We start from the raw sequence: 922,746 nt of genomic DNA, 5'->3' as shown, positions 1-922,746 counted from the left end.
GCGGCGAGCATTACAACGTCATGAAGAACGGAGCGATATTGTCCAACGCAGGCCACTTCGATGTGGAGGTTAACAAACCGGAGCTTGAGGCGCTGACATCCGGCAAACGAGTTGTGCGCCGCAACATCGAAGAGTATTTGCTGAAGGACGGGCGCAGCATTTATCTGCTTGCCGAAGGACGCCTCGTTAACCTTGCGGCAGGGGACGGGCATCCGGCTGAAATTATGGATATGACTTTTGCGCTGCAGGCGATGTCGCTTAAATATGTCAACGATAATTACAAGGCGATCGGAGGCAAAGTCGTAAATGTGCCTTATGAGCTTGACGAGCAGGTGGCGAAATACAAGCTCGCTTCTCTGGGCATCGGAATCGATAAGCTGACCGAAGAACAGAAGAGCTACCTGGAAAGCTGGGCCGAACATTAAAGAAACAATTGCAGCAACCGGAAACCGCTAGAGCCGGATTCAATCGAATCCCCCCGCTCCGGCGGTTTTTTTTGCACATCACGTCATTAATTTTCAGTGAAGCCGGATAAGGTAAACATAATAGACCGACTGCAACTTCCGCAATAATTGTACCGTCTATTGGTTAAGAGAAACGGTACAATTATCTGTATAGGGGGGTTCGGCATGGCAGGTTATATAAATAAATGGAAATGGGCAAGGCTGTTCTTCGCAGTTGGAATTGCCTCAGTGCTGCTGATTGCGTCGTCAGGTTGTTCTTCAAGTGACAACGCTTCGAAAAGTGCTCCAGAAAACGCAAACATGAGCGCCGGAGGAGTGGACAGCAAGTTATCAGGGAGTGCCCAATCAAGCGGCTTTACCGTAAGCGATGCGGCGAGTACCACGAGTAAGGTGAAGGCTTCGGAGTCGGCAGCGGCTGCAGAAGGTGCGAAAGCGGATGGTAATTTTGAATTTTCCGCTCAGACCGGTGGTGTCGATGCCGGAAGCGCGGATGCGGACGGCTTCAGTCGCAAGCTGATCTATCATGCCAATGTCACGATGGAGGTTAGCGACTATTCCAAGGCGCAAACATCGGTGAACAACATTATACACTTGTCAGGCGGTTATATTCTACAATTCTCCGACCAGAAATCCGCGAGCGAGCTGGGAGGCACTTATACAATTAAAATACCCGCGTCCGGCTTTCAAACGTTTCTGGGCCAATTGGAGAAGCTTAAGCATACGCAGTTCGAGAGAAGCATGAAGGGCACGGATGTGACGGAGGAATATGTGGATTTGGATTCACGGCTTAAAGCGCGTAAGGTTGTGGAGGCGCGGCTGCTCGCGTTTATGGATAAAGCCACGCGTGCGGACGATCTTCTTAAGTTCTCCAACCAGCTCGGCGACGTGCAAATGGAGATTGAACAAATCAAAGGCAGAATGCGTTACCTGGATCAAAATGTCGCCTTCTCTACAATTGAACTGAGGTTATATCAGATAACGGGTTTAACCTCATCAGCCGCCAAAGAGAAAACGGCTTTTCTGGAACGCACGCTGAATGCAATGAAAGCAAGCTCGACGTTTATCTATGAATTTGTTCAGGGTGTAGTGGTTGTTGCTGCGGGTGCGCTGCCGATTCTCGTGCTTCTGCTCGCGGTTGGAACACCGGCATATATCGTTTACCGCAAGAAGCGTGTCAAATTATCGCAGGCAATGCCGGTAACCGTGCCGGCAGGAGAGTCGAAACCTGAAGAAAGACCAGACTGAAAATTCAGCCATTCAAAGCTCTTACATTAAGAGCGGAAAGCCGGAGCATTTCAAATTAGCTGCATCGCTGCCCCTCGCACGGGGCCGGTGACAGCTTTTTTTTATTTCGCCGCACCTTCTCTAATGCTCTGCCCGGCCAGCTTTAAAGCGGTGCGCATCGCGGCTGCTTTGGCCAATTGTCGTCTTTCTTCTTCCGAACCTCGGACGAACATCGGAGTAAGATAAAGCTCGATCAATGCTTCTTCGCTTGCAGCGGCTGCATCGCGATCATTACCGAGAAGGTAATGGGCCACTTGATAACACAGCTGTTCCACAGGACGAAGCAGCTCGATTATAGGATCGGCAATGGCACTCATAGTTTGGATTGACGCTCCTTTACGATGTTAATCGGCAAAAGCACGATATTGACATTTCTAGCTTACACGAACCAAAGTCCCAAAAAGTTTCAAAAGTGTAACAACTTTAATCGCATAAAATATTTATTAAATTCATTCTAAGAAAGAAGGAATTTAATATGGGGTGGCGAATAGATCAACACTAGTGGTGAAAAGTGGGGCCAAGTGGTGAATTTGGGGGAAGGGGTGGAGCGGCCGTGTTCATGGGGGAGTACCAACACAGCATCGATGATAAAGGCCGCATCATTATTCCCGTTAAATTCCGCGAAAGCCTCGGCGACCAGTTTGTAGTGACGCGAGGTCTCGATAATTGCCTGTTCGTATATCCCATGAGCGAGTGGAGCGTGCTGGAGCAGAAGCTGAAATCGCTGCCGCTCATGAAATCGGATGCTCGGGCGTTCTCCCGGTTTTTCTTTTCGGGGGCGACCGAATGCGAGCTTGACAAACAGGGAAGGGTAAACTTACCGAATACATTGTGCGAATATGCCAAGCTGGACAAAGATTGTATCGTTCTCGGAGTCTCCAACCGGGTGGAAATTTGGAGCAGGCATATATGGGATAGCTACTTCAAGCAATCAGAAGAAACGTTTAACGATATTGCGGAGAAGCTTGTGGACTTTGATTTTAATTTTTGATCGCATGCCAAAGCCGGGTAGCGGCAGAGGTAACCCTAGAGCCGGGAGGGCTGCAGCTTGTTTCAACATATTACAGTGCTCAAGGAAGAAGCGGTCGATGGACTCGCGGTTAAGGCGGATGGCATTTATGTCGACTGTACGCTCGGCGGAGCCGGTCATAGCGAGCTGATCGCATCGCGGCTAGGCAAGGGCGGACGTCTTATCGCGCTTGACCAGGATGAGTGGGCTCATGAGAATGCAAGAGTTCGACTGGCGCCGTTTATGGACAAGGTGACGCTCGTAAAAAGCAATTTTCGTTATTTGGAGCAGGTACTGGCCGATCTCGGCATTGACAGCGTCGACGGCATACTGTTTGACCTCGGGGTATCGAGTCCGCAGCTGGATGAAGCCGAACGCGGATTCAGCTATAATCACGACGCACCCTTGGATATGCGGATGGACCGTGAAGGCGTTCTGACCGCGGGAGAGATCGTCAACAGCTGGGAAGAGCGGGATATTTCACGTATACTTGCAATCTACGGCGAAGAGCGGTTTGCCAGGCAGATTGCACGCAAAATCATACAAGCCCGGGAACAGAGTCCGATTGAGACCACGGGCGAGCTTGTGGAGCTTATTAAAATGGGCATCCCCGCAGCAGCGAGACGTACGGGGCCGCATCCGGCCAAGAGGACGTTTCAGGCGCTGCGGATAGCGGTAAACGACGAGCTTGGGGCCGAGGAAACGGCCTTGGAGCAGACGGTAAAGGCATTAAAATCCGGGGGAAGAGCCTCGGTCATAACGTTTCATTCGCTTGAGGACCGCATTTGCAAGCACATTTTTGCGAAATTTGTAGAAAAATGCACTTGCCCACCGGATTTCCCGATGTGTGTGTGCGGAGGGAAAGGTCAGCTGAAGCTGGTGAACCGCAAGCCGATCGTGCCGGGCGAAGAAGAGCTTGAGCTTAACCCGCGAGCGAGGTCGGCGAAGCTGAGAGTCGCTGAAAAACTGTAAAACCGTTTCATTCCAAATAGATCATTAATCAGATTGAACAGGAGGTCTACAATGGCTTATGTAAATGGCAACCTGGCGCTTCAGCCGAAGCGTAAACCGGAACAGAAGAAGGCGTTCCGCGAGACAAAAAAGGTCGTAGTTAAAAGGAAGTCGCTGCCGGTCCAGGAGAAGCTGCTCTATATGTTTACGATTATCGTTTGTGTAATCGTCGCGGGCGTTATTATTTTTCGTTACGCGCAAATCTATGAAATCAATAACGATATAAAAATTATGACCACTAAATATGCGGCCATGGAAGTCGAGATGAAAGAGCTGCAGAAGCAAGTGGAGACGCTGAGCAACCCCGGTTACATCGAACAGCAGGCCGAAGCGCTCGGTATGGGTGACTTTGGCGAAGATACGATTAAAGTGAAAACAGGTGACAAGAAGACCGAGACCGCCATGAACAAGGAATAGGGGACCGGCTATGAATAAACGGATAAAATTGCGCACGCTGCTGGTCGGAGGGTTCATTACCCTCTTTTTTGTTGTTCTGGTAGGGCGAATCTATTGGGTGCAGGTCGTCAAGGCGGATTTCTGGTCGGAGAAAGCCCGCGAAATCTGGTCTAAATCGGAGACGCTGATTCCTGTGCGCGGAACGATCACGGACCGCGAAGGCAACGTCCTGGCTATGGACGTGGCAGCTTACACTGTCGCGGTGAACCCGAAGGTCATACACGATCTGCATCTGGAAGACGTCATTGTAAGCAAGCTTCATCAGGTGCTCGGCAAACCGGAATCGGAGCTGCGGGCTATCGTGACGGCCAAGAAGAAGAACGGCGAGTATTACGTAAAGCGCGAGGTGCGCCCTGAAGGGTGGAAGATCGATAAGCCTCTTCGAGACCGGATCGAACAGTTCAGGAAGGATCTATCCGAGCAGACCGACAAAAGTGACGTCGGGATTTATATGGACGAACAGAATAAACGCTATTATCCCAAAGATGATATGGCCTCGCATCTGATCGGATACGTGGATAAAGAAGGGAACCCTGTCATGGGGCTTGAGGCGTCGCTTAACGATGTGCTGAAGGGCAAGGAAGGTCAAATCGTTTATGAGCGTGACGGCAACGGCGTTATTCTTCCGAACGGGACTGTGAAATTCAATCCGTCAATAGACGGCAAAAACGTGAAGCTGACGATCGATTCGGACATCCAGCATTACGTGGAGGACGCGATTAAAGAGGCTTATGTGAAGTACAAGCCGAAGAGCATCACGGCCATCGCCGTCGATCCGCAGACGATGGAAGTTCTCGGCATGGCTAATATGCCGGATTTCAACCCGAATGAATATTGGAAGGCGCAGCCGGCGGACTTCTACAACAGCGCGACCAAAGCTCTCTATGAGCCCGGCTCGACCTTCAAGATCGTCACGCTTTCCGCGGCCGTTCAGGAAGGGGTGTTCAATCCGAATGAGAAATACATGTCGGGAAGCATTAAAATTCCGGGAAGGGTGACTCCGATTCGGGATATTAAACGAGAAGGGTGGGGCGAAATTTCGTATCTGGACGGATTGAAGCGTTCGAGTAACGTTGCTTTTGTCAAGCTTGGCTACGAGAAGTTAGGTGCTGACCGATTAATTAACTATATTAAAAATTTCGGCTTCGGCCAAAAAACGGGCATCGAGCTCCAGGGAGAAAGCTCGGGGGTTGAGAATATCAATCCGTCGATTGCGAACGATGTCGCGACAGCGTCTTTCGGACAAGGCAATGTCCTCGTCACGCCGATTCAGCAGGTGACGGCAGTTGCTGCGGTAGCGAACGGAGGCAAGCTTATGCAGCCGCACCTGATCAAGGAAATCGACGATCCCGTAACGAAGAAAACCGAGGTGATCCAGCCAAAGGTTATCCGGCAGGTCTTATCAGAGCAATCGGCTAAAAAGGTGAGCGAATATTTGGAGCAGGTAGTCTCCGACCAGGAGATCGGAACAGGAAAGAATGCTTATATTGAGGGTTACAGGGTGGCGGGTAAAACCGGTACTGCCCAGAAGGTTATCGACGGCAAATATTCATCGGACCAATATGTCGTTTCATTTATCGGATTCGCACCTGTAGGAAATCCGAAAATCGCGGTTTACGTCGTAGTTGACGCACCTGACAACAAATATCTCGGCGGCGGGGCCGTTGCCGCTCCCGTGTTCAGAAAAATCGTATTGCAAAGCCTGCGGCATATGGGTGTAAATCCGACTCTGCCGGATACGGTACTAACGCAGCAGCAAGAAAAGACCGTTTCCGTACCGAACTTGACGGAGCTGACGACGGATCAGGCGGAGGCCCAGCTCAAAGCACGTTCCCTTAGCTCGGTGGTCGTGGGTACCGGCAAGAAGGTGCTGGAGCAAATTCCGAAAGCGATCTCGGCGGTCAGTCCGGATCAGCGAGTCTATCTGTTCACGGAAGACAGGAGCAAGCTGCCGATACCGAACATGAGCGGATTGTCGATGCGCGATGCGCTGGAAGTATGCTCGCTTCTGCAGATCAGATGCGTCACGGAAGGACAGGGCTTCGTGATATCGCAAACGCTCGCCAAGCAGAACGGCGAGAAGGTTTTGAAGCTCGTGCTTGCACCTCCGAATTCCGCGCAGATAGCTGAACCGCAGGCTACGGCCGAACAGAGGATTAACGGCGGCGGTTGATGCTCATGGCAGGCGACAGCTTGTTCTAACCCCCTTTTATTGCGAATAGGCTTGGATTAGGAAACGGATGGACAGACGTTCCCGTTTTACGTGCCATTCGGAGGGGATTGCGGGTGAAAGTGTCAAACGTTACCGTCAGACGTCGTTTGTTTGCCGCGCTTATAATCGCCGTTCTTGCATTTACGGTTCTTGCCGGCAGGCTCGGTTATGTGCAGCTGTATAAAGGCCAGGAGCTTGCGGCTAAAGCCGAAGATTCCTGGCGCAGGGAAATCCCTTTTTCGGCCAAGCGCGGCGAAATATGGGACCGAAACGGAACAAAGCTTGCGTATAATATAAGTTCACCGACCGTTATGGCCATACCGGCGCAGATTAAGGATCCGAAAGAGACAGCGACGCAGCTTGCGAGCGTTCTGGATATGGCGGCGGATAAAGTGTTCGCGACGATTACGAAAAAACAGCTGATCGTGCGCATTCAGCCAGGCGGGCGGAAAATTACGACCGAGAAAGCGCAGCAGGTAAGGGATTTGAGCCTGCCTGGGGTCGTTGTGGCCGAAGATAATAAACGTTATTACCCGATGGGCAGCTTTGCTTCGCATGTGCTGGGCTTTACGGGAATTGACAATCAGGGATTGACCGGTATCGAAGCCGCGTATAACGACCTGCTGGAAGGAATCAACGGTAATATTTCCTTTCTGTCCGACGCGAAGGGCCGCCAGATGCCGGGGTCTTCCGATACCTACGAGAAGCCCAAAGACGGGCTTAATCTCGAGCTGACCATCGATAAGCAGATCCAGTCCATCATCGAGCGGGAGCTCGACCAGGCTATGGTTAAATTCGAGCCCGATAACATAATTGCCATCGCTATGGATCCAACCACCGGTGAAATACTCGGAATGGCGAGCCGTCCTAATTATGAGCCGGATAAATACCGGGATGTCGATCCGCAAATATATAACCGGAACCTCCCGATCTGGATGACTTACGAGCCCGGTTCGACCTTTAAAATCATTACGCTGGCCGCTGCTCTGCAGGAAGGCAAGGTAAATTTGAAAACGGACCATTTCTTCGATCCGGGAGCCGTTGAAATCGGCGGCGCGCGCCTTCGCTGCTGGAAGAAAGGCGGCCACGGCAGCCAGACGTTTCTCGAGGTCGTGCAAAACTCGTGCAACCCCGGCTTTGTGGCGCTTGGCAACAGACTCGGGAAAGAAAAACTGTTTCAATACATTAAGAACTTCGGCTTCGGCACCAAGACCGGCATCGACCTCGGAGGCGAAGAGAACGGCATTATGTTTAAGATGAGCCAGGTAGGACCGGTCGAACTGGCCACTACCGCATTTGGTCAGGGCGTCTCCGTAACACCGATTCAACAGATAACGGCCGTCTCGGCTGCGATTAACGGAGGTGCACTGTATAAGCCTCACGTCGCGAAGGCCTGGATCAATCCCGAAACGGGAGAAACGGTCGACACGGTACAGCCGGAAGAGGTTCGGAAGGTTATTTCGGAAACTACAAGCAAGCAGGTGCGGGAAGCGCTGGAGAGCGTCGTAGCCAAAGGCACCGGCCGCAACGCATTTCTTGACGGTTACCGGGTCGGCGGGAAAACTGGAACCGCGCAAAAGGTTATAAACGGCCGCTATTCTCCGAATGAGCATATTGTTTCATTCGTCGGCTTCGCGCCGGCAGACGATCCGAAAATTGTCATTTACGTTGCAGTAGACAACCCGAAGGGCATTCAATTCGGCGGCGTCGTCGCCGCTCCGATCGTTCATAACATTATGGCCGATGCGCTCCCGTATATGGGAATTGAGCCCCGTAAGGACCAGATCGCCCGGGATTACAAGTATGGCGAGACGCCGATCGTAACGGTGCCGAATCTGGTGGGCAAGACGGTTTCCGATATTTACGAGGATATGAACATGAATTTCAACCTGACGTCCGCCGGCAGCGGGGATACGGTTATCCGGCAGGCGCCTGCAGCCGGCGCGCGGGTCGAACGAGGTTCCACGATACGCATCTACTTGGCAAAAGATGATGATGAAAGCAGTCATCCTTGACTATAATGGTAATAAAGGCTTTAAGTATAAGCACCGGGTACCCTGTGGCATAATCATGACTGCCCAAGGGTGCGGTGGAGGGGGATACATGCATGCAATTGGGACAATTGGCTTCCTTGCTTCTCACTGCACGCCTTGCCGGCGATGCAAATATAGAATTGAACGGAATTCAAATCGATTCCCGTAAAGTGATGCAGGGCGATTTATTTATTTGTCTGCCCGGCCATACGGTGGACGGCCATGACTTTGCGCCTCAGGCGGCGGAGCGGGGAGCGGCGGCATTCGTCGCTGAACGGCCTCTTCCCGTTGATGCTCCGCAGCTTATCGTCAAGGACAGCCGTCATGCGATGGCTGTCCTGGCGGATTATTTCTTCGGCAGCCCGAGCCGCAAGCTGAAGCTGATCGGCATTACCGGAACAAACGGGAAAACAACTACAACCTATTTGATCGAGCGCATACTCGCCGATGCCGGGTTTAAGCCCGGCGTCATCGGCACAGTGGAAAGACGCTTCGGAGGGCGCTCGTACCCGATGTCGGGCACGACACCTGAAGCACTCGAGCTGCAGCGGCATCTGGCCGCAATGATTGAGGCTGGAACCGATTGCTGCGCAATGGAGGTATCATCGCACGCCCTGGAGCAGGGACGGGTGAAAGGATGCCGTTACCGGACCGCGATTTTCACGAATCTGACCCAGGATCACCTGGACTACCACGGCACCATGCAGCGGTATGCCGCTGCCAAGGAACTCCTGTTCGCCAGGCTCGGCAATGAATACGCCCTGTCTCCTGAAGAGCGGGCATATGCGGTACTCAATGCGGATGACTCCGCATCGGGCGGATTTGCAAGGGCGACCTCGGCGGAGGTGCTGACTTACGGTGTTGACAATGAAGCCGATGTGCGGGCTTCAAACATTCGAATTACGGCTCACGGCACCTCTTTCCATTTGGAGACGTTCGACGGGTCGACGGATATCACATTGAATATGGCCGGAAAGTTCAACGTATATAACGCGCTCGCAGCGGTTTGCGCGGCACTTATCGAACGGGTGCCGCTGGATCAAATCAAGAGCAGTCTGGAAGCGGTGCCGGGTGTGCCGGGACGAGTGGAATCCGTGCATGCCGGACAGAAGTTTGCGGTCATCGTCGATTATGCCCATACGCCGGACGGACTGGACAATGTGCTGAAGGCGGTGAAGGAATTCGCCGCCGGCCGGATTATTTGCGTTTTCGGCTGCGGAGGAGACCGCGATCGTTCGAAGCGGCCGATCATGGGGGCTATCGCCGGCCGCTACGCGGACTATGCGATCGTAACCTCGGATAATCCGCGTACGGAATCGCCGGAGCGTATCCTCCTTGATATCGAAGCAGGCCTTATTAAGGACGGCGTACCCAAGTCCCGGTACGTTCTGCTGCCCGATCGCCGGGCCGCCATTCAAAAAGCGGTTGAAATGGCCAGCCCTGAAGATGTAGTATTGATTGCGGGGAAAGGTCATGAGACCTATCAAATCATCGGAGACGTTACATACGACTTCGACGACCGTGAAGTGGCAAAAGAAGCGATAAGGAGCATTACACCGTGATAAAACGAACATTAGGCGCCATTGCGGAAATGTGCGGCGGAACGCTGATAGAGGACCGATTTGCCGAAACCGGCATTACCGGTGTGACTAGAGACTCCCGCGACGTACAGCCCGGTCAGCTGTACGTACCGCTGATCGGATATAATTTTGACGGGCACGATTTTGCCGCCTCTGCACTGGAAAACGGTGCCGCGGCAACGCTTTGGCAGTCGGACCGTCCTGTGCCGGAGGCGTTGACCGCGTTTCCCGTGATTTCTGTTCAAGATACACTGACGGCGCTGCAGCTGCTTGCCGCAGCTTATCGTCAAGAGCTGAATGTCCGTGTCGTCGGGATAACGGGCAGCAATGGCAAAACAACGACGAAGGATATGATGGCGTCGGTTTTATCCGGCGTTTTTCGCGTGCACAAGACCGAAGGTAACCTGAATAACCATATCGGCCTTCCGCTTACCGTTCTGCAGCTGGATGAGACGATAGATATAGTTGTGCTTGAGATGGGAATGAGCGGCTTCGGCGAGATTGAACTGTTAACCGGAATTGCCAAACCCGACATTGCTGTCATTACGAATATAGGTGACGCTCATTTGCTGCAGCTTGGCAGCCGCGAGGGGATCGCCAGGGCAAAACTGGAGATTGCCTCGGGACTGCGGTCCGACGGTCTGCTGCTCTATAACGGCGATGAACCATTGCTTCAGGCGGGCGTTAAGACTTTGGAGCTGCCCGAAGCTGTAGAGAAGCAAACGTTCGGTACGGCAGAAGGAAACGACTGGTCGGCGAATAACATTTCAATCGATGCGACATCCTCCACCTTCGACTTGGCCGGAGACGATTCGCTTCAGAAGCTAAAGCTTCCTATCGCCGGGCGCCATAATATTATGAATGCTCTGGCCGCTGTGGCTGCGGCAAAACGGCTCGGCGTGCCTTCCGAACAAATCCGCAGAGGCTTTGATGGGCTGCGGCTGACCGGGATGCGCATTGAGCCGTCGACCGCGTATAATGGAGCAAGGCTGTTCAACGATGCCTGGAATGCCAATCCGACCGCCGTTCGGGCTGCCATCGATTTTGTGCAGCAGTTGTCCGGTTACCGCCGCAAATGGCTCGTCCTTGGCGACATGCTGGAGCTCGGACCGCAGGAAGAGCAGCTTCACGCAGGCATCGGGGACTACATCACACCGGACAAAGCCGATGCACTCCTGACGTTCGGCGAGCTGTCCCGGCATACGGCGTCTGCGGCTTCAAAGCAGTTTCAGAGAAGCGAAAGTGCAGACCAGACGGATGAAGCGGCCGTTATGGCCTTCGACGATAAGGAACAACTGATTGAGTGGCTCCGCGTGCGTCTTGCGCCGGAAGATCTCGTGCTGGTGAAAGGATCGCGCGGCATGCGTATGGAAGATATCGTCCATGCGCTGGAGCGCGTGTAAAGAGGTGAGGATATGGACATCAAGGTCATCCTGCTGTCAATCGGCGCTTCCTTCTTGCTTGCGGTTTTGCTCGGACCTTTGTTCATCCCGCTGCTAAGACGGCTCAAGTTCGGGCAGCAGATCCGCACCGACGGCCCGCAAAGCCATTTGAAGAAGAAAGGCACGCCGACGATGGGCGGCATTATCATTATGCTGGCAATGCTGCTGGCGTTTCTCAAATTCTCGGACAAAACATCCGAGTTCTGGGTGCTTCTTGTATCGTCGCTGGGATTTGGACTTGTCGGATTTCTCGACGATTATATTAAAATCGTATTCAAGCGGTCCCTTGGCCTGACCGCGCGTCAGAAGCTCCTGGGGCAGTTCGTGTTTTCGGTAATTGTGTGCGTTCTGCTTTACCAAATGGACCACAGCACCGCAGTTGGAATTCCGGGTACATCGGTGGAGCTTCAATTTGGCTGGTTTTATTATCCCTTTGTCGTCATCATGTTGTTCGCCACCACAAATGCCGTAAATTTCACTGATGGTGTCGACGGATTGCTTTCCGGTACCGGAGCTGTAGCGTTTGCCGCCTTTACATTCATCGCGCTTCAAGCAAGCGAGCATGAATCTGCCGTATTCTCCGCCTCTATGATCGGAGCATTGCTCGGCTTCCTGGTATTCAACGCCCATCCGGCCAAGGTATTTATGGGCGATGCAGGCTCCTTGGGCATAGGCGGAGGAATCGCTGCCGTTGCGATATTGACGAAGACGGAAATCCTGCTGATTCTCATCGGCGGCGTATTCGTTATCGAGATGCTTTCAGTCATCCTGCAGGTAGGCTCTTTCAAGCTGCGCGGCAAGCGCATATTCAAAATGAGCCCGATCCACCATCATTTCGAGCTTTCGGGCTGGTCTGAATGGCGAGTAGTAGCCACCTTCTGGCTTGCCGGCATCATCTTCGCCGCTCTTGGCCTCCTGCTTGTCCATTAAAAGTCCCGCCCAGGGACAAGGCGGCAAAGCCGCCGAGCCTTAAAAAAGGTCCCGCAAGGGACAAGGCGGCAAAGCTGCCGAGCCTTAAAGGTCCCGCAAGGGACAAGGCAGCGAAGCTGCCGAGCCTTAAAAAAAGGTCCCGCAAGGGACAAGGCGGCGAAGCTGCCGAGCCTTAAAGGTCCCGCAAGGGACAAGGCGGCGAAGCTGCCGACAAATCGCCCCGCCAGGGGCGACGCAAGCACCAAAATTAAAGCGTGTCCCGAACGGGACGAAAGCGATCATCAGCACACAGTAACTAACCACCATCTCTGCCGGCTCAAACGTTCTTCAGGACGGAGTCACCAGGTCGCTTAGCAAGCGCCAAAATTAAAGCGTGTCCCGAACGGGACGAAAGCGAGCCTACACATCAAACATACTAGGGCGCGTTCCTCTGTCACTCCGACGTTATACCATTCCGGGTGTCCAGAGGGCCGGGGCCCTTGGGGTCCCCCTATCAGGGGGATTTAGGGGGTAATAAAAATGTTCATTTCGGAACAATACCGGAACAAACCAGTCGTCATTCTCGGCTTGGCCAAAAGCGGTGTCAGCGTCGCCAAGCTGTTCCATAAATTCGGCGCGCTCGTTACGGTAAACGATCAGAAAGAACGTCATTTGTGCCCCGAAGCGGACGAGCTTGACGCTTTGGGTATTTCTGTTATTTGCGGCGGGCACCCGGAAGGGCTCATCACCCCGGATACGGCTCTTGTCGTCAAAAATCCGGGCATCCCTTATACCGCGCCGCCGGTCCGTCAGGCGCTTGAGCTTGGCCTTGATGTTGTGACGGAGGTGGAGATTGCATACCTGCTCTCGCCGGCGCCGATCATCGGTATCACCGGATCGAACGGGAAGACGACAACCACAACGTGGGTCGGCGAAATGCTCCAAGCAGCGAATTTAAAGCCTATCGTCGCGGGCAACATCGGCACACCGCTTTGCGAGGCGGCACAGGCCTCTGCGGAGGATAACTGGATCGTCGCTGAGCTAAGCAGCTTCCAGCTGAAAGGGACTCAAAGATTCCGTCCGCGCGTCTCGGTGCTTCTCAATGTAGCCGAAACGCACCTTGATTACCATGGGGACATGGAGGATTATGTCGCATCCAAAGTAAAGCTGTTCGCCAATCAGACAGCCGAAGATACGGCTGTTCTCAATGCGGACGATCCGATATGCCGCCGGCTGATGGAACCCGGAGCAATCAAACCGGAGATTTTCCCTTTTTCAATAACACAGACGCTTACATACGGCGTGTACATCCATCCGCCGTTCCCGGTAGAGCTGTCCGCGCCTCAAGACGAGGTCGAACGGTATATCGTAGTACGACGCCGTAACGAAGCGCCCGAAACCTTAATGGCCGTTAGCGAACTTGGAATACCCGGCAGGCATAATGCAGCCAACGCACTGGCGGCCATCGGAGTGTGTGTTGCCGCGGGTGCGGAACCGCAGCAGCTCCTTGAGCCGCTCCGCGCTTTTCGAGGTGTCGAGCACCGGCTAGAATTCGTTTGCGAGCGCGGCGGCATCACTTACTACAATAATTCCAAAGCGACGAACCCGGTAGCAACAATTATTGCGCTCCGTTCTTTCCCGGGCAGGATTGTGCTTATCGCGGGCGGCCAAGACCGCGGTTCCGACTACATGGAGCTGCTGCCGCACTTCCGGGATAAGGTGAAAGGGCTAGTCGCACTGGGTGAGACCAGAGGCAAGCTTGCCCGCGTTGCGGAGCTTGCAGGTTTAACTAGCGTAAAAACAGTCGAACCTGAGGAGAACGCCGAAGCGACGCTGCAGCAAGCTGTACGCGAAGCCGCCTCCATTGCGGAGCCTGGAGATATCGTACTCCTTTCTCCGGCATGCGCAAGCTGGGATATGTTTAAATCCTATGAACAGCGGGGGCGCATTTTTAAACAAACGGCGCATACGTTGTAAGTAGGGGGCTTGTCCCTACTTACGCATGCAAGAGGTGTTAGCGCTATGGCAAAAGCCAGGTCCGCCCCGGACGTTTGGATGATCGGTTCAGTTTTGTCAATATTGGCCATGGGCCTCGTCATGGTCTACAGCGCCAGCGCAGTACTGGCGTTTCACGAATTCGGCGACAAATTCTATTACGTGAAGCGGCAATCGTTATTCGCCGCACTAGGCGTTGGCGCGATGATTGTAACGATGAATACCGACTACTGGATATGGAAGAAATGGTCCCGTCTGGCCCTTCTGGTTTGCTTCGGCCTGCTTGTTATTGTCCTCATTCCAGGCATAGGAGTTGTTCGAGGCGGAGCGAGAAGCTGGCTCGGCATCAGCTCGTTCGGCATTCAGCCGTCCGAGTTCATGAAACTCGCCATGGTCATGTTTCTTGCAAAACTGTTGTCCGAAAAGCAGCAGACGGTGACGCTATTTACCAAAGGGCTGCTGCCGCCTCTCGGCATTATGGGCCTCGCTTTCGGTCTTATCATGATGCAGCCTGACCTTGGCTCGGCCGCTGTTATGGTCGGCGCATCACTGCTCGTCATCTATACGGCCGGTGCGCGCCTTGCGCATTTGGGCTCCCTTGCCCTTGTCGGGGTTGCCGGATTGGTAGGGCTTATACTTGCCGCACCGTACCGGATGGACCGCATCACAGGTTTTCTTAATCCATGGTCCGATCCGCTCGGAACCGGGTACCAAATCATTCAATCCCTGTACGCCATCGGTCCAGGCGGCCTTGTCGGCCTCGGACTCGGCATGAGCCGGCAGAAGTTCAATTATTTGCCCGAGCCGCAAACCGACTTTATATTCTCCATTGTTGCCGAGGAGCTGGGTTTTATCGGCGCAGCCGCGATCATTCTGTTGTTCGCAATCTTAATCTGGCGTGGCCTGAGAACGGCAATATCGGCTCAAGACACGTTCGGCAGCCTGCTGGCTGTCGGCATCGTCGGCATCGTCGGCGTCCAGGTGTTTATCAACATCGGCGTTGTCATCGGCATGCTTCCGGTGACGGGCATCACGCTCCCGCTTGTCAGCTACGGCGGCTCTTCGCTGACGCTGCTGCTTACGGCGCTCGGCATTTTGCTTAATATATCCCGTTATTCGAGGTGACGTTGTATGCGTATCGTATTGACCGGCGGCGGAACAGGCGGCCATATATATCCCGCGCTTGCCATAGGCAGGCAGGCAGCCGAAGAAGCACCGGACTCGGCCATCCTCTATATCGGATCTCCAAAGGGTTTAGAGAGCAGGATCGTACCGGCGCAAGGCATCCCCTTTGAACCGGTCGAAATAACGGGCTTCAGAAGAAAGATATCCATGGAAAATGTAAAAACCGTGCTGCGCTTTCTAAAAGGTGTCAGGCGGTCGAAGCAGCTGCTGCGTGAATTCAGACCGGATGTGGTAGTCGGAACGGGCGGTTACGTTTGCGGTCCCGTTGTCTACGCCGCCGCAAAGCTTGGCATTCCGACGCTTATTCACGAGCAGAACGCTGTTTCCGGTCTGACGAACCAATTTTTAGCCCGTTATGCGGACTGTGTCGCAGTCAGCTTCAAGGACTCGCTTCAGCAGTTCAAACGCGCCAAGCATGTCGTATACACCGGCAACCCGTGCGCAACGCACGTCGTTAGGGCAAATAGAGATAAAGGCCGCGCTTCTCTGGGACTGCCTCCAGGCAGCAGGATCGTGCTGATGGTCGGCGGCAGCAGAGGCGCGAAGGCGATAAATGATGCGATGGTGGACATGGCACCGCTGATCGGGCGGCTGCCAGGCGTCCATTTTGTGTTTGTGACAGGTGAAAGCTACTATGAGCAGACGATGGAGAGGTTAAGGAAGACGACACCGAAGCTTCCGGAAACCCTTCATCTGATGCCGTATTTGAATAATATGCCCGAAGTGCTGTCCGCTTCCAGACTAGTCGTGAGCAGATCCGGAGCTTCGTCGCTTGCGGAAATAACAGCGCTTGGGGTTCCTTCCATATTGATACCGTCTCCTAACGTGACGAACAATCACCAGGAAGCGAATGCTAGAAGTCTTGCGGATGCCGGAGCGGCGGAATTGATCGTTGAACGCAGCCTGAGCGGGGCAATGCTGTTTGAACGAATATACGCGCTGATAGAGAACGAAGGTAGGCTTGCCGAAATGGGCAGGGCCGCTCTCGCGCTGGGAATGCCTCAATCTGCCGCGCTCATTGCAAATGAGCTGCGGCGGCTTACCGGCAAAGGCGCGCCCGACGTATAGGCGATTGTCACACTCCCGTTCCGGAAGGCATAGTATACTCTATAATCGTGACCGTCACCCGGCGGGCCCATCACCTGGCAGAGAGATGCCGGTAACGGGCAGCCCGGCTGGGGTAACGATCGCCGGATTTTCCGACAATCGCTTTAGTTAAAGGAGGTACGACAGATGGAGCAATTATTGGCGGAATTAAAACAAACCGATACGGGGAGCGTCATGTGCAATGAGCCGCTCTCCGAATATACGACATGGAAGATCGGGGGACCGGCGGACGTGCTGGTCATTCCGCAAAATATACAGCAGCTGGTGTCGGTCGTCCGTCTGCTCCGCAGATATGAGGTCTCTTGGACCAATCTCGGTCGCGGCTCCAATATGCTCGTAAGCGACAAAGGAATACGGGGCGTCGTTATTCAACCGGGCGAAGGATTCGATTATGCGCGATTTGATGGCACGCTCGTCCATGCGGGTTCCGCTTATTCCTTTATCAAGCTGTCTGTTATGGCAGGCAAGGAAGGACTGACCGGACTGGAATTTGCAGGGGGAATTCCGGGGTCGGTCGGCGGTGCCGTGTACATGAACGCCGGCGCCCACGGGTCGGATGTGTCACGCATTTTCAAATCAGCTGACATTGTGCTGGAAACAGGAGAATTGGTCCGCTACGAAATCGACCAGATGGCTTTTTCTTACCGCCATTCCGTACTTCATGAGCAGCCTGGCATTATCGCAAGCGCTACATTTCAGCTGGCGGCGGGGGACAGAAAAGAAATTGCGTCGACGTTGGCTTCTTACAAGGAGCGCCGTTTGCGCACTCAACCGTTCACACTGCCGTGCGCCGGCAGTGTGTTCCGCAATCCGCCAAACGACTATGCCGCGAGACTTATTGAAGAAGCCGGTCTCAAAGGCTTGCGCAGCGGGGACGCGGAGGTTTCGACGCAGCACGCCAATTTCATTGTGAACACCGGGCAAGCGACAGCTGACGACGTTCTCACCCTCATGGCAACTATTCGCAGCACCGTAAAAGACAGGTTCGGAGTCGATTTGGTGCCGGAAGTACTGGTGGTGGGTGAGCGGTAATTCGGAGGTGATACATTGGACAAATTGGTGATTGAAGGCGGGAAACCTCTCTCAGGAACCATTGTTATCCAAGGAGCGAAAAATGCCGCTTTGCCGATTTTGGCTGCCAGCCTGCTAGTAGAAGGAAAAGTGACCATCGATCAAGTGCCCAAGCTGCTTGATATCGAAGTCATGCTGAACATTTTGCGCGAGCTCGGCTGCCGGGCGGAACACGCGGAGGAAACGGTCATGCTTGACACGTCCAGCGCGCATTCCTCGCACGTCCCGGAGGCGCTCATGCGTCAAATGCGATCATCCATCTTTTTGATGGGACCGCTTCTAGCGCGTTTTGGCAAGGTTACGATTTATCAGCCGGGCGGCTGCGCGATCGGGGAACGAAAGATCGATTTGCACCTGAGAGGATTAACGGCGCTCGGAGCGCAGATTGAAGAAGAGGGAAGCCGGATCGTTTGCTATGCGGATCGGTTGAAAGGCGCTGAAGTGCACCTGGACTTCCCAAGCGTCGGCGCTACTGAGAATATTATGATGGCCGCTGTACTGGCCGACGGATTAACGACAATAAGCAACGCCGCACGCGAGCCGGAAATTCAAGACCTGCAGCGCTTTCTGTCCGGCATGGGCGCGAAAATCATCGGGGCGGGCACAGACACGATAACGATTGAGGGAGTCAGCAGGCTTATACCATGCCGGTATCAAGTGATTCCCGACCGGATTGTTACAGGAACGGTTATGGTAGCGGCGGCCGTTACACGGGGGCAGGTTACGCTGCAAAATACGAGTCCCTCACACCTTACCTCTCTCATTCATGTGCTGCGCCGCGCAGGTGTTCAAATTACGGTTGACGGTGATATAATTAAAGTCGGCAGCGCAAGCCGGCCTAAAGCGATTGACCGGCTGGTGACTTCGCCTTACCCGGCATTCCCGACCGATCTGCAGTCGCAAATCATGGTCCTGCTCTCATTGGCCGACGGTGTCAGCGTAATGAAAGAAACGATATTTGAAGGCCGTTTCAAACATGTCGACGAGCTCTCGCGCATGGGAGCAGACATTCGGGTCGACTTGAATTCGGCGTTCGTCAGAGGCGTACCGAGGCTCTACGGGGCAACCGTAGAAGCGACCGACCTGCGCGCCGGCGCCGCACTCGTAATCGCAGGACTCGCCGCTCATGGAAAAACGGTCGTGGAGCAGGTTCATCACATTGACCGGGGTTACGACAGGATCGAAACGATGCTCGGCCGCCTTGGAGCCCGGATTTCGCGGTACTCGCCCATACCCAATAACCCTTTAATTCCTTAATGCTTTCATAAAACCGTATGCTAACCAGACCGTGAACGGCAACTCGCATTGCCGTTTGCGTTTGCACGGAGAGGGGACAAGTTATGCAAGAGAAGATACCCGTGCTGCGGGAACCTGTCCGCAAACGCCGAGGCGGCAAAAAACTGCTGGCTGTTCTGTTATTGCTATTTATCGTTATTTTATGTGTTCTCTTTTTTAATTCTTCCATCAGCAAAATTTCTTCAGTGTCGGTAGAAGGACAGAAATATACACTAGCGACGGACATACGGAAGGCGGCTGGAATAGCAGTCGGAGACGCCTTCTTCGGGACGACGGCAAGCACGATCCAGGCGAGGGTCAAAACGCTTAAGCCGATCGAGAAGGTTGATGTTATTAAATCGTTCCCGGGGAAGGTGCGAATCGTCGTTGAGGAATATCAAACGGTCGCCTTTGAATTGTCGGATCAAGGCGCCTTAACCGCGATTTTGTCGAATGGATCGAGCGTCCCGACCGGAGCCGATACGATAGTGGACAAGCCGATACTGTCCGGCTGGAAAGCGGACGATCCGGTCAAAGCGCAGCTTTGCAAAGAACTTGCAAGTATCCCCCCACAGTCGCTATCCGATTTCTCCGAGATTATTCCTGCGCCGTCGATGGCATACCCGGACCGCATAAAAATTTATACCCGGACCAGGTTTGAAGTAATTACGGCCGCTTCACTGCTTCCGCAGAAGATTTCCGCATTAAACGCGGTGATCGAAACACAGGAGCCGGGGCTCATAACGATGCTTCTTGCCGATACCTATGTTCCGTTCGCTCCGGATGCGGGGGAAAATAAAGATAACGGCAAAAAAGAGACTACTCAATAGCTTCAAAGAGTGATAGAATTTTAATTATGTAACTTTACAATCTCTTTTTTCATTTTTTTCTAAAGAATGCAGACCCGGCGCGGCAGCCGGGGCGCTTGGAAATATTATCAACATCGAAAAAATTGTAGAAAAAAGAGGGAAAATAGCTGCTGCGTTGAATAAGTAGAAATGCACGCAGAGACCGGGTATATAACGGAATCTATTAATGTTGAAACGGAGGTGCCACGGGCTTGAGCAGCAACGACATCATCGTCAGTTTGGACATCGGTACATCCAAGGTTCGTGCTATTATTGGCGAAGTAAATAACGGAGCCATTAATATTATTGGAGTTGGATCTGCCGACTCGGAAGGAATTCGTAAAGGGGCCATCGTTGATATCGACCAGACGGTCCAATCCATCCGCAATGCGGTGGATCATGCCGAACGGATGGTCGGAATTCAAATAAGTGACGTATACGTCGGTATTCAGGGAAACCATATCGGACTTCAAACGAATCATGGCGTTGTGGCCGTATCCAATGAAGACAGGGAAATCGGCGAGGAAGATATCGAGCGGGTACTGCAGGCTGCTAAAGTTGTCGCGCTTCCGCCGGAGAGGGAAATCATTAATCTGGTTTCGAAACAGTATCTGGTAGACGGGCTTGAAGGTATCTCGGACCCGCGCGGCATGATAGGCGTCCGGCTTGAAGTGGAAGCAACGGTCGTCACCGGAGCGAAAACGGCGATACATAATCTGGTCCGGTGCGTCGAGAAAGCCAATCTGCGGATCGCAGGCGTTATTTTAATGTCTCTGGCGTCAGGTCAAATGGCGCTGACCAAGGATGAGAAAATGATGGGGACCGTACTGGCCGATATCGGTGCTGGGTCCTGCACGATAGCGGTCTTCGAACAAGGCAGCATTTCCGCGACTTCAACGCTTCCCATTGGCGGGGAGTATGTAACGAGCGATATATCATACGGGTTGCGGACCCAAACCGAACAAGCCGAGAAGATCAAGCAGAAGTTCGGCTGCGCACTTATCGGCGATGCAGCCGAGGATCAGAAATTCAAAGTGATGCGCATGGGCAGCAACGTTGAGAAGGAATTTTCACAAGTCGATCTAGCCAACATCATCGAACCCCGGATGCAGGAAATTTTCCACCTTATTCGCCAAGAAGTACGTCGACTTGGATATAGCGACAAAATTAACGGCTATGTGCTGACAGGCGGCGCTGCAATGCTGCCGGGAACGCTCTCGCTGGCGCAAAGCGAGCTGGAATCGTCTGTACGCATTGCAGTGCCTGATTATATCGGCGTTAAAGACCCGTCTTTCACAAGCGGCGTTGGAATGATACAATACGTTTCCAAGCACATGAGGAATCGGTTAATTCCTGCTCCCAAGAAGAGCGCAAGCCGCAAAGCCGGAGCGCCTTCATCCGATAAACCAGGACTGTTCGAAAGATTGAAAAACATGTTTAGCGAATTCATTTGATCGGGGGATATAACAGAATGTTGGAATTCGATTTTGAAATGGAGCAGCTGGCCCAAATAAAGGTCATCGGCGTTGGCGGGGGCGGCAGTAATGCCGTTAACCGGATGATCGAAAATGGTGTCAGAGGCGTGGAATTTATTACGGTGAATACGGACGCTCAAGCGCTTCACATGGCGAGATCCGAGCAAAAGCTGCAAATTGGCGACAAGCTCACCCGCGGCCTTGGAGCCGGGGCGAACCCCGAGGTTGGGAAGAAAGCCGCTGAAGAGTCCCGCGAATCGGTCATGAACACGCTCAAAGGAGCAGACATGGTTTTCGTTACTGCCGGTATGGGAGGCGGTACGGGCACGGGCGCGGCTCCGGTTATAGCCGAGATCGCCCGCGAGTGCGGAGCCTTGACTGTGGGCGTCGTTACCCGCCCGTTCACCTTCGAAGGACGCAAACGGTCAGGACAAGCCGAGCTTGGCATTGAAGCGCTCAAAGAAAAAGTCGATACATTAATCGTCATCCCGAATGACCGGCTGCTTGAGATCGTCGACAAAAAAACGCCGATGCTCGAAGCCTTCCGCGAAGCGGATAACGTATTGAAGCAGGCTGTTCAGGGCATTTCGGATCTTATCGCGGTCCCTGGGCTTATCAACCTCGACTTCGCCGACGTTAAGACCATTATGACCGAGCGCGGTTCGGCGCTTATGGGAATCGGCGCGGCAACCGGGGAGAATCGTGCGGCAGAAGCTGCCCGCAAAGCAATCCAAAGTCCTCTTCTGGAGACTTCGATCGACGGTGCGCGCGGAATCATTATGAACATAACCGGTGGGTCCAACCTGTCGCTGTATGAAGTGAATGAAGCGGCGGAAATCGTTATTTCCGCCTCCGATCCGGAAGTGAATATGATCTTCGGAGCCAGCATCGACGAGAACCTTAAGGAAGAAATCAAAGTAACGGTTATTGCGACCGGTTTTGAGCACCGCAGCAGCCAGGCGGTACGCCGTACGCCGGCCGGCCAGCCTGCCGAAGCGGCGGGAGAGGCACGTCAGGCAGCTGCGCCTGGTCCGAAGCCATTTGGCAATACGGTATCGAGCGATCAGCTTGATATTCCGGCATTCCTTCGTAACCGACGTAATAACGACCGTTAAATCCGGGCTGAACCCGACCGCTATCCCTCTTCGAGGGAAGCGGTTTTTTTGCGTTTTTCCGAGATAATACCGCTTGTCACCCCCGAGACATCGACAAAAAAAGATCGCTGCTGACGGCATGTTTAGACAGACATTGTAATAGGATTTAAATATACTAGACACACAAGCCGAGGAACTCAGCAAGGCATGAGGGAATAGGCTGCAACCGGGAAGTGCGGCAGGAAGGTGAACGCGCTGGATGTTGTCTATATCGATGTCTATTTCATGATTAACCTGCTAATTGACGGTTCAACATTGCTCATGACAGCCTGGGTGCGGGGCTTTCGCGCAAAATGGTGGCGGGTGCTGCTGGCGGCGTTAATTGGTTCACTATACGCCGTTATGATCCTTTTCCCCCCATTATCGTTTATGTTTACAATCATTATTAAATTCGCTTTATCGATCGTGATGCTGCTTATGGCATTCGGATTTGGAAGCGTGCAGCATTTTCTGCGGCATATCGGGGCTTTCTATGGAGTGAACTTTGCTGCAGCGGGCGCTGTGTTCGGGCTTCACTATTTATTGATGAGCGGCTCGGCACCGGTTTGGAACTCATTTGTAAACGGCCATTTTCAGCTCAAATTGGGGATTGTGTTTGTATTTAGCGTCGTATGCGTCGGTTTTTATATTTTCCGCTCAATCGTGACTCAGCGTAAGGAAGGAGATCTTGTTCGCAGTCATCTTGCGGAGGTTAGAGTCACAATAGGAGACAGCCAGAGATCGTGTATTGGACTTATCGACACCGGCAACCAACTGTATGAACCGCTGACCCGTACACCGGTGATGGTAATGGAGGCTTCCATTTGGGAGGATGTGCTGCCGCCTTCATGGATCAACCGGATCAGGGATGCGGAGGTCGACAAACTGCTGCTTAATATGAACGATGAAGAGTTTGTGTGGCAGGACCGGCTGCGGCTTGTGCCCTATCGCGGGATTAACCGCGGGGCTCAGTTTATGCTTGCTATGAAGCCGGATGTCGTCTATGTGAAGAGGGAAGGCGAAACATTCGAAACACGAAAAGTGCTGATCGGCTTGGATGCCGGCAAATTAGTCGCAGATGGGGCCTATCAGGCAATTATCCATCCGTCGTTGCTGCAAAATAGAAGCGATACGATCGATCCAATTCAAAGTTCTTCGAGGAAGGATGGAACAGCATGCTCGTCAAATGGAAACTGACCCTGCAGTTATATTATTATCGTCTTTTGTTTTTATTCGGATTAAAAAGCGAGGAAATTTATTATATCGGCGGAAGTGAGGCGCTGCCCCCTCCACTCACGCGTGAAGAAGAGGAATATTTGCTCGAGAAGCTGCCTTCGGGCGACTCCGCAATACGCGCCATGCTAATCGAGCGCAATCTGAGGCTTGTCGTTTATATTGCAAGGAAGTTTGAGAATACGGGTATCCATATCGAGGATTTAGTTTCAATCGGAGCCATTGGACTCATTAAAGCGGTAAATACATTCGATCCGGAGAAGAAAATAAAGCTTGCAACCTATGCATCCCGCTGTATCGAGAATGAAATACTGATGTATTTGCGGCGCAACAGTAAGACAAGGACCGAGGTGTCGTTCGATGAGCCGCTTAACATCGACTGGGACGGCAATGAGCTGCTGCTCTCGGATGTGCTCGGTACCGAGAATGACACGATTTACCGGAATATCGAGGAACAGGTCGACCGTAAACTGCTGCACAAAGCGCTCGATAAGCTGACGGAACGGGAGCGAATCATCATGGAGCTGAGGTTCGGTCTGGCCGACGGCGAGGAGAAGACGCAGAAGGATGTGGCCGATTTGCTCGGCATCTCGCAATCATACATCTCCAGGCTGGAGAAGCGCATTATAAAACGCCTCCGCAAGGAGTTTAATAAAATGGTATAGGTGAAATGGATAATACTTACTTACTTGACGAAAGAAAGAAATTTTTATTCGATGTATAATTTGGCGAGTGTCGATAATATCCTTTAAAAGAGCGGCTTTTTCGCCTCTAAACCGGCGGAACAGCCGTTTTTTCAGAGGGAATAAATTGGGGGTCCGAGGAGATACTGTACATTAATGTTTCTCCTTGGGAGGTAATCACGTTGACCCGAAACAAAGTCGAGATTTGTGGAGTGGATACCGCGAAACTGCCTGTTCTGACCAATGTCGAGATGCGCGAGCTCTTCACGGCATTACAAACGCAGAATGAATGGTCAGCAAGAGAGAAATTGGTCAATGGCAACCTGAGGCTGGTGCTCAGTGTCATTCAGCGGTTTAACAACCGCGGGGAGTTCGTCGACGATCTGTTCCAGGTCGGCTGTATCGGCCTTATGAAGGCAATCGACAATTTCGACCTCAGTCAAAACGTGAAGTTTTCCACGTATGCCGTACCGATGATTATCGGTGAGATCCGCCGCTATCTGCGGGACAATAATCCGATTCGCGTTTCGCGCAGCTTGCGCGATATCGCCTATAAGGCGCTCCAGGTACGCGACAGCTTGACCAATCAAAATTCGAGGGAGCCGACTATTTTTGAAATTTCCGAGGCGTTAAACGTACCGAGAGAGGACGTCGTGTTTGCGCTCGATGCCATTCAGGACCCGGTATCATTGTTCGAACCGATTTATCACGACGGGGGAGACCCCATCTATGTGATGGACCAGATTAGCGACGACAAAAACAAAGATGTATCGTGGATCGAAGAGATTGCGCTGCGAGAAGCGATGCATAAATTAAACGACCGGGAAAAGATGATCCTCTCGATGCGTTTTTTTGAAGGAAAAACACAGATGGAGGTCGCCGATGAAATCGGCATCTCGCAAGCACAGGTTTCAAGGCTGGAGAAATCGGCCATCCAACAAATGCAAAAGCATGTGAAAACGTGAAACGGCGCGCGATGCGCCGTTTTTCTTTTCGTAGTATAGAGATGCAGAGCAGAAGACGCGGCAAGACGTAACTAAGTCTGAATCGCTTATATCGGCCGGTGTGGCGGCATTACCCGCCCCGGCCACTTTTTCGCAGCAGGGAGGACATTTTGCCCATTGCGAACATATAGTAGTATTAAAGGCGAGTGGACGAAAACCCTTGCGGAAACGTGGTGAGCGGTGAAGTGAAAATTTCGGATTTCCAAACGAAGGATGTCATTAATATCGTGGACGGCCGCAAGCTCGGCCAGGTAAGTGATCTCGAGCTTGACTTGCGTCAAGGGCGGATCGACTCGATTGTGGTACCCAACTACACGAAGTTTTTCGGTTTGTTCGGCGGGGGGACGGATGTCGTGATTCCATGGCGCAATATCGTGAAAATCGGAACGGATGTCGTTCTGGTGCGAATCGATGACACAAAGCTGCTCCGCAACGAAGAGGAAGACGTGCAGGCGCGGTAACGGGTTCCCGGGAAAAGACGCAAGCCGCGCGGGCGGGGAACTCCGCTCGCGCGGTTGAACGTTCCTGTGGTAAACTGGTTGCGAGGTGAATATCGGATGGAACCTTTTGAACGTATGGAGACAGCGAAGGGACCTTCGCTTTTTTTATTGCCCCGGTGGATGGAGGGCTACGGCGGTTTAAGCGCAGGCTTTACAAGCCGGCTGGGCGGGACAAGCGCCGAACCCTGGACCTCGCTTAACTGCGGGCTGCATGTCGGGGACGATGCAGGAAACGTTGTAGCCAACCGCAAGTTGCTGGCTGAAGCTCTGGCTTGGCCCTTCGACGCCTGGACTTGCGCCGAGCAGGTGCATGGCACCCGTGTATACCGTGTAACCGCCGCGGATCGCGGCAAAGGCAGGGAATCCCGTGAATCGGCTATAGCGGAGGCTGATGCACTCATGACGAACGAGAAAGACGTACTGCTCACGTCTTTTTATGCCGACTGCGTTCCGCTGTATTTTTTCGATCCCGTGTGCGGTGTTGTTGCGCTGGCTCATGCCGGATGGAAAGGCACGGTTATGGAGATTGCACGGCTTACGGCCGAGGCCATGAAGGAGCAGTACAATTGCAGCATGAGAAATATAAGGGCGGCAATCGGACCTTCCATCGGCCTCTGCTGCTATGAAGTCGACGGCATTGTGCTGGAACGCGCCCGGCCCCTTCAGGCTCAGCTGGAGCGAACGCTCCGGGGAGACGGCGTACCTGTAGAATCAGTCATTAAACCGACGGCAAACGGCAAAGCGCGGATTAACTTGAAAGAATTGAACCGACAGATTATGATAAAAGCAGGAATTTTGCCGATCAATATCGAAATGTCAGAGTGGTGCACCGGTTGTTCTACGGAACTCTTCTTCTCGCATCGTGCGGAAGGCGGAGCAACCGGCAGAATGGTCAGTTGGATCGGCATAGGAAGAGGTGGAGCGCACGCATGACTTTGTCGGACAGGATACAAACGGTGGAACGCCGTCTGAGCGAAGCGTGCCTGCGGAGCGGCAGAAGACGTGAAGATATAGAGCTGATCGCTGTGACCAAATATGTCGGCCTCCAGCAGACGGCAGACGTTCTTCGGCACGGGCTCGTCCATCTCGGCGAGAACCGCTGGCAGGACGCGGAAGCCAAGTGGAACGCAATCAGCGGCAGCCATGCCGAAGGCGGCGATACCAAGGCCGCTTCGAGTGAGGTAAAATGGCATTTCATCGGATCGCTTCAAACGAATAAAGTCAAGGACGTCATCGGAAAGTTTACATACATTCACTCACTGGACAGGTCTTCGCTTGCTCAAGCCATCGAACGGCGGGCCCAGCAGCTTGGCATAGTGGTCCCGTGCTTCATTCAAGTGAACGTCTCCGGCGAAGAGAGCAAGCACGGGCTTGCGCCTGAGCGGTTAACCGAATTCGCAAGGGAACTTGCCGACTTACCGCATATCGAGCCTGTCGGTCTTATGACTATGGCACCGCTGGGTGGGGAAGCGGAGCAGTCGCGGCCGGTTTTCCGCGGGCTGCGCGAGCTCAGGGACGAGCTTAATGCCAAGGCAGTGCTTCGGCAGCCGGTGAACGGGTTATCTATGGGCATGTCGGGCGATTTTGAAGTAGCCGTGGAGGAAGGCGCCACATGGCTGAGATTGGGCACCATACTAGTTGGGAGGAATGAACAATGAGCGTAATGACTAAGTTTATGAACTTTCTTGGCCTGCAGGAGGAAGAGGAAATCGTTCAACGCGAAAGAATCGACCACAATGAGGAGCAAGAGGTTGAAACTTCTTCGTTCGAAGCACGTAAACAAACCACGAAGGGCAGCAATGTCGTCAGCATCCATTCGCAGAAAAACGTTCGCGTTATTCTAAACGAACCGCGTTCGTATGATGAAGCGCAGGAAATCGCCGATCATTTGCGCTCGCGCCGGTCTGTTGTAGTTAACCTGCAGCGCGTGAGAACGGATCTGGCTGTACGGATAGTCGACTTTTTGAGCGGGACGGTTTATGCTTTAAACGGCAGCATCTCGAAGCTTGGGCCGAATATTTTTCTGTGCACGCCGGATACGGTTGAAATTCAAGGTACGATAACGGATATTCTGGCTGATGAGAACGACTACAAAAAGATGAGGTGACCTTGAGTTGACGATCGACAGTTTTGTTATGACGCTTTACAATATTTACAATTTTATGATTATCGGTTATATTCTGCTCTCGTGGCTCCCTAGCGCACGCGAAAGCTTTATCGGCGAATGGCTGGGTAAACTCGTAGAACCTTATTTGACGCCTTTCAGACGGATTATCCCGCCAATCGGCGGCATGCTTGATATATCTCCCATCGTTGCATTATTTGCGCTGCGGTTCGTGGCACTCGGGATCATTGCGATCCTTAACATGCTTTTCGGATGATGAAGCCGGATCTTTATGTTCATTTTCATCCCGACGAGCGGCCGTTCGTCGACCGGGCGTCCGAATGGATTGAACGGGCGGCTTACGCCCATGAGTTAAAACGGACTGACTTTCTTGATCCGCGTCAAGCCGATATTTTAACCGCTCTCGCAAACCGCCGTCCTGAAGTACAGCTTAAACTGTTCGGCGGTTATGACGGGGCCGAGCGGAGGCGGGCAATCGTCGCACCGGATTACCGAGTGCTGGATGACGAGGCTGAAGGCATTTCGCTCATTGAGATAAGCGGCGGAACGCAGGGACATTTGGAGCTCGATCACGGAGATTATTTGGGAGCATTGCTGGGACTCGGGATCAAAAGGGACCGGATTGGCGATCTGCAGGTGCATGAACAGTTTTGCCATTGTCTCGTAGTCGATGAAATCGCCGATTATGTGAATGTTCATTTGCGTCAAGTCCACCGGGTTCATGTCCTGACGGACATTATCCCTCTAACGGGGCTGCAGATAGCGGCTCCGGAACTGGAGGAGCAGAACTTATCGGTGGCTTCTTTGCGTCTGGACGGCATTGCCAGCGATGTTTACCGTATCAGCCGGTCGAAAATAGTAGACCCGATACGAGCGGGAAAATGCCGCGTCAATTGGAAGGCGGAGGAAGATCCGTCCGCTTTGCTTAAGGACGGGGACGTCGTTTCGATGCAGGGGCTCGGCCGCTTTAAGGTGCTCGCTGTCGAGGGTGTTACCAAGAAAGGGAGAGTGCGGGTCAAAATCGGCAAATTTGTCTGACGGTTTGCAGGATTTTGACCCGATCTGTCGAATCTTACATATAATCTTTAACTTACCGGCTATGAATTTTCATACTCTTGGGAGGTGCGCCAATGCCGCTTACGCCATTGGACATACATAACAAAGAATTTGGCAGACGTCTTCGCGGATACGATGAAGATGAAGTGAACGAATTCCTGGATCAGGTCATCAAGGATTATGAAGCGCTTATTCGCGAGAATAAAGAAATGCAAAATCAGGCGCTCTCGCTTCAGGAGAAGCTGAATCACTTCACCAACATCGAAGAAACGCTGAGCAAGACGATCATAGTCGCGCAGGAAGCTGCCGACGAAGTGAAGACCAACGCCAAGAAAGAAGCGCAGCTCATCGTCAAGGAAGCCGAGAAGAATGCCGACCGCATTATCAACGAGGCGCTCTCAAAGTCGCGGAAGGTTGCGCTGGAGGTGGAGGAGCTCAAGAAGCAGGCTTCGATTTACCGCGCCCGGTTCCGGTCGTTGGTGGAAGCGCAGCTTGATTTGCTCAGCCACGACGGCTGGGACTCCCTCGAAGGCGGAGAAAGATTGGCCAGCGAGATTTCGCGCGGCTCTTGATTTACCGCCCTTTCGTTTGACAATTAACACGCAATCGCGTATAAATGTATTAATCATTGATTAACTTCGTTGACGAGAACGAGTACGTCATGTGTCAGTACCACAGAGAGCCGGCGATTTGCTGAAAGCCGGTGTGCGGACAATGTCGGAATATCCTCTCCGAGAAGCGGTGCCGAAAGGGCATGGATGCGGCAGTATTAGAGAGCCGGAGTAATCGGGCAATCTCTATGAGAGGCGTATCGATGGCGACTAAGCGCTGCCGGAAGTCCACCGTTACCCGGAACGCGGATATTGACTGTCCGTGACTAAGGTGCCATGCAGGATGGCGCAGTGGTACAGCCTGTATTTACAGGTGCGTCCGCCGCATCATTATGTATGGAACAAGGGTGGTAACGCGAGCATGCCCTCGTCCCTTTATTGGGACGGGGCTTTTTTTGTTTTTTAAATCATAAGGAGGTGGCTGCAATGCAGCGCGTCGATGTGAAAGAGCGGGCCCGAAGCCGCGATTTGCGTGTACTGGCCAAATGGAAAGAGGAAAATACGTTTGAGAAATCGATAGAAAATCGCGCCGGGAAGGCGAATTTCGTCTTCTACGAAGGGCCGCCGACGGCAAATGGAGCGCCGCATATCGGGCACGTTCTCGGCCGCGTCATCAAAGACTTTATATGCCGGTATAAGACAATGTCCGGATACCGCGTCGTCCGCAAAGCGGGCTGGGATACGCACGGTTTGCCCGTTGAGCTGGGCGTGGAGAAGCAGCTTGGCATTTCCGGCAAACAGGAGATTGAGAAGTACGGCGTCGAAGCATTTGTTAAGAAGTGCAAGGACAGCGTATTCGAGTACGAACGCCAGTGGCGGGAATTGACGGAAGCTATCGCCTACTGGACCAATATGGATGATCCCTATATAACGCTTGACAATAATTATATCGAGAGCGTGTGGCAAATTTTATCGACGATTCATGGTAAAGGCTTACTTTATCGCGGCCACCGCGTTAGCCCGTACTGCCCTTGCTGCCAGACGACGCTCAGCTCGCACGAAGTGGCTCAGGGCTACGAGGATGTCAAAGACTTAAGCGCTACGGTAAAGTTCAAGCTCGCTGACGGCGCGTTTATGCTTGCCTGGACGACCACGCCGTGGACGCTGCCTGCGAATGTTGCGCTTGCGGTTAATCCGCAGCTTGACTATGTACGCGTCAAGAAAGACGGGCAGCTGTACATTGTTGCCGCCGGTCTTGTGGAAAGCGTGATGAAGGACGATTATGAAATCGAATCGACGCTGAAAGGCCAGGAGCTTGTCGGGCTGAGTTATGAACCGCCGTTCCCCTATGTTCCGGTCGATAACGGGCACTTTGTCATCCCTGGGGATTTCGTCAGCGACACAAGCGGTACAGGTATCGTTCACATCGCGCCGGCACATGGCGAAGATGACTACAAGGTGGCCCGTCTTAACGGCGTCAGCTTCTTGAATGTCGTCGATAATGCCGGCCGCTACGTCGAAGCGGTCAGCGACCTGGCAGGGCGATTCGTGAAAGATTGCGATATCGATATTGTAAAAATGCTCAGCGAACGTTCGCTCCTGTTCTCAAAGGAACGCTACGAGCATAGCTACCCGTTCTGCTGGCGCTGCAAATCACCGCTCATCTACTACGCGACGGAGAGCTGGTTCATCGAGACGACGGCAGTGAAGGAACAGCTTATCGCCAATAACAACAGCGTCGATTGGTATCCGGGGCATATAAGGGAAGGCCGGTTCGGCAAGTTCCTGGAAGAATTGGTGGATTGGAATATCAGCCGCAACCGTTACTGGGGAACGCCGCTGAACGTATGGGTGTGCGATAGCTGCGGCGGACAGCATTCGCCGGGCAGCAGGGCTGATCTGGTCGCCCGCGCGACCGCACCGGTCTCGCCCGATATTGAGCTTCACAAGCCATATGTCGATGAAGTGAAGCTGAACTGTCGACACTGCGAAGGCGGCGTGATGACGCGTACTTCCGAGGTGATCGACGTGTGGTTCGACAGCGGCTCGATGCCGTTCGCACAGCATCATTATCCTTTTGAGAACGAGGAGAAGTTTGCATCTCAATATCCTGCGGACATCATCTGCGAAGGGGTTGACCAGACGCGCGGCTGGTTCTTCAGCCTGTTGGCCGTATCGACGCTTTACAACGGCAAAGCGCCGTATAAAGCAGTCATCTCCACCGGGCACATTCTGGATGAGAACGGACAGAAAATGTCCAAATCCAAAGGGAATGTCATCGATCCCTGGGAGATCATTAACGAATACGGAACAGACGCATTCCGCTGGGCTTTGCTCTCCGATAGCGCGCCGTGGAACAGTAAGCGTTTCTCGCGGGGAATCGTAGGCGAGGCCAAGTCGAAGGTGATCGATACGATCGTCAATACGCATGCTTTCTTCGCGCTGTACGCTTCGATCGACGGTTATGATCCAGAGACGCAGCCGCACCGGGTATCCGGGGGCAAGCTTGACCGCTGGATCGTGTCGAGGCTTAACAGCCTCATCCGGCAGGTTGATAGGGGGCTTGCGGCAAACGACTTCCTTAACCCGGCGAAATCGATCGAGGTGTTTGTCGACGAACTCAGCAACTGGTACATCCGCCGTTCGCGCGACCGGTTCTGGGGAAGCGGCTTGTCGGATGACAAGCTGGACGCATACGGCACACTTCGTCACGTGCTGCTTACGCTTGCACGGCTGATTGCGCCGTTCGCGCCGTTGATGGCCGAGGATCTGTACGGAAATTTGGGCGGCGGGGGCAGCGTTCATCTGGCTGATTATCCGCAGGCCGATACGGCTGCAATTGATGATTCGCTGGAGCGTGACATGGAAACGGCCCGGCAAATTGTCGAACTCGCGCGAAATGTCCGCAACGAGTCCGGCATCAAGACACGTCAGCCTCTTTCCGAGCTTATTGTGGCACTTGACCGTGAGTTCGAATTGTCCGGCTACGAGGCTATTATCAAAGACGAAATCAACGTAAAGGCGATCAAGATAGCAAGCGGCGACAGCGGCTTTGTCGATTTCACCTTCAAGCTGAACCTTAAGGCGGCCGGAAAGAAATACGGCAAGCATGTAGGCCCGATTCAGGCATATCTGAAGACACTCACTCCGGAGCAAACGCGCGCCGCCGTACAACTGGGCGAGCTTGCGTATGCGTCTTCCGAAGGCGAAACGATGACCATTACACTGGATGAGCTGCTTGTGGAGAAGCAGGCGAAATCCGGGTTTGCTTCCGCTTCAGGCTACCAGCTGACGGTGGCGATCAACACCGACATCACTCCTGAGCTGGAGCAGGAAGGATATGTCCGGGAAGTGATCCGCGCCGTTCAGGATACACGCAAGAAGCTCGATCTTCCGATCGAGAAGCGCGTTCAGCTCGTGCTAGACGTTGACAGCGAGCTGCTTGCAGCGCTTCAAGCGTTCGAATCAGTGCTGTTCGAGAATGTCCTGCTCAGCGGCGTCGAATACGGCAAACGCGCCGGGATGGAGCGGGTACCGCTAGGAGAGAAAGAAATTGGAATTCTAATCGGCGGATAAGGGAATAGTACTCTTATCGCAGCCAAATAAACGAACGCCCATGCAAAAGCTGCCGGCGAACGGCGTAAAGCCGCAAACGGCAGCCTGTGCAGGGGCGTTCTTTGCTGAAACAATAAGAAGTCCGAATCATCGCTTCACTACGCTAATTTTTCGGAAAGAAACCCGCTGCTTTGCCGCAGGGGGTTGCAGAATCCAATCGCTTAAGGCATCCAAGTGATGGTTCATGCAAGGCGACGGCCGTTTCTTCATACGTGGGAGGAATGAATTTGTCCGAGGAAACGAAGGACTTAGATGCGATCCGCCGCTCGATGGAGGCACTCGATCGACGGCTTAAGAAAGTGGCAGAAGACATGGAACAAGTGCAAATAGCCGATTATGTCCAATTGCTCAACCGTCCTTTTTCGCTTATATGGCGCAATATACTCGCCGGTACGGCAAGGGGGGTCGGCATCGCAATCGGTTTCACTTTTTTCGCCGCCACTATCGTTTACATCTTACAGATGCTGGGGAAATTGAATTTGCCGATTGTAGGCGATTATATCGCGGATATAGTCCGCATCGTGCAGCATCAGCTGGAGGGAAGCGTTCGCTAAAGGGGGAGGGCGGGAGGTTAATCCGGCTCCAACCCGCGGTCTCCTTCATTGTGCTCGATGTAATCGTAGTATTCTTTATTCCGTACGACACTGACGAATTTGCCTGTGATGTCGGTGGCAAGGAAGCTTTCAAGCGACTCCACATAGCCATCCTCTTCACCCGTTTCAATGCCAATCTCCTCATAAGATTCGACATTGCGGTTCTCGGACATGGCAGGGGAGTCGGAGTTTCCCCACCGTTCTACGATCTGCCAGGCGTCTTCTCCGTCAAAGGCGTTGTACTCGTCATGCTCATCCATACTGGACCGTCCGAACGGCGGCTTAAGAAACTGCTCCTCGACCGGCCTTCGATCGGAAACTTCCTGACGCGGAGAGTGGTCAACACAGTAAAGCGTATCAGGAACCGCCTGCAAACGCTCGAACGGAATTGGAGCGCCGCAGGTAAGGCAGGTGCCGTAATCGCCTTGATTCATCGCCGTTAATGCGGCAATAATCCGGGTTAGCCTCAAGTCCTCACGTTCAAGCAGCGAAATATCCTTTCCTCGCTCATAGGTTTCGGATGCGACGTCCGCGGGGTGGTTGTCGATCAGCGACAGCTCGCCAGTGTTGTCTCGCTGTGACGAGGCAAGCCCGTAATGCTCGTTATCCGAGAGCCGCTCTTCAGTCTCGGCTTTATCCTTTTCAAGGAGACCTCGGAGTTCATTTAGCTGATTGGGGGTAAGTTGTGTCATAAGCGCTTAAGCCCTCTTTCCTCATTCATCTGATGGTCAAAGCGATGACATTAGTTTTCGCTGCCGGGGTTAATTTTAATAAGGGCATCAATGGGAGTTATGATGATGCTGGGTGAGGTAAGTGCGGAGGGTGGGCGGCTGGTAGCGAATATGGGAATATGCTACAATGTTTGGGACAAGGGGGCATGATGATTTGAGATTTTATTATTACTGGATAGCATTATTCGTCTTTATAATCGACTTTGTAACGAAGAAAATTATCGAATACAAGCTCACGATCGGTGAACAAATCAATGTGCTCGGCGACGGCTTTTTCATTATTACCTCCGCGCGTAACCGGGGAGCGGCATTCGGAATTTTGCAGGAACAGACGATTTTCTTTATTTGCATAACGCTTATCGTCGTCGGAGGCATTGTTTGGTATTTGGAGAAAAACCGCCGGTCCGGCAGAGTGCTGATGCTGGTCGGACTCGGAATGGTGCTCGGAGGCGCTGTAGGCAATTTTCTCGATCGCGCATTGTACGGCGAAGTGGTCGACTTTTTGCAATTTACGTTCGGAAGCTACATTTTCCCTATATTCAATGTGGCCGATTCTGGTATCGTTTGCGGCGTAGGCCTGATATTGCTTGATTCCATCCTGTCCATGAAAAAAGAGAAAGAAAACGAGAACGGAGATTCCAATGAACGAAACGAATCAGTCGAAAAGCAGCCAATTCAGTGAGGAACAGCTTGAGTTCACGGCTGCCGAATCCGAAATCGGCGAGAGGCTTGACAAATATGTAACGGAAAGCCTTGAAGAAGGCGTGGTTTCACGGACGCAGGTGCAGGATTGGATCAAGACTGGTGCGGTCACTGTAAACGGCCGTCAAGTAAAACCCAATTACAAGCTCGCAGCTGCAGATATGGTCGTTATTGTCGTGCCTGAGCCTGAAACGGCCGTTATCGATCCGGAACCCATCCCGCTTGATATCGCTTATGAAGACGGAGATGTGATCGTCATCAACAAGCCGAGGGGGATGGTCGTACATCCTGCGCCGGGCCACTCTTCGGGTACGGTAGTCAATGCGCTCATGCACCATTGCAAGGATCTATCCGGTATCAATGGCGTAATGCGTCCGGGCATCGTGCACCGGATCGACAAGGACACATCGGGATTGCTGATGGCCGCGAAGAATGATCTTGCTCACTCTTCGTTGGCGGCACAGCTTAAAGACCATTCGGTAACGCGCAAATATATTGCGCTGGTACACGGTAACGTACCGCACGAGCACGGTACGGTGAATGCGCCGATCGGGCGCGATCCTCACGACCGCAAGCTGTTCACGGTCACGGAAAAGGGCAGCAAGCACGCGGTAACCCACTTTGCCGTGATGGAGCGTTTCGGTGATTATACTTTGCTGGAGCTGCAGCTGGAGACCGGAAGGACGCACCAAATTCGCGTACATATGAAGTATATCGGACACCCGCTGGCCGGCGATCCTGTTTACGGACGAAGCAAGACGATTGCCTTGAAAGGGCAGGCGCTGCATGCGGCCGTTCTGGGCTTCAATCACCCCCGCACAGGCGATTATATACAGTTTGAAGCGCCGCTTCCTGCCGACCTGGAGCGGGAGCTGGCGATACTAAGACAGCGTTAAGTGTGAAAAGTGCAAACTTTTCGCCATTTTCTTTATTATGTTGGATATGAGGAATACGCTATGATGATAGCAATTACAACTCCGAATAATGAACCACAGAAAGGTGAGAGTGAATCCGAATGACACAGATCAACAACAATTATTCCTTGCTGCAGGGCAGCTATCTGTTTTCCGAAATCGCCAAGCGGCGCACGAAATTTATCCAGGAAAATCCTAATGCGCAAATTATCAGCCTGGGGATCGGCGACGTAACTCGCGGCCTTCCCGATTCGGTTGTCCAAGCGATGCATAAGGCAGTGGACGAGCTGGCAAGCCCGGAAGCGTTCCGCGGCTACGGTCCGGAGCAGGGATACGATTTTCTTATTCAGGCCATTATCGAAAACGATTATAAGGCGCGGGGCATAGATATTGCGGTGAACGAGGTGTTCGTCAGCGACGGCTCGAAATGCGATGTAGGCAATATTCAGGAAATTTTCAGCCAGGATGCGGTTGTCGCGGTTCAGGATCCGGTATATCCGGTTTATGTCGACACGAATGTAATGGCAGGCCGTTCCGGGCAGTTTAATAAAGAAAAAAATCAATACGAGAACATTGTATACCTTCCGTGCAGCGCGGAGAACGATTTTACGCCAAGCCTGCCGGACCGTAAGGTCGATTTGATTTACTTATGCTATCCGAACAATCCGACCGGTATGACGCTGACCAAAGAAGAGCTCAAGCGCTGGGTTGATTATGCCAAAGCAAATAACTGTATCATATTGTACGACTCAGCTTATGAAGCGTTTATCCAGGAGAAAGATGTGCCGCGCAGCATTTATGAAATCGAAGGCGCCAAGGAAGTGGCGATCGAGTTCCGCAGCTTCTCGAAGACAGCCGGCTTCACCGGCGTTCGCTGCGCCTATACGGTTGTTCCCCGCGAACTGAAAGCGAAGGATGCGGAGGGCAATACTGTAACGGTAAACGATCTGTGGAACCGCCGCCATACGACGAAGTTCAATGGGGTTTCGTATGTGACTCAACGAGGCGCGGCTGCGATTTATTCGCCAGAAGGCAAGTCGCAAATAGCCTCCATTATCGACTATTACATGACTAACGCAGGCATTATCCGCGACGGATTGGCTTCGCTTGGCCTGGAAGTGTTCGGCGGGGTTAACGCACCTTACATTTGGCTCAAAACGCCAAACGGCCTCGATTCATGGGCTTTCTTCGACAAATTATTGTCGGAAGCGAAGATTGTGGGCACGCCGGGGGTCGGGTTCGGACAAAGCGGTCAAGGGTATTTCCGTCTGACTGCTTTCGGAAGCCGCGAAAATACGGAAAAAGCGGTTGAACGAATTACGAAATTAAGTCTGTAAGCGTGTAGACTCCACTTACGGCTCATGAAAAGATGAAATTGATAAGAAGTATTGACATCAATTGTCGAACGTGGGATAATTCTTTTGATAAACAGCAGTACCTTTAATTCAGTCCAGAGAGGCTGTCAAGGTAGCGTGAATAGTTGAATTCGAACGGTCGACGGGACTTACTGACGCTTGCTCCTTGGGCATAGGCGGCACTAGTCCGGGAGCGAACCGCCCGATTCACGAGAAAGTACGCACTCCTTGCGCTAGCCCGCAAGGAGTTTTTTTGTGGCGGAAATTGAGCAGCTTTGTTTGGATTCAAGGAGGAGGCGGATAAACCATATGGATGAGCAGCATCGTATCATCATGGACGAGACGGCAATCCGCCGGGCGCTTACGCGAATCGCCCATGAAATTGTCGAGAAGAACAAAGGCATCGACAATTGCCTGCTTGTCGGCATTCGAACACGCGGCATTTATTTGGCTGATCGGGTAGCCGAGCGGATCCGCGAAATCGAAGGCCTGCCGGTTGAAGTGAATGCGCTCGACATCACCCCTTACCGCGACGACCGTGGAGCGGTCAATCCATCAAGCGAGGCTGCGAAAGAGCAGACCGCTGCTTCATCGGGCGGGGCGGGCGGCGGGGTGCAAGTGCAGGACAAACGGGTAATTTTGTTTGATGATGTGCTTTACACCGGGCGCACGATAAGAGCCGCGATGGATGCGCTGATGGACTGCGGCAGGCCGCAGATGATTCAACTGGCGGTTCTTGTAGACCGGGGTCACCGGGAGCTTCCGATAAGGCCGGATTACGTGGGCAAGAACGTGCCGACCTCCAAGCAGGAACAGATCGAAGTGTCGCTTCAGGAAGTGGATCATGAAGATAAAGTGACCATAATCCATCAAAGGGGGGCAAGCTTAGAATGACGGCTGTAACGTTAAAGCAGCGCAGTTTGCTTGGCTTGAAGGAATTGGACAAAGAAGAAATCATGTCGATATTGAACCGTGCCGCATATTGGGAAGCTCAGCCGGAGAAAGTGCAGCCGGTGCTGCAGGGTAAATTTGTAGCCAACATGTTTTTTGAGAACAGTACGCGGACCCGGTTTTCGTTCGAGGTTGCGGAGAAGCGGCTTGGTGCCGAAGTATTAAACTTCTCAGCGGCCGTATCAAGCGTTCAAAAAGGCGAGTCCATCTACGACACGGTACGCACACTCGAGTCAATGGGAATCGATGCAGGGGTCATTCGGCTGAAGCCGATCGGCGTTCTGGCCGATCTAGCCACGAAGATCAAGGTGCCGCTAATCAATGCCGGGGACGGCAACAACGAGCACCCGACGCAAGGGCTGCTGGACTTGTATACGATGCGGAAGCAGTTCGGAGAGTTGAAGGGACTGACAGTCTCCATTATCGGGGACATCCTTCACAGCAGGGTGGCCAGATCCAATCTGTGGGCGCTTAAGAAGCTCGGCGCCAATGTCCGGTTCTGCGCCCCGCCGAATATGAAGGCACCGGAGCTCGAAGCTCCTTATATCGGCATAAACGAAGCATTGGAATCCGACGTCATCATGATGCTTCGCGTACAGCTGGAGAGACACGAGAACGGCATGATCAAGTCTGCCGAGGATTACCGGGAGCAATATGGATTGACGGCAGAGCGGGCCAAACGGATCGCGCCGCATGCGATCATCATGCATCCGGCACCGATCAACAGGAATGTCGAGATTGACGACGAGCTGGTGGAGCACCCGCAGTCGCGAATTTTCCCGCAAATGCAAAACGGCGTACCTGTTAGGATGGCCGTCATCGAGCGCGCGCTCGGATAACCAGAGGGAGCCGGATTGCAGGCACCGAAAGGAGAAATAAACGAAGATGTCATTATGGATATTAAACGGGCAAATTTGGAACGAGAGCTCGGGTCGGCTGGAAACGAAGCATGTGCGCATCGAGAACGGAATCATATCGGCATTTGCGGACGGGGCAGCCGATTCGCTTGATACAAGCGGACACGATATTATCGACGCGAAAGGCAGACTGGTATCCGCCGGTTTCATCGATATGCATGTCCACCTGCGCGAACCGGGTTTCGAATATAAAGAGGACATCGCAAGCGGTACGCGTTCCGCGGCGAAAGGCGGCTTTACGACCATCGCATGCATGCCGAATACAAGGCCGGTAACCGATACGCCGGATACAGTCCGGTACATACTGGACAAAGCAGACACCGAGGGGATCGTCAAGGTGCTGCCGTATGCGGCGATTACGAAGAACGAGCTTGGCCGGGAGCTGACTGATTTTGCAGCGCTGAAGGAAGCCGGGGCAATCGGGTTCACGGACGACGGCGTGGGCGTGCAAAACGCGCAGATGATGAAGAACGCGATGAATCTTGCCGCTTCCATCGGAATGCCGATCATCGCGCACTGCGAAGACGATTCGCTTGTCGAAGGATTGTACGTATCGGAAGGGAAATTCGCCGAGAAGCACGGCATTAAGGGCATTCCGAATGAATCGGAAGCGATTCACGTCGGCAGGGACATCCTGCTTGCGGAAGCGACTGGCGTTCACTATCACGTCTGCCATGTAAGCACCGAACAATCGGTGCGGCTGATCCGCCTGGCGAAACAGGTCGGTATTCGTGTAACCGCGGAGGTTTGCCCGCATCACTTGATTTTATCGGATGAGGACATTCCCGGGATGGATTCGAACTGGAAAATGAATCCTCCGCTTCGGACCCCCCGCGACGTCGAGGCGGTAATCGAAGGGCTTCAAGACGGAACGCTTGATATGATTGTGACGGACCATGCTCCGCATAGCGCGGAGGAGAAAGCGCGAGGTATGCAGCTTGCTCCGTTCGGCATCGTCGGGTTTGAGACGGCGTTCCCGCTTATGTACACGAAATTCGTACGCTCCGGCAAATGGACGCTAGGCTTCCTGCTGCAGCGCATGACCTCGGATCCGGCTCGGGTGTTCGGACTGAAAAGCGGACAGCTTGCGGTCGGCGCCCCTGCGGACATTACGATTGTCGATATCGATAACGAACGGGATGTTCAGCCGGAGACATTCGCTTCAAAAAGCAAAAATACGCCGTTTGGCGGTTGGAACTTATACGGTTGGCCGGTGCTGACGATGGTGGATGGCGCCGTTGTATGGTCGGAGCTTTAGGACATTAGACAAGTAACAGTTCAACTTAGATCAAGCTGATGCATACCGGGCGCAGCCTTCTGCGCGAGCCGAAGGCGTCCCGGGAAAGCAGAGCGAAAACCTTTAGGAGTGATACGGATGCAGGCGAGATTGTTATTGGAAGACGGTACGCTGTTCACGGGCCTCGGCTTCGGCGCAGAGGGTCAGTCAACCGGAGAAGTGGTGTTCAATACCGGGATTACAGGATATCAGGAGGTCATCTCCGATCCTTCCTACTGCGGGCAAATCGTAACGATGACCTATCCGCTTATCGGGAATTACGGCATTACGCGGAATGACTTTGAATCGGTCAGTCCTTTCATTCACGGCCTTGTCGTGCGTCGTCACGAGCCGGTTCCGAGCAACTGGCGCGCTGAATATACGATTGACCGGCTTCTGAAGGAATATGGAATCATCGGGATCAGCGAGATCGATACCCGGATGCTGACCCGTATTTTGCGCCACCACGGAACGATGAAGGGGATTATAACGACAGGTACGGAGCGCGTTGAAGAGCTGCAGGAACGGATGGGCATAACGCCTGTAATGACCGACCAGGTAGCCCGCACTTCAACGAAGAGCATCTTCTCGAGCCCGGGCGAAAGCGAACGGATCGTGCTTGTTGATTTCGGAGCGAAGAGCGGGATTCTGCGCGAGCTCACAAAGCGGGGATGCGACGTCATTGTCGTTCCGCACGATACGACAGCGGAGCAAATCCGCCGCCTGAAGCCGGACGGCATACAGCTCTCCAACGGCCCCGGGGATCCGAAAGACGTGCCGCATGCCGTCAAGATGATTAAAGAATTGCTCGGCGAATATCCGATCTTCGGCATTTGCCTTGGCCATCAACTGTTCGCGCTCGCTTGCGGCGCCGACACTTCGAAGCTGAAATTCGGCCATCGCGGTGGTAACCATCCTGTTAAGGATCTGGCGACAAACCGCTGCTACATCACTTCGCAAAATCATGGCTATACCGTGCTCGAGGAATCGGTACAGGATACGATGCTGGCCGTTACGCACATCAACAACAACGATCGCACGATCGAGGGATTGAAGCATAAGGTTCATCCGGCATTCTCGGTTCAATACCATCCGGAAGCGGCGCCTGGACCGTTCGACTCCAGTTACTTGTTCGACGAATTCCTGGAAATGATCCGCGATTACAAGAAAAACAACCCGCAGAGACCGCGTCAAGCCCAGCTTGCGGAGGCATTGAGAGGAGAACTGCAGTATGCCCAAAAATAACAAGCTCAAAAAAATTCTAGTCATCGGCTCCGGCCCGATTGTCATCGGACAGGCGGCGGAGTTCGACTATGCCGGTACCCAGGCTTGCCAGGCGCTCAGAGAAGAAGGCTATGAAGTCGTTCTGATCAACAGCAACCCCGCCACGATCATGACAGATACCAATATGGCTGATAAAGTTTACATCGAGCCGATCACGCTCGAATTCGTAACCCAAATAATCCGCCAGGAGCGTCCGGACGGCTTGCTTCCGACTCTGGGCGGTCAAACCGGCCTTAATATGGCGGTGGAGCTGGCCCGCGCGGGCGTGCTGGAGCGTGAAAACGTACAGCTGCTCGGTACGCAATTGACTGCGATCGAGCGTGCCGAAGACCGTGACCTGTTCCGCGATCTCATGCGTGAGCTGGAGCAGCCGGTACCGGAGAGCGTTATCGTTACGACCGTGCAGGAGGCCCTTGATTTCGCCAACGAGATCGGTTACCCGATCATCGTCCGTCCCGCTTATACGCTGGGAGGCACGGGCGGCGGCATTTGCTCCAATGAGGAAGAGCTGCTCGAAATCGTTGCTTCGGGTATTCGTTACAGCCCGATCAACCAGTGCCTGATCGAGAAATCGATCGCCGGGATGAAAGAAGTCGAGTACGAGGTTATGCGCGATGCCAACGACAACTGCATCGTGGTGTGCAACATGGAGAACTTCGATCCGGTCGGCGTTCATACGGGCGATTCGATCGTCGTTGCTCCAAGCCAGACGCTGTCGGACCGCGAGTACCAGATGCTTCGTTCGGCGTCACTCAAAATCATCCGCGCTCTGAGCATTGAGGGAGGCTGTAATGTCCAGTTCGCGCTTGACCCGAACAGCTATCAATATTATGTAATTGAAGTCAACCCGCGCGTAAGCCGTTCATCCGCGCTTGCTTCCAAAGCGACCGGTTATCCGATCGCCAAGATGGCGGCCAAAATCGCAGTCGGTTATACCCTTGACGAGCTTGTCAACCCGGTAACCGGACAAACCTATGCATGCTTCGAGCCGACGCTCGATTATATCGTATCCAAAATCCCGCGTTGGCCGTTTGATAAATTTACCTCGGCAAACCGCAAACTCGGCACCCAAATGAAAGCGACCGGCGAGGTAATGGCTATCGGCCGTACGTTCGAGGAGTCGATTCACAAAGCGGTTCGCTCGCTCGAGATCGGCGTTCACCGTCTTCACCTGAAGGATGCTTTCGAGCTGAGCGAAGAAACGCTTCGCATGCGTTTGCAGAAGCCGGACGATGAGCGGATGTTCCTTGTCGCCGAGGCGTTCCGTCGCGGCTACCAGCTGCAGGACATTCAGGATTTGACGAAAATCGACTGGTGGTTCCTTGATAAGATTGAAGGCATCGTTCGCTTTGAGGATGAACTGCGCCGTGCTCCCAAGCTTACGAATGAACTGCTTTACTCCGCCAAAAGAAAAGGCTTTTCCGACCGCTCCATCGCAGAGATCCGCCGCGAAGGCGGACATAAGGATTTCGCAAGCGAGCATGACGTGCGCGAGTTCCGCTTGGCGCAGGGACTGAAGCCGGTATACAAAATGGTAGACACATGCGCGGCCGAGTTTGAGGCTACGACGCCATACTATTACTCGACCTATGAAACAGAGAACGAAGTGACCGAGACAGCCAAGGAGAAAGTGCTGGTGCTGGGCTCGGGCCCAATCAGGATCGGTCAAGGGATCGAGTTTGACTACTCTACGGTTCATGCGGTATGGGCGATCCAGGACGCAGGATATGAAGCTGTCATTATCAACAACAACCCTGAGACGGTTTCTACGGACTTCTCGACCTCGGACCGTCTGTATTTCGAGCCTCTCTTCTTCGAGGACGTGATGAACGTTATCGAGCAGGAGAAGCCGATTGGCGTAATCGTACAATTCGGCGGTCAGACGGCGATCAATCTCGCAGCGCCGTTGACGAAAGCCGGCGTCCGCATTCTGGGCTCGAGCCTTGAGAGCATTGATGCCGCGGAAGACCGCAAAAAATTCGAAGCGCTGCTCAGAAAGCTGGACATTGCACAGCCGAAAGGAAAAACCGTGACTACAGTGGGCGAGGCGGTCGAAACCGCCGCCGGACTCGGTTATCCGGTGCTTGTTCGCCCGTCTTACGTCCTTGGCGGCCGCGCGATGGAGATCGTCTACTCCGATGACGAGCTGCTCAGCTACATGGAGCAGGCAGTGAAGATCAATCCGGAGCATCCGGTTCTCATCGACCGCTATATGCTTGGCAAAGAAGCCGAAGTCGATGCGATTTGCGACGGCGAGACGGTACTCATCCCCGGGATAATGGAGCATGTTGAGCGCGCCGGCGTCCACTCCGGCGACTCGATAGCGGTGTATCCGCCGCAGTCGCTAAGTGATAAGCAGAAGCAGCAAATGATCGACATAACGATAAAAATCGCCAAAGAGTTTAAAGTTATCGGTCTGGTCAACATTCAGTTCGTCATTTTTCAGGATGAAGTATATGTCATTGAAGTCAACCCGCGCTCGTCGCGCACGGTTCCGTTCTTAAGTAAAGTAACCAACATTCCGATGGCCAATCTGGCGACCAAAGCGATTCTGGGTAAAAAGCTCGCGAATCTCGGCTACACGGAAGGATTATGGCCGGAACAAGATTATGTGTCGGTTAAAGTGCCGGTATTCTCGTTCGCGAAGCTGCGCCGCGTCGACCCGACACTGACACCGGAGATGAAATCGACCGGCGAAGTCATGGGCCGCGATCAGCAGTACGCGAAGGCATTGTACAAAGGTCTCATCGGGGCAGGCATGCGCATTCCGCCGACCGGCTCGATCATCGCGACAGTTGCCGATAAAGATAAACCGGAAGCGCTCGAAATACTGCGCGGCTTTTACGATCTGGGCTACAATATCATAGCAACGGGCGGCACGGCGACATCGCTTGAAGAAGCCGGTCTGCGCGTCAAGCGCGTGAACAAACTGAGTGAAGGCTCACCGAACATTCTTGATCTGATCCGGGACGGTCAAGCCCACTTCGTCGTCAATACGCTTACGAAGGGCAAAACTCCCGAGCGCGACGGATTCCGCATCCGCCGTGAAGCGGTCGAGAACGGAGTCGTATGTATGACATCGCTGGATACGGTACGCGCCTTGCTCAATATGCTGCAGACGATCAACTTCTCGTCTCGCCCGATGCCGGTGCTTCTGTAAACAATCATCAACAGCCGGGCGGCCGAAACCGCCCGCGAAAGCCTGCCCCCAAGCAGGCTTTCGCCATGATTAGCTCTACTTTTGCTTGCCTATATCGTGCGCTCCGGCTCCAAGGGATGATGCATGCAGCAAATTTTTCAGGAGGTGTTTGAATGATTAAGCTGACTCGCGAGGAAGCGGCAGGACGCGTAATGGTAGCGCTTGACTACCCGGATGCGGCGGCTGCCGAAACTCTGCTGCGCAGCCTCGAGGGCATTCCCTGCTATATGAAGGTAGGCATGCAGCTGTTTTACGCCGCCGGTCCAGGCTTTGTCGCTTCGCTCAAGGAACGCGGCTACCGAGTGTTTCTGGATCTTAAAATGCACGATATCCCGAATACCGTCAAAGGCGGCGCGAACAGCGTCACTAAGCTGGGCGTCGATATCTTCAATGTACATGCGGCAGGCGGCATTCGCATGATGGAAGCGGCGCTTGAAGGGGTAGAAGCTGCCCTGGCCGGCTCTATCGGCCTTCAGCGGCCGACGGTCATAGCCGTCACTCAGCTGACCAGCACGAGCCGTTCGGTGCTGAACGACGAGATCGGCATAGCCGGCGCCGTTGAAGATACCGTGCTCCGGTATGCGCAGCTTGCAAGGCTTGCCGGCTTGGGCGGAGTCGTCGCATCCCCGCACGAAGTACAATCGATCAAAGCCGCCTGCGGCATCGCTTTTAAAACCGTTACTCCGGGCATCAGGCCTTCCGGCGCAGACGCAAACGACCAATCGCGTATTATGACGCCCCGCGAAGCGCTGGAGCGAGGTACCGACTATATGGTAATCGGCCGTCCCATTACCGCCGCCTCCGATCCTCGCGAGGCGATTGAATCCATCATTAAGGAGCTGCTGTAACATGACCACCCCCGTATTGGAACAACTGCCGGGCTTAATTGCCGAAGGACTGCTGAAAATCAATGCGGTTGCCCTCCGGCCCAGCGATCCGTTCACATGGACGTCCGGACTCAAATCGCCTATTTATTGCGACAACCGTCTCACGATGTCTTATCCGGAGATCCGTGAGCTGATCGCGGAGGGCTTCGCCGCCGTTATCCGCGAGCGTTATCCGGACTGCGAGGCAGTGGCGGGTATTGCGACTGGTGGAATTCCCCATGCCGCTTGGGTGGCGCAGAAGCTGAATCTGCCGATGCTGTATGTCAGGGATAAAGCGAAGGGGCACGGAAAAACGAATCAAATCGAAGGCTATTTCACACCCGGCCAAAAGGTCGTTCTCATCGAAGACCTGATCTCGACCGGCGGAAGCTCGCTTAAAGCCGCTATTGCAGTGCGTGAGGCCGGCTGCGAGGTTCAAGGGGTAGTGGCGATATTTACTTATGAATTCAAGCAGGCGGCCGATGCCTTCACTTCGGCAAATATTCCGCTTGCAACATTGTCCAACTACTCCGCGCTGATTGAAGTTGCCGTACGGAACGGCACTGTGCGCAGTGATGATGTGGGTCTGCTCCAATCATGGCGGGAGAACCCCCAAGCGTTCGGCGTTTAAGCTGTTATTCGAAGCAGAGTATGGAGAACATTTCTCCTGCCTGCTTTTTTTATTTGTTTCAATCACTCGCTCTTGGGGTAATAAGCTACAATTCTGCAGCATAAACTGCTTTATCCTACAGAGAGAATAAGAGAGTGAGAGAGAGGTTGAAGACCATGAATAACAATTTTGAACATTTGTTTGCCGCAACGGGCGACCTGCTGAACCGTGTACGGCTGTACGACCGGAATATGATAAAATCGGATGAAATCGTCGAGATGCATCAGGCATACCGCAGAATTGAAACCAAGATGAAACATATAGAGAACGAAGCCTGCCTGGAACGGGCCATTGAGAAGCTTCAGCAGATGAAGTACAGGCTGCTGACGATGATGGAAGATTTATTGTTTACTGCATAGGCTTAAGCGTGACAACAAAAAGTCTTGCCAGCCTGCGATTCCGATGATAATATGTTACATCAAACGGAAGGGTTTCTAGGGATCCGCTAACGGCGAACCAAGCGAAACCGGCAAATGACAATAAGTCACGCTACACCGTAGGGATTAAAAGACCTTCGGCAAGTTCCGCCTTACAATCAGGCGGCGCTCGCTGGAGGTCTTCTTTGCTTTACCATGGCAGAGCAACCGCAAGAGGGGACATGATCGGAATGATTGCATTGCAGACAAGCGGTTTATGTAAAAGCTTCCGGGTTAAGCGCAAGGAGGCGGGGTTATCGGGCAGCTTCCGAGCTCTGCTTAGACCGGAATGGGAGGAGAAGCTTGCTGTTCACGGCATTGATTTAACCGTTGACGCCGGGGAGATGGTAGCGTTCCTCGGACCGAACGGGGCCGGTAAATCGACGACGATTAAGATGCTGACCGGAATCCTCCATCCGACATCGGGCAGTGCGCAGGTACTCGGGCTGACCCCGTGGCGTGACAGAACTAAGCTGGCCTTCCGAATCGGTGCCGTATTCGGTCAAAAGTCGCAGCTTTGGTATCATCTGCCCCCCATCGATACATTTGACCTGATCAGCCGTATCTATGAGCTCAAGCGTGCAGACTATATCGCCAGACGCGATGATCTCATCGAGCGGTTCGAGCTCGGCCCATACCTGCATACTCCTGTCCGGAAGCTGTCGCTCGGGGAGAGAATGCGCTGCGAGATCGCCGTATCGTTCCTTCATCGGCCGCAGCTTCTGTTTCTTGATGAGCCGACGATTGGTCTGGATGTTGTGGTCAAACAGCGCATCCGCGAGCTGATCCGCGACTTAAACCGCGCTGAGGGAACGACCGTTTTCTTAACCTCGCATGACGCGGGCGACGTGGAAGAGCTTTGCGAACGGGCGGTCGTCATTCATCATGGCGGCATTTTACTGGATGCTCCTATAGACGTCTTAAAACGTGATGTGCTGAGCAGGAAGACGATTGCGCTGACGCTTGCCGAAGCAAACACGAACACGGGGGAGCCGCAAATTACGGGAACCGGGATTATACAAGCGGAGGGACGCCGTCTGAAGCTTTCGGTGGATTTGACGCAAACGGATATCGAAACAGTGCTCAGCGCGCTGCTTACACAGGTAAGGATTGAAGACGTAACGATTGAAGACCCGCCGCTCGAAGAGATCATTAAACATATATACGGCATGCGCCGTGACGGCACAGAGCCGCTGAGCCAGCATGTTGATAAGGGCGTTTATGCATTAACGGGCGCCCATGCGAAGGAGGCCGACATATGAACGGTTGGCTGCTGAAATGGTCGGCAAAGGGCCGCAAAATCGAGGCTGTGGCGCATATCACGGTTCGCCAGCAGTTGGCGTACAAGACGGATTTTATAATGCGGGCAGCGTTCCTGCTGTTAATTCTGTATGTTTTCATCCAGCTGTGGTCGGCTGCTTATGACGGCGACAGCGGGCGGGTCATCTCCGGGTTTACGCTTAAGCAAATCGTCTGGTATCTCGTGTTTACAGAGGCGCTTACGATGGCGGGTCCGGCCCTATGCGTCCGGATCGAAGAAGAGGTGAAGAACGGCGATATTGCAATCCGGCTTATCCGGCCGTTGTCATACGTCGGCTTCCATTACGTCTCTTATATGGCGGAAGCGGCGTTTCGGTTCGTTATCCATCTCGCGGCGGGAAGCGCAATTGCCTGGGCGTTTGTCGGCGCACCGGCATTCGGGCTCGGATGGCTTGGTTTGCTAGGGCTCAGCATCGGGGCGTTGACCCTGGCATTTCTGCTGAACGCGGCGGTAGCGCTCACCGCGTTCTGGGTCGAGGAGACACGCGGCATGGAATTCGTACTCCAGAAGCTCCAGTTCACGGTTGGCGGGATGCTGCTGCCGATCGATTTAATGCCTGAATGGCTGCAGCGGATATGCGCCTGGCTGCCGTTTCAGGCAGTGCTCTATTATCCCGCCCGGACGGCGGTTAATTTTCAAAGCTCGCAGCTGATGCCTCAATTTGCCGTTCAAGCGGCATGGATTGCCGTTATGGCAGCGGCAGTAGTGCTGATTTACCGGAGAGGAGTGGCGAAGCTTCATGTCAATGGAGGATAATATGCAGCGTATAGGCGCTGCAGCGAAGCTGACGGCGATTTTGCGATTTCTGGCTACTTGTTGGAAGGTCAACCTGTCCTCCGCGATGGAATACCGGGCAAGCTTTTTGCTGATGGCTGGCATGATGTTCCTTAACAATTTCATGTGGCTGTTTTTTTGGAGCCTCTTCTTTAACCGGTTTCCATTGGTGAACGGCTGGGGACTGCATGATGTGATGATGCTGTGGGCGCTCGGCGCAGGCGGCTTCGGCTGGGCGAACATACTGTTCGGCAATTTCCACCGGATCGCGGGCATCGTTGCCGGGGGCCAGCTTGACGTTTATCTGTCGCAGCCAAAGCCGGTACTGCTGCATGTCATCGCAAGCCGGATGTCAGTGACGGCTATCGGCGATTTCGCTTTCGGAATCGCTGTCTATTTGTGGGTTGGGGATCATTCGCTTACCGGCGCAGTTCTGTACCTCTTCGGTCTGTTGATAAGCGGCGCGCTGTTTATGGCAGTGATGATCATTGCAGGCTGCTGCTCTTTCTTTATCGGCAGCTCGGAAGGGATTGCGCAGCAGGTATTGAACGGCTTTCTCGCGCTGACGACGTACCCGGCGGACATATTTCGAGGTGCTGCCCGGCTGCTGCTGTTCTCGCTCGTACCGGCAGGATTCATCAGCTACCTGCCGATCGGGCTGCTGAAGCACTTTGACCCATGGTTCGTCAGCGGCGCAATCGGCACAACGCTCCTGTTCAGCGTAATCGCTGTATTGTTCTTTCAGGCAGGTCTGAGGCGTTATACGTCGGGCAATGCGATAGCCATGAGAAGCTGACGGAGGTATATGTCCAATCCTCATCGCGGAATTTTACAAGACCATAAGAGCCGGCAGCCTGACAGATGGCTGTCGGTTTTTTACATTTTGTGGGTATGAAAAGCTAAATAATTATATAATTGGATCTTGCTATACGCTTTCACCTCATTTTTTACGATAAAACAATAAACAGCTTTTGATGAGGCAGCGACATTGAGAAAAAACAAAAAAGGATGATGGTCATGACAAAGAGAAAATTCGCCCTGTCGTTACGTGTTAAGCTGCTGCTTCTGGTCGCTTTCCCGATTTTAATGTATGTTTGCAGCACTTTGTATTGGACCCATACTTACGAGAGTGATGTCACTAAACTTTCTAAGACATTGTTTGAAACGACGTACAAGGTCAACACTCTGATCTTGAACGCGGACCGAGACCTGTATCAATCGCTTACGGCGTACCAGGCGGTTGGTTCCCCCGGCTTGGATGCCGAAACCAAAAAACAGATGAAGCAGGATATGGCCTCTAATGCAGAGCAGGCATCCGACCGCATTGAGCAAGCTATCGGCATTATAAGCGATAATGGACTTCTTGAACTGAAAAAGAAGGGCGGCGATACCTCGATATCATCCATCGCGGCAGCTTTCAGAGCCGATTTTCCGGTCTGGCTGGGTCTGGCTGTCAAAGGAATTGAGACGGGCAGCAATACGGTTTATGACAAGAAGCTGATGGATCAATTCGGTAAAGCGCGGGAAGGCATCAATATTATCGGAGAAATTCTTGAGGAGCACGCGGCCGGCGAAATCGTCGGTATTTAATAAAAATAAAGATTCACTCGTAAAATCCAGTTCTACCGCCCTTGTCGTTTGTTTGCTGATTACCCTGTTGATCGCCTTTATCATTATCAGAAAGATATCCAGAACGGCAAAGTACGTGCTCCAGCTGACCAACGCCGTTTCTGTGGGTGACTTAAGAGATTGTCCTACGATTAAGCATAGCGGCGACGAACTCGGCAAGATCGCGCATTCGATTATCCTTATGAAGTGCAGTGTGAGGAAGCTTATTCTTACAATCTCGGACAATGCGCTGCAGGTAAGCGCCGCTTCGGAACAGATGAATACTTCCTCAAGGCAGTCGGCCACGGCCGCGGCTCAAATTGCAGCGGATATCATTGAGGTGAACGAAGGTATTGAGATACAGGCAAAAGGAGCGGAAGAATCGGCCCGGGCCATTGATGAGATGGCTGTGGGAATCGGACGGATGGCGGAGAACACCTCTAACATTTCCGATTACTCCATAAAAACCTCGAATGACGCCGAACAAGGACAGGAAGAGCTTGACCGGCTGGATGCGCAAATGGAAGGAATCAAGGTAGTCATCGAGAAGCTTGCCGGTATCGTAACCAAATTGAACGAGCGGTCGAACGAGATTGGATCAATAGCGGAGAATATTACATCATTCTCGAACCAAACGAGCATTCTGTCCCTAAACGCTTCGATCGAAGCAGCCAGAGCGGGTGAACACGGGCGAGGGTTTGCCGTTGTGGCGGGCGAAATCCGCAAATTGGCTGCCCAGTCGCTGCAATCGGTCGATATCATCAATCAATTGGTAACATCGACGCAGGGCGAAATGGCGCATGCATCGGATGTTATGGATGCAACGCTTGGTGAAGTCGCCAAGGGCGGGGAGTTGATGAAGAAGGTGAATGAAAGCTTCACCCTGATCCGTGATTCCATCCAGAGCATAGCCGCGCAAATTCATGACAACTCTGCGATCACGGAGGAGATGTCTGCCAGCTCAGAGGAAGTGAGCGCAACGATGGAGCAGTCGGCGCATGCCGCCCAGAACAATTTAAGCAGCACCCAGAATGTTGCCGCAGCAACGCAGGAACAGCTTGCGCTAATGGAAGAGATAGAACGTTCCGCCATCCATCTGCAGGACATTGTAAGCGAGCTGGATCGCTCGGTTTCTACATTTGTCATTCGCTAATCCAACAATAGAGCTCTTATGTACGACAAGCGAATTAATTCCGCTTTTGTGCATAAGAGCTTTTTTTACCAAATTTTTATGTTTTCCTACAAATACCTTCGTAACTTTTTGCCCTCGTCCTCCGTCTATACGTTATATTGAGATTAAAGAATTCTAATGGGGAAGGGGGCAAGGGATACCGGGATGGCATGGTGGAGACGAAATCAATCAGAGACTGCTGCGGCACTTGACCCGGCGGCAAACGGAAGTTCGCTTGTTATTGAAGCCAGGAGAGATGAAGCGGAGCCGGCGAATGACGACCCGATATTGACGGTCGAAGCCGTCGAGAGGACGTTTCAGGTCGGCGGACAGCCGCTGCATGTACTCAAGGGAATAAACATGGAGCTCATGCCCAGACAGCTTGTGATGCTCCGCGGCAGATCGGGCTCAGGGAAGACTACGCTGCTAAATATGATCGGAGGGCTCGATCAGCCGACAAAAGGGCATATTTTTTTTCGCGGGCTGCCTTTCCATACGATGAGCGACGATGAACGCACGCTCGTGCGGCGCAAGCAAATGGGTTTTATCTTCCAGGCGTATGCCTTAATGCCGCTGCTGTCCGCTTATGAGAATGTTGAGCTGTCGCTGCGCATGGCCAATATTCCGGGTAGTGAGTGGAAACAGCGGGTGATTCACTGCATGGAGCTAGTCGGGCTGTCCAAACGGATGCATCATCGTCCGTTCGAGCTGTCCGGCGGAGAACAGCAGCGGGTTGCAATCGCCAAAGCGATTGCCCACCGGCCGCGTCTGCTTCTTGCCGATGAACCGACGGCGGAGCTGGATTCCCAAATGGCGGCGCAAATCATGTCGGTCTTTCAAAATATTATTCGCACTGAACAGGTTACAGTTTGTATGACAACGCACGATCCTACGATTTTGGAGGTTGCCGATCATGTTTACGAAATGGTTGACGGAAAATTCATTTAAGCGGACTGCTGCACTCGTTCTGGGAGCGGCGCTCGTATTCTCAAGCGGCTGCTCTCTCCTTCCAAGCGAAGACAACGAGGAAGTGCTTCCGGCAATAACGCCGCCGCAAATCTCTAAGAAGCCGGAGTACGAAGTGACCACAACGACGCTTGAATCGAAAACGACAGGCATCGGCAAGCTCATCTCACTGCAGGAAGAAACGATGTACTTTACGCTCGACGGCAAACGCCTCAAGGAACTAAACGTAAAAATGGGTCAAAAAGTAACAGCGGGGCAGGTCATAGCTTCATTGGACGTTGACGACCTGCAGAAAACGCTTCGTTCGGACCGATTGCAATTCAAGAAGGACGAAGTTCAAATGAAAGACACGCTCCGTAAAAAGGATGAAATGAATCCGGTGGATTTTGAACTTGCCATGGTCGACTTCGAGGCCAAGCGGCAGAAGCTGGTTGATTCGCAGGCGGAAATCGACAAAGCAACGATTAAAGCTCCGTTCACCGGAACGATCGTGTCGCTGAACGTGATGAAAGGCGATCTGATTAAAGCATACGATCCGATCTGCATCGTTGCGGACACGTCCCGGCTGACCGCGGGGGCCAAGATGACGCAGGACGAACTTCAGGGGATCTCTGTAGGCATGCCCGTCGTCGTTGATATAAACAACGCGGGACAAATCAAGGGCAAGGTGAAGCAGCTGCCGGTTATCGATGCCGACGATCAGAACGGCGGAAACGGGGGGAACCCTGGAGGTAATCCCGGCGGAGGAGTCGAGAAGCCAGAGCGGCCGGAAGACTTCCTGATCGTCGAGTTGGAGAAAATACCGGCCGGCTCAACCCGCGGAACCCCGCTCTCCATTAACATAATTACACAGCGGAAAGAAAATGCCATCGTCATTCCGCCTTCGGCGCTCCGCACAATCGGCTCGCGCACATACGTCCAGGTCGTCGATAAAGACGGCAAACGAGAGGTCGACGTTGAAGTCGGGCAGCAGACGGCTACTCAAATCGAAATCGTAAAAGGGCTGACGCCAGGACAGAAAGTTGTAGGTCGATAAACGATGGGGATGCCGCTATTTCGCTTTCTGTTCCGCAAAATGTGGAATACGCGTTGGATGACGCTTAGCTCGCTTGCCGGCCTCATTATTGCCGTAGCATTCGCCACAAGCATTCCGATGTATGCAGACGGCGCGCTGAAACGGGTCGTTGCGCAGTCGCTTAAGGAAGAAAGCGGCGGATTGCCGGCAGGATCTCTGCTCATGCGGTACCAGGCAACGGGCGGCAAAACGGATTTGAACGCCTTGACCGAAGTAACTCGCTATATCCGGCAGGATGTTCCGGCCGATATCGGGTTCCCGGTAAGCACTTACGTTCAGAATATGACGATTCGCAGCGCGGAAATTACGCCGGAGGATCCAACCAAGGTCGATGCAAGCCGCGTCCGCCAAATGGCGCTTACTTCCATGACAGGACTCGATAAGAAAACGGAGCTGACGCAGGGACGATGGTATTCCGACGCCGTAGGCGAGAACGATACGGTGGAAGCGGTCATGATGGAAGAAGCCATGTACCGGAGCGATATACATATCGGAGATGTATTTGAATATCCGATATACAGCGGACTTAATCTTACTCTCCGGGTTAAGATTGTCGGAGCTTACAAACCGCTGAGCGATACCGATCCTTACTGGTATCAAGGGCTTGAAGGTGTTATGAACTCGCTTCAAATAGGCGGGAACGCATTCGAGAAGGGTCTGCTGAAGGATAGAAAAATTCCTGTTCATACCGCGAACTGGTATTACGCGTTCGACCTCGCCAATATCAAGACGAGTCAGCTCTCGCCGCTCGGCAGGACGCTTGACCGGCTCAATATTGAGCTGTATCAACGGCTGAAAGATACGAAAGTGGAGATTTCTTTCGCCAAGCTGCTAGGGGAATTCCGTATACAGAGTCTGCAGCTGCAAATGCTGCTCTTTACGCTAGCGGCCCCTATGCTCGCAATGGTATTCTACTTTATTGCGATGAACGCGCGTCAATCGCTGGATAAACAGCGTAGCGACATCGCCGTGCTTCGAAGCCGCGGCGCTGGGACCCGCCAGATTATCTGGATGTATTTGCTTGAGGGTCTTCTGCTTGGCGCAATCGCAATCGTAATCGGGCCGATGATCGGATGGTTTATGGCCAAGAGCATCGGGTCGGCCAACGGATTCCTGGAATTCGTCAACCGGAAGTCCATTCCGATCGGTTTCTCGACTGAGGCCATTATCGCCGGATTGGCTGCTGTACTGCTTGCCATTGTTGCAACCGTCATTCCCGTTGTCGTCTATGCGCGCTCTTCAATTGTAGGCTACAAGCAGCAGCTTGCGAGATCGGACCGAAAGCCCGTATGGCAGCGCTGGTTCTTCGACGTGGTGCTCATGGGAGCTGCCGCATATGGCTGGTACCTGTTCAATGAGCGCCAGATGATTTCGTTTCAAAGCGGAATGACAACCGACCAACTCAATGTGCAGCCGTTTCTGTTTTTCGTGCCGGCGCTTGCGATATTTGCAATGGGATTATTTTTCCTGCGGGTGTTCCCATGGCTGCTCAAGCTGTGCAATTGGCTAGGCCGGAAGCTGCTTCCGGTGCCGCTTTACTTAACGTTAACCCAGCTGTCGCGTTCGTCCAAAGGCTATTATCCGCTTATGATTCTGCTTATACTGACGCTTGGACTCGGGGTTTATAACGCCTCTGCAGCTCGTACGATCGATTTGAACTCGACGGAACGAACGCTCTACAAATTCGGGACGGACGTCATTATGCAAACCGTTTGGGAAGGCCGGACCGAAGTCATCGATACCGAAGGGCAAAACGGCGGCGGCCAAGGCGGCCAGAATGGCGGCGGTCAAGGAGGACAGAACGGCGGTCAAGGCAGCGGCGGAGGCCAAGGCGGCGGAGGCCAAGGCGGCGGTCAGGGCGGAGGACCTGCGGTACCTACACGCACGATTTATACGGAGCCTCCCTTCGAAATTTTCCGTCAGCTGGACGGAGTCGAAGCTGCGGCCCGCGTCCTGCAGGTCAAAGGCAATGTCGTCGTATCGGGCCGCTCTATCGGGCAGGGAACTCTGATGGGCATCGACAATGTGGATTTCGCCAAAGTGGCGTGGTTCCGCAGCGATTTGTTTCCGGCACATCCGTTTAAATATTTGAATTTTCTCGGCATGCGTGAGGAAGCGGCGATAATCCCGTCAAGTGTAGCGGAGAAATATCAGCTGAAGCTCGGGGACGTCGTGTCGGTCGGCCTGCAGGATGGGATGATCGATTTCATTGTATTCGGCATCGTACCGTACTGGCCGTCGCAATATCCGGATCAATCACCGTTTATTATCGCCAATCTGGATTATATTTATGACCAGGTTCCGATCATGCAGTACGACGTTTGGCTCAAGATGAAGCCGGGTGCATTGACCGGGCCGATTATGAAGCAGCTTCAAGACAAAGGGATCGAGCTTGCAGATGTAAAGGATGTGCGCATTGAACTTGCGAAGCAAGCGAAGCTCCCGTCCCGCGGCGGCGTATTCGGCATTCTGAGTCTCGGCTTCATCGTCTCGATTATCGTTTCACTTACTGGATACGTGCTTTTCTGGTTCTTCAACCTATCCGGAAGGATCGTTCAGTTTGGCGTGCTAAGAGCGATGGGATTGTCGCGCAAGCAGCTCACAGGCATGCTGCTGCTGGAACAGATCTTTACCGCCGGTTTGTCGATTGCCCTGGGAATTGTTATCGGCAAGATCGCCAGCTTGCTCTTCCTGCCGTTTCTGCAAACGACCGAGAATGTTGCAAACTCGGTTCCGCCGTTCCGGGTCGTCTTCGATTCAAAGGATACGACGCAGCTGTATATTGTCGTAGCTTGCATGATGCTGATGGGAGCATCGCTTCTATTGATTCATATCCGGAGACTGCGCGTTCACCAAGCGGTCAAGATGGGAGAGGAGCGTTAGTCGGCCATGATTCAATGTGAAGGACTAGTTAAAATTTATAAATCCGACGACCTTGAGGTCGTTGCGCTGCAGGGCTTGAATCTTAATGTCCGCGAAGGCGAGATGATGGCGATTATCGGCAACAGCGGCAGCGGCAAATCCACACTGCTCAACATACTCGGCGGACTTGACCGGCCCTCGGCCGGTTCCGTACGGGTAGGTCAATGGGATTTGCTCAAAATTACCGACGATCAGCTTGTCGAGTACAAACGCGATACGGTCGGCTTCATCTGGCAGAATAATGCGCGCAATCTGCTGCCGTATTTGACGGCGCTGGAAAATGTGGAAATGCCGATGATGCTCTCTTCCAAGCTGGACCGGGCCTATGCCAAACAGCTGCTGGAATGGGTAGGCCTCAAGGAGCGGATGCATAACAAGCTGCATCAGCTCTCAGGCGGTGAGCAGCAGCGCGTGGCCATCGCCATATCGCTCTCCAACCGGCCAAAAATGCTGCTCGCCGACGAACCTACAGGCTCTGTCGATACGCGGACCTCGGATTTGATTATGGATATATTCCGTAAGCTGAACCGTGAGATCGGCATTACGATCGTGATCGTTACCCACGATTTATCCCTCGCGGGGAAAGTCGACCGCGTCGTGGCCATCAGAGACGGTCTAACCAGCACGGAATTTATTAAACGGAACCCGAATTTGCATTCGGACGGAGGTGAAAACGGCCTTCCGGATGGCATTAAGGAAGCCCACGAGGAATATGTCGTAGTAGACCGCGTAGGCAGGCTTCAAATACCGAAAGATTATTTAACCGCCTTGCAGATTACAGACAAGGCATCGATGGAATTCGATGGCGAGCGCATTATTATTTCACCGCCTAAATCATTGGAGGGGTAAACAGTATGGAAATTAATCGATCATCAAAGCGGGGGTCATTCATCCGCAAGGCTTCGGGTATCATCTTATCGCTGGCACTCGTTTCGACGGTGCTTGCGGCTTGCAGCAAGGGGACCGGGAGCGACGACCAAAGACGAGTCCTTCGCGTTGGTTTTATGTATTCGAATGCCGATCAAGAGCCTTGGCTCCGCCAGCAGTTTACGGATGGCTACGAGCTGACGCATCCGAATATCGATATAGAAATCGTCGGAGCCATCAACTATGACGACCAGCGTTTCGAGCAGCCCGATCCGAACAAGAAGCAGCCCGATCCGTACGAGAAGATTAAGGAGCTGTTAAACGGCAAAAATCCGGTAGACGTCGTCGTGCTGGATTCCGCTTACTTGAAACGGCTGGTTCAGGACAATATGCTCAAGCAGCTTGATCCGCTCATACAAGACAGTAAATTCGACATAGAAGATTTTGTTCCTACGGTTATTGAAGGAATCAAGGACGCCGGCGACGGCAATCTGTACGCGCTCACTCCGACTTTCAATTCTTCCGCACTCTACTATAACAAGAAGATGTTTACCGATGCCGGCATCTCTCCGCCGACCGACAATATGCAGTGGCCGGATATATTCGCGCTTGCCGGCCGCATTGCGAAAGGCGAAGGCAAAGACCGCAAGTACGGTTTCCAGTTTAACCGGTGGAGCGGAGATCCGTTTTATGATATCCAGACCTACGCAGCTCCGCTGCAGCTGATGATGTTTGATAAGAAAGGCGAGAAAATGACGGTCGATACGCCGCAATGGAAAAGGGTATGGACAGACATTATAAACCTGTACAAAAATAAAATCGTACCGACGCAAAACGATATGAACGTGATCAACGACAAAGCGGCGCTCTCAGGGGCAGCAGGCGAGAACCCGGGTTTCAATCCGTTCCAGGGCGACATGTTCATAAACGGCCGGGTAGCAATGACAATCAGCGGTTATGACTATATCAACGAGCTGTCCAGGGCCAAGGATTACGCGGCAAAAAATAAAAACGTTCCGAGTGTCGACTGGGATGTAGTGACAATCCCTACATTTGCGGAGGTGCCTGACGTAGGCGGCAATATCTATTTAAACAATTTGATGGCAATTAATGCGAAAGCCCAGAACAGTGAAGACGCCTGGGATTTCATTCAATTCAATAACAGCAAAGAGTGGGCGAAGCTGAAGTCGCGCAGCACATATGAGATGGTTGCGCGCAAATCGTTCCTGAAGCCGAAGGACGGAATGAGCTACAATATCGGAGCCTTCTACGCACTGAAGCCGGTGCCGCCTCAAGATCTGGATATGGAGAAGCTGTATCGGGAGAAGCCGAACATCTATCAGGTGAACCAATACGGTCAGCCGCTCTTCCAACAAGTGGTTGAAGGAAAGAAGACAGTCGATCAAGCGCTGAAAGAATGGCAAACGAAAGGCGATGCGCTGCTGCAAAAGATTAAAGAAAATCCCAACGGACCTCTTGAGCCGATCGATGGCGGCGGGGTAGGAGTAGGCGTTTACGGTAAAGGTTGACCTGACACCCGCCGATGCATATCATGCGTCGGCGGGTGTTTTTTTCATGCTGCTTCAATGCTTGTATTTTCCGTAAAAGGGGTAATCTAAAGCAAAACGGCGGTGGAGGGATTCAGCATGCGTTGGGTGTATTGGGTCCGTTTGTACGAAACTAAATTTCAGGCAGGTTGTCTCGTCAGACGGATGGAAAATGATTGGTGGGTATACGGTTACGAGTGTCCGCGGGAAATCGAGGTTTTTCAGTCCCGAAAAGGCAGGTACGGCGTTCGTTTTGTACCTTGAAAAATAGTTCTTGACTTCATGTTCTATCATGTAGTATATTATATCTTGTCGCCATTCAAATGACGTTGTTGTGAAATGGTACTATCGCGGGGTGGAGCAGCCCGGTAGCTCGTCGGGCTCATAACCCGAAGGCCGCAGGTTCAAATCCTGCCCCCGCAACCAACCTTTCGATTGTATCTTAAGGGCCCTTAGCTCAGTTGGTTAGAGCGGTCGGCTCATAACCGATTGGTCGGGGGTTCGAGTCCCTCAGGGCCCACCATTCCATGCACGTCACAATTTGCCGGGGTGGCGGAACTGGCAGACGCACAGGACTTAAAATCCTGCGGTGGGTGACCACCGTACGGGTTCGATTCCCGTCCTCGGCATTTCTAACTCTACTTGGTAGGGTAACAATTCGGTATCATACATAAAGAGTCCTGTTCGGTGAAAGCACAAACGACGGGACTCTTTTTCTTCATTCTTTTTCCATTGTACGTGCCAAGAGAAGGAGGAGCTTATGGCGGTTATTTTCAAAAACGATTGGGCTGACATTTTGAATAAAGAGCTTGAGCAGTCATATTACAAGGAGCTTCGGTCGCGCCTGGCGGATCAGTACCGGAGTGTGACGGTTTATCCGAGTATGCACGAAATTTTTAATGCTCTTCATTATACCTCATATGAGGATACCCGTGTCGTTATTATCGGGCAAGATCCATACCACGGGCCGGGTCAGGCGCACGGGTTAAGCTTCTCCGTTCAACCGGGTGTAAAGTCGCCGCCGTCTCTGCAAAATATTTTCAAAGAACTGCGCGATGATCTGGGGTGTCCGATTCCTGATCACGGGTATCTCGTATCTTGGGCGAAGCAGGGCGTCATGCTGCTTAATAATGTTCTGACCGTTCAGGCCGGACTTGCAGCATCGCATCAGGGGATGGGCTGGGAGAGGTTTACCGGCGCCGTGATTGACGCACTAAATGAGCGGGAGCGGCCGGTAGTCTTTATTCTTTGGGGCAAGCATGCCCAGGAGAAAGCTTCGGCGATCGACACGGACCGCCACTGTATTATCTCTTCTCCGCACCCGAGTCCCTTCGCGGCGCATCGCGGGTTTTTCGGCAGCCGTCCGTTCTCCCGCGCCAATGCGTTTCTTCGCAGTATCGGCAGCCCCGAGATTGATTGGTGTATTCCGGCCCTCGCCCAATCAGAGTCAGCGGCTGCTTTGGATGAAGGATAGCCTATGACGGCAGCTGAAGGAAACAAACGTCCGCCAAGACTGCTTAATCCGGCATCCGGTTATTTGACCGGTTATTCATATACGATAAATCCATACATAGGCTGTGTCTTTGGCTGTTCTTATTGCTACGTCAGACGGATGCCGGTGGCTCTGTTTCGCGGACAGCCTTGGGGCGAATGGATCGAGGCGAAGGGCGTGGACCAAAATTCATTTCGCCGGGAATGGCAGAAGGCACTTATTAAAGGGCCGGTTACGGTGTTTATGTCTTCGGCTACCGATCCGTATCAGCCTTCTGAATACAAATCTCGCCTCACGAGGATGATTCTTGAAGTGATGGTGGAGTCCCCACCCGAGTTTGTCCTTGTCCAAACCAGGAGCCCGCTTGTACTGCGCGACGCCGACCTGTTAAAGCAGCTGGGCGCCCGCGTACGAGTCAGCATGACAGTGGAAACGGACCTTGAGCCTGTACGCAAGCGGCTCACTCCGGCGGCGCCGCCGCTTGCTTCGAGATGGCGAGCGATACGTATGCTTCGCGAGCAGGGCATTCCGGTGCAGGCTGCGGTCTCCCCGCTGCTGCCCTGTTCGGACGGTTTCGCCGCTCGCCTTGCGGAGGAAGCGCCGCGGGTCGTCATTGACGATTTCTTCCGTGGAGACGGAAGCGCAGGGAAACGGTCGGCCCAGCTCGGCATGCGGGAGAGATATCGCGAGCTCGGTCTGGAGAAGCTTTATGAGCCTAGGACGGCAGACCGGTTTGCCGCGGAGCTGTGCTCGCTTATGCCGCATGGAGCGGTATACTTCGGACAGGATGGCTTCCTGCCGTAACCATAGAGAAGCGCCCAAGAAGAGATCCTTGGGCGCTTTTCTTAATATAGGTGAAAGAAGGTTAATTTGTGCTTGATACCGGGTGGTCCGGGTCGGTTGGGGGAGAGATTCCCGAACTTCCGGAGGATCCTCCGCCTATTTCGACGCCTCCAAGGACCGGCGTAAGGTCTGAAGCGATGTACGTTACGGCCTTCACGTCTGTAATGACTTGGGCATAGAACTTATCCTCTTGTGGAAAAACCGGTTCAACGTTGATGATTGCCTTGTCCCCGTCAAACAGAATGGAGCTGATACGCAGACCGTATCCCGGATTAGGCGCTTTTGCCGTAACCGTTACCTCAGTCACCGTCTCATTAACCGCTTTTGCCGTGATCGCCACATCCGTCAATGGAGTAGGCTGCGGCTCTCCTCCCGGCGCCGGAATTGTAACGTTCTCCTTTACGAATTTCATCGCGCCATACAGCCAACCGGCTGCCTCACCACGCTTGATTTCAGCTTTCGGATAAAAGTTCTGCTTCTTGTCGAGTTCGGCGATTTTCGTAATCAGCAGCTTCTGGATGCTCTCCATATAAGCGGAACTGACGTCACTCTCATCATGAATCATGACATAGATTTCGATAAAAGCATAATCGCCTGTTGTCATTATCGCCCGGAACAAATGATGTGCGAACTGCTCCCGGGTCATCGCCCACGAGGGATCGACATCCTTAGCCACTTCAAGACCGTTATTTGCGGCTATGATGAAGGCGTCGGAGTACCAGACGTTATCTTTTACCTTCGTAAAATAATCGCTTGCCTTTGGTTCTTTTATAAAACGAATGTTATCGATATTGAGACCAAGGCCTTTGACGATCAATGCGATTCCAGCCGCGTAGGTCAATTTTGCGCCCGGCTTGTATAACCCGTCTTTATCGCCGGTAATGATGCCCTGCTTTTGCAGGTCGGCGATTTTCGATGCGTTCGGGTCATTCTTGGTGTCGGTAAATGCCCAAACCGATTGCGATGCGGCAAGAAACAGCAGCATAATCACAGAGAGCATAGCTAAGCTTCTCCTCATGAACGGCTCACCCCATAATTTTCGTTTGTTTTGTCTTGCATGTACTGATTAGACGGTAACAATCCGAGAAATGTTGCGGTGGAAGAGAAAAGCTCGAAGACCCGGTTCAGCAGCTGACTTGCGGCGGCTTAGTACCGGGCCTATCGTTTGATCAATCAGAAATTCAATGCGTTGGATCCGGATTTTCCTCGACTTCCGGCTCTCTCCCATCGGTAAGCGAAAATCTCGTGGTTGCAGAATGTTCTTTCCATCGGCGGTTTGCCTCGTAAAGCTCAGTCTCAAGATGTTCTGCCTGTTCATGCGAGAGAGCAAACACAATCTCATTGCTCGCTTCGTCTGCAGCCGTAAGAAGGACGTAGCTCTCCGCATCCCTTGGCGTAACATTGCTTATCTTTAAATTAACAGCTCCGATTTCATATCTAACCTTCATCCCGATCATTAAAAATACCTCCACTGGTGTGATACCGATAAGGTGGCGCAATCCGGAGCTATTTATTCAATGGTCGTACTGCAAGAAGGGGATGGACAGACAACAAAAAAAGCCTCGATTACGAAGGCTTTCGGCGTTTGTATTATGGTGATCTGAACAGGGTTCGAACCTGTGACCCCCACCCTGTCAAGATGGTGCTCTCCCAGCTGAGCTATCAGATCACAAAAAAGTTTCGTTAGTGACAAGTAATAATATATCAAATAGAAAAATTGAAGTCAATACTTTTTTCGATATGAGACCACCGATACTATTTGGGCCGATACCCGCATATTGTACGTTAAATGAGAATGCGGGGGGAGTTTGTATCCTTAGAGAAGCTGCTTTCTTGGCTGTTTGGCTGGTCGGTTTGTTCGGTATCGTGATCACGGTTTGCGTGTACGCTGCCCGAATGGTAATCAGGGATACGATTTCTTATGATGAGGCGTTTGTATGGCTGCGGAAGCTTCCTCCGGAGGCGGGGCCGGCGAGGAGAGAATAGTGTAAGGTTTGCCCTTCTTAATGTTGGTGCATAATAGTTCCAAGGTTATGATTTAAACCAGGGGGCTTGATGCAGCTTGAAGAGGGCGATATATGCGGCAGCTTGCTTGATCGTTTGTTCCGGGTGCGCCATCGGTTCGGCCGAACCCGCGATCCATATTGACAACAGCTTCAATGAAAGCGTTTCTTCGGATGTGTATCCACTTAGCCGCTCAGTTTTGGGTGACGTTTATGGTTCGCGGGGCTCTTCAAAACAAATGGTTCCCGCACCCTTGCAGGATGGACAACGGCCGCCTCTGCGCAACAAAAACGGGTAGATACTGAAGCTGCTGCAGAATAATTCAAGGGAACGCGGGGAATGCTATGCCGGCAAGAAGATGTAAAGGAGGCAGATGCATTTGAACCAGATAGGTCAACCGAACAATCAGTCGGCTCGCGAGTCGTTTGTGGCTGTACAAAAAAACGGGGATGGGGACCTGCAGGCCTTTAAGACATCCTCAGGACGGGTTCTCGACTATACTCAAGCGCTTCAAGAGGTACAGGCCGGCCAAATCGCCGGCGTTAATGCTTTTAAAGGAAGAGATGGCGAGACATATATCCGCGGCGATGCGGACGGAGATCCCGCCAACAACCTCGATGAACTTCCGAATTTCTAAGAGCATATACACGACCTTCACATGGAAACAGCCCGCACTCAGCGGGCTGTTTTTCGGTTAAACGAATACATTTGATGCTGCTCCACGAAGCGCATTGGGCCGATAGCTTGTTCGTACTCCGGCTTCGCATCATCGTAATGCATGAGCCAGACGCGTTCTTGTATGCTCCGGGGCAGCGATAGAAGCTCGTCCAGCGTCGTGTGCACGATACCGGGGGGGCTGAACTGACATTCATGAAAAATCGTTTCACAGCCCCGCTCAACCAGTTCCTCCAGCAGTTCCCGGTCAAATCTCATATCGGCGGAATAAAAAAACGAATTATTAATGATATAAGAAAAACTCGGCTTGCCCGGAATATGCTGCGTTCGTACCGGCTCTACAGTAAATGCCGGCAGAAGCTCAGCCGGAGCGCCGGGGGCAATCAGCCGCACATCAAAGTAATCCTCAAGCGAACCCAGCCCATCTTGCATTAATCCTCCCTTGAGCGAGTTTTCCCAAAGGGTCTCGGCAATCGGTTCAGGAATGTAAAGCAGCGGCTTGCGATTGTATACGAACTTCATTTGAAACGCGAATTCTTCCATTCCTCCGATGTGATCGGCATGAATATGACTGATCAGCAGAGCGTCGATGTGGTTGAATGTTTTCCCCAGCTGATTCAAGGACCGGGAAGCCGTTGTTCCGCAATCAAGCATGACCGTTTTGTTATCCGTATAGAACAGTGCATTCGTATTGAAATAGTTTTTCGCAAATGCGCTGCCCGTCCCGAGCATTTGTATGTTCAATCGGGCTTCCCCCTAAGCGTTGCTGTTAGTTACAAATTTATCACTTCCTTTTTGAAATGGAAAGAGGACGGCTTATTATTTCCATTGACCGGGATATGCGCTGATGCACATTTGTCACGACATTCATAGAATGCTATGAACCGATCGAAGACGAGGCAGGTGCAATTGAAATGGCTAAAGGTAAAGCGGCCAAGAAGAAACAACCGACAGCATCGGACCGTAAGCGTACTGTATTGAAGCTGGTCTTATCCGATACATGCGCGGTTTGCAAAACTCCCTGCGCAAGAGGACTTCGTTATCTTGCGAGTATGCGGCAGCCTGGAGCTGTAGGCAGGGGCGTTCCCTGCATACTGACGCGCACTTATTTGTAATTTTCATGAATGATTTCCCGGGAAACCGCATCTTTCAGCATCATATGACACCGTTTGTAAGAAAAGTTTTGGACTCTTGCGCAACTTTGGACAGAATGGAGAGTATAACCATACATCCAGACAAAGGGATGGAGGGTTACCACCATGAAGTTCAGAAGGCTGCTCATCTTACTGCTGGTGATGTCACTCTGGGGCGGTACGATGATATTCGCCGATTCGGCGGCACAGAAAGTGAGGGTCATTGTAAACGGATCCGAGCTGGATAACGCCGGGCTGTCTGTGGACGGAAAAACTTATATAACGGTTCGACAAATAGCCGATACGCTTCAGGCGCTCGTAGTTTGGGACGATGGAACGAAGCAGGTAACCGTTTACAAGCCAAACGTCCATATGTTTTTGTTTCAGGATAACACCATCTTCGGCAATGTAGTGAAGGGAAATCGAATAACGTTCAAGGTGTTCGCCCAAGTCGACAACCTGCTGACGGATATTTCCGCTATCAAAGTGTCGATCTTCGATCCGGGCGGCAACGAAACGGTTATTCAGACCAAAAATGTAGTAAACGATAAAGATAACTTCTGGTACCGGACGGATGATTTTACGTATTCCTTTGACACGGCAGGCAAATATACGATCCGGTTTTACATGAAGCTGAGCGGCACCGACGATTGGAAAGTCGTATCGGAAAAGACAATTACCGCTAAAGCCTCTTGATCTAAGCGACGTCTCAGCCCGAACCAGGCAGAGGCGTCTTTTGTTTGACCATGCCTTGTATTCCATGTTACGATACCAGTGAAAGTTACAGACGAATTGAAATGAGGGTATCCTATGAGCGAACACGAACATACGAATGGTGAAAACTGCGGGGATGATTGCGGATGCGGGCATGATCACGAAGAGCATGTTTTCCTTGTTACCGACGAAGAAGGCAAAGAACGTGAGATGGTCATGGTATACACTTTTGAATCTGAAGAGCAGGTATATGCTGTGCTTCTCGATCGTAACGATCCTGAGGCAGACGGGGTTATTTTCCGTATTGAGGAAGAGAATGGCGAAGCATTCCTTGTCGGCATTGAAGATGACGCTGAATGGGACCGTGTAACGCGCCTTTATGAGGAAATCGCTCAGCGCGAGAACGGAACCGAGACTTAATAGTGTGAATGTAAATAAACTCCGGGAACCTATCAGGTCACCGGAGTTTTATTTGAAATATAAGAAAGTATAAGTTGCACGCTTATACTTTCTTATATATCTCTGGAATGAAACGCGCTCCGCCGCCTATTGGATGGCGCCAGCCGTTTCACCTTGGCTGTATCGTTATTTTCTCGGGTTATAATAGATTGTTCTTCCATTAAACATGGTAAGTTCGGCCTGCAGGTTCTTGGCCAGGTATTTGCAAAGCTCGTTGCCCTTGGATTTGTCCCCATGGGTTGCGCCTTCCGGCAGCACGACCTGGACAAACGGTACCTCGCGGTCACCTTCGTTTTGCGAACCGACACCGAATAAAATATACTGGTACTGCGGGTTTGTTCCTTTCAAATAGAACCACCGCTGTTCCTCGCCGGGCTTCGTCTCCACCGTATATGGAAAAGCAGCCTCGGTGTAGTCCCAGCCGAGCTGTCTGCCGGTACGAGATGTTTGTTCGCGATAACGCTCAAGCTGCCCTTTGACCTCATCGAGGTCCAGACGTTGTACGACCGAACCATCTACAAACTTAATGTATGCGCTTTGACTCACTTACGCCCACCTCCCTTGAACATCATAGCATTCCCAGTAATGATTGACAATAATGACTCCGGCAGCATCTTGCATTTGAGTTTAGCTGTTCTTAGAAATGGAGGAACTGATGATGAGCTTGCAAACGGAATGGATCAGATACGGAGATAATGGAGAGTACAGCGGGTACGTTGCGCGGTTGTCCGGAGTTAGAGAACCGCAGCCTTCCGTTATTGTGCTGCAGGAGATTTGGGGTGTCGACGAGCACATTCAGGATATTTCCAGACGAATCGCGCAGGCCGGCTATGTTGCGTTTGCGCCCGATTTATTTGCGAAAGACGGTGCGCGTCCGGGTCCTCTGGCTCAGGCGCTGATCGATGATGCAAAGAAATTTCTGAACTCGCTGCCGCAGGCTCATTGGCGCGATGCGGAGAAGAGGCAGCAGGCGCTTTCCCGCTTCCCGGATCATAAGCAGCAGTCGATTGCGGATACCCTTGAATTAATTTTTAATTTATCCGGCCAGCTTCAACAATTTGTCCGTCAGGTGATTTCGACCTCTGCGTGGCTGCGAAATACATATGAATATTCATATGGAAAAGGCGTGGCTTCCGTCGGCTTTTGTCTCGGAGGCAGTCTATCGGGGATGCTGGCGGCAATGGACCCCGAGCTGCGCGGAGCTGTTATTTTCTATGGAAGCCAACCGCCTGAGGACATTATTCCAGATATCAGGTGTCCGATTGCCGGCTTTTACGGGGAGCTCGACAAGCGTATAACTGAACAGGTGCCTGCATTGGCGGAACTGCTGAAGGCAGCCGGCAAATCGTTCGAGTATCAAATTTATGAAGGCGCTCAGCATGCATTTTTCAATGATACCCGGCCTTCCTATCATATTGAAGCTTCGCGGGATGCGTTTGTAAGAACGTTAGCTTTTCTGCAAAAGGTTGTTGAAGATTAAAAGTGGGTCGATAAAGTGCACAAAATAGAGAAACGCTTGCACCGACCTTATCGGAGCAAGCGTTTTTTTAGCTGATCGCCGTTTCTTCGACGATTACCTTAACGAATTGGATGCTTCGATCTTCCGGTCCCTTCACCGGAAGGCCGACCTCTACATGATCGACAATATAGTCGATATTGGGCTGGGTAATGACTTCCCCCGGCAGCAGGATCGGTATTCCCGGCGGATAAACATAGATGAATTCGGCAATAATCCGTCCGGCCGATTCCTTGAAGGGAACGACTTCCGTTTCCGCGTAAAAGGCGTCGCGCGGAGTAAGAGACAGCTGCGGGATTTCAGGAATTCTGACGACCAGCTCTTTCGCTTCGTTGAGCTGATAATGCGATGCTGACAGTTCCCGAAGGGCTTTAATCAGCGTATCGATCGATTCCTGCGTATCTCCAGCCGTTACAAGGGCAAGGATGTTATACATATCGCTCAATTCGACTTCGATGTTATAATGATCGCGCAGCCAATTCTCGGTTTCGTAGCCCGTAATACCCAAATGCCTGACATGTATGGTCAGCTTGGTCGGGTCATAATCAAACGTGGCTTCCCCACCCAGGATTTCTTCGCCGATGCAGTAAAGTCCGGGGATCTCGTTAATTAAACTGCGTGCGGACTGAGCCAGAGCAAGTGCTCTCACAGCGAGATCTTTACCGTGCAGCGCCAAGTGCCGGCGTGAGGTGTCCAGCGAGGCGAGCAGAATATAAGATGTCGACGTCGTGGTCAGCATACTGATAATCGTCTGAACCCGCTGCGGGTTAATGCGGCCTTTACGGACATTAAGTATCGAGCTTTGAGTCATGGAGCCTCCGAGTTTATGAACGCTTGTGGCCGCCATATCGGCACCTGCCTGCATAGCGGACATCGGCAGCTTCTCGTGAAAATGAATCAGAACACCGTGGGCTTCGTCCACAAGCACCGGTATATCGCAGCTGTGGACAAGATCGACGATTTCTTTCAGGTCGGCGCAAATGCCGTAGTAAGTAGGGTTAATAACAAGAACGGCTTTGGCGTCGGGATGCCTGTCAAGGGCACGCTTCACCGAACGTGTCGTAATGCCGTGATCGATGCCGAGTGTCGTGTCGCGCGCCGGCGAGATGAAGACCGGACGGGCGCCTGCGAAAATGATGGCCGACATAATCGATTTGTGCACGTTACGCGGAACGATGATCTTATCGCCGGGCGCGCAAACGGTTAGAATCATCGTCATAATGGCTCCGCTTGTACCCTGCACCGAAAAAAAGGTATAATCGGCTCCGAATGCATCGGCGGCAAGCTGCTGCGCTTCCTCGATAACACCGGTCGGCTGGTGGAGGTCGTCCAGCGGCGCAATATTTATAAGATCGATCGACAAAGCGTTGTCGCCGATAAAGTTGCGGAATTCGGGATCGCTTCCCAAACCTTTTTTATGTCCGGGAATATGAAATTGAACCGGATCTTGAGCCGCATGGCTGCGCAGTGCGCTAAACAGCGGGGTCCGGGTGTGGTTATGGTTCATCGATTCATCCCAGCCTTTCATTGGATTCATTCAAACAAGGTTGAGTATAGCAAAATCAGAGGGGAATGCAAGCGGTAATTTGTTATAGCCAGCACGAACCGTTAGCGCGGAGCCAGACGCGCTTTAGTTCTGTGCGAGAAAGACGAACCGTTAGCGCGGAATCGAACGCGCTCGATTCTGTGCAGGAAACGAACGCGCTTGCGCGGAGATTTTTTCATTAGTGAAAGGGGAAGGAAGTATGGAACTCCGAAAGCCTTGGGCGGGAAAAAAGGTGCTAACATCGCCGTTTGTCGTCCAACTGCTAATTATCATGTATCTTGTCGAGTTTGTGAAGGGCGCGCTGCTTGTGTCTGTTTTGCCGGTCTACATGGGGACTGTTCTCGGCTTGTCCGCCTATGCCGTCGGATGGGCGCTTGCACTGCAATATATAGGTGACAATGCATTCCGGAGTCCGCTCGGGTGGATTATCGATCGGCTTGGGTACCGGTATGTGATGCTGTTTGGAGTTATCCTGACGTTTATTTCCGTTTCCATCATTTCCTTGTCGCACGGCCACTTTGCCTGGATCATACTGGCCTGCCTCCTGCTTGGAATCGGCACTTCACCGCTATGGCCCTGTGTTATTACAGGCGCTACGGCGGTAGCCGGCAGCGAAGCAAGCGGTACTATTATGAGCGTCGTGTATATGGCCTGGTTGACCGGCGTCGGAAGCGGACCGATTATTATTAATTTCTTCATCACTCATTCGTTTGCAATGGCTTTCCGGCTGATTATCGTCATGATGATTGTCGTGGTGCTCATTGCCTTATTATTACCCGGCAGACGCAAATCGCATGAGCTGGAAGGTCGATTGGTTCCGGCAGAGGCCCATCACAAACATGGCGACGCGGCTCCGCTCCTTGAAAGAATGGCGCGTTATTTTGCGAGAGTTCGAGGCTCGCTCCATGCAAGCAGGCTGCTTTATCCCGCCATGTTTATGCAGAATTTCGCGCTTGGTCTGCTGACGCCGGTATTGACGCTGTTCGCTCGGACCGTTCTTCATCTGACGCCGAAGCAGTACAGCTTATTATTGCTCGCAGGCGGGGCGGTAACGGTGCTTGGTCTAATTCCCGTCGGAAAATGGGTGGACCGGTTTGGGACAAAATGGTTTCTGCATGCCGGATTTCTAATCGCCGCCGTTGCGCTCCCGGTACTCGGATTCATGCGATCGCTGCCATTGGTGCTGGCCATTGTGGCTTTTATCGGCATCGGCTACGCCTGTATTATTCCGGCCTGGAACGCCTTGATTGCTGAGGCTATTCCGAAATCGGAGCGTGGTGCGGTATGGGGTTTTTTCCTGACGATCGAAGGGCTTGGGATGGTATTTGGCAGCATCTTATCCGGTAAGCTGTGGGATAACCTTGGTCCGCATTCGCCGTTTCTTCTCAGCGGATCGGTATTGCTGCTCCTCTTTGTTCTTCATTTGTTCATAGCAAGACGCCCAAAAGTTGTGGTACGATAATCGGGTGGAGGGAACAGACAAATGAAGGACAAGCGGCTTGGAATTGTTATGCTTATGCTATTGACCACTTTTATCGGATTCGGCATTATAATTCCGGTGCTGCCGGAGATTATTAAGAAGGCGAGTCCGGAAGCCGTGGACTTTCATATCGGAATGATGCTGTCAATTTACTCGGCCGTGTCGTTCGTTATATCCCCGGTTTGGGGCGGCTTGTCCGATCGCATCGGCAGACGTCCGATTATCCTGGTTGGCGTACTTGGCTTCGCCGCCAGCTTCCTGTTATTCGGCATTGCCGACGGAAGCTTGCCGCTTATGTACGCTTCGCGCGTGCTCGGAGGATTGTTTTCCGGAGCTGTAACTTCCGTTATAGTAGCCTATGTAGCCGATATCACCCCGCCGGAGGATCGGACGAAGGGGATGGGGCTCGTCGGTATGTCGATTGGCCTTGGCTTTACGATCGGTCCAGGCGTGGGAGGGCTGCTTAGCCTGATTTCGAATAACACGCCGTTTTTTGCCGCTGCCGGTCTTGCTTTAATTACGTTTTTGCTTGCCGTAACGAAGCTGCCGGAGTCGCTTACTCCCGAGAATCGGAGCGCCACGCACGAGCGGAGGCCGTCGCGCTGGAGCGCATTTACGGGCTCGGTGAAATATTTGTATCTGCTCGCTCTGTTCGTATCCATATCGCTGGCCGGTCTGGAAGCCACCCTGCAGAGGTTCGGGATGCTTCGATTCAATGTGACGCCGCTTCAGGTGGGCATCATGTTCCTCGTATGCGGTCTTGTCGGGGCGCTCATTCAGGGAGGCGTCGTACGGCGGCGTATCCGTAAAGGCCAGGAGCCTGCCTACATCGCCGCAGGCCTTGTTATTTCCGCAATCGGATTTCTGCTTCTGCTGACATCCCATTCGCTCGTATCGGCAACAATCTACTTGGCGGTGTTTGGCATCGGCAACGCGCTGATACGCCCCTGCGTAACCTCATTGATTACACAGAAGACGACCGTTGGTCAAGGCATCGCCTCCGGCTTAAGCTCCTCTATGGACAGCCTTGGAAGGATTGCGGGCCCCCTTATGGGCGCATTTCTCTTTACAGTCAATCTGGAGCTGCCGTACCTGGCAGGCGGTTTGTTATCGCTGGCAGCGCTGCTTCTGCTCTACAGGTTTCGCTTCATTGACCGTACAGCCCGGCAGCCTGAAGCATCCGCAGCATCGTAACAGGCTATGATGCAAAAGACGCTCCGGAATCCGTGTGATTCGCAGGAGCGTCTTTGATGTTTTATTTTGTTTATTTTATTCCCAATCCCCTAACGATGAACGATATCGTTTCCTCGCGCTCACGCTCATCATCCCAATTCGCGTCCTCGCGCTCGCCGTAAAATGTACGGGTAAGCACATAACCTATAATTACCGAAACAGTAAGACGAATAACCGTGGTGCCGGGGAGTGAGAGGATTTTGCCTTCAGCTTGAAACTTCTCGACGATTTTGCCCAGTCGTTCCATTACTTTGGTCAGAACATTTTTTCGGAACTGTTCTTGCAGCTCCGGGTGAAACGGGATTTCCTGCACTAATATTTTGAACACTGCCATATGCTTGCGGAGAAACTCGATCCGGTTCTCGATCATCGCCCGCAGCAGCTCCTCATAACTGTCGTAATCGACATCCAGCACCTTGTCGAAGCCGCGAAGCACGAAGGGGGCGATCAGCTTCGACATTGCTGGCGCAACGATGGACAGAAGCAGATCCTTCTTTGTCTTATAATGGCGGAAAATCGTGCCTTCGGCCACTCCGGCCCGCTGCGCGATTTCGTTTGTCGAAGAAGCCGCGTACCCTTTCTCCGCAAAAACTTCAATAGCCGCTTTCATTATTCTGGACTGCTTCTCGGTCATTTTCTCACCGGCCGCCTCGATGCTCAGCAGCTCTTCCATCCACTGCTCCATGGTTTCCCGCATGACTGACAACTCCTTAAAGCTTTTCATTACATACAGCGAACATGAGAATCGTATCTTCCTACATCGTCCCGATCATATCACAGCTTATCCGGATTGTTAAATCGCACGGTGCTTCCGTAATGCAGCCACATTAAGCAGGGTGAAAACAAGCGAGAATCCAAGCAGTACATAGACGTCGGTCTGAATGCCGGCCCATCCCTCTCCCCGGATCATAATGCCCCGCAGCGCATCCGCGCCATAGTACAGCGGCATGATGGCGCTCAGCTTCTGAAGCCAGGGGGTCATCGACTCCAGGTTGAACAAACCGGAGAAGAAGACCTGAGGAACAACGACAAGCGGGATAAACTGAATTATTTGAAACTCGCTGCTTGCAAAAGAAGAAAGCAGCGTGCCCAGAGTAAGTGCGGTCAGCGACAGCAGGAGGTTCATCATCAGTACCAGCCAGATCGAGCCATCCATGTACAGACCGAGAACGTCTACGGCGAACCAGGCGATAAGGGCGGCCTGTAGGAGTGTAAATAAACCAAACCCGGCCAAATAGCCGGTTACGATCTCAGACCGGCGGATCGGCGTCGCCAGCAGCCTCTCCATCGTGCCGCTGGTCCGTTCGCGAAGAAAAGATACGCCGGCGAGCATAAACACAAAGAAAAAGGAGAAGAAACCGATCAATACCGGGCCGAACGAATCGAAAGACGACATGTCTGCGTTACCGTGAAGATAAGTGATGGTCGGTTGTACCGTAGGCTTATCCGCCTGTATCGTCCGCTGCAGCAGCAGGAGCACCACTTTGCCGGAAGAGGGATCGCTCCCCTCGAGCGAAATGGCCGGTTTACCGCCTTCGAAAGTAAGCACAGCATCCAGATCCCTGTTCTGCAATGCTTTCGCCGCGTGTTGCGAATCCGAATATGGAGTGACGGCGGCATCCGCTTGCTCAAGCCGCTGCACAAGCTGGGGAGGCACCTCCACAGTTCCAATCTTGGGCTCTACTGTTTGACCGTTAAATACAAGCTTCATAAGTCCGAGAATGAGCAGCGGCGCCAGAAATAGCAGGGCAAGCGTACGTTTATCTCTCAAGAATTGACGGATGATCCGAAACGCCAACGCGCGGATTCTCATATGCGTCCGCCTCCCCCGAGAGTAATAAACGCTTCTTCGATAGTGGAGCTGCCCGTCTTGTTCTTGATGGCGTCGGGAGTATCGACTGCTGTGAGCTTCCCGTCGCGAATGAGTGCGAGGCGGTCGCATTTATCAGCTTCATCCATAACGTGCGTAGTTAAAATAATCGTCGTGCCCCGCTTCCGCATCTCCGAGAGCTCTTTCCAGACCGATTTTCTCAGTACCGGGTCGATCCCGACAGTCGGTTCGTCGAGCACGAGCAGCTCGGGTTCGTGAAGCAGTGAAATGGCGAGCGATAACCGCCGCTTCATTCCGCCCGAGTACGCTGCGACCGGCTTGTTTAAATCATCCAGCAAATTTACGATTGCCATCGATTCATTGATGCGTCTGCTGCGGCGAACGCCGGTCAAGCCATAGAGCGAGGCGAAGAAGACGAGATTCTCCTTGGCGGTCAGTTCATTGTACAGCGCATCCGACTGCGCCATATAACCGAACCGCTGAAGCATTGCCAGCTTCGGCATCGGCTCGCCGAGCAATCGGACAGTTCCGCTGTCCGCTTTGTCAATGCCGGTTATGAGCTTGACGAGCGTCGTCTTACCGGAACCTGACGGACCGAGCAGGCCGAACAGCTCGCCTCGCTTCACGCGCATCGTAATGCCATCCAGAACGGTTCGGCTGCCAAACCGCCGGACGATGCTTTGCAGGTCCACGACTGCATTTTCCGACTCGTTCACAACTGAGGATTCAGAGATAAAGGACATTGTCGGGTCACTCCCTATTCATAAAATGAGTGATTACTTACATCTATTTTATTACTGGTTCCTCGAATTGTAAAGTGAGTAATCACTTATTTTAGACAGTTTTGAAATTCTCGGGCTTTTTTCACTCTTAAGTCGCATTTTGTTATCGGTCTTAGGTCGGGGATAAAGACTGGTCCTCAGACGTTTTTCGTGAAATAACAAAAAAGGTAAACTTTAGCAAGTATGTCAGAGAGAATGATAATTTGAAGGGAGTAACAGGGTTATGCAAAGTATTACCAAGTGGGCATTCAACAACAAGGCGGCGGTGAAGCTCGTCGTACTGATGGCGCTTGTCATGGGAGCTGTCAGTTATCTGAGACTGCCGATGGAGTTTTTGCCCGAGGCGGACAACCCGATGGTGTCGATCGCCGCAATCGGTCCCGGCTATGACGCGAAATCGATGGAAACGCAGGTTACGTCAAAGCTGGAGGAAGCGGTCCAGTTCGTCAAAGGGAAGAGCGGAATGGTGTCTTCGTCCGGCAGCGGATTTTCCAAAATCGACCTGTCCTTTGATTCCAAAACGGATATGAAGGAAGCGAAAGCGGAGGTCGAAAGAGCAGTTGAAGCGGTGCAACTCCCGGAGCGGGTAACAAAACCGTTCGTGGTACAGTTCAATACGTCGATGATCCCGATTTCCTGGGTTACGGTCGGATTTGGCGAAATGAGCGACGCAAAGCGTGAGCAGGCCGAGAAAGACATAATTAACGAATTCAAGAAGATCGAAGGAGCCGGCGATGTGACGCTCGGAGGCAGATCGCAGCCAAGCGTATCCATAGTGCCGAATACCGCGAAGCTGGCGGAGAAGGGCATACCTTTCCAATCTTTAATGGGCGTTCTGCAGGGACGGGCGGCCGCATCTTCGGTCGGCGAGAAGACGATTGACGGCGCATCCGGGAATATTAACGTAACTGCCAATATCGATAATCTTGAGACGCTGCGCAAGCTTCCAGTGGCACCCGGGGTTGCGCTTGGTGATGTTGCGGATGTAAGACTTGAGAATCGGCAGGAGAGCATCAGCAGCATAAAAGGCAAGAATGTACTTATGCTCACGATTTCCAAGACGGCTAACGCAAACGCCGTAAAGGTCGGGGATGAGACGGCGAAGACCGTTGAACGTCTCAACAAAGAAATGAAAGGCATTGACGCTAAAGTGCTGCTCAGCACATCGGAGCAGGTCGTCCATTCGGTGGATTCGATGCTGCGCGAAGTGCTCCTGGGGGCCTTGTTCGCTACTATCGTCATTCTGCTCTTCATGCGGAATTTCAGAGCCACGGTCATAACGATCGTCTCCATCCCGCTGTCACTTGGCATTACGCTTTATTTGTTAAGCTTGTCGGGCGTTACGCTTAACATCATTACACTGGGCGGCGTCGCGGTTGCAGTCGGACGGCTCGTTGACGACAGTATCGTGGTCATTGAAAATATTTACCGCCGTTTGCAGAAAGAAACGTTCTCCACCCAGCTTATTTCCGATGCAACGGGTGAAGTGGCGACGGCTATAACATCCTCTACACTTGTCACAGTTGCGGTATTTCTCCCGATGGGTCTGCTGCGCGGCTCGCTGCAAAGCTTCCTGCTGCCGTTCGCGCTGACGGTTACGTACTCACTTGTGGCATCGCTGGTTGTAGCCTTGACCGTCGTGCCGCTTCTCAGTGCTGTGCTCCTGCGCGGGACGAAGATGACGGAGCACGAGGGCTCAAAACGGTTCACGAATTTCCTGTCGTGGAATTTGAAGCACAAATGGGTACCGCTAATAATCTCGGCTGTGTTGTTCGCAGGTTCGATCGGCGCATACATGTCGATGCCCAAAGGCGCCATCGACTCATCCAATGCGGCTAACCTCAATGTGACGCTGGAGTACCCGGGCGAAACGCCGCATGATCAGGTCGTTGCGTCAGGCCGCAAGCTGGAAACATTTTTGAACGGCCGCAATGATGTTGATTGGGTGCTGATGTCAAACGGCAACAGCTCGGATAACGCAAAATACGGGGACGTTTCCTCGCCTACGCTCGTCACGTATTTGGTCGATATGAAGAAAGGCGCTGATGCCGAGAAGCTCATCTCCGACATTAAGGGGCAGCGTCCGGACTATAAGGGTGCTGATTTAAATGCCGGAGCGGCGAACTTTATGAGCGGCGGCAGCTCCACGCAGGTTATGATTGACGTCACCGGGGAGAATCCGGAGTTGATTTCCCAAGGCGCACGTCAGGTTATTGATGCCATTAAACCGGTTAAAGACGTAATTAAAGTCAAGTCTAACGAAGAGCAGAAGAAGCCGGTATACACCTTCGAGCTCGATCCGGTAAAGGCGAAGGGTCAGGAGGCCGCGATGCAGCTTCAAGGCATGCTTAATCCGATTCCGCTGGGAACCGTATCGATTGGCAATCGTGAAACGAATGTGATTCTGCAGCCTGCTGCAGAACCAAAATCGGAGTCTGATCTGAATAAGCTGATCCTTATGACCGACCGCGGCCCGCTCCCGGTTGCTTCCGTTGCGAAGCTGACGAAAAGCGAAGAGCCCAGTGTGTATTATCATAAGGATGGAAAGCCGTATATCCGTGTGACAGCCGATGTCGAGCCAAGCCGGCTTTCGGTAGTAGGCAAGGAAATCGGCGATAAAGTAATGGAGCTGAAGGCGCCTGAGGGCATCAAATTTAGCATAGGAGGCGCCTCCGCTGAGCAGTCGGATGATTTCGCCGATCTGGGCATTATTATGTTGATTGCAATCGGCATTGTTTACTTGATCATGGTCATCACGTTTAAAACGCTGCGTGCGCCTCTGGCAATCATGTGTACGCTGCCTCTCGCCGCGATCGGCGCAATAATCGGTCTGATCGTCTCGAACGTTTCGCCGGACTTTACAGCCGTATTCGGGGCGCTGATGCTGATCGGGATTGTCGTGACGAACGCAATTGTATTGATCGACCGGGTGAAACAAAACGAACAGAGGATGACCGTTCGCGATTCGCTGATCGAAGCGGCTTCGACCCGGATGCGCCCGATTATGATGACAGCGGTCGCTACGATATCCGCAATGCTTCCGCTAGTGTTCGGATCTACGGAAAGCGGGAGCATCGTATCGCAAAGTCTGGCAATTGTCGTAATCGGCGGACTGGCCGTCGCCACAATGCTTACGCTGGTCATTATTCCCTGTATCTACGAGCTGTTCTTCTTCCGCAAATCAAGGCGTCAGCGGATATCGGCACAAGCAGAGCATGCAGGATAAGCCTTGAATCCGGACGGACGAACAAGTCCGGCCGTGTTTCCCGGGAGACTTCAAAAAAGAAGACTGCGGTGCAGCCTTGCCGGCGGCTCCGAAGTCTTCTTTGCATTACTCCTTGCTGAAGTTGTGCGGTAAGAAATACCGCTAAAAAGCCATGCGGTACAGCGGCAGCACGGTCTTGAAGGTTTCGACGGTTTTGGCGATAAAGGCCCGGCCATCCCCCAGAAGCGGATCGTTTCTGTCAACAATTATGCCGCAAAGGGCTTCGGACGCCTTGACGGTGCGAAGCCGTCCCAGCAGTGCGGCAAGTCCGTCTCGGCCAAGATCGCCTTGTTTGTCTCCGCCGGGCACCATATGGTTGCCGGACCATATGTAATGGGACGGGATATGCTTCATAAGCTCGTCCAGCTGTCTGATCGCATTCCCGGCGAATACCGATTTGTTATCCGATTCATAAATAATGGCAAACTGGATAAACGCATGAGAGCCGAACAGCCCGATTTGAAAATGCGGGTGCATCTTGTAGCCTCGTTTGCCTGGTGCGAACGCGACCCAGGTGTCATTAGGCGGATTGATCGTTCTTCTGGCGTGCTTCGCTACGTGAGGGAACATGGGCTCGCCGCAAAGCTCGGACAGAACCGGCGAGAGCTCCTCGCCCAATTGATGCAGCTTTGGCCTGATGCGCTCGATCAGGGCGGCCATTCTGTCTTCCAGTCCGGGCACGAAGAAGACGTCAAAATCACTCATAGTAAAGCCGTTAAAAGTTTCGGTTTGTTGAACAGTCATTGAAGCAGTCGTTCCTTTCTCAGCTGTCTATCTTCCTGCATTCCATTATATCACAGTCAGCCCCGCGGAGAGACAGTGTTTAGAGCTGTGTCTTAAGTGCCCTCCCCGGGCCTACTCGCGTTATCTTGCAATCCGCACCCGAATCGGTTACAGTCGAACTGATTATAACCCGTTAATGCTTAAATACTGATATGAGGAGAGGTTGCGTTAATGCTGTGGCAGCAAATTTGGTTTGTCGTCAATATGCTGTTTGTTACGCTAGTAATCGTGTTTTTATTTGTGAATCGTGCATTGACGATGGCCCGACTTGAGAAGGACGAAGCAAGAGTCCGGCGGGCGTCCCGGAAACGTCTGATAATCGGAATCTTGAGCATTATCGCATTCATCGGCATGGTGTTCAGCTTCCTGATGAACATGCGGGTGAACGGCTAGAATATGTGTCCAAACGGTGACCGTTTCCAATTCTCTCGCAACTTTTCCAGAACCTTAAGCGTTTAAGGTATCATGAGAAGCTGCCGGCAGCATCCGGAAGTCTTCATTCAGGCCGTATATGCGGCTGCTGTCAAATAAGGGGAATGCAGAAGGAGACGGAGCATGAAATCATTGAAATGGTTGTTGATTCTTTCGTTATTGGTTGTGTCTTTTGCTAACGTTTCTCAACAAGCCATAGCCGCGGGCGGAACGTCCGACCAGCTGGTTATGCAATTAAAGAGCAGCGTTATGATTCATAACGGCGTCACCTGGAAGTCGGCTCAGCCGCTTACCTTGGAGAAAGGAACCACATTTGTCGCACTGAGCTCAATCGCGGCACGCTACGGATACAACCTCACATACGACGCCAAAACGAAGGAGTCCGTTGCCGTAGGGAAATCGCATGAACTGCATTTCAAAATCGGAAGCACGACCGTGTATGGGGACGGCAAGCCGGTTAAAGCCTCCGCCGCGCCTTATATTTTGAAAGGATCACTCATGGTTCCGCTGCGCGTCTGGGCGCAGCTGACGGAGAGCACGTTTACGGTAGCAGGTGCCAAGATGACACTTTCCTGGAACGTGGTGAAGCTGCCGACGGCGAATTTTGAAGTGCAGCCCACAGAAATTTATGCAGGGGATACGACCGTGACTTATATCGACCGTGCGTTCAACCCGAGCGGACAGCCGTTCGTGGAAGACCGCTGGGAAGGCAAAATGGACGTTTTCCCCGAAGCCGGCACCTATACGATCACAAGGCAGGTACAGGACACAAACGGACAGTGGAGCGCGCCATACTCGGTCGTGATTGAAGTAAAGCCGCAGAATCAGCCGCCGGTAGCCGACTTCTCAACGGAGAAGGTCCAGTACCGGATCGGGGAGAAGGTCATTTATACCGACTTGAGCACGGATGATGAGAACGCGATCGTCCGCAGTACCTGGAAAGGCAACGACGATGTGTTTTTTGAGCCGGGCGAGAAGTCGATTACTCTGGAAGTCCAAGACAAACATGGACTCACCAGCTCAATAACAAAAACGATAACGGTAACAAACGAAGTATTGTATACGAGGGACGAGTACAATAAGCTGTTTACTGCGGTCGGCGACAAATTCGCTGTAGACGGTTCATCCGTTCTGCAGATACCGCTTCTTCCTTACACGATTCAGTCGGAGTCTGCCCAAATGGTTCGCAGCAACAGCCCGGAGATTCTATTGGGGGAAGGCATCGCATACCAGGCGCAGCTGACCGGCCAAGTCCGGTTCATGTTCCATAACCAGAACGAGGCCGGGTACCCGGTCAAAATTTATCTCATTGCGACGAACAACAACAGCGAGCCTGTCACCGTCAGCACGAGTTCAACCGGCATCGGCGGGCCTGACCCTTATGTCGTTAATTCAGCGAAAATGTCGGCCATCCGATACATGCAATCACTGGCAGATGATCCTTCGCCGACATCCGTTACGATTCGTCCTCACCAAACAGTAAAGCTGCTTCCGGAAATATCCAAAGTACCGCTTAAGCAGATGGATGTGTTTACCGCCTATGCGGATTTATACAGCGATCAGGAACTGCAGTACCAGGTCGTCGTTGTCGCGGCGCCTAAGGATCCGATCGCAGCATTGCCATCGCTTTCCGTCCTGGAACGCAATGATGTTCATGTGCGGGGAACCTTCAATAAAGCGAACCGTGTCATTGAAATGGACGATACGCTTGGGGACAAGGCAGGGCGGATTCTGATTGGTGATAATAAAATAGATAGATATATAGACGGAATCGACGAAACGTCCGGGGAACTCGAGCTTAATGTGGGTAATTTCGGAGTTTTATATAAAATGAAATTAACTCACGTTGCGCCTCACACCCTGATCGCGCTTAATCCCCGCGGCGGGCTGTATACTGGAGCGTTCCTGGTGAACGGCCAGGTCGTACCGGCAACGAACACGAGCGTGTTGAAAAACAGCAACGATGCGGTCGTCTTGTACCGGACTGGGGATTCGGAGGAATCCGTGGAAATCGTGTTTACGAACGCGGCAGGAAGCAACCTTCCGGTAACCATGCTGTTTATGCCACTGCCGCCGCTGCGATATTAGATTCGATGCAAAAAAGCCTACTCTTCCCGCAGATGAAATTCTGCGGCAGGAGAAGGCTTTTCTTTTTGCAGTAAAATTAATAAGGGAGCTCGATTGCAACTTCGCGTTTCAACTCGGCAGATCGGAGCACGCCGTCGATAATCGCCTGCTGGATAAGAATTTGTTCGCCCGGGATCGGCGCCGGCAGCCCTTCTCGAACCGCATCGACAAAGTCGCGGACCTTCTCGAAGAAAAGCTCCTTCGAATGCTCGATTACCGGAACCGGCGTCGCGGTTTGCTGACCCATGAAATCGTGGAACAGAGTCATGCTGCCGACCTTGCCGTCCCACACGCCTGACCAGTTTCCGCTCCCGTAAGGTTCCACTTTAAGACCGGCGTCCGTACCGAGAAACATCGTCGATCCGAGGGAATCCATGTGCATGGCCCATGAGATTTTAAATTGCAGCACGAGATCGCCTTCGAACCGGACCATTGCAACTCCGAAATCTTCCACCTCGAAACGGTCGGATTCCATATGGTAGAGCGAATTCGTCCCGAAATGGCTGGACGTGAAAGCGGACACCGTGAGCGGCCGAGGATAGCCCATTGCGTTCAGCGCCATATCGAGCGAATAACAGCCGATATCGGCCATCGCGCCGGCCCCGGCAAGCTCCTTGCGGATGAACGTGCCCCCTGGCATACCTCGCCGGCGTCCGCCGCCGGTTTCGACATAGTACACCTTTCCCAGCTTGCCGGATTGCACGATGTCCTGAATAAGCTTCATATTCGGATCGTACCGCGGTTGAAATCCAATGGTGAGCATACTGCCGGATTCACGTGACGCCTGCACCATATCAACGGCTTCGGCCAATGTGACGGACATCGGTTTTTCGAGCAGCACCTGCTTGCCGGCCCGCAGAGCGTCGACTGTTGTAAGATGATGCGATACGTTGGGCGTGCAGATGCTGACGCCGTCCAAATCCATTTCCAGCAGCTTCCGGTGATCCTCGAAAGGCTGTGCTCCTTGCAGCTCCAGTGACTCAATAAACTGCTTTGCTTTGCCTGGAACCAGGTCGGCCACGCCGACGATCTCTACGTCGGGCAGCCGCTTATATTGACGGGCATGGGCGTGCGCGATGCCCCCGCTCCCGATAATGCCGATTCGAACTGTTTTAATCATGGCTGCAAAGCTTCTCCTTTACCTTGCGGTTTGGGCGCCCCATCCTTCGTTTGATGCAGTCTGAACTGATTGGGCGTCATGCCGAATCTTTTCTTAAAAACGTAATATAAATAGTTGCTGCTGGCGAATCCGTGTTCGAGTGCAATTTGCTCGATGGGCCTTTGCCCTTCCACTATGGAAGAGCAGATTTGACTGAGCCTGTAATTTTCCAAATACGCGCTGAATGACTCCTTGCCGCTATCACGGAAAATACGCTGCAGCTGCCGTCCGCTGATCGGTATCCGCTCGGCAACCTCGTGCAGCGTAATCGGCGAGGAGTAGTTATCATGAATAAACTGCGTCGCGATTTTGAACCGGTGCTCATTCATGTTGCGGCTAGGAGGATCGAATGTGACGGACGGCTCGGCGGATAATCGCGCCGAACGGAGCAGAATTTGAATGATTGCCTGCTTAATTGTAGAGAAAGCCCCGGGCTGTCCTTCATGCCACGCGCGGTAGGCGGTGAGAAACCATGACATCGCATTATACTGATCCGGGTGTGGCCGAAGCGGAAGCGTATCGAGCGCGTGTATGCACATTTTCGCTTCATGACACTCCCATTGCTCGCCCCAATCGGGCGAGTCCGCATCCTCGAGTGGGGTAATGCCGATATGCAGGCACAGCTCATCCATCGCTTCTCTATCGTCAGCCTCCTGCTGATGCATCACGTTCGGGCCGGTCAGATAGAATTGGCCTTCATGGACGGGGTAGACCGTGTCCTCCAGTATGACTGTCCCTTTGCCGCGCGGTATAAAATGAAACTCGTATTCGGAATGTTTATGGAACCGGATCAGCTTCCCTGGCGGGAAAGAGGTCAGATGGCAGTGGTAAACGCGAAAACCGTAGCCTCCCCAGCGAAATTGAATATCCAGTCGGTCGATGGCATCCATTTTCTCGGCCATGAGCGCATAAGCAAACGGTTTTCCCATTCTGTCACCATCCTTCCTCTAAATCATGTTTTTATGATAACGTCAGTTTGCGAGTTCAGTCAGATTGACAGAGCGTTTCTCCGCTGCCGAGCGATTGGAAGCCTCCATCAGCTTCGTCAGGTCGACGGCGAGGCCGATGTTTTCTTCGGCTGCGGAACCGTTCAATATGTGGCCAACCCACTGGTCGAATGCGGAAATTCGGTTGTCCTGCACCTCGACCGTGACCCATTCCTTTGCATCCAGCTTATTGCTTCGCACGCGGATTGCCTCGTCCGGCAGGCCGTACAACAGCGTGCCCTCGGTACCGTGCAGTTCGATGGAGAACGGAGAGTGGCTGTTCACAAAGCCGGCTTCGACGATTCCTACCGCGCCGTTGTCATAGCTAAGCGTGGCTACCGCATTGTCTTCGACTTCTTTGCCGGTCACGTAGCCATAAGTGGCGCTGACGCTTTGCGGCAAGCCGAGGAATAAACGGACCAGATACATCGGATGGCAGCCCAGATCGATAAGGGCTCCGCCGCCGCATTGTTCGAGATTGAAGAAATGGCCCGGGAGCCAGCCGGCCGTTGCGCCGTTGTGCGAGAGCCGGGCGCGGGCTTGCGTCAGCTGCCCGAGCAGTCCCTTATCTATCACCTCTTGAACTGCCAGCGTGTAGCCATGATTCAAACGGGGCAGCGAGACGGTCAATTTGACGCCCGCTTCGTCAACAGCCCCAAGGATTTCTTGCACTTCTTTTAATGTCGGCGCAATTACTTTTTCCGTAAAAATATGTTTGCCGGCCCGGGCGGCTTTTACCATAACGTCACGGTGAATATTCGTCGGCGTATCTACGACAACAGCGTCGACATCCGCTCTTGCAAGCAGAGCATCCAAATCCGCGACAAAAGGCACGCCCAGCTTCTGCGCCGCTTCCTCACCGCGAGTCGGAAATTCGTCCCACACCGCGACAATCTCGGTGTCCGGATTTCCCTGCACCTGTTTCGTGTAATCCCAAGCATGAACATGCCAATAGCTGAGCATAGCCACTCGAATCATTATGATTCCTCCTAAAAGTTTTGTGCGATACTTCTTGAATACGCTGCTTTAGCGAGCACAAAACTCGCTACGGAAGCATACGCCAAGTCTCATTCACTTTCAGTTGTCCGTTCTCCGTTATTCATCCTCTAATTATGCGACACAACGATACCGTAACACAAATAAAAGCGGCCTAAAATGCGTTTACATGACATTTAGACTGCAAAATAACGACATTCACTACCTCGGCACTGCTTCAATAGCGGCTGACATTGACTGGGACCCGGTTTTCGGGCATCATGTTGCATATAGAGGGTATTATGAAGCAGGAAGGAGCGGCGGACATGCGACAATTAATGAAGGCGCCAATACATGTGTACCGCCGTTTTATATCGCCCATAAAGCCGCCGACCTGCCGCTTTTACCCGACCTGCTCCGAGTATGCGCTTCAGGCGATCGACAAACACGGCCCGGCCAAGGGCGGCTGGCTGGCGTTAAAGCGGATTTGCAGGTGCCATCCGTTCCATCCCGGCGGCATCGACCATGTACCGCCCACCCGGGAAGAGCTTGCCCGGCGGGCGAATGACCCGCTTGACAGCGCAGCGGCGGATTCGGTATAGTTTGACCATAAGAATGATTACCACATCAATACATTCAATGAACGGATAAGTACAGGAGCAGTGCCCTTTACAGAGAGCCGGGGAAGCTGGAAACCGGTAAGGAGCAACTTTTGGAAAATGGTCCGGGAGAATCCGCTTTCGAACCGGCAGCTCGGTATCAGCTGCGGCAAGGGAGGGGCGCGAGGCCGCGTTACCGGCCATGCTGCCGTTTGAATGGACGGCACTAATGAAGCTTTCTCCGGGCTCTACGTGCGGAGAGGGGAAATTGGGTGGTACCGCGTGAGCTGCAAGCTTTCGTCCCATATGGGACAGAAGGCTTTTTTGCGTTATAAACGATTAATAAGATGACAGCAAGCTATGAAAAGGGAGGTAGTTGTTTTGAGCGAAGCGAACAAGTCATTCTATATTACGACCCCGATCTATTACCCAAGCGACAAGCTTCATATCGGTCACGCTTATACGACGGTGGCGGGCGACGCCATGGCGCGTTACAAGCGGCTGCGCGGTTATGATGTCTGGTATTTGACCGGGACTGACGAGCACGGCCAGAAGATTGAACGGAAGGCGCAGGAGAAGAACAAGACCCCGCAGCAGTTCGTCGACGACATCGTTGTGACGATCAAGGAGCTCTGGAGCAAGCTCGACATCTCCAACGATGATTTTATCCGCACGACGGAAGACCGTCATAAGCGGGTGGTGGTTGAGATTTTCGACCGGCTGCTGCAGCAGGGCGATATTTATAAAGGAACATACGAAGGCTGGTATTGCACGCCGTGCGAATCCTTCTTCCTCGAGAGGCAGCTCGTGAACGGCAATTGTCCGGATTGTGGTCGTCCGGTTGAACTTGTCAAAGAGGAAAGCTATTTCTTCCGGATGAGCAAATATGCCGACAGATTGCTGCAATACTATGAAGAAAACCCCGAGTTTATTCAGCCTGAGTCGCGCAAAAATGAAATGATCAATAACTTTATCAAGCCGGGGCTTGAGGATTTGGCCGTTTCCCGAACCACGTTCGACTGGGGTATTAAAGTGAAAGGTGATCCGAAGCACGTTGTTTATGTATGGATCGATGCGCTCTCGAACTATATTACCGCACTCGGGTATGGCACAGATGTTACGAGCAAATACGATCAATTCTGGCCTGCCGACGTCCATCTTGTGGGAAAAGAAATCGTCCGCTTCCATACGATCTATTGGCCGATTATGCTGATGGCGCTGGAACTGCCGCTGCCGAAAAAAGTATTCGCTCACGGCTGGCTGCTTATGAAAGACGGTAAAATGTCCAAATCCAAAGGCAATGTCGTGGACCCTGTTACGCTGATCGACCGCTACGGATTGGATGCGCTTCGATATTATTTGCTGCGCGAAGTGCCGTTCGGAGCAGACGGGACGTTCACGCCGGAAGGCTTCGTTGAGCGGATCAACTTTGATCTTGCCAATGACCTCGGCAACCTGCTGAACAGGACCGTTGCGATGATCAACAAGTATTTCGGTGGCGAAATTCCCGCCTATGACGGCAATGTCACGGCGTTTGACGCTTCCCTGTCCGAGCTGGCCGTCGGAACGTCTAAGCAGGTCGAAGCTGCTATGGAGCGCATGGAGTTTTCCGTTGCGCTTGCCGCGATCTGGCAGCTCGTCAGCCGAACGAACAAGTATATCGACGAGACGCAGCCGTGGGCGCTTGCCAAGGATGACGCAAAGAAAGGCGAGCTTGCATCAGTGATGCATCATCTGGCCGAATCGCTGCGAATTATCTCGATTTTGCTGCAGCCCTTCCTTACTAATGCACCCAGCGAAATATTCCGTCAACTGGGGGTAGCGGACAAACTTCTAACTTCATGGGACAGCACCAAGTCCTTCGGCCAACTGCCTGGAGGTACGCGCGTAACAAAAGGCGCCCCGATCTTCCCGCGCCTTGAAGCGGCCGAGGAAGCGGCGTTCATCGCTTCCACAATGAACGCAGGGGCTGCGCCGTCAGGTGGCGATGCCGATGGTCAAGCGGCCGCGGCGCCTGAGACGGCAAGCGGGCAAGCAAGCGGTGATTTGAAGAATGAAGCGGCCGAAGCCCCGGCTGCAGCCGCAGCGCCGGAAGCGAAAGAGGAAATCGGTATAGATGAATTCGCCAAGGTGGAGCTGCGCGTAGCACAGGTTCTAGCGGCAGAGCCGGTCAAAAACGCCGATAAGCTGCTCAAGCTTCAGCTTGATCTCGGCTATGAGCAGCGGCAGGTCGTTTCGGGCATCGCCAAATTTTATACACCCGAACAGATAGTAGGCCGCAAAGTTATTTGCGTTACGAATTTGAAGCCGGTCAAGCTGCGCGGCGAGCTGTCACAAGGCATGATTCTGGCGGCTTCGCACGGCGACCAGCTCACACTCGCGGCTGTTCCGGAGGAAATGCCCAACGGCTCAGTTGTGAAATAAATATCGCAGAATAAACCGCCGGAGCCGCGCTCCGGCGGTTTATATTGACAGAGTCCCGCTTCAGCCCTATAATCTAACAGTAATGTTTACGATTATATAGATTGAGGTGTATAGTGTGCTTCGAAATAATAAGTTTTGGAATAGAACCATAATAGGGGCTGTCATACTGTTATCAGCAATGATTCTTCTCCTTTCGGGCTGCGGCGGATCAGGTTCCGGCAAGCTGGTCGAAGGAAAGACTAACGTCGTTACAAGCTTTTACCCGCTTTATTTCCTGGCTAATGAAATCGGCGGCAAAGAGGTCAATGTGATAAATTTGATACCGGCCGGCGTGGAGCCGCATGATTGGAGTCCGAAGAGCCGAGATCTCGATGTCGTCTCCAAGGCTCAGCTGTTTCTGTATAATGGGGCAGGGCTGGAGGGCTGGGTAGACGATTTTTTTCAGGGCCTGCCGGCTGACAGCAAGCTCATAACGGTAAAAGCGAGCGAAGGCATTGCAACGATAGAAGGCAATCCCGAGGAGGAAGAGGAGCATGCGGGCGAATCGGACCATAATCATGAAAGCGGGAGCGTAGATCCGCATACATGGGTAAGTCCCAAATCAATGCTCGTTATGGCGGGAAATGTGCGGGATAGCCTGGTCAAAGCCGATCCCGGTCATCAAGCGGATTACGAAGCGAATTTTGCCGCATTAAGCAGTAAGCTTACCGCGCTTGACGGCGAGTACGAGGAAAAGCTGAAGGCTGTACCCAATAAAGACATCGTCGTTTCGCACCAGGCCTTCGGTTATCTGGCGCGCGATTACGGTCTCCATCAGGTTCCGATCATGGGATTGTCGCCGGATGCTGAGCCCAAAGCGCAGGATTTGCTGAATATCGCGAAGTTCGTTGAGGAGAATCATGTCAAATATATTTTCTTCGAGGAGCTGGTTTCGGATGAATTGGCCAAAACGCTGGCAAGAGAAACGGGTGCAAGCACATTGGTTCTGAATCCGATTGAAGGTCTGACACCGAGCGAAGAGAAGAATGGTGATGACTATTTCTCATTGATGGACAAAAATTTGCAAAATCTGCTCAAGGCATTACAATAGAACAAGAGTAAGATTATAAATGGCGTGCGGGAGAAGCTTTATCATTTCCCGGACGCCATCTGAGCGCTAGCGGGGGTGAAAGGAATGCGATTCGAACAGCAGCAAGAGAAACAGATAAGCTGCCACCAAAATATTATCGAGCTGACGGACGTGTCGTTCTCCTATCAGCAAAAGCCTGTAATCGACAATGTGAGCTTCGCGATTCAGGAGCGCGATTTTGTCGGATTAATCGGTTCCAACGGGGCTGGGAAGACTACGCTCCTCCGGATGATTGTAGGGCTGCTAAAGCCGGATAGCGGATCGATTAAGCTGTTCGGCGAGCCAATCGGCCAATTCGGCGATTGGAGCCGTATCGGATATGTGCCGCAAAAAAATTCGTTTAACCCGTTATTTCCCGCTACGGTGCGTGAAGTTGTACTATCAGGTCTCTACGGCCGCAGCCGGCTGTTCCGGCGTGTGTCGAAGGCCGATCAAATGAAATGCGACGAGGCGCTTCATGCCATGAACATTGACGATTTGGCCGGCAAGAGGATCGGTCAATTATCCGGCGGTCAGCAGCAGCGGGCGTTTCTGGCGAGGGCGCTTATCAACAATCCGGCACTGCTTATATTGGACGAGCCTACGGTTGGTATCGACTTCGAATCGCAGCACGGATTTTTTCATTTGATCAAGCATATGCATCAGCATCACAACATTACTTTTCTTATGGTATCGCACGATATGGAAATGATCCGTTCCTATCTGGGAGAGCATCCGAAAAGGGAATGCGGTAAGCTGGGATTCTATGTAAAACATTCGCACGATCTCGAGGACTGCGTGGAAACCAATTTGACGCACAGCTTGCGGGAGCTGCGCCGTTCGATGGAAAGAGGGAAAGTAGGCGTTTAGGTTGGACATCGTAACTAGCGAATTTTTTCAAAGAGCGCTGCTCGGAGGCGTTCTCATCGGTGTAACCGCGCCGCTGATGGGCCTCTTTCTTGTGCTGAGAAGGCTCTCAATGATCGGCGATACGCTCGCACACGTATCGATTGCGGGTGTAGCACTCGGTTTTCTTATCGGCGTTTACCCGATCGGTGTCGGACTTGTGTTTGCTCTTGCGGCGACTTTTGCCATCGAGAAGCTGCGTAAAGCCTATAAAACATATGCGGAGCTTTCCATTGCTATTATTATGTCGGGCGGAGTGGCGCTTGCGTCATTATTGTTTACCCTCGGCAAAGGCTTCAATGTCAGCGTCAGCGGCTACTTGTTCGGGAGCATCTATACGCTTGATAACATCGATTTATTAATGATCGGTATTGTCACAGTTATCGTTCTGGTGGCCGTCCGTCTGCATGTGAAGGAATTGTTCCTCCTTACTTTCGATGAGGATGCCGCAGCGGTAAGTGGACTTCCGACCCGTTATTTTAATTTCATGATCAGTGTACTGACCGCGCTCGTTATCAGTGTGGCGATCAAAATCGTCGGCGCGCTGCTTGTGTCGGCGCTGCTGACAATACCTGCGGCATGCAGTCTTGTCATCGCGCGCAGCTTCCGGCAATCTGTCGTGACGGTTGTCGTTATTGCCGAAGCTGCCGTGATCGGCGGCTTACTGATTGCAGGTGTCTGGAACTTGGCGCCAGGTGGTACAATCGTAATGTTACTGATCGCAGTGCTGCTTGTGCTTCTTACTTTCAGACGTAATTTCAGCACTTAAGGCCAAAGTTTTTTTGCAAAGTGAGGTAATGTCCAAACATGTCAGAGGTTACAATATGGGCCGCATTCGGCGCAGGTATCGCTTCTTTTATTTCTCCCTGCTGTCTGCCGCTTTACCCGTCTTATTTGTCGTATATCACCGGCGTATCGGTTACTGATTTGAAAAGCGAGCACCCCGGCAAACAAGTGCGAATCCGGACGATGAGCCATACGCTGTTCTTCATCCTTGGATTTTCCGTCGTGTACTATACGCTCGGTTACGGAACCAATGCGTTTGCGGAGGTATTCTCAGAGTATCAAACATTGATCCGGCAGCTGTCGGCGGTGCTTATCATTCTGATGGGATTGTTCCTGATCGGCCTCATTCAACCGAAATTGCTCCTTAAAGAGCGGAAAATGAATATGAAGCTCACGAAATCAAATTATCTTGCTTCATTTGTTTTCGGAATTGGCTTCTCAGCCGGATGGTCTCCCTGTACAGGTCCGATATTGGCCAGCATCCTGCTTCTGGCTGCCTCGGAGCCCGGCACATGGTTTGAGCTGACTACAGCATATGCGCTCGGCTTTGCCATTCCGTTCTTCGTACTTGCCTTTTTCATCGGTTCAACAAGATGGATTGTCCGGTATTCGGGTATTATGATGAAAATCGGAGGGGCAGTGATGCTGCTTATGGGGGTCCTGCTGTTCACCGATCAGATGACGAAGATTACGATATGGCTAAATTCTATCACGCCGGAATGGCTTAAATTTTAAGTGAGAACGAGGATGCGTTATTAATGGAAGATCCGTGCAGCGGGTTGCGGCACATGTGCCAAGCAGTGTATGATACTAAGAGTGACTGGCAGACGGCGGCTCACTGTGCGGGACATGTGGTGAATGGAGGTTCTTTCGATGCCGACTCCTAGCATGGAGGATTATTTGGAACGAATATATAAGCTTATTGATGAAAAGGGTTACGCACGGGTTTCGGACATCGCGGAAGGACTCGAAGTCCATCCTTCATCCGTTACGAAAATGATTCAAAAGCTGGATAAAGATAATTATCTCATATACGAGAAATATCGCGGTCTCATCTTGACCAATAAAGGGAAAAAGATGGGCAAGCGGCTTGTAGACCGGCATCAGCTGCTGGAGTCCTTCCTGACGATCATAGGCGTTCAGGAAGAAAATATTTATAAAGATGTCGAAGGAATCGAGCATCATCTCAGCTGGGATTCCATTACATGCATAGAGACACTGGTTGAATATTTTCGCCGCGATCCGGATCGGCTGGAAGAGCTGAAGCGAATCCGTTCCGAATTGGATAACGAATAAATTCTAAGTAAAGGGCCGTCTCCGACAAGAGGCGGCTTTTTCACGTTTGAAACTGGCCGGTCACGCATATACATCTTCGTAAAGGCGAGCAGCATGACAGCTGCTAGTGCTCGTCCGCGGGGAGGTATATCCTTCTATGACGCGTATTAATGCGGTGTTCGAAGGTGGAGGCGTGAAAGGAATTTCACTTGTCGGGGCAGTTTGCGCAAGCGAAGAGTACGGGATCACGTTTAATCATCTTGCGGGTACATCGTCGGGCTCCATCGTGGCAGCCATGCTTGCTGCAGGCTATTCGTCATCCGAAATCAAACGTTCAATCGAAGAGACGCCGTTTCATTCATTGCTTAGGCGCGGTTATATATACAATCTAGGGGCTATCGGACCCGTCGTGCGGCTGCTTGTCCGCAGAGGGTTCTACAGCGGAGAAGGGCTCACCGATTGGATAGAGCGGTTGCTGGGGCAAAAAGGAGTGCATACCTTTGCGGACTTGCCCAGCTGCAAGCTGCGGATCATTGCTTCCGATATAACGAACGGTAAGCTTCTTGTACTCCCTGACGACATAGCCGACTATGGGATAGAGCCGTCCCGGCTCAGTGTAGCACTGGCTGTTAGAATGAGCGTAAGTATCCCTTATTTCTTCGACCCGGTCCGTTTTCGGATGAACGGACGCAGCGGCGCAGGGAAGGCTTGGGCTTATATCGTGGACGGCGGTCTGCTGAGCAACTTCCCGCTCTGGTTGTTCGATAACGAGCAGCGCGGAGAGGCGGAGCAGGTTCCGACCGTAGGTTATCAGATGGTTGGTAAAAATGAAACCGAACCCCGTGCGATACGGGGTCCGGTCTCCATGTTTCAAGCAATATTCGAAACGATGCTGCAGGCGCATGACGAGCGTTATATCGAGAAGAATAACCGCGGCCGCACCATCAAGATTCCGACGCTTGGCATTCGTTCCACACAGTTCCATCTTACAAAACAACAAAGCGATAATCTGTATGCATCGGGATACGATGCCGCAAGCGCGTTTTTTCAAGAAACGCAGCTGCTTAATGACCCGCAGAACGTCCTTTAATGGTACTTCGGCAAGTTGTCATCATCTTTGCCGCCTTCAATGACACGGAAAGGGATATTCTTTCGCGATTTGGTTTTAGCGGTTTGCTGTTCCCGTCGCGTGATCGGCTTGGAACGGGGCTTAACGACCTTTGCCCTGCCGGGTGGGAACTTGTAGAGCAGGAATATAACGCCGAACACCGCAATTGGAATTATGAGTTGAATGGGACTGTGCAGCGATTGGGAAACCAGACCGATTACGACGAATGCCAGGATGATGATGAACAGCGGGCTCATTCTTCGAGGCATGACCTTCACCCTTTCTCCCGAACTCTATTTAGGTGTTACGCTTTGCTTACTTGACGATCAAGCTCCAGCATTCTGTTAAAGGATGCGATTGATACTGCCACCTGCTCGTCAGTCGGTTCTTTTGTCGTCAGCTTCTGAAGCCACAATCCCGGATAGCCGAGAAAACGGAGTACGGGAAGCTCGCGCATCGCGTTTGTCAGCCGGAGCGCTTCGTAGGATATACCAAGCACAACAGGCAGAAGGAGGACTCGTATATAGATCCTCTCCCATAAGGAATCCCAATGAAAGAATGAATATACGATAACGCCGACAAGCACGGAGAAGACGATGAAGCTGCTGCCGCAGCGGTAATGAAGCCGTGTAAACCGCTGTACGTTAGGCACGGTCAAATCGACTCCGGCCTCATAGGCGCTGATCACTTTGTGCTCGGCTCCGTGGTACTGGAACAAACGTTTTATAAGCGGCGTCAGCGAAATAATGTAAAGATACGAGAGAAGGAATAAGATTTTGATAAGGCCTTCAATCAGGTTGTGTATTATTATATTCGAGAAGGAATGTCCAAAGAGCAGTTGTTCGACGGCTGCGGGAACAACGGTAAACACCAGCTTGCCAACTATAAAAGAAAGTATGCCGGCTACGGCAACGCCGACGACCATGCTGAGGCTCCAGCCGCTTTTTTGCTCCGCTTTTGCCGATTCTTCCGGTTTAGCCCCGTCTTTCTCTTCGGACAATTCATCCTCCGCATAGGATTCCATCGAAAAGTTCAAATGCTGCGAGCCTTTGGCGCTAGACTCCAAAATGGCCACAATGCCGCGCAGCAGAGGAATTTTTTTCAGCTTCTGCACCCAAGGTTTTGTCGTTCGGGGAACTTCATAAAAAATGATATCATTGTTCTTCCGGCGCACCGCCGTGACGTTTGCATGTCTGCCTGCAAACATAACCCCTTCGATGACGGCCTGTCCGCCATAAATATTTCGCGTGTTTTGCGACAAGGGCGAATCACCATCCTTCTGTTCTTCATGTCTGATAAGAGCCGTTCTGAAGCCAGCTTCCTTATACCTCTTATTGTACTTGATTCCGCTGCTTATTGCGAGTGGCACCCTTTGCCGAAATTGCCTTCACAATTGAACGATTACCAGGGATTGTTCTTACGCATACTACGAAGAGGGACTTTCCCGATATGCCTTATAACGAAGGAGATATCACATGGCGAAGCTGCATGGAAAACGCCGGATCCGCAGCGACCGGTCGGATTACAACGGAAAGCATCGGACAGACCCGTTTAGATACTGTCTCGTGCTCGGTTTTTTTGCAGGCTTGATTTGGGGAACGTTCCGCTGGATACTCTATCTGGTCCATTTCACCAAAGTCATTCCCGGATTCCTGGCCGATCCTTTCTTTCGCATCACCTTTCTCAAGACAGGATGGGGCCACGTAGTCGGAATCGGCAGCTTTATTATATTCTCAATTATTGCTTCTCTCCTATATAAGCTTCTGTTTGGGAGGCTGAAGGGGCCAATGCCAGGTCTTGCTTACGGCGCTTTATGGTGGGGTGCAATGTTTATCGTAATAGGGCCCGTGTTTAATATGACGATGCCGATCAACAAGATCGGATACGAAACGCTTGTGTCGGAAATGTGCGCTTTTCTGCTGTGGGGACTGTTTATCGGCTATACGATCTCATTCGAATACAACGACGAAGCGTCCCGCGAACCGAATACCGGAGGAACGGGAAAACTCTCAAGGGCCGGCGCCTAGTATTGCCCTTCTCAAAGCATGGGTCTTTGTGGTAAAATGGCAATTGATCTATGCCGCCGGGAGGAACCTCATGGCAACTATTCTCGTATTAAACGGACCGAATCTGAACATGTTGGGCGTTCGCGAGCCCGGCGTTTACGGCACGACAACTTTGGCAGACATTGAAGCTCTGGTGTCTCATTCGGCCGCCGATCTCGGTGTTAAAACGTTATTCTTTCAATCCAACCATGAAGGCGCGCTAATCGACCGCATTCATGAGGCGTACGGTAAAGCGGACGGAATCATAATTAATCCGGGGGCGCTGACTCACTATAGTTATGCGCTGCGCGATGCACTGAGCTCGGTCGGTCTTCCCGTTGTCGAGGTGCATCTGTCGAACATTCACAAGCGGGAGCCATTCCGGCATGTCTCTGTTACCGCGCCTGTGGCAGTCGGTCAAATCGCCGGATTCGGAGCGCACAGCTACGTTCTCGGATTAAACGCTCTTGTCCATCACCTTCAGCCGCGAAGCTGAAGAGCTTAAACGGCCTGACCGGTTCTGCATGCGGCGGGTGAAAGGGTGGTTCCATGTTGACGAATAAAAGGATAGCGGAAGTAAGAAACAAGCTTCGCGACTTGAATTTGGATGCGCTCCTCGTCACAAGCCCGGTCAACCGCCGGTACTTGAGCGGTTTCACCGGGACAGCGGGAGCGCTGCTTATAACGTTATCGAACAACTGGCTGATTACCGATTTCCGATACATGACGCAAGCTCCGCTTGAGGCCGCCGATTTCACTGTCGTCGAGCATGGGCTTAAATTGATGGAGACGGTCAAAGAGCTGGCGTTATCGGCAGGAATCGTGAGGCTGGCATTCGAGCAGGAGCATGTCGTGTTCAGCGATTATTCCGTTTGGAAAGCGCTGCTTGGAGGGATCCAGCTTGTGCCGGAATCCGGTATAGTGGAAGAGCTGCGGCTGATCAAGGATGAAGCGGAGCTGGCCGTCATGCGCAATGCCGCCGTCCTCGCAGACATAACGTATAATCACATTCTGAGCTTTATAAAGCCGGGTGTGAGCGAACGCGATGTCGCATTGGAGATGGAGATGTTCATGCGCCGTAATGGAGCGTCTTCAACATCCTTCGAAACGATTGTCGCTTCCGGCGAGCGCTCGGCTCTGCCGCACGGCGTTGCAAGCGATCGGATCATAGGCCGGGACGAATTTGTGAAGCTCGATTTCGGCGCCTATTACGAAGGATACTGTTCCGACATAACAAGGACAGTCGTAGTTGGTACCCCCACGGACAAGCATCGCGAAATTTACGAGATCGTACTTGAAGCTCAGCTTACGGCTCTTGCCGGCATCAAGCCCGGTATGACCGGAAGAGAGGCCGATGCATTGGCCCGGGATGTAATTGCCCGGCACGGATATGGCGAATGCTTCGGCCATGGTACAGGCCATGGACTCGGGATGGAAATCCACGAATCCCCGAGACTGTCGAAGACGGGGGAAATCGTACTTAAACCGGGTATGACGGTAACGGTCGAACCGGGTATTTACATCCCGGGGTTCGGCGGAGTACGCATCGAAGACGATATTGTCATAACGGAAGACGGAAATACGTTATTAACCTCATCTCCGAAGGAGCTTCGCGTTTTGGGATGAGTGCAGCACATATGATCAATGAAAGTTTACTTAGGAGGGAATTAAGCAGTGATTTCAGTCAACGATTTTAAAACAGGGCTTACCGTCGAAGTGGACGGCGATATTTTTACAGTTATCGATTTTCAGCACGTCAAACCGGGTAAAGGCGCCGCCTTCGTACGCTCCAAGCTGAAAAATCTTCGTAACGGCAACACGGTCGAAAGAACGTTCCGCGCAGGCGAGAACATCGGCCGCGCACAAATTGAGAACCGTGCGGTTCAGTACTTGTACAATTCCGGTACCGAGTATTCGTTCATGGATAATGAAACGTACGACCAATTCACGCTGGACAAGAAGCAGCTTGAATGGGAAGTCAACTTTCTCAAAGAAAACATGACCGTTAACATTACCAGCTACCAAGGTGAAATTATTGGTATCCAAATGCCGAACAGCGTTGATTTGAAAGTGGTGGAGACCGAGCCGGGCATCAAGGGCAACACGGCGACCGGCGCCACAAAGAATGCAACGGTGGAAACGGGTCTGAACGTCCAAGTGCCGCTCTTCATTAATGAAGGCGACGTGCTGTTGATCGACACCCGCGAAGGTAAATATATTTCCCGCGCATAACGTATTTCATAGCAAATTCAAGCCGTCCGGACTTTATGCCGGGCGGTTTTCCGTTTTTCCGGCATACCCAAAGACAGGAGCTTATGCTATAATCTTATTTTGGATGATTATTCGCGCTTTACACCCCTCGTTGTTTGAGAAGAACGAGGCCGATGTTATTGCGCTAATTAAGACTATAGAATTACGTTGGGAGTGGATCAGCGTTGTCGTTGATAGTAATGAAGTTCGGCGGCAGCTCCGTAGGCAGCACTGAACGGATGCAGCGGGTAGCCAGGCGGATCGCCGATTATAAGGAAGCCGGCCATAAGGTTGTCGTGGTCGTGTCCGCAATGGGTGATACGACGGACGATTTGATCGACCAATCAAAACAGCTCAACTCCAGCCCGCCTGCACGGGAGATGGATATGCTGCTCACGACGGGTGAGCAAATTTCCGTCGCGCTGCTTTCGATGGCTATTCATCAGCTCGGTCACGGCGCTATGTCCTTTACCGGCTGGCAAGCCGGCATTCGTACCGAAGCGGTTCACAGCAAGGCGCGCATTACCGATATTCGGCCGGAACGGTTGTTTAAAGCGCTCGAAGAAGGGAATGCGGTCCTAATTGCCGGTTTTCAGGGGATGACTGAGGACGGAGAGATTACGACGCTTGGTCGCGGGGGCTCCGATACGACGGCTGTCGCTTTGGCCGCTGCGATTAAGGCTGATGTTTGTGAAATTTACACGGATGTGGACGGCATTTATTCAACAGATCCGCGTATTGTCAAATGCGCCCGTAAGCTTAATGAAATTTCCTACGATGAAATGCTTGAGCTTGCGAACCTGGGTGCTGCCGTTCTGCATCCGCGGGCGGTCGAATATGCCAAAAATTACAACGTGCGCCTGGTCGTCCGTTCGAGCTTTACGCAAAACGAAGGGACCAGTGTCAAGGAGGAAGCGGTCATGGAGCAGGGGGTTGTCGTTCGCGGCATCGCATATGACAAAGACGTAGCAAGAATCAGCATCTTGGGCGTGGAGGATGTGCCGGGCGTGCTTGCCAAAGTTTTCGGCGCCCTGGCCTCAAGCGGCATCGATGTGGATATTATCGTCCAAAGCGGCGTACAGGACGGCAAAGCTGATTTTGCCTTCACCGTTTCGCTTGGCGACAAGGAAAGGGCGATCGGCGTTGTGGAAAGCATACGCAGCGAAGTGCCTTTCCGCGAAGTAAGTTCTGAGGTCGATCTGGTTAAGGTTTCTATTGTCGGAGCGGGCATGGTCAGCAATCCGGGGGTTGCGGCGAAAATGTTCGAAGCGATCTATAATTTAGGCGTCAGCATCAAAATGGTCAGCACTTCCGAAATCCGGTTGTCCTGCATCATCTCGGCTGAACCGGTGCACGACGTCGTGCGTGCGCTCCACACAGCCTACGGTCTCGACACGACAGAGCAAGTATTCGTCGGAGGCCCTCAAGACCGCCGTTAACAATATTGAACTTATCCATTCATATTCTATTCTAAATCACGAAGAAACCTCCATCCGCCAAGCGGATCCGGAGGTTTCTTTATGTCTTTATACTAAGGGAGCGCCAAAAGTAAAAGTGTGTCCGACTGTCTTAACACTATGGAGCACCAAAAGTAAAAGTGTGTCCCAAAGGGACGAAAACGAGTGCCACGCATGTATGAACAAGGTACAGTGCGGTAACTCCACCGACGAATATTCGGGTGTCCAGAGGGCGGAGCCCTCGGGGTCCCTAAGAGCTTTCCGGAGGAAAGCTTGCTTCGAAAGCATAAGCTCAGGGGGATTTAGGGGGTGATCTACAGAACTAAAGATTATTAATTTAAAATAAGGTGTCCAGAGGGCAGCGCCCTCGGAATCCTCCGGGGACATAGTGGTGGACTAAAACCGGTCAGCTATAAGCTTGAACAACTTAAATAAAATCGCGGTAATGCCTGCCGCCATTAGCGGGCCCACCGGAATGCCGCGCATAAAAACAATGCCGATAATGGATCCCACGACGAGTCCGACTATGAGCTGGGGATCGAATCGTAACATCTCGAGGCCCTTGCCGTTTACATAAGTGGCGATTGCGCCGCCTACCAGCGCAAGAATGCCCGGCCACGACAGCAGCGCGCCGATCATTTCCTTCGATTGAATCCGTTCGGAGGCGAACGGAACAAGGACGCTGAATGTAAGGAACAGCAGCCCAAGCTCCAGACCGCGCCGCTCGATGGCCGGCAGAAACCGCTCCAAATGAATCAATTTGACGATCAGCAGTACGCAAGCGGCAGTTGAAATGATCGGCGAACGGCCGATCAAACCGATAATAATGAGAACAACCAGTACAATTTCCCCGCTCATGCTTGTATGCTCCTCCGAACTGTTAGCATCGCCGCATTCAATAGAGCGGCGTCCATACTTCAATTGTATGGAACAAGCCCTTGCGATATGTCAGACGTTTACAATCATATCTCCTTGAAGCCGGGGAACGACCGAACTGATGTCCACCTGAGAACATCGTTGAACATCGCGTCCGAACCCCATTTTAGTGAGACGCTTTCCTGTTGAAGCCCCCGCAATGGTATCAGCTACGCGGTTAGAGGAGTTCTTGTACAAACCCAGCATCGCAGTACCGAAGTCATCCGTTTCTACAGCCGATGAACAGTAATTTTGCAAATGTTCAATTAATAGACCGGCGCATAATCCGTCTTCAAGCGCGAAATCGTCATGGTTCCCTGCGCAGAGCAGAACGATATCGCGCCGAAGCTCAGCCGCAGCCCGTGCGCAAGCGGAGGCATTGGTAAGAGCGCCGGCCAAAATATTATCCGCTCTCATCGCTTTATGCACGGCGCGAGTGCCGTTGGTCGTCGTGAGTACGACGTGGCGATTGCGGAGGTTGTCAGGAGTGAAATCGTCCGGCGAGTTGCCAAGGTCGAAGCCGGGTATTTTACGGCAAAACCGTTCGCCCGCAAGAAGGTGACCCGGTCGCTGCAGCGCTCTTGCTTCTAGTACCGTTTCAACGGGAAAAATCCCCGGCGCGCCGGCTTCAAGCGCGGCTACCATTGTGCTGGAAGCCCTTAATACATCTATGACGATAGCGGTCCGATGCGTAAAACGGTCGGCCCGGGCTTCATTGACGCTTGAAATGACTTCAATCTGCATGCTGTTCGTTCATCCTTTCCGGAAGCCGTATTACCGCGATTTCCAATTTGAACGGGGATTCTATACTAAATCATGTAATGGGCTTGTTGATCGCGTACACCCAGACTAAACGTATCGGAACGCAAGCCCCGGCGCATTGTTTCAAGGGCTAGCGCTTCATAAGGCGGTATATTGCCCAGATGAACACCTGGGCCGAAAGTTTGCAGAAGGAGCACCTGCTGATGCTTGAGAGGCGCTTCCCACATTATTCCACTGACATCGCCGATTGACCGGCATACCGTCTCCAGAACATCCTCCCGGCAGTCACCCTTCTCATCAAACAATCCGACGCCGACGCCCGATTCACGCGCTTCCACGGTTACAAGCTCTGCTCCGGCATACCAATCCGCATCTGCCGTCGATACAAGCTCATCGGCATCCACAATCGAACCGCTCAGCTTCTTCCCGTACTCGGTTACGACGCGAAGCCCTCGCCTAGTCCCTTCCTTTATCAGCTCCGTACGAAGGTTACGGGGAAGATCGATCGTACCGTCCGAGACCTCAATTCCATCGAATCCAAGTCTGCATACCGTTTCGAAAAATGCCGGAACGACGCCCTGCTGCACGGCGGTTTCAAGCAGCGTACCGCCGGGCATCACCACGATTCCGTGGCGTTTCGCCAGTTCGATTTTACTAAGAAGAAGTTCAGTGGGATACAGCGGCGCGGTCCCGAAGCCGAACTTTATGCAATCTATATAGCTACCGGAGGTTTCAATCAGGTCCGAGAAGGCGTGTCGGCCTAATCCTTTATCAATAACCATCGTTTGTCCTCGCCCGGCTGCCTTGATCGCACCCTGCTCCTGGGCGGAACCGCCGGACAATCCGCGCCGGCCGCTCGGATCCTGCAGTGAGACGGGCCATGTTGTACGGGGAAAGGTTGTCATAGATCGATCTCCTCGCTTTTTTTGTATCGGTGATAAGAGCCATTACCAGAGCAATATATGCAGTCGGTCAAGGGCGTGTGCCCGGTTCACCTCACCCCGTCTCCATATTCCCGGCATCAACCGGAGACAAGCCTGCATAAGAGTAGTAGAGAAGGGTTCAGCTTTGAAATGACGCAAACGGAATCTCTTATCTATGTATGACTGGAGGAATGTTGAATGCTTAATAAAATCGTCCTCAGTATGGCTTCACTTCGTTTATTGTCCGGAAGTATCGAAATTTGCGCGGCGCTCATTATGCTTCGTTTGAACGAAATCGATAAAGCGCTCGCGGTGAATGCGTCACTTGCGCTGGTTGGTCCGCTGGTGCTTATAACAACAACGACAATCGGGCTTGTGGGGATGTCGGATAAGCTGTCTCTGAGCAAGATGATTTGGGTGGTGACGGGTATTGCATGCCTTTTAATAGGAATTTTAAAAAAGTAGCCTCGGCAGCCGTTAATAGGACGTTTTGGCTTGTCATAATCGCCTGCTCGTCCGAATACATTGAAACTAGCATTGGATTCGCGATGAAACTATAAAACTATCGCCTGCCATACTTTAAGTCAAGGTTCCTGGAGGGATGCCGCATGCTGGAGCGCGTAATGCACTTGCTGCCTTCGGAGCTCAATGCCGTGTTTGAACGGATACCGCTGCGGGTGAAGGAGCAAGTCGAAGAGATTCGAATCCGGGAAGGCCGGCCGCTTGAAATCGGTACCGGAGAAGGCTATTGGTTCGTCGGCTTGAATGGCGAGCTTCTGGGTCGGCCGCAGGAAGCGTACAAGCCGTCGACAGAAACATGCCGCCGGCTGCTGGAGCGGGTAACAAATCATTCGCTTTATGCAATGGAAGAGGAGCTGCGCCGCGGGTATATCACAGTAGCCGGCGGCCATCGTATCGGTATCGCGGGACGCACTATTCTTGAGGGCGGAGCCGTTCGCGGCATTCGCGACGTCGCCGCCTTCAACCTCAGAATCGCCAGAGAGGTAGTAGGCGCAGCTGCGGGTCTGCTGCCTAAGCTGCTTGATATGAACAAGCGCTCGGTGCTGCCGGCCCTCATCCTCGCTCCTCCGCAGCAGGGCAAGACGACGCTAGTGCGCGACCTTGCGAGAGCGGTGAGCAGCGGCGCCTGGGGCCATCCGGCCGCGGCGGGATGGCCGGCGCGAAAGGTAGGCATCGTCGATGAGAGGTCCGAGATCGCCGCTTGTGTCCGGGGGGTGCCGACATTTAATGTGGGTCCCCGAACGGATGTAATGGATGCTTGTCCAAAGGCGGAGGGGATCATGATGATGCTCCGTTCCATGTCGCCGGAGGTGATGATTGTGGATGAAGTCGGCCGCGAGGAAGATGCGGATGCCATTCTGGACGCCTCTCATGCCGGCGTTGCGGTTATAGCGACGGCTCATGCCAACGACGCCGGGGATGCGCTTGGACGCCCCGCTCTGCGGAGGCTGCTGGAGGAGGGGGCGTTTGCGGTTTGCGTTGAGCTTCGCCGCTCCGAATCCGGCATTGCAACACGGGTCGTTCCGGCTGCCGCGGCAGGCAGAGCGCCTGCGGCACGCGAGCCGACAGCGGCCAAAGGAGGCGGCGCCTTTGGTTAAACTTATCGGCGCGGCACTAATCCTGTTCGCCGGTACGATGATCGGCTTTCTGCAGGCTTCCCGCTATGCCGCACGGCCGCGTCAAATCCGCCAGCTCGCCCATGCGCTGCAGCGTCTCGAAACAGAAATCGGCTACGGGTACACACCGCTGCCGGAAGCGATCAAACGCTCGGCCCTTCACCTGCCGGAGCCCGCAGCATCGCTGCTTATCGGAGTAACCGAGCGGCTCTCCGGAGCGGACGGGCTAACCTTCCGTGAATGCTGGGAGCAAGCAGTTAACGGACATTGGCCCGGCACAGCCATGCGGGGCTCGGAACAAGCGGCGCTGATCCGGCTCGGTTCGGCGCTTGGCATTAGCGACCGCGAGGACCAGATCAAGCATTTGCGGCTCGCCATGCAGCAGCTTAAAGCGGAGGAAGATGCGGCGCGGGACGATCAAGCGCGCTACGAAAAGATGTGGAAAAGCCTCGGCGTACTCATCGCGGCGCTTGTCGTCATTTTGATCCTTTAGTGGGGTGCCGGAACAATGAATATGGATGTTAGCGCCATTTTTCAAATTGCTGGAATCGGTATTATCATAGCGATGATCCATACGGTCCTGAAGCAGATGGGCAAGGAAGATATGGCGCATTGGGTAACAGTCATCGGGTTTGTGGTGGTGCTTTTTATGGTCGTCCGCCTTCTGAATGACTTGTTTCAGGAAATCAAGACGATATTTCTGTTTCAATAGCGGGTTTAAGTCAAGGCGGGTGAACGGACTTGGAAATGATCCAAATCGTCGGCCTGGGGTTGATTGCAACCGTGCTGATTCTCGTCGTCCGCGAGCAAAAGCCGATGTTCGCATTTTTACTGGCCGCCTTTACCGGGCTCTTCATTTTCTTATACGTGATCGGCAAAATCGAAGCGGTCATTACGGTGCTCGAACAGCTTGCGGATCGGTCCGGGATTCCATCCATTTACCTGAAGACGATTCTAAAAATAATCGGCATCGCCTATATTGCCGAATTTGGCGCGCAAATCGTAAGGGACGCGGGCCAGGAAAGCGTCGCATCCAAAATCGAATTTGCCGGCAAGGTGCTTATTCTGGTTATGGCCGTTCCAATCATCAGTGTCATCGTTGAGACGGTGCTCGGCCTGCTGCCGGCGGGGAGTTGAAGCATAATGATGCGTTTGCTCCGAATCGCGGTGCTTACGGCGATGCTCTTGATGCTGCTGCTGTCCATGATGCCTGAGGCAGGGGCGACTCCGGACGATCGCAATGAACAGGCTGCCGGCGCTGCGGGTGACCCGCAGGAACAGAGCGCCTCAACTTTAAACAAGGATTTGGCAAACGAACAATTGAAGGATATGAACACGGAGGCTGTCGAGGCTTACTGGAACCGTTTGAAGAATGAATACGGCGGTTTTTTCCCGGATCGTGAAGTTCCAAGCTTCATGGAAATGATCACCCCGGGAGGAGAAGGGCTTAAGCTAAGTACCGTTCTGATCGGGCTGCTCCGCTATGTGCTGCATGAGGTGCTTTACAACGGGAAGCTGCTTATCACCATCGTCATATTAACGGTGTTCAGCATGATTCTGGAGACGATGCAGACCGCCTTCGAGCGCAATACCGTCAGCAAAGTGGCTTACAGCATCACCTACATGGTTATGATTGTGCTGGCGGTCAACAGCTTCACGGTCGCAATCGGCTATGCCAAGGACGCGATCGGAGGCATGATTCAGTTCATGATGGCGATGGTGCCCCTGCTGCTGACACTTCTCGCTACAATGGGCAGCGTCGTTACCGTATCCGTGCTCCATCCGCTCATTATTTTCATGATACATGCCGTCGGTTCGATGATATATACGATTGTGTTCCCGCTTCTCTTCTTCTCGGCGGTGCTCCATATCGCAAGCGCACTGACAGACAAGTTCAAGGTCACCCAGCTTGCAAATGTGCTGCGAAACTTCGGGGTCGGTCTGATGGGCGTTATGCTGACGGTCTTTCTCGGAGTGATCTCCGTGCAGGGAGCGACCGGAGCGGTAACGGACGGAGTGACAATGCGAACGGCCAAATTCATCACCGGCAACTTTGTCCCGGTAATCGGGCGAACATTCTCCGACGCCGCAGACACGGTTATATCCGCTTCCATGCTGGTGAAGAACGCGATAGGCCTTGCGGGAGTTATTATACTTATCTTCCTGTGCGCCTTTCCAGCCATCAAGATATTAACGTTGGCGCTTATCTATAATGTTTCGGCGGCCATCATGCAGCCGCTGGGCGACAGCCCGATAGTCGACTGCCTGCAGACGATCGGGAAAACGCTCATCTATGTATTCGCCGCGCTCGCAGCCGTGGGATTAATGTTTTTCCTTGCTGTAACTATTATATTAACGGCCGGCAACGCAACCGTTATGGCAAGGTGAAGCACGCCAGTTGTTAACGGAAAGGCGATATACGTTCCTGCGTAAAGGGGGAGGACAATGCTGACATGGCTCGCCGTCTGGCTGCAGCAAATTATAGCGGTTGTGCTGCTGGCGGGATTCATTGACTTGCTTCTGCCCAACAAATCCATGCAGCGTTATGTCCGTCTTATCGCGGGATTGATCATATTGCTCACAATAATGTCTCCCATTATCCGGCTGCTTCAGGGTGATTTCAGCACCAGGCTGGATCAGAATATGGAGAACTGGTTCAAAGCCGGGGCGGCGAAGGAGATACGCATGCCGACATTGCAGGACATACAGCAGGACGCTGAAGCTCTCAGGCGGAAGCAGCAGGCGGCGGCCGCCGCACTGACGGAGCGGCAGCTGGCGAATGCGATGCGCGAGCAAATTATTAAGCGAACCGGGCTGCAGGTCGAGGAGTTGACACTCACGCTGGAGCCGGCCGGTTCGAAAGGCGGCCAAGACGCGGCAATTAAATCGGTAATGGTCACCTTGAGTGCTTCCGGGGACCCCGATGCCGGTCAACCGCCTGCAGGCAACGGGAATCAGCCTGAAGCAGCGGAAAATCCCGGCAGCAAGGCCGGAGCGGAGCAAAAAAACGACTCCAAGGACATGATGCCGGTGGAGCAGGTGATGCCGGTGAACATTATGGTTCAGCCAGACACTGGTGAGACCGACTCCGTCGATGTATCCGGTGATCGCGGTTATGTGCCAGTGGGGGGACATGAAGCCGATGTGATAACTCAAGTCCTGCGTGACGGATGGGCGGTTGCCCCGCAGGCCATAGCCGTTCGGCAAATAAGCAATAACGGCGGCTCGGGCCGCTAACCCGGGTGGTGGAACCAACTGTGCTGTTAAAAAGGAACTTGCAGGAATACGGCCCGGATAGAAGGGAGGGAAGCTTCGGTGGCAAAATGGTTGGAAGGCCTTGAATCGATTGTCGGCGGAGGTCCGGGAGGTCCGAAACGGGTAAAGACGCTGCGATGGCTGCTTGTTATCGGGGGGATAGGGGCCATGCTGATGCTGCTGAATTCGTTTCTCACTTTCCGATCGGTCGACCCTCCCGCACAGCAGCCCGATAATTCGGCACCAACCGATCAAGCCGCATTTTCAAGCAAGGGCTCCGGCGATTCAACGTCATTTGAATCGATTGAGCAGCCGCTGGAAACCAAGCTTAAAGATATATTGGAGAAAATAGTCGGAGTCGGATCGGTCGACGTCCTGGTCACTGTGGATTCCACCGAAGAGGTTGTGGTTCAGAGAAACGAGAAGGAGTCGCAGCAAATTACAGACGAGAACGACAAGAACGGCGGGAAACGGCACATTACCTCGATCACCAAGGACGGGCAGGTCGTGCTCTATGAGACATCCGGCGACCAAGCGCCTATTGTGACCAAACGAATCAAACCCACAATCAGAGGGATACTGATCGTCGCCAAAGGTGCCGAAAACGGAACGGTCAGGCGGCTTCTGTTGGATGCGGTCGAGAAGGGCATAAGCGTTCCGGCAAACCGAATCTCAGTCGTTCCAAGAAAATATCAATAACCAATTTAAATAAATGAATGATTAAAAGGGAGGCTGTTCTCGAATGAACACGAAAAGGCAAACGGTTTGGCTTGTATCAATGCTCAGCTTGATGGTCATCTTGTCGGCATATTATTTATTTACTGAAGATGTCAATCCATCATCCGATATGCTGACCGACAGCACTCAGCAAGAGCAGGTGACGACGGACGCGACGGAAGCATCGGGGAATACGACCCTGCAGAACGGAATTAGCGTAACGGAAGTAACCAAGTCCGCCGATGCAGATACAGGATCCGGCTCCGATGCGGCCAAAGATACAGGCACAACACCTGCAGGGACGGAAGTGACGGATAAAGGCGATAAAACTGCTGCGGACACTGCGACGGGAGAGTCGGCTAAGCCTGGCGCAGCATCAGGAGACACCGCAGCAGCCAACAAGACGGATGAAGAAGTGCTGAAGCAACTGGAGGCAAGCGGAGGCGCAAGCAGCACGCTGTTCAATCAACTGCAGCAAGAACGTGATCAGAAATATTATGAAGAATACAACCGCCTGTACAGCAGCATCTCGGATACGAAGCAAAACCCGGACAAAGCCAACGATGCCGTGCAGCAGCTCGATCAGCTTGAAGATAAAAATACGAAAATAACCGGGCTTGAGGACGAATTGGTCAAACAATTCAGCAACGCTTTCGTATCGGAAGACAACGATAAATACAAAGTCGTGGTGCAAAGCGACAAGCTCGAGAAGAGTCAGGCGGACAGCATCATGATGATGGTTATTAAAGAGCTGGGCGTAACCGGCGATCAGGTGTCCGTCCAGTTCGTTCCAAGCAACAGCTGATCATAAGCGCCCCGATGCCGTTATGGCGGAGGGGCGTTTTTGCCGTCTTCATTCATAATTCCAAGCCGCACCGGAAACGCTCTTAATTAAGGACGTGTAAAAAATGGGTTCGTGTTCGGCAGTGTTTGTGCTATAATAGGACTGTTATGTGCACGTTTTCAGCGCCAAATAAGCAAAAAGAACCAAGCGTATGCTTCCGGAGCAAGTTTTCTTCTCACTCCGGCGTATGCCCAAGAAGTATCGAACAAAACCAAGCGTATGCTTCCGGAGCAAGTTTTCTTCTCAACTCCGGCGTATGCCCAAGAAGTATCGAACAAAACTTTTAGGAGTGAAACTATTGTTCAAGCTAAGCGAGATTAAAGAACTGATCAAGCTGGTTGATCAAACGTCCGTACACGAACTTGAAATTGAAAACGAAGGCGCACGCCTGCTTATCCGCAAGCCGGGCAAAACGGAAGTTGTAAATGTGTCAGCCGCGTCGGTCGTTCCTACATATACCCAGGCCGTACAAGCCCCGGTACAACAACATTCCGCATTGCCTGCTCAGCAGCAGACGGAAATCCAGCAGTCTGCCGCCAAAACGGATAACCTGCATCCAATCGTATCCCCGATGGTCGGCACCTTCTACCGTGCATCTTCTCCGGAGAACGGCCCTTATGTCAATGTCGGAGACCGCGTGAATGAAAAATCTGTGGTCTGCATTTTGGAAGCGATGAAATTGATGAACGAGCTTGAGGCGGAAGTAAAGGGCGAAATCGTGGAAATCCTTGTGGAGAACGGACAGCTCGTTGAGTTCGGGCAGCCATTATTCCTTGTTAAACCGGAATAAACCGGTTTTAATCATTCATCAAGGACAAATGTGCGCGAAGGGAGCTTGGAACGTGAAATTTAACAAAATATTAATTGCGAACCGGGGCGAAATCGCCGTGCGGATTATTCGCGCGTGCCAAGAGCTCGGAATACAAACAGTAGCGGTTTACTCCGAGGCGGATCGCGAGTCGCTCCATGTGCGGCTTGCAGACGAAGCGTACTGTATTGGACCGGTGGCATCGAAGGACAGCTATTTAAACTTAACCAATATTATGAGTGTTGCAACATTAACGGAATGCGACGCCATTCATCCGGGTTACGGGTTTCTGGCGGAAAACGCCGACTTCGCTGAAATTTGCGAATCGTGCAACGTAGTCTTCATCGGGCCGTCCCCGCAGGCTATCAGCAAAATGGGCGACAAATCGGTTGCCAAGCTTACGATGAAGGAAGCGGACGTTCCGGTTATACCCGGTTCCGACGGTCTAGTGGAAGATTTGGGGGATGCGATTCGCGTCGCCCGCGAAATCGGCTATCCGATCATAATCAAAGCGACGGCGGGCGGAGGCGGTAAAGGAATCCGGATTGCGGAAGACGAGGAAGCGCTCATTTCGCAAATTACGACAGCCCAGCAGGAAGCGCAAAAGGCATTCGGCAACGCCGGTGTGTATTTGGAGAAATACTTGACCGGCATGAAGCATGTTGAAATTCAAATTATGGCCGACAAGCATGGCAATGCCGTTCATTTGTTTGAGCGCGATTGTTCCGTGCAGCGCAGACGTCAGAAGCTGGTCGAGGAAGCTCCTTGTCCCGTATTAAGTCCGGTGCTTCGTCAGCGAATGGGCCAAGCTGCGGTTCGCGCAGCGCAGGCGGTTCAGTATTCGGGAGCGGGCACATTGGAATTTTTGCTTGGACCGGACGGTAACTTTTATTTCATGGAAATGAATACCCGCATTCAAGTTGAACATCCGGTGACCGAGATGATAACGGGTATCGACCTGATCAAGGAAATGATCTCGGTGGCCGAAGGCAACCCGTTATCGATAACACAAGACGATTTGAAAATTAACGGCTGGTCGATGGAATGCCGGATTAATGCCGAGGATCCCGACCGAAATTTCATGCCGGCTCCGGGGCAAATCCAGTTTTACCTTCCGCCCGGCGGTCTAGGGGTCCGCGTTGACAGCGCCGCTTACCCGGGATATACTATTTCGCCGCATTACGATTCGATGATCGCAAAGCTGATCGTATGGGGCGAGACCCGTGAGGCTGCGATCGCGAGAATGAAACGCGCACTGTCCGAATTCGCCATAGACGGGATTCGAACGACGATACCGTTTCATTTGAAGCTGCTAAGTCATCCGAAATTCATTAAGGGTGATTTCGACATCAAGTTTCTCGAGGAATACGATGTGAATAACCCGGAAGATTAATTGTATGTTTCCGAGCATGCTCTGAAACAAACTTCCAAAGATTGGCGGTTAACGGTTGCTAAGCGAATGCTTCCGAAGTGTGCTTCAGTTAACCATGACTGACGACAGAACTGTATTAATTTGACAGTAAACGGTTCCTAAGCGTATGCTTTCGAAGTGCGTTTACGTGTAAACGCTTAGTTTGTCATATTTCTCTTCGAATGCTATAGTATAGAAATAAGAAGCGGATGAGCTATCGGCGAAAGGCTGGGGCTACGCTACTTCACGGGGAGGTGTAGGATACCATGAGTACGCTGGCAGCGGACTATGAAAAAACGGACATGGGCACTATTCAGATCGCACCCGAAGTCATAGAAATCATTGCAGGACTTGCTACGATCGAAGTACAAGGCGTTGCAGGCATGAGCGGCGGATTTGCAGGCGGAATAGCCGAATTGTTGGGCCGAAAAAACTTGTCCAAGGGCGTCAAAGTCGAAGTCGGACAGCGCGAGGCGGCTGTAGACGTTTCCATTATTGTCGAGTATGGCAACCGGATTCCGGAGATTGCATCCGATATTCAACGTAATGTAAAACGCTCGATTGAAACAATGACCGGCTTGAATGTGATCGAAGTGAATGTTCATATTCACGACGTTCATTTTAAGATGACAGAGAAACTGGAAGATGAAGAAACACAGCTGCGCTTGAAGTAGCACGAAGGCTGTGGTAATGAATGATAGCGTACCCCCTTGTGGATGGGCTTGCCGCTCGGTGCTAGGGGGTTTTATCTAGTCCGCCCCGAGGAGGAACTTCCCGTTGATCAGAGTGATGGACAAGCTTTTACTGTTTCTATACAGCGTAGCAATCGGCGCTTTGTCGGTTATAGGATTCTGTGCGGGCTTTAACTGGTTTCCGGATGATTGGTTAAACAGCATTATTCACGCCGTATATGGCAGGCAGACCGAATGGCTGCGTGCGACCGTGATCATTGTATCGGCTGTGCTTTTTTTCATCAGTCTTCGGTTCTTTTATGTTTCGCTTCGCCGCGGCAACGCGTCGGCGCCTTCCATCGATCAAAGGACAGAGATAGGCGATATAAGGATCTCTTTGGAAACGGTCGAGAATCTCGCGCTGAAAGCAGCCGGACGTCAGCGAGGAGTGAAGGATCTGCGAGCCCGGATTCGTATCACTGAAGCGGGCATTGACATCTCGCTCCGGGCCTTTGCCGACGGAGAAAGCTCGATTCCGGCTTTGACCGAAGAGATACAGCGTGCGGTAAAGTCGCATGTTGAAGAGATTACGGGCATCCCGGTTGCGAATGTTTCCGTATTTGTGGCGAACATCATCCAATCGGCCAATTATAAAAGTCGCGTGGAATAGAGGTGATGCCGATGATGTGGAAGGAAATCTGGACAACCTACGGGGGACGGATTGCAGGCGTTACCGTGGGCGTAGTTCTTGGCATACTTTATTTTATTGTAGGCTTTTGGGACATGCTGTTCTTCGCTCTGCTGCTGTGGATCGGTTATACAGTCGGTAAGATGAAGGATGAACAAAACGGACCGGTTATCCCCTGGAACCGTTTGTCCGAGTGGCTGATGCAGCGCTGGCGGCCGTTTAAATAATGCTATGGTCTCCTCCGTACCCCGGACACAGTGCACTCTCTGTTCGGGGCAGGGAGGAGATCATATTTTTTCGAAAAGCACTGAGCCGGGAGCTTAGAGATAATGCCGCCCGGTTTAAAAGCAGCATATAGAGGTTTGTTACAGATAAATCCGAATTACTTTCAGGAGGCCCCATGAAACGAAGGCTCGCACGGGAGATTGCGGTACAGAGCTTGTACCAGATGGAAATGAATGAGGTAACGGCGGGCGATGCCGTCAATATGCTGGTAGACGAAGTGAACGAGGAAAATGAAATCGAAGCCAGCGCAGCGGACGTCAGCCGCATTGACGAACATGTGAGGGAGCTTGTTAACGGCGTAACCGAGCATAAAGCGGCGATTGACGATATGCTGCAGCATTATTTGACCGGCTGGCAGGTGGACAGGCTATCGCGGGTCGACCGTCAGATTCTGCGGCTCGCTTGCTTAGAGCTGGTCTTTCGGGACGATGTGCCTCCCAAGGCGGCGATTAACGAAGCCATTGAACTAGCCAAGCATTTCGGCACCGAGGAGTCGGGGAAATTCGTAAACGGCGTCCTTGGCCGCCTGCTCCAGGAAATCAAGCCAAAGGCTTAGGCTATAAAATTTACGGAGCACGTGTATGCTGGGACGCAGTTCCGGCATTAAGGCGGGCCTAAAGTAAAAGTGTGTCCCGGAGGGACGAAAACGAGTACCCGCACTACGCCTCCTAGGGAGCGCCGCTGTAGCACCATCGACAACCATTCGGGTGTCCAGAGGGCGGAGCCCTCGGGGTCCCCCTTTTCAAGGGGGATTTAGGGGGATACCCATCCAAGGCGGGATAACCATCCGTCCAAGGATGACCTTTTAAAGAAGGAGAGATATAATTTTGAGCGCTAAGCTAATCGAGGGTAAGAAAGTATCGGACGCAATTCGCGTGGAAATAAGTGCGGAGACCGCCAGGCTTGCCGCAATGGGGATCGTACCCGGACTTGCGGTTGTGCTCGTAGGGGATGACCCCGCATCAAAGGTCTATGTCGGAAGCAAGGAAAAAGCGTGTCAGCAGCTCGGCATATACTCCGAGGTTCATCGTCTGCCGGCAACGACAACACAGGAAGACCTGCTCTTGCTTATCGGGAAGTTGAACCGGCAATCGAATATTAACGGCATCCTGGTACAGCTTCCTCTCCCGAGACATATTGAGGAGAAGGCGGTTTTGGATGCGATAAGCGTGGCGAAGGATGTAGATGGTTTTCATCCGGTGAGCGTGGGCAATCTTGTCATCGGAGATGAAAGCCTGCTGCCGTGTACCCCAGCCGGTGTTATCGAGCTGGTGAAACGCAGCGGTATAGATATTTCGGGTAAGCATGCGGTTGTAATCGGCCGCAGCAACATTGTCGGTAAACCTGTTGCGATGCTGCTCCTTCGCGAGCACGCTACGGTCACAATATGCCACTCGCGCACCGCTGATATGGAGACTATAGCGAAGACGGCCGATATTCTCGTTGTTGCAATCGGCAAACCGAAAGCGATTGGCCGGAGATTCGTAAAGCCGGGCGCAGTCGTGATTGATGTTGGAATCAACCGTTTGCCGGACGGCAAGCTGGCCGGTGACGTCGATTTCGAGGATATACTGGATGTTGCGGGCTACGTGACGCCGGTCCCGGGCGGTGTTGGACCGATGACGATCACAATGCTCATGCTGAACACGCTTAAGGCGGCAAAGCAAGCAAATCAAATCGGGGAGTGAACCGAATATGGCGGACGGTTCGCGTATCTATTCGATCAAGGATATTAACCGTTATATCCGAATGAAGCTGGAATCGGACGGACTGCTGGGCGATGTGTGGCTGCGCGGAGAGATTTCCAATTTTACGCATCATTCAAGCGGTCATATGTATTTTACGCTTAAGGACAACGACAGCCGGCTGAAATGCATCATGTTCGCAAGCCATAATCAGAAGCTTCCCTTCATGCCGAAAGAGGGCACGAAGGTATTGGCGCGCGGCAATATATCGGTATATGAACGGGACGGGAACTATCAGTTTTACGCCACGCAAATGCAGCCTGACGGTATCGGCAGTTTGTATCTGGCATTCGAGCAGTTAAAACGCAAGCTTGAGGCTGAAGGGTTGTTCGAGCCGACGCGCAAGCGGATGATTCCGCGATTTCCTCGAGCGATCGGTGTTATAACATCGCCGACGGGCGCAGCCGTGCGCGATATAATCATTACGCTGCAGCGCCGCCACCCATCCGTGCCGGTGCTGCTTTTTCCCGTTCTCGTCCAGGGAAAGGGAGCGGCCGCTTCTATTGTACGGGCGATTGAAACAATGAACCGTTTGGCGGAAGTCGACGTATTAATCATAGGGCGCGGCGGCGGATCGCTTGAAGAGCTCTGGGCATTTAATGAAGAGGCGGTAGCGCGGACTATTGCGGCATCGGCGATTCCGGTGATTTCGGCAGTCGGACACGAGACTGATTTTACAATCGCTGATTTTGTGGCCGACTTGCGCGCGGCCACGCCGACGGCCGCAGCGGAGCTTGCCGTTATGAACGTATTGGAACTGCAGTCGCAGCTTATGCATCTGCGGGCGAGACTCTCCAAGTCGCTGCGGACGGAGATCCAGAGGCGCAAGGAGCGGCTGGCACGAGTCCGCCGGTCGCCGTTATTTATTAACCCGCGAAAATATTTATTGCAGCAGGCGGAGCGGCTTGACCGGCTTAAGGAACGGCTTGAACAGCGAGCGTTCAGACAAACGGAACGAAGCCGGGAGAAACTAATGCGTTTGAACGCGGCTTTGGCAGTTTCCCATCCCGGTGATAAGGCGGCATTTGCGGCAAAACGTCTTGATGGAGCTTCACAACGGCTGGAAGCGGTTATGGCTTCCGGAATGAGAGCGCGGAGAATGCAGCTGACTGCTTCCATTCGTCAGTTAGACGCATTGAGCCCCCTAAAGGTCATGTCGCGCGGATACAGCCTGGTTTATGACGATAAGGAACAAAGGTTGATCAAATCCGTCGATGACGTTCAACCGGGCGATTTAGTCAAAGTTAAGCTCGCAGACGGCCAACTGGATTGTCATGTTTGGGGAATGAAAGGGGAAATGTAGACGATGACGACTGAAGAGCAGGACATCGTAAGCTTCGAAGAGGCGATGGAACGGCTTGAAACAATCGTGAGCAAACTGGAAAGCGGCGATATACCCCTTGAAACGGCGATCGATCTTTTTCAGGAAGGGATGAAGCTCTCGCAGCTATGCGGCGCGAAGCTGGAACAAGTCGAACGTAAAATAGAAATGTTGATCGAATCCGAGAACGGCTTTCACAAAAAACCGTTTGCTCCGGCAAACGAAGACAGAGGGGATTAGATTGAACGCTTCTATTTCGACTGAAGAGTATTTAACACGCACCGCCTTGGATATAGAACAGGCGCTTCGAACGTCGCTGCCCCAAGGCTGGCAGATTCCCTCGAGACTTCGCGAAGCGCTGTTGTATTCATTGGAAGCGGGAGGGAAGCGCCTTCGGCCGATCCTCGTACTGACAGCCGCCGAAGCGGTCAAGAACGATCGAAGCGCCGCTGCTGCAGCTATGCCGGTTGCATGTGCAATAGAGATGGTTCATACCTACTCGCTGATTCATGACGACCTTCCGGCGATGGACAACGATGATTATCGCCGGGGCAAGCCGACAAATCATAAGGTTTTCGGCGAGGCAATGGCTATTTTGGCGGGTGACGGATTGCTTTCCCATGCATTTTACGCGGTTGCCCAATCCGCGGCATACGGAGTGGCTCCGCAGACCGCCCTGGCCATTGTAGCCGATCTTGCCAAGCTTTCGGGTGCGGCGGGAATGGTAGGCGGTCAGGCGGCCGATATTCTTGGTGAACAAGGCGTGACTTCGCTTGACGAGCTGGAGTACATCCACCTGCATAAAACAAGCGATTTGATTGTTTTCTCGGTTACAGCCGGCGCCCGTATCGGGGGAGCTTCCGCCGAGCAGCTCGATGCACTCGAAGAGTTTGCCCGCAAGCTTGGTCTGGCCTTTCAAGTGCAGGACGACATACTGGATTTAATCGGTGATGAATCAAAGCTGGGCAAACCTGTCCAAAGCGATGTTCAGCAGCACAAGGTCACCTACCCGTATTTAATCGGAATGGAACAAAGCTTGGCGCTCGTTGCGCGCTTAACGGCGGAAGCCAAGCATGCGCTTGCCAGGGCCAATCTGGCCATGCCGGAACGACTGCAGTCCATCACCGATTATTTGATGGAGCGCGATCACTGACAAGGATTCTTTGGGCATCGAGCGCGTTCTATGTTATAATTTAGTGACAATTGTCAGACGCTAAGGGTTGACAGATGCCGGCAGCTATGAAAGTGAGGAAATAACGTGTTGCTCGAACAAATTAACCAGCCGAAAGATTTAAAAGCTTTAAATGTCGCTCAGCTGGAGCAGCTTGCGGTTGAAATCCGCGAGTTTCTAATTGAAAAGCTTTCTGTGACGGGCGGGCACCTCGCGCCGAATTTGGGCGTAGTGGAGCTGACGCTCGCTTTGCATTATTTATACGACAGCCCGACGGATAAATTTATTTTCGACGTCGGGCATCAGTCTTACGTCCATAAAATATTGACCGGCCGCAAAGAACAGTTCGATACGCTCCGTAAATACAAAGGGCTGTGCGGATTCGTCAAACGCTCCGAGAGCGAGCATGATGTGTGGGAAGCGGGACACAGCAGCACATCGCTTTCCGCGGCGATGGGGATGGCCCTTGCCCGTGATTTGAAAGGCGAGCGGAACAAAGTTGTCGCTGTTATCGGCGACGGGGCGTTAACGGGCGGTATGGCCCTTGAAGCGCTAAATCATATTGGTCATGAGAAGAAGAATCTGATGGTCATCTTGAACGACAACGAGATGTCCATTGCCCCAAATGTCGGTGCGCTGCACCATTATCTCGGCAAGATACGGACAGACCGTCATTATCAGAAGGCGAAAGAAGAGCTTAACCAGCTGCTCAATAAAATTCCCGCTATCGGGGGGAAGCTCGCCAAAACGGCGGAACGGCTGAAAGACAGCGTTAAATATTTGCTGGTGAGCGGAATTTTGTTCGAACAGTTCGGCTTTACCTATTTCGGTCCTGTCGACGGGCATGATTTGAATCAACTGCTTGATGTGATGGAACAAGCAAACCAAGTAGCTGGTCCGGTGCTTATCCATGTCATCACAGTCAAAGGCAAAGGCTATTCGCCCGCGGAAGCGGATTCTCATAAATGGCACGGCATTACTCCTTACAAGATCGAATCAGGTCAAGTGCTTAAAGCGGTAGGACCGCCGATGTATACGGAAGTGTTCTCTGAAGCGCTTATTGAGCTGGCTGAGCAGGACAACCGTATCGTTGCAGTCACGCCGGCGATGCCGGGCGGTTCCGGTTTGGTCAAATTCGCGGAACGTTTTCCGAATCGGATGATCGACGTGGGAATAGCCGAGCAGCATGCGGCAACGATGTGTGCGGCTTTGGCTATGGAAGGTATGAAGCCGGTTTTTGCCGTATACTCTACTTTCCTGCAGCGTGCTTACGATCAAGTCGTCCATGATATCTGCCGCCATAATTCCAATGTTATATTCGCAATCGACCGAGCCGGCTTCGTCGGTCCGGATGGGGAAACTCACCAAGGCGTTTATGACATCGCTTTCCTTCGCCATATACCGAACATGGTGCTGATGATGCCGAAGGATGAGAACGAGCTGCGGCGGATGATGAAGACAGCAGTGGATTATGACGATGGACCGATAGCCGTTCGCTATCCGCGCGAGAACGCACTTGGCGTATCGATCGACCCGGCGATGACTCCGATCCCGATTGGTACGTGGGAAACGGTTCGCGAAGGCGATTCCTCCGTCATCATTGCTGTCGGCCCGATGATTCAGGTGGCGGAGGAAGCGGCTGAGAATTTGAAGCGTGAAGGACTGCAGGTTAGAGTAGTAAATGCGCGATTCATTAAACCGTTAGACGAATCAATGCTGCTTCAGATTGCCGATGAAGGGCTGGAGGTGCTCGTGCTGGAAGAAGGTTCTCAGCAGGGGGGCCTCGGCAGCGCCATTCTGGAGTTCTACTCGCTTAACAACAAGCATGGTGTTTCAGTACGGATAATCGGTGTCCCCGATGTGTTTGTCGAGCACGGCTCAATCAAGGAACAGCGCCAGGAGACGGGGCTGACCGCCGAACATGTAGGCGCCGAACTGAAAGCCCTGCTGCCGCGTATGCGCAAGCGCGTCAACGGTCCGGCATAAAAGGAACGGAGAGACGGATGACGAACGCGAAAGAAAGAATTGATATATTGCTGGTGGAGCAAGGTTATTACGAAAGCCGCGAGAAAGCTAAAGCGGCTCTCATGGCGGGACTTGTGCTTGTCGACGGAGAACGAATCGAAAAAAGCGGGACGAAAATTCCGCGTACATCGGCGATTACGGTAAAAGGCGCGCCTCATCCTTACGTCAGCCGGGGTGGATTAAAGCTGGAGAAAGCGATTCGTCATTTCGGCTTTTCGCTTGATGGTATCGTGATGCTTGATGTCGGGTCTTCGACGGGCGGGTTCACAGATTGCGCGCTGCAGCACGGGGCTTCATACGTATATGCCATCGACGTCGGGTATAATCAGCTGGATTGGTCGCTGCGGCAGGACACTCGTGTTCAGGTAATGGAGAGAACAAATTTCCGTTTCATGCAGCCTGGCGACTTGAACGGTCCGAAACCGACTTTTGCTACGATTGACGTTTCATTTATTTCGCTGAAGCTTATTTTGCCTGCGCTTGGTACATTGCTCGAGCCGGGGTCCGGTGTCGTCGCGCTTATTAAACCGCAGTTTGAAGCGGGACGGGATAAGGTCGGTAAATCCGGAGTCGTTCGCGAACCAGGCGTGCACAAAGAAGTTCTTAGGACGGTTTTATCATTTGCGGCAGAGCAGGGGTTCGTCTTGCAAAACGCAACGTTCTCTCCGATCACCGGTGGGGAGGGCAACATCGAATTTCTCGCTTACTGGCTCTGGCAGCCTGAAGCGGAACGAATGATGCCTGAAGCGGCGCGAATCGAAGCGCTTGTCCGGGAAGCCGGTCAAACGTTTGCAAGAGACCAGTCAGAAAAGCTCTAAACAAGGAAGCGGCATGCATCGTTGGCGCCTTTCATTTCGGCGAGGCCGGGATGAAGGGCTTCTTTTTTTATAGGAATGGATTGCTGTTCCCCTTTGCTTTTTTCGTCTTTTTTGGTAAACTGAAAAAAACCAAACAAGCGTTCGGTTTCTGCGAAAAGGAAAAACTCCCCTGCAGCGCGAATAACTTGAATATTCGCCGCGTAAGCGTAAGGGGGATTCTCGTGGGAAAATACGGTGACTGGTTCGTTATGCTGATTGCTGGGAGCTTGATCGTATTTTGGCTATATAGAGTATTTTACCGCTGGCTGCATGAGCCGCCAGGCCTGCATTCCAAGCTGCTTCTGAGCGAAGCTGAGGATGTTCGCGAGGATGATGAGAACGTTCTGTTTCTCGAACAGGCGGGGTATGAAGTGACTCACGGCAAATACCGGGTCCCGATCACGATCGATTTGGACGGGCAAATTTTGCAGAGCCGGCTCTTTATTGATTTAATAGCAGAGAAAGATGGCAAACATTATATCGTAAAGACGGCGCGGGACCGAATGCCGATTGACTGGACAGGCAGCGGAGTCCGTGACCGCCTGCTTGTATATGCATTGCTGATGCCCGAAAGCGAAGGCATCCTGTTCGTGGACCAGAAGGAAAGAACGATCAGAACTATCACATTCAGGTTCGGCTAAATAATTTCGAGGGGGATTACATGAAGAGCGTACGGCATATGAAAATACGCGAAATGATTAGCGGCAGCGTGATTGAAACGCAGGATGAGCTCGTGGATGCGCTTCGCGCCGCCGGATTGCAGGTGACGCAAGCGACCGTATCGCGGGATATTAAGGAATTGCAGCTGATTAAAGTACCGGCAGAAGACGGCCGCTACAAATATTCGATGCCGCAGGAGCAGCGCATGAACCCGATTCATAAGCTCAAACGAACACTGGCGGACCACTTTCTCCACATCGATTATACGGATAATCTGGTCGTTATGAAATGTTTGCCGGGCACTGCCAATGCAATCGGCGCAATGATTGACAACATGGAATGGAGCGAAGTGATGGGCACGATTTGCGGTGATGATACTATTCTCATTATTTGCCGGACGAAGACGCAAAGCGGAGAACTTACGGACAGGCTTCTCGGTTTGATGAATTAAAAGATAATCAAGGATTACGCTGATGGTGTTTCTGCCCGGTTGATAAGAAGGAGGAGAACGTTCATGCTTCGCGAGTTGTCGATACGCAATTTGGCTGTTATCGAATCTGTAAGAGTACGGTTTCACGAAGGATTTCATGTATTAACCGGTGAAACCGGTGCAGGCAAATCCATATTGATTGATGCGCTTAGTCTGGTTGTGGGCGGGAGAGGATCTTCCGACATGGTTCGCTATGGCTGCGATAAAGCCGAAATTGAAGCGATGTTCGAACTGCCTTCGATTCATCCGGTCTGGAGAATACTGGAAGACTTTGGAATACATGCTTCGCCTGATGAATGTCTGGTCATACGACGCGAACTTTCCTCTCAAGGGAAAAGCGTGAGCAGAGTGAACGGGCACATCGTTACGATGACAATGCTTCGCGAAGCGGGCGAGTGTCTTGTGAATATACATGGACAGCACGAGCACCAGTCCCTGCTCCGTACTGAAAAACATTTGGAATGGCTCGACTCATACGCTGGTGAGAAAGTGACCAGAATGCTGAATCAATATCGCACTGCATTCCAGCAGTATGAGAAGGTGCGGGCGCAGCTGAAGGAGCTTGAGGATACATCCAGGCAAAATATGCAGATGCTTGATCTTTATCGATTCCAGATCGAGGAAATTATATCCGCTCACCTGAAGCCGGGTGAAGATGAATCGCTTTCCGAAGAGAAGCAGAAACTAATGTATGCGGTGAAACGTAAGGATTCGGCGTCGGAAGCCTACACGCTTCTGTATGGCGGCAAAGGATTGGATACGATCAGCCGTGCCATAACCCGGATTGAAGACATTCGCGATTACGACCAAGCACTTGTCGGCCCAATGCTGGAACAGCTTCAGTCTGCGTTTTATCAGCTGGAGGATGCCGTATTTCAATTAAGGGATTACCGGGACGGTATTGAATCGGATCCGGAGCGGCTAACGATCATTGATGACCGGCTTGATTTAATACACAGCCTCAAGCGCAAATACGGGGAAACCATCCCTGATATTCTAACCTATTTGGGCAACATTCAGTCGGAAGCCGATAAAATTGAAAACCGCGACGAGCATATCGGAAGGCTGAGGGATGAACTTCACCGTCTTCAGGCTGAAGCCACAAGGCTGGGGAAATCATTGTCTCAGCTTCGCCGGGATGCAGGAGACAGGCTTGCCATCGCAATCGAGAGCGAATTGCGGCAGCTGCAGATGGAACGCACGACCTTCCGCGTAGAGCTTGGGCAGCAGTCCGACGGGGACTCTTACCGGCTCCTTGCGCATGGAATTGATGAAGCAGCGTTTCTTATTGCTCCCAATCCTGGAGAGCCGCTGAAACCTTTGAGTAAAATCGCCTCCGGTGGTGAAATGTCCCGCATCATGCTGGCGCTGAAGACGATATTCGCTTCAATCGACCAGGTGCCCGTACTTATTTTCGACGAAGTTGATACCGGGGTGAGCGGACGGGCCGCTCAAGCCATTGCGGAGAAACTGTCAAGATTATCACAGCAATGCCAGGTATTCTCGATAACGCATTTACCGCAGGTTGCCTGTATGGCGGATCATCATTATGAAATCCGGAAGCAGATTGTCTCCGAAAGAACGTCCACAATGGTGACTGAATTGACACAGGGGCCGCGAATTGAAGAACTTGCCAGAATGCTTGGCGGTGTCGAGGTAACGGAGAAGACCCGGCATCACGCACAAGAAATGCTTGACTTGGCATATAAACAAAAGGGGGCGTAATGGAAGGCATTCAGGGAATGTTTTTGGCGACATAAAACATTAGGGGCAGGGATACCTTAAAGGTACGCAAATGGCGAACACCTTTCTCGTCAAGCGATTTAGCAGCAGGGAGCGTGAAGTCATTGAATGCCAATCAGCGGAAGCGGTGGCTTGGTCTTTTTCTCGTGATCATCGTTTGCATGCTCGGTCTTTCCTCCCCCTTTCAACATTTCGCCGCCTTCCCGAACGAACTTCGTTTGTTCTCAGGCCAGTTGAAGCAATTGGATTACGGCATGCCAGTGCATGCACAGGTGACGTTCGATCCGCAAATGCTTCGAATTAACGGATCAGCCGCCCGATCGTTTTCAATTAACTTGAATAAACCGTTGTCGATCGAATCCAGGCACAGCGGCGAGACCACAATGCAATTGAAATTATTCGGCAAAATTCCATTCAAAACAGTCAGGGTCAATGTTATCCCGGATTTGAAGGTTATACCGGGCGGACAAACAATTGGCGTCAAAGTGAAATCAGCGGGAATCATGGTCGTTGGCCATCATCAGGTGGTCAATGCTAAAGGTACCAAATTATCTCCAGGTGAAGCCGCTAATTTACAGTTAGGCGATTTAATTGTTCGTATTAACGGCAAGTATGTGAATGATGTTCATAAAGTGGCCGAAATGGCTGAAGAAGCCGGACGGTCGAAGCAGCCGCTTCAATTATCGGTTAAGCGGGGTACCCATCATTTCCAGACGAAGCTTTCGCCTGTGTTTGATTCCGAGGACCGCGCTTGGCGGCTTGGATTGTACATCCGCGATTCGGCGGCCGGTGTCGGTACATTAACTTTCTTCGCGCCCGACCAAGGGGTTTACGGCGCATTGGGCCATGTCATAACGGACATGGACACACAAACGCCTATTGAAGTCGGTGAAGGCCAAATCCTGCAGTCCAACGTGACCTCCATCAATAAAAGCCAAAGCGGCGAGCCGGGTGAGAAAAGAGCGAACTTCATCAAGGAAAGTAAAGTGCTCGGCAATATTGAGCGGAACACACCATTCGGAATTTTCGGTAAGATGAAGGAACTCCCCTCGCACAGCTATAATGAAAAACCGGTCCCCGTAGCTTTCGCGGAGGAAGTCAAAGAAGGTCCCGCCCAGCTGCTGACAGTTGTCAATGGCCAGAAGGTGGAGCGGTTTGATGTCCAGATTGTCCATGTTGCTCATCAGTCTTCCCCGGCAACGAAAGGAATGGTTATCAAAATAACCGATTCGCGATTATTACAAAAGACCGGCGGGATCGTTCAAGGGATGTCGGGAAGCCCGATCATTCAGAACGGCAAGCTTGTCGGGGCTGTAACTCACGTTTTCGTGAATGATCCGAGTTCCGGCTACGGCTGCTTTATCGAATGGATGCTGCAGGACGCAGGGATACTCTTAAAGCCTGCAAGCACAAATCTTAAGGCGGCGTAAGCCTCCTTAGGATTTTTCTTTGATATCAATGTCCTTTAAAAAAAGCTTGTCGAATTAATTCGAAAATTGAGGATTGTTGTTGCAAATTATCAATTATAAAACAAAGCGAAATAAAAATAAAGAAAAATATTATTCGACAGAAGGAATTTCATTTCTGATGTCGAAAACATTAATCAGACAGGTTAAAGGCAGACATAAGCACTGAAGACGAATATCGGATTTTAGTCTAAGGAGGATTATACTTTGCAAAAAATCGAAGTTTTGTTGGCGGACGACAACCGGGAATTTACGAATCTGTTATCGGAGTATATTTCCGAACAAAACGATATGGCTGTAACCGGTGTTGCCTACAATGGAGAAGAAGTGCTTCGCTTATTAGAAGAATCACGCGATATGCCCGATGTACTCATTCTGGACATTATAATGCCTCATCTTGACGGACTTGGCGTATTGGAGAGGTTGCGTGAAATGAACCTTCCTTCAATGCCCAAAATTATAATGCTTACTGCCTTCGGCCAAGAAAACATTACGCAGAAAGCGGTGCAGCTCGGAGCTTCCTACTACATACTCAAACCATTCGACATGGAGATTCTGGCTAACCGCATTCGTCAGCTTGTAGGTAACTCGACAGTTGTTTCATCCTCTTCCTCATCGTATTCAGGGTCTTCTGTTATAAAATCGAATGTCGTGCCGATTGCAAAAGGCGGTAAAAATTTAGACGCAAATATTACAAGCATCATTCATGAAATCGGTGTTCCCGCGCATATTAAGGGCTACCAATATTTGCGCGAGGCAATTACGATGGTTTATAATAACATTGAAATTTTGGGAGCGATTACGAAGACTCTTTATCCGGCAATTGCCGAGAAGTTCAAGACTACACCTTCCCGCGTCGAACGGGCTATCCGCCACGCGATAGAGGTCGCATGGACGCGCGGAAACATCGACAGTATCAGCCATCTGTTCGGCTACACGATCAACATCAGCAAGTCGAAACCGACCAATAGCGAGTTTATCGCAATGGTCGCGGATAAACTGCGGATCGAACATAAGGTTTCTTGAAAGGAAGATAAGTGATAAGTAACGCACAAGCTTTGACTGTATGTTGCCTAACCATAAAATCCCCTGTTCATTGGCTGTTTACAGCTATGAACAGGGGTATTTCATTTTACAAAGGAGTCTCCTGCAAACATGAACAGATTATGCATCATTCCTTGCGGAGTCAAAAAAATTTGGGACAGTAATCCCGAAGCATCAGGTCCCTATGAAGCCCAAATCGTATATACAGGAACTTTACACAAGAAATGCCAGTATTATGCCAATATGTTTTTCGAAAAATGGGTAATACTCTCAGCTAAATATGGGTTTCTATTGCCCGGCGACACGGTCCCGGATAATTACAATGCAGCGTTCGGCTCTAACAGCAGCCAAATTATACCGCTAGCCGAGCTTCGACTGCAGGCGGAGGATAAGCAATTAACAGACATTCAGGAAATCGTAGTGCTTGGAGGTAAGAAATTCACGAGTATTATCCCGCAAATTTTTGTCAGCCCGGATATAAAGATAGAATATCCGCTCATCGGCTGCCGGGGGATCGGTTATATGCTGCAGAAGCTCGACCAATCGGTTTCAAGCGGGATAGAATTAAAAAACATTACAACCGATTAGATATCTGATAAATTTTTATGGCGTTGGCGTATCCTTTGCTGCCATTAATTCGTTTACAAGGTGCAGCGATAGAATGAGGAAGGAGGTGTGGCGAATGTTGAGTAAACCATCTGTTATGCAAGTCAGCGACAAGGACACGAAGCAGGCCGAGCTTGAGCGTCTGAGGTCCGTTCTCTATCGGTACTGCCGTTCTATCACCAATAGCACCTGGGATGCGGAGGACCTTGTTCAGGAGACATGCTTGCGTGCGCTGCCGGTTATGAATGGATTGCAGTCGCACTCGAACCCTACAGCATATATGCTTCGCATCGCCAAAAATTTGGCGGTGGACCGGTTACGCCGAAAACAAATAGCCAAAAGGGCCTTAGAAGGGAACATACCGGCGTTATACTTCGCTGAAGTCGATTCCATTGAATTGGAAAATGCACTTGGCCTATTGGTCAAACATCTTTCCCCGCTTCAAAGAACGGTTTTTTTGCTGCGGGAGGTTTTTCAGTTCAGAGGTGTGGAGATAGCAAAAGCCCTCAATATGAAAGAAGGCGCGGTAAAAGCGGTGCTGCACCGGGCCCGGGCTGCAATCGGAAAGCTTAAAGACGACGGCTTGGCAGAGGGACTCAGTCTCGAAATAATCGACTATGATTTGCTGCTTGCTTATACAGCTGCCATTCGGGAAACGAACCCTGATGCTTTAATCGCGCTTGCCATGGCCCAGAATGGTCAGATCGATCCGGTCCATGCGATTGGAACGGCATTGCGTTACGCTGAAGGCGGCGTCCGTATGAGGACCGACTCGGGTTCCGTGACGATGGCTTATCGGAGTATGGCGGCAGCTTAATACAAAAACGGAGGGATATTTGCCGATGAATCTCACCCCTTATGTTATAGAGCAGACGAACCGCGGAGAGCGCAGCTATGACATTTACTCGCGCTTGCTCAAAGACCGCATTATAATGGTAAGCGGCGAAGTGGAAGACAATATGGCAAATTCTATCGTTGCACAGCTTCTGTTTCTTGCGGCGGATGATCCGGAGAAAGATATTCAGCTGTACATCAACAGTCCAGGCGGCTCGGTAACGGCCGGATTTGCCATTTACGATACAATGCAGTATATCAAACCGGACGTATCCACGATTTGCACAGGCTTCGCGGCAAGCTTCGGGGCGGTTTTGCTTGCCGGAGGAGCCAAAGGAAAGAGGCTGGCTTTGCCTAATAGCGAGATCATGATTCATCAGCCGCTGGGGGGAGCCCGGGGCCAGGCGTCGGATATTCAAATACACGCAAGCTGGATTTTAAAAACCCGCGAGAAAATAAACGGAGTTCTAGCGCATCACACGGGGCAGCCGATTGAGCAAATTGAAAAAGACTCCGACCGGGACCGGTTTATGAACCCGGAGGAAGCAAAGTCTTACGGGCTGGTCGATAATATTATCGGAGGCTTGGCTGGGCTACAGCAACCGCATTTTAAGTAAGACATCAAGTTTTGGGAACAAGCAGAAGCTGGAGCCGTTCTTTGGCTTTCGCAGAGAGTAACAAAGATGTATACGAAAAACGGGGGCGATTTTCTCAAGGAAAATCGTCCCCATTTTTTTGCTGCGTCTTAAATTTAACCGGCGCCCGGCCGCGGCGGCCGCTGCCGCTTACCGCGGAAACGCGGCGAGATATAATTCCGTTTACGATCCCGGAAAAACGTCCATCCCCCAATAAAGCCCACTCCCAGCAGGAAGAGCAGCATGCCTCCTGCAAAGCTCCACCACTCAAAGCTTCGCGAAGCACTCTCATCGCCAAAAGATGCAAAATAATGAAAGACAGCGTCCTTCATAAGCAAAAAACCATATGTGGCCCCGAGTCCGGGGATAACGAGCAATAAAACTGCGATAAACCGCGCAATGACTTGTTTCATAAGTACAGAACCCTCCCGGTTGACGAAAACGATACGTGATAATAATACCTTTTTAGGAGCAAGCTGTCCATTTGCAGCATGCCGCAGTTTTCCCCGGCGCAGAAAACAGGTACAATAGGACAGGGAAGGGAAATCGGCAGTTAATATAGAAGTTGATTGGAACGACCCTATGGCGGTTATTTTTGAAAGGGGAAAGACGATGGCGATTCAATGCGATTTGGCCGTACTAGGCGGTGGCATTGCAGGATATACGGCAGCCATAAGGGCGGCTCAAGCTGGTAAAAAGGTCGTTATTATTGAGAAAGAAAAGCTGGGCGGCACCTGCTTGCATAAAGGGTGCATTCCGAGCAAAGCGCTGCTGAGAAGCGCTGAGGTCTACTCCACGCTGCTCAAAGCCGGCACCTTTGGCATCAAGGTTGCCGACGGCGCGGTATCGCTTGATTTTGATGGCGTGCAGCAGCGCAAAGAACAAACCGTCGAGCAGCTGTATAAAGGACTGCAGCATTTGATGCGCAAGAATGGCATTACCATTGTCAGCGGCGCAGGGCGAGTAATCGGTCCTTCGATCTTCTCTCCGCGAAGCGGCAGTGTTGCGGTCGAGCTTCCGGACGGCGAGATGGAGACGGTGGTTCCGTCCAATCTCATTATAGCAACCGGGTCCAGACCGCGCACTCTCCCGGATTTGCCGGCCGACGGGACTACGATAATGACAAGTGACGATGCTCTTCGCATGGAGCGGCTGCCCGCTTCGATTCTGATCGTCGGAGGCGGTGTGATCGGGGTGGAATGGGCCTCGATGCTTATCGATTTCGGGGTTCAGGTCACGCTGGCGGAGGCCGCATCGCGATTGCTCCCTGGTGAAGATGCGGAAGCATCGGCCGAGCTGACCAAACAGCTGCGCCGCCGCGGCGTGCGTATTCTCACAGGTATTCAATTGAAGCTTGATACGTATTCTTTTAATGAGGGACAAGCATCAATTGAAGCGGATACTGCTGACGGCAAGGTGATCTTGAATGCCGAGAAGCTGCTTGTATCCATTGGGCGCCAGGCGAACGTTGAAGGAATCGGGCTTGAGAATACGGACGTGCGGGTGGAGAAAGGCGTTATAAAGGTCAACGGGTTCTTTCAAACGACAGAGCCGCACATATATGCAATCGGCGATGTGAACGGCGGACTCCAATTGGCTCATGCGGCTGCTCATGAAGGACTGGTCGCGGTTGACCATCTGCTGGGCGGCAGGCAGCAGGCGCCGGACCACAGCCGTATTCCGCGTGCGATATATTCTCGTCCGGAGATCGCCTCGATCGGTCTGACCGAGGATGAAGCCCGCAAGCGGGGGCATGAAGTGAAGGTCGGTAAAATTCCGTTCCAGGCAATCGGTAAGGCGCTCGTTCTGGGTGAAACGGAAGGCTTCGCGAAGGTCATTGCCGACTCCAAAACAAATGATATCATCGGTGTACATATGATTGGTCCGCACGCAACCGATCTGCTCTCGGAAGCTTCGCTTGCCATGCTGCTGGATGCGGCCCCTTGGGAGGCCGGACAAGTGATCCATCCGCACCCTACTCTTTCCGAAGCCTTGGGAGAGGCGATGCTGGCGGTCGACGGAAAGTCTATCGCTTTCTGAGAATGAGGCAAGCAGCGCGCAGGAATGTTGAGCTTTTGTCCTACGTTTCTTTTTGAAGGACATTCGGTTATAATGGGTATAGTCAAGTCTTAGTACCAGGTTATAATAGTAGATCAAAGGAGGGCATTCTTCATGACGCAATCCGAATCCACTTTACAGCAATTCAGACATGCCGCGCTTGGGCTTTCGGACGAGCAAGCGGTTGAAATGTATGTTGCGATGATGACGGCGCGGCTTTACGACGAGCGTGGGCTGCTGCTGCAGCGGGCGGGTAAAATAAACTTTCACGTTTCAGGCATCGGCCAAGAGGCGGCTCAGGTGGGCGCAGCTTTCGCGCTTGACCGCGACATCGATTATTTCTTGCCTTACTATCGTGATTACGCGTTTGTGCTGGCCGTCGGCATGACACTGCGCGAGCTGATGCTGTCCGTCTTCGCCAAAGCGGAAGACCCGAACAGCGGCGGCCGCCAGATGCCAGGTCATTTCGGCAGCAAACGTCTTCGCATCGTCACCGGCTCAAGCCCGGTAACGACGCAGGTCCCGCATGCTGTCGGCATTGCGCTGGCCGCGAAGATGAAGAAGAAGGATTTTGTTTCTTTCGTCACCTTCGGCGAAGGCTCAAGCAATCAGGGCGATTTTCACGAAGGATGCAATTTCGCCGGCGTTCATAAGCTGCCGGTTATTTTCATGTGCGAGAACAATCAATACGCGATTTCAGTCCCGCTCCACAAGCAGGTTGCAGGCCGCATCGCGGACCGAGCTCTCGGCTACGGCTTCCCGGGGTTCCAGGTTGATGGGAATGATCCGCTGGAGGTCTACCGTGCCGTCAAGGAAGCGCGTGCGCGCGCAGTGGCGGGAGAAGGACCCACGCTTATTGAAGCGATGATGTACCGCATTTCACCGCATACGACATCGGACAACGATCTGGCATACCGTACGAAGGAAGAAGTGGACGAAAACCGATCCAAAGACGGTATTCCTAAATATAGACAATATTTGATCGACTGCGGCTTGTGGGACGATCAGCAAGAAGAAGAGCTTAAGAAGAAGATTAAGGTAATGCTGGATGACGCGACCTCTTACGGGGATAATGCGCCGTTCCCTGCTCCCGAGAGCATTCTTCTGCACGTTTATGACGAAGGACAAGCCGAAGGGGGAGGGCGCTGACATGCCTACAATGCAATATATTGATGCGATCCGCCTCGCCATGAAAGAGGAAATGGAGCGCGACGAAGACGTATTCGTGCTGGGCGAAGACGTTGGCTACAAGGGCGGCGTGTTTACCACCACCAAGGGACTGCTGGAGCAGTTCGGCGAAATGCGTGCTCTCGACACGCCGCTTGCCGAATCGGCTATCGCAGGGGTTGCGATCGGCGCGGCGATGTACGGGATGAAGCCGATCGCCGAAATGCAGTATTCAGACTTTATGTTCCCGGCAACGAACCAGATCATCAGCGAGGCTGCGAAGATCCGATATCGTTCCAACAACGACTGGTCTTGCCCGATTGTCATTCGGGCGCCTATCGGTGGAGGTATTTTCGGCGGTTTGTATCACTCGCAGTGCCCTGAATCGGTGTTTTTCGGAACGCCGGGTCTTAAGATCATCGCACCCTATACGGCATATGACGCCAAAGGACTGCTTAAGGCAGCCGTGCGCGACCCGGATCCGGTCATTTTCTTTGAAAACAAAAGATGCTATAAGCTCATTGTGGGCGATGTGCCTCATGACGATTACACCGTACCGATCGGAAAGGCGAATGTCCTGCGAGAAGGCGATGACATTACGGTTATCAGTTACAGCCTGCCGCTGTACTTTGCGTTGGAGGCGGCCCAGGAGCTTGCAGAGGAAGGCATAAACGCCCATATTCTTGACCTGCGGACCCTGCAGCCGCTTGATAAAGAAGCGGTTCTGAAGGCGGCGCGGCGCACAGGTAAAGTGCTGATCATTCACGAGGACAACAAATTCGGAGGGATCGGCGCAGAGGTGTCCGCGATTATAGCGGAGGAAATGCTGTATGAACTGGACGCTCCGATCATGCGTTTGTGCGGCCCGGATGTACCGGCTATGCCGATCAATCCGCCCGGCGAAAAATTTTTCATGCTGAATAAAGAAAAAGTAAAAGATGCGATGAGGCATCTGGCACTTTATTAGGAGTGGTTGGAATGAAAACGATGACGGAGATCGTTATGCCGCAGCTCGCGGAATCGCTCGTGTCCGCTACGATCGACAAATGGTTGAAGCAGCCCGGTGATGCCATCGATACGTACGAGCCGATTTGCGAAGTGCTCACGGATAAAGTGAATGCCGAGATTCCTTCCACGCTGAAAGGAACGCTCGTCAAGATTTTAGTCAGTGCGGGTGAAACAGTGCCTGTAGGCACCCCGATGTGCATTGTCGAGGTTGAACAAGCCGGGGGAGCAGGCGGCGGCATGACGGCCGGCGCTTCAGGCCTTGCGGCTGGCGATCGCGCCGCCGGCGCCGCGCCGGCCGCAGTCGCGGACGGTATCAATGGCACACGGGCAGAGGCTGGCGGAGAGGCAGCAACCATGCGCCATCGATTCTCACCGGCCGTGCAGCAGCTGGCCGCAGAGCACGGCGTCAACCTGGCGCACGTGCCGGGTACCGGCCTGGGCGGCCGCATTACACGCAAGGATGTGCTGGCGTTCGCAGCAGCAGGCGGGGCGGGCGCGCCAGGTATGGCTCCCACAGCCGGTCAGCCTTCGCAAAACGTTCGCACCACAGGTCTGCATCTGTCCGAATCGCCGCGTATTCCAACGATTGAAGTAGAAGCTCAAACGATGTCGGGCCGTGAATATTTCATCGATGTAACGCCTGTCCGCAATGCGATCGCCCGCAATATGCGCCAAAGCGCAACGGAGATCCCGCATGCCTGGACAATGATTGAAGTGGACTTGACGAACCTCGTCGTACTCCGCAATAAGCTGAAGGACGAGTTCATGAAACGCGAAGGCGTTAATTTGACTTACCTTGCGTTTATGCTGAAAGCGGTCGTCAACGCGATCAAGGATGTGCCTATTATGAACTCGGTATGGGCCGTTGACAAAATTATCGTCAAGCGGGACATCAACCTTGGGCTCGCGGTCGGTACGGAGGATGCGGTTAAAGTACCCGTTATCAAGAATGCGGACCAGAAAAATATCGCGGGACTGGCGCGTGAGATCGACGATTTGGCGCGTAAGACACGCGAAGGGAAGCTAACGCTGTCCGATATGGAAGGCGGCACATTTACGGTTAACAATACCGGCTCCTTCGGCTCCATTGCATCTTATCCGATTATCAATTACCCGCAAGCGGCCATTATTACGTTCGAATCGATCGTTAAACGCCCGGTCGTCATTAATGACATGATTGCGGTTCGTTCAATGGCGAATTTATGTTTGTCACTGGACCATCGTATTCTGGACGGCGTTATCTGCGGCAGGTTCCTGCAGCGGGTGAAGGAAAATTTGGAAGGCTTTAATCCGGACACGAAACTGTACTGAGAAATCTGCATCCGTAACCGCCTTTAAGAGCGAGCCTCGGTTGTCAGTGAAAGAAGGCTGATTCGTTATGACGACAACGAACGTCAAGACGCTGGATGTCAATTACACGGCGATGATCGGATATGCCGAAGCATGGGAATTGCAGAAAACATACGTAAAACAAATCGATAAGGAGGAGCGGCGTGAGACGCTGCTCCTCCTTCAGCACCCGCCGACCTATACAATCGGTTCGCAGCGGCACCCCGAGCACTTGCTCTATTCGAAGGAAGAACTTGCCGAAAGAGGCATTCAAGTTTTCCAAATCGACCGCGGCGGGGATATTACCTACCATGGTCCCGGTCAGCTGGTAGGATATCCGCTGCTTTACCTCGATGCCGAAGGTCTTGACCTCCACGGCTATCTTCGGCAGCTGGAGCAGGTCATTATCGATTGGCTGGGGGATTACGGCATAGAAGGCGGGAGAAAGCCCGAATATACCGGCGTCTGGGTCGGCGACAAGAAAATAGCGGCAATCGGGGTCAAGTTTAACAAAGCCCGGACGCGGCGCGGATTCGTGACCAGTCACGGGTTTGCGTTGAACGTGAAAGCGGGCATTGCCGAGGACGGTTTCAGAGGGATCGTGCCTTGCGGCATTCAGGAGTATGCGGTGACATCATTCGCGGACCTGACAGGCATACACCTGACGGTAGAGCAAGCAGCTGTACAAATAACGCCGCATTTTTGCCGGCAGTTCGGTTTCGATCCTGCCGGCGGCGGCGAACAATCATTCGAATATCCAGCCGATGCCGATGAGCAGAGTTGACAGCAGGAGAACGGCGACCAACAACCAGATAAAAACCTTCATAATTCGATTAATGCGCATGCCAGCATGCTCCTTTCGTACAAAATAGATGCGTACTTGACTATTGTAAACGATAGAGAAGGACGGTGGAAGGTTATGATTACTGAGAAACGGCTGGTTGACGAATTTATGGAGCTGGTTCGGGTAGACAGCGAAACGAAAAACGAGCGTGAAATATGCGATGTGCTCAAAGCCAAATTTTCCTCGCTCGGTCTTACCGTGGAGGAAGACGATGCGGCTTCCAAAACCGGACATGGCGCGGGAAATCTGATCGCCAGGCTGGAAGGCAACGGTGCTGAAGGTGCTGAGGCGATATTCTTCACCTCGCACATGGACACCGTCACTCCGGGCAACGGCATCAAGCCGCAGCTGGACGCGGACGGCTACATTCGCAGTGACGGCACGACGATCCTGGGCAGCGACGACAAGGCTGGACTTGCGGCAATGCTAGAGGCTATACGGGTAATCAAAGAAAATAACATAGAGCATGGGCCTATACAATTCGTTATTACGGTCGGCGAGGAATCGGGCTTGGTGGGGGCAAGCGTCCTCGACAAGTCGAAGCTGGACGCCAAGTTCGGTTATGCGCTTGATTCGAACGGGGTTATCGGCGATATTGCCATAGCCGCTCCGACCCAGGCGAAAATCACGATCAAGATATTCGGTAAATCGGCTCATGCCGGCGTAAACCCTGAAGACGGTATCAGCGCGATTCAGGTGGCGGGCAAAGCGATCGCACGCATGCAGCTTGGCCGTATAGATCATGAAACGACTGCCAATATCGGAAAATTCGAAGGCGGCGGGGCGACTAATATTGTCTGCGATTACGTCAAGCTTGACGCGGAAGCGCGAAGCATCGTGCAGGATAAGCTGGATAAGCAGATCGATGCGATGCGCGAAGCGGTCCGAAGCGTAGCCGCTGAATACGGCGCAAAAGCGGAATTTCAGAGCGACGTTATCTATCCCGCGTATGCTTATGAAGATGGAGATCCGGTCGTCGAGCTGGCCAAATCGGCGATCGTTCAAATCGGAAGAACACCGCGCACGTTTCATTCAGGCGGGGGCAGCGATGCGAATATATTTAACGGGCTTGGCGTACCTACGGTGAATCTGGCGGTCGGGTACGAGCATATCCACACGACCAAGGAACAAATAAAAGCCGCCGATCTGGTAAAAATCACGGAGCTCGTTGTGGAAATTATTTCACAGGCAGCCCGGAAACAGGCTTAACAGGTGCAAAAAAGGCCGGACAAATCCATGTCCGGCCTTTATAATGATTATAAATCGTTCAACGGCTCACGGGGCGGCGATGTTCCAGGTACTCTCCAAGAGTCCGGGCGCAATTTTTCTCCGCCTTACGGACTGGGCCTTGTCTGGCCAATAGCCTGAGCTGGTGGCGAATTTCCCACGCTTTGCCCACAAGCATCAATTGGCTTGAGACGGAATATTGTTTCATCAACCAATTCCCCCTTTATCCATTTATAAATCGTTATTTAATAATATTAACCATTTTATTCACTTTACTCATTCGTATGCTGAATACGGACAGCTTATGCCGCTGATCTGTAAGACAACCATCGATAGTGATACTGATAAGGAGTTGAACATTTCCGTGCTCAAGAAAACAGATGAATTTCGTGAAAAAACCGTCAAGACGCAGCCGGTTTTCGAGGGTAAAATTATATCTCTGCAGGTTGATACGGTACAGCTGCCTGGGGGCGGAACCGCAACAAGGGAGATTGTGCGGCATCCGGGGGCTGCAGCCGTTCTTGCGTTGATTGACGGTAATATGCTCGTTGTGGAACAGTACCGGAAGCCGATGGAAAAGTTCCAGATCGAAATTCCCGCAGGCAAGCTGGATGCCGGTGAAGACCCGATGTCGGCCGCAGCACGCGAGCTTGAGGAGGAAACGGGCTATCGTGCCGGAAAGCTGCGTCCGATCAGCGCTTTCTATACGTCGCCCGGCTTTGCCGATGAGAAGCTGTATCTGTATATGGCGGAGGATCTGGAGAGAGGCGAGAGCCGTCCCGATGAGGATGAATTTCTTGAGGTGCAGGCCATATCGTTCGAACAGGCGCAGCAGTACATCCGCGAGGAGCGAATAAGCGATGCGAAGACTATTCTTGCCGTATATGCCTGGCACATATACCGGCTGACGGGGCAAATCCAGGCATGAGCTTAATGAATACAACCCGGGTTTTCGCTGATCTGCACCTGCATATCGGCCGCACGGAAAACGGCGATCCAGTCAAAATAAGCGGCAGCCGCGATCTGACGTTCCGCAACATCGCCTACGAAGCGGCGGTACGCAAAGGCATAGGCCTGCTGGGCATTATCGACTGCCATTCGCCGGGCGTTCAGGAAGATATCTCACGTCTTCTTGATTCCGGAGAGATGACGGAGGCCGAAGGCGGCGGAATACGTTACAAGGATACGACGATTGTGCTGGGGGCGGAAATAGAGGTGCGGGACGCCGGATGCGGTCCGGCACATCACCTCGTGTATCTGCCGACATTTGCCGATATGAAGCATTTGACAACATGGATGTCGCTGCATATGCGCAATGTCAATCTTAGCTCGCAGCGGCTTTATGTACCTGCGAGAGTTTTGCAGGAGGAGGTGAAGGGCAGGGGCGGCCTGTTTATTCCGGCACATATTTTCACCCCGCACAAAAGCCTGTACGGCAGCTGCTCGGATTCTCTTGCGCATACGCTGGATCCGGGTTTGGTCGATGCGGTCGAGCTGGGACTGAGCTCCGACAGTTTGATGGCGGGGCTGATCCCCGACCTCGACGAGCTGCCGTTCCTCACTAATTCCGATGCTCACTCCCTTGCTAAAATCGGCCGGGAGTATAATGTGCTGTCCATCGGCGAGCCGTCATTTGCCGAGCTGAAGCTTGCGCTTGGCGGTCTTGAAGGAAGAAGTATTGCCGCGAATTACGGCTTGAATCCGGTGCTTGGGAAATATCACCGGACCTACTGCATTAACTGCGGCTCTCTTGCAGAGGAGCGGGCGGCTGCGGTACGCTGCCTGCAGTGCGGAAGCCCAAAGCTGGTGCGGGGCGTGATGGACCGGATCGAGCAGCTCGCGCAGCAAGCCGGACGGGATACCCCTGTCATGCCGGATCGCCGGCCCCCTTATATCTATCAGGTTCCCCTCGAATTTGTTCCCGGCATCGGCAAGCGCACGCTTGATAAGCTGCTTTCACAATTCGGCACCGAGATGTCCGTGCTGCACGATGTACCGATAGAGGCCATCGCCGAAACGGCCGGTGATGCGGTGGCTTCAGTCATCGGAAGCTCAAGAGCCGGTACTCTTGGGCTTCAGGCGGGCGGGGGCGGCAACTACGGCAGAGTGACACATTCGAAGTGGCCCTGAACCCTTGTGTGCTTCATGGTATTCCGGCAGCATCAGCATTGGCCTGATTGGGTACACGATAATCGGCTCACGTTATGTGGTATCGATGTGGCAACTAGCGGCATAGGCGTGACGGCTTGGACATACAATGTACCAATGTACTATCCGGGTTTGGGGGAGTGTGCCATGCGTTCGCCAGTGCTGCAGCCGTTAATGAAGGATCACGTCACACTCTATGTATTCGTTTCGGTTCTCTTTGTCGTAGGCGTCGTATTCGGGGCGCTCCTGGTCAATGCGCTGACGCTTGACCAACAGCAGGATCTGGCAGCGGATGTCCAGCAGTTCGTGCAGAGGATACAGGAAGGGATGGTCCCGGACGGGGGACAATCGCTCTGGGAACGCGCACTGTTTCATGCCAAGTGGCTTATTCTCATTTGGGTTTTAGGCTTGACGGTAGTGGGCATGCCGGTGATCCTCGGGCTTGATTTTCTTAAGGGAGTGTTGGTCGGTTTTGCCGTAGGGACACTGGTCAGCCAGCATTCGTGGAAAGGACTGCTGTTCTCTCTCATGTCCGTTGCTCCTCAGAACCTGCTTGTCGTGCCTGCTATGCTTATTGCAAGCGTCTCAGCCGTCTCGTTCTCGATCTATATCGTCCGAAACAGACTGCTGAACCGTTACGGGACGATTGGCCAGCCCTTCGCCCAGCACACAGCAACAGGGGCGCTAATGCTGCTTGTAGCAGTTGCCGCCGCAATGGTCGAATCGTTCGTCTCACCCGTCTTATTGAAGTGGGCAGCACCGCTAATATTGGGCTACGGGAGCGGATTGTAATCATTCTAAAAAAGTTTGACTTTCCTCGCAATGTGCCCCTATAATGAAAGCAAACGTTTCCGGCGATGGGCATGAAGCAGGCGCGAGGGGGGAAACCATGGAATCCCGGATTGAGAAAATTAAACAGCAGCTGCAGTCGCAAGGGTACAAGCTGACCCCGCAGCGCGAAGCGACGGTACGAGTTTTACTTGAGAATGAAGAAGATCATCTGAGCGCGGAAGACGTGTTCATGCTAGTCAAGGATAAAGCGCCTGAGATTGGTCTTGCTACCGTTTACCGGACGCTCGAACTGCTTAGCGAACTGCATGTCGTGGAAAAGATGAACTTCGGCGACGGAGTCGCCCGTTACGATTTGCGGACCGATAATAACAAGCATCATCATCACCATCTCATCTGCGTTCAATGCGGTGCGATGGATGAAATATTGGAAGATTGGCTAGGCCCGCTCGAAGAGAGGCTTGAGCTGGAATACGGTTTTTCGGTTATCGATCACCGGCTTGATTTTCAAGGTATTTGCAGCCGCTGCCGAAGCAAGAACGACCAACAATAACTCCTTTGAGCGGCGCCCCGGATTACTGGCTGCGCCGCCCAAGGGAGTTTTTTAGTAATATCCAGAGGATAAATTTTTATTTATTCATTTAGAGGGTATACACGGCTGTCGCGTTCAAGGTGCGACAGCCGTTTATTTGTATCGCCCTTAGTTATTTGTCACGCCGTTTGTGAGGCTTGCGGCTCTTGCCGCTGCAGCACTTCCGGCATGAACAGCGCTTGGAGCTGCTGCGGCCAGCGGAGGGCGGACATGCAGCGTCGCCTCTGCGGGCTGCCGCGCTGTGCACTTTGGCCCTGCGCTTGGGAGATGAACGAAATGCAGCCGAGCGGTACCTGTAACCGCGATCCACTGAACCCTGCGACTGCTCGCCGCCAGTGGCCGAACCGGCGGCTTGAATTGCCCCCGCCAATTGAATCAGGCCGGAGCCCTGCGAACGCGAGGAGAAGCCGGACAGCCTTCGTGCGGAAGATTTAAGCCTTCTTGATACTTCCGAGGGTCTCATTCCCGGTTGTTTGGCAAGAAGCAGCGCCGCTCCGCCTGCAACATGCGGACTGGCCATACTTGTGCCCGACATTCTTTTGTAGCCTCCGCCGACCCATGTTGATTTGATATCGGTGCCGGGAGCCGCCACGTCAATGCCGCTCCCGCGGCTGCTGAAGGATGCGATTCCATTGCCCTGCGTCGAGGCGGCGACGGCAATCGTCTCAGGAAAGCTGGCGGGCTCGTCGATCCCGCCGCTGTTGTCGCCGTTGTTGCCGGCCGAAGCGACAACTACGATTCCATTATCACGTGCGCGTTGAATCGCCTCGCGCAGAGCCCTGCTTGTGCCGCCCGAAATGCCAACGCTCATATTGATGACGGGAATCCTCTTTTGTATACACCAATCGATTCCCTTAATGATGCCGGAGACGAAGCCTTCGCCGTTCGCGTTTAACGCTTTCACCGCATATAATTTGGCCCGAGGCGCGACACCGGGGATTCTTCCGTTCGTCCCCAAAGCTGCGGCAATTCCGGCCACATGAGTGCCATGCCCGTTGTCGTCATAATAAGAGGAGCCGCCAACCGTATTGATGCCTCCGGCAATGTTCAGGTCGGGGTGCCTTGCGATACCTGTATCGATGATTCCGATCCCGATATCCGAGCCGCGAGACACCGGCCATACTTTCGGCGCCTGAACGCGGCACACGTTCCATGTAACCCCGTCCGGACAGTCCTCGGAAACGGCCGATCCAAGCGCTTTGCCGGCAAACATCCGCGGTTTTGAATTAGGGCGCTGCCTACCGTTTGCCGCTCCATTAGACGACCGGATTGCGGCAATCGTTAACCCCTTATCAAGGCGCTGCCGTGGGTTCACCTTCGTACCCTGCCCGGGTTTCTGTCCGCCGCTTCCCGGATTTCCGCTTCTCAGCTTAACGGCCGGTAAGCCGTGCGCCCGTATTTTAAAATCAGGCTCTACATATTTAACGTGAGGATGAGCGGCTAAAGACTGAAGCAGTTTGGCGTGGCGTTTATTCACTTTGCAGCAGATAACCTTGCTGCCGCGTATTCTTTTTACCGGGCTGATCCCATGCTTCGCAAGCTCCTTCAAGCAGCGTTGGTATTGCGTTTGGTTTTTGAAGCCGATCAATCTGCGTCTGTAACCGGATACTCTCGCTCTTATATATCTGCCAAGCAGCCGTTCCAAGTTGTGCAAATGCATGCTCCTCCTTTGTATTACATACTGTATAGCGCTGGGAATCGACAGCTTCTCCCGGAATTTCGAACTGCAGGAATATACAGTATTTGCTATACTTTTTATACAGCCGAACGCTTTTTCGATACGCCGTTACAGAAAGGAAGGGAGAGAAACGAACGCAAAGCCCTTTCGCTCACGCTTAATGGACTCTTCTCTCCCCGGGTTCTTTTATTTATTGTATGGAGGCGGATGCACACAGGCATGGGTAGAAGCCGCTCGCGGGCACATAATTTATGGCTCGACTGGAAAAGGTATGTCGAGGACTGTCACCCCGTCCATTATTTGCATATGTAGAATAAACGAAGCTATTCAAAATTGTGAAGCAAGTGATCGGGCGGCAGCAGCGAAAAACTCTGTTTCTTCTATGCTTCCGATGCGGGTTTTGTGCTTGCAAATGAAGCTTGGGCCGGGGAAGTTTCGTACAAAAGTGTCGGGAGGAATCTCTATGATAATCGGTGTACCGAAGGAAATAAAAGCAAGCGAATATCGCGTGGCGCTGACACCCGCAGGAGCCGGAATGCTAAAGGCTGCCGGCCACGATGTGCTGATCGAGCCTGGGGCCGGAGAAGGAAGCGGCTTCACGGACGATGCGTATGAAGCGGAAGGAGCGGCAATTGCCGCCGATGCCGCGGATGTCTGGAGCCAGGCGGGTATGATTATGAAGGTAAAAGAGCCGCTGCCGGTCGAATTCGAATATTTTCGGGAAGGGCTTCTTTTGTTCACTTACCTGCATCTGGCCGCTGCCCAGGATCTGGCTAAAGCACTCATCGACCGCGGGGTATCGGCTGTCGCTTACGAAACCATTCAGCTGCCTAACGGAAGCCTGCCGCTCCTTACTCCGATGAGCGAGGTGGCGGGAAGAATGGCCGTACAGGTCGGCTCGCAGTTCCTTGAAGCCTTCTATGGCGGCCGGGGCATATTGCTCGGTGGCGTACCTGGCGTTCCGCCTGCGGAAGTCATTATTCTTGGCGGAGGGATTGTCGGCACCAATGCGGCGAAAATCGCCCTCGGCATGGGCGCAAGTGTCGTCATTCTGGAAAAGAGCGCAGACAGGATGAGGTATATCGACGATGTGTTCGGAGGCCGCGTCAGGACGCTAATGTCGAATCCGTATAATATTTCAAACGCAGTCCGCAAGGCGGATCTTCTTATCGGTGCGGTACTGATTCCCGGCGCCCGTGCTCCCCATCTCGTGACTGAAGATATGGTCCAGACGATGAAGAAAGGTGCGGTAATCGTAGACGTTGCAGTGGACCAAGGCGGTACGATAGCGACGATCGACAGGGTAACGACCCATTCGAACCCGGTTTACGAGAGATACGGCGTCCTGCATTACGCTGTAGCCAATATGCCGGGGGCGGTTCCGCGCACTTCGACGCTGGCCTTGACTAACGTAACGATGCCCTATGCGCTGGAGCTCGCCGGCAGAGGTCTGGAACAGGCGGTTAGCCGAAGCGAACCGCTTGGCAAAGGCGTGAACACTTATAAAGGCAGAGTGACCCATCCACAGGTCGCACAAGCCGTAGGAGTGCCCTATACGCCGCTTGAGCAGCTGATCCAAAGTACTACGAACACTACGAACGACAAGCCAAGCTGACGGCCGGAAGGTCCCTCGCCGGCCCGGCAGACATGAAAAAGAGGCCTGGCTCATAAATTCTCTTAGAGGACAACCGCTTCAACCGGCTGCGGCTGCTTACCTTTAATTATTCAGCAAGAGATCACATCGCCGTCACAGAGCGGTGATAGCCGTTGCTTCTTACCATGAAAGGAGACGATCGGAAATGGTCGTATCGGTTCGCAAATGGCTAAGACGGTTTATCTTTATCGCCCTGCTCTGCATACTCACGGTTGCGATGTATGGGGGATGCCGTTTTATCGCCGCATGGATCGCCCCCGCCGACCCTTACAGAATCCCTCAGGGGCAAGCGCTTAAGGTATTTCACTCCCAGATGGATTGGAATATGGAGAGCAGCATTTCCGAGAGGCTTCGTTTATTTTATTGGTACGGGGAGTAGTGTATTACGGGTTAAAGGCGGAATTCGACAAAAAATGGCGTTGTTTGGCAGGAAAACGAAAGCCCGGTGTGGAATATAGCATTTGAAGCGGTTAGCTAAAACGGAACGATTTTCGGGAAAGGAACAACTCATGAAAGCTCATCTGCAAACGTTCATCCGGTTTTTAGAAGATCAGCGGAGGCTTTCCCGCACTACGGTTTCTTGTTACGAACGGGATTTGGCCTTTTTTCTGGAATTTGCGGAACAGCAAGGAATCGAGGGAGTCGGCGATATTCAGAAGCACCATATCTCCCGTTACCTGCTCGGGCTCAGGCAGCAGGGCCGGGCAACCGCGACGGTTTCCCGGCACACGGTATCCATACGGTCGTTTTTTCACTTTTTGACGAGCGAAAGGCTTGTCACACATGATCCCGCGCTCCAGATGGAAACGCCGAAGCAGGAAAAAAGGCTTCCGATGGTGATGACCGTTGAGGAGGTGGAGTGTCTGCTTGCCGCACCGGACTCGTCAAGCACGGCCGGTATCCGCGATAAAGCGATGCTCGAGCTGCTCTACGCGACAGGCATTAGGGTGTCGGAGCTTATTTCACTGGATGTCGGTTATGTGAATTTGACATTGGGCTTCATAAGATGTGTCGGCGCGAACGCCAAAGAGAGAGTAATTCCGCTGGGCGGAATCGCTTGCGAGGCATTGTCCGTTTATTTGGAAACGGTACGCCACAAGCTCCTGAAGGGCGAGAGCGGCGAACAGGCCTTATATCTTAATCAGCTCGGAACCCGTATGACAAGACAGGGCTTTTGGAAAATGATCAAGAAATATGCGGCGGAGGCTGGAATCAAGAGCGAAATTACGCCGCATACGCTGCGCCATTCGTTCGCAACGCATCTGCTGGAGAATGGAGCGGATTTGCGCTCCGTGCAGGAAATGCTCGGCCATGCCGATATTTCAACGACGCAAATCTATACGCAGGTAACCAAAACACGGCTCAAGGATGTGTATAACCAGGCCCATCCGAGAGCCAAGGTGAAATAATGCAGGGCGCAGTACAATTTCCGGCAGTGGAGGCGAGTATATGAAATTTGACCGAATAACGCTGATCGTACTCGACAGTGTCGGTATTGGCGAGCTGCCCGATGCTGCTTCGTACGGGGATGCGGGAGCGAACACGCTCGGTCATATCCTTCAGCGCGTTCCGACGCTCCGCTTGCCAAATTTACGCGGCATGGGACTTGATCGAATCGCAGCGCTTGAGGATTGGGTTCCCGAAGGGGAAGCGTCGGCGTTCTATGGCAAAATGGCGGAAGTATCAGTCGGCAAAGATACGATGACAGGCCATTGGGAGATTGCCGGCCTTAAGCTTACCGCGCCGTTCCGAACGTTTCCGGACGGCTTTCCATCGGAGCTTCTCGAAGCTTTCGAAGCCCGGACAGGCCGGGGAGTTCTCGGTAATAAGCCGGCCAGCGGTACGGAAATAATCGAAGAGCTTGGCGGGGAGCAAATGCGGACGGGCAAATGGATCGTTTATACGTCGGCCGACAGCGTCTTTCAAATAGCAGCTCATGAGACGGTTATTCCGCTTGAGGAGCTGTACGAAGCTTGCAAAATCGCGCGCGAGCTGACGCTTGACGAACGCTACTCGGTTGGCCGGGTGATAGCCCGCCCCTACGAAGGCGAGCCGGGCGCGTTCAAAAGAACGGCCAACCGCCACGATTACGCGGTAAAGCCGCCTTCACCGACAGTGCTGAGCGCTCTGCAGGACGGCGGTTTCGAAGTGATCGCCGTCGGCAAAATCAACGATATTTTCGACGGAGAAGGCATTACGGGGTCGTTTCCAACCAAGAGCAACGCCGATGGCATCGAGAAAACCGGAAGGCTGCTGGAACGTCCTTTTAAAGGCCTGCTCTTTACGAACCTCGTCGACTTTGACTCTTTATACGGACACCGGCGGGACCCGCACGGGTATGCAGAGGCGCTTGAAGCTTTCGATGCCGCTTTGCCTGCTTTGCTGGAGCGGCTGGGCGAGCGCGATCTTCTTATCATCACAGCCGACCACGGCAATGATCCGACTCATGCCGGAACCGATCACACAAGAGAGTACGTTCCGCTGCTTGTTTACGGCACGTCGCTTAAATCGCCCGGTGCGCTGGGAGTAAGGTCGACATTCGCCGACGTGGCCCGTACGATCGCGGATAACTTTGGAGTTGAGCCGCCGGAGAACGGAATTTCATTTCTGGACGAACTGAATTAACCTTAAGAGGCGTACGTAACGAGCTCCGTTTCGATTAAAATTAATTTATACCTTTAGGAGGGAATCTTTGTGAACGAACTGACAGCGGGCCAAATACGCGAGGCGGCGGACTATATCTCCGCACGCATGAAAGAGAAACCGGAAGTCGGATTGATCATGGGTTCCGGTCTCGGCATTCTCGGAGATTACATAAACGATGCGGTCACCATTGCGTACCGCGATATTCCGCATTTCCCTGTCTCTACGGTGGAAGGGCATGCAGGCGAGCTTATGATCGGTACGTTTGCCGGCCGGCCGGTCGTCCTTATGCGCGGCCGCTTCCATATGTATGAGGGCTATGGTCCGGAGCTGACTTCTTTTCCGGTGCGCGTCATGAAGGCTATAGGAGTGAACAAGCTGGTCGTTACGAATGCGGCCGGAGGCATCAATACCGGCTATGAGCCGGGCAATTTGATGCTGATCAGCGATCATATCAATCTGACAGGCCGCAGCCCTCTGGTCGGACCGAACGACAGCCAGCTGGGCCTCCGTTTCCCCGACATGTCTGAGGCGTACAGCAGACGCTTGCGTGAGTTGGCGCGGCAAACCGCGGATAAGCAGGGATTTTCGCTGCGTGAAGGGGTTTATATTGGCGTTCTTGGACCTTCCTATGAAACGCCTGCGGAAATCCGCATGATGCGGATCATGGGCGCGGATGCTGTCGGGATGTCGACGGTGGCGGAGGTTATAGCGGCCCGCCATTCCGGGATTGAGGTGCTCGGTATCTCTTGCATCAGCAACATGGCTGCGGGCATATTGGATCAGCCGCTCTCCCATGATGAAGTAATGGAGACGACGGAACGGGTAAAATCAAAATTCCTTGGGCTAATTCAGGGAGTCGTACCCCTACTCTAACGACAGTTTTTGTAACAAAAATGTAATATTCGCTTCGACCTATTGTGACATTCTTTGTCCGGTGATCGTCGTATAATGTCCGTGATAAATAAAGATAAAGTGGGGATTTGCATGGACAACCATACTAATTACCGGCTTGAACGGCTGAGAGGTCAACTTGTTGCGGCAGCTATGCGGAGGCAGAACTTTCTGCACCGCGAAGTCATTCTGTTAAGCCAGACGCTGGATCAGCTCATACTGAAGGCGCAATGTGAAAAAAGCAAATCGCTCGGGCCAAAAGCGACTTGACACTAATAGATTCTCATTCTACAGGAGGCTCGAAAGATGCGTGCGGTGGATCTCATTCATAAGAAAAGAAACGGCGGTTCCTTATCGGAAGCGGAGCTTTCTTTTCTCATTGACGGCTATTCTCAAGGAGATATACCGGACTACCAAATGTCAGCTTGGGCGATGGCCGTTTTCTTTCGCGGGATGACCGCTAAGGAAACAGCGGATTTGACGTTGGCTATGGCGCGGTCGGGCGACCAGATCGATTTATCGCCGATCCGCGGGATCAAGGCGGACAAGCACAGCACCGGCGGGGTCGGCGACAAAACAACGCTTATCGTCGCGCCTCTGGTGGCGGCTTGCGGTGTTCCCGTAGCCAAGATGTCGGGCAGAGGTCTCGGTCATACAGGCGGTACCATAGATAAACTGGAGTCGATTGCAGGCTTTCGGACAGAGCTTACGAGGGATCAGTTTCTCACGCAAGTGAATGAAATCGGCCTCGCCGTAATCGGTCAAAGCGGCAATATCACGCCTGCGGATAAAAAGCTGTACGCACTGCGGGACGTCACCGCGACGGTTCAATCGATCCCGCTTATCGCAAGCTCCGTAATGAGCAAGAAAATCGCTGCCGGCGCCGATGCAATCGTGCTCGATGTGAAAACCGGCAGCGGCGCTTTCATGAAATCGCTGGAGGAGTCCGAGGCGCTCGCACGGGCGATGGTCGATATCGGCACTCAGGTCGGCAGGAGGACCGCCGCGCTTATCAGCGATATGGACCAGCCGCTCGGGTTTGCAATCGGCAACGCCCTCGAGGTGCGGGAAGCGATCGAGACACTGCGCGGGCAAGGACCGAAGGACCTGACGGAGCTGTGTGTTGCCCTTGGCGCGCACATGGTGATGCTCGGCGGGCAGGCGGACAGCCTGGAAGCTGCCGAAGCTTTGGTGCGAGAGAAGCTGGCATCAGGCGCAGCGTTGGATAAATTCCGCACGTTTGTCGAAACGCAGGGCGGCAACCCAGCGGTTGCCGACGATCCTGCACTGCTGCCGCAGGCACCTGTAATAATCGAGGTTACGGTGCAAACGGACGGCTTCATCCAGCGGATTGACGCGGAACAGTTGGGGCTGGCGGCGATGCTTCTTGGGGCGGGCCGTGCCACGAAGGATGCCGGGATCGACCATGCGGTCGGTTTGACCATGCGCAGGAAGACGGGGGAACGCGTCGCAGCCGGAGAAGCTATCGTGCTGCTGCATGTGCGGGAAGACAGCAGGAAGGTTCGTGAGGTCGAAGAGCTCGTGCGAAGCGCCTTTACGATCGGCGGCGAAGCGCCGTCGTTACCGCCGCTGCTGCAGTCCGTGGTTACGGAATCCGGCACTCACAGATACGGCTGAAGCCAGGTCCGCTATAGTTGACTCATACCCTTGGAATGTTATGTGGAGAGCAAGCTTTCACATAGCATTCCAAGGGTTTTTGGCATGAGCGCTTAGGAAGATACTATCGAAATACAGTTTCAACCAGATAAGAGGATGCAGCGCGGATTCACTATACCACTGTAGGAGCGCAATCCGCCGGACCCGCGAAGATGGAAGCATAACAACCATATTTCTCTGGAATTGTGGAATAATTTTACTCTTATTCGTCGAAACTATGAATAAGATTCTAGCCAAATCGCGGCCGATACAGCCGCTGGGCATCATACAGAGGGGGAACACCACGAATGAACCGCAAATTTAAGCAGCTGATTGTTGGATGCTGTGCCGCTATATTGGTGCTGTCGGTGCCGACGGCCGTATTCGCGGAAGAAGAAAAGTCTGCAATAAAGTCTCCGGACAGCCAAAATAATTTGGCCGTCTCCGCACGATCGGCCATTCTGATGGATGCCGACAGCGGAACTATTATTTACGAGAAAAACAGCCACGACCGGCTGCCTCCCGCAAGCATCACCAAAGTGATGACGATGCTGCTCATTATGGAAGCGCTCGACGAAGGGCGCATCCAGCTTACCGAAAAAGTATCGACAAGCGAATATGCCGCTTCAATGGGCGGTTCTCAAATCTTCCTCGAACCCGGCGAGCAGATGACAGTCGAAGAAATGCTTAAAGGGATCGCGCTTGCTTCAGGCAACGACGCCTCCGTTGCGATGGCGGAGAAGCTGGCCGGAACCGAAGCCGAATTTGTGGGTATGATGAACAGGCGCGCTCAGGAGCTGGGTCTGAAAAATACTCATTTTGCCAATTGTAACGGACTTCCGGCTGCCGATCACTATACTTCCGCGCATGATATTGCCGTGATGTCCAGAGAATTGCTTAAGCATAGTGAAATTACGAAATATACGGGGCTCTACCAGGACTATTTGCGCAAAACGAGCGAGAAACCGTTCTGGCTCGTAAATACAAATAAGCTTGTGAGATTTTACAGCGGTGCGGACGGCCTCAAGACCGGCTTTACGAGCGAGGCCAAATTTTGTTTGACGGCAACGGCGCGCCGCGACAATTTGCGCGTTATCGCCGTTGTCATGGGCGAGCCGAATACGAAAACAAGAAATGCCGAGGTTTCTCAAATGTTCGATTTTTCATTCGCTCAATATATGAACCATTCGATTTTCGACAAAGGGCAAACGATGGGGACCGTCAAGGTCGAGAAGGGGAATATCCCGGAGATGGAGCTCAAGGCCAAACATTCATACAGCGTACTGTTGAAGAAAGGCAGCTCGGTTAAGGATATTCGCTACGAGTTGAAAATCGATTCACTTAAGGCGCCTGTAAAAATCAATGCGCCGATCGGCAAGCTTATTGTCTATCAGGGAGACCAGGTGCTGAACGAATTTACGGTGGATGCTCCGGCTTCGGTCGAACGCGCCGGATGGTGGACGCTCTTCAGACGCTCCTGCGGTAATCTATTCTCGTAATTAATGTCGGTCCTTTCCCGAAAGGTTAGCGGTTTTTGTCAGCTCATAGCGTCCTGCTTCTAGTTTTGTCGCGAGGCAGGAATCCGGGGCGGAAACGGAGAAATGCTTGTTCAACACCAATGCGGATGGTTACTGGGCAAGGCCGGCTTCCGCGACAACGAAGTTCAATGCTTCGCGAAGGAGTGAACAAGATAATGAGCTTGCAGGTCGAATTGGAGCATTACCGCAACGTGCTCATCGTCAGGCTGCGGGGGGAACTGGATCACCACACCGCAGATGTGGTCCGTTTCAAGATGGAAGAAGCGATTTTACGCGGAAACTGCGACCATGTCATTCTCAGTTTGAAGGATCTCCTGTTTATGGACAGCTCCGGTCTGGGTGTCATATTGGGCCGGTATAAACAGCTTAAGGCCAAAGGCGGCAAAATGGTCGTCTGCGATGTCAACCAAAGTGTTTACCGGTTGTTTGAGCTTTCCGGGCTGTTCAAAATATTGCCGATTCACGAGAACGAGCGGTTAGCGCTCACAAGTCTGGAGGTCGTCTCATGAACGAAACGAATGAGATGAAGCTGACATTTTCGGCCCGTTCGGAGAATGAAGCGTTTGCCCGTGTCGCGGTAGCTGCGTTCATATCCCAGCTGGATCCGACCATGGAGGAACTGAATGATCTGAAGACGGTCGTCTCCGAGGCGGTCACCAACGCAATCATTCACGGCTACGACAGCGACCCGGACGGCATCGTGACCATCGAGGCCTCGATTAACGGAGACATGGTCAAGCTTTCCATCAAAGACAGCGGCAACGGTATTGAAGACCTGGATTTGGCGCGTCAACCGTTATACACTTCAAAGCCCGAGCTGGAGCGCTCGGGGATGGGCTTTACGATAATGGAAAATTTCATGGATGGCTTCGAAGTATCGAGCGAGCCGGGCAAAGGGACATCTATTGCGATGACGAAGCGTATCGAATCGAAAAAAGCGCTCTTCAATTAGGCGCATAGGGGTTGAACCGCATGGATGTCAGTTTGAAACAAACGGCGCAACCATTCTTGGACGATTCTGAAGTGAAACGGTTGATCGCTCTTAGTCAATCCGGCGATACTGTGGCTCGCGATACGCTGGTGCAGTGCAACATCCGGCTGGTCTGGTCTGTCGTCCAACGGTTTATGGGGCGCGGGTACGAACCGGAGGATTTGTTCCAAATCGGTTGTATCGGCCTTCTCAAGTCGGTCGATAAATTCGATTTGTCGTATGAGGTGAAATTTTCGACCTATGCGGTGCCGATGATTATCGGAGAGATCCAGCGGTTTCTGCGGGACGACGGGACTCTGAAGGTCAGCAGGTCGCTTAAGGAAACGGCGAATAAAGTGCGCAAGACCAAGGATGAGCTCTCCAAGGTACTCGGGAGGCTGCCGACCATCAAGGAAGTGGCGGAGCAGCTCGGGATCAGCCCGGAGGACGTCGTATTCGCCCAGGAAGCGAATAAGCCGCCCACATCGATCCACGAAACGGTGTTTGAGAATGACGGCGACCCCATCACGCTCATGGACCAGATTGCCGACGATTCGCAGGAACGCTGGTTCGACAAGCTCGCGCTCTTCGAAGCGATCGGCGGGCTGTCGGAGCGGGAGAGGCTGATTGTATTTTTGCGTTATTACCGCGATCAGACTCAGTCTGAGGTTGCCGCAAGGCTCGGTATTTCCCAGGTTCAGGTATCAAGGCTGGAGAAGAAAATTTTACAGCTGATCAAGGACCAGATCGCCCTTTAGGAGGGCTCATCCAAGACCAAATCGCCCGGTAGCGGCGGTTTGGTTTTTTTTGTTTCGACTGCTCCGATTATCCTTGGCTGCCTTTAATCATACTAAAAGGGAAGCGGTCCGCTAATGATACCAATGACGGGAGGGATGCGGATGAGCTCCGCAGGATCGTGTACCCTTTACTTGCGGCTGCGTAAAAGAATCGGAATCAAGCCCGGCGGAATCATTACGCTGGGCCATGCGGCCCGCCTGTTTGCCGCAGACCAGGCGCTTGAGGCGAGGCTGCACAGGCTTGTGCTGCACCGCCACCGGCTCGAGGACGGGAACCGCGTCGTTATCGACCTGCTCCAAATCGTCCAAGCGGTGCGGGAATCGGAGCCTCACGCCATTGTCGAGCCCTACGGCGATCCGCAGGTGCTCGTCATCGTCGCGGATAAGCCGCGCAAGCCGCGATTGCTTGTGCTGGCAGGGGCGTGGCTGCTTCTCTTCTTCGGCTCCGGGCTCGCCATCATGAACTTCCATACCGATGTGAGCATGCGCGAGGTGCATATCCGTATTACAGAGCTTGTAACCGGCGGCAGGAGCGATCGCCCGCTCTGGTTTCAAATTCCATACTCCTTTGGCATCGGGGCTGGAATGCTTGTGTTCTTCAACCACTTGTTCCGCAAGAGGCTCAATGAGGAACCGAATCCGCTCGAAGTCGAGCTTTATATGTACGAGGAAAATGTTAACGCATACGTTATCGCCGACGAAATGAGCAAGAAGAATGAGAACGGAAAAAGCGGCAAGCCCGGGATCGCGAAGGAGAAGGTCGACGATGCTTAGCCTAGCGCAGCACGGATTTGTTGTTTTTCTTGGATTAGCCGGCGGTCTGGCGGTCGGCAGCGGTCTCGTCGCCCTGCTCATCGTATTCGACCTTATTCCAAGGCTCGCCCAGCTAGCTTATGCGTACCGCAGCTCGATCTGGTTTGAAACATCGATCATATGCGGCGCCGTGTACTGGACCGTGGCCGATTTCATGGACTGGCGGCTGCGGCTGCCAAGTCATGTCATGCTACCGATAATCGGGTTGTTTGACGGCATATTTGTCGGTATGCTCGCAGCCGCGTTGACGGAAGTAATGAATGTGCTGCCTATACTGGCCAAACGGCTGCAGCTGAGCCGTTATATGGTGGCTCTTGTTATGGCGATGATGTTGGGCAAAGTGTTCGGATCCTTGTTCGATTGGCTTTACTTTCAGCGGATTGGCGAATGAAAGCGGAAATAAACTCTGAGGAGGCTGTAAGATGAGGGAACGTGGACAGGGAGGCCGTGATTCGGATAAGCGAAATGCGAAGCCGGTCTATCATTATTCGGAGGAAGCAGGGTTTACCGGAGGGGTGGAACTGGAGCCGATTGCCATTATCGACTCGGACGATAAGGAGAAGCTCGAGCTGGAAGCTCTGGAGGAGCCGATTATCGGACACTGGGGTAATCGTCATTCCGGGAACGGCGCAGAGGAGTCAAAGCCCGAACGGGAGCCTATTCCGGAGCATATCGAACAATTTATTGAGAAACTGGAGACGGAGGTCGGTTATAAAAAAAGCTTCGATGTCGTCGTTCGGGAAATGACTTTCGGTGAGAAAAGGACTGCGCTCTTCTTTCTGAACGGCTTTGCCAAGGATCAGGTTCTAACCGAGGTTCTGAAGAGACTCTCATATTTGCAATCGGATGATCTGTCGCCGGATGCGCTGCATTCCTTCCTTGACCTTTATGTGCCGGCCGTGCAGGTGATGCAGGAGTGCGACTGGAATAACATGATGGCGGGCGTCCTGGCCGGTGCGTCGGCTTTATATATCGACGGAGAGAACTCCCTTCTCATGATTGATGCGAAGAGCTTTCCGGCGCGGTCTCCCGAGGAGCCTTCGCTGGAACGCGTCGTGCGCGGCAGCCGGGACGGATTTGTGGAGACGATGCTTGTCAACGTAACGCTGGTACGGCGGAGGCTGCGCGACAAGCATCTGCGCTATGAAACAATGAGGGTCGGCGACCGGACGCAGACCGATGTATGTCTGGCTTATATTGATGACATCGCCGATATGGAGATGCTCGAAGCGATTCGCGATAAAATCAAGCAGGTCAAGCTGGACGGTTTGCCTCTTGCCGATAAACAACTGGAAGAAGCGACGGTCAAACGGGGCTGGAACCCTTTTCCGCTTGTGAGATATTCGGAGAGGCCGGATGTGGTGGCGGCCCACTTAATGGAGGGGCACATCGCTGTTTTTGTAGACACATCGCCGAGCGTGATGATTCTGCCCACTACATTCTTTGATCTCGTACAGCATGCCGAGGAGAACCGACAGACCCCGTTTTTGGGCACATATTTCCGGTGGGTGAGGTTTTTCGGTATATTCGCATCGTTATTTCTCCTCCCCGTCTGGTTTTTGTTCACGCTCCAACCCGAGCTCAAGCCGGCGGCACTGGAATTTATCGGGGTGCAAAAAGAGGCGAAGATCCCTCTTGTGGCGCAGTTTCTTCTTGCCGAGATAGGGGTGGACTTGATGCGGATGGCGGCGGTTCATACGCCTGCGCCGCTCGCTACCGCGATGTCGCTGATCGCCGCGATCCTGATCGGGGATATTGCGGTGGAGACGGGGCTTTTTGTCAATGAGGTTATCTTATATATGGCTGTTGCGGCCATCGGCATGTTCGCGACGCCAAGCTACGAGCTCGGGCTTGCAAACCGGATCGTCCGTCTCCTGCTCATTATTTCGGTCGCTTTCTTCAGAGTCCCGGGATTTATGATCACCTCGACAGCTGTGTTTATTATATTGGTCCTGATGCGTTCGTTTAACCGGCCCTATATGTGGCCGTTTATTCCGTTCGATGTGAAGGGACTGTGGAGCATATTTATCCGACCGCCCGTACTGTATAACAGGACTCGTCCAAACCTTCTAAAGCCTCAGCAGCGGAACCGCATGCCTGAAGCGAACAAAGAGTAGGGCGTTTTCGCAAAAATGCAAATGAAATGTGAATTTATCCATTTCGGAGGCGGATGGAATAAGCTATACTGATGTTAATTGATGCAAACCGTAACAATGGGAGCAAATGGAGAACACGGAGGGGAAAACGATGTATTTTCACGGTACCAGCAAAATCAACACACAAGGACATCTGGAAATCGGAGGATGCGACACCGCCGAGCTTGCAGAGCAATTCGGCACGCCGCTTTATATTGTCGATGAAGCGCTCGTGCGTCAGCGCGCACGCGAATATGTCGAATCATTCCGCGCGTCGGGATTGAAGTTTCAGGTAGCTTACGCCAGCAAAGCGTTCAGCGTCATGGCTATGTGCGCCATCGCTGAGCAGGAAGGGCTCTCGCTCGACGTCGTATCCGACGGAGAGCTGTACACCGCTCTGAAGGCGGGTTTCCCGGCGCAGCGTATTCACTTCCACGGCAATAACAAGACGCCGGAAGAGATCAACATGGCTCTAGACGCGAATATCGGCTGCTTCGTCGTCGATAACTTTATCGAGCTGCAGCTGCTTAACGCCCTTGCAGGAGACAAAGGAAAGAAAGTGAATGTGCTGCTGCGCATTACGCCTGGCGTTGAAGCGCATACGCATGAATATATCTCGACCGGTCAAACGGATTCCAAGTTCGGCTTCGACCTTGGCAACGGGGCGGCTTACCGGGCCATTCAGGAAGCTCAAGCACTGCCGAATCTCGAGCTTCTTGGGGTACATTCCCATATCGGTTCGCAGATTTTCGAGGTCGAGGGCTTTCAGATGGCGGTCGACAAAGTGGCGGGCTTCGCCGTCAAAGTACGCGACGAACTGAACATTACATTCCGCGTCATTAATCTTGGCGGAGGCTTCGGCATCCGTTACATCGAAGGCGACACGCCGCTGCCGGTATCACAGTATGTCAAGGCGATAACGGATTCGATTATTACAAACTTCTCGAAAGCGGGCTATCCGCTTCCGGAGATCTGGGTGGAGCCGGGCAGAAGCATGGTCGGCGACGCTGGCACGACGTTGTATACGATCGGGACAAGCAAAGATATTCCCGGCGTACGCAAATATATCGCCGTCGACGGCGGCATGACGGATAACCCGCGTCCTGCGCTGTACGGTTCCAAATACGAAGCGGTCGTAGCCAACCGTGCGAACGATCCGGCAGAAGAGACGGTATCCGTAGCGGGCAAATGCTGCGAGAGCGGCGACATGCTGATTTGGGATTTGGAGCTGCCTAAAGCGAACACCGGCGACCTGCTTGCCGTATTCTGCACCGGCGCTTACAACTATGCCATGGCGAACAACTACAACAGGATTCGCCGTCCGGCAGTCGTCTTTGTCAAGGACGGCCAGGCCGATATAGCGGTGAAGCGCGAGTCGCTCGACGACATAGTCGGCAACGACGTTATACCGGCGCGGATGCAGCAAGCCTCGGCGATAAAATAATAAAGAAGTACAAGTCCCCCGCAGATGGCCGACAATGTCGAAGCCAGTCTGCGGGGGACAAGCTTTGTAAGCAGACAATGTCTTTGCTATAATGTCATTGTTTAGGTTATACAGCTCGTCGGTCAAGGCCAAAGGCTGGACCGTCCCTTGACCTTGACCTTGGGTCTGGCCAAAGGACGGACCGTCACTTGACCTTGACCTTGGTCTGGCCAAAGGCTGGACCGTCACTTGACCTTGACCTTGGTCTGGCCAAAGGCTGGACCGTCCCTTGACCTTGACCTTGGGTCTGGCCAAAGGCCGGACCGTCACTTGACCGTGACATTGGTATGGCCAAGGGCCGGACCGTCCCTTGACCTGGGTTTACGGCGAAAGAAAGCTTCATGACGCAGTCATGGCGCGACTTGCAGCACGCGGCCGGACACAAACGCAGCGAAAGCAGCAGGCACCACCCAGGGCAAAAAGCGGCTGAGGAGCGCCAATAGTAAAGCGTGTCCGCGAGAGCGGACGAAAGCGGGCCCCGCACGCAGCAGTGTCGAAGACGGCCCCGGCGGCAGTCACGGTACATTCGGGGTCCAGGGGCGGAGCCCCTGGGGTCCCCCTTAAGCTAAGGGGGATTTAGGGGGATTGAAAACTCACTTAGAAAGGGTTGATATTAATGGCAAAACAAGCAAAAATCACAATGGAAAACGGTGCAGAGGTAACGCTGGATTTATTTGAACAGGATGCTCCGAACACGGTGGCAAATTTCGAGAAGCTTGCTAAAGAAGGGTTCTACAACGGACTCGTATTCCATCGCGTCATTCCAGGCTTCGTTGCTCAGGGCGGCTGCCCGAACGGAATTGGCAACGGAGGTCCCGGTTACCAAATCGACTGCGAAATCAACCCGAACAAGCACGAACGCGGATCGCTTGCAATGGCGCATGCCGGACGGAACACAGGCGGCAGCCAGTTTTATATTTGCTACCAGCCGCAGCCGCATCTTGACGGTCAGCACACAGTATTCGGCAAGGTGACCAAAGGTATGGAGCATGTCGATACGTTCAAAGGCCGCGATAAAATGGAAAAAGTGGAAATCGTCGAAGCATAAGACTGATCCGCTTAGTAAATAAGAAATCCTTGAATAACCCGCGACCGGTTCCCTGTGCCGGTGCGGGTTATTTTTTGATTCGCTGCGAATTACCGCCGTTTAATAATAAGTAATAGTATAACGGACGGGTATAACCAGCCGGGCCGTTCACGAACGGAAAGGAGGGGGGCCAAAATGATGCCGCAAAAGTATTATGTGTCCATAACGTCCGGAACGATCGGAACCGAGCCGTCCAACACCGATCAGCTCACCGTTCAAGCAAGTGAAGAAGAGCTGGAAATACTGCAGCATAAGCTTGAAAGGGGAGACTACGTAGACGATATAACCTCGCTGCGCGCAATGATTCCTTTCAAGTCCGGCGATCACGACAAGGCGCAGGAGGAGTTCAGCGACGACCTTAGGGACCTGTATGCCTATATATACAGGATCGGAACACTGGAGACAAGGAAACACATCGAAACGACGAAAATACTACAGAAGCTGTCGAATCAGGATTATCACATGAAGGGCTATAATAAATGACTATTACCGGACAAAAAAGCGGCCCACATTGCTGTGGGCCAAATAATCTATAATAAAGGGGGGTCGTTGATTTGTATTATAGGCCTCCTACCTTAACGTGAAATGAAAAACAAATGATAATTCGCTTAAATTTTCGTCCTCCGCGTGCCGGCGGTTTACTGCCCTTGCATTTGCGCCGTTTACGGCAGGATGCAGGGGCATCTTTTGCGTCCTGCTCATGTTAGAGCCGTCACGAAATCCCAACCTGTTTCGAATCCGCCGACTGCGGATGAAAATCCTTGCTTTTTTCATTGTCCAATGGTACTATTTCAATCAACTTACAAAATATTTGCGACTTTCCTTCGGGGTAGGGTGAAATTCCCAACCGGCGGTGATCAAAGGGGCGGCACCTAGTCTTACGATTCGGTTGCCTTCAGCTTTGTCAGTCCGTGACCCGGTTCGCTTGAATGCTAATCGTCAGAGCGATGCATCTGAAGCGAAACGGTGGACCTGGTGAGAATCCGGGACCGACAGTATAGTCTGGATGGGAGAAGGAGACGCTTGCGAATGCCATTTTTTCATTTCTCGAACTACTTTGTTCTTTTTTTCACAAAGTAGGAGAGTTTGTTTAAATGTGTCTTCGAATCCGTCCCTTGGTTATTACTCAAGCCCATCACCCCGTTGGCCGTCTGCCGAGGGGTGTTTTTTATTTCTGTATCCACGTTGAATGACGAGACTTATATGAGATTGGCGCTTGACATGGCGGCGAAAGCCAAAGGCCAGACCGACATTAATCCTGTCGTCGGTTGTGTCATAGTAAACGATGGACGCATCGTCGGTATGGGCGCACATTTGAAGCGCGGGGAAGGGCATGCGGAAGTGCACGCGCTTGCGATGGCCGGAGATAAAGCGGAAGGTGCGACGGTGTACGTAACACTCGAACCATGCAGCCATTTCGGCCGGACCCCGCCCTGCTGCGAAAGAATCATTGAGGCGCGGGCTGCGCGGGTTGTCGTTGCATGCTTGGATCCGAATCCAAAGGTAGCCGGGCGGGGAGTCAGCCGTCTTCAAGAAGCGGGGATTTCCGTTGAAGTCGGTCTGCTTGGCGAAGAATCCGAGCGGATGAATGAAGTGTTCAACAAATTTATTACGACGGGGCTTCCATATGTGACGATTAAGACTGCGATGACGCTGGACGGCAAGATTGCGGCAAAAACCGGAGATAGCCATTATGTGAGCGGTCCCGAGTCGCGCCCGTTCGTCCATACTCTCCGGCATCAGCATATGGCGATAATGGTAGGAGCCGAAACGGCGCTCGCCGACGATCCGGAGCTTACGACCAGACTGGACGTGCCGGCTCTTCATCCGATTCGGATTATCGTAGACTCGAAGCTTCGCCTGCCGGCTGAGGCAAGGCTTGTGAACGACCTTGTCTCGCCCGTCATCGTGCTGACAGTTGAGGGGGCCGACGCCGCCAAAAGGGCAGCCCTCGAGGCAAGGGGTGTTGAAGTAATCGACTGCGGAAGCGGTCCTCGTGTCGATCTACGAACAGCGATGCATAAGCTGGGAGAGCGTGAAATCGGGTCGATCATGCTTGAGGGCGGAGGAAAGCTGAACGGCGCGATGCTTGAGGAAGCTCTTGTCGATAAAATTATTTTGGTGGTTGCTCCGAAGCTGATCGGCGGAGCGGGCTCGCCTGAAGCATTTACGTTCGGAGGCTTCGAGAAAATGGCTGACGCGATACCCCTTACGGAAGTATCCGTTGAAAGAATCGGGGCTGATGTATGCATTAGCGGCTATCCCGATTATGGCCAGCGCTCGCACGGAGCCGTATAGAACTGTATATATGCCGCTTACAGAGGAAGGGAGGGTAAAACGATGTTTACAGGTCTTGTTGAAGAGATCGGGACCTTGAAAAGAAGCTTTAAACAGGGAGAAGCGATGCTGCTCACCATTGAAGCTTCCCGGGTGCTCGAGGACGCGGCAATCGGGGACAGCATTTCGGTTAACGGCGTTTGTCTGACCGTAACGGAGCTGACAAGCGTGTCGTTCACCGTCGATGTGATGCCGCAAACCTTTCGCCATACGAACCTCAAAGACATTCGTCCCGGCGAACGGGTGAACCTGGAGAGGGCCATGAAGGCGGGGGGCCGCTTTGGCGGCCATATCGTTCAGGGACACGCAGACGGAACAGGAACGATAGTCTCGCGCACGGCCGACGCCAATGCAGTCGTTTTCACGATCCGCCCTGACGATACCGCGCTTATGCGGTATGTCATCCCGCAAGGGTCGATTACGCTGGACGGCATCAGCCTGACCGTGATTGAAGCGGACAGAGCGGGTTTCTCAGTTTCGATTATCCCGCATACGCTTCGCGAAACGGCGCTTCAGCTTAAGCACGCAGGCGGTGTCATTAATATAGAGTGCGACGTGCTTGGGAAATATGTGGATCACCTGCTGAACTACAAAGACAATTCGGACGGTGCATCAGGCCGCGCCCGCAAACAGGCCGCACCGTTAACGGCCGAATTTTTAGCGGAGAACGGATTTTTCTAATGAATGTGGACGGTAAAAAGGAGGCGGCTTGCCATTGAAAGAAGAGCGTAACAACGATACTGGCGTACATCCCGCCGAACCGGGTATTTTCGATCCCATTGAAGAAGCCATCTATGACCTTATTCTTGGAAAAACGGTTATCGTGGTCGATGACGAGGACCGCGAGAATGAAGGCGATTTAATCGCACTTGCCGATAAAACAACACCGGAAGTCATTAATTTCATGATTTCGGAAGCGCGCGGGCTGGTTTGTGTTCCGATTACGCTGGAGCGGGCGGAACAGCTTGAACTCCCTCCGATGGTAACGCATAATACGGATTACCATGGAACGGCGTTTACCGTCTCTGTGGATCATATATCGACAACGACCGGGATTTCGGCCTACGAGCGCTCCCAAACGGTAAAAGCGTTGATTGATCCGAAAACGAAAGGGACGGATTTCCGGCGTCCAGGCCATATTTTCCCCCTTATAGCCAAAAAAGGCGGAGTACTGAGGCGCGCGGGTCATACCGAAGCGGCTATCGACCTGGCGCGCATGTGCGGTTCCCAGCCTGCTGCCGTAATATGCGAGATTATTAAAGAAGACGGTACGATGGCCCGGCTGCCCGATTTGGTGGAATTCAAGCATAAACACAACCTCAAGCTGATCACGATTCAAGACTTAATCCATTACCGGAATGAAAAAGAGAAGCTGGTAGAGCGTGTGGTTGACGTCAAGATGCCAACCGACTACGGTACCTTCCGCGCTGTCGCGTACACGAACGAGGTGGATAACAAGGAGCATGTCGCATTTGTGAAAGGGCAGATCGACCCGGAGCGGCCCATTCTCGTTCGGGTTCACTCGGAATGCTTGACCGGAGATGTATTTCATTCACACAGGTGCGATTGCGGTCCACAGCTTGCCGCCGCCCTGAGCCAAATTGAAGAGGCCGGCAGCGGGGTGCTGCTGTATATGCGTCAGGAAGGCCGGGGTATCGGTCTTATCAACAAATTGAAAGCTTATGAGCTTCAGGAGCAGGGATTCGATACGGTTGAAGCGAATATTAAATTGGGATTCGCCCCCGATTTGCGTGATTACGGTATCGGCGCGCAAATTTTGAAGGATCTGGGCGTGCGCAAAATGCGGCTGATGACCAATAATCCGCGCAAAATCCGCGGACTGGAAGGCTACGGCATCGAGGTCGTCGAACGTGTGCCGATTCAAATGGAAGCCAACGAGAGCAACAACAGTTATTTAAGAACCAAAAAAGCGAAGCTCGGCCATATGCTCGAGTTTGAAATTTAAATCGAAACCCAACTACGGAAGGATGACAGTACTATGCCGCATGTATATGAAGGACATTTAATATCTCAAGAGGGACAACGCTATGGAATCGTCGTGGGACGGTTTAACGAATTTATATCCGGGAAACTGCTGAGCGGCGCGCTTGACGCCCTGAAGCGTCACGGCACGGCGGACTCCGATGTAGAAGTAGCCTGGGTGCCGGGAGCATTTGAAATTCCGCTCATTGCGCAAAAAATGGCTGAAAGCGGGAAGTATGACGCTGTTATTACGCTGGGCGCCGTCATCCGGGGTTCAACGCCTCATTTTGACTTCGTGTGCAATGAAGCGGCCAAGGGTGTAGCTGCGATAGGCCTAAAAACAGGCGTACCGACGGTCTTTGGCGTACTGACCGTTGACTCGATCGAGCAAGCGATCGAAAGAGCAGGCACGAAGGCGGGCAACAAAGGATGGGAAGCTGCGGTTACGGCCATTGAGATGGCTAACTTGACCAAAGCGCTGCAAGGTTAAATTTGGGAGGTTGGACACCATGGCTGTGACATACAAACTGGAATCGTTCGAAGGTCCGCTCGACCTTCTGCTTCACTTGATTGACAAGGCAGAGATCGACATTCACGAGGTATCCATCAGCGATATTACCGATCAGTATATGGAATACCTGGGTGCAATGCAGGAGCTGGAGCTGGAAGTGACTAGCGAATTCCTTGTTATGGCAGCCACATTATTGTCCATCAAGAGCAAACAGCTTCTTCCAAAACCTCCGGTTATCGAAGACGAATTCGCCATGTGGGAGGACGACGGCCCTGACGCCGGTGACGAACTGATTGCCAGACTGATCGAATACCGAAAATTCAAACAAATTGCGGAGCAGCTGCGCGGGCAGGAATTTGAGCGGAGCCTTCTATATACGAAGGAGCCGGAGGATTTGACGCCTTTCATGAAAGCTGTTCCCAGCAATCCACTGGAAGGGCTGGAAGTCGGCGATCTGATCAAAGCGTTTCAGAAGGCGCTGCGCAAGGCGGTCAGACGCAATCGGGTCTCCACAATCCATCGTGATGAAATATCGGTCAAGGACCGTATCCGCGATATTGTGGAGGTTCTTCGCGAGAATCAAACCGTCCGTTTCTCCAAGCTCATTCGCGAAGAGATGAGCCGGCATGAAGTCGTCGTGACGTTTCTGGCGATTTTAGAGCTGATGAAGATGAAGCATATCCGGTGCTTTCAGCATCAGTTGTTTGATGATATCGTCATTCATTGGAGAGGGGAAACGGCCGAAAGTGGAGTACTCGAAGTTGAAATCGATTATTGAAGGTCTGCTGTTTATGGCAGGCGACGAGGGTTTGAATCCGAAACAGCTGTCTGATATCTTGGAGCTTGACGCGGCGGTAGCCGCCGACATCGCCAAAGATTTGATGAAGGAACTGAAACAGAAGAAGCGAGGCATTCAAATGTCCTATGTCGCCGGCGCCTTTCGTTTGACGACGAACCCGGACCATGCCCCTTATTTCGAGCGGATGGCCTATACACCGACCAGATCCAGCTTGTCGCAGGCGGCGCTTGAGACATTGTCCATAGTTGCATACCGTCAGCCGATTACGCGGATCGATATAGAAGAGATTCGGGGGGTAAAGAGCGAACGGGCGATTCACACCCTCGTTGCCAAAGACCTTATTGAAGAAATCGGCCGGGCCGAAGCGATCGGTAGACCGATTCTATATGGAACGACGAAATCGTTTCTCGATTATTTTGGCCTGCCGGGTCTCGATGCGCTGCCCGAGCCGTCCGAACTGGACGACGACTCGCTCGACGAACAGACACAGCTGCTGTTCGAGAAGCTCGAAGGCCGTCAGATGACAATCGAGGAAGTGCCGGAGCCGGCAAATGAAAGCTGAATGAATGAGATTTGTCCGCAAGGTCATACTATATCCGACCAATATCAGGGAAATGGGGGAATGAAGCCCATGCTGGGATTCCCGCTCGGATGGATGATTGCGGCAGGTCTCTTTTTTTTGCTCGTATTTACAGCAGGAATGTCTCCGTTAACGATACGAGGCCACATCAAGAGGGTTGGCGATGATGATGAAGCGGAGCTCAGGATACGTGCGCTTCTTGGGCTCATTAATTACCGTTGGCGGCTTCCCGACATACGCTTCAAAGGATTCAGCATGGAGCTTAAGAAGGAAATCTTTGCAGAAGATCTGACCGACAGCAAGCAGCAGTCGACCATGGCCAATATAGATGTTCATAAAATTATGCGCAACTTCGGGAAGTTCGAATTGATACTGAAGCAGTCCAGTAATTTGTTTGGGTTGGCCAGACGTATGCTTGGACGCGTCAAATTGACGGAATGGCAGTGGCGGACAGCTGTGGGAACAAATGATGCAATGTGGACGGCAATGGTAACGGGCTTCGTTTGGTCGGCGAAAACAACCGCTATCGGCCTGTTGTCACAGATAGTCCGGCTCACTGCGGATCCGCAGCTATCTGTAGAGCCAGTCTATAACGAGCCGCATTTTTCGACTGAAGGAACGTTTACCGCGAATATCAGGTTAGGCTATGCCTTACTTGCCGGTATAGTCTTGATGTCACGGATCAGGAAAGCAGAGGCTACTCAGAAACGTGTGCACGGATGGCGAAGAATTTTGATGCGCGGCTAGTCACATAATGACATCAGGTTGAGGGAACGATAATGACTGCAATGTGCAGCTTGTTTAGAGCCCATAAGAAATTGTACAAAGGAGGACGTCCCTAAGATGAGTGAGCATCCGATTCAAGGTTTAATGCAAACGGCCATGGAAAATATTAAAGAAATGGTCGACGTCAATACGATAGTCGGCGACCCGGTTCAGACGCCGGATGGCAGCGTGATCATGCCGATTTCCAAAGTAGGCTTCGGCTTCGTCGCAGGCGGCAGTGATATTCGTTTTGATAACAATGGGGAGCATACTTCGAAGACGAATGATTCGCATACGGCATCGGTATCCCTGCCTTTCGGCGGCGGCAGCGGCGGCGGTGTTTCGATTACGCCGATCGCTTTCCTCGTTGTCGGCACTCAAGGCGTGCGTGTCGTTCCGCTTGATACTCAAACCCATTTGCTCGAACGGGTGATTGAAAATGCTCCGCAAGTATTCGACAAAATTCAGAATATGTTCAAACGGGGCCAACAGTCAACCGTCGATGATACGGCCATGTTTACTCCTCCTCCACAAGGCCAATACATCTAACACCGGGTTGGCCAAAACCCAATGTCATTCTCGAAGAAACTGTCCCATGGGCAGTTTCTTTTTCTATATGCGGGTCAATGACTGCGTTATAAGCAAACGGACATATCCCGTCTTCACTTTCATATAATAGTACAAGACCTGCACGCACGCGCAGCATTTTTGTATGAAGGAGGAAGCGTATGAGGCTCGTCCGTTATTTGATTACACTGTCCGGGGTGTTCGCGTTATCATTCTTACCCGGCATCCTGCCCGCCGCAAACGCTGCTGCACCAGAGCCGATTACAACTCACGCCAGGGCAGCCGCCCTTATCGATGTGGAATCGGGACGGCTGCTTTACAGCTCCGCCGGCGATAAGCCGATGAAAATCGCCAGCCTGACCAAAATCATGACTGCCATTGTGGCGATAGAGCACGGTAAGCTCTCCGATATGGTGAAAACAAGCAAACGCGCTGCAGGCAAGGAAGGCTCCTCCATCTACTTGAAGCTCGGTGAAGAAATGAGCTTGCAAAATATGCTCTACGGCCTTATGCTTCGCTCCGGCAATGATGCCGCAACCGCAATCGCCGAGCATGTAGGCGGTTCGGAGGAAGGCTTCGTTCATATGATGAACGAGAAAGCCCGGATGCTCGGCCTTGCGAATACGCAATTCATGAACCCATCGGGCCTGGATGATCAGGGACATTATTCATCTGCCGACGATATGGCCAAGCTAACCGCCTATGCGCTTAAAAATCCGGTCTTCAAGGAAATTGTGAAGACCAAAGTGAAAACGGCTCCGAATCCGTATGATGAATGGGATTATAAGTGGAGGAATAAGAACAAAATGCTCACCATGTATGAAGGGGCGGACGGCGTCAAAACAGGCTACACCACACAAGCTTTCCGCTGCCTCGTAAGCTCGGCGACGCGGGGAGGCCAGCAGCTTGCCGTGGTGACGCTGAATGACGGAGACGATTGGCTCGACCATCGCAAGCTTCTTGATTGGGGCTTCGCTAATTATCCGCTGAGCGAAGTCGTTCATAAAGGGCAGCCGGTGAACGGGTTTGCGCTTGCCGTCGGGCGAACATTCCGCTACCCTTTCGCAGAAGGCGAGAGACAGCAGCTTCGCTCCAACCTTGTTCTGTTAAGCGAGCGGTCTACAGCGTATTCGCTTGGTGAGCGAGGGACGATTGAATGGTCCATCGGGGATATGAAGATTGGATCGACCCCAGTTTATGAACCGCAAGGTGCTCGTATAAACCTCCCGGAACGGGCGGCATCCGCTTCGCCGGATGCGAGCCCTGTAACCGTTAAGACTGCAATGCATTCGTTCCTCAGCGCTCTTAGGCTTACTTTATCCGCCTTATTCGGCGGCAAGGAGGCGGGTGGATGGTAAATTATGTTTGGCTCTTCTTTATTGCGGTCAGCTTTGTGGCGGCCGCAGTTAACGGTCGGATGGAAGCACTCACGGAGGCGGCTTTTGATGGCGCCAAGAACGGCGTGTCGGTCAGCTTCGGACTGATCAGCGTGATGGTATTCTGGCTCGGGCTGATGCGAATTGCGGAAGACGCGGGAATCCTGCGAAAGCTGGCCGTCCTGCTTAACCCCGTTGTCCGCTTCCTCTTTCCGGATGTCCCGAAAGGGCATCCGGCTCTTGGCTACATTATGAGTAATATGAGCGCCAATATTCTCGGGCTCGGCAACGCGGCTACGCCAATGGGAATCAAAGCGATGCAGGAGCTGCAAAAATTGAATCCGGACAAAGCGACTGCAACGCCTGCAATGTGCACGCTTCTAGCGCTTAATACTTCGAGCGTAACGCTTGTGCCGACAACGCTCATCGCCATCCGGATGACGTACGGCTCGGCCCATCCGGCCGAAATTGTAGGAACGACGCTGGCCGCGACACTTATCGCCACGGGGGCGGCAATCGCCGCAGACCGGTGGTACCGGCACCGTTCACAACCGCCGAAATGGACGGGGAGGGATGGCGATGGCGGTGCTCCAGTTCGTTCGATATCCGGGCGCACTGAGCAGTTAAGCGCCCAAGGTCTCGGCAGCGGGAAGGGTGAGGCCGTTGTATGAGTGGATAACGGCGATATCGGCTTGGAGTATTCCGTTCATGATTGTATTCATCCCTCTTTATGCCGCCTTTCGTAAGATTCCGGTTTATGAAACGTTTATCGAGGGAGCCAAGGACGGCTTCGGCACAGCCATTAACATTCTTCCGCACCTGGTGGGGATGATGGTCGCGATCAGTATGTTTCGCGCTTCCGGAGCGATGGACATGCTGGGGGCTCTCATCAAGCCGCTCTTCGACCAAATGGGAATCCCAAGCGAAGTGCTGCCGCTGGGGCTTCTAAGGCCGCTAACGGGGGCGGGTTCCCTCGCGTTTACAGCCGAGCTTATCAAGACGTACGGTCCGGACTCGATGATCGGCCGGATTGCATCGACGATTCAGGGCAGCACGGATACGACGCTATATGTGCTCACGGTATACTTTGGCGCTGTCGGCATCCGCCGAAGCCGCTACGCGCTTAAGGTAGGGCTGTTCTCGGACATCGTCGGCTTCGCGGCGGCAATTGTTGTTTGTTTGTATATATTCGGATAAGCCCATACTGTCCGGCCGCGGCCGCCTCCCTTCATGAATGAAGCGGAGCGAGCACGCTTCCGGACTTCTTTTTGTGCCGAATTTAGGGTATGATGAAGGGTGAGGTGAAATCATTGGAACGTTTACAGAAAATTTTGGCGCAGGCGGGAATCGCTTCGAGGCGCAAATGTGAAGAGCTTATTTTATCGGGACAAGTAGAGGTCAACGGTGAACCGGTGACGACGCTTGGCGTCAAGGCGGATCCGGCCGTTGATGTCATAACGGTGAAAGGAAGACCCATCAAAAGTGAAAGCAAACTCTATCTGATGCTGAATAAACCGAAGGGCGTCATAACGAGCGCGAACGATCCGCAAGGGCGTAAAATCGTTTCGGATTATCTGCCCGGCATTAAGGAACGGGTGTATCCGGTCGGAAGGCTGGATTATGATACGGAAGGACTGCTGCTGCTGACCAACGACGGGGAGTTTGCCAACCTGCTCACTCACCCGAGCCATCACGTGCCGAAGACTTACTGGGCAACGGTCAAGGGAGTTCCCCACGGCAGCTCGCTGGAGAAGCTCCAGAAAGGAGTTCTGCTGGAAGATGGCATAACCGCGCCCGCAGAGCTCGAATATCACGATGTCGATACCGCGAAGAACCAGGCGACGATTACGATCACCATTTATGAAGGGCGCAACCGTCAAGTGAGAAGGATGTTTGACGCCATTTCTCATCCGGTCATTCTGCTGAGGCGGATCAAATTCGGCGATCTCACTATGCACGGGCTTGCAAGGGGCAAATACCGCCACTTGACGCCCAAAGAGGTAGAGCAGCTGCGAGCGTCCGCGCTCAAGACACATAAAATTCAAAAATAACAAGCGGCGGCAACCTCAATTGCCGTCTGATTTTCGTTATAATCAAGAAGTGCGTAAAAATTATCACTATTATATCAGCGGCATAAGGCGGTGTCTTAACGCGTGAAATCTTACCGCAGAATTACTCAGATCGTTATCTTTCTCGGCGTCCTGCTGCTTGGAGGCTATGCGATCGGCAATGCCCTTTTCTCACCTAGCGACGGGCTTCCGAGGAAAGGGGATAAGCCGCCGGACTTCGCATTGCTGGGAAGCGACGGCAAGACGCATCGGCTCTCCGATTACGAAGGGAAGGCTCTCGTCATTAATTTCTGGGGCACCTTTTGCCCGGGATGCGTGACGGAAACCCCTGATTTGCAGAAGCAGTACGAGAAGCAAGGGGACAAGCCGTTCGAAATTGTCGGAATCAACTTGGGGGAAGACAACTTGACCGTGAACAATTTCATTAAGCAGTTCGGGGTTAGTTACTCTATTCTGCTTGACGATAATCGAAAGGTGGAGCGCAAGTACGGGTTGAAGTCATACCCGACAACCTTTTTTGTGAAGCCAAGCGGAGAGATTATGGACATTTTCGTCGGGCCGATGACGGAGAATGACATTGACGAGCGCGTCACGAAACTGCTTCAGTCCTAACCGAAGGAGGTCTCATTTTCTTGTTGGATTTTGAAAATACAAAGTGCGAATGCGGCCACCAGAACCCGGTCGACACCGTGCTTTGCGAAAACTGCGGCAAACCGCTGGAGGAAGCGGAAGCGGAGCTTGATACACCGCTTGAGATGCGCTATGACGGAATTGCCCGCCGGTCTCAGAAAAGCAATCCTTCGATAATCGACCGTGTATGGAATTTCTTTTCCTCCGTCAAGGTAGCCGTTCGCCTGATTGTCATTACGCTGCTTGCTTCAATGATCGGCACAATCTTTACCCAGGAGAATGCGTTTGTTTCATTTGATCCTTCCACTTATTATGAGGAGCGTTACGGCTGGATCGGCGAATGGTATTACAAGCTCGGCTTTTCGAACACATACGAGTCGTGGTGGTTTATCGGTCTGCTTGTCATGATCGGAACATCACTTGTCATTTGCAGTCTCGACCGTGTTCTTCCTTTGTACCGGGCGCTTAACAAGCAGCAGATACGCAAACATATGCAGTTTTTAACCAGGCAAAGAACCGTCTACACCGGAGAACTGACCGGGAGCGCCGAAGGATGGACGGCCCGGATGGCTGAGCAGCTGAAGCGGAAACGCTACCGTGTCCATACCGACGGGTCAGCGCTCCTGGCAGAGAAAAACAGATTCAGCCGGTGGGGACCTTATATTAACCATATCGGATTGATCGTATTTCTGCTCGCCGTGCTGCTTCGCTCCATTCCAGGCTGGTCGATGGACAACTATGTCACCATCCCGGAAGGCGATACGGTGCAAATTCCGGATACGAATTATTACATCAAAAATGAAAAGTTTACGCTTGAGTATTACAGTGACGCCGAACTTCCCAAGGAATTAAAAGGTACGGCGCGCGCAAAGCTTTACGAGACAAAGGCTGTTCTGTACGAATGCACGGCTGATTGCGACGACCCCGCTGCCGGGCCGAAGCTGAAGGAAGAAATGCGGCATAATATCATCGTAAACGATCCGCTTTCCTATAAGGGGCTCAAAGCATATCAGTTCGGCTATGACGATGCGCCCAAGCTTAAGGCGGTAAGGCCCGTGCTGATCGATAAAAAAACCGGAAAGACTTACGGACCTTTCGAGCTGGAAATGCGCAATCCGCAGCTTAATTATACGCTTGGGCCTTATACGCTCGAATTGAAACAAACCTATATGGATTTTGCTCTTGATGATAAGGGCCAGCCGACGACCAAATCCCGTGAACCGAACGCACCGGCCTTCGTTTTCCTTATTAAAGGGCCGGACCTGCCTGAAAGCGGAGAGCCATACATGTATTTTCCTAAGCAAATCGATAAGGAAAAGTTCAGTCAGGATGTCATCAACGGCGAAATCGGCAAGCGCTTCGAGCTGAAAGTACCGTCGATGGAAGGCGTAACGTTCGCCGGAATCGTAAGCTCCCTTAATATCCGGACGGACAGGGCGATGCCGTTCATCTGGTTCGGGGCCGGAATCTCAATGTTCGGCCTGCTCATCGGTACCTACTGGCAGCATCGGCGTGTCTGGGCTCGGGTCGATGACGGACGTGTGACGCTCGGCGCACATACCAACAAAAACAATTACGGCATGCGTGCCGACGTCGCATCCGCCTTAAGCGGTACGGGCATCGTCGTAGAGCCGAAGTCGCTCGATAACGGAGGGAACAAAGCGTGAGGTTACTTGATTTCAGCAGCGATTCGTTTCTGGTCGCCTTTTTCTTATACTGCTTCGGATTCATATTTTACGCGATTACCGTCGCGGGGGCGCAGTTCAGCAACCGGGATCCCAAAGCGCATATACGGCGTTGGGGGCGAATAGCTTTCATCGTCTCGCTGCTCGGCTTTATCGCCCATTTGACATTTTTCATTACGCGCTGGATCGGCGGCGGTCACATCCCGACCAGCAACATGTACGAATTCATGACCTTTCTTGCGATGGCGGTCATGTTCGCCTTCATCATCGTGTTTGCTATTTACCGCAAGCCATTGATCGGCTTGTTCACGCTTCCGCTCGTCGTTTTCATCGTCGCCTATGCATCGGTGTTTCCGCAGGAGGTACAGCCGCTTATACCTGCACTGAACTCTTACTGGCTGCGCATTCATGTAACGACCGCCGCACTTGGCGAAGCCTTCTTCGGGGTTGGCTTTGCCACGGCATTCATGTACCTGCTCAGAACGGTCGATTTCAGGGAGACCGGTCTTCGGGCGAGACGTTCCCAGCGCTGGGTCGAGTTTCTAATGTTCGTCGCGGTCATAATGGTGGCATTCATCGTCACCGTATTCGGCTTTCGCGGCATGGGCTATGAAGCCAAATTCACGCAGGAAACGGTCAGCGTGGATTCGCAGGGTACGGAGAGTACGAGTACCGCGGATGTTGATTATTCGATGCCGCCGATTTTCAAGCCGTACAACAGTCAAGTCGTCTCCATGGATACGTTCCTTGGCATGAAGGACGCTCCGCTCGAAACGCCTCACTGGATGAAAGGCGTAGATGCGGCGCGCAAGCTTAATACGATCGTCTGGTCAATTATTGGCGGCCTTGTACTATATGGTCTAATCCGGCTAATTATCCGCAGACCGATCGCGTCGGTCATTCACCCGCTTACGCGGGCGATCGATCCCGACGACCTTGATGAAATAAGCTACAGGGCCATTGCCATAGGCTATCCGATATTCACGCTTGGTGCGCTCGTATTCGCGATGATTTGGGCGTATGAAGCCTGGTCGCGCTTCTGGGGCTGGGATCCGAAGGAAGTGTGGGCGCTTATCACATGGCTCTATTACACCGCTTATCTTCACCTGCGCCTTTCGCGCGGCTGGCACGGATCGAAGTCCGCATGGCTTGGCGTTATCGGATTTGTCGTCGTCATGTTCACGCTTATCGGCGTCAACCTGGTCCTTGTCGGTCTGCATTCGTATGCCGGAGTTGACTAAATATACCTGAGAGGGGCCCTGGGTCATATGTCCGAACAGCTTAACCGCATTCTCGTCGTTGATGATGAAGAACGAATTCGCAGGTTGCTCAAAATGTATTTGGAGAAGGAAGGGTATTCCATCGAAGAAGCGGAGGACGGCGAGACCGCGCTTCGGCTTGCGACTGTCAGCGATTTCGATTTGATTTTGCTTGACGTTATGCTGCCGGGTATCGACGGTATCGAAGTATGCTCGCGACTCCGCCAGGTAAAGGCGACGCCCGTCATTATGCTGACCGCAAAGGGCGAGGAAATGAACCGGGTTCAGGGATTCGAAGTCGGTGCAGACGATTACGTGGTCAAGCCCTTCAGTCCGCGCGAGGTCATTTACCGGGTTAAAGCAATTTTGCGCCGCTCGTCGGCGACGGCATTCCTCACTAAAGAAGCGATGACAAGCAACAACATCGTATTTCCGCATTTAATTATCGAGCATGACGCGCACCGCGTTATGGCCGGCGGTCATGAGGTGAGCTTGACGCCGAAGGAATACGAGCTGCTTCACTATTTGGCTATATCGCCCGATAAGGTGTTCTCCCGCGAGGAGCTGCTGAAGGACGTCTGGAATTACGAGTTTTTCGGCGATTTGCGCACAGTCGACACTCATGTCAAACGGCTTCGCGAGAAACTGAATAAAGTTTCGCCTGAAGCGGCTTCCATGATCACGACGGTTTGGGGCGTCGGCTACAAGCTTGAGGTGCCGAAGTAAACGATGATATGGAGAAGCGTTGTAGGCAAGCTGTGGATTACGATTATTGGCCTTGTAGCGGTCGTCCTGCTCATTTTGGGGATGTTTCTGCTGCAGTATATCGACATTGCGTTTACCAAATATCAGCATGAAATAAAGGTTTTGTTTGTTTATACCGCGATAATCGGTTTTTTGCTCTCCACCTTCTTTGCTTTTTTCTTATCTACGAAGATTACACAACCGCTGCTGCAAATGAAAAAGGCGGCGGACCTTATTTCGCAAGGCGAATACCGGACCCGTGTTCCGATTCGCTCGTCCGACGAGATCGGCGAGCTGGCCAATACCTTTAACCATATGGCGGCCGAGCTCGATACGCTTATCCGCGATTTGAATCACGAGAAGGAGCATCTCGGAAGCGTTCTCCGAAGCATGGCTGATGCGGTCGTTACCTTCGACGCGGCGGGACAGGTCATACTCGCAAATCCCCACGGTCAGCAGCTGATTGATCGCTGGAACGATTTGCAGTGGTCCGAGGAGGAGACATCCGGAAACGGCACCCGAAACCGCGCCCGCAGCCAAGTCCCTGGGCCGCTTTTCGAGCTTTACCGGACGGTTCTGCGGCAAGGCCGGGATATGACCGATAAGGTGCATGTTCAAAGCGGCGTATGGTCGGTCGTTATGGCGCCGCTTAAGTCCAACGACTCGGTACGAGGGGCTGTTGCCGTAATGCGTGATGTAACCGAGGAGTCGAAGCTGGAGAAGCTGCGGCGCGACTTCGTGGCCAATGTCTCTCATGAAATTCGGACGCCGCTCTCTATGCTGCAGGGCTACAGCGAAGCGCTGCTGGATGACATTGCGGCTTCACCGGAGGAACGTAAGGAGCTGGTGCAAGTCATTCATGACGAGTCGCTGCGGATGGGACGGCTTGTTAAAGATCTGCTTGATTTGGCCAGAATGGAGGCCGGTCATGTCGAGATGAATCTCGGGAAGGTGGACCTCGAGAGTCTCGTGAAGCGGGTACATCGCAAGTTTCTTGTCTATGCGAAGGAAAGCGGAATAGATCTTAACTGCCGGCTGCCGAATGCTCCACTCGTCATTGAAGCAGCAGATGAGGACAGGCTTGAGCAGGTGCTGACGAACCTTCTTGATAACGCTATGCGCCATACGCCGCGCGGCGCGCGAATTACGCTTTCGTGCAGTGTGGGATCGATCAATAATATCGCCTACGTACAGCTGAAGGTGCAGGATGAAGGGCAGGGTATTCCCGAGGAAGATTTGCCCTATATCTTCGAAAGGTTCTATAAAGCAGATAAAGCGCGTACTCGCGGAGCCTCCTCCGGAGGTACCGGACTCGGCCTCGCGATCGTAAAAAATATCGTCGAGTCGCATAATGGCCGAATCGAAGTTGAAAGCACGGTCGGCAAAGGAACGACATTTACGCTGCTCCTTCCTGTCGAAGCAGCAAAATAATCAACTAAGCGCTCTGACTTGGAGCGCTTTTTTTGTTGAATCGGGCCGACAAATCTTGTTGGTCGTGAAACATTATCTGTACGAGGGCCGGTCATTGTACAAAAAAAGAACGCCCTGGTGAGGACGTTCCGACAACATAGCTGATGGTGATTAGAACAAGTTGATTTCTTTCGCGTTGTTGAGATCCGGCAGCTTCGCGATTTCAGCGAGAACAGTCTTCGGCGCGCCTTTATCTACGGAAAGGATCATAATAGCGGCACCGCCGACAATTTTACGTCCGACCTGCATCGCTGCTATGTTCACATCATTGCTGCCGAGAAGAGTCCCGACCCGGCCGATGATACCCGGTTTATCATTATGCGATACGAGAATGAGATTCCCTTCCGGCGCAACATCGACAGGAAATTTATCGATTTGTACGATACGCGGTCCGTAACCGGTCAGCAATGTGCCTGCGACAAGGCGCTCTTCCTTCTTCGAACGGAGCGAGACGCTAACGAGATTTGTAAAGTCGCGGGACGTATGCGATTTTTGAACGACGATATTGACGCTGCGTTCTTTGGCAAGATGCATGGAATTCACGACATTGACAAGCTCGGAGCCCAGATGGTGAGACAGAACGCCGCGTACGATGTAACGCGTTAATGGCTGGGTGTCGACCTCAGCCAGCTCGCCCGCGAAGTTGACGATTATTTCTTCGACTGCGCCCTCCGTAAGCTGTGCCGCAAAGCTGCCGAGCTTCTCGCCAAGTGAAAAGTAAGGCTGGAGAATATTGAGCACGTTAGCCGGAATAGGCGGCATATTGACGGCATTGGTAAACGGTTTACCGCGAAGAATATTCAATACTTGCTCGGAGACGTCAATAGCAACGTTCTCCTGCGCTTCGACGGTCGATGCGCCAAGGTGGGGCGTGACGATAATTTTCGGGTGCGTAAGGAAAGGATGGTCAGCGGCCGGCGGCTCAGATTCGAATACGTCGAATGCCGCACCGGCTACAATACCTTCATCCACTGCTTCAACAAGCGCCAGCTCGTCAATAATGCCTCCGCGCGCGCAGTTGATGATGCGCATGCCTTTCTTCATCACTTCGAACTGCGGACGCGATATCATATGACGCGTTTCCGGCGTAAGCGGAGTGTGCACGGTCATGAAATCGGCATTCCGTACGATATCGTCCACCGATGAAAGACGAATGCCGAGCTTCTCTGCACGGTCTTCGGTCAGAAACGGGTCATAACCCCATATTTCCATACCGAACGCTTTGGCGCGCTTGGCCACTTCACTGCCGATCCGTCCCATTCCGAGGACGCCGAGTACTTTATTGCGCAGCTCAACGCCAAGAAACGATTTACGGTCCCATTCGCCGCCGACGGTTTTCAGGTATGCTTGCGGGATATGCCTGGCAACTGCCATCATCATGGCAAATGTGTGCTCGCATGTGGTAATGGTATTGCCGTCCGGAGCGTTAATAACGATAATTCCGCGCTGCGTCGCTGCGTCGAGGTCGATATTGTCGACACCGACACCTGCCCGTCCTACTACTTTAAGCTGCTTGCCCGCTTCCATAATGCGTGCGGTGACCCGCGTTTGGCTGCGAACGAGGAGGGCGTCGTATTCGCCGATAATGGCGACGAGCTCGTCCTCGCTTAAACCAGGCTTCTTGTCAACGGCGACGTCTTCGGCGTCAACAAGCTTTTGGATGCCAAGATCACTGATAGGGTCTGAGACTAGTACTTTAAACATGATAGGTTGCCTCCTGAGCTTTTTTTGCGCTGGTTGCGCGGATATATAATATCTTAGAAGCGAAAAACCCCCGCCAAAACCGCTGCTGCTGCATCGGGACGAGAGTCAGCTCTGATAAGCAACTGATCGCTTGACACATATAAGCTGTATTCCAGGCCGTTCACAGCCCGAATAAAATCGAACTTTGCCGAAAATTCGGAACTGGTGACTACTTAAGCCTTTTTTATTTTATAGCAACCATGCCGACAAAAGCAATGCCGAAACTTGCTCATTTGTGAAATTTTCGTTATGATCGTCCCTGATGAGGAGGAGAAAGAAATGGAACAATGGATAGATGTGGAACCGGAAGCTTTTCTTGCTCTTATTAAGGAAGGAAAACTGACAAGGGATCAGGTAATTGATGTGAGGGAGCAGATTGAATGGGACTATTATCACTTGGAGCCGTCGACGCTTATGCCGCTGAATACGATTCCAGTGCGGGTCGGGGAGCTCCCGGCGGATAAGCCTGTTTATCTGATTTGCGCGCATGGCATCAGAAGCGTAACTGCATGCAGATATCTGCATGAAAAAGGCTTCGGCAACCTCCGCAATGTAGAGGGCGGAATGGCGGCCGTAGCCTTGTTTCAGGGATTTCAATACGATTGATTTAAACTCCCTGTTATTCCTGCTCGGGGAAGAAAAAGGGAAGCTGAGGCAGCAATTCCTTCGCGTACAGCTGCTGCTTGCTGCTGCTGAAATCGCCGGACCGAACCGCTTCCGTGCTTATGAGCAGGTCCACGACGGCATCAATCGTCTTCATCTTCATTTTGCCTGCTTCTCCGGAAACGATGAACCCGTCCACGCGGGCTGTGAGATCTTGCGGATAAAAGGGCACAAGCTGCATGCGCGATTTGAGCTGATCGGCCATTAATTTGTTTTTAACCGTAAGCGGCAGCTTATTCCACTGCTGGATGCCAAGCACCGAGGGGGATTCGTACTGAGCCGGTATGTCAGGGTTTACCGAACTGCTCCATTTAACCATGGCATAATAATAATTGCGCTGTCCGACCATGGCTTGTTTTACGCCCTCCAGGAAGTAGGCGTCCTTCTGAATCAAAGTGACAAGCTCGGCGGATGTCATATCTTTGGCTGAGCTGGCGCCGCGCTGAGCGGCTTCTTTGAACATTTTAAGACCTTTCAAAAAGTCGAGCTGCGCCTGCTCAAGAAGAGGCGAGGTGCTGGGGGTGGATGCGTGCTCCGCTTCATCGTATTTTTGCTTGGCCAAATTGGATAGTTCTTTTAGCGCGGAGGCCGGATCGGACAACTGCCCGGTTGACAATTTAAATATCGTTTGAGTCCATACGGTTTGAAATTCACGGTAAGGTAAAAATACGGTATGATAGAAGGAGACCAGATCCTGCTGCTGATAGGCGCTGACAGGCCCGCTGCTGCTGTCGCTCAGGTGCTTTGTTTGTGCGATGAACTTCGCCTCTGTCTTATCCGATCCGATTTTCACACCATAGAAGAAGGCACCGACTGCAAAAACGAGCATGAAAAGGAAGCCTAGACTAAATAACATTTCTGTACGTGTCAGTCGTTTCTCCATGATAATCCCCTTCGTTCATATATCATTATGTATGGTTTTTTCTATGTATTATTTCGATTCTGATTCGATTGTCCTACTAGTATAGGGTAAAATAGTTGAAAAGGAAATATGAACCTTTCATGACAGGCGGTTAGGAATGAAAAAATTCGACATTCGCAATATTCGATTCAGAAAAGTAACGATCGATGAGATTGATGACCGTATGCTGCTGGTCAATTTGTACGCAACACAAGCGGTTACATTTATTATCGGATTAATATGGATTTTTTTTCAGCATCGAAACCCTTTTTTTATGTACTTATTTCCGGTTAATTCGATATTTCTGCTTTGGGGCCTGGGGCTTGCCTTACTCGTTATTGCGGTAGATTTGCTCGTATCGCGATTTGTCCCTGAGGAAGCGGGAGATGACGGTGGCGTTAACGAGCGGATTTTCAAAAGCCGGCCGGTATGGCATATCGTTCTGCTGTCCTTTATCGTCGCCGTTTGCGAGGAAACGCTTTTTCGCGGTGCGATTCAGCATAATATAGGTCCTTACTGGACCAGTATCGTGTTTGCGGCTATACATGTTCGTTATTTGCGGCACTGGATTCCGACCGGTCTCGTATTTTCAATCAGCTATGCGCTTGGATGGATTTACATCCAAACCGGGACGTTATGGGCCCCGATTCTGGCGCATTTTGTCATTGACATGGTCATGGGATTGGTCATTCGATTTCGGAGGGAAGAATGAGCAGAGTTCAAAAATTCGGGAACCGTAACATAAAAGCCGGGGCTGAGAAAGGTGATTATGAAGCCGCTGCCGGCGGGGACTGGTTGGAAGCGCCTCAGAGGCTGCCTTCAAGGCGTCACAAGCATCCGTCCAACAAGCAGCAGATGACCAAATGGTTCTACCGGCTTCTCATCCTGTTATTTCTGGCACTCCTGCTCGGGCTGCTGATGTGGGGAAGAAGGCATGCGGGTTTGTAGCCTGTCATTACAATTAGGAGGCTGACGGGAATGATAGTTTGGATGCTGATATTGTCAGCCGCCGCAGCGGCAGCCGTCGCTTATATGGCAAAGGAATCATACACATACCGTCTTGATGGGCAGACGGTGGCGCTGCCAAGGCTGCCTGTTTCATTTGAAGGTACGCGAATTCTATTTATTTCCGATATCCATCGAAGGGCAATTCCGGAAGATATCATATCCCGCTGCAAAGCAGCCGGCGGAGCGGATCTTGTGCTGATAGGCGGCGATCTGAGGGAGAAGGGCGTACCTCTGGAGCGTTCCCGGAACAATATCCGGAAGCTGGCTTCGATCGCGCCGATTTATATGATTTACGGCAATCACGATCATGATGAGGATCTCCGCCCATTTGAAGTTATGCTGCAAGAGGAGAGAGTTCGTCTGCTGGTCAACGAATCGGTGGTATTGGAGCAGAAGGACGGAAGCCGGATCCGTCTGGCAGGAGTCGATGATCCGCGCACCGGCCGCGACCGGCTGCCTCTTGCCCTAAGCGAACCGGAAGACGGCGATTCCTTGTTCACTCTTCTTCTCGCCCACGATCCGTTAATTGCCGCAAGAATGAAGCCGGATACTCCTGTAGACCTCATTCTTTGCGGGCATACTCACGGAGGACAAATTGTCCTTCCGGTTTTCGGGCCGGTATTTCGGACGAAATCGCTCAGACATTACTCGCGGGGCTGGTTTAAGCTTACGAAACGAACCTCGCCAGGATCCGTTTCTCCTTTATTATTCGTCAGCTGTGGCTTCGGAACTTCAAAAATGCCGCTCAGGCTGCTCGCGCCGGCTGAGTTTCATCTGTTTACTTTACATTCCGGGGTGGCAGACCAAGATCAATCGTCTCCGGGTCGATAAAGCCGTAGCCCTTCTCTTCCAGCTTCGTTAACAGGTGATCCAATGCTTTTACCGTCCAGGGAAGCTCATGCATTAGAATATTTGCACCGGGGTGGAGCTGATCCAGAACATTTTTGACCACGAGATCCGGTTTATCCTTCGTGCTTTTATCCCAATCGAGCGAGCCGTCGGACCAGGTTGTAAACAGCATACCGTGGGCGTTGGCCACTTTCCTGACCTTATCGCCCCCAAGTCCGAAGGGCGGACGGAAAAACTCCGGTGTGGTTCCCGTTATTTCCTTGACAATCTTTTGCACATCCGCGATTTGTTTCTCCAGTTCATCCGGGGATATTTTTCTCAAATCGATATGATCCCAAGAATGATTGCCTATCGTCTGCCCGCGGCCGGCTATTTTCTTCAGCAGCTCGGGATGCTGCTTCACGCGGTAGCCGTTAACGAAAAATATAGCCTTTGCTTTATGTTTATCAAGCGTGTCGAGCAGACTGCTTATCATCTCATCTTCTTTTGGCCCGTCATCGAATGTTAACAGTACGACCTTATCCGTCGTTTCCTTGGATATGGGGACAAACCGGTAAGACTGGTTCATTCTATAAAGTTTTTCTTTCACAGGGCTCATAGGGGCATGGTTACCTCCAGGGGCTGTCACTTTCTCGTCAGGCTTGCTTGCTTGTTCTCCGGTTGACTTGCTTTGGCCGGCTGTGGTCTTTCCGGCCGGTGCTGCCGCTTTCTCCTTGTCCGGCGCCTGTTTCGGCGCGCTGGCCGGTTGACTGCTTCCCACATTGCCAGATCCGGCTGAGCAGCCGGTAACAAGCAGCAGCGCCATAGTTAGCGAGACCACCATTCGTATTGTCATTTGAACCGCCATTTCGTTCCCCCCGCGATTGTTTTCCTCTCTGAAATGCCAACTTATTGTATCATATATATTGCTGAAGGTTTTCGCTTTGAACTTATGCGTCTTCCTTTTTTTGTGTTGGAATGACTTGCGGCGGGGCAGGTCAAACTATACGCGAATTCAATCGTAAAGAAGGAGGATTGCCAATGAGATGGACCGGTTTTCTGCTTGGCGGTCTAGCTGGGGCAGCGGCGGCGGTTTATATGGCAAAGAGACGGCCCGGCACGTTCGCTTGGGCAAGCTCGGCCGCAGGTGAGGTTTTGGACGGCTGGAAGCACAGAGCGGCGAATGCCATGGTAAACCGCAAATTCGGTAATGAAACAATGCAGGCTAAGCCAAAGAATATAAACGGAGCCGTCAATAATTCCGGTGAAGCGTGGACTCAAATCCAAACACTGGTGAACAGCGACCCCAATGTGAAGCAGGAAGCGGAAAAAATTGTTGCGGAAGCACAATCGCACTGAAAAGTGAATCGTTTGGCCGTCTGATTTCGTATATAATCAGACGGTGCAAACGATTCTTTTTTGTTGCATCTAGTGCATTCCAAACAGAGACATGCTAACATAGTTACATAGCACGATTTAAGCACCATTTAATCGCTGCTTCATACGCTGTTTATAACAGGTACTGCCGCGTTTGTGCGCTTTCGAAGACGGTTTTGCTCCGCGAAAACGAAGCAGATGCTTTCGAGAAGGAGGATCCTATCATGAAAATCGAACGACTCAATCAAGACAAAATACGCATTTTTCTGACGTTCGACGACCTGCTGGAGCGTGGGATCCAGAAGGAAGACATGTGGCGCGAAATTCCGAAGGTGCATGAGCTTTTCAGCGAGATGATGGATCAGGCCTATAACGAGCTAGGGTTTGATGCGAGCGGACCGCTTGCCGTCGAAGTGTTTGCGCTTCCGGCTCAAGGAATGGTCGTCATTGTCACGCGAGGCAAAGTGAACGGTAAACCCGAAGATAGAGTGATGGAAGAAGAAGAGAACGATGACGATGTCTACGAGCTGGAAGTAACGCTTGAGCAAAGCGATATAGTCATGTATTCGTTCCGGGATATCGAAGACGTTATTTCCGTCTGTAAGCAGCTGAATGCCGCTGACTTAACCCAAGACGGCCGTCTGTACAGCTATAACGGCAAATATATGCTGGTCTTCGAATCGGAGGGAGTCGAGCTGACGCGCTACCATGCAATCATAGCGCTGTTAGCCGAATACGGTGAAGCTACGTCCGTCACCGCCGCGGTTCTTGAAGAATATGGCAAAATAATTATGCCCGCCAAAGCGGTTGCGGAAATCTGCACTCATTTCTAAAACGACTTTAATTTATCCAAGCATCAGCTGCGGAGTTCAATCCGCATGTGGGATGCTTTTTGTTTGCCTGTCGGTGAACGGAGGCCATTAGAATAGTCCGCCTTGTTACCGTTCATATTACTGAAGAAAAGGTGGTGACCGTTCCTTTGGCTGGAACAGAGATGAATGATATGTTGACATCGACGCAGCTCGTAATTGCGGAAGCGCTTCGCACTCTCGGATACGGCGAGGAAATGATCGATCTCCTGAAAGAGCCGATGCGCCTGTTAACCGTCCGAATTCCGGTACGAATGGATGATGGCAAAACGAGGGTGTTCCTTGGGTATCGGGCGCAACATAACGATGCCGTTGGCCCGACAAAGGGCGGCGTGCGCTTCCATCCCGATGTTAATGAAATTGAAGTTAAGGCGCTCTCGATCTGGATGACTTTGAAGTGCGGTATTGCAGACCTGCCCTACGGTGGAGGCAAGGGCGGCATTATTTGCGATCCGCGCAAAATGTCCTTCCGCGAGCTGGAACGGCTCAGCCGCGGATATGTACGGGCAATAAGCCAAATCGTGGGGCCAAACAAAGATATTCCAGCACCCGATGTTATGACAAATTCACAAATAATGGCATGGATGATGGATGAATACAGCCGTATCCGCGAGTTTGATTCGCCGGGCTTCATTACCGGGAAGCCTTTAGTTCTAGGCGGCTCGCTGGGCCGTGAGAGCGCCACGGCGCGAGGCGTGGCCATTATGATCGATGAAGCGCTTAATAAAAAAGGGATTCCGCTGTCCAATGCGCGGGTTGTGATTCAAGGGTTCGGAAATGCCGGAAGCTTCCTTGCGAAATTCATGCATGATGCAGGTGCCAAAGTTATTGGTATTTCCGATGTGAACGCTGCGTTGTATAATGAAGATGGGCTTGATATCGAATCCTTGCTCGACCGGCGGGATTCATTCGGAACGGTCACGAATTTGTTCAGGGATACCATCTCCAATGAGGAGCTGCTTCAGCTGGATTGCGACGTACTCGTCCCGGCTGCTATAGAAAATCAAATCACGGCTGATAACGCGGAAAAAATCAAAGCTAAAATAATTGTTGAAGCTGCGAACGGACCGACCACCCTTGAGGGCACGCGAATCATTACCGACCGGGACATTCTGCTTGTACCCGATGTGCTCGCGAGTGCCGGCGGGGTCATTGTTTCGTACTTTGAATGGGTGCAGAACAACCAGGGCTATTATTGGTCGGAGTCTGAAGTGGAGACCAAGCTCAAAGATATGATGGTTCGCGGGTTTAACCAGGTCTATGAGGTTCACACGAGACGTAAGGTGAACATGCGACTTGCCGCTTATATGGTTGGCGTTCGGAAAGCCGCCGAGGCCTCCAGGCTGCGCGGGTGGGTCTAAATGCTTACGAAGTGAGTTTTGCTCCGCAAAACTCCGCATATGCTTACGAAGTGAGTTTTGCTTTCGCAAAACTCGGCTTATGCTTACGAAGTGAGTTTTGCTCCGCAAAACTCCGCATATGCTTACGAAGTGAGTTTTGCTTTCGCAAAACTCGGCTTATGCTTACGAAGTGAGTTTTGCTCCACAAAACTCTTCAGGAGGTGACATACGAGAGAATGCTGCTCTTTTCCATATTAACCGCTGCGGTTGCGCCGGGTATTTCTTTGCTCACTTACTTTTACATGAAGGACCGTTACGAAGCCGAGCCGTTTCATATGGTGGTGCGGGTCTTTCTTCTCGGCGTGCTTATTGTGCTGCCTATAATGGTTATTCAGCGCGGCCTGCTCCTTTGGTGGGGCGACCAACCGGTTGTGTTTGCGTTTGCCGTATCGGCAGGCGTAGAGGAGCTGGTGAAATGGTTTATGCTGTATCATATCATTTACAACCATACCGAATTTGACGAGCCATATGACGGCATCGTCTATGCGGTAGCGGCATCGCTCGGTTTTGCAACGGTTGAGAATGTGCTTTATGCCGTTTTTCAACCCTCCTCGGCTGGATCGCTGCTCGTTCGCGCTCTTCTTCCGGTTTCGGGACATGCACTGTTCGGCGTAACCATGGGCTATTATCTGGGCAAAGCGAAATTTGTAAGCAAGACCATAAGCCGGAAATACCTTATGCTCGCAGCCGGTATTCCATTAGCGGAGCATGGCGTTTACGATTGGATTATGGGATCCGGTTCGACGTATTGGGTCTGGTTTATTGTTCCGCTTATGGCTTATCTATGGATAAAAGGCATACGCAAAATGAACCGGGCGAACTCCCGATCGCCGTTCGCACTGCTCGGACGCGAGGAAGAGGTTAAGCTCTAATGAATCCGTCCATACTGACGATACAGGTTTTGAATGGATAACATGGGGTGAATCTATGGTTATGACGCGTGTCAAGGTTACGATCCGGTGCAACAAATGCGGGGAAAAGTTTGTCCTTCGCGGCCGGAGGGAAAAAGACAAAATCGATACCGGGTTCAAGCAATGCCTCTGCAACAATGTAAATGACTTTGAAGTGGAAGAGTAGTGTTGTAATGCCGCAATACCCAAAACATGCATAAAGCTCCTTCGTGTAAACCAAACTAACGACATTGGCACACGAAAGGAGCTTTATCTATGTATCGTCGATTAAGCGCTATATTGTTTCCGGTAATGACGCTTTTATTTATCGGGTCGATTTATTGGGGCTACCAAGAACATCAGGAGAAGAACTCGATCCTGATAAAGGCGGAGAATCAGTATCAACGCGCATTCCACGATTTAACCTATCATGTCGCTCAGCTGCACCGGCAGCTGGGCAACACTCTCGCGGTTAACGCCGCGTCACAAGGCTACCATCGTAAAGGACTGGTTAACGTTTGGCGGCTCACGAGTGAAGCGCAAAACGAAATAAACCAGCTTCCGCTTACACTGCTGCCGTTTAACCGGACCGAAGAGTTTCTCTCGAGAATCGCCAATTTTTCATACAAGACGTCCGTGCGCGATTTGACGAAGCACCCGCTCACTCAAGACGAATATAAAACGCTTAAGACGCTTTATGCCAACTCGAAGCAGATTTCCAATGATTTGCTGCAAGTACAGGATAAAGTCCTCGCAAACAATTTGCGTTGGATGGACGTGGAAACGGCTCTCGCCTCAGAGAAATCCAATCGCGACAATACGATCATCGACGGATTTCAGACGGTTGACAAGAAAGTAAGTGAATATCCGGAAATCAATTGGGGACCTTCGGTTGCAAGCATGTATCAGAAGAGGACGGTAAAGATGCTCGGAGGCAAGCAAATGTCTCCTGAGGATATCAGAAAAGCAGCAGCCCGATTCTTGAAGATAAACGATACGAACAGCATCCAGGTAACTGAAAACGGAGCCGGAACGGAATACGCTTCCTACTCTGCCACGGTCCAGGGGCCGAATACGGATAACCCGATTCAATTGGATTTTACGCAAAAGGGAGGCCAATTGATTTGGTATGTAAATCCACGCGATGTCGGCGAGCCGAAGCTTAATGCCGAGGAGGCCAGGGATAAAGCGACCGAATTTCTTGACAGCCGCGGTTATCCCGGGATGAAATCGGTCAACTTCGACCAATATGATAATACTGCCGTTTTTACAATGGTGGGGACACAAAACGGAGTATTGATTTTCCCGGAAAAAATGACGGTTAAGGTGGCCATGGACAACGGTGATATCGTCGGGCTGCAGGCGGCGGATTACGTATTCGATCATCGCAAACGTAAAATCCCCAAGCCTAAGCTGTCGCCATCCGCCGCCCGGGCGGCATTAAATCCGGATTTCAAAGCGAGATCTGAGCAGCTGGCGCTCATCGAGAACGACCTCGGCGAAGAAGCGCTTTGCTACGAATTCGTTGGACGGATCAACGGGGGTATGTACCGGTTGTATATCAACGCCGAAACGGGCGTCGAAGAATTTATCGAACAAACACCTGAGTAGAAAAACAGGGCGTGCCGCCTCAGCGGTACGCCCTTTCCTCTTGATATGTCCTCTCCCCAAGTTTCGACAAGCTGTGCTATAATCGGAGAAAACGGGGGGAAACGCATGCTGCCTAAGGTAAACCAATTTTTATTCTTACAAGTGGCTTCGTCCGATGAGAAGGAAGCAGCGATAGAATATAAATCAAGAGTTTCGGATGAAAACAATGATGAGCTGCTCATCGAGCTTCCGATTATCGAGGGCACGGGCCGGTTTAAACGATTATTTCTCGGCGATGAGCTGTCTGCCTACTTTCTTACGAGCGACGGGGTGAAGCATTATTTTAATTCACACGTTATAGGTTTTAAGGATGACGTCATCAAGCTTGTGCGGATTCGCAATCCGGATCCCGATTCGATTACTAAAGTGCAGCGCCGCAATTTTCTCAGGGTTGCTGCAGAACTCGAGCTCGCTGTCAGGCTGTCCTCGCACATCCGTTTTATCGGCATGACGGACGATGTCGGTGGGGGTGGAATTTCTTTTCTCGTCGACGCCAGATGGCCGATCAAGGACGGCGCCGAATTGGAATGCTGGCTGCTTGTACCATACCGCAACGGTTCAGTGGATCACGCGCAGTTCAAGTCGGAGGTCGTACGTGTAAAAACATTGGAGTCCGGCAAGAATCAGGTGATGGCGAAGTTTACCGGTATTTCGGATGGAGAAAGACAAAAGATCATTCGTTTTTGCTTCGAACGGCAGCTTGAGCTCCGCAAAACATAAGTTTCAAGCACCGCCTTTTGCAAATCGTGCATAATGAGAGTGGACAAGGATAAACTAACCCCGATTGTGTACTGGAAAGGGGAGAGTTTTCCATTAAGTTGCATGATTTGATTCGTCTCAAGCGTCCCCGCGGCCGCTCCGGTCAACCTAAAAGCGTCCAGCAGTTGTCTGACGAAGTGACGAGTCTTCTCCAAAAGATTGTCATAACGCTGCTCATAGCTGTTGTACTGAGTCAGCTTGCACTTCAAATTCCACAGGTTCGGGCATGGGTGACGGGCGTGGATCGGCTTGAGGGAACCCCCTTCGTGCAGGTCCGCGTTCTTTGCATCTGGAAAGCCGCTGTGGTATAATTTCTACTATCGCAGGCAGAGCCTGCTTTTTTCTTGATGACTAGAGCATGGGTTAAAGCCGTTAACGGCTCTCGGGGGAGGTCAAACTGGGTTGAGCATGAATGGGGGACGCAATTGCGACCGCATTAACGTGGCGATTGACGGACCTGCCGGTGCCGGCAAAAGTACAGTCGCACGAAAAGTCGCCGAACGACTCGGCTACATTTACATTGATACCGGCGCTATGTACCGGGCAGTCACTTTAGCTGCCAATCGGGCCGGAATCGCACCTGACGAAGCGGACAGGCTTGGAATGCTCGTCGGGAAGCTGGATATACGACTGAAGCCGGGAGCGGGCGGGCAATCGGTGCTGCTCAATAAGGAAGATGTAACATCTGCGATTCGCACCCGCGAAGTTACGCTTCGCGTATCTCAGGTGGCCTCACATCAACCTGTACGGAGCCGTCTGGTGGAGCTTCAGCGGCAGTTGGCCGCCGATAAAGGCATTGTGATGGATGGCCGCGATATTGGGACACACGTGCTGCCGGATGCGGAGCTGAAGATTTTCCTGACAGCCAGCGTTCAAACCAGGGCGCTGCGCAGGTTTCAAGAGCTTGACGCAGATGGGCGCGTCTCACTTACGCAGCTCGAACGGGAAATCGCCGATCGCGACCGCAGCGATGAGCAGCGGGAAATTTCTCCGCTTGTCTGTGCCAAGGATGCAGTCGTAGTCGACAGCACGGAACTGGCAATCGATCAAGTTGTCGAACTTATTGTAGGCTTGAGCCGAACCAAATTGGCGGAGGCAAAGTAAACTATGATATATAATGCTTGCCGCAGCATACTTCGTTTCTTGTACGCCATTCTGTTCCGTTTCGAAGCCAGCGGCCTGGAGAATATACCGGCTGCAGGCGGCGTTGTTCTTTGCTCCAACCATATAAGCCTTCTGGATCCGACGACAGTCGGAACCAAGGTTAACCGTAAAGTGCATTATATGGCCAAAGCGGAATTATTTGAGATTCCGTTATTCGGTGCTTTCATCCGCACCGTCGGCGCGTTTCCGGTCAAACGCGGCGGCGTCAGCAAGGATGCGATTCGTTCGGCGATCGCTCTGGTGCAAGGCGGCGGCGTTATGGGCATCTTTCCGGAAGGGACCCGAAATTCGACGACAGGTATAGGCAAGAAAGGCGCCGCGATGATTGCGGTGCGAAGCAATGCGGTGATTATTCCAGTAGCGATAATCGGGGAATACCGTTTATTCCGAAAAATGAAAATCCGTTACGGCCAGCCAATCGACATATCCGAAATCATACAAGATCAGTCATCCGATATGCTGGAGAAAGTAACAGAGAAGATTATGGCAAGCATCCGCGAGATGGTCCGCCAGGGATAAACAGACATGCATATGTTTTAGACGGTGCGACGCTAACCTGTTTCAATCGGCGGGAGCACGTTTAAATAAAGTTGGGGTATGAATTGAGGAGGTTATTTCAATGTCAGAAGAAACAAAAGTGCAAGATTCAGCTCAAGAATCCGCTCCTGCGGAAACGATCAGCCAAGAGGCAATGGACAACTTCGTGTCTTTGAAAAAAGGTGACACGGTGAAAGGTACGATCGCCAAAATTGAGGATAACCAAGCTTTCGTAAGCCTTGGATATAAATATGACGGCGTCATTCCGCTTCGCGAGCTTTCCTCGGTTCAAATTGAAAATGCGGCCGAAGCAGTTCAAGTAGGCCAGGAAGTTGAACTGAAGGTAGTCAGCATCGACGATGAAAAGGAGAAGCTGATTCTTTCCAAAAAGCTGGTTGATGGCGAGCGTGCCTGGGATGTGCTGCAAAGCCGTTTCGAACAGGGCGAAGTGTTCGAAGTGAGTGTTGCCGATGTCGTCAAAGGTGGTCTTGTAGCCGATGTAGGCGTGCGCGGATTTATACCTGCTTCCATGGTCGAGCGTCATTTCGTCGAAGATTTCAGCGACTATAAAGGTCGCACGCTTCGAGTAAAAGTGAAAGAAATCGACCGCGAGAATAATAAAGTAATTTTGTCCCAAAAAGAAGTTCTGGACGCCGAATTCGAGCAAAACAAGCAGCAGGTGATGAGCTCGCTTGAGCCGGGTCAAGAGCTGGAAGGCACGGTTCAGCGCTTGACTCCGTTTGGCGCGTTTGTTGATATCGGCGGAATTGACGGTCTTGTGCATGTTTCGGAACTTTCGTGGCAGCATGTTGCACATCCGAAGGATATCGTCTTCGAGGGACAATCCGTTAGGGTGAAGGTGCTTAAAGTAGATCCGGCTGCCGGCAAAATCAGCTTGAGCATGAAAGCCGCTCAACCCGGACCTTGGGAAAACGCCGATGGCAAATTCAACACCGGTGACATCGTGACCGGAACGGTTCGCCGTATAGTGAATTTCGGCGCATTTGTTGAGATTGCTCCAGGCGTTGAAGGCCTCGTTCATATTTCGCAGCTGGCACATCGCCATGTTGCATCCCCATTTGAAGTTGTGAAAGAGGGGCAGGAAGTGAAAGCGAAAATTCTCGATTTCAATCCTGCTGAGAAACGCGTAAGCCTGAGCATTAAAGAAACGGAAGAAGCGCCAGAACAACCTGCTCAACGCTCTGAACGGCCGCAGCGTGACCGCGACCGCGGTCCAAAGGTTGAGCTGAATAACCCGAACGTGAGCCTTAGCAATGAAAGCATGAGCTTTACGCTTGCAGAACGTTTCGGCGATAAATTAAGCAAATTGAAGTAATAATTGTTTTCCAGAAACCGCTCATCCGGCAGACTACTGCCCGGATGGGCGGTTTTTATTTTGTTATATACTTCATTTCGAGTAGGCTAAGCGGCTCCAGTGCATAATAGGAACTAACCAAAGAGGTGAAGAGCGTTGAACGACGGATTTATTGCGGTTTGGCTGTTAACGATCTTGTTCATCTTATATATGACGGGATGGCACGATCTGGTCGCGGAAGAGGTGCCGCGCCGCCTTGTCGTAATTATTGCCGCTGCAGCAGCTGTACTGCATTTCGCCGAGTTTACCGTTCATCCTGCCGTACAGCTGCGGGGGAGCGCGCTTTGTGCGGTTTTGGCCGCGGTCGTTTCGCTGGTCGCCATGAGGCAGTCATTCCAAGCATTGTTTCTGCTCTTATGCTCCCTGCTGATCGGAGTCATTTGGCTCTGGTCCAGGTATATCTATATCATAGATCCCGTATTTATTTTGTTCCGTCCGGGATGGGACGCTCCGCTAATTGCCGGACTTCTGGCAGGTTTAATGGTTGACCGTTTTCGTTCTCAGTCTGCAGCGATAATAATAGCTGCCCTATTGCCACCCTTTGCCGATCTTATTAGGCCACTCGGCGCAGCAAAAACGGTGATCATCGGATCGCCTTCCTGGTGGGACGGGCTGGCAATTGCGTTTGTAACAGTCAGATTGATTGCAAATGGCAAAATATTAATCCGCCGCATGACGCAAAGACTGCTTGAAGCACGATCGGGACAAAGGGGAGGAAGCACATAGCAATGTGGAAACAAATGGGACTCGGCCAACCTCATCATGTTTTGATCGGCATCTTACTCGGAATTGCATTCGGCGTGTGCTCCAGGCTCTTAATGCTGCGCACGGATTACCGCCAATATCCGACCTATCCGCACGGCCGGATTATTCATATTTCACTGGGTGTCATCGCCGCAGCTCTCGGAGCGGTAGCAGTACCTGCGCTGTACAAAAAAGATTATACGGCAATTACGTTTCTCACACTGGCCGCTCAACAGTTTCGCGACGTACGGAAGATGGAACGGGATACGCTTGACAAAATCGACAGCCTGGAGCTGGTCCCCCGCGGAGCGACTTATATCGAAGGCATTGCCATGGTGTTTGAAGGGCGAAATTACCTTGTGATTCTGACGGCCCTATTGACCAGCTTGGCGGCGATTGGCTTAGGGCCCTTATTCGGTTTAATCGTCGGCTTGCTGTCTTTCTTTATGGTTCGGGTGCTAAAATCGGGAAAATCGGTTTCTCATATCGCCAATGCAGAGATTGCTCCGGTTCGGGTTGACGGCCCGGATCTGTTTGTAGGGGACATTTATATTATGAATGTCGGTCTGTCGGTCAACCAGAAACTAATCGCCGAACGCGGTCTCGGAATTATTTTGAAGCCGTTTAATGCCAATGGGAAGGCGACACTCAGTAACCTCGGACAACGGCAGGCGATTTTGTTTGATCTCTCTACAATATTGGGCGTGTACCGGGATGATGGCGAACCCGCCTTAGTGCCGCTCGCTAAACTTGACATGAAGGATGGCCGCCTTGCGGTTTTTTTGCTTCCTCAGGAGAAGGATGAGCAGAAAGCGAAAGAGGTTGTGCTGAAGGTCCCAATTTTGGAGTCCGCGGTGCGCATGCCCACTGAAGCGAGCGTCAACCGTAAAAAAGGAGGGTGAATATGGCTAAAATCGTTGCCATTGTAACTGTCGAAAGAGAATCGGTAGGCGGCGGCGCCCCGATTTTTGTAGAACCTGACATTAAAAAACGGGAATCGACGGCATTCTTGCTCGAAAAAATTTTGGACGCGAGCGCACACGATTTGAAGAACGGATCATTCATTCTCGTGGATCGTCACAAGGAATGAAATGTTAGCCAATCCTTCTGTTTTTTGCTATGATGAAAGGCGTGAGTATTTTTCAGTGAGTGATTATGCCGCCGATAAGCTGCGCGCCATTAATCCATATACTTGCCGGGTTTCAATATAAGGACGTATAACCCTCTCTTATACATGGCTTATATTTGCGGAACAACTATTTGCTGACCAATAAAGACGGCGTAAAGCCGTTTCATCTCGAGGAGTGAAACTATGGCAAAGCCCATTATCGCCATTGTAGGGCGGCCCAATGTGGGGAAGTCTACGATCTTTAACAGGGTCATCGGCGATCGGTTAGCGATTGTGGAGGATAAGCCGGGTGTTACTCGGGACCGTATTTACGGCTCCGGGGAATGGAACGGCCGTGCCTTCAGTATCGTGGATACCGGGGGAATCGAAATCGACGGCGAAGATGAAATCATGAAGTCGGTCCGTATGCAGGCGGAGCTGGCTGTTGAAGAAGCCGACGTGATCATATTCATGGTGGATGCCAAAGCCGGGTTGACCCATGCTGATGACGAGGTTGCGCAGATGCTTCTGCGTTCGCGTAAGCCGATTGTCGTCGCTGTTAACAAAGTGGATAACTTTAACCGTCACGATGATATTTATGAGTTTTACAATCTGGGCTTCGGCGACCCCATCGCAATTTCCGGTTCGCATGGCATGGGGATAGGCGATCTGCTTGATGCGGCAGTCGAGAAGCTTCCGGAAATTGAGGAAGAACATTACGAGGATGATGTTATTCGCGTTGCCCTCATCGGACGTCCCAATGTCGGCAAATCCTCGCTCGTCAATGCTTTGCTCGGCGAAGAGCGAGTGATTGTAAGCGATGTCGCCGGTACGACGCGGGATGCCATTGATACCCCTTTCGAGAAAGACGGTCAGAAGTATGTGCTTATTGATACCGCGGGTATGCGTAAACGCGGAAAGGTTTACGAAACGACCGAGAAGTACAGCGTTATGCGTGCGTTGAAAGCGATCGAACGGGCTGATGTCGTTCTAGTGCTCATAAACGGCGAAGAAGGCATTATCGAGCAGGACAAGCATATCGCTGGTTACGCGCACGAAGCCGGCAAGGCTTCCATATTCGTTGTAAACAAGTGGGACATCGTGGACAAGGACGATAAAACGATGCAGCAATTCTCGCAAAATATCCGCGATCACTTCTTGTTTATGACATACGCCCCGATCGTATATCTTTCTGCTAAAACAAAACAGCGGCTGCATAAGCTGCTGCCGGTTGTATGCCATGTTTCCGAGCAGCATGCGCTGAGGATTCAAACGCATCTGCTGAACGACATCGTCTCCGATGCGATCGCGATTAATCCCCCTCCGACGGATAAGGGCCGCCGTCTAAGGATCAACTATGCCACGCAGGTGGCGGTCAAACCGCCGACATTCGTCCTGTTCGCCAATGATCCGGAGATGATGCACTTCTCATACGAGCGGTATTTGGAGAACAAAATCCGCGCAGCCTTCGACTTTGAAGGCACCCCCGTACGCATTTACACCCGCCGCAAATCCGACGAGGATTAAAGCTGCAAGCGCGAATCAAGCGAGCTGCCCTACGCTAGAGGTCAAACCGGGCCTCCAGCGGGGCATGGAAACCAAATCCCGTCGGCGAGAAATCGGGCATCAGCTTAATAGACCCACCACAGGCGAACAATCACGCACGGGGACGAAAGCGAGCCGAGCCCGAAGTTCACTGGGGACGCATCTCCGGGTGGAGCCCTTGGGTCCCCCTCTGAATCAGGGGGACCTAAGGGGGTCCGATTTCAATTTAAGAAATGTATAAAAAAGGGTGTCAACAGGACGGAGTCCCTCGAAGTCCCCTGATAGCAGGGGGTTTAGAGGGCCTAGTTAACATTGGGGAGAGAAAGAAAATGTTTACAGTCATCGCGGTTCTGATTAGTTATTTATTAGGGTCGGTTTCATTCAGTATTTTGATTGCCAAATGGGTGAAAGGCATCGACATACGCAGCCACGGCAGCGGAAATGCCGGTGCGACAAACACACTGCGCGTCCTTGGGAAAGGGCCTGGTATTGCCGTTTTCCTGCTCGATATTGCCAAGGGTGTCGCAGCGGTATGGCTTGGGGTGCTGATGGCCGGCGGCGATTGGGCGCCGGTGTTATGCGGGCTAGCCGCGATTGCGGGCCACAACTGGCCTGTCTGGTTCGGCTTCAAAGGCGGTAAAGGTATCGCCACCACAATTGGAGTAATGGCTACTCTGGCCCTCGTGCCTGCTTTAATTGCGGGAGCGGTTGCCATTGCATCCATCGCGCTGACGCGCTTCGTATCGCTTGGATCATTACTTTTCGCTCTGCTCACTCCGGTATTTGTGTGGGTAATGGGCATGTCTATGGCTCTTTTATGGGCGAGCATGATTGTCTGCATCTTTGCTTTTGTGCGCCATCGCACTAACATTGTAAAGCTTCTTCAGGGGAACGAGAACAAGCTCGGTGCGAAAAAAGGGTAAGGAGGGGGACGAATGACGAAACGGAAAGCAGCCGTTCTGGTTGCCGGAAGCTGGGGAACCGCTCTTGCGACCGTACTCGCCGACAATGACTTTGATGTCACCTTATGGTCCCGTAACACAGTCCAAGCTGATGAGATAAACAAGGAGCACCGGAACCATAAATTTTTGACGGATGCGATTCTGCCCGTGGCGATAACCGCTACCACAGATATAGGGCAAGCGGTCAAGGAAGCGGAGCTCGTCCTGTTTGTCGCCCCGTCTGCTGCAATGCGTGAAGTTGCGAAGCTCGCCGCGCCTCATATTTCTAAGGAAGCGCTCTGCGTCCACGCGACAAAGGGGTTTGAATCCGGCAGTCTCAAGCGGATGACGACCATTCTAGGGGAAGAGCTGAATTGCGACCCTGACCGCCTTGTCGTGCTGTCCGGTCCGAGTCACGCGGAAGAAGTGGTTCGGAGGCAGCCAACGACGGTTGTCGTTGCTTCAGCATGTCAGGAGTCTGCGGAAAAGGCGCAGGATGCTTTCATAACGCCGTACTTCCGTGTCTATACCAATCCCGATGTGATCGGGGTAGAGGTAGCCGGCGCAATAAAAAACATAATCGCACTGGGTGCGGGGCTTACCGACGGCCTTGGCTTTGGAGACAACGCCAAAGCGGCGCTGCTCACACGCGGATTAGCCGAAATCAGCCGTCTCGGTACGGCGATGGGCGCGAATCCGCTTACTTTCGCCGGCCTTGCGGGCGTTGGGGACCTTATCGTGACTGGTACCAGCAAGCATAGCCGCAATTGGCGGGCCGGCTCGATGCTGGCAGAAGGACTGCCTCTTGAGCAGGTGTTATCCAAAATGGGTATGGTTGTGGAAGGTGTTCGCACAACAAGCGCCGCCCGCGAGCTATCGAGCAGGTACGACGTTGTCATGCCCATCACGGAGCAGCTGTACAGCGTATTGTTCGAAAACAAAGCGCCGCGCACCGCTGTGGAAGATTTGATGGGCCGCGGCAGGACGCATGAAATGGAGGAAGTCGCGGGTTCTTGGGGCCTGCACCAATCCAATCCTCCGCTCATATGATGCTAGGAGAGTAAGCTGGTGCGTACGAGACGGGTTTTACTCTCCACTTCAGCCTGGGAGGGGAAACATGAGCGGGAAAAACAATATATCCAAGGATGTCCTTAATGCCGTCAATAAAAAGACCGGCAAACCGATAACCGAGAACGCGGTAAAAAAATTAGCCAGCGGTGTGACGGCGGAGACGATGCAGAACGAGGAAGAGCTTCGTAAGCTGATCAAATCCGTATCGGCAATGGCCAAGGTGCCGGTGTCGGATCAGACGGTCAATGATATTGTGGGCGCCGTAAAGAAGAGCGGCGTCAATATCGACAGCATGGAAACGCTGATGAAAATGATGCTGAAGAAATAACAACGGGACAGAAGCGAAAGCGCGCGCGGCATCGATACCGCAGCAGCCTTTTCGCAGCTGTCCCTTTTTCAACCTGCGGGAATGTACAAGATATGAGCCGCATCCGGCTAACTAGCCGATTAAAGTCGAATAATGGTATAATGAAACGAATATTTGGTTCACAAGGGTGGCGTAGATACAAAAATGGATCCAATGACAAAAATGTGGGTATCTTTTGTCGGCATCGGGCTTATGGCGCTCGCGGCGGTACTCATTTCACTCGCAAGGCACAAAACAAAGGGAATTGTTAAATTTCTGGTATCCTCCATCGCGTTCATATTTCTCGTTATCGGTGGATTTCTTGGTTTCATCTCCATTACATAACGGGAATAAAGACAGTTTACTATATCGAAAGGAAGTCTGGTTCGCATATGTTAGAACTGAAGAGCCGTACCAAATCGATCGTGGTAGAAGCGGAAGCAGGTATGTCGCTGCTCGATATCGCGCTCAAGCATGACCTTGACTGGGCTTTTTCATGTACCCGGGGTACATGCGCCCGCTGCCGGTGCTTAGTCGAAGAGGGCAGTGAGTTTCTGGAAGAGATAACGGATGCGGAATGGGACCGGCTTGAACCGGAGGAGTTCGAACAAGGTTACCGGCTTGGCTGCCAGGCGATAGTGAAATCCGAAGCCGGCTCGATTAAAGCGGTTAACCGGCCTTATTTCTAATTGAAGGACGTGGGTCCGATGAATATGACCGACCCGATTTACCGCGCGCTGGAGATCATCGCGAAGGCTGCCAGCGCTTCCGGCGCCGTCTGGCTCGTCGGAGGCAGCGCAGGATTAATGCTAAGGGGAATCGAGTTAACAAATCCGCCGCGGGATTTGGACCTGTATGCGGATGAGCGGGACGCCCGCTTACTGCATGCAGCGCTGCGGGAATACGCAGTGGATGATCAGAAGCTTAACGTTAGCGGCGTCTATAGGTCGGTGCTGAGCCATTACCGGATTGAAGGAGTGTCCGTGGAACTGGTCGGAGGCTTCGTCATAACATCAGGCCTGAGCCAATACAGGGTGGAGGTTACGGCTGTGCTTGCACAGCACAGCCTCTCTCTGACGATCGGCGGCTGCCCGGTAGGTGTGGTTCCGCTCGCGCATGAGCTCTGGTTTAACGTCCTGCGAAACCGCAACGACCGGGTCTCGCTCATTGCGGCCGCAGTCGGAGCCGAGCCCGGGCCGCACCGCGAAGCGTTTTGCGCGATAGAGTCAAGAAACCGGTTGTCAGAGGCATCAGTTAAGCATCTTCACAACCTGATTGCAAACATGGAAGCGAGGGGAACATCATGAATGTCGACATCACGTTTCTCCCTTCCGGACGCACCGTTACCGTTCGGGCCGGTACTTCGGTACTTGACGCCTCGCGACGTGCCGGAGTACCGATCCGCATCAGATGCGACGGCAAAGCCTCCTGCCTGATGTGCAAAGTCGTTACAAAGAGCGGAGCCGGGTTATCTAAGCTCGGCGAGATTGAGCGCCGGAAGCTGTCAGGACTCGAGCAGCAGGGCACTAGGCTTGCTTGCCAGGCGAAAATAATCGGTAAAGCCGAAGTAGAGGTTCCTGAGGATCCGCTGCGTGCGGCGGTGAGGAAGCAGCTGTCGCGTCAGGCGGAGGAAGATGAGCTGTGGTAGGAGGACATATGACGATAAACTGGATGAAAAATGCGGCTTCGGCTTTCATAATAATGCTGCTGGCAGTTGTGCTGCCCGGCTGCATGTATCCGAACGATCAGCCGGGTCAGAATCAGAGGCCGCCAAAGGACGCCATACTTAACGTTCAGGCCGTGATCGACCAATATAAGAAGGACACCGGCCTTCTTCCAATACGGAACAGTAACCCGGACACACCTCTTTATGAGAAATATCAGATTGATTTTGACAAGCTGCTGCGTATGGACTATTTGTCCGAAATACCTGCGACCGCTTACGAGAAAGGCGGAAGCTATTACTATCTGATTATTAACGAGGAAACCGACCCCACCGTGAAGCTGATGAATCTCGCAATCTATCAGCAGGTGAACGATATCCAGGCAGCCTTGAAAGTTTATTCGGGTTCCCACGGAGGCGATCTTCCCTCCGGAGAAACGGCGTATCCCGGTTTTACACGCATAGATTACAGTAAGCTTGATAAACGGGAGCCCGCTATCCGCAGCATGTATACAGGCCAAACGTTATCCACCATGATGGACGGAAAAGGCAATGTTTACATCGATTACGGAAGCGATATCATGCAAGCTCTGGCTAAGCAGCCTGGCGGTTTGAAGCCGGATCAGGACCTGCGCGCGCTCCTCGTGGACCATTCGGATTTCGTGCCTGTTAAATCCACGGTATACCGTCTCGTTAACGGTGAGCCGCAAGCGGTTTTTAAATAGAGTACACGCTGTATCCTCCTTGCGCCTATATGGCGAGAGGGGGATTTTTTCATATTCAAGGCATAGACTGCGGATTTCTCTCATATATCTCAATCTTGGAAGGCCGGAACCGGAAACTTGGAAAATCGAAAGATTTCATCTGCTTTGTCGTCATAATTGGGACGAACGCACAATAAGATATTACTAGTCCAAAATCATGTACGAGTTGCGTCGCTGACCTGCTCAAGGGCACGGCGGATGGCGGCGAACTTCAGGCGGCGAGCGCAGCAGGAGGAAAACGCGGCAGTAACGGTACGTCCATGTACAGGCGAAATTCGATTGGGAGGGGATATTCAGTGGAGAAAGTGGACATTTTCAAGGACATAGCCGAACGAACCGGCGGGGATATTTACCTCGGCGTCGTCGGTGCGGTCCGCACAGGCAAATCAACCTTCATCAAGCGGTTCATGGAGACGGTTGTTCTGCCGAACATCACGAACGATGCCGATCGGGTAAGAGCTATTGATGAGCTGCCGCAAAGCGCGGCCGGCAAGACGATTATGACAACCGAACCGAAATTCGTACCGAATCAGGCGGTACAGCTCCGGGTGTCGGAAGGCCTGGACGTAAATGTCCGGCTCGTGGACTGCGTCGGTTATGCGGTCAGCGGAGCGAAAGGTTACGAGGACGAGAACGGGCCGCGGATGATTACGACCCCATGGTTCGAAGAACCGATTCCATTCCAGGAAGCCGCTGAAATCGGTACGCGCAAAGTGATACAGGAGCACTCGACGCTTGGCGTCGTCGTCACGACAGACGGAACCATTGCGGAAATTCCGCGGAGCTCTTATGTGGATGCCGAAGAGCGGGTCATCAACGAGCTGAAAGAGGTCGGCAAGCCATTCGTCCTTATCGTCAACTCCACGCGGCCGCGCAGCGATGAAGCGCTGCAGCTTCGCAGCGAGCTCCAGACCAAATACGACATTCCCGTAATGACGCTCAGCGTTGCCACGATGGGCGAAGAGGACGTCATGTCGGTTCTGAGGGAAGTGCTCTATGAGTTCCCGGTCCATGAAGTTAATGTTAACCTGCCGAGCTGGGTAATGGTACTAAACGACAATCATTGGCTGCGCAGCAATTATGAAAATTCCGTTCGCGATACCGTGAAGGATATCAGAAGGCTGCGCGACGTGGACCGTGTTGTTTCGCAGTTTATGGAATACGAATTTATCGCCAGGGCGGGCCTAAGCGGCATGAACATGGGGCAAGGGGTCGCGGAAATCGACCTTTACGCTCCGGATGAACTGTACGATCAAATTTTGATGGAAGTGGTCGGCGTTGAAATCCGCGGAAAAGACCATTTGCTGCAGCTGATGCAGGAGTTCTCGCATGCCAAGCGGGAATACGACCGATTCTCCGAAGCACTGGAAATGGTCAAAACGACAGGCTACGGCATTGCGGCGCCGTCGCTTGCCGAAATGGCTCTCGACGAGCCGGAGTTGATCAGGCAGGGGTCCCGCTTCGGCGTCAGGCTGAAGGCTACCGCGCCTTCAATCCATATGATCCGTGTAGACGTGGAATCCGAATTTGCTCCGATTATCGGAACGGAGAAGCAAAGCGAAGAGCTGGTCCGTTATCTGATGCAGGATTTCGAGAACGACCCGATCAAAATTTGGGAGTCGGATATTTTCGGCCGATCGCTGCACTCCATTGTCCGCGAAGGCATTCAGGGTAAAATAGCCATGATGCCCGACAACGCCCGCTATAAGCTGCAGGAGACGCTTGGACGAATCATTAACGAAGGCTCAGGCGGATTGATCGCCATTATATTGTAAGGGTAAGAGGGGCGCGCTGAGGCGTGCCTCTTTTTAATTTGTATAAATCCGATTGACATAGTAAGGAAAGGTGGTAATATAATCATTATCAAAAATTCATAGATCTGACGAAGGAGAAAAAGAAATGAAATCATGGGGTAAATCATCTGTTATCTTACTTTTGGCCGCACTGCTGCTCGTAATAAGCGCTTGTGGACAGCAAAAAACCGGGAGCGGCGGTACTGAGCAGAACAATCCGGCCGGCAGCGCCTCTCAAACGAATCCACAGGATGGACAAGCCTCCCTTAAGGGGAAAAGGATTGCGCTTATCATGCAATTTAATACGGGGACGTTCTCGTCCCAGTATATTGAAGGCGTGAAGGATCAAGCCGGCAAGCTCGGCGGGGAGGTGCAGGTGTTCGCTTCCGACGGCGACCTGGCCAAGATGGCTTCCAATCTGGATGCTGCGGTAAACCAGGGCTTCGACGGAATCCTTATTGATCACGGCCAAGCAGGAGCGCTGGATGCGGGGGTCAAGAAAGCCGTCGAGCAGAAAATTCCGGTGGTAGTTTTCGATGCGGATATCAAAGTTCCCGGCGTGACCGTACTTCAGCAGGACGATCAGAAAATGGCGGAAATGACGCTGGAGCAGCTCGCCAAGGATGCCGGGGGTAAAGGCACCATCGTCAAGGTATGGGTAGCGGGCTTTGCCCCGATGGAACGCCGTCAAATCGCTTATAAAGCTTTTCTGGACAAATATCCGGATATTAAAGAAATAGCCGCTTTCGGCAATGCCACCAATCCGGCGCTGGACACGCAGACCCAGATGGAAGCTATTCTTCGCAAGTATCCGAATAAAGGCGACATTACCGCAGTGTGGGCATCTTGGGACGAATTCGCAAAAGGGGCCACCCGCGCGATTCAACAAGCAGGGCGCACCGAAATTAAAGTGTACGGCATCGATATGAGCGATGAGGATTTGCAAATGATTCAAGATCCGGCAAGCCCGTGGGTCGCTTCAGCCGCTGTCGATCCTAAATCGATCGGGCGCGTGCAGGTTCGTTATCTTTATCAGAAGTTCCATGGCGACAAGACCGAAGACATTGTCGTCCTCAGCCCTTCCTTCGTGAAGCGGGAGGATTTGCCAAAACCTCCTGAAAAAGTAAATACAGCGCAGCTTGACAAGTATGTCAAAGGTTGGGGCAGTAGTGAACAGGGCAATACGGAATGGTTGAAGCAGCTTGAAGGCTCCAAGTAATATCACTGCCGCGATACACTTTCAGTAATGAGTCAGGAGGTGCTGCATGGGGATGGAAGGCAGCTTGAAAATGAGCGGCATCGTCAAGGCTTTTGCCGGCGTTAAGGCGCTGAGTGACGTGGATTTTACAGTCAACGCCGGTGAAATTCACGCCCTCCTCGGGGCAAACGGCGCGGGCAAAAGCACGTTGATGAAGATATTATCAGGCGCTTATATTGCTGACGCCGGAACTATAGAAATCGACGGGAAGGCGATAAACACCGGAACGCCGGAAGCCGCCAAAGCAAACGGCATCCACTGCGTATATCAGGAAATCGACACTGCGTTAGTACCAAGGCTGACGGTCACTGAGAATATTATGCTGGATCGAATTTCATCCCGCGGAGGCCCTTTATGGCTGCGTTGGGGAAGCTTGCATCGTGAAGCGGAGAACGTTCTGGCCCGCCTCGGATCCCGGATTCCCGTCCGGAAAAGGGTCGACGAGCTGACGCTGGCCGAGAAGCAGCTTGTCCTTGTCGCCCGTCTGCTAACGGAACAGGCAAAGTACGTTGTGTTTGACGAGCCTACCGCACCGCTCAGCCTTGAAGAGGCTGAGCGGTTGTTCCTTGTCATCAAGCAGCTGAGCGAGGCGGGAATCGGTTGTATTTTTATCACTCACCGTCTTCCGGAGGTATTCAGGATATGCGACAAAATAACCGTGATGCGGGATGGGCGTCATATCATGACGACGGCAGCAGCGGATACCGGTATGGAAAATGTCATTGAAGCTATGCTTGGACGAAGCTTTGAGCAGGAATTTCCGAAGGCGGAGGCGTTGATCGGCGATACCGTGCTCGAAGTGAGCGGCTTAACGAGGTCGAATGCAGTGCGCAATGTCAGCTTTGATGTGAAAGCGGGCGAGATCGTCGCGATCGTCGGATTGGTCGGCGCCGGGAAAACGGAGCTGTCAAGATTGCTGTTCGGAGCAGACCGGAAGGACAGCGGCAAGGTCAGTGTAAACGGCAGGGAGATTACAGCTGCGGATCCGTCCGCAGCCATTAGCGGAGGCATGGCTCTTGTTCCGGAGGAGCGCCGCAAGCATGGTATTTTGATAGAGGAGTCCGTCCAGCGCAATCTCAGTCTGCCGCTTCTGAAGTCGCTCTCGCGGCTTGGCTTCCTTTCCGGAACGAAGGAAGAGAGGAACGCTTCCTCCATCATTGAAAGGCTTGGCATCAAGACCGCCTCTCCGGCCCAGAAGACGATGTACTTGAGCGGCGGCAATCAGCAGAAGGTTGCGATCGGCAAATGGCTCTCGACGGAAGCCGACATTTTCCTCTTCGATGAACCGACAAAAGGCGTCGATATCGGCGCGAAAAGCGATATATTCCGAATCATCGGAAATCTTGCCAGCCAAGGGAAGGGCATTGTCTACCTGACCTGCGAATTTTCGGAAGCGCTAGGCATTGCCGATCGTTTTCTGGTTATGTACGACGGCGGTCTTGTCGCGTCTTTCTCGAGGGGGGAAGCGACTGGGGAGCAGCTGCTTTTCTATGCGAGCGGAGGAAAGGATGCAACGGCATGAACAGCAAAGTGATGGAACTTTCGTTTAAATACGGCTCGATTCTCGTAATCGGCATCGTCATTTTATTTTTTTCTCTTTGGGACGAGCATTTCTTTACTTACAGCAACTTGACGGATATCCTGCGATCGATCTCCATCGTTACTTTTGTAGCGATCGGCGTTACCTTTTCGCTCACTGTCGACGGCTTTGATCTGTCGGTCGGCTCCACCGTCTCGATTACAACTGTCGTAGCCGCAGCACTGATGGTCTGGTATGAGCAGCCTCTGTTCGTCGTAATCGTAGTTCCCCTGCTCATTGGGGCGGCGGTTGGCTTAATCAACTCCCTGCTTATCGTCAAGATACGCATTCCAGACCTGCTCGCGACTCTGGCTGTGATGTACATTGTGGCGGGTATCCATAAAACCTTTACCAAGGGTTATTCCATTTACAACAACATGCAGCTGACGGACGGTACTGTGGCTCCCGGTGCTTTCAGCCCACAGTTTCTATGGCTCGGTCAGGGCAAATGGCTGGGAATTCCGGTTCCTGTCATTCTCATGATCATAGCCGTTGTTCTCGTGCATCTGTTTTTCACCTATACGCGCTGGGGCCGGCAGATGCAGATGACGGGGGGCAACGAGGAAGCTGCCCGGCTATCGGGAGTACGGGTGAAACGCATCCGGACTGCGGCTTATGTCGCTTCCGGACTATTTGCCGCGGTTGGAGGCATTCTGTTTGCCGCGAGAGTAGGTACCGGTCAGGTGGATGCGGGCGCTTCGCTGCTGATGGAATCGGTAGCAGCCGTATTCGTTGGCTATTCGGTACTGGGTGCGGGACGCCCCAATGTGATCGGGACATTCTTCGGTTCGGTCCTGATTGGTGTTCTTCTCAACGGTATGACGATCATGAACCTGCAGTATTATACGAACGATATTATTAAAGGAAGTGTGCTTGTACTGGCTCTAGCGGTCACATTCATACACCTGAACCGTAAGAAATCATAAAAAACCTAGTCTTATCACGGCAAAACGCACCCAGCCCCTTGAAATTCTATAGGCGCTGTATTACTATAAATCTGTTCGTGGTTCAGTATGCAAGAGCTGCACACTTATCCAAATTCTGATGAGAGAGCGACAATCGTCGTTGTTACCATTGCCCGGCGATATGGTTTGCGCTAAGCCTGCAGGTATATTTTCTCAGGTTTCGGTAAAACAGAATGATAATGATGTGCTTATGAAGAATCGTCAGGGGAGGTGAAAGAATTGAACAAAACGGAACTGATTGCGAAAGTGGCCGAATTGACTGACCTTTCCAAGAAAGACGCTTCCAAAGCGGTTGACGCCGTATTCGATGCCATCTCCGACGCATTGCAAGGCGGGGATAAGGTGCAGCTGGTAGGCTTCGGAAACTTCGAGGTGAAAAGCCGTGAAGCGCGTAAAGGACGGAATCCTCAAACAGGTCAGGAGATTGATATCCCGGCCAGCAAAATCCCGGCCTTTAAAGCAGGTAAATCGCTTAAAGATCTTTGCTCCAATTCATAATACGTCGCAAGCCGACGATAACGTCCGGATGCATGAGCATTCGGACGTTTTTCATCCAAATCCTATTGACAATCGGGTGCAATTCCAGTAGACTGGGCTTTGCGGTTCACGGGTGCTGCATATGCAGCTGTGCTTGTCGGGTGTTAGCTCAGCTTGGTAGAGCGCTACCTTGGGGTGGTAGAGGTCGCCAGTTCAAATCCGGTACACCCGACCATTTTTCATATGAAGACATAACTGCCGTCCTGAGCGATCCGTTCGGGAGGCAGTTTTTTAAATTTAAGGAGGTCGGTATCATGAATGACTTGCAGGGCGATTACATCGTCGTGAAGGCGAAGGCCCAAGGGGTGCAGGTAATCGGGCTTACCCGAGGACAAGACACGAAATTTCACCATACCGAGAAGCTGGACAAGGGTGAAGTGCTGATCTGCCAGTTTACCGATCATACATCGGCGATTAAAATTCGCGGCAAGGCAACCGTTTTGACGAAGTATGGCACGGTCGACACGGAAGACTAATGATCAAAGCAGGCATAGCCTGCTTTTTTAGTTTGTACACTATAAGGAGAAGGAATTTCAGGTACGGAGGCGTTGCGTGATGTCCATATGGAAAAGGCTTCTCCTTGCTTCAGCGGTAACGGCGGCTGTTACGGTGCTGCTGTCGGTAATGCCCCAATTGGACGGCCGGACACAGGGAACGGATGTGGCCGTTTTTCGCCCGGCTCCGGTAAAAAGGCTCAGCACCGGCAACTTGGTCGACTCCATGATCGGTCTGCAATTACAACTGCAGTTAAAAAAAGTGGCCTGGAAGCAGGCTGTTTTGTCGGTTGATTTAGCAATCGACGGGAAGGGGAATAATACTAGAGCATGGATGGAAGACATGGAGCGGCTGCTCTATCTGGCTTTCGTCCAAACCGATAACGTGAGCCGGGTTCTGGTACGCTTCGTCCAGCAGGACGTATCGGTCGAAGGAACCGGGGCTGGCCCGAGGGTCGTTGCCGCCACCGATATCAGAAGGACGGACAAATGGCTGGCTTTCGAGCTGTCAAAACTGGGTGAGGCCAATCCGTTCTCGAATGCGGTGTGGAGGCAGCGGCTGCGGTTTTCGTTCTCCGGGCAAGACGGCAACCCTCATGCCGCTTCCCCGGGCGAGATCGGGCCGTCATCATAGGCTGCGCCGTGTCGTCGTAACGCCCGGCTTGTAGCGGAACGACGAACAAAATGCTATAATAATTTAGATTATAGAACAGCAAGACTTTCGCTGATCTGTCCGGAGGCTTGACCAATATGAAACCTAACAGAATACCTGAATTAGCCAAGAAGTACGTGGAATACGATATGATTAAAGCGTACACTGAGCTGCCCGACTTTCCGGATTCACGGATACGGCTGCTTTTCGCATTTTTGGCCAATCAGCGCACACCGCTGCTGCACAGCGAGCTATACTCGCTAGTCGTGTCGCTAGTACAGCTCGGTATGGATACGCACGATTTGATCGACTCCGATTCCGGCCGGGTACCCGAGAAGGAAATGCGTTCCCGCCAGCTCAAAGTGCTTGCGGGCGACTATTTCAGCAGCCGGTTTTACCAGCTGCTTTCGCAAGCCGGACAAGTCGATATGATACGCCGGATCAGCGAGGGCGTCTGTGAAGTCAACAAGCTGAAAATGAATCTCTACATGAGGATGAAACAGCTTAAAGTTACGGCTGAAGACTATTTGAATCAATGCGTCCAGCTGAAAACCGAACTGTTTCATGCTTTTACTGACATACTTGACGATAAAATGATACGCGTCTGGTCGGAGCTGCTGCACGGATTCGGGCGCTGCGAGGTCGTATTGGACGAGCTGAACCGCAGCGAGCAGCCGGAGCGATTCGGAGGCAGCTGGGGTTATTGGCATGTTCTTCACGAAGGAACGGAGGAAGAGAAACGCACGCTCACCGAGAAATCCGGAGAGATCCCGTTCGTTGTCTCGGTGCTCGCCAAGTATGACATCCGCAGCCAATTGGCGGATAAGCTGAAACATTCGGTGACGCATGTTCAAGCGGTCGCTTCGCGCATTGAATCCGATAAGCTCGTACGAGAGCTGCTTCAAATCGGAGAGACGTTCCTGCGTCCGCTACTGCCTGCAGCATCCGCCCATGGCGAGAGAAGGTGACCATCATACAATCTAAATCAAAAGAGCAGCATGTTCATTCGGTCTTCGAGAGCATTGCGCCAAAATACGATCTCATGAACGATTTGCTCAGTTTCCGCCGACATAAAGCATGGCGCTCTTTCACCATGCGTAAGATGGATGTCAAGCCAGGAGCGACTGCTATCGATCTGTGCTGCGGCACATGCGACTGGACCATAGCGCTCGCCCGCACAAGCGGAACCGGGAAGATGGTAGGGCTCGATTTCAGCCAGAATATGCTTGAAATCGGCCGGCAGAAAATCGACCGGGACGGACTCGGAGAACGGATATCGCTCATTCACGGCAACGCCATGGAGCTTCCGTTCGAGGACGACAGATTCGATTACGCGACAATCGGCTTCGGCCTTCGCAATGTGCCCGATCTTAAGCAAGTTCTCAAAGAGATGCAGCGCGTGGTAAAGCCCGGAGGCCAGGTCGTATGCCTGGAGTTGTCCAAGCCTATTTGGCAGCCGTTCAAGTCGGTTTATTATTTTTATTTCGAGCGGATACTGCCGATGCTCGGCAGGTTGTTCGCCAAACGTTATGAACAATACAAATGGCTGCCCGAATCGCTCAAGGCGTTTCCGGACTTGAATCAGCTGGCGGAAATTTACCGGGAGCTCGGCCTCCGAAACGTGCGCGCCTATCCGCTGACCGGCGGCATCGCGGCGCTGCATATCGGAACGAAGGGAACGGACGGAGTATGATTCGCAAATTCGGCATTTTTCTGGAAATGATTAAATTTGAGCATACGATATTCGCGCTTCCATTCGCCTTTATCGGAGCGCTGCTCGGCGCGGTGGTCATGGAGAAACGGCTGCCGGAGTGGAGCGAAATCGGCTGGATCGTACTGGCTATGATCGGGGCCAGAAGTGCGGCGATGGGGCTCAACCGGGTCATCGACAGGGCGATGGACAAACAGAATCCGCGGACGGAGAGACGCGCGATACCGGCCGGATTGCTTCGGACCGGCGAAGTGATGCTGTTCATTATTGCTTCGTTCGCAATATTGTTTATTGCCGCTGCCAAGCTGAATCCTTTGTGCATGAAATTGATGCCAATCGCCGTTGTTATGCTTGTACTGTATTCCTATACGAAACGGTTCACCTGGCTTTGCCATATTGTACTCGGTCTTACGATTGGACTTGCGCCTCTCGGCGGTTGGGTGGCCGTGACCGGTGCTTTTGATTTGCCGGCTTGGCTGCTCTATGCTTCCGTCGCTTTCTGGCTGGCCGGCTTCGATATTATTTACGCTTGCCAGGATTTTGAATTTGACCGCAGGGAAGGCGTGTATTCAATACCTGCCCGCTTCGGTCTGCCCGGAGCGCTCTGGCTTGCCCGGGCATTCCATTTCGTGACTGCAGCCGGTTTTCTGACGCTGTTCTGGCTAACCCAACTCAGCTGGGGCTATCTGCTCGGGGTCGTTATTGCCGCGGCAATCTTATTCTACGAGCACTGGATTGTACGGCCTTCCGATCTTAGCCGCGTCCAAACTGCATTTTTTACGATGAACGGCGTACTGAGCACGGTCCTGTTCGTCTTTACGCTGTTTGATTTGGTGGTGCTTCGCAAATGGTAGAGAGCGGAACCCCAGCGGTGCGCAAGCGCTATGTTGTCGGCATTACGGGCGCGAGCGGATCAGTGTACGGCATCCGGCTGATCGAGGCATTGCTGGCGTCGGAGACGGATGTCCATCTCGTCATAACCGAAGCGGGCTGGCGGGTGCTGAAGGAAGAGCTTGGCTGGAATACGGCAAGACGCCACGAGGCGCTCGAAGCAGTATTCAAAGAGCAGCTGGAAGCGCGCCGGCTCGTGTTTCACCCGAATGCGGACATAGGCGCTTCGATTGCGAGCGGTTCCTTTCGGGTTGAAGGAATGATTATAATGCCTTGTTCGATGGGAACGCTTGCTTCGATTGCGCATGGCATTTCGGATGATTTGATGACACGCGCCGCTGATGTTATGCTGAAGGAAGGTCGCAAGCTGCTGACAGTGCCGCGTGAAACGCCGCTGCATGCGATTCATCTGGAAAACATGCTGACGCTGGCTAAATTGGGCGTGAAGCTGATACCGGCAATGCCGGCCTTTTATTACGGGCCGCAGACGATCGCGGATATGGTCGATTTTCTTGTTGGTAAAGTGCTTGATCAGCTTCAGATAGATCACGATTTGTACAGAAGATGGGGAGATGAGCAGCATGGGGCTAAATCGCCCGATCACCATCGGACGCATTGACTATGCTAATGTTTGGCCGATATTTCATTATGCTGAGGAGCAGCTGCCTGAAGGCCGTTATATCATCGACAGAAGGGTTCCTTCCGCATTGAACCGTGCGATGCAGCAGGGACTGATAGATATCACTGCGATGTCCTCGTTCGCTTACGCTCAAGACGCGGACAACTATTTACTGCTTCCGGATTTGTCCGTGAGCGCCAAAGGGCGCGTCAATTCCATATTGCTGTTTATGAAGGTACCGCTGAAGCAGGTATTGAACGGCGGGAGAATCGCGCTTACCGCGACCTCGGCGACGTCGGTCAATCTGCTGAAAATGATTATGTCCCTCTACTATGGAGCCAATCCTTCGTATGTGACAATGGAGCCCTCGCTGGAGAGCATGCTGGAGGAAGCGGATGCTGCGCTTCTCATCGGCGACCCGGCGATTCACGCTTCCTGGCGCAGCGAGGGGTTAACGGTTATCGATCTCGGGGAGCTGTGGCGGAGTTGGACCGGTTATGGCATGACATTTGCGCTGTTTGCCGTTCGCAAAGAAACGGCGGAGGCCGATCCTGCGGCGGTTGCGACGGTGCTGCACGCCTTAACGGACAGTAAGAGGCTCAGCATGCGGGAGCCTCAGCCTCTCATTGAGAAGGCATGTGCGCAGCTTGGCGGTCTGCGCGAATATTGGAGCCGTTATTTTCAGGAACTGAGTTATAATTTCGGAACGGACGAGCAGGCCGGGCTATCACTTTATTTCGATTATGCGAAACGGCTGGGATTACTGGACCGCGAGGTGCACATGCAATTTTTTGTAGACCATACTGCCCTACAGGTGAACGAATGAAACTACTTGATATTTATGCCAAAATGAAGAGCGATCTCGATGTCCTCGAAGGACAATTGGCGCTTAGCGTCACATCAGACCATGCGCTGCTGACCGAAGCGTCCACGCATCTGCTTAAAGCGGGCGGTAAACGCATTCGGCCTGTGTTCGTGCTGCTTGCCGGCAAATTCGGGCAATACCGTCTTGACGTGCTGCAGCGAATCGCAGTGCCGCTCGAATTGATTCACATGGCCTCACTCGTCCATGACGACGTGATTGATAACGCCGAAACACGCCGCGGACAGCTTACGGTAAAATCCAAGTGGGACAACCGGATCGCCATGTACACCGGCGATTACATATATGGCAAAGCGCTGTCGATCGTGACGGAGCTCAATGATCCGCTTATCCATCAAATATTATCCAAAGCTATGGTTCAGATGTGTATCGGCGAAATGGAGCAGATCCGCGATTTCTTCAACACGGAGCAGTCGGTACGCAGCTATCTGCTTCGTATCCGCCGCAAAACCGCACTGCTGATTGCGGTAAGCTGCCAGCTTGGCGCAATTGCCGCAGGCGCAGACCGGCATATAGCAAACCGTCTGTACCGGTTCGGCTATAATGTCGGAATGGCGTTTCAAATTCGCGACGACCTGCTGGACCTTCTTGGGACGGAGAAGCAAATCGGCAAACCACCTGGTTCCGATATAAGACAGGGGAACATTACGCTGCCGGTTCTGCTTGCGCTGCAGGAGGACGGAGGCCGCGAGAAGCTTCTTATCGAAATAAATAAAATTCGCGAGTCCGACGGAGCAGGGGATACGAAGCGGGCGTTGAACATAATACGTAAGAGTGCCGGCATTCATACGGCCGAAGCAATGGCGGCCCGTTACATCGATAAAGCCATTGATGCGCTTCGCGGATTGCCGGACATTCCGGCCCGAAAAAATTTAACGGACATCGCACATTTTGTAGCCAAACGCAACTATTAGCGGAGCCTGAAGCAAAGGGGAGAATTTGATGGAAAGAACATTTCTGATGGTTAAGCCGGACGGCGTACAGCGCGGCTTGATCGGTGAGATCGTGTCGCGTTTCGAGCGTAAAGGACTAAAGCTGGTTGCCGCCAAGTTCATGCGGATCTCGCCTGAGCTTGCGGAACGCCACTATGCGGAGCATATCGGCAAACCATTCTATCCGCCGCTTGTTCAGTTCATTACTTCCGGACCGGTGTTCGCAATGGTCTGGCAGGGAGACAACGCAATTGCACTTACACGCGCGTTGATCGGTAAAACGAATGCGATCGAAGCTGCACCGGGAACCATTCGAGCCGATTACGCAGTACATACGAATTTCAATCTTATACACGGTTCGGATTCACCGGAGAGTGCGGAGCGCGAAATCGGACTCTATTTCTCACCGCCTGAATTGATCGAATACGAGCAGCTCATACAGAAGTGGATATAATGCGGGGTACAGTCATAGATAGCGGGGGAATGCAGGTTGGAGGATAAGGACTTCGTTCAATTTGTAAAACGCATTAACGATAAAACAAAGATCGATCTCTCACAGTACAAGGAAGCTCAGATGAAGAGGCGCTTGACTACGCTCAGGCAAAAGCACGGTTTTGAAAGCTTCTCCGCTTATTGGGACGCAATTAACAGCGACGGCGGTCTGATGAACGAATTTCTCGACAGGATGACGATTAACGTGTCCGAATTTTGGCGCAATCCAAGCCGGTGGGAGGCGATGGAGAGAAGGTTTCTGCCCGAGCTGCTGCAAGGCGGCGGACGGATCAAGCTTTGGAGCGCGGCATGCTCTACCGGCGAGGAGCCTTATACGCTTGCTATGATCGCAGCCGAGCTTGGAGCGCTTGACCGCACTTCCATTCTTGCTACCGATCTGGACAGCATGGTCCTTCAGAAAGCAGCTCAAGGTGTTTATCACGAGCGGTCGATCCGCGACGTACCCCTGGCCTACATGGATAAATACTTATCCAAACAAGACAAGGAGCATTACGGAGTCGTCGACAGGCTGAAAAAAGCGATAACGTTCAAGCAGCAAAACTTGCTGAACGATAAGTTCGATAGCGATTTCCACATCATTATTTGCCGGAATGTCATGATCTATTTCACCGAGGAAGCGAAGCATCAGCTGTATCACAAGTTTTCAAAGGCGCTTCGTCCCGGCGGATTGTTGTTCGTGGGCAGCACGGAACAAATTTTTTCGCCTTCCCAGTACGGATTCGAATCGGCCGAAACGTTCTTTTACCGCAAGAATGCGTAAGTCCGCGTATATCGTTTTCCAACTTCTCCAATACTAACTGTAACAATCAGATTTGGGGGTGCGTAATGGACAAGCGAAAGGTAATTGCGGCGTATAAACGGGGAATCATAAACATCCATGAATGCGCGCAAATACTCGGACTCGACATCGGTCAAATATCGGGGCTGATCAACGATCCGTACTTATCCGCCGATCCGCATGCGCTGCCAGGCAAACAATCGGTGAACGGTTAAGGTGAAATACCAGGAAGCTGTCAATCGCGACCCTTCAGTCGCGTCGCTGACAGCTTTTTTGCATTTGCCGTCTATTGAGACACGGCGCTGAATTCCTTGTCAAACCGGCATGGCTATACTATAATGAGCAAAGATATTTGGGCAGATATATATAACCGGGTCGACGGCCTTTAGTTGTTCGGTTTGAAGGAGGAGCTTTGGCGTGAGTTTACGTTATTTGACAGCAGGGGAGACGCATGGACCGCAGCTTACGGCAATCATTGAAGGGCTGCCTAGCAACCTGCAATTGGATTTTGAGGAATTGAATTTTCAGCTGCACCGCCGGCAGAAGGGTCATGGACGTGGCCGCAGGATGCAGATCGAGAAGGATACGGCAAATATAGTAGGCGGTGTTCGCCACGGTAAAACCACGGGGGCGCCCGTCGCTTTGGTTGTCGAGAACAACGACTGGAAGCATTGGACGACCGTTATGAATATCGAGCCGATCGAAGGCGGAGACGAAGAGAAGCGCCGCGTGCACCGTCCTCGTCCCGGACATGCCGATTTGAACGGCGGCCTGAAATATAACCTGAAGGACCTGCGCAACGTGCTGGAACGCTCCAGCGCCCGTGAAACGGCGGCCCGTGTGGCAGTCGGCGCCGTAGCGCGCCAATTCCTTGCGGCCTTCGGCATCAAGGTTGCCGGACAGGTTATCCGGATCGGCGAGATCGAAGCTCCGGCCAATGATCTGCCGGTCGAAGAGCTCATCCGGTTGACCGAAGAGTCTCCGGTTCGGGTGGTTGATAAGGAAACGGAAGAGAAGATGACCGCTTATATCGATCAAATTAAAGCGGAAGGCGACTCGATAGGAGGCGTCGTAGAATGCATCGTGGAAGGCGTGCCGATCGGACTGGGCAGCCACGTTCAGTATGACCGTAAGCTCGATGGCCGGATCGCGCAGGCAGTCGTGTCGATTAACGCCTTCAAGGGCTGCGAGATCGGGATTGGCTTTGAAGCGGGAATTCTGAAGGGCTCGCAGGTGCACGACGAAATCCTGTACACGGAGGATCGCGGATTTCACCGTGCATCTAACCGTCTGGGTGGCTTCGAAGGCGGTATGACGAGCGGAGAGCAGATCGTCGTGCGAGGTGTTATGAAGCCGATCCCAACCCTTTACAAGCCGCTGCAAAGCGTCGACATCGATACGAAAGAGCCGTTCACCGCTCAAGTGGAGCGTTCCGACAGCTGTGCGGTGCCGGCGGCAAGCGTCGTGATGGAGCATGTCGTCGCCTGGGAAGTTGCGAAGGCGTTCCTGGAGAAATTCGGCGGCGATTCGATGGAAGAGATCCGCGCCAATTATAATAACTATTTGGCGCAACTGGAGCGATACTAATGCGCGAATATCGTGAATTGACGGTTGAGCTTGGAGAGCGCTCTTATCCGATATTCATCGGGGAAGGGCTGCTCGGCGACGCCGGTGAGCTGTTCGCAAAGCAGGGAATCGGCAAGAAATCACCGGTTATGATTGTGACGGACGATAATATCGCGGGACGGCATCTCGCAAAGCTGGAGGCGGTGCTGGCGGTATCCGGCTACCAGACGACATCTGTGGTCGTTCCGGCGGGCGAGAGCTCCAAATCGTTGACCGTTTTCGAGAGTCTGATTAGCAGGGCGCTGGAGGCAGGACTGGACCGCAAGTCCACGATCGTGGCACTTGGCGGGGGCGTTGTCGGCGATCTTGCCGGCTATGCCGCAGCCGCTTATATGCGCGGCATCAAGTTCGTTCAGGTACCGACGACAATTCTTGCCCACGACAGCAGCGTCGGCGGCAAGGTGGCGGTCAATCACCCGCTCGCCAAAAATATTATCGGCGCCTTTCACCAGCCTGAGCTTGTACTCTATGATTTGGATACGCTCCAAACGCTGCCTCCAAGGGAAGTAAGCGCAGGATTATCCGAGGTTGTAAAGCATGGCCTGATCTGGGATTACGAATTTGTGCAGTGGTGTGACGACAACGCCGACCGCCTTCGCGCGCTTGATCCTGATGCGCTTGGCTACGCGCTTTTCAAAGGATGCAGTGTGAAGGCGGCTGTCGTATCGCAGGATGAACGCGAGAACGACCTTCGTATGATTCTCAATCTTGGTCATACGATCGGTCATGCCTTGGAAGCGGTGGCAGGCTACGGGGAGCTGCTGCATGGCGAGGCGATATCCATCGGAATGGTCGGTTCGGCTCGCCTTGCCGTCAGGCTGGGCGCCCCGGAGGAAGTTTATACGGTGACCAAGCGCGTCTTGTCCCGTGTCGGATTGCCAGTCAGGCTCCCTGCACACCTGGACACTGGTGCGATAATGAATGCAATGATGCACGATAAGAAGTTTCAGGAAGGTACGATGGTCTTCATCGTCCCAACCGCAATCGGTCAAGTTGAGATCAACAATTCGGTATCCACGGCTCTTGTAAGAGAGATTGTGGAACAATTGAAACAGGAGGCGGCTCTCGCATGAGTGTTCGGGGCATACGCGGTGCCATCACAGTGGAAGTAAATGAGGAACAGCCGATACTGCAAGCGACGGTGGAGCTGTTGAACGGCATTGTTAAAGAAAACGGCATTGTGCCGGACGATATATGCAGCGTATTCGTAACTGTAACGGGTGACCTTGACGCGACATTCCCGGCGCGGGCAATTCGTCAAATGGGCGGATGGGAGCTCGTTCCGCTTATGTGCGCGCTTGAGGTGCCGGTCAAAGGGAGTCTGGAGAAATGCATTCGGCTCATGGTGCTTGTCAACACGGATAAAACACAGCGTCAGATCGAGCATGTCTATTACGGCGGAGCGCAAGCCCTGCGGCCGGATTTGACAAAATCATAGCGGAGTACAGCAAAAGCCGGGGAGAGTCGTTGTTCCCCTGCAGCGGGGAATTCACGTATTGACGGACTGTTCGAGCTGGTGTATAGTGTTCTCATACTTGAAGAGTCAGAGTTTAGATGAGCAGAGCTAGGGCTGCGTTTATGACGTGAGATGAGATGAGTAGAGCTGAGCGAAAGTGAAGAGATGACACGAATTCCTATACGGCGAATCGTACGTTTGTCATGCCATACGGCTGTCAGCGTCCGACTATGTCTTGAATTCGCGTTCCGGCACTCATGTTACATCTTCCGACATGAACACTCCTGCTGCGGCGGGAGTTTTTTTATTTGCTGAGTTGATGCTAAAACAAGCTGTGTTTATCCAAGAAAATGCCTTTAAGGAGAGATTGGTATGACAAACGAGCTGCAGCAGGTAATTCGGCTTGCTGGAACGTACAACTTGATTCCAATCGTTCGGAACGTGATGGCGGATACGGAAACCCCGATCCGGCTGTTCCAGCATTTTTACCGCGAGCGCCGCGCTTTTCTGCTTGAAAGCGTCGAAGGCGGCGTCAAATGGGCGCGTTACTCGTTTATCGGAACGGATCCGTTCATGCTGGTACGCGGCAAGAATGGTGAGATGGTTGTGGAGCAGCACGGAACGGAGACCGTGCTCCGCGATAAGCCGATCGAGCTGCTGAAGGCGCACCTGCGCTCATTCCGCAGCCCGTCGATGCCGGACTTGCCGCCGTTTACGGGCGGAGCGATCGGATTTTTCGGTTATGATCTTCTGCAATATTATGAAAAGCTGCCGCCGCACCGTATCGATGATTTGAACATGAACGACCTCCAATTCATGTTTTGCGATCAAGTGATCGTGTTCGATCACTTCAAGCAGCAGATACAGGTAATCGGCAATGTGCATATTCCGCAAGCTGCGACCGACGCTTCGATACAGTCCGCTTATGAGCAGACGGTTGCCAAGATCGAAGCGACGATAGAGCGCCTGCAGCAGCCCCTGCCGACCAACCTGATGGCCGGCGGTGCGATACCGGCCGATCCCGATCTTGGCGATGTCGCATCAAACGTGACGAAGGAACAGTTTCTCTCGAACGTGGATAAGGCCAAGGAGTATATTCGCGCCGGCGATGTTTTCCAGGTAGTGCTCTCCCAGCGCTTCAGCATCGAGACGGAAGTGGATCCGCTCCATGTGTACAGGGTGCTGCGCACGATGAATCCTTCGCCTTATATGTATTATCTGAAAATGGACGACGAAGTGATCGTCGGAACATCGCCCGAGGCTCTTGTTAAAGTGGACGGCGAGCGGGTGGAGACCCGTCCGATCGCCGGTACGAGGCCGCGCGGCAGGACGCCGGAGGAGGATTTGGCGCTTGAGAAGGAACTGCTCGCCGACGAGAAGGAGAGAGCGGAGCATCTGATGCTCGTCGACCTCGGCCGCAACGACATCGGCCGGGTAGCGGAGTACGGATCGGTCCGGTGCGATTCCTATATGGAAATCGAACGTTACTCGCACGTGATGCATATTGTCTCAAACGTATCAGGCAAGCTTCGCGCGGATAAGGATTTCTTCGATGCGTTCACCTCCTGTATGCCTGCCGGAACGGTATCCGGAGCGCCTAAGCTGCGTGCGATGGAGATCATTGCGGAGCTCGAGAACGAAGCCCGCGGCGCTTATGCCGGGGCAATCGGCTATCTCGGTTTCGGAGGCAGCTTGAACACATGCATAACGATCAGAACGCTGATCTTCAAGAACGGCAAGGCGTACATGCAGGCTGGAGCCGGAATCGTATGGGATTCGGTGCCGGAGAACGAATATATGGAGACGGTCAACAAAGCGAAGGGGATGCTCAAGGCGATTCGTATCGCAGAAGCGGCATTTCCCGCTGCCGAGCGGAACGTCAATATGATTAATATCGATTATTACGCGAATGCGAAAGGATGAGCGGAGCGTGACGAACGAAACAATGACGATGCAGCGCGCCCTGGCGTTGGTAGTGGGCGGCAATGATTTGACCCGGGAAGAAGCGCGGGCGGTCATGGGGATTATCATGAGCGGCGAAGCAACTGATGCACAGATCGGTTCCGTCGCTACCGCGCTGCGGATGAAAGGCGAGACCAAGGACGAAATTATCGGTTTTGCCGAAGCGATGCGCGTTTATTCCAATCATGTGCACACCGAACATGAAGGGCTTCTGGACACATGCGGCACCGGGGGCTCCGGCATACACAAGTTTAATATATCGACAGCTTCCGCCATTATCACTTCCGCTGCCGGTGTCCGGGTGGCCAAGCACGGCAACCGCGCAATGACAGGCAAAGCGGGCAGCGCCGATGTGCTGGAGGCGCTGGGGGTCAATATCAATTTGACTGCCGAACAGGCAGCAGATTGCTTGAAGTCGATCGGCATTTGCTTTATGTTTGCCCAGCTTTACCATCCGTCGCTTAAGCATGCGGCAGGTCCGAGGCGTGAAATCGGCATCCGCACGATATTCAACATGCTCGGCCCTCTGACCAATCCGGCGGGTGCAGACCGGCAGATGCTCGGTCTGTATGACCGCTCACGGACGGAAACGGTAGCGCAGGTTCTGGCCGAGCTGGGACTGAAGCGGGCGATGGTGGTGAGCAGCCATGACGGCTTGGACGAGATCAGCATATCGGCGCCGACTCAAATATCGGAGCTTAGCGGCGGCACCGTGCAGACTTATGATATTACCCCCGAGGAGCTCGGTATTTCCGTCCGGCCGCTCGCGGAAGTTGTTGGCGGCGATCCGGCAATGAACGCTTCAATTATCAGGAGCATATTCGACGGCTTGGAGCGCGGCGCATACCGGGACATCGTACTTGCTAATGCGGGCGCGTGCATGTATGTAGGCGGCATTGCCCCTTCGCTTCGTGAAGGCGTCGAAACGGCCGCTGTGATAATAGATTCCGGAAAAGCTGCAGCGAAGCTGCGGCAGCTGGTAGAAACGACAAGGGAGCTGACCTATGTTTCTTGATAAAATCGTAGCCTCGAAACGTAAAGAAGTCGACGATCTGGCGGAAAGCTTCTCGATAAACGACTATGAAAGGCGAATATCGGAACTCGCGCCTTGCAAAGGGTTCGAACGTGCGCTTACGCAAGACAAGAAGCGTTCGCTGGGCCTTATCGCCGAAGTGAAGAAAGCTTCGCCTTCCAAAGGCCTGATCCGTCCGGATTTCAATCCGGTCGAGCTGGCCCGCACTTATGAAGCGGCAGGAGCCGATTGCATTTCGGTGCTGACGGACAGCGACTATTTTCAGGGCAGCAACGAATATTTGACGTTGGTTCGCGGGGCGGTCGACCTTCCGCTGCTGCGCAAGGATTTTACGATCGATTACCGGCAAATTTACGAAGCGCGTGTCATCGGCGCCGACGCGGTGCTGCTGATCGCGGCCATTCTTCGCCCGTCGCTGCTGCTTGAGTTTCACGATCTGGCCAAATCGATCGGTCTCGACGTCCTCATTGAAGTGCACGACAGGGAAGAGATGGAGTCGGTACTCGGACTCAGTAAAGCGACGCTGGTCGGCATTAATAACCGCAATCTGCAAACGTTCGAAACAGATCTCAAAACGACGGAGCAGCTGATCAGTCTAGTGCCGCCCGGCGTTACGGTCATAAGCGAGAGCGCCATCGCATCCGGGAGCGATATCGCTTATTTGCAAGCGGTTGGCGCAAGCGGCGTTCTCATCGGGGAGCATTTCATGCGGCAGCATGATGTCGGAGCCGCGGTTGAGCAGCTTATGGGGCCGGTGACGGGATCATGAATAGCGAGGCTGCCCGCAGCAGCGGCACACGGGTCAAAATTTGCGGGCTGCGCGATGCCGGGACGATCCGTGCAATGGACGGTTTGCCGGTCGACGAGATCGGCTTCATGTTCGCCAACAGCAAGCGCCGGGTATCGCCCGAGCTTGCGGGCAGGTTGATTGGCGAAGTGCGAAGCCTGCAAACCCCGGATGGCCTTTCGCCGAGAGCAGTCGGCGTCTTTGTTGGGGCAACCCTCGAGCAGCTCAGAGAGCTGCTTGCCGTGGCGCCGCTCGATGTGGTGCAGCTTCACGGCGAGGAGTCTGCGGATCTGTGCGCGGCTATTCGGAAGGAGCTTGGCGTTGAGGTCTGGAAGGTGTTCCCGGTGACGGGCTTGCCGTCGGATGGCCCTTCGCGGCTGTTTCCGTATCTCGGCGCGGTCGATGCGGTGCTGATCGATACTGCAGGGGGCGGGACAGGACGGCCGTTCGCCTGGGACGAAATAAACAGCTACAAGGAAGCGGCGAAACAAATCGGTGTTCCGCTCTATGTTGCCGGCGGCCTTCATCCCGGCAACATCGGTGAACTGCTTGACGTCTATACGCCGGATGGCGTGGACGTGTCCAGCGGCGTCGAGACGGACGGTGTGAAGGATACGGAAAAAATCCGACTTTTTGTCGAAAGGGTGAAGCTGCATGAATCAAGTGCCGGACAGTAACGGACGCTTCGGCAAATTCGGCGGTCGTTATGTGCCTGAAACGCTCATGAACGCACTGCTTGAACTGGAAGAAGCCTACAATCATTATTCGAAGGATCCAGACTTTATCGCTGAAGTCCGCAATTTATTGAATAAATATTCGGGACGTCCAACGTCCCTTTATTACGCCGAACGGCTCTCCGAGCATTTGGGCGGCGCTAAAATATACTTAAAGCGCGAGGATCTGAATCATACCGGAGCCCATAAAATCAACAACACGATCGGACAGGGCGTGCTCGCCAAGCGAATGGGCAAGACGAAAATCATCGCTGAGACCGGCGCCGGCCAGCATGGTGTTGCTTCCGCCACTGTCGCAGCGCTGCTCGGCCTGGAATGCAAAGTATTTATGGGCGAGGAGGACACGAAGCGCCAGGAGCTGAATGTTTTTCGAATGAAGCTGCTTGGCGCCGAGGTCGTACCGGTTATGTCGGGGACGCGTACTCTGAAGGATGCATGCAACGAAACGCTTCGTTACTGGGTCAGCCATGTGGACGATACGTATTATATTCTCGGCTCGGTGACGGGACCGCATCCTTATCCTATGATCGTCCGCGATTTTCAACGTATTATCGGCGACGAGTCGCGCGAGCAGATCCAGAAGGAAGCCGGACGGCTTCCGGATTATATCGTTGCGGCGGTCGGCGGCGGGAGCAATGCAATCGGCATGTTCTACCCGTTTATCGGAGACAAGTCGGTAAGGCTTATCGGCGTGGAAGCGGCAGGCAGGGGAATTGATACGGAGGAGCATGCCGCGACGATGACCAAAGGCCGCCACGGCGTATTCCAAGGCTCGCTCAGTTACGTGCTGCAGGATGAATTCGGTCAAGTGCAGCCTGCTCATTCGATCTCGGCAGGCCTAGATTACCCCGGAATCGGTCCCGAGCATGCGTACCTGAAAGATACCGAGCGCGCACAATATGTGCCGATAACGGACGCGGAAGCGCTGGAAGCGCTGCAGCTGCTCTCCCGCAAGGAAGGGATTATTCCGGCGCTTGAATCGGCTCATGCGATTGCCGAGGTGATGAAGCTGGCACCGACGCTGCGCCAGGATCAGATTATCGTGGTCAGCTTATCCGGACGGGGAGACAAAGACGTGCAGGCAATCATGGGGTATCTGGGAGGTTCGGGCGATGACCATTAATCGTATTGATGCTGCATTCGCTAAGCTTCGGGAAGAGGGCAGGACTGCGCTTATTCCGTTTCTTACGATAGGCGACCCCGATGCAGTCACGTCGGTTGAAATTATTAAGACGCTTGAAGAAGCCGGCGCCGATATGGTTGAACTGGGTGTTCCGTATTCCGACCCGCTTGCGGACGGTCCGGTCATTCAACGGGCGTCCGAGCGGGCGCTGAAGCATGGCAGCATTACAATCGTTGATTGTATACAGGCTGCCGAAAATGCCCGCAAGGCCGGCGTGGAGCTGCCGTTCATATTATTTACTTACTTTAACCCGGTTCTCCAGTACGGTTTGGAGCGGTTTTTCCGGCTTATCGTCGATAAAGGTATCAGCGGTCTTATTATTCCCGATTTGCCGATCGAGGAAGACACTGAGGTGCGGGCGATGGCGGAGCAAGCGGATATCCACCTGATTCCGCTTGTCGCGCCAACCTCCCACGACCGCGTCGCACGAATCGCGCGTAAAGCGCGAGGCTTCGTGTACTGCGTTTCATCGCTTGGCGTTACCGGAGTACGAGCTGATTTCCACCAGGGCATCGACGAGTTCTTGTCTGCTGTCAGAGAGGCCGCGACGGTACCGATTGCTGTAGGCTTCGGCATATCAAGCCGCGAGCAGGTAGAGCGGTTTGGAAAGCAGGCCGACGGCGTCGTCGTAGGCAGCGCGATTGTCCGTAAAATCGAGGAAGTTCTGCCGCTCCTTCAAGCGGAGGACACGAAGCGGGAAGGGCTTGCTCGAATATATGAGTTTGTCAGCGAATTAAAGGGTTAGCGGTTGAGGGTTAATTGCCCCAATGCTTTCAATGTTTAATAGTGCCCTTCATTGGCTTCAGCGGCCGAATGAAGGGCTTCTTTCTGGCCGCAGCGCGGCAAAGAACGGCAAAGCCGGGTTCTTCTTGCCATCCGGTTGAACGGTCAGAGGGATCAAGCCGAGCATAGGCAGCAAAAGCCGTTCGATCTGGTACTTTAAAACAGCCCGAACTTATGAGACAATGAAACACGTAGCTATTCAAACAGGAAAGCAATTTTGATGAGGTGATCACAAGTGCAACCGAAGCAAAGTATCGTCCATTTGCCCGTTTATCAACCCGGCAAGCCGGTTGAAGAAGTCAAGCGTGAGCTGGGACTGAAGGAAGTTGTTAAGCTTGCCTCCAACGAGAACCCGTTCGGATGTTCGGAGAAAGCCAAAGCCGCAATTCAAGAAGAACTGGCCAATGTAAGTATTTATCCCGACAGCTTCAGCACGGCGCTTAGCGCAGCTGTGGCCGACCATTTGCAGGTGGACCGGAAGCAGCTGATTTTCGGAGCCGGTTCTGATGAGGTTATACTTATGATTGCCCGAGCTTATCTGTCCCCGGGCGACGAATCGATCATGGCGGATGAAACATTCCCGCAGTATAAACATAACGCAGAGATCGAAGGCGCGACCATAATCGAAGTGCCTCTTAAGAACGGAACCCACGATTTGCCGGCCATGCAGGCAAAAGTAACGGAACGGACGAAAATCATCTGGATTTGCAATCCGAATAATCCGACCGGTACCATTGTAGGCCGGGAAGAGCTGGCCGCATTTATGCGTCAGGTGCCAAGCAGCGTGATCGTCGTGCTTGACGAAGCATACTACGAATATGTAACGGACGCCGCGTATCCGGATAGCCTGGCGCTGCTGCGCGAGTTCAATAATGTTGTCGTGCTGCGCACTTTCTCCAAAGTCCACGGCCTGGCGTCGCTTCGCATCGGCTACGGTGTCGGCCACGCTGACGTCATTCATTACGTCAACCAAGTGCGCGAACCGTTCAATACGACCCGGTTCGCTCAAGCTGCGGCTGCCGCTTCCCTTGCCGACCCGGCGTTCATCGATGGTTGTAAAGAGCGAAATGCGGAAGGACGGCACTATTTGTGCGGAGAATTCGACCGGATGGGTCTTTCCTATTTCGAGCCGCACGGCAATTTCGTCATGTTCGATGCGAAATTGGAATCCCAGAAAGTATTTGACGGTCTTCTTCGCCGGGGAATCATATCGCGCGCCCGCTGGACATATTATCCGACTCATATACGGATAACGGTAGGAAGCCGGGAGCAGAACGAGAAATTTATCCGTGCGCTGGAAGAAGTGCTGCAAGAAGCGGCGGTGCTTGGTTAATATTATGACTAAAATCGCGATATTCGGCGTCGGGCTAATCGGCGGTTCGCTCGCGCTTTGCTTCAAGGGCAAGCCGGGGCTAACGGTCGTCGGTCACTCCCCGCGCGAATCATCCGCAGCCAGATACGTCGAGCGTGGCGTTGTCGATTATGCGACAACGTCCATGCGCGACGCGGTGGAAGGCGCGGATTTTATTTTTCTATGCGTACCGGTAGGGAATTTGGAGCAGTATGTTCTTAAACTTAGCGAGATGCAGCTTAAACCTGGATGCATTATAACCGACGTCGGCAGCACGAAGGCTTCCGTCGCTGCGTCCGCCAAAGCGTTTCTTCAGAATAATGTGACGTTTATCGGCGGCCATCCGATGGCGGGAAAGGAACAATCCGGAGTCGAAGCGGCATCCTTGCATCTGTTCGAGAACGCATTCTATGTTCTTACCCCGGACGAATCCACTTCCCAAAACGAGGTGGACAAGCTGTCTGAGCTGTTGAAGCTGACGCGGGCCCATATCGTCCATGTCGAACCGCAAGAACACGACGAGATCGTCGGTGCGATCAGCCATCTTCCGCATATTATTGCTGTTGCCCTTGTTAACCAGATTGGACGGTACAACGAATCCAACCCCCTGTACGGCGTGCTCGCGGCAGGCGGATTCCGGGATATAACCCGCATCGCATCAAGCGAACCCGTCGTATGGCGTGATATACTCGTTAACAACCGCAATGTTCTGCTTAAGCTTCTTAGGGATTGGAACGGAGAAATCGGAAGCTTCATCAGCATGCTTGAGAGGGACGACGGCGAAGGCATCGAGAAGGCTTTCAAGGAGGCGGGCCAATTCCGCGGCCAACTTCCGGAACGGCGTAAAGGCATGATCCAATCCATCTACGAGTGTTATATCGATGTGCCGGATGAACCGGGAGTAATTGGAAAAGTGGCCACGGAGCTCGGCAACAGCCGAATTAATTTGAGCAACATTCATATCATCGAGAGCAGGGAAGACGTCCCCGGCGTACTCCGATTGTCATTCCGTACTCAGGAGGATCTCGATCAGGCAGTGGAAAAATTGGGACAAATAGGTTTTTCTGTACATTTTTAAAAAATCCGAATTTTTTATGAAAACGCTTATTGACAGAATGTAAACGGATACATATAATAAAGGTACAGTATGGTTTCTCTCCACTCCTATCCAATCCACCGCACTTAGTGCGGGACCGCCTTTATAGGCGGTCTTTTTTTTGTGCTTCAATGGAACATAATTCGGTTTTCATCCGTCTAATTAAGAAGGAATCTCCGGTTAGTGGATCATATACGGACCGATGGCTGCGCAATGCTCTTAATTTGGGATTCTACTCTTAAGCGCTTCCAGTAATTTTGCAAAAAATTTATCCATCGATGGCTTACAGTTATGTTACAATAGACGTGTTCATTGTAAAAATGTGGGATACCAAAACATGTCGAAAGAAGCAGGAATTTTGTCGCATTTCACGAATTTAATTCGTATACATAGAGCGTTTGGTTTTTTTCTTTATAACAGCGCAACTTTTTACTCTCGTCTCGGTACAATATTATACCGAAGCGGGATACTCCTATGGCCAAGGAGGGTCGCCCGCAATGACCGATTCCCAGTTAATACGCGAAATTAAAGACGGTAACGTACAGCTCTATTCGGAACTTATGCGGCGATATCAACGTAAAATCCTTGCCTTCATATATCATATGCTCAAGAGCTCGAAGCTGGAGCTCTTGGCGGAAGACTTATGTTCCGAGTCATTTTACAAAGCGTATCGCAGTCTGCATTCGTTCAGGGAAGTCGATGCTTCCTTTTCCACCTGGCTGTACACCATAGCAAGAAATACGGTACTTAGCGAACTGCGTAAACAAAAAACAGGCAATGTCTCACTCGACGAGATCGGCTTCATGCCGACTGCCTCTTTGGATTCCGTTCCGGAGCACCGATTGCTGAGAAGCGAGCGGATGTCTATGGTTCGGGAAGCAATCAACAGTTTGCCGGAGAAACAGCGTTCTGCGCTTATTTTACGGGAATACGACCAGTTGGACTATCAGGAGATTGCCAGCATTCTCGGTCAAACTGTAAGCTCCGTCAAATCCCTGTTATTTCGTGCGCGCAGCAGTGTTAAGGTTCAGCTTGAACCGTATTTCGGCGATTCGCCATTGCTGGAGGAATACGAGGGGATGAAAATGAGATGAATTGCCTCCAAGTTCAACAATCGTTTGGCGTGTACTGGGATTTACCCGAGAACGATATGGAACGAAAGATGGTCGATGAACATCTTCTAACCTGCAGCGCTTGCAGAGAGGAGTTTCAGATATGGGAGGAGAGCGAACAGCTCATCCGCGGTTTCTCCGACAATGTCGAGGAAATCGGACCGGTTGACCACGTCAACCATGAGGTTATGAACCGGATTTATAACGAGCAGTCATGGTTGATGCCCGTGGCGACACGAAGCTACCAATTTACACGGACCTTTCGCCGCAACGTAACTGCGGTAGTCGCCTTCTGCATGGCAATGTTCGTCTGCGGCTTGTTCTATCTGCTTATCGGATATAACGGCTCATCCTCGGCCGATGTTGCCAAGCTGACAGGCATGCTGGAGACCGCCGACGCCACAAGCGACAGTTCCGTAATCGGAGCCGATTTTTATGCGGACGTGCCTGTTGCCAGCATCAGCGATCCGATCGTGCTAAGAGTAGTTCCGACGGTGCCCCAATATTGGGTAGCACTTTCATTGCTCGGCATGATAATGGCGCTGCTTATTCTTAACTGGTTTTCCCGTACTCGTAACTGATGTACCATTCAGCTCCGCTCCAGCATACACTGCTGGAGATTTTTAATTTATGTTATCGTACAATGATCTCTTGAAAGAGGGGACTTTTCTTGCGAATCGGACTTATACGGCACGGTAAAACGGAATGGAACAGGCTTGGCAAAATACAAGGTCAAACGGATATTCCCCTGAATGCTGAAGGCCGCAAACAAGCCGAAGCGCTGGCACAGCGTCTGAGCAGGGAGGAATTACGCTGGGATGCGGTCATTTCCAGTGACTTAAGCAGGGCATATGAAACGGCGCGGATTATTGCCGAAACTCTATCCATTCCGCTCTTGCCTGGTGATACAAGGCTAAGAGAACGCTACTTCGGCGATATTGAGGGGACAACGGAAGAGGAGCGTCTTGCCAAATGGGGAACGGACTGGCGCCGCAGCGAAAGTGGTCAAGAGTCGGACGAATCGGTCCGCGCGCGCGGACTTTCCTTTGTTGAGGAAGCCGCATCTGCCAGGCCGGGCTGCAATCTTCTCGTTGTGACGCACGGAAGCTTACTAGCTCAGCTGCTGAAAGGAATGTGCGACCGACTGGAGGATAAACCGATTCTGAATATGTCATTAACCATTATGGAACGGGCTGGAAAACAGTGGACTTCGCTGCTCCATGGCTGTACGCTTCATCTGGAGCAACCGGTTCATAATCAAAATTAATGATCAAAGCTGCCAGGCCGCATTTGCGGTTCATGCAGCTTTTTTTTATTTTCGGAGGTTATAAATTTCGTCAATGTTCCCATAATGGTAGTAAACCTGTAAGAGGAACCGGGAATGGGGGGCTGAAGATGAATTTGGCGGACATGCTTAGTTATGCGGATATCGGGCAGTTAAGCCGGATTGCAACGACCTACCGCTGCGAGTGCAACGGTAATTCGAAAAATGAGTTGATCCAGTCTATTTTGTCTACGGTTAACCGCAGGGACGTCTTTGAATCGCAGATCAGCTCGATGAAGCTGGAAGATTTGAGGTTCATTAATTCACTGCTGTTCGATCCAAGAGATTCTTTCAGCTTGGAAGAGCTCGTAGCTCGTGTTCAACAAAGTAAGTTTGGCAGTCCGCCAAGCGAGGCCGCAGCCGCTCCTTCAATGATAGTGAAGCAGGAGAAGGCAGCCGCAGCCGTGAAGAAAAGCTCCAAAAGAACAAAGACAGTTAAAGAGCCTGTGCCGGAAAGCGGGCCTAGAGAAACGATTTCCCGGTTTAAACAGTACGGTTGGCTGTTTAACGGCTATTCCGGTCCAAACCGCTATTTATTTCAAGTGCCGGCAGATTTGAAGGAACGTTTCAAGGACACGCTGGAACGAAAGTTCGTGTCGCAGGCCGTGTATGCGAACGATGAACCGCTTGCTTACCGTGACGAACAGCAGCTGCTCGGCGAAGATGTCATGCAGTTTCTCACCTTTGTCTATCATAATGAAATACCGCTTACCTCGGACGGCGTCATGTATAAGCGAAGCGTGCTGCAAATCATGGATCGATTGGGAGTGAAAGAATCCCTTCCCACCCGGGGGGAATGGCGGTTCGGGTACGGGCGGAGAATGAAAGACTATCCGAACAGGATGTCCCTAATCTACGACTATTGCTATTACAACGGCTGGATTTCGGAATCCGATTCTTTGCTGACGTTGACTGATGCGGGAAGGGAACGCCAGGCCTTGCGTTCGCCGGAGCAGCCGGACAAGCTCTACCGGTTCTGGCTGAGGCTGTATAAGGGAGCTATTCCGAATATAAGAGCGATCGTGCATTGGATCGATAAGCTTTCCCATAAATGGGTTAATGCCGATTCGTTAAAGCTTGCTCTAACCCCTTACATAAAGCCGTTCTACTATGACCAACCGGAGACGATACTGGAGCAGCGGATGCTCGGGATGATGATGCATCTCGGCCTGCTTAGGATCGGAGAGCATGCCGAACAGGGACAAGTGATTCGGATGACTCCGCTGGGCCGCTCGATTGTCGCAGGACTCAGCATAGAAGACGATGCGATCATTTTGAGCTGAAGACCGGGCTTGCTGGGTTATGGCACATTCGTCGGCAGCAGGGCCATCGTCACTGACGGCGATGGCTGCGATGAATATGCTTTAATAGAGCCGGTTCGCTCGTATGTTGAAACAACGTGCAGAGTTCCCCCACCTATATGCTTTCACTTGGATCGCCTGCTAAAGTCGCCTGAAGATCGGACAGAAGACAATTGGCAACGTATGAGACGGACGATGGAAAGCTTGATGGCGAAATGAATGAATATAGGATCTCTTAGACATGGTGTTGGAGGTGTATCCTATGGACAAAATGAAAGTAACTTACGAAGCGATGCTCGGACTTGCCGCCGAGATGGTGCTTGACGACGCCGTACTTAAATTCCGCACGGATCGCTTGTACCAGGAAATCGATAACGCTCTTGCCTCAGGGGACAAGGATACGTTCCGTCGTTTGACTGAAGAACTGAAAATGCTGCATGCCTGAACGATGGCGTGAGTTCCCGCTTTAATAGGCCTGCTGCGGCACGGATAAATATCCGTCAGCTGCGGCGGGCCGTTTTTTTGTCGGAAGGAATGTGATAGGATAATAGGATAGAGAAACAAGGAATGGTGAAACGATGAAATTCAGCGAACTAACCCCGGAACAGTGGGCGGAACTTCAGCCTTATTTGGATACGGCGGTACTTCCGGTTACGGGAATGTCGGGTTCTGAAATGCCTTATGAAGCAACCGAAGCGCTCGAGAGGCTGCGCGATGTGCTCGATTTGATCGAGGTCCCGTTCAAGGGCAGGGTCGTTACATACCCGGCATGTCATTATGGAGAATGGAGCGAAGAAACCGTAGAACAAGTCGCCAAGCTGTGCACGAATTTAAAGCTGCGCGCTGGATTCAGGTACGTCGTCATTGCGACCGCTTCTGCCGCACCGGAAAAGGCAGTCAAGGAGACTGGAGCGGATGTGGTTATCGGTCCCGACCTCGAAGGCTGCTTGCCGAGCTCATCATCCGTTGGAGATTCGATTCGACGTCTATGGCTCGGCCGCTAGATCCGAATGATTCCGCCGTATTGCATAAGCAGACACCGGTTTGGGAAAAACAAATGCCAGAGAAGGCCAATTGTGACAAAATGATAACAAATTATAGACTGGATTTTGTTCGGTTATGCAAATTGCCTGCCATATTCTTGACGCTCTAAAGCACCTAGGCTATTATAGGTAATGTCCTAGTTCGTCGTACGTTTTGCCTTCTCCGGCAGAACGCAAGATATGGCTCAGCAAAGGGGGTAGAACAGTAGATGAGTGACCACGAACATCAAGAAACCGCGCATCGGTCGGTAAAACGCAGCGGGATGTCCAGGCGTCAATTTTTGTCGTATACGCTCGGCGGCGCCGGCGCGTTCATGGGTGCGGGAATGATACTCCCGATGGTGCGATTCGCGGTTGATCCGATTTTACAGAAAAAAGCGGGCGGCACGTGGATTAAAGTCGTCGAGGCAAACAAAATAACCAATGAACCGCAAGAATTCAAATTTCAAATTCACCAGGTTGACGGTTGGTATATCAGTGACCCCGAATTGACCGCGTGGATCTCCAAAGATCAGCAGGGCAAACCGTTTGCGCTTTCACCGATTTGCAAACATTTGGGGTGTACGATTGCATGGAACACAGAGAAAAACAACGAGTATGTTTGTCCATGTCATAACGCGCACTATACCCAGGAAGGTAAGAACCTGGTCGTTGCGCCGAAGCCGCTGGACGAATACCAGTTGAAGATCGAGAACGATTGGATTTATCTCGGGCCGATCATTCCGAATACACGTTTCAAATAAAGGAGGGCGTAAGCTCAGATGTTAAAAGGTATGTACAACTGGATTGACGAACGTCTTGATATTACGCCGATGTGGAGGGACGTGGCGGACCATGAGGTACCGGAGCACGTTAACCCTGCGCATCATTTCTCCGCGTTCGTGTATTGCTTTGGCGGACTGACGTTTTTCATTACGGTCATTCAAATTTTATCCGGTATGTTTCTTACGATGTATTTCGTGCCGGATATCATTAACGCTTACAAGAGCGTCGACTATCTTCAGCACAAAGTGGCGTTCGGCGGAATCGTCCGCGGTATGCACCACTGGGGAGCGAGTCTTGTAATCGTGATGATGTTCCTGCATACGCTTCGCGTCTTCTTCACGGGATCTTATAAAGCGCCCCGTGAAATGAACTGGGTCGTCGGCATGCTCATTTTCTTCATCATGCTAGGCCTCGGCTTCACCGGCTACCTTCTGCCGTGGGATAACAAAGCGTATTTTGCGACAAAGGTCGGTATCCAGATTGCCGAATCTGTACCGTATATCGGTACATATATTAAAGAATTGATGCAAGGCGGAGAAATCGTCGGCGCTGAAACGTTAACGCGATTTTTCGCCATACACGTATTCTTCTTGCCAGGCGCGCTCCTTGCGCTTCTAGCGGCGCACTTCTTTATGATCCGAAAGCAAGGCATTTCGGGACCACTATAAGCGGAAGGGAGGCATTTTGCGAATGGCACATGGCCACAAATCGAACGAGAAAGTAGTGTTCGTCGGCGACTCGCGGGTTCGTAAGCGTACGGCCACAGGCCCAAGCGTTCCGCCGGATTATTCTGCATACCCGGGGAAATCGGAAGCTTTCATCCCAAACTTCCTGCTCAAGGAATGGATGGTAGGTGTTGTCGTACTCGTCGGTTTCCTTATCCTAACCATTGCGGAACCGGCGCCGCTCGGCTATCCGGCAGATCCGACTAACGCCGCGTTTATACCGATGCCGGACTGGTACTTCCTGTTCCTGTATCAATTTCTGAAATTGCAATATGTATCCGGCCAATATGTCGTTCTCGGCACGGTAGGCGTTCCAGGCGTCGCTTTCGGCGCGCTGCTGCTTGCTCCGTTCCTTGATACGGGCAAGGAACGCCGTTTCTACAAGCGTCCGATTACAACAACTTTAATGATATTGTCGCTTATCTCGGTCGTCTATTTAACGAAGCAGTCGTGGGATCACTACCAGCATGAGCTGTCGCTGACCAATACGATTCCAGAGCATATTGAACGTGAAGAGAAGGCCCGTGAAGCTGCGGCGAAAGGGCAGGAGCCCGGTCAAGCGCAGGAGGAAGCGAAAAGCATTCCGTTAGTCGATAAAGACGATCCCGCTGTTGAAATTACCAAGAAAGCCCAGTGTGTATCTTGTCATGGCGCAGATCTTAACGGTAATGAAGGAGCAAGAGTTCCATCCCTTCACGGCATTGGAGATCTTTTAACGAAAGAGGAGCTCGTCGATATCGTGACCAACGGTAAAGGCGGAGGTAAAATGCCTGCTTTCAAAGATACGCTCAGCGCAGACGAAATTGATAAATTAGCAACCTGGCTTGCGAAGCAGAAGAAAGCCTGATTACTTAAAGAAGAGCAAAAAACCTGATCGTTAATTCGATCAGGTTTTTTTGAATCATCTGCCCGGATATTTTCCCTGTTTCGTTCTTGTATGATCAATCCTCATGATGAAAGGGTGGCCTTCTTGCCGTCAATCTCGTTTTTTTGGAGCCGGTCATTTTTGACAAGCCGTATAATGCTCTGGACGCTGCTTCTCGTCAATACGGGCGGGACCGTTTACGGCTATATCTGGTATGGTAATCAAATAGAATATACGATTAGCAACCACCCGCTTTGGCAGGTCATCTTTGTGCCGGACAGTCCCACGGCCAGTCTCTTTTTTACCCTATCATTGTTATTTCTGCTGTTTCCTGCAGCTGGAAAGCCTTCGGCCGCTTATATCGCGCTGCGCTCCATCATTGAAGCCTTGGCTGTCGTAACGTCGATAAAGTACGGGATATGGGCGGTTTCAATGATTGTGGCAGGCGGTGCACAGGGGGATCCGCTCGTATGGCAGGATTATATGCTTATGGTGTCCCATCTCGGTATGGCAATTGAAGCGCTGTTGTTCGTGAGGTTTATGATATTCGGGCGAACTGCCGCCGTTATAGCCTTGATTTGGCTGCTTGCAAACGATACGGTCGATTACACGTTTAATGTTTTCCCATGGCTACCTAAGGTGTTGAACGACGAATTGGGAGCAATCCGGACATTTACGATTGGATTGTCGATTTTCAGTCTGCTCGTAACGAATCTGGCGATGAAATTTCGAAAGGTCTAATATTGGACATCCCCCCATACAGTGGTAATGGAGGGGATGATCGTGAGAACGTCATCGATGTTGTGGCTATTATTGTTCTTGGCCGTGCTCATAATCGCTGCTTCGGGCTGCGGCGGCAAGCAGACGACGGATCTGACCGGCGGGAGGCTCGAGGAACCTGTCGCAGCCGCCGGTCCTAACACGCTGCCGGAAGGAACAATGAGACTTGGTAAATTATCGGAGCAGTTATACGCAGCTGCTAACAGCGGTAACCGGCAGCTCGCTTATTCGCTTGCCGCCCGCTTGGAGAAGCAGGCGGAGTCGCCGGATATTCGGAAGCTTGGGACTGCTGAAGGCTGGGAGGCATTTGACCGAAGTCTGATCGAGGCTAGACAGCTGCTGTCACGACAGGGGGCAAGCTTGCAATGGTACGGACAAGCTGCACGGTTAAAACTGGCGGCGGATGCTCTGATCGGGCCGGGTGCCCCGCTGTGGCTTCAATATGAGGATGTCCTTCACGACGACTGGAACAGAATGCGGCAAGCGTGGCACTCGCAAAACGGGAACCATGCGGCATCTGCTTTGGAAGCGATAAAGATTTACAGCGAGCATGTGCAGAGGTTTGAGTTAGCCGCCTTAATGCAGAGACCCGCTATACTCGTTACATCACTGCAGGAGCAAATTCGGTATACCGAACGGATACTTGAATCGTCTCGGCGGGCAGACGGAAATTCCGAGGCGGTCATTGCCGCTTTTGACTCGCTTAACCAAGCTGCCAACCGCTTATTCGGCAGGATGAATGATGTGGAAACAATCATTGGGCCTGCAGGGGGCATCACCCGGAATACAGGCGGAACAATCGGTGAGCAGATGGCCGTACTGTTCATTTCGGCGTTCGTTATGAGCATCCTCGGTTTTGCCGGCTGGCGGAAGTACGCTTACGAGCGGCATCATGGCGTGTCTGCGGTGCCGAAAAAAATCGATGAAGGGAAGAGATTCCTCTGAACGCCGCTCCCTCATCGGAATTACTCTTCTTTAAATCCTTCGCCAAGCACATCGTGAACGTCCGATATAACGATAAAAGCAAGCGGGTCGATACTGCGCACGATCGTCTTAAGCCTCCCCATTTCATGACGGGCGACGACACAGTATACGACCTGTTTTTGTTTGCCCGAAAAAGCTCCTTTAGCGGGAAAAAGCGTGATTCCGCGATCCATTTCTTTGGAAATCAGCGACGCCATATACTCGCCGTCGTCTGTGAAAATGGAGAAAGCTTTGGCGGCGTACGCCCCCTCCTGGATAAAATCAATTACCCTCGAAGCAATAAAAACGGCAACGAGCGTATACAGAACTTTTTCTTTCGATATATACAAGAGCGAGGAGCCGATTATAACGGCGTCCAGCGTCAAAATAATTTGCCCCATGCTCCAGCCTCTCATTTTCGACACTATTCTTGCCACGATATCGGCCCCGCCGGTTGTGCCGCCGAACCGAAACACGATGCCGAGACCGAGGCCGAGCGTTACACCTGCGTACAGAGCGGCAAGTATGTAATCATTTGAAGTCCGAAAAGGAATAATCCAGCCTAATTTGATGAGCCTTTCCATCAATGCGAGAAAGATGGAGAGCGAAACCGTTCCGAAAATGGAATAACCGATCTGAGTCCGGCCCAGAATTCGCCATCCGATCAGGAAAAGCGGTATATTCAGCACAAGCGTGGAGACGGACAAGGGCCAGCCGAGAGCGTAATTAAGCAGAATCGCAATGCCTGTTACGCCGCCTTCCATTAACTCGTTCGGTATTATGAAATAATTCAGTCCAAACGCATAGATTGCCGTTCCCAGCATGACAAGGGGCAAGGTCCGCAGCAGCGCCGGCAGTCGTTTCATCAAGGTAAAGTTCAACTCCTCTATTCTGGCACCGGATGGACATATCTCACCTTATTATGGCTCTTTTTAAGGCGAATCAAAAGCATTGTTTTCAATGGCGCTTTGCGATAACATATGGAGAGTACAATGGAGGACAGAAAGGAAAGAGAGCGATGTCTGAAAAATCTCTTGCCGATATTCAGCGGGAGGTTGACCAATATATCTCGCAATTTAAGGAGGGCTATTTCAGCCCATTGTCCATGCTGGCGCGGATGAGCGAAGAAGTCGGCGAGCTGGCCCGCGAGGTCAACCATCAATTCGGCGAGAAGCCTAAAAAAGCGGACGAAGCCGAGAACTCCATTGAAATGGAGCTTGGCGACATTTTATTTATTGTCGTATGCTTTGCGAATTCGCTGGGCATTGATCTTGCCGAAGCGCATGACCGTGTGATGAATAAATTCAATACGCGGGACGCGAACAGGTGGACGCGAAAAAACGTCGAACCGTAATCGGGGTCCGTACATATGCTGTACCATCAACCTGTGTACAAGGAGGATGGGCGGATGGACGGAGAGAGCAGTGTGAAAAAAGCTTACGAAGCCATCCTTGGCGGCGATTTCGAGCAAGCCATTGCGCGTTTCGAAGAGGCGATTGCGCTCGAGCCTGCCAACTCGGCGGCTTATTACAAATGTTCGATTACATGCGCAAGAAGCGGGAAATGGCAAAAAGCGGTGTTTTATGCGGAGAAAGCCGTAGAGCTCGATCCTGGACAGGAAGAATATCGTTTCCACTTGCAGACGGTTCAGTCGAAACAGCTGACTATCGAGGCAGAGGCCTGTTTGGCGCATAATCCAGCGGAGACCGAGAACGCGCTTGAAATGCTGCTGGAAGCCTCGCGGCTCGATCCGTTGAACATGGAGGCGCTGCTGCTTCTTGGAGCCGCATATGCGTCTTTGAACCGTTACGAGGAAGCTGCCGTTCACGCGCGGGAGGCAACAAGGCTGAATCCCGAGCACTCCGCAGCACGCCGGTTATTGGCTGATGTCAATCGTAAAAGGCGTGCGGTTCAGGCTTACGGCGGCAAACGAAGAATACAAAAAAGGAACAGGTGACTATATTGACGGAATTGATTAAAGTAGTGGTAACGGGAGCAGCCGGCCGGATGGGCCGGGAGGTTGTGAAAATGGTACTACAGGACGAACAGATGCAACTTGCGGCTGCCGTTGGTCCTTCCTCAGGTCCGGTCGATGCGGGAACGCTCGTCGGACTTGAGCCTTGCGGCGTACTTGTCACGCCGGATCTGGAGACGGCGCTGTCAAACGCGAAAGCGGATGTTCTTGTCGATTTCACAGTACCCCATGCCGCTTATGGAAATACGACTGCGGCAATTATGCATGGCGTTCGTCCGGTTATCGGGACAACGGGAATTACCCCGGAACAAATAGAAGAGCTGGACAAGCTGTGTCAAAGCCGCGGCATAGGCGGCCTTATTGCGCCCAATTTCTCGATCGGCGCGATTCTGATGATGAAATTTGCCGCACAGGCTTCCAAATACTTGCCTCATGTCGAAATTATCGAATACCACGGAGATCAAAAGCTGGATGCCCCTTCCGGGACATCCGTCAAAACGGCGGAGCTTATTTCCGAGGTGCGGGAAGAATTGCGTCAGGGGAACCCTCAGGAAAAAGAGACGATCGAAGGATCGCGCGGCGGCTATTATAATGGGTTTCGCATACATAGCGTCCGTTTGCCGGGCGTGTTCGCCCAGCAGGAAGTGATCTTCGGCGGCTTCGGCCAAACACTCAAAATCCGTCATGATTCCTATGACCGTGCCGGTTATATGCCGGGCGTCAGCGTTGCGGTCAAGAAAGTCATGACTTATACGGGCCTTATCTATGGATTCGAGCATTTAATGGATTAACATGCATGCCAGTCTTCTTTAATTCGAGAGAGGAGAACGACAAGAATGAACATTGCGTTTATAGCGCACGATCGGAAAAAAGAAGAGATGGTAAACTTTGTAATTGCCTATGAATATGTGTTTCAGGGCCATACGCTTTATTCCACAGGCACAACGGGAACGCGGATCATGGAACAAACAAGCTTATCCATCCACCGCTTTATGTCGGGGCCGCTCGGCGGAGACCAGCAGATCGGGGCGCTCGTCGCTCAGAATGAAATGGACTTGATTATTTTCCTGCGCGATCCGCTTATGGCGCAGCCCCACGAACCCGATATCATCGCCCTGCTCAGGCTTTGCGATGTGCAGGGCATTCCGGTCGCTACAAACGTAGCCACCGGCGAGCTGCTGGTCAGAGCGCTGCAGCGGGGGGATTTCGCCTGGCGCGAGCTGGTACATAAATATAAACCGGGAGTACAGGAGTAATGGCGATGACGGATATCCTTGCTTTCGGTGCCCATCCCGACGATGTAGAGATCGGAATGGGCGGTACGCTGGCAAAACACTCGCATGCAGGCTATCGCACAGCGATCTGCGATTTGACTGGGGCCGAGATGTCTTCGAACGGCACCGTGGAAACGAGGCGGCAGGAAGCTGCCGAAGCGTCCGCGGTGCTTGGTTTATCCGGCCGTTCCAATCTGGGGCTTCCCGATCGCGGTCTTACAGGCTCTGCGGAGCAGATTGAGACGGTCGTTCGGGAAATCCGCCGCCTTCATCCGCGGATTGTATTTGCTCCCTATTGGGTTGACCGGCATCCCGATCATATTGATTGCAGCCGCCTGGTGGAAGCTGCGGTGTTCAACGCCAAGCTTCGCAATTACTTGCCGGAGCTGCCGCCGGTTGCGGTAGAGCAGCTGTATTTCTATTTTATCAATGACAGCAGCGAGGTATCGCTTATCGTAGATATTAGCGAGCATTATGAGCAAAAGCTGAACGCGCTCCGTGCATACCGTTCCCAGTTCGCCCCTGTGGGCCAAGGAGAGAACCGGGTGAGCACGCCGCTTACCGACCGTTATATCGAGCGCGTGGAAGCGCGCGATTTGCTGCTGGGCCAAACTCGCGGGTGGGCATTCGCCGAAGGATTTGCCATAAAGCGACCACATAGGGTAAGTTTATTCTAGTAGGCAGGTTCGGTGTGCTAGCGGCATATATTTGTCAAAACGCTGTACAACTGGGGGTGTAATTCATGGTAAGACGGTTGAAAATCGGTATCACCTGCTACCCGACATTGGGCGGTTCCGGCGTTGTAGCGACGGAGCTGGGGAAGCTGCTTGCGGAGAAAGGCCACGAGATTCATTTCATAACTCACAGTATGCCCTTCCGCCTCGGCCAATTTCATAAAAACATCTTCTATCACGAGGTAGAAGTGAACGATTATTACGTTTTCCGTTATCCGCCTTATGATTTATCGTTGGCCAGCAAAATGGCACAGGTAGCCAAAATGCAGAAGCTTGACCTGCTTCACGTGCATTATGCGGTTCCGCATGCCATCTGCGCACACCTGGCAAAGGAAATGATCGGGGACGGTTTGCGGACGGTAACAACATTGCACGGTACCGATATTACGGTGCTCGCGCAGGATGAAACGCTGAAAGACCTGATCCGTCTTGCCATTAACAGGAGCGATGCCGTTACCGCCGTCTCTAACGATTTGATCAAGGAAACGCGGGAGCTGCTGGAAATCGACCGGGAGATCGATTTAACGTATAACTTTGTTGATAAAAGAGTATATTACCCGCGGGATTGCGCCTCGCTGAAATGCGACTTTGTAGGCAAGGACGAGAAAATTTTAATGCACATTTCCAACTTCAGACCGGTGAAACGGGTCGGCGACGTCGTGGACGTCTTCGCGAAAGTGTCGGCGGAGGTGCCAAGCCGACTGCTGCTTGTCGGAGAAGGACCGGATCTTCCAAAGGTGCAGCATAAAATCCGCGAATTGGGTCTTGAGGACCGGGTGCATTTTCTCGGTAAGCAGGACGATGTGGCGCATGTCATATCGATAGCCGACTTGATGCTGCTCCCGTCCGAGAAGGAAAGCTTCGGGCTTGTGGCACTCGAAGCGATGGCATGCGGCGTTCCGACAATCGGTTCGTTCGCAGGCGGTATACCTGAGCTGGTCGCACATGGCGAGACCGGCTACCTCTCTCCGATCGGCGATACGGAAGATATGGCCGCTAACGCGATACGGCTCCTTCAAGACGAGCGTCTCTACCGCCAATTCAGAGAGGCCTGCATCTACCGGGCGCACACCCAGTTTTGCAACGATCTTATTACTGCCGAATACGAACGCATTTACTATAGAGTCCTTGGTATCGAGGCGGAAATTCCGCTTCCGGTATGTGAATAACGATACGGTTATGGGGCACGCGGCATCTGAGCGGTATAACCAAAGTATTCGGACGAAGGGAGCGGGGAGAAGCGATGCTTTTAAATAAGGCGCTGACTGATGCGCTCCCTGTGCTCCAGCTGCTGGAACAGCATGGATACGAAGCGGTTTTTGTCGGCGGCTGCGTCCGCGATACCGTTATGGAAAGGGCGCTGAAGGACGTGGATATCGCCACATCCGCTCCGCCCGATCAGGTTGTGACGATTTTCCCGCATACGATTCCGACCGGATTGAAGCACGGAACGGTAACCGTCATTTATGAGGGGCGGACATACGAAGTGACGACTTATCGCACGGAGTCCGCATATGAGAATTTTCGCAGGCCAGTCAAGGTCGAATATGTTTCCGATCTGGAATCAGACCTGCTCCGGCGGGATTTTACAATCAACGCTATGGCGATGCGTGCGGACGGATCGATCATCGATCCGTTCGGGGGCCAAGAGGACCTTACCCGGGGTATACTGCGCTGTGTAGGCGATGCGGATGCAAGGTTCCAGGAGGATGCGCTTCGGATGGTGCGGGCGGTCAGGTTTGCTGCCGAGTTTCGGATGCGGATCAGCATCGGTACGTGGAGAGCTTTGAGGCGCCATCAAGGACTGCTTGCGCACGTGGCAATGGAGCGGATCGGTTCGGAATTCGACAAAATGATAAGCGGAGCCAATCCGCAGCGGGCCGCGGCGTGGATGGCAGCAAGCGGACTGCTGAAGCATACGAAGCAGCCGCTGCCGGATGCGCTGGTCCGTACAGCAGACAGGAAGCGGAAGAAGATGCGCTGCAGAACAGCAGCATGTAAGCGTCCGGACGTATCGGGTGTGGAAGGCATAGCCGGTTTGAGCGACACCGACGAGCGCTGGGCGGCTCTATGTCTTGCGATAGGCATGACGCACGAAGAATCGGGAGAATTGTTCGATATTATCCGCTTCTCCTCCGCCCGCTCCAACCGCCTCCAGTCGGTGATCAGGCTCCACAATCATATGGGCAGGCCGGTTATCGCCAGCTTGAAGCGCGGAAATGTGGAGGATGGACAGCTTCATAGAGACTGGATTAACGTTATTTTGCAAGAAGGAAAGTCTTCCTCAGCTTCATGGCTGCGCATCATGTACGCTGTTCCATTCTTACTTGATCTTGCGGCAATGGAGATGGAGAAGGAATATGTACCTGTTGATGGGCAGCTGTCGGCTCTGTTAGACAAACTGTCGGATGAGCTTCAGTCAGTCCAGGCAGCGTCGCTCAAAGAGCTTGCGATTAGCGGCGCGGATGTGCTGCGGCTGCTGCGCAAACCGGCGGGACCATGGCTCGGGCAGCTTCTTTGCGACATTCTCCGCGCTGTTGCGTTCGGCGACTTGCCCAATGACAGAAATCGTTTACTGCAAATTGTGTCCGACCGGCGTAAGTGCGGCGGATCCGGTACATTCTAAGGAGTCCATATGAATAAACGTATTATTGAACTGCTGGAGCAGCATGAAGGCAGCTATCTTTCCGGTGAAGCGCTCAGTAAGGACCTCAAAGTAAGCCGTACGGCAGTATGGAAGCAAATCAAAAAACTGGAATCGCTCGGCTACACGATCGAAGCGTCCCGCAGATTGGGCTATCGCCTGGCCGGTAAGCCGTCGAGGCTTATACTGCCGGAGCTTCTGGACAAGCTGCGCGATACATCCTTCATTCAGTCCGTCAAGCTGCTCGATACGGTAGATTCGACGCAAAATATTGCGCAGCGCCTTGCCGAAGAAGGAGCTCCCGAAGGAACGCTCGTAATTGCCGAGCAGCAGACAAGCGGTCGGGGCAGGTTGGGTCGAAGCTGGGTTTCGCCTATGGGCAAAGGCGTATGGATGAGCTTGGTGCTTCGTCCGGACATACCGCTGCAGTTTGCTTCGCAGCTGACGCTGCTGACGGCGGTTGCTTTGTGCCGCGGATTAAAATCGTTGGCACCTTTGGAAATCGGCATCAAATGGCCGAATGATTTGCTGATTGGCGGCAAAAAAATCAGCGGTATTTTATTGGAGTCTACCGCCGAGGAAGACAGGCTGCGATATGTGATAGCAGGAATCGGAATAAGCGTTAACCTTGAGGATGAAGACTATCCTGCCGAGCTGCGGGGAGCCGCCACTTCGCTTAGGATCGTTCTTGGCCATCCTGTAGACCGGGCCGAGGTTATCGCCGCTTTCGTCAGTCAATTCGAGCAGCTGTACGCCGCTTACCGGCAGAGCGGATTTGCACCCATTCAGACATTATGGGAAGCGTTATCGGTGACGTTGCATAAACCTGCAAAGCTCATAACGCCAGGCGGAACGATTGAAGGAACGCCTATCGGGTTGGACGAGAGAGGAGCGCTTCTCGTTGAGCAGAGTGACGGAATTATCGTTCCCGTATTCTCCGCCGAGATGGGAGTTCCGTCGGAATAAGCGTTCATAGACGGAGCGGCAATTATTTGCTATACTCGAATCATTCAGCAAGATTTGTCATCCGGGGCGGTATCGCGACAGGAACCGCACCTACGGGTACAAAGCATAACCGGTTAAATGATATCTTTTGCATGGCAGTGCGTACTCTGCTCTGAGCCGTTAGGGACCGAGACAGAAGGAAGCTCGCGAAAGTTAGCTGGACGTTCCTTTGTGGATTGGACCTTTTTAGCGGCTGGCTGAAAGGTTTTTTTGGTGTTTCTTCGGATCAATTTGGGTCCATACAAGGAGGACGAAGCAATGAAACAACCGTTGACTATTACGAAGCTGAAGAAGATGAAGCAAAGCGGCGAGCCGATTTCGGTGCTGACCGCCTATGATTATCCATCCGCCAAGCTGGCCGAGGAAGCGGGTATCGATGTAATACTTGTCGGGGACTCGCTCGGCAATGTCGTGCTTGGTTATGATACGACGATTCCGGTGACATTGAATGACATGGTATATCACTCAAGAGCCGTTGCAAGAGGCGCGGCAAATACGTTTATTGTCACTGATCTGCCGTTTATGACATACAGGCTGGGACAAGAAACAACGCTGCGCAACGCTGCGCGGCTGCTTCAGGAAGGATATGCCCACGCCGTTAAACTGGAAGGCGGCGCTGAAATTGCGGGTGAAGTCGCGGCCTGCGTGCGGGCCGGCATTCCAGTGATGGGCCATATCGGGCTGACCCCCCAGTCCGTGCATCAGCTCGGGGGTTATAAGGTACAGGGGAAGCTGGAGCAGGAAGCCAAGAAGCTGATCGAGGACGCTAAGGCGCTCGAAGAAGCGGGGGCGTTTGCCATCGTGCTGGAGCTGGTTACTGAGCCGCTGGCCGAAGCCATTTCATCGCAGCTGTCGATTCCAACTATCGGCATCGGCGCAGGGCGCGGATGCGACGGCCAGGTGCTGGTCTATCATGATATATTGCAGTATGCTTCGCCTTATCGCGAGAAACGGTTTGTGAAAACTTACGCAGATATCGGCACTACTGTAAGAACGGCCATCGGCGCTTATGTATCGGACGTCAAGTCACGGGCGTTTCCGCAGGAGGAGCATGCTTTTCCGATGGAGCAGGAAGTAATAAGGCAGCTGTACGGCGGCAATTCTGCAGAGGAAGGCCGCAATTCTCCTTTGGAGAGCGAAAAGGAGGCCGGGTTCCAATGATTGTTTGTACGACAATTCGCGAGCTCAAGGAGCATTTGGCCAAGCGCCGCCTGCAAGCGCCGGAAGAACTTGTCGGCATCGTCCCGACGATGGGCTTTCTGCATGAAGGGCATGCTAGTCTTATGCGGCGGGCGAGGACCGAGTGCGGGTATACCGTATTAACGGTATTCGTTAATCCGCTTCAGTTCGGACCCGGTGAAGATTTTGACAGATATCCGAGGGATGAGCAGCGGGATATTGCTTTGGCCGAAGCAAATGGTATTGACTTGGTGTTTATGCCGTCCGCTGCGGAGATGTATCCGGTCAAGCCGCTGACCAAAGTTCTCGTGAGCGATGTGACGGACCGTTTATGCGGAGCGTCAAGGCCCGGTCATTTCGATGGAGTCGGTACGGTCGTCAGCAAGCTCTTCCATCTTGTGCAGCCGGACCGTGCGTATTTCGGCATGAAGGACGCTCAGCAGATCGCCGTTATACAGCGGATGGTGAACGATTTGAATTTCCCGGTGGAGATTGTGCCGTGCGATACGGTGCGTGAAGCTGATGGGCTTGCGATGAGCTCGCGCAATGTATATCTGAACGAAGAGGAACGCCGCCAGGCTGTTGTGCTTTCAAGGACGCTGTCAGAGGCTAAAAGCTGGATCCGGCAGCCCGGCATCAAGTCCGGGGAATTGTCTGACCTCGTCAGAAAAGCCATTGGGCGGGCGCCGCTTGCGGAGATCGACTACGCAGAGCTTCTGAAGTACCCGGATTTAACCGAGCCGGAGCCGGATACCGATTTATCCCGCTATCCGGATACGCTGATTTTGGCGCTAGCCGTCAAATTCGGCCGCACAAGGCTTATTGATAACCGTTTAATGGAAGGGTACGGAGGTGAAAGTCATGTTCAGAACGATGATGAAATCGAAGATTCATCGGGCAACCGTTACGGAAGCGAACTTGAATTATGTGGGCAGTATAACGATTGATGAGGAGCTAATGGAGCTTGCCGATATTTGGGCCAATGAAAAAGTCCAGATTGTAAACAATAACAACGGCGCCAGGCTGGAAACCTATGTCATTCCCGGTCCGCGCGGATCCGGGGTCATCTGTTTGAACGGGGCTGCCGCTCGGCTGGTGCAGCCTGGAGATAATGTCATTATTATTGCCTACGGCATGATGTCCGAGGAGGAAGCGCGGGCCTACAAGCCGAAAGTTATTATAATGGATGCTGCCAATCGTCCCGTTCAAACGCTGTCCGAAGAAATACATGCCACCATTTTGTAGCGGACCCATCCGGCTTTTGTCGTGCCATCCCTGTATAACCTCTGGCATGGAGTATGAAAACAGATGCCGGGGCAAAGAATGAGCATAACAATTCACGATCATCAAAGTGAAGGTGGGATGCAGGCGATGTTTAAGCATGTATTCGGGGCAATGCACGAAGTGCTTGACGAAATCATTTTACATTATCCGCATGCCAGCGCCGATCAAACAAAACAGTACGATGAGCAGCTCGCCGTTCTGAGGCAGTTTAGCGAAACCTTTATTGAGCAATGGCTGCAGTTTGAGGAGAAAATGGCCGATTTCCGCGATCTGCAGAGCGGCCAGCTTGCGCAGCAGCATTCGGCAGCGTCTTATGAGTCGGGGACACACGTTCATAAACCGGTGAGTGAGGGCACTCAGCCCAAGCCGATTCATGCGTGCGCCGCTCAAGCGGCAGCCGAGTCCGCGCTTGACGCAGAAGCTCTGCGCGAGCAGTCCATGATGAAGGGACAGGGTTACTTCAAGCTGTTCATGTTCCGCGAAGCTGCCGATCATTTCCAGGAGGCCGTGCATCAATCGCCTGATGATAACTGCGCAAGATTGTTTTTGGCAATGACGTTCATGCATCTGCAGGAATGGCATGAGGCGCAGCGCCATTTTCAGCTGCTTGTGGAAGTGACGGACCATCCAAAGTGGCGGGCTCTTGGCCTTAATGCCCTGGGCTGCATACAGGCTGTCCGAATGAATTTGGAGCAGGCCGAGCGTTATTTCGAAAAAGCGCACGAAGCCGACCCTGATTTTGCCGATCCGCTTTCCAATATCAAGTCGTGCCAGCAGCAAAATGCAGGCCACTTATCCTTATATTTCGGAAGCGGGCAGCTTTAGTTTTTTTGTGAGAGGATCGAAAGCCGGATGAATTATGCGGTACTGGATTTAGAGACGACCGGACATGGCGCCGGGGATGAAATGATACAGGTTGGACTTGTGGTTCTTGATGAAGCTATGCAGATCGTCAGGACATATAATACGTTCGTAAAGCCGTCGATACCGATACCGCCTTTTATAACGCAATTAACCGGCATTGACGAGTCGATGCTCGAAGATGCGCCGCCTGTTGAGGATGTGCTGCTGGAGCTTATACCTCTTCTCAGCGATGCCGTTCTGGTGGCGCACAATGTCGGTTTTGACGCGGGGTTCTTAAGCTCGGCGCTTGATCGCTGCGGTTACATGCCCTTTGCCGGACGAAGGCTGGATACGATCGATTTGCTCAGAGTGCTGTATCCTACACTTACAACGTATCAGCTCGGAGCGGTAACGGAGCTGTTCGGCATCGACCATGATCAGCATCACCGTGCCGACAGCGATGCAATGGCTACCGCCGAGCTGTTTATCGAGTGCTATAAGAAGTTGGAGCAGCTGCCGCTTCTTACTCTGCAGCGTCTGACCGATCTCTTAAGCGACGAACTGGACGATTTGGCTTGGTTTATCGGACGAATGGTTATTCATAAGGAGTCCGTCACCTCGATTGATTCTAATGCATTTACTTACTTCCGGCAGTTCGCGATGAAAGCCGGCGAGTGGACGGAGGAACAGCCGCCGCGAAGCGAGGCCGGGGAAGCAGAATCGGTAACCGATTGGTCGTTCGATGACTTTCTGACGCATATTAAACATGGCATACGCCTCACGAATCCGGGTCATGAAGAGCGTGAGCCTCAAAACATGATGTTTCAGGAAGTGATCGATGCCTTCGAGAACGACCGCCATTTACTGATTGAAGCAGGAACAGGGACAGGCAAATCGCTCGGATATCTTGTTCCAGCGCTCTATTATGGTGTCCAGCACAACAAGAAGATAGTCGTCAGTACGCATACGATTAACCTGCAGGAGCAGCTCCGTCACCGGGATTTGCCCCTTCTGCACTCCGTACTCCCCTATCCGTTTAAGGCGGCCGTGTTCAAAGGACGCGGCAACTATTTATGCTTGCGCAAATATGAAGGCAAAATTCTTTCACGAGATTTCGGCTCGCCTGTGGAAGACCGGATCACGGCAGCACAAATGGTCGTATGGCTGAGTGAGACGGAGCATGGTGATCAGGAGGAGCTGAACTTCGGCAATAAAGGCGCCGATTTTTGGGGGACGGTCGCGAGCGACGCGGATTCCTGCCTGAATCGGAGCTGTCCGTGGTTCAAACGCTGCTTCTACCATAGGGCCAAGCAGGAGACGAACTTGGCGGATGTGGTTATAACGAATCATTCCATGCTATTCACCGATATACGCGCCGATCACCGCCTGCTTCCAGGTTACGACCATCTTATCGTGGATGAGGCCCACCATCTGGAAGAAGTCGCGGGCAAGCATCTTGGCACGCAATTATCCTATTATACTGTACAGCAGCCTGTAGGCAGACTGTGTAAAGACGCCCGTAACGGCCAACTCGTGCAATTAAAGTACAGGCTCGGAAATGAGGATATGGAGCGCACGGCCAAGTGGCGGGAGCAGATTGACGAAGTAGTTCCGGTATTCGGCGATCTGAGGGACGAATGGGACAGGCTCTTCGAGCTGTTGTTCGCATTTGCCGGAAGCGGCGGCGACCGCGGAAGCGCCGGCGCCGGCACCTCCCAGGATGCGCCCGGGGAATCGAATCAGCTTGTTCTTCGTCTGCGCAGCGGCAGGCTGCCGGGCAAATGGCCGGAAGCCCAGGCGGTCGAGGAGGTCGTGAACGGCTACCTGAGCCAGATCATCCGGCCGCTCGACAAGCTGTTTGCCGAAATCAGGGATGAACTGGACGATACGGGAATTGCCGCGCTTGTGACCGATTTAAGCGGCACGGTAAAGGATTTGGCCCGGGCCAGAGACGAACTCCGTCAATTTATGAAAGCGGACAAACCGGAGATGGTCTATTGGCTTGAAGCGAATAATAATATACGGGCAAAATCGATACATCTCTACGCGGTTCCGGCGGACGTAAGCCAGCAGCTGCGCACCTATTTTTTTGAAACGAAGAAGAGTGTAGTCCTTACTTCCGCTACGCTGTCGGTACAGAAATCGTTCCAATACGCCTGCGAGCAGCTGGGCTTGGAGCAGGATGAACAGACGGGAAGGCTGAAGACGGTGCAGCTGCCTTCGCCGTTTAATTACCGCGAACAGGCGCTCGTTGTGATACCGCGTAATTTTCCGGTGCTCAAGGGTGCCGCCGGCGACCCGCTGTTCAATGAGATGCTCGTGAAGTCCCTGGCCGAAGCGGCGATTGAGACGAAAGGCCGAATGCTTGTCTTGTTCACCTCCTATCGCATGCTGCGGCAGGTCTACGATCCGCTGAAAGAAGCGTTAGAGCCGAGCAATATTCAGCTGCTCGGTCAAGGCATCGACAGCGGCAACCGCAGCAAGCTGACGCGGCGGTTTCAGCAGCAGGCGGCGTCTGTTCTGCTCGGGACGAGCAGCTTCTGGGAGGGGGTCGATATTCCGGGCGATGCTCTGACTTGTCTTGCAATCGTGCGGCTGCCCTTTCAGCCGCCAAACCACCCGCTGGTGGAGGCGAAATCCGAGCTGCTGCAGGAGCAAAAGCAAAATCCGTTTATGAAGCTGTCCATTCCCCAGGCGGTCATCCGCTTCAAGCAGGGCTTCGGCCGGCTTGTACGCACGACCAGCGACCGCGGGATCGTTCTCATTTATGATACGCGCGTTATCGATACGTACTATGGAAAATATTTTCTATATTCGCTGCCCGGACCTAAAATTGAGCATATGCATTTGGAGCAGATCGTTCCAAGGATCAGGGATTGGTTATCGCCAGCTCAAGGGGGAATGGAAAATTGAAAAAAATATCCGAAGCGGTCGTACGCAGACTCCCCGTCTATTTGCAGGTGCTTAATGACTTGCATAAACGGGATGTTCAAACGGTTTCCTCGCAGGAGCTTGGCAACAAGCTGAATCTGAATCCGGCGCAAATACGTAAGGACCTTGCCTATTTCGGAGAGTTCGGGCGCAAGGGCATAGGTTACGACGTGACCTATCTGATCGAGAAAATCAGGCAAATTCTCAAGCTTGACCAGCCTCTTAATGTCGGCCTCGTGGGCGCCGGAAATCTGGGGCGGGCGCTTTGCAATTACAACACCTATTTGAAGGATAATATGAAAATTACGGCTGTATTCGACTCTCACAGATCGATAGTGGGTACGTCGATCAACGGCTTGACTATACTGCCGATGGATCAGCTGAAGGATGTCGTGATAAAGCGGAATATTCGGGTGGGCATTATTACCGTTCCCGCTTTCGAGGCTCAAAGTGTGGCGGACCGTTTTGTATCAGCCGGCGTTGAAGGGATATTGAATTTCGCACCGACGATATTGCGTGTGCCGGACCATGTCCGGATTCATTATGCGGATTTCACAACGGAGCTGCTAAGCTTAGCCTATTATTTGGATAAAGAAGGGGACGACGAGGATGAACCGGCTGTGGATTGAGAACGGCACATTTGTAACAATGGATGAGAAGCGCCCCGTGTTGAAAGGGCATATGGTCGTTCAGAACGACCGAATTTTGTATCTCGGTGAAGAGCCGCCGAACCCGCTTCCACAAGGCGCACAGCGCATAGACGGCCGGGGATTTCTCTACATGCCGGGCCTTATTAATACGCATGGCCATGCGGCAATGTCGCTGCTGCGCGGCTATTCTGACGACCAAACGCTGCAGGTGTGGCTGGAGAAGAAGATGTGGCCGATGGAAGCGAAATATGTCGATCAGGATACCCGCTACGGTACTTCGCTTGCCGTTATCGAAATGCTGAAATCCGGGACTACGACATTCGTCGATATGTATGACCGGATGAATATCGTCGCCCAGGTGGTGGAGGAGTCGGGAATGAGGGGCGTCCTTACCCGAGGCGTCATCGGTTTATGCCCGGTGGACGTGCAAAACGCCAAGCTCGAGGAAGCGAAGCAGTTTGTACGGGATTGGAATGGTAAAGCCGAAGGCCGAATTGCCGCCATGCTCTCGCCGCACGCTCCTTACACCTGCCCGCCCGATTATATCGAACGCGTTGTTGATGCAGCCCATGAACTGGATGTGCCTCTGCATACCCATATGTCCGAAACGGCTGCCGAAGTGCAGCAGAATGTGGACGATTACGGCTGTCGTCCGGTGGAGCACCTGGATAAGCTGGGGTTCTTCTCCCGGCCGTCGTTCGTAGCCCATGCCGTTCATCTTACGGACGAGGAAATCTCACTGCTCGCCGAGCGGGGGGCGGCGGTTTCGCACAATCCTGCCAGCAACCTGAAGCTGGCAAGCGGCGTCGCCCGCGTGCCGGAGCTGCTTAAAGCCGGCGTAACGGTATCGCTCGGTACCGACAGCGCAGCAAGCAACAACAACCTTGATTTGTTCGATGAAATCCGGTTGGCGGCGTTGATCCACAAGGGTGTATCGGGTAATCCGACCGTCGTGCCTGCCTGGGAAGCACTGAAGATGGGAACCGTATACGGCGCGCGTACCGTCTGGCAGAATGATCGGATCGGAATGCTGCAGGAAGGGATGAAAGCGGATTTTATTGCCGTCGACACCGAACAGCCTCATTTCTATCCGCAAACCGATTTTGTTTCACATCTCGTATATTCGGGGTCGGGCCGCGACGTAAAGCACGTCTGGATCGACGGTCGGCAGGTGGTTCATAACGGCAGCTGCCTGTTGATGGACGAGGAGAAAATCCGGGCGGAAGCGCAGCGGTGTTATGAAAGGCTGTTGAATACTTGATGCGAGCGGGCCGCCGAAAACAACCAGCCTTCATGACGGCTGCAAAATGGACGACGCTTGCCGTCTTCTGCGTAATTCTGGCACTTATCGGCCTAAATGCATTCTACCGTTCCGTTGAATCTCCTCTGTGGCAGGAAGAGCGTACGGCGGAAGCTCAGGCGCTGGCGACCGGACTGCTGAAGAAAGCGGCAGACTCTCACAAATTCGTATGGGATGAAACGGTATGGATTGTAGAAGGAACCGATACGGACGGAGACGATGCTTACGTATGGCTGAACAAAGGAGGGCCCGTCAAGATTAAAGCGAAGGACGGACTCACCAAGGTCGAGATGAAGAATCATTTCTTGAAATCGAAGCCGGATGCCAAGCTGCGCCATATGGAAATCGGTATGGTGGGCGGCGAACCGGTATGGGAAATTTTTTATTCGCGCAAGCAATCTTCCGGGGTACTCAATTATTACGATTTTTACAGATTTCAAGATGGGGCGTTTATCGTCACGTATAAACTCCCCTCCTGAAAATTTCGTTTTATCGGCTTACACGATAAGCGCGCCTGAGAATGGCGCCTCGTGTTGCCTTTTATTACACGTCCCTTCTGGCTTGATTTCGTGATATACTTTCGTATAGCGGATGTTGGTAGACGAAAGTGTAGCAACAATTTTTTCGAAGGGAGATTTTCGCCATGCAAATACGGTGGTTACCGGTTGTCATTACCGCAGTTCTGTCTGCAATCATACTTGTCGGCGGATGGTATATTTATAGAAATGTCGCCACAGTGAAGCCGCTCGAACAAATTGCCGCGACAGTGCCGGGAGTTAAAGAAGCGAAGCCGGTTATCAGTCGCGATACGGTAACAATTGAGCTTAAACTCGATAAGAATGCTGACGTCAGAGACGTTTATGATACGATTGCCCGTGAAGGAGGATCTATCATCGGGAGCCGGGAGCTAAAGCTTCAGATTGATGAGAGTCCTGATCAAAAACGGCTAAACGACGTATGGTCCTCGGTGCTCTTCGATGTTGCGCAGGCGATGGATCACCGTAACTACTCGGATATTCCGGCCGCAATGAAACGGGTCGAACAGCAGTTTAAAGGCGTGCAAGCATCATCCGAAATGGATGACGTGAACGTATACATTACACTGGTTGACGGCGATTCCGCCAAGCATATCGTCCTGCCGCGCAAACCGGAGCAGTTGGGGGTATGGCCTAATGCGTAATTATGCGAAAGAAATGGCGATCGGTTTTATTCCGGTCCTGATCTTGTTTTTGCAAATATTTGTTGGTATTAATATGATTCCGGTTCTGCTTTTCGCCGGGTTGATCGGCGGGGCGCTATATCTCGTCCGGTCGCGCGGTAATCTCGCCGCTGTAGGCGGAGAGCGGAAAGGCAAGCCGAGACCGCCGGCCCCCCTGTCCTTTGACGAGATCGGGGGTCAGGAACGGGCAAAGCAGGAACTGATCGAGGCGCTCGACTTTCTTGTTCATGAAGAGCGGATTACGAAGTTCGGCATCCGGCCGTTGAAGGGTATTTTGCTGGCGGGTCCTCCCGGAACGGGCAAGACGCTTCTGGCCAAGGCGGCGGCACATTATACGGATTCGGTGTATGTCGCCGCATCCGGCTCGGAGTTCGTCGAAATGTATGTCGGCGTAGGCGCAAGCCGTATCCGCGATTTGTTCAGGGAAGCGCGCCAGAAGGCTGCGAAAGCGGACAAAAAAAGCGCGGTTGTGTTTATCGATGAGATCGATGTCATCGGCGGCAAACGCGATGGCGGCCAGCATAAAGAGTATGACCAGACGCTGAACCAGCTTCTTACGGAAATGGACGGCATTCATACCTCGGAGAAGCCCCGTATTTTACTTATAGGGGCTACCAACCGCAAGGAAATATTGGACAGCGCGCTGCTTCGTCCAGGCCGGTTCGACCGTCATATTACAGTTGATCTTCCCGACAAGAAGGGCCGCGATCATATTTTGCGAATTCATGCGCGCAACAAGCCGCTTCAAGAGGAAGTCAATCTTGAGAAAATCGCCGAGGAATCGTTTGGGTTTTCCGGCGCGCAGCTTGAGAGCGTTATGAACGAGTCGGCTATTTACGCTATGCGTGAAGAAAGCGAATCGATTTCGCAGCGTCATCTTTCGATGGCTATCGATAAGGTGATGATGGGAGAGAGGACTGACCGCGAAGCAACCAAGGAAGAGCGGGAGCGGGTTGCGCTTCACGAGCTGGGTCATGCGATCATGGCTGAGCTTGTACGTCCAGGCAGCGTCTCGCAGGTGGCATTGCTGCCGCGCGGACAGGCGCTCGGTTATGTGCGCCACAATCCCCAGCAGGACCGCTACTTGTATACGCGGCGGTTTCTTGAGGAGCAAATTATGGTAGCGCTTGGCGGGGCCGCCGCCGAAGAGCTGTTCTACGGCGACCGCAGCACAGGCTCACGGGGAGACTTCGACCAGGCTATGAGCATTGTCCGTTCGATGGTCGAGTCGGGATTGACCGAGCTTGGGATCACCGACAGCTCGATGATGACTCCAGACAAGTGGGCGATCGTTAACAGCTCCATACTCGACGAGTTAATGAGCCGCGTCAAGGTGATGCTCAGTGAGCAGAAGGAAGTGTTCCTGCGTTCGCTGGAGGTGCTGAAGACGGAAGAGACGCTCAGCGGCGACCGATTCCGCAGCTTGCTCGGCATCGATGTTACCGCAGGCGATCCCGACGGCGAGTCGAAGCCGGCTTAATCGTTACAATTTGAAGGCGAACCATACCGTTCGCCTTCTTTTTTTGTGTAAAAAGGTTATAATGAGAAGAATGGAATCAGCTCCGGTTTTCCGCAGCATATGATGGAGGGCAACAAATTGACGGTACGTAAAGTAGGCGTAATCGGCGCCGGAACAATGGGTCAGGGCATTGCTGAAATGCTGGCCTTCAACGGGCTTGAAGTATATATGATAGAACAATCCGGCGACAAATTGTCGAATGCGATGAATATGATAGAACAAAGTCTGGACCGGCAAATCGAAAAATGGGCGATGACGCAAGCGGAGAAAAAACTGGTAATGAACCGGCTCCATCCGATCGAGCGCTTATCCGGTTTGTCGGAGTGCGAGCTTGTCATAGAGACAATTACCGAGGATTTGGACAGCAAGCGGGTCGTATTCGATCAGCTCGACCGCCTGTGCGGGCCGAAGGTCATCCTGGCGAGCAACACCTCGACGCTGAGCTTGACCGAGCTGGCAGGCGTAACCGCTTATCCGGAACGCGTAATCGGCATGCATTTCGTTTACCCGGTCATGAAGACCGATCTTGTGGAGATCGTCCGTGGTCTGAAGACCTCAGACGATACATTCGCGCGAACAAAGCATTTTGTCGAAGAAATCATTCGCAAGAAGGGCGTCATGGTATTCGAATCGCCGGGCTTTGTCACGACACGGCTTATATGCTTATTTATCAACGAAGCGCTGCACGTGCTTGAGGAAGGAGTAGCTTCTGCGGAAGACATCGACAGCGCGATGCGAATCGGTTATTCGTTCCAGCACGGTCCGTTCGAAATGGCCGACCGTTTCGGACTGGATTCGGTGCTCGCCGCTCTGGAGCGTATGTTCCGGGAGTATGGGGAGCTCAAATACCGCCCTTCGATCGTGCTCAAGAAAATGGTGCGCGCAGGGCATCTGGGCGTAAAGAGCGGCACCGGTTTCTTTCATTACGATAAGGATGGGGACCGCCAATGATAATACTTGTGATGAACGCCGGCAGCTCCTCGTTGAAATATCAGCTGTACGACATGTCGAACGAATCGGTGCTGGCCCAGGGACGGGTGGAGAGGATCGGCATGGACTCCTCAATCGTTACTCATGAGCCTGGCGGAAAGCCGGAGGTCCGGCAGGTGAGCGAAATTCTCGATCATAACGGCGCTGTTAGGAACGTGATTGAGCTACTCACTCATGCCGATCATGGCGTGCTTCGTTCAATGAAAGAGATTAAAGCGGTCGGGCACCGTGTCGTGCACGGCGGAGAAAGCTTCAAGCATTCGACGCTTGTGACTCCCGAAGTGAAGACTGAAATCCGCAGGCTGTTTGATCTGGCCCCGCTCCACAACCCTCCGGCTATGATGGGGATATCGGCGGTAGAGATGAACATGCCGGACGTTCCGCAAGCCGTTGTGTTCGATACGGCATTCCACCAGTCGATGCCTAAGGAAACGTTCTTGTATCCGATACCGATGGTGCTGTACCGCCGTCACAAAATCCGCCGCTACGGGTTTCACGGCACTTCGCACGACTATGTGAGCCGGCAGGCGGCAGAGAAGCTCGGCAAGCCGCTCGAGTCGCTCAAGATGGTTACCTGTCACATCGGGAACGGCGCCAGCTGTACGGCGATATTGAACGGCCGTTCTTACGATACGAGCATGGGTCTCACGCCATTGGAGGGTCTTATGATGGGAACGCGCAGCGGCGATCTCGACCCGGCGATCGTACCGTTCACCATGAACAAGGAAGAGCTGACGCTGAGCGAGGTCAATTCGATGCTCAACAAACACAGCGGCCTGCAGGCGATCAGCGGAATCAGCAGCGACATGCGTGAAATAACTGAAGCGATGGCGGAAGGCGACAAACAGGCAAAGCTGGCCTTCGATATGTATACGTACAGGCTCCGCAAATATATCGGCGCTTACGCGGCGGGAATGAACGGAATCGATACGCTCATCTTCACGGCGGGTGTGGGTGAGAACTCCGCAGCGGTGCGGCAGGCAGTTTGCGAGAATCTGACGTTCATGGGCATCGAGCTGGACGAAGCGCGCAATGCGGAGCGGTCCAAGGAAGCGAGATTTATCTCGACCGATGGCTCCCGCGTAAGCGTGCTTGTGGTACCGACGAACGAAGAGCTCCTTATTGCGCGGGACACCTATCAATTAGTGAAAGAATAATTTTTCATCCGAAAGGGCGGATCGGACATGAGAACATTAACGACAATCGCAGAGCTTCCAGGCTTCGCAGGTCAATCGGTATGGATTGGCTGCTGGCTGAACGGGAAACGTTCAAGCGGTAAAATCCAGTTTCTGCAGCTTCGCGACGGAACAGGCTACATTCAAGGCGTCGTGGTGAAAAGCGAGGTGCCGGAGGCTGATTGGGAAGCGGCTCAGCAGCTTACTCAGGAAAGCTCGCTATATGTTCGCGGAACGGTTCGGGAAGAACCGCGAAGTCCTTCGGGGTATGAGCTGACCGTCCACGAGGTGGAAATCATCCAGCTGACGCAGGATTATCCGATTACACCCAAAGAGCATGGAGTCGACTTTCTGATGGACCGGCGCCATCTATGGCTTCGTTCGCCCAAGCAGCGCGCGATTCTCGTTATACGCGCGGAGATTATCAAGGCTATACAGCAGTTCTTCGACGACCGGGGATTTACGCTGGTGGATCCGCCGGTTCTTACGCCTTCCTCATGCGAGGGGACGACTAATTTGTTCCATACCAAATATTTCGATGAAGATGCGTATTTGACGCAAAGCGGCCAGCTGTATATGGAAGCGGCGGCGATGGCCCTCGGTAAGGTGTATTCGTTCGGCCCGACTTTCCGGGCCGAGAAGTCGAAGACGCGCCGTCATCTGATTGAATTCTGGATGATAGAACCGGAGATGGCTTTTGTCGACCATGAGCAGAATTTGCGCGTCCAGGAGCAGTTTATATCCTATGTGGTACAAACCGTCCTCTCACGGTGCCGTAAGGAGCTGGAAACAATCGGCCGCGATGTAAGCAAGCTGGAAACCATTCAGGCTCCGTTCCCTCGTATCACCTATGACGAGGCGATCGCAATGCTGAACGGGCAGGATTTCGAGGTTCCCTGGGGCGAAGATTTCGGCGCACCGCACGAGACGGCGATTGCGGCAAAATTTGACCGTCCGGTATTTATTACGCATTACCCGGCAGCCATCAAAGCATTCTATATGAAGCCTGATCCCAATCGGCCTGAGGTCGTGCTTTGTGCGGACATGATTGCGCCGGAAGGATATGGGGAAATCATCGGCGGATCACAGAGGATCGACGATCCGGAACTGCTCGCCGAGCGGTTCTCCGAGCATGAGCTTTCTGTGGAAGCATATCAATGGTATTTGGACTTACGCAAGTATGGAACGGTGCCTCATTCCGGGTTTGGACTAGGTCTGGAGCGTACTGTTGCATGGATATGCGGACTCGACCACGTCAGGGAAACAATTCCGTTCCCGCGGATGCTGTACCGTCTCTATCCTTAAGCGGTAATAAAATATTAGTCTGGCGGGTCTTCCATTGGAGGATACAGGCTCGCAGCGCCAGGAGGGGGCGACCGGTGAAGAATGACATGTGGAAAGCATACGCCCGGGGAATGGCTGCCGCTATGAACGGCGGCGGCGTCAACATCCCCGCCGGCCTGCTTCGCGCGTACAGGGCAATAGGTTTAAACGATTCGGATATGATGCTTTATATTCAGCTTATGACGTTCCGTCAGCTGGAGCAGGTTGATTTTCCCACGCCCGAACAATTGGCGGAGCGTCTTGGCATTACCGCCAAAGAGGTCGGCCAAACGCTTGGACGCCTTATGAAGGAAGGGCTGCTGGCGATAGACGAAGAGACCGACCCGGTCAGCGGCATCCAGTCCGAGCGCTATAACTGGAACGGCCTTATTATCCGCTGCGCAGAATGGCTGGCGGATGATGCGCGGCAGACCGTTCAGAGCGACCGCGAGCAGCAGAAGGCGGCTGGGGTAGTAAAGTCTCCGGATCTATTCACGGTGTTCGAGCAGGAATTCGGACGTCCGCTTTCCCCGATGGAATGCGAGACGATCAGCGCGTGGCTCGATCAGGACCGCTATCCGGAGGAGCTGATCCGGTTCGCCCTTAAGGAATCGGTGTTCGCCGGCAAGCTGCATTTTCGGTATATCGACAGGATACTGATCGAGTGGAGCCGTAACCGTGTCACGAATACAGATGAAGCGAAAGCGCATACGCAGAAATTCAGAGGCGGCCGAGGTTCTACGTAACCGAAAGCCGTTTCTTCATTACCGCAGGCACTCCCGCATAAAGAGCAGCTTCGGGGACATCGTCCTTTACGAAGGCGCCGCCCCCGATGACGGACCATGCGCCGATCCCGATTTTCTCACGAATAGATGCTCCGGTACCGATGAAAACGCCTTCACCAGCCGTTACGTTGCCGCTGATGTTGGCTCCGGGAGAAACCGTAGCGTAATCCCCCATGCATGAATCATGGCCGATGGTCGCGCAGCGGTTAACGATTACAAAGCTTCCGATATCGATATTGACGGTCAGGACGGAGCCTTCGCAAATGATACTGCCATACCCTATACGGGTCCTTCGGGATATGCGTACCGACGGATGTATGAGAGCCGGTGCGGGCTCAAACCCGGCTTCGATCGTTTTTCCGGCGAACCTTTTCTTCAGGGCCGGACTTCCGACACCCGGCACCACAAGCTGTACGGAATTCTTCAGATGAGCGATATCGTGTACATCGCCGAGAACAGGCAGGTCATCCACGACCTTGCCCTTCATCTCGGGGCTTTCATCAAGGAAGCCAAGCACGGTAAGCTGCAGCTGTTCACACAGATCAAGAACCTCCCTCGCTTGACCCCCGCATCCCCAGATAACAAGCTCTTTCAAAGCGGTCCACCTCCTGAACGATCCTCTCTACATGCTCGGTCTTCATTTCTTCCCATAAAGGCAAGCTGAGAATTCGCCCCGAAATCTGTTCCGTTGTCTCAAGCGTCCCGGATGGGCAGTGCCTGAACATAAGCTGCTCGTGGCAAGCGGGATGAAAATAACTGCGCGCCTGGACTCCAAGGTCGGCCAGTCCCTTCAAATACACGGTATTTTGCTGGTTCTCGGGACACAGCACCGGGAGAAAGGAAGGTGCGATTCTCCCGCTTACTTTCTGCATGCGCCAACCTCTTTTCATCAGTCCATGCTTGCTCAGCTGCTTCAAATAGAGGCCGGATACCCGCTGCCTTTCCGCTATTTTCCCGTTAAAGCGGGCCAACGTTGCAAGTCCCACGGCAGCTGCATATTCCGGCAGCTTGCCGTTCATCCCCTGCATGGCCGATTCGCGGGCATCGGAGAATCCAAAGTTGGACGCTCTGCGAATATCGGCGATCAGTTCCTCATCCGCGCTGTATACGAGCCCTCCCTCACCGATACCAAACGTCTTTGTCGCATGGAAGCTGTAGATCACGGCGCCTTCGAAGCCCTTGCCGAACTGACCGTGCCGGCCGGATGATCCGATGCTTGCGGCCGCATCGACAACTACGGGAATTCCAGATTTCAGCCACCGTGAGTACGCCGATAAATCCATGCAGGTGCCGAATGCGGCATACGGAACGATGACAGCTGCTTGGCCCGCGAGCAGGGTAACCGCTTCCTCGAGCTTCGTCTCATCCATGCACCAATCGCCTTGCCTTATGTCGATAAAATAAGGCTCCAGTCCGCACCACAATGCCGCGAGAGGAGCAGCCGGAAACGTAAAGCTGGGCATTAGAGCGTATTTTCCCCCAGGTCGTTTGCATCGTGAAATCGCCAGAATGAGTCCAGTTGTCGCATTGTTTACGGTTGTCAGTCTGCCTGTTCCGTCGAACAGTTCTGCCGTGAGCCGCTGCTCGAATCTATCGTTCATCGGACCGTAATTGCTGTATATCCGGGAGGCGTCGATTTCCGCAAGAAGATCCAGATAGTCATCCTTACTGACGAGATTTGGTCTCAAAAAAGGGATTTCAGTCATATCTGAAAATCCTTTCATCCTGGTTTGGTCACTACATACAGATTATCACTCTTGGATAATCCATATTTCTCGGTCTGTTCGGCTCCGTAAACGGACGCCATATTATACAAGGCAACGGTAAATCCGGCTGCCTTCAGGCGGTCCGCATAGTCTTTGGCATATAAACGTACATGGTCGCTTTGACCGAATACCGCGCGCCTGGCTTCAGGCGTCGTTACAGTTTCATCCTCCAGCGTTTGTTCCAGATTCAGAGCGATCGGAACCTGCAAAATTCCCCACCCGCCCGGCTTCAGCACCCTGTACAGCTCCTGCATGGCAAGCATATCGTCCGGTATATGCTCTAGAACGTGACTGCAAATAATGGCATCAAAGCTGTCATCCGAGTAAGAGATAGACGTGATATCCATTTGCTCGATTTCGTCGTCGGTCGTCTCTAATTGCCCGAAGGTGCAGCCGATATGCGGAAACTGCCGCAGCCAACCTCGCAAATTAGGCTCGGGAGCAACGTGGAGCAGCTTGTGCGGACGGTTTAAAAGCTGCGTCTCCTTCTCGATATAGACCCTGAACAGCCGCTCTCGGTCGAGCGAGAAGCATATCGGGCAGATTGCCGTTTCCTTATTCCACATTTCGTAAGTGACGCCTAGAAAATCGAGCTGGTCCGGCCATGGAATGAATTTTTCGAAGCTTTGATTGCAGAAAGGACAGCAATATGGAGGGTGCAGTGGATGCACGATTGTTTGCATACACTGTGCAATTACCGATTCAACGTTAAGACTTATTAAGAGTTCTTCCCGATCCGTATCAACAGCGAGCTGCAGCAGATACGTACTCTGGCGGAGTTGATGAATAAGCGCCGTTTTATATTCCTTCTCATGCTGAAGATACCCGGTTTTTCTGGCATCCTGAATAAGATGGAACCATTGATTGAGAGCGGGCACCACCATGCCGGGATCATTCTGGCCTTGACCCGGATGCTGGCGGAAACAGCTTAAAGGCTCGGTGATGTACACCGCGTTGCCCTTGGCCAATAGATGCAGCCAGGAAGCTATATCGTTAATGCATATATATTTTCTGCCTTGGAAGTGATTGAACTTTTCCGACATATCGTTTTTCCTGAACATGACGGTAGTCGGCTCACCGATGACGTTCATGCAATTTCGTAAACAGAAGTTACCCAGGATCCTTCCGTTTATAATGGCATCCGTTTCGGATATTCTAGCCGTGCTTGCCGTGTCCGGCAGCGGATCTCCCTTCTCGTCAATACTTTTCCGGTAAGAAGTAACAAGCGTGACATCAGGCCTGCTCATTAACCAGCGTACCATTTTCTCTATTTTTTCAGGATGAAACAAGTCATCATCGTTCAAGAAATTGATATAATCTCCCGACGCCAGTTCGAAACATCGCTGGTAATTGTCTTCTCTTAAATTCTTTTCATTGCGAAAGTAGCGGATCCGGGAATGCTTCGATAAATAAGGCGCGAGCATAGTTTGTACACCGTCATGGGTGCTGTCGTCGCAGATGATGATTTCAGTGTGAGAATACGTTTGATTAAGCGCGCTCCTCAGTGCCAGCTCTAGCAGATGCGGCCGATTGTAAGCGGGGATCAAAATACTGACGAGGGGTATGCTCTGAAACGGATCGCTCTTTTTTTGCTGAATCATCCTCTGGACGCTCCTTTATACAAAAATATTGGACATCTTCTTTTACAAAAGTGTATGCGCCAGCTTCTGGAAGGGAAACTCATTTTACAAAAATTGGCGAAAGCAGGGGGACCCGCGGTAGGTTCATACCGTTTCGCGAACGGACTCTAGTTCATAATCTAGTAAAGTGATCCCCGCTTTGAAAAAACGTGCGGTGATGAGGGGATGAAAGTGAAGCTGCTGGCAGCCGGACGCCTTCGCCTCAATACTGGAGAGCAGACAATTCATCTTGGCAGCGAGGGCGAGACGATCAAGACGAGATTTCATCAATGGGATTTACAACTTCACGATTTAAATCCGCTGGGCTATGACGTTAAGCTGTTCGGCTTATCGGGGCTAGCGCTATTATTTGGAACATAATACAATCTATGCTCAGGAAACGGTCCTTTTTGCGGTTTCGGACCGGCGTGAGGAGGAGGGACTGATGAGAGAAGAGATGCGGCTGGCAGTTGAAATCCGGCCCTCTTCGCGCCGTCTTGCCGTTATCGATACGAGATTTCCGGAAATTAAGCGGATTTCGCTACTGGGAAAATATGCAGATTTATGCCCAGAAGCCCGATACGATGTTTTTTGCTGTGGAGCCGTTCCATGACGGCTTTCCGGCCCCTGTCCATCCTTTTAGCGATTTTAAACGAATCGCCGCTTCAGAAGGCATAACGGATGTATACTGCGTTTTCTTAAATCTGACCCTCAGTTTGCTGGGCGCCTGTTTTCTTCCGGACGGAAGTTGCATGCCGGGTGCCAATTCAAGTTGGAACATAAAGCCGTTGCTGGAAGAGCGAAATATTAAACTGCATGTAACACTGTATCCCGGCGGGGGGATTGTACCGTGGACGCAAAAGGAGTTTCTGCACATCGCTGCGGGAAACTGTTCAACAGTTTTCACGAATATCGAGGAGGTGCTGCAGACCGTTCCAGGAAGCTTGTACCACCCGGTTGTCATCAACACCGACCTGTATACGTATTCGGAGAAGCTTCGCAGCTCCAAGATTCAAATAACCTTCTGCGCTTATAATTCCGTAAGGAAAGGGTTTCCCCTAATGGCCGATGCATTGAACCGCCTTACCTCGGAGTTCCATCTGCACCTGATCGGCGATTGGGACGATCATCTGCACTTATTGACGAATGATAATTATACCTATTATGGAGTTATGAGTCCCGAAAGTCTGGCAGCCATTTACGCGAAATCCCATGTATTTCTTAACTGCAGTACGGTCGATCAATATGCTCTGGATGGATTTCCAACGACATCGGCCGTAGATGCCATGTCGACCGGGTGCGTATTGGTTTCAACGAACCCCCGGAACGACCGGTTCATTCTCGAGAGGGGAACGGATTTTATCGAGGTTGCCCCGAATGGGCAAGATATCGCCGATGCGCTTGTGTGGGTCAAAGAAAACTTCGGGGAAGCGATGCGGATCGGGATTAATGGATCAAACAAAATCAAACGCAGCTTTGACGCCAAACATATCGTGAAATCCAAGCTCGGGTGTATATTCGGTGAAACTTGACCCGGGGCGCTATCTGCTTGCAGACTGAAAGCCGGCATCCGCAATGGAGACCGGCTATTATTTTCTTTCTTTATTGATATACTCTCGGCAGAAGCGTTCCCGGGCCTGATGGTATGAAGCGTCGATAGGAGTCACGCCGCAATCGTGCAGACACCAAGGCTGCTCCTGCCGGGGTATGGACAGGCTGCATCCGGCGCGGATAAACTCCATGCATTGCGACGTATCGTAATAATGCCAGCCGTCAAATAGATCCTCGCGCCACGGGAGATCATATTGCGTAGCCATTAGCAGACCATCTACCGCTTGAACCTCGGCAAATGCTTCATAAACCCCTCCCCAGTCGGCCAAAAGCACCTTTCCGCCGGCTGAATCGTAGATTTTCCCTGTTTTATCGGGTGACTCCCACCATACGCCGCTCGCCGGAAGCGTCTTGGCGCCAACGACACCCATAATGCCTACGGCTGGATTTTGCTCGAAAATCGCGACCATATCGACGAGAAAGTTCCGGTGTACAATAAGCACATCCTGATGTGTATAAATTTTGTATTTGGCGTCGGTGAGCCGCATCGCGGTGTTATACCCCTGTGCCATACCGGAAGCATCCCTCACCGGGAGAGGCTCGACGATGAAACCGGGAGGCACCCTCAGAGCTTTGATGAACAGCAAACATTCCGCATATTTGGCCTCGTCATTCACACAGCTGATAACGGCAATTTTCCGCGGGTCGGCTGCGGCCATGCTATTGCACTCCCATCAACAGTTTTCCAAGCAGCTCTTCTTTTGAAGCTACCAATCCGCTCTGAATTAAAATATCGGCGATAACATTGGCGGTTTTCACAGGAAAGACGACATCTTGTGCAATGACATCGGCCAAGTCCGTTTCATCGAAGGTCTTCTGCCTGAACATATCGGCGATTGCTGCCCGGCTTTCTTCCGGTTCGATATCCCATTCAATGCGGCGGACTATAGTTTTGAGCAGCTCGTATGCTTGGGTTCGGGCTGTGTGCGTATCAGGCTGTTTTTTATAAGCTTTCACAATATACTGGTAAGTCCGCCACTCCTCTTTCATCTCATCGCCCGCGATGCGGCCCATTACGTTCATCCAGTCTTCATCCTCTTGGGTAAGAGCCAGGGTGTTCCGGCCGAATTCCAGATACGGATACCCGGCACTTGAAAACAAACGGCATATACCTTCGCGGGTAAAGAAGCGAAGATGAGTGACGTCCAGAAGCCCTCTGTCCTGGTAGGTCCAATGCCCTTTCAGAAGATCGCGGATAACCGAGTAATGGGCAACATTCGGTATGCTGGCCAGCACCTTTCCGTTTTCCTTCAAATACGGTAATGTCTTATGAAGGACATTCCAGGGTTCGACCAAATGCTCGAGCACATCTGCAAAAATAATGTAATCAAAATAGCTTTGGGCGGTTCCGATCTCGATCGTTTCGATGTTTCCCGAGCGGACATTTGCAGACAGCGAAGCAATTTCCGCTGCCTTGGGGTTCAGCTCGATGCCATGCACTTCGGCATTGGGATACCAGTTTTTAATTTCTAGCAGAGTGGCTCCGCAAGCGCATCCGACTTCGAGCACCCGAATCGGCTCCGATGCAGGCTCATCGAGCAGCTGGAGCAGCTCATGCCGGATGAGAAGGGAATAATCCGGGCTGAATCCCCACTTTTCACTGAACTTGCGCACATTGTCCTGCATGAGAGCATTAAAGGACTGCGGATCGTTCCGGAATGAGGCGCTGCCCTCGTGATGAATGAACGTGTCCGTGCAAATCTTCAGCCTGTAACCTGCTCTGCGGATGCGAAGGCAGAAATCGTCATCCTCATAGTTGCCGGGAGAGAACCGTTCGTCCAGGCCGCCGACAGCTTCATACACTTCGCGTTTTACGAGCAGGCAGAAACCGATCAGTTTAAGGCGTTCCTCCCATTTCGCAGAATCGGAACGGTTATATTGCTCTGCGAAGGCTATCATCTCTTCCTCAGACCGGTAAGGAACAGGGAGTGACGAATAATAAGCAGCGGAATTCGTGACGGGGCCAACCGCTCCGATCCGTTCGTCGCTATAAAGGCAGGCAAGGAGCTGGCCCAGCCACCTCGGCGTAACAATCGTATCGTTATTGAGCAGCAGCAGGTTTTCTCCTGAAGCAGCCGCCATACCTTGATTGCAGCCTTTGGGGAACCCGAGATTTTCCTGATTGGAGATAACCTTCAGGTCGGTTTGATCCTTCAGCCACCCGGCTGTGCCGTCCGTCGAGCCGTTGTCAACGACGATAATTTCATATTCATCGGGCGGAGTATATGACCGGATGCTTTCGACACAGCTCCGGGTGTAAGCAAGACCGTTATAGGTCAGAAGAATGATGCTCGTTTTCATCGATCCATCTGCTCCCCTCTTTCGCCGTCGATGCTGTCATTCTCATTAGGGCGTTCCGGTTCGTTGTCTTTTTTCGCATGCAAAGCTTCCTCCAACTGCTTTTTATTCTGCTGCAGGTTGGCGTCGCCGGGTAAGTATGCAAGGGCTTTTTCATTATGCCTGTATGCTTCTTCCAGCTGTCCGAGCTTGCCGTAGCAGAGCGTAAGCTGTACATGCGGTGCCCATGTCCAGCAAATTTTGTTCATGAGTCCATAATGATCCGCGGGCATTTCACGCGTAAGCGCCGTCTCATACCAGAATATGGCCTTCTCGTATTGTTCGTGCTCCTCATACCAAAGAGCTATTCGGCAGCAATAATCGGCGCGGGGCAGGTCGTATTCGAATGACTTGAAGAGGGACTGAAGCTCCTGGCGACGGTTGCCCTTTGTCCGATAACAGTGGGCGAGATGGCCGCAGGCCGCAAGATGATCTTCATGGTTTTCCACATCGCGCCGAAGAAACGAGATATAGCTCTCAATCGCCTCGTCCAGGCGTCCATTATCCATAAGTTCGTTTGAATAATAAAAATGATGCCGCAGAGACATGTTTCCCTGATCCTTTTTGATTGCTTCCTCCAATATCGTCAGGTTGCGGGCAGGGTCTTTATCTTCCGGTTTGGGGCCATGTGTGATTTCGATGCTTGTCGCCAGCCGATTGCCTTCAACGATCAGCACTTCGTGAACGGGATTCACCCATTGAAATCCTTTAGAACGTTTGACGAGCCGGTTGCGGCGCGTGAAAAACTGGGCATTACCGTGAGCGTCCCGGGATAGAACATAATCCATCATCACGGAGTCGTAGTCGGTGTGGAGGGTGGATTTCAGTTTCAACAAAGCCTGGCGATCCTTCTCGAGTAAATAATCGTCTGCATCAAGCCATAAAATATAATCCATGGTGGCATGGCGGAATGAAAAATTCCGTGCCGCGGCAAAATCATTAATCCATTTAAAATCGTATATATGGTTCGTATACCTCGATACGATCTCTTTCGTATGGTCCGTCGATCCGGTATCGACGATGATGATCTCATCCATAATGTCGGACACCGAGTCCAAGCAGCGTGCGATCAGCTCTTCTTCGTTTCGCACGATTAAACACAAACTGATCGAAATCAACTCCATCAACCCTTTCTATTAACTGTAGTTGAAAAAAGAAAGCTACACGGCTATGACACCGTGCAGCTTCTTGTCCAATTAGACTGTAGACGAAGCGATTCCCCAAAAAACTTCCGGTCCTATCCGTGTTACCGCTCCGACGGAGACGGAGCTGACAAAAGCGGAGTAGGCGGTCTGTAATGCGGCGGGAGCGAGCAAGTCCTGTGCGTTGAAATTGAACGTAACGGGTCCCGCTACAGTGCTTGAGTAAATTGCCGTATATATAGCTGGAGACGTTGCTAATGTGCCGCGATGGACGGATATGGCTGCCGTTATGCCTGCGATTGCGGATAATCCGATAGTACCTGCAAGATCGACGATCGGATTTGCGACATTCTGTGTCTGAAGACCTACGACGCCGAACAGTGCCGGTGTCCCAGTTACTTCGACTAAAATGGAGCCCGTGGCGTTGGCATTCATCGAGCTGCGTTGGTCAAGAAAAGTTCCCATGGCAATTCCCCCCTTTCTGGTAGAGTAATATATGCTATTCCAACTCTATCGAATTGGAGTAGGCCAACTGACTACTTTTGGCGAATTTTGTAAATAAAACTGGCATTTTCATAATTTCCGTGGCTTTTCAGTCTCTTTTGCTATAATAGAAAGAACGACAAAACGAAAAGAAATATCACGGGGAGCTGGAGAAGTCCGGCTGAGAGGGGGTTCCTTATGATCCATTCCGACGGTTCAGACCGACCGCGAGCAGCAGAAGGCGGGAGCAGCGAAACCCCAGGATTTATTCACTGTGTTTGAGCAGGAATTCGGCCATCCGCTTTCCCCGATGGTAATGCGAGACGATCAGCGCATGGCTATATCAAGACCGCTATCCGGAGAAATTGATCCGATTCGCACTCAAGGAGTCGGTGTTTGCCGGCAAGCTGCATTCTCGCTATATCGACCGGACCCTTATCGAATGGAGCCGTAACCCAGCGACGAACAGGATGAAGCAAAGGCGCATTCGCAGAAATTTAGAGGCGGCAGAGGGTAAACAGACCTTCAGCCGTCTTTTTTGTTTTCAACCTCAGCAGCAGTCCATTAACCATGTTACGAACCCAACTGCGGATTTTTGATAGATTAGCATAGCTGTCCAAGCACCTGAATTGGAATCTCATAGAATATACTGACTCTAAAACGAAAGGGGGAATACAAAATGCCAATTTTTACACCAACTAACATGCAAGGCGGCGGCAACACTGTTTCTGTTGCCGTATTGTCCGGTGTAACGGCAATTCTTCTGGAATGGGGACATTTCATTGACAATGCAGACAACCTTTTATTTCTTCAAGGTGAAGTTGCGCTTACAATGGGAACTGTTGCAGGAAATATTACTCTAAATGTTCTTCTAGATGGCACATCCGTTGATACACAAACAATAACTAGTATAGCAGCCGGCGAAAGCGTTAACGGAAGTGTTGGAGTCCGTTTAACAGACCTTACTGTAGGACATCATGTTTTTCAACTTGCAGCTTCAGGTACGGACCCCTTTTCTGCATCAAACAAAGAAGTCATGAGCCTTTCCGGCGATGCTGTCCCAGGTACTTGATCGTTTTCTTCAAAGTCAGAGGCTGTCCCTTAAGTAGACTTTTCTACTGTTGGACAGCCTCTAACATTACCTTTATTACTTAAAGCCCTACCGTCTGAGATTAGGTTTCGTTACTATGACGATTCGGACTTTGAAGGAGTTGATAAAAGAATTGGATGAACATCAGCACAATGAGCTATCAGAAAATACGCGAATGATAAAGCAGCTTTTGGTGAAAATGAAACAAGACTGCGAATCGTTGATTCCATTTTTTTGGTCGCCGAAAGAAGGACCAGATGGCAAGAATTCCGTAGAAGAGTTTCGGGTACGAATGAAGGTGTGGGCAGAAACGATTAACCATAATTTAGATTGGTACCAGGCCGAAGGATGGAAGAAAATGAAATGAGAGAACGAAAGAGAGGGAATGTGAATGGAATCTATGATGATTCATAACCTGAATCTCCTTCATCATTCGTTGATCTCTTTGGTTGCAAATTGGAAGAGAGGCTCAGGTTATGCCGGCTATATGCAGTTTCTTGAATCAACAGAGCAATTGGAGTCCATTGCGGATCTATGCTCTGGAAGGGTGGATGGAAAATATACAGCAGAAATCAGCGGACTTCTCAATATACTTCAACATATGGAACAGTGTATCCGAAACAATGACATTATCGGGTTGACCGACGCGATGGAATTTCAGCTGCATCCATTTATTTTAAGGTGGACAAAGGACGTGAGCACTAGTGCCGGAAATTGAGGTTATCCGTGAAAAACTCGATGAAATATTTCAAAAAAATCTGCCATTGCTGCCAGACACTTTAAAAGAAAGAGTTCTGCTTGTAGACCGGCAAGAAGTATGGAATAAAGTTCAAATCTCATTTTCCAATGAAGGATATCCGGTCTGCAGTTATAGAGAGGATGCATCGACTTTTCAAATTACTAGTTCCAGGCCGATCGAACAAGCGGAGGTTTGGTGTAACAGCATATCGCTGGAAAATACGAGCTTGCTTATCGTATATGGATGCGGGTTCGGATACCCCTTGTTTGAACTTCTGGCGAAGAAACCGGTCGGTACAATTATTATGGTATTCGAAAGGGATATCCATGTCTTTACGGCTATGCTGCATTTTTTTGATATGGAGCCATTATTCCGCACCCGCAAGTTTGTGTTTTTTGTCGGCGATATTCCGGATTTCAAGAAGCCGTTTTCGGAGTTGTTATCGACTCCCGTGCTCTTGTACTGTACCGCGCCGTCAGTCGTTTATACCCCTGCGGCCCGAAGAATGTCAGAGGAAGGATATCTTGACATTCAACGTTATATATATGATTTCATGAGTATTTTTTTTGAGATTGGAAACGATCATTACGATACTGTTTTAGGTTTTCGCAATATCTATGAGAATATCGATGAAGTGGTGGAGAATCCTTATTTAAGCTGCCTTAAAGATAAATTTAAGAATGTTCCCGCATTTATTATCGCCAACGGCCCCTCCTTGGACGGCAATATTAATGAATTGCAAAAAGTGAAAGGCAAAGGTTTGATTCTTTGCAGTGAATCCGCGATTCTGCCTCTCATGAGAAATCGTATCCACCCGGATGCCATCTGCGTGAAAGAGCGGACACCTGCTTCCTATGAACGGCATTTTGAAACCATGGTCTATCCTGAAGACATTTCATTAATCGCATTTGCCGTAGCCGACCCAAGAATCATGCCTTCTTTTGCCGGGGCCAAGGTTCCCGTATTTCGCAATCTTGATTCCAACGGCAGCTTTTTTAATCGTGTAGTTGGTGATGGAAGCGCTCTAGACGGTTTTCCGAGTTCCGCCCATCTTGCTTTTGACGCGGCGGTGTATATGGGAGCGAACCCGATTGTGCTGGTAGGGCAGGACCTGGCTTTCGGCAGGGATGGGGCTGTTCACAGCAGACAATCCATTTATTCCGATGAAAAGTACAAACACGTCGATGAACAATTAAAATCGAAGCCTGTCGTGTATATGGAGGGGAATGACGGGAAGAGCATTCCGTCAACTCTGATCTTTTATCGTTTTAAATTGCGGTTGGAACAAATGATCAGGGCAAATCCCCATCTTACCGTCTATAATGCTACGGAAGGCGGGGCCAAAATAGAAGGAACAACATGCGTCAAACTGGCGGATGTCGTTGAACGATATTGTAAAGACAGCATGCCGCACAAACTTCATGAATGGATTAACGAAAACAAAAAACATATCGATATACCGGAAAAGAAAAATAAGGTCAAAAATCTGATGGCTGAGCTTGAACGTTTCAGCTTGATCTATAGTGAACTCAATAAAATGAGTTTGCAAAGAAAAGAAAAGTGCTGCCGATTGCTGGATTTATCCGAAAAACACAATTTTTCTGAGATTCAGGAAGATTTGGAAGGTACCTGCCAGCTTAACTATATCGAGATGATGAAATTTTTGCATCCTCATTTGCATATCATATTCTTTCAACAAGTAGTAATGATACTCGGGTTTCATAGACTTAATGAACTCGGCACAATCGATTCTCCTGTCAAAAAATTGGAGGCCATTAAGATTCAATCTGAAGTATTCGATCGTCTAAGTTTCATTTGTGAAGATCTTGTAAGACTGTTTCGACTAGCGCTCAATAAGCTCTCCGCCAAAGGATACGATCTTACATGACGTTCAAGCCGCGCTGAAAAGTTTTTTCAGCTTAATTTTAAGAGAACATTCTTATTCTTAAGCGAAAAAAGCCACTATTGTGGCTTTTTATTTATCTATCAGAGTGCTGTCCATTTGTTAATCAAGTGGCAGATATCCATGTCTCAGGTGCAGCTGGATGAATAAGATGAAACAATCATCGTGTTCATTATGGGGGTTAAAAATGTGAAGTTGTTAGACTCCTATTATAAGAATAACAAATGCCTTGTGATAGCTGAGGTTGCCCAAGCCCACGACGGCAGCTTGGGTATGGCCCATGCCTTTATTGATGCGGTGGCTGCCGCAGGAGCAGATGCTATAAAATTTCAAACTCATATCGCCGAGGAGGAAAGCACGCCTGAAGAGCCTTGGCGGCTTAAATTCAGTTTGCAGGATAAAACCAGATACGACTATTGGAAACGTATGGAGTTCACAAGGGATCAATGGGAAGGGCTTCGCAATCACGCACTGGAAAGGAAGCTGCTGTTTCTGAGTTCGCCTTTTTCAGTTGCAGCGGTAGATTTATTGGAGGAATTAGGTGTTCCCTTGTGGAAAGTGGCCTCAGGTGAAATTATGAATAGACCCGTCATTGACCGGATGATACAAACCGGAAAACCGATATTAATATCTACAGGTATGTGCACATTGGAAGAATTGGATAATTGTATCGGCTGGCTGCGGGAAGCGAATAGCGAATATTTGATTTTCCAATGTACTTCCGAATATCCTTCTCCTCCCGAGAAAGTGGGATTAAACCTGCTTTCATTCTATAGAGACCGATATCAGTGTCCGGTAGGATTATCGGATCATTCGGGAACGATTTATCCGGGAATTGCCGCGGCAGTGTTGGGTGCCTTAATAATCGAAGTGCACGTCACTTTTTCCAAACAAATGTTTGGACCTGATATTTCCTCTTCAATTACCATGGATCAGCTTAAAGAATTGGTTGAAGGAATTGGGTTTGTAGGGCGGATGTTAAGTCATTCCGTCGATAAAGAAATCATTTCGGCCGATTACAAAGAAATGCGCAATATTTTTTATAAAAGTCTGGTGGCAAGAAGCGATCTGCCCGCAGGAACAGTATTAAAAGAACCGATGATAGCTTCCAAAAAACCTGGAAGCGGGATTTCACCCTATCGAATGAAGGATCTGATTGGTAAAAAGTTGAGAATATCCGTCTCGGTTAACCATCAATTTACAGAAAGCGATTTTGAAAATTAGCAACAAATTAAACGTTCCGGGGGTGACTCGTTCCATGAAAATTACGGTCGCATTAGTTGACCGCGCAAACTACGGCAGATTAAAACCGATCATGACGGAGATGAAAGACAGACCGGAAATCCAACTGCAAGTCGTTTGTGCGGGAACGATGCTCCTGGATCGTTTTGGTAAAGCAATAAATGTTGTGGCGGCTGACGGTTTTAACATTGATGAAGAGGTGTATTTGGAAATCGACGGTTCCAATCCGGGGACAATGACCAAATCAATCGGTTTGGGGATTATCGAGTTTACCAGTGCTTTCCGAAGATTATCGCCTGATCTTGTACTATTGATCGGCGATCGTTATGAAGCTTTGGCAGCCGCAATAGCCGCGACCTATCAGAACATATGCCTGATTCATGTGCAAGGCGGAGAGGTTACTGGCTCGATCGATGAAGTAACACGACATGCCATTACAAAAATGGCGCATTATCACTTTCCTGCGACCCAGCGTTCCGGGAACTATATCGTGAGAATGGGCGAGGAGCCGCATACGGTATTTCCCTTGGGTTGTCCCAGCGCAGATGTGGTCTCAAATGCACCAAAGACTCTCACTTCAGATTTCCTGGAACGATCAGGAGTCGGGGCTAAAATTGACATTACCAAACCCTATCTATTAGTACTGTTTCACCCGGTTACAACGGAGTATGCCGAAGCTCAATCTCAAATGGAGGAATTATTGCAGGCATTAAAAGAAACAGGCGAACCTGTCATATTGCTTTGGCCTAATATAGATGCCGGTTCCGATCATATATCGGGCGCCATACGCCGTTTCCGCGAATATAATCCCGGCGTCCTGTTACGGGCTTACAAGAACTTTGAACCTGAAATCTATATTCCCCTGCTGACCAAAGCAGCATGTGCGGTAGGCAACTCTTCAAGTTTCATAAGGGAGGCTTCTTTTCTGGGAACTCCTGTTGTATTAATCGGCTCACGTCAAGATGGGAGAGAAAGATGTGAAGCGGTAATAAGAGTGGAACCGGACAAAAACGATATATTACAGGCGATCAGGTTTCAATTAAAACACGGCCAATATCCGGTCAGTGCTCTATATGGAAGCCCCGGGGCGTCCAAGCAAATTGTGGATATCATTGTGACTCTAAAACCTTATAGTCAGAAGAGACTTATTTATATTAAGGAAACCTAGTAAAGGATAGAAAGGGGGTGGTATCGTGCAGACGGTTCTGTTGGATCAAAAAATTGATGATAAATCGTTAAAAATCGCAGTTCTCGGCATGGGATACGTCGGTTTGCCCTTGGCAATAGAGTTTGTTACAGCAGGTTTCCAAACATGGGGCATAGACCTTTCGCAGCAGAAGGTAAAATTACTCAGACAAGGTAAATCGTATATCCAGGATATACCATCTACACGAGTCCAGAATGCCGTTAATTCCGGAAAGTTTCACCCAACAACCGATTCCGGAATTCTTTCGGAAACCGATACGGTTATTGTTTGCGTGCCAACCCCAATTAAAAATAATCAAGAGCCGGACCTGAGTTATATTCAATTGAGTGTTGACATGATTAAGCTGCACCTTCATGACAATATGCTCATTATTTTGGAAAGCACGACCTTTCCGGGTACAACTGAAGAATTTTTTGAGAAAGAATTCAGTAAATTGGGTTATTCAGCGGGCAAAGATTATTATCTATGTTACTCACCGGAAAGAATCGACCCCGGAAATAAGAAATTTAACCTTCGGAATACACCTAAGGTTATTGGCGGCACAACCGGAGCCTGCGCTGCTGTTGGCTCATTGCTGTATGAAACGATCTTGGACAGAGTAGTGCTTGTATCCACTCCAAAAGCGGCGGAGATGACAAAGCTTTTGGAAAACACATTCAGAAGTGTCAATATCGGATTTATCAATGAGATGGCACGTTTAAGCGAAGAATTAGGGGTTAATATTTGGGAAGTCATTGACGCTGCCGCAACCAAGCCCTTCGGTTTTATGCCCTTCTTTCCAGGCCCGGGTATTGGAGGTCACTGTATACCGCTTGATCCACTGTATTTATCCTGGAAGGCGAAAAAGTCAAATTTCTACAGCAAATATATTGAATTGGCGCAAGAAGTCAATAAAACGATGCCGCGCATTGTAATAAATAAAATGATGGACATCTTGAACGAATCAGGGATGTCCATGAAGAACTCGAAAATTTTACTCTTGGGAATGGCCTATAAGCCTGATCTGGATGATATACGGGAGTCCCCTAACTTGGATGTATTCAACCTTCTCGTGATGAAAGGGGCAAAGGTCGATTATCATGATTTTTTTGTGAAGAGCTTCGTCGACGACAAAGGTAACAGGCGCAATTCAATAAAAAATATTACAAAAAGAAATTTGAAAGGCTACGACTGCGTCGTGATCCTAACAAGACATTCACACTATGATTTTCCATTAATCGTTGAAAGTTCGAAGGTTGTATTCGACTGTCGTAACGCAACTAAAGGTTTAGCTGAAGGAAATATCTATAAGCTTGGAAGTGGTCGTGTTGAAAATATTGGTATATAGCGGTCCCTTACAATGTTTGAGCATATTGAACGACTATTTGAGTCCATTCTTCGAAATACGCTTTGTCCAAGACAATCCTGAATCATTAAGCTCCGAATTTAGAAGATGCTCCGTTTTTTTGGATGCGTCGATGAAAGTAAACATAACTTCAGATTTCATCAGGAAAGCGAAGCACCTTGAATTAGTCGTAACGGCTACGACCGGGGCGAGTCATATAGACGGGGAAGCTCTGCAAAAACGCAATATTCCATTGCTGACTCTTAAAGGGCAGTATGACTTTCTTAACCAATTAACTCCGGCCGCCGAACATTCATGGCTGCTGCTGATGGCTTGCGCGAGACGCTTGCGGGGCGCAATAAACCATACGATGCAGGGGCATTGGAACAGACAGGAGTTCCCTGGCGTTATGTTGAGAAATAAATCGCTTGGTATCATCGGAATGGGCAGAATTGGAACATGGATGGCACAATACGCGCAGGCATTTGAAATGAAAGTGTCAGGGTATGATCCCTATGTAAATAATAATTTTCCACAGCATGTTCAGTCAGCCGATATGGATGAACTATTAAGTACATCCGATTTTGTCAGTGTACATGTTAATTTGACCAAAGAGAATAAAGGCATGATCAATGCCGAAAAGATAAAAAAAATGAAAAAAGGCGCTGTATTTATCAATACTTCCCGCGGCGATCTTGTGGATGAAAGAGCTTTGCTGCAAGCGATTAAGGAAGGGACCATTGCGGCCGCCGGTCTGGATGTGTTAGCAGATGAACCGAATATTGAAAATAGCGAGCTGTGGAAATATGCTAAACAATCAGATAATGTGATCCTTACTCCTCACATTGGGGGCTACTGCATGGAAGCAGTCGACAAAGCCGTTGAGTTCTCCTGTCAAAGAATAATCAGCTTTTATAAAGGTGAAGCCAGATGAAAGAAATTGCTGACCGCCTTGCTGAGGAACTCGTGAAACACGGAATCAGGTATGTATTTGGATTAACCGGGAGCGGAATAAGCTTGGACCTCGTAACTTCCCTGGAAGACAGAGGCGTTCGGTTTTGTCCGGCAGCGCATGAAGCGGCTGCGGTTTTAATGGCTGGTGCTTGCTGCAGGGATGGAAAGGTAAGTGCTGCAGCAATCGGTATCAAAGGGCCGGGTTTTGCCAATTTTATTCCGGGCATCCTGTCGAATTATTATGAAGCGCGGCCTGCCCTAACCATAAGCGAGGCTTATTCTTCGGAATCCCCCCGGTTTTATGCCCATAAGCGGATCGATCATTTCTCCATGTGCAGTGCCTTTATAAAAGGCTATTCTAAACTCGATAAACATTTTAAAGGCTTGGATCAATTAAACAAGCTTGCGACACAAGAAGTTCCAGGTCCGATCCATATCGATATCGCGAGTAAGTTGGAAGAGAATATATCTATACACATTAATCCTTTAAATAGTGCTGGACTTAATTCATCTATGATGGGAGATGAGCAATCGGAACAAATCATTCAGGCGATTAAGCATTCAGCAAAACCGGCCATTATTTTAGGATCAATGGTCTCCAGACATTTCAACTTCGTTCGTTGGGGGGAGATTGGCGTACCGGTTTTAACAACTGCAGCAGCCAAAGGATGTATAGACGAAAATAGCGCTTTTTACGGCGGCTTAGTGACGGGCGAAATAAAAAAGCTGTCACCGGAAAATGCAATACTTAAAGAAGCGGATTTAATTATTGCTTTCGGTCTCAGAAATACTGAGGTTATCAGGCCAAGCTCTTTTGATGCAAAAGTAATTATCATTGATAATGTGGAGCCGGAGTTCAATGACGGCTTTCGTGCTGATCTTATTATAAGCTCAAACGCGGCAGAAAAATATATAGATATGATCTTGTCGAAAATAGCAAGCAAACCATGGGGCGATGATTTATTAAGAACGTATTGGCGTGAAGTGGACAGGGAGCTGTACAAAGAAGAATGGCTGCCTGCGCAAATCCTGAAGGATATTCAAGCTCACTTAAGCAGCGATACGATACTGGTTTTGGATACAGGGTTGTTTTGTGCGATAGGTGAAATCGTCTGGAAAGCTAAATCCCCTCTCCATTTTTGCGGGAGCAGCAATGGCCGGTTTATGGGGACATCCATACCGACAGCAATCGGTCTTGCTTTGTCAAACCTCGAAATGAAAATTTTGTGCGTGGTCGGAGATGGAGGCGTAAGGCCGTATTTGGCGGAAATTAAATTAGCCGTGGAACATAAACTTCCGATTCTATTTATTTACATGTCGGATGGAGGTTACGGTTCTGTCAAACAGGCGGCAACCAATAGAAAGATAAGCGAAACGGCAGTCGAGATTACAAATTCAAGCTGGTATCGCTGCGTTGAAGCCATGGGCTGTGAATCTGTTCAATTGAAAAAAAAGAAGGGACTAGAACATATATTGCAGGTGATGGATCGAAAAAACGGCCCTATGTTTATCGAAATTATCTTTGATCCAGAAAGCTATGCATCCATGACCATGAATTTGAGGTGAACCCATGTCACAGAAACATATTTTGGTTCTTGGTTCCGGTTCTGCCGGGAAGAGGCATATGAGAAACTTTGCTTCTTTGGGCTGCCGTATTTCAGCGATGGATCCTCGCCGAGACAGACTGGAAGAAGCCGCAGGTTTGGTTGAATTGGCTAATTGCTTCACCACTTTGGATGAAGCACTGAGAAAATCTGAAGAATTTGACGGCATTGTGGTTGCGTCGCCGCCCAAATATCACGTACCGCAATGTATTGAATTTTTGAAGTTATCTATCCCCGTTTTATTGGAGAAGCCTGTCGCGACAGATCTTGCAGATGCAATAAAGCTAAAAGATCTCGATCAACATATGCTGCAAACTAAGCTATTAGTCGGTTACACCTATCGCTGGTGGCCTCCTATAGATATATTGCTGCAAAAATTGCAGGATGGACATATCGGCAAACCGCTATATGCGGATTTTGTCATGAGTGCTCACTTGGCAGATTGGCATCCTTGGGAAAAATATCAAGACTTCTTCATGTCAAGTAAAGATCTGGGAGGAGGCGCTTTATTGGATGAAAGTCATTTTATCGATTTGATGATCCGGTTCTTTGGAATGCCTTCAAAAATTTTTGCAACAATCGAACATTTAAGTTCCCTGGAGATTGAGACGGATGATAACGTGGATATATTAGCGTTTTATGATGATAATTTCAGGGTACGTATACACCTTGATTTATACGGCCGCCCTCACGAAAAATACATTAAAATTACTAGCGAGAAAGGCACATTATTTTGGAGTTTTGAACCGAACATGATCAAGATGGGGCTGAATATGAATCGGGAATGGCAAGAAATGAAGTTCCAAATCGAACGCAATGATATGTTCCTAAATATGGCAAAGGATTTTATTCATCTGTTAAATGGACATAAAGCGCCTTTATGCACGTTTGAAGACGGATTGAAAGCATTACATGTAATCGAAGCATGCAGAAGAAGCTCTGCGGATGAAAAGCCTGTATATCTGAATCGTTTAAAGGATGGGAGTTGAACATGTATTTAAATAAACATGTCATTGCGATCGTGCCGGCAAGATGCGGAAGTAAAGGGATACGAAATAAAAATATGCAAATATTATCGGGTGTTTCCTTGATAGGACTAGCGGGAGCTTGCCTTAATAAATTGATGTGGTTGGATGCGAAAATCATTACCACCGATTCTGAAGATTATTGCGCCGAAGGTAAAAACTACGGATTGGATGCCCCTTTTATACGGCCGGCTGAATTAAGTTCAGATACTGCAGGAGCAGTTGAAACGATTACACATGCACTATTGGAAGCTGAAAAATGCTACCGGACTGCATTTGATGTTGTATTAATCATCGAGCCCACGAGCCCTCTAAGACAGGCGGCCGATATTGAAAAAGCAGCCGAGTTATTAATCAATAATAAAGTTGATTCCGTTGTGACGGTAAGCGAAATACCCTCAAAATTTCATCCAAAGAAAGTATTTGAGGCAAGAGATAATAAGCTACACTTCTACGAGGACGCCGGTTCTAGCATTGTCTATAGGCAATCTCTCGATAAAAAGTACTGGCGAAACGGGATATGCTATGCTTTAACAAGAGAATGTCTTCTTGATAAGAAGAAAATTATAACTGACAATACAATGCCGTTAATTATTGATAGAGAGGTCGTCAATATCGACGAGCCAATTGAGCTTGCGTGGGCGGATTTTCTAATTGATTTTCAAGCGAACAAGGAGTAAGCCCATGCACTGTCCATTATGCGGTATTTCGAATGAAATAATATTAACGGACCGTTTGCGTCATGGGGAGAAGCAAAACGTCTTTTATTGCCCGTCATGTGATTTGGGTTATCTCGAACATATGAAGAATAATGCGGAACTGAAACACTATTACCAAAATGTGTACAGGAAGGACTATAAACCGAATTTATTGCAAGATACGAATGCAGAAGATTTGTTTAGAAGCACGGTAGGCTTCCAACAGGAAAGGGTTCGGCGAATAGAGCCTTTTTTAAATAAAAATAAAGCACTATTGGATGTGGGCTGCTCGGCAGGACAATTTCTATTTCACGTTAAGGATAAAGTTAACAAAGCGGTCGGCATAGAAATAAATGAGGAGTCGGCTCAATTTGCTTCAAAAATCTGCGGATGCCCGGTATACACGGATTATTTGGCAGAGACACCGCTCAAAAGAAAATCATTTGATATTATTTGCTCCTTCCAGGTGATGGAGCACGTAGATGACCCCCTTGAATATTTGTTACAGTTTAAAGAATATTTGAAAGACGACGGACTAATTTATATCGAGGTCCCGAACTTAAACGATATTTTGCTCTCAACATATTCATTGCCGAATTATAAAAAGTTCTATTTTCGCAGCGCGCATTTGTTTTACTTTAGTGTTAGAAGTCTCGAGGTATTGCTTGACAAAGCGGGACTGGATGGAGAAGTTTTTTTTTCGCAGGATTATCATTTTATAAACCATATGAACTGGCTTATTAATGACGGGCCGCAAGCTAATGCTGAAGACGGCATGGCTAACCTTAAGTTTCCAATGAATCTAGGGGTTTCCGGTGAGATACAAACTAAGTTGAACGGTTTTTTGACTCGTGTCAATAAGGAATATACCGAATTGTTGATTGAACTCGGATTAACATCGAAAATGGGTTTTATAGCCAGAAAGAAAAAGAATTAATCATCACGTAATATGATGAGACAAATGACATTGAAGATCTAAGGCTCATAATCAGTGTCTTTTCCGGCCGCATTTGCTATAATGGTTGGAGCGACAAACGAAATAATATCATGGGGAGCTGGAGAAGTCCGGCTGAGAGGGGATTCCTTACGATCGATCCCGACCCTTTGACCTGATCTGGATAATGCCAGCGTAGGAATCGCATTGTAGCCGGAATTGCGGGGTTTTTCTTTCCTTGTTTACAAGGAGTGACCCGTGTATCCGGAATTACGGAGCTACGTCGAAGCGTCTTCCGAAGCGGGGATGCTTTTTTTATTGTCCGGAGAGGTTAGATCATCGTTGTCGTTCATATTGGGATTTGCACAAATAGAGAGGAGTTTTTCAAGGTGTTGGGAACTAAACGGGGGATTGTGGTCAAATGGGGGATTGCGGTGCTGATCGTTATGATCGCGCTGACAGGATGCGGTGCCAAGAACGATGGACAAGGAGGCGGACAAACTCAAAGCAACGCCGCTTCGGGCAGCGGCAGTAAGGATACGAATCCAGGCGGCGATAAGAGCGGTGCAAATGCCGGCGGCACTCCAGCTGCGGACAAGCCGCTAACGAAAGTAAAGGTCGTACTCGATTGGACGCCCAATACGAACCATACCGGCCTGTACGTTGCGCGGGATAAAGGTTTTTTCAAAAATCACGGTCTCGATGTGGAAATCGTTCAGTCCGGCGAAGCGGGCGCAGATACAATGGTAGCAAGCGGTGCAGCCGAATTCGGCGTAGGCTACCAGGAAGGGGTCACACAGGCTCGCATTAACGGCGTTCCGCTCGTATCGATCGCGGCGGTCATTCAGCACAACACGTCGGGCTTTGCCTCGCCTTCCAGCAAGAATATCAAATCACCGAAAGACTTCGAAGGCAAAACATACGGCGGCTGGGGCACTCCACCGGAAGCGGCTGTCATCGAATCCCTGATGCAGGAGCAGAAGGCGGATTTCAAGAAAGTGAAGATCGTCAATATGGGCGACGCCGATTTCTTCACCGCGGTAAAGAAAAATATTGATTTCGCCTGGATCTACTATGCTTGGACCGGCGTTGAAGCCGAGCTGCGCGGTGAAAAAATCAACATGATTTATTTGACGGATTACAGCAAAAAGCTCGATTATTATACTCCTGTTCTTGAGACGAGCGAGAAAATGATCAATGAACATAAAGACATCGTACAAGCCTTCACTGCAGGGGCATCGGAAGGCTACCAATATGCGATCAAGCACCCGGAGGATGCGGCAGAGGTATTGATCAAAGCCGTGCCTGATTTGAATGCGGATCTGGTGCGCGCCAGTCAGAAATGGCTCAGCCCACGCTATCAGGACGATGCGGCGCGCTGGGGCGAGCAGAAGGCCGAAGTGTGGTCGAACTATGCAGATTGGATGCTTGAGCACAAGCTGCTCACCAAGAAGCTTGATGCCGGGAAAGCATTCACGAATGAATTTTTGCCGAAATAAGTCTTAAAATATACAGGATGAAAGGGGATTGTCGCAATTGGCTAACGCACTCCTGAGCATTCAGATCCTGCCGCATACCCCTGGGGGGGAAAGCGTCATACCTTATGTGGACAGGGCGATCGAAATTATCAAGGCTTCCGGGGTGCCTTACCGGGTTGCTCCGCTTGAAACAACGATGGAAGGCGAGCTGGGCCGGCTGATGGCTGTCGTTCAGGAGATGAACGAGGCCATGACATCAATGGGCTGTCCATCGGTAATATCGCAAATCAAAGTATATTATAATCCCGAAAGCGGCGCATCCATGGACAGGCTGTTGGAGAAATATCCCGATGGGCGGTAAATTTCGCAAACTGTGGCCTCCTCTTGCGGTCTTCGCGGTATTCATATCGGGATGGCAGGCGGCGGTCGACTTATTCGGAATCGATGAATATGTGCTTCCTTCCCCGCTCGTCATTGCGGGGAATACGATGTCGGAGGCTTCCCGGCTCCTGGAACATACACTGGCAACGCTGGGCGTCACGATCCTCGGTTTTGCCGCAGGTACGGCGGCGGGCTTCGTGCTCGCCGCCTTGCTGCATGTTATTCCGGGTGCGAAGGCCGGCTTTTATCCGCTGCTTGTGCTGACGCAAAATATTCCGATAATCGCGCTCGGCCCGCTCCTGGTTGTCTGGTTCGGCTTCGGCATCATGCCGCGGGTGATTCTTGTAATGCTCGTCTGTTTCTTCCCTGTCGTTGTGGCGATGTTGACCGGACTGACGCAGAGCGACCCGAAGCTTGCCGCTTATATGCGAATGATAGGCGCATCGAAGCGGCAGCAATTTTGGCGGCTTGAGCTTCCGGGGGCAATCGGCTATTTGTTCTCCGGTCTGAAAATCGCAGCTTCCTATAGTGTCATCAGCGCAATTTATGCGGAGTCAATCGGCGGCAGCGAGGGACTGGGAAATTTCATGCTCGTCTCTCAGCGGGGCTGGCAGACTGCTAACGTGTTCTCGGCAATCGTCATTATCGTCATTCTCAGCCTTCTGCTTTTCGGCTTGATCGCATTGGCTGAACGCATGCTGGTTAACAGCGGCCGGCAAATCCCAGGGAGAGGAGAGTGACCGGAAGATGAGACTTGCTCTAGAAGTAAATGCGGTATCGAAAAAATTCGTCGAAGACGGCGCTGCCAAGACCGTGTTATCCGATATCTCGTTCCATGTCAGGGAAGGGGAATTCGTATCCCTGATCGGTCCTTCGGGGAGCGGGAAGACGACTTTGTTTCATATGATCGGCGGATTGGAAACGCCCACCTCCGGATTTATCAGGATCAGTGGATATGATGCGAACGCGAAGCGGGGACAAATCGCCTATATGCCTCAGCAGGCGGCCCTTATGCCCTGGTTAACCGTATCGGGCAATATAGAACTGACATTGACGATAGCCGGAATTGCCCGGAGGGAAGCGCAGAGATTGGCGCGGGAGTGGCTGGACCGCGTCGGTCTGGCCGGGCTGGCCAATGCGTATCCGGATGTGCTGTCCGGCGGCATGCAGCAGCGCGTATCCTTTCTGCGGGCGCTGCTGTCGCCGCAGCCGCTAATGTGTCTGGATGAGCCTTTCGGCTCGCTGGACGCATTGACTCGCATGCATATGCAGACATGGCTCTTGTCGTTGTGGGAGGAACACAGGCGCTCGGTCCTATTCGTAACGCACAGCATTGAGGAGGCGATTACGCTGTCCGACCGCATTATTGTGTTATCCGCCTCACCGGCCGTTGTTCTGCGCGAGCTGGCTGTACCATTTTCGCGTCCGCGGCATGGAGAAGTCTTGTGGAACGATCCGGATTTTAATGCGATGAAGCGGGAAATCTATGAGCTTTTGAAGCCGGAGCCCGAGGCGTATGCCGGACTTAAGAAGAAGGCCGCTCAATGAAGCCGGCCGTCGGGCGTTGGATCGACAGCCATCTTCATGCTGATTTGTATGCCGCGGGGGAACGCGACGAGATGCTTCGCAGTTCTTTCATGAACGGTGTTCAGGCGGTGGTGGCCGTCTCTATGCATCTCGAATCCTGTAAGTCTAACCGGGAGCTGGCGGCCCGCTATCCGGGCCGGGTGATGCCCGCCTATGGATTTCACCCCGAGCAGCCGCTGCCGCCGGCAGATCGACTGGAGGAGCTTGTGCGGTGGATAAGAACGCGTCATGACGCCGGAGAGGCGTTCGCGATCGGTGAAGTGGGGCTTCCTTATTATTCACGCAAGGATGCGGAGGCGAAGGGGAGGTTCTTTGACGAAGGCCCTTACCTTCAGCTATTAAACAGGTTTGTCGCGTTGGCCGCGGAACTGGACCGTCCTATTGTGCTTCATGCCGTCTATGACGATGCAGATAAGGCATGTGATCTTATTGGAAAGCACGGCGTAAGGCGAGCGCACTTTCACTGGTTTAAAGGTTCGTTTCAGACGATGGCAAAGCTGATTGCCCAAGAGTGTTTTATCTCTGTGACACCGGATGTTTTATATGAAGAAGAAATTATGGAGCTGGTCAGGCGTTACCCGGTTGAGCTTATGATGACGGAGACCGACGGGCCATGGCCGTTTGAAGGACCGTTCAGCGGCAGGCCGACAATGCCCTGCATGGTTAAGGATGCTGCAGCCGCGATTGCCAGGCTTAAAGGGCACGACCCCGCAGAAACCGAATTCCGGCTTCTGCAAAATGCGGATCGATTTTACGGATTTAACCGACTGCAATAGGAAGCATATAAACCCGGCCGGGGAACTCTCGTTCCTTGGCCGGGTTTTATTTTATGCAGGTTATCGATGAATAAAATCTTTTCGAACAGGAGAAACCAAAGGTGAACACAAATACGCACCCAAATTGGAGGTCTCACTTGTGAAAAAGCTTATTAGCATGTTTTTCTGTGCTGTTCTTTCCCTTATGCTGTTGATTCCGGCTCATGCTGAAGGGCATCTGGTCGGAACTCATGGTACCGCCTATACCACTGGAACCGGTACTGGAACAGGAACCGGAGCTGGTATCAACGGAACTGCAACCGCTCCTGGCATGAACACTTACGGTGCCAACAACTACAGAGGGACTGCAGCGGCAAACGATAACAATGACATGGATTGGGGCTGGCTTGGCTTGCTTGGTCTTATTGGTTTGGCCGGGCTGCGCAACAGAAACCGCGAGCGTACCTAGTAGGCGATTTCAATCTGATTCAAAGTAGCCCGGTTTTCGGAACAATCATGTTCCGTAACCGGGTTTTGTTTTGCGTATATTCCCGCAGGTTAGATGATAAACATAGCCGTAATTGTCGTCACGGCAAGACCGATCAGCACCGGCTTCAAATTGCGTCGTGCCAGCTCGAACGGACTGACGCCGCAAATCGCCGCTGCCGGGATGAGTGCCCACGGAATAAGCGTGCCGCCGCCGACCCAGATCGCGGCCACCTGTCCGAGCGCCGTCAGCGTTGCAGCCCCCGAACCGATTGCGCTCGCAAACAACTGCGCTATGGAGCCTGCCAGCGAGATACCCGAGAAGCCGGACCCGTCAAGTCCGGTTATCGCACCGGTTACGGTTAACGTGACTGCGCTCACCGCCTGATTCAGCGGCACATGATTGGCAAGCGCCACGCCGAGATCGTTAACGATACCATGCGACCCTTCCGGAAGCGGTTTGCCGAATATTTCCGTAAAGGCGGAATCACCCAAATAGAAGAAAGCGGCAATCGGAATCACCGGGCCGAACACTTTAAACCCAAATTGAAAGCCGTCGATTAAATAGACTGTCGTCTGCTCCAGACCCTTGTTCCCGTGGGCAAGCACCGTAACCGCCATTAAAATAATGACGGCGGTTCCCCCGATGAGAGCGGTTGCATCTCCACCTTGCAAACGAAACAAAAACATGGCAGCGACATCCACGATAAACAGCAGTGGAATGAGCGCCGCCAGCCACTGCTTCATTCTATGGGGAAGCTCGGTAGTATCACTCTGTACATCAGGCTTGCCATTCTCCGCTTCCTTGCCGGCTGCCACCAGTCCGTCTCTCCATGTTCCATTTCTCATATCCCGGCGCATCATCCAGAACGCCGCGGCGGTAGTTACAACGCCCATAACGATTACCAGGGGAACGCTGGCTTCCATAACGGCGGCCACCGGCAGACCCGCTGCATCTGCGGTCAGCTTCGGGGCGCCTTGGATGATATAATCGCCCGATAACGCAATACCATGACCAAACAGATTCATAGCCATCGCCGCTCCAAGCGCAGGCAGCCCAACCCTGACCGCAACAGGCAGCAGCACCGCACCAATGAGTGCAACGCCCGGGGAAGGCCAGAAAAACCATGACGTTACCATCATGATGAGACCGATTCCCCAGAAGGCAAGAGCAGGCGTACGCATAAATTTGGTCAGCGGCAGCACCATCATTTCGTTCACGCCGGTCTTAATCAAAATACGGCTCATCGCGACGATGATGGAAATGATGAATATCGTGCCGAGAAGCTCTTTGGTAGCATAAATAAAGCTGCTGAAAATTCCGCTGACCGACCCGCTTAGAGTTTCAGTTGCAAGCAGGCCGAGCGAAAATATGCCGGCCACGCACAGCAGGGTCGTATCACGGCGTTTGATCAGCAGCGTCATAATGAAAACGATAAATGACAGGTAAACCCAATGAAGGGGCAGAAGCTGAAGTTCCATTCGGGAATCACCCTCTCGCATAACGATAAAACGTTATACATTGTATGCGAGAGAGCGGATAGGCGTTCACTTAGTCGGCTGCACTTAAATGCGGCTTATTTGAAAAATTTTTGAAGGAATGTAACAACAAAATTGGATTGGGGTAATTCCTGAATTCCATACAAATCGCTCCAGCTGTATACGACCAGAAACGGCAATAAACCGATGGCGATGACGGCGAAAATCAAACCGAAAAACACTAACCGAAAAGCTTTTGCAGTACTCATTGCTCCTCATCTCCTATCGCAGGCGTGTGGTTCTCTCATTTACTTTATGCGTGAAACACATGGCGGCAGACTGTCTATTTAAATACCAAAAGAAACACCAGGCTGTAAGCGAAGTGTTAATAGTAAGACAGATTCTTTGAACATCCATAAATTTTATTACCCGTAATGAAGGGTGATGAAACAAAAAAAATATGCTTAAACGAACAAAAATCCAATTATAATTGAATAGGTGGTATTTGCCGGAGGGGGATGATTCGAATGGATTGGACAGCTATTTTCAGCCTGATTGAGCCGGAGTTATTTATCGTCGTCGCTTGCTGCTGGGTGCTCGGGTATATCCTGAAGCAGACACCCAAAGTTCCGGATTGGACTATCGTGTATTTTGTGACGGTATTTGCAGTGGCCGTCGTTATCTGGATGCAAGGGCTAACTCCGAGGAGCGTACTGCAGGGCATATTGTGCGGCGCGTTCGCGGTTTACGGGAACCAGCTCATCAAGCAGACGAGAAAAGGGGTAAGCGGCGAAGAAAAGGTGAGTTGACCGGGGGACTTCCGGAAAAATTGAACGCAAAAAAATTCGGGACCCCTTTCGGGGTCCCTTTCATGGGAGAGGAGAAACCGGACGAAGAGCTTATGGGGAAACGTAAGTCTTCTCCGCGGTTGTCTACGGCATCTCGCGACGCCGATAATTTAAGGATTACCAAATCAGTCCGATTTATACGTCAGTGCGATTTTTTTCCGCAAACGGGGTAATATCGCTTATCAACAAGCGGTATAAAGGCGGGGGAAATGTCATGGGATTGTTATTTATTCTTATTTATTTCGTAATTATATTCCTGGTTATCGAAATCGCAGTCATCCTGCTGAGAAGCACCGGGCTGCAGCGTCAAATTTCGCGCTTTCAGGTCATATCGATGATGACGGGTACAGGATTTACGACGAAAGAGTCGGAGCTCATTCTCCGTCACCCGGTACGGCGGAAAATAAGCATGTTCCTCATACTGTTCGGCGTGTTTTCATTAGCGGTCACCATTTCATCCATCAGCGCCATAATGGCTCAAAGCTTCCATGTGCATCAGCTTCTATGGACCGCTGTCGTACTTGCGCTAACGCTCATAACCATGCGCATCCCGTCCGTTAACGGTTATATGAGCAAACGGCTTCATGATAGGCTTCATCACAGCTTTGCGCTCCAGGAGCTGCCCGTCCGGGAAAGCTTTCAGATGGAGGAGGACGATCTCTTCGTCGATATTCCGCTGCATTCCGAGTCCGGCTATGCGGGTAAGAGCTTCAGCGAGCTGTTCGAAGGCGGGCGGGATATCAATTTGCTGTTCGTGAAACGGGGGCGGGATACGATCCGCAAGGACAGGGAAAAGATCAAACTGATGAGCGGCGATGTTTTGTATGTGTACGGCAGCAAATCGGAAATGGCCGATCTGTTTAAAGAAGAATTCAAAGAAAAGACAAGGAAGCAGCGCGATGAGCATACAGCCGCAAGCTTAAACGAATAGCCGCTCATGAGAGCAGCGGCTCCATGTGAAAAGCCAAGCGGATCCGGATGGTGTCGCTCGGGTCCTTCAAATTGCGCCGCGTGAGCTTCTCGCATTTGTCGAGTCGGTAGATAACCGTGTTGCGGTGCAGAAACAGCCGTTTGGCCGTTTCGGCGATTTGCCCTTCATTTTCCACGTAAATTCGCAAGGTTTGCATCAGATCATGACGGTCCTTCTCCTCAGCCGCGAGCAGCTGCTGAAACGTATCGCTGTAGAACGCTTCAAGGTCCGGCATGGGAATACGCCGCAGAAGGTCGAGCATATCCTTGGCCCGATAGGTTCTGATAAAGCAGCTTTCATTCGCCGCATAACCCGCCTGCAGCGCCTCCAGCGCTTCCTTAAACACGGTTGGAAGCTCCATCGAACGCTCCGACGGCTTTCCGACGCCGAACGAGAAGGGACATTTCAAGCTCTGGAGCAGCTCGTTTTGTACATCCTCCAAATGCTTAAGCAGCTTTTTCTCAAATTCGTAGGTCGACTCAGCCGCTGTCAGCACGAAAACGAACATGTCATTTTTATTAAACAGGATAAAAGGCAGTCCGGTGCGTATAAAAGCCCGTTTCAGATGGAAATACAGATGATCGCGTTCCGCTTGCAGCCGTTCATCCGTTACAATCGGCTGCCTCGCTCCCGCCTGCTGGGAATCGTTCTTGCATACGATGCATTGAAAGACGGACTTCGCAGTCAAGCCGTAGTTTCTTCCCCGGTTCATCAGTTCCTGCTCGGAGTTCACGCGCCCTTCCACCCAATCCGCGAAAAAATCATTCTTATACCTCCGCGAGCGTTCCTTCACGGCCTGCAGCTTCATCAGCTCGAACTCCATCACGTTCACAGCCTGTTCTATCGCAAGATGCTCCACCGTCTCTTCATTCCAGACCGGCGCGAAGAGGAGCAGCCACGAACGCTTCTGCGTCGTCATGATCGGATAAGCGGTCAGGTGGCGCCATGAAGCCTTAAGCTGCGGCATAGTCAGTGAGGCGGGCTCTTCTGAGGAAGGATCCAGCTTGTGAACGGCATCGCGGGCGTTTTGTACAAGCAGGTCTCTCTCCTTAGTCTGCGGCAGCCTTGCAAAAGAGATCGTCTCAAATCGGTCGTCAAGCATGATCGCCGGACAGCCGAGCAGAGAGGCGAGCGACTCCAGGATCGCCGTAATTCCTTTGCCCTTCATAACAAGCTGCGAGAACGCCCTGTGCGTATGAAGCGCATAACGCAGCTCCGTCGTTCTTTTCTCCAAAATATGGTTGAGAGAAATGTTCAACAGCTCCCCTAGCGACCTTTTGAGCGGAAGCTCGATGATCGGGAAGGAGAGCGCGTCGGCCAGCTTGATTACATCCGCAGGAACCTCGCTCAAAAATCGCTTCGTCTTGATCCCGAGACCGGCGCAGCCGTGCTCGGCCATCTTCGCTACGAGCGCCAGAAGAGCATCCGGCTGGTCTTTAACCGCATAAGCGGTAGTCAGCAGAAGCTCATCCGGTTTCAAAAAATCAATGATATCCGGAGCATCCATCATGTTGACCGATTGTACAGTGCGGTCAAGCCCGTTCCTCCCTCCCGTAACGACCGCTTCTTCATAGCTGGGCAGCTTAAGCAGTTCACATAGCTTCACGAAATCACCTCTATGTTGTTATATAAACTGACACTGAACTTACCTAATTGATAATGTATAGTATAAACCTTTAACCGTTTGTTGGAAATAACTAATTTCGCAAGCAAGAATTAGCTAGTTTAACCCATGACAGGGCTGAATCATCTCGATATCATGTTAATTAACATAACATTTACTCGAAGAGAGGTGGTATAGCGGTGAACGGCATGAAATTGGAGCTGCGGAACGTGGAGAAAAGTTACGGCGGAAGAAAGGTGCTGCACGATGTGAGCTTCTCGGTCGATCCGCATCAGTTTATATGCATTCTCGGTCATAGCGGCTGCGGCAAATCGACGGTTCTTAATATGATTGCCGGATATCTTCGGCCGGACAGGGGCGAAATCACCGTGATGGGAAAGCCGGTCGACGGTCCGTCGAAGACAAGAGGACTTGTTTTTCAGGAGCATGCCCTGTTTCCTTGGTTTAACGTCCTCGACAATGTGGCCTTCGGGCCTGAGGTCCAAGGAAGCTCCAAAAAAGCGGCGCGCGAGAAAGCGATGCACTTTCTGAAACTGGTCGGTTTGGCGGATTATGCGGCGAGCTATCCGCATCAGCTGTCGGGTGGTATGAAGCAGCGTGTAGGCATTGCCCGCGCACTGGCCGGTGAGCCGGACATACTGCTCATGGATGAGCCGTTCGGCGCGCTGGACATCTTGACTCGGGAAATGATGCAGATGGAGCTGCTCCGCATTTGGCTCAAGCTTAAACCGATGGTGCTGTTCGTAACACACAGCATCGATGAAGCGATTCATCTGGCGGACCGGATTATTGTGATGAAGGACGGCGCTATTGCAGCTGACGTTGAGATTGCGGATGAACGTCCCAGGAGGCTTCTGGTGCCCCATCTGGTCGAAATCAAGGAGCAGCTGGAGGAGATGCTGCTGAGGGAGCACCCGCTCGTATCGTAACGCGTTTGAGGTACTTTCCCGCTTAGGAGAGGAGTGAGCAATAGTTATGAAGGAACCGGCGTCAACGCTTAAGCCGCCTGTAGAACTGGCCAAGGCGGACAAAGGCTCGGCAGTCCCTTCGAACCGGTATCTTGGCCTGCGGTCCGGCAAAAGAGTGAACGGTCTGGTACCGATTGCACTGTTTTTTATTCTATGGGAGCTCTTGAGCCGGGCTAACCACTACATGGAATGGTTCAATCCGGTGTTCCTGCCGCCCCCTTCGGAAATTGCGACTGACGGATGGGCTTTGTGGCAATCCGGCATCATTCTTGACAGCCTTGTATCCAGCACCGGGAGGATCGCGGCAGGGTTTCTGATCGGGACGGCTGCAGCGTTACTGATAGCGGTATGGATGAGCCGCTTTGCGATTGTCGAGCAGTGGCTCGGGCCTGTATTGAATCTGATCGGGCCGATTCCGGCGCTTGCGCTTCTGCCGATCTTCATCATTTGGCTTGGAATCGGCGAATTTCCGAAGGTGCTGCTTATCGCATGGACGACTTTCGTTCCGATGCTGGCCTACACGCTGGATGGCTTGAAGTCGGTACAGCCGGCGCTGATTCGTTCGGCACTCAGCCTGGGAGCTGCACAGCGGCACATTTTTTTCAAAGTAACGCTGCCTTCGGCGCTGCCCAATGTGCTTGTAGGCATGCAGGTAAGCCTGGGGCTTGCGTTCTCGTCCCTGATCGTATCGGAGATGATGGGTGCGAAGGACGGTCTGGGCTACATTATCGTCGATGCCCGCAACTTTTTCAAAATGTCCAATATGTTCGTCGCGATCGTGTTGATCGGCCTCGAATACAGCTTGTTCTCGTACATGTTAAAACGGCTGGAGCGCAAGGTGATACGCTGGCGCGGGGACGGTATCCGTTCTGCCGTCGAGAAATAAAAAATATAACAACATTAGGACCCGGGAGGATTTACCTACATGAGAAACCATGCCAACAAGAAATTCGCTTCATCCAAAGCAAGGCTGCTCGCTTTATCCTTCATAATGCTTCTTGTCGTGGTGCTGTCGGCATGCGGTACGAAGAACGAGACGGCGAATGGACCTGCCGATCCGAAGACGAACGATGCCGCAAAGGCAAAGACGGAACCGGCAGCAGATCCAGCACCTGCTGCGGCCGAGTCCGCCGCAAAACCGGAGACTGTCAAGCTCACGCTCGTCGGCGTGCGCGACGCGCAAATTTCCTCCCAGCAGATTATCGCCGACAAGCTCGGCTACTTCAAGGAGGAAGGGCTCGACGTCACCAGCCAGCTTATCGAAAGCGGCCCGGATATCGGTCCGATGGTTGCCGGAGGAAGCGCGCCGGTCAGTATTCAAACGAACTTCATGGACATCATTCTAAAATCGAACAATGTGGGTGTCAAAATCGTTGCGCCGCTTGCTCAAATCGCCGGAACCCAAGCGGTGGTCGGCGGTAAAAACCTGAAGCTGACAAGCGCCAAGGACCTCGAGGGAAAGACGATCGGTATCCCCAGCGGGGCCGACGTGATGATCGCGATCAACAACATGGCGAAGGAGCTAGGTGTCGACGCGAAGAAGATCAAATATGTAAACCTTGCGCCAAGCGACGCGCTGACAGCACTGCAGAAAGGCGACATCGACGCAATGGCCGCCTGGGAGCCGTTCATCACTAAAGCGATCCAGTCAGGCGGCCATTTCCTCTTCAGCGGTACGAAAAGCGAGCTTCCGGATAAAAAGGGCGATGTGAAGTGGATGAGCGTTCATACGACCATGCAGGTCACCGACGACTTCCTCGCAAAAAACCCGGAAACGATTAAAGCCGTGCTGCGTGCACTCAAAAAAGCGACCGATTACATCAATAACAATCGTGCTGACGCGATCAAGCTGCTCGCGCCTGAGCTCCATCTGTCGGAAGCCGAGCTAACCGAAATCATGGGACGAAACGTCTATTCGATGGATGTCGACGACAGCTATGTAAACGGGAGCAACGGTAAGCCGGTCGGCGACTATCTGCTCAGTGTAGGGAATGTAAAATCGGTGCCGGCTTTCAATGAATACAATGATTTCTCGCTTCTTAAAGAAGTCGATCCATCGCTCATCAAGGTGGAATTGAAATAAGAGAATAATCCTTGAGGTCCCGCTTAAACGACGGGACCTGGCTTTTTCAGGAGCTGCTGCTTTGAATAAAATTTAAGGAGGAGGTGAGAGCACTGTGAGAACGGATTACGATCTCATTGTGACGAACGGTACCGTTGTACTGCAGGAAGGCGCAGTAAAGCTTGATATCGGCATTACGGACGGACGTATTTCGGCCCTTTCCCCTAGGCTTGACAGTAATGCCCGAATGAAATATGACGCTGCCGGAATGACAGTAATGCCCGGAGGAATCGATGTTCACGTGCATTTGAACGAGCCGGGCATGGGCCATTGGGAAGGGTTTCGCACCGGCTCGGCAGCGCTCGCGGCAGGGGGCACAACAACTTATTTCGATATGCCGCTGAACGGCCGGCCTCCCACCGTTACCGCTCAGACGTTTAACCTCAAGACTCAGCTGGCATCCGGACAATCTTCCGTCGACTACGCGTTATGGGGCGGCTTGATGCCGGGATTCCTCGACAAGCTGGAGGAGATGGCGGAAGCGGGCGCCATCGGCTTCAAAGCGTTTATGTCGTCGCCCGGTATGATGGAGGAAGGCGATTTCCGAGAATCGGACGATGCGACCCTGAAGAAGGGAATGGAGATAATCGCCCGCACCGGCGGCATTCTTGCCCTTCATGCCGAGAGCGAGCCGATGGTCGCCGAGCTGGCTGCTGCCGCGCGTGCAGCCGGTAAAACCGGCTCTTACGATTACTGCGCATCCCGGCCGGTAGCGGCGGAGGTAGAGGCGGTGAAGCGCGCATTATCGTTTGCGGAAGCGGCAGGCTGCAGGCTTCACTTTGTCCATATCAGCAGCGCCGAAGCGGCGGAAGCTATTGCCGAAGCCAGGCGCAGAGGCGTCGACGTTACCGCGGAGACGTGCACGCATTATTTGCTTCTGACCGAAGACGACCTGCCTGTTATCGGGCCTGCCGCCAAATGCTCGCCCCCGCTTCGCAGCCGTGCCGAGGTCGAACGGCTTTGGGGCTCGCTTCTGAGCGGTGCGCTGGGTATGGTGTCATCCGATCATTCACCATGCCCTGAAGCGATGAAAGAGAGCGCCGATTTCTTCGAGGCATGGGGCGGAATCGCCGGGGCGCAGCACAGGATGGAGCTGCTTATCGACGAAGCCCATCTTAAACGCGGTATTCCGCTGCCCCTTGTCGCGGACTGGCTTTCGGGACAGCCTGCGGCCCGGTTCGGGCTGGACGACCGCAAAGGCAGAATTGAGATTGGCCTGGAGGCGGATCTTGTTCTCGTAGATATGAATAGCGCTTATGAGGTGGAGCAGCACAGCTTGTACCAGCTCCATAAGCACAGTCCGTTTATCGGCCGAACGATCGGCTGCCAGGTGCAGGCGACATTTTGCCGGGGTGAATTGGTGTATGAGAAGAAAAGCGGTGTCCCGGAGCGGAGAGAGGGAATGTTTCTGGCTGCCTCCGGGAAGATGACAGGTGCAAAGAAGGTGAATGGATGAATGAGAGCTCTGCGCATTCCTTTATCCGCTCGCAGGCGGAATCGATCGGCCTGGAAGCCGAAGGGCGGCTGCTGAAGCTTGGCAGGTATGGCGCCGAACCGGCGGGAGGCGTGACCCGGCTTCTATATACGCCGGCGTGGGCGGAGGCGCAGCGATCGCTTGCATTGCAAATGCAGGAAGACGGCTTGGACGTCCGTTTCGACCGTGTAGGCAATCTGTACGGGAGGCTGGAAGGGGATGCGGGCTCCGGGGGAGTCATTGTAACCGGCTCTCATATCGATACGGTGGTCGGGGGCGGAATCTATGACGGCGCTCTCGGCGTCATCGCCGGGATGATGGCGCTTCGCAAGCTTAAGGAGCAGTACGGCAAACCGGTACGAACGCTTGAAGTCGTCTCCCTGTGCGAGGAGGAAGGAAGCCGGTTTCCGCTCACCTGCTGGGGATCTGGCCGAATAACGAACACATATGCGCAGGAGACGGCTTTCATTACGAAAGATGCTGATGGCGTAACGATGCATGAAGCGATGGTCGGCGCAGGTTTTGGCATTAACGGGGCTGAGCCGGCAAGATCAGATATTGCCGCATTTGTGGAGCTGCATATCGAACAGGGCGGGCGGCTTGAGCATGAAGGCCTTGCGATTGGTATCGTTGACCGGATCGTGGCCCAGAAGCGGGCGACGGTTACGGTTTCGGGCCGTTCCAATCATGCCGGCACGACGCCGATGCATTTGCGGCGGGACGCTCTGCATGCGGCAATCAGGATGATCGAGAAGCTGTATAATAGAGTTAGTCTGGCCGGAGAACCGATGGTGGCGACTGTCGGCTCGATGAAGGTGGAACCGAACATTTCGAATGTGATTCCAGGGAGCGTCGCGTTTACCGTAGATATGCGCCACCCGGACGATGCAGCGCTGCAGGGGTGTTTTAACGAATGTTTGACTGCATTTGAAACGATCGCTGCTGGATTGCAAGTCGATTTGGCTGTTAACCTCTGGATGGATGCCAAATCGGTAGCGATGGATGAGAGTCTTGTAGACGCGCTTCGCAGAGGATGTGAACGAAACGGCGTAAGCTGGCGCATAATGGCAAGCGGAGCCGGGCACGACGCTCAGCTGTTTGCGCCGCACTGCCCCGCGGCGCTTCTGTTTGTGCCAAGCAGCGGCGGAATCAGTCATTCCGCAGAAGAATATACATCTGCAGTACAGATCGGAACGGGAATCGAACGGTTGATGGAACTGCTGTACGAACTTGGTTACCGGGATGGGATTGGGAAGGAGATTGCACCATGAACGAGGATAAAATAAAGCTGGCAGCATGGCTGGAGCTGCATGAACAGGACATGATAGGGTTTCTCTCCCGACTTGTAGCGACGCCTTCGGATAATCCGCCGGGCGACTGCAAACGGATTGCCGAGGTTGTGCTGGAGCAGCTTGCTGCTTCGGGATTCGAGCCGAGGCTCGATATCGTCCCGGAGAGCGAAACCGCGGCCGCGGGCATGATTGAAGGGCGCAATGTAATCGCGGAAACGATTGTCGGAAACGGAGAAGGACCTGCCATAACGCTTAATGCGCATGGCGACGTTGTCCCTCCCGGGGAAGGCTGGACATATGATCCTTACGGAGCTGTTATCTCGGAAGGAAAGCTCTACGGACGAGGCGCTGCGGTATCCAAGTCGGATATTGCCGCCTATGCGTTTGCGGTGATGGCACTGCGTGAAAGCGGAATAGCGGTAGACGGCAAGCTTACGCTCGCCATTACTTTCGACGAGGAAACGGGAGGTGAAATCGGTCCGCAGCGGCTGCTCCGTCAGCAGTTGATCACCCCGCCCGATTATGCGATTGTAGCCGGGTTTACCTATGCGGCAGTAACGTCGCACAATGGCTGTCTCCATCTGGAGGCTACGGTTAAAGGGCGGTCGGCCCATGCGGCGATTCCGCATACCGGTGCGGATGCGCTTGAAGCGATGAACAAGCTATTGAGCGCCTTATACGAATACCGCAAGCAAATTTCCGTCCTTCATTCGGCGGTAAGCGGGATTGATTCACCTACCTTGACCGTCGGTCTTATCCAAGGCGGAATCAACACGAACGTTGTTCCGGACCGCTGCGTCATCCGTCTTGACCGGCGCATCATTCCCGAGGAGAATCCGGAAGCGGCCGAGGAAGCGCTTATCGCTGTTATGTCCGCTGCGGTTGAGGGCATTCCGGGCATCGAGCTGCACGTCCGCCGCGTCCTGCTGGCGCATCCGTTTCGGGAGCTAAGCGGCACACTGCCGCTTCTGGATGCGCTGCGCTCGAACTGGTCACAAGTGATGGAAGACGGAGAACTGCCGGTGCAGGGTGTACCGTTATATGCCGATGCCCGCCACTTTACGGAGGCGGGGATTCCGACCGTTATGTTCGGCGCGGGTCCAAGAACGCTTGAAGAAGCAAACGGCCATCGCGCAGATGAGCATGTTCTTCTGAGCGATTTATCGAAAGCGGCTCGAATCATTACTTTTACGTTATATGATATGCTAAAAGGGCAAGAACGATTTTCAAAGGATAAAATGGGGGCTGCAGTTATATGAACATCGTTGTATTGGACGGCTACACGCTCAACCCGGGCGATCTGACATGGGATGAGCTCTCCGCTCTTGGAACGCTCACCGTTTATGAACGGACGGCAACTGAAGATATTGTGAAACGGGCAGCTGGAGCGGATGTGGTGCTCACAAACAAAACACCGCTGTCTGCGGAAACGATCGGGCAATTGCAAGACCTGAAATATATCGGCGTGTTAGCGACCGGTTACAATATAGTCAATATCGAAGCGGCTGCCAAGCAAGGTATTATCGTCACGAATGTGCCGGATTACAGCACTTTTTCGGTCGTTCAGCTCGTGTTCGCATTCTTGCTGGAGAGGTGTCATCATGTGAAGGAGCACAGCGACGCCGTTCACAGCGGTCGATGGTCGGCCGGGCCGGATTTTATGTTTTCGCTTCATCCGCTCTATGAGCTGTCGGGAAAAACGATGGGAATCATCGGATTCGGACAAATCGGCCAACAGGTGGCCAGGGCGGCATCAGCCTTCGGGATGGATATCTGCGTACATACGCGTACCCCCAAGCAGGCGGCCGGCCTTGAGCACGTCCGATTCGTTTCTGTTGACGAATTGTTCGCCCAGTCCGATATCGTCACGCTCCATTGTCCGCTTACCGACGAAACTGCCGGAATCGTCAGCAGCCGAACTCTTGAATTGATGAAGCCGTCGGCATTTATCATTAATACTGCGCGCGGAGGCCACATCGTGGAGCAGGATTTGGCCGATGCGCTTCGCAGAGGACAAATCGCCGGAGCGGCGCTCGACGTGCTTTCCGTAGAGCCGCCTCCTGCGAATCACCCCTTGCTCGATACGCCGAATTGCTACATCACCCCGCATATCGGCTGGGCGACCGTAGATGCAAGGCAACGTCTGATGAGCATCGCCTCAGCGAATCTGCGCTCGTTTATGGAGGGGAATGCTGTGAATCGGGTATGAGAGGCACCCCCTAAATCCCCCTGAGGGGGACCCCAAGGGCCCCGGCCCTCTGGACACCCGGATATTTGTCGTCGGTGCTGCAGAGGCGCGTTCTATGGTAAGTGTGGATTTCCTCGCTTGTCGTCCCTTGCGGGACACGCTTTACCTTTTGATGCTGTTTAGTGGTGCTTCGCACACGGATTAACTAACGTGGGGGCCACAGAGGCGCATTCTATGGGAATTGTTTGGATTTCCTCGCTTGTCGTCCCTTGCGGGACACGCTTACCTTTTGATGCTGTTTAGTGGTGCTTCGCACAGGTGCTACCATTTCGGTGAGCACGGCGCTCGAAGTACGAAATAATGCCATAGGTGCGACTAATTCGATGGGCACGGCGCTGGAAGTAATGAATAGTGCCATAGGTGCGACTAATTCGGTAATAACTGCGCTCAATGTATCGAATAGCGGCACAGGTGCGACTATTTCGGAGAGCTCGGCGCTTTGAGTTCTAAATAGTGGCACGGGTGTGATTAATTTGGTAATTACTTGGTTTGAAGTAAGAAATAGTGGCATGAGTGCGACTATTTCGGAATTGCAAGCACGAGGAGGGTTTAGATGCGCGGATTTGCCATTATTATCGGGTTCGATGGGCTTGGATGGCTGTTGAACAAGCTGGCCGGCTTTCCGCTTCCGCCTCATGTTCTAGGGCTGCTGCTGCTGACAGCAGCTTTATTTTTGAAGCTTGTGAAGCTGGAGTGGGTGGAGGCGAGTGCGGTCTTATTGACACGGCATATGATGTTGTTTTTTGTGCCTCTGCTTGTCGGGGTTTCCACTTTTCTGCCGCAGCTTAGAGAGTCGTGGGCCGCAGCTGCCCTTAGTCTGACGGCCGGGACGGCTGCCGTTGTTCTGTTAACCGGCGGTGTCACGCAGGTTTTAACTTCAACGAAGAGGAAGGAGACCCCGCATGAACGGCAGCAATCTCTTTAACGATCCTCTCTTCGGGGTGTTCGTTACGGTTACCGCTTACGCTGCAGCTCTGCTTGTACGGCGCAGGCTGCGCTGGCTGCATCCGCTGATTACCGCTCCCGTTCTGATTTATTTTCTGCTGCAGCTGGGCCGCATCGACTTTGCGGATTACAAAGCGGGAGGCGACATAGTGACATTTTTTCTTGGCCCGGCCACAGTTGCGCTGGCGGTCCCGTTATACAAGCAGGCCATCCGTCTTAAGCCCCTGCTGCCATCGCTTCTGTTGGGAGCATTGGTCGGAAGTGCAGCCGGACTGGGCGTTAACGCGCTTTGTATTACGCTTTTGGGCGGTTCGGAGCTGCTGCTGAAGTCGGCGCTTCCCAAATCGGTAACCGCTGCCGTCTCCATAGAATTATCGCGATGGCTCGGAGGCTCGCCTGAACTTACGGCAGCATTGACGGTGATGACAGGGCTGTTCGGAAGCGTTGTCGGCCCGTCCCTGCTGCGCCTTGCCGGCGTCAACGACCGGATTGCCGCATCGGTTGCGATCGGCGCGGCATCACACGGGATTGGCTCCGCCAGGTTGATGGCGGATTCGGAAGAGGCAGGGGGCATAAGCGGCTTTTCCATGGCAGCCTGCGCCGTCTTTACACCTGTGCTTTTGCTGCCGGTGCACTGGTTTTTACTCTAAACGGACTAGGGATTTTTCGTGAAAAGATGTAACAATTTATCTTCTCTTAAGGTTTTTAGAACTCGAATCTGGTATGCTGACACAAGCGAAACAAACGCTGCACTCACATGCCTGAAGGGAGTTTTATGAGTTGAACGAGAAAGATAATGATTTGAACAAAGAGGTTAAGCTTCCGGAAACTGAAACCGATAATGCCGAGGGCGTTGAGCTTCAAGACAGGAAGCCCGGTAAGACCGCGGATGAGGTTGCAGATCTTGATGAACACTCAGCGGATGCAGATGCAGATACCGATGATCTGGAAACAAACGGTCGGGCCAACCTGACCCCTGCGGCTCCGGCTGCTTCCAGAAATAGCGGTAAAGCATGGATGTATATTGCCCTTGGTCTTGCTGTTTTACTGGTAATCGCATTGGTTAAACCGCCTTTCGTCGGTACTGCCGATGCGGATCCGGCGGTTGCGACGGTTAACGGAGTCGCGATCGGAAAGGACAAGCTGTATAACGCTATGGCTGATCTTGGCGGCAAGCAAACGCTGGACGGCCTGATTCAGGAAGAGCTGGTCAAGCAGGAAGCGGATAAAGCCGGCATAACGGTTGAGCCGGCAGATATTGACAACGAAATCAAGACGTGGAAGGGCCGCTTCAAGTCGGAGGCCGAATTTGATTCGTGGCTCCAGCAGAACGGGATGACGCTCGAAGATTTCAAGAAACAAATGCCGCTGCAAATTCGCATTCGTAAGCTGTTAGAGCCGAAGACCACGGTTACAGACGAGCAGATCAAGCAATATTTTGAACAGAACAAAGCATCGTTCGATACGACTGAAGAGGTTCGCGCATCACATATTCTCGTGAAAACGAAAGCGGAAGCGGAAGCGATTCTGACGCAGCTCAAGGCGGGAGCCGATTTTGCCCAGCTTGCGAAGGAGAAATCGATCGATCCGGGCAGCAAGGACAAGGGCGGCGATCTGGATTTCTTCCCGCGCGGCGTAATGGAGAAGCCTTTCGAGGATGCGGCATTCGCTTTGAAAACCAAAGGCGAGCTTAGCCCGATTATCCAGACCTCGAACGGCTACCACATCATCAAGCTTACGGATCGCAAAGAAGCGCACACCGCAACGCTGGATGAGAAAAAGGCGCAAATCAAGGATCAACTGGTTACCCAGCAAATTTCCGAGCTCTCACAGCAGTGGCTGGCGGATATTAAATCGAAAGCGAAGATTACGAATACACTGGAAGCGGCAAGTCCTGCGCAACCGGCAGCAACTGATTCCGCGGCTGCAACAAACGGCGGCTAACGACCGGCTTGAAGTTTCAATCGAATAGGCAAAAAAGGAAGACCGCTTGGGGCGATTCGATATCCCCAGGCGGTCTTTTCTTTGAAATTTCGGCAGGTTTATTTTTAACAAGCTATATCTGACTTTGAGATATAGATACCGAACTTTAAGGGACTGGCAGGAGGATGAAGAAAGCCTTCGCTTCTTGTTTACGGGAAGAAAAAATAATTGCGGTGAACCATGGCGGTACTTATAAAATTTTCTCGCCGAGCAGAGACCCGATCAACTCCACCGCGAGCCTGGCTGTTACCGGCGTGTTCTCAAGGAGCGGATTCACTTCAACGATGTCTGCCGAGGTGACTATGCGGGCGTCGTAAAGCATCTCCATAGCCAGATGCGCTTCCCGGTAGTTCAGTCCGCCTCTAACAGGCGTGCCGGTGCCCGGCGCGTCGCGGGGATCGACGCTGTCGATGTCGAAGCTGACATGGACGCCGTCCGAACCGGCAGATGCGATCCCGATCGCGTCCTCCATTACTCGCGCCATGCCGTATCTGTCAATATCATACATCGTGAAGCAGGCGATGCCGTGCTTGCGGATGAAATGCTTCTCGCCTTCGTCCAGCGCCCTGGCGCCAACGAGCACGATGCGGCCCGGCTGAAGCTTGGGACTGATACCGGCAATGCCGGTAAAACGCGGATCGCCCAGCCCGAGCCCGGCGGCAAGGGCCATGCCGTGCATATTGCCGGAGGGGGATGTTTGAGGGGTATTAATATCGGCATGCGCATCGATCCAGATCACGCCGAGTCGTTTCATTCGCTGCGCAAGGCCGGCAATCGTGCCGATGGCGATGCTGTGGTCGCCGCCAAGCGCGAGCGGGAAAGCGCCGCCCTCCGCCAGAAGCGCTACCTCCCTGGCGACGGCTTCGCTCATGGCGAGTGTGCGGCCCCAATGCTTCATTCGGGTCGACGTTCTTCGATCGGCGGCCGGGTTCGGCAGATAGCTGTTCGGCCTTGTTTCATATTGCAGGCCGAGCATCTGCAGCTTGCGTTCAAGACCGGCCAGAAGCACGGCTTCAGGTCCGCCGTCCGCCCCCCGCCGGCTTGCGCCCCAATCGAATGGAACGGGAAGGATGGCAACCGGTTGCAGCTGTTTCATATGTGAGTCCCTCCCAATCGTTTAAGCAGGAATCTCTTATTTGCGGATAAATACGCTTTTTACGATAAAGACGACATTCGCGGGCCTTTCGGCCAGACGCCGCACGAAGTACGGATACCAGCTGCGGCCAAACGGAACGTAGCTGCGTACGGTATAGCCCTCCTTGACAAGCGACTTCTGCAGAGGGGTTCTGATCCCGTACAGCATCTGAAATTCGAAAGCGGTTCTGGGCACCCTCCGCATCTTCGTGTAAGATTTGACCCAATTAATTATAGTCTCGTCATGCGTGGCAACCGCAGTATAGACGCCGCTGTCGAGGCGTGCTTGAATAAGCCGGCGCATATTGGCGTCCACCTCGGGCTTAGTCGCGAAGGCGATAGAACGCGGTTCCTTATAAGCGCCTTTCACAAGGCGCAAATTGATTTTTTCCGCCGTCAAATTTCTGACGTCCTCTCCGCTGCGGTATAAATAGGCTTGAATGACTGTTCCGACGTTGGCATATCCCTCAGAGCGGAGCGTTTGTACAATGCCGATCGTTGCATCGGTCCAGGGACTATCCTCCATGTCGAGCCGTACGAACAAGTTCAGTTTGGCCGCTTCCTTTACAACCGAACGAATGCCCGCCAAAGCTGCCCCCTTGTCAATCGCCAGACCAAACTGCGTCGGCTTCAGAGAGACATTGCCGGCGATTCCCTCGCGGCATATTGACTTGAGCAAATCGATATAAGCCAGCTCGCTTGATTTCGCTTCCTCCAGACTGGTCACGCTTTCTCCCAAGAAGTCCAGCGTGACCGCTATTCCCGCCTCATTGAGCCTTTTCGCCTGCGCAATGGCATCGTCCATCGTTTCGCCCGCTACGAAACGCCGGGCGCCGAGCTTCATCCCGTAACGCTGCGACAATGCGCGGGCAGCCTTATTGCCGGCAAGTCCGAGCAGGGCCGAGCGGAATAAGCGCGTCCCGATATCCACATGATCACTCCTTCCTTTATCGCCGGGACGATGAAAATAATGATCGAAAAGCATAGGGCCTTACCCCGCCGATGAACAAGCTTACAATTATGCCTGCTCATTATGATTATATATAAACAATAAGACCTCGTGACATGACAAAAAGTGGATGGCTTTGCTTCATGTCGGCAGCCGTCGGCCTTCAGGCAAACGGACTCGCCCGGGATTCTTTAACATCAGTGAAAATTTGTGATACGATAGCAGCAGTCGATACGCGAGAAGTTGGGAAAGGGGCAGACGGCAGTTGAGAGTTATAGCTGGCTCGGCAAAAGGCCGGGCTTTGAAAGCGGTGCCCGGCATGAATACCCGTCCGACGACGGACAAGGTAAAGGAAGCGATCTTCAGCATGATCGGTCCTTACTTTGACGGCGGGTGGGCGCTTGATTTGTTTGCCGGAACCGGAGGGCTTGGTATAGAAGCGTTAAGCCGCGGAGTGGAACGGGCGGTTTTCGTCGATTTGGAGCGGGGCAGCGTTGATGTCATCAAGCAGAATGTACAGGCCGCCGGCTTTGCGGAACGTGCGGAAATATACCGGAACGAATCGGGCCGGGCGGTCAAGGCTTTGGCCAAACGCGGTACGACCTTTGGTATTGTGTTTCTCGATCCGCCATACAGAATGAAAGAGATGGACAATCTAATGAAAGAGCTTGCCGAGCGCGGGCTTCTGGAAGCGGGAGCGGTAATCGTCGTGGAGCATGACGGCGAGCACCGTTATCCGGAGAAGATCGAAGGTTTCGAGCAGACGAAATGCACCCAATACGGCGATACGGCGGTTACGATTTACCATTACCGGCCGAAAGCCGATTCGACCGCTAATTTGGAGGAATAATATGTCGTCACAATCCGATTCATCATCCAGAATAATATCTTCCGGGCAGCGGGTCGCCGTTTATCCGGGCAGCTTCGATCCTGTTACTTACGGCCATATTGATATAATCCGTCGCGCTGCCAAGCAGTTCGATCACTTAATCGTTGCCGTATTGAACAATTTCAGTAAAAATCCGCTGTTTACGGTCGATGAACGCAAAGCGCTTCTGGCTGATGTGACGCGTGATTTACCGAATGTCTCAATAGACAGCTTCCGCGACTTGCTCGTTCATTTCATGAGGTCGCGAAACGCGGATGTCATCGTGCGCGGAATCCGTTCGGTCACGGACTTTGAGTATGAGCTTCAGCTTGCCTCGACAAACCACCAGCTCGACGGTGAAATCGAAACGATATTTATGATGACGAACCCGAAATATTCCTATTTAAGCTCCAGCATTGTAAAAGAGATCGCTGCTTTTCACGGAAAGGTGCATGATCTCGTGCCGCCGGAGGTTGAGCGCGCGCTTGCTGCGAAAAACGCCAAGAAAGATTAGTTGAGTATGGGTTTCCCAGGTTACGCCGGACGCCGCTGATGCGGCCTTTTTAACGCTTCAACCGGTTCGATGAGCCGAGCGAGATCAATGTCAGAAGGAGCAGGGCGCCGCCGAATATAAGGAGATTATAAGGCATGGCAGGCCAGAGGCTGTGCAAATCCCCCGCACGTATTATACCGCCGGGGGGCGGGGAGACGGCGGCTCCGTCATACTGCCTTAGCACAGGCGCAACCGTGGGCATCACCCGGGCGAGCGCACTCGTCAGCGGTCCCCATACGGCGAGTGTCAACGCGAAGGCGAGCGCGGATTGCACGGCCCGCATGGCGGCGAGCGGGCGGATCGACAGGTCGGTGCCCGATACGGCGCTGCCGGCCTGGAGCAGGGCGCTTATACCGCCCCAGCTTAATATAGCTGCTATGGCCGCGGCGTTCCATGCGGGACCGCCGGGCATCGGCATAACGGCGGCAGAATAAGCTCCGATATGGCTCTCGATCAGCCCGGAAAGAAGAAAGCCCGGCAGCGATTCGGGTACAAGCGGTTCGATAATCCGGACCAGGACTGCGCCGATCATCATAAAACCGCCGATGGCCATCAGCTTATAGACCGATAAGGTAACCGCATCGCCGAGCGTTTTGCCGAAGGTGCGGCCGTCCCGTCTCCTTGCATCGGCCATCGCGGCAGCTGCACGGCGCAGCAGCGGCAGTGCCCCGCCGCCGCTGCTGCGGGACGGCACTCGGGATAGCCGTACATCGCTTTGCACCATCAGAGCGGCGCCCGGTACGAAGCGTGCTTGTATAAGACCGGCAATTAATGCGGCAATCCATACGGAAGCGGCGATGGTCGCGCCGACCTCGGGCCGCCGCATAAATCCGGCGCCGATAACGAGCAGCATGAACAAGGGGCTTGGCATATGCGATAAGCTGAGCAGCCGCTGCCCTTCGGCTCGCGAAACCGCGCCGCGGCGCCGCAGGGCGGCGGTGGTCTCGGCCCCGGAAGGAAAACCGGCGGTCCAGCCCAGCGCGAGCGCAAAGCCCGCTTCGCCGGGCAAGCGGAACAACCGGCGCATCAGCGGCTCGAGCAGAGCGCCGATGCCGTGTACTGCGCCGAAGGCCAGCATCAGCTCCATTAGGGAGAGAAAGGGGAGCAGGCCGGGGAAGACAATGTTCCACCAGACCGTTAACCCCTGCAGAGAAGCTTGAAACGCTTCATCCGGCCGACTGATAATCGAAGCGACCAACGATATGGATAAGAAAGCAAGTATCAGTGTACGCGTCACCTTGATCCAACTCCACTCGCGAGATAGTAGCTTGGACAAAAACAGCCACTACATTCTACGCTTGTCTTACCGAAATTAGACCAATACGGAGAAACAGCGATACACTCAGCTTCAATTAAAAAATGTAAAACCGCTCAAAAACGAAAAACCGGTTACAGCGTAACCGGCTTCTCGTAATAATCGCGGAGGCAGTCGCGGGAGGTTGCATTCGGCCAAGCGAGCGAATATACCGATGTCGCCCGGATATCGAGCTCCAGATAGGTGAAGGGCTGCGGCGGCCGGGCGGCAGTGTGAATGACGGGCAGGCGCGCCGACGTTTTCATTCTCTTAAGGAGCTTGCGGCCCTTCCCCGTATATCCAAGCACCCGCAAATATTGAACGCCGCTGCGCAGCTTGTCCGGCGCGAGCAGCTCTTTGCGGTGTCCGAGCAGAACAGCGAGCAGCATTCGCTGCAGCTTGGTGCGCGTGTACCGCTTTGTCTTGAGCGCTTCCAGCAGTGGATCAACCTCCAGTGTTGACAGCCGGGAGAACGACCGCTTCAAACGGTGCTCGAGCCCTTCGCTCATTTCATGATAACCGGCAAGAAGCTCGATCGGTTCGCTGGCGATTTTATAGAAAAGCTGCTTTGCGAACGAGGGCCAGCCGAGCGGGCCCCGGCCGGCGGCGTATTCCCGCAGCAGCAGCTCCATTGTGGAGCGCGGAACATAGGGTGCGGCATCATCCGGCTTCCCCCGCTCGGCGACAAGTTTGCGTATGGCAGTAGCACTGGCGATTTGCGCATCGGTAATATCGGCTTGCAAGTAGCCTGCCTTCTCGCGTCGTACCGTATAGGGCTCGATCCGACTCCCGAGCCGCTCCAGCGCGAGCAGATAATGCAGCCCGAGCGTGTTGTTCGGCTGCCCGAGTGGAAACTCCGCCGCCTCCAGGTCGCCGGCGGCCGCCATAAACAGGCGGACTGCCTCGCTGTACGCGGCGGGATAGCTCGCGCCGCCGCCAAGCGTTTCCGCCATTAGCCGGCCGAACGGCTCCGGCTCATGCGCGACCGCCCGGGCAATGCGTCGCAGCGGCCCGATATCGCCGGCCTCGCTGCCGAAACACAAGGCGTCGACGACGCCTGTCGCATCCAGCAGCGCCACTGCGCCGTATGCGAACCACTCCGCGGACTGCGTCGCATAAGCCGCCGGCAGCTCGATCACCAAATCGCAGCCGCCGCGCAGCGCCATCTCGGTCCGCGTCCACTTGTCCAGCAGCGCAGGCTCGCCGCGCTGCAGAAAATTTCCGCTCATAACGGCGACGACCGCATCGCTTTTCGTTATTTTTGCCGATTGCTGCAAATGATATAAATGTCCGTTGTGAAACGGGTTGTACTCGACAATGAGACCTACTGTCCGCATGAATCGCCCTCCGAACGTTTTGGCGTATAATTTTCACTATATCATGGTGTGAAAATGTTGACAAAATGAACCGGGAATCGATATAATAAACTTTGTTTGTTTGGAGTGATGGTTATGGAGATTCAGGTTAAAGATTTATTGTCCAAAGGAATGAAAGTTCCGATACGCCGAAGTTTGGACGCCGATTGGCTGCGGCAGGTGCGTAAAGACGTCATCGGTACAAGCCCGCTCGAAGTGGATTTGACCGCGAGCGGAGAGGACGGTGTCGCTCATGTGGAGGGCGAGCTGTCGATCGAGGTCGAACTTGCGTGTTCCCGCTGCCTGGAGCCTACGAAGGAACGGATTGCCGTTCCGTTTCATGAGCGCTTCAAGCCGGCGGCGGCAATGGACGGCGGTTCCGAAGAAGAAGAGATTATTCCGGTTGAGGACGGCAAGATCGATCTTGAACCGTTGATCGAAGAGACGATCATGCTTTCTCTGCCTTTTGTCCCGCTGTGCGTTGATGACTGCAAAGGTCTCTGCCAAACATGCGGAGCCAACTTGAACGAGCAAAATTGCGGATGCTCCAAGGATCGTATCGATCCCCGGATGGCCGCGTTGAAAGATTTGTTTAAGTAAAGCAGACGCCGGCCGATGCGGGCGTCGAATTCTGTTAAGGAGGTGGGAAACATGGCAGTACCACAACGAAGAACATCTAAAACTCGTCGTGACAAACGCCGCACGCACTTCAAACTGGCGGTGCCGGGCATGGTGAAATGCGAGCAATGCGGAGAGTTGAAATTGGCTCACCGGGTATGCAAGGTTTGCGGTTATTATAAAACGAGAGAGATCATCAAACAATAGTGCTTTCAAGTAGTACTTCATCCCTGGTGAGGTGCTATTTTTTTGCCTCGAGCTTACGCTCTCAAGGGCTGCGAACGATTAAAAGAGCGGGAACTCATTGCTTCCCGCCGTATTCTTATATATACTGTTAGTACCTGGTTATAATATCTGATTGCAAAGTAAAACAGATTGCGTGTTTCTTCACAACGCACTGCTTCATAAACAACGCGGCCGTTGAAACGCGGCCAATATCATACTTAAATCAATAAGTAAAGGTGGTGCGGACCATCGAACGTCTTCCGAAAAGGCAGCGTCATCAGCAGCTTTCCCGGCTTATAGAAGAAAACCCGTTCATTACGGACCGTGAGCTGACACGTCAGTTAAAAGTAAGTATACAGACGGTGCGGCTCGATCGTATGGAACTCGGCATTCCCGAGCTGCGGGAGCGGTTGAAGCTGATGGCGGAGCGTTCTTACGATGCCGTCCGTTCATTGCCGCTTCATGAGGTTATCGGGGATATAGTCGATTTGCAGCTCGATCGGAGCGGTATATCCATATTTGAAATTCGTGAGGAACATGTCTTTTCCAGAACCGGTATCGCGCGCGGACACCACGTTTTCGCGCAAGCCAATTCGCTTGCCGTGGCGGTTATCAACGATGAGATAGCGCTGACTGCAACCGCGGATATCCGTTTCGTGCGATCGGTCAAGCTTGGCGAGAAATGTATTGCCAAGGCCTACGTCCGGTCGATATCGGGCGGGCAAAGCAAAGCGAAAGTCGAAGTGTTTTCATACGTTGGAGATGAAATGGTTTTTCAAGGTCATTTTGTCATTTATCGTTCCGCGGGCGAGTCGGTCATCGAAGGAGGAAATTCGAGTGCGGATCGCTATTGATGCGATGGGAGGCGACCATGCTCCTGAGCTTATAGTTAAAGGGGCGCTTGAGGCGGCGCTGGAGTGGCCGGATGCGGAGCTGCTTCTGGTCGGCGACACAGCCCAAATCGAGGCCCATCTTGGAGGAGTAAAGCCGTCCAACTTAACGGTCGTACATGCGGACGACGTCATTGGCCCGGATGAGGAACCCGTAAAGGCGGTGCGCCGGAAAAAAAGCTCTTCCATGGTAATGGCGGGTCAGCTTGTACGCGAGGGAAAAGCGGAGGCGATGCTCTCGGCGGGCAATACCGGTGCGCTCATGACAACGGGACTGCTCGTGGTCGGGAGAATCGAAGGCATTGAACGGCCGGCTCTTGTTTATATGCTTCCGACCGTGGATGATGTGGGAGTTCTTGCGCTTGACCTTGGCGCCAACATGGACGCCAAGCCCGAGCATTTGCTCCAGTATGCGATTATGGGCAGCATTTACCGGACGAAAGTTCAGGGCCTGCAGAAGCCGCGCGTCGGTCTGCTCAATGTCGGAACGGAAGCGATGAAAGGCAATGAGCTTACCAAGGCGGCATATGAGCTGCTGGAAGCGGCGCCGATTCATTTTATCGGAAATGTCGAAGCGCGTGACGTCCTTGCCCGAAATTGCGACGTCCTTGTTTGCGACGGCTTCGCCGGCAACATTATGCTAAAGGCGATGGAAGGAACGGCGGGGATGCTGTTCAAGACCATGAAAGAAGCTTTTACAAGCTCATTTATTAATAAAATGGCCGCTGCCGTATTGCGCCCCGGGATGCTGCGGCTGCGCAAGAAAATGGATTATAAAGAGCACGGCGGCGCTCCCCTGCTCGGGGTAAAAGGACTTGTTATCAAATGCCACGGCTCCTCCGATATAAAAGCGGTCAAGAACGGAGTGCGCCAAGCGAAAATGGCCATCGAGAGTCAATTGGTTCAATCAATCGCAGCGGAAATAAGCAGGAAGTGAGTGTGGAGCATGCAGTACACGCCGGTAGGCATAATTGGAACGGGCAAATATGTGCCTGAACGCATTTTAACGAACCGTGATCTCGAACAAATGGTCGAGACGAACGACGAATGGATCGTCACGCGTACCGGTATCCGCGAACGCCGTATAGCCGCTCCCGAGCAGGCTACGTCGGATTTGGCGTATCACGCTTCAGAAGCTGCGCTGAAGGCAGCGGGTATCACAGCAGAGGAACTGGACCTTATAATTGTGGCGACGATAACGCCGGATATGTTTTTTCCTTCGACCGCCTGTTTGCTCCAGGAAAAATTGAGGGCGAAAAAAGCTGCGGCCTTTGACTTGTCGGCTGCATGCTCCGGTTTTATTTACGGCTTGGCGACCGCATCTAACATGATTGCGACCGGAATGTACAAACACGTACTCGTAGTCGGGGCTGAATGCCTCTCGCGCATTACCGATTACACCGACCGCAACACATGCATTCTGTTCGGTGACGGTGCCGGAGCTGTCGTGCTGGGTCCTGTTGCGGAAGGACGCGGATTCCGCTCCTTCGAGCTTGGAGCCGACGGTGCGGGCGGAGAGCTGCTCAAAGTATGCGGAGGCGGATCGCGTCTGCCTTCCACGGAGCAAACCATTGCCGATAAACAGCATTACATCTATATGGCGGGAAGCGAAGTTTTCAAGTTTGCGGTCCGCATTATGGGCAACGCGGCAGAGGAAGCTCTGCGCAAGGCCGGCATGAATAAAGGCGACATCGACCTTCTCATTCCGCACCAGGCAAATATTCGCATCATTCAATCTGCGTTGAACCGTCTTGACCTTCCGGAAGAGAAAAGCATGATCAACCTTCATAACTACGGCAACGTATCGGCCGCATCGATTCCAATCGCGCTTGCTGAAGCCGTTGAGCAAAGCCGGGTCAAGGAAGGCGACTGTATTGTGCTTGTCGGCTTTGGCGGCGGCTTGACATGGGGAGCCTCTGTATTGGTCTGGTAACAAGTAAGGTAGCAGACCCGGGGGACGCCTGGGCAGAGGATAAGCCCAAGTCTCAGCGTGCCCGGGTATCTATAGTAATTACTTAATATTCGGTAAGGAGGTACGGCTTAGTGGGTAAAATTGCATTTGTTTTTCCCGGCCAAGGCGCTCAGGCGGTAGGCATGGGAAAAGACGCGTTTGATACGATAGATGCTTCCAGAGCGATATTCGAACGGGCCGATGAAGCGCTGGGTTTCAAACTCAGCGACATCATCTTCAACGGTCCAGACGAATCGCTTAAGCAAACCATTAACACCCAGCCCGCGTTATTGACAGTAAGCCTTGCGCTTCTCGAAGCGTTCCGCGGGCGGGGAATGGTGCCGGATTATGTCGCAGGCCACAGTTTAGGCGAATACAGCGCACTCGTTGCCGCCGGCGTGCTGTCGTTCGAAGATGCTGTGCGGACGGTTCGCGCCCGCGGCGAATTTATGGAACAGGCGGTACCGAGCGGGCAGGGGGCCATGGCTGCGGTACTCGGTGCAGAACGCGATGCATTGTCGGCGCTTTGTGCGGCGGTTTCAGCCGAGGCGGGAGCGGTTGAGCTCGCCAACGTGAACTGCCCGGGACAAATCGTCGTTTCCGGAACCGCAGCCGGTGTGCAGGCTATTGTCGAACGCGGCAAGGAAGCGGGCGCGAAGCGTGTTATTCCTCTTGAAGTGAGTGGACCGTTCCATTCTACACTTATGAGGCCGGCTGCAGAACGGCTCGAGGGAGTCCTTGCCGAAGTGAGCATGACTGATGCGGCCGTCCCTCTCGTCGCTAACGTCACCGCGCAAACGGTGACAGATGCGGCATCGATCCGCAGGCTCCTGGCAGAGCAGGTATATTCTCCGGTTCTTTGGGAGGACAGCGTACGCTTCCTCATTGATCAGGGAGTGGACACATTCGTGGAGATCGGCTCCGGCACAGTGCTCGCCGGACTAATCAAAAAAATAGACAAAAGCGTGACCGTAATCTCCGTTAACAGCACAGCCGCCCTCGAAGCTGTATTAACGCAAGCTTAGTACAAACGCCGAAATAGCCCGGGTGTCCTTATCCGGAGGAAAGCTTGCATCGAAAGCGCATAAGCTTAGAGGGATTTAGAGGACTTTTTACAAGGGAAAGGGGTTGTCAACGATGTTTGCAAACCTATCAGGCAAAGTTGCGCTTGTAACGGGCGCTTCCCGCGGCATCGGGCGCGCGATTGCGATTGCGCTCGCCGAAGCGGGGGCGGACGTCGCCATCAACTACGCGGGCAGTGAAGCGGCCGCGGCTGAAACCGCAAAAGCGGTCGAAGCGCTTGGCCGCCGGTCGCTTGCACTCAAAGCCAATGTAGGCAAGGCGGATGAGTTTGAGGCAATGGTGAAGCAGGTCGTCGATACGCTTGGCGGCATCGATATTCTTGTGAATAATGCTGGCATTACTCGGGATAATTTGATTATGCGTATGAAGGAAGAGGAATTCGATCAAGTTATTGAGACGAACCTTAAAGGAGTCTTTAACGGCATTAAGGCGGTCACGCGCACAATGATGAAACAGCGTTCGGGCCGTATTATTAATATCTCGTCGGTCGTCGGCGTCCTTGGCAATCCCGGGCAGGCCAACTACGTCGCTGCAAAAGCGGGCGTAATCGGGCTCACCAAAGCATCGGCGCGAGAGCTCGCTTCGCGGGGCATCACCGTCAATTGCGTGGCTCCGGGTTTTATCGAGACCGACATGACGGACAAACTGCCGGAAGAAATGAGAACCAAGCTGCTCGGCGATATTCCGCTAGCCCGCCTGGGCGCTCCGCAGGACATTGCGGCAGCCGTGCGGTTTCTTGCTTCGGACGCTGCGAGTTACATGACTGGTCAGACCATCCACGTCGACGGCGGCATGTATATGTAAGCGGTTATGAAAAACGGCTTTGAAGCGTTATCGAGGCGACAGAGTGTATGGCATTTTGTCGGCAATTCTCGTATAATACCATGGAGGAGGTGAACCGGATGTCCGATGTATTTGATCGTGTGAAACGCATCGTTGTCGACCGCCTTGGCGTTGACGAATCGGAAGTATCGCTTGAAGCGTCGTTTAAAGACGACCTTGGAGCTGACTCTCTTGATGTCGTTGAACTTGTCATGGAACTGGAAGACGAGTTCGATATGGAAATCTCTGATGAAGATGCAGAGAAAATTACCAGTGTGGGAGAAGTAGTGAATTACATATCTTCTCATACGTAAAATGTTACGACCAAGTCCCGTTTCCAACGGGACTTCTCTCCATCTAACGCTTTTTTTATGAATCATCCGGAATGAGCAAGCGCAATAGCGATTAAATAGATTATAACTATGCTGCGGTAACCATTATCGTTGTCCATCAGAGGTGAGAAGATATGAATCAGAGAGTGGTCGTTACGGGTATGGGGGTTATGACCTCGCTCGGCACCGATTTGGATCAGTTTTGGAGTAATTTGATGGAAGGAAAGTCCGGCGTTTCGCATATCGAAGCGTTTGATGTATCCGAATATCCGACGCAAATCGCAGCGGAAATCAAAAACTTCAATCCTGAGGAATATGTTGACAAGAAAGAAGCGCGCCGAATGGACCGCTTCGTGCAATTTGCTGTTGTAGCGAGCCAATTCGCCGTTAAGGATTCTGGGCTTGAAATCGGCTCGAACGTCGATGCCGAACGAATCGGCATCATGATCGGCTCGGGTATCGGCGGTCTCGGTACATGGGAAGACCAGCATAATATTTTGCTGGAGAAAGGCCCCAAGCGTGTTAGCCCGTTCTTCATTCCGATGATGATCGCCAACATGGCATCGGGTCAAGTATCTATCATAACCGGAGCCAAAGGCCCGAACAGCACGACGGTAACCGCCTGCGCAACGGGTACTCACTCAATCGGCGATTCGTTTAAAATGATCCAACGCGGAGATGCCGATGCCATGATTTGCGGCGGTGCGGAAGCGACGATCCGTCCGACCGGCATGGCCGGATTCTGTTCGATGCGCGCGATGTCCACACGCAACGACGAGCCCGCGAAAGCCAGCCGTCCGTTTGACATCGACCGTGACGGATTTGTGATGGGCGAAGGCGCGGGCGTGCTTATTCTCGAATCTTTGGAGCACGCTCTGAACCGGGGCGCGAATATCTATGCCGAAGTGATCGGTTATGGAATGAGCGGTGATGCGCATCATATGACGGATCCGGATCCGGACGGCGCTGCCCGTTGTATGAGGAAAGCGCTGAAGGACGCTAATATCGAGCCCGAAGACATCGACTATATCAACGCCCATGGAACGTCCACCGGCGTCGGCGACCGTTCTGAAACGATTGCGATTAAAAAAACGTTCGGTGACCATGCCTATAAGGTAGCGGTCAGCTCGACGAAATCGATGACCGGCCATTTGCTCGGCGCAGCCGGCGGCGTTGAAGCAGTTATTCTTGGCCTAACGCTGAAAAACAACGTTATCGCGCCTACGATAAACCTGGATAACCCGGATCCTGAATGCGATCTTGATTATGTACCGAACTCGCCGCGGCAGACGGATGTTCATATCGCACTGTCCAATTCGTTCGGTTTCGGCGGTCATAACGCCACGATCGTGATGAAGAAATATGAAGCATGACAGATTTGATGAGCTGCAGCAGCGACTGCAGCTCCGGTTTCATACGGCACGACTGCTCCGGCAAGCGTTTACGCACACTTCCTATGTGAACGAACATCGGCAGAGCGGTCTTGAGCATAACGAACGGCTTGAGTTTCTTGGAGACGCCGTCCTTCAACTGACGGTCTCCGAGTTTCTGTATCGAACTTTTCCGGAACGTCCTGAAGGACAGCTGACCCGGATGCGGGCCTCCATTGTTTGCGAACCTTCGCTTGCCCGGTTTGCCGATATGCTCGAATTAGGCGTACATGTGCTGCTGGGCCGCGGCGAAGAGCAGCTGGGCGGCAGACATCGCCCTGCACTGCTTGCGGATCTGTTCGAATCGTTTGTAGGCGCGATTTATCTCGATCAAGGGCTCGATGCGGTACGCTCTTTCCTTGCGCAACACATTTTCCCGCATATCGACAGCGATGGCGGTCTGCTTGTGAAGGATTTCAAATCCATGCTGCAGGAAAAAGCCCAGCATATATCTCTGGGCATGATCGAATATCGCATTACCGAAGAACGGGGCCCTGCGCATGACCGTGAATTTGTAGTCGATGTTCTTATAGGCGAGCGCCTGTACGGCACCGGTATCGGCCGGACTAAGAAAGAAGCGGAACAGCAAGCGGCCGCGGAAGCATGGCGAAAGCTTCCGGAGTAAGCTAATTTAAGCTTGCATCATATGGATCCTGGTAGCCTTATGGTAAACCGGGATTTTTTGCGTTCAATGGAGCCTGCGAGTGCAAGGACTGCGCAAGTCAAGGCCGGAAACCGCCTGCAAGCCGCAGTATCCGCCTGTCGGACAGCCATTTGGAACTGTCCTTTTCGATTAAGTATGATACAATAGTCGGGTGAGGTGAAGGCGAAGCTATGTTCCTGAAAAGGATTGAGTTAGCAGGGTTCAAATCGTTTGCCGATAAGACGGAACTCGAATTCGTCAGGGGCATTACAGCGGTTGTCGGCCCCAATGGCAGCGGGAAAAGCAATATCAGCGACAGCATCCGCTGGGTGCTCGGCGAGCAAAGCGCAAAGAGCTTGCGCGGCGGCAAAATGGAGGATATTATATTCGCCGGGAGCGATGCGCGCAAAGCCGTTAACTTCGGCGAAGTGTCACTTACGCTGGATAACAGCGACAATGCTCTGCCGCTGGAGTACAACGAGGTTACAGTAACGCGGCGCGTACATCGCAGCGGCGACAGCGAGTATATGATTAACAAACAGCCGTGCAGGCTGAAAGATATTACGGAATTATTTATGGATACCGGTATCGGCAAGGAAGCGTACTCCATCATCGGACAGGGCAGGATCGAAGAGATTTTAAGCACACGATCCGAAGATCGCAGAGGTATTTTCGAAGAAGCTTCCGGTATCGTAAAATATAAGTCCCGCAAGCGGGAAGCGCAGAAGAAGCTCGATGATACCGAGCAGAATTTGCTGCGTATACACGATCTTGTGTCTGAGCTTGAGGACCAGGTGGAACCGCTCCGCAAGCAATCGGAGAAAGCGAAGAATTTCAAGCAGCTGAAGGAACAGCTGAAAACCTCCGAAATTTCCATGTACGTACATAATATTGAAACCGTACACACGTCTTGGAGCGATTCGAACCTGCGCATGGCCAAGCTGCAGGAGGAGAAGCTGGCGCTTTCGACGGTCGTGAGCAAGCATGATGCGCTACTGGAGAAGGACCGGGTTAAGCTGCGTGAGCTGGAGGAAGCGCTGGATCGTCTGCATGAGGCTATGCTCCAATACAGCGAAGATTACGAGAAATGCGAAGGCTACGGCGAAGTGCTCAAGGAGCGGAAACGGAATCTGGAGCAGAACCGTACGCAGCTGGAAGCGTCTATATCGGCGCAGAACGAACGAATTGCATCGCTCACAAAGGAAGAAGCGGAATTCCGCGGCAAAGCGGCGGCACTAGAAATGGAACTCGGTAACCTGCGGGAAAAGCTGGCGAGCGAAGAGGCGCAGCTCCTTGGAACGGCCGCTTCGGCCTCGGGTGACGCGGAGGAATCGCTTAAGAGCGAGCTGCTTGAGGTTCTCAGCTCAATGGCTCAGCTGCGCAATGAGATTCGTTATGCAGTCCAGCAGGAGGAGGCGCTGCAGCGCCGTATAGAGCGGCTTGGCGACGAGCACGCCAAATGGCGGGAACAGCATGGGAAGCTCAGCGCCCGGCGGACGGAGCTGCAGGAGCGGCTTGAAGCGACCCTAAGCGAGATTACTGCTGTTCGCAACCGGTATATCAGTGAGGGCGAGCAGCTGCAATCGGGGCACAAGCTGCTCGAGGAAGCTCAATCGGCCGCCAGGAAATGGGAGCAGAAGCTGGAAGCTCTGCGCTCCCGCCGCGATACGATGAAGGAAATGCAGGATGACCTGGACGGCTTCATGCAGGGCGTCCGAGAAGTCTTGAAAGCGTCGCGGCGGACGACCGGCGGGCTGGAAGGGGTACACGGCGCTGTTGCCGAGCTTGTGCGGGTGCCGGAGAAGGTCGAGCTCGCAATAGAAACGGCGCTTGGCGGCGCCCTTCAGCATGTGGTCATGAACGATGAGAAAAGCGCTCGCGCTGCCATTGCGTTCTTGAAGCAGCGCCAGCTCGGGCGGGCTACATTCCTGCCGCTTGATGTCATCCGCGGGCGGAGCGTTCCCGAACAGGAGAGGCGTTCGATAGCGGGAATAGACGGCTTTGTGGGCATTGCCGCCGAGCTTGTCTCCTGTGACCCCAAGTATGCGTCGATTGTGGAAAATTTGCTCGGCAATGTGCTTATTTCCGAAACGCTCGAGCAAGCCAACCGGATAGCGGCCAAATGCCAATACCGCTTTCGCGTCGTAACATTAGAAGGCGACGTCGTCAACGCAGGAGGCTCGATGACTGGAGGCAGTCTCCAGAAAAAAGGGGCGAACCTGCTCGGCCGTCAACGGCAGATCGAGCAGCTGGATCTGGAAATCAAATCGACGGACGAGCAGCTCGTCAAGCTGCGCGACAAAATAAGCGATCTGCGCAAGGAGCAGTCGATCCACAATCAAAATGTCGATGATTTACGGGCTCAAGGGGAGCAAAGACGTATTGAAGAACAGCATTTGCGCGCAGAGCTTCAGCAGCTGGACAATGAGAGCCGGCATCTCGATGAACAGCGTCAGCTGTTTGAAGCGGACAACGACGGCCACAAAAATGAGCTGGAGCAAATCGCGAAGTCGGCGGCTGAGGCTGAGCGGCGACTTGCCGAGCTGACGCTTGAGGAAGCCAAGATTCAGGAAGCGATACGCTATGCCGAAGAACGGCGCAAAGCGGGTGAATCCGCGAAGGAGCAGCTTCAGGATCAATTAACCGACCTCAAAATCGCGGTGGCGAAGACGGATCAGGAAAAACAATCGTTCGAAGATCAATCAGCGCGTGTCCGCGCTGAAATCGGCCGAGCAAAGCACGAGCTTAGCGGGCTTCGCGATTTATTCGCCCGGCAGGAGGAAGAGGCCGCTCATCAGGCGGAAGAAAGCGTCAGGCAGATCGAGCAGTTGAACCAGCTTCGGCTGCAGAAAGAATCGTGCGCGGAACAGACGGATATCAAGCGCTCACAGCGTGCGGATATGCTCCGCGAGCTGGAGCATGGCGAGAGCGAAACGAAGGAACAGCGTGCCAAGCTTCGCGCGGTTGAGGACGAGCTGCGACAGACCGAGATCGCCGCTAACAGGCTGGATGTAGAGCTCGACAACCTGCTTCGCAAGTTGAGCGAGGAATATGAGCTGAGCTTCGAGCTGGCGAAGGAACGTTATCCCGTTCCTGAAGATGTGTTGGCGACGCAAAACGAAGTGCGTGATTTGAAGCGAAAGATTTCCGCGTTGGGCGAGGTTAATCTTGGCGCCATTGAAGAATATGAACGCGTGAAGGAGCGTTATACGTTCCTGAGCGAGCAGAAGAATGACCTGATTGAGGCGAAGACGACGCTGTACCAAGTCATCAGGGAGATGGACGATGAAATGTCCAAACGGTTCCGCACCACATTCGAAGCTATACGCGGTCATTTTGTTCACGTTTTTGCCAAGCTTTTCGGAGGCGGTCGAGCGGATCTCATAATGGTAGAACCCGATCGCGTTCTGGACAGCGGCATCGACATCGTCGCGCAGCCCCCGGGCAAGAAGCTGCAAAACCTGCAGCTTCTGTCCGGAGGCGAAAGGGCGCTTACGGCAATCGCGCTGTTATTCGCAATTTTGCAGGTCAAACCCGTTCCCTTCTGCGTACTTGACGAAGTCGAGGCCGCGCTGGATGAAGCGAACGTGGCCAGGTTCGCCCAATATCTCCGGGAATTCTCGGAGCTTACACAATTTATCGTAGTCACACACAGAAAAGGCACGATGGAGGAAGCGGACGTACTGTACGGCGTTACAATGGAGGAAGGCGGCGTATCCAAGCTTGTCTCAGTCCGATTGGAGGACGAAGAGCCGGTATCCGCGTAAGTACACTGTAACCGCTAGACGCGCGTATGCCGCGGCTCGGTTAGCAGTACACTGTAACCGCTAGACGCGCGTATGCCGCGGCTCGGTTAGCAGTACACTGTAACCGTTAGACGCGCGTATGCCGCGGCTCGGTTATTGGTCAATAAAAAAAGCCGGTGTTCCGACGCTTATGCGCGAAGGAGCCCGGCTTTTGCAAATAACGGATGGGGGATAATCGATGAGTTTTTTTAAACGGTTGAAAGAAAGCATTTCACAGAAAACAGAAGCGGTTACGACAAAGTTTAAAGAGGGATTGACCAAGACGCGTACGGCGTTCGTCGGGAAGGTCGAGGAGCTTATCAGGCGCCGTCAGAAAATCGACGAGGCTTTCTACGAAGAGCTGGAGGAGATATTGATCGGCGCCGACGTCGGTGTCAATACGGTGATGAAGCTGATAGACGATCTGCGATCGGAGGTCAGGAAGCGGAAGATCGAAGAAGCGGCGGACCTTCAACCGATATTGTCCGAGAAGCTTATCGACCTGCTGAAGAGCGAGGAGAAAGCAAGTCTGCGCATGGCTGAGAATGGGATGACCGTCATCCTGTTTGTCGGTGTGAACGGCGTCGGCAAAACGACGACGATCGGGAAGCTTGCGCACAAGTTCAAAAGTGAAGGCAAAGGCGTCCTTCTGGCTGCAGGCGATACGTTCCGCGCCGGGGCGATCGAGCAGCTTGAGGTTTGGGGGCAGCGGGTCGGCGTCGACGTGATTAAACAAGAAGCCGGAGCCGATCCGGCGGCGGTTATGTACGATGCCATTCAAGCGGCGAAGCAGCGCGGTGTGGATGTGCTTCTGTGCGACACGGCTGGAAGACTGCAAAACAAATCCAACCTCATGGAAGAGCTGAACAAGATTTTCCGCGTCATTCAACGCGAAGTGCCGGGAGCCCCGCATGAAGTACTGCTCGTGCTGGATGCCACAACGGGGCAGAACGCACTCAGTCAGGCGAAGCTGTTCGGCGAGAAGAGCGGTGTTACGGGTCTCGTGCTGACGAAGCTGGACGGAACGGCCAAGGGCGGTATTGTTATCGCGATCCGCAGCGAACTCCACTTACCTGTGAAGTTAGTCGGACTCGGTGAAAAAATGGACGACCTGCAGGAGTTTGATTCGGAGCAATTCGTGCATGCCTTGTTTGCCGGGCTGATTCAGAAAGAGGAAGAGAACGAAACGCCGGCTTAAGGGTGACAAGGAGTTATACTTGACAGCCTATAGGCTGCTGCGCTATGATAGACGACGTGGTATTGATGTAAAGGTGTTTCCCTTGACGGAAGAGGTGGCTGAGGTGACGGTACAGGAACCTGATGCCCTTGCGAAAACAAACCGGATCAATATGTTGTTCGACTTCTACGAATTGCTGCTTACTGAGAAGCAGCGTACGTTCCTAAAATATTATTTTCATGACGATTATTCGCTCGGTGAAATCGCTGCCGAATTCGATATTAGCCGTCAGGCCGTTTACGAACACATCAAGCGTGCCGAATCGGTGCTGGAAGGCTGCGAAGCCAAGCTTAGACTGCTGGCCAAGCATGAGGCGGTGCAGATCTGGCTTGCGAAGCTTGAAGCTTGCGCAAACGGATTGACCGGAATGGATGAACTAGGCAGCGAGCTTCGGCAAATCGCTCAGGGCATTCGCGATATGGAATAAATGTATCGCAAGGTTTATGCTTACGAAGTAAGTTTTGCTCCGCAAAACTCAAGGTTTATGCTTTCGAAGTAAGTTTTGCTCCGCAAAACTCAAGGTTTATGCTTTCGAAGTAAGTTTTGCTCCGCAAAACTCTTAGAGGTGATGATCATGGCATTTGAAGGATTGTCGAGCAGGCTTCAGAATGTATTCGGCAAGCTGCGCGGTAAAGGCAAAGTGTCCGAGGACGACGTAAACGAAGCAATGCGGGAAGTTCGTCTCGCTCTTCTGGAAGCCGACGTTAACTTTAAAGTCGTAAAGGATTTTATCGCGAAGGTGAAAGAACGCGCTGTCGGCCAAGAGGTGATGAAGAGCTTCACGCCGGGCATGGTCGTTGTCGATATCGTTAATAAAGAGCTTACCGAGCTTATGGGCGGTACGCAAAGCAAGCTTGCAAAAGCAAGCAAGCCGCCGACCGTAATATTGATGGCGGGGCTTCAAGGCGCAGGTAAAACGACATCTTCGGCCAAGCTGGCCAAACTGCTGCTGAAAGAAAAGCACAAGCCGTTATTGGTGGCAGGAGATATATACCGTCCGGCTGCCATTAAACAGCTGCAGGTGCTCGGAGAACAAATCGGCGTACCGGTATTTACACTGGGAGATCAGACGTCGCCTGTCGAAATTGCCCGTGCCGGTCTGCAGCATGCTAAAGAAAACAATCACGACTATGTGATTATCGATACCGCCGGCCGGCTTCATATCGACGAGGCGCTTATGGAGGAGCTGCGGCAAATTCATACTGTCTCGAAGCCTGACGAGGTGCTGCTTGTCGTTGACGCGATGACCGGTCAAGAGGCTGTCAATGTAGCGCAGAACTTTCACAGTCAGCTGGAGCTTACGGGCGTTATTCTGACCAAGCTCGACGGTGACACGCGAGGCGGTGCGGCATTGTCGGTCAAAGCGGTTACGGGCTGCCCGATTAAATTCGCTGCAACCGGCGAAAAAATCGAGCCGCTGGAGCCGTTTCATCCGGAACGTATGGCGTCCCGTATTCTCGGCATGGGTGATATGCTCTCACTGATCGAAAAAGCGCAGACGAACATCGACGCGGATAAAGCCGCCGAGATGGAACGTAAGATGCGTACGGCGGAATTCACCTTTGAGGATTTCCTTGAGCAGATGGACCAGGTTCGTAAGCTTGGACCTCTGGATCAACTGCTGGATATGATGCCCGGAATGGGCAAGATGAAGGATATGAAGAATCTTAAGGTTGACGAGAAGCAGATCAGCAGGGTCGAAGCGATTGTTAAATCGATGACCAAGGATGAGAAGCGCAAACCGGAGATTCTGAACCACAGCCGCCGCAAACGGATCGCAACGGGCAGCGGCACCTCGGTCGCCGAGGTCAACCGGCTCATCAAGCAGTTCGACGATATGCGCAAGATGATGAAGCAGTTCTCGTCCATGATGGGCCCCAAAGGTCCTAAGGGCGGCATGAAGGGTCTCAAAGGAATGCTCGGCAAAGGGATGAAATTCCCGTTCTAGAATTCGTGCAAACGGAGCTGTATTTTACTTCGTATAATTTTGAAGGAGGTGATTTTCTTGGCAGTACGTATTCGTTTGAAACGGATCGGTGCGCATAAAGCGCCGTTCTACCGCGTTGTTGTATCCGACTCCCGTTCCCCTCGTGACGGCCGATTCATCGAAGAAATCGGCACTTATAACCCGGTTGCAAAGCCGGCTCTTGTGAGCATCGATGAAGAGAAGGCGTTGAAATGGCTTCAAAACGGAGCGCAAGCTTCCGATACGGTTCGCAACCTGCTCTCCAAAGCAGGCGTTATGACTAAGCTTCATGAACTGAAACTTCAGAAATAACTTGCTCTTTTGCGGGGGGCCTTGAGATGAAAGAATTGATTCTTGTCATAGCGAAGGCTTTAGTGGATTACCCGGAAGACGTGCGCATCGACGTGAAAGAAGACGATCGCGGCACCGTTTATATGCTTTCGGTTCATCCGAGCGATATCGGTAAAGTAATCGGCAAGCAAGGACGGATTGCCAAAGCGCTGCGGACGGTCGTAACCTCGGCCGCCGTCAAGTCGCATAAGCGTGTCTTGGTCGACATTATTTCGTAACAATCGTATATCGGGGCAGGGTTAGGACTAATCATCCTAGCCCTTTTTCGACTAATCGGAGACGGCCGTTTCCGATTGTTGGTGGAAGTAACATACGCAGCCGCTTGAAGATGGAGGAAACGTTCTTCTTGCCGGCCATGCAAAAGAGGCAGGGAATGATATGGTACAAGAATGGTTGACTGTCGGCAAAGTGGTCAATACTCACGGCATTCGCGGGGAACTTAAGGTCGTTTCCCAAACCGATTTTCCGGAGGAGCGTTTTGCGGCTGGAAGCTCGCTCACTTTGATACATCCTGAGATGGAGCAGCGTCTTCCCGTGGAAGTGCAAACCGCCAGATCCCATAAAAACATGTTTATTGTGAAGCTTAAAGGCTTCGACAACATTAACGACGTGGAAAAATATAAAGGGTGGTTGCTTAAGGTAACGAAGGAAAATCTCGTGGAGCTCGGCGAAGGCGAATACTACCAGCATGACATCATCGGCTGCCGCGTTATTACCGAAGAAGGCGAGGAGCTTGGGGTAATCACCGAAATTTTAGTTCCCGGCGCCAATGATGTCTGGGTGGTCGAGCAGCAGAAGGCAAAAGGTAAGCAGATCCTGATTCCGGTTATCGACGATGTGCTCCTTGACGTGAATGTTGGGACGAAGACCGTGACGGTTCGCCTTATGGAAGGGCTGATTTAACCCGATGCGGATCGACGTGTTAACATTGTTTCCTGAAATGTTCGACGGTGTGTTCGGGGCCAGCATTCTCGGCAAAGCACAGGGCAAAGGGCTGGTAAGCTTAAGAGCGGTTAACTTTCGGGATTATGCCAATAATAAGCATAATACAGTAGATGACTATCCTTATGGCGGCGGAGGCGGCATGGTGCTGAAGCCGGAGCCGCTGTTTGCCGCCGTCGAGGATTTAATGCCGGAAGCTGGTAAGCGGCCCCGAGTCATTCTCATGTGCCCGCAGGGAGAGCCCTATTCGCAGCGCAAAGCGGAAGAGCTCGCCGCGCAGGAGCACCTGGTGTTCGTTTGCGGCCACTATGAAGGTTATGACGAGCGGATTCGCGAGCATCTTGCGACGGACGAGCTGTCGATCGGCGACTATGTGTTGACGGGAGGCGAGCTGCCTGCGATGGTCGTTATCGACAGTGTGGTGCGTCTGCTCCCTGGCGTGCTCGGCAATGAAACCTCTGCAGTAACGGATTCCTTCAGTACGGGACTTCTCGAATATCCACATTACACCCGGCCTGCTGTTTTCAGAGAATGGGAGGTTCCTGAAATTCTTCTCTCCGGGCATCATGCTAAGGTAGAAGCATGGAGGCGCGAGCAGTCTTTGCTGCGGACGCTGAAACGCCGGCCCGAGCTGCTGGAACAGGCAGAGCTCACGAAGAAGGAACAGGAATGGCTGAAACGAATGGCCGAACGGGAACGCAGTGACGCTGAGGAATAAACATACGGTTCCAAGCGATTCAGTCTAAAGGGCTAATTATTGCGGCATACTCGCAAAAATTAGTGAAAGAGATAGAATCTTATTGTTTTATGTGTGAATATGTGATAAAATTTCTGATGTTGCTTTTGTAAAGTCGGGCGGTCCGCTAGGAAGCCATGATCCGGTTCAAGAGGAGCCGGTGAGCTTATATGAACGCCTATGGTGGAAGGAGTGAATCAAATGAATCTTGTACAAGCGATTTCGCAAGAACAGCTGCGGAAAGATCTTCCTAACTTTCGTCCTGGAGACACGCTGAAGGTACACGTTAAAGTTATCGAGGGTACCCGTGAGCGGATCCAGCTTTTTGAAGGCGTCGTTATCAAACGTCGCGGCGGCGGCATCAGCGAAACATTTACTGTTCGTAAAATTTCGTATGGCGTTGGCGTAGAAAGAACGTTCCCGGTGCATTCGCCGAAGCTCGAGAAGATTGAAGTAGCTCGCCGTGGTAAAGTTCGCCGCGCGAAACTGTACTATCTTCGCAGTCTTCGTGGTAAAGCCGCGAGAATTAAAGAAATCCGTTAATGATACGACCAGAGGGGGGCTTGCGCAAACAAGTCCCTTTTTCGTATTTCCATGCACCAGATTTTGTAACAGAAGAGGTGGAATTTATGGACCAACCGCATCGCACGGATGAAGGAAACCAAGAAATCGTTGAAACAGCACGCACGGAAACAGTCCAAGCATCAGAGAAAAAGGAAGCGGAGATATTGACACCGACAGAGCGGCGCGGAGGACGCGCGCAGAAAGAAGTCATGGAATGGGTGAAGGCGCTCGCGATCGCCGCGCTGCTTGTCGTAGTCATCCGCTATTTTCTATTTGCACCGTTTATAGTTGACGGACCTTCAATGGAGACGAATTTTTATACCGGTGAACGGTTAATTGTCAATAAGGTTATTTATGATTTCCGCCAGCCGAAGCATGGGGAAGTCATTGTATTCCATGTGCCGCAAGAAGGCCGGGATTTTATTAAACGCGTAATCGGGGTTCCCGGGGACAAAGTAAAGCTCGAAGGCGACAACCTGTACATAAACGGTAAAAAAGTCGATGAGCCTTATTTGAAACAATCGATTGACGCGGCCAAGGCCAAAGGCGAAGTGTTCAACAATACAGGACCCGACCGAAATTTTCCAAATGAAAATTTTACCACCGATATCGTACCTCCGGACACGGTTCTGGCATTCGGAGACAACAGGCGGAATAGTAAAGACAGCCGGATGATCGGTTTTGTGCCTATAAGTCAGATTGTCGGACGGGCCGACGTTATTTTCTGGCCGATGGACAAGATTTCGTTCGTGAAACAAGGATGAGGTGACAGCATGACGATTCAGTGGTTCCCCGGACATATGACGAGAGCCCGGCGGCAAATTCAAGAGAAGCTCAAGTTGATCGACATTGCAATTGAGCTGCTTGATGCGCGCGTTCCGCTCTCGAGCCGGAACCCCATGATTGACGAAATACTGCAGGGCAAGCCTCGCCTGATCGTTCTCAATAAAGCGGATTTGGCCGATAGCCGCACGACGGAACAGTGGATAGCCGCTTTCAGCGGTAAAGGTCATGCCTGTATTGCCGTCGACTCGTCAACAGGTACGAAGGTGAATGAGATACCGGTCAGAACCAAACAATTGCTGCATGAGAAGATCGCCAGGCAGATATCCAAAGGCATGAATCCACGCGCGGTTCGCGCGCTTATCGTCGGCATTCCGAACGTTGGCAAATCGACTCTCATCAACCGGCTTGCAGGGCGGAATATTGCTGCTACTGGCGACCGTCCCGGCGTCACCAAAGGCCAGCAGTGGATTAAGGTCGGTACGGAAATGGAGCTGCTCGATACGCCGGGTATTCTCTGGCCGAAATTCGAGGATCAGTTGGTCGGCTATCGCCTCGCAATGACAGGCGCCATTAAGGAGCAAATTCTTAATGTTGAGGACGTCGCTTTCTTCGCGGTCAAAGAGCTGGTGAAGCGGTATTGGCCGACGATGGCCGAACGGTTTGGCATCGTAGAGCCTCCGAAGGATACCGAGGATCAGGATGAAATCGTACGCGTCATGGAGGATATCGGACGCAAGCGCGGCTGTATCGTCAGTGGAGGGCGCGTCGACCTGGAGAAGACCTCCGGCATTATTTTGCGGGAGCTGAGAGCCGGAAATCTGGGCCGTATTTCACTCGAAACGCCTGAAGACATGGGATAAAGGAAACCGGCCGCCTCTGTTAAGCGGCCGGTTTTACATAGAAAGTTCTCAATGAATCTTCGCGAAATGGGCGCGAAGAGGGGAATGGGGAGAATCTGGATGCTGGAGTTTGAACGGCCTTTATGGGAGAAAGGCTGTCGCTTCATTGCCGGGATCGACGAGGTAGGACGCGGCTGCCTCTTCGGCGACGTGGTGGCGGCGGCAGTTATTTTGCCGGAGGGTCTCGAGATCGAAGGGGTAGACGACTCGAAGAAATTGTCCGAGAAGAGGCGTGAGGAGCTGTATGATATCATAACGGCTCATGCAATCGCTTGGACGGTATCAAGGGTGGATGCTTCGACTATCGATGCCATCAACATCAAGCAGGCTTCTCGGCTTGCCATGAAACAGGCGGTATTAAAGCTCTCCACTGAGCCTGATCATCTGCTGGTGGATGCCGAGAAAGTGGATTGCGACGTGCCGCAAATTGCCATTATTAAGGGCGACGGACGAAGCCAATCGATCGCCGCGGCTTCGATAATCGCGAAAGTGACCCGCGATCGGCTGTGCATGGAAGAATGGGATGCGATTTATCCCGCTTACGGGATTGCAGTACATAAAGGATATGCCACAAGATTACACCGGGAAAAGCTGCTCGAATATGGACCGAGTCCGATGCACCGGCAGTCGTTTCTGGGGAAGCTCTTTGTGGAGCAGCAAGTACTGTTTTAGGCTGGTTTTGTTAAGAGAGAGACCGCCCCGGCAGGCATGGTGTGACCGTTTTCCGGTTCACATTGGCTTGTCTGAGGCGGTTTTTTCTCTATGTGCACGTATTACGATTATGCGGGTGTGCCGGCCAGCGAAGCATTGTGGCGGAGGGGAGAAGGGGAAACGGACCCAAGCGTGGAGAATTCCCATTCGGACAGACGCAGACAGCCCTTTTTCTTACTGCAGGTTAACGGAAGAGGCTGACGGTGCCGATACATACAGTATAGTATGGGAATCGGCAAGAACTGCGGCTAAGGCAGGACATATTGGCCGATCGTTGAAGGGAAAGGAAGCGTGGGACTGTGAATATCGGACAGTTAATGAAGGGGCTTCTCGGCGATGTTCAAGCAGGCGACGGTAAAGCGCTGGAGCTCAAGGTAGGTCAAATCGTGCGCGGCGTCTTCATACAGATGCTGGATAATCAAGACGCGCTTATACAAATCAACGGCACGCAGGTTCGCGCACGGTTGGAGACGCAGGTCCTGCCAGGTCAAACGACGCTGCTCCAGGTACAGCCGCAGTCACTCGGGGGCATGCTTGTCCTGAAGACGGTCGATCAGCAAGCCATTATGCAGCCCGAGGAAGGTTTGAGGGAGTGGATCAAGTCTTCGGGGCTGCCTGATCAAAAATGGACGCATGAGCTGGTCCGCGATGTGCACCGGGACGGCGGCGCAGCAATGACCCGGGAAACGGCTGTGCAGTTTCAGCAAGCGGCTGCCGCCATGCCGGCCGGCGGCGATGTGAGGATATGGATGCAGGCGGCCGCGCTTGCTTTTAAGCGCGGTCTGCCGATGACAGGCGCTACGATAGGCGCGCTTCAGCAGGTGATGTCCGGAGCGCCGGCGCATGCCCTGCTGGAGGCGCTGGAGCAGGGGCTTGCCGCCTGGAGCGGCGGCGGGTCCGCCGGGAGTGCGGCGGACGAGGCCGCTCCGCCTGGCGCGGCGCAGGCGGCCGCAGCGAAGCTGCAAGCGCTGCTGGCCGAAGGGGCAGCGCTGATGCGCGCTGCGCAAGCCGGGCGCAGCCGGCCGCCGCAGGCGCGCACGGCGCTGCCGTGGGCGGCGCCGCGGGCGCGGAGCGCCCGGCCAGCGGCGGCGCTGGCGCAGCCGCTGCGCCGGAGGCGGGAGCAGCAGGCGATGCCGCTGCTCCTTTAGCTGCGCGAAGCGCAGCAATGGCCGCGCCAGCGGCTGGCGGCGCGGCAGCGCCGGCCGCTGGGCCGGCAGCGCCAAGCGGCGCGCGGCAGGCCGACGCAGGCGCCCTAGGGGCCGCAGGCGCGCCGCACACGGCTGGCGCACCGCAATCGGCCGGCGCTTCTCAAAGCGCAGCTGCGCCGTTACAGAGCGCCGGGCACGCCGGCTTAGGCGAAACTGCGCCTGCCAGGCATAACGGCGGCGGCTGGGTTGGCCAGCTGATCAAATGGCTTGGTGTCGACCACGAGCGTCTGCTTGCCGCTTCGGTATCGAACAGCCCGCAGAAGGAAGTCAGTCAAACCAAACAACCCGGGGAAGGATCAAAACTTCAACAGCCGGAAAACAAACCGGCAGCCCTGCATCAAACGGAACCTGAATACTCAGGACGGTCTGAACGGGCGGCTCTTACTATTAATACATCAATTGAGAAAGCGCAGCTGCCCGCGCCCCCCGGAACACAGCTCACGGATGACGGAGCTTTGCGGCCTGATGCGGCGAAACCCGCCATGGACTCACTCAAGAGCGCATTAATGACGCTTGCGTCGAGTGACGACGTTCCACAAGCACTTCGGGATACCGCACAGCAGCTCGTCCAGCATATCACCGGTCAACAGCTTCTTCTGACGCCTGAACGGACAAACACGCCTTTTACGCATGTAACGATGTTTATCCCGCTGCAGGGGCCGGATGGCGGTCAGACCGCATCCGTACATATTCAGACCAGGCGCGGCCGCAAAGGCGAGCTTGACGGGAATAACTGCCGTCTGCTTTTCGATTTGCGTATGAAGACACTTGGCGAAACCGTCGTAGATGTGAACGTTGTGGATAAAATCGTCAGCCTGAATTTGTGGAACGACCACCCCGCAATCTCGGAACTTCTCGAAGCTTCGCGGAGTGAAATGAACGAAGCGCTGCAAAATGCCGGATTTCAGCTGCTTTCGTTACGTTCTACGCCTATGCCTGACCGCAGAGCGGACAGCCCGGGCGGGCCTGAAATAAAGCCGGGCGGTCCTTCGCCCGCGCATCCCGACTGGTCCACAAAACGGTATAAAGGGGTGGATTTTCGCGTATGAGCGAACTTAATGGGAATAAAACTAATGCGGGACTGCCTCTTCCCCCGCCGAAGAAAGCCGTCGCGCTCATGTACGAGCCCGGTGAGCGCAGCGCCCCGGTCGTTGTAGCGAAAGGCAGCGGTAAAATAGCCGAAGCCATTATGGACAAGGCGGCCCAACACGGTGTTCCGATCCAGCAGGATTCTTCTTTGGTCGAAGTATTATCGAAGCTGGATATTGATCAGGAAATCCCGCATGAACTATATACATTGGTCGCGGAGATATTATCTTTCGTCTACCGTTCGGACCGGAGAGCGGGGGAGATCGCGAAGTGAGCGGGCTTCAATCAGATAACAAGGCAGGAAAGTCTCTCGGCTCAAGACAATCGACCGGAAAACTGGGCGAGGAAGCCGCAGCGGAACGGCTCATTGAAGAGGGCTATACATTACTGCACCGGAACTGGCGCTGCCGTTCAGGTGAACTGGATATTGTCGCAAGACAGGGTTCGGTTATCGTGGTGGTAGAGGTCAGAGCGAGAACAACCGGAGGCCGATTCGGAACCGCGCTCGAATCCATTGACGTCCGCAAGCAGCGGCAGGTGCGAACGACCGCGGAAGTTTATTTGCAGGCGAACCGGCTGTTTGGAGTACCTGTCCGTTTTGATGTCATCGCAATTACGATAGACCGTAATACAAGCTGTATTACCGAATTCAGGCATATACGAGAGGCTTTTTAAAGCCGCGCCGCAATATAAAAAGCATTCCGAACCGCAGTACATCACGATTCGGGATGCTTTTTAATTTATTCCTTCGCTCTCTTTAGAGCGTCTGTAATTTTCGATCGAGGCTCCTGTAGCCGATGGCTTCCGCGACATGCTGACCGTCTACACGATCAAAGCACTCGATATCGGCGATTGTCCGAGCCAGCTTTAAAATCCGATCATGAGCGCGAAGACTTACTCCCAGCGTGTCGAATGCCAATCTCAGCATCTGATCGGCATCTTTGGTAAGGGCAATGGCCCGTCGCAGCGACGCGCCGGCAAGCTCGGCCACGGGCCGGCTGTTATGGTAACGCTCGCGCTGACGTTCATGGGCTTGCCGCACAATAAGACGCATTTCGGCAGACGTCATCCCGGGTTTCAAGCCTTCTGACGTTAACGGACGCGGGACTTCGATATGCATGTCGATACGGTCCAGCAGCGGTCCCGATATCTTAGTCCGGTAACGGGCGATTTGCTGATTCCCGCATTGGCACCGCTGTTCCTCCGTATCGTGGCCATAATATCCGCACGGGCAGGGATTCATAGAAGCTGCAAGCAGAAAGTTCGCCGGAAACCGGAATACAGCCCTTGACCTGGCAATTGTAACCTCGCGGTCCTCAAGCGGCTGCCTCAGCACTTCCAGAGCTGCTCGTGTAAATTCAGGAAGTTCGTCCAAAAACAATACTCCCCGATGCGCCAGCGTTGCTTCTCCGGGGCGGGGGATCGACCCGCCGCCGATTAGACCGGCTGACGAAATTGTATGATGAGGCGTGCGGAACGGGCGCTCGCGCATTAAAGACGGCAAGCCGCCCGGCAGCTTCCCGGCGGCGCTGTATATTTTGGTAACCTGAAGCGCCTCTTCCTCATCAAGCGGCGGCATAATGCCGGGCAGTCTGCGGGCAAGCATTGTTTTTCCGGTGCCGGGCGGACCGGATAGAAGGACGTTATGAAACATTATCATGCCAAGGAAAACTCAATAATGGCGCGGGTTTAGCGGATTCATAAAATAGCTAGCAAAATTTATAGACAACCAATTACATAATATGTTAAAATTAAAACAAATCCGAAAGCATTGGTCAAAACAGCCTTCGAGCGAAAGCATCGCCGGAGGCTGTTTTGTTTTACGAGGATATAGCAATAATATGCTCAAACTGTCGTAGGATGCTGCACAAAAGAAGACCGTGGCTCTCAAAAGAACAGTTACGAGCGTTGATTTCGAGATGAAATATATATATGTACCAGAATCGCATTTATCGAGAAATAATTTTACTGTAAAGGAAAATTGAATGAAAATTTTCACCGATGAGTCCGGAGACTTTTCTCTCACTAATACCATAAACCCAAGCCTAGTCGCCAGCTTGATTTGTACAGAAGATATATACGAAGGAATAAAACGATTTATGTACTCATTTGAAGAGCGAAACAGCGATGGAAAAGAAACAAAAGGGTCTCACCTCACATACGAGCAACGGCTCAAAGTGTGCCGTTTCATTAAAAAAAATCGAACCGAAATGAAAATTGGGCTAACAATTGTATCTCCCAAGATGGTCTCGCAGGACAATTTAATTGATTACCGCGCTTTACAAAGTGAGACGTTTGAGCGAAACAAACAATGGTATTTAAATCACGGAGGAAAACACTTCCTTTCTCATTACGACAAGCTTATAAAAATAGCCCTATATCAAACTCGAATGAGCGATGAAGAGTTTTTACAAGCCTTATTACTTGTTCAGCAACTTCATAGAGTGTTGACTTTTTTTATGGTATATTTTTACGAACCTAAATATCGAAGGTGTTTTAAGGAATTTCAATTTGTATTTGATAGAAAACTCCCCGGAAAACTAGCAGGTATGGAAAAATATTTTCAAACGTATGTTATGCCTTTTTTGGACGCACAATCCAAATTGGGAGACAAGATCCCTATCGTTGATGTATGGAAAAAAGGGCATCCGTTTATAGACCGTTACATGCTTGAGCTTAAAGATGGGAAAAGGGGAATTTATTTGAACAAAATATTCGGTGACAACTGTACGTTTATGGATTCAAAAGATGAACCGGGTCTACGTCTTGTGGATATTATTTCAAACACTGTATATAATTACTTGGTGAATCCGGACAATCCCCAATATGATAAATGTTATCACCTATTACAAAGTGCTATGGGTGGGAAAAATAATCAACCTTTATTTCACATCATGTTACGAAATAAAGAAGATTATAAGTACAGGGAACCCGATTGACATAAGTTTAGAATCCTCTCCACGTAAACCAAACGTAAATGACTTTGAAAACTCCAAGTATGTGTAATGGGAGTTTTTTTGTCTCGAATCGGCATAAGAGTCTTTTCTTGAAAATGGAATCACAGGGTATCGAATTAAATATCCTATGATGTAATGACAATCTGGTTTGTCAGTGGACTATTCCAAGCGGCAATACGATGAATTGAGGTATTCTACGTTTACATGTCATTGATTGCATGTAACACTGGTATACAGAGAACCCCCCCCAAATTCGCTTTGAATTTGAGGGTTATATCTGTTAAGGACGTAATTGTTCACGAAGTGTTCTCATGTACTTTAGAATAGAGGTTTTAGCGATAAAAGATAGAAGTCTGTAATTAATGAGATACTTCTCAAAGCCTTTTTCTTTATCCCTGATGCTTACTCTCTCAAAGAAGTGTTCGAAAGTTTCTGGAGAAGTGTGAGGTGTCGCTTCTCCTTCATGAGAATATTTGGAACGGATATTATAGGTATCCTCTATAATTGTCTTAATGTCCTTGTCTTTAAAATCGTTTGGGTACACTTCAAACCATTTCTTCTTTGTTATCCAATTAGGACCCGTTTGTGTATCACCATATGATGGCATGTCCTGGAAGTGATGTTCTAGACCGTGCCACTCTGAAATTGGACAATACTCTAGGATGAATTTGGTAAACCGTTTTGTTAACTGATGACTATTTTTTTGAAAACTTGTAAATTGCCCGAGTAAGCTTTTGACCGCTTTGTGCTCTTTTGCTAGTTTCTCCCATTGCTCTTCTTGTGGATCTACTTTTATTTCAATAGGTATTGCCATCTGTGCGACTCCCTCGATGGCTGACACTAATAAATAATAGGCTAATGAAAAGTCATCTCTTTTGTTATTATGTGCCAATTGGATTAGGCGTATGGACTGCATAAATCTCTTATACGTTTCATAAGGTAGCTCATAAAGAATTTCAACAACTTCCTCTAGTTCTGAAGCAAACCCTTGAATCTTCTCGTCAGGTAAGGAAGTCTTTACTCCTCCAGGCCCAGCAACTCTTTGAGGGAATAGCATAGCTATGGACTCATCCCCAGTCAAAAAAATGGCTTCATCGTCTCTAGGGGCTTTAGTTGGGCGCGAGCTCACAAACGAAAAAAGAGAGCTTAGAGCAATAATATATAAGTGATACCTACGCTGCACTTTACAGTCAAAAAGAGTTACAGGAGAAATAAAACTTTGATAATGTGTAGGAAAGAGATTCACTTTCTTGGTTGGATGAATCTTGAATTTGCTGAGTTTAAGTTCAGTACGCAAATCAAAATCCAAAAGAAGATAGCCTTTTATTTCAGAATTACTTTGAACATCTAAATAGGAACTTTCTTCTAGTCTGAATACTTCAATACATTCACCAAACATAACTTGGTCAGCAGAAACAGCTCTAGTCATATACATAGCCCCCCTTATTATCCAAATCTAATAATAGGTTAGCATATCTGGATAAATTATGAAACTCTTCAATGTAATTAAAGATTTAGCTGATGGTATGTAAACACTGGAATACGGAAAAAGCCCGTGGACTTTTGTCCAAAGGCTTTTTTACTTTAGGAATTATTCTGTTTGTCCCGTGCTCTTTTAAATGCTTCAAAAAGTGCTTTCTGTTTTCTTTTTTGACTTGGTATATGTAAACACTTAGTGTTTAGATAGACTTCACTGTTCAAGCACTATATGATTTTATTAAACACTTATTCTTGGAAAGGTGAGAACTAAAATGCAAAACATTTGTGCATTGTGCGGAAAACAGTGCTCTGTTCAAGGTGAAGATATTGTAGAAATAAATTGCGACACCTGTGGAATTTACAAAATCACTAGGGAAGCATATGAGGATTTACCTTCTGAACGTAGACTTCATCAAAGCGGGCAATTGGTGAAAGCTTCTGCTTATGTAAGGTACCGTACAATTCAAAATCAACCTACCATAACGCTTTTTTTATCGGATAATCATCCAAGTGCAAATGAAATCACCCCACGAATAACTATTCATGAGATAATTCAGAACTTTCCTCTAATTTCAGATCGATTAGATATGGCACTAATGAATATATCCAAATTGTCCAAATTTTCTGGGGATCGAGTCGAACTACTTACAAGGGATTATCCTGTTTTCTTCCCGGATTCAACAGAAACACCAGCATCATTTTTTATCATGAAGCAATTAATAGATGATGGTTACATTGATGGAACAGTTGGTTTCCCAGCAAAGCTTATGTTGTTGCCAAAAGGGTGGAAAAGAGTATCAGAAATCGAAGAAGGTAACATTCCCGAGTCAAAACAAGCATTTACTGCGATGTGGTTTGATCAATCCATGTTAGATATTTTTAACAGTCACATATGTAGAGCTGTAAAAGATGCCGGATATGAACCATTCATTATTCCAATGAAGGAACACAATGACGATATTACAGATCATATTATTGCTGAAATAAGGAAGAGCAAGTTTGTGATTGCCGATTTTACAGGACAAAGGGGTGGCGTTTACTTCGAGGCTGGCTTTGCCTACGGTCTTGGATTACCTGTAATTTGGACATGCCGAGAAGATTGGTTTAAGACAACTGTAGATGTTGAAATAAGTGCTCAGTCTCTAGACGGAACTGCAATTAAAGTCTTACATAAAGAAAATCGCTATATACATTTCGATCTTGAACATTACAATTTTATAATTTGGGAAGATGGAGAAGACCTCTATAACCGCCTTTACAATAGAATAAGAGCAACAATTGTATAACATGAATGCAGCATGACAATGTAACACAACATGAGGACGTTATGCTTCCCGGCGGCTGCAACTAACAGTGCCCGCTTCGCATGATGCTGTCCGAGCACATCGCCGTAATCGCCGTTTGCGAATAGTAATTCTTCCGCAGAGCCGTCCGCGCCGTTGGCCAGCCCGTTAGTCTCGGCATTATAGCGAAGCGCTGTCCAGCCTTGTTCCAAGGGACTGGCCCCGATACATTCGGCAAGCTCGCGCAAATGACCTGCCGCATAGAGCTCCATGCCCTCAATGCATGCTGCTTCCGCAGCGTTGCCCATTGGCAGCAGAACGCGATGCATACCGCTCAGCTTTGCCTGTTCGACCATCGCGAGCACGCCGGGGACCGGCCGGACTTCACCGTTCAATGCCAGTTCTCCAAGCACGAGCGTACCGCTGAACGGAGCGGAACTGAGCTGCCCGCTGGCGGATAGAATGCCCGCGGCAATAGCCAGATCGAATGCAGTGCCCTCCTTGCGCAAATCTGCCGGCGCCAAATTGACGGTAATTCGTTCCATCGGAAACTTAAACCCGCAGTTTTTGACGGCAGATCTGACGCGTTCCACCGATTCGCGGACGGCCGGGTCGGGCAAACCGACAACATTCACTTGCGGAAGCCCGTTCGAAATATCGACTTCAACGTCGATTAATCGTCCTTCCACGCCGTACACGCTGGCACTGCATAAGCTGCTGTACATACAAAAAGCACCTCCATCGTCATTCGGATGAAGGTGCTTCCTCACTGATCCGTAGCTAAATATGTAAGCCCATCATAATATAACGGTAAAATTGCTGTCAATCTTCCGACCTATGTAAAAAAGCTTCAATCTCCCCACGATGCTGGGCATCGTGCTCGGTAAATCCCTTCAAATAATCAATAACGGTAAAAATTTGCCCGTCTCCGTCTATGTGTTCGAAATAAAGGTCTTCCTCCGACAGGCCTCGCAGCTTCCCGATTATTTCATTACGGCAGGCGATCGTTTGATCCAGCATTTCGGCTTGACCAATAGTGAGTGCATAAGGACGGGCATTTTGATTGAAGGTATCGTAATCAACATGTTTAAGCGTGACAGGGGTTCCTTCTGCAATCTTCGCAATCGCCTCTTCCAGAAAATAACGGTCCCAAAGCAAGATATGCGAGATAACTTCCCGCATGGCCCATTTGTCCGGTTTCAGCGGCAGTACCCACGTTTTACCTTGAACCAATCTCAGCGAATCGACAAAATAGACGAATGAATGAAATGATTTAAGCAGCTCGGTTGAAGTTTGAATATAATTCACGTCCTCTCAACATTTTCCTATTTCAGAATATCACGAACGTCTGTTCGAAAGCAATATTTTCTAATCGTTTGGCCATACTACAAGTGGTTGGCGGACTTGGCGCGTTTTTGTCTGCAATGTATTGCCTTCCATCTCAAATCGAGATGAAACTAATATCAAAAGGATGGCTTTTATATAGTGAAAAAGTAAGGAAAGCGGAATCAAAACATGATACAATAATTACGGTTTTGTGTACATACGTAGGATTTGACTGCGGATAGGAGGATTCTCGTCAATGAATATCCATGAGTATCAAGGCAAAGCGGTATTGAAACAATACGGGGTCGTCGTTCCTGAAGGTAAGGTGGCGTTCTCTGTCGACGAAGCGGTGGAAGCGGCTAAGTCGCTCGGCACACCGGTTGTCGTCGTAAAGGCGCAAATCCATGCAGGTGGACGCGGTAAAGCGGGCGGCGTTAAGGTCGCCAAAAATTTGGACGAGGTGCGCGCATACGCCAGCGAAATTCTCGGTAAAGTGCTTGTCACCCATCAAACGGGTCCTGAAGGTAAAGAAGTGAAGCGCCTGCTTATCGAGCAAGGCTGCGACATTAAGAAAGAGTACTACATCGGCCTCGTTGTCGATCGCGGCACCGGACGGATCGTCATGATGGCATCCGAAGAGGGCGGCACGGAGATTGAAGAAGTCGCCGAGCACTCCCCGGAGAAAATTTTTAAAGAAGTCATAGATCCTGCTGTCGGCATGCAGCCGTTCCAAGCCAAAAAGCTGGCCTATGCGATCAATATTCCGAACGAGCTGGTGAACAAAGCGGCTCAATTCATGCTGTCGCTGTATGCCGCATTTGTGGACAAGGACTGCTCGATTGCCGAGATCAACCCGCTCGTCGTTACCGGCGACGGCAATGTCATGGCGCTTGACGCCAAGCTGAATTTCGATTCCAACGCGCTCTACCGCCATAAAGATATCCTCGAGCTGCGGGATCTGGAAGAAGAAGACGAGAAGGAAATCCAAGCGTCCAAGTTCGACCTCAGCTATATCGCGCTCGACGGCAACATCGGCTGTATGGTTAATGGCGCCGGTCTGGCCATGGCAACGATGGACATTATCAAATATTACGGCGGCGACCCGGCGAACTTCCTCGATGTAGGGGGCGGCGCTACGAAAGAGAAAGTTACGGAAGCCTTCAAAATCATTCTCTCCGACGAGAAAGTGAAGGGCATTTTCGTTAACATTTTCGGCGGCATCATGAAGTGCGACATTATTGCCGACGGCGTTATCGCAGCGGCTAAAGAGCTTGGCTTGAACCGTCCGCTGGTGGTCCGGCTGGAAGGCACGAACGTGGAGCTTGGCAAAAAAATGCTGAACGAATCCGGACTGAACATCGTGGCCGCAGACTCCATGGCCGACGGCGCGCAAAAAATCGTCGCGCTCGTGAAGTAATCTGTCCATTCAACGCATTGCGGCATACGAATTCATATAGGGGATGTGAGTCTCGAAATGAGCATTTTGGTAGGAAAAGATACAAAAGTCATTACACAGGGCATTACGGGTAAAACCGCTCTGTTCCACGCCAAGGGAGCCCTTGACTACGGCACCCAAATGGTCGGAGGAACATCGCCGGGCAAAGGCGGCACGAAGGTGGATATTACGCTTGAGAACGGGGAAACCGTTTCTCTTCCGGTATTCAATACGGTAGCCGACGCCGTTGCAGGGACGGGCGCTACCGCCTCTGTTATCTATGTTCCGCCGGCGTTCGCAGCCGATGCGATCATGGAAGCAGTAGATGCGGAGCTTGAGCTCGTCATTTGCATTACGGAAGGTATTCCTGTAATCGACATGATCAAGGTGTCACGTTACATGGAAGGCCGCAAGACGCGTCTCATCGGACCTAACTGTCCAGGCGTCATTACACCGGACGAATGCAAAATCGGCATTATGCCAGGCTACATCCATACGAAAGGCCATGTCGGCGTCGTATCCCGAAGCGGAACGCTTACCTATGAAGCGGTTCATCAGCTCTCGACGCGAGGCATCGGACAATCGTCCGCAGTGGGCATCGGCGGAGATCCGGTCAAAGGCTCCGAGTTCATCGATATTCTTAGCATGTTCAATGAAGATCCGGACACCTACGCAGTCATTATGATCGGTGAAATCGGCGGATCCGCCGAGGAAGAAGCTGCGGAGTGGGTTAAAGCAAACATGACGAAGCCTGTCGTCGGCTTCATCGGCGGGGCAACGGCTCCTCCGGGCAAACGGATGGGTCATGCCGGGGCAATCATATCCGGTGGTAAAGGAACGGCCGCAGAGAAGATCTCTACACTTGAGAAATGCGGTATAAAAGTGTCGCCGACACCTTCGGAGATGGGCTCTACACTCGTTAGCGTTCTTGAAGAGCGCGGACTTCTGGAGAAGTGCATTACGAAGAAATAATCGAAAAAACAGTGCAATATAAGGTAAGCAACCTTTCGTCACCCATAACGGGCGCGGAGGTTGCTTTTTTTTATTTCAAGTTGAGGGCCGGCTTGCATTCTGATTCCATGTCAAGCAAAATAGGATAAGGATGCTGGCCGCCCTTGCAAACGAAGGGACGAGTGCGACCATATGTTTAATGAAGCGATTCGAAGAGAAATGCTTATCACATTACACGAAATACCCGGTATAGGCTGGCAGACGATTCGTAAAGCCGTCGAATACGGGGGTTGGCATACTTATGGACGATTTACCCCGGAAGCATGGAGCTCATCGGTCGGGTTACGGCCGGAGCAAGCGGAAGCGGCTGCCGAGGCATTCCATGCTGCAAACGAAACGTTGCGCAACGAACGTTTCGCTCAGCTTGGAGTGAGCGTCATTACCCGGTTCGATGAGGCGTATCCTGCACTGTTGAAGCAAATCCCGCAGCCTCCGTGGGTATTATATGCAATAGGCAATACAGAACTACTGACGCGCCCGGCAATTGCGATAGTGGGCACTAGAGGCCCTACAGCCTACGGACGCCGTACGGCGGAAGATCTGGCAGAGCGACTGTCCGCAAGAGGTTTGACCGTAGTCAGCGGCCTGGCCAAGGGCATCGACGGTTTCGCGCATCAAGGTGCGCTGCTCCAAAAGGGAGGCACGATTGCAGTTCTTGGTACCCCCATCGATAAAATATACCCTCCGGAGAACAGATCGCTGTACAGGGACATTGCTTATGGCGGAAACGGGCTGGTTCTGTCGGAGGTGCCGATTGGAACGCCGTTTCATCCGGGATTGTTTCCCTTGCGCAACCGGATTATCGCAGGGCTGTCTCTCGGGACCGTTGTAGTCGAGGCGGCGGAGCGAAGCGGCTCGCTCATAACGGCGGATCAGGCACTTGATATGTCAAGAGATGTCTTTGCCGTGCCGGGACCGATTTCCTCCCCAAAAAGTGCTGGTACGAACAAGCTCATCAGGGAATCCGGAGCGAAGCTTGTTTCGGCCGTAGAGCATATATTGGAGGAATATGCAGGAAGGCTCCCGCTCGCAACGGACGGGTCTGTTCGAGAAGCGTCCGCATCACAGCCGGACACACAACCGTTAACGGATGATGAGTCGACAATTTATCGTTTGCTGCAGGATCAGCCGCGTTCGATGGACGAACTGCATGAGCTTTCCATGTTCCCGTTTGGACTTTTACACGCAGTTCTGATAAATTTAACTATAAAACGGAAGATTGAACAACATCCCGGTTCCATATATAGTGTAAGGTAACATGCAGTCGAGAGGAGGGCATTAGCGATGGCGGATTCATTAGTTATAGTCGAATCACCGGCAAAAGCGAAAACAATCGGCAAATATTTAGGCAGCAAATTCATCGTCAAAGCCTCGATGGGCCATATTCGCGATTTGCCCAAAAGCCAAATCGGCGTTGAAGTCGAGAATGATTTCAACCCCAAATATATAACGATCCGCGGAAAAGGCAGCGTTCTCAAAGAACTTAAAGACGCAAGCAAGAAAGTGAAAAAAGTGTATCTCGCGGCCGACCCCGATCGCGAGGGTGAAGCGATAGCCTGGCATTTGGCGCATTATCTGGAGATCAACGAGAGCGATTCGTGCAGAGTCGTATTTAATGAAATAACAAAGCAAGCCGTCAAGGATGCCTTCAAGACGCCGCGCCCGATCAATATGGATCTTGTGAACGCTCAGCAGGCGCGGCGCATCCTGGATAGGCTTGTCGGTTATAAAATCAGCCCTCTCCTTTGGAAAAAAGTCAAGAAGGGGCTTTCTGCCGGTCGTGTCCAGTCCGTAGCGGTTAAACTTATTATCGACCGCGAGAATGAAATCGACGCGTTCGTGCCGGAAGAATATTGGACGATCACGGCGCAGCTGAAGCATGGCGCAGCGTCCTTCGAAGCGAAGTTTCATTCCCTGAACGGAGAGAAACGGGAGCTTGGGAGCGAGCGGGACGTCGAGGAAGTGCTTCGTGCAATGGGTTCTTCACTGTATACCGTGGCCGACGTCAGAGAAAAAGAACGGCTGCGGAACCCGGCGCCGCCTTTTATTACAAGTTCGCTTCAACAGGAAGCGGCGCGCAAGCTCGGCTTCCGCGCTTCCAAAACGATGTCGGTCGCTCAACAGCTGTATGAGGGCGTCGATCTGGGCAAAGAAGGGACAGTCGGGTTGATCACTTACATGCGTACCGACTCTACCCGTATTTCGCCTGTCGCGCAGGAAGAGGCGAAAGGCTATATCGAGCAGAAGTATGGCGCTCCTTATGCGCCTGAACAGCCTCGCGTCTATGCAAAGAAAAACAGCAATGCGCAGGATGCCCATGAAGCGGTTCGTCCGACATCCGTGCATCGCGATCCCGACACTGTAAAAGAGTTTTTGAGCCGCGACCAGTTCCGGCTATACAAGCTTGTTTGGGAGCGGTTTGTAGCCAGCCAAATGACATCAGCCGTACTCGATACGATGACGGTGGATTTGTCGGTAGGTACCGCTACGTTCAGGGCGGTTGGCTCGAAGGTGAAATTCCAAGGATTTATGAAAATTTACGTCGAAGGCAATGACGACGGCTCGACGGAAGAGGAAAAGTTTCTTCCACCGCTTGCAGTCGGTGATGTCGCTGAGCAGGAAGCTTTGGATCCGAAGCAGCATTTTACCCAGCCCCCTCCGCGTTATTCGGAAGCCCGGCTGGTACGTACGATGGAGGAAGTCGGTATCGGACGTCCAAGCACCTACGCGCCGACGCTTGAGACCATCCAGAAACGCGGATATGTGGCGATGGAAGAGAAGAAGTTCATTCCGACGGAGCTCGGAGAGCTTGTTATTCAGCTTATGGAAGAGTTTTTTCCGGAAATTCTCGATGCCGAATTTACCGCCCACATGGAAGAAGACCTTGACCATGTAGAAGACGGTAAAGAGGATTGGGTGCGTGTTCTCGGTTCTTTCTACGAATCGTTCGAGAAGCGGCTTGTAGTGGCTGAGGACGAGATGAAGGAAATAGAAATTCAAGACGAAGTGTCTGATGAGACTTGCGAGAAGTGCGGCCGTCATCTGGTCTACAAGATGGGCCGTTTCGGCAAGTTTCTCGCTTGCTCCGGGTTTCCGGAGTGCCGCAATACGAAGCCGATTGTGAAAGATATCGGCGTGGCATGTCCCAAGTGCGCCGCCGGCAAGATTATCGAACGCCGCAGCAAGAAAGGGCGCTTCTTCTATGGCTGCGATCAATATCCGGGATGCGATTATGTTTCTTGGGATAAACCGGCTGCCAAAGCGTGCCCCGAATGCAGCAGCCTGATGGTAGAGAAGCGCAACCGGAGCGGTGCGAAACTTCAGTGTACGCAATGTGAACATAACGAAGAAGTACTCGAAGAGCAGGACCATGCAGAAGTATAATGTTTGCTTCGCTGGATGAAAGGGTGGTAAGTCCATTGTCCGAATTACAACGTGTAACGGTCATCGGAGCGGGGCTTGCGGGGAGCGAAGCTGCTTGGCAGATAGCATCGCAAGGCGTGCCCGTTACTCTTTACGAAATGCGTCCGGAGACCAAAACGCCGGCGCATCATACGAATAAATTTGCTGAGCTCGTTTGCAGCAACAGCTTGCGCGCAAACGGGCTTGCCAACGCTGTCGGCGTTTTGAAGGAAGAAATGAGGAGAATGAATTCGCTCATTCTGGATTGCGCCGATCGTAACGCCGTTCCGGCAGGCGGCGCGCTCGCGGTCGACCGCGACGGTTTCTCGGGTGATGTTACAAGCCGCCTGAAGGAGCATCCGCTTGTTGATGTGCGATGTGAGGAGATAACGGACATTCCCGCTGAAAGCATCGTTGTTGTAGCGACTGGTCCTCTCACCGCACCCAAGCTCTCGGCCAGGATTCAATCGCTGCTTGGCCAGGAATATTTCTATTTCTACGATGCCGCGGCGCCGATTGTGGAGAAAGACTCTATCGACATGAGCAAGGTGTATCTTGCTTCACGTTATGATAAGGGTGAGGCTGCATACCTAAACTGCCCGATGACAGAGGAAGAATTCGAGGTATTTTACAATGCGCTTATTACGGCCGAGAAGGCTGAACTCAAGGATTTTGAGAAGGAACAATATTTTGAAGGCTGCATGCCTGTAGAAGTCATAGCAAGCCGAGGCAAACAAACGCTGTTATTCGGTCCGATGAAGCCGGTCGGTCTTGTCAATCCTCACACCGGCAAGCTGCCGCATGCGGTCGTGCAGCTAAGACAGGATAATGCCGCCGGCACGCTGTATAATCTGGTCGGCTTTCAGACGCATCTCAAGTGGGGCGAACAGAAGCGAGTGCTGGGGCTTATTCCCGGCTTGGAACAAGCGGAATTCGTCCGTTTCGGTGTGATGCACCGCAATACGTTCATCAATTCGCCCAAGCTGCTTCGGCCTACCTACCAATTTATGAAGCGCGACACGTTATTCTTTGCCGGGCAGATGACGGGTGTCGAGGGCTACGTTGAATCTGCGGCTTCGGGATTAATTGCCGGACTGAATGCCGGACGTCTTGCACAGGGGCTCGATCCGTTAGTATTTCCGGAAGACACTGCACTTGGCAGCATGGCACATTATATAACGACGGCTGACTTTAAACATTTTCAACCGATGAATGCCAACTTTGGTTTATTTCCGCCTCTTGAGAAGCGGATCCGCGGAAAAAAAGAAAAAAATGAAGCGATCGCAGCCCGTGCCTTGGACCAATTGGCACGTTTTACACAGCAGTATGCAGACCGCATCGTAGTTGAAACGCCACGCGAATAAGGTGCTTCCCGTTTGCATGCTGTCACTTTAGTCAGCGGCAGCGGTGCTGTGTTGAAACTCAAGCTGTTTCATTATTGTAAATACGAATGTACGGGAGTCAGCTTTCGTATGTTTTTCCATAGTAAGAAGAGTCTGCTTTACAGGCAAGAATCCGCAGAAAACTTTACTCAATGCTTCCGAAGCGGTTTTCTGCTTTTACAGGAAAGCTAGGCACAAGAAGAATCAGCAGAAAACTTTAGTCTATGCTTCCGAAGCAGATTTCTGCTTTACAGGAAAGCTAGGCACAAGAAGTATCCGCAGAAAACTTTAGTCTATGCTTCCGAAGCAGTTTTCTGCTTTTACAGGAAAGCTAGGCACAAGAAGAATCAGCAGAAAACTTTAGTCTATGCTTCCGAAGCAGTTTTCTGCTTTACAAGAAAGTTGGGCCAAGAAGAATACCGCAGAAAACTTTAGGAGGTGTTATCACATGGAAATGCAGTTTCATGCTACTACGATTTGCGCGGTTCGTCATAACGGCAAAGGGGCGATCGCTGGAGACGGACAAGTGACATTCGGCAACAGTATGGTTATGAAGCATCAGGCCAAGAAAGTCCGGCGGTTATACCGCGGTCAAGTGGTAGCGGGATTTGCCGGCTCGGTTGCGGATGCAATCTCGTTGTTCGAGAAGTTTGAAAGCAAGCTGGAAGAGCATCACGGCAATTTGCAGCGTGCAGCTGTTGAGCTTGCCAAGGACTGGCGTTCTGACCGCGTGCTTCGCAGACTGGAAGCAATGATGATTGTCATGGATGCCACCGGAATGCTGCTGATTTCAGGCAATGGAGAAATTATCGAGCCAGACGACGGCATTTTGGCCATCGGTTCCGGCGGAAGCTTTGCACTTGCCGCCGCGCGGGCGCTCAGTAAGCATGCCGGCCAGCTTGAAGCGAAGGAAATGGCAAGGTCCGCTTTGGAAATTGCCGCCGATATTTGCGTGTTCACAAACCGGAATATTATCGTTGAAGAAATAGAGTAGCTCGGTCTGCGTAATAGTAGCTTATGTGGAGGGGATTATCGATGGCACACGAAGCAATGACACCAAGGCAAATTGTTGCGGAGCTTGATAAATATATCATCGGACAGAAGCAAGCGAAACGCTCTGTCGCAGTTGCTTTGCGCAACCGCTACCGGAGAAATCGGCTGGATGATGCACTGCGGGATGAAATCGTTCCGAAGAATATTTTGATGATCGGCCCTACGGGCGTCGGCAAGACCGAGATTGCACGCAGACTTGCAAAGCTGGTCAATGCTCCTTTCGTTAAGGTGGAAGCCACGAAGTTTACGGAGGTCGGATATGTCGGCCGCGACGTGGAATCGATGGTGAGGGATCTTGTCGAGACGTCCATCCGGATGGTGAAAGCCGAGAAGACCGAGAAGGTTCGGGATAAAGCGGAGCAATTGGCCAATGAGCGGATTGTTTCCATGCTTGTACCGTCCGCGACTAAACAGAAGTCGCAGAAAAATCCGCTTGAAATGCTGTTCGGCGGAAATTCGGGACAGAAGGAACCGCAGGAGGAACAGGAAGAGAGCTCATCTGTGCTTGAGCGGCGCAAGAGTGTGCGGGAACAGCTCGAAGCCGGTAAGCTGGAGCAGGATATTATCGAAATCGAAGTCGAAGATACATCTCCGAATATGCTGGATATGCTCTCCGGGCAGGGCGGCGAAGGCATGGGGATGGGGATGAACATACAAGAAATGTTCGGTCAATTAATGCCGAGGCGCACCAAGAAGCGCAAGCTGCCGGTTAAAGAGGCGCGTAAGGCGCTTATACAAGAAGAAGCGAACAAGCTGATCGACATGGATGATGTGATTTCCGAATCGGTAAGCCGGGCTGAACAGTCGGGTATTATTTTTATCGACGAAATCGATAAAATCGCCAGCAGCTCGCGCGGCTCCGGACCCGATGTTTCACGCGAGGGCGTCCAAAGGGATATACTGCCGATTGTTGAAGGCTCGACCGTCATGACCAAATACGGACCGGTCAAGACCGATTATGTTTTGTTCATTGCCGCAGGTGCTTTTCACATCGCGAAACCGTCCGATCTGATCCCGGAGCTCCAGGGACGATTTCCGATTCGCGTCGAGCTGACAAATTTAAGCCTCGAAGATTTTGTAAAAATACTGACTGAACCGAAAAATGCGCTCACAACGCAATATACGGCGCTGCTCGAGACAGAAGGCATACGCATCGAATTTTCGGATGAAGCTATTCGCGAGCTTGCCTCTATTGCTGCGGACGTAAATAAGAACACCGAAAATATCGGTGCAAGGCGGCTGCATACGATTTTGGAAAAGCTGCTTGAGGATCTCTCATTCGAAGCCCCGGAGCTTTCACTCGATCACATGTTGATTACAGCGGAATATGTTCGGGAGAAACTGGGCAACATTGCGAAAAACAGAGATTTGAGTCAATATATACTGTAAGGAATGGATAGGAAAGTAGGAGGCAATGGCATGATTTTACTTGCAAAAACGAGAACGCTTAACCGGCTGCTCCAACGCGCGGCCGGAGGAGCTCTCAATTTCCGGGAGATGGCGGAGGTGCTGTGCACAACCATACAAGCGGATGTATTTGTAGTCAGCAGGAAAGGCAAAGTGCTGGGCTGCGCGGCCGTAGGTCCGTATCAACATGAACAGCTGCGGGCGATACCTGTCGCTGAGCTCAGGTTTTCACCCGCATGCAACGATCGTTTTATGGGGATGCAGGAGACAGTCACCAATGTAACGCCCGATGACGGAGTATGCGAGGCTTTCCCCTTGATGTCCGGACATGAGAAGATGACAGTCGTTCCCATAGTGGGAGGAAGGGAGCGTATTGGGACCCTTGTTTTGTTGAGGAGCTCGGATCCTTTTGGCGATGACGACCTTATTCTTGCCGAATACGGATCTACGATTGTCGGTATGGAAATACTTCGGGAGCGCGCGGAGGAAATCGAAGTCGAGGCGAGAAGCAGGGCTGTCGTTGCGGTAGCAGTTGGCTCTCTGTCTTTTAGCGAGCTGGAGGCTGTCGAGCATATTTTCGAAGAGCTGGATGGCAAAGAAGGTCTCCTGGTAGCATCCAAAATCGCCGACAGAGTCGGAATCACACGGTCCGTTATCGTCAATGCGCTGAGGAAGCTTGAGAGTGCCGGAGTAATTGAAACCCGTTCTTTGGGCATGAAAGGGACATACATCAAAATTTTGAACGACATGCTCATTCAAGAGCTTAACAAGAAAAAAAATTAACTGCATTGAGTGTTCGAAAGAAGTTATTTTTTACCAAAAAAAAGCCGCTATCTTTTAAAAGATAGGGCTTTTTTCTTATTGTATTAATTTTGGGAGTTGAGGAATATTAATCTGTCGGCAATCATCGACAATAGTTTCTCATTTTTTTAATAATCTTTTGTCGAAGAAAGAAGGAATGGGGAATATTCTGTTGAATAATTAAGAATGACCATAGATTGGAAAAGGGGTTTTTCATATATGTTGTTGAATGGCCCGGAATTTAACAGATTGGCAAGCGCCGTAGGTGCATCTGAGCTGCGTCAAAAAGTGATCACCAATAATGTCGCAAATGCCGATACTCCGAAATTTAAACGTTCGGATGTCATTTTTGAGGATTATTTGGAGCAGAGCATGGGTAACGGTGTGCCGATTCTAGCGGGAAGACGCACGAATCCTCGCCATTTTGCCATAGGCCAATCTTCCGAAGAGCTGCAAGCAAAAGTTGTTACGGATCAAAATAGTGTGATGAATAATAACTCGAATAATGTCGACATCGATCGAGAGATGACGCTGCTCGCTAAAAATCAGTTGAACTATAATTTCTATATCCAGCAGGTAAATCATGATGTGAAGATGATGCGTACAGCAATCGATGGGAGGGGTTAAAGTTGAAGCTTTCAAACGGTTTTGATGCAAGCGCATCGGCCTTAACGGCGCAGCGGCTGCGAATGGATGTGATCTCTTCCAACATTGCCAACGCCGAGACTACGAGAGCCAAATTCGTTAATGGGAGGTACGAGCCCTATAAGCGGAAAATGGTCGTGCTGGAACCGAACCAATCATCCTTCTCCGACATCTTGAATGATCAAATGAACCTGTCAGGTAGTTCTTTAGGCGTAAAAGCGACCAGTATTATTGAGGATACAACACCTTCAAAGCTGGTGTACAATCCCGGACATCCCGATGCCGACCAGAATGGATATGTCAAAATGCCTAATGTCGATATTACGAAGGAAATGGTAGATATGATCTCCGCATCTCGTTCATATGAGGCTAACGTAACTGCGCTCAATGCAACAAAAGGCATGTTTATCAAAGCGCTTGAGATCGGAAGATAAAATAAAAGCCGGAGGGATTCCATTGCTTAATCAAATGACGATCAGCATGCAGCCGGCGGCTCGGCTTACTGAGCCCGGCGCTCGCAAAGATATGACTTCACCGGCTGAAATGACGCAAAGCTTCGGTGACTATCTCAAAAAAGCAATTGACGGCGTAGGTTCAGAGGAGCAGAATGTACAGGCTTTAACCGACAAATATATGCTCGGGCAAGTGGATGTATCGGAAGTCATGATTGCATCGTCGCAAGCAGAACTCAGTTTGCAGTTAACCTCGCAAATCCGCAATAAGGTGATAGAAGCATATCAAGACATTATGCGGACACAAATCTAAAAGCACTCATAGTCGTATAAGAAGCACAAGATTGAGGTGAAATTGTGAACGAGAAATTATCCCAGTACCGGGTCAAAGTCTCCCAGTATTGGAATGCAATGAGCAGGAATCAAAAAATATGGCTTGGCGCGACGGTCGGCGTATTGTTGCTGGTCGTCGTCTTACTTACAACTTTCTTTTCGAGAACGGCATACGAACTCGCCTTTCGGGATCTGGACGCTACGGATTCAGCGGCAGTCATGAATTATCTGGACAGCAATCATATCCCCTATAAACTTGAAGACGGCGGCAAAAGCATCTCGGTCCCTGCAGCCGATGCTGCGAAGGTGAAAGTCGAAGCCGGCTCTCAAGGCCTTGTACAGAATGGCTCGATCGGTTTTGATGCTTTTAACAATGGATCGTCGATGTTCGGTTCCACCGACCGGGAGTTCGATGTGAAGTACCGAAACGCCCTTAACGGCGAAATTCAACAGCTCCTTAACGATATGCAGGGAGTGCAAAAATCGAATGTTCTTGTAAACCTCCCCCAAGAGAGCGCAATTCTTTCTACTGATGAGAAAGAACAGGCCTCCGCCTCAATAATGATGGATTTTCAACCAGGTTATCGGCCAACCCAAAAGGAAGTTGACGGTTACTACAATCTGGTAAAGACTGCAGTACCGAACCTGAAGATCGAGGATATTACGATCTCAAGTCCGGAGGGGGAATTATTCGCTTCCTCCGACGTAGGCGGTCCCGGTGCCGGAGCCGCATCGGCAATTGAAACGCACTACCAGATCCAACGGAAATACGAAAGTGATCTAAAGCGAAATATTCAACAGTTTCTAGGGCGAATGGTCGGGATGGACAATCTGGTCGTTAACGTACAGAGCACGATTAATTTCGACAAGAAGAAATCGGATGAGCAGCTCGTTTCGCCTCTTGCGAACAACAATAATAACGGCATCATCATTAGCGAACAAACGAACAGCAAAACCGCAACGGGTCCAAACAGTTCAGGCGGCGTGGCGGGGACCGGCCCTACGGATGTGCCGACTTACACAGGGACGACCGGTGGGACTGGTACAAACACCGAGGAAAACAGCCGAACAACCAATTACGAAGTAAACCGGATCAATAATCAAATTGAGTCCGGCCCTTATGTAGTTAAAGATTTGTCGATCAGTGTGGGCGTGGAGAAAAGCAAACTAAGTCCCGAGGCCAGGACCGGCATGAACGAATTTCTCACATCGCTTCTCCGCTCGCAATTGGTAGAGTCGGGACAAGATGTGAATAATGATGTACTGATGGGTAAGAAGGTTTCAATACTTGCACAAACATTCACGGATGGAAGCGGCGCCACTTCCAGTTCGGGACTATCCACCGGATGGCTTGTCGGTATCGGTCTTGCCGCGTTAGCTCTAATTGGCGGACTCGGATTTATGGTTGTTCGCCGTCGCAGGCAGGCAGCAGTCCAAGAAGAAGTGGCTGTTCCGGGTAAGGTTGAATATCCGACCATTGATCTAGACGCTGTAAACAATGAAAGTCAAGTTCGCAAACAGCTTGAAACGCTTGCGAAGCGCAAACCTGACGAGTTTGTTAACCTGCTCAGAACTTGGCTTGTTGATGAATAGAGGTGGCCTAGGGTGGCGAAAGTATCACAAGGATTCAGCGGTCGACAGAAAGCAGCTATTTTATTGATCTCACTCGGGCCGGAAGTATCCGCTCAAATATTCAAACATTTAAGAGACGATGAAATTGAGCAATTGACCCTCGAAATTGCAAATGTAAGAAAAGTCGAGAGTGTCGATAAGGATACGATTTTAAGTGAATTTCATCAGATTTGTCTCGCTCAAGAATATATCTCGCAAGGTGGTATTGCCTACGCCAAGGAAATATTGGATAAGGCGCTCGGCGAACAAAAGGCTTTGGAAGTTATTAGCCGTCTAACGGCTACATTACAGGTACGTCCCTTTGATTTCGCCAGAAAGGCCGAGGCAAGTCAAATTCTGAATTTCATACAGAACGAAAATGCGCAGACTATAGCTCTCGTACTGTCGTATTTGAAGGCCGATCAATCTTCACAAATTTTGTCTTCGCTTCCGCAAGACAAACAAGCCGATGTCGCCCGGCGCGTAGCGCTTATGGACAGTACTTCTCCCGAGGTCATCTCGCAGGTGGAACGCGTACTCGAACAGAAGCTGTCCGCTACCGTTACTCAAGATTACACCAGTGCGGGGGGGATTGAATCAATCGTTCAAATATTAAATGGCGTCGATCGCGGGACGGAACGGACAATCCTTGATGCGCTTGAGATTCAGGATCCCGAATTGGCTGAAGAAATCAAGAAACGGATGTTTGTTTTCGAAGATATCGTCAATATCGACAATCGTTCCATTCAACGTATTATCCGCGATATCGAGAATGCCGACTTACAGCTTGCACTGAAAGTGGCGAGCGAAGAAGTCAGGGAAGTCATCTTCCGCAACATGTCCAAACGGATGGCGGAAACATTCAAGGAAGAAATGGAATATATGGGACCTGTTCGGCTGCGTGACGTTGAAGAAGCACAAACTCGTATTGTAGCGACAATTCGCAGGCTGGAGGAATCGGGTGAGATCATCATCGCACGCGGCGGAGGAGATGATATCATTGTCTAGGTTGTATAAATCCTCCCTCGTTGTCTCGGTTGAAGATTTAAAACGTCTGGAATGGTACAACAAGCATTCCGCCAGGCAAGCCGCAATCGAGAGTGCTGAGATTACCGGCCCGGATGAAGAAACGATTTCGCTGCGCGATCAAATATTGACGGATGCCGAACAATTTGCCAAGCAGCGAATTGAGGAGACAGGCGAACAAATAGAATCGATGTATCGAAGCGCCAATGAGCAAATCGACAACTGGTGGCTTGAACGTCGTGCCGAAGACCAGACGCGGCTCGAAGAAATTCGCAATGACGGCTATATGCTTGGATACGGCGAAGGAATAATCCAAGCCGAGCAGGAGGTTCGCACCCAATGGGAGTCCATGCTCACCGAAGCCAAATCCATCCTGGACTCTGCATATCGGATGAAGGAACAGATCATTCAGGAATCCGAACCGTTTCTTGTGGAACTCAGCACAGCGATTGCCGAGAAAATTATCAGCAAACAGCTGACGGTTTCGCCCGATTGGTCACTTGACTTAATACGCAAGTCTCTTCAGCGCAGGCGGGAGCAAGGCGTCATCACCCTATGCGTGTCGCCGAAGCATTTAACATTCGTACAAGCTGCAAGAGAAGAGCTCAGTTTGGCGATTGATTCACAAGCCGAGCTCCAAATCGTACCGGATGTTTCGGTGAAGGATTCAGGATGCGTGATACGGTCTGCATTCGGAAGCATCGACGCCAGAATCGATACCCAACTGAGTGAGATAAAGCGCGAGCTCATCTCAATAGCGCTGCAAGCCGAGGATCGAGGTCAGGCTGATGACAGCTAGCCGGTTAAATGTACAAAAGTATATTGAGCACATGCGCCCGATAGATCCCGTACGTGTAAACGGCAAAGTAACGCAAGTTATCGGATTAACCGTCGAGTCGGAAGGTCCTGATGCAAGTATCGGCGATGTCTGCTTCATCTACCCGGTTAAGTCGGCCAAGCCGCTCAAAGCCGAGGTTGTCGGATTTCGCAACAATAAGGTTATTCTCATGCCGCTCGGTGAACTGCAATCGATCGGACCGGGCTGCGATGTAGTCGGAACCGGTAAACCTCTTTCGGTGCAGGTGGGTTCCGATTTACTCGGCAGAGTACTTGACGGGCTCGGTCAACCGCTCGACGGTTCTTTTATTTCCAGCAGGATGCCGCATTACTCGACCCATAATCAGCCAAGCAATCCTTTAATGAGGCCGAGGGTCAAGGAACCGCTTAGTATTGGCGTACGCGCCATCGACGGACTGCTGACGATAGGCCAAGGTCAGCGCGTCGGAATATTCGCCGGGTCGGGTGTAGGCAAAAGTACGCTGCTCGGTATGGTTGCCCGTAATACCTCCGCCGACGTGAATGTGATTGCACTTATCGGCGAGCGAGGACGCGAGGTGCTTGAATTTATCGAGAAGGATCTCGGCCCTGAAGGGCTTTCGCGCTCTGTCGTTATTGTCGCTACGTCCGATCAGCCGGCTCTGATTCGAATCAAGGGAGCTCTGATTGCGACAACAATCGCTGAATATTTCCGCGACCGCGGCTTGAATGTGATGCTCATGATGGATTCAGTCACTCGGTATGCGATGGCGCTGCGTGAGGTCGGCTTGGCAATAGGAGAACCGCCCGCTACAAGGGGATACACCCCGTCGGTTTTTGCGAATCTGCCGAAACTATTGGAACGGGCCGGAACAGGGTCAAAAGGCTCGATCACCGCATTCTACACTGTGCTCGTCGACGGCGACGATATGAATGAGCCGATTGCCGACGCCGTTCGCGGTATATTGGACGGTCATATTGTCTTGAGCAGGGATCTAGCCAATAAAGGACATTTTCCCGCTATTGATATTCTGTCATCTGTCAGTCGAGTCATGAAAGAAATCGTTCCGGAAGAGCAGCAGGATGCAGCGAATGAGTTGAAACGTCTCCTTTCTATTTATAAAGATTCGGAAGACCTTATTAATATTGGGGCGTACCAACGAGGTTCGAATACAGAAATAGATAAGGCTATTGAAAACATTGAGCCGATTCGCGCTTACACCCGTCAAAAAACATCAGAAAAGGTCGACTATAAAGAAGCTCAAGAGAGATTAGTGATCGATTTCTATAAAAGATAACTAAAAAAGACTCCACTAACGAATCAAGAATTCGAGCATGGTTCGTGACAAGAAGGGACGGTTTCGACGGTGGCAAAGTTTGAGTATGCGTATCAGAAGATCGTCGATCTTAAGTCAAGTGAGAAGACGCAAGCGGAATGGCTGTTATCGGCCGCATTCGGCAAGCTGCAATCTGAAGAAACGACGCTTGACAATCTATTGCAAGAGCGAGAATCGTGGTCAAGCCGCTTGCAGGAAGCTTCATTGACTGCCGTTCCGCTCTCGGATTTGATGATTATGCAGCACTATGTGGATTTCATCGATTCCTCCATCACCAGCAAACGGATTGATGTTAGTAAGGCCCGGCAGCAGGTGGACGACAGCCGTACGTTTCTCTCCGATAAGATGATGGATGAGAAGGTTTGGCAAAAATCGAAAGAACGAGCGCTTAACCGATTTCGCACTATGCTGCAGTTGAAGGAACAAAACGAAATGGATGAATTGGCAACTGTCCGTTACATGACTTCAGTCACATAACTGGAACGGGCTTGACGAATCGGGCGTCAGTGCTCGAGGGAGGGATAGATTTGGCGGACTTGGAAATGGAAAAGCAAGGTTACAGCGGCTTCGAACGGTTTATGTTTTTCGTTACGCCGGTGCTGTTTACACTTGTGCTGCTCGGTGTACTTGTCACTTTGTTTAATGTTGATTTACGCAATAAAGCGCTTGAGATCGGCCATTCGATCCCGTTTCTCAAGCAAGTGCTTCCTGAGCCTGCTTCTGGCGGTCAACAGGGCGTTGTTGACGAAGGGAAATTAAAAACCGCGAACAGTGCGGCGAAAATTGCCGAGCTGACTTCGAAGCTTGCAGCGAAAGAAGCGGAGTTGGCAAAAGCGGCCGAAGAGACAGCAAAGCAATCGCAACAAATCACCGACTTGCAAGGACAAATAGCCCAGCTGAAACAGGTAAACGAAGTTAAACGTCTCGACGACGAGCAGTATCAAAGCAAAATCAGCGAGCTGGCTGGTATGTATGCGAAGATTACTCCAAGCAAGGCGGCGCCTATTCTTGAAAGCATGCAGATTGAAGATGCAGTCCTCGTCCTCGATGCGATGCGGCCTGATGACCGTGTTAACATTTTGGAAAAAATGACGCCTAAGGTGGCAGCGCAAGCCACTGTGATGCTTAAGGACGTAAAGACAGCCAAAGACCGGCAAATCGCAGCATTGCAAGCGGAAATCAAGCAGCAGGAAACAGCTGCGTCACAGCCGCAAACCGTGCTCGACACAACTCAGCTTAAGGCAACCTTCTCAACTATGGACCCAAAGACCGCCGGTGCGCTGCTGCTAAAAATGGCGGACCTAACTCCAAGCAAGGTATTGCGGATATTGGATGCGGTGGACGATGCTTCAAGGTCAAGAATTGTAGCTGAAATGTCTAGCCAGAATAAAGACGTTACTGCACAGCTTGTCTCGAAGCTGATGACCGGCAAATAGTGGCATTCCCGCCTCACGGAAAGGAGGTGAAATGTATGCAAATGTCTATTTCTCAAGCGGCGCCGGCCGTAAGTCAAGCACAGCCCGGCGGCAACGGTACAAAAGGCACGGCTCCCGAAAGCAATGGCTTCGATCAAACGCTTGAACAGACGATCTCCGGCGTTCTAACCACAACAGGCCAGTCACAAGCTCCGGTCACCGGAGAAGCGGCGGCGATTCCGATAAACGCTAACGCGCTTACTGGACTGCTGGGCAGCAATTTTACCGCAGCCGATCTGCTGAAAGCTATTGAAGAGCTATTGAAAAAGCTGGATTCGCAAGATGACCCGAAGGGTGACAGCGCCGTTAGTGAAAACGATATGGCGGATACCTTGAAGCAGCTGGACGAGCTTCTAGCTTTACTAGGCATGCCTGTGCTGCAGCAGCCTGCAGCCGATCCAGCTAACGTTAATCCAGCAGATGAAAATGCCGGACAAGCTTCTATTGATTCGAATACGGCGATTAAATTATCCGAAGCTGTCCAGACCGGGCTCGCCCAGCAATCAGCTGCATTGATACCGAAATCATTGTCTTCGCCGGAAGAACAGTCGGGCCATAATAAAGAAGTGATGACAGCATTGAAGTTCGGGCTTCAGGACGCGTTAATGGATCTTCGGTCTTTTCTGCAGCAAGGGAGAGGCGGCAAAGTTACTCTCGATCAGCTTGATTTGATTGGCAAGCAGCTTACGCAAGTCAAGCAGATGCTTGATGGTGTGATGCCGCAACGCGTTAAAATTCAGCATGCTGCTGTTCCTAACGTTGAATCGGCAGATGCTATGCCGAATATACAGACGACGCAGGCTTCCAATTCACATCTTCACCGGATGGCTAATCAGCTGCTGCATGTCGGATTGTTAAAGGTTCTTCCTTCGAAGCAAGAAACGGTATCTGCTGATAAACCGGCAGAAGAATTGGCGGCTAGCAGCAGTACGGCTGTCCCAATTGCCGGAAGCCAAGAACAGCAGCGGCAAATCCACCCGGTCAAGATTGCGGCTCCCATTCCGGTGCAACAGTTTGCCGAAACGATGCAGAGCCTAGTTGCGAAGCAGTTTAACGTATCATCGGTTAATGGCGTATCCGAAGCGCGTATATCGCTGTTCCCGGAGCACCTTGGACAAGTTGACGTACGGATTACGGTACATAACGGTCAACTGACAGCCCTTTTCTTGACAGATACGACAGCAGCTAAAGATATACTCGAAAATCAGATGGCACAGCTTCGCTCATCGCTTCAGTCTCAAGGGCTGCAGGTTGATAAGCTTGAGGTTTCGCAAACCACGGTTCAGACAAGCATGTTCCAGGACCGCCAAGGTCACGGCGGAAGAGAACAGCAGGCCGACAAGCGAAATAAATCGGAAAGCGATACCTTGGGGGAAGTGACGGCCTTTGATGTCGACCTGGAGGGAAAAGCGGCCGAGCAGGCGGTCGATCGGCGCATGGGACTCGGCAGAGGGATTCACACTTTAGTGTGATTTCGTCCTTCGAACTATTACGTTCTTTTTTGAACGGAGGTGAAGCAAACATGTCAAACGATGCAATCTCCACCGGAAATGTATGGCCTTATTATGCTAAGAGCAATGTTCAGACCGCATCGGCTAAGACGAAAGACGAAACGCTTGGAAAAGATGATTTTCTGCGAATTCTGGTTACTCAGCTTCAAAATCAGGACCCGATGCAGCCGCTGCAAGATAAAGATTTTATTGCACAAATGGCGCAGTTCTCTTCGGTTGAACAGTTAATGAATATGACGGGTGAACTGACCAAGATTCGCCAAAATCTTGGAATGGCCTCCAGCATGATCGGCAAGGATGTGGAGTGGTATCAAACCGGCCAAACCGGCGAGCTCATTTCAAAGAGCGGCAAAGTTGATTCGATACTGATTAAAGACGGTACGCAGTACGCCAGAGTCGGTGATCTGGATATCAAACTCGACGATATCATTTCCATCGCCGAAGGTGGTGAACAAACGAGTGAATGATCAATTCACGATCGGAGATCTTCGTTTGAACGGAGTGAATCCTCAGGTACGCAAGCAGTCACGGCAGGAGGGTTCAACGGCAACGGTTTCTTTTAAGGAAACTCTCGGACGCAGTATTCTCAATTTCAGTCATCATGCAGAACTAAGGCTTGCGCAGCGTGGAATCTCATTAAAACCGGAGGCCTTGGCGAAAATAGGCCATGCAATCGATCAGGCAGCGGCCAAAGGAGCGAAAGACTCGTTAGTCGTATACCGGGAGATTGCCATGATCGTCAATATACCCAGTCGAACCGTGGTTACCGCGATGGATGGCAATACGGTTCAGGGCAATGTATTTACTCAGATTGACAGTGCGGTAATTGTTTCATAACAGGCTGGACCTCTAAGCAGGAAGCCGGTGTAAGCTGCGGAACGACGGAAGCGGCTTAAAGGCATTAAACGGTCAAACTCGGAGCATCCAAAGAAGGATCGTTCGGGAAGTATCACTAAAAACTCGAAGCGTATGCTTCCGAAGTGAGTTTTTAGCTCCAAGCAGGATCATTCGGGAAGTATCACTAAAAACTCGAAGCGTATGCTTCCGAAGTGAGTTTTTAGCTCCAAGCAGGATCATTCGGGAAGTATCGCTAAAAACTCGAAGCGTATGCTTCCGAAGTGAGTTTTTAGCTCCAAGCAGGATCATTCGGGAAGTATCACTAAAAACTCGAAGCGTATGCTTCCGAAGTGAGTTTTTAGCTCCAAGCAGGATCATTCGGGAAGTATCGCTAAAAACTCTTAGCGTATGCTTCCGAAGTGAGTTTTTAGCTCCAAGCAGGATCATTCGGGAAGTATCACTAAAAACTCTTAGGAGGTTGAATAACGTATGTTAAGGTCAATGTATTCCGGTGTGTCAGGTATGCGGGGATTTCAAACTAAGCTTGATGTAATCGGCAACAATATCGCGAACGTTAATACTGTCGGCTTCAAGGCTGGCCGCGTTATGTTCAAGGACATCCTGAGCCAGTCCGTTGCGGGAGTAACACGCCCCGAAGACGGAACTACCGGCGGAGTAAACGCGAAGCAAATCGGTCTTGGCGTTGCTCTCGCCTCCATCGACACCGTTCATACTCCCGGAAGCGCCATGACTACGAACGTGCCGACCGATCTTCGGATTGACGGTGACGGATTTTTCGCGGTATCGCCCGACGACGGCACTACCAAATATCTTACTCGCGCCGGTAACTTCACTCTCGATGCTCTCGGTCAACTTGTGAATGGTGACGGGATGTTCGTCCTTGATTCAGGCGGTGCACCGATAAAACTTGATCCTGCAGCCGTGAAGTCGTTCTCGATTGCACAAGACGGATCGATAATCGGCGTTGCTGATGACGGAACCAGCTCTGTAGTCGCTCAATTGGGCATTATGAAAGTAGTTAACCCCGGCGGTCTTGAGAAGCTCGGTGGAAACTTATACAAAATGACTCAGAATGCGAATGCTAACGGTGATGAAACATTGACTACCGCCGGCGATCTGACAGCCGGAACAGGCGCAATCGTCGCAGGTCAGCTTGAAATGTCAAATGTGGATTTGACTTCGGAGTTCACGGAAATGATTGTCGCACAGCGCGGTTTCCAGGCTAATTCAAGAATTATCACGACATCCGACGAAATTTTGCAAGAGGTTGTTAATTTAAAACGATAGGATAGCCGCCGGCAGGGGAGGCATTTTCGCCTCCCTGACAGATTAAGGAGGGAGCCCATGATTGCTGTAACGCGTTTGAACGGTACTCAATATTATGTCAACGCGCTGCTTATCGAAACGGTCGAAGAAACGCCTGATACGTTAATTACACTTACAACGGGTAAAAAAATACTGGTCTTGGAGAAAGCGGCAGATTTGATTTCCTCCATTCAGTTGTATCTTCGCTCGATCGGCGTTTATGCGGCGACCCTAAAGAGCGGACAAACGGAGGGACCCTCGACATGAAAAAGATGCTGCCCTGGTTGATTACGATATTGCTTGCGATTACGCTAATCGCTATAGTGGCCGTTATTTTATACAACTCTATGATGAGCGGCGACGCAACAAAAGATGCAACGGGGAAAGCTGCCAGCAGTGCGGATAAAGTGAAAGTCGTGCACCTTGATGCAGATGAGCGGGTTGCAGTCACGAGTGAGATCACGGATATCAAAACGAATCTGGCCGGTGACGATTATATTGCAGTAATGGGATTTGCATTCCAGCTCGATGAGAAATCAACGAAAGAAGATTTCGACAAAATTAAAGATATCGAGATCAAACCGATTATTATTCGTACACTGGCGGATATTACACCGGAGGAAATCAATGGATCTCGCGGAAAAGACGAGCTGTGTGCGAAATTGCTTAACTTGATTAATCCGCAGCTTCCCGACGGTAAGCTCGTTAACGTCCAAGTGACGGATTTTATAGTAACGAAGCTCTAATGATGAGATGCCGCATTCCTTCGAAGGGGGTGAGATAATTGGTTGATGTTTTGTCGCAGAATGAAATTGACGCGTTGCTTGCTGCTTTATCATCCGGAGAGATGGACGCAGAGGAATTGAAAAAGGAAGATACGCAGAAGAAAATTCGGTCCTACGAATTCAAGCGTGCGCTCCGTTTCTCGAAGGATCACCTCCGGAGCTTGACCCGGGTACACGAAAACTTCGCGCGATATTTGACAACCTATTTCTCGGCGCAGCTTCGCACCTTTGTTCAAATTAGTGTCGTCCAAGTAGAGCAGCTGCCATACGATGAATTTATTCGATCGATTCCGAAGATGACGATACTGAACATCTTTGAAGCGGAGCCGCTGGAAGGTCGGATGGTTCTCGAAGTGCACCCGAACGTCGCATATGCGATGCTTGACCGGATGCTCGGGGGCCAGGGAATGGCGCCATCCAAGATCAATGCATTGACTGAAATAGAAACCATCATCATGGAGCGAATTTTCAGTCGCGCTTTTGAAAGCCTGCAGGAAGCGTGGAAGACGGTTATCGATATATCGCCGAGGATGGAAGCGCTGGAGACGAACCCGCAATTTATGCAAATCGTCTCTCCAAACGAGACTATTGCACTTATATCGCTTAGTACGAAGATCGGTGATACAACTGGAATGATCAACTTGTGTATTCCTCACGTAGTAATCGAGCCGATCATGCCGCGGTTATCCGTACATCATTGGTTTGTTTCCCAGAAGAAAACACGTGCGCCAGAAGAGATAGAAGTATTGAAACAGCGGGTCAGTAAAGCAAAGCTTCCGATTGTGGCAGAGCTTGGACAGTCCAGCATATCAATTCGCGAATTTCTGGGACTGGGCGTCGGAGATGTCATCGCTTTGAATAAGCCGATCAGTGAAGGATTGGACATTAAGGTCGGAGAAAAGCTCAAATTTAAAGGAAGCCCGGGCTCGGTCAAAGACCGATTGGCCATTCAGATCGACGAGGTTCTCACCGAAGGAGTGGAAGAGGAATATGACGAGTAAAGATTACTTATCTCAAGAAGAAATCGATGCCCTGCTGCGTCAATCTTCCGATGAGCCGGATATGCCCGAGGCGGCGGGACTGGAGCAGCAGCTAAGCGATTACTTAAGCTCCATCGAACAGGATGCTTTAGGGGAAATCGGTAATATCACATTTGGCAGCGCTGCAACCGCATTATCGACATTGCTCGGTAGAAAAGTAGATATTACAACACCTACGGTATCTATAATCAAACGAAGCGAACTTGATGATGAATTTCCAAAGCCGCACGTTGCAGTTTCCGTCCGCTATGTAGACGGGTTTCAAGGGATCAATTCACTCGTCATTAAGACCGCGGACGCACAAACGATAGCGGATTTGATGCTTGGAGGAGAAGGGAAACCGGCGAACGAAGAACTCAATGAGATTCACATTAGCGCCGTACAAGAAGCAATGAACCAAATGATGGGCTCATCTGCTACCTCAATGTCCACGATATTCAACCGGTTTGTAAACATATCGCCGCCCGGCATTGATATATTAAACGTTTCTAATGGCGAAGGCGTAGATAACTTGCCGCCTGACGATACATTCATAAAGGTTTCGTTCCGACTGGCAATCGGAGATCTGATCGATTCTACCATTATGCAGCTGCTTCCTATTTCTTTTGCAAAAGAAATGGTGTCAACACTTATGGGGGGAGCTTTCGACTCAGAACCTGTCCCGGCCCCTGCAGCGCCTGTCAGCGCACCACCGGCGCAGACGTATGCGGCTCCGGAACCGGCACCTGCGGCACCGCCCATTCCAATGTCACCGCCTGCTGCGGCGGCAGCGCATATGGAGCAGTCCGTGCCTCAATACGCTGCCGGACCGCAGACCTATGGCGGGCTGCCTAACCGGAATGTAAATGTGCAGCCGGTACAATTTGCAAATTTTCAAGGCGCGCCTTATATACAACCGGAAGATTCGAATCTGAATTTGCTGCTCGACATTCCGCTGAAGGTCACGGTGGAATTGGGAAGAACACAGAAGCAAATCAAGGATATTCTTGAACTGTCGCAAGGTTCAATTATTGAGCTCGATAAGCTTGCGGGCGAACCGGTGGATATACTTGTCAATAATAAACTGATTGCTAAAGGTGAAGTCGTCGTTATCGATGAAAACTTCGGTGTGCGGGTTACCGACATAGTCAGCCAATGGGACCGCATGCAAAAATTGCAATAATTCGGAAAATAAAAAGTACCGCACAAAACTTGGCATATGCTTACGAGGCGTGTTTTGTGCTTTCAAAGCAACCTATTTAAGAATTATCGCACAAAACTAGGAGCATGCTTCCGAAGCGAGTTTTTTGCTTGCTAAAGCAGCGTATCCAAGAAGTAACCGCACAAAACTGGGAGTATGCTTCCGAAGCAAGTTTTGTGCTTGCTAAAGCAACGTATCCAAGAAGTAACCGCACAAAACTGGGAGTATGCTTCCGAAGCAAGTTTTGTGCTTGCTAAAGCAACGTATCCAAGAAGTAACCGCACAAAACTGGGAGTATGCTTCCGAAGCAAGTTTTGTGCTTGCTAAAGCAGCGTATCCAAGAAGTAACCGCACAAAACTTTTAGGGGGAAATAACAATGGCAAACCGCATTTTGATCGTAGACGATGCAGCGTTCATGAGAATGATGATTCGTGACATTTTAACGAAAAACGGGTACGAGGTTGTCGGAGAAGCACAGGACGGATCTCAGGCAATCGAAAAATACAAGGAGCTTAAACCTGACTTGATAACGATGGATATTACAATGCCGGAAATGGACGGGATCGTCGCCTTGAAAGAAATCAAAAAAATCGATGGAAACGCCAAAGTTATTATGTGTTCTGCGATGGGTCAGCAAGCTATGGTTATCGATGCAATTCAAGCAGGCGCAAAAGACTTTATCGTAAAACCGTTCCAGGCCGACCGGGTAATCGAGGCGATCAAGAAAACGCTTGGTTAATCGAAGAATGAAAAGCAAAAACGGATTACGGCTTGCGGGCTTATCTCTCGGCGGGTGGCTTATGACAGTTAACCTGGCGGCGGCGGCGCCGGGGCAGGACGGGGCGCCTGATATCGGCGGCCCAGGAGTCGGTTACTTTATTTGGGTCATTGTTGCCCTCATGCTGGTCATCGGCCTTATTGTCCTTCTTATCAAGTGGCTCTCCGCACGAAATCGGGGATGGGGTAACAATCGTGCGCTCCGATCGCTAGGCGGTATTCCCCTTGGTCCTAATAAATCGCTGCAGGTTGTTGAACTATCGGGACGAGTATATGTGGTAGGGGTCGGAGACAGCATTACGCTTTTGGATAAAATCGAGGATGCTTATGCGGCTTCAGCCGTATTGGAGGCGATCGATCAGCAAAACAGCCGCCACTGGAACAGCTCATCAATTGCAGATTTGCTAAGCCGATTGCGAAACAGAAAGCAAAATATTGAGCCTACTTCGGAGCCGTGGCAAGCGGCAGCTTCTTTTCAAGAGATGCTGCAGGATAAGATGAAGCGTCAATCGGTTCAGAAACAAAAGGTAGAAGATCTGCTCAAGGAGCAAAATCACAACGATCGGTTGTTGGACGAATGAACAAGAAAATCATAATATCTTTGATCGCATTACAAGCGATCGCACTGTTGGTTCACAGCCACACGTTCGCAGCCCCATTGCCGAATGTCAGCGTGAATATCGGCGATGGAAGTGAAAAGCCGGGCACCAGCGCACTTTCACTGCTGCTTATTATTACAGTTTTGAGCGTTGCACCGGCTATTCTTGTGTTAATGACCAGTTTTACCCGGATTGTCATTGTTCTCGGGTTTGTACGAACTTCTCTTGGCACGCAGCAAATGCCGCCCAACCAAGTATTGATCGGTCTGGCTATGTTTCTTTCCTTCTTTATTATGGCGCCAACTTTCGGACAAGTGAACGAAGTGGCGCTCCAGCCTTATTTAAAGGGAGACTTAACTCAGACGGAAGCGCTTAGCAAAGCGGTAGTGCCAATGAAGAAGTTTATGTTTAACCAAACACGGGAGAAAGACCTGCTTCTATTTATGAATTACACAAAAACAGCGAAGCCAAAAACGTACGAGGATATTCCTATTACGGTAATGGTGCCGGCATACACCCTAAGTGAACTCCGAACCGCTTTTCAAATGGGGTTCATGATTTTCATACCATTCCTTGTTATCGATATGGTAGTGGCCAGCACACTTATGGCTATGGGGATGATGATGCTGCCCCCGGTAATGATCTCGTTGCCTTTTAAAATCTTGCTTTTCGTGCTTGTTGACGGATGGTATCTGATCGTGAAGTCTCTGCTGCTGAGTTTCCATACGTAACGTCTGTCAGAGAGGAGTGCAGCCGTGAGTTCAGACTTCGTAATTGCTTTAGCTGGGCAAGCGGTGTACACGGTGTTGAAAGCCAGCGCACCGATGCTGGTTCTTGGGCTTGTCGTTGGACTGATCGTAAGTATCTTCCAGGCAACAACCCAAATCCAGGAACAGACGCTCGGATTCATTCCGAAAATTGTAGCGGTCCTGCTTTCGATTTTGCTGTTTGGTCCATGGATATTAAACACGCTGGTCGATTTCACTTACAACCTGCTGAACAACCTGTATAAATACATCGGATAGGCTGTGGATCGATGGATGTTTTTTTGAAAGGATTCCCTATTTTTTTGCTTATTTTTTGTCGAATAACCTCTTTTTTCGTCGTTGCGCCTGTATTTTCTTCCCGAAATGTACCGGCCTCATTTAAGATAGGGTTTTGTTTTATAGTATCGCTGCTCGTATTTTTGACCTATGGGTTAAAGCAAACTATTGTACCGGACGCCGGATTTATCTTGATCATCGTAAGGGAAATATTGGCGGGAGTTCTGCTTGGATTTACCTCATATTTATTTTTTGCAGCTATTCAAACTGCCGGCGCTTTTATGGACCTGCAGATAGGATTCGGCATCGCCGACGTAATCGACCCGATGACGGGCGCTTCCGCTCCGCTTCTCGCAAATTTGAAATTTATGATAGCGACTCTCATTTTCTTGTCCATAAACGGTCATCATTACTTGTTGTCCGCTATACTGCAGAGCTATGAGTGGATCCCGCTTTCTAATTCACTTTTCAGCCGTTTGTATGAAGGAAGCATTGCCGATTTCCTTGTGCGGACGTTTGCCGACACCTTTATGCTTGCGCTGCAAATGTCGGCGCCTATAGTCGTTGCCATGTTTTTAACTGATGTGGGACTTGGATTTCTTGCCAGAACGGCACCTCAATATAATGTGTTTGTCATCGGTATTCCGCTCAAAATCATAATAGGATTGCTGATGCTGGCTATCATGCTCCCAGGGCTCGTCATCATCTTCAATCATTTGTTTTCGCAGATGTTTACCGCCATGAATAAGCTGTTTGTCATCATTCATGGTCCCGTATCTTAGGCAGGAGGGCAGCGATCGTGAGACCGTATCGTTGGACGCTTGACTTACAGCTGTTCTCACAAGAAAAGACGGAGCGTGCAACGCCAAAGAAACGGCAAGAGGCTCGTCAAAAAGGCCAGGTGGCCAAAAGCCCGGAGCTTCCCGCTGCTTTTATCCTGCTATTCGTATTCCTAAGCTTTATTATGCTTGGCGGTTATTATAAGGAACGCCTCCTACGCATGTTCGGCCTGATACTCGAACAGAAACTAGGCATGGAAGTGTCGATGGGTAACGTTGTCAGTTTGTTTTCCGATCTGATGCTGCAGGGGATACTGCTGCTCTTACCGATGTTGGCGGTTGCTGTTGTCGTCGCACTAATTGGCAATTATTTACAAGTTGGAATATTACTGACTGGGGAACCGCTGAAGCTGAAATTCAGCAAGCTTAGCCCGATCAATGGATTTAAAACCATATTTTCTATGCGCTCGGTTGCCGAGTTTGTCAAAAATATTCTAAAACTGGTCCTTATCGGACTGATCGTCTTCTTCACGCTTTGGAACGAACGTGGACACATTCTATCGCTTGCGCGCGTGCCTGTTGAAAGTATGTTCAGTTATGTCGCAAGTATAACTATCCGTCTCGGCCTTGAAATCGGTGCGATTCTTGTGGTTCTTGCCGCATTGGATTATTTCTATCAGCGCTATGAACACGAGAAAAGCTTGAAAATGTCCAAACAGGACATTAAGGATGAGTATAAGAAATCAGAGGGCGATCCGTTTATCAAAGGGAAAATCCGAGAACGCCAGCGTCGTATGGCACTGCAGCGGATGATGCAGGATGTTCCCAAAGCGGATGTCGTCATCACGAACCCGACTCATTTCGCGATAGCTCTGCAGTATGATGGAACGAAAATGGAAGCCCCTAAGGTTATCGCCAAGGGTATGGACTACGTTGCTCTCCGAATTAAGGAAGTAGCGAAAGAACATCGCATTATTACGATGGAAAATAAGCCGCTCGCCAGAGCTTTATATGAAAGGGCGGAAATCGGTGAAACGATTCCAGCCGACTTGTTTCAAGCAGTGGCTGAAGTTCTGGCTTACGTATATAAGCTAAAAGGTAAAGTGAGATAATTAACCAGGGTAGTGGAGGAGGAAACGTCATGAAGGTAAAGGACCTGACCATTCTGATCGGTATCATCGGCATCGTTCTAATGATGGTCATCCCGATCCCTCTCGGGTTAATGGACGTGCTGCTTATCATAAACATCTCAGCCGCACTCATGATATTACTCATATCAATGAATACGCATGACGCGCTGCAGTTTTCGATTTTTCCATCGTTACTGCTCATAACTACGCTCTTTAGACTTGCGCTTAATGTTTCAACAACAAGGAATATTTTATCCAAAGGCGAAGCGGGCGAAGTGGTCAAGACCTTCGGGAACTGGGTGGCTGGCGGTCAAATCGCTATCGGATTCGTGGTGTTTCTGATTCTGGTCGTTGTGCAGTTTATCGTTATCACCAAAGGATCGGAACGCGTTGCGGAGGTAGCGGCGCGCTTCACCCTGGATGCCATGCCAGGCAAACAAATGAGTATTGATGCCGATTTGAATGCGGGTCTGATAAATGAGCAGCAGGCCAGGGAACGCAGGCAAAAAATCGAACGGGAAGCGGATTTTTACGGCTCGATGGACGGTGCAAGCAAGTTTGTCAAGGGCGACGCGATCGCCTCGATTATTATTCTGATTATCAATTTGCTTGGCGGTTTTGTTATCGGTATGGCCGTTCATGATATGTCTTTTAAGGAATCGCTGACTACCTTCTCGATCTTGACAATCGGAGACGGACTTGTAAGTCAAATTCCTGCGCTTCTCATCTCAACCGCAACAGGTCTCATCGTAACCCGTGCGGCATCCGAAGGCAACTTGGCTCACGATGTCACTTCGCAATTGTTCCGTTATCCGCAGCTGCTCTATATTGTCGCCGGTACCGTTGCGCTGCTTGGACTACGAACGCCGATTGGCCCTGTAGCAACGCTCCCCTTTGCAGCTGTCATTGTATTTGCGGCTTACCGGATGCAGCGGACGTTGGCTAAACGCCAAATCGAGGAAGATATGCTTGTAGAAGAACAGCAAATTGAAGAGGTTCGAAGCCCCGAGAGCGTGATCAGCCTGCTTCAGGTGGACCCGATCGAGTTTGAATTCGGCTACGGGCTCATTCCGCTTGCGGATACGCAGCAGGGCGGCGATTTGCTGGACCGGATAATTATGATTCGCAGACAATGCGCTCTAGAACTGGGGCTGATCGTTCCTGTCATTCGAATAAGGGATAATATACAACTGAAGCCAAATGAATATGTGATCAAAATCAAAGGAAATGCAGTAGCCCGCGGCGAGCTTCTGCTAAATCATTACCTGGCGATGAGTCCGGGGTTTGATGATGATGCGATTGTCGGAATTGAAACGGTTGAACCTGCCTTCGGCCTGCCGGCCATCTGGATAGACGAAGGAAACAAAGAGAGGGCGGAGCTTACCGGATATACGGTGGTTGACCCGCCTTCGGTGGTGGCGACACATTTGACTGAGATTATCAAACGTCATGCTCACGAGCTGATTGGCCGTCAAGAAACGAAGTCGCTTGCCGAGAATGTAAGAGAATCCTATCCTACACTCGTCGAGGAGCTTATTCCATCCATATTGACGATCGGCGACATACAGAAAGTTCTGGCCAAGCTGCTTCGCGAAAAAATCTCGATAAGAGACATGGTCACTATTTTCGAAGCGTTAGCCGATCATGGCGCATATACGAAAGACCCCGACATATTGACGGAATACGTCAGACAGTCGTTATCGCGGCAAATTACGCAGCAGTTCTCACAAAGAGGGGATACGCTTAAAGTCATCACAGTGGGGCCGTCGCTTGAGAAGAAAATAGCCGAATCGGTTCAAAGCTCGGAGCAGGGGAGTTATCTGGCGCTGGACCCGATTTCTACCCAGACGATTTATCAAAAGCTGAATGAGCAGGTCAACAAACAGATACAGTCCGGTTATCAACCGATTGTACTGGCTTCTCCGACCATCCGAATGTATTTGCGTCAGATTGTGGAAAGGACGATGCAGGATGTACCGGTTCTTTCCTATAGCGAGCTTGAGCCTAGTGTAGAAGTCCAAAGCATTGGGGTGGTAAACCTATGAAAGTAAAGCGATATATTGTAAATGCGCTGCCGGAAGCTCTGCCCATAATCCGCAGTGAGCTCGGAATTGACGCCGTTATATTGAATACAAAGGAAATTCGTGTAGGCGGGTTTCTCGGAATGTTCGGCAAAAAGAAGATGGAGGTTATTGCGGCGATTGAATCGAATGCGAATGCGGTGCCTGCCGTCCGCAAGCCGACTTCAGCCCCTAAACCGGCTGTTTCGCCCGCTGCATTAAGCCATTTTGCAGCGATGGTTTCCTCTGCTGCCTCAGTTTCCGCAGAAGCAGCCGCTCCCGAAAGTGGACGGTTGCTGGAAGATGCCGTTCCTTTAAAGGCGCATGCAGTCCAGCCGGTTATTTCCAACCGAAGCGGTATGGAAAACGAGCTGATAAATGAAATACGTGACATGAAGCAGTGGATCCAAAAGATGTCCAAGCAGCAGCAATTAAAAACTTGGCCCGAGCCGGTTCAGGAATTATACGAACGTCTCATCGATCAAGAGATTGAACTCAAGTGGGTCGATAAATTAATGGCCGAGGTTGAGGAACGGATTCAATTTCTTCAAGGTTCACAGCCTGACAAACGGTTTGTGTGGCAGTCTGCCCGCAGCGTACTTAACGAATGGCTGAAGGATTTTGAAGGCGAAAGAATCGGCGAACAGACGCGTGTAGTTCATTTTGTCGGTCCGACAGGCGTCGGTAAAACGACTTCCATCGCGAAGCTGGCAGCGGAGCAAACGTTGAAGGCGGGGAGAAAGGTCGGATTTATAACATCCGATACGTATCGAATCGCCGCGGTTGATCAGCTTCGCACATATGCGAACATATTGGATGTTCCGCTTGAAGTCGTTTTCTCACCGTCCGAAGTAACGCGGGCATACAAGCAGCTTGAAGACCGTGAATTGATCTTTATGGATACTGCCGGCCGCAACTTCCGTCATGAACTGTCAGTTTCCGAAGTCAACAGTCTGTTACAATCACACGACCGCTCCGAAACATATCTGGTGCTTAGCTTGACAGGCAGGTATAGAGATATGTCGGCGGTTGCCGAACATTTTGTGAAATACGGCATTCAAAGCGTACTGTTCACAAAACAGGACGAAACCAATGCATACGGTTCGATTCTGAATCTTGTGATGGATTATGGTTTAAAGCCCGCCTATATCGCTTACGGCCAAACGGTACCCGACGATATAATGCCGTTCCAAACAGACAGTTATGTCGAAAAAGTACTGGGGGCGGCCGGGGATGAGTGATCAGGCGGAAGCGCTTCGACATATGGTGCGCAGGCGGGAGCTGCAAAGCGCGGGTAAAGCTACGCGGGTTGTGACCGTCACAAGCGGTAAAGGCGGCGTCGGTAAATCGAATTTCAGTTTAAACTTTTCGCTTATGCTTCAAAAAATGGGACTAAAGGTGTTAATCTTTGACGCTGATATCGGCATGGCAAACATCGATGTGCTGATGGGAGTTTCGGCTCCCTATAATTTGTACCACCTGTTGAAGCAGCAGAAGACCATCCGGGAAATTATTCAGGAGGGACCTGGGGGAGTTCATTTTATTGCAGGCGGGTCCGGGTTTAAAGATCTTCTTGACCTGGCTCCGGCACAGCTCGATTATTTTGAAGAACAAATCGGAAAGCTGCATGGAGAGTATGACTTGATTTTATTCGATACCGGAGCGGGCTTGTCCAAGGAAACCGTTAAATTTATCGTTGCCGCTCAAGAGACGTTCGTAGTCACGACGCCGGAGCCAACTTCCATTACCGACGCATACGCCCTGATCAAAATGGTGCAGGCAATGGAACATAACATCCATTTCAAACTCGTCGTCAATCGGGCGGCGGACGAGCGGGAAGGCAAAGCTGCTGCTGAGAAAATAGGTTTGGTCGCTCAGAGGTTCCTTGATATTTCATTGCCGGTTCTCGGAATAGTACCGGACGATCCGAATGTGACAAAAGCGGTAAAGAAGCAGGTTCCGTTTACGGTAGCCTACCCGGGAAGCGAAGCGACTAAATCGATCATGGAAATTGCCAGAGTGTTTGCGGATATCTCTGCCGCCCCGGTATCTGCGGGCAACGGAGTTAAAGGATTTTTGCATAAGATGTTTGGGCTGAGGAAGTGATCCTTTGAATACTAGGAGGTCAAACGCTTATGAACGCTCATCGAGTGCTTGTCGTGGACGATTCCGCTTTTATGCGCAAAATCATCAGCGATATTATTATTACAGATCCCCAGTTTAATATTGTTGCTACCGCGGCAAATGGCTGCGAGGCGATTGAGGCTGTCGAACGCTGGAAGCCGGATGTGATTACGATGGATCTGGAGATGCCGGAGATGAACGGGCTGGAAGCGCTGACACAGATAATGCGCTCCAACCCGACCCCGGTCATTATGCTCTCCAGCATCAGCGACGACGGTACGAGAGAAACGATTAAAGCGCTGCAAAACGGCGCATTCGACTTTATCCGTAAGCCGTCCGGCCCGCGTTCATCGGATATTCATACGGTAGGCGAACAGCTTCTCGAAAAAATGCGAATAGCGGTCCTTACCAAGAGCAGGGCGCCGCTGTTTCAAATTCCGGGAAATGCCGATACTTTCGGGTCAAAAGACAAGGAAAGACCTCAGAAGCTGGAAAAAACGATTAAGCCGGCTGCCAACTCTAAAGCTGAAGCGGAATCCGTCAAATCCAAAAAACGAGTGCTTCCGGACAATCCGGTCATCAGCAAGCCTGATTCCAAGCCAGAAGGCAAGGTTAGCTCCGATGTGCATTCGGTCAAGCGGGAGACGAAAGGGGTTCTTCCGAAGAAAAAGCCGGCGAATGGCACCGATTACCGGCATTTGATCGTTATCGGGACTTCGACGGGCGGACCAAGAGCTCTGCATGAAGTTATAACGGCATTACCAGGCAGCTTGCCGGCGCCAGTGCTTGTTGTCCAGCATATGCCCCCGAAATTCACCCATTCGCTTGCGCAGAGGCTGGATGCATTCAGTTCCGTTCATGTGGTGGAAGCGGCGAATGGGGACCGCGTCTATGCCGGTACAGTTTATATAGCTCCGGGAGGCTACCATATGGAGCTTGCCAAAGATTCCAATGGTTATTACATAAGCCTTAATCTAGAACAGCCGGTGGGTGGACACCGTCCATCCGTTGACGTCATGTTCGAATCATGCGTATCTTATCCGGAGCTTAGGCGGCATTCCGTAATAATGACGGGTATGGGAAACGATGGAGTAAAAGGAATGAGAGCACTCAATGAAAGCGGAGGGGTAAGCGCAATAGCCGAGGCTGAGGAATCGTGCATTGTTTATGGAATGCCTCGTTCAGCCGTTGAAGCTGGTGTCGCCAAGTCTGTCGTTCCACTACAGCGAATCGCTTCTATGCTTGTAGAAGCCGTAATGAAGTAAGTGAACCATTTGAGGTTGGACCTGACCACTTAAAACAGGAGGTGCATGGAAATGGATATGAACGCCTATCTGTCAATGTTTATTGACGAATCGAATGACCATCTGCAGTCGCTCAACGAAAATTTATTGAAACTTGAGAGTGAACCGGAAGATTTGAGTATTGTCCAAGTCATTTTCCGCTCCGCTCACACGCTTAAAGGAATGTCGGCGACGATGGGCTTTGAAGACCTCGCTTCGCTTACGCATGAAATGGAAAATGTACTTGATCTCGTTCGCAACAGTAAGCTTAAAATGGACAGCTTTATTTTTGACACGCTGTTCAAAGGCTTAGATGCGCTTGAGTCCATGGTTCAGGACATCATCGCCGGAGGGTCGGGCAAAGCGGATGTTACCCCGATCGTCTCCTCGCTTAAGGCAATCGTAAAAGGCGATTATCAGAAGGATGCTGCACCCGTATCGGCCGAGTCACCTTCAGGAGGACTCGCTGATGGAGGAGTCATGCTCGACCAATTTCAATCCTCGGTTCTGCTTCAATCAATTGAAAGCGGACATTCGGTATTCCATATCGTGGTGAATATTCGGGAGGATTGTCTGCTTAAAGCCGTGAGGGCGTACATGGTATTTGATTTTCTTGAGCGAAGCGGCGAAGTCGTTAAATCTTTTCCAAGCGTGCAGGACATCGAGCAGGAGAATTTTGACCGCTCCTTCATTGTATTCGCCATTGTAAGCATCACAGAGGAAGAGCTGCGTAAAGGAATTGAATCGGTCTCGGAGATTGAAAGTGCCGTCATTACTCCGCTGGATAGTGAATCGCTGAAACAGCTGGCGGTTTCGTCCACGCAGATACCGGCGGTCAGCCAAGGCTTTGGAACGGCGGCACCGACATACCCATCGCCTTCCGACATAACTGCGGCGCGGGCAGAAACGGCTGCATCGGGAGCGGTGACCACCGCACCGGCAGCGCCAGTTAACGTTTCTCGTACGATTCGCGTCGATATCGAGCGGTTGGATGCGTTAATGAATTTGTTCAGCGAGCTGTTGATCGACCGTGTCAGGCTCGAGCAGCTTGCAAGCGAGATCAGGAGAAATGAGCTGACTGAAACGGTTGAACATGTAACTCGCGTGAGCGGCGACTTGCAAAACATCGTCCTCAAGCTGCGTATGGTTCCTGTGGAATCGGTTTTCAACCGTTTTCCCCGCATGGTGCGGGATTTGGCCAAATCGCTCAATAAAAAAGTTGATCTCGTTATTTCCGGAGCGGATACCGAGCTTGACCGAACGGTCGTTGATGAAATTGGCGATCCTCTCGTGCATTTACTTCGCAACTCGCTGGATCACGGAATCGAACCCGTAGCAGATCGGATTGCAGCCGGCAAGCCTGAGACCGGAACCGTCCATTTAAGGGCATTTCACAGCGGTAACCATGTATTCATCGAGGTGGAAGAAGACGGCCGCGGCATAAATCGTGAGCGTGTCAAACAAATTGCTGTGAAGAATGGTGTAGTTACGCCGGACGAAGCCAAACGTTTAACTGACAGCGAAATCAATATGCTGATCTTTGCTCCCGGCTTTAGTACTGCTGACAAAATCTCTGACATCTCTGGACGAGGTGTGGGACTTGATGTCGTCAAATCCAAAATCTCGTCCCTTGGCGGGCATGTGAGTATAGATTCGGAGCCGGGTAAAGGAACGAAATTTTCCGTACAGCTTCCGCTGACTTTATCGATTATCTCAGCCATGCTGGTTAAGCTCGGGAACGAGAAATATGCGATTCCGCTTTCATCAATCGTCGAGACGGGAATTGTACGGAGAGAGCACATCAGAAAAATTCACGGCAATCGGATGATCGATTACCGGAGCTCGGTTATACCCGTCATATCGCTCAGTCAAGTGGTGGAGTCCACCACCTTCAATGAGGAGAATGAGCTGGAAACAGAAATGGTTGTAATTCGCAAAGGGGATAAGCTTGGTGCGATTATGGTCGACGAGTTTATCGGGCAGAGCGATATCGTTCTCAAAACGCTTGGAAAGTATTTGAGCAACACCGAAGCCGTCTCGGGAGCGACTATACTAGGCGACGGACAAGTAGCCTTGATCATCGACCCTAATGCTCTCATTAAATAATCTATTAAGCAGTTCGGGGATGTAACACAGAAAACTCTGCTTATGCTTCCGATGTGAGTTTTCTGCTGCAAGAAGCAGTTCGAGGATGTAACACAGAAAACTCTGCTTATGCTTCCGATGTGAGTTTTCTGCTGCAAGAAGCAGTTCGGGGATGTAACACAGAAAACTCTGCTTATGCTTCCGATGTGAGTTTTCTGCTGCAGGAAGCAGTTCGGGGATGTAACACAGAAAACTCTGCTTATGCTTCCGATGTGAGTTTTCTGCTGCAGGAAGCAGTTCGGGGATGTAACACAGAAAACTCTGAGGAGGGCTACTATGGGTGAAGAAATCAAGGTTATCGTCTTTGGTCTGGCAGATGAGGAATATGGGATAGAAGTGGAGAAAGTTCGGACAATCGAGCGGATGATACCGATTACGCGGGTTCCGAAAACACCTGCTTTCGTTAAAGGTGTCATTAATTTGCGCAGCGTTGTGCTTCCGGTCATTGATCTGCGGGGCCGGTTCGGCTTAAGTGAGACTGAGCCAACTGAAAACTCACGGATCATCATAGTTGCAGTTAATGATCTTGAGGTTGGTTTTATCGTGGATGCCGCAAACGATGTAATCGATATTGATAGCGACAGCATTGATAATCCGCCGGAAGTGGTTGGCGGTATACAAGCCAAGTATTTGCGCGGTGTGGCAAAACTGGGCGGAAATCGCTTGCTTATTATGCTAAACCTGCCGGAAGTGCTCAAGAGAAGCGAAATTATTCAGCTAGAGCAGCTTGAGGAATAATGACGTGAACCCATTTGCCAAGCTGGAGGCTTTTAAACTGGATGTATTGAAGGAAGTCGGGAATATTGGCGCAGGCAATGCGGCTACTGCGTTATCCAGACTTCTGGACAAGCCTGTCGATATGAATGTGCCCACCGTCAGCTTTATACCTTTCGAGCAGATCGCTGACCGTGTAGGCGGCTTCGAACAAGTCGTGATCGCTGTTTTTCTCCGCGTAGAAGGCGATGCGCCGGGGAATATGTTTTTCTTGATTGAAGAGAATTCAGCGAAGAAATTACTTAGAAATCTGCTTTCAATCGATTCGGTGGACCAGACAGGATACTCGGAGATGGAATTATCGGCTCTGTCTGAAATCGGTAATATTTTGGCCGGATCGTATTTATCTTCGCTTGCGGATTTTACTAAGCTGTCAATGTCGCCGACCGTTCCCGCGATTGCAATCGATATGGCAGGCGCCATCTTAAGCTACGGCCTTGTGCAGTATGGTGAAATGGGAGACTCGGCGTTGCTGATCGATACGAAGTTTCTGGAAGGCCAAGAGGAGCTGGAAGGGTATTTTTTCCTCATTCCGGATCCGGAATCATTCAACAAAATTTTTAGCGCTTTGGGAGTGCCATACGAATGATACAGCAAAACATCGTTAAAGTGGGGATGGCGGATCTGAATATTGCAAACGACGGGACTATGCTCAGGACCATGGGGCTTGGTTCCTGCGTCGGACTTACGCTCTTCGATGATCGGAGCAAAGTTGCCGGCATGGCGCACGTGATGCTTCCAACATCGGAAATAGCAAGAGAGACGCCCATTAATGTCGCCAAATATGCGGACACCGCCATTCCCGAGCTTATTGAACGTATGAAGCAGGCCGGTGCAGTTACGGCGCGGTTGATCGCCAAAATGGCAGGCGGCGCGCAAATGTTCTCCTTTACTTCCCAAAGCGATGCGATGCGTATCGGGCCCAGAAATGTAGAGTCCTGTAAAGCAATATTGTCCAAGTTCGCTATTCCGATCCATGCGGAAGACACCGGTGGCAACTTTGGACGGACAATCGAGATTGACAGCATGAGCGGCATTTTGTTTATAAGAAGCGTTCAGTTTGGAATAAAGGAGATTTAAAATGATTGGAACATGGCGCTGGAACATTACGCTGGGTCTATGCGGAGTTCTGCTAACGTTACTTTTTTCGCTTGGCAGCAATGGGTTCCAAATTACATCATTAAGGTGTATTTACGCCTTCATTGCCTTTTTTGCACTGGCGTATCTGTTTCGCGCATTACTTGCCATTATTTCGCAGCCTAGCGCCATCGCGCCTGTTGAATCCTTACTGACCGATGGTACAAGAGGCAGTACGGTGGATTTATCGACACCCGACGAAAGCCAACAGCTCAATGAAATGTTAAAAAAGCAGATGGATGGGAATGGAATACCGGAGCATGGGGAACTAACGACTTTTCAACCCCTGTCACCGCCAAAGCTCGTTTCGACACAAAATAAAGAGCCGGAAGAATTGGCCAAAGCAATTCGTCACCTGACAGGAGGGTGAAGATGATGATCGAGCCGAAAGCACACCATTTGGCAAACCTCGCCACTTGGCAAAGGTGGAAAGAATACGGGGACATTGAAGCAAAGAAACTGTTGATCGAACACTACTTGACACTGGTCGATTATGTCAGTAACCGAATGGCAATCGGCTTACCGAAAAATGTGTCAAAAGACGATCTTGCAAGCAATGGCGTGATGGGGTTAATCGATGCGATAGAGAAGTTCGATTACAGACGAGGTCTCCAGTTCGAAACTTATGCTTCATGGAGAATACGCGGTGCGATTATTGACGGATTGCGACAAGGCGACTGGGTACCGCGTTCCGTCCGCGAGAAGGCGAAGAAGGTTGAAGAAGCGTACCAGCATTTGGAGCAGCAGGTGCTGCGCTCGGTAACGGATTCCGAAATAAGCCGGTATCTGAATGTGAGCGAGAAAGAGTTCGGACAAATGCTCCAGGAAATTGCGGTTACCACCGTATGCTCGCTTGAAGATCCGATTCGCGAGGAAGAATCGGAAACGCGCCTATCGCTGCTGGTTGATGAGAAAGCGAAGAACCCGGATTACAAGGTTCACGAATTTTTTCTGAAGGAATCGCTTGTTCGAGGGATTGACCGGTTAACGGCAAAAGAGAGAACGGTTATTTCATTGTTTTATTATGAAGAGCTGTCTCTTAGTGAAATTGCGGAAGTGATGTCATTGTCGCCGTCACGTATATCACAGCTTCATTCCAAAGCGATTTTAAGGTTGCGGGGGGCTCTAGACAAACAAAGGGAACAATTGATGCAGCATTAACATTTGATGGGGGGATATGCGGTGTCGACATCCGATACACTCGAATCTTTCTTGATCGTCCAGTTGTCTCAGGACAAGCTTACCGCCTCACTGCAATTCAACGCGGCAAACGAAGAATTTGCCTGCACTTCAAAGCAGCTTGAGGATTTTGTGAGAAGCAACGGTGTGCTTTTTGGTATCGATTCGAATGTTATTAATAAAATCGCTAATGATCCATTCAGTTTCCTCTACAGCAAAACTATAATCGCACAAGGAACGCCGGCGGTAAACGGGGAAGACGGATTTATCCGCTACTCACATGATATGAGCGATCAGCAGCATAGGCCGGTGGAGCTTGAGGATGGCAAGGTCGATTATAAAGATGTAACCCGGTTGAAAAATGTTAAACGCGGACAGCTGATAGCGGAGAGAATTGCCGCTACCGAGGGTACTACAGGCAAGACGGTTACCGGAGAAGCGCTTCCGTGCCGAAACGGGAAAGAGGCGTACTTCAAGCTCGGCAAAAACGTTGTCATGAACCCCGAACAAACGGCGTTGTATGCTGCAATTGACGGCCTCATCACATTGACGGATAAAAGCAAGATCAATGTTTTTCCCGTTTATGAAGTAAACGGAGATGTAGATTATAAGGTCGGCAATATAGACTTCGTCGGAACGGTTGTCGTTCGAGGCAACGTATTGACGGGCTTTCGAATCAAGGCTTCCGGCGATATCCGCATCATTGGGGGAGTAGAAGGCGCTGAATTGGAGTCCGAAGGCTCGATAGAAATTACCGGCGGTATACTTGCCAGCAACAAGGGCTATGTACGCGCCGGGAAAAACGTAAAGAGTTCATTCATTCAAGACGGAAACGTAACCGCATCGGAAGATGTGCTGGTAACGCAAAGCATTATGCATTCACATGTAAGAGCGGGACGAAATGTGCTGTGCAGCGGCGCAAAAGGACTAATCGTCGGCGGCACAATTCAGGCCGGCGAACAGGTTGTAGCTAGAACGATCGGAAACACAATGTCTACCGCAACAGTCGTAGAAGTCGGCGTTCGTCCAGAGCTGCGTTCCGCCCTGCTCGAAATGCGCCAAAAGTTAAAGCAGCTGACCGAAAACGTGGATAAATCGGATAAAGCGTTAAGTCTTCTCGACCAGCTTGCGGCAAGCGGCAACCTTCCTCCGGATAAAATGGCGATGCGCATTAAGCTTAACGCAACTAAGCGGCAGGCGGTTGAAGAAATTTCTGCATTGCGGGAGAGTATTCTTGAGATGGAAAAATCGCTTGAAAATACGGAAACGGCTAAAGTGCAAGCTATAAATACAATCTATGGCGGGACGAAAATCGTAGTTGGAAGGTATACCAGATTTGTGAAGGATGCGTCGCAGCGCGTATCTTTCCGATATTCCGAAGGCGATATTGTCATGTTTCATAACAGTTAACCGGTCGAACCTTATTTAGATAACCAGTCGAAGAGTCGGAGGCGATTCGAATGCCATACAGGTCGATCGACTTGCAAATGTCCATTCCCCGGACACAAGAAAAGAGCACTATGCAAAATCAAGTACTGCAGAAGCCGATCGTCGACCAAACCAAATTGGAAGCCGATACGGCCAGACAAACGGAGCAGCTGCGAGTAAAGAACAGTGCCGTCGAACAAAGCGGCAAGCCGAAAATCAAGGAGAGACAGCGTCGCGAATCCGGTTCGAGCTTTAAACGCGGAAAACGTGGAGAAGCGACCGGGGAATCTGATGACAGCAGTGGGGAACCGACAGTTCCCGCCGTGAAGAAGCATCCCTACAAAGGGCAGCACATCGATATTTCGTTTTAGCCGCATCTAATCGCGAATTGCAGGTGAATAATATGGAACCATGGCAAATCATCGTTTTACTGGGGGCGCTCGCAGTGATTGGGTCCGTACTGCTGCCGCGTAAAAATGTGAACACCGACCAGTCTCAAACGGTTCGAAATATGGAAACGGCTCTTGAGCAGTTTATGGAAAATATGGAGGCGGACAATCGGGAGCTCGCCCGGCTTGTTACGAAAGCACAGCAGGAAGCCAGCGAGCAGGCATTAGAGCGCGAAAGGCGGATAGCCGAGCTGGAGAAGCAATGCGCAAAGCTGGAGGCCTCACTTGCCGAACGATTGCAAGGCGCGAGTCAGTATGTTCCTGCAGCAGCTTCTGTGACGTATAATCTTAATCAACATTTAGCTGAATCTCAAAACACTGACTCAATACAAGACCCTTCGGATCAGTTGTCTATGGAGAGAGAGGAACTGCCCTCCGATACTTCTCCGACGATTCGCCGCCGTTACGCAGAGCTGTTCGCGTTTCACGATAATGGTAAGTCTGTGGAGGCTATCGCCAGGAAACTGAATATGAATAAGGGAGAAGTGCTGCTTATTCTCCAGTTATCCAAGCAGGAGGAAGCGGTGCGTCATGAATAAAAGGCCATTTCTTTTCGGAGTGGGTATCGGGATCATAATAGGGGCTTCTCTTCTTCAACTTATGCTTATTGGCGAGCGGCAGGTCGGAGAATCAAGTAATGTTGACCAGGAAACCGCCGTTTTAAAAACATATACAGAGGCAGAGGTCGGCCAACGTTTGACGGAAGAACGTGACCGTATCCGGATTGAATTACAGCAGGAATTCGATAATAGGCAGAAGGTTAAGGAAAAGCCGGCGGAAGCCGTCAAGGAAAACGCTGCGGATTTAACTGACCGGATCAGGAGTGAAATCGTCCGTATCCCCCCGAATGCAAGCTTGATTAAGACGGCGAGTATATTGGAAGCTGCCGAAATCATAAGTGATAAGAAATCTTTTTTAGACCTGATGCGCGGCGTCAAAGTGCGTGCGGGCTATTTTCTGTTTGTGGGGCAGCCGACGCTGCAGCAAGTGAAAAACGTAATAACAGGCACTCCGCTTCCAATGAAGAATCTAGAGGCAGAGCTTGCAAGATTAAAGCGGGATTAAATGAACGTTCACATCTTGCCATGTACCGCTGTCAAATGCTGTTGCATGGGCCCATACAGATGTGGTATATTAATTGACGGTGTTAAAAACACACGCCGATTAATTTCGTCAAGGGTGCTTCGGCCAGGTCGAAGTTTTGACGAAAAATGATATTGGCGGAGGAAAACAAAAAAAACCATTATACAGGAGGTGTTGTGGAGATGGCGGTTATTTCCATGAAACAGCTGCTTGAAGCTGGGGTGCACTTCGGTCATCAGACTCGTCGTTGGAACCCGAAGATGGATCGTTATATCTTCACTGAACGGAACGGTATTTACATCATTGACCTGCAAAAGACGGTCAAGAAAGTCGAAGAAGCTTACAACTTCGTTCGCTCTATAGCGGAAGAAGGCGGAACAATGCTCTTCGTCGGCACGAAAAAACAAGCGCAGGATTCGGTTAAAGAAGAAGCTGAGCGTTGCGGCAACTTCTACATCAACCAACGTTGGCTCGGAGGTACGCTTACCAACTTTCAAACAATCCAAAAGCGTATCGATCGTCTGAAATTGCTTGAGAAATGGGAAGAAGACGGTACATTCAATGTGCTGCCTAAGAAGGAAGTCATCATTCTCCGTAAAGAGAAGGATCGTCTTGAGAAATTCCTCGGCGGCATTAAAGGTATGAGAGGCTTGCCAAGCGCCCTCTTCATCATCGATCCTCGTAAAGAGCGCATCGCGGTTGCCGAAGCACGCAAGCTTGGTATCCCAATCGTTGGTATCGTTGATACGAACTGCGATCCGGACGAAATCGATTATGTCATTCCTGGTAATGACGACGCAATCCGCGCAGTTAAATTGCTCACTGCAAAAATGGCTGATGCTATTGTGGAAGCGAACCAAGGCGAACAAACGACGGCATAGTCGTCCTATACAAGTCAGCAAGAAAGGGTGGTCAGAAGGTGATAAACCTCTCACCGCCCTTTTTTCGAATGTATAATTTTTAATAAAACCAGGAGGTCTCCATCATGGCGGTTAATGCAAGTGCAGTTAAAGAATTGCGTGAAAAGACTGGCGCAGGAATGCTCGATTGCAAGAAAGCATTGGAAGAAGCAAATGGCGATTTGGCGAAAGCAACCGATCTGCTGCGTGAGAAAGGTCTTGCTGCCGCGGCAAACAAGGCAGGACGTATCGCAACGGAAGGCGTTGTAGAATCCTATATTCATGCAGGCGGCCGTATCGGCGTTCTCGTCGAAATCAACTGTGAAACCGACTTTGTAGGCAAAACAGATCAATTCCGCGAATTCGCCCGTGATATCGCAATGCAAATTGCAGCGGCAAACCCGAAATTCGTCAGCCGCGAAGAAGTATCCCAGGAAGAGTTGGACAAAGAACGCGAGATCCTGAAAGCTCAAGCGCTGAATGAAGGTAAACCTGCTAACATCGTTGAGAAAATGGTGGAAGGCCGTCTTGGTAAATACTACGAAGAGTTCTGTCTGCTGGAGCAGCCATTCATTAAAGACCAGGACAAAACGATCGCTACGCTGTTGAAGGAAAAAATCAGCACGATCGGCGAAAACATTTCGATCCGCCGTTTTGTTCGTTATGAGCTTGGCGAAGGCATGGAGAAGAAAGAAGACAACTTCGTTGCAGAAGTAATGTCGCAAGCAAAACTGTAATCCGAACTCTCTAGGCGGGGCGGGGCGTCCGCCCCGCCTTGTTCGTTTGAATGCGGAACATTTAAAAAATAGTATACGGCCTTAAAACAAGGTCAAAGATGGAGGTATACCACGTTGCAAAGTCCCGTGTACAAACGTATAGTATTGAAAGTTAGCGGTGAATCGTTGTCGGGTAATAATGGATATGGCATTGATGCAGCTGTTATTGCTTCAATTGCCGAGCAAGTGAAAGAAGTTGTGGAATTAAACGTTGAAGTGGCGATTGTAGTGGGTGGCGGCAACATATGGCGGGGTATTGCAGGAACCGCTAAAGGTATTGACCGCGCTACGGCCGATTACATGGGTATGCTCGCTACGGTTATGAATTCGCTCGCGCTTCAGGATGCGCTCGAGCAAATAGAAGTTCCCACCAGGGTACAGACATCGATCGCCATGCAGCAGATCGCCGAGCCTTATATCCGCCGCCGCGCGATACGCCACTTGGAAAAAGGGCGCGTTGTTATTTTTGCCGCAGGCACGGGTAACCCATTCTTCTCGACGGATACGACAGCTGCCCTCAGAGCCGCTGAAATTGAAGCCGAAGTTATTTTGATGGCTAAGAACAAAGTTGACGGCGTATATTCCGCAGACCCATTCAAGGATGAAACAGCTGAGAAGTACGACATACTTACTTATTTGGACGTATTAAACCGGAATCTTGGCGTAATGGACTCAACCGCTTCCTCGTTATGCATGGATAACAATATACCGCTCGTCGTATTCTCCATAACCGAGCAAGGCAATATAAAACGAGTCGTTCTTGGAGAAAAAATCGGAACAATTGTGAAGGGAAGTGTCGATTAGTGCCACAGTCAATCAAGAAAAGTGCGGAAGATCGCATGGACAAAGCGGTCGGCGCATTAAAACGCGATCTTTCAACGCTTCGTGCAGGCCGCGCTACTCCGGCACTGCTCGACCGCGTCCAAGTTGAATATTACGGTTCTATGACCCCGATCAATCAATTGGCGAACATTAATACGCCTGATACCAGAACGCTCCTGATTCAGCCTTGGGATAAATCATCACTTGGCGCTATCGAGAAAGCGATTCAGAAATCTGATTTGGGACTCACCCCTTCCAATGACGGCAGCACCATCCGCATCGGAATACCGATGCTGACGGAGGAGCGCCGAACCGAACTCGTGAAGATGACGAAGAAATTCGGCGAGGAAGCGAAAGTCGCAATCCGGAACATCCGGCGCGACGCCAACGACGATATTAAGAAATTGGAAAAAACCGAAATTTCCGAAGATGAATCGCGCCGTCACCAGGAAGATGTTCAAAAGACCACGGATAAATGGATTGCTGAAGTAGATAAGGTGCTCGCTGCAAAAGAAAAAGAAATTATGGAAGTATAATGAATCACGCTCACCGGCCCCTCCGACAGGTGGGGTTTGTTGCATAAATCGACGTTAGCGGTGGGGGGATGAACATGTGTTTCAGCGATTGAGAGCCTTTTTCGGCAAAACGTCCGCATTACTGCCGCAGGCGCTTGATACGGATAACATACCGCAGCACATCGCAATCATTATGGACGGCAATGGCAGATGGGCCAAAAACCGGGGACTTCCGCGTATTGCCGGTCATCATTCCGGGATGAAGACGGTTAAACGAATCACGATGGCGGCCGACCGGCTCGGTGTGAAATACTTGACGTTATACGCGTTTTCAACAGAAAATTGGAAACGTCCGAAGGCGGAGGTCGAGTTTCTAATGAAGCTTCCGCAGCAATTTTTGTCAATCGAGCTTAAGGAACTAATTGAGAATAACGTCCAGGTTCGGATGATGGGGTATAAGGAAGATTTACCGTCACATACGCTTGAGGCCGTAGAAGAAGCGGTGCGCCAGACGGCCGGCAATACAGGTCTTGTTCTCAATTTTGCGCTCAATTACGGCAGCCGTAAGGAAATGATCGGAGCGGTGAGACAGATCAGCGAAGCGGTGCAGGCCGGAAGATTGGCTCCTCAGGATATTGAGGATTCCCACCTGGCCGAGCATCTCTTGTCAGCCGGTATTCCCGACCCTGATTTACTCATCCGAACCAGCGGTGAACTCAGGCTCAGCAATTTTATGTTATGGCAGCTCGCCTATAGCGAAATGTGGTTTACCGACGTCTACTGGCCGGAGTTTACGGAAGAACATTTTCACGATGCCGTTCGCGAATATCAGCGTCGGGCTCGTCGCTACGGCGGTCTGTAACCGGCACTACTGGAGAGTGTCTACCTTTGAAACAACGAATTGTAACGGGTGTCATCGGAGGCGCCGTATTCGTCCTTATGACGGTGCTGGGCGGATGGTATTATTATGGACTGCTATTATTGCTCGCTATTACCGGCTTTGGGGAATATGCCCGAATGAACGGACTGCGGTGGCATCATCCGGCTTCGCTCATCGGTTTCGCCGGGATGTTTGTCGTGCTGATTCCGTGGGATGCGCTCGGCCTGGCTCAGCCCAATGCCATACATACGCTTTGGCTTCTTCTCTTTTTGCTGCTCACGATTACCGTATTTACGAAAAACGATATGACAATCGATGGCGCCGCTCTTCTTCTGCTTGGGGCGCTATACGTCGGTTATGGTTTTCATGCGATGTTTGAAGTCCGTAACGCCGACTCTCATGGACTGCTTATGAGCTGCGCGGCTTTTGGAGCGATTTGGGCTTCCGATATCGGCGCTTACTTCGTCGGTCGCACCATTGGCAAGCATAAGCTCTGGCCTTCAATAAGTCCTAATAAGACGATCGAAGGTTCTTTGGGCGGTGTGGTGCTGTCAATGGCGGTTGCGGTTATGTTCTCCTTTGCGGCTCCGGACGCAATCCATTTGGACAAAGCGTTAATGATCGGACTCGTCGCGGCAGTGGCAGGGCAGCTTGGAGACCTCATTCAATCCGCCTACAAGCGGGTAAGGGGGATAAAAGATACTGGAGCAATACTTCCGGGACATGGCGGCGTGCTGGACCGTTGCGACAGCTGGCTCGTTGTTTTTCCGCTGCTGGTTATGACCGGACTGGTGCCTTTAAGCTAGAAGGATAGGTGAATAATGAAAAAACTGACGATTCTCGGTTCAACCGGCTCCATCGGAACGCAGACGCTGGATGTTGTCGGCAGCGAGCCGGAGGCGTACGAAGTGCTCGGTCTTGCGGCTGGTGCAAATGTGGAGCTGCTCATTGAACAATCAAAGCGGTTTCGTCCGCGTATGGTCTGCTTGTCGACAAAAGCGCTGGCGGATGAAGCGGCCCCTTATCTTCCGCAAGGAACGAAAGTGCTGTTCGGCGAAGAGGGACTTATCGAGATCGCTGCTGCCACCGAAGCGGATACCGTCGTTACGGCTATCGTCGGCAGCCGCGGATTGAAGGCGACTATGGCAGCCATTGAAGCGGGCAAAGATATCGGTCTGGCGAACAAGGAAACGCTAGTTACTGCAGGTCATCTCGTCATGAAGCGGGCGGCCGAAAAAGGCGTAAACGTACTCCCCATCGACAGCGAGCATTCGGCTATTTTTCAATGCTTAAACGGCGAACCCCGCTCTGCTGTCAAACGAATCACACTGACCGCTTCCGGAGGTTCGTTCCGCGACCGTACCAGGGATCAGCTTGAAGGGGTGACTGTGGCGGAAGCGCTCAATCATCCGAACTGGTCGATGGGTGCCAAAATAACGATCGATTCCGCAACAATGGTCAACAAAGGGCTTGAGGTTATTGAAGCGCGCTGGCTGTTCGATCTTGATTACGGACAGATCGACGTCCTCATTCATCCGGAGAGCATCATCCATTCTTATGTGGAATTTATAGATAACAGCATTATCGCGCAGCTTGGACTGCCCGATATGCGAATACCGATACAATATGCCCTAACTTACCCGCAGCGCCGTCCGACACCAACGGAATCACTCAACCTGATAAAGATTGGCGCGCTGCATTTTCGCGAAATTGATTTCGAACGTTACCCTTGTCTGCGGATGGCTTATGAGAGCGGCAAAGCGGGAAAATCGGCGCCTACGGTTTTCAATGCCGCCAATGAAACAGCAGTCGCCCGTTTCCTTGAGGGGGCTGTCACTTTCCTTGAAATCGAGCGCATTATCGAGCAGGTGCTTAGCCGGCACACTGTTCAGGACGTAACGGATTTGCAAGCGATCGCCGAGGTCGATGCCTGGGCTCGAAACGAAGCGTCATCCGTCTAAACTTTGGTTCTCTTGTATCGGACGGGAGAATAATGATAATCTTAGTACAAGCCGTTACGAACAGGAGGCTAAGGCAGCGATGCACATGATACAGATCGTCTTTTTGACGGTAATGGTTTTCTTCGTTATTGTGACTATCCACGAGTGGGGTCATTTTTACTTTGCGAAGCGCGCAGGCATTTTGGTCAGGGAATTCGCGATCGGTTTCGGACCGAAGCTGTTTTCAATTAAACGTGGAGAAACGCGCTATACGCTGCGCTTGGTTCCCGCAGGCGGATTCGTAAGGATGGCAGGGGAAGACCCTGAGCTTGTCGAAATACAGCCGGGACAAACCATTGCAGTCCGACTGGTCGACAACCGGGTAACGAGGTTATTTCTTGATAGGCTCGATGAGCGCTCGAATGTCGTTCGTGGTGAAGTCGAATCCATTGATATTGAGAAAGCGCTCAAGCTTGTACTTGTATCCGACGGTGTAGTGGAAACCTATGATATTGAACCCAAAGCGCTTATGGTTTCCAAAAACAAAGAAACTCAAATAGCTCCGATTGACCGTCAATTCGGAAGCAAAACGGTTGGTCAGCGAGCGCTTGCGATTGTGGCCGGCCCGGTGATGAACTTTGTTCTCGCATTTGCTTTGTTTGCCGCTTATTATCAAATGGCGGGCGTACCGATGGATCATCCCGATCGTTTGCTGATCGGCAATATCAGCGAAGGAATGCCGGCATCGAAGACGGATTTGCACGTGGGTGATGTGATTGACTCAATTAACGGGGTCAAAATCGGGACCGATTACGAGAAAATGATCGGACTAATCAGTAAATCGCCGAATGTTCCGATAACGTTTAACGTCCTTCGGGACGGAAAACCGATAAGCTTTAAAATCACGCCTCGCCCGGATCCGACAACCGGAGAAGGTAAGGTGGGAATTTCAGCCGCGTATCCGACACGTCCCGTAGGGTTCGGCGAAACCTTTACGCTCGCGGGCAAAGCAATGAAAGCGATGACGATCAGTATTTTTGACGGCTTCAAAAAACTGATTATGGGCCAATTCAAGCTTGATGACCTCGGCGGACCCGTTCGGACAGCGCAGGTCACAAGTCAAATTGCTGAACAAGGAATAACGGAGCTCACCTCATGGGCGGCGCTGCTCAGCCTATACCTTGGGATATTCAATTTACTGCCGATACCGGCTCTGGACGGCAGCCGTTTAATCTTTCTCGGGCTGGAGGCGGTTCGCGGACGACCGATCGATCCGAACCGTGAAAGCATGGTGCATTTTATCGGCTTTGCTATGCTGATGCTGCTTATGCTGGCCGTCACGTACAATGACATTTTGCGATTGGTAAGAGGGGAGCACTGAAACGGTTATGTCGAAGGAGAAGCAGTTTGTAACGGAGATAACACCACAGGGCGAAGATTTCTCCCGGTGGTACATCGATGTGATCAAGAAAGCCGAATTAATGGATTATTCGCCGGTGCGGGGATGTATCGTGTTCCGGCCGGATGGATTCGAGATTTGGGAGCATATGAAGGATGAGCTCGACCGGCGGTTCAAGGAAACGGGCCACCGCAATGCGTATTTTCCGCTCTTTATTCCGGAGAGCTTCTTCCAGAAGGAGAAGGAGCATGTGGAAGGCTTTAATCCGGAGCTGCCTTGGGTAACCGAAGCGGGCGGAGAGAAGCTTGAGGAGCGGCTTGCGATCAGGCCGACATCCGAGACGATTATCGGTCATATGTACTCGAAATGGATTCAATCATACCGTGATTTGCCTGTCCTCATTAATCAGTGGGCGAACGTTGTCCGTTGGGAGAAAAGGACGCTGCCTTTCCTGAGAACTACCGAGTTTTTGTGGCAGGAAGGCCACACAGCGCATGAAACGGAAGCTGAAGCTCGCGGCGAGACGAATCAAATGCTGAGCATCTATAAGGATTTCGCCGAAAATTTCCTGGCGATTCCGGTTATCGTCGGACAAAAGACGCCATCGGAGAAATTTGCTGGCGCTGTCGACACTTTTTCAATCGAAGCGATGATGAAGGACGGACGCGCCGTGCAGGCCGCGACGTCACATTATTTGGGCACGAACTTTGCAGTCGCCTTCGATATTAAATATTTGGACCGGGAGAATACACAGCAGTTCGTACATACGACCTCCTGGGGATCAACGACGCGTCTCATAGGAGCTCTGATCATGGTGCACGGCGATGACCGTGGTCTCGCGCTTCCGCCTAAAGTGGCGCCGACACAGGTGGTAATGATTCCGATAGGGCCGCCGAAAACGCGCGAGCAGGTTATTGGACGAGTGGACGAGCTGTATACAGAACTGAAAAAGGCCGGCGTACGTGTTAAAGTGGACGACCGCAGCGATGTCAGCCCCGGCTGGAAGTTCAATGAATACGAAATGCGCGGCGTGCCTGTTCGACTTGAGCTTGGTCCTCGCGATATGGAGAACGGACAGGTTGTACTCGTCTCCCGGTTGACCGGAGAGAAACGGGTTGTCTCACAGGCCGACCTTGTTGCCGAAATCAAGCGTATGCTGGATGAAATTCAGGCCGGCATGCTGGAGAGGGCTAAGCAGTTCCGCGCGGAGCACTCCTATTCTGTTGAAACACTGGACGAAATGAAATCGCTCATGGAAGAAAAACGCGGTTTCGCTTTGGCCGGGTGGTGCGGTTCTGAGTCATGCGAGAGGCAAGTGAAAGAAGAAACCGGAGCGACAAGCCGCAACATTCCTTTCGAGCCTGCGCAGCAGAAGACACAATGTCTCGTTTGCGGCGAGAAAGCGAAGCATACGGTTGTATTTGCCCGGGCGTATTGAGTCTTTTTGGGGAGGAAATAATGAGCCAAACCGGGGAAAAGCGGCATCGTTTCGAACTGCTTCTCAAGCAGTCGGAGCTGCCGCAGCAATTGACGGATGAACATTTTGGGGACGGGTATATCGACAAAGTGATCGTGAGCCGGAGCAACCGGGAATGGACGTTTTGCATACGCAAAGCGTCCTTGGTTCCTTTACCGGCTTTTGGTGTTTTTTGCCGCACTGTACAGTCTAAGTTTGCACATATTGCAGAGATTTCATTTAAATTCAGCTATGAGGAAGCCGTGTTGACGGACGATGTGCTGCTGGAATATTGGCCGGCATTCGTCGAATGGGTACAGCAGCATAACGCATCGGTGAACGGCTGGCTCGGCAAGGCGAAGATGGAAGCCGAAGGCGGCCTCCTCACGATCGCGCTGCTCGATGAGATGGGTCTTGAGCTTGCCCGCAAGAAGAAGATCGACGAAATGGCGGTTCGATTCTTCGAGGAGCAGTTTGACCGGACTTGCAGAGTGAAGCTGGCGGTAGGGCAGCAAAGCCAGGAGGCTTATGAACAGTTCGCTCAGAAGCGCGACCGGGAAGAGCGGGAAGTCATCCAGCAAATGATAAGCAGCGCAGCGTCCGAAGCTCCTCCGGTGGAGGAGGGCGAAGTGAGGCTCGTCGTCGGTTATGACATACGCGATGAACCGGTGCCTGTAATGAACATCGTCGAGGAAGAGAAGAAGGTAACCGTCCAGGGCTCAGTCTTCGCTCTAGATGTGAAGGAGCTTCGCAACGGCAGCACGCTCTTTACATTTAACGTAACGGATTTTACCGATTCGATCGCGATGAAAATGTTCGCCAAGACGAAGGACGACGTCAAGGTGCTTAGTCAACTGTCCAACGGCAAATGGATCAAAGCCCGCGGGCGCGTAGAATACGACCGGTTCATGCAGGAACCCGAGCTCGTCATGATGCCCTCCGATCTTCATGAAGTAGTGCCGCCGAAGGAAGCCAAAGACGATGCGGAAGAAAAACGCGTCGAGTTTCACCTTCATACGACAATGAGCACGATGGACGCCGTGACGCCCGTTGACGCGTACATAAAACAAGCGGCGAAGTGGGGACATAAAGCAATCGCCATTACCGATCACAGTAATGTGCAGTGCTATCCCGACGCTGCGAAGGCGGCGAAGAAGCATGGGATCAAGGTGCTGTTCGGTCTGGAAGCCAATGTCGTCAACGACGCCGTTCCAATGGTCCTTAACCCGCGCGAAGAAACGCTGCAAACGGCCGAATATGTCGTATTTGATATTGAGACGACCGGATTGTCTGTCGTCAACAATAAGATTATCGAGCTTGCCGGCGTGAAAATGCGGGAAGGGAAGGAAATTGACCGTTTCTCGACCTTCATTAACCCGCACGAAGCGATTCCCTACAACATTCAGCAGCTGACGAACATAACGAACGATATGGTGCAGGATGCGCCGGAGCTTGAGCCGATGCTTCGCGAATTTGTGGATTTCATCGGATCTTCGGTGCTGGTGGCGCATAATGCGCGGTTCGATATGGGCTTCATTCAGGCGGCTTGCAAGAGGCTGGGAATGCCGGAGGTCAGGAATCCGGTGCTGGATACGCTGGAGCTCGCCCGCTTCCTTCATCCGACGATGAAGAACCATAGGCTGAACACGCTATCGGATAAATATAAAATAAGTCTGGAAAATCATCACAGGGCCATCGACGATTCAATCGTCCTCGGCGGCGTTCTATTCGGACTCATAGGCGACGCCGTTCAACGGAACATAACGGGCCTTCATATGCTGAACGATTATGTCGGACTCGATTTATCCAACATGCGTCCGTTCCACTGCTGCATTTATGCGCTTAATGCTGTGGGCAAGAAGAACTTATTCAAGCTCATATCGCTGTCTCATACGCAATATTTTAAACGTGTCGCCTCTATTCCGAAGAGCAAGCTTTCCGAGCTGAGAGAAGGGCTGCTGATCGTTTCAGGCTGCGAGAAGGGCGAGTTTTTTGAAACGGTAATGAACAAATCGGTTGAGGAAGCCGAGGAAGCGGCGCGTTACTACGATGTGCTTGAAATTCAGCCTGTCACCTTCTACATGCATCTGGTGGAGAAGGGTTTTGTCGCCAGTCGCGCCGAAATCGAGCAGGCGCTTCGGCGCGTCTGCGAAATCGGCGACAAGCTGGGCAAGCCGGTCATCGCCACAGGAAATGTCCATTATTTGCTTCCCCGGGACAAAATGTTCCGTGATATCACCATTCACGGCATAACAGGCTTTAGCCCGCTCAAAGACATCCGCAAACCGGACGCTCATTTCCGGACGACCAAAGAGATGCTTGAGGAATTCGCATTTCTGGGCGAAGCCAGGGCTTATGAGGTCGTAGTGAAAAATACGTCGGAGCTGGCTGAGCGGTTCGAAGAATTTCAAATGTTTCCGAAGACAGGCGGACCGACGGACAACGGATTGTTCTCGCCTATTATTGAAGGCGCGGATGATGAAATCCGGACCAAGTGCTATGACACGGCAAAACGGATGTACGGTGAACCCTTGCCCGATATTGTCGTTCAGCGGCTGGAGAAGGAACTTGTTCCTATTATCAAATACGGCTTCTCGGCAAACTATTTGATTTCCGAACGGCTGGTCAAGAAGTCTAACGAGGACGGCTACCTGGTCGGTTCCAGGGGGTCGGTCGGCTCCTCGGTGGTGGCTACGTTTCTCGGCATTTCGGAGGTAAACCCGCTGCCTGCTCACTACACGTGTCTAAGTGAAACGTGCAAATACAGCGAGTGGTTCCTGGACGGCAGCTACCCGAGCGGCTTCGATTTGCCGGACAAGACCTGCCCGAACTGCGGTAAACCGCTCAAAGGCGAGGGACAGGACATACCGTTCGAAACGTTCCTCGGCTTCAAGGGAGATAAAGTTCCCGATATCGATCTTAACTTCTCAGGTGAATATCAGCCGATAGCTCATAATTACACTAAAGTGATTTTCGGGGAGAAAAACGTATATCGTGCGGGAACGATCGGTACGGTCGCGGAGAAGACGGCATTCGGGTTTACCAAAAAGTATGAAGAAGATCATGGCAAGAAATGGCGCGGGGCAGAGCTTTCAAGGCTTGCCAGCGGCTGTACCGGAGTTAAGCGAAGCACGGGCCAGCATCCCGGCGGCATTGTAGTCGTACCTGAATATATCGAGGTGGAAGATATTACGCCGGTGCAATACCCGGCTGACGATACGGGCGCGGAGTGGAAAACGACGCATTTTGATTACCATGCATTCGATGAGAACCTGCTCAAGCTTGATATTCTCGGGCACGACGATCCGACGATGATGCGGATGCTGCAGGATTTGACTGGCGTCGACCCGACGACGATACCGATGAACGATCCGAAGGTCATGAGCATGTTCAACTCCTCGGAGGCACTGGGCGTGACGCCGGAACAAATCCGCTCTCCTGTCGCCACTTATGGAGTGCCGGAGATGGGAACGAAGTTCGTTCGGCAGATGCTCGAGGAGACGAAGCCGTCGTCCTTTGCGGACCTGCTCCAAATATCGGGTCTCTCCCACGGAACCGGCGTTTGGCTCGGCAATGCGCAGGAGCTGATCAAGAATCGGACGTGTACAATTAAGACTGTAATCGGCTGCCGCGACGACATCATGCTTTACCTGATATATAAGGCGGGAATGGACGCGGGGCTCGCATTTAAAATTACCGAAAGCGTGCGGAAAGGCAAGGGGCTGACACCGGAGTGGATTGACGAAATGAAGCGGTGCAAGGTGCCGCAGTGGTATATCGACTCGTGTCTGAAGATCGAGTATATGTTCCCGAAGGCGCATGCCGCCGCTTATGTTATTTCGGCAGTACGAACTGCTTACTTCAAGCTTTATTATCCGATTGCTTATTATGCGACGTATTTTAGCGTTCGAGCGGAAGATTTCGATCTGGAACTGCTTTGCCAGGGTTATGATGCTATTTTGCGTAAACTTATCGAAATTGAATCGAAGGGGTTCAGCGCCACGCCTAAGGAGAAAGGCTCGGTATCGCTGCTGGAGATGGCACTGGAGATGACGGCACGGGGCTTTTCATTCAAACCGGTCGACCTTTACCGTTCCGATGCTACCCGGTTCATAATCGACGGCAGCTCGCTCATTCCGCCGTTTGCGGCCATCGCGGGTATCGGCGACAACGCCGCCCGCAACATTGCAGCCGCGCGCGAAGCAGGCGAATTCCTCTCGGTGGAGGACTTCCAGCAGAAGTCAAAAGCATCGAAAACGATTATCGAAGTGCTTGGCGGAATGGGATGTTTCCGCGGCCTTCCCGAGTCCAACCAGCTATCATTGTTCTAATTTATTTATTGGTTTCCGGAAAGCCGAAGCGAGGAAGCAAGCTTTCTTCAGGAAACGCCGGGTGCAGCTTTCCCGCAGCCGAGACGTACTCTTAAGCGCCATAACAATTCATTTGTTGTCACCACAAGATGGTTATGGTATAATCTTTCTGGCAATGCTGATGATACGACTTTTTCGCAGAAGAGTGGGGAAACCCACTCTTTACGTTTTGTCAACACCTTTTTACGACTGACAACTAACCGATTGATTGGCCCAGAGCCGTCAACAGTTATAGATTTCACTAACAACTGATGGCCGCTACAAACGCGATTAACAGTTGCCAATTTCACTGACAACTGAATCGCCGCTATAAACGCGATTAACAGTTGCAAAATTTCACTGACAACTGAATCGCCGCTATAAACGCGATTAACAGTTGCAAAATTTCACTGACAACTGAATCGCCGCTATAAACGCGATTAACAGTTGCAAAATTTCACTGACAACCGAATCGCCGCTACAAACGCGATTAACAGTTGCAAAATTTCACTGACAACCGAATCGCCGCTACAAACGCGATTAACAGTTGCAGTAGGGGGTACATCATTTTTGAGCACAGCTAAAATCAAAACCGTCGTGGAAGAAATGGTCCGTCCGTTTCTTGACGAAAATGGATTTGAGCTTGTTGACGTGGAATACGTCAAAGAAGGCGGCAACTGGTTTCTCCGCGTATTCGTCGACAAAGAAGGCAGCATCGATATTGACGAATGCGGCCGTGTCAGCGAGTTTCTGAGCGAGAAGCTCGATGAGCAGGACCCGATCACAGAGGCTTACTTTCTCGAGGTTTCATCGCCTGGAGCAGAGAGGCCGCTAAAGAAACCGGACGACGTTCGCAAAGCGGTGGGCAAACACGTCTTTATTACAACGTATGAGCCTATCGGGGGATCCAAGGAGTTCGAAGGCACGCTCCTTTCGTTCGATGGAGAAGAAGCGGTCGTCGAGATCGGCAAAAAGAAGCATACGATCCCATATGCCAAAATGGCCAGTGCCCGTTTGGCCATCGTCTTCTAATTGAAGGCGATGGCAGCACTATAACGTAAGGGACTATTGAAAGGGGGAACTATTTTCCAATGAGCATGGATTTTATAGAAGCGCTGTCGGAAATCGAAAGAGAGAAAGGAATCAGCAAGGATGTTTTGATTGAAGCGATTGAAGCTGCCTTGATTTCCAGCTACAAACGCAATTTTAATACTGCCCAGAACGTTCGCGTTGACATTAACCGGTTTACCGGCGTCATCAAGGTGTACGCCCGCAAAACCGTGGTGGATGAAGTATTCGACCCGCGTCTCGAAATTTCTGTTGAAGCTTCCCGCGAAATCAACCCGCACTACCAGCTGGACGATATTGCAGAGATCGAAGTAACGCCACGCGATTTCGGCCGCATCGCAGCTCAAACCGCGAAGCAAGTAGTAACCCAGCGGATCCGGGAAGCGGAACGGGGATTGATTTATAATGCGTTCATTGACAAAGAGGAAGACATCGTAAACGGCATTATACAGCGTCAGGATGTACGCAATCTGTTCATCGATCTCGGTAAAGTAGAAGCGGTTCTCCCGCTGACGGAATTGATGCCGACAGACAAATTCAAGCACGGCGATCGTGTGAAATCGTTTATTACCAAGGTTGAAAATACGACCAAGGGACCGCAAATATTCCTCTCCCGGACACATCCAGGCCTGCTTAAAAGGCTTTTTGAGCTTGAAGTGCCGGAGATTTACGACGGTGTGGTAGAAATCCGGTCCGTCGCCAGAGAAGCCGGCTTCCGTTCCAAGATCGCTGTCTATTCCCGCAACGACGAGGTTGATCCCGTTGGCTCCTGCGTCGGGCAAAAAGGAATGCGCGTCCAGACTATCGTTACCGAGCTTAAGGGCGAGAAAATCGACATTGTCCGGTGGTCGGACAGTGTGGAAGAGTATGTTGCAAATGCGCTGAGTCCTTCCAAAGTATTGGAAGTTATCGTATATGAGCAGGAAAAAATGGCGCGCGTCATCGTGCCGGACTATCAACTGTCGCTTGCAATCGGTATTAAAGGGCAGAACGCGCGATTGGCCGCGAAGCTGACCGGTTGGAAAATCGATATTAAGAGCGAGACGCAGGCGGAGCAGGAATATGGCCGTCCGAAATCTCCGATGAACGCGATGCATCAGGACTCCGTCTCCATCGACTAGCGTATGCTTACGATGCCGCGTTTTCTTAAAACGCCTCAGGAGGGGAACTAGATGAGACCAAGAAAAATTCCACTTCGAAAATGCGTCGCTTGCCAACAAATGATGCCGAAGAAAGAACTGATCCGCATTGTCCGTACGCCAGATGAAACGGTTCTGATCGATCTGACGGGTAAGAAAGCAGGACGCGGCGCGTACCTGTGCGGTAAGGTGGCATGCTTCAAGCTTGCGAAGAAGACAAAGGCGCTCGATCGCGCGCTTAAACAACCGGTGGGCGCGGAAATTTACGATCAGCTTGAGCAGGATTTTATCGCAGTGGAAGATACGTTTAACGCCGGCAAGGATCGGATTGATGATGATGACGAAGCAGAGGCATAAGGCATTGTCCTTACTCGGAATGGCGATGCGCGCGGGGAAGCTCATCACCGGTGATGAGACTGTGCTGAAAGCCGTCCGGCAGGGGAAGGCGCTGCTTGTCATTATGGCCGGCGACGCATCGGAAAATACAAGAAAGAAATTTCAGGACAAATGCGGAACTTACAGCGTGAAGCTGATAGAAGCATTTGACCGGGTCACGCTTGGAGAGGCGATCGGCAAGTCGGAGCGGGTTCTCATGGCCGTTACCGACGCAGGATTCTCAAAGAGCATTACACAAAGCTTAACCCAACCTACGGAGGTGGAGTATATTGACTAAACCACAAGACAGCAAGGACAACAAGGATAAATTGCGAGTCTATGAATACGCAAAATCGCTCAATATGAGCAGCAAAGAAATCATTACGATATTGAAGCGTCTCAATCTTCCGGTCAACAATCATATGAGTGTAATGGAAAACGAGATGGTCAACAAAGTAGAAGGATTTTTCCGTGATATTAAATCCAATGCGGCAGCCAAGCGCGCTCAGGAGAACGCGACTGTTTCCGCATCGGCACAAACGGCAAACCGTCCCGCAGGGCCGCAGTTGGAACGGAAGCCGCAGCAAAGCACAACCCAAGGACAATCAGCACCAATGAATAAAAATACAAACCAGGACCAACAGGGGAATATGAATACAACAAAACCAAATACACAAGCAAGTACGATTACTCAGCAGCAGCGTCCGGCATCGCAGCAAGGCGGCCAACGTCCGGCAGGCCAAGGTCAGGGCGGTCAGCGTCCGGCAGGCCAAGGTCAGGGCGGTCAGCGCCCTACAGGTCAAGGTCAAGGCGGTCAGCGTCCGGCAGGTCAAGGTCAGGGCGGCCAACGTCCGGCGGGCCAAGGTCAGGGCGGTCAGCGATTCGGCCAAGGCGGCCAGCAAGGCCAGGGTCAACGCCCAGGCGGTCAAGGCGCCGGCGGCCAAGGCGGGCAACGGTTTGGTCAAGGCGGCCAGCGTCCTGCAGGTCAAGGCCAGGGCGGCGCACCGCGTCCCGGCCAAGGCGGCCAAAGTCAAGGCGGTCAGGGTGGATTTCGCTCCGGCGCGCCGCGTCCGGAACAGCAAAACCGCGCTCCGCAAGGGGCAGGACGCGCATTTGAATCCCGTCCCGGGTCAACTGACGATCGGGGCGGAAAGAAGACCAAACCGGGTAACGCAGGCGGCAAACGCTTCGACGATGCGAGAGTCAGCAATTATAAAGGTAATAACCGCGGCGGGAAGAATCAACGCGGCAAAGGCAACCAACAGCAGGAACGCAGAGAAAAGATTGACAACACGCCGAAGAAAATTATCGTACGCGGAAATATGACGGTCGGCGATTTAGCCAAGCTGCTGCATAAAGACGCATCCGAGGTTATCAAGAAGCTTATTTTCCTTGGTGTAATGGCGACAATTAACCAGGAAGTTGATATTGATACGGTGCAGCTTATCGCCGGAGAATACGGCGTTGAAGTCGAAGTGAAGATTCCGGTCGAAGAGGACGCCTTCGAGACATTCGAAGAGAAGGACGAAGAAGAAAACCTCGAAACCCGTCCGCCGGTCGTAACCATTATGGGTCACGTCGATCACGGTAAAACAACACTGCTTGACGCTATCCGCCATACGAGCGTTACGAGCGGCGAAGCGGGCGGTATAACCCAGCATATCGGCGCATATCAGGCCGAGATCAACCACAAGAAAATTACGTTCCTTGATACGCCGGGCCACGAAGCGTTCACGCTCATGCGGGCGCGCGGTGCGCAGGTAACCGATATCACCATTATCGTGGTCGCAGCCGATGACGGCGTCATGCCGCAAACGGTTGAAGCCATCAACCACGCGAAAGCAGCGGGAGTTCCAATCATCGTTGCGGTCAATAAAATCGATAAGCCCGATGCGAATCCCGATAAAATCAAGCAGGAGCTGACCCCTTATGAGCTCGTTCCGGAAGAATGGGGCGGAGATACAATCTTCGTCAACGTTTCGGCCAAGCAGCGCATAGGACTTGAAGATCTGCTCGAAATGATACTGCTCGTTGCCGAAGTGAACGACTACAAAGCGAACCCTAACAAACGGGCGCGCGGTACCGTTATCGAAGCCGAGCTGGACAAAGGTAAAGGACCGGTTGCACGTATTCTCGTTCAACACGGTTCACTCAAAATCGGCGATGCGTTTGTGGCGGGCAACTGCTTCGGCCGCGTACGCGCCATGGTGAACGACAAAGGCCGGCGTCTGAAAGAAGCCGGACCGAGTACGCCGGTGGAAATCACAGGGTTAACCGAAGTGCCGCTGGCCGGTGATCCGTTCCTCGTGTTCGAGGACGAGCGCAAAGCACGCGCCATTGCTGAACGCCGCGCCATCAAGCAGCGCCAATCCGAGCTGGGAGAACATACCCGCGTTACGCTCGACGATTTGTATAAACACATCAAAGAAGGCGAAATTAAAGACTTGAACGTTATTATCAAAGCCGACGTTCAAGGATCTTCGGAAGCCCTTAAGGGCTCGCTCGGTAAAATCGACATCGAGGGCGTACGCGTCAAGATCATTCACAGCGGCGTAGGTGCAATCACCGAGTCCGACATCAATCTGGCTTCCGCCTCCAACGCGATCGTCATCGGCTTCAATGTTCGTCCGGAGCCGCAGGCTATCGCCACTGCGGAGCAGGAGCAGGTGGATATTCGCCAGCACAGCATCATTTACAACGTAATTGATGAAATCGAGCACGCGATGAAGGGCATGCTTGATCCGGTTTATAAAGAGGTCGTCATCGGCCAAGCCGAGGTCCGCAACATTTTCAAAGTCAGCAAAGTAGGTACGATCGCGGGATGTATGGTAACTTCCGGCAAAATCACCCGCTCCGCCAAGGCGCGCCTGATTCGCGGCGGTATCGTTATATTCGATGGTGAGATCGAGTCGCTCAAACGATTCAAGGATGACGCCAAAGAGGTCGCCCAAGGTTATGAGTGCGGTATTACACTGGATAAATACCATGACCTCAAAGAGGGAGACACGATCGAAGCCTACGTTATGGAAACAGTAGAGAGGTGATTGCCCTATGGCGAAGGTTCGCGTAGGACGTGTCGGCGAACAGCTTAAGAAAGAGCTTAGCCAAATTATTCAAACCGAGCTGAAAGATCCGCGGATCGGCTTCATCACCGTCACCGGTGTTGAAGTAACCAGCGACCTGTCGCAAGCGCGAGTGTTCTTAAGCGTTCTTGGCAGCGATGAACAGAAGGAAGAAACGTTGAAAGCCTTAGCCCGAGGCACCGGGTTTCTCCGCTCCGAGCTTGGTAAAAGGATTCGACTGCGCCATACGCCGGAGCTTCTGTTCAAATTCGACAGCAGCATTGAATACGGAAGCCGAATCGAATCGCTTCTTGATCAGATCAACCGCGGCAATGGTGGCCAATGACGGTCGGGCAGGAGACGGCATTCTCTGCTGCTTACCGTAAGCAGCTTGATGAGGCGCTCTCATTCATTGGCGACGGCGACCGCTTTCTCGTCGTTTCGCATGTACAGCCGGACGGCGATGCAATCAGCTCGACCCTGGTTATCGGCTGGCTGCTTCGCCGGCTAGGCAAGCAGGCGGTGATGATCAATGAGGGGGCAGTGCCGGTCAGGCTGAATTTTTTAGAAGACGCCGACACTATCATCAACTTCATCAAGCAGCCCGTTGCCGAGAAGTTTGACCGGATAATCGCGGTCGATTGCGCCGATTTTCGGCGGATCGGCCTCGTAGCCGGTGTTTTCTCGGAGGAAGCGAAACTGTTGAATATCGACCATCATCCTACGAACGATTCTTTTGGCGCGGTTAACCTGATTAAGGAGGACGCTGCCGCAACGGTCGAAATCTTATATGATTTAATCTCGCACTCCGGCATTTCCCCGGATATTGAAGCAGCTACTGCGATATATACCGGGCTGTTGACCGATACGGGAGGATTCCGTTACTCGAATACGAGTCCATCCATAATGCAGATCGCTTCCCTTATGCTGTCCAAGGGTGTTCGGGGCCATTGGATCGCCGATCATTTGCTCGAACGTATGACGAAATCTCAATTGCTCTTGCTGCAGCGCGGTTTGAGCCGGTTGACTTTCTCCGACGATAATCGGATAGCATGGCTTTTTGTAACCTACCCGGATATGGCGGAGACAGGTGCAGTCGGCGACGACCTGGAAGGTCTTGTCAACTACGCGCGCAATGTGGAAGGCGTGGAGGTCGGCATTTTATTTAAAGAAACCGAACACGGCGAAGTAAAAGTGAGCATGCGCTCGTCGGGAAAAGCGGATGTTGCGGCTATCGCCCAATCGTTCGGCGGAGGCGGCCACGTTAGAGCAGCCGGCTGCAGACTTGACGGGCCGATACCGGATGCAATTACGATTCTTGTGCAAGCGGTAAGAGAGGCGCTGGACCGATGATGGAAGGCATATTGGCGGTTTGGAAGCCTGCAGGCTGGACTTCCCATGATGTCGTGGCGAAGGTAAGGCGGCTGCTTCGCATTAAACGGATCGGACATGCAGGCACGCTCGACCCGCAAGTAACGGGAGTTCTGCCGATATGTATCGGGCGCGCCACTCGTGTGGTTGAATACGTACAGGAGAGACCGAAGGCGTATGAAGCGGTACTTCAGCTCGGACTTAGCACGGATACTGAGGATCTGACCGGAACCATATTATCGCAGGTGGATTCCGTTACAATCCAAGAGACGGAAATCCGCCGGGCGCTCGCTTCATTCGTCGGTGAAATCGAGCAGGTTCCGCCAATGTATTCCGCAGTCCGGGTATCAGGCAAGCGGCTGTATGAGCTTGCCCGGGAGGGGCGCGTTATAGAGCGGCAGGCAAGGCCTGTTACCATATATGAACTCGAACTGCTCGGTATGGAACTCGATATTCCCCATCCGAGAATACGTTTTTCCGTCAAGTGCTCCAAGGGGACCTATATTCGCACATTGTGCGTGGATATAGGCAAAGCGCTTGGAGTGCCGGCGGTGATGGCCGAGCTGACGCGGACGATGTCCGGCGGATTTACCAGGCAGCACTGCCTGACGCTTGACGAGATCGAAACGCTGCAAGCTTCAGGAGAACTAGAGGCGAAGCTGCTGCCGGCCGACGCTGCGCTCGACCATCTTCCGCGAGCGGCGGTCGACGCCCGGATGGCTCTGCATGCTTTTCAAGGCAAGCAAATTCCTTTGGACAACGTTCAACATTTGCAGCCTTTCGAATTGCATGCTCTCATTCGTCTCTATGAAGAGAACGGCATGTTCCTCGGCTTGTTCCAGGTTGACGCGGACACAGGTATGCTAAAGGCGGTCAAAGTATTTACGCCTACTGAAAATAAGTGAAGCTCATAAAGCAGGTGTGACTGCAGTGGAAATTATTTCTTTGCAATATCCGGTTCTCTTATCCGACGCCGCTCGCTCGGCGCAGCCGAAGACGCTGGCTATCGGTCATTTCGATGGCGTGCATAAAGGCCATCAAAACGTCATTCGCCGGTCGGTTGAAGCAGCGGGCTCCGCGGGCATCCAATCGGCTGTGATGACCTTTGATCCGCACCCGAAGGAAGTGCTGGGCCAAGGGCAGCAGTACCTGTCCTGCTTGACGCCCCTACGGGAAAAGGTGGAACGCTTCCGCGGTCTTGGCGTCGATATCGTGTACATCGTGAAATTCGATCTGAATTTCTCGGTCGTCACTCCCGGTGAATTCGTTCAGCTTGTACTGCGGCCTCTTCAGGTGAAGAAAGCCATTGTCGGCTTTGATTTCACATTCGGGGCGCGCGGAGCGGGAAAACCCGATACGCTGAAGATGCTCGGGGCACCGGACGTCGAGGTTGAAGTGGTTGAACCGCTTATGCTTAACGGAAGCAAGGTCAGCAGTACGAATGTCCGGGAAGCGCTTGCCGAAGGCAGGCCGGAAGCGGCAGAACAGCTTCTTGGCACACCCTACCAGGTGCGGGGAACGGTTGTTCACGGAGAAGGACGGGGGAAAACGCTCGGATTTCCGACGGCGAACCTTGAACCGGAATCGGCATACGTCATTCCGCGTCAAGGCGTATATGCCATAATGGCTGACGTTGATGGGGAGCGAATTCCCGGAGTGCTCAATATCGGCGTTAAGCCGACATTCCATGAACAGCTTCCGAAGCCGGTTCTCGAAGCCCACCTGTTGGATTACAACGGTGATCTGTATGGTAAACCAGTGATCATCCGGTTCATCTCATATATACGCGCCGAGAAGAAATTCAATTCTCTTGATGAGCTGATCGGACAAATCCGTTCGGATGCCGATCTGGCGCGAAGTATCCTATCAGCTTTCAAATAATCATTCCATTTACTTCTTATAGCACAATGTGATATACTCTTAGTCGTTGCGTAGTGATACAGCTGTTATGCTCTTCACTCGCAGACGAACCTTGGCTTGGCCTGCTCGATCTCACCGGCGGCGGCGAGGCTAATGGCGATTATGATAAAGGAGGTGAACAAGGATGGCACTTACTCAAGAGCGTAAGAATCAATTGATCGACGAACACAAGACCCACGCGAACGACACCGGTTCTCCGGAAGTTCAAATCGCTATCCTGACGCAAAATATCGTCAATTTGACTGATCATCTTCGGGTGCACAAGAAAGACCACCACTCCCGTCGCGGTCTGCTCAAAATGGTCGGTCAACGTCGTAAGCTGTTGGCTTACCTGAAAAATAAAGACGTTAGACGTTACAGCGCATTGATCGAAAAACTCGGCCTTCGCCGATAAGAGATGCGGGGATAAAAGCAACCTGGTTGTCCAGCCGACCGTATTAGCGGATTTGGCTGAGCCGGGTTGCTTTTTGTAAATGTAACGCCGACTATAGATTCAAGAAATAAGGAAAACTACCTTGAGACGCTCCAATAGGAGCTTTTCTTTTATCTTCTTTCCCAGCAGGAAATGGCATGAAAGTTGTCGAATGGAAAAACTAAAATAGGACAACCAGGGACGTTAGATGTGCCCGGTTGCAATCAGGAGGGATTTAATGCTACAACGTGTTGAAATGACGCTCGGCGGTCGCCCGCTTGTGCTTGAAACGGGTCGTCTGGCGAAGCAAGCTAACGCCGCCGTTACCGTTAAGTATGGCGAAACGGTAATACTCTGTACGGTCGTGGCATCGAACGAACCGAAGAATCTGGATTTCTTCCCGCTAACGGTCAACTACGAAGAGAGGCTGTATGCGGTTGGGAAGATCCCCGGGGGCTTTATTAAACGTGAAGGACGTCCCAGCGAGAAAGCGATTCTGTCCAGTCGTCTGACTGACCGTCCGATTCGTCCTTTGTTTCCGGAGGGATTCCGTAATGAGGTGCAAATTGCGAATATCGTAATGAGTGTGGACCAGAATTGCACGCCTGAAATTGCAGCGATGATCGGAACGTCCGCAGCGCTAACGATTTCCGACATCCCGTTTAACGGACCGATCGGCGGTGTCGTTGTCGGCCGGATTGACGGTCAATTTGTCATTAATCCTACGGTTGAGCAAGAAGGCAAAAGCGATGTGTACGTCGTTGTTTCCGGAACGAAAGATGCCATAATGATGGTGGAAGCGGAAGCGAACGAAGTGCCGGAAGCGGTTGTACTGGAAGCAATCATGTTCGGCCACGACGAAATTAAAAAGATCGTCGCAACGATTGAAGAGCTTCATGGACTCGCAGGAAAGCCGAAAATGGAAGTGAAGCTTAAAGCGCCGGACGGGCAAGTAAGCGCAGCGGTTCGCGCCTATGCGGCGGACAGGCTAGTGGAAGCGGTTCGCGTTCCCGAGAAGCATGCACGTCAGGAAGCCATTGATGATATCAATGCGGAGACAGTCGCTCATTTTGAAGTAGAATATGCGGATAAACCGGAGCTGCTCGGCGATGTGAAGGAAGTGCTTTACGACATCGTCAAGGAAGAAGTGCGGCGCTTAATCACACATGACAAAGTGCGTCCGGATGGTAGGGGACTCGGTGAAATCCGTCCCATCGAGTGCGATGTTGCGCTGCTTCCAAGAACGCATGGTTCCGGTTTGTTCACGCGCGGCCAGACGCAAGCGCTCAGCATTTGTACCCTTGGGGCGCTTGGTGATGTACAAATACTCGACGGTATCGATTTAGCCGAAACGAAACGGTTTATGCATCATTACAACTTCCCGCCGTTCAGCGTCGGTGAAGCTAGACCGCTTCGTCCTCCAGGCCGCCGTGAAATCGGACATGGTGCACTTGGCGAACGGGCACTATCCAAGGTTATTCCTTCCGAGACGGATTTCCCATATACCATTCGTCTCGTTTCCGAGGTGCTGGAATCGAACGGATCGACAAGCCAGGCAAGTATCTGCGCCAGTTCGCTGGCTATGATGGATGCTGGCGTACCAATTAAAGCCCCGGTTGCAGGCATAGCCATGGGACTGATTAAAGACGGCGAGCATTTTTCCATTTTGTCGGATATCCAGGGGATGGAAGACCATCTCGGCGATATGGACTTCAAAGTCGCGGGAACGGCTGCAGGTGTAACGGCGATTCAGATGGATATCAAAATCGATGGAATCGATCGCGCGATTTTGGCTGAGGCGCTTGAACAAGCCCGAGAAGGACGCATGCATATTCTTGGCAAAATGCTTGAAGTCATGCAGCAGCCGCGTAAGGACTTGTCTCCATATGCTCCGAAAATCGTCATTATGCGCATCCATCCGGATAAAATCCGTGATGTTATTGGCTCCGGCGGTAAAATCATCAATAAAATCATTGATGAAACCGGCGTAAAAATTGATATCGAGCAGGATGGCACCGTCTTTATCGCATCTTCCAACGCAGAAGCCAACGAGCGCGCCAAGCAAATTATCGAGGGCATCGTTCGTGAGGTTGTAGTCGGGGAAGTGTATTTAGGAACAGTCAAACGGATCGAGAAATTTGGCTGCTTCGTGGAGATTCTGCCTGGCAAAGACGGACTTGTTCACATTTCGCAGATTTCAACCGAACGAGTCGCAAAAGTGGAAGACGTTGTCAAAATCGGTGATCAAATTACCGTTAAAGTGACGGAAATTGACCAGCAAGGGCGCATTAATTTGTCCCGTAAAGCGGTGCTAACGCCGGAAGTGCCTTCACAACCCTAGACGGATTAGCGAATTTCACACCATATGTACCTCGGAAAGAGCCAGATTTCATCTGTCTCTTTTTATTTTGCCATAAAACACAAGTCTTCCCGCTTCGTTCCTTCTCATAATGTCGGCCGAGCCATAATAGGATGAAGAAGAAGGGTGGGGAGATATAGGTGAAACTGAAAATGGCGATCGTACTTGCGGCTATTATGTGTGCACTTCTTCTATTCGTAAAGCTTAACGGCCCTTTGTCTTCCTACGTGGATGCGATAAAACAGGGGCAGGCCTCCGCGACGTACCGTTTGAATATCGCTGCGGACAATTTTAGCCGCTCATTACGGGAAACGATCGAAAAGGAAGCTGTGAAACGAAGAATCGCACCCATCGATGCGAGGATGGATCGCATATGGAAAGCAATTCCGGGTTATAATGGTTTGGAAATCGATGTGGAGCAGACGTACCGGCTGATGCGGGATGCACCTGAGCATGCGCCGATTCGTTATGTCTATAGGGAAGTGCCGCCGACGATCGGCCTCGACGAGCTCGGACCGGAGCCGATTTATAAAGGAAACCCGAATAAGCCGATGGTCGCGCTGATGATTAACGTCGCTTGGGGCAATGAGTATTTGGAGTCCATGTTGAAAACACTGGAGAAGGAGAACGTAAAGGCGACCTTTTTCCTCGACGGATCATGGCTGAAAAAAAATACGGATGCGGCTCGGCTCATCCAGTCTTTCGGCCACGAGTTATCGAACCACGCTTACTCCCACCCCGATATGAGCAAGCTAGACCGCCAGTCGGCTTACAATCAAATCGCCAAGACAGAAGCGCTTCTTAAGTCAACGCTGGGGGTATCCAATAAGTGGTTTGCTCCTCCCTCCGGAGATTTTAATAAGACAACAATAGAGGTGGCGGCGGAGCAGGGGTTGAAAACAGTTCTATGGACACTTGATACCGTCGATTGGCAGCACCCTCAGGCAGCGTCGATTGTACGAAAAATAAGAACGCGTGTGGAGCCGGGCTCGCTTATATTGATGCACCCGACCGATTCTTCAAGTGAGGCGCTGCCGGGAATGATCGCCGCGATCAAGCAAAAAGGCCTTTCGCTTGGCACGGTGAGCGAAACGCTCTCATCCAAGCGAATCTCTTTAGTTGAGGCGGCACAGTAATTTTGTTATAGTGGAGTCATTGATTTTCAGCAGAAACTTTTAGGAGGAACCGCGGTGAACAATTATACGCTTAGCAACGGATTGCGCGTTGTAGTGGAATACATACCAACATGCAGATCGGTATCATTCGGAATCTGGGTAAAAACAGGTTCGCGAAATGAAACTCTTGAAAATAACGGCATATCCCATTTTATCGAGCACATGCTGTTCAAAGGAACGGCTCGCCGCAGCGCGAAAGATATAGCTGATTTGTTCGACGGTATCGGAGGCAATGTGAATGCCTTCACAGCGAAGGAGTACACCTGTTATTTCGCCAAGGTACTGGATCAGCATTTGCCGATTGCGGTCGATGCATTGGCCGATATGTTTTTTGAATCGGAAATGGATGCCGCAGAGCTAAGCAAGGAAAAAAATGTGATTTTGGAAGAGATTTCGATGTATGAAGACACGCCGGACGACAAGGTTCATGATGAATCATCCCGGGCGGCTTTCGGCGAACATCCGCTCGCTTATTCAATTCTCGGCCTGGAAGAAAGGTTAGCCGGTATGGACGCGGAAGCGCTTCGCGGCTATATGCGCAGTCATTACCGGATTGACAACACGGTTATCAGCGTAGCCGGGAACGTTGAAGAAAGCGTGCTTCTGGAGCTTCTTGAGAAACAATTCGGCGGTTTCAAGAATACAGGCGCAGAGATTGCCGTCTCTTCACCTGCATTTCAAGGTAATTATATTTTCCACAAGAAGAAGACGGAGCAAAATCATATTTGCCTGTCATTCCCTGGATGTTCGATAGCGGACCCCCAGCTTTATGCGATGATATTGCTCAATAATGCGCTTGGGGGAGGAATGAGCTCGAGATTATTTCAGGAAATCCGAGAGAAGCGCGGTTTGGCATATTCCGTGTACTCATACCATACATCCTATGCGGACAGCGGATTGTTCACCGTCTACGCCGGAACTGCGCCGAAGCAAACTAAGGAAGTGCTGGATTTGACGCTGGAGCAGCTGCACGACTTGGCTGCGAACGGTCTGACAGACAGCGAGCTAAACCGCGGCAAAGAGCAGTTAAAGGGAAGCTTGATCCTCAGCCTGGAAAGCACAAGCAGCAGAATGAACCGCCTCGGCAAAAACGAGCTGATGCTCGGCCGCCACTACACCTTGGATGAAATGCTGGAACGAATCGACTCTGTAAGAATGAGCGATATTCAGGACGTGACGCGCAGAATGCTCTCCGTCCCGTTTGCAGTGGCAATGGTAGGCACCAACGATAAAGCGGCTTCGGTACTTAGGAGGGATAGTCTTGCATCAAGTATTGTTTAAGCGGCTTCCGGGCAACGAGGATATGCAGCTTCCGCGGAAAATGTCCGAATTGGCTGCAGGCTTCGACGTTCATGCTGCCGTAGATGAACCTGTAACATTGTCTCCGGGGGAGCGGAAACTGATCCCTACGGGCTTCTCGATGGCAATGCCAGCCGAGCTGGAGGCCCAGATCCGGCCGCGCAGCGGGCTCGCCTTCAAGCATGGTATTACATGCCTCAATTCGCCGGGTACAATTGACGCTGACTACCGCGGTGAAGTAAAGGTACTGCTGATCAATCTGGGTCAGGAGCCCTTCACGATCGAACGCGGCGAACGTATTGCTCAAATGCTTTTCCAGGTCGTCCCCCAGATTGCGATTTCGGAGGTCGATCAGCTGCCGGATACAGTCCGCGGAGCCGGAGGCTTTGGCCACACCGGAACCTAGCTAAATTCTTTCTGCTTGCCCAACCGGCATTTTTCTTTATTGCTTTTTTAACTTGAACTGTTTATTTGGAAACTGTTTACAATTTAATCCCGACCCGGCATCCGCGCCTGGGTATTATTCAATAAGAGCCTCCCTTTCATAAGGGAGGCTCTTTGCTGTCTCTTCTGCGGATTTGCCATGTGAACGCCGAAGCGATGCCGAGTGGCGTTACCGACCACATTGGAAAGCAAAAGCGTCTATCACCCCCTTCTGGGCGCACGCATAAGATGATCTATATCCAATGAAGAGGGTTCACTGATAGCCGCACTTATTTAAGTATACTGGGCGGTTGCAGGGAGGAAAGGAGTGATACCCTTATGCTGACAGGGGTTCAGATCGTGCTGCTGGGGGGTGACGCCAGACAGCTTGAGGTCATCCGTAAGCTTACTGAGCTCGATGCTATTGTGTCGGTCGCCGGCTTTGACCAGCTCCATACTCCGCTGGATGGAGCGGTACGGTCCGAGATAAGCGATGAATTGTTTACGAGCGCCGACGCTCTCGTGCTTCCGGCAGTAGGAACCGATGATGACGGCCGCATTACGGCTGTGTTCAGCGATCGCGAGCTCATATTAACTGAAGTCCATGTGTCGCTGCTGCCGAAGCATTGCACCGTTTATGCAGGGATGGCCAAACCATATTTGCGCCGATTGTGCGCAAAGTACGACATTCGGTTAATTGAGCTGTTCGACCGGGACGATGTCGCGATATATAATTCGATTCCTACGGCCGAAGGCGCAGTTATGATCGCAATCCAGAATACGGACATTACGATTCACGGGTCCTCCTGCATGGTGCTCGGGATCGGACGAACAGGGTTTACCTTGGCCCGCACGCTGCAGGGGCTCGGGGCTAAAGTGAAAGTCGGCGTACGCCGGGAGGAGCATTTTGCAAGAGCTGCCGAAATGGGATTTGAGCCGTTTTACGTCAGTCAGCTGCTGCATTATGTGAGTAATATTGACTTGCTTTTTAATACAATTCCGACTATGATAGTCACAGCGCAAATTATAGCAAATTTGCCTTCGCGAGCGGTCATTATAGACCTCGCTTCCAAGCCGGGCGGAACGGACTTTCGCTTTGCGGAGAAGCGGGGCATTAAAGCGTTGCTCGCCCCCGGTCTACCAGGTATCGTCGCACCTAAAACCGCTGGACGAATCATTGCGGATTGTTTAAGTCGGCTGATCTTGGAAGATACCAGGCAACGGGGGAATGGGCAATGAAATGGCAAGGCAAAACGGTCGGTTATGCACTCTCCGGTTCACATTGCACGTTTGCGGAAGTAATTCCGGTCATTAAGCGCTTTGTTGACGAAGGAGCGAATGTCGTTCCAATCGTCACTCAGACCATCATGACGACCGATACCAGATTCGGTACTTCGGCGGAATGGCAGCATCAGCTTAAATCGGCTACGGGCAATGAGATTATTTCCACGATTGTCGAAGCGGAGCCTCTTGGGCCTTCAAAGCTGCTGGACGTACTTGTAATCGCGCCGTGCACCGGTAATACCACCAGTAAATTGGCAAATGCGATGACGGATAGTCCGGTGCTTATGGCAGCGAAGTCTCAAATGCGCAACCAACGCCCGCTCGTATTGGCGATATCGACAAACGACGGACTTGGTTTAAATGCGGCAAATATAGCGAAATTATTGGTTTGCAAAAATATCTATTTTGTACCGTTCGGGCAGGATAATCCTCAGCAAAAGCCAAATTCGCTCGTAGCGAGAATGGACTTGGTTCCGGAAGCCTGCGAGGCCGCCCTGCAAGGGAAACAGTTGCAGCCGCTTCTTATCGAGCGGTTTAATTATTAGTTTAGTACCGGGCCATCAGCCAGTTTGAAATGCGGCTGGAGTAATCCTTGACATAAGTTTCATTTTTGAGGGGAGACGACAACAGGTGTCGAATCAGAAGTTGTTTAACGTTGCCGTTGTAGGGGCAACAGGCGCAGTAGGGGAACAGATCATCGGTCTGCTTGAGAAAAGGAAGTTTCCGATTGCCGAGCTGAAGCTGCTTTCTTCAGCACGCTCGGCCGGTACTAAGATTATGTTCAAGGGCCGGGAGCATACGGTCGAAGAAGCGACGCCGGAAAGCTTTAAAGGCGTGGAAATCGCGCTTTTCAGTGCCGGCGGCGACGTAACCAAGGCGCTCGCCCCCCATGCAGTGGAGCATGGCGCGATATGTATTGATAATACGAACGCATACCGGATGGATCCGGAAACTCCACTTGTCGTACCCGAAGTGAATATTGATAAAGTAAACGAACATAAAGGAATAATTGCGAATCCGAACTGCTCGACGATCCAGATGGTCGCAGCGCTCAAGCCGCTTCAGGACCGTTATGGAATCTCCCGTATAATCGTATCCACATACCAAGCTGTGTCCGGTGCCGGAAGCCGTGCGATTGATGAGATGCTTCGCCAGACACGAGAAGCGCTTGACGGAAACGCTGTAAAGCCGGATATTTTGCCGGTCGGTGCTCTTCCGGTGAAGCATCAAATCGCTTTTAACGCAATACCTCAGATCGATAAATTCCAGGACAACGGCTATACGCTCGAAGAAATGAAGATGGTCCGTGAAACGAAGAAAATAATGGGTGACGAGTCTATTGACGTTACCGCTACATGCGTTCGTATCCCGGTCGTGTACGGTCATTCGGAATCCGTGTACGTGGAATTGAAAAACGATTATGATTTGGAAGAAGTCAAGAAACTGCTGGAGGAAGCTCCGGGTATCGTTGTTGTAGACGATCCGGCAGGTCAGCAGTACCCGCTTGCAACGGATGCCGCGGGTAAGCCGGATGTATTTGTAGGTCGGCTGCGTCGCGATCTGGGCTCCTCCAGAGGTCTCAACATGTGGATCGTTTCCGACAACCTGCTCAAGGGTGCAGCTTGGAACGCAGTACAGATTGCGGAATATATCGCAATCGGCCAATAATACTGAATTCATCAGGAGCAGTTGGTCAAACGTGAGCGGTCCGTAGGCGCCTTGTATGCGGATAGGGAGGTTTGATCATGCCAATCCTTGTTCAAAAGTTCGGTGGTACTTCGCTTTCCACCGATCAAGCAAGAGAGTGCGTGCTGCGACATATTGAAAGAGAGCGGCAACGACAGTTACAACTTGTCGTTGTCGTCTCTGCAATGGGACGTAAAGGCGATCCTTATGCAACGGATACATTAATTTCGCTGCTGCATGAGGATGGCCGTTCCCTTCCGTCCCGAGAACTCGATATGCTGCTGGGCTGCGGCGAAATCATTTCCGCTGCCGTGCTGTGCGATTTGCTCCGCGCCAATTCGATTCCTGCAGTCGCCTTAACGGGCGCAGGAGCGGGCATTATTACGGACAATCAGTTCGGGCGGGCCCGAATTACGGAAATACGTGCCGAACCTATACTCAAGGCACTGCAGGAAGGCAACGTGGTCATTGTAACCGGATTTCAGGGTGCGACCGAATCCGGAGAGCTCACCACACTTGGCCGGGGCGGAAGCGACACTTCTGCAACAGCGCTTGGTGCGGCGCTTAAGGCAGAGCGTATCGATATTTATACCGATGTAAACGGCATCTTAACGGCAGATCCGAGGATTGTGAAGGATGCAAGGCCTTTATCCGTCGTCGGCTATGCCGAAATATGCAATATGGCACGCCAAGGCGCGAAGGTCATTCATCCGCGGGCCGTAGAAATTGCACAGCAGGCCCGAATTCCGCTTCGTGTCCGCTCGACTTTCTCGGAAGACGAAGGTACGCTTGTTACCGACACTTTCAGTACTGAGCATGCGGCAGTCGTACGGGACCGTTATGTAACAGGCGTAACTCATGTTAACGGGGTAACGCAAATCACGGTCCATGCAGCCGATGGCCACTCCGATGTTCAGCTGCAGGTTTTTCAGGCGATGGCCCGCCATCAAATAAGTGTCGATTTTATCAACGTGAACCCAGGTGGAGCGGTTTACACCGTATTCGATAAAGATGCTTCGCAAGCGATAAATGTTTTGCATCGGATCGGCTTTAGCCCGATAACGATAAGCGGCTGTGCTAAAATTTCCGTAATCGGCGGTGGAATGAACGGTGTTCCGGGAATTATGGCGCGGATTGTGGAAGCGCTGACGGAACAGGGAATTCCTATACTGCAATCGGCAGATTCCAACACAACGATTTGGGTGCTTGTCCGTGATATTTATATGGCAAGCGCGCTTCAAGCGCTTCATACCAAATTCTCGCTTCACGAATAATTAGGTTGCAAGTTTTGCCCCGCAAAACTTGGTCTATGCTTACGAAGTAAAAGTTACTTCGTATAACTTTTAGGAGGAGTCGGAAATGGATTTCGGAAGATTGGTTACCGCAATGGTAACTCCGTTCAATGCGGATGGTGCGATCGATTGGAACGCGACCGGCCGGCTGATCGATTATTTGATCGACGATCAAGAAAGCGACAGTCTGGTTGTCTCGGGTACGACCGGCGAATCGCCGACGTTAACTGATGAGGAGAAAATTGCACTGTTCAAGTTTGCCGTCGAACGCGTGAATGGACGCTGTAAAATCATTGCGGGAACGGGCAGCAACGATACTGCCCATTCCATCCATTTGACCAAAGCGGCTGAGCAGTGTGGTGTAGATGCCGTTCTGTTGGTTGTCCCTTACTACAACAAACCGAGCCAGGAAGGCATCTATCAGCATTTCAAAGCAATCGCGGAAGCTACAACTCTGCCTGTAATCCTTTATAACGTGCCGGGCCGGACAGTTGTCAGCATGTCGGCGCAAACGACGCTTCGTCTGGCGCAGCTGCCAAACATCATCGCCACCAAGGAATGCGCGTCTACCGATCAAGTGACGCAAATCGTCGCCGATGCTCCGGAAGGATTTCTCGTCTACAGCGGCGACGATAGTGCAGCTCTGCCCATGATGTCGGTTGGCGCTCACGGTGTTATCAGCGTAGCAAGCCATATCATCGGTCCGGAAATGAAACAAATGATCGAAGCTTACGTCCAAGGCGATACATCCAAAGCGGCAAAACTGCATTCTTTATGCCTTCCGGTCTTCAAAGGCCTGTTTGAGCTGCCTCATCCTGTTCCCAATCCGGTTCTCGTTAAGTCGGCTCTTGCTCTCCGCGAAATGCCGGTTGGAAGCGTACGGTTACCGCTGGTCGGCCCTACGGAAGCCGAAATGGATGCGCTCCGCGAGCTGCTTAAGTAACAGGCTGATGCGGCTGCGGTTCGTTTTGGGCTGCCAATTTATTGCACTCGCCATCCACCGGTGCGCTTGCATCGGTTTTTCTTTTTACCGGGGTATTGAACCCGTTACTTGTTTTTCATATTTTCAATCATGTATAATGATAACAAGTGACGGTGTGCGGCAAATATTAGAAATTGTTAAAGGGTTTGGAGCGGGGACCAATCAAAGAGAATATATGTAGCGAATAATTTTGTGCTGGGAACTTAATCGTATATATATCTTGGCGCAACAAATTTGGACAGCCAAGCTGATTTGGCTCCGCCATTACCGATGCATTTCGGTAAGGAAAACAGCTGAGCTGCTTTTAAAAGCCATTAGCGAATCAATTGATACACTAACCACTGACCATGCTTACGAAGCTTATTCCTTCGTAAAAAATATAACATGTAGCGGATGAAAATTTTTACTTCGTAAACCAATCAGGTTGCATATGAAGTTGGTTTTCCTTCGTAAAACTCTAGGAGGTACGGATTCACTTGTCAAAGAAGAACAACCAGGATAAGCTGCTCATATTTGCATTGGGCGGCGTCGGAGAGATCGGGAAAAATATGTATGTCGTTCAATATGGGAACGATATCGTAGTCGTTGATGGAGGATTGAAATTTCCGGAAGAAGATATGCTTGGAATCGATATTGTCATACCCGACATTACTTACTTAACCGAAAATCGGGACAAAGTACGAGGCATTCTCATTACCCACGGACACGAAGACCATATCGGCGGACTGCCCTATATCTTAAAGCATCTGAACGTTCCGGTATACGGGACGAAGCTAACGCTTGGTTTAATTGAAGGGAAATTGAAGGAAGCCGGACTGCTCGGAGAAACGAAGCGAATCCTTATAAACGCGGAATCGGAAGTTCAGCTTGGCGCCATTCATGCTTCATTCTTCAAAACCAATCACAGTATTCCCGATACGGTAGGGGTTTGTCTGGACACTCCGGAAGGGACGGTCGTTCATACAGGCGACTTCAAATTCGACCATACACCGGTTAACGACCAATACGCGGATCTGCAGCGTATTGCGGATATCGGGAGACGCGGAGTTCTGGCGCTTTTGTCGGACAGTACAAACGCCGAACGGGCGGGATATACGCCGTCTGAGAGCCTTATCGGCTCTGTGCTGGAGGATATTTTCCGTAAAGCGACTCAACGTGTCGTTGTCGCCACATTCGCCTCTAACGTTCACCGGATCCAGCAGGTAATTAATGCTGCGATGGCTACGCGCCGCAAAATAGCAGTTGTTGGCCGCAGCATGGTTAACGTCGTCACAATTGCTTCCGAGCTGGGCTATTTAAATATCCCTGAAGGGATGATTATCGAACCGGAGGAAATCAATAAAATGGCAGCCGACCGTGTCGTGGTTTTATCGACGGGGAGCCAGGGCGAACCGATGTCGGCACTTACGAGAATGGCACGTTCAACTCATCGTAAAGTGGATATTTTACCAGGCGATACCGTTATTATTGCCGCTACGCCGATTCCGGGTAACGAACGTTATGTCGGACGCACGGTCGATGAGCTTTTCCGCTTGGGAGCAAACGTTATTTATGGGCCTGGCTCCGTATCCGGCGTCCACGTATCGGGCCATGGCAGCCAGGAAGAATTAAAGCTGATGCTTAATCTCATTCGTCCTAAATATTTTATTCCGATTCACGGTGAATACCGGATGCTGCGCCAACATGCGCTGCTTGCGGAAGCTGTCGGTATCGAGAAGGAAAATATTTTTGTAATCGATAATGGCGATACCGTTGAATTTCAAGGCGGAGTGGCACGCAAGGGGAACAAAGTGCCTGCCGGCAATGTTCTGATTGACGGTCTTGGTGTCGGCGATGTCGGCAACATTGTCCTGCGCGACCGCAAGCTGCTCTCGCAAGACGGTATTCTTGTTGTCGTTGTCACGCTGAGTAAACAAGACGGCACCATTTTGTCCGGACCTGATATTATCTCACGAGGTTTTGTCTATGTTCGCGAGTCGGAAGGGCTTCTTGAAGAAGCCAACCGCATTGTCACCTCGACGCTGCATAAGCTGATGAACGATAAAGTCAACGAATGGGCATCGCTCAAAACAAACGTTAAGGACGCGCTCGGGAGATTCTTGTACGAACAGACGCGCCGCCGTCCAATGATACTGCCAATCATTATGGAAGTTTAATGACTCTTTAATAAAAGACGGCTTTCTTCTGAACCGGTTTTCGAACTGGGCAGGGGGGAGCCGTTTTTTTTGTAATGAAGTAAATACAAATTTTCATCATTCTTGTTCTCATGTTTTCGACGGAAGGAAATTTGCATCGCCGGAAGGCGGGATAGCTGTTACTTTGCTCCAAAGAAGTGTTCGCGCGTTTGAATAATTTGACTCTGTCATTCCATACTATGCAGAGCGCCGACACTACAGCTGTACCTGGAATCGGTATTAACATTGAGGAGGAAATAAACATGTTCGAACAAGATCAATTTGTAAAAATGGAACAGCAAGATCCTTCAGGCGACCGGAGATTCGCCAATCAAGCAGTCGATACCATTCAACAACTGGGCCAAACAATGACGCCGTCCGTGGATTCCAATATCTTCTGCATGACGATCATCGGTCAAGTCGAAGGTCACTTGGTCCTTCCGCCGCAAAATAAGACGACGAAATACGAGCATATAATTCCCCAGCTTGTGGCAGCTGAGCAAAACCCGAAAATTGAAGGTATGATCATTGTGTTGAATACGGTCGGCGGAGATGTTGAAGCAGGGCTTGCTATCGCCGAAATGATCTCCTCAATGACCAAGCCGACCGTTACACTGGTGCTTGGCGGGGGGCATTCAATCGGAGTGCCGATCGCAGTTGCGGGCAACAAATCCTTTATCGCGGAGACAGCGACGATGACTATACACCCGATTCGGCTGAACGGGCTCGTTATCGGAGTTCCGCAAACCTTCGAATACTTGGATAAGATGCAGGAGCGAGTTACGCGGTTTGTGACTTCGCATTCCAATATTACCGAAACCATGTTCCGGGAACTGATGTTTAAAACGGGCGAGCTCACGCGTGATATCGGGACTACCGTAATCGGCGTCGATGCGGTGAAATACGGGCTGATCGACGCAGTTGGCGGCATTGGTCAGGTCCTGCAGGAATTGAAAGGGCTCATTGAGGAGCGTAAGCAGACAGTGCCGGGAGGTTATAGGCAATGACCTTATACACAAGCATGCCGTTGGAGCTCGTATTCGACGGCTTCAGTAAGCAACCCGGTCCCTATGTGGATCTCACGATTGGTCAAGTACGCATGCAGCTTGAGCCGATATCTCCGGGTATCGGCAGAATCGTCCGTCTGCTCGAATGCCCGCTGGACGCATATTTGCGTCCCGAATTGGCGCCGGGTACAGTGGTAGCGTATGGGGGTCATTCCTCATAATTTGGTCGGCTTAAATTCACAAAGTGCCTTCACCGCCCGGCATTTCCGCGCTGCTAATGGTGCCGTAAATGGAGAATAGTAGCAGCATGGGGCAGGCTCCTGTGGTATAATGGCAACCAGAGGTGACTGAATTTGGCCAAACGGAGAAGAAAGAAAAAGAGCTCGCTGGGCGCGAGTCTTAAATATGAAGTGTATGGTATTTTGCTTATTACGGTATCGGTCATCGCATTATCGGGAGAGGCCACTGTCGGCCGGTCCTTGTCCAAGCTGTTTGGGCTGATACTCGGCAAATTCTATTTCGTTCTTGCGCTCGTAGGCGTTTATGTGGGACTGGTCGTTATGATCAAGCGGGCGTGGCCGTCGGGTTGGTCGAACCGTAAAACAGGCATACTGCTGCTCGTATTGGCACTTACGCTAATGAGTTCGATTGCTGTAATGGACCAGAAGACGGAGCCTACAGGCGGGTTAACCGCGGGGTATATTCTAACTCAGCTTGGCAGCGATGTAAGGGGCGGGCTGATTGATTCGACCTCAAACGATCCAACCATCATTATTGAAAAATCGGTCAGCGGCGGTTATGCGGGAGCCATTCAATATACGCTGCTTTATTGGCTTTTCGGCTATTTTGGGGCGAAATTTATCATGATCGTAATGTTTGCGATTTCGATCATGCTGATGACGGGCAAATCATATGTCGAGCTGGCAAGAAATATTCGTAACAGAGGAGGCCGCCTGTTATCGCTGCTTCGGATGAAGTTTTTTGTCAAACGCCCCTCACCGCTCGCCGCGTCAGGACCTGGTAAGGACCCAAATGGAAGAAACGGCGCAGTATTGCCGGGCGATGACTTCGATGATGAAGAAGAAGAATATGAACAACCGGCAAGGCCCGCCCGCACGAAGAGAAAGCCGCTTTTCTTTTCCTGGTTCAATGACGTTCAGGAGCAAGACGGGGATTCCGCTTCCGCCAAAGACAGCGAGTGGCTGATGGAAGAGCGTCAAATGTCCCATGACAGGGAAGCACGCAGCTTGCCTCACTGGCACGATGATGAAGAGGATGAAGGCGTAGAGTGGCAATCCTACCGCGCAAACGGAAACAGTCCGGCACTGGATCCCGAAATAGATGACGCTCTCCCGTGGGATGAGCAGTCCGGTGTAGAATCGGGTCATGCAGGCAATCTTACTGACTTACCGGACTGGATGTCAGAGGCAGGACCGGTTAGTAACTCGGATGAAGAGAGTGATGCCGTTCATTCGGGCGGCAGCCATGGGAATGCAATCTCAAATAGCCCTTCGTCGGCAAGCCTGATTTTGGATGAGAACGATATTGAGCGGCTGGAACCGGACGCGGCAATCACACCACGTCCACCGGCCCCGAAGCCTTACCAAATGCCATCTTTGTCATTGCTGGCTAAGCCCGGCATAAGCGCTAAAACAGGCGATATATCGGATGCGAATGATTCAAGACGTAAGCTGGAGGCTACGCTTGAGAGCTTTGGGGTCCGTGCTAAAGTTCTTGATGTCGTACGCGGCCCGGCCGTTACCAGGTATGAAGTGCAGCCGGCTACCGGCGTTAAGGTAAGCCGTATTGTAGGACTGACCGACGACATTGCGCTGGCATTAGCTGCCAAGGATATCCGGATGGAAGCTCCGATACCCGGCAAATCAGCTATCGGTATCGAAGTGCCCAATATGGAAGTATCCGTGGTTACAATGCGTGAAGTGATGGAGACGCCTTCATTTTTGAATGCGCCTTCGAAGCTGTCGATCGCCTTTGGCCGTGACATTTCCGGTCAGCCTATTGTTGGCAACCTTGCAAAAATGCCGCATTTGCTTGTCGCAGGGGCTACCGGATCGGGGAAGTCGGTGTGCATCAACGGCATCATTACAAGCATTTTGTATAAAGCCAAACCCGATGAGGTCAAGTTTCTTATGGTTGACCCGAAGATGGTTGAGCTTAACGTGTATAACGGTATCCCGCATTTGCTTGCACCTGTCGTCACTGATCCGCGCCGTGCTTCGCTCGCGCTCAAGAAGATCGTAGTTGAGATGGAGAAACGCTATGAAATGTTCTCTAAATCGGGAACGCGCAATATTGAGGGATATAACACATTAATGGCTGCGAATCCGGCAGCAGTGCTTCCTTATATCGTCGTCATCGTAGACGAGCTTGCCGACCTCATGATGGTCGCGGCCAATGACGTTGAGGATGCGATTTGCCGCCTGGCGCAGATGGCACGGGCAGCCGGCATCCATCTAATTATTGCGACCCAGAGGCCTTCGGTCGATGTAATTACCGGTGTCATTAAAGCGAATATCCCTTCAAGGATTGCCTTCGGCGTATCGTCGCAGGTCGATTCGAGAACGATTCTGGACATGGTCGGCGCGGAGAAGCTGCTCGGGCGCGGCGATATGCTTTTCCTCCCTGTCGGTATGTCCAAGCCTATTCGCGTCCAAGGAGCGTTCTTATCGGATCAGGAAGTGGAAGCGGTCGTCACCTTCTCGCGCGGGCAAGCGGAAGCGGAATATAAAGAGGACCTGGTGCCTGAGCTGGATGATTCCGCCCCGGAAGGCGATGAAATGCTCGATGATCTTTATGATCAAGCTGTCAGGATAGTGATAGAAGCAAAGCAAGCGTCCGTGTCGCTGCTTCAGCGCCGGATGCGCATCGGCTATACCCGTGCGGCCCGCCTGATCGATCAGATGGAGGCGCGAAACGTCGTAGGCCCATATGAAGGCAGCAAACCGCGCGAAGTAATGATGACACTCGATCAGTACGACGCAGGAAAGATTAGCTCATAAGCCATAATCGTGCATAGAAGGGAACCGGTTTTCTCATACTAGGAATAAGCTCAGCTTGCTTTGCGAATCCACTTGCAAGAGAAAGGCAGATTCCAGGATGAGAAATCGTTTAATTACGGTGACCATCGTCATCGTCCTTCTATTGTTCGGCGCGTTTACGCTTAAGCATGCAGACAGCGAAAAAACGGCCGAAACCTTTAGTCGCGCAACATTAAAAGTAGGTTCTTCGGGAAAAGACGTCGTTGAACTGCAGGGTCGGCTCAAGTACTTGGGTTACTTCGACGGAGAAATTGACGGCGATTTCGGTTGGTCTACCCGCAAGGCCGTCACATGGTTTCAGTGGAAATTCGGTCTAAAATCAGACGGTATTGTGGCCGGGAAAACAAAGGTGAAGCTTTGGGAAGCTACGAAAAACTGGAAACCAACGGCTGCGGACGTACCGGGGGGAAGCAAGACGGAGGCGCGCGCCGGCAATGTCACGAAATCAACCAGACTCGGCTTATCCGCTAACGATTTGAAGCTGATGGCGAATGCCGTTTACGGAGAGGCTCGAGGCGAGCCGTATGTCGGGCAGGTAGCTGTAGCAGCCGTAATCTTAAACCGTCTAAGTTCACCCAGCTTTCCCCATTCGATATCGGGAGTCATTTTTCAGCCGGGAGCATTCACGGCAGTTGCCGACGGTCAAATTTGGCTCACACCCAACAAGAACGCAAAGAAAGCGGTGGAAGATGCTATTAACGGCTGGGATCCCACCGGAGGCTGCATCTATTATTTCAATCCTGTAACAGCCACGTCCAAATGGATTTGGTCCCGTCCTCAGGTTAAAACCATCGGAAAACATATTTTTTGTATGTAGCCGCACCCAAGAAGCAGCCCGCCGACGATGTGGGTTGCTTCTTCCATTTCCGATCGGGTAGAATGGAATAGACAGATGGAAATTGGAATAGATTTACTCCAAAGAGATGTGAAAACTGAAGCGGAAGGGGACGCCGAGCGTGACCAAATCTGCATTTGAACGAGGACAGCATAACCGTATCAGGCTGCATGTTTTACCTACCAAACGCTTTAAGACGTTTTCCATTTCGCTGTATGCCGGCTTGCCGCTAACCGAAGAGACGGTTACGCCAGTAGCCTTAATTCCTTTCGTATTAAGACGCGGGACCGCTTCAACTCCGGAAACGATTGCTTTCCGCGAACGGCTCGACGATTTATATGGAGCGGGGTTCGGATTCGATGTGTACAAGCGGGGAGACTCCCAGATCGTTCAGTTCCGGATGGATGTCATTAACGACCGGTTCGTTTCTTCGAATCAGCCTTTGCTGGCCTCGTCCTTGAAGCTTCTCGGGGAAGTGTTGACCGATCCGGCTGCGGAGAACGGACAACTTCGCGGCAAATACGTCGATGCTGAGAAAGTGACTTTACGCAAGCGATTGGAATCTATAATTAATGATAAAATCCGCTATGCCGCCGAACGATGCCTGGAAGAAATGTGTCATGACGAACCGTACAGACTCCACCCGCTTGGTAAGCTGGAAGATATCGATGCCATCACGCCAGCATCGCTAACGGCGATGTATCACAGATGGTTGTCGGAAGCGGCATTGGATTTATATGTAGTAGGCGACACGTCGCTTGAAGAAGTGAAGTCGCTTGTATCGGAAGCCTTTCAGCTCGACAAGGGCCAGCCTGCTTCATATGGCAGACCGGCGTCCGCAAGAGCGGTCGACAAGGTCCGTAACGTGATTGAACGAATGGATGTAAGTCAGGGAAAGCTCAATATGGGCTTACGCGTGCATACATCTTATGCGGATGACGATTATCCGGCTGCACTTATGTATAACGGCATTCTGGGCGGGTACCCGCACTCGAAGCTGTTCTTGAATGTCAGGGAAAAAGCGAGTCTGGCTTATTATGCCGCATCGAGGCTGGACGGCCATAAAGGTATTTGCACGATACAATCCGGTATTGAGATTGCTAATTTCGAGCGTGCTACGGAAATTATCGAAAAGCAGCTTGAAGGAATGCGAACCGGTTCTTACAGCGATTTGGAGATGAACCAGACCAAAGCGATGATAGCCAATCATCTGCGGGAGCTGCAGGATTCTGCCAATGAAATGATCGGGTTCGATTTCAATGCGGTATTGTCAGGGCGCGAACGATCGACGGATGAACTGCTTGCGCAGGTGAAGGCAGTGACTGCGGAACAAATCGCCGCGGTAGCGCGCAAAACAGAGCTGGATACGATTTATTTCCTGCGCGACGGGAAGGAGGGGTAAGCATATGGAGACGTTAGCTTATCCGGGGGTACAAGAGACGATTTACAGGGAAGTGCTGCCAAACGGTCTGGAGGTCGTGATCCTTCCTAAAGAGGGGTTCAGCAAGACATACGCCACATTCTCAACCCGTTATGGCTCCATCGACAACCGGTTTGCCGTTGGTGACCAGGAGCCGGTGTCAGTCCCCGACGGCATTGCTCATTTCCTTGAACATAAAATGTTCGAGGAACCGGCCGGCGACATTTTCGCAACCTTCGCATCCCAGGGCGCTTCGGCCAATGCATATACCAGCTTTGACCGCACGGTATACCTATTCTCTGCAACCGAACAAATTGAAGCGAATCTTGAAACTCTGCTTGATTTTGTCCAGAATCCTTACTTTACGGATGAAAACGTGGAGAAAGAGAAGGGAATAATCGAGCAGGAGATCAACATGTACCGCGATAATGCTGATTGGCGGGTTTATTTTGGGCTGATTGATGCTCTCTATAATGCCCATCCCGTACACATCGATATCGCCGGTACCGCGGAATCAATCCGGAAGATCGACAAGGAGACGCTTTACCGCTGTTACGAAACGTTCTATCACCCATCCAATATGTTTCTCTTTATTGTGGGCGGTGTGCGGCCGGACGAGGTGATCGATCTTGTGCGAAGCAATCAAGCGAAGAAATCATTCGAGCCCCAGGGACCGATCAACCGTTTCTTCGGTGAAGAGCCGGCAGCTGTTAAAACGAAGCGCAAGACGGCCGTACTTCCCGTATCCCTGCCCAAATGCATGATCGGTTTCAAGGAGCACCGGACCCCTCTCGAAGCGGCCGAGCTTCTTCGCACCGAACTGGCCACAAAGCTGATGCTGGATGCTCTCCTTGGTTCAAGCTCTCCGATTTATAACGCGCTGTATGACGATAATTTGATCTCCGATTCATTCGGGCATGAATATAACAGCAGCGAAGACTATGCTTTCTCGGTCATAGGCGGCGAAACACGGGATCCCGACGAACTGCTTGCCAGATTGCGCGAAGCAATCGAAGCGGCCCGGACAAGCGGGCTGAACGAGCAGTCGTTTGAGCGAACAAGGCGTAAAAAAATCGGCAGTTACCTTCGGATGCTCAATTCCCCCGAGGCCATTGCCGGCGAATTCACGCGCTACCGTTTTCGGGGAGCCGATTTGTTTAAGCTTCTGCCGGTCTACGAAAGCATCACGCTTCAAGAAGCGAACGAGCGGCTGCGCAGCCATTTCGATTGGAACCGGATGGCGGTTTCGATTGTATCGAAGGATCCGGGTTGAAAACATTAAACGAAATGACGGTGCTTGTGACCGGGGGAAGCCGCGGTATTGGAGCGGCAATTGCACGCCGCTTCGCTGCGGAGAGCATGAATGTCGTCATTCATTATAACGAAGCGCATGAGGCCGCCAACGAGACGGCGCGCGAATGTATGCGGCTTGGCGCCGCAAATGTGATGACCGTAGCGGCCGATTTGCGTTCGAAGGATCAGCTTCTGAGAATGCGCGAGAAGCTGGCGTTCCGTGATTCGGTGCCGGATATTCTCGTCAACAATGCGGGTATCGCCCATAACGGTATGCTCTGCGATGTGAGCGAGGAAATATGGGACGATGTGATGGCGGTTAATTTAAAGGGCATGTTCTTATGCACTCAGATATTCATGCCTACAATGATCTCTCAGCGGTTTGGTCGTATTATCAACGTATCCTCGATCTGGGGAATGTCCGGCGCATCCTGCGAGGTGCTCTATTCTACAACCAAAGGCGGTATGAATGCTTTCACAAAGGCGCTCGCCAAGGAGCTTGCGCCTTCCGGCGTAACGGTGAATGCAGTAGCCCCCGGGGCGGTAGATACGGTCATGCTCGATAATTTGAACGCTCAAGAGAAGACAGCGCTTGAATCCGAAATACCGGTAGGACGGTTCGCCCAACCCGATGAAATCGCCTCGCTTGTTTATTTCCTCGCGCTGCCGGAGTCAGCTTACATTACAGGGCAAATCATAAGTCCAAACGGTGGATGGCTAACCTGAGCAGTGAAACATTTCCGGCTTATTACTCGTCGAATAAGATAAGCCCTTTGCGAGCAAAATACGTTATGTTGCCGGACAACGGCCAACACACGCAAAGGAGGCGCAAGCACAATGACAACCGTCCTTTCCAATTTTGACACATGGAAACAGTTTCTGGCCGATCGGGTGGAGCACGGCAAGGAAATCGGCTTAAGCGAAGATTCGATTGCGAAGCTTGCATTCGAAATCGGTTCATTCCTCGATGCGAAAGTTGATCCCAAGAACGATCAGGAGCGCGCGTTAAAAGAGCTTTGGGATGTTGGCAACGAAGACGAACAGAAAACAATTGCCAGGCTCATGGTCAAGCTTGTTCAAAAATCGTAAGCTTGTGAAGAACCGCTGAGCCGCACAGGCTGTAGAGCAAGTTTCTTCCTTTGGACATATCAGAAAGTATTCAGCAAAATTTTATACTTTTGATGATATGTGGCAAAAAGCCTCCCTCAAGGGGGCTTTTCTGCAATGTTTTCAACAGACCTTGCAGGATTATGACGAATATTGTAGAATAATCTTTCGGGTACAGCGTACAAGCTCTTCATTTCCACAAACGAGGTGTCTCATGGAAATCAAACAGTGGTATATGGAGTATAAGATACATAAAAACCGGCCGGGCCTGCTCGGCGATATCGCGTCTCTGCTCGGAATGCTGGAAGTAAACATCGTAACCATCAATGGCGTTGAGAACCGTACACGAGGCATGCTGCTGCAAACGAATGACGACGAGAAGATCGAAATTCTTGGGAAAATGCTGCAGAAGGTTGAGAATATCACGGTTTTGAAGCTCCGCGAACCTAAGCTTGTGGATATACTTGCGGTTCGGCACGGCAGATATATCGAGCGCGACTCCGATGACCGCAAGACGTTTCGATTTACTCGTGATGAGCTTGGTTTACTTGTTGACTTCCTTGGCGAGGTTTTCAAGCGAGAAGGCAATCAGGTAATTGGACTCAGGGGGATGCCCCGTGTTGGCAAAACCGAGTCGATTATTGCGGGAAGCGTATGCTCGAACAAACGGTGGACGTTTGTATCGTCGACGCTTTTGCGTCAGACAGTGCGAAGCCAGCTTTCCGAGGAAGAGATGAATCCGAACAACATTTTTATTATTGACGGCATTGTGAGCACAATCCGTTCCAATGAGAAGCATTATACTCTTTTGCAGGAAATTATGGCATCTCCTTCCACAAAGGTGATCGAGCATCCTGATATTTTTATTAAAGAGTCCTCATACGAATACAATAATTTCGATTATATTATTGAATTACGCAACACGCCGGACGAAGAAATCACGTACGAATCCTTTACAACGGGGTTCAATGAATTTTGATGAAGATGAACGAACGGGAGGTGTGGTCATGTCGGATTTAGGCGCATTACTCCGGAAAGCGCGTGAACAGCGCGGCCTGTCACTAGATGACATTCAAGAATTAACCAAAATTCGAAAGCGTTATTTGGAGGCCATTGAAGAAGGCAACTACAAAGTTCTTCCGGGATCCTTTTACGTGCGCGCGTTTGTTAAAAACTATTCGGAATCGGTAGGTCTGGATGCGGAAGAAGTGCTTCGTTTATACCAGAAGGAAATACCCTCGCCTGTGCCGGAACAGGTTGCCGAACCCGTACAACGGCCGCGCCGAACCCAGTCCAGGTCCTCATCCGATGCCTGGAGCCGTTGGGGTTTCCGTGCGCTCATGTGGTCCTTTCTGTTGTTGATCGTCGTAATCGTATATGTGTATGCCATCAATAGGCCCGGCGGTAGTAATGTGGATTCGGCTAATCAAACGAAGATGACGGATCAGACACAGGCGCCGCAAACCGGAAATGGCGATACCCCGCCTACAAGCTCGAACGGCACAGGCTCAAATCAAGAGACCGACAAGGTAGCTCCTGCTCCTGTGGATCCGACGCCCCCGGCGGCCGTTCAAACGACGCTTACGCTGGAGCGTACATCCGGGCGGACGGATTATTATAAGGTATCGCCTACGGGTACACACAAAATCGAGTTTAAAGTGACCGGTGGAAACTCTTGGGTAGGGGTAAACCAAAACAGCAGCAGAGGGAAAATCCTTCTATCCCAAACTCTCAAAGACAATGAAACGGCAACTGTTGATGTAGAAGGGGCTGTTTACATCAATATCGCCCACGCCAATCTGGTTGAAGTGACGGTTGATGGGGTCTTAATTGACGACGGCAATAAAATCGGCACAAGGAAAATGCAGCTGGAGCCTTCCGACGGATCACAGCCTAACACATAGACGGATTTCAATAAAAGGCATCTAATCCTGATGGTCATGGCAGGATTGATGCCTTTTCTTGCATCTGAATTTCGGGTATAATACGGAACAAGAATTAAATGGAAAAAGGGGTTGCTTACATAATGAGCTCGGAAAATTCATTCGATATCGTTTCAAAGGTTGATATGCAGGAGCTCTCTAACGCCATTACGCAGGCGGAACGGGAAATCGAATCGCGTTTCGATTTCAAAGGCAGCAAAAGCAGCATTGAGCTTGAGAAAGAAGAATTGGTTGTCGCTTCCGACGACGAGTACAAGCTTAAGAGCGTCATCGATGTTTTGCAATCCAAAATGATTAAGCGCGGCGTGCCGATTAAGAACATGGAGTTCGGAAAAATAGAACCGGCCTCGGCCGGAACGGTCCGACAGCGAATCAAGCTGAAGCAAGGCATTGAACAGGATATTTCGCGGAAGATCAATATTCTTATTCGGGATTCGAAGCTTAAGGTGAAAAGTCAGATTCAAGGCGATCAGATCCGGGTCACAGGCAAGAGCCGGGACGATCTTCAGGCTGTTATGACATTGCTGCGTGGAGCCGATTTGCAAATCGAATTGCAGTTCACCAACTACAGATAGGTTGTTTTTTCTAATGCGATAAGGTCCTTCTTGGCGCCGATTCGGGCTCTAAGCGGGGCTTTTTCCGATTTTGACACTGTATAGACCATGTATTATACTTGTGGAGATAGCTTTTCGGAGGAGATCTGGGGGACACATCAATGACAGAACGGGTAAAAGTCGTAACACTTGGTTGTGAGAAAAACTTAGTCGATTCGGAGATTATGTCCGGCTTGATTCACGAGCGGGGTTATCAGCTGGTCGACCAAGCTGATGACGCTACGGTTATTATCGTGAATACGTGCGGTTTTATCGACGCAGCCAAAGAAGAATCGGTGAACACGATTTTGGATATGGCGGAATTCAAGCAGACGGGACGTCTAAAGGCGCTTATTGTCTCGGGCTGCCTTACACAGCGTTACAAGCGGCAGCTGATGGAAGAGATGCCGGAGATCGACGGTATCGTCGGCACCGGCGATTTTAACCATATTAATGATATTGTCGATGAAGCGCTGCGTGGTAAGAAACCGGTAAAGGTAGGCAATCCGGTATTCGATTATGACCAGAAACTGCCGCGTCTTGTAACGACTCCGCGTTACACGGCCTATGTGAAAATCGCGGAAGGCTGCGATAATGCATGCACTTTTTGTTCAATTCCTATTATGCGCGGGCAGTTCCGCAGCCGCTCGATTGAGTCGATCGTGGCTGAAGTTGAGCAGTTAGCCGGGCAAGGGGTCAAGGAAGTCAGCTTGATTGCACAGGATTCGACAAACTATGGAACCGATTTGTATGATAAGTTTATGCTTCCCGAGCTGCTCAACCGAGTCAGCGAAGTGGAAGGAATTGCTTGGGTGCGGCTGCATTACGCTTACCCTGGATTTTTTACGGATGAGCTGATTGATACGATCGCAGCAAATCCGAAAATCTGCAACTATATCGATATGCCGTTGCAGCACAGCGAAGATTCGATTTTGAAAAGAATGCGCCGTCCCGGCCGTCAGCGCGATACCCGCGAGCTCGTCGCCAAAATCCGGGCGCGAATTCCGGACGTGGCGCTGCGCACCTCTATTATTGTCGGATTTCCGGGCGAAACGGACGAAGATTTCCAGCGTCTATGCGATTTTGTGAAAGAGATGAAATTTGACCGGCTCGGTGTATTCTCCTATTCGACCGAAGAAGACACACCGGCGGCCAGATTGCCGGACCATGTTCCAAGCGAGGTCATTGAATGGCGCGCGAACACGCTTATGGAAATTCAAAGGGAAGTTTCCAAAGCGAATAGCGGGAAGCATATTGGCAGTGAAATCGATGTTCTGGTCGAGCGTTACGACGGTAGAAGTGATGTTTATGTAGGCCGTTCGCCTTATGATGCGCCTGAAATCGACGGCGAAGTGTTTATAGCGAACTGCAAAGCCGGTATCGGCGAAATTCAGAAGGTGCGGATTACGCACGCTTATGAATTCGATATGTCCGGGGAGGGGCTATCTTCGTGAATTTGGCCAATAAAATAACACTAGCCCGTATTTTTTTAGTGCCTATAATCATTATTTTGCTGCTTATCAACGTTAACCTGAAGCCGTTGACATTTGCAAATTTTTCCATAACGTGGAATCAAATATTAGCGACACTGATCTTTGTCGTCGCGGCCAGCACAGACGCACTGGACGGCTACATCGCACGGAAGAACAAGATCGTTACCAACATGGGCAAGCTGCTCGATCCGCTTGCCGACAAACTTCTAGTCGCTTCGGTGCTCATCTCCCTTGTAGAGATGGGCAGATTGGATGCATGGATAGCGATTGTCATAATCAGCCGCGAATTTGCCGTTACCGGACTTCGCCAGATCGCCCTGCTTGAAGGTGCGGTTTTGGCGGCCAGCCCGTGGGGCAAGTGGAAGACAGCCGTTCAAATCACGATGATTATCGCACTTCTGTTGAACAATTTTCCATTCGCCTTTGTCGATTTCCGCTTTGATCTTATTTCCAGCTGGGTGGCCGCGCTTATTACGGTTTACTCCGGTATCGATTATTTCGTCAAAAATAAAAACCTCATTCCCCTTAGCGAATGAGTCAAGATTTTTTTACTGTGAGCATCATTCCTTCATTGCGAAGGAATGATGCTTTTCATTACATTAGGAACGGAGCTGCTGCTGATGCGAGCTGAAATCATTGCTGTCGGAACCGAGCTCTTGCTTGGCCAAACCGTTAATACAAATGCCACTTATTTGTCCCGGGGACTGGCCGAAATGGGGATCGACGTTTATTTCCAGACGGTCGTCGGGGACAATATGGGTAGAATCCGTCAAGCTGTGGAGCTTGCCCGCACGCGGGCAGACGTTATCGTATTTACAGGCGGGCTCGGCCCGACACAGGATGATCTGACGAAAGACGCGCTTGCCGCTTATCTAAATAAGCGGATTGTCATTCATGAGCCTTCGATGGCCAAAATCGAAGCGTTGTTCTCTGCGCGAGGCATACATATGGTCGAAAGCAACCGGAGGCAGGCCAATATAATTGAAGGCTGCGAGCCTCTTGAGAACGATGCCGGGCTTGCGGTGGGCAATGCGATAACCGTTGACGGCACGCATTACGTGCTGCTGCCCGGTCCGCCGGGTGAGATGAAACCGATGTTCGACGGACCGGCGAAAGCGTGGCTTCGTGCCGTATCCGGCGAAGAACGCAAACTTTACTCGCGGCTGCTTAAATTTGCCGGCATAGGCGAATCCAGTCTGGAGCAGGAGCTCATTGATTTAATCGAACGACAGTCGGATCCGACGATCGCCCCTTATGCCAAAGAAGGTGAAGTGGCTATCCGGATTTCTACCAAAGCGTTAACCGAGCAGGCTGCTGCCGTATTGCTGGATGAAGCGGAGGAGCAGATCAAGAAGCGTGTTGGCAAGCACATGTTTGCCCGTGAGGACATTCCCCTTGAGGAAGCTGTAATACGTCTGCTGAGAGCGTCCGGACTCAAGCTGGCCAGCGCCGAGAGCATTACCGGCGGTTTGTTCGCCGAGCTTGTCACTAATGTTCCCGGCAGCAGCGGCGAGTTTCACGGCGGAGTTGTGACGTATACAAATGCGGTCAAGCACAAGCTGCTCGGCATACCGATGTCCCAGCTTGAAGGAACCGGGGCGCCGGGCGCGGTCAGCGAGTCGACTGCTGTTCTTATGGCGGAGCGGATCCGGGAATTGACAGATAGCGACTTTGGCGTTTCGTTGACGGGTGTGGCAGGGCCGTCCGAAACCGAAGGGAAACCGGTGGGCCTTGTATATTTTGCGATTGCAAGGCGCGGTCAGCCGACGCTCGTGCATACCGCCCAGCTCGGCGGAAGCCGCAGCATTATCCGGCTCCGTGCTGCAAAGTCTGCATTTTACCGGCTGTGGCAGATCCTCGCAAAGAACGAGTAGGGCATACCTAAGGAAATAGCTTGTCATAATGCCGGCGATCGACTATAATCGTCATTAGTTGACGGAAGAACCGTGGCGAAGAATACTTTGCTGCGGTTCTTTTTTTTGCTCATCGGCCGATGGGGATAAATAAGAATATATGTTCGTAAAAAGTCTTGTCAACGCAACCAAAACAAGGTATCATTAAAGTATAAATTATGAAGGATGTGGATTCGTTGTCAGATCGTCGCGCTGCGCTTGAAATGGCTTTACGTCAAATAGAGAAACAATTCGGAAAAGGTTCCATCATGAAGCTCGGGGAGTCCACTCATATGCAAGTCGAGACGGTTTCCAGCGGATCCCTTGCACTAGATATCGCCCTTGGCATCGGCGGGTTGCCGAGAGGCCGCATTATCGAAGTCTACGGCCCTGAATCATCCGGTAAAACGACCGTTGCGCTTCATGCCATCGCGGAAGTTCAGCGAGTCGGGGGACAAGCCGCCTTCATCGATGCGGAGCATGCTCTTGATCCGCTTTACGCCAGTAAACTCGGCGTTAATATTGATGAGCTGCTCCTATCGCAACCGGATACAGGCGAGCAGGCCCTCGAAATCGCCGAGGCGCTCGTCCGCAGCGGCGCAGTAGACATCATTGTTATCGACTCCGTTGCTGCACTCGTTCCCAAAGCGGAAATCGAAGGCGAGATGGGTGACTCCCATGTCGGCTTGCAGGCCCGGCTAATGTCGCAGGCGCTGCGCAAACTATCCGGAGCAATCAGCAAATCGAAGACGATTGCAATGTTCATTAACCAATTGCGTGAGAAGGTGGGCGTAATGTTCGGCAATCCGGAGACGACGCCCGGTGGACGCGCACTGAAATTCTATTCTACCGTTCGGCTTGATGTCCGCCGTATTGAAACCATTAAACAAGGCAACGACATGGTGGGTAACCGTACGCGTATCAAGGTGGTAAAGAATAAAGTGGCTCCTCCGTTCAAACAAGCGGAGATCGATATTATGTACGGAGAAGGCATTTCCAAAGAAGGCAGTATCGTCGATATCGGCGTGGAAATGGAGATTGTCCAAAAGAGCGGCGCATGGTTCTCCTATAATGGAGAACGTCTCGGGCAAGGGCGCGAGAATGCAAAGCAGTTCTTGAAGGATCACCGTGATATCTCGGCAACGATTGAGAATCAGATTCGCGAAGCCAGCAATTTGGCGGCTGCTGCCTTGAACGGAACATTCAGCGGCGATGAAGAGGAAGAAGAGCTGGATTTGGATTAGGCTAACAGGTTCGCACATAACGAAAATGACAGACCGAAGAGCACCTGCCCAGGTGCTTTTCTGTTTGCAGGGACTTTGAAAGGAGTCGTTGACCATAATGACTGATCAGGAGCGGGCGGGCGAGGGGATGCTTCTCATTACAGCCGTCCGGCAAGACCGGAAAGAAAGACAGAGGTATCAATTGTATGTAGATGAACTCGAGGAGCCTTTTATATCGGTGCACGAGGATCTGTTAATCAAGTTTCGGCTCATGAAAGGAAGGCAGATATATCCCGAAGAGCTGAGACAGATCGGAGAAGAAGACAGCAATCATCGGGCTTACGTCATGTCGCTCGCTTATTTGGGCGCCAGACCTCGTACTCAGAAGGAAATATCGCGGTATTTATCGCGCAAGGGAATGGATGAGCGTGCAGCCGAGAAAGCGATTGAAAGGCTAATGCAAGAGCATCTGGTCGACGATGTTTCGTACGCCAATAGATTCGCGGCCGAACGGATGCGAAGTCAATTGAAAGGGCGCCGCCTGCTCAGGCAGGAGCTGGAGCAGCGCGGTATTGCAAAGACCACGGCCAAGGAAGCATCGGAGCAACTTGACTCCGAATCGGAAGCCGAGGCGGCGATACGCGCTGCGAACAAAAAGTGGCCGTATTTAAAAGGCGAGCACCGGGATCGAAAGCGTAAACTGGCTGTTTTTTTGCTTCGCAGAGGGTTCCCGGATTCCATTGTTAAACGTGCGGTAAACGAAGCGGGGCAGGAAGCTGATGACGACGAAGAGTGGGACATGCTTGACAATTGATTTTCACAAAAGATAAAATAAGTTTGTATTCTTTCTTACAGAATCGATTTTTCTTCCAAAAATTGATTCAAAACGATTATTTTCGTCAAATTTAGTGTATGAAATCGGGTTAACAACCGGCTGTAAAACAAAATATCGTCCCAAGCGTTTGCTTTGGTGAGCAACGAGGAGGTGAGAAGATGTCGATTTGGACAGTTCCGATCGCTCTCGTTGTTGGCGTAATTTTCTTTGGGATCGGTTATTTTATTCGAAAGTCGATCGCCGAGGCCAAGATCTCAAGCGCCGAGCAGGCCGCTAGTCAGATTCTTGACAATGCGAAGAAAGAAGCCGAGGCGCTTAAGAAAGAAACGGTCCTCGAAGCGAAAGACGAAGTCCACAAGCTCCGTACCGAGGCTGAGAGAGACATTCGCGAACGTCGTAATGAGGTACAGCGTCTTGAGAGACGGCTACTGCAAAAAGAGGAGTCGTTGGATAAAAAGATAGAAACGCTGGAACGCAAAGAAGAGCAAGTAGCCAACAAAGAGAAGCGGATCGAGGAGACACAAGAGCAGATCGATTCTCTCTACAAGCAGCAGCTTCATGAGCTTGAACGCATTTCAAACTTGACGATGGAAGATGCCAAACAGATAATCCTGAGCAACGTCGAGCAGGAAGTGCGCCATGAAACAGCGCAAATGATTAAAGAAATCGAGCAGCAAGCAAAAGAGGAAGCCGATAAAAAGGCGCGGGACATCATTTCATTGGCTATCCAACGTTGTGCGGCGGACCATGTAGCGGAGACGACTGTATCCGTTGTATCCCTGCCGAACGAAGAGATGAAAGGCCGGATAATCGGACGTGAAGGCCGTAACATTCGTGCGTTGGAAACGTTGACCGGTATCGATCTCATAATCGACGATACACCGGAAGCGGTCATCTTGTCCGGGTTCGATCCAATTCGCCGCGAAATCGCTCGCACTTCCCTTGAGAAACTGGTTGCGGACGGACGTATCCATCCTGCACGTATCGAGGAAATGGTCGAGAAATCGCGTAAGGAAGTGGACGAACGCATCCGCGAATATGGGGAACAGGCAACGTTCGAGGTTGGCGTTCATGGTTTGCATCCGGATTTGATCAAAATATTGGGTCGTTTGAAATATCGGACCAGTTACGGGCAAAACGTACTGAAGCATTCCATGGAAGTCGCTTATTTATCAGGTCTGATGGCTGCAGAGCTTGGCGTTGATATAACGCTTGCCAAACGCGCCGGTTTACTGCATGACATCGGAAAAGCGCTTGATCATGAAGTGGAAGGCTCGCACGTGGAAATCGGTGTTGAGCTAGCGAAGAAATACAAGGAACATCCGGTGGTCATCAACAGTATCGCATCCCATCATGGCGATTGCGAAGCGACATCGGTTATTGCCATGCTGGTTGGCGCTGCAGACGCTCTGTCGGCCGCCAGACCGGGAGCAAGGCGGGAAACGCTTGAAACTTACATCAAGCGTCTGGAGAAGCTTGAAGATATCTCCGAATCGTTCGAAGGCGTCGAGAAATCATACGCTATTCAAGCAGGTCGTGAAGTACGCGTCATGGTACAGCCCGACAAAATCGACGACACGGAAGCGTTCCGCCTAGCGCGTGACATTACGAAGAAAATCGAGAGCGAGCTCGATTATCCGGGTCATATTAAAGTAACCGTCATTCGCGAAACGCGAGCCGTTGAATACGCAAAATAACAAGATCGCAAGCGAAATCGGAAAAGTGGCTGCCAGTCAGCCACTTTTCTGATTATATAAGAGGGGTTGAAGGATGAACGTTCTATTTATCGGGGACATCGTTGGGAGTGTAGGCCGCATGGCGGTCAAGAAAGTACTGCCTTCGCTGAAGAGTAAATATAATCCCCATATTATTATAGCCAACGGAGAAAATGCAGCAGCAGGCAGAGGAATTACGGCTCAGATTGTGAAGGAACTGCTGGATGCAGGTGTCCATGGTATCACGATGGGGAATCATACGTGGGACAATAAAGACATCTTCGAGTGGATCGATGAGCAGCCCCGGATCGTACGTCCGGCTAATTATTCGGAAGAAGCGCCAGGACAAGGAGTGGCTCTCATTAAGGCAAACGGCAAAGAGCTCGCTATCGTCAACCTGCAGGGGAGGACCTTCCTGCCGCCCATTGATTGTCCATTCCGTAAAGCGGACGAGCTGCTTGACAGCTTAAGGTCCAAAACCAAATGCATCCTTGTCGATTTTCATGCGGAGGCGACGTCCGAGAAAATCGCGATGGGCTGGTATCTGGACGGGCGTGCCTCTCTGGTGGTCGGTACGCATACTCATGTACAAACAAATGACGATTCGATCTTGCCTGGTGGTACAGCATTCTTGACCGATGTCGGTATGGTTGGCTCCAAGGAAGGCGTGCTCGGAATGGAGCGTACGGCGGTCATTCACAAATTTAAGACGCAGCTGCCTGTCCGTTTCGTCGTCGATGAAGGGGATTGGCATTTTCATGCCGTTCTGGCGGAAATTGATGATTTCACAGGGACTGCAAAGCGGATACAAAAAATAAGATTGACGGAAACGGATTGGCTGATGCTTTAACCGATTGATATGAAACTTTGAAAATTCTCACAATTCAGAACAGTTTGCAAACTATTCACCAAGAAAGAAGGAATTTTCTCGCCTCTCTCGAATACTATCTAAATAGTGGTATCCATCCATCATTCCCGAGGAGGTACTTAACATGGACGTCAATGTATTAAAAGTTTCAGCAAAGTCCAATCCGAATTCCGTTGCAGGGGCGCTGGCCGGAGTACTGCGTGAACGCGGAGCGGCCGAATTGCAGGCGATCGGGGCTGGTGCGTTGAACCAAGCTATAAAAGCTGTTGCCATTGCCCGTGGGTTTGTGGCGCCAAGCGGAGTGGATTTGATCTGTATCCCGGCCTTTACGGACATTGTCATCGATGGAGAAGATCGTACCGCCATTAAGCTTATTGTAGAGCCCAGATAGCGGTATGGAATATACGCTAACCTCTGAATTGTAGACCTGTTTACACTGTAGGCAGGTTTTTTTGCGCGCAGTCGGAGGAAATTTCGGGAGGTAACTAAAGAATGACCAAGCTGCAATCGTTGGATTTTCATTGTGATGTGCTTTACAAGCTGCTTCAAGATGACCGTTTGTCTTTTGCCGAAGACACGGAAGGCAAGCTGGATGTAACGCTGCCGAGACTGAAAGATGCCGCGGCAGTATTCCAGACATTTGCCATTTATATACCTGACGAGATGGAAAAAACGATGACTCCGATTCTCCGCAGCATCGATTTGTTTCACCGGAAAATACTCAGTGAGCCGGATATGAAATGGGTTCGAACGTCGGAAGATATCAGGAGTCTTCAATCCAGCGGCAAGATCGGCGCCATGCTGTCTCTTGAAGGTGCGGACGGGCTTCAAGGCGATTTGGCCATGCTGAGGATTTTGTTTCATCTGGGGGTACGGGCAGCCGGCTTGACGTGGAATAGGGCCAATTGGGGTGCTGACGGCGTTATGGAGCCGAGACAAGGCGGACTGACAGCCAAAGGGCGTGAATTTGTACAAGAATGTAATAATTTGGGTATACTATTAGATGTATCTCATTTGTCCGAGCGGTCATTTTGGGACATGCTGGAGACGGCGACCAAGCCAGTGATCGCCTCACATTCCAATTCGCGCGTTTTATGCGATCATCCGCGCAATCTGACGGACGAACAAATCAAAGCGCTTATCGCGAAGGACGGGCTGATCGGTATTACGTTCGTCCCTTATTTTATCCGTGCGGAAGGGGCGGCATCGGTTGACGATGTTCTGAAGCATATCGAGCGCATGTGCGAGCTTGGCGGAGAGCATCAGCTAATGTTTGGCTCCGACTTCGATGGCATCGATTCGCATGTAATCGGCCTTTCGCATCCCGGGGAGCTGCCCGGTTTGAAGGAAGAGCTGCTGAAACGATACAGTCAGCAGCAGGTAAAAGCTTTCTTAAGCGAGAATGCCATGCGGTTTTTGACAAAGCATCTTCCCGAATGATTAATCCGGATGTCTTCAATCTCTTTCCGATATGGATACCATCGAAAAGAACTATGTTTAAAATAGCGTTTACACCTTGCTTTTTAGGACCTACCATCATAAAATTTATGTGACTGTTAAATAGAATTATTTATATGTTGGATGTTGTCGCAGACGCACGTTCATCAAAAAGAGGAGATGGGCATTTTGATCAGTCAATTGTCTTGGAAAATCGGGGGACAACAAGGGGAAGGCGTCGAAAGTACGGACCGTATTTTCTCGACTGCGCTTAACCGGCTTGGATACTATTTATACGGATATCGTCACTTTTCTTCACGTATCAAGGGTGGTCATACAAATAATAAAATTCGGATCAGCACGAAGCCGATTCGCGCGATCTCCGATGATTTGGACATATTGGTCGCATTTGACCAAGAGAGCATCGATCTTAACGCTCATGAGCTCCGTGCGGGCGGCGTCGTAGTAGCCGATGCGAAATTTAATCCCACACTGCCTGATGGCATTAACGCACGTTTATTCCCGGTTCCGATCACTTCGATCGCTGAAGATCTCGGTACATCCCTAATGAAAAACATGGTAGCGTCCGGCGCATCCTGGGCGCTTCTCGGTCTGCCGATCGACGTGTTCAATAAAGCGGTTGAAGAAGAATTCGGCCGTAAAGGCGCGGCGATCGTCGAGAAGAACGTAGAAGCGGTCAAACGAGGCTCGGATTTCGTACTCGACCTTGCCGGCGGACCTCTTGAAGAGTTCCAGCTTGAGCCTGCCGACGGTAAACAAAAGCTGTTTATGATCGGTAACGAGGGTATCGGTCTCGGCGCAGTCGCGGGCGGCTGCCGTCTGATGGCGGCGTATCCGATCACTCCTGCATCGGAGATCATGGAATATTTGATTAAAAAGCTGCCTAAATTCGGTGGTACAGTCGTTCAAACCGAAGACGAAATCGCAGCAGTTACGATGGCCATCGGTTCTAACTACGCAGGAGTGCGTACGATGACCGCTTCTGCTGGCCCCGGACTGTCCCTGATGATGGAGGCAATCGGTCTTGCGGGCATGACCGAAACTCCGCTTGTCATTGTCGACACGCAGCGCGGCGGACCTTCTACCGGCCTGCCGACGAAGCAGGAGCAGTCCGACCTCAACGCGATGGTTTACGGAACGCACGGTGAAATTCCGAAAATCGTCATCGCGCCGGCGTCGATTGAAGATTGCTTCTACGATACGATCGAATCCTTCAACCTTTCGGAGCAATATCAAGTGCCGGTCATTGTTATGACCGACCTGCAGCTCTCGCTCGGCAAGCAGTCCTGCGAACCGCTGGAGCTGGATAAGATTCAGATCAACCGCGGCAAGCTCGTTCGCGACCTGCCTGAGCTTCCGGAGAACCAATTGTTCAAGCGCTACGAGCTGACGGAAGACGGCGTATCGCCGCGTGTCATCCCCGGCGACAAGAACGGCTTGCACCATGTAACCGGCGTTGAGCACGACGAAACCGGTCGTCCTTCGGAAAGTGCGATCAACCGGAAGAAAATGATGGATAAACGACTCACGAAATTGGATGGAATGCTGATCCGCGACGCTGTTCGCGCTGACGCTCCTTATGCCGAAGCGGATCTGCTCGTAATCGGCATGGGCTCCACCGGGGGTACGATCGACGAAGCGCGTACCCGTCTTGAGAACGACGGACTCAAGACGAACCATATTACGGTTCGCCAAATTCATCCGTTCCCGACCGACCTCGTGAAATCTTACATGGACAGCGCGAAGAACGTAGTCGTGCTTGAGAATAACGCGACGGCCCAGCTTGCTGCTCAAGTGAAGCTTAATGTAGGCCAAGCGGAAAAGATTCACAGCCTTTTGAAATACGACGGCAATCCGTTCCTGCCTTCCGAAGTATACAAAGCTTGCAAGGAGTTGGTGTAAGATGGCGACATTTAAAGAGTTTCGTAATAACGTCAAGCCGAACTGGTGCCCGGGCTGCGGCGACTTCTCCGTGCAAGCGGCGATTCAACGCGCGGCGGCGAACGTTGGCCTGGAGCCTGAGAAGCTTGCAGTAATTTCCGGTATCGGTTGTTCCGGCCGGATTTCCGGTTACATTAACGCTTACGGCCTGCACGGTATTCACGGCCGCGCGCTGCCGATTGCGCAGGGCGTTAAGCTCGCTAACCGCGAACTGACGGTTATCGCATCCGGCGGCGACGGTGACGGGTTTGCAATCGGGATGGGCCACACGGTCCATGCCATCCGCCGTAACCTGGACGTGACATACATCGTCATGGACAATCAAATTTACGGTTTGACTAAGGGTCAAACGTCCCCTCGTAGCGCGGAAGGCTTCAAGACGAAATCGACTCCTGAGGGCTCGATCGAGTCTACGCTGTCTCCGCTGGAAATTGCAATGTCCGCAGGGGCAACGTTCGTGGCGCAATCGTTCTCGAGCGATCTCAAGCAGCTGACCTCGCTGATCGAAGAAGGCCTGAAGCATAAAGGGTTCTCGCTCATCAACGTATTTAGCCCTTGCGTAACCTTCAACAAAGTCAACACGTACGACTGGTTTAAAGAAAATATCGTTAATCTGGAGCAATTCCCGGATTACGATCCGGCAAACCGTATAGCGGCCATGAACAAAATCATGGAAACGGGCGGCATGCTGACCGGTCTTATTTATCAAAATAAAGAACGTAAAGCGTATGACGAGCTTATTGTCGGGTTCAAAGAGCAGGGTCTTGCCAACCAGGAGTTGTCCTTGTCGCAAGATCAATTCGACAAGCTGGTTGCCGAATTCAGATAATACGAAGCTTTTTATCGAAGGCATACAGCCCCTGCGGCTGTATGCCTTTTATCGCTTGGGAAATAATAACTGTTAACAGCGAAAGGATGGTCAAACGATGAAATCGGTACCTGTTGGCGTATCTGCGAGACATATTCATCTATCTCAGGAGCATGTGGAGCTGTTATTCGGCAAAGGCGCGGAGCTGACAGTAATGAAGCCGTTATCCCAGCCGGGTCAATATGCGGCTAACGAGACTGTTGAAGTGATTGGACCCAAAGGGGGATTTCCCAAGGTTCGTATTCTGGGACCTGCACGTAAACGGACGCAGCTGGAAGTATCGCGGACGGACGCTTTTACCCTCGGTATTAATCCGCCGGTTCGTGAATCCGGCAATATCGCTGGATCTGCCGGAATAACCATTAAAGGACCGGTTGGGCAGGTAACGATCGAAGAGGGAGTTATCGTAGCTGCAAGGCATATTCACTTCCATACGAGCGATGCCGAACGCTTCGGAGTTACAGACAAGCAGCGGCTTTCGGTTCGTCTCCAAGGTGAGCGGGGGCTTGTGCTTGATAATGTAATTGCCCGAGTATCACCGGAGTTTGCGCTTGATCTGCATATCGATACGGACGAAGCGAACGCGGCGGGCGCCAAAACAGGGGATACCGCGGAAATTATCGGGTAACGGCGATTATATTGACCGATTATTCGATATATGGGATGTCGTTGCAGGTTTAGTACAGTTTCATGCGCCGGGCAAGTATATTCATTAATTGATCCAGGTTACTTACGATCAGGTCGGGTGCCACATCTAACTCGTCAAAGGGCATATTCAAACGATTGACCCAACATACCATAAGGCCAAAAGCTTTTGCGCCTGCGGCATCCCACGCATTGGCCGAAACGTACAGGATGTCTTCTCTGCTGACGCCTAGATAAACGGAAGCTAATTCGTATACCCCTGAAAAAGGTTTATAAATTTTAAGTGAGTCTACGCTTAGCACAGTTGAAAAAAGATGGTGTAACCCGGCATTATTCACCACCGAGTACAGCATATAAGGCGTGCCGTTCGAGAGGATCCCCAGTGGTAGATGCTGTAATTGATCTAAAGCTGCAGCTACTTCAGGATAAGGCTTTAAAACTAAATACTCATTAAGAATTATATTTCGAGTTTGACCATCGGACCGTAATCTTAATGCTTTTAAAGCGAACGCTAAGGAATCGTCCGTTACCTTCCAGAAATCCCTATAGCGTCCCATCAATGAACGCAGCCAGGTATATTCCAGCTGCTTTTTCCTCCAAAGTTCACTTATTTGTTTTCCTTCACCGGGGAATAATTGGTCAATTTTTGATATGACCGAATGTATATCAAACAATGTGCCATACGCATCAAATACAATCGCTTTAATAGGACGCATCTTCTTTCCCCCCTTGTGTATGTTTATGAGAACCTTCAATCTTCAAGTACCGCTATGCATAGGGCACCGGGATGGCGGTGCAATGCCGCTCATTCTTGCTTTATAATCGCGCGCCCTTTTGATATAATCATGGAATGGACCGATATCATTCAGAGCAATTGGTGCACGTATAGAGGAAGGAAGTGAACCACAAGGTGAACAAGGGGAGCCAGAACCCAGCGGAATTGAATCCCGGCAAAGGCGCCAAAGACTACTCCAAATATTTCGACTTCTCGAACGCTAAAGTGGTGAAAGAAGATGACGGTAAAACAACTTACCGGATAAGCGGACGAGAGATCACGATAAATTCCGCGCCGAGCTATAAAGAGGAGAAAAGCCGCGGCAAAGAAGATATAAAGGTGCATTATGAATTTGCTATTCCGCCGGAGATGGAGCAGCTTGGGAAAGGCAAGTTTTATTTGATCACGACTTACGGCTGTCAGATGAACGAACATGATACGGAAGTTATGAAAGGCCTGTTTGAGCAGATGGGCTATCAGGCGACCGAGGATCGCAGGACGGCGGACGTTATTTTACTCAATACGTGCGCCGTGCGGGAAAACGCGGAAGATAAAGTATTTGGCGAGTTGGGACATTTAAAGCATCTCAAGATGGAGAAGCCTGAGCTTATACTCGGTGTGTGCGGATGCATGTCCCAAGAGGAGTCTGTGGTCGGCAGGATTATGCAAAAGCACCCGTTTGTCGATTTGATTTTTGGTACTCATAATATTCACAGACTCCCTCATTTACTGCAGGACGCCATGTTCGGCAAAGAGATGGTTGTTGAAGTGTGGTCGAAGGAAGGCGACATTATCGAGAACCTTCCGAAGAAACGCGAAGGCATGCGCGCATGGGTCAATATTATGTACGGGTGCGATAAGTTCTGTACGTACTGCATCGTACCGTATACGCGGGGCAAAGAGCGCAGCCGCCGTCCGGATGATGTCATCGCGGAGGTGCGTGAGCTAGCTCGTCAAGGCTTTAAGGAAATTACGCTGCTGGGGCAGAATGTAAATGCTTACGGCAAAGACTTTGAAGATATACAGTACCGGTTCGGCGATCTGATGTCGGATATATCGAAGATCGACATTCCTCGAATCCGCTTTACAACCAGCCATCCGCGCGATTTCGACGATCATCTTATCGAAGTACTCGCCGGCCGCGGCAATCTGGTTGAACATATTCATCTTCCTGTCCAATCGGGCAGTTCGGACGTGCTGAAACGAATGAGCCGCAAATATTCGCGGGAAACGTACTTGGAGCTTGTCGCCAAAATCAAGAAAGCGATCCCGGACGTCGTGCTTACGACCGACATCATCGTCGGCTTCCCCGGTGAAACCGACGAACACTTCGAGGAAACGTTATCGCTCGTCCGTGAAGTCGGCTTCGACTCGGCCTACACATTTATCTATTCTCCGCGTGAAGGAACCCCGGCGGCGGATATGGAAGACAATATTCCCGCTGCGGTCAAGAAGGCCCGTTTGGCCAAGCTGAACGATCTGATCGCCGAGCTTAGCCGGGAAAGCCATCACAAGCTGCGCGGGCAATTGCTCGAAGTGCTTGTAGAGGGCGAGAGCAAAAACAATGCGAATGTGTTGTCCGGACGGACGCGTACCAATAAGCTCGTCCATCTGGAAGGGCCTAAGGAATGGATCGGTCAATTCGTCCATGCCCGCGTCACGGATTCGCAAACCTGGTACATCAAGGCGGATGCGATAACGAAACCCGCTGCGGAAGAAGCGGTTTCATAAATTCAGCTCAGTAATTATTGCGAGGAGATGGGGATAATGGCTAACGAACAGACTGCGGCGAAGCAGGAGCAATGTCAGGAGCATGACCACGAGCATGAAGGCGGCTGCAGCATTCCGTCCTTCAGAACAGAGGATATAATCGTGCGTGCGGATATCATGGCCAAAACGAAGGAACTGGCCGATATGCTGTTCACTTCCGAGGAAGTGCAGCACTTTCGCCGCGCGGAGAAGCAAATTCAAGGCAACACCCGCATACAGGATTTGATTGCGCTAATCAAGAAAAAGCAGAAGGAAATAGTCGCTTTCGAAACGACCTTTAAAAATTCCGACATGGTTGCGAAGATCGAGAAAGAAATCGACGCGCTTCAGGACGAGCTGGACGGTATTCCAATTATAACGGAGTTCCAGCAAAGCCAGGCGGACATTAATTATTTGCTGCAAACGGTCGTTTCCGTTATCCGTGACACTGTGGCGGAGAAAATCAATATTGAGGATGCGTCCCCTTCAGATCCGGAAGAGTGTATCGAATAACGAATAAGTAAGCCACCTGCCATTGCCCGGCAGGTGGCTTATTTTAAAAAGATAATATAAATTTTGTGCCTATACCGCCCAGGAAAATCAATCAGAGCAACTAATTGAAAGGTTCGGCCGTATATAGTAAAGTGGATATCCCTTTTTATACCAGGAAGGAGAAATGCAAGTGACCGCAGAGCTTCAGAAATCGAAGAAGAAGAAATGGTTTCGCGAGTTGCAAGAATGGGTACTATCGCTTACGATCGCCGTCGTCGCTGCACTTCTTATCCAAAACTACGCCTTCGCCCAAACGGAAGTGAAAAATATTTCGATGCAGCGAACCCTTGTAGAAGGGCAGCGGCTTATTGAAGACAAAATCTCATACCGGTTTGAGCATCCGAGCCGGGGGGACATCGTCATTATTAATGGACCGGAAAGCGATAAACGGCTGATTAAACGGGTTATAGGACTGCCGGGCGATGTATTGAACTTTAAAGACGGACATGTATATATCAACGGAAAAATGCTTGAAGAGCCATATGTAAAAGGCGAAACGTATGCGAACGGACTTGCGGTGCCTTACACAGTTCCGGAGGGCAAAGTTTTCGTAATGGGAGACAATCGGGAAAACAGTCAGGACAGCCGCGTTATCGGTCCAATTGCGATGTCGAGCATTGAAGGAAGGGCTGTTTTTCGGCTTTGGCCGCTTAATAAGTTTGGTCAACTCCACTGACATTTCATATTTCGTAATGTATCCTGAGGGAAAGAGGTAGAGAATGCCGTTTACATTTTCGCATCCGTTGTATGCGGTGCCGCTGAGACGGATAGCGCCAAAGTGGATGAGTATCACCGGGCTCGTACTTGGCAGTATGTCTCCGGATATGGAGTATTTTCTGGCGATGGAGCCTTATCGGACTATCGGCCATTCCCTGAGCGGCTTTATGCTGCTGGGCTTGCCGCTCTCCATTTCGCTCGCATTTGTCTTTCATACGATTCTAAAGCCTGTGCTCCCGAAGTTTATGCCTGCCGTAGGCGGCTTCGATCATTTTGTGCAAAATCAACTTGGCGGTTGGAAGCTGCGTTCATGGCGCGAGTGGTTCGTATTTACGACTTCCCTGTTTATTGGTTTCTTGACTCACGTCTTTATGGACGGATGGACTCATAGTCAAGGCGGTTTTGTCGATATATTTCCTGTTCTCAAATCGACAATTGCCGGTGACGGGCTATACCATTGGCTGCAGTATTTATCTTCATTAATTGGATTAATAGTTCCAGTGACCCAGCTAGCCGGGCGATACCGCAGTTGGCGTCAATCAACTTCGGGGATGACGTATAAGCAGGTTGCCCAGCCGGATACCCGTAAATGGCTGTGGATTTTCACCGGGTTGATTGCGAGTGTATTATTTACCGTGAAATTGTTGCTTAGCGGACATCAAGTAGGGGCTGGCGTATGGATCGTCGCACCGATGTCGGCATTCTTGTTCGGATGGTTTGCCGTATCGCTGGTTTACATAGCAGGCTCTCGAAGACGACTTTCCGGAGCGGTAAGATCTTTAGCGCTTATAGTAGTTGCAATTATTATATATAAGGTAAGTCTGATCGTGCTGGAACAAAAGCTTTTATCTGATCCGACACTGGAGAATTGGCTTGAGTACCGGCAGTCACTTGTTTATGCCTGGTACTGTTTTTATTGGGCATGCTCGGTTCTTCTGATTATGGCTTGTCATTCAATTAGTAGAAACAAAATATCAACTCTAGGCTTATAAGGAATATAACGGTCAGCTTTCGGGCATCCTACAACCGCTATTAACGGAGGTGTCCGGAAATGAACCAGAAGTTTTGGGTTGTTATTATTGTGCTGATATTGACGGTGGGCCAAAGCGCGCGGGTATCGGCTGAGCCTGATTATGCCAAATGGGGCCGTGTCGCCGTGAAGGAAACAATGAAAAGATTTCACGCCGATATCGTGGATTATAAGCATATAGGCAGACGAACAGAACAAACCGGAGTATTATCGGAGTCATTCCGGTTGATTCTGAAAAAAGGTACCCGCCAATTCGGGGTTATGGTACGGATATCATTCGACCGTGATACGGAACGCATTATCCGCATTCAATTTGTGGAGGATGACAAAGCGGATAAAGCACCGACATTTTACAAAATCATATGAACCGAACCTTAAGCTTCGGGCGTATCAATCATTAGAAAGGCAAACATCTTTCAAAAACTTGAGGAGGGGTAACAGATGATCATCTCAACCACACCCGCGATTGAAGGACGGCCGGTTCAGGATTATCTTGGCGTTGTAACGGGGGAAGCCATTATGGGCGCCAATATTGTGCGCGATTTGTTCGCTTCGATTACAGATATTGTCGGCGGGCGCTCGGGAGCGTATGAAACGAAGCTGAAGGAAGCACGCGATATAGCTTTCAATGAAATGTCGAGCTTTGCGGCCCGGCTCGGCGCAAATGCAATTGTCGGAGTCGATATTGATTATGAGGTAGTCCGTGAAGGTATGCTGATGGTAGCGATAAGCGGTACGGCAGTCCGTATTTAAAATCCCGCTTTGGAAAGTCGACGGCGTCCGCACCTGCTGCGGACGCTGTTTTTATGCGGATGTGTCTGGACATGGCGGGATGTCGAAGGTACAATGCAAAAGAAGAAGCATCCGAATTTACGACTGGACCTAAAGGAGTTGTTACCGAATGTACGGAGAAATTACGGCAAGTGAGCTGGAGACCCGTCTGCGGGAAGGCGAAAAGCTGAGTGTTATAGACGTCAGGGAGCGCGACGAGTGGCAGTCCGGCCATATTGCCGAAGCTCACAGCATTCCGCTCTCTGAGCTTGTTGAGCGTCTGGGCGAGCTGAGCGATTATGAGGAACCGATCTATTTCGTGTGTCGAAGCGGAAACCGCAGCGGCAAAGCATGCGATTATTTGTCCGCGCAGGGTTATGAAGTCGTGAATGTCCTTGGCGGCATGCTCAGCTGGCCGGGCGATGCGGTGACCGGCGATTAAATCCGGCGCTGGGGAGCGGCGACGGAAACGGGAATTGCGGGAGCTGGCCTGCCGGAATTGCTGTTCCCGCATCCGTCAGAGCGAAATTCAATAAAATCGATTGAAGCATCGTCATAATGGCGGTGCTCTTTTTATTGCCACCAAGGCAGGTGGTTCACTAATAAAATCATCTGCGCGAATGACATGCCGCTTTTCGCCATATAGTGGAAGGGTAGGACATACATGACGAGCCGGACAGGCGGGAATCGCCAGTTGATAGCGGAGGAGGGGTGAAGGTGACAGAGCACCCTGGAGCTGATGTACTTGACCTGCGGATTCAAGGAATGAGCTGCACGGCATGTGCATCCAGGATTGAGAAGGCGATCGGAAAAATGAAGGGCGTCTTAGGAATTACCGTACATTATGCAGGCAAATCTGCGAATATTCAATATGCGCCGGACGTCATCACTCCCGCGGGCATTATCGAACGAATAGGTCAACTGGGCTTTCAAGCTGTACCGTTCGGCCGAGCCCAGAGCGGGTTGTCGGAAATGGCTTCACTGCGTTTGCGGGTCATCGTCTCCGTTCTCCTCACGCTTCCGCTCCTCTGGCCGATGGCTCATCATTTCACCTTTATGCGCGGTATCCCGGTTCCGCTGGCCCTTCAGGAGCCGCTGCTGCAGTTTGCGCTTGCATCGATTGTACAATTTTTTATCGGAATGCCTTTTTATTTTAACGCTTATTTCGCTTTGAGAGAACGGACCGCCAACATGGATGTTCTGGTGGCGGTCGGCACAACCGCTGCCTTCGGATACAGTTATTATGCAATGATGAAAGGATTACCGCTATATTTTGAGACCTCGGCGGTCGTCATTGCCGCTGTCCTGCTTGGCAAGCTGCTTGAAGCATCGGCTGCCGAGCGCGTCATGCATGAGAACGAGGCGTTTACGATGCTGCTGGCAAAGGATGCCGTGGTGGTGCGCGGCGTCTTAAGGGAGCGGATACCGGTGGAGCGTATCAGGCCTGGAGAACTGCTGCTTGCGGAGCCCGGTGTACCTGTGCCTGCGGACGGTATCGTGATCGAAGGCGATGCGTCCGTAGATGAATCGCTCTTGACGGGTGAAAGCATGCCCATTGCAAAAGGTGCCGGGGATTACGTATATGCCGGGACCATCGTTCACGATTCCGGGATGCTTATCCGGGCCGCCGCCGTCGGCGGAGGAACGATGCTCAGCCGAATCGCTGCGCTTACGCGGCAAGCCCAATCGACGAAATCCTCGATCGGAAGAAAGGTCGACCGGCTCGCTGCCGTGTTCGTGCCGACCATGCTCGGATTGTCGGCGGGAACGCTCCTGCTCTGGCTCCTGGTGATCAAGCCGGGTGACGCCGGCGCCGCAGCTGTTCATGCGCTGGCTGTCCTGCTTGCCGCTTGTCCGTGCGCACTCGGCTTGGCGGCGCCGATCTCGCTTGTGCTGGCTTCCGGCAAGCTTGCCCGGCGCGGGATCGTCCTGAAAGAAGCGGAGGCGCTGGAGCGGCTGGCTCAACTGGATATAATCGTCCTTGACAAGACGGGCACGTTAACGGAGGGCAGGCCGGCTTTAACCGGTATATCCGCCGCTTGCGGTTCACCTTCCTCGCTGCTGCGGCTGGCAGCAGCGGCTGAGGCTGGTGCCAGGCATCCGTTCGCATTGGCGATTATGGATGCTGCACGTCGCCGCCGGATCGACGTGCCGGAGGCGACGGCGTTCAAGTCCGAGCTCGGTAAAGGGATTCATGCGAAAGTCGAAGGCAAGAGGGTCGAGCTGGGCAATTCCCGTTATGCAGCTGAGCAAGGATGGGAGCCAAGCCGGATGACAAGCATGTTTGCCGCAGATAAAGAGAAATCCGGCGAAACGGTCATTTATGCGGCAGTGGATGGTGAATGTGCCGGTGCGTTTTCTTTCGCCGACAGTGTCAAAAGCTCATCGCCCAAAGCCGTCAGAGCACTGCAAAAGGCCGGAATCTCCGTTCTACTCGCCACGGGCGACCACACCTGCGCCGCGGAGCACGCGGCTCGTGCTGCCGGGATATCCGTCGTTCATGCAGGCATGCTGCCGGAGGATAAAACGGAACTGATACGCCGTCTTCAGAGAGAGGGGCGCGTCGTAGGCATGGCCGGCGACGGATGGAACGATGCCCCGGCGCTCGCAGCAGCCGATGTGGGCATTGCCATGGCCAGCAGCATGGATGCGGCGCTGAGCGCCGGGCATATAACACTGCTGCGGCCCGGTCTTACGGGGATCTGCGAGGCGCTGAGCATCAGCCGTCTGACGGTTCGGAACATCCGGCAAAACCTGGGCTTCGCTTTTATGTATAATGCAATCGTAATCCCTTTCGCTGCATTCGGAGGACTCAGACCCTGGATGGCGGGCACCGCTATGGCTTTGAGCTCCGTTTCCGTAGTCTGCAATGCGCTGCGGCTTAATCGACAAATGCGCAGAGTTCTTCAGGACAAGGGAAACTGAGGATATGAAGAAATTGCAAGCATCGCATAACCGGGTATAAATTTGGTGTCGCATGAGTCCGTTAATAATTGGAGGTGCAAGCGATGCCGGCGGAGGAATGGGGGCTGATCGTGTTGACCGGGCTGCTGAGCGCGCCGCATTGTATGGGTATGTGCGGAGGGATTATCTCGGCCGTATCCTTGCAAACGGAAGAATCTGCCCGCAGCGCTGTTTTGTATTACAACACAGGCCGAATTATTTCTTATAGCATACTGGGTTTGGTTATGGGCGCCGTCGGTTCCTTTGTCGAAACGGCAGGCAAGCTGGCAGGCATGCAGGGCATAGCATCTATTGCCGGAGGACTGTTTGTGCTTCTATGGCTGTGGCGCAGATTTCAGCTTCCTTTCATGGAGAGGTGGACGTCATTTCTGCAGCGGCGGTTTCAGCCTGCCGCGGGGCGAGAAGGCGGTAAAAGAGAGGCAGCGCACATTGTGGCTACCGGGTTGTCATTCGGATTTCTGCCTTGCGGGTTGACGTATGCCATGCAGATGAATGCTGCGGCATCCGCTTCAATCTGGAAAGGGGCTGCAATTATGGCCTTGTTCGGCCTCGCGACGTTCCCGGCGCTGGCGTTGGTGGGTCTGATCGCCGGACGCGCCGGGAAACGATGGAGGCGGAATATGAGGCTGGCAGGAACGGCCGCCGCAGTGCTTGTAGGCCTGCTTGCCATCTTGCGCGGGCTGTCGGCTAACGGCATACTTCCATCCATATCGCCTTGGCTTTGGTAAGCCTAATGCTCCATTTAACGCTCCGCGAGCAGCCTGCGGCTGAATATTACGTTACCATTACCGGTCTCCGCCGTAATCGCTGCCTCCCACATACCTGCCATAAGCGGAACGGCATCGCCCTTGTAAACGCCTGGCGATATTTCCTTGAGATCGAATGAAGCGCTGCCGCAAACCATGCTCGGCATCGTAAGGCTCGCGCTAAGCTTAAAGCCCTCTGCGGGAGCCCCCTCACGATCCGTCAGCGTTACGGTAAACTCGTTGTGGTGCAGAGTTTTTGCAGGATATGCAGATACTTTCATCTCGGCTTTCAGCCCGTCGACCGTCTGGCTGACGACCGGCATAACTCCTTCCGCCGCTCCGGTCTGGGCGTGTATGACGCCAAGAACGGCGACCGCAGCCAATAAAGCTGTGGCACCGATGCCGGTCAGCTTCTTTTTGTGACCCATTATCCCTTCTCCCTCCTGTTTGATCGCGATTCAAGCCAAGCGAAGCTGGAAAACGCACTCTTTACTCGTATGCTAGACAGCTTGGCAAAATAACCCGGCATCCGTGTTGTTTTGTAGGAACTTCCTTTTGTTTCGGTATAGACAAGGTTGAAAAGAAAGTGATATATTTACAGGTGCACAATTGAATAGGGGTAGAAACAGGTGCCGACACAAAGCTGCCGTAACATTTCGCAGCCGCCCTCGGCTTAATAGGGAAGACCGGTGTAAAACCGGCACGGACCCGCCACTGTAAGAAGCGTCGACGCGCTAGCCAGGCTGAATCAAGCTGAAAGCCGTCCGACGACGCGCCAATCAAATGTCACTGATCGGATTGATCGTTCGGGAAGACGTTGGCTGCGTAAGCTTCAAGTCAGGAGACCTGCCTGTTTCGATAAACGCTACCTACGAGGACTTAGGGAGGTGTTGGGGATTGGCTAAGACACGGATTCGGAAACGAATTCCGCCTGACCGGCGAAACGTCTGCAAGCCGCTGTTCTTCGGAACTTGAGCATTTCTGACACTTATGTCGGAAATGCTTTTTTTGATGGAATGATTAGGGTACGGGTTCGTAACAAAGACAGAAATTATTACGTTATTGGGAGAGAATCGAAAACATGAACGCAAACAAAAAATATTCTTGGTTGAAACTGTCAATGATGTTCCTGCTGGCAGCAATGCTGCTGGTTACTGCTGCTTGCGGCAGTAAAAACAGCTCTGCGCCGGCTGCTGACACGAAATCAAACGTGGAGGAACCGGCTACGGCAGCCGGAAATCAGTCGGCGGATAAGACCGCCGCCAAGTCGGAAGGCGCGGCTCAAGCGACCGCCTACCCGATGACGGTGAAAGATGCGACAGGCACCGAGCTTACGTTTACTGAAGCTCCTCAGAGAATCGTCACGCTTGTTCCAAGCGAGACCGAGCTGCTCTATGCCATTGGCGCGGGGGAAGAGGTCGTTGGCGTGGACGATTTTTCCAACTATCCGCCGGAAGCGGCCTCCAAAGAGAAAATCGGCGGCATGGACGCCAATATTGAGAAAATCGTCAGCTTGAAGCCGGATCTGGTCCTTGGCTCCTCGAGCATGAACAAGCCCGTCATCGATAAGCTGCGCGCTTTGAAGCTGAACGTGTTTGCATCCGACCCGAAAACCTACGACGCGGTGATCGAGAAAATCACACAAGTCGGCGCTATTATGAACAAAGCGGAAAAAGCGGCAGAAGTGACCAAGCATATGATTGAAGTTCGCCAGCAGGTGACAGAGGCGGTGAAGGATGTGCCGAAGCCGAAGGTATATCTTGAATTCTCGCCGGGCTGGACCGTAGGTAAAGGAGAATTCCTTGACGAGCTGCTTACTATTGCGGGCGGCACGAATATTGCGGATAAAACGGGCTGGTATCAAATCGACCCCGAGCTGGTCGTGAAAGCCAACCCTGACATCATTGTCTATGCGTCGATGACGGTGAAGCAAGGCGAGAAAAATCCGATTCTGGCGGAAATTGAAAAACGTCCGGGCTGGGAAACAATCAGTGCCGTTAAAAATAAAAAGTTATTCGAAGTGGATCAGGATCCGCTTGTACGCGTCGGGCCGCGCCTTGCCGACGGGCTGCTGGAAGTAGCGAAAAAGCTGCACCCGGACCTCTTCAAATAAACGATGGTCAAATTGTACGTATTCGGAGGAGCAGCCATGCTCCTCCTTGTCGCATCTGCTGTCGTGAGCATGTCTATAGGATCGGCAGGACTTCCGCTTCGGGATGTATGGGGCATTCTCATTCACCAGCTGCCGTGGATGGATGGGGGAAAAGGACAATGGGATGATGGCGACATTGCTATCGTAACGCAGCTGCGCTTATCCCGTGTGCTGCTCGCCGTGCTGGTCGGCGCATGTCTGTCCCTTGCCGGAGCGGGATTCCAAGGCGTACTCCGCAACCCGCTTGCCGATCCGTTTACACTCGGCGTCGCTTCCGGCTGCTCAGTCGGCGCCGCTTTCCTTATTCTGTTCGGCTATCAGACGGTAATCGGAATATGGTCCGTGCCGCTTGTCGCTTTTATCACTGGAATCATCACGCTTGTAATCGTATTTGCTCTTTCCAGGGCACGGGGCGGGGTAAATGTCGAAACGCTGATATTATCGGGTGTAATCGTGCAGGCGTTCCTCGGGGCTTTCGTCTCATTCATGGTTTCCTTATCGCAGAGCGTTGTGAACGAAATCATGTTTTGGCTGATGGGCAGCTTGAGCGGGCGCAGCTGGGAGCATGTTCAGCTTATATTACCGTTCTTGCTGGTCGGCCTGCCGGTGCTCATCCGCTATTCGCAGCCGCTGAACCTGTTTTCATTCGGCGAGCGGCATGCGGCTTACATGGGTATCAATGTGGAACGGACAAAGATGATTGTGCTCATCGTTTCAACGCTGCTTACAGCCGTCGCGGTATCGATCTCCGGCGTAGTCGGGTTTGTCGGCCTTGTCGTGCCGCACCTGCTCCGTCTCATTGTAGGGCCGGATTACCGGATCATCATACCGCTGTCGGCAATAGGAGGCGGAATTTATCTCCTGTGGGCAGATACGATTGCGCGGACGGCGCTCAGCCCGAAGGAAATATCGCTTGGAATCGTGACGGCACTCATCGGAGCGCCATTCTTCGCTTACTTGCTTTATCGGCGCAAAGTGCAGCAAGGGGGGGCCTCCTATGATTGAAGCCCGCAGCCTGGAGAAGGCGGTTGGCGAGCGGACCATTTTGAAACACTTGTCGTTTACGATGGAAGCGGGATTGATGTATGGGATAATCGGTCCGAACGGAGTCGGCAAGTCGACGCTTCTTCGGCTTATATCCGGCGTTGAAACGCCATCGGGAGGCAGTATTCTGCTTGAAGGACGTGAAGCCGGCGAGTATCGCCGCAAGGAACTGGCCAAGTGGCTGGCCGTGCTGCAGCAGGGAGGTTTGGTTTCAGTCGGATTTACAGTTCGTGAAGTCGTGACCATGGGCCGGTTTCCGTTCCAGAATTGGATGGGCGAAGAGAAAAAGGACAATTCATCCCTTATTGACGGAGCGCTTGCAGCTATGGGACTTACGGAGCTGCAGCACCGGCGGCTTGAACAGCTGAGCGGAGGCGAGAGACAGCGGGCGGCGCTGGCGAAAGTAATGGTGCAGGAGCCGAGGCTGCTGCTCCTCGACGAGCCTACCACATATCTGGACATCGGCTATCAGGTGCAGCTGCTGGATACAGTGAAAAACTGGCAGAGGGAGCAGGGTATGACAGTCGTTGCCGTTCTGCATGATTTGAATTTGGCGGCGCAGTACTGCGACAAGCTGCTGGTGCTGAGCGAAGGATGCGTGGAAGCTTTCGGGGTACCTTCCGCTGTAATAGAAACGGATTTGATACGCCGGGTTTACGGTGCCAAAACGGTAGTGCTGCCGCATCCGGAAACAGGTGTTCCGCAGCTGCTGCTGCTTCCGGGTCAGCCCCCGGCCGAACTGGATGGAAAGGGGATAACCAAGTGAGTGAAGAAGCGTTAGCCAAGATTATTGCAGGAATTAGGCCCCTTAACAGAGAGGCCGTTGAAGCGGCCGAGCGGCATCTTGACTCGTTGACGAAGCCGCCGGGCAGTCTCGGCAAGCTTGAAGCGATAGCAATGCAGCTTGCAGGCATTACCGGAGAACCGGCTGCGGACCTCTCACAGCGCGCAGTTATCGTCATGGCAGGCGACCATGGCGTATGCGAGGAAGGCGTCAGCGCTTTTCCCGCTGAAGTAACGGCACAAATGGTGAACAATTTTCTGGAGGGCGGGGCGGCGGTCAATGTGCTTGCCAGACAGGCAGGCGCGCTCGTCTGCTGTGTCGACATCGGGGTGAATGCCGATTTCGACCATCCGCTGCTTATGAGCCGCAAGATCAGGAGAGGCACCGCGAACATGACCCGGCAGGCGGCTATGACCCGCGAGGAAGCGGTGTCCGCAATTCTTGCAGGTGTTGAGCTGGTCGAGCAGCTAGCAGAACGGGGTTATCGGATGTTTGCTACGGGCGAGATGGGCATCGGAAATACGACTGCCAGCTCTGCGCTATGTGCTGTGCTGGGGGGAATAGCAGTCGATGACGCTGTAGGCCTCGGCACCGGCATTGATGAGCAGCGAAGGCTTCATAAGGTGGATGTCGTTCGCCGGGCAATCGAGCTGAATGCTCCCGACCCGAAGGATCCGCTGGACACGCTTGCCAAAGTCGGGGGACTTGAAATTGCCGGATTAGTGGGCGTAATACTTGGCGCCGCAGTAAACCGCTGCCCGGTCGTCATCGACGGCTTCATCTCCTCTTCCGCCGCACTTGCCGCTTCTTTAATCGCGCCGCAGGCTGTACCGTATATGATCGGCTCGCATTTATCCCGTGAGCAGGGGCACCTCAAGCTGCTCGCGCGCATCGGACTGTCGCCGATGATTCATCTGGACATGCGGCTTGGAGAGGGTACAGGCGCTGTACTAAGCTTTCACTTTGTCGACGCCGCGCTAAGTATTATGCGCGAAATGGCAACATTCGAGAGCGCAGGCATATCGCGCGGTTAGTGTTGAATGAAGCATTATTGCTGCATAACGGCCAGCTTGGAGGGGATGAATCAAATGGCGGTCTTTATTACAGGCGGGGCACGCAGCGGGAAAAGCGACTTTGCGGAGCGTTATGCTATGCGGCTCTCATCGAAGGGAATTTACATTGCAACGGCGCAAAGCTGGGACAATGAAATGACCGCAAGGATTCAAAGGCATCAGACAGCGCGCGAGTCAGCCGGCTTCGCATGGCGTACGATTGAAGAACCTCTGGCGCTTGCCGAAACGATAAGACAGCTCGAGAACGAAACGGCCGGCCTGGAGGAGCGGCCCGCCGTGCTGATCGATTGTCTGACGCTCTGGCTGACCAACCAGATGCTTCAACTTGAGCCGCACGGAGATCAGGCGGCTGCCGGTATAACGGACGAACCAACGCTGGAAAGACCGAAAGGCCAACAACACGATCTTGACGCGGTTACGGACGAGCTGGTTAACGCTGTTGCGTCCTATAGCGGCCCGCTTCTGTTGGTAACGAACGAGGTGGGCAGCGGCATCGTGCCGGCGTATCCGCTCGGCCGCCGTTTCCGTGACGAGGCGGGACGCATGAACCGAAGACTGGCCGCCATCTGCGGGCAGGCTTTTCTGGTGGTGGCCGGCTTCCCGCTGGATTTGAAGGCGCATGCCTTCATGCTGGAGGACCGGTGATATGCTCTTCTATTCGCTGCCGGAGTCGCTTATGCTCGCTGCGGCGGCTCTCGCAATCGATTGGGTCGTCGGGGATCCGAAATGGCCAACGCACCCGGTTATCATGATCGGCCGTTTCATCAGGTACCTTGAGCGCCGGCTGTACCCGGAAGGGGTGGAGATGAAGTCTGGTACGCTTAAGCGGAGGGGAATCGTCTTGACGCTGGCGACTACTTTGCTATCGCTTGCTTTACTCTGGTTAATGACGACAATCGCCGCACTCATTCATCCATGGCTCGGATATGCCGTGTCCGCCTGGTTTATTTCCACCACAATGGCTGTGAAAGGGCTTAAGGATGCCGCAATGCTCGTCTACAGGCCGCTGGCTGCCGGAGATCTCGGGCAAGCACGGAAGTACGTCGGATATATCGTAAGCAGAGATACGGCGGCAATGAATGAGAAGGACGCGGCGCGGGCGGCGGTAGAGACGGTTGCGGAAAACACCGTCGACGCATTCGTTTCGCCTTTTTTGTTTGCCTTAATCGGCGGCGCTCCGCTTGCGATGTTATACAGAGCTGCAAACACGCTGGACTCGATGGTCGGATACCGCAGCGACCGGTATGTTCATTTCGGCTGGGCTTCCGCACGGTTCGACGACGTGCTTAACTATATCCCGGCACGCATAAGCGGGATGCTTCTCGCGCTCGCCGCGCTAATCTCACCCGGTCAGTCCGCCGTCCGGGCGGTAAAAGCAATAGCGGTGTTTGCGGGCCGTCATCCGAGTCCAAACAGCGGTATTCCCGAATCGGCGGTAGCGGGCGCTCTTGGTATTGAGCTTGGCGGCCGCAATGTTTATTTCGGCCGCGTCAGCGAGCGGGCCTGTCTCGGTTGGCCGCTAAGACCGCTTGCTGCGATAGATATAGTCATGGCCATCAGGCTGCTTTATATAGTCAGTATAATCGTATTCGCGGGAGTGGTCGGCTTATGGTTTTACGTTCGGTAAGAGAGCAGCTGCAGGCGGCGGGCGCCGCATTGCAGCTCATGACCCGGTTACCCGTTCCGGTACAAATTCCGTTCAAGCCGCTGATCCTTGCGCGAAGCGTCGTCTATTATCCGCTTGTCGGCGCGATCATCGGATTAATAGCAGCCGGTGCGGGATGGCTCCTATCGCTGGCCGTGCCGCCACTGCCTGCGGTAGTCATCGTGTTGATTGTTTGGACAGGCTTGAGCGGGGCGCTGCACTTGGACGGTCTGATGGATACCGCGGACGGGGTGCTCAGCCACCGGCCACGCGAGCGGATGCTAGAAATCATGAAGGACAGCCGCGTCGGCGCTATGGGGGTTATGGCTGCCGTTTTTCTACTTCTGTTGAAATTCGCCGTGCTTGCCACCTTGTTCGAGCGGCAGAACTGGCCTTCTTTGATGCCGGTTATTGCCGCCGCCTGCGCCTGGAGCAGACTGTGGATTGTTTGCTCAATGGCTTGGTGGCCTTTTGCCAGACCGAAGGAAGGTCTTGCTTCGATGTTTGCCGGGGTTCGGGCTCGTCATGCGGGTATGGCGCTGGCAATGCAAGCTCTTGTTGTAATCGTGCTTGGGCTCGCTTTCGGGCAATTATGGTCAGACCTATGGCTGTGGGCTCTTGTTCAGGCAGCCGTGACGCTGTTGAGCGGTATGGTGCTGTCCCGGTGGTTGAACCGTAAATTAGGCGGTTTGACCGGCGATACCTATGGGGCCATGAACGAAATAATTGAAACGCTGCTGCTGTTTGCCGCGCTTTGGCATGTACGCTGAATTCATTTTTATACAAGGGGGGGCTTCCGTTATGCTGGAGCGTTTCGGCCACGGCGGGGACTTGTTGACCGCCCAGGAATTGTTCGGCATTGAAGCCGGCCGGTTTGCCGATTTCAGCGCAAATATGAACCCGTTCGGGCCGCCGGCCTGCGTAGCTCAGCTGCTTGTCAGCTATGCCGGAACGATAGGACGATACCCCGATCCGGCGGTAAGGGGGCTGCGCCGCAGTCTTGCGCTGCATCATGAGGTTGACGAGAGCTGCATTCTGATCGGAAACGGAGCGGCGGAGCTCATCGATTTAACGCTGCGGGCGCTTAAGCCCGCTGTTACCGTGCTTGCCGTTCCTTGCTTTGCAGAATACGGTGATGCGGCAAGGAAATGCGGCTCTAAGGTGAGGACAATATCGCTTTTGCCGGAGGAGCGGTTTCATTTGCCGTTGGAACGGGTTACGGAAATGCTCGGATCGCTGCGGAATGAGGGGCTCGTGGAAGGGGAAGCGCTGTGGTTTTTCGGTTCTCCGGGCAACCCCACCGGTGCGCTTATCGACCCGGATGCAGTGAGACTGCTGCTCAAGGAAGGCGAGAGGGTAGCGGTCGATGAGGCGTTTATGGATTTTGTTCCGGAAGCGGGGAAGTTTAGCCTGCTAACGGAAGCGGCGAACCATGAACGGCTGTATGTACTGCGCTCGATGACGAAATTTTATGCGATTCCCGGCATTCGACTCGGCTATATGTGCGCTTCGCCCGGATCAATTGCAGCGCTTAAGGAGCTGCAGGTGCCATGGAGCGTCAATTCTCTTGCACAGCAAATCGGTGAGGCCGTGCTTGACGAAGGAGAATATCGCGGGAAGACGCTGAGCTGGCTGGCGGAGGAGCGCCCTTGGCTGGCCCGCCAATTGAGCTCGCTTGGGCTCGCTGTCTTTGAGGGAGCTGCTAATTACATCCTCTTTTCCATACCGGAGGAATCAGGCTGGACCTCGCAATCGCTCCAACGCTCGCTTGGGCAGCGCGGAATTCTGATACGGGACGCATCCCTTTTCGACGGACTTGACGGCACGTTCTGCCGCATTGCCGTTCGATTTCGCGAAGAGCATTTGAGGCTGCTGCATGAGCTGCAAGCGTTATTTTCGGATAAAGGCAAGGAAGCCTCCGGGAGGAGAGAATCATAAATTGGGGTCAGGCAGGGGAGGCGCTGAAAAATCATGAACAATGGGAATAATAAGCCGCTCGCACGGACCATAATGGTGCAGGGAACCGCTTCAGATGTGGGGAAAAGTATATTGACGGCGGCGTTTTGCCGGATTTTCAAAGAAGACGGCTGCTCGGTTGCGCCGTTCAAATCGCAAAATATGTCGCTCAATTCATATGTCACCTGGGACGGAAAAGAAATCGGCAGAGCGCAGGGGATGCAGGCCGATGCTTGCGGCATTCTGGCAACGACCGATATGAACCCGATACTGTTAAAGCCCAAGAAGGACATGGTTTCCCAGGTCGTCGTTCACGGCAAACCGCTCGGAGACTTCGCAGCGCGCGTCTATCGCGAGCAGGTTCTCGCGGAGGCGGCTGCCATCGTCCGGCAATCGCTGCAAACGCTGCGTGAGAATTATGACATTGTTGTTCTGGAAGGCGCCGGAAGTCCGGCGGAAATCAACCTGAAGGACCGGGACATCGTCAACATGAGGGCGGCGGACTGGGCTGAGGCTCCCGTAGTGCTTGTCGCCGACATAGACCGGGGCGGCATGTTTGCATCCATCGTTGGAACTCTTGAACTGCTGGAACCGGAGGAGCGGGACCGTGTCTGCGGATTTATCGTCAATAAATTCCGCGGCGATGTATCCCTGCTGCAGCCGGGGCTCGATTGGCTGGAGGCCAAGACCGGCAAGCCTGTTCTGGGCGTCGTTCCTTATCTTCCCGATCTCGGCCTCGAGGACGAGGATTCGCTGTCGCTTGACAGCTCGAGCCAAAGCCGGGGATCGGCTGAAATCTCCGGGTCGACGCAGGAAAATACACTCGATATCGCGGTGCTGAGGCTGCCGCATATATCGAATTTTACCGATATCGATCCGCTTCGCTTCGAGCCGGATGTGCGGCTGCGTTTTATCACGGGCAAGCAGCAGTGGGGCAGCCCCGACGCAGTCATTATTCCCGGCAGCAAAAACACGGTCGACGATCTGCTTTTCCTGCGTGAAAACGGACTGGCCGATTGCTTGGAGCGGCACATCCAAGGGGGCGGTCATACCGTCGGCATTTGCGGCGGCTATGAAATGTTCGGCGAGCGTCTGCTCGATCCGCTTCATACGGAGTCCGACAAGGATGAAACGCCGGGCTTCGGCTGGTTTCCGTTTGATGTTACGTTCGCGGCGGAGAAGCGGACGGAGCGGGCCTGCGGCGATGCGCAAATTCCGGGGCTGGACGGAGTCTATACAGTTGAAGGATTTGAAATACATATGGGTGAGGTGCATTGGCGTGAAGAATTAACGCACTCACGTGTTGAGTCGGCGCCATGCCGTCCTTTTCGCCTGCGAGACATGAGACAGGACAGGGAAGAGCTTGAAGGAAGCGGGGGGGTTCGAGAAGGCAGCAATGGAGATGGCAGAGGGAGCGGTCTCATCGCCGATGGCTGCGCATCCGCTGACGGGCGGGTATGGGGGACATTCCTCCATGGCATTCTGCATAATGACGATTTCCGCCGGGCGTGGCTCAACCGGATGCGAGTCGAACGCGGATTGGAGCCGCTGCCGGCAGGCGTCCGGGTTCATGAGCGCCGCGAAGAAGCGTTTCGCAGGCTTGCCGAGCATGTTCGCACATACGTCGACATGGACCGCATCGGGCATTTTATGGGAATGAACAATATGGAGGCGAAACGGTAATGGCCCAACCCTTCCGCCGCGGGGGCTGCAGAGTATACTTATCCTCTGTTTGGCAGGGGATAAGTATTTGCCATTATGAGGACCGGATTGTCATCAAGAGCGCCGAACCGCTTGAATCTCTCAGCAGCGCCGTGTATGGCGGGGGCGTTGCCATCGCCGACCGATTTGTGAATTGGAAGGTGCCGCTGAGCTACAACTGCTCCGACCCAGTCCACGATATTAGGGCTATGCTGAATCGGTGGGGGTATTCCCAGCTTGCGACAGTGGGACTTATGACCGCGGCAAAATTGACCCATGCTTCGGTCGCAGAAGCAGAGGGAGACCGTTTCTCCATCGTATGCTGTACGACGGCCGGAATCGGTAATGCCGCACGGGCGGGAACCGTCCGCCCTGTTTTTTCCGCTTACAGCGCGGGTACCATTAACAGCATCCTGTTAATCGACGGAAGAGTGACCTCCTCAGCCATGGTCAATGCAGTCATTACGGCCACTGAAGCGAAGACCGCGGCGCTCTCCGATCTCGGCATTATCGATCCTTATAATCACTTGGCTGCGACCGGTACGACGACAGACACGTTCGTCATTGCAGCGAATCAGTCTGAAAAATACGGCGGGGTGCATGCATACGCCGGTTCTGCCACAACACTCGGTAATATGATCGGCAGAATCGTTTATGAGACGGTCCATGAAGCGGTTTCCACGCACATATCATCCGAATAACCGCTGAAGCAGTCCATCCGTGACGGGGATGGATTCCTTCGGAATGCGGCCGAGATCATAAACACCGCCCTGCTGCAGAAGCAAGGATAGATCATTCTCTGCTCCGCCAGTTTCTGCAGTGCATCAAGGTACAGCTTTAGCCGCTGGCTATGCACATATGGAGCCAGAGGTCCTCCGACATCCGGTCCCTCGTCCCAATCGAGACCAAGCCACCGTAAATCCTCGAGAGTCTGTGCCGCAGGTTCCGGACAGGCCCTCTGCTTATCCAAGTCCTCATTCGCAAAAAGAAGAGACCGCCTTGGCTGCGGGCCTGAAGCCAAGCGAGCAATTGGGTCCTGGCATTGCCGATATGCATGAATCCTGACGGTGTGGGGGCGAATCGTCCTCTCATATAACAAGGCCTCCTCCAGCAGAAAAAAGAGCAGGGGGTTGAAGCTCCTGCTCGAAGGTTTATGTGTCGTTTCTATGAGAAATGGCGGAGCTGACGGGATTCGGACCCGCGGTCTCCTGCGTGACAGGCAGGCATGTTAGGCCTCTACACCGCAGCTCCGCGTTTAAGACAAGCAGTATCACAACACGATACATTCACGGCCGCAAACTATTTTTCAGTCCACTCTTCTTTGACGCGGAAAGTGAGGAATACCTATAATAGAAGGTATGAGTGTTCATAGGGAATTGAAGAGAGGAACATTAGAAATGGATAATCAGCATAAGTGGTCTGATGCGTCGGGGCTGCCGATTGACGCCCTGCTGCCTGAGCTGTTGGCTCGATTGTCGGATGGGTCGGCTGCAGTCCTCATTGCCGCTCCGGGCGCCGGCAAGACGACTCGTGTGCCGCTCGCTCTTCTGAATGCGCAATGGCTGAAAGGTCAGCGAATCGTCATGCTGGAGCCTCGCCGTCTGGCGGCAAGGGCGGCGGCTCGTTATATGGCCGCTTCGCTTGGCGAAGAGGTCGGGGAAACCGTGGGATACCGGGTGCGGATGGATACGAAGGTCGGACCGAAGACTCGTATCGAGGTGATTACCGAGGGCGTATTGACCCGCATGCTCCAGTCGGATGCGGCGCTGGATGGCGTTGGGATCGTTATATTTGATGAATTCCATGAGCGTCACCTGCACTCGGACCTTGGACTTGCCTTGTGTCTTCAGACGCAATCGGTGCTGCGTGGCGATCTGCGGCTGCTCGTGATGTCAGCAACGCTCGAAGCGGAGCCAACATCCTCGCTGCTTGGCGGTGCGCCCGTCCTTATCAGCGAAGGACAGGCTTTCCCGGTGGAGACGCACTATGCGCCGAAGCGTGCGGACGGACGGACCCAGGAAGCGGTGGCACGGGCCGTTGCCGACGCGGTCCGGCGCCACGAGGGCGATGTACTTGTATTTCTGCCCGGTGCGGGTGAAATCCGCCGCGTCCAAGGGCTTCTCGGCGCAGCCGGGCTAGGCGGCGGGGTTCGGATCATGCCGCTATTCGGCAGCATGCCGCCGGAGGCGCAGGACCGGGCAATTGCGGAAGCCCCGCCTGGCGAGCGCAAAATCGTGCTTGCGACTTCACTCGCCGAGTCGAGCGTAACCGTGAGGGGCGTCCGCATTGTCATCGACAGCGGGCTTAGCCGTGTGCCTCGCTTCTCACCCCGCACCGGAATGGCGCGGCTCGAGACGGTGCCGGTGTCGGTCGCATCCGCCGACCAGCGGAGGGGCCGCGCAGGAAGGGAAGCTCCAGGCGTATGCTACCGGCTGTGGACTGAGCAGGAGCATCGGCAGCTGCAGCCGCAGAGCGATCCGGAGCTGCTTGGAGCGGATCTGTCCCCTCTGGCGCTTGAACTGGCCGTGTGGGGCATAACCGATCCGGCGGAGCTGGCCTGGCTGGATCAGCCGCCGGCCGCCGCATATACGCAGGCACTTGAACTGCTGCGGGCACTTGGCGCGCTGGATGAGAAGGGCAGACCGACGGCTCACGGCAAGGCGATGACAGCGCTCGGGATGCATCCGCGTCTGGCGCATATGGTGCTGGAAGCGGACAAGCTCGGGCATGGCGGCACCGCATGCGAGCTGGCGGCGCTGCTCAGCGACCGCGACCCGCTGCGCGGCAGCCGCAGCATTGATATGCGGCTGCGGCTCGACGCGCTTCACGGCCGGCCGGCGGGCGCAATTGACGATGCGACCCGCCGGCGGATTGCCGCCGAAGCGAAGGAATGGATGCGCGCGGCCGGCATCAAGCCGAGCGCATCATCCGCCGGCCAAAGCGCTCCAAGCGGCGGGTCGGATATTACAGGCATCCTGCTCGCGCTTGCTTATCCCGAGCGGATCGCCCAGCGGCGCGGCGACGGCAGATTCCTGCTGCGCAGCGGGCGCGGAGCGGTCGTACCCGAGCTCCAGCCTTTGTCCGGCGCCCCGTATTTGGCGGCAGCCGAGCTGGAGGACAGCGGGTCGGACAGCCGGATACAGCTGGCCGCACCGCTCAGTCTGTCTGAGCTCGAGCAGTTGATGGGCGATCAAATCAAGGTTGAATCGGAGGTTAAGTGGGACCGTTCAGCTGAAGCGGTTCGGGCCAGGCGGAAGCTGCGGCTCGGCGCGCTCGTACTGAAGGAGGGTCAGCTTGCGGACGCCGACCCGGCATTGGTGGCTGAAGCACTCATGACGGGGATTGCCGAGCTTGGGCTGGACATTCTTCCATGGACGCGGCAAGCGAGGCAGCTTCAATCGCGCATTGAACTGATGCGTTCGTACAATCCGGCATGGCCGGACGTTTCGGACGAGACATTAGCCAAGAGGCTCCCGGAATGGCTGGTCCCGTATATCGGCGGCATGCGCAGCCGTACCGACCTGGGCCGGCTTAACATGGGCTCTATTGTCGAGTCCATGCTCAGCTGGCAGGAACGGCAGCAGCTGGACCGGGAAGTGCCGACACACCTCGCTGTGCCGAGCGGTTCGCGAATACCGGTCGACTATAGCGATCCGGCTGCCCCGGTGCTTGCCGTGCGGCTGCAGGAGCTGTTCGGCTGGCGGGAAACGCCGAGAATCGCGGGTGGAAAGCTGCCGGTAACCATTCATCTGCTCTCGCCGGCTCAACGTCCGGTACAGGTGACGAAGGATTTGGCGAGCTTTTGGCAGAATGCTTATTTCGAAGTGAAGAAGGACTTGAAGGGCCGCTATCCAAAGCATTATTGGCCCGATAATCCGCTTGAGGCGATTCCGACAAATCGGACGAAGCCGCGAATGTAATAACATTGGGTCATTATCCTGTTTGGGTGGAGGTTTATTGTGATTGCGATTATTGCTTATCTTGTTATTATCAACATCGCGGCGTTTGCCATGATGGGCGACGACAAAGCCCGAGCAGCCCGCCGCAACGGGCGGACGCGCCGTATTCCCGAACGGCGTCTGCTCGGTGTCAGCGCGCTTGGCGGGTCGCTCGGCGGCTGGCTGGCGATGAGGGTTTTCCGTCATAAAACGAAGCATGCCGCCTTCGCGTTCGGACTTCCGGTTATGGCCGTGATCCATGCGGTTCTTGCAGTGGCTTTGTTTCGCTATCTCCTCGAGGCCTAAATGCGAGCCCAAAGGCGATGGAAGAGATTGACTGCCGCCGCTTCTTATGCTATATTATTCACTCGCGCTGTCAACCGAGCCGCGAATGATCGAGTCTAACGGTTGCAGTAACTGACAACCGAGCCGCGAATCATCGCGCCTAACGGTTGCAGTTACTGACAACCGAGCCGCCAAATACCCGCAGTCGACCTTAATCGATAATCCCGTCCAAGCCGCATGAGAATGCGGCTTTCGCCTGCTGTATATGCATGTGCAGGGCGGTGGAAACGACGGCAAGTGAAAAGCGGACTTGCGTTCTAAAGTGCATGCTTCCCGGCATTCCGCCCAAGCGGGCGGAGCTTAAGAGAGAAGTTGTGCGCATCAAACAGAGGGAGGTAACTGACATGTCTGTTCAAAGTGCCTTTCAAGACGAAGCGGAGCGGATCGATAATGTGCTAGGGCACATTCGAAACCAGCTGCGCGCAATAGGCCCCCGTTATACCGGGGATGATTTCACGGAGCAGATGCTCGACCTGCAGAACGAGCAGCGGAGGCAGCGGCTGGAGGTAGCGTACAAGGAGCCTTATTTTGGCCGCATTGATTTCCAGGAGCCGTCGCAGCTGTCTCCAAGGCCGCTTTACATCGGTAAAGCCGGGGTTGCGCATGAGTCCACAAACGAGCTGCTCGTTATCGATTGGCGCGCACCGGTGGCAAGTCTCTTCTATGCATTCAGCGGAGGCGATGCGCCGGTTGCTTATGAGTCGCCGGATGGCGAAGTCGAAGGAACAATCCACCTGAAGCGCAACCTCATGGTACGCAATGGAAAGCTGGAACGCGTCGTCGACAGCTTTGTGCGGGGGCAGGAGGAGGAATCCGTTACCGACGAGTTCTTGCTTTACCGGCTAGGCGAGAGCAAGGATAATCGTCTGCGGGATATCGTTTCGACCATTCAACAAGAGCAGGACCGGATCATACGTACGGAGAAAAATAAAGCGGTATTCATTCAAGGGGTAGCCGGAAGCGGGAAAACGACAGTAGCGCTTCACCGGCTGGCTTATTTGCTGTATCGGTACGCGGACCGGATCCGTGCCGAACGGATGGTTATTTTTGCGCCGAACCGGATGTTCCTGGATTATATTTCCGGAGTGCTGCCTGAACTCGGCGTCGGAGACATTGTGCAGACGACTTATGCCGAGTGGGCGCTTGAGCGGCTTCAAAAAGAGGTCCGTCTCGATGAGGCATCGGATACGATGGCATACTGGTTCGAGCAGCCGCGCAGCAGGGAAGAGATGGAACGGGCGCCGGGGCGGATTAAGGGCAGCATGCAGTTTAAGCAAGCTGTCGACTTGAAGCTGGAGCAGCTGGAAGCTTCGCTCCTGCCTCAGCAGCCCTTCGAGCCGATTGAGGGCTTAGTGCTCCTGCCGGTGGCGATCCGGGAATGGCTGATCACCGATTACAGCGGCGAGCCCTTTATGAAACGGCGCGAGCGGCTGGTCAGCAGGCTTAAGCGGTGGCTGGAATCGGAGTGGAAGGCGCGGCGCTACACCGACCGGAAATTAAAAAGCAAAGCGAACGCCAAACTGAACGCCTATTGCAAAAAGATCCCGTCCTTCACGGCGGCGCAGCTGTATAGTTCGCTTCTCAGCGACGAGGCAGCCGCACATATGGTGCCGGGCGGCATAAGGTCGGCTACGGTTAAAGGGCTGAAGCAAAACAAAGTCCAGCCGGAGGATTTGGCGCCGCTTGTCTATATCCAGCTGCGTCTATATGGGCTTGATCAGCCGGTATATGACCATATCGTCATCGACGAGGCGCAGGATTACTCGCCTTTTCAGCTGGAATCGCTCAAGCTGTGCCAGCGCGGTTCGTCCATGACGGTGCTTGGCGATTTGCAGCAGGGGATTCACGGTTATACCGGGATCAACAGCTGGATTGAAATGACCGCATTGTTCGATGTAGGGGAGAGCGGGTACTTCGAGCTAGACCGAAGCTACCGTTCAACAATGGAAATCATTGATTTCGCCAACCGTGTTCTTGGTACAATGGGAGAAGGCGTTAAACCGGCCGTCCCGGTCTTCCGCAGCGGAGAGCCGGTTGACGTGGAAGAGGCGGCATCGAATTCCGACCGGTTAGAGCGGATCGTCCGGACGATTCGTGATTGGCAGAACGCCGGCAGCTACAGAACGATCGCCGTTCTGGGACGCACCGCAAAATCCTGTCAGGAAATCGCCGGGCGGCTTGCGACGGAAGGACTGGAAGCGGTTCTCATCCAAAGCAAGCAGGAAGCGTACGGAGGCGGCCTAACGGTCGTCCCCGCATATTTAGCCAAAGGGCTGGAATTTGACGCCGTTCTGATTGCCGATGCAGACAGCCACAGCTTCGGCGGGAACGATGCAAAGCTGTTATACGTCGGCTGCACCCGCGCCCTGCATAAGCTGAAGCTCCTTTATAACGGCACGATAACGCAGCTTTTGGCTGCTTCGACAGACGCTCATTCATAGATGCTTACCCCGCCGCAAGGCGGGTTTTTTGTTATTTGTGCATCCCCGGGTAAAGATAATCGTACTTACAGATACGGACAGATAGAAGGGAATGTAGCGATGATGGAATCAAGAGAGGAGCTTCAATCGGCTTTGGCCGATATCGTGAAGTGGGAGCGGCAGCAGAAGGATATATGGTTTTGGGAAAAGCTCGGCCGCATCCCGTTCATGCTGCTGGATAAGCTGACTCCGCGTTTTCTTCAGGAAAAGATCGGTCAAGCCGTTGATGAAATCGGCAGCTTCCTGCAATCAGGCGGGCGCTATTTGCTCGCTGAAGGCGAGGTGCTCCGCAAGCTGGGAGCGGCATCGCCCGAAGAGGCGGCGGGAAGGCCGCTCGCCGTGATGAATAAAGCGGCTGAGGAGCTGTCGCACAGCCGGGCGGCATTTGCCACCGTGCAGGGTGCAACGACCGGCTTCGGCGGGATTTTCACACTGGCAATCGATATACCGGCGCTGCTCGGACTATCGCTTAAGCTTATACAAGAGGTGGCTCTCAGCTACGGGTACGACCCGAGAAAGAAGGAAGAGCGCATATTCGTCATCAAATGTCTGCAGTTCGCTTCCTCCGACATTGTGGGCAAGAAGGCTGTCCTTGAGCAGCTTGCATTGTTCGGCAAGCCGGAATCGCAAGGTCAGATGGCTTCCCAGCTGCAGGGCTGGAGGGAAGTTGTGGCCGTCTATCGCGACAACTTCGGGTGGAAGAAGCTGTTCCAGCTCGTGCCGGTAGCAGGCATGCTGTTCGGTGCTTTCATTAACCGAAGCACGCTTCAGGATGCAGCGGAAGCGGCGACAATGCTGTACCGCAAGCGCCGTGTATTGGAGCGGCTCGCGCAGCTGGAGCAGCAAAACATATAAGCATTTGAATCTCAATCAGCCGGCTATTAACGGGGAGGTGACGAGGAATGAAGAACGAATATCATCCTATACAATCGCCAAAATTGCAGCAGCAGCTGCAGCACCCCGGTTACCGCTACCGCGAATATGCTCCATGCGAAAGCCTGGCAGCGCATGTCGCTTGTTATTGGACGTTGGACTTTGATGCAAACAACGGGAATCAAATGCATCGGATCATACCGGATGGCTGCGTGGATATTATTGTTGACCTCCGGTCACCCTCCTGCTGGAAAGCCGCTTTTGTTGAGGGGTTGATGACTCAGTTTGAAGTTCTAAGTCTTTCCCAAGCCCAGTCTTTGTTCGGTATCCGCTTTTTTTCGGAATCGGCGCGCTCCATATTACAATATCCGGTCTCTGCATTTATGGGACAGCATGTTTTTTTGGAAGATATATGGGGAGCTGGAGCGCTGCTTATGGTTGAAGAAATTTTATCGGCTGATACAGTCTCCGAAATTATTGAAATCATTGAGCATAAGCTCAAACATTTATTATCTGTATATGAGGCTCAGTCCAATTCTTTGTTACATGCGGGTATCAAATATATGTACACCTTTAAGGGGAGTATTTCAACAACGGATCTGGCGGAAAAGCTTAGTTTCAGTGAACGGCATATAAGAAAAACCTTTACTCGTGAGCTCGGTTTGAGTCCAAAGGAAATGCTGGGAATTATCCGGTTTCAAAGCATGCTGCAGGAGATTTACAGCGGCACTCACTTGAGCTTTTCGGACATTGCGGTAAAATACGGCTACTATGACCAACCGCATTTCATAAAAAGCTTCAAGCGATATTACGGTATACTGCCCAAACAATTATCAAAAACGGACTGAGAAAGTCCGTTTTTTACTATTTTGACAGCAATGAAAGGAGTATTGTATTGATTGACTCCAGTACAAAGGGGGCATTCAATGCCAGTATCCAAGACTGCATCCGGGCCGAGTGAAGCTGATATAAGGCGAATTGTGCCTTGGCTGCTCTATGTCATTTTTTTCTCCGTTCTGAATGAAACGGTATTCAACGTATCTACGCCGAGCATCTCTGAGCAGTTTCATTTGCTACCGTCTCAGGTAAGCTGGGTAGTCACCATTTTTATCCTTTTTTTTGGAATCGGATCGATTGTGTTTGGGAAGCTTAGCGATTTGTTCAGCCCTAAGCACCTTATTGTGATTGGAATCGCGGTATATGCTGCCGGTTCCGTTCTCGGTTTTATTTTTCATGACAAATACGTCATGGTTATTCTCTTTCGTGCCGTTCAGGGACTCGGGGCTTCAGCCATCCCTGCAATAAACAACACAATCATCACTCGTTATTTTACGGCTGCAGGACGTCCGAAAATGTTCGGTTTGGTTACCTCGGCCTTTTCTTGCGGGGTTGCGGTTGGACCGGTACTCGGTGGAAACATTACAAGCCGTGTTCATTGGGCATATTTATTTCTTATTCCGGTCTTTACGCTTGCTGCCATCCCATATTTCCTGAAATTTCTCCCTGGCGAGGAGAGGAAAAAAGGGAAATTTGATTTGCTTGGCGCTGTTCTTGCGAGTTTGGCGGTTACTGGACTGATGTTGTTTTTAACGCAATTGAACCCTTTGTATTTATTGGGTAGTCTCGCAGCGGGCGCTTGGTTTTCAATTCATATTCGGGCACATCCGTATCCGTTTCTCCATACTGCGCTCTTTAAAGACCCATTGTACAGAATCGGTGTCACAACCGGTTTTCTTATGTTCAGCGCGATTATGACGATGATGTTTCTGCTGCCGCTGCTGCTGTCTCAATTATATGCTTTAGATGCCGGGACGATAGGAGCGGTCATGTTTCCCGGTGCGGTCAGTGCGGCATTTGGCGGAAAAATAGCCGGAGATATCATGGTGAAAAAAGGGGCCGGTTATGTTACGTTTATGGGACTCTGTTTGATCGCTCTTGGATTTTCGCTAATTTGGATAAGCGTAGATCAATGGGTATGGTGGATCGCGGCGGCCTTTGCGGTTATGAATCTGGGGTATGCTTTTTCACAAACGTCAATAACCGAAAGCGTATCCTCGACTCTTCGGGGCAATCAGATTGGAATCGGCATGGGGTTGTTTAGCTTAGGAATGTTTATTGCTCAAGCGCTGGGCACAGCTGTGGCGGCAAAATTGCTGGATAGTTCCATGATTGCATTTCCGCTTCACCCGTTCGTAATGGGTACACAGTCTCTGTCGTACGTTAATTTAACGCTTTTAATGATCCTGGTTATATTATACAGTGTTTTTATGTACTTCTTATTTTCGCGGCGTACAAGTCGAACATCTATTAAAGGAGCTGAGAGTCATGGGGATTAAACTCGATATGATCGGGATAATTGTGAAAGACATGAAAAGGTCTTTGGACTTCTATCGGATACTGGGATTGGAAATACCGGAGAGCGCCAACGACGATATTCATGTCGAGGCTCAGCAAAGCGGTTTCCGACTGGCCTTTGACACACAAGAAACGATTAAAGATGTTTATGGCAGTTGGGACGAGCCCGTCGGCCATCGTATTGAGCTTGCATTTCTGTGTGAGAGCCGCGAGGCAGTGGACGAGCTGTTCAGGAAAATAACGGAGAATGGATACAACGGGCACCGCGAGCCGTGGGATGCTTTCTGGGGCCAGCGCTACGCGATCGTGCAGGACGCTGATGGCAATTTAATCAGTCTCTTCGCTTAGCCCTTTCTTTAAATCCGGGTGTCCCGGTACTTGTTTAACTGCAAAAGGCCGGTTCCGCCGCATGCACGAGCTGTGTATGTGCCGAAACCGGCTTTTTCCATGCGCATGCTGTCTGAAGATTGCGCTTCGGCCATCCGGACAAGGAAAATTGAACAATGGAATGTAGAAACGCAGCAAAAACGTGTGTTATGCTAATAACCTGAAAGGGGAAGCGGCAAATGGATTTTATCGTGCATTATTTATCGTTCTTTGTGATTCAAGCAGACGGGCCGGATAACACGGCGAAGACGTTCAAGCATTTCCAAACGCTGGATCAGGAGGAGTATGCGGACAGTGAGCTGAAATCGTTTCTGGACGGAGAGTTTCAGCGTATTTGCAAGCGTCGGGCGGAGCGTCACCCAAGCACGGAGAACGCGCCAACGAAAATTGGACGTTTCATCGCGGAGCCCGGTTATGAGCTGGACAGCAACCCGAATTACAACCTGTTTCAGCGGCTGCGCACCGCAGATTCGCATGAGGAGTTTCACGGCTCTGCCGATGAGCTTGTCCGGCTTTACATGGATGCGGCCGCTGTTCGCGGAGGGGCCTTGATCGTTGTGAAGGCAACGCCGAACCGTCATACGGACGAGCCGCTGCTGTTCATTCTGAAATGCGATTTCGAGCCGAAAATAGCTCGTATCGCTGATGAGAAACAGCTTATTTCGCATGTTGAAATGGCTATCAGCGCCCGCAATATGAAATCCATTCAATACCCGTTCATGCCGGAAGAGGGGATGCTGGAGCCGTGGGAGCTGAAAATCCACCAGGCTTCGCATGCGCGGTATTTCGAAGATTTTCTTCGGTTCGTCAGCTATGAGAAGGCTATGCCGGAGCTGATGAGCGAGCATATGATTACGATGGTCCATGATTATATGGATGAGAAGTGGCAGGGGCAGGAAGGCGAGGAACGGGAGCAGGAAGCGCAGCGGTTCGAGGTATGGGCGGCGAGCGAGAAGCGCGAGCTGCAGGAGAGCTGGTCGCAGGAGCAGGTCGCGGCTGCGGCAGAGAGGCTGATCGTGCATCAGCCGAACCTCAGCGTAGCGTTCAAGCTGGACGGCATTTCGGTGAAAGGACCGTTGTCGGAGTTCGGACAATCGGTTCATTTTGCCACATATAACGGCCGTTATATCGCGCTTATTGAAGGAGATGCGTTTCAGTTCGACCGCAGCGTCTCTCCAGTCGAGCTGCTTCAGCCGCCGGATTTGCTGGAGGTGCTGGAGCTTGTCGGCCGGCAGAGAGAGCGGGGGAGCGAATGCCAACCCCAGCCCGCTGGAGCGGAGGCGGCGGACGACGATGAACCTCCGTTTTGACGCATCAAATCTGATATACTTCTCTGTAGAACCGAAAGCGAGGGATAACGATGGACAAATTATTTTTCGTTGAGCTTGGAATGGGTACCGATCTGCATGGACAGAACGTGACGAAAGCGGCAGTCCGCGCCGTTCAGAATGCTATTCACCATAATTCGATGCCCGGGCTGCGCTCCGTACTGCCGGGTGGCAGCCTGGATTCGATGAGAGTGAACGTGAAGCTGGCGGTTCCGTGCGACCGCGAGAAGCTTGATGAAGAAGCGGTCAAGGCCGTCCTTCCTTACGGAAAAGTTACGGTCGAAGTAATGGATGGCGGAATGGTGACGACAAGCGGCGTCGTACTTCCGGACAAGCAGGATAAGAACGATTTAATCTACGTAGTCATCGCCTCGGTCGAGGTCGGCTATTAGGATATAAAGGGCGGCAGCCGGGAACTCGTATCCCGGCTTTTTCGTGCTTTAGTGTACGAAGGGCAGGAAATATTTTTGTAGCTTCCGCCCATTATACCGAAGCCCCACTCCCAGAAAATGCCCCTCGCTCCCGTAACGAATCTACATCAGGGATGACGGTACGCTATTTATATCAATTAATTACAACCTAATAAATAACGGACGCGACCGGAAATCAGTCGCGTCCTTCTGTTATTGAAGAATTTCCGGCGAAGAACTCCCGGCATCGTTCCGTTCGCAGCCGGACCGTTTGCTTTTACAGCTCCCCTGGACCCATATGGACCGCAACCGCGAGCCGGTTCCAGCTGTTGATGACGTTAATGATCATAATAAGATCGATAATTTGCTTCTCACTGAATTGCGAGCGAACCTGCTCGTATACTTCTTCGGGAACCCCCCGGTCACCTATCCTCGTTACTGCCTCCGTCAAAGCAAGTGCCGCTTTCTCCGCCCCGGTGTACAGCGACGTTTCGCGCCAAGCGTTCAGCAGGTATATCCGCTGCTCGCTTTCGCCGATCTTCCGGGCATCCTTCGTATGCATATCCAGACAGAAGGCGCAGCCGTTCAACTGCGAAGCGCGAATTTTGACCAGCTCCCGCAGCTTTGGATCGATATCGGCGCCCTCCGAGAATTGATTGAATTTCAACATCGACTGGAAAGCTTCAGGATTGGCTGTGCGGTAATTAAATCTCATGGACATTCTCTCCTTATCGGTCATAATTGTCTTTCAACATACAAGACAAGAGAGACTGCCTATTTGTGACACACAACCGCAATTATTTGTACGTCCTGCAACCCTCCAGCTCGTTTCAAGCCTCCGTAATATTCTTCAATTTATCCGGGTTCATCGTGATATACACTCTTGAAATGGCAGACCCGTCCTCCGTATAGGCAAACGTATAGACGGAATAGAGACGATTGTTCCGGCTGAGCAGAAAACCCTCATGGCCGTTAATTCGCCGCGGAACGGATTTCGCAACGCCTGCGTTGTTGGAAATCGAGAAGGAAAGGAGCGCAAGCACGCGGTTTTTACCGTAAATCGGATTGACGGCTGCACGAACTTTGCCGCCTCCGTCGGTAATAAGGATCGCATCATCGCTCAGCAGCTCCATCAGCTTCGAAATATCGCCGGCCATGAACGCGCTGCTGAAGGAGCGGGCCAGTTCGGGCCGGTCCGGCTGAAAGGGCTGCATTGAATATTCGGACTGCCGCTCCAAGGCGATTTTACGCTTTGCGCGGCTGTACAGCTTCCGGCAGTTGACGGTTGTTTTGTCAGTAACCAGGGCAATTTCCTCGAATGAATAATCCAGCGTTTCGCGCAGGACGAATACGGCGCGCTCGGCCGGGGCCAACGTCTGAATAAGCACGAGAAAAGCAAATGCGACATCGTCGCGGCGCTCCGACAGGCGGGCGGGATCGCTTAGATCCTGCTGGGCAATCGGTTCGGGCAGCCACGGACCGATATAATCTACTTTCGTTTTACGGGATGATTTGAGCTCGTTGATGCAGCGGTTCGTCACCATTCTGCCCAGGTAGGATCTGATATTCCGAATATCCTCCGGATTCTGCTGCTGCAGTGTTTCGAACACGTCCTGCACGATATCTTCGGCGTCCTGAATGAGGCCGAGCATCCGGTAGGCGATTGAAAACAGCAGCGGCTTATACTGCTTATACAGTTGACTGAAGTCCATTGCAGCGGCTCCTTTAATTTGAAAGTTTGGAAATGAAGTTCTACCATCGTAAAACAATTGCTGCCTGCGCGCAAGCTTAAAAACCCAAACAAAGAGTTCAATTCGGCAGAATAAACCGGCTTGACTTTGACGCTGCGTTAACGTTTAAAGTTCAGTTGGAGCCGCGTTTCCAAGCGGCTTACACAGTTTCGCCGGACGGGACTGTAGCGCGTTCGCTCCGGTGCAGGAGGAAGAATATGGGATGAAAACGCTCATTAAGAACGGTACCATACTGACGATGAAAGAGGGAGAAGCACCTTATAAAGGCGATCTGTTGATTGAGGATACCCAAATAGCGGCGGTAGCTCCTGAGATTGAGGCCGAAGCCGACCGGATCCTGCTGGCTGATGGAATGGTAATAATGCCGGGGCTGATTAACGCGCATCAGCATTCTCCTATGAGCCTGCTGCGCGGATTTTCGGATGATTTGAAGCTGATGGACTGGCTTGAGCGGAAGATGCTGCCAGCCGAAGCGAAGATGAACCCGGACGATATCTATTGGGGCGCGAAGCTTGCGATGGCAGAGATGATCCGCTCAGGCACAACGGCATTTGCCGATATGTATGTCGGGATGGACAGCATTGCCGAGGCGGTTAAGGAGACCGGCATGCGGGCGTCGCTGTCGCGCGGACTGGTTTATTTGCAGGATGACGGCGGCAAACGAATGCGGGAGGCCGTCGATCTGATCGATAAGTGGTCTGGAGGCGCCGACGGGCGCATCACGACAATGCTCGGACCGCATGCGCCGTATACATGCCCGCCGGAACCATTGCAGGAAGTGATTGAATACGCGAATACGCGCGGCATACCTATCCATATTCATCTGGCGGAGACCAAGGAAGAAGTGGGGATCATCCGCGAGCGGTACAATCAGACACCGACGGAATATTTGTACAACCTCGGGCTGTTTGAGAATTCTCACGTGCTCCTTGCCCATGCAGTCCATTTGACCCGCAAAGATATCCGGCTGCTTGCCGGAATGAAGGGAGGAATTGCCCACAATCCCGTAAGCAATCTGAAGCTGGGCTGTGGAATCGCTCCAATTGCGGAGTGTATGCGGCAGGGTATCACCGTTGGACTCGGCACTGACGGGGCAGGAAGCGCCACGACGCTTGATCTGTTCGAGGAAGTGAAGGCGGCCGCATGGCTGCAGAAGCTCGATTACGGAGATCCTACAACGCTGGCGGCCGCGCAAGCCTTGAGGATGGGGACGACCAGGAGCGCCAAGCTGCTTCGTCTCGACGATGCAATCGGGACGCTGGAAGCGGGAAAACAAGCGGATCTCATTATGATTGACATGAGAAAGCCGCATCTTCAGCCTGTTCATGATGTTGAATCGCTGCTCGCCTACAGCGCCAACGGAGCGGACGTCGATACGGTCATGGCAGCCGGCAAGCTGCTTATGCAGGCACGCAGGCTGCTTACCATAGACGAGGAAGAGCTCTTCCGGGAAGTGTCGCGCCGTGCGAAGAAAATCGTGGCTGGGGTCTAGCTGAACGATTTGATCTCCTGTTTATTCCAGAAATCCTTGAAGCGGCCGTTGGAGTTAAGTAACTCCCGGGGAGTTCCCGCTTCGCGGATCTCCCCATTTTCCAGGAAGAGAACATAGTCCGCGTCGCGAATGGTGCTGAGCCGGTGTGCGATGATGATTTTGGTACACCCGTCCGCCCACTCCCCAAGGTTTCGCTGAAACAGGGTTTCCGTCTCCACATCCAATGCGGAAGTAGGCTCATCGAGGATAACGACCGACGCTTTCCGCATGATTGCCCTGGCAATTGCAATACGCTGTTTTTGCCCCTGTGATAATTTGATTCCCCGCTCGCCCACCTTGGTTTCGTAGCGTTCGGGAAGACGGTTGATAAATTCATCCGACTGGGAGAGGATAGCGGCACGAATGATTTCTTCGTCGCCGGCATTCCCGGAGCCGATCGCAATGTTATCGCGGATCGTGCCGTCAAATAAATAGACATCCTGGGAAACGGCTGCGAGATTCCCGCGCAGCGAATCGATTGTATAAGCTTCAATCGGCAGGCCGTTAATACGAATTGTCCCCGATTGCGGATGATAAAACCTGAACAGAAGCTTGATAATAGTGCTTTTACCGCTGCCGCTTGGCCCGACCAAGGCCACCGCCCAGCCGGCCGGAATGGTAAAATGGACATTTTTCAGCACCTGATGATCCTCGTAATAATGAAAATTAACATTTTCAAACGTGATTGAGGGAGGCGAAGGGAGCAGTGTAATACCCCGTCCATCGTCCTCAGGCTCGGTTTCCATAAGATCCAGGAGCTTTTCCGCGCCTGCCGAAACTCTCTGGAGGGAATTGATGATTTCTACTATGCTGTTAAACGGCGCGGCCGCCCGGTCCAGCAGCGTAATGAAAGCAACGAGTCCGCCCACTCCGATTTTTCCGTCCGCCATCATGAATGCGCCTACCCCTATCCCAATCATATAGCCCAGTTTTTCCGGAATAATGCGAACGGTTTCCCGGACCGCCCACATTTTCTCAATCGAGATCCACAGGGCGATACTTTCCTTGAAAACCTTATTGATTCTCTGAAAAACGGTATGCTCGATCCGGTTCATCTTGATTTCTCTCATTCCGGAAAGCGTCTCACCGAGATGAAAGAACCATTCCCGCCCTAATTCCTGCTGCCTGGTGACGAGGTTCTTGAACCGCTCTTTAATAACAAGATTACTAATGAACTGGAGCGGGCCGACCATAATAGCGATTATGCCGAGTACGGGGTTTACGGAAAGTAAATAAATGCCTACGGAAATGAAAGATATAGGTAATGATATCAATTTTAAAATATCAAATACGACAAAATGCTTGAACACTTCCAGTTCATTATAGAGGATGTTATTTGAGTGCGAGCTGTGTTTATCCTCATGAAAACGGAGCGACAAACTTGTTAGCCGGGTAAGTACCATCTCTCTCATCCGGAAAACGACATTCGTATTTACAATCTGGTTGTACACGCGTTCCATCAAGGAGAAGACCAGACCCATCGCAATAAAAACGAAAAAAGCGGTCAGCAGCTTGCTTAACTCTTTGCCGGGAATATCAGGCGCCAAGTCGAAGAGACGTCTGTTAGTTTCTGCGAACAGCAGCGAGGCGGCCGTCACTCCCAATTGAAGCAATATAACCGTTATATATAAATATTTATACGTAATGCACAGCGTGAGGAACTGCTTGAACCCTTTCCTCCTGATCAGCTGTAAAATACTTTTTTTACGTGCTATCTGCATTTACCGATTCTCCTCTTTCTCAATGATATCCCCGGCTTTGCTCCGTTCAATGGCACCGGAGGGCGCAAAAAAGCCATGGCGAAATTTCACCATGGCCTAAATTTATATGCATATCAAAAATAATCGAAATTTCCAATTATTAATATGCCGCTAAACGGTCGGTTGAGTGAAACGGACAACGAATATTCTATTATGGTTATGGCGTTGGAATGTACGCATTGCACTCACCCTTTCGTAAAATGGTAATCGAATTGTATCGTATTGCATCATTAACGTCAACGAGAAAATTGCTGTAAATGTCAAATCCAGCTTCACTTGACCAGACGTTCGACGCCGCCGCGTGTTGACGAAATAGTTTTGCCGCGCCATTATGGAGGAGTATGGTTGATATGGCGTTAAGGTTCGTGATGAAGTCGCAAATAAACATACGTCTCCGAAACGAAAGGAGGTCAGGAAACTATGACATTAGGTCTTCCGGGCGGGCTTATTAAATTGGCGGACTATTCGCCGGCATGGCCGAAGTTATTCGAATCGGAGCGCGAGCTGATCGCAGGAGCGGTCCACGGCCGCGTGCTGGACATTCAGCATATCGGCAGCACATCGGTACCCGGCATGGCGGCCAAGCCGATCATCGACATCGGAGTTGCCGTGGAGCAATTCGAACTCGCTGCCGCACTGGTGCCGGCGCTTGAAGCGGTCGGATATGTTTACCGCGGGGAGAACGGCTGTCCGCGCCGGCATTATTTTGTGAAGGGGGCGCCCCTGCGGACCCACCATCTGCATATGCTTGAGATTGAAAGTGCGGATTGGCGGAATCATCTTGCCTTTCGCAGGCTGATGAGAACCGAGCCTGAAGCGGCGCAAGCATACATGAGGCTCAAGCGTGAGCTTGCCGTTCTGCATGAAACAGACAGAAACGCTTATCAGGAAGGGAAGTCCGGATTTATTACACGAATGATTGAACAAGCTTAGCGAATCGGCGCCGATGCCCCTACGCCGGGCTTTTTTTGTCGGGGGCCGGTTTCCTCAATCCTCCACCATGGTGTCACAGCGTTGACAGTGAACGGAACTGTCTTATAATTAAGGAGCAAACGGGCAGCAGCCGGATTCACAATTGATTAACCGTGACGTCCGCAAAGGGGGAGCCGCATTGGTCGCAATGAAAGCGCTTTATAATAATTTGCGGATCAAGTACAAGCTGATCGCGCTTATATCGGCCGTTATGCTGACGGTCGGCGTTCTAATCGTAGCCGTACAGCAGATCGCATTCGAGATCTATGACGAAGAGATTTACCAGCAGTCCGCCAAAGCGCTTAATCTGACTTCGTTCAGTATCGAGACGGAACTTAAGAAGATGGAGCAGCTGTCTTTCCGCTTGGCGACGGATGGCCTCATACAGTCCTATTTGACAGCGATCAAGCACGGAGGTTCGAAATACGACCAATTTGTTCTTGCGGCAAAAATCAGGGAGCGAATGGTATATTTGGGCGGTCTGGATAAATATGTTCTGTCGCTCCACATGTTCGATTACCGCAATGATGAATACGTTACCGGCGTGAAGCAGATAACGACGTCGAGCGAGCGTGCGGCGGTCATCGGGAAGGAGACGGCGCTGCGTCAAGGAGGAAATACATGGATTCATCCGGACAAATCCGACGGGGCGCTTAGCGCCGCCAGGCAGATCAGATCATATGACCAATTGAATCTCGAGGCTCTCGGCATGGTTGCTGTCAGAATCGATATGAGCAAATTATTCGCCGATTTCGCCCAAGGGCTCCGCAGCGATTCTGCCCAATTTGTTATAATCGACGGCGAGGATGCCGTATACCCGGAACAGCCGCCCGTTCCCGTGGCAGAATTGAATTCCTATATGAAGTCCAGGCAGGGCTACTCGTTTGTCAGCCGGGGTGGCAAACGCTACTTCCTTGCGTATGTTCCTTCGGGCTACACAAGCTGGACGTATATCAACGTTATTCCGTACGATGGCATTTTCGAGAAAATCGTAAATGTGAAGACCACTGTTTTCATCATATACAGCGTGTTATTCTTATTGGCCGTTCTTATTTCGATCCGGTTCTCCAAAGGAATCACTGATCCGATCGAGCGGCTTAATGCCAAGATGAAACGGGTGCGAACGGGTAATTTCGAGGATTTCGAGGAACCGGACGATGCATCCATCACGATGGATGAAGCGGGTCAGCTTCACCGCAATTTCCGGATGATGGTACGGCGGATCAACGACTTGATTCAAGAGAATTACGTGAAGCAGCTAGCAATTAAGGAATCCGATTTCAAAGCCCTTCAGGCTCAGATCAATCCCCATTTTCTGTATAATACACTTGAGACGATCAACTGGTCGGCCAAAATGAGCAGGCAGCCGCAAATTTCCAGCATGGTGGAATCGCTCGGTTTTCTTCTGCGCAGCTCCATCAACTTAAAGGAACCGTTGATTCCGCTCCGGCACGAATTGGAGATCGTCGGCAATTACATCACGATTCAGCAATACCGCTTTGAGGAGCGGCTCGATTTTCAGCTGGACGTTCCGGAGAATTTACTCGATTGTCCCGTTCCCAAGCTCTCGCTGCAGCCGCTGGTGGAGAATGCGGTTAATTATGGGCTGGAGCAAATGATAGACACCTGTACAATCCGAATTTATGCCTCAGAGCATGACGGCTCAATGACGATTACGGTTGGGGATAACGGACCCGGAATGGACGAGAACTTCCTGCAGCTGCTGCGCAGCGGGAAAGTCAAACCGCAAGGCTCCGGCGTCGGCTTGCGGAACATCGATGAACGGATCAAGCTGCTGTTCGGGGAAGATTTCGGGTTGACCGTAGATAGCGGTAAGGACCGGGGAACACGGGTCTCGCTCAGTTTGCCTTTCGAAAGGGGAGATCGTTTTGTATAAAGTGCTTCTGGTGGACGACGAGCGCATTATTTTGGAAGGTATATCCGGCATTGTCGATTGGAACGCCTGCGGCACCGAGCTTGTCGCGACCGCGCGCAACGGGCTGGAGGCTAAGGAAGTTGTGGAGCGGGAACGTCCGGATATTATCATTACGGACATCAGGATGCCCGGAATGGACGGGCTGCAGCTGGTCGAGCACGTTCACGAAGCCGACCCGTCGGTGTGCTTCATCATGCTGTCCGGACACGGCGACTTTAATTACGCACGCACGGCCATGCGCTTTGGCGTGAAGCACTATCTGCTTAAACCGTGCAATGAGAAGTCGATCATGGACGCGATCAGGGAGATTGTGGAGGATTTGGAGCGCCGCCTGAGCCGGGAGATGTTTCTGCAATCCGTCGAGACGGAGCTTAGGAAGGTTATGCCTCATGCCAGAGAGCAGTTCCTTAAGGAGCTGGTAACGAATAAAACATACGGCCGCCGCGACTGGGACGATTTCAGCAGGATGTTCGGCATACCGGTCGAAAATCAGACGGTCCGTCTGCTGTTATTTCGCCTGGAAGGCGACTATGATTACGAGCATCTGTTTGCGCTCAAGAACATTGCAGAGGACTTGCTGGGGAAGCCGCTGCTGCTTAGTACGACGATAGGCAAGCAGGTACTGATGCTCCTCAAAGACAGTGATGAACTCGAAGCGGTATTTGCGCAGGTCGATTCCATCAAGCGCACGTTTACGAATTTTTACAAGCTGGAACTGACCGCCGCGATCAGCGAACCGGATGAGATAACCGGCGCAAGACGGATGTACAGGGAGACGCTGGAGTGTCTGGAGCACCGGTTTTATTTGGGTGAAGGAAGCCTTATCACGAAAAAAGACGTCGCGCCGCTTGCCGATTCGGAAGCGGAAACTTTCCTGTATGACGAAGAAAATGTTTGCCTGCATATTAGATCCGGACGCTGGAGCGAGGCGGAGCGGGAGCTGGAGAGCTTCTTCGAATCGTTGTCCGGTCACCGCTTCGAGACGGCAATCGTCAAATCATATATTATCCCCCTGTATGTTGCCGTCGTCCGGCAGGGGGACGCGGCCAGTATGAACGGTTACCTGAAAATGCTGGCTCATCTGGATGAGCTGGAAACGCTTCAGGCAATGCGTGAGTTTATATTTGGAGCCGCCAGGCAAATTTGCAAGTCGAACGAGGAGCTGCACCAGCACAAACGGTCGGACATCATCGCCAAGGTTCTTGGGTGTATCGAAGCCAATTTGCCCAACCAGCGTCTTTCGCTGGGCTGGGTGGCGAGCGAGATGCTGTATATGAATGCCGATTATTTAGGGAAGCTGTTCAAGAAAGAAACGGGCGAGAAGTTTTCGAACTTTGTAACGAGGAGAAGAATGGAGAAGGCGATGCAGCTGATCGGGCAGATGGATGACGTCAAAGTGTTCGAGCTCGCCGAGCTGCTCGGCTTTGGCGATAATCCGCAATATTTCAGCCAAGTATTCAAGAAGCACACCGGATATTCCCCGACGGATTACAAACGGTGGTCGTGAATACGGCTTCTCTGTTTTTTGAACAAACGCGACGGTTTTTTGAATTCCCCTTGGCCGGTAAAAAACTATAATTGTTAATGTAAGGGCTGCCAATACAATTAGCTGGAAGGGGATCATTCCATGAAGAAGACGATGCTGCTGCTGCTTGGCTTCACGCTCCTGTTTGCACTCGCAGGCTGCGGAAGCGGCGGCAATAATGAAACCGCAGGTTCGGGGACAACGAACGCCGGAACAACCGGTGAATCGGACAAGAATGCGGAGAAGGCGGAAGAGCCTAAGAACGTAAAACTGCGGTTTGCCTGGTGGGGCGGACAGCCTCGTCACGATTACACGCTGAAGGTTATCGAAATGTATGAGAAGAAGTACCCGAACGTAAATATTGAACCGGAGTTCGCAAACTACGACGACTACTGGAAGAAGCTCGCGCCGCAAGCTGCGGCCAACGAACTGCCTGACATTATCCAGATGGATATCTCCTATTTGTCGCAATACGGAATGAGGGGCCAGCTTGAAGATTTGACGCCATATTTGTCGAATATCATCAACGTCTCCGATATATCCGATAACGCGGTGGCAGGCGGCAAGGTCGGCGATAATTTGTATGGCTTTAATGCAGGCGTAAACGTCGTCAACTTTCAGTATGATCCTGCGCTGCTCAAGAAAATCGGCGTCGACAAGCTGAATCCCGATTGGACATGGGAGGAATATATAACGTTAGCGAACAAAGCGAAGGCGGCAGGCTTGTTCTTCGATACCGGCATGCGTCCTGAGGTGTTCTTCGGATACTATCTGCGCACCAAGGGGCAGCATCTCTATAATGCCGACGGTACGGCGCTAGGCTATGAGGACGATAAGCTGTTCGTCGATTTCTTCAGTCAGACTTCAGGTCTTGTACACAGCGGCGCGGTGCCGAATCCCGATTATTTGGCACAGGTGAAAGGCGTCGAGGATGACCCTTTGGTCAAAGGGAAAGCGATTGGTATCTGGCAGTGGACGAATCAATTCATCGGCCTGCAGCAGGTTGCCGCACGTCCGCTTGAAATGCAGCATATGCCGGGACCTGACAGAACGGCCGGATTATATTTGAAGCCGAGCATGTACCTGTCCGTTTCCAAAAACTCAAAAAATAAAGAAGAAGCGGCTAAATTTATCGATTTCTTCGTCAACGATATCGAAGCCAACAAGCTGATTAAAGGCGATCGCGGAGTGCCTGTATCCTCAAAGGTGAAGGAGGCTCTCAAGCCGATACTGGAGCCGGCACAGGTGCAAGTATTCGACTATGTCGCATGGGCTGAAACGAACAGCACGCCGATGGATCCGCCGGATCCGGTCGGAACTGCGGAAATCATCAATATATTCAAATCCTACAGCGAGCAGATGGCATTCGGCCAGATCAAGCCTGAAGAGGCAGCCAAGAAGTTCAGGGAAGAAGCAAACGCCGTTCTGGCTAAAAACAAATAACAGCAACATTATCGCGGCGGCGGGTGCAGAGCATTCGGCCGCCGCATAACTAAGAAAGCCTAAGGCAGTAGGGGTTGAATCAATTTGAAAATCGCATGGAAAAACCATTTGACGGGATATATTTTCATAGGTCCATTCGTTCTCGGCTTTCTGATCTTTACGCTTGTGCCGATGTTCGCTTCACTATACCTGTCGTTTACAAATTACGATTTATTCTCGCCGCCCAAGTGGGTGGGGCTTGATAATTACGTGAAAATGTTTACTGGCGACCCGAAATATTGGAAATCCCTAAAGGTCACATTTCTCTATGTAGTAGGCGGTGTACCGCTGCGCCTTCTGTTCGCGCTTCTTATCGCCGTGCTGCTTAATACGGCGTCCCGCGCGATAGGCTTCTACCGGACGATGTTCTATCTGCCATCCATTATCGGAGGCAGTGTGGCGGTCTCTATTATGTGGCGAAACCTGTTCGGTGACGAAGGCGTAGTCAATTTGCTGCTCCAGGCGCTGGGTCTGGACGCCGTCCGCTGGTTCGGCAATCCGCTTGCGGCGCTTTGGATGCTGATTTTCTTATCCGTATGGCAGTTCGGCTCATCCATGCTCATATTTCTGGCCGGACTCAAAAACATTCCCGGCAGCTACTATGAAGCGGCCAGCGTCGACGGAGCCAATGCATTCTCGCGTTTCTTCCGCATTACGCTTCCGATGCTAAGTCCCGTTATATTGTTCAATGCCATCATGCAAACAATCGGCGCTTTCATGACGTTCGTTCCCGCTTACATCATTTCGAAGGGAGAGGGCGGTCCCTTGGACGGAACGCTGCTCTATTCGCTCTATTTGTTCCGTCAAGGCTTTGTCTTCTCCAATATGGGCTACGCTTCGGCGATGGCATGGGTGATGCTGATCATTATAGCGGTCCTGACCGCGATATTGTTCAAAACCTCCAAGTTCTGGGTCCATTATGAGTCGAAGGGGGACAGCTAACGATGCGCCTGAAACCGATCAAGTGGTCTCTCTATCACCTGTTTACGGCCGTAGGGGCAGCTCTCATGCTGTATCCCGTCATATGGCTCGTCATGAGCTCGTTCAAGCAAAGCGAAACGATTTTCATTACCGCCGAGTCGCTTATACCGTCTCCCTGGATTTGGAGTAATTATTTGGACGGCTGGCAGGGGGTAGGGGGCTATACGTTTACAACCTTTATTAAAAACTCGCTTGTCATCGTTATTCTTTCGACGATCGGGGCGGTGCTCTCGTCGGCTCTCGTAGCCTTCGGCTTCGCAAGGCTGAAGTTTGCCGGCAAAACGTTCTGGTTTACGATTATGATGGTGACACTCATGCTGCCCCATGATGTCGTGCTGGTGCCGCAATATATTCTGTTCGCCAAACTGGGCTGGCTCAATTCGATTAAACCGATCGTGGTACCGAATTATTTCGGCGCGCCGTTCTTCATTTTTCTGCTTATCCAGTTTATACGGACGATTCCGGCCGAGCTGGATGAAGCGGCGACGATAGACGGCTGCGGCAAATTCCGCCTCTTCTGGCGGATCATCCTCCCGCTGGTCGCGCCGGCCATGGCGACGGCGGCCATCTTCTCATTCTACTGGCGCTGGGAAGATCTGCTCGGACCGGTATTGTATCTCAATAAACCGAGCATGTATACTGTATCAATGGCGCTCAAGATGTTTCTGGACAGTGACACGTTATCCAACTGGGGAGCCATGTTTGCGATGTCCACAGTCAGTCTGATTCCGGTCATCGCCGTATTTTTCGCATTTCAAAAATTTATCGTCGAGGGTATCAGCACAAGCGGGTTGAAGGGCTGATCGGGAAGGAGATACATTTATGCCGCCACTCATGTTTGATGAACAGCATATCAGGGACGTAATCGACCGGGTCGTCGATCGTACGTTCCGTATGGATTTTAGCTGGGACTGGCCAGGAGGGGTCGCCTTCTATGGCGTTGCCGAAGCGTTCGAGGCCACAGGGAAAACGGAATATATCGACCTCCTCAAGGCGTGGGTCGATGAGAAGCTCGAGGACGGGCTGCCCAAGCTGTCGGTCAATGGCGTATCGATCGGCCATTCGCTGATTTCACTCTACAAGGCGACAGAAGATAAGACATATCTGGAGGTTGCCGAAAAAATGGCCGAATATTTGAAGGCAGAGGCTCCGCGCTTCGGCGAAGGCGTCTTCCAGCACACGGTCAACTCGGTTGATTACAATTTCCCCGAGCAGGCATGGGTTGACACCATGATGATGGCGGGATATTTTCTCGTCCGGATGGGGGCATTGCTCGGTCGTGACGATTATTTGGAGGACGGATTGCTGCAGTATCACGGACACGAACAGTATTTGCAGGATACAGTCACCAATTTGTATTATCACGGTTGGGATAATATTGCCGGGAATCATATGTCGGGTATTTTTTGGGCGAGAGGCAATGCCTGGGCGGCGCTTACGATGGCGAAGGCGCTGCCGCTCATTCACGTTACTCATCCTTCGTTCATGATTATCGAGGGCTCGCTCCGGGACCAGCTCAGCTCCCTTGTCCGGCTTCAGGCCGATAATGGAATGTGGCACACGGTACTGACCGACGTTTCTTCCTATACGGAAACCTCAGGCTCGGCAGGTATTGCATGCGCACTGCTTCACACAGGCTCGCTGTACAACAGAAACGTAAACCGTTCGATCAAGGGGATTCTGGAGCAAGTATCCGAAGACGGATCGGTATTCGGCGTATCAGCCGGAACCGCCGTTATGCGCGATATCGACGGCTATCGGGGTGTATCGCATAAGAGGGTGCAGGGCTGGGGACAAGGGTTGGCGCTTGTATTCCTGGCTGACCTGCTCCGTACGTCAGGCCGGGTTTACAGTTAAAGTTATCGGATCATTGTTGATCAAAGGTGCAGTCTCTCAAAATATTGAGAGGCTGCACTTTTTGCTTTCTTGAAGAGTTGATTAATGTTGACATTGACACTAGTGCAATAGTTTATGCTTTGGTCAAGTTCAAATGGAGGGAGTTTTGGTATTGGAAGGTATTAACCAAAGTATGAAGGGAAATAGTTCGATTCATGAATCACTCAGCATGGTGACCCAAGTAAAGACAGCAATCCGAAAGAAACCTCGAATCATTTTTTTATGCTAATATATATTTATCAGAGATGAGGCAGAATACATGCAGCAATATGTGAGGGACCCGAAAATATGAAAGGGGAAAAATAATGACGACGAAAACCATGTCAAGAAGCCGGCTTTGGACGGCCGGCATTATGAGCGGACTTGTCATCTTGTTTATGCTGTTTGATAGTGTAATGAAATTTATGAAACCTGAACCTGTCGTGGAAGGTACATTGGCACTTGGCTATGCGGAACATCATATTGTTGTCATTGGGGTACTGGGGCTTCTTTCTACAATTCTTTACGCTATTCCCCGCACTTCTGTATTGGGCGCCGTGCTGCTAACCGGATATTTTGGCGGAGCGATCGCTACACATATTCGGATGGATAACCCGCTTTTCAGCCATACATTGTTTCCGGTTTATATTGCGATTTTGACTTGGGGAGGAATTTGGCTCAGGAACGATAAAGTGCGTAGACTCTTTCCTCTTCAAAACAGAGGGGATTGAGGAAGTAGAAGCGTGCTGAAGCACTATGCCCGGCGTCCGGTTTCAATAACGGCAAATACGAAGCCACGCTTCGGTCACGTTAATGGGCGTGGCCAATTGCGTGGCTTGTTGCCGGTGAAACCATAAGTATGTCATGATTGCATATTCGTACTTATTGGAAAGCCTCATAAATCAAATCCACTTGACGCATCGTATTGCGGAGCGCCGAGGATGGATCGTTCCGCAGATGATACTCGCTGATCGCGTCCGTGTCTTTAAGCATATTGCCGGTCAAGATGCAGACTGCCGTTTGTTCGGGATGTACGTCTCCCTGCCGCACCAGCTTGCGGAGCCCTGCAAGCGCTGCGGCGGAAGCCGGCTCGCATCCGATCCCGCTTCGATCGATGTAAGCCTTCGCCTCCATGATCTCCTGATCGGAAACCGAGACGGTTGTTCCCTGTGTCAATGTTAATGTCCGCAGCGCTTTGCGCCAGCTTGGCGGATTTCCGATGTTGAGGGCCGAGGCGCGGGTTTGCGGTTGCTGTTCGGAATGGAACTCAATACATGGCGGTAGACCATTGTTACCGCTGCAGCGCATGGATGCGACCATGCGATGAAAGGGGCTCGCGCCTTCCGCCTGCACGACAGCAACCTGCGGCAGCCGCTCGATAAATCCGAGTGAGAACAGGTCCTGCAGCCCTCTCCCCAATGCAGCGGCATTGCTGAGTGCTCCGCCCGGCAGAACGATCCAGTCCGGAAGCTTCCAATCCAGCTCCTGCGCGATTTCATAGATAATGCTTTTCTGGCCTTCGATTCGAAGCGGATTGATTGAATTGCAGACATACAATCCGAGCTCTTCCGCATTCTCCTGCAGAAAGCGGATGCCGTCGTCGTATGTGCCCCTGAAGGTGCATAAATCCGCGCCGTACGCGAGCGTCTGCAGCACTTTGCCTGCGGAAACATCACGGTCCGGCACGAGAACGATAGACTTTACGCCTGCCAGCGCCGCGTACATCGCGAGCGACGACGATGTGTTACCGGTAGACGAGCAGGCGAAGCGGTCATACCCGAGCCACCGGCCGTGCGATACCGCTGCGGTCATGCCGTTATCCTTGAAGGACCCGCTCGGATTTTCGCTTTGCGCTTTTAGCGATAACCCTCGAACCCCCGCGTATTCCGTCAGACTCTCCGACTGGTACATTCCGGTATTGCCTTCATTTTTGCAAACGATCATATGGTCCGGGAGATCCGGCGCAATCAGCTCCTTATAACGCCATACGCCGCTTGCGTATAGCGTATTCCGCTCGGATCGCCGTTCGTGAAAGATCCTCTTCAGCTTATCCGTATCAGGCTCGGAGGCAGCATGGATAACTTGAAGCAGCCCGCCGCAGCTGCAGCTGTACTGCATGGGCGATAAAGACGTTTGTATACCGCATTCTGAACAAGCGGCTCTCATAAGAGCGTTCACCTCGCTTTAACGTTATTTTATTGCTTGTTCCCTTGTCGCCCGCGATCGCTTGCTTCTACAATAGGTGTAATTGATTGATAATTCCAATACAGAAATATTAGTTTATTATAATGAAAAATTATGATTATGCAGAGGGATGCACTTGAACCTGTATGGACTTATTGTGTTTCATCATGTTGCGGCGGCCGGGAGCGTCACCCGGGCGGCTGAGAGACTTCTGATCAGTCAGCCAGCTGTGACCGCGCATGTCCGTAACTTAGGGAATGAGCTTGGGCTAACGCTGCTGGCGCCGAAGGGCAGAGGAATATTCCTCACGGAAGCGGGCCGGCGGGTCGCCGGGCACGCCGCCAGGCTGTTCGCGCTGGAGCAGGATATAACACGCGATATTGCCGCATACCGCTCAGGCGCTGCCGGTTCGCTCCGGATCGCGGCCACTTCGCTGCCGGCTGGCTTTCTGCTGCCCGGCTGGCTCACTGCCTTCCGATCGGTCTGGCCGGACGCGAACGTCACGATGAGGACGCTGAACGCGCGCGACGCCATGCAGGAGCTGCTGCATTACGATGCGGATCTCGCGCTGATCGGAGGCAGCAGGGAGGCTTGCCCCGGTTTGAAGCGGCGGCTGCTCCTGGAGGACGAGCTCTGGTTCATTGTTGCAGCGGATCACCCGCTTGCAGGCCGAACCGTCAATTTAAGCCGTATGGCACTCGAAGGCTTCGTCATGCGCGAGCAGGGAAGCGCTCTGCGCGAGAGACTGCTTGCATTGTTAGAAGCAAACGGTGTGTCGCCGCCGAAGACTGCGCTGAGTGTGAACGGTCTTCATGAAACGCTGCACGCCGTCGCGGCCGGATTCGGTGCGGCCTTCGTCTCGTCATTGGAAGCGAAGCCGGCGGTGGCGCGGCGTGAAATCAGCCGCGTGTATGTCAAAGGAGAGGTCCAGTATAACCCGATCGTCCTCTTGACCCGGGAGGGCGATTCACTGACACCGTTAGCACAGCATTTCGCCGATATCATAACCGGCAGCACCTCTCACCTTGTCCTTGGGGAGCCGTCATGATTCGCGCGTTTCGCACTTCCGCCGCCTCTTCCCGGCGTTTGTGGGCCGCTGCCCTTGCAGTTTATGCAGCGCTCTTCGCTGCATCCCTTCTCATACGCTCGAATATGCCAAGCGCTGAATACGCATCCGATGTCAGCAGGCTGATGAGCGTCCGCGTCTATAAAGTCGTGCATGTCAAGGATACCGAAGATATTGCCGAAGCGTTAAGGGAGGCTGGGCGCAAAGGACTGCCTATATCGGTCTCCGGAGCGCGGCACAGTCAGGGCGGACAGACGTTCTATGACAATGCGATTGTGCTCGATATGAGGGATTACAACGAGGTAATCCGCGTTGACGGGACAAGCAAACGAATTCAGGTGCAGAGCGGCGCCACATGGGAGCAGGTGCAGGAAGCGGTTCAGCAGCTCGGGCTCTCCGTCCGTATCATGCAGTCGCAAAATCTGTTCACCGTCGGCGGCTCTATGAGCGTTAATGTCCATGGGCGGGATATGGGCGAGGGGCCTCTCATTGAGTCGGTTGAATCGTTCAGGCTTATGCTGGCGGACGGGCGAATCGTGAGGGTGAGCCGTACGGAGAATGCGGAGCTTTTTCCGTTGGTGATCGGAGGGTACGGCTTGTTCGGCATTATTCTCGATGCGGATCTGCGTCTTACAGACGATACTGTTTATAAGCAGAAAACAGTGCCGATCGGCTACCGCAATTTCCCGGATTATTTCCGCGGGCATGTCAATGACAATCCGGACGTCGCCATGGCGATTGCACGGTTATCCGTTTCCCCGAATCATTATTTAACCGATATGTTCGTGACGACTTACGATAAATCTGACGAGCCCTTAAGCGGCAGCTTGAAAAAGCTTAACGATGAGCGGTTCATTGGCGCGACGAAATTCATGTTCGGTTTATCCCGTAAGTTTGACTGGGGCAAGGATCTTATTTGGAACTTGCAGAAGAAAGGCTATATGATGAAAGACGGCCAGCTGATCTCGCGCAATAACGCGATGCGCCCGGCAGCGCAGTTTATGGAGTATGCGGATCCCCAGAAGACCGACTTGCTGCAGGAGTATTTTGTGCCGGTGGACCGTTTCATTCCGTTTGTCGATGGTCTGAGGGATATTTTACGGAAGGACGGGCTTAATTTGCTGAATATTACGGTCCGTTATGTGCCCCGCAATGAAGAGGCTGTATTGTCCTATTCCCGGCATGACAGCTTTGCGTTTGTACTGCTGTTCAATAACAAACGTTCGCCTGAAGCGGTGAAGCGGCTCGAGCAGTCGACGCAGAGCATAACCGACCTGGCACTGCGCAACAACGGCACCTATTATTTGCCTTACCAGCTGTTTGCCTCACCCGGCCAGCTCCGGCAGGCTTATCCGCGGGCGGACGAATTCTTTGCCGCCAAGCGGCGGCTGGACCCGGAGCTGCGGTTTATAAATGAATTTTATGCGAGGTATGCGCCATGACAATAAAAACCCGGATTAGGGAGAACTCCGCGCTTAGGTGGATGATGCTCTCGCAAAGCATGATGACGTTCGGATCGGGCATTGTATTTCCGTTTTATTTGATTTTCGTGAAGGAGATCGGCGGCGACTTTACGCAATACGGGATAGCGTACGGCTTATTTACACTCTGCTCGGCGTACTTGAACTGGTGGTTCGGCAAGTCATCCGACCGCTACGGCCGCCGGATCTTTCTGCTTGTCAGCGCATGGGGGACGTCCCTTCTGTTTCTTGCGTTTCCGCTTGTCACCGATATTTGGCAGGTGTATGCGCTGCAGATCGCGATGGGCGCGTTCGGCGCCATGCAGCGGACATGCGAGAAAGCGCTGCTCGCCGATGTGACTGAGCAGGGACGGCGCGGCGAGCAGATCGGCCGCTATCACGTGGGGCTGTCGATTTTCTCCGGCATAGCGGTCATAGCTGGAGGCTTTCTTATCGATCTGTTCACGCTTGATGTCATGTTTTACATCGGATCGCTGATATTATTCGTTAGCGGGTTGATGCTCGCCAGGGTGAAGGTCGTCTAGTACATCGGAGCGTGAAGCGGGAGGGAACGGATGAAAGGGATGAAGGAAAAGCTGGAGTCCTCCGGCGTGTTTGATACTTTCCCCATGCTTCGGTCCATAGCTGGGCCTGACTGGGATGAATGTCAGCCGCAAATACGAAGCTATCCGGGGAAAACGGTCGTGTTTGATGCGGAGCGCTGCAGAATCGCGTCGATTTTTATTCTCGAGGGAACTGTGAAGATCGTGGGATCCGGGGAGAACGGCAGGGAAGTTATCGAGGCCCGCCTTACAGCCGGCGATGTTTGCGCCTTGATGGTTTTAAGCTCGCTCAGCGAACGCGAATATCCGGGTTATATGATATCCGAAACTCAAATTCGGGTCCTGTTTGTGCAGAAGTCCGCTTTTTTGAAATGGATTCAAGTTTACCCGCACCTGTGGAATTATATCTTTGAGAATATATTGGACGGTTTTATGCAGCTTTGGACTATGCTTCACAACGTTCTCTTTGAGAGTGTTGAGAAACGATTGGCGGAGTGGCAACTGAACCCGATCGTGCGGATGTGAGTGTCACGCATGAAGCGCTTGCTGTAGAGCTTGGAACAGCCCGGGAGGTCGTCAGCCGGACGCTCGCGAAGTTTAAAAGAAGCGGCCTTATCGATACGAAGCGCGGGAAGATCAGTATCGTGAGACGCGAGAAAATGAAGGAATTGCATCAGACCGAATGTGAGGTGTATGTTAAAGGTATCATGCACGCGCGCGACAGTACCGTGTTCGTCGTTCTGGGCAGTTTAACTCGCGCTGAAGCAGCAGCAGTTGTTGTAAGAATGCTTGACAAGGACCAGCCAGCGTATTCCTCAGACAGGAGGCAGAGTATTTCAAAGTAAACATCTGTCCCCCGATGAAGCATGGAAGCTGATATTACAATGATAAAACTGCAAAGATTGTTGATGTACGGACTCATGAGGATTATAAGATCGGACATATACAGGAAAGCATTTGTATACCGTTACAGGATATATCCAATAACCCGTTCTCGGTATGCGATAGAAAGGATACTCCACTAATCCTTTACTGTCAAAAGGGGTATAAGAGTTCTTTAGCGGCACAAGCACTTATAGATGCAGGATATAGCAGAATCTACACCATTCCGGGTATAGAACAGTATCCGCCGCAATAAGCCTCGACTAGCCGGCGGCCTCCGCCGGTTCTTTTTTCTTCGTGGCCATTTCCTACGCATGCGTTCTTACTTTTTCAATATTTTTGTCTGGTTTTGAGTCAATTTATGGGGTATTTTCTTGGCACTTACCATTATATAATGGGCTTGCAGCACAGCAGCTGCTCACTCTGGTCTTCAGAAAGACATTCTATGAGACCGTTCTTAGAAAGGAGGGAAATCAAAAGGCCTGCTATTGTTTGTAAGCGTTTTTCAAAACTCGTTTCCTAGAAGAGAAGGAGGTTTTTGGCATGCTGTCAAAAGTTAAACCGTTCAAGGGCTTTATGTTAGCAATGGCATTAGTGTTTTCAATGGTCATTCCCGGTTGGAGTCAAGTGGCATCAGCAGCAGAAACGGCCGATTTCACCCAGTTGAATGCTTCGCAAATGGTCTTTGAAATGGGTGCGGGCTGGAATTATGGCAATCAGTTAGATCTCGCTAACAACGGTACACCCTTCGAAAGCACTCCTAATGTAACGCAAGCGTTCATTCAAAAGGTAAAGGCTGCAGGCTTCAAAACGATCCGTATCCCTGTTTCGTACATGAATTTCATCGGTAGCGCACCTAATTATTCCATTAATGCCACATGGCTGAACAAAGTGAAAACTTACGTGGACTATGCCTACAACGAGGGCCTGTATGTTATTATCAACATCCATCATGACGGGCTCCAAGACTCTACCGGGGCTTGGATTCACGTCAATTCAAGCGACCAAACAACGCTCAGGGCTAAATATCAAAAAGTTTGGCAGCAGATTGCGAATACGTTTGTCAATTATGATGAGCATTTGATCTTTGAATCCATGAACGAAGTAGGTTATGGCAGTGGCAATCCTGACCCCACCTACTATTCAAACCTTAATACATTAAATCAAATCTTCATCGATACCGTAAGACAAACCGGAGGAAACAATGGCGCCAGATGGCTGCTTGTTCCGGGTTGGTATACGAACATTGATTATACAGCAGGCCAATATGGCTTTGTGGTTCCGACGGACAATTACAGATCATCTTCAATACCGAGTTCCGAGAAGAGAATCATGATCTCCGTTCATTATTACTCGCCTTGGGACTTCGCCGGCGAAGAATCCGGCACCATCACCCAATGGGGAGCAACCGCGACCAACACCTCGAAAAAATCAACCTGGGGCCAGGAAGATTATTTGGATTCGCAGTTGAAGTCCATGTATGATAAATTCGTAACACAAGGATATCCTGTAGTCGTCGGTGAATATGGTTCTGTAGATAAAACAAATTTTGATTCATCGAATAATACGTATCGCGCGGCATATGCCAAAGCAGTAAGCGCCACGGCTAAGAAATACGGTGCGGTACCTATTATTTGGGATAATAATTATAACGGACAGTATGGCTTTGGATTATTTGACAGGTCTACTAATACGATCACTCAACAGGGAATTATTGATGCGATCATGAGTGTCATGAACACCACTAAAATGAAGAACGTGACGACAGGGTTATATATTGACGGCATGGGCCGTACCGTAAACAATCAAAATGCTGGCCAATGGAGCGACAGCACCAGCAACAACCAAAGATGGGTATTGGAATTCTACGGCAGCTATTATAAAATCAAAAATGTTGCTACAGGGCTGTATCTCGACGGGCAGGGACTTCCGAGCGGTTCCATTTGCAGACAGTGGAGCAGCAGTAGCAGCAACAACCAGTGGTGGGTTCTGGAAGAATATGGGAGCAACTACAGGATAAAGAACGTCGCTACCGGCCTTTATTTGGATGGCGGCGGCAATACGACTAACGGCTCCGACTTGATAATGTGGAGCAATGATCCAAGTACCAACTTGCAATGGCAGTTTGTTAATCCATAATCACAATACACTAGCCATTCGATTAAAGAACCGTCCGTGAGGTTTAGCTCAAAGATAGAACGGGGGAAAATTGGAATATCAGAACGGCATGGGAAAAAGCCCTGTGCCGTTTGTTTTTTTGTGCAAGCAAGGAGAAAAGCGTTCAGCAAACAAAGCGGATGGAATACCCGCTTAAAATAATGTTCATATGGACTGAATTATGCTACTCTGTAGACGAAGCTAACAGCTGATTTAGAGCGGATTTTGCGCGTATTCTTCTGCCCTGGGCGAATGGGTCGGATCGGCAAAATGTTTTTTCGGATCACCGCTTCAACATCGAGCGGAGGTTCATCACCTCGTGAGCGCAAAAAATGTCTGCACACGTAAACGGCAACCGTGAAGTTGACTTGGTATTGGTGCCGTTTATCCATTAGGGAAATGACGACGTGCGAGGTCATCATTTCAGCAAAATTGTACATGATCATTCTTGCGAAAATCTCCTGGGTGATGGACTCTCGTCTCTTTGCGTGAAAATTTGTCAGACCAACGGTGTACTTTAATGCCCTGAACGAGGTTTCAATCCCCCATCGCATGTTATAAATGGACTTGATTTCATCGGCTGGGAAATCAGCGGCAGAAAGATCCGTAATGATGGTTTCATAAGTGTTATTAGGCAGGAAGAAACGAACAACCCGAAAGGAAAAAGCTCTCCTGCAAATCCAAAAAATCAAAGGTAGATGTGGAAGGGACGAACCTGTAAATCTCAGGATGAGCTTTGACCTCGTTAGTTTGTTTTTTGGTGAGTATCAGATGAATGTCACGATCAAACTCCTCGCTTGCGGGCAAACTTAAGCCCGAAAGAATACCATTGGAATCCAAATCCTTTACCCGTATGACGTAGTTCCACCCTTTACGCTCGACATGCGCGAAATTGTTGTAGCTTTAATAACCTCGATCGGCAATAACAATGGTTTTGCCTTTGAAGGGGGAACGGTCAACCATCGCAGCTAGTGCCTTTCCCTCGTTGCACAACCTTCGCGGCTGAACAATGGCATCCACGTAAAGTCGGTTACATAAGTCATAGGCTGCGTTCAAATGCAGAAGGTTAAAGCCTTTTGTGTCCGGTTGATTTTGAAAATAGGTGTCCGTATCCGCAGGGTCAGTTGCGATAAGTAAATCCGAACCGTCAACGGCAAGCAATCGATAACCTCGGTAGTCTTTGATATCCGTGTACGCTTGCGTAAATTCGTGAAACAAGAATTCCACAGCAGACGGCAGGATTTTATTTCTCTGTTGGACAAAAGCAGACGTGGTTGCGGTGTTTACGTCATACCCCTGCGATTCCAGGAGTTCCTTATATAGGCTGTTGCCTCCCATTGAAATCAGGAGTTGCATAACCGTTTCAAAAGGCAGTTTTTTCTTTCGGGTAAAATCTTTTTCAGGTTATTGACATAAGGTGCTGGTGCGGATGACATTTCTCGTATGAGGTATGTCAGTGTTTCTTTTAGCGAATTCGCGTACTCATTCATTGGCAAAACCTCCTCGTTTTTTCAAGGGGCTTCTCAACACATTTCCACCTACTTATCAAGTCCTTTTTCTCTTTTTCGCACAAAAAAGAGCCGGCTATCTTTTCGATAACCTGCTCTTGTTCTTGATTTTTGGCTATGCGCCTTAACTAAATGACATTGGCCCCTCATTTTGTTTATTTTGCTGAAAGACGGGACCAAACGGTTCGGGGAATTAAGACGCCTGCTTCCGAATGTGACACAGGGTATGCTGACCAACCAGCTCCGAGAGCTGTGCGGATGGGGCTTTAAGCATATCGAATTTATGAACAGCGCCGATTCGGCTGTGCGCCAAATTGGCTGGCAGAGCTGACGATTAATTAAAAATTCTCGGCCCGGATTCAGAAGTATTCCATCCTGTTTAAAACTCCGGCGATGAAACGCGGGGTCCGTCTCTCATGAGACGCTTTATATCTCCTTTCGGACGAACAGGTTTGACCAGTACGAGATTAGTTCGAAGGATTGCAACAAATTTAGACAGATTTTGATCCTGACTCAACTTAAGCGTCCTAAACCTTAAGTCTTATATTAAAATCATGAAAATTCATTATTATCCGTCTATGGATTGTGCACCGGAAATCCCTTTGCGATACTCGTTTTCCTATACATACAGAGACATAAAGAGACCCCCGTCTGCTCATGGTTGCAGAGACGGAGGCCATCTTCTTGATTCGTCAGCATGCCGGCATGGCGGATGGCACAACCCGTCAGCTCCCCTCCAAGCATTGCATGATTAACAAAAAAAACAAATAAATGTAAGCGTTTCAGAAAACAGGACTAATGAATTGTATTTTGGTAAAATAATCAAAAAGTCCTATTCCAAAACAAAAAAACATCGTGTAAATTGACAATACACGACAAATGCATATCATCGTACGACAACGGCAAACCCATTGAAAAGTGGGGACGCAAAGCTATAGGGGCTAAGGTGGATAAATAATGCCACGATGCCTGCCAGCTACCGAATACGACGGGTACCCCCGTCTATTCATATTTATTCTATGATGGACAGGGGTTTTTTTGCGTACAAATAGCCAGGTAGTCCCTAAACGTAAACGTCGGTAGTCATTTGTGTAGTGGGCAGACATACTTTCATGATCTGTCGTGAAACGGCAATTATTTGAGGAGGCTAATCTAATGGGTATTGTCGGAGGAAATTATACAGATGTTAACGAAGCGGTGACCCCGCTTGAACCAGCGAAGCCATACAGCCAGTATGCGCCGGACATGCACGTGTCGGTCGGTTGTATCCCGTGCACCAGAGCGCATTTGTCGGCGGTTTCGGCTGCGCTCAAGGCGGGGGATGCAGAGACGGCACGCGAAGAGATTTCCGCGCTGATGGAGTACGACTTGACCCCGGAGAAGCTGGCCGCGACTCCGGAGAAGGACCGTGAAGTTCTAGCCAAGTATGCTGAGGGTATTTCCGCTATACAGGAGAAACTTGCCGAACCCGTACCGGAGCTTACGGCGATTGCCGCGGCACTCAAAGAGGCAATCCGCTTCGCCAGGGCGGACGGTATAGAACATCCCGAGGTGCAGCTGCGGCTGGAGCGTTCGGAGGAGCATGTGAATGGCCTCGAACGGATTCGTTTTGCACCGGAGAAGCTGCTGCGCCTGGAGCCGGAGATGCGCGATGAAATTAAACAGGTATTGCCGGAGATCCGCGAGGCACGACATAAGCTTGTGAATGGCATCGTCACACCGGATGACCTTGAAATAGCGGCGGCCCGCTTTGCTGAAATCTCGCGTAAGGTCAATGGCGACCCGGACTCCGAGACATTAAAGCTTGCCCAGAAGGAAGCGGCGGAGCTGAATTCAAGATTTCGCCAGGATGTACTCAAAGCCTGGGGAGGTAAATCTTATGAATCAACCAGACAATGAGAAAGTGTACGAATTGAACAAGGAATGCAGCCTCGAAGACCATCGCCCGTGCATGCTTACCACCGCAGTCGGCATGGCGGCCGACATCAGTGAGCAGGAAGGTCTGACTCTGTCCCCGCAGCTCCAATACATAATGGAGACACAGAGGCTGACAGACAGTGGCGTGCGGTCGGCACTCCGCGAATGGGTGAATACGATTCCCGAATCGCAAAAGGAAGTTGCCGCAGAACTGCTAAGTATCGTTGAAAACGGATAATATGATAGACTGAATATCCTCCGCAAAGAGCTGAATCCGGTCCGAAAAAGAAGGGGCTTTAAATGCCCCTTCATCCCGGATCAGAGGTTGCGGCTCATAAAACTGAAGCCACCGGCCGGACCGACACTACGTTTAGCCGTTAGAGTTACGCCTCAAGCAGGTCACTACCAAGCTGCGATAAAGAGATTGATCTGTGGCTTTCGTAATGCAATATCCTCCTCGAACACGTCTTCTACTTACTTCAATATCATTAATAGAGTAATTTATCTCCATTTATACATGTCCGAATTTTAAATTTCATCGAGTCTATTGTTGTAAACTCCGGGAAGAAGCCCTCAGCTGCAGTAACGGGATTCTCTTCGTTGATATACCTCACCGATGGCGTATCCGTGCCATCAGCGTATAAGTTCATGTCACCCCTTGCAGCGGAAACCTCTTGGTTAACCCCATCCGCTGCAGGGGGTGCATTTTTATCGGGAGTGGAAGCGAAATCGCAGCTTTTGTATACTTATAAGGACGGAGTTATTGCAATCCGACTTTTATTGCTAGAGGACTGTATTGGACTCGCATTTATTTTTTAATATCAATAATGGGGGTATCCAAAGTGCAACTACAACGAATAACCGTTCAAGAGGAACTGGAGCTTGCTCTGCAAATTCGGCGAGCCGTCTTTGTTGACGAGCAGGGCGTGCCTCCGGAAGCTGAAATCGATGGCTTTGACCGGCTCGATGGTGTCGCGGAACATATTCTTGTATATCTTAATGGTGAGCCGGCCGCTGCCGGAAGGCTGCGCATTGTCGACGGCACAGCCAAGCTGGAACGAATTTGTGTCCTGTCTGCTTACAGGAAGCACGGACTGGGCAGAGAGGCGGTGCGTTTTCTGGAGAAGATCGCCCGTGAACGGGGGCTGATCAAGGCGAAATTGAACAGTCAGCTGCAGGCTGAATCATTTTACTTCGGACTGGGTTATGAAAGAGCCTCGGAAGAATTTATCGAGGAGGGCATTCCCCATGTCCTAATGGTGAAGGCGCTTAATGGGAATGATAGGTCCAAGTAAAAACACCCCTTCGCATGTATCGGAACAGATCCGATGTCTATGCTAAGGGGTGTGAATTTAGAAAAAGCGGCGAAAGCTATATGACACTCCGCAGCTCGCATGTGCGAAATGTATTGATCATCAGGGGTAAATCTGGTAAAATCAATTTTGGATGCAATAAAAATATACCGAATCGCGTAATTATCCAATATAATTATAGCACAATAAATACGCGAGTGTCAAGCTTCGTTTTGAGAGTCAGAGAGAGGATGAAAGCCGATGAGCGAGACGAACCGGGATTGGGCGGCGGAGCAGCGACGAGTGGATACAGTTGTGGAGCAAATCGACCGCCGCACCCGGATGCTTGAGCAGCAAACCTTGGATGCGAAATCCGAAATGGTGGACATTCGCAAAAATTTCTGGGACGACGTTACCGTAAACTTCGACGACGCGGTGGAGATGGCGGAAACCTATGCAAGCATGAAGCAGCAGGCAGAGCTGCTTTTCGAGCGTGAAGGAGCGCACCGTCATGCCGTCCAGCAGCTTCGGACCTTGAGAAAGCTGCGTGAGTCGCCGTATTTCGGGCGGATCGACTTCCTCGAAGACGGGGAGAGCAAAGCCGATCGCGTCTATTTGGGCATCGCGTCCCTGCGAGATAGCACCGATCAGGATTATTTGATTTACGATTGGCGGGCTCCGATCTCGAGTCTGTACTATGACTATCCGCCGGGTCCCGCAGAGATCCAGACGCCAATGGGGACGGTCAAGGGCGAACTGAAGGTGAAAAGGCAATTTGTGATCCGGGGCGGTGCGATCGTCAGCTTGTTCGATACCGGCGTCACGATTGGCGACGAACTGCTGCAGGAGGTACTCGGCAAGCAATCCGACGCGCAGATGAAAAGCATCGTTGCGACCATTCAGCGTGAGCAGAACCGGATCATTCGCAATGAGCGCAGCCGGCTGCTCATCGTGCAGGGAGCGGCCGGAAGCGGCAAGACGTCCGCAGCGCTGCAGCGCGTCGCGTATTTGCTTTATCGGTACCGGGGGACGCTGCGCGCCGACCAGATCGTATTATTTTCGCCGAATCCGATGTTCAACAGCTATGTATCGACGGTACTGCCCGAGCTTGGCGAGGAAAATATGCAGCAGACGACATTCCAGGAATATCTGGCGCACCGCATCGGCAAATCTTTCCGGCTTGAAAATCCCTATGTACAGCTCGAGTATGCGCTGACCGGCCAGGAGGAGCCCGGCTACGAGACGCGCATGGAAGGGATCCGCTACAAGGCATCGGCCGATTTTGTCGCGTTGATGGACCGGTATTTGACGCATCTGGGCGAAGAGGGACTCGTGTTCCGCGATTTGTCGTTCCGCGGGGAAACGGTTAAGGATGCGGCGGCGATCAGTGAATATTTCTATTCGATCGACCGCTCGATTGCGCTTCCAAACCGTCTGCGCCTTGTGGCTTCATGGCTGCTGGAGCGGCTGAGGGACCGTGAACAGGCCGCTCGCGCCGAAGCGTGGGTCGAAGAAGCTATTGAGCTGCTTGATAATGAAACGTATCAGAAGGCTTTTCAGAGCTTGAAGCGGAATAAACAATTCAGCAGTGAATCGTTCGACGATCATGACCGCGAGCGTGAACTGCTCTCGGCTTATGTCGTGAAAGAAAGCATCAAGCCATTGCGCACGCGGGTGAAGAAGCTTGGCTTCGTCAATCTGAAGGGTTGTTTTCGTCAGATATTCAAGGATGCCCGGTTTGCCACCATGTTCGGAGGCAGTGCAGCTGCCGGACTTCCCGGATTATGGCCGGAGATTTGCGCCGATACGCTTGCGCGGCTCGACGAGGGACAGCTCGCCTATGAGGATGCGACACCGTTCCTGTATCTGGTGGAGAGGGTGCGAGGCTTCCAAACGAACACATCGGTACGACATATTTTGATCGATGAAGCACAGGATTATACAGCGTTCCAGTTTGCTTTCCTGAAGCGGCTGTTCCCGCGCAGCAAGGTCACCGCCCTTGGCGATGTGAACCAATCCATTCATGCCCACACGGCTGCCGGAATCAGCGGAATTACCGCGCTGGCCGCGCAGTATGAAGCGGAAGAGACAGAAACGATCACGCTGAGCCGAAGTTACCGCTCGACCAGGCAGATCGTTGAGTTCACTAGCCTCTGCATTAGCGGCGGAGAGTCCATTGAGCCCTTTAACCGCGACGGCGCAAAGCCGACGCTTACGGTAGTCGCGGCCGCGGATGAGCTTCACAGCCGGATCGCGCGCCGCATCCAGGCGCTGTCGTCTGCCGGATATAAAACGATTGCGGTTATTTGCAAGACGGCTTCAGAAACATTGGAGGCCTACGAAGCGCTAAAGGGCGTTACGGCGGGGATTCACCTTATGGAGCAGGACTCCTCCTCGTTCGAATCCGGCGTCGTCGTCATACCGTCATACCTGGCTAAAGGAGTGGAGTTTGACGCGGTGATTGTATATGACGCGTCGGCCGCCCAGTACAGCCGGGAAAGCGAGAGGAGGCTTTTCTATACCGTGTGTACCAGGGCGATGCATGAGCTGCATCTGTACTCAATCGGCTCCTTGACTCCGTTTATTTCCGGGGAAGCCCTGCGCTGCTGCACGGTTGAAGCCGATATGCAAGAGGTGAAACGGTAAGGGTTTACCCGTTTTGTATCCGCTTAGACCGCAATAAAATGCCGCCTATCCGCGCTTGGATGGCGGCGTTTGTGCTTGGGCGGCTGCTGTTGCTTTGCTTATAACGATTACTTGCCCGGCCGGCGGTTTATTTGAAAAAGCGGGGCAAGTAAGCTTTGTTTGCCGTCAGCACCTCATCGAGCAGTGCGGAAACGCTGCCTGTTAAATACTTTGACGTTGGCAGCGTTGTTATTGCCTCAGCTAATCACACTAAACCTGCTCGCAATCGATAATATCATGAAGATCGGTCCACTCGCCGCCGACGCGAATGCGCCCACGGGCTGCGTCGTGGCGGGTAATGGGGCCGGAGACGGTACGGTCGCCGTCCTCGTGGAAGAGCGTGAGCCTGACCCGCAGCCCTTCTGCTATAGCTTCGCCAAGCCGATCGGCGATCTCGGCGAGGCGCTGCTCGTCAAGCGTGCGACGGCCCTGCTTGTGCCTAAGGCGTTGGCGCTCAATGAGCGCGTCACGGTGCTCGAAGAGCATCATCCGCGACGATTCGAACAATCCGTTTCCCTGCAGTTTTTTGCTCATTTCAAATGACCTCCGATTTTCCTCGCAATATTGCCAAGCTGGCCTGATCGTGATGAAGAGGATGCGAAAGAGATGGCCGTCGGTCCGTACCAATCCCGAATGTCGTCCATGGTGTGCTCCAGCGCCAACTGCTTGTACCGGTCCTCGAAGAGAGTCAGCTGCACGGCATCGTCCGGAAGCAGGCCGCTGAGTGAGACCCACACCTTGCGCACAGGCAAGCCGTTCCAGTGCTTATCGAACAGCCGCTTCGCAGCGGCGTAAACCTCACGGGTCAAATGGGTCGGCGTATCCAGCTTCATCTGGCGGCTAAAGCCGGTCGGCCGGTCGAAATCGGCCCCCTGCACGCCTACGCTAACGACCGCACCCTGATAATGCTTCTTGCGGCTCCGCTCGCAAACGAGCGCGGACAGCTCCAGCAGCACGACATGAATGTCATCCGCCCGCGCATAATCGACCGGAAGCGTCGTCTGCCGCCCGATTCCTTTCTGCGTATCGAAGGCATCGGGCTTAACGGGTGAGTCGTCGATGCCGTTGGCCGTCCGCCACAGCACCTCGCTCCAGATATCGGTGTTGCGGCCAAGCAGGGCGCGCATCTTCAGCTTCAGCGTTTGCAGCGGAGTCGCCGCCAGCTCGCCGATCGTGCGGATGCCGATCCGGTGCAGGTGCATCATCGTTCGCGTGCCGATGCCGAACATTTTGTTCAGCTCGAAGCCCCACAAGTCGGACATGTTGCTCTTGGCAAGCTCGAAGATCCCGCTTTCGTTCTTCTTGGCGAAGATGTCGCAGCCTATTTTGGCTAGAATTTTGTTCTCGGAAATGCCCACCCGCGTATAAATGCCGGTCTCGTTGCGCACCCGCATTTGAATGTGCTTCGCGAGCTCAGTGGCATTGCAGCCGAAACGGGTGAGGCTGTGCGTCACATCGGCGAACTGCTCGTCGATCGAGAACGGCTCAACCAAGTCGGTATACGACTCGAGGATACGCGTAATGTGCAGCGACATGTCGATATAGTGCTGCATGCGGGGAAGGGAAACATATAGATGCGGACATTTCTGCAACGCTTCCCGCAAGCTCTCCGCGGTCGTTACTCCGTACTCCTTGGCAAGCGGGCATGCCGCCAGAATAATGCCGTTGCGGCGTTTCGGATCCCCGGCCACGACAACCGGCTTGTTCTTAATGCCGGGATTCGCGGCTTTCTCCACGGAAGCGTAGAAGCTTTGGCAGTCGGCCAGCAGTATGGTGCGCCTGGTTTTCTTCATAGTTCGTCATCGCCGTATTCGGCGGCTAGATCGACGCCGAATTCTTCCGCCAGCTTGACCTCGATCTCAGCCCTGACCGTATCGCCCTGAAGCATCATCTCATACTCGTAGCCTCGGCACAGATAGCGCGAATCAATGTAGCCTTTGGCGCGGTTCATCTCGATAATCCGCATGCCGTGCGTCTTAAAGTTCCGGTGCAGCGTATGCAGCTGCTTCGGAAGCCCGCTCTGGATGCCGCGCAGCTTGCGGATGTAGATGCGGGACGTCCGCAGGTCGCCGCTCCTCAGCTTCTTCAGCTTGCGAACTTCGATTTCGAGCAAATCAAGCATAACAACCAGCACAAGATACTCTTTCACCATTCGGATTTCATCTTCAGTCTGGAGTGGAGTCGGGCTGGGTAGGATAGGTTTCAATTTTAATCCCCTCCGAAAAAGAACAAATGTTCGCTACCTTATTATACTACGAACATACGTTCTTTATGCAAGGGGTATCCGTTGGAATTTTGCTGTGCGCCCACTCTCTACAAACTTCTATAAATACTACTACGTGTGTGGTTGCCTTGAAAAACGTGAAGGGGTCGGATAACCGTGAAGCCGGCGGGATTTCGATAGACTCCATTACAATGGCTTAATATCTCTCGGTCCATCCTTTCGGGAGCACTAGTTGGTAATCAATTAAATGCGGAGACAACAAAAGCATACATTGAGGGTTACCAGAAACCATCTTGATCTGCCTCTGGAACAGTTAGTCACTTCGGTTAAATTAACTTGGTATAAAGAATTTATGCGGATTCATGAGAAGTTTAGAAATTACAAGGCAATGAGTCTGTTGACCGAGATAATTATTTGCGGTTCGGTTATATGAAAAAATCGGATTTGAGTACTTTAGTATGTCTGGAACTTCTTGGGCAAGAAAGTTAGCCCTATAAGCGAAGTTGTTCAACTAAACGGGTACCCGACAGATGTCCGGCGACACAAATTTTGTTAACAATCACTTTACGACAAGTAATCCCAATGATATTATTAAATTATCTTTTACAACTTAAATAGAACCGGAAGCATCGGGGGGTTGCAAAGTCTATTAGACTTTGTGAGCCTCCTTTTTAATTTCCAATATTTACAATGACTGATATAATCGAGAGGCGGGTCTTGATGGAAATATCTTTATCAAAACGAAATAAAACGACATTGGCCGTAAAGTTTATGGTGTTTTATAAAGATGGTATTACTAAAATTAAGAATTTACCGGGAAGAAGATGGATCCCTGAAGAATCAATCTGGGCATTTCCTTATACATTGGAAGTGCTTAATCAGATATTGACAGTTTTTAAGGACTGCAAATTTTATGTAGAACCACAATTGTTAGAGGAGTGCTACTTACTTCAATCCTATGAAAAGGCAAATAATTCAGACTCACTATCTAATGTAGCTCAATGGGGTTCTGTCCAGAGGCAAAGCTTTAAAGATGAGTTACTTCTGAGGGGCTATAGCTCAAAAACCATCAAGGCATATTTGGGCCAAGCTGAACGTTTTTTTAATTACATTAAAGGGCAGCATATATTCTGGAATCATCAAACGATTCACAACTATTCACTATATTTGCTACATAAAAATTGCTCTCATGCCTATGTAAATCAAGCAATCAGTGCGATAAAGTTCTATTTCCAGAAGGTTCTTAAACAAAATGAATCTGCACCATATATTAGACCCAAAAAGGAACATAAACTTCCAAATGTTTTATCCCTCAATGAAGTTATACTCATCTTAAAAGCAGTCCGAAACTTGAAACACAAAGCCATTTTATACTTAACATATTCTTCAGGATTACGAGTGAGTGAGGTAGTACGTCTACGATTACAGGATTTTGACAAAGAACGTAAAACGCTGCGAATTCGTCAAGGTAAAGGAAGAAAAGATCGGCTTACCCTTCTATCCGATACTGCTTTAGAAATATTTCTGCGCTACTATCATCAAGAAAAACCAGAAATATGGATGTTTCCAGGACAAAACGAGGGGAGGCATCTGACGGAACGTTCGGTTCAAAAAATCTTTGAACAAGCTTTAGTTGCGTCCGGAGTACCAAAGAAGGTTAGTATACATTCGTTGCGACATTCATTTGCCACTCATCTATTAGAAGGAGGCATTGATATTCGGTACATCCAAGAACTGCTGGGTCATCAAAGTACTCGTACCACCGAACGATATACTCATGTAAGTATAAAAGATGTCAGACGTATTAAAAGTCCTCTTGATCAAATTGATGATTGATTTAGTCCTATTCCTACACAAAAACATCATAAATCGAGATATTCCCGAAGTTCACAAATACTAATAAAATAAGATTATTTTACGAATTTCGCAAATAAGACGTTATAGGAAATCAACGCAAGTCATAAGAACATTTAAGTGATTGGAGTGATTTATGTGAATCCGATATTGTTGGATTTTCCACATCAATTTACAACAGATAGATTACTCATTAGAATGCCACTTCCCGGTGATGGCAAAGTCGTTTTTGAAAGCATACAAGCATCAATTAATGAACTGAAAGATTGGTTACCATTTGCTCGTTATGAACAAAATGAGCAAAAAGTTGAAGAAAACATAAGGGAATCTCATATACAGTTCTTGAAGAGAGAAGACCTAAGGCTATTAATTTTTAATAAAGAAACGAATGAATTTGTAGGTTCATCTGGATTACATAGAATTAATTGGGCAATTCCTAAGTTTGAAATTGGATATTGGATTGATTCACGGGTTAGTGGTAAAGGGCTAATGACCGAAGGTGTTCAAGGGATAACTGATTTTGCTTTTAGAGAATTAAATGCAAGACGAATAGAAATTCGATGTGATTCTTTAAACTATAGAAGTAAAGCAATTCCAGAACGTTTGGGGTACAGATTAGAAGGAATATTAAAGAATAATAGTTTATCTACAGATGAAAGCAGTTTAAGAGATACAACGATTTTTGCAAAGACAAGGTGAAAAAAACTAGTTACTTGAATGTAGTTCGGAGAAGGCGTTGACATCCTATAACACCGTATTCACGCTGCGTCGCCTCCGGCTCCTTGGTCCGGCCGAAGCTGGAGGAAGCGGTTTCGAAGAAGATGATTCAGTAGCAGAGAAGCCAATTCAGCCGGACAACCCTGCACTGCCTAACCGCGTCGCGGCCACTCCCTTCGGTCGTTTAAGGCAGTGAGGGTTCGTGAATACAAGAACGTTATGTGAAACCAGTGCAAGTCATATTTTAAACCATAAAAGGACTGAAATCATGAGTAGACATATCATTGTTACTGGTGGAGCAATTATCAAAGATAAATTTGACCGAATCTTATTACAGAAAAGATCTGATTATGGTGATTGGGGTTTGCCAGGTGGAGGAATGAACGCTGGTGAAGCTATTGAGGAGACCATGATTAGAGAGGTGAGAGAAGAAACAGGACTAGATGTAAAGAGTTATCAGTTGTATTCAATTTATACTGGTGCAAGAATGCAATATACATACCCTGATGGCAATGAAGTAGTTTTTGTAATGTTTTTATTTAATGTCGAGGCGGAATTGGATGGTAAACTATCTGAGGACGGAAAGACGCTAATTTATAAGGATAGTAATAGTGAATCATTGAGACTAGAATTTATGAGAATTGAAGATATTAATATAGAAACAATAAATAAGGTGCAGAAACCTGTATTTATAGATTTAAAGAAGAGTAAAACCGAATTGCTTAGAAGATAGTTGGTGGTAACTCGAAGAGGGCACTGGCATCACATAACACCGCATTCACGCGGCGGGCTGACGCCCTTGGTCTGCCCGAGGCGATTTCGAGGAAGCGAATTCAGGCAGACAACCCTGCACTGGCTAAGTCTGACGACCCGTTCCCTACGGTCACTTAAGCCAGTGAGGGTTCGTGAATGCAAGAACGTTAGATGAAACCACGCTAAAGAGTATTATTGATCGTAATTCAGGGAGGATAGTAATGAATAATCTTCAACTAATCGTGGGGAAATTGTTACCGAATAAATCGAATCTATTAAATGTTCCAGCCAGTGAGATAGTAGAGCATATATGTGAGGGTATTTACCAAGAAGATTTTTATTTAGTCAGGGATAAAGAGGTTCTTTCCAAGATTCCTATATTAATTAGAGACTGTGTATTACTAATTGATTTTGATACCGAGTTAAATATGAACGGTATTTTTGGATATTTAGAAAACTCAACTGGTAAGTTCATTGATGAGACAATTGAGGTTCTAGAGAGAATAGGTGCTGTAAGAGACGCAAAAGCTCTAAATAAAATTAAGAAGAGCCTATCTAACTTCGGATTGAAGACGCACGATTTAAACACTAATCTACATAATTTGAAGGAATATCAAATCAATAACTTTATACAAACCCATGGAATTACCGATAGTGAGTTGCTTGATAGAATCCAACAAGAAGCTGAAAACTTATATATTAACAATCAGGAAGAGAATATTTTTAATAATTTGATTGACTATATTGAAGCAAACAAACAGAACTTAATTGATGAATTAAAGGAATATTTGTAAGTATCTCGAAGATGTGCGTGGCATCATCTAACACCGCATTCCCGCAGCGGGCCTTGCGGCCCTTGGTCGCCAGAAGCTATAACTGTCAGATTATTCAGGCGACACACCCGCACCACCTAACTGCATCGCAGCCAGTCGGGAACCGGCTTCGCCTCTGGCTCCGTGCTCCTTTAAGGTGGTGGGGCGTCGGGAATGCAAGAACGTTATGTGAAATTTGGCAAACCCTTAAAAACATTAAGTTTGGGAGATTCAAGATGGATATAACACTCAAGTTTGGTAGTTGGACTATTGAGATTGATCATAAAAAGACAAGTGAATACTTTAACCACGATATACCCGATGATTGCAAGTGTACTTACTGTCAGAACTATAGATTACACAGCGCATTTATGAGTAACCAACTTATGGATTTTTTTCGTGAACTGGGAATTGAACCTAGTAAAGAAGGGGAGTTTATGGAATTTGGTCCGAATGAGAAAGGGGATATCCATTATGCAGGATTTTATCATATAAAGGGCAGAATCCTTGAAGGACCGAGAAAAATAACTGAAGAATGGAATAAAGCAGAGTTAATCAAGATCGATAATTTTGAATTTGGTTTTAGCAGTGAGGATATCGCAAGTGTACCAAGAGGTTTTCCAGAACCAATTATTCAATTACATTTTGAAACCTTTATCCCTTGGAGACACGAAGAACCATATAAGTAATCGTTATGCAAGTATTTCAAAGAAGCGCCGAACATCACATAACACTGTGTTCCAGCTTCGCGGCTATCGCCGCTCGGTCTGCCCGAGGAGTTTCGAGAAGCAGATTCAGGCAGACACATCGATTACCCTAAGATAAGAGCTATCTAAGGGTAATCGACGTCAGGAACACAAGAACGTTATCTGAAAGAGTCGAAAGACATTATTAAAAACAGAAAGTGATCCCACGAAGCAAAAGGCGATATTGAACTCAAAAGAAATGGAGTGGGCTTTGTATGACTGATGTAAATCATAAGATATATACAATGTGTATGGTGCAAGAAGGATCAAAAGTTCTTCTAATGAATAGACCGGATAAATTAGGTTTTCCAGGATATATAGCACCGGGAGGTAAGGTGGATTTTCCAGAAAGTATAGTAAATGGAGCTATTCGAGAAGTAAAAGAGGAAACGGGCTTGATTGTTACTGATATTACATATAAGGGACTTCAAGAGTTCTGTGATCCAAGACAAGGACTAAGGTACATGGTATTTAATTATTTAGCTACAGAATTTGAAGGAGAATTGTTGAAAAATCCACCAGAAGGGGAATTGTTATGGGTAGAGATCAAGGATGCATTGAACTTACCTATGCAAGATTGGTTTAAACGGAGATTTCCATTATTTTTTCAGCCAGGTACATTCGAATTGAGTTATGTATGGGATGAGAAAAGTAAGAAGAAATTAGGAGAGACAATAAAGAACTATGGTGAGAGTGGTTTCAAAGAAGTCGACTCCATCAGATAACACCGCATTCACGCATCGGGCTGACGCCCTTGGTCTGCAGAGGAATTGTCGAGGAAGCGGAATCAGCAGACAACCCTGCACTGGCTAAGTCCGTTGGACCCGGCTCCCGTTGGTCGCCTTAAGCCAGTGAGGGTTCGTGAATGCAAGAACGTTATCTGAAACTGGCGGAAGGGCGGACAAGATTAAATGAAATTTAGACAAATAAATCAGAACACTGAGGAAGATTTTCAGGATCTTGAATTTGACATCGTGGAATTTCAACGAAGAGATGATAGAAACTATTTTCGTGTGTATGGTCAATACAAAGATGAAATAGTTGGTTTTGATGTATTGATAAATTCGGATCTGATACCCGGATGGGATAACGGGGATATAAATCGAGACGCCTTTTCTTTTAAGGGTATTACTTTGAAATCAATAGGAAAGGAATCGGATGCATTTCTTAAGGTCTTGTTAGAGCTTTATGGATTTAATGGTGAGTTACAGTTTGAAGACGAGATATCATTTACATGTTTTCCATTAGAAGGGGATCCAAGAAATATTGCATTTGAAGATATAAAATTTAAGGTCTTTTTTGATGATAACGATGAAATGGGATTGTATTGTGAAGCGTACATGAATGTTTCAGTTAAGAGTTATATATTTGAATTTAAAGAGAAGGATACTGAATACCGAGAGAATATATTAAGGACCCTGAGTAAGTAACTCGGGAAGCCACCAGCATCAGATAACACAGCATTCACGCATCGGGCCATTCGGCCCTCGGTCCGCGGGAGGCATTTCTAGGAAGCTGATTCAGCGGACAACCCTGCACCGACTAACCGCATCGCGGCCGCTCACTACGTTCGCTTAAGTCGGTGAGGGTTCGTGAATGCAAGAACGTTATATGAAACTCCCGAATACCAAATTCTAAATAAAAATAAGAAGGGACTAAAAACATGAAAAAAAACTTTAAACCCAAAGGATACAATTCCTTATCACCCTATTTTGTAGTGAAGGATGCTCAGAGATTTGTCGACTTGATTAAAGCAATATTTAATGCTTCTGAATTGCGACGATATGACATGCCAGACGGAACCATTATGCATATGGAGCTAATTGTTGATGATACTGTTATTATGCTGGGGGAATCCTCGTATGAATTTTCACCAACCCAATTGTTAGTACACGTTTATGTACCTGATGTTGCACCGCTGTCAATAGAATGGACACATAGAATCGAGAGGATTACGCTGCAGATCGGTACTGACGTTCGTGCTGGTTAGGTGTTTTGTAGCCGATGGATGAATGGATTCGTTTTCCGTTGTAGAAGCATGTAATATACTCAAAAATTGCTTTTTTGGCTTGCGAGCGAGTCTTGAATTTCTCCAAGTAAATGAGTTCTTTCTTTAGCACACTGTGGAAGGATTCGATGCACGCATTGTCATAGCAGTTACCCTTGCGGCTCATACTGCCTTGCATCTGGTATTTATCCAGTCGCGCTTGATAGTCAAGCGAAGCATACTGGCTGCCGCGATCAGAATGATGCAGGACGGGACCGTTAGGTCTCTGAAGGCTATAGGCCCGGTCAAGCTCTTTTAGGACAAGGTCCTTGGTCATGCGATCATCCATGTGGAATCCGACGATCTTTCGGCTGTATAAATCCATAATACTGGCCAGATAAAGCCAGCCCTCGCTTGTCGGGACATAGGTAATATCGGCCACCCATTTACTATTGGGGGCATCTGCAGAAAACTGTCGGTCCAACACATTGTCTTGAACCGGGAGATTGTGCTTGGAGTTGGTCGTTGCTTTGTATTTCTTAACGGTCCGGGATTTCAAGCCCAGTTCCTTCATGATCCGCGCAACCGTCTTTCCTGATACATGAACACCTTGCTGTTCCAGCGACTCCTTGATCTTCCGGCTACCGTACAGACGGCGGGAGTTTAAGAAAACCTGGCGGATGCACTGCTCCAACTTTTTTCGACGTGTACTCCGCTTGGTTTGCTTGTCTTTATTTTTCTGCCATGCATAGTAGCCGCTTCGAGAAACGTCAAATTGAGCACACATCTTTGCGACACGGAGCTTGAAGCGATGATCATGAATGAAGGAATAGATCAGCGCCGGTCTTTTGCAAAGTAGTGCATAGCCTTTTTTAAGATCTCGTTTTCCTCTTCCAGGTCGCGAATACGCTTCTGAAGTTCACGCGCTGCTTTCTCATCGGGCTTTAGATTTCCACTCCCAGGAAAGGCCTGTTTGCCTTCCTGTTTAAATTCTGACATCCAGCGATACAGGGTATTCTCACTGATGCCGAGCTCGCGGGCTACCTGCGCCACCGGCTTCCCTTCCTCTTGGATCATTCGGATCGTTTGTATCTTGAAGTCTCTATCGTATTTTTTCGTCATGTTCGACACCTCGAATGGATTTGATTTTATTCTCGCATTCTCGGTTCTTCGTGTCCACTTTCTAGTCTAGCAACATGTTGATGAGATATTTAATAAAGCAATAGCCTTAGGATGTCATCCTATGGAAGAACCTAAGGAAAGAGAAGGAGATCCCGATAGAAGAGGGACATTCAGAGACTATTCAGGAAACATCTGGTCAATTGGGACGCAAAAACACATTAATGAATAGTGAAAGTAACTCAAGAGGTCGGGAGCATCATATAACACCGTATTTCACGCTGCGTCGCTAACGCTCCTTGGTTCGCCCGAGGCAATTGCAATGATGTAAGGTCAGGCGAACAACCCTGCACTGGCTAAGTCTTACGACCCGCCGCTAACGCGGCTTAAGCCAGTGAGGGTTCGTGAATACAAAAACGTTATGAGAAATTCTCGCAAAACCAATTGCATAGGAGAAGTTCGATGAAGCGAATTATGATCATTGGGTCTGGTGGAGCAGGTAAATCCACTTTTGCAAGGCAACTTGGAGAAATACTACATTTTCCTGTACATCATTTAGATGCTTACTATTGGAGACCTGGATGGATACCAACACCAAATGATGAGTGGGATAATTTTCAAGAAAAGCTTGTACAGGAAGAATCGTGGATTATTGATGGAAACTATGAAAGAACACATGATATAAGAATGAAACAGGCGGATGTAATTATACTCTTAGATTTTTCAAGATGGATAACTGTTTATAGGGTAATTAAAAGAAGAATCATGTATCACGGTAAGACAAGACCAGATCTAAATGAAAACTGTCCTGAGAGTTTAGATGTTGAATTTATTAAGTGGGTCTGGAATTTTAAGAAGACAAGAATACCAGGAATTATGGAAAAGCTAATGGAATATCAAGATAAGAAGATTATAGTTTTGAAATCACCGAAGCATGTAAGAAGGCTTCTTGATAAGGTAAAGACAATTGGTGTGGGTTATTTCAGAGAAGGCGAGAACATCTCATAACACCGTATTCACGCAGCGTCGCTATCGCTCCTTGGTCCGGCCGAAGCTGGAAGAAGCAGTTACGAAGAAGTGGATTCAGTAGCAGGGAAGCCAATTCAGCCGGACAACCCTGCACTGCCTAACCGCGTCGCGGCCACTCCCTCCGGTCGTTTAAGGCAGTGAGGGTTCGTGAATACAAGAACGTTATTCGAAATCGACGAAAGAAGTGATGAAGATTAAAAGAAAGATAGTTGTAACTTGCTTATTGGCATCAATCTTAGTAAACGTTCTATTGATATTTATTTACATCAATAAAAAAGACATTAATACCCAAGTTTTAGATCAAGTTATTTTTAAGGGAATACAGAGTAATCTAATACAGCTTGAGGGTGCAATTAAATATCAAATGGAAACTGAATGGAAGAACGAATTTCATGTAACAGAAAAGTTGGACGATGTGGTGGATGGAGTTGGTCTTGCTTTTGAAGTGGCCGAAAGAACGGGACAATTAAATTATGAGGTTCAAGTAACTTTATGGCAATTATACAACTTTCTAATAAAGTACAAACAAGACACAGGTTTCCCTAATACAGAATTGACTGAACAAGAGCGCAAAGAATATATAGAGCTTGCTTCAAGGCTACGGTCTGCAGGATGGGGCTTGAATATTGATCACCAATCTGGATGGGATAGTTTTAAAGAGAAGTTAAATGATTTGCTTGGATAATTCAGTGGAGTCGTCGACTTCGTATAACACCGTGTTCCTGCTTCGCGGCTGACGCCGCTCGGTCTGCCAGAAGAATATTAAAGTAGCAGATTCAGGCAGACACATCGATTCCCCTAAGATAAGAGCTATCTAAGGGGAATCGACGTCAGGAACACAAGAACGTTATGTGAAACCTCGGTAAATGCATATGAAACCACGAAACCTTAATCTAAATCGTTAGTGGGGTGGGGTATTTGATTTCTATTAATGAAGCTCGAGAATTTATTTTGTCATTACCGGAGACAGTGGAAATTGATCATTTTGGCAAACCGTCATTCCGGATAAACAATAAGATCTTTGCTACCATACAACCGGATGGTATAACTTTAACAATTAAGACCGTTGGGGAAGATCGAACAATTTATACCACAATGGATCCGGAAACATATAGAATACCAGAAACATTTTCAAAACTAAATTACATGCACATAAATTTATATACAGCGTCACCAGAAGAGTTAAAAGGATTATTGAATAAAGCATGGAGAAGTGTTGCTCCGAAGAGAGTTGTAAAGGCTTTTGATGAGAGTAAGTTCGAAGATGACCGAGGCATTACATAACAACGCATTCAACGCGGCGGGCTAGCAGTGGAGTAAATCTGAGAAGTGAGCCCTTGGTCTGCTCGAAGAGTTTTCGAAGAAGCGTTATCAGGCAGACAAGCCTGCGAGGCTAAGTCCTAACGGACCCGGCATGTCAATCGCTTCGCTGTATCGACCGGCAACTTAAGCCTCTCGGCTTCGTGAATGCAGAAACGTTATAGGAAATCAGCGCGAAACTTAAAAAGCCAATCAAAGGAGATTATTAATGCATTTTTTGAATCTTTCTGATCTATCGGTTAACAAGATGACGGAAATATTTAATATTGCCGAAAAGCTCAAGAATAATAAGTTTGGAAAAATACTTGAAGGGAAAACTTTCGTTTTATTCTTTCCTGAATCTAGCATTAGGACTAGAGTAACATTTGAGAAAGGGATTAAGGATCTCGGCGGGGAATGTATTCTTTTTCCTCCCGAATCACTCAAGAAGAAAGAAGAACTTGCAGATGTTATTGGATATTTAAACAATTGGGTTGACGCGGTAATTGTCAGACATCCTGACTTTAATAACATGATTAGATTATCCGAACACGCATTAATTCCAATAATAAATGCAATGTCATCAGAAAATCACCCATGTGAAGTACTTTCAGACATATTTTCAATACGCGAGATTCGCCCGGATTTCAAGGAACTTACTTATACATTTGTAGGTCCAGCCGGCAATATAGTTAATTCTTGGGTTGAAATTGCAAAGGTTCTGGATCTTAAACTTTATCATGTTTGCACTACTGGCAATGAAATATGCAATGATGATCGGAACTATCATTTTTCAACTGACCTTGAAACTAAACTAGTTGGAAGTGATTTTGTACTTACAGATTCATTGCCTCTTGAATATCAAACCGATGAATATTTCTCACAGTTTCAAGTCAATTTCGAAAGAATGAAATTAACTAATGCAAATGCATTGTTAAACCCATGTCCTCCCTTTTTCAGGAATCAGGAAGTAAGCGAAGATGTCATTAACTCCAAATATTTTGTAGGCTATTCATTTAAGAAGAATCTGGTATTTGTTCAACAAGCATTAATAATTCACTGTCTGGGACTATTCAAGGAAGGCGCTGACATCCTATAACACCGCATTCACGCATTGGGCTAACGCCCTTGGTCCGCAAGGGGAATCTTGAGGAAGTAGTTTCAGCGGACAACCCTGCACCGGCTAAGATAAGAGCTATCTAAGCCGGTAAGGGTTCGTGAATGCAACAACGTTAGCTGAAACCCCGGAAAAACTAAAGAAAGAAAGTGACAAGATTATGGCTTGGGAACTTGTAAGTGTTTATGAAAGGAACAGAGAAACCCCATATACTTTTTATGTTCCTAGCTCATTAGTAATTGAAAGTTTAGCCATTGGTGATCTGGTTAAACTTATTTTTGTATCTGATGATGAACATGATGACTATTCAGGTGAACGAATGTGGGTAGAGCTAACACAGATAACAGATGAGGGATTTAAAGGAATATTGACCAATCAGCCCATTTATATTTCTGATCTTAACCTAGGAGATGAAATAGATTTTAGTGCTGATCATATTTGTGACACGTTATTGGAGGACCCAGAGGTACCTAAATGGGATTACTACTTTGACAAGAAAGTGGTGGTAACAACTGATGTATTAGAAAGAAGACTTTTCAATTTTATAATGAGGGATACACCTAGAGATGATATAGATACAGGATGGACTTTCTTCACCGGCTATGAGTCTGAAGATGCGAATGGGGACTCTGATAATTTTCAAGTTGTTTCTCTAGGGGCAGTTCTTAACATGGATGACTCAATAATAGATTTACTTGATGATGAGCCGCTTTGTGCTTATGAAAGAAACATAAAAAACAATAAGTTCTATAAAGTTCATGATTACGATTGGGATAGTTACCTTGGTGAAAGTAAGAGTTGATTGCTATTTCGATGAAGCCGGGGCATCAGCTAACACCGCATTCACGCATCGGGGCTGCCGCACCTCGGTCCGCGAGAAGCAGATTCTAAAGTAGCGGATTCAGCTGACAACCCTGCACCGGCTAAGATAAGAGCTATCTAAGCCAGTGAGGGTTCGTGAATGCACAAGCGTTAGCCGAAATTATCATAAGACATTACAAAGAAGGTGAAGGGTTGAGTCAAGGAGGAACGGATTTACCAGCAAGCAATATTATTACTGAGATTGAATCAATATTTAAAATTCTAAGAGACTATAATATACCAATTCATGAATCAAATCGATTCCTTCAATTCTATAGAGACTACCTTCTTTTAATTGAAACAGACAATTTAGCTAAACATTTTCCCGAGTTGCTTGAAGGAATGAGGGACTTTTTTGAGATAAAGTCAATTGTTTCTTCATCTGAAATACTGAGAAACTCGGATAATGAGCTGAAGCTAATGCTAGGCGGTAATAGACTTCCTTCGGAAGATACTAATTCAACAGCAAGGAATCTACAATATCAACTTTATCTTGCATCTAGATTTAGTAACTCAGCAATGAATGTGAAATGTGTTGAACCCGACTTTTCTTTTGAATATGATGGGTCAACATATTCAGTTGCTGCTAAAAGGATAACAAGCAGAAAGAAAATTCTAAAACGATTAAAGGAATCGGAGCAACAAATACTTCAATATGAACATGAAGGATTCATTGCTTTATCATTAGATAGATTATTACAAGCTGAGGATCCTTATATTGTAACCAATAACCCTGATTTAGTAACAAATGCAGCATATGAGTTGCTTATAGGATTAGTTAAAGAATTATTCCCTGCAGAATTTTTCGAATCAAGAAATAAAAGAGTTAAGGGATTAATATTAACTTTTGGAATACCTAGTTTTACTCCGATTGATTTGTCTCTTGGATATGGATTCAGTATTCAATTATTCCCATTAACTGAGGAAAACGATGAAGCTGAGTTTACAAGGATAGGGAAAATATGTGACCAATTGATGCGTTGAGGATTCGAAGAAGATGATAACTTCAGCTAACACCATATTCACGCATCGGAGCATTCGCTGCCCCTCGGTCCGCCAGATGTATTTCGGAGAAGTGAATCAGGCGGACATATCCATTCCCCTAAGATAAGAGCTATCTAAGGGGAATGGACATCGTGAATACAAGAACGTTAGGCGAAACCGCTGAAGAGCAAATACTATATTACGAAAGAAGGATAACCAAATGATTACAATTAGATTTGTATCATGTGAGGATATCCCACACATTCAATCCATAGCCCATGAAACATGGAATTTCACATATGGGGGCATTTACTCAAAAGATTTCATTCAAAATTTTCTAAGTAAAGCTTATTCTCGTGAGAACCTAATTAGATCTGTAGAAAGAGATCTTCAAAGTACTAAACGAAAATTTCTAATTGCTGAATATAATAATGAAGTCGTTGGATTTGCTCAGACAAGTCAAGTGAATGACGAGGATTATGAATTACTAAGAATCTATGTACGACCTGAATATCATAAAATTGGAATAGGAAATGGCTTCATTCAGGAATTTATTCAAGTTTTAAAGCCAATAAAGAAATTGATTGCTTGGGTAGCGAAAGAGAATCATATAGGAAGATCATTTTATGAAAAGAGCGGATTTAAAGAATCAGAAGAAAAGATCGAAACAATAGAAGGACAAAGTAAAACTCAAAAGAAATATGAATTGAAAATCACGAATGAAAGGTTGTAAGCAATTCAACGCGGCATCGCCTAACACCATATTCACGCATCGGGCCATCCGGCCCTCGGTCCGGCAGGGGGAATTCGGGGAAGCTGGATCAGTCGGACAACCCTGCACTGGCTAAGTCCGTCGGACCCGGGGCTGGCGCCCCTTAAGCCAGTGAGGGTTCGTGAATACAAGAACGTTAGGCGAAACCATCAAGATGTAAACATCCTATAAATACATTAAACTTTTTATGTCCGGCGCCAAGGAGGTGAACTTTTGTATAAGTATAGAAACACAAATCAAGACGACTTTAATATTATTGCCACGTTTCCACAGAATAAAGTTGAATTGTTTTATATGTTTCCGAGAGGGCTATTTCCTGTAAAACCTGAACAATTATATGAAGTGTCCATGACGCGCCTATTGCCTACGGTAATTGAATATTGTGATGAAATAGTAGGCTATAGCAATCTATATGACCTGGTTACTGGAGATCATTGCTGGTTAGGAAATGTAATAATTAATCCAAGATATAGGGGTAAAGGTGCAGGTAAATATCTAGTAAATTTAATGATTGAGCGAGCAAGGAAGGAATTAGAAGTTCAAGAATTAAGACTAGTTTGTCACAATACCAATACAGGAGCCCTTTTACTTTATAATAAGATAGGATTTAAACCCTTTGAAATAAAGATCATGAATGATTATGGGGGTAATGAGATTGCTGGAATTAAGATGAAGAAAGAAATTTTGTAAGTAACTCAGGATGGCTTCGCCTAACAGCGTGTTCCTGCTTCGCGGCTGACGCCGCTCGGTCTGCCAGAGGAATATCAAGGAAGCGAATTCAGGCAGACACATCGATTCCCCTAAGATAAGAGCTATCTAAAGGGAATCGTCGTCAGGAACACAAGAATGATGAAATCAGCCAAAGAATAAAAAATTAAATATCACGGGAGGTAGACGTATATGGCTCTTACCGAGAAGAAAATGATGGATTCCAAGAATGGTTTAGAACTTCAGGATATTAGAAACGAACAAATTCATATGGTTTGTTTTAAGGGTTCAGATTTTCATGGTATAGACATGAGGGATACTTCTCTGGCGCATACGAATTTTGTTAACTCGAAGTGGGAGCACATTTACTTTTCTAATGTACATATAAATATGATTCAGATGGGTGGAACTTTATTCGAGAACATAGTTCGTCCTGAAGCAAAGGTTAGTCACTTAAATGAAGAGCCTGGAACTGACGGATGGGTTAATGTTGAGCCTGTAATATTTAAGAAGAGTGACTTGAGTACAGCAATATTTGATACTTGCAATTTAAGCAATGTTGAGCTTAAAAACTCTAATATTGAAGGAATGAAAATTGATGGAATACTTATTAAAGACTTAATAGAACAGTATAGAAAAGCTGTTTGTGAGTAATTCGAGGAAGTGGCTGACTTCATATAACACCGCATTCACGCATCGGAGCTAACGCCCATTGGTCCGCGAGAAGTATCTTCTAAAGTAGCGGATTCAGCGGACAACCCTGCACCAGCTAAGATAAGAGCTATCTAAGCCGGTGAGGGTTCGTGAATGCAAGAACGTTATCGGAAATTACTGTAATACATAAATAAAACCAAAAAGGAATATACAATGGACACTGTACAATTAATTGAATGGTCCGAAAGGAACCAAGTAGTCTCAAGGACTGAAAGTGGATTCCGAAATTACTTGAATAATTGGAAGAAAGAGCACAGAGCCGAGTTTTATGATACCTTTATGGGGAATTCTAATCTTAAATTAATCAAGACAGAACTGCGGTCCATTCAATTAACACATAGTAATTGCTACTTAGATCTGGTCAACTGTAATCTTAACGTCCTGTATCTTGGCAGCAATATAGGAGAATATAGAATGATGTTTAATTTGAATGGGGAAGTTGAGGATGATGTTTTACAGTTCGATAGATTTAGTAAGGAGACAATAAGAGAAGGAACAATAAAAGTGAAAATTATTTTAAATGCAATAAATGAAGGCCTTGGAATGAATACCATTGCAAGAATAATTGAAATTGATGAAGAACTTATAAGACCATTTTTTGAGAGTTAATTCAAGATGACAGTAACATCCGATAACACCGCATTCACGCGGCGGGCTGACGCCTTTGGTCTGCAGAGGAATTTTCGAGAAAGCGGAATCAGCAGGCAACCCTGCACTGGCTAAGTCCGACCTGGCTCCCGTTGGTCGCCTTAAGCCAGTGAGGGTTCGTGAATGCAAGAACGTTATAGGAAATCAGCGCAAATAAATAAAGCAACATTAAAGGGTGGTATTATTGGACTTATTACAAAAAAGATTGTGGAATGCGAACCACAAAAAACTGACAAGCATCATTACACGTCCTTCAGAACACAACACGGCCGTTAACTTATTTTTAATTAATCATAGTTTGTTGCATTCATCAAAAATGAGTAATTCAACGACTACAACTTTGGAAGATGAATTGTTTAAGGATTTAAAGGAAGTTACAGTTCGGGAATACCCTGTTTTAGCGCCAGATACAAGGAATTCCATTGCCTGGCATATATGGCATATCACTCGAATAGAGGATATGACAATGAATGTATTGGTAAATGGTGCAGAGCAGATTTTTCATTTGGGTTCTTGGCACAAGAAACTTAAGGTGAATTATGTTCATTCAGGTAATGAAATGACGGAGAATGAGGTCTCTGACCTAAGTACCAATATTGATATTTCTGAATTATTGTCATACCGAGTAGATGTTGGACAAAAAACTCGAGATATTGTTTCTAATTTACAACCTGGAGATTTTAAACGAAAGGTTGAACCGGAGAGATTAAAATTACTTGAAGAACAATTTGCTGTTAAAAAAGAATCGGCATGGCTGCTTGAATATTGGGGAAGGAAGACAGTAGCTGGATTAATTCTTATGCCGGCAACGAGGCATCTCTTCTTACATTTAAACAAATCAGTTCGAATTAAACAAAAGATTCAAGAAAACAAGAAGTCTCAGCATATCGAGGAAGGCGCTGACATCCTATAACACCGCATTCACGCATCGGGGCTATCGCCCTCGGTCCGCAAGAGGCATTTCCAAAAGCGGCTAAATTAGCGGACAACCCTGCACTGTCTAACCGCGTCGCGGCCGTTCCCTTCGGTCACTTAAGCCAGTGAGGGTTCGTGAATGCCTGAACGTTAGGTGAAATCGTAATATGACATATATAAAAACCTAAGGAGAGCTAAGAATGCCTAATAAATCAAGAATATTTAGTTGGATTACTATCTATAATTCTAGGTATATTCACTGCAGTATTTTATTACAACATAAACAAAACTTATATAGTTGGCGAATTACCGGATGATATTATCCGTCGGATATATGAAAGTGCTGACGGCAAGAAAAATGTTACAAATATACAAATTCAGCAAAACAAGAAAATTGGTAAGTATCTTGTTTTTTTGTATACATATGATTATAAAAATATGGGTGAATCAAACGATTATATAATGATGAAGAACATGAAAATAAATACAAAGTACATGCAGCAGGAAAATTGGCATTTAAATTTAAAAATAGTAAACACAATAAAGGATTACAATATCTCATGTTAGATGGGTATCTTATAATGAGTGGAATTGTAAACCAAGAAGATGCAGACACATTTGAAATTGCTTCTGGAAATTCAAGAATAACCGTCAGGTATGATAAAAATAAATATTTTATCAATGAATATGTCTTAGGTAATCCCAATGAAATGAAGATAACACCTATAGTTGAACACCCTCTTAGAATCTTTTGAAGATTACTCAATGATGACCTCGACATCCGATAACACCGTATTCACGCTGCGGGAGCTACAATCTGCCCCCTTGGTCCGGTGACTTAGCGCTCCGGACACATCCGCACTGGCTAAGTCCGTCGGACCCGCTCGCTGTCGCTCACTTAAGCCAGTGGGACGTCGTGAACACAAGAACGTTGTATTTGGCAAACCAAAAGTGCTGAGTTTTGCAGCGATGAATTTTGCCTATATGCAGCAAAAAGTGAAGTTTATGCATAGGTTTGACATGGAGCCTCTATGGGCATGATTCCTTGCGAAGGGGCGAAGCCACAGGCTTCGCAGATGCTAGTAAGCCTATCATGCCCACCTCTCCATATCAAACCAGTTACTTTTTACTGCATAATCAATGGCTGCAAAACTAGGCACTTGTACTTTGCAATAAACAGAACGTTATTCGAAACCTCTGGAAAACCATAAAATCAGGAGAAATTCTTGTTATGAATAGAGCAAAGTTACTCTTTAATACTTCTTTACTTATTTGTTAATAATAATAGTTCTGCTGATTAGTGGTGGCATTATTGGTACACAGATAAAATCATCACTCTCAATCAGTGAACTATTTGGCTTTTCTAATGAAGAGTATATTTTGGAAGAAAGATTTGATTATAGTGATGACATTATTGATTACTTTGCTGAACCGGATAATTATTCAGCTGAGTTGTATTATGAACTAGATCGAGAACAGTTGAGAGGGTGGAACTACCCAGAACCTTTCTCATTATATACTGGATTAATTCTTTTGGTACTATCGATATCTTTGGTTATCAAGAATATAGTTAAATTAAAGAAAAAGTCTTTTAGAATAATTATTGTATGTCTCTTTACGTTGATATTTTTTATTCTATGTTGATTTGGTCTTTCGAAGAAGCTGATTCAGCGGACAACCCTGCACCGGCTAAGATAAGAGCTATCTAAGCCGGTGAGGGTTCGTGAATGCAAGAATGTTATGAGATATCTCTGCAAAACATCAGAGAGGAGTAGAAACAGTGAAGTCTGATTTATCTTTACATTCTGAAAGATTGACATATAGGCAGACAGTTTCCTGTGATCTTGATACAGTATTATCAATCGAGAATGATAGTGAAAACATCAGATACATCATTCCTTGGTCAAAGGATCAACATGTTAAGACATTAAATGATCCAGACAAGAAGCACATAATCATAGAAGATAAAGATAAAAAATTAGTTGGATATATTATTTTGGCAGGTCTTAACAGCCTCCATGATAATGTTGAGTTAATTCGAATTACAATTTCAGAGAAGTCTAAAGGGTATGGAAAAGAAGCATTGAACACAATTTTGAAATACATATTTGAATACCTTCACGCACATCGTCTATGGCTCGATGTAAAGGAATATAACGAAAGAGCAAAGCACATTTACTTATCTTTAGGGTTCAAACAGGAAGGGATATTAAGAGAATGTATTAAGAACGGGGACAAGTTCGAATCACTGATCATAATGTCAATACTAAAGCACGAATTTAGCGAACTCGAAGAAGGCAGAGACATCTCATAACACCGTGTTCCAGCTTCGCCGCTGTCGCCGCTCGGTCTGCCCGAGGGATTTCAAGGAAGCGAATTCAGGCAGACACATCGATTCCCCTAAGATAAGAGCTATCTAAGGGGAATCGACGTCAGGAAGACAAGAACGTTAGGTGAAATTGACGAAAGATGATAGGTGTGAGCATATGAAGAATTATGCAATCATTACAGATATCCATGGGAACAGCCCGGCTTTAAGTGCTGTATTAAATGATATACGGAATAAAGACATCGACCACATTTTTTGTCTTGGTGATCTTGTTGGAATCGGGCCTAATAGTAACGAAGTTATTAAATTGTTGTTAAATCAAGACAATATCTCTTATGTTAAGGGCAATCATGATAATGCTGTAGTTGCTGCATTTTATGATCGACAAACACCTGAAGGACATGAGCATGTCCGGTATCATCATAAGTGGTTAGCAGAACGAATGGAAGAAGAATACGTAAGATTTTTGGATAACATGCCTATTAAGATAGAGACGGAAGAGGAGCTCTTTATTCATTACCATCTAGACCAGATGAACAATTTTACGCCTATAGATCAGGAACCAACTGAAGAGAAATTAGATCAATTTTACAAGAATGCTGATTACAGATTGGTTTGTTTTGGACATCACCATGTTGTGCACGAGTACATTACTCCTAAGGCAGTTTATTTTAACCCAGGGGCATTAGGTTGTTTTCACAAACCAGTTGCTCGCTATGGGATTATCAAATTGGACAATCATCGTGTTGAACCTCAGCTCGTAGAAGTACCTTATAATAATTCAGCTTTTTTAAAATCTTATAGAGAACTAGGTGTACCAGAAAGTGATTTTATATTGAAAATATTCCACGGGGGACAACTTTGAGGTCATTTCAAAGAAGCGTCAACTTCACCTAACACAGCATTCACGCATCGGGCCATCCGGCCCTCGATTCGCGGGGAGCATTTTCGGGGGAGATTATTCAGCGGACAACCCTGCACTGCCTAACCGCATCGCGGCCGCTCCCGTTGGTCGCTTAAGGCAGTGAGGGTTCGTGAATGCAAGAGACGTTATAAGAAATCTCGGCATAAACCCAATCAAAACATTTTTTTTGAACAGATTGAAAGAGGGAGAAAAAAATGAAAAGCTTGTATTCATCTACAAGATTTAATGCGGTAGCGATTTTAATCTTAGGAATAATAATAGGAATTTTTGATTCCTGGAGTCAATCAATAGACGGAAATGTTAGTATAAATGGTTCTCGTTTAATAAAATGGGTTTTTGGGTCCTATTGCATTGCTTTAATATTAAATATCTTATCAGGAATTGCGCTTAGATTAGGTAAGATAAACCAAATGGAAAACCAAAAAGAGAAATGATTTTTGTAGGAAGTTCAGAAGGGTCGAGACATCTTATAACACCGCATTCACTCATCGGGGTTTACGACCCTCGTCCGCAAGAAGCATTTTCGAGAAAGCGGATTCAGCGGACAACCCTGCACCGGCTAAGATAGGAGTTATCTAAGCCGGTGCTTTTTAGCCCCCTAATGAATTTGGACAGTACACCTCTTACTCCGATACAATGAGATTGAGGCGGAGGGGAACGAAATGAAGAAGAAGCAATATGACCTGAATTTCAAGAAGATGTTCGTGGCCAAAGGGAAAGAGATTGGCAACATGACAGCTGTAGCTAGGCAACATGAACTGGATCTAAAGATGGTGCTTCGTTGGGCTAGGGAACTGAATCGCAAAGACCTCGATCAACTGGATGAGACAAGCGTGAAACAATCGAAGTTCGTTCCGACAGCCGAAGATTATGCACAACTGGAAAGAGAGAATGAAAAACTGAAGAAGCTCTTTGCCGAGCAAGCCCTAGAGAGGGATATTTTCAAAGACCTACTAAAAAAAACGAACCCGCACTTGCGGATAAAATAGCGATTGCCCAGAAGTATATAACAAGTGGACACAGCGTGAGCTTCGTCCTTCGTGTGCTGGAAGTGGAGCGATCCACCTACTACGCCTTTGTAAACCGGGAACAGCAAACAGTGATGGCAGCAACTCTTCACAACATCGGTCGTCCCGTACTGGCCTCTCATACACACACGATGGGAATCCGGTCAGTGACGAGCAAATTTGCGAATGGCTCATGGAATGTTTAGCTGGCGAAGGCGCGTCGTATGGCTACCGGAAGCTCACTGTGCTGCTCAGAAGACGATATCGGCCGGATTAATAAGAAGAAGGTTTACCGTCTTTGTAAGCGAATGGATGTCCTTCGTCCGCAGCGACAGCTAAAGATCAAATACCCCAAACGTCTGGCGAACAATCGCGTCATTACAGGCTCCAATCAACTCTGGGAAACGGATATTAAGTATGGTTGGATTCATGGCGAACAGCGATTTTTCTTCTTAATGAGCATCCTGGATGTGTTTGATCGTGCCATTATCGCTTATCATATCGGTTTAACCTGTGAAGCAGCTCATCTCATTCAGATTACGCAGGAAGCGCTAATGAAGCGTCAGCGCTTTGATAAAACGGATAGGCCGGTCATTCGATCCGATAATGGTCCCCAATTTATTAGCCACCGATTTGAAGAGGCTTGTGTTACGTTCGAGATGATTCACGAGCGCATACCGCCCAAAACGCCGAATAAGAATGCTCACATTGAATCGTTTCATTCCATATTGGAAGCGGAGTGCTATCGACGACATGAATTTGAGACGTATCCGCAGGCGTATGACGTCGTCAGCCAGTTTATTCAAGATTACAATCACATTCGAATCCATGGCAGTATCTATGATCTGTCTCCGTACGAATACATAGAGGCGATTAAGAAAGGGCTGGTTAGGCCGAAGCAGATAAAGGTCTAAACAGGCGTAAACCAAAGGGTTTGAGCCGGTGCTTTGTATCATGAACGGTTAAAAGGTCAGTAATAAACTCGTCAAATTTTGTGAGTTGGGCATCGAGGATCGTTTTATATTCGTCGATAAGCAGAGTGGAAAGGACTTTATCGGCCACGCTATCAGGCTATGTGTCTAATGATCCGTGAAGGCGATCTGGTTTACGTGGACGCCTTGGACCGTCTGGGACGGGATTATGACGGAATCATTAGTGAATGGAAGTACCTCACACGGGAGATCGGTGCAGATATTGTATGTTTGGATAATGAAGCCTTATTTGATAGCCGGAAGTGGCCTCCCGAACGCCACCCCACTCGCCCTAAGCTATATGGATTGGTTAGCAACCAGTCGTGATGATAATGTTAGTTGAAATTGATGGCTATTTTCACTGAATTCACATTACAGTTGCCAAGTGTACTAAACAGGAATTAAAACAAAAGTATTTACAAGCAAAAAGGCTGAATTCTGATATTAGAGATTTACCTTTTGTATTTTGCAGACTCCCTAGCTTTGATGTAATACCTCTTGATAATGATGTAGAGGTTGATTTTGTAATTGATACAGATATAGATAGAATATACAAACCGTTCTGAAAAAATAGTTGAGGAGTATGTGCTTGCACAGCTCCTCTTTTGTTTAACGAAGTAAACGGGAGGTTAACGCAACAGCAGGAAAAAGGAATCCTAATCCCGAACTGTCAAAGAGAATGGGTTTATGTCTGATCACGATTTCCCTATCATGCCATTGAGTATTATGAAAAGCTGAGGTGATTATTGTGGGAGAGTTACTTTCACGAATGAAGCATAAACACGGAAGGATAATTGATGGAAGGCGACATTTCTGGGACGTAGAAAAACTGTGGGAGTTATCTAAGAACTTACCAGTTCATAAAATCAAGATTGATTCAATAAAGGAACTTGATCAGGACTGTTGGTTTGCAGATAGTGGGAGTAGACCAATTCCAACTATACGCAATGTTGCATTTCATTGTCAGCGAATTATCAACGCAAACATGGAGTACCCAATATTATTATGTTCCGATGGACAATTAATCGATGGGGGACATAGAATTGCAAAAGCATTAATTGATGAAAAAAGTGAAATTGATGCCGTTTATATTACATTACCGGCGGCGGACGTGATTCAATAAAGTACTCCTGTTCTGTAAAGTTGCCTGTCCAAAAAACTGAAATTAGCTTTTGAATCTCCAAAGTAAGACCTAATGTGCGAATGTAATGATTAAACAAACGGGCACGAGATAGCTCAATGACATACATAAGGCAGCCATCAGCAATGATCGGCTGCCTTATGTGCAAACGGGAGTTATGTTATATACAGCTAGGTACTAAACGAAATTATTTACAGGTGATTTTCTCTATGTTAAAGTAAATTATACTTTATTGATTAAAAGCATGAAAGCGTCAAAGCGAAGAAGAGAATAATGAGAAGAGTGATGGTGTTGATAAAAGCTGTTCTGTTCGATTTAGATTTAACCTTATTAGATAGAGATGCGTCTGTTAGAAAATTTGTAGAAACACAGCACGAAAGGTTTAATTTTTGTTTATCCCATATTCCAAAGGAAACATACGTTTCAAGATTTATAGAATTGGATGAAAGAGGTTATGTGTGGAAAGATATAGTATACCAACGATTAATCGATGAATTTAATATCAATGGTATCAATTGGGAACAGCTGTTAGAGGATTATGTATCGGAGTTTCACAAAAGTTGTATTCCTTATCCAAATCTTATTGAAATGTTAGAGCGTCTTAATAGAGAAAATTTTAAATTAGGTTTAATCACTAATGCTCTTGGTGATTTTCAGTTTAGAAATATTAAAGCAATCGGAATTGATAAATACTTTGATGTTATTTTAATTTCAGAGTGGGAAGGTATTAAAAAACCGAATCCAGAGATTTTTTTCAGGGCTTTAGATAAGCTCGAAGTAGAGGCGGAAGAAAGCATATACATTGGTGACCATCCGATTAATGATGTTCAAGCTTCACGAAATGTTGGAATGAAGGGAGTTTGGAAAAAAGACCCCCAATGGGAGATACCCCTGGATGTAGACGGAATTATCAGCGACTTATTAGAGGTACCTGAACTTGTCAAGAGTTTAATTAACAGAACTTCAGGTCAATAAACACCTTCAAAGGCTTCCTACAAGATCAGCAGCCTTTGCCTAACTAAGGTGCAGGTTAATTAAACAACTCAGGTGATAAAACGATAGCTCAATAAACACGAAGATACGGCAGCCGGTATTAGTGGCTGCCGTTTTCTCAACTAACTGGCAGAATACTATAATTGGCAAAAATTGGACTCAGAAATTACAAGGGGTGATGCAGATGTCGAACATACAGGCCATTGTATTGGACTTGGACGGAACCTTACTCGGCAGTGACAAATCCATATCTCTTCGGAATTATCAAGCTGTTAAAAAATGTTTTGATTCTGGAATTCATGTTATTGTTGCCACGGCGCGACCGCCTAGAGCGGCTAACAAATTTGTAGAGGATTTACCTTTTGTAGAATATCTGGTTTATTACAATGGTGCTCTAATAACATACAAGTCTAAGAAAGCTCAGCGACATATTTGTATCCCAATGGAGATAAGCAAACAGATTACCAATTTCATCGAGTTACATGCACCGCAATCGTTAATTTCATATGAGGTCAATGACTCATGGTATACGTGTACACCAGTTCCCGACTCGAAACGTGCTCATTTGGGCATCCGTTCGAGTGATCCTGCGCCCCAGGTTGTTGAAATTGATTTTATTCGATCACTGTCCCCGACCAAAATATTGGTTCTCGGTTTCAGTCTATGGAGCGATATCATTGAGCAGTTCGGTGATGTGAACGTAATCGCAACCGACGGAGGAGTATTAGTTCAAATAATGCACAAATCAGCCTCAAAGGAAGATGCCGTGCAAGGGGTGTTAAGCGAAATCGGGGTTAAACCAGATAATGTAATGGTATTCGGGGATGACTTTAACGATTTAGGACTATTCCAAACGTGCGGATTTCCGATCGCAATGGAAAACGCGATTATTGAGCTAAAAAATTGTGCAAAACACATTACCGATTCAAATGATAACGATGGTGTTGCTGTTGCACTTGAGAAATTTGTGCTTTGAATCGCAAAGTGACTTTGATATTTGATTCAGCTAACGACCACTCCTGACAATGGGGTGGTTTCTTTAATAGAACTTTCTCTTTTATTGATGCTTCCTTCTGATTTTCATACCGATTAAAAATACTATAGCTAATACAACCGCAATGCCCCCAACGAAAATTTCCATATCATAATCCTTATTTGAAATCTGCTTCATCTCGCCTTCAAGGTTTACCTGCTTATCAACTTCCTGTCCCTCACCTATCAGCTTCAAATCTTCTCCTGCATTTGATAATTCCGCAGTACGACTGCAATAACTTGTATATAACTCACCGTTATCAGTCTTATACACATAAACAAGATATGACTTACCTTCTTCAAAGACGAACCCGCAAGACATATCATGTCCAAAGTCATAAACGATAATTTGCGATTGCTTTACGCCCTTCCATGCCCTATCAACTTCAAACAAGTTAGCATCCCTGTACTCGATTGCCCCGACAACACCTTGTTGCTTCCGTTCTTGATTAACCTTTATCACTTTCCCTACGAAAACCGCTTCTGCTTTTTCTAATGCGGTTTTAGGGTCTGGGTTGTTAGCACAAGAACAAGCGTAAGCCTTATTTGGTAAAATCACCCCAAAACTGCTAATCACAAGTATTACTGACAGCAATACAAATGAATATTTTCTCATACCATCACCTACATTATTTGATTCGTTCATAATCTAAACGTCCCTTTAGTGTACATTGTTTCACAGTTTTTAATGTAATAAATGGAATATTCATAGTCGGTCGCTGGAACCTTGACGTGCTATCGATATGATGAGAAAAAGCAAATAACGAATATTGAAATAACAAATATGAAACCACGCGGGTTATCGGTGATAGTTGTCTAATTAATTATGATACATCATGTGTGGTGTCATAATTATTGAGAAAATGTTCAGAATTGGTGAGAATGGATTTTTATAATGGATGAGAAGATACATATTCATTCATGAAGCCGTAGCAAATCTCATTGTTTCAAAATTGTAAGAAGTCCGTTGCCAAAGGACACCTGCTGGAGAAACGTAAAGCGGTTCCACTCGGGATCTCCGTGAAGCTGTACAGGCCCTGGATTCGTCATGTGACCTTATCCGGTGCCTAGTGCGTGTCGCGTATTGTCACTTCTTACGGAGAAAATCGGATAAAAAAAACCAGAAAATCAGACAACTTTTTTTTGCTACAATAGAGACACGAAACCGTATCGGAGGGAAATCTATGTATCATATACTGGTGGCCGAAGATGAACCTTGGATCCGAAGCTCCGTCGTCGAGATGGTGAACCGGATCGGAGAAGGAACGATCACTTTATCGGAAGCGACGAATGGGGAAGAAGCTTGGGCATTGATCCAAGAGACATGGCCGACCGTACTGATTACGGACATCATGATGCCGAAGATTGATGGTCTGTCGCTGATCCAAAAAATCCATGAGCTTGGCATTCCGATGACATACATCATTATCAGCGGGTACGATAACTTTCAGTATGCGCAAAAAGCGATTCGTTACGGGGTTACCGAATATCTGCTGAAGCCGGTGGACATGGAGCAGCTTCGGGAAGCATTGCGCAGATGCGAACAAAACGTAAACAACCTGAAAGAAATCAGCCAATATATGTCGAGATTCCAGCAGCTTGTGAACGCCTTCGGCGAGGCGGCCCCGCAGACGGCCGGCAGAAAAATGTCCGAACTAATCGATTCCGTCTTGAAGCTTAAATATATCAATCCGGCCGCCAGGTTGAATCTGCTTCGCCTTTTCGAGTGGAAACTGACCGGCTTGATGAACGAGATGTCCCCGGGGCAATCCGTTCCGTCGATTCCGGCCGATGCTGAGGATACGGCAATCATTCGCCATTTCAACCAACTGGCCGATATTATGATCATGCATTATGCGAAGCAGAACAAAACGAATACCAATAATATCATCAAACGGGTTTGCGATTACATCCATACTTACTATAAGAAGGACATCTCGTTAACGGAAATGGCTCAATTGGCCAACATGAGCATTTCGTACTTCAGCTCGTGGTTCAAAAGATGCACCGGACGAACCCTGGTTCAGTACATTCAGGAAGTCAGGATTGAAAAGGCGAAGCAGCTTCTGCTCGAAACGCAGCTGAAAAATTATGAGATTGCCGAACAGGTAGGCTTCGCCACACAGCCTTATTTTATCCGGGTATTTAAAAGCTCGGTAGGCGTTTCCCCCAATGCGTACCGAAAGCGGATGTGGCTATGAATCGCATGATCCGTTTCATGTACCGCTATTCCATCAAACAAAAGATGATCGTCGCTTTCCTGACAGTGAGTCTGCTCGGGGTAGTCACGATAGCGGCGTCAGCGGAGCACTACTATACGAGGGCGACAACGCAGGACTTCTATAACATCGCAAGAAGCTCTTCCGCCAGTCTGAATAATCAGATCGATCGTTATTTCAAGCAGCTGATCCGATCCACCTCCGCCGTCATCGCCGGACCGCTCCCTTCGATCGGCGGCCGCGTCAATCCGAATCTGGAGGCCGGAGCCATCCAGGATTGGCTGGCAGGGAAGGTGCCGCTCACCTTGTCAAACCGGCTGATTATTGAGGATACACTTCGGAGGTACATTGCAATCAACTACTCTGAGATCGAAAGTCTCGTCCTCTTGAAGGAAAACGGCGAACTCGTTTCTTCGAACGGACAGGCTGCCTATCGGCCCACAGAACCGTGGCTCAAATTGCCGTTTACCGAGAAAACGGCAGTGATCCCGACGTACGAGTCGTATCCTTATAAAGTTCCGATCGTCTCCCTCGTTATTCCAGTTTTCAGTACAGAGGACACGCGTATGGTTGGCAGACTGTTCGTCAACCTATCGCTCGCCGAGCTGAAGGAAATAATGGGAAAGACAACGATCGGCAAAACCGGGACATTCGTTATCATCTCATCCTCTGATACAGTCGTCTATCACCCGGACTCCAGCCTTCTTGGGAGACCGATCTCTATGACGCCGCTCAATGATCTCCGCTTGAACGAACCGGATACTCTTCAAGAGGCCGGGAAACTGGATTATTTAATTACTTTCACCCGATCGGATTTCACACAATGGCGAATTGTCGCCGTCGTACCGCTGCAAGAGATGGCAACCGGATTGAACGTGGCGACCGAATCGATGCTGCTTGTCCTATTCTTCTTGTTTCTGTTCGTCATTCTGGTGGTGCCGATCCTGACCAAGCTGCTCATGCAACCTGTTATTCGATTGAAAAAAGTCATGAACGAAGTAGAGAGAGGCAATCTGAACGTTCAAGTCGAATGTCATCCCGGCAAAGATGAGCTGCAAAGCTTGAACCGCAGCTTCGGCCAAATGATTCGCCGGCTGAATAACCTGATCGAGGATGTATATCGGTATCAATTGCGGGAAATGCAGCTCGAGGTTCGCCAGAAGGACGCGATGATCAAAGCGCTTCAAGGGCAGATCAACCCGCATTTTCTGTATAATACACTGGACATTATCAGAAGCATTGCTTTTCTGGAAGAGGTTCCCCGGATCGAGAAGATTGCCGTCAATCTGGCCTCGTTCTTCCGATACACCGCTAAGCTGGAGCCTCTTGAAGTGACGCTGCGCGAGGAGATCGACCATCTGCGAAAGTATCTGGAGATTATTGATATCCGCTTCAAGCAAAACTTTCAAAACCAGGTCTACGTAAACGAGAAGTTCATGGCGGCGCGTCTCGTCAAGCTTTCCTTGCAGCCTATCGTGGAGAACGCGGTGAAATATGCGGTGGAGCCGATGAACGGAAATGCCTCCATCCTGGTCAGTGCCTTCGACGAAGGGGACGATCTTGTTGTTGAGGTGGCGGATAACGGTCCCGGAATGACTGCAGACAAACTGGAGTACATTCGGCGCTCCCTCGCCCAGGTTACCGAGCATCATACCGCTGGCCAATACGCCGAACGGGATTCGCTCGGCCTGGCCAATGTACATGGGCGCCTCGTACTGCAGTATGGAGGCCGCTACGGGGTGAGTATTGATTCGTTCCCGGCGAGAGGGACGGTCGTATCCATCCGGTTCCCCAATAAAAAAGTGAAATCGGATAACGAATCGTAAAATGTTGTAAAAACAAAGGGCTCCCTACGATCTACAATAGAGTTTGAAGTCACTTACAGGAGGGGTTCAAAAGTTGAGAAAAAAAATAGCACTTCTTCTCACAGGGGTTCTGGCTGCAGGCGTTATAGCCGGCTGTTCCGGGAACGGACAAGCGGGAGACGCCGGAGGAAAGACGGACAAGGCCGGTGTCGCGGATGACATGAAAGAAAAGCTGACCATCACCTTCATGCCGGAATCATGGGGCGGAGGAAAGTGGCGGGAAGACCACCCGACGGTAAAGTATCTGAACGAGAAATTTAACATCGAGATGAAGATCATGTGGACGGACGGCCCGACATACAAGGACAAATTGAATGTTTTTGCAGCGTCGGGAGACTTGCCGGACATGTATAGAGTCACATCGGACAATTTCGTCAAGTGGCAGAACGAGGGTGTTTTCATGGATCTGGCCCCTCATCTGGATAAGTATCCGAATCTGGCTAAGGCGTTCCCGGATGATCAGTGGAAGATGTTGAACCCGCAGGGGAAGCTGTACGGAATGCCGGCGTGGGGACTCGAGATCCGTGACAGCTATCAAATTCGGGCCGACTGGATCCGCAACGTGGGGCTGACGATGCCGAATGAAGAGACGTTCAACGTCGATGAATTTTATCAGATCATGAAGGCGTTTGCACTGAACGATCCGGACAAGAACGGGAAGAAGGATACGGCCGGCTTCGCCACAGACCAGGAATTAGGGGCGAATACCGCCCAATTGCGGGCCGCTTTCGGCCTTGCCAACGGCTGGAAACTGGTGGACGGCAAGCTGATCCCCCAGAATGTGCAGTCCAAGGAGCAGAAAGACTTCCTCGGTTATCTTCATAAGATGTATGAGGAAGGCGTTATGGACAAAGATTTTCTCAGCAAGAAAGGCATCAACGTCTACGAGCTGTTTCAGGGAGGCAAGTCGGGCATCTGGACCCACCACCCTCTTGGACTGAGGACGGATACAGAAAAGCTGAAAAGTATCGACCCGAACGCTGAATTGGTCCAGCTTGCACCGCCGATCGGCCCTACCGGTCTTCGCGGCAATCCAACGGGCTTAGTCGGAGCCAATAAAGCCGTGATCAACGGCAAAATCGACCCCAAGAAGCAGCAGCGCCTCCTGGAACTGCTCGATTGGTGGATGACCGACGAAGGCACGGATATTATGAGGAACGGGATCGAGGGCGTTCACTATACGAAAGAGGCTAATGGCACCTATAAGCAAACGCCGCTTGGCGATACCGATCTGCCTCGGATTATGAACAACTGGTTTTTCTGGCGCGCCGATCCGGAGTTCTTTGTCCATAAATGGACCGAACCGGCAATCGCTGAATTCGACAGGAAGTATAATGAGAACAATGCCAAATATCCTTGGAAAAACGATTCCGCGGGCCTGGAAATCTATTCGGAGACCTACCAGAAGCTATGGAAGGACCTCGAAACGAAATTCAAGGAAGCCCAGCTCAAAATCGTGGTCGGGCAGGAGCCTGTCGACAGCATTGACAAGGCGATCGCTGATTGGAAAGCGGGCGGCGGCGATAAGATCATTCAAGAAATGAACGACGCGTACGCCAAATATAAGAGCTAGTATTACTAGTCCTGTCGGCCGCATCTGATGCGGCCGACAGATTTTTCGATAAGGAAAGGTGAAGGAGCATGAGGTCGTCCGTAAGCGAATTGAGGGGCGTTAGCAAATCAAGGGCTTCTTCAGCCTCCGCCCATTACATCAAACGCGCTTTTCCCATCTATTTGATGATATTGCCGGGTTTTTTGACGATGATTCTGTTTAAATATTTGCCCATGTTCGGTGTTGTTATCTCGTTTCAGAATTACAGTCCGTTCCGAGGGGTTTGGGGCAGCGAGTGGGCGGGGCTCGATCATTTCGTCCGCCTATTTACCGAGCAGCAGTTTGTGACGCTCCTCAAAAATACGCTGATTCTCAACCTGATCGATATATGCTTTTATTTTCCCGCGCCGATTCTCTTCGCGCTGATTCTTAACGAGATCCGTTTAAGATGGTTCAAGACGACGCTGCAAACCGTCGTATACTTGCCCCATTTCATCTCGATGATCGTCGTTGTCGGGATCACGGTCGTCCTGTTCGCCGGCGAATTCGGCGGGGTCAACCTGCTTCTTGATTCCCTTGGTCTTCCAAGGTATCAAGGATTGAACGATCCGGATCATTTCCGCTGGATATGGCTGCTGCAGAACATTTGGAAAGAAGTGGGCTGGAGCGCAATCATTTATTTGGCCGCTCTCGCATCGATCGACCCGACGCTGTACGAGGCCGCCACGGTGGACGGTGCGAACCGGTGGAGACAAATTTGGCACATCACGCTGCCGTCTCTCGCTCAAGTTATTCTCATCCTATTTATCCTCCGTCTCGGAAGCTTTATCGATGTCGGCTTCGAGCATGTGTTCCTGCTGCAAAATCCGCTCAATCTTGCGGTGTCTGACGTTTTTGACACTTATATTTATCGTGTTGGGGTACAGCAGGGCGAATTCAGCTATACGACGGCGGTCGGTCTGTTCAAGTCGGTTGTCGGGCTGGTGCTGGTGCTCTCGGCGAACGCGATTGCGAAACGGTCGGGAAGGGAGGGCGTGTACTGATGAGCCTCCGCCGTTTAACAGGCAATGAAAGTTCCTTCGATGTTCTCGTGTACGCAATGCTTATCGTATGGGGAGCTTTCATCCTGTTCCCGCTTCTTTATGTGCTGATGACGTCGTTTGCTACTGAAAAAGAATATTTGACCCGCGGTTTCTTCATCATTCCGAGGGAGTGGACGTGGGACGCGTATTTATATTTGCTAGCGAACGACGACTTTGCGAACAGCTTCATGAACGCCGTCATCATTACGACGGTCGGTACGGCAATCAGCATAACTGCAACGACATTGATGGCATACGGCTTGTCCAAGAAATGGCTAAAAGGACGGACTGTATTGGGCTTTATGGTCGTATTCACGATGCTGTTCTCCGGGGGCTTGATCCCGACTTATCTGGTCATCAAGGAGTTCGGGATGATTGATACGTTCTGGTCATTATGGCTTCCAGGAGCTGTCGCTCCGTTCTATCTGATCGTCATGCGAAGCTTCTTCTCATCAATCCCATATGAGCTGGAAGAGTCCGCGCGCGTGGACGGCTGCGGGGAGTGGAGAATGTTTTTCACCATTATGCTTCCTCTGTCCATGGCGTCCATTGCCACCTTTGTGCTCTTTTATATGGTCGGCTATTGGAACACGTATTTTTCGGCGCTGATCTATTTGAACGATTCCGGCATGTGGCCGCTGCAAGTATTTTTGCGGCAGATGCTTGTGCTGAATCAATCCATAGGCGAAACCGCCACCCAGATGCAGGAAGAGCTGGTCTACACGCCCGGAGTGAAAATGGCGGCCATCGTTGTCTCTGCGCTGCCGATGATGATCATTTATCCGTTTCTTCAGAAGCATTTCAATAAAGGCATGCTGCTAGGTTCGTTGAAGGGGTGAGGATCGTTTTTGTTATATCGGACGGCAAAAATTTAAGATTTTTTTCATAAACCCCTTACTGTAAAATCATTGTAGTTAAGATCATAGGAGGATGTAGATGGCATTCATCATCGATAAATATACGTCGTACCGAATTCCAACGGATCCGTCATCGCCGGTCCGCCATGCTTGGAAGATGGTGGAGAGGGATCATTCGCAGGTGCTGGGCGCCGCTCCGAGACTTGTATCGGGGGCTGACGAACCGGCCGATATCGTCATCCGTTACGCAATACCCGAAGACCGTTGCCCGGACCGGCCGGAGGCGTATTGCTTCCGCTTCGTCAAGGACGGCGGCAGAACGGAGCTTCATATTGCTGCGGGCGACGATCTCGGCCTGGTCTACGGCATGCTCGAGTACAGCGGAAAGTACCTGGGCGTCGATCCGTTCTGGTTCTGGGCGGATCTTCCGCCCGAGCGTCGAAGCCGAGTCGAGCTTCCTGAGGGCGATTACGATTCGCCGGAACCGTTCGTCCGGTTCCGCGGCTGGTTCGTCAACGACGAGGTATGCCTGATCGGCTGGAAGGAAGAGTACCCGCCGACCCGCGAGGTATGGCAGCCTGTCTTTGAAGCGCTTCTGCGCTGCGGGGGGAATATGGTCATTCCAGGCACTGACCTGCCGAGGCACGGCGTGCATGCCGATGTGGCCGCTGAGATGGGATTATGGATCACTCACCACCATGCAGAGCCATTAGGCGCCGAGATGTTTCTGAGAGCGTATGAAGGAAAGAAAGCGAGCTATCAAGAGAACCCGGAGCTGTTCGAAACGCTATGGGAGGAAGCGATTGAGAAGCAAAAGGACCGTAACATTGTTTGGGTTCTTTCCTTCCGCGGGCAAGGAGACCAGCCTTTCTGGGTTCAAGATCCCGCATTCGACACGCCTGAGAAGCGCGGTGAAATGATCAGCCGAGTCATACGCAAACAATACGATATTGTTAGCAGCAAGGTAGCCGATCCGCAGTATTGCGTGGCATTGTATGGGGAGATCTCGGAATTATATAAAGCAGGTCATGTCAATGTTCCGGACGACGTTATCAAGGTTTGGGCAGACAATGGATACGGCAAGATGGTATCCCGGCGCCACGGAAACCTGAATCTGCGGGTACCGGCTTTGCCCGAGCCGCATGAAGAAGGGAAGCACGGCATTTACTACCATGTGACGTTTCACGATCTGCAAGCCTCCAATCATTTAACTTTGTTTCCGGCTCCGGCCGAATTGATCAAAGATGAGGTTGAGGGGGCTTTTCGGGTCGGAGCAAAGGATTATGTGCTCGTCAACAGCGGCAACATCCGGCCGCACGTCTATACGCTGGACTTGATACGGGAGCTATGGACGCGGGGGGAGGCGGATACGGAAGAGCATCTTGGGTCGTTTGTCCGCCGAATGTTCCCCTCGGGCTCTCCGGAAATCGCCGAGATGTTCCGCGACTATGCGCGGCGGACGATTTCTTATGGTCCGAACGAAGACGACCGGGCGGGAGACGAGTTCTATCACCATCCGGCCCGCCAAATCGTCGGACACTGGCTTCAAGGGAAAGCGGATCAACCGGATGCCCGCTTATATTGGACGACGGGGGAAGTCGATTTTCCGGAGCAAGTCGAGTGGTTTCGGCGGAAGTGCAGCGAGGCCGTTCATGGCTTGAGCGAGCTGAAGGAGCGGATCGTGAAGCTCCTTCCGGAACTGGCGGAACCGGACCGCCTTCGGCTCAAGGATCATTTGCTGCTGCACGTAGAACTGCATTTGTCCGGCTGCGAGGGCTTTGACGCACTTGGGAAATCGTACTCCGCTTACCGTGAAGGCAGCTATCCGCTGGCGTTCGTCTATGCTTCGCAAGCGATGTGGAACTATCGGAAGGGCCGGGTCGCGCTGCAAGAAGCCGAGCATGGGAAGTGGGCTCATTTCTTCCGCGCGGACTGGCTGACGAATGTCGAGAGCACGGTGCAAAACATGGATACGCTCCGCCGCTGGCTTCGCATGCACGGCGACAGCCCCGATTTCTTCGCGTGGTACAAGCAGTTTCTGATGCCGGAAACGGAGAAATACATTTATTTGGAGAACACGCACCGCAATCCTCTCTCGGATGACGAGTTGGCCAAGAGGCTGGCGGATAAGTTCGGCGTCTGAGAATCAATAACGGAATAATGTGATTGTCAAGCAAAAAAAGCGCCGGGTTGGAGTATGCAATCCGGCGCTTATCAATAATCGGTGGTGGATGCTTTGGGAATACAAACGATTTACTTGGCTGGCGATTCGACGATGGCAGATTATCCGCCTCATTCGTACCCCATGCAAGGTTGGGGGAATAAGCTCCATTTATTTATTCCCGATTCCGTTCGGGTTGTGAATAAAGCCTTGTGCGGGAGAAGCTCCAAAAGCTTTATCGAGGAAGGAATACTCGAAGAAATTTTACAAATGATCAAGACGGGCGACTTCTTGTTTATACAATTTGGTCACAACGACAGTAAGGAAGATGCCGAAAGACATACAAGTCCTTGGAACATGTACCATCGGTATTTACGGCAATATATTGACGGGGCGAGAGAGAAGGGGGCACATCCCGTACTCATCTCGCCTCTTTGCCGCAGACATTTTGACGTTGACGGTCTTTTGATCAACACGCACGGCGATTATCCCAGGTCGATGGAAGCGCTGGCCGTTCAGGAAAAAGTCCCTTTCGTCGATTTGTGCGGCCGAAGTGCCGTCGCTTTCAAGGAAATGGGGGACGCCAAATCAAAAGAATGGCTGACCTGGCTGCACCCGGGCGAACATCCGAATTACCCCGAAGGGATCGAAGACAATACGCATTTGAATGAGCAAGGTGCAGAGGCAGTCGCACGAATGGTGGCCGATGCCATCAACAAGCTGAACCTGGAAATAGGATAAGGCTAGCTATTTCCAATATCTGCGAGGTGCATAAGGACCATGTCCGATTCGAAATTAAACGCAACCTATCCGATCGATATTCTAAGGGGCGATTATCCCGATCCTTCCATCGTCCGGGTAGGTCAAGATTATTACATGACACACTCGTCTTTCATGTATGCTCCAGGGCTTCTCATATGGCATTCCCGCAATCTGACCGACTGGGTCCCCCTTTGCCATGCTCTCCGGACTTATGTCGGAGATGTCTGGGCACCGGATCTGGTCTATGTGAACGGACTCTTTTACATTTACTTTCCCGCTAACGGAACGAATTATGTTATCTATGCAGAGAAAGCGGAAGGTCCTTGGTGCGATCCAATTGATCTGAAAGTAGACGGCATTGATCCGGGGCACCTGCTAGCGCCAGATGGGCAGCGATACCTGTACGTAAACTACGGAAGGGCTATTTCCTTAGCCCCGGACGGCCTTTCCGCAACCGGCGACTTACAAACGGTTTATGATGGATGGCCAATCCCTGAGGATTGGGTTGTGGAAGGGATGGCGCTCGAATCCCCAAAACTACTCTTCCGAGGCGATTATTATTATTTGATTTGCGCGCGAGGCGGAACGGCTGGTCCTGCGACGACCCATATGGCGGTTGCAGCCAGGAGCAAACATCCTTTAGGGCCTTGGGAGAACTCTCCCTATAATCCTCTTGTGCATACTTGGTCGAAGGAAGAACGCTGGTGGTCCAAGGGGCACGGTACACTGGTCGATACACCTGACGGAAAATGGTATTTCGTCTATCATGCCTATGAAAAGGATTATTACACGCTTGGAAGACAAACCTTGCTGGACCCTATCGAGTGGACAGAAGACGGCTGGCCGATCGTACCACAGGATACGGACGGAGAGATGAAGACGGTGCAAGGGAATTCTCCGGAGCTATCTGACGATTTCCAAGGTGTTGCACTCGGTTGGCAGTGGCGATTTTACAAGGAACTGGATCCTGAACGTTATGAAGTAGGCGGGGGCGTCTTGAAGCTGTTGGCCAAAGGGGATTCGCCAGCGGATTCTGGACCGCTCGTCATCATTCCACCCGACCGGGCCTATGAAGCTGAAGTTGAGATTAAGGTCGGGCCTGAAGCTGAAGCAGGACTCGTGCTCTTTTATAACGACCGCTGTTATGCGGGGATCAGCTTTACGGAGCAAGCTATTTATCGATATCGGCGAGGTATCAAAGGCTATCATGTACAAGGCCTGGGCTCCCGGCTTCATTTGAAGCTTAGGAACGACCACCATACAGTGACGATGTTTTACAGTACCGATGGTATTGAGTGGAATCGGCATCCTTCAGCGCTGGAGGTCTCAGGTTATAACCATAATAACTTTGGCGAATTTATTAGCCTTCGTCTAGGCATTTATGCGGCAGGTAACGGAGAGGCTGAATTTTCGCAATTTCGCTACCGTAGGATTGAGTAGTGATGAGTAGGCTAGTCACAAAGCTGAGTATGATGCCCTAGTGACGGAATTTATTAGAGAATGGGTGTTTTGTGTCCATTTTCCGGCAGAATCCTGTTGCAAGGGCTTAAAGCTAAGCCGAAGAGCCAACTTTCAGAATTGGTTGGGACTTATCTGTTCAAATTTTCTAAAGACGGAACTGAAATAGTTAGCATCTTCAAAACCGGCGAAGTCGTAAGATAGTTTGCTTAGTAGAAATGGATCTAGGCTATGAATTCAATATCGGTTAAAAATAGTGCTTATCATTGGCTTACTGATAAGTCAAAGGTAAGCACTTTTTTTGATGTTTCCCCCTCGATGCAGCTATGTTGAAAATTCGTGCTGGTCACGATCGCTTGAAGTAAATCCAAAACAGGGCCGTACGAAGGCTGCAAGTCCAATCCGATTTTAACCCATCGGCATCTTGGCCTTATTTGTTTGGGAGGAAGGCTGGCCGGTAGTCAATCCCGGAAAAGGCATCGTTGAGTCATAGAATTGGTCTGTTAACAAGGCAATGGCAAACCAAGCGACAACCATGCGGATTTTGATTATTTCGAATACACACCTTTGTCCTAATCCAAAACCATTCGGTTAATTGTTAACGAATGGTTTTTTCATTTCGCACACCGGCGATTTACACAAACTATACATTTTTTTAAAGCATCGTTAATGATTGTTCCCTATGCTGAGTAAGTATCGAATCATACTTCAGGAGGGAACCATGAGAAAAATCGTTAGTCTCACCGCAATTACCGCGCTGACCGTTGGATTGATCGTTCCGTTCGCAAGTGTACAAGCCTCTGTCGCTGCAAGCACGGGTACGAGTTCGCCAATCAAGCATTTGGTCGTCATATATCAGGAGAACCGTTCCTATGACAATTATTTTGGGACCTATCCGACCGCTCCGGGCTTCAAAGCACTTCCCGGCACGCCGAAAGCGGAAGGCATCCCGGACGGTTCGTATAACCTGGACGAGAACGGCAACAAAGTGGCCCCATTCCTGTTTTCCAATCAAGAACTGCAAACGCTGGACGTAGACCACGGCTACGACGACATGGCCAAAGCAGTCAACGGCGGCAAGATGGACGGCTTCTACCTCTCCTCCGAGAATCACACGAAAGGCTCCGGCCGGATCGCCATGGGCTACTACGATTACCAAGCGATTCCCGCATACTGGCAATACGCGCAGCACTTCAGTATGGCCGATCACTGGTTCCAGCCGGTCTTCGGGCCTTCTACTCCGGGGGCGCTGTATCTTGTCTCGGCCCAATCCGGCAATGCTGGGAACCCGATCAAAGGCGATCCGACTCCCGCTTTCGGTCCTTTGGGCGGTGACATTTACGGCAAACGCTGGGAGCCTCTCACATATAACAATATCGGTGACGAGCTGAGCAAGAAAGGCGTTTCCTGGACGTGGTACCAGGGCGGGTACGCTTCGGCGGATGCTTCCTACTCCTCGCACCACAACCCGTTCCAGTATTTCGTCAACTTCGACAAAGGTGTGTATAAGAACAATATTAAGGACTACAACGATCTGCAAAAGGATTTGGATCAACACCAACTGCCGGACGTCACTTTTGTAAAAGGCGCTTACGGTGACGACGAGCATCCGGGCCTAGGCAATCAGAGCACGCCGACCGCCGAAGATTTCTCTGTACAGACGATCAACGCGCTGATGAAGAGCGACTATTGGAAAGATACGGCTATCATAATCACTTACGACGAATCCGGCGGCTACTGGGATCATGTGGCGCCTCCTCAAATCGAATCCGGTCCCGACGGCTTGCAAGGTGCTGGACCGCGTATTCCCGCAATCGTCATCTCGCCATATTCTAAGCAAAACTATGTGAGCCATACGCAGTATGACACGACCTCCATTCTGAAATTTATCGAATGGAATTGGGGAGTTGACGCGCTTAATTCCCGCGATCGCTCAGTCAACAATATAACGGATATGTTCGACTTCGAACATCCGAACTTTGCGCCTTATATTTATCAGCTGCACAGCATCCGCAGCAACGCCTTCGGCACGGCGGCATCGGTGATTCTCAACAACGCTCCGCTGGCGCAAACCATCCCGGGCGAGTATGCTTTCTACAACAACGATAAAGACATGCTCATTCCAATCAGAGATATTTCCCGCAGCTTGAACGCGACTGAATCTTACGACGTGGCAACGAGGACGGTTACGCTTGCTTACGGCAATCATACTGCAGCGCTTACGCTGAACTCCGACAAAGCGACTGCGGACGGCAAGGCGGTCACTTTGGAGAAAGCGGTCTGGCTCAGTAAGACCGGACATGGATACATTTCTGCAAAAGCTGTTCATAATTTGCCGGGTCTTGAGGTTAGTACGAACGATCAAGGCCAGACGGTGATGACGGTTAACTGATATTTTGCCGGGATCGCGCATTCGCTATTTTAGACAAGCCCTCTTACGGTTAATGGCCGTAGAGGGCTCTTCATACGATGCACAATACAAAGGAGCAGGTAAGGATGAAGCCGATATATAGCAAGATAGCAGCCGTATTGACGATTGCATGCATGCTGGGATCCGCCAACGCTTTAAGGAGGATATTTTGAAGAGACCTCTTATTATAGCTATTGCTGCAGTATCTGGCGGTGGAAAGACTACTATAATCAACCTTCTTAATAAGAAATTTGAGAATTCCGTAGCATTGTATTTCGATGATTATGACTTTGAAGGTCCAGATGACTTGGTTGAGTGGGTGCATCGTGGAGCAGATCATAATGAGTGGAAACTTAGCCCTTTAATTAACGATTTAAAAGCAACTGTAGATAATACGATTACCCGATATGACTACATATTTCTTGATTATCCATTTTCATATTTAAACAAAGGAATGAACGAATTTATTGACTTGACAATATTTATTGACACACCGCTTGATGTGGCAATGGTTAGACGGATTTTGAGGGATTTTGGTAATTCGACACCTGAAGAGATTATGTTTGAAATGCAATCTTATTTGTCCGGAGCAAGAAAAGCATACTTAGCAATGCTGAATACTGTTAAACCTAACTCGGATATCGTAATAGATGGGACTCAAGAGAAGGAAGAAATAGTAGAGCAGATAAAACTGATAATCAAAAACCACGTGAAAGTAGTTCATTGAGTTCAGAAGCTTCGTCTAACACCGCATTCACGCATCGCAGGCCTAACGGCCTTGGTCCGCTGGAGGCATGTTCGATGAAGCTGAATCAGCGGACAACCCTGCACAGGCTAAGATAGAAGCTATCTAAGCGGTGAGGGAATGCAAAAACGTTATCTGAAACCGGCTAACAACGAAAATACATAGAGAAGGAGACCTGTGTCTGTGATCCTTTTTAAAGGAGAATGAACTGAGATGAAAGAAAAGCAAAAAAGGAAATGGGAAAAACTAAGAGCAAAAGGCAAGAAGAATTTTATTATTTTTAATGGCGTTATTAGTTGGGGTGTACCAACAGCAATATTGTATACTTTTTTAATGTCATTTATGGAGAATTACTCGTTAAGATTTAATAGAGATTTTTTCGAAATGCTTATATTATCAATTGTCTTATTCCCATTTGGAGGGATATTTTTTGGTCTCTGGGTTTGGAGTTGGACAGAAAAACAATATAGGAAGAATTCTGAAAATAAATAAATAGAGGGACATAAAACATTGATTTATGTAACTCAAAGAAGAGCCGGCATCAGATAACACCGCATTCACGCTTCGGGCGCATTGAACTGACGAAACCATAGTTCTATGCCACAAGGCTGCCGTGTCGCAACCCTGCGCTCAACGGGGATACAAAAAGGTTTGCTTCAAGTTTTAAGGAATTATTACCCAATTTTTGGATGCACTACGAAAGGGGTTATTAAATTGGAAAGTCTATTGCTCCCCCTAGAAAAGTTTAACGAAAAAAGAGCAGGCAGCCTAGTCGGTACAATAACAGCTGTGTCGGAATATCTCAGATTGCTTTATGCAATGATTGGGAAGTGTAGAGACAGCAGCAGGTCATGGACTTCTCAGGGTTTTTCAGCGAACAGTCCATACGGGATTTGTGCTTCATGTAATGGAACCGAAACAGTGATTGATATTGATCCCGCCCGAATGATCGCATCCGAACTATCCTTAAAACATGGGGCCGTGCTTCTTTGGGCGGGTACGATTTGTGCGCCGGTGTTCAAAATCAAAGCATTGGCCAAGATGATCGGTATTGACTATGAAAAGCCGCTTGCCGAGCAGGATAGACGATTCATGGATATTTTGCTTTACGGTTACGAGAAGGAGCCTGTTTCCTATGTATACAAGAAGAAACAAGCAACAAGTTTCTACCGCGGATGCGTTGCTGATTTGCGATATATGCGCGATGCGGGAACGAAGAGCAAGGGGAACATTAGGGCGATCCGTTTCTTCTCCAAGCAAGTCCAGTGCGAGGTATGTAACGGAAGCAAGATGGCACCTGAATTATCAGCTATAACGATACAAGGTCGATCGATTGCAGATACTCTGAGATTGCCGATACGGGAATTGCTGCTGTTTATTCAAAGTTTACCCCATTCACTCGACGTGCATGAGTTGAAGGTTTCTAACCAGGTTAAGGATGAAATTGAATTACGGTTGATCTACTTAAATAAAATCGGTCTTCAATCTCTAATGATTCACGAAGGAGACAAGGCGTGACTCATTCACTGAACGAAAGGGTACTATAGTTAAATCCAAAGGAGCTGTTGCGCGGCAGCTCTTTCGCTCTGCTAACGCGCAGATTTATATAGCGAGTCAGCACAAAAATAGGAACAACTCACGCACTTTGCCACAGGAGATAATTATATGAATTTATGGCTTTGGAGGTATTATGTTCAAATTACAAACGTTCTTGAGAAAGCCCCCCAAGTTAGTTGAACTAGAATACGGATTGATCGTACCGGAATACGAAAATTTCTACATTGATATAAACGATACAGAAAATATTAGAATTCTTGTCGACCACGGGGGGCTGGATCCAAGGTATTCCCCAATGAAAATAATTATCAGATATTATGGAACGTATATAGTTGATTACAATAAACCAGCCGCAGCTGGTGGAGGTCTTTGGCTAGATTATTTGCAATGTGTGGAACAATTTATTGAAAAACAAAAAGCAAGAACTAATTTCGGAATCGACTATTTTTCAATGGGTATGGAGTCGGTAGGTTACGGTGAAGTAAAATTTAATGTGTATCTGGATCACAATAATGAAGAAGTCATTTCCATTATACTCCCCAAAAAAGAGTTTATTTTAGCATTGCTTAAGGAATTAAAGGAGATCTGGAATATTTTTGGCTACCACGGTGCCTTTAGCAGTTCGGCATCTAAGATAGAATGGAATGAGATACCTAACCGTGTTGAACGGTGTGAATCGCATTTTAAATAACTGACATCAAGGTAATTCGGAACTATCAATGTAACCAACAATGGTCATATATACAAGTAAAAAAGGAACTTTCCCCATTTTAAAGACTTCTTTCTGTTTTTTCAAAAGTATGTCTAAAATGCATTTGCGGTTGTAGTGATATTTATCATTTTGTTGTGAGTTAACGTATTTCCCAATAGCAGTGCCGAACGAGCAGATTAGTTTAAATAAAAATCCGGCACATTGAATGTGCCGGATTAAGTCTTTTACACTTTCCTGACAAGCTCTTGGAGCTGTTCCTTAACGTTATACCTGCTTAAACCTCCGTGATAACAAATAACCGATTTAATATCGTAGTCCAAATACTTTTCCAGGGAACGGAAAGCAGTGTTCATATCCGGCGTGGATTGCGGATGGGGTCCCCGTAAGATGCCTTCCACACTGAACATGGCGTCACCAACAACTAGGGTTTTGCTTTGCTTCAAATAAAGACTAATATGTCCAGGTGTGTAGATAACCTGAATTCCACCGCAATACGGAAGCTCTTGTCTGTCAGCCAACGTTCTGTCAACTTTTGCTTTCGGTGAATTCTCCAACAAGTATGCCACCACTTTACCGCACTCGTCTTCCGAAAGGGATTCTAATTGCCAAGCCATACTATCGAGATTCACTTTGATAAGGGGCAAATTTCCTTCAATATACGGTTTTTCCATCTGATGAGCGTATACTTCAATACCTCCATCGGATTCCTGCAGAATTTCAGGAAGACTACCTATGTGATCAGTATCTTGATGAGTTAAAATGATTGCTTTCAACTTATCCATGGAGACTCCGCAGTCGTCCATGGCAGCACGTATTTGCTCCAATTGCCCGGGCGTGCCGGTATCGATTAAAATAGCAGTTTCACTGTCCCAAATCAGGGTAGGATTCAATTCTTGACGATTGCCTAAGTTTCTCTCGGTTTTTTCACCGCCCGAGGTGCTCTTCTTCTTTACCTCCTATTTATATTTTCTCATCTCTATCACTATGTAAACGAATCGGAGGTATCTAAAGATACGGGGCAGCACTTTATTTCAGTATTACCGAAGTTTGTGATGTGTGAAAGTTCCGCTATCCTATTTAACCGAAACGGAGATTAATCGGTCTCCAGACAGAGAGGAAAATACGGCTTGAGGCGGTGAGGGTTTTTGGTCTGCGGACGCTAGAGCGGACTCACGGTTCCATATAACATTAACTGTATGCGGTGTTGGAACGAAGATGATAACATACGGGAGGCGTTGTTCATGGAACGGATGGTTTATGAGGTCCGGGATGTCAGCAAGTTGTATAAGAAAGGCAAGATCAAGGCGAACGAAGCCATTACCTTCGATATTCCTGAAGGGGAGATTCTTGGGGTTCTCGGCCCGAACGGCGCTGGAAAATCAACATTGATCAAGCAGATGGTCGGACATCTGAAGCCCACGGAGGGACATATTCTGTTTGCTGGGGAGGAGGTGGCCAAGCAAACGAAGAAAGTAGCCAGCCTGGTCGCGTACTTTTCGCAGGAGCCGCATGTTCTTTCGTCGCTGAAAGCCTGCGAAGCGCTTACATTTACTGGAAGGCTAAGAGGCATGATGAAATCCGCGGCCGAACATGAAGCGGAGGAGCTGCTTGAGCAGTTCGGCATGACGGAAATGCGCAATAAGCAGCTTAAGGATTTGTCCGGTGGACAGAAGCGAATGATCGGCATCGGTACGACGCTGATCGGACACTCCCCTGTGATGATTTTCGATGAGCCGACGAATGAGCTCGACCCGAAGAACCGGCGCCTCGTCTGGAATCTGATTAAGGAACGCAACCGGCGGGGAACCACCGTTATCCTGGTCACGCACAACGTGCTCGAAGCCGAGCAGGTTGTCCATCGCGTTGCCGTCATTAATCACGGCCGTCTGCTGGTCATCGACGCGGTTTCGAAGCTAAAGCAGAAGGTCGACCAGCGTTTGAAATTCGAGCTGAGTACCGAGTTCGGCCGAAAAGAGGAAGTAATAGCGGCTCTGAATTACTGGGGGAGCATGCAGGACGACGGGGAAAACCGGCTGGTGGCCCTCGTCGATAAGCAGGAAGCGAGCCGGATGCTGGATTATATCATCCGCCACCCGGAGCTACCGATCGAAGAGTACGCGGTAAAACCGCCGAGCCTCGAGGACGTCTATTTCCATATCGACGAACAGGTCCGGAAAGAGGTGGCCTTGGTATGAAGATTTCAACCGAATCGAATCAAACGGCGTTTGCGGTTCCGTTAAAGGGACCGGGCAGGCTGTGGACCGAACTCTCCATCCTGTTTCGCATTCAATGTGCGATCGTCAGGGACAGCTGGGCTTGGGTCGTCCTGATGGGCACCATGTTTCCCCTGTCGACGGTCTTGTTTATGAAGTTTTTCGCCGAAAATCCGAGTGAAGAGATGATGATCCGGATTATCGCGGGCAATTTGATTTTCGGTGTCATCGTGATGGGGATGAACAGCATGGGGCAGGAAATTTCCTGGCAGAAGCATGAAGGTCATTTTACGTACTACGCCTCCCTGCCAATTTCAAAAATGAACTTCGTGCTTGCCAATCTGTTTAGGGGACTGCTCAATACGATTCCTTCGTTTATTCTCCTTGGCTTGATCGGACAGTTGATCTACGGGATTCAGTTTCATTATTCATGGGGGCTTCCTCTGGTTGTTATTCTCTCGCTCGCAAGTGTGGTCGGAATCGGGGTGTGCATCGGCTTCTGGTCACCGAACCATCAGTTGACCAACATGCTGGTTCAGGCGCTGATGTTGCTCGTCACGTTCCTCTCGCCCGTCATGGTTGAGATACACCAGCTCCCCCTGCCGCTGCAGTGGCTGTCCTATATATTTCCCACAACTTATGCCGCGGACGCGATGCGGAATGTGCTCGTGACCGGCTGGTCGGGCGGCGTCATGCTGGACTGCGTCGTGCTGCTCGGTTACAGCCTCGTGACGATTGTGCTCATTAACAAAATGGTAAATTGGCGGGTTAAAAACTGATGTCGGTTCAATATAAAGAGCGGGGTCAAAGATGCATTCGCGCCGACTTTTATCAAATTTACAGAAATGATTCAATCCTGTGAAGGCGAACTATTGACGACTGGCTGCCGAAGAACCGGCAGCCTTTGCTATTAATACGAACGGGCAGGTTGCGTCGCGGCCGAATAGTTAATGGTGTTATAATTTTGAATTATTATGTATGATAGCTCAAAGGGGTACGTTAATGAACCCAATAATGGTTGATTTTCCAAACGAATTTTACACAGAATGATTAATGGCTAGAATGCCAAAAACAACGATGGGGTACAAAAAATGAAAATAATGATTCCAATATTGTTTCTGTTACTCTTCATCATGGGATGTGGCGATGAGGGTGAGTTTAAAGCTGATTCTTTTTCAAAAGACGATATGTGTATAGTGCAATTAGACACAGACAAGGGGAAAATATGTTATGGCATGGCCCGTTCCGATGTTGAGAGCTTCTTGGGCACCGGGGAGGAAAGCGGCTTTAAGATTACGGAGTATACTGCCGGTGTCTTAATTATGTATCGTAATGATATTGTGGCTGGTATAACTCTGGACCAAAACTCGAAAGGTAGATATAAAACTGCACGCGGTGCTGTCATTGGGATGTCCAAGGCAGAGATCAAGAGGTTATACGGAGAAGAAAATGCTATTGAACACGGCGAGCGAAACCTAGATTATTTTTATGATTCAGCGAGCAACAGATTTGTAACTGACTTGCCTTCCGGCAAAAATCAGACTCAAGAAGAGATGGTAAGTACCTATATTTTGTCTGTCATTATGGATTCAGAGGCGGTATCAGCGGACCGAATGATGTTACTTGATGCGAGGATGGCTATTTATTTTCAATAAAAGTAGGGGCCAATGAAACGTTAGTTGAATAAAAACTTTAACTTGCTAATGTATTAAGCTTAAGCTTCAACATTTCGACGCTTTCCACTATCTAAGAGGGGGGCAGCGAATTCAAATGGTATTCCGCCGTCAATCCGGATACGATGCCATACCGTTACATCCGAATCTGTAGCAGCAGGAACTTATACGGTGAAAGCCTGCAATCTCTTGAGCAAGCGGTGCCAGTGGCAGTGTCGGTAGAAGGTAACGCCGGTGCAACCCAGGCGGAGGTCGATGCGGAAGCAGCGGCCCTGCTCGCCGAGCTGGAAGGACTACAATATAGCCGAGAGGAGTAATCCTATCGGCCTTTACTTTTACCCGACAAACAGAAACAGAAAGTAAGCCAGTTGTTAAATACACTTTCAAATTGCCGCCAGGACGATGATTCGCCCCGAGATATCGTTATAAAGATTCACCTGTTACGATTTGATGCTGCAAAAGCAGCACATTCAAATGTTTATTGTGGTTTCCATCGATTTCTTCAAGCAAGCGACCCACTGCTGTTATTCCTATCTCGCTTACAGGGTATCGTACGGAGCATAATCTGGGAGAAATATATTTCAACATATCGATATCATCGAAGCCCATGAGGCCGACCTGTTCAGGGACTCTGATTTTGTTTTTCTTAAAATGATTAAGCACTTCCAGTGCGTAGATGTCCGCAGGGCATACAATTGCTTTTTTGAGCTCGGATTCCAGATCTATCTGGCTGACGGCTTTGATGTAATCCGCATCCATGATGACGAGCGGTTCCTTCTTTCCCATTTCCGATAAACCTTCGCGGCATCCGGCCAATCTTTCTTCCAGTGTATAAAGATTGACCTCGCCTCTGCGGGCCAATGGAGGGCAAATATAAATAATTTCTTCGTAACCTTGGCTTACGACATGTTTCACAGCGTCTTTCATAGATTCACGTTCGTTAATGCCTACATAGGTCCACCCGCCGGAAATACGATTTCCGATTGTAACGATAGGTATCTTTAAATCAAGCAATTCTTTTTCAAATTCATGTCCGGACTGTACGCTGAACATGATAATCCCGTCTACTTGCCGCGTCTTGAAATGCTCGAGTGCTTTCCGCTCATTATGAGGATCGTGATGCGTAAAAATAGGGAAAACGATATACTCCTGTTCCCTGGCTTTGACCTCAATGGCGTTCATTAACTGCGCAAAATATGGATTTCGGACATCGAATAAAATGACGCCGAGTGTCATCGACCGGCCCTTGGCAAGACCCCGGGCTAAATGATTGGGCGAGTAGTTTAACTCTTTCGCGACTTTTAGAATATATTCTTTCGTCTTCTTGCTAATTCCCGGCCTGGCGTTTAACGCACGGTCGACGGTACCTTCGGAAACCTTGCATATTTGGGCTATATCTTTAATCGTGACTGACATTTCCGGCTCCTTTTTTACACGAATGTTCGTGTACGCACACGATGTAACTGCTACTTATTTTATAATAGGAAATTGCTTAAGGCAAGAACTTAGAAGGATTTCAGTATTGTTATTGACATAACAAACTATTCGAGATATAGTGCAATTGTATTTCGAGTCGTGTGCGCACACGTAAATTATCTGATCATGGAGCGTGGGAGAATGTCTAGGTTGGAGGTTAATCCAAGGAGAGAACTTGGCAGAAGAGACAAGAAAATTTTCGGTCACTTTCTGGAGCATTTTCATCGTCAAATCTATGGCGGCATCCTTGATCCGGAGTCCGCATTGTCAGGCAGCAGCGGATATCGTCAAGACGTAGTGGAAGCACTTAAACGAATTGAGGTTCCGATTGTACGCTGGCCAGGCGGCTGCTTTGTTTCTGCCTACCACTGGAAAGATGCAATAGGAAAGCAGCGCACGCCTTACTTTGATAAGGCATGGCGGGTAGAGGAATCGAATCTGTTCGGCACGGACGAGTTTATTGAATATTGCCGGTTGATCGGCGCAGAGCCATATATTTGCACAAATGCCGGGACGGGGTCACCTGAAGAAATGAGCGATTGGGTTGAGTACTGCAACCTCCCTACTGAAGGAAAATGGGCGAAGCTCCGTATTGAAAACGGCCATCCTGAGCCCTATAAAGTAAAATACTGGAGCATCGGCAATGAAAACTACGGCGACTGGGAAATGGGGGCCAAGAATCTTAGGGAATGGGGGCGTTTCGTAAAGGAATCGGCGAAAATGATGAAGCGGGTTGACCCGAACATCGAGCTGCTGGCAGCGAGCATTTCGGATTTGGATTGGAATCTGAATTTGCTGCGGGAAGCGGGGAATTATTTGGATTGGATTTCGATTCACGACTATTGGGATCATCTGGGCCAAGTCAACGATTTATCGAATTATGAAACTTGTATGGCTTATACCATGGAAATTGAGAAGCCTATTCTAAAGACGAAAAATATTCTCGGCTCGCTCGGCTATCTGGGCAGAATCCGTATTGCCTATGACGAATGGAATCTTCGGGGCTGGCATCATCCGGATATTAATTCCGGAACCAAAGATTATATAACGCCGAGGGATAAAAACGACATTAATTCCAGCTACACCATGGCGGATGCCGTGTTTACAGCCTGTTTCTTAAATCAGTGTCACAAGCATAGCGATGTCGTCGGAATGGCGAATTTCGCCCCGACCGTCAATACAAGAGGAGCCATCTTTACGCATCAAGACGGGATCGTCCTGAGATCCAGTTACTTTGTGTTTGAGCTCTATGTTCGTCACTTAGGAGATATCGTCGTTGACTCTTGGCTGTCGGAAAATCCGGCTTTCGATGTGGAGAAGGCCGGCAAGACAACCAGTGTCCCGCATGTTGATGCAGTCGCCACCAAACGGACGGGAAGCGAAGATTTGGGAATTGCTTTGGTCAATCGCCATCCGGATCTGGCGGAAACCGTTTCCCTGCATCTTGGCAGTGCAGTCCAATATTCGAACGCGGTCCTTTATAGTTTGGTCGGCGATTCGAAAGACGCTTACAACGATATCGGCAAAGAGCAGGTCCGTGTCATCGAGCAGCCTTTGCGTTGGAATACGCTCTCTGATGTTACGGTCGAAATTCAACCCCATTCCGTGAACGTTTTGGTCATCAAGTAACGTTATTCGCCATTCACTCGATCGCGATCGTGGAGCAAGAACAATTCCCGGGGCACGTCACCGGCGACGTGCTGGAGGATTCCTGCAGCAGCCTTACGACGCCAGCCGTTATGAACAATATGTGTCGGAGTATAACTGGAATCGATGGAAATCGATTTACAGCATGAAGCTGTACGGGTTTCCTTGGGATGTAACATTTTCCACCTGTACTTCGTCTGTATGCTCGAGAGGAGAGGATATGATGAAATCCAACCATAAACGGCTGATGCTTATTCTCGCTGCCGCCGCCGTGGTTACCGCCACCGCCGCCTGCTCGAAGGGCAGCCCCGGAGAAGTGACTCATAATATTGGACAAAATCAAACCACGAATAAGGATACCAATCAACAAAGTAAGGATGGACCAATTGGTAATAACGGAACGGATGCAACAAACGACGGGGCCGCCAAAAGCCCTTTGGCTGAACAACCCGCTGACGACGCGGCGGGTAGCGAATTGCCTTTAACCGATATTCCCGTGTATGAAGGTACAAGCAAAATTAAGATGACGATAGATGGGAAGGAGGTCACCGCCAAGTTTGAAAGCTTGGCCCCTTTTGAGCCGTTCGGTCTCTACTTACCGTCCGTGCTGGAGCGTTACGATATGGAGGATGGCGTTGAATTCGGGTACGATACTCGAAATCTGATTACGATTGGACCATTCACCCAATTCGCGGTTGAAGAAGCCAGTCTGAAGAAAACGTACGAAGCGCTTGTACCGTTTGCGGAATACATTGGCTCGCAGCCGGAAGGCGGCGATAACCCTGCCATTTTAACCGATTTTTTTGCCTTCGAGCATGAGGGGACCCGGTACGGAATCCGCTTCCGTTACGGAAAGGACGACGCTGCAACGGCTGTGCCGCGTTTTCTCGAGACAATTCGCACCTTAAAGCTAGTGACGGAAACGAAATAAGCTTGAACTTAAGGCTGAACACTGCTTCCAGTAATCCACATAAACTTAAGACCAATTTTCCAGAGAAAGCCGCCTGCTATGGCAGACGGCTTTCTTGTCGTTCGTGCCGTCATTGAAACGATTAAGCTAATCCGGAAACGAAGACGGTTGAAAAATCTTATCACTAGACGAATCCGTAGGAGACGGCCGAAGCCGGGATGTTAATTGAATCGGAAAAGTTTGTTGCATTAGCCCGGGTATAGTTTAATGCAGTTTGGATTACAGCCATCTTTCTTTCGGTCTCCTTCACGATTATGAATTTTTTGTACGAAATCTACACATATCGTATGATTCCAAATTTGAACTGTGTGGACAGTGGTAAGGGTAGAATGGCGGAATAGGGCAATAGTCAGTGCAGTGTAACCGCCGCATAAGGCGCTGAGCACGCGCTTTATCCGGTAATATTTAGTTATAAACGAAAATTCCTCAAAACAGCTAAGCGACTTATGTATTATTGAGCTATAACAAATAATTGTGCATTGCGGGGGTGCAATCAATGAGCGGTTACGACTGGCATAGTTGTCCTGCTGAAATCAAGACACAGGCAGCCAATATTAAAGAGTATTTAATAAATGTCCTGGATGAAAATCTCATTGGCATTTACATTCATGGATCTATGTGTTTAGGTTGCTTCCAGCCCTCTCACAGTGACTTAGACATTTTGGTTGTCATCCATAATAAGTTGGATGCCTTTCAACGTTTCAAGTTGATGCAAGGATTCCTGGCATTACACAAGCAGCCGATTCCTATTGAGCTAAGTATATTGACTCATTCTGAAATCACACCTTGGGTGCATCCTACCCCTTATCAATTTCATTTTAGTGAATATTGGCGTGAAAAGCTTGAAGTTATCGATGCAGAACATAATTTGGATTTTTGGGATTATAAGCAGGTGTATACTGATGGAGATTTGGCATGTCACGTAACACTTACCAATCAAAGTGGGATTTGTATATTTGGACCAGAAATTAATAAGGTCTTCCCTAAGGTACCTCCAGAAGATTTTTGGGATTCGATCGTTTGGGGCGTCGATTACTTTATTAATCTGGAAGGAGAACTTCTTGTAACAGGTATATTATCTTTAATTAGAATATGGTCTTATAAAGAGAACGAGGAAATATATTCGAAAGCGCAAGCTGGAGAATGGGCAATGAATTTGGTACCGCCGCAATATCAATACATAGTGCGAAATGCTACTGATGCTTACAACGCTGAACAAAAAGTAAAACAATATAAACCTGCTGATTTAGAAGGATTGAAACAATTTGTTATTGAGAAAATCAAAGAATCCTCCTCCAGTCCTGAAAATAACAAATAACGCAAGTGCGTGACAATGTACGCCGAGTCTCTGGCATCTTTGCCTGGAGGAGGTATATGATATGGATATAAATTGAAAGGGAGGATGAAATGCACGATGAGTTATGAAACCTATTTTCAAAACTTAAGGAAGCAGCAGCTGGAAGAGCTGAAGCAATGGTTGTCCATCCCGAGTATATCCGCCCAGTCCGAGCATAAAGCGGATATGAACAAAGCGGCTGAATGGCTTGCGGACGCGCTGAACCGGGCGGGCCTCCAGAACGTCGAAGTGCATCAAACCGAAGGCCATCCGATCGTGTATGCGGATCATCTTCATGCTCCCGGCAAACCTACCGTGCTGGTTTACGGTCATTACGACGTACAGCCGGTCGATCCGCTGCATTTGTGGACGACGCCTCCCTTCGAACCGGACATCCGGGACGGCAAGCTGTACGCACGGGGCGCGACGGATGATAAAGGCCAGGTGTTTCTGCATATCAAAGCGATCGAAGCCATATTGAAGCAGGAAGAACGGCTTCCAGTCAATATCAAGCTGTGCATTGAGGGCGAAGAGGAAGTTTCCAGCCGGAACCTCCCGCCTTTCTTGACGACGAATCGGGACAAGCTGGCCGCCGACGTCGTCCTCATTTCGGACACATCACTTCTCGAGCCGGGCAGGCCCGCTATCAGTACGGGACTTCGGGGATTGTGTTCGCTTGAGGTCACTGTGAACACCGCGAATACCGATTTGCACTCCGGAACATACGGCGGGGGCGTTCCCAACGCGCTTCATGCCCTCGTCTTATTGCTCGCCAGTTTGCACGATGATCGGGGCCGCGTAAGCGTCGACGGATTCTATGAAGGTGTGCCGGAGCTTTCGCCGCTCATGAGAGAAGAGTTCGCCAAGCAAATGCTGGATGAAGATCAATTGAAGGCCAGTCTCGGTCTTGATGCGTTGTACGGCGAAGAAGGCTTCTCCTTTGTGGAACGTGTCGGAGCGAGGCCGACGCTTGAACTTAACGGCGTTTACGGCGGCTTTCAGGGCGAGGGCACCAAGACGGTCATTCCGAAGGAAGCGCATGCCAAGATCACCTGCCGCCTGGTCGGGGACCAGGATCCGCAGGACATTCTGGACAAGATCAAACGCCATTTGCTGAAGCATGTTCAGCCCGGCGCGCAGCTGCAAATCAAAGACGGCGAGAAGGCCCGTGCTTTCAATATCGATCCGTCCGACCGGATGCTGCAGTTGGCTGCGGATGCTTACGAAGACGTGTACGGCACGCGCGCACTGTTCACGAAAGACGGAGGATCGATTCCCATCGTCGCAACCTTCTCCCGCGAACTGGCGGCTCCTGTCGTTATGATGGGCTTTGGTCTACCGGACGAGAATCTGCATGCGCCGAACGAGCATTTTCATCTGGACAATTTCGACAAAGGGCTTCTGACGATCGTATCGTTGCTGAAGCGGTTATAGGTTTGGAACATCGCGAAGCAGCAAGCTTCGTGATTTTTTTTGACCATCAGGCCGGGATAGTACCGGCATAGCTGTCACCGCCCATAAAGCGGAGATGAAAACAGCTGGTAAACCTATACAATGACAGGGATAGAGGTTATTGTATATATTGGAAGTAATTATCTTACGGACGGCGGTCTTGCGCATTTCTTGGGCGCCGCTCGTCCAATGATCCTTTAATGAAAACCCTTTCAATATATTTTATATGATTTTTGTGATAATTCATGGGGTAATTTAAATGCATTTATAATTATATAATCAGATTGCATAGTAACTGATCACATACATCAGTCTCAAGGAAGAAATTTCATGAGACTATACAGCTGAGAGGAGGACTTAATAGAGACGCTATCGGGTCGATTATTGAACTCATTTCATAATGAAGAAAAAGAAAGACGGAGGTTTGAGGCATGTTGTTAAAAGTTAAGTCGCTCAGGGTCTATCTGTTAAGCATGGTATTGGCATTTACAGCTGTAATTTCCGGTTGGAGTCCGGTTGTATCTGCAGCTGAAACAGCTGATTTCAATCAATTGAATCCTTCACAAATTGTTTTTGAAATGGGCGCGGGCTGGAATCTGGGAAACCAGCTTGAAGCAAGCACTAACGGTACACCGAGTGAAACGGCGTGGGGCAACCCTGCTGTTACACAGGCTCTCATTCAAAAGGTAAAGGCAGCAGGATTTAAAACAATTCGTATCCCTGTTTCGTATTTGAATTACATAGGGAGTGCACCGAATTATACGATTAATTCCACATGGCTGAGCAGAGTTAAAACAGTTGTCGACTATGCCTACAACGAGGGCTTGTATGTCATCATCAACATGCATACAGACGGTTACAATTCTGTTACCGGTTCCTGGCTTTTAGTCAATTCAAGCGATCAAACCACGATTAGAGCAAAATATCAAAAAGCCTGGCAGCAGATCGCGAATACGTTTGTTAATTATGATGAGCATTTGATCTTCGAGTCCATGAACGAAGAATTTGACGGTACTTTCGGCACCCCTGATACCACATACTATTCAAACCTCAATGCTTATAACCAAATCTTTGTCGATACTGTTAGACAAACCGGAGGAAACAATGCTGCAAGATGGCTTCTTATTCCCGGTTGGAATACGAACATTGATTATACTGTAGGTAATTATGGCTTTGCGCTTCCTACAGACAATTACAGATCATCCACAATTCCAAGCTCTGAAAAGAGAATTATGATATCCGTTCATTATTACTCGCCTTGGGACTTCGCCGGTGAGGAATCCGGCACAATTACCCAGTGGGGAGCAGCAGCTACCGACACTTCGAAGAAATCGACCTGGGGACAGGAAGATTATTTGGATTCGCAGCTGAAGTCCATGTACGATAAATTCGTCACACAAGGATATCCGGTAGTCGTCGGCGAATTCGGTTCCATCGATAAAACGGCCTTTGATTCAACGAATAATACCTATCGTGCGGCTTTTGCAAAAGCAATAACCGCAACTGCCAAGAAATACGGATCTGTCCCTGTTTATTGGGATAATGGACACAACGGACAGTACGGTTTTGGACTGTTTGACAGGTCGACCTATGCGGTAACTCAGCCGGGAATTATTGAAGCGATCATGGGTGTGATGAACACTTCTAAAATGAAGAACGTTACGACAGGCTTGTATATTGACGGGATGGGACGCACCGCAAACGGCTCAAATGCAAGCCAATGGAGCGGCAGTACCAGCAACAACCAACAATGGGTAATGGAGTTCTACGGAGCCTATTACAAAATAAAGAATGCTGCAACAGGCTTGTATCTTGACGGTATGGGCCGTACCGCAAGCGGCTCCATTTGCGGACAGTGGAGCAGCAGTACCAGCAGCAATCAGCAATGGGTATTGGAACCATATGGAGGTAATTACAGGATAAAGAATGCTGCTACCGGTCTTTATTTGGACGGCGGGGGCAGTACGACTAACGGCTCCGACTTGAAAATGTGGAGCAGCAGCACCAGTACCAACCTGCAGTGGCAATTTGTTAATCCCTAACCGCAATAAAAACAACTGGTGATTAAAGCAGGCCAATACACTCGCGCTGCCTCCTCTGAAAAAGTTCGGGCACGGATTGAAACAGCGCCAATACACTAACTGTACGATTACGTTAAAGGACCGTCCGAAAGGACGGTTTTTTCGTTTTTTTCAATGACTGACCAATTAACTAATTACCCCAGAAAAATAGAGGTCTCCAGGGCGGATATGGAATCGCTCGCGCAAGCTGCTCTTAGTACATTGCAGCCGTATATCCGCACATGGAAGAACGGAATGATGGTCACATCATTAACGTCTCTTCGATAGCCGGTCACGAGGTTTTGCCAAGCGGCGCTGTATACTGCGGTACAAAATTTGCTGTCCGCGCAATTAAGGAAGGCTTACGTAAAGAGCTGCGTCCTGTATGGGCGTTCTCCTGCATCTTCGGAAGCAGTTGAATGACTCGGTCAACGTTGTGTGTCCCCCTTTTATTGGAGAAAGGTATGGCATTGCACATAAATTCAACGATCACAGCATAGGTCAGGGCGGAAATGTTGGCAGGCCGTAAAAAGTTGGTTGTTTCCACTTCATCAAGCAGTGCCAGCCAGGCTTTCTCGAGCGGTCCGTTCTCTTTCATATACCAGAGGGACGATTCGTGAAAACCTCTTTCAAGCATAAAGTGCGCCAAGGCGCTTCCGCAGAAAATCGCACATTGCCAACTGCTGGACGGCAGCTCGGTTCCTTTCGAACAAAATGAGCAGGGGGTTACCATCATAGTTCCTAAAGAAAAATGGGAGCTTCTTGATACCGTCATCAAGCTGGTTGAGGAAATAGGAAGGCTGAATCGGGAAGCGGCTAATGCGGCCTGATCTCATGTGCCCGCTGCTACCGATAAAAATGATTCATATAGTAGGTAGGCGATTCGCCCAATACCTCTTGAACAAGGGGAGATCTCGCCTCCCAAGCGGAACGATACTGGCAATTGTTCCAATTATTCCGAATTAGTAAAATCCGGCGCCTGTGCGGCGCCGGATTAATTTTTGCTGCTGCGGTAAAAGGACGGAGCGGTACCCTCGACGTTCTTAAAGAAACGGCTGAAGGCATGAATATTCGGAAATCCCATCTTCTCCGCGATGGCGGTAAGCGGATCCGTCGTGAACTGGATCAAATGCCGGGCGGCATGAACGCGCATGAGCTGGTGGTATTGGATCGGACTCATACCAAACGCTTTCTGGAAGAGACGAACCAGATAATGCTTGCTGATTCCGGACATCCTGGCGATCTCATCCAAGCTTACCTTGCGGTTTGTATTATGCATGAGAAATTGTTTAACGTGCATTAATGCATGCATATTCGTCTCAAGATGAGGATTGAGGCTCCAGTAATTTTCCCGCAGCAGCTGAATCCATAACTGTATAAACAGACCTTTGACCTTGAATTCGTAAAAGGGCATTTTGGTCTCATATTCGTAAATGATATCCATGAGCATCTTTTCGATCATGATCGGATTTTTGAGCCGAAGATGACTGGACAGCGGAACCGGCATTTCGTCGATAATATCCTGCCTAAACCAGTCATGCTCGTCGGCGCCGATCTCTTCCAGAGGACGAAAGTTTACTTTCACCTTGTCGCTGTCCCCGGTATAAAAGAAATCGAAATGAATATGCGGCTGCCGCAGCCGCTGTCCTTTCACCTTGACGATTTTGTGTCTCTGTTTCGGTCGAAACAGAAAAATATCTCCCCTCTCTCCCTGATAGACCGTCTCCTCAATAGTGACGATAACCTTCCCTTCCATAATGTAAAGAAGTTCATAATCGAACAATACTCGCTCCTGTATGATCCAGGGGCGATCTACGATATTATCCATGGCTACGCGGATATAAGGGGAAATTTGATGCAAGATCATCGTTAATCTCTCCTCAAATTCTATTTATGTAAGCGTATCACAAAAGCAAGAAACGATAAATTAAAAATAAGCTTTGCTAAATACAATCATATATTACAGCAGTAAGATTAGGTTAAACAACAAGGTGAAAGCAATATTTGCAACCTTGAAACTTGTATATGAGGGGGAGTGCAAGGTGAAGAAGACATCGTCTATTTTCCTTACCGCCTGTTTGATTATTCTTAGTTTAGCGGCATGCAGCAAGAGCGGAAGCGGAACCGGTCCGGCCGACACGGCTGCCGGCGGCGCTGCAAATGCATCGAAAACGGTAACCCTGTCGATTGCGATGCACGTAGCGAATGTAAAGGACCAAGAGCCTTACATGTATGGAATCATACAGAAGTTTCAAGAGAAATATCCCGATATCAAGATTGATCTTCAGGGCTCCGAAACACAGGAGCATGTGAAGAAAATGAAAATGATGGCACAGTCGGGGAAGCTGCCCGATATATTCTGGATGCTTCCGGCGCCGGCGAAGGAAATGAATAAGGCCGGACTTCTTCTCGACCTGAATGAATTTGTGAAAGAGAATCCTGAAATCGCCTCCAATATCGATCCCAAGATGTTAAACGCTTACCAGGATGGGGGCAAACAATTTGGTTTGCCGTATCAGGTATTGGTCACCGGCTTATGGTATAACAAAGCATTGTTTGACAAATACGGAGTCAAGGTTCCGGAATCCTATGACGAACTTCTCGCAGCGGCAAAGGTGTTCAAGAAGAACAACATCGTTACGATCGCGAAGGGTGCGAAGGACACGTTCAGCACATGGGCCTTCCTCGGAATGCTGACAAGGTACGGCTTCTTCGACAAGATCGACAGCATACAGGCCGGCAAAGAGAAATTCGACAACCCCGATTTCCTGAACTTTTTCAACAAGATTGACGAGCTTCGCGTGAATGGCGCATTCCCTGAAAATGTCTCCACGCTGTCGTATTTTCAAGCGGTCGAAATGTTCACAAGCGGCAAAGCGGCGATGCTCGATGCCGGTGTGTGGGAAACCAAAAAGATCGAAGCCAGTCCGATTGCGAAGACGGTCGGCTTTTCATGGGGACCAGCCTTCCCGGACGGCGTCGGCAATCAGAAGGTAGCCATGGCAGTAGCTGCGGCACCGCTGGTCGCGAGCGCGGCAGTTAAAGAGGACGCGGCGAAGTACGATGCCGTTAAGAAGTTCTTCGGATTCTTCTACAGCCAGGAGGGGGCTGCCATAATGGCAGAGAATGAAGCGCCTCCCGTTGTGAAATATACCGGCAATGTGGATAAGGAGAAGTTCCCCGTCTATGCGGAAGTGATTGATAAATTGAATGAACCGGGATGGGAGCGGCCTAGTGCCCAACCGGACCTGGTCCTGTCCGAAGCGGCTGCAAACCAGCTGAACGATAGTATCTACGGCGTCATCAACGGTATCTACAAACCGGAAGAAGCGCTGAAGCTCATTGACGAGAAGGTTTCAAAGTAACGGTCAAAAAGCTGCGATTCTGCGGATGCACCGGTTCGGCGGAATCGCATGCAATCCAATGCGATAGGGAGAGAGCGTGATGATCTGGCTTAGCAAACGAAGATATATCCTGTTTATGCTGCTTCCCACTGTGCTCGTTTATCTTGGTTATATCATTCTTCCTGTAATCGTATCCTTCTACTACAGCCTGACAGAGTATTCGGGTATCGGCGCAGCGAGATTCGTCGGTGCGCAGAACTATATCAGCTTGATGCACGATTCCCTATTCTGGATATCGCTCAAAAACACGTTCATCATCCTGCTTGTTGCGGTTGTTTTGCTTCTGCCGGGCTCGTTTCTGCTGGCCCTGCTGCTGAACGTGAAGATCCGGGGCGGGAATGCGGTCAAGGCAATGAACTTCGCGCCGGGCATCGTCGCGCCGATCCTGGTGGGATTGATCTGGGTGTTCATTCTGGACCCGCAGACGGGGCTCATCAATGCTTTCTTAAAGAATATCGGGCTGGAACAACTCTCTCTGCAGTGGATCGGTGGCAAAAGCTTGACGCCATATTCCGTCGGGATCGTATTCACCTGGCAGATGATCGGGTTCCTGGCTACCATTTTCCTGGCCGGCCTGAAGATGATTTCCCGCGATGTCTATGAATCGAGCTCAATCGACGGAGCAAGCAAACTGCAGCAATTGCTTCACATCACGATTCCGATGCTTAACGAAACCGTTAAAATCAATGTCGTTCTGATCATTACGGGCGTATTTAAAATATTCGAGACCGTTCTGCTGCTGACGAACGGGGGACCTAATCATCTATCGGATGTCATGGTGACTTACATGTATAATGTGACCTTTACTTCAGGCGAATACGGTTACGGCATGGCAATCGCCACCGTCACGTTCCTGCTGACGATGGTATTCTCCATAGTTTATATGGGGCTCAGCAAAAAGAACATCGAGGAATAGGGGGAAGAGCATTGAATAATGCGGCTAGCACAAGAACCAAGCCTATCACCCAATTGGCAATTCGCAAACAATCGGCGATTTCCGGCGGTAAAACCGGTACAAGCTTACTGGCGTATGGCATAACCCTTATCGTTGTGCTTCCATTTATTTGGATGGTGTTATTGTCGTTCAAATCCAACAGCGACATCCTGAACAATCCATTCAGTCTGCCTGCAACCATTAGCTTCGATAACTACAGACGCGCTTTGCAGACATTGGATTTGGCTTTGTTATATAAAAACACATTTATTATCGCATTCGTGACGATCGTGATCGAAATCTTAATCACCTTCATGAGTTCCTATGCCCTGGCTCGCATGGTATTCAGATCGGAGAGGCTGAGGGGTTCCATTCTCGCTCTCTTGCTGACAGGGCTCGCGATTCCGGCATTTATTCTGCTGTTTCCCGTTTATCGGCTAACTATACTATTTGGGCTCGTGAACACGTATGCATCCCTGATACTTCCTTATATCGCCACATCCATTTCCTTCAACACCCTGCTGTTTACCGGCTTCTTGAGGGGATTTCCGAAGGAAGTGGAGGAAGCGGCTGTAATCGACGGCTGCGGTTTATGGACATTGTGCAGAACGATCGTATTCCCGATCGTCATGCCCGTTGTGGCTACCGTTTTCATCTTTAATGTGCTGTATATTTGGAACGAGTTTCCTTTTGCTGTCACCTTGATCAGTGATGAGAGTATGACAACGATCTCGCTCGGCATATCGCAATTCAAGGGAAGGTTCGATATCGACTACGGCGGCATCATCGCCGCCAGCATACTGCTCATCACTCCGCAGCTTATCTTCTTTGCATTCTTTCAACGCTTCATCATTGAAGGCATGACGGCCGGCGCTGTTAAAGGCTGAATAGGGCGTCATCAAGAGAGGCAACACTCATTTTTCCATATAAAACAATATAAAAAAGGAGAAATCATCTATGCAAAACCAATCATTAAACCTGGAGAAATCATCTGTCCATAATCAATCCTTGAACATGCTCAGTAAGCTTACTCAGATCAAGGAGGTCCGCACTGCCCGTGCATCGAGCTGGGATCAGGACGGCCGCAATCAGGATTACTGGATGATCCCGGCAGGCGGATCAGTCGTTCTCGGCGATATTGAAGGACCGGGCAGCATTACACATATCTGGATGACATCATTCTGCCGCAGAACCCTTGGCCCAAGCGTGATCAATCCGGAAGGCGGCGGCAATATAGCCCCGGTGAATGAAATTCATAACGCACTTGGCGTGACTTGGGAGACGGCGGACCCCGCTTGGTACCGCAAGGTGCTGATCAAGATGACGTGGGACGACCAATCCCACCCAAGCGTGCTGGTGCCTTACGGCGATTTCTTCTGCATCGGCCACTCCATGCCTGGCAACTTCGCTTCTCTTCCGTTCACGGTTTCAGTTAAGCCGGAGGAACAGTTCAAGTTCGGCGGAGTTGCATCGGTCAACTGTTATCTGCCTATGCCTTTCAACAAGAGAGCCACAATCGAAATCGTCAACGAAAATGACGTGCCGTTCGGTCTCTATTTCCATATCGATTATGAGCTTTACAAACAGCCTTTCGGAGATGACACGGCCTATTTCCACGCGCAATGGCGCCGTGAGAATCCGTGTGACGGCTGGGGTCCCGATCTTCAGGTCAATACGCCGGAGGTGAACCGGGTCGCGAATCTTGAGGGGGAAGGCAACTACGTCATCCTGGAGGCGGAAGGGAAAGGGCACTATATCGGCTGCAATCTCTCCGTCACTCACTTCCAGGGCAGCTGGTGGGGAGAAGGGGACGATATGTTCTTCATCGATGGCGAGAAGCTGCCGAGCATCGTCGGCACAGGCGCCGAAGATTACTTCAATCATGCATGGGGCATGCAGAAGAATGCCTTCCCGTTCCACGGATCCATCGTGCACGAGAGCGACGTGCCCGGCTATCAGGTTTCGTACCGGTTCCATATTACCGATCCGGTTCATTTTTCGGAAAGTATCAAAGTCACCATCGAGCATGGGCACGCGAACCATCTGTCCGATGATTGGTCTTCGACTGCTTATTGGTACCAGACGCTTCCGTCCAAGGTTTTCGGCATCCTGCCGGTCGAAGAACGAATCCAGCGGATGCCGGAATTCCCGAGCCCGGGGCAGCTGAAGAAGGTAGAGCTTAACCAGGAGATGAAGGAGTCATATGAGCTCGCCAAAGAGCGGATGAACCTTTATACAGAAGGCAGGAATGCTCAGGTTCAGAACAAAATAGACAGGCTGCAGGGGCACTCACAGGGAAACATTGAGCAAAGCAGGAACATCCGCAGCTCGTTTTAATAAGAGACGATTCATACTGCTGCGGCGCGCTAACGGCTGTGCAGCGATTAACGTAGCCTATGCTTCTGAAGCAAAGTTTTGTTGCGAGGCTGATTCCGGATGCAAAAGCTTCACAAAACAGGAGGAGTATTCGTGGAACTGCAAGCGAAAGGGAAGACCTCCCATAGGGAGGCATTGTTGAAAGCGGAACATTCCATTGCCAAGACAAAAGATATCGCAAGGAAGGATTTAAGCCGGCTGAAATATCACTTTATGGCACCTGCCAATTGGTTAAACGATCCGAACGGCTTTATCTTCTACAAAGGGGAATATCATCTCTTCTATCAGCATAACCCATATGGTCCCAGGTGGGGGGCTATGCATTGGGGGCATGCGAAGAGCAAGGATCTGGTACATTGGGAGCATCTGCCGATCGCTCTCGCGCCAAGCGAGCCCTATGAGCTGCATGACCGCGGAGGGTGCTTCTCCGGGAGCGCCGTGGATAACAACGGCGTCCTGACGCTGCTGTACACGGCAACGATTCTTAAGGAGGAGCAGCTCATCCAGACCCAGTGCCTGGCATCAAGCGATGACGGCATCACCTTCGAGAAATATGAAGGCAATCCGGTTATCCCGGGACCCCCTGCCGACGGTTCGGCGGATTTCCGCGACCCCAAGGTGTGGAGACACGGAGAACTGTGGTATATGGTAGTCGGCTCGAGTAAAGATAACCGGGGTAAAGCCTTGTTATACAAATCGGCCGACCTCCGCGAGTGGGACTACGTCGGTGTCTTGGCGGAGAGCGACGGCACGATGGGCACTATGTGGGAATGCCCGGATTTCTTCCTGCTCGGCGGCCGGCATGTTCTAATGTTCTCGCCTATGGGGATGGGCAAGCACATAACGATTTACCTTATCGGGGATATGGACTACGCTACGGGTAAATTCACATGGGACACGATGGGCGATATCGACCATGGACGGGAGTATTATGCTCCGCAGTCATTGCTCGACGGCAAAGGGAGACGAGTGATTATCGCCTGGTTGAACGCATGGGACTGGATGCCCTGGTTCAAAGACTTCGCTCCCACGGACAATAATCACTGGTGCGGCGCAATGTCGGCGCCAAGAACCGTGGAGCTTGATCAAAGCGGCAGATTGAGATTTGAGCCGGTGGAAGAATTGAAGGTGCTTCGCAGGGAGCATTACCGTCTGGAGAACACTATCGTGGCTCCAGGAGCAGATGTTCTGCCCAAATATGCAGCCAGCGATTGCGCGGAAATCATAGCGGAATTCCAGCTAAGCGGCTGCCAAGCGGAAGAGATCGGTTTCGCGCTCAGGGCCTCGGGCGACGGCAGGCAGCAGACGCTGCTCGTCTATAACTTGCGGACAAACGAGCTTCGACTTGACCGCAGCCAATCGGACGGGTGGAGCGAGGGCATACCGGCGGTTACCCTGGAACGGTCTGGCGAAGAAGCTTTGAAACTGCATATTTTCATCGATACATGTGTCGTTGAAGTTTATACCGATAATTATGGAACCGTGATGACCAACAACATTTATCCGGACCCCGGCAGCATCGAAATGGAAGTTTTCTCAATAGGGGACCAGGTCACGATGAAGTCTATCGATATCTGGAAGCTGCGTTCCGCTTGGTAAATATAAACCTATTAGGAATAATCCTTCTCGCAGGAGGGATTATTTTCTTTTATTTCAAGAACGCCCTTAGATGTTTGCGAACTATATGCTCAAAGAGGGATGGAAAACCCGGCAGCTGTGGAGCATTAAATATGAATCCCGTATAATGGGGAAAAAGCAGCTGATGACTCGAAAAGGAGGTTCGTACATGAAGATCGTGATTGCGCCGGATTCCTTTAAAGGCAGCTTATCGGCTAAAGTGGCGGGACTTGCTATCGAGCGCGGGATAAAGAGGGCATTTCCTGAGAGCGCAACCAAAGTGATTCCTATGGCTGACGGCGGCGAAGGTACGATGGAATGCCTGGTGGAAGCGACTGCCGGCAGGTATTTCGAAGTCACCGTGAAAAACCCGATCGGCCGGGACATCAGGTCCGGGTTCGGCATTCTGGGAGACGGCACGACTTGCGTGATTGAAATGGCGATGTCGTCGGGCCTGTATCTGATTGCCTCGGAGGACCGGAATCCGCTTCGCACGACAACCTACGGGTTCGGGCAGCTTATATTGGCGGCGCTGGATCAGGGATGCCGGCATTTCATTCTCGGATTGGGCGGCAGCGCGACGAACGACGGAGGAGCCGGCATGCTGCAGGCTTTAGGCATTCAATTGCTGGATAGTGAAGGCTGTCCGATCGGTCTTGGAGGGGGAGAGCTCACCAGCTTAGCCGAAATTCGGACGTCCGGTCTGGATCCGCGTATCATGGAGAGCAGGTTTATTGTTGCTTGCGATGTAGATAACCCTTTTATAGGGCCGAATGGAGTATCTGCCGTATTCGGCCCGCAGAAAGGAGCGTCACCGGACATGGTGAAGCAGCTTGACCTTAACTTGAAACATTTTGCCGATCTGATCGAACGGACTCAGGGGATAGCAATCCACGATCATCCGGGTACCGGGGCGGCTGGAGGCTTGTCCGGAGGCATTCTTGCCTTTATGAACGGACAGCTGGAAGCGGGGATATCTATCATAAGCCGGCTGCTTGGCCTGGAAGCGGAGGTGAAGGACGCAGACCTTGTCATAACCGGCGAGGGGCAGGTTGATTATCAGACGGCCCGCGGCAAGACGCCTTCCGGTGTGGCCAACATCGCCCGAAAGCATCATGTGCCTGTCGTCGTTCTCGCCGGTTCAGTCGGTGAGGGGATCGAAAGCTTATATGAGCAAGGAATATCGGCAGTGGTCAGTATTTTAAACCGGCCGATGTCTTTGGAGAAGGCAATGGAATTAACCGGTCCGCTGCTGGAGCAGGCGGCCGAGCAGGTCGTGCGCATCTATTTCTCAAATAACCGGGGTTCGCGGGAGCATTGATTCCGGCCTTCGTCATTGCGGCTATTCTCAAGACGGCACAGGGCAGCTCGACCGCATTGTCGATATTAAGCCCTGAGGAGCAGCCGCGTATTTGGGTGAGGCGTCGGAAGGCACGGCGAATTTGTTCATTTAACGGTGTTGTTCCATTGCCTTATGTTGTTCCATTGCCTTATAACATACCTATACGAGTATACGCCTTACGAGAGGTGGCTGATCGGGATGAACTACAATTATACGGATGAAATGAAAATGCGCTTAAAACGGATTGAAGGCCAAATCCGCGGCGTGCTTCGCTTGATGGAGGAGGGTAAATCGTGTAAGGATGTGGTCAGCCAGCTGTCTGCAGTCCGCAACGCCTCCGATAAGGCAATGGCTTTAATCGTTGCAGAGAATCTGCAGCAATGTATTCTGGAAGAGCAGGCAAAGGGCAGGGATACAGGGAAATTGGTCAAAGAGGCTGTTGAGCTGCTTGTAAAAAGCAGGTAGGGTGTTCATCACTTCAAAATAACGAGCTGCAGTCCCGAACCGCCGGGAGCTGCAGCTTTTTCTATATACCGATTAATCGCTTTGCAGCTAAATTCCGTTTGTTGGCAGAACGAACCAACTTAGTTTATACGATTTTAGATCAAATCTTTTGGAAGTTTTCCAACTTCGTTTACAAAAATTACATACCCGGGTGATGCTGGCATTACAAAGTCGGATTATGCTTGTCCCTGTGAATAAATTTTATTGAGGAGTGGACACATTGAGCAGGAATATGGATCGCAAGACGTTTCTCTCTTACCTTGGTACCGGAGCTGCCGCTTTGGCAGCCGCATCGGCAGGGCTCGGAGCGCTCGAAGGAAAAGCATCCGCAATGTCCCCGACTGCGGACCATTTGTTTGGTTTTAATACAAACAAGGTAAGCGGATATTTTGATCCGATTCAACCGTCAATAGAAGACAAGCTGATCCTTCCAAAAAATTTCACATATGATGTGGTTGCCGCATTCGACGATGTAATTAACGCCGCAGGCGAGAAGTTCGGCACAGGCTCCGACTATAATGCCTATTTTCCGATTGACGGTTCCAATTCGCGCGGCTTGCTGGTGAATAACCACGAGTATACGAACATTTTCTCCATTGGTCCGGTTACGAATGAGAAAATGACTGCCGATCAAGTGAAGAAAAACCTGTACTATCAAGGCATGTCGGTAATTGAAGTATACCGCGATGAAAACGGCAGCTGGAAAATGGACACGAAATCGAAGCACGCACGCCGCATCAACGGCTTCACCAATTTTACGCTGACCGGTCCGGCGAAAGGCATTGCCGCATTAAACAATGCAACGACCGTTCAAGGTACGTTCGCAAACTGCTCCGGCGGCGTTACGCTGTGGAATACGGTGATGTCCTGCGAGGAAAATTTCTCCGAAACGGCAAAAGCGTCCGGCCTTCCGGAAACGCACTACGGCTGGGTTATCGAGGTCGATCCTTTCGACAAAAACTATTTGAAGAAGCATACCGCGCTCGGCCGCTTCAATCATGAGAATACGGCGATGGGTCTCGCTGCCGACGGTCGCGTGGTCGTGTATATGGGCGATGACAAGAAGGACGCCTGTATCTATAAATTCGTCAGTAAAGGCAAGTACAACAAGGCGAGCGGCCGGGCAAACTCGGCTCTTCTGGAGGAAGGCACGCTGTATGTCGCCAACCTGAAAAACGGCAAATGGCTGCCTCTTACTCTTGAAGCCGTAACGGCGAAAATCAAAGATAACCCGGATCTGCAGAAGAAATTCAAGACGCAGGGCGATATCTTGACCTACTGTCATGAAGCCGCGCTGGTCGTTGGCGGAATGCCCACGGACCGTCCCGAGGACATCGAAATTTCACCGTTCGATAACACGGTCTTCATCAGCCATACAAACAACGATAACCACGGCAATATCCATGGGCACATCACGCGTATTTTTGAATCAAACAGCGATCTTGGCTCGCTTGAATTCGATTTTGAGATTTTTGCAGCCGGAGGGCGCCAATCCGGGTTCAGTTCTCCGGATAATCTTGCCTTCGACTCAAACGGGAATCTGTGGGTCGTTACGGACATCTCGACAAGCAGCATGAACAAAGGCGTGCACAAATCGTTCATGAACAACGGCCTGTTCGTCATTCCGACGAGCGGACCGGGTAAAGCCCAGGCGCTTCAATTCGCTTCGGCTCCGGTCGATGCTGAGCTGACTGGCCCGTTCTTCACGCCGGACGAGCAGACTCTCTTCCTGTCGGTTCAACATCCAGGTGAGAACACAACCGACCTGGGCAGCCCGACAAGCCTGTGGCCCCACCGCAAAGGCGACAAAATCGCGCGCTGCGGCGTCGTGGCGATCAGCGGCTTCAAACTTGGCTAATAACGATTATTATTAATTGCAGATCAGCCGCGAGCTTAGGCGTACCGCGGCTGAAATACATCTTGCAGGGAGTTGACTATTATGCCATTCGGCAACATTGGAATCGGCGGTTTAATATTAATCCTCATCATTGCTCTCATTATCTTCGGGCCTTCCAAGCTCCCGGAGCTCGGCCGGGCGTTTGGCAGGACGCTCAGCGAGTTTAAAGGGGCAACGCGAGGACTTGTAAACGGCGAGGACGACGAGAAGAAGAAAGAAGCGGAAGGTGCTCAGCCGACTGCGTCTTCAAGCAAATAAATGAAGAATCCGAATGATCAAACCGTAATCGGACATTTGGAGGAGCTGCGCAGCCGGCTAATCCGGACACTAATCACGTTTGTGGTAGCCACTGCGGCCGCGTTCATCTATGTGAGGGACATCTATAACTGGCTATCGAGGGATATTGACCGGAAGCTCGTCCTGCTCGGCCCCTCTGATGTCATGTGGGTGTATCTGATGATCGCCGGCGTCGTCGGGATTGCTGTCACCCTGCCGATTGCGGCTTACCAGACCTGGAAGTTCGTCCAACCTGCTCTTCCAGCCCGGACGCAGCGCGCGACGCTTGTTTTTATACCAAGCATCAGCATGCTGTTTTTGATTGGTATATTCTTCGGTTATTTTATCCTTTTCCCCATGGTGTTCGGGTTCATGGACGAAATGGCGGGAGACGAATTTGCGACCATGTATACGGCTCAGAAGTATTTTACATTCATGATCCATATGACCGTCCCGTTCGGCTTCCTATTCGAAATGCCGGCCATCGTCATGTTCCTGACCAAGCTGGGCATATTGAACCCCGCGAAGCTTGCCAAAGCGCGAAAGCTTGCCTATTTCATACTCGCAATCATTGCAATAACGATTACACCTCCCGATATCTTATCGGACGTCATCGTCATCGTTCCTTTGTTTCTTCTGTACGAAATCAGCATTACAATTTCAAAAATCGTTTACAGTAAACAATTGCGCCTGCAAAATCAATAAACAGCCAAATAAAAAGGAGCTCTCGCAAAGGTTAGTGCGGAGCGCCTTTTTTTTGATGAAGTATTCCGGCAAGACCCTGCAGGAGCAATCGGCAAGTTGCAGGCTGATTGGTTTAGCGCTGTCGGAATCGCCGCTTTCTTAACTGCGACGTGCAGATAACCCCTGGTAAGGGTATAATAAATTGGCAGAAGTAAACAATAAAACGGGCTCTCTCCCGATATAATGCCTATAATTCCTGATTGATGTTAAAGAAAAACAAAGACACAAAAGGAGGCAAAGGAGATTCAATGAAAGAGGAAAAAACAATAATTGAAGCGGGATGGAATTTCGACAACAGCTATGCTCGTCTGCCGGAATTGTTTTTTACCAGCATGGGGCCAGCCGCTGTACGCTCGCCGAAGCTGGCGGTTTTTAACGACCGGTTGGCAGCATCCCTGGGATTGAGCGCAGAAGCGCTGCGGAGCAATGACGGCGCAGCGGTGCTTGCCGGCAACCGGATTCCCGAAGGCGCTTCGCCACTTGCCCAAGCATACGCAGGGCATCAATTTGGGCATTTCACCATGTTGGGTGACGGCCGCGCCCTGCTGCTCGGCGAACAGATCACTCCCCAAGGAGAGCGGTTTGATATTCAGCTCAAGGGTTCAGGGAGAACGCCTTATTCCCGCGGAGGAGACGGCCGGGCGGCACTTGGGCCGATGCTGCGGGAATACATCATCAGCGAAGCCATGCAAGCGCTTGGTATAGCTACCACCCGCAGTCTGGCGGTCGCCACCACCGGTCAACCGGTAGTCCGTGAAAGCGAGCTTCCCGGCGCCGTTCTTACGCGCATAGCTGCCAGTCATCTGCGCGTCGGAACATTCCAATACGCTGCCAGGTGGGGCAGTGCCGAGGATCTTCGTGCTTTGGCCGATTATACCTTGCAAAGACATTTTCCTGATGCCGACGCGGATGGGAACCGCTATGTAGTCCTGCTTAACGAAGTGATCAAGCGGCAGGCCGAGCTGATTGCCAAATGGCAGCTCGTGGGCTTTATTCATGGGGTAATGAACACTGACAATATGGCTCTAAGCGGAGAAACCATTGATTATGGTCCTTGCGCCTTTATGGATGTCTATGATCCCTCAACCGTTTTCAGTTCCATTGACGCTCAGGGGCGCTATGCTTATGGCAATCAACCGCATATTGCCGCATGGAATCTCGCGAGATTTGCTGAAACCCTGCTGCCGCTCATGCATGACGACGAGGCGGAGGCGATTAAACTCGCGGAGGGTGCAATTTCAGATTTTTCCGAATTGTATCACCGAAACTGGCTCGCAGGAATGAGGGCGAAGCTGGGAATCTTCGGCGAAGAGCCGCAGGATGAATCTCTTATTGAAGATTTACTCAATATGATGCAAAAGCATGGTGCCGACTACACGAATACGTTCAGGGCGTTAACCTTCGACAAGCCTGAGGATAACGCCATGTCGGATACCACGGAATTTACACAGTGGCATGAGCAGTGGCAGGCGAGACTAGGCAGGCAGCAGGAATCGCAAGCCTCCTCACACCAGCTGATGCGCAGCAGCAATCCCGCAATTATTCCACGCAATCACCGGGTGGAAGAGGCGCTGGAAGCCGCGGTTAAACAAGAAGACTACGGCGTGATGGAACGGCTTCTTGAGGTGCTGACGGACCCGTACGCGCACTCGCCCGAACAGGCTGATTACGCAGCGCCGCCAGCGCTCTCAGCCCGTACTTACCGAACCTTTTGCGGTACGTGACAAAGAGCGTCAGACCACTTCATTAGAGATAAGGATAAACTTCATAATCGGTATGTGAAGAAGGGCCTCATGGCCCTTTTTTCTATTACTTTGCAGCCGGCGGCGATGTCTTGTGACGGCCATGGTGCACTTGGGTCGTCCTGTGCAAAAAACTAAGTCCATTTTAAGGCTTCTTTAAGCATCCGGTGCTATCTTGAGTTCAGGATATTCCGAGCCAAATGTAAGGGCGTCGGCCCGTATAGGCAGAGAAGAAAAGGCCGCCTGATGGCACAAACCATCATTCAGACAATCAGTGGAAAGGAAGGATACCAGATGGACGGTCCTAACCTGCTCACTCACCTTCACCATAGAAACATAAGTATATACTTTTTGGCCGGAGTGGCCACCGCACCTAATTTCATGGAAGAGTTCCGCATCAAGACTGTGGAACGGTTTCAACAAGCCAAGTGGCACGTGCGGCATGCTGAAGTCCTGTTTCCTTACGGGGACTGGAACTGCGGGTTGGCTCTGCAGCTGCACGAATTGCGGCAAGACTTGTATCCTTTATGGAAAAGCAAGCTTGCCGCCATCGGCGGCAGGGCTGCAGCAGAGACCATTAGAACTGCTTACGATGGCGGCGTTCTAATGCTTATCGGTCATAGCGGAGGAGGCGTTGCGGGGATTCATGCCGCAGAGTTGATGATGAAGGCAGATGAGATTTCTGCAGAGCATATACGACTGGTGCAGATTGGTTCACCCATGTGCCGGGTTCCGGCTCAGCTTCGTGCATCAACCTTATATATCAGCGCCGCCGGAGATTCCGTGACGTTCCTCGGCAGCTGGGGAGGGTGGGAGAAGGGACGGCTCGGCATATTCCGGTGGAACCGCCGAAAGTTTGCTCCAGACAGCATCGTCCGGGTGCCTATCATTGGGAAACATACGGATTATTTTCGCGGAAGAAGCCCGTATGTGAATGTGGAAGGTATATCCAATCTTGAAGTTACGCTGCAAAGCATTTGGAGCTGGCTGCAGGGCGGATGCAGCTAGCCTCGTCGGCTGTTAAAACCTGGGTAAAGAAGCCGGTAAGCTGCACCTGGTTCGCCGGCTTCTATTATTTGATGTTATTTTAAGGGGAATTAAAAAGAAAAAAGAGACCCTAAAGGTTCAGGGTCTCCACAGGAGAGGTAACTTGAATGTCCACTATTAATCTATGTATCTACAGGTATTTTTGATTAGGTAGATTTTATCGAATCTAAACTATTATCCCTTACATATTGCCTATTTTTCGAAAAATAGATTACAGTCTACTAATTAGTGGGTACTAGTCCACCCACCGGAGAGACGGCTCACGTAGAATATATCAAATTCGTATGGAGGTGTTAGCTTGAGTTGTCCGGTAGATAAAACAAAGAAAAGATGTCATAAGAAATCAGTTGTGGTATGTAAACCGAAGAAAAAGATCGATGGTAAAGGGAAGAAAAGAAAAGTTGTTGTTGTGAAGAAGAAAATCGTACGGGTATCCTGTCCGCCGCCTGTCGTTAATGTTTCTCCGGGGCCTGCAGGGCCTCAAGGAGCACCGGGAGCACCGGGAGCACCGGGAACACCGGGAACACCGGGGGCTCAGGGACCACAGGGACCAGCAGGAGGCATATCCGATTTTGCCTTCTTTTGCAGTACTGAGGAACAAACGGTTGCCGCTCCGGCGGTCGTCGGCGGGCAAGGCGGCGCCGTAACATTCAACGAGGCTCCCATTATCGTTAATGGTGCGATTGGATTTGCCCCTCCGAGCAGCATTCTTATTAATGAATCCGGATTCTATAACATTATTTATCACGTGTTTCCTGGGGCCGGGTCAAACGCATTTGGACTGTTCTTTGATCCGGATGGCGCCGGTCCATTGCCGGCAGAACTGGTGCCTTGCAGCAATTACGGCACCACTGCAGGAGCCCAGCCTTACGACGGGAAAGTCACCGCTTTCTTGACAGCCGGCGGCATATTGACACTGAATAATATTAACAATAACGATCAAGTATTAATGAATTTACCTTCGGGACCGCCGCCAGCCAGCCCGTTTGTTGTAAGTGCATCAGTTAAAATTGAAAAGCTGGCGTAATTTTTCATTAATTAGTAAGCTTCAAACTGATTTGATGCGCCAATGAAGCCGCTGATTCAAATATTGATTTAAAAAGAGCCGATCGGCTCTTTTTTTTGCATCCGACAAGGGAAAACCATCCTGTAAGTCGGAAGATTATTGTTTTCTTCATGCAACGCAGCATTTCTCCTGCAATTTACATATTTACCCGATTAATTGCTACAGCTTCCCAACCGCTCCTCAAGACCGTTATGGTTCCTTAAACGATGATCAGGTGCGGCGAAATTAAATAGAAGTGTAGACATCTTGTTGCATTTATAGGCGTTTATCATAGGAACACTAGCGGAGTGAATTTCATATGTATATTTTGTCGTGAGGGGTAATCGGCGTCATGACCGGTTTCACCCGTCGGCACGTGATTTGTTTTATCAGTCGGCGGCGGTTAAGTGATGAAAATTAAACGGAGGTAATGAAAAATGAACGATTTCAAAAAGGATTTACAGAATCTGACGGTTGGCGATTTCAATACGACAGGGATGACGCAGGCTGCGGGTCAAGGGCAGGAGGATCCGTCCGGCGCTCGGCTCTGCGTAGGAATTTGCTTTTTTTGCGCCGGTTTTTGCGGCGGGTTTGGTCGATGCCACAACTGCTTCCAATGCCACAACTGTTTCCGGTGCAGCAACTGCTTCCGGTGCAGCAACTGCTTCCGCTGTGGCAGCTGTGCCCATTGCGGCTGATTTTCCCGAAGAAAGCACATATAACAGAAATGAGAAGAAGCCCCTGCAATCGACTGCAGGGGCTATTTTTCTGTATAAGTGCAGGCATGACGGACAAATAGCCATACATACGATTAGAGAAGAATTGCCGGCGTTTGAAGCGGCAGATCAGGGTTTTGCTGCACGCAAAACATGAAGGAGGAATGGGATTTGAATCCCTCAATGCGTCTGAAAGTGAAAGGGGACACATTCTACCTCCCCGATCCGGAGGGAGGCGTCTATTTTCGCAATAATACCGGTTCCTTCCGTATGGAAGGCAGCATGATCGATCAGTGGATTGAAAAGCTGATACCGGTATTCAACGGAGAGTACACGATGGAGGATTTGACGGACGGGCTGCCGGACCAATATCGTGAACGGGTGTACGAAATCGCAGAAGTGCTGCACACGAACGGGTTTGTCCGGGATGTGAGCGACGACCGCCCGCATCAACTGCCGGAGGAAATTGTCCGGAAATACGCTTCCCAAATCGAATTTCTGGACAGCTTCGGCGGTTCGGGAGCGTACCGGTTTCAGTCTTATCGTCAGTCCAAGGTGCTTGCGGTAGGATCAGGTCCGTTCTTTGTTTCGCTGGTTGCTGCTTTGCTGGAATCCGGACTGCCCCGATTTGGGATGCTGGACACGGATCCGGTGACGGCCTCCTTGAGCCGGCGGCGGATCTCGGAGCTGGCGGCCCATGCCCGGGCTATGGATTCGGAAGTCGAGCTGGAGGAAATTGCACGGAAGGAGGGGGGCATCGACTGGTATGAAGCTGTGCGGCCGTTTGATGCCATTTTATACGTATCGAAGGAGAATGGATTGGCAGAATTAAGAGCGCTCCACGCCGCCTGCAGAGAGGAGCGGAAGGTGCTTCTCCCTGCCGTCTTTGTGCAGCAGGCCGGGCTTGCCGGACCATTGGTCCATCCGGATTCGGAAGGCTGCCTTGAGTCGGCGCTGCGCCGTTTGCATCTGCCGGCGCTTCGCAAAGATCCCGGGCTGCATGAAGGTTCCTCAACTGCGGAAGCGATGCTTGCCAACGTGATCGCATTCGAATGGCTAAAAACGGCTTCAGGCTTCAAGGTAACGGAATTGAAAAATCAATTATATCTTCTTGACCTTGAGACACTGGAAGGAGCTTGGCACCCATTCCTGCCCCATCCGCTTGTAAACGGCCGGCCGGAGTCAACTAGCGTAGAAGATCTCGAGCTGCGGCTTGAACAGAGTCCGGGCCTGAAGGAACGGAATGCAATGTTCCCTTATTTCGGCCGGCTGGCATCTGCAGTTACGGGGATTCTGCATGATTGGGAGGAGGGAGATTTAAAGCAGCTCCCGCTCTCTCAATGCCGCGTGCAGGCAGCCGACCCGCTGTCTGAGGGCGCTGCGGAGCTGCTGCCGGAGATCGTCTGCACAGGCTTGACGCATGAGGAGGCGAGGCGGGAAGCGGGTCTGGCCGGGATCGAAGCATACGTATCGCGGTTGTTCGGGGTAGGGGGTGTCGGGGCGGGAGAAACGGTGGCGGAAGGCATTTGCCGCGGGCTGCACAATTATTTATCCGAAGAGCTCCGGAGGTTCCCGGAAGCTCATAAGTCTTCAGTTATTCCGGTGCGGCTTGGAATTATTGAGGACGAACGCAGCCGCTATTATTTGCAGTCGTTGACTACGATGCTGGGCGCGCCTGTTGTCGGGCTCGGCGAGGAATCGGCAGGCTTTCCCGTGATATGGATCCGTGCCGGCGGCCGCTGGTACGGCAGTGTCGGCCTTAATCGAACGTTAGCACTGCGGAAGGCGCTTCAGCAAGCGCTGCTGAGAGCCCAAAACAAATCAGCCGCTTCCGAGTCCGCTGCGCAGGCAGCTTCCATCTCATCCTTGCGAGAGGAACAAGAACTGCAGAGCATTGCTATTCCCGCTTGTGAAGAGGCGCAGCATCAGGAGGTTCTGCTGTCCGCCATGCAGATATTGAAGCGGAACCATAAGCGGCTTCTTCTTTCCGATCTGGCTTGCGAACCGTTCCTGAAAGAGGAGCTGGCGGGAGTGTTTGGCGTGTCGCTTCGAGAGGAGGAGTCCCGGTGAGAGCAATCGTGGCGGTGATCGGAGAAGGCCAGCTAGCGCATTTCGTCTGTCAGCAATTATCCGCTCAATACCGGCTCGTCAGGCATGTCGGCTTCGCTTCTGCAGAAGCTGAAGCGGCGGATTTGGCGCTTGTGCTTAGCGATGCGTGGGATCCGTCCATACATCTTAAGGCGGAGGAAGTATTTCAGCGGTCCGGAGTGCCTTGGCTCCGCGGCTTTGTTTCATTCGGCGAGGGCGTGATCGGTCCGCTTGTTCGCGCGGGCTCGCCGGGCTGCTCCCAATGCGCGGATTACAGGCGTCTGCTGGCAGGAAGCGACCGCAAGGAAATGTGGGAGCTGCAGCAGAAGGTTATCGCGAAAGGCGGAATGGCGGCTGACGCGTGGGCATCGCGAAGCGGGTTATTGCAGACGGCTGCCCTTATTGCAGAGGAAGCCGCGAGTTTCCTGCAGGGCGGGACGGCCCTCTCGGAGAATCATGTATTCCTGATCAATATGCAGACCTTTAAGAGCTCGCGTCACTTCTTTATGCCCGACCCCCTCTGCACGGTTTGCAGCAAACTGCCTGATGACTCTGCGACGGCTGCGCGTATTTCCCTGCAGCCAAGCCCAAAAGTCAGTCCCAATAGTTACCGGTGCCGTCCGATGGACGAACTTAAGGAAGCGTTAGCCAAAGATTATCTGGATTCGCGGACCGGCTTTTTGAACGGAAAAATGCGTGACCTTGTTTCACCCTTTGCCGATTCGAGTGTTAATTTGCCCTTGTTTACGGGGGATGAAGCTTGTGGGGGCAGGACTCATTCCTATGCGGAAAGCGAGCTAACTGCAATATTGGAGGGCCTGGAGCGTTATTGCGGTCTGTCGCCCCGAGGCAAAAGGACTGTTGTTCGCGACAGCTTCCGCAATTTGCAGGAACAGGCGCTGAACCCTGTGCTGGTAGGCGTACACGAGACGGAGCAGTACAACCGGCCGGATTTCCCGTTCAAGCCGTTTGACCCGGAACGGACGATCGACTGGGTGTGGGGGTATTCGTTCCTGCAGGAGCGTCCGATTCTCGTGCCGGAGCTGCTTGCTTATTACAGCTCGGGCTGCGGAGGCGGTTTTGTGTATGAAACCTCCAACGGCTGCGCGCTGGGCGGAAGTTTGGAGGAGGCTATCTTCTACGGCATTCTGGAGGTGGTGGAACGCGATTCCTTCCTGCTCACATGGTACGCGCAGCTGCCTGTTCCTCGTCTCGATCCCTATTCGGCTGGAGACCTTGAGCTGGGTATGATGGTCGACCGCTTACGCGAGGTGGCGGGCTACGATGTTCATTTATTTAACTCGACCATGGAGCATGGAATTCCAAGCATTTGGGCGCTTGCGAAAAACAGGACGGGGAAAGGACTGAACCTGATTTGCGCAGCCGGTGCACATCCGGATCCACTACGGGCGGTGAAAGGCGCCATTCACGAGGTTGCTGGCATGCTGCTCACTTTCAATGAGAAGTTCGAGGAGAATCGGGAGCAATATGAACGAATGCTCCATGACCCGTTCGAGGTAAGGCAAATGGAGGATCATTCCATGCTGTACAGTTTGCCGGAGGCTGAGCAGCGACTAAGTTTTCTGCTCGATGATAACCGTCCGCTGCGAACGTTTGAAGAGGAATTCAAGCGCAGTCCAGGCCATTCCGATCTCACTGACGATCTGAAGACGTTCCTCCAAATATTCCGCCGTTTGAAGCTGGATGTGATTGTGGTGGACCAGACAACGCCGGAGATTCTGCGAAACGGACTGCATTGCGTGAAAGTACTGATACCAGGCATGCTCCCGATGACCTTCGGGCAGCATCTCATCCGTCTTAAGGGACTGGAGAGGGTGCTGCGGGTGCCGGCGGAGCTTGGTTATGCGATAGAGCCGCTGAAGCTTGAACAACTCAATCCTTACCCGCATCCGTTTCCATAAGCGAGAGCAAATTCAACGAAGGCTGCATTCTTCAGAAGCTTACAGGAGGGAAATGGATGAGTCTGAAGGCATTTCTGCACGACCTGCATTTTGAGTCGGATAAGGCCAAACCCCCGGATTGGGAGGCGGATTGGGAAGACGCGCCGCTTCCCTACAAGCTTTACCGGCGCCTGCCCTCTTTTCCGCTGTGCGCGGAGGTGCCGCTGACGCTTGCAGGCTGCGCGGTTCAAGGTAAGGCGGAGCTTCGTGAAGTCGGCCATTTTCTCTGGTATGTATTCGGGCTCGCGCAGGTAAGCCAGTCCGTTTTTGTTCTGGATTCAACCGCAGACGCTGCGGGTTTCCCGCAGCAGACGAACCGCCGTTTCGTTCCTTCCGGCGGGGGGTTATATCCGAATGAGCTGTACATTTATCTCAAGCTGGAGGATTTGCCGGCCGGGATCTATCATTACGATGCTGCTCACCATCGCCTGCTTCTGCTGCGTGAGGGGAATTTCGATGCTTATCTTGGCAGGGCGCTGGGAAATCGCTGCGACGTGCCGGGTTGTTTCGGCGTTGCTTTTGTTTCGACCATGTTCTGGAAAAATTTCTTTAAGTATAATAACTTTTCCTATCGCCTGCAGGGGCTCGACGCCGGGGTGATGATCGGTCAAATGCTGGAGGCGGCGAAAAGGTTTGGCTATCAGTCCTGTGTTTACTTCCAGTATCTTGATATGGCGGTCAACCATCTGCTTGGGCTGTCCGGTCAGGAGGAGAGCGTTTATGCGGTGATTCCGTTATCGACGGATCCTACCGTTAATTGGTTTGCCAGGGGTGGTGAGGGCCGCGGCGGTATATCGGCGCTCGAGCTGAGCCGGGAGCTGGCAGCGGTTCGTCATGATCACTACATCCGTTCACGTCGGGTCCTGGAATATCCGCTCCTTGCCGAGATGAACGAGGCTTCCGGGCAGAAATCAACAGATTCGTTTCGGCTCATCGAAAGCCGGGAAGAGGAGAGATACGGGGGCAGCAAGGTTATATTGCCCGGCGTAAACAGGCTGCAGTACGATTTGGCGTCTGTTTGCCGAAAGAGGTATTCTCCTGAATCGGATTATGTGCTGCGGCAGATCGGCCAACCCGAGCTGGCTGCTCTGCTGCAAGAGGCCACAGCTTCCTTCAATTACCGTAACGATCTGGATGGAACGCGGCAGACAGCTGTTCCCCGGGTTGTGTTGTATGGATGCTTCCATGGTGTAGAAGGAATTGCGGATGGGGCTTACCGCTATGACGGAGCGGCACATGAGCTGCAGCTGGCGCGGCCCGGAGATCACAGAATGAGGCTGCAGGAGGGAATGTCCCTGGGGAATATAAATCTGTTCCAGGTACCTTTATGTTTCCACGTGGCCGGGGACAAGGACCATCTTCAATCACAGCTTGGATTCAGAGGCTACCGTATACAACAAATGGAGGCCGGTATGCTTGTACAGCGCTTACTGCTCGCGGCGATTGCCTCCGGGATGGGGGGACGCCCGCTCCTTGGCTTTGATGCTGCAAACAGCGATGAAATTCAGAGCCTCGCCCCTCTGGGCCAAACCAGCCTGATCCAAATTCCAGTCGGTCATTATCGCGGGCGACCCCGGTTGGAGGGGAGCTTGTCACGTTAACGGATAAGCCGAAAATGGCGGACCGCATGTTGAAGACCGCGGTCCGCCCCTTTTCGGTATGTCAAGTATACGATACTACCAATAGTAGCCGTCCCATGTCCGGTATCCGGCGGGATAATAGCCTTGAGCTTGATAATAGCGAGGATGATACCAATCATGATGGTAGTCGACAGAGTAGTGATCCCATCCGTGAGGATCGCAGTCATCGACACCCGGAAATCCCGGGTGATACATAGTTGGACTGAGGCCATGAAGGCCTTGAGTCTGTGGAACCCACGGATGGACCATGGCTGGACTGAGACCCTGTGGGGCTTGCGCTTGAGCAGTCAATGGATTATACATTGCCGGACCGAGACCCTGAGTGTGGGGATTCCATTGCTGCTGCTGTTGATACATGGCGGGATAGAATGACCCGCTCTCATCGGAATCGTCATGGTACCATGTGTAATGGGATTGGGTAAAATAATCATCGCGAGGTACCTGGGTATCCGGCTGCAATTCATAATTTTCACTGTTCGTTTGTAACTCCGGCAAATAAGCCGCTTGTTGAAAGTAAGGCTGATTCTGTATCATGGTTTCCTCCTTGGAGTTTCACAAATAAACCACTCTGTAAGCATGGGCTTAACATACTCTAGACTATGCAGGGAGGTGAAAAAGGGCACTTATCCATATAAAATGGGCTGGTGGACGGTATCGGGTTAACCTGCCACGCAGGATGCAAATTGTCCGCGAAACCATGCTTCATCCAAATTTCGCCCGATAATCACAAATTCGCTGTGCGGAACTTCATTTGCATTCCACTCCCGATCCGGCGTCGATGCGAATAACATATGGATGCCTTGAAAGATAATACGTTGTTTAACGCCCCGGATATTCAGCACCCCTTTATATCTGAACGTATCGGCCCCATGCTCGGACAACCAGACCTGCAGAAACCGTTCCAGTTTGTCCAGATCAAGAGGCCGCTCCTCGTGGAAGAACAAGGAGGCCACATCATCATCGTGGTCATGAGCTTCTTCTTCAAGAAATCCGGGATCGATCTCCAGCTTCTTCTCAAGGCTAAACGCATTGATCCCTAGAATTTGATTAATATCGATTTCAGACTGCCGTGTGCGGTACAATCTGGCGGTGGGATTCATCGTTTTCAACCGGTTTTCCAGCCTGCGTATTTCCTCCTCGGAAGCAAGATCGATTTTGTTCAGAAGAAGCACGTCGGCAAAGGCGACTTGTTCCTGCGCCTCGTGACCGTCATCAAGGTGCTGCCCTGCATGCTTCGCGTCAACAACGGTAACAATCGCATCAAGCTTATAGAAATCGGCTATTTCTTCGTCGACGAAGAAGGTTTGAGCAACCGGCGCAGGATCGGCGAGGCCCGTGGTTTCAATAAGGACGCGGTCGAAGTCCGCTTTTCTCCGCCGCCTCCCCCTCTCTTCGCTTCCATAAGTTCCCCGAGTATCCGAATCAGGTCCCCGCGGACGGTACAGCAAATGCATCCGTTGTTCATCTCTAAGATTTCTTCATCTGCTCCAACCACAAGTTGATGATCGATGCCCGCTTCACCGAATTCATTGACGATAACAGCAATTTTTTGGCCATGATCGGCCGTTAGCACATGATTAAGAAGGGTCGTCTTCCCAGACCCCAAGAATCCGGTCAAGACGGTAACGGGTATCAGGGGTTCAAAAGCTTGTTTATCAGAAGACATTGTATCCACTCCTTATGCGTAATTATTACTAATAACAATTATAAGTTGACACTTTTTGGTTGTCAAATCAATCGGTTCCATTCCGAAAGCAGACGTTCCTCGTCAAGTTCGATTCCGATCATGACGATGTAAGAAGGGCCCGAGTAAGAAACCGTGTCCCAGTATGTTCGCTTACCCGCATGCTGCATTAAGTAGGTTCGTCCCTTATCCGGGAAAAACATATAGCCCTTGGCCCGTAATAACCGGTCTTTCCATTGATGAAGAAAACGTTCTACCCGCTCTTGTGAAACCGCTGTTGTCTCAGACCAGGGGAGGGCCAGTGTCCGCACCCGGGAGAAGGAGCCGTGTGCTTCGTGACTATGGTCTTCGTGCTCCTGCCTGTACTCGTGCCACGCTGCCGCAGGTGCTGCCTGGGCAAGCTTCGCTGCTTTGGCCGACCGGATACGCTGCACGGAAACCCGCTTCGGATCATCATTTCTTACAATACCGTCCAGAACGGGTCCCAAGTCGACACGGCTATGTGAGGTATATGCGATAGTTGCACGTTCATTTTGTTTATGGATTACTTTTTCGATTTTTTGCAGGTGGGTCGCTCTTACGAGATCTGTTTTGTTAACGATGATCAGGTCCGCCACTTCCAATTGCCGGCGCAGCGTCCGAACCAGCTGCTTGTCGGATTCAAATATGCTGTTATAATCCAGCGCATTCTCGGCATCCAGCACAGTAATGATCTGTTTAAGCCGCATGCGCCCAAGGAGTGACGGTTCGGTCAATGCGTCGGCAATCTCCTCGGGATTGGCTACACCCGTTAACTCTATGAAGATTACATCCGGTTTTCTCTGAAGCAATGCACTCAGACTGCCGGCCAATTCGCTCTTCTTGCTGCAGCACACGCAGCCGTCCAGAAGTTTTTCGATGGCCGTGCCCCCGTGTTCGTTCAAAAACAAACCGTCCACGTCATATTTTCCCAGTTCATTCATTAATACTCCGGCTTGCAGGCGGCGATTTCCGGTTTCCTCCAATAAACGCAGCAGCAGAGTAGTCTTTCCGCTTCCCAGAAATCCGCTTAGTACGATAACAGGGGTCCTCAAACCAATTTCCTCCAAACTCTATGATTTACAAATGCATATTCCTGCCTTGAAGAAAAGATGTAAAAGTAAATTTTACGGATTATCTCCATTATAGAGATGAACATTACAATTGCAAACTACCGGATTGACGAACAGAACCATAGCTGATAGACTGATTTAAGCGTAATGATTACATTTAACAAAGGGGACAGTAATTATAAAAAAAAGCAAATATAAGTCTCGTTTATCATGACTTTAGGGACGGACCAATTCGTTTTGCCGCCACAGACGGCGCAAGACATTACTTTTTATTCTAAATTCGTAATTATTACTTATAATGATAGAAGGCGGAAATCTGCTTGACTACTGGCTATTTGCCGGAAAGGAAGACACTGCATGCTGTTAGCCTCATTAAAACAGGTTGAGTTCGGATACGGCGATGTGCCTTGTATAGAAGATGCAAATATTGATATTTATTCCGGAGAATTTGTGGCTGTAACGGGCTCCAACGGAGCTTCCAAGACTACGCTGCTGAAGCTGGCGCTCGGCCTGATTCAGCCGTGGAAAGGAAAGGTGCACCTCTCCTCCCGCAACACGGAAGGAAATAAGCTAGTAGTGGGCTATGTTCCTCAGCAGATCGCGGCTTTCAACGGAGGATTTCCAAGCACGATAGTGGAATTCGTCCGTTCAGGCCGTTATGTTAGAGGCTCCTGGCTGCGGAGGCTGAAGCCCGAAGATCACGAGCTCACGGAAAAGGCGCTGCGGCAGGTCGGGATGTGGGAGCTGCGAAACCGGAAAATCGGGGAGCTCTCAGGCGGACAGAAGCAGCGGATTTGCGTCGCGCGGGCACTGGCCCAGCAGCCCGATCTGCTCATATTAGACGAGCCCACCACGGGCATGGATCAGGAGAGCCGGCTCGGCTTCTATGAATTAATGCATCATCAGGTGAAAGAACATGGAACGACGGTGGTTATGGTTACTCATGGACTGTCCGAAGTGAAGGAATATCTGGATCGCATCATAGAGCTCGAACGGAAGGAGGATGGAGGATGGAAATGCTGCACTACGACTTCATGCAGCGGGCATTTTGTGCCGGTGGGATAATTGCTTTGCTCGCTTCCGTACTTGGCGTATATTTGATGATCAGAAGGCAGGCGTTAATGGCGGATATGCTGTCGCACGTTTCGCTGGCCGGCATAGCAGGAGGCGCCTACCTTCATGTCGATCCGACGCTGACCGGATTTATCGTGGCGATAATCGGCGCAATTGCCGTCGAATATGTAAGAAGATCATATAAGACATACAGCGAGATTTCAGTCGCCATCATCATGGTCGGCGGATTATCCTCGGCGGTCGTTCTGATGAGCCTCAACCAGAATATCAATAAGAGCTTCTCGTCTTATTTGTTCGGATCTGTGGTGGCCGTCAATCAGACACAGCTGCTGTTAATGTTCTTCGTGGCATTGGTCGGAGGAGCTTTCTTCTATCTCTTCCGCCGGCCTTTGTACCAAATCGCCTTCGACGAAGAGACCGCCAAAACCGGCGGGCTTCCGGTTAAATGGATTTCTCTCTGCTTCAGTGTGCTGACAGGTATGATCGTCGCCGCGGCGATGCCGATTGTAGGAGTTTTGCTCGTATCCTCCCTGATCGTTCTTCCGGCCGCTTTGGCGATCCGGATTGCTCCGAGCTTCACGGCAGCGCTGTTCCTCTCCATGGGGATTGGGCTTACGGGCGTGTTCTCGGGACTGACCGCATCTTACCAGCTGAGCACTCCTCCGGGAGGAACGATCGCTCTTGTACTCCTGTTGTTTCTCGTCTCAGGCATCACAATCAAGAAAGCCGTTCTGAAACTCGGGATCAGAAGCCGTAAAAGCGACAGGGAAACGGAAATTTCCGCATACAGCCGGATTCCCCGTTTCTCAAAGGATGTTTCCGGGCAATAGAACTACAAAAATATACAAATTAAAGACGCATGGGAGAGAAACCGAATGAAAGCAAAGATTACCAAATCATTTTTAATGGCTGCTGCAGTTGCGCTCGTCTTGTCGGGATGTGCAGGGAAATCGGGAAACAGCTCCGAGGGCTCTGCGAACGCTGGGCCGGCTGCAGACGCAGGCAAGAAGCTCAAGGTTGTAACCACATTTTATCCGATGTATGAGTTCAGCAAGCAGATTGGCGGAGATCACGCGGACGTTGTAGCTCTCATCCCGCCCGGAGCGGAACCGCACGACTGGGAACCGAGCGCGAAGGACATGGCGCAGATAAAGGAAGCGGATGTGTTCGTCTATAACGGCATAGTCGAAGGATGGGCTGAGCAGGCGCTCGAAAGCGCGGCCAATGATAAGCGGGTTGCAGTCGAAGCCAGCAGCGGCATTGACCTTATGGAAGGCGTTCCGGAAGAAGAAGAGCCGGGTCACCATGACAATGAGAGCGGACATGTCCTTGACCCGCATGTATGGCTCGATCCCGTGCTTGCCCAGCAAGAAGTTACGACTATACTTGCGGGATTCGAGAAAGCGGACCCGGCCAACGCGGCGGATTACAAGAAAAACGCGGACAGCTTTATCGCTAAGCTGAAGGAATTGGATACAGCTTATAGAACCGGTCTGGAGAACGTCAAGCTCAAAGACTTTGTGACCCAGCATGCCGCATTCGGCTATCTGGCCAAACAATACGGTTTAACGCAGATCCCTATTGCAGGACTCTCTCCCGATCAAGAGCCTTCCCCGGAGAAGATGGCGGAAATCGTGAAATTTGCGAAGGAACATCAAGTCAAAACGATTTTCTTCGAAACATTGGTTGACCCGCAGGTTGCCGGGACGGTAGCTAACGAGATCGGCGCCAAAACAGACGTATTGAATCCTCTTGAAGGCTTGACCGAGGAAGATAAGAAAAACGATCTGGACTATATCGGCATTATGAAGCAAAACCTTGCAGCGCTCGAGAAGGCGCTCAACGAGTAGCTAACAAGCGCCAGAACGTTATGCCTATCAAGAAGTTTGATCAGAGGGTCTTGACATTACTTATAGGGCACTGTTAAGATACTTATCAGTAAAATTTACTATTAGAGCCGGAGGTGCTTCCGGCTTAAGTTTTCGGTTACTTACGTAATTATTACTATTAAGAGGTGATGAGATGAACCAGGATAAAATACCGGTTACCGTCCTGAGCGGCTACCTGGGTGCAGGTAAAACTACCGTTCTTAATCATGTTCTGAATAACCGCAATGGCTTGAAAGTGGCGGTTATAGTGAACGACTTGAGCGAAGTGAACATCGACGCCGCGCTGGTCAAGAATGGAGGAGGACTTTCCCGGACGAACGAAACATTGGTTGAAATGTCTAATGGATGCATCTGCTGCACGCTCAGGGAAGACCTGCTCCGAGAGGTTGAACGGCTGGCGCTTGAAAATCGCTTTGATTATATCCTCATCGAATCGACAGGTGTCGGCGAACCGGTACCGGTCGCGCAAACCTTTACTTATATCGATGAGGAGCAGGGCATCGACTTATCCAGGTTCTGCCGGTTGGACTGCATGGTAACAGTAGTTGACGCTTACCGTTTCTGGCACGACTATTCTTCCGGCGAGACGCTGCTCGAGAGGAGCCAGGCCGTAGGAGAAGATGATACGAGGGAAGTGGTCGATTTGCTGATCGACCAGATCGAATTCTGCGATGTGCTGCTGCTTAATAAGTGCGACATGGTGGATAAGGATGAACTGGAGGAGCTGGAGGATGTACTGAGAAAGCTCCAGCCGCGGGCCAAACTTATCCGGACTGAGCAGGGCAAGGTGGAACCTTCCGACATATTGAATACGGGCTTGTTCAATTTCGAAGAAGCGAGCGCTTCGGCAGGCTGGATCAAGGAGATGGAGAATCCGGTTCATACGCCGGAAACGGAAGAGTACGGAATTACCTCTTTTGTTTACGAACGGGTCAGGCCGTTTCATCCGCAAAGGCTGATGCAGTGGATGGAGGATTGGCCGGCGGAGGTGGTCAGAGCCAAAGGGATGATGTGGCTTGCCTCCCGCAATGAATTCGGTCAAAGCCTGAGTCAGGCCGGGCCATCGATCCAATTCGGACCTTCCGGATACTGGATCGCCGCATTGTCCGAAGAAGAGCGGAAGGCGATTTTGAGCGAGGATCCGGAGCTTGCACGCAACTGGGATGAGACGTATGGTGACCGAATAAACAAGATCGTCTTCATCGGCATTGAAATGGACCGGGCGAACCTCATCTCCAGCCTGGATGAATGCCTGCTTACCGAAGAAGAAATGAGTCAGGACTGGAGCCGGTTCCCGGATGATCTTCCGAATGCCGCACCTGAACAATTGGAAGCCGCTCTTCCGTAAATTCTATTAACTTTCAGGGAGACCGGGCCGGGTAGTTCCGGTCTTCGTCATGAGAAACCGGAACTTGAAGGAGTGTGTGTTATGACAGCCAGGGACTTGGAAGGAATGAAGCATCACCTTCTCATTTGCAATGGCGGCAGCTGCATGCTGAGCCAAGGCGAAGAAGTGACACAGGCCATTCGTGAAGAGATAGCCCGCTGCGGTGCAGATGCCCTAATTCATACAACAAGAACGCGCTGCAATGGCAGATGCGAGGACGCCTGCGTTGTCATTCACTATCCGGAAGGCAACTGGTACCGTGAAGTCACTCCGGATATAGGTAGAAGGCTTGTGAATGAGCTTATACATACCGGCCGTCCGCTCGGACGGAACATACTGCACAGCTGCAAGGCGGCAATCGGAATATCCGCAGCAAATGATTAAAAAATAGAGGGGTATTAGATAATGAAACCGAGTTTATTACGATCCAAAACGCTTGCGCTCCTGCTGGCCGGCGTTGTCTCACTCTCAGCGGCAGGCTGCGCGGAAGCTCCCACGCAGGCTCCTACACAGGCTGACGACAAGAAAGTAACGCTATTATACACATTCAAAACCGGCAGTCTGGACCCCAATAACGGCAGTACTCCGCTGCGGGCCGGAATTACCGAAACCTTGGTAAAGCTGGGTTCCGATCTTAGTCTGGAGGGCTGGCTCGCGGAGAAATGGGAAGCCACGAATGAAACGACCTGGGTGTTCACCATCCGCGAAGGAGTTACCTTTCATGACGGTACGAAGGCAGATGCTGCTGCGGTCAAAGCATCCTTCGAAAGAGGAATCGCAGCAAGCGAAGCGCTGGCCGGAGCGTTGAAGATAGAGTCAATGGAAGCAGCCGGCCAGACACTCACGATTAAGACCACCGAGCCGTATCCGGCCCTTCCGTCTGAGCTCGTCAATCCCTCGGCGTCCGTCATCAGCGTTCAGGCCGAGCAGAAAATGGGCAAGGAAGCATTCAACAATGCCCCGGTGGGAACCGGACCGTTCAAGGTCAAGAAATTTGAGCCGAACGTAGAAGTTCAGCTCGAGCGTTATGACGGCTACTGGGCAGGCACGCCCAAGCTTAAGGAAGCCTCGTTCAAATTTAATGAGGACGCGAATGTCCGCGCTCTTGCACTGCAATCGAATGAGGCGGACATCGTATATAATTTGCCTGCCGAAAGCATAGATGCAATCAAGAGCAATAAGTCGCTCCGGATCGAGTCCGTACCAGGACTGCGGGCTCATTATATTTTGTACAACTACCAAAGGCCGCTGCTGCAGGATTTGAAGGTCCGTCAGGCCATGAACTATTTGCTCGACCGCGAATCGATCGCCAAGGATATAATGCTGGGGAATGCCGTCCCCGCTAACGGACCCTTCAACAGCAAGCTTCCGTTTGGCAGCAAGGATCCAGCAGACGGGGCGGATTTGGCAAAAGCAAAGGCGCTGCTCGCAGATGCCGGCTACACGGCTGGAGCGGACGGCAAGCTGTTGAAGGATGGGAAGCCGCTCGCGCTTGAACTGATCACCTATAAAGGAAGACCCGAGCTTCCGTTGATTGCGCAGATGCTGCAATCCGATGCAGCAAAGGCGGGTATTACGGTCACCATTAAGACAGTTGAGAACGTCGACGCATATTTGAAGGATAACAAGGACTGGGATATGGCGACCTACAGCAATTTGACTGCTCCGCGAGGGGACGGCGGCTACTTTCTCAACAGTGCTTTTACACCGGAAGGTTCGTTAAATGCGAGCAAGATTAGTATAACCAGGCTCAGCGATATGATCAAACAGCTGAATGCGACGAGTGACACGGCGGGGCGGGTCAAGCTTACGCAGGAGGCGGTAAGTGTGATAAACCAGGAAGTGCCCCACAGCTACGGTGTGTACCCGAATATTATCGTCGGCGTTAATAATCGCATCGAAGGGTGGACGCCTGGCGGTGAAGAATATTACATGCTTACGCATACGATGGATGTGAAGTAAAGTGCTGCTTATTGTTAGAAAGCGCGCGCTTCAGCTGCTGATCGTGCTGCTGCTTCTTTCGGTGGCTACGTTCACCTTGATGAAGCTGGCGTCCGGCGATCCCGTGAAGACGATTTTGCAAGCCGATGAGCTCTTGGTTACAGCGGCCGACGAAGAGAGGCTCCGTGCGGAGCTCGGCTTCGACCGGCCGCTTATCGTCCAATACGGACAGTGGATGTGGAAGCTGCTGCAGCTCGATCTCGGCAAATCATACGTCAAAGGCAAGCCTGTCTGGCAGGAGCTGATGGAACGGCTTCCCGCAACCTTGCAATTAACGGCAGGAGGCATGGCGGTTCTGCTGCTGATATCCGTTCCTCTCGGAATAGCTGCGGCCAGATACCCGGGAAGATGGCCCGACCTGTTAAGCAGAGCCCTGGCACTCGTCGGCGCTGCAGTCCCCGGCTTCTGGCTCGGACTTATGCTTGTCTATTTGTTCGCCTTCAAGCTGCAGCTGCTGCCTTCGATGGGAAAAGGGAGCTTAACACAAATCATCCTGCCTTCGTTCACTTTAGGCTTTCCTTTGGCGGCAGTCTATGCGCGATTGTTGCGGGCGGGACTGCTGCAGAGCTTATCGCACGATTATATCCGCGCGGCAAGGGGAAGAGGTCTTCCGGAGTGGCGCGTCGTTTCGCTGCACGCCTTCCGGGCGGCGCTGCTGCCCGTCGTGACGGTATTCGGAATGGGCATCGGCAGTCTGCTCGGCGGGGCGGTAGTCGTTGAAACCCTATTCTCGTGGCCGGGCCTCGGCAGTATGGCTGTTGAAGCGATTTTTAGCCGCGATTACCCGGTTATTCAGGGATATGTGCTGCTAACCGGCGTATTTGCCGTTACAATTAACCTCCTTGTTGATCTGTCCTACAGTATAATCGATCCGCGGATCCGGTATGAAAAGGGTGTGTCTCTATGATTCGCCGCCCGATGCTGATCTTCGGTTTGATTTTATTGGGGCTTATTGTTTTTGCAGCCGCAGCGGGACCTTATTTGGTGGATAACGATCCGCTAAGTGTTAATATGGGGGAACGATTCTTACCTCCAAGCATGAAATACCCTCTTGGAACGGATAACCTCGGACGCTGCATTTTCTCCCGGCTCGCATCTGGAGCGCAAATAACTCTGGGCATCACCTCATTGGTTGTTATCGCCGTCATTATAGTCGGCATACCTGCAGGTCTTATATCCGGGTATATCGGCGGTCGTCTGGATGCGTTCTTAATGCGTTTGGCTGACGGGCTAGTTGCATTGCCGGAGTTTATTCTGGCCATCGCCGTTGCAGGTTTTCTGGGGCCGAGCCTGACGAATCTGATGCTTTCGGTTGTCCTTATCAAGTGGATCAGTTACGCGCGGATCGTCAGGGGGATCGTTCTCTCCGAAAGGGAAAGAGAATATGTGCTGGCGGCAAGAGTGGGAGGCTGCAGCACCTGGAAGCTGCTGCGCCGGCATCTGCTGCCGCAGATTGTTTCCCCGGTGCTGGTCCTTGCCGCGCTTGATATTGGCAAGGTGATACTGATTATTTCCTCGCTCTCCTATCTCGGTCTGGGAGCCCAGCCGCCGGCACCGGAATGGGGAGCGATGCTGAATGACGGCAGACCTTATTTTCAGACCGCTCCCGAGCTTATGATATATCCGGGAGTTGCCATTATGATGCTCGTGCTGGCGTGCAATTTAATCGGCGACGGACTTCGCGAGTCTCTTGATGCGAAGAGTGAATAGATGGAGAGGTGTTCAGGTGACCGATACAATTCCTGTATTGCGTCTGTCCGGGGTGTCGATCTCGGCGATTCATAATAAAGGGAGACATAACCGCAGTCTGGTGCATGGCGTCGATTTATCGGTTTATCCCGGTGAAATGATAGGGCTGGTAGGGGAAAGCGGCAGCGGCAAAAGCGTTACCGCCGCGGCAGTTCTCGGATTGCTGCCCAAACCTCTTCATGTTACATCCGGCCATATTTATTTGGAAGGGATGAAATTATGCTCTTTATCGGAGAGGGAGAGAAGACGCGTCCGGGGTAAAAGAATTGCTTACATGTTTCAGAATTATCAGGGCAGCTTCACGCCATTTATGAAAATCGGCAAGCAGCTCGTCGAGACAATCCGCAGCCATGAACAAGCCGGCGTCAAGGAAGCACGGGAAACCGCCATGGAATGGCTTAACCGGGTTCAGCTTCCCGCGGCCCGGGTATTTGCAAGCTATCCGTTTCAGCTAAGCGGCGGCCAGCTTCAGAGGGCGTCCTTGGCGGCTGCACTGATGCTGAAGCCGTCGCTCCTGATTGCAGACGAGCCGACAACCGCTCTTGATGTGTTGACGGGAGAAGGCGTGCTCGAATTGATCGCAGATCTTCGGAAGGATACGAATTGCGCTGTTCTGCTTATTTCTCACGACTTGAATCACGTGCTTAAGCATACGGACCGAATGGCTGTCATGTATGGGGGCCGTTTAATCGAAGAGGGTGCGACAAAAGATGTCCGCATGAACCCGCAGCATCCTTATACGCAGCTTCTGCTTAAGGCAAGACCAGTGCTTACGGCGGCGCGTATGCCCGGTAAGCTGGCCGCGATTCCCGGAGAGCCGGGCTCGGTCGCGGAGCAGGGCTGCCCCTTCGGGAACAGGTGCCCGTCCCGGACGCAGCAGTGTGCCGAGACTCCGCCGGAAATGAAAAAGATCCGGGAGGGGCACGTGGCTGCCTGCCACTTGAATCATGAGGAAGGGGGAGGACGTGATGAAAAGCAGGAAGCTGCTGGAGATGAGCGGCATCGGCAAATCGTACTCGTCTGACGTCCTGGCGTTAACTGACGTCAGCTTTACAATTGCGGAAGGTGAGTGTGTGGGTCTGGTTGGAGAAAGCGGAAGCGGCAAGAGCACTTTGGCCAAGCTGATTTTAGGACTGGAGAAGCCTGACCGGGGATCGATTATGCTGAGCGGTGTTCCTTTCCATTCACTTACGGGCCGTGCTTTAAGGTTGGCCCGGCAGCATGTTCAGGTCGTATTTCAAGATCCTGCCGCTTCATTAAATCCGCGTTTGCCGATCTGGAAGACGGTTATTGAACCTTTGGAGAATTATCCCGAAGCTGTGCCGGAGTTTCCGAGGAACGACCGGAATTCCAAACGCGGGACGGCTTCTTTATTGCTTGATAGAGTCGGCTTGGGAACCGGTCTGCTCGATTATTACCCGCACCAGCTTAGCGGCGGCCAGAAGCAGCGTGTAGCGATAGCGCGAGGGCTCAGCCTGCAGCCGAAGCTGCTGATCTGCGATGAGCCCACCTCCAGTCTCGACGTTTCCATTCAGGCGCAAATCTTGAATCTGCTCAAAGAGCTTCAGAAGGAATTTAATATGTCTTATTTGTTTATTTCCCACGATATCGCCTCGGTACGGTACATGAGCGACCGTATCGCTGTATTGAAGGAGGGGCGTTTGGCCGATTTATTCGAATCGGAAGAGTTGTTCTCGCCGGAACGGCACGAATATACCCGCAGGATGGTGCAGGCGGTCACCTTATAAGCCCCTATATAAGCCACCTTATAAATCACCTTATAAACAGCGATCTTTCCAGCTTCGGCAGATACATAATCAAGAATAACGATCTGGCCAGGCTGAACAGCAGAAAGGCGAGCCACAAGCCGTGGTTTTGGTAAACGGGTACAAGCAGATAAAGCGCCGCCAGGAAGACGATAAGAGACATAATCGTCGAATTCCGGATAGGCGCTGTTTTCGTCGTTCCGGTAAATATACCGTAGAATATGAGACAAAGACCGGCAGCAAACGGATAAACGGCGATCCAAATGCTGTAGTTTAATGCGAGACTGCTTACTTTGTCATTGTTCGTAAACAGTGTAATTAATGTGCTGTTAAGGACCCAATATATGCCGCTTATTAGTACCGCGGATAATAATGCCCACCGCCATGAGAGACCGATCGTTCTCCGAAATAAAAGCCTGTCCTGCGAGCCCAGCGCTTTTCCGGCGAAGATGCTGCCGGCATTGGCGAAGCCCTCGAACACCGCCGCCATCAGAAAATGAATTTGCAGCAAAATCACATTCGCTGCAAGCTGTTCCGTTCCAAACGAGCTTCCCGCCGCAGTAAACAAGTTAAAAACACTCAGCAAACAAGCGGTACGAATCATTAAGTCGCCGTTGACCGACAGCATCTTTCTGAAATCGCCTATGTGCATCAGGGATTTCCAGGCTGATCCACCGGACGGCAGCCTTACTGAAGCCGCAAAAACAATTAATCCCGCAGCGAGTACAGTCGCTTCAGCTATGGTGGTGGCGGCGGCTACACCCGTGACGCCCCAATGGAAAGCTTTGACGAACAGGAGCGTGAGCCCCATATCGAATACGTTCATGCCGATTTGAAGGAACAATGTCATCCGTATCTTCGCTGTTCCCAGCATCCAGCCTATGATGACATAGTTCATGAGGGTAACGGGGGCGCCCCATATGCGGATATTGAAGTATTGGGAAGCGACAAGACTGACATCGTCGCCCGGCCGTATCAGAGTCAGCGCACTATGTAAAATTGGGCGCTGCAGCAGTACGAATAACAAACCGATGGACAAAGCGAGCAAGGCGGGCTTGAATAAAGCAGCCAGGCTTTTCTCATGATCGCCGGAACCAAGAGCCTGAGCAGCAAATCCGGACGTGCTGACCCGCAAAAATCCGAACAGCCAATACATCGTATTAAAAATCAACGCTCCGACCGCTACGCCTCCGAGGAGAGCCGGGTCGGTCAGTTGACCGACAGTCGCCGTATCGACAGCCCCGAGGAGTGGTGTCGTTAATCCCGACAACAGCAGCGGCAAACCAAGTGCAAGATAGGTGCGCTGAGATAGGCGGTTCTTTTCTGCAGTCCTGCCGGCAGCGGGAGTGCCGGTAGAAGGTTGAGGCGATTGAGTAGATTGAAGCTCATAGGGTGTATCCTTCATTGCTTTCGTCCTTTTCAAAAAAAGAGTTGGCTCATAATTTTATTAGAAAAAATTACGATTAAAACATCTTATTATAATTAGTTCCGAAGTTTTTTGTCAATCCAATTATGAAAGTGTTAGTGGGCTGCCCCGGTTTGCCTTCTTGTTTGCGTTATAGCTAATTCACTAATTATTAGGAGATAAAACCACTAATAATTAGGGTATTATTGGACCTTTGGGATTAGTAGTATATGAATTAAGATCCAGCCAAAGGAATATTTTCTAGATTCATCAAAGAGATAGGTGGGGTGCAAGAGCGATGAGAAGTACCATTCAGGCTACCGATAAAATGGAAGCGATTCCAATGCCGCGAAACTCACGAATACCCAATAAGTATCGGCTTTTTCTGATGGCGTTTCCTTTTCTGATTCTCGTATTTCTATTCTCTTATTTACCGCTGTACGGTTGGATTTATTCGTTCTATAATTTCAGACCGGGCATTCCCTTGTCTGAAACGGAATATGTAGGATTTCAGTGGTTCAAATCCATTTTCAGCAATCCGACTCAAAGGGGCGAAGTACTACGGGTTATGCGGAATACAATGGCAATGAGCTCTCTGGGGATTCTCACCTCGTTCCTTCCGGTCGTGTTCGCCATTTTCTTATCCGAAATACGTTCGAACCGGTTCAAGAAAGGCGTCCAGATCCTGACCACGCTCCCCAACGCTTTGGGAACTCTGGAAAGGGCTCGGATGGGGCGCGATCCTGTATATTGCGGCCATTTCCGGGATAGACCCGGAGCTGTACGAAGCGGCAAGAGTCGACGGGGCGGGACGATTCCGCTCGATCTGGCACATTACGCTGCCGGGGATCATGCCGACCTATTTCGTGCTGCTGCTGCTGACGATCGCCAACTTCATCAACAACGGATTGGAGCAGTACTTCGTCTTCCAGAATCCAATCAACAAAGACCATATCGAGGTGTTGGACCTGTATGTCTATAACATCGGCCTACTTGGTTCGAACTTCTCTTTTGCGACAGCCATCAGCATGTTGAAATCGATCATCAGTATTATCCTGCTTTTCTTTGCCAACAGCCTTTCCAAAGTGGTCCGCGGCGAAAGCATAGTGTAGTCCCGAATTATAAGGAGGAGCAAAGGCGTATGCATAAAAAACAAACCGCCCAGGATATGACGTTTCATACCATAAATTATCTGTTACTCGGAATGTTTGCTATCATCTGTATTTTCCCATTGTATTATTTGTTCATCAATACGATCAGCAGCAATGATCTGAGCAGCCGCGGACTTGTTACGTTCTACCCGAAATCGATCCATTTCGGCAACTATATCCAGGTATTGAAAATTCCCGGGTTCAGCCAAGCGGCCTTCGTGTCATTGGCGAGAACGGTTGTCGGCACGGTTCTCACCGTCGGCGGGTCGGCGCTGCTCGGTTTCCTATTCACGAAGAAGGAAATGTGGGGACGGAAGTTCTGGTACCCCTTTATCGTCATCACGCTATATTTTAACGCAGGTATCATTCCATGGTATATTACGATGCTCAATCTTAACCTGACAAACAACTTTCTGGCTTATATCCTGCCTGCTATCGTGTCGCCATTCTACGTTATATTGGTCAAGACGTTCGTGGAGTCGCTTCCCGCCGCCCTTCAGGAATCGGCCCAGATCGACGAAGCGGGGTATTGGACCGTTTTCACCCGGATCGTATTCCCGCTAATAACGCCGATTCTGGCCACCATCGCAATCTTCTCGTTCAACCGTTCTGATCGCATCGGCGCTGCTCGTAAGCGCCGCCGCTTGCTCAAACGGCAATAACAGCGGCACCGGCACCGGCACGAATACCGGCACGGCAAAGCAGGACGATAAGAAGGAGCTTTATACCGTTAACGTTTATTCCCAATTGGCCAACTTCTCGGGAGAGCAGGGCGGCTGGTTCGGTAAAATCGTGCAGGACAAATTCGGACTGAAGCTGAATATTATCTCGCAAAACCTGGAGGGCGGAGCGAATAAATTCGCGACTCAAATGGCTTCCGGCAACCTCGGCGATTTCGTCGTCTTCGGCAGCGACGGACAGGACTACCGCGACGCGATCAAGGCCGGCATGCATGCCTCTTTTTTCTGCAGGAGTGCGATTTGGATAATGGGATGTACGCTTATGAGTACAGAATCTTTCCGCCGTTAACATGAATGACCTGACCTGTTACGAAAGCGGAATCCTCTGCTGCCAAATACACGAATGCCGGAGCAATTTCGAACGGTTGGGCAGCGCGACCCATCGGTATCTCGGTCCCAAGGACCGCGACATGCTCGGGAGGATAGGAGGTTACATTAAGAGCCGTCCATGTCGGCCCTGGCGCCACGGCATTGACCCGAATTCCCCGGTCCACAAGCGACATGGCCATGGTCCTGGTGAAGGTAACCACGGCACCCTTGGTGGCCGCGTAGTCAATTACATTCTTATTTCCCTCATAAGCGACTCTTGAGGCCGTATTAATGATGGAGCTGCCCTTCTTCAAATAGGGGAGCGCCGCCTTTATCATGTAAAACAGCGGGAAGACATTCGTGCGAAACGAGTTCTCCAGCTGTTCATCAGAGACATCCAGGATGCTTCTAGTATAATATTGGATTGCCGCGTTATTGACCAATACGTCCAGCCGTCCGAAAACTTCTATTGTTCGTGCCACTGCAGCCCGAGAGACGGCGGAGTAACGCAGGTCTCCCGGGAGCAGCAGGCAGCGTGCGCCAAGCCGTTCCACATACCTCCTGGTATCATCCGCATCACGGTGTTCATTGAGATATACGATTGCCAGGTCGGCGCCTTCTTTGGCATAAGAGACTGCAGCCGCTCTGCCGATTCCGCTGTCGCCACCCGTTATGAGAGCAACCTTGCCTCTCAGTTTGCCGCTGCCGGCATAGCCGCGGTAATCAAAAATCGGCGGAGGCTGCATAAGCCACTCCTCACCCGGATGCCGCTGATGCTGCGGGGGAAAAGCGATAGGCTGCGTCACCACTCTTTGGAATGCGCCAATGTACGGATATACGGGGTAGTATCGAACCATGGGGTTCCTCCTTCAGAAGTAATGCGTTTTACTCTATGGTGACGAAAGGAAGATTTACCAGCTTGCCAGCGATGTTCTGATCGGGGTGTGCAATGGATGGATTAAGTGTTATGAGATCATCAATCGATACACGCTTGTGATCCGCGATGATTCGGAGTGTATCGTTGTTGCGAGCAACCCATATTTTCAATGAATGACTCCTTTTCCACCCCTTTGTACCTGCAGCCTGCGCCTAATGTAGTTTATGTAAGGGATACTGGGAATTAGTCCGGCGATGCCTATCATGATATAGCGGAGGGACGGTTCCCTGATATCGGGCATTATCTGACGGGAGTAAGGCCATCGGGACAAGCAGCTGACCTTGTATACACAATCATCGCGGCGTCTGCCATTTCTTCCGAAAAACCAGTGGAGTGTCGCCCTCGCGGTCTTTGAATAACCGAATGAAATGGCTTACGTTATCGACTCCAACATTTGCGGCGATCTCGGCCACCGGAAGACCGGTATACTTGAGCAGCTCCTTGGCATGAGTAATCCGGGTATTAATGATATATTCGCCTGGAGAGATGCTCATATATCGCTTGAACGATTTGGCCAGGTGGTACTTGCTGACCGCAGCCAGACCCGCCAGATATTCAAGCGCCAGTTCTTCCGCATAGTGCTGTTCGATTTCCCGCATTACAGCCCGTATATATCCGGGCACTTCGCCGGCAGGCCCATCGGGCTGCTGCGCAGCAAGCACCAGCTCCGTCACAAGTTCCACGAGCAGCTTTGAACCGATAAGCTCCGTTCGATAGCTCTTATCCCGGTGCAAGTGAATTAATTCCCTGAGGATGGCGGGCAGATTGGTTTCCGGCTTCACCATGATGACCGGCTCTTCTTGGGCTGCGGCAAACAGTTCATAATAAGCGCGGACGCTGACACCGTTCAGGTGTACCCACAGCAGCTCCCAAGGTTCCTCCGGATCGGTCGTATAATACTGATGGTCCATACAGTCGATGAAGAAAACCTGACCGGGCAGCAGTGTGTACATTTTGCCGCGGTAGGACAGTCTGCCTTTCCCGGAGACGGTGTACACGACGAGATAGGAACTGAGCTGCTCCCGTTCCGTAAAATATGACGCCAACGTTCGAAAATGTCCGACTTCCTGGACGTAAAAAAGTGACGTTCTGGCAAAAGAGGACGGAGTGGCTATGAGCCGGACGGAATCGGCGGCCCACCCGTGAGAAGCTCTTTCCCTATAAGCGGACAATCGTTCACCCCCTTTCGCAAGATTCTGCTATTTTTGCACAAGATGGTTCGATGTAATTTGGATTGTAAGCCATTACAATTCGGTTAAAGCTATTATTTCATCTTTCGAAAGGGTGGTAAAGATGTCTTTGCTGCAATCCATCAAACCAAGCCGCAAGCCTCGGATCGGTCTGTATTCCGTGGGGCTTCGAGCTTATTGGGACCAATTCCCCGGCCTGCGGGAGCGGCTTGTAGAATACGGACAATTTATTGAAAAACGGATGTCTGTCTGGGGCGAAATTTATAACTATGGACTAGTGGATACGGAAAGTGAAGGTCGGCAAGCCGGGGAGTGGCTCAGTGGGCACAATGTGGACCTTGTCTTCTGTCATGCGGCTACTTACTCGACGAGCTCGACCGTGCTGCCCGTTCATCAGCAGTGTAAGGCGCCTGTCGTGTTTCTTAATTTGCAGCCGACAGACCGGATTGACTACGAACGGACGACAACGGGCGAATGGCTTGCGAACTGCGGCGCCTGTCCGGTACCCGAATTCGCCAACGCCTTTAACCGTGCCGGAATATCATTTCGGGTTGTGAACGGCCTCCTCGGACTTGATTATACGCCGGATATATCCCTTGCTAATGAAACGACTCACGACCGGAAGGAAGCAATCCGTGCCTGGGCGGAAATCGAGGAGTGGGTACGCGCTGCAGGCGTGCCGAGGACCCTTCGCCACAGCCGGTTCGGCTTTCTCGGCAACACTTACAGCGGGATGCTGGACTTGTACAGCGATTTTACAATGATTCAGTCGCAAACCGGACTACATGTGGAAGTGCTGGAGATGTGCGATTTGAACAGGCTGCTGAAGGACGTAACTCCGCAGGAGGCTGCGGCCAAGCTTGAAGAAGTACACGGTATGTTCGAAATCAGCGGCGACTCCCCATCCGATCCGATCGCAAGAAAGCCGACCGATGAACAGATGAAATGGTCCTGCAGGGTGGCTGCGGCGCAGGAGAAGCTGGTTCGGGAATATGATCTGGACGCGCTTACCTATTATTATCACGGGGCGCCCGGAGGGGAGTATGAGAAGCTGCAGGGAGGCTTTATTATCGGCCATTCGCTGCTGACCGCACGCGGCATTCCCTGCTCCGGCGAAGGAGATCTGAAAACGGCGATAGCGATGAAAATATGCGACATTCTCGGCACCGGAGGCAGTTTCTCTGAAATCGTGGTTGTCGATTACGTCGACGAGACGATTTTACTTGGCCATGACGGACCTTTCCACATCGCCATTGCAGATGGAAAGCCGGTTCTGCGCGGTATGGGACTGTATCACGGCAAGCAGGGCACAGGCGTCTCCGTCGAGGCAAAGGTGCGAACAGGACCGGTGACAACGCTGAATGTGACGCAAACCGGCGACGGAAAGCTGAAGCTCATCATCAGCGAAGGAGAATCAACCAACGGGCCGATTATGAGAATCGGGAACACGCAGACACCGGTCAAATTTCGCGAGCATCCGGACGATTATATGGCCAGATGGTTCGCTGAAGCGCCGACGCACCACTGCGCCATATCGATTGGCCACAACGCATCCTTATTCCGGAAGGTCGGCGAGCTGATGCAGGTAGCTCATTGCATCTTATAAAGGGAGGGTGATACCTATGGAGAAAAGCAATAAGTATGCGTGGACCTGGCGGATCAAAGAGGAGTATATCGCCGAGTATGTTGAGATGCATCTGAATCCGTGGCCTGAGGTGCTTGAGGAGCACAGCATAGCCGGTATCCGGAATTATTCGATCTTTCAGGACGGAAGCCTGTTTTTCTACTGCTTCGAATGCGACGATGTTGAGAAGGCTTTCGCTTATATCGCCAGGAGCGAGGTTTGCGGCAGATGGAACGCCATTACGTCGAAAATGGTAGAGGGCTCATTTGACATTAATAAGGTGGAGCCGATCCAAAGGATGACTAAAATTTTCTATTTGAAGTAAATTTTTTTTTACATTCCGTTCGTTTGCAAAACCAGTATACTAGAGAGGAACTGGACAGCAAGCTGCCGGAAAGGAGTGTATTAATTAATGGAACTGGATTACGAAGCAGGGCCAGCCGACAGAGCCTATTGGCTGGAGATGCTTGGACGCATCGGAAACCCCGTTCTTGTCAATCTGGCCGAACGGCGTTTGAAGGAGCGGATGCCGGTTGAGGCGCAGAACGGTGAGCGCAAGCATTACACCCATCTCGAGGCGTTCGGCCGCCTGCTTTGCGGTATGGCTCCATGGCTTGAGTCAGGGCATTTAACGGGGCAGGAAGAAATCCTGCGCTTACGCGCCGCGGCGCTTGCGCAGGAGGCGATTGATGCTGCGACAGACCCTGATTCGCAGGACTTTATGAATTTCACGGATGGCGGGCAGCCGATTGTAGATGCGGCATTCCTCGCGCTCGCTTTGCTCAGGGCACCCCGGACGCTGTGGGAATCGCTTGACGGGCGGGTTCGCCGTAACCTGGTACAGGCCCTCAAAGCCACCCGCACAAGAAAGCCGTATTTCAGCAATTGGCTGCTCTTCTCGGCCGCCATTGAAACCGCTTTATTCCAGGCCGGCGAATCCGACTGGGACCGCATGCGTATTGATTATGCGCTGAAACAGCATGATCAGTGGTATTTGGGCGACGGCACATACGGGGACGGACCGGATTACCGCGCCGATTATTACAACAGCTTCGTGATCCAGCCGATGCTGGTCGATATCCTCCGCGCCGTTGGAGCTGAGGAGAGCGAGTGGCGGTCCATGGTCGAGCCGATGATGACCAAGGCTGCCCGTTATGCCGAAACGCAGGAGCGCATGATTTCGCCGGAAGGCACATTCCCGCCGCTCGGCCGCTCGCTCGCTTACCGCTGTGGCGCCTTTCATTCGCTGGCGCATATCGCGCTGCTGGAGAAGCTTCCCCCTTCGGTTACGCCTGCCGGTGTGCGGTGCGCGCTGACGGCTGTTATAAGAAGGACGCTCGAAATGCCGGGAACCTTCGATGAGAACGGCTGGCTTCGAATCGGCTTTTGCGGCACGCAGCCGGAGATCGGAGAGCATTATATCTCAACGGGAGTTTATATTTGTGCGCCGCTGTGTTTCTTCCGCTCGGTCTCGGCCCGGACAACCCCTTCTGGCAGGGTGAGGCCTCCTGGACCGCAAAGCTGGCATGGTCCGGAGAGGCGTTTCCGATCGATCATGCGCTTCATACATGAAAGGACTTTGAGGCCGTCGCCAAGCTACGGCACAGCACCATACAAGGCGGGGAGCAGCTCATTCGGGCCAATCGGAACTTACCGGTTGGTTCTTTTTGTGCGTCAGGACCGGCAGCAGGCAAGAAAAATAGGATATTATTAAAATGTAGTAAAACAAAATTTAAATTAATAAATTAATGTAGTTTACTTACATTGAAAAGAGGGTTGTTATATGATTTCATCTTTTCGGGACCGAGAACTGACGTTGGAAAATTCGAATAAGCCCAAAAAAGGCAGCTTCAGGGAAATTCGAATATCATTGACAAGGAAATTGTAAGCGGTTACCGCTGTCCGACAGCTGGCGGCAGATGCACGGTTAACGGAAGATCGTAATATGCACCGAAATTGCAGGAACAAGGATGTAATTGCCGGAATCGCAATAGTCTGCGTCAGAGCCTGGCTGAACCTGAAGGCAACTTTATTGATCCGCAAGTCAAACCGGCTGATGTCGATCAATTTTTCAAGTAATTGAAGAGGCAGCTGACAGGGCCGGGGTCGATCTGCATAATATCGAATTTGAATTAAGGCCTGGAGAAATTTGCGGCGTTGCCGGGCTTCAGGGACACGGTCAAACGAAGCTATTGCCTATTCACCGGCAGACCGGAAGGGACGAGCCTTGCACCTTTCACTTCCCATCGAAGATAACCTGGCAATGGCTGTTTGGAAACGAATTTCTAATCTCGGCTGGATATCCGATATCAAGCGCAATCAGCTTACCAATAATATGGTCTCCAAGCTTGTCATAAAAGCAAAAGATGTGAACCGCCCCGTTAGCAGCCTAAGCGGTGGGAATCAACAAAAGGTTGTGCTTGGAAAATGGTTGTCGACCAGTCCCAAAATTCTTCTGCTTGACGATCCGACCCGGGGTAAAAGTCTCTATTAAATGTCTATAGACAGCTTTATATTTACGCAAGTGAAAATTCTCGATATACCCAAGAAAGACGATGAGTTAATTGAAAAATCCGACCTCGCGCCTTTTGCCGAACATATCACCGGTACGGATTTACTGATCATTCGGACGGGATTCGGCGAACTACGCGTTTCGGATCCGATTAGCTTCGGTAACCGCAACCCGGGCTTTGCCGCTTCGGCCGGCGAATATTTAATGGAATTTGAAACGCTTCGCGCCATTGGGATGGATCTGCCATCCGCTGTTGCGGCTGAGAAATTACCTAACTCATGGGTTCTTTATTTCGGATCGCAAAAACATAATACATAGTTCCTGCAAGCAGCCATATATATGTATTTGAATCTTTTTGCGGAATTAAAGGGGCGGACGTGCTGCAACGCAGTAGTACGAAAGGAAGTGAACCCGTGAGAATATGCATCGCGAACGATGGTTATACTCTCCAAAAAATCGCGAATCAAAATCAGATCGAAGTCGCGGAACTCCTGGCGCTGAATCCTGCCATTGAAGGCCCCGACCAGATCATTGGCGGCAGGCCGGTAAGACTTCCATCCATAGCCGTACCAGGGATGAATATTCCGCTTACTTGCCCGCCTGCTCCCGTAACAGGATATTTGGATCAATGGATTCCGCTTACCCCGCTTGAACAGATGGAGAAAACTGACTATGACGTACTGATTGTCGGAACCGGTGCGGGGGGCAGCGCCGTTCTCTGGAGGCTGTGCGATCAGCTCAAAGCGAGTGGCAAACGGATCGGAATTGTAGAAGCGGGCGATCTGTTATTGCCCATGCATGCACAGAACATCCCGACGCTCGATATGGAGCGAGCCAGAAAATTATTCGCAAATCCGAAGATTTCGATACCGATCGGCTTGAGAATTCCTGATTTTCCGGCAGCAACCCTTCTTCATGCGCTTGGTGGAAGGACGTTGTTTTGGTCCGGCGTCTCACCTCGAATGCATGAATCTGTAATCAGAAAATGGCCGGTCACCTTGAAAGAGATGAGTCATTACTACAATATCGCCGAGGAGGTTATGAACGTTTCCCGGGAATACACCAAAGGCTCGTCACTTACCGAAGTACTGGTGCACCGGCTTCGCACGGGAGGGTTTACCGAATCGGCGGGTTTTCCCCTGGCAGTTGATCTGCAACAAACCAAATATGGACGAATTCATTCCAACGTCTTTTACAGTGCCATGAATTTATTCGCTTTTTCTTTAAATCGCAGACCTTTTGATTTGGCTGTAAACGCCCGTGCAGTGAAGGTGCTCTGCGACAATGGAAAAGTTGCCGGCGTACAAGTGATGAACCCGGAAAAAAAGTCGTTTTTTCTTAAATCCAGAAATGTTGTGGTATCGGCAGGCGCTCTTGAAACTCCTCAGCTGCTGCTGCATTCAGGCATCGAGGGAAGAGCAATCGGTCACTTTCTTACCAACCATTCTTTTATAATGGCGCATGGCGTTTTAAACAGGGGTGATTTTCCAGAGGAATTAGGGACGCTGGGTATCTTGATCCCTCAGACGGACGAACAACCTTTCCAAATTCAACTCTATGGTCCCGGAGACTATTTCTGGTACAGCTATGAGGAAAAACCTGTAAATATGGAATTAAGGGTTCGTTTTGAGGGTTTTGGCATTGTGGAATCGCGATTTGAAAATCAAGTGTATTTGAATCCGAATTGCCGGGATGAATACGGTGTCCCGGAAATACAAATCAATTTCTCTTACAGTGAAAGGGATCGGGAAATAATTCGCCAAGCAGCGCATACGGTTAAACAAGTTTCTGAGATCATTAAAGCGCCCCTGATTTCATCGGATGGAAAATCTGAGATTTGTTTGTTGCCTCCCGGGCTGGATAATCATGTGTCCGGAACTTGCCGGATGAGTGCCGAAAGCAGCGAAGGGGGAACGAACAGATACGGCGAGGTGTATGGAGCGGCGGGATTATTCGTTGCCGATAATAGCGTTCTCCCTCCCATGGGTGCCTCCAACCCGACTTTGACGACCATTGCTCTTGCCATACGCACTGCGGATTTCATAGCCGCGAGACTATCGCAGCTATAATATATCAGCATTTCACAGCGTACTGAGATGGAACACAGGCTATCCTACCGGTTGAACCGAGATAGTCTTTTTTCCAATGCTGAAAAGAGAATATCCTTTAAGGACTTGTTAATCAATACTTGATTTATATGATTTTATTAAAGAAAGTTGAATAAATTGAATGATTTTGCAGTGGATGAAGCGAGTATATTTTGTTACTGTTATCTGTGAGTATGTAAATCCGGGTATTAGAACCGTCCTTCCCAGACAAAAAGATAACGTTTACAATAGAATTATCCATAGACAGTTGTAGAGACAGGAAGGTGGATTATTAATGAGAGTGCTGCCCAAGTACAGAAACACCTTTTTTATCCGTCTCATATTATCATACACAATCTTAGTCATTGTAATAACAGGAATAGCCGGAGGCTACCTGTATACTCAGGCCCAAAGATTGATGGTCGACGAAATCTCCAGGGACAGCCGGAACAGGCTCGTTACCGCAAAAGACTATATAGAGCAGACGCTGCTGAGAAGATTCGAGGACAATCTGCAGAACAAGGCGCTATCTACCATATTCTTTCAAAACAATTCTAATCTTAACTTCTTGCTGGACGAAGGATGGCAAGGGAATTTCGACCGCATCACTTCCTTTCGACAAGATCTTGAGCAGTTGAATCTGACGAATGAGGGCGCTTACAATATAACCGTCTATTTTTCCAAGAGAAATTTTGTCGTGGATCATAATTACTTTTATATACAGCCGGGTAACTCGAAAGACGCAGCTTTCATCAGCAATCTGGATAAAACGGTTCCGAAGCGGTGGTTGATCAGAACGCTTGCCGACGGGAAGCAGGTGATGTCATATGTCGTTAAACTCCCATATGATTCTTCCAGCGCGGAGACCAAAGGATACCTGTTTGTCGATGTTGATATGGCTTACATCAAGGAATCGGCGGCCAAGATCATGAGTTCCCCGCTCGAAAGTTTATATATATTCGATGCGAAAGGGAATTTGATTGTTAACACTGAGCAAGCGAATCCGGACGATATACGAATTCTTCAGACTACGATCGGGTCCGGGCAAACCGTGAAGGAGATTAATGACGACAAGCGGGGGAAAGTCGTTGTATCTTATCTCGACGGATCGAAGTCCGGAAATGGCTGGACCTATGCGATCATTCGTCCGATGAATTCGTTTGTACTATCCTCCGGCCAATTCAAGACGAAAATAATTATAGGCTGCAGCTTGGTGCTTCTGCTTGGCCTGCTGATTTCATATTTGATATCGAAACGATTCTATATCCCGATGAAAAAGCTGGTGCTCCATATCCGCAGTTTGTATCAGCCGAACCAGACCAACTTAACGAATGAATATACGATCATTGGCAATGCCCTGAATTTTATGGGACAAAAAATCGTGACTCTGGAATCGTTGGCGAAGACCAACGAGATGAAAAATCTTGTTCTTGGAGCCGGCCTTGACCTGGAGCATATGGATGGTTTGCCGAAGGACTGCCGCTATCTGGTTGCGCATATTCGTCTCATTGAAGGCGTCAGCGAGAGGTTTAAGCATCGTTACGAGCAGTTCAATCATCCGGTGCGTTACGAGCTCATATGTTTGAATTCGAAGGAAGCGGCTATTATCTATTTTTTTGATTCACGCGGCAAGCCTGAGGATGAGACGGCTGCCGATAATTTGTTTCGGGTACAAGCAGAAATGCGGGGGGAGATTGAATTCGGAGCGGCGATCGGAGCATTGGTTCAATCGCCGGAGGAAATCCCGATTTCTTATCAATTGGCGCAGCAAGCATATCGTTATCGCTTCTTGTATGGCTCGGATGCCATAGTTCTGCACTCGAAAATTTCATTGTTTAAACCGTCGCCTTATTTGTTTTCTTACGATCAGTACAAGAATGCGTTGAAGGCGGGGAATATAAACGGAGCGAATCGCTTTATCGACGATTTCGCCGCCACTCTGGAGGAACGGAACCAACAGCTCGAAGCGGTCGAATTGGCTCTGCTTCAACTGGTTTCCACAATTTATCAGGTCGTTATTGAACTGGAGCTGCAGAAGCTCGTTCCTCCGTCCAATCTGTTTGACGAGCTGAAGAAAGACACCTTGAACGAAACGATAGAGTCGATTCGAAGCTTGTCCGGCAGAATCGCCGTATATGTACAGGAATCGGGCAATCATGCGCATGCCGACGTTATTTTGAAATTGAAGGCCTATATCGACGAGCATTTGCACGAAGATCTTTCTCTCAATATTCTTTCTGAAGAAGCGTCACTCGCGCCGGCTTATATTTCGACACTGTTCGGCGAAGTCATGAAAGAATCTTTTACCGAATATGTTACCCGTGCCCGTCTGGACAAAGCCGCCGGCTTGCTGATTGATGACCCCCGTATGGCCGTAGCCGAAATAGCGTCCCTGGTCGGCTATCGAAACCCGCAGTATTTCCATAATAAGTTTAAAGCCCGATTCGGGATCACTCCTGTTCAATACCGGAATACAAAAAATACAGCTGTCCCGGTAAGCGAATAACCGAATATTCCTTCTAAAGCAGCCCTTATGGGCTGTTTTTTTGTATTCATTAAAGAATTTATAAGCCGTATTGAAAGATTTTTTACGAAATTAAATGATATTGCAATAGAAAAAGCGCTTTCAGTTTTGTAGTGTAAAAGACACAAACAAGGCACGATACCGATGCCTTAAATAATAACTTTTGGATTGGAAGGAGAAGAAAATTATGAACCCGGGAAGCTCTGCTGGTATTCACAAACAAAGTGAAGCCATTGAAACTAAAGTCTCAAGGCGGACATTGATTTGGCGAGAATACAAGAAGAATAAGTATTTATTCTTATTATTAGCCCCCGTATTAATTTGGTATACCGTATTTGCCTATGGCCCGATGTATGGTATTCAACTGGCATTCAAGGATTATTACATCCGTGAGGGAATTTGGGGAAGCCCGTGGGTAGGTTTCAAGCATTTCGAATATTTGTTCACAGCTTCACCGGATTTTTGGAAAATTATGAAAAACACAATTATTATAAGCTTTTATCATATTATATTTGGCTTTCCTGCACCTATTATATTGGCCCTTTTGTTTAATGAGCTTCGGTTTTCTTTGTTCAAGAAATTCGCGCAAACGATATCGTATCTGCCCCATTTCTTATCATGGATCGTTATCGGAGGGATTTTGATCACGTTATTGTCCCCAAATACTGGTGTGGTCAACTATATTATTCAAGCACTTGGTTTTGATCCGATTTATTTTCTCGGGAGTGACAAGTATTTCCGATTTACGCTCGTCATGTCGGCTATATGGAAGGAAATAGGCTGGGGCACGGTTATTTATCTGGCAGCTTTGACGAGCATAGATACTCAAATGTACGAAGCCGCTGTCTTGGACGGTGCTAACCGTTGGAAGCAAACGCTGTATATTACCCTTCCATCTATTCTTCCTGTTATTGCGATTCTCCTCATACTGAGAGTAGGCAGCGTTCTGGATGCAGGGTTTGACCAAATCTTGACGCTGTATTCACCTGCCGTGTATGGGGTGGCGGACACGCTCGATACGTATGTCTACCGAATAGGCTTGCAAAATTTCCAGTTCAGCTTGACCACGGCAGTTGGATTATTCAAAAATGTGGTCGGACTTATGCTGGTTCTATTCGCAAATTATATTACGAAAAAAATTGGCCAGGAAGGCCTGTACTAATTGCTGCATGAAAGGAGTGACCGGAATTGAAATTATCTTCTGGCGAGAAATTATTTCAAGTATTTCTAATTATATTCGTTGTCGTTCTTTCCGTAACGATGCTGTATCCCTTTCTGCACGTGCTCTCCATATCTCTAAGCACACCTGCAGAGGCACTGCGGCCGGGTGTTCATTTCTATCCACAAGAAATTTCCTTCAATGCCTGGAAGCGCGTTCTGACAACAGAGACGGTATGGCAAACGATGGGTAACACTGTCTTTCGGACGGTTGTCGGAACGGGTCTGACGCTCATATTCCTTTCGCTCGGCGCTTATCCGCTATCCCGCAAATATCTTCCTCACCGTACTTTTTTTACGATGTTTATTGTCGTTACGATGTTTTTCGGCGGCGGGCTTATACCTACCTATCTGCTGATCAAATCACTTGGACTCATTAATTCTCTATGGGTATATGTCATCCCTGGTCTTCTCAGCACGTTCAATCTTCTGCTCCTTCGCAACTTCTTCATGGGTATACCGGAGGAATTGGAGGATTCGGCGAAAATCGATGGAGCCAACGATTTGCGTATACTCTTCACGATCATTATGCCGTTATCCAAGCCGGTGCTGGCGACTCTCGCACTGTGGACTGCAGTTGGCCACTGGAATGCCTGGTTCGATGCGATGCTGTACATGCAGGATCAATCGAAGATTGTTCTTCAGCTCTTCTTGAGACGGCTCGTTATTACGTCTGAAGGAGACCCGATGCTGCCTGTCCCTTCCAACGAAATGGCCCCGGAGATGGTCAAAGCCGCGGTCATTATGTTCACCGCACTTCCAATATTATTGGTTTACCCGTTTCTTCAGCGTTACTTCGTTAAAGGAATCATGGTAGGGTCGCTTAAAGGGTAGGCTGCAGTTAATCGGTTTAAACAGGGTCGCGATACACTGTATCCGCGAACTGTCTAAATATATATTTGGCACTAGAAAAGGGAGGAAGTAAAAGAAGATGAAGTACACAAGAAGGAAATGGTTAGGTCTGGCGGCGATTGCTTTATCCGTATCGCTAGTCATGAGCGGCTGCAGCGGCAATAACGGGGGAAACACAGGTACAAACGAGCCAAAGCCGGCAAACGGCTCGGGTGCGTCTGCCACTGAGGCACCGCTAGAGATCACTTGGGCAAATAACTTTAATACCCCTGAGAAGGATGGCAACTATGTTCAGACCGAGCTTGAGAAAAAATTCAATGTGAAAATCAAAAATGTAAAATTGGAGCGCGGCACTTGGAAAGAGAAATTTACCGTGCTGCTTGCCTCCGGCGACATTCCTGATATTTTCCCGATTGATGCAAACGTTACCGATATGGTGACGTGGGCAGATCAAGGCATCATTGCGAGTATTGATCCTAAAGAAATTGAAACCTATATGCCGAATTTTACAGCAGCTTTGAATTCGGTGGATTCCGGTGCATGGGGCGTTGGTCTATACAATGGTAAAAACTGGGGTATTCCGAAAGTTTGGCCGGGCGGCTTGGACGGATTTATTCCAGGCTACAACGAGGCATGGCTTAAAAACATCGGCTACACAGAGCCCCCTAAGACGCTTGAAGAGCTTGAGGACGTGCTGACTAAATTCGTTAATGAAGATCCGGATAAGAACGGGAAGAAGGATACTTATGGCTTAACCGGCCGCGGCAAGCTTACGGAGCAGCTATTCACTTCAATCTTCTCGGCATATGGTGTATCACCTTATCAGTTCAAAAAGGATGCGGCAGGCAATGTTGTTTATGGCGGCGTTACAGAAGAGACACGCTCTGCACTGAAACTTTTGAACAAGTGGTATAAATCCGGCCTAATCGATCCGGAATTTATTACGAGCGATAATAATGAAATTAATATTAAATTCGCCAACCAGAAAATCGGTATGGTTGATAATGGGAAGTGGGGCAATTTCGACAAAGAATCGGGCTTTGTAACAAAGCCTGGACTTGAGAAGGGCCAAGTATTCTTGCCAGGAAAGCCGTTCACAGCACCAGACGGTAAAGCCTATGCGTTCGCATATGGCGCAAGACAGGCTCCCCTCTTATTAGGCGCTCAATTGGAAAAGGACGAAAAGAAACGTCAAAAGATTATGGAAATTTTGGAGTATGTATCAACGAATTCTGAAGGCTATCTGCTGACGGGCTTCGGTGAAAAGGGTGTAAGCTATGAAATGCAGGGGGATTTGGCTGTCCCTAAAACGGGCGAAGAATTCGCTGCGCCAAAGTTTGGAGCGGGGAACTTCTACAACCCGTTAAGCTCTACAGATGTATCGATGCAAAAACATACGTTAAAGCCTGAATTATTGCAATTGAAAGAGAAGCTCAGTGCAGGAGTTACACCTATGTTAGATATATTGGGTGAAGCGGTATTGCCAACCAAAGCGCAGAACTGGGCAAACCTGAAAACAGTGCAGGATACGTATCTGATCAAGGCGATTACCGGTGATGCAAATACCGACAAGGACTTTGACAGCTTCAAGGCAAGCTGGCTGGGTGCCGGCGGTCAAGCAGTAACCGACGAGGTAGCCAAGGTCTTGGCGGAGCGTAAATAGTAATCATTTCTGCTAATAATAGTACGCATGTAGGCTGGAGCATTAGTATGCTCCAGTCTTAGTGCTGTTAAGCTATCGCTACTTAAATGGAGGATGCATATGAGCAAATTAATTGTTTACGAACAGCCTGACGGGGCAATTGGGAAGAACGATTTTTCCGTGAGCGTTCGTATATCTGGCGGGGAGTGGCAGCCACTTTTTATTTTTGAAGCAAAGGTGGACATGCATGATGTCCGGGCGGCATCAATGGCTTATTTTGATATGGAAGGAACGGTCGAGGTCTGTATCGTTTCGAATAAGCAGAATATCGAGCAAGCGGTCATTCGCCCATTATCAACGAATATAAAGTTTCAAACAGAGACGAATGTCATAACATTCGTGCTCGATCGGCCATGCAAGCTGTCCATTGAAATTAACGGCGAACGATTCAGCAATTTACATCTTTTCGCGGGTCCGATAGAGAAGTCGCCTCCGGGGCCGGACGATGCAAATGTGATTGCCGTGAGGCCTGGAAGCCACTCGCCGAGCTATTTGGCAGAGAAAGTGCAGCAATTAACGGAAACGGGTAATGGAGACAATAGAACCATTTATTTCTTGCCTGGTATTCATCTTTTTGATGATCCCATGTTTCATATCCCATCAGGGACTACGGTTTATGTTGCCGGAGGCGCCATTCTATATGCTTCCTTAATCTGTAAGCGCGCAGAAAATGTTGTGATACGCGGCAGGGGCGTTCTATACATGTCAGATATGGAAAAAACCACTTATTTAAGAGCCGTACAAATCTCATTCTCAAACAACATTGAAGTAGAAGGCATTATTTCGCTCGATCCTCCGCATTACAGCATTTATCTCGGACAATCCGAGCATATTCGTATCCATAACTTTAAATCATTCAGTACGCGCGGCTGGTGTGACGGGATTGATATGATGGCTTGCTCGGACGTGGAAATTGAAGATGTTTTTCTGAGAACCTCGGATGATTGTATTGCGATTTACGGGAGCCGCGGTGAATATTATGGGGATTCACGCAATATCACTGTAAGAAATTCAATTTTTTGGGCGGATGTCGCCCACGCGATGCATATTGGCACACATGGTGACCATCTGGGAGATGGGGATACCGTAGAAAATATTCACTTTGATAATATCGATGTGCTTGAGCATCATGAACCTCAGGAAAATTATTGGGGTGTGATGGCGATATGCGCAGGCGACAATAATACGGCCCGCAATATTACCTTTAATGATATACGGGTGGAGGATTTTGAGCTGGGCCAGCTCTTTGATGTCCGTGTGGTGTGGAATGAAAAATATAATCCGGTGCCTGGCAGACGAATTGAGAATATTGTGTTCAGCAATATCGTTTATAACGGCAAAAACACTAATCCTTCGCGTATATTTGGATACAATGAGGAACGGGTTGTTAAAGATGTTCAATTTATTAATGTTCGGGTTAACGGCGAGGTGCTTCTCGACCTTCACATTGATCACTTTGTTTTGAATGAATTCGCCAGTGGTATTTATTTGAGCGAATAAAATATTGAGCAGAGTGAATGAATCGATATAAAATAAGGATGCGGTATCTAACTGTGTATTTGGTTAGTACCGTATTTTTTGTGACTATTATTCATGTTATACTATTCAAAAAGGCCGGAGTCTCTTCGCACAAACTAACTGACGCTGTTAGAGTAGGTTGCGGGTTACAGGCAGACTTTGATAGCGCTTACACTATTTGTCGGCATCATGGAAGCAGTGGGGGAGGAAGTAGAATTGATAAAGAGAAAGAAGATTTTACTTGGTATGACAAGCCTTGTCTTGTCGGTATCGCTTATTGGGAACGGGTGCAGTAAAGGGAGCGAAAATACTCACGAGTCGGCGGATGCATTAGGGAATCCGGCGAAGCAGGAGGAACCGATCGAAATCACGATTGCGAATAACTTCGATAATCCGGATGAAGACGGAAATTTCGTCCAAAAGTATCTGGAACAAAAATTTAATGTCAAAATTAAAAATGTTAAGCTGGTTCGTGGCAACTGGAGAGAGAAATTCAGCGTTATGCTTGCCTCAGGCCAAATACCGGACATCTTTCCCGGCGACGCCGAAGAAAACGATATGGTTAATTGGGCGGATCAAGGCATAATCGCCAGCATTTCCGCAGAAGAAATAATGAAATATATGCCGAATTATACGAAAGATGTGGAAGGGGTAGCCCCAACAGCCTGGGACAGCGGCAAATATGATGGGAAAAATTGGGGAGTTCCGCGGATGTGGTATAACGGGAAGACAGGATTTTTGCCGGCTTACAATGAATCGTGGCTGAATGCCATCGGTTATAACGAACCACCGAAGACGTTGGCCGAACTCGAGGATGTGCTCACTAAATTCGTATATAATGACCCTGACGGCGACGGGAAGAATGATACGTACGGCATTACGGGCAGGGCCAAGGATTACACGCCTCAGATGTTCAACTCGATCTTTGCGGCCTTCGGGGTGGCACCATATCAGTATATGAAAGGCGAAGGCGGTAAACTGGTATACTCGGGTATAACGGAGAATACGCGGCAGACGTTGAAGCTGCTGAATAAATGGTATAAGAAGGGTATTATCGATCCGGAATTTGTTACATCCGACAGCAGCAAGATTTTGGATGACTTCATTCATGGCCGAAACGGAATGTTTGACACCGGGATGTGGCATCAGTTGTATGATAGTGGTTATTATGGAAAGGAGGCAATTGATAAAGGTGTGAAAATGGTAGTCGGGAAACCGGTGACCGGACCGAATGGAGACTCATATACCATGTCCCTCGGTGCACTCCAGGCTCCTCTGATGTTCGGCGTTCAGCTGGAGAAGGATGACAAGAAGCGGATAAAGATTTTGCAGATGCTGGAATTTATATCGAGCACCGACGAAGGGTATTTGACTACTTATTATGGCCAGAAAGGTGTTCACTACGATCTCCAAGGGGATCTGGCCGTACTTAAGCCGGCCTTTGTCTCTAATGGCAAACGCGGTGAGGAAGTAGGCGCGGGCGGTTTCTATAATCCTTTTGCAGGAAAAGTCGCTTCTATGATGAAGCATGACTTGTCCAAAGAAGCGCTTGATTTCAAGAATAATACTACCGGCGGCGTGAAGACGCTGACCGACGCACTGGGACCGGCGGTAGTGGTGTCCAGAACGAAGTTCGAGCCGGCCTTAAAATCGCTTCAGGACCAATATTATATCGGCGCCATTACCGGGGAGAAGGACACTGATAAAGGCTTTGACGATTTTGTGTCGCGGTGGCTGAATTCAGGCGGAAAGATTATAACGGAAGAAGTAAATAAGGTGTACGAGGAGCGGCAAAGAAGTCATCCTCACTAAAACCGTCCTGTCGCTTACGTTAATTCAGTCCAATCGATAATGACGTTTCACGAGCCTGGGCAGTTATGTTCAGGCTCTTTATTTTTGTCGAACACGACCCCATGAACCATAACCATATTAACCGGCTTTTATGTATAATAGACAATAAAGATATAGAACAGAAGGCTGGGACAATATGAAAGCTACAATATACGATGTTGCCAAACAAGCGGGAGTGTCGATTGCAACCGTATCGAAAGTGATCAACCGGAAGGGGCGCATCAGCAAAGAAACAAGAACAAAGGTTCTTCGCATCATGGACGAGCTTAATTACAAGCCTAGTGTGGTCGCATCAGCTCTCACGGGGAAGCAGACCTACACGCTAGGGCTGCTTTTGCCCGATCTGGCGAATCCGTTCTTCGCGGAAATTGCCCGAAATGTAGAAGATCATGCACACAAGATGGGATTCAGCGTCATGATTTGCAGCACGGACAATACGCTCGAGCGGGAAGAGTTGAACATTTCGTTGTTCCAACAGAAAAGCGTCGACGGTATTATACTTGCAACGGGCGTGCAGAACGGCGGTATGATCAAGGAACTGCAAAAATCGCTTCCGATGGCGCTTATTGCACGCGATATTCCGACGCTCACCATTGATACGGTGCTGGTCGACGATTTCATTGGAGGCAGCTTGGCAACCAATCATCTCATTGATTTCGGGCACCGGCAGATCGGTATTATCACCGAGGACCTGATTGTCATGAGCAGTAAGGAGCGGACACGCGGTTACTTGAATGCGCTCGAGAGTGCCGGGATACCGCATAACCCGGAGCTTATCAAAATCATTGATTTCGATGTGCAAAGCGCCAGGGAAGCGGCGGGGGAATTAATCGACGCGCATCCCGAGATGACGGCGATCTTCGCGTGCAATGATTTGTTCGGGGCGGCCGTCATCAAAGCTGCGCGTGAACGGGGATTGTCGATTCCCGGCGATTTGTCGATCGTGGGCTTCGATAATACGCTCCTGGCCGAGATTATCGATCCGCCGCTTACTACGGTCGCCCAGCCGATTCGGGAAATGGGCCGGCTGGTGGTAGATCTGATCATTCGCAGCATACAGGAGGAAGATTCAATCAAGCAGCGAATCGTCATGCTCCCCGAGCTTGTGTCCAGAGCTTCTGTATCCGGTCCCGCCCGTGTAAAGGCGGAAATTAACCAGCCATCGCCGTTAACTTAGCGTCACATTATAATGTCGCTTATAAGATCAGCGGAGGAGGAAGGTCGGGTGGAGGCTGCTTTTCTACATGACGGAGTCGTGTATATCGAACGCGAGAGAGGGAATATGCTGCGCCTGGGGCTGACACCGGAAGCGGCGCGCGAACATCTCGAAGCGAAATACCGTATCTATTCGCGTGAGAAAGGAGCTTTTACATGCGCCTGCTGCGGTCAGCGGGTTGTCATGGTCTTGTATGAGGACAAGGCTATCTTTCGCCATTATGATATCGAATCGTGCACGGGCGAGAAGAATTACGCAGCCTATAACGCTGGACGGGAGCGGGCGGCCGAGCTGGTACGCAAGCATGCAGACGGCATGGAACTTCTGCGGGAGGCGCTGTCGGAAAGGCACGGGGAACACTATACAGCAGAAGAAGGCTATTTGCATAAAAAAGAACTTCGGCACGTTCCCGATTTTCTGCTGACGTTCGATAACGGCGAGAAATGGGCGCTTGATTACATTGTCGCGCTGCGTGGCGACTCCCTGTACCGAAGGAGGCTGCGCAGCAGGCTCTCGAGTTACCGGGCGAACGGCTTTAAGCCGTTGTTTCTGCTTGACCGCGCATGGCTGGCGGTAACCGAATCGGCATACATCTCTTATAATCAGTCCGAGCTGGAGATGCGGCTGCCGGCCAACCCGTACGACGAGCGCTGGAGGCATGCAATTTCCGATCTGCCTATGCCACTGCCGGGTCCGGTTCACAGCATTGTTTATTTGGACGTGCCGAAGGCCCAGGCGGTTCTTACCCGCTTCCAGCTCAGCGGCGACCGGTGGGGCAGGCTGCTGTTCGAACCAAGCGAGCTGGCACTCCCGGAGCTGCTGGCTGCCGATGAATCGCTGCTCACGGAGACCGGCGAGCGTATGCTTAAGCTGTTTAAACCCGGCGAGCAATCTGCGATAAGCCGTTACTGCGGACGGCTGAAGCAGGAGCTGCTCATGGCTCGGGAGGAGGAAGCGGCCGTGCAGAAAGAAGCGCACAAGCCGGGACTTAAGGAGCGGCAGGAAATACGCCGCTCCGTGAATCCCGTCAGCGGGGCTGCGATCGCCGCCCCCGCTATCCCTGCCGCCGATGCTTCCAAGCTGCTGTCGCTGCTCGAAAGGTGCAAGCAGTCGCCTCGGCGCCCCGATTACCCGGGGCTTGAGAACAACCTGGCACGTGCGGAGGTTTGCGTGGCCCGCGTAATGGGCGGAGCTGACGATGCGGAGGATTGCTACCGTGCGGCATGGAGCTTGCTTCGCAATATGAGCTACCCGCTCCTAGGCGAATAATCGGTCTTACTGAAGGGGTGATGAGATGATATACGAAGGGAAAGTAGTGATTGTCACCGGAGCGGCCGGCGGTATCGGCAGCCATTTGGCCAAAGCCTATGCGGAGGCGGGCGCTAAGGTCGTGTTGACCGATAAGGAGCTGCCGGAGGGCTCGCCGCTAGTGGAGCAGATCGTCAAGGCAGGCGGTGCGGCAAGTTTCATAGCAGCCGATTTGAAGCGTCCGGAGCAGATCGATGAACTTTTTCACAGTGTGGAGCGCCAACACGGCACCATCGGTATTTTGATCAATAATGCCGGTTTCGGCGTTTGGAAATCTCCTTACGAGCTGTCGGTCGAAGAGTGGGACGATGTGCTGAGCGTCAATTTGCGGGGAGCCTTCCTATGCGCCCGCGAGGCAGCCAAACGGATGAAGACGCGCGGAGGCGGGCGGATTGTCAATATTGCGTCCACCCGGGCCGCGATGTCTGAGCCGTTCGGGGAAGCTTATGCCGCTTCCAAGGGCGGTCTGGTAGCAATAACGCATGCGCTTGCCATATCGCTCGGGCCCGACAACATCACTGTTAACTGCATCAGTCCCGGATGGATAGAGACCGGAGATTACGGGAAGCTGCGTCCAATCGATCATGAACAGCATCCGTCGGGCCGTGTAGGACATCCCGGCGACGTGGTCGGCGCATGCATGTATTTGACGTCGCCGGACAACGGCTTTGTGACCGGTACGAATATGATTGTGGACGGCGGCATGACGCGCAAAATGATTTATGAGCCATAAACGCGTATTTTACCGCCAATCACCCTTTGCGGAGCTTTTTGTCCAGCACAAAGGTGCCGAACGGGATAAAGGCGGATAGAAACGCCAAGAACACATGGAAGATCGGCCATTTGCGTACGATCCAAACGTGAACCAGAGCCAGCAAAAACAGTATAAACAGAAAGCCGTGAAGCGCACCGACGATCTTAACGGCCTCAGGCACATCGGCCCAGTATTTGAGAGGCATCGCGATGCCGAGCAGTACAATGTAAGAAATGCCTTCCGCATTTCCTATGAGTCTTAATCGTCCGATAACGGAATTGATCATGATTGAATAACCTCCAGAATTATTAAAGTACCGCCAAAGAATGTTGACGCTTGGACAAAGTTCTGCAAAATTATGAAGTTATCGCCAGTCGGGAGGAAAAATATGATGAGAAGACCCGCTTTAGATGAGTACGCCCCTTATTTCGACACCTATGTCCGCCTTGTACCGAAGGGCAATATAGAAGAACTGCTTACCGCCCAGCTCGAGGAGATGGTCGCTTTGTCAGGAGAAATATCCGATGAGCAGTCAAGCTACAGGTATGCAGCCGGCAAATGGAGCCTGAAGCAGGTTCTGGGCCATATCATAGATAATGAGCGGGTCTGGGCCTATCGGATGCTCCGCATTGCCCGCGGCGATGCGATCGTGTTTCAGAGCTACGATCAGGATAAGTTTATGCAGGCGGCCTCGTTCGACAGCCTGACCCTTAAAGAGCTTATTGACGATTATTCATTCGTTCGCCGGTCGACGTTAACGCTGCTGCGCGGTTTAAGCGAAGAATCGCGGTCGCGGCAGGGCGAGCTGTACGGGAAGCCGCTCACTGCCCGCGCCGCCGCTTACGTCATTGCAGGTCACGAACTGCATCACTTGGCGGTGATCAAACAGAAGTATCTATCGCCGGATTTAAGTTGATTTCCCGCGGCTTGCGCCCCGCTGCCTATTCCTGCCGCTTCTGGCGGTCGATTGCTTCTGCCATCGTTTTGTCCGTCAGGTGCGCGTAGATTTGCGTCGTTTCCGGCGAGGCATGTCCGAGCTGCTCCTGCGTCATGTATAAGTCGTTGCGCAAATAATAATCCGTTGCGAACGAGTGGCGCAGCTTATGTACCGACAAGTACGGCTTGCCGAAGCGTTTGGCGTATTTGATGACCATCTCCTGTATGGCGCGTTTCGTCATACGGGAGCCTTCCCTCCTGCCATTGGCGATCGCCAGGAACAGCGCCTTCTCCCTCTTCGGCGCTTTATATTGGGAATCCCTCAATGAGACATACTGCTGCAAATCACGCATCGCTTCCTGCCGGAAGTAAACCGGGGTCTTAAAGGTATCGTCATTCTTGCCTTTGCGATACACATACAGCAGCTTCTTCTTCATATCCAAATCATCCACATTCATATTAACGACCTCCGAAACCCGAAGACCCGAATTGAGAATGAGGCTGACGATGCACGTATCCCGGATTCGATTCCGTAAATAAGCGAACGTCGCTTGTTTGTTGGTAGCGACATCCCTGCCGTAATCCTCATTGATAAATCGGATAAACTCGTCAATTTCCTGTTCCTGCAGCAGTTTGCCTTCGAGCTTGGCTGCGGTGTCCTTCGGCTTATGCGTCCGCTTGATCGATACCTTGGCCATCACGTTTCGCTTGAGCAGCGGATAAAACTGCTCGTCCTCGGCGATTTGGCTCAAATAATGGAAGAGCGACCGAAGCGAGGAAAGCTTGCGCGAGATTGTTGTCTTGCTGTTGGACAGCTGCTGCCTTGTGGCGAGAAACATTTTGAAATGGTCGATGCTGTCCATATGCAGCTTCTCGAGTTCTTCAAGCGTGATATCGCGGAACGTCGGTCCCGCAGCCAGCCCTTCTGCAAGCAGCCAAGAGAGAAACGTCTCGTAGTCCCGTACATATTCGAGCAGGGAGGACGGGGAGAGATCCGGAAGCTTGTAGTTGATAAATTTTTCCACGTACCAGGGCATGGAAGGCGTCCTGCGGTCGAGCTCCTGGCGGTCTTTCAGCTTGATGACGTTCAACGTATTCTCACCTCTTTGCGGGATTACATAGTTATATTTTAATGCAGGCCTTCTATTAATGTAAACAAAGGTCGAACTGACGAGGTGCCGGGGAGCGGAACAGCCGGTTGGCGCATTGTAACGGCGCACTGGGAAATCCTGTATCCATCGTTGTTTTAAGCCGGAATAGCATCTCGTCAGCAGCGGTATTTTCTGCTAAAATGAAAAATTTTTAAGATCATTAAAATTTATTATCAATCCGTATCCGGCTCTGCCAATTGTGCTACAATCGACCACAGTATACTGCACCAGAACATCTGATAACGATACGGAGGAATATATCCATCATGTACAGACGACTATCGATTCTTTTTCTATTTATGTTCATTCTCTCTGCCGTCACCATAAACAATTATGCCGCTGCGCAAGCTCCCGCCACCTTGAGTTTTGGAAGCAAAGGACCGGACGTGCCTGACTTGCAGTTCCGGCTTCAGACGCTCGGTTATTTCAACTCTTCCTTTAATACGTCCTTCGGGATGGTGACCCGGAACAGTGTTATGCGTTTTCAGAAAGATTACGGGCTTCCGGCCGATGGGATTGCAGGACGGCAAACATGGTTAATGCTCAAAAAAGTTACGGTCAGCAAGCCGGAATTGACTAAGCTGGCTCGTATTATATACGGTGAAGCGAGAGGGGAAACTTATAAAGGTCAAGTCGCGGTTGGAGCCGTTGTAATGAACCGGCTGCAGTCCCCGCTGTTTCCGAAAACATTAACCGATGTTATTATGGAGCCTTATGCGTTCACTGCCGTTGCGGACGGCCAATATTGGCTGTTGCCGAACCAAACTGCTTATCAAGCGGCGAAAGACGCAGTAAGAGGGTGGGATCCGACAGGCAAAGCTCTCTTCTACTATAACCCCGATACCGCTACTTCAGATTGGATCCGGTCACGCAAAATAATCACAAAAATCGGCAGACATTTATTTACTCTTTGAACCGGCTGTCAAAATCCCAAAATCCGCTTACCGCGGATTTTTTTATTTTGGGATTCCCTCGCAAGGCACACTTGATACTTGAGAATACATGCATTCAACGTTATGATGATTGTGAGAATACCAAGGCATTATACATCTGACAAATAAGGTGACAGTGATGGAAGCAAAATATTGTATGTCGTGCGGCTCGGCATTAGAGCTGCGGGATATGGACGGAACCACTAGAAAGGCATGCACCGCTTGCAGCTTCGTTCATTGGGGTAATTACAGCGTAGGTGTCGGCGCCCTTGTCGTTAAGGACGGGAAAATCCTGCTCGTCCGCAGAGCCCAGGAACCGGGGAAAGGAAAATGGACGAACCCCGGCGGCTATTTAGAACAGCATGAAATGATGCATGAAACGGTTAGAAGAGAAGTCCTTGAGGAATCGGGCATCGATGCGGCGATTAAGGGAGTGGTGGCAATCCGGGATCAGCCGCGCACGATACATAATGTTTATATCGCGTTTGCGATGGAATATATCGGCGGGGAACCGACCCCTGACGGTTATGAAGTCGACGGAGCCGGATTTTTCAGTCTGGGGGAAATGGAATCAATGGAAGTCGCCGGCTTTACACAGTGGCTTGTGGACGTCGCGCTGAAGTCGGAGGCGGATGGATTGATGGTCGATGAGCAGCCGATAGTTCCTCTGGCCGGGTACGGTTTATTCCGTATTTAAATGAAACGATTCATGATTTGATGATAATAAGACCGAGATGGAGGTATGGCTATGACGGAATCAAAAGTTGAGTTGGCTACTTTTGCTGGAGGATGCTTCTGGTGTATGGTAACGCCGTTTGATCAGATGCCCGGAATCATTAAAGTGACCTCCGGATACACGGGCGGGCGCACGGAGAATCCGACGTATGAAGAGGTTTGCTCCGAAACGACCGGGCATGCCGAAGCGGTTCAAATTCAGTTCAATCCGGGCATTATGAGCTACCAGCGGTTATTGGAGTTATATTGGCAGCAAATCGATCCGACCGATCCCGAGGGCCAGTTTCATGACAAAGGCTCCTCATACCGGACAGCGATCTTCTACCACTCCGAAGAACAGCGCATTTTAGCGGAGCAGTCGAAACGCGACCTGCAGGAGAGCGGAAGGTTCGGTAAGCCGATCGTTACGGAAATCGTACCGGCAGGCGCTTTCTATCCGGCCGAGGAATATCATCAGGATTATTACAAGAAGCAGCCGCTGAGATATAAAATGTACCGCAAGGGCTCAGGAAGAGACGCATTTATCGACGAACATTGGACATACCGCAAGGATGAGAAGGAACTGAAAGAAAGGCTCACTCCGATTCAATACGAAGTAACTCAGAATAATGCCACGGAGCCGCCGTTCAGGAACGAATACTGGGATCATAAGGGCGAAGGCATTTATGTGGACATCGTTTCCGGCGAGGCCCTATTCAGCTCCCTCGATAAATTTGATTCGGGCTGCGGTTGGCCCAGTTTCACGAAACCGTTGAACGACAATGAGGTTAAAGAGCATCTGGATCAAAGCCACGGCATGATCAGGACGGAAGTGCGCAGCGGTAAAGCCGACTCTCACCTCGGACACGTATTTAATGACGGCCCCGGGCCGCACGGCCTGCGATACTGCATAAATTCCGCGGCACTGCGGTTTATTCCCAAGGAAAATTTGGAGAAAGAAGGATATGCTGAATACGCAGCCTTATTTCGGAAATAAATAGACATGATGACCGGAGCATAAGCTTAATCAGCGGCATCCGGTCTTCTTTGTTTCCACACCAGGTCAATTTGCATCGTTGGTAATCTTCGTATATTCTGTAAATAATAATCATTAATGGAGGAATATCATGGAACCCGTACAATCACTCTCTGATCTGTGGTCAACAGGCTCGGCCGGTTATTCCATTGAAGTTTCGGGGAATTTGGCACGAACCTTTGGCCAAACGACGGTATCGACAACACTGCCGATGAGCAAGCTTTTTTCGATTTACGAGATCGATTTGGAAGTTCAGCGTCAGTTGATTCCGCAAAATGTATCCAGGTTGGTCGATTACGTACTGTTGTACCTTGATCATGGCCAGAACATTTATTTTCCGGGGGTGATTTTATCCGCCCGGGGGGCAGGCCACTACGAGGAGGAGCTCAGCAGTTATTTTTTGCAGCCGGTCGAGAAATGCTATGTCGTCGACGGACAGCATAGGCTTGCCGCTTTCCGCCGTGTTATGGAAACGCTTCAAGGCAATATGGCCAGGGCGAAAGACAGGAGAGAATATGACCGGGTAGCTGAAATTACGGAGAAGCTGCGCAGGTTATATGATTTCCCGATGTCCGTAATGATTTATCTGGACATCAATGCAAGGCAGGAGAGGCAGCTGTTCTCCGACATTAACAAGCTGCCGCGGAAGATCGGCGGAAACCTGGCGGTATTGCGGGACCAACGGCGGTTTTATCATGTCATGGCCTCAAGGCTTATCGAGGAATATCACGTGATGCGTTATTTGCCTACCGACATGTTGTCGGAGAGAGGGAAAGATGCAGAATATCTGTTTTCCTACTCGCTGGTCATCGAGCTGCTGGTCGCCCTCTTCGAGGGCCGGATGAAGTCGGCTGCAAGAAACAATGGATACCATTTCACCGAGCAGTCGCTGAATGCGCATTTGGAGCATGCTTCCCTGTATTTCGAGACCCTGCTGCGTTATTTGCCCGAACCGGGCCGGGGAGAGCTCTGCTGGTCGGAGAATTTACAGATCGCGATGGCGCTTTTCCTGCATGAAGAAGCGTTCAAGACCCAGCAATTCAACAAGTATACGCTGGAGTATGCGATGAAAATACTGCCGCACATCGACTGGGATATGATCTATAAAGACGACGAGAAGGATCGACTGCCAAGAAGAAGCCGGATTATGAAGGCCTATCAATTTATCCGCGATTTGTTCGACGAGCAGCATAACTTTCTTATCGCCAGCAGGGAGGATGCAGGCTAATGGACGGATTGGCTTTAAGGATGGCGATACAGCCTTACTGCGAACGTTACGGTCTTGCTACGATCTCGCTTCGCGTGCACGATTTGCTGAACTACACGACGATCGATCCGATGGTTCAGCGTAAGCTGAGTGGGACGCAGCGGCGTAAAATTGCTAATTACTTGCAGGAGCGCGAGCTGGATCATGTATTCTTCGGCCCAGTGACGCTATCGCTCCGCGATGTAAGCCTACTTGCCAAAAAGGATGGCCATCTTGTGCTCAGGCATGGCTCCAAGCTTAGCATTCTCGATGGACAGCACCGAATCATGGCGCTCGGATATACCAATGACCAAATGCTTAAAGAGAGCAGAAGGTACGAGCGGGAAATGATCAAGCTGAAGATAAAATGCCGCCGTGCGCCGGAAGACGTCAGGTTACAGGAAGAGCTCGAGCAAACGGCAGGCCTGCTATCCCAATTGGAGCTTAGAAGGCTTGATCTGCTGGAGAGCGAATTATCGGTGCAGCTGTATGTCGGCTTAGGCGAAGAAGAGGAGAAACAACTGTTCGGCGATATCAATTCGAAGGTCCAGCTGGTCAGCAAGGAGCTCGGTCATTCTTTCGACGGCAGCGATCCTCTGAACATCGTTCTTCAACAAGTGGCAGACCATAATGAATTCATCAAGACCGTTGGGATTGAACGTAGGAACAACTTGACCTCGTTCAATAAAAACTACACATGCTTCAGTTGGATGTATTCCACAGCGATACTGCTGTACACCGGTAAAATGAATCCGTCCTATGAGCTTGCAAGGCGCATACGGAAGGATATGACGAGTCATATCGAGATTCTGCACCAGTTTGTTAATGCCGCACTGCCGCACATGCCCGAGCAGCCGGGGCTCGCGCAATATATTTCTTCAAGCAGAGTTATGCAGGAGTCCATAGCGCTTTACGCTCACGAGTACTTGTACGAGGGAGAGCGGTACAATCCGGGCTGGACCCGTTGCCTGGACATCCTGAAGCATGTGGATTGGACCCATGAGAACCGGGAATTAAGTGCAAGGCTGGGCAACCTCGATAACGGGAAGCTCAATCTTGTGCATGAGAAATCGATGAGGAAGCATATACAGGTCGTTGAATATTTAAAGGGTCTGCAGCGTATTTGATGTCGTGCGTTTGCCAAGCCCCCGGGCGAATCTCCAAGGGGATCCACCGGGGGCTTTATTTATGACGAGTCCGATGCTGCGGAAGGGGTTACACCTTGACTTTCAGACAGTCTGGTACTACAATTCGTAGTGTGAGGTGGCCCCATAATGAAAACACAAAATTTTAAAACAAGCGGCAGCGGACTTAACCGATTTTTCGGTCCGCTCGAAGCCAAAATAATGGACTGTCTGTGGGACTTTGAGACGGAGTCGACGATAAAAGAAGTCCTTCGCAAGCTGGAGCAGGAAAAAGCAATGAGCTTTAATACCGTTATGACCGTCATGAACAGATTGGTCGAGAAGGGAATTCTCCGGAAAAGATCGGTGTCCAAGTCATTCGTTTACAGTCCGGTCGTGTCAAGGGATGAGTTCATGGAATCGAAATCCAAGGAGCTTGCTTTCGATTTGGTTGAAGAATTCGGTCCTCTTGCAGTCACCCATATGGTGGATGCATTGGAGAAAGCGGACCCCAAGCTGCTGGAACAGCTGGAGAATAAAATAAAAGAACTTAAAAAGGAAAGATAATCCATGGAGATAACCCGTTACAGGCGGCTGTTTTTTTCTGCATTGTTGCTTTCCGGAGTCCTTTTTTTCCAGATGACACTGTACGTTTTTCATCTTATGCTCGGTATACCCATTTCCTATAACGTATTTCAGTTTTGTCTGGAAATGATAAAATTCTTCGGAATACCCTTATTATCGCACTTCATGAACGGTCTCATTCTGTTCACTTATTGCTCATGTATCTGGATGATTGCAAGGCAAACTGTAATGTTCGGAAAAACGATGAGGAAGCTTATGCTCTGTCAAGACCTTCCGATGACGAAGCTATATGGCAAAGCGCATCATTTGAACGGGAAGCAATTCATGATCATTACTCATCCAATGCCGATTGCCGTCACGATGGGTCTGCTGAGACCGAGGGTCGTCATTTCCACCGGGCTGCTGAATCTTATGGAGGAGGATGAAATCGAAGCGGTCATCGAGCATGAGAAATACCATCTGCGGCATAGAGATCCTCTTCAAATGTTTTTGTTGTCAATGCTATCCGTCAGCATGTGGTATATACCGATATTCAAATGGTTATCGGTGAAATACAATCTGATTATTGAAGTCATGGCCGATAAACATGCAATTTCAAAAGTCGGAAGTTCGGATGTTCTGGGAAGCGCACTATTGAAGATTCTGAAACAGGGACCGCTGCCCGTCCTGACTCATTCCCACGCTTCTTTCGCAGAAACGTCAATTAACGTGCGAATTGTGCACATTCTGGACCCTCATACACAGCTGTCTGTCAAACTTCCTGTACTGCGTTCTATCGTATCGATGATCGCTGCGTTTCTTCTTTTGCTGGCTGTCACAGCTCCGTAGATTATCAAACTTTTGTACAAATCCTCTATAACAAAAGACGGCTGGAAATTGGACATGCTGGAATATAGTCTATTGGAGGAGAAACAATGAACTACAGAACGCTCGGCAAATCAGGCTTGAAGGTATCGGAAATCGGCTATGGCGCATGGGGAATCGGCAAATCGATGTGGATCGGAGCATCGGACGATGAATCGCTTCAAGCATTAAACCGCTCCATTGAGCTTGGGCTTAATTTCATTGACACTGCGCTCGTCTATGGTGACGGCCACAGTGAAAAGCTGGTCGGACAAGTAATCAAAGCTCACAATGAACCGATTTATGCAGCCAGCAAAATCCCGCCTAAAAACATGCAGTGGCCTGCACGGAGCGAAGTCTGCGCAACCTCGGACTCGATACAATCGACGTCCAACAGTTTCATGTGTGGTCGGATGAATGGATTGACCAGGGAGACTGGCTCGAGGGCATACGCAAATTGAAGGAGCAGGGCAAAATCCGCTTCTTCGGCGTATCGATAAACGATCATCAACCGGGCAGTGCGGTTAAGCTGGTTGAATCGGGGCTTGTCGACTCGGTTCAGGTTATCTACAATATTTTCGATCAAAGTCCCGAAGATCAGCTGTTACCGGCCTGCGCAAAGCATAACGTCGGGGTTATCGTCAGGGTGGCGCTGGACGAAGGCGGTTTGACGGGCAGGATTACTCCTGAAACGACATTTGCGGAAAGCGATTTCCGCAATAATTACTTCCGGGGCGACCGCAAACAGGAAGTGTTTGATCGGGTCCGGCAAATCGCCACCGATCTGGGTATTGCAGTGGATGAAGTAGCGGAAAAAGCGCTTAGGTACGTGCTCAGCCACCCGGCTGTTTCCACGGTTATACCGGGCATGCGGTCGGTAGCCAACGTCGAACGGAATATGCGGGTGGGAGACGGACGGGGATTGCCGAAGGAGCAGTTGGAGAAGCTGAAGCCTCACCGCTGGATACGCAATTATTATCAAGCATAAGCTTAATATAAAGTCGATGTGTTCCCTACAAGGGAAGCATCGACTTTTTTAATTTGGGGATTCACTTTAATAGTCCAGCATCTTATAGCTGGGAGACGGAGAAGCTTTGCTGGCGCTTCTCTTTCTCTCCACAACCGCGAGCATCCGGTACACTACATCGGCAAGAAGAACTCCTGCTATAACATCCATGATTGCATGCTGCTTGATCATTAATGTCGAGACAATGACCAAGGCTGACATTCCATAAATTACGGTTTGATTGATCCGATTACGGAACGAGCTCGAATGAAGTGCTTTCATAACCATATAGCTGGAGAAGCAGTGAATGCTCGGAAAGCAGTTATACGGCTGATCGCGGTAGTATACATACGACAGCAGACTTGTGATCGGGTCCGAGCCTTCGAGCGCCGGCCGCGGAACCGTTGTTTGAAAGACAAGATAGATGGCGTAACAGGCAAGGGCGCAGATCGTATACGTAAGCAAACACCGGATGTACACGCGCGGATTTTTGGTAAAGAAGTAAATCAGGCATACGTAAATATAGAAAATCCAAATGGAATAAGGAAGGACAAACGCTTTGACGGTTGGTATCGAGTGATCCAGATCGGTCATCAGGTTATACACCTCGGAACCCGGTTGGTTCAGCAAGGCATACAGCCATCCAAGAACCGGAAAAATCAGCATTCCCGCGAGCGGCATAAAACGTTTATAACGTTTTGTCATAATGGTATGCAATTGAATATTCCCCTTTCAAAAACAATTAACGTGATTAATCATAAAATAATGAGCATGAAGATGCAATCGTGAATAATTGCAAACATGCTGAATTATACGACATTTATGTTAAAAAATAACAACAAAGATATTAACTGTTACCTGCGTAAGCGGTTGTTTGCTCGAAAGTGCCGATTCTTAGGTTTACGACTGAACCGCTTGCCCTTATTCCGGTTGATAGGATAGTCACTTCTTTCCTGCGACAATGATGCTATAATTAGTTGTAATTCAATAACGGGAAGGGGAATACATAATGAAAAAATCAATTAAACCGTTTGTGATCGGAACTCTTTTCGGTTCTTTGCTCACTGTATCTTCCGTCGCATTTGCCGACGACGGGATCCAGGCAATCAAGGCGCTGCTTAACAACAACGCAAAAATCACCGTGAATGGGAAAGCGTCTTCATTAACCAATCCGACTTTGTCCTATGAAGGGAAAACGTATGTTTATATTAAGGACATCGGCAAGCTGGTCGGCGCCACCGTCAGCTGGAACGCGAAGCAGAAAACCGTCGAAATCAAAACAAACGCTTCGACAGTCTCCGGGCAAACGGCCGCATCCAAAATTATCGCAACCTACCAGGGCGGTATAGTGACGGATAAGGAGTTCAATAAATATGCGAGGTTCTTCAGCATCGTGAATCCGCAAACCTCAGCTTACATGGGCGATCCGCAGATGAAGGAGCAGTTCCTGCGTGAATATATCGGTTATAAACTGTTGTATGCTAAGGTCGCGGAGAAAGTGATGACGAAGGAAGAGGAAGCGAAGATGAACGAGTTTCTCGGGCAGGTTAAGACATATTTAAGTCAGGCTCCCGAGATTAAAGCGGCCGCAGACAAGGAAGGCTTGTCCGAAGGCGACTTCAAGCACTTCTACATGATGATCACAGGCGCAATGAATGATATCGAGAGCAAAGTGACGGATGCCCTCATACAGGCGGAATTCGAGAAAACGAAGGCCGATTATAATGTTGTTTCGGTAAGGCATATCCTTGTCTCCACAACCGATCCGCAAACCGGCAAGCAGCTGCGGACGGATGAAGAGGCTCTGACTCGCGCACAGAAAGTAAAAGGGCTCCTGGATGCAGGCGGAGATTGGAATGTCCTAGCCAAAGAATATTCCGATGATCCCGGCTCGAAGGATAGTGGCGGGTTGTATGAGGATCAGCAATCCAAGCTTTGGGTAACCGAGTTCAAGGACGCTGCAAACACGCAGCCTGTAGGCAAAACAGGCGATCCGGTGAAATCCGCCTTCGGTTATCATGTCATGAAGGTGGAGAAGCGGGTTTCCAAGACGTTCGATCAATTGTCGGCGGGCGACCAGCTGCAAATCAAGCAGTCGATCGCATCGAGGATTTTGAATGATTTTATGACAAACGAGCTGCCCGGGAAAATAACCAAAATCGATCTGACGTAATTGGGATCACGGCAATAAATTTGTGGAGGTGCAAAGATCCAAGCCGATATGCAGGATAACAAATGTAAGGTCAAGAGAACCGGCGTTATAGTCCGCTTCGAGCCGGATACCGCTGTGCTGGTAATCGATGATAAGGAGATTCATGTTCCTTCGGCAAAAGTGAGCCCAGGCGTGAAAGAAGGCGACGAGGTTATGTGGACTGGAGGCGAGTGGTGCGTGTCATCTCCATCCGGGTAAGGAGTAGGTACGGGATCATCTGATTCCGAATTTCCTTACAAGGAGGAAATCGCATGAATACGATGAAAGAATCCGAGCTTGGACAGCTGAAGGATAAGCTTCTGGAAGAGAAGCGCCAATTGGAAAATCATTTCAGTTTGAGCGGGGATTCCGAGGAGCTTGGAACGATGACGGATTCAACCGGAGAGCTTTCCTCCTATGACAACCATCCAGCGGAAATTGCTACCGAGACAAGCGACCGGGAACGCGATATGGCAATTGACAAAGTGATTGAGCTTAAGCTTGATGAAGTGAACCTGGCGCTTGAAAGGATAGATAAAGGAACCTACGGCCGCTGCGAGGTGTGCGGAATTCCGATTCCGTCCGAAAGGCTGCAGGCTATTCCGTCCACTTCATATTGCAAGAATCATACGCCTGACCGAAATATTGCCGAAGATCGGCCCGTTGAAGAACAAGTTATGACGCCGCCTCCTTCGGGAGCGGGAATAAACCGCCAGCGGCATGCCGGCCGTTTCGACGATGCCGACGCCTGGAAATCGCTCGAGAGCTATGGAGATTCGGATTCCGGAGGCAGCGATACGAAAGAAGGCTAAAGGCTTTCCGTTGTAGTGCAGTGTAATGCAGCCGCGCCGCTGCAGGTTTGTTTCTCGCATATTTTTCGCTGGAGGGAAATGTCATGGATAAAATAAAGATCGGCATTATAGGCACCGGTTTTTCTGCGGGTTTCCATCTGGAAGCGCTCCGGCGGCTCCCTCATGTGGAGGTTGTTGCAATTGCGGGGAGTACGGTCGCTAAAGCAGAGGCGACAGCTGCACGTTATGCCATCCGCAAAGCATACGGCTCGTGGGAAGCTCTAATCCATGATGACGAAGTGGAATCGGTCCATAATTGTACGCCAAACGACCTTCATTTCGAGATTAACTCGGAAGCGCTTCGGCTCGGCAAGCATATATTGTCCGAAAAGCCTTTGGCGATTGACAGCAAGCAATCAGCAAAGCTCGTCGCGCTCGCTGAAGCGAGCTCCGTCGTTAGCGGCATCTGCTTTAACTACCGTCACTTTCCGCTTGTCGCGGAAGCGAAAAGGAGAATAATGTCGGGCCGTTCCGGCAGGATCAATCTGGTAACGGGCGGTTACTTACAGGACTGGCTCCTGGAGGAGACGGACTATAATTGGCGGTTGTTTCCCGAGCGCTCCGGACCTACCCGGGCGATCGCAGATATCGGTTCGCATTGGTGCGATCTTATTCAGCATCTGACGGGAGATAAGATCGCCCAAGTGTTCGCGGATCTGAAGACGGTGCATCCTGTACGCAAGATGCAAAGTGAAGAAAGCGGAAACGGCGAATATACCGGATTTCCCGTCCGCACCGAGGATTTCGGCACTGTACTTGTGCATTTTGCAAGCGGGGCCCACGGTGTGTTTACCGTATCGCAAGTAAGCGCAGGCCACAAGAACAAACTAACCTTCGACATTGCCGCCGCCAACGAATCGCTGCGCTGGGATCAGGAGAAGCCAAACCGGTTGTGGCTCGGGCGCCGGGGGCAGGCGAACAGGGAGATAGGTACGGATCCTACGGAGCTCTCAGAGGAGGCCGCCGCAATGGTTCATTATCCCGGCGGCCACGAGGAGGGGTGGCCGGACGGTGTCAAGAACTTATTCATTGATTTCTACGATACCGTCTCCCGGCGTCATCTGGGAGGCGATGAGGAGAAGCCGAAGACCTTTGCATCATTTCGAGACGGGCATTATATTGTCCTCATTAATGAGGCGATCGCTCAGAGCCATTCCAGGAAGGTGTGGGTGAATGTAAACGATACCCTCGATAGTCCTGATTCCAAGTAAAACTGATTCCCGCGTAAAAATATCTTCTACCCGGCATCGCTTCCCGGCGGCAAATCGGGCTTGGATTAACGATGTTCTCAGGCCTAACGTACTGAAAACCGGCTGTTCCTTCGAATGCTTATAGTCTGCGATTACTGCAGGTGACAGGATAAGCTTGGAGGCAAACATATGAAACCGGTTATTAATAAGCGGTCAAACAGTGGAAGAGCATGGAACAGGATTATTATTAGCGCAATATTGGCAGCGAGTTTATTAAGCCTCTTGGCTTGGGCGGTATTCCGCTTGTTGGTGGCGGGGCAGGATATAACGCGGCTCGACAAGCCGCTGCCGGCTGCAACCATTATCTATGACCAGAAGGGGAAGGAAGCGACCCGGATTTCACTTAATTCCTTCGAGCCCGTAAGCTATGACAGCCTGCCGAAGCAATTGGTTGACGCGGTTGTCGCGGTTGAGGATAAACGATTTTTCGAGCATGACGGGATGGATATATGGGGGATTATACGTGCGCTGTTTACAAATTTGACGAACGGGAGAACCGTTCAGGGAGCAAGTACGGTTACCCAGCAGTTGGCCAAAAACGTCTTTTTGTCCCAGGAGCGAACCTGGTCGAGGAAATGGAACGAAGTTCTGCTGGCCAAAAAAATCGAGGAACACTATAGTAAGCCTGAAATCATGGAAATGTATTTGAACCGGATTTATTTCGGTGAAGGGGCTTGGGGAATCAAGCGGGCCGCTGCAGTTTATTTCGGCAAGCCGGTCAATCGGCTCAGCCTTGCCGAGTCCGCTATGCTGGCGGGCATCGTCAAGGCGCCTTCAGCACTATCGCCGTATAAAAACCCGGAGAAGGCCAGGGAACGCCGTAACATCGTGCTTCAGCTTATGAAGGAGCAGGGCAAAATCAGCCCGGATATGTTCGATAAGGCAGTTCGGGAACCGGTTAAGCTTCAAGGGTCCAGACCCGATCGCGGCGAAGCGGTCAAATATCCTTACTATGTGGATCAGATCGTACGCGAAGCCTCGCTTAAGTATGGCATGACCGAAAATGAGGTGCTTCATGGAGGGCTGCGTATCTATACCACCCTGGATACGAAAATGCAGCAGGCGGCCGAACGGGTTTATGCACAGGAAGCATTGTTCCCCGAGAGCACGGCGGATCAGCTTATCCAAAGCGGCGCCGTTCTGGTCGATCCGCGCGACGGCGGTATCAAAGCGCTAATTGGAGGACGGGGCAAGCAGCCTTTTCGCGGATTTAACCGGGCCGTCCAGCTTAAGCGTCAGCCCGGCTCTACCATGAAGCCGATTTCGGTATACACGCCCGCCTTCGAACAAGGCTATAGCCCGGGCGATATACTGCTGGACGAGCCGATTAATATCGGAGGGTACCAGCCGAAAAATGCGGGAGGAGCTTATCATGGCGAGGTATCGATTTATGAGTCGATCGTACATTCGTACAACGTACCGGCTGTCCGCTTGCTGAACGATATCGGCATCGACGCGGGTATGGAAGCTTCAGAACGGTTCGGTATCCGGCTTACCGATGCAGACCGGACGCTGGGTCTTGCTTTGGGCGGCTTGCAGGAAGGCGTATCGCCTCTGGAGATGGCAGAGGCATTCGGCGCATTTGCCAATAACGGTACCCGGATGCCGGCTCATTCGATTGTCCGAATCGAGTCCGCCGATGATGAGATTCTGGCAGAGGCAGATCACGACGCGGGATTGAAAGTGACGGAACCGTCCGTTGCCCATACGATGACGTCAGTGCTTCAAGGCGTTGTCAGGGAAGGTACCGGCGAGGCTGCTGCCCTGCCTGATCGACCGGTTGCCGGCAAGACGGGAACGACGGAAATGCCGGGTTCAGGCGGACAGGGGGCCAAAGACAACTGGTTCGTGGGGTATACCCCGCAGCTTGTCGGAGCCGTGTGGCTGGGATACGATCATACGGATGGGGGTCATTATTTGACGACAACCTCCAAAGCGGCAGCGGCGGTTTTCCAGGCATTGATGACTGAGGCGCTTAAGGATGAGCCTGTTCTCGCTTTTCCTCAATCGAAGGCCGCCCAAGCCGGCAAAGACGATGAACGCGGGAATTATGACTCGAAGGAAGAGAAATGGAAACCGGACAAAGACCGCGGGAAGAAAGACGATGATAATAAGGAGTCGGGAGAAGACAAGCATGAAAAGCGGAAAGACAAGGAGAATGGCAAGAAGGAAGGAAAAGGAAAAGATTGACAGCCAGAAGAGTGTGAGATAAATTGTGCTGTAACTTAATTCAGCCAAAGAGCAGGATGATAATATGAATGGGAACAAGGTCAAGCTTCTCTCGATCTCCGGTATAAGCCGACAGCTGTGATCAGTGCCTCACCTTCGCCAACAGGCGGAGAGAAGGCACACGCTTCGCTTCTGTTAACGCTCATGATGGAATAGTCACGGATCCGGAAACGGAAGCTTAGTGAACACATTGATCGGCTGTCAATTCCCCGGGTGCTTGTAATTAGTAATTAAATATTCAAATTTCGATGCGTACAGCTTGCAGCGTACTCCGCAGGACCTCTGCCATAATATTGTAGCCCAGTACATTGGGATGAAGTCCGTCTGAGGCTAGCTCAGAGCGCAATGTTCTTCCGTCCGGACCTGTCATATACGAATGGTAGTCAACGTAAACCGCTTGTTCTTTGACTGCAAGGAGCCGCAGTCCTTGGTTTATTTGATTTATCAGCTCATTGCGTAGGGCAACGCTGTTGTCCCGGCAGGAAAGCAGCGGCTCGTACGTAAAGCATGGAATTCCTCTTCCGGTTGGTAAATTCGATCCGATGATCGGGATAATACCGATTGCTTTTGCCAGTCGGATCATGCGGCAGAAGTCTGATATCGTCCCTTGGAAAATATCTTCGGGCGTCGTTCTCTCCCAAGGCTCAAATGCATCCAGCCTCCACGTATTGTTCGTGCCTCCCATAATATGCACAAATTTCGGTTTCAATTGCAGAACATCTGCGGCAAACCTTCTTACCATATGTGCTGTTATATCACCTGAAATACCCCGGTTCACTACGTAATCTCCAGCTCGTCCGAAGTACGTCTGCAAGTCCCAAAATTCCGTTATCGATTCTCCGATAAACAGAAATTGTACAGGCATTCTATGATAAACAATTTGCTCGTTCCAGGCATCGTAAGTGTGGCGCATACGATCCGCGGGAGCTGCAATGGCGAAGTTTCCCGGCCGAATAGTGGGCATATCCGTATTCAATGACATAAGTGTCCCTTCCTTCGCATTGATTAGTTCCGTTTCGGTCCCCAATAAACAGACTATGTGTTTTTAAAAGACTGTATGAATCGCAGATCAATTATTAAAATCCGGACCTCTGTAACCATTTTGCAACAATTTGGACAGATAGATCGTTTATAGTTTATATCAGAATCGGGAAGGAGCCCTTTACGTGAAAAAAACAACGCTAGGCGCAACGATATTCGTTGTCTGTCTTTCTATATCCTTTATGTCTGCGTATGCAACCGACAATGGAGGCGGTAAGCCCGCTGCGACTAAACCGGTGACGGAGACAGCCTATATCGACCACATGGACGTTAAGGATGGGAAATTGTTCATTGATACGGATTATATTGATTGGTATGAGGGGAAAGAGGCGGATAAAGTCTTTCTTGAGCATGAGGGGGATTCCGGTCTGGATGGGGCTCCGGACGGCTACTACATAGTCAACGACAGCACCCGGCTGCGCTCATTCGAAGTGGCGCCGGATGCACAGATACTGATGCAAATCTATGATCATTCGGGAAATCCGGAAGATGTGAATGTGGCTTGGAATGAACCCGTTTCAACGGCAAAATTCAAAGAAATCTATCGCAACAACAGTCTGCTTGACATAAGCGATTATCCGTTTCATCTGGAGATTAAAGACGGCGTAGTGGTGAAAATCGTGCAGCAATATATTCCTTAAACCGCCTTTCTCAATGGCGGTTTTCTTTTGTTTACAAATGTAAAAGAAAACATGAGCTCCACGCGCATTATGCCGCACTTTGTTACATACCGCTCGTATTGGTTAGAGGCACTCATGAGGACAAATAAAAAACCGATACCGTAGGGGCATCAGTTGAATTCGAAATAGGTTTATGTTATTATGATAGGTAACATTTAATAGATAAAATTTGTAACAATCAAATTAATCATATCACGGACTTCTTTTTTTGTCAATAAAGAAAGTCGAAAGCAGTACGGTATTTCATTGGAACCCGCATTAATCGGGCGAAGGAGCTGCGGATATGGAAAATGAACGTGATGATAAAGCGCTTAATCTTGAAGCTGAATTTTCATTGCCTGCTGGAATCAATATGGATGACCCGGTGAGAATGTATCTAAAGGAAATCGGACGCGTACAGCTGCTCTCATCCGAGGAAGAAGTGGAACTGGCAGTCAGAATCAGCAACGGCGATCCAGAGGCGAAGCGGAGGCTCGCTGAAGCCAATCTGCGTCTTGTCGTCAGCATAGCAAGGCGTTATGTGGGGCGCGGTATGCTGTTTCTCGATTTGATCCAGGAAGGTAATATGGGATTGTTCAAGGCTGTAGAAAAATTCGATCATTCAAAGGGATTTAAATTCAGCACGTATGCCACATGGTGGATTCGTCAGGCAATTACCCGGGCGATTGCCGATCAGGCCAGAACGATCCGCATTCCTGTGCATATGGTGGAAACGATCAATAAGTATACCCGTATATCCAGACAGCTCCTGCAATCGCTTGGACGCGAGCCGACTCCGGAAGAGATCGCGCAAGAAATGCAGCTTGGCACCGATAAAGTTCGGGAAATCATGAAAGTTGCCCAGGAACCGGTTTCGCTTGAAACGCCGGTCGGCGAAGAAAGCGATTCTAAGCTTGGCGATTTCATCGAAGACCACGATGCTCTTGCTCCAATGGATGCCGCAGCGTTTCAACTGCTTAAGGAACAGCTCCGTGATGTCCTGGATTCACTTACGGAGCGGGAGGAGAACGTGCTGCGCCTTCGGTTTGGGCTGGATGACGGACATACGCGAACGCTTGAAGAGGTGGGCCGGGTATTCGGCGTTACCCGCGAAAGAATTCGCCAGATTGAAGCGAAAGCATTACGGAAGTTAAGGCACCCGAGCCGGAGCAAACGGCTGAAAGATTTTCTGGACTAATGAAATCATTCATCATCAACACGTTATCAGGAAGATTATAGTGTAATATTCGATCGGGAATTTGTTAGAATAAGGAATAAGTATAACAGATCCCGATCGGAGGAAATTTCTTGAGAAGCTCCCATTTTCGCTTGTCCGAGGATAATCTTTATGTTTATAAATGGGAACCGTACGAAGCGGACCGGAGCGTCGGCATTATTCAATTGGTTCACGGTTCCTGCGAGCATGGAGGCCGATATGAAGATTTCGCCCGCTATCTGACAGAGCAGGGATACATCGTCTACGCAAGCGATCTTAGAGGTCATGGCAAATCGGCTGCCAATTCGGCGGATCTCGGCTATTTTGGAGAGCGGGACGGCTGGAACAAAATGGTTGCAGACCTTGGTCTAGTAACGAGGCGTGCCGGGGAAGAACACCCCGGCTTGAAAATCATTATGTTGGGCCATAGTATGGGGTCTTTCCTCGCACGTCATTATGCAACTCTGTTCGGCAGTGAAATCGATGGACTCATATTGGTGGGAACTGCCCACCAGTCGAGGTTCCTTCTAAAAATGGCGAAGCTTCTTGCGCTTATTGAAATTCGAGTCTTTGGAATCAGGCATCGAAGCACCTTTTTAACCAGATTGTCATACGACACGTTCAACAATCGGATCGTACCGGCCAGGACCAAGCAGGACTGGCTTACTCGTGATGAAGCGGTTGTAGACCGTTTCATAGAGGACAATTGCTGCGGTTTTGTCTTAACGGCCGGTGGCTTTCGGGATATGTTTAACGGGCTGCTCTATATTACCGACCCGGTCAACATAAGGCGTACGAGAAAGGATTTGCCGATTTTCTTATTATCCGGACAGGAAGACCCCGTTGGCTCCTACGGTAAAATGGTGCGAAGGGCTTACGACCGGTACCGGACTGCAGGCGTTTCCGATCTTCAAGTAAAGCTGTATAAAGAAATGCGCCATGAATTGCTGAATGAAAGAGGCAGGGAACAAGTCTACTGCGATATCTTGGAATGGGTAACGGGTAAGCGGGAATCGAATAATAAATAGTGAGTAATGAACAGCCCTCCGGTATTTCGTACCGGAGGTTTTTTCATTCACGGCAAGTAGCAGTCTTTCAAGCTTTAATGAATAGTTCGAAGAAAATAATGGTAGCCTAACGGTATTGGGCTCACTACAACCGCTGTGGGAAGGAGGGAATTGCATGTCGTTATGGCGGTTTCTTATTGAGAAACAGAAGAACTGGAATCGACCTGGATCCGCGTCCGGCTCCGGATCGGCAAAGCCGCAAAAACAACCGCCGAATCAGATTATGGAAAGTCTCGGGGATGAAGTGACCGGGGACTCCGTAGACGCTTTAATCGCATTCTTGCAAGATTTGCTGAGCGGAAGTCAAGATTTCGTCATTCGCGAGTTTGACGTAATGGGTCAATACCGGGCTGCTATATTCTACTTCTACAGCTTGTCCGATTCAGTGATGCTGAACGAGGAGATTCTGCAGCCCCTGATGGGGGCTTACGGGCAACCGCAAGAAACGGATCGGATAGAGATCAAAGTAACCAAAAGGTCCATAATGATGAAGCTTCTGCCCTTTTGCTCTGTAAAAACAACCTCCAGTCTTGCCGATATGGTGGATGCCCTTATTAAAGGGACCACAATCATTGCTGTTGACGGATTAGATGTAGTGTTTCTGACGGGGGACCGCAGCGTTGAGAAACGCTCAATCGACCAGCCGCCCACCGAACAGGTTGTACAAGGCCCGCGTGAGGGATTCATCGAGCACCTGGACAGTAACCTTGGATTAATCCGGTATCGCCTGTAGACGCCGGATTTGCACATTCGCATATCTCCGATCGGGCGTGTCAGCAAAACTAAGGTTGCGATTTGTTACTTGGAGGGGATAGTAAATCCCAGTCTGGTTAAGGAAGTCGAAAACCGATTATCGAGGGTCGATATCGACGCAATTCTGGATGCCGGTTATCTGGAGCAATGTATCGAGGACAACTATTTATCACCGTTTCCTCAAGTGCAGTATACGGAAAAACCGGATAAAGTCGCTGCCAATCTGTTGGAGGGAAGAGTTTCCATCCTCGTGGACGGTACACCGTTCGCGATGATCGTTCCCCGCTCTATTCAGCCAATTTTACCAAGTCACCGAAGATTATGCGTCCCGGTTTCTGCAGGGAAGCTTCATTCGTTTGGTTCGTGTGATCGCTCTTGTGTTCTCATTGATCTTCCCGTCGCTTTACGTGGCGATCATCTCGTATAATCCCGAATTAATTCCGACAGAGTTTGCCGTGGCGGTAGCCGGAGCTAGAGCCGGCGTTCCGTTTCCGTCGTTTATTGAAGTGCTCATTATAGAAATTTCCATGGAAGTTCTCCGCGAAGCTACGATTCGTCTGCCGCAGCAGGTTGGCGGGGCATTGTCCATTGTCGGCGTACTGGTTGTCGGACAAGCGGCGGTTTCAGCCGGTTTTGCGAGTCCTATTACAGTTGTTGTGATCGCGCTGACCACGATCGGTTCTTTCGCGACGCCCGCTTATAATGCGGCTTTTGCCTTAAGAATGCTTAGATTTCCGCTCATTATCCTTGCAGGCATGTTCGGACTGTACGGAGTAATGGTCGGCCTGATTCTGATCGGCAACCATATGTTGGCTTTAAAATCGTTCGGCGCTCCGTATTTAAGCCCGGCTGTTCCGGGAGACTTTCAAGGTATGAAGGACTTGGTCATTCGTGCACCTATTTGGTCAATGAAGAAGAGACCTGCCATTCTGCGTTCCCCTAATCGCATCCGCATGGGGGATCAGACCAAACCAAACCCCAGGAAGCAGTCGGATCCACTGGATCCCGGAAGAAACCGGCATTCAGGCAAAGGAGAGGATCAAATTGGAAATGCGCCAAATCACAGCGATTCAAACGGCGGCGATACTCATTAGCACCATCATTGGAGTCGGAGTTCTTGCACACCCCCGATTGGCCGTACTTGCAGCAGATACCGGAGCTCCTATCGTGACAGTGCTGGGAGCTCTTCTTGGTATAGCGGGACTGTCTCTGGTTACGATACTGGGTGTCCGTTTTCCACAAAAATCAATTGCACAATACAGTGAAATGATATTGGGAAAGTGGATCTCCCATCTTGCCAGCTTTTGCATTATCCTATTCTTCGCTGAGCTGACCGCGCTTGCATCGCGTGAATTCGGCGAGGTGGTCGTCACTTCCGTACTCAAACAAACGCCCATAGAAGTGACGGTTATTGTCATGCTGCTGCTTGCCGCAATGATCGCAAGAAAAGATATCAGAACGTTCGCTTATGTCCATTTATTTTATTTGCCATTTATTATATTGCCTGGCCTCGTGATCGTAACGCTATCTTTGAAAAATGCCAGAGTATTAAATTTGTTGCCGGTTTGGGGTGCCGGCCCTGACGGCGTGTTCTCGGGAATACTAACCATCGCCACCTTGTTTCAAGGATCTTTCATAATGACCTTGGTCATCCCTTTTATGCGCCAACCCCGGAAAGCGTACATATCGGCATTCTGGGGTTGGCTAATTGCGGGAGGTTTCTATGTGCTCATCGTTATTGCGACGGTGGCGGTTTTCGGAACGGAAGAAATCAAGCTGATGCTATGGCCTACGCTGGAATTAGCCAAAGCAACCTCGCTTCCGGCAAATATATTGGAGAGACTGGACGCCGCCTTTCTGGCAGTCTGGGTCACCGCAGTGTTTACGACACTTTTTTCCAGCTACTATTTGACGATGAAAACCATGACTCAGCTGCTGCATTTGCGCGATCATCAGATGTTTTCGTATTTTATTCTTCCGTTTATCTTTTTGCTCGCCATGCTCCCGCAGAGTGTGCTGCAATTGTACGAGATTATTGAGATTGTCGGTCGAATTGGCCTCATTATCACGATTGGCTATCCCAGCTTGCTGCTTGCAATTGCTCTCATCCGTAAACAAAGGGGTGAACCGAATGCCGGGTCCGAAGAGAGTTAAGACGATCCTTTTGTTGCTGCTTCTGGGCTTAACGTTTCCTCTTCTGGCTGGCTGCTGGGACAGGCTTGAGATTGAAGAACGGGCTGTAATCCTCGCTATCGCTATTGACAAAGCAGCAGGAAAGGAGGGCCTCCAGGAAAGCGAAGTATCTCATATAAAAGGTGCAATACCGGCCCCTGATACCGGCCAAATCCGTCTTACAGCCCAAATAGCGGTTCCGGGGCGTATTCCTCTGGGACCGGGTGAAGGCGGCGGGGGAAGTTCCTCGCAGAAACCTGTTTGGGTTCTATCCGCAACCGGACATTCGATTGATGACGCGATGATGGTATTGCAGCAGGAGCTCGCCGACAGGATTTTTCTGGGGCATCTGCGCGTTATTATCGTCTCGGAACAAGTTGCCCGCAGAGGGATGGGGGATATAAACGATTATTTGCGGCGTAATCCGGAGGTGCGGCGGCTCGCTTGGTTAGCCGTCTCGCGTAGAAACGCGGGTGAGATGATGAAAGCGGCTCCGCAGCTGGAGAGAGTACCGGGTCTGTATTTGATGGCCATGTTTGATCATGCCGTGCAGATGGGCAAGTATCCAAACGAATTTATCGGCGTATTTTGGAGCAAGGCTTCAAGCAAAGGAGTTGAACCGATACTCCCTGTGCTGGAGATCAAGGATAGCGGAAACATCGAAATAAAAGGGCTGGCTTACTTCAAAAAAGATAAACTCGTCGGGACTTCAAAACCTTTGGAAATCGGCCTATACATGGCTTTAACCAATGTGCACCGCGGTGGATATACCGGATTCGTTCCTATGCACGGTTTGGCTCCCTCTATCATGGTTAGATCCACACACAGGAAAACGCTGACGAAGGTTTACTTCAAAGATGGAGAACCGCGTGTGAATGTACATATATTTCTCGAACATAACGTTGAAGAAAATATACTGGAGTCCTTCCCTATCGATAAACAAAGAGATTTGGATGAAATTGCTGAGCGGGATTCGGCTTTGGTTAAAGAAGCGGCTGCTGCCCTTATTAAGGAGACACAGAAGGCAGGCTCGGATATTTTCGGCTTTGGGGAGCATTTTCGGGCCAAAATGCCAGGCTATTGGAACCGGCACGTCCGGACGAAAACGAACTGGGAGGAGATTTATAAAGATTTGCCGATCAACGTCCATGCTACCGTGCGCATGCGGCGAGTCGGGATGAAAGCCAAATAAAAAGAAAAGCGGTGGGAAGGATCATGTTTCAGCAGAACATCGGTTACCTTAATTTCATCGTACTCATATTCGTCTGTTCGGGATATTTAATCCTGCGGGTGGATGTGAAACATTATACTAAAGCGAATTTGGTGCAGGAGGGGAGACTCGCCCGTTTCTTAGGTTGGACGAACATCAGCTTAGGAATCACGGTCTTGGTTTTCTCGATTATCTCCTCAGTGGTTGCTTCGTTAATGTAACGGGGGATTGGTCCTCGCGCCTGACCCTTGCAGGGTACAGATATAATTCTAGTCAAGGCGCGAAGGTGAGGATGAATACTTATGCCGGTTACTGAATTAAATCGAGATAAGACCTTTATCGATAATTTCCTGCTCAAATTCGTTCGCGTATTTGCCCATGCAGTTGCAGTAGTAGTCCTTGCGGCAAATCGGGCAGGGAACATTGAGCAGACGATTGACGCCGATTATTTTCCAATCCGGATTTTTACTGTAAATAAGCCGGCACTGCGTGTTGTCCGACAGCGTTGCCACAAAATGATAAAGTCCCGATTCAACGTTGCTGTCCGCCACTACTAGGCTCTTGATTTGAAATTTAAGTGTCATTTGAATCTCCTGTAACCGTATTTTAAATATGCAAAGCCTTATTAAATGGATTATACCACAATTGCCACAGCGAGTTTTATATTAATTAATGACAATCTTTTTTTGTTCATAAACAGCAACAATTTCAAATGGCAGACGTCAATATATAGCGATGACTATATATTGGGGGATTAATGATGAGATTACGGAAATACACGGTCCTGCTGCTCTTTACAGTGTTGTTCTTCTCTATAATGATTGTTTCGGTTCAAGCCCAGGATGCCCGGAGAATCGGTATTTATTTGGATGGACAGGAGATTAAGAGCGACGTATCCCCGTATATTTTGCCGAAAGCCGGCGTTACTTTGGTGCCTTTGCGGGTGATAAGCGAAGGGCTTGGAGCGGGGGTGGACTGGACGCAAAGAACGAAGACCGTAACGATAAGTTGGCCGGCAACGACGATCAAGCTGACCGTCGGTCAGCCTTATGCATATGTGAAAGGAAGCCGCGCATCATTAGGAGTGCCGGTCGAATCCAGATTGGACAGGGTGATGGTACCGCTTCGATTTGTCGGTGAGCAGCTCGGTCTTAAGGTTAATTGGAATCCATCCGATTCAACGATTTCTCTTATCTCCCCCGGTGTAACTGAACCGGCGGCCGGTGACGGCGGTGAGGCGGGACGCGCAGGTCTCAGGGGGGTATGGGTCTCAACGGTGTTCAATCTGGATTGGCCTACAACCGGCTCCTATGGAAATTCGCTTAAGCAGCAGGAGGAATTCCGGAAGCTGCTGGATGATTTGCAAGCTATAGGGATGAACACGGTTTTTGTTCAAATCCGTCCCGCCGGCGACGCTTTATATCCCTCCTCGCTTGTCCCGTGGTCCAGATTCCTGACGGGAACGAGCGGGAAAGCACCGGATTACGATCCGCTTGCCTTCATGATTGATGAGACCCACAAGCGCGGAATGGAATTTCATGCCTGGTTCAATCCGTTCCGGGCAACCGAATCGAGCGCCGCAGCGAACGTTGAAAATTTGGCTGACAGCCATGTAGTGAAGCAGCATCCGGAGTGGATCGTGAATTCGAACAACAAGCTCTACATTAATCCCGGAATTCCCGCAGCGCGCCAGCATATTATCGATGCGATAATGGAAGTGGTCGATCAGTATGAGGTTGACGGCGTTCATCTCGACGATTACTTCTACCCTACTGATGCGCCGTTCAGTGACGATCTTACGTTCCGGACCTATAACGACAAACAGATAGCCGGCATTGCCGATTGGCGCAGGGACAATATCAATGAATTCGTGCGGCAGTTGGGAGAATCCATTCACAGTGCGAAACCGCAGGTCCAATTCGGTATCAGTCCATTTGGCGTTTGGCGCAACAAGGCGATGGATCCCACGGGTTCCGACACAAGGGCCAGCATTACTGCATTTGATTCGATGTATGCGGACGTGCGGACATGGGTCAAGCAGGAATGGATCGATTATGTCATCCCGCAAATTTATTGGAGTTTCTCGTTTGACAAGGCACGTTATGACACATTGGTCGATTGGTGGGCCAATGAGGTACGGGGCACGAATGTGAAGCTCTATATCGGCCATGCTGGATATAAGCTTGGCACATCCGAAGCAGGATGGCAAAGCGCACAGGAACTCATCGACCAACTCCAGTATAGCGCCGCACTTGTTCCCGAAGTAAGCGGAGATGTATTCATCAGCGCCAAGGATTTAAGGAAAAATCCTCTCGGGCTGATTGAAGCGCTCCAAGCGTATTACAAACTGAAATAAGAAGAATGGGCTGCCGATGTCCGGGAAACCGCTGTTAACAGGGTCTTCGGATCGGCAGCCTTTGAAGAAAGAAGCTTGATACGCCGGGATCTGAAAAACCGAATCAGACAGCTTCGTCTTGAGACGCGTTCCGTTGCGGTTTGATTAACCGCGCATTTCCGAGCAGGATGCTTGCAATCAGACTGATTCCGACAAAGACCGCACCGAGCAGGAACAATTGCGCAAGCGAGCGGCTGAACAGGTTCTCTAGTGTCAGCAAAGCTTCCCCAGTGAGGGCTGCGCGTCTGCCGCTGTCCAGAAGGGCTTGCGTATCTGTTCCCGACATTCTCCGGGTCAGCAGCCAGCCGAATACGCTGACACCGATCGTCCCGCCAATGGACCGGAAAAATTGCGAGGAGGAGGAGGCAGTTCCGCGATTATGCGTATCTACCGCGGTTATCGCGGCGGTGCCGAGCGTCGGATAAACAGCCCCCATCCCAAGACCGGTGATGATCAAGTACAGAACAATTTCAAATATCGTCGTGTCTGCGGTCATTTGACTGAGAAGGATAAAGCCTGCCGCCATCATGGCAATGCTTGGTACGAGAATGGTACGATAGGAAGCTTTACCCATTAAACGCCCTCCGGCATTCGAAGTGATAACCGTAGAGAGCATGAGGGGAGTTAATATATAGCCGGCGACGGAAGGACTGACCCCGATTACGCCTTGTACGTACAATGGAATGTAAGCGATCGCGCCAAACAGGCCCGCGCTTACGAAAAAACCGGCGATATTTCCGAATGCGATAGTGCGTATCTTGAACAGACGGAGTGGGACAATCGGTTCTTTCGCCTTCGTTTCAATCCATAGAAAAAGTGTTAGAAATACTGCTCCGCTGCCGAGCAATCCGGTAATTTGCGGTGATTCCCAGGCATAATGTGCACCGTCTCCGCTTCCGGCCATTACCAAAGCCAGCAATAAAGAAACGACAGCTGCACACAACGTGATGGCGCCAGACCAGTCGATGATTCGTTTCTCGTGACTCTTACTCTCCTTCAATGCCATTCCCACGATGAAGAGAGCGGGAATTCCGATCGGAAGGTTAATAAAAAATATCCATCCCCAATTCAAATATTCGACAACAAACCCTCCGACAGTCGGGCCGCATATACTGGATATCGCGAACACGGCTCCGAACAAGCCTTGGAATTTGCCGATTTTCCCTGGAGGGTATATATCGGCGACGATGGCAAAGGCAACCGGCATTAAGGCTCCGGCACCAAGGCCTTGAATTCCTCTGAAAACAATCAATTCGGTCATATTACCGGCAAAGCCGCATAGAGCGGAGCCGATCAGAAACAGGGTCAGGCCGGTCATATAAATCCTTCTGCGTCCGAACAAATCGGCCATCTTGCCGTAAATCGGCATTGTTGTTGTTGAAGCCAGCATATAGACGGTAAAAACCCAGCTGTACAGATTAAGTCCGTTCAGCTTGTTGATAACGGTCGGCATAGCCGTAGACACGATGGTTTGATCGATAGACGAGAGGACCAGTCCCATTAATAATGCGCTCGTAATCAAGCCGGCCTTCGGTTGTTCAATTGACACCTTTATACACTCCCTACATATTGGAATCACTTACAGGGGATTGACACTCTGCAGGCCTGCAAAAGCGGTATTAAAAATATAAGGGAAAATTAAAAAAAAGAATAGACTGTTTCCGAACGGTGAGTTATTCTATAGCTAGAGTATGCCCCGAATGAAATCTCTCCGTATCTGACTATTTCTAGTCGGATACGGAGTTTTTTGTTTCAAGTTGATTTTTTCCAATATTTTATGAATAAAAGACGGCCTAGTCATAGAAAATATAATGTAATTCCAGTTTTTTCAGTTCAAGAAAGGGGGCAAGCAATGGGGGAAGACGCAAACTATAACCGGAACCGGCACGATGGGAGCGACAATAACGGCCAAAGCAGCTCCGAGGTGCACGGCGGCGAATTTAGAAAAGGCCGTCTCAGCCAGTTCAAGAACAACAATCCGACCGGTGAAGAAATTCCAAACGAGTTTATTAACAAGGAAGAAAATGAGCAGAATTGAAAACTAGAAAACAAACGGAGGCTACATAATGGCTGCACATTTAGGCGCTCATGAGGTAATGGAAGTACACGAGATATTAACGGAAGCAATTAACACGGCAAATCATTTTCAACTGCTGCGTCCCTACGTGAAGGACCAGCATCTTGCACAGCTGCTCGATCATCAGCTTCAGTTTTTGACGCAGGAATACAATAGTACGGTTCAACTGCTTCAGCAACAAGGCGCAGGCCAGGCGGTCACTTATCAGTCGCCCCGTAATGTTTCGCCGACTTACGGACTCGACCATCCCGCTCAGCATAGACCGGTCTCCGGAATCAATGAGTTGAATGATCGCGACGTGGCGAGCGCAATGCTGAGCTGTCATAAAAATGGCGCCGCGAAAAAAATGATGGGCGCGTTGGAATGCGCGAACCCGCAGCTTCGCCACACGCTCCAGCAAGGAGCCATCAATTGCGCGGAGCAAGCCTATGAAGTATGGGGCTATATGAATCAGAGAGGCTATTATCAAGTCCCTACGATGAAAGAAGTGACGACAGATACAGTCCTGAGCGCATATGCTCCATCTGGAGCGATGCAGGCTAATCAACAGATGCAGGCAAATCAACAGATGCAGGCAAATCAACAGATGCAGGCAAATCAACAGATGGCTCCGTTTAACATGCAGTAAGCCGGGAGCTTATAAGAAGAGACGTTCCTCGCGGAACGTCTTTTTTTGTTGCGAGCCTGTCCGGGATGATTTACTTGGTTCCTCCAATGGTAGTAAACTTATAGTTGCGCATAAGCGGCGGATTATTAATCGGGGGAAGGTGGGTCACATGAGAGTACACCGGTTTATCATTAATGCTAATATTCAGCGAAGCGATCTGACAGAAATCTCGGCAAAATCCTCACGGTTTATCTCAGATATCAGAATGGAATATACGAATGAAGACGGCCTGGAATGCTTCGTGGATGTGAAGAGCCTGCTTGGCATGCTGCTGCTGCCCATCAAAACCGGCACTGCTATTCGTTTAGTAACCAAAGGGAAAGACGAGGAAGAAGCGCTGGATTATATATATAAGCTGTTTGAGGCATACGTTTAGACGTTATTACGGCTGCTGCACCCTCAGCGGAAGAGAATACGGGTAAAGGATGAGTGAATCATGTTTAGAATTCTTATTGTTGAAGACGACAAGGGGCTTGTCAGCTTGCTCGAAGAGCATTTGCATAAATTCGGCTATACAACTCAAGCGGTGGTTAATTTTGAGAAGGTGCAATCCGAGTTTGAACAATTTGCACCTCATCTCGTCCTGATGGATATAAATTTGCCTAAGTATGACGGATATTATTGGTGCCGGCAAATTCGCGGCAGTTCCACTTGTCCTATTCTTTTTATTTCCGCACGCGAAGGGAAAATGGATCAAGTAATGGCTATTGAAAACGGGGCGGATGATTATATTACAAAGCCTTTCGACTATGAAATTGCAACAGCCAAAATTAAAAGCCTGCTTCGCCGGGCTTACGGTACATATGCGGGGACGTTTAATGAACGGTCAATTGAAGTCGAAGGATTAACACTGGATATCGAACGGCTAATTCTCTCGTTTAAGGATGCTAAAGTGGAAATCAGCCACACCGAAGCGAAAATAATGGATGAGCTGATGAAGAAGTCAGAGCGGGTGGTGAGCCGTGACCGGCTGCTGGAGAAAATATGGGATGATGAAACGTTCGTTGACGATAATACGTTGAACGTTTACGTGAACCGCGTCCGCAAAAAATTAACGACATTAAACATTAATGATGCTCTGCAAACAATTCGCGGTCAAGGGTACAGGCTGCTGCCGAACTGGGGGAGTGAATAATGAAGCTTTTCCTGCGTGAGCAGCTCCCTCTTTTTTACATATATCTTGCTCAGCTGCTTGTCATTACGCTTATATACCGGCTTGACGGCCACCGCAGCCTTGCGGTCAGCTTATATGCATGCTTGCTAAGCGGGTGCCTCTTTATAGGCTATCTAATATACCGATATCTCACGAATCGCAGTTTCTATAACCGGATGGAAAATCCGCTCGCCGGCAGTGAAGATTTTGCGGGAAATAATCAGCAAACCCCTCTGGCTGAAGGCTTACAGCATCTTCTAAAAAGCCAATTCCGTCATTATCAGAAGGATATTCTCCGCTATAGGCACAAAATCGACGATCATATTCAGTTCATAAATCAGTGGGTACATCAGATGAAAACTCCTGTATCGGTCATCCACCTAATGATTCAAAACGAAGACGAGCCGCGCCTGCATGCCATCGGCGATGAATTAGACAAGTTAAAAAAAGGGCTTGAGATGGTATTATATACAGCGCGGCTTGATGCGTTCGAGCACGACTTTGTTGTTGAAGCGCTGGACCTGGAAACTATTATACGAACCGTTACGTCAAGTCAGAAGCGGCTGTTTATCCGCAGCCGGATTTTCCCCGTTATTCGGATGGAAGGCAGGATTGGTATCGCCTCGGATGAGAAATGGCTTTCGTTCGTCATAACGCAGCTTATTACGAATGCGGTCAGATATACAGTGGAAGACAATAGAAAGATTCATTTTCACGGATATATTCATGGCGTAAACGGGGTACTGGAAATCCAGGATGAAGGCGTCGGAATTCCGGCCGGCGATCTGCCGCGCATCTTCGATCCTTATTTTACGGGTGAGAATGGACGTAATTTTCAGGAGTCGACCGGGATGGGACTTTATCTCGTTAAGCAAATATGCGGTAAGCTTGGCCACCGGGTTGAACTGGAATCAACCGCCGGGGAAGGAACGGTCGTCCGGATAATATTCAACCTTACAAAGCTGTAAGCAAATGTAATCTTGAACGATAGCTGAGCCGTACCTGGACTTATATAATCAAGACATAACGATCGTTTCAAAAAAACGATAAGGGAGCCGTTACAGGTGTCTATTTTGGATGTGAAAAACGTATCGAAAATTTACGAAGGCAAAGTGTCCAATAAAGCATTGGATAATGTTCAATTTTGTGTTGAGGGCGGCGAATTCGTCGGAATAATGGGACCATCCGGGAGCGGGAAAACGACCCTGCTCAACGTAATCGCTACGATTGACGAGCCTACTTCCGGAGAGGTCCGGATTAACGGGAAGGATCCGCACGGTTTAAACAGGAAAGAGACGGCATTATTTCGCCGGCATCAGCTGGGTTTTGTGTTCCAGCATTTTAATTTGCTTGACTCGTTAACCGTTGAAGAAAATATCGTGCTGCCGCTCACGCTGGACGGTGCGTCCGTGAAAGAAATGGACAGACGGTTAATGGAAGTGGCGAGGAAGCTGGGCATCGAAAGTATTTTGAAGAAACGGACCTATGAAATATCGGGAGGGCAGATGCAGCGGACAGCGATTGCAAGGGCGATCATTCATCGGCCGTCGCTGATCCTGGCGGATGAGCCGACGGGAAACCTGGACTCGAAAGCTTCGAGGGACGTAATGGAGACGCTCTCGGCCATTAACGAACAAGAACGGGCGACGACTCTTATGGTTACGCATGATGCCGCCGCCGCCAGCTACTGTCATCGGGTCATATTTATTAAGGACGGCAAATTTTATAACGAGATTTATCGCGGTAACAACCGCCAGACGTTCTTCCAGAAAATTCTCGACATGCTGTCGCTGTTGGGAGGGGAGAGTCGTGACATTTCGGCAGTTCGCTTATAGAAATGTCACCCGCAACAAGCGGACATACGCCGCGTATTTCTTCAGCAGCGCCTTCTCAGTCATGATATTCTTCGTTTGCGCGTTGTTCATCTTCAATCCGAACGTTAAGGAAGGCGTTATAGCGAGCATTGCCGTTCAAGCGATGATGGCGGCCGAATGTATCATGTATGTGTTCTCGTTCTTATTCGTTCTTTATTCGGTCAGTTCGTTTCTGAAGACGCGAAAGCGGGAATTCGGGATCCTGATTATGCACGGTATGACCAAAGGCCAATTGAACCGGATGGTTTTTCTTGAAAATATGATCATCGGGCTTGGGTCCATCATGACGGGAATTTTGGGTGGTTTATTGACGGGAAAGCTATTCCTTATGGTCGGTTCCAGCTTTCTGGGGATTCCGTCCATGCCCTTGTATGTTTCATGGCAGGTACTGGCGCTTACGGTCAGCTCATTCGTGCTGCTGTTCCTGATTATTTCGATTTGCACGTCCGTGCTTACGCGCACGAATAAGTTAATCGAATTGTTTCAAGCCGGTCAGAAACCAAAATCCGATCCGAGGAGCTCCGTATTTCTATCGATTCTTGCCGCAGTACTCCTGATTGCGGCCTACTATTTGGCGGCAACCGCCACGGTTGCCACGGTATATGTACGCATGCTGCCGGTCACGGCAATGACTATTACCGGTTCCTATTTCTTTTACACCCAGCTTAGTGTTCACATGATCAAGATACTCAAGAAACGCAGGCCGTTTTTTTTGAGAAGGACCAATATTGTCATGATTTCGAGTCTTGCGTACCGTCTGAAGGACAACGCCCGGATGTTCTTTATGGTAACCGTTATTTCGACTGTTTCGTTCTGCTCGGTTGGCGTATTTACTTCTATAAATACGTTATCCAAACAATTCCGCGAAGATTACCCGGCCGCTGTCGGCTATCTCGCGAAAGACGGCAGCCGGGTCGAACAGCAGCACCTGATGGAGATTCGGGAAGAATTGTCAGCCAAAGGCATCCCGTATGAAAGCTTCACACTGCCGATAAAATATGCGGATGCGGTATCGTCCACACCCGGTTCCACGGCGAAACAGCTGCACCTGATATCATTCTCAGATTACAGGAAAGCAGTAAATATGGCAGGATTCACCTTCCGGGAACAAACGTTAACCGGAAGCCAGGCGCTGGTCATGATAGCTTCGCAAAGGGATAAAGCCTACCTAACTGAACGCGGGATGACAGAGTATACGTTGAAGGAAAATAACCTCGTCATTCGCGAGAAAGGTTATACGGAACATGTGGCCGTACCCGATTACTTACTGGCCGACCTTGACGAGGATTTGAACATAACTGACTTTGACGAGGATATTGACGGCACCTTCAGCGGGCTGGTTGTCAGCGATCAATTATTCGACCTGATCGCAGCCCCGGCCAAAATCGACCGGTATACGGGATTCTATGTTCATGATTTTGAACAAACAATGGGGATCGCGGGTCACCTGGCAAAGGATGGCGCAGTCAGATATGACATGAGCAAGCCTTATGCGATCACCATAAGCGGGACTCTGCAGGAGGTGCAAAGCGGCTTATACAGCATCATGCTGTTTGTTGCTCTGCTAATCGGAACCGTATTTTTCATCGCGGCCGGCAGCTTTCTCTATTTCCGTCTATATGCCGACCTTGACTATGACCGCCGCCAGTTTGCAACGATAGCCAAGATCGGATTAACGGACCCGGAGCTCACTAAAATTGTCACGAGGCAGCTGGCATTGTTGTTTTTTGTGCCGATAGGATTCGCGGGTGTTCACAGTGTTTTCGCCTTTATTGCTCTCCAAAAGTTCTTTTTCCTATCTATTGCAAGTGAGATGGGTGTTGTTCTGGTCAGCTTTTTCATCGCCCAAATTTTCTATTTCTTCTTCATCCGCAACCGATATCTACGAAACCTGAAGAAAGCTTTAGTTAACGGAGGTCTACGCTAATGCAAAATTGGATTACCGCATTTATGGAACAGTTCGGGTATCTCGGCATCGTGGTCATGATTGCTCTTGAAAATGTTTTTCCCCCGATTCCCTCGGAGGTCATTCTCACATTCGGCGGCTTTATGACTACCCATACAGATTTGACGGTTCCCGGAGTGATTGCGGCAGCTACAGCCGGCTCTGTTGCCGGAGCGGTTATTCTTTACGGGATCGGCCATCTTCTTCAGGTGGAAAGGCTGGAGCTAATCGTTAGCCGCTGGGGTCATATCCTGCGCCTCACCAAGGAAGATATCCATAAAGCCAATAGATGGTTCGAGAAATACGGCTATTGGACGGTGCTGTTCTGCCGGATGATTCCGCTTATACGAAGTCTTATTTCCATTCCCGCGGGAATGTCCGGCATGAAATTCTGGCTGTTCGTCTTGTTTACAACAATAGGAACCTTGATCTGGAATATTATTCTTGTGCTGATTGGAGCTTCTCTGGGAGAATCTTGGCAGGAAATCCTCGGCTTCATGGACGTTTATTCGAATTTTACATATGCGGGAATTGGTTTAGGCTTGATCGTTTTGATTATCTTATACGTTCGTAAACGGAGAAAAGCCGGGCGGCACTTGGGAGAGATTAAATAGTGAACATTATTGAGATATTAAAAGCGATCGTGCTTGGGTTTGTCGAAGGAGTTACGGAATTCGCGCCGGTATCGTCTACCGGACATATGGTCATTGTAGACGATATGTGGCTTCAGTCCGAACAGTTTCTAACCAAATATGTAGCCAATACGTTTAAAGTCGTTATTCAGCTCGGATCGATTCTGGCCGTCGTCATTATCTTTAAAGACCGGTTTCTCGATCTCTTGGGACTGAAATTGAAAAGGCGGAGCGGGCCAACCGCCCAAGGGGAGGGGCGTCTTAAACTTACTCAGGTTATTGTCGGTCTGCTTCCCGCAGGTATTTTGGGACTGCTGTTTGAGGATTATATCGATGAACATTTATTTTCCACCGGAACGGTATTAGCAGGATTGGTCATAGGTGCTATATTCATGATTGCAGCGGATAAATTCCGCGCCAAAGTTCCAAAAGTCCAGACTGTCGACCAAATTACCTACAAGCAGGCGCTAACCGTGGGGCTCATTCAATGTTTTTCTTTATGGCCGGGATTCTCCCGGTCAGGCTCGACTATTTCCGGTGGCGTCCTGCTTGGAATGAGTCACCGCGCAGCAGCCGATTTCACCTTTATTATGGCCGTTCCTATTATGCTTGGGGCCAGCTTGATCTCGCTGCTTAAGAACTGGCAGTACTTCACATTAGACGCCCTGCCGTTTTTTATCGCAGGCTTTGTCAGCGCCTTTGTGTTTGCATTGATCTCGATACGTTTCTTCCTGAAGCTTATCAACAGAGTTAAGCTCGTACCGTTCGCCGTTTACCGGATTATTCTGGCAGTGATCGTCTATGTCGTTTATTTCTAAAATGCCCCGGTCAGCCCTTCTTCATGCAGTGGAATAAAATTATTGCGAATGCAGATAATGAAGCAGTCAAACAGATATTACCTTTAAAGCATAGCAGGTAAGTTGTTCCACCAGCAGTTAATGAAGGAGACAATGACTATGGAAGAGAATCGGGATTCATCGAAGCTCGAGGGCGATGCCCTTACACGAGAGCTGCTTAGCGATGTTTACGCCGCCGGCACCAGTGACGGAATACATCAGCTGGCGAAGCAAGAGGTATTTGTGCCGAATGAGCCACCAACGATTGAAGGAGATGTCTAGCATGGGTATATTGGGCGGTAACCCGAAGAATGAGCCTTTGCATTACGGTGAAGTCTACGATCTGTGGCAGTTCTCGGCAATGGCCAAAGGATGCATCTCCAACTACCGCGCGCTGCAGTATCATGCCGGTGACAAGGAACTGAAAAGCGTATTGCACGACCTTATCAATCAGGCCGAGCTGGAGGTCAGCGAATGCGATACCATACTTACTCATAACGGTATTGCTCCTGCTCCTGCACTGCCGGAGCGGCCGGAGGCCAAGCTTGAGGACATTCCGGTGGGAGCAAGATTCAGCGACCAGGAAATCGCAATGAAGACTGCGGCGGATTCATCGATGGGTATGGTCGCGTGCAGTTCAATGATGGGCAAATCCATCCGCGAGGATATCGGCGCGCTGTTCGCCAAATATCATGCGACCAAGACCGCAATGGGACTTAGAATCCTGAGGATGAACAAGGAGAAGGGCTGGCTGATTCCCCCTCCGCTTCAAATAAAAAGGCCCGATTTGGTCCAGGCGTAGGCCGAGCTTCAGGATGAAATCCTGCACATACAAGTGCAGGATTTTTATATTTTGGATGATTAAAAACGCTTCCTCGCAAGCGACCCGATGTTATAATTGTGGGAGGACTTAACAAGCGCGAGGTGGCAGCACAAGATGAACAGATGGATCAAATTCATACTTGTTTTTATTGCGGTTATTATTTCAGGCATCGTTATTTTATTAAGGCATATATCTCCCGATCAAGCCCTCAACTTGAATTATACCGAGGTGCCCCTTGGTGAGAGAGCTCTGGAAATGGTCCGACATCAAAGTCTTGATCTGGTGCTTACGGAGGACGATATCAACAATTTCGTCAAAGAGGGGCTGGCGCGTAAAGCTGATTATAGGCCGGGTGTTAGCATCACCGGCGCGCGCATTCATCTTGCGGGAGAACGTTTAATCGCCGATCTCAATATCAAGGTATTCGGGCGTATTGATATTGGACTTGCTGTAACATACCGGTTGGAGTGGAAGGAACCGGACCTCGTCGCAACGGCCCAGGAAGCAAGAGTGAAATCCCTCGTTCTGCCGAAGGCGTTATTCGATGATTTCCTCATACCGATTGGGAGCGGGCTGCCGAAACCGCTTAAGGTGCAGAGCGTCCTGGTGGGCGATGATCAAATGACGATCCGGCTGCAGAAGCCCAGGCTTCGAGATCTGCGGGAACTGTTCGGGTGAGGCAATCGGAGTCTTCAAGAAATAATAAAACGAGCTTTCCTTCATCGAAGGAAAGCTCGCTTTCATTACACTAAATTCTATTAACCGACACGGCGTGCTGTTTGATATTTCTTGCTCCACCAGCCGGATTTGATGCTGGAAATGGTAACGCCCGGTTTGCCGTAAGTGTGGATAATCTTGCCGTCTCCGATATAAATCGCCACGTGATGAACCGGGGAGTAGAAGAACACCAGGTCTCCCGGACGCAGTTGGCTTCTCGGTACGAATGAGCCGACACGAGATTGCTGCTTAGAGGTGCGCGGCAGGTAGATGCCGTGTTTTTTGTATACATACTTGGTGAAAGAAGAACAGTCGAAGATGTCCGTGCGCGACGTCGATGCGCCGAACTTATAAGGTGTTCCCAAATAGCGTTTTGCAGTAGCGGTAATATTGCTTGCAGTAGAAGCGGATGTTGCATGGGCTTTCGGCGGCCCCATAACCAATGCGCCTGTTGCCATGATGGAGAAGCTGACGGTAAGAGCGATAACTGTCTTGAAGAATTTGTTCAACACGATATTGCCTCCCTGTTTTATGATGTAATAATGCTGGAGTCGATGACTACACATACTATAGCATGTTTAAAACTTCCATCATTTACATAGAAAGCGCTGTCATCTATGGTCTCAACGGTTTGCGCCCAATAATGAGAATTCGATTAAAAAATCTTAATCGTTTCCCTCTGGACAAAGCGGCATTCTGTCGTTCTAACATCTGCGTGGTATAAAATGCGGTGTTTTCTGTTAAAAGATTTGAATTTTCTCAGCGTATTTTCATTTACATCGATTATAATGACGTGGAAACAATAAACACGATAACCGAAACAATCCGGGTACAAGAGGGAAAATCATGAAAAAAATTCTTGTCATCGAAGATGAAGTTAATTTTGCCAGATTTATCGAACTCGAGCTTACTCATGAAAGCTACTCGGTCACGGTCGCTTATGACGGGGAGAAAGGGCTGAAGCTGGCTCTTAGTGAGGAATGGGATTTGATCCTCCTCGATTTGATGCTTCCAGGACTTGGCGGCTTCGACGTATGCAGACGGGTTCGGGAGAAGAAGCTCACGCCGATCATCATGCTGACCGCAAGAGACAGTGTAATCGACCGGGTATCGGGGCTTGACAGCGGAGCGGACGACTATATTCCCAAACCGTTTGCGATCGAAGAGCTGCTTGCCCGTATTCGCGCCCTGCAGCGCCGCGTGGACAAGTATGGTGACAGCCAATCCTTGCTTACTTTCAGGGATATAAGCCTGAATACGGATTCGCGAATCGTAATGAAGGGAGAGCTGTCCATCTCTCTGACAAAGAGAGAGTTCGATTTGCTCGCTTTATTCATGAGCAATATTAACCGCGTTTTGACGAGAGACATGCTGCTAGATAATGTGTGGGGCTTTGATGCCGAGGTGGAGATGAATGTCGTAGACGTTTATGTCAGATACGTTCGCAATAAACTGGGAGATTCCGGCGAAGAAGGCTATATTCGAACCCTTCGCGGAATCGGATATGTGATGCGATGACAGCTCTTATCGCGCGTATTAATGCGCTGCCTGTAAAGTGGCGTCTTACCTTATGGTCGTCGCTGTTCATCATCATCCTGTTCGCCTGTTACAGCGGCGCCCAATATTTGATTCTCAACAGGTGGGCAATGAGTCAGGAGCAGCAGACGCTGCAAAAAAGCTTTGAAGAGATACAAGGCTATTTCGCCGATAAGGCCTCGACAGATATAGCGGGAAGCAGAAGCTTCCTCGGCAAAGTGAACCAAAGCAATCAGATGATTCGCATTCTTGATGATAACGGTCGCGTGGTTCTTACGATCAGCGATATTCTACCGAGTCAATGGGTACTGCCTCAAGTGGCTGAGGCAACGAAGCTGGTGCAGGTGTGGCACGGCGACGATCATTTGTTGATTCTGCGCAGTCCGTTGATACTCACCTCCTTCACCGGTACCATCGAAATTGTGAGAGATCTGGAAACGTACGAGAAAGTAAATCATATTATGCTTCTGATTATGGCTGTCGGGGGGCTTATCGGCATAGCAGTGGGCATTCTGGGCGCGGTGCTGCTCGCGAGACAGTTGGTCAAGCCTGTTGCCGTTCTGACGGAGACGATGGGAAGAATAACGCATAACGGTTTGAATGAGAGAGTCGATTTTATTCCCAATAAGGACGAACTGTCGGTACTCAGTCAAATGTTCAATGAAATGATGGACCGTCTCTCATCGTCGTTTCAGCAGCAGAAGCAGTTCGTAGAGGATGCGTCGCACGAGCTGCGTACGCCCATAGCAATTATCGAAGGCCATCTGGCGATGCTGCAGCGGTGGGGGAAACGCGACCCCGCGATTCTGGACGAGTCGCTCAAGGCGTCGCTTCAGGAACTGGCCCGGCTGAAGAAGCTGTCGCAGGAGCTGCTCACCCTGTCGCGCGCCGAAGCGTTGACGCAGCAGCTCCCGGAACTAATCGATCCCATCCTTTCAATCAGGCAATTGACCGATGATTTTGCCGTTCTCTACCCGGCGTTTACGTTCAATACCGACTATGAAACGGCATCCGGTGTGTTGATCGCCATGAACGAAGATCATTGGAAACAAATCCTGATTATTATTCTGGACAACGCGGTTAAGTATTCCGGTGATAAAAAGGTAATACGGCTGCATGTAACAGTAACTCCCGAACGCTTATTCCAGCTGAAGGTTACCGATTATGGAATCGGGATCCCTGAAGAGGAAGTCTCACGCGTGTTTGACAGATTCTATCGTGTCGATAAAGCGCGAAGCCGGACATTAGGCGGGAGCGGCCTCGGTCTCTCGATCGCCAAACGAATGGTGGAAGGTTATCAAGGCGCAATCAGCATTACAAGCAAGGAAAACCATGGGACGATTGTAACCGTTACGCTGCCGCACAATGGCGTGGATGAATAGAAAGGGGAATACCTATGTTTATATCGCAAATGGATTATTCCATCTTTGAAATTATCAATAATCTCGCTGGACGGATGCCCTGGCTTGATGCAGTTATGCGTTTTTTTGCCTCGGACGGCTCTTACTTATTCTACGCGGGCATCATCGTATACTGGTTCAGCCGGACGAGCGACTGTAGACGGATGGTAGGCGAAGCGCTGGTGTCGGCATGCGCAGCTTTTGGAATCGGCGTGGTCTTGAGTCATTTATTCTACCGGGACCGTCCGTTCGTCGTTCATCACGTTACCCAATTAATCGGCCATCCGGCCAATGCCTCCTTTCCCAGCGATCACGCAATCGGCGCTTTTGTCATCGCAACATCGATCTATATGTTCAGGAGGCGAGACGGCTTAATATGGCTGCTGATAGCGGCGTGTATCGCTTTCTCCCGTGTGTGGACAGGAGTTCACTATCCCCTGGATGTAATCGCCGGAGCTATTATCGGTATCGGATCCGCCGCAGGAATACACGGGTTGTTCCACCGTTCCTTTCAAGTAAGGAAGTGGTTTGAATCTGGCCTCGGATTGTATGAAGGAGTGGAGCGGCGAATTTGGCCGAAAGGTTTATCGCGGACGGAGCGGCCTTAGTATGGAGCCTTGCAGCCGGATCATTGAGAGGACGTGAAGCGGGTGATAGTGAAAATTCTGCTCTTGATTTCCGGACTCGGCCTTTATTGGGCCATGATAGTCGGGCACGAGCCGACAGCGGAAAAATTGGTTGCAGCCGAAATCGGGTCTTTGGTGCTGTTCTGCGGCATTGCAGCCATATTGCGGTCAATACCCGATAAAACCGACTTGGAGAAAGATAAGATGAGTTTGTTTAGCGATGATAGTACAACAAACTAAACAGGCATTCGGTCAATGGCCACTGGGAAGAACAACCCTGGAAGGCGCCGAGAGTCGAATAGAGTCTGGAGACCTGCCCGGAGGGATCGAGTATGCAATTCTTGACGCAATGGTTGGATCATTACGGTTACGGTGTGCTGTTTATAGCTCTAGCGCTCGAAATGCTCGCTCTTCCGCTTCCCGGTGAAATATTGCTGAGTTATACCGGCTTGCAGATTTACGAGGGGAAGTTAAATTGGCTGCTTTCCCTGGCATCTGCGGGCGCGGGAGCCATTGCCGGAATAACCGCAGCTTATTGGATCGGCTTCAAACTCGGCAAGCCGTTCTTCGAGAAATATGGTTCCCGGTTTCATATGGGGCCGGAGAAGCTGGCTCAAGTGTCGGAGTGGTTTGATAAATATGGGAACAAATTGTTGATCATCTCGTTTTTTCTGCCAGGCGTGAGACACTTCACAGGTTATTTCTCGGGAGTTACCCGGATGTCTTTTCGCAAATATGCCGTTTTTGCCTATTCGGGGGCTCTTTTATGGGTGGGAGTATTCATTACTCTCGGGAAATTACTTGGTCCCAAGTGGGAGAAATACCATCACACCATTAACCGCTACCTGCTGATTGCCGGTATTGCGGCTTTTGTCGTCTTTATCCTGGTTTATCTGTACCGGAAGAATAAGCAGCTTATTTTTACCCGCATGACGGATTTGCTTGAAGCAGGAATCCGGCATTTTCATTCTCTCGGCAAGGTGAAATTTATCGTTCTGTCGGCATTTGCCGTATTTATTCTGTTCTTCTCCCTGATGATCGGATTGATTCAGGATTTCCTGGCTCAAGAATTCTCCCTCTTTGACCAGCTGACTTCATATCTTGTGCATGCAATATTTGGCGCGGGCTGGGATGCCTGGATGAGCCGTTTCGCCTTGCTCGGCTCTTACCTTGTCTTTATTCCACTCATTGTATTTACTCTGGTTTGGATCATCGTCAAAGGCAAGGACCGCCGTCTTGAAATGAGTTTTCTTGCCGTGGTCGTCATAGGCGGGGAAGTGCTAGACGAAGGGCTGCGCTGGTTGTTTCACCGTCCGGGTCCGATTTCAGGCGGGTTCCAGTTTTTCAATACTTTTCCGAGCAAGGAGACTCTTACTTCCATAACGGTATGCGGCTTCGCGGCGTATTTGCTGGTTCGGCATTATGGAAAAGTATATATTCGATTGGCCGCAGCGGCAGTCGTGATTATACTGTGCCTGCTTGTCGGGTTAAGCCGAATCTATTACAATGTGCAATACCCGAGTGACGTTGCCGCGGGTTATGTATTCGGCGGCACTTGGCTCAGCCTGAATGTAATCCTGCTTGAGATCTTTCGAAAGATGAAGCAATAACGGCAGGGACTGTTGTTTTTAGGAGATCAGTCCATAAAAAACCAGCCCCAGCGGCTGGTTTTTTGCATTGCCTTCATTGTCTGAAACCGGATGTAGGTTTATGATAGAAGTAAAAGAATTCAATTTATAGGTGAACTTATGGAGAAACCGGTAAATATTTTGGTGGTGGAAGATGATGACGACATCAACCGGTTATTGTGCGGGATTTTGAGGAAAAGCGGTTATTCCCCTCAGCCTGCCTATTCCGGGACGGAGGCGCTGCTTTATTTGGAGAAGCAGGAATGGCATATGGTTTTGCTGGATTTAATGCTGCCCGGAATGACCGGGGAAGAGCTTCTAGCCCGAATCAATCGGCAAGGCTCGTATCCTGTAATCGTGATCTCGGCTAAAGAAGAGCGCCAGACCAAAATTGAAACGCTGCGGACGGGTGCGGATGATTATATTACGAAGCCCTTCGATATTGAGGAAGTATCGGCCCGTATCGACTCACATTTAAGGAGATTCGCACGCTTTACCCCACAGACCGGACAAATTCTTCTCAAGCACAAGGATGTCACTCTCGATCCGTATGCGAAGACTGTATCCGTGAATGATTCGGAGCTGAGCTTGACGGCGCGGGAATATGGCATTTTGGCGCTTCTCATGTCGTCTCCGCGAAAGATTTTCACGAAAGCAAATGTTTTTGAGAGCGTGTGGGGCGACGATTTTCTTGGCGATGACAATACGATCAATGTCCATATGAGCAATTTGAGAACGAAGCTGGCGAAAGTAAATCCGGGTGAAGAGTATATCGAGACGATTTGGGGCATGGGGTATCGCCTTAAGTCTTAAGGTTTTCTTAAGCGTTAGCTTTAACTTCTCTTATGGTTTCGTCTTTATGCTTAAGCTATCACATAAAGGAGGCCATGGCGAAATGAACGAATATGTTCTCAGGACCAATAATCTCAGCAAAAAATTTAAGAACAGCTATGCTTTGGATAAAGTCAATCTTTCGATCCGAAAAGGCGCTATATACGGGTTTATCGGACAGAACGGGGCTGGCAAATCAACCCTGATCCGAATCGCGACAGGACTTGCCTTCCCTACGGGCGGTTCAATCGAGCTGTTCGGTGAGAGCGGCGCCCAGGAGCTTACACTTGCCCGCAAGCGGATCGGATCCATTATTGAAGGACCGGCCTTGTACCCGCATATGACGGCTGAGGACAATCTGGAGGCTCATAGAATTCTGAAAGGGATCCCCGGTAAAGAGTGTACCCGGAAAACACTGGCTCTCGTCGGACTGGAAGAGACGGGCAAGAAGAAGGCAAAGAACTTCTCATTAGGTATGAAGCAACGGCTGGGCCTTGCGATCGCCTTGCTGGGAGACCCGGAGTTTCTCATACTCGACGAGCCGACTAACGGGCTGGATCCGATGGGCGTTGTCGAGATGAGAGAGCTGCTAAAGCGGTTGAACCGCCAGCAGGGAATTACCATTCTCATATCGAGCCACATCTTGAGCGAGCTGCATTTGCTGGCGAGCCACTACGGCATTATTCATCACGGCAATCTGCTGGAGCAGCTGACAAGCAAGGAGCTGCAGGAGAAGTGTCAGCAGTATTTGCATATTAAAGTGAACAATCCGGGTAAAGCAGCGGCGGTCATTGAACATGAGCTTGCCACCACCGACTTTGAGGTGATGCCGGAGAGTGTCATCAAGCTGTATAAGCATCTGGAACAACCGGGCAAAGTCTCGGCCGCCTTATCCGCCGCCGGGCTCGTAATTGAGCAATTCATGCCGATGGGAGAAGATTTGGAAGGCTTCTTCACGAAGCGGATCGGGGGGCTGCATCATGGATAATCTCGTCAAAGCGGAATTATTCAAGCTGCGTAAAGACAGATCGTTCTGGACGCTCGTTTACCTTCTCATCGCCTTTGGTGCTGCATATCCGATCATCGAGTATATTGACAATCTCTCGGACGGTGTTAAACAGAGCACAGGCATTGAATTCTTTATTAAGGGACTCGGGGGAAATGCGTACATCATTAAGTTCGGAGCTGCGATTTTCGCCGGGTTTTTCATTGCCAGCGAGTATTCGACGGGCGTCATGAAGACAATCGCATCGTCAGGCAGCAGCAGAAGCCGGATATTTGCAGCCAAGCTGCTTGGCTTCTCAGCAGGGACGATGGTCATCTCCGTGTTGTTCCCATTGGTAAGCGCTGCGGTAGCTTCGCTTTTCTCCGGGATCGGTGAATTTCCGGCAGCCGTTGACGGACTTTATATATGGAGAACGGCAGGCTTGTCGCTGCTTTATGCGGCGGGCATCGCTTCCATTGCAGCGTTCTTCTCGGCTATCTTCACGGAGAGCGGCAAGACGATCGGCTTCTCAATGGTGTTCTTCCTTCTTGTCGATTCAATCCTCGCCGGTATAGGCAGTTATCTCCCGCTGCTTAGGACCGTATATGATTACTCGGTGTTCAAGCTCATTCAGGATATCGGTAAATTCAGCCTGAATAACAGCGAAATGGCAACGATCGTGCTTGTACCGGTTATAACGTTTATTGTTTTCGGGCTCCTGAGTATTCTGGTCTATCGCAGGAAGGAAATTAAATAGCTTTCGGGAAAGCGGGTGGGAAGCATGATCTATATCACGATTGTTTCGGTTATAGCCGCGTTAGCTTTCTTCATCCGCTTTATCTTCATGAAGAAAGAAATGACAAGCATTACCAGGCAGCTTAAACAATACAACAACCGAACCACTGAGAAGAAAATCGATCTTGCGTTTTACGATAAGCACCTGGAAGCGCTTGCGGCCGAGATCAATCGCCAGTCCGATCTCGTTACGGAGGCCAATGCCCGGAGAAGACGGACTGAAGATGAGCTTAGGCAGGCGGTTTCCAATATGTCGCACGACATCCGCACACCGCTTACCTCTATCTTCGGGTATATCCAGCTGCTCGAAGCCGAGGAGCTTACGATGGAGGAGAAGAAAGAATACTTGTCGGTTATTAGAAACCGGACCAAGCGGCTGCAGGAACTGTTGAACGATTTCTTCGAATTGTCCCTGATTGAATCCGTCGACTATCCATTAAGGCTGGAGAGGTTAAAAATGACTAACGCGGTCTCGGAAATCCTGATTGGATTCTATGACCGGTTTAACGAACAAGGCATTAAGACGGCTATTCACCTGCCTGATGAAGAAATTGTTATTATCGCTGATGACTCTGCGGTAAAAAGAGTCATTGAAAACCTTCTTCTCAATGCGGTCGTTCATTCAAGCGGAAGCGTGTCGGTTCACCTTGAGAAGCGGCATTCAACTGCCGTATTGACGGTAAGCAATGAAGCCAAACATGTAACCGAATACAACCTGGGGATGCTGTTCGACCGGTTTTACAAAGCGGACCGGGCAAGGTCCGGTAAAGGCACCGGGCTCGGCTTATCCATAGCCAAAAGCCTGATGTTAAAAATGGACGGGAAGCTATCCGCCGAGCTAAAAGCCGGCAGGCTGCACATGAAATGCGAGTGGAAGCTGAGCACGGCAGTCTAGTCGCCCGAGGTACACAGGTTCGTCCTTGAGTTCCATAGTAACGCCGGTTTAATTGGCGCCTTAAGCACGCTTGACGCTCTCAACACACGCTCTGGTGAATATAATATAATGCGGATTTTCCAGAACCGGATGAAATGAGGGAAGACATGAGCCACAATACCGATGTTATGACCAAGACGGAGCGCTACGGCGCACATAATTATCATCCGCTTCCGATTGTTATCGCCAAGGCCGAAGGCGTCTGGGTCGAGGACCAAGGCGGAAACCGCTACATGGATATGTTAAGCGGTTATTCCGCTTTGAACCAGGGGCACCGGCACCCGCGCATTATTGAGGCATTGAAGTGTCAGGCCGACCTTGTAACATTGACCTCCAGGGCATTCTATAACGAGCCGCTTGCCGAGCTGCTGGAAATGCTCACCGCCCTGACCGGCAAAAATATGATCCTGCCGATGAACACAGGCGTTGAAGCCGTAGAGACAGCGGTCAAAGCGGCTCGGCGCTGGGGCTACCGGGTGAAGGGCATTGCGGACGGACAGGCGGAAATCATCGTCTGTTCCGGAAATTTTCACGGCCGGACCATTACGGTTACCTCTTTCTCTTCGGAGCCCTCGTACCGGGAAGACTTCGGTCCGTTCACTCCTGGGTTTACAATCATTCCGTATGGCGATACGGAAGCATTGGAACGCGCGATAACGCCGCGCACGGCAGCGTTCCTGGTCGAGCCGATCCAGGGAGAGGCCGGCGTTGTCATTCCGCCGGGCGGATATCTGCGGCGAGCGGCAGCTCTGTGCCAAGAGAATAACGTCCTGCTCATGGCTGACGAAATCCAGACCGGGTTCGGCCGCACCGGCAAACGGTTCGCCTGCGATTGGGAGAAAGTCGTCCCCGACGTTTATATAATGGGTAAGGCGCTGGGGGGAGGCGTTTTCCCCGTCTCCGCCGTTGCGGCGGACAGCAGCATACTTGGTCTATTCGAGCCCGGCTCCCACGGATCTACCTTCGGCGGGAATCCACTGGCAAGCGCCGTCGCCATTGCGGCACTGCGGGTAACCGAGGAGGAGCGGCTGGCTGAACGGTCGCTTGAACTTGGCGACCGGATGCTGGCAATGCTGCGCACGATTCAGCATCCGGACATTATCGATATCCGGGGGAAAGGGCTGCTCATTGCCATTGAAACAGGCGGTCCCGCCCGCCGCTATTGCGAGAAATTGAAGGAAGCGGGGCTCTTATGCAAGGAAACGCATGACCACGTTATTCGTCTCGCACCGCCGTTAATTATTTCGGAGGCCGACATGAAATGGGCCGTTGAACGTATTAAGGACGTTTTCAGATCACTCCAGTAGCAGAAAGGTGGAAACGAACATGAAGCCATACCGGCCGGAACCGTTTACCGATTTTTCAGATACAGAGAATCATGAAGCACTCGCCGCTTCCATAAGACTCGTACAGGGTGAGCTTGGACGCGAATACCCGCTTATTATCGGCGGGCGCCGAATAATGACGGAAGATACGTTTAACTCAATCAATCCTTCTAACAGCAGTCAAATTATCGGCACAATGTCCAAAGCAAATGCACAGCTTGCCGAGCAAGCGATTCAAAGCGCCGGCGAAACGTTCCAAGTCTGGTCTCAGACCCCTGTCCGTGAGCGGGCAAGGCTGCTGTTCAAGGCTGCCGCTATACTGCGACGACGGAAGCATGAATTTAACGCCTGGCTTATGCTTGAGGCAGGAAAGCCGCGCGCCGAGGCGGATGCAGACACTGCCGAAGCGATTGATTTTATGGAATATTATGGGCGTCAAATGATCGAAATGAGTGAAACTGCTTCGAGTAAGCTCGTCTGGATGAACGGGGAGGACAACGACCTTCAATACATCCCGCTCGGCGTCGGTGTCGTCATTCCGCCGTGGAACTTCCCCCTCGCGATCATGGCAGGCATGACGACCGCCGCCGTCGTCGCAGGCAATACTGTCGTATTGAAGCCGGCAAGCGCGACGCCGGTCGTCGCCTTTAAATTCATCGAACTGATGGAGGAGGCGGGAATGCCGGCCGGAGTTGCGCAGTTCTTGCCGGGAAGCGGCTCCGAGATCGGCGATTTCCTTGTCACCCACAAGCTGACACGGTTCATCTCGTTTACCGGCTCCCGAGAAGTAGGGCAGCGGATATTCGAGCTTTCGGCCAAATCCGCTCCGGGACAAATCTGGTTAAAACGCTTTGTCGGCGAGCTGGGCGGTAAGGATGCGATTGTAGTCGACGGCGAAGCGGACCTGGAGGCAGCCGCCAGGGCGATCGTATCGTCCGCATTCGGTTACTCCGGACAGAAGTGCTCGGCGTGTTCACGTGCAATCGTGCACCATAAGGTCTATGACGCCGTCCTGGAGCGCTGCATAGAGCTTACGGCGAACCTTACGGCGGGCGATGTGCTTGATTTCGGCAATTACACGGGACCGGTCATCGACCGGAGTGCCTATAATAAAATATCCGGGTACATGGAAACCGGGGCAAGTGAAGGGCGGCTTATGCTTGGTGGAGGAAAGGCGGATACCCCGGGCTATTTCATTCAACCGGCTATTTTCGCCGATCTGGGGCCGGATTCGGTGCTTATGCAGGAGGAAATATTCGGCCCCATTCTGGCATTCTGCAAGGCGGGATCGTTTGACGAGGCGCTCGATATTGCAAATAATACAGATTACGGCTTGACCGGTGCGGTATTCTCGACGAATCCGAGCCATTTGGAAGCCGCACGCAGCCGGTTCCATGTCGGTAATTTATATATTAACCGGAAATGTACAGGTGCGATCGTCGGCGTTCATCCATTCGGCGGCTTCAACATGTCGGGCACGGACTCCAAGGCCGGAGGTCCGGATTATTTGCTCCAATTCACGCAGCTGAAGCTGATCTCCGAGCAGCTGTAGCTGAGAAAGGCTGGTTATTTAGCCGGTTCCGCGCCTGTCCGGCAGGGCGCGGGGCTTATTCCTGCTGCGATCTTCTTTCTAAGCATAATTTAATATACATGAATTATAATGAACTTGAGATAATAGAATGCAATAGGGGACAACCGATGATGAAAGTTTAGAATGATGAAAGGGGAAACCGTTGCAAAATGCAGAATGAAAAGATCCTGATACTTACTGGAAATTATGGCGAGGGTCATCTGAAGTCCGCCGCCGCCATAAGAGATTCGCTCAAAATCAGCCACCCGAGCGCAGAGCCGATCATTCTGGATGTCATGGAGCTGACCAACCCTTACTTTCAATCGATAAGCCGTTATATTTTTCTGAAAAGCGTCAAGAAGCTTCCTTCGGTTTACGGATATTTATATCGCAAAACAAGGCCTGTAAATCCGTTTTCCCAATTTCTCAAAAAACTGAATCATTTCGGTCTTGGACGTCTCTTGAATGTGCTTGAGACGATGCGTCCATCGATCGTAATATCCACTTTCCCTATCGCTGCCGGGGTCATGTCGTTTCTTAAAACCCATGGTCTAACGGGTGTCCCTACGGCAACGATCATTACCGATTATACGGTTCACAGCTATTGGGTTTACCCGCTTACCGATCTTTATATCGTCGGCTCTGATGAGGTGAAGCAGGGATTGCTCCGTCACCATATACCCGGCAATCAGATATCGGTTACGGGAATCCCAGTCCGGCTCGAATTCAGTCAATTTCACGATTCTGAGCTGCTGAAGAAGAAGCATAATCTGGATCCCTCACTTCCAACCGTACTGCTTATGGGCGGCGGATTCGGCCTTTTTGGAGAGGGATTGGATAGAATAGACGCTTTCGAGCAGGCAGCGGTCAGGTTTCAATTGGTAATCGTCTGCGGTCGCAATGAAAAGCTGAAGCAGCAGTTGAATACGAAGCTGAAGCACTCCAAGCATCGAATAGTGATCATCGGCTACACCGACTATGTGCACGAGCTGATGGCGGTTTCGGATTTATTGGTTACCAAAGCAGGAGGACTGACGATCTCGGAAGCGATGACGATGGAGCTGCCCATGATTGTTTATAAGCCGCTGCCCGGACAGGAAGAAGATAATGTAAAATACTTACTGAAATCGGGGACAGCACTTCATGCAGATACGCTTCAGGAATTGGTGAACCAGATCTCGGAGTGCTTCCTGCAGCCCAATATACTTAAGTCCATGCGGGAGAAATCTCGTAAAAGCGCGAAAAGACGAGCAGGGTTCGACGCGGCCGACGTGATTTGGCAGCTTCGTTATCAGCACGTGACGGCGGGAATGTGTTAGCAGATGAAAGAAGCGGTTCAGTCTACCAAAAAAAGCTGAGGCCCCGGTCCTTGAATGAACAAGGAACCGGAGCCTTTTTTTCTTTTTCGGCTTTCACATTATATTTTAATCTGTATCCTATACGATAGTGATGCTTGAATAAACCATGATCAGGAGACTGTACAATGAAAAGAATTGCTTGGGCATCGTTAATCGTAATCGTATTATTATCCATTATGAGCGGCATTGCTGCAGGACAAACTCCCGATAGCCGCGCAGGCGTTCCAGCCCGTCCGGGTTCGGTTGCGGCAGGGAAACTAATTCCGGATTCACCCGACCATATTGTAATCGTCATCGAAGAGAATCATTCGTATAAGGACATCATCGGCAGCCCGAATGCACCGTTTATAAACGAGCTGGCGAAGCAAGGGGCTGTATTCTCGAACTCATACGGTGTCCGGCATCCCAGCGAGCCGAATTATCTGGCATTGTTCTCCGGCTCCACGCAAGGCGTAAAGGACGATTCCTGCCGCCATTCGTTCAATAAACCGAATTTAGGCGCGGAATTGATTAAATCAGGGCATTCGTTCGGCGGCTATTCGGAGGATTTGCCGTCTGTCGGTTCTGCCGTATGCAGTATGAAAGGCTACGGGAGAAAGCATAATCCCTGGTCCGATTTTACAAACGTTCCTAAATCGGCGAATATGCCGTTGACGAAATTTCCATCCGATTACCGGAAGCTGCCTACGGTTTCTATTGTCATTCCGAATATGTCGCATGACATGCATGACGGGACCGTCAAAGAGGCGGATCAATGGTTGAAAAATCATATGGAATCCTACATCAAGTGGGCAAAGCAGCATAACAGTCTCTTTATTCTGACTTGGGACGAGGATGACTTTTCGAAGAGCAATCATATTCCGACGATTTTCGCCGGGCCTATGATCAAAGCAGGCGTGGACCATGAAAAAATAAACCACCTGAACGTACTGCGAACGATAGAGGATTTGTACCATCTTGACCATGTGGGAGAAACCGGCTCATCCTCGCCGATAACCGGTGTGTGGAACCGGCCCAAAGCATGAGTCGACGGGTTCGGCGCCAATTGTTAAGAATTATTTAATAGATGATTTATGGGGAGTTTATTCTATTGCATTACGATAAAGAAGGGAATAAGAAATTGGTGCCGTGGAGGAAGTGACAGGACCGGTGATAATCGCATGACTTGTTTTTTTCGCAAGGGTATCTTATGTTTGAACGAAGAGAAGTTTCAATAAGGAGATTCCCGCACTTATGTCCATTCGTTTGAAATTGCTTCTTTCTTACGCAGCAATGCTTGTTGTACCGCTGATCATGATTGTGATGATCTCGCTGCTTCTCGTCATCGTATTTCACGGCGATTTGCAGAATATCAAGAACACGTACGAGTCGACAGAAGAATCTTTCACTCATGAAGATTTTTTCCATCTGACGAATGAAATAAAGCGCACGGTCAGCCATAACCCGTCATTATTAACAAATCCGAGCTATTTGAACGACCTTAGCGAGGAGGTCAAGTCAAAGGATTCGACCCTTGCGGTTCGAATGAACGGCAAGCTCGTGTACGTGACGGACACTTTGCGTCAGCAGCCGGAGATTACTTCGAATTTACCGCCTTTTGAGCATGACGGCTACCGGAAACAGGGTGCGGCTGTGCGCTACGGCAACGAGCTTTATGTAATCACACAATTTGACTACGAGGCGAGAGATGGACAATCAAGCAGTTTTTTTATTGTAACGAAGGTGGACCCGGTAACGTATTACGCACGCAAATTTTTCCCGACTTTGTTTCTGTCGCTTGTTGTTATCCTGATGCTCACGCATCTGCTGCTGACCTATTTCATGTCCAAGCATATCATTCGTCCCCTGCAGGTGCTTAAAAAGGGAGCCAAGCAAATCAAAGAAGGCAATCTGGACTTCAAGGTCGACCTGAAAGGCAAAGATGAAATCGGCCAGCTTGGCATAGCCTTCGAGGAGATGAGGTATCAGCTCCAGCAGTCGATCAAGCTGCAGCTGCAGTACGAACAGAACAGAAAAGAATTGATATCCAATATATCGCATGATTTGAAAACGCCTTTAACGGCCATTAAAGGATATGTTGACGGAATTATGGATGGGGTTGCAGATTCGCCGGAAAAAACGAGAAAATATATGAAAACCATTTCAACGAAGGCGGAAGAAATGGATCAGCTCATCGATGAACTGTTTCTCTATTCCAAGCTCGATTTAAAAAGACTGCCGTTTTCTTTCGAACCGGTGAAGATGCAAGGTTTCCTGGCGGATTGGGCGGATGAACAGCAGTTCGAGCTTGAGAAGAAAGGAGTAAGCTTCGACTCCGACATTCGTTTGGAGCAAGAGGTGGAAGTACTGATAGACAGGGATAAATTCAAGCGTGTTCTGACCAATATAATCGAGAACAGCGTGAAATACATGGACAAGGAGAACAAACGGATAGGTCTGCTTGCATTTGCTGAGGGAGAAGCGATCCGAATTCAAATTGTCGATAACGGGCAAGGCATCGAATCCGCTGCGCTTCCGCATATCTTTGAGCGGTTTTACCGTGCGGAGGAATCGAGAAATGTCCGGACAGGCGGCAGCGGGCTCGGTCTGGCGATAGCAAGGCAGATTATGGAAGGCCATGGCGGTGAGATCGTTGCCGAAAGCAGCAAAGGGGAGGGCACCACGATCAAGCTTGCCTTTCCGATCCTTAGGTAAGGATGGAGACCTATGAAAACGATATTGATTATTGAAGATGAGCAAAGCATTGCCGAATTGCAGAGAGACTACCTGGAAATCAACGGATATCGCGCGGAGCTTGCGGCCAATGGTGAAATCGGCCTGGAGAAGGGGCTGACGGGAAAATACGATTTGGTTATACTGGATCTGATGCTGCCGGTCATTAACGGCTTCGAAATTTGCCGGCAAATCCGGGAGAAGCATAATATTCCAATCCTTATGGTTACGGCAAGAAGGGAAGACATCGATGTCATCCGCGGATTGGGCTTGGGGGCCGACGATTATATAACGAAGCCCTTTAAGCCGGGGGAGCTGGTGGCCAGAGTAAAAGCCCATTTGGCCCGGTACGAGCGGCTTATCGGGAGTAAAGAGCAGCGTAATGTCGTTCAAATTCGAGGACTGCTGATCGATTACGATACCCGAAGAGTGTATATGGATGACCGGGAAATCGTATTGACGACCAAAGAATTTGAGCTGCTGTATTTTCTGGCGATTCACCCGAACAGGGTGTTCAGCAAAGATCAGATATTCGAAAGAATATGGGGGATCGATGCGCTGGGCGATACACAAACGGTGACTGTTCATATCCGAAAGCTCAGAGAGAAGATCGAAGCGAACTCAGCCGACCCGCAGTATATTGAAACGGTATGGGGGGCGGGATATCGTTTGCGGGTTTAGAAATAATTAATAATAGCTTCACGATCGCTTCATCATTGATGTGTATAGTTAATGCATGATCAAATTTACCCGAAAAGGAGACAGATCCGCTTTGTCTATTTTCAACAATTTCCCTTTGATAGCGGCTCTATCGTCGATCATATTAGCCCAATTCGTTAAAGTTCCGCTCTATCTCATTACGAGCAAATCATTGAATATCAGATTGGGATTTAGTACCGGAGGCATGCCGAGCTCTCACTCCGCCGCTGTTTCTTCGCTGACCACGGCGATCGGAATATCGGAGGGACTGGCGTCTTCTTTATTCGCCATTTCCGTGGTTGTAAGCGCAATTACTATGTATGATGCGGCAGGGATCCGGAGGCATGCCGGCATGCACGCATCCTTCTTGAACCGGCTGGCCAAAACCATTCCTTCCATGAGTCAGCAGGAACCGAATCGAATGGAGCTTAAGGAGCTGCTCGGACACCGCCCGATCGAGGTATTCGCCGGTGCGGTATTCGGGATTATCATCAGTATTCTGCTTAAATTCGTATTTTTCGCTTAATAGCACGCTTTGCAAGCTCGCTGATGCCAGGCATGGAGAGGCAGGGAATCATTTATGAATAGAAACCTTAACATTCTTATTTTGTACGCCAAATTCGGCGACGGGCATTATCAGGTGTCCGAGGCGCTGCGGCAGCATTTTCTGGACAAAGGGATTCAGGGGGTCAAGCTTGTCGATTTGTTTGCCGAGGCGCACCCGGTCTTGAATGCGATTTCGCGTTTCGCTTATATCAAAAGCTCGGTATACTGGCCGGAGCTCTATGGCTGGACTTATTCCATTACTGACAAATTCAGGCCGAATGCACGATTGGGAAGATGGATCCATATGATCGGCGTTCAGAAATTGAAGGAAATTATTGCAAGAGAAAAGCCGGATGCAGTCATTCATACGTTCCCTTTCCTTGCTCTGTCGGAATTGCGCTATAAAACCGGTATTCCAATGATGAGCTTCACTGTTCTTACCGACTATGTTACGCACAGCCGTTGGATTCATCCGGAAACCGACCGCTATTTTGTCGCTAGCGATGAATTGAAAGAAAAGATGGTTGACAGAGGAGTTGACAAAGACCGGATTACCGTCAGCGGAATTCCGGTCAGAAGAGCTTTCAACACGCCATGCAACGAGCAGCACGTGTACCGGAAATACGGGCTTCAAGCGGGCAAGAAATATGTTCTTGTCATGGCCGGCGCTTACGGCGTCTTGTCAGATGTCGGCAAAATCATTGATGGTCTGTTGAACGATGAGCACGAGCTGCTTCTGGTTTGCGGCAGGAACCAGAAGCTGTATGCCGATATGCTGAAAGCCTTCGCAGGGAAGCAGAATGTCACTGTGTTCGGCTTTGTCGAGCACATCGAAGAGTTGATGTCGGTGTCGTCCTGCATGATCACGAAAGCCGGCGGCATTACGCTCTCCGAGGCGATGGTGCTGAAGCTGCCGGTAATCGTTTATCGCCCCTTGCCCGGCCAAGAGAAAGGGAATGCCGAATACTGGGCAGGCAAAGGGAATTTGCAAATCGTGAGCAATACCGGGGAACTGAAGCAGGCGATCAGGAGCACTATGAAACCGGAGGGGACCACCGATAAATTTTCCGCTGCAACCCAGCCTGTTAGCGGCAATCACTCGGCGAATACGATAGTGGAAGAAGTGTTAACACATTTGAGCAATTACGCTGTAGTGAGGCAGGCGGAGCCGGTGCAGCAGGGAAGGCAAGTTTTACATGATTACTCATAGCGGCAGGAACGAAACCGGCCGGTCTTCCGAATTTCTGTGGAGTTTATTTATCCTGTTTCTTGTGGAATTTGTCAGAGGCGCGTTTCTGATTTCCTATCTGCCTTCCTATGCGATCGACAGGCTGCATATATCGATATCGATTGTAGGCTTGGCGGTGTCCGTCCATTATCTGGCGGACAGCTTTGTCAAATGTTTTGTCGGTTATTTGCTTGACCGCGTTTCACCGAAGATTATTGTAAACTGTGGTTTATTTCTCTCATTATCGGCCATCTGCCTTATGGTTAACGCCCACACCCAGTGGCTGCTTATAACGGCTGCCGCACTTCTCGGGATCGGCGGATCTCCGATTTGGCTTATCTGCTTAAGTCATGTTCAGGAGGAAAAGCGGGCGTCGCAAATGGGTGTTCTCTATGTGTTCTGGATGTCGGGACTTGGACTCGGGCCTGTTATCATAAATTTCTTCATGGACATCGGATATACGGCTGCTTTCTCGGTAATGATCGTTCTATTTGCCATCGGGTGGCTGTTTGCGGCGCGGATGCGCCTGGAGAGGCAGGCTGCGGTATTTACACTCACCATTAAGGAACAGGGAAGAGCGGTGCTCAGCCGTCTCTCCAGTATGGGCTTTTTGCTGCCTGGAATGATACTGCAGACAACCGCAGGAGGAATTCTTGTTCCGCTGCTTTCGCCCTTCGCCACGCAGCATATCGGACTCAGTCATTCGGAGCTGTCCATTGCATTGGTTACGGGAGGGCTCTGCGCCGTACTTCTGCTCATTCCAATGGGAAGGCTGACCGATTCTCTGGGAGGAAAATGGTTCCTCGTCAGCGGATTCGGCGTATTTGCGCTGGCCATATACAGATTGACGTTTGCCAAAACATTCGCTGAGACGGAAACGCTATCCGTTATTCTGGGACTGTCTTATGCCATGTTACTTCCCGCTTGGAATTCTTTAATCGCACAATATGTCCCGAAAGAATCGGTCGGGACGGGGTGGGGAATGATTTCCACAATTGAAGGCTCAGGCGTGATTATAGGTCCGATGCTGGGCGGCTGGCTGGCAGAGAGGCTGCAGCCTTCCTTTCCGTTTTGGGTTTGTGCGGCAATATTTGCGGTCATCTCCGGATTTTATCTCTTTTCACCCGGAACGCGGTTTCAAACGAATACGCCCTGTTAAGAAAGATTTAATCATTGCTTCACGGATACTTTATTTTTACACGTTACATTTGGTATACGGGTACAAATAAAGGAGGAGTGAGGGATTGACGCAGGATATTGTAACAGCCGTAATTCAAGGAATTGTCGAAGGGCTGACGGAGTTTTTACCGGTCTCTTCAACCGGCCATCTGATTCTGACGGGCAGGCTTCTGGGTTTCACTGGTGATAAGGCGGATACTTTTGAAATTATTATTCAGCTTGGCGCTATTCTGGCCGTAGCGGTTATTTACTGGCGGAGATTATTAGGTTTGCTTGGATTAGCTAAAGTCGGAACAGACTCTGCGGGAGCCACCCGATTGAATCTCATTCATGTCATTCTGGCGTGTTTTCCGGCCATGCTGATGGGATTGATCTTTCAGTCCATTATAAAAAAGTACTTGTTCTCTCCGTATACGGTCTTGATTGGACTGGTTGTCGGCGGAATATTCATGCTCATTGGCCAGAAGATGCAGCCGAAGGTCGAGGCCGAGGGGATCGATCAATTGTCGTACCGCCAGGCTCTGCTGATCGGTATGTTTCAATGCCTCTCGTTATGGCCGGGCTTCTCACGATCCGGTGCGACGATTGCCGGCGGGATGCTTGTGGGAGCCAGCTACAGAGCCGCAACTAACTTTTCATTCCTGATTGCGATACCGATCATGTTTGCAGCGACAGGCTATGAACTGCTGAAAAACTACCATTCGCTATCGGCGGCGGACGCAGGCTTCTTTGCGACAGGATTTGTGGTTTCATTCGTCGTTGCACTTGCTGCGGTCATGACGTTTCTAAAGCTGCTCGCGCGCTTGAAACTGGCCCCATTCGCGTACTACCGTTTCGTGCTTGCAGCGGTATTTTTGATTTATCTGCTGGCATCTTAAGTGGAAGGAATGGAGAACAATGTATATTGTGCTGCTTTCATACATAAAGCCTTTGGAAGAAATCGAAGCGCTGCTGTCTGTGCACGTACAATTTCTTGACGAACAGTACAAGCAGAAGAAATTTATTTTTTCCGGCCCCAGAAATCCCCGAATCGGCGGCGTGATCGTCGCCAATATTCAGTCAAAGGATGAGCTGAATGCGATCCTGCAGAAGGATCCTTTCCATATGCAAAAAGCAGCCGATTACGAGATCATCGAATTTACTCCGACCAAATATGATCCGCGTTTATCCGTCATTATGACTGAAACGCATTCATAACGAAGCTTCATATGCGGCGGCTGTTCCCGGTTTTCAACGGGGGCAGCCGTCGTTTTATTTTGAGAAGGAAACGTGAATATATGGGGAGAGAATTGACGGTTGAATAATGTTTCTTTACAATAAATCGTGTTGAACGATATGAAAATAAAAGGATAGATCATTGTGGAACTGGGAAGTAAAATCAGAAAAATCAGGAAAGAGCAGAACAGGAGTCTTGACGATATCGCAGGTGTCTGCGGTTTTACGAAAAGTCTGCTGTCCAAAATCGAGAACGGAAAAACGGTACCTCCTATCGGAACGCTTATCAAAATAGCGGAGGCGCTGGGAACCAAGATTTCTCTCCTGCTGGATGACAGTGACCAAGGCGGGACGGTTCATACGACTGGTGAAATGAACATCAAGAAGATGATCAAGACGGATAAAGGCTATTCGTTCTCGGCTATGGCTGTAGAGCGGCCGGACAAGCTGATGCAGCCTTTCTTCTTCATCGCCAAGAAAGGCAAGACGCACAAAAGGACGCTTTCGCATGTAGGCGAGGAGTTTATTTATGTCCTGGAAGGAAAAATGATTTATAAAGTCGGCAATGTCGAATATACATTGAATTCGGGAGACAGTCTGTACTTCAACTCGTTCGAGGACCATACGTATAGCCTTATTACAGACGAAGTGAGATACATATCGGTATTCTGTTCGAATTCAAAAGCGTAAGAACCATTCATAAGGAAAAGGTGATGGCCGTGAACGATCGGATCCTGAAGCTCGGCGATTATATGGAACAAACGCTGCTGGATGCCATATTGATTACGTTTCCGCTGCATGTCTATTATCTGACCGGTTATCGGAGTGATCCGCATGAACGGTTTCTCGGCTTGGTGCTGCAGCGCGGTGACGAGCCCTTTATGCTTGTACCGGAATTGGATCTGGAAGCGGCGCAAGCGTCCTCCAGTGTGAAACGTATATTCACCCACGGCGATACCGAAGATTCGTATGAAATTCTGAAGGGCCTTGCGGGCGGGGCCATCAAGCGGCTGGGCATTGAGAAGGGCTGTATGTCGGTTCATAGCTATGAACGTTTGGCAGGGAGCGTTAAAGCTCATGAGTATGTCTCGGTCGATCAAGCTATGCGCGAGATGAGGGCGGTAAAGACACCGGATGAAATGGTGTTGATCAGGCAAACCGTCCGTATGGTAGAGGATGTATTGAGCGCCGTAGTAGCCAAGGTAAAACCAGGTATGACGGAAATTGAGATCGCTGCAGAGCTTGAGTATGCTATGAGAAAATCAGGCGCCGAAGGCCCAGCTTTTGCAACCACGGTACTCTCGGGCGAGAAATCCGCGATGCCGCACGGCACAACCGGAACGCGCAAGGTGGGGCGGGGAGAGCTGCTTTTGTTCGACCTCGGCGTATATGCGGGCGGTTATATGTCCGATATTACCCGCACTTTCGCAGTCGGGGACATTTCCGATAGCTTGAAGACCGTATACGATACGGTGCTTCAGGCGAATTTGCGCGGAATCGAAGCGGTCCGTCCCGGCGTACGGATGTCCGATGTAGATCAAGCGGCCAGGCGGTATATTGAGGACCAGGGGTACGGCGCATATTTCACGCACCGACTCGGCCATGGATTGGGCCTGGAAATTCACGAATATCCGTCTGTTCATGGCAAGAACACGGATGTGCTGCGCGAAGGCATGGTCATGACGATCGAGCCCGGCATTTATCTGACGGGCATTGGGGGCGTGCGGATCGAGGATGACATCGCAGTTACATCCACCGGGGTCGAGGTGCTGACCGCGTACCCGAAAGAACTGACGGTGATCGGAGAGTAATATATATTTGAGCCTGTTTCCGAGCAATTGGAACAGGCTTTTTTGTTGCCGGCACCCTTTTGAAAATGTCCAAGCTTGACTGAACAATGTGATTGACAGATTCAACAAGGTTGAACTAAACTAAAAAAAGTAAACCATAATTCAACTTACATCTGCCATTACCGATCAGATTTCTGGTAGAAAGGATGATCATGATGGAACAAAACCGCCTGCTCCAGGTGCGAAGCAAGCTGGAGGCCTGCGGCTTGGATGCGCTGCTGGTGACATCCCCGGCAAACCGGCGATATTTGACCGGCTTTACGGGTTCATCGGGAGCGGTATTGATTTCAAGCGGCCGCGCGATTCTCATCACCGATTTTCGGTATACGAAGCAGGCGTCGGAGCAAACAACGGCATACGAGGTCATTCAGCAGGGCCCGAAGCTTGAGGAAATGATTCATGAATTATTGAGGAATATTCAGGCGAGCAAGCTCGGATTTGAGCAGAATGGACTGAATTACGGCGTCTATGCGTCATACCGGGATCAATTGACCGATATCGAAATGGTGCCGACCAAGGATTTTGTAGAAACGATTCGGGCGATTAAAGACGCATCGGAACTGAGCGCCATACAGCAGGCGGTCGAAATAACCACAAGTGCTTTCGATCAGATTACGAGTATTATGAAGCCGGGCGTGACCGAGCAGGACATATCGGCGGAGCTTGAGTATTTCATGCGCAGGAAGGGCGCTTCCTCTTCCGCTTACAGCACAATAGTCGCATCAGGCGAACGTTCCGCCCTGCCCCATGGAGTAGCAAGCGGCAAAGCGCTGCAAGCGAACGAGTTCGTCACGCTGGATTTCGGCGCGCTGTATGAAGGCTACTGCTCGGATTTGACGCGCACCGTGTTTATCGGCGCTCCAAGCGACAAGCAGAAGGAGATTTATCGAATCGTGCTGGAAGCCAACCGCGCGACGCTTGCCGGAATTAAACCTGGGATGACAGGCAGGGAAGCGGATTCGCTGGGCAGAGATTTGATAGCCGGATACGGGTACGGCGATTATTTCGGGCACGGTTTAGGACACGGCTTCGGACTCGAAATACACGAACCGCTCCGTCTTTCGCAGTCAAGCCGGGATGTGCTGGAGCCAGGTATGGTATTGACCGTTGAGCCCGGCATCTATATTCCCGGATTCGGGGGAGTGCGGATCGAGGACGACATTCTCATCACCGAGACGGGAATCGAAGTTCTGACGGCATCAGCCGATAAAGAGCTTATTCTTCTCTGACAAGTATGCTGCATTAGTTGGGAGTAACGTTCAGAAGATGGTACTCGGAAGGAAAGAAGTGATGTGCGGTATATGAGATCGGGTACGGCGGACGTAATCATCATTGGCGGCGGAATTATCGGGATGGCGATCGCCTACTATACGGCCAAACTCGGCATGGATGTCGTGGTCGTCGAGAAGGGCGAAATATCGGGCGGAACCTCCTCCCGCTGCGACGGCAATATTTTGGCGATTGACAAGGATCCGGGGTTCGATAGTCAAATGTCTCTGAAATCGCAGCAGCTGATTGCCGAATTGGTCCATGAGCTGGATGAGGAATTCGAATACCGCGCTCCGGGCAGCATCCTCGTCTGCGAGAGCGAGGAGGAGATGGTTGCGGCAGAACGCTGGGTGTCCCGCCAGCAGTCGGCAGGACTGCCCTTCCGGATGCTGGACCGTAAGGAGCTGCGGGATGAATGGCCGCACATGGCGGACGATTTGCTCGGGGGTCTGGAGTGCGCGACCGATTCCACAGTGAACCCGGTGCTGCTTACCTACGCGCTGGCCGCGACCGCTAGGCGGCTGGGCGCCAGGATGCTGACGCATACGGCTGTGACTTCCATTCTGCTTGACGGCAATCGCAAGGTGCGGGGCGTAGAGACCGAAGGCGGCAGCATAAAGGGAAACATCGTCATAAACGCTGCGGGCGTGTGGTCCAAACAGGTCTGCCGGATGGTTGGAATCGATATCCCGGTGGAACCGCGCAAAGGACATATACTCGTTTCAGCACGCACGCAGAACATCGGACGGCGCAAAGTGATGGAATTCGGTTATTTGATCAGCAAGTTCGGCGGCAAGCGGAAGGTGGACGAGGATATTGAGAAATACGGCGTCGCTCTGGTGTTCGAACCTACGGCTTCGCAGAATTTTCTGATCGGCAGCAGCCGCCAATTCGTCGGCATGGACACCCGCGTCGATCAGCATGTGATCCGCCTGATCGCGAAGCGGGCGATCCGCTTCTTCCCGGTGATCGAGCATATACCGATGCTGCGCACTTATTCGGGGCTGCGCCCGTGGACGCCGGACCATCTGCCGATCGTTTCTTCCGTCGATGAGGTCCCCGGACTGTACATCGCGGCCGGTCATGAAGGAGACGGCATAAGCCTCGCAGCGGTTACCGGCAAAGTAATAAGCGAAATGCTGAGCGCAAGCCCGGTGTCCATACCGACCGAACCGCTAAGGTATGACCGGTTTCGCGGCGGGAGCGGGCATCAGGAGGTCGTCATATGAAGCTGTCCAAGCTCATTTCGACTATCGATACGCACACGGGCGGCAACCCGACCCGGACGGTCATGAGCGGCGCTCCCAAGCTCAGCGGACGCACGATGACGGAGAAGATGATGGATATGTCAGCCAATCATGACGATTTCCGGCGGGCGCTCATGTACGAGCCGAGGGGACACGAAGTGATGTCAGGCTGTATCCTTACAGAGCCTTGCGATCCGACCGCGGATATCGGAGTCGTGTTCATTGAGACCGGCGGATATCTGCCCATGTGCGGGCATGATACGATCGGCCTCTGTACCGCTTTGATCGAGGGAGGCATTTATCCGGCGGATAAAGACACGCTTCGTCTGGATACGCCGGCGGGTCTCGTCGACGCGAAGCTGGAAATTGTGGACGGTAAGGTCAAAGAGGTCACCTTCAAAAACATCCCGTCCTTCTTGTATAAAAAGGACGTATCGGTCACCATTGACGGACTCGGGGATATTACTCTTGATATTGCCTACGGAGGCAACTTCTACGGCATTATCGACGCAAGGCCGCTGAACATTGAACTGCTTCCGCATAACGCCTCCGAGATCATACGCAAAGCAATCCGGATACGCGAAGCGGTTAATTCCTGCGTTGAGGTCGTCCATCCGGAGATTCCCGTCATTCGAGGCATGACGCATGTGGAATTTTACAGCGACCCGCTCTCTTCACTGGCGCACTGCCGGAATGCCGTTGTCGTTCCTCCGGGCGGCATCGACCGTTCGCCGTGCGGCACGGGAACCTCTGCGAAGGCGGCCGTGCTGTATGCCAAAGGCGAGCTCCGGTTCGATGAGGAGTTCGTGCATGAAAGCATCGTCGGATCGGTGTTCAGGGCCAAAGTGATCGAAGAAACGAAGGTAGGCGATCTGCCCGCCGTCGTTCCGCAAATATCCGGTTCGGCGTGGGTGACCGGGTTCCATCAATTTGTGATCGACCCGAGAGACCCGCTGAAGGACGGATTTTTCCTGTTATGATACTTGATGCCCGTTAAGGGAGGCGCAGCGATGCAGTTGAGCAAATGGTTTACGGCCGTTGACGCACACTCGGGCGGCCAGCCGCTGAGGATAATAACTTCGGGCGTACCGCATCTGCGGGGGGATACTCAGCTGCAGAGATCGCAGGAATTCGGGCAGGGCTGCGATTCCATACGCAGACTGCTGATGTCCGAGCCGCGGGGCCATCACGGTATGGCAGGGTGTTTCGTGACGCAGCCGGCCAGCGGGGACGCAGAGCTTGGTTTATTGTTTATGGATAACGGGGGGATGAGCCCGATGAGCGGGCATGGTATCATAAGCGCCGTAACCGCATTGATCGGCTCCGGACAGCTTGCGCCCGGTGAAGCGGATTCGGCTATTCGGATCGATACTCCGGCAGGCCTGATTGCAGCATACGCCAACTTCGAAGGTTCGGAGGTGCATTCGGTATCCTTTCACAATGTGCCTTCGTTTGTATATGCAAAGGATGTTCCTGTTGCACTGCACGGGCTTGAGTTTACGGTAGATATCGCCTTCGGAGGGGCGTTTTACGCCATTGTTGAAGCCGGAGAGCTGGGGGGTGTCCGCCTGCAAGAAAGCGAGCTGCCGGTTCTGCAGAGCTGGGGCAGGGATATTAAACAATACCTCGAGATGGGCTTGAATGTTCGGCATCCGCTTATACCTGAATTGGAAGGCATCCATGGGGTTGTTATCGCAGATTCGACGACCGGACATATGGACCGCCGATACCGTAACGTTACTGTGCTCGCGGGCGGTCAATTCGACCGCTCGCCTGGCGGAGCCGGTGTCTGTGCGCTGATGGCGTCGCTTGCCGGCCAAGGGAAGCTGGGGGCCGAAGACACATCGTACCATGAAGGTATAGTCGGTACGCAAATTACAGCAAGGATCACAGCGGAAACAACGGTAAAGGACTACCCTGCAATTGTTCCGCTGGTCACCGGAACGGCTTATATTATTGGCTTCCTGCAGTTTGTCGTCGATCCGACCGACCCGCTTGCGGAAGGGTTTCTGCTTTGTTAATAAGTTTAATGATGAGAGGGGAAGAGCGGATGACGCATTTTGAAGGTGTATATGTGGCAATGGTTACACCGTTTACGGATGCTTATGAGGTGGACTACAAGCGGCTCAGGGAGCTGTGCGACCGGTTAATCTCAGGCGGCGTAGACGGCCTCGTTCCCACCGGTTCGCTTGGCGAATACGCGACATTGTCGGGCGAAGAGCGTGCGAAGGTTGTCGAAACCGTTATTGAAGCGGCAGCAGGCAGGGTTCCGGTTGTCGTCGGCACGGCAGCACCGTCGACAGAGCAAGCCGTCGGTTGGGTAAGGCACGCCAAAGCTGCGGGGGCTGCGGGAGTGATGGCTCTGCCGCCTATCAATTACAAGCCGCTCAGGCATGAGGTTATCGCCCATTTCGAAGCGCTGTCGGAAGTGGGATTGCCGATCGTCGCCTATAACAATCCGCATGATTATAAAGTCGATCTCACTCCCGATTTTCTTGCCGAATTATCGCGGATCGAGAACATAGTAGCCGTTAAGGAATTTTCCGGCGATATCCGCCGAATCCATGACATTCTGGAGAAAACCGGTCTTGAGGTAATGGTCGGGGTCGACGATCTTGCGATGGAGGGTCCTTTGTTCGGCGCAACTGGCTGGATCTCGGGAGTTCCGAACGCGCTGCCTCAGGAAGGGGCTCAGCTGTTCAGATTGGCCAGGGAAGGCAGGCTGAAGGAAGCGCTGCCGCTGTATCGCCGCCTGCTTCCATTGTTCCACTATGATGCGAGTCCGCAGCTTGTACAGTCGATCAAATATATGATGGAATTATCCGGATTTCCGGTGGGACCGACGCGGCCTCCAAGACTGCCGCTTCCGGCCGCCGATTATGAGGCGATCAAACAAGCTTTCGAATACGCGGCTGTAAGCCGGATATGATATAAGCCACTTTAGATACTGAGCTTAATACGGGGAGGTACTTGAAGATGGAAAGCAGAAACTGGATCGGAGGCGACTGGGTCGCTCCGAGCGCAGGGGAAATTGTCGTAAAGAATCCTTCGAACGTTGGGGAACAGGTAGGCGTTCTTCGCCTCTCGGATTCATCGTCCGTCATGGAGGCAGAGCAAGCGGCGCGCAGGGCATTCGCTTCCTGGTCGGCCCTGACGGGAGCAGCGCGCGGGGAGGCGTTGTACAAAATCGCGGCTAAGCTGGAGGAGCGGCTTGGCGAGATCGCGACCTTGGCGAGTATGGAAATGGGCAAGCCGATTACGGAAATGCGCGGGGAAGTCATGCGGGGGGTAAACCTGCTGCGGTATTACGCCGCAGAAGGCGTCCGGGCAAACGGCAGCGTCATTCCTTCTAACGAAGCCGATGTTCTGCAATATACAAAACGGGTTCCGCTCGGGGTGGTCGGTATAATAACACCTTGGAATTTCCCTGTTGCCATTCCGATCTGGAAAATCGCCCCCGCACTCATATGCGGCAACACCGTGATTTGGAAGCCGGCGGAATTCGGCTCGCTGACGGCTTCGCGACTGACTGAAGTGTTTGCCGAAGCCCAGCTCCCCGCCGGCGTTCTGAATCTGGTGATCGGCAAAGGCAGCCGGATCGGCGATGCTCTGCTAAACCAAACCGAACTAAATGGCGTCAGTTTTACCGGCTCTACGGCAACCGGTCTGCACGTTGCAGGATGCTGCGCGAAGAGAAACATCAAGTACCAGACGGAAATGGGCGGCAAGAACGCGGCAGTGGTGCTGAAGGATGCCAATCTGGAGAAGGCGGTGCCCATGATTATGAGCGGCGCGTTCCGCTCTGCAGGCCAGAAATGTACGGCGACAAGCAGAGTCATTGTCGAACGGGCGATCTATGAGCCGTTCATCCACGCTTTGCGTAAAGCGGTGTCCGCCGTCAAGCTTGCGCCGGCTCTCGATCCGTCGGCCTATCTGGGGCCGGTCGCTTCGGCGGGACAATACGAGACGGTTATGTCCTATGTAAGATTGGCGCGCGAGCAGGCGGATATCGTGGCCGAAGGGGAAGGCTTCGCGGAGGTGAACGACGGATACTTCATAAGGCCGCTGGTGGCTGCCGGGGTTGACGCCGATCACCCGCTATTGCAGGAAGAAATCTTCGGTCCGCTTGTCTCCGTGCTGCAGGCTGAAGATTTCGAAGAATCGATCGAACTCTGCAACAAGACCGTGTTCGGACTTAGCGCGTCATTGTTCACGCAGGACCTCTCCAATGCGCACCGCTTTCTCCAGGAAGCGCAGGCCGGGATGGTCCGGGTCAATCAGGAGACGGCCGGCGTCGAATACCAGGCGCCGTTCGGCGGCATGAAGCTGTCCAGCTCTCACACCCGCGAGCAGGGACAGTCGGCTCTGGATTTCTACTCCGAGGTCAAGACCTGCGCAATCAGCTTTGCCCGGTCGTAGAGCCCTGTATGATGCAGACATCAATAATCGTTTGCCGCTGCGAGGAAGTGACGATCGGGCAGCTTGAGGATGCTTACCGCTCGGGAATGTGCACAGCCCGCCAATTGAAGTTGAAAACAAGAGCCGGAATGGGAGCGTGTCAGGGCAGGGTATGCCGCCGGCTCGTCGAAGCATGGATCGGGGAATTAGTTCCCGGCAAGACGCAGCATGACATTGAGCTGCTCTCGCACCGTCCGCCAATTCGTCCGATAACGTTCGGACAGCTAGCAAAGGGTGAAGAGACATGAATTCCAACCGGATATTGAATCATCCGATTTTGGGTCCCGGGCCTGATAGGGAATCAGTGTCATTCATGTTTAATGGTGCCGGTATGAAGGGCTTACGGGGCGAGCCGATAGCTGCCGCCTTATTGGCTGCCGGCATCCGGATGCTCAGAAGGCATGAGGAGTCCGGCAACCCGAGAGGGTTCTACTGCGCCATCGGCCACTGCATGGAATGCAGGGTGGACGTTGAGGGGCTTGGACAGGTGCGCGCCTGCCTCACTCCGCTCGAGGATGGGATGCATATATCCGAAGGTAAGCAGCTGTCCAATGAAATTACAGGGAGAATGCTGCCATGAACCATAAACCGCAGCTGCAGCCGCAATCGCAGAAGGATCTTATTGTCGTAGGGGCCGGTCCGGCCGGGTTATCGGCGGCAGCAGTCGCGGCAAGTCACGGCCTGCGTGTGGCGGTTGTCGACGAATTCCCAGAGCCCGGCGGACGCCTGCCGGGGCAATTTCACGAAGAGCGGGGTAAAGGCTGGTGGATCGGCAGGCATTTGGCGGCTGAGCTTATCGAGGAAAACAGGCGTTCGGGCGTCGAAATACGCTGCGGCGTTTCCGTCTACGGTATCCTGCAGAAGGAGGATAAGTGGGAGGTTTCGACTTCCCTTGGCAAAATGACCGCTCCATATGTCCTTCTCGCCACAGGTGCGGCCGAAGCCCCGATACCGGCCGACGGCTGGACGCTTCCCGGAGTCATGTCGATCGGCGCGGCGCAGGTCATGACGAACGTTCATTATGTGAAGCCGGGGGAACGGGGGATCATTATCGGAGTGAACGTGCTCGCCATGGCGATTGCCAGGGAACTGGCGGTAAGCGGCGTCAATCTGGCGGGAATCGTGCTTCCCGCCGCAGGGCCGTTCTCCGGGAAATCCGCCCTTCCGGAGACGAATTTGCAGCTGCTTATGAATCTGTCTCATCTGGCTCCGTCGGCATTTATGCGTTACGGCGGGCAGCTGGCCAATGCGATGAAGCTTTCACGGCTCATTGTGAAATGGTTTCCAGGGAAAGGCGTCAACGTATGGGGTATCCCTGTCCGGCTGCGTACAGCCGTCGTTTCCATTAATGGAGTGGGCCGTGTCGAATCCGTCACTCTGACCCAAGTGAACGATGACGGTTCACCGGTTCCGGGCAGCGAACGTGAAGAGCCCGTAGACTTCGTCGCATTGGCAGGCGGATTATATCCGCTGGCCGAGCTGGCATCGGTTGCTGGCTGCCCCTTTATTCACGTACCAGAGCTGGGCGGATACATCCCTGTTCACAGCGAGCAAATGCGGACGCCGGTGAAGGGATTGTATGTGGCAGGCAATATAACCGGTGTGGAAAGCGCTCTCGTCGCAGCCGCTCAGGGCAGGCTGGCGGCGGCATCGATCTGCAGCGATTCCGGAGCGTCCGGAGAAGAAGGGGAGAGGTTTGTCTTAACAGCAGAGGCGGAAGTTCACCGGGTCCGCTCCTCTGCACTAATTCAATTTCATCCGGGGATCGCGGAGGCAAGGCGCAGCGTATACCGGTTGTGGCGGGAAACGATGACAGCCGAGAGATGACAGAAAGTGGGAGAACCGCCCGCGGTTTTCCCTTTTCCATTATTAGAGCCGTACAATTCTATACTCTGGCGAGGGGTGAAAACGATGTTCAGCGTGTTAGTTGTCGACGACGAGCCCAGACATCGGAGAGGGCTGACCCTCCTGATCAAAGAATTGAGACCCGAGTATCGAATCTATGATGCGAAAGACGGTGCGGAGGCCATTCGGTGTATAGATTCCAATCTCATCGATATTATCATCACCGATATCCAAATGCCGACGATGAACGGGCTGCAGCTTATGGAAAGCCTTGGTTCGCGCTGCAAGGAAATGAGCATTGTTATCCTCAGCGCGTACTCAAACTTCGAATATGCGCAAAAAGCGGTCCGATTGGGGGCATTCGACTATCTGCTCAAGCCGGTGGGGGAATCGAAGGTCGAACAGATTCTGAAGGATATCGAGAACAAGGTGAAAGCCGAAAGTGCGGAAAACTGCGATGTACTCATGGCTAAGCTGCTGCGGGGTACGATTACGGACAATGAGCTTAAACGTTTGCACTTCTTGTTTCCGCCGGGCGGGCGAGGGATCGTGCTGGTTGCCGAGATCGGTTTTCAGCGTTCGGGGGATGCCGACCCTCAGTCAGCCGCAGACGAGGAGCGGGTTCGGCAGGAAGTGAAAAACAATTTGCAGCGAATCCTTGCCGATTATGGACAGCATGCGGCATTCTTTCTTCCCGACAACATCGACCGAATCGTAACTGTAATAAGTACCCCCGAGCAGCAAGCCCCTTTCCCAGCCCCGGCCCATGCGGCACGGCTGAACGAATTTATTCGCAGCATGTCTGCCGAATACGGCATCGAGGTTACCATCGGAGCCGGCACCGAATTCAAGCAAATGCAGTCGGAGGCTGGGCATTCATATAAGCTTGCGGTTAATGCGCTCCGGTGCAAATTTTATACCGGCGGCGGAAGAGTCGTTTGCGGCCGGGAAATGGATATGAAGCGCAAGCTTACAGCGGTAAAAATTGATCCGCGACGTTTGGCGGAAGCCTTGCTGCAAGCGGATAAAGCACGTGTCACGTATGTTATCGACGCTTCGATTTCCCGCAGCTTTACGGACGGCTATCCCAACCCCGAACGGTTTGTTTACAGCTTCGCCAATGCCGTCATGCATTCGATCGCGCTTTATGAGGAGAAGCTGAAGGCGCTGCTGGCGCCGGATTTCACCGACGAGCTTATGCAATGCAAGGATATCGGGCAGCTGAGAGACACTGCCATTCGGATGCTGCATGGCATGATCGATATGCTTCGCGGCGGCAGAGGTAAACGGAACGAAGCGGTTATCGAAGCGTGTAAAGCTTATATCGAAGAGCATTTTGCTGATGAGCTGTCCCTGGGCTTCCTCGCCCGTAAATTCCACTTCAACGCCTCCTATTTCTGTCTGCTTTTTAAGAACCATACTCAAACGAATATCAGCGACTATATTTTGAAAATCCGGATGCGCAGAGCGGAGCACTTATTGTTAAACACCAGCAGGAAAATTTATGAAATCGCCAAAATGGTCGGCTATCAGGATGTGAAATATTTTACCCGCTTATTCAGAAAAGAGTATGGGGCGGCGCCGGATGAGTACCGACACCGGACCGTGAGCCAATAAAGGATGAAGCTCATGAGGATCAGCTACACCCGCTCCCGGCTATCAAGAATGCGCCATCCGAGCTTCAGAACAAAGCTTCTGGTATCCTATATGATTCTGATTATCGTTCCGCTCGGCATTATGGGCTACAAATACTACTGGGCCAGTATGGACTTTGTATCCGAGTTCGCCAGGCAAAACATCCACTCCATCGTCAAGCAAAATAATGAAATGATCGATGCGGAGCTCTCCCGCATTACGGACAGCTCCTTGGCGATGATCGCCGACCAGGATCTGTTCAAGGAATTTCTGAACGCCAGGCAGGGCGACGAATACAGGATGATCACCATGGAAAAGAACATTAGGCGCATCGAAAGCAAGTATTTCTCGGAATTCAACAATATTTATTCCGTCCATCTTATAACCGGCTATGCCAATTTCGGTTCTTCCCAGGTTATTCCATACGCCGCTTTCAAAAGCACGCAGCTTTACCGGGAAGCTATGAGGATGGACGGCGGGCTTTCATGGATCCCCTCCTACGACTTTGCGGATATGTTTCACAGCGATTATTTGAAATCGGCAAGCATCGATTACCGGTACCTGTTTTCTGCGGTCCGGCTCCTGAAGCTGTTCCAACTGGACGGCAATGATATGACTCCGCTTGAAGGCAGGGCGGAGCTTCCCGTACTTGTCGTGAATTACCAGCCCGATCTGTACCTGGATGTGTTCGAGAACAGCCTCCCTGTCAAAGGGGCTTCGTTCTTCGTGACCAGTAAAGAAGGCGATATTATCGCTCACAGCGACAAGAATAAGATCGCTGCCCGGGAAACGCCGGAATGGTTGGACGATATGGCCCGACGAGGAAGCGGCTCGCTTGTGATTTCAAGCGGGGGCAAGCCGATGATCGTCTGTTTCGACACCTCTCGTGTCACGGGCTGGATATCCGGAATCGTCATCTCGCCTGAGGAGCTGATGAGCTCGTTCATTCCGACTATCAGGTCATATACGTTTTATCTTGCGGTTATATTGGTCGCCGCCTCGCTCCTGTTTGCGTTTCTGTTTGCCGAATCGATAACCAAACCGGTCAAGAAGCTGCTTCAGGCGATCAAAAAGGCGGGGGAAGGCGACTTTGAAACAAAAATTCCAATAAACAACAAAAGCGAAATGGGATATTTGATCAGTAAGTTTAATCAAATGAGCGCGAAAATCAAAATATTGATCGAGGAAAATTATAAAGTGGCCATTCGCGAGAAAGAAGCGGAAATTATGGCGCTTAACATTCAATTGAATCCTCATTTTCTGTATAACACGCTGAATGTTATCAATTGGATGGCGCTTGAAAATAAACAGAAGGAAATCAGCCGAATGCTGATCAGCTTATCCTCCATGCTTCAATATACATCGCAAAATCAGCACGATATCGGCGAATTCGGTGCCGATTTGGAGTGGCTGCGGAATTATATCTATATTATCGATAACCGTTTCGAAGGTAAATTCACCGTTGCCTTCGAGATAGAGCCGGAGCTGTACAAGTATAAGGTGCCCAAGCTGTTCCTCCAGCCTTTTGTGGAAAATGCGATTATCCACGGATTTTCCGGCATCGAAAGCGGTGGGGAAATCCGCATTCGCGGATGGATCGAAGATGGTGATCGGTACTTTGCCGTCGAAGATAACGGAAGAGGGATCAGCAGCGGCAAGCTGAGGGAGATCGCAGCCAGCGGACAGGATTCAATCGGCATTCAAAATGTAAACAAAAGAATCAAGCTGATCTATGGCGACGGCTACGGAGTCCGTATCGATTCGCTGGAGGGACAAGGCACAATCGTCATCATCACACTTCCAGGCACAAACCTATAAAAATCGTCCACCTTTACAAAAATGTTCGACTATATGACAGGCCGGTTGTTGTACTACACTTATTAATGTGAATATTCAGTAAATTTTCCCGGGCGGTTTTAAAACATTTTCAGGGGAGGAAGATGTGAATGGCTCACGTTAAACGGTATTGGACGATTGCCTTGTCTACATGTGTCATTGCTGTCTTACTGCTGACCGGATGCTCAGCGGGAAGTAACAATGGGGGGAATAGTGCGGATAACCCGGCAGGGGCAGCGGCCGAGGGAAAGGAAACCATCACGCTCAAGTTTGCATTCTGGGGCGATACGATTGAGAAGAAGACCGTAACGGAAGCGCTCAAGGCATTTGAAGCCAAGCATGAAGGGATCAAGGTCGAGCCGCTGCACATTCCTTCCGACTATACGACGAAAATTACTACGATGGTCGCAGGCAACGTTGCTCCGGACCTCGGTTACATGCCGGCGGGAACGGCCTTGGCATGGGCTGAAGATGGAAAGCTGCTAAACCTCAATCCCTTGATTGAAGCGGATTCCGACTTCAGAAAGGAAGATTATCTGGATCAGGTTTGGTACAACTGGGCCCCTGACAAGACGCTCGGTATGAGTACGGCTGTTGAAGGCTACGGCATCATGTATAACAAGGACATGCTGCTGGAGGCCGGAGTGGAGCTGCCGCCGACGAAAGCGGCCGACGCATGGGACTGGGATAAATTCCTTGAGGTAGCGAGAAAGCTGACAATAGATGAGAATGGGAACAATGCGTTATCCCCCAATTTCGATCCGAAGAAAATAAAGCAGTTCGGTTTTCAATACGATCCCTATAACATGATGGCCGCTGTCGTATCCAATGAGGGCAATTATCTGACTCCCGACGGCAAAGGCTTCGGACTGGCTCAGCCTGAGGCGATCGAGGCGATTCAGAAGCTCGCCGATTTGATGTACAAATATCATGTGTCACCGACCCCGCTGCAGACCAAGAGCTTACCCGATATGGCCTTGCAGACCAAGAGGGTTGCGATAACCGTATCAGGGAACTGGGGGTTGCAGGCATTCGCCGAACAGGACTTCAACCTGGGAGTAGGCGTGCTGCCGAAGCTGAAAATTAGTAATACCTTGTCCGACGGTGCTCCGACCGTCATCTTCGGCTCAACCAAGCATCCGAAAGAGGCCTGGCTGTTGTACAAATGGATGGCCGACCCGGAATCGACCCTGCCGCTTCATGCGGGCGGACTGTGGATGCCGCTCAAGAAAGAGTGGTACACGAACCCCGAATTGGTTGCGAAATGGGCGAAGGGCAATAAAGCTCATCCGGAAGGCTATGTGGATGCCTTTATGAAACAGACGATGGAGAATGGCGTCCGCACACCAGGCTTCGAAGTGAAGAACCTGGCGAAGATCAGCGCGCTGGTTACGCCTGCTCTTGATAAAGTATGGACAGGGAAAGAGACGGCGGAGACCGCTCTGAAAGCGGTCGAACCGCAGGTGCAGCCGCTCATTCAAGGCTACTACGGCAAATAAGCCGGTTCCTGCAGCAGCGTCCGGCAGTACTGCTGCAGGCTTCCCGGCTCACGTCCGTCGAGGAGGGATTCCATGATCGGCAAGCACCGCGCCATCGTTGGCATATTGTTCGCGCTGCCGAGCATACTCGGGCTGCTGCTGTTCACGGCTTTACCGATGCTCAGCAGCTTCGTGCTCAGCTTTACCGACTATCGTACGGTAAATACGCCGAAATTTATCGGCTTCGGCAACTATACCCGTTTATTTGACGGCACCGACCCTTATTTTTACAAATCGCTGTGGGTGACATTCAAGTATGTCATCCTGCGGGTACCGATCGGTCTGGCCATGTCGTTCCTGGTTGCGCTGCTGCTGAATCAGGATTTTATTAAAGGAAAATCCATATTCCGGACGATCTTCTATCTGCCGGTCATAGTTCCTGCCGTAGCCGCTTCGATGATATGGATTTGGCTGTTCAGCCCGGATCTCGGGCTGCTCAACAGCTTCCTGGAAGCTCTCCATTTGCCGACGATATTGTGGCTGGATTCGGAAGCGACGGTTATTCCTTCGATCGTCTTCATGAGCCTGTGGGGGATAGGCAGCACAGTAATTATTTTCCTGGCGGGACTTCAGGGCGTACCGCGCTCCTTGTATGAAGCGGCGACCGTCGACGGGGCCGGCGTTTTCCGGAAGTTTCGGGCCATCACGATACCGATGATGACGCCGATCATCTTCTTCAACCTCATTATGGGCTCGATCGGAGCGTTCCAGGTGTTCACCGAGGCGTTGATAATGACGCAGGGCGGACCCAACAATGCGAGCTTATTCTATAACTATTACATCTACCGGGAGGCGTTCCAGTTTGGAGAGATGGGCCACGCATCCGCTATTGCCTGGATATTGTTTATCATCATTCTGATTATCACCGGGATTTTCTTCAAAACCTCCAAATCATGGGTCTTCTATGAAAGCGAGGTATAGACGCATATGAAGAGGAAGAATGCTGCAGGTCAAATTGCTGTATACACGATTCTGATCATAGGCGCGTGTTTTTGCCTGCTTCCCTTGTTTTGGCTGGTCAGAAGCTCGTTCATGACATCGATGCAAATTTTCGAGATGCCGCCGGTATGGATTCCGGTTCCTTTCAAACTAAGCAATTATACGGAAGCTTTAACGACGGTCGATTTTGCAAGGTTTTTCCGGAATACCGCGTTCATTACCGTCTCATGCCTTATCGGCGCGCTCATCAGCAGCTCGGTCTCAGCTTACAGCTATGCAAGGCTGCAGTGGCCGGGAAGAAGGCTCATCTTCGCGCTGCTGCTCGCGAGTATGATGCTGCCGGGCGCGGTGACTCTCATTCCTACCTTTATCGGCTGGAAGCTGGCCGGGCTAATCAATACCTATTATCCTCTTATTCTGCCCGCCTGGTTCGGTTCGGCATTCGATATTTTTCTGCTCCGGCAATTTTACTCTACGATTCCGAGAGATTTGGATGAAGCAGCCTATGTGGACGGGGCGGGGCATCTGACGATTTACTGGAAGATTATCGTGCCTCTATCGAAACCGGCTTTGATCGTTATCGGATTATTCTCTTTCATGGGTTCATGGAATGACTTCATGGGGCCGCTCGTATACCTTAACGAAGAGAGCAAGTATACGGTAGCCTTGGGACTGCAGATGTTCCAGTCCCTTCACAGCGCGCAATGGAATCTGCTGATGGCAGCCTCGACAGTCGTTATTACACCGGTCATTATCGTCTTTTTTATCGGGCAGCGGTATTTTATTGAAGGTATCACATTAACGGGGCTTAAAGGATAAGGAGGACATAGTATGGCGGTGAATGTGAAAGCGGAAACAAAGGTTAAAGCGTTTGCTTTACAGGATGTGGCTGTTTTGGGCGGACCCTTCAAGCATGCAATGGACCTGAACGCCGCATATTTGCTTGAGCTTGAACCGGACCGGCTGCTGGCCCGGTTCAGGCAGTATGCCGGGCTGGAGCCGAAAGCGCCTCAGTACGAAGGATGGGAAGCGATGAGTCTATCGGGACATACGCTGGGCCATTACCTCTCTGCCTGCTCGATGCTCTTCGCGTCGATCGGAGATGCCCGGTTCAAAGCGCGTGTCGATTACATAACGGATGAGCTGGAGGTCTGCCAGGCCGCGCATGGCGACGGCTATGTATCGGGTATACCAGGAGGGAAAGAGATTTTCCTGGAGGTTGCTTCCGGCGATATCCGGTCGAAGGGCTTCGACTTGAACGGTGTATGGGCCCCGCTCTATACGGTGCATAAGCTGCTAGCCGGTCTTCGCGATGCGTTTCGCCTTACCGGTAATAATAAAGCGCTTGCGCTGGCGGCGAAACTGGCGGATTGGTACGAAACTATCTTCTCGCAGATTACCGAGCAGCAAATGGAAGAAATGATGATATGCGAGTACGGCGGCATGAACGAGGTGCTTGCGGATTTATATGCGGATACCGGTGAAGTGAAATATCTCAGCTTGGCCGAGCGCTTCTGGCACAAGCTCGTGCTGGATCCGCTTGCCGCGCACCAGGATTGCCTGCCCGGGAAGCATGCCAATACGCAGATTCCGAAGCTGATCGGACTCGCGAGAGAATATGAGCTTACCAGCGACGATAAACGCCGGGCTACCGCGGAATTTTTCTGGGACCGGGTCGTACATCATCATTCCTATGTAACCGGCGGTAACAGCTTCGGTGAATATTTTGCGGATGCGGACAGTCTGAACGATCGTCTCGGACCTCATACGACGGAAACATGCAACACCTACAATATGCTGAAGCTCACCAAGCATCTGTTCGAGTGGAACGGCTCCGCGAAGGAAGCTGATTATTACGAGCGTGCGCTCTATAATCATATACTGGCTTCGCAGGATCCCGTAGAGGGCGGCGTCTGTTATTTCGTATCCCTGGCTATGGGCGGCCAGAAGGTATTTGACGATAAATTCAATGATTTTACCTGCTGCATCGGCACGGGTATGGAGAATCACGCAAGCTACGGCAGCGCGATTTATTTCCACAGCGAGAACGAGCTCTATGTCAATCAATATATTCCTTCCTCGCTGGAATGGAAGGACCAAGGTGTAACAGTGCTTCAGCAGACGGATTATCCGGAGTCGGACAGGATTCTGTTTACGCTGTCATGCACGCAGCCGGTAAAGTTTACGATGAACATCCGGTATCCTTATTGGGCCGAGAACGGTATTGAGGTGGCAATCAACGGCGAACGGATTTTGATCGATAACGGGCCGGGCAGCTTTATCAAGCTCGACCGTACTTGGGCGGATGGCGATCAAATCGATGTAACCATACCGATGTCGCTGCGGCTTGAATCGATGCCGGACAACGCTAAGCGGGCTGCTGTCATGTTCGGCCCATTGGTGCTTGCAGGTGATCTGGGACCTCTGGACGACCCGGATGCCGGTAACTTCCTGTATACGCCTGTGATGATTCCAAGACAGGCCGCGCTGAATGATTGGCTTGCGCCTGTACCGGGAATGGCCAACACGTTCCGCACGATTAATGCCGGCCATCCACGGGATGTGCAGCTTTATCCGTTCTACCGAATGCATGCCAGAATGTACTCCGTCTACTGGGATTTCTTTACGAAAGAGGAATGGGCGTCGGCGGAGGAAGAGTATGTGATTGCCCGGGAAAAAATCCGGATTCTGGAGCAGTGTACAGTTGATTTCGTTCAACCGGGTGAAATGCAGCCTGAGCGCGATCATAACTTCCAGGGGGATACGACAACGAGAGTAGGAATAATCAATAAACGGGCTTATCGGAGCGCGGGCCAGGGCGGCTGGTTCTCCTTTGATATGAAAGTCGACCCTAAAGCCCAGGCCTTGCTTGTCGTCACCTATACGGCCGCTCAGGAAATGCCGGATTGCGAGTATGATATTCTTCTGGACGGCAGTCCGCTAACCGATGTCGAGACGGGATTTGACGAAGCGGATAAATTTTTTAACGTGAATTATATCATTCCCGAAACGATGATCCAGGGTAAAGAGACGGTTACCGTCACCTTCCAGGCTCATCCCGGACGACGGGTTCGAAGAGTGTTCGGCCTGCGTATGGTAGACAAGGAGCAGTATGAACGCATTCGCGGGTAATGAGTGAGAACGTAAAGCGGACATAACCGCCGAAAAAAGCAGCCATGTGCAGTTGATCATGGCTGCTTTTTGCCGATTTTAAAACCCTTTGTATTGCGGTTCCTCGTTTTCCAGCTGCTGGACGCGCGCTTGCACTTGCTGCACGATCTGTTCAGCCGATTGAGCCGCATTCGTGAACATCGTTTTCGCTTCCTGATTTTGAGTGCTTAGGGCGAACTGCTCCAGACTGGCTTGAGCACTTTTTAAGGAAGCCAGACATGTTTTGACATCGGATGCGACGGTCACGGGTATCACCTCCACGTTCTACCATTTGTCTAATGATTACCATAAATAAGTTATCCTTTTGAATGGAAACCATACGACCCATAAAATGGTAATCTATAAAAAACAGGAGAAAAATACATATAAATATGCAATTTGGGGATATTTATTTTGATCATACTGATCACATACATAGTGGGACTAGGAGTTGAACATCTTTGAAGCTGTTAATTCCGGGGACTGAGCCCCACAAGCCGAGACAGCCGGGTAAATGCCACCAATGCATATGGGGACGATGGGATGGATTGAAGCAGTTTTGCTCGAAAGTAGTATGCGTTAAAGAGCCGAAGTAATCATGGATCCGGCCATACGAGAGAGGTATGGCCGGATCCTAGCTAATTTAGGAATGGAGTTGTTGGTATTATGCCAGACTGGGCTGAAGTCGGTTTACGCACCCTGTTTGCCGTTGTATTTCTCTTTTTTTTGACAAGACTTTTGGGCAAACGCCAGGTATCGCAGCTCTCATTATTTGAGTACATTACCGGAATCACGATCGGCAACCTGGCCGCTTACATTTCATTGGATACGGATGCCAGCTGGGGGCTCGGTTTCATGGCTTTGGGGGTCTGGGTAACGGTCTCGCTCGCAATCGAGTTTTTCCAGCTGAAAACCAAACGGGGCCGGGATTTGCTTGAAGGTAAAGGTACTACGTTAATCAAGGACGGGAAAATTCTTGAGGACAATTTAAAAAACGAACGTCTTTCCACCGACGATTTGCTCGAACAACTGCGGGAAAAAAATGTTTTTAAAGCGGCCGATGTAGAATTTGCTCTGATTGAACCAAGCGGCGATATCAATGTACTTCTCAAGAAGGAACACCAACCGTTGACTGCAGCCCATCTTGGAATCAAAGTAGCGCCGGAGCAAGCGCCGCAAGCGATTATTATGGACGGTAAAATCATGAATGAACCGCTAGCCGCAAGCGGGTTTAGCCGTCAGTGGGTTCTCACCGAACTGGAGAAACTGGGCGTAGCCGTCGAGAATGTATTTCTCGGACAAGTCGATTCTTATGGACAATTATTCGTCGACCTGTTCGACGATCAGATTAAAGTTCCAGAACCGCAACTGAGGGCCTCGTTATTGGCTCAGCTCAAAAAGTGCGAAGCCGATCTTGAGATGTTCGGACTCTCGACAAAGGATAAACAAGCCAAGAGAATGTATGAACGGTGCTCCAAGGAACTGGAAAAATCAATTACGGAACTGAAACCGTACCTTACCCGGTAGGAGTTGGTGGGATTTTGGCAAACAACAAGAAGAAAAAGTTGACACCCGTTCAGCAGGAATACATCGAGCTGGCAAGCAGGAGAGAACCAAAACGCACTGTGCTTGCCAATTGCATCCGCGCTTTTTTGGTAGGCGGTTTGATTTGTTTAATCGGACAAGGGATACAGGATATGTTCGTCCACTTAGGAGGCTTTGAGAAAGAGAAAGCATCCAATCCTACTGTCGCGGTATTGATCCTGATATCGGTCATATTAACGAGTATAGGCGTCTATGACAAATTGGCGCAATGGGCGGGGGCCGGATCTGCCGTACCTGTCACGGGGTTCGCCAATTCCATGGCGTCTGCGGCTATTGAGCATAGAAGCGAGGGACTCGTGCTCGGCGTAGGCGGGAACATGTTCAAGCTTGCCGGAGCGGTTATTGTATTTGGAGCGGTTGCGGCCTTTATCGTCGGCATTCTTAAACTGATTTTTAATCCATGAACGGCAGGAGAGGTGAATCTGGATGATATTAAAAGGGCATCAGAGCTGGGTATTCAGAAACGAGCCCAAAATTATAGCCAAAGCGACCGTTGTCGGCCCGTTCGAAGGCCGCGGTCCGCTTGCCGACGATTTTGACATTATTCACGGGGACTCGACAATTGGACAGGACAGTTGGGAGAAAGCGGAGAAAACGATCCTCGAGGAAGCGGCGAAGCTGGCTATCGAGAATGCGGGATTAACGAAGGAGCAGGTCAATTTCTATGTCGGCGGCGACTTGATGAACCAAATTATCAGCAACAGCTTTGCGGCTCGAACTTTAACGATTCCATACCTCGGCGTATTCGGAGCGTGTTCGACTTCTATGGAAAGCCTGGCACTTGCCTCCTATATAGTCGATTCGGGCGGCGCGAAGCATGTGCTGGCCGGTACGTGCAGCCACAACTCAAGCGCGGAGAAGCAGTTCCGCTATCCGACGGAATACGGATCTCAGAAGCCGCCCACAGCCCAGTTCACGGTCACCGGCGCTGGAGCCGCTCTCGTGTCGCACGAAGGAAAAGGACCGGTAGTCACCTCGGCAACGATCGGACGAGTCATCGATATGGGCATTAAAGACCCGTTTAATATGGGCGCTGCCATGGCGCCTGCCGCAGTGGATACGATTCAGGCGCATTTTCGCGATTTGCAAATCGAGCCGGGTTATTATGATTTGATCGTAACCGGCGACCTTGCGAAGGTGGGGTATGAAATTGCCTGCGACTTGTTTGACAAGCATAAGGTGCCGATGCACCAAACAACATATGCCGACTGCGGAATGATGATATATGACTACAACACACAGATGGTCCAGTCGGGGGGCAGCGGCTGCGGCTGTTCGGCGGTCGTGACTTACGGCCATTTGTTGAACCGGATGCGCAGAGGGGCATTGAAACGCATTCTTGTCGTCGCCACCGGCGCCTTGCTCTCGCCGCTATCCTTTCAGCAAGGGGAGAGTATTCCGGGCATTGCGCATGCCGTGTCCATCGAAAGCCGGGAATGATCAGGCAAAGCTAGCCGTCTGGTAATGAACAGAATTTCTGTATGAATATTTAAACCTTGCCGCATAATAACATCAACTTACATATAGGAGTTGATTTGCATGCGAAGGAAAAAATACAGCCTTCTGGGCGCGGTAATGCTGATTGCCGCCGTATCGGTAATTTCCACCGGTTGTATGAACAACAATCCGGATAATCAGATGAGAACAAGACAAGCGCAAAACCAGGCACAGAACCAAGGTCAGAACCAGGCACAAAACCAAGGTCAGAACCAAGCACAAAACCAAGGGCAAACGAACCTCAATGAACGTATTCAAGTCGCCGATAAAGCGGCCGACAGCATCGTCCGGATAAGAGGCGTCAGGCAGGCGAACGTTCTGGTTACGAATCGTAATGCCTATGTAGCCGCTTTGATCGATACCAAGAAAGGACGTTTCAATGCCGCTATGGAAGCCGACATTGCGAGGCAGGTGCGGGCAACAGATCCGAATATCGACAACGTATATGTTTCAACCAATCCCGAGTTTATCGACCGGGTGAACGCGTATGTTATGGATGTACGACAGGGAAGACCGGTTACCGGGTTTTTCAAGGAATTTAATTTGATGGTCCAGAAAATGTTCCCGACCCGCCGATAATAACGAATTGGAAGGACCCGGAGGCTGTGCCTCCGGGTCCTTCGTATTAATTCTTCGTCTTCCTCAAGCAATACGACGTCGAGTACGGTCGTTTGCCTGTCGAAGATAACGGGAAGGAGGGTACTTGTTTGCTTACCAGGGAACGAGAACCGTGCAATTTGTTCACCGGCACTCAAATTGGTTAATCTGGTTCGTTGAAGGACAGGAACCACAACGGAGAGCACCATGGCCCGGGTCAGCCGGCGCGGCGGGAGCGGGCCAGAGTCAGCCCAGCGAGGACCATGCCGGTCAGCCCCATCACAATGGCCACGATGGCCCCGGCTCGCCCGCTGCCGGTGCCGAAACCACCGGTGAAGTTGGCCAGATGCAGCCCAGCGTAGACTATGACGATCAGCGCCACCACCGCGGCCACGATAGCCCCGCGTCGCCCGGAGCCGGTGCCGAAACGACCGGCGGAGCGGGCCAGAGACAGCCCGCCGATGACCGCGCTGATCAGCCCCACCACCGCGTCCATCGTGGCCCAGAGTCGACCGGGGGTTAATCCGTATACGACATTACCGTTGGTCACTTCAGCAGAGGCAATAGTTGGAACAAGCAGAAATGCACAAAGTATTATGAATGAAACTAGCTTCATTTTCATTTGTTAATCACTCCTCTTTGTTGTTTTTAAAAAACTGACACAATGTAACGTACCCTGATAGGGGCCACTCTTTCTCCTCCTAGATTCTTTTTTCTAGCGGGTTGAATTTTCTATTTATGTACACCTTGCTGCCGCGTTCATCTCATGCTCAAACATAGTTTATCAAGCCGATGTTAAGGACTTGTGGAGAACATATTCTTTTTTCATGGTGTTTATGTTTTTGCTTAAAAATAAAGCTATAATACGAGTAAAAACGGCAGAAGGAAGCGGGGTTTTAGATGGAAACAACTATACTTCTGGTTGACGATGAAGTGAAAATGCTTGAGGCGATGGCTTCATATTTACAAAATGAAGGGTTTCGGATTGTGAGCGCCACGACGGGCAAGGATGCGCTGACTGCAGCCAGAACGGAGCGTCCGGCTTTGGTTGTTTTAGACTGGATGCTTCCGGGAATGAGCGGCATTGAAGTTTGCCGCGAACTTCGGAACATAGGGTCTTATGGAATCATTATGTTGACGGCAAAAACAGAGGAGACGGACAAAATTATCGGTTTGGAAATCGGAGCCGACGATTACATGACAAAGCCTTACAGTTTGAGAGAGTTGGCGGCGAGAATACGTTCCGTATTACGCCGCATTCAGGGTAAATCCGAAGAAATTCAGACGATGCTAAGGGGAGACTTGACGATTATCGAATCGAAATGCCAAGTCATGAAGGAAGGCGCGGAAATTGTTCTTACTCCTACAGAATTCAAATTACTGATTACTTTGGCCGCAAAGCCCGGTATAGTTTTCAGTCGGCTTCAACTGATGAAATCGGTCATGCAAGATGATTTCATCAACTACGAGCGCACAATCGATTCCCATATCAGCAATTTGCGGAAAAAAATCGAGAACGATCCGGCGATCCCGAAATATATTCAAACCGTGTTCGGATTCGGTTATCGATTCGGTGACAAGTTATGAACGTTCAGTGGTGCATCGGAGATAAATTGTTTGGCGCGATGGCGGTTCTGGTTCTTTTTGTCACGGTGGGCTACTATGGGGCAACCCAAGGATACTTAGAAAGCCGTTTTGAACGTTACTTCAAAGAAAAAACGACAGAGTTGTTTGAAATCTACTATAAGGAGCATAAAAATTCATGGGAAGGCATAGAGGAAATGAAGATTTCAGACGGATTGGAGCAGAGAAATACGGATCAACGCGAGATTGCCTTGTCTCCTGATGAAAACATCTTGTTTTTTAGAGGGTCGAGCGTTCCCGGGTCGTTGATACAGCAGGGGAAACTGAATACAGTCATGGTAAACGGAACGACGGTCGGCACGATCTATGTCGACGGGTGGGAATCGGCCGAAGATTATCTATTAAAGAAGTATATACTGGACTCCATGCGCACCCAAGGTTTATGGGTACCGGCCTTAACGGGGATCATTGCATTGCTTCTTGGCTTATGGTTAACCAAGAAATTAACGCAGCCCCTGAAACGTCTCATCCCCGCCATACACAAAATTGCAGCCCAAGAGCTTCACATTCGCATTCCCGTGACAACAAGAGATGAATTCGGGAAAGTAACCGAAGCGCTCAATCATATGGCACAGCAGTTGTTTCGCGCAGAAGAGGTACGAAAAAATTTGACAGCCGATGTGGCGCATGAGTTAAGGACGCCGCTTTCCATTATTCAATGTCATATGGAAATGATACAAGAGGGAGGACGGGACATTCCTCCGGAAACCTTATTGCCTATACAGGATGAAGTAATTCGTTTGTCCAAGCTCGTCGACGATCTCCACCAGTTAACGCTGGCCGAAGCGGGTAAATTGCAGCTAGACCGATCCAAGGCCGATCTTGTTCCCGTTTTGGATCGGATCATCGATATGTTAAAGCCGGAAGCGGAAGAACGACATATCGAAATTGTTCGCTCGTATCCGGCACAAAAAATGAATGCGTTCATTGATCCTAACAGGATTACGCAAGTATTCTATAATTTGCTGATCAATGCCATGCGTTATACCTCGTCCGGTGGAAAGATTTCGATCCGAATTACGGATACTTCCCATGACGAGTCGCGTTTCGCTTCCGTCTCGATTACGGACACCGGAGTCGGTATCGCGGCGGAGCAGCTCCCCTTCCTGTTCGACCGTTTTTATCGCGTTGAAGAATCACGTTCCCGTCATACGGGCGGCATGGGTCTGGGACTTGCAATTGCAAAAGAATTTGTCGAGGCTCATCGAGGCTCCATTTCGGTACAAAGTGAGGTAGGTCGTGGGACCCAGTTTACCGTGTATCTGCCTTGTGCATAGCAAATTGCGAATATAATCAACGGATGCGAGGTCCGTTCAGGGCATGAATATTACATCATATAAGTATCTACAATACTTAAGAATGCCACAACTGAAGGAGGTGCAGTCCATGGAACAAAATGATCAGAACGGCACCGTCAAGAATACTTACCATGAGGCAACACGGTATGTTCAAAATGCGATTGAGAAGGTTAAAGAGGGAAGTTCAAATATCGATGAGGCAACAGAGAACCTTGTGAACCAAACATTTAATAAGCATAAGAACAATCGAAAATAATTCGGGTGCTTACCTGCGCAAGACCGCTTTAAAGAACCGGAGGACAACCCTCCGGTTTTTTATTATCCTTAAAGTTAACTTCAGAGTGAAGAAACAAACTCCGCCGCCAAGGACGGCGTCAGCAGGTTCCGCCAGCCTAACGCATCACCGATTTTATTACCCGCAGCTTAGTGAACCAGGCGAATATCCATAACCGGATGCATATACATAAGACAGGCAGTATCCGGGGGGCTTGGTTCACTTTGATTTCGCTGAAAAAAATCGCTGCGATTGTTGCCGGAAGCGTCCTGATCGCGGTCGGGATCAATTTTTTCCTTGTACCCTTGAGGCTTCTGGATGGCGGGGTAATTGGAATTGCGCTCATTATCAACTATCTGTTTAAATTAAAGGTCGGTCTTGTCATGTTATTGTGCAGTATTCCTATCTTAGCTCTATCCTGGTATTACAAGCTGCGAGGTACGCTGTACTACAGTATCAACGGCCTTCTCTTTTCAAGCTATATGATCGATTTGCTGGAGCCTTATCAATATTATTTTCTCTATTATGTAGACTGGACGCCGTTCACAAGATCCGTAATCGGCGGAGCGGTAATAGGTACCGGAATCGGCATTATGCTCAGACATGATTGTTCGACCGGAGGAATGGATTTGCTGGCGAAATTTATTTCCAAGCACTTACCGGTGAATGTGGGTGTCCTTATTTTAATCATGGATGCAATTATTATAAGCTTCGGGAAACTGCTGCTGCCAGAAGATACCTTCCTGCTCTCCTTTATTACCATAATTGCCGGAGGGATCGCCACAAGCTTATGCACGCTGAATCTTCCAGCAACAGCACATAATATTTAAGCGGCCAATATATGAACTTAAAGCCCCTGCACCGGTGCAGGGGCTTTGCATGATAGGCGGATAACCGGGCACAGATAATTCAGGGCTTATTTTTCCAGGCGATAAGCGCATCGACTGGTGGATGGTTGATTCCGAACGATTGGACAAACGCGCGATTCTCCGACGTATGGAAGTTTTTAAGAATTGTAACCTCATATCCCAGTCTCGCGAAATCTTCCGGCTCCCATCCGCTGTAATGGGTCTGATATTTCTCACCGCTTAATCCGTAATGATCAACAGACTGCGGAAAGAAACCTCTCGGCGTGAAAATAATGACCCGGTTACGCGCCACCAATTCCGCCTTTTTCAAAAGCGCCAGTCCGTCCTGCTTGGTGAAATGCTCAATCGTATCGACGAGCGTCACCATTTGAAACGTTTTCGGCAAAAACAGACGGTTAATATCCTGGGCATCGGCATTAATTGGAATGATACGGGGAGATGTGTAAACTCTTTTCTCCAAATACGGACGGTGGATATCAAGTGCGACGATAAAGCGGGCCGCATACTGCTCGAGCAGAACACCAATTCCGCTGCCGATGTCAAGAATGCTTACCGAAGATGCCATCAGACCGTTCAATATAGAAATAAAGTCACGGTTGTATGTTTCGTTCACAGCCATTTTCTATCGCTCCTTCTTCCGGATTAATCATAGCCATAGCTTTGTATAGTTTATAGAGATGGTTATCATCCTGCTTGTGCCCTTACCCCGAGTCAACATATTTCTATGTGTGCAGAAATGGAAAACTGGCCGGAATCACCTGCACTCAGTGATTTTAAGTACACCTTAAATGTGTATATATTGTGTAATATATAAAATTATATTGCGTATTAAATATGGAATATGTATATTAAAGATGTGATAAATGGCAGAATCATGCTGCATATTGAATTTCGTTAAAGGGGAGATAAGCTGAATGAATCAAAAACAAGTGTACGGCTTCACTGAGGGAAATGCCGGAATGAAAACTCTGCTGGGTGGAAAGGGTGCGAATTTGGCGGAGATGACGCGCGTTGGTCTTCCCGTCCCGAAGGGATTCACCATAACGACAGACGCTTGCAAAGCCTATCTTCATCATGAACGGAATCTGCCGCAGGGCATCATGACGCAAATCACAGAGGCAATGGCAGACTTGGAAGCGAGAACGGGACAAGGCTTCGGAGAACGGGAAAATCCGCTGCTTGTCTCAGTCAGATCCGGATCCGTTACCTCAATGCCCGGAATGATGGATACGATCCTGAATTTGGGTTTGAATGACGAATCGGTTGAAGGTCTGGCCAAGCTAACGGGCAACCCGCGTTTTGCTTATGACTGTTACCGCAGGTTAATGCAGATGTTCGGCAATGTCGTCCTCGGTATTGAGCATATCCACTTTGACCGTCTTCTCCAACAATTAAAAACGGAAGAAGGCGTCATGGACGACCAGGAGGTTTCAGCAGACGGCTGGATAAGGCTGACGGGCCTTTACAACAGTTGTTATATCAAGCATGCCAATCGACCTTTCCCGCAAAATGTCCACGAACAGCTGCAGCTTGCAATTGAGGCGGTATTCGGTTCATGGAACAATCCAAGGGCAATCGTTTACAGGAAAATAAATCAGATCCCGGATGATCAAGGAACAGCTGTTAACGTTCAGTGTATGGTGTTCGGCAATAAAGGAAACGACTGCGGAACCGGAGTCGTATTTACACGAAATCCATCAACCGGTGAAACCGGGTTATACGGAGAATACTTAATCAACGCTCAGGGAGAGGATGTTGTTGCAGGCATTCGAACCCCCCAGCCGATCCAAACACTTCATGAAGAAATGCCCGATGTTTATGAGCAGCTGTCACGGGTGGCGAATGGGCTCGAACTGCATTATAAAGACATGCAGGACATCGAGTTCACGGTAGAGAACGGCAAGTTGTATCTGCTCCAAACCCGGGGCGGCAAGAGGAACGCGCAGGCGGCACTTAAAATCGCGGTCGATCTGGTCACTGAGGGTTTGCTCCGGAAGGAGGATGCCTTGAACCGAATAGAGGCTGCCCACCTTGACCAGCTCCTGCATAGAGGCATTGATGAAGCAGCGGTGAAAGATCTATTGGCGACCGGGCTGCCCGCTTCTCCCGGTGCGGCGGCTGGTCAGATCGTGTTCGATGCGGATACGGCTGAAGAATGGGCGCGTTCGGGAAAACAAGTCATTCTGGTCAGACCTGAAACAACGCCTGAAGACATCCATGGCGTCCTGGCTGCCGAAGGAATTCTTACCAGCCGGGGCGGCATGACGAGCCATGCGGCTGTAGTGGCCAGAGGCATGGGCAAACCCTGCGTTTGCGGCTGCGAATCGATCCGGATTCAACTCGAGGAAAAACGAATATTGGTCGATGGCAGATCGTTGACAGAGGGGGAGTGGCTGACTCTTGACGGCGGGAGCGGCCGTGTCATTGCTGGAATTGTACCGCTCCGCGAAGCGGAGATTACGCCTGAGCTTGAGCGGATGCTTGAATGGGCGGATGAAGTCCGGACCTTGAAGGTACTCGCAAATGCGGATAGCCCTCAGGATGCGAGAACTGCAAGAGAGTTCGGCGCCGAGGGAATCGGATTATGCCGCACCGAGCATATGTTCCTTTCGCCTGCGAAGCTGCCTATCGTGCAGAAGATGATTTTGGCGGAAAGCAAAGAAGAACGCGTTCAAGCGCTGGCGCAGCTCCTGCCGATGCAGCAGCAGGATTTCGAGGAAATATTCGAGCAGATGGACGGACTTCCCGTTACGATTCGCCTCCTTGATCCGCCGCTGCATGAGTTTCTGCCTAATTCGGCCGAACTGCAGAAGCAGCTCGCTCAGCTGGGTGAGGGCCAAGCTGATGCGGAACCGGAACGCCGAAGACTGACCGTTCTATTACAGAAGGTGAATTCTCTGCATGAGGCGAATCCAATGCTCGGCCAACGGGGCTGCAGACTGGGGATCGTCTATCCGGAAATATACGACATGCAGACCGAGGCGATATTTAAAGCCGCCTTAAAGTGCGTCGACGCTGGAATAAAGGTTCTGCCCGAAATTATGATCCCTCTTGTCGGACACGATTCGGAGCTAAAGCTGCTTAGAGAGCGTGTCGAAGCTTTGGCCCGCGAAATTCTCGGAGAAGAGAAGGGAAGAAGACTGGATTATAAGATAGGAACCATGATCGAGGTTCCCCGTGCTGCGCTGACCGCACATAGAATTGCGCCGTATGCCGATTTTTTCTCTTTCGGAACGAACGATTTGACACAGATGACGCTTGGGTACAGCCGCGATGATGCCGAAGGGAAATTCTTAACCCACTATATCGATCAGAAGCTTCTTTCCCACAACCCGTTCCAGGTATTGGATACGGAAGGAGTCGGCCGCCTGATCGAGATGGCCGTATCGGCCGGCAGATCGGTGAAGCCTTCTCTCAAAACAGGCATATGCGGGGAACACGGAGGAGATAAAGAGTCCATCTTTTTCTGCCAGCGGGTTGGATTGAATTATGTAAGCTGTTCACCTTACCGGATTCCACTTGCCCGAATAGCCGCGGCACAGGCCTGGATCCAATGGAATGGCGAACAAAGCCGTGAAACGGCGAAAGCCGGATAGAATCCTGAGGCCTTCTTGACCGTAGAGTCAAAGAGGTTATCTTTAAGGAAATGTGGGAATAACTGCCGATACAGCGGACTAACCAGACACTATGCCGCAGCGAGGGAGCAGAGGCAAAGAACATGGTGTTATTTTGGGTTACGATCTTTCTAATAAATGTATTTGCCTTCATAGTGCCCAAGCATATCCCGTATTGGCAGATGTATGCTACATCGGCTTTTGCAGTGATGCTCCAGTTGGCCGTCGATATTTATCTGGATCTTAAATTAGATTTGTATGGGTATTTTAATAAAGGTGTAGACCCGCTGGGATTTGTTTACGAATTCGGGATTTTTCCGGCTTCAAACATTATATTTTTGAATTTCTGGGCGGTGCTCAAAGGCTTCTGGCCCAAATCATTATACCTGCTTGCTTGTGTCAGTGTAGCGACTTTTTATGAGTATTTGGCTCTCAAGAGCGGATATCTCTATTATAACGGCTGGAAATTATGGTACTCGTTTCTCGAATATCCGTTATTATTTATGATCCTGGTCGGCAACTGGCGTCTGCTCCAGCGACTGCAGCAAAGGTCGGCATAACAGGGTGAAAATATCATGTTCACTTGAATTTTTATTTCATTCTCAGTATAATAAAAATTAGTTGAATAATTGGTTTTTCGGAGGAGCCTGTCATTGACAGGCTTCTTTTTGCATTTTTTGGGGTTGCGAAGCAAACAATATGCCGGTATGAACCGCAGAAGGAGAGGCAGCATGGAACAACAAGCAATTTTGGCAATCGGACTATTTCTAATTATTTATGCGCTTATCATTTCGGAGAAAATTCATCGTACCATTGTCGCCATGATTGGCGGAGTGCTCATGGTGGCCCTCGGTATCGTCAATCAAGAAACAGCTCTGCACCATATTGATTTCAATACGCTTGGACTGCTTGTAGGAATGATGATCATAGTGAGCATAACGGCGGATACCGGCTTGTTCAAATATATCGCCATTTGGGCGGCCAAGAAAGCCAAGGGAAATCCGGTTCACATCATGGTTGCCCTGGCCCTGATAACGGCGGTCGGCTCAGCATTCTTGGATAATGTAACAACCGTTCTTCTAATGGTGCCCGTCACTTTCAGCATTACAAGACAACTAAGGGTTCCGCCTATGCCATTTCTGATCACTCAGATCATCGCATGCAATATCGGAGGAACTGCCACGTTGATCGGAGATCCGCCCAATATTATGATCGGAAGCGCGGTTCAAGAGCTTACCTTTATGGCGTTTATCGTGAACCTCGCCCCGATCGCAGCGATACTGATGGCGGTACATATTCCGATTTTCATTCTTTTATTCCGCAAGCAGCTTAAAACGTCTGCCGAGAATATGAAAAGCGTGATGGATCTGGATGAGAAACAACTGCTGTCGGACCGCAAGCTGCTCGTCAAGTGCTTGACGGTATTGGGAATTACGATAATCGGGTTTTTCCTGCATCAATCACTGCATCTTGAATCGGCAACCGTAGCGCTTGCCGGCGCATTCCTGCTGCTGCTGTTAACCGGCGAGCATATGATGGAGCAAGCATTGAGCCGCGTGGAATGGACCACCATCTTCTTTTTCGTAGGGTTGTTTGTTCTCGTCTCCGGACTGATCGAAACGGGAGTTATAGAGAAGCTGGCTGAGAAGGCGGTTGATTTGACCGACGGGGATCTGGTCGCGACGTCCATGTTAATACTGTGGCTGAGCGCGATCGCATCGGCGTTTCTCGATAACATTCCTTTCGTAGCCACAATGATCCCGATGATTCAAGATATGGGAACGATGGGAATAGACAATTTGGAGCCGCTCTGGTGGAGCCTTGCTCTGGGCGCGTGCCTTGGAGGCAATGGTACTCTTATAGGAGCAAGCGCGAATCTGATCGTCGCCGGTATGTCCGGGAAGGAAGGTCATCCTATTTCCTTCATGACCTATTTCAAATACGGCTTCCCGCTGATGCTGCTATCCATTGTGATTTCTACGGTATATATATACTGGAGATACTTGATGTATCTGATTTAAGAGGAAGGGATGAACAGGGCGATGATCGATTACCGCTATGATGAACAAAGCCTCCGAATTATAGAGGTTGATAATACGGAGGACATGGAGTTCAACATTCAAATCGTGGATGAAGGTGCTTATTTAGAGGGAATAAAACAGGTGAAAGCATTTTTTGACGATAATCGGGTTTATACCGACGTGTTGTTCTATGCATATAATAATAACGAATACCGTGTTATCGTGCGAGAAGATTATTATGTTGATTTTATACTGGCGATGTTCAAGCACCGGCTTCTGAAGTCGGTTGAGTGGAAGAACGCATAACCTGCCTATCCATAGTGGGGCTGTCCTGAAAGCTACTAAAGCTTATGGACAGCCCCTCTCCATTAGGAAACACCAATGGAGCGCATGCTTATTCAGGGCACCTGGACGCTCCGGCATTCAAAAAGACGCAAAATCGTTATTTCCAAACTTTATCTAGATTGTACCCGAACAGGCGGACAAAAAGCAGGTGCTAAAAATAGTTGTTGACAACGATTCTCAGTCTCAATAGAATAGACATTAGTTTGTTATTGAGAATGAAACTCAATAGCCGAAAACAATCAGCATATAGCCTTTGGGACAGAGAGGGGAACATGAACAAATGAAAGCTTCAAATTTGGTATTGGGTTCGATCCTTGCCGGAGGGCTGCTGCTATCCGGGTGTGGACAAACCAATCAGCCGCAGACTCCAGCGGCTAATGACGCGAAAGCAGCTGCCGACACTGCCGTAACGGCCGGAGAGCAGAAGGAAACCGGGAATACGCAGGGATCGGCCGCCGAGGTCAGCGAGAAGGCCGGACAAGGAGATTTCACCGGCGCTGTGAAAGAGCTTGTGGACGGTTTGAAGAAAGGCGCAGAAGCCGGTAAGGTCGACTGGGCTCAAACAAATAAACTGTACAACGAACAAATCCAATCTGTCGTAAAGGCATTAGACGAGGAAAATGAGAGCCAAACTGACGAACAATTGGTTGCCGCTGCGAAAGCGGGCGAGGAAGGATCACTTTCTGCCGGCGTCGTAGCCCAATTATACGATAAGCTGCTCCAAAAAACGGCATTCTTCAGTCTCCGTCACGATTTCAAGGAAGCTAACGGAAAATTTACCGATAAAGAGTTCGTTACAGGTGAATTGAAAGAAGCGCGTGGCGTCTATGACGGCATACTGAAAGGCATGGTTGAAAAGCGGGATAAGGCCTACGGCACGCAGCTGATTGAAGCCGTAAGCGGCGGGTTCGACCAGATGCAGCAGGCTGCCGATAAAGGTGATAATCTTGCTTACAATCTCGGCAAGCAGGTTGTAGACAAATCCTTGATGAAAGCTTTCTATCTGGCTTCCGGCGCGGAGAAAGGCTATGCATACAAGGTTGAACAAGCAGCCAAGGAAAACACGGATGAAGCGAAGGTGGAGCAAGCTGAAGGCTGGGCATTCTACCAGTCCTTGAAGAAATATCTGGAAGGAAGCGATCAAGCCTCTTCAGACTACATCAACAGTCAATTCGATCTCTCAAATGATGTAAAGAATGTTAAAGGCGATCTTATCAATAAAGCTTTCATCCGGGCATTCGCTGCCACAGCCAAAGGCGAGTACGGCGAAACGTTTGAAAATTGGGGCAAAGACAAAGCGGTCATTACTGCATTGGAAGGCGCACTGTTCATTGACGTAATCCGCGCCGACCTTCCGAAAGCACTTGGCGGAGAGGACAAAGCAAAGGCGCTTACAGATAACTCCCAGAAACTCCTCGATGAGGTGAAAGCGGGCAATAAGGAGAAGGCAGAAGCTCTTTTTAAAGCAGTCGAAGCCGATCTTAACAAGCTGACGGCTTACGGTAAGTAAAACTGATAAGCACGGGAAAGCACTACCTTCAGGAGTAGTGCTTTCTTGCTGTTTAAAGCGAACATTACGTTTCGCCGAATGGGCGCTATCGTCGTTATTTGTTGTTAAGATTCCGTAAAACCATCGGCATTTTCTTTTCTTCTTGCTTGAGTTCCTCTTCCTTCTTCTTATGATGCGGATTCCCGGATTTGAACCGTGCGGCATCCATTCCATCCATGATGTTCATTCAGACACCTCCTTATCGTTATGATGGCAACCGCTTAAACAAAATATCGGGTCCAATTGATGGGGATTTCGCTGATAAATACCGCTTGACGGGGGAAACATACAGATACAAAGGCGGTGTATACTGTGTGGATCATTAAAACCGAGCATATAAGAGATGCGGACGGCGGGACAGCTGCTTTGGAACTTGAAACCGAAGACAACCTGCTGGATGTCAATGTCAGGTGGGATGGCTGCATGGAAATATTTCTCTACTCCCTCACTGAGGAAAATCGCGAGCTGCAGGACAAGTTTCATACTTGCGATTTGAAAGGACTCATTACACAGCTGCAAACCCTTGACGGGATTTGTGGAACTTACTTCAATGAGGGAAGTTACTGGGAGCGGGAAGAACAAAATCATGATGAGACCGAGTTCGTTTTCTGGAACAGATAACAATATGTTGACCCGTTATAATGAAAAACGGGATTTTCGCATCAGCAGCGAGCCGGAAGGGCGGACAACGGGAACGGATAACGCAACGTTCGTCGTGCAAAAACATGATGCTACAACGCTTCATTATGACTTTCGCATTGCCGCCGGCGGCGTGCTGAAATCGTGGGCGGTCCCCAAGGGTCCTTCTACTGACCCAAGGGTTAAGAGGCTTGCCGTCCGGACGGAGGATCACCCCCTTGATTATGCGCACTTTGAGGGAGTTATCCCCGCAGGGCAGTATGGCGGCGGGACGGTTATCGTATGGGATAAAGGCACTTATCGAAGCCTCAAAGGAAACGATGGCCTCACTTTTCTAGAACAGCTCGAAACGAAAGGGCACATTAAAATATGGCTGGAAGGGGCCAAGCTAAGGGGCGGCTTTGCATTGACCAGAACAAACGGCAACCATTGGCTCCTCGTTAAAATGCGTGACAGTGAAGCGAATGATGCTGGCGGCAGCCCAACAGAAACCCGGCCTGAATCAGTGCTCACGGGTCTGACCATAGAAGAAATGAGGAGGAGGACGGAGTGAAGGATGTCTGAGGCGATTATTTTCATCGGCGTTCAGGGAGCCGGGAAATCCACCTTTTACAAGCGCCGTTTTTTCCGTACTCATATGCGTATTAATCTGGATATGCTGAAGACCAGAAGGCGGGAGCAGATTTTTCTGCAGGCGGCATTTGATGCCAAACAACCATTTGTGATTGACAACACGAACCCGGCGGCCGATGCGAGAAGAGGATATATTGCGTTATCAAAAAAAGCGGGTTTTCTAATTACCGGCTATTATTTCGAGACCCCGCTGGAAGACGCGCTGCAAAGAAATGATTCCAGGCTGGGTAAAGAACGCATCCCGGATAAGGCGGTACAAATTACGTATGGAAAAATGGAAATACCTAAATACGAAGAAGGCTTCGACGAATTATTCACGGTAAAACTGATGAAAGAAGATTATATTATCGAGCGAATTACGAAGGATTCAATTTAATGTTTTTGACGGGAAATTTAAGTGTTTATCGGTATGAATTCGGGTCGCGCAATAAGCGGCTCTTTTTTTTTCTCTTAAAAAACTGCGATTTAAGCTTAAAAATGCCTCATTCAGCTGTTTACAACCGCGTGTTAAAGTTAAGAAGTCGAAAAGACAAGATGCACAAGTCTATAAAATAGATGAACGTATTAAAAGGAGGTCATTATGTGAAAGAAGCTGCAGCAGTCCGAAACGGCGAAGTCAGAGATCGTCCAAAGCGGAAAGAGGCCTCTTTTATCAAAGAATTTCGCAAGAATTCAGCTCTTTACTTACTCATGGTTCCCGCTATTGTACTTATTTTTATTTTTTCTTATCTGCCGATGGGCGGCATTATCATTGCATTCCAGGATTTTAACCCTGTCAAGGGGATAACCGGCAGCGAATTTGTCGGGCTCGACAATTTCCAATTTTTCGTAAAATCAAGCGATACAATCAAAATTATCGCGAACACGCTTTTTTTGAATATTTTATTCATTTTTTTCGGTACGCTGGCTTCCATCACTATCGCAATAATGCTGTCGGAGCTTGGCGGCAAATGGTTTAAAAGAATCAGTCAGTCGCTTGTTACGCTCCCGAACTTCCTATCGTGGACGGTAATAGCCATGTTCTCGACATCACTGCTGGCTACGGACAATGGTATGCTGAACAAAGTTCTTGCTCTCTTCGGCGCAGCTCCGATCTCATTCTACTCAGAGCCCGGTTATTGGCCGGTCATTCTTGTTATGATCAGAATTTGGCAGGCCGCAGGTTTTGGTTCCATTATCTATCTCGCTACCATTTCGGGAATAAACCCGGACATTTACGAATCGGCATCGATCGACGGTGCCACACGGTGGTCGAAAATCCGTTTTATAACACTGCCGCTTCTTAAGCCGACCATCATTCTTATGCTTTTGCTGGCCATGGGCGGGATTTTTTACGGTGATTTCGGAATGATTTACGCGTTAGTCGGAAGAAACCCGGTGCTTTACCCGACAACGGATGTCATCGATACCTATGTATTCAGAGCACTGATGGATTTGGGCGATATGAGCATGGCCGCAGCCGTCGGCGTGTTCCAATCGGTAGTCGGATTTATTTTTGTAGTGGGAGCCAACCAACTGGCCCGCAAATTCAGTCCCGATTCGGCGTTATTCTAATTTCTTATCCAAGGCAGGTGAATCACCATGATCAAGGAAAGCAGCGGAGACCGCTTATTGAAGGCCCTATTTTATCTCTTGTTAACTTTGTTCTCACTTTATTGTCTCTTACCGTTTGTCACCGTAATATCCAGCTCGTTCTCGACGGAAACATCCATTCTCAAATACGGATACAGTATATTCCCCAAAGAATTTACTTTGGATGCGTATAAACTGATTTTCAGGGACGACACCATATACAGAGCGTATGGCGTAACGGCTTTCGTCACTGTGGTTGGAACAGCCTTGGCCATGATCGTGACCTGTGCGATAGCATATCCGCTCAGTGTGAAAACGCTGAAATACAAGAATGGCGTTAACTTTTACGTATACTTCACGATGCTGTTCCATGGCGGGTTGGTTGCAAACTACCTCCTCATTTCGAAATACCTGGGGATGAAGGACAGTATCTGGGTGCTCATCATTCCTGCGCTTGTCAGCCCGTGGAATATGTTTCTCATGAGGAACTTCTTCAAATCGATCGACGACTCGATTGCTGAATCCGCCAAGATTGACGGCGCCAACGACCTCTACATTTTGTTTAGGATCATTCTGCCTATTTCGCTTCCGGCTATCGCCACGGTAGGGTTGTTCTACGCGCTGGCGTTCTGGAACAAATGGTTCGAAGCGATGCTGTATATATCCGATGAAAAATTGTTTCCTCTTCAATATCTGATTATGCGGATCATGAACAATGCCGAATTCGCAAATGAGCTTTCCAGCAAAATCAATTTGCCGAATTACGTCGTTCCAACCTATACGACGCGGCTGGCGACTACGGTTGTAACGATCGGCCCGATCATATTCCTGTATCCGTTCCTGCAAAAGTATTTTGTAAAGGGACTCATGGTCGGCGCCGTCAAAGGTTAATGTAATTATCTGCCGGGTGGCTGAGCTCGCCCTTTGGGGCGGTTTAGTATATAATCTTCACACATTAAAGGGAGGATCAAAAACGATGAAGAGACAGTTGAAACGCTTGTCCATGCTGTTTGTGGTCACGGCAATGATGGTAACGGTGTTTGCCGCTTGCTCCAAGGCCGACAACGGCGGCACATCAGCAGGCAATGCGAGCAAAGAGCAGACAAATAACGGCGGGGGAAGCGCTCCGGAACCGGTAGAGCTCAAATTCATGCTGTTCGGGGACAAACCTGCGGACATGGATAAGGTACTGGCTGAATTCGAAAAACGTACGAAAGATACTCTTAACACGAAAATCAATATTGAGTTCAATCCGAATGCCGATCATAAACAAAAAGTGAAGCTGAAGCTTGCGGCAGGAGAAGAAGTTGACGCTGTGTTTGACGCAGCCTGGATGAACCTGACCCAAAATATCAGTCAAGGCTACTATCAGGAGCTCGATAAATATTTCAATAACGATGCATATCCGGGTCTCAAGAAAGCGTTTACTCCCGAATTCCTGGAAGCAAATAAAATAAACGGGCATATTTATGTCATTCCTTTTACAAACTTCTTCTACGATATGCCGGTTATTTACATCCGGAAGGATCTTCGCGAGAAGTTCGGCATGCAGCCGATCCAGTCGAATGATGATCTGCAGAAATATCTGGAGAAGGTACAGCAGGAAGAACCGACGATGATCCCATTCGGTCAGAAGGGCGACCGCGGTTTCTTCAAATTATTTGAGCCGGAAGGCAAAATAACGAATGTGCGGACAGATCCGAACTTTATCAGCGGAACCGGTGTATCGTTCAACGTCGCACTGTCGGGTGACGGCAAGAAGGTTCTCGGCGCTACAACGCTTGGCGATCCGGAAGCCGATTTCGCAAAATTCCCGGCGCCTTTCAACTCTTCGGACTACTTCTACAACCGTTATGACAAATATGTGGAATGGAACAAATACGTCCAAAAAGACGTGTTGAACGAGAAAGATGCCGAAGCGCTGTTTGTTTCCGGTAAATCAGCTGCGATGGAAGGCACGATTAACGGATCCTCCACCAAAAGGCAAAAACTGCAGAAGTCTGTTCCGGGTGCCGACCTTGAATACTACATGTATAAGTCCAATTACCGGTCCCTGCAGCCAGGCGCAATTCCGACAGACTTTAAAGCCTGGAACGACATTGCCATTCCGGTTACATCGAAAAACATCGAGCGTACCATGAAATTCTTCGATTGGATGTTCAGCAGCCAAGACAACCACGATCTGATAGAGCTTGGCATCGAAGGAGAGCACTGGACGAAGGACGGCGACAAGGGCTACAAAGGAACGGCGAATACGCCAAATTATATATTCCCGGGCTACGAAATGACGTGGAATCCGATTATGTCCAGAATCAGCTCTGATAATGACGCAGAAGCGATCAAAATTTTGGAATATCAAGGTAAGATGGATTCGTATTATAAAATTCCGGCTGCAGGATTTACCTTCAACCCCGAGCCGGTCAAGACTGAAATCGCAATGGTACAACCGAAATGGCAGGAATCCGTTCAACTCTTCAACGTCGGTTTGGATAAGAACTGGAAAGCTGACGCTGTCAAGCTGAACGAAGAGCTCCGTTCGCTCGGACTTGAAAAAATCCGCGCCGAATTGATTAAACAGCTGCAAGCTTACCTTGATAACGGCGGTAAATAAGCCCTTATCTCAATGAATGGTGAACGAAGGCTGAGTGCCGGCGTACGGTACGGGAATCATTCCCGGATGTACGCCGGCCTTTTCCATTCCTGCGTTGCTATGATAATCAGATAAGAAGTGGAGGGAATACCGATGATAAAGTTCGGTGTCGCTCCATCTTCCGCAGTCATTTACGAATATGATTTTGCGGAAGATTGGAGGCATTGGGAATGCATCGCACTTGATATCCAAATCCCGGATGGCCGGCCAATAGAGCTCGAAATAAAAGTATATCCCCTTGTCATAGGCAGGCCCGAGTATATCGAAAGTGCCACTGCCGTCGTGTCCGTTGCGGGAGAGGGCTGGAGGACTGTCGAGGTGTCTTTCGAACAGTTCGATTATTTGCAGATGACCGGGGCGTTCTGGCGTTTCATTCATAAGGCCGAGCTGAGTGTGCGTTCGCTGGGTGAAGATAAAGGTACATGCAGAACCGGAGAAGAGGTGCTTATCGACCGAATTCGTTTGAAGAAGCAAGGACGGATCGGCCTAGGGGCCGGGCTGCAGTCGAAATCGGCAAGTCCCGGGGAGACCGTCCGGTATGAGTTGTTTGTATCGAATGAAACGCAGGAGCTTCAAGCCGTTACTCTTAGTCATCAGCAGTATGGCTTTGAATCCATGAGAGCCGAGCTTGAGCCGAGGCATCTGCTGCTTGGCTCCGGCGAAACAGGCCGGGCGTGGCTAACCGTAGAGATGCATGAGGGGATCGCGCCCGGTGGCTTCGAAACGCATCAGGTGTTGGCCGTTCCCGGCGGGGATTCCAGCTTCGCTAAGAAACTGAAGCTGATTACGGTCAGAAGCCTTCCTCACCCGTATATCATCCATACCGAATCCGGATGGGAAGGTGTCAGGAGAAATATTCAAACATATGAATGGGCGCAAAACGGGCTTGAGAAATATATTAAGAAAGCCGAGGAGTGGATTGTTCCGCAGTCGCACGGTGCAGGGGCTCCTCATGCTTTCGAGCTGCACGAGCGGTTCAATCTGCATGCGGCGGCGGTCGCGTGGAAGCTGACAGGCCGGAATGAGTTTCTGGGCAAGGCGGTACTGCTGCTGCGCCGCTTTGCAGATCCGCAGACCGGTTATCCCGGCACGTCGGCGCCGATATTCGGAATTCTATCCTCCCGCGAAGAAGCGCAGAGAAGCTGTCCCACGGCTGTCAAGGTATGCGGCGGCGGACTGATTCATGAAGGCGAATTTATGCTTGATGTCGCATCGTGCTACGATTTGCTGTATAACGAAGACTGCTGGACGGAAAGCGATCGCAACATGATTGAAATGGCTTTCAGGCTGTTTATTGATAAAATAGACTGGGCGATTACCGACGGAGATACGAACAATATCCCGTCCGGCGCCATGATAGGCGCCCTTCTGTGCAGCTTGGCGATCGGGGATATGCACTGGATTCGCCGGTTCATTAGCGGCCCGGGCGGTTTTATGGATATGATCGCAACGGGGATCATGGACGACGGCTGGTATTTCGAGGGAGCTTCCAACTATGTGGTGCTGTTCGCGGACATGTTCACGCGCGCGGTTCATGCATGCGCGCCGTGGGGCATTAATTTGAAGGATATGCAGGTGCCGCCGTCGTACAACAGAAACGCGATGCTCTCCCCATGGTCGTTCCCGCGTGAAAAGCCGTTTCTTGGCATGTCTTTCGAGAAATATGGCCCCGTCAACCGCAATTACCGTTCGGTCCGCGACGTGTGGGATGCAATGCTGCCGTTTATCGATTACCGAGGCATTCTGTTTGCGGCCAACGATTCCACCGAGAAGGATATGGTCGGATGGTACGATTTGGCTTACCACGTCTGGCGCGAGCCGAAATATGCCGAGGTGCTCAGGCACGCCGACCGGCGCGATTTGATCTACGGAATCGGGGAGCTTCCCGAACAAACCGGTATCCCCTCGTATTCCAAATCGGCGGATGCTCCCAATGTCGGGCTTACCGTGCTTCGTTCGCAGACGGCGGGAAGAACCGATGCGCAGCAAATTCAAGCAGTTATCAAATACGGCTCGCACGGCGGATATCACGGACATTTCGACCGCACAGGCCTGTTGTCGCTAATGCGCCACGGCAGGCATACCTACAGCCCGCTTGCTTCGTGGTACAGCTATTTTCCTTTCATGTTCAAAATGTGGGTCCAAACCTCCATGGCTCACAATATGGTTGTCGTGGATGGCCGGATGCAGGAGCCGGCGCCCTCCGGAAAGCTGTTATTTCACAGCGGTTCAATGATGCAAGCTTGTGCTGTAGAAACGACGGCCCGCTGGAGCGATCCGCCTTATGGCGGGCAGACCCCGTATCCGGAGCGGTTTCCGGAGGAAAGGTGTCTGATCGAAGGCAGAGATATGCCCAACCCTGAGGAGCCAAGGCAGCAGGGTGACATCGGTACGTATTCCGAGCCTGTCCTGCAGCGCCGTCTATTAATTGTGACGGATGATTATGCGATCGTTGCCGATTACCTTCGCGGCGGGGAAATGCACGAATTCGACTGCCTTTATCATTTTCAAGGCTATGAAGGAATCCGTGCAAGAGAGCTGAAGTATGTCGGGCATACCGGTCAATTCAACCCCGATCCGTACAATGCCGGGCAGTTTATTACCGACTGCGACTGGTATGAGTGCGAGTCGCCGGCATTAATCCGGTTCTCCCATGAATACGACAGAGATCGGGATGACCGGGACGGACGGCATTTGCTGTATAACGAGAACGGCCGCATGAATGTGGAGATGCATGCGCTATGGCCTCCTAAGCAGGAGATCGTGACCGGCTGGTATGCGGAAGCGGATGCGGTGAACAAACGGGTCTCTTATCAGGTGTCGGGTGACGGCCTAACTTTGGCGGAAGGAAGGTTCGGTGCTTGGATTCTTGGAATTCGGCATATTAATGTTCCGCTTGAAGGCGTTCAGGAGCTTATGCTTATTGCTGAGGTTGAGCGTGCGGTTAAGAAAACGTTGTTCTGGGGCGACGCATTCATCACCACGGAGAACGGGAGGCGGATTCATCTTTCCGAGCTGCCGGTTCGTTATGAAAATGTCGATCCCGGCCACGGCATCGGCATCGATTATTACGGAGGGCCGGTTCATCTGGAGGGTGAACCGTACGAACAGGCAGTACCTTTCGAGCCGGAGGACCGTTCCCTTCCTGCCAAAGCATGGATCGACCTGTCCGGCATCGGGGCCGTGAAATTTGAAGCTGTCATCGGCGGAGATTATCCGCTCGGCATTGATCCGGCACGCCGCAAAACGATCAGCTTCCGCACTCGCGGCAAGGAAGCCCGGTTCCTGAGCATGCTTGAACCTCATGAAGGCGATTCGAGGATCGATTCGGCCGAGGCATTGTCTGCGGGAGAGATAATAATCCTGCTTAAAGACGGGCGGAAGCAGCAGGTGACCTTTACCGGCCTGGATGGGGACGGCAGTCAAATTGCAATTGGTCTTAAGGAATATAAAGGCGTAGAGCTGATCAGGGAAGAGACGGCGGGAGGGCAATAATTCTGGCCAATCCTTTTAGTATACTTATTTGAACAACCCGATGCCGGCTATGTCTCGGCAGTTCGCCGGCTTCGAACAATATTAGGAGGAGCAGGATGATATATAATCCGATATTAAGAGGCTTTAATCCCGACCCGTCGATGATAAGGGTAAGGGATGATTATTACATTGCAACCTCGACCTTCGAATGGTTTCCGGGCGTTCAGATTCACCACTCTCGGGATCTGGTGAACTGGCGGCTGCTTACTCATCCGCTGCAGCGGGTTTCGCAGCTCGATCTTAGGGGAGCGCAGAGCTCCGGAGGCGTTTGGGCCCCGCATTTATCCTATGATAATGGCATTTTCTATTTAATTTATACGGATGTGAAAAACCGCAAGGGTCCTTACAAGGACACACACAATTACATGGTCACAGCTGCGGATATACTCGGACCTTGGTCGGAACCTGTATATTTAAACAGCAGCGGCTTTGATCCGGCGCTGTTTCATGATGACGACGCCCGGAAGTGGCTTGTAAATATGAGATGGGATTTCCGTAAAGGAAGAAGCAGATTTTCCGGCATCGTGCTGCAGGAATATTCGCCTGACGAGAAGAAGCTGGTGGGACCGGTCCGCGAAATTAGCAAGGGGAGCAGGCTCGGTGTAACGGAAGGCCCGCAGCTGTATAAGCGGGCGGAATATTATTATCTGCTGCTGGCGGAAGGCGGAACCGGCTACAACCATGCGGCCACATTGGCCAAGTCTCGTCATATTGAAGGGCCGTATGAGTTCGATCCCGAATACCCGCTGCTTACGACGATAGACAGCCCCGAGCATCCGCTGCTCAAGGCCGGTCATGGTTCGCTTGTTCAGACACAAGGCGGCGAGTGGTTTATGGCCCACCTTTGCGCCAGACCGCTGCCGGGCCGGATGCTTTGCCCGCTCGGAAGGGAAACGGCACTCCAGCGAGTGGAATGGACGGAGGAGGGCTGGCTGCGGCTCGCCGGGGGCGGCAAGCTTCCACAGCTGAAAGTGCCCTCGCCGGGACTGCGAGAGCACAGGTTCCCTAAGCTGCCGGAGAAGGACGACTTTGAGAAAGACGAGCTTAACAACCATTTCCAGACGCTTCGGATTCCTGCTGAGGACAGCTGGCTTAGCCTTAGCGAACGTCCCGGCTATCTACGGCTTCGCGGACAGGAATCGCTGTATTCCTGGAACAGACAAAGCATGGTCGCCCGGAGATTGCAGCATTACCGCGCGGAAGCGGAGACCTGCGTTGAGTTCGATCCGGAGCATTATATGCAGATGGCGGGTCTAATCTGTTATTACGACGAGGCGGATCATTTCTATCTGCTCATCAGTCGGGATGAGGAACGGGGCAAGCATGTGCGGCTGATCGTGAGCCGTCTTGGAGCTTGTGACGAACCGGACGGCGCTGCTGTTTCCATAGAAGGGTGGGAGAGCTGCCGGCTGAAAGTAGCCGTCGAAACCGATAAGGTGCAGTTTTACTGCTCAGAGAACGAAATTTCCTGGATTCCCGTTGGTCCGAGCCTTGACCTTGGTCAGCTGTCGGATGAATACGAAGGGAAGCTGGGCTTCACCGGAACATTTATCGGGATGTGCGTTCAGGACTTGGCCGGTACACGCAAGCACGCGGACTTCGACTATTTCCGTTACAAGGAGTTTTTATGAATCAAATCCAAGCCGGGAAGATCAAGGTGAACGGGACCGAGCTTTATTACGAAAGCCTTGGAAGCGGCGAAGCCGTTGTGTTACTGCACGGACATTCGGTGGACCGGCGAATGTGGGACCCCCAATTTGAGGCGTTGGCAGCGAAATACAGGGTTATTCGTTACGATATGCGCGGTTATGGACTTTCCTCCATGCCCGTGGAAGACGAGCCATTCCTTCATGCCGATGATTTATATTCACTTATGAAGGAGCTGGGCGTAACAACGGCTCATCTGGTGGGGTTGTCGATGGGTTCTTTTACGGCACTTGATTTTCTTGCACTGCACCCGGAGTGTGTAAGCTCCGTTTCGGTAGCAAGCGGAGCAATCTATTACGAGGATGATGAGGATCATCAATCATCTGCGAAGCCTGGCGATAAAAGCGGAGTGGATGTGGAACAGCATAAACGGATATGGTTCGGGCAGATGCAGGAAGCGTGCGGCCCGCATTGGATGGAAATCAAGAACACACTGTGGGAAATGATCTCCGAATGGTCCGCCTGGCAGGCCAACCACAGGGAGGCCCGTACGTTTATCGGTCCATCCCTTGGCGGCTTGCTGCGAAGCTTGCCGCGCAACGTGCCGCTGCTTGTTATCATTGGTATGAGTGATAATGCGGGCAGCCTGCGCTCCTCCGATAAACTCCTCCGGCTGATGCCCTCCGCACGCCCCGTTTATCTGCCTGATTCCGGACATTTTTCAAATATGGAAACACCGGAACTATTTACAAAGGAATTGACCCGCTTTCTTGATAGCGTATAATTAAATTATCGGTAATAGCGAATTGGACAGGCCTGGCACCGAGCTTTCGGTGACAGGCCGTTAATTTGTAATCGATCACTAAAGAAGGCGACCTTGCGCAACCGGTCTTTTTTCAATCATCGCAAAAAACTGACATCATCTCTTTAAAAACTTCATTTCCGCCAGGGGCGTAATGAGATACGATATCGTTGTCGAAATGTGAACAGCCATACAATACCGGGGGATGACCATATGCCGAGCTGGCTCAATTTCAGACACAGCATATTTCTGAAATTTTCTCTTGCGTTTCTTACAGTGGGCCTGCTTCCGCTGTTTGTGCTAAGCTTCCTGTCGCTTAACCAATTTACTAGCCAGGTTGAACGCCATACGGTAAACAATTTGCGCCAAGTGGTGCTTTTCATGAGTAAGAACGCTGATGATATCTTCACCAGCTATAACGAAATATCGAAAATGATGTATTACAATACGGAGGGTACCCAGTCCTTATTCGATAATGCCATTCAGCGCCAAGGCGGCGGAATAACGGATTCTTCCATCGATGATTTTTTGAAAACGGTATTATACAGCGACCAATATATTAAGAACGTTTTTTTTGTACGGACGGCCGACAAGGCGATTTTCTATCAATCGCGGACAAGCAGACCGCTTGACCCGACCGAGCAGTTTCCGCTTGTAAACTGGAGATATGCGCTCGAATCCCAGCCAAAGAGGCTGGCGGTATTCCCGCCGCACCTGGAGGCTTATTTCAATTCGCCGAATCAGGTTGTCACAATGGCAAGGAACCTGATCGATACGTCTGGAAAGCTAAGCAAGAATGCTCATATAATCGGTACCCTTTATTTTGATATCGAGCTCGATGTTTTTGATAATTTGCTGAAGCAGGTTAAATTAGGCCGGGCTGACCAGCTCTATGTATTGGACGGGCAGGACAACGTCATTTACTCAAATGAAAGGGACAAAATCGGCAAAAGGCTGGATGCGCAGGAGAATGGAAATACCCTTGTTTTCTCCGAGCCGATCCCTTTTCTGAACGGTCATGTAACCGCGCTTGTTTCTAAATCCGACCTTTACGCCTCGCTTTCGAAGATACAAACAAGCGTAACTGTAGCCGCTATTATATGTTTGCTGGCACTTGTCATTATGGGCGCTGCATTCTCGCGAATGTTCACCGGTCCGATCTTGGCCATCATGCGCCAAATGCTTCGAGTCGAATCCGGAAATCTGGAAACGAGCGTGAACGTGACGCGTAAGGATGAGCTTGGAAGGCTCGCTCATGGGTTCAACAGGATGATCGAAAGGCTGAACCTATTTATCAATGACGCTTATGTGGCGGAGATCAAACGAAAGCATGCCGAACTAAATGCATTGAAAAGCCAGATTAGGCCGCACTATTTATATAACACGCTTGAGGTTATCCGCATGAGCGCGGTTGCCAATGATGACGACCAGGTCGCCGATATGATTCATTCCTTGTCCAAACAGCTTAAATACGTCATTGATTATGGCGAGGAGTGGGTTACCCTGGGCCGCGAGCTTGACCATCTTCGCGATTATTTCCATCTGATCGAGGTCCGTTTCGACAACCGGATCAAGCTGCAGATTGAAATCAAGGGCGAGGAGCTCCTTAAGGTAAATGTGTTGAAGCTGTCGCTCCAGCCTGTAGTCGAAAATGCGGTACAGCACGGTATAAGGCCCAAGGGCGGCAAAGGCATCGTGCTTGTCACTGTGGAACGGGATAACGATAACATGGCCATAACGGTTTACGATGACGGCATCGGTATCGAAGAAAACAAGCTTCGGCAGCTTAACTCTCATCTGACCGAAACGGAAGGCTCTACAGGGAAAAGCATCGGCGTCAAAAATGTTCATGAGCGAATTAAGAACGCATGCGGTGAAGAGTACGGTCTTGATATTGACAGCAAGCCGCATGTCGGTACATCGGTCCGAATTCTATTCCCTTTGCAGATGGAGGTGACGAGCGATGAGAACGATCAAGGTGCTGCTAGCGGATGATGAACCGGTGATTTTGCGCGGACTTAAGAAACTGATCCCATGGGAAGAGCTCGGACTGGAAATTGTGGGGGAAGCATACGACGGCGTCGAGCTGAGGCAGCTGCTGGAGAAGTGTTCTCCCGATTTGATCATTAGCGACATCTGTATGCCGGGCTGCAGCGGGATCGATGTGATCAAAGACATAAACGCATCGCGTCGTCCTGTGAAGGTCGTCTTTATTAGCGCATATCAGGAATTCTCCTACGCACAGGACGCAGTAAAATACGGAGCGGTCGATTACCTGGTCAAACCGGTCGATAAGCTTCAGCTTGAGCAGGTTATATTGAAGACCGTCGCGTTGATCCGCGAAGAATCGGAGGAAGAGCGAAACAAGGAAATGCTCGTACACTTCGAATCCAAGAAAAGGACCGAAACGATCGGGGAGCTGCTCGACAGGTTGACCGACGGCAACCGGAGCGCGGCCGAATCCTTGACTCAGCTTGGTATTGTCACCGGTCAGCGCCTCGTAACTGTTTGTCTGGCGGAATTGGACGGTATATCAGGGAATGCGCAACGCTGGCAGGAGCGCGAACGAAAGCTGATCGATTTTGCCGTTTCGAATATCATTGCGGAAGCGGTGGTAAAGGCAGGCAGCGGTTTAATGTTCCGCAAAGGTGATTTATTCGGCATCCTTATTCAGCACGACGATGAAGAAGAACCGACCAAGCTCGCGGAAGATCTGCACAATAAAATCAATACGTTTCTAAAGCTTGAGATTTCAATCGGGATCGGCAGGCCGGTTAATCATATCAGCGAGGCGCACGAAACATACAGAGATGCCTCGGATATATTAAAAACGAAATATTTCCTGGGGCTCAACCGCGTTATTCCTCACCAGTGGATGGCGCCTGATCCCGAAGCAAGATTAAGGCTCGCGAGGCTGCAGACGGAGCTCGCCCGCCGGCTGACACAGGCTCCTGCCGAAGACTATCACGAAACAGTGAGGGAGCTGCTGACGGCAATTAAAACCCTTTCCTGCGGATGTAAAAATTCGGCTGTGGCAAGCGTCTATTCGACTGTTATCATGCTTGAACAGGAGCTGAAGAGTGTCGGCATTCCGATGGAGTCAGCGGATTCGGAAGGACATCCGCTGCTCGAAAAGCTGAGCGCCTACCGGTCCTTCGGGGAGCTGGAAGAAGGAATGGAGAAGCTCGTTAACGACATCCGCGCCCACATCGCGGAGAAGACGGGCAATAAGGAGCTGATGCAGCTCGTACAGGTCAAGAACTATATCGAGGAGCATTACGCCGAAAACATTACCCTGGAGTCCATCTCCGCACTGGCTTATATGAATCCCTATTATTTCAGCAGCTTCTTCAAAAAACACAACGGGGAAAATTTCAAGGCGTATGTAACCGAAGTGCGGATGAAGCATGCTCTCCGGCTGCTCATGCAAACGGATTTGATGGTCTACGAAATTGCTGAAAAAGTCGGATATAACAATGCCAGACATTTCAGCGATATGTTCAAGAAAAGATACGGCAAGCTACCGCAGGAATATAAACAGGCAGCCAAAGACTAGACTAGTGACAGCCGGGGGGATCGCAAGTGAACATAAAGAAGACATTGGCAAGGTTTCTGGTGCTTGCCGCAGTGTTCGCGTTCTTGTTATCCGGATGCAGTTTCTCCAATAACACCGACCATGCAGCCGTGGAAGAGGATCAGCAGAAGCAGTTTTCCTTTTCGATCGTCTACGCAGGCGGCGATGTCGCTCATAAACAAGCGGTGTCGACTATGATCGCCGCCTTCGAGCGGTCGCATCCCAATATCACGATAACCGAAATAAATTCCGGGAGCGGAACGTATCTGGAGTACTTGAAAACGAAAGATGCCGTTGGCGAGTTTCCGGACCTTGTTGAGATGCGCGATACGCAAATGTTTGCGGATGCCGGGCTGATCGCCGAGCTGCCTGAAGACTTGACCATGCTTTTCCGCAGCATTCCGACGGTTAACGGCAAGGTGTACAATGCTCCGTTAGAGCTGCCCGCGCCGCAGGGGATCATTTACAACAAGGAGATTTTTCGGCAGGCCGGCATTAGCAGGGAACCGCGAACGTATCGGGAGTTTCTGGAGGATTGCGCCAAGATCAAACGGCTGGGCATCACCCCGATCGTCGTCGGAGGCAAGGATATCTGGCATATGGGCTTCTGGGTCAACAAATTTCTGATGGATAATGTATACGCCGATAATCCGGACTGGAATGCGCAGCGCACAGCCGGTCAAGTAAGCTGGACCGATGCGGGGCCGATGAAAGCGATGAAGCAGCTGTCTGAATTATGGAAGAACGGGGATGTTGACCCGAAATTTATCACTATTGCCGACAACCAGACAGCTTCGTACCTTGCATACGGTAAAGCGGCGATGCTTTACTCCGGCCCATGGATGTTCCGGCAAATACTTGAGATCGATGCCGGCTTCGAGCTCGGATTTTTCGCGCTTCCCGATAACGAAGGGAATATCGTTGTAAACGGGCTGCCGTCTCCGGCAGGATGGTCGATCTCAAGCGATGCGGCTGCCGATCCGGACAAGCTCAAGGTGATAAAGCAGTTTCTGTATTTCTTCTTTAACGAGGAACAATATCCGAATTATCTGTCGGTTGTCGGCGGTATTCCTTCCACTTCAGCATACATCAGCTACAAGACGACCCAGCCGATGCGCAAGGTACTCGCCATCATGAATGACCCGAAAACGAAAAAATCGTTGATGATGAGTAGTTTCTGGGGAAAGAATGACCTCCCCCCGGATTTCCGCAATTGGTTCTATAAATTGGTGCAGGATATGCTCAGCGGCAGCTATACCGTGGAAGAAGCGATGAAAATGGCGGACCGGGAGTGGGATAGACAAGAGGCGGCGCTTCCCAAATGATGCTGCGGCTATCGAGAATGATCACTATAACGCGCTGAAGGTAAGCATGAAGGTTGGGAAGGGCCGCATTCTGCAGCTTGAATTCCGGGCTTACAATGAAGGAGCCGCTTTCCGCTATATCCTGCCTGAACAGCCGCATTTGGGTCCAAGTGTCGTCATAACGGGGGAATGCAGCCAGTTTAATTTGCCGCAGGGTTGCATTGCATATGAGCACCGCGGCGCGGAGGGGGAATACCATCCTGTCGCCGTCAGCGAATTAAAGCCTGATTGCGAGCGTCCGCTCACTGTCGTGTTTCCGGATGGAACTTATGCTGCGATCACCGAAGCAGGACTTGTGGATCATCCGCGGATGCTGCTGGCTCCCGATATAGAGCAGCGGTGCGCTGCTCAGCCAGCTTAGCGGCCTTATAACGGAATATGTCGGTTATGATAATATGGATACGACGCTGGAAGGCGAGAGGGCTGATGAACTTGTCCGTTCGGTGCTTCCGCTTGCAGCACCGTGTCATTGGGCAGACGGCAGGCAGGCTGCTAAGGAATGCCGGTACCTTGCTTACATTTATTCCGATGCAATGGAGGATACTCAGGCGAGAACGAAGGTTTCCGTTACGATACGCGAGGTGAACGCGGCGACGGAGCTGCATTCATTGCTGGCACCTTCCGGCGGTCAGGCTATCCGGCTTGTTCCCAAGGCCGCTGATACGAAGTAAAGTGGAATTTATAACAATTAAGAAAGCAGGTGGAGTGAAATGTGGACGGGAGATACTTATTTGGAGCGCTTGTACGATCAGGCGGCTGGACAACGGGAATTCGAAGCTGCGGGGGAAACGCCGGAGCAGAGGAAAAACCGGTTGAAGAGATCGCTGCGGGACTCTCTTGGCGAATTTGAACGTGAACTTGATTTCAGTCCGGAAGTGCTCGAAAGAGTGCAATGCGACGGTTACATACGCGAGAGAGTGGAGCTCTCGGCCATACCGGGACTTACGTTCGGCGCTTATGTACTGATACCGGACGGTATGACGGGTAAGCTTCCCGGCGTAATCGCGGTGCATGGGCATGGCTATGGCAGCCGGCAAATTTGCGGCATGCTTGAGGACGGAACTCCCGATACGGGCAAGCCCGGTATATATAACCACTTTGCGGTGCAGCTCGTCAGGAAAGGGATGGTTGTCATTGCGCCGGATGTGATCGGCTTCGGCGAACGCCGCATGCAGGCCGATTTGGCGAAAGATCCGGACGCGCCGAGCTCCTGCTACCGGATGTCGACACAGCTGCTGATGCTCGGTAAGACGCTTACCGGGCTTCGCGTGACGGAAATGCTGAAGACTCTCGATTATTTCAGTACTCGTGAAGAGATAGATCCCGAGAGGATCGGAATTGTCGGCTTCTCCGGCGGCTCGCTCATCTCTTATGTTACTGCGGCGCTGGATGAGCGCATAGGTGCTGCAGTACTGATCGGCTTCCCGAACACTTTCAAAGACAGTATAATCGCTATCCAACACTGTATATGCAATTATACGCCAGGCATACTGATGCAGGCGGAGCTGCCTGAACTGATGGGGCTGATTGCGCCGCGTCCGTTGTTTCTGGAGTCCGGCGACGAGGATCCAATATTTCCGGCAGCCGGCTTTAGTAAAGCCGTCCGGGAGCTGCAGGCGATTTACGGCAGTGAAGAGGCGGAAGAACGGTTCGCCTGCGACCTCTTCCACGGAGTGCACGAGGTAAGCGGGCAAAAATCATTCGATTGGCTGAAACTGAATTTATCCTAATGATCTGCGCATCGCGAAGAATGAAAAGCGTACACTACGGTGTGCGCTTTTATTTCATAGCAAGCGTTCATTACAGCAGATACTGGTTCTGTTCATTTTCAAATTCCTTCTGACCGGGCACATGCTTGTTTTTGTTCTCAATACGGAATTACGCCGGTCGGCTCCAGGATCGCTTGGTCTTTTCGAACCGCAATCATCCCAATAAGCAGTGGAAATCTCTTCAAAGATAATAAGTAATTACATAACCGCTACAAGTTATCGGAACAGCGAGTCATTGGTCAGGACGTAAGGAATGCGGTCACTGACCGTTTTTTATTAAAATTATTGAATTAATATTCATATGGATGTAATATTATGCATTATGGATTAGGGAGGAAAGACATGAAGGTCCAAGAGGGAGAGGACACGGCTTCATTATTGGCTAAGGCAAATGCAACGATTTTGTTTACTGCGGCCCGGCCTGAGATTGTAATGGAGCGCGGGGAAGGCATGTACCTGTGGGATACGGAGGGAAAGAGGTACCTGGATTTTGTCGGAGGATGGGCCGTAACGTGCCTGGGACATTCGCCCGCTGTGATTAAAGAAGCTTTGGAGCGGCAGGCCGCCATTCTGGTGAATTCAAGTCCGTCGTTCTACAATAAGCCGATGATCGAGTTTGCTGAACTGTTGACCGAACTTTCGGGCTTTGACAGGGTATTCTTCGCCAGCAGCGGAGCGGAAGCCAATGAGAGCGCGATCAAGCTGGCCAGAAAGCACGGCGCGAAAAACCTGGGCGGCGCTTGTGAAATTATTACAACCGTGAACGGTTTCCACGGTCGTACGCTTGCAATGATGTCCGCAACGGGGAAGAAGCATTGGGAAAGCCTGTTCGCGCCGAAGCTGCCGGGCTTTAAGCATGTTCCTTTCAACGATTTCGATTCTTGTTTGGCTGCAATAGATCGAAATACTTGTGCAATTATGTTAGAGTTAATTCAAGGAGAGGGCGGCGTTCACCCGGCAGATGAAGAGTATTTGTACAGGCTGCGCAAAACATGCGACGATTACGGCATCTTGCTGATCTTTGACGAGATTCAAACGGGACTTGGAAGAACCGGAAAGCTGTTTGCTTATGAACATTACGGTATTCAAGCTGATGTCATGACTCTTGGGAAAGGAATTGGGGGTGGTTTTCCGCTTTCGGCCATGTTAACGAAAGAGCGCTATAACATCTTCGATGCAGGGGATCAAGGGGGAACCTACACCGGCCAACAATTGGCGATGGCTGTGGGATATGCTGTTGTTAATGAAATTGTGAACCTTGAGCTTCCCCGCCGTGCAGAACGACAGGGCAAATACATTCTTGAAGGACTACGCGAACTCGCGGAGAAATATAACATACAGCACATACGCGGCAGGGGGCTGCTCATTGCATTCGATCTCCCCGAACCGGTCGGCGCCAAATTCGCTGCCGAATGTCTGAAGGAAGGCTTGCTGGTGAACTCTCCGAATGCGACAACCATCCGATTAATGCCGCCTTTGATTGTATCAGAGGAAGAAATCGACGCCATGTTCCTGCTGTTATGCACCGTATTTGACAGAATGCTTGTCTCATCAGATTCATATTAATATTATGAAAGCCCGATTTCCTTACTTAATCAAAAAGGAGATGGAAGCGATGAGCATGTTGGTGGAGCCGTCGGCGGCGCACTGGTATAAGAAGGAGATGTCTTTGGCGGAGGGTGACTGCTTAAGAATATTCGTGCGGCTCGGCGGCTGTGAAAGTGCCCAGCCGGGTTACTCGCTCGGCATTATGAAAGATTTACCGGTTAATCCGGCGTTTAAGCTGGTTGTGGAAGGTATCATATTCTATATCGAGGAGAATAACCTTTGGTATTTGGATAATAAGGATCTTCGAATCCGGTTTGACGAGCATATGGATGATATCATGATGGAAGTCGTATGATAAAATGAGAACGCTTTATCAGACATAAACGAGATAAAAGGCCGCCGGCTTCCAGCGGCCTTGCCTTATTTGCCGCCTTTTGCTGCTTACCCATTGATCAGTTTGGATATCGGCGCCTTGAAATGTACATATTACCAGTGAACGATATGACGATAAGGAGTTAAGATCAATGACAAAACAACTTCTCGCCGTACTTGCCTTCCTTTCACTGTTTCTTGGAACGGCTGAAGCCGTAAGCGCGCAGGGCAGACAGGAACCGGATACCTACAGCGTAAACCGGGGTGACAACCTATGGGAAATCTCACTCCGATATAAGGTCCGATTGTCGGACATCATTAAAGCTAACCCGCAAATTAAGGACCCGCATTGGGTTTACCCGGGGGAACAAATAACGGTGCCGCTGCGCATGCTGAGCATGAACATCATGCCGATTGGAAACGAGGTCGTCAGGCTCGTCAATCAGGAGAGAGCAAATGCGGGATTGAATCCGCTGACGATGAACTGGGAGCTCTCCCGGGTTGCTTTCTTTAAAGCGGAGGACATGCGCGACCGCGCATATTTTGCGCACAATTCTCCGATTTACGGCAGCCCCTTCGATATGATCAGAGCATTTCGGATTGGCTACTCGGCCGCCGGAGAGAATATCGCCGCGGGCCAAGCCAGTGCGCAGGATGTAATGAACGCATGGATGAACAGCCCCGCTCACCGGCAGAACATCCTGAGCCCCAATTATTCACAAATCGGCATCGGATATTGCGAAGGCGGTTCGATGCGCTATTACTGGTCGCAAATGTTTATCAATCCATAACAGGTTTGGCCAATATCATATTGACTAAGCGAGCTGCCTATTTGGCGGCTTTTTTATTTTCCCACCAGAACTTATTCCCGCGGCTTTCGTCTAATTGAAGGAAAATAATTTGTCTGCGGAGATGATACATTGAGTTGGGTCGCCTATGTTGTACCGGGGATAATTCTGTTAATCCTGTATTTTTGTTATAAAAAAAGACAAGAGCATGAAAACACTCTCTACTTGAAGTTAATCGGATATACATTATTGGCGGGGTTCACGTTTTCCATTAATGGAATCAAGCTGCCGCTCGGGTTTATCGTCTTTCTTGCCTTTTTATCGCGTCCGAAGTTAAATGCAGCGGTCAAACACCGCGCAGCTTATCTGGGATTATTTCTGTTTATTTTCCAGTTAATCGCACCGTCCGTTCAGAACTATATATTTGAGCATCCGCGCGAAATCGCCGCTGAAGGAACCAATGCGTACGAACTTGATTTTGAAAAAAACTGGCTTGCCGTAAAAAACGAATTCGACGTAAATCAAGACGCCAGAATGGAGAAATTCGATATAGGCTATCAGCAAAGCGGAGAAATCAATCAATTGCGGTACGAATTCATTGAACGCGAACAGGAAGGGTTTATTTATTACCGGGTTAATTTGAATATCGCCGATCAGAGGCTGGTCGTGAAAAGGAATCGAATCGAAGGACTGTGGCCTCAGTATGAACGTTCAGTCTCCATCTCCCACTTTTTTGAACAATTAAACGATTATGATATACGCAAATTAGCACCTCAACCTGATTATTCTAATTATGCCCTGACCCTGACCGCTGAAGGATCGCAGATTTCTTATGCCGATAAGGATACGAAGAAATATATCATACAAGGAGATCGGATCGATGAGATAACTAATATGGAATTACCGGTGACAGGATTTATATTTAGAGTATGCGCGGGGGCTGGAGAGCCTGGCTTCATCGATTGTAAGGAACGGATCGACTACTTTTACGATGCTGTCTTTAACGTGCATGACGGAGATGTTACAGAGCAGGAGATCTTGCAATATACAGAAGCAGACAACAGAGTAACAAGCTGGTTAAATGACCATACAGGAGAGCAAATTGGGAAAGAAGAAAACGGCAAATTATATTTAAAGCAGGATGGGATATGGAACGAAGTGTCGGAAGATGCTTATGTGACAGCATTAAAAACAACACCGCATACAGAAAAAGTACTTCAGGATGGAAAGTGGCATGTTCACTATGAGAATAAATATGGAGATGCTCCGCATAAGTTGGATGTGATCATAGATGCCAAAACAGGAGATATACTTTCGGCGAAGGCGGAATAGACGGTAACCGTCATTAGATGACATTATAGATTTACAAAAAATAAGATTGACAATTGTTTGACCACCGTGTTAACTTACAAAGTATCAAATTGAAATCTCTGGAAAAAGAAAGGAGAGACCCGAACATGTTGAACATGAACCTTCATCCATTTTCTGATCGGCTTCACAGCAGCAATGTTCAACTGCATACTTTCGTGGCCTCCTTGAACAGAGAGAGCTTATACCCGGGCATGACCGGATAAGTTTTCACGCACCCAAGGTCGCAGGTCACGATTTCTCGTGGCATGCGACTTTTATTTTGTGAAGAAGCACATCGCTTGCGGGAGCGATGTGCTTTTTCTTTTTATAAATAATAAATCCGATAGAGAGAGGGGAGCAATACAACAATGCTCGCGGTAATGTATAAGCTTGGCTGGTTCTTCAAATTGGAGAAGAAAAGATATGCCGTTGCAATTGTGCTGCTGATCACTTGCGGCATTATCGAGGTGTTTCCACCGATGATGGTCGGCACCGCCATCGATTCCATTCATAATGGCAGCTTGACTTGGGACAGTCTTATGTTGACCCTGGGACAGCTCGGAGTCATTGCTGCTGCGACTTATATTATTAGCTATTACTGGCTTTCAAAGCTGCTTGGCGGCGCATTCGTCGTCGAGCGTATGATGCGTTCGCAGCTCATGAGGCACTTTCTGCGCATGACGCCGACGTTCTATGAACGAAACAGGACGGGCGATTTAATGGCCCGAGCTACGAATGATTTACAGGCCATGTCGCAGACGGCGGGCTTTGGAATTCTTACTTTTGTAGATTCGACGGTTTGGATGGCGACGCTCTTGATCACGATGACGGTATTCGTTTCGTGGAAGCTCACGCTCGTATCCATTCTGCCGCTTCCATTGATGGCTGTTCTTGTAGCCATGTACGGCAAATGGATTCATAAACGGTTTACAGCCGCGCAGGACGCGTTCGGAGACATGAACGACGGCGTGCTGGAAACGGTCTCGGGAACACGGGTCATCCGCGCGTATGTGCAGGAAAGGGCGGCCGAGAAACGGTTTGCGGGTGTGACGGAGGACGTGCTGGCCAAAAATATCGCAGTCGTAAGGATCGATTCGCTGTTCGAGCCTACAGTCAAAATCTTCGTAGGGGCCAGCTACCTGATCGGCCTCAGCTTTGGCGCCTATCTCGTTTATCATAACGAGCTGACGATAGGCAAGCTGATTTCGTTTAACGTATATCTCGGCATGCTCATTTGGCCGATGTTCGCAATAGGGGAAATGATCAATATCATGCAGCGGGGCAACGCTTCTCTGGATCGTGTTAACGAAACGCTGGGCTGTAAGCCGGATGTTCCTGACCCTGCAGACACGATACCTGTCGCTGAGCCGGGACCGATCGAATTCAAGGATGTGACATTCCGGTATCCAAGTGCGACGAGCGACAATTTGAGCAGCGTGTCGTTCACCATCCTGCGGGGGCAGACGCTCGGCATCGTGGGGCGGACCGGAAGCGGCAAGACGACCCTGATCAAGCAGCTGCTGCGGGAATATCCGCCGAGCGCGGGAGCGGTGATGATATCAGGTGTGCCGATTGACCGGATCGATATGGACCGGCTGAAGTCATGGTATGGTTATGTGCCGCAGGAGCAGTTTCTGTTCTCGCGCACCGTCAAGCAGAATATTCTATTCGGCCGGGATGAAGCTGGAGAGGATGAGCTGAACCGGGCAATTACCGCATCCGCTTTCGAGAAGGATCTGTCCTTTCTGCCTGACGGTCTGTCGACACTGGTGGGCGAGAAGGGCGTCGCGCTGTCGGGCGGACAGAAGCAGCGCGTTTCGATTGCAAGAGCGTTGATCGCCGATCCTGATATATTGATGCTGGACGATGCAATGTCGGCGGTCGATGCCCGAACGGAGGCTGAAATCATCGCGAACATCAGAAGCGAACGCGCCGGCAAGACGACGCTCATCGTCACGCACCGGCTGTCCGGTATTCAGCATGCCGACTGGATTCTTGTGCTGGATGACGGACGGATTGCTGAGCAGGGCACGCATGTAACGCTAATGCAATCAGGCGGGTGGTACAAAGAGCAGTATGAACGGCAGCAGATGGAAGTTGGAACTTAAAGTATAGGCGGGTGAACAAGAGTGAGCTTGGATAAGGAATTTGAGGAATACGATCTGGATATCGACCGTGCGTCCGGCAGCAAAGGGGCGACGGTGAAACGACTCTTCCAGTATGCAATGCAAGTAAAGGCACAGCTCATATTGGCGCTTCTTATGCTGACGGTTGCCGTCGGTACTGAGCTGGCGGGTCCGCTCGTGGCGAAGCAGCTGATCGACGTCCATATTACGGGCATCGAGCAGCCGTGGTACGCCGCGCAGCCGGAAGGCCGCTACGCCGTATCATACGAGGCAGGCGTATATAAACGCGCCGATCATTTCGCGGTGGGAGAAGGCCGCGGAAAAGAAGTGCGGGTGCTGCAGGTCGGCCGAGACTACTACTTCATCCCGTCCGCAATTGCATTTGACGGCAGCCGAACAGCGCTCGGGGATGGCAAGATCGAGATTTCCAGGGGCGAGGAATCGGTGACGTATAATGCCAGTAAGCTCAATACCGCGCAGCTTTACCGGTTTTTCCAGCCGGAACTTGGCGGTCTCCTGCAGCTATGCTGGTACTACCTGGGACTGCTGATGCTGTCCGCCGGGTTTTCATACGGACAGCGGTATTTGCTGCAGGGATCGGCGAACCGGATAATCCGGAATATGCGCAAAGACGTGTTCGGACATATCAACAGGCTGCCGGTCCGTTATTTTGACAATCTACCGGCGGGTAAAATCGTTTCCCGGATCACGAACGATACGGAGGCGATCCGCGAGCTGTACGTGACGGTGCTTGCGAACTTTTTTACGGGAACGGTATATATGACCGGTATTTTCGCCGCGTTGTTCATACTCGATGTACGGCTGGCCGCGATCTGTCTGTTCATCGTACCGACGCTTGCCGTATGGATTTTCTTCTATGGCCGGGTCGCCAAACGGTATAACCGGATCATCCGCTCGACGCTGAGCGAGATGAACGGGCGAATTAACGAGTCGATTCAAGGTATGGCGGTAATTCGGGCATTCCGCAAAGAGAAGGTAATGGAGCGCGAGTTCGAAGCATTCAACAACCGGAGCTACAACTATAAGAACAAGCTGCTCAGCCTTAACGCAATGACCGGCCACAACTTGGTGAACGTGATGAGGAATATCGCTTACGTGTCGCTTATCTGGTATTTTGGAGGGAGTTCGATTACAGGTCCCGGTGCGGTCGTGTCGCTTGGCGTCCTCTATGCCTTCGTCGATTATTTGAACCGGCTGTTCCAGCCAATCGCCAATATCGTCAATCAGCTGGCGAATCTGGAGACAGCACTTGTGTCGGCGGAACGGGTCTTCGTCCTGCTGGATGAGGAGGGCGAGGATGTTTCAGAGGCCCGAATAGACCGGTACAAAGGAAATGTGAAATTCGAAGACGTATGGTTCGCCTATAAAGAAGGCGAGAACGTGCTTAAGGGCATCTCCTTCGAAGCCCGGCAGGGCCAGACGGTAGCGCTAATCGGGCATACCGGCTCCGGTAAGAGCTCCGTGATCAACCTGCTCTTTCGCTTCTATGACGTGGACCGCGGCCGCGTAACGATCGACGGCCTCGATATCCGCACAATGCCGCGCCAGACGATGCGCGCTCACATGGGTATCGTTCTGCAGGATCCGTTCCTGTTCACGGGAACAATTGCTTCCAATATCTCAATGGACGATCCTTCGATTGCCCGTGAGCAGGTGGAACAAGCTCTCAAAGACGTCGGAGCCGACCGGATGCTGGCGCATTTGCCTAACGGCATCGACGAGCCGGTCATCGAGAAGGGAAGTACCCTCTCGGCTGGCCAGCGGCAGTTGATTTCTTTCGCCCGCGCTCTGGTTTTCAATCCGGCCATACTGATTCTGGACGAAGCAACCTCGAACATCGATACCGAGACCGAGGCGTTGATCCAGGATGCGCTTGAGGTGGTAAAAAAGGGACGGACAACGTTCGTTATCGCGCACAGGCTGTCCACGATCAAGAACGCAGATCTTATCCTCGTACTCGATCGCGGAGTAATCGCCGAACGCGGCAATCACGAGTCATTAATGCGAAGCAGGGGTAAATATTATCAAATGTACCAGCTGCAGCAGGGGGACAATACCGGCACAAAGCACCAGGTCGCAGCTGAAAGAGCCTTTACCCTGTAAGGAGGAAATATATTTTTCGACACGCGCAATTCGACAGTAAACTGGACGGATTTATGCTACCGTTAATATGTAACTGACACCATTGGACAAGGGGAGATCAGCGTGAAAATACTTTGGTTTGTAAAAAAGTATCATTGTGTAAACGGCCATAATTTTAAAAATTTCCTCTACTTTAATGGTAGTAAAATGTGTCCCAAATGTGCGGCGTTGACGATATATAAAAAAGCGTGACCGGATTGAGAAGCCCCGTTAAGGGGCTTTTTTGCTGGATTCGAACCGGTATAACGGTTCCGTTTTCACAAATCGAGCATAAATAATTGACAATATCAGTGAGAACGATTATCATAATCAACAGATTAATCCATTCCTTTACGAACGATTAAGGAGTTAGCGCATATGGTTCCATTCGATTTATCTTTATTGAGAGAGCGGCATAATATCACCTTCGAGGCTGCTGAGGACAATCAGGAAACGGCAGCGTTCGCACTTGATACTGAAGAACAAATCGAGCTTTTGCTTAACCGTTTCGGCGAAGGGTTAAACACCTCGGATAAAAGGGTCATCGGCTCCCTTTTTGTCAAACGCTACAGCACATTAATCGCCGGGGCGCTTTATTTATGGACACACCGCCTAATCGGGTTGGAAATGTCTCTGAAGAGAGTGCGGATTTCCATGAAAGGCATAGGCCTCAGCTTTCATATTCCGGATCAGGCTCAGTTTGAACCATTATACGCCGCCTCTGAGATGCAGCGGAAGAATGATTTGTATATCGGACATTTGCTTTCGGATAACGTCAGTCCCTTGTTTTCAATAACGGCCCAAACTACCGGAATCCGGGAGACCAATCTCTGGTCGCACTTCTCCTATTTGCTGGCGTATTGGAGGAAGGAGTGGATCCGGGAGGCAGAAACCTGTGAACTCGGCAGCAGGGTTGAGAACGTTTACCGTGTAATGACAGAGCAGTTTAATCCGTATTGGTTTCCTGGCCAAACGGTTAACCCGATCGTCAGCCGATTCCGAAATGTGGCTGATCCTCTGCATGAGGGACAGAGTATCATGCTCCGTGATAAATGCTGTTTAAATTATCGTTTGCCTGGTGAAGACCGGTACTGCTACACATGTCCTCTAATAACAGATGAGAAACGGTTAGACAAATATATGGCCGTCCATGCAAAAGAACATATTCCGGTGCTTGGGAAGCTGTAAGCTGCATGTCGGAAGGGGAAGCAACTTGAGCGGACAAGTCGCTTCCTTTTTTTTGTCCTCGTCCGCATATGATTCTTGATGGAATGTCGGGGGAGTGCTGGGTCAGTGACAAAGATAAAATTAACGATAGACTCTAACGTGAAGGATGAGACGGGGCGCGCGAAGCTGGCCGATCTCCATCTCGCGGTAATCGAGCAGGTAATGCGCCTGGGTATTTGTGAAAATGTAAAAGTGACTCTGGAATGTGGAGGCGCCCTGGTGGACAGCAACCCGGAGGAGGGTTCGCTGCCCGCGCAAGCGGCGGCGCCCAAGGGGGCGCTGAGCGACCGCCAGCAGCAAATTGCAGCCATGCTTTGCGAGCATTATTCTATAAAGCGGATTGCTTCCGAGCTGTACGTTTCGGAAAACACCGTCAAAAAACATATTCAGAACATGAAGAAGGCGCTTGAGATTGATAAATCGGGTGCCGATTTTACGTATGTTTTAAAGCAAATGCTGAAACGGGGGGGAATATGATGAATGAGATACTCCAATCGGATAAGCTATATTATCCGATTGGAGAATGTACCAGTTCTCGCCGACATGCTAATCTATATACAGATACATTGATAATGATTATCATTATCGAATAAGATGATTAGTAAGGGAGGACTGAAGACGTGGTTTTGGTACTGAAAAAAGAGGAAAAGCTTCCTGCAGTCAAAAACTCGGTGGCCGAATGTGTCGGTACAACACCATTGGTCAGACTAAACCGGATGTTCCCGCAATCACATATCGAAGTTATCGCCAAATTGGAGTATATGAACCCGGGAGGCAGTATGAAAGACCGGCCTGCCAGATTTATCATCGAAGAGGGATTCAAGAGCGGCACAATCAATCAAGGGACTCACATCATAGAAAGCACCTCGGGTAATCTCGGTGTTGCTTTGGCAATGATGGCGCGCATTTACGGGTTGTCGGTGACCTGTGTGGTCGATCCGAAAATTGCCCCGACCAACCTGAATATTATGAAACAAATGGGCGCCAATATCGCGATGGTAGAAGAAAGGGACGATCAGGGGGGATATTTGCAAACGAGAATAAAGCGGGTACAGCAGCTTCTGCAGAAGGAGCCGAACGCTTTCTGGATCAACCAGTATGCCAATGATAACAATTGGCGCGCGCATTACGAGGGAACCGGGTCGGAAATAGCCGAATCGCTCGAATATGCGGACATTTTGGTGGCCGGGGTGAGCACGTCGGGAAGCATTATGGGTACGAGCCGGAGAATGCGCGAGAAATTCGCAAAGCTTCGAGTCGTAGCCGTCGATGCTGTAGGCTCGATTATATTCGGCAGCCCGGCGGGCCCACGCGAACTGCCCGGCATCGGAGCAAGCCGGGTGCCGGAATTGTTGAACAGATCGGAAATCGACGAGGTCATCCATGTGGGAGACCGCGATTCGGCCGAAGGCTGCCGGGAGCTTCTTCTCAGCGAGGGCATATTTGCCGGTGGGTCCAGCGGCTCTGTCGTAGCGGCAATTCAGCGATTGATTCCAACGCTTGAGCCGCGCGCGGACAGACCGATTCGGATTGTCACCCTGTTTCCCGACCGCGGGGACCGGTATATGGACCTCGTTTACGATGACCGGTGGGTTCAAGGATTGGAGAGGAGTGTACATATATGAACTTGAAAACAGAAAGCGGAGCTGCGCCTTCGGTACGACCCGAGCGGAGCGAATACTTGGACGGCAAAGCGCCGGAGCTGCTTTATCTGGACAGGGAAACGATCGCGTCGCTTGGCGGCGGAAGCTCCGACCTGTACGTGGAGGCGATTGAACAAGCACTGACGCTGCACGCGAAGGGAGATTATGTCCAGCCGCTCAAGCCTTACCTGCGTTCCAGCGGCAAGGAAGGTCATATCGCCGACCGCATCATCGCTATGCCTGCGCATGTCGGAGGAGATACTCCGATCTCGGGTATCAAATGGATCGGCAGCAAGCACGATAACCTCCTAAGCAGAGGACTTGAGCGGGCCAGCGGCATAATTGCGCTTAACGATCCGCAGAGCAATTTTCCAATCGCTATTCTGGAGGCGGGCTTAATCAGCAGTATGCGTACAGCTGCGGTAACCGCGGTGGCGGCGCGCCATCTGGCCCGCAAAGGATTTCGCCGGGTCTCGTGCATCGGCTGCGGATTGATTGCAGCCGCGCAGCTTCGAACACTTCTCGAACAGTTTTCGCATATAGAAGAGATTCATCTGTTCGATGTAAAAGCCGAGATGGCGGAGCGGCTCATGAGCGACCTTATAACCAGCTATCCGGGCTTAAGCTGCATCGTCGGGAATTCGGCTGAAGAGGCAGCCCGGCAGAGCGAAGTCGTCGTCACCTGTACAGTGACAGACACTCCGTATATTCCGTACGAATGGCTGCAAAAGGGTGCTTTCATAAGCAATACGTCCATAATGGACGTGCAGAAGGATGTTTTCCTGAAGGCGGATAAAGTGGTAGTGGACGATTGGGATCAGTCGAACCGGGAGAAAAAAATAATCAATCAGCTGGTCATTGAAGGGCTTTTCTCCCGCGAGCGGCTGTATGCAGAATTGGGAGAAATCGTGAGTGGACTGAAGGCCGGCCGTGAATCGGATGATGAAATTATTATTCTGAATCCGATGGGGATGGCTATTGAGGATATTGCATGCGCTCGCAGCATTTATCTCAAGGCGCTCAAAGCGGGTGCGGGCGTAAGCCTGAAGCTCTATTAGAAGGGAGTAATCGGGTTTGCAGGTACATTCATTATTGCCGGACGCGGGCTTGATCAGCTTACGGTTGGCCGAGAGGGCGTCCGTTCGGGGGCTGCTTAACAGCTTTTTTCGGGAAATCGGCGTGTTCGACATCAGGGGCGGGCTTCCGGAGACCGGTTTCCTGCCGCCAGTCGTTAAAGGAGAGACCTTCTCGGTCCAGCTGCCGCATAGTAAGAAATGGATCACAGGAATGCTTGATTATTATTCGATGGCGGGACAGCATTTGTACGGAGACACGTTTTATACAAGTGAGACCGGCGGTTCTTTCACTGAGGTGGATACAAACCGTTTAATCGGTACGATTCTGGAAGAAGTCAGCTTATACGACCAGGATGTTAAACGAAGTCAAAGGCTGTCCGAGCTGCGAGGACAAATCGATAACAGCCTGCGGAAGATGCGACTTTATATGGCCGCCGCTCTTGAAAACGCAGATAAAGGAAAGCCCGGACAGCCGGATTACATCGCATCCGAGCAATCTCTTCTGGCGGGACATCCGTTCCACCCGACTCCCAAGAGCTCGGAAGGCTTCTCGGACGAAGAACTTCCTGCCTATGCCCCGGAGCTGCGGGCAGCGTTCCGCCTGCATTATTTTGCGGCATCCGACGTGCTGATCGCAGAAGAGCGCCTGAGCGGTTATGATGCAGACCCTATTCCTTCCGAGGTCATAAATGAGGCTCGGCGGTTACTGCAAGAACGCTGCCCGCACTACCGGCTCATTCCGCTTCACCCCTGGCAGGCGCAGTATGTCAAGCGGGATGAACGGGTTCAGCGGATGCTGGCGGATAGTACGCTCGTCGATCTTGGGCCGCTCGGCAGTCCGGTATACCCGACTTCATCCGTACGCACCGTTTGGGATCCGGGGAGCGGCTATTTCTTCAAGCTCCCGCTGCATGTCAGAATTACAAACTTCATTCGTGAGAACACTGCGGAGCAGGTTCGCCGCACGATGGATGCGGCGAAAATATTGAACAGTATGGGTATCTTCGGTTGTAACGAAAGCTTTCAGATATTGCCGGAAATCGGGTTTGTGGGCATAAGGGGCGGAAGCGATGCTTACAAAGGGCCTCATGAGACGGATGTGCAGCTGTTTGCGAGCTTCGCGGTTGTGTTCCGCAAGGCTCACCAGCTGGTTGGCCGCGAAAGCGGGTCAAGCTTTGTCGTAGCGTCACTGCTCGAATGCCTTCCCGGGGAACGGGAACCGAAGCTGTTGCAAGCGGTAAGAAGGTCCGGCGGAGGAAACATACCAGACCCGGATGAATGGCTGGCCGCATACCTGCGCATTTCAATGCTGCCGCTTCTGAAATTATTTGCGGATTACGGAGTCAGTCTTGAAGCTCACGTGCAAAATTCACTTGTTACGATCGAGAATGGCGTGCCGAGCCGGTTTTACGTACGGGACCTGGAAGGGGTCAGCATCGTTCGCGACAGGTTCGAGCATGCAGAAATGGATCAGACCGTCGTTTCCAGTGATAGTCCCGTGCTGTACTCCGAAGAAGAAGCCTGGTCCCGGTTGAAATACTATTTCTTTGTCAATCATCTGGGTTCGGTCATTCATACCGTCGCTTGGCAGCATCATATGGGGGAGGGCAGACTGTGGAAAGTCGTCCGCAGCCTTCTGGAGAAAGAACTGAAAGAAACGAAATGCTTCAGACTTAGCGGATACATAGAGGATTTACTTGCGAATCCGATACTTCCGGCGAAAGCCAATTTGATCAGCCGATTCCAAGAACGGGGCGAAACGCCGCTTTATGTAGACATTCCAAATTCTATTTATCACTGCAAGGAGGAGCTATGAACCAAACAAACCTGCTGGAGAAGCCGGCTGCCGTTAACGGCGACGACTGGGTGAAAGTGATCAAGCCGGAGCTTATCAAACGAGTTGAAGACAGAATTATTTGCCAATTAATCGAAACGCTGCTGTACGAAGGCATAGTTCCGTTCGACCGGGAAAGCTTGCCGGGCGGAGAAGAACGATTTACCGTTCATGCGCAGAACTCGGACGGCGTTTCCGCAGCCTATGTCTGCACCGGACGGACCAAGCAAAGCTTCGGCCGTATCCGGGTACGCCGTAATTCCGTAAGACGCATCCAGTCCGGCGGTGATCCATCGGAAACGCAGCTCACGGAGTTTGTCAGCGAGGTGCTTGGAAATGCCGGATGCGGCGAACGTCTGCCGGTATTTCTCGACGAGCTGATTCAGACGCTGCTTAAAGACACTCAAGCGCACGCTGTCCGTCTTGCTTCAGCTCTTTCCGCAACGGAAAGATCGTATGACGCTTTGGAAGCGAACGTGCTGGACGGCCACCCATACCATCCTTGTTATAAATCAAGGATCGGTTTCAGCCTGGTGGATAATGCCGCCTTCGGGCCGGAATTCAAACCGGAAGTGAAGCCCGTTTGGCTTGCTGTTTCCGCCGAAGACTGCCGCCTGTCATATTCCAGTGCCATTGACTACGAGAAGTTTATAAAGAGGGAGCTTGGGGATGAAACACTCGAGTGTTTCCACGAAAAGATTAAAGCCGCCGGAGGGGAGCCGGAAGCATTCAGGCTGGTCCCGGTCCATCCTTGGCAGTGGAGAGAAATCGTCGGTGCAGCATTCTACCGGAATATTGCCGAAGGGCGAATAATTGCGCTCGGAGAAGGCGAAGACTCGTATCGGCCGCAGCAGTCAATCCGTACGATGGCGAACGCGGCATCACCGCACAAATCGTATTTGAAGCTTCCGCTCAGCATTACGAATACGTCGACCGGCCGGATTTTGGCCCGACATACGATATTGAATGCATCTCTCATCTCCGATTGGCTTCACGGGCTGCTTGAAGGCGATGAGGCGGCGGGAAGAACCGGGGTTGTGCTTCTGCGCGAAGTGGCGGGTGCCGCATTCGATCATGAAACGCTGCCGGAGCTTGCTCAAGCCAAAGCGTACGGAACGCTCGGCGTGATCTGGCGGGAAAGCCTGCACGGATATTTGTCGGAGAGTGAAGAAGCGGTACCGTTTAACGCACTCTGTCATGTTGAAGCAACCGGACGTCCACTTATCGCTCCCTGGATAGAGCGTTATGGCGTGCTTGAATGGACCGAGGCGGTTATCCGGGCTTCCGTTATACCGATTATCCACATGCTTTATGCGCATGGCGTAGCACTGGAATCGCATGCCCAAAATATGATCCTGATTCATAAGGACGGCATGCCCGGACGTGTCGCGCTCAAGGATTTCCATGATGGAATTCGCTTCTCGCGCCGCCATCTGGCTGACTCGGACGCCTGCCCGCAGCTGAATCCGGTCCCAGGTCATCACCCGAAAATAAACCGCAATTCGTTCATTGAGACGGACGATCCGGCGGTGGTGCGCGACTTTGTCCACGATGCGTTCTTCTTTATCAATATTGCTGAGCTGTGCATGTTTCTTGAGGAGCATTTCGGTTTGGAAGAAGCGGTATTCTGGCGGATCACGGCAGGAGTAATACGCGAATATGAGCGGCAGAATCCGCAGTACCGGGAACGGTTTGAGCAATTCGATCTGTTTGCGGATACGATCCAGGTCGAGCAGCTGACCAAACGGCGTCTATTCGGCGATACGGAGTTCCGCGTGCATGACGTTCCTAATCCGCTCAGCCGTTTCCGCTGATTGGTGCGCTGCATGTTGAGAGAGAACACTCTTAAGCAAAAGCTGGCGGACGGCCTGCACGTTTATGGACTCTTTTGTTCCATCCCGTCCCCGGTCGTCGTCGAGATGATTGGATGCGCCGATTATGATTTTGTCATTATCGATACCGAGCATGTGCTGGTGAATCCGGAAACGCTCGAGAACATGATCCGGGCTGCCGAAGCCGCCCGTATCACAGCGCTCGTGCGCGTGTCCGGGCCGAATCCCAAAGAAATACTGCGGGCTCTCGACGGGGGCGCCCAAGGCATCGTCGTGCCATCAGTCGAGAGCAGGGAGCAGGCGGAGCTTATCGTACGCGCCTGCCGGTACCACCCGCAAGGCACAAGAAGCCTTAACGGAGGAAGGCCTGGGGCGTTCGGCAAGCATGATCTGGTTGCTTATATGGAAAAGGCCAACAAAGAAATTATGGTCGTACCGATGATTGAAAGCCGGGAGGGCGTTGAGCGGGCGGATGAAATATTATCCGTCCCCGGTGTCGATATGGTGCTTGAAGGCGCAGCAGACTTATCGCAATCCTATGGTGTTCCGTGGCAGATGCGCTCTTCCTGCGTCCGGGACGGTCTGCGGCAGGCACACGCCGCAGCGCTGCGCTGCGGCGTGCCGTACTGTGCGATCCCCCGTGCCGCCGAGGACATTGAGGACTGGCTCGGGAGAGGTGTTCGTGCATTCGTGCTCGGGGACGAGCGGGGAGTTTCGTTCCGGGCGCTTCGCGGGCATCTGCGTACATATTCGGAGAAAAGTACGGAAAGGAAACCGCAATGAATAATGTGAAGATGGGAAACAAGGTTCTTGATTACATCGATCAATGGGCGCAGACCCGGACAGACCCGGTTTGCGCGTTCATTTACGATTTGCAGCTGCTGCAGGAGCATGCCGCCCGGCGCGTGCAGTCGCTCCCTGAACAGTGCAGGTTATTTTATGCAATGAAAGCAAACTCGGATAAGGAAATATTGAAGCAGCTATGCGGGATCGTCCATGGCTTCGAGGCTGCATCGCTCGGGGAAATTCTTCAGATCAGAGACGTATCGCATGACGTGCCGATACTGTTCGGCGGACCGGGGAAGACCGACCGGGAAATTGAAGGCGCAATCGAACACAGGGTCAGTCTGATCCATGCGGAGAGCATCCATGAGCTGCGGCGCATTAACGTTATCGCGCAGAAGCACGGAACGACCGTTCCGGTTCTGCTGCGGGTCAACCTTCGCACTTCCCTTCCCGAAGCGACGCTTGCTATGGGGGGGAGACCGACTCAGTTCGGGATCGATGAAGAGGATATCCCGGAAGCGATCCGCACCGCTTTGTGTTTGTCTTCTATAAAGGTAGAAGGATTCCATCTTCACTCGATCTCGAACAATCTGGATGCAGAACGCCACGCCGAGCTGGTCTCTCTATACTGCATGCGTGTCCGCCAGTGGGCCGACGAGTTCGGCTTGACCGTTTCCGTGCTTAATGCGGGAGGCGGCATCGGCGTTAATTATGCGGATCTGGACAGCCAGTTCGATTGGGATACGTTTGTAAGCGAGCTGAGTAACGTGCTTGACAAACAGGCATGGGACGGTCTGCAGCTGTACTTTGAGCCAGGGAGATACATTACGGCAGCATGCGGCTGGTATGCCGCCCAGGTGATTGACATCAAGAGAAATCACGGCAAGAATTACGCAATTGTCCGAGGGGGCACCAACCATTTCCGGCTGCCAGTTTCCTGGCAGCACAGCCACCCGTTTGAGATCGTACCTCTTGAGCGCTGGCCATACCCTTTCTCAAGAACGGAGCTTACAGATGAGGAAGTTACGGTAGTCGGGCAGCTGTGCACTCCGAAGGATGTGCTGGCAAGAGATGCGCATATCGGGTGTCTGAGAATCGGGGATGTCGTCTTGTTTCGCTTCGCCGGTGCTTACGGCTGGTCCATATCCCATCATGACTTTCTGAGCCATCCGCATCCCGAGCATATATTCCTGCCGTAAGTATATCTCAGAAGCGAGAGGAGAGACCTATGATTGATCCGATTACGGTCCAAGCCAGGGACAATGCGGCTATTGGCACGCATAGCCTCGACGAAGTCGCGCTGGCCTCGTCTTATGTGCTGACCGATTTGGTTAACGCCTTACTGGCGGAAGGACTGCTGCCGGCAGGCGGACAAGCCTTGGCGGTGTATGCCGGCGAGCTGCCGGGACAGCTGCGTGACGCATATCTTGCGGCCGATGCCGCGAATGCGGAAAAACTCGTGCTGCAGTGTCCGGTCCCCGGGGCCGGGAATTCCCGCCTGCTTATTCCGGTGGAATCCGCTTATCATGTGCCGTACCGGTTTACCGGCAGCGCTATTATTCAAGCGGATGCAATGGATAACGGCTGCGTTTCGCTTCGGAACCTGGATCTGGACGCTCTGTTGTCGTTATTGGCTGAATGCGGGGGCACTTATGCTTCAGAAGGGGATTATGATTGGGTTCGCTTATGTGAACAGGTTCGAATATCGGTAAGGCATAAGACGTTGTCGCTTCAAGTGCAGACGACGGTCGGCTCAGGGCCGCCTGCATTTCCAGCCTCCCTTCTGGAGCTTGAACGGTGGTCAGCGCTGAGGGACCGCCCGTTTCACCCGGCGGCCAAAGCCAAGGAGGGCTGGGACGACAAGGAGGTTATCCGTTACAGTGCGGAGTATGCCGGAACCTTCCCGCTCGAGTGGGTGGCATTAAGACGTGATGTGACATTGCCCGGAAGCGGCACTGAGGGACTTGATCCCGCCGGGCTTCTGCTGCACCGGAAAGAACAAAGCCTGTTAGCGGCGGCTTTCGAGCGGCTTGGCTTAAGCAGTGACGAATATACCGCATTGCCGGTGCATCCTTGGCAGCTGGAACGTATGCTGCCCCGGGAGCTCGGGAGCGAGCTGGAAGCCGGCGTATGCATTCCCCTGGGAATTTCGGCCGGCGAATACGCGGCAACATCCTCGGTCCGTTCCTTGACCCCGCTCGATGACGGACATCATGTGAAGCTGCCTCTTGGAGTTGTTTCTCTCGGGGCAATTCGCTCGCTTCCTGCGCTTTATATGACGAACGGCGATAAGGGGCAGCGGCTGCTTGAGCAGCTGCGGGGCGCCGATGAGACGTTATCCGAGCGGCTTTTCCTGTGCGATGAAACCGCTTGGTGGGCTTTTATGCCCAAAGCGGGAGACTGGTTTGACGACCGCCCAAGACATCTATCCTGTCAGATTCGCCGGTATCCGGCGATAGACCAATCGCATCGTCTGGTGCCGATGTCGGCATTTTCCGTCAGCGGGCCCGGAACGGGCGGCGGCCACTTATTCGACTCCTGGCTGGAATTGCGGGAGATGCGGCGGGGCGAGGATACGGTTTTGCAGTTATTCGGCGAAATATGCGACGAATATTTGACTATTTGTATGCACATGCTGCGCTTCGGCGTTATGCCCGAGGTTCACGGACAGAACGTGCTGCTTGTTCTGAAGCACGGAAGGACAGCGGGAATTGTGCTGCGCGACCACGATACCGTTCGTCTCTATCTGCCTTGGCTTGAAAGAAACGGCCTTGCCGATCCCGGATATATTGTCAAACCGGACAGACCTAATTCGCTTTACAACAAGTCGGCGGAGCAGCTGCTTTCTTATTTCCAGACGCTAGGCATTCAGGTGAATTTATATTCAATTGCCGATTCACTTGTAAAGTGGTGCGGAATAGAAGAGGAGCTGCTCTGGAAGGCGATCCGCGAAAGTTTGAAGCGGGCGGTCGCCTGTGCCGGTATACCGGATGAAGACCGGAGCACGGTGGAAGAGCTGCTGTTCGAACGGGAAACGTGGCCCTGGAAACAAATTATAACGCCGCTGCTGCAGCAGCAGGGGAGACCCGGAGGAAGCATGCCCTCGGGAAGCGGGCGGGCGCCGAATCCATTCTTTAATCTAATCGATCGCGGGCTGAATGTAAAATGAGTGGACTTTCGGATTGGAAAAGAAGCTTGCGGCTGCTGTGGGGAGGTCACTTTTTATCAACCGCAAGCCTGACGGCAATCGCGCCTTTTCTGCCTATGTATATGGAGGAAATGGGCAGGAGGGAAGGCGTTATGCTCTGGAGCGGGCTGGCTTTGGCGGCGCCGGCTCTTTCGTATGCGCTGACGGCGCCGCTTTGGGGTAAACTCGGGGACCGGCTCGGCAGGAAGTGGATGGTCGTACGGGCACTGCTTGGCATTTCGCTCGTTCTTATCGCAATGGGGCTGGCCCAAACCCCGGCGCAGCTGCTGGTGCTGCGGCTGCTTCAAGGTGTGCTTGGAGGCGTAGTGGATGCAGGAGCCGCCTATGCCGGAGGCGCCGTACCGGAGAAGGAGCGGGGAAAAGCGTTCGGGAAGCTCGAGGGTGCGGTGGCCGCCGGGTCGCTCGCGGGACCGCTGATTATCGGTCTGTTCTGGGGGACGGTCGGTTTCCGGGCACTGCTTCTGCTGCTGGGGGGGCTGCTCCTCCTGTGGTCGATTTTGGCTGCGCTTGGTTTGAAAGAAGGAGAACGCAGGCCCGCGCATGTGTCGCAACATGCAGGGATTCCCGCCGTTCTGCGCGAGCTGTTTGCCGACCGCATCTGCAGATCATTTATAATGGCTGGAATTTGCGCCAATATCGGCGCTTACGGGCTGGTCTCGGTATTTGCTCCGCAGGTTAATCTGTTAGTCTCGGATTCGGGTAATGCAGCCTTATGGATCGGCTTGCTGCAGGGCGTAACCTGGGCGGCCTCTTGGGCAGCGTCTTCCTGGTGGGGGAGGCGCAACGATATGGCTCCGGTCGAACGCAACTTTGCCTGGGCGGCTGCGATCTGCGGACTGGCGGTTATGCTGCAATCGGCCGTCTCCAGTCCCGAATGGCTGATTCCTCTGAGGCTGGTGCAGGGCTTCGGCTTCAGCGCGCTGCTGCAGTCCGTATTCCTTGTCGTCTGCCGGACATCCAGCGCCGACCGCAGGGGTACCAGCATCGGTTCAGCCAGCGGAGCCCTGGTGACCGGACAAATTGCCGGTCCGCTTACGGGAGGGCTGCTTGCGGGGGTGTACAGCTCGGCCTTCGTCTTTATCTTGTTCGGGGCCTTCTTCGTGCTCGCGTCGCTCATAGTTGCAGCGGCCGCCAGGTCACCGCTTGATTCACCGGTTAAAGGAGCAATCAGATGAATCATATATCGGACTACATAACAAGCTGGAAAAGCACAAATCCGGGTGAGCCGTTCAGCGCGTTTATATACGATATTGGCGAGCTGAAGCGAAATGCAGAGCGAATCGTCGCCTCATTACCTTCAGGCGTAAAATACTTTTATGCGATTAAAGCGAATTCGGATAAAACGCTGCTCGGGACGCTTCTACCCATTGTAAACGGCTTTGAGGTAGCATCGCTGGGGGAAGTCTTAAAAGTGCGGGAGGTATCCCAAGAAGCCGAAATTATATTCGGCGGCCCGGGCAAAACGGACAATGAAATTGAGGAGGCTCTGCGCCAACGGGTTTCCCTGCTTCATGTTGAAAGCATCTCCGAGCTGCTGAGGACGAACTGGATCGCTGAGCGGTTAGGCACGAATGCCGATATTCTGCTGCGGGTAAATCTGCGCGGACCGCTGCCGGCAGGAACCTTGCAGATGTGCGGGGTGCCTTCGCAGTTTGGCATCGATGAAGCGGATATTGCTCAGGCGATAGAGCTAGCCCAAGGCTGTCCTGGCATTACGCTGCGCGGTTTTCATTTCCATTCGCTGTCCAATCAATTGGATGCGCTGCAGCATGCTGCCATGATTAGGCATTATATGAGTCGCGCGAGACAGTGGCAAACCGAATTCGGTCTGGATTTACGCTATGTGAATGCCGGAGGAGGCATCGGAATCAATTACGAGAGTCTTGAAGCCCCCTTCGATTGGAACTCATTTATCAGGCAGCTTCGGAATATAATCGGTGTGGAATCAGAAGTAGGGTCATGCCCGGAAATCCTGTTCGAGTGCGGCAGATATACGGCTGCGTCGTGCGGTTATTACGCGGCGGAAGTGCTGGATCTCAAGCGAATGCGGAATTCCAATTTTGCAGTTTTACACGGGGGACTGCATCAATTTCTGCTCCCGGGAGCTTGGAAGCACCGGCACCCGTTCTATATCGTACCGGTCGACGATTGGCTATACCCCCTTCCCAGGGAGGAGATCAATGACCTGCCGGTAACAATTGCAGGCCGAATGAACAGCCCAAGGGACATTCTGGCGCGCAGCAACAATGTGATGAGGCTTCGCACCGGGGATGTAATTGTATTTCCTTATGCCGGGGCATACGGCTGGTCAATCTCCGCACATGATTTCAGCAGCCTCGAACACCCAGCGTTCGTATATATCACGTAACAAGAACGACCGCAGCGCAGGTCAGGCTCGTACGCCTCGCCTGCGGGCGGTTTTTCTGCGGCATCGCCCTGTCGGAAGGATACCGCAAGAAACGCTCGTATTTTCGCCTCCGAACTCCGAGTAGAGTGAATGAATCTGATAATCATTATCATTTTTATATTGATAATGATTATCATTTCTAATACAATAAGATTTGTTAAAGCTATATTGGATTTCTCATCAAGAAGAGGAGGATATTTGAAGGTGAAGCAATTGGTAATTATGACGGTACTTGCATTCATCCTGGCAGGGTGCAGCTCCGCATCGGAAAACAGCAAAGCTTCGGGGGACAGTAAGGGAGCGGTAGTTACGGACGATTCTGCTGCTAGCGCGAATGACGGTGAGAAAGCAGAAGGGAAGAGCGAAGAAACGTCGGCGCAAGTGACCGAAGCAAAGGGAACGGAAGAAGTAAAAGAAGCGGGCGAAGGAACAACGGTTACTAATGTAACCGACACGAAAGAAACCGCTGCAAAGGAAGTAGAAAAAGAACAACCCGCAAGCACGAAAGGGACCAAGCAAACAAAAGAAATCAATAAAGCCGTTGTAGAAAACAAAGAGACCAATGCTGCCGTAACAGGCTCTATTATGGATAAAAAGGAACCAAATCCGCCTTCCGCTGCAGATGCCGGTAAAAAGGCAATGGAAGAATCGGTAAAGAACATAAGGACGCTTGCCAAAGATTTGAAGCAGAAGGCTGAAGCGGGCGATGCCGAAGGCGTGAAAATGACTGCAGCCCAAACCCTTCAGTCTTGGGATAACGTGAAAAACGATATTAAATCGGCCGCCGCTGATATGTATTCGTTCCTTGACGAGAAAATGACGAAGCTGGCCGAACAAATAAAAGCGGAAGAAATCGATATGGAAGCGGTCATCCAGATCGATTATCAAATTTATCAAGGGTTCAGACAGTTAGCCGAAAAGATGGGTATCGAATAATTGCATAGACGGTATATTTATTCTTGACAGAAAGAAGCTTCAAGAATATGATCATAAATGAAAATGATTATCAATATCAATTACATAAGAAAAGGGAGAGAGTCATTTCATGGTTAAATCGATGTACCGGTATTTGGCACTAACAGTTGCAATCATCTTGGCATTCGGAGCAGTGCCTTTCACTGCGGCTGCCGCCGCAGCGACATCCGTCGTTCTGGACGGAAGCAAGGTTACCTTCGACGTCCCGCCGCAGAGCATCAATGGCCGTACGTTAGTCCCATACAGAACGCTGGCCGAAAAAATCGGGGCAAAAGTCAGCTTTGATAAGAAGACCGGGAAAATATCCGTCGTCAAAGGGCAAAGAATAATTGCACTTACCGTAAACAGTAAGGTAGGCACGGTGGACGGAAAATCCGTTGCGCTGGATGCTGCGGCAGTCATTCAAAACGGACGCACACTAGTCCCGCTAAGATTCCTCGGAGAGTCGCTCGGACTGTGGGTGAGCTGGAACGCAGCGTCCAAGACCGTAAACGTCGAGAGCAAAAAGACGATCACGCACGCAATGGGGAAAACGACATTAAACAGCGTTCCAAAGCGGGTAGTCGTATTGTTTAACGGAATGGTAGACATATCGCTAACGCTGGGCGTTAAACCGGTCGGAGCGGTTGAATCATGGGTGCAGCAGCCATGGTATCACTACTTGAGAGCGGACATGGGCGGCGTCAAGAATCTTGGTAACGAAAATCAGCCGAATCTGGAAGCGATCGTCGCGTTGAAGCCGGATTTGATTATCGGGTCCAAGCTGCGTCACGAAAAAATTTACGACCAATTATCCAAAATCGCTCCGACGGTGATGACAACAGACGTATTCGACTGGAAGACGAATATGGAGATTGCTGCAGAAGCATTGAACAAAGAAGATCAAGCCGCTGCTTTTATGGCGGACTGGAATAAACGGGTTGCAGATTTCAAGTCGAAAATGGGAAGCAGACTGAACACTGAAGTATCCATCGTCCGCTTCCAGCCGGATGGAAGCGCTAGGTTCTACGTTACGGGATTTGCGGGTACGATTATGAAGGAGCTCGGTCTGGCTCGCCCCAAAGCCCAGCAGGTTGAAGGGAAGGTAGTCGTCGGCTTAAGCTCCAAGGAGCAGATACCGATGCTGGACGGGGACGTTATCTTTGACCTCACTTCCGACTGGGCGGGCGATGAGAAATCGTTCAAATCGCAGCAGGATTGGACGGCAAATCCGCTCTGGAGCAACTTAAAGGGCGTCAAGAACGGCAAGTACTACAAGGTAAACGACGTTACCTGGAATATGTCGGGCGGGGCAACTGCTGCGAAAATGATGATGGACGATCTGTATTTCTATTTCGATCTGGAGTAACCGAAGCAAGCATAACAACATAAGCGGCATAAAAGAATGGGTGATTTAAGCTCATTCTTTTATGCGTATTGAGACTGGAGAGGGGTACATGGGGAACGTTTTACCAGGGGCTGTCGCCAAAAGCTTGGGGATCGTAATCGGAGCCATTCTGCTGATATCTTGCATATATGCAAGCATCGTTCTGGGAGCGACGAAGGTTGGATTTAGCGACGTCGTTCAATCGTTTACGCATTATGACCAAAGCTCAAACAATCAAATTATTATTAAAACCTCCCGCATTCCAAGAGCGTTCATCGCGGCAGCGATAGGGGCAAGCCTTGCCATCGCCGGAGCGCTGATCCAGGCTATTACCAGAAATCCGCTGGCGGATCCGAATGTGCTCGGCATTAACTACGGCGCATCATTTTTTATCGTATTCGCCATTACCGTGCTGTCCGTTACATCGACTACATCATTGATGTGGATATCTTTTACAGGGGCTGTCGTAGGTGCAGCTGCCGCCTACCTGCTTGGGTCGGTCGGCAGAGACGGATTGACGCCGCTAAAAATCATTTTGGCCGGCGCCGCATTAAGCGCCTTATTCTCTTCCTTTACTCAAGGGATGCTTGTGCTGGACGAGCAAGGGTTAAGCGATGTGCTGTTCTGGCTGACAGGCTCCGTGGCCGGTCGGACGATGGAAATGCTGTCCGCTGTTTGGCCTTTCATGGCTGCAAGCTGGGTAGCGGCGCTGCTCCTCGCAAGGCATATCAATGTGTTAACGATGGGAGAAGATGCGGCCAAAGGGCTGGGTCAGCGGACATTGGCAGTCAAAATTGCGGCCGGAATCATTGTCGGCATACTTGCGGGCTGCTCGGTTGCCATCGCGGGACCGATCGGCTTTATCGGAATGGTCATTCCGTATATGGCCCGTTTTTTCGCAGGCACCGATTATCGCTGGATCATTCCTTATAGTGCCATACTTGGAGCGGTACTGCTTCTTCTCTCGGATATTGCGGCACGCTACGTCGTACGGCCCGAAGAGCTTCCTGTCGGCGCCATTACGGCGATTGTCGGTATTCCATTCTTCATTTATGTTGCGCGAAGGGGGCTGGAAAGAGCATGAAGCCCTTATTTCAGCTTCGTTCCGGCAAACCGCGTGCCGCGATGCAGCTGCATACAAAAATACTCACGGTCACGGCAGCTTTAACCCTGCTCAATCTGGCGCTCATTATAATAAGTACGGGCTTGGGCGATATGAATATTGCTCCGGTTGACGTGGTAAAGACGATCCTCGGTAAGGGAACCGAAGACCATTCGATCGTCATACATACCTTGAGACTGCCGCGTATAATAGCGGCCTTTCTGGTCGGGGCATCACTAGCCGCAGCCGGGGCAATCCTGCAAGGTATTATTCGCAATCCTCTCGCCTCTCCCGATATTATCGGAATTACGAGCGGGGCATCCGTGGCGGCTGTCGCTTTCCTTACCTATTTTTCCGGTGCCGTCAGCATCAAATGGCTCCCGGTTGCAGCTATGGCAGGGGCCGGCGTCACATCGGTTATCATTTATTCGATGGCATGGAAGAAAGGCGTTACACCGATCCGGCTTGTGCTTATTGGAATCGGCATCAACTTTTTGCTCGTATCGTTAACGAAGGTAATGCTTGTATTAAGTCCGATTATCTCGGCAAGCGAAGCATACATATGGCTAACCGGAACCGTCTATGGAACAAGCTGGGAAATGGTCAGGGCAATGCTTCCCTGGACGGTTATCTTCATACCGCTCGCGATGGTGTTTGCGCGCATTGTGAATGTGCTGCAGCTGGGCGACGAAATTGCTGCAGGCCTAGGAAGCGCCGTACAGCGTCAGCGTTTCTTATTGATGTGGATTAGTGTGGCACTTGCCGGAAGCGCAGTCGCAGTAGGCGGGGGAATCGCATTCATAGGCCTTATCGCACCGCATATGACCCGCAGAATAGTCGGGCCATCATTCGAAGGCGTCCTTCCGGTCTCCGCATTAATCGGCGGGCTCATCGTAGTCGCTGCCGACCTTATCGCAAGGACGGCGTTTATGCCCTATGACATTCCTGTCGGAGTGTTTACAGCCGGGGTAGGCGCTCCGTTCTTCATATATCTGCTGTACCGTAACCGGAACGCCCGGTCTTAGCCGGTTTATTTTTGACTTGTCCCGTCGATTAGCGTTTAATGGAAGTGAATTCATATAAGGGAGTGATTCAAGATGAAATACCGCAGACTTGGCAAAACAGAGCTTAAAGTTTCCGTTATCGGTGTCGGCACCTGGCAATTCGGAGGCGAATGGGGACAGCAATTTTCGCAGTCTGAAGTTGACGCCATATTGGATCGGGCTGCCGAGCTTGGCATCAATCTGATCGATACGGCCGAATGCTATGGAGATCATTTATCCGAATCATTCATCGGCAGCTATTTGCAAAGACGCAATCGGGAAGATTGGATCATTGCCACCAAATTCGGCCATCACTTTCATGAACGCTTCACAAGAACGGATAATTTCAAGGCGGATGACGTCGTGAGACAGCTTGATGACTCGCTGAAGGCGCTGCAAACGGATTATATCGATTTGTACCAATTCCATTCCGGCCCGAATGAAGCCTTTGACAATGATGAATTGTGGAGTGTGCTTGATAAACAAATCCAGGCGGGCAAAATACGTCATCTAGGCACCTCGATCGGCAGCAATACAAACGTACATCAGACGGATGCCTCAACGAGGGTGGGTTCCAAGGTGATACAAGTTGTATATAATAGGCTTGATCAAGCGCCGGAGAAGGATGTCTTCCCTTCGTGCGAACGGCAGGACTTAGGCGTACTTGCACGGGTACCGCTTGCCAGCGGCTATTTGAGCGGCAAATATAAGCCGGACGCCGTGTTCGGCGAGACTGACGTCCGCCATCGGCATGACAGGGAGAGCACAATATTAAAGCTGCAGGAAGTGCAGCGGATTGGGCTGGAAGAAGTCCCGCAAGGAGTAGATATGGCTGCATGGGCGCTGGCATGGTGCTTGAAGCATCCGGTGGTGACTTCGGTTATACCGGGCTGTAAAAGCCCCGAACAGGTAAGCGCCAACGCAAGCGCTGCAGTATTAGCCGATGTTGATCATCCCCAATCCTCTACGGCGGTATAGAGTATGAACCGTAACGTCGGAAAATGATAGTTTGAGAGATTGCAAAGAGCCTGAGCTATCGGGCTTTTTGTTTTTATTTTCAAGGAAATGTTTACCCACTTGTTGATAATTGAACTTCGCGAACATTCGTTCTATAATTAGATTGACTTTTACGGAAGCTTTTTTGTGAAGATCGCGAAGCATTGGAGGTCGGAATTATCGCAGCACTTCACTTAATGGTTGGACTTCCATGCAGTGGAAAAACCACTCTAGCACGTCAGCTTGAACAGAAATATTCGGCTCTTCGCCTTACTCCTGATGAATGGCATACTCGTTTGTTCGGACAGGATGTTAACGAAACTGGACATAGTGAGCGCCACGATTTAGTGGAATCTCTGCTTTGGGACGTTGCCGCACGGGTTTTAGAACTGGGCGTGGATGTAATTTTGGACTTCGGATTTTGGGTGCGCAGCCAGAGGGACGATATGCGTCTGCGTGCGGCGGAATTGGGGGCCGAGTTTAAAATCCACTTTGCAGATGCGCCAGCAGAGGATCTTACAGCGCGCCTTGCGGCAAGAAATACAGAACTCCCTCCGGGAGCGGCTTACATTCCTGAGAGTACACTTAAAGAATGGATGTTGGTTTTTGAACCTCCATTTCCGGAAGAGCTGGGATATACTTTGGTTTACTAGCGGTTTATTTGGTGGATTTGTTAAATTGGTCATGCGGTCTTCATAACATAAGCTTGATGCGCAGACGATAGGAGAACGGTCAATGACATTAAAGACAAAAATATTCATGTTGGCTAAAGGCAGGCTCGTGCAATTCGATGCCGTGAATTATTTTAGATATTATAAACAAGACTTTCCGCTACGACCGAAACTCTCACCCGAAGAAGCGGCACATAAGTTGAACAAAATGCTGCAAATCTCCGGTGCCCCGGTTCTTGAAGTAAAGGACGGGGATCTTGTATATGCTATTCCCGTCAAAGGAATCGACCTGGTCAGAAAAATTTATATAAACGCGATCAATGGCGATGAAGAAGGATTCGACTATGTAACATAATTCGATACGACTTTTAAACAAGGCTGACCGGAGTTGTTGTTCCGGTTGGCCTTTCAATTTTTTTCTGTTTTTTAAATACGACCCCCCGAAAGCGTATTGAATCTTTCGAAATATATGATACAATACGTATCATAAAGAAGCTGATAGAGCTTTTGAATCAGGACGATAGTCGCACTAGGAGGATCCAATGAGTGCTATAGTCGGAATTCTGAATTATCACGGTGAGACTGTTTCTGTAGAGGAAAGCGGAACTCTGATGCAGGCACTGCAGAGATATCCTGCCGACGACGCCAATGCCTGGCATAGCGGTCCTGTATTCTTGGGATGCCATACGCAATGGATCACTCCGGAGTCTATCGGTGAACGGCTGCCTTATTTCGACGAAACTCATCGGCTGGCCATTACCGCAGATGCGATCATTGACAATCGAAATGAACTGTTCAGCAGGCTGCAGGTGGAACCCTTCGATAGAAACCGGATGCCGGACAGTAAGCTCATCTTGCTCGCATACCGCAAGTGGGGAGAAGCGGCTCCGAATTATTTGGTCGGCGATTTCTCGTTTGTTATTTGGGACGAGAAGAAACGTCTTCTATTCGGAGCGAGGGATTTAGTCGGAAACCGCGCTCTGTATTATCATGGCGGCCAGCGGCAATTTGCTTTCTGCACGACAATCTCTCCGCTTCTTAGTTTACCCGGAGTGAAGAAGGAGCTTAACGAGTCATGGTTTGCCGAATTCCTGACAATACCGATCGTATTGGATACTGTGGATTTTCACTCCACCGTATATAAGGGAATCAACCAGCTACCGCCTGCCCACACGATGACAGTGGCGGACGGCAAAATGACAATGAAGGCATACGGCTCTTTAGCGGCACCGGTGGAGAAACTGAACCTGCAATCAGACGGGGAGTATGAAGAAGCGTTTCGCCATGTTTTTCAGGAAGCCGTTACGTCCAAGCTTCGGACGCACCGGCAGGTTGGCGCTACACTCAGCGGAGGGCTGGATTCCGGCGCTGTCGTCAGTTTTGCCTCTTCGCCTCTTAGGAATGAAGGGAAAACGTTACATACCTACAGTTATATTCCGCCATCGGATTTCATAGATTGGACCGGGAGAAGCAGTGTGGCGAATGAGAGTCCTTATATACAGGACACGGTACAGCATGTGGGAAATATAACGGATAATTATTTGGATTTCCCGGATAGAAACTCGTTCACGGACATTGATGATTGGCTCGAGCTTCTGGAGTCTCCTTATAAATTTTTTGAGAATTCATTTTGGATTAAAGGCATCTTCGAGAAAGCGCAGCAGGAAGGAATCGGGGTTCTATTAACAGGAGCTCAAGGGAACCACTCGATATCTTGGGGCCCGGCCATCGACTACTATATTCTTCTCATAAGGAAAATGCAGTGGATTCGATTTTACCGCGAGTTAAAGCATTATAGTCGAAGAACTGGTATCGGCAGGTCCCGGCTGCTGCCCTACATAACGAAATCCGCTTTTCCATTTCTGGACCGGTCCGACGGTACTCACGGCCATACGGAAATCCCGGTATTGATCAATCCGGATTTTGCGAGAAGCACGAATGTTTTTGAGAAGCTTCAAAACCATGATGTCGGGCTCGGCAGTTCCTCGGTTGATGCGTTCGAGTCCAGAGAAAATCATTTCAAGAATTTGGCCCTCTCGAATATGCAGGGGGCATCGGGAACCAAATTATCCCTGCGTTATGGCCTTTGGGAGAGGGATCCAACCTGCGATCCGAGAGTCGTCCGATTCTGCTTGTCGGTGCCAATAGGGCAGTATGTGCAGAACGGTTTCGACCGTTCGCTGATTAGAAGGGCGACCGCAACCTATTTGCCCGATAAAGTCCGCTTAAATCAACGTATTCGCGGTGTGCAGGGAGCTGATTGGGTTCACCGCATGTTCCATTCATGGAGCAGCTTCGTTGAAGAGGCTCGGAAAATTTGCACCGACTCCGCCTCATCTCAATTTTTAAATATCCGCCAGATCAAGGATTCTATTGAAAAAATCGGAGTTTCGCCGAGTCCGGAGCTTGCTTATGATCCGGACGCAAGATTTCTGATGCGCAGTATTATTGCCTACCGGTTTTTAAAACAATTTGCATAAAAGGCTCAACTTGAAAGGAGGTGAAACCAATGGAAAAGAAAGCGTGGAAACAACCTTCTTTGGAAACGCTTGATGTCAGCATGACGATGGCGGGAAAAGGTACATGGATTGACTTCAAAGGCATGGACGCCAACCCACATACCCCTCCTGAACACCCCGGACACGGTAAACCACCGGAATCATAGGATTCCTCAAGAAGCCCTTATACATGATAATAATGTATAAGGGCTTCCCTCTTTAACAGCCTATAAGGGGAGATCAACGTGGCTCAAATACTTGTTTACATCAGAAAGCTGCACGATTTTGCGGGTCTGAAGCTGTATATCAATTTAATTGGAATGACGGTAATAAGCTTGATGGAAGGCGTTGGAATCTATCTGTTAGCTCCGATGCTCAGCCTGATCGGCCTTTTCAGCTTGAGTACTGCCGGAGTGCCGTATATTTCCGCATTGGCCAAGCCGCTTGCAGAATTGCCGCAAGGCATGAAGCTGCCCGTTATTCTTGGAATTTTCATTCTATTGTTGTTAGTCCAGGCACAGCTTCAGCGCAATCAAACGAATATGAATTTGACCATTCAACAGGGCTTTGTACGTCATTTGAGGCTCGAAGTATATCAGTCCTTACTGCAGGCCAAGTGGTCTTTTTTCCTGAGAAAAAGAAAATCGGATTTCAATCATATTATGACGAATGAGCTGACACGCGTCAGTACGGGAACCTATCTCACCCTGAGAATTATGACGACGATTCTGTTCACGGTTGTGCAGATCGGCTTCGCGTTCTTCCTGTCGGCGAAGCTTACCGCTGTTATTCTTATCTGCGGTTTAACGCTGGCAATTTATGCTCGTAAATTTATCCGAAAATCGAAAATAATAGGGGATCAAACGACAGAGCTGTCACAGAGCTTTATGGCCGGAATCACCGACCATTTCAACGGCATTAAAGATATTAAAAGCAATATGATGGAAGGGCAGCATTTGTCCTTATTTCGCGGGCTGTGTTATCGGATGGAAAATAATTTCGTTCAATTCGCGAGACTGCAATCCACTTCGCAATATTACTATAAAATAGTGTCCATCATACTGATCGTCTTATTCGTTTACGTATCCTTCGAGGTGTTCGACGTACAGGCCGGACAGCTGTTATTAATCGTCATTATCTTCTCCCGCTTGTGGCCGAAGTTCGCCATGCTGCAGGCCAACTGGGAACAGATCGCCCAATCGATGCCGGCATTTACAAGTTTGCTGGCTCTTCAGAAGGAATGTGACGCGAACAAGGAATTGGATTTGGATGATATCCATACCAATGGCCGATCCTTACGCATCGAGCAGGGGATTGAATGCCGTCATATTTATTACAGCTACGACAGGAATCATTCCTCTTATGCCCTTCAGGATATCAGTCTTTGCATACCCGCTAACAGTATGACAGCTATCGTCGGCAAATCCGGTGCCGGAAAAAGCACCTTGATCGATATACTGATAGGCCTTAATGAACCTGAGAAAGGCGAGGTCCTGGTAGACGGAAGTCCCCTCGTCAAAGAAACGGCTTTCGCATTGCGGAGATCCGTCAGCTATGTCTCGCAGGATCCTTTCCTGTTCCATGCCAGCGTCAGAGAAAATCTGTCTGTAGCTGCACCGGATGCAAGCGAGGAAGACATGTGGGAGGCCTTAAGGTTCTCGGCTTCAGAGGAATTTGTCCGGAATCTGCCTCAGGAGCTGGACACTGTTCTCGGAGACCGGGGGCTTCGAATTTCCGGCGGGGAAAGGCAGCGGATCGTCCTGGCGCGGGCGATTCTCAGAAAGCCAGCCATACTCGTGCTGGATGAGGCCACCAGCAGCCTTGACAGTGAGAATGAGGCGAAGATTCAAGAAGCACTGGAGCGGCTCAAGGGCCAGATGACGATTATCGTCATTGCCCACCGGTTGTCGACGATCCGCAATGCTGACCAGGTGATCGTATTGGACCGCGGACGGTTGATCCAGCAGGGTGGATATCACCAGCTTTCAAGAGAAACAACCGGAACGTTCAGCAAGCTGCTGGGATATCAAGCGGGAGTAAACGTTTAAGAACACTTATCGCAAAATAACCATGAATAACGATCAATGGCCCGTTCACTTAGTTGGCGGGCTTTTTTTTTTTTTGATTTCAAAATCCCCCCGCCTCCGGAACCGAACACGCAAGCTAACGTAATAAAAAGCAGTAATACATGAATTCCCACTTAATCCATGAAACGGAGGAATTATTAATGACAGATACATTTCACCGCCGGTTAGCGGAAGCTAAGGAAGGCAAATTCCGCTTGAATAAGGCCGAACGCAGAAGGGAGCAGCTGCAAAAAAGGCTGCGCGAGCAGGAGCGGCTCATTTCGCAGCTCGAACTGCAGCTTGAATCGGAGCAGGTCGATGTCGATAAATTAACCCGGCTGTCGCTTACCAACCTGTTTCACACGATTCTTCGAAGTAAGGAAGAGCAGCTTGAGATGGAGCGTCAGCAAGTGCTTGCCGCAGCGCTGCAGCTGCAGGCAGCAAAGCAGCTGTATGCAGATTTGGAGGCAGATTTAAAACGGGTCGGGGACGATCTTGCAAACTACCGAAATGCCGAGCGAGAGTACGACCAGCTGATGGCTGAGAAGGAATCCGCCCTCCGCAGTTCACTCTTATCATCCGAGCTGGCAGAAATGGAGGAGCAGATCGCGAATCAGGCCATCCTTGTTAAAGAGTTTCATGAAGCATGGAGGGCTGGTCAGCGCGTCCTGGCTTCGCTAGAGGATGCTTCTACAAGCTTGTCGAAAGCGGAAGGCTGGGGCAAGTGGGACTTGTGGGGCGGCGGCGGCATTGTCAGTACACATCTGAAACATAACCACATCGATGATGCAAAGCAGTTTATTCATAATGCGAATCACCTGATGCTCGATTTTCGAGATGAACTGGCAGACTTGCAGCGCAGCGTCGATATTGAAATCGAGACAGGCGGAATGTTGAAGATGGCTGACTACTGGTTCGACGGACTCATCGTCGACTGGGTTGTCCAGGGACGCATTCAACATGCACATGATCAACTGCTTAAGGCGATCCATCAAGTCAGAACTGTCGCAAATCAGCTCCAATCGGAGAGTTCGGCGGCCGATTCCGCTCTGGCAGGCATGACAAGCAAGCGCACCGAATGGATCGAGCAAATAAACCTCGATTAAGCCCCTCTTAATTCATACCTTGGGATTGTTTCGGATGTGACCTTATATTGGATGAATGTCCTCTGACACAAGCAAACTGCCGGTCGGCCCGCGGCAGTTTGCTTGTGTTATGTGTTCACAGGGGATGGAGGAGTAAGCTGCAGAGAGGAAATATCCGGGGAATCAGCCGGTTCCGCGAGGCCGAGCTCCGCCAGGAACGTACCCACGACGCAGTCATACTCCTCGCGGTTCGTGCGCAGAGACTGGGCGTGGTCCGCACCCCGCATCAGGTGCAATCGCTTAAAGCCTTTCTTCGCGCCATAAAGCTGAAGAGTCATTTCCTTTGGGATATAGCGGTCTTCGTCCCCGTGGATAAATAATACAGGCGTTTCCACATCTGCCACATCGCGTACGGGTGAAACATGGCTGAACCTGAAACGGAACCCCGAACGAAGCCATGCAAACAGGCTGGCCAGCTGCAGCATAGGAAATGGAGGCATACGAAAATCTTCCTTCAGCCGGTATTTCAGCTCCGCCGTCAAGTCTGAGTACGAGCAGTCTGCAATGTAGAAAGCCGCACGCCTGTCGATGGCCGCATGCTGCAGAGCCGTGGCCGCCCCCATAGACTCGCCCAATACGCCTATCCTGCAATTTTGTCCGCACCTGGATAACAGCCAATCGATGCAAGCTTTCAAATCGTATTTCTCGTAAAAGCCGAATGTTGTCGAGCTTCCGCCGCTCAGTCCGTGCCGCCGGTGGTCGTAGGCGAGGACGTGAAAGCCTCTGCGGCGAAACAGGTACATATATTTGAGCGATCCAATGAGTGAAGAGGTCACGCCATGAACGAGAACGACGGCTTTCCCTTCATCCCGCTGCGCTGGGAAGAACCAGCCCCGAAGCTGATATCCGAAAGGTGATTCGATCTGAGCCTCTTCCCGGCTGAGCCGCTCGACATCTTCCCGCACCAGTGTGCCAGCATCCGTCTCAAACCGGTAAATGTCTTCATCTCCAAAGGTTCTAATATGAATAACCAGTTCCGACATCTTATACCCGGCACCAGCTGCCGCGAGAAGCGCGAGCAGAGTTATCGCGAATGAATAAACGGTCATGAGAAGAACCCCCTCACCAGGTGTTTATTGACGTTAGAATGCCCAGGATGTACCCCTGTTATTAACGATCTTCACAGGCTTCATTCCGCTATCATAGCAAAATGTTATTAAAATTTGATTAAAAGGGCACGGAAACCGGAATAATGAGACATATCAAAACCGGCCGAAATCTGAAGCGGGAGGAATTTGCTCTGAACTACGATTGCATTATTGTCGGCGGCGGATTCGCCGGTTTACAGGCGGCGATTCAGCTCGGAAGATATCATCGCAAGGTTCTGGTATTGGATAGCGAAGACGGAAGATCGAACCTTTGCAACAGCTATCATAACATTCTGGGTTGGCCGGAGGGGGTAAGCGGTCCTTATATACGCGAGACCGGCCGAAAGCAAGCCGAAGCACTGGGAATCGAATTTATGACCGCCCGCGCTGTGGAAGCAGGGAAGTCAGACGGGTATTTCTCGATCTCGGCGGACAACGGCGAACAATATTCTGCCCATAGACTTCTGATAGCCACCGGAGTGAAGGACCGTATCCCTGGGTTCCCGGAGCTGGTTCCCTGCTTGGGAATAAGCGTATTCATTTGTCCCGATTGCGACGGGTATGAAACAAGGAACAGACGAACGATTGTCATGGGAGCAGGTAAATCCGGAGCGGAGATGGCGCTTACCCTGACCTATTGGACTCGAGATTTGGTTTATATTAACCATGAGCGTGTACCGTTTGACGATGAGATTCTCAAGGAATTGAGGAAGCATAAGATCGTATATATCGAAGAGCCGATAAAACAAGCTGTCGTACAGGGAACGCAGTTTAAGGGAGCCGTCCTTCAGAATGACACTTTTATTGAAGGGAATTACGGTTTCATCGCATTCGGAGGAAACGAAGTCAGATCTTCCTTGGCCGGACAGTTGGGTGTTGAACTTACACATAACCGGCACATTCCAGTCGACGCAAGAACCAAAATGACGAATGTAAAGCATGTATGGGCGGCGGGGGATGTCGCAGTCCATTCTGAACAGGCGGTAATTGCAATGGGTGACGGGTCGCAAGCGGCGATCTGGATACATAAAAGCCTGCTGCAGTAACAAAATTTTGCTAATAATTTGATGAACAATAAAGCCTACAGGATTAACCTGTAGGCTTTTGAGCTTGGTTTGTCATAGAAGTGTTTACTTGATGACGCGGCGCGCGGTAACAAAGGATTTTTTCCAGTAGCTCGTCGACATGTCGGCGAGCGTGACGCCTTTGCTGCTCGAACTGTGCAGTATTTTATTGTTTCCGGCATAAATGGCAACATGGCTGATGCCCCTGCCGTTGGTCTTGAAGAACACAAGGTCGCCAACGCTCAAATTACTCTTGATCACTTTCTTGCCGACCGATGCTTGTGCGGAAGAAGATCTCGGCAGCGAAATACCGGCTAACTTGAAGACGTATTGTGTAAAGGAGGAGCAGTCGAAGGCGTATTTCACATTGGCAGGTGCGCCGAATTTATAAGGGACTCCCAAATATTGCTTACCTTTTGCGATTAATTTAGTTGAAGCCGGAACTGCGGCTTCCGTTTTCGCAGCAGAACCGAAACAGGCGGCCGAGAAACCGATCGCAGTGCATAAGCTGATAGCTGCAAATTTCTTAAGTATTCTGAACTTCTGCATCTTCTATGCTGTCCCTCCGTTATTACTGTGCTTTTTACTGTTTATTAATATAACACAGACTAAACTAACCCAAATTGGTATATGAGGGTGAAAACCCGCTGAGAGCAGGTCATTTGGGACTTTATGAGAATAGCATGAGAATTTTCTAATAAAATATGGAATAAATTGCTTGATTAGCGTTTTCTTAGAATAGGCTTGTCCCTTTGGAGTGCGTGCTATACTGTTCGCACATCCAGCATTGCGTATGCTTCCGAAGCGAGTGTTCTGCCCGCGAGGGTGTTTAATCAGGGAGTATCGCAGAAAACTTCTAGGGAGGCTACTTGGAATAATGAAACAGAACGCGCTCCGTAAATTTGCAATTGGTGCAGCTTGTCTTGGTATTATCCTGTCTGCATCAGCGATTTCTACACCATCCGCACATGCGGCTACGGCTCAAGTCCAGGCGTCCGCATCATCGGCGCAGAAGGCGGATTCGGTTATTAATTTCGCCGGGTCGCTTATTGGTAAAGTGAAATATAAGTTCGGTGTGAATAATCCTTCGAAGCTTTATTTTGACTGCTCTTCCTTTACCAAATATGTATTCGCTTCTCAGGGAGTTACGCTTAAATGGGGTTCATCCGCTCAAAGTAAACAGGGAGTATTTGTCAGCAAAAGCAATCTGAAGAAAGGTGATTTGCTGTTCTTCAGCGTCAAAACTCCAGGGAAGGTGAATCATGTCGGCATTTATATGGGGGACGGTAAATTCATTCATAACACCACCGGCTCCGTATATGGCGTAACAATCAGCAACTTCAACTCTTCCTCTTATCAGAAAAGGTTCATTACCGCACGCCGCGTACTCTAATAAAACGACGAAAGGCCTTGACCCGGTATTCCGGGCAGGGCCTTTTTTTGTTTAATTATTGTATTGACCCACAAGCGATTCGGCTGCCGGAATTGCCTGCCGGATCCGTTACATAATCGTCTGCCTTCTCATGAATCATTAACGACGTACCGCCCGGCTTCAATAAAGAATTGGACTTACCTTTAACGAGAGTGACCGTCTGACTCACCAGCTCCGCCTTTACTCTGCCGTCCGCTCCGACTTGGATGTTTAATAAATCCCCTGCATGAAAGCCTTTCGGGTTGTGAAAGCCGTGCTGTTTACCCTGCGGATTGAAATGTTCTCCCGCCGACTTGAAATCGGGCGTCTCGCATTTGCCGATTGTGTGAAAGTGAATACCATGCGTCCCGGGTGGCAGCTTCTCCGCTTGAAGGTAAATGTGAACTCCATGCGTTTGTTGTACAAGCTGCGCCGTTCCGATAGCTCGGCCGTCACTATTCACAATTTTCACCGTCACTGCGGGAACGCTTGCATCGGCGGACGCCGCTTTGGCAAAGGCTGAGTTAAAGCAAAGCAGGCTTAATGACAAACAAATCGATATTGCGATTTTTTTCATGTTTTCCTCCTGGCAGCCGTAAAATTAGTTTTCATAGATAAGCTTTTACTTTTTGAAGCCAAATAAAACATTATCAAGCAAATATTTAATTTCACCTTGATGAAAAAAATAGCCTGGTTTGCCAGAATGCGAAAGCCATTCAGGCATCTCGAATAATGCCTGAGTAAAAAGGGGCCTTCGATTCTGAGAAGCACCGTCAGAATATGTAGCAAATTAGATGTGTTTAGCCCGCAGTACAGTGAAGTATGCCGGTGGATGGAGCCTATTCGCGAATTTTCGGAGCTTTAGAGCCCTCGGAACACAAACAATGGTGAAAACATTGAAAGCTCCACAAATCTTTTCGTTAAACGAACCGTGATAATTCCAATCATTTTCGGGGGACAAGAACATACATCGTTAAAAGGACAATAACTTACACGACCCATTACCGATGTTCTTGTCCCCCGGACACAGCACATAAACCTTTATCATAGGACATTTAGTCTACTATCGTAAAAATAGCCAAAAAGTTAGGGGCATTTAAATCCCCTGCACCAAACTCTCCTATACGGACGGGAGCTGTAGGATTGGTTATATTATAAACTTCAATAGTGCTATCGTTAGAATTTGATACATAAAGAGTAGTACCCGTGATAGCCAAGCCAACAGGACTATTTAAATCCCCTGCACCAAACGTCCCTTCAAATGCAGGGGCAGCAGGATTTGTAATATCATAAATAACTACATTGTTGTCCCCACTACTTGCTACATATAGAGTGGTTCCTGTAATTGCCAATCCGAGAGGACTAACCAAATTTCCTCCATTAACCCCTCCTGCATGCACTGGAGCCGTCGGGTTGGTAATATCATAGATCTCTACTGTGTTACCCAAATTCGTTACATAAAGAGTAGTGCCTGTAATCGCCAATCCAGTGGTGGCAAATGGTATCTCACCTGCCCCAAACTCCCCAACAAATATAGGGGCCGTTGGATTGGTAATATCATGGATAGCTACAGTGCTAAAACTAATATTAGCTACATAAAGAGTGGTACCTGTAACCGCCAAATCAAAAGACCCGAAGAAAAATATATCTCCTCCATGAAACTCCCCTAAATGAGCAGGATCTGTAGGAATGGCAATATCATAAATATCGACATTAGGATCATTTCCATTTCCTACGTAAAGAGTGGTACCTGTAATCGCCAATCCCCTAGGACTAACTAAATTCCCTCCATTAAACTCACCTACTCGAACAGGAGCTATTGGCACGGTAATATTATAGATTTCTACAGTATCATCGCCAACATTAGTTACATAAAGAAATGTAGGGGTCGCTTGAGGTCCTTGAGGTCCTTGAGGCCCTTGTGGTCCTGGAGGACCTGGAGGACCTGCTGCTGTCGAACCTAAGAGCTCATCCGAAACGATTCGATGGGCAGCTACCAATTGCCCCGATGCATTTTTTCCCCATACAGAAACTTGAGTTTCGCTCTCGGCAGCTCCGCTTGTGGTAAAGACAAATTCAAAAGCATCGAAATTTGCGTAATATTTCCTGGTTATAACAGCATTTGGCTCCACTGATAACAATTCTAGTACGTACATGTTTCTGGTGCCGTTTAAATAATAACCTTCAATCAATATTTCCGAGGAGCTTACTGTATTCCGATTATCGATTATGATGGTGACAAACGGTGTAGGCCTTACACCAGTTACAGAACTATTATTAATTGGTCCGGTGGATAATACCGCCAATAAGTTCACACCTCCAAGTTAAATTTATTCCAAAGCTTTTCACTATGGTTTTGATCGCTTGGTTCCAGTTTTCAATCGGAGCGTTAACGATATAGCCATCCCCCCGCGATCTCGATTAAAGCCTGTACATCATGGTAATACAGTATATTGCATGGATATCACAAACGCTTGGACGCAAAAATGTACGGTGTAAATCAGGTGTTTTCTTGGACAGGACCCGGTTAACCTTGATTTAACAAGGTCTTCTCTTTTAGAATAAACTGGTTCTCAATATTTTCTGGCTAGTTTCTTGCGTTGGTACATTATGCCGGTACATTCATGTCGAAAAAAAAAGACCGGGAAACGAATCCCCGGTTACTTTTTTTGAAATGTCACCTGATATTAGTTGTTGTGTTCAATTTAGCGAGAACTCATCTTTCAATTTTTCCTTGCATATACACCAAGGACACAGTAATCCGCAATATGGGAATGCCGATTTATGACGGACAAAAGGAAAAGGTGGGCGAAAAGCGTATCGACCGTCCGGCAGACCTTATCCCTTATGCTGTTTCCGGTAACGCAGCGGTGTCGTACCCGCTAATTTTTTAAACGTTTTATTGAAATGCGCGATGTGCTCAAACCCGACTTTTTCGGCTATTAACTGAACGGACTCGCGGCTGTTTACGAGTCTTTTTTGTGCTTCCCGAATTCTTACGACTTGCAAATACTCACGGAAATGGAAGCCTGTAAGTTTAGTGAAAATTCGGCTGAGATAAGAAGGGCTGATATAAAATTGGTTGGCTACCTGCTCTAAAGTGATTTTCTGATCATAATGATTATTGATGTATTGGGCTATTTCCGATACTTTATGGTGCATCGGATGCTCGTATTCGGGCGACTCCCGGACCGAGATGCCGATTCTATGGATTCGAATCAGAAGCTCGTTCATCAGTGAACGGACATAGGCAATATAGTGAGGGGGTTCGTCTTTACATTCAGCAAGCATGAGCTTGAGCAAATGCTCAATTTCGGGCTGATCCTTGAGCGGAATTCTAAGCAGCCTTGACTGCTCGAATGGCAACAGCTTTACGATGTGCGAATCTCCGTCCTTTATAAAGGCTTCTGAAAAGTTAATTAATATCCTTTCAAATCCCGGTTTTTCCGAGCTGGCTGTAGAATGAAGATTATGGGGATTGATGATTATCATGTCGCCTTTCTTTGCCGTATAGACGTTTCCGTTCATGAAATAAACTCTTTCTCCGTTAAGCAAATAATAAAGCTCATAATAGGAATGCTCATGGGGGCGGGGCATGCTGTTAAAGCCGGTGCGGGACATGTATTGGATCGAGAAGGAATCCTCCCCAATCAGATACTTCGGTCCGGTTTGGTCATTCATGGATAATGCCTCCTTGTAGCACATTACATTTCTGCCTGAGAAGATGGCCCGATGCTAAATAGATTTTATTAATCCATTATAGCTTCAACCTCTATTTCAACCAATAAGCGAGGGTCAATGAGACTGCTATTTCAACTCGATTTCCTACACGAATGGCACGGCAGTAGCCTACGGAGCGATTCCCAGGGCGAACCTGTAAAAACCTTATTTCTGCTCATAATATCAGCCCTTTCAACTCAATAGTCACTATCGCTTGCGGAAAGCGGCGAGGTTCAATTTTTTGATCTCCTCGACCTGAAAGCAGTATCAAATGCCGTAAATTCATCGGAAGTGCAGTGAGTGGGACCGTTCCACTTTAATCGCTCTGATGATTAATCCTATTCCGCATTATTCATTAGTGTCAAATGAGAATATTCCGAATGTTTAATGATTCTTCATCTTTGGGAGCTTGGCATAGAAGAAATTAGTTTGGATTTGTTAACTTGTTGTATAATAGGATGCCTTCTAATAGAATGGTAGTTATACCCAGTATGAACGATTATTTCTTGGGGACTCGAAACTTAAAATAGGAGGATTTAATCCATGCTCTCGCCATTAATGCCGCAACTGAATCGCGAATATATCATGCGGATATTGAAACAGCTGTTGGAAACGCCAAGTCCGAGCGGGTTCTGTACGGAAGTTATGAACGTCGTGCGGGAGGAGGTCGAGCAGTTGGGTTATTCGCTCGAGATTACACCGAAAGGGAATGGAATCATAACCATACCGGGCGATTCCTCTCGTGAAACGCTCGGAATTTCGGCTCATGTCGATACATTGGGTGCGATGGTCCGCTCAATAAAGCCGGACGGGATGATTCGTTTTACACCGGTCGGCGGTTATGCGATGCAAACGGTCGAAGGAGAATATTGCCTTATACATACTCGGAAAGGCGGAATTTACGAGGGGACCGTCCTTTCAACCAAGCCTTCGGTTCATGTTTACTCCGATGTGCGGGATTTCAAGCGGGAAGAAGCGAATATGGAGATCCGCATCGACGAAATGGTGAAATCCAAGGAAGATGTGGAGAAGCTTGGCATTGGTGTAGGAGATTTTATATCATGGGATGCGCGAACCCGCTTCCTGCCGAGCGGCTGGATCAAATCACGGCACCTTGATGATAAAGCCGGCGTAGCCGCGGTGTTCGGGTTGATGGAGTGGTTGAAGCGCGAGGGCAAAACGCCTTCCAGAACTATTAAGCTGATCCTGTCCACCTACGAAGAAGTGGGGCATGGAAGCGCCCATATTCCACCGGATATAACGGAGCTGATCGCAGTGGATATGGGAGCGATAGGCGATGACCTGTCGGCAACCGAGCGTGATGTTTCCATCTGTGCCAAGGATTCCTCAGGACCATACGATTACAATATGACTTCCAAACTCATCGATTTGGCCAAAAGGGAGCAAATTTCGTATGCGGTTGATATATACCCGCATTACGGCTCTGACGCTTCAGCGGCACTTAAAGGCGGAAGCAGCATCAGAGCGGCCTTAATCGGCCCGGGCGTACATGCCTCTCACGGCATGGAACGGACGCATGCGGATGCGGTCGTTAACACAGCGGTCCTCCTGCTGGCTTATGTGATGGATGAACAATAGCGCATTCATATCAGAGCCTTAGTCTGAAGCTGATTCAGACTAAGGCTCTTGTCGCGGCGCAAGACCGCCCGATAAGGGCGATTATGTACTTGCGCTTGCTGCAGGCGATTTACGTTTCACGAAGGCAAAGAACAGAATCACTATACAGACAAGAGCGATAATCGAATTGTACATAAATGTCTTCTCCAGCCCGAGCAACTCGCTCGCGATCCCGCCAACGAAGCTGCCGATGATGCGGGCCGCTCCCAGATTCAGCAGTCCGTTCAGCGTCTGTCCGCTCGCCTTCAATTCATTCGGCACCTCATGATTGATGAAGGTAGCCATCGTTACGGACAGCACGATAAAGATAAGTCCGTGAAGAGCCTGTACCGGGAGGACCCAGTACGGATTGTGTATGACCGAGAACAGAAACCACCTAAGCGCCGTGGCGATCGTGGCCACCAGCAAAATATAAGGGATCCGGATACGTTGGAATATTTTAGCGGAATAAAGGAGAAACGGGACCTCGCTTAATGAAGAAATAACCATTGACCATCCAAGGAGTACATTATCCCCGCCCATTTCCTTGAAGTATAACGGGAAGAAGGCGTAATAATAACCAAGCGTAATGTTGAGAACGAAGCTGATGGTCAAATAAAGCGCTAATTTGCGGTTGCGGAAGAGCACCCAAACCTGCATTTTCCGCCCGGCGAACTGATGCCCCTTGATGATCGGGAAACGGGAAATGAGAAGGAAGCTTGCCAGCATGACAAGAGCGTACACCCAGAACATCGAACCGATGTGATTAGTAGCGGCAAAACCGAATAAGATGGACATGACCGCGAACCCGAACGTCCCGCCCATCCGTATGATTCCATAGCTCCCGGCCTGTCTGCCGAGACCCTCCAGTGTTATGGCGTCGCTAATGGCAAATATGGACGTTTGAAAAAAAGTGAACAGGCATACAACGAGCAGCAGGTAAGCAAACTTGTCGGACAAGGGATAAAGCAGCACGGTTAACCCGCTGCCGCAGATCAGCAGCTTCAATATAAAGTTCTTTGTCTTCGACTTGTCGCCCAGAGCGCCCCATAGCGGCTAGGCCAGAATCGCAACGAGCGGCCCAAGGCTGAGCAGCGTGCCGATTTGAGAGGGAGAGAACCCGATATTATTGAAATATAAGGGGAGAAACGTTCCGTAAATAGCGTTGCCCATATAGATGGCCACATAGAACAATAGAAAGTAAGAAATGTTTACGGCAGCAAGGGGAGCGCCCTTGTCCATCGGTGAACTTCGATAACTCATGATGCCGGTTTTTCCCCCATTCAATTCATGCGATGTGTTATATCGATTCGCTCATATGGGCCCGATTTCCTTCTGCGTCTATCCGCTTCCGGAAGTATTTCGTAAAAGGGGCTATTATCGGCGCGTTAAAAGTGTAAGCAGAAAGCTCCCGGTACCTTATTGCAAGGGTACCGGGAGCTTTACTTAATCATGTATGCTAGAATCCTCCTCTGGCCATCTGCACCGCCGCATCGGCCTGAACCAGACCATAGCCGAATTGATTATCCTGCCCGGCCGGCCCCAAGTCTTGAGCGGTCGTGTGAAGAATGGTACGGATCTGATCATTCGTCACACCCGGATTGGCGGACCAAGCAAGCGCTGCTACAGCCGATACATGCGGCGTAGCCATCGATGTGCCCTCGAAGTAGCTGTAATCCCATGCGGAGAGGTCTACGCTGCCCGCACCGAGTCCGCCGCTGCGGATAGCGATGCCGCTATCGTATGAGACGGATACCGAGGGAATCCAGCTTCCTGCGCTCCCTAATGTGAAGTTGCCCGGGTCATCGGGGCTGGCTGCATCGTTATTGACGATAATTGCCGCCGATGCGCCCTGGGCAGTTACGTTCTGAATCTTCTCGCCAAATGTAATGCTTCCCCGGTCTATTAATGCTATCCAGGCCCCGGAGGCGGGTTTCCCGCTGCAGGAGGAGGCAGAATCGGCCAAACCGCATTCGACCATCGGGCCTGCCGCGCTTCCGAGTCCCGCATATTCGATTCCGTAGCTTCGGTAGCTCGTTTCGACTCCGTTCTCGTTTTCTTTGGTAATCCCATGGAGGCCGGTGCCTCTTGGTACACTCGACAGTGTGCCTACACCCGGCGCAACAAGCTCTTGGCCTTTACCGTAATTGGAGAACCCGGCCAGATTCAGGCTGCTGTCAACGGCTCCAACCGCCACAACGGAACTGTAATTGGCGGGATAACCGATTTTGCCGCTGCCGTCGTTTCCGCTTGCCGCAATGCTGAGCATGCCATTCTTATAGGCCAGGTCAAACGCCTTTCGTTCCGTTTGGGAAGGTCTGTCGCTGCCAAGCGATAGATTGGCGATATTGGCTTTGTTCTCCTGACACCAGTTAAGGCCGTTTAATACGCTGCTGGTTGTTCCGCTGCCGTCGTCTCCCAGGACGCGCGCCACGTAGAGATCGACGCCCGGCGCAGCTCCGATACGGCTTCCGCTGTCGCTGGTCTGTCCGGCAATCGTGCCTGCCACATGGGTGCCGTGTCCGTCACCGTCGGTGGCATCCGGATGACCGTCGGCAACGAAGTTTTTACTTGCTTTGATAATCGACTGGCCATTGCGCGTAAATTCCGGGTGCCCGTAGTCGATTCCCGTATCAAGCACGCAAACCTTGATGTCCTGTCCCGTCGCTTTCACATTCCATGCCTGTTCCGCGTGAACCGCCTGCAAACCCCATGTGAAGGCGCCGTCCGTATAGGATGAGCCGATGCTGCTCTTATAAACGGGGCGATCCTCTTCGATGTAACTGACTTTGGGATTGCGGGCTAGACCCTGTATCGCCGCATCAGTTGCAATGATGTTAACGGCGTCCAAATTATCCCACTTCGATGCAAACTGGATACCCGCAGCCTCTAATGCTTTAGACGACGCGCCCGGTTTTAAGCCTACCAGATAGGAATGTCGTTCAGACTGTGCCGGAGCGGCAGCGGCTAAATTGACTGACAGGAGAAGGAGCACCATCATAACGCCAAATGCTTTAGAAATAATTCCGGTTTGCATCTTAATTCTCATAAATCGATCTCCCTTCGGTATTAGAGTCCATTTCTGCGGCATCATGATGTTTGAATTCCTTCTATCAATGGTTATATAACCACAACAAGCGGTCCTTCTATCATACTAAAGGAAAAATATGTATTTTTACCCATATATGACATCCGAGAATGGGTCATAATACCCAGTTTTTCTGGATTTGCATTAATCCCTCTGATTAGATCCACTCTATTAAAACTGCTATAATGTTTAAGAATAAATTTACATTTTTTTAATAGGGAAAGGAAACTGGAATGCACAAGGCTGCCGAGAACTTCAAAAGGACACCTTTCTATTTGATTTTCATCCTGCTTTTTCTCAAGCTGGTCCTGCTTCGTTATTTCTTCTTCAAGGAAATCGCCTGGGACCGGTTAACGACAGACGGTCTGGCGCTTCTTGTACTGCTTTGTCTACTGGAATTGCTTGTTTCTGCAAGAATGAAGGGGCCGGCGTACTGGATCTTTAATTTGATATTTTCACTGATGCTGTTTTCCTCGACGCTTTATAATGAGCATTTCGGTTCGGTTCCGACCTATACGGCGCTGCTGGAGCTCAAGCAGGTGCTGCAAATTCGGGCAAGCGTCCAATCGACGATACAACCCGCTCATTACTTGTTCATCCTGGATGTAGTCGTGATGGCAGTTATATGGGCAATCAATAGAGTGCGAGGCAAGCGGGTAAGCGGGAGGAAGCCCGTCTGGAAAATCGGGATCGCGCTTACGGCCATCATATGTCTGGTTATCTCCGGGCGATATATCCAGTTGTCCGGTTCGATCGAGAATGAAATGGTGCAGGCGGAGAACCTCGGATTCCTCGACTATCAGGTCGCGGCCGCCATCAAGGCCAGCCAGGAAAACAGGGAGATCGCTTCCGGCAATTTGAAGGAAACCGTCGCTCAGATTAATAAACTGGAAGCCACTTATCCCTATGCGAGTAAAGCGGCTGCTGCGAAACCGGCATATTTCGGAGCTGCGAAGGGCAAGAATCTCATCATCGTCCAATTGGAGGCGTTTCAGAATTTCCCTATTCATCTGAAGGTGAACAATCAGGAGCTGACGCCTGTTTTGAACAAATTGGTGAATGAATGCTTTTATTTTCCACATTTCTTCCAGCAGATCGGACAAGGGAACACATCGGATGCGGAGTTTATGTCCAATACGTCGATTTATCCTACGGGAAGCATCGCGATGTCGACAGGATACGGCGACCGGAAGCTGCCAAGCCTTCCCCGCCTGCTGGAGCAGCAGAACTACACCGCCGATACGTTTCATGTGAACGATGTCGGTTTCTGGGACAGGATCAAGCTGTATCCGGCTTTGAATTTTGACCATTATTACGATAAGCCTTACTATAATAATGATCATTTCAACGATTTCGGCGCCTCTGACGAAGAGCTCTACCGTGTAGGCGTAGAGAAGCTCTCAGCCCTTCAGAAGCAGAATAAACCGTTCTATGCCCAGTTTGTCACCGTATCCAGCCATTTTCCGTTCAAGGTGCCTGACAACCGCAAGAAAATAACCGTTCCAAGCAGCATGCAGGGCAAGCAGCTCGGAGACTACCTTACAGCCATCAATTATACGGACTATGCCCTTGGCACTCTGATCGACCGCCTCAAAGCGAATGGCATGTGGGACAATACGGTGCTGGTTGCCTACGGAGACCATTTCGGCCTGCAGCCTAATGAAAACGATCCTGCAATGGTGAGCGCGGCACTTGGAATCACATACAACGAGCATGTAAGCCGGTTCAATATTCCGCTGCTGATTCATATTCCAGGGGAGACGAAGGGCAAAATCGTCAATCAGGTCGGCGGTCAGCTTGATATAATGCCGACGGTTGCCAATTTAATGGGAATATCCTTAAAGGATAAGGGCTTCACCGCGTTTGGTCATGATCTGCTGAATATCGACCGCAATGTGTTCGGCATGCGCTACTACCTCCCGACGGGTTCGTTCTTCAACAATGATATATTGTTTATTCCGGGCCAAGGCTTCGATGACGGGACAGCTGTATCGCTTACAACCCTGAAGCCGGTAAAAGATATAGCCCGTTACCGCAAGGACTATGACTATGTGATGGGATTAATGAAGCTGTCGGACCAGTATGTGAAGCAGCTGCCGAAGAGAGCACCATAAATGAAAAAGAACGCCGTTCTAATACAGAGTGGCGTTCTTTTAAAACTTACATCCGGTTCACGAAGGAGAAATCCGATTGCGGCTGTACATATACATTCTTCGGTGCCGGTATGCCGTTCATTCCATCTGCATTGATTGAGAGCACCTCGGCATCGCTGTAATTGGATTTACCCAGCTTTCCGGATACGTGCACCCAGCTGTTAGTGGCATAGGACGCCGCCTTATCCGATTCGACCAGGATACCAAGCGGCATTGCGTCGGCTGCGCAGCACTGGATATTGAAACGGGCAATAACGAACTGATTCGGCTTCATACCTTCTTCCCGGTACACAAATCCGTTGATTTCTATCGGTTTGTTAGTGAAATTATCCATATACATCTGGAGAGCGGAGAGCACCTCGACGTATCCGGTGTCCTGCACGTTGATAACAGGCTTCTTGAATAACTGGATTCCGAGATTCGCATATTCGCCGCTGTATTCGTCTTTGGGAAACATCTCCGCAAGCTTCTGGTCGGATGGAATCCCTACGATTGGGTTACCGCTGCCGACAAGCGGCGAGCTTTCCATGGCTTGGCGGAAATTCGCGGCGTCTCCGAGATTAATACCTTTCTTCGCGGCAAGAGAGCTTCCGAGCGCCCTATCCGGCGTAAGAAACCCGAGCAGAATGGGGAAGAGGAAGAAGAGATTAATCAGAACGCTTCTAAGCAGCGGGGATGCGGCCGGTTTATGGTTACCCGGGTCGCGGGAGTCGCGGGAGGAGCGTTTGCTTGCTGCATACTTTCGGAAGGTTCGCATGCCGTGATAGAGCGCCATCACGTCAAGCCCAATGCCAGCCATCACAACATACAGCTGCATACGCGGCGCGATATAGAAATTAATATGACCTGAGAACACCAGATAGTGAATGTATAACCCGAAACCGAGAAGAATGAGAGATTGAACAGCGCCATGAATCGGCTGCTGTTGTTTTGATATTTTGGACATACGGACAGTCACTCCTTACATCGGTAGAATCTGCTCTGCGATGATCGTGACGAGCAGTACCGTGATTGATATCAATGCAGCGAGAAGCAGTACGAATCTGGTTTTGAAAACAGACAGAAGCATGATCGTGCTCTTCATATCGAGCATCGGTCCAAGCAGCATGAAGGTAAGCAGGGAGCCTTTCGTGAATAAAGTAATGAAAGAAGATGCGACGAAGGCATCCGATGTTGAGCAAAGCGACAGTACATAAGCAAACCCCATCATGAACAAGTGGGAGCTGATCAGGCCCTCGCCAAGCGAAGTCAAATCATTTCGGGAAACAAGCGTTTGAACCAGAGCGGTAAGGATGGAGCCGAACAGCAAATATTTGCCCATTTCGAAAAATTCCGCAATGGCATGGCTGAGCAGCGAGGAGATCCTGCTTCCCCTGTGTGAATGCTCCCGCACATCAGGCCCGTCGGCCAAGGCATGCGATATCTGATGAAGCCTGTTCTCCCCAGCCAGCTTCATCCGCTTCACGGTAACAGGGCGAGGAGCGGATAACGCAGCCGTCCGCCGGGGGTCGGCTTTCACGGTACGCCAAATGAACAAACCGATAATCACTGCTATTGCAAAAGCGAGTCCCAGCCGGTAATAAGCGATTGACGGCTGAATCCGGAACGCGACAATCGTTGAGATCAAGACTATCGGGTTAATAATCGGTCCCGCAATAATAAACACGATAGCTACATAGAGCGGCATGCCCTTACTCATCAGCCGGCGTATAACCGGAGTGAGGCCGCATTCGCATATGGGAAAAATGAACCCGAGCAGGCATGCGTACGGAATAGCGAGCAGGGGATTGTCCGGAATGAACCGGCGCACTGTTTTTTCCGAAACGAACACTTCCAGGAGCGCTGAAAACAGCACCCCAAGCATCATAAAAGGCAGAGCCTCCAGCAAAATGCTGATGAATATCGTTTTGAAGTTCGCGGTAAATTCGGAATCAAGCTTCGGCAGATTCCATGTTGCGAGAATCATCGTGACTAATGCAATACCGGCTATAACCGCCGCCAGCAGCATGGGATTTCTTGGTCGTGTTAAAGGTAGCGGGACTCGCATTTTTCGCCTCCAGACTAGTAAGCCAAGAATCGTGAGCTGTGGATTTGATAGATTCTATTATATGCTCTTCAAAGAGCAATTACGAATTCCGACCGGGGGTTGATGAGTATAATGGCTGACATGCAGACAAATGCCGAGGAAGCTGCCGCCGAACCGCTCAGACGCTCGAAACGATTATGGATGGCTATCATTCTTGGCTCATTGGCTTCGTTCGGACCGCTGTCACTGGATATGTACTTGCCGGCGCTGCCGGCGATTGGGGATGATCTGCACACGAGCGCTTCGCTTATTCAGCTCAGCCTCACCGCATGTATGCTCGGATTGTCGCTAGGGCAGCTGTTCGCAGGACCTCTTAGCGATATCCGCGGACGGCGGCTGCCCCTCATAGCGGGACTCATCGTTTATGCGGTATCGTCGGTATTATGCGTCTATGCTCCATCGATCTGGACGTTCGTGGGTCTGAGGTTTATTCAGGGGATGGCCGGCGCGGCAGGTATTGTCATCAGCAGGGCTGTTGTTCGCGATTTATATTCAGGAACGGAAATGACCAAGTTCTTCGCACTGCTCATGCTGGTGAACGGCGCCGCTCCGATACTAGCCCCTGTCGTCGGCGCACAAATTCTTCAGATCACTAACTGGCGGGGCGTATTTGCAGTGCTCGCGGTTATCGGGGCGGTGATGGCTGCGGCCGTCTGCTTAGGCTTCCGGGAAACGCTTCCGCCCGAGAGGAGGATGAGCGGGGGGATACGGACCACTTTCACGGCGTTCGGACGCCTTCTTGGCAACCGGACGTTTATGGGTTTTGCGCTCACGCAAGGACTCGTTATGGCAGCCATGTTCGCTTATATAGCCGGGTCGCCGTTTGTCCTCCAGGATATCTTCGGTCTATCGCCGCAAATGTACAGCTTATGCTTCGCAGTGAACGGTCTGGGTATCATCATAGCAAGCCAGGCTACAGGACGGCTCGCCGCGCGGGTCGGAGAAAGCAAGCTGCTCGCGGCAGGTCTATCGATCGCTGCGGGAGGGGGCGCTTTGCTGCTTGCTGCTGCCGCTGCCGGTATTGGACTGTATACGATATTACCTGCGCTGTTCCTCATCGTATCAAGCGTCGGTATCGTTAGTACCTCAACATTCGCACTGGCGATGCAGAATCAGGGGCAGGCAGCAGGCAGCGCTTCGGCTCTGCTCGGTTTGCTCTCCTTCATTTTCGGCGGAGTCGCGGCACCGTTCGTCGGTATCGCCGGCAGCGGTACGGCTGTCCCGCTCGCTATCGTCATTGCAGCTTGCGAAGCCGGCGCGATTGTCACTTATATGGTATTGATTGCAAGACGCAGCAGGGTGTAAGCGCTGCAGAGTTCATTTGAAAAGGAATTCCCTTCCTGTTGTCGAACGTTTAAGTAGACATCAGCGCGTATAACCGGAGTAATTAAGCCAATATTACTAAACAAGGAGTGAATATCTCATAATGGATGCAATGACGCAGATGATGAAACAGCTGACGGAAACTGACGGAGTACCAGGACACGAACGTGAAGTGCGCACTGTCATGCAGGAATATTTACAGCCTTTAAGCGACGAAATTGTAAAAGACCGGCTTGGAGGCGTGTTAGGCAAGAAAACGGGCCGGGCTGACGGACCGAAGGTTCTGCTGGCCGGACATTTGGACGAAATCGGATTTATGGTCACGCAAATCACCCCCAAGGGATTTCTCCGTTTCCACCAGCTCGGCGGATGGTGGCCGCATAATGTTCTGTCGCAGCGTGTGAAGGTAAAAACCCGCAAAGGCGAATATATAGGCATCATCGGCTCCAAGGCGCCGCACATATTGAAAAAGGAAGAACGCGAAAAAGTAATGGAGCTGAAGGATCTATATATCGATATTGGCGCGAAAGATGAAGAGGATGCCAAAGAAATGGGCGTTAGACCGGGAGACTGGATCGTTCCCGTTTCCGAATTTACAACGATGCGCGGCGGCGAGCTGTGGGTGGGCAAAGCACTGGATAATCGTGCAGGTTGCGCGCTTGCGGTAGAGGTTCTCAAAAGGCTGCAAAATGGGGAACACCCTAACATCGTTTACGCGGGAGCCACTGTTCAGGAGGAAGTGGGGCTTCGCGGGGCGGGTACAGTCGCGAACCTGGTCGAGCCCGATATTGCTTTCGCGCTCGATGTGGGCATAGCTTACGATACCCCCGGCAACGAATCGCAGCATATGGCATGCAATGTCGGCGACGGTCCGCTGGTGCTGCTTTTTGATGCCTCTATGGTTCCGCATACCGGACTGCGCGATCTTGTAATGGATACAGCCGAAGAAAACGGCATCAAGGTGCAGGTGGACGCATTATCCGGCGGCGGTACGGATGCTGGTAAATTCCATACGAGCGGGATCGGATGCCCTTCCCTCGTTGTGGGCTTTGCGACCCGGTACATTCACAGCCATAATGCGATAATGTCGAAGAGCGATTTTGATCAAGCCGCAGCGCTTCTGACGGCAGTGATCAAGAAGCTGGACCGGGACAAGGTTAACGAGCTGTTCGGCTAGTAATATGATTTCGAATGCCGCAATAAAGATTGTTAAAGCCGGAAGCCCCATACTGGGGTTCCGGCTTTTTTACTTTCATCAAGAACCGGTAGACCGGTAGTGACGCACTCCGATACGCCACACGACCAGGCAAGGAACGAGAAACAGGAAGCCGATCAGCGGGGTGAAGGCATACAGAGGACCGCCGCCGCCGAGCTTGCCGAGGATATAGAGCAAGGGTATATAGTTGACAAATCCGAAGGGAATAACGAATGTAAAAAATCTTTTCACCCACGTCTGATAAATGTTGAGCGGGTATTGCGTCATCTCCCGTCCGCCGTCGGTAAAAATATTCGCGATTTCGAGTCCTTGCACGGTCCAGAAGCTGATTGATGCAGCCAGAATGAAAATGCCCGTGAATATGACAACACCGCTCAGAATCATCAATATAAGCGCTATGATCTTGAAGGGAGACCAGTAGGCGTCAATGTGGAGAGCGGCCCAACCAAGGACGACTGCACTGAGAAAAAGGCGTCCGATTCGGGCGAATTCGAACCGGGATCCGAGCACCTGTATGATGGTGCTTCTCGGACGAACAAGCAGCCTGTCGAAATCTCCGTCCACGATAAGCGTCGAGAATGTGTCGAAGCCGCGCGCGAAACATTCGGTAATCGTAAACGCCATTTGAGTCACCGCGAAGCACAGTGCCACCTCATAGAAGCTCCATCCTTTAACCTGTCCGAATCTCTCGAACAGGAAGTACAACCCGGCGAACACAGTGAAAGGCGTCAAGCATTGTCCGGCGGTAAGCAGCAGGAATGAAGCGCGATACTGCATTTGCGATTTTAACAGAAGCCGGATGTATTTGAAATAAAGTTTCACCTTATCATCCTCCCTGGACGACTATGTGCCGAAGCGCTTTGTCCATGGCAATCTTGCCAAAGGCGATCAGCGCAGTCAGCCAGATAATCTGAATCATTAATCCCTTCACGGCTTCGGACTTCGACAGGTTGCCGGTGAACACGCGAAACGGAAAATCGGCAGTCCAATGGAACGGGAGCAAGTAAACGATCTGCTGCATCCAGCCTGGCATGAGCGGTACGGGAATGACCAGTCCGGCGAGAAATTCCCCGAAAACGCTGAACATCAATAGCGATCCGGCCGGCGACATTGTGACGAACACTGAAATGTAGATCAGCATCGAAAGGGCGACGATCATCATCAGGCCGACAATAAGCACGACGAGAAACAAGAGAAACGACGAAAGATCCGGAGGAAGCTGGAGTCCGTAGGGCTGGGGCAGGAAGAGAACCACGATAAGTATCGGGAAGCACCGCAGCAGAGCGCTGGATAATCGCTGGGCGAGAAGCTTGGCGTACCAGAGTCCGTAAATGCCGGTTGGTCTGCACAGCTCATAGGCAATATTACCGGTTGTGATCAGCTGGAACAACTCGTTATCCCTGAGCCACAGAACGACAAAAGCAAGGAACGCCTGCTTGAGCCATGTATAGGTGATTACCTGGGAAAGCGTCATTGGGGGAGTCTGACTAGCTTGAGCGTAGAAGGCTTCAAAGATCATGATGAATATAAAGCCGAAGAAAAATTGCGTGCCGACTCCGGCTAACGCCGCCGCACGGTACTGCAGCCCATTGCTGATGCGCAGCTTGAATACGGATATGTAGGCTTTCATCATAACTGGTACTCCTTATACAGCTGGACAATAATATCCTCAATCGGTTGAGTATCGATCGTGACATCCACCAGGTCGACTTGGGCCGACAGCCTGGTCAGCGTATCCGAAATCATAACCTGCTCGGTGTCGACGCTAAGAATCGCCCGGTCAGGCGTCCATGACAAGACGGATGCCCCCGGAATATCAAGAGGGACGGAATTCTCGCGATACTCGGCGGTAATTGTCCTTCTGGTGCTGAACCGGCTCCGCAAACGCTGGACGCTCCCGTCGTAAAGCAGGGTACCTTTACCGACCAGCAGAATTCTGTCAGCAAGCGCCTCGATATCGTTCATGTCGTGAGTCGTGAGGATAACGGTGACACCCTTCTCTTTGTTGATGGTCTTGATAAAGTGGCGCACCGCGATCTTGGAGACAGCGTCGAGGCCGATTGTCGGCTCATCCAGAAACAGGATACTTGGATTATGAAGAAGAGAAGCGGCAATCTCGCAACGCATTCGCTGCCCGAGGCTTAGCTGCCGAACAGGCGTGTTAATGATGCCCTCCAGATCAAGTGTCTCGATCAGCAGCGCCAGAGTATCCTTGAATTCCAGCTGTGGTACGTTGTAGATATCGCGGAGAAGCTCGAATGAATCCATGACAGGTACATCCCACCATAGCTGACAGCGCTGGCCGAACACGACACCGATGTTCTTAACGTAGGGTACGCGTTCCAGCCATGGCGTATATCCCTTGATTGAACAGGTGCCTCGGTCCGGCACCAGGATGCCGCTCATGATTTTGATAGTGGTAGACTTCCCCGCCCCGTTTGGCCCGATGTAACCGACAATTTCGCCGGGCGCTATGGAGAACGAGATATCCTGAAGCGCTTCGACAGTCGTGTATTCCCGATGAAATAGCGATTTTACCGCATGCCTCAGACCCGATGGCCGCTTGGCTACCAGGAACGATTTACTGATTCCGTTTACAGTTATCAAATAGCGATACCTCCATACCTCTGAAGTGTGACAGGAACAAGATATTACCATTATGAGTCAATGTGTGTCAATCTAAAATTTTATTATCACGGTGGTGTACACTCGAAAGCGGCATGGAAATTTTACAAAACAAATATCTCATACACAATTCAAAATTGTATAATAAATTCAGTTCCATATCACCAGGTCGATGAAAGGCGGGTCCTCATGCCAATAAATTACGGCGTATTAAAAGGCAAAGTGATCGGCAGCAGTGCCGGTACAATTGAAAATCCGCACTACCAGATTTACGCAATAGCAGGTGAGGAGCGTTTCCGCATTGCGGTAAACGTCAAATCCAAGTTGTCCCCTTCGGAGCTGCTGTATTATACCAATGAAGACTTTCAGCATGTCGTATCAACCTCGGTAATTGATCTTCCTCACGGATTTACAAGCTTGGAAAGCAAGCCTGACGGCATCGCCTTGGATTATATCAGAAGCAACTTGTTCGACCGCAACGAGATGGCGCCGCTCGCCTTCGACATTCCCGGACAAGATAACGATTTGAATGAAAAAATCGACCACTATGTCAGAAGATCCATGGAGTCCGATGACGGAATCCTTTACGCATTCGGCGAGCAGTGGGGCCCGGAAAACAAACCGGACAAAATTTTCGGATTTTCTCCGGGGCGAGGCGTTCATGATATTCATATGAACCAAGGCAATGTAGGGCCATATAAAAGAGACGACGGCGTTTATCAGGACGGGGGGCTGCTCTTTCATTTCCCGGCGGAGAACAAATGGATTGCCGTATTCCTGGCCTTTCAATCCCAATCCTGGCACACGGATGACGTTACCGGTCATGCGATTAATCAAGACTCGGTAGATCCTCCCGGCTCTGTCATACCGAAGACTGGCACTATACTCATCGTTGGTGCGGTTGTGAAACCGGCGCAAACGTCCGCCGGACTGGAAAATGTGACGCTCTTGAACGCAACCGATCAGGTTATCAGTCTTAATGAATGGGCGATCGCTAATAAAACAAAAAGAAAGTTCCCGCTAAAAGGGGAAATCCTTCCCGGGCAATTTTTAACGGTGTCAATTCCGGCGGGCGAGCGGGATTTCTTCCGTAACAAAGGCGACATCATAACGTTACTAAATGCCAATGGCTTGAAGGTTCACGGCGTTTCATACACGAAGCAGCAGGTAAAGCCCGGTTGGACGATAACGTTTTGAATGTGAATGGTGAACCCTCTCGCCATCTTAAACGTAATAAAGGGAAGAGAAGTGTAAACAGCCTTTATACGGAAATAATGATTAGCATATTGAGAGGGAGGAATAGTTAGAATGAAATCATTACTGGCAACCATGCTTTTGGCAGTGCCCCTGCTACTCGGAGGGTGTTCTCTTCTGGAGGAAGTTAATCGCTCGCTGGATTATGCGGATGAGGCGTCCAATTACGTCCAGCAGCTGGGCTCGTACGGTCAGGATGCAAGAAATCTGGCCGAACAAGCGGTTTCGGACTTGGATGCGCGTACTAATCTGGAGCAGAAGCTCACGGCGATGAAGGAAGAAGCGTCCCGGTTTACACAGGTGCAAGCCCCCGAATATGCACAGGAGCTTCACGCCAAAATCGCCGATTACAACAGCAGGCTGAATGAAGGAATCGATTCGGTCCTTGCTGATATCAAGAACGGCATTTACAACAATCAAACGCTGCAAAATGCAGGCGTCATCGATGTCTTGAATCAGATCGATGAAACATTGACCCAGATAAAAGAACTGCAGCAGTAACAAGCTACTGGGAACAAGCAGCGGCAAGCAATCAGATCTTTATTTTTACCGTTATAGGTAATAGTCCTAATGGGAAGTCTACAATTGAGGACACCATTACCAGGTAAAATAAAGGAGGAATTCCGATGCTGAAGTTTTTAGTGAAATGGGTCTTAAACGGAGCGATCGTGACGCTGCTGCTCTCGTATTTTACGGGAATATCGTACTGGACGGCGTTCATTGCCGCGTCGGTCTTGACTGTTATCGCCTACTTTGTTGGAGATCAGTTCATCCTGCGGCAGTCCAATAATACGGTTGCAACAATAATGGACGGGGTTATGGCTGTCTTGTATCTGCTGGTCCTTGAGTTTTACTTCGATTGGGGACTATCCTGGGGGGAAATATTCACAATAGCGGCGGTTTTGGCTGTAGCGGAAGCTTTCCTGCACCGATACATCTTTCAGCAGGAGAATATCACGGCAACGTAGGTCTAAAGAACCACTTATCGCGGGAAGACAACGGTAAGTGGTTTTTTTGTTGTCAATTAAAGCTTCGGCCCGTATATCCGGCACTTCAAAGGATAAAATACCACTGAGGTGGAACTGGAGGTGTTTATTGTGAACGAAAAAGGCTTGGCGCCGCATGAATCGATGGAAATTCATGAGCTGCTTAATTGTAAAACGATCGGCCTGGCCAAAGCGAAATTGATGCAGGGCCTGGTTTTCGATAAAGATCTTAAAGCATTGATGCAGAAGAACGTAGAACAGTCAATTCAAGCGATAGAAGATTTGGAGAGCCTGTACCGGAAAGTGACGATCCAATAACGGAGGTAGCCATGAATAACGATTTTTTGGACCCCATCAACGCCGAAGGTATGCCGGGGCTTGCAGATGCATCGTTTGCGCTCGAATTTCTGCTTACTGTTAAAACCGGCGTGCGAAATACGGCAGTCGCTTTATCCGAAACGGCATCGCCGGAAGTAAGAATGATTCTCCGCGTTCAACTCAATGAGGCGCTGGCGCTTCACGACGAGCTCTCGGAGCTGATGATAGACAAGGGATGGCTGCATCCCTACGGATTGCGCGAGCAGTTCGAGCTGGACTTGAAGTCCGCTCGAACGACAGTCCAGATTGCCAATATGCAGCTGTTTCCGGAAGATACTTCACGCCTGGGCACATTTGCAACTCCACATAAATAAGCTGCCGAAAGGAACCTAATTCATGAAAGCCGTCACGTATCAGGGTATCAAGAACGTACAGGTTAAAGAAGTGCAGGATCCGAGAATTCAGAAAGCGGATGACATCATCGTCAAATTGACGACTACGGCGATCTGCGGATCGGATCTGCATCTGATTCATGGTATGATCCCTAATTTTCCGACGGATTATATTATCGGACACGAGCCGATGGGAATTGTAGAGGAAACGGGACCGGGCGTCACCAAAGTGAAAAAAGGGGACAGGGTGATCATTCCGTTCAACGTCAGCTGCGGACAATGCTACTACTGCAAGCACGAATTGGAAAGTCAATGTGACAACTCTAATCCCCACGGGGATATGGGCGCTTATTTCGGTTACTCGGAGACAACAGGCGGATATCCCGGGGGGCAGGCGGAATATATGCGCGTGCCATACGCCAATTTCACTCCTTTCAAAATCCCTGATAATTGTGAAGTAACGGATGAAAAACTGTGCCTGATCGCAGACGTTATGCCTACCTCTTATTGGAGCGTTGATAATGCCGGGGTGAAGGACGGGGATACGGTCATTGTCCTCGGATGCGGCCCTGTGGGACTGCTCGTCCAGAAGTTTTCCTGGCTGAAGGGCGCCAGACGGGTCATTGCCGTCGATTATGTCGACTACCGGTTGGAGCACGCGAAGCGGCACAATAAGGTGGAAACCGTCAATTTCGAGCAGGAGCAGAATATCGGCAATCACCTGAAAGAAATTACAGGCGGCGGAGCGGATGTCGTCATTGACTGCGTCGGGATGGACGGCAAGATGACGCCGCTCGAGTTTCTCGCTTCCGGACTTAAACTTCACGGTGGAGCGATGGGCGCTATCGTAATCGCGTCGCAAGCGGTCCGCAAGGGCGGGATGATTCACATTACAGGAGCTTATGGAATGAGGTACAACGCATTCCCGCTTGGCGATATTTTTCAGAGGAATGTTAATATCCGGACAGGTCAGGCGCCTGTCATTCATTACATGCCGCATATGTATGATTTGATCGCAGAAGGCAAGGTTGACCCTGGTGACATTATTACGCACGTGCTTCCGCTCGGTCAGGCGAAGAACGGCTATGAAATGTTTGACACGAAGACCGACGGCTGCATTAAAGTGGTGCTGAAACCATAACTGAACTACTGGAGGTAAACACAGGATGAGTACAACGTTCGGGATGCACGAGACACTTGAGCTCCATGAAATTGCCGCCTTCAAAACCGTATGTATGACAAAGTCCAAAATTATGCAGGTGTTGATCTCGGATCCGGACTTGAAGGAAATTTTGCAGCAGGACGCACAATTGAGCACAATACACCTTGAGGAACTGCAAGCGTTACTATTCAAAAGGAATAGTTGAACGCAGTACTTTTGCCAATCAGCTTTTAGGAGGCGGATTAATGAATACAATTATCGAACAATTGATGGGTGTTAATAAGCTGACGGATCAAGTGATCGCGATGGATTTTCTGATTTCAGCCAAAACAGGCATAAGAAACTATGCTTTTGCGCTGACGGAAACCGCAACGCCGGAGATAAAAGCCGTATTGAGGAAGCAGCTTGATGATGCGATCGACACGCACGAGCAAATCACGGCCTATATGATGCGTAATGAGTTTTACCATCCTTACGATTTAAACGAACAGCTGCGGCTGGACCTGAGCAACATTCAAGCTGCTTTAAGCATTCCTTAGCAAGCTTCACGGTTCATTTCCTGCTTTCCCGGTTATAAATGTAGCACTGGACCTGTCAGGGGGGATATTTATGATTAGAGCGTTCGGCAGCCGTTTCTGCGGAACAGCCATAATGGCTGGCGGGCTGCTGTTGTTACTGGCTTCGGTGCTGCATCCGCCTGCGGCGAATCCGTGGTCGGGTATGAGAGTAATTCCTCACATCGCTGATTCGACCGTATACTGGCAGTTCGACCATGTATTAATGCTTGTGGCAGTGTTTCTATTATTTACTGGTTTAGCGGCCGGTTCGGCGATATTGACCGGGAATGGCACGGCGTCACGGGCAGCCTCCTGGCTCTTTATTGCTTCCTTGACAATATGGATTCTGGTGATTGCGATGGAATTAACGCTGATGCCGACTATAGCCCAAAACTGGGGCAGAGTACCTCCGAAGGAAACAGCTGTGCTGTTTACGGGGATATTTGCCTTCGGCATTATGGCCGGCGATTTCGCGATGATGCTTGCCTGGATCGCTGTCATGTTAATCGGACTTGAAATGCTGCAGCTTGGCGATGTCTCGCGCTGGCTTGCAATGTCGGGTATTGTATTGGGAGGATTGGGAGCAGCGGGTATTGCCGCCTCGCTCTTGCTGCCGAATTGGAGCTTGCCTATACTTCTTGGGACCTCGGGACCGGCATTTCTTTGGGTGTTAATATTCGGCTGGAGTCTGTTTTATAAGGAACATTAACGGTTCCAGACGGCAGTAGCTGAAGAGAATCAATAGACAGAATAGACCCGTTTTAGTTGAGAGCCGCGGAGAGGTGCCGCGGTTTCTCTGCGTTAATGGTCGTTCGCGAAGCTGCGTTTCTCTCTTCTATGTTTCATACTTCGGCCTCGAGCTTGAGGGCAGGAAGGAGAATGGCAGAGGGACGCGAATATTTTAAATGGTCATTACGCCAAAGGAGGGACTTCGGTGAGGCGGGAAATCCGTTTTTATATCGCAGGTTACATACTGGCCGTTATTATTTCCGTATCCGGTGAATTGATATGGCTTGGCGATCCGATCCGGCGGGGAACCTTTTACTGGATTGACGAGATCCAGCTGCTTGTCCGCCTCTTGGCACTGGTGCCGCTCCTTTGGTCGGCAGGAGCGTTCATCGGCATGCTCGCGGACCCCGCCAGCCGCTGGCGGCAGCTTAACAGAGGGCTGATTGCGGTAACCGGCACGTTGTCAGCGGCAATTATCCTTTGGAATCCGGACCCGGACACAATTGCTTACATAGCCTTGCTTATGTCAGCTTCTCTACTGCTGACGCTGCTCCATATCATCATACTGGAGAGAAGGATACGTAGGGGATGGCCGTGGCGAAGTATAGGGCTTCTGCTGATTTTGTCGGTTGTCGCTTCCGTATTGTTCTGGCCGACACCCTATCAGATAACCACTCCAGGATTCACCCTGAATATGAACAGGTATGCGATGGTGCAGGACGGACATCCCAAAGGTTCGATTGAGGGTGTTCTCGTGATTGAGCGCCCTGCTTTCCCCATCGATTGGCTCTATGCCGCCATATTCCCTCATCTGCAAATCGAAAAAAGGGATACGAGTATTTCAATCGGTGAAATCCGCAATGAGGTTATTATCGAGAGAGCCGGTGCGAATGAGATCGGAAGTGCAGTGGCATTCCATATGCTGGGAATCGGCCGCGGAGTGATTCCAACCGGTGTTCAGGTCCTGCAGGTAGCCGCGGGAAGTCCTGCACAGGGACGGCTGAATCCAGGTGATCTCATTATAGCTTTAAACGGTAAGGCGATTTCATCCACCTCGGGGCTTGCCGCAGCGATGAGCGGGGTTCGACCTGGTGAATCGGTTGCGGTGACTTTGCAGCGGGACGGCAAGAGGATCGACGTCTCCCTGAAGACAAGCGCAGACAAAGGCGACCGGAAACGGGCAGTGTTCGGCATAACAGTTGAAAACAGCGTTAAGGCGGACCTGCCAAAAAAAGTGGATTTCCGCTCATATCTGGTCTATCAGGGTGGACCCTCGCACGGCGCCATTCTGGCACTAACATTGATCGACCAGCTTACGCCGGGAGGCGTCACCTACGGCAATCGTGTCGCCGGTACCGGCACTATCGATGCAGAAGGCAATGTCGGCGCAATCGGGGGAATAGAGCAGAAGGCATATGCGGTTGAACGCTCCGGGGCGGACGTCTTCTTCGTGCCGGCGGGACAGGAGGCTGACGCGCATAAGGGAGCGCCAAGCTTGAATATTGTCCCGGTTCGGACTCTGGACGAGATGTTGAATTGGCTCAAGAAGCATCCCAAGACACAGCAGCGCTAAAAGCCAAGGTCGTCGTTTCTTCCGGGAGAGGAGGCATTACATCATTGTTTAGTTACTTGCGAAGAGTATTTGAAGCGTGGATCGACTTTCCCGAAAGAGAAGGGAAGGTTATCGGCGGAAAATATCGGATAATCCGCTTCCTAGGGATGGGAAGCTACGGATTAACATACTTGTGCCTTGATATCGCTGCGGGCGGTCAGGTCGCCGTCAAGCAAGCCAAGCCAAGCAAGGGACGGCTTGGCCGGGAGCTTCTGCGCCGCGAAATCGAGATAATGAGGCAGCTGCTTCATCCTTCGATACCAAGATGCCTGGCGGTGATTGAAAATAAGAAACGGCTGTATATGGTGACTGAATTTGTGAACGGACAAACTGTAGAGGATTTGATTTTCGAGAGGGGCGCGGTATTCACTGAAAAAGAAGCTATCGGTATCATAAGCAGGTTAATGGAAATTGTTTGCTTTATCCACCACAACGGATTCGTGCATCTTGACATTCGTATTCCGAACGTTATGCTTCAAGGAGACCGGATCAGCCTCATTGATTTCGGACTTGCTTCGAGGCTGGGGGAGCCAGCCCGCGCGCAGCCGGATGCGGACGAAGAAACAAGGCTTAGAAGAACCGCTGTCGTTACCAGCGATCTGTATGCGATTGGTCATTTTTTACTTTTTATGCTGTATTCGGGCTATGATCGAAGCGATGCTCACTCAGAATCAACGGCGGGGTGGGAAGAAGAGCTTAATGTATCGCCGCTCACAAAGCGAATGATCCGCAAATTGCTGCAAATCGATACTCCCTATACGGACTCCCTGGAGTTTATGCGGGAGCTCGACGATGCAATGAATCGATTATAGTGCGTGGAAAACATATAAAATACACTAAAAAAGCCGCGTACGCGGCTTTTTTATTACGAGCTGGATCTAGAATATTTATTTTTGTAATAGCCTTGACCTTGCTGCTTGTGCCCATATCCGGAACGGTCGTCGGACGAGTAACGGCGGCCGTGTTGACGCTTCATACCGCTGCTGCTGTGGCGATAGCCTCTGTGTTTGGAATCCATGACGGAGCCTAAGATTTTACGAAGCATGTGCTTAAACAATGTTCATTCCTCCTTTGGCTTTTCAAAGTATTACGCAATAAACGTCCCGTGGTTTCACCGAAATAGGGGAAAGGGCATGGACTGCAGTCCGGTTTGCCCGCGGAAATCGCGGATTTTTTATTATTATGAAGATACGGAACGAAAGGGAGACAGCATGCATATGCAGCGTGAAGTTGAATAATAAGAAGTAGATAGTGATTTGGAGATGGGGGATTAACTATGAGAAATAGAATGCGAAACACCCCGGCGGCGTATGCGCTCGGCATGTTCGCGATGATGGTTCCCAGCCAGGCTTTCAGTGCATTCTACAGTTACTATTACGTAGAGAAGCTTGGACTTGGCATTGGACTTGCCACCCTGGCCCGGACGATTTACTTGATCTGGGATGCGGTGAACAACCCGATGGCCGGCTATTTGTCGGACAGAACCGATACCCGCTTCGGAAGGCGAAAGCCGTGGATTGTTTCCGCCGTCCCTTTAATGATGCTGAGCTTCATCATGATATTCGCCGTGCCCGAGGGTCTCGCGGGAAACAGCTTGTTCTGGTGGTTTCTCATCTCGTTGATTCTGTTCGAGGGTGTATCTACGATATTGTGGGTAAACTACGGCGCTCTGTTCCCGGAGCTGTTCCGGGGCGACAAACTGAGAGCCAAAGCCTCGGCGGTCCAGCAAGCGTTTCAAATTGCAGCCATTCTGGTCGGCTCGGCGCTTACGCCGATTCTGTTCGGCGCTCTTGGATTCGGCAATATGGCGATTGTGTTTGCATTTGTATTCGCCATCTTCATGCTGCTGTGCGTATGGCTGATAAGAGAAGACGAGGACGCACGCAAGGAGAAGCCGCTGCCGCTCAGGGAAGCGTTTCGCGAGACGCTGGCTAACAAGGAATTCTGGCTCTTTAATATCGCCAACTCGTTTGCGCAAACGGTTAACGGGCTGCTTGCTTCAATGATACCCTTCTATGCGAAGTACGCGCTCAAAATTCCGGAATCGCAGGTTTCCCTGCTGCTGGCATCGATTTTTGTGTCGGTCATTCCTTTGGTCGCCGTATGGTATTGGATAATCCGCAAGCTTGGCGGCTTTCACAGCTGGCGTCTGTCGCTGGCGATTTACGGCTTGTCTGCTATTCCGCTCTGGTTTGCGGATAATCTGGCAGGAGGCATTGCGGCAGGCGTCGTTATAGGCTTCGGTCTAACCGGATTTCTCGTGACCCCATCGGTCCTGAGCAGTCGGATAATCGATCTCGATGCACAGAAGACAGGACGCAGGAGAGAAGGCATCTATACCGCCGTGGGGGGATTCATTACACGATCGAGCGGTCTTATCTCGGCATTGGCGTTCTGGATCGTCGGCATGATATTCGGTTACGTCAGCGGCAGCAATCCGGGTCCCTATCCGGCCGAGACTTTCCGTGTTCTGGTCAGCGTGGTGCCGCTGTTGCTGCTGGCATTATCGGTTGTTGTATCACTGCTGCTCTCCAATTTCACCGATGATTCGAAGAGAGAAAGCGGCTCCGACACGGAAGGGTAAAAGAGCGGATGTATAAAAGTCTGAAAATTCAACATACAACACTGTTTTTTTTATTTTGGAAATCATTAAGAACAGCTATTGTTTTATTGCAAGAGATTCATCATTTCTGATTTTAAATGGATAAGATGAAAGGTGGTATCAAGAAATGTAAGCGGTTTACTAAGCGATTTAATTACATTCGAAGGAGGATAACAGTAATGAGAAAGGGCAAATGGTTTAAAGCAATAACCGCTCTGCTTATGACCGGTTCGATTGTACTTGGGAGTATGTCAAGCTTGTATGCCGAGACGTCGCCGAGCGATGACTTGCGGTTTGATTTTGGAGGAGGAAGCGTAGAGCCGGGTTATATTGGAGTCAGCGCTGCGGAGGGCTACAGCCAGAATACGGGTTATGGTTTTAATACGCCGGAAAATATGCGGAACGTTGCAGCTTCCGGTCTTGGCGAGGCTAGCGATGCAGTTCAGTTTCTGGCTTTTGGCACGAAAAGCACAAACACCTTTAACGTAGATTTGCCAAATGGACTTTATGAGGTAAAGGTTACACTCGGGAACACTGCCAGAGCAAGTGTAGCGGCAGAAGGAGTTTATCAGATCATCAATATGACAGGAAACTCCGCGAAGGATAAGTTTCAAATCCCGATTACGGACGGACAGTTGAATATTCTCGTAACCGAGGGCAAGGTGGGAACCGCTTTCACATTAAGCGCTTTGAAGATCAGGAAGCTCTCGGACGTTCCCGTCACCAATAGAACGATCTATATAGGCGGAGATTCAACGGTATGCAACTACTATCCGCTGGACAGCAGTGCGCAGGCAGGATGGGGGCAAATATTTAAGGATTTCGTGAACGGACAAACATTCCAGGTGAGAAATATGGCGTCAGGCGGCCAGATCGCAAGAGGCTTCCGCAATGACGGACAGCTCGAAGCCATACTGAAATATATCAAGCCGGGCGATTATTTTATATTACAGCTCGGTATTAACGATACGAATCCCAAGAATACTACAACGGAAGCCGAATTCAAAGAGATTATGCGGGATATGGTACAGCAGGTAAAGGCCAAAGGAGCGACCGTCGTCTTATCTACCCCGCAGGGCAGAGCTACGGATTTTAATGCGGAAGGCATACACACTTCCGTCAATAGGTGGTACCGGCATTCTACCGTTGCCCTTGCACAGGAAGAAAATGTACCGCTTGTCGACCTTAACGTATTAAGCTCGGCATACTTCACATCGATCGGACGTGAAGCGACTATTGCGCTCTATATGCCTGGCGACAGCTTGCATCCGAATCGCGCCGGAGCTACAGAGCTTGCCCGAATTGTCGCCGCTGAGCTGCAAAGACAAGGCTTGGATGGCTTCTCTGTAAGTGAGTAGACGAAGAGTTTCTCAAAAGATGCTAAAAAACAGCCCGGTGCCGCAATAGGCGCCGGGTTGTTCCTATATAATGGAAGATATTAACCTGACCGAAACAATCGAAAGTCCAGTTCGGTAACTGGACTATGGTCTTAATGAAAATAGTACGCTGGATCGGTTTTTGAATTTCGTTCATCCGATATACTGAAACAAAACCATGTGCAAACATGCGATGCAAGTTTCAACTATGAGTATGACCGAAAGGCAGGCGAGCCGTTATGCAGCAAGGCCCGAAAATCATTATCCTGACCGCCGGGTATGGAACCGGACACATCCAGGTATCCAAGACGCTGCAGGAGTCTTTTCACCGATATGGTGTCGACAGAGTAAAAATCATGCTTGGCAAGAAGAAGATGATTGATATCATGAAAGAGGAGAAGCCCGATGCCATTGTGTACACTTTCCCGTTTGCAGGTGTCTCCGAACAGCTCAAGAGCCAAGGAATCACGGTGCCGCTGTTTACGGTTATAACGGATTTTAGCTTGCATAACAGGTGGCTGCTGACTAATTCGGATCGGTTCTATGTGGCAACCGACGACTTGAAGCGGGATATGGTGAGTCGAGGCATACAGCCCGCGAGAATCGCAGTCACCGGTATACCGATACGGGAACGATTCTATGAGCGAAGGGCATTGCAGGGCCAACGCGAGAACAAACGTTCAATCCTCATAATTACGGGAGCCCATGGCGTGCTGCCGATATCAAAATGATGACGAAAAGCCTGCTCGCCATTCCGGGTGCGCGTGTAGATATCGTCTGCGGTAAGAACGAAAAGCTGAAGAAGGAGCTCGAACGCCGATTCGGACAGGATTCCCGTCTGCGATTGTTCGGGTATGTCGAGGCCCTTCATGACCGAATGAGGCATGCTGCCTGTGTCATAACGAAAGCCGGCGGCATTACTTTGTCCGATGCGATTCAAATCGGCACCCCGATCCTGATCTTCAAGCCGTTCCCGGGTCAGGAGAAGGAGAATGCCCGCTATCTGCAAAGAAAAGGAGCGGCATCCGTTTCTTCAAGTGTTCGAGAGCTTGTATCTCATGCCAGGGAGCTGATCGCTTCGGGGGAAATGAGAAGGCGAATGACTAAGCTGTACGAGACGTTCGCCTCAGGGCGGGCGGCCGATATTATTGTAGAAGATGTGCTGCGTACTGCCGGAGGCCGGGCAGCAAGGAAAGAGAAAGTTAGATTTGAACATACCGGAGCCTTATAATATATGGGACGTTTAATGATACTTTTCTTGACTGGCCTATTGCCGGCGGATGGATGGCGGATCGCTTCGACGAAACGGTAACGGTTGCCGTAAGTGCAGTGCTGCTTTCTGCCATTATGTTGTTTTACTGGATTAATCCAGTGCGTCAGGACGGAACAGAGACAGTGTACAAGGGTAAGAGAAGGCCTGCTGCCGGGGAGTAAAGCTCCCTTGATTCAAGATGGAGTGGTGTGAAATGAAAGCTCGCTGTTACCAATGGCTGCGGGAACGGGACAACCGGATGTTTCTATGGTGCAATCATACGCTTAGCCATTTCGTTCTCGATCGCCTGCTTAGATGGACTACCCATATCGGCAGTGCGGCATGTACGATTCTGTGTATGCTCGGCGTTATCCTGTTTGCACCTGAACCATGGAGAGGAATAGGTTGGCAAGGTTTGGCCGCCCTGAGCTTCAGCCACATTCTTGCCGTTATTGTCAAGAAGAAGATACAACGATCAAGACCTTATGAAGCCATACAGGGGACGAAAATCTTGATCAATCCGCTAAAGGATTATTCATTTCCTTCCGGTCATACGACAGCAGTCTTCTCAACTGTGACGCCGTTTCTTTTCGCATCGGACTGGATCTCGTATTTATTATTGCCGCTGGCGTTTACAGTCGGTCTATCGCGAATTTATCTTGGCGTGCATTACCCGTCGGACTGTATGGCCGGCTGCCTGATCGGTATGGCTACAGCCCTGCTGATCGTTATTGTCGCAGGGTAGTCTTTCGTTTTTTTTTGAGAGGCAGCGCGAGTATTTAGTGCTTGAATGGGTAAAATAGCCATATATTGTATCGAACAGACAGGAAGGTGGGGCATTGGGACTAACAATTGAACGTCCGGCAGGTTTCTGGGTACGGCTCGCGGCGAATTTGTTGGACGCATTTATTGTTTCCTTGCCGCTGAGCATCATTAGTTATTTCATTGCAGGAGATTGGGAAGGCGATTATTTCACAACGGCCATTGAGTTTTTATATGGGATTTTCCTGCCTGTACTTTGGTCCGGCTACACGATCGGGAAAAGAACCGTCGGAATTCGAATTGCTAAAGTTAATGGCGAAAAAGTGGGTATAGGGACAATGCTGCTTCGTATATTATTAGGTGCTTTGGTATATGTATTAACCGTGGGAATCGGAATCATAGTGAGTGCTTTTATGGTCGGATTACGTGATGATAAACGCGCGATACATGATTTCATAGCCGGAACGTATGTGAGGTATAACTAATAGACAAAGAACTAAATGGATAACGAGGAAAACAAGCCAGCCGAACTCCGGGAGGAGCGGGCTGGCTTCTTTATTGATTCTGTATCTTTCCGTGATAGCCGCATCACATTTCAACTGTTACAGAGATTTAAAGTTACAAAAAGTAAGTTGATCCATTAAAAAGGACTATGTCAAAATGATTTGCCTTCTTACATAAATTTCGTTACTTCAATATAATAAGAACCAACAGCAGGCCAGACATGTGCTAGCCATGAATCTGGTCCAAATATTACGAAATATAATGATACGCCATAGCTTGTAATTAGGCAAAAGAGAGGAATTATTAATATGAACCGATTAAACATTTATCTTCTTTCATTAGGGGCCTTTCTTGTTGCAACTGTGGAACTCGTCGTTGCCGGGATTCTCAATATCATCGCTGATGACCTGAATATATCCATAGCCCTTGCCGGTCAGTTGATCACCGTATATTCGATTGCCTACGCGATTGGAACCCCGATTATTGTAACGCTTACTTCCCGTGTCGGCCGAAAAAAACTGCTCATTGCTTCGCTTGCTGTGTTTATAATCGGCTCCCTGGCTTCATTCTTAAGTACACAATATGCCGTCTTGATGGCAGCGCGGTTGATCCTTGGGGTCAGTGCAGGCGTCTTCATTGTAGCTGCTCTAAGTTCCGTCGCCAAACTGGTCCCGGCAGATCGAATTGGCAGTGCGATCGGCAAGATCGTTCTTGGATTCAGCAGCGCAATGGTACTGGGTGTACCGATAGGAATCGCGATTACGAATTGGTTCAGTTGGCAATTCATTTTTGCGGTGCTTGGAATTGTTACCCTTGTGGTGTTGATTGGAATGGTCCGCCTGCTTCCGGAGATTGAAGGGGATGCTCCGGTTTCATTTAAAAGCCAAATGACTGTATTACGAAATCCCCTTATTATCAGCGGATTACTGCTTTCTTTATTTTGGAACACGGGCAATTCGGTTATATTCACGTATTTAACTCCGTTTCTTCAAAGTATCCTTCACATGAAAGCGTCAAGTGTAGGAATAATGATGCTTGTTTTGGGAGTTTTCGGTGTGGCCGGAACGCGTCTTGGCGGTTTTGGTGTTGATAAATGGGGGACAGCAAGAATCATCGGCTTCAGTCTGGTTGTTTCTGCGGCAGCACTTGCATTTCTCCCTATAGCTTCCGCCTCGTTGGTGCTGGGATTGGCAGTGCTCGTGATTTGGATGTTTTCAATATTCGTTACAGCGCCAGCCCTTCAAACCTACTTTGTTCAACAGGCGCCTCAGTCGTCGAATTTCGTTCTCAGCGTCAATACCTCGATTACTCATTTGGGTGTGGCGATTGGAGCGGGAGCGGGGGGCTTGATCGTGAGTTCCACTTCCACCGTCATTCATAATCCCTGGATTTCAAGCTCCACCTATGCAGTTGGGTTAGCGATAGCCATCGCTTCCTTCCTACTTCGGAAGAGGGGTATTTCGGAGATGGCTTAAAATTGGCAGGATACCATATTGATATTATCAAATAAACAGCACGTTCAAGGATAATACCTTGGCTGCTGTTTTTTATTATGGGTTAATTTCCCCTGCGATTGTTGGGCTCTCTTATAGAGGAACCGGCCGGCTCAGATATATACCTGTCTGATTCAATTGAATGAAGTGCATCAGCCGGCTTTCAGAAGCTCTCGCTTCAGAAATTGATAGAGGCTGGCGCCTGCCAGTTTCAATGGATATTCGGAGGATTTAGTAAGAAGACCGCTTGTCATATTAATCGCATTACCCTGCAATTCCCGCATTATTGTGCCGGATGGGGCTGGTTGCAAGATAATATTCGGCACCAGGGCGATACCTAACCCCGCCGCGACATAGTATTTCAAAGCTGACATACTGCCAATCTCCATCGTGTCCAGCGGAATTATGCCTGTTTCCTGCAGGATAATCTCCAGTTTCTGGCGATAGGGACAGTTGGCTGATGTTATAAGCATTCGATGTCCTCTGATATCCTCAGTCGTAATGACATGTTTCGAGGAAAGTGGATGAAGGTCGGGAATCAGAATTACAAACTGTTCCACAAATAACGGTTCAAAATAAAGACCGGATCCGAGCTCCGGTGCGGAACCTAAAGCCAAGTCAAGTTCGCCTCTGTGAAGCCGTTCGCAAAGTGCTGCTGTACTGCCGATGTCTACGGAAATCCGAATCTTCGGAAAACGGGTTAAAAACCGTTCTAAAATGCCTGGTAACCGGTAACTGGCAGATGGCTCGGTCACCCCTAAACGAATATTGCCCGCCTCGCCTAATTGCAAATCCGACATGCTGCTTTGCAGCCGTTCCATATTCTTTACAATTTGCACACTTTGTTCATGAAACAGTCTGCCGGCTTCCGTTAACCGGATATTTTTCCCCCGTTCAATCAACTGAATCCCCAAATCAGATTCAAGCTTCTGGATTTGCATCGTAACGGTGGATTGAGCGTAATTCATTTCTTCGGCTGCACGAACAAAACTTCCATAATGAACGATCAAATGAAATGTTTTTAATGTTTTAAGATCCATCTGTGGTTCCCCCTGCAATATAGTTCAAGAAAATTGAATTGATCCTTTGTTATATTCAATTATACAAATTCGAGAAGTCAATATACAATCATTTATATCAAGCTGATAAGGAGTGATCGATATTGAACCTGATGGGTAAAGCGGCTCTCGTCACCGGCGGCGGTACCGGGATCGGAAGAGCGGTATGTATCGAGCTCGCCGGGCGGGGTGCAGCGGTGGCGGTGAATTATTCACGTTCCAAGCTCGAGGCGGAGGAAACAGCTCGACTAATAAACGAATCCGGCGGGCGAGCGATAGTGGTTAAAGCTGATGTTTCCCGGGACCGGGAAGTGCGCGAGATGGTGAAAATTGTTGTGCAGCAATTCGGGTCCGTTGATTTGCTCGTCAATAATGCCGCGATTACAAGGCACATCCCCCTAGGCGATCTCGAAGCGGCGACAGAGCAAATCTGGGATGAGCTTTATAATGTGAATGTCAAAGGGATGTTCTACTGTGCGCGAGCCGCGGCTGCTTACATGAAACAAAATAAACAGGGGGCTATTGTCAATCTCGGCAGTATTGCGGGACAGACAGGTGTTGGATCCTCGCTTCCGTACGCAGTGTCCAAAGCTGCGGTACATGGACTTACTAAGTCGTTAGCGCATGCCCTCGCTCCATATATTAGAGTCTCCTGCGTTGTACCGGGCGCGGTTGCTACAAGATGGTGGGAAGGAAGGGAAGAGCAAATGAAGAAGCTGGCTCCAAGTCTGCCGCTGCAGAGAATTTCAACACCGGAGGATATCGCTGATTTTATTTGCGCCGTGCTAGAGCAAGAAGCGATGACAGGTCAAATCATAACTATTGACAGCGGACAAACATTATAGGGCTGCGGTTCGGATTCATTATTGGAGGGTACAAGAAAATAACTGCGTTCTTTTTTCTGTCCATATTGTCTCTACGGCAAGCTTAGGAGTTTGAGAGGAGAGCTGTTATTATGCAAAAAGCCATTCTGGGCCGGACCAGCCTTGAAGTGACACGATTGGGTTTTGGCGCTATGGAAATACGAGGGCCGCGCATTTGGAGCGACGTCCCGTAACAGGCGCGGAGGCGGAACGGATATTGAACGCGGTGCTCGATGCCGGCATTAATTTTATCGACACGGCTTATGATTACGGATTGAGCGAAGAGTACATCGGACAGTTCATCAACCACCGTCGCGGAGAGTATTTGCTTGCTACGAAGTGCGGTTGTACGGTCGTGAACGCCGGCCACCACGACGAGACGCCTCATGTATGGACAAGGGATAATCTTATGCACAATATTGAGACAAGCTTGCGAAGAATGAAGACGGATTACATCGATTTATGGCAGTTACATAACCCGACGGTTGAACAAGCCGATGAGGGGCAGCTGCTTGATGTCTTGAAGGAAGTACAGGTATCCGGCAAAGTCCGATGGATCGGGATTTCCTCGACTTTGCCCCATATTGAAACGTTCATTAACTCCGGATTATTCGATTCGTTTCAAATCCCATACTCCGCCTTGGAAAGAGTTCATGAGAATATAATCTCGCAAGCGGCTCACGCCGGGGCGGGAACCATTATTCGCGGCGGGGTAGGTCGGGGCGAGCCGGGAGCCGGACTTGGCAGCACTGACCGCTGGGAGCATTGGGATAAAGCGAAGCTGGACGAGCTGCTTGATGACGGAGAAAGCCGTACCGCCTTCATGCTGCGCTTCACATTAACCCACCCGGATATGCATACTACGATCGTCGGTACGAAGAAACCGGAACATCTTCATGAAAATATAAGAGCGGCGGAACAAGGCCCATTAGCGCCGGATGTTTATGAAGAAGCAAAGCGTCGTCTCGAGGATGCGGGTCAAAAGCCATGAAAGTGCTCATCACCGGCGCTGCCGGCAATCTTGGACGAGTGCTTGCACCGGCTTTGGCGCAGCAAGGTCATGAACCGGTATTGATGGATTATCGGAATATCGAGACTCCATTCCGGTTCATTAATGGTGATGTAACAAGCAAAGAAAGTGTGCTTAAAGCTGTTGAAGGGGTGGATGCTGTTGTTCACGCCGCCGCGTTACACGGCATTCATCTATCCAAATATACGAGAGACGATTTCTGGAAGCTTAATATAGAAGGAACATATAATATTATCTATGAAGCTGCCCGGATTTGCGGTATAAACAAAGTACTTCTGTGCAGCACTATGGGGGTATACGGTGAAAGTATTAAGGCTTCCAAAGATAGCTTCGCTATAGTAACGGAGGATCTTCCCCTATTGCCGACGGATTTCTACGGTTACAGCAAGAAGCTGTGTGAGGAGGCAGCGGATTTCTACAGCCGTAATCACGGCATCAAGACAATCGCTTACCGGCTGGGTATGTTCGTGCCCGAGAATTTCCTCTACTATGGTTTCCGATTGCTGAAAGGCGGCATCGATGACCGCGATGTGGCGGAAGCCTTCCTGGCAGGTCTGGAAAACGATACAATCGGTTTCGATGCATTTAATATTAATATAATGGCCGACGTTCCTTTTCCGCAGGAAGAATTTAAACAGTGGAGAAGCGAGCCCGATGCGCTGTTGGAATCGTATTTTCCCGGAGTCTCGCAAATGGTTAACCTTCGTGGAGGAAATATTTAAGAGCTGCTCGCTATGTGGGGATACACATATTGGTCGATAGATAAGGCCCAGAGGCTGCTTGGTTACAAGCCTGTCTATAACTTTGCCGAATTTTATACAGCCTTGATGGAAGGTAATGAAGCTCATTATCCGTATGCCAATCTGCAATGGTGGGGCATTTAACCGGGTAAGACCGTCAGACCTCAGACAGATGCAATAATAGCCTTACATCGGTACAAGATATCGATGCAGGGCTTTTTTATTGTGTGAACCTTAATAAGCAGCTTGAGAGGGTGCCCCTACCGGACCCGGACAATAATTTTACAAAAACTGATCGTCTCAATTATGATGTTATTAATGCATTACAGAAGAAGGGGAGCGGTCTTGATGTTTGAAAGGAAGCCCGTCGTGGATGCGGCCGAACGTTTCGCCAGATCGGTATTGGAAAATGATCGGACAGGCCATGACTGGTGGCATATTAATCGTGTGGTACGGATGGCCGAGCGGTTGGCCCGCGAGGAGGGGGCGGACATATTCATCTGCACCGTTGCCGCACTGCTTCATGATGTGGCGGATGAGAAGCTTAATGAGTCGAAGGAAGGCGGGCTCCGGAAAGTTCGCGATTGGCTTGCGGGTCAGCCAATTAGCGAAGATGAGTGCCGGCACATTATGGAAATCATCTCTACGATGTCCTACAATGCAGGAGCAAATCCGCCAATGGCGACGCTTGAAGGGAAGATTGTGCAGGACGCGGACCGGCTCGATGCAATAGGGGCTATCGCAATTGGGAGAACGTTTCTGTATGCCGGCTGGAAGGGTCACCCGATCCATGACCCGCGGCTGGCACCGCGGGATTCAATGTCACCAGAGGAATATCGCCTAGGAAAGAGTACGGCGATCAATCATTTTCACGAAAAATTGCTAAAGCTGAAGGATAGCATTAATACTTCTTCCGCTGGAAGAATTGCCGAAGAACGGCACCGGTATATGGCTCACTATGTAGAGCGCTTCTACCGTGAATGGGACGGGGAAGCTTAGGTTTCGAATGTTTCGGTTACCTCTTCATCGGTTTCATCGAAAGGAACCCGGTCTTCTTCATAATACACGTCAATACACCTCCTTCTGTTCTTACTATGCAGTATTAGCTTTAGCTCAGTATTAATTCAATGTAATGAAATTGTAGAGGTTTGTTTTTTATGTATCAGTTATGGATTGGATGTGTAAAATGACCAAAGGAACCGGAAATCATTGTCCGATTTGCAATCAGGATAATAACTGCGGGAGAGTCGCAGGCTGCCCTGATGGGGCGTGCTGGTGCAGTAAACAATTTTTCCCCCGTGAAATTTTCGAAACTCTGCCGCTTGATCAGGTTGGAAAATCGTGTATTTGCTTGGACTGTCTCGCAAAATTCAAGCATAATGCGAAACAGCTATAAACAGGCTTTAAAAGCAAAAAATCCCCAAGCGCTGCTAGGGGATTTTGTATACGCTTAGAAAATATTTTTTATGCTGCTTAAATATTTAAGAGCAACTCCGACTGCACCGACATAGTAACCTATTAATACTAACCAGCCTGTCGGATCCAGGGTGACGAGGTTCGCAAGCAGAAGCAGAGGGAAGACATAGTAGAGCAAATCCTGGAGATAACTGAGTACCAAAGTGCTTGAGAATGCCCCCGCTTTGAGTGAACGATATAAACCGACCAGGAAGTCAAGGCCCATCAATCCAAGAACGACCCAGAGCGCATAGAGCATCCATCCTGAAAGTATAAGTGTCATATTGCATCACCTCCCCGTAGGAAGACCTTTACCGCACTATATTATATGGAGCTAGATTACAGGTTGTACTAGGTTAACTTCTCATTTTGCATTTTACGAATATACTGGATTTTTATTGGATTTTTATGTAAAATGGAATTATATAAATGAAACAGTATTTCATATGGTGAAACTAAGAGGAGTGAGTGCAATGGCATTCTTATTTTCGGGAGTGGATCATGTTCAATTGGCCGCCCCTGAGGGCTGCGAAGCGGAGGCGAGACGGTTTTATGCCGAATTTCTGGGCTGGGAAGAAATTCCGAAGCCGGAGACCCTAAAGAATAGAGGCGGAGTATGGTTCCGGTGCGGTACTCATGAGGTTCATATCGGGGTTCAAAAGGACTTCATTCCGGCGGTAAAAGCCCATCCTGCATTTCGTGTTCACAATATTAACGCACTGCGGGACCATCTTAACGGCAAGAATGTTCTTATGACCGATGATGATACAAGGGCGAGTGAAGGTGCGCTACGCTTTTATTTGAACGATCCGTTTGGAAACCGGTTGGAATTTCTCGAGTGGGTGGTGGTTCCAGGTGAAAAATGAGGAGCGATTTACAAACCGGGTCGAAAAGTATGTGAAGTATCGTCCGGGGTATCCGGAGGAGTCGATCGACTATTTGTGTGATATCGTAGGTCTGCAGCCGGGTTCAGTCGTGGCGGACATCGGTGCGGGCACCGGTATTTTCTCACAGCTGTTATTGGATCGGGGATGCCGCGTAACTGCTGTTGAACCGAATAAGGCAATGAGGGAAGCCGCCGAGAACACGCTTGGGGATAATCCTGAATTTACTGCAGTGCCGGGAACGGCTGAAGCGACCGGATTGCCGGACCATTCTATCCAGTTTATCGTCTGCGCCCAGTCATTTCATTGGTTTGACCAGCCCGCTGCGCGTACCGAATTCAGGCGGATTCTAACGCCCGGGGGAAAGGCCGCTCTGATCTGGAATTCACGGCTTAAGCACGGCACCCCTTTTCTTGAAGAGTATGAGCAGTTTCTCCAAACGTTCGGAACCGACTATACCAGTATCAATCACAAGAATATTTCAAGGGAAGCGCTGGCTTCATTCTTTAAAGAAGGCGAAATGAAGGAAACCCGGTTCAAAAACCGGCAGGTATTTGATTTTGAAGGGTTAAAGGGACGGCTGCTATCATCTTCCTACAGCCCGGTTCCAGGGGATCCAGCCTACCAACCGATGATGATTGAACTGCTTGAGATTTTCGGAAGAAATGAACGGAACGGACGAATTTTCTACGACTATGAGACTGAACTGTTCTGGGGGGCATTATAAGACTTCATGAGAATTCTGTTCGATTTAAATCCGGACGAACCGAGGGTGCGGCAATTATGTCTTGCCGATCGGCGATTTGCATGGCTGGCGGAGAGAATTGGTTCCCTTGAAATACCTTCACGCGAGAATGCTTTCGAATCACTGACCAGATCATTAATCGGTCAACAGCTATCCGTCAAAGCCGCCGGGACTATTTGCGGCCGTGTCGAAGAGAAATGCGGCTTAATCACACCCGATTCCGTACTTGCGGTTTCCGAAGAAGAGCTGCGTAGCGCCGGTGTATCAAGGGCCAAGATCGGATATATCCAAGGACTCGCCGAGCTGGTTAAGCGGGAAGAATTGGTTCTGAATTTTCCTGATTCTGCGGGTAACGAGGAAGTCATTAATACGTTGACAGGGGCAAAAGGCATTGGGCGCTGGACCGCCGAGATGTTCCTGATATTTTGCCTCGGCAGGGAGGATGTCCTCTCACTCGGGGATGCAGGTCTCAGGCGTGCCGCCGGTTGGCTTTATGATCGTTCCGATTCAGACATTCTGGAAGTCAGCGGTGAAATGTGGAAACCTTACCGCACGATTGTCTCACTTTATTTGTGGGAAGCGGTTAACCGCGGGCTATTGAACGAGAAAGATTTTATTTAGTGTCATGAATGATTAATGTGGTTAATGGAATGATTATGAAATCAAGGCTGCCGGTGATGGTCCTATACCGGCAGCCTTGATTGGTATCCCCAAGGTTTAGTTATGCTCCAACTTCTTGTAATTCCCGTTCTTTCGCTTTACTGAGGGAAATCGAACGGGAGCGGGAGAACCGGAAGGAAGCCGCAGCCGTAACCGCTGCGATAGCGACCGCGGCCGCTCCAATCCAACTGGTAGCGTTCAGCGATGCCTGCTCCACAACGATGCCGCCGACTCCCGCGCCGGCAGCCATTGCGAGCTGCAGAACCGAAGTGTTCAGGCTAAGCATGATGCCGGAAGCTTCCGGCGCGAGAGTCATCAGATGATACTGCTGTGTTGGACCCGAGGACCATGCCGAGAACGCCCATAACATAAGAAGCGGGAAGACGAGTGCCGGAGACTGTCCTGACAGAGACAAGAGTATAAGTGCTACAGTGTGAAACAGCATTCCACCGACCAGCGTACGGGAAACTCCCCATTTGTCCGTGCTGAAGCCGCCGACCTTAGAGCCGATCAAGCTGGCGATACCAAAGGCGAATAACCCGATACTCACTTCCTTGCTGCTCATTCCCGTAACGGTTAGCAGATACGGAGAAATATACGTATATGTGATGGCATACCCGAGAATCCAGAAGAATGTTACCGCTAAGGCTACCGCAATTCTCGGTTCCTTGAGCAGCGCGAGCTGCTTGCGGAGAGGCACCGGTTCTTCCCCGTCACTACGCGGAATAACGAAGAAAATAGCGAGCATTGCTAACAATCCCAATATTCCGATACCAGCGAATATCGTTATCCAATCGTAGGCGGAAGCTACAACCCTTCCAAGAGGAACACCGATAATTAAGGAGGTGCTGAAGCCCATAACGAGCGTCGCGATCGCGCTTCCCTGTTTTTCCGGCGGAGCCAGCTTGGATGCTACGGTTAATGCAGTTACGACGAATACTCCGGTGCTGAGAGCAAGAATAATCCGCGATCCGATAAGAACCCCGAACCCGGGCAGCGCAACCGCGATTCCATTACCTATTACGAAGATACCCAGCGAGAAGAGCAGCAGCTTACGGCGTTCCATGCGGGCCGTTGCGGCCATAAGAATAGGGGTGCCGAAAGCGTAAGCCAGCGAGAAGACGGTAATGAGCTGACCTGCCGCTGATACCGAAACCCCGGTATCCTCCGCTATTTTATCCAGAATGCCCGCAATGATAAATTCGGACGTTCCGACCAGAAAACTGACGACTGCCAGCATGTAAATTTTCCACGCGTTCGACATTATTCTTGTACTCCTTTCTCCACTCCACTATTTTTATATTTCTAAAAATATAGAAATAACAACAAAAATTATTCCAACAAATACGGTGCGTACTTTTGTGCCATTTCGCGATTGACTCTGTAGTAGATGTAAGTGCCATCCTTACGGAGATCGAGAAGTCCGCAATCGGTCAATTGCTTCAGATGATGGGACAGTGTCGAGCCGGCAACCGACTCCAGCTTGCTCCCTATGTCGGAGCAGCAAAGATTCATTTCCTCAATAAGGAGGAGGGCGATTTTGAGCCTAGTTGGCTCCCCCAGTGCCTTGTATACTTTTACGGCTTGCCGGATTTCCTCGTTTTCATCTGCCATCGCTACTCACCTTTGTCGTTGTTGTTATTTCTATATGTTTCGAAATAAGGGTACCATATCCTTCCACGAAAGTAAACAGGTAATTACGAGCAGCTTGGTTTATCCAAAGACGGTATCAATTATGAGAAGGGGAAGATCGGCTACATTCTACAGAGCGGAATCGTCCGCTGATAATATTGAGAACGGATGACTTTCGGCTTTAAGGGCGAGATAGAGGGCTGTTCCGCCGGCGCCGACGGTCCCGCAGATGATGTCAACCATCGTATCGATCAGGCTCCCGTTCTGTGAAAGGAGTCCAAATAACCGGTCGGTCGTGAACTCGAAAATTTCCCAGCAGCCGGCCATAGCTACCGAGAAGAACAAAGCAAACCAGATTCCGATCGGGGTAGGGAAGTCAGTCATTCTTTGGCTTTGAATCATTCTTCTTAGCACCAGCATTCCCACGAAACAAAGAATGACCCCGGAGAGTAAATGCTCAGCTTTATCCAAATAAGGTATGACGTCGTATAGGCCGAATAAATTGGCAAGCATCATGGTCAGCGTTATAAAAAACAGTATTGAAAAACGAATGGCGGGAAACAACTTGCTCTTCGTCCATTTGACCAGCCCTCGGATCAGAAGCAAAACCGAAACGATCAGCGCGGCTTGAAAGCTTTTCGCGTAAACTCCCTCAAGCGTGTAGTATACAAAAGAGATAGCGGATATGATATATAACCCGATCTCGAAGGCATCGTTGAACTGCTGTTTCTTATTCTTCCCTGACATAAAGCCCCTTTTCCCCAACTTTGCTTACAGATGGTGTAATTTATGCTAATTTATTCGTTTCCCATACTTTAAGAAACTAAACGTTCCAATAAATATAAAGCGAGAAATTCACAGTGTATACGCAGCGTTGAACCGCTCTTGCAGGGGCTGTGTGTTATAATTAATGTGCAATCGGCTAAAAACAGTTTCGAAGTCGAAGGGAATGGGACTTAATGAGTCAAAGCATCATGGATCAGTTGACAGAGGAACAGCGCTATCTGGTCTATCATTCTATGCAAGACATGGATTTGCATTTTGATGATGAGATGAAAATGATAAGGCATAACCCGAATCGGCACAGCACCCGCGGAAGCGCTCACTATGCTTTGGGACTGTTGACCAGGAATGCACCGGGTGACCTCCGAAGAGCGTGTGATGTGCTCGGGAAAGTTCTGGAGATGCAATTAGATTACCCCGAAGAAATCTATCATGGTACTTTTCGGACTGCGCCGCAGCAACCGCATCCTCCTGCGGGCAACCTTCCGTGGAAAACATTCGCGCCCGGTTTTGCATATTATCTGGATGCAACCTTCGAGAAGATTTCAGCACGCTTTATCGATATGCTGGCGATTGAAGCAACACCGATGCCCGGCAGTATGGACTTAAATGACATTAAGAATTCATTACAGAAAGCGATAGATGATGTGCTTCCTCCAGTGTGGAAGAGCTATGACCCGAATTGGCGTGAATTCATTGCCTGCACCTTCGCCGTTATCCTGGAGAACTTTGAAGAAATGCTGCCGGATGAGCTGGTTGTCCGGATGGATGGATCAATGGTGAGAGCGGTCTCCGGGTCCATTGACCGGCGTTTGTCGGACGCGGTTCCGATGAATACGAATATTGAATTGATGCACATATTCGTGAGCCATTATTTCGGTCATCGCTATAATGATGAAAGCTGGATTGCGCATGCCGCCAAAGAAGCTGAAAGCCTGCTGACGGGTTTCAATGAATTCAGGTCGTTCGCCGAATTTAATACGACAACTTATTACGGCGTTGACCTGACCGTTCTGGGACTTTGGAGAAAGTATGGAAAGTCGGCTGCTTTTCAGGAAATCGGCCATGAAGTTGAAAAGGGGCTTTGGGAGAATATAGCACTATTCTATAACGCTAATCTGGAAAATCTGTCGGGTCCATTCTCGCGTGCATATGAAATGGAGATGAGGGCTCACAGTTCGATCGGGGTTTTCCTATATCTCGCTTTGGGGAAAGGTTATGAGTATCTTGCCGCCATCAATTGCGAATCCGGGCACGACCCGATGATCGCATTGGTAGGCGTTGATGTACCTGAGCAGGTGATGCCGGCCCTAATTGCGCACCAAGGTGAACGACTGGTCGAAAAGAAGTTCCGTGAGCTGTGTGAAAGAGACAAGCCAGGCTCAAACTCTAATCTGTGCACCGCTGCCGCCTGGATCGGGGAGAGCATTATGATCGGAGCGATGTCCGGCAGCAGAAATACGAACGGTCAGATGTATCCGGCCACTATTCATTGGAAAACCGAAGACGGAAAAAAGTACTATATGAGGTTAATCCGGCGTGAAAAGGGCGGACATTGGAATACTCATTTAAGGGGAATTACTTACGAGGCCAAGACTAATAAGAATCAGCTCACTGTCGAAGTCCAATTTGAAACGAACCTCGAAATCGAATTGTATTTTGAAATCCGGGGAACCGGCATCAACGCTGAAGCAATTACTCCGAACCTCTGGATATTCCCGGGACTGGCCTGCAGGGTCGAAGCTGAAGCGCCTGCGCCTTCGGTCATTCAATATGACGATTGCATAAAAATCATATATCCTTACAGACCAGATGCTTCAAGCAGCCGAATGAGCTTTACATTAAATCTGGAATAATGAAAAAAGGGCGGGCTGCAGTGCAGCGCGCCCTTTTTTGCATGGTTCACCCTGTTCCAGTGATGCGCTGATCAAGCATGTGCCGCGTGAGGGAATTCTACCGGATTTTATAGAACTCCTTGAATTTAAGGATTTCCTCTATCGCTTTCTTCTGTCCGCCGGCCATTCGCAGACTATCCCCGATTCTGGAGCTATTCTCATGATACCGTCCCGCAGATAAGATTTCTTCTACGGACTCACGTAAATTTAATGCCGTTAAAGAAATTCTGTCAAGCGTGAGCCCCGCCCCTAGTTCTGCAACGCGATTCCCTACGATGGGTTGATCGGCCGCCATCGGTATTACGATTAATGGAACGTTATAATACAGCGCCTCATTTACGCTGTTCATTCCACCATGGGTAATGAACACGTCTGTGTACGGCAGAATCTGCAATTGGGGCGCATACGGAAGTACAGTGAAATTATCCGGAATGCTTTCAAGGGAGGTAACGTTTATTCGGCTGCCTACTGATAAGATTACATGCCCGTCGAAGGAAGCCAGCGAATCAAAGCACAGCTCATAAAATTCCTTAACGTCATTAAATACCGTTCCCATCGATATGTATATGACCCGTCGCCCTCGAAATCGGTCAACCGGAAGCTCAATAGGCTCATATCTGTCCGTAACAATCGGCCCTACAAATTTAAAATGTTCCGCAATGCTCTCGGATTGCGGCTGGAAGTATTCCGAGGTGAACACAAGGTTGATCTTTCCCCCGTTAAAAAATACATCCCCAATATCCAGTCTCCGCCTAATGTTGTATTTGGCCCGAATATTCGCAGATAAAGCGCAGAACTCTTTGACCAGAAGAAGATTCTCTTTCAACCTGGCCGTATTTCCTCTATTCGCACTTAGCAGCCGCTCTGAATTTACAAATGACGAGCAAGTGGCGATATTGGGGATTCCGAGGGAATCAGACGCCACATTCCCGCACCCGTACATGGAATCATGGATGATGTAATCAAATGAATGATGCTGCGCAAGCTCCAAGATGCAGGGAAGAATGGTGTCGTAAGAAGATAAAATCTTAATGACCAACGATAAGTATCGCTTCGTTTCAAACGGATTCTCACGGGCAAGAAAGTTGTCGTATGAAGTAAAAGCGGCACCCAAACGCTCAAGCTTATCCCGAAACTCTTCGCTTGATACGTAAAACACTTTCTCGCCCATGGCTATTAGTTCTTCTACTAATCCCAGGGTCGGGTACACGTGGCCGCTGGCCGGCCCGTTTATAAATAACACGTTGGACATGACTGTTCACCTTACCTGGTTAAATTGGGTCCGCTTGGAACGCTTATACTTGATTGGAGTCATACCTGAGGCGGCCTTTACCATGCTGCTCAGTCTGCTGGAGCTGGTTACTCCTACTAATTTACTGATTGTTTTCACATTCAATTCCGAATGTTCCAGAAGCTGCAGCGCGCGATTCAGTCTGAGGTTATTTAAGAACCGAATGGGAGATACCGTAAATATTTTGCTGAATTCATGGCAGAAATAATTGGAATTGTATCCAATGGCGCCTGCTATATCCGTTAAAGACAAATGCGGGTTGCTCATATTTTTTCTCATATAGCGGGTTGAGTAAATAAGTGCTCTGCCGTTTTTGAAAAAGTCGGAATTGCTTTTCTTAGTCGGTTCTGTCCGCAGTTTATGCTGTCTTTCCAGATACTCCATAATTTCGATGACCAGACTAGTTATGGAGCAAGAAAGCCTGAACTCCCGGTATTCGGATGAGGGTGCGGCTGCAGCGGCAGAAATCATTGTAAAACTGCTGCTTGCATACAGGGAGGATGGAATTTCCACCGGCATTTTAAATCTCGCTACAGAATTCGACGTTTCCAGAATAGGGCATAAAAACTGGATGCACTTGAAGGGGGTAGGATAAACAAACCTGCGGACAGGGACATTCGGAGGAACAAATAGGAAATCATTTTCATTAGGAGCGCGCTCGGAAGCAGCGGACCAAATAATCTGGAAATACGGGCTGACCCATTCCTCCGTCTGCCGGGAGTCAAGCGCGATAAACTTAACCGGCAGTACTTCTTCAAATTGTCGAATCATATAACCTCGCCTAATTTTAATAGTCTTTTACTCTTAACAAAATCTTCTGAATAATCATCCATGTTCTGAAGAATCGCATATTGTCGGCTTTTCGGAGCCTGAGTAAAATAATGGTAAGGCATTTGTCATTAATGTACCACTATACAATCCGTTTGTTAAGAGGTGAATAATGCTCACAGTCGATGACCAAATATTCGACAAAAATCAGCTTCAAGCTTTGTTTGAACAGATGAAGCGGCTCGACGGCTATCGAAATCCGGAAGGGAAGAGATATGCAGTTTGCCTTAAACACGCCTTCCCCTTATTAGCAGCCGTAATGTACCTTAGGCAGCGCGGCGGCTCGGTCCTGCTTATGCACGCCGATACTCCGCTTGAGTCAGCCAAGGCAATGGCCGGTAATGCGGATTGCTCGTACCTGCTTTACGGCAGCTGGGATACTGTGCTGAGCATAGGTATACCGTCCGTACACTATCAACCTGCATTACTGCAATACAGCTCGGGAACGACGGGGAACCCGGCATTGATAGAGCGCGCATGGGCCTTGGTCGAGACGGAAATCGAAAACTATAATCGGCTGTTTCAAGCAATAGAAGGAATTAAGCCTGTCATTCTTGTGCCGGTCTCGCATTCGTTCGGTCTTATTACGGGTGTGCTTGCAAGCATCGCGCGGGGTACCGAACCGATAATTATACAAGACAAAAACCCCAGATTCGCCCTGCAAGCGCTAAAGAATTTAAACCATCATATCGTGTACACGGTGCCCTTCATTCTTAATGTGCTGGATTCCCTGGAGAAAGGGAAATTGCATTTGAATAAGGCGGTCATTTCGGGGTCGCCGCCAACTCAAGCTCTGCTTGATCGCATGAATATGCAGTTGATTGAGATATGGCAGCAGTATGGCTGTACGGAGGTGGGATGTATATCGGTTGGCAAAGGACCGTCCTCACCGACGGACGCAGGTATGGCATTGAATCATCTTCATGTATCCATTCAGCCCGATAATTCCAGTGCCGGTGAAGGTAAGGGGGAAATTATCGTTACCTCGGATTCAAAGGCCGTATCAACCCGGGATTTGGGCTATCTGGACCCCGTAACCGGACGAATCCATGTTCTTGGAAGACTGGATGATCTTATTAATGTCTCCGGTTTGAAGGTCATACCGTCGGAAGTCGAATCGGTAATCGGGTGTATGCCGGGCATCAGAGAATCGGTCGTTGTGAGAACCAGTCATAAAGTATGGGGGGAAGCGGTCAGAGCCATAGTGGTCGCAGCTTCTTCCGTCAGCGAGCAGGATATTCGTTCATGGTGTATCAAGCATCTGCCGGCATATAAAGTACCCAGCATCATCGAGTTTGCAGATGCAATTCCAAGAATGTCTTCGGGTAAAGTAAGCCGAAAACATCTACAGGAACAGGAGAGATAGAGGATGGAGCAAAAACAAGAAATTATGAATGAGCTGAGGACGTTAATGGTGGAGAATTTGGAGCTGCGGGTCCGCGAACCACTTGAGGAATCGGACAGGCTGTATGAAGATTTACACATCGATTCCATTATGGTGCTGCAATTAACCGTTTACATTGAAGAAACGTTTAAGGTGTATGTTCCTGAAGAAGGGATCGACCCGGATACATTTCTAACCGTAGGATCACTCGTAGATTTCATCATTAATCTCCAAAAAACCGCGGTATAACCTCATAGGTTCGGTTTCGGGGCTTCCTTCGGTGTAATAGAGCTTGCAGTGACATTGGATGAAGCGGTTACACAATGAAGATTATGGACCTCATTCGCGCCTCGGCGCTGCGGGAAGGGGACTAACGATGGGAATCTTATTCTCGGCTCCACAGTATGAATTTGACATCATTCGAGAGGAATGGCTGAAATCCGTCCAGCAGATCGCCAAAAACGGTGTCTTTGTTGGAGGGCCCGCGGTTTCCGGCTTCGAATCGTCATTCGCATCCTATACCGGGTCGGCGGGCGCGGTCGGAGTAGGCAGCGGAACGGATGCGTTGTTTCTGGCGCTGAAGGCTCTGGGCATCGGACCGGGTGACGAGGTCATTACCGTCTCGAACACTTTTATTGCAACGGTTAATGCCATTAATCATACCGGTGCCAGGCCGGTTCTGGTCGATTGCGACCGCTCCAGCTATTTGATTGACCTCGAACAAGTTAAAGCATGTGTGACATCCCGGACCAAAGCGATAATTCCCGTTCACCTTTACGGACAAATGACGGACTTGCGTGAATTGGCGCCATGGGCTGAGGCACAAGGGATTGCTGTTATTGAAGATTGCGCGCAGGCCGCCGGAGCAAGATTATTCGGCAAAGCGGCGGGGAGCTGGGGCATAATGGGGTGCTTCAGCTTTTACCCGGACAAAAATCTGGGTGCACTGGGCGACGGCGGAGCCATTATTTCGTCTTCCCCGGAAATTCTGACCAAGCTGCGCAAACTTAGAAACCACGGCGGAGAAGCCCGTTATCAGCATGAAATGCCCGGCTTCAACAGCCGGTTGGACCCGATTCAAGCGGCTGCACTGCAAATCAAGCTGCGTTATCTGGAAGAATGGTCGCAAAGGCGGCGGGAAATCGCCGGGTGGTATGACAAGTACTTACAAGATACCGATTCCGTTATTTTGCCGAAAGACAGCAACGCAAGTCATGTTTACCATTTGTATGTTATTAGAATTGACAATGGCAGGCGCGATGAACTGAAGAAACATCTTCAAAAGAAGGGAATTTTGACAGCGGTACAGTACCCTGTGCCGATTCATCTTACACCGGCTTATTCGTCCCTGGCCTATGCGGAAGGCGCCTTCCCTAACAGTGAGAAATTCGCGGGAGAAATTCTCTCCCTTCCGATGCACATCGCACTCTCTGAAGAAGAAACGGCGGCGGTGGCATCTGAAATCAAGTCGTTTTTAAATGTAAATAAGAAGATGTTGGTCTAAGGGGGATCAGGTTCATGCAGGTTACGAAAACAGAAGATGTAATGGAATTTCTGCGCCGGACAATTGCCGGCTTAACCGAAAACCCGCTTCTCGAGCAGCAGCTCAAAGACGATGAGCAGATTCAGGACGCCGGGATGGACTCTATACGAATCATCAACATGGTTGTTCAAATCGAGCTGCAGTACGACGTCGTTTTTGATGATGAGGAGCTCTTGATCGAGAATTTCGCCACCATTAAAGCGATCGCAAGGCAGATTGGACAAAAATTAGGCGTACAGCCGTGAACAAGACCAGACAAGTCCACTGTTTGCTCGACTGCTATGCCTCGATTCTTGAGGAGAAAGAAGTTGATTTCAGACCTCTCTACCTTGGGGCATGGGACGCTTATTTTGAATCAAATGATGAAGGCATTTTCTATCACACGGACGAGGTGGCCGACCCCAAGGATTGGCATAACCGGTTTACGCTGCTTTATGGAGCCCCGATAAGCAATTGGTTTAATTATAATGCCGCTAAAGACCGGAACTTTGCGATATTCACAGACCTTATATTGAGCAAAGAAGCATATGAAACCGTTATTATTATGGTCGATTTGTTTTTTCTTCCATATTCCTATCAATATGGCTCCAAACACTCGCCGCATTTCCTGATTGTGAAGAACAGGCAGGGAACCGAATGGCTGATTAAAGATCCTTACTTCGGGTGGGAGGAAACTATAGCTGACGTGGATATGTACAGCGCATTCGGTTTCATGGAATTCGGAATGGGCCGGGTCATGGATATCCGGGCGATCCGGGATGCCGATAAGCAATTGGTAAGCCATTTGTTTGCGAAAGAGCTGAATCCGTCTCCCGGCAGATTGCTCGTGCAAGTCGAAGGCTATGTCCGGCAGTCCGTAGAGAAGAATGGCGGTTATGCGCCCAGAACGCTGTTTGCTTCGATACAAGATGCAGGCGTAATCGCGAAACGTTACGGCAGTTATGATTACGCCCTTCAGTATTGTAGAGGCAATATTGGTACGGAACTGAACCCGGCGGTATCGGATCTCGTAAAGGGATGGGAAAATCTCATGCTGACAATTGCCCGTTATGGGATTTTGCAAAGAAAAGTCGATCTGCAAGCATTTACAGAAAGGCTGGACCATCTTCACAAATTGGAGCGAGCAGTGAAAGAGGAGCTGAGCCAGGCTTTCACTGTATGGAAGAGCAGACTTTCTCGAAGCGAAACAGGTTCAAGGAACAATGAAGCGGATTATGAAAAGTCGGGAGCTTCTGCAGCAGATCGCGCAGCCAAGTTAACTGCAATTCCGGGTGCGGAAATGAAATGAGGGCGGGCAATGACTCATCAATTAACGGTAACGAAGAGCGGGCACAATATCAACCTGGCATTTATGGAATGCTTCACTTCCTGCGTGCTGACCTATCTTAACATCAACGGAAAAGACTACAGGCGGGTATTATTGGATTATTGGAATTTAAGCTATCAATATAAAACGCTGCTTTCGGGAAAGGATGCCAGGCAGTTGCCTCTCGAGTTTCTGTACGGAATCAAGCTCAAGTTCTTCAAAGGAGATGTGGAATCGCTAAGACGCTGCGTACAGGACGGCAGCAGCGCGATATGTTTAGGCGCGGCATCCAAGCTCCGGTATTTTCCCCGCGAATACCTTGGAATGGAATCTTCCGGCTTTCAGCATTCCATATTGATTTATGGGTGGAATGAAGAGCACCTTGAGTATCTTGTTACCGATCCGATGGTAGATGCGGTCGTTAATATAAGTCCGAAGGAAATCGTGCATGCGTGTGAGGTAAGAGCCGGCCGCCAAGAGCTGCACTATTTTATCCTGGAAGAATCAAACTCCCCCTTCGAGGAGCCCGATCTCGAGTCGTGCCTGGCTTATTGTTCTTACCGCAATCTGTCTTTCTATAAGAACCGGGGGGGTTCGAAGACGGAACCGTTAGCGTCAGTTCCGGATCAAAGCCAGGAGCAGAGAAAGTCAGCTTGGCGGGAGTGGTTCAGCAATCGTCACGGCGGCTATCGGTCGCTGGAAATTTTCGAGGAGGACCTGGTAAAGTCTCAGGAGTGGGCGCCTCCGCGAAGGGCCGACTGGGTCAGCCGCAACACGATGACAATTTCCTCGATAAAACGTATCCGGGCCATGGTGTGGAATGCTTACCGCGAATCGGCTTCCCTTGAGGAATCACAGTACCATGAAGGGCAGCGTCAGATCGATTCCATACTTGCCATGTGGAACGCCGTCAGCTTGCACCTGCTTAAATATAAGAGCGGTCAAATTGTTATTCCTGCCATATCCAAACAGCTCGAGAAGCTAAAACACGCTGAGCTGCAGTTTCTCGAATGGCTCCATTTGGCGGCAGGGAAGGGAGAGTACCATGGACCTGAGCATGGATAAACGGATAAAAGAAATCATTCTGCGCAATACGAGAATACAACCGGCGGAAGACCAAATAGATGCTGAAACGGACCTTGTCAATGACTTGGCCCTTGATTCCATTCTTATAGTCAATCTGTTCGCCGATCTTGAAGAAGAATTCAATATTCAAATCAATGTTCACGAGATCAATACTCCGATTTTAAGCAAGTATCAGCTTTTTAAAGAATACCTGCAGGAACAAACGGCTATATCATATAAATTATAGTCTGCCTGCCGGATAGTGAGGAGGAGGATCAGGTGGTTATTGATTGGCTCTTGGGTAAAATGTCCGGATTTGCTTACCGCCAAGCTATGGTTATCGCCGGCAATTCAGTCAGCTATGGAGACCTGCTGGGATTTTATCGCAGCTGGACCGGTATAATCGGCGATCAGCGAATAAAGCCCGGAGAAGTCATTCTTCTTGAGGGAGATTATTCACCTGAAGTTTGCGGAGCGTTACTGGCGTTCATCGCCAACAATAATGTTATTGTTCCTTTGTCTGCAGCCGTCCGTCATAACCGTGAGGGTCTGATGGAGATTGCACAAGTCGATAAATCGGTACATTTTGAGGGGCGGAATTCTCAGGTCGTCACTAACAGCAGAGCTCCGAAGACGGGACTGCTGAAGGATTTTACGCTGAGCGGCCGGGCGGGAATGATCCTCTTCACGTCCGGTTCCACCGGGGCGCCGAAGGCGATTCTTCATGATTTTGAACCATTCATCGATAGATATAAATACCCGAGGGACACTTTGCGTACGCTCTCGTTCCTTCTTTTCGACCATATCGGAGGGATTAATACCCTGCTCCATACGCTCTCAAACGGCGGTTCGATTATTTGTCCCCCAAACCGGTCGCCTGCGGATATATGCGCTCTAATTGAAAAGCACCAAGTCGAGCTGCTGCCCGCCTCGCCAAGCTTTCTGAATATGCTGCTGATGACGGAAGCTTATAAGTACTACGATATGTCGTCGCTAAAGATCATAACCTATGGCACCGAAGTGATGCCCGATATTACGCTGCGGCTTCTTCACAGCCGATTTCCCGACGTCCAGCTGAGACAAACATACGGATTGTCCGAGCTTGGCATACTTCGCGCGAAGTCTAAGGGGCCCGGCTCTCCCTGGCTGAAGATCGGCGGGGAAGGGGTGGATACCAAAGTTGTCGACGGAGTCCTGCATATCCGTTCCAAGTCGGCGATGCTCGGGTATCTTAACGCTCCGAACCCGTTTGATGATGAAGGGTGGTTCAATACTGAGGACCAAGTAAGCGAGGAAGGGGAGTATATCAGAATATTCGGCCGGCGATCCGAGATCATTAATGTAGGCGGAAGAAAGGTGTACCCTGTCGAAGTCGAACAAGTACTGCTTCAAATGCCGGAGCTTAGGGACGTGACGGTCAAAGGAGAGCCGAATACTATACTGGGCAGCATTGTAACTGCCGTAGTCAATGTGAACAGACCGATGGATTCAAAGGAATTAAAGTCAAGAGTTAAGGACTTTTGCCGGGGAAGGCTGGAGGATTTTCAAATTCCGGTTAAGGTCTATATCGAAGAGGGCGAGCTGTTCTCCGAACGGTATAAGAAATTGCGAAAATAATTTATCCCCGCGCAGACTTTAATACCATTGGGATTGGATGTGTGCAGCTTGAACTATTATTTATGCTCGATTTCTTTCCGCCATGAGCTGGTTTCATTCAGTGAACTTGTCAGCTATGCAGATGAAAGGGGCTTCGCCGGAATCGAATTATGGGGAGTGCATGCGAAGGCTTTGATACGCCGTTATTCACAGGATGTCTCAAGGCTGCTCGATAGTATGGATTCCAGAAGCATTCGAATTTCAATGATCAGCGACTATATTGACATTAGTCGCGGGAACGGCCCGACTCAGGTGCTTACCGGCAAATGGAAGTCCCTTATTGCACTGTCCCATTCGTTTCGTACCGATAAAATTCGAATTTTCGCAGGGAATAAGCCAAGCGCTTCTGCAAGTCCAGGTGACTGGGAACACTGCGTCGGTCGGCTCCGGGAGCTTGCGCAAATATCCTTCGATTATGGTGTTTACCTCGTCATTGAGACCCATCCGGACACTTTCGCAGATACTCTCCAATCTACTTTACGTCTTCTGAAAGATGTGGGACATGCCCATGTGAGGATCAATCTCGATTTTCTGCATTTGTGGGAATCCGGCACCAATCCGCTTGAAGCCTACAATGGTTTAAAGACCTGGACCGTAAATTATCATCTGAAAAATATAGCGGGACGCGAAATGCTTGGCATTTTCGCACCGGGGAACGTATATTCGCCAACCGGCAGCCGGATGGGAATGACGGCACTCTCCGATGGATTAATCGATTATTCGCCGGTTATCGGCCAGCTGGAACGCGATCAATGCCAGCATCCCGTCGCAATTGAGTGGTTTGGCGATCAGCCGCATCTTCATCTGCAGACAGAGCTCTCCTGGCTGAAGGAGAGGAAGTTCCGCAGCGATGTTCACGGTCGTAAATTGTTGGAGGTAAAGGAGAGCTATTTGTGATAAAAACGTATCCAACCGAAGGCATTCTGAGTACCAAGCAAGCTCAATCCATGCTGTCGAAATTGATTTACAGCATCGAGGGAATTTCCGGATGCCGTCTCGATCCGCAGACGCAAGAAATCGTCGTGGAGCTGCTCCCCGTCGCAAAGCTCTTTACAATTGACAAAACGATCGAGGCTTTGATCATGAAGGAGCGGAACAACCGAATTATCGGCAGCCGAACCTATATTGATAACGAATCGGGGTCGGGTGACGGAGACGACGGAGAGATGAAACAAATCAGCGATTTGTTCGCTGACGACGGCTCTGTCAGAAGAGATTTTGCGGTTACGCTGAATCAGCAGATCGATCGCATTCTTGCCGAATTGTCCGTTCGCCATAGTGCCAAGCTGCGCAGCTACCCGTCTATGATTCCGATCCCCGTTCTGCAAAAATGCAGTTATATTTCCGCGTTTCCCCAGAATATTCATTTCGTATCCGAATTTCCGCATTCCCTGCAAGCACTGGAGAAAATCAGGGAAACGGGGGATTATGAAAGCACCGCCCGATTAAGCGCTTATGCACTATCGCCTGCAGTATGCTTTCATTGCTATGCGGAGCTCTCGGAAAGCCGTCTAACCGGTCCGCTCGTTCTAACGGCGCGTGGTACATGCTTCCGTCATGAAGCTTCGTGGAGACTCGGCAAACATCGGCTGAACGAGTTCAGTATGAGGGAAATCGTGCTGTTTGGAGATTCTCAGTTTATCGAAACGAAGCGTAAACAATTTATGGAAGAGGTTTGGATGCTGTTCGAATCGCTTGGCCTCAAAGGCAGAATCGAGACGGCAAGCGATCCGTTCTACTTCTCGGAGGAAAGCGCGAAAGGACAGCTTCAGATCATGGGGAACATGAAATATGAGCTTGTCGTGAATACCGGCGCAACAAGCGGCTCGTTTTCCATTGCGTCCTTCAACAATATGGAAGATTCATTGTGCAGGCCGTTTCATGTGGTTGGCACCGATTATAAACCCATGCATTCGGGCTGCATTGCATTCGGAATTGACCGCTGGGTATATGCTTTGCTCGCCTGTTACGGGAATGATTATAATAATTGGCCCATACGAGTAAAAGAGATTTTGGAGCAGCCTGCCGCGAACAGCTTCATCACCACTATTTAGTTTGTATGCTATAATAGGTTCAAATTATATCGGTGGCCGCCGGAGATTAGCAACTGCGCTAATCTCTTTTTTGCAGAACAGCTGAGAAAGGGGATAGCAGAATGGAACAAATTTTAAAACTGCCGTTTAAACTGGAAATTGACAAGGATCTGGTCCTTCACGGGGACGTCACTATGCTTGATCATGACCGGGAAAAGCCTGTAGTTATGCTGGTTCACGGCTTTAAAGGGTTCAAGGATTGGGGATTCTTTCCTTACCTTTCTGAGCAACTGGCTCTCAGAGGATATGCAGCTATATCGTTTAATTTCTCATGCAGCGGTGTCGGGCAACGGGACTTTGACGAATTGGTCAAGTTCGGGAAGAACACATATTCCCGCGAGCAGGCGGATCTTCACTTTCTGATGTCTCAATTGCGCGCTGGCGAGCTGCCTTTATCAGGCCGGTTCGACCGCGAACGAATAGCTCTGCTTGGCCACAGCAGGGGAGGGGGAAACAGCATTCTGTATGCGTCCGAACATCCGGAATTCAAAGCTGTCGTTACCTGGAACGGTATAGCCGATGCGGATTTGTTTGATGAGACGTTCCGCAAGGAAGTGATTAGTAGTGGAGTAGGCTATGTGACGAATGCCAGAACTAAACAGGAGATGCCGATTGAATCGTCATTCTTCGAGGATTTGGACTTTAATGCGGAGCGGTTCAACATCATTGATGCGATAGCGAAGCTGCCGATTCCCGTACTGACCGTGCAGGGAGACCGAGATTCAGAACGTCTCGTGAAGGGGCATGAAAGGCTTCGGGAGGCTTCTCCCAATCAAGAGCACTTCGTCATCAGCGGGGCAAATCATACTTTCGGAACGGTTCATCCATTCATTGGCCCAACTGATCATTTGAATTCGGCGATAGAACTTACAGTTAACTTCCTGAATAAGCATGTTCTGAAGGGATATTAATTAACGGCTGCAGCCCGGTGAAATCCAGGAGGCAGCCGTTTGTGTTCTTGTCTTAAGCAGATCTATACCAAGGTTTTGATCGATTCCGGCATAAAAGCAGCCAATTCATCGGTTCGGCCTTCTTGAATTTTTCTAGCCCATTCGGGGTCATTGAGAAGGGCCCGTCCTACCGCAACCAAATCGAACTCGCCTTTCTCGAATCTATCGATCAAACCATCGAGATTAACTGTATTTGAACCTCCGCCTCCCTTAAATAGACTCGTAAATTCGGCATCAAGTCCGACGGAGCCTACCGTAATTGTGGGCTTACCCGTGAGCTTCTTGGTCCACCCCGCAAGATTCAGATCGGAGCCTTCAAACTCAGGCTCCCAGAAACGCCTGGTTGAACAGTGAAATACATCAACGCCGGCCTCGGCAAGCGGAGCGAGGAACAGGGACAGCTCTTCAGGCGTTTCAACCAATTTAGCCGTGTAATCGGTCCCCTTCCACTGCGAAAACCGGAAGACGATTGGGAAATCCGGACCCACTGCCTGCCTGCAGGCCTGTATGATTTCCACCGCGAAACGGGTGCGTTCGACGATACCGCCTCCATAACGATCTGTTCGGCGGTTCGTTTTGTCCCAGAAAAATTGGTCGATCAAGTAACCGTGAGCGCCGTGAAGTTCAATCCCGTCAAAGCCGATTCGCTTGGCGTCGGCTGCAGCCCGAGCGTAAGCATCGACAAGATGGGTTATTTCCTGTTCGGTTAAAGGCTCCGAGACCTTATCGCCCAACGGGTCAAGGCCGGAAGGACCGACGGGAAGCGAGCCTGGATTCGGTAAACTGCCGATCTTGCGGGTCGTACCTACATGCCACAGCTGCGGGATAATTTTACCGCCGGCCTCATGAACGGCAGCAGCAACCTGTTCCCAACCGCTCAGCGCGTCCTTGCCGTGGAAATTCGGCCAATTCGGGTTGGCTCCGGCAGCCGGATGATCAATCAGCGTTCCCTCGGTAATGATCAGGCCTACGCCATTCTCCGCCCTGCGGCGGTAATAATCGGCTACATCCTGGCCCGGAACTCCGTTCGGAGAGAAGCCGCGGGTCATAGGCGCCATCACAATGCGGCTCTCCAATTTCATGCTTCCCAATTCAAAAGGTTCAAACAAAGAGAGTACCGCCGATTCATGCTTTGAAGAATTTTCATTTTTCATAGGCTATCTACCTCCTGAAGGTAAGTGAGATGGGTCCATCAGTGTGTTCATAAGTGAAGTATAAGGTTGAACTCTATTCTATCATTCTCGCATATTCTGATAAGTTTTCAAAATGTTAGCCTCCTTCACAGGTGAAGACTGTCGGTATTACATGGCGCAAAATTGACGTATACAGATAAAAAGTGACGGATTATTATAAAGTAAATCGCTTACCTGCCTGAAGCTTGAAAGGGGGCTGGGCACGCTAGTCCATGGTATATGCTGTTTGTCGGCGAAGCGTTAGTCTTTCAACCAATTCGTGAAGAAAGTGTGGTGAAGGTTATGCTTTACTACTGTCTAATGCATGAGTAAACCGTCCCCATCAGTGGCAACTGTTGGGGATTATTTACATATAAGGAGGCGAAAAGAAATGTATTCCTTGCTCATTGTCGATGATGAAAAATGGGTTCGCCAGGGATTGCGCTCCTCTGTGGATTGGCTCTCCGAAGGTATTAAAGTATTGGGTGATGCGGAAGACGGCGAGCAAGCATTAAAGATGATCGAGGAAGAAACGCCCGATATTATCATCACGGACATTCGAATGCCGGGAATGGACGGCATGGATCTGCTCGAGTGGATCCAAACGCGTAATCTTCATACGAAAGTCATCATGATAAGCGGATACAGCGATTTCAGCTATGCGCATAAGGCTCTCAGGTATGGCGCCTGCGATTATGTGTTAAAACCTATCGAGGAGACTCTATTACTTGCCAGCGTGCGCAAATGTGTGGAGAGGCTCGGAAACGAGAACATCAAGCATCGCCAAATCGAGCAGATGTCGCACAGGATCAGGGAAAGCTTGCCGCTTGCTCGCCAGCTTTATCTCGAAAAGCTGTTATCTGGGGATAAGTCTTCCATTGGAACTATAGAGACGATGTGGGAAGCATTGAATATCGACCTTAACCCCGCCCGATTGAAGGTCATTTGCATACAGGTTTACCATTGGGGCTCCGTAATAAAAGAACCGAAGGACCGTTCTATAATCCGTTATGCGCTTAGTAATATTGCTCAGGAATTGAGCCTTCAAGCCGGGAAGTCGCTGGCATGCCCCCTGGACAAATTCGACTGCGTGGATGCGGTCGTCATTTACTCCCCTTCATCCCAAGCGGATATTGAGAATGATATCTTGTTAACCGATTTCCTGAATAAATTGATCGAATCGGCCCGGCTCTACTTGGGAATTGGCATTAATATCGGCATAAGCAGGGAAAGAACAGGAACTATGCTCCCGAAGTCATTTCAAGAAGCGATTTGGTCCGGCGGGTATGCCTTTTATTTCGGTTACGGCAAAGCTTACGATGCCTCCAAGCTGCCGGCAGCATCCGACGACTCCCGCCTGCAGCGGCCATATCAAGGACCGGCAGGCTGGAGCGTCCGGTTCGTACAGGCGATCAAGGCTGCCAAGGAAGACACTCTGCGGGAAGTAGTCGAGGAGCTCATCAGGCATATGGCGGAGAGCAGTGATTCCTATCAGCCTCTTGTTCTGCGTGAAGGATTGATAGCATTGCTGGATGAGGCGGCATTGAGGGTGAAGGAAAGCTATCTGACCGTACCGGACTCCAATGATGCGATGCGCACACGATTATCCATTCCATATTGTTCCCTGGCTCAGCTCCAAGAAGAGCTTATGGCTGTGCTGCTTCCATTCCGGCAGGCATACTGCAGCCTTGGCAACCGCAAGAGAGTAATCGAACTGGCGCTTACCTATATCGAAGCTCATTACTCCGAAGGGATTTCGATGAACACGGTTGCCGAACACCTCTACATTAACCCTTCTTATTTCAGCAAAATCTTCCACGAGGAAATGAATGTAACGTTCAGCAAATATCTGCTGTGGCTTCGGCTGAAAAAAGCAAAGAAGCTGTTGAACGAAACGAATTTGAAAATATACGAAATCGCCGAGCAGGTCGGATACAACGATTTTCGGCATTTTGCCAAAATGTTCAAGGAACAGGAAGGCATGACGCCCGCTCAATACAGGAATTCAGGCATCCAATAACATAGTGGGGGAGATTTAATGGAGATGAAATCCTATTTCAAGCTGTCCTCATTAGGCTTTAAGCTCTTCGCCCTCTATTTTGTCAGTATGTCCATCTCGCTGATTATCATGGGATATTTCTCCTACGAGAAATCCAAGGAAATCATCCGTACCAAAGTCTCGCTGTCAGCACTGCAAACGATCGATCAGGCAAACAGGCACCTTGATCTGCTTTTGGAGGATTACGCCAACCGGTCGAACCTTGTTTTCGGCTATAAGAACATACAGAAAGGAATTCTCGGGGATTTCCAGGACACTTATGAGCAAGGGAGCAATATGAAACAAATCATGAGCTTTATGTCCAATCTCGTCAATGTCAAGAACGACATGCTGAATATTTACATTTTGGGGGAGTATGCGGCTTCTTACCGCTATTCGAATAATGGATTTGCGGAGCTTCCGCCAGCTACCCAAAGCCAGCGTTCACAAGCCTGGTATAAAGAAATTGAGCAGGCGGGCGGACAAATTGTCTGGTATGGCATTCGGCCGTCCTTTATTCAGCAGATGAACGAAACCGGCAATGGGCAGGTGTTCATGCTTGGGAGGGCAATCAAAGACCTGGACGGGAGAAACGATATAATCGGGGTGCTCATTATGGAGTTCGACCCGGTGACAATTCAAAGCTTCTTATCGGACATCGATTTTCAAGTGAATGGCAGCACGCTTCTGGTCGATTCCGGGAATGCCGTCGTCTCGGATTTCAATCAACGTAACCAATTTCGTTCAAGCTTGACGCTTCCGGATCAGGCACACGGAGTACTGCACAACATGCTCGGCGGAAAAGAGATGCTCACGGTGTTCGACCGGTCGCGAGTGAACGATTGGAAGCTCGTGGGCATGGCGCCGGTCAAAGAGCTTGTGAAGGACAGCGGGGAAATCGGATTATACACCCTCTACCTGGTGCTTGGTTTTATGGCGGTATCGATACTGCTTGCTCTGATCGTCGCTAGACAAATGTACAAGCCTGTGAAGATGCTGCTCCAGTCCATGCGCAGAGTAAGGGAAGGAGACTTCGAGGTGCAGATTAGTGAAGGGAGGAAGGATGAATTCGGCATCCTCTTTCTGGGCTTCAATGTCATGGTATCCAGGATCAAGAGCCTTATAGATGAAGTGTATATTCAAAAGTTATTGAAGAAAGAAACGCAATTAAAGATGATGTCCTCCCAAATCAACGCGCATTTTCTTTACAATACGCTGGATTCGATTCACTGGATTTCGCGTATCTACAAGGCGGATGAAATCAGCACCATGATATTCGGTCTGTCGAAATATTTGCGCATCAGTTTAAGCGAAGGCAAAGAGTTTGTGACGGTTAAAGAAGTTTCCGAACTGCTGGAGAGCTATCTGCAAATTCAAAAGGTCCGCTACCAGGATAAGTTCACCGTTCATATGGAAATCGATCCGTCGCTGCATTATGACAGAGTACTCAAATATATTTTTCAGCCGCTGGTTGAGAACGCCATTTACCACGGAATTGAGAAGAAGAAAGAGAAGGGACGGCTGGATATCGTATGGAGGAGAAAAGGCAGCGCTGCCTCCTGCTTCGAGATTACGGATGACGGAATCGGCATTCATCCCGGTAAGCTGGAAGAGATCCGGGAGGTATTGGAAAACGAAGAAATGCTGGGCGAACATAACTTCGCACTCAAGAATATCAACAGTCAAATTAAATTGGCTTACGGCAAAGAATACGGTTTGACGATAGAAAGCGAATACGGACGCAGCACCAAGGTATCGCTTACTATCCCGTTAAAGTGAGTGAAAGAAACAAAAATAAGCCACAAAATACAAAAGGAGCCGCATTTCCGGAAGGTTTGTAAGCGGATACAATGAGGTTGTAACCGAAAGCAAGATTAAGAAGGAGGCTGGAAAATGGTCATCGTTCATAGAAACAAGAAGTCAGGAAAGCGGGTCGGAAGGCTTCTCCCGGTAACTTTTGTGTTATGTCTTGTCATCGCCATGGCGGTTACGGGCTGCTCGAAGAGCGGCACAGCCGGTACAGGCGGCAATGCAGGCTCGGGCACGGGCACGGGCTCGGGATCGGATGCGGACGCGAAGGTGACAACCATTGATTTCTGGTTCCCGTGGGCCGGCGATTATCAGAGGGACTTCAAAAAATATGTTGTCGATGAATTTGAGAAAAAGCATCCGGAGATCAAGGTGAAAATGACGTTTGTCGAGACCTCCGGTTCCACCCAGGCCTCGGACAAACTGCTGACCGCGATTGCGGGCGGTAATCCGCCCGATGTCGCTCTATTCGACCGTTTCCTGATCGGCTCGTGGGCGGACAAGGGTTCCCTGGAAGACTTGACCCCTTACATCGAAGCTTCGGGGATCTCGCCGAATGATTATTACGCGCCGATCTGGAAAGAAGCGGTATATAAGGATAAAGTATACGCGCTTCCCTGGGCTACCGACACCCGTGCTCTCTACTACAACAAAGATTTGATGAAAGCGGCGGGACTAGATCCGGACTCGCCTCCGAAGACGATTCAGGAGCTGGATCAAATGGCCGAGAAGATGTTCAAGAAAGGCAAGAACGGCAAATATGAATCGGTGGGCTTCATTCCGTGGATGAACCAGGGCTTCCTCTACACTCAAGCCTGGAACTGGGGAGGCAAGTGGGAGGACGCGAACGGAAACCTGACGCCTAACGACCCGCAAAATGTGAAGGCGCTGGATTGGATGGCCGGTTACGCGAAGAAGTATGATGTGGCAACCCTGACCAGCTTCTCCGATGCGGTCGGTCAAACCGGTATGAACCCGTTCTGGACAGGTGAGGTTGGCTTCGTAATGGACGGAAACTGGATCCTGAACGACTTGAAGAAGTATGATATCAAGTTTAACTGGGGCGTCACGTATATGCCGCCCGCCGAAGGGTATCAACCGACTACATGGGCCGGCGGATGGTCCTACATTATTCCAAAAGGCTCAAAGAAGGTGGATGCTGCATGGGAGTTCGTTAAATTCGTTGCTGGCAAAGAGGGAACTATGCTGTGGGCAAAACGTCCGACTGCAGGCAACGATATAACGGCGATGCCTTCCGTTAACGACGAACTGAAGCTGCAGGATATTCCGAACCTGAAGATTTTCATCGACGGGGTGAAAACAGGTCATACAAGGCCGGTTACACCGGTAGGCTCCTTCCTCTGGAATGAGACGATGAGGGTGCAGGATTTGGCCATACACGGTAAAGGAACCGGTCAGCAGCTGCTTGATGAAGTCAAGAAGAATGTCGACAACGAGCTGGCCAAGCTGAACAGCAAATAAATAATGCATACTGCTCCTCGCGGAGAAAAGGGCAGTCTCGACTGCCCTTTCTTCAAACTTGATGCGCCGCCTAGACACAAGAACCAAGCGCGTTTATACTCGCGCACTTTCACATACAGCCGAAGGAGGTTTTGAAAGTGGCTGCAATCGAAACGTCCTTAAACGAGGATACGTCAACCGCAATCCAGCTGCGGCGGGGAAAGACCCGGTTTGAGAGGAAAATCAGCCTTTTCGGTATGATTTTTGCCCTTCCATGGATTCTTGGTTTGATCCTCTTCAACGTCTATCCGCTGTTCATGTCGGCTTATTACAGCTTCACGAGTTACAGCATTCTGGAGAAGGGTTCCTGGGTGGGATTGCAAAACTACCAAACGCTCTTCAAAGATGAAGTTTTCTGGATCAGTATTTACAATACTTTATATTTCACCTTTATCTATGTTCCGCTCAGCATCGTGTTCGGCGTTAGTCTTGCACTGCTGCTTAATATGAAAATCCGCGGACAAGGTTTTTACAGGACTTTGTTTTTTATCCCGAGCCTCGTGCCGCCGGTTGCAACGACCATTATTTGGATGTGGCTGCTGAATCCGCAGTATGGACTCGTAAACTATTGGCTCGGTGAACTCGGTATCAGTGGGCCTGCCTGGATCGGAAGCGAAGCGTGGTCCAAGCCGTCGCTTATTCTGATGAGCTTGTGGGGCACCGGACAGGCGGTTGTTATATATTTGGCGGGGCTTCAGGATATTCCCCAGGACTACTATGACGCTTCCCATGTGGACGGCGCAAATACATGGCAGCGAGTGCGGCATATTACGCTCCCCCTCTTAACACCGGTTATTTTCTTCAATTTGATAATGGGGACGATAGGAGCGCTGCAGAACTTCGTACTGCCCTTCACGCTCACGAACGGTCAGGGTACGCCGGCTAACTCGATGATGTTTTATGTGATGTACCTGTATACAAACGGGTTCAGTTACTTGAAGATGGGCTATGCTTCCGCAATGGCTTGGATTCTCTTCCTGCTTGTGGTCGTTCTAACCGCCGTAATCTTCCTTTCGCAGAAACGCTGGGTTCATTATCAAGGAAAGGAATAGGAGGATAATAACATGGATGGAAGCCAATCAGCGGGCAGAATGCAAAAAATGTCCGCGCACTTTTTTCTGATTATCGTCGGTGCCTTTTTCCTATCTCCTTTCTTATGGATGCTGTCCACTTCGCTTAAAGCGAACAATGAGTTGTTCGTATGGCCGCCCAAATGGATACCGGACGTCATGCATTGGAGCAATTATCCGGACGCAATCAATTATATTCCTTTCTTTATGTATCTCTACAACACTCTGGCAATTGCCGGACTCGCAACGCTTGGGGTACTGTTCTCCTGCCCTCTTGTCGCATACAGTCTCGCAAGGGTTCCATGGAAGGGGGCAAAGCCGCTGTTCGCGGTGACTCTTATGGTTATGATGATGCCCTACCAAGTGACCATGATTCCCATCTTCATCGCCTTCAAAAATTTCGGCTGGGTCGGCACGAATATTCCGCTCTGGCTTCCTGCTTTTTTCGGAGCGCCGTTCTTTATTTTTCTGCTGCGCCAATTTTTCATGGGCTTGCCGAAGGAGCTTGAAGACGCAGCGCGGATCGACGGTGCTGCCGAGCTGAGAATTTATTGGCAGATCATGCTTCCATTATGCAAGCCGGCATTGCTGACAATAGCGTTGTTCCAATTTATGGGCAGCTGGACGGACTATCAAGGACCGCTCATTTATTTGTCGGAGGAGTCTCAGTATACGTTGATGCTCGGCATGCAGGCGTTCAAATCCCAGCATGGAGCAGAGTGGCAGATGATGATGGCCACCCTTGTTATGATTACGCTGCCGATTATTATCATATATTTCTTAGTGCAGAAAGCTTTTATACGGGGAATCACATTCTCCGGAATCAAATAATAGGAGGCGGATGCTTGATGAGTAAAATTCGCATCGGAATGGTCGGTACAGGAGGCATCGCCCGGCTGCATGCCCGTCAGCTGCTGGAATTGCCCGAAGTGGACCTTACAGCATACGCCGATACAAGCGAAGAGAACAGACAATTGTTCGCTGAAAAATTCAGCCTGAGGGATGCAGTCCCGTTCTCGAATTACAGCGAGATGCTGGATCAGTCCGAGTTGGACGCGGTAGTCATCTGCTCCCCGCATTCCCTGCATTTCCAGCAAGCGGTGGATGTGTTGGGCAAAGGGCTTCATGTCCTCATCGAAAAACCGATGACCTGCTCTTCCGCCGAGGCCGAGGCGCTTATTCAAATTGCGAATAACGCCGGCAAGGTCATGCAGGTATCGTACCAGCGACATTTTCAACCGGAATTTCTATATATCCGGGATGTGATTGCCAGAGGAGAAATCGGCCAACTTACCTCCATTACGGCTTCCTTGTATCAAGAGTGGAGACAGGGGACGCCGGGTTCATGGCGGCAGGACCCGACATTGTCAGGGGGCGGCTTCCTGATGGATTCAGGAAGTCATATCATCGATGTGCTCTTGTGGACGACGGGCCTTACCCCGCTTGAGGTCAAGCCGCAGCTGCATATGCACGGAGCACCCGTTGAGATCGACACCTTCACTTCGATCCGGTTTGCCGAGGGAGCAGTCGCCGGTTTGAATCTGATCGGCTTCGCTCCTTGCTGGCATGAAACCTATATTTTCTGCGGCGAGAACGGCGGAATCTTCTATGAGAACGGACAGATAACGCTGCGCAGACTGCGTCAAGAACCTGTCACACCGGTACTTCCCAAGCAAACGACCAATCAGGATAAAAGCTTTATCGATGCGATTCTCGGACGGCACGAGGTGCTCGTTCCCGGTGAGTTTGCGCTCAAAGTCGTCAAGCTGTCGGAAATGATTTACCGGGCGGCCGATTATGCACCCGGTTCCATTGTCCTGTTGGAAGGTGAGCAAACGGCATGAAGATTGGGAAGCGGATACCGCCGAAAATGGGCGGGGAAGGAATCCATCAAGGTCGCGGTTCGACTGGACCGTACTGGCTATCAAGGGGCGATCAGCATTGAGCTTGAGGATCATCAGTTCTTGGAAACATTGGAAGCGTAAAGGCGGGGAATCTCGAAAGCGTAGCAGCATTTGACGAAGTACTTTCAATAACAATGGTTGTATAAATATGGTACATTAGCATCATATTAACTTCATCAACTTAAGAGGAGGAGCGGTATGCCTGACCTTCATGATGAAGTGGATTCAGATGTGAATGAAGACCCGAAACGCGAGATAATGCTGGACCGTTCGTTGGATGATTTCATGAACATGACCAGGGAGCAGGTACGAAGAAAGCATGACATAACGAATGTGCCGCTGGATTCGGTGTTCGAGGCCGCCGAGATGGATGAGGAATGAAAAGTGAATGATGAAGTACAAATAAGCCTTTGTCTCTTTTGAAAGAAAGAGATACAAAGGCTTATTCTCTGCTTGAGTAATGTGCTACTTGTCCAGATCAGGGTAAATACGATCGGCATGCTCGTACCGCAAAGCCTCGGAAGCTACCGTAGGTTCATCGTGAGGCTTCGAATGAGCTTTTTTCTCCGATCTTAGTGGAAGTCGATTCTCATTGATTTCTTCCGCAGAAGGAGACGGTAAATCGTTTAAATTGTCGTTACCGGATGTCACAGGTTTCACACACTTCCTTCCCACAATTACACAATTATAATGTGTCCGCTTCGGGGGGGACTTATGCCGCCGCACTTCAGTTTACTTGAACACATTGGTATTTTACTGTATAGTTGGTTTAGATATTGATCGATTATTGTTTTTGGAGGAGCCTGTCACCAAGGGTTCACTATGCTTATTTTTATGCATAGCGGGTTATTGGTACGACAGGCTTCTTTTTGTAGTTTTTGCCGGTTATAAAGACAATCAGAATGAGAAAAGGTGGAGAAGTATGCTTGTATTCCAATTAGCCATCATATTAATTGCTTCAAAAATTGCCGGAGATATCAGTGTCAGACTGGGTCAACCTTCCGTTCTGGGCAAGCTGCTCATTGGTATTGTACTGGGACCTTCGATTCTAGGTATTATAAGCAACACGGAAATTCTTCAAGAATTAAGTCAAATCGGTGTAATCCTATTAATGTTTATTGCTGGCTTAGAGACAGATACAAAGGAATTTAAGCGAACAGGGAAGGCTTCAACCTATGTAGGAATCGCAGGGATTATCGCCCCCTTCGGTCTGGGATATTTAGCCGGAGCAATGATAGGTCTGCCTCCAATCGAGTCCGTATTCCTCGGGCTGCTGCTTTCAGCTACAAGTGTCAGCATCTCGGTTCAAGCCCTGAAAGAGATGGGCAAGCTAAAATCAAAAGAGGGCACCACTATATTAGGAGCTGCCGTCATCGATGATATTCTTGTCATAATCGCACTGGCATTTGTCATGAGTTTTGCAGGCGGAGATGTGAATTTGGGAATTGTCGTGCTGAAGAAATTCTTATTCTTTGCTGCAGCAGGTCTTCTTGCCTGGAAGGCGGTTCCTTGGCTGTTGAAAAAATTCGCGCCGCTGCGCATCACAGAGTCGGTCATTTCAGCAGCCCTTATTATTTGTTTCATTTATGCCTATTTAGCCGAATATGCAGGTGTTGCAGCCATTATTGGGGCTTATATCGCCGGAGTCGCAATTAGTCTTACTGCATATAAACATGAGGTTTTTGAAAAGGTGGAAACGATAAGCTATTCGATCTTCGTTCCCGTGTTCTTTACATCGATCGGTGTAAGTGCTGAATTTACGGGCATCTCTGAAAACCTGCTGTTAATTACCTGGTTAACGATATTAGCCGTTCTTTCAAAACTCATTGGCTCTGCTCTGGGAGCAAGGTTGGCCGGGTTTAAATGGATGAGCTCATTCGGAATAGGAGCAGCTATGGTATCTCGCGGTGAAGTGGCTCTAATTATTGCGGCAATCGGGCTGGAAGCAAGTCTCCTTAGTAAAGAAATGTTCGCGGTTATTGTTGTGGTCGTATTGATTACTACGATTGTCACTCCACCCATGATGAAAATATTTTTTAATAGATCGGTTTAATGGAAATCTAGTAAAGCACCCTCCAAAGATAAAAGGTGGCATAAGATTCCCAATTTATCCACTTTGCAGAGAGGTGCAATATCTCTTCTTTCGTCGGTTTGCTTTCGCTGCCTGAAAGATGCTTGATTGCGTTATGCAGACCGACATCGTCGATAGGGAAGGCCGAAGGGATTCTCAGACAGCGCATTAGAACATAGTTTGCCGTCCACGGCCCGATTCCGCGGATTTTCACGAGCATCTTTTCCGCTTTTTTATAATCCCGTTCAGCAAGCAGGAGCTCCTTGGTCAGCTTACCTTGGGCGATGAGCCTGGCGGTATCGATGAGATACTCGCATTTCTTAACCGTCATGCGCAGGCCGCTCAGGTCTTCAACCGTCAATGCTGCGATATCCCCGGGGGCGGGGAAGATCCAGTAAAGTTCCCCATCGCATTCGACGCGGCGGCCAAAGCTTTCCACGAGCCGTCTTTTCAATGTAAAGGCATAGGTAAGGTTTATTTGCTGTCCGATGATTCCCCAGCAGATCGCCTCGAATAAATCGGGGATGCCGATATTACGCAGTCCATTGAACCGGCTCACCACTCTGCCAAGCAGCTCGTCGGTACCAGCAAGATTGTAAAATGGCAGTAAGTCCGTATCCAAATCAAACCAATCCCTTACATAACGGGCCACTGCCGCTCGAACCCATTTGCGTGAAGGGGCCGTCTCTCCCAAAAAACGTATCACGATCCCGCTGCCGTCATCGCCGCTGACTTCCACTACGGGCGTTTCATCTTCGATCGATAAGGCTTTGCAGACCCGCCCGCCCTTAATATGGAACAGGCATTCGTTCTGGGCGTCGGCCAAGTACCGCAGGTTTTCGGCAAAGCTGAATTCTCTTGGAACCAATAATCTCAGCTGCAGCTTATGATCCTCCCAGGAGCCGTGAGGGAGGGCGGAACAGCAGTTTTTGCATGGCCGGTAGCCTGCTGATTCCGCTTCCGCCCGCGACTCAAACCGGATTACATTCTCAGGCTTAGGTTGTCCCGAACACCAAGGGAAACAATAAATCTTCATCGTCGTAACACCTGTAAAATAAGGAGCATCCCACTCTGGACAGCCTTTTTTATTCACCATATAAATCCTCCATTCATCCCCACAGTTCATCTATAGTTTTATCATAAATCAGCGGCAAATAATTTCGATATCTTGCTATTACATTCCGATTGCGTACATTAGTGAATAAATAGCGGGTATACTGTGGTTGGAGGTGAAGCAAATGACGGAAAGTGAACGGTTTACCGATGAACGTTGGCAAGCGATTATTCGAAACGACGCCTCGTACGACGGCAAGTTTCTATACGCGGTCAAAACTACCGGTATTTTTTGCAGACCGTCCTGCAAGTCCAGAGCGCCCAAAAGGGAAAACGTACGCATATTTCAAAGTGCCGATCAAGCGGTTTCAGCCGATTACCGACCGTGCAAACGGTGCAGGCCGACCGGTTTGAAGCTGCCTGATATGGAATGGGCGGCACAGATCGCCAAATTCATTGAATTAAACTTCAGCGAAACGATTACACTTGCAACCTTGGCCGATATGTGTCACGGAAGCCCTTATCATTTGCACCGTACTTTCAAGAGGGTCAAGGGAATAACGCCGTTGGAATATGTTCAGCAAACGAGAATGGCCAAAGCTATGGAGTATCTGGAACGGTCGGATAAATCGATTGCCGAAATCGCATTGTCCGTAGGCATGCCGAATACACCTTATTTCATAACCCTGTTCAAGAAAATTAACGGACATACGCCTGCAGAGTACCGTCAGTTAATAAGGAATAAATCGATTAAGGGGGTTCTGAACCATGCATCCAAATACTGATCCGCAGATCTATTGGACATTGCTGAATCATGAGGATTGGAATATGTACATTGCGGCAACGTCCAGTGGGCTCTGTTACATTGGATCTCAGAGTAAATCGTTTGACGAATTGGCCAAATGGGTTGAAAGCCGGTTTCCGGGGACAGTCCTGGCCCGGAACGATGAAATTCTGCAGCCTTATAAGGCGGAATTAATCGAGTATTTACAAGGAAAACTCACTTGCTTCACCATTTCCGTCGATTTCCGCGGAACGCCGTTCCAGCTCGCGGTGTGGAATGCTCTTTGCCAGATACCATATGGGCAAACCCGGTCGTATTCGGACATTGCCGGTCATATCCGAAAACCGGCTGCGGTACGTGCTGTTGGAGCTGCTATCGGAGCAAATCCGCTTTTAATCACAGTACCATGCCACCGGGTAATCGGTAAGAATGGTGCGCTCACCGGCTATCGCGGAGGATTGGAAATGAAAACCCGGCTTCTGACGCTCGAGAAGGAAAGCTCGGTGTTTGAAGGGAGTATTCTTCATGCCTGATCGTCTCCGGGATCTTATATTGGGCTTGGATTGGAATACGCTTCAGCGGAAGTTGGACGAGCAGGGGTATGCCGAGATTCCTTCTTTATTGAATAAAGAGCAGTGCGAGGAACTTATTGACACTTACGGACAGGAGCTTGACTACACGGGAGGCGAATTTCTTCTCGTAGAGCAGCGGCCGCGAGCGCAGAGCAGGGGCCATGTGATTACTTTGGAACAAGGTGCCGGTCTAATCTTCCCGACTAATCACCGCCCTGTTCCGGGGACTCGGGGTTATTATAAGACCACGCTTCGGCATGGTGTCAGTACGGTCACTTCGGGAACGAGATATAGTTTGGGTATTATTTTCCACGATGCAAAATGAGCGAATAGTCGTAAGTCGGGCTTGTTGAGGTGAGGTACTGTTTAATTAATTTGAGTATGGGGGAAACATACATGAAAGCTATTAAACTTCGGCCATTCATCCCGTCAGGCGAGGATTATTCTCTTGCGCAGAGCTTTTTCGAAGAACTTGGCTTTAAGAAATTGTACTCCGACAATGGAGTGAGTATCTTTCAAATGGGGGAACTGGAGTTTTTTCTTCAGAACTTCCATAATCAGGAGTTCCAGAACAATTTCATGATAGATCTGCTTGTAGAGGATCTTGACGACTGGTGGATGCATATTCAGGCAGCTGAGCTTGAGAAGAAATATCCCATTAAACTGAAAGAGCCGGACTTATACCCGTGGGGAAAGCGTGAAATCCACTTAATAGATCCAGCCGGTGTTTGTTGGCATATTTCGCAGAAGCAATCTTGACCCAATCAACGCTCTCACCGTAAAGACAGCAGAAGGTGAAATCTCTATTTCTCACAAAGCTGTAAAGTTTAAAAGTGTCCTTCAGCTGCCGTTTAGGCAGCTTTTTGATTTTCAAGGCCGCATATCCTCTTGAGCTCCCGAATGAGTTAGCTATTAGCCCAAGATAAATGCGCTCGGCACCTGGCCTTTGAAATTACAAAAGATTTGGTAAAATCCATTCCATCGATTAGAAATATGTGGTATTATTAATGCGAACTGTTGTTCTGTATTGATGCAAGGCACCGCATTGAAGGAAGGTGTGAAAAATGGCTGATCGGTATTCGGAAATAAACGAGGTGATCTCATATATCCATCAAAATATTTTCGAACCGCTTCCCCTTTCCCGATTAGCTGCCTACATATCTTACAGTCCGTACCATTTTGCGCGTATTTTCAAAGAAAAAGTCGGCCTGCCGCCACTTTATTATGTTTCTTCTCTTCGGCTGCAGAAGGCAAAAGATTTGCTGCTGCAGACGAATTTAAGTGTCCGCGATATCGGATTGGAAATCGGCCAACAGAGTCTGGGGACCTTTACTACCCGATTCACCGAGCGGGTAGGAGTAACGCCATCCGACTTTCGCAACTCGGCTCTGCAGGCGGATATCCGTTTGCGGTCTTTGCAGGAACTTAACGGTTGGCGAACGTCGTTTCCTTCCCTAAACCGGCACTCAAGAGTAGAAGGAACAATCCAGTCGACGATTCCTTTCGAGGGAATCATCCTAATCGGTCTGTTTGCCAAACCGATTCCTGAGGGACTCCCCCTGCACGGAACGCTTGTTCCATCGGTAGGGGAATTCTGCATTACCGATGTCAAACCGGGCATATATTACCTGATGGCTACGTCGGTTCCCTGGGGGATGAAGGCCATAGATTTCCTGCTTCCGCACACAATCTTGCGCTTTCGTTCGCTCGAGCCGATTATCGTGGAACCTAATTCTCCCGTACCGCAACAGCAAGTAAGACTGAATGTTCCTCAGCCGGATGATCCTCCGATTCTGGTCTCCCTCTCCCTGCTGATGGACAATTTCATCAATCAGGTACTTCAATACAGCAATCGATAAGAAATGGCACCGCATGATCCATGCTAGAATAGGGGAGGTTGAACATCCGAGTAGGGGATCAACCAAATTTCACCGAGAATGGAGAAGATTTATAAATGAGAGAAGTGGAGAATAATACTATATCTGTTTCAGACTTTTCCGAGATTAAGAAAAGTGTGCCGTGGATTTATTTCGTTATCTTCTTTGCCGTTCTGAACGAATCGGTATTTAATGTGTCTACACCGGATATCGCCGAGCAGTTCAATCTGGAAGCTTCCGGAGTCAGCTGGGTGGTGACGATCTTTTTTATTGTCTTCGGCATGGGGATGGTCATCTTCGGCAAGCTTTCCGATATGCACAGTATCAAAAAATTGATAACGATCGGAATATTGCTTTACAGCCTTGGATCAATTTTTGGCTTTGTGCTTCAATCCTGGTATCCGGCTGTCATCATGTCCAGGGCCATTCAAGGGGCCGGAGGGTCCGCAATCCCTGCACTGATCTTTATCATGGTAGCCCGGTTCTTTACTGTGAAAGAACGGGGGAAGATGTTCGGAATCATAACGTCCACCGTCTCTTTCGCGGTTGGAATTGGTCCGGTACTCGGCGGATATATCGCTGGATCGTTCCACTGGTCATATTTATTTCTCGTTCCGCTGCCGGTACTCCTCGCTATTCCTTTTTTTCAAAAGTATTTGCCTAAGGAGCAGCCCGGTAAAGGTAAGCTTGATGTTCTTGGCGCAGTACTGCTCGGCATCGTAGTAACGATGGTAATCTTATTTACAACTCAAGTGAGCCTGGTTTATTTGATCATAGCCTTCATCGCTCTAATATTATTCATTCTTCATATTCGCAGAGCGAAGGAACCGTTTGTCGATCCGGCCCTGTTCAAGAACCCCCTGTATCGGAACGCGCTAATCATTGGTTTTCTAATATTCGGAACCGTTATGTCGGTGATGTTTGTAATCCCGCTTATGCTGAGCAAAATATACGGTTTGGATACGGAGAATATCGGGCTCATTATGTTTCCCGGTGCAATTAGCGCAGTGGTTTTCGGAAGAGTCGCCGGTAATATGACCGTCTCGCGAGGAAGCCATTTTGTGGTGTATCTTGGTTTGACCTTGATAACAGCAAGTCTTCTGCTGCAATCTTCCCTTATCGGGTTCTGGGTATGGTACATCGGAATAGCTTTAATAATGATGTACATCGGGTTCTCTTTCATGCAGACGGCACTAACGGAAAGTGTCACGCAAATTTTACCTGTTCACCAGATTGGCGTCGGTATGGGAATGTTTAATATGACATCGACCATTTCCGGGGCCGTGGTCACCGCATTGGTTGCCAAATCGCTGGAACAAAATGTGTTTGATTTTTCGTTTCATCCGTTCATTACTAATTCGCATGCATACTTATACGGCAATCTCATTTTAATACTAAGCATCGTTGTTGCAGCAAGCGCATTGTTGTATCTGGTCTCGTTCGGTAAAAAAGTCTCGCAGACAGTTAATGAGCCGGTTTAATTGCGCGGCTGTCCTGATTAGTTACGGAACGTACACGAGAGAAACGGCCTCTTCCCACGCGAAACAGGGGAAAGAGGCCGTCTGTGCTTAAAGCTGTGATATGACCGGAACGTGAAACAGCAGGGAAGCGGCCGTTTGAAGAAAGCGACCACTTGTCCGGCCTTTGGCAGGACGGAAACCAACTCCCAGCCGTATCGTCCCCAGTGGGACAGCGCTTCATCCAATGTCCAGCTGTTCGTTTGAACATCTTCACTACGGAAGCTATCCGCGATCGCAGCATCTGTTGCGTACTCCCAACGAATGTCCACGGTTGGGATATCGGCCTTGGAAGGCAGCCGCTCATCTTAATATCCCACCTTACCCGGCCACCCACATTGGAAAGCGCTGAAATGATCTCCTCTCGTTCTACAACGTCCAAGGTGATTAAATGTGGGCAAGCGGTACGTAAAAACTCCTGTGTGAATGATACACCTGTAACACCATTGTTCCGATCGGGGTTTCGTCCCGGTATTTCACTACATACCAAGAACACCGCTTGCTTAATTATTAATAGCGTTAGTTAGAAACAAAAACGTTAGAATAAACTGCCTGTGCTATACTTGTCAGGAGGTTACGACGTGAGTCATTTAAGGCGAAAGTGAGTGGTGAGTGTATATGCAATCTATTGGACGAGTTACACTAATAACGAGATATCCTGTGAAATCAATGGCCGGGGAACATTTAAATCAAGCTCAATTTGCGGCTTATGGACTTTACGGAGACCGCAGTCATGCTTTAATAGATGAGTCACTGGAAGGATGGGAGCGTTATTTCACGGCACGTGAAATCCCTGATTTACTTGGTTACAAGGCAGCATTCACTGAAGGCTCTTGTCCGGATGAGTTTCCTGGTCTGCAAATAACGTCTCCTGGCGGCGAGGTTTTCTACTGGGATGACAGGTTGCTTCAAGAAATTCAGAAGTTCTCCAATCGCACGATCTCCTTGCTGCGCCATAGCCCGGATAACGAAAAATTATTGGCAGTGGACACGGAAGGGATATTGATCATCAACGATCGTTCTCTTAACAAGCTTGAGACTATCCTGGGCAGAGGTGTAGACAAGCGCCGATTTAGAGCAAATCTCGTTATATCACTGATGAATGGGTGCATTACTGATGAAACTCAGCTGGTGGGTAAGCGATTATCTATAGGCAGTACCCGACTCCATGTTACCCAGGAATGCGAACGTTGTTCGATGATTACGATAGACCCCGATACTTATAATCGGGATATCTCTATTCTCAAAAAATTGAACGAGGAGATGAATCTTAATTTCGGCGTTTATGCGTCGGTTCTGGCACAAGGGAATGCCGGCATTGGAGATACCGTATTTATTACCGAGTAGATATAAGCTCAGAAACTGCCGCGTATAACGCACAATCTTAGTCAATTCTGATATGAAAGAGAAAAAGGCTTAGGAGACTCCTTTAATTCCATTGTTTCATGATTAACCAACTATTAGTATTAACTATAACCATTTCGGGAACTGTAAGGAGGAAAAAAGGCAAAGGAGTATATGTATGCGGGCGATGTGGAAAGGTACGATCAGCTTTGGACTGGTGAATATTCCTGTCAGTTTATTCAAAGCGACAGAGGAACATAAAACCAGTTTCCGCAGTCTACATGATCAATGTCAGCAGCCAATTCAGTACAAAAAATGGTGCCCGGTGTGCAACCGGGAGGTTCAGCACCAAGAAATCATCCGCGGGTATGAGTTTGCTCCGGGAAATTTCATCACGTTCTCAGACAATGAGATGGATAAGCTGCCGCTTCCCACTTTGCGGACAATTGAAATTCTTCACTTTACTGATAAGGATAATATAGATCCTATATATTATGAAAACGCTTATTATTTAGGTCCCAGTGAATACGGTGCGAGACCGTATAAGCTTCTGCATGCGGCAATGAATCAAACCGGCAAAGTAGCTATTGCCAAAATCGCATTCCGAACAAGCGAGCATTTGTCTGTTATTCGTCTGCATCAGAACTGTCTTGTCATGAACATGATCTATTATCCTGCTGAAGTTAGGCCGGTACGGGGAGTACCTGGACTTGAAGGGGCAGCGCAGATCAGCGAGGCTGAGTTTCAGATGGCGATTCAGCTCATCGAGCAAATCAGCGGTGATTTTCGATCCGATTATCACAGCGACTATGAAGCGGCGCTCCAACAGCTTATTCAGGCCAAGATGCACAACGTGGAGATCGAGCAGCCGGCAATTCCACATGTGGTCGATCTGATGGAGGCTTTAACCAGAAGTCTCAGAACGGTCCGAGAACCAGTCGCTATGGTTCCCGACGGGTCTCCGGCTCCATTCCCGGCACCGAGACCAAGGCGAAGGAGATAACAGGTGAAGCGCATAATCGTCAAAGTACAGCCTGGTTCAAACAGGCTGTTTTTTTGTCGGTTTTTAAGATGCTATTTTTTTTGAAGTGCAGGCACCTGCCCTCGCCTATTCGAATACATTGCTTTGGTACAGGATTTTCAGAATGCTTCCAAACAATCAATCGATAAGCGAGGAGATTAATTGATGAAGTTCTTTCCTCAACCGGTATGGCCAAGGGAACTTGAGGATCCCGGCGACATCCGCTGCAGTCTCAATGCGAACGATTCGGAGAACTTGAGAAGCGAACGTGGACAAACGATGGTTATCGATAAAGGTCTCGGCCGCAATGCTTTCAGCGACTTAATCGAAACGTCCGGAGATTATATCGATATGATTAAACTGGGCTTCGGCACCGCTCCTCTGTATCCGCTCGAGTTGTTGGTTAGCAAGATCGAGCTTGCAAAGCGCCGTAATATTATAATGATGCCTGGAGGGACACTGCTGGAGACGGCGGTGAAGCAAAATGTAGTGCCGGCTTTCTTCGACACCGTGTGCAGGCTGGGCTTTAACGGTATCGAGGTTTCGGACGGTACAATCGAGCTGCCCCGAAACCGTCGGACCGAATTAATCAAGGAAGGTGTCCGAAGAGGACTCTGCGTGGTAACCGAGTATGGTAAAAAGCTGACCGGATCGCTTATTGATGCCAGTGCTCTTGCTGTAACGGCGGAAACGGATCTGAATGCAGGAGCGGAGCTAATTATTGTGGAGGCACGCGAATCTGGTGTGGGTGTCGGTCTTTTCGACGAAAATGGGGAATGCCGCAATAATGTCCTGGAGACTGTATGTCAAACTCTCGGCAGTACGACTCCAATAATGTGGGAGGCTCCGCTCAAGCAGCAGCAGGTTCATCTGCTGAAGACATTCGGACCGCAAGTCCACCTCGGCAATATCCCGCCGGACGAGACGACTGCGCTTGAAACGATGCGCCGCGGCTTGCGTTCCGATACATTCAGCTTTGGGCTCGGGAAAGCTTCGGTTCATTATGTGATTTGATATAAATCAAGTAAAGCACCTGGAGGGAACCTGAATGTATAACGACGAGAGACAGCCCCAACATTTAGCCTGGCATGAGACACTGGAAACACACGAATTAGTGGCTTTCCAAGCCAATCATTTGATGGGCTTCAAAATGGATATATCCAATGTTAAAGACCCGGCGTTAAAGGCATTATACGCTGAGACGATTCAGGCGCTGGAGCTGAATTTGAAAGACCTTCTGCCATACTTTAAATTTGCGCCGGTTGCGGCAAGGGCTGTTTCTTCACAGGACCTAACCGCTTATTATGCCGGTCACCTGCTTGCTTTTGCAAAAACTTCCGTGCGGACTTACGCTATCGCCATAACCGAAACGGCAACACCTGCCTTGCGCGAAACTCTCCAAAAACATATTAATAACGCCATACAGCTTCACGCAAAAGTATTTTACTTCATGCTTGGGCGCGGGTTATATCCTTCATACGATTTAGAAAAGCTGATCGCGAACGATATCAAAAATGCGCAGGTGGCATTAAAAATGTAAAAAAGAAGTCCCCGCTTAGTTTCTTGGCGGGGACTTCTTTCTTGCGTATGTGTTATGAGCTATGAAAAAAAATATCCTAAGAGAAAAGGTACTGGCTGCAAAAGCTCAGTTCCTCTTTTTTACGTTTGCGGTGCAGGAGCAGTATTAAATTCAGCCTGTTAAGGTTCTATACTCTCCCCGTCCTGTTTCTATAAATCAATAACCCGACCAGCAGCAGAAGCAACCCTGCAGCATCGAAGGCGAGATCATATGCTGCCTCATAAGGTCCCGGCTTCACATGATGAATTTGCAGAAGATGATGATTTACAATCCCTTCCATAAAGTTAAAAAAGCCTGCGCCAGTAAGTAATCCGGACAGAAATAGCCTTTGGCGCCCGACTTCCTTACGTCTGCCGCTGTTCCACAGCACCACGGCCCCCCACATAATGATTATCGTGACGACTAAATGAAACAGGCCATCGCTTACGATTTGATTATGACGGTCAGTCTCCATATAAACACTGTGCCACTGGAGAATCTGGTGAAAGATGATGCCGTCCAGCATACCGATCGCCCCGATACCGAGCAGGAAGGAGCCTAATAAGGTCGGATGGGATCTCATATCACGAAGATATTGGTTCAATTCGCATTCTCCTTTAATTATTCTCAATAGGACAGTTATAACCATTTCCGCTCTAAAAATACGGTGACCCCATTCTACCTAGTCGTAAGACTGCCGACAAAACGATGGTCGGGCCTATTCTGGACATCAATTAAGTTATAAATTTCAACACCGCAAACCAAACTAAAGCGAACCTTAACCCCAATCCGCAGGAGGTTGTCAATTTGTACTTTTACAAAGAGGATTTAATAAACATGATTGTCCCGGACAAGGCCGACCCCGAGGCAGCCAAAGTGATCCAAGAGATACTTGGCGGTCGTTTCGGCGAAATGCGCACCATGATGCAGTTCTTCTTCCAGAGCAATAATTTTCGCGGGAAAGAGATTCAGTACCGCGACTTGCTGCGCGGTATTTTCCTCGAAGAACTGAGCCATGTGGAGCTCGTCCAACATACGATCAACCAGCTGCTTACCGGCTCCGGGGTACAAGTACCCGGAAACGCCGGGTCGGATGGCGCTCCATTGGATGATGCGGTCAGGCATGCCAATCCGCACCATTTCATCATCGGCGCTCAGAGCTCTCTGCCTGTCGATGCTACCGGCAATCCATGGCTTGGCAGCTATGTGTACGACCATGGGAACCTGATCGGTAATCTGCTCGACAATCTGGTTCTCGAGTCGACCGGTGTTCTTCAGAAGTCCCGGATTTACGAGATGAGCACTAACAAAACGTTCAGAGAAACGCTCGCATTCCTTATTGTTCGGGATAACGCGCATCAAAACGCTTTTGCTAAGGCATTGGAGACCCTGGGCGTAAACTGGGGTAAGCTGTTCCCTGTACCAAACTACGATATTAATAAGTATCCTGAGTGCCGTAAATATGTGGAAATGGGCTTCCACAACGCCCAATTTAATTTTCGCATGGACGATACGCGGATCGGAGAAATCTTCAGTGGTCAATCGCCGAGCCGAAACGGCGGCACCTTGGAGGTTGTTCAGCCGCCGGAAGGCTTTCCACTGCCGTTTATGCCGGAATTGCCTAATGAGCACAGCCCCGGATTGTATGATTTGAATGCGTAACAATTGGCACCCCTGTACTGGGGTGTCTTATTTTGTTCGTTCGCGGTATTGATAAGTAACTCAGGCTATGATTTCTATGTTTCGCCAGTTGTAAGCCGAATAGGTGGAAGCGCCGAAACCAGTTGACTGTTCTGGTAAATATCTGCCCTTTGCAGTTGAATAAACCGTAATTTGCGGCGGGATTCTAGAGTTGCGGCTTAAAATCCGTACTGGATCCGACCCGGAGGGGTAATCCGGAAAACTGGCGAGGTGAACGTTCGATGAAGTGTTTCTACTGTGATCGGATTTCCGAAATCGTCCACACTTTTACCGTTTATGGCAAGGATGGGACCGAAGAGCGGTTCGAGGTGCTCTGCAGTGATTGTCATGCCGATTGGCTGCTTTCACTGAAGGGGTGAAGCAAGGCGCAATGCCGATAGTTCAAGAATAACAGACCAGGGGAGGATAACGATTTGAAAAAAAAGGTGCTCTCGCTTGCATGTGCAATTGGCTTGTCGACAATGCTGCTTTCCGGTTGCGGCACAACTGATACTAACAGGAATGCGGTGACAGGGAACAATAACGGGGTAAGAACCCACTCAACGAATCAAGGCAACTTACTCGCAGATCGCAACCGCATCAGCAATACGGCGGAAGACGCGCGCATGCGGCACTTGCGCGGCACCGGGCTTGGCACCATGAACACTAACAATTATAACAGAGGTCCCGATGCCGGACCCGGCGATACCGGAAATCGCATGCAGATGACAAGTACGGCGAACGCCTTGTTAATCGGTGACGTGTTGATCGTTGCAGGCGAAGGAGGATTCAACGGAGGGCGCAGCGGCGCCATGGGCATGACGAATGGAGCAGCCGGTAACAGAGGCCGCACCGGGGCTATGGGTATGACAAATGGAACAGCCGGCCTTGGCGGAACAAACGGCCTTGGCGGGGCGCTCGGTATGACTAACGGGAATGGAATGACCGGCCTTGGCGGGATATCAGGTATGATGGGTGGAACCGGCAACGGCGGCAGATCTAATATGATGGGTGGAACCACCGGCTACGGCGGCGGCACCGGGACTATGGGTGCGACTAATGGAATGGCCGGAGGCGCAAACCGGGTATGGCAGGTGACTGATAAAAACGCAATTAAGGCACTGAACCGGTTACAGGCCAATCTGAGCAGCCTGAATCCTAAAACAAAGGCGTCTGCAATCGGACGCGACCTTGGGTTTGTATTGAAGCATGTTAAGTCAACGGACCAAGGCACGGGTCAAGGCACGGGTCAAGGGACGGGGCAAGGAACAGGTATGAGTAATGCCGGAACACAGTTCGGGCCTGGACAAATGGGCGGCTCTATACGATAATCCGCTAGCGAATTAACATTAAGGCAGATTTGCTGCGGGCTATAGATTTGGTGCATATAATTTATGAACAACCCCGCAATGGCGGGGTTGTTCATCTTCAAATTCACCCGAACGAAGCGATTTAAATTGTAAAAAGGTAGACGCGCTTGGGAGCGGTCGGTGCCCTTCAATCGGATTTTCCGCGCTTTTTTGTTTTAAAGCGCTGCACCTTCTCTTCGGACAAACGGTACTCCATCCCGATGATTTTCGGTGCGAGGCTCTCTGCTCCCGCCTTCACTTCACGCCAGTGCGGCAGCTTCAGCAGCGTAATCCCGCCAATGACCGTAAGAAATCCGAAGCTTACGTAGAAGCCGGGACGGCTTGTCGCGTGGAACAACGAACCTGTAACGGCGGTCAAGATGATTCCCATCCCGACAAAACGTTTCATGCGGCCCCAGCCGCTTAGTTTGAGCAATCGTCCGCCGGTCATGAGAATGAAAAACCAATTGTAAAGCAGCATAAGTCCTGCCGCGGTAGTTATATATTCATATAAGCGCCCCGGGACAAGCAGCGAGAATACGACAGACGCGATAAGCCCGATTGTTGTGAGACCGATTGCCGGAAGCGGACAATCACGTAACATTCTTCGTGCAAAAAATACAGGTGCGTCATGATCGTGGGCAAGCGTTACCAGCATTTTCGTAACCGCGAACAGCGATGCGACCATCGTAGAGAAGCCGGCGATGATGAGGATCGCGTTGAAAATATGCGGTACGAATGGCAGTTTATAAGGAGTCAGAGCGGTGAGGAACGGACTTTTATCCGGATCGAAGGTTCTCCACGGCACCAGCGTAATCGCCAGAATGAGTGAAGAGATGTAGATTACCGCCAGTAGAAGGAGCATCATTTTTCCGGCCTTGGAGGCATCAGCGGGATTTCGAAGCTGAAGGGCCATTATACCCATAATTTCGATTCCGCCGAACGCGTAAAAGGCGAACAGAAGAGAAGACCATAAACCGGTGGCCCCGTGGGGTATGTATTCCCTGAACGCAAACGGCAATGCCGGATTGTTCGTACCGGCTCCAAAAACGCCGAACAATGCAGCCGCTCCAATGATGATGAACATGATGATCGCCGATATTTTGATCAAAGCGAAGATATTCTCGAATCTTTCGAAGCCTTTTGTTCCGAGAAGGACAATGATGAGTCCGAGCATACCGTAGCCGGCGGCGAAGATCCATAACGGTACTTCCGGAAACCAAAACCTTGAAAAGAGCGACAAAGCCGTCATTTGGCTTCCCATTATGAGGAGCTCTGAAGCCCAGTAAACCCACCCGCTGCTGAAGCCCGCCCAGCTTCCATAGGCTTTTTTGGCGTAGGAACGGAAAGAACCCTCAATAGGATCATTCGAGGTCATTCGGGCAAGAACGTCAAACACGATATATGTGCCGAAAGCGGCCACTGCGAAGGAAAGAACCGCACCAGGACCTCCGATCCGTATCGCGAGTCCCGAGCCCAAAAAATATCCCGTCCCGATCGTGAAAGCAACCCCCAGCAGTGATAATTGCCACCAGTGCAATTTATTCTCGTCCTTGGCGTTTTTCGCGTCGGAATTACGGGTATGCAGGGCTGCTGCCGGCTTCTTTTGACTCATTGTCTAATAAACTCCTGTCTTGTGGGATGTCGCTATCGTATAGGGTGGGTGAGCGGAGCGACAAATATGTACCAAGGGATAAATTTTCACGGATGAGTAAAACTAACTGCCGAAGACAAGGAGGGATTCCATGAGCAGGCTGAACGAGTTTATCGAAAACCATGATCATTTGGATACGATTAACGTGATATTGAAGCATTACGGCGTCAGTGCCGAATTCGTAGCCAGCACCCTGACCGGCGGTTTCGGTGAGGACAAGGAACTGCCTAAAGAACTGCTTGACGACCTTAAACAATTTACCGCGTCTTTATAAAACAGACACCTCAAACAAACAAAAATTCGACACATACACTGGAGGTGAGAGACGTTGAACGAGAACAGCCAAGAGAATCCGGAGCTGCGCGACCTGAGTACGCATATGGCGGGAGACGTACGGCTGCATGAGACGCGGACGACAGCCCGGCCGATGAAGATCGAGCCTGGCCGTAAGCCCGGGCAGGTCTCACAAGGGAACGACCGGCCCAAGTCATAGTGCGGGATAAACAGCCTGGCGAGTTCAGGCTGTTTTGTTGCCAGCGCATAACGCGAATTTTCCTGAATGAGCCTCAATATTATGTCGTACAAGCCGGCTTATCTGAATAGATTGGTACAAGTCCCATTTACTATCTATTCAGGAGGTTTGCATGAACGATGAATATCTGGTTCAGCTACATCTTTCTTGGCCTCTCGTTATCAGCTCCTATCGGACCAATAAACGCCGCTCAATTGGATACCGGCATTAAGAAAGGTTTCCTGCATGCATGGTTAATCGGTCTGGGAGCGATGACAGCCGACGTCCTTTATATGCTGATGGTGTATATGGGATTAGTGCATTTTCTTACCATTCCATTTCTTAAGACCTTTCTATGGTTATTCGGTTTTTTTGTTCTTGTTTATACCGGAATTGAAAGCCTCCTCGGCGTGCGGCAAATTTCCACCCGCTCGGCCGGTTCCGTTGAGACTCCACTTAGATCGCTATTCTCAGGATTTCTTATGTCGTTGACGAACCCGATGACCATCTTATTCTGGTTAGGCATTTACGGCTCTGTTCTAGCGGAGACGGCGGCGAAGTCCAGCCCCCTGCAGCTTATTATCAACAGTGCAGCAATTGTTACCGGTATTTTGCTTTGGGATATTTTCATGGCGGTAGTCGCAAGCTCTTTCCGCAGTTTTTTATCGGACAGGCTTCTTAAGGGTATCTGCATACTTTCCGGGTTATCACTAATCGGCTTCGGAGGTTTTTTCGGTTATGAAGCCTTTCGGATGCTGGTTCAAAATTGACGCATCGCGTGCAAAGTGAGGATAAATTCTGTCTTTAAGATCATTATAAGGTGAGGGTTCTGCCGAGCAAATAAAGAGCAGTACGCCAATTCGTAACGAGGTGAAGGAAGTGCTGGAGCAAAAAAACGTATTAGGGAAAAAGGTACTGCGGGGCGTAAGCGGAAAACCCGGCAGTGGTTCTGAAGTTTTCCATTTGACCAATGGTGTCGCCAAAGCACAGAAACAAATCTCATCACAAGAGACCATAGGATTGATGGATCAAGAATAACCGCCTTACTTGAAAAAGACAGGAGGTTTAATAATGACGAACGACAATAAACCGAAACAGGTTCAGCAACGCGGATCAAACCTTACCGATACCTATGAAAGATATATGGCTGAAAACCCCTTGGAGCAGGTCGCCAAGAAGGTTGGACAAGACAAGGACAGCAATAGCTCCAATCGTGAATGAAACCTGCAAATGGTTAAGGGAGGGCAGTAAATGGTCTTGCGTAAACGTGCATCAATCGCAGCGCTGGCTTCCGTTCCATTAATGATGACGCTGGGCAATTCCATGCTTATCCCTATTTTACCCGAGCTCAGCAAGGAGCTAAGAGTTAACTCGTTTCAAGTGAGCCTGATTATTACGGTCTATTCCGTCGTGGCGATTATCCTCATCCCGCTGGCAGGATACCTCTCCGATCGAATCGGCCGCAAAAAAGTTATCATTCCAGCACTTATCCTCGTAGCAATCGGAGGTCTTGTCTCGGCACTAGCCTCCTCGCTTGGAAGCGGATCATATCTATTCGTGCTGGTTGGCCGTTTTCTTCAGGGTGCGGGGGCGGCAGGTGCCGCTCCAATTGTATTCCCGTTGACCGGAGACCTGTTCAAGGAGGAGGATGAAGTGAGCGCAGTGCTCGGTCTTGTCGAGACCTCAAATACATTCGGCAAGGTGTTAAGCCCTGTTCTCGGGTCACTCATCGCCTTAATCGCCTGGGACATGCCCTTCTATGCGATTCCCGTGTTCAGTTTGATGTCGTTGCTGCTTATATTGTACTTTATCCGAATTCCAAAGCAGCGCGGGCAGAAAAATGATAAACAACCTAAACCTGTTCCGTTCCAGCAATTTCGAGCAAATATCTTAACCATTCTCAAGCGTGAAGGCAAATGGCTATCGGCAGTTTTTATTTCCGGCGGGGCAGGTATGTTCGCGATATTCGCCATTTTGTTTTATTTGTCGGAATCATTGGAGCAGAGGTATGATTTTAAAGGCGTGGCAAAGGGAGGGCTGCTGGCCATTCCGCTTTCAGCGCTCTGCCTTGCCTCGTACTTGACAGGCAAATGCATCGGCGAACGCAAAGTGCTGATGAAATGGCTGTCTGTTTCCGGCATGGCTGGGCTGACACTTGTATTGTTCCTGTGCGGAATGCTTACTCCAAGCGGTCTGGCCGTACTGCTTTCATTAATAGGTATAGGTGCCGCAGGAATCGGGGTATTACTGCCCTGCATGGATGCTTTGATTACGGAGGGGATTCCCAAAGAAGAGCGCGGCACCGTTACCTCACTTTACAGCAGCATGCGCTTTTTGGGCGTCGCCGTAGGTCCGCCTGCGGCTTCACTGCTGATTGGGAAAGGAATCGGTCCATTGTTCTATACGGTTAGCGCAGTGTCTGCGTTAACGGTAATACTGATCTTGTTAATGATAAAACCGGATCATGGGCCCAATTTCCTTAATTGATGACTCGTACAGGATGCCGCAAGTCCCATTGGGAGTTAGTGATATTTAGTCAAAAATCAAAATCGTCCGTGCCAGCAGGCTCCGGTATTTATACCGGCGCCTTTTTGCATGATCACCAAATCCATCTGCTACTAAAAATGAAGTATTTCGTGTTGATATTACAAAATCTGTTTAATTTCGGCAAATAATCGCTTATAATAAATAGTTGAAACTGGAAAAATTGAGAGGGAAACAGATGAACCCTAAAAGGATCATTACGATCGTAGTCATGCTGAATCTAGGCGTATATCTGTTTGTCTTAGGATATTCTTACTATATGAAACATGAAGGCCCGTCAGCCGAACACGGTGTTATCGATCTTCGGAATTGGCGAATCGATGGGCAGGGACGACTACCTTTAAACGGTGGTTGGTTGTTTTATCCGGGACAGCTTCTCACATCGGATTCGGACGCCTTCGACGCCAAGGCGGTCGATATCAACGTACCAGGCAAGTGGTCGATAAGTGGGACTGATGATTCGGGGATGGGACTAATCGGCTATGGCACTTATAGGCTGACCATTCTGCTTGGCAAAAAGAATGAAGCAGGTTTGATGGCGCTTAATTTTCGTTCAGTCTTCAGCTCCAGCCGCGTGTTTATTGATGGCAAGCTTCTGGCGGGAAGCGGAATTCCTGCCGCTGACAAAGTGGGCTACAAGCCCGTAAACAGTCCACTCAACGTATATTTTGAGCCAGTCTCCGGTACCGTAGATTTGTTCGTACAGGTGGCAAATTTCGATCATCTGTCGCAAGGCGGAATAACGACGACGGTCACTCTGGGGCCGGCTTCCCTGATGGAAAGACAGCGGCAATTGTCGCTGTCGCTTGAATTTGGGATTTTTCTTGCATTTATATTTATCGGCTTTGTATATCTTATTTTGGCTAAAAGCGGAATACAGCGAATGTCCGGTACCGGTTATTTTGCCTGGTTTTGCTTGTTTTCGGCTTATAACACTGCAATGATGAACGAGAAATGGAACTATATTCTCTTTCCCGGCCTGCCTCTTTCTTGGCAAATAAAATCGACGATTGTCAGTACTGTTTTGTCGGGTATTTGTATGCTTCTATTTGTCGCAAGGCGTTATCGCTCACATGCCATTCCGCTCATGACCAAGCTGCTGCTTGTTACATCGGCGACATTCGGTTTATTCTCGATCTTTGGCGATATCCGGCATGTAACGTTTCTTATCCCGTTTTGGACGGTTTTTATCTTTCTGCTGTTTTTGTACAGCGCTTTTGTTTTGTGCCGCAGTGCCATTCACGGGGATAAAAATTCGCCGTTCGAGTTCGCGATGGTTTTTACTTATATTTCGTTTGCATTTCTACGAAAAAGCATCGTTTATGCGAAGTCTGATCTAGGCAACGTTTGGTCGGTAGAGTTTCTGCTGTTCATCGTCGTTCTGTCCGTTATGTTGGCTCAGCGTTACGTTGTCTCTTACACCAAAAACGCCTCGCTCTCGCGCGAATTGGGCAGATTGTTCCGGAAAAGAGAAGAGTTTCTCGCGCAGACTTCGCATGAGTTCAGAACGCCGCTTCATGTGATGACTAATATTGCCCAGACGCTGCTCGACAACGGCCCACAGAATACAGACGGCTCGCAGGAACAGCTTAGAACACTGGTTTCGGTAGGCGGGCAGGCAGAGAGACTGCTGGACGATTTGCTCGATTGGTCCAAGCTGCGGGAAGGGACTCTTGACATCCGGCTGCAGCAGGTTGACGTCCGGCAAACCGTTCAGCTTTCGTTAGAGATGATGCGGTATTTAACATCCTCCGACCATGTGCTGCTGGTAAATAAAATTGAACCCGGCCTTACTTACGCTCTGGCGGACGAGCACAGGCTTCTGCAAATACTTATTAATCTTATACATAATGCGATTAAGTATACCTCGAAGGGACGGGTAACGGTAAGCGCTGAACATTCCGGTGAGATGCTGAATATCAAAGTGTCCGATACGGGGATCGGTATTCCTGATGGTAAACTGGGCGCTATTTTCGAACCGTTCGAGCGAATCCGGCCTGCATCCGGTTCTATGCCGGGGATCGGTCTTGGTTTAGCAGTAGCGAGAAGGCTTGCCGAGCTGATGAACGGTACGATTGAAGCGGAATCCCGCTTAAGCGAAGGCTCGACCTTTACGGTTCGGCTTCCGGCTGCAGGAGGAGAGGAGCGCGAACATCGCGATTCGCGAGAAGCTGTTATGGATGATGCACTCGCTGGCGGCCGAATGACGGGTGAAACGGAAACGGTTGTTGCCAAGCGGGGAGAGAGGAACGCTCCGAAACGGCAGTCCGGGGAGAAGTATTCCGTATTGGTCGTCGACAATGAACCGGTTGGACTCAAGGTAATGCAGAACATGCTTCGCGCCGGAGGTATCGAGACCGAAGCCGTTCATAGCGGTGAAGAGGCGCTCAGGATGCTGCGGTGCGGACGCAGCTGGGATCTGGTAATAATGGACCTCATAATGCCTGATATGACAGGTTTGGAGTTATGCAGACAAATCCGAAGAAAACATCCGCTCTATGAACTGCCGATTCTGATGATCACCGCATGCGGCAGACAAGAAGACATTACGGCCTCCTTCGATGCCGGTGCCAATGACTTTGTCATGAAAGCAGCCGGCGCAGCCGAGCTGCGCTCCAGGGTGAGGACGCTTCTGGAAATGAAACGCTCTATAGCTAATCATTTGCGGATGGAAGCGGCCTTCCTGCAAGCGCAAATCAAGCCCCATTTTATGCTTAACACGTTAAACTCAATCGCTTCACTGAGCGAAGAAGAGCCGCAGCGGATGCGGGAGCTTCTAGTCGAGTTCGGTGATTATTTGCGCGAAAGCTTCCGCTTCACCAATACGGAGCCCCTTGTTTCCTTGGAAAGGGAGCTTACTCTGGTGAAAGCCTATTTAGAAATTGAAAGAATCCGATTTAGTGGGCGGTTGAAATATTCCATTGAAGCGGATGAAGGATTAAACGCAATGCTGCCCCCGTTATCGATCCAGCCATTTGTGGAAAACGCGGTCCGTCATGGCGTGCTGAATAAGAGGGGGAGCGGAACGGTTGACGTATCCGTTCACCCGGAAGACGGAAGGCTTACCGTTCGCATTCGGGACGACGGAGCCGGGTTCGATGTGTCGGAGCTTGGAAAGGCAGGGGCGGCGAGCAACCGCGGCACTTCCGGTATCGGCGTGCGAAACGTGCGCAAAAGATTGGGGCAGCTGTTCGGCGTGGACATCGAGCTGCAAAGCGAGATGGGCAAAGGTACGGTCGTCTCTTTCAAAATTCCTTTAATCGAGGTGAATATGCGTGAAAGCGATGCTGGTTGACGACGAACCGCTTGCGCTTCGCGATTTAAGCAGGCAGCTAATATTTATCGGGGATATTGAGATTGCGGCCGCATTGGATAATCCGGAAGATGCGGCGGCGGCGGCGGCGAAGATCAGTCCGGACGTGATCTTTCTTGATATTGATATGCCTATTCTGAATGGCATCGCGGTGGCGGAAGCTATTTACCCGCTGCTCCCTGAGGCGGAAATTGTATTTGTAACGGCATTCGACGATTATGCCGTCAAGGCCTTTGAATTGAATGCGGTTGACTATCTGCTCAAGCCATTTTCGCAAAAGAGGTTGAAACTTACGATAGACAAGCTGCGCGAACGCCGCAGGCTTCGTGCCGCTTTGCCCAAACCTGCCGAGGAGCTGCCGCAGGAAGCCAAAGTCCCTTTGCTTAGATGCTTTAAGCATATGGAATTTGAAACGGGGCGGTCAGGAACGGTACGTTGGCGTACCTTGAAAGCCCAGGAATTGTTTGCATATCTTCTACTGCATAAAGACCGCCAGATCCGCAAGGACCTGCTGGTTGACCTGCTTTGGCCGGATATGGAGTATAAGAAAGGCTACACGCACCTGTATACAGCAATCTATCAGATACGTCAAACACTCGGCTCAGCCGGAATCCCGTTTCGTCTGAACAGCAGTGAAAACGGGTATAAACTCGAGCTTGACGAAGTCTCATTGGATACTGAATTGTGGGAGCGGGGAATATTCGAAGCACCGCCGCTTTCGGGAACAACGGTCGGACTTCATATCAACCTGGTCAAGCTGTACCGGGATGACTATTTATGCGATTATGATTATGTTTGGGCGGAGGGTGAGCGCGAGCGGCTTCGGCTGAAATGGCTCGAGCATACACGGAATCTTGCGAGATTTCTGGCCGATGAAGGCCGGTTGTCCGAAGCAATTGCTTTATACTCCCGGATTGCGGTCAAATTTCCGCATTTGGAAGATGTTCATTTTGACATTATGAAGCTTTATCGGCAAACGGGCCACGAGTTTGCTGTGGAGAATCAGTATCTTAAGCTGGTTGCTGAAATGTCCGACGAAACAGGCCGGGAGCCGCGCGCCGAAATCCGGGACTTTCTATCTTTAGGGAAGCGGACCCAACCTGAATAAATATTGCACTTATTATTGGACATCGCCTGGAGAATTTGCGGGAGATGTTCTTTTTTCTTAGTGACCGGTTACAGGCTGAACAAAAAATTAGAGTCCTTTATAACATCACTTGTTATAGGGGCTCTTTTTTTGGTTTTCTCATTTAATTCTAATGCTGCTCTCACTTCCGTCTAAATCCGTTATTAAAAACTTTCTCTATAATTCATTACAGTACTATAATTCAGCTGCAGAAAGGACTGACAAACGAAATGAAAAAACGAAGGAATCAAACAATCGCAACCCTATTAGTGCTAAGCTTAACCGCCATATTGGGAGGATGCGGGGGCATAATGCAAAGCTCAAGCTCGGGGTCAGCGCAGAAGCAAAATCCTGCCGCGCCCGCCCCTTCGCCGGCGGCAGTCTCAGACTCAACCGCTCAATCGACGACGCCTGCCGGCTCAACCGCTTCCGGTTCATCCGCGGAAATTGCAAAACCTGCTGCCGCCGCCGGAGAGAAGCCGCTGGCGCCGGAGAAAAATCCGCTCGGTGATATTCCCGATACGCAGGCATTTGTTGCATTCACATCAGCTGAAGGGGGATACAGCTTGGATGTCCCGGAGGGGTGGGCAAGGACGGACAATGGAGCTGATGTGCAATTTGTCAGTAAACTTGACGGTTTAAGCGTACAAATCAATAGCCCCGCCGAAGCGCCTACGGCTGACAGCATTAAAAAATCGTTGGCGGCGGCTTTGGTCAAGAACGGAAGGGCCGTTAAGATCAATTCCGTGAAAGAGGTCTCGCTTCCAAAAGGTAAAGCTGTTGTCATTGCCTACAGCTCCAATTCGGATCCGGATTCCGTAACGGGCAAGCAGGTACGCCAGGAAAATGAAAATTATTATTACTATAACAACAAGAAGCTTGCCGTACTGACATTATGGGCCCCGCTCGGTGCCGATAATGTGGATCAATGGAAGAGAATGTCGGAAAGCTTCAGGTGGACGGGACAATGACGGTGCTGCAGGGGAAAGAAATATACCGGTTTTACCATGCCGGGGAAGAGGAAACGCTTGCTCTTAAGGGAGTAAATATCGAAGTCGGCCAAGGTGAATGGGTCGCCGTAATGGGTCCTTCGGGCAGCGGTAAATCCTCGCTTATATCGATTCTCGCAGGACTTGATATTCCGGACGGCGGACATGTGACCTTAAGGAAGCAGCACATTACCCGGCTGCCCGAAACGGAACGCTCGGCAGCCCGGGCCAATAATATGGGCATAATGCTTCAATCCGGCAATTTATTTTCTCACCTGACGGTGGAGGAGAACATGCTGCTGCAAATCGAGCTTGCCCGGAAGGGGAATAAAGAGCGGGTGGGTGAACTTCTAAGTCGCGTCGGTTTAGGCTTGCGCAGGAATGCCTATGCCTCAGAGCTGTCAGGCGGAGAGGCGGCTAGGGCTGGACTGGCCGTTGCCTTATCCGCAGAACCGGATATATTGCTCGCCGATGAACCGACAGGCGAAGTCGATGGGGAAACAGAACGACATATTATTGCTTTGTTCCATCAGCTGCGTAATCAAGGAACTGCAATCGTGATGGTGACGCACAGTGAGCAGGTGGCGAGGAACGCGGACCGGATCGTGCGTTTGGAGGATGGGAGGGTGCTGCATGGAACAGATTAATGAAATACTGGTTGACGCCGTGGGAGTCGGCTGCGTGTATCATAATGGGCAAACAACCGTTACAGCTCTTGAATCCGCATCCTGTCAAATTAAACCTCGTGCCCGCATTGCCCTGATGGGGCCGTCGGGCAGCGGTAAATCAACACTGCTGCAATGTATCGGCGGATTGGAAATACCAACTTCCGGTTTGATCTCATGGCCTGCTATGGGAGACCGCAATGCTTTGCGCCCTCAGCATGTCGGAATCATCTTTCAAGCACAGAGCTTACTGGCGCCATTGTCCGTCATTGAGAATGTGGAGCTTCCGCTCTTGTTAAATCACACGGGGCGCACCGAGGCAAGGAAGCGGGCTGAAGAGGCCTTGGAACAGTTGGATTTGCAAATGCTTGCCGATAAGCTTCCAGAGGAATGTTCGGGCGGTCAAGCCCAGCGCGCTGCCGTTGCCCGGGTGCTGGCTTGCAGGCCCAAGCTTATTCTCGCTGACGAACCGACGGGCCAACTGGATCACGCGACAGCGCAATCCATGTTGGATGTATTGTTGTCCGCGCTGGGTCAGTCCGAGTGTTCTCTGCTCGTTGCCACGCACGATTTGAAGGTAGCGGAGCGAATGGACACGGTCTGGACAATGAGAAACGGAAGATTGGATGTGCCAACCCGATGATTCAATTAATGTGGTTAAAAGCGCTGCTCAAACGCCGCAAGTCCAGGCTGTTCGGTGTAATGACGGGCGTGGCTATAACTGTCGCCCTCCTGACATTACTCGGTGGCTTTATCGCCTCCAGCGATGCGTCGATGACTAAGCAGACCATCCGGAACATTCCGGTTGATTGGCAGGTACTGCTTACGCCCGGAGCGGATATTAAGGCTATTAACAATGCAATCAGCGAAGCGGGAAAAGTCCAAGCCGCGGCAGAAGTCGGATATGCGGACGCAGCCGGGTTTGCAGCCAAGACCGGAAATACAACACAAACAACCGGACCGGGGAAAGTTGTCGGATTACCGGCAGACTATCGGCATTTGTTTCCGGCAGAGGTTCGTTCCTTGCTGGGGCCGCCCGCCGGAGTGTTGATCGCTCAACAGACGGCCTCTAATTTGCAGGTTTCTATAGGAGATATTGTCACCATCAGTCGGATCGGCCTTCCGCCGGTCCAGGTCAAGGTGGACGGAGTAGTTGATCTTCCGCAGGCGGATTCCTTCTTTCAAGCGGTCGGGGCACCTGCGGGCACATCCCCGCAAGCTCCGCCGGACAACCTTATCCTGCTTCCCGCCCCTGTATACCATCATCTGTTCGATCCGCAGGCGAAGGTCAGGCCGGATACGGTTCGCACGCAAATTCATGTCAAGCTGGCCGAACAGTTATCGCCCAGTCCTTCTGAGGCTTTTGTCCAGGCGCAGAAGCTTGCAAATCACTTCGAGGCAGCTGTCGCAGGAAGCGCGGTGGTTGGTGACAATTTAGCCGCACGTTTGGACGGGGTGCGAGAGGATTCACTTTATACCAGGGTTTTATTCATTATTCTTGGATTACCCGGCGTGCTGCTCGCCATTTTTCTTACTTTGGCCGTTACGGCTTCCGGATCGCAGCGAAGACGGCAGGAACAGGCTTTGCTCAGGATTCGCGGAGCATCCATGAAGCAAATCGTCACGCTTCAAAGTATGGAAGCGGTCGTTATCGGTATCGGCGGTATTGCGGCAGGTATCCTTCTTGCCATTGCAATGTCTTTATTTCTAAAGTCAATTCATATGGGCTGGGACCGGACTACGGTTCAATGGTCGTTTATTGGTGCGGCGGCCGGGTTGCTGGTATCGGCATGTTCGATAGTGCTCCCGGCATGGCGCGATGCAAGAACGGTATCGGTTTCGATATCGAAAACAAGCGTGGGACGGATTCGCAAGCCGTTATGGCGTAGGCTTTATTTGGACTATTTATTCCTCATTCTATCGGTCATCTTCTTCTGGCGGGCGTCCAGCACCGGTTATCAGCTCGTATTGGCGCCTGAAGGGGTGGTGAAAACCTCAGTCAATTACGAAGCCTTCATCGCGCCGCTCAGCTTGTGGCTCGGAGGGACACTTCTCCTGATGCGGGTAGGGAACTTATTGCTGGAACGGGGGAGCGGCATTCTTAATGTGTTATTTCATCCGATTGCAGGAAATTTATCTCATGTCGTCTCGCAGTCTTATTTCCGGCAGCGCGGCACTTTAATCAAAGGGATCATGCTGGTTGTCCTGGCATTCTCATTTGCAGTTTCGACATCCGTTTTCAATACAACCTACAATTCGCAGTCCCAAGTGGACGCGGAATTAACGAACGGTTCGGACGTAATGATTACGGGCTCAACCGCGTATCCTCCCGGGAATAAAGTCGGTCAATTGAAAAAGCTTTCAGGCGTATCCGCCATTGAAACGATGCAGCACCGGTTTGCCTACGTCGGCAGTGACCTGCAGGATTTGTACGGTATTGACCCGAATCGTATTACGGATGTCAGCACCTTATCCGATTCCTACTTCGGCAGCGGCAGTGCCAAAACCACTTTGAAGGCACTGGCTAATACGCCTGACGGCTTGCTGGTCTCTCAGGAAACGATAGACGATTACCAGCTGCAGCCTGGAGATACGATTCATCTTCGTCTGCAAACCGCCAAGGACCATCAATATCATGTAGTCCCCTTTCATTTGGTGGGAATGGTCAAGGAATTTCCGACCGCCCCGAAGGATTCATTTCTTGTTGCCAATGCTTCTTATATTGCCGCACAAACGGGGAACACGGCTCAAGAAATTGTCATGATGAAAGCAAATGGGGCACCGATCGATCTTGCCCGTGAGGCGGTTAAAGCAGTATCAGATTTACCGGGAGCAAAGGTAACCGATGTCGGGTCCGTGCAGAATACGATCAGCTCCAGCTTGACGGCTGTTAATGTCAGCGGCCTTACCAAATTGGAGCTTGGATTCGCCCTTCTGATGATTGCTTGGTCAACGGGAGTCATTCTCGCGCTGGGAATGGCAGAACGAAGACGAACCTACTCGATCTTGACGGCGCTTGGCGCCAAGAAGAAGCAGCTAGGCTCCTTCATTTGGAGTGAAGGCATCTTGATTCTTTCTCTCGGGGCTATATTCGGCTGCGCACTTGGTTTTGGCGAAGCGCAAATGTTTGTAAAGGTACTCACGGGTGTGTTTGACCCGCCTCCAGACTATTTGCAAATTCCCTGGTCATATTTAATGACATTAATCATATTTGCTGTCCTGTCGACAATGACGGCGGTGTGGGGAGCTATACGAATGGCCCGGCAGGGAGTAGTCAAAGCGTTAAGAAATACAAATCTATCTTTCTAGCTGTGTGAACAGGTTATAATATAAAAGTAGTGTCCAGCATTATGAGAACGGGGGAGTCAAATTGGCGCTCCCCTTCCGGCGCTATCGAACTGGTTACTCATATTTCTTCTGAACGGAAGGGGAATTCTGCCATGCGGCAAGTTTTGGTAATTGAAGACGAAAAGAATTTGTCCCGTTTTATCGAAATGGAACTACAGCATGAAGGTATGGAAGTGGCTGTGGCTCATGACGGCAGGCAAGGCTTGGAGATGGCGCTGGGCAAGGAGTGGGATGTTATTCTGCTCGATATCATGCTCCCGGGATTAAACGGAATTGAGGTTTGCCGCCGAATTCGTAATGTCAAAGCAACGCCGATTATTATGTTAACCGCACGCGACAGCATCATTGATAAAGTATCCGGTTTGGACAGCGGAGCGGACGATTATATACCCAAGCCGTTTGCGGTTGAAGAGCTGCTGGCGCGTCTGCGGGTCATTTTTCGCAGAAGCATGCAGCAAGAGGATAAAGAAATATTAACATTCAAGGATATCGTTGTTGACCAGGTATCGCAGATCGTTCGCTGTAATGGCGAGACAATCGATTTAACCAAAAGGGAGTATGATTTGTTGTTATTCTTTATGCGCAATATCAATCGGGTGCTGACCCGTGATATCATTTTGGATCAGGTTTGGGGCTACAACACTGTCGTTGAAACCAATGTGGTCGATGTGTATGTAAGATATTTGCGAACGAAGCTTCAAGAGGGTGAGGATGAATATATTCGGACAATACGCGGCACGGGATATGTGATGCGATGATAAAGCGTTATATGGAAGCTCTGTCATCTATGCCGATCAAATGGAAATTAACCTTATGGTCCTCCGCGTTCATTTTATTCCTGTTTGTTGCTTATAACGGTCTTCAATATGTTGTAATAGAGAAGTGGCTTCTCAAACAAGATATAACCACTGTCGGGAAGAATGCCAACCAAATTCTGAGTTACCTGCAGGATGACAGGAAAATGAGTGAAGCGGAGATCGTTGCAAGCAGGGGATTTCTGGGAAAATTGAATGAAAGAGATCAATTTATCCGCATTTTAAATCAAAATGGCGACCCTATTCTGTCCATTGCCGGCTCCTTTCCTGATCAGTGGGTGAAGCCCCGACTAGTGAAAACGGTTCAAACAGAACAGTTTAGTCATGATGGGGATCTTTACCTTGCCGTCAGATCGCCGATCATGAACCCTGGCTTCAAAGGTACGCTCGAGGTCGTAAGAAATCTTGAGACCAATGATAATTTGATCAATCTGATATTGCTTGTGATGATATGCGCCGCATTAGGAGCCGTTCTATTAAGCGCTTGGGGCGGGATGATGATCGCGCGAAAAATGCTTCGGCCGGTTCAATCCCTGCGGGATACGATAATCAAGGTCAAGAACGAAGGTATCCATGAAAGAGCCGCAGTTTCCAATAACGGCGATGAAATATCCGAGCTTACCCGTATTTTTAACGAAATGATGGAGCAATTGGAGCAGTCGTTTAGACAGCAAAAACAGTTTGTGGAGGACGCATCGCACGAATTGCGAACGCCGCTGACTATTCTTGAAGGGCATTTGTCGGTCCTGAATCGTTGGGGCAAGCATGACCCCGCTGTATTGGATGAATCCCTTTCCATTTTCAAGCAGGAGATCAGACGATTGAAGCTGCTCGTCGAGGAATTACTCCTTCTAAGCCGGACGGAAAGAGAAGAACAAACCATTATTCGGGAGGACATTTGCCCATATGAGATCGTAACCGAATCTATCCATCATTTGTCGGCCGTTTATCCGGAATATGAATTCGATCTGGATCTGAATGATATTATGGATGCTCATATATCCTTTAATCCGAATCATTTTGAGCAAATAATGCTTATTTTATTGGATAATGCGGTCAAGTATTCAGAAGATCTGAAACGAATTGAGGTTGCAGGCAGAATAGAAGATGGAGAGTTGAAACTAAGAGTGAGGGACTACGGTATAGGTATACCCGAATCGGATGTTCCTTTTGTGTTTGAGCGGTTTTACAGGGTGGACAAAGCGCGAAGCAGGGAGAGGGGAGGGAACGGGCTGGGATTGTCCATCGCTCAAAAATTGACAGCCCTTTATGAGAGCACAATTACCCTCGATAGTATGGAAGGTAAAGGCACATCCGTATATTTGAATATTCCACTTATGAAAGCTTAACACCTGCCGAGGATTAGCAATATCGAAGAAGCCGCCTTGACAGGCGGCTTCGCTATTATTTTTCGAACAAATTCTCTAATGCCTCGCGCTGAGGCGGCCTTATATTGATAACCGGACGGGTACTCTTGGCCTGCCGTTCGGCGTCTTCTATGGATTCGGCTAACCCGAGTGTAATTAATGTCCCAATCGCTACGGCGCCCGTCCTGCCTTTGCCTCCGCCGCAATGAAAACCGACCCTCCGGCCGTTATTGTAAGCATCAACAACGTGCTTGATTGCTTGACCGATCAACTCAGCTTGCGGAGTATCCGATTGATCACCGATCGGAACTTGAATCCTCGTTACATGTTCGCTTAAATTGCCGGAGTCTTCAGCTTCTTCCCGCAAATCTATAATAACCTCGCAGCCCGCTTCGGAAATCATTTCTTTCACATCGGCAGCGCCGCCAAGATAGATTCGGTCGCCGACAAGCGCTTGATAATTTCTGGTCATAAGTATCTCCTGTAAGTTAAATTTTCATCCGCTTAAACGATTTGATCTGAACAGGCACCGGAGCAGACGGAGGAGCGCAGCATAGAGAAAGATCCCTTGCGTCGCCCGCGGATTCGAATTCGGAGTCCTCTTTCGTATAGAAGATTTCCCACGCATTCCCGTCCGGGTCATACACCCATACTTTGTCTTGTACGGCATAACAGCAGGTCGTATTCATTTCGTCGATGAGGATCAGATCAGACTGACGCAGCCGCTCGCCCATGGCGAGAACGTCTTCCGTATTATCGACTTGGAATCCAAGGTGGTTGAGAACACCGTCTTTCTCGAACGGCCGTACGTTCAATGAGAAATGCAGGGCAGGACTGTCCAATTCGAACTTCGCATAATTGTCTTTGACTTTTGCCGGTTCAGCTCCAAAGAAGCTGCGGTAGAATGAGAGGGACTTCTCAAGATCCGAACAATTAACAGCTACATGCATGCGTTTGACGGCAGCAGCCATTTATTTACCCTCCTTGACGAACGACTCGATCCGCTGCCTGATAGCGTCACGGACGGTACGGAACTGGGTCAGGATTTCTTCTTCCGTACCGGTCGCTTTGGCCGGGTCTTCGAAGCCCCAGTGCCATTTGATAACGTCCGGGTTCGAAATGACAGGGCAGTGTTCGTCGGCATGGCCGCAAAGTGTAATGACATAAGTTGCCCGGTTTAGAATCTCGGGATCAATTACATTCGATGTATTGTTCGAAATATCCACGCCGGCTTCTTTCATAATCTGGACGGCCCGCGGATTAAGCCCATGCGCTTCGAGTCCCGCGCTTTTTACCTCGTAAGTATCGCCTCCGATGGCGTTCAGGAAGCCATCCGCAATTTGGCTGCGGCAGGAGTTGCCGGTACACAAGAAATAAACGAGTTTCTTTTCCATATTTTTCGATCTCCTTTTTAATCAAGTTGTTTTATTTTAATTAATGATTTTAAGCCATAAGTATAGGCCGGTCAGCGTGATAAAGAGGACAGGAAGTGTCAGCACGATGCCGGTTTTAAAATAAGCGCCCCATGTAATCTTCACTCCCTTGCGGGAGAGGACGTGCAGCCAGAGCAGAGTGGCCAAAGAGCCGATCGGCGTAATTTTGGGTCCCAGATCGGAGCCGATGACATTGGCATAAATGAAAGCTTCGCGGAGCGCGCCGGTTGGGTTGGTTCCGTGAATCGCGAGTGCGTCAATCATCACAGTAGGCATATTGTTCATGATTGAGGACAGGATCGCGGCGATAAAGCCTGTTCCGATGGTTGCTGCGAACAATCCTTGACCCCCAACCCAGTGAAAGACTTTACCGAGCTCATCGGTCAGACCGACATTACGCAAGCCGTAGACGACGACATACATACCGATGGAAAAAACAACAACTGCCCAAGGCGCTTCTTTAATGAGCTTCCCGGTCTTGATATCGGGGCTTCGTCTGGCGATTAGAATAAAGGCGATTGCAGCGATTCCCGCAATGATGGATACGGGAACCCTGATGTACTCGCTTGTCAAATATGCGGCCAGCAGCACTGCAAGGATGATCCAGGAAACCTTGAACAGGTATGGATCCTTAATCGCTTCATTCGGCGTTTTCAATTGCGTTAAATCATATTGCTTCGGTATGCTGCGTCCGAATAAGAGGTAAAGTACCAGCAAACTGGACCCGACGGAGAATAGATTGGGTATAACCATCCGGCTTGCATACTCGACGAATCCGATATTGAAGAAATCAGATGAAACGATGTTGACTAAGTTGCTAACAACAAGAGGAAGAGAGGCCGTATCCGAAATAAATCCGCTGGCAATAACGAAAGGCAGCACCATTCGCTCATCAAACTTTAATGCTCTCACCATCGCTAGGACGATAGGCGTCAAAATAAGCGCAGCCCCGTCGTTGGCGAAGAAAGCGGCTACCGCCGCGCCTAAGAGGATGACATAGACGAACATCAGGTTTCCGTTTCCTCGTGCGATACGCGCCATATGCAGCGCAGCCCATTCGAAAAAACCGATTTCATCGAGAATAAGTGAAATCAGTATTACGGCGACGAACGCAAGAGTCGCATTCCAGACGATAAGCGTGACGTCCCACACATCGTGGAAGCTGACTACGCCTGCAAGCAGTGCAAGTACCGCTCCGCCCGAAGCGGACCAACCGATGTTTAATCCTTTTGGCTGCCAAATGACAAAGATTAATGTGATTAAGAAAATAAGTGAAGCGACCGCCAGCATAAAGCCTCCTGATTAATTGCAGCTCATTTTAACTGCATTGATTTGTTCGTCCATAGAAGGTAATTGATCCAAAATGCCTTGCAAATAAGGCTTATCTTCAATGTTCAGTGAATAATAAATCCATTGACTGCGGCGTGTTTCGCCCACAAGGCCGCCCGTTTTCAATTTCCTTAAATGCTGGCTTACGTTCGGCTGTGTCGTTTGTAAAATCTCAACTATATCGCATACGCACATTTCTTTTTCTTTCAGCATGGCAAGGATCGTTAAACGCGTTTTATCTGAAAGGAGCTTAAGGGTTTCGGCCATGGCGTCAAAGGATATCATTCAACATTCACCTCTTTCCGGTTATTGTTCCCCTTTATATGAGTATCAAAGCGTTAGGCTATTATGATTAAAACACACACTGCTATATAAGTAAAGAATTATATTAGTGAGTGCTGATTTAATTATTTAAGTGCAATAAGTCGAAGCCCTAAGTTAAACTGTTAAAAGGTCAGTCTACGGGGGGCAGAATTTGAATTTAATACAAATGATCATAAAAATATTCAACCTTCATGCAACATGCATAGATAATGTTCCCGAATCGTTCAGTTCACAGGTATACAAGTTTACTCTCGCTAGCGGAGAAACCGTATATTGGTGTGAAAGAAGAGGAATAGAACAGCATAAAGACTTTCTGGTGAAAAGTATATCCATATTGCGGAGGTCGGTAGAGATTAACCTCGCTTGAGTTTAACAATGACCGTATCTGCAGAGTTATCCGGCTATTGACAATATTCTCCCAACCTACTATATTGTATTAAATTACTTAGTGATGAATAAAAATGCACTTGCGGATTGGGGATGGAAAGAGATTGATGCTAAAAGAAAAAATAGTCAACAAAGAAACAGGAATTATAACATATGGCATAACACCCCCGAAACAAAGCAACACTCCCGAGAAACTAGCGGAAATTTCGCAAAAACTGATTGAAAGACTAAAGGATTTGGACATTGACGGTTTAATTATTTACGATGTTCAGGACGAGGCGGAAAGAACAACTCAAGAAAGGCCGTTTCCTTATCTCCAAACGATTGATCCGACTGCATACAGCAAGGAGTACTTGAGCGAGCTCGAGGTACCTAAGATTATTTATCGTTGCGTCGGCAAATATACGGAGACGCAGTTGTCGGAATGGCTCACTTCTGACGCAGAGCAAGACAGATTCTCGGTATTCGTAGGGGCCTCCTCAAGCAAGCAGGAAGTACGGCTTGGTTTGCCGGAAGCTTACAGTTTAAGCAAGAGGTTGAACAACGAGCTAGTGTTCGGCGGCGTCGTCATACCGGAGAGACATTTAAAGAATAATGACGAGCATCTTCGGATTGCGAATAAAGTAAGAAATGGATGCCGGTTTTTTGTTTCTCAGGCGACTTACAATGTCGAGGCGTCAAAGAACTTTCTGTCAGATTATTACTACTACTGTCAGAACAACGAAATAGAGATGGTTCCGATCCTGTTTAATATCGCGCCTTGCGGTTCGCAAAAAACGTTGGAATTTATGAAATGGCTCGGAATAAGCATTCCCAGATGGCTGGAAAATGAATTAATATATTCGAATGATATACTAGATAAATCAATCCGTTTATCACAGGAAGTATTTGAAGAATTAATGGATTTCGGATTAGAGAAGGGTATCCCAATCGGGTGCAGTATAGAAAGCGTGTCGACAAGAAAGGTAGAAATTGAAGCCTCCATACAATTAGTCAGGGACGTGAAATACAGTATGGAGCAAAAGCTTATACAAAAAAGATAAGCGTTGCATGCTGTTATCTTAAATCTTACTAAAATTTTGACCTGCCCCATCACACAGCTGTTTAAAAATGGTAAAATAGACCTAATTGAACAGAAAAGGTGGGTGAAAGGATGACAGTTACTTCCGGCTATTCGATGTTTGAAGTGTTACCGACGTTGATGTTTATTTTCAACGGGTTATTTATGCTGCTTGGAATATATGCTTTATTCCTATTCATTAAACTCGCGATTCGCGGTATACAGGCTCTGGATATATATCTGGATGAAAAGAGAAACAGACGTCTTTGAGGGAGCAGGGCACCAGCGTTATCTCGCCGGTGCCCTGTGTCTTGTCTCTCGGGTTTGCAGCTTTTACTTAATCGGGCATATCTCTGATTTTACTTCATTGCAGCTTGCATAAGTTCGAATATTTTGCGGGTTGTATTTACATTCCTGATTGTCATTTGTCGATATATCTTTGAGCCGATCAGTTTATTCATACCGCTTCGTGTAACATTCTTTCTCTCAACCGACCATAGAATCGCTCCGCCAACGTATTTCACCGTATCAATATCCGGTTTAATAACAAGCTCTTCAAGAACTGACTCACTATTGACCTCATCCCATAAAAACATCACTTCAGTTCTCATCTGCTGGTCGTTAGTCCATGACTCCGGAATGGAGTTCGCGACTGTATTCATATCATCAAAATTAAGGACCACAACTTTGATTTGCAATCCGAAATTTAAATGTATAACTTCTTGAAGAATCAGAGATATTTCCGTTTTTGATTGTCCATGATATGTAAATATAATATTTCCCGAATTGATATATGTCACAACAGAGTTCATACCAGCTTGTTCAAAAGCTTTCTTAAGCAGCTTCATGTCAATTTTATTGTTTCCGCCAACATTGATCCCCCGCAGCAGTGCTGTATAAACCAATTAGCATTCCCCCTAATCAATAATTTCGGTTAAAACGAGAGGCCCGCCATTAAGGCGGGCTCCAGTTGTCTTATTGGAAGAAGAGTTGTGATTTACGATTCACGGTGCTTCACAGACGTCGTAAATAAATTTCTCCAATGCGGAAACATCCGTGATGTTCTTGTTGCATGTGTCGCTGTTCACGCACATATAGTTGCCGAGTGCCTTATAGTAGTCAGGCGAAGCGTTAACCGGTTTCGATTTCGTAATCGCGGAGAATAATGCAACCTCTTCATGGCGGTTGCACAAAAAGCAAATGCTTTTCTTATTCACCGGGGTATATCTTCCTTCTACACCGATGAGCTGCCCGCTCAGATGATAAACGAGAAACAATTTATTCGTTGCGATATCAGTCCAACCAAGGTAGGTCACATAGCGGTAATCGATTGCCGCTAAGTCGGGAACCTTCAGTTTCTTGATTTTGGGAAACAGCTTCTTGATGTGTTTATCCGTTACGTGCTCAAACTCAGCCAAATAAGGCTCCAGTGAAAGCATATAATACTGAAATTCCCGCGCAGTATTTAATGTCGAAATCTTCTCCAGCATTTGTTTTTGAAGCTCGCTCAAATCCGGCAGCGCCTCGTTAATTTTAAGCTGCACGCTATATCTTACCGCGTCCACCACTTTTCGGTCGGAAACGGTATTGCAGGCATTCCGCAGCAGGTCGGCCTGCTTCTTAATCAAGTTATATTGATGGTTTCTAATAAATGGTTTGTCCATGCTTTTCAGCCCCTTATTATTAATGAAATCCAAATAAGGTGCAAAGCCATTATTAGAATCGATATAAGCTTATTCGGGCGACAATGTTAACTTTAATTGCCTTAGCCCCACGCAAAGTATCGCCCTAGTATTAGGCTTTGCATGGGTCGTTACTTCTTCTGACAAAATGATTTGCCATCCCTACCGCCCCCCCTTGTATTGGACATTATAAAATAAATCAAACCTTTGCTGCAACTTTTTGGAAGCAATATGGATATTGCGGAGGATGGTGAACATGCCATCCTCACTTTTTTGCGAATTGTGCTGTCGAATTTAAAGAAAACTGATGAAATCGAATAATATTACAATAGATAGAGCGTTTTCATTTTGATAGAGTTGGTTCTGGGAGTGCTGAACGATGCTTATATGATTACTGTCATTATGGAGTTCAGTGGGGGTGATTAAAGAGTTTAGAACTGTCCTTATCAAAGGTCGGCACTAACTAAAAACGAAAGAAAGACAAGCATTTTGTGCATCAAGTCGCATTAAATGAATGGAGGACTAACAATGATGTTTCTGAAAAGGTTCAATTACGGAAATGAGTTTAAACGTATATTGTCTATTGTCATTTGCATTAGTTTCATGGCAGCGCTCCTGCCTATATCGCCGCGGGTATCTGCAGCTGAGACAACTGTGCAGTCGGTAATTACGGATTATTTACCAACGATTGCTGAGGTCATCGATGCAAGCGGGTTCAAGCATCCCGGTGTTGGGCTTACCAAGGATATTCTAGAGAATGTGAGGGCACAGGTACGGGCACAGAAAGAGCCCTGGAATACCTATTTCAATCAAATGCTCTTATCCGCTGCGGCTGCAAAGAACGTCACCTCCAGCAATCAGAGCGGCGCGGATCCGACGAAACCGGCCAGCAATGCGTTCAACAGCCAGGGCTTTAACTCAAGATTTATAGCCGATGGTTTGAAGGCTTATACTCAAGCTCTGTTATATGTCATAACGGGTGATGAAGTCTACCGGGCAAACGCGATGCGTATTATCCGGATCTGGGAACAGATGGACCCCGCGAAATACGTGTATTTTACCGATTCGCATATTCATACGGGAATTCCGCTCAATCGCATGACTACTGCTGCAGAAATCCTGCGGTATACAAGCACTGAAAACCCGAGCTTGGCATGGACGGATAAAGATACGGCAGATTTCACGAACAATCTGATCAATCCGGTCATCGAAACCTTCCAGCATACGAATTACCGCTTTATGAACCAGCATCTTTATTCGCTGCTGGGAGCCATGTCAGGTTATATCTTTACCGGCAACAGAGACCGGTATAACGAAGGGGTCGAGTGGTTTACCGTCAATAAGACGGCTGTGGATCAAGGGCAGAACGGTGCCATTAAAGCATTATTCAGACTGGTGGACACCAATGCATTGACTGGGGAGCCGGTAGATCCCCCGGTCGTTCAGCATGTGGAAATGGGCCGGGACCAGGCGCACGGCGCCGGAGACATTACCAATGTGGAAATCATCTCGCGGTTACTGCTCGCCCAAGGAACAAAAGTAGACCCGGTAGACGGGACGGCTTCGACAGCGCCGGATGCTGTGGGCCCATACGAATTTCTCGATAACCGCATCTTGAAAGCCGCCGACTTGTTTGCCCGGTTTATGATCGGTTACGATACGCCGTGGATCCCGGTTGCGGCGCATACCGATGCGAATGGAAATCCGACCATCATTTATAAAGACATTTCCGGGGCTTATCGAGGAAGAATCGGCGGTAATGTGTATGACCTATACTATTATTATAAATACACGGCAGGAGTAAATATGGCGGAAGCAGCCCCATATTTTACCGAAATGTTTGCGAAGAGACTGCCCTTTTACTGGGAGTCGCCAGATGGAGGAGCCGATTATTGGCTGTTTATCCCGAAAGAAGCGGAAGCCGAAGGTGCGCAATATCTTCCGAAACCGGTATCGAACCCGGATTTGAGAGAGGTTGAAAACCGATATACCAGGTTTGACGGCAATTCCGCGACAAAGCAGGAAGGAGATACTTCTTTCGTCCAATTCACCGCAACGGAAGAGGGAAGCAAAATTGCGCTCGTAGCCTCAAGCACAGGCTCGAAAACGATCGGATTCCGAATTCGGACCAATGGCACAGCCAAATTGGAGGTTATAGGCGGAATTGGCGATACCATTACGCTGCCTGACACGATGGGGCAGTGGCGGTATGTAACCTATACGATGAACAATTTCCAGTTTTTTGGGGACCTTGTTTATTTCAAGGTGAAAGGCTCAGGGACAACGGTTGACCTCGATCACGTTAATGTAAACGCGGGAGCTCAGCTGACGCCTCCGGTGTTTAGTGCGGGAAATGCGCCATTGAAATTATTTGCCTATGTCGGTTCCGAGGCACCGGTCAAATTCGATTTTACGGCAGCAGACCCGAACGCGACGGACGTCGTTACTTATCAAATCGACAATAAACCGGAGGGTGCTGTCCTAAGCGAAAGCACCGGCGTATTTTCCTGGACGCCGACTGAGGCCGGAACCTACTCCTTTGTCGTGGGGGCATCGGACGGAACCACGGTGACAACTAAAGACGTTACCGTAATCGTAACCGATGACCGGGAGTCGGCGGTGGCCGCGGTAATTACTCCTTATAATCCGAGTACAAATTATATTTCGTCAACTCTTGAACGTTATAAAGTCGTGTATACCGATGTCATGAGTGCGATCAATAGCTCGGCGGATGAGGTTTTCTATCAGAAATTGGTTGGTTTGAGTAATGCGGTTCAGGGACTACAATTGTTGACGCCGCTGTTAAGTGACGGAAGCATGAATTACCTGAATATGTTCGCTTCTTCCACATTCGGTAATGCAGTCCCGAATCTGCTCGATAATGGGAATGGAAGTTTTGTATGCTTCTGTTGGGCTCAGAATTTGACATATTACATGGATTTCGGGCCTGACTTTAAAGTATCGGCCAATGCGTTCGGGCTCCAGGTAAGAGCCAGCTTTCCCGAACGGATCGGCGGCGTTGCCGTATTCGGATCGAACAATAAAGTCAATTGGACACGGTTAACGCCCGGTCTGACGACAGTGACGGAAGATATGCAAAAACTTGACGTAGAGGATAGCCTCAAAGATGAGCAGTTCCGCTTCCTGAAAATCCAGATGATCGAGCCGGCGACCGAACTGTTCCCAGGTGCTCCGATGATTGAGCCGGCTGAATTCCGAATCTTCGGAGAGCGTCATGAGATGGTCACCCAAATTCCCGGCACGATTGCCGAAGCGCTGGCGGAAGCGGAGAAGCTGCCTGACGAAGACTATACGAAACAAAGCTACTACCTGTTCCAGAAAGAATTGGAATATGTGAAGAGCAGCGTCGGCAATCCCGATTATAACGAGCAAGAGCTGATTAATGAAATTTATGATGCCCGCAGTTTGTTGGTACCTTACACAACGTCGCTCTACTCATTCGAAGGAAACGCAAATAATTCGTTCGGGTTCTCTACGTCCACGGGCGGAACCGTTATTGGAGCCGCAGCTTACCCGGCAGGAAAGGTCGGGCAAGCGATCAGCTTAAACGGCACGGACAGCTATGTTGTGCTGCCAGCGACGCAGCCAATGTCGGGCTACAACGAGATGACCCTCGCCACTTGGGTGTATTGGAATGGAAGCAGCCAGTGGCAGAGGATCTTCGACTTTGGCAATAACACAAATCAATATATGTTCCTCACGCCGAGATCGGGCAATAACACACTTCGTTTCTCGATCAAGAACGGTAGCGAACAATTTGTGGAAACGGCGCAATTGCCGGTGGGTCAATGGTCTCATGTCGCGGTGACACTAGGGAATGGAACGGCGAAGCTGTACGTGAACGGCGTGCTGAAGGCGGCGAAGACCGGTATCACGATCAAACCGGGCGATTTCCAGCCTGGCACGAACTATATCGGCAAAAGCCAGTTTTCCGATCCGCTGTTTAGCGGCATGGTCGACGAATTCCGTATCTACAATCGCGTTTTAAGCGATGGCGAGATCGGGGCTGTGTATAATCAAACCGGGTATGGGAATGACAACAGCTTGCTTAAATTCTTGTTGGAGCAGGCTGCTGCAGCAGGCAATGCCGGCATCTATACGGCTGACAGCGTGCATGCTTTGCAGCAGGAAATACCTTCGGCGCAGGCTGTCGCATCCGATTCAGGCGCAAGCCAGGCTGAGGTTGACGCCGCAGCCGATCGTTTAAGAGGGGCCTATGAAGGTCTGGTCTATCTGCCGGGCGTTCCGGCGATTGCTCCCGTTGCGGACAAAACCGTCATCGCGGGCAATCAGCTCTCTTTCAAGCTTCACCAGTTGAACTCCGTAACCGGTACCGTATTCAGTGTAAGCGGACTGCCGCAAGGAGCGGTTTTCGATCCAGATAAGCGCACAGTCGCATGGACGCCTGCCAGAACGCAGGGCGGAGTCTATACGTTAACCTTAACCGCTGCAGCGGAAGGAGGGTCTACTTCCCGTACCGTCAAGCTCACCGTAAAAGGCGATCCGGTCATCGCTCCGGGTGGAACGGTGGAGCTTAAGACAAGACAAGCGTTTACGTATCAGGTGAAAGCGACGGATCCTACCGGTGCGGCTCTAACTTACAGCGCTGCCAAACTGCCTTCGGGCGCGGCGTTTGATCCTGTCACAGGTATCTTCACGTGGACTCCGGCTCCGGCGAATTACGGCGACAACTTTGCCATCTTTACCGTTAGCAACGGGCTGTTTACGGTCAGCCAAACGGTTGCTTTCAAGGTTAGTCTCGGACTGCTGATGCCAGACGGCTATACCAAGGGCAGCTACTACCTGTATAAGAAGGAAGCGGAACGGATCCAGGCTGCGCTTGCGCTGCCGGACGCCGATAAAGCGGCGCTTATCCAACAGCTCGCTCAAGCCGAATCATTGCTGGTGCCTGCATCCACACTTCCCGCGGCGAAAGTTGCCGTGACGTCTTCGATGGTCACCGCTTCTACTGTAGTCTGGCCTGACGCCAACGCGGGGTCAGCTGCACAGAACGGTTGGCGGGCTTTTGACGGCAATACGGGCACCTATACCGATACCACAGCCAACCCAAGCTGGATTCTTGTCGATTTAGGTGCGGACAATGCCAGAAGCATCGGAAGTGTCAAATTCTATCCGAGAACCAATTTTGTATCCAGGGTAAAGGGCTCTATCATTCAAGGGTCGAATGATGGAATGGCCTGGACCGATCTTTATACGATTAACGGCATCACTGCGGCGGCTTGGAATACAGCGTCGATTACAAATGCGACAGCCTTCAATTATCTGCGCTTCTATTCTCCCGCCGGTAACTCGAACGTCGCTGAGCTTGAGTTCTATGACAAGCCGATCGACAAGACATTGCTTCCGATCTTACTGGAAGAAGCCGGTGCAGTCGATACCGGGCTGTACAAAGAGGAGAGCATACAAGCGCTTCAGGCGGAAGTAAAGAAAGCGCAAGAGGTCTACAGCAATGAGGCTGCAGCTCAGCCCGAGATCGACTCGGCATCAGCGAGATTGATTGCTGCACTCAAGGGGCTGCAGTGGAAGGATGTTACTGTGTCTGTAGACCCTGCGGCTCCGGGAGGCAAGAACGGCTGGTATACATCCCCAGTCACAGTGACCATGTCTCCTGCGGCAATCGCGGAATACAGCCTGGACGGAGGAGTCACCTGGGCAGTCTATGGCGCGCCTGTCACCCTGGCACAAGAGGGAACGCATCAGGTGCAGTACCGCCGTTCGGTCGATTCGGGAGAAGCGAACAAGCTTGAGATTAAGATCGACCGGAGCGCACCCGTCGTTCAGATAATGGGCTCGGCGTCGTACACGATCGATCAGACGGTGAGCATTACATGCAGCGCGACGGATGTTATCTCGAGCGTATACGGTACGCCGTGCGGCCAGCCGCTGGTTCAGGCCAAGGCTTACTCACTGCCCGCCGGTCAGAATACTGTAACGATCACAGCAGAGGATATGGCGGGCCATCAAACGACAGCTGCGCACACGTTTACGGTGACAGTTACGTTTGACAGCTTAAAGACAGTGACAAACTCATTCCTGAAGGCGACGGGTACCAAAGAGTGGGATACAGTCGTAAAATCGCTGAACCAAAAGCTGGATCAGGCGAAAGCAGCGGCAGGCAGCGGCAGAATAGACGCGGCTAAGAGCATGATGGCCGACTATATTGGCCAAGTGACGGACCAAACCGGGAAATTTTTCACGGGGGAACAGGCGGACATTCTGATCCGATGGGCTCGAATTGTGATCTAGCGCAAACGGAATTTCCCAGGCGTCATCCAGCAGCACTGTAGGACTTGCGTCTTATGAATTGAGAGCAATAGTATACAAAAAAAGCGTTTTAACTTTAAATTAAAGTTAAAACGCTGTTTTTTTGCATGCAGCTTTTTGAACTAAATAGCTTAAGCTAGTCGAATAGGGAGGCTCTTAAGGGATTGGCCCAGCGCCGAATCGGTCAAATGGTCGGTCACCTCGAAGCCCTCAACCGCCCCGATATCGGCGAAACGCTTTACAAAGGAGGAGAGCGCGATACGCGCTTCCATGCGGGCAAGCGGGGCGCCCAAACAGAAATGCGGACCGGATCCGAACGCGAGATGCTGTTGATTATTCGGGCGATGGGCATCAAACTCATCCCCATGGGCGAACTGGGCCTCATCCCGATCGGCGGCACCGACCCACGCCATAATCATTTGCCCTTGCTTCATTTCGTGTCCGAAGACTGCGGTATCTTGCGTTATCCTGCGATCCATGACTGACGGAAAGCGGAAACGCAGCACTTCCTCAAGCAGCTTGGGAACCAATGACAAGTCGGCTCGCAGCTCCTGATAAATACCCGGCTGGTCAAACAGCATGGAATAAAAGGCGTTGGAAATGAAAGTCGTCGTCGTTTCATTTCCGGCACCGAGCAGTCCGATGGAGGACATGACCACTTCCTCATCCGTTAATTGCTCGCCTTCAAGCTCGGCTTTCGTCAAGTCGGAGATGATGTCATCGGCTGGATTCTTCCGTTTCTCCAGCACGATGGGGTACAAGTACTCATAAAACTCCTTCATGACCTGTGCTTTCTGAGCGTTAATGTCGTCGTAAGTTTCCTTGGCAAACGGAAGGAAGATGATGTCTGACCAGGTTTTAATCATCGCCCGGTCTTTGGATGGGACGCCGAGTAAATCCGAAATGACAACCACGGGAAGAGGAATCGCCAGCTTCTGCATAACATCTATTGTTTCCAGCCCTTCCATATCCATGATCAATTCATCGACAATAGCCTGAATTCGGGGTTCCCATGCCTCAAGGGTACGGGGGGCGAACGCAAATTTCGTGCAAAAGGATGGTTTGATCGACTGAACTCATAAAAAATCCCTCCTAAATGATCCATTTAAAATAAGGTAAAACCATATCTCAATAAAGCCATCTTGCAAACCCGGGTTTTCACAAAATATGGGAAAGAATCGCCAACTCCATCCTTTCATCTCTGTCGTGGACATAATTTACAATGTGTTGTATAATCCACGGTGTATAAATTAGATTATAAACAGAAATAGTGAGTTTACAAGCGACGCTTATTGATGAAGTGTACAGTAATATACATGAAATTCATTTTGTGTAGTTTAACTTGAAGATGTTCTACGTAAAGCAGGAAATTGTAGCTTACTATCTAATAAGGAAAGGAATGGGATACGATACGATGGATAAGATAAAGCCGCGCATGGATCCCCGAATACTTCGTACTCGTCAATTGATTAGAGATGCCTTTGTTGAACTGCTACAGGAAATGGATCTCGAGAAAATTTCAGTTAACCGCATCGCAGAGCGAGCCACTATCAACCGCGTTACCTTCTATCTTCATTATCGAGACATTCCGGATATGCTGGAAAAAATGGCTGATGATATGGCCCTGGACATTAAGCGGATTTCAGAGAATACGAGGGTGAATCTGAATACTGAAGAAGATGCGGATTGGCCGGTACTGGTGAATGTACTCGAGCATATTGCCGAGCATGCAAAATTTTATAAAGTCATTCTCGGCTCCAGACGAACTCCGATCTTTACGGAACGTCTGCTAAAGCTGCTAACGGAATCGATTACCGCCAGATGGGAGAGAATGGAGAACGACTCCTGCCTCACGACAGAAGGTATTCAGAAGGACATTGCCATTTGGTACGCATCTTCAGCCCTGATTGGAACGATCGTTTCTTGGCTTAGAAACGACATGCCATATACTCCGCATTTTCTTGCCAAACAATTTTCTTTGCTTCGGCCTCATTTCCAGAAGAACAAACCAAAAGGGAAGTAAATCTGAAACCTATACTTATCTTCTAATGAGAAGGGGGAATGCTGTTTGATCATAAGACAAATGAATCAAAACGATTGTGAATATATTCTGAAGGCAGCGGACGACTGGTGGGGAGGTCATTATTCAAGCGATATGTTATCCAGATGGTATATCCATCATTTCCGCGAAACCTGTCTATTGGCCGAAGAAAACGGGAAGATTGTTGGATTCATTATCGGTTTCCTGTCACAATCCGAACCGGACGAGGCCTATATTCGAATCGTGATGGTTGACCCCGCTTGGCGCGGCAAAGGCATCGGACGCTCGCTTTATGAAACATTTTTCGAACGTGCCGGATCATTAGGAAGAAGTGTCATTCGATGTGTGACTGCTCCGGGAAAAAAGAATTCCATAGCATTTCATGCCCGGCTTGGTTTCATGATTGAGCCTCAGGAACAAGAACTGGGGGGTGTACCGGCATTTATTAACTATGATGGCCGCGGCGGTAACCGGGTAGTTTTCAAGAAGGTCTTGGATAATATGAGTGAGCTTTAACAATGTTCAAATTACCAGAGAGGACGAACTCTATGATTACAAGAGAATATATACTTTCGCGGATTGAAGAAGGCTTGAAGGACACTAAACAAATAAACGCGATCTGGTTAGAGGGTTCAGACGGCACTAATTCAATGGACCAATATTCCGATATTGATATTGTATTTGATGTTGAAGACGGTTTTGGGAATGAAATATTTAGCCTCTTGGAGAATATATTAACAGATATTGGTAGAATAGATTTATCTTATGAAGAACCGCGAAACAACCCGAACTCAAGATATAAAGTGTATCATTTACAAGACACCCCCGATTCCTTATTTCTTGACATTACTGTTCAAATTAGCAGTGAACATAAATTTATCACGGAAAATGACAGTGAAATTCCATACATAATCTTCGACAAAAAAGGCGTTGTACAATATGAAAGCCTTGATGCAGATGAACTTAACCTGCGGTTAATTAACCGGTTATACCACCTTGAAAATATGATGAATCAGAAAGCAAGGGCAAAGAAATACGTAAAGCGTAACAAATTCCTTGAAGCGATGGGTTATTATCACAAATTCGTTGTAACCCCGCTTATCGAGTTATTACGTATCAAATACAAACCTATTAATCATGATTACTATATTGTTTCCATATCGAAGCATCTTCCGCCTGATGTACTTGGAAAATTGGAAGAACTGTTTAAAATCGGTTCAGTTGATGACCTGGAAATGAAAATTGAACAGTCACAATTATGGTTTAGTGAGCTTCTTAAAGAACTAAGAGAAGAGTTGGAGAAACCTTAAAGTGAGCCCTTTGGAAGGTTGTGACTGTTTTGAATGGACGATATCCCAAAAGAATAACGAGGCGTTCCTTTTTGAGTACATCCGGTAAGGTGGTGCTGGGAGCAGCAGGGATTTTGGCGGGGAGTACCGGATTGTTTTATTATGGGGCTGTAAAGTATAAGGGGCGGACTCCCCAAGAAAGGCCAGGGAACATAGTAATTCTGGGCGATCTGCAGGAGTTGATGGCTGTGGAAGGCGTGAAAAAAGTTCATTACCAGGCTGTCATACAAGATGCGTGGGTTACGAAACCGATCAATTCTTTCGTTTATGTGAAAAACGATACAAAGAGCGGCGTACACATTATGTCACCTTCATGCACTCATCTGGGATGTGAAATAGAACCTGCTCCGGAAGCGGAGCGCGGTGCTGTAAATGGGCTTTTCTTCCGATGCCCATGTCATGGCGCCGAATTCGACATAAAGGGAAATGCAGTCAAGGCTGTGTCGCAAGGGCTTGATACATTTGAACCTATTATCATTCACAACAGTGTGTATATCGATATTTTATCGCCGATAAAGGGAAGTATTGTTAACAGAGTCTAATAGATAAGCGATATCATTTTTGTTGCATAGGGGGGATTCTTTTTTGAAGCTAAAGGAGCTTATTGGTGTTCTAACCATTTACCAGGTTAACGGCGATGCTGATATCGACATTACAGGTATATCAATTAACTCGCAGAATTTGCAGCCGGGAGAGCTGTTCGTATGTATTCCAGGCGTTCCCGGATTTCAAGAGGATCGTCATAAGTTTATTGATGATGCTGTAAAAGCAGGAGCGGCAGCTTTAATTGTAGAACGCGATGTAACAGTAAATATACCGGCAATAAAGGTGCCAAATGCAAGGTATGCATTGGCGGCTCTTGCCGCGCACTTCAATGGGTATCCGAGTCAGGATATCAAGTTGATTGGAGTAACGGGGACGAATGGAAAGACGACAACAAGCCACATGATTGAGTCGATATTGACTCATGCCGGTTATTCAACAGGCCTAATGGGGAATATCGGTACAAAAATTGGTCCTTCATTATTGGAGACGGATATTAATACCCAGGATCCAAACAAATTACAGGCAAATTTAAAGAAGATGAAGGAAATTTCGACTGACTTCTGTGTTATGGAAGTGACTTCTCAGGGACTGCATCTAGGAAGGGTGCTTGGTTGTGATTTTCGAACAGCCGTTTTTACAAACCTCACACAAGACCACTTGGATTATCATGGAACAATGGAGAACTATCTCGCAGCAAAGGGGATGTTATTCTCAAGGCTTGGTAATTCATTTACGCCGGATCCTTCCAATCGAAAATACGCCGTCTTGAACGCTGACGATGAGGCCTCCAACTATTTGAACGGACTAACTGCTGCGCAGGTTATTACATACGGGATTAAGAACCAGGCGGATGTCATGGCCGAAGATATTCAGCTGACCTCGAATGGAACGAAATTCAAGCTGCATTCTTTTGCAGGTTCGGCTGCGATGGAGCTGAAGATGGTTGGAACTTTTAATGTCTACAATGCTCTTGCGGCTATAGCGACCGCGATTGCCGAAGAGATACCCCTTGATAACATCCGGCAGGGGCTGGCAAATTTGACAAGTGTCCCGGGCCGGATGGAAGTAGTGGATGAACAGCAGGATTTCCTTGTGCTCGCCGACTATGCCCATACTCCCGACGGCTTAGAGAAGGCGCTATCTACCCTGCGCGAATTTGCCGGCGCAAAGATTATTACCGTCTTTGGCTGCGGCGGTGACAGGGATCGGACCAAACGGCCGGTAATGGGTAAGCTGGCTGCACAATACAGCGACTTTATTATCGTCACGTCGGATAACCCTCGCTCCGAAGATCCATTTCGTATACTAAAGGATATCGAACAAGGTTTATGCGAATACGGAACATCAATTGATTCTTATGAACTGATCGAGGATCGCAGACAAGCGATTAACCGTGCTATTGAAATGGCTAATTCCGGCGATATCGTTATTATCGCAGGTAAAGGCCATGAAACGTATCAGATCCTGAAGGAGAGGACGATACACTTCGATGATCGGGAAGAAGCTAGGGAGGCAATTCGCAGGCGGATAAATTCGATGTAAATTCAGGAGCTAAGTTACCAGAGCTTTTTCATGGATTGGTGGTATTCGGATGAAACTCATCAGAGGAAACCGGAGTTTTGACTTGGATGAATTCTTAAAGGAACCTTTGTTTGCTCACCTTTCTACGATGTCGGACGAAGGGCCAAGAGATTCTCCCGTATGGTATCTCTGGGAAAAAACCCAACTTTGGATCATAGGAACATCTGCGGATAGTTTTCCAAACAGGATCCTGAAAAACCCAAAATGCGCTATAGGAATCGTTGATTTTAATAGAAATACGGGGAAAGTATTGCATGTCGGCTTTCGCGGAGCAGCCAGTGTGCGGCCATATGATAAAGATATCGCTATGAGATTGTTATCACGTTATTTAGGTCCGAATATGGAGGATTGGGATAGTCGTTTTCGAGGCTTAAGTGACAGCAATCTATTAATAAGTTTTACACCGGAAACGGTGGTTGTAAGAGATCAATCTTATAAAGTTGGGTCTTCATAATGACGGGAGAATGAAAATGAATTCAAGTAATCAAGCGGGTTCCGCAGACAATATTTTCACAATAGATTGTAAAGATGTTTTACTGCGTGAGTACCAAATAAGCGATATTGATGCTATTTACAGTATTACCCATCAACCCGAAATAGTAGAATATTTGCCCGGTTGGAACGTATCCAGGGAACAACGTTTGGATTGGTTATTAAATTATGAAACAGTAGAAAACAAGCAGTTTTTAGAAGCTGTATCGAAAGACGGTGGCATTGAAAATCTCCGGCTGCGTTTAGGTATTATTTCAAAGGAGACTGGTGAATTTATTGGGTGGTGCTGCACCGGTATTAAAGATGAATTGCCGCCTTCTAATAGAGAGATTATGTTTGCAATATCGAAGGACTACACAAACAAGGGCTATACCACCCAGGCTGTTCAAGGAATCATCAAGTATTTGTTCGAGCACACAGATATAGAGCAGCTAAATTCTATCGCTCTGCTCCGTAACTTACCCTCTAATAGAGTCATCCGTAAATGTGGTTTCGATTTCCAAACCATTATTGAGATCCGGCAAGAGCAGTATAATCATTACACGATAAGTAAAAGTAAATGGCGGTATTAATAAACGACAATGACATTGACTATTGCAGCTATTTATCCTAAAACATAATAAGCAGCAAGCAGTCCATTACTGCGTGATCCCAGTCTTGGACTGCTTTGTTGCCCTGTTTTCGCAAACAATATCTTTAAAACTTAATGCCAATTTTCCCGAAATGAGTTCCCTCAGCCATATATTTCAATGCTTCGATCGACTGTTCAAACGGAAAAACACGGTCAATTACGGGTTGGAGCTTATGCTGCTCGATCGCGCGATTCATCGCTTCAAACATATCGCGGTTCCCGACGTTTATTCCTTGAAGCCGCACTCTCTTCTGGAAAGTAGGAACGAGCTGGAAGCCCTCCGCTGTCGCGCCCGATAAGATACCGACCAAACTTACCCGCCCTCCGAAGCGGACGGCAGCGACCGAGCGGTTCAGTGTGGACGCCCCGCCCAGATCAACCACATGATCTGCGCCGCGTCCATCTGTCCAATCCAGCACCGCTTTGTCCCAATCGGGCGTGCTGCGGTAATTAATACCGAAATCGGCGCCAAGCTTCTTCGCGCGTTCCAGCTTCTCGTCGCTGCTTGACGTAACAATGACCCTCGCACCCTGCAGCTTGGCGAATTGGAGTGCAAACAATGAAACGCCGCCGGTTCCCTGCACAACAACGGTATCGCCTGCTTTCACATTGCCTTCCGCTACAATTGCCTGCCAAGCTGTCACCCCAGCGCGCAAGGGAGAGCGGCTGCTTCCTCATCCGTCAAGTGCTTCGGCACAAGCACCAGACCGCTCTCATTCAGAATGGCGTATTCCGCGAGTAAGCCGTCCAAGGGACCGCCGAGTAAACCGTTAAGCCACGCCTCTGTTGGTTCACCGGAAAGCCACTGCTGTGAGAAAATGCCGCTTACTCGGTCTCCAATCTCGAAGCGAGTGACTTGCTCACCAACAGCTGCAACTTCGCCGACACCATCAGAAAGAGGGATAAGCGGCAGCTTCAAATCGGGGTAGTAGAATCCGTTAATCACGCCCAAATCACGGGAGTTGAGCGAAACAGCACGCAGCTTAATGAGAACTTCGCCCGGTCCGGGTAACGGTATGGGACGCTCCGCCATTGTGACTTGATCAAGGCCGAAGCCGTTTTTCAGTTCAAATACTTTCATGGATAATCTCTCCTTTTAGTTTAGGGCATAGACATACAATAATATATGTACTAAAATAAAGTAAGTAGGCACTTTTGGGTGCGAAACGAACGTTTTGGTGCGTGGAGGATAGTTTATGAGAAACGAAACAATCAAATCCGATATTTCTGATTCAGCATGCGGTTACCGTCGGGTGCTCGAGATTATATCAAGCAAGTGGACGGTACTCGTCCTGCATGCTTTGGATGAAGGCAGCAAGCGTTACGGCGAAATCGGCAAGCGTATCGAGGGCGTCTCCCAGAAAATGCTGACCCAGACGCTGCGACAGCTTGAACGGGATGGACTCGTGAAACGCGAGGTTCATCCATCCGTGCCCCCGACTGTCGAATATGAGCTAACGCCGCTTAGCGAAACATTGATGCTTCACATACGCCAATTTAAGCAATGGACGAATGAGCACTATCCTCATGTCCAGCGGGCAAGAGAAGAATATGACCGTATGAACGAACCGGATTAAGGCGGGATGAAGGCCATGGAAGTCATCATTGAAGAATATTGCTCTGAATGGATTAAGCAATTCGAGCATGAAAAAGCAAACATTCGCTCTGCATTAGACGATCAGACGATCATCATTGAGCATATTGGCAGCACCTCCATTTACGGTCTTCCTTCCAAACCGATCATCGATATTGCCCTTGGCGTTAATCAACTTGCTGAAGCCGATTCCTTCTTAGAGCCTTTAAGATCAATTGGTTACGAATATGTTCCAAAAGAAGATTTTCCGAACCGTCGTTTCTTTAGGAAGGGGGAATGGCGAAGGGGAACCCATCATCTGCATGTGTACGAATTAAACAGCGAGGAATGGAACAATAACCTTTTATTTCGCGATTACCTGAGACACAACCTTGGGAAAGTGGAAGAATAAGCGCAATTAAAGAAGTATCTTGCCACGATATATGCTGACAACCGAGGTCAATACACCAAGCTGAAAGGACCTTTCATTGATTCCGTTATTGAATTGGCGAAAGGAATAATATAATCCCGACAATAAAAGCGCATGGACCTGGAAGGGCGACTCTAAAGAAAGAGGCGCCCCTTTTCAGTTATAATCAGAACAAAAAGGAAGTGATTGGCTTGACTCAAGAATTAAGAGTGGTAGTCGGGGCCGGAGGTATAAACAATAATGAAGGATGGATACACACTCAAGAGGAGGAATTGAATTTACTCAACAAGAATGATTGGAACCTGAGATTTTCACCGGAATCCATAATTGCTATCCTGGCCGAGCATGTATGGGAACACTTGACATACGAAGAGGGAGTGCAAGCGGCGGAAAATTGTTACGAATTTCTCATGCCGGGAGGGTACATCCGGTGTGCTGTACCTGATGGTTTGTTTCCAAATGAGGAATATCAAAATACTGTGAAAATAGAGGGGCCGGGACCAAAAGACCATCCTGCAGCTTCCCACAAAATTGTCCATAGCTACAAAACGCTGACGACGATGTTTGAATCCGCTGGTTTTCAGGTCCAGCTTCTCGAATATTGCGATGAGAACGGTGAATTTCATTATAACCACTGGGATGAAAGAAAGGGTTTTATTTATCGTTCCAAGCGATTTGATCACCGTAATCAAAATGGTCATTTGGGATTTGTTTCATTGATAGTTGACGCTATCAAACCATAAAAGGACATTAATGATGATATGCCTAACAGACTTGAACGCTTTAGCATTAGTGGGATTTAAATTTCTGCCAGAACAATTATAAATTTAGAGGATGAAACCTACATGACTTATCAAGCTGTTATTTTTGATTTGGATAACACCTTGCTTGATAGAAAAAAGTCTCTGCATATACTATCTAAAAAACTGCATAAAAAATATATTCATCCCGACTATACCGAGGAACGCGTCTATGCAAATTTATTGACGGCAGATGGGGATGGGTATCAAAGCAAAAAGGACATATATAACTATTTGTCTGAAAACTTACCCTGGATTTCTGTACCATCGTTTGATCAGTTTCAGGAATTTTGGAACGAAGAGTTTCCTGCAAGCTCTGTATTAATGGACGGAGCACTGGGGCTGATAACGTATTTAAAAAGAGGCGGATATAAACTGGCTATAATAACAAATGGGAAGAAAATGGTACAGGATAGAAAGATCGATTCTGTCATGATAAGGGAATATTTCGATATCATTCATATTTCTCAAGAGGTTGGACTTAAGAAACCTGAGAAAGCAATTTTCGAGTTAACATTAAAGAGATTGAGTGTGGATGCTGTCAAAGCTATATATGTCGGCGATCATCCGTCTAATGACGTCTACGGTGCAATAAATGCAGGCTTAAACGCAATATGGTTAGAAGGATTCAGCCCATGGGACGAAACATTGGAAGTAAGTGGATTTCAGACAATTAAGAAACTGGAAGAAATCAGGGGATATTGTAAGTGATGCCGATCAGGCAGAAGATGGTGAGCTAGCATTGGATAAAATCATATCGAGGTGAGAGTGTGCAAGCTTCAATTAGATTGGTCAAGCCATCACTTGATTACCGGGACGAATATATTTCATTCTATGAAGAGTGGAAGAGGAGCGGAGAAAATATAGTTCCCTGGGTGGTAGAGCGTGAGCCGTACGATTTTCCCTCTATGATTGAATTTTTATACTCTCAAGATTCCGAAGAAAAGATTATGAATGAAAACTGGGTACCGCACTCAACTTATTGGTTATTGAACGAAGCCGATTCAATCGTCGCAGCAGTCAATATTCGCCATAAGCTTAACCAAAAACTGATTAATAACGGTGGACATATCGGTTATGGGGTCCGACCATCCCAGAGGCGGAAAGGGTACGCCTCGTTGTTGTTATCATTAGCCCTGCTGCAGACCAAGACAATGGAACTCAGCAGGGTTCTTGTCGTATGTGACAAGGGCAATACCGGCTCCGAACGGACCATCATCAAGAATGGAGGGAAATTCGAGTCGGAATTTACTGAGGAAAACGGGAATGTAGTACGGAGGTTTTGGATTGAGCTTGAGTAACACTTTACACCCAAGCCCGGTAGGACCTGCACACTCGTAATCACTCTAGCCAAATAAATTTTTGAATAATGTCGAAATGAGTGAGAGCAGTTCGTCATTCTATTGAGTGAGATAGTAGCACACTCGAGTACAATTTGAGAGGAGAATAAACATGCATTATACGCTTCTGTTTTATGAAAGCCCGGAGGAATTTTCGCTGCGAACCGATTCATCGCGGCAGAAGGAGTATCTGGCAAGCTGGTCCCATTATGTGAATGCATTACGCGCATCAGGTGTCGTTGTGACAGGCTCCGGCCTCCAGGCTCCGGAGACTGCAACCAGTCTGAGGCGGAAGGGCAGCGAAATGCTGGTGCAGGACGGACCGGTTACTGAGACGAAAGAACAGCTTGGCGGATTCTTCATTATCGATGTTCCGGATCTTGATACAGCGCTGGAATGGGCGGCCCGTGGTCCAAGCGATGCGGTTGAAGTGCGGCAAAATATACCGTCAATAAAGTGATATGATGAACACTCACTATGTAGTTGAACAGGCGGCCCGCGATTCCTATGGCCGCCTAGTCGCGTACTTGGCAGTTCGCTGGCGCGACTTGGCCGCAGCGGAAGATGCGCTTGCCGATGCCTTCCTTGCTGCATTAGAAACATGGCCTCATTCTGGAGTGCCGGACAAGCCAGAAGCATGGCTGCTTACTACAGCTAGCCGGCGGCTTATTGACGGTGCCCGTCGTGCCCGCGTGCATGCAAAGGCCGCACCTGATCTGCTCGCAATTGCGGAAGAAGCACGTGAATTGTCGAGCTCCGATGATGCGCTTCCTGATGAGCGACTGAGGATGCTGTTTATTTGCGCACACCCTGAAATCGAACCTAACGTGCGAACGCCGCTTATGCTTCAAACTGTGCTGGGTATAGACGCTGCCCGCATTGCATCCGCGTTTGTCGTAAAACCTTCGACAATGGGACAGCGGCTCAGCCGTGCGAAAATGAAACTCCGTGGCAAACACATCAAGTTCGAATTTCCCGCCGAGAATGAATTGCCGGATCGTCTTAACGCAGTGCTTGAAGCCATTTATGCTGCTTATGGCAGCGGCTGGGACGATGTGGCAGGTGTAGAACCGCGTCGTAAGGGACTAGCCGAAGAAGCTGTTTACATGGTTAGACTTCTCCTTCGCTTTATGCCCGGCCAGCCTGAAGTGCAAGGGCTGCTAGCGTTGATGCTGTATTGCGAGGCGCGACGTGACGCGCGCCGCGATCAAAAAGGGAACTACATTCCGCTGCTGGAGCAGGATTGCTCGCTGTGGTCGCAGCGAATTATCAATGAGGCGGAGCGTTGTCTGGGCAGTGCCGCGCAGGCAGGCAGTATCGGACGCTTCCAGCTCGAGGCAGCGATTCAATCGGTACATGCCCAGCGTGCATGGTCCGGCCGTACCGAGTGGGAAGAGATTGCTCTGCTATATGAGGGGCTGGTAGCAATTGCGCCTACTATCGGCGCATTAGTCGGCCGAGCCGCCGCAGTCGCCGAAGCGCGCGGCGCCGATTGGGGCTTGACGCTGCTTGAAGCCATCCCGGACGATGCGGTCAAGAGCTATCAGCCTTATTGGGCTCTAACCGCCCATTTGTTTAAGCGAATGCAGAGATACGATGAAGCCCGTGCTGCTTATAGCCGTGCGATTGGATTGTGCACGGATCCATCCATCCGGGATTTTCTCAAGGAACAAGCTTGCCGAGTGTAATGATCAGGTCAAATAAGTGGATAATAATGATCCCACTTGTATGACCTGTTCGTTTTTCATTTTTAGACAATGGAATTGTGGCTTTATTATTTCTCAACCTAGAAAAATGAAAGAACATTTCCCTCCGATTTGACGTCAATATGGGTAGTGACTGTATTTGGAGAAGTTATATTGACTAATAGGAGGATTATCGCGATGAAAATTATTTTGTCTGTTCTATTATTCTTCGTTTTAACAGCGTGTTCTAATTCACCACATTCGGGAGTTTCAGCAGCTGCTCATCCGAAACTTGGTTCAGCCAGCTTGGAAAAACTTCATCCAACACGCCTGACTATCGAAAGAAAAGGTAAGTTGCAATCAGTTAAGCACCAGCCTCCTGCACGATACCAGGTAAATGATAAGAAATTAACAGAAGAAATCTACGTTAATCTATTGGACTCAGAAAGCGTTCCCAAAAATGTTGTTATCTCATGCCCTAATGATCTTGGCATATCGTATGACATGACTTTCTATGAAAATGGGAAAGAAGTATTTCTCGTTAATGTAGATGGTGGAGGCTGCCAATTTATAAGTGTTAAGGGGAAAGATGCTTACCGAACTAAAGATTCATTTTGGAAACTGATGCAAGAAGCCACCGGACTGAATGGTGCACAACTTGCAGGAGCCATAGGATCATTCTAATAAAGACCTTATCTTACAAGGATGGTGTTCCAGTTGATTAATTTAAAGGAATTTAAAGATAGAAGCGAAGTGAAGCGTCTGATAGCGCAGTGTATGTGGCCAGATGATGAAAGAATCGAAAAAGAACTTAACAAATATATGGAAAGTGATTCCAGAGAACTTCTCGGATATATAAATAATAATGAGTTGGTTGGATTAATTGGCGTCGTCTACGAATCAATTGAAAAAGTGGAACTAAAGCACATTGCAGTTAAAGCCGGATATCGTGGCAATGGAATAGGCAGCTATATGCTGAACGAGTTTATCCAAACAAGAAAGACCGTAAGAATCAAGGCGGAAACCGATAAAGATGCTGTTGGTTTCTATAGAAAATTCGGGTTTGCGATAATGAGTCTGGGAGAAAAATACCCCGGAGTCGAGCGCTTTGAATGTGTATATCCATCGGGATTAGTTGCAGAAGGTTAGAGGTATGAATCTTACCAAGAATGATATACAAAGGAGCCGTCATCCAATTTGGACATAAAGGTGATTGCAAAATAGAAGGTAAACTCATTTCACTTGATCCTGGGTGATAAATGTTGTATTGTGATTTTAAATCGACATATCAGTAGGTCAAAAAAGGAGCTGTGCCATGTCACCCCGTACGAAGGAACAAAATGAAGCGATCCGCGAGATGCGCATGAGGCAGATCATGCAGGCGGCCGCGGATGTGTACCTGGAGAAGGGCATACATATGGAAGTCCGCGACGTTGCCGTTAAGGCGGAGCTTGGCTACGGAACGGTTTATCATTACTACAAAAATAAACATATGCTCTTGGAGGATTTGTTGTGGAGTGCGCTGTCCCTCGCGGAGTCGGCAGTTCTCCCCGCCATTGAAGGGAACGGCAACGATATGGGAAGAGCCGAGTTGTACTCGAGGCTGCTGTTTCTTAAGTGCATCCAAGACCCGTCGGTCTTTATACTACTCAAAACGATTGCGGATAACTTTCATCAAATGCCCGGAAACCGTTTCCAGAAGCTCATGGCAGTTTTTCAAGAAAGGCTCTATCTGCCGCTTGTCGAGATGATTAGACAAGAAACGGCCGAACAAGCGCCGGAGAAACTTGCAAATCTCATATTCGGGTCTATTGTCGGCTGCGCCACTTTGCACATTCATCACAGAGGGCAATCCGGACCGGACTCACTCGATGTTATCGATATATTATTTTCGGGCATCCGGAAGAGGGAGAGCTGAACTAATGGTCGTTCTGAAAACTAGGACCCAAATCGAAGAAATGAAGAAGGCCGGTCAAATCGTCGCAGCTTTTCACAGGGAGCTGGCAGGTATGGTCCGTCCCGGCATTACGACGCTTGAAATAGAAGAGTTCGCAGAGCAATTTTTGAAGAAGAACGGAGCCAAGGCGTATACAAAAGGCTTCAAAGGCTATCGGTTTGCAACATGCGCCTCAGTCAACGATGTTATTGCACATGGTTTCCCGAACCGGACACCACTGAGAGAAGGCGATATCGTGAAAATCGACATTGTCGCCGAAGCAGAGGGCTGGGTGGGCGATTCGGCATGGTGCTATGCGGTCGGCCGGGTGTCTGAGGAAGCAAATAAGCTGATGCGGGTAACGAAGGAATGCTTATATCTTGGGATCGAAAAAGCCGTCATCGGCAACCGGATCGGCGATGTGATGCACGCGGTGCAGGTACATGCGGAGCAAAACGGCTTCTCCTGCGTACGTGATCTTCTTGGCCACGGCGTCGGCAGGGCGCTGCACGAGGAACCGAATTTTGTTCATGTCGGAACCCCCGGCAAAGGGTTCCGTTTGAAGGAAGGCATGGTCATCACGATAGAGCCGATGCTCAATGCCGGACAGCATTATATGACGATCGATGAGGACGGTTGGACTGCAAGAACCGCTGACGGGTCGCTCTCCGCACAGTTTGAGCATACCGTCGCGATCACTGGAGACGGCCCGGTCATACTGACCCAGCAGTAGTCGTCGTTTTATCGCCGCCCTCGTCGTCAGCTTGTTCGTAAAACAGACCAAACCAACCGAATGAATTTTTGCTTAAAGCCACAGCTTCAGTTGTTGCTCCAGGTTATCCCGGGAAATTTTCCGCTTTTGCAAAATCGGGCTAGGAACCATGTTATTGTATTTCATTATCTTTTTATTAATGTCATCAATCTTTGGACTGATCAGGCTTTCGTCCTTTTCATTTAACGAAGTTATTAAATGGTGCAACTCATCCCTTATTTCATGCTGCAGCGTCAACCATCCCGGTATGACATTGGCATTATTGAAAATGCTGTTTGTGATGTCCCCTGATGGAACTTCAATTGGCTTTCCTTTACCGGGAAGGTTGTCAAATGCGCCTTTTTTCAATTGTTCATTGTAAATCTCACCGACCCAATCATGCACGGATATACCCGCATTCCAAAATTGTTTTGGTCCGACAGCAGGCTCATCACTTTCCGTTTCAACAACCGGTTCGGACTCAACAAATGCTGATGTTGGAGTCTTCGCCACATCTGCATTTTGCTGTTTACTCTTATTTCTTTGAAACCAGGAAAACATACCTGACCACCTCCGATTAGTTAAACCGTTTTGGTTCAAAACTCGCTGCGGAGCGGATATGCATCTGCCTGCTGTATAAGACAATTTTACAATAATCGTAAAGACTGCGGCCTTCATTATTTGAAGATTCTTTGAATTTAGAAAATCGGTCAACAAAGTTTGTGACCTGCGAAGAGATTCGGATGGGGTATTATCAAAGCGGCGATGAACGTTCCAAGCAGTTCCCAGTCTCCTTCTCGGAATGGGAAGCAATGGCAGGGGAAATGCTCGTGGCAGGTCCATTTGGATATGTGTTCGGAGGGGCCGGCTCGGTGAAACGATGGAGGCCAATGTTCGGGGATTTCAGCAATATCGCCTGATATCTTGCCGATATTGGAATAAAATCCCCCAGGTTCAGGGGGATTTTATTTGTTATACTGACGCGCAGCGTCAACTCTGGTTCTGGTCTGGCACATTTTGTGCCGTATTTGCATTCTTTCCTGCCGCTTGGTCGACTTGCGTCAAAGACTGGATACTATTAAGGGAGCTTTGAATTTTGCGCATTTCCTCTGTAAGCTCCCGCGGCGAATTTACATAGTCCTGCATACGCCGACCCGACTCCTCGATTTCCTTGGCCACTCTGTTTACGAGAGAAACATCGAATTGCATAAAAGTGGAGTTCCCTCCTTTTGTTTGATTTGCAGCTTATTGTAGGTTTCCGCATTATGAGAAATTTATCCTGAATTTCCAAGTGACCCAGGAAGCGCAACTTCCCGGAATTTGAACAGCCGCTCCTTTAACAGGAGATTGACTCGTATTTAACCCAGGGGAAACAGAAATGCACTAATAAATCGTCCATCTTTAATAAAATTATGTCGTGTTTGGAGAACGGTTTTTTGATTACAATTTATTTGTAGAAAGAACTTTGTTCTATCTGTGCAAGAAATTAGCCACACAGCCAAGGAGGAAAGTGTATGAATAGAATCCCAGGGGTTCCCGCTGCTGAGTTTGAAACCGCTGAAATAATGGGCGCCTTATATGGTCCTGGTATACTCGGACTGAAAGCTTCCTTCAGCCGCGAATGGGTCGCACAGCTTCGGGAAGACATTGATGTGCTGTATCAAGAAGCTCTCAAGAGGCCTGGAGGTGAGGCCTGAGCGTCCCAGCGGCCAAATTGCAGCCCAATTTCTCGGGGCAAGTATCACGCCTCCCCGATTGTGAATAGGCTGAAGCAACAAGCTGAATGGGGGTTTACTAAATGGTATATGATCCTTATATGTATCCGTATTTCCGCTATCCTCACCCGATTTTCCCATATGTTTACCTCTATCCGATGCCTGGAGGGTACACTTATCAAGGAGAACATTATGGCGGGAATCTTGAAGGCCATGGGTTCGGCGTTCAAGCAGGCGGTCACCTTGGCAGTCATGCTGTTGGCGTTCAGGCAGGCGGACATCTGGGCACTCAAGGTGTAGGTGTTCAAGCGGGCGGTCACCTCGGCGGTTATGGTGTAGGTGTTCAAGCAGGCGGTTACCTTGGCGGCAAAGGCGTCGGCGTTCAAGCCGGAGGTCATCTTGGCAGTCATGGCGTCGGCGTTCAAACCGGTATCGGGTGGCGCCGGAACAGGTAATGAGAGGAGCTGCAAATTAAAAGACATATTCAACTTGTAGCCTTCCGGATGCCCGATCCTTGCGTCCGGAATATTTTTTTATCGCTTAGGTGCGTGGGCAGTGTGAAGCCCGTCAACAGAATAATTGCAATCCCCCCATACATTATCTGTGCTGTATGAAAAGCCGGCTGCAAACAGCAGACGGCTGAACCCAAGAATCTATATTTACACTGTAGAAGCTGCCTGCAAAGTCCTGTGACCCCCGTCTTAAGACGAGTGCGATTCGGCATTCCCGGCATTATCGATACTGTAGAACTCGAACTGCTGATCTCCCTGGCCGGATAGCGCGACCGGTTTTTCATAGATAGTCCATGAACCTTTATTGACGCGGTAATAGGTTGCTTTGACTCCCGAAAGCGCGTCTGTGGCGCTCAATGTAAAGGTGTAGCCTTTGATATACTTGACGGGCTTGTCCGTGCCATAAACAGGCGTTACCGTGTACTTGGTTACGGGCGCAGTTTTATCGATTGTGAAATGCTGACTTTTAGTAAATTCAATGGTGCCTTTCTCATCTACGCTGCTGTACTCAAGCTCATATGAGCCTTCGTTCGAAACGGTAAGTGTGCTTCCTGATTCGGTTTGGCCTTGATTCAATCTATAGAATGTTTCTTTCACACCTGACTTGTCGTCCGAGGCGGCAAAAACAGCAGTGACCGGGGAATTCGAGTAGAGTGGAAGCCCACTAACCGTGGTAACCGGAGGTGTGAAATCGTCATCGAAGCCTACGGAGTATAACTTTCCGCCATCCGCAATATAGGTATTATTTCCGTTCCAGAAAGCTATTGCAGAGTTAAAAGGCAAAGTGAAAGTATGATTTAAACTGAACCGGTGATACTTATTGCCCCCAAGTAAGGCATCTCCTTGCGGACCTAAAGCAGTTAGATCCGGATAAGGCGGCAGATGGTGGCCATCCGCGTAAGTGCCGTTCTCGTCCGTACGCTCCCGGCCTATAATAACCAGATTGGAAGTATAATAACCATCGTCGAAATATTCATGCGCGGCATATCCGTTATTGGTTTGGTAGTCGGCATAAGGAAAGTAATTATCGATATACGAAAATGAGTAACCGGGGATTAAAGTAGGAGGCAGGCCGATTCTATCCCACTTGATTCCATAGTACGAATTGCTTGCCGAACCGGCTTTATAGATCACATTAATGCCATCCGTAAGCGGGAAAGTGTAACGATAACTGTCATTGGCAGGTGTAATTTGAGCGGTTTTCCCATTTGTATGCTTGTAAATGCGGAAATCTTTTCCGCCCCAAACGACCAGTCCGTTCTCGCCAACATCGTAGCCATAATAGGCATCGCTTGTAATCAGCCTGTTTGTTCCCTGATTTAAATCCCGCAGGTAGACGGATGAACCCGGATCGCTGAAGACGGCATAATTACCCTTCACGATCAATGACCGTGAGACCTTCCCCAAACTTACAAGATTGTTGTCACGCCATTCAAACATGAGTCTGGTAGAAACATCACCGCTTTGTTCAAGGAAAATGGCGCCTGTCGGCGAGAGAAAGCTATACTCCGCAAGGGGAACCTTGCCTTGGACAATCGTTGTGGTATTACCGGAGCTGCGGTCTTTTATCTTTAATGTATTGCTTGAATCCAGGAAAAGAATACGGTTACCCTTTAAATCAAGGATCTTTCCATCCACCTCGTCAATCAAACTGTGCGGGAAGTCCGAAATCGCTTCCTCAGCGTTGGCACCGGTACTATGTAAGCCAAGAAAGAGAAGGGAGAACAATATGATTATTTTCTTCACAGGTAACACCTCCGGCAATAATTGATTGGTTCAGAGCTTCGTAAGCTTCGTGCTATGTCTTGGACAAACGTTGACCGATCACTCCTTTGCTATTAAATACTATTTGATTACATATATGTAAAATACTATATTCGATAAGAAATGAAAAAAACCTTCCTTCATTCAACATAAACCGCCGAGGGATCTATGAAGAATAAGGTCGAACGGCAATAGAGCGCCCGAGCCACAGCAGCGAGAAGAAGGAAGTTTTATTTTCTTTCATACTGCCTCGCTTAACGTGACCCGGGTTGTCATATGGCAGGCAAGCGAGTATAATTTGGTAATATTTCTCACGGGGGTTAAAGCAATGACAGTACCGGACTTTCATCATAACTTTAACCATTTCTTCGATCGTCTCCAAACGAATAGAAAGACGGATGACCGAACCGAACAGATGGAGCTTAACCCTCATATGGGGGTTGGCTGCTTTCACCGAGTAGTGCCTCGTGCAGATATCGGGATGGTTATCGCTGATTTCTCGCTCAGAGACAACCGCATATTGAAGCTGAACACAAAAGCAGCCATGGTTGAATTAAGCTACTGCTTGCAGGGCGCCAGAGAAATCCAGATCTCCGGCCAACAGTACCTGGTGGCACCCGGCAGCTATACCCTCCAATTTATCAATCCGGCAGAGGCAAGCATGCATTTCTGCAGAGATAAATCATTTCAAATGCTTAGCGTCGCCATCCCAGTTTCAACGTTCCATCACTTTGTGGAGGAAGCCGGCGGTTCGCGATCGGTCGATTTTAACCGAATCATAGGAAAAAAACCTTATCGCATGTTCCAGGAGACGATCGAACCCGCGGCAACCGTCCTTCTTAAGCAGATGCTGCAAACAGCCAAAGGGCCGGGTTTCCGAAACCTTGAAATGGAATGCAGGGTACTCGAACTGATGTCTTTAGCCTTCCGCTCACACCTACTGGAGGGTAAACCGTCTTCTACCAAGCTGTCCAGAACCGATACGGCAAGAATTAAAAAAGCGCGTGAGATAATTCTGGAGCGGATGATCGAGCCTCCCTCTATACTTGAGCTTTCCCGAATGATTGGCTTGAATGATTACAAGCTGAAAATCGGCTTCAAGGAAATGTACGGCACAACCGTGTTCGGTTACTTGAAGGATCAACGTCTGTATAAAGCGTACCGCCTGCTGCGAGATGGCGGCACCAGCGTGATTGAGGTGTCTTATTCGGTGGGGTATTCCAATCCGAGCCACTTTGCGGAAGCTTTCAGGGGGAAATACGGTGTCAATCCGGGGGAATTGATTCGACGCTCATCCCGTTCTTTTCAATAATCACTTCACTTACCACTCATTCGAGTGGTTTTTTTGTTTGGAAGCTGCGAAATAATCCCGCTAACCAGCGACCGGCTCCGTCAGCGGGTGGAGACTTGGCCCGGGAGAATGGTACGATTTGCGCATCAGAGTGAAGGGAGAGATGGTTTCTTGGAAGGCTTACAATACCCGAAATTGCAGGATGAGCTGGCTGCCGTTACAAAGCATGGATTGGAGGCACTGCCTAAAGAGGTGATCGCAGCGTTCGAACGATCAATATCGGAGCTCCGGGAATCGGGCACTGCCAAAGGCTTGACAGTTGGAGTGCAAGCGCCAGACTTCATGTTGGCGAATCAGGAAGGAAACAACATTTCCTTGTCTGAAGAAATCGCAAAAGGGCCTGTTATCCTCACTTTTTACCGGGGGGATTGGTGTCCGTTCTGCAACTTGGAGATAAAGGCGTATCAGCGCATCATGGACAGCATTCATGCTGCAGGTGCCCAATTATTGGCTATCAGTCCTTTAACACCGGATAATTCGTTAGCCGATCAGCAAAAAAACGAATTAAATTTTCACGTCTTAAGCGATATCGGGAACCGGGTAGCGAAGAAGTATAATCTAAAGTTCAAGCTTCCGGACAATCTTCATCAGATATACAGCTCGCTCGGTTTTGCGCTGGATAAATTTAATGGCGACGATTCCTGGGAGCTCCCCGTACCGGCCACTTATATTATCGACAAGCAAGGAATGATCAGTGCTGCGAGCGTGAATCCGGATTATCGAACACGGATGGAGCCTGCAGAAGTATTGAACATTCTACGTTCCTTGTAATCACCCATTTCTTGCTTTTTCATTGAGACTCATACGTGCGTTATGTAAGAAACGGCGAACCTTGGAAGGGTTCGCCGTTTCTGTCGGTTCAGACCGGTTTTTATCCATGGTACTTATTGAAATTGCTATTCTCAGAAAAATGTGCCCCCGGCGGTTAAACTGCCGAAGGCGCATCGCTCAAGCCGGTTTATCTTCTTTTCGGGCGTTTTGCTGATCTGTAGCCGTAGGAGGAGCACATCACGTCTTTGACCGAGTAAGTGTTATAGTGCTGATAAACGGGAACACAGTGGTGCTGGTTGACAATTTCGACTGGATGGATCACTTGCACAAGCTGTGGGTGGAAGTAATTCTGGTATACTGAAACAGGCGGATCATAGACCGTTTGCGTTGGGCAGGTAGGACAGAAGTTCACGTGTAATCAACTCCTTTGCTTTTATCTCTATGCCAGTATACGCAACCCGGGGGCATAAGTCCTGTTCGTTTGCCATGGAAGGACATTCGCCTTAATCCGGCATCATAATTTGTTGATTTGCGATAGCAGAATAATGGTTATAAATAATGATGGGTGTTATTTGGGATAACTTCAAAGCCGCATAATGAGTAGTGGAGCTGCTCAATAATTCGGTTTTATTTGTTAACCCGGAGTATACTAACTACATAATGTATAATAATTTGTATTTTATGGAGTGTCCGGTAAAGCCTATGCCCCGGGTTCGACCGCACATCCACTGGCACATCGGGAGACACATATTGAAAGGAGTACGGCAGCTTGGAAATAATTATAAGACCGTTAAAGATGCCAGAAGTTGATGATTTATTCATACTTGCCGAAAGGTTTGCAACCTCATTTAGAACTAATAAAAAATTATTCTTGTCTACTATTGAAACAGTATTAGCTGATGAATCCGCTTTCCTGAGAATTGCGGAATATGACAGCAAATTAACGGGGTACTGCTTAGGTTTCGATCATTATACTTTTTATGCAAATGGTCGTGTATCATGGTTAGAGGAAATAATGGTGGAAGAAAAATTTCGACATCTGGGAATTGGAACTAAGCTAGTGGAAAGCTTTGAGAAATGGTCAAAATCAAGGAATTCTCGACTGATTGCCTTGGCAACCCGAAGGGCCGCACCCTTCTATAAGGGACTCGGTTATGAGGAATCCGCCGTTTATTTGAGAAAAATTTTAGATCCTTCAAAGTAAAGGAGTTCATGCCAATGCAAATATCTTCTTTTCTATTACCCAAAGACGAGGTTGCTTTTATCCAATCCTCGGTATCCATGCGGGAAGCCATGGAACAGCTGGAGCATCACAATTACACGGCCATCCCCATTATTGACGGTGACGGCAAATATATAGGTACCCTATCGGAAGGTGACCTGTTATGGAAATTGAAAAATACGCCTGGCCTTAATTTTGACAATATGCATGAAGTGCCGGTAACCAAAATCAAGAAGCGCATCCATATTGAATGCGTTTCGATCAACGCGCAAATGGAGGACATGCTGGCCCTGGCCGCAGATCAGAATTTCGTTCCAGTTGTTGACGATGAATTGGTTTTCATCGGAATTATCCGAAGAAAAGACATTATTGAATATTACACCAGAAATATTACAGATTGAAGTTAGTAATTAAACGCGCAGCGAAATCGTGTGCGGGACTCTTCACTCCCATTCCGGCCGGTATTTCCTGCAATACTGGCTGGGAGTCAGAGTACCCGTAAGTAAGATGTTATTGCCTGCCCCATTTCATTTCACATCAAGAGGAAAAATATCCTTGACAATCTATGACGGCTAAATTAATTTTAACTCAAATGACAGTAAGTCCTGACATACAAACAGGGACGGAGGAAGAGGATGAGCATCAGCACCCATCTGGGCAGCGATGAAAAGCTGCTGTTGGCCGCGATCGATTTAATATCGGATAAGGGCTACAACGGTGTCACAACCCAAGAGATTGCAGCCGCAGCAGGACTGAGCGAGAAAACGCTGTTTCGCCGTTTCGGCAGCAAGCAGAACCTTCTTGAAGCAGCTTTCGACCGTTTTCATTATACCGAGGAAATGAAGAAATTGTTTGCGGATAGACTTGTTTGGGATTTGCATACGGATCTTCTTCTGATCAGCCGAACGTATCATCAGATCATGAATCGCAACCGGAAAATGATTACAATCAGCATCAAAGAGGAGGGCAGCTTGCCGGGGTTTCGGGAAAGAATTCAGCAGCACCCTCGTCAATTTATGCAAATTCTGACCGACTATTTTCAGAAAATGTCCGACAAAGGCAAGTTGATCCGGAATAACCCGGAAATACAGGCACTATCCTTTATGATGACGTGTTTTGGCGCGTTTCTCAATAATCTGGATTCGGAGGAGAATTTTCCATCCGTCACGCTGGACGCTTTTATAGAAGAGAGTGTACAGATATACACTAGGGCTTTAACCCCCTAGTTTTTTTATAAACTGCATGTCAGTCAGTACAGACAGACATTATGATAATGAAAGGCGGGGTATGAGAATGGAATCGAAAAACCTGCAGGAAACAGGTCACAAATTGATGCGTGTTGTCATGTTTACACTCATATGAATAAAATGAGACGGGCCGAAAATCGGTGAAAGTGATTATAGAAGGCGGTTCTGCATATCAATGCGGTAGAGGTGAATCACTGCCGACGTCGTTCCTGTTCCTCTCAAAGTCTTAACCAAACGATTGGAAAAAGACAGGAGCTTTATGCTCCGTTATAGATGGAGGCGTTTTATTATGAGCTCAACTGATCATGTACAAATAAAAGCACCGAGAGGTAAGGAGCTGCACACGAAAGGCTGGATTCAGGAAGCCGTACTTCGCATGCTTATGAATAATCTGGACCCCGATGTAGCAGAGCATCCGGAGAAACTGGTGGTATACGGGGGCATTGGTAAAGCGGCGAGAAACTGGGATGCTTATGATCGTATTGTCACTTGTCTGAAGGAACTGAACGAGGACGAAACACTGCTCATCCAGTCCGGCAAACCGGTCGCCATCTTCAGAACGCATAAAGACGCGCCGAGGGTGCTTCTGGCAAATTCGAATCTCGTTCCGGCTTGGGCAAATTGGGAAACGTTCCACGAGTTGGACCGGAAAGGGTTGATGATGTACGGTCAAATGACGGCGGGCAGCTGGATTTACATCGGAAGCCAAGGGATCGTGCAGGGTACTTACGAAACATTCGCGGAGTGTGCAAGGCAGCATTTCAACGGATCGCTGAAAGGAACGATAACTGTGACTGCCGGTCTCGGCGGTATGGGCGGCGCGCAAACGCTCGCAGTTACAATGAACGAAGGGGTTGTCATCGCCATCGAAGTTGACCGCTCCAGAATCGAGAAACGCATCGGTACCCGTTATTGCGATCAGCTTGTCGAGTCTCTCGATGAGGCGATCAATCTGGCTGTGGAAGCGAAGAAAGCCCGTCAACCGCTATCGATCGGTTTGCTCGGAAATGCTGCGGAAATCTTACCCCAAATGGCAGTCCGGAATTTTATCCCGGATATTGTTACAGACCAAACCTCGGCGCACGATCCGCTGAACGGTTACCTTCCATCAGGGATGACACTTGAGGAAGGCGAACGGCTGCGGAAGGAGCACCCGCAAGCATACGTTGCCAAATCGAAGGCCAGCATGGCCGTTCATGTTAAGGCGATTCTTACGATGCAGAAGAAAGGCGCTGTCGCGTTCGATTACGGCAATAATATCCGCCAAGTGGCGTTTGATGAGGGCGTGGTGAACGCATTTAATTTTCCGGGCTTCGTACCCGCTTATATCCGCCCGCAATTTTGCGAGGGTAAGGGTCCTTTCAGGTGGATAGCCTTATCCGGAGATCCGGAGGATATTTATAAGACCGACGAAGTCATTCTTAGTGAATTCGCGCATAACAAGCATTTGTGCAAATGGATCAACATGGCCAGGGAAAAAATCGCCTTCCAAGGACTGCCGGCCCGGATCTGCTGGCTCGGTTACGGTGAACGCGCAAAATTCGGGCAAATTATCAACGATATGGTCGCTTCCGGAGAGCTTAAAGCCCCTATTGTCATCGGACGCGACCACCTGGACGCCGGCTCTGTCGCCTCTCCGAACCGGGAAACGGAAGCGATGAAGGACGGCAGCGATGCCGTTGCCGACTGGCCGATATTGAATGCGCTCGTAAACACAGCTGCGGGAGCAAGCTGGGTATCGGTTCATCATGGCGGCGGCGTAGGCATGGGGTATTCTCTTCATGCCGGGATGGTTGTGGTTGCCGACGGTACGGAGGATGCAGCCAAACGGCTTGAACGAGTATTGACGACTGATCCGGGCATGGGTGTGGTGCGCCACGTTGATGCCGGTTATGAGCTCGCGATCCGGACGGCAAAGACGTCCGGCATACGAATTCCGGGCATGGATTGAGTACAATGGGCGGCACAATGACAGCTATTACGCATATTAAATCGGCTGCTCAGGTCGTCACAATGAGAGTGGCAGGCAGCGCCCCTAAAAGAGGCAAGGCGATGTCCGATATCGGCGTTATTGAGAAAGGTAGTGTTGTTCTCATCGGCGAACGGATCGCTTTTGTCGGTTCCGATAATGATGCCGCGGCATTTCTGGAATCAGTTAAAGGCGAAGTTTATACCATCGATGCCTCTGGTAAAGTGGCCGCACCGGGACTCGTCGATCCTCATACTCATTTGGTGTATGCAGGAACCCGTGAGAAGGAATTCGAGTTGAGGCTTCAGGGCGTCAAATACATTGATATTTTGAAAAAAGGCGGCGGAATACTGAGCTCTACCCGCAGCACCAGAGCAGCCTCTTTGGAGCATCTGATTGAACAAGGTTACGCCAGGCTGGACCGTTTCCTGCTGCACGGAGTAACTACAATTGAGGCGAAAAGCGGATACGGATTGACGGTCCAGGATGAGATCAAACAACTTGAAGCGGCCCGCAGGCTGAACGAGATTCATCCGGTCGACGTGGTTTCCACGTTTATGGGCGCCCATGCGATACCCGACGAATACAAAGACAATCCGGACGAATTTGTAAATCTCATTATTGAACGGATGATTCCACTTGTAGCGGCCCGCAAGCTGGCGGAGTTTTGCGATGTGTTCTGCGAGGAAGGCGTCTTTACGGTGGAGCAGTCCAGGAAAATTCTTCAAGCAGGCCAAGCATTCGGATTAACAGCAAAGATCCATGCCGACGAAATTGTTCAAACCGGCGGTGCCGAGCTTGCGGCAGAGGTTGGCGCTGTTTCCGCAGAGCATCTGCTGCAAGTCTCAAATGCCGGCATTCAAGCGTTGGCAAGCAGCAATACGATTGCCGTCCTGCTGCCTGCGACCGCATTATTCCTTATGGAGAAACCCGCGCGGGCAAGAAAGATGATTGAGGAAGGAGTGGCGGTTGCGCTCTCTACTGACTGCAATCCCGGCTCTTCCCCGACCCAATCCATGCCTTTCGTCATGAACATTGCCTGCTTGTCGATGAGAATGACACCTGCCGAAGTACTGACTGCGGCAACGATAAATGCGGCTCATGCCATTAATAGAGCGGATCAAATCGGAAGCATTGAGGTCGGTAAGAAAGCGGATCTGGTTCTGTTTGACGCTCCGAATTACCAGACGCTTCAATATAACTTTGCCGTCAATCTTGTCGATACGGTTATTAAAAACGGAGAAATCGTAGCCCAAGGCGGTGTAATCATTGCAAACAGAAGAAAAGCTTCGGATTAATGCGGCGCGGCTGGAAGCCAGCATCCAAGCGTTAGCCGAGTTCGGTCAAAATGACCGGGGCGGTATGGACCGCACTGCGTTTACCCCGGCGGAACTGGAAGCAAGGGATTGGCTGAAAGAACGGCTTAATGAGCTGTCATTGGAAGTCCGGGTCGATCAGGCCGCGAATATTTGGGGTAAACGTGCGGGTACTAAGCCGGCTCTTCCCGCCATTACTTTCGGTTCGCATATCGACACAGTTCCAAACGGAGGGAAATATGATGGTGCCCTTGGCGTCTTGATCGCTCTTGAAGTGATGAACGTGCTGGGTGACCATGGCGTTCAAACGAGGCATCCGCTTGAGCTCGTCTCATTCAGTGCGGAAGAGCCGAACCCGTTCGGATTGTCTACGCTCGGCAGCAGGATCATTACCGGCAAGCTGACAAAAAAACATATCGACGGTGTAACGGATCCACAAGGTCAACTGTTAACTGAAGCAATCGTCACGGCGGGTGGCGATCCGGATCATATTGAGGCTGCCGTCCGAAATGCACGGCAAGTAGGTGCGTATCTTGAAGTCCACGTCGAACAAGGAAAGCGGTTGTTTAACCGAAATATTCCAGTCGGCAACGTCACCGCGATTACGGGCATATACAGGGAGGAAGTTATTGTTCGCGGAGAGGCTAATCATGCCGGAACGACGCTGATGGAAGACCGCAGCGACGCATTGACGGCGGCCTCCGAAATCATTCTTGCGCTGGAGGACGTATGCCGGAAGCATCCGGCGAGCGAGACGGTCGGGACGGTCGGACGAATCAGCATAAAGCCGAATGCAGCCAATATCATCCCCGAGGAAGCCGCATTTATTGTGGACATTCGCGGGAAAAGCCGGGATGAGATCCGCGAAGTCATACAGGCCTGGGAGCGCCGAATTCACGATATTGAACGTAAGCGGGCCGCCAAGGTGAATAGAAGAGTAATGCTTGATCAAGATCCGGCTCCAATGGATGAAGTGATCGTTCAAGTGAGCCAAGAACAATCAATTGCACTCGGCTATCCGTACTATTTGCTTGGAAGCATGGCGGGCCACGACGCGACGCACATGGCGTCCATCACTAGAAGCGGGATGCTGTTTGTTCCAAGCATCGGAGGCAAAAGCCATTGCCCTGAAGAATTTAGCCGGATGGATGATATCGGGAAGGTATCGAATGTGCTGCTCCATACCATCTTGGAGCTGGACCGGCGCTTGGACCGTTAAGAAGGGAGACCGATATGAAAGTTCTGTATAAAGCGGAATCCATCTACTACAAGGATAAATTTCAAAAAGGCCTTGCCATTCTGGTGGACAATGGTGTGATTAAGGAGGTAGGGGACGCCGAGGCGTTACAAGCGAAATATACCGGTGTTAAACTTAAAAATTGGAGCAAGAAAGCGATCGTTCCGGGAACCGTTAACGCCCACAATCATTCGTTCCAAAGCCTGCTAAGAGGAATTGCCGTAGACCGGCCGTTTCTCGAATGGCGCGACCAGGCTCTCTATAAATATAGTCCGCTCCTTGATGAAGACGCCATATACACCGGAGCTCTGTTCGCATTCGGCGAAATGTTGAAATACGGCGTTACAACGGTTAGTGACTTCTTCTACGTCCATAACGGCGGCAATGGTACCGACGAGGCTGTCATTCAGGCAGCCAAGGATTTGGGTATCCGCCTCGTGCTGGCCCGCACAATGTACGATTGGGCCGGTGCGCCGGCCGGTTTCCGGGAGACGGCAGTGGATGCGGTGCAAAGAACGCGAAGTCTTGCGGTCAAATACCAAGGCGATCCGATGATTGACATCCATCCTGCCCCGCACAGTCCGCATGCCGCCTCCCCGGAAATGATCAAAGCCGGTCACCGCTTGGCCCAGGAGCTGGACACTCCATTTCACATCCATGTCGCTGAGGAAATGTTTGAGGTTGAAGAGACGCTCGAGAAGTACCGATTAAGACCCGTTCACTATTTGAACCACCTTGGCGTTGTCGATGAGAGGATGCTGGCAATTCATCTGGTGTGGTTGGACGACTCGGAAATCAAGCTGCTTGGGGATCGCAAGGCAGCGCTGGCTTATTGCCCTTCAAGCAATATGTTCCTATCGGACGGCGTAACGCGAATTCCAGACTTGCTTCAAGCGGGCGTGAGAATATCACTGGGTTCCGACGGCGCCTGCAGCAATAACCGAATCAGTGTTTTTGAAGAGATGAGAATGTGCTCTTTATTGCAAAAGGTGAACCGCCTCGACGGTACGTGTATCAATGCGAAACAGGTTTTCGACATGGGCACGAAAGTCGGCGGGGAGCTGCTGCGGCTGCCTGTAGGGATCATCCAAGAGGGTTATAAAGCGGATTTTATTACGCTTGATGTGAACGATCTCTCATTGACTCCGAAACGGGAGCTCTTCGCTAACATTGTCTATTCGCTTCAGCCGGGAGCGATTAAGGAAGTCGTGGTTAACGGAAAAGTTATCGTTGAAGAGGGAATACTTCAAACGGTATCGGAACAATCGATTGTCGACAAAATCGATCGACTATTTGAAAAGTGGAATTAATAGTCTGCAGAAGACACCACTCCGGTGTCTTTTTTAACTGCCAGAGTTAGCTTCCCGAACATAAAGGGACTTATTGTCCGCTGGTGTGAACAGTCTGCGGAGCAGGGTAAGAACCCCGTATGGGAAGTGGCTTCGCGTTATTGAGAAACAGCACCTCGTTAATTTTCTTTTCCTGGACGAAATCGAGCAGCGATTAATGGAACTGGCGCGGGTCAATGATGTAAATCTCACGGTAATGCGGTCAGTTTGTTAACGATTGAGCAATTCAGAGGAAAAGGATTTGCCGACAAAGTAGTCCTTGAATGGAGTAGGAAAGTAACAAAAATAGGATAAATACCACTTTACAGTACATCATGGGACAACTTAAGCTCACAAAGAGTAGCGCAAAAGCTTGGGCTGATTCAATACATAATGGACTTCAGTATCAGCAGATTAAAATTCATCACGAGGGCAGGGAGACAATAATAAAAGTGTTCATTTTTGGCCTTGATGGAACATGTGGAGCCATTAGGGTTGGAGTGCAGAGATTGCCCCGACTTCCTGTTGGGGCTTTTTTTATTTCACTATTTGCAGCGCGTGTGGAAGCCGTCGGACTTGTTATAAATTTCGGTAAAATGCACTTAATTTTGGACATATATATTCAATTTTGCATCAATATGACCAATTAACGATAAAGAAAGTTGTATTATTCATGTTCTATAATGAGGGGGTCAATGAAACGCATTCTGACTTATTGAGAGGAAATACTATGGGATCACAGAAAACGAGCAAGCTCAATTGGATAATGCCGGATGTACTGCTTCCCGAAATACCGGACCATTCGGTATGGTTAACCGACTTCGGCGCAACGGGCGATGGCCGGGCCGACAATACGCAAGCTTTCTGCCTTGCGATGGAAGCCTGCGCGAATGCGGGCGGAGGAAGGGTGATTATACCACCGGGTTTATGGTTGACCGGTCCGCTTAAGCTGACGAGCCGGCTGGAATTGCATGCGATGGCGGGAGCGGTCGTGCTGTTTAGCAAACAATACGAAGATTACCCGCTCATTTCATCGCATTTTGAAGGGAAACCGTCTGTCCGCTGCCAGTCCCCGCTGGATGCAGAAGGCGCGGAGCATGTCGCGATTACGGGCAAAGGCGTATTTGACGGCGGAGGCGAAGCGTGGCGCCCGGTAAAACGGTGGAAGATGACGGAAATGCAGTGGGAGCGCTTGATCCGCTCCGGCGGAATAGTCGATAAAGCGGAAGAGGTTTGGTGGCCGACTGCGGCAGCGATGGAAGGAGCAGGGCAGTTCGATAGGCTTCATCGGGAAGGGAAGCAGGAGGCAGCGGATTATTTGCCCTGTCGTGAATATTTGCGCCCGAATCTGCTGAGCTTCCGGAAATGCAGCCGTATTCTGCTGGACGGGCCAACCTTCCAAAACTCCGCGGCTTGGAATCTGCATCCCTGGGCTTCAGAGCATCTCACGATCCGCAATGTGACCGTGCGTAATCCGTGGTTCGCGCAAAACGGCGACGGGCTGGATATAGATTCCTGCCGCCATGCAGTTGTAGAATCGTGCACATTCGACGTTGGCGACGATGCCATCTGCATGAAATCCGGAAAAGATGAAGCAGGGCGCGCGCTCGGTATTCCGAGCGAGTATATCGCTATTAGAAACTGCATTGTTTATCATGGGCACGGAGGCTTCGTGATCGGCAGTGAGATGTCCGGAGGGGTCCGGCGCGTGCATATCAGCGACTGCACGTTTATGGGCACCGATATCGGACTTCGGTTCAAGAGCGCCAGAGGACGCGGGGGCGTCGTTGAAGATATCGTTATTGAGCGGATTCATATGACGGACATCGCCGGAGATGCGATCTCCTTCAACCTTTTCTATGAAGGCGTGGAAGGCTCGGGAACGGTCCGGGAAGAAAGCTTTCCGGTTACGGAAGAGACGCCGGTATTCCGTAACATTCTCATGAAGGATATTAATTGCACCGGCGGGGAACATGCATTTCTTGTGAACGGTTTAGCGGAACTGCCGCTCGAAGGCGTATCGGTGCACAATTACACTGCCACTACACGCCGAGGCGTCGTTTGCCACCATGTAAAGCGCCTGACGCTTGAGGATATCCGCCTTTACACGACGGAAGGCCCGCTCGTAAAGCTGCACCAAAGCCAAGATGTGGATATCATCCGTTTAGCCGGCGCGGGTGGACAGGATGACGGTACGATGCTTGCGGTGACAGGCGGAAAGTCCGCCCGAATCGAATGCCTCGACCCGTTGACGGCGGACACGCACCGGTCCGTTTCCGCAGTATCAGGGGTCGACGTAAGAGTGACGGGTCCCGTGTCCCGGTAACTGTTTTACTTGTGAACGTTGTACATTGGGCTGTTTCATTGCTTTAACAGGATTGTCACTTTGGCTGCCAACACATCCTAGTTCGTCGTGGCGGTATCATCTATATACCGTCCCGATGGAACCGGGATGTTAAACGAAATGATGTACAGACTGACGGGCGGGAAGATCGCCTTCACGGTGGACTGCTGCATACCTTAGGAGGTAATTCTATGAATACGTTTCGCAACCCGATTTTGCCCGGCTTCTATCCAGACCCTTCCATTTGCCGGGTAGGAGACGATTATTATATGGTGACGTCAACATTCGAATATTACCCTGGCGTGCCGATCTTCCACAGTCACGATTTAGTGAACTGGAGACAAATTGGACATGTACTCGACCGTCCTTCGCAATTGAATCTGGACGGCACCCCGACTTCCCGCGGGATATATGCTCCAACGATACGGTATAATAACGGCGTATTCTATATGATTACGACATTCGTTGAAAGCGCTACCGGCGCGAGAAGGAATTTTTATGTCACAGCCACGGAACCGGCGGGCGCTTGGTCGGATCCCAACTGGCTGAATGATGCTCCAGGCATTGATCCCTCCTTGCTGTTTGACGATGACGGCAAAGTTTATTATACCGGTAACCGGGTCCCGCCGGAGGGGCAGCAGTATCCGAAGCATATGGAAATTTGGCTGCAGGAGCTGGACCTGGAGGAGAAGCAGCTGACCGGCCCGAAATTCAGCTTGTGGGACGGCGCTTTGAAGCAGATTCATGCCCAAGAGAGTCCGCACCTCTATAAAATCAACGGCTTCTACTACTTGGTAATCGCTGAAGGCGGTACGGGGTTCACCCATTCGGTAACAGTCGCACGCAGCGAGAATGTCACCGGACCGTACGAGTCGTGCAAAATGAACCCGATCTTGACGCACCGGCACTTGGGCAAGCAGTACGGCATCGTTAATGTCGGTCATGCGGACCTCATAGAGACGCAGTGCGGGGAATGGTGGATGGTTTGTATCGCTTCACGCCCTTATGGAGGGTACCATCGAAATATGGGGCGCGAGACGTTCCTGGTTCCTGTTCAATGGGAGGATGGATGGCCTGTCGTGAACCCGGGGAAAGGCATCGTCGAGTGGGAAATGACCCGGCCAAATTTGCCCGAGAAGCGCTGGCCATCCCTGTCCGCCTGTGACCACTTCGATGCTCCGGTGCTGGAAGATCGGTGGAATTTCATCCGGACGCCGAGGGGAGACTTCTGGAGCTTGTCGGAACGCCCCGGCCATCTCCGGTTACGGCTGAAGCCGGAGTCGATGACTGAGGAATTGAATCCGAGCTTCGTCGGACGCAGGCAGCAGCATATTTACTTCGCGGTGAGAACTTCTGTGGAGTTTACGCCGAATGGACCATCTGAGACGGCAGGGCTTGTGGCGCTGCAGAACCACGACTTCCAATACCGGTTCGAATGCGGCCTGAGTGGTGAGGATCAAACTGTCGTGCGGGTCGTATGCAGAGAGCAGGGTGAGGAGACCGTGCTTGGCTCCAAAGTCGTTCCCCCGGGCAAGCTTTATTTGCAATTCGAAGCGATCGGTCAATCGCTGCGCTTCGATTTCGCGACGGAATCAGGGCGGTGGGAGACGATCGTTGAAAACGCCGACGGTACTGTGTTGAGCTCGGATAAAGCGGGTGGCTTCGTAGGGACGTATATCGGTATTTTTGCAAGCGGTAACGGATCGGCAAGCTCGAACTATGCCGATTTCGACTACTTTGAATATGTCGGTTTATAGACAAAGCGAGGATTTACCGGCAAATATCCCGCCTTATATGAGAAAACATATCCGGCTCCCGGATCTCCAGAGTTGGCGGAGCAAGTAGCAGACAGGTTCCGTGCGAACAGTATCGACGTTCTTATGAGCGACCGCGGGCTCGACCACGGTACTTGGGTGCCGCTTTCGCGGATGTTTCCAAAGGCCGATATTCCCGTCGTTCAACTGTCGGTTCATCCGTTCCTGCCGGCGGAGCGCCAGTTCAGGATTGGCGAAGCGTTGCGCGGTCTGGGGCACGAGAATATTCTGGTGGTTGGCAGCGGCGTCACTGTTCACAACTTGCAGAGGATCGAATGGGGTTTGTCGCGCGACCGAAAGCCTGAAGAATGGGCCGCCGCTTTCGACAATTGGCTGATTGAGAAGCTGCAAGCGAAGGATTGGGCTTCGCTCTTCCGGTATGAGGAGCTGGCGCCAAACGCCCGTGATGCGGTACCGCGCCCTGAACATTTTGTTCCGTTGTTTCTGGCGGCGGGAAGCGCTGATCCCGATAGCGAAACGAAGGTGCTGCATCACAGCTTCGAATTTGGCAGCATTAGCTATTTGAGCCTGCAATTCTGACGGAGCAGGGAGAAACGGATCCTTTCGCGTTACTGATCAAACCCTCATCCAACACCTGACAAACCCAGTACCTCTCCGGTACTGGGTTATTTCTTGTGTTCTTTACTAAATGGCAAACGGCTAATCCTATTATCAGTGTCAGGTGCAGTTTACGTGTGCCAAAAGATATTTAATAAGAAGATAATTAGCCATTAATAGTATTTTAATATCTTCATCCTATCATTAGCACTATGGATGTTTGGCTTCGTCAACATGAATGGGTTTGCTTTTGCATTAAAATTATTGAAATTTACATGTTATTGGAGGACGCTTGGGTATGAATAAGCTTTCATCGGTCTCCTTAAACCACTCGAATGAGATGGTTGCTAAGGTTCCGGAAATTACGCTCTATTTTTGGATTATTAAACTTCTGACTACCGGTATGGGCGAGGTGACCTCCGATTATTTGTTCGAGAAACTAAACCCGTTTATTTCAGCCCCGCTCAGTGTTCTTATCTTTGCTGCCGCAATGGTGCTGCAGTTCAAAGCGCGCCGATTTGTGCCGGGAATCTACTGGCTGGTTGTCGTAATGGTAAGTATATTCGGTACAATGGCTGCGGATGTGGTGCGTGTGGGACTTGGCGTTCCATACATGGTTTCTACCATTTTCTTTATCGTGGCATTGGCTGCTGTCCTCATCACTTGGTATTCCAAAGAGAAGACTCTTTCTGTACATAGCATCTTCACCCGGCGCCGCGAGGTTTTCTACTGGCTCACTGTACTGACAACATTCGCACTCGGTACCGCCGCAGGGGACATGACCGCGACAAGCATGCACCTGGGCTACTTCTCTTCCGGCGTATTATTCGCCATCTTGCTTGCTGTTCCGGCTTTGGGCTACTGGTTGCTTGGTTTCAAAGAAATTTTCGCTTTCTGGTTCGCCTACATCCTGACGCGTCCGGTAGGAGCTTCGTTTTCGGATTGGTTATCGGTGGCTCATAGCGGCGGCGGTTTGGGGCTGGGTAAAGGCGCTGTTAGCCTTGTCTTAACAATCCTCATAGTCATCCTGGTCGTCTTCCGCGGAGGTACAGCCGCACAAAGCGTGAAACTCGAGACAGATGCAGCTTAAGAATATTAAGCCTTTGACCGATAGCCATACGGTGGTGCCGATCCGGTCTGCTGCCGAGGCCTTGGAAGGTTACGGCTTGCTGCTGACAAGAAATAAATGCTGCTGCAGGGTGAAAGCAGCATTTTCATTATTGTAATTAGTTGCAGAATACAAATATATACTATATTCGATAGTCATTATAGATTAGAAGGCGAGAGAATCAAAAACCGATGTTTTATTCGACAGCTTGTGATTGATGCCGAGCGGCGAATCGGTCAGACAAATTAAAGACCAACTTATACCATTAATTCCGGTGAGTGGGTATAGAATAAAAATTAACCTTGATATTCATTATTTTTAAATATAATATATCCTTATAGTAAAATTTACTAATAAGGAGCTTTTCCCATTGAGAACTTTTAATTTGCCTCTATTGATTCTGATTATGACCTCTTTACTTGTGCTTCCCGCCTGCGGGAATAACAATACAACGGAGGCACCTTCTGTTGTCGAAGAGTCTGCGGCGTTCGAGCCGGTTGTGATAAAGTATGCAGCGAATGCTGAGTTAACATTCAACAAACCCGTCGTTAATGTCGCCTGTATCGTCTCCTTGTGCGTCGATGTTCTGGCTGAACTAGGCATGGAGCCGGTCGCTATTGCCGAGAGCGGTGTGCGCGAGATTGCTGTCTCAGCTGAATACTACGGAAGCAAAGGTGAGAATTTCACTTCTATTGGAGGCAGCTTCTTTGAGCCCAGCTTGGAGGACCTGGTAACGGTTAAGCCGGATTTGGTCATTGGCCTCAAGGGTGTACATGATCCTCTGCGCGGTGGCCTGAGCGGCGTTACTCAGCTTTACCTCGCAAGTCCGAAGAGCTATAAGCAATCGATTGAATTCCTGGAAACGATGGGCAAGTTGACCGGTAGAACGACGGAAGCAGAAGCAGCGAAACAGAATTTCCTGGGCAAATTGGAGCAGGCAAAAGAGAAATCTCCGAAGAATAAGACAGCGCTCATCATGTTTGGCTCGGATGTAAATTTCTCAATTGTAACGGACACCAACCTGGCTGGTACAGTGTTAAAGGAAGTGACAAACTATCCTTGGAGAGTTTCGAACCCTGCAGATGACCCTTATGGAGAAGGAAGCATTCCTTATTCTCTCGAGAAGCTGTTAATCGTTAATCCCGATGTCATATTTGTAGAGAGCTACTCTTTCAGCCCGGGCGCCAAGCCTCTCTCCGAACAGCTGGCTGCTTCGCCGATCTGGAGTAAATTGAAGGCAGTGCAGAATAAGCAGGTACATGAAGTGCGCTCCCCGATCTGGGGGGATGGCAGAGGTACAAGGTCTCTCGGAATACTGCTGGATGAAGCCATGAAGCTGATCTATCCCGAGCAGTTTTAGGAGGCCGATTACATATGCCGAGTCCGCTTCAAACGACCGAAACCGGCAGAAGGATATATCTTCTTCCGGTTTCTGCTATGTTCATTCTCCTGATCTCTATCTTCGCTTTAGGAATTAAAGCCGGCGACCCTGTCATGTCGTGGAGGGAGCTGCATGATATTCTGTTCACGGGCACAGGTGAGGAGATAGAAAGGATCATCATCCGTGAAATCCGTGTTCCCCGATTTACGCTGGGGCTCATCATCGGGGCGCTGCTGGGGGCGGCAGGGACGTTGATGCAGGGGGCGATGAACAACCGTCTGGCAGGGCCGGAATTGCTCGGTGTCTCAGCAGGAGCATCGCTTGGTATGGCTGCTATTACTGTGCTCAATCTACCTGTCGCGTTCTATCTACACCCAATTATCGCTTTATGCGGAGGACTCCTGGGCGGAATGTTCGTTATTCTCTCGGCGAGGGGAAGCCGAGGTGCCGCGGGGATGCTGCTGATCGGAATGTCGGTCACCGCTATCCTTAATGGTTTACTGATCCTGTTAATTGCGCTGGGCACGAGCAATGACGTAAACCTGCTCTATACATACCTTCTTGGCTCTTTGGCGAACCGGAATTGGGAACATGTTATTCGAATCCTTCCCTGGGCGGTTGTCACATTGCCCGTCGTGATACTATTTGCACGTGCCATTAATCTGCTGCAGCTTGGCGATGAAACGGCTTCCGGGCTTGGTTTGAAAGTAGAGCGGACGCGGCTTCTCATCTTAATCGTATGTGCAGTACTTGTGGCGGTGACAGTGGCGCAGTGCGGCCCGATCGGATATATTTCACTGATGTCGCCGCACGTGACTCGCCTTATGCTTCGCACACTTAACGCAAGCTATATCTTACCTGTGTCCGCACTATGCGGAGCAGTGATGTTGACGGCTGCCGACACCGCCGCAAGGCTGATGCTCTATCCGCTGGAAATACCAGTAGGGGTCTGGACTACTTTAGTGGGTGGAATCTGCTTCCTGTGCTTCTTCCTGAGAAACAAGGGAGGTAAAAACAATCATGCTTAAGCCTTCGCCCCGTTCCTACGGTACAAAATTTGTGGTATCTACCGGAATTCTGCTTACTGTCTTGGCTGTATGTATCATCCTGCATATTGCGCTTGGGAGAGTCTCATTGACACCAATTGAAGTCATTAAGTCTTTGCTTAACCATGAAGTGGATTACGGTCAGCGTCATATTGTTTGGAATTTGCGTCTTCCGCGCGTCCTGATTGCGATTGCTGCAGGACTCATGCTTGGGACAGCAGGAGTAATTCTCCAGGTCATAGTTCGCAATCCGTTAGTAGAACCGGGGCTGATCGGGGCGTCTGCCGGCGGGGTGCTGTTCGTTGTATTGTGGATGATTTATGCACCGAGTGATATTTCGCAGAATGCCTTGCTTCCTTTTGTCGCGCTAGCCGGAGGTGTTATCACTGTTGCGGCTGTATATTTCCTTAATGGAAGGAAGGAGAACAGTAATGCGAACCTGGCGCTTACAGGCATTATTGTTACGGCGATCCTGCAGTCGTTAACCTCGCTGCTGCTGCTCAAGAGCCAACAGGGATTGTCCTCTATCTTCCTGTGGACCTTCGGTTCTCTTAACGGCAGGGTATGGATCCAGTGGAATATCCTCTGGCCCTGGGCGCTTGTGGGACTGACACTTGCTATGGCTTATGCCAGGAAGGCAGCGCTCTTGCAGCTTGGTGATTCTGTGGCAGCGGGGCTTGGCCTGGCTGTTAACCGGACACGACTGATATTGTTAATAATATCTTCCACTCTGACAGCAGCATCTGTATCGGTGGTCGGAGCCATCGGATTCATTGGCCTCATCGGTCCGCATATGGCGGCGCTTGTCGTCGGACGAAATCCGGTCTACTTGTTCCCGGCAAGCGCGTTGTTCTCCGCGGTACTTCTTGTAGCTGCCGATTGGATCGGCCAGATCATTACTCTCAGGCTGCCGATCCCCGGCATGGAGAATCATCTGACGAATTTGCCTGTGGGTGCAGTGACCACGCTGATGGGCGCCCCGTTCTTCCTCTTTCTGCTGCGAAGAAAACTGTCGGGAAAATAAGAAGACGATGACTCACTTCTATAAATACGGTTCCACGATCCGCCTGATACGTTCCAGCCCTTCCCACATATCATCCGGCCCGTCGTAAATCAAGACGACCGGGCCGTTATACCCGGAGGCCTTCATCGTATCCAGGCAGCGGCGGTATTCCGCCTCGTCCGGCATGCCGTCCGGATCGTAGTCGGCTTTAGCATGGACGGACACGCTGTGCGGCAGCGTTATGGCAAATTCATCGTACTTGGAAGGCAGATTGAAATTTCCGAAATCCGTGATCATCCCGACCTTGCCTTCGGTTTGCTGCATGAGGCTGGCGCAGCTTTCCCCTGTGGATGTTAAGGAATGAAAGTTTTCAGTAATGACGCGGACTCCGTGTCCCGATGCATAATCGGCCAGCGCGCACAGCGCTGCGGCGGAATTGCGGACGGCATCCTTGTTAGAAGGCGATGCGTCACCGGCGATAATTCGGATATTCTTGGCGCCGGCCAAGGATGCAATATCGATCCAGTGCCGGAACAAATCCTGATCCGCCTCGAGCCGAGCCTCATCGATAGTCGTTAAGTCGCCGTAATCGAGCAGAAGAGTGTCAAACGTAAGCCCGGCGGCGGAAAAGGACTGACGAAGCTTTTCCAGATAGGTCGTCTCAGTCGAAGGAAAATGGAAATGGCATACCTCCAGCGCCCGGTAGCCACGTCTCGCAGCTTCGGCAGGTAAATCAAGCAGTGTAAGAATTTGCGGCTGAGACTGTACCCGCGTCTTGTGCGTACCGGCGGCGGCATCCCATTCCGTCCAGCGGAGGGGTCCAAGCAAACGGTGCAGACTCCAAGTGCTTATGGATAAATAAGACATACAATTCCTCCTTGAATCGCGAACCGGTCACCTTGCCAGGCGGATAGACTCCCGCTTCGCTATTTTAATGAAACGCTTTCATCATATCATAAAGAATCGAAGTGGGGCATACAGGGGATTGGCATAAAACTCGCGGATCTTGTCATGCACGCAATAGTGATATTAAGTGCGGATGATGATCATATTGAAGGTTCCGATCAAGCCCGGGAGAATCAGAATATCCTTCAGCCGTAGTTTCTTTCCTGCAGGAGGCCGCTGAGAGGATCGAACAGCTCCGCCCGGTTGAGGAGCAGGAGGATGAGCATTCCTGCGAACAATTTGAGACGCTGCATTTGGACGACATCAGACATGAACTGAACCGCAGGCCGCCGGCTGGTTGAAAGCAAAGATTTCATTACATGTCACCGCATGATCGAATATATGAAGCAGCATCTGAGTGAGCCGATCGGCATTCCCGAAGTTGCCGAATCAATAGGAATTAGCAGCAGTCTTGCCAGCCAAGTTTTCAAGCAGGAGACGGGTGAGACTATATATAACTACTTGACTCAGCTGCGTATGGACCTTGCAACCGAGCTGCTGTTAAGAACGGATTCCCGCATTTCTCACATCGCTGAAATGGTTGGTTATCAGCATGAGAACAGCTTCATCCGCATCTTCCGCAAGTATAAGGATATTACACCGGGCAAGTACCGGGATATGATGAGAATCCGGATGGATTCCAAGGTAGAATAACCGGGTAGCGGCTCCATCCGGTCCGGGTCCAAGGAGGAAACGATGGATAGACGACAAATCGTAGAGCGGCATCATCCCGAGCTGAACAAGTGGGCCCCGCTGTCCCCCTTCTCCGTAGGCAATACGGAATTTGCCTTTACAAGCGACATCACCGGATTGCAGTCATTTCCGGAGCAATATGAGGTACCGCTTGGTACCCAGTCCAACTGGGGGTGGCACTTCACAGGAGGACGTGACCGGTTTACGGAAAAGGATGCCGAGTATCAGATGTTTGACACGTACGGCCGGCTATGAAGCGGCAGCCGGTGATATAGCGAATATACATCAGCGATTAAACCTTTGGACAGGCATACTTACGAGTGAATATACCGTTCAAGGTGTTCCGGTCCGCGTAACGACAGCTTGTCACTCCGTTTACGATACCGTCGGCGTACGTGTGGAATCACCGCTCATCAGCCAAGGACGCCTTCAGGTATTCATCCGTTTCCCTGCACCCGATATGATCCATACGGCGTGGGCGAAAGCCGTGTTTCCGGATTGGGACAATGATGACAGGCATCGGACGGTGCTCCTCGAGCAGGAAGCTCAGCGGGCATTGCTGGACAGAAGCATGGATGAAGACCATTATTTGGTCGGCTGGGAATGGAGCTCCGGGCGAATTGAGCGAACGGGCTTACATGAAAACACCTATTTGACTAATGGACATAACTATCAACGACCAGGCTTAACGGCTTATTTGCCGGGCAATGGAGGCTTGCTGACAGCCGCTGCCATGATGGCCTGCGGCTGGAAAGGCAGCGGACAAGTTTTCCGAAGGATGGAAGGTGGAACGTGAAGTGGGAAGGGCTGAAGCCTTAGTTGTAAGACGCTTACATATTCGTTAGAGGAGGCGCGTAAATGGTAAAAGGAACCGTCTGGCCTTCAGAACGGAAGACCTATACTGACCGGCTGACAGGTCTTGAAGTTACGCAGTTGACCGATTATATGGCTCACAGCCATCATTTATATTTTACCGAAAGCGGATGGTCGATGGGGGACAGCGACTTTTGCTCATTTCGGATAGGGGAAACAGTACGAACTTATACAGCTTGCATCTGGCGAGCGGTCAGATCACTCAGCTTACGGAGTACCGCGACAACGACCAATTGGACGCATGTTTGCTGCCGGATGGAAGTGCAGCCTTTGTAAAGAAAGGCCGCTCCCTGGTCCGGCTCGATTTACCTTCACTGGAAGAACAGCTGTTATACGAAGCGCCTGAGGGCTATCAGCTCGGTAACGCCAGTGCGACTGCAGACTGTAAATACGTCCTGACCTGTGTTCAGGAAGACCTCTCTTCTTGCATCCGCCTCGATCTCGGCAACGGTTATGTCGGCCACCGCGAGCTGATGGAAGCGGCTCCCCACAGCATAATCGTTCGAATCGATGCCATGACGGGCGGCGCGGAGACGATTTATGAGGCGAAACGATTTATTACCCACCAGGATTACGGCCTCAATAATCCTGAAAGCAACGTATCCAATCGCAATATTTTCATTATGCTTTTTCAAGATTGGGAAAAGCATGACTCCAATACCAATGACTGCAGCGCAATTAATTAACTCAAGGAGTATTCCCGATGTCACTTAGGCGCCTTAGCAATTAAAGCGAAATTTTTGGCCTTTCAATTGGCAATGATCGTTCTTGGTCTTTACAGCCTCTTATTTTGTTATTTGTTATACCGATCAAGGCTCATTCCGCGTTTAATATCCGTCTTTGGACTTATTGGTTACGCATCGTTGTTAACAAGCGCCTTGCTAGAGCTCTTCGGTTATAGCCCAGGCATGCTCTTATTTCTTCCGGGAGCCTTATTTGAAATACTAATGCCGGTCTGGCTTATAGTCAAAGGATTCAACTCACCTGCAATAGCTCCCATGTCTGCTATAAAATAAAACCAAAGCACAAAAATAAGTGTTAAGGGGAAATTTCATGAAGGCAGTTGTATATACACATTACGGCACTACTGATGCTCTTAAGGTTAAAGAGGTGGAAAAGCCTGCTCCCAAGGACAATGAAGTGCTTATAAAAGTACATGCTGCATCCGTTAATTCATGGGACTGGGATCTTCTTAGAGGCAGACCGTTCTTAGCCCGTCTCAAAGGGCTTCTGAAACCAAAATACAATATTCTCGGGGCTGACATAGCGGGACGGATTGAAGCGGTCGGTAGCAACGTAAGGAGTTTTCTTCCAGGCGATGAAGTGTTCGGGGACCTCTCCGGATGTAGTTGGGGCGGATTCGGGGAATATGTATGTGCGGATGAAAATGCATTATCGCTTAAGCCTGCCGGTATGACATTCGAGGAAGCCGCAGCCATACCGCAAGCGGGAGTCTTAGCCTTATAGGGACTTCGTGATAAAGGACAGATTCAGAAAGGACAGCAGGTATTAATTAACGGTGCGGGCGGCGGTGTGGGTACGTTTGCGGTGCAGATTGCCAAATCATTCGGGACTTGCGTAACAGGCGTGGACACCACAAGGAAATTGGATATGCTGCAATCGATTGGTGCAGACCGGGTTATTGATTACACGCAGGATGATTTCACCAATAATGGGCAGAGTTACGATCTGATTCTTGATGTTGCTGGATATCGCTCAATTTTCGATTACAAGCGTGCATTAAGTCCGGGCGGCACTTATGTCATGGTGGGAGGCTCCATGGCCCGAATCTGCCAACTCATGCTCCTGGGACCGTGTGTTTCAATGGCAGGGAGCAAGAAAATGGGTATCCTTGTTCACAGGACAAACAAAAATGACCAAAATTTTTTCAAGGAGCTTTTTGAAGCTGGCAAAGTAGTTCCTGTTATAGATAGACGGTATCCGTTAAGCGAGGTTGCTGAAGCTCTCAGGTATCTTGGAGAAGGTCACCCCAAAGGAAAAGTCGTCATTAATATGGAGATGTTATAGCAATTCATTGCTTGCTCCGGCAGCTTCATCAACAAGAAAAATATTACAAATTGTCCCTAGAATAGATCCGGGGCGAAGCAAATAAAATGTAATAATCGTTTGAAGAAACGGCTCCGGTAATCGTAAAAATGTAAGGTCTTAAGCGTGTAATACAAAAGAGGGAGTGAACTCAAAGAATGCAGTGCCAATGGAGAGTGATTTCGGAAAATAAGATTCCGGCTCATAAATTCAACGCAATGACGATCTTTGGCGGAATGTGACTGCAATGCAATTATGGATGGCAAAAGAAATCATTCAGTCAGCGGAGCTGGAAGCACATCGAATTGGCGTGCCTATGGTGATTTCAGTTGTAGATGCAGGAGGCAATCTGACCGCGTGTTACAAAATGGACCATGCTTTACTGGCAAGCATCGATATAGCAACCAATAAAGCATGGACATCGGTAGCCATGAAAATGCCGACTGCAGATTTGGCCAAAATGGCACGCCCCGGAGGGTCCCTTTACGGCATCCATTCGACAAACCGAAATCGTATTGTATTATTTGGCGGAGGGATTCCGTTACTCCAACAACATCTTTTGATTGGCGGACTTGGTGTTAGCGGCGGTTCAGTCGAGCAGGATGTTCTTGTTGCAGAGGCGGTTAGAGTTAATTTTGAGCGAACGTATGGGTGATTATTAAGGGTGAAGTTTTTAACCAAATAACAAAAAGTAGTTATAAGCCGGGAATTGCGCAGCAGCCTATCGGAAGACCAAAATACAACATTAAAGGTCGCGGAAATCGCGGCTTTTTTGTGTTACTTGGTACTTTTGTATTGCGGATATGAAGAATCCGTCAATTATTAAGCCCTGAATGTTATTCAGTCTATCTAAGGGGAAACTCGTATCGGGAAACGTTGTACTGGCAGAGATAGCTGAATAGTGCGGCAATTTAAGAGAATGAACGATAATACTGCCCTTCACATACCACTAGAACAATATTATATAATGTATCCGCATACATTCGTTAAAGCATCATAAAATCGATGCTTTTTGAGTTTATTGGCCGTTTTACAGTGGTTGTTCAAAGCGGTATAATCGTCTCATCTCATAACTCGCTGAATTTCTGAGGAAAACGGGGGAACCGAAGGAGCTCATTATATGACGTCATGGGGTGAATCAGTGCTGTATGGTGCGCACTGTAGGGCGACTCTAACAGCCCGAATCCGGCAGCTAACCTCGCAAGCGTTTTTGGAGAAGGTGAGACGACTTGGGTTATTACAGCCGTAAGATGCCTTGCGGTTTTTTTGTGTGGTAAAAAACAGTAAATTTGGGAAGGGTAAGGATATCTAAAACAACTGATTTTCTAAAAGAAGGGGTAGGGATAACGTATTATGCGGCAAGTTTATTTCTCAGGCGGCGGTGGTCGGGAATGTTAGTGGCACTCAAACGAATCTTGATCGGAAGGCCGCTCAAATCCAACGAATTAGGGGAACAGAAGCTAAACAAAACCAAGGCGCTTGCCATTTTGTCTTCCGACGCATTGTCGTCTGTAGCTTACGGACCGGAACAGATTCTACTGGTTCTGATTACGATCAGCATTGCAGCATTCTGGTATTCGATTCCGATAGGAATCGGTGTATTGATCCTGTTGGTGGCTCTTATTTTGTCGTATCGACAAATCATCTTTGCGTATCCGCACGGCGGTGGGGCGTATGTTGTTTCCAAAGAAAATCTGGGTAAATATCCCGGATTGGTCGCTGGCGGTTCTCTGCTTGTAGATTATATCCTGACAGTGGCCGTTAGCGTATCCGCAGGAACAGATGCCATCACTTCCGCCTTCCCAACCTTGCACGAACATACTGTTGGCATCGCAGTTGTATTTGTTATCCTGATTACACTGCTAAATCTTCGTGGTGTGACGGAATCCGCTTCAATTTTGGCCTACCCGGTTTACTTGTTTGTTCTCGCTCTCTTTATTTTAATCGGAGCAGGTTTGTATAATATCGCCAGCGGCGGAGTTTCTGCGGCGCAGCATGCACCGATCGGGACACCTGTAATGGGGATCAGTCTGTTTCTGCTTCTAAGAGCCTTCGCATCCGGGAGTTCGGCGTTGACAGGTGTTGAGGCGATCTCGAATGCAATACCCAACTTCAGAGATCCTGCACCGAAAAATGCGGCCAGAACACTAACAGTGATGGGCATATTGTTGGCACTGCTGTTCTCCGGCACCGTGTTCCTGGCTTACTATTACGGCATTACACCCATAGTGGAAGCCACAGTCGTTTCTCAAATCGCCGAACAAACTTTTGGCCGGACTTTCATGTATTTCTTTATCCAAGGTACAACGGCATTGATTCTTATTCTGGCCGCGAATACCGGTTATTCAGCGTTCCCTTTACTGGCAGTCAATCTTGCCAAGGATAAGTTTATTCCGAGGATGTTTGCCGTTCGCGGGGATAGACTGGGTTACTCGAATGGAATTATAATGCTCGGGGTTCTTTCCATTTTACTGATATTAGCATTTAAAGGGCAGACCGAACAGTTAATCCCGCTCTACGCCGTAGGCGTGTTTATTCCGTTTACATTGTCCCAGAGTGGAATGATGCTGAAATGGATTCGGCAAAAGCCCCCCGGATGGGTACCAAAGCTGATCATTAATACTACAGGCGCCTTCATTTGCCTGACGGTTACATTCGTATTCTTCTTGACGAAATTCACGCAGATTTGGCCGATACTGATTTTTCTGCCGCTTATCGTGCTCGCGTTTCACCGGATTAATAAACACTATGAGGCGGTCGGCGAACAGCTTCGGCTTACCACATGCGAACCGGCCGTTCCAATAGAAGGTAATGTCATCATTCTACCCGTAGCCGGTATCACACATGTAGTGGAACACTCTGCAAATTACGCCAAATCGCTGGGAGCGGATCAGATCATTGCAGTGTATATCCCATTCGAGCGTGAGGACGAGGCGAAGTTCGAGGAGAAATGGTCCAAATGGATGCCTGATGTCAGGCTGGTAACTCTGCATTCGCCATACCGCAGCATTATCCAGCCGCTGATGAAATTTATCGATACGGTAGAGCGGAAGGCCAGAGAATCAAATTACCAAGTCACTGTCATTATTCCGCAATTCATTCCGAAAAAGGGGTGGCACAATATCCTGCATAACCAAACAAGCTTTACCATTCGTGCCGCACTGCTTTATCGGAAAGATGTAATCGTTACAACCGTTCCTTATCATCTCAAAAAATAATCTGGGCCTTGGTAATCGTAAAGCTATGGATCCCTATAGAAAATGCAGGCAGCTGTCATAAGACAGCTGCTTTTATTTTTAATTGCTGCGATGTATTCCATTTAATCCGGAAAATCTGCGATTCGTGTAGATTGAAGGAATAAAGTGCTAGAAACAAAGACTTTATTTTCAAGCACAGGACTGACATACTGTTGATATAAAAGGACTATCGAACTATAGATACAGGGGGAAGAGAATGGAAAACGGAGCACGAGTATCCTGTCCGCAGTGCGGCAGCGATATGCCGGTCATACCAGGGTACGTGACGTGGTGCGATCAGTGTGATTGGAACTTGAACCCCGAGCGCGTTTCGTCACACGAACGGCTTGCGGATAAACTAAATCGGAAGATTGGTGTTCGGGCAGTCCAGCGGTTATACGACAGCATAATGACTGCGGGCGTCGAATTCAGGATTACACCTTCCATTGTCGCTGCATATCTGGCGGCAACCGTGCTTCATGGTTTGACAATCCTGCTGTTTTACCTTGGCATCGAAAGACTCGTAACGCCTTACAATTTCGGCGAGTTTCTATCAGGCTTACTTATGACGGCAGTGGCCTTCGAAATCCGACCGAGATTTTACAGGTTCAAACGAAAGCCGATCCATAGGTCAGATTACCCGGTGATTTACGAGCTGCTCGACGAATTGGCTGAACGAACCGGGGCGCGAAGAATCGATAGCGTCGTCGCCCTGCCTGAATTTACCGCCTTCTTTATGCGTTCCGGCTTGCTTCGGAAAAGGTTGATCGGAATCGGTATTCCGCTGTTTGCGGGTCTAACCGTACAAGAGAAAATTCATGTACTGGCCCACGAAATGGCCCACAACGCACATAATGACAATACAAGAAATTGGTATGTGGAAAGCGCATTATATTTTTTATCCCAAAACCGATTACTCGGAACTTTTCGGTCCTCTCGACACCCTTATGGCTAAGATTCGATTGGGTATGGCCAAGTTGGTCGAACTGCTGTGGTATTTAATAAGCTTGCCGTCGTGGAAAGAAAGCCAGCGACTCGAATACCACGCCGACAGCCTTGCCGTTCATATCAGCGGTAAGAGTGCAGCACTGTCCGCCCTTGAGAAGCTTCACTTCGAACCTACCTTCTATATCGCCTTTGAGAAGGTTGCCAAGTACAAATACAACAACGATTTGTTCGGTGAATTTCGTAATGCGGTAAATCATGTTCCCGAAAGGGAAATCAAAAGAATTCGTCGGATCACGCAAAATGCGGAGTATCGGTTCGATACCACCCATCCTCCAACCGCCCTGAGAAAAAAGTATATCGAACAATGCAATGCCGGTAATCTCGCACTAGTTCTTGATCCCGCCCGGGAAGCCGAATTCGAAGCTGAATTCCGTCGGTTGGAGCAACGCATTCAGCGGGAGCTTCTTGACGATTACCGTACTTGGATGGCGCCGTACATTTGAGCCGCAGCACTTCGTGGATTTATCGCGAGTTTTCCGGGAAAACTGAAGTAATTCTGAAGTGAATTGTATTAAAACGGAAAGCTGCCGGGTCTCTGCCCGGCAGCTTATTATGCTTTAAAACAAGAACATGCAACGATAAAAAGCCGCGGTTGCGGCCTTATTCATTATAACCCCAATGCCGCAACGACTACGCTAAACACCACAAGGCTCGAATGAGTAAATTTGGACTTGCCATGAGGCAAGAAAGATCAAATTTAGTAATAAGAAGACAAAATTACATTATTTAATTAATAAATTGTGTGATACCCTATTTATGGATTTAAGTAAGCGCTTCCAGTCAGCAGTATTCTTAGAGTGGAAGGTGGTGGGTCATACAATATCTTAAATTAATATAGCTTAAAAAGTTCGTAAAAAACAAAAAAAGGAGATTGCTGTCATGTCAAAATCAAAAATAAAATATGGATCTTTCGTGTTAATCTTAACCTTTATCTTAGGAGCTTTTGGAATAATGCTACAACCTCCGCAAGCTGTATTCGCCGCCGACGCATCAGGAGCTACTGCCAGTTTCTCGGATATTTTAAAATACCAGCAGCCCGATGGAGGTTGGAGAAAAGATTACGCCGTTACTAGCGGGAATTGGGCGAAGTCGACAATTGACAATAAAGCTACGTACACGGAAATAAGAAGATTAGCAGGTGAGTATCAAAGGACAAGCAACAGCAGTTATTCAGCGGCTGCTATAAAAGGAATCAACTTCCTGTTAAATATGCAATATGCTAACGGCGGGTGGCCGCAGATCTATCAAAGCACAGGTTATCATACCCACATTACATTCAATGACAATGCAATGATTAATGTTATGATCCTTCTGGATGACATTGCAAACAAAAGAGGCGATTTCGCTTTTATAGACAGCACTTTAGCCGGTAGATGTAAAACAGCGGTTTCGAAAGGCATAGATAACATATTACAGACACAGGTTGTTGTTAATGGAGCCTTAACGGTTTGGGGACAACAGCATGACTCGGTAACGCTAAAGCCTGCAGGGGCTAGGTCATATGAAGTCCCATCTCTTTGCGCTAATGAAAGTGTAGGAATTGTAAAATTTCTAAAAACCAGACCTGCCACGTCGCAAATTAATGCTTCTATTAATGCAGCCGAGCAATGGTTCAGAACCGTTAAGATCATTGGAATTAGAATAGTAAAGACCAGTGATGATGTCATAGTTGTGGAAGACTCAAGTGTCACTACTCCGATATGGGCTCGTTTTTACGAGATTGGAACGAATAAGCCTATATTTGTAGGTCGTGACGGTATAGTTAAATATAAGCTTAGCGATATTGAACAAGAAAGAAGAGTTGGATACGCATGGTATGGGAATTGGCCTTCGGCTCTTGGAATTACTTGAAACCTGCTGTAATTTGAGAAACCAGTCGCTGGAAATGAACCGGCGACTGGTTTATTTATTAATGGCCCTTGCCCTGGACTCTTGTGTCGGATGACACGAATATTAACTCCTAAGCCGTTAGAATACGAAAAGCCCCCGGCCGCTGCTGCTGCAGCCAAGATGGCGGCGAAGGCCGCAGCGCCTATAAGAAAAATGGTGCGAATAGGCAAATTCTCAAGCGCGAACTGTATGCCGGTCGCCGTTAGAAACATGAGACATGCTGTACTTCCTGCCACAAGAGGGCTCGTAACAGAAAGAAGTTTGGCCAACAGCGAGGGGCCGAGCGACAATATGAAAGATGTGGCTGAGATGCCGGGTGCGAATACGGCAATCCCCAGGGCTAAATGCGTGCGGTTAGCCGCAGTTATACTTGGCATGCGCAGGCGCCGGTTTTCCGACCCTTTGCTGCGCTTTTTGGGAAGGCTGGCCGCAACGCTCAATGCGCTGATCAAGATTACTAATTGAATCAAGAAGACAGGAACGATTGGCTGGGGCAACGTCTCGGCCAAAACTCCCGCGAGCAAGGGTCCAAGCCCAGCACCCAGCACCATTGCGACAGATGCCGCCAGTGAAGCTGCTTTCCTCTGGTTATGACCTGCTACGTCCACGACCGAGGCCATACCCGTCGAGACAATAACCCCGACAGCTATTCCCGACAAAAAACGCGCCAAGAGAAGAATGATTACAGTGGACGCAGTGGCGAACAGGACGCAGGCAACAACGGCAGCGATTATACCCGGGAACAGCACCGGTTTGCGTCCGAACCGGTCGGAGAGCTGGCCCGCGACTAGAAGTGTCGGGCAGCAGTCCGGCGATGTAAGCAGTAAATACCAATGTTTAGAAACTTCGCTAAATATTAAACTCTTTATCCGAAATAAAAGCAACGGATTACTGCTTACCGGCGCGGGCCGGGAAATTCTGGTTTTGGCTAGGCAGATGAAGGTGATCGAGAACAAGATATATGAAATTGCCAGCCGTGAAAATAATCTTTTAAGAGGGGAGGTGAAAGTGGGGTCTTTTCCCGCAGCTTCGACCAATCTGCTGCCTGAGACGATCGCCTTATTCAGGTCAAAATATCCGCATGTCCGCATCGAGCTGACAGAGGGAACCTCAAATCAAATTAAAGAATGGGTGTCGGATCGAACCGTTGATATCGGTATCGTCGTGACCCCCTTTGATGATTTTGAATATCAAGTGTTGTTCCACGATTATATGGTCGCAATACTCCCGGAGCATCATCCATTGGAAGAGGCGGACAAGATAGATATCGATAAATATCAGAATCAATTTATTTTTTGCAAAGGGGGACACGAGACGGCTCTTGTTAATAAACTTGAAGAACAAAATTTATCGCTTAAAGAGAATTTAACAGTCCAAACGGCCGAGATGTTAGTTCACATGGTTAAAAATAACCTCGGCATTGGCATTATTTCGAATTTTACGCTGTCATCGGTTTATGTCATCGGTTTCTCACAATTTGAAGGTTAAAGATATTCATCCAAGTATAGTCCGGGATATCGGAATCATCGCGCATTCTTTTGAGGAAGTAACCCCTGCAACCAAAGAGTTCATTCTCGTCATGAACCAATTGTACAGCAAACCATATAAATCCCAAGATGGTTAAGGTTATCTGAAGGAAACAAAAAACCGCCATTTTCGGCGGTTCGCTAATATTATAATTTAATAAATGATTGTGACCGCACCTTGGAGGCTGACCCACATCAAAGTTAATCTGCTTTGTTTCACTTGCCGTTCGACTACAGTTGCAGTAAGTTATGTATTACAGAGGAGGAATGAGAAGATGGAACGGAATAATCTGCATTTACCGAGAAGTTATCCGGAAGCGCAAGGAATTTCCTCGGCAGCTTTGACTGTATTTTTAAATGTGATACAAGAACGTCAATTGGAACTGCATAGTCTTATGCTGCTTAGGCATGGGCAGGTGGTAGCTGAAGGGTGGTGGGCTCCTTATGCATCAGATATTCATCATATGACGTTCTCATTGAGCAAAAGCTTTACCTCAACCGCCATCGGTCTCGCCACTTTGGAAGGGAAGCTGTCGGTAGAAGACACCGTCGTATCCTTCTTCCCGGATGATGTCCCGGATGAAATAAACTCAAACCTATCAGCTATGCGCATTCGTCATTTGCTGATGATGGGAACCGGTCATAATGAGGACACATTAAGCAATCTGCTGCAGAGCGAAGACGGAAATTGGACTAAAGCGTTTCTCCA

The 922,746-nt window shown here is 50.4% G+C and carries 910 protein-coding genes, 6 tRNA genes, 21 pseudogenes, 5 riboswitches and 2 other annotated features (2 of these 944 running past the window's edge); of the genes and pseudogenes, 813 read left to right on the top strand and 124 right to left on the bottom strand.

The annotated features are described in order from the left end of the window. Both KZ483_RS19850 and KZ483_RS19845 read left to right on the top strand, forming a co-directional pair. A protein-coding gene (locus KZ483_RS19850; protein WP_220349301.1) for an adenosylhomocysteinase crosses the window boundary here: on the top strand, positions 1 to 425 show its 3' end. It extends 844 nt beyond the left edge of the window; 425 of the gene's 1,269 nt are visible here — the last part of the coding sequence; its start codon lies off the left edge, out of view; the stop codon is at positions 423 to 425. Positions 426 to 629: 204 nt separating this feature from the next. Further along, entirely contained in the window at positions 630 to 1,709 is a 1,080-nt protein-coding gene (locus KZ483_RS19845) for a DUF4349 domain-containing protein (protein ID WP_258881339.1), read from the top strand. A gap of 101 nt (positions 1,710 to 1,810) precedes the next feature. Here KZ483_RS19845 and KZ483_RS19840 read toward each other — a convergent pair whose 3' ends face one another. Beyond that, positions 1,811 to 2,065, bottom strand: a complete 255-nt coding sequence (locus tag KZ483_RS19840) for a hypothetical protein (RefSeq protein WP_220349300.1) — start codon at positions 2,063 to 2,065, stop codon at positions 1,811 to 1,813. A 236-nt stretch (positions 2,066 to 2,301) separates the two neighbouring features. Between KZ483_RS19840 and mraZ the strand changes: the two genes are divergently transcribed. From mraZ to KZ483_RS19700, 28 genes are all read left to right on the top strand, one after another. Then, positions 2,302 to 2,739 carry a division/cell wall cluster transcriptional repressor MraZ gene (gene mraZ / locus KZ483_RS19835; protein ID WP_220349299.1) on the top strand — a complete coding sequence of 146 codons (438 nt, stop codon included), beginning with the start codon at positions 2,302 to 2,304 and terminating at the stop codon, positions 2,737 to 2,739. Positions 2,740 to 2,796: 57 nt separating this feature from the next. Then, the gene (rsmH, locus tag KZ483_RS19830; protein WP_220349298.1) at positions 2,797 to 3,729 is read left to right on the top strand and encodes a 16S rRNA (cytosine(1402)-N(4))-methyltransferase RsmH; all 933 of its coding nucleotides are present in this window, start codon (positions 2,797 to 2,799) and stop codon (positions 3,727 to 3,729) included. A gap of 51 nt (positions 3,730 to 3,780) precedes the next feature. After that, positions 3,781 to 4,185, top strand: coding sequence for a cell division protein FtsL (locus KZ483_RS19825; RefSeq protein WP_220349297.1), 405 nt, complete (start codon positions 3,781 to 3,783; stop codon positions 4,183 to 4,185). A gap of 10 nt (positions 4,186 to 4,195) precedes the next feature. Then, on the top strand, positions 4,196 to 6,397 hold the full coding sequence (locus KZ483_RS19820; protein ID WP_220349296.1) for a penicillin-binding transpeptidase domain-containing protein: 2,202 nt from the start codon (positions 4,196 to 4,198) through the stop codon (positions 6,395 to 6,397). A gap of 113 nt (positions 6,398 to 6,510) precedes the next feature. Continuing rightward, positions 6,511 to 8,451: a stage V sporulation protein D gene (locus KZ483_RS19815; RefSeq protein ID WP_220349295.1), complete on the top strand. Its 1,941-nt coding sequence runs from the start codon at positions 6,511 to 6,513 to the stop codon at positions 8,449 to 8,451. A 92-nt stretch (positions 8,452 to 8,543) separates the two neighbouring features. Continuing rightward, on the top strand, positions 8,544 to 10,031 hold the full coding sequence (locus KZ483_RS19810; RefSeq protein WP_220349294.1) for a UDP-N-acetylmuramoyl-L-alanyl-D-glutamate--2,6-diaminopimelate ligase: 1,488 nt from the start codon (positions 8,544 to 8,546) through the stop codon (positions 10,029 to 10,031). Then, positions 10,028 to 11,452, top strand: coding sequence for a UDP-N-acetylmuramoyl-tripeptide--D-alanyl-D-alanine ligase (gene murF / locus KZ483_RS19805; RefSeq protein WP_220349293.1), 1,425 nt, complete (start codon positions 10,028 to 10,030; stop codon positions 11,450 to 11,452). Before KZ483_RS19810 ends, murF begins: the two co-directional genes overlap by 4 nt. 12 nt (positions 11,453 to 11,464) lie before the next feature. Then, entirely contained in the window at positions 11,465 to 12,421 is a 957-nt protein-coding gene (gene mraY / locus KZ483_RS19800) for a phospho-N-acetylmuramoyl-pentapeptide-transferase (protein ID WP_220349292.1), read from the top strand. A 519-nt stretch (positions 12,422 to 12,940) separates the two neighbouring features. Next, complete coding sequence (gene murD / locus KZ483_RS19795) at positions 12,941 to 14,377, top strand: UDP-N-acetylmuramoyl-L-alanine--D-glutamate ligase (protein WP_220349291.1); 1,437 nt, start codon at positions 12,941 to 12,943, stop codon at positions 14,375 to 14,377. A gap of 45 nt (positions 14,378 to 14,422) precedes the next feature. Further along, positions 14,423 to 15,520, top strand: a complete 1,098-nt coding sequence (gene spoVE / locus KZ483_RS19790; RefSeq protein ID WP_220349290.1) for a stage V sporulation protein E — start codon at positions 14,423 to 14,425, stop codon at positions 15,518 to 15,520. A 6-nt stretch (positions 15,521 to 15,526) separates the two neighbouring features. Next, a complete protein-coding gene (gene murG / locus KZ483_RS19785) occupies positions 15,527 to 16,648 on the top strand; it encodes an undecaprenyldiphospho-muramoylpentapeptide beta-N-acetylglucosaminyltransferase (RefSeq protein ID WP_220349289.1) in 1,122 nt (373 codons plus the stop codon). 165 nt (positions 16,649 to 16,813) lie between these two features. Then, positions 16,814 to 17,719, top strand: a complete 906-nt coding sequence (gene murB, locus KZ483_RS19780; protein ID WP_220349288.1) for a UDP-N-acetylmuramate dehydrogenase — start codon at positions 16,814 to 16,816, stop codon at positions 17,717 to 17,719. 15 nt (positions 17,720 to 17,734) lie between these two features. Beyond that, a complete protein-coding gene (gene murA, locus KZ483_RS19775; protein ID WP_220349287.1) occupies positions 17,735 to 19,015 on the top strand; it encodes a UDP-N-acetylglucosamine 1-carboxyvinyltransferase in 1,281 nt (426 codons plus the stop codon). An 83-nt stretch (positions 19,016 to 19,098) separates the two neighbouring features. Beyond that, positions 19,099 to 19,863 (top strand): cell division protein FtsQ/DivIB, encoded by a 765-nt coding sequence (locus KZ483_RS19770; protein WP_220349286.1) that lies wholly within the window; start codon positions 19,099 to 19,101, stop codon positions 19,861 to 19,863. Positions 19,864 to 20,093: 230 nt separating this feature from the next. Next, a complete protein-coding gene (gene ftsA / locus KZ483_RS19765; RefSeq protein WP_220349285.1) occupies positions 20,094 to 21,335 on the top strand; it encodes a cell division protein FtsA in 1,242 nt (413 codons plus the stop codon). Between the two features lie 17 nt (positions 21,336 to 21,352). Continuing rightward, entirely contained in the window at positions 21,353 to 22,471 is a 1,119-nt protein-coding gene (ftsZ, locus tag KZ483_RS19760; protein ID WP_220349284.1) for a cell division protein FtsZ, read from the top strand. Positions 22,472 to 22,696: 225 nt separating this feature from the next. Then, complete coding sequence (spoIIGA, locus tag KZ483_RS19755; protein ID WP_220349283.1) at positions 22,697 to 23,686, top strand: sigma-E processing peptidase SpoIIGA; 990 nt, start codon at positions 22,697 to 22,699, stop codon at positions 23,684 to 23,686. Continuing rightward, positions 23,665 to 24,387, top strand: coding sequence for an RNA polymerase sporulation sigma factor SigE (sigE, locus tag KZ483_RS19750; protein WP_220349282.1), 723 nt, complete (start codon positions 23,665 to 23,667; stop codon positions 24,385 to 24,387). The genes spoIIGA and sigE overlap by 22 nt, the downstream gene beginning before the upstream one ends. Positions 24,388 to 24,587: 200 nt before the next feature. Then, complete coding sequence (gene sigG, locus KZ483_RS19745; RefSeq protein ID WP_220349281.1) at positions 24,588 to 25,370, top strand: RNA polymerase sporulation sigma factor SigG; 783 nt, start codon at positions 24,588 to 24,590, stop codon at positions 25,368 to 25,370. A 224-nt stretch (positions 25,371 to 25,594) separates the two neighbouring features. Beyond that, complete coding sequence (locus tag KZ483_RS19740) at positions 25,595 to 25,870, top strand: YlmC/YmxH family sporulation protein (RefSeq protein ID WP_220353554.1); 276 nt, start codon at positions 25,595 to 25,597, stop codon at positions 25,868 to 25,870. A 96-nt stretch (positions 25,871 to 25,966) separates the two neighbouring features. Further along, the gene (pgeF, locus tag KZ483_RS19735) at positions 25,967 to 26,842 is read left to right on the top strand and encodes a peptidoglycan editing factor PgeF (protein ID WP_220349280.1); all 876 of its coding nucleotides are present in this window, start codon (positions 25,967 to 25,969) and stop codon (positions 26,840 to 26,842) included. Beyond that, positions 26,839 to 27,567 (top strand): YggS family pyridoxal phosphate-dependent enzyme, encoded by a 729-nt coding sequence (locus tag KZ483_RS19730; RefSeq protein ID WP_220349279.1) that lies wholly within the window; start codon positions 26,839 to 26,841, stop codon positions 27,565 to 27,567. The genes pgeF and KZ483_RS19730 overlap by 4 nt, the downstream gene beginning before the upstream one ends. After that, positions 27,564 to 28,016, top strand: a complete 453-nt coding sequence (locus KZ483_RS19725; RefSeq protein WP_220349278.1) for a cell division protein SepF — start codon at positions 27,564 to 27,566, stop codon at positions 28,014 to 28,016. The genes KZ483_RS19730 and KZ483_RS19725 overlap by 4 nt, the downstream gene beginning before the upstream one ends. Positions 28,017 to 28,044: 28 nt before the next feature. Then, a complete protein-coding gene (locus KZ483_RS19720; protein ID WP_220353553.1) occupies positions 28,045 to 28,290 on the top strand; it encodes a YggT family protein in 246 nt (81 codons plus the stop codon). Further along, positions 28,290 to 29,072, top strand: coding sequence for a YlmH family RNA-binding protein (locus tag KZ483_RS19715; RefSeq protein ID WP_220353552.1), 783 nt, complete (start codon positions 28,290 to 28,292; stop codon positions 29,070 to 29,072). The genes KZ483_RS19720 and KZ483_RS19715 overlap by 1 nt, the downstream gene beginning before the upstream one ends. A 92-nt stretch (positions 29,073 to 29,164) precedes the next feature. Beyond that, on the top strand, positions 29,165 to 29,662 hold the full coding sequence (locus KZ483_RS19710) for a DivIVA domain-containing protein (protein ID WP_220349277.1): 498 nt from the start codon (positions 29,165 to 29,167) through the stop codon (positions 29,660 to 29,662). A 60-nt stretch (positions 29,663 to 29,722) separates the two neighbouring features. After that, positions 29,723 to 30,079 (top strand) — a binding site (T-box leader). A gap of 48 nt (positions 30,080 to 30,127) precedes the next feature. Further along, entirely contained in the window at positions 30,128 to 33,217 is a 3,090-nt protein-coding gene (gene ileS / locus KZ483_RS19705; RefSeq protein ID WP_220349276.1) for an isoleucine--tRNA ligase, read from the top strand. Between the two features lie 308 nt (positions 33,218 to 33,525). Further along, positions 33,526 to 33,810, top strand: a complete 285-nt coding sequence (locus KZ483_RS19700; protein ID WP_258881756.1) for a DUF5665 domain-containing protein — start codon at positions 33,526 to 33,528, stop codon at positions 33,808 to 33,810. A gap of 17 nt (positions 33,811 to 33,827) precedes the next feature. Here the strand turns inward: KZ483_RS19700 and KZ483_RS19695 are convergent, their stop codons facing one another. Beyond that, on the bottom strand, positions 33,828 to 34,541 hold the full coding sequence (locus KZ483_RS19695; protein WP_220349275.1) for a TraR/DksA C4-type zinc finger protein: 714 nt from the start codon (positions 34,539 to 34,541) through the stop codon (positions 33,828 to 33,830). 193 nt (positions 34,542 to 34,734) lie between these two features. Between KZ483_RS19695 and lspA the strand changes: the two genes are divergently transcribed. The 26 genes from lspA (at position 34,735) to KZ483_RS19565 (ending at position 61,677) form a co-directional block, all read left to right on the top strand. Next, entirely contained in the window at positions 34,735 to 35,262 is a 528-nt protein-coding gene (lspA, locus tag KZ483_RS19690; protein ID WP_258881338.1) for a signal peptidase II, read from the top strand. Continuing rightward, complete coding sequence (locus KZ483_RS19685; protein ID WP_220349273.1) at positions 35,222 to 36,178, top strand: RluA family pseudouridine synthase; 957 nt, start codon at positions 35,222 to 35,224, stop codon at positions 36,176 to 36,178. Before lspA ends, KZ483_RS19685 begins: the two co-directional genes overlap by 41 nt. 119 nt (positions 36,179 to 36,297) lie before the next feature. Further along, entirely contained in the window at positions 36,298 to 37,533 is a 1,236-nt protein-coding gene (locus KZ483_RS19680) for an LL-diaminopimelate aminotransferase (protein WP_220349272.1), read from the top strand. Positions 37,534 to 37,860: 327 nt separating this feature from the next. Further along, positions 37,861 to 38,445, top strand: a complete 585-nt coding sequence (gene pyrR / locus KZ483_RS19675; RefSeq protein ID WP_220349271.1) for a bifunctional pyr operon transcriptional regulator/uracil phosphoribosyltransferase PyrR — start codon at positions 37,861 to 37,863, stop codon at positions 38,443 to 38,445. Beyond that, entirely contained in the window at positions 38,442 to 39,341 is a 900-nt protein-coding gene (locus KZ483_RS19670; RefSeq protein WP_220349270.1) for an aspartate carbamoyltransferase catalytic subunit, read from the top strand. Before pyrR ends, KZ483_RS19670 begins: the two co-directional genes overlap by 4 nt. A gap of 46 nt (positions 39,342 to 39,387) precedes the next feature. Next, positions 39,388 to 40,677: a dihydroorotase gene (locus KZ483_RS19665; protein WP_220349269.1), complete on the top strand. Its 1,290-nt coding sequence runs from the start codon at positions 39,388 to 39,390 to the stop codon at positions 40,675 to 40,677. 117 nt (positions 40,678 to 40,794) lie between these two features. Continuing rightward, positions 40,795 to 41,940: a glutamine-hydrolyzing carbamoyl-phosphate synthase small subunit gene (gene carA / locus KZ483_RS19660; protein ID WP_220349268.1), complete on the top strand. Its 1,146-nt coding sequence runs from the start codon at positions 40,795 to 40,797 to the stop codon at positions 41,938 to 41,940. Then, the gene (gene carB / locus KZ483_RS19655; RefSeq protein WP_220349267.1) at positions 41,927 to 45,139 is read left to right on the top strand and encodes a carbamoyl-phosphate synthase large subunit; all 3,213 of its coding nucleotides are present in this window, start codon (positions 41,927 to 41,929) and stop codon (positions 45,137 to 45,139) included. The genes carA and carB overlap by 14 nt, the downstream gene beginning before the upstream one ends. Before the next feature lie 152 nt (positions 45,140 to 45,291). Beyond that, entirely contained in the window at positions 45,292 to 46,026 is a 735-nt protein-coding gene (pyrF, locus tag KZ483_RS19650) for an orotidine-5'-phosphate decarboxylase (protein WP_397376121.1), read from the top strand. A gap of 1 nt (position 46,027) precedes the next feature. After that, complete coding sequence (gene pyrE / locus KZ483_RS19645) at positions 46,028 to 46,675, top strand: orotate phosphoribosyltransferase (protein WP_220349266.1); 648 nt, start codon at positions 46,028 to 46,030, stop codon at positions 46,673 to 46,675. A gap of 155 nt (positions 46,676 to 46,830) precedes the next feature. Beyond that, positions 46,831 to 47,073 (top strand): hypothetical protein, encoded by a 243-nt coding sequence (locus KZ483_RS19640; RefSeq protein ID WP_220349265.1) that lies wholly within the window; start codon positions 46,831 to 46,833, stop codon positions 47,071 to 47,073. A gap of 248 nt (positions 47,074 to 47,321) precedes the next feature. After that, positions 47,322 to 48,392, top strand: coding sequence for an ABC transporter ATP-binding protein (locus KZ483_RS19635; protein ID WP_220349264.1), 1,071 nt, complete (start codon positions 47,322 to 47,324; stop codon positions 48,390 to 48,392). Continuing rightward, positions 48,389 to 49,207, top strand: a complete 819-nt coding sequence (locus tag KZ483_RS19630; protein ID WP_220349263.1) for an ABC transporter permease — start codon at positions 48,389 to 48,391, stop codon at positions 49,205 to 49,207. The genes KZ483_RS19635 and KZ483_RS19630 overlap by 4 nt, the downstream gene beginning before the upstream one ends. After that, entirely contained in the window at positions 49,191 to 50,021 is an 831-nt protein-coding gene (locus tag KZ483_RS19625; RefSeq protein ID WP_258881337.1) for an ABC transporter permease, read from the top strand. Before KZ483_RS19630 ends, KZ483_RS19625 begins: the two co-directional genes overlap by 17 nt. 221 nt (positions 50,022 to 50,242) lie before the next feature. Next, positions 50,243 to 50,815: a hypothetical protein gene (locus tag KZ483_RS19620; protein WP_220349262.1), complete on the top strand. Its 573-nt coding sequence runs from the start codon at positions 50,243 to 50,245 to the stop codon at positions 50,813 to 50,815. Then, positions 50,778 to 51,986, top strand: coding sequence for a methyl-accepting chemotaxis protein (locus KZ483_RS19615; protein ID WP_220349261.1), 1,209 nt, complete (start codon positions 50,778 to 50,780; stop codon positions 51,984 to 51,986). Before KZ483_RS19620 ends, KZ483_RS19615 begins: the two co-directional genes overlap by 38 nt. Positions 51,987 to 52,169: 183 nt before the next feature. Beyond that, a complete protein-coding gene (locus KZ483_RS19610; RefSeq protein ID WP_220349260.1) occupies positions 52,170 to 52,952 on the top strand; it encodes an ABC transporter ATP-binding protein in 783 nt (260 codons plus the stop codon). After that, positions 52,918 to 54,006 (top strand): efflux RND transporter periplasmic adaptor subunit, encoded by a 1,089-nt coding sequence (locus KZ483_RS19605; RefSeq protein ID WP_220349259.1) that lies wholly within the window; start codon positions 52,918 to 52,920, stop codon positions 54,004 to 54,006. The genes KZ483_RS19610 and KZ483_RS19605 overlap by 35 nt, the downstream gene beginning before the upstream one ends. A 3-nt stretch (positions 54,007 to 54,009) precedes the next feature. Then, positions 54,010 to 56,928 (top strand): ABC transporter permease, encoded by a 2,919-nt coding sequence (locus KZ483_RS19600; protein ID WP_220349258.1) that lies wholly within the window; start codon positions 54,010 to 54,012, stop codon positions 56,926 to 56,928. Between the two features lie 6 nt (positions 56,929 to 56,934). Continuing rightward, complete coding sequence (locus tag KZ483_RS19595) at positions 56,935 to 57,816, top strand: ABC transporter ATP-binding protein (RefSeq protein WP_220349257.1); 882 nt, start codon at positions 56,935 to 56,937, stop codon at positions 57,814 to 57,816. A gap of 5 nt (positions 57,817 to 57,821) precedes the next feature. After that, positions 57,822 to 59,363, top strand: a complete 1,542-nt coding sequence (locus KZ483_RS19590) for an ABC transporter substrate-binding protein (protein WP_220349256.1) — start codon at positions 57,822 to 57,824, stop codon at positions 59,361 to 59,363. A 367-nt stretch (positions 59,364 to 59,730) separates the two neighbouring features. Then, positions 59,731 to 59,807 (top strand) — tRNA-Met (locus tag KZ483_RS19585). Positions 59,808 to 59,827: 20 nt separating this feature from the next. Next, positions 59,828 to 59,904, top strand: a tRNA-Ile gene (locus tag KZ483_RS19580). A 20-nt stretch (positions 59,905 to 59,924) separates the two neighbouring features. Then, positions 59,925 to 60,010, top strand: a tRNA-Leu gene (locus KZ483_RS19575). Between the two features lie 131 nt (positions 60,011 to 60,141). After that, entirely contained in the window at positions 60,142 to 60,855 is a 714-nt protein-coding gene (locus KZ483_RS19570) for a uracil-DNA glycosylase (RefSeq protein WP_220349255.1), read from the top strand. 3 nt (positions 60,856 to 60,858) lie between these two features. Beyond that, positions 60,859 to 61,677 (top strand): SPL family radical SAM protein, encoded by an 819-nt coding sequence (locus KZ483_RS19565; RefSeq protein ID WP_220349254.1) that lies wholly within the window; start codon positions 60,859 to 60,861, stop codon positions 61,675 to 61,677. A 61-nt stretch (positions 61,678 to 61,738) separates the two neighbouring features. Here KZ483_RS19565 and KZ483_RS19560 read toward each other — a convergent pair whose 3' ends face one another. From KZ483_RS19560 to KZ483_RS19550, 3 genes are all read right to left on the bottom strand, one after another. Beyond that, positions 61,739 to 62,716, bottom strand: a complete 978-nt coding sequence (locus KZ483_RS19560) for an S-layer homology domain-containing protein (protein ID WP_258881336.1) — start codon at positions 62,714 to 62,716, stop codon at positions 61,739 to 61,741. Positions 62,717 to 62,897: 181 nt separating this feature from the next. Then, positions 62,898 to 63,173: a hypothetical protein gene (locus KZ483_RS19555; protein ID WP_220349252.1), complete on the bottom strand. Its 276-nt coding sequence runs from the start codon at positions 63,171 to 63,173 to the stop codon at positions 62,898 to 62,900. Between the two features lie 136 nt (positions 63,174 to 63,309). After that, positions 63,310 to 63,385 (bottom strand) — tRNA-Val (locus KZ483_RS19550). Positions 63,386 to 63,549: 164 nt separating this feature from the next. Between KZ483_RS19550 and KZ483_RS19545 the strand changes: the two genes are divergently transcribed. Beyond that, a complete protein-coding gene (locus KZ483_RS19545) occupies positions 63,550 to 63,702 on the top strand; it encodes a hypothetical protein (RefSeq protein ID WP_220353751.1) in 153 nt (50 codons plus the stop codon). Between the two features lie 397 nt (positions 63,703 to 64,099). Then, on the top strand, positions 64,100 to 64,357 hold the full coding sequence (locus KZ483_RS19540) for a DUF3892 domain-containing protein (RefSeq protein WP_258881335.1): 258 nt from the start codon (positions 64,100 to 64,102) through the stop codon (positions 64,355 to 64,357). Between the two features lie 38 nt (positions 64,358 to 64,395). Here KZ483_RS19540 and KZ483_RS19535 read toward each other — a convergent pair whose 3' ends face one another. Continuing rightward, a complete protein-coding gene (locus KZ483_RS19535; protein ID WP_220353548.1) occupies positions 64,396 to 65,127 on the bottom strand; it encodes an MBL fold metallo-hydrolase in 732 nt (243 codons plus the stop codon). A gap of 182 nt (positions 65,128 to 65,309) precedes the next feature. Here KZ483_RS19535 and KZ483_RS19530 point away from each other — a divergent pair, with 182 nt between their 5' ends. The 3 genes from KZ483_RS19530 to KZ483_RS19520 all read left to right on the top strand — a co-directional run bounded on the left by KZ483_RS19530 (position 65,310) and on the right by KZ483_RS19520 (position 66,662). Then, the gene (locus KZ483_RS19530) at positions 65,310 to 65,510 is read left to right on the top strand and encodes a hypothetical protein (protein ID WP_220349250.1); all 201 of its coding nucleotides are present in this window, start codon (positions 65,310 to 65,312) and stop codon (positions 65,508 to 65,510) included. Between the two features lie 144 nt (positions 65,511 to 65,654). Further along, positions 65,655 to 66,224 carry a stalk domain-containing protein gene (locus KZ483_RS19525; RefSeq protein ID WP_220349249.1) on the top strand — a complete coding sequence of 190 codons (570 nt, stop codon included), beginning with the start codon at positions 65,655 to 65,657 and terminating at the stop codon, positions 66,222 to 66,224. Positions 66,225 to 66,338: 114 nt separating this feature from the next. After that, positions 66,339 to 66,662: a DUF1292 domain-containing protein gene (locus KZ483_RS19520; RefSeq protein ID WP_220349248.1), complete on the top strand. Its 324-nt coding sequence runs from the start codon at positions 66,339 to 66,341 to the stop codon at positions 66,660 to 66,662. A gap of 165 nt (positions 66,663 to 66,827) precedes the next feature. Here the strand turns inward: KZ483_RS19520 and KZ483_RS19515 are convergent, their stop codons facing one another. After that, complete coding sequence (locus KZ483_RS19515) at positions 66,828 to 67,247, bottom strand: DUF1885 family protein (RefSeq protein WP_220349247.1); 420 nt, start codon at positions 67,245 to 67,247, stop codon at positions 66,828 to 66,830. 109 nt (positions 67,248 to 67,356) lie between these two features. On the opposite strand from KZ483_RS19515, the gene KZ483_RS19510 reads away from it, so the two are divergent. Beyond that, positions 67,357 to 68,181 carry a dienelactone hydrolase family protein gene (locus KZ483_RS19510; protein ID WP_258881333.1) on the top strand — a complete coding sequence of 275 codons (825 nt, stop codon included), beginning with the start codon at positions 67,357 to 67,359 and terminating at the stop codon, positions 68,179 to 68,181. Positions 68,182 to 68,248: 67 nt separating this feature from the next. Here KZ483_RS19510 and KZ483_RS19505 read toward each other — a convergent pair whose 3' ends face one another. Beyond that, positions 68,249 to 69,754 (bottom strand): aminotransferase class I/II-fold pyridoxal phosphate-dependent enzyme, encoded by a 1,506-nt coding sequence (locus tag KZ483_RS19505; protein ID WP_397376120.1) that lies wholly within the window; start codon positions 69,752 to 69,754, stop codon positions 68,249 to 68,251. Between the two features lie 208 nt (positions 69,755 to 69,962). Here KZ483_RS19505 and KZ483_RS19500 point away from each other — a divergent pair, with 208 nt between their 5' ends. Both KZ483_RS19500 and KZ483_RS19495 read left to right on the top strand, forming a co-directional pair. Then, positions 69,963 to 71,225: an MFS transporter gene (locus KZ483_RS19500; protein ID WP_220349246.1), complete on the top strand. Its 1,263-nt coding sequence runs from the start codon at positions 69,963 to 69,965 to the stop codon at positions 71,223 to 71,225. Between the two features lie 21 nt (positions 71,226 to 71,246). After that, a complete protein-coding gene (locus tag KZ483_RS19495; protein ID WP_220349245.1) occupies positions 71,247 to 72,437 on the top strand; it encodes an MFS transporter in 1,191 nt (396 codons plus the stop codon). A gap of 70 nt (positions 72,438 to 72,507) precedes the next feature. Here the strand turns inward: KZ483_RS19495 and KZ483_RS19490 are convergent, their stop codons facing one another. The 3 genes from KZ483_RS19490 to KZ483_RS19480 all read right to left on the bottom strand — a co-directional run bounded on the left by KZ483_RS19490 (position 72,508) and on the right by KZ483_RS19480 (position 75,050). Further along, the gene (locus tag KZ483_RS19490) at positions 72,508 to 73,173 is read right to left on the bottom strand and encodes a TetR/AcrR family transcriptional regulator (protein ID WP_220349244.1); all 666 of its coding nucleotides are present in this window, start codon (positions 73,171 to 73,173) and stop codon (positions 72,508 to 72,510) included. 96 nt (positions 73,174 to 73,269) lie between these two features. After that, positions 73,270 to 74,289, bottom strand: coding sequence for an ABC transporter permease (locus KZ483_RS19485; protein ID WP_220349243.1), 1,020 nt, complete (start codon positions 74,287 to 74,289; stop codon positions 73,270 to 73,272). Then, entirely contained in the window at positions 74,286 to 75,050 is a 765-nt protein-coding gene (locus KZ483_RS19480; RefSeq protein WP_220349242.1) for an ABC transporter ATP-binding protein, read from the bottom strand. The genes KZ483_RS19485 and KZ483_RS19480 overlap by 4 nt, the downstream gene beginning before the upstream one ends. Before the next feature lie 262 nt (positions 75,051 to 75,312). Between KZ483_RS19480 and KZ483_RS19475 the strand changes: the two genes are divergently transcribed. Beyond that, on the top strand, positions 75,313 to 78,315 hold the full coding sequence (locus tag KZ483_RS19475; RefSeq protein ID WP_220349241.1) for an efflux RND transporter permease subunit: 3,003 nt from the start codon (positions 75,313 to 75,315) through the stop codon (positions 78,313 to 78,315). Between the two features lie 141 nt (positions 78,316 to 78,456). Here the strand turns inward: KZ483_RS19475 and KZ483_RS19470 are convergent, their stop codons facing one another. After that, entirely contained in the window at positions 78,457 to 79,059 is a 603-nt protein-coding gene (locus KZ483_RS19470; protein WP_258881332.1) for a YktB family protein, read from the bottom strand. A 249-nt stretch (positions 79,060 to 79,308) separates the two neighbouring features. Between KZ483_RS19470 and KZ483_RS19465 the strand changes: the two genes are divergently transcribed. Both KZ483_RS19465 and KZ483_RS19460 read left to right on the top strand, forming a co-directional pair. Further along, positions 79,309 to 79,530, top strand: coding sequence for a hypothetical protein (locus KZ483_RS19465; protein ID WP_220349239.1), 222 nt, complete (start codon positions 79,309 to 79,311; stop codon positions 79,528 to 79,530). 162 nt (positions 79,531 to 79,692) lie between these two features. Then, positions 79,693 to 81,657, top strand: a complete 1,965-nt coding sequence (locus KZ483_RS19460) for a stalk domain-containing protein (RefSeq protein WP_220349238.1) — start codon at positions 79,693 to 79,695, stop codon at positions 81,655 to 81,657. Between the two features lie 76 nt (positions 81,658 to 81,733). On the opposite strand, the gene KZ483_RS19455 is transcribed toward KZ483_RS19460, so the two are convergent. Genes KZ483_RS19455 through KZ483_RS19445 form a run of 3 tightly spaced genes read right to left on the bottom strand, consistent with a single transcriptional unit; the run spans position 81,734 to position 84,819 of the window. Beyond that, positions 81,734 to 82,816 (bottom strand): Gfo/Idh/MocA family protein, encoded by a 1,083-nt coding sequence (locus KZ483_RS19455; RefSeq protein WP_220349237.1) that lies wholly within the window; start codon positions 82,814 to 82,816, stop codon positions 81,734 to 81,736. Then, a complete protein-coding gene (locus tag KZ483_RS19450; RefSeq protein WP_220349236.1) occupies positions 82,813 to 83,784 on the bottom strand; it encodes an AraC family transcriptional regulator in 972 nt (323 codons plus the stop codon). Before KZ483_RS19450 ends, KZ483_RS19455 begins: the two co-directional genes overlap by 4 nt. A gap of 42 nt (positions 83,785 to 83,826) precedes the next feature. Continuing rightward, on the bottom strand, positions 83,827 to 84,819 hold the full coding sequence (locus KZ483_RS19445; protein ID WP_220349235.1) for a Gfo/Idh/MocA family protein: 993 nt from the start codon (positions 84,817 to 84,819) through the stop codon (positions 83,827 to 83,829). Between the two features lie 323 nt (positions 84,820 to 85,142). Between KZ483_RS19445 and yidD the strand changes: the two genes are divergently transcribed. From yidD to KZ483_RS19405, 8 genes are all read left to right on the top strand, one after another. Continuing rightward, positions 85,143 to 85,418, top strand: a complete 276-nt coding sequence (gene yidD, locus KZ483_RS19440) for a membrane protein insertion efficiency factor YidD (protein WP_220353545.1) — start codon at positions 85,143 to 85,145, stop codon at positions 85,416 to 85,418. A 28-nt stretch (positions 85,419 to 85,446) separates the two neighbouring features. Next, positions 85,447 to 85,723: a binding site (T-box leader), on the top strand. 73 nt (positions 85,724 to 85,796) lie between these two features. Further along, entirely contained in the window at positions 85,797 to 87,839 is a 2,043-nt protein-coding gene (gene metG / locus KZ483_RS19435; RefSeq protein ID WP_220349234.1) for a methionine--tRNA ligase, read from the top strand. Between the two features lie 178 nt (positions 87,840 to 88,017). Beyond that, the gene (locus tag KZ483_RS19430; RefSeq protein ID WP_220349233.1) at positions 88,018 to 88,929 is read left to right on the top strand and encodes a metal ABC transporter substrate-binding protein; all 912 of its coding nucleotides are present in this window, start codon (positions 88,018 to 88,020) and stop codon (positions 88,927 to 88,929) included. A gap of 84 nt (positions 88,930 to 89,013) precedes the next feature. Next, positions 89,014 to 89,817, top strand: a complete 804-nt coding sequence (locus tag KZ483_RS19425; RefSeq protein WP_220349232.1) for a metal ABC transporter ATP-binding protein — start codon at positions 89,014 to 89,016, stop codon at positions 89,815 to 89,817. 1 nt (position 89,818) lies between these two features. Then, a complete protein-coding gene (locus KZ483_RS19420; protein WP_220349231.1) occupies positions 89,819 to 90,622 on the top strand; it encodes a metal ABC transporter permease in 804 nt (267 codons plus the stop codon). A gap of 38 nt (positions 90,623 to 90,660) precedes the next feature. Then, the gene (locus tag KZ483_RS19415) at positions 90,661 to 91,374 is read left to right on the top strand and encodes a cytochrome c biogenesis CcdA family protein (protein WP_220349230.1); all 714 of its coding nucleotides are present in this window, start codon (positions 90,661 to 90,663) and stop codon (positions 91,372 to 91,374) included. A 138-nt stretch (positions 91,375 to 91,512) separates the two neighbouring features. Next, positions 91,513 to 91,935: a transcriptional regulator MntR gene (gene mntR / locus KZ483_RS19410; protein WP_220349229.1), complete on the top strand. Its 423-nt coding sequence runs from the start codon at positions 91,513 to 91,515 to the stop codon at positions 91,933 to 91,935. Between the two features lie 136 nt (positions 91,936 to 92,071). Continuing rightward, positions 92,072 to 93,004 carry a patatin-like phospholipase family protein gene (locus KZ483_RS19405; RefSeq protein ID WP_220349228.1) on the top strand — a complete coding sequence of 311 codons (933 nt, stop codon included), beginning with the start codon at positions 92,072 to 92,074 and terminating at the stop codon, positions 93,002 to 93,004. On the opposite strand, the gene KZ483_RS19400 is transcribed toward KZ483_RS19405, so the two are convergent. Further along, the gene (locus tag KZ483_RS19400; RefSeq protein ID WP_220349227.1) at positions 93,001 to 93,291 is read right to left on the bottom strand and encodes a hypothetical protein; all 291 of its coding nucleotides are present in this window, start codon (positions 93,289 to 93,291) and stop codon (positions 93,001 to 93,003) included. The genes KZ483_RS19405 and KZ483_RS19400 overlap by 4 nt on opposite strands. A gap of 35 nt (positions 93,292 to 93,326) precedes the next feature. After that, positions 93,327 to 94,229: a DUF1385 domain-containing protein gene (locus tag KZ483_RS19395; protein WP_220353544.1), complete on the bottom strand. Its 903-nt coding sequence runs from the start codon at positions 94,227 to 94,229 to the stop codon at positions 93,327 to 93,329. Positions 94,230 to 94,497: 268 nt separating this feature from the next. Here KZ483_RS19395 and KZ483_RS19390 point away from each other — a divergent pair, with 268 nt between their 5' ends. The 5 genes from KZ483_RS19390 (at position 94,498) to KZ483_RS19370 (ending at position 98,756) form a co-directional block, all read left to right on the top strand. After that, positions 94,498 to 95,049: a YqhR family membrane protein gene (locus KZ483_RS19390; RefSeq protein ID WP_220349226.1), complete on the top strand. Its 552-nt coding sequence runs from the start codon at positions 94,498 to 94,500 to the stop codon at positions 95,047 to 95,049. A gap of 70 nt (positions 95,050 to 95,119) precedes the next feature. After that, positions 95,120 to 95,563, top strand: a complete 444-nt coding sequence (gene aroQ, locus KZ483_RS19385) for a type II 3-dehydroquinate dehydratase (RefSeq protein ID WP_220349225.1) — start codon at positions 95,120 to 95,122, stop codon at positions 95,561 to 95,563. 56 nt (positions 95,564 to 95,619) lie between these two features. Beyond that, positions 95,620 to 96,693 (top strand): M24 family metallopeptidase, encoded by a 1,074-nt coding sequence (locus KZ483_RS19380; RefSeq protein WP_397376220.1) that lies wholly within the window; start codon positions 95,620 to 95,622, stop codon positions 96,691 to 96,693. A gap of 48 nt (positions 96,694 to 96,741) precedes the next feature. Next, a complete protein-coding gene (gene efp, locus KZ483_RS19375) occupies positions 96,742 to 97,299 on the top strand; it encodes an elongation factor P (RefSeq protein ID WP_220349223.1) in 558 nt (185 codons plus the stop codon). A 203-nt stretch (positions 97,300 to 97,502) separates the two neighbouring features. Beyond that, positions 97,503 to 98,756: an aspartate kinase gene (locus KZ483_RS19370; protein ID WP_220349222.1), complete on the top strand. Its 1,254-nt coding sequence runs from the start codon at positions 97,503 to 97,505 to the stop codon at positions 98,754 to 98,756. Positions 98,757 to 99,170: 414 nt separating this feature from the next. Here the strand turns inward: KZ483_RS19370 and KZ483_RS19365 are convergent, their stop codons facing one another. From KZ483_RS19365 to KZ483_RS19355, 3 genes are all read right to left on the bottom strand, one after another. Further along, positions 99,171 to 99,632, bottom strand: coding sequence for a DUF441 domain-containing protein (locus tag KZ483_RS19365; RefSeq protein WP_220349221.1), 462 nt, complete (start codon positions 99,630 to 99,632; stop codon positions 99,171 to 99,173). Positions 99,633 to 99,722: 90 nt separating this feature from the next. Beyond that, positions 99,723 to 100,433, bottom strand: a complete 711-nt coding sequence (locus KZ483_RS19360; RefSeq protein ID WP_220349220.1) for a 2-phosphosulfolactate phosphatase — start codon at positions 100,431 to 100,433, stop codon at positions 99,723 to 99,725. 65 nt (positions 100,434 to 100,498) lie between these two features. Then, positions 100,499 to 101,356 (bottom strand): phosphosulfolactate synthase, encoded by an 858-nt coding sequence (locus tag KZ483_RS19355; RefSeq protein ID WP_220349219.1) that lies wholly within the window; start codon positions 101,354 to 101,356, stop codon positions 100,499 to 100,501. A gap of 216 nt (positions 101,357 to 101,572) precedes the next feature. On the opposite strand from KZ483_RS19355, the gene KZ483_RS19350 reads away from it, so the two are divergent. The 29 genes from KZ483_RS19350 (at position 101,573) to clpP (ending at position 126,269) form a co-directional block, all read left to right on the top strand. After that, entirely contained in the window at positions 101,573 to 101,839 is a 267-nt protein-coding gene (locus tag KZ483_RS19350) for a YqhV family protein (RefSeq protein WP_220349218.1), read from the top strand. A gap of 143 nt (positions 101,840 to 101,982) precedes the next feature. Beyond that, a complete protein-coding gene (spoIIIAA, locus tag KZ483_RS19345) occupies positions 101,983 to 102,993 on the top strand; it encodes a stage III sporulation protein AA (protein WP_220349217.1) in 1,011 nt (336 codons plus the stop codon). Beyond that, a complete protein-coding gene (gene spoIIIAB, locus KZ483_RS19340; protein ID WP_220349216.1) occupies positions 102,986 to 103,504 on the top strand; it encodes a stage III sporulation protein SpoIIIAB in 519 nt (172 codons plus the stop codon). The genes spoIIIAA and spoIIIAB overlap by 8 nt, the downstream gene beginning before the upstream one ends. A gap of 15 nt (positions 103,505 to 103,519) precedes the next feature. After that, a complete protein-coding gene (spoIIIAC, locus tag KZ483_RS19335) occupies positions 103,520 to 103,723 on the top strand; it encodes a stage III sporulation protein AC (protein ID WP_042162702.1) in 204 nt (67 codons plus the stop codon). A 29-nt stretch (positions 103,724 to 103,752) separates the two neighbouring features. Further along, on the top strand, positions 103,753 to 104,148 hold the full coding sequence (gene spoIIIAD / locus KZ483_RS19330; RefSeq protein ID WP_220349215.1) for a stage III sporulation protein AD: 396 nt from the start codon (positions 103,753 to 103,755) through the stop codon (positions 104,146 to 104,148). 9 nt (positions 104,149 to 104,157) lie between these two features. Further along, a complete protein-coding gene (gene spoIIIAE, locus KZ483_RS19325) occupies positions 104,158 to 105,399 on the top strand; it encodes a stage III sporulation protein AE (RefSeq protein ID WP_397376219.1) in 1,242 nt (413 codons plus the stop codon). A 57-nt stretch (positions 105,400 to 105,456) separates the two neighbouring features. Beyond that, positions 105,457 to 106,248, top strand: coding sequence for a stage III sporulation protein AF (gene spoIIIAF, locus KZ483_RS19320; RefSeq protein WP_220349213.1), 792 nt, complete (start codon positions 105,457 to 105,459; stop codon positions 106,246 to 106,248). 78 nt (positions 106,249 to 106,326) lie between these two features. Beyond that, positions 106,327 to 106,965, top strand: a complete 639-nt coding sequence (gene spoIIIAG / locus KZ483_RS19315) for a stage III sporulation protein AG (RefSeq protein ID WP_220349212.1) — start codon at positions 106,327 to 106,329, stop codon at positions 106,963 to 106,965. Between the two features lie 43 nt (positions 106,966 to 107,008). After that, entirely contained in the window at positions 107,009 to 107,788 is a 780-nt protein-coding gene (locus tag KZ483_RS19310) for a SpoIIIAH-like family protein (RefSeq protein WP_220349211.1), read from the top strand. A 337-nt stretch (positions 107,789 to 108,125) separates the two neighbouring features. Beyond that, positions 108,126 to 108,617 (top strand): acetyl-CoA carboxylase biotin carboxyl carrier protein, encoded by a 492-nt coding sequence (gene accB, locus KZ483_RS19305; protein ID WP_220349210.1) that lies wholly within the window; start codon positions 108,126 to 108,128, stop codon positions 108,615 to 108,617. A gap of 52 nt (positions 108,618 to 108,669) precedes the next feature. Further along, on the top strand, positions 108,670 to 110,028 hold the full coding sequence (gene accC, locus KZ483_RS19300; protein WP_220349209.1) for an acetyl-CoA carboxylase biotin carboxylase subunit: 1,359 nt from the start codon (positions 108,670 to 108,672) through the stop codon (positions 110,026 to 110,028). A gap of 284 nt (positions 110,029 to 110,312) precedes the next feature. Next, the gene (locus KZ483_RS19295; RefSeq protein ID WP_220349208.1) at positions 110,313 to 110,720 is read left to right on the top strand and encodes an Asp23/Gls24 family envelope stress response protein; all 408 of its coding nucleotides are present in this window, start codon (positions 110,313 to 110,315) and stop codon (positions 110,718 to 110,720) included. Positions 110,721 to 110,823: 103 nt separating this feature from the next. After that, positions 110,824 to 111,387, top strand: a complete 564-nt coding sequence (gene amaP / locus KZ483_RS19290; protein ID WP_220349207.1) for an alkaline shock response membrane anchor protein AmaP — start codon at positions 110,824 to 110,826, stop codon at positions 111,385 to 111,387. An 11-nt stretch (positions 111,388 to 111,398) separates the two neighbouring features. Further along, positions 111,399 to 111,632 carry a DUF2273 domain-containing protein gene (locus tag KZ483_RS19285; RefSeq protein ID WP_220349206.1) on the top strand — a complete coding sequence of 78 codons (234 nt, stop codon included), beginning with the start codon at positions 111,399 to 111,401 and terminating at the stop codon, positions 111,630 to 111,632. A gap of 173 nt (positions 111,633 to 111,805) precedes the next feature. Continuing rightward, positions 111,806 to 112,246 (top strand): transcription antitermination factor NusB, encoded by a 441-nt coding sequence (gene nusB / locus KZ483_RS19280; protein WP_220349205.1) that lies wholly within the window; start codon positions 111,806 to 111,808, stop codon positions 112,244 to 112,246. A 271-nt stretch (positions 112,247 to 112,517) separates the two neighbouring features. Further along, positions 112,518 to 113,378, top strand: a complete 861-nt coding sequence (gene folD, locus KZ483_RS19275; RefSeq protein ID WP_220349204.1) for a bifunctional methylenetetrahydrofolate dehydrogenase/methenyltetrahydrofolate cyclohydrolase FolD — start codon at positions 112,518 to 112,520, stop codon at positions 113,376 to 113,378. Positions 113,379 to 113,385: 7 nt separating this feature from the next. Continuing rightward, positions 113,386 to 114,738, top strand: coding sequence for an exodeoxyribonuclease VII large subunit (gene xseA, locus KZ483_RS19270; protein WP_220349203.1), 1,353 nt, complete (start codon positions 113,386 to 113,388; stop codon positions 114,736 to 114,738). 3 nt (positions 114,739 to 114,741) lie between these two features. Beyond that, on the top strand, positions 114,742 to 114,996 hold the full coding sequence (gene xseB / locus KZ483_RS19265) for an exodeoxyribonuclease VII small subunit (RefSeq protein ID WP_220349202.1): 255 nt from the start codon (positions 114,742 to 114,744) through the stop codon (positions 114,994 to 114,996). 1 nt (position 114,997) lies between these two features. After that, the gene (locus KZ483_RS19260; RefSeq protein ID WP_220349201.1) at positions 114,998 to 115,909 is read left to right on the top strand and encodes a polyprenyl synthetase family protein; all 912 of its coding nucleotides are present in this window, start codon (positions 114,998 to 115,000) and stop codon (positions 115,907 to 115,909) included. Between the two features lie 105 nt (positions 115,910 to 116,014). After that, positions 116,015 to 117,913, top strand: coding sequence for a 1-deoxy-D-xylulose-5-phosphate synthase (dxs, locus tag KZ483_RS19255; protein WP_220349200.1), 1,899 nt, complete (start codon positions 116,015 to 116,017; stop codon positions 117,911 to 117,913). Positions 117,914 to 117,930: 17 nt separating this feature from the next. Then, positions 117,931 to 118,770, top strand: coding sequence for a TlyA family RNA methyltransferase (locus tag KZ483_RS19250; RefSeq protein ID WP_220349199.1), 840 nt, complete (start codon positions 117,931 to 117,933; stop codon positions 118,768 to 118,770). Between the two features lie 221 nt (positions 118,771 to 118,991). After that, positions 118,992 to 119,450, top strand: a complete 459-nt coding sequence (locus KZ483_RS19245) for a hypothetical protein (RefSeq protein WP_220349198.1) — start codon at positions 118,992 to 118,994, stop codon at positions 119,448 to 119,450. 20 nt (positions 119,451 to 119,470) lie between these two features. Then, entirely contained in the window at positions 119,471 to 119,920 is a 450-nt protein-coding gene (gene ahrC, locus KZ483_RS19240; RefSeq protein WP_220349197.1) for a transcriptional regulator AhrC/ArgR, read from the top strand. A 63-nt stretch (positions 119,921 to 119,983) separates the two neighbouring features. Then, on the top strand, positions 119,984 to 121,684 hold the full coding sequence (recN, locus tag KZ483_RS19235; RefSeq protein WP_220349196.1) for a DNA repair protein RecN: 1,701 nt from the start codon (positions 119,984 to 119,986) through the stop codon (positions 121,682 to 121,684). 122 nt (positions 121,685 to 121,806) lie between these two features. Continuing rightward, on the top strand, positions 121,807 to 123,132 hold the full coding sequence (spoIVB, locus tag KZ483_RS19230; protein ID WP_220353543.1) for a SpoIVB peptidase: 1,326 nt from the start codon (positions 121,807 to 121,809) through the stop codon (positions 123,130 to 123,132). 243 nt (positions 123,133 to 123,375) lie between these two features. Next, complete coding sequence (spo0A, locus tag KZ483_RS19225; RefSeq protein WP_220349195.1) at positions 123,376 to 124,194, top strand: sporulation transcription factor Spo0A; 819 nt, start codon at positions 123,376 to 123,378, stop codon at positions 124,192 to 124,194. 129 nt (positions 124,195 to 124,323) lie between these two features. Next, entirely contained in the window at positions 124,324 to 124,800 is a 477-nt protein-coding gene (locus KZ483_RS19220) for a DUF6884 domain-containing protein (protein WP_220349194.1), read from the top strand. Positions 124,801 to 124,894: 94 nt separating this feature from the next. Further along, a complete protein-coding gene (locus KZ483_RS19215; RefSeq protein ID WP_220349193.1) occupies positions 124,895 to 125,635 on the top strand; it encodes an RNA polymerase sigma factor in 741 nt (246 codons plus the stop codon). 25 nt (positions 125,636 to 125,660) lie between these two features. Further along, positions 125,661 to 126,269: an ATP-dependent Clp endopeptidase proteolytic subunit ClpP gene (gene clpP, locus KZ483_RS19210; RefSeq protein WP_220349192.1), complete on the top strand. Its 609-nt coding sequence runs from the start codon at positions 125,661 to 125,663 to the stop codon at positions 126,267 to 126,269. Positions 126,270 to 126,403: 134 nt separating this feature from the next. Here clpP and KZ483_RS19205 read toward each other — a convergent pair whose 3' ends face one another. After that, a complete protein-coding gene (locus KZ483_RS19205; protein ID WP_220349191.1) occupies positions 126,404 to 126,700 on the bottom strand; it encodes a DUF2627 domain-containing protein in 297 nt (98 codons plus the stop codon). Positions 126,701 to 126,899: 199 nt separating this feature from the next. On the opposite strand from KZ483_RS19205, the gene lpdA reads away from it, so the two are divergent. The 6 genes from lpdA to KZ483_RS19175 all read left to right on the top strand — a co-directional run bounded on the left by lpdA (position 126,900) and on the right by KZ483_RS19175 (position 133,902). Then, positions 126,900 to 128,327, top strand: coding sequence for a dihydrolipoyl dehydrogenase (lpdA, locus tag KZ483_RS19200; protein ID WP_220353542.1), 1,428 nt, complete (start codon positions 126,900 to 126,902; stop codon positions 128,325 to 128,327). A gap of 132 nt (positions 128,328 to 128,459) precedes the next feature. Beyond that, positions 128,460 to 129,494 carry a thiamine pyrophosphate-dependent dehydrogenase E1 component subunit alpha gene (locus tag KZ483_RS19195; RefSeq protein WP_220349190.1) on the top strand — a complete coding sequence of 345 codons (1,035 nt, stop codon included), beginning with the start codon at positions 128,460 to 128,462 and terminating at the stop codon, positions 129,492 to 129,494. A 1-nt stretch (position 129,495) separates the two neighbouring features. Beyond that, positions 129,496 to 130,479: an alpha-ketoacid dehydrogenase subunit beta gene (locus tag KZ483_RS19190; protein ID WP_220349189.1), complete on the top strand. Its 984-nt coding sequence runs from the start codon at positions 129,496 to 129,498 to the stop codon at positions 130,477 to 130,479. 11 nt (positions 130,480 to 130,490) lie between these two features. Beyond that, positions 130,491 to 131,831: a dihydrolipoamide acetyltransferase family protein gene (locus KZ483_RS19185; RefSeq protein WP_220349188.1), complete on the top strand. Its 1,341-nt coding sequence runs from the start codon at positions 130,491 to 130,493 to the stop codon at positions 131,829 to 131,831. Between the two features lie 67 nt (positions 131,832 to 131,898). After that, positions 131,899 to 132,633, top strand: a complete 735-nt coding sequence (gene lipB, locus KZ483_RS19180; protein ID WP_220349187.1) for a lipoyl(octanoyl) transferase LipB — start codon at positions 131,899 to 131,901, stop codon at positions 132,631 to 132,633. 135 nt (positions 132,634 to 132,768) lie between these two features. Continuing rightward, positions 132,769 to 133,902 (top strand): M20/M25/M40 family metallo-hydrolase, encoded by a 1,134-nt coding sequence (locus KZ483_RS19175; protein ID WP_220349186.1) that lies wholly within the window; start codon positions 132,769 to 132,771, stop codon positions 133,900 to 133,902. Between the two features lie 58 nt (positions 133,903 to 133,960). On the opposite strand, the gene mciZ is transcribed toward KZ483_RS19175, so the two are convergent. After that, positions 133,961 to 134,128, bottom strand: a complete 168-nt coding sequence (gene mciZ, locus KZ483_RS19170; protein ID WP_220349185.1) for a Z-ring formation inhibitor MciZ — start codon at positions 134,126 to 134,128, stop codon at positions 133,961 to 133,963. Between the two features lie 150 nt (positions 134,129 to 134,278). On the opposite strand from mciZ, the gene KZ483_RS19165 reads away from it, so the two are divergent. From KZ483_RS19165 to KZ483_RS19150, 4 genes are all read left to right on the top strand, one after another. Then, positions 134,279 to 134,848, top strand: a complete 570-nt coding sequence (locus KZ483_RS19165) for an NUDIX hydrolase (protein WP_397376218.1) — start codon at positions 134,279 to 134,281, stop codon at positions 134,846 to 134,848. Positions 134,849 to 134,853: 5 nt separating this feature from the next. Further along, complete coding sequence (locus KZ483_RS19160; protein ID WP_220349183.1) at positions 134,854 to 136,050, top strand: endonuclease Q family protein; 1,197 nt, start codon at positions 134,854 to 134,856, stop codon at positions 136,048 to 136,050. 165 nt (positions 136,051 to 136,215) lie between these two features. After that, positions 136,216 to 136,860 (top strand): stage II sporulation protein M, encoded by a 645-nt coding sequence (spoIIM, locus tag KZ483_RS19155; RefSeq protein ID WP_220349182.1) that lies wholly within the window; start codon positions 136,216 to 136,218, stop codon positions 136,858 to 136,860. Positions 136,861 to 136,957: 97 nt separating this feature from the next. After that, a complete protein-coding gene (locus KZ483_RS19150; protein ID WP_220353541.1) occupies positions 136,958 to 137,410 on the top strand; it encodes a ferric iron uptake transcriptional regulator in 453 nt (150 codons plus the stop codon). A gap of 151 nt (positions 137,411 to 137,561) precedes the next feature. Here the strand turns inward: KZ483_RS19150 and KZ483_RS19145 are convergent, their stop codons facing one another. Next, a complete protein-coding gene (locus tag KZ483_RS19145) occupies positions 137,562 to 139,103 on the bottom strand; it encodes a S8 family peptidase (protein WP_220349181.1) in 1,542 nt (513 codons plus the stop codon). Positions 139,104 to 139,590: 487 nt separating this feature from the next. Here KZ483_RS19145 and ald point away from each other — a divergent pair, with 487 nt between their 5' ends. The 34 genes from ald (at position 139,591) to KZ483_RS18975 (ending at position 171,533) form a co-directional block, all read left to right on the top strand. Then, positions 139,591 to 140,742, top strand: a complete 1,152-nt coding sequence (gene ald / locus KZ483_RS19140) for an alanine dehydrogenase (protein ID WP_220349180.1) — start codon at positions 139,591 to 139,593, stop codon at positions 140,740 to 140,742. Positions 140,743 to 140,926: 184 nt separating this feature from the next. Then, entirely contained in the window at positions 140,927 to 141,160 is a 234-nt protein-coding gene (locus KZ483_RS19135; protein WP_220349179.1) for a DUF4227 family protein, read from the top strand. A gap of 130 nt (positions 141,161 to 141,290) precedes the next feature. After that, entirely contained in the window at positions 141,291 to 142,190 is a 900-nt protein-coding gene (gene xerD / locus KZ483_RS19130) for a site-specific tyrosine recombinase XerD (RefSeq protein WP_220349178.1), read from the top strand. Between the two features lie 40 nt (positions 142,191 to 142,230). Continuing rightward, positions 142,231 to 143,406, top strand: coding sequence for a phosphopentomutase (locus KZ483_RS19125; RefSeq protein WP_220349177.1), 1,176 nt, complete (start codon positions 142,231 to 142,233; stop codon positions 143,404 to 143,406). A gap of 69 nt (positions 143,407 to 143,475) precedes the next feature. Next, a complete protein-coding gene (locus KZ483_RS19120) occupies positions 143,476 to 144,300 on the top strand; it encodes a purine-nucleoside phosphorylase (protein WP_220349176.1) in 825 nt (274 codons plus the stop codon). Positions 144,301 to 144,411: 111 nt separating this feature from the next. After that, the gene (locus tag KZ483_RS19115; protein ID WP_220349175.1) at positions 144,412 to 144,588 is read left to right on the top strand and encodes an aspartyl-phosphate phosphatase Spo0E family protein; all 177 of its coding nucleotides are present in this window, start codon (positions 144,412 to 144,414) and stop codon (positions 144,586 to 144,588) included. Between the two features lie 36 nt (positions 144,589 to 144,624). Further along, on the top strand, positions 144,625 to 145,956 hold the full coding sequence (locus tag KZ483_RS19110; protein WP_220349174.1) for a pyrimidine-nucleoside phosphorylase: 1,332 nt from the start codon (positions 144,625 to 144,627) through the stop codon (positions 145,954 to 145,956). A gap of 326 nt (positions 145,957 to 146,282) precedes the next feature. Continuing rightward, on the top strand, positions 146,283 to 147,473 hold the full coding sequence (locus tag KZ483_RS19105) for a D-alanyl-D-alanine carboxypeptidase family protein (RefSeq protein ID WP_220349173.1): 1,191 nt from the start codon (positions 146,283 to 146,285) through the stop codon (positions 147,471 to 147,473). A 194-nt stretch (positions 147,474 to 147,667) separates the two neighbouring features. Then, positions 147,668 to 148,021: an anti-sigma F factor antagonist gene (gene spoIIAA, locus KZ483_RS19100; protein ID WP_220349172.1), complete on the top strand. Its 354-nt coding sequence runs from the start codon at positions 147,668 to 147,670 to the stop codon at positions 148,019 to 148,021. Then, complete coding sequence (gene spoIIAB, locus KZ483_RS19095; protein WP_220349171.1) at positions 148,018 to 148,464, top strand: anti-sigma F factor; 447 nt, start codon at positions 148,018 to 148,020, stop codon at positions 148,462 to 148,464. Before spoIIAA ends, spoIIAB begins: the two co-directional genes overlap by 4 nt. A 20-nt stretch (positions 148,465 to 148,484) precedes the next feature. Continuing rightward, positions 148,485 to 149,240 carry an RNA polymerase sporulation sigma factor SigF gene (gene sigF / locus KZ483_RS19090; protein WP_220349170.1) on the top strand — a complete coding sequence of 252 codons (756 nt, stop codon included), beginning with the start codon at positions 148,485 to 148,487 and terminating at the stop codon, positions 149,238 to 149,240. 114 nt (positions 149,241 to 149,354) lie between these two features. Then, positions 149,355 to 150,053 carry a stage V sporulation protein AA gene (locus tag KZ483_RS19085; protein WP_258881329.1) on the top strand — a complete coding sequence of 233 codons (699 nt, stop codon included), beginning with the start codon at positions 149,355 to 149,357 and terminating at the stop codon, positions 150,051 to 150,053. Next, positions 150,046 to 150,483: a stage V sporulation protein AB gene (locus KZ483_RS19080; protein WP_220349169.1), complete on the top strand. Its 438-nt coding sequence runs from the start codon at positions 150,046 to 150,048 to the stop codon at positions 150,481 to 150,483. Before KZ483_RS19085 ends, KZ483_RS19080 begins: the two co-directional genes overlap by 8 nt. A gap of 31 nt (positions 150,484 to 150,514) precedes the next feature. Continuing rightward, positions 150,515 to 152,209 (top strand): spore germination protein, encoded by a 1,695-nt coding sequence (locus tag KZ483_RS19075; protein WP_220349168.1) that lies wholly within the window; start codon positions 150,515 to 150,517, stop codon positions 152,207 to 152,209. A 130-nt stretch (positions 152,210 to 152,339) separates the two neighbouring features. Further along, positions 152,340 to 153,671: a diaminopimelate decarboxylase gene (lysA, locus tag KZ483_RS19070; RefSeq protein ID WP_220349167.1), complete on the top strand. Its 1,332-nt coding sequence runs from the start codon at positions 152,340 to 152,342 to the stop codon at positions 153,669 to 153,671. A 655-nt stretch (positions 153,672 to 154,326) separates the two neighbouring features. Then, positions 154,327 to 154,758, top strand: coding sequence for a peptidylprolyl isomerase (locus KZ483_RS19065; RefSeq protein WP_220349166.1), 432 nt, complete (start codon positions 154,327 to 154,329; stop codon positions 154,756 to 154,758). 174 nt (positions 154,759 to 154,932) lie between these two features. Continuing rightward, a complete protein-coding gene (locus KZ483_RS19060; RefSeq protein WP_220349165.1) occupies positions 154,933 to 155,280 on the top strand; it encodes a hypothetical protein in 348 nt (115 codons plus the stop codon). A gap of 333 nt (positions 155,281 to 155,613) precedes the next feature. Continuing rightward, positions 155,614 to 155,819: riboswitch (FMN riboswitch) on the top strand. Positions 155,820 to 156,000: 181 nt separating this feature from the next. Then, positions 156,001 to 157,095, top strand: coding sequence for a bifunctional diaminohydroxyphosphoribosylaminopyrimidine deaminase/5-amino-6-(5-phosphoribosylamino)uracil reductase RibD (gene ribD, locus KZ483_RS19055; RefSeq protein WP_220353539.1), 1,095 nt, complete (start codon positions 156,001 to 156,003; stop codon positions 157,093 to 157,095). A gap of 42 nt (positions 157,096 to 157,137) precedes the next feature. After that, complete coding sequence (gene ribE / locus KZ483_RS19050; RefSeq protein ID WP_220349164.1) at positions 157,138 to 157,815, top strand: riboflavin synthase; 678 nt, start codon at positions 157,138 to 157,140, stop codon at positions 157,813 to 157,815. A gap of 34 nt (positions 157,816 to 157,849) precedes the next feature. After that, a complete protein-coding gene (locus KZ483_RS19045) occupies positions 157,850 to 159,100 on the top strand; it encodes a bifunctional 3,4-dihydroxy-2-butanone-4-phosphate synthase/GTP cyclohydrolase II (RefSeq protein WP_397376119.1) in 1,251 nt (416 codons plus the stop codon). Positions 159,101 to 159,133: 33 nt separating this feature from the next. After that, positions 159,134 to 159,607, top strand: coding sequence for a 6,7-dimethyl-8-ribityllumazine synthase (gene ribE, locus KZ483_RS19040; RefSeq protein WP_220349163.1), 474 nt, complete (start codon positions 159,134 to 159,136; stop codon positions 159,605 to 159,607). 19 nt (positions 159,608 to 159,626) lie between these two features. After that, on the top strand, positions 159,627 to 160,406 hold the full coding sequence (locus tag KZ483_RS19035; RefSeq protein ID WP_220349162.1) for a segregation and condensation protein A: 780 nt from the start codon (positions 159,627 to 159,629) through the stop codon (positions 160,404 to 160,406). After that, positions 160,375 to 160,989 carry an SMC-Scp complex subunit ScpB gene (gene scpB, locus KZ483_RS19030; RefSeq protein ID WP_220349161.1) on the top strand — a complete coding sequence of 205 codons (615 nt, stop codon included), beginning with the start codon at positions 160,375 to 160,377 and terminating at the stop codon, positions 160,987 to 160,989. Before KZ483_RS19035 ends, scpB begins: the two co-directional genes overlap by 32 nt. Beyond that, positions 160,990 to 161,754 (top strand): DUF2953 domain-containing protein, encoded by a 765-nt coding sequence (locus KZ483_RS19025; RefSeq protein ID WP_220349160.1) that lies wholly within the window; start codon positions 160,990 to 160,992, stop codon positions 161,752 to 161,754. 96 nt (positions 161,755 to 161,850) lie between these two features. After that, positions 161,851 to 162,321 carry a GerW family sporulation protein gene (ytfJ, locus tag KZ483_RS19020; protein WP_220349159.1) on the top strand — a complete coding sequence of 157 codons (471 nt, stop codon included), beginning with the start codon at positions 161,851 to 161,853 and terminating at the stop codon, positions 162,319 to 162,321. A 179-nt stretch (positions 162,322 to 162,500) separates the two neighbouring features. Next, complete coding sequence (locus tag KZ483_RS19015; RefSeq protein ID WP_220349158.1) at positions 162,501 to 163,697, top strand: D-alanyl-D-alanine carboxypeptidase family protein; 1,197 nt, start codon at positions 162,501 to 162,503, stop codon at positions 163,695 to 163,697. Beyond that, on the top strand, positions 163,691 to 164,386 hold the full coding sequence (locus tag KZ483_RS19010; RefSeq protein WP_220349157.1) for a nucleoside recognition domain-containing protein: 696 nt from the start codon (positions 163,691 to 163,693) through the stop codon (positions 164,384 to 164,386). The genes KZ483_RS19015 and KZ483_RS19010 overlap by 7 nt, the downstream gene beginning before the upstream one ends. 37 nt (positions 164,387 to 164,423) lie before the next feature. After that, complete coding sequence (locus tag KZ483_RS19005) at positions 164,424 to 164,912, top strand: spore maturation protein (protein ID WP_220349156.1); 489 nt, start codon at positions 164,424 to 164,426, stop codon at positions 164,910 to 164,912. 113 nt (positions 164,913 to 165,025) lie between these two features. Next, a complete protein-coding gene (locus KZ483_RS19000) occupies positions 165,026 to 165,766 on the top strand; it encodes a pseudouridine synthase (RefSeq protein WP_220349155.1) in 741 nt (246 codons plus the stop codon). Positions 165,767 to 165,868: 102 nt separating this feature from the next. Next, positions 165,869 to 166,396 (top strand): redoxin family protein, encoded by a 528-nt coding sequence (locus tag KZ483_RS18995; protein WP_220349154.1) that lies wholly within the window; start codon positions 165,869 to 165,871, stop codon positions 166,394 to 166,396. Between the two features lie 20 nt (positions 166,397 to 166,416). Next, positions 166,417 to 168,081: a cytochrome c biogenesis protein ResB gene (locus tag KZ483_RS18990; protein WP_220349153.1), complete on the top strand. Its 1,665-nt coding sequence runs from the start codon at positions 166,417 to 166,419 to the stop codon at positions 168,079 to 168,081. Beyond that, positions 168,078 to 169,340: a c-type cytochrome biogenesis protein CcsB gene (gene ccsB, locus KZ483_RS18985; protein ID WP_220349152.1), complete on the top strand. Its 1,263-nt coding sequence runs from the start codon at positions 168,078 to 168,080 to the stop codon at positions 169,338 to 169,340. Before KZ483_RS18990 ends, ccsB begins: the two co-directional genes overlap by 4 nt. Before the next feature lie 27 nt (positions 169,341 to 169,367). Then, positions 169,368 to 170,084 (top strand): response regulator transcription factor, encoded by a 717-nt coding sequence (locus KZ483_RS18980; RefSeq protein WP_220349151.1) that lies wholly within the window; start codon positions 169,368 to 169,370, stop codon positions 170,082 to 170,084. A gap of 3 nt (positions 170,085 to 170,087) precedes the next feature. Continuing rightward, complete coding sequence (locus KZ483_RS18975) at positions 170,088 to 171,533, top strand: ATP-binding protein (protein ID WP_220349150.1); 1,446 nt, start codon at positions 170,088 to 170,090, stop codon at positions 171,531 to 171,533. Positions 171,534 to 171,683: 150 nt separating this feature from the next. Here KZ483_RS18975 and serA read toward each other — a convergent pair whose 3' ends face one another. Then, the gene (gene serA, locus KZ483_RS18970) at positions 171,684 to 173,276 is read right to left on the bottom strand and encodes a phosphoglycerate dehydrogenase (RefSeq protein WP_220349149.1); all 1,593 of its coding nucleotides are present in this window, start codon (positions 173,274 to 173,276) and stop codon (positions 171,684 to 171,686) included. Positions 173,277 to 173,594: 318 nt separating this feature from the next. Here serA and KZ483_RS18965 point away from each other — a divergent pair, with 318 nt between their 5' ends. Next, complete coding sequence (locus KZ483_RS18965) at positions 173,595 to 173,921, top strand: rhodanese-like domain-containing protein (RefSeq protein ID WP_220349148.1); 327 nt, start codon at positions 173,595 to 173,597, stop codon at positions 173,919 to 173,921. A 13-nt stretch (positions 173,922 to 173,934) separates the two neighbouring features. On the opposite strand, the gene KZ483_RS18960 is transcribed toward KZ483_RS18965, so the two are convergent. After that, on the bottom strand, positions 173,935 to 174,861 hold the full coding sequence (locus tag KZ483_RS18960; RefSeq protein ID WP_220349147.1) for a hypothetical protein: 927 nt from the start codon (positions 174,859 to 174,861) through the stop codon (positions 173,935 to 173,937). A gap of 136 nt (positions 174,862 to 174,997) precedes the next feature. On the opposite strand from KZ483_RS18960, the gene KZ483_RS18955 reads away from it, so the two are divergent. The 3 genes from KZ483_RS18955 to KZ483_RS18945 are packed head-to-tail and all read left to right on the top strand — an operon-like array spanning position 174,998 to position 176,718. After that, complete coding sequence (locus tag KZ483_RS18955; protein WP_220349146.1) at positions 174,998 to 175,591, top strand: CPBP family intramembrane glutamic endopeptidase; 594 nt, start codon at positions 174,998 to 175,000, stop codon at positions 175,589 to 175,591. After that, entirely contained in the window at positions 175,588 to 175,827 is a 240-nt protein-coding gene (locus tag KZ483_RS18950; RefSeq protein ID WP_220349145.1) for a hypothetical protein, read from the top strand. The genes KZ483_RS18955 and KZ483_RS18950 overlap by 4 nt, the downstream gene beginning before the upstream one ends. 30 nt (positions 175,828 to 175,857) lie before the next feature. Then, positions 175,858 to 176,718, top strand: a complete 861-nt coding sequence (locus KZ483_RS18945) for a metallophosphoesterase (protein ID WP_220349144.1) — start codon at positions 175,858 to 175,860, stop codon at positions 176,716 to 176,718. Here KZ483_RS18945 and KZ483_RS18940 read toward each other — a convergent pair. After that, positions 176,666 to 177,583, bottom strand: a complete 918-nt coding sequence (locus KZ483_RS18940; protein ID WP_258881327.1) for a polysaccharide deacetylase family protein — start codon at positions 177,581 to 177,583, stop codon at positions 176,666 to 176,668. The two genes, KZ483_RS18945 and KZ483_RS18940, sit on opposite strands and share 53 nt — an antisense overlap. Positions 177,584 to 177,756: 173 nt before the next feature. Between KZ483_RS18940 and KZ483_RS18935 the strand changes: the two genes are divergently transcribed. The 61 genes from KZ483_RS18935 (at position 177,757) to KZ483_RS18635 (ending at position 229,394) form a co-directional block, all read left to right on the top strand. After that, on the top strand, positions 177,757 to 178,074 hold the full coding sequence (locus KZ483_RS18935) for a hypothetical protein (protein ID WP_220349143.1): 318 nt from the start codon (positions 177,757 to 177,759) through the stop codon (positions 178,072 to 178,074). Positions 178,075 to 178,316: 242 nt separating this feature from the next. Next, positions 178,317 to 178,925 carry a genetic competence negative regulator gene (locus KZ483_RS18930; RefSeq protein ID WP_220349142.1) on the top strand — a complete coding sequence of 203 codons (609 nt, stop codon included), beginning with the start codon at positions 178,317 to 178,319 and terminating at the stop codon, positions 178,923 to 178,925. 161 nt (positions 178,926 to 179,086) lie between these two features. After that, a complete protein-coding gene (locus KZ483_RS18925) occupies positions 179,087 to 180,322 on the top strand; it encodes a Glu/Leu/Phe/Val family dehydrogenase (protein WP_220349141.1) in 1,236 nt (411 codons plus the stop codon). Between the two features lie 215 nt (positions 180,323 to 180,537). After that, complete coding sequence (prsW, locus tag KZ483_RS18920) at positions 180,538 to 181,233, top strand: glutamic-type intramembrane protease PrsW (RefSeq protein WP_220349140.1); 696 nt, start codon at positions 180,538 to 180,540, stop codon at positions 181,231 to 181,233. A 294-nt stretch (positions 181,234 to 181,527) separates the two neighbouring features. Next, positions 181,528 to 182,862: a germination protein YpeB gene (ypeB, locus tag KZ483_RS18915; RefSeq protein WP_220349139.1), complete on the top strand. Its 1,335-nt coding sequence runs from the start codon at positions 181,528 to 181,530 to the stop codon at positions 182,860 to 182,862. A 105-nt stretch (positions 182,863 to 182,967) separates the two neighbouring features. Beyond that, the gene (locus KZ483_RS18910; RefSeq protein WP_220349138.1) at positions 182,968 to 183,621 is read left to right on the top strand and encodes a flagellar brake protein; all 654 of its coding nucleotides are present in this window, start codon (positions 182,968 to 182,970) and stop codon (positions 183,619 to 183,621) included. 98 nt (positions 183,622 to 183,719) lie between these two features. Next, a complete protein-coding gene (locus KZ483_RS18905; RefSeq protein ID WP_220349137.1) occupies positions 183,720 to 183,971 on the top strand; it encodes a hypothetical protein in 252 nt (83 codons plus the stop codon). A gap of 97 nt (positions 183,972 to 184,068) precedes the next feature. Further along, positions 184,069 to 184,764: a (d)CMP kinase gene (cmk, locus tag KZ483_RS18900; RefSeq protein WP_220353536.1), complete on the top strand. Its 696-nt coding sequence runs from the start codon at positions 184,069 to 184,071 to the stop codon at positions 184,762 to 184,764. Between the two features lie 3 nt (positions 184,765 to 184,767). Then, on the top strand, positions 184,768 to 185,343 hold the full coding sequence (locus KZ483_RS18895; RefSeq protein ID WP_220349136.1) for a lysophospholipid acyltransferase family protein: 576 nt from the start codon (positions 184,768 to 184,770) through the stop codon (positions 185,341 to 185,343). A gap of 100 nt (positions 185,344 to 185,443) precedes the next feature. Beyond that, entirely contained in the window at positions 185,444 to 186,697 is a 1,254-nt protein-coding gene (gene rpsA / locus KZ483_RS18890) for a 30S ribosomal protein S1 (protein WP_220349135.1), read from the top strand. A 135-nt stretch (positions 186,698 to 186,832) separates the two neighbouring features. After that, positions 186,833 to 187,462 carry a YphA family membrane protein gene (locus KZ483_RS18885; RefSeq protein WP_220349134.1) on the top strand — a complete coding sequence of 210 codons (630 nt, stop codon included), beginning with the start codon at positions 186,833 to 186,835 and terminating at the stop codon, positions 187,460 to 187,462. A 2-nt stretch (positions 187,463 to 187,464) separates the two neighbouring features. Further along, positions 187,465 to 188,382: a YIEGIA family protein gene (locus KZ483_RS18880; protein ID WP_220349133.1), complete on the top strand. Its 918-nt coding sequence runs from the start codon at positions 187,465 to 187,467 to the stop codon at positions 188,380 to 188,382. A 2-nt stretch (positions 188,383 to 188,384) separates the two neighbouring features. Next, on the top strand, positions 188,385 to 188,570 hold the full coding sequence (locus KZ483_RS18875) for a capping complex subunit for YIEGIA (protein ID WP_220349132.1): 186 nt from the start codon (positions 188,385 to 188,387) through the stop codon (positions 188,568 to 188,570). A 222-nt stretch (positions 188,571 to 188,792) separates the two neighbouring features. Then, complete coding sequence (gene der, locus KZ483_RS18870; RefSeq protein ID WP_220349131.1) at positions 188,793 to 190,115, top strand: ribosome biogenesis GTPase Der; 1,323 nt, start codon at positions 188,793 to 188,795, stop codon at positions 190,113 to 190,115. Between the two features lie 347 nt (positions 190,116 to 190,462). Next, positions 190,463 to 191,056: a glycerol-3-phosphate 1-O-acyltransferase PlsY gene (plsY, locus tag KZ483_RS18865; RefSeq protein WP_220349130.1), complete on the top strand. Its 594-nt coding sequence runs from the start codon at positions 190,463 to 190,465 to the stop codon at positions 191,054 to 191,056. Positions 191,057 to 191,068: 12 nt separating this feature from the next. Continuing rightward, positions 191,069 to 192,124 carry an NAD(P)H-dependent glycerol-3-phosphate dehydrogenase gene (locus KZ483_RS18860; RefSeq protein ID WP_220349129.1) on the top strand — a complete coding sequence of 352 codons (1,056 nt, stop codon included), beginning with the start codon at positions 191,069 to 191,071 and terminating at the stop codon, positions 192,122 to 192,124. A 67-nt stretch (positions 192,125 to 192,191) separates the two neighbouring features. Then, positions 192,192 to 192,473, top strand: a complete 282-nt coding sequence (locus KZ483_RS18855) for a stage VI sporulation protein F (protein WP_220349128.1) — start codon at positions 192,192 to 192,194, stop codon at positions 192,471 to 192,473. A 192-nt stretch (positions 192,474 to 192,665) separates the two neighbouring features. Then, a complete protein-coding gene (locus KZ483_RS18850; RefSeq protein WP_309568593.1) occupies positions 192,666 to 192,836 on the top strand; it encodes a DUF2768 family protein in 171 nt (56 codons plus the stop codon). Between the two features lie 47 nt (positions 192,837 to 192,883). Continuing rightward, complete coding sequence (locus KZ483_RS18845; RefSeq protein ID WP_220349126.1) at positions 192,884 to 193,180, top strand: 2Fe-2S iron-sulfur cluster-binding protein; 297 nt, start codon at positions 192,884 to 192,886, stop codon at positions 193,178 to 193,180. Positions 193,181 to 193,198: 18 nt separating this feature from the next. Continuing rightward, the gene (locus KZ483_RS18840; RefSeq protein ID WP_220349125.1) at positions 193,199 to 193,798 is read left to right on the top strand and encodes a nucleotidyltransferase family protein; all 600 of its coding nucleotides are present in this window, start codon (positions 193,199 to 193,201) and stop codon (positions 193,796 to 193,798) included. Beyond that, on the top strand, positions 193,795 to 194,139 hold the full coding sequence (locus KZ483_RS18835; RefSeq protein WP_220349124.1) for a 2Fe-2S iron-sulfur cluster-binding protein: 345 nt from the start codon (positions 193,795 to 193,797) through the stop codon (positions 194,137 to 194,139). Before KZ483_RS18840 ends, KZ483_RS18835 begins: the two co-directional genes overlap by 4 nt. Before the next feature lie 8 nt (positions 194,140 to 194,147). Continuing rightward, entirely contained in the window at positions 194,148 to 194,879 is a 732-nt protein-coding gene (locus KZ483_RS18830) for a DUF3939 domain-containing protein (RefSeq protein ID WP_220349123.1), read from the top strand. A 335-nt stretch (positions 194,880 to 195,214) separates the two neighbouring features. Then, the gene (gene spoIVA / locus KZ483_RS18825; protein ID WP_220349122.1) at positions 195,215 to 196,693 is read left to right on the top strand and encodes a stage IV sporulation protein A; all 1,479 of its coding nucleotides are present in this window, start codon (positions 195,215 to 195,217) and stop codon (positions 196,691 to 196,693) included. Between the two features lie 124 nt (positions 196,694 to 196,817). After that, a complete protein-coding gene (locus KZ483_RS18820; RefSeq protein WP_220349121.1) occupies positions 196,818 to 197,930 on the top strand; it encodes a sugar ABC transporter substrate-binding protein in 1,113 nt (370 codons plus the stop codon). Between the two features lie 46 nt (positions 197,931 to 197,976). Beyond that, a complete protein-coding gene (locus KZ483_RS18815) occupies positions 197,977 to 199,491 on the top strand; it encodes a sugar ABC transporter ATP-binding protein (RefSeq protein WP_258881326.1) in 1,515 nt (504 codons plus the stop codon). Next, positions 199,488 to 200,474 (top strand): ABC transporter permease, encoded by a 987-nt coding sequence (locus KZ483_RS18810; RefSeq protein WP_220349120.1) that lies wholly within the window; start codon positions 199,488 to 199,490, stop codon positions 200,472 to 200,474. Before KZ483_RS18815 ends, KZ483_RS18810 begins: the two co-directional genes overlap by 4 nt. 258 nt (positions 200,475 to 200,732) lie before the next feature. Next, positions 200,733 to 201,011 carry an HU family DNA-binding protein gene (locus tag KZ483_RS18805; protein ID WP_220349119.1) on the top strand — a complete coding sequence of 93 codons (279 nt, stop codon included), beginning with the start codon at positions 200,733 to 200,735 and terminating at the stop codon, positions 201,009 to 201,011. Between the two features lie 137 nt (positions 201,012 to 201,148). After that, positions 201,149 to 201,225, top strand: a tRNA-Pro gene (locus KZ483_RS18800). Positions 201,226 to 201,304: 79 nt separating this feature from the next. Then, entirely contained in the window at positions 201,305 to 201,526 is a 222-nt protein-coding gene (gene mtrB, locus KZ483_RS18795; protein ID WP_220349118.1) for a trp RNA-binding attenuation protein MtrB, read from the top strand. Between the two features lie 79 nt (positions 201,527 to 201,605). Then, entirely contained in the window at positions 201,606 to 202,178 is a 573-nt protein-coding gene (locus KZ483_RS18790) for a hypothetical protein (RefSeq protein ID WP_220349117.1), read from the top strand. Positions 202,179 to 202,294: 116 nt separating this feature from the next. Further along, the gene (locus KZ483_RS18785; protein ID WP_220349116.1) at positions 202,295 to 203,164 is read left to right on the top strand and encodes a heptaprenyl diphosphate synthase component 1; all 870 of its coding nucleotides are present in this window, start codon (positions 202,295 to 202,297) and stop codon (positions 203,162 to 203,164) included. Between the two features lie 5 nt (positions 203,165 to 203,169). Further along, positions 203,170 to 203,889, top strand: a complete 720-nt coding sequence (locus KZ483_RS18780) for a demethylmenaquinone methyltransferase (protein ID WP_397376217.1) — start codon at positions 203,170 to 203,172, stop codon at positions 203,887 to 203,889. Further along, on the top strand, positions 203,886 to 204,761 hold the full coding sequence (locus KZ483_RS18775; RefSeq protein ID WP_220349114.1) for a UbiA-like polyprenyltransferase: 876 nt from the start codon (positions 203,886 to 203,888) through the stop codon (positions 204,759 to 204,761). Before KZ483_RS18780 ends, KZ483_RS18775 begins: the two co-directional genes overlap by 4 nt. Further along, on the top strand, positions 204,755 to 205,417 hold the full coding sequence (locus tag KZ483_RS18770) for a UbiX family flavin prenyltransferase (RefSeq protein ID WP_220349113.1): 663 nt from the start codon (positions 204,755 to 204,757) through the stop codon (positions 205,415 to 205,417). The genes KZ483_RS18775 and KZ483_RS18770 overlap by 7 nt, the downstream gene beginning before the upstream one ends. Next, the gene (locus tag KZ483_RS18765) at positions 205,380 to 206,243 is read left to right on the top strand and encodes a menaquinone biosynthesis protein (RefSeq protein ID WP_220349112.1); all 864 of its coding nucleotides are present in this window, start codon (positions 205,380 to 205,382) and stop codon (positions 206,241 to 206,243) included. The genes KZ483_RS18770 and KZ483_RS18765 overlap by 38 nt, the downstream gene beginning before the upstream one ends. Then, complete coding sequence (locus tag KZ483_RS18760) at positions 206,240 to 207,214, top strand: polyprenyl synthetase family protein (protein ID WP_220349111.1); 975 nt, start codon at positions 206,240 to 206,242, stop codon at positions 207,212 to 207,214. The genes KZ483_RS18765 and KZ483_RS18760 overlap by 4 nt, the downstream gene beginning before the upstream one ends. Positions 207,215 to 207,242: 28 nt before the next feature. Then, complete coding sequence (ndk, locus tag KZ483_RS18755; RefSeq protein ID WP_220349110.1) at positions 207,243 to 207,686, top strand: nucleoside-diphosphate kinase; 444 nt, start codon at positions 207,243 to 207,245, stop codon at positions 207,684 to 207,686. 36 nt (positions 207,687 to 207,722) lie between these two features. Further along, complete coding sequence (locus tag KZ483_RS18750) at positions 207,723 to 208,505, top strand: CheR family methyltransferase (protein ID WP_220349109.1); 783 nt, start codon at positions 207,723 to 207,725, stop codon at positions 208,503 to 208,505. A gap of 65 nt (positions 208,506 to 208,570) precedes the next feature. After that, on the top strand, positions 208,571 to 208,738 hold the full coding sequence (locus KZ483_RS18745) for a hypothetical protein (RefSeq protein ID WP_220349108.1): 168 nt from the start codon (positions 208,571 to 208,573) through the stop codon (positions 208,736 to 208,738). Between the two features lie 202 nt (positions 208,739 to 208,940). After that, positions 208,941 to 210,110 (top strand): chorismate synthase, encoded by a 1,170-nt coding sequence (aroC, locus tag KZ483_RS18740; RefSeq protein WP_220349107.1) that lies wholly within the window; start codon positions 208,941 to 208,943, stop codon positions 210,108 to 210,110. Beyond that, positions 210,110 to 211,222 (top strand): 3-dehydroquinate synthase, encoded by a 1,113-nt coding sequence (aroB, locus tag KZ483_RS18735; RefSeq protein WP_220349106.1) that lies wholly within the window; start codon positions 210,110 to 210,112, stop codon positions 211,220 to 211,222. The genes aroC and aroB overlap by 1 nt, the downstream gene beginning before the upstream one ends. Then, entirely contained in the window at positions 211,219 to 211,587 is a 369-nt protein-coding gene (gene aroH / locus KZ483_RS18730; protein WP_220349105.1) for a chorismate mutase, read from the top strand. Before aroB ends, aroH begins: the two co-directional genes overlap by 4 nt. Positions 211,588 to 211,977: 390 nt before the next feature. Then, positions 211,978 to 213,528: an anthranilate synthase component I gene (trpE, locus tag KZ483_RS18725; RefSeq protein WP_220349104.1), complete on the top strand. Its 1,551-nt coding sequence runs from the start codon at positions 211,978 to 211,980 to the stop codon at positions 213,526 to 213,528. A 22-nt stretch (positions 213,529 to 213,550) separates the two neighbouring features. Then, positions 213,551 to 214,582, top strand: coding sequence for an anthranilate phosphoribosyltransferase (gene trpD, locus KZ483_RS18720; protein WP_397376216.1), 1,032 nt, complete (start codon positions 213,551 to 213,553; stop codon positions 214,580 to 214,582). Next, the gene (trpC, locus tag KZ483_RS18715) at positions 214,572 to 215,369 is read left to right on the top strand and encodes an indole-3-glycerol phosphate synthase TrpC (protein WP_220349102.1); all 798 of its coding nucleotides are present in this window, start codon (positions 214,572 to 214,574) and stop codon (positions 215,367 to 215,369) included. The genes trpD and trpC overlap by 11 nt, the downstream gene beginning before the upstream one ends. Further along, positions 215,366 to 216,064 (top strand): phosphoribosylanthranilate isomerase, encoded by a 699-nt coding sequence (locus KZ483_RS18710; RefSeq protein WP_220349101.1) that lies wholly within the window; start codon positions 215,366 to 215,368, stop codon positions 216,062 to 216,064. The genes trpC and KZ483_RS18710 overlap by 4 nt, the downstream gene beginning before the upstream one ends. Continuing rightward, positions 216,042 to 217,244, top strand: coding sequence for a tryptophan synthase subunit beta (gene trpB / locus KZ483_RS18705; protein WP_220349100.1), 1,203 nt, complete (start codon positions 216,042 to 216,044; stop codon positions 217,242 to 217,244). The genes KZ483_RS18710 and trpB overlap by 23 nt, the downstream gene beginning before the upstream one ends. Next, the gene (gene trpA, locus KZ483_RS18700) at positions 217,240 to 218,049 is read left to right on the top strand and encodes a tryptophan synthase subunit alpha (protein ID WP_220353534.1); all 810 of its coding nucleotides are present in this window, start codon (positions 217,240 to 217,242) and stop codon (positions 218,047 to 218,049) included. Before trpB ends, trpA begins: the two co-directional genes overlap by 5 nt. 273 nt (positions 218,050 to 218,322) lie before the next feature. Further along, positions 218,323 to 219,420 carry a histidinol-phosphate transaminase gene (hisC, locus tag KZ483_RS18695; protein ID WP_220349098.1) on the top strand — a complete coding sequence of 366 codons (1,098 nt, stop codon included), beginning with the start codon at positions 218,323 to 218,325 and terminating at the stop codon, positions 219,418 to 219,420. Positions 219,421 to 219,424: 4 nt separating this feature from the next. Continuing rightward, positions 219,425 to 220,516, top strand: coding sequence for a prephenate dehydrogenase (locus KZ483_RS18690; protein WP_220349096.1), 1,092 nt, complete (start codon positions 219,425 to 219,427; stop codon positions 220,514 to 220,516). Between the two features lie 515 nt (positions 220,517 to 221,031). Next, on the top strand, positions 221,032 to 221,628 hold the full coding sequence (locus tag KZ483_RS18685; protein WP_220349095.1) for an RNA polymerase sigma factor: 597 nt from the start codon (positions 221,032 to 221,034) through the stop codon (positions 221,626 to 221,628). Beyond that, complete coding sequence (locus tag KZ483_RS18680; RefSeq protein WP_220349093.1) at positions 221,625 to 222,227, top strand: anti-sigma factor family protein; 603 nt, start codon at positions 221,625 to 221,627, stop codon at positions 222,225 to 222,227. The genes KZ483_RS18685 and KZ483_RS18680 overlap by 4 nt, the downstream gene beginning before the upstream one ends. Before the next feature lie 89 nt (positions 222,228 to 222,316). Next, the gene (locus KZ483_RS18675; RefSeq protein ID WP_220349091.1) at positions 222,317 to 222,913 is read left to right on the top strand and encodes a histidine phosphatase family protein; all 597 of its coding nucleotides are present in this window, start codon (positions 222,317 to 222,319) and stop codon (positions 222,911 to 222,913) included. A gap of 128 nt (positions 222,914 to 223,041) precedes the next feature. Continuing rightward, complete coding sequence (locus tag KZ483_RS18670) at positions 223,042 to 224,253, top strand: transposase (RefSeq protein ID WP_220349089.1); 1,212 nt, start codon at positions 223,042 to 223,044, stop codon at positions 224,251 to 224,253. A 280-nt stretch (positions 224,254 to 224,533) separates the two neighbouring features. After that, entirely contained in the window at positions 224,534 to 224,716 is a 183-nt protein-coding gene (locus tag KZ483_RS18665) for an IDEAL domain-containing protein (protein ID WP_220349088.1), read from the top strand. A gap of 133 nt (positions 224,717 to 224,849) precedes the next feature. Continuing rightward, a complete protein-coding gene (locus tag KZ483_RS18660) occupies positions 224,850 to 225,275 on the top strand; it encodes a DUF2487 family protein (protein ID WP_220349086.1) in 426 nt (141 codons plus the stop codon). Between the two features lie 248 nt (positions 225,276 to 225,523). Next, the gene (locus KZ483_RS18655) at positions 225,524 to 226,057 is read left to right on the top strand and encodes a Rieske (2Fe-2S) protein (protein WP_220349084.1); all 534 of its coding nucleotides are present in this window, start codon (positions 225,524 to 225,526) and stop codon (positions 226,055 to 226,057) included. Positions 226,058 to 226,075: 18 nt separating this feature from the next. Continuing rightward, entirely contained in the window at positions 226,076 to 226,747 is a 672-nt protein-coding gene (gene qcrB / locus KZ483_RS18650; protein WP_220349083.1) for a menaquinol-cytochrome c reductase cytochrome b subunit, read from the top strand. A gap of 22 nt (positions 226,748 to 226,769) precedes the next feature. Then, the gene (locus KZ483_RS18645) at positions 226,770 to 227,651 is read left to right on the top strand and encodes a menaquinol-cytochrome c reductase cytochrome b/c subunit (RefSeq protein ID WP_220349081.1); all 882 of its coding nucleotides are present in this window, start codon (positions 226,770 to 226,772) and stop codon (positions 227,649 to 227,651) included. A 90-nt stretch (positions 227,652 to 227,741) separates the two neighbouring features. Next, positions 227,742 to 228,410, top strand: coding sequence for a DUF1405 domain-containing protein (locus KZ483_RS18640; protein ID WP_220349079.1), 669 nt, complete (start codon positions 227,742 to 227,744; stop codon positions 228,408 to 228,410). A gap of 42 nt (positions 228,411 to 228,452) precedes the next feature. Then, positions 228,453 to 229,394 (top strand): sporulation protein YpjB, encoded by a 942-nt coding sequence (locus KZ483_RS18635; RefSeq protein ID WP_220349077.1) that lies wholly within the window; start codon positions 228,453 to 228,455, stop codon positions 229,392 to 229,394. Between the two features lie 20 nt (positions 229,395 to 229,414). Here KZ483_RS18635 and KZ483_RS18630 read toward each other — a convergent pair whose 3' ends face one another. Beyond that, complete coding sequence (locus tag KZ483_RS18630; RefSeq protein ID WP_220349075.1) at positions 229,415 to 230,278, bottom strand: YitT family protein; 864 nt, start codon at positions 230,276 to 230,278, stop codon at positions 229,415 to 229,417. Between the two features lie 152 nt (positions 230,279 to 230,430). Here KZ483_RS18630 and KZ483_RS18625 point away from each other — a divergent pair, with 152 nt between their 5' ends. The 22 genes from KZ483_RS18625 to KZ483_RS18520 all read left to right on the top strand — a co-directional run bounded on the left by KZ483_RS18625 (position 230,431) and on the right by KZ483_RS18520 (position 252,203). After that, positions 230,431 to 230,766 (top strand): nucleotide pyrophosphohydrolase, encoded by a 336-nt coding sequence (locus KZ483_RS18625; RefSeq protein WP_220349074.1) that lies wholly within the window; start codon positions 230,431 to 230,433, stop codon positions 230,764 to 230,766. Positions 230,767 to 230,820: 54 nt separating this feature from the next. Next, the gene (locus KZ483_RS18620; RefSeq protein ID WP_220349072.1) at positions 230,821 to 231,369 is read left to right on the top strand and encodes a tetratricopeptide repeat protein; all 549 of its coding nucleotides are present in this window, start codon (positions 230,821 to 230,823) and stop codon (positions 231,367 to 231,369) included. Between the two features lie 5 nt (positions 231,370 to 231,374). Further along, positions 231,375 to 232,178, top strand: a complete 804-nt coding sequence (gene dapB / locus KZ483_RS18615; protein WP_220353533.1) for a 4-hydroxy-tetrahydrodipicolinate reductase — start codon at positions 231,375 to 231,377, stop codon at positions 232,176 to 232,178. Between the two features lie 45 nt (positions 232,179 to 232,223). Then, positions 232,224 to 232,643 carry a methylglyoxal synthase gene (locus KZ483_RS18610; protein ID WP_220349071.1) on the top strand — a complete coding sequence of 140 codons (420 nt, stop codon included), beginning with the start codon at positions 232,224 to 232,226 and terminating at the stop codon, positions 232,641 to 232,643. Between the two features lie 5 nt (positions 232,644 to 232,648). Then, positions 232,649 to 233,338, top strand: coding sequence for a bacillithiol biosynthesis deacetylase BshB1 (gene bshB1 / locus KZ483_RS18605; protein ID WP_397376118.1), 690 nt, complete (start codon positions 232,649 to 232,651; stop codon positions 233,336 to 233,338). 65 nt (positions 233,339 to 233,403) lie between these two features. Next, complete coding sequence (gene bshA, locus KZ483_RS18600; protein ID WP_220349067.1) at positions 233,404 to 234,564, top strand: N-acetyl-alpha-D-glucosaminyl L-malate synthase BshA; 1,161 nt, start codon at positions 233,404 to 233,406, stop codon at positions 234,562 to 234,564. 74 nt (positions 234,565 to 234,638) lie between these two features. Then, positions 234,639 to 236,021: a CCA tRNA nucleotidyltransferase gene (locus tag KZ483_RS18595; protein WP_220349065.1), complete on the top strand. Its 1,383-nt coding sequence runs from the start codon at positions 234,639 to 234,641 to the stop codon at positions 236,019 to 236,021. Between the two features lie 9 nt (positions 236,022 to 236,030). Continuing rightward, a complete protein-coding gene (locus KZ483_RS18590) occupies positions 236,031 to 237,005 on the top strand; it encodes a biotin--[acetyl-CoA-carboxylase] ligase (RefSeq protein ID WP_220349063.1) in 975 nt (324 codons plus the stop codon). A gap of 297 nt (positions 237,006 to 237,302) precedes the next feature. After that, positions 237,303 to 238,205, top strand: a complete 903-nt coding sequence (gene panB, locus KZ483_RS18585) for a 3-methyl-2-oxobutanoate hydroxymethyltransferase (RefSeq protein ID WP_220349062.1) — start codon at positions 237,303 to 237,305, stop codon at positions 238,203 to 238,205. Beyond that, positions 238,202 to 239,170, top strand: a complete 969-nt coding sequence (gene panC, locus KZ483_RS18580) for a pantoate--beta-alanine ligase (RefSeq protein ID WP_220349060.1) — start codon at positions 238,202 to 238,204, stop codon at positions 239,168 to 239,170. The genes panB and panC overlap by 4 nt, the downstream gene beginning before the upstream one ends. Then, a complete protein-coding gene (gene panD, locus KZ483_RS18575; RefSeq protein WP_220349059.1) occupies positions 239,085 to 239,468 on the top strand; it encodes an aspartate 1-decarboxylase in 384 nt (127 codons plus the stop codon). Before panC ends, panD begins: the two co-directional genes overlap by 86 nt. Positions 239,469 to 239,594: 126 nt before the next feature. Next, positions 239,595 to 240,332: a tetratricopeptide repeat protein gene (locus tag KZ483_RS18570; protein WP_220349057.1), complete on the top strand. Its 738-nt coding sequence runs from the start codon at positions 239,595 to 239,597 to the stop codon at positions 240,330 to 240,332. A gap of 27 nt (positions 240,333 to 240,359) precedes the next feature. Further along, on the top strand, positions 240,360 to 243,263 hold the full coding sequence (gene dinG, locus KZ483_RS18565) for an ATP-dependent DNA helicase DinG (RefSeq protein ID WP_220349055.1): 2,904 nt from the start codon (positions 240,360 to 240,362) through the stop codon (positions 243,261 to 243,263). After that, positions 243,260 to 243,910 (top strand): redox-sensing transcriptional repressor Rex, encoded by a 651-nt coding sequence (locus tag KZ483_RS18560; protein WP_220349054.1) that lies wholly within the window; start codon positions 243,260 to 243,262, stop codon positions 243,908 to 243,910. Before dinG ends, KZ483_RS18560 begins: the two co-directional genes overlap by 4 nt. Then, on the top strand, positions 243,891 to 245,192 hold the full coding sequence (locus tag KZ483_RS18555) for an amidohydrolase (protein WP_220349052.1): 1,302 nt from the start codon (positions 243,891 to 243,893) through the stop codon (positions 245,190 to 245,192). The genes KZ483_RS18560 and KZ483_RS18555 overlap by 20 nt, the downstream gene beginning before the upstream one ends. 32 nt (positions 245,193 to 245,224) lie before the next feature. Further along, a complete protein-coding gene (locus KZ483_RS18550) occupies positions 245,225 to 245,710 on the top strand; it encodes a cell wall elongation regulator TseB-like domain-containing protein (protein WP_220349050.1) in 486 nt (161 codons plus the stop codon). A gap of 164 nt (positions 245,711 to 245,874) precedes the next feature. Then, positions 245,875 to 246,411 carry a DUF4307 domain-containing protein gene (locus KZ483_RS18545; RefSeq protein WP_220349049.1) on the top strand — a complete coding sequence of 179 codons (537 nt, stop codon included), beginning with the start codon at positions 245,875 to 245,877 and terminating at the stop codon, positions 246,409 to 246,411. Continuing rightward, positions 246,404 to 247,930 (top strand): AAA family ATPase, encoded by a 1,527-nt coding sequence (locus KZ483_RS18540; protein ID WP_220349047.1) that lies wholly within the window; start codon positions 246,404 to 246,406, stop codon positions 247,928 to 247,930. Before KZ483_RS18545 ends, KZ483_RS18540 begins: the two co-directional genes overlap by 8 nt. A gap of 102 nt (positions 247,931 to 248,032) precedes the next feature. Beyond that, the gene (locus tag KZ483_RS18535; RefSeq protein ID WP_397376215.1) at positions 248,033 to 248,920 is read left to right on the top strand and encodes a 3-hydroxyacyl-CoA dehydrogenase family protein; all 888 of its coding nucleotides are present in this window, start codon (positions 248,033 to 248,035) and stop codon (positions 248,918 to 248,920) included. After that, a complete protein-coding gene (locus tag KZ483_RS18530; RefSeq protein ID WP_220349044.1) occupies positions 248,917 to 250,116 on the top strand; it encodes an acetate/propionate family kinase in 1,200 nt (399 codons plus the stop codon). Before KZ483_RS18535 ends, KZ483_RS18530 begins: the two co-directional genes overlap by 4 nt. A gap of 27 nt (positions 250,117 to 250,143) precedes the next feature. Continuing rightward, the gene (gene asnS, locus KZ483_RS18525) at positions 250,144 to 251,439 is read left to right on the top strand and encodes an asparagine--tRNA ligase (RefSeq protein ID WP_220349042.1); all 1,296 of its coding nucleotides are present in this window, start codon (positions 250,144 to 250,146) and stop codon (positions 251,437 to 251,439) included. Positions 251,440 to 251,513: 74 nt separating this feature from the next. After that, the gene (locus KZ483_RS18520) at positions 251,514 to 252,203 is read left to right on the top strand and encodes a DnaD domain-containing protein (RefSeq protein ID WP_220349041.1); all 690 of its coding nucleotides are present in this window, start codon (positions 251,514 to 251,516) and stop codon (positions 252,201 to 252,203) included. Here the strand turns inward: KZ483_RS18520 and KZ483_RS18515 are convergent. Genes KZ483_RS18515 through KZ483_RS18505 form a run of 3 tightly spaced genes read right to left on the bottom strand, consistent with a single transcriptional unit; the run spans position 252,196 to position 255,609 of the window. After that, positions 252,196 to 252,837: an acetyltransferase gene (locus tag KZ483_RS18515; RefSeq protein WP_220349039.1), complete on the bottom strand. Its 642-nt coding sequence runs from the start codon at positions 252,835 to 252,837 to the stop codon at positions 252,196 to 252,198. The two genes, KZ483_RS18520 and KZ483_RS18515, sit on opposite strands and share 8 nt — an antisense overlap. Continuing rightward, positions 252,785 to 253,948 carry a DegT/DnrJ/EryC1/StrS family aminotransferase gene (locus KZ483_RS18510; RefSeq protein WP_220349037.1) on the bottom strand — a complete coding sequence of 388 codons (1,164 nt, stop codon included), beginning with the start codon at positions 253,946 to 253,948 and terminating at the stop codon, positions 252,785 to 252,787. Before KZ483_RS18510 ends, KZ483_RS18515 begins: the two co-directional genes overlap by 53 nt. Before the next feature lie 14 nt (positions 253,949 to 253,962). Next, a complete protein-coding gene (locus KZ483_RS18505) occupies positions 253,963 to 255,609 on the bottom strand; it encodes a glycosyltransferase (RefSeq protein WP_220349036.1) in 1,647 nt (548 codons plus the stop codon). 204 nt (positions 255,610 to 255,813) lie between these two features. On the opposite strand from KZ483_RS18505, the gene KZ483_RS18500 reads away from it, so the two are divergent. Together KZ483_RS18500 and KZ483_RS18495 are read left to right on the top strand one after the other, a co-directional pair. Then, positions 255,814 to 256,008 (top strand): hypothetical protein, encoded by a 195-nt coding sequence (locus KZ483_RS18500; RefSeq protein WP_220349034.1) that lies wholly within the window; start codon positions 255,814 to 255,816, stop codon positions 256,006 to 256,008. An 89-nt stretch (positions 256,009 to 256,097) separates the two neighbouring features. Beyond that, a complete protein-coding gene (locus KZ483_RS18495) occupies positions 256,098 to 257,159 on the top strand; it encodes a glycosyltransferase (RefSeq protein WP_258881325.1) in 1,062 nt (353 codons plus the stop codon). Between the two features lie 57 nt (positions 257,160 to 257,216). On the opposite strand, the gene KZ483_RS18490 is transcribed toward KZ483_RS18495, so the two are convergent. The 4 genes from KZ483_RS18490 to KZ483_RS18475 all read right to left on the bottom strand — a co-directional run bounded on the left by KZ483_RS18490 (position 257,217) and on the right by KZ483_RS18475 (position 261,182). Continuing rightward, on the bottom strand, positions 257,217 to 257,897 hold the full coding sequence (locus tag KZ483_RS18490; protein WP_220349032.1) for a glycosyltransferase family protein: 681 nt from the start codon (positions 257,895 to 257,897) through the stop codon (positions 257,217 to 257,219). Between the two features lies 1 nt (position 257,898). Further along, a complete protein-coding gene (locus KZ483_RS18485; RefSeq protein ID WP_220349030.1) occupies positions 257,899 to 259,539 on the bottom strand; it encodes a bifunctional glycosyltransferase family 2 protein/class I SAM-dependent methyltransferase in 1,641 nt (546 codons plus the stop codon). After that, positions 259,536 to 260,699, bottom strand: coding sequence for a glycosyltransferase (locus KZ483_RS18480; protein WP_220349028.1), 1,164 nt, complete (start codon positions 260,697 to 260,699; stop codon positions 259,536 to 259,538). The genes KZ483_RS18485 and KZ483_RS18480 overlap by 4 nt, the downstream gene beginning before the upstream one ends. 72 nt (positions 260,700 to 260,771) lie before the next feature. Beyond that, positions 260,772 to 261,182, bottom strand: coding sequence for a hypothetical protein (locus KZ483_RS18475; RefSeq protein WP_220349026.1), 411 nt, complete (start codon positions 261,180 to 261,182; stop codon positions 260,772 to 260,774). 277 nt (positions 261,183 to 261,459) lie between these two features. On the opposite strand from KZ483_RS18475, the pseudogene KZ483_RS18470 reads away from it, so the two are divergent. The 19 genes and pseudogenes from KZ483_RS18470 to KZ483_RS18380 all read left to right on the top strand — a co-directional run. Beyond that, a pseudogene (locus KZ483_RS18470) lies at positions 261,460 to 261,717 on the top strand (DnaD domain-containing protein); the annotation flags it as partial. A 162-nt stretch (positions 261,718 to 261,879) separates the two neighbouring features. Then, positions 261,880 to 262,272 (top strand): hypothetical protein, encoded by a 393-nt coding sequence (locus KZ483_RS18465; protein WP_220349024.1) that lies wholly within the window; start codon positions 261,880 to 261,882, stop codon positions 262,270 to 262,272. A gap of 151 nt (positions 262,273 to 262,423) precedes the next feature. Next, on the top strand, positions 262,424 to 262,657 hold the full coding sequence (locus tag KZ483_RS18460) for a hypothetical protein (protein WP_220349022.1): 234 nt from the start codon (positions 262,424 to 262,426) through the stop codon (positions 262,655 to 262,657). A 24-nt stretch (positions 262,658 to 262,681) separates the two neighbouring features. Continuing rightward, entirely contained in the window at positions 262,682 to 263,008 is a 327-nt protein-coding gene (locus KZ483_RS18455) for a hypothetical protein (RefSeq protein ID WP_220349021.1), read from the top strand. A gap of 361 nt (positions 263,009 to 263,369) precedes the next feature. Then, a complete protein-coding gene (locus tag KZ483_RS18450) occupies positions 263,370 to 264,917 on the top strand; it encodes a motility associated factor glycosyltransferase family protein (protein WP_220349019.1) in 1,548 nt (515 codons plus the stop codon). Between the two features lie 204 nt (positions 264,918 to 265,121). Continuing rightward, positions 265,122 to 266,156, top strand: coding sequence for an N-acetylneuraminate synthase family protein (locus KZ483_RS18445; protein WP_258881324.1), 1,035 nt, complete (start codon positions 265,122 to 265,124; stop codon positions 266,154 to 266,156). Positions 266,157 to 266,190: 34 nt separating this feature from the next. Next, positions 266,191 to 267,342, top strand: coding sequence for a UDP-N-acetylglucosamine 2-epimerase (neuC, locus tag KZ483_RS18440; protein WP_220349016.1), 1,152 nt, complete (start codon positions 266,191 to 266,193; stop codon positions 267,340 to 267,342). A gap of 25 nt (positions 267,343 to 267,367) precedes the next feature. Continuing rightward, positions 267,368 to 268,708 carry a nucleotide sugar dehydrogenase gene (locus tag KZ483_RS18435; protein ID WP_258881323.1) on the top strand — a complete coding sequence of 447 codons (1,341 nt, stop codon included), beginning with the start codon at positions 267,368 to 267,370 and terminating at the stop codon, positions 268,706 to 268,708. Next, positions 268,680 to 269,639: an NAD(P)-dependent oxidoreductase gene (locus KZ483_RS18430; RefSeq protein WP_258881755.1), complete on the top strand. Its 960-nt coding sequence runs from the start codon at positions 268,680 to 268,682 to the stop codon at positions 269,637 to 269,639. Before KZ483_RS18435 ends, KZ483_RS18430 begins: the two co-directional genes overlap by 29 nt. Further along, on the top strand, positions 269,636 to 271,225 hold the full coding sequence (locus tag KZ483_RS18425; RefSeq protein WP_220349012.1) for a thiamine pyrophosphate-dependent enzyme: 1,590 nt from the start codon (positions 269,636 to 269,638) through the stop codon (positions 271,223 to 271,225). Before KZ483_RS18430 ends, KZ483_RS18425 begins: the two co-directional genes overlap by 4 nt. Positions 271,226 to 271,229: 4 nt before the next feature. Next, positions 271,230 to 272,252, top strand: a complete 1,023-nt coding sequence (locus KZ483_RS18420; protein WP_220349011.1) for a Gfo/Idh/MocA family protein — start codon at positions 271,230 to 271,232, stop codon at positions 272,250 to 272,252. 2 nt (positions 272,253 to 272,254) lie between these two features. Further along, complete coding sequence (locus tag KZ483_RS18415) at positions 272,255 to 272,968, top strand: acylneuraminate cytidylyltransferase family protein (RefSeq protein WP_220349009.1); 714 nt, start codon at positions 272,255 to 272,257, stop codon at positions 272,966 to 272,968. A gap of 4 nt (positions 272,969 to 272,972) precedes the next feature. Beyond that, entirely contained in the window at positions 272,973 to 273,923 is a 951-nt protein-coding gene (locus tag KZ483_RS18410) for a class I SAM-dependent methyltransferase (protein WP_220349007.1), read from the top strand. A gap of 101 nt (positions 273,924 to 274,024) precedes the next feature. Beyond that, positions 274,025 to 274,139: riboswitch (TPP riboswitch) on the top strand. Between the two features lie 227 nt (positions 274,140 to 274,366). After that, a complete protein-coding gene (locus KZ483_RS18405) occupies positions 274,367 to 275,419 on the top strand; it encodes an ABC transporter substrate-binding protein (RefSeq protein WP_220353530.1) in 1,053 nt (350 codons plus the stop codon). A gap of 37 nt (positions 275,420 to 275,456) precedes the next feature. Beyond that, the gene (locus KZ483_RS18400) at positions 275,457 to 275,759 is read left to right on the top strand and encodes a thiamine-binding protein (RefSeq protein ID WP_220349005.1); all 303 of its coding nucleotides are present in this window, start codon (positions 275,457 to 275,459) and stop codon (positions 275,757 to 275,759) included. Continuing rightward, a complete protein-coding gene (locus KZ483_RS18395) occupies positions 275,749 to 276,519 on the top strand; it encodes an ABC transporter permease (protein ID WP_220349003.1) in 771 nt (256 codons plus the stop codon). The genes KZ483_RS18400 and KZ483_RS18395 overlap by 11 nt, the downstream gene beginning before the upstream one ends. Positions 276,520 to 276,526: 7 nt before the next feature. Beyond that, the gene (locus tag KZ483_RS18390) at positions 276,527 to 277,327 is read left to right on the top strand and encodes an ABC transporter ATP-binding protein (RefSeq protein ID WP_220349002.1); all 801 of its coding nucleotides are present in this window, start codon (positions 276,527 to 276,529) and stop codon (positions 277,325 to 277,327) included. Next, entirely contained in the window at positions 277,324 to 278,142 is an 819-nt protein-coding gene (locus tag KZ483_RS18385; RefSeq protein ID WP_220349000.1) for a TatD family hydrolase, read from the top strand. Before KZ483_RS18390 ends, KZ483_RS18385 begins: the two co-directional genes overlap by 4 nt. 139 nt (positions 278,143 to 278,281) lie before the next feature. Then, positions 278,282 to 278,590: a WGxxGxxG family protein gene (locus tag KZ483_RS18380; RefSeq protein ID WP_258881322.1), complete on the top strand. Its 309-nt coding sequence runs from the start codon at positions 278,282 to 278,284 to the stop codon at positions 278,588 to 278,590. Positions 278,591 to 278,679: 89 nt separating this feature from the next. Here the strand turns inward: KZ483_RS18380 and KZ483_RS18375 are convergent, their stop codons facing one another. Both KZ483_RS18375 and KZ483_RS18370 read right to left on the bottom strand, forming a co-directional pair. After that, positions 278,680 to 280,089, bottom strand: coding sequence for a hypothetical protein (locus KZ483_RS18375; protein WP_220348999.1), 1,410 nt, complete (start codon positions 280,087 to 280,089; stop codon positions 278,680 to 278,682). 95 nt (positions 280,090 to 280,184) lie between these two features. Next, entirely contained in the window at positions 280,185 to 280,355 is a 171-nt protein-coding gene (locus KZ483_RS18370) for a hypothetical protein (RefSeq protein ID WP_220348997.1), read from the bottom strand. A 258-nt stretch (positions 280,356 to 280,613) separates the two neighbouring features. On the opposite strand from KZ483_RS18370, the gene KZ483_RS18365 reads away from it, so the two are divergent. Both KZ483_RS18365 and KZ483_RS18360 read left to right on the top strand, forming a co-directional pair. Then, positions 280,614 to 280,895, top strand: coding sequence for a phage holin family protein (locus tag KZ483_RS18365; RefSeq protein ID WP_220348995.1), 282 nt, complete (start codon positions 280,614 to 280,616; stop codon positions 280,893 to 280,895). Between the two features lie 253 nt (positions 280,896 to 281,148). Beyond that, on the top strand, positions 281,149 to 281,865 hold the full coding sequence (locus KZ483_RS18360) for a TrkA C-terminal domain-containing protein (protein WP_220348994.1): 717 nt from the start codon (positions 281,149 to 281,151) through the stop codon (positions 281,863 to 281,865). A 4-nt stretch (positions 281,866 to 281,869) separates the two neighbouring features. Here the strand turns inward: KZ483_RS18360 and KZ483_RS18355 are convergent, their stop codons facing one another. After that, positions 281,870 to 283,510: a PucR family transcriptional regulator gene (locus KZ483_RS18355; RefSeq protein ID WP_220348992.1), complete on the bottom strand. Its 1,641-nt coding sequence runs from the start codon at positions 283,508 to 283,510 to the stop codon at positions 281,870 to 281,872. A 206-nt stretch (positions 283,511 to 283,716) separates the two neighbouring features. Between KZ483_RS18355 and KZ483_RS18350 the strand changes: the two genes are divergently transcribed. From KZ483_RS18350 to KZ483_RS18300, 11 genes are all read left to right on the top strand, one after another. Further along, entirely contained in the window at positions 283,717 to 284,457 is a 741-nt protein-coding gene (locus KZ483_RS18350) for an ABC transporter ATP-binding protein (protein WP_220353528.1), read from the top strand. A 46-nt stretch (positions 284,458 to 284,503) separates the two neighbouring features. Next, positions 284,504 to 285,382 carry an ABC transporter permease gene (locus KZ483_RS18345; RefSeq protein WP_220348990.1) on the top strand — a complete coding sequence of 293 codons (879 nt, stop codon included), beginning with the start codon at positions 284,504 to 284,506 and terminating at the stop codon, positions 285,380 to 285,382. Between the two features lie 105 nt (positions 285,383 to 285,487). Next, a complete protein-coding gene (locus KZ483_RS18340; protein WP_220353527.1) occupies positions 285,488 to 286,579 on the top strand; it encodes an ABC transporter substrate-binding protein in 1,092 nt (363 codons plus the stop codon). Between the two features lie 94 nt (positions 286,580 to 286,673). Further along, entirely contained in the window at positions 286,674 to 288,074 is a 1,401-nt protein-coding gene (gene allB, locus KZ483_RS18335) for an allantoinase AllB (RefSeq protein ID WP_220348989.1), read from the top strand. Then, positions 288,071 to 289,363, top strand: coding sequence for a Zn-dependent hydrolase (locus KZ483_RS18330; protein ID WP_220348987.1), 1,293 nt, complete (start codon positions 288,071 to 288,073; stop codon positions 289,361 to 289,363). Before allB ends, KZ483_RS18330 begins: the two co-directional genes overlap by 4 nt. Further along, positions 289,360 to 290,643, top strand: coding sequence for an ArgE/DapE family deacylase (locus tag KZ483_RS18325; protein ID WP_220348985.1), 1,284 nt, complete (start codon positions 289,360 to 289,362; stop codon positions 290,641 to 290,643). The genes KZ483_RS18330 and KZ483_RS18325 overlap by 4 nt, the downstream gene beginning before the upstream one ends. Next, entirely contained in the window at positions 290,640 to 291,593 is a 954-nt protein-coding gene (locus KZ483_RS18320; RefSeq protein WP_220348983.1) for a D-2-hydroxyacid dehydrogenase, read from the top strand. The genes KZ483_RS18325 and KZ483_RS18320 overlap by 4 nt, the downstream gene beginning before the upstream one ends. A 281-nt stretch (positions 291,594 to 291,874) precedes the next feature. Continuing rightward, complete coding sequence (locus KZ483_RS18315; RefSeq protein ID WP_220348981.1) at positions 291,875 to 292,075, top strand: hypothetical protein; 201 nt, start codon at positions 291,875 to 291,877, stop codon at positions 292,073 to 292,075. A 110-nt stretch (positions 292,076 to 292,185) separates the two neighbouring features. Beyond that, on the top strand, positions 292,186 to 292,557 hold the full coding sequence (locus tag KZ483_RS18310; RefSeq protein ID WP_220348979.1) for a CidA/LrgA family protein: 372 nt from the start codon (positions 292,186 to 292,188) through the stop codon (positions 292,555 to 292,557). Continuing rightward, positions 292,535 to 293,227, top strand: a complete 693-nt coding sequence (locus tag KZ483_RS18305; protein WP_220348977.1) for an LrgB family protein — start codon at positions 292,535 to 292,537, stop codon at positions 293,225 to 293,227. Before KZ483_RS18310 ends, KZ483_RS18305 begins: the two co-directional genes overlap by 23 nt. A 130-nt stretch (positions 293,228 to 293,357) precedes the next feature. Then, positions 293,358 to 294,521, top strand: a complete 1,164-nt coding sequence (locus tag KZ483_RS18300; protein ID WP_220348976.1) for a foldase protein PrsA — start codon at positions 293,358 to 293,360, stop codon at positions 294,519 to 294,521. 229 nt (positions 294,522 to 294,750) lie between these two features. Here the strand turns inward: KZ483_RS18300 and rocF are convergent, their stop codons facing one another. Further along, positions 294,751 to 295,656: an arginase gene (gene rocF, locus KZ483_RS18295; RefSeq protein WP_220348974.1), complete on the bottom strand. Its 906-nt coding sequence runs from the start codon at positions 295,654 to 295,656 to the stop codon at positions 294,751 to 294,753. A 36-nt stretch (positions 295,657 to 295,692) separates the two neighbouring features. Next, positions 295,693 to 296,625, bottom strand: coding sequence for a proline dehydrogenase family protein (locus KZ483_RS18290; protein ID WP_220348973.1), 933 nt, complete (start codon positions 296,623 to 296,625; stop codon positions 295,693 to 295,695). Between the two features lie 280 nt (positions 296,626 to 296,905). Between KZ483_RS18290 and rsmD the strand changes: the two are divergent. Beyond that, positions 296,906 to 297,493 (top strand): annotated as a pseudogene (gene rsmD / locus KZ483_RS18285) (16S rRNA (guanine(966)-N(2))-methyltransferase RsmD); the annotation flags it as partial. A gap of 1 nt (position 297,494) precedes the next feature. After that, positions 297,495 to 298,025, top strand: coding sequence for a pantetheine-phosphate adenylyltransferase (gene coaD / locus KZ483_RS18280; RefSeq protein ID WP_220348969.1), 531 nt, complete (start codon positions 297,495 to 297,497; stop codon positions 298,023 to 298,025). A 49-nt stretch (positions 298,026 to 298,074) separates the two neighbouring features. On the opposite strand, the gene KZ483_RS18275 is transcribed toward coaD, so the two are convergent. After that, positions 298,075 to 299,301: a nucleoside recognition domain-containing protein gene (locus KZ483_RS18275; RefSeq protein ID WP_220348967.1), complete on the bottom strand. Its 1,227-nt coding sequence runs from the start codon at positions 299,299 to 299,301 to the stop codon at positions 298,075 to 298,077. Positions 299,302 to 299,453: 152 nt separating this feature from the next. Beyond that, positions 299,454 to 300,695: a nucleotidyltransferase gene (locus KZ483_RS18270; protein ID WP_220348965.1), complete on the bottom strand. Its 1,242-nt coding sequence runs from the start codon at positions 300,693 to 300,695 to the stop codon at positions 299,454 to 299,456. A gap of 114 nt (positions 300,696 to 300,809) precedes the next feature. Here KZ483_RS18270 and KZ483_RS18265 point away from each other — a divergent pair, with 114 nt between their 5' ends. The 26 genes from KZ483_RS18265 (at position 300,810) to KZ483_RS18140 (ending at position 323,656) form a co-directional block, all read left to right on the top strand. After that, positions 300,810 to 301,313, top strand: coding sequence for a YceD family protein (locus KZ483_RS18265; protein WP_220348964.1), 504 nt, complete (start codon positions 300,810 to 300,812; stop codon positions 301,311 to 301,313). Between the two features lie 51 nt (positions 301,314 to 301,364). Then, complete coding sequence (rpmF, locus tag KZ483_RS18260) at positions 301,365 to 301,538, top strand: 50S ribosomal protein L32 (protein ID WP_188992574.1); 174 nt, start codon at positions 301,365 to 301,367, stop codon at positions 301,536 to 301,538. A 254-nt stretch (positions 301,539 to 301,792) separates the two neighbouring features. Next, complete coding sequence (gene fapR, locus KZ483_RS18255) at positions 301,793 to 302,410, top strand: transcription factor FapR (RefSeq protein WP_220348962.1); 618 nt, start codon at positions 301,793 to 301,795, stop codon at positions 302,408 to 302,410. Next, complete coding sequence (plsX, locus tag KZ483_RS18250; protein ID WP_220348960.1) at positions 302,394 to 303,383, top strand: phosphate acyltransferase PlsX; 990 nt, start codon at positions 302,394 to 302,396, stop codon at positions 303,381 to 303,383. Before fapR ends, plsX begins: the two co-directional genes overlap by 17 nt. A gap of 9 nt (positions 303,384 to 303,392) precedes the next feature. Beyond that, positions 303,393 to 304,379 carry a beta-ketoacyl-ACP synthase III gene (locus KZ483_RS18245; protein ID WP_220348959.1) on the top strand — a complete coding sequence of 329 codons (987 nt, stop codon included), beginning with the start codon at positions 303,393 to 303,395 and terminating at the stop codon, positions 304,377 to 304,379. Positions 304,380 to 304,489: 110 nt separating this feature from the next. Next, entirely contained in the window at positions 304,490 to 305,422 is a 933-nt protein-coding gene (fabD, locus tag KZ483_RS18240) for an ACP S-malonyltransferase (protein WP_220348957.1), read from the top strand. Between the two features lie 112 nt (positions 305,423 to 305,534). Continuing rightward, positions 305,535 to 306,284: a 3-oxoacyl-[acyl-carrier-protein] reductase gene (gene fabG, locus KZ483_RS18235; RefSeq protein ID WP_220348955.1), complete on the top strand. Its 750-nt coding sequence runs from the start codon at positions 305,535 to 305,537 to the stop codon at positions 306,282 to 306,284. Between the two features lie 98 nt (positions 306,285 to 306,382). Next, entirely contained in the window at positions 306,383 to 306,616 is a 234-nt protein-coding gene (acpP, locus tag KZ483_RS18230) for an acyl carrier protein (RefSeq protein WP_220348954.1), read from the top strand. Between the two features lie 152 nt (positions 306,617 to 306,768). Then, a complete protein-coding gene (gene fabF / locus KZ483_RS18225) occupies positions 306,769 to 308,007 on the top strand; it encodes a beta-ketoacyl-ACP synthase II (protein WP_220348952.1) in 1,239 nt (412 codons plus the stop codon). Continuing rightward, entirely contained in the window at positions 307,997 to 308,689 is a 693-nt protein-coding gene (rnc, locus tag KZ483_RS18220; protein ID WP_220348951.1) for a ribonuclease III, read from the top strand. Before fabF ends, rnc begins: the two co-directional genes overlap by 11 nt. Before the next feature lie 209 nt (positions 308,690 to 308,898). After that, on the top strand, positions 308,899 to 312,474 hold the full coding sequence (gene smc / locus KZ483_RS18215; protein ID WP_220348949.1) for a chromosome segregation protein SMC: 3,576 nt from the start codon (positions 308,899 to 308,901) through the stop codon (positions 312,472 to 312,474). A gap of 217 nt (positions 312,475 to 312,691) precedes the next feature. Next, positions 312,692 to 313,690 (top strand): signal recognition particle-docking protein FtsY, encoded by a 999-nt coding sequence (gene ftsY, locus KZ483_RS18210; protein WP_220348947.1) that lies wholly within the window; start codon positions 312,692 to 312,694, stop codon positions 313,688 to 313,690. Positions 313,691 to 313,841: 151 nt separating this feature from the next. After that, a complete protein-coding gene (gene ylxM, locus KZ483_RS18205; RefSeq protein ID WP_397376214.1) occupies positions 313,842 to 314,156 on the top strand; it encodes a YlxM family DNA-binding protein in 315 nt (104 codons plus the stop codon). Positions 314,157 to 314,303: 147 nt separating this feature from the next. Next, the gene (gene ffh, locus KZ483_RS18200; protein WP_220348945.1) at positions 314,304 to 315,677 is read left to right on the top strand and encodes a signal recognition particle protein; all 1,374 of its coding nucleotides are present in this window, start codon (positions 314,304 to 314,306) and stop codon (positions 315,675 to 315,677) included. A gap of 57 nt (positions 315,678 to 315,734) precedes the next feature. Beyond that, positions 315,735 to 316,007, top strand: a complete 273-nt coding sequence (gene rpsP, locus KZ483_RS18195; RefSeq protein ID WP_125656513.1) for a 30S ribosomal protein S16 — start codon at positions 315,735 to 315,737, stop codon at positions 316,005 to 316,007. A 26-nt stretch (positions 316,008 to 316,033) separates the two neighbouring features. After that, on the top strand, positions 316,034 to 316,264 hold the full coding sequence (locus KZ483_RS18190) for a KH domain-containing protein (protein ID WP_220348944.1): 231 nt from the start codon (positions 316,034 to 316,036) through the stop codon (positions 316,262 to 316,264). A gap of 160 nt (positions 316,265 to 316,424) precedes the next feature. Continuing rightward, on the top strand, positions 316,425 to 316,949 hold the full coding sequence (gene rimM, locus KZ483_RS18185) for a ribosome maturation factor RimM (RefSeq protein WP_220348943.1): 525 nt from the start codon (positions 316,425 to 316,427) through the stop codon (positions 316,947 to 316,949). Between the two features lie 4 nt (positions 316,950 to 316,953). Further along, positions 316,954 to 317,706 (top strand): tRNA (guanosine(37)-N1)-methyltransferase TrmD, encoded by a 753-nt coding sequence (gene trmD / locus KZ483_RS18180; RefSeq protein ID WP_220348941.1) that lies wholly within the window; start codon positions 316,954 to 316,956, stop codon positions 317,704 to 317,706. A gap of 219 nt (positions 317,707 to 317,925) precedes the next feature. Further along, a complete protein-coding gene (rplS, locus tag KZ483_RS18175; protein ID WP_220348939.1) occupies positions 317,926 to 318,267 on the top strand; it encodes a 50S ribosomal protein L19 in 342 nt (113 codons plus the stop codon). Positions 318,268 to 318,353: 86 nt separating this feature from the next. Next, positions 318,354 to 319,052, top strand: a complete 699-nt coding sequence (gene lepB / locus KZ483_RS18170; RefSeq protein WP_220348937.1) for a signal peptidase I — start codon at positions 318,354 to 318,356, stop codon at positions 319,050 to 319,052. 9 nt (positions 319,053 to 319,061) lie between these two features. Continuing rightward, on the top strand, positions 319,062 to 319,934 hold the full coding sequence (ylqF, locus tag KZ483_RS18165) for a ribosome biogenesis GTPase YlqF (RefSeq protein WP_220348935.1): 873 nt from the start codon (positions 319,062 to 319,064) through the stop codon (positions 319,932 to 319,934). A gap of 99 nt (positions 319,935 to 320,033) precedes the next feature. Continuing rightward, complete coding sequence (locus KZ483_RS18160; RefSeq protein ID WP_220353525.1) at positions 320,034 to 320,645, top strand: ribonuclease HII; 612 nt, start codon at positions 320,034 to 320,036, stop codon at positions 320,643 to 320,645. 338 nt (positions 320,646 to 320,983) lie between these two features. Further along, a complete protein-coding gene (locus tag KZ483_RS18155; RefSeq protein WP_220348934.1) occupies positions 320,984 to 321,832 on the top strand; it encodes a hypothetical protein in 849 nt (282 codons plus the stop codon). Beyond that, complete coding sequence (locus KZ483_RS18150; protein WP_220348932.1) at positions 321,733 to 322,941, top strand: flagellar hook-length control protein FliK; 1,209 nt, start codon at positions 321,733 to 321,735, stop codon at positions 322,939 to 322,941. The genes KZ483_RS18155 and KZ483_RS18150 overlap by 100 nt, the downstream gene beginning before the upstream one ends. After that, on the top strand, positions 322,938 to 323,255 hold the full coding sequence (locus tag KZ483_RS18145) for an EscU/YscU/HrcU family type III secretion system export apparatus switch protein (RefSeq protein WP_220348930.1): 318 nt from the start codon (positions 322,938 to 322,940) through the stop codon (positions 323,253 to 323,255). The genes KZ483_RS18150 and KZ483_RS18145 overlap by 4 nt, the downstream gene beginning before the upstream one ends. Continuing rightward, positions 323,252 to 323,656 (top strand): YraN family protein, encoded by a 405-nt coding sequence (locus KZ483_RS18140; RefSeq protein ID WP_220348928.1) that lies wholly within the window; start codon positions 323,252 to 323,254, stop codon positions 323,654 to 323,656. The genes KZ483_RS18145 and KZ483_RS18140 overlap by 4 nt, the downstream gene beginning before the upstream one ends. Before the next feature lie 82 nt (positions 323,657 to 323,738). On the opposite strand, the gene KZ483_RS18135 is transcribed toward KZ483_RS18140, so the two are convergent. Further along, positions 323,739 to 324,635, bottom strand: a complete 897-nt coding sequence (locus KZ483_RS18135; protein ID WP_309568592.1) for a YifB family Mg chelatase-like AAA ATPase — start codon at positions 324,633 to 324,635, stop codon at positions 323,739 to 323,741. A gap of 331 nt (positions 324,636 to 324,966) precedes the next feature. Between KZ483_RS18135 and KZ483_RS18130 the strand changes: the two genes are divergently transcribed. Continuing rightward, positions 324,967 to 325,920: a DUF3800 domain-containing protein gene (locus KZ483_RS18130; RefSeq protein ID WP_220348926.1), complete on the top strand. Its 954-nt coding sequence runs from the start codon at positions 324,967 to 324,969 to the stop codon at positions 325,918 to 325,920. Between the two features lie 298 nt (positions 325,921 to 326,218). Here KZ483_RS18130 and KZ483_RS18125 read toward each other — a convergent pair whose 3' ends face one another. Continuing rightward, positions 326,219 to 327,367, bottom strand: a complete 1,149-nt coding sequence (locus tag KZ483_RS18125; protein ID WP_220348924.1) for a hypothetical protein — start codon at positions 327,365 to 327,367, stop codon at positions 326,219 to 326,221. A gap of 322 nt (positions 327,368 to 327,689) precedes the next feature. On the opposite strand from KZ483_RS18125, the gene KZ483_RS18120 reads away from it, so the two are divergent. After that, complete coding sequence (locus tag KZ483_RS18120; RefSeq protein WP_220348922.1) at positions 327,690 to 328,703, top strand: nucleoside 2-deoxyribosyltransferase; 1,014 nt, start codon at positions 327,690 to 327,692, stop codon at positions 328,701 to 328,703. On the opposite strand, the gene KZ483_RS18115 is transcribed toward KZ483_RS18120, so the two are convergent. Further along, positions 328,673 to 329,425, bottom strand: coding sequence for a magnesium chelatase domain-containing protein (locus KZ483_RS18115; protein ID WP_220348921.1), 753 nt, complete (start codon positions 329,423 to 329,425; stop codon positions 328,673 to 328,675). The genes KZ483_RS18120 and KZ483_RS18115 overlap by 31 nt on opposite strands. Before the next feature lie 97 nt (positions 329,426 to 329,522). Continuing rightward, complete coding sequence (locus KZ483_RS18110; protein WP_220348919.1) at positions 329,523 to 330,008, bottom strand: DinB family protein; 486 nt, start codon at positions 330,006 to 330,008, stop codon at positions 329,523 to 329,525. Positions 330,009 to 330,282: 274 nt separating this feature from the next. Here KZ483_RS18110 and sucC point away from each other — a divergent pair, with 274 nt between their 5' ends. From sucC to KZ483_RS17620, 98 genes are all read left to right on the top strand, one after another. Continuing rightward, positions 330,283 to 331,443: an ADP-forming succinate--CoA ligase subunit beta gene (gene sucC / locus KZ483_RS18105; protein WP_220348917.1), complete on the top strand. Its 1,161-nt coding sequence runs from the start codon at positions 330,283 to 330,285 to the stop codon at positions 331,441 to 331,443. A gap of 57 nt (positions 331,444 to 331,500) precedes the next feature. Beyond that, on the top strand, positions 331,501 to 332,433 hold the full coding sequence (gene sucD, locus KZ483_RS18100) for a succinate--CoA ligase subunit alpha (protein ID WP_220348916.1): 933 nt from the start codon (positions 331,501 to 331,503) through the stop codon (positions 332,431 to 332,433). A gap of 198 nt (positions 332,434 to 332,631) precedes the next feature. Continuing rightward, the gene (dprA, locus tag KZ483_RS18095; protein ID WP_258881320.1) at positions 332,632 to 333,729 is read left to right on the top strand and encodes a DNA-processing protein DprA; all 1,098 of its coding nucleotides are present in this window, start codon (positions 332,632 to 332,634) and stop codon (positions 333,727 to 333,729) included. A gap of 27 nt (positions 333,730 to 333,756) precedes the next feature. Then, on the top strand, positions 333,757 to 335,856 hold the full coding sequence (gene topA, locus KZ483_RS18090) for a type I DNA topoisomerase (RefSeq protein WP_220348912.1): 2,100 nt from the start codon (positions 333,757 to 333,759) through the stop codon (positions 335,854 to 335,856). A gap of 35 nt (positions 335,857 to 335,891) precedes the next feature. Then, the gene (trmFO, locus tag KZ483_RS18085; RefSeq protein WP_220348910.1) at positions 335,892 to 337,238 is read left to right on the top strand and encodes an FADH(2)-oxidizing methylenetetrahydrofolate--tRNA-(uracil(54)-C(5))-methyltransferase TrmFO; all 1,347 of its coding nucleotides are present in this window, start codon (positions 335,892 to 335,894) and stop codon (positions 337,236 to 337,238) included. Positions 337,239 to 337,704: 466 nt separating this feature from the next. Continuing rightward, positions 337,705 to 338,250: an ATP-dependent protease subunit HslV gene (gene hslV, locus KZ483_RS18080; RefSeq protein WP_220348908.1), complete on the top strand. Its 546-nt coding sequence runs from the start codon at positions 337,705 to 337,707 to the stop codon at positions 338,248 to 338,250. A gap of 41 nt (positions 338,251 to 338,291) precedes the next feature. Further along, on the top strand, positions 338,292 to 339,698 hold the full coding sequence (hslU, locus tag KZ483_RS18075; RefSeq protein ID WP_220348906.1) for an ATP-dependent protease ATPase subunit HslU: 1,407 nt from the start codon (positions 338,292 to 338,294) through the stop codon (positions 339,696 to 339,698). A 30-nt stretch (positions 339,699 to 339,728) separates the two neighbouring features. Further along, positions 339,729 to 340,499 carry a GTP-sensing pleiotropic transcriptional regulator CodY gene (codY, locus tag KZ483_RS18070; protein WP_220348904.1) on the top strand — a complete coding sequence of 257 codons (771 nt, stop codon included), beginning with the start codon at positions 339,729 to 339,731 and terminating at the stop codon, positions 340,497 to 340,499. Between the two features lie 204 nt (positions 340,500 to 340,703). Continuing rightward, positions 340,704 to 341,144 (top strand): flagellar basal body rod protein FlgB, encoded by a 441-nt coding sequence (gene flgB / locus KZ483_RS18065; protein WP_258881319.1) that lies wholly within the window; start codon positions 340,704 to 340,706, stop codon positions 341,142 to 341,144. Positions 341,145 to 341,146: 2 nt separating this feature from the next. Next, positions 341,147 to 341,596 carry a flagellar basal body rod protein FlgC gene (flgC, locus tag KZ483_RS18060; protein ID WP_220348902.1) on the top strand — a complete coding sequence of 150 codons (450 nt, stop codon included), beginning with the start codon at positions 341,147 to 341,149 and terminating at the stop codon, positions 341,594 to 341,596. 22 nt (positions 341,597 to 341,618) lie between these two features. Continuing rightward, positions 341,619 to 341,927 carry a flagellar hook-basal body complex protein FliE gene (gene fliE, locus KZ483_RS18055; RefSeq protein WP_258881318.1) on the top strand — a complete coding sequence of 103 codons (309 nt, stop codon included), beginning with the start codon at positions 341,619 to 341,621 and terminating at the stop codon, positions 341,925 to 341,927. A 44-nt stretch (positions 341,928 to 341,971) separates the two neighbouring features. Then, on the top strand, positions 341,972 to 343,540 hold the full coding sequence (gene fliF / locus KZ483_RS18050) for a flagellar basal-body MS-ring/collar protein FliF (protein WP_220348901.1): 1,569 nt from the start codon (positions 341,972 to 341,974) through the stop codon (positions 343,538 to 343,540). Positions 343,541 to 343,552: 12 nt separating this feature from the next. Next, complete coding sequence (gene fliG, locus KZ483_RS18045; protein WP_220348899.1) at positions 343,553 to 344,566, top strand: flagellar motor switch protein FliG; 1,014 nt, start codon at positions 343,553 to 343,555, stop codon at positions 344,564 to 344,566. After that, positions 344,559 to 345,383, top strand: a complete 825-nt coding sequence (locus KZ483_RS18040) for a FliH/SctL family protein (protein WP_220348897.1) — start codon at positions 344,559 to 344,561, stop codon at positions 345,381 to 345,383. The genes fliG and KZ483_RS18040 overlap by 8 nt, the downstream gene beginning before the upstream one ends. Continuing rightward, positions 345,373 to 346,698: a flagellar protein export ATPase FliI gene (gene fliI, locus KZ483_RS18035; RefSeq protein ID WP_220348896.1), complete on the top strand. Its 1,326-nt coding sequence runs from the start codon at positions 345,373 to 345,375 to the stop codon at positions 346,696 to 346,698. Before KZ483_RS18040 ends, fliI begins: the two co-directional genes overlap by 11 nt. Positions 346,699 to 346,767: 69 nt before the next feature. Continuing rightward, complete coding sequence (fliJ, locus tag KZ483_RS18030) at positions 346,768 to 347,214, top strand: flagellar export protein FliJ (RefSeq protein WP_220348894.1); 447 nt, start codon at positions 346,768 to 346,770, stop codon at positions 347,212 to 347,214. A gap of 50 nt (positions 347,215 to 347,264) precedes the next feature. Next, complete coding sequence (locus tag KZ483_RS18025) at positions 347,265 to 348,173, top strand: MotE family protein (protein WP_220348893.1); 909 nt, start codon at positions 347,265 to 347,267, stop codon at positions 348,171 to 348,173. A gap of 35 nt (positions 348,174 to 348,208) precedes the next feature. Continuing rightward, entirely contained in the window at positions 348,209 to 349,684 is a 1,476-nt protein-coding gene (locus KZ483_RS18020) for a flagellar hook-length control protein FliK (protein ID WP_220348892.1), read from the top strand. A gap of 50 nt (positions 349,685 to 349,734) precedes the next feature. Then, positions 349,735 to 350,190 carry a flagellar hook capping FlgD N-terminal domain-containing protein gene (locus KZ483_RS18015; RefSeq protein ID WP_220348891.1) on the top strand — a complete coding sequence of 152 codons (456 nt, stop codon included), beginning with the start codon at positions 349,735 to 349,737 and terminating at the stop codon, positions 350,188 to 350,190. After that, the gene (locus KZ483_RS18010) at positions 350,183 to 350,560 is read left to right on the top strand and encodes a TIGR02530 family flagellar biosynthesis protein (RefSeq protein ID WP_220348890.1); all 378 of its coding nucleotides are present in this window, start codon (positions 350,183 to 350,185) and stop codon (positions 350,558 to 350,560) included. The genes KZ483_RS18015 and KZ483_RS18010 overlap by 8 nt, the downstream gene beginning before the upstream one ends. A 489-nt stretch (positions 350,561 to 351,049) precedes the next feature. After that, complete coding sequence (gene flgG, locus KZ483_RS18005; RefSeq protein WP_220348889.1) at positions 351,050 to 351,868, top strand: flagellar basal body rod protein FlgG; 819 nt, start codon at positions 351,050 to 351,052, stop codon at positions 351,866 to 351,868. Positions 351,869 to 351,925: 57 nt separating this feature from the next. Beyond that, a complete protein-coding gene (locus KZ483_RS18000) occupies positions 351,926 to 352,153 on the top strand; it encodes a flagellar FlbD family protein (protein ID WP_220348888.1) in 228 nt (75 codons plus the stop codon). Beyond that, positions 352,150 to 352,632 carry a flagellar basal body-associated FliL family protein gene (locus tag KZ483_RS17995; protein ID WP_220348887.1) on the top strand — a complete coding sequence of 161 codons (483 nt, stop codon included), beginning with the start codon at positions 352,150 to 352,152 and terminating at the stop codon, positions 352,630 to 352,632. Before KZ483_RS18000 ends, KZ483_RS17995 begins: the two co-directional genes overlap by 4 nt. Before the next feature lie 38 nt (positions 352,633 to 352,670). Continuing rightward, positions 352,671 to 353,672, top strand: coding sequence for a flagellar motor switch protein FliM (gene fliM / locus KZ483_RS17990; protein ID WP_220348886.1), 1,002 nt, complete (start codon positions 352,671 to 352,673; stop codon positions 353,670 to 353,672). Continuing rightward, positions 353,662 to 354,873 (top strand): flagellar motor switch phosphatase FliY, encoded by a 1,212-nt coding sequence (gene fliY / locus KZ483_RS17985; RefSeq protein WP_220348885.1) that lies wholly within the window; start codon positions 353,662 to 353,664, stop codon positions 354,871 to 354,873. The genes fliM and fliY overlap by 11 nt, the downstream gene beginning before the upstream one ends. A gap of 395 nt (positions 354,874 to 355,268) precedes the next feature. Further along, a complete protein-coding gene (locus KZ483_RS17980) occupies positions 355,269 to 355,631 on the top strand; it encodes a response regulator (RefSeq protein ID WP_188992526.1) in 363 nt (120 codons plus the stop codon). A gap of 7 nt (positions 355,632 to 355,638) precedes the next feature. After that, positions 355,639 to 356,250: a flagellar biosynthetic protein FliO gene (locus KZ483_RS17975; protein ID WP_220348884.1), complete on the top strand. Its 612-nt coding sequence runs from the start codon at positions 355,639 to 355,641 to the stop codon at positions 356,248 to 356,250. Beyond that, on the top strand, positions 356,247 to 356,999 hold the full coding sequence (fliP, locus tag KZ483_RS17970) for a flagellar type III secretion system pore protein FliP (RefSeq protein WP_220348882.1): 753 nt from the start codon (positions 356,247 to 356,249) through the stop codon (positions 356,997 to 356,999). Before KZ483_RS17975 ends, fliP begins: the two co-directional genes overlap by 4 nt. A 24-nt stretch (positions 357,000 to 357,023) precedes the next feature. Next, positions 357,024 to 357,293 carry a flagellar biosynthesis protein FliQ gene (gene fliQ, locus KZ483_RS17965; protein WP_220348880.1) on the top strand — a complete coding sequence of 90 codons (270 nt, stop codon included), beginning with the start codon at positions 357,024 to 357,026 and terminating at the stop codon, positions 357,291 to 357,293. Positions 357,294 to 357,304: 11 nt separating this feature from the next. Continuing rightward, the gene (gene fliR, locus KZ483_RS17960) at positions 357,305 to 358,093 is read left to right on the top strand and encodes a flagellar biosynthetic protein FliR (RefSeq protein ID WP_220348879.1); all 789 of its coding nucleotides are present in this window, start codon (positions 357,305 to 357,307) and stop codon (positions 358,091 to 358,093) included. A gap of 17 nt (positions 358,094 to 358,110) precedes the next feature. After that, on the top strand, positions 358,111 to 359,202 hold the full coding sequence (flhB, locus tag KZ483_RS17955; protein WP_220348877.1) for a flagellar biosynthesis protein FlhB: 1,092 nt from the start codon (positions 358,111 to 358,113) through the stop codon (positions 359,200 to 359,202). A 29-nt stretch (positions 359,203 to 359,231) separates the two neighbouring features. Further along, the gene (gene flhA / locus KZ483_RS17950) at positions 359,232 to 361,265 is read left to right on the top strand and encodes a flagellar biosynthesis protein FlhA (protein WP_220348876.1); all 2,034 of its coding nucleotides are present in this window, start codon (positions 359,232 to 359,234) and stop codon (positions 361,263 to 361,265) included. Continuing rightward, the gene (gene flhF / locus KZ483_RS17945; RefSeq protein WP_220348874.1) at positions 361,262 to 362,521 is read left to right on the top strand and encodes a flagellar biosynthesis GTPase FlhF; all 1,260 of its coding nucleotides are present in this window, start codon (positions 361,262 to 361,264) and stop codon (positions 362,519 to 362,521) included. The genes flhA and flhF overlap by 4 nt, the downstream gene beginning before the upstream one ends. Next, positions 362,514 to 363,386: a MinD/ParA family protein gene (locus KZ483_RS17940; protein ID WP_220348872.1), complete on the top strand. Its 873-nt coding sequence runs from the start codon at positions 362,514 to 362,516 to the stop codon at positions 363,384 to 363,386. Before flhF ends, KZ483_RS17940 begins: the two co-directional genes overlap by 8 nt. Positions 363,387 to 363,415: 29 nt before the next feature. After that, a complete protein-coding gene (locus KZ483_RS17935) occupies positions 363,416 to 364,669 on the top strand; it encodes a protein-glutamate methylesterase/protein-glutamine glutaminase (protein ID WP_220348871.1) in 1,254 nt (417 codons plus the stop codon). Between the two features lie 51 nt (positions 364,670 to 364,720). Further along, positions 364,721 to 366,793, top strand: a complete 2,073-nt coding sequence (locus tag KZ483_RS17930) for a chemotaxis protein CheA (RefSeq protein ID WP_220348869.1) — start codon at positions 364,721 to 364,723, stop codon at positions 366,791 to 366,793. A 315-nt stretch (positions 366,794 to 367,108) separates the two neighbouring features. Beyond that, positions 367,109 to 367,570 (top strand): chemotaxis protein CheW, encoded by a 462-nt coding sequence (locus tag KZ483_RS17925; protein ID WP_220348867.1) that lies wholly within the window; start codon positions 367,109 to 367,111, stop codon positions 367,568 to 367,570. A gap of 4 nt (positions 367,571 to 367,574) precedes the next feature. Continuing rightward, positions 367,575 to 368,195 (top strand): chemotaxis protein CheC, encoded by a 621-nt coding sequence (locus KZ483_RS17920; RefSeq protein WP_220353522.1) that lies wholly within the window; start codon positions 367,575 to 367,577, stop codon positions 368,193 to 368,195. Next, a complete protein-coding gene (locus tag KZ483_RS17915; protein ID WP_220348865.1) occupies positions 368,192 to 368,686 on the top strand; it encodes a chemotaxis protein CheD in 495 nt (164 codons plus the stop codon). The genes KZ483_RS17920 and KZ483_RS17915 overlap by 4 nt, the downstream gene beginning before the upstream one ends. A gap of 1 nt (position 368,687) precedes the next feature. Continuing rightward, entirely contained in the window at positions 368,688 to 369,113 is a 426-nt protein-coding gene (locus tag KZ483_RS17910; protein WP_220348864.1) for a hypothetical protein, read from the top strand. A gap of 5 nt (positions 369,114 to 369,118) precedes the next feature. Then, positions 369,119 to 369,904 carry a FliA/WhiG family RNA polymerase sigma factor gene (locus tag KZ483_RS17905; RefSeq protein WP_220353521.1) on the top strand — a complete coding sequence of 262 codons (786 nt, stop codon included), beginning with the start codon at positions 369,119 to 369,121 and terminating at the stop codon, positions 369,902 to 369,904. A 21-nt stretch (positions 369,905 to 369,925) separates the two neighbouring features. Beyond that, positions 369,926 to 371,332 carry a flagellar assembly protein A gene (locus tag KZ483_RS17900; RefSeq protein WP_258881316.1) on the top strand — a complete coding sequence of 469 codons (1,407 nt, stop codon included), beginning with the start codon at positions 369,926 to 369,928 and terminating at the stop codon, positions 371,330 to 371,332. Between the two features lie 50 nt (positions 371,333 to 371,382). Beyond that, positions 371,383 to 371,721: a hypothetical protein gene (locus KZ483_RS17895; protein ID WP_220348861.1), complete on the top strand. Its 339-nt coding sequence runs from the start codon at positions 371,383 to 371,385 to the stop codon at positions 371,719 to 371,721. A 32-nt stretch (positions 371,722 to 371,753) separates the two neighbouring features. Beyond that, complete coding sequence (locus KZ483_RS17890) at positions 371,754 to 372,338, top strand: DUF6115 domain-containing protein (RefSeq protein WP_220348859.1); 585 nt, start codon at positions 371,754 to 371,756, stop codon at positions 372,336 to 372,338. Continuing rightward, the gene (locus KZ483_RS17885; RefSeq protein ID WP_220348856.1) at positions 372,331 to 372,864 is read left to right on the top strand and encodes a hypothetical protein; all 534 of its coding nucleotides are present in this window, start codon (positions 372,331 to 372,333) and stop codon (positions 372,862 to 372,864) included. Before KZ483_RS17890 ends, KZ483_RS17885 begins: the two co-directional genes overlap by 8 nt. Positions 372,865 to 373,064: 200 nt before the next feature. After that, positions 373,065 to 373,763, top strand: coding sequence for a 30S ribosomal protein S2 (gene rpsB / locus KZ483_RS17880; protein WP_220348855.1), 699 nt, complete (start codon positions 373,065 to 373,067; stop codon positions 373,761 to 373,763). Positions 373,764 to 373,867: 104 nt separating this feature from the next. Then, positions 373,868 to 374,518, top strand: a complete 651-nt coding sequence (tsf, locus tag KZ483_RS17875) for a translation elongation factor Ts (RefSeq protein WP_220348853.1) — start codon at positions 373,868 to 373,870, stop codon at positions 374,516 to 374,518. A 114-nt stretch (positions 374,519 to 374,632) separates the two neighbouring features. Beyond that, on the top strand, positions 374,633 to 375,361 hold the full coding sequence (gene pyrH, locus KZ483_RS17870) for a UMP kinase (RefSeq protein ID WP_220348851.1): 729 nt from the start codon (positions 374,633 to 374,635) through the stop codon (positions 375,359 to 375,361). After that, entirely contained in the window at positions 375,361 to 375,915 is a 555-nt protein-coding gene (frr, locus tag KZ483_RS17865; RefSeq protein ID WP_220348850.1) for a ribosome recycling factor, read from the top strand. Before pyrH ends, frr begins: the two co-directional genes overlap by 1 nt. Positions 375,916 to 375,991: 76 nt before the next feature. Continuing rightward, on the top strand, positions 375,992 to 376,756 hold the full coding sequence (locus KZ483_RS17860; protein WP_220348849.1) for an undecaprenyl pyrophosphate synthase: 765 nt from the start codon (positions 375,992 to 375,994) through the stop codon (positions 376,754 to 376,756). A 26-nt stretch (positions 376,757 to 376,782) separates the two neighbouring features. Further along, positions 376,783 to 377,580, top strand: a complete 798-nt coding sequence (locus KZ483_RS17855) for a phosphatidate cytidylyltransferase (protein ID WP_220348848.1) — start codon at positions 376,783 to 376,785, stop codon at positions 377,578 to 377,580. 15 nt (positions 377,581 to 377,595) lie between these two features. Further along, entirely contained in the window at positions 377,596 to 378,735 is a 1,140-nt protein-coding gene (locus tag KZ483_RS17850; RefSeq protein WP_220348847.1) for a 1-deoxy-D-xylulose-5-phosphate reductoisomerase, read from the top strand. A 79-nt stretch (positions 378,736 to 378,814) separates the two neighbouring features. Then, positions 378,815 to 380,095 (top strand): RIP metalloprotease RseP, encoded by a 1,281-nt coding sequence (rseP, locus tag KZ483_RS17845; RefSeq protein WP_220348846.1) that lies wholly within the window; start codon positions 378,815 to 378,817, stop codon positions 380,093 to 380,095. A gap of 7 nt (positions 380,096 to 380,102) precedes the next feature. Beyond that, complete coding sequence (proS, locus tag KZ483_RS17840; protein WP_220348845.1) at positions 380,103 to 381,551, top strand: proline--tRNA ligase; 1,449 nt, start codon at positions 380,103 to 380,105, stop codon at positions 381,549 to 381,551. Positions 381,552 to 381,571: 20 nt separating this feature from the next. Next, positions 381,572 to 385,900, top strand: coding sequence for a PolC-type DNA polymerase III (locus tag KZ483_RS17835; RefSeq protein ID WP_220348844.1), 4,329 nt, complete (start codon positions 381,572 to 381,574; stop codon positions 385,898 to 385,900). 588 nt (positions 385,901 to 386,488) lie between these two features. Further along, on the top strand, positions 386,489 to 386,950 hold the full coding sequence (rimP, locus tag KZ483_RS17830; RefSeq protein ID WP_220348843.1) for a ribosome maturation factor RimP: 462 nt from the start codon (positions 386,489 to 386,491) through the stop codon (positions 386,948 to 386,950). A gap of 59 nt (positions 386,951 to 387,009) precedes the next feature. Then, entirely contained in the window at positions 387,010 to 388,107 is a 1,098-nt protein-coding gene (gene nusA, locus KZ483_RS17825; RefSeq protein WP_220348841.1) for a transcription termination factor NusA, read from the top strand. A 51-nt stretch (positions 388,108 to 388,158) separates the two neighbouring features. Continuing rightward, a complete protein-coding gene (gene rnpM, locus KZ483_RS17820) occupies positions 388,159 to 388,482 on the top strand; it encodes an RNase P modulator RnpM (RefSeq protein ID WP_220348839.1) in 324 nt (107 codons plus the stop codon). After that, the gene (locus KZ483_RS17815; protein ID WP_220353520.1) at positions 388,463 to 388,798 is read left to right on the top strand and encodes a L7Ae/L30e/S12e/Gadd45 family ribosomal protein; all 336 of its coding nucleotides are present in this window, start codon (positions 388,463 to 388,465) and stop codon (positions 388,796 to 388,798) included. Before rnpM ends, KZ483_RS17815 begins: the two co-directional genes overlap by 20 nt. 64 nt (positions 388,799 to 388,862) lie before the next feature. Beyond that, positions 388,863 to 391,544, top strand: a complete 2,682-nt coding sequence (infB, locus tag KZ483_RS17810) for a translation initiation factor IF-2 (protein ID WP_397376213.1) — start codon at positions 388,863 to 388,865, stop codon at positions 391,542 to 391,544. Positions 391,545 to 391,551: 7 nt separating this feature from the next. Continuing rightward, a complete protein-coding gene (gene rbfA / locus KZ483_RS17805) occupies positions 391,552 to 391,908 on the top strand; it encodes a 30S ribosome-binding factor RbfA (protein WP_220348836.1) in 357 nt (118 codons plus the stop codon). Next, complete coding sequence (locus KZ483_RS17800) at positions 391,905 to 392,915, top strand: DHH family phosphoesterase (protein WP_220348835.1); 1,011 nt, start codon at positions 391,905 to 391,907, stop codon at positions 392,913 to 392,915. Before rbfA ends, KZ483_RS17800 begins: the two co-directional genes overlap by 4 nt. Continuing rightward, positions 392,915 to 393,838 carry a tRNA pseudouridine(55) synthase TruB gene (gene truB, locus KZ483_RS17795; RefSeq protein WP_220353519.1) on the top strand — a complete coding sequence of 308 codons (924 nt, stop codon included), beginning with the start codon at positions 392,915 to 392,917 and terminating at the stop codon, positions 393,836 to 393,838. The genes KZ483_RS17800 and truB overlap by 1 nt, the downstream gene beginning before the upstream one ends. A gap of 25 nt (positions 393,839 to 393,863) precedes the next feature. After that, the gene (locus tag KZ483_RS17790) at positions 393,864 to 394,814 is read left to right on the top strand and encodes a bifunctional riboflavin kinase/FAD synthetase (protein WP_220348833.1); all 951 of its coding nucleotides are present in this window, start codon (positions 393,864 to 393,866) and stop codon (positions 394,812 to 394,814) included. Between the two features lie 163 nt (positions 394,815 to 394,977). Then, the gene (gene rpsO / locus KZ483_RS17785; RefSeq protein WP_220348831.1) at positions 394,978 to 395,247 is read left to right on the top strand and encodes a 30S ribosomal protein S15; all 270 of its coding nucleotides are present in this window, start codon (positions 394,978 to 394,980) and stop codon (positions 395,245 to 395,247) included. Positions 395,248 to 395,503: 256 nt separating this feature from the next. After that, entirely contained in the window at positions 395,504 to 397,606 is a 2,103-nt protein-coding gene (gene pnp / locus KZ483_RS17780) for a polyribonucleotide nucleotidyltransferase (protein WP_220348829.1), read from the top strand. Positions 397,607 to 397,800: 194 nt separating this feature from the next. Next, complete coding sequence (locus KZ483_RS17775) at positions 397,801 to 398,760, top strand: polysaccharide deacetylase family protein (RefSeq protein WP_397376212.1); 960 nt, start codon at positions 397,801 to 397,803, stop codon at positions 398,758 to 398,760. Between the two features lie 54 nt (positions 398,761 to 398,814). After that, positions 398,815 to 400,080 (top strand): M16 family metallopeptidase, encoded by a 1,266-nt coding sequence (locus KZ483_RS17770; RefSeq protein WP_220348827.1) that lies wholly within the window; start codon positions 398,815 to 398,817, stop codon positions 400,078 to 400,080. Then, positions 400,061 to 400,504 (top strand): dUTP diphosphatase, encoded by a 444-nt coding sequence (dut, locus tag KZ483_RS17765; protein ID WP_258881314.1) that lies wholly within the window; start codon positions 400,061 to 400,063, stop codon positions 400,502 to 400,504. Before KZ483_RS17770 ends, dut begins: the two co-directional genes overlap by 20 nt. A gap of 356 nt (positions 400,505 to 400,860) precedes the next feature. Continuing rightward, on the top strand, positions 400,861 to 401,760 hold the full coding sequence (gene dpsA, locus KZ483_RS17760) for a dipicolinate synthase subunit DpsA (RefSeq protein ID WP_220348825.1): 900 nt from the start codon (positions 400,861 to 400,863) through the stop codon (positions 401,758 to 401,760). Continuing rightward, positions 401,757 to 402,350 (top strand): dipicolinate synthase subunit B, encoded by a 594-nt coding sequence (locus KZ483_RS17755; protein ID WP_220348823.1) that lies wholly within the window; start codon positions 401,757 to 401,759, stop codon positions 402,348 to 402,350. Before dpsA ends, KZ483_RS17755 begins: the two co-directional genes overlap by 4 nt. Before the next feature lie 85 nt (positions 402,351 to 402,435). Continuing rightward, positions 402,436 to 403,473, top strand: coding sequence for an aspartate-semialdehyde dehydrogenase (locus KZ483_RS17750; protein WP_220348822.1), 1,038 nt, complete (start codon positions 402,436 to 402,438; stop codon positions 403,471 to 403,473). A gap of 77 nt (positions 403,474 to 403,550) precedes the next feature. Next, positions 403,551 to 404,765 (top strand): aspartate kinase, encoded by a 1,215-nt coding sequence (gene dapG / locus KZ483_RS17745; RefSeq protein WP_220348820.1) that lies wholly within the window; start codon positions 403,551 to 403,553, stop codon positions 404,763 to 404,765. Between the two features lie 85 nt (positions 404,766 to 404,850). Further along, complete coding sequence (dapA, locus tag KZ483_RS17740) at positions 404,851 to 405,726, top strand: 4-hydroxy-tetrahydrodipicolinate synthase (protein WP_220348818.1); 876 nt, start codon at positions 404,851 to 404,853, stop codon at positions 405,724 to 405,726. Between the two features lie 515 nt (positions 405,727 to 406,241). Then, complete coding sequence (locus KZ483_RS17735; RefSeq protein WP_220348817.1) at positions 406,242 to 407,921, top strand: ribonuclease J; 1,680 nt, start codon at positions 406,242 to 406,244, stop codon at positions 407,919 to 407,921. Positions 407,922 to 408,229: 308 nt separating this feature from the next. Continuing rightward, positions 408,230 to 408,946 carry a ClpP family protease gene (locus KZ483_RS17730; RefSeq protein WP_258881753.1) on the top strand — a complete coding sequence of 239 codons (717 nt, stop codon included), beginning with the start codon at positions 408,230 to 408,232 and terminating at the stop codon, positions 408,944 to 408,946. Beyond that, a complete protein-coding gene (locus tag KZ483_RS17725) occupies positions 408,943 to 409,167 on the top strand; it encodes a YlzJ-like family protein (protein ID WP_220348814.1) in 225 nt (74 codons plus the stop codon). Before KZ483_RS17730 ends, KZ483_RS17725 begins: the two co-directional genes overlap by 4 nt. Positions 409,168 to 409,299: 132 nt before the next feature. Further along, the gene (locus tag KZ483_RS17720) at positions 409,300 to 411,966 is read left to right on the top strand and encodes an FtsK/SpoIIIE family DNA translocase (RefSeq protein ID WP_258881313.1); all 2,667 of its coding nucleotides are present in this window, start codon (positions 409,300 to 409,302) and stop codon (positions 411,964 to 411,966) included. 97 nt (positions 411,967 to 412,063) lie between these two features. After that, positions 412,064 to 412,822: a spore cortex-lytic enzyme gene (sleB, locus tag KZ483_RS17715; protein WP_220348813.1), complete on the top strand. Its 759-nt coding sequence runs from the start codon at positions 412,064 to 412,066 to the stop codon at positions 412,820 to 412,822. A gap of 139 nt (positions 412,823 to 412,961) precedes the next feature. Then, a complete protein-coding gene (yfmF, locus tag KZ483_RS17710; protein WP_220348812.1) occupies positions 412,962 to 414,242 on the top strand; it encodes an EF-P 5-aminopentanol modification-associated protein YfmF in 1,281 nt (426 codons plus the stop codon). Between the two features lie 4 nt (positions 414,243 to 414,246). Continuing rightward, on the top strand, positions 414,247 to 415,533 hold the full coding sequence (gene yfmH, locus KZ483_RS17705) for an EF-P 5-aminopentanol modification-associated protein YfmH (protein ID WP_220348811.1): 1,287 nt from the start codon (positions 414,247 to 414,249) through the stop codon (positions 415,531 to 415,533). A 14-nt stretch (positions 415,534 to 415,547) separates the two neighbouring features. Then, positions 415,548 to 416,279: an elongation factor P 5-aminopentanone reductase gene (ymfI, locus tag KZ483_RS17700; protein ID WP_220353515.1), complete on the top strand. Its 732-nt coding sequence runs from the start codon at positions 415,548 to 415,550 to the stop codon at positions 416,277 to 416,279. Positions 416,280 to 416,390: 111 nt separating this feature from the next. After that, a complete protein-coding gene (locus KZ483_RS17695; protein ID WP_220348810.1) occupies positions 416,391 to 416,642 on the top strand; it encodes a DUF3243 domain-containing protein in 252 nt (83 codons plus the stop codon). A gap of 232 nt (positions 416,643 to 416,874) precedes the next feature. Further along, a complete protein-coding gene (locus KZ483_RS17690) occupies positions 416,875 to 417,639 on the top strand; it encodes a DUF3388 domain-containing protein (protein WP_220348809.1) in 765 nt (254 codons plus the stop codon). 28 nt (positions 417,640 to 417,667) lie between these two features. Beyond that, the gene (locus KZ483_RS17685; RefSeq protein WP_220348808.1) at positions 417,668 to 418,564 is read left to right on the top strand and encodes a helix-turn-helix domain-containing protein; all 897 of its coding nucleotides are present in this window, start codon (positions 417,668 to 417,670) and stop codon (positions 418,562 to 418,564) included. A 122-nt stretch (positions 418,565 to 418,686) separates the two neighbouring features. After that, positions 418,687 to 419,178, top strand: a complete 492-nt coding sequence (locus KZ483_RS17680; protein ID WP_220348807.1) for a YajQ family cyclic di-GMP-binding protein — start codon at positions 418,687 to 418,689, stop codon at positions 419,176 to 419,178. Positions 419,179 to 419,318: 140 nt separating this feature from the next. After that, positions 419,319 to 420,650, top strand: coding sequence for a 30S ribosomal protein S12 methylthiotransferase RimO (gene rimO, locus KZ483_RS17675; RefSeq protein ID WP_220348806.1), 1,332 nt, complete (start codon positions 419,319 to 419,321; stop codon positions 420,648 to 420,650). Beyond that, positions 420,647 to 421,225, top strand: coding sequence for a CDP-diacylglycerol--glycerol-3-phosphate 3-phosphatidyltransferase (pgsA, locus tag KZ483_RS17670; RefSeq protein WP_220348804.1), 579 nt, complete (start codon positions 420,647 to 420,649; stop codon positions 421,223 to 421,225). Before rimO ends, pgsA begins: the two co-directional genes overlap by 4 nt. A gap of 84 nt (positions 421,226 to 421,309) precedes the next feature. After that, positions 421,310 to 422,563, top strand: coding sequence for a competence/damage-inducible protein A (locus tag KZ483_RS17665; protein WP_220353514.1), 1,254 nt, complete (start codon positions 421,310 to 421,312; stop codon positions 422,561 to 422,563). Positions 422,564 to 422,778: 215 nt separating this feature from the next. Then, positions 422,779 to 423,825: a recombinase RecA gene (gene recA / locus KZ483_RS17660; RefSeq protein ID WP_220348803.1), complete on the top strand. Its 1,047-nt coding sequence runs from the start codon at positions 422,779 to 422,781 to the stop codon at positions 423,823 to 423,825. A gap of 97 nt (positions 423,826 to 423,922) precedes the next feature. After that, the gene (locus KZ483_RS17655) at positions 423,923 to 424,618 is read left to right on the top strand and encodes a RecX family transcriptional regulator (protein ID WP_258881311.1); all 696 of its coding nucleotides are present in this window, start codon (positions 423,923 to 423,925) and stop codon (positions 424,616 to 424,618) included. Between the two features lie 179 nt (positions 424,619 to 424,797). After that, positions 424,798 to 426,336, top strand: a complete 1,539-nt coding sequence (rny, locus tag KZ483_RS17650) for a ribonuclease Y (protein WP_220348801.1) — start codon at positions 424,798 to 424,800, stop codon at positions 426,334 to 426,336. A 73-nt stretch (positions 426,337 to 426,409) separates the two neighbouring features. Next, positions 426,410 to 427,204 carry a TIGR00282 family metallophosphoesterase gene (locus KZ483_RS17645; protein WP_220348799.1) on the top strand — a complete coding sequence of 265 codons (795 nt, stop codon included), beginning with the start codon at positions 426,410 to 426,412 and terminating at the stop codon, positions 427,202 to 427,204. Between the two features lie 142 nt (positions 427,205 to 427,346). Continuing rightward, a complete protein-coding gene (locus KZ483_RS17640) occupies positions 427,347 to 427,613 on the top strand; it encodes a stage V sporulation protein S (protein WP_219870467.1) in 267 nt (88 codons plus the stop codon). A gap of 101 nt (positions 427,614 to 427,714) precedes the next feature. Next, positions 427,715 to 428,662: a dipeptidase gene (locus tag KZ483_RS17635; protein WP_220348798.1), complete on the top strand. Its 948-nt coding sequence runs from the start codon at positions 427,715 to 427,717 to the stop codon at positions 428,660 to 428,662. Positions 428,663 to 428,848: 186 nt separating this feature from the next. Then, positions 428,849 to 430,582 carry a 2-oxoacid:acceptor oxidoreductase subunit alpha gene (locus KZ483_RS17630; RefSeq protein ID WP_220348797.1) on the top strand — a complete coding sequence of 578 codons (1,734 nt, stop codon included), beginning with the start codon at positions 428,849 to 428,851 and terminating at the stop codon, positions 430,580 to 430,582. Between the two features lies 1 nt (position 430,583). Beyond that, positions 430,584 to 431,450, top strand: coding sequence for a 2-oxoacid:ferredoxin oxidoreductase subunit beta (locus KZ483_RS17625; RefSeq protein WP_220348796.1), 867 nt, complete (start codon positions 430,584 to 430,586; stop codon positions 431,448 to 431,450). A 97-nt stretch (positions 431,451 to 431,547) separates the two neighbouring features. Further along, positions 431,548 to 432,117 (top strand): phosphate propanoyltransferase, encoded by a 570-nt coding sequence (locus KZ483_RS17620; RefSeq protein ID WP_220348795.1) that lies wholly within the window; start codon positions 431,548 to 431,550, stop codon positions 432,115 to 432,117. A gap of 49 nt (positions 432,118 to 432,166) precedes the next feature. Here the strand turns inward: KZ483_RS17620 and KZ483_RS17615 are convergent, their stop codons facing one another. Beyond that, the gene (locus KZ483_RS17615) at positions 432,167 to 432,850 is read right to left on the bottom strand and encodes a haloacid dehalogenase type II (protein WP_220348794.1); all 684 of its coding nucleotides are present in this window, start codon (positions 432,848 to 432,850) and stop codon (positions 432,167 to 432,169) included. A gap of 194 nt (positions 432,851 to 433,044) precedes the next feature. Here KZ483_RS17615 and miaB point away from each other — a divergent pair, with 194 nt between their 5' ends. The 9 genes from miaB to KZ483_RS17570 all read left to right on the top strand — a co-directional run bounded on the left by miaB (position 433,045) and on the right by KZ483_RS17570 (position 441,420). Beyond that, a complete protein-coding gene (gene miaB, locus KZ483_RS17610) occupies positions 433,045 to 434,640 on the top strand; it encodes a tRNA (N6-isopentenyl adenosine(37)-C2)-methylthiotransferase MiaB (RefSeq protein ID WP_220353512.1) in 1,596 nt (531 codons plus the stop codon). Positions 434,641 to 434,676: 36 nt separating this feature from the next. Further along, positions 434,677 to 435,171 (top strand): YlbF/YmcA family competence regulator, encoded by a 495-nt coding sequence (locus KZ483_RS17605; protein ID WP_220348793.1) that lies wholly within the window; start codon positions 434,677 to 434,679, stop codon positions 435,169 to 435,171. Positions 435,172 to 435,334: 163 nt separating this feature from the next. Beyond that, positions 435,335 to 435,886 (top strand): signal peptidase I, encoded by a 552-nt coding sequence (lepB, locus tag KZ483_RS17600; protein ID WP_220348792.1) that lies wholly within the window; start codon positions 435,335 to 435,337, stop codon positions 435,884 to 435,886. 43 nt (positions 435,887 to 435,929) lie between these two features. Continuing rightward, on the top strand, positions 435,930 to 436,919 hold the full coding sequence (locus KZ483_RS17595; protein WP_220348791.1) for a DUF4184 family protein: 990 nt from the start codon (positions 435,930 to 435,932) through the stop codon (positions 436,917 to 436,919). A 59-nt stretch (positions 436,920 to 436,978) separates the two neighbouring features. Beyond that, entirely contained in the window at positions 436,979 to 437,323 is a 345-nt protein-coding gene (locus KZ483_RS17590; protein ID WP_220348790.1) for a DUF3889 domain-containing protein, read from the top strand. Positions 437,324 to 437,398: 75 nt separating this feature from the next. Further along, positions 437,399 to 437,710: a heavy metal-binding domain-containing protein gene (locus KZ483_RS17585; RefSeq protein WP_220348789.1), complete on the top strand. Its 312-nt coding sequence runs from the start codon at positions 437,399 to 437,401 to the stop codon at positions 437,708 to 437,710. Between the two features lie 148 nt (positions 437,711 to 437,858). Beyond that, positions 437,859 to 438,170, top strand: a complete 312-nt coding sequence (locus KZ483_RS17580) for a rhodanese-like domain-containing protein (RefSeq protein WP_220348788.1) — start codon at positions 437,859 to 437,861, stop codon at positions 438,168 to 438,170. 275 nt (positions 438,171 to 438,445) lie between these two features. Continuing rightward, entirely contained in the window at positions 438,446 to 440,653 is a 2,208-nt protein-coding gene (locus tag KZ483_RS17575; protein ID WP_220348787.1) for a heavy metal translocating P-type ATPase, read from the top strand. Positions 440,654 to 440,736: 83 nt separating this feature from the next. Further along, positions 440,737 to 441,420, top strand: coding sequence for a sulfite exporter TauE/SafE family protein (locus KZ483_RS17570; protein WP_220348786.1), 684 nt, complete (start codon positions 440,737 to 440,739; stop codon positions 441,418 to 441,420). A 14-nt stretch (positions 441,421 to 441,434) separates the two neighbouring features. Here the strand turns inward: KZ483_RS17570 and KZ483_RS17565 are convergent, their stop codons facing one another. Next, positions 441,435 to 441,866, bottom strand: coding sequence for a FixH family protein (locus tag KZ483_RS17565; RefSeq protein ID WP_220348785.1), 432 nt, complete (start codon positions 441,864 to 441,866; stop codon positions 441,435 to 441,437). A gap of 182 nt (positions 441,867 to 442,048) precedes the next feature. Beyond that, a riboswitch (cobalamin riboswitch) is annotated at positions 442,049 to 442,307 on the top strand. Positions 442,308 to 442,519: 212 nt separating this feature from the next. On the opposite strand from KZ483_RS17565, the gene KZ483_RS17560 reads away from it, so the two are divergent. Genes KZ483_RS17560 through KZ483_RS17520 form a run of 10 tightly spaced genes read left to right on the top strand, consistent with a single transcriptional unit; the run spans position 442,520 to position 452,494 of the window. Further along, complete coding sequence (locus tag KZ483_RS17560; protein WP_220348784.1) at positions 442,520 to 443,551, top strand: ABC transporter substrate-binding protein; 1,032 nt, start codon at positions 442,520 to 442,522, stop codon at positions 443,549 to 443,551. Positions 443,552 to 443,554: 3 nt separating this feature from the next. Then, a complete protein-coding gene (locus KZ483_RS17555; protein ID WP_258881310.1) occupies positions 443,555 to 444,595 on the top strand; it encodes a FecCD family ABC transporter permease in 1,041 nt (346 codons plus the stop codon). Beyond that, positions 444,588 to 445,400, top strand: a complete 813-nt coding sequence (locus tag KZ483_RS17550; RefSeq protein WP_220348783.1) for a heme ABC transporter ATP-binding protein — start codon at positions 444,588 to 444,590, stop codon at positions 445,398 to 445,400. Before KZ483_RS17555 ends, KZ483_RS17550 begins: the two co-directional genes overlap by 8 nt. After that, complete coding sequence (gene cobT, locus KZ483_RS17545; protein WP_220348782.1) at positions 445,397 to 446,452, top strand: nicotinate-nucleotide--dimethylbenzimidazole phosphoribosyltransferase; 1,056 nt, start codon at positions 445,397 to 445,399, stop codon at positions 446,450 to 446,452. Before KZ483_RS17550 ends, cobT begins: the two co-directional genes overlap by 4 nt. 54 nt (positions 446,453 to 446,506) lie before the next feature. Beyond that, entirely contained in the window at positions 446,507 to 447,136 is a 630-nt protein-coding gene (gene cobU / locus KZ483_RS17540) for a bifunctional adenosylcobinamide kinase/adenosylcobinamide-phosphate guanylyltransferase (RefSeq protein ID WP_220348780.1), read from the top strand. Between the two features lies 1 nt (position 447,137). After that, a complete protein-coding gene (gene cbiB, locus KZ483_RS17535) occupies positions 447,138 to 448,118 on the top strand; it encodes an adenosylcobinamide-phosphate synthase CbiB (RefSeq protein WP_220348779.1) in 981 nt (326 codons plus the stop codon). Next, entirely contained in the window at positions 448,100 to 448,906 is an 807-nt protein-coding gene (gene cobS / locus KZ483_RS17530; protein WP_220348778.1) for an adenosylcobinamide-GDP ribazoletransferase, read from the top strand. The genes cbiB and cobS overlap by 19 nt, the downstream gene beginning before the upstream one ends. 31 nt (positions 448,907 to 448,937) lie before the next feature. Then, positions 448,938 to 450,074: a pyridoxal phosphate-dependent aminotransferase gene (locus tag KZ483_RS28680; RefSeq protein WP_258881309.1), complete on the top strand. Its 1,137-nt coding sequence runs from the start codon at positions 448,938 to 448,940 to the stop codon at positions 450,072 to 450,074. Positions 450,075 to 450,107: 33 nt separating this feature from the next. Then, on the top strand, positions 450,108 to 451,775 hold the full coding sequence (locus tag KZ483_RS28675) for a cobyric acid synthase (protein WP_258881308.1): 1,668 nt from the start codon (positions 450,108 to 450,110) through the stop codon (positions 451,773 to 451,775). After that, positions 451,775 to 452,494: an adenosylcobinamide amidohydrolase gene (locus tag KZ483_RS17520; protein WP_220348777.1), complete on the top strand. Its 720-nt coding sequence runs from the start codon at positions 451,775 to 451,777 to the stop codon at positions 452,492 to 452,494. Before KZ483_RS28675 ends, KZ483_RS17520 begins: the two co-directional genes overlap by 1 nt. On the opposite strand, the pseudogene KZ483_RS17515 reads toward KZ483_RS17520, so the two are convergent. Beyond that, a pseudogene (locus tag KZ483_RS17515) lies at positions 452,446 to 452,849 on the bottom strand (glutamate--tRNA ligase family protein). The gene KZ483_RS17520 and the pseudogene KZ483_RS17515 sit on opposite strands and share 49 nt — an antisense overlap. Positions 452,850 to 452,967: 118 nt before the next feature. Beyond that, a tRNA-Asp gene (locus KZ483_RS17510) sits at positions 452,968 to 453,044 on the bottom strand. Between the two features lie 146 nt (positions 453,045 to 453,190). Here KZ483_RS17510 and hrpB point away from each other — a divergent pair. From hrpB to KZ483_RS17465, 9 genes are all read left to right on the top strand, one after another. Then, entirely contained in the window at positions 453,191 to 455,713 is a 2,523-nt protein-coding gene (gene hrpB, locus KZ483_RS17505; protein ID WP_220348776.1) for an ATP-dependent helicase HrpB, read from the top strand. A 39-nt stretch (positions 455,714 to 455,752) separates the two neighbouring features. Beyond that, the gene (locus KZ483_RS17500; protein ID WP_220348775.1) at positions 455,753 to 456,037 is read left to right on the top strand and encodes a DUF1294 domain-containing protein; all 285 of its coding nucleotides are present in this window, start codon (positions 455,753 to 455,755) and stop codon (positions 456,035 to 456,037) included. Between the two features lie 383 nt (positions 456,038 to 456,420). Further along, positions 456,421 to 458,517, top strand: a complete 2,097-nt coding sequence (locus KZ483_RS17495; protein ID WP_220348774.1) for a HelD family protein — start codon at positions 456,421 to 456,423, stop codon at positions 458,515 to 458,517. A gap of 102 nt (positions 458,518 to 458,619) precedes the next feature. Further along, a complete protein-coding gene (locus KZ483_RS17490) occupies positions 458,620 to 459,411 on the top strand; it encodes an EcsC family protein (RefSeq protein WP_220353510.1) in 792 nt (263 codons plus the stop codon). A gap of 47 nt (positions 459,412 to 459,458) precedes the next feature. Next, entirely contained in the window at positions 459,459 to 460,277 is an 819-nt protein-coding gene (locus tag KZ483_RS17485; RefSeq protein ID WP_220348772.1) for a helix-turn-helix transcriptional regulator, read from the top strand. A 78-nt stretch (positions 460,278 to 460,355) separates the two neighbouring features. Beyond that, the gene (locus KZ483_RS17480; RefSeq protein WP_220348771.1) at positions 460,356 to 461,765 is read left to right on the top strand and encodes an MFS transporter; all 1,410 of its coding nucleotides are present in this window, start codon (positions 460,356 to 460,358) and stop codon (positions 461,763 to 461,765) included. Further along, a complete protein-coding gene (locus tag KZ483_RS17475; protein ID WP_220348769.1) occupies positions 461,755 to 462,132 on the top strand; it encodes a VOC family protein in 378 nt (125 codons plus the stop codon). The genes KZ483_RS17480 and KZ483_RS17475 overlap by 11 nt, the downstream gene beginning before the upstream one ends. A gap of 218 nt (positions 462,133 to 462,350) precedes the next feature. Continuing rightward, a complete protein-coding gene (locus KZ483_RS17470) occupies positions 462,351 to 463,481 on the top strand; it encodes a DUF3900 domain-containing protein (protein WP_220348767.1) in 1,131 nt (376 codons plus the stop codon). A 50-nt stretch (positions 463,482 to 463,531) separates the two neighbouring features. Next, on the top strand, positions 463,532 to 463,891 hold the full coding sequence (locus KZ483_RS17465; RefSeq protein ID WP_220348766.1) for a Lin0512 family protein: 360 nt from the start codon (positions 463,532 to 463,534) through the stop codon (positions 463,889 to 463,891). Between the two features lie 295 nt (positions 463,892 to 464,186). Here KZ483_RS17465 and KZ483_RS17460 read toward each other — a convergent pair whose 3' ends face one another. Both KZ483_RS17460 and KZ483_RS17455 read right to left on the bottom strand, forming a co-directional pair. Further along, a complete protein-coding gene (locus KZ483_RS17460) occupies positions 464,187 to 464,630 on the bottom strand; it encodes a carboxymuconolactone decarboxylase family protein (protein WP_220348765.1) in 444 nt (147 codons plus the stop codon). A 109-nt stretch (positions 464,631 to 464,739) separates the two neighbouring features. After that, entirely contained in the window at positions 464,740 to 465,621 is an 882-nt protein-coding gene (locus KZ483_RS17455; protein WP_220348764.1) for a sigma-70 family RNA polymerase sigma factor, read from the bottom strand. Between the two features lie 241 nt (positions 465,622 to 465,862). Here KZ483_RS17455 and KZ483_RS17450 point away from each other — a divergent pair, with 241 nt between their 5' ends. Further along, entirely contained in the window at positions 465,863 to 467,152 is a 1,290-nt protein-coding gene (locus KZ483_RS17450) for an amidohydrolase (protein ID WP_220348763.1), read from the top strand. Here the strand turns inward: KZ483_RS17450 and KZ483_RS17445 are convergent. Beyond that, positions 467,149 to 468,912: an ABC transporter ATP-binding protein gene (locus KZ483_RS17445; RefSeq protein WP_220348762.1), complete on the bottom strand. Its 1,764-nt coding sequence runs from the start codon at positions 468,910 to 468,912 to the stop codon at positions 467,149 to 467,151. The two genes, KZ483_RS17450 and KZ483_RS17445, sit on opposite strands and share 4 nt — an antisense overlap. A gap of 459 nt (positions 468,913 to 469,371) precedes the next feature. On the opposite strand from KZ483_RS17445, the gene KZ483_RS17440 reads away from it, so the two are divergent. The 8 genes from KZ483_RS17440 (at position 469,372) to KZ483_RS17405 (ending at position 478,453) form a co-directional block, all read left to right on the top strand. Then, positions 469,372 to 469,884: a GrpB family protein gene (locus KZ483_RS17440; RefSeq protein WP_220348761.1), complete on the top strand. Its 513-nt coding sequence runs from the start codon at positions 469,372 to 469,374 to the stop codon at positions 469,882 to 469,884. 142 nt (positions 469,885 to 470,026) lie between these two features. After that, entirely contained in the window at positions 470,027 to 471,820 is a 1,794-nt protein-coding gene (locus KZ483_RS17435) for a cache domain-containing sensor histidine kinase (RefSeq protein ID WP_220348760.1), read from the top strand. A 1-nt stretch (position 471,821) separates the two neighbouring features. Then, the gene (locus KZ483_RS17430; protein WP_309568679.1) at positions 471,822 to 473,366 is read left to right on the top strand and encodes a response regulator; all 1,545 of its coding nucleotides are present in this window, start codon (positions 471,822 to 471,824) and stop codon (positions 473,364 to 473,366) included. Positions 473,367 to 473,486: 120 nt separating this feature from the next. Beyond that, the gene (locus KZ483_RS17425) at positions 473,487 to 474,827 is read left to right on the top strand and encodes an ABC transporter substrate-binding protein (protein ID WP_220348758.1); all 1,341 of its coding nucleotides are present in this window, start codon (positions 473,487 to 473,489) and stop codon (positions 474,825 to 474,827) included. A gap of 84 nt (positions 474,828 to 474,911) precedes the next feature. After that, the gene (locus tag KZ483_RS17420) at positions 474,912 to 475,808 is read left to right on the top strand and encodes a carbohydrate ABC transporter permease (protein WP_258881307.1); all 897 of its coding nucleotides are present in this window, start codon (positions 474,912 to 474,914) and stop codon (positions 475,806 to 475,808) included. Positions 475,809 to 475,810: 2 nt separating this feature from the next. Further along, positions 475,811 to 476,650: a carbohydrate ABC transporter permease gene (locus tag KZ483_RS17415; RefSeq protein ID WP_220348757.1), complete on the top strand. Its 840-nt coding sequence runs from the start codon at positions 475,811 to 475,813 to the stop codon at positions 476,648 to 476,650. A gap of 19 nt (positions 476,651 to 476,669) precedes the next feature. Next, positions 476,670 to 477,704 (top strand): glycoside hydrolase family 88/105 protein, encoded by a 1,035-nt coding sequence (locus tag KZ483_RS17410; protein WP_220348756.1) that lies wholly within the window; start codon positions 476,670 to 476,672, stop codon positions 477,702 to 477,704. Between the two features lie 392 nt (positions 477,705 to 478,096). After that, positions 478,097 to 478,453 (top strand): DoxX family protein, encoded by a 357-nt coding sequence (locus KZ483_RS17405; RefSeq protein ID WP_258881306.1) that lies wholly within the window; start codon positions 478,097 to 478,099, stop codon positions 478,451 to 478,453. A 151-nt stretch (positions 478,454 to 478,604) separates the two neighbouring features. Here the strand turns inward: KZ483_RS17405 and thrC are convergent, their stop codons facing one another. After that, positions 478,605 to 479,888 (bottom strand): threonine synthase, encoded by a 1,284-nt coding sequence (gene thrC / locus KZ483_RS17400; RefSeq protein ID WP_220348753.1) that lies wholly within the window; start codon positions 479,886 to 479,888, stop codon positions 478,605 to 478,607. 154 nt (positions 479,889 to 480,042) lie between these two features. On the opposite strand from thrC, the gene KZ483_RS17395 reads away from it, so the two are divergent. The 7 genes and pseudogenes from KZ483_RS17395 (at position 480,043) to KZ483_RS17365 (ending at position 486,016) form a co-directional block, all read left to right on the top strand. Continuing rightward, complete coding sequence (locus tag KZ483_RS17395; protein WP_220348751.1) at positions 480,043 to 480,954, top strand: LysR family transcriptional regulator; 912 nt, start codon at positions 480,043 to 480,045, stop codon at positions 480,952 to 480,954. Continuing rightward, positions 480,951 to 482,414 carry an FAD-binding oxidoreductase gene (locus tag KZ483_RS17390; RefSeq protein ID WP_220348750.1) on the top strand — a complete coding sequence of 488 codons (1,464 nt, stop codon included), beginning with the start codon at positions 480,951 to 480,953 and terminating at the stop codon, positions 482,412 to 482,414. Before KZ483_RS17395 ends, KZ483_RS17390 begins: the two co-directional genes overlap by 4 nt. Continuing rightward, entirely contained in the window at positions 482,411 to 482,977 is a 567-nt protein-coding gene (locus tag KZ483_RS17385) for an MFS transporter (RefSeq protein WP_258881305.1), read from the top strand. The genes KZ483_RS17390 and KZ483_RS17385 overlap by 4 nt, the downstream gene beginning before the upstream one ends. A gap of 30 nt (positions 482,978 to 483,007) precedes the next feature. Next, a complete protein-coding gene (locus KZ483_RS17380; RefSeq protein WP_220348749.1) occupies positions 483,008 to 483,520 on the top strand; it encodes a Crp/Fnr family transcriptional regulator in 513 nt (170 codons plus the stop codon). Beyond that, positions 483,517 to 483,840, top strand: a complete 324-nt coding sequence (locus KZ483_RS17375; RefSeq protein WP_220348748.1) for a helix-turn-helix domain-containing protein — start codon at positions 483,517 to 483,519, stop codon at positions 483,838 to 483,840. The genes KZ483_RS17380 and KZ483_RS17375 overlap by 4 nt, the downstream gene beginning before the upstream one ends. Positions 483,841 to 483,890: 50 nt before the next feature. Continuing rightward, a pseudogene (locus KZ483_RS29180) lies at positions 483,891 to 484,133 on the top strand (rhodanese-like domain-containing protein); the annotation flags it as partial. A 287-nt stretch (positions 484,134 to 484,420) separates the two neighbouring features. After that, on the top strand, positions 484,421 to 486,016 hold the full coding sequence (locus tag KZ483_RS17365; RefSeq protein WP_220348747.1) for a cellulase family glycosylhydrolase: 1,596 nt from the start codon (positions 484,421 to 484,423) through the stop codon (positions 486,014 to 486,016). A 197-nt stretch (positions 486,017 to 486,213) separates the two neighbouring features. On the opposite strand, the gene KZ483_RS17360 is transcribed toward KZ483_RS17365, so the two are convergent. After that, positions 486,214 to 486,726 (bottom strand): transposase, encoded by a 513-nt coding sequence (locus KZ483_RS17360; protein ID WP_220348745.1) that lies wholly within the window; start codon positions 486,724 to 486,726, stop codon positions 486,214 to 486,216. Between the two features lie 211 nt (positions 486,727 to 486,937). Beyond that, the gene (locus tag KZ483_RS17355) at positions 486,938 to 487,390 is read right to left on the bottom strand and encodes a transposase (protein WP_220348744.1); all 453 of its coding nucleotides are present in this window, start codon (positions 487,388 to 487,390) and stop codon (positions 486,938 to 486,940) included. Between the two features lie 294 nt (positions 487,391 to 487,684). Between KZ483_RS17355 and KZ483_RS17350 the strand changes: the two are divergent. The 5 genes and pseudogenes from KZ483_RS17350 to helD form a co-directional block, all read left to right on the top strand. After that, positions 487,685 to 487,873, top strand: a pseudogene (locus tag KZ483_RS17350) (winged helix-turn-helix transcriptional regulator); the annotation flags it as partial. A 560-nt stretch (positions 487,874 to 488,433) separates the two neighbouring features. After that, positions 488,434 to 488,526, top strand: a riboswitch (cyclic di-GMP riboswitch). Between the two features lie 171 nt (positions 488,527 to 488,697). Continuing rightward, positions 488,698 to 489,441: a hypothetical protein gene (locus KZ483_RS17345; protein WP_220348742.1), complete on the top strand. Its 744-nt coding sequence runs from the start codon at positions 488,698 to 488,700 to the stop codon at positions 489,439 to 489,441. After that, the gene (locus tag KZ483_RS17340) at positions 489,422 to 489,697 is read left to right on the top strand and encodes a hypothetical protein (protein WP_220348740.1); all 276 of its coding nucleotides are present in this window, start codon (positions 489,422 to 489,424) and stop codon (positions 489,695 to 489,697) included. The genes KZ483_RS17345 and KZ483_RS17340 overlap by 20 nt, the downstream gene beginning before the upstream one ends. A 604-nt stretch (positions 489,698 to 490,301) precedes the next feature. Next, complete coding sequence (locus KZ483_RS17335) at positions 490,302 to 490,754, top strand: GNAT family N-acetyltransferase (protein ID WP_220348739.1); 453 nt, start codon at positions 490,302 to 490,304, stop codon at positions 490,752 to 490,754. 258 nt (positions 490,755 to 491,012) lie between these two features. Next, on the top strand, positions 491,013 to 493,397 hold the full coding sequence (gene helD / locus KZ483_RS17330; protein ID WP_220348738.1) for an RNA polymerase recycling motor HelD: 2,385 nt from the start codon (positions 491,013 to 491,015) through the stop codon (positions 493,395 to 493,397). 249 nt (positions 493,398 to 493,646) lie between these two features. Here the strand turns inward: helD and KZ483_RS29175 are convergent, their stop codons facing one another. The 3 genes from KZ483_RS29175 to KZ483_RS17315 are packed head-to-tail and all read right to left on the bottom strand — an operon-like array spanning position 493,647 to position 495,642. After that, positions 493,647 to 493,922, bottom strand: a complete 276-nt coding sequence (locus KZ483_RS29175) for a YolD-like family protein (RefSeq protein ID WP_397376211.1) — start codon at positions 493,920 to 493,922, stop codon at positions 493,647 to 493,649. Positions 493,923 to 493,966: 44 nt separating this feature from the next. Further along, entirely contained in the window at positions 493,967 to 495,229 is a 1,263-nt protein-coding gene (locus KZ483_RS17320) for a DNA polymerase IV (protein ID WP_220348735.1), read from the bottom strand. After that, positions 495,226 to 495,642: a YhjD family protein gene (locus KZ483_RS17315; RefSeq protein WP_220348734.1), complete on the bottom strand. Its 417-nt coding sequence runs from the start codon at positions 495,640 to 495,642 to the stop codon at positions 495,226 to 495,228. Before KZ483_RS17315 ends, KZ483_RS17320 begins: the two co-directional genes overlap by 4 nt. A 738-nt stretch (positions 495,643 to 496,380) precedes the next feature. Between KZ483_RS17315 and KZ483_RS17310 the strand changes: the two genes are divergently transcribed. The 8 genes from KZ483_RS17310 to KZ483_RS17275 all read left to right on the top strand — a co-directional run bounded on the left by KZ483_RS17310 (position 496,381) and on the right by KZ483_RS17275 (position 502,532). Next, complete coding sequence (locus tag KZ483_RS17310; protein ID WP_220348733.1) at positions 496,381 to 497,496, top strand: tyrosine-type recombinase/integrase; 1,116 nt, start codon at positions 496,381 to 496,383, stop codon at positions 497,494 to 497,496. A 156-nt stretch (positions 497,497 to 497,652) separates the two neighbouring features. After that, positions 497,653 to 498,213, top strand: coding sequence for a GNAT family N-acetyltransferase (locus KZ483_RS17305; RefSeq protein WP_220348732.1), 561 nt, complete (start codon positions 497,653 to 497,655; stop codon positions 498,211 to 498,213). A 220-nt stretch (positions 498,214 to 498,433) separates the two neighbouring features. Further along, positions 498,434 to 498,964 carry an NUDIX domain-containing protein gene (locus KZ483_RS17300; RefSeq protein ID WP_309568591.1) on the top strand — a complete coding sequence of 177 codons (531 nt, stop codon included), beginning with the start codon at positions 498,434 to 498,436 and terminating at the stop codon, positions 498,962 to 498,964. A 241-nt stretch (positions 498,965 to 499,205) separates the two neighbouring features. Beyond that, the gene (locus KZ483_RS17295) at positions 499,206 to 499,778 is read left to right on the top strand and encodes a DMP19 family protein (RefSeq protein WP_220348731.1); all 573 of its coding nucleotides are present in this window, start codon (positions 499,206 to 499,208) and stop codon (positions 499,776 to 499,778) included. A gap of 254 nt (positions 499,779 to 500,032) precedes the next feature. Next, positions 500,033 to 500,485 (top strand): hypothetical protein, encoded by a 453-nt coding sequence (locus KZ483_RS17290; protein WP_220348730.1) that lies wholly within the window; start codon positions 500,033 to 500,035, stop codon positions 500,483 to 500,485. Between the two features lie 272 nt (positions 500,486 to 500,757). After that, complete coding sequence (locus KZ483_RS17285) at positions 500,758 to 501,267, top strand: 8-oxo-dGTP diphosphatase (protein ID WP_220348729.1); 510 nt, start codon at positions 500,758 to 500,760, stop codon at positions 501,265 to 501,267. A 186-nt stretch (positions 501,268 to 501,453) separates the two neighbouring features. Continuing rightward, positions 501,454 to 501,972 carry a hypothetical protein gene (locus KZ483_RS17280; RefSeq protein WP_220348728.1) on the top strand — a complete coding sequence of 173 codons (519 nt, stop codon included), beginning with the start codon at positions 501,454 to 501,456 and terminating at the stop codon, positions 501,970 to 501,972. A gap of 233 nt (positions 501,973 to 502,205) precedes the next feature. Beyond that, positions 502,206 to 502,532: a VOC family protein gene (locus KZ483_RS17275; protein WP_220348727.1), complete on the top strand. Its 327-nt coding sequence runs from the start codon at positions 502,206 to 502,208 to the stop codon at positions 502,530 to 502,532. On the opposite strand, the gene KZ483_RS17270 is transcribed toward KZ483_RS17275, so the two are convergent. Beyond that, positions 502,495 to 503,651 (bottom strand): IS3 family transposase gene (locus tag KZ483_RS17270; protein WP_258881303.1). Its coding sequence is split into 2 segments (ribosomal slippage): positions 502,495 to 503,393 and positions 503,393 to 503,651, totalling 1,158 coding nucleotides; the frame shifts between segments, so codons are not numbered across the junction. The genes KZ483_RS17275 and KZ483_RS17270 overlap by 38 nt on opposite strands. Positions 503,652 to 504,110: 459 nt before the next feature. Between KZ483_RS17270 and KZ483_RS17265 the strand changes: the two genes are divergently transcribed. From KZ483_RS17265 to KZ483_RS17165, 21 genes and pseudogenes are all read left to right on the top strand, one after another. After that, positions 504,111 to 504,656: a DNA topology modulation protein gene (locus tag KZ483_RS17265; protein ID WP_220348725.1), complete on the top strand. Its 546-nt coding sequence runs from the start codon at positions 504,111 to 504,113 to the stop codon at positions 504,654 to 504,656. 205 nt (positions 504,657 to 504,861) lie between these two features. Next, positions 504,862 to 505,362: a hypothetical protein gene (locus KZ483_RS17260; RefSeq protein ID WP_220348724.1), complete on the top strand. Its 501-nt coding sequence runs from the start codon at positions 504,862 to 504,864 to the stop codon at positions 505,360 to 505,362. 224 nt (positions 505,363 to 505,586) lie between these two features. After that, positions 505,587 to 505,961: an MmcQ/YjbR family DNA-binding protein gene (locus tag KZ483_RS17255; protein ID WP_258881302.1), complete on the top strand. Its 375-nt coding sequence runs from the start codon at positions 505,587 to 505,589 to the stop codon at positions 505,959 to 505,961. A gap of 244 nt (positions 505,962 to 506,205) precedes the next feature. Beyond that, a complete protein-coding gene (locus KZ483_RS17250; protein WP_220348723.1) occupies positions 506,206 to 507,075 on the top strand; it encodes an ornithine carbamoyltransferase in 870 nt (289 codons plus the stop codon). A 178-nt stretch (positions 507,076 to 507,253) separates the two neighbouring features. Continuing rightward, the gene (locus KZ483_RS17245; RefSeq protein WP_220353504.1) at positions 507,254 to 507,895 is read left to right on the top strand and encodes an immunity protein Imm33 domain-containing protein; all 642 of its coding nucleotides are present in this window, start codon (positions 507,254 to 507,256) and stop codon (positions 507,893 to 507,895) included. A 155-nt stretch (positions 507,896 to 508,050) separates the two neighbouring features. Next, positions 508,051 to 508,938, top strand: a complete 888-nt coding sequence (locus KZ483_RS17240) for a hypothetical protein (RefSeq protein WP_220348722.1) — start codon at positions 508,051 to 508,053, stop codon at positions 508,936 to 508,938. A 220-nt stretch (positions 508,939 to 509,158) separates the two neighbouring features. Next, a complete protein-coding gene (locus tag KZ483_RS17235) occupies positions 509,159 to 509,671 on the top strand; it encodes a GNAT family N-acetyltransferase (protein WP_220348721.1) in 513 nt (170 codons plus the stop codon). 252 nt (positions 509,672 to 509,923) lie between these two features. Beyond that, positions 509,924 to 510,400, top strand: a complete 477-nt coding sequence (locus tag KZ483_RS17230; RefSeq protein ID WP_220348720.1) for a GNAT family N-acetyltransferase — start codon at positions 509,924 to 509,926, stop codon at positions 510,398 to 510,400. Between the two features lie 210 nt (positions 510,401 to 510,610). Continuing rightward, complete coding sequence (locus tag KZ483_RS17225) at positions 510,611 to 511,072, top strand: pentapeptide repeat-containing protein (RefSeq protein WP_220348719.1); 462 nt, start codon at positions 510,611 to 510,613, stop codon at positions 511,070 to 511,072. 474 nt (positions 511,073 to 511,546) lie between these two features. Beyond that, positions 511,547 to 511,741 carry a hypothetical protein gene (locus KZ483_RS17220; protein ID WP_220348718.1) on the top strand — a complete coding sequence of 65 codons (195 nt, stop codon included), beginning with the start codon at positions 511,547 to 511,549 and terminating at the stop codon, positions 511,739 to 511,741. A gap of 223 nt (positions 511,742 to 511,964) precedes the next feature. Then, positions 511,965 to 512,693: a DinB family protein gene (locus KZ483_RS17215; RefSeq protein WP_220348717.1), complete on the top strand. Its 729-nt coding sequence runs from the start codon at positions 511,965 to 511,967 to the stop codon at positions 512,691 to 512,693. A 511-nt stretch (positions 512,694 to 513,204) separates the two neighbouring features. After that, the gene (locus tag KZ483_RS17210) at positions 513,205 to 513,450 is read left to right on the top strand and encodes a hypothetical protein (protein ID WP_220348716.1); all 246 of its coding nucleotides are present in this window, start codon (positions 513,205 to 513,207) and stop codon (positions 513,448 to 513,450) included. A 1,025-nt stretch (positions 513,451 to 514,475) separates the two neighbouring features. Continuing rightward, on the top strand, positions 514,476 to 515,009 hold the full coding sequence (locus KZ483_RS17205) for a GNAT family N-acetyltransferase (protein ID WP_220348714.1): 534 nt from the start codon (positions 514,476 to 514,478) through the stop codon (positions 515,007 to 515,009). Between the two features lie 172 nt (positions 515,010 to 515,181). Then, positions 515,182 to 515,889, top strand: coding sequence for a metallophosphoesterase family protein (locus KZ483_RS17200; protein WP_220348713.1), 708 nt, complete (start codon positions 515,182 to 515,184; stop codon positions 515,887 to 515,889). A 254-nt stretch (positions 515,890 to 516,143) separates the two neighbouring features. After that, a complete protein-coding gene (locus KZ483_RS17195) occupies positions 516,144 to 516,383 on the top strand; it encodes a hypothetical protein (RefSeq protein ID WP_220348712.1) in 240 nt (79 codons plus the stop codon). A 228-nt stretch (positions 516,384 to 516,611) separates the two neighbouring features. Beyond that, a complete protein-coding gene (locus KZ483_RS17190; RefSeq protein ID WP_220348710.1) occupies positions 516,612 to 516,938 on the top strand; it encodes a transposase in 327 nt (108 codons plus the stop codon). A gap of 242 nt (positions 516,939 to 517,180) precedes the next feature. After that, positions 517,181 to 517,870, top strand: coding sequence for a DDE-type integrase/transposase/recombinase (locus tag KZ483_RS17185; protein ID WP_220348709.1), 690 nt, complete (start codon positions 517,181 to 517,183; stop codon positions 517,868 to 517,870). 85 nt (positions 517,871 to 517,955) lie between these two features. Further along, a pseudogene (locus KZ483_RS17180) lies at positions 517,956 to 518,194 on the top strand (recombinase family protein); the annotation flags it as partial. A 502-nt stretch (positions 518,195 to 518,696) separates the two neighbouring features. Next, positions 518,697 to 519,050 carry a hypothetical protein gene (locus KZ483_RS17175; protein ID WP_220348708.1) on the top strand — a complete coding sequence of 118 codons (354 nt, stop codon included), beginning with the start codon at positions 518,697 to 518,699 and terminating at the stop codon, positions 519,048 to 519,050. A 309-nt stretch (positions 519,051 to 519,359) separates the two neighbouring features. Next, positions 519,360 to 520,043 carry an HAD family hydrolase gene (locus KZ483_RS17170; protein ID WP_220353503.1) on the top strand — a complete coding sequence of 228 codons (684 nt, stop codon included), beginning with the start codon at positions 519,360 to 519,362 and terminating at the stop codon, positions 520,041 to 520,043. A 121-nt stretch (positions 520,044 to 520,164) separates the two neighbouring features. Beyond that, the gene (locus KZ483_RS17165) at positions 520,165 to 521,037 is read left to right on the top strand and encodes a Cof-type HAD-IIB family hydrolase (RefSeq protein ID WP_220348707.1); all 873 of its coding nucleotides are present in this window, start codon (positions 520,165 to 520,167) and stop codon (positions 521,035 to 521,037) included. 81 nt (positions 521,038 to 521,118) lie between these two features. Here KZ483_RS17165 and KZ483_RS17160 read toward each other — a convergent pair whose 3' ends face one another. Beyond that, entirely contained in the window at positions 521,119 to 521,739 is a 621-nt protein-coding gene (locus tag KZ483_RS17160; RefSeq protein ID WP_220348706.1) for a hypothetical protein, read from the bottom strand. Positions 521,740 to 522,035: 296 nt separating this feature from the next. Here KZ483_RS17160 and KZ483_RS28665 point away from each other — a divergent pair, with 296 nt between their 5' ends. The 14 genes from KZ483_RS28665 (at position 522,036) to KZ483_RS17095 (ending at position 538,452) form a co-directional block, all read left to right on the top strand. Beyond that, the gene (locus KZ483_RS28665; protein WP_258881301.1) at positions 522,036 to 522,164 is read left to right on the top strand and encodes a hypothetical protein; all 129 of its coding nucleotides are present in this window, start codon (positions 522,036 to 522,038) and stop codon (positions 522,162 to 522,164) included. 113 nt (positions 522,165 to 522,277) lie between these two features. Beyond that, positions 522,278 to 523,294 carry a response regulator transcription factor gene (locus KZ483_RS17155; protein ID WP_220348705.1) on the top strand — a complete coding sequence of 339 codons (1,017 nt, stop codon included), beginning with the start codon at positions 522,278 to 522,280 and terminating at the stop codon, positions 523,292 to 523,294. Further along, positions 523,291 to 525,138 (top strand): cache domain-containing sensor histidine kinase, encoded by a 1,848-nt coding sequence (locus tag KZ483_RS17150; RefSeq protein WP_258881752.1) that lies wholly within the window; start codon positions 523,291 to 523,293, stop codon positions 525,136 to 525,138. The genes KZ483_RS17155 and KZ483_RS17150 overlap by 4 nt, the downstream gene beginning before the upstream one ends. A 73-nt stretch (positions 525,139 to 525,211) precedes the next feature. Then, the gene (locus tag KZ483_RS17145; protein ID WP_220348703.1) at positions 525,212 to 526,750 is read left to right on the top strand and encodes a type 2 periplasmic-binding domain-containing protein; all 1,539 of its coding nucleotides are present in this window, start codon (positions 525,212 to 525,214) and stop codon (positions 526,748 to 526,750) included. A 68-nt stretch (positions 526,751 to 526,818) separates the two neighbouring features. Beyond that, positions 526,819 to 527,772 carry an ABC transporter permease gene (locus KZ483_RS17140; protein WP_220348702.1) on the top strand — a complete coding sequence of 318 codons (954 nt, stop codon included), beginning with the start codon at positions 526,819 to 526,821 and terminating at the stop codon, positions 527,770 to 527,772. Then, the gene (locus KZ483_RS17135) at positions 527,772 to 528,650 is read left to right on the top strand and encodes a carbohydrate ABC transporter permease (RefSeq protein WP_220348701.1); all 879 of its coding nucleotides are present in this window, start codon (positions 527,772 to 527,774) and stop codon (positions 528,648 to 528,650) included. Before KZ483_RS17140 ends, KZ483_RS17135 begins: the two co-directional genes overlap by 1 nt. A 97-nt stretch (positions 528,651 to 528,747) precedes the next feature. Beyond that, positions 528,748 to 530,811, top strand: coding sequence for a glycosyl hydrolase 115 family protein (locus KZ483_RS17130; RefSeq protein WP_220348700.1), 2,064 nt, complete (start codon positions 528,748 to 528,750; stop codon positions 530,809 to 530,811). A gap of 93 nt (positions 530,812 to 530,904) precedes the next feature. Then, positions 530,905 to 531,570: a rhamnogalacturonan acetylesterase gene (locus KZ483_RS17125; RefSeq protein ID WP_220348699.1), complete on the top strand. Its 666-nt coding sequence runs from the start codon at positions 530,905 to 530,907 to the stop codon at positions 531,568 to 531,570. A 39-nt stretch (positions 531,571 to 531,609) separates the two neighbouring features. Next, complete coding sequence (locus tag KZ483_RS17120; protein WP_220348698.1) at positions 531,610 to 533,031, top strand: family 43 glycosylhydrolase; 1,422 nt, start codon at positions 531,610 to 531,612, stop codon at positions 533,029 to 533,031. Between the two features lie 739 nt (positions 533,032 to 533,770). Next, positions 533,771 to 535,441, top strand: coding sequence for an alkaline phosphatase family protein (locus tag KZ483_RS17115; protein WP_220348697.1), 1,671 nt, complete (start codon positions 533,771 to 533,773; stop codon positions 535,439 to 535,441). A gap of 148 nt (positions 535,442 to 535,589) precedes the next feature. Further along, on the top strand, positions 535,590 to 536,186 hold the full coding sequence (locus tag KZ483_RS17110) for a nucleoside/nucleotide kinase family protein (protein ID WP_220348696.1): 597 nt from the start codon (positions 535,590 to 535,592) through the stop codon (positions 536,184 to 536,186). Between the two features lie 231 nt (positions 536,187 to 536,417). After that, positions 536,418 to 536,696, top strand: a complete 279-nt coding sequence (locus KZ483_RS17105; protein WP_220348695.1) for a hypothetical protein — start codon at positions 536,418 to 536,420, stop codon at positions 536,694 to 536,696. 429 nt (positions 536,697 to 537,125) lie between these two features. Next, positions 537,126 to 537,722, top strand: a complete 597-nt coding sequence (locus tag KZ483_RS17100; RefSeq protein ID WP_220348694.1) for a hypothetical protein — start codon at positions 537,126 to 537,128, stop codon at positions 537,720 to 537,722. Positions 537,723 to 537,894: 172 nt separating this feature from the next. Continuing rightward, positions 537,895 to 538,452 carry a hypothetical protein gene (locus KZ483_RS17095; protein WP_220348693.1) on the top strand — a complete coding sequence of 186 codons (558 nt, stop codon included), beginning with the start codon at positions 537,895 to 537,897 and terminating at the stop codon, positions 538,450 to 538,452. 245 nt (positions 538,453 to 538,697) lie between these two features. On the opposite strand, the gene KZ483_RS17090 is transcribed toward KZ483_RS17095, so the two are convergent. Continuing rightward, positions 538,698 to 539,363 (bottom strand): MBL fold metallo-hydrolase, encoded by a 666-nt coding sequence (locus KZ483_RS17090; protein ID WP_220348692.1) that lies wholly within the window; start codon positions 539,361 to 539,363, stop codon positions 538,698 to 538,700. Between the two features lie 351 nt (positions 539,364 to 539,714). On the opposite strand from KZ483_RS17090, the gene KZ483_RS17085 reads away from it, so the two are divergent. From KZ483_RS17085 to KZ483_RS17075, 3 genes are all read left to right on the top strand, one after another. After that, positions 539,715 to 540,668, top strand: coding sequence for an ABC transporter ATP-binding protein (locus KZ483_RS17085; protein ID WP_220348691.1), 954 nt, complete (start codon positions 539,715 to 539,717; stop codon positions 540,666 to 540,668). Continuing rightward, positions 540,665 to 541,465, top strand: a complete 801-nt coding sequence (locus KZ483_RS17080; RefSeq protein ID WP_220348690.1) for an ABC transporter permease — start codon at positions 540,665 to 540,667, stop codon at positions 541,463 to 541,465. The genes KZ483_RS17085 and KZ483_RS17080 overlap by 4 nt, the downstream gene beginning before the upstream one ends. Before the next feature lie 312 nt (positions 541,466 to 541,777). Then, positions 541,778 to 542,341, top strand: a complete 564-nt coding sequence (locus KZ483_RS17075; RefSeq protein WP_220348689.1) for a hypothetical protein — start codon at positions 541,778 to 541,780, stop codon at positions 542,339 to 542,341. Positions 542,342 to 542,782: 441 nt separating this feature from the next. Here KZ483_RS17075 and KZ483_RS17070 read toward each other — a convergent pair whose 3' ends face one another. Further along, entirely contained in the window at positions 542,783 to 543,775 is a 993-nt protein-coding gene (locus KZ483_RS17070; RefSeq protein ID WP_220348688.1) for a LacI family DNA-binding transcriptional regulator, read from the bottom strand. Positions 543,776 to 543,976: 201 nt separating this feature from the next. Between KZ483_RS17070 and KZ483_RS17065 the strand changes: the two genes are divergently transcribed. The 6 genes and pseudogenes from KZ483_RS17065 to KZ483_RS17040 all read left to right on the top strand — a co-directional run. Further along, positions 543,977 to 545,464, top strand: coding sequence for an alpha-L-arabinofuranosidase C-terminal domain-containing protein (locus tag KZ483_RS17065; RefSeq protein WP_220348687.1), 1,488 nt, complete (start codon positions 543,977 to 543,979; stop codon positions 545,462 to 545,464). 238 nt (positions 545,465 to 545,702) lie between these two features. Continuing rightward, positions 545,703 to 546,413 carry a hypothetical protein gene (locus tag KZ483_RS17060; protein ID WP_220348686.1) on the top strand — a complete coding sequence of 237 codons (711 nt, stop codon included), beginning with the start codon at positions 545,703 to 545,705 and terminating at the stop codon, positions 546,411 to 546,413. 535 nt (positions 546,414 to 546,948) lie between these two features. After that, entirely contained in the window at positions 546,949 to 547,770 is an 822-nt protein-coding gene (locus tag KZ483_RS17055; protein WP_220348685.1) for an aminoglycoside adenylyltransferase domain-containing protein, read from the top strand. A gap of 96 nt (positions 547,771 to 547,866) precedes the next feature. After that, the gene (locus tag KZ483_RS17050) at positions 547,867 to 549,222 is read left to right on the top strand and encodes a dipeptidase (protein ID WP_220348684.1); all 1,356 of its coding nucleotides are present in this window, start codon (positions 547,867 to 547,869) and stop codon (positions 549,220 to 549,222) included. A gap of 449 nt (positions 549,223 to 549,671) precedes the next feature. After that, entirely contained in the window at positions 549,672 to 551,282 is a 1,611-nt protein-coding gene (locus KZ483_RS17045) for a cellulase family glycosylhydrolase (RefSeq protein WP_220348683.1), read from the top strand. 239 nt (positions 551,283 to 551,521) lie between these two features. Then, positions 551,522 to 551,674, top strand: a pseudogene (locus KZ483_RS17040) (SDR family oxidoreductase); the annotation flags it as partial. Between the two features lie 620 nt (positions 551,675 to 552,294). Here the strand turns inward: KZ483_RS17040 and KZ483_RS17035 are convergent. Further along, positions 552,295 to 553,167: an AraC family transcriptional regulator gene (locus KZ483_RS17035; protein WP_220348682.1), complete on the bottom strand. Its 873-nt coding sequence runs from the start codon at positions 553,165 to 553,167 to the stop codon at positions 552,295 to 552,297. Positions 553,168 to 553,342: 175 nt separating this feature from the next. Between KZ483_RS17035 and KZ483_RS17030 the strand changes: the two genes are divergently transcribed. From KZ483_RS17030 to KZ483_RS16970, 13 genes are all read left to right on the top strand, one after another. After that, complete coding sequence (locus tag KZ483_RS17030) at positions 553,343 to 554,665, top strand: ABC transporter substrate-binding protein (RefSeq protein ID WP_258881300.1); 1,323 nt, start codon at positions 553,343 to 553,345, stop codon at positions 554,663 to 554,665. Positions 554,666 to 554,744: 79 nt separating this feature from the next. Further along, positions 554,745 to 555,620 carry a carbohydrate ABC transporter permease gene (locus KZ483_RS17025; RefSeq protein ID WP_220353502.1) on the top strand — a complete coding sequence of 292 codons (876 nt, stop codon included), beginning with the start codon at positions 554,745 to 554,747 and terminating at the stop codon, positions 555,618 to 555,620. An 11-nt stretch (positions 555,621 to 555,631) separates the two neighbouring features. Then, on the top strand, positions 555,632 to 556,525 hold the full coding sequence (locus KZ483_RS17020) for a carbohydrate ABC transporter permease (RefSeq protein WP_258881299.1): 894 nt from the start codon (positions 555,632 to 555,634) through the stop codon (positions 556,523 to 556,525). 70 nt (positions 556,526 to 556,595) lie between these two features. Further along, on the top strand, positions 556,596 to 557,975 hold the full coding sequence (locus KZ483_RS17015; protein ID WP_220348678.1) for a glycoside hydrolase family 172 protein: 1,380 nt from the start codon (positions 556,596 to 556,598) through the stop codon (positions 557,973 to 557,975). 132 nt (positions 557,976 to 558,107) lie between these two features. Beyond that, complete coding sequence (locus KZ483_RS17010; protein WP_258881298.1) at positions 558,108 to 559,613, top strand: glycoside hydrolase family 32 protein; 1,506 nt, start codon at positions 558,108 to 558,110, stop codon at positions 559,611 to 559,613. Between the two features lie 187 nt (positions 559,614 to 559,800). Continuing rightward, positions 559,801 to 560,952, top strand: coding sequence for a glycerate kinase (locus KZ483_RS17005; protein ID WP_220348674.1), 1,152 nt, complete (start codon positions 559,801 to 559,803; stop codon positions 560,950 to 560,952). Positions 560,953 to 561,171: 219 nt separating this feature from the next. Further along, on the top strand, positions 561,172 to 561,438 hold the full coding sequence (locus tag KZ483_RS17000; RefSeq protein WP_220348672.1) for a metal-sensitive transcriptional regulator: 267 nt from the start codon (positions 561,172 to 561,174) through the stop codon (positions 561,436 to 561,438). A 271-nt stretch (positions 561,439 to 561,709) separates the two neighbouring features. Then, positions 561,710 to 563,335, top strand: coding sequence for a PhoX family protein (locus tag KZ483_RS16995; protein ID WP_220353500.1), 1,626 nt, complete (start codon positions 561,710 to 561,712; stop codon positions 563,333 to 563,335). 81 nt (positions 563,336 to 563,416) lie between these two features. Beyond that, positions 563,417 to 563,632 carry a twin-arginine translocase TatA/TatE family subunit gene (gene tatA / locus KZ483_RS16990; protein ID WP_220348670.1) on the top strand — a complete coding sequence of 72 codons (216 nt, stop codon included), beginning with the start codon at positions 563,417 to 563,419 and terminating at the stop codon, positions 563,630 to 563,632. After that, on the top strand, positions 563,633 to 564,355 hold the full coding sequence (tatC, locus tag KZ483_RS16985; protein ID WP_220348669.1) for a twin-arginine translocase subunit TatC: 723 nt from the start codon (positions 563,633 to 563,635) through the stop codon (positions 564,353 to 564,355). A gap of 287 nt (positions 564,356 to 564,642) precedes the next feature. Beyond that, the gene (locus tag KZ483_RS16980; protein WP_220348667.1) at positions 564,643 to 566,118 is read left to right on the top strand and encodes a protein adenylyltransferase SelO; all 1,476 of its coding nucleotides are present in this window, start codon (positions 564,643 to 564,645) and stop codon (positions 566,116 to 566,118) included. A 264-nt stretch (positions 566,119 to 566,382) separates the two neighbouring features. Further along, positions 566,383 to 567,144 (top strand): hypothetical protein, encoded by a 762-nt coding sequence (locus tag KZ483_RS16975; protein WP_220348665.1) that lies wholly within the window; start codon positions 566,383 to 566,385, stop codon positions 567,142 to 567,144. A 448-nt stretch (positions 567,145 to 567,592) separates the two neighbouring features. Continuing rightward, positions 567,593 to 568,210, top strand: a complete 618-nt coding sequence (locus KZ483_RS16970) for a collagen-like protein (RefSeq protein ID WP_220348664.1) — start codon at positions 567,593 to 567,595, stop codon at positions 568,208 to 568,210. A 476-nt stretch (positions 568,211 to 568,686) separates the two neighbouring features. Here KZ483_RS16970 and KZ483_RS16965 read toward each other — a convergent pair whose 3' ends face one another. Then, positions 568,687 to 568,851, bottom strand: coding sequence for a hypothetical protein (locus tag KZ483_RS16965; RefSeq protein WP_220348663.1), 165 nt, complete (start codon positions 568,849 to 568,851; stop codon positions 568,687 to 568,689). Positions 568,852 to 568,900: 49 nt separating this feature from the next. On the opposite strand from KZ483_RS16965, the gene KZ483_RS16960 reads away from it, so the two are divergent. Genes KZ483_RS16960 through KZ483_RS16945 form a run of 4 tightly spaced genes read left to right on the top strand, consistent with a single transcriptional unit; the run spans position 568,901 to position 574,594 of the window. Next, positions 568,901 to 569,101 (top strand): hypothetical protein, encoded by a 201-nt coding sequence (locus KZ483_RS16960; protein WP_220348661.1) that lies wholly within the window; start codon positions 568,901 to 568,903, stop codon positions 569,099 to 569,101. Then, entirely contained in the window at positions 569,098 to 571,014 is a 1,917-nt protein-coding gene (locus tag KZ483_RS16955) for a putative thiazole-containing bacteriocin maturation protein (protein WP_220348660.1), read from the top strand. The genes KZ483_RS16960 and KZ483_RS16955 overlap by 4 nt, the downstream gene beginning before the upstream one ends. Further along, positions 571,011 to 572,954, top strand: a complete 1,944-nt coding sequence (locus KZ483_RS16950) for a TOMM precursor leader peptide-binding protein (RefSeq protein WP_220348659.1) — start codon at positions 571,011 to 571,013, stop codon at positions 572,952 to 572,954. The genes KZ483_RS16955 and KZ483_RS16950 overlap by 4 nt, the downstream gene beginning before the upstream one ends. A gap of 56 nt (positions 572,955 to 573,010) precedes the next feature. Continuing rightward, positions 573,011 to 574,594, top strand: a complete 1,584-nt coding sequence (locus KZ483_RS16945; RefSeq protein WP_220348657.1) for a SagB family peptide dehydrogenase — start codon at positions 573,011 to 573,013, stop codon at positions 574,592 to 574,594. A 75-nt stretch (positions 574,595 to 574,669) separates the two neighbouring features. Here KZ483_RS16945 and KZ483_RS16940 read toward each other — a convergent pair whose 3' ends face one another. The 3 genes and pseudogenes from KZ483_RS16940 to KZ483_RS16930 all read right to left on the bottom strand — a co-directional run bounded on the left by KZ483_RS16940 (position 574,670) and on the right by KZ483_RS16930 (position 577,390). Further along, positions 574,670 to 575,167 carry a hypothetical protein gene (locus tag KZ483_RS16940; RefSeq protein ID WP_220348655.1) on the bottom strand — a complete coding sequence of 166 codons (498 nt, stop codon included), beginning with the start codon at positions 575,165 to 575,167 and terminating at the stop codon, positions 574,670 to 574,672. Between the two features lie 125 nt (positions 575,168 to 575,292). Beyond that, positions 575,293 to 576,299: pseudogene (locus tag KZ483_RS16935) on the bottom strand (CobW family GTP-binding protein). A gap of 62 nt (positions 576,300 to 576,361) precedes the next feature. Continuing rightward, positions 576,362 to 577,390, bottom strand: coding sequence for a CobW family GTP-binding protein (locus KZ483_RS16930; protein WP_220348653.1), 1,029 nt, complete (start codon positions 577,388 to 577,390; stop codon positions 576,362 to 576,364). A 375-nt stretch (positions 577,391 to 577,765) separates the two neighbouring features. On the opposite strand from KZ483_RS16930, the gene KZ483_RS16925 reads away from it, so the two are divergent. From KZ483_RS16925 to KZ483_RS16880, 10 genes are all read left to right on the top strand, one after another. Next, positions 577,766 to 578,473: a metal ABC transporter ATP-binding protein gene (locus tag KZ483_RS16925; protein WP_220348651.1), complete on the top strand. Its 708-nt coding sequence runs from the start codon at positions 577,766 to 577,768 to the stop codon at positions 578,471 to 578,473. Next, positions 578,419 to 579,312 carry a metal ABC transporter permease gene (locus KZ483_RS16920; protein WP_220348649.1) on the top strand — a complete coding sequence of 298 codons (894 nt, stop codon included), beginning with the start codon at positions 578,419 to 578,421 and terminating at the stop codon, positions 579,310 to 579,312. Before KZ483_RS16925 ends, KZ483_RS16920 begins: the two co-directional genes overlap by 55 nt. Before the next feature lie 45 nt (positions 579,313 to 579,357). Next, on the top strand, positions 579,358 to 580,332 hold the full coding sequence (locus tag KZ483_RS16915; protein ID WP_220348647.1) for a metal ABC transporter substrate-binding protein: 975 nt from the start codon (positions 579,358 to 579,360) through the stop codon (positions 580,330 to 580,332). A gap of 172 nt (positions 580,333 to 580,504) precedes the next feature. Next, positions 580,505 to 581,719 carry a GTP-binding protein gene (locus KZ483_RS16910; protein ID WP_220348646.1) on the top strand — a complete coding sequence of 405 codons (1,215 nt, stop codon included), beginning with the start codon at positions 580,505 to 580,507 and terminating at the stop codon, positions 581,717 to 581,719. Positions 581,720 to 581,800: 81 nt separating this feature from the next. Beyond that, positions 581,801 to 582,142 carry a (2Fe-2S) ferredoxin domain-containing protein gene (locus KZ483_RS16905; protein WP_220348644.1) on the top strand — a complete coding sequence of 114 codons (342 nt, stop codon included), beginning with the start codon at positions 581,801 to 581,803 and terminating at the stop codon, positions 582,140 to 582,142. A 21-nt stretch (positions 582,143 to 582,163) separates the two neighbouring features. Continuing rightward, a complete protein-coding gene (nikA, locus tag KZ483_RS16900; RefSeq protein WP_220348642.1) occupies positions 582,164 to 583,720 on the top strand; it encodes a nickel ABC transporter substrate-binding protein in 1,557 nt (518 codons plus the stop codon). 4 nt (positions 583,721 to 583,724) lie between these two features. Continuing rightward, positions 583,725 to 584,666: a nickel ABC transporter permease gene (gene nikB / locus KZ483_RS16895; protein WP_220353499.1), complete on the top strand. Its 942-nt coding sequence runs from the start codon at positions 583,725 to 583,727 to the stop codon at positions 584,664 to 584,666. After that, positions 584,663 to 585,469 carry a nickel transporter permease gene (nikC, locus tag KZ483_RS16890; RefSeq protein ID WP_220348640.1) on the top strand — a complete coding sequence of 269 codons (807 nt, stop codon included), beginning with the start codon at positions 584,663 to 584,665 and terminating at the stop codon, positions 585,467 to 585,469. The genes nikB and nikC overlap by 4 nt, the downstream gene beginning before the upstream one ends. Beyond that, entirely contained in the window at positions 585,462 to 586,532 is a 1,071-nt protein-coding gene (locus KZ483_RS16885) for an ABC transporter ATP-binding protein (protein WP_258881297.1), read from the top strand. Before nikC ends, KZ483_RS16885 begins: the two co-directional genes overlap by 8 nt. Continuing rightward, a complete protein-coding gene (locus KZ483_RS16880) occupies positions 586,477 to 587,256 on the top strand; it encodes an ABC transporter ATP-binding protein (protein WP_220348638.1) in 780 nt (259 codons plus the stop codon). The genes KZ483_RS16885 and KZ483_RS16880 overlap by 56 nt, the downstream gene beginning before the upstream one ends. 25 nt (positions 587,257 to 587,281) lie before the next feature. Here KZ483_RS16880 and KZ483_RS16875 read toward each other — a convergent pair whose 3' ends face one another. Beyond that, positions 587,282 to 588,679 carry an MATE family efflux transporter gene (locus tag KZ483_RS16875; protein ID WP_220348636.1) on the bottom strand — a complete coding sequence of 466 codons (1,398 nt, stop codon included), beginning with the start codon at positions 588,677 to 588,679 and terminating at the stop codon, positions 587,282 to 587,284. 740 nt (positions 588,680 to 589,419) lie between these two features. Between KZ483_RS16875 and KZ483_RS28660 the strand changes: the two genes are divergently transcribed. From KZ483_RS28660 to KZ483_RS16860, 3 genes are all read left to right on the top strand, one after another. Continuing rightward, positions 589,420 to 589,791: an ABC transporter permease subunit gene (locus tag KZ483_RS28660; protein ID WP_309568678.1), complete on the top strand. Its 372-nt coding sequence runs from the start codon at positions 589,420 to 589,422 to the stop codon at positions 589,789 to 589,791. A 29-nt stretch (positions 589,792 to 589,820) separates the two neighbouring features. Continuing rightward, on the top strand, positions 589,821 to 590,492 hold the full coding sequence (locus KZ483_RS16865) for a carbohydrate ABC transporter permease (RefSeq protein ID WP_220348634.1): 672 nt from the start codon (positions 589,821 to 589,823) through the stop codon (positions 590,490 to 590,492). An 85-nt stretch (positions 590,493 to 590,577) separates the two neighbouring features. After that, the gene (locus tag KZ483_RS16860; RefSeq protein ID WP_220348633.1) at positions 590,578 to 590,859 is read left to right on the top strand and encodes a hypothetical protein; all 282 of its coding nucleotides are present in this window, start codon (positions 590,578 to 590,580) and stop codon (positions 590,857 to 590,859) included. Here KZ483_RS16860 and KZ483_RS16855 read toward each other — a convergent pair. Continuing rightward, on the bottom strand, positions 590,831 to 591,736 hold the full coding sequence (locus KZ483_RS16855; RefSeq protein WP_220348631.1) for an SDR family oxidoreductase: 906 nt from the start codon (positions 591,734 to 591,736) through the stop codon (positions 590,831 to 590,833). The two genes, KZ483_RS16860 and KZ483_RS16855, sit on opposite strands and share 29 nt — an antisense overlap. A 373-nt stretch (positions 591,737 to 592,109) precedes the next feature. Further along, positions 592,110 to 592,988 carry an AraC family transcriptional regulator gene (locus KZ483_RS16850; protein WP_220348629.1) on the bottom strand — a complete coding sequence of 293 codons (879 nt, stop codon included), beginning with the start codon at positions 592,986 to 592,988 and terminating at the stop codon, positions 592,110 to 592,112. Between the two features lie 121 nt (positions 592,989 to 593,109). On the opposite strand from KZ483_RS16850, the gene KZ483_RS28655 reads away from it, so the two are divergent. The 15 genes and pseudogenes from KZ483_RS28655 to KZ483_RS16775 all read left to right on the top strand — a co-directional run bounded on the left by KZ483_RS28655 (position 593,110) and on the right by KZ483_RS16775 (position 612,151). Next, complete coding sequence (locus KZ483_RS28655) at positions 593,110 to 594,612, top strand: L-fucose/L-arabinose isomerase family protein (protein ID WP_258881296.1); 1,503 nt, start codon at positions 593,110 to 593,112, stop codon at positions 594,610 to 594,612. Positions 594,613 to 594,628: 16 nt separating this feature from the next. Further along, positions 594,629 to 594,955 carry an L-rhamnose mutarotase gene (locus KZ483_RS16840; RefSeq protein ID WP_220348628.1) on the top strand — a complete coding sequence of 109 codons (327 nt, stop codon included), beginning with the start codon at positions 594,629 to 594,631 and terminating at the stop codon, positions 594,953 to 594,955. Positions 594,956 to 595,042: 87 nt separating this feature from the next. Continuing rightward, positions 595,043 to 596,202 (top strand): annotated as a pseudogene (locus KZ483_RS16835) (DUF2264 domain-containing protein). A 691-nt stretch (positions 596,203 to 596,893) separates the two neighbouring features. Beyond that, on the top strand, positions 596,894 to 597,124 hold the full coding sequence (locus tag KZ483_RS16830) for an ATP-binding cassette domain-containing protein (RefSeq protein WP_220348626.1): 231 nt from the start codon (positions 596,894 to 596,896) through the stop codon (positions 597,122 to 597,124). Next, entirely contained in the window at positions 597,125 to 597,460 is a 336-nt protein-coding gene (locus KZ483_RS16825; protein WP_220348624.1) for a cyclase family protein, read from the top strand. 95 nt (positions 597,461 to 597,555) lie between these two features. Further along, positions 597,556 to 599,211: a GMC oxidoreductase gene (locus tag KZ483_RS16820; RefSeq protein WP_258881294.1), complete on the top strand. Its 1,656-nt coding sequence runs from the start codon at positions 597,556 to 597,558 to the stop codon at positions 599,209 to 599,211. 313 nt (positions 599,212 to 599,524) lie between these two features. Beyond that, entirely contained in the window at positions 599,525 to 601,735 is a 2,211-nt protein-coding gene (locus KZ483_RS16815; RefSeq protein ID WP_220348622.1) for a helix-turn-helix domain-containing protein, read from the top strand. Between the two features lie 205 nt (positions 601,736 to 601,940). Beyond that, on the top strand, positions 601,941 to 602,915 hold the full coding sequence (locus KZ483_RS16810; RefSeq protein WP_220348620.1) for an ABC transporter permease: 975 nt from the start codon (positions 601,941 to 601,943) through the stop codon (positions 602,913 to 602,915). 26 nt (positions 602,916 to 602,941) lie between these two features. After that, complete coding sequence (locus KZ483_RS16805; protein WP_258881293.1) at positions 602,942 to 603,805, top strand: carbohydrate ABC transporter permease; 864 nt, start codon at positions 602,942 to 602,944, stop codon at positions 603,803 to 603,805. 97 nt (positions 603,806 to 603,902) lie between these two features. Continuing rightward, entirely contained in the window at positions 603,903 to 605,486 is a 1,584-nt protein-coding gene (locus KZ483_RS16800) for an extracellular solute-binding protein (RefSeq protein WP_309568590.1), read from the top strand. A gap of 99 nt (positions 605,487 to 605,585) precedes the next feature. Continuing rightward, the gene (locus tag KZ483_RS16795; RefSeq protein WP_220348618.1) at positions 605,586 to 607,025 is read left to right on the top strand and encodes a glycosyl hydrolase family 28 protein; all 1,440 of its coding nucleotides are present in this window, start codon (positions 605,586 to 605,588) and stop codon (positions 607,023 to 607,025) included. Between the two features lie 234 nt (positions 607,026 to 607,259). Continuing rightward, positions 607,260 to 608,855: an extracellular solute-binding protein gene (locus KZ483_RS16790; RefSeq protein ID WP_220348617.1), complete on the top strand. Its 1,596-nt coding sequence runs from the start codon at positions 607,260 to 607,262 to the stop codon at positions 608,853 to 608,855. A 175-nt stretch (positions 608,856 to 609,030) separates the two neighbouring features. Continuing rightward, a complete protein-coding gene (locus KZ483_RS16785; protein WP_220348616.1) occupies positions 609,031 to 610,071 on the top strand; it encodes a LacI family DNA-binding transcriptional regulator in 1,041 nt (346 codons plus the stop codon). 48 nt (positions 610,072 to 610,119) lie between these two features. Further along, complete coding sequence (locus tag KZ483_RS16780; protein ID WP_220348615.1) at positions 610,120 to 611,379, top strand: competence protein CoiA family protein; 1,260 nt, start codon at positions 610,120 to 610,122, stop codon at positions 611,377 to 611,379. Between the two features lie 25 nt (positions 611,380 to 611,404). Continuing rightward, a complete protein-coding gene (locus KZ483_RS16775; protein ID WP_220348614.1) occupies positions 611,405 to 612,151 on the top strand; it encodes an SDR family NAD(P)-dependent oxidoreductase in 747 nt (248 codons plus the stop codon). Positions 612,152 to 612,170: 19 nt separating this feature from the next. On the opposite strand, the gene KZ483_RS16770 is transcribed toward KZ483_RS16775, so the two are convergent. Then, positions 612,171 to 612,458 carry a DUF3817 domain-containing protein gene (locus KZ483_RS16770; protein WP_220348613.1) on the bottom strand — a complete coding sequence of 96 codons (288 nt, stop codon included), beginning with the start codon at positions 612,456 to 612,458 and terminating at the stop codon, positions 612,171 to 612,173. A gap of 102 nt (positions 612,459 to 612,560) precedes the next feature. On the opposite strand from KZ483_RS16770, the gene KZ483_RS16765 reads away from it, so the two are divergent. Further along, a complete protein-coding gene (locus tag KZ483_RS16765; RefSeq protein ID WP_220348612.1) occupies positions 612,561 to 613,088 on the top strand; it encodes a DinB family protein in 528 nt (175 codons plus the stop codon). A 25-nt stretch (positions 613,089 to 613,113) separates the two neighbouring features. Here the strand turns inward: KZ483_RS16765 and xerS are convergent, their stop codons facing one another. Beyond that, entirely contained in the window at positions 613,114 to 614,199 is a 1,086-nt protein-coding gene (gene xerS / locus KZ483_RS16760; protein ID WP_220348610.1) for a tyrosine recombinase XerS, read from the bottom strand. A 326-nt stretch (positions 614,200 to 614,525) separates the two neighbouring features. Here xerS and KZ483_RS16755 point away from each other — a divergent pair, with 326 nt between their 5' ends. From KZ483_RS16755 to KZ483_RS16720, 8 genes and pseudogenes are all read left to right on the top strand, one after another. After that, positions 614,526 to 615,173, top strand: coding sequence for a cell wall hydrolase (locus KZ483_RS16755; protein ID WP_220348608.1), 648 nt, complete (start codon positions 614,526 to 614,528; stop codon positions 615,171 to 615,173). A 157-nt stretch (positions 615,174 to 615,330) separates the two neighbouring features. Continuing rightward, on the top strand, positions 615,331 to 615,888 hold the full coding sequence (locus tag KZ483_RS16750) for an NUDIX hydrolase (RefSeq protein WP_220348606.1): 558 nt from the start codon (positions 615,331 to 615,333) through the stop codon (positions 615,886 to 615,888). Between the two features lie 51 nt (positions 615,889 to 615,939). Next, positions 615,940 to 616,902 carry a peptide-methionine (R)-S-oxide reductase MsrB gene (msrB, locus tag KZ483_RS16745; RefSeq protein WP_220348604.1) on the top strand — a complete coding sequence of 321 codons (963 nt, stop codon included), beginning with the start codon at positions 615,940 to 615,942 and terminating at the stop codon, positions 616,900 to 616,902. A gap of 130 nt (positions 616,903 to 617,032) precedes the next feature. Beyond that, complete coding sequence (locus KZ483_RS16740) at positions 617,033 to 618,169, top strand: DNA sulfur modification protein DndB (RefSeq protein WP_220348602.1); 1,137 nt, start codon at positions 617,033 to 617,035, stop codon at positions 618,167 to 618,169. Further along, entirely contained in the window at positions 618,169 to 619,314 is a 1,146-nt protein-coding gene (locus tag KZ483_RS16735) for a DNA sulfur modification protein DndB (protein WP_220348600.1), read from the top strand. Before KZ483_RS16740 ends, KZ483_RS16735 begins: the two co-directional genes overlap by 1 nt. Before the next feature lie 147 nt (positions 619,315 to 619,461). Beyond that, positions 619,462 to 619,878, top strand: a complete 417-nt coding sequence (locus tag KZ483_RS16730) for a BlaI/MecI/CopY family transcriptional regulator (RefSeq protein ID WP_220348598.1) — start codon at positions 619,462 to 619,464, stop codon at positions 619,876 to 619,878. A 3-nt stretch (positions 619,879 to 619,881) separates the two neighbouring features. After that, a complete protein-coding gene (locus KZ483_RS16725) occupies positions 619,882 to 620,724 on the top strand; it encodes a M56 family metallopeptidase (protein ID WP_309568589.1) in 843 nt (280 codons plus the stop codon). An 86-nt stretch (positions 620,725 to 620,810) separates the two neighbouring features. After that, positions 620,811 to 621,727: pseudogene (locus KZ483_RS16720) on the top strand (aldo/keto reductase). Between the two features lie 66 nt (positions 621,728 to 621,793). Here KZ483_RS16720 and KZ483_RS16715 read toward each other — a convergent pair. Next, complete coding sequence (locus KZ483_RS16715; protein WP_220348594.1) at positions 621,794 to 622,450, bottom strand: phosphatase PAP2 family protein; 657 nt, start codon at positions 622,448 to 622,450, stop codon at positions 621,794 to 621,796. A gap of 304 nt (positions 622,451 to 622,754) precedes the next feature. Here KZ483_RS16715 and KZ483_RS16710 point away from each other — a divergent pair, with 304 nt between their 5' ends. The 6 genes and pseudogenes from KZ483_RS16710 to KZ483_RS28650 all read left to right on the top strand — a co-directional run. Beyond that, positions 622,755 to 623,918 carry a peptidylprolyl isomerase gene (locus tag KZ483_RS16710; protein ID WP_220348592.1) on the top strand — a complete coding sequence of 388 codons (1,164 nt, stop codon included), beginning with the start codon at positions 622,755 to 622,757 and terminating at the stop codon, positions 623,916 to 623,918. Between the two features lie 48 nt (positions 623,919 to 623,966). Further along, positions 623,967 to 624,155 carry a DUF3006 domain-containing protein gene (locus KZ483_RS16705; protein WP_220348591.1) on the top strand — a complete coding sequence of 63 codons (189 nt, stop codon included), beginning with the start codon at positions 623,967 to 623,969 and terminating at the stop codon, positions 624,153 to 624,155. A 53-nt stretch (positions 624,156 to 624,208) separates the two neighbouring features. Next, positions 624,209 to 624,748, top strand: coding sequence for a TraR/DksA C4-type zinc finger protein (locus tag KZ483_RS16700; RefSeq protein ID WP_220348590.1), 540 nt, complete (start codon positions 624,209 to 624,211; stop codon positions 624,746 to 624,748). Between the two features lie 83 nt (positions 624,749 to 624,831). Then, positions 624,832 to 625,998: a Gfo/Idh/MocA family protein gene (locus KZ483_RS16695; protein ID WP_220348588.1), complete on the top strand. Its 1,167-nt coding sequence runs from the start codon at positions 624,832 to 624,834 to the stop codon at positions 625,996 to 625,998. Between the two features lie 168 nt (positions 625,999 to 626,166). After that, the gene (locus KZ483_RS16690) at positions 626,167 to 628,227 is read left to right on the top strand and encodes a transglycosylase domain-containing protein (RefSeq protein WP_220348586.1); all 2,061 of its coding nucleotides are present in this window, start codon (positions 626,167 to 626,169) and stop codon (positions 628,225 to 628,227) included. 105 nt (positions 628,228 to 628,332) lie between these two features. Beyond that, a pseudogene (locus KZ483_RS28650) lies at positions 628,333 to 628,416 on the top strand (flavoprotein); the annotation flags it as partial. 88 nt (positions 628,417 to 628,504) lie between these two features. Here the strand turns inward: KZ483_RS28650 and KZ483_RS16685 are convergent. Then, a complete protein-coding gene (locus KZ483_RS16685; RefSeq protein WP_258881291.1) occupies positions 628,505 to 629,248 on the bottom strand; it encodes a GDSL-type esterase/lipase family protein in 744 nt (247 codons plus the stop codon). 184 nt (positions 629,249 to 629,432) lie between these two features. Between KZ483_RS16685 and KZ483_RS16680 the strand changes: the two genes are divergently transcribed. The 7 genes and pseudogenes from KZ483_RS16680 to KZ483_RS16650 all read left to right on the top strand — a co-directional run bounded on the left by KZ483_RS16680 (position 629,433) and on the right by KZ483_RS16650 (position 636,605). Then, entirely contained in the window at positions 629,433 to 629,948 is a 516-nt protein-coding gene (locus KZ483_RS16680; RefSeq protein ID WP_220348585.1) for a hypothetical protein, read from the top strand. Between the two features lie 322 nt (positions 629,949 to 630,270). Further along, a pseudogene (gene rpoD / locus KZ483_RS16675) lies at positions 630,271 to 631,164 on the top strand (RNA polymerase sigma factor RpoD); the annotation flags it as partial. A 110-nt stretch (positions 631,165 to 631,274) separates the two neighbouring features. Beyond that, positions 631,275 to 632,210 carry an alpha/beta hydrolase gene (locus KZ483_RS16670; protein ID WP_220348583.1) on the top strand — a complete coding sequence of 312 codons (936 nt, stop codon included), beginning with the start codon at positions 631,275 to 631,277 and terminating at the stop codon, positions 632,208 to 632,210. A gap of 262 nt (positions 632,211 to 632,472) precedes the next feature. Beyond that, positions 632,473 to 634,096 (top strand): annotated as a pseudogene (locus KZ483_RS16665) (spore germination protein). Further along, the gene (locus KZ483_RS16660; protein ID WP_220353494.1) at positions 634,053 to 635,156 is read left to right on the top strand and encodes a GerAB/ArcD/ProY family transporter; all 1,104 of its coding nucleotides are present in this window, start codon (positions 634,053 to 634,055) and stop codon (positions 635,154 to 635,156) included. Before KZ483_RS16665 ends, KZ483_RS16660 begins: the two are co-directional and overlap by 44 nt. Beyond that, positions 635,134 to 636,366 (top strand): Ger(x)C family spore germination protein, encoded by a 1,233-nt coding sequence (locus KZ483_RS16655; protein ID WP_220348581.1) that lies wholly within the window; start codon positions 635,134 to 635,136, stop codon positions 636,364 to 636,366. The genes KZ483_RS16660 and KZ483_RS16655 overlap by 23 nt, the downstream gene beginning before the upstream one ends. 23 nt (positions 636,367 to 636,389) lie before the next feature. After that, a complete protein-coding gene (locus tag KZ483_RS16650; protein WP_220348579.1) occupies positions 636,390 to 636,605 on the top strand; it encodes a CLC_0170 family protein in 216 nt (71 codons plus the stop codon). 96 nt (positions 636,606 to 636,701) lie between these two features. On the opposite strand, the gene KZ483_RS16645 is transcribed toward KZ483_RS16650, so the two are convergent. Beyond that, positions 636,702 to 636,968, bottom strand: a complete 267-nt coding sequence (locus tag KZ483_RS16645) for a hypothetical protein (RefSeq protein ID WP_220348577.1) — start codon at positions 636,966 to 636,968, stop codon at positions 636,702 to 636,704. A 176-nt stretch (positions 636,969 to 637,144) separates the two neighbouring features. Between KZ483_RS16645 and KZ483_RS16640 the strand changes: the two genes are divergently transcribed. After that, complete coding sequence (locus tag KZ483_RS16640; RefSeq protein ID WP_220353493.1) at positions 637,145 to 638,740, top strand: family 10 glycosylhydrolase; 1,596 nt, start codon at positions 637,145 to 637,147, stop codon at positions 638,738 to 638,740. A 103-nt stretch (positions 638,741 to 638,843) separates the two neighbouring features. Here KZ483_RS16640 and KZ483_RS16635 read toward each other — a convergent pair whose 3' ends face one another. Continuing rightward, a complete protein-coding gene (locus KZ483_RS16635) occupies positions 638,844 to 640,328 on the bottom strand; it encodes an MDR family MFS transporter (RefSeq protein WP_258881290.1) in 1,485 nt (494 codons plus the stop codon). 303 nt (positions 640,329 to 640,631) lie between these two features. On the opposite strand from KZ483_RS16635, the gene KZ483_RS16630 reads away from it, so the two are divergent. From KZ483_RS16630 to KZ483_RS16575, 12 genes are all read left to right on the top strand, one after another. Beyond that, entirely contained in the window at positions 640,632 to 640,817 is a 186-nt protein-coding gene (locus tag KZ483_RS16630; protein WP_220353750.1) for a hypothetical protein, read from the top strand. A gap of 28 nt (positions 640,818 to 640,845) precedes the next feature. Next, positions 640,846 to 641,484 carry a spore coat protein gene (locus KZ483_RS16625; RefSeq protein WP_220348576.1) on the top strand — a complete coding sequence of 213 codons (639 nt, stop codon included), beginning with the start codon at positions 640,846 to 640,848 and terminating at the stop codon, positions 641,482 to 641,484. 148 nt (positions 641,485 to 641,632) lie between these two features. Beyond that, positions 641,633 to 641,899, top strand: coding sequence for an HPr family phosphocarrier protein (locus KZ483_RS16620; protein ID WP_220348575.1), 267 nt, complete (start codon positions 641,633 to 641,635; stop codon positions 641,897 to 641,899). Between the two features lie 60 nt (positions 641,900 to 641,959). Beyond that, a complete protein-coding gene (locus tag KZ483_RS16615) occupies positions 641,960 to 642,658 on the top strand; it encodes a response regulator transcription factor (RefSeq protein ID WP_220348574.1) in 699 nt (232 codons plus the stop codon). Beyond that, positions 642,658 to 643,644 (top strand): sensor histidine kinase, encoded by a 987-nt coding sequence (locus KZ483_RS16610; RefSeq protein ID WP_220348573.1) that lies wholly within the window; start codon positions 642,658 to 642,660, stop codon positions 643,642 to 643,644. The genes KZ483_RS16615 and KZ483_RS16610 overlap by 1 nt, the downstream gene beginning before the upstream one ends. Positions 643,645 to 643,740: 96 nt before the next feature. After that, positions 643,741 to 644,511 carry an ABC transporter ATP-binding protein gene (locus KZ483_RS16605; RefSeq protein WP_220348572.1) on the top strand — a complete coding sequence of 257 codons (771 nt, stop codon included), beginning with the start codon at positions 643,741 to 643,743 and terminating at the stop codon, positions 644,509 to 644,511. After that, the gene (locus tag KZ483_RS16600) at positions 644,486 to 646,477 is read left to right on the top strand and encodes an FtsX-like permease family protein (protein WP_220348571.1); all 1,992 of its coding nucleotides are present in this window, start codon (positions 644,486 to 644,488) and stop codon (positions 646,475 to 646,477) included. The genes KZ483_RS16605 and KZ483_RS16600 overlap by 26 nt, the downstream gene beginning before the upstream one ends. Then, positions 646,477 to 647,109, top strand: a complete 633-nt coding sequence (locus KZ483_RS16595) for a DedA family protein (RefSeq protein WP_220348570.1) — start codon at positions 646,477 to 646,479, stop codon at positions 647,107 to 647,109. Before KZ483_RS16600 ends, KZ483_RS16595 begins: the two co-directional genes overlap by 1 nt. Next, positions 647,109 to 647,945, top strand: coding sequence for an undecaprenyl-diphosphate phosphatase (locus KZ483_RS16590; RefSeq protein ID WP_220348569.1), 837 nt, complete (start codon positions 647,109 to 647,111; stop codon positions 647,943 to 647,945). Before KZ483_RS16595 ends, KZ483_RS16590 begins: the two co-directional genes overlap by 1 nt. A 138-nt stretch (positions 647,946 to 648,083) precedes the next feature. Continuing rightward, on the top strand, positions 648,084 to 648,245 hold the full coding sequence (locus KZ483_RS16585) for a hypothetical protein (RefSeq protein ID WP_220348568.1): 162 nt from the start codon (positions 648,084 to 648,086) through the stop codon (positions 648,243 to 648,245). 1 nt (position 648,246) lies between these two features. Further along, positions 648,247 to 648,765 carry a DUF3231 family protein gene (locus KZ483_RS16580; RefSeq protein ID WP_220348567.1) on the top strand — a complete coding sequence of 173 codons (519 nt, stop codon included), beginning with the start codon at positions 648,247 to 648,249 and terminating at the stop codon, positions 648,763 to 648,765. A 135-nt stretch (positions 648,766 to 648,900) separates the two neighbouring features. Further along, positions 648,901 to 649,464: an LmeA family phospholipid-binding protein gene (locus KZ483_RS16575; RefSeq protein WP_220348566.1), complete on the top strand. Its 564-nt coding sequence runs from the start codon at positions 648,901 to 648,903 to the stop codon at positions 649,462 to 649,464. 80 nt (positions 649,465 to 649,544) lie between these two features. Here the strand turns inward: KZ483_RS16575 and KZ483_RS16570 are convergent, their stop codons facing one another. Further along, a complete protein-coding gene (locus tag KZ483_RS16570; RefSeq protein WP_258881748.1) occupies positions 649,545 to 649,961 on the bottom strand; it encodes a C40 family peptidase in 417 nt (138 codons plus the stop codon). A 388-nt stretch (positions 649,962 to 650,349) separates the two neighbouring features. On the opposite strand from KZ483_RS16570, the gene KZ483_RS16565 reads away from it, so the two are divergent. The 37 genes from KZ483_RS16565 (at position 650,350) to KZ483_RS16385 (ending at position 689,819) form a co-directional block, all read left to right on the top strand. Then, entirely contained in the window at positions 650,350 to 651,021 is a 672-nt protein-coding gene (locus KZ483_RS16565) for a response regulator transcription factor (RefSeq protein WP_220348564.1), read from the top strand. Then, positions 651,018 to 652,421 carry a sensor histidine kinase gene (locus tag KZ483_RS16560; protein WP_220348563.1) on the top strand — a complete coding sequence of 468 codons (1,404 nt, stop codon included), beginning with the start codon at positions 651,018 to 651,020 and terminating at the stop codon, positions 652,419 to 652,421. The genes KZ483_RS16565 and KZ483_RS16560 overlap by 4 nt, the downstream gene beginning before the upstream one ends. Before the next feature lie 14 nt (positions 652,422 to 652,435). Next, the gene (locus KZ483_RS16555) at positions 652,436 to 653,047 is read left to right on the top strand and encodes an undecaprenyl-diphosphatase (protein ID WP_220348562.1); all 612 of its coding nucleotides are present in this window, start codon (positions 652,436 to 652,438) and stop codon (positions 653,045 to 653,047) included. A 42-nt stretch (positions 653,048 to 653,089) separates the two neighbouring features. Continuing rightward, a complete protein-coding gene (locus KZ483_RS16550; RefSeq protein ID WP_220348561.1) occupies positions 653,090 to 653,305 on the top strand; it encodes a hypothetical protein in 216 nt (71 codons plus the stop codon). Between the two features lie 92 nt (positions 653,306 to 653,397). Beyond that, entirely contained in the window at positions 653,398 to 654,675 is a 1,278-nt protein-coding gene (locus tag KZ483_RS16545; protein ID WP_220348560.1) for a bifunctional DedA family/phosphatase PAP2 family protein, read from the top strand. Between the two features lie 138 nt (positions 654,676 to 654,813). Further along, complete coding sequence (locus KZ483_RS16540; protein WP_220348559.1) at positions 654,814 to 655,506, top strand: response regulator transcription factor; 693 nt, start codon at positions 654,814 to 654,816, stop codon at positions 655,504 to 655,506. 82 nt (positions 655,507 to 655,588) lie between these two features. After that, on the top strand, positions 655,589 to 656,512 hold the full coding sequence (locus KZ483_RS16535) for an ABC transporter ATP-binding protein (protein WP_220348558.1): 924 nt from the start codon (positions 655,589 to 655,591) through the stop codon (positions 656,510 to 656,512). Next, positions 656,505 to 657,266: an ABC transporter permease gene (locus KZ483_RS16530; protein ID WP_220348557.1), complete on the top strand. Its 762-nt coding sequence runs from the start codon at positions 656,505 to 656,507 to the stop codon at positions 657,264 to 657,266. The genes KZ483_RS16535 and KZ483_RS16530 overlap by 8 nt, the downstream gene beginning before the upstream one ends. Positions 657,267 to 657,290: 24 nt before the next feature. Further along, on the top strand, positions 657,291 to 658,199 hold the full coding sequence (locus KZ483_RS16525; RefSeq protein ID WP_220353491.1) for a sensor histidine kinase: 909 nt from the start codon (positions 657,291 to 657,293) through the stop codon (positions 658,197 to 658,199). Positions 658,200 to 658,345: 146 nt separating this feature from the next. Then, positions 658,346 to 659,545 (top strand): ornithine--oxo-acid transaminase, encoded by a 1,200-nt coding sequence (locus KZ483_RS16520; RefSeq protein ID WP_220353490.1) that lies wholly within the window; start codon positions 658,346 to 658,348, stop codon positions 659,543 to 659,545. 19 nt (positions 659,546 to 659,564) lie between these two features. Further along, entirely contained in the window at positions 659,565 to 661,115 is a 1,551-nt protein-coding gene (gene pruA / locus KZ483_RS16515; RefSeq protein ID WP_220348555.1) for an L-glutamate gamma-semialdehyde dehydrogenase, read from the top strand. 188 nt (positions 661,116 to 661,303) lie between these two features. After that, positions 661,304 to 662,452 (top strand): MGDG synthase family glycosyltransferase, encoded by a 1,149-nt coding sequence (locus tag KZ483_RS16510; protein WP_220348553.1) that lies wholly within the window; start codon positions 661,304 to 661,306, stop codon positions 662,450 to 662,452. 164 nt (positions 662,453 to 662,616) lie between these two features. Next, entirely contained in the window at positions 662,617 to 663,516 is a 900-nt protein-coding gene (locus tag KZ483_RS16505) for an alkaline phosphatase family protein (RefSeq protein ID WP_258881289.1), read from the top strand. A 208-nt stretch (positions 663,517 to 663,724) separates the two neighbouring features. After that, positions 663,725 to 665,185 carry a sensor histidine kinase gene (locus tag KZ483_RS16500; protein WP_220348551.1) on the top strand — a complete coding sequence of 487 codons (1,461 nt, stop codon included), beginning with the start codon at positions 663,725 to 663,727 and terminating at the stop codon, positions 665,183 to 665,185. A 12-nt stretch (positions 665,186 to 665,197) separates the two neighbouring features. Further along, positions 665,198 to 665,884 (top strand): response regulator transcription factor, encoded by a 687-nt coding sequence (locus KZ483_RS16495; protein ID WP_220348550.1) that lies wholly within the window; start codon positions 665,198 to 665,200, stop codon positions 665,882 to 665,884. 91 nt (positions 665,885 to 665,975) lie between these two features. After that, positions 665,976 to 666,428 carry a divergent PAP2 family protein gene (locus tag KZ483_RS16490; RefSeq protein WP_220348548.1) on the top strand — a complete coding sequence of 151 codons (453 nt, stop codon included), beginning with the start codon at positions 665,976 to 665,978 and terminating at the stop codon, positions 666,426 to 666,428. A 54-nt stretch (positions 666,429 to 666,482) separates the two neighbouring features. Next, on the top strand, positions 666,483 to 667,658 hold the full coding sequence (locus KZ483_RS16485) for an MGDG synthase family glycosyltransferase (RefSeq protein WP_220348546.1): 1,176 nt from the start codon (positions 666,483 to 666,485) through the stop codon (positions 667,656 to 667,658). Further along, a complete protein-coding gene (locus tag KZ483_RS16480) occupies positions 667,645 to 668,835 on the top strand; it encodes an MFS transporter (RefSeq protein ID WP_220348545.1) in 1,191 nt (396 codons plus the stop codon). The genes KZ483_RS16485 and KZ483_RS16480 overlap by 14 nt, the downstream gene beginning before the upstream one ends. Positions 668,836 to 668,920: 85 nt before the next feature. Then, positions 668,921 to 669,733, top strand: coding sequence for an undecaprenyl-diphosphate phosphatase (gene bacA, locus KZ483_RS16475; protein ID WP_220348544.1), 813 nt, complete (start codon positions 668,921 to 668,923; stop codon positions 669,731 to 669,733). A 19-nt stretch (positions 669,734 to 669,752) separates the two neighbouring features. Next, positions 669,753 to 670,052, top strand: a complete 300-nt coding sequence (locus KZ483_RS16470; protein ID WP_220348543.1) for a YciI family protein — start codon at positions 669,753 to 669,755, stop codon at positions 670,050 to 670,052. A gap of 162 nt (positions 670,053 to 670,214) precedes the next feature. Continuing rightward, on the top strand, positions 670,215 to 670,760 hold the full coding sequence (locus KZ483_RS16465) for a helix-turn-helix domain-containing protein (RefSeq protein ID WP_220348542.1): 546 nt from the start codon (positions 670,215 to 670,217) through the stop codon (positions 670,758 to 670,760). Between the two features lie 29 nt (positions 670,761 to 670,789). Continuing rightward, positions 670,790 to 671,881, top strand: coding sequence for a M24 family metallopeptidase (locus KZ483_RS16460; protein WP_220348541.1), 1,092 nt, complete (start codon positions 670,790 to 670,792; stop codon positions 671,879 to 671,881). Positions 671,882 to 672,075: 194 nt separating this feature from the next. Further along, complete coding sequence (locus KZ483_RS16455) at positions 672,076 to 673,149, top strand: M24 family metallopeptidase (RefSeq protein ID WP_220353488.1); 1,074 nt, start codon at positions 672,076 to 672,078, stop codon at positions 673,147 to 673,149. Between the two features lie 72 nt (positions 673,150 to 673,221). Then, complete coding sequence (locus KZ483_RS16450; protein ID WP_220353487.1) at positions 673,222 to 674,418, top strand: NAD(P)/FAD-dependent oxidoreductase; 1,197 nt, start codon at positions 673,222 to 673,224, stop codon at positions 674,416 to 674,418. Continuing rightward, positions 674,415 to 675,416: a proline racemase family protein gene (locus KZ483_RS16445; RefSeq protein ID WP_220348540.1), complete on the top strand. Its 1,002-nt coding sequence runs from the start codon at positions 674,415 to 674,417 to the stop codon at positions 675,414 to 675,416. Before KZ483_RS16450 ends, KZ483_RS16445 begins: the two co-directional genes overlap by 4 nt. A gap of 30 nt (positions 675,417 to 675,446) precedes the next feature. After that, complete coding sequence (locus KZ483_RS16440; RefSeq protein ID WP_220348539.1) at positions 675,447 to 676,457, top strand: proline racemase family protein; 1,011 nt, start codon at positions 675,447 to 675,449, stop codon at positions 676,455 to 676,457. Positions 676,458 to 676,486: 29 nt separating this feature from the next. Further along, a complete protein-coding gene (locus tag KZ483_RS16435; RefSeq protein WP_220348538.1) occupies positions 676,487 to 677,365 on the top strand; it encodes a dihydrodipicolinate synthase family protein in 879 nt (292 codons plus the stop codon). 47 nt (positions 677,366 to 677,412) lie between these two features. After that, positions 677,413 to 678,855 (top strand): aldehyde dehydrogenase family protein, encoded by a 1,443-nt coding sequence (locus KZ483_RS16430; protein ID WP_220348537.1) that lies wholly within the window; start codon positions 677,413 to 677,415, stop codon positions 678,853 to 678,855. A gap of 8 nt (positions 678,856 to 678,863) precedes the next feature. Beyond that, complete coding sequence (locus tag KZ483_RS16425; RefSeq protein WP_220348536.1) at positions 678,864 to 679,142, top strand: (2Fe-2S)-binding protein; 279 nt, start codon at positions 678,864 to 678,866, stop codon at positions 679,140 to 679,142. Continuing rightward, positions 679,139 to 679,474, top strand: a complete 336-nt coding sequence (locus KZ483_RS16420; RefSeq protein WP_220348535.1) for a (2Fe-2S)-binding protein — start codon at positions 679,139 to 679,141, stop codon at positions 679,472 to 679,474. Before KZ483_RS16425 ends, KZ483_RS16420 begins: the two co-directional genes overlap by 4 nt. Continuing rightward, positions 679,471 to 680,721: an NAD(P)/FAD-dependent oxidoreductase gene (locus KZ483_RS16415; RefSeq protein ID WP_220348533.1), complete on the top strand. Its 1,251-nt coding sequence runs from the start codon at positions 679,471 to 679,473 to the stop codon at positions 680,719 to 680,721. The genes KZ483_RS16420 and KZ483_RS16415 overlap by 4 nt, the downstream gene beginning before the upstream one ends. An 84-nt stretch (positions 680,722 to 680,805) precedes the next feature. Beyond that, positions 680,806 to 682,356 (top strand): response regulator transcription factor, encoded by a 1,551-nt coding sequence (locus KZ483_RS16410; RefSeq protein WP_220348531.1) that lies wholly within the window; start codon positions 680,806 to 680,808, stop codon positions 682,354 to 682,356. 12 nt (positions 682,357 to 682,368) lie between these two features. Further along, entirely contained in the window at positions 682,369 to 684,192 is a 1,824-nt protein-coding gene (locus tag KZ483_RS16405; protein ID WP_220348529.1) for a sensor histidine kinase, read from the top strand. Between the two features lie 128 nt (positions 684,193 to 684,320). Beyond that, the gene (locus KZ483_RS16400; protein ID WP_220348528.1) at positions 684,321 to 685,709 is read left to right on the top strand and encodes an ABC transporter substrate-binding protein; all 1,389 of its coding nucleotides are present in this window, start codon (positions 684,321 to 684,323) and stop codon (positions 685,707 to 685,709) included. A gap of 72 nt (positions 685,710 to 685,781) precedes the next feature. Continuing rightward, the gene (locus tag KZ483_RS16395) at positions 685,782 to 686,669 is read left to right on the top strand and encodes a carbohydrate ABC transporter permease (RefSeq protein ID WP_220348526.1); all 888 of its coding nucleotides are present in this window, start codon (positions 685,782 to 685,784) and stop codon (positions 686,667 to 686,669) included. A gap of 6 nt (positions 686,670 to 686,675) precedes the next feature. Beyond that, entirely contained in the window at positions 686,676 to 687,506 is an 831-nt protein-coding gene (locus tag KZ483_RS16390) for a carbohydrate ABC transporter permease (RefSeq protein ID WP_220348524.1), read from the top strand. A gap of 12 nt (positions 687,507 to 687,518) precedes the next feature. Next, positions 687,519 to 689,819 (top strand): glycoside hydrolase family 127 protein, encoded by a 2,301-nt coding sequence (locus KZ483_RS16385; RefSeq protein ID WP_220348522.1) that lies wholly within the window; start codon positions 687,519 to 687,521, stop codon positions 689,817 to 689,819. A gap of 78 nt (positions 689,820 to 689,897) precedes the next feature. On the opposite strand, the gene KZ483_RS16380 is transcribed toward KZ483_RS16385, so the two are convergent. After that, positions 689,898 to 690,104 carry a DUF1657 domain-containing protein gene (locus tag KZ483_RS16380; RefSeq protein ID WP_220348520.1) on the bottom strand — a complete coding sequence of 69 codons (207 nt, stop codon included), beginning with the start codon at positions 690,102 to 690,104 and terminating at the stop codon, positions 689,898 to 689,900. A 399-nt stretch (positions 690,105 to 690,503) separates the two neighbouring features. Between KZ483_RS16380 and KZ483_RS16375 the strand changes: the two genes are divergently transcribed. The 4 genes from KZ483_RS16375 to KZ483_RS16360 all read left to right on the top strand — a co-directional run bounded on the left by KZ483_RS16375 (position 690,504) and on the right by KZ483_RS16360 (position 693,518). Beyond that, complete coding sequence (locus tag KZ483_RS16375) at positions 690,504 to 691,364, top strand: DUF421 domain-containing protein (protein WP_220348519.1); 861 nt, start codon at positions 690,504 to 690,506, stop codon at positions 691,362 to 691,364. Between the two features lie 14 nt (positions 691,365 to 691,378). After that, a complete protein-coding gene (spoVAC, locus tag KZ483_RS16370; RefSeq protein ID WP_220348518.1) occupies positions 691,379 to 691,846 on the top strand; it encodes a stage V sporulation protein AC in 468 nt (155 codons plus the stop codon). A gap of 25 nt (positions 691,847 to 691,871) precedes the next feature. Beyond that, complete coding sequence (gene spoVAD, locus KZ483_RS16365; RefSeq protein WP_220353486.1) at positions 691,872 to 692,882, top strand: stage V sporulation protein AD; 1,011 nt, start codon at positions 691,872 to 691,874, stop codon at positions 692,880 to 692,882. A 99-nt stretch (positions 692,883 to 692,981) separates the two neighbouring features. Further along, positions 692,982 to 693,518, top strand: a complete 537-nt coding sequence (locus KZ483_RS16360) for a YhcN/YlaJ family sporulation lipoprotein (RefSeq protein ID WP_220348517.1) — start codon at positions 692,982 to 692,984, stop codon at positions 693,516 to 693,518. A 235-nt stretch (positions 693,519 to 693,753) separates the two neighbouring features. Here the strand turns inward: KZ483_RS16360 and KZ483_RS16355 are convergent, their stop codons facing one another. Beyond that, positions 693,754 to 694,158, bottom strand: coding sequence for a DUF6223 family protein (locus KZ483_RS16355; protein ID WP_220348516.1), 405 nt, complete (start codon positions 694,156 to 694,158; stop codon positions 693,754 to 693,756). Positions 694,159 to 694,436: 278 nt separating this feature from the next. Between KZ483_RS16355 and KZ483_RS16350 the strand changes: the two genes are divergently transcribed. The 4 genes from KZ483_RS16350 (at position 694,437) to KZ483_RS16335 (ending at position 697,582) form a co-directional block, all read left to right on the top strand. Then, a complete protein-coding gene (locus tag KZ483_RS16350) occupies positions 694,437 to 695,123 on the top strand; it encodes a response regulator transcription factor (protein ID WP_220348515.1) in 687 nt (228 codons plus the stop codon). Further along, positions 695,120 to 696,457 carry a sensor histidine kinase gene (locus KZ483_RS16345; RefSeq protein WP_220348514.1) on the top strand — a complete coding sequence of 446 codons (1,338 nt, stop codon included), beginning with the start codon at positions 695,120 to 695,122 and terminating at the stop codon, positions 696,455 to 696,457. Before KZ483_RS16350 ends, KZ483_RS16345 begins: the two co-directional genes overlap by 4 nt. Before the next feature lie 109 nt (positions 696,458 to 696,566). Further along, positions 696,567 to 696,734, top strand: a complete 168-nt coding sequence (locus tag KZ483_RS16340) for a hypothetical protein (RefSeq protein ID WP_220348513.1) — start codon at positions 696,567 to 696,569, stop codon at positions 696,732 to 696,734. Between the two features lie 197 nt (positions 696,735 to 696,931). Beyond that, positions 696,932 to 697,582, top strand: coding sequence for a YitT family protein (locus tag KZ483_RS16335; RefSeq protein WP_258881288.1), 651 nt, complete (start codon positions 696,932 to 696,934; stop codon positions 697,580 to 697,582). A gap of 79 nt (positions 697,583 to 697,661) precedes the next feature. Here the strand turns inward: KZ483_RS16335 and KZ483_RS16330 are convergent, their stop codons facing one another. Further along, the gene (locus KZ483_RS16330; protein WP_220348511.1) at positions 697,662 to 698,240 is read right to left on the bottom strand and encodes a class I SAM-dependent methyltransferase; all 579 of its coding nucleotides are present in this window, start codon (positions 698,238 to 698,240) and stop codon (positions 697,662 to 697,664) included. 295 nt (positions 698,241 to 698,535) lie between these two features. On the opposite strand from KZ483_RS16330, the gene ppdK reads away from it, so the two are divergent. From ppdK to KZ483_RS16305, 5 genes are all read left to right on the top strand, one after another. After that, positions 698,536 to 701,217, top strand: a complete 2,682-nt coding sequence (gene ppdK, locus KZ483_RS16325; protein WP_220348510.1) for a pyruvate, phosphate dikinase — start codon at positions 698,536 to 698,538, stop codon at positions 701,215 to 701,217. 122 nt (positions 701,218 to 701,339) lie between these two features. Continuing rightward, positions 701,340 to 701,795 (top strand): CBO0543 family protein, encoded by a 456-nt coding sequence (locus tag KZ483_RS16320; protein WP_220348509.1) that lies wholly within the window; start codon positions 701,340 to 701,342, stop codon positions 701,793 to 701,795. A gap of 171 nt (positions 701,796 to 701,966) precedes the next feature. Continuing rightward, positions 701,967 to 703,256, top strand: a complete 1,290-nt coding sequence (locus KZ483_RS16315) for an ArsB/NhaD family transporter (RefSeq protein ID WP_397376117.1) — start codon at positions 701,967 to 701,969, stop codon at positions 703,254 to 703,256. 9 nt (positions 703,257 to 703,265) lie between these two features. Next, a complete protein-coding gene (locus tag KZ483_RS16310) occupies positions 703,266 to 703,562 on the top strand; it encodes a hypothetical protein (protein ID WP_220348508.1) in 297 nt (98 codons plus the stop codon). Positions 703,563 to 703,881: 319 nt separating this feature from the next. Next, positions 703,882 to 705,111 (top strand): hypothetical protein, encoded by a 1,230-nt coding sequence (locus KZ483_RS16305; RefSeq protein WP_220348506.1) that lies wholly within the window; start codon positions 703,882 to 703,884, stop codon positions 705,109 to 705,111. Between the two features lie 94 nt (positions 705,112 to 705,205). Here KZ483_RS16305 and KZ483_RS28645 read toward each other — a convergent pair whose 3' ends face one another. Then, entirely contained in the window at positions 705,206 to 705,337 is a 132-nt protein-coding gene (locus KZ483_RS28645) for a hypothetical protein (RefSeq protein ID WP_258881287.1), read from the bottom strand. A 125-nt stretch (positions 705,338 to 705,462) separates the two neighbouring features. Between KZ483_RS28645 and KZ483_RS16300 the strand changes: the two genes are divergently transcribed. The 43 genes from KZ483_RS16300 to KZ483_RS16090 all read left to right on the top strand — a co-directional run bounded on the left by KZ483_RS16300 (position 705,463) and on the right by KZ483_RS16090 (position 757,496). Further along, positions 705,463 to 705,771 carry a hypothetical protein gene (locus KZ483_RS16300; RefSeq protein WP_220348505.1) on the top strand — a complete coding sequence of 103 codons (309 nt, stop codon included), beginning with the start codon at positions 705,463 to 705,465 and terminating at the stop codon, positions 705,769 to 705,771. Beyond that, positions 705,737 to 706,342, top strand: a complete 606-nt coding sequence (locus tag KZ483_RS16295; protein ID WP_220348504.1) for a DNA polymerase ligase N-terminal domain-containing protein — start codon at positions 705,737 to 705,739, stop codon at positions 706,340 to 706,342. The genes KZ483_RS16300 and KZ483_RS16295 overlap by 35 nt, the downstream gene beginning before the upstream one ends. A gap of 3 nt (positions 706,343 to 706,345) precedes the next feature. After that, entirely contained in the window at positions 706,346 to 706,798 is a 453-nt protein-coding gene (locus KZ483_RS16290) for an ATP-binding protein (protein ID WP_220348502.1), read from the top strand. A gap of 314 nt (positions 706,799 to 707,112) precedes the next feature. Further along, on the top strand, positions 707,113 to 707,976 hold the full coding sequence (locus KZ483_RS16285) for an ABC transporter permease (RefSeq protein WP_397376210.1): 864 nt from the start codon (positions 707,113 to 707,115) through the stop codon (positions 707,974 to 707,976). A gap of 27 nt (positions 707,977 to 708,003) precedes the next feature. Beyond that, complete coding sequence (locus tag KZ483_RS16280; protein WP_220348499.1) at positions 708,004 to 708,885, top strand: carbohydrate ABC transporter permease; 882 nt, start codon at positions 708,004 to 708,006, stop codon at positions 708,883 to 708,885. A gap of 85 nt (positions 708,886 to 708,970) precedes the next feature. After that, complete coding sequence (locus KZ483_RS16275) at positions 708,971 to 710,605, top strand: ABC transporter substrate-binding protein (protein WP_220348497.1); 1,635 nt, start codon at positions 708,971 to 708,973, stop codon at positions 710,603 to 710,605. A 132-nt stretch (positions 710,606 to 710,737) separates the two neighbouring features. Then, positions 710,738 to 714,139, top strand: a complete 3,402-nt coding sequence (locus KZ483_RS16270; RefSeq protein WP_220348495.1) for a heparinase II/III domain-containing protein — start codon at positions 710,738 to 710,740, stop codon at positions 714,137 to 714,139. Positions 714,140 to 714,234: 95 nt separating this feature from the next. Beyond that, positions 714,235 to 715,809 (top strand): glycoside hydrolase family 43 protein, encoded by a 1,575-nt coding sequence (locus KZ483_RS16265; RefSeq protein ID WP_220348494.1) that lies wholly within the window; start codon positions 714,235 to 714,237, stop codon positions 715,807 to 715,809. Continuing rightward, on the top strand, positions 715,806 to 716,609 hold the full coding sequence (locus tag KZ483_RS16260) for an alpha/beta fold hydrolase (protein WP_220348493.1): 804 nt from the start codon (positions 715,806 to 715,808) through the stop codon (positions 716,607 to 716,609). Before KZ483_RS16265 ends, KZ483_RS16260 begins: the two co-directional genes overlap by 4 nt. A 231-nt stretch (positions 716,610 to 716,840) precedes the next feature. Continuing rightward, a complete protein-coding gene (locus KZ483_RS16255) occupies positions 716,841 to 718,622 on the top strand; it encodes a cache domain-containing sensor histidine kinase (protein WP_220348491.1) in 1,782 nt (593 codons plus the stop codon). Next, positions 718,591 to 720,183: a response regulator gene (locus KZ483_RS16250; protein ID WP_220348489.1), complete on the top strand. Its 1,593-nt coding sequence runs from the start codon at positions 718,591 to 718,593 to the stop codon at positions 720,181 to 720,183. Before KZ483_RS16255 ends, KZ483_RS16250 begins: the two co-directional genes overlap by 32 nt. A gap of 26 nt (positions 720,184 to 720,209) precedes the next feature. After that, positions 720,210 to 721,526 (top strand): ABC transporter substrate-binding protein, encoded by a 1,317-nt coding sequence (locus KZ483_RS16245; RefSeq protein ID WP_220348487.1) that lies wholly within the window; start codon positions 720,210 to 720,212, stop codon positions 721,524 to 721,526. Continuing rightward, positions 721,498 to 721,926, top strand: a complete 429-nt coding sequence (locus KZ483_RS16240; protein ID WP_309568677.1) for a glycoside hydrolase family 97 N-terminal domain-containing protein — start codon at positions 721,498 to 721,500, stop codon at positions 721,924 to 721,926. Before KZ483_RS16245 ends, KZ483_RS16240 begins: the two co-directional genes overlap by 29 nt. 34 nt (positions 721,927 to 721,960) lie before the next feature. After that, positions 721,961 to 722,236 carry a hypothetical protein gene (locus KZ483_RS16235; RefSeq protein ID WP_220348485.1) on the top strand — a complete coding sequence of 92 codons (276 nt, stop codon included), beginning with the start codon at positions 721,961 to 721,963 and terminating at the stop codon, positions 722,234 to 722,236. A gap of 39 nt (positions 722,237 to 722,275) precedes the next feature. Further along, positions 722,276 to 723,295 carry a dienelactone hydrolase family protein gene (locus KZ483_RS16230; protein ID WP_220348484.1) on the top strand — a complete coding sequence of 340 codons (1,020 nt, stop codon included), beginning with the start codon at positions 722,276 to 722,278 and terminating at the stop codon, positions 723,293 to 723,295. A 381-nt stretch (positions 723,296 to 723,676) separates the two neighbouring features. Continuing rightward, positions 723,677 to 724,900 (top strand): aspartate aminotransferase family protein, encoded by a 1,224-nt coding sequence (locus KZ483_RS16225; RefSeq protein WP_220348483.1) that lies wholly within the window; start codon positions 723,677 to 723,679, stop codon positions 724,898 to 724,900. A gap of 49 nt (positions 724,901 to 724,949) precedes the next feature. Beyond that, entirely contained in the window at positions 724,950 to 725,237 is a 288-nt protein-coding gene (locus KZ483_RS16220; protein ID WP_220348482.1) for a HesB/YadR/YfhF family protein, read from the top strand. A gap of 169 nt (positions 725,238 to 725,406) precedes the next feature. Beyond that, positions 725,407 to 726,045, top strand: coding sequence for a CAP domain-containing protein (locus tag KZ483_RS16215; protein WP_220348481.1), 639 nt, complete (start codon positions 725,407 to 725,409; stop codon positions 726,043 to 726,045). A gap of 222 nt (positions 726,046 to 726,267) precedes the next feature. Then, the gene (locus tag KZ483_RS16210) at positions 726,268 to 727,374 is read left to right on the top strand and encodes a hypothetical protein (protein ID WP_220348480.1); all 1,107 of its coding nucleotides are present in this window, start codon (positions 726,268 to 726,270) and stop codon (positions 727,372 to 727,374) included. A gap of 386 nt (positions 727,375 to 727,760) precedes the next feature. After that, entirely contained in the window at positions 727,761 to 729,500 is a 1,740-nt protein-coding gene (locus KZ483_RS16205; protein WP_220348479.1) for an ABC transporter ATP-binding protein, read from the top strand. Between the two features lie 117 nt (positions 729,501 to 729,617). Next, positions 729,618 to 731,642, top strand: coding sequence for an ABC transporter ATP-binding protein (locus KZ483_RS16200; protein ID WP_220353483.1), 2,025 nt, complete (start codon positions 729,618 to 729,620; stop codon positions 731,640 to 731,642). A 396-nt stretch (positions 731,643 to 732,038) separates the two neighbouring features. Continuing rightward, on the top strand, positions 732,039 to 732,848 hold the full coding sequence (locus KZ483_RS16195) for an IucA/IucC family C-terminal-domain containing protein (protein ID WP_220348478.1): 810 nt from the start codon (positions 732,039 to 732,041) through the stop codon (positions 732,846 to 732,848). A gap of 105 nt (positions 732,849 to 732,953) precedes the next feature. Beyond that, positions 732,954 to 733,364 carry a helix-turn-helix transcriptional regulator gene (locus tag KZ483_RS16190; protein ID WP_220348476.1) on the top strand — a complete coding sequence of 137 codons (411 nt, stop codon included), beginning with the start codon at positions 732,954 to 732,956 and terminating at the stop codon, positions 733,362 to 733,364. 143 nt (positions 733,365 to 733,507) lie between these two features. Continuing rightward, positions 733,508 to 734,512, top strand: a complete 1,005-nt coding sequence (gene sbnA, locus KZ483_RS16185) for a 2,3-diaminopropionate biosynthesis protein SbnA (protein WP_309568586.1) — start codon at positions 733,508 to 733,510, stop codon at positions 734,510 to 734,512. Then, on the top strand, positions 734,509 to 735,588 hold the full coding sequence (gene sbnB, locus KZ483_RS16180; protein WP_220348475.1) for a 2,3-diaminopropionate biosynthesis protein SbnB: 1,080 nt from the start codon (positions 734,509 to 734,511) through the stop codon (positions 735,586 to 735,588). Before sbnA ends, sbnB begins: the two co-directional genes overlap by 4 nt. Positions 735,589 to 735,604: 16 nt before the next feature. After that, positions 735,605 to 737,422: an IucA/IucC family protein gene (locus tag KZ483_RS16175; RefSeq protein ID WP_220348474.1), complete on the top strand. Its 1,818-nt coding sequence runs from the start codon at positions 735,605 to 735,607 to the stop codon at positions 737,420 to 737,422. Further along, on the top strand, positions 737,419 to 739,254 hold the full coding sequence (locus KZ483_RS16170; protein WP_220348473.1) for an IucA/IucC family protein: 1,836 nt from the start codon (positions 737,419 to 737,421) through the stop codon (positions 739,252 to 739,254). Before KZ483_RS16175 ends, KZ483_RS16170 begins: the two co-directional genes overlap by 4 nt. A 12-nt stretch (positions 739,255 to 739,266) precedes the next feature. Then, positions 739,267 to 740,055 (top strand): HpcH/HpaI aldolase family protein, encoded by a 789-nt coding sequence (locus KZ483_RS16165; protein ID WP_220348472.1) that lies wholly within the window; start codon positions 739,267 to 739,269, stop codon positions 740,053 to 740,055. Positions 740,056 to 740,066: 11 nt separating this feature from the next. Continuing rightward, entirely contained in the window at positions 740,067 to 741,257 is a 1,191-nt protein-coding gene (locus tag KZ483_RS16160) for a type III PLP-dependent enzyme (protein ID WP_220348471.1), read from the top strand. A gap of 29 nt (positions 741,258 to 741,286) precedes the next feature. Then, on the top strand, positions 741,287 to 743,227 hold the full coding sequence (locus tag KZ483_RS16155) for an IucA/IucC family protein (protein WP_220348470.1): 1,941 nt from the start codon (positions 741,287 to 741,289) through the stop codon (positions 743,225 to 743,227). Continuing rightward, entirely contained in the window at positions 743,224 to 744,441 is a 1,218-nt protein-coding gene (locus tag KZ483_RS16150) for an MFS transporter (RefSeq protein ID WP_220348469.1), read from the top strand. The genes KZ483_RS16155 and KZ483_RS16150 overlap by 4 nt, the downstream gene beginning before the upstream one ends. Beyond that, the gene (locus KZ483_RS16145; protein WP_220348468.1) at positions 744,438 to 745,634 is read left to right on the top strand and encodes a type III PLP-dependent enzyme; all 1,197 of its coding nucleotides are present in this window, start codon (positions 744,438 to 744,440) and stop codon (positions 745,632 to 745,634) included. Before KZ483_RS16150 ends, KZ483_RS16145 begins: the two co-directional genes overlap by 4 nt. Positions 745,635 to 745,877: 243 nt before the next feature. Further along, positions 745,878 to 746,609 (top strand): hypothetical protein, encoded by a 732-nt coding sequence (locus KZ483_RS16140; RefSeq protein ID WP_220348467.1) that lies wholly within the window; start codon positions 745,878 to 745,880, stop codon positions 746,607 to 746,609. 109 nt (positions 746,610 to 746,718) lie between these two features. Beyond that, positions 746,719 to 747,996, top strand: a complete 1,278-nt coding sequence (locus KZ483_RS16135) for a stalk domain-containing protein (RefSeq protein ID WP_220348465.1) — start codon at positions 746,719 to 746,721, stop codon at positions 747,994 to 747,996. Between the two features lie 88 nt (positions 747,997 to 748,084). Continuing rightward, positions 748,085 to 749,098, top strand: a complete 1,014-nt coding sequence (locus KZ483_RS16130) for a FecCD family ABC transporter permease (RefSeq protein WP_220348463.1) — start codon at positions 748,085 to 748,087, stop codon at positions 749,096 to 749,098. Further along, positions 749,095 to 750,141 (top strand): FecCD family ABC transporter permease, encoded by a 1,047-nt coding sequence (locus tag KZ483_RS16125; RefSeq protein ID WP_220348462.1) that lies wholly within the window; start codon positions 749,095 to 749,097, stop codon positions 750,139 to 750,141. The genes KZ483_RS16130 and KZ483_RS16125 overlap by 4 nt, the downstream gene beginning before the upstream one ends. Before the next feature lie 72 nt (positions 750,142 to 750,213). Beyond that, complete coding sequence (locus KZ483_RS16120; RefSeq protein ID WP_220348461.1) at positions 750,214 to 751,137, top strand: aldo/keto reductase; 924 nt, start codon at positions 750,214 to 750,216, stop codon at positions 751,135 to 751,137. Between the two features lie 182 nt (positions 751,138 to 751,319). Next, complete coding sequence (locus tag KZ483_RS16115) at positions 751,320 to 751,808, top strand: P-loop nucleotide/nucleoside kinase family protein (protein WP_220348460.1); 489 nt, start codon at positions 751,320 to 751,322, stop codon at positions 751,806 to 751,808. Positions 751,809 to 751,890: 82 nt separating this feature from the next. Beyond that, a complete protein-coding gene (locus tag KZ483_RS16110) occupies positions 751,891 to 752,181 on the top strand; it encodes a PepSY domain-containing protein (protein ID WP_220348459.1) in 291 nt (96 codons plus the stop codon). 187 nt (positions 752,182 to 752,368) lie between these two features. Then, complete coding sequence (locus tag KZ483_RS16105) at positions 752,369 to 754,306, top strand: asparagine synthase-related protein (RefSeq protein WP_220348458.1); 1,938 nt, start codon at positions 752,369 to 752,371, stop codon at positions 754,304 to 754,306. Positions 754,307 to 754,335: 29 nt separating this feature from the next. Continuing rightward, the gene (locus tag KZ483_RS16100) at positions 754,336 to 754,491 is read left to right on the top strand and encodes a paeninodin family lasso peptide (protein ID WP_220348457.1); all 156 of its coding nucleotides are present in this window, start codon (positions 754,336 to 754,338) and stop codon (positions 754,489 to 754,491) included. 78 nt (positions 754,492 to 754,569) lie between these two features. Beyond that, the gene (locus KZ483_RS16095) at positions 754,570 to 756,372 is read left to right on the top strand and encodes an ABC transporter ATP-binding protein (RefSeq protein WP_220348456.1); all 1,803 of its coding nucleotides are present in this window, start codon (positions 754,570 to 754,572) and stop codon (positions 756,370 to 756,372) included. A 179-nt stretch (positions 756,373 to 756,551) separates the two neighbouring features. Further along, on the top strand, positions 756,552 to 757,496 hold the full coding sequence (locus KZ483_RS16090; protein ID WP_220348455.1) for a hypothetical protein: 945 nt from the start codon (positions 756,552 to 756,554) through the stop codon (positions 757,494 to 757,496). Between the two features lie 107 nt (positions 757,497 to 757,603). Here KZ483_RS16090 and KZ483_RS16085 read toward each other — a convergent pair whose 3' ends face one another. Continuing rightward, positions 757,604 to 758,584, bottom strand: coding sequence for an alpha/beta hydrolase (locus tag KZ483_RS16085; RefSeq protein ID WP_220348454.1), 981 nt, complete (start codon positions 758,582 to 758,584; stop codon positions 757,604 to 757,606). A 143-nt stretch (positions 758,585 to 758,727) separates the two neighbouring features. On the opposite strand from KZ483_RS16085, the gene KZ483_RS16080 reads away from it, so the two are divergent. Further along, complete coding sequence (locus tag KZ483_RS16080) at positions 758,728 to 759,669, top strand: NAD(P)/FAD-dependent oxidoreductase (RefSeq protein WP_258881286.1); 942 nt, start codon at positions 758,728 to 758,730, stop codon at positions 759,667 to 759,669. Between the two features lie 84 nt (positions 759,670 to 759,753). Here the strand turns inward: KZ483_RS16080 and KZ483_RS16075 are convergent, their stop codons facing one another. Then, positions 759,754 to 760,236 carry a C40 family peptidase gene (locus tag KZ483_RS16075; RefSeq protein WP_220348453.1) on the bottom strand — a complete coding sequence of 161 codons (483 nt, stop codon included), beginning with the start codon at positions 760,234 to 760,236 and terminating at the stop codon, positions 759,754 to 759,756. A gap of 328 nt (positions 760,237 to 760,564) precedes the next feature. Between KZ483_RS16075 and KZ483_RS16070 the strand changes: the two genes are divergently transcribed. Beyond that, positions 760,565 to 761,080, top strand: coding sequence for a C40 family peptidase (locus KZ483_RS16070; protein WP_220348452.1), 516 nt, complete (start codon positions 760,565 to 760,567; stop codon positions 761,078 to 761,080). Positions 761,081 to 761,135: 55 nt separating this feature from the next. Here KZ483_RS16070 and KZ483_RS16065 read toward each other — a convergent pair whose 3' ends face one another. The 3 genes from KZ483_RS16065 to KZ483_RS16050 form a co-directional block, all read right to left on the bottom strand. After that, positions 761,136 to 761,675: a superoxide dismutase family protein gene (locus KZ483_RS16065; RefSeq protein ID WP_220348450.1), complete on the bottom strand. Its 540-nt coding sequence runs from the start codon at positions 761,673 to 761,675 to the stop codon at positions 761,136 to 761,138. Positions 761,676 to 762,153: 478 nt separating this feature from the next. Further along, positions 762,154 to 763,404 (bottom strand): LVIVD repeat-containing protein, encoded by a 1,251-nt coding sequence (locus KZ483_RS28640; RefSeq protein ID WP_258881285.1) that lies wholly within the window; start codon positions 763,402 to 763,404, stop codon positions 762,154 to 762,156. A 532-nt stretch (positions 763,405 to 763,936) separates the two neighbouring features. After that, a complete protein-coding gene (locus KZ483_RS16050; protein ID WP_220348448.1) occupies positions 763,937 to 764,779 on the bottom strand; it encodes an AraC family transcriptional regulator in 843 nt (280 codons plus the stop codon). 582 nt (positions 764,780 to 765,361) lie between these two features. Between KZ483_RS16050 and KZ483_RS16045 the strand changes: the two genes are divergently transcribed. Then, a complete protein-coding gene (locus KZ483_RS16045; RefSeq protein WP_258881284.1) occupies positions 765,362 to 766,417 on the top strand; it encodes a M42 family metallopeptidase in 1,056 nt (351 codons plus the stop codon). 81 nt (positions 766,418 to 766,498) lie between these two features. On the opposite strand, the pseudogene KZ483_RS16040 reads toward KZ483_RS16045, so the two are convergent. The 3 genes and pseudogenes from KZ483_RS16040 to KZ483_RS16035 all read right to left on the bottom strand — a co-directional run. Continuing rightward, positions 766,499 to 767,479, bottom strand: a pseudogene (locus KZ483_RS16040) (MFS transporter); the annotation flags it as partial. 12 nt (positions 767,480 to 767,491) lie between these two features. Then, positions 767,492 to 767,698, bottom strand: a complete 207-nt coding sequence (locus tag KZ483_RS28635; protein ID WP_258881283.1) for a hypothetical protein — start codon at positions 767,696 to 767,698, stop codon at positions 767,492 to 767,494. 196 nt (positions 767,699 to 767,894) lie between these two features. Next, positions 767,895 to 769,484 (bottom strand): S8 family serine peptidase, encoded by a 1,590-nt coding sequence (locus KZ483_RS16035; protein WP_220348447.1) that lies wholly within the window; start codon positions 769,482 to 769,484, stop codon positions 767,895 to 767,897. 272 nt (positions 769,485 to 769,756) lie between these two features. On the opposite strand from KZ483_RS16035, the gene KZ483_RS16030 reads away from it, so the two are divergent. After that, a complete protein-coding gene (locus KZ483_RS16030) occupies positions 769,757 to 771,637 on the top strand; it encodes an LTA synthase family protein (protein WP_220348446.1) in 1,881 nt (626 codons plus the stop codon). Positions 771,638 to 771,683: 46 nt separating this feature from the next. Here KZ483_RS16030 and KZ483_RS16025 read toward each other — a convergent pair whose 3' ends face one another. Next, positions 771,684 to 772,622 (bottom strand): TIGR03943 family putative permease subunit, encoded by a 939-nt coding sequence (locus KZ483_RS16025; RefSeq protein WP_220348445.1) that lies wholly within the window; start codon positions 772,620 to 772,622, stop codon positions 771,684 to 771,686. Positions 772,623 to 772,637: 15 nt separating this feature from the next. Next, positions 772,638 to 773,723, bottom strand: a complete 1,086-nt coding sequence (locus tag KZ483_RS16020) for a permease (protein WP_258881282.1) — start codon at positions 773,721 to 773,723, stop codon at positions 772,638 to 772,640. Positions 773,724 to 773,801: 78 nt separating this feature from the next. On the opposite strand from KZ483_RS16020, the gene KZ483_RS16015 reads away from it, so the two are divergent. Next, a complete protein-coding gene (locus tag KZ483_RS16015; protein ID WP_258881744.1) occupies positions 773,802 to 775,067 on the top strand; it encodes a multidrug effflux MFS transporter in 1,266 nt (421 codons plus the stop codon). Between the two features lie 121 nt (positions 775,068 to 775,188). Next, positions 775,189 to 776,262 (top strand): M42 family metallopeptidase, encoded by a 1,074-nt coding sequence (locus KZ483_RS16010; RefSeq protein ID WP_220348443.1) that lies wholly within the window; start codon positions 775,189 to 775,191, stop codon positions 776,260 to 776,262. A 78-nt stretch (positions 776,263 to 776,340) separates the two neighbouring features. Here KZ483_RS16010 and KZ483_RS16005 read toward each other — a convergent pair whose 3' ends face one another. Genes KZ483_RS16005 through KZ483_RS15995 form a run of 3 tightly spaced genes read right to left on the bottom strand, consistent with a single transcriptional unit; the run spans position 776,341 to position 778,908 of the window. After that, positions 776,341 to 777,123, bottom strand: a complete 783-nt coding sequence (locus KZ483_RS16005; protein ID WP_220348442.1) for an ABC transporter permease — start codon at positions 777,121 to 777,123, stop codon at positions 776,341 to 776,343. Positions 777,124 to 777,127: 4 nt separating this feature from the next. Further along, on the bottom strand, positions 777,128 to 777,934 hold the full coding sequence (locus KZ483_RS16000) for an ABC transporter permease (RefSeq protein ID WP_309568585.1): 807 nt from the start codon (positions 777,932 to 777,934) through the stop codon (positions 777,128 to 777,130). Beyond that, positions 777,931 to 778,908, bottom strand: coding sequence for an ABC transporter ATP-binding protein (locus tag KZ483_RS15995; protein WP_258881281.1), 978 nt, complete (start codon positions 778,906 to 778,908; stop codon positions 777,931 to 777,933). The genes KZ483_RS16000 and KZ483_RS15995 overlap by 4 nt, the downstream gene beginning before the upstream one ends. Before the next feature lie 207 nt (positions 778,909 to 779,115). Between KZ483_RS15995 and KZ483_RS28630 the strand changes: the two are divergent. The 11 genes and pseudogenes from KZ483_RS28630 to KZ483_RS15940 form a co-directional block, all read left to right on the top strand. Further along, positions 779,116 to 779,754 (top strand): annotated as a pseudogene (locus tag KZ483_RS28630) (DUF2278 family protein); the annotation flags it as partial. 480 nt (positions 779,755 to 780,234) lie between these two features. Next, positions 780,235 to 780,681: a DUF6376 family protein gene (locus tag KZ483_RS15985; protein WP_220348438.1), complete on the top strand. Its 447-nt coding sequence runs from the start codon at positions 780,235 to 780,237 to the stop codon at positions 780,679 to 780,681. A gap of 125 nt (positions 780,682 to 780,806) precedes the next feature. Then, positions 780,807 to 781,148 (top strand): DUF2512 family protein, encoded by a 342-nt coding sequence (locus KZ483_RS15980; protein WP_220348437.1) that lies wholly within the window; start codon positions 780,807 to 780,809, stop codon positions 781,146 to 781,148. A 162-nt stretch (positions 781,149 to 781,310) separates the two neighbouring features. Next, on the top strand, positions 781,311 to 781,484 hold the full coding sequence (locus KZ483_RS15975; RefSeq protein WP_397376209.1) for a spore coat protein: 174 nt from the start codon (positions 781,311 to 781,313) through the stop codon (positions 781,482 to 781,484). 11 nt (positions 781,485 to 781,495) lie between these two features. Continuing rightward, positions 781,496 to 781,858 (top strand): spore coat protein, encoded by a 363-nt coding sequence (locus KZ483_RS15970; protein WP_220348433.1) that lies wholly within the window; start codon positions 781,496 to 781,498, stop codon positions 781,856 to 781,858. Between the two features lie 22 nt (positions 781,859 to 781,880). Then, positions 781,881 to 783,017 (top strand): zinc-dependent alcohol dehydrogenase, encoded by a 1,137-nt coding sequence (locus tag KZ483_RS15965; RefSeq protein ID WP_220348431.1) that lies wholly within the window; start codon positions 781,881 to 781,883, stop codon positions 783,015 to 783,017. A gap of 25 nt (positions 783,018 to 783,042) precedes the next feature. Further along, the gene (locus KZ483_RS15960) at positions 783,043 to 783,243 is read left to right on the top strand and encodes a hypothetical protein (protein WP_220348430.1); all 201 of its coding nucleotides are present in this window, start codon (positions 783,043 to 783,045) and stop codon (positions 783,241 to 783,243) included. Positions 783,244 to 783,283: 40 nt separating this feature from the next. Further along, positions 783,284 to 783,577 carry a spore coat protein gene (locus KZ483_RS15955; protein ID WP_220348429.1) on the top strand — a complete coding sequence of 98 codons (294 nt, stop codon included), beginning with the start codon at positions 783,284 to 783,286 and terminating at the stop codon, positions 783,575 to 783,577. Positions 783,578 to 783,647: 70 nt separating this feature from the next. Further along, on the top strand, positions 783,648 to 784,304 hold the full coding sequence (locus tag KZ483_RS15950) for a hypothetical protein (protein WP_220348428.1): 657 nt from the start codon (positions 783,648 to 783,650) through the stop codon (positions 784,302 to 784,304). 225 nt (positions 784,305 to 784,529) lie between these two features. After that, positions 784,530 to 785,897: a PDZ domain-containing protein gene (locus KZ483_RS15945; RefSeq protein ID WP_220348427.1), complete on the top strand. Its 1,368-nt coding sequence runs from the start codon at positions 784,530 to 784,532 to the stop codon at positions 785,895 to 785,897. Positions 785,898 to 785,941: 44 nt separating this feature from the next. Further along, entirely contained in the window at positions 785,942 to 786,748 is an 807-nt protein-coding gene (locus tag KZ483_RS15940; RefSeq protein ID WP_220348425.1) for a serine/threonine protein kinase, read from the top strand. A gap of 53 nt (positions 786,749 to 786,801) precedes the next feature. On the opposite strand, the gene KZ483_RS15935 is transcribed toward KZ483_RS15940, so the two are convergent. Next, positions 786,802 to 786,993, bottom strand: a complete 192-nt coding sequence (locus KZ483_RS15935) for a hypothetical protein (RefSeq protein WP_258881280.1) — start codon at positions 786,991 to 786,993, stop codon at positions 786,802 to 786,804. Between the two features lie 219 nt (positions 786,994 to 787,212). On the opposite strand from KZ483_RS15935, the gene KZ483_RS15930 reads away from it, so the two are divergent. The 8 genes from KZ483_RS15930 to KZ483_RS15900 all read left to right on the top strand — a co-directional run bounded on the left by KZ483_RS15930 (position 787,213) and on the right by KZ483_RS15900 (position 793,907). Next, entirely contained in the window at positions 787,213 to 788,520 is a 1,308-nt protein-coding gene (locus KZ483_RS15930) for an MFS transporter (RefSeq protein ID WP_220348423.1), read from the top strand. A gap of 266 nt (positions 788,521 to 788,786) precedes the next feature. Next, complete coding sequence (locus tag KZ483_RS15925; RefSeq protein ID WP_258881743.1) at positions 788,787 to 789,896, top strand: rhamnogalacturonan acetylesterase; 1,110 nt, start codon at positions 788,787 to 788,789, stop codon at positions 789,894 to 789,896. A 257-nt stretch (positions 789,897 to 790,153) separates the two neighbouring features. After that, positions 790,154 to 790,645 (top strand): MGDG synthase family glycosyltransferase, encoded by a 492-nt coding sequence (locus tag KZ483_RS28625; protein ID WP_258881279.1) that lies wholly within the window; start codon positions 790,154 to 790,156, stop codon positions 790,643 to 790,645. Then, positions 790,642 to 791,145 carry a glycosyltransferase gene (locus tag KZ483_RS28620; protein WP_258881278.1) on the top strand — a complete coding sequence of 168 codons (504 nt, stop codon included), beginning with the start codon at positions 790,642 to 790,644 and terminating at the stop codon, positions 791,143 to 791,145. Before KZ483_RS28625 ends, KZ483_RS28620 begins: the two co-directional genes overlap by 4 nt. Before the next feature lie 53 nt (positions 791,146 to 791,198). Then, positions 791,199 to 791,348, top strand: a complete 150-nt coding sequence (locus KZ483_RS15915; RefSeq protein WP_220348420.1) for a hypothetical protein — start codon at positions 791,199 to 791,201, stop codon at positions 791,346 to 791,348. 32 nt (positions 791,349 to 791,380) lie between these two features. Beyond that, on the top strand, positions 791,381 to 791,911 hold the full coding sequence (locus KZ483_RS15910; protein WP_220348419.1) for a phosphatase PAP2 family protein: 531 nt from the start codon (positions 791,381 to 791,383) through the stop codon (positions 791,909 to 791,911). Positions 791,912 to 792,005: 94 nt separating this feature from the next. Continuing rightward, on the top strand, positions 792,006 to 792,413 hold the full coding sequence (locus KZ483_RS15905) for an RDD family protein (protein ID WP_258881277.1): 408 nt from the start codon (positions 792,006 to 792,008) through the stop codon (positions 792,411 to 792,413). A gap of 327 nt (positions 792,414 to 792,740) precedes the next feature. Continuing rightward, complete coding sequence (locus KZ483_RS15900; protein ID WP_220348418.1) at positions 792,741 to 793,907, top strand: MFS transporter; 1,167 nt, start codon at positions 792,741 to 792,743, stop codon at positions 793,905 to 793,907. A 170-nt stretch (positions 793,908 to 794,077) separates the two neighbouring features. Here KZ483_RS15900 and KZ483_RS15895 read toward each other — a convergent pair whose 3' ends face one another. Continuing rightward, on the bottom strand, positions 794,078 to 794,965 hold the full coding sequence (locus KZ483_RS15895; protein WP_220348417.1) for a LysR family transcriptional regulator: 888 nt from the start codon (positions 794,963 to 794,965) through the stop codon (positions 794,078 to 794,080). 131 nt (positions 794,966 to 795,096) lie between these two features. Here KZ483_RS15895 and KZ483_RS15890 point away from each other — a divergent pair, with 131 nt between their 5' ends. The 6 genes from KZ483_RS15890 (at position 795,097) to KZ483_RS15865 (ending at position 799,012) form a co-directional block, all read left to right on the top strand. Further along, positions 795,097 to 795,828: an SDR family NAD(P)-dependent oxidoreductase gene (locus tag KZ483_RS15890; RefSeq protein WP_397376208.1), complete on the top strand. Its 732-nt coding sequence runs from the start codon at positions 795,097 to 795,099 to the stop codon at positions 795,826 to 795,828. Positions 795,829 to 796,021: 193 nt separating this feature from the next. Beyond that, complete coding sequence (locus KZ483_RS15885) at positions 796,022 to 796,837, top strand: aldo/keto reductase (protein WP_258881276.1); 816 nt, start codon at positions 796,022 to 796,024, stop codon at positions 796,835 to 796,837. Beyond that, positions 796,834 to 797,598, top strand: coding sequence for an NAD-dependent epimerase/dehydratase family protein (locus KZ483_RS15880; protein WP_220348415.1), 765 nt, complete (start codon positions 796,834 to 796,836; stop codon positions 797,596 to 797,598). The genes KZ483_RS15885 and KZ483_RS15880 overlap by 4 nt, the downstream gene beginning before the upstream one ends. Before the next feature lie 12 nt (positions 797,599 to 797,610). Continuing rightward, positions 797,611 to 797,760: a hypothetical protein gene (locus KZ483_RS15875; protein WP_220348414.1), complete on the top strand. Its 150-nt coding sequence runs from the start codon at positions 797,611 to 797,613 to the stop codon at positions 797,758 to 797,760. Positions 797,761 to 797,964: 204 nt separating this feature from the next. Beyond that, on the top strand, positions 797,965 to 798,615 hold the full coding sequence (locus KZ483_RS15870) for an HD domain-containing protein (RefSeq protein ID WP_220348413.1): 651 nt from the start codon (positions 797,965 to 797,967) through the stop codon (positions 798,613 to 798,615). A 169-nt stretch (positions 798,616 to 798,784) separates the two neighbouring features. Then, the gene (locus tag KZ483_RS15865) at positions 798,785 to 799,012 is read left to right on the top strand and encodes a cysteine-rich CWC family protein (protein ID WP_309568584.1); all 228 of its coding nucleotides are present in this window, start codon (positions 798,785 to 798,787) and stop codon (positions 799,010 to 799,012) included. A gap of 54 nt (positions 799,013 to 799,066) precedes the next feature. Here the strand turns inward: KZ483_RS15865 and KZ483_RS15860 are convergent, their stop codons facing one another. Continuing rightward, positions 799,067 to 799,354 (bottom strand): hypothetical protein, encoded by a 288-nt coding sequence (locus KZ483_RS15860; RefSeq protein ID WP_220348409.1) that lies wholly within the window; start codon positions 799,352 to 799,354, stop codon positions 799,067 to 799,069. Positions 799,355 to 799,544: 190 nt separating this feature from the next. Between KZ483_RS15860 and KZ483_RS15855 the strand changes: the two genes are divergently transcribed. The 3 genes from KZ483_RS15855 to KZ483_RS15845 are packed head-to-tail and all read left to right on the top strand — an operon-like array spanning position 799,545 to position 801,321. Beyond that, positions 799,545 to 799,937, top strand: a complete 393-nt coding sequence (locus KZ483_RS15855; RefSeq protein WP_220348407.1) for a VOC family protein — start codon at positions 799,545 to 799,547, stop codon at positions 799,935 to 799,937. Next, a complete protein-coding gene (locus KZ483_RS15850; RefSeq protein ID WP_220348405.1) occupies positions 799,927 to 800,682 on the top strand; it encodes a class I SAM-dependent methyltransferase in 756 nt (251 codons plus the stop codon). Before KZ483_RS15855 ends, KZ483_RS15850 begins: the two co-directional genes overlap by 11 nt. Before the next feature lie 6 nt (positions 800,683 to 800,688). Then, complete coding sequence (locus KZ483_RS15845; protein ID WP_220348403.1) at positions 800,689 to 801,321, top strand: DNA-3-methyladenine glycosylase family protein; 633 nt, start codon at positions 800,689 to 800,691, stop codon at positions 801,319 to 801,321. 100 nt (positions 801,322 to 801,421) lie between these two features. Here the strand turns inward: KZ483_RS15845 and KZ483_RS15840 are convergent, their stop codons facing one another. The 3 genes from KZ483_RS15840 to KZ483_RS15830 all read right to left on the bottom strand — a co-directional run bounded on the left by KZ483_RS15840 (position 801,422) and on the right by KZ483_RS15830 (position 803,739). Next, positions 801,422 to 802,624: an MFS transporter gene (locus tag KZ483_RS15840; RefSeq protein ID WP_220348401.1), complete on the bottom strand. Its 1,203-nt coding sequence runs from the start codon at positions 802,622 to 802,624 to the stop codon at positions 801,422 to 801,424. A gap of 68 nt (positions 802,625 to 802,692) precedes the next feature. After that, positions 802,693 to 802,974, bottom strand: coding sequence for an ArsR/SmtB family transcription factor (locus KZ483_RS15835; protein WP_220348399.1), 282 nt, complete (start codon positions 802,972 to 802,974; stop codon positions 802,693 to 802,695). 147 nt (positions 802,975 to 803,121) lie between these two features. After that, entirely contained in the window at positions 803,122 to 803,739 is a 618-nt protein-coding gene (locus KZ483_RS15830; RefSeq protein ID WP_220348398.1) for a DUF2238 domain-containing protein, read from the bottom strand. A gap of 212 nt (positions 803,740 to 803,951) precedes the next feature. Between KZ483_RS15830 and KZ483_RS15825 the strand changes: the two genes are divergently transcribed. After that, complete coding sequence (locus KZ483_RS15825) at positions 803,952 to 805,631, top strand: hypothetical protein (RefSeq protein ID WP_220348396.1); 1,680 nt, start codon at positions 803,952 to 803,954, stop codon at positions 805,629 to 805,631. 97 nt (positions 805,632 to 805,728) lie between these two features. On the opposite strand, the gene KZ483_RS15820 is transcribed toward KZ483_RS15825, so the two are convergent. After that, positions 805,729 to 806,922, bottom strand: a complete 1,194-nt coding sequence (locus KZ483_RS15820; RefSeq protein WP_220348394.1) for a macrolide family glycosyltransferase — start codon at positions 806,920 to 806,922, stop codon at positions 805,729 to 805,731. A 6-nt stretch (positions 806,923 to 806,928) separates the two neighbouring features. After that, positions 806,929 to 807,732 carry a helix-turn-helix transcriptional regulator gene (locus tag KZ483_RS15815; protein WP_220348392.1) on the bottom strand — a complete coding sequence of 268 codons (804 nt, stop codon included), beginning with the start codon at positions 807,730 to 807,732 and terminating at the stop codon, positions 806,929 to 806,931. A 169-nt stretch (positions 807,733 to 807,901) separates the two neighbouring features. Here KZ483_RS15815 and KZ483_RS15810 point away from each other — a divergent pair, with 169 nt between their 5' ends. The 11 genes from KZ483_RS15810 to KZ483_RS15760 all read left to right on the top strand — a co-directional run bounded on the left by KZ483_RS15810 (position 807,902) and on the right by KZ483_RS15760 (position 817,747). Then, entirely contained in the window at positions 807,902 to 809,155 is a 1,254-nt protein-coding gene (locus tag KZ483_RS15810; RefSeq protein WP_220348391.1) for an AMP-binding protein, read from the top strand. A gap of 3 nt (positions 809,156 to 809,158) precedes the next feature. Then, positions 809,159 to 809,422, top strand: a complete 264-nt coding sequence (locus KZ483_RS15805) for a phosphopantetheine-binding protein (protein WP_220348390.1) — start codon at positions 809,159 to 809,161, stop codon at positions 809,420 to 809,422. A gap of 58 nt (positions 809,423 to 809,480) precedes the next feature. After that, on the top strand, positions 809,481 to 810,677 hold the full coding sequence (locus KZ483_RS15800; protein WP_220348389.1) for a DegT/DnrJ/EryC1/StrS family aminotransferase: 1,197 nt from the start codon (positions 809,481 to 809,483) through the stop codon (positions 810,675 to 810,677). Between the two features lie 14 nt (positions 810,678 to 810,691). Continuing rightward, positions 810,692 to 810,961 (top strand): acyl carrier protein, encoded by a 270-nt coding sequence (locus KZ483_RS15795; protein ID WP_220348388.1) that lies wholly within the window; start codon positions 810,692 to 810,694, stop codon positions 810,959 to 810,961. Then, on the top strand, positions 810,958 to 812,004 hold the full coding sequence (locus tag KZ483_RS15790) for a DUF6005 family protein (RefSeq protein ID WP_220348387.1): 1,047 nt from the start codon (positions 810,958 to 810,960) through the stop codon (positions 812,002 to 812,004). The genes KZ483_RS15795 and KZ483_RS15790 overlap by 4 nt, the downstream gene beginning before the upstream one ends. 9 nt (positions 812,005 to 812,013) lie before the next feature. Beyond that, positions 812,014 to 813,087: a hypothetical protein gene (locus KZ483_RS15785; RefSeq protein WP_220348386.1), complete on the top strand. Its 1,074-nt coding sequence runs from the start codon at positions 812,014 to 812,016 to the stop codon at positions 813,085 to 813,087. Then, positions 813,068 to 813,334: an acyl carrier protein gene (locus tag KZ483_RS15780; RefSeq protein ID WP_220348385.1), complete on the top strand. Its 267-nt coding sequence runs from the start codon at positions 813,068 to 813,070 to the stop codon at positions 813,332 to 813,334. The genes KZ483_RS15785 and KZ483_RS15780 overlap by 20 nt, the downstream gene beginning before the upstream one ends. Positions 813,335 to 813,366: 32 nt before the next feature. Then, positions 813,367 to 814,704 carry an ANL family adenylate-forming protein gene (locus KZ483_RS15775; protein ID WP_220348384.1) on the top strand — a complete coding sequence of 446 codons (1,338 nt, stop codon included), beginning with the start codon at positions 813,367 to 813,369 and terminating at the stop codon, positions 814,702 to 814,704. A gap of 48 nt (positions 814,705 to 814,752) precedes the next feature. After that, positions 814,753 to 815,640, top strand: coding sequence for a sugar phosphate isomerase/epimerase family protein (locus tag KZ483_RS15770; RefSeq protein WP_220348383.1), 888 nt, complete (start codon positions 814,753 to 814,755; stop codon positions 815,638 to 815,640). After that, positions 815,637 to 816,797: an aminoacyl--tRNA ligase-related protein gene (locus tag KZ483_RS15765; protein WP_220348382.1), complete on the top strand. Its 1,161-nt coding sequence runs from the start codon at positions 815,637 to 815,639 to the stop codon at positions 816,795 to 816,797. The genes KZ483_RS15770 and KZ483_RS15765 overlap by 4 nt, the downstream gene beginning before the upstream one ends. Positions 816,798 to 816,898: 101 nt before the next feature. Continuing rightward, a complete protein-coding gene (locus KZ483_RS15760) occupies positions 816,899 to 817,747 on the top strand; it encodes an alpha/beta hydrolase family protein (RefSeq protein WP_220348381.1) in 849 nt (282 codons plus the stop codon). A 62-nt stretch (positions 817,748 to 817,809) separates the two neighbouring features. On the opposite strand, the gene KZ483_RS15755 is transcribed toward KZ483_RS15760, so the two are convergent. Next, positions 817,810 to 818,940, bottom strand: a complete 1,131-nt coding sequence (locus tag KZ483_RS15755; protein WP_220348380.1) for an NADH:flavin oxidoreductase — start codon at positions 818,938 to 818,940, stop codon at positions 817,810 to 817,812. A gap of 409 nt (positions 818,941 to 819,349) precedes the next feature. Here KZ483_RS15755 and KZ483_RS15750 point away from each other — a divergent pair, with 409 nt between their 5' ends. The 8 genes from KZ483_RS15750 (at position 819,350) to KZ483_RS15715 (ending at position 827,681) form a co-directional block, all read left to right on the top strand. Then, positions 819,350 to 820,978 carry a response regulator transcription factor gene (locus KZ483_RS15750; RefSeq protein WP_220348379.1) on the top strand — a complete coding sequence of 543 codons (1,629 nt, stop codon included), beginning with the start codon at positions 819,350 to 819,352 and terminating at the stop codon, positions 820,976 to 820,978. Between the two features lie 18 nt (positions 820,979 to 820,996). Then, positions 820,997 to 822,775: a cache domain-containing sensor histidine kinase gene (locus tag KZ483_RS15745; RefSeq protein WP_220348378.1), complete on the top strand. Its 1,779-nt coding sequence runs from the start codon at positions 820,997 to 820,999 to the stop codon at positions 822,773 to 822,775. 114 nt (positions 822,776 to 822,889) lie between these two features. Continuing rightward, positions 822,890 to 824,287, top strand: coding sequence for an ABC transporter substrate-binding protein (locus KZ483_RS15740; RefSeq protein WP_220348377.1), 1,398 nt, complete (start codon positions 822,890 to 822,892; stop codon positions 824,285 to 824,287). 137 nt (positions 824,288 to 824,424) lie between these two features. Next, positions 824,425 to 825,378, top strand: a complete 954-nt coding sequence (locus KZ483_RS15735; protein WP_258881275.1) for a carbohydrate ABC transporter permease — start codon at positions 824,425 to 824,427, stop codon at positions 825,376 to 825,378. Between the two features lie 12 nt (positions 825,379 to 825,390). Further along, on the top strand, positions 825,391 to 826,227 hold the full coding sequence (locus KZ483_RS15730) for a carbohydrate ABC transporter permease (protein ID WP_220348376.1): 837 nt from the start codon (positions 825,391 to 825,393) through the stop codon (positions 826,225 to 826,227). Positions 826,228 to 826,244: 17 nt separating this feature from the next. Then, positions 826,245 to 827,240, top strand: coding sequence for a Gfo/Idh/MocA family protein (locus KZ483_RS15725; RefSeq protein ID WP_220348375.1), 996 nt, complete (start codon positions 826,245 to 826,247; stop codon positions 827,238 to 827,240). Between the two features lie 3 nt (positions 827,241 to 827,243). Further along, positions 827,244 to 827,381, top strand: coding sequence for a hypothetical protein (locus KZ483_RS15720; protein ID WP_220348374.1), 138 nt, complete (start codon positions 827,244 to 827,246; stop codon positions 827,379 to 827,381). A 117-nt stretch (positions 827,382 to 827,498) separates the two neighbouring features. Further along, positions 827,499 to 827,681 carry a hypothetical protein gene (locus tag KZ483_RS15715; protein WP_220348373.1) on the top strand — a complete coding sequence of 61 codons (183 nt, stop codon included), beginning with the start codon at positions 827,499 to 827,501 and terminating at the stop codon, positions 827,679 to 827,681. 84 nt (positions 827,682 to 827,765) lie between these two features. Here the strand turns inward: KZ483_RS15715 and KZ483_RS15710 are convergent, their stop codons facing one another. After that, positions 827,766 to 827,960 (bottom strand): hypothetical protein, encoded by a 195-nt coding sequence (locus KZ483_RS15710; protein ID WP_220348372.1) that lies wholly within the window; start codon positions 827,958 to 827,960, stop codon positions 827,766 to 827,768. A gap of 262 nt (positions 827,961 to 828,222) precedes the next feature. On the opposite strand from KZ483_RS15710, the gene KZ483_RS15705 reads away from it, so the two are divergent. Then, positions 828,223 to 829,353 carry a cation:proton antiporter gene (locus tag KZ483_RS15705; protein WP_220353473.1) on the top strand — a complete coding sequence of 377 codons (1,131 nt, stop codon included), beginning with the start codon at positions 828,223 to 828,225 and terminating at the stop codon, positions 829,351 to 829,353. 7 nt (positions 829,354 to 829,360) lie between these two features. On the opposite strand, the gene KZ483_RS15700 is transcribed toward KZ483_RS15705, so the two are convergent. Further along, positions 829,361 to 830,467, bottom strand: coding sequence for an Ada metal-binding domain-containing protein (locus tag KZ483_RS15700; RefSeq protein WP_220348371.1), 1,107 nt, complete (start codon positions 830,465 to 830,467; stop codon positions 829,361 to 829,363). 142 nt (positions 830,468 to 830,609) lie between these two features. Here KZ483_RS15700 and KZ483_RS15695 point away from each other — a divergent pair, with 142 nt between their 5' ends. The 7 genes from KZ483_RS15695 to KZ483_RS28615 all read left to right on the top strand — a co-directional run bounded on the left by KZ483_RS15695 (position 830,610) and on the right by KZ483_RS28615 (position 835,381). Further along, on the top strand, positions 830,610 to 831,209 hold the full coding sequence (locus KZ483_RS15695; protein WP_220348370.1) for a bifunctional transcriptional activator/DNA repair enzyme AdaA: 600 nt from the start codon (positions 830,610 to 830,612) through the stop codon (positions 831,207 to 831,209). Continuing rightward, entirely contained in the window at positions 831,193 to 831,741 is a 549-nt protein-coding gene (locus tag KZ483_RS15690; protein WP_220348369.1) for a methylated-DNA--[protein]-cysteine S-methyltransferase, read from the top strand. Before KZ483_RS15695 ends, KZ483_RS15690 begins: the two co-directional genes overlap by 17 nt. Then, complete coding sequence (locus tag KZ483_RS15685) at positions 831,734 to 832,105, top strand: 2OG-Fe(II) oxygenase (protein ID WP_220348368.1); 372 nt, start codon at positions 831,734 to 831,736, stop codon at positions 832,103 to 832,105. Before KZ483_RS15690 ends, KZ483_RS15685 begins: the two co-directional genes overlap by 8 nt. Positions 832,106 to 832,176: 71 nt before the next feature. Next, complete coding sequence (locus tag KZ483_RS15680) at positions 832,177 to 832,539, top strand: VOC family protein (RefSeq protein WP_220348367.1); 363 nt, start codon at positions 832,177 to 832,179, stop codon at positions 832,537 to 832,539. 305 nt (positions 832,540 to 832,844) lie between these two features. Beyond that, a complete protein-coding gene (locus KZ483_RS15675; protein ID WP_220348366.1) occupies positions 832,845 to 833,639 on the top strand; it encodes a helix-turn-helix domain-containing protein in 795 nt (264 codons plus the stop codon). A 95-nt stretch (positions 833,640 to 833,734) separates the two neighbouring features. Further along, positions 833,735 to 835,138, top strand: coding sequence for an MFS transporter (locus KZ483_RS15670; protein ID WP_220348365.1), 1,404 nt, complete (start codon positions 833,735 to 833,737; stop codon positions 835,136 to 835,138). A gap of 111 nt (positions 835,139 to 835,249) precedes the next feature. Next, positions 835,250 to 835,381: a hypothetical protein gene (locus KZ483_RS28615; protein ID WP_258881274.1), complete on the top strand. Its 132-nt coding sequence runs from the start codon at positions 835,250 to 835,252 to the stop codon at positions 835,379 to 835,381. A gap of 180 nt (positions 835,382 to 835,561) precedes the next feature. On the opposite strand, the pseudogene KZ483_RS29170 reads toward KZ483_RS28615, so the two are convergent. Continuing rightward, positions 835,562 to 835,663, bottom strand: a pseudogene (locus KZ483_RS29170) (DUF6022 family protein); the annotation flags it as partial. A gap of 129 nt (positions 835,664 to 835,792) precedes the next feature. Between KZ483_RS29170 and KZ483_RS15660 the strand changes: the two are divergent. The 4 genes from KZ483_RS15660 to KZ483_RS15645 all read left to right on the top strand — a co-directional run bounded on the left by KZ483_RS15660 (position 835,793) and on the right by KZ483_RS15645 (position 839,079). After that, positions 835,793 to 836,521, top strand: coding sequence for an MOSC domain-containing protein (locus KZ483_RS15660; protein WP_258881273.1), 729 nt, complete (start codon positions 835,793 to 835,795; stop codon positions 836,519 to 836,521). Between the two features lie 175 nt (positions 836,522 to 836,696). Further along, positions 836,697 to 837,521: a non-homologous end joining protein Ku gene (locus tag KZ483_RS15655; RefSeq protein ID WP_220348362.1), complete on the top strand. Its 825-nt coding sequence runs from the start codon at positions 836,697 to 836,699 to the stop codon at positions 837,519 to 837,521. 183 nt (positions 837,522 to 837,704) lie between these two features. Beyond that, complete coding sequence (locus tag KZ483_RS15650) at positions 837,705 to 838,553, top strand: phosphosulfolactate synthase (protein WP_258881272.1); 849 nt, start codon at positions 837,705 to 837,707, stop codon at positions 838,551 to 838,553. 34 nt (positions 838,554 to 838,587) lie between these two features. Further along, a complete protein-coding gene (locus KZ483_RS15645; RefSeq protein WP_220348360.1) occupies positions 838,588 to 839,079 on the top strand; it encodes a spore coat protein in 492 nt (163 codons plus the stop codon). Between the two features lie 166 nt (positions 839,080 to 839,245). On the opposite strand, the gene KZ483_RS15640 is transcribed toward KZ483_RS15645, so the two are convergent. Further along, the gene (locus tag KZ483_RS15640) at positions 839,246 to 839,680 is read right to left on the bottom strand and encodes a DUF2243 domain-containing protein (RefSeq protein ID WP_397376207.1); all 435 of its coding nucleotides are present in this window, start codon (positions 839,678 to 839,680) and stop codon (positions 839,246 to 839,248) included. A gap of 224 nt (positions 839,681 to 839,904) precedes the next feature. On the opposite strand from KZ483_RS15640, the gene KZ483_RS15635 reads away from it, so the two are divergent. The 3 genes from KZ483_RS15635 (at position 839,905) to KZ483_RS15625 (ending at position 842,108) form a co-directional block, all read left to right on the top strand. Further along, positions 839,905 to 840,759, top strand: coding sequence for a manganese catalase family protein (locus KZ483_RS15635; RefSeq protein ID WP_220348357.1), 855 nt, complete (start codon positions 839,905 to 839,907; stop codon positions 840,757 to 840,759). Between the two features lie 260 nt (positions 840,760 to 841,019). Then, positions 841,020 to 841,157 carry a hypothetical protein gene (locus tag KZ483_RS15630; protein WP_220348356.1) on the top strand — a complete coding sequence of 46 codons (138 nt, stop codon included), beginning with the start codon at positions 841,020 to 841,022 and terminating at the stop codon, positions 841,155 to 841,157. 54 nt (positions 841,158 to 841,211) lie between these two features. Continuing rightward, complete coding sequence (locus KZ483_RS15625) at positions 841,212 to 842,108, top strand: hypothetical protein (RefSeq protein WP_220348355.1); 897 nt, start codon at positions 841,212 to 841,214, stop codon at positions 842,106 to 842,108. A 166-nt stretch (positions 842,109 to 842,274) separates the two neighbouring features. On the opposite strand, the gene KZ483_RS15620 is transcribed toward KZ483_RS15625, so the two are convergent. Beyond that, the gene (locus KZ483_RS15620; protein ID WP_220348354.1) at positions 842,275 to 843,741 is read right to left on the bottom strand and encodes an amino acid permease; all 1,467 of its coding nucleotides are present in this window, start codon (positions 843,739 to 843,741) and stop codon (positions 842,275 to 842,277) included. A gap of 130 nt (positions 843,742 to 843,871) precedes the next feature. On the opposite strand from KZ483_RS15620, the gene KZ483_RS15615 reads away from it, so the two are divergent. The 14 genes from KZ483_RS15615 to KZ483_RS15550 all read left to right on the top strand — a co-directional run bounded on the left by KZ483_RS15615 (position 843,872) and on the right by KZ483_RS15550 (position 858,440). Then, a complete protein-coding gene (locus tag KZ483_RS15615; RefSeq protein WP_220348353.1) occupies positions 843,872 to 844,054 on the top strand; it encodes a hypothetical protein in 183 nt (60 codons plus the stop codon). Positions 844,055 to 844,108: 54 nt separating this feature from the next. Then, positions 844,109 to 844,273: a hypothetical protein gene (locus KZ483_RS15610; protein ID WP_220348352.1), complete on the top strand. Its 165-nt coding sequence runs from the start codon at positions 844,109 to 844,111 to the stop codon at positions 844,271 to 844,273. 158 nt (positions 844,274 to 844,431) lie between these two features. Beyond that, on the top strand, positions 844,432 to 845,061 hold the full coding sequence (locus KZ483_RS15605; RefSeq protein ID WP_220348351.1) for a LysE family transporter: 630 nt from the start codon (positions 844,432 to 844,434) through the stop codon (positions 845,059 to 845,061). Positions 845,062 to 845,161: 100 nt separating this feature from the next. Beyond that, a complete protein-coding gene (locus KZ483_RS15600; protein ID WP_220348350.1) occupies positions 845,162 to 845,329 on the top strand; it encodes a hypothetical protein in 168 nt (55 codons plus the stop codon). 33 nt (positions 845,330 to 845,362) lie between these two features. Beyond that, positions 845,363 to 845,512 carry a hypothetical protein gene (locus tag KZ483_RS15595; protein WP_220348349.1) on the top strand — a complete coding sequence of 50 codons (150 nt, stop codon included), beginning with the start codon at positions 845,363 to 845,365 and terminating at the stop codon, positions 845,510 to 845,512. 30 nt (positions 845,513 to 845,542) lie between these two features. After that, on the top strand, positions 845,543 to 846,778 hold the full coding sequence (locus KZ483_RS15590; protein WP_220348348.1) for an MFS transporter: 1,236 nt from the start codon (positions 845,543 to 845,545) through the stop codon (positions 846,776 to 846,778). A gap of 235 nt (positions 846,779 to 847,013) precedes the next feature. After that, complete coding sequence (locus KZ483_RS15585; protein WP_220348347.1) at positions 847,014 to 850,130, top strand: hybrid sensor histidine kinase/response regulator; 3,117 nt, start codon at positions 847,014 to 847,016, stop codon at positions 850,128 to 850,130. Then, complete coding sequence (locus KZ483_RS15580) at positions 850,120 to 851,256, top strand: response regulator (protein ID WP_258881742.1); 1,137 nt, start codon at positions 850,120 to 850,122, stop codon at positions 851,254 to 851,256. The genes KZ483_RS15585 and KZ483_RS15580 overlap by 11 nt, the downstream gene beginning before the upstream one ends. A gap of 329 nt (positions 851,257 to 851,585) precedes the next feature. Beyond that, positions 851,586 to 852,245, top strand: coding sequence for a hypothetical protein (locus KZ483_RS15575; RefSeq protein ID WP_220348344.1), 660 nt, complete (start codon positions 851,586 to 851,588; stop codon positions 852,243 to 852,245). Continuing rightward, positions 852,203 to 852,910, top strand: a complete 708-nt coding sequence (locus tag KZ483_RS15570; protein WP_220348343.1) for an ABC transporter ATP-binding protein — start codon at positions 852,203 to 852,205, stop codon at positions 852,908 to 852,910. Before KZ483_RS15575 ends, KZ483_RS15570 begins: the two co-directional genes overlap by 43 nt. Continuing rightward, complete coding sequence (locus tag KZ483_RS15565) at positions 852,897 to 853,571, top strand: ABC transporter ATP-binding protein (protein ID WP_220348341.1); 675 nt, start codon at positions 852,897 to 852,899, stop codon at positions 853,569 to 853,571. Before KZ483_RS15570 ends, KZ483_RS15565 begins: the two co-directional genes overlap by 14 nt. Then, on the top strand, positions 853,568 to 856,237 hold the full coding sequence (locus KZ483_RS15560; protein WP_220348340.1) for an ABC transporter permease: 2,670 nt from the start codon (positions 853,568 to 853,570) through the stop codon (positions 856,235 to 856,237). The genes KZ483_RS15565 and KZ483_RS15560 overlap by 4 nt, the downstream gene beginning before the upstream one ends. A gap of 131 nt (positions 856,238 to 856,368) precedes the next feature. Further along, positions 856,369 to 857,034, top strand: a complete 666-nt coding sequence (locus KZ483_RS15555; RefSeq protein ID WP_220348339.1) for a response regulator transcription factor — start codon at positions 856,369 to 856,371, stop codon at positions 857,032 to 857,034. Continuing rightward, on the top strand, positions 857,031 to 858,440 hold the full coding sequence (locus KZ483_RS15550; protein ID WP_220348338.1) for a HAMP domain-containing sensor histidine kinase: 1,410 nt from the start codon (positions 857,031 to 857,033) through the stop codon (positions 858,438 to 858,440). The genes KZ483_RS15555 and KZ483_RS15550 overlap by 4 nt, the downstream gene beginning before the upstream one ends. Positions 858,441 to 858,495: 55 nt before the next feature. Here KZ483_RS15550 and KZ483_RS15545 read toward each other — a convergent pair whose 3' ends face one another. Genes KZ483_RS15545 through KZ483_RS15525 form a run of 5 tightly spaced genes read right to left on the bottom strand, consistent with a single transcriptional unit; the run spans position 858,496 to position 861,505 of the window. Next, complete coding sequence (locus KZ483_RS15545) at positions 858,496 to 858,930, bottom strand: protein-tyrosine phosphatase family protein (RefSeq protein WP_220348337.1); 435 nt, start codon at positions 858,928 to 858,930, stop codon at positions 858,496 to 858,498. A 16-nt stretch (positions 858,931 to 858,946) separates the two neighbouring features. Beyond that, positions 858,947 to 859,429, bottom strand: a complete 483-nt coding sequence (locus KZ483_RS15540; protein WP_220348336.1) for an ArsI/CadI family heavy metal resistance metalloenzyme — start codon at positions 859,427 to 859,429, stop codon at positions 858,947 to 858,949. Continuing rightward, entirely contained in the window at positions 859,430 to 859,852 is a 423-nt protein-coding gene (gene arsC / locus KZ483_RS15535; protein ID WP_220348335.1) for an arsenate reductase (thioredoxin), read from the bottom strand. 36 nt (positions 859,853 to 859,888) lie between these two features. Further along, positions 859,889 to 861,181, bottom strand: coding sequence for an arsenic transporter (locus tag KZ483_RS15530; protein WP_309568583.1), 1,293 nt, complete (start codon positions 861,179 to 861,181; stop codon positions 859,889 to 859,891). A gap of 12 nt (positions 861,182 to 861,193) precedes the next feature. Further along, positions 861,194 to 861,505 carry an ArsR/SmtB family transcription factor gene (locus tag KZ483_RS15525; RefSeq protein ID WP_220348334.1) on the bottom strand — a complete coding sequence of 104 codons (312 nt, stop codon included), beginning with the start codon at positions 861,503 to 861,505 and terminating at the stop codon, positions 861,194 to 861,196. Positions 861,506 to 862,038: 533 nt separating this feature from the next. Between KZ483_RS15525 and KZ483_RS15520 the strand changes: the two genes are divergently transcribed. Together KZ483_RS15520 and KZ483_RS15515 are read left to right on the top strand one after the other, a co-directional pair. Continuing rightward, positions 862,039 to 862,974 (top strand): methylenetetrahydrofolate reductase, encoded by a 936-nt coding sequence (locus KZ483_RS15520; protein WP_220353470.1) that lies wholly within the window; start codon positions 862,039 to 862,041, stop codon positions 862,972 to 862,974. Between the two features lie 110 nt (positions 862,975 to 863,084). After that, the gene (locus KZ483_RS15515; RefSeq protein WP_220353749.1) at positions 863,085 to 863,261 is read left to right on the top strand and encodes a hypothetical protein; all 177 of its coding nucleotides are present in this window, start codon (positions 863,085 to 863,087) and stop codon (positions 863,259 to 863,261) included. Between the two features lie 89 nt (positions 863,262 to 863,350). Here the strand turns inward: KZ483_RS15515 and KZ483_RS15510 are convergent, their stop codons facing one another. After that, the gene (locus tag KZ483_RS15510) at positions 863,351 to 863,896 is read right to left on the bottom strand and encodes a DUF1697 domain-containing protein (RefSeq protein WP_220348333.1); all 546 of its coding nucleotides are present in this window, start codon (positions 863,894 to 863,896) and stop codon (positions 863,351 to 863,353) included. Positions 863,897 to 863,995: 99 nt separating this feature from the next. Next, the gene (locus KZ483_RS15505; protein WP_220348332.1) at positions 863,996 to 864,655 is read right to left on the bottom strand and encodes a FusB/FusC family EF-G-binding protein; all 660 of its coding nucleotides are present in this window, start codon (positions 864,653 to 864,655) and stop codon (positions 863,996 to 863,998) included. A gap of 546 nt (positions 864,656 to 865,201) precedes the next feature. Here KZ483_RS15505 and KZ483_RS15500 point away from each other — a divergent pair. Beyond that, complete coding sequence (locus KZ483_RS15500) at positions 865,202 to 870,961, top strand: LamG-like jellyroll fold domain-containing protein (protein ID WP_220348331.1); 5,760 nt, start codon at positions 865,202 to 865,204, stop codon at positions 870,959 to 870,961. Positions 870,962 to 871,110: 149 nt separating this feature from the next. Here KZ483_RS15500 and KZ483_RS15495 read toward each other — a convergent pair whose 3' ends face one another. Continuing rightward, positions 871,111 to 871,953 (bottom strand): cytochrome P450, encoded by an 843-nt coding sequence (locus tag KZ483_RS15495; protein WP_220348329.1) that lies wholly within the window; start codon positions 871,951 to 871,953, stop codon positions 871,111 to 871,113. Positions 871,954 to 872,393: 440 nt separating this feature from the next. On the opposite strand from KZ483_RS15495, the gene KZ483_RS15490 reads away from it, so the two are divergent. The 7 genes from KZ483_RS15490 to KZ483_RS15460 all read left to right on the top strand — a co-directional run bounded on the left by KZ483_RS15490 (position 872,394) and on the right by KZ483_RS15460 (position 877,560). Beyond that, a complete protein-coding gene (locus KZ483_RS15490) occupies positions 872,394 to 873,002 on the top strand; it encodes a TetR/AcrR family transcriptional regulator (protein WP_220348328.1) in 609 nt (202 codons plus the stop codon). 45 nt (positions 873,003 to 873,047) lie between these two features. After that, positions 873,048 to 873,536 (top strand): GNAT family N-acetyltransferase, encoded by a 489-nt coding sequence (locus tag KZ483_RS15485; RefSeq protein WP_258881271.1) that lies wholly within the window; start codon positions 873,048 to 873,050, stop codon positions 873,534 to 873,536. A 32-nt stretch (positions 873,537 to 873,568) separates the two neighbouring features. Beyond that, on the top strand, positions 873,569 to 874,330 hold the full coding sequence (locus tag KZ483_RS15480; protein WP_220348325.1) for an aminoglycoside 6-adenylyltransferase: 762 nt from the start codon (positions 873,569 to 873,571) through the stop codon (positions 874,328 to 874,330). Positions 874,331 to 874,557: 227 nt separating this feature from the next. After that, positions 874,558 to 874,911 carry a QcrA and Rieske domain-containing protein gene (locus KZ483_RS15475; protein WP_220348323.1) on the top strand — a complete coding sequence of 118 codons (354 nt, stop codon included), beginning with the start codon at positions 874,558 to 874,560 and terminating at the stop codon, positions 874,909 to 874,911. 43 nt (positions 874,912 to 874,954) lie between these two features. Beyond that, positions 874,955 to 876,457, top strand: coding sequence for a UDP-N-acetylmuramoyl-L-alanyl-D-glutamate--2,6-diaminopimelate ligase (locus tag KZ483_RS15470; protein ID WP_220348322.1), 1,503 nt, complete (start codon positions 874,955 to 874,957; stop codon positions 876,455 to 876,457). Between the two features lie 49 nt (positions 876,458 to 876,506). Next, on the top strand, positions 876,507 to 876,950 hold the full coding sequence (locus tag KZ483_RS15465; RefSeq protein WP_220348321.1) for a pyridoxamine 5'-phosphate oxidase family protein: 444 nt from the start codon (positions 876,507 to 876,509) through the stop codon (positions 876,948 to 876,950). 16 nt (positions 876,951 to 876,966) lie between these two features. Further along, the gene (locus KZ483_RS15460) at positions 876,967 to 877,560 is read left to right on the top strand and encodes a GNAT family N-acetyltransferase (protein ID WP_220348320.1); all 594 of its coding nucleotides are present in this window, start codon (positions 876,967 to 876,969) and stop codon (positions 877,558 to 877,560) included. A 124-nt stretch (positions 877,561 to 877,684) separates the two neighbouring features. On the opposite strand, the gene KZ483_RS28940 is transcribed toward KZ483_RS15460, so the two are convergent. Both KZ483_RS28940 and KZ483_RS28935 read right to left on the bottom strand, forming a co-directional pair. Further along, on the bottom strand, positions 877,685 to 878,263 hold the full coding sequence (locus KZ483_RS28940; RefSeq protein WP_309568582.1) for a zinc-dependent alcohol dehydrogenase family protein: 579 nt from the start codon (positions 878,261 to 878,263) through the stop codon (positions 877,685 to 877,687). Then, positions 878,260 to 878,700, bottom strand: coding sequence for an alcohol dehydrogenase catalytic domain-containing protein (locus KZ483_RS28935; RefSeq protein WP_309568581.1), 441 nt, complete (start codon positions 878,698 to 878,700; stop codon positions 878,260 to 878,262). The genes KZ483_RS28940 and KZ483_RS28935 overlap by 4 nt, the downstream gene beginning before the upstream one ends. Before the next feature lie 115 nt (positions 878,701 to 878,815). Between KZ483_RS28935 and KZ483_RS15450 the strand changes: the two genes are divergently transcribed. The 11 genes and pseudogenes from KZ483_RS15450 (at position 878,816) to map (ending at position 886,116) form a co-directional block, all read left to right on the top strand. Next, entirely contained in the window at positions 878,816 to 879,196 is a 381-nt protein-coding gene (locus KZ483_RS15450) for a winged helix-turn-helix transcriptional regulator (RefSeq protein ID WP_220348319.1), read from the top strand. A gap of 15 nt (positions 879,197 to 879,211) precedes the next feature. Beyond that, positions 879,212 to 879,718 (top strand): annotated as a pseudogene (locus tag KZ483_RS15445) (GrpB family protein). Between the two features lie 89 nt (positions 879,719 to 879,807). Then, positions 879,808 to 880,365 (top strand): class I SAM-dependent methyltransferase, encoded by a 558-nt coding sequence (locus KZ483_RS15440; protein WP_220353469.1) that lies wholly within the window; start codon positions 879,808 to 879,810, stop codon positions 880,363 to 880,365. 102 nt (positions 880,366 to 880,467) lie between these two features. Next, complete coding sequence (locus KZ483_RS15435; protein ID WP_220348318.1) at positions 880,468 to 881,133, top strand: HAD family hydrolase; 666 nt, start codon at positions 880,468 to 880,470, stop codon at positions 881,131 to 881,133. Positions 881,134 to 881,192: 59 nt separating this feature from the next. Then, entirely contained in the window at positions 881,193 to 881,723 is a 531-nt protein-coding gene (locus KZ483_RS15430) for a GNAT family N-acetyltransferase (protein ID WP_220348316.1), read from the top strand. A gap of 151 nt (positions 881,724 to 881,874) precedes the next feature. Beyond that, complete coding sequence (locus KZ483_RS15425; protein ID WP_220348315.1) at positions 881,875 to 882,222, top strand: YciI family protein; 348 nt, start codon at positions 881,875 to 881,877, stop codon at positions 882,220 to 882,222. 1 nt (position 882,223) lies between these two features. Beyond that, positions 882,224 to 883,450, top strand: a complete 1,227-nt coding sequence (locus KZ483_RS15420; protein WP_258881270.1) for an RNA polymerase sigma factor — start codon at positions 882,224 to 882,226, stop codon at positions 883,448 to 883,450. Between the two features lie 195 nt (positions 883,451 to 883,645). Continuing rightward, a complete protein-coding gene (locus KZ483_RS15415) occupies positions 883,646 to 884,131 on the top strand; it encodes a hypothetical protein (protein WP_220348314.1) in 486 nt (161 codons plus the stop codon). A 33-nt stretch (positions 884,132 to 884,164) separates the two neighbouring features. Then, positions 884,165 to 884,596, top strand: coding sequence for a GNAT family N-acetyltransferase (locus KZ483_RS15410; RefSeq protein ID WP_220348313.1), 432 nt, complete (start codon positions 884,165 to 884,167; stop codon positions 884,594 to 884,596). A 166-nt stretch (positions 884,597 to 884,762) separates the two neighbouring features. After that, positions 884,763 to 885,365, top strand: coding sequence for a TetR/AcrR family transcriptional regulator (locus KZ483_RS15405; RefSeq protein ID WP_220348312.1), 603 nt, complete (start codon positions 884,763 to 884,765; stop codon positions 885,363 to 885,365). Between the two features lie 4 nt (positions 885,366 to 885,369). Further along, positions 885,370 to 886,116 (top strand): type I methionyl aminopeptidase, encoded by a 747-nt coding sequence (gene map, locus KZ483_RS15400; protein ID WP_220348311.1) that lies wholly within the window; start codon positions 885,370 to 885,372, stop codon positions 886,114 to 886,116. Positions 886,117 to 886,188: 72 nt separating this feature from the next. Here the strand turns inward: map and KZ483_RS15395 are convergent, their stop codons facing one another. Further along, positions 886,189 to 886,695, bottom strand: a complete 507-nt coding sequence (locus KZ483_RS15395) for a DnaJ family domain-containing protein (protein WP_220348309.1) — start codon at positions 886,693 to 886,695, stop codon at positions 886,189 to 886,191. A 182-nt stretch (positions 886,696 to 886,877) separates the two neighbouring features. Here KZ483_RS15395 and KZ483_RS15390 point away from each other — a divergent pair, with 182 nt between their 5' ends. Further along, positions 886,878 to 887,054: a hypothetical protein gene (locus tag KZ483_RS15390; protein ID WP_220348307.1), complete on the top strand. Its 177-nt coding sequence runs from the start codon at positions 886,878 to 886,880 to the stop codon at positions 887,052 to 887,054. 70 nt (positions 887,055 to 887,124) lie between these two features. Here KZ483_RS15390 and KZ483_RS15385 read toward each other — a convergent pair whose 3' ends face one another. Further along, positions 887,125 to 887,343, bottom strand: a complete 219-nt coding sequence (locus KZ483_RS15385; protein WP_220348305.1) for a hypothetical protein — start codon at positions 887,341 to 887,343, stop codon at positions 887,125 to 887,127. Between the two features lie 305 nt (positions 887,344 to 887,648). Between KZ483_RS15385 and KZ483_RS15380 the strand changes: the two genes are divergently transcribed. After that, on the top strand, positions 887,649 to 887,831 hold the full coding sequence (locus tag KZ483_RS15380; protein ID WP_220348304.1) for a hypothetical protein: 183 nt from the start codon (positions 887,649 to 887,651) through the stop codon (positions 887,829 to 887,831). 101 nt (positions 887,832 to 887,932) lie between these two features. Then, complete coding sequence (locus KZ483_RS15375) at positions 887,933 to 888,304, top strand: hypothetical protein (protein WP_220348302.1); 372 nt, start codon at positions 887,933 to 887,935, stop codon at positions 888,302 to 888,304. A 246-nt stretch (positions 888,305 to 888,550) separates the two neighbouring features. On the opposite strand, the gene KZ483_RS15370 is transcribed toward KZ483_RS15375, so the two are convergent. Next, positions 888,551 to 890,107 (bottom strand): OmpL47-type beta-barrel domain-containing protein, encoded by a 1,557-nt coding sequence (locus tag KZ483_RS15370; protein ID WP_220348301.1) that lies wholly within the window; start codon positions 890,105 to 890,107, stop codon positions 888,551 to 888,553. A 346-nt stretch (positions 890,108 to 890,453) separates the two neighbouring features. On the opposite strand from KZ483_RS15370, the gene KZ483_RS15365 reads away from it, so the two are divergent. The 16 genes and pseudogenes from KZ483_RS15365 (at position 890,454) to KZ483_RS15290 (ending at position 909,841) form a co-directional block, all read left to right on the top strand. Further along, on the top strand, positions 890,454 to 891,437 hold the full coding sequence (locus KZ483_RS15365; RefSeq protein ID WP_220348300.1) for a helix-turn-helix transcriptional regulator: 984 nt from the start codon (positions 890,454 to 890,456) through the stop codon (positions 891,435 to 891,437). A 150-nt stretch (positions 891,438 to 891,587) separates the two neighbouring features. Beyond that, positions 891,588 to 892,247: a peroxiredoxin-like family protein gene (locus tag KZ483_RS15360; RefSeq protein WP_220348298.1), complete on the top strand. Its 660-nt coding sequence runs from the start codon at positions 891,588 to 891,590 to the stop codon at positions 892,245 to 892,247. A gap of 769 nt (positions 892,248 to 893,016) precedes the next feature. Beyond that, a complete protein-coding gene (locus KZ483_RS15355; protein WP_220348296.1) occupies positions 893,017 to 893,451 on the top strand; it encodes a GNAT family N-acetyltransferase in 435 nt (144 codons plus the stop codon). 14 nt (positions 893,452 to 893,465) lie between these two features. Continuing rightward, positions 893,466 to 893,870 (top strand): CBS domain-containing protein, encoded by a 405-nt coding sequence (locus KZ483_RS15350; protein ID WP_220348295.1) that lies wholly within the window; start codon positions 893,466 to 893,468, stop codon positions 893,868 to 893,870. 234 nt (positions 893,871 to 894,104) lie between these two features. After that, positions 894,105 to 894,695: a TetR/AcrR family transcriptional regulator gene (locus tag KZ483_RS15345; protein ID WP_220348293.1), complete on the top strand. Its 591-nt coding sequence runs from the start codon at positions 894,105 to 894,107 to the stop codon at positions 894,693 to 894,695. A 310-nt stretch (positions 894,696 to 895,005) separates the two neighbouring features. Continuing rightward, complete coding sequence (gene hutU, locus KZ483_RS15340) at positions 895,006 to 896,667, top strand: urocanate hydratase (RefSeq protein ID WP_220348291.1); 1,662 nt, start codon at positions 895,006 to 895,008, stop codon at positions 896,665 to 896,667. A gap of 17 nt (positions 896,668 to 896,684) precedes the next feature. Continuing rightward, positions 896,685 to 897,983, top strand: coding sequence for an imidazolonepropionase (gene hutI, locus KZ483_RS15335; RefSeq protein WP_220353467.1), 1,299 nt, complete (start codon positions 896,685 to 896,687; stop codon positions 897,981 to 897,983). Then, positions 897,955 to 899,220, top strand: a complete 1,266-nt coding sequence (locus KZ483_RS15330; RefSeq protein ID WP_220348289.1) for a Zn-dependent hydrolase — start codon at positions 897,955 to 897,957, stop codon at positions 899,218 to 899,220. Before hutI ends, KZ483_RS15330 begins: the two co-directional genes overlap by 29 nt. Positions 899,221 to 899,234: 14 nt before the next feature. Then, complete coding sequence (locus KZ483_RS15325) at positions 899,235 to 900,548, top strand: amidohydrolase family protein (protein ID WP_220348288.1); 1,314 nt, start codon at positions 899,235 to 899,237, stop codon at positions 900,546 to 900,548. Between the two features lie 748 nt (positions 900,549 to 901,296). Further along, complete coding sequence (locus tag KZ483_RS15320; protein ID WP_220348286.1) at positions 901,297 to 902,892, top strand: glycoside hydrolase family 28 protein; 1,596 nt, start codon at positions 901,297 to 901,299, stop codon at positions 902,890 to 902,892. Positions 902,893 to 903,101: 209 nt separating this feature from the next. Further along, positions 903,102 to 904,667, top strand: a complete 1,566-nt coding sequence (locus tag KZ483_RS15315) for a glycoside hydrolase family 43 protein (protein WP_220348285.1) — start codon at positions 903,102 to 903,104, stop codon at positions 904,665 to 904,667. A 42-nt stretch (positions 904,668 to 904,709) separates the two neighbouring features. Continuing rightward, positions 904,710 to 905,264, top strand: a pseudogene (locus tag KZ483_RS15310) (DODA-type extradiol aromatic ring-opening family dioxygenase); the annotation flags it as partial. 316 nt (positions 905,265 to 905,580) lie between these two features. Further along, on the top strand, positions 905,581 to 906,372 hold the full coding sequence (locus KZ483_RS15305) for a COG4705 family protein (protein WP_258881269.1): 792 nt from the start codon (positions 905,581 to 905,583) through the stop codon (positions 906,370 to 906,372). Between the two features lie 388 nt (positions 906,373 to 906,760). Further along, a complete protein-coding gene (locus KZ483_RS15300) occupies positions 906,761 to 907,750 on the top strand; it encodes an ABC transporter substrate-binding protein (protein ID WP_258881268.1) in 990 nt (329 codons plus the stop codon). A 14-nt stretch (positions 907,751 to 907,764) separates the two neighbouring features. Further along, positions 907,765 to 908,799 carry a FecCD family ABC transporter permease gene (locus tag KZ483_RS15295; RefSeq protein WP_220348283.1) on the top strand — a complete coding sequence of 345 codons (1,035 nt, stop codon included), beginning with the start codon at positions 907,765 to 907,767 and terminating at the stop codon, positions 908,797 to 908,799. Beyond that, entirely contained in the window at positions 908,792 to 909,841 is a 1,050-nt protein-coding gene (locus KZ483_RS15290) for a FecCD family ABC transporter permease (protein ID WP_220348282.1), read from the top strand. Before KZ483_RS15295 ends, KZ483_RS15290 begins: the two co-directional genes overlap by 8 nt. Positions 909,842 to 909,859: 18 nt before the next feature. On the opposite strand, the gene KZ483_RS15285 is transcribed toward KZ483_RS15290, so the two are convergent. Both KZ483_RS15285 and KZ483_RS28610 read right to left on the bottom strand, forming a co-directional pair. Then, the gene (locus tag KZ483_RS15285) at positions 909,860 to 910,687 is read right to left on the bottom strand and encodes a sugar phosphate isomerase/epimerase family protein (RefSeq protein WP_220348281.1); all 828 of its coding nucleotides are present in this window, start codon (positions 910,685 to 910,687) and stop codon (positions 909,860 to 909,862) included. 224 nt (positions 910,688 to 910,911) lie between these two features. Further along, positions 910,912 to 911,037, bottom strand: a complete 126-nt coding sequence (locus tag KZ483_RS28610; RefSeq protein ID WP_258881267.1) for a hypothetical protein — start codon at positions 911,035 to 911,037, stop codon at positions 910,912 to 910,914. 58 nt (positions 911,038 to 911,095) lie between these two features. Between KZ483_RS28610 and KZ483_RS15280 the strand changes: the two genes are divergently transcribed. The 12 genes and pseudogenes from KZ483_RS15280 to pelA all read left to right on the top strand — a co-directional run bounded on the left by KZ483_RS15280 (position 911,096) and on the right by pelA (position 920,472). Then, the gene (locus tag KZ483_RS15280; protein ID WP_220348280.1) at positions 911,096 to 911,419 is read left to right on the top strand and encodes a helix-turn-helix transcriptional regulator; all 324 of its coding nucleotides are present in this window, start codon (positions 911,096 to 911,098) and stop codon (positions 911,417 to 911,419) included. 42 nt (positions 911,420 to 911,461) lie between these two features. Next, complete coding sequence (locus KZ483_RS15275; protein WP_220348279.1) at positions 911,462 to 911,713, top strand: hypothetical protein; 252 nt, start codon at positions 911,462 to 911,464, stop codon at positions 911,711 to 911,713. Then, positions 911,691 to 912,254 carry a hypothetical protein gene (locus KZ483_RS15270; protein ID WP_220348278.1) on the top strand — a complete coding sequence of 188 codons (564 nt, stop codon included), beginning with the start codon at positions 911,691 to 911,693 and terminating at the stop codon, positions 912,252 to 912,254. Before KZ483_RS15275 ends, KZ483_RS15270 begins: the two co-directional genes overlap by 23 nt. A gap of 187 nt (positions 912,255 to 912,441) precedes the next feature. Beyond that, positions 912,442 to 912,849, top strand: a pseudogene (locus KZ483_RS28605) (oligogalacturonate lyase family protein); the annotation flags it as partial. A gap of 207 nt (positions 912,850 to 913,056) precedes the next feature. Continuing rightward, the gene (locus tag KZ483_RS29165) at positions 913,057 to 913,347 is read left to right on the top strand and encodes a DUF4386 domain-containing protein (protein ID WP_397376206.1); all 291 of its coding nucleotides are present in this window, start codon (positions 913,057 to 913,059) and stop codon (positions 913,345 to 913,347) included. Between the two features lie 37 nt (positions 913,348 to 913,384). Next, complete coding sequence (locus KZ483_RS28930; protein ID WP_309568580.1) at positions 913,385 to 913,798, top strand: NAD(P)-dependent alcohol dehydrogenase; 414 nt, start codon at positions 913,385 to 913,387, stop codon at positions 913,796 to 913,798. Positions 913,799 to 913,864: 66 nt separating this feature from the next. Beyond that, positions 913,865 to 914,359, top strand: coding sequence for an NAD(P)-dependent alcohol dehydrogenase (locus KZ483_RS28925; protein ID WP_309568579.1), 495 nt, complete (start codon positions 913,865 to 913,867; stop codon positions 914,357 to 914,359). Positions 914,360 to 914,624: 265 nt separating this feature from the next. Further along, entirely contained in the window at positions 914,625 to 915,032 is a 408-nt protein-coding gene (locus KZ483_RS15250) for a GlcG/HbpS family heme-binding protein (RefSeq protein ID WP_309568578.1), read from the top strand. 410 nt (positions 915,033 to 915,442) lie between these two features. Then, a riboswitch (cyclic di-AMP (ydaO/yuaA leader) is annotated at positions 915,443 to 915,600 on the top strand. A gap of 168 nt (positions 915,601 to 915,768) precedes the next feature. Then, positions 915,769 to 917,595: an APC family permease gene (locus KZ483_RS15245; protein ID WP_220348274.1), complete on the top strand. Its 1,827-nt coding sequence runs from the start codon at positions 915,769 to 915,771 to the stop codon at positions 917,593 to 917,595. Positions 917,596 to 917,830: 235 nt separating this feature from the next. After that, complete coding sequence (locus KZ483_RS15240) at positions 917,831 to 918,568, top strand: M48 family metallopeptidase (RefSeq protein ID WP_220348272.1); 738 nt, start codon at positions 917,831 to 917,833, stop codon at positions 918,566 to 918,568. Continuing rightward, the gene (locus tag KZ483_RS15235) at positions 918,561 to 919,064 is read left to right on the top strand and encodes a hypothetical protein (protein WP_220348270.1); all 504 of its coding nucleotides are present in this window, start codon (positions 918,561 to 918,563) and stop codon (positions 919,062 to 919,064) included. Before KZ483_RS15240 ends, KZ483_RS15235 begins: the two co-directional genes overlap by 8 nt. Positions 919,065 to 919,500: 436 nt before the next feature. After that, positions 919,501 to 920,472, top strand: coding sequence for a pectate lyase (gene pelA, locus KZ483_RS15230; RefSeq protein WP_220348267.1), 972 nt, complete (start codon positions 919,501 to 919,503; stop codon positions 920,470 to 920,472). Between the two features lie 188 nt (positions 920,473 to 920,660). Here the strand turns inward: pelA and KZ483_RS29160 are convergent. Continuing rightward, positions 920,661 to 921,335 (bottom strand): annotated as a pseudogene (locus KZ483_RS29160) (MFS transporter); the annotation flags it as partial. Between KZ483_RS29160 and KZ483_RS28600 the strand changes: the two are divergent. Next, a pseudogene (locus tag KZ483_RS28600) lies at positions 921,241 to 922,135 on the top strand (LysR substrate-binding domain-containing protein). The pseudogenes KZ483_RS29160 and KZ483_RS28600 overlap by 95 nt on opposite strands. A 177-nt stretch (positions 922,136 to 922,312) precedes the next feature. Then, a protein-coding gene (locus KZ483_RS15215) for a serine hydrolase domain-containing protein (protein ID WP_258881266.1) crosses the window boundary here: on the top strand, positions 922,313 to 922,746 show its start. It continues 1,006 nt past the right edge of the window; the window shows 434 of its 1,440 coding nt (coding positions 1-434); it begins with the start codon at positions 922,313 to 922,315; its stop codon lies beyond the right edge, outside the window.

Source organism: Paenibacillus sp. sptzw28 (genome assembly GCF_019550795.1).
Classification (GTDB): domain Bacteria; phylum Bacillota; class Bacilli; order Paenibacillales; family Paenibacillaceae; genus Paenibacillus_Z.
This window is presented reverse-complemented; position numbering and strand designations above follow the sequence as displayed.

What these genes read in the sequence shown, in the direction of transcription:
- KZ483_RS19770 (WP_220349286.1), top strand. Translation starts at nt 19,099, where the DNA reads ATGCAAGAGAAGATACCCGTGCTGCGGGAACCTGTCCGCAAACGCCGA.
- KZ483_RS17345 (WP_220348742.1), top strand. Translation starts at nt 488,698, where the DNA reads ATGGGTATTGTCGGAGGAAATTATACAGATGTTAACGAAGCGGTGACC.
- KZ483_RS15620 (WP_220348354.1), bottom strand. Translation starts at nt 843,741, where the DNA reads ATGAGTCAAAAGAAGCCGGCAGCAGCCCTGCATACCCGTAATTCCGAC.
- KZ483_RS16915 (WP_220348647.1), top strand. Translation starts at nt 579,358, where the DNA reads ATGAAAGCAAAGATTACCAAATCATTTTTAATGGCTGCTGCAGTTGCG.
- KZ483_RS16725 (WP_309568589.1), top strand. Translation starts at nt 619,882, where the DNA reads ATGGAGATAACCCGTTACAGGCGGCTGTTTTTTTCTGCATTGTTGCTT.
- KZ483_RS16710 (WP_220348592.1), top strand. Translation starts at nt 622,755, where the DNA reads ATGAAAAAATCAATTAAACCGTTTGTGATCGGAACTCTTTTCGGTTCT.
- ytfJ (WP_220349159.1), top strand. Translation starts at nt 161,851, where the DNA reads ATGAGTGAGCATCCGATTCAAGGTTTAATGCAAACGGCCATGGAAAAT.
- KZ483_RS17140 (WP_220348702.1), top strand. Translation starts at nt 526,819, where the DNA reads ATGAGGTCGTCCGTAAGCGAATTGAGGGGCGTTAGCAAATCAAGGGCT.
- KZ483_RS16000 (WP_309568585.1), bottom strand. Translation starts at nt 777,934, where the DNA reads ATGATGAAAGCCTACATATCCGTATTCAAGCTGCGCATCAGCAATGGG.
- KZ483_RS15870 (WP_220348413.1), top strand. Translation starts at nt 797,965, where the DNA reads ATGTTTGAAAGGAAGCCCGTCGTGGATGCGGCCGAACGTTTCGCCAGA.
- KZ483_RS18500 (WP_220349034.1), top strand. Translation starts at nt 255,814, where the DNA reads ATGAAAGTGAAGCTGCTGGCAGCCGGACGCCTTCGCCTCAATACTGGA.
- KZ483_RS16355 (WP_220348516.1), bottom strand. Translation starts at nt 694,158, where the DNA reads ATGAAAATGAAGCTAGTTTCATTCATAATACTTTGTGCATTTCTGCTT.
- KZ483_RS17225 (WP_220348719.1), top strand. Translation starts at nt 510,611, where the DNA reads ATGGCTCTTACCGAGAAGAAAATGATGGATTCCAAGAATGGTTTAGAA.
- KZ483_RS15375 (WP_220348302.1), top strand. Translation starts at nt 887,933, where the DNA reads ATGGTATATGATCCTTATATGTATCCGTATTTCCGCTATCCTCACCCG.
- aroH (WP_220349105.1), top strand. Translation starts at nt 211,219, where the DNA reads ATGAGTGTTCGGGGCATACGCGGTGCCATCACAGTGGAAGTAAATGAG.
- KZ483_RS19700 (WP_258881756.1), top strand. Translation starts at nt 33,526, where the DNA reads ATGGAGGCACTCGATCGACGGCTTAAGAAAGTGGCAGAAGACATGGAA.
- KZ483_RS18190 (WP_220348944.1), top strand. Translation starts at nt 316,034, where the DNA reads ATGAAAGAATTGATTCTTGTCATAGCGAAGGCTTTAGTGGATTACCCG.
- spoIIIAF (WP_220349213.1), top strand. Translation starts at nt 105,457, where the DNA reads ATGCTGACATGGCTCGCCGTCTGGCTGCAGCAAATTATAGCGGTTGTG.
- sigE (WP_220349282.1), top strand. Translation starts at nt 23,665, where the DNA reads ATGCTCGTCAAATGGAAACTGACCCTGCAGTTATATTATTATCGTCTT.
- KZ483_RS15420 (WP_258881270.1), top strand. Translation starts at nt 882,224, where the DNA reads ATGATGAACACTCACTATGTAGTTGAACAGGCGGCCCGCGATTCCTAT.
- KZ483_RS18810 (WP_220349120.1), top strand. Translation starts at nt 199,488, where the DNA reads ATGAACAGCAAAGTGATGGAACTTTCGTTTAAATACGGCTCGATTCTC.
- thrC (WP_220348753.1), bottom strand. Translation starts at nt 479,888, where the DNA reads ATGAGAGCCGCTTGTTCAGAATGCGGTATACAAACGTCTTTATCGCCC.
- mtrB (WP_220349118.1), top strand. Translation starts at nt 201,305, where the DNA reads ATGAATGACTTGCAGGGCGATTACATCGTCGTGAAGGCGAAGGCCCAA.
- KZ483_RS15550 (WP_220348338.1), top strand. Translation starts at nt 857,031, where the DNA reads ATGATAAAGCGTTATATGGAAGCTCTGTCATCTATGCCGATCAAATGG.
- KZ483_RS18925 (WP_220349141.1), top strand. Translation starts at nt 179,087, where the DNA reads ATGAATGATATGTTGACATCGACGCAGCTCGTAATTGCGGAAGCGCTT.
- KZ483_RS17455 (WP_220348764.1), bottom strand. Translation starts at nt 465,621, where the DNA reads ATGGACTTCAGTCAACTGTATAAGCAGTATAAGCCGCTGCTGTTTTCA.
- spoIIAB (WP_220349171.1), top strand. Translation starts at nt 148,018, where the DNA reads ATGAACGAAACGAATGAGATGAAGCTGACATTTTCGGCCCGTTCGGAG.
- KZ483_RS19670 (WP_220349270.1), top strand. Translation starts at nt 38,442, where the DNA reads ATGACGGCTGTAACGTTAAAGCAGCGCAGTTTGCTTGGCTTGAAGGAA.
- KZ483_RS17070 (WP_220348688.1), bottom strand. Translation starts at nt 543,775, where the DNA reads ATGTCAGTCACGATTAAAGATATAGCCCAAATATGCAAGGTTTCCGAA.
- KZ483_RS15425 (WP_220348315.1), top strand. Translation starts at nt 881,875, where the DNA reads ATGCATTATACGCTTCTGTTTTATGAAAGCCCGGAGGAATTTTCGCTG.
- KZ483_RS16695 (WP_220348588.1), top strand. Translation starts at nt 624,832, where the DNA reads ATGGATAAAATAAAGATCGGCATTATAGGCACCGGTTTTTCTGCGGGT.
- KZ483_RS16495 (WP_220348550.1), top strand. Translation starts at nt 665,198, where the DNA reads ATGAAAACGATATTGATTATTGAAGATGAGCAAAGCATTGCCGAATTG.
- KZ483_RS16410 (WP_220348531.1), top strand. Translation starts at nt 680,806, where the DNA reads ATGTTCAGCGTGTTAGTTGTCGACGACGAGCCCAGACATCGGAGAGGG.
- KZ483_RS16815 (WP_220348622.1), top strand. Translation starts at nt 599,525, where the DNA reads ATGAGAGTGCTGCCCAAGTACAGAAACACCTTTTTTATCCGTCTCATA.
- ahrC (WP_220349197.1), top strand. Translation starts at nt 119,471, where the DNA reads ATGAAGAGCGTACGGCATATGAAAATACGCGAAATGATTAGCGGCAGC.
- KZ483_RS17460 (WP_220348765.1), bottom strand. Translation starts at nt 464,630, where the DNA reads ATGTCCATGAGATTTAATTACCGCACAGCCAATCCTGAAGCTTTCCAG.
- KZ483_RS17495 (WP_220348774.1), top strand. Translation starts at nt 456,421, where the DNA reads ATGTCTGTTCAAAGTGCCTTTCAAGACGAAGCGGAGCGGATCGATAAT.
- KZ483_RS18395 (WP_220349003.1), top strand. Translation starts at nt 275,749, where the DNA reads ATGGGCGGTAAATTTCGCAAACTGTGGCCTCCTCTTGCGGTCTTCGCG.
- KZ483_RS16445 (WP_220348540.1), top strand. Translation starts at nt 674,415, where the DNA reads ATGAAGCTGTCCAAGCTCATTTCGACTATCGATACGCACACGGGCGGC.
- KZ483_RS16405 (WP_220348529.1), top strand. Translation starts at nt 682,369, where the DNA reads ATGAGGATCAGCTACACCCGCTCCCGGCTATCAAGAATGCGCCATCCG.
- KZ483_RS15925 (WP_258881743.1), top strand. Translation starts at nt 788,787, where the DNA reads ATGTCAAGCTTGTATGCCGAGACGTCGCCGAGCGATGACTTGCGGTTT.
- KZ483_RS19105 (WP_220349173.1), top strand. Translation starts at nt 146,283, where the DNA reads ATGAACCGCAAATTTAAGCAGCTGATTGTTGGATGCTGTGCCGCTATA.
- KZ483_RS19390 (WP_220349226.1), top strand. Translation starts at nt 94,498, where the DNA reads ATGGCGAAGCTGCATGGAAAACGCCGGATCCGCAGCGACCGGTCGGAT.
- KZ483_RS18975 (WP_220349150.1), top strand. Translation starts at nt 170,088, where the DNA reads ATGATATGGAGAAGCGTTGTAGGCAAGCTGTGGATTACGATTATTGGC.
- KZ483_RS16595 (WP_220348570.1), top strand. Translation starts at nt 646,477, where the DNA reads ATGCAAAATTGGATTACCGCATTTATGGAACAGTTCGGGTATCTCGGC.
- KZ483_RS15280 (WP_220348280.1), top strand. Translation starts at nt 911,096, where the DNA reads ATGATCGAATATATGAAGCAGCATCTGAGTGAGCCGATCGGCATTCCC.
- xseB (WP_220349202.1), top strand. Translation starts at nt 114,742, where the DNA reads ATGACGACTGAAGAGCAGGACATCGTAAGCTTCGAAGAGGCGATGGAA.
- KZ483_RS15750 (WP_220348379.1), top strand. Translation starts at nt 819,350, where the DNA reads ATGTATTCCTTGCTCATTGTCGATGATGAAAAATGGGTTCGCCAGGGA.
- KZ483_RS15975 (WP_397376209.1), top strand. Translation starts at nt 781,311, where the DNA reads ATGGAAATTCATGAGCTGCTTAATTGTAAAACGATCGGCCTGGCCAAA.
- KZ483_RS18845 (WP_220349126.1), top strand. Translation starts at nt 192,884, where the DNA reads ATGTTAGAACTGAAGAGCCGTACCAAATCGATCGTGGTAGAAGCGGAA.
- ald (WP_220349180.1), top strand. Translation starts at nt 139,591, where the DNA reads ATGATAATCGGTGTACCGAAGGAAATAAAAGCAAGCGAATATCGCGTG.
- KZ483_RS16025 (WP_220348445.1), bottom strand. Translation starts at nt 772,622, where the DNA reads ATGTCCAAAATATCAAAACAACAGCAGCCGATTCATGGCGCTGTTCAA.
- KZ483_RS18485 (WP_220349030.1), bottom strand. Translation starts at nt 259,539, where the DNA reads ATGAAAACGAGCATCATTCTTCTGACCTATAACGGTCTTGCTTACACC.
- KZ483_RS15605 (WP_220348351.1), top strand. Translation starts at nt 844,432, where the DNA reads ATGAATATCTGGTTCAGCTACATCTTTCTTGGCCTCTCGTTATCAGCT.
- flhF (WP_220348874.1), top strand. Translation starts at nt 361,262, where the DNA reads ATGAAAGTAAAGCGATATATTGTAAATGCGCTGCCGGAAGCTCTGCCC.
- KZ483_RS15305 (WP_258881269.1), top strand. Translation starts at nt 905,581, where the DNA reads ATGAATAAGCTTTCATCGGTCTCCTTAAACCACTCGAATGAGATGGTT.
- KZ483_RS15705 (WP_220353473.1), top strand. Translation starts at nt 828,223, where the DNA reads ATGCTTGTATTCCAATTAGCCATCATATTAATTGCTTCAAAAATTGCC.
- KZ483_RS16050 (WP_220348448.1), bottom strand. Translation starts at nt 764,779, where the DNA reads ATGAATGACCAAACCGGACCGAAGTATCTGATTGGGGAGGATTCCTTC.
- KZ483_RS17285 (WP_220348729.1), top strand. Translation starts at nt 500,758, where the DNA reads ATGACTGATGTAAATCATAAGATATATACAATGTGTATGGTGCAAGAA.
- KZ483_RS15315 (WP_220348285.1), top strand. Translation starts at nt 903,102, where the DNA reads ATGAATACGTTTCGCAACCCGATTTTGCCCGGCTTCTATCCAGACCCT.
- KZ483_RS19310 (WP_220349211.1), top strand. Translation starts at nt 107,009, where the DNA reads ATGAACACGAAAAGGCAAACGGTTTGGCTTGTATCAATGCTCAGCTTG.
- KZ483_RS16560 (WP_220348563.1), top strand. Translation starts at nt 651,018, where the DNA reads ATGACAGCTCTTATCGCGCGTATTAATGCGCTGCCTGTAAAGTGGCGT.
- KZ483_RS16375 (WP_220348519.1), top strand. Translation starts at nt 690,504, where the DNA reads ATGCCAGACTGGGCTGAAGTCGGTTTACGCACCCTGTTTGCCGTTGTA.
- KZ483_RS15655 (WP_220348362.1), top strand. Translation starts at nt 836,697, where the DNA reads ATGCGGGCGATGTGGAAAGGTACGATCAGCTTTGGACTGGTGAATATT.
- ypeB (WP_220349139.1), top strand. Translation starts at nt 181,528, where the DNA reads ATGTATCGTCGATTAAGCGCTATATTGTTTCCGGTAATGACGCTTTTA.
- topA (WP_220348912.1), top strand. Translation starts at nt 333,757, where the DNA reads ATGGCGGATTCATTAGTTATAGTCGAATCACCGGCAAAAGCGAAAACA.
- KZ483_RS15450 (WP_220348319.1), top strand. Translation starts at nt 878,816, where the DNA reads ATGAGAAACGAAACAATCAAATCCGATATTTCTGATTCAGCATGCGGT.
- hutU (WP_220348291.1), top strand. Translation starts at nt 895,006, where the DNA reads ATGAGCTCAACTGATCATGTACAAATAAAAGCACCGAGAGGTAAGGAG.
- KZ483_RS15405 (WP_220348312.1), top strand. Translation starts at nt 884,763, where the DNA reads ATGTCACCCCGTACGAAGGAACAAAATGAAGCGATCCGCGAGATGCGC.
- KZ483_RS15840 (WP_220348401.1), bottom strand. Translation starts at nt 802,624, where the DNA reads ATGTCGAACGCGTGGAAAATTTACATGCTGGCAGTCGTCAGTTTTCTG.
- KZ483_RS16045 (WP_258881284.1), top strand. Translation starts at nt 765,362, where the DNA reads ATGCTCTCGCCATTAATGCCGCAACTGAATCGCGAATATATCATGCGG.
- KZ483_RS17550 (WP_220348783.1), top strand. Translation starts at nt 444,588, where the DNA reads ATGATTGAAGCCCGCAGCCTGGAGAAGGCGGTTGGCGAGCGGACCATT.
- KZ483_RS28680 (WP_258881309.1), top strand. Translation starts at nt 448,938, where the DNA reads ATGCTGGAGCGTTTCGGCCACGGCGGGGACTTGTTGACCGCCCAGGAA.
- KZ483_RS15515 (WP_220353749.1), top strand. Translation starts at nt 863,085, where the DNA reads ATGACAGTTACTTCCGGCTATTCGATGTTTGAAGTGTTACCGACGTTG.
- KZ483_RS17850 (WP_220348847.1), top strand. Translation starts at nt 377,596, where the DNA reads ATGAAAAAACTGACGATTCTCGGTTCAACCGGCTCCATCGGAACGCAG.
- KZ483_RS15875 (WP_220348414.1), top strand. Translation starts at nt 797,611, where the DNA reads ATGTGGGGATACACATATTGGTCGATAGATAAGGCCCAGAGGCTGCTT.
- yfmH (WP_220348811.1), top strand. Translation starts at nt 414,247, where the DNA reads ATGGAGACGTTAGCTTATCCGGGGGTACAAGAGACGATTTACAGGGAA.
- KZ483_RS19360 (WP_220349220.1), bottom strand. Translation starts at nt 100,433, where the DNA reads ATGCAGATTGAAGTCATTTCAAGCGTCAATGAAGCCCGGGCCGACCGT.
- KZ483_RS19500 (WP_220349246.1), top strand. Translation starts at nt 69,963, where the DNA reads ATGGAACTCCGAAAGCCTTGGGCGGGAAAAAAGGTGCTAACATCGCCG.
- KZ483_RS17015 (WP_220348678.1), top strand. Translation starts at nt 556,596, where the DNA reads ATGCAAAACCAATCATTAAACCTGGAGAAATCATCTGTCCATAATCAA.
- KZ483_RS17200 (WP_220348713.1), top strand. Translation starts at nt 515,182, where the DNA reads ATGAAGAATTATGCAATCATTACAGATATCCATGGGAACAGCCCGGCT.
- KZ483_RS19610 (WP_220349260.1), top strand. Translation starts at nt 52,170, where the DNA reads ATGGCATGGTGGAGACGAAATCAATCAGAGACTGCTGCGGCACTTGAC.
- KZ483_RS19730 (WP_220349279.1), top strand. Translation starts at nt 26,839, where the DNA reads ATGACTTTGTCGGACAGGATACAAACGGTGGAACGCCGTCTGAGCGAA.
- KZ483_RS15780 (WP_220348385.1), top strand. Translation starts at nt 813,068, where the DNA reads ATGGACCTGAGCATGGATAAACGGATAAAAGAAATCATTCTGCGCAAT.
- KZ483_RS17620 (WP_220348795.1), top strand. Translation starts at nt 431,548, where the DNA reads ATGAAATCGGTACCTGTTGGCGTATCTGCGAGACATATTCATCTATCT.
- KZ483_RS19620 (WP_220349262.1), top strand. Translation starts at nt 50,243, where the DNA reads ATGACAAAGAGAAAATTCGCCCTGTCGTTACGTGTTAAGCTGCTGCTT.
- KZ483_RS18480 (WP_220349028.1), bottom strand. Translation starts at nt 260,699, where the DNA reads ATGGAGTTGATTTCGATCAGTTTGTGTTTAATCGTGCGAAACGAAGAA.
- KZ483_RS18860 (WP_220349129.1), top strand. Translation starts at nt 191,069, where the DNA reads ATGACGAAACGGAAAGCAGCCGTTCTGGTTGCCGGAAGCTGGGGAACC.
- KZ483_RS18020 (WP_220348892.1), top strand. Translation starts at nt 348,209, where the DNA reads ATGCAAATGTCTATTTCTCAAGCGGCGCCGGCCGTAAGTCAAGCACAG.
- KZ483_RS16455 (WP_220353488.1), top strand. Translation starts at nt 672,076, where the DNA reads ATGGAACAAAACCGCCTGCTCCAGGTGCGAAGCAAGCTGGAGGCCTGC.
- ymfI (WP_220353515.1), top strand. Translation starts at nt 415,548, where the DNA reads ATGACGGTGCTTGTGACCGGGGGAAGCCGCGGTATTGGAGCGGCAATT.
- KZ483_RS16940 (WP_220348655.1), bottom strand. Translation starts at nt 575,167, where the DNA reads ATGATACAGAATCAGCCTTACTTTCAACAAGCGGCTTATTTGCCGGAG.
- KZ483_RS17490 (WP_220353510.1), top strand. Translation starts at nt 458,620, where the DNA reads ATGGAATCAAGAGAGGAGCTTCAATCGGCTTTGGCCGATATCGTGAAG.
- KZ483_RS15395 (WP_220348309.1), bottom strand. Translation starts at nt 886,695, where the DNA reads ATGTTTTCCTGGTTTCAAAGAAATAAGAGTAAACAGCAAAATGCAGAT.
- KZ483_RS19710 (WP_220349277.1), top strand. Translation starts at nt 29,165, where the DNA reads ATGCCGCTTACGCCATTGGACATACATAACAAAGAATTTGGCAGACGT.
- KZ483_RS18265 (WP_220348964.1), top strand. Translation starts at nt 300,810, where the DNA reads ATGGAGATTCAGGTTAAAGATTTATTGTCCAAAGGAATGAAAGTTCCG.
- rpsB (WP_220348855.1), top strand. Translation starts at nt 373,065, where the DNA reads ATGGCGGTTATTTCCATGAAACAGCTGCTTGAAGCTGGGGTGCACTTC.
- KZ483_RS16955 (WP_220348660.1), top strand. Translation starts at nt 569,098, where the DNA reads ATGAAGGAGGAATGGGATTTGAATCCCTCAATGCGTCTGAAAGTGAAA.
- KZ483_RS17980 (WP_188992526.1), top strand. Translation starts at nt 355,269, where the DNA reads ATGGCAAACCGCATTTTGATCGTAGACGATGCAGCGTTCATGAGAATG.
- KZ483_RS18145 (WP_220348930.1), top strand. Translation starts at nt 322,938, where the DNA reads ATGAGCGAACTTAATGGGAATAAAACTAATGCGGGACTGCCTCTTCCC.
- KZ483_RS19005 (WP_220349156.1), top strand. Translation starts at nt 164,424, where the DNA reads ATGATTGTATTCATCCCTCTTTATGCCGCCTTTCGTAAGATTCCGGTT.
- KZ483_RS18665 (WP_220349088.1), top strand. Translation starts at nt 224,534, where the DNA reads ATGGACAAAATGAAAGTAACTTACGAAGCGATGCTCGGACTTGCCGCC.
- KZ483_RS16065 (WP_220348450.1), bottom strand. Translation starts at nt 761,675, where the DNA reads ATGAAAAAAATCGCAATATCGATTTGTTTGTCATTAAGCCTGCTTTGC.
- KZ483_RS18370 (WP_220348997.1), bottom strand. Translation starts at nt 280,355, where the DNA reads ATGAGTACTGCAAAAGCTTTTCGGTTAGTGTTTTTCGGTTTGATTTTC.
- hslU (WP_220348906.1), top strand. Translation starts at nt 338,292, where the DNA reads ATGGCACACGAAGCAATGACACCAAGGCAAATTGTTGCGGAGCTTGAT.
- KZ483_RS17800 (WP_220348835.1), top strand. Translation starts at nt 391,905, where the DNA reads ATGACGGTCGGGCAGGAGACGGCATTCTCTGCTGCTTACCGTAAGCAG.
- KZ483_RS19680 (WP_220349272.1), top strand. Translation starts at nt 36,298, where the DNA reads ATGACACAGATCAACAACAATTATTCCTTGCTGCAGGGCAGCTATCTG.
- flgG (WP_220348889.1), top strand. Translation starts at nt 351,050, where the DNA reads ATGTTAAGGTCAATGTATTCCGGTGTGTCAGGTATGCGGGGATTTCAA.
- KZ483_RS17690 (WP_220348809.1), top strand. Translation starts at nt 416,875, where the DNA reads ATGGAAATCAAACAGTGGTATATGGAGTATAAGATACATAAAAACCGG.
- KZ483_RS17115 (WP_220348697.1), top strand. Translation starts at nt 533,771, where the DNA reads ATGAGAAAAATCGTTAGTCTCACCGCAATTACCGCGCTGACCGTTGGA.
- sucD (WP_220348916.1), top strand. Translation starts at nt 331,501, where the DNA reads ATGAGCATTTTGGTAGGAAAAGATACAAAAGTCATTACACAGGGCATT.
- KZ483_RS19570 (WP_220349255.1), top strand. Translation starts at nt 60,142, where the DNA reads ATGGCGGTTATTTTCAAAAACGATTGGGCTGACATTTTGAATAAAGAG.
- KZ483_RS16305 (WP_220348506.1), top strand. Translation starts at nt 703,882, where the DNA reads ATGAAAGCTTCAAATTTGGTATTGGGTTCGATCCTTGCCGGAGGGCTG.
- KZ483_RS16310 (WP_220348508.1), top strand. Translation starts at nt 703,266, where the DNA reads ATGAACAGGGCGATGATCGATTACCGCTATGATGAACAAAGCCTCCGA.
- KZ483_RS18410 (WP_220349007.1), top strand. Translation starts at nt 272,973, where the DNA reads ATGCACTGTCCATTATGCGGTATTTCGAATGAAATAATATTAACGGAC.
- KZ483_RS19490 (WP_220349244.1), bottom strand. Translation starts at nt 73,173, where the DNA reads ATGCGGGAAACCATGGAGCAGTGGATGGAAGAGCTGCTGAGCATCGAG.
- KZ483_RS17730 (WP_258881753.1), top strand. Translation starts at nt 408,230, where the DNA reads ATGGAACAGCAAGATCCTTCAGGCGACCGGAGATTCGCCAATCAAGCA.
- KZ483_RS17485 (WP_220348772.1), top strand. Translation starts at nt 459,459, where the DNA reads ATGAAGAACGAATATCATCCTATACAATCGCCAAAATTGCAGCAGCAG.
- coaD (WP_220348969.1), top strand. Translation starts at nt 297,495, where the DNA reads ATGTCGTCACAATCCGATTCATCATCCAGAATAATATCTTCCGGGCAG.
- KZ483_RS19150 (WP_220353541.1), top strand. Translation starts at nt 136,958, where the DNA reads ATGGAATCCCGGATTGAGAAAATTAAACAGCAGCTGCAGTCGCAAGGG.
- KZ483_RS19640 (WP_220349265.1), top strand. Translation starts at nt 46,831, where the DNA reads ATGAATAACAATTTTGAACATTTGTTTGCCGCAACGGGCGACCTGCTG.
- KZ483_RS19600 (WP_220349258.1), top strand. Translation starts at nt 54,010, where the DNA reads ATGGGGATGCCGCTATTTCGCTTTCTGTTCCGCAAAATGTGGAATACG.
- KZ483_RS15845 (WP_220348403.1), top strand. Translation starts at nt 800,689, where the DNA reads ATGAGAATTCTGTTCGATTTAAATCCGGACGAACCGAGGGTGCGGCAA.
- der (WP_220349131.1), top strand. Translation starts at nt 188,793, where the DNA reads ATGGCAAAGCCCATTATCGCCATTGTAGGGCGGCCCAATGTGGGGAAG.
- KZ483_RS16265 (WP_220348494.1), top strand. Translation starts at nt 714,235, where the DNA reads ATGATATATAATCCGATATTAAGAGGCTTTAATCCCGACCCGTCGATG.
- KZ483_RS16105 (WP_220348458.1), top strand. Translation starts at nt 752,369, where the DNA reads ATGAGTGCTATAGTCGGAATTCTGAATTATCACGGTGAGACTGTTTCT.
- sleB (WP_220348813.1), top strand. Translation starts at nt 412,064, where the DNA reads ATGAGAAATCGTTTAATTACGGTGACCATCGTCATCGTCCTTCTATTG.
- KZ483_RS17105 (WP_220348695.1), top strand. Translation starts at nt 536,418, where the DNA reads ATGAAAGAAAAGCAAAAAAGGAAATGGGAAAAACTAAGAGCAAAAGGC.
- KZ483_RS19400 (WP_220349227.1), bottom strand. Translation starts at nt 93,291, where the DNA reads ATGCCTCGAAGAATGAGCCCGCTGTTCATCATCATCCTGGCATTCGTC.
- KZ483_RS17640 (WP_219870467.1), top strand. Translation starts at nt 427,347, where the DNA reads ATGGACGTCAATGTATTAAAAGTTTCAGCAAAGTCCAATCCGAATTCC.
- KZ483_RS17425 (WP_220348758.1), top strand. Translation starts at nt 473,487, where the DNA reads ATGAAGAAGACGATGCTGCTGCTGCTTGGCTTCACGCTCCTGTTTGCA.
- KZ483_RS16160 (WP_220348471.1), top strand. Translation starts at nt 740,067, where the DNA reads ATGGGAAACAAGGTTCTTGATTACATCGATCAATGGGCGCAGACCCGG.
- KZ483_RS17580 (WP_220348788.1), top strand. Translation starts at nt 437,859, where the DNA reads ATGTACGGAGAAATTACGGCAAGTGAGCTGGAGACCCGTCTGCGGGAA.
- KZ483_RS17415 (WP_220348757.1), top strand. Translation starts at nt 475,811, where the DNA reads ATGCGCCTGAAACCGATCAAGTGGTCTCTCTATCACCTGTTTACGGCC.
- KZ483_RS16275 (WP_220348497.1), top strand. Translation starts at nt 708,971, where the DNA reads ATGAAGAGACAGTTGAAACGCTTGTCCATGCTGTTTGTGGTCACGGCA.
- KZ483_RS17775 (WP_397376212.1), top strand. Translation starts at nt 397,801, where the DNA reads ATGTGTGCACTTCTTCTATTCGTAAAGCTTAACGGCCCTTTGTCTTCC.
- fliP (WP_220348882.1), top strand. Translation starts at nt 356,247, where the DNA reads ATGAACAAGAAAATCATAATATCTTTGATCGCATTACAAGCGATCGCA.
- KZ483_RS15640 (WP_397376207.1), bottom strand. Translation starts at nt 839,680, where the DNA reads ATGAGATCCCATCCGACCTTATTAGGCTCCTTCCTGCTCGGTATCGGG.
- KZ483_RS15325 (WP_220348288.1), top strand. Translation starts at nt 899,235, where the DNA reads ATGAAAGTTCTGTATAAAGCGGAATCCATCTACTACAAGGATAAATTT.
- KZ483_RS17635 (WP_220348798.1), top strand. Translation starts at nt 427,715, where the DNA reads ATGACCAAGCTGCAATCGTTGGATTTTCATTGTGATGTGCTTTACAAG.
- KZ483_RS28935 (WP_309568581.1), bottom strand. Translation starts at nt 878,700, where the DNA reads ATGAAAGTATTTGAACTGAAAAACGGCTTCGGCCTTGATCAAGTCACA.
- KZ483_RS17815 (WP_220353520.1), top strand. Translation starts at nt 388,463, where the DNA reads ATGACGAAGCAGAGGCATAAGGCATTGTCCTTACTCGGAATGGCGATG.
- KZ483_RS18760 (WP_220349111.1), top strand. Translation starts at nt 206,240, where the DNA reads ATGAAACTACTTGATATTTATGCCAAAATGAAGAGCGATCTCGATGTC.
- KZ483_RS15290 (WP_220348282.1), top strand. Translation starts at nt 908,792, where the DNA reads ATGCTTAAGCCTTCGCCCCGTTCCTACGGTACAAAATTTGTGGTATCT.
- KZ483_RS17885 (WP_220348856.1), top strand. Translation starts at nt 372,331, where the DNA reads ATGAATAAAAGGCCATTTCTTTTCGGAGTGGGTATCGGGATCATAATA.
- KZ483_RS16450 (WP_220353487.1), top strand. Translation starts at nt 673,222, where the DNA reads ATGAGATCGGGTACGGCGGACGTAATCATCATTGGCGGCGGAATTATC.
- KZ483_RS16270 (WP_220348495.1), top strand. Translation starts at nt 710,738, where the DNA reads ATGATAAAGTTCGGTGTCGCTCCATCTTCCGCAGTCATTTACGAATAT.
- KZ483_RS16420 (WP_220348535.1), top strand. Translation starts at nt 679,139, where the DNA reads ATGAATTCCAACCGGATATTGAATCATCCGATTTTGGGTCCCGGGCCT.
- KZ483_RS18620 (WP_220349072.1), top strand. Translation starts at nt 230,821, where the DNA reads ATGGACGGAGAGAGCAGTGTGAAAAAAGCTTACGAAGCCATCCTTGGC.
- KZ483_RS15590 (WP_220348348.1), top strand. Translation starts at nt 845,543, where the DNA reads ATGGTCTTGCGTAAACGTGCATCAATCGCAGCGCTGGCTTCCGTTCCA.
- fabF (WP_220348952.1), top strand. Translation starts at nt 306,769, where the DNA reads ATGAATCAGAGAGTGGTCGTTACGGGTATGGGGGTTATGACCTCGCTC.
- KZ483_RS16730 (WP_220348598.1), top strand. Translation starts at nt 619,462, where the DNA reads ATGAAAACACAAAATTTTAAAACAAGCGGCAGCGGACTTAACCGATTT.
- KZ483_RS16385 (WP_220348522.1), top strand. Translation starts at nt 687,519, where the DNA reads ATGGCGGTGAATGTGAAAGCGGAAACAAAGGTTAAAGCGTTTGCTTTA.
- KZ483_RS19465 (WP_220349239.1), top strand. Translation starts at nt 79,309, where the DNA reads ATGCTGTGGCAGCAAATTTGGTTTGTCGTCAATATGCTGTTTGTTACG.
- KZ483_RS28675 (WP_258881308.1), top strand. Translation starts at nt 450,108, where the DNA reads ATGAACAATGGGAATAATAAGCCGCTCGCACGGACCATAATGGTGCAG.
- KZ483_RS16435 (WP_220348538.1), top strand. Translation starts at nt 676,487, where the DNA reads ATGACGCATTTTGAAGGTGTATATGTGGCAATGGTTACACCGTTTACG.
- KZ483_RS16555 (WP_220348562.1), top strand. Translation starts at nt 652,436, where the DNA reads ATGTTTATATCGCAAATGGATTATTCCATCTTTGAAATTATCAATAAT.
- nusA (WP_220348841.1), top strand. Translation starts at nt 387,010, where the DNA reads ATGAGCATGGATTTTATAGAAGCGCTGTCGGAAATCGAAAGAGAGAAA.
- KZ483_RS18980 (WP_220349151.1), top strand. Translation starts at nt 169,368, where the DNA reads ATGTCCGAACAGCTTAACCGCATTCTCGTCGTTGATGATGAAGAACGA.
- KZ483_RS16440 (WP_220348539.1), top strand. Translation starts at nt 675,447, where the DNA reads ATGCAGTTGAGCAAATGGTTTACGGCCGTTGACGCACACTCGGGCGGC.
- KZ483_RS16945 (WP_220348657.1), top strand. Translation starts at nt 573,011, where the DNA reads ATGAGTCTGAAGGCATTTCTGCACGACCTGCATTTTGAGTCGGATAAG.
- KZ483_RS19825 (WP_220349297.1), top strand. Translation starts at nt 3,781, where the DNA reads ATGGCTTATGTAAATGGCAACCTGGCGCTTCAGCCGAAGCGTAAACCG.
- KZ483_RS16205 (WP_220348479.1), top strand. Translation starts at nt 727,761, where the DNA reads ATGCTCGCGGTAATGTATAAGCTTGGCTGGTTCTTCAAATTGGAGAAG.
- KZ483_RS17095 (WP_220348693.1), top strand. Translation starts at nt 537,895, where the DNA reads ATGTTCAAATTACAAACGTTCTTGAGAAAGCCCCCCAAGTTAGTTGAA.
- spoVE (WP_220349290.1), top strand. Translation starts at nt 14,423, where the DNA reads ATGGCAAAAGCCAGGTCCGCCCCGGACGTTTGGATGATCGGTTCAGTT.
- KZ483_RS16220 (WP_220348482.1), top strand. Translation starts at nt 724,950, where the DNA reads ATGAGCATGTTGGTGGAGCCGTCGGCGGCGCACTGGTATAAGAAGGAG.
- KZ483_RS17080 (WP_220348690.1), top strand. Translation starts at nt 540,665, where the DNA reads ATGAAGATTTCAACCGAATCGAATCAAACGGCGTTTGCGGTTCCGTTA.
- KZ483_RS15795 (WP_220348388.1), top strand. Translation starts at nt 810,692, where the DNA reads ATGCAGGTTACGAAAACAGAAGATGTAATGGAATTTCTGCGCCGGACA.
- rbfA (WP_220348836.1), top strand. Translation starts at nt 391,552, where the DNA reads ATGGCGAAGGTTCGCGTAGGACGTGTCGGCGAACAGCTTAAGAAAGAG.
- KZ483_RS16920 (WP_220348649.1), top strand. Translation starts at nt 578,419, where the DNA reads ATGGAAATGCTGCACTACGACTTCATGCAGCGGGCATTTTGTGCCGGT.
- murD (WP_220349291.1), top strand. Translation starts at nt 12,941, where the DNA reads ATGTTCATTTCGGAACAATACCGGAACAAACCAGTCGTCATTCTCGGC.
- KZ483_RS15570 (WP_220348343.1), top strand. Translation starts at nt 852,203, where the DNA reads ATGGAAGAGAATGTCGGAAAGCTTCAGGTGGACGGGACAATGACGGTG.
- KZ483_RS15615 (WP_220348353.1), top strand. Translation starts at nt 843,872, where the DNA reads ATGAGCAGGCTGAACGAGTTTATCGAAAACCATGATCATTTGGATACG.
- KZ483_RS15805 (WP_220348390.1), top strand. Translation starts at nt 809,159, where the DNA reads ATGGAGCAAAAACAAGAAATTATGAATGAGCTGAGGACGTTAATGGTG.
- aroB (WP_220349106.1), top strand. Translation starts at nt 210,110, where the DNA reads ATGCGCGAATATCGTGAATTGACGGTTGAGCTTGGAGAGCGCTCTTAT.
- KZ483_RS19495 (WP_220349245.1), top strand. Translation starts at nt 71,247, where the DNA reads ATGAAGGACAAGCGGCTTGGAATTGTTATGCTTATGCTATTGACCACT.
- KZ483_RS19480 (WP_220349242.1), bottom strand. Translation starts at nt 75,050, where the DNA reads ATGTCCTTTATCTCTGAATCCTCAGTTGTGAACGAGTCGGAAAATGCA.
- KZ483_RS16250 (WP_220348489.1), top strand. Translation starts at nt 718,591, where the DNA reads ATGAGAACGATCAAGGTGCTGCTAGCGGATGATGAACCGGTGATTTTG.
- KZ483_RS16200 (WP_220353483.1), top strand. Translation starts at nt 729,618, where the DNA reads ATGCAAGTAAAGGCACAGCTCATATTGGCGCTTCTTATGCTGACGGTT.
- KZ483_RS16090 (WP_220348455.1), top strand. Translation starts at nt 756,552, where the DNA reads ATGACAGATACATTTCACCGCCGGTTAGCGGAAGCTAAGGAAGGCAAA.
- KZ483_RS18490 (WP_220349032.1), bottom strand. Translation starts at nt 257,897, where the DNA reads ATGGCCGCAGCCGACCCGCGGAAAATTGCCGTTATCAGCTGTGTGAAT.
- carB (WP_220349267.1), top strand. Translation starts at nt 41,927, where the DNA reads ATGCCCAAAAATAACAAGCTCAAAAAAATTCTAGTCATCGGCTCCGGC.
- KZ483_RS16855 (WP_220348631.1), bottom strand. Translation starts at nt 591,736, where the DNA reads ATGGTTCGATACTACCCCGTATATCCGTACATTGGCGCATTCCAAAGA.
- KZ483_RS16020 (WP_258881282.1), bottom strand. Translation starts at nt 773,723, where the DNA reads ATGCGAGTCCCGCTACCTTTAACACGACCAAGAAATCCCATGCTGCTG.
- nikA (WP_220348642.1), top strand. Translation starts at nt 582,164, where the DNA reads ATGAAACCGAGTTTATTACGATCCAAAACGCTTGCGCTCCTGCTGGCC.
- KZ483_RS17390 (WP_220348750.1), top strand. Translation starts at nt 480,951, where the DNA reads ATGATTCGCGCGTTTCGCACTTCCGCCGCCTCTTCCCGGCGTTTGTGG.
- KZ483_RS19010 (WP_220349157.1), top strand. Translation starts at nt 163,691, where the DNA reads ATGGTAAATTATGTTTGGCTCTTCTTTATTGCGGTCAGCTTTGTGGCG.
- KZ483_RS17410 (WP_220348756.1), top strand. Translation starts at nt 476,670, where the DNA reads ATGCCGCCACTCATGTTTGATGAACAGCATATCAGGGACGTAATCGAC.
- KZ483_RS18895 (WP_220349136.1), top strand. Translation starts at nt 184,768, where the DNA reads ATGATATATAATGCTTGCCGCAGCATACTTCGTTTCTTGTACGCCATT.
- KZ483_RS19085 (WP_258881329.1), top strand. Translation starts at nt 149,355, where the DNA reads ATGATACCAATGACGGGAGGGATGCGGATGAGCTCCGCAGGATCGTGT.
- KZ483_RS19520 (WP_220349248.1), top strand. Translation starts at nt 66,339, where the DNA reads ATGAGCGAACACGAACATACGAATGGTGAAAACTGCGGGGATGATTGC.
- KZ483_RS18405 (WP_220353530.1), top strand. Translation starts at nt 274,367, where the DNA reads ATGATCGCGCTGACAGGATGCGGTGCCAAGAACGATGGACAAGGAGGC.
- KZ483_RS15810 (WP_220348391.1), top strand. Translation starts at nt 807,902, where the DNA reads ATGCTCACAGTCGATGACCAAATATTCGACAAAAATCAGCTTCAAGCT.
- prsW (WP_220349140.1), top strand. Translation starts at nt 180,538, where the DNA reads ATGCTGCTCTTTTCCATATTAACCGCTGCGGTTGCGCCGGGTATTTCT.
- KZ483_RS16135 (WP_220348465.1), top strand. Translation starts at nt 746,719, where the DNA reads ATGGTTAAATCGATGTACCGGTATTTGGCACTAACAGTTGCAATCATC.
- KZ483_RS16315 (WP_397376117.1), top strand. Translation starts at nt 701,967, where the DNA reads ATGGAACAACAAGCAATTTTGGCAATCGGACTATTTCTAATTATTTAT.
- KZ483_RS17890 (WP_220348859.1), top strand. Translation starts at nt 371,754, where the DNA reads ATGGAACCATGGCAAATCATCGTTTTACTGGGGGCGCTCGCAGTGATT.
- panD (WP_220349059.1), top strand. Translation starts at nt 239,085, where the DNA reads ATGTTCAGAACGATGATGAAATCGAAGATTCATCGGGCAACCGTTACG.
- KZ483_RS15820 (WP_220348394.1), bottom strand. Translation starts at nt 806,922, where the DNA reads ATGTCCAACGTGTTATTTATAAACGGGCCGGCCAGCGGCCACGTGTAC.
- KZ483_RS16345 (WP_220348514.1), top strand. Translation starts at nt 695,120, where the DNA reads ATGAACGTTCAGTGGTGCATCGGAGATAAATTGTTTGGCGCGATGGCG.
- ppdK (WP_220348510.1), top strand. Translation starts at nt 698,536, where the DNA reads ATGAATCAAAAACAAGTGTACGGCTTCACTGAGGGAAATGCCGGAATG.
- KZ483_RS19445 (WP_220349235.1), bottom strand. Translation starts at nt 84,819, where the DNA reads ATGATTCGAGTGGCTATGCTCAGCTATTGGCATGTTCATGCTTGGGAT.
- KZ483_RS15545 (WP_220348337.1), bottom strand. Translation starts at nt 858,930, where the DNA reads ATGACCAGAAATTATCAAGCGCTTGTCGGCGACCGAATCTATCTTGGC.
- KZ483_RS18775 (WP_220349114.1), top strand. Translation starts at nt 203,886, where the DNA reads ATGATTCGCAAATTCGGCATTTTTCTGGAAATGATTAAATTTGAGCAT.
- rseP (WP_220348846.1), top strand. Translation starts at nt 378,815, where the DNA reads ATGCACATGATACAGATCGTCTTTTTGACGGTAATGGTTTTCTTCGTT.
- KZ483_RS17280 (WP_220348728.1), top strand. Translation starts at nt 501,454, where the DNA reads ATGAAATTTAGACAAATAAATCAGAACACTGAGGAAGATTTTCAGGAT.
- KZ483_RS18120 (WP_220348922.1), top strand. Translation starts at nt 327,690, where the DNA reads ATGCAAAACATTTGTGCATTGTGCGGAAAACAGTGCTCTGTTCAAGGT.
- KZ483_RS15755 (WP_220348380.1), bottom strand. Translation starts at nt 818,940, where the DNA reads ATGAAAAATGAAAATTCTTCAAAGCATGAATCGGCGGTACTCTCTTTG.
- KZ483_RS16330 (WP_220348511.1), bottom strand. Translation starts at nt 698,240, where the DNA reads ATGGCTGTGAACGAAACATACAACCGTGACTTTATTTCTATATTGAAC.
- KZ483_RS16400 (WP_220348528.1), top strand. Translation starts at nt 684,321, where the DNA reads ATGGCTCACGTTAAACGGTATTGGACGATTGCCTTGTCTACATGTGTC.
- KZ483_RS16285 (WP_397376210.1), top strand. Translation starts at nt 707,113, where the DNA reads ATGGTTCCCGCTATTGTACTTATTTTTATTTTTTCTTATCTGCCGATG.
- KZ483_RS16650 (WP_220348579.1), top strand. Translation starts at nt 636,390, where the DNA reads ATGTTTCAGCAGAACATCGGTTACCTTAATTTCATCGTACTCATATTC.
- KZ483_RS19110 (WP_220349174.1), top strand. Translation starts at nt 144,625, where the DNA reads ATGCGTGCGGTGGATCTCATTCATAAGAAAAGAAACGGCGGTTCCTTA.
- KZ483_RS19525 (WP_220349249.1), top strand. Translation starts at nt 65,655, where the DNA reads ATGAAGTTCAGAAGGCTGCTCATCTTACTGCTGGTGATGTCACTCTGG.
- KZ483_RS16070 (WP_220348452.1), top strand. Translation starts at nt 760,565, where the DNA reads ATGAAACAGAACGCGCTCCGTAAATTTGCAATTGGTGCAGCTTGTCTT.
- ftsZ (WP_220349284.1), top strand. Translation starts at nt 21,353, where the DNA reads ATGTTGGAATTCGATTTTGAAATGGAGCAGCTGGCCCAAATAAAGGTC.
- KZ483_RS19415 (WP_220349230.1), top strand. Translation starts at nt 90,661, where the DNA reads ATGTCAGAGGTTACAATATGGGCCGCATTCGGCGCAGGTATCGCTTCT.
- KZ483_RS16165 (WP_220348472.1), top strand. Translation starts at nt 739,267, where the DNA reads ATGTTGAGAGAGAACACTCTTAAGCAAAAGCTGGCGGACGGCCTGCAC.
- mraY (WP_220349292.1), top strand. Translation starts at nt 11,465, where the DNA reads ATGGACATCAAGGTCATCCTGCTGTCAATCGGCGCTTCCTTCTTGCTT.
- KZ483_RS17570 (WP_220348786.1), top strand. Translation starts at nt 440,737, where the DNA reads ATGCCGGCGGAGGAATGGGGGCTGATCGTGTTGACCGGGCTGCTGAGC.
- mntR (WP_220349229.1), top strand. Translation starts at nt 91,513, where the DNA reads ATGCCGACTCCTAGCATGGAGGATTATTTGGAACGAATATATAAGCTT.
- KZ483_RS15560 (WP_220348340.1), top strand. Translation starts at nt 853,568, where the DNA reads ATGATTCAATTAATGTGGTTAAAAGCGCTGCTCAAACGCCGCAAGTCC.
- KZ483_RS17910 (WP_220348864.1), top strand. Translation starts at nt 368,688, where the DNA reads ATGATTGGAACATGGCGCTGGAACATTACGCTGGGTCTATGCGGAGTT.
- KZ483_RS17130 (WP_220348700.1), top strand. Translation starts at nt 528,748, where the DNA reads ATGGCATTCATCATCGATAAATATACGTCGTACCGAATTCCAACGGAT.
- KZ483_RS15465 (WP_220348321.1), top strand. Translation starts at nt 876,507, where the DNA reads ATGAAACTCATCAGAGGAAACCGGAGTTTTGACTTGGATGAATTCTTA.
- KZ483_RS16235 (WP_220348485.1), top strand. Translation starts at nt 721,961, where the DNA reads ATGGATACGACGCTGGAAGGCGAGAGGGCTGATGAACTTGTCCGTTCG.
- KZ483_RS16995 (WP_220353500.1), top strand. Translation starts at nt 561,710, where the DNA reads ATGGATCGCAAGACGTTTCTCTCTTACCTTGGTACCGGAGCTGCCGCT.
- KZ483_RS19505 (WP_397376120.1), bottom strand. Translation starts at nt 69,754, where the DNA reads ATGAATCCAATGAAAGGCTGGGATGAATCGATGAACCATAACCACACC.
- KZ483_RS16825 (WP_220348624.1), top strand. Translation starts at nt 597,125, where the DNA reads ATGTCTATAGACAGCTTTATATTTACGCAAGTGAAAATTCTCGATATA.
- KZ483_RS19820 (WP_220349296.1), top strand. Translation starts at nt 4,196, where the DNA reads ATGAATAAACGGATAAAATTGCGCACGCTGCTGGTCGGAGGGTTCATT.
- KZ483_RS19190 (WP_220349189.1), top strand. Translation starts at nt 129,496, where the DNA reads ATGCCTACAATGCAATATATTGATGCGATCCGCCTCGCCATGAAAGAG.
- KZ483_RS16685 (WP_258881291.1), bottom strand. Translation starts at nt 629,248, where the DNA reads ATGTCATTGAATACGGATATGCCCACTATTCGGCCGGGAAACTTCGCC.
- KZ483_RS19565 (WP_220349254.1), top strand. Translation starts at nt 60,859, where the DNA reads ATGACGGCAGCTGAAGGAAACAAACGTCCGCCAAGACTGCTTAATCCG.
- KZ483_RS19840 (WP_220349300.1), bottom strand. Translation starts at nt 2,065, where the DNA reads ATGAGTGCCATTGCCGATCCTATAATCGAGCTGCTTCGTCCTGTGGAA.
- KZ483_RS17695 (WP_220348810.1), top strand. Translation starts at nt 416,391, where the DNA reads ATGACAACCGTCCTTTCCAATTTTGACACATGGAAACAGTTTCTGGCC.
- KZ483_RS17295 (WP_220348731.1), top strand. Translation starts at nt 499,206, where the DNA reads ATGAATAATCTTCAACTAATCGTGGGGAAATTGTTACCGAATAAATCG.
- murB (WP_220349288.1), top strand. Translation starts at nt 16,814, where the DNA reads ATGGAGCAATTATTGGCGGAATTAAAACAAACCGATACGGGGAGCGTC.
- KZ483_RS16035 (WP_220348447.1), bottom strand. Translation starts at nt 769,484, where the DNA reads ATGAGAATTAAGATGCAAACCGGAATTATTTCTAAAGCATTTGGCGTT.
- xseA (WP_220349203.1), top strand. Translation starts at nt 113,386, where the DNA reads ATGGCGGACGGTTCGCGTATCTATTCGATCAAGGATATTAACCGTTAT.
- KZ483_RS16615 (WP_220348574.1), top strand. Translation starts at nt 641,960, where the DNA reads ATGTTTAGAATTCTTATTGTTGAAGACGACAAGGGGCTTGTCAGCTTG.
- KZ483_RS16925 (WP_220348651.1), top strand. Translation starts at nt 577,766, where the DNA reads ATGCTGTTAGCCTCATTAAAACAGGTTGAGTTCGGATACGGCGATGTG.
- qcrB (WP_220349083.1), top strand. Translation starts at nt 226,076, where the DNA reads ATGTTAAAAGGTATGTACAACTGGATTGACGAACGTCTTGATATTACG.
- spoIIIAA (WP_220349217.1), top strand. Translation starts at nt 101,983, where the DNA reads ATGCTGGAGCGCGTAATGCACTTGCTGCCTTCGGAGCTCAATGCCGTG.
- xerD (WP_220349178.1), top strand. Translation starts at nt 141,291, where the DNA reads ATGAAAGCTCATCTGCAAACGTTCATCCGGTTTTTAGAAGATCAGCGG.
- KZ483_RS19405 (WP_220349228.1), top strand. Translation starts at nt 92,072, where the DNA reads ATGACGCGTATTAATGCGGTGTTCGAAGGTGGAGGCGTGAAAGGAATT.
- KZ483_RS18670 (WP_220349089.1), top strand. Translation starts at nt 223,042, where the DNA reads ATGAATTTGGCGGACATGCTTAGTTATGCGGATATCGGGCAGTTAAGC.
- cobU (WP_220348780.1), top strand. Translation starts at nt 446,507, where the DNA reads ATGGCGGTCTTTATTACAGGCGGGGCACGCAGCGGGAAAAGCGACTTT.
- KZ483_RS15460 (WP_220348320.1), top strand. Translation starts at nt 876,967, where the DNA reads ATGAATTCAAGTAATCAAGCGGGTTCCGCAGACAATATTTTCACAATA.
- KZ483_RS18625 (WP_220349074.1), top strand. Translation starts at nt 230,431, where the DNA reads ATGTCTGAAAAATCTCTTGCCGATATTCAGCGGGAGGTTGACCAATAT.
- pyrF (WP_397376121.1), top strand. Translation starts at nt 45,292, where the DNA reads ATGATTAAGCTGACTCGCGAGGAAGCGGCAGGACGCGTAATGGTAGCG.
- KZ483_RS16620 (WP_220348575.1), top strand. Translation starts at nt 641,633, where the DNA reads ATGAGAGTACACCGGTTTATCATTAATGCTAATATTCAGCGAAGCGAT.
- KZ483_RS17595 (WP_220348791.1), top strand. Translation starts at nt 435,930, where the DNA reads ATGCCGTTTACATTTTCGCATCCGTTGTATGCGGTGCCGCTGAGACGG.
- lysA (WP_220349167.1), top strand. Translation starts at nt 152,340, where the DNA reads ATGTATTTTCACGGTACCAGCAAAATCAACACACAAGGACATCTGGAA.
- KZ483_RS15800 (WP_220348389.1), top strand. Translation starts at nt 809,481, where the DNA reads ATGAAGCGGTTACACAATGAAGATTATGGACCTCATTCGCGCCTCGGC.
- KZ483_RS15650 (WP_258881272.1), top strand. Translation starts at nt 837,705, where the DNA reads ATGAAGTTCTTTCCTCAACCGGTATGGCCAAGGGAACTTGAGGATCCC.
- KZ483_RS17340 (WP_220348740.1), top strand. Translation starts at nt 489,422, where the DNA reads ATGAATCAACCAGACAATGAGAAAGTGTACGAATTGAACAAGGAATGC.
- fliI (WP_220348896.1), top strand. Translation starts at nt 345,373, where the DNA reads ATGACAGCTAGCCGGTTAAATGTACAAAAGTATATTGAGCACATGCGC.
- KZ483_RS18545 (WP_220349049.1), top strand. Translation starts at nt 245,875, where the DNA reads ATGCAAATACGGTGGTTACCGGTTGTCATTACCGCAGTTCTGTCTGCA.
- KZ483_RS15525 (WP_220348334.1), bottom strand. Translation starts at nt 861,505, where the DNA reads ATGATATCCTTTGACGCCATGGCCGAAACCCTTAAGCTCCTTTCAGAT.
- hutI (WP_220353467.1), top strand. Translation starts at nt 896,685, where the DNA reads ATGACAGCTATTACGCATATTAAATCGGCTGCTCAGGTCGTCACAATG.
- KZ483_RS16765 (WP_220348612.1), top strand. Translation starts at nt 612,561, where the DNA reads ATGATGAGAAGACCCGCTTTAGATGAGTACGCCCCTTATTTCGACACC.
- KZ483_RS15645 (WP_220348360.1), top strand. Translation starts at nt 838,588, where the DNA reads ATGTATAACGACGAGAGACAGCCCCAACATTTAGCCTGGCATGAGACA.
- KZ483_RS19220 (WP_220349194.1), top strand. Translation starts at nt 124,324, where the DNA reads ATGAACAGATTATGCATCATTCCTTGCGGAGTCAAAAAAATTTGGGAC.
- KZ483_RS16125 (WP_220348462.1), top strand. Translation starts at nt 749,095, where the DNA reads ATGAAGCCCTTATTTCAGCTTCGTTCCGGCAAACCGCGTGCCGCGATG.
- KZ483_RS16415 (WP_220348533.1), top strand. Translation starts at nt 679,471, where the DNA reads ATGAACCATAAACCGCAGCTGCAGCCGCAATCGCAGAAGGATCTTATT.
- KZ483_RS19175 (WP_220349186.1), top strand. Translation starts at nt 132,769, where the DNA reads ATGATTACTGAGAAACGGCTGGTTGACGAATTTATGGAGCTGGTTCGG.
- rocF (WP_220348974.1), bottom strand. Translation starts at nt 295,656, where the DNA reads ATGAAACAGCTGCAACCGGTTGCCATCCTTCCCGTTCCATTCGATTGG.
- KZ483_RS18320 (WP_220348983.1), top strand. Translation starts at nt 290,640, where the DNA reads ATGAACATCGTTGTATTGGACGGCTACACGCTCAACCCGGGCGATCTG.
- KZ483_RS16075 (WP_220348453.1), bottom strand. Translation starts at nt 760,236, where the DNA reads ATGCAGAAGTTCAGAATACTTAAGAAATTTGCAGCTATCAGCTTATGC.
- KZ483_RS16980 (WP_220348667.1), top strand. Translation starts at nt 564,643, where the DNA reads ATGAAAGAGGAAAAAACAATAATTGAAGCGGGATGGAATTTCGACAAC.
- ribE (WP_220349164.1), top strand. Translation starts at nt 157,138, where the DNA reads ATGTTTACAGGTCTTGTTGAAGAGATCGGGACCTTGAAAAGAAGCTTT.
- KZ483_RS19195 (WP_220349190.1), top strand. Translation starts at nt 128,460, where the DNA reads ATGACGCAATCCGAATCCACTTTACAGCAATTCAGACATGCCGCGCTT.
- ndk (WP_220349110.1), top strand. Translation starts at nt 207,243, where the DNA reads ATGGAAAGAACATTTCTGATGGTTAAGCCGGACGGCGTACAGCGCGGC.
- KZ483_RS15695 (WP_220348370.1), top strand. Translation starts at nt 830,610, where the DNA reads ATGACGGAAAGTGAACGGTTTACCGATGAACGTTGGCAAGCGATTATT.
- KZ483_RS17450 (WP_220348763.1), top strand. Translation starts at nt 465,863, where the DNA reads ATGAAAACGCTCATTAAGAACGGTACCATACTGACGATGAAAGAGGGA.
- pelA (WP_220348267.1), top strand. Translation starts at nt 919,501, where the DNA reads ATGTCAAAATCAAAAATAAAATATGGATCTTTCGTGTTAATCTTAACC.
- KZ483_RS17625 (WP_220348796.1), top strand. Translation starts at nt 430,584, where the DNA reads ATGGCGACATTTAAAGAGTTTCGTAATAACGTCAAGCCGAACTGGTGC.
- KZ483_RS17110 (WP_220348696.1), top strand. Translation starts at nt 535,590, where the DNA reads ATGCATGCTGGGATCCGCCAACGCTTTAAGGAGGATATTTTGAAGAGA.
- KZ483_RS16755 (WP_220348608.1), top strand. Translation starts at nt 614,526, where the DNA reads ATGTACAGACGACTATCGATTCTTTTTCTATTTATGTTCATTCTCTCT.
- KZ483_RS19810 (WP_220349294.1), top strand. Translation starts at nt 8,544, where the DNA reads ATGCAATTGGGACAATTGGCTTCCTTGCTTCTCACTGCACGCCTTGCC.
- ftsY (WP_220348947.1), top strand. Translation starts at nt 312,692, where the DNA reads ATGAGTTTTTTTAAACGGTTGAAAGAAAGCATTTCACAGAAAACAGAA.
- pruA (WP_220348555.1), top strand. Translation starts at nt 659,565, where the DNA reads ATGAAGCCATACCGGCCGGAACCGTTTACCGATTTTTCAGATACAGAG.
- KZ483_RS19555 (WP_220349252.1), bottom strand. Translation starts at nt 63,173, where the DNA reads ATGATCGGGATGAAGGTTAGATATGAAATCGGAGCTGTTAATTTAAAG.
- KZ483_RS18830 (WP_220349123.1), top strand. Translation starts at nt 194,148, where the DNA reads ATGACGATAAACTGGATGAAAAATGCGGCTTCGGCTTTCATAATAATG.
- helD (WP_220348738.1), top strand. Translation starts at nt 491,013, where the DNA reads ATGAGCGAGACGAACCGGGATTGGGCGGCGGAGCAGCGACGAGTGGAT.
- KZ483_RS17320 (WP_220348735.1), bottom strand. Translation starts at nt 495,229, where the DNA reads ATGAAGAAAACCAGGCGCACCATACTGCTGGCCGACTGCCAAAGCTTC.
- KZ483_RS15390 (WP_220348307.1), top strand. Translation starts at nt 886,878, where the DNA reads ATGGGGTATTATCAAAGCGGCGATGAACGTTCCAAGCAGTTCCCAGTC.
- KZ483_RS15565 (WP_220348341.1), top strand. Translation starts at nt 852,897, where the DNA reads ATGGAACAGATTAATGAAATACTGGTTGACGCCGTGGGAGTCGGCTGC.
- tatA (WP_220348670.1), top strand. Translation starts at nt 563,417, where the DNA reads ATGCCATTCGGCAACATTGGAATCGGCGGTTTAATATTAATCCTCATC.
- KZ483_RS16255 (WP_220348491.1), top strand. Translation starts at nt 716,841, where the DNA reads ATGCCGAGCTGGCTCAATTTCAGACACAGCATATTTCTGAAATTTTCT.
- KZ483_RS15890 (WP_397376208.1), top strand. Translation starts at nt 795,097, where the DNA reads ATGGGTAAAGCGGCTCTCGTCACCGGCGGCGGTACCGGGATCGGAAGA.
- KZ483_RS18310 (WP_220348979.1), top strand. Translation starts at nt 292,186, where the DNA reads ATGCGCGGATTTGCCATTATTATCGGGTTCGATGGGCTTGGATGGCTG.
- KZ483_RS19715 (WP_220353552.1), top strand. Translation starts at nt 28,290, where the DNA reads ATGAAGCCGGATCTTTATGTTCATTTTCATCCCGACGAGCGGCCGTTC.
- KZ483_RS19365 (WP_220349221.1), bottom strand. Translation starts at nt 99,632, where the DNA reads ATGAGCGGGGAAATTGTACTGGTTGTTCTCATTATTATCGGTTTGATC.
- KZ483_RS19250 (WP_220349199.1), top strand. Translation starts at nt 117,931, where the DNA reads ATGACGAACGCGAAAGAAAGAATTGATATATTGCTGGTGGAGCAAGGT.
- KZ483_RS19065 (WP_220349166.1), top strand. Translation starts at nt 154,327, where the DNA reads ATGGCAAAACAAGCAAAAATCACAATGGAAAACGGTGCAGAGGTAACG.
- KZ483_RS18960 (WP_220349147.1), bottom strand. Translation starts at nt 174,861, where the DNA reads ATGGAGAAACGACTGACACGTACAGAAATGTTATTTAGTCTAGGCTTC.
- KZ483_RS17755 (WP_220348823.1), top strand. Translation starts at nt 401,757, where the DNA reads ATGAAATGGCAAGGCAAAACGGTCGGTTATGCACTCTCCGGTTCACAT.
- KZ483_RS15895 (WP_220348417.1), bottom strand. Translation starts at nt 794,965, where the DNA reads ATGGATCTTAAAACATTAAAAACATTTCATTTGATCGTTCATTATGGA.
- KZ483_RS15815 (WP_220348392.1), bottom strand. Translation starts at nt 807,732, where the DNA reads ATGATTCGACAATTTGAAGAAGTACTGCCGGTTAAGTTTATCGCGCTT.
- ribE (WP_220349163.1), top strand. Translation starts at nt 159,134, where the DNA reads ATGCCGCATGTATATGAAGGACATTTAATATCTCAAGAGGGACAACGC.
- KZ483_RS18645 (WP_220349081.1), top strand. Translation starts at nt 226,770, where the DNA reads ATGGCACATGGCCACAAATCGAACGAGAAAGTAGTGTTCGTCGGCGAC.
- KZ483_RS16735 (WP_220348600.1), top strand. Translation starts at nt 618,169, where the DNA reads ATGGACGGATTGGCTTTAAGGATGGCGATACAGCCTTACTGCGAACGT.
- KZ483_RS18935 (WP_220349143.1), top strand. Translation starts at nt 177,757, where the DNA reads ATGAGATGGACCGGTTTTCTGCTTGGCGGTCTAGCTGGGGCAGCGGCG.
- KZ483_RS15700 (WP_220348371.1), bottom strand. Translation starts at nt 830,467, where the DNA reads ATGGTGAATAAAAAAGGCTGTCCAGAGTGGGATGCTCCTTATTTTACA.
- KZ483_RS16170 (WP_220348473.1), top strand. Translation starts at nt 737,419, where the DNA reads ATGAACCAAACAAACCTGCTGGAGAAGCCGGCTGCCGTTAACGGCGAC.
- KZ483_RS16520 (WP_220353490.1), top strand. Translation starts at nt 658,346, where the DNA reads ATGAGCCACAATACCGATGTTATGACCAAGACGGAGCGCTACGGCGCA.
- KZ483_RS19590 (WP_220349256.1), top strand. Translation starts at nt 57,822, where the DNA reads ATGGAAATTAATCGATCATCAAAGCGGGGGTCATTCATCCGCAAGGCT.
- KZ483_RS15520 (WP_220353470.1), top strand. Translation starts at nt 862,039, where the DNA reads ATGCTAAAAGAAAAAATAGTCAACAAAGAAACAGGAATTATAACATAT.
- KZ483_RS16655 (WP_220348581.1), top strand. Translation starts at nt 635,134, where the DNA reads ATGCCGGGTCCGAAGAGAGTTAAGACGATCCTTTTGTTGCTGCTTCTG.
- KZ483_RS16580 (WP_220348567.1), top strand. Translation starts at nt 648,247, where the DNA reads ATGGGTATATTGGGCGGTAACCCGAAGAATGAGCCTTTGCATTACGGT.
- rpsO (WP_220348831.1), top strand. Translation starts at nt 394,978, where the DNA reads ATGGCACTTACTCAAGAGCGTAAGAATCAATTGATCGACGAACACAAG.
- KZ483_RS18610 (WP_220349071.1), top strand. Translation starts at nt 232,224, where the DNA reads ATGAACATTGCGTTTATAGCGCACGATCGGAAAAAAGAAGAGATGGTA.
- trpD (WP_397376216.1), top strand. Translation starts at nt 213,551, where the DNA reads ATGACGATGCAGCGCGCCCTGGCGTTGGTAGTGGGCGGCAATGATTTG.
- KZ483_RS17235 (WP_220348721.1), top strand. Translation starts at nt 509,159, where the DNA reads ATGATTACAATTAGATTTGTATCATGTGAGGATATCCCACACATTCAA.
- KZ483_RS17975 (WP_220348884.1), top strand. Translation starts at nt 355,639, where the DNA reads ATGAAAAGCAAAAACGGATTACGGCTTGCGGGCTTATCTCTCGGCGGG.
- KZ483_RS16150 (WP_220348469.1), top strand. Translation starts at nt 743,224, where the DNA reads ATGAGTGGACTTTCGGATTGGAAAAGAAGCTTGCGGCTGCTGTGGGGA.
- KZ483_RS15915 (WP_220348420.1), top strand. Translation starts at nt 791,199, where the DNA reads ATGGCGGATCGCTTCGACGAAACGGTAACGGTTGCCGTAAGTGCAGTG.
- KZ483_RS15555 (WP_220348339.1), top strand. Translation starts at nt 856,369, where the DNA reads ATGCGGCAAGTTTTGGTAATTGAAGACGAAAAGAATTTGTCCCGTTTT.
- KZ483_RS18655 (WP_220349084.1), top strand. Translation starts at nt 225,524, where the DNA reads ATGAGTGACCACGAACATCAAGAAACCGCGCATCGGTCGGTAAAACGC.
- KZ483_RS18850 (WP_309568593.1), top strand. Translation starts at nt 192,666, where the DNA reads ATGACAAAAATGTGGGTATCTTTTGTCGGCATCGGGCTTATGGCGCTC.
- KZ483_RS15285 (WP_220348281.1), bottom strand. Translation starts at nt 910,687, where the DNA reads ATGTCTTATTTATCCATAAGCACTTGGAGTCTGCACCGTTTGCTTGGA.
- aroQ (WP_220349225.1), top strand. Translation starts at nt 95,120, where the DNA reads ATGGCAACTATTCTCGTATTAAACGGACCGAATCTGAACATGTTGGGC.
- KZ483_RS18455 (WP_220349021.1), top strand. Translation starts at nt 262,682, where the DNA reads ATGGAATCTATGATGATTCATAACCTGAATCTCCTTCATCATTCGTTG.
- KZ483_RS15575 (WP_220348344.1), top strand. Translation starts at nt 851,586, where the DNA reads ATGCAAAGCTCAAGCTCGGGGTCAGCGCAGAAGCAAAATCCTGCCGCG.
- KZ483_RS15345 (WP_220348293.1), top strand. Translation starts at nt 894,105, where the DNA reads ATGAGCATCAGCACCCATCTGGGCAGCGATGAAAAGCTGCTGTTGGCC.
- KZ483_RS17895 (WP_220348861.1), top strand. Translation starts at nt 371,383, where the DNA reads ATGCCATACAGGTCGATCGACTTGCAAATGTCCATTCCCCGGACACAA.
- KZ483_RS18815 (WP_258881326.1), top strand. Translation starts at nt 197,977, where the DNA reads ATGGGGATGGAAGGCAGCTTGAAAATGAGCGGCATCGTCAAGGCTTTT.
- KZ483_RS18270 (WP_220348965.1), bottom strand. Translation starts at nt 300,695, where the DNA reads ATGCGGACAGTAGGTCTCATTGTCGAGTACAACCCGTTTCACAACGGA.
- KZ483_RS15745 (WP_220348378.1), top strand. Translation starts at nt 820,997, where the DNA reads ATGGAGATGAAATCCTATTTCAAGCTGTCCTCATTAGGCTTTAAGCTC.
- KZ483_RS19160 (WP_220349183.1), top strand. Translation starts at nt 134,854, where the DNA reads ATGAATACAACCCGGGTTTTCGCTGATCTGCACCTGCATATCGGCCGC.
- dprA (WP_258881320.1), top strand. Translation starts at nt 332,632, where the DNA reads ATGCTTATCACATTACACGAAATACCCGGTATAGGCTGGCAGACGATT.
- rimM (WP_220348943.1), top strand. Translation starts at nt 316,425, where the DNA reads ATGGTACAAGAATGGTTGACTGTCGGCAAAGTGGTCAATACTCACGGC.
- KZ483_RS16975 (WP_220348665.1), top strand. Translation starts at nt 566,383, where the DNA reads ATGGCACAAACCATCATTCAGACAATCAGTGGAAAGGAAGGATACCAG.
- KZ483_RS18415 (WP_220349009.1), top strand. Translation starts at nt 272,255, where the DNA reads ATGTATTTAAATAAACATGTCATTGCGATCGTGCCGGCAAGATGCGGA.
- KZ483_RS19695 (WP_220349275.1), bottom strand. Translation starts at nt 34,541, where the DNA reads ATGACACAACTTACCCCCAATCAGCTAAATGAACTCCGAGGTCTCCTT.
- ylqF (WP_220348935.1), top strand. Translation starts at nt 319,062, where the DNA reads ATGACGATTCAGTGGTTCCCCGGACATATGACGAGAGCCCGGCGGCAA.
- KZ483_RS17175 (WP_220348708.1), top strand. Translation starts at nt 518,697, where the DNA reads ATGAAGCATAAACACGGAAGGATAATTGATGGAAGGCGACATTTCTGG.
- cobS (WP_220348778.1), top strand. Translation starts at nt 448,100, where the DNA reads ATGGTTTTACGTTCGGTAAGAGAGCAGCTGCAGGCGGCGGGCGCCGCA.
- KZ483_RS19430 (WP_220349233.1), top strand. Translation starts at nt 88,018, where the DNA reads ATGATTCTTCTCCTTTCGGGCTGCGGCGGATCAGGTTCCGGCAAGCTG.
- KZ483_RS18375 (WP_220348999.1), bottom strand. Translation starts at nt 280,089, where the DNA reads ATGGAACTTCAGCTTCTGCCCCTTCATTGGGTTTACCTGTCATTTATC.
- KZ483_RS19625 (WP_258881337.1), top strand. Translation starts at nt 49,191, where the DNA reads ATGTCAATGGAGGATAATATGCAGCGTATAGGCGCTGCAGCGAAGCTG.
- KZ483_RS16335 (WP_258881288.1), top strand. Translation starts at nt 696,932, where the DNA reads ATGCATATACATAAGACAGGCAGTATCCGGGGGGCTTGGTTCACTTTG.
- KZ483_RS18910 (WP_220349138.1), top strand. Translation starts at nt 182,968, where the DNA reads ATGCTGCCTAAGGTAAACCAATTTTTATTCTTACAAGTGGCTTCGTCC.
- asnS (WP_220349042.1), top strand. Translation starts at nt 250,144, where the DNA reads ATGAGAACATTAACGACAATCGCAGAGCTTCCAGGCTTCGCAGGTCAA.
- KZ483_RS17615 (WP_220348794.1), bottom strand. Translation starts at nt 432,850, where the DNA reads ATGCGTCCTATTAAAGCGATTGTATTTGATGCGTATGGCACATTGTTT.
- KZ483_RS19485 (WP_220349243.1), bottom strand. Translation starts at nt 74,289, where the DNA reads ATGAGAATCCGCGCGTTGGCGTTTCGGATCATCCGTCAATTCTTGAGA.
- KZ483_RS15725 (WP_220348375.1), top strand. Translation starts at nt 826,245, where the DNA reads ATGAGTAAAATTCGCATCGGAATGGTCGGTACAGGAGGCATCGCCCGG.
- KZ483_RS18465 (WP_220349024.1), top strand. Translation starts at nt 261,880, where the DNA reads ATGCCAATTTTTACACCAACTAACATGCAAGGCGGCGGCAACACTGTT.
- KZ483_RS19475 (WP_220349241.1), top strand. Translation starts at nt 75,313, where the DNA reads ATGCAAAGTATTACCAAGTGGGCATTCAACAACAAGGCGGCGGTGAAG.
- KZ483_RS15580 (WP_258881742.1), top strand. Translation starts at nt 850,120, where the DNA reads ATGCTGGTTGACGACGAACCGCTTGCGCTTCGCGATTTAAGCAGGCAG.
- KZ483_RS16100 (WP_220348457.1), top strand. Translation starts at nt 754,336, where the DNA reads ATGGAAAAGAAAGCGTGGAAACAACCTTCTTTGGAAACGCTTGATGTC.
- KZ483_RS19460 (WP_220349238.1), top strand. Translation starts at nt 79,693, where the DNA reads ATGAAATCATTGAAATGGTTGTTGATTCTTTCGTTATTGGTTGTGTCT.
- KZ483_RS16570 (WP_258881748.1), bottom strand. Translation starts at nt 649,961, where the DNA reads ATGGCAACAGGCGCATTGGTTATGGGGCCGCCGAAAGCCCATGCAACA.
- KZ483_RS16535 (WP_220348558.1), top strand. Translation starts at nt 655,589, where the DNA reads ATGAACGAATATGTTCTCAGGACCAATAATCTCAGCAAAAAATTTAAG.
- KZ483_RS18660 (WP_220349086.1), top strand. Translation starts at nt 224,850, where the DNA reads ATGAAATTCAGCGAACTAACCCCGGAACAGTGGGCGGAACTTCAGCCT.
- KZ483_RS15930 (WP_220348423.1), top strand. Translation starts at nt 787,213, where the DNA reads ATGAGAAATAGAATGCGAAACACCCCGGCGGCGTATGCGCTCGGCATG.
- infB (WP_397376213.1), top strand. Translation starts at nt 388,863, where the DNA reads ATGAGCAGCAAAGAAATCATTACGATATTGAAGCGTCTCAATCTTCCG.
- KZ483_RS17940 (WP_220348872.1), top strand. Translation starts at nt 362,514, where the DNA reads ATGAGTGATCAGGCGGAAGCGCTTCGACATATGGTGCGCAGGCGGGAG.
- KZ483_RS18450 (WP_220349019.1), top strand. Translation starts at nt 263,370, where the DNA reads ATGCTGCATTTTTTTGATATGGAGCCATTATTCCGCACCCGCAAGTTT.
- KZ483_RS17385 (WP_258881305.1), top strand. Translation starts at nt 482,411, where the DNA reads ATGACAATAAAAACCCGGATTAGGGAGAACTCCGCGCTTAGGTGGATG.
- KZ483_RS16740 (WP_220348602.1), top strand. Translation starts at nt 617,033, where the DNA reads ATGGAACCCGTACAATCACTCTCTGATCTGTGGTCAACAGGCTCGGCC.
- KZ483_RS15880 (WP_220348415.1), top strand. Translation starts at nt 796,834, where the DNA reads ATGAAAGTGCTCATCACCGGCGCTGCCGGCAATCTTGGACGAGTGCTT.
- KZ483_RS16195 (WP_220348478.1), top strand. Translation starts at nt 732,039, where the DNA reads ATGGTTCCATTCGATTTATCTTTATTGAGAGAGCGGCATAATATCACC.
- spoIIIAC (WP_042162702.1), top strand. Translation starts at nt 103,520, where the DNA reads ATGAATATGGATGTTAGCGCCATTTTTCAAATTGCTGGAATCGGTATT.
- trpE (WP_220349104.1), top strand. Translation starts at nt 211,978, where the DNA reads ATGACAAACGAGCTGCAGCAGGTAATTCGGCTTGCTGGAACGTACAAC.
- KZ483_RS15865 (WP_309568584.1), top strand. Translation starts at nt 798,785, where the DNA reads ATGGATTGGATGTGTAAAATGACCAAAGGAACCGGAAATCATTGTCCG.
- KZ483_RS19685 (WP_220349273.1), top strand. Translation starts at nt 35,222, where the DNA reads ATGAACGAAACGAATCAGTCGAAAAGCAGCCAATTCAGTGAGGAACAG.
- KZ483_RS18385 (WP_220349000.1), top strand. Translation starts at nt 277,324, where the DNA reads ATGAAGCCGGCCGTCGGGCGTTGGATCGACAGCCATCTTCATGCTGAT.
- rimO (WP_220348806.1), top strand. Translation starts at nt 419,319, where the DNA reads ATGACAGAACGGGTAAAAGTCGTAACACTTGGTTGTGAGAAAAACTTA.
- KZ483_RS15785 (WP_220348386.1), top strand. Translation starts at nt 812,014, where the DNA reads ATGACTCATCAATTAACGGTAACGAAGAGCGGGCACAATATCAACCTG.
- KZ483_RS17995 (WP_220348887.1), top strand. Translation starts at nt 352,150, where the DNA reads ATGAAAAAGATGCTGCCCTGGTTGATTACGATATTGCTTGCGATTACG.
- KZ483_RS15760 (WP_220348381.1), top strand. Translation starts at nt 816,899, where the DNA reads ATGGAACAAATTTTAAAACTGCCGTTTAAACTGGAAATTGACAAGGAT.
- KZ483_RS19215 (WP_220349193.1), top strand. Translation starts at nt 124,895, where the DNA reads ATGTTGAGTAAACCATCTGTTATGCAAGTCAGCGACAAGGACACGAAG.
- yidD (WP_220353545.1), top strand. Translation starts at nt 85,143, where the DNA reads ATGCGACAATTAATGAAGGCGCCAATACATGTGTACCGCCGTTTTATA.
- KZ483_RS15250 (WP_309568578.1), top strand. Translation starts at nt 914,625, where the DNA reads ATGCAATTATGGATGGCAAAAGAAATCATTCAGTCAGCGGAGCTGGAA.
- KZ483_RS15715 (WP_220348373.1), top strand. Translation starts at nt 827,499, where the DNA reads ATGCCTGACCTTCATGATGAAGTGGATTCAGATGTGAATGAAGACCCG.
- KZ483_RS28625 (WP_258881279.1), top strand. Translation starts at nt 790,154, where the DNA reads ATGCAGCAAGGCCCGAAAATCATTATCCTGACCGCCGGGTATGGAACC.
- KZ483_RS16525 (WP_220353491.1), top strand. Translation starts at nt 657,291, where the DNA reads ATGATCTATATCACGATTGTTTCGGTTATAGCCGCGTTAGCTTTCTTC.
- KZ483_RS16830 (WP_220348626.1), top strand. Translation starts at nt 596,894, where the DNA reads ATGGCTGTTTGGAAACGAATTTCTAATCTCGGCTGGATATCCGATATC.
- KZ483_RS15670 (WP_220348365.1), top strand. Translation starts at nt 833,735, where the DNA reads ATGAGAGAAGTGGAGAATAATACTATATCTGTTTCAGACTTTTCCGAG.
- neuC (WP_220349016.1), top strand. Translation starts at nt 266,191, where the DNA reads ATGAAAATTACGGTCGCATTAGTTGACCGCGCAAACTACGGCAGATTA.
- KZ483_RS16910 (WP_220348646.1), top strand. Translation starts at nt 580,505, where the DNA reads ATGAACCAGGATAAAATACCGGTTACCGTCCTGAGCGGCTACCTGGGT.
- KZ483_RS16645 (WP_220348577.1), bottom strand. Translation starts at nt 636,968, where the DNA reads ATGACACTTAAATTTCAAATCAAGAGCCTAGTAGTGGCGGACAGCAAC.
- KZ483_RS16280 (WP_220348499.1), top strand. Translation starts at nt 708,004, where the DNA reads ATGATCAAGGAAAGCAGCGGAGACCGCTTATTGAAGGCCCTATTTTAT.
- KZ483_RS16770 (WP_220348613.1), bottom strand. Translation starts at nt 612,458, where the DNA reads ATGATCAATTCCGTTATCGGACGATTAAGACTCATAGGAAATGCGGAA.
- KZ483_RS18710 (WP_220349101.1), top strand. Translation starts at nt 215,366, where the DNA reads ATGAATAGCGAGGCTGCCCGCAGCAGCGGCACACGGGTCAAAATTTGC.
- KZ483_RS18840 (WP_220349125.1), top strand. Translation starts at nt 193,199, where the DNA reads ATGAATATGACCGACCCGATTTACCGCGCGCTGGAGATCATCGCGAAG.
- KZ483_RS15965 (WP_220348431.1), top strand. Translation starts at nt 781,881, where the DNA reads ATGAAAGCCGTCACGTATCAGGGTATCAAGAACGTACAGGTTAAAGAA.
- KZ483_RS28930 (WP_309568580.1), top strand. Translation starts at nt 913,385, where the DNA reads ATGAAGGCAGTTGTATATACACATTACGGCACTACTGATGCTCTTAAG.
- pyrR (WP_220349271.1), top strand. Translation starts at nt 37,861, where the DNA reads ATGGATGAGCAGCATCGTATCATCATGGACGAGACGGCAATCCGCCGG.
- KZ483_RS19125 (WP_220349177.1), top strand. Translation starts at nt 142,231, where the DNA reads ATGAAATTTGACCGAATAACGCTGATCGTACTCGACAGTGTCGGTATT.
- KZ483_RS16840 (WP_220348628.1), top strand. Translation starts at nt 594,629, where the DNA reads ATGGAGAAAAGCAATAAGTATGCGTGGACCTGGCGGATCAAAGAGGAG.
- KZ483_RS19285 (WP_220349206.1), top strand. Translation starts at nt 111,399, where the DNA reads ATGATGTGGAAGGAAATCTGGACAACCTACGGGGGACGGATTGCAGGC.
- KZ483_RS15505 (WP_220348332.1), bottom strand. Translation starts at nt 864,655, where the DNA reads ATGGACAAACCATTTATTAGAAACCATCAATATAACTTGATTAAGAAG.
- KZ483_RS28655 (WP_258881296.1), top strand. Translation starts at nt 593,110, where the DNA reads ATGTCTTTGCTGCAATCCATCAAACCAAGCCGCAAGCCTCGGATCGGT.
- KZ483_RS16530 (WP_220348557.1), top strand. Translation starts at nt 656,505, where the DNA reads ATGGATAATCTCGTCAAAGCGGAATTATTCAAGCTGCGTAAAGACAGA.
- KZ483_RS15540 (WP_220348336.1), bottom strand. Translation starts at nt 859,429, where the DNA reads ATGGCTGCTGCCGTCAAACGCATGCATGTAGCTGTTAATTGTTCGGAT.
- KZ483_RS19510 (WP_258881333.1), top strand. Translation starts at nt 67,357, where the DNA reads ATGATGAGCTTGCAAACGGAATGGATCAGATACGGAGATAATGGAGAG.
- KZ483_RS18125 (WP_220348924.1), bottom strand. Translation starts at nt 327,367, where the DNA reads ATGACTAGAGCTGTTTCTGCTGACCAAGTTATGTTTGGTGAATGTATT.
- KZ483_RS19205 (WP_220349191.1), bottom strand. Translation starts at nt 126,700, where the DNA reads ATGAAACAAGTCATTGCGCGGTTTATCGCAGTTTTATTGCTCGTTATC.
- KZ483_RS15240 (WP_220348272.1), top strand. Translation starts at nt 917,831, where the DNA reads ATGGAAAACGGAGCACGAGTATCCTGTCCGCAGTGCGGCAGCGATATG.
- KZ483_RS17680 (WP_220348807.1), top strand. Translation starts at nt 418,687, where the DNA reads ATGAGCTCGGAAAATTCATTCGATATCGTTTCAAAGGTTGATATGCAG.
- KZ483_RS19185 (WP_220349188.1), top strand. Translation starts at nt 130,491, where the DNA reads ATGAAAACGATGACGGAGATCGTTATGCCGCAGCTCGCGGAATCGCTC.
- KZ483_RS18770 (WP_220349113.1), top strand. Translation starts at nt 204,755, where the DNA reads ATGGTAGAGAGCGGAACCCCAGCGGTGCGCAAGCGCTATGTTGTCGGC.
- KZ483_RS19295 (WP_220349208.1), top strand. Translation starts at nt 110,313, where the DNA reads ATGAGTACGCTGGCAGCGGACTATGAAAAAACGGACATGGGCACTATT.
- KZ483_RS18590 (WP_220349063.1), top strand. Translation starts at nt 236,031, where the DNA reads ATGAATAAACGTATTATTGAACTGCTGGAGCAGCATGAAGGCAGCTAT.
- KZ483_RS17905 (WP_220353521.1), top strand. Translation starts at nt 369,119, where the DNA reads ATGATCGAGCCGAAAGCACACCATTTGGCAAACCTCGCCACTTGGCAA.
- lpdA (WP_220353542.1), top strand. Translation starts at nt 126,900, where the DNA reads ATGGCGATTCAATGCGATTTGGCCGTACTAGGCGGTGGCATTGCAGGA.
- KZ483_RS18685 (WP_220349095.1), top strand. Translation starts at nt 221,032, where the DNA reads ATGACCGATTCCCAGTTAATACGCGAAATTAAAGACGGTAACGTACAG.
- KZ483_RS16085 (WP_220348454.1), bottom strand. Translation starts at nt 758,584, where the DNA reads ATGACCGTTTATTCATTCGCGATAACTCTGCTCGCGCTTCTCGCGGCA.
- KZ483_RS18115 (WP_220348921.1), bottom strand. Translation starts at nt 329,425, where the DNA reads ATGTACAGCAGCTTATGCAGTGCCAGCGTGTACGGCGTGGAAGGACGA.
- KZ483_RS17565 (WP_220348785.1), bottom strand. Translation starts at nt 441,866, where the DNA reads ATGGGTCACAAAAAGAAGCTGACCGGCATCGGTGCCACAGCTTTATTG.
- trmD (WP_220348941.1), top strand. Translation starts at nt 316,954, where the DNA reads ATGCGGATCGACGTGTTAACATTGTTTCCTGAAATGTTCGACGGTGTG.
- KZ483_RS18530 (WP_220349044.1), top strand. Translation starts at nt 248,917, where the DNA reads ATGATAATACTTGTGATGAACGCCGGCAGCTCCTCGTTGAAATATCAG.
- pgeF (WP_220349280.1), top strand. Translation starts at nt 25,967, where the DNA reads ATGGAACCTTTTGAACGTATGGAGACAGCGAAGGGACCTTCGCTTTTT.
- KZ483_RS18880 (WP_220349133.1), top strand. Translation starts at nt 187,465, where the DNA reads ATGTGGAAACAAATGGGACTCGGCCAACCTCATCATGTTTTGATCGGC.
- KZ483_RS17725 (WP_220348814.1), top strand. Translation starts at nt 408,943, where the DNA reads ATGACCTTATACACAAGCATGCCGTTGGAGCTCGTATTCGACGGCTTC.
- KZ483_RS19605 (WP_220349259.1), top strand. Translation starts at nt 52,918, where the DNA reads ATGTTTACGAAATGGTTGACGGAAAATTCATTTAAGCGGACTGCTGCA.
- KZ483_RS29175 (WP_397376211.1), bottom strand. Translation starts at nt 493,922, where the DNA reads ATGCTCTTCGAGCACCGTGACGCGCTCATTGAGCGCCAACGCCTTAGG.
- KZ483_RS15825 (WP_220348396.1), top strand. Translation starts at nt 803,952, where the DNA reads ATGAGTCAAAGCATCATGGATCAGTTGACAGAGGAACAGCGCTATCTG.
- KZ483_RS15365 (WP_220348300.1), top strand. Translation starts at nt 890,454, where the DNA reads ATGACAGTACCGGACTTTCATCATAACTTTAACCATTTCTTCGATCGT.
- KZ483_RS15835 (WP_220348399.1), bottom strand. Translation starts at nt 802,974, where the DNA reads ATGGCAGATGAAAACGAGGAAATCCGGCAAGCCGTAAAAGTATACAAG.
- KZ483_RS15490 (WP_220348328.1), top strand. Translation starts at nt 872,394, where the DNA reads ATGGATAAGATAAAGCCGCGCATGGATCCCCGAATACTTCGTACTCGT.
- trpB (WP_220349100.1), top strand. Translation starts at nt 216,042, where the DNA reads ATGAATCAAGTGCCGGACAGTAACGGACGCTTCGGCAAATTCGGCGGT.
- KZ483_RS15855 (WP_220348407.1), top strand. Translation starts at nt 799,545, where the DNA reads ATGGCATTCTTATTTTCGGGAGTGGATCATGTTCAATTGGCCGCCCCT.
- KZ483_RS18340 (WP_220353527.1), top strand. Translation starts at nt 285,488, where the DNA reads ATGCTTCTTGTCGTGGTGCTGTCGGCATGCGGTACGAAGAACGAGACG.
- KZ483_RS18745 (WP_220349108.1), top strand. Translation starts at nt 208,571, where the DNA reads ATGGACAAGCGAAAGGTAATTGCGGCGTATAAACGGGGAATCATAAAC.
- KZ483_RS17440 (WP_220348761.1), top strand. Translation starts at nt 469,372, where the DNA reads ATGACATTAGGTCTTCCGGGCGGGCTTATTAAATTGGCGGACTATTCG.
- KZ483_RS28620 (WP_258881278.1), top strand. Translation starts at nt 790,642, where the DNA reads ATGATGACGAAAAGCCTGCTCGCCATTCCGGGTGCGCGTGTAGATATC.
- KZ483_RS18505 (WP_220349036.1), bottom strand. Translation starts at nt 255,609, where the DNA reads ATGATTCAGCAAAAAAAGAGCGATCCGTTTCAGAGCATACCCCTCGTC.
- rny (WP_220348801.1), top strand. Translation starts at nt 424,798, where the DNA reads ATGTCGATTTGGACAGTTCCGATCGCTCTCGTTGTTGGCGTAATTTTC.
- KZ483_RS15900 (WP_220348418.1), top strand. Translation starts at nt 792,741, where the DNA reads ATGAACCGATTAAACATTTATCTTCTTTCATTAGGGGCCTTTCTTGTT.
- KZ483_RS15380 (WP_220348304.1), top strand. Translation starts at nt 887,649, where the DNA reads ATGAATAGAATCCCAGGGGTTCCCGCTGCTGAGTTTGAAACCGCTGAA.
- KZ483_RS17275 (WP_220348727.1), top strand. Translation starts at nt 502,206, where the DNA reads ATGAAAAAAAACTTTAAACCCAAAGGATACAATTCCTTATCACCCTAT.
- KZ483_RS15495 (WP_220348329.1), bottom strand. Translation starts at nt 871,953, where the DNA reads ATGGATATGGAAGGGCTGGAAACAATAGATGTTATGCAGAAGCTGGCG.
- cbiB (WP_220348779.1), top strand. Translation starts at nt 447,138, where the DNA reads ATGCTCTTCTATTCGCTGCCGGAGTCGCTTATGCTCGCTGCGGCGGCT.
- KZ483_RS15320 (WP_220348286.1), top strand. Translation starts at nt 901,297, where the DNA reads ATGGGATCACAGAAAACGAGCAAGCTCAATTGGATAATGCCGGATGTA.
- KZ483_RS18135 (WP_309568592.1), bottom strand. Translation starts at nt 324,635, where the DNA reads ATGTTTCATAACGTCCTTCTATCCGGTCCGCCCGGCACCGGAAAAACA.
- KZ483_RS19470 (WP_258881332.1), bottom strand. Translation starts at nt 79,059, where the DNA reads ATGAGTGATTTTGACGTCTTCTTCGTGCCCGGACTGGAAGACAGAATG.
- KZ483_RS17025 (WP_220353502.1), top strand. Translation starts at nt 554,745, where the DNA reads ATGATCTGGCTTAGCAAACGAAGATATATCCTGTTTATGCTGCTTCCC.
- rnpM (WP_220348839.1), top strand. Translation starts at nt 388,159, where the DNA reads ATGAGACCAAGAAAAATTCCACTTCGAAAATGCGTCGCTTGCCAACAA.
- KZ483_RS19060 (WP_220349165.1), top strand. Translation starts at nt 154,933, where the DNA reads ATGATGCCGCAAAAGTATTATGTGTCCATAACGTCCGGAACGATCGGA.
- KZ483_RS18425 (WP_220349012.1), top strand. Translation starts at nt 269,636, where the DNA reads ATGAAAGAAATTGCTGACCGCCTTGCTGAGGAACTCGTGAAACACGGA.
- KZ483_RS17835 (WP_220348844.1), top strand. Translation starts at nt 381,572, where the DNA reads ATGAGCCAAACCGGGGAAAAGCGGCATCGTTTCGAACTGCTTCTCAAG.
- KZ483_RS17085 (WP_220348691.1), top strand. Translation starts at nt 539,715, where the DNA reads ATGGAACGGATGGTTTATGAGGTCCGGGATGTCAGCAAGTTGTATAAG.
- bshA (WP_220349067.1), top strand. Translation starts at nt 233,404, where the DNA reads ATGGTAAGACGGTTGAAAATCGGTATCACCTGCTACCCGACATTGGGC.
- smc (WP_220348949.1), top strand. Translation starts at nt 308,899, where the DNA reads ATGTTCCTGAAAAGGATTGAGTTAGCAGGGTTCAAATCGTTTGCCGAT.
- KZ483_RS17065 (WP_220348687.1), top strand. Translation starts at nt 543,977, where the DNA reads ATGTCTAGGTTGGAGGTTAATCCAAGGAGAGAACTTGGCAGAAGAGAC.
- ylxM (WP_397376214.1), top strand. Translation starts at nt 313,842, where the DNA reads ATGTTGTTCGACTTCTACGAATTGCTGCTTACTGAGAAGCAGCGTACG.
- KZ483_RS16480 (WP_220348545.1), top strand. Translation starts at nt 667,645, where the DNA reads ATGATTACTCATAGCGGCAGGAACGAAACCGGCCGGTCTTCCGAATTT.
- KZ483_RS17155 (WP_220348705.1), top strand. Translation starts at nt 522,278, where the DNA reads ATGTATCATATACTGGTGGCCGAAGATGAACCTTGGATCCGAAGCTCC.
- KZ483_RS17605 (WP_220348793.1), top strand. Translation starts at nt 434,677, where the DNA reads ATGGCTAACGAACAGACTGCGGCGAAGCAGGAGCAATGTCAGGAGCAT.
- KZ483_RS18330 (WP_220348987.1), top strand. Translation starts at nt 288,071, where the DNA reads ATGAATGAGAGCTCTGCGCATTCCTTTATCCGCTCGCAGGCGGAATCG.
- rplS (WP_220348939.1), top strand. Translation starts at nt 317,926, where the DNA reads ATGAATCTTGTACAAGCGATTTCGCAAGAACAGCTGCGGAAAGATCTT.
- KZ483_RS16430 (WP_220348537.1), top strand. Translation starts at nt 677,413, where the DNA reads ATGGAAAGCAGAAACTGGATCGGAGGCGACTGGGTCGCTCCGAGCGCA.
- KZ483_RS18550 (WP_220349050.1), top strand. Translation starts at nt 245,225, where the DNA reads ATGACGGCTGCAAAATGGACGACGCTTGCCGTCTTCTGCGTAATTCTG.
- KZ483_RS19115 (WP_220349175.1), top strand. Translation starts at nt 144,412, where the DNA reads ATGGACAACCATACTAATTACCGGCTTGAACGGCTGAGAGGTCAACTT.
- KZ483_RS17685 (WP_220348808.1), top strand. Translation starts at nt 417,668, where the DNA reads ATGTCGGATTTAGGCGCATTACTCCGGAAAGCGCGTGAACAGCGCGGC.
- KZ483_RS17185 (WP_220348709.1), top strand. Translation starts at nt 517,181, where the DNA reads ATGGCTACCGGAAGCTCACTGTGCTGCTCAGAAGACGATATCGGCCGG.
- lepB (WP_220348937.1), top strand. Translation starts at nt 318,354, where the DNA reads ATGGACCAACCGCATCGCACGGATGAAGGAAACCAAGAAATCGTTGAA.
- KZ483_RS17520 (WP_220348777.1), top strand. Translation starts at nt 451,775, where the DNA reads ATGGCCCAACCCTTCCGCCGCGGGGGCTGCAGAGTATACTTATCCTCT.
- KZ483_RS16360 (WP_220348517.1), top strand. Translation starts at nt 692,982, where the DNA reads ATGCGAAGGAAAAAATACAGCCTTCTGGGCGCGGTAATGCTGATTGCC.
- KZ483_RS16705 (WP_220348591.1), top strand. Translation starts at nt 623,967, where the DNA reads ATGCAGGATAACAAATGTAAGGTCAAGAGAACCGGCGTTATAGTCCGC.
- KZ483_RS19450 (WP_220349236.1), bottom strand. Translation starts at nt 83,784, where the DNA reads ATGGGAAAACCGTTTGCTTATGCGCTCATGGCCGAGAAAATGGATGCC.
- KZ483_RS15955 (WP_220348429.1), top strand. Translation starts at nt 783,284, where the DNA reads ATGAATACAATTATCGAACAATTGATGGGTGTTAATAAGCTGACGGAT.
- KZ483_RS28645 (WP_258881287.1), bottom strand. Translation starts at nt 705,337, where the DNA reads ATGAACATCATGGATGGAATGGATGCCGCACGGTTCAAATCCGGGAAT.
- lipB (WP_220349187.1), top strand. Translation starts at nt 131,899, where the DNA reads ATGACGACAACGAACGTCAAGACGCTGGATGTCAATTACACGGCGATG.
- KZ483_RS15585 (WP_220348347.1), top strand. Translation starts at nt 847,014, where the DNA reads ATGAACCCTAAAAGGATCATTACGATCGTAGTCATGCTGAATCTAGGC.
- KZ483_RS16485 (WP_220348546.1), top strand. Translation starts at nt 666,483, where the DNA reads ATGAATAGAAACCTTAACATTCTTATTTTGTACGCCAAATTCGGCGAC.
- ffh (WP_220348945.1), top strand. Translation starts at nt 314,304, where the DNA reads ATGGCATTTGAAGGATTGTCGAGCAGGCTTCAGAATGTATTCGGCAAG.
- KZ483_RS16145 (WP_220348468.1), top strand. Translation starts at nt 744,438, where the DNA reads ATGAATCATATATCGGACTACATAACAAGCTGGAAAAGCACAAATCCG.
- carA (WP_220349268.1), top strand. Translation starts at nt 40,795, where the DNA reads ATGCAGGCGAGATTGTTATTGGAAGACGGTACGCTGTTCACGGGCCTC.
- KZ483_RS17555 (WP_258881310.1), top strand. Translation starts at nt 443,555, where the DNA reads ATGGTCAAATTGTACGTATTCGGAGGAGCAGCCATGCTCCTCCTTGTC.
- dinG (WP_220349055.1), top strand. Translation starts at nt 240,360, where the DNA reads ATGAATTATGCGGTACTGGATTTAGAGACGACCGGACATGGCGCCGGG.
- KZ483_RS15275 (WP_220348279.1), top strand. Translation starts at nt 911,462, where the DNA reads ATGGATAGACGACAAATCGTAGAGCGGCATCATCCCGAGCTGAACAAG.
- KZ483_RS18955 (WP_220349146.1), top strand. Translation starts at nt 174,998, where the DNA reads ATGAAAAAATTCGACATTCGCAATATTCGATTCAGAAAAGTAACGATC.
- KZ483_RS19635 (WP_220349264.1), top strand. Translation starts at nt 47,322, where the DNA reads ATGATTGCATTGCAGACAAGCGGTTTATGTAAAAGCTTCCGGGTTAAG.
- map (WP_220348311.1), top strand. Translation starts at nt 885,370, where the DNA reads ATGGTCGTTCTGAAAACTAGGACCCAAATCGAAGAAATGAAGAAGGCC.
- KZ483_RS16320 (WP_220348509.1), top strand. Translation starts at nt 701,340, where the DNA reads ATGGTGTTATTTTGGGTTACGATCTTTCTAATAAATGTATTTGCCTTC.
- KZ483_RS17480 (WP_220348771.1), top strand. Translation starts at nt 460,356, where the DNA reads ATGCCAGTATCCAAGACTGCATCCGGGCCGAGTGAAGCTGATATAAGG.
- KZ483_RS17655 (WP_258881311.1), top strand. Translation starts at nt 423,923, where the DNA reads ATGACTGATCAGGAGCGGGCGGGCGAGGGGATGCTTCTCATTACAGCC.
- KZ483_RS16510 (WP_220348553.1), top strand. Translation starts at nt 661,304, where the DNA reads ATGCAGAATGAAAAGATCCTGATACTTACTGGAAATTATGGCGAGGGT.
- KZ483_RS18420 (WP_220349011.1), top strand. Translation starts at nt 271,230, where the DNA reads ATGTCACAGAAACATATTTTGGTTCTTGGTTCCGGTTCTGCCGGGAAG.
- KZ483_RS17265 (WP_220348725.1), top strand. Translation starts at nt 504,111, where the DNA reads ATGAAGCGAATTATGATCATTGGGTCTGGTGGAGCAGGTAAATCCACT.
- bshB1 (WP_397376118.1), top strand. Translation starts at nt 232,649, where the DNA reads ATGACGGATATCCTTGCTTTCGGTGCCCATCCCGACGATGTAGAGATC.
- KZ483_RS17470 (WP_220348767.1), top strand. Translation starts at nt 462,351, where the DNA reads ATGGATTTTATCGTGCATTATTTATCGTTCTTTGTGATTCAAGCAGAC.
- KZ483_RS16340 (WP_220348513.1), top strand. Translation starts at nt 696,567, where the DNA reads ATGGAACAAAATGATCAGAACGGCACCGTCAAGAATACTTACCATGAG.
- KZ483_RS16230 (WP_220348484.1), top strand. Translation starts at nt 722,276, where the DNA reads ATGTGGACGGGAGATACTTATTTGGAGCGCTTGTACGATCAGGCGGCT.
- KZ483_RS19425 (WP_220349232.1), top strand. Translation starts at nt 89,014, where the DNA reads ATGCGATTCGAACAGCAGCAAGAGAAACAGATAAGCTGCCACCAAAAT.
- KZ483_RS17000 (WP_220348672.1), top strand. Translation starts at nt 561,172, where the DNA reads ATGAACTACAATTATACGGATGAAATGAAAATGCGCTTAAAACGGATT.
- KZ483_RS18640 (WP_220349079.1), top strand. Translation starts at nt 227,742, where the DNA reads ATGATCAATCCTCATGATGAAAGGGTGGCCTTCTTGCCGTCAATCTCG.
- KZ483_RS17195 (WP_220348712.1), top strand. Translation starts at nt 516,144, where the DNA reads ATGAAAAGCTTGTATTCATCTACAAGATTTAATGCGGTAGCGATTTTA.
- KZ483_RS15530 (WP_309568583.1), bottom strand. Translation starts at nt 861,181, where the DNA reads ATGCTGGCGGTCGCTTCACTTATTTTCTTAATCACATTAATCTTTGTC.
- KZ483_RS16810 (WP_220348620.1), top strand. Translation starts at nt 601,941, where the DNA reads ATGAACCCGGGAAGCTCTGCTGGTATTCACAAACAAAGTGAAGCCATT.
- KZ483_RS15860 (WP_220348409.1), bottom strand. Translation starts at nt 799,354, where the DNA reads ATGACACTTATACTTTCAGGATGGATGCTCTATGCGCTCTGGGTCGTT.
- KZ483_RS15350 (WP_220348295.1), top strand. Translation starts at nt 893,466, where the DNA reads ATGCAAATATCTTCTTTTCTATTACCCAAAGACGAGGTTGCTTTTATC.
- KZ483_RS17405 (WP_258881306.1), top strand. Translation starts at nt 478,097, where the DNA reads ATGAGCGGACTTGTCATCTTGTTTATGCTGTTTGATAGTGTAATGAAA.
- KZ483_RS16875 (WP_220348636.1), bottom strand. Translation starts at nt 588,679, where the DNA reads ATGAAGGATACACCCTATGAGCTTCAATCTACTCAATCGCCTCAACCT.
- serA (WP_220349149.1), bottom strand. Translation starts at nt 173,276, where the DNA reads ATGTTTAAAGTACTAGTCTCAGACCCTATCAGTGATCTTGGCATCCAA.
- KZ483_RS19080 (WP_220349169.1), top strand. Translation starts at nt 150,046, where the DNA reads ATGCTTAGCCTAGCGCAGCACGGATTTGTTGTTTTTCTTGGATTAGCC.
- KZ483_RS18595 (WP_220349065.1), top strand. Translation starts at nt 234,639, where the DNA reads ATGCTTTTAAATAAGGCGCTGACTGATGCGCTCCCTGTGCTCCAGCTG.
- KZ483_RS17475 (WP_220348769.1), top strand. Translation starts at nt 461,755, where the DNA reads ATGGGGATTAAACTCGATATGATCGGGATAATTGTGAAAGACATGAAA.
- KZ483_RS19135 (WP_220349179.1), top strand. Translation starts at nt 140,927, where the DNA reads ATGGTCGTATCGGTTCGCAAATGGCTAAGACGGTTTATCTTTATCGCC.
- KZ483_RS16660 (WP_220353494.1), top strand. Translation starts at nt 634,053, where the DNA reads ATGCGCCAAATCACAGCGATTCAAACGGCGGCGATACTCATTAGCACC.
- KZ483_RS15950 (WP_220348428.1), top strand. Translation starts at nt 783,648, where the DNA reads ATGATTAGAGCGTTCGGCAGCCGTTTCTGCGGAACAGCCATAATGGCT.
- KZ483_RS18765 (WP_220349112.1), top strand. Translation starts at nt 205,380, where the DNA reads ATGGGGCTAAATCGCCCGATCACCATCGGACGCATTGACTATGCTAAT.
- tatC (WP_220348669.1), top strand. Translation starts at nt 563,633, where the DNA reads ATGAAGAATCCGAATGATCAAACCGTAATCGGACATTTGGAGGAGCTG.
- acpP (WP_220348954.1), top strand. Translation starts at nt 306,383, where the DNA reads ATGTCCGATGTATTTGATCGTGTGAAACGCATCGTTGTCGACCGCCTT.
- KZ483_RS16800 (WP_309568590.1), top strand. Translation starts at nt 603,903, where the DNA reads ATGAAGTACACAAGAAGGAAATGGTTAGGTCTGGCGGCGATTGCTTTA.
- KZ483_RS16155 (WP_220348470.1), top strand. Translation starts at nt 741,287, where the DNA reads ATGATTGATCCGATTACGGTCCAAGCCAGGGACAATGCGGCTATTGGC.
- sucC (WP_220348917.1), top strand. Translation starts at nt 330,283, where the DNA reads ATGAATATCCATGAGTATCAAGGCAAAGCGGTATTGAAACAATACGGG.
- hrpB (WP_220348776.1), top strand. Translation starts at nt 453,191, where the DNA reads ATGGATAATCAGCATAAGTGGTCTGATGCGTCGGGGCTGCCGATTGAC.
- sigF (WP_220349170.1), top strand. Translation starts at nt 148,485, where the DNA reads ATGGATGTCAGTTTGAAACAAACGGCGCAACCATTCTTGGACGATTCT.
- KZ483_RS16585 (WP_220348568.1), top strand. Translation starts at nt 648,084, where the DNA reads ATGGAAGAGAATCGGGATTCATCGAAGCTCGAGGGCGATGCCCTTACA.
- KZ483_RS17355 (WP_220348744.1), bottom strand. Translation starts at nt 487,390, where the DNA reads ATGCAACTCCTGATTTCAATGGGAGGCAACAGCCTATATAAGGAACTC.
- KZ483_RS18000 (WP_220348888.1), top strand. Translation starts at nt 351,926, where the DNA reads ATGATTGCTGTAACGCGTTTGAACGGTACTCAATATTATGTCAACGCG.
- trpC (WP_220349102.1), top strand. Translation starts at nt 214,572, where the DNA reads ATGTTTCTTGATAAAATCGTAGCCTCGAAACGTAAAGAAGTCGACGAT.
- KZ483_RS16080 (WP_258881286.1), top strand. Translation starts at nt 758,728, where the DNA reads ATGAGACATATCAAAACCGGCCGAAATCTGAAGCGGGAGGAATTTGCT.
- dapG (WP_220348820.1), top strand. Translation starts at nt 403,551, where the DNA reads ATGCCAATCCTTGTTCAAAAGTTCGGTGGTACTTCGCTTTCCACCGAT.
- rnc (WP_220348951.1), top strand. Translation starts at nt 307,997, where the DNA reads ATGAAGCATGACAGATTTGATGAGCTGCAGCAGCGACTGCAGCTCCGG.
- KZ483_RS16130 (WP_220348463.1), top strand. Translation starts at nt 748,085, where the DNA reads ATGGGGAACGTTTTACCAGGGGCTGTCGCCAAAAGCTTGGGGATCGTA.
- KZ483_RS17310 (WP_220348733.1), top strand. Translation starts at nt 496,381, where the DNA reads ATGGAAATATCTTTATCAAAACGAAATAAAACGACATTGGCCGTAAAG.
- KZ483_RS15910 (WP_220348419.1), top strand. Translation starts at nt 791,381, where the DNA reads ATGAAAGCTCGCTGTTACCAATGGCTGCGGGAACGGGACAACCGGATG.
- KZ483_RS28635 (WP_258881283.1), bottom strand. Translation starts at nt 767,698, where the DNA reads ATGAGTTATCGAAGTTCACCGATGGACAAGGGCGCTCCCCTTGCTGCC.
- tsf (WP_220348853.1), top strand. Translation starts at nt 373,868, where the DNA reads ATGGCGGTTAATGCAAGTGCAGTTAAAGAATTGCGTGAAAAGACTGGC.
- KZ483_RS28610 (WP_258881267.1), bottom strand. Translation starts at nt 911,037, where the DNA reads ATGTCTGATGTCGTCCAAATGCAGCGTCTCAAATTGTTCGCAGGAATG.
- KZ483_RS18160 (WP_220353525.1), top strand. Translation starts at nt 320,034, where the DNA reads ATGCTGGAGTTTGAACGGCCTTTATGGGAGAAAGGCTGTCGCTTCATT.
- KZ483_RS19560 (WP_258881336.1), bottom strand. Translation starts at nt 62,716, where the DNA reads ATGCTCTCTGTGATTATGCTGCTGTTTCTTGCCGCATCGCAATCGGTT.
- KZ483_RS16630 (WP_220353750.1), top strand. Translation starts at nt 640,632, where the DNA reads ATGGGGGAAGACGCAAACTATAACCGGAACCGGCACGATGGGAGCGAC.
- KZ483_RS18835 (WP_220349124.1), top strand. Translation starts at nt 193,795, where the DNA reads ATGAATGTCGACATCACGTTTCTCCCTTCCGGACGCACCGTTACCGTT.
- KZ483_RS19665 (WP_220349269.1), top strand. Translation starts at nt 39,388, where the DNA reads ATGTCATTATGGATATTAAACGGGCAAATTTGGAACGAGAGCTCGGGT.
- KZ483_RS18350 (WP_220353528.1), top strand. Translation starts at nt 283,717, where the DNA reads ATGAAATTGGAGCTGCGGAACGTGGAGAAAAGTTACGGCGGAAGAAAG.
- KZ483_RS17035 (WP_220348682.1), bottom strand. Translation starts at nt 553,167, where the DNA reads ATGATCTTGCATCAAATTTCCCCTTATATCCGCGTAGCCATGGATAAT.
- KZ483_RS15740 (WP_220348377.1), top strand. Translation starts at nt 822,890, where the DNA reads ATGGTCATCGTTCATAGAAACAAGAAGTCAGGAAAGCGGGTCGGAAGG.
- KZ483_RS16640 (WP_220353493.1), top strand. Translation starts at nt 637,145, where the DNA reads ATGAGATTACGGAAATACACGGTCCTGCTGCTCTTTACAGTGTTGTTC.
- rpmF (WP_188992574.1), top strand. Translation starts at nt 301,365, where the DNA reads ATGGCAGTACCACAACGAAGAACATCTAAAACTCGTCGTGACAAACGC.
- sbnB (WP_220348475.1), top strand. Translation starts at nt 734,509, where the DNA reads ATGAACTTGAAAACAGAAAGCGGAGCTGCGCCTTCGGTACGACCCGAG.
- KZ483_RS18325 (WP_220348985.1), top strand. Translation starts at nt 289,360, where the DNA reads ATGAACGAGGATAAAATAAAGCTGGCAGCATGGCTGGAGCTGCATGAA.
- KZ483_RS17220 (WP_220348718.1), top strand. Translation starts at nt 511,547, where the DNA reads ATGATGTTTAATTTGAATGGGGAAGTTGAGGATGATGTTTTACAGTTC.
- KZ483_RS17590 (WP_220348790.1), top strand. Translation starts at nt 436,979, where the DNA reads ATGAACCAGAAGTTTTGGGTTGTTATTATTGTGCTGATATTGACGGTG.
- KZ483_RS18790 (WP_220349117.1), top strand. Translation starts at nt 201,606, where the DNA reads ATGTCCATATGGAAAAGGCTTCTCCTTGCTTCAGCGGTAACGGCGGCT.
- KZ483_RS16350 (WP_220348515.1), top strand. Translation starts at nt 694,437, where the DNA reads ATGGAAACAACTATACTTCTGGTTGACGATGAAGTGAAAATGCTTGAG.
- KZ483_RS18820 (WP_220349121.1), top strand. Translation starts at nt 196,818, where the DNA reads ATGAAATCATGGGGTAAATCATCTGTTATCTTACTTTTGGCCGCACTG.
- lepB (WP_220348792.1), top strand. Translation starts at nt 435,335, where the DNA reads ATGCAAGTGACCGCAGAGCTTCAGAAATCGAAGAAGAAGAAATGGTTT.
- KZ483_RS15680 (WP_220348367.1), top strand. Translation starts at nt 832,177, where the DNA reads ATGAAAGCTATTAAACTTCGGCCATTCATCCCGTCAGGCGAGGATTAT.
- KZ483_RS16750 (WP_220348606.1), top strand. Translation starts at nt 615,331, where the DNA reads ATGGAAGCAAAATATTGTATGTCGTGCGGCTCGGCATTAGAGCTGCGG.
- nusB (WP_220349205.1), top strand. Translation starts at nt 111,806, where the DNA reads ATGAAACGAAGGCTCGCACGGGAGATTGCGGTACAGAGCTTGTACCAG.
- KZ483_RS19720 (WP_220353553.1), top strand. Translation starts at nt 28,045, where the DNA reads ATGACGCTTTACAATATTTACAATTTTATGATTATCGGTTATATTCTG.
- KZ483_RS15675 (WP_220348366.1), top strand. Translation starts at nt 832,845, where the DNA reads ATGGCTGATCGGTATTCGGAAATAAACGAGGTGATCTCATATATCCAT.
- KZ483_RS15480 (WP_220348325.1), top strand. Translation starts at nt 873,569, where the DNA reads ATGATTACAAGAGAATATATACTTTCGCGGATTGAAGAAGGCTTGAAG.
- KZ483_RS19725 (WP_220349278.1), top strand. Translation starts at nt 27,564, where the DNA reads ATGAGCGTAATGACTAAGTTTATGAACTTTCTTGGCCTGCAGGAGGAA.
- KZ483_RS16795 (WP_220348618.1), top strand. Translation starts at nt 605,586, where the DNA reads ATGAGCAAATTAATTGTTTACGAACAGCCTGACGGGGCAATTGGGAAG.
- KZ483_RS15970 (WP_220348433.1), top strand. Translation starts at nt 781,496, where the DNA reads ATGAATAACGATTTTTTGGACCCCATCAACGCCGAAGGTATGCCGGGG.
- KZ483_RS17290 (WP_220348730.1), top strand. Translation starts at nt 500,033, where the DNA reads ATGGATATAACACTCAAGTTTGGTAGTTGGACTATTGAGATTGATCAT.
- KZ483_RS16865 (WP_220348634.1), top strand. Translation starts at nt 589,821, where the DNA reads ATGCATAAAAAACAAACCGCCCAGGATATGACGTTTCATACCATAAAT.
- fabG (WP_220348955.1), top strand. Translation starts at nt 305,535, where the DNA reads ATGTTTGCAAACCTATCAGGCAAAGTTGCGCTTGTAACGGGCGCTTCC.
- dpsA (WP_220348825.1), top strand. Translation starts at nt 400,861, where the DNA reads ATGCTGACAGGGGTTCAGATCGTGCTGCTGGGGGGTGACGCCAGACAG.
- KZ483_RS17445 (WP_220348762.1), bottom strand. Translation starts at nt 468,912, where the DNA reads ATGCAGATAGCACGTAAAAAAAGTATTTTACAGCTGATCAGGAGGAAA.
- KZ483_RS18015 (WP_220348891.1), top strand. Translation starts at nt 349,735, where the DNA reads ATGTCAAACGATGCAATCTCCACCGGAAATGTATGGCCTTATTATGCT.
- KZ483_RS16610 (WP_220348573.1), top strand. Translation starts at nt 642,658, where the DNA reads ATGAAGCTTTTCCTGCGTGAGCAGCTCCCTCTTTTTTACATATATCTT.
- plsY (WP_220349130.1), top strand. Translation starts at nt 190,463, where the DNA reads ATGTTTACAGTCATCGCGGTTCTGATTAGTTATTTATTAGGGTCGGTT.
- KZ483_RS19455 (WP_220349237.1), bottom strand. Translation starts at nt 82,816, where the DNA reads ATGATTAAAACAGTTCGAATCGGCATTATCGGGAGCGGGGGCATCGCG.
- KZ483_RS18305 (WP_220348977.1), top strand. Translation starts at nt 292,535, where the DNA reads ATGAACGGCAGCAATCTCTTTAACGATCCTCTCTTCGGGGTGTTCGTT.
- KZ483_RS17915 (WP_220348865.1), top strand. Translation starts at nt 368,192, where the DNA reads ATGATACAGCAAAACATCGTTAAAGTGGGGATGGCGGATCTGAATATT.
- KZ483_RS17935 (WP_220348871.1), top strand. Translation starts at nt 363,416, where the DNA reads ATGAACGCTCATCGAGTGCTTGTCGTGGACGATTCCGCTTTTATGCGC.
- KZ483_RS15960 (WP_220348430.1), top strand. Translation starts at nt 783,043, where the DNA reads ATGAGTACAACGTTCGGGATGCACGAGACACTTGAGCTCCATGAAATT.
- KZ483_RS17465 (WP_220348766.1), top strand. Translation starts at nt 463,532, where the DNA reads ATGGACAAATTATTTTTCGTTGAGCTTGGAATGGGTACCGATCTGCAT.
- KZ483_RS15830 (WP_220348398.1), bottom strand. Translation starts at nt 803,739, where the DNA reads ATGTCAGGGAAGAATAAGAAACAGCAGTTCAACGATGCCTTCGAGATC.
- recN (WP_220349196.1), top strand. Translation starts at nt 119,984, where the DNA reads ATGCTTCGCGAGTTGTCGATACGCAATTTGGCTGTTATCGAATCTGTA.
- hslV (WP_220348908.1), top strand. Translation starts at nt 337,705, where the DNA reads ATGGAAATGCAGTTTCATGCTACTACGATTTGCGCGGTTCGTCATAAC.
- KZ483_RS17245 (WP_220353504.1), top strand. Translation starts at nt 507,254, where the DNA reads ATGGCTTGGGAACTTGTAAGTGTTTATGAAAGGAACAGAGAAACCCCA.
- cmk (WP_220353536.1), top strand. Translation starts at nt 184,069, where the DNA reads ATGAATGGGGGACGCAATTGCGACCGCATTAACGTGGCGATTGACGGA.
- KZ483_RS17055 (WP_220348685.1), top strand. Translation starts at nt 546,949, where the DNA reads ATGAGCGGTTACGACTGGCATAGTTGTCCTGCTGAAATCAAGACACAG.
- KZ483_RS15235 (WP_220348270.1), top strand. Translation starts at nt 918,561, where the DNA reads ATGGCTAAGATTCGATTGGGTATGGCCAAGTTGGTCGAACTGCTGTGG.
- ribD (WP_220353539.1), top strand. Translation starts at nt 156,001, where the DNA reads ATGAGATTGGCGCTTGACATGGCGGCGAAAGCCAAAGGCCAGACCGAC.
- KZ483_RS17005 (WP_220348674.1), top strand. Translation starts at nt 559,801, where the DNA reads ATGAAGATCGTGATTGCGCCGGATTCCTTTAAAGGCAGCTTATCGGCT.
- KZ483_RS16540 (WP_220348559.1), top strand. Translation starts at nt 654,814, where the DNA reads ATGGAGAAACCGGTAAATATTTTGGTGGTGGAAGATGATGACGACATC.
- KZ483_RS18630 (WP_220349075.1), bottom strand. Translation starts at nt 230,278, where the DNA reads ATGAAACGACTGCCGGCGCTGCTGCGGACCTTGCCCCTTGTCATGCTG.
- KZ483_RS17050 (WP_220348684.1), top strand. Translation starts at nt 547,867, where the DNA reads ATGAGTTATGAAACCTATTTTCAAAACTTAAGGAAGCAGCAGCTGGAA.
- KZ483_RS17160 (WP_220348706.1), bottom strand. Translation starts at nt 521,739, where the DNA reads ATGAACGAATCAAATAATGTAGGTGATGGTATGAGAAAATATTCATTT.
- KZ483_RS19535 (WP_220353548.1), bottom strand. Translation starts at nt 65,127, where the DNA reads ATGCTCGGGACGGGCAGCGCATTTGCGAAAAACTATTTCAATACGAAT.
- KZ483_RS18965 (WP_220349148.1), top strand. Translation starts at nt 173,595, where the DNA reads ATGGAACAATGGATAGATGTGGAACCGGAAGCTTTTCTTGCTCTTATT.
- KZ483_RS16785 (WP_220348616.1), top strand. Translation starts at nt 609,031, where the DNA reads ATGAAAGCTACAATATACGATGTTGCCAAACAAGCGGGAGTGTCGATT.
- KZ483_RS16030 (WP_220348446.1), top strand. Translation starts at nt 769,757, where the DNA reads ATGCACAAGGCTGCCGAGAACTTCAAAAGGACACCTTTCTATTTGATT.
- KZ483_RS16700 (WP_220348590.1), top strand. Translation starts at nt 624,209, where the DNA reads ATGAATACGATGAAAGAATCCGAGCTTGGACAGCTGAAGGATAAGCTT.
- rpsA (WP_220349135.1), top strand. Translation starts at nt 185,444, where the DNA reads ATGTCAGAAGAAACAAAAGTGCAAGATTCAGCTCAAGAATCCGCTCCT.
- arsC (WP_220348335.1), bottom strand. Translation starts at nt 859,852, where the DNA reads ATGGAAAAGAAACTCGTTTATTTCTTGTGTACCGGCAACTCCTGCCGC.
- KZ483_RS18690 (WP_220349096.1), top strand. Translation starts at nt 219,425, where the DNA reads ATGACTAAAATCGCGATATTCGGCGTCGGGCTAATCGGCGGTTCGCTC.
- KZ483_RS17645 (WP_220348799.1), top strand. Translation starts at nt 426,410, where the DNA reads ATGAACGTTCTATTTATCGGGGACATCGTTGGGAGTGTAGGCCGCATG.
- KZ483_RS16215 (WP_220348481.1), top strand. Translation starts at nt 725,407, where the DNA reads ATGACAAAACAACTTCTCGCCGTACTTGCCTTCCTTTCACTGTTTCTT.
- KZ483_RS15690 (WP_220348369.1), top strand. Translation starts at nt 831,193, where the DNA reads ATGCATCCAAATACTGATCCGCAGATCTATTGGACATTGCTGAATCAT.
- KZ483_RS18930 (WP_220349142.1), top strand. Translation starts at nt 178,317, where the DNA reads ATGAAAATCGAACGACTCAATCAAGACAAAATACGCATTTTTCTGACG.
- KZ483_RS16390 (WP_220348524.1), top strand. Translation starts at nt 686,676, where the DNA reads ATGAAGAGGAAGAATGCTGCAGGTCAAATTGCTGTATACACGATTCTG.
- KZ483_RS17190 (WP_220348710.1), top strand. Translation starts at nt 516,612, where the DNA reads ATGAAGAAGAAGCAATATGACCTGAATTTCAAGAAGATGTTCGTGGCC.
- KZ483_RS17075 (WP_220348689.1), top strand. Translation starts at nt 541,778, where the DNA reads ATGAAAATAATGATTCCAATATTGTTTCTGTTACTCTTCATCATGGGA.
- proS (WP_220348845.1), top strand. Translation starts at nt 380,103, where the DNA reads ATGTCGAAGGAGAAGCAGTTTGTAACGGAGATAACACCACAGGGCGAA.
- spoIIM (WP_220349182.1), top strand. Translation starts at nt 136,216, where the DNA reads ATGCGTTCGCCAGTGCTGCAGCCGTTAATGAAGGATCACGTCACACTC.
- KZ483_RS16110 (WP_220348459.1), top strand. Translation starts at nt 751,891, where the DNA reads ATGACATTAAAGACAAAAATATTCATGTTGGCTAAAGGCAGGCTCGTG.
- dapA (WP_220348818.1), top strand. Translation starts at nt 404,851, where the DNA reads ATGGATTTCGGAAGATTGGTTACCGCAATGGTAACTCCGTTCAATGCG.
- KZ483_RS17365 (WP_220348747.1), top strand. Translation starts at nt 484,421, where the DNA reads ATGCTGTCAAAAGTTAAACCGTTCAAGGGCTTTATGTTAGCAATGGCA.
- KZ483_RS15685 (WP_220348368.1), top strand. Translation starts at nt 831,734, where the DNA reads ATGCCTGATCGTCTCCGGGATCTTATATTGGGCTTGGATTGGAATACG.
- KZ483_RS16295 (WP_220348504.1), top strand. Translation starts at nt 705,737, where the DNA reads ATGATGAGACCGAGTTCGTTTTCTGGAACAGATAACAATATGTTGACC.
- KZ483_RS19025 (WP_220349160.1), top strand. Translation starts at nt 160,990, where the DNA reads ATGAATGAGATTTGTCCGCAAGGTCATACTATATCCGACCAATATCAG.
- KZ483_RS18510 (WP_220349037.1), bottom strand. Translation starts at nt 253,948, where the DNA reads ATGACTGAAATCCCTTTTTTGAGACCAAATCTCGTCAGTAAGGATGAC.
- KZ483_RS18390 (WP_220349002.1), top strand. Translation starts at nt 276,527, where the DNA reads ATGAGACTTGCTCTAGAAGTAAATGCGGTATCGAAAAAATTCGTCGAA.
- KZ483_RS15660 (WP_258881273.1), top strand. Translation starts at nt 835,793, where the DNA reads ATGCAATCTATTGGACGAGTTACACTAATAACGAGATATCCTGTGAAA.
- KZ483_RS17135 (WP_220348701.1), top strand. Translation starts at nt 527,772, where the DNA reads ATGAGCCTCCGCCGTTTAACAGGCAATGAAAGTTCCTTCGATGTTCTC.
- KZ483_RS17665 (WP_220353514.1), top strand. Translation starts at nt 421,310, where the DNA reads ATGCGAGCTGAAATCATTGCTGTCGGAACCGAGCTCTTGCTTGGCCAA.
- panC (WP_220349060.1), top strand. Translation starts at nt 238,202, where the DNA reads ATGATTGTTTGTACGACAATTCGCGAGCTCAAGGAGCATTTGGCCAAG.
- KZ483_RS19350 (WP_220349218.1), top strand. Translation starts at nt 101,573, where the DNA reads ATGCTTAATAAAATCGTCCTCAGTATGGCTTCACTTCGTTTATTGTCC.
- mciZ (WP_220349185.1), bottom strand. Translation starts at nt 134,128, where the DNA reads ATGAAACAATATTCCGTCTCAAGCCAATTGATGCTTGTGGGCAAAGCG.
- nikC (WP_220348640.1), top strand. Translation starts at nt 584,663, where the DNA reads ATGATTCGCCGCCCGATGCTGATCTTCGGTTTGATTTTATTGGGGCTT.
- KZ483_RS15500 (WP_220348331.1), top strand. Translation starts at nt 865,202, where the DNA reads ATGATGTTTCTGAAAAGGTTCAATTACGGAAATGAGTTTAAACGTATA.
- truB (WP_220353519.1), top strand. Translation starts at nt 392,915, where the DNA reads ATGGAAGGCATATTGGCGGTTTGGAAGCCTGCAGGCTGGACTTCCCAT.
- KZ483_RS15415 (WP_220348314.1), top strand. Translation starts at nt 883,646, where the DNA reads ATGAAAATTATTTTGTCTGTTCTATTATTCTTCGTTTTAACAGCGTGT.
- KZ483_RS18540 (WP_220349047.1), top strand. Translation starts at nt 246,404, where the DNA reads ATGCGTAATTATGCGAAAGAAATGGCGATCGGTTTTATTCCGGTCCTG.
- pyrE (WP_220349266.1), top strand. Translation starts at nt 46,028, where the DNA reads ATGACCACCCCCGTATTGGAACAACTGCCGGGCTTAATTGCCGAAGGA.
- KZ483_RS18360 (WP_220348994.1), top strand. Translation starts at nt 281,149, where the DNA reads ATGGGATTGTTATTTATTCTTATTTATTTCGTAATTATATTCCTGGTT.
- KZ483_RS17250 (WP_220348723.1), top strand. Translation starts at nt 506,206, where the DNA reads ATGCATTTTTTGAATCTTTCTGATCTATCGGTTAACAAGATGACGGAA.
- KZ483_RS18365 (WP_220348995.1), top strand. Translation starts at nt 280,614, where the DNA reads ATGGATTGGACAGCTATTTTCAGCCTGATTGAGCCGGAGTTATTTATC.
- KZ483_RS18950 (WP_220349145.1), top strand. Translation starts at nt 175,588, where the DNA reads ATGAGCAGAGTTCAAAAATTCGGGAACCGTAACATAAAAGCCGGGGCT.
- KZ483_RS17045 (WP_220348683.1), top strand. Translation starts at nt 549,672, where the DNA reads ATGTTGTTAAAAGTTAAGTCGCTCAGGGTCTATCTGTTAAGCATGGTA.
- KZ483_RS18345 (WP_220348990.1), top strand. Translation starts at nt 284,504, where the DNA reads ATGAAGGAACCGGCGTCAACGCTTAAGCCGCCTGTAGAACTGGCCAAG.
- KZ483_RS19355 (WP_220349219.1), bottom strand. Translation starts at nt 101,356, where the DNA reads ATGACAACCTTTCCCCGTACAACATGGCCCGTCTCACTGCAGGATCCG.
- msrB (WP_220348604.1), top strand. Translation starts at nt 615,940, where the DNA reads ATGACGGAATCAAAAGTTGAGTTGGCTACTTTTGCTGGAGGATGCTTC.
- KZ483_RS16470 (WP_220348543.1), top strand. Translation starts at nt 669,753, where the DNA reads ATGTATATTGTGCTGCTTTCATACATAAAGCCTTTGGAAGAAATCGAA.
- KZ483_RS17150 (WP_258881752.1), top strand. Translation starts at nt 523,291, where the DNA reads ATGAATCGCATGATCCGTTTCATGTACCGCTATTCCATCAAACAAAAG.
- KZ483_RS18945 (WP_220349144.1), top strand. Translation starts at nt 175,858, where the DNA reads ATGATAGTTTGGATGCTGATATTGTCAGCCGCCGCAGCGGCAGCCGTC.
- codY (WP_220348904.1), top strand. Translation starts at nt 339,729, where the DNA reads ATGATTTTACTTGCAAAAACGAGAACGCTTAACCGGCTGCTCCAACGC.
- KZ483_RS16565 (WP_220348564.1), top strand. Translation starts at nt 650,350, where the DNA reads ATGAAAAAAATTCTTGTCATCGAAGATGAAGTTAATTTTGCCAGATTT.
- KZ483_RS16715 (WP_220348594.1), bottom strand. Translation starts at nt 622,450, where the DNA reads ATGACAAAACGTTATAAACGTTTTATGCCGCTCGCGGGAATGCTGATT.
- KZ483_RS17930 (WP_220348869.1), top strand. Translation starts at nt 364,721, where the DNA reads ATGGATATGAACGCCTATCTGTCAATGTTTATTGACGAATCGAATGAC.
- spoIIIAE (WP_397376219.1), top strand. Translation starts at nt 104,158, where the DNA reads ATGCGTTTGCTCCGAATCGCGGTGCTTACGGCGATGCTCTTGATGCTG.
- KZ483_RS16290 (WP_220348502.1), top strand. Translation starts at nt 706,346, where the DNA reads ATGTCTGAGGCGATTATTTTCATCGGCGTTCAGGGAGCCGGGAAATCC.
- KZ483_RS16575 (WP_220348566.1), top strand. Translation starts at nt 648,901, where the DNA reads ATGAACAGATGGATCAAATTCATACTTGTTTTTATTGCGGTTATTATT.
- KZ483_RS15435 (WP_220348318.1), top strand. Translation starts at nt 880,468, where the DNA reads ATGACTTATCAAGCTGTTATTTTTGATTTGGATAACACCTTGCTTGAT.
- KZ483_RS16505 (WP_258881289.1), top strand. Translation starts at nt 662,617, where the DNA reads ATGAAAAGAATTGCTTGGGCATCGTTAATCGTAATCGTATTATTATCC.
- KZ483_RS19035 (WP_220349162.1), top strand. Translation starts at nt 159,627, where the DNA reads ATGGCTGTGACATACAAACTGGAATCGTTCGAAGGTCCGCTCGACCTT.
- KZ483_RS19845 (WP_258881339.1), top strand. Translation starts at nt 630, where the DNA reads ATGGCAGGTTATATAAATAAATGGAAATGGGCAAGGCTGTTCTTCGCA.
- KZ483_RS19630 (WP_220349263.1), top strand. Translation starts at nt 48,389, where the DNA reads ATGAACGGTTGGCTGCTGAAATGGTCGGCAAAGGGCCGCAAAATCGAG.
- KZ483_RS18475 (WP_220349026.1), bottom strand. Translation starts at nt 261,182, where the DNA reads ATGGGAACTTTTCTTGACCAACGCAGCTCGATGAATGCCAACGCCACG.
- KZ483_RS17560 (WP_220348784.1), top strand. Translation starts at nt 442,520, where the DNA reads ATGAACGCAAACAAAAAATATTCTTGGTTGAAACTGTCAATGATGTTC.
- KZ483_RS17925 (WP_220348867.1), top strand. Translation starts at nt 367,109, where the DNA reads ATGGGTGAAGAAATCAAGGTTATCGTCTTTGGTCTGGCAGATGAGGAA.
- ileS (WP_220349276.1), top strand. Translation starts at nt 30,128, where the DNA reads ATGCAGCGCGTCGATGTGAAAGAGCGGGCCCGAAGCCGCGATTTGCGT.
- KZ483_RS15985 (WP_220348438.1), top strand. Translation starts at nt 780,235, where the DNA reads ATGAAATCATTACTGGCAACCATGCTTTTGGCAGTGCCCCTGCTACTC.
- KZ483_RS18555 (WP_220349052.1), top strand. Translation starts at nt 243,891, where the DNA reads ATGAACCGGCTGTGGATTGAGAACGGCACATTTGTAACAATGGATGAG.
- KZ483_RS19075 (WP_220349168.1), top strand. Translation starts at nt 150,515, where the DNA reads ATGAGGGAACGTGGACAGGGAGGCCGTGATTCGGATAAGCGAAATGCG.
- panB (WP_220349062.1), top strand. Translation starts at nt 237,303, where the DNA reads ATGAAACAACCGTTGACTATTACGAAGCTGAAGAAGATGAAGCAAAGC.
- KZ483_RS17380 (WP_220348749.1), top strand. Translation starts at nt 483,008, where the DNA reads ATGAAAGGGATGAAGGAAAAGCTGGAGTCCTCCGGCGTGTTTGATACT.
- KZ483_RS16395 (WP_220348526.1), top strand. Translation starts at nt 685,782, where the DNA reads ATGATCGGCAAGCACCGCGCCATCGTTGGCATATTGTTCGCGCTGCCG.
- KZ483_RS18785 (WP_220349116.1), top strand. Translation starts at nt 202,295, where the DNA reads ATGAAACCTAACAGAATACCTGAATTAGCCAAGAAGTACGTGGAATAC.
- fliR (WP_220348879.1), top strand. Translation starts at nt 357,305, where the DNA reads ATGGATGTTTTTTTGAAAGGATTCCCTATTTTTTTGCTTATTTTTTGT.
- KZ483_RS18680 (WP_220349093.1), top strand. Translation starts at nt 221,625, where the DNA reads ATGAATTGCCTCCAAGTTCAACAATCGTTTGGCGTGTACTGGGATTTA.
- KZ483_RS19395 (WP_220353544.1), bottom strand. Translation starts at nt 94,229, where the DNA reads ATGTTTGCAGGCAGACATGCAAACGTCACGGCGGTGCGCCGGAAGAAC.
- KZ483_RS16690 (WP_220348586.1), top strand. Translation starts at nt 626,167, where the DNA reads ATGAAACCGGTTATTAATAAGCGGTCAAACAGTGGAAGAGCATGGAAC.
- murG (WP_220349289.1), top strand. Translation starts at nt 15,527, where the DNA reads ATGCGTATCGTATTGACCGGCGGCGGAACAGGCGGCCATATATATCCC.
- KZ483_RS15295 (WP_220348283.1), top strand. Translation starts at nt 907,765, where the DNA reads ATGCCGAGTCCGCTTCAAACGACCGAAACCGGCAGAAGGATATATCTT.
- KZ483_RS18570 (WP_220349057.1), top strand. Translation starts at nt 239,595, where the DNA reads ATGTTTAAGCATGTATTCGGGGCAATGCACGAAGTGCTTGACGAAATC.
- KZ483_RS16425 (WP_220348536.1), top strand. Translation starts at nt 678,864, where the DNA reads ATGATGCAGACATCAATAATCGTTTGCCGCTGCGAGGAAGTGACGATC.
- KZ483_RS15595 (WP_220348349.1), top strand. Translation starts at nt 845,363, where the DNA reads ATGACGAACGACAATAAACCGAAACAGGTTCAGCAACGCGGATCAAAC.
- KZ483_RS16260 (WP_220348493.1), top strand. Translation starts at nt 715,806, where the DNA reads ATGAATCAAATCCAAGCCGGGAAGATCAAGGTGAACGGGACCGAGCTT.
- KZ483_RS15245 (WP_220348274.1), top strand. Translation starts at nt 915,769, where the DNA reads ATGTTAGTGGCACTCAAACGAATCTTGATCGGAAGGCCGCTCAAATCC.
- KZ483_RS16625 (WP_220348576.1), top strand. Translation starts at nt 640,846, where the DNA reads ATGGCTGCACATTTAGGCGCTCATGAGGTAATGGAAGTACACGAGATA.
- KZ483_RS18875 (WP_220349132.1), top strand. Translation starts at nt 188,385, where the DNA reads ATGGCTAAAATCGTTGCCATTGTAACTGTCGAAAGAGAATCGGTAGGC.
- KZ483_RS19595 (WP_220349257.1), top strand. Translation starts at nt 56,935, where the DNA reads ATGATTCAATGTGAAGGACTAGTTAAAATTTATAAATCCGACGACCTT.
- KZ483_RS15980 (WP_220348437.1), top strand. Translation starts at nt 780,807, where the DNA reads ATGCTGAAGTTTTTAGTGAAATGGGTCTTAAACGGAGCGATCGTGACG.
- KZ483_RS18940 (WP_258881327.1), bottom strand. Translation starts at nt 177,583, where the DNA reads ATGGCGGTTCAAATGACAATACGAATGGTGGTCTCGCTAACTATGGCG.
- KZ483_RS16010 (WP_220348443.1), top strand. Translation starts at nt 775,189, where the DNA reads ATGGATGCAATGACGCAGATGATGAAACAGCTGACGGAAACTGACGGA.
- KZ483_RS16775 (WP_220348614.1), top strand. Translation starts at nt 611,405, where the DNA reads ATGATATACGAAGGGAAAGTAGTGATTGTCACCGGAGCGGCCGGCGGT.
- KZ483_RS19015 (WP_220349158.1), top strand. Translation starts at nt 162,501, where the DNA reads ATGAGGCTCGTCCGTTATTTGATTACACTGTCCGGGGTGTTCGCGTTA.
- KZ483_RS15730 (WP_220348376.1), top strand. Translation starts at nt 825,391, where the DNA reads ATGGATGGAAGCCAATCAGCGGGCAGAATGCAAAAAATGTCCGCGCAC.
- KZ483_RS16880 (WP_220348638.1), top strand. Translation starts at nt 586,477, where the DNA reads ATGAAAAGCAGGAAGCTGCTGGAGATGAGCGGCATCGGCAAATCGTAC.
- clpP (WP_220349192.1), top strand. Translation starts at nt 125,661, where the DNA reads ATGAATCTCACCCCTTATGTTATAGAGCAGACGAACCGCGGAGAGCGC.
- flhA (WP_220348876.1), top strand. Translation starts at nt 359,232, where the DNA reads ATGAAGGTAAAGGACCTGACCATTCTGATCGGTATCATCGGCATCGTT.
- KZ483_RS16905 (WP_220348644.1), top strand. Translation starts at nt 581,801, where the DNA reads ATGACAGCCAGGGACTTGGAAGGAATGAAGCATCACCTTCTCATTTGC.
- KZ483_RS16500 (WP_220348551.1), top strand. Translation starts at nt 663,725, where the DNA reads ATGTCCATTCGTTTGAAATTGCTTCTTTCTTACGCAGCAATGCTTGTT.
- pnp (WP_220348829.1), top strand. Translation starts at nt 395,504, where the DNA reads ATGCTACAACGTGTTGAAATGACGCTCGGCGGTCGCCCGCTTGTGCTT.
- KZ483_RS18855 (WP_220349128.1), top strand. Translation starts at nt 192,192, where the DNA reads ATGAGCGGGAAAAACAATATATCCAAGGATGTCCTTAATGCCGTCAAT.
- spoIIAA (WP_220349172.1), top strand. Translation starts at nt 147,668, where the DNA reads ATGAGCTTGCAGGTCGAATTGGAGCATTACCGCAACGTGCTCATCGTC.
- KZ483_RS17120 (WP_220348698.1), top strand. Translation starts at nt 531,610, where the DNA reads ATGTCCGATTCGAAATTAAACGCAACCTATCCGATCGATATTCTAAGG.
- KZ483_RS18535 (WP_397376215.1), top strand. Translation starts at nt 248,033, where the DNA reads ATGGAGGGCAACAAATTGACGGTACGTAAAGTAGGCGTAATCGGCGCC.
- fliY (WP_220348885.1), top strand. Translation starts at nt 353,662, where the DNA reads ATGACGAGTAAAGATTACTTATCTCAAGAAGAAATCGATGCCCTGCTG.
- KZ483_RS16120 (WP_220348461.1), top strand. Translation starts at nt 750,214, where the DNA reads ATGAAATACCGCAGACTTGGCAAAACAGAGCTTAAAGTTTCCGTTATC.
- KZ483_RS16225 (WP_220348483.1), top strand. Translation starts at nt 723,677, where the DNA reads ATGAAGGTCCAAGAGGGAGAGGACACGGCTTCATTATTGGCTAAGGCA.
- flgB (WP_258881319.1), top strand. Translation starts at nt 340,704, where the DNA reads ATGACCATAGATTGGAAAAGGGGTTTTTCATATATGTTGTTGAATGGC.
- KZ483_RS18130 (WP_220348926.1), top strand. Translation starts at nt 324,967, where the DNA reads ATGAAAATTTTCACCGATGAGTCCGGAGACTTTTCTCTCACTAATACC.
- KZ483_RS15385 (WP_220348305.1), bottom strand. Translation starts at nt 887,343, where the DNA reads ATGCAATTCGATGTTTCTCTCGTAAACAGAGTGGCCAAGGAAATCGAG.
- KZ483_RS19530 (WP_220349250.1), top strand. Translation starts at nt 65,310, where the DNA reads ATGGCTAAAGGTAAAGCGGCCAAGAAGAAACAACCGACAGCATCGGAC.
- KZ483_RS17585 (WP_220348789.1), top strand. Translation starts at nt 437,399, where the DNA reads ATGATCATCTCAACCACACCCGCGATTGAAGGACGGCCGGTTCAGGAT.
- KZ483_RS15630 (WP_220348356.1), top strand. Translation starts at nt 841,020, where the DNA reads ATGAAGTGTTTCTACTGTGATCGGATTTCCGAAATCGTCCACACTTTT.
- KZ483_RS16545 (WP_220348560.1), top strand. Translation starts at nt 653,398, where the DNA reads ATGCAATTCTTGACGCAATGGTTGGATCATTACGGTTACGGTGTGCTG.
- KZ483_RS18245 (WP_220348959.1), top strand. Translation starts at nt 303,393, where the DNA reads ATGCAGTACACGCCGGTAGGCATAATTGGAACGGGCAAATATGTGCCT.
- KZ483_RS17060 (WP_220348686.1), top strand. Translation starts at nt 545,703, where the DNA reads ATGATGAAATCCAACCATAAACGGCTGATGCTTATTCTCGCTGCCGCC.